Origin of the sequence: Sulfurimonas lithotrophica, from assembly GCF_009258225.1 — a bacterium.
Lineage (GTDB): Bacteria > Campylobacterota > Campylobacteria > Campylobacterales > Sulfurimonadaceae > Sulfurimonas > Sulfurimonas lithotrophica.
On record NZ_CP043617.1, the window covers coordinates 1147241 to 2069986 of the forward strand.

Below are 922746 nucleotides of genomic sequence, written 5' to 3' on the forward strand. Positions count from 1 at the left end.
GTTTGCAATAAACGATACGATTTTAAATGAAGATGTACTTAAAAATTATGAAAGCATAATGGAATATATAAGTTATATAAAAATTGATGTAGAGACCCCTTTAAGTAATATGTCTATAATAAAGGATTTTGATATAGAGACTATTGCAACAAAAGTTGAAAATAGTGAAAAAGAAACTATTGCAAAAAAAATGGATGTTGACTTTGTTCAAGGTTATTTTTTCGCAATGCCAAAAATAGAAAAACAAGAAAAGTTTGATTCGGAAGTGGAGAATATAATTCGCTTATGCAATAAAATTATGCAAGATTGCAGTATTGATGAGATAGTAGATGAATTTGAAAAAAGTCCTATAATCTCAATTCAGTTACTGAAATTTATAAATTCGGGTCTATTTCATTTTAGACAAAAATTATCATCTATTAAACAAGTCGTTACACTTGTAGGTAAAACAAAACTGACTCAATGGTTAATGCTTATGATATATTCAACACCAAGAGGTGAGGGTATAGTCAATACTTTACTCTTTGATAGGGTAAGAAGTAGAACATACCTTATGCAAGAGATAGCAAAATTGCTTGATAAGACAATGATATCCAGCTCATATTTTGTGGGTGTTATATCTTTAATGGATACTCTTCTTGGTATAAAAAAAAGAGTGCTTTTGCATGAATTGCATGTGGATAAAGAGATAAAAGATGCAATATTAAAAAAGGATGGTATTTTAGGTGAAATACTAAGTTTTGCTATAGCACTTGAAGAGTTTAATACCGAATTTATCGATAAGTTTATACAAAAGTATAATATCCCTCAAGATTCTTTTGAGTATCTTAGTTTAAATGCCTCAGGTGATTTAAGAGACATTTAAAAGTCTGATAAAGTTTTTATAACTATCAACTATTTGTTGATTTTTTGTGTTTTGTATGTAAAACTCTATGGCTTTTTTTCCTAGTCGTGGAATTTCATTTTTTACGGCCCAACTACTTACTGTACCTTCAGGGACTTCAAGTATGTTTGCCAAAGCTTTTTGTGTGATGCCTAGTTCTTTACATACCTCTTTTACAACATTGCTTTTTTTCTCAACAACTTTCGTTTTTGAGTATATAGCTCTGTTTTGAGCTATATAATTGCTAGTTTCGTCTGAATCTTCAGTTTCCTGTATTATAGTTGAGTTTTTTGATATCCAATCAGCTACATCGTATGAGTTAAGGACCCAATCTCTTGAATGTAATGAAACTACAACATCTTTTAAAAATTTTTCGGCATTTTCGCTTGCTATCTCTTTTGTGCTTATTTGGCGAAGTATTGCATATGAGAGTTGAAGAGAAGCGGAACCGTTTACACCCCAGTCAAATCCATTTTTTGATTTTGGGTATTCATCAAATCTGTTTGGTAACTCAAGTTCTCCGTAAGTAACATATCTATTTCCTAAAAGCGCTTTGTGCCCTTTAAATACATAATTGCTGTGTTTAATTGCCATGTTGTCCTCTTAAATTTTAAAAGTATAATGATTTTTATATTTGTTTATATGCTTATTTTTCATATACAACTTATATCGATAAAAAGCATATATGGATATACTTAGCAAAAATAATGCCAATAACCAAACTAACATAATATAATTCCTTGACTTTTACCATTTTATACAATATCGACATAAAAATTTATTCCATTAATTTCCAAATAAAAACTTAAAATTTCTGCTATCATTACAAAAAAATAAACGCCAAAAAGGGTTGAGTATGTCTTATACACAAAAACTTGAAGAACTTTTAATAAACGAGGTTATTCCTGATATAGATGATGCATTAGATGAGATTTTTGAACAAATAGCTGATGAAAAAAATGCAAATGATGAACAAAAAGAAGAGATTGAAGAATTACGCGAATTTAAATCAGACTTGAAAGATCTACTAGATGATATAGCAAGTGGTGAAATCGAAGATGATGAGTGTGAAGAGATTTATAATGACATAATAGATGCACAGCAAGGTGAAGAAGAGGAATAATTCCTCTTTTATATTTTAGATAATATAAACATCTCCATATCTCTAACTATCTCTTCGATAGTTCGCTCTCCGTCAATAACTTTTAATATGTTTTTATTTTCGTAAAATTTTTGTATAGCTTTTAGCGGACCTGTATATACTTTCATACGGTTATTAAAGACTTCATTATTGTCATCAGCTCCACGTGCACGTCCAAGGACTCTATTACGTGCTACAACTTCACTAACACTAACTTCAATAACGTTGCTAAGTTCAACGCCGTTTTCATTATTTAAGTAGGCATCCAGTGCTTGCATCTGCTCAACACTCCTTGGATAACCATCTATGATTACTACCTTGGTAGGGGCTTTTTTTATTGCACTGACTATAGTTTCTATGGCTATATCTATAGGTACGATTTCACCTTTAGATATAAAAGAGTCAATTAGTTTACCACGCTCACTACCGCTGGCAACTTCTGAACGAAACATATCTCCGGCAGAATAATGAGTAATAGACTCGTTCTCTTTAGCTATAAGTTCGGCATCGGTAGTTTTACCGCTACCTGGTGCTCCAATAATTAAAAAAAGTTTTTTCATTGATTACTGTTTTTTCTCACGCAAACGGATATGTAAATCCCTTAGTTGTGCGTTATCAACTTCACTTGGTGCCTGAGTAAGGATACAAGATGCTTTTTGAGTTTTAGGGAATGCTATAACATCACGGATGCTTGATTTTTTAGAAATTAGCATCATCATTCTGTCAAATCCCATAGCGAAACCACCATGCGGGGGTGCACCGAATTTAAGAGCATCTAGTAAGAAACCAAATTTTTCCTGAGCTTCTTCCTCTTCTATGCCTAGAAGTTTAAAAATCTCTTCTTGAACTTCTTCTTTGTGGATACGGATGGAACCACCGCCAAGCTCGGTACCGTTAAGTACAATATCATATGCAATAGATTCAATCTCTTCAACATCATCCTTGTCGGTATCAACAGGCTGTGTAAATGGGTGGTGTAATGCTTTTACACGTCCATCTTCAACTTCAAACATCGGAAAGTCTACTACCCATACAAATTCGTATTTATCTGAATCAACTAAGTTCATTTTTTCATGCTCGGCAATAAAGTTTCTAAAACGACCCATATAATCCCATACAAGTTTTTTCTCACCTGCACCGAAGAATACTACGTCGCCTACTTCTAATTCCGTTCTATCGATAATAGCTTGAATGTCATCATCAGAGAAGAATTTAATAAGTGGACCTTTTAGACCGTCTTCTTTCATTTGAAAGTATCCGAGACCGCTTGCTCCGAATTTTCTTACAAAGTCTTCAAAACTTTTCATCTCTCTTTTTGAAAAAACTAAGTCAGCTCCAGGAACTTTTAAAGCTTTGATACGGTTTTTGTGCGGTTGCGCTGCTATTTTAGAAAAGATTTCATTATCGCATCTCTCAAAAATATCAATAACATCTACCATTTTTAAGTCATATCTTAAATCAGGTTTGTCAGAACCGTACCATTCCATAGCGTCACGATATTTGATGCGGTTAAAAGGTGCTTTTACTTCTATATCACAAGCACTGAAGATACCTTCAAGTAAATCTTCGGCAACTTTAATAACATCCTCTTGATTACAGAAGCTCATTTCAACATCTATCTGAGTAAATTCAGGTTGGCGATCTGCACGTAAATCTTCATCACGGAAACATTTTGCGATTTGGAAATACCTATCAAATCCACCCACCATTAATAGTTGTTTGAAAAGTTGTGGAGACTGAGGAAGAGCATAAAATTCACCGCTGTGTACACGAGAAGGTACAAGATAATCTCTTGCGCCTTCTGGAGTCGATTTGGTTAAAATCGGAGTTTCAACTTCTAAAAACCCGTTTGCATCCAGTACGTTTCTAGCTGCAATTGCTGCTTTTGAGCGAAGACGAAATGCTTCATACATAGCTGGATCACGAAGTTCTAGGTATCTGTATTTTAACTTTACGTCTTCACTAACGTTTGGATCACCAAGCGTAAAAGGCATTGGTTTTGCTTTATTTTCTATTGTAAGTTCACTCACAACTATTTCAATAGCACCTGTTTTAAGTCTAGGATTAACCAAGCCTTCTCCACGATGACGAACTTTACCTCTAGCAACTAAAACAAACTCATCACGAACCTTATCCGCTGCTTCATGAGCTGTTTTGCTGTCCTCCGGGTCACAAGTAAGTTGAATAAGGCCTGTTTTGTCTCTTAAGTCAATAAAAATAATACCACCATGATCACGGTAGCTATTTGCCCAACCCGTTAGCGTAACTTCTTCGCCAACATTTGTTTCATTTAAATCTGTACAATAATGAGTTCTCATATAAATAGAGTCCTATAAAAAATTTTCGCGATTATATCTAAACTTGGCTTATCTTAGACTAAGATGTATTCAGCACTAAATATGTCAATTTGCAATATTTTTAATAAATTAAATATAAAAGTGTATAATTTGTAAAAATTAATTAAAAAAGAGCCGTTTTGAAGAGTATAAAATTTAATAAAGTCGGGATTGTTTTAAGACCAGGAAGTCCGGAATTAAAGACAAGTTTTGAAAAAATTAGAAATACACTTAATAAACATGATGTTGAAGTTGATTTAGAAAAAAACAGTGCAGAAATGATCTCTTTGGATGGAATTGAATTTGAAGAGTTATGCAAACAAAGTGATTTTTTAATAACTGTAGGCGGTGACGGTACTTTAATTTCAACTGCCAGAAAGTCTTTATCTTTTGAAATACCTATACTCGGTATTCATGCAGGAAGACTTGGATTTTTATCTGATGTAAACATAGAAGCTTTTGATGATTTTTTTTCACAGATGCTAAATGGAAAATATAGAATAGATGAAAGAGCGATTCTCGAAGCTATTTTAAACAAAGGACTAAAAGAAGAAAAAAGATATGCTTTTAACGATGTAGTATTAACACGATCATCCGTACCTCAAATGATACATATTGAAACACTTGTTGATTCTAGACCTTTTAATACATACTACGGTGACGGTGTTATTGTTTCAACTCCAACCGGTTCTACTGCTTATAACTTATCAGCGGGAGGGCCGGTTATGTTTCCTTTAACAAATGTATTTGCTTTAACACCTATTTGTCCGCATTCTTTAACCCAAAGACCTGTCGTATTACCGGGGAAATATCCAATAGAGATGAAAACATCAAGTGAGAGAGCATTGGTTATTTTTGACGGTCAAGATACAGTTGAGCTTGGTCTTGGTGAGAGCATAGATATAAAACTTGCTTCTAAGATGGTTAAATTGATTCACAAAGAAGACTTCAACTATTTTGAGATATTAAAAGAAAAATTAAGTTGGGGAGACTAGACTTTAACGATGATTGAGAGATTTTTTTTAAAAGATTATTTGAGTTTTAAAGAAGTTGAGTTAAATTTATCAAGTGGTTTAATAGTATTTACAGGTCCTAGCGGTAGCGGTAAATCTATACTTATTAATTCAATACTCTCTTCTCTTGGAAATTCAAACTGTGAAGCAAGCGTATGTGAATCTTCAACTTCCTGGGAGTTTGACGGAAATGAGTATGGGCTTGAGTGTGATGATATTAATGTTTTTAAACATATAAAAAAAGAAAAATCCAGATATTTTATAAATAATCAAAGCGTATCTAAAAAATCTATACAAAATATATCTGCAAAGCATTTAAGATATCTTAGTCTAAAAGATTATTCAGATTTTGAAAATGAAAATTTATTAAATATACTTGATGCTCGAATAGAAAAAAAATTAAAAAATATTTTTTTACTAAAAGATAAGTATAAAAAAACTTTTTTGAAACATAAAGAACTGTTTTTAGAACTAAAAAATATAGAAGATGAAGAAAAAAGGATAGTAGAACTAAAAGAGTTTGCCAAATTTGAAATAGAAAAGATTGAGAGCATAAATCCTAGCGAGAATGAAGATGTTGAGTTGCTTGAAATTAAAAAAGAACTATCTAAAAAAGAGAAAGTTTTAGAGTCCTTATCATATGCAAATGAAATTTTCAATAACGAACACAATGTTTTTAATGCACTGGATGCATTAGAGATAGATAGTGCTTTTTTTAGTGATGCCATGAATGAACTTAGAGCAACACTAGATGGAGCTGAAGAGAAGTTTTCGGCTCTTGAAGAAGTTGATGTAGAAGAGGTTTTAAACAGGCTAGAAGAGTTAAGTGAAATAAAAAGAAGATACGGAAGCATAAAGGAAGCCTTAGAATATAAAGAAAATAAAAAAATCGAACTTCAAAAGTATGAAAATATCGAAGTAACAAAAGACGAGCTTCAAAAAAAAGTAGAACAACTTAATATTCAAAGTGATGATTTAGCTGAAAAACTTACTAAATTAAGAACAGATGAGCTTTCTTTATTTGAAAAAGATTTAAACAGTTATCTAAATGAATTATATTTAGACAACTGTAATGTTTTTATAAAAAATATTGACAGAAATGAACTTGGAAAGGATGAGATAAGCATCTCTTTAAACGGTGCAGGATTAGATAAAATAAGTACAGGTGAATTTAACAGGTTAAGACTTGCTATACTTGCTTTAAAAACGGAAAATATGAATAAAAACGGTGGCGTTTTGATGCTAGACGAAATAGATGCAAACTTAAGTGGAGAGGAGTCTATGAGTGTTGCCAAAGTTCTTAAAAAACTGTCCAAATATTTTCAGGTATTTGTTATATCTCATCAGCCACAACTTACATCTATGGGAGATCAACACTTTTTAGTTCACAAAGAAAACGGTGAATCAAAGGTAACCCGACTTGATTTTGAAAATAGGATAGATGAAATAGCAAGAATAATTAGCGGGGATAAAATAAGTGATGAAGCTAAAAAATTTGCCAGAGAACTTTTAGAGGGTTAGATATGATAATTGATACACACATCCACTTGGATGATAAGAGATATGCAAATGATTTGGAAGATGTGATAAAAAGAGCAAAAGACGCAGGAGTTGATAGATTTATAATCCCAGGTGCCGATGCAGATACTTTAGAATATGCCATTGAGATATCTCAGAAATATGACGATGTTTATTTTGCTGTTGGAATTCACCCTTATGATTTAGATGGTTTTGATGAAAGCGTGTTTGATAAATATGTAAGACATGAAAAATGTGTAGCTATCGGGGAGTGCGGGCTTGATTATTATCGTTTAGAAGGTAGTAATGAAGAAAAAGAGCTAGAAAAATCTAAGCAAAAAGAGGTTTTTATAAAACAGATTAAGTTAGCGAAAAAATATAAAAAGCCTTTGATAATACATATTAGAGATGCTTCTGTCGATTCAAAACAGATATTATTAAATCAAAATGCAGGAGAAGTCGGTGGTGTACTGCACTGTTTTAATGCAGATGAACAACTTCTTAGTTTAAGTAAAGATGGTTTTTACTTTGGAATAGGCGGTGTTATAACATTTAAAAATGCTAAAAAACTTGTAAATGTGTTACCAAAAATACCACTCGATAAATTATTGATAGAAACGGACGGGCCATATCTTACTCCAAGTCCGCATAGAGGGGAAAGAAACGAGTCTTCATATACTAAATTTATAGTGCAAAAAATATCTGAAATTTTAGACATTGAAATCAACGAAGTAAAAAAAACAACAACACAAAATGCTTTAAAACTTTTTTTCAACTAACTTAGGGTAAAATGTAGCTTTTATTTTATATATAAAGTTAGCTAAATTGAAATATTTTTTATTACTCCTTATACCGTTTGCACTTTTTGGTAATCTAAATTATGCTTTTAATCATAATGAAGAGATTAAAATACTAGACTCGTTTGATATCGATGCTTCGTTTTTATTTGATAAAAAACTCAACGATATGAGAGTAAGAAATTCGCAAGTATATAGAAGTAAACACTTCTTTCATGCCATGGATCATGCGTATATTTATATACCTGCAGTTAAAAAAATACTCTCCCAATACAATATTCCACCTGAATTTTTATACTTAGCAATGGCTGAGTCAAATTTTTCCAACAGAGCATATTCGAGAAAAAGAGCAGCAGGCTTATGGCAATTTATGCCTTCAACCGGAAAAAGTTTCGGACTTAGAATAGATGAATATGTAGATGAAAGACGTGATCCTATTAAATCTACCAAGGCAGCGGCTAAATATCTATCATCACTTTATAAGCGCTTTGGTAAATGGTATTTAGCGGCAATAGCATATAACTGTGGAGGTGGTAGGTTAAGTAAAGCTATTAAAGAGGCAGGTAGTGATGATTTGTCTATTTTGCTAAATAAAAAGAAAAGATATCTTCCGCGTGAGAGTAGATTATATATTAGAAAAATTGTATCATTTGCATTGCTTGGTTATGATGATAAATTTTTACTAGAGAGTGAATATGCACATATTCTTAACCGTGCCAGTGCCTTTTCTATGTCTACGGTAAAACTTCCAAGTGGAGAATCCCTTAAGAGATTTGCGAAAACTATTGATTTACCTTTAAAAACTTTAAAAAAATTAAACAGACACTTAAAATATGATTTTGTTCCCCCTTATAAAAAAGATTATGAAGTGTATATACCATATGTTAAATTAAATGATTTTAAACAAAAATATCGAAGAGATTCTGTTAAAAATATATATAAAATTCATGTTGTGTCAAACGGAGACAATCTGTCATATATAGGAAAAAAATACGGTGTTCCTTATAAAGTTATTATGGATTTCAACAACTTAAAACATACTCGTTTGAAATTGAAACAAAAACTTATCGTGCCGATTGACGTAACTTCAAAAACCGTAAAAATAAATACAAAACATTACTACCTTGTAAAAAAAGGAGATACTTTAGAGTCTATATCAAAAGCTCATAAAGTAAGTATAAAAAATATAAGACAACAAAATAGACTAAGAGGCAGTTTGATAAGAGTAGGGGAGAGGCTAAAAATATATGAATAATTTTTTTTTCTTATTTTTGGTTCTAATATCGTTACTGTTCACTGCATGTAGTACCAGAGGTAAGGGAGTATATAGAACATATACTCAACCAAAATCTTATTCATATGATAAATCGGCGCATTCATCCCAAATGGATAAAAAAACTTATTCCCATCCTACTATGAAGCCATATATAATTCATGGAAAAAAATACTATCCGGATATAGTTGAAGTAGGCGATACATACAATGGCATTGCCAGTTGGTACGGTCCAGATTTCCACGGAAAGCTTACTTCCAACGGCGAAACTTATAATATGCACGACATGACTGCAGCGCATAAAACTTTTCCGATGAACACTATAGTTAAAGTCGTAAATGTTGAAAACGGATTGTCAACCGTTGTTAGAATAAATGACAGGGGTCCTTTTGTGGGAACTAGAATAATTGACCTCTCAAATGCCGCCGCACACAAAATTTCAATGGTTAATAAAGGTACGGCAAATGTAAAACTCGAAGTTTTAGGTTTTCAATCTAAAGGAAGTACAAAAATTGAACCTAAAGAGAAATTAAAAACGATTCCTCAGGATTCTCAAATAGCAGATTATGCTATTCAAATCGGTTCATTTTCAAGGTTTGAAGGAGCTTTGCAAACTCAGCAAAAATATAATGGACTAGATGGCTACGAGACTGTTATAAAAGATATAGATAACGGTGCTTCTAGAGCATTTAAAGTTTGGTTAAAAGGTTTTAGAAGCGAAAAAGAGGCTAGAGATTATAAAGCTTCATCAGAATTTCACAGTTCATTTATAGTAAGGGATAATTAATGGTTACAAAAGCAAGAAAAACAAAAGAAACAGATATTAGCGTATCGTTAAAATTATACGGTGAAGGTAAAAACAACATAGATACGGGTGTAGGGTTTTTAGATCATATGTTGGAGAGTTTTTCAAAGCATTCCTTAATTGACTTAGATATTAAATGTATAGGCGATACTCATATTGACGATCATCACAGTGTTGAAGATGTCGGAATAGTATTGGGTTCGCTTTTATCTGAAGTTTTATATCCGGCTAAAGGAATTGAGCGTTTTTCAAATTCTTGTATTGTTATGGATGAAGCTTGTGTTGAATGTGATATGGATTTAAGTAATAGACCGTTTTTGGTGTATGAATTGGATGTGTATGGTAAGGTTGGAAACTTTGATGCTGAACTTGTAGAAGAATTTTTTCGCGCTTTTATTCTTAACGCATCAATTAGTGCTCATATAGTTCAAAAACGTGGGAAAAATAAACATCATATTATAGAAGCGGCTTTTAAATCAGTAGCTGTTTCTATCCGTAGAGCAATAGCCAAAAATGATAGAATAGGTATACCTAGTACGAAAGATGTATTATGATAAAACTTATTGTTTTAGATGTTGACGGATGCTTAAGTGATGGAAAACTAACTTATACATCGGATGGTTTGGAGAGCAAAAGCTTTAATGTAAAGGACGGTCTTGGAATAAGTACATGGATTAAAATAGGAAACCATGCTGCAATAATAACAGGAAAAAATTCACCTATGGTTGAGAGACGCGCACGTGAGCTTGGGATTACACATTTTTATCAGGGTATTAAAGACAAAAACAGAGTTATAAAAGAACTTATAGCCGAACTAGGTTTAAAAAACTATGAAGTTGCGGCTATAGGTGATGATTTAAATGACTACAATATGCTTCGACATGTCGGAAGAAGTTTTACGCCAAATGACGGTATGGATGATATAAAAGAGATTGTAGATACTGTTTTGTGCCGCAAAGGCGGTGACGGTGCTGTTAGAGAGATGATTGATATAATTGTAAAAGACAATAACCAATATGAAGAATTTTTAGGAATTTGGCTGTGAATATAAATATCTTTTTATCCATAGTTATGGTTGGTTTATCTATGATATACTTTTTATTTAAACCGATGAATTTAAAACAAACTCAAGATAAAGAGATAGCGCAGTTTAGTTTAGAAAAATTTACTCTTAATGAACTTGATAAAAGTTCTATGGTTACAAAAATGAACGGTGACGAAGGTATAAGATATAATGACAGGTATGTTGTAAAAAATATAGACTATACTGATAATTCAAAAGAATTTTTATCAAACATGAAAGCCAAAAACGGTTTATATAAAGAGGATATCGTATATCTTAGCGGTGACGTTAACTTTAAAAGAGAAGACGGCGTTAGATTTTTCTCCCAAAAAGCGACATATAATAAAAGAATAGATGTAGCATCTAGCAATGTCAAATATGTAGCTTATTTAGGACAGAATTATGTAACCGGAGATAGTGTTACTCTTGATAATAAAAACAATAAAATTAAATCAAAAAATATATATGCAGTATATAATTTAGAAGAAAAGAAGAAAAAATGAAACTATTTTTAATACTATTAATAAGTATGTCAATTTATGCGAATGAATTAAAAATCAAAGCAAATTCATTTGAATCTGATCAAAAAAAAGGTATATCTATATTTAGCGGTGATGTTAATATAATTAGAGAAAATGATGAAATAAATGCCTCTAAAATTACGGTTTATACAAACACTAAAAATGAACCTACAAAGTATTTGGCCGAAGGAAACGTATCTTTTCATATAACAACCCAAGAAGGTGCACAATATAAAGGCCGTTCGCAAAAAGTTATTTATGTACCTTTAAGTAAAGAATACCTTTTTTATGAAAATGTACATATTAAGCAACTTGGTGAAAAAAATGAAATTATCGGTGATGAAGTTGTTGTAAAAACAGTTGAAGGTAAGGCAAAAGCGAAAAGTAACACTAAAAATCCCGTTATTATGATTTTTGATATTAAAGAAAACAATGAGAGTAAAAAATGATAGAAATTGTTGACTCAAAATTTATCATATCTGCTCCAAATATTAAAAGTGTTCCCGATTCTGAGATGCAAGATGAAATAGTGTTTATGGCACGCTCAAACGTAGGTAAAAGCTCACTTTTAAATGCCTTGACAAATCACAAAGGTTTGGCAAAAGTATCATCTTCACCGGGAAAAACAAGACTTATAAACTATTTTGATGTTACATTTATCGATAGAGATTTAAATGAAAAAAGAATCGCCAAATTTATCGACCTTCCGGGTTTTGGTTATGCAAAAGTATCAAAAAGTATCAAAAATGATTGGGAGAAGAACCTAACTGACTTTATATCTAAAAGAGCAAATATAAAGGTATTTATACATTTAATTGATTGCAGACATCCACATTTAGATATAGATAAATCAGTAAGTGAATTTTTATTGGAAAATTCAAATGAAAGTCAATATATTCTTCAGATTTTTACAAAAATAGATAAATTAAATCAGAAAGAACAAAACAAACTTAGAAATGAGTTTCCAAATGCACTTATGGTTTCAAGTGCTAAAAAACGAGGTATGCATAAAGTGAACAATCTTTTATTCAAGATACTTGGAGATAATTTAGATAATGATTGAGTATAAAAAAGCAAAGCTTAGCGACATTGTCTCTATGCAGAATCTGGTATCACCAGAAGTTGAATCTGGTATAATACTAGATAGAAGTGATGATGAGATAGCTACAAATATACGCTCATATACGCTAGCACTAGATGATGGTAAGCTTATAGGTTTTTGTGCCTTGCATGTACATGCACCATCACTTGCAGAGATAAGATCATTAATAATCAAAGAGGAGTATAGAGGTAAAGGTGTCGGAACAGGTTTAATAAATAAAGTTATAGATGAAGGAGTAGGGCTTGGTCTACAAAAGATTCTTAGCCTAACATATGAAAAAGAGTTTTTTGAAAAATTAGGTTTTGTTGAAATTCCTAAAGAGTCTATTCCTGAACATAAAATTTGGGCTGATTGTATTAAATGTAAACATTTTCCGGTATGCAACGAAGTATCTCTCATAAAAAATCTTTAGCACCTTTTATTTATGTCGTACTTTTTGTACTATATGAAGGTTTAAGCAGTATCTATCTTTTTTTGCCGCCTTTGCTAGGTGTTTTATTTTTCTTGTTTATACAAGCATTTCGGAAAGAAGATTTGTTGGCAATAATTCTTGTAGTTTTCTCAATTTTAGTTTTTGAAAGCGAAAAAGGTTATCTTCTTTTTACGACCGTAATCTATTTTGCCTTAACTTTAAAACTGATTTTGCCAAAAATTGAACAAAACTTTAACTGTAAAGTTTGTGTAAATATATCAATAGTATTACTTGCATATATAGGCTTTTATTTTTTTACCTCTGTTTTATCAAGTATTTTTTTATTGCCAATGCCTGCAATTAACTACTATGTAATTTATTATATAGTAATCGAGTTTTTAATAGTGAGTGCTTTATGAAAACTAAATTTATTCTTATTGTGTTTTCTTTAGTGTGGATAACACTCATAATCAGAGTATTTATACTGTCCGTTGAATCAAATTCTTATTATGAAAAGCTTTCGCACAGCAATACCATTAAAATGGAAAAAATATCACCGGTCAGAGGCGAAATCACAGATAATAAAAATAGACCGATAGCTATAAATAAACTTGGTTTTAAAATACAATTAAAACCGCATCTTACTTTGAAAAAAAATGAACAGATATTTAATAGTGAACTTGACAATTTATTGCATCTGTTACCTAATTTAAATAGAGATGAGATTATAAAAACATATAATAAGCAAGATTCTTATTATAATCATGATTTTATAGATATAGTGGACTTTATATCTTATAATGAGATAATGCCTGTATATACGAAGTTGAATTTGCGTGAGAATATAAAAATTGTTTCTGCTCCAAAAAGATACTACCCGTATGGGAATATTGCCGCCCATACAATCGGATATGTATCACGTGCTAACTCTAAAGATATAAAAGGCGATAACTTATTGAAATTGATAGGTTATGTTGGAAAAAGTGGAACAGAAAGGTATTACAATACATATTTACAAGGCGAAGCAGGAAATAAAACCGTAAAAGTAAATGCAAATAATCAGGTGATTAAGCAGATATCTTACGAAAAAGCTAAAGAAGACAGAAAACTTGTTTTAAATATTGATATAAAACTTCAAAAATATATATCATCATTGTTTGAAGATAAAGCAGGATCAGTTATTGTGATGGATATAGAGGGTAGAATATTAAGTGCCAGCAGTTTTCCCGAATATGATTTAAATACTTTTGTAAACGGGGTATCTCATGAAATGTGGAAAAAACTCTCGACAAGTTTAGATAAACCTTTTACAAATAAAATTACACATGGATTATATCCACCTGGTTCAACTATAAAAACAGGACTCGGTCTTGTATATATTACAAATGAAATAAGCCCTTACTGGACGGTTAATTGTACGGCAGAGATGCCTCTTGGAAAAAGGGTTTTTAGATGCTGGAAAAAAAGAGGACACAGGAAAACTGGTATAAAAAAAGCTATACGTGAGAGTTGTGACGATTATTTTTATAAAGGCAGTTTGTTAGTCGGTATAAAAAAAATGAGTGAAGGACTTAAGAGATATGGTTTGGGTAAAAAAACAGGAATTGATCTTCCAAATGAATTTATCGGTACAGTACCGTCACGTGAATGGAAAAAGAAAAAATTTAATAGAGCTTGGTATATCGGTGAAACCGTAAATACATCTATCGGGCAGGGTGATTTTTTGGTAACCCCGATACAAATGGCACAGTTTACCGCATTGATGGCTACTTCAAAGCTTCCGACACCGTTTATTGCAAAAAAAATAGGAGACACTGAGTTAGAGCCAACTATTCAAGATGTTTTAAGTGAAGATGAGCTTAAAAAGTTGCCTTTGATTCAAAAAGCAATGTATGAAGTATGTAACCATCCAAAAGGTACTGCTACAAAATATTTAAATTCTAAAATTAAAATTGCAGGTAAAACAGGTACGGCACAGGTTGTTGGTATTATGCAAGATATTGAAGATAGGGAATTAGAGCATGAGATGGAATATTATACTCGTTCTCATGCTTGGTTTACGACATACGGTCCATATAAAAATCCGCAGTACGTAGTACTTGCATTAGTTGAACACGGTGGACACGGTGGTACTGCTGCCGGTAAAATTGTATCTAATATATATGATAAACTTTTTGAAATGGGTTATATCAAGCAATAATATGCTTGTTGTATAACGGCATTTTCTAAAGAAACTTGTCGTTAAGCGACTGCGTTTTGAATAAATAGTGCAAGAATGGTTAAAAGAAATATACCGCCTGCTTTATTGTAAAGCTTATTGGCGATTATAAATAATAGCGTCAATGATGCACCTATCATAATTAACATATCAAACTGTGTAGCATTTAAATCAATACTTAAAGGTCTAACAAGAGATGCTGCACCCAAAACCATAGAAAAATTAGCTACGTTTGAACCGATAATATTTCCAATACTCATCTCCGCTGAGCCTTTTTTTAAAGCTACAAGAGACACAACAAGCTCAGGTAAACTTGTTCCAAGAGATATTAAAAATATACCTATTATCCATTCGCTGATTCCAAAATCTCTTGCAATGTTTGCACCACTGTCAACTACAAAATTAGCACCGCCGATCGTTAATGTAAATCCTATAAGTAAAAGAAAAATAGTCTTTGCCCAGTTAAATTTTTCTTTTAGAGTTTCATCTATTTCACTTTCCAAATCATCTTTTGAAGATGTAAATAAAAATATAAGATATGAGACCATTACCAATAAATATAATACCCCGTCAACTCTACTTATTTGTCCATCTTGAGACATTAAAAAGAAAATAACAACAGGAACTATTACCCATGCACTGTCTTTTGCAAACAGATCACGTTCAGTAGTCATTTTCTTAGCTAAGATAAATACAGCACCAAGGACAAGAGTAATGTTAAATATTACACTACCGACAACATTTGCAACAGCCATATCACTTTTATTTACACCAGCTGCCATCATAGATGCTGCCATTTCCGGTAAGCTTGTCCCAAATGCAACCAGCGTAGCACCGATAACAAAATGGGATATATTAAAATGAAGGGCTATTCTTTCAGATTCTTTAATAATAAAATCTGCACCGTATATTAATGCTGCCATAGCAACAATAAAAATTATAAAATCCAATTATTATCCTTGTGTTCTTATGATTAAGCTATTTGGTAAATTGAATTTTTCTATAATATTTTTCTCCTCAGCCCTCATCTCACCGTTATCAACCTCATGGTCAAATCCCAACAGATGCAATAAACCATGAATAAAAAGTAGCGCTAGCTCATCATCTTGAGTATGACCGAACTCTTCAGCTTTTTGTTTTACATGTGTCGCCGATATAACTATGCTACCAAGTGGTGCCATAGGCATATCCTCATATGGAAAACTTAAAACATCAGTCTCTTTGTCAATTCCGCGATGCTCTTTATTTATAATTTTTATATCTTCATCTGTTGTGATTATCAATTCAATGTGTTTGTCGGTTAGTGACGAGGCAATTTTATTTAAAAAATTTACATCGACACTCAAAGAGGTATTATTTTCTAATTCAATCATAGGTTGAATTATATCAAATACCGAAGAAAAATCCTATCCTAAAAGATTTACGTTGTTTCCAACTCCGGTTTTTTGAGCATTTATTTGTTGAGTTTGTTTAGATTGTTCTTCTAAACCTTCAAGAATTTTCAATACTTGTCTTTCTTGAACTTCTGTAGCTTTTTTCATCGGATCTTTACCATCTGTTTGTGCAGGTGCATTTGTTGAAGATGAAACTTCCATAATAAATCCTTTATATAGTCTATATTTTTAAATTATATAGGTAGTTTTATTTAAAGTAGATTAAAAATATATGTTAAAATTCTTTTATGAGAAATGTAAATAATAAAAAAGCAGTATGTGTAATGAGCGGAGGAATGGACTCTACTTTAAGTGCATACATGAAAAAAAATGACGGATATGAAATTATTGGTGTTCACTTTAATTATGACCAAAGGACACAAAAAAAAGAGTTGGAATGTTTTCATAAAATTTGTAAAGACTTAGATGTGTCTCAAAAATATGTATTAGACCTTGATTTTTTTAAACTACTTGGAGCTTCGGCACTTACAGATAAAAGTATAGAAGTTCCTACGAACGGCGTAGAAGAAGGTGTACCAGTAACATATGTGCCTTTTAGAAACGGAATCTTTTTAAGTATGGCTGCAGCAATTGCCGAAAAAGAGGGAGCATCCGCAATTAGCATAGGCGTTGTTGAAGAGGATAGCAGCGGTTATCCTGATTGCAGGTTTAATTATATAAAGAGTATGGAACAAAGCATTAACCTTGGAACAAAAGATGAGACAAATATATCTATAGATATGCCTTTGGTTAAATTAAAAAAATCGCAGATAGTTGAAGAAGCAATAAAATTAAATGTACCGCTTGAATTAACTTGGAGTTGTTATAAAAATGAAGAAAAAGCTTGCGGTGTTTGTGACAGTTGTAGGTTAAGATTAAACGGTTTTGAAATAGCAGGGGCAAGTGATCCGATACCTTACGAATAAAATCGATTATAACGGTTTGGAGGTTACGCATATTTGTAAACCAAAGTTAAAAAACAGCTATATTAGCGTCACTAAAGATGGTGTAACATTAAAAACACCGAAAGTATCTGACTATTACATAAATAACCTGCTAAAACAAAAACAAAAATGGATTGAAAAAAAATTATTTGAAATCCAAAGTAGAATCTACGTAGATAAAAATATTTTGGACGAGAAAAAAGCTAAAGAGTTTTTAGCATCCAGAGTAGAATACTTTTCAAAAAAGATGAATTTGAGTTTCTCGGAATTAAAATTTAGAAAAATGAAAAGAAGATGGGGGAGTTGTGATTCTAAAAAAAGAATCACTCTAAATACATATCTATACAATACAACTAAAGAACAGATAGATTATGTTGTTGTACATGAACTGGCACATTTGGTACATATGAACCACTCAAAAGAGTTCCATTTGCTTGTAAATGACTATATACCGTTTGCAAAGTCTATTCAAAAACAGTTTTATATACTTTAAACGCTATCTTTCATTTATAAAATATCCCAAACTGACGTCACTCCACTCTTTAGATAAGGCTAAATATTTTTGAACCTCTTTATAAACAAGTTCAAAGTCTTTATTTTTTGAGCTAAGCTCAGTTAAAACTTCATCTAGTGCTTTTTTTCCTGCTTCCATGACATCTTTTGGAAACCTTGATAAAGTCACATCCATTGACTTTAGCTTTTGAAGTGCTAAAATATTTTGTGCATGAAATTCATGTGTCATATTTGAATTTAATTCACTTGCAGCTACCTCTATAATAGCTTTATGCTCATCTGCAAGTTTTTCCCAGCTTTGTTTGTTAAAAGTCAGTTCCAAAATTGAGCCAGGTTCATGCCAGCCGGAATAGTAATATGGAGCTACTTTGTAAAAGCCCATTTTTATATCAAGTGCAGGTCCTACCCACTCTGTAGCATCTATAACCCCGCGTTCAAGTGAAGTATAAATCTCCCCTGCAGGAAGCAAAATAGGGTTAACACCCATATTAGCCAGTACCTCTCCACCAAGTCCCGGTATTCGCATTTTAAGACCGTTCATATCCTCTAGTGAGTTGATTGGTTTTCTAAACCATCCACCCATTTGAATATTTGTATTTCCACCCAAAAACGGATGCAGGTTATATTTAGCATATTGTTCACGCCAAAGCTCTAGTCCACCGCCGTAAAGCATCCATGAGTTGATCTCTTCAGCCGTAAAACCAAAAGGGATACCGCTATAAAGGGAAAAAGCAGAATTTTTACCTTTCCAATAATATGGTCCGGAATGAAAGGCGTCTATTTGACCGCTGGATGCTGCATCGAATACTGCAAGTGCGGGAACAAGTGTGTTTTTAGCATAAATTTTTATATCTAAACTGCCGCCACTTATTATTTTTACCCTAGATGCAAAGTTATCGACTCCTGTTCCCATTATAGGAAAATGTGCAGGCCAACTGGTTGCTAGTTTTATAGTTGTTTTTTTATTTCTGTTTATATTTATATGTTTATTTTGAATATCACTTTTTTTTGGATGTTTGGAGTAGTCAATAGCTTTTCTGTTGTTATCATTACAAGCTGTAAGCGCCAGTGCTGCCGCAGAGACACTTGTCGCAGTAAAAAAATCTCTTCTATTCATGACGTATTCTCCTAAAACTCTAAAGTCAATTGCCCGGTTTGTTTTTCTTCTTTTTTCTCAAGTATAGTTTTATCGACACCTGCGATAAAAGCAAAGTTAAACTTGTTCTCTTTTAGTATGTCCAAAATTTCACTTTTGTCTTTGTATATAAATGTATTTGCATTTGCTTTTAAGGACGTGTTTTGTGGAAGAATATATATGATGTTTGCCCATGTTGCATGGTTTTGAAGATAATTAATCTCTACTTCCATTAAGTTTATGTTTGATTCGAAAATAAGTACGTTATTGCTTGTTCCAAACTCTTTTATTTCAAAATTTTTATTTGTAAATACCGCCTCAAAATGCTCAATAGATGTAAGTTTTTTAAGCTTGTAGTTAATTTTTAAAGATTTAAAAATATTAAACAACTCTTCTAGATACGGAATAAAAAAAGGTGATATAAGTTGTCTCTCATAATATTTGTTTTCATATATAAAAGATGTTTCAAAAAGAGTTTTTTCTATTACTGTTATCTCTTGAGCTGATGTACTAGGTGCAGGTTTTTTATTTGCAAAAAGTTTTTGATCATTTAATGTTGGACTAAAAAGCAGGGTAGAGCGATTTTCTATATGCCAAAGTTTTTTAAAAAGTTCTTCAGTATTACCGTAAATTACTACGAAATGACTATCGGTAATACAGTTCATTGCCAATTTTAAAGCAATTTCATTACATTCATATGCAATAACTTCTTTCTCAATAAGTCTAAATCTTAAAAGTTTTTTGAGAGCTTCATCAATGTTAGCAGTTTGAATCCAAGCTATTTCGTTGTCAAGTATTTCGGTCGATGATTCGTAAAAAATTCCGTAAGCACCGTTTTTTATAGCTTCAGGAATATCTTCAGTGTTTTTGGCAATAAATAGATCACCGCGATTTACTTTATTTACATTAAAAATTATATTTTCAAAATTACTTACACACGGATCGCTTTGAAGATTTGCATGTGTAAGTGCTAATAGGTTTTCAAGCCTCATCCAATAGGAGTGCCCGCTTTTTTGGATTTTTCCGGACGGACTAAGCATAAACCGTCATCATCTTTTGCAGCAAGAAGCATGCCTTCTGAGAGCATACCCATAAGTTTCGCAGGTTTTAAATTTGCAACTACACAAACTTGTGTTCCGATTAAGTCCTCAACAGAATAGCTTTTTTTGATGCCCGCAATGATTTGTCTAGGTTTATCCTCGCCTAAATCCACCTGAAGTTTTAATAGTTTAGAACTTTTTGGTACAGCCTCACCCTCAACTACGGTTCCAACCTTTAGTGATGTTTCAAAAAACTGACCTATCTCTATCAAGTTGTCTTCTTCAACTTCTTGAGGTTCTTCATCATTTACAGGTTTGTTAGGCTCTTGTGCCGGTGCTTCAGCCATTAAGGGTTCCTCTATACGAGGAAATAGCGGGTCTATCTTTTCAATTAAGAATATATCTAATAGTTTTTTATCACAAACAAGTTTTTTGTAGCTTTCGTTATTGATTTCAAATTTTAGAGTAGCTGCAACTTTATCGGCAGTTTTAGGCATTATAGGTGAAAGCATAACAACGGCTTTTGCCAGAATATTTGCAACTAATGCAACCGTAGCTAAAGCTTCATCTTTTTTATCTTGCTTCATTTTTGCCCAAGGTTCATACTCTGTAATTGCAGAATTTCCTATAGCAAACAGTCTCCAAAGTTCTTCTAGGTATCTGTGAGTTTGTAGAGTTTCCATATAGTTATCTAGTGAGTCTAAAACCTCATTCATTTGATTTAATTCTTTAGAATGATACTTTTCAACATCAATACTGTCTATTTCAAAATCTGAATATTTTCCACTCATACCTATTATACGATTAAGTAGGTTTCCAAGATCGTTACTAAGCTCGGAATTCATTCTATCTATTAATGCACGTTGAGAAAAATCCCCATCTTGTCCAAAAGGAACTTCACGAAGCATAAAGTATCTTAGGTTCTCGTATCCGTAAGCATCTGCCACTTCTTTTGGTGCAACAACGTTACCTTTTGATTTACTCATTTTTTCACCATCACGTGTCCACCACCCGTGAGCACCTATGGTTTTTGGGAGAGGCAGATCCAGACTCATTAGAAATGCCGGCCAATAGATGGCATGAAATCTTAAAATGTCTTTACCTACAAATTGAGTAGTTGCAGGCCAAAAATTCATCAGTTTTTCATCTTGACCGTATCCTAAAGCAGTAATATAGTTTAAAAGTGCATCTAGCCATACATACATTACATGTTTATCATCATTGATAGATGCCGGCATATGTACACCCCAGCTAAATGATGTACGGGTAACGGATAGATCACGTAGTCCACCTTTTACAAAGTTAATCACTTCATTAGCACGAGATTTCGGCATAATAAATTCAGGGTTTTGTTCATAATGTTTTAGTAGTTTATCTTCATAGTTAGAGAGTTTAAAAAAATAACTTTCTTCTTTAACTACATTTGTGGTACGACCACAATCAGGACAGAACTCTCCATCTACCAGTTGTGTTTCAGGGAAAAAGGTCTCACAACTTACACAATAGTGACCTTCGTAAAAATCTTTATATATATCACCTTTTTCATACATCTTCTCAAATGCTTTTTGAACACCTATTTTGTGTTCTGCATCTGTTGTACGAATAAACTTATCATAAGAAATTTCAAACTCATCCCAAAGATTTTTAAAGGTAGCACTTATCTCATCTGCAAAAGCCTGTGTATCTTTGCCGTTCTTTTGAGCCGACTCTTCAATTTTTTGTCCATGCTCATCAGTACCTGTTAAGAAGTAAGTGTTTTCACCTTTTAATCTTTCATATCTAGCCATAGAATCGGCTATAAAAGTTGTATAAGCATGACCTATGTGTGCCTCACCGTTTACGTAATATATCGGGGTGGTTATATATTTACTCAATTTTTATCCTATTAAAATATTTTAATCTTGTTATTTTAGCTAAGAAATCTTAGATTCAATTATTAAATTTGACTTTTTTCCCATTAATGAGACAAGTTCTTCTTGCATCTCTTTAGGAAGTTTATCCTCACTTACAAGGTTTACAAGCATCTGAAGTCTTTTTTCTTCCATCTCTCTCTCAGCTATCTCTTTTTGTTGTTTTAGTTCTGCTTGATGAAGTTTAAGTTTTATATCTCTATTTTTTTTGTTATTTAGATAAAATATAATCATTAAAATAAAAAGCAAAATTCCTGCAATAACGGCTATATATATTAAAACTCTTGTATCTTCGGTTTTTGTTTTGGCATCAATTAATGCGATATCTTTTGAAGTAGAGGATTTTACTTTTTCTATTTCAATTTTATTTTGTGCTTCTACTTTAGCTATGTCGAGTTTATTTTGTGCTTGTATTTTTGATATTTGAACTTTTACGTCATCTTGTTGTTTTTGAATTTTATTTTTTATTTGTGAATTTTGTGCGGATGCATACTTTTTATCTAAAAGTTGTATCTTTTCATTATTTGAATCACTGCATCCGATAAGTAAAACTCCCATAAAACAAAATAAAAAAAATTTAAAACTCAAACCCACCGGTATCACCTTTTGACATGCTGTTGTAAACAGATTTTACATAATCTTCTCTAAGCTGACAACCTAGATATTGCTCGCATTTACTGCAAGAATCAAGGGTTTTGTTTTGCTGACACTCCTGAACTTTTTGTATCATACTTTCAAGATGTGCTTCAAACTTGTCTAGTTCATTTTGATTAGTTATTTGCATAAACTTCTTTTACTCTTTGAATTTCATATTTAGAACCAAAAAAACATGGTGAAGTATCATGCACATGGGCATGAGAAAGAGTCATCAAATCCTCTTTTCCGTTTATAGCCTCGCCACCTGCAAGTTTGTAAATAAATGCAAAAGGAAATACCTCGAAAAGTCTACGAAGTTTCCCTTCCGGTTTATCACTTGTAGCAGGATAGCTAAACAGACCGCCACCCTTTAAAAGTATTTGATGCAAATCAGGTACCATTCCGCCTGAATATCTAAGACGGTATCCTTCTTTAAAAAGTCCATCTACCATCTCTTTATGATAATCTGTCCAGTTCTGCTGAGTTCCGCCGGGAGCATTTAACTTACCTTTTTCACTTAGGCGAATCTCTTTAACAAACTCCCAGTTATCGCCTTGTAGCAAGTGAAGCTTTACTTTGTTGTGGGCAAATACCATCTCAACTCTTGGTCCATGAACTACATAGCATGAAGCTACCATGTTTTTAGAACCAAAATCACCCTCGTAGATGCCGTATATAGTTCCAACACTTAAGTTTACATCTATAAGAGAAGATCCATCCAAGGGGTCATATGCTATAAAATATTTTCCGTTTTTGTTTAATTGCATCGGATGTTCTTTTTCTTCACTGGCAATTGTATTTACGCTTAATACGTGAGATAATTCCTCTTCAATAATCATATCGCACTGAATATCTAATTGAAGTTGGGTTTCACCCGAACTATTTGCTTGATTTGAATAACCTATATCTTTTGTATCTATAGCATTTTTAATTCTGATAGCACTTCTTTGTATTGCCTCAAATATATCTGTCATTTTTTATACTTCCTTTGCATTTTTAAGTATCCAAGATATTGCATCTTCGGGATTGTTTAAATCCAAAACATCAACTCCTGAAGGTAGTTTGTATTTGCTTAAATCTATACTTTCATCGATTGCTAAAGCATCCATATACGGAAAATAGTCTTCATCTAAAGAGTTTCTAAAGATGCTTATTCTAGGCAGAGGTAAATTTTTTAAGCCCTCAACCAAAAGAATGTCAAATCTGTCAAAGAGTCTTATCATCTCGTCTAAATCTTTTTGTCTTTGAGAAAAATATGTCGTACGGGTAGGGGATGTGACTATAACTTCTGCGCCCGTATCGCTAAATTTGTAACTGTCTTTACCTTCGACATCAAACCTTGCTTTATCACCAGGATCGTGTTTGATTATTGCAACTTCTTTTTTATGCTCGTAAATAAGTTTTCTTGCAACATTTAATATAAGTGTAGTTTTACCACTGTTTGAGGGCCCTGTAAAGGCTACTGCTAATCTTTTGTTCAAAATGATTTCTTTATATAAAATTTTAAATGATTATACAAAAGAAAAGTTTAACAAGCTATAATTTCGGCATGAAAAGTGTATATATTTTATTATTTTTATTATTTTTAAACGGATGCTCTAGTAAAAATGCATTTGAAAATTTTGATATGGATAAGCATCAGCAATTGAGTGCACAAAGCTTTAAGAGAATCAAGCTCACAAAAAATGAATATGTTATAGGGACTTTTTCGTCAATCTATCTAAATGATATCTACCCTGATAGATATAATAACAATGAATATTTTTTCGTATATGTATTTTTAAAAGATTCTAACAAAGAGTATGAGATAAAATTAAACTCTACTGAGAGTTTAAAAATTAAAGAACTTCACTACGACAATAGATTTTCAAGACTGGTAAAAGATAAAAGCAAATGGAATAGGTATTATTTGATTTCATTTCAAAAAACCGGAGATTTATTAAATTTAGAACTATATGTAGATAAATCCAAATTAGCTTCAATAAAGTATCAAAAAAATACCGAATGAAGCTTTCTTGGATTTTAGTATAGTGAACGTAAAACAGAACTAAGTATTACTATAACAACTTGTAGAGCGATAATTATAATTAGCGGAGCCAAATCTAAACCTCCAAAGTCTGTTCTGATATACCTTCTCACAAGTCTATATGCAGGTTCTGTTATTCTATGTAAAAACTGAACTATCGGGTTATACGGATCAGGATTAACAAAACTAAGAAGTGCAGCAATTATAATTACCCATATGTAAATATTTATAACTCCAAGTAAGATACCGCCTAAACCTTGAATAATATCAATAATTAAACTCATTTAACAATTTCTCCTATATAGTTTTTTATATATTTATATACCTTGGCTATATCAGGAGTATTATTACTACCTGTTAGTATATAAATAAGGGGTTCGATAATATCTTTCTCTTTTGCACCAATCTCTTTGATTATATAATCTTTAAAGTCCTTATATTCATCAAAGTAAGGGGCATTTTTTATTACTTTTACTATAACTTCAAAGTTTTTTGGTATTTTTTTAGTAGAAAATATAGGCTCAATTTTAGCTTTTAGCTCTTTTGTCGTAGAAACATCATCTTCTAAATATATACGTGCAAGCTCACCTATCTCTGTATCTGCAAAGCCAACATAACGAGATAACTCTTTTGCATCCAAGTTTATTAAATATTTTTTATTTATATTTTTTAAAGTGTCAATATTAAAATGAGCAGGGGAGTTTGGTATGTTTTTTAAATCAAAAAATTTCACAGCTTCTTCTAGGCTAAAAATATCACTAGATGTCTTGTTTTCAATTGATATTAAATAATTTGAAATAGCTTCCGGTAAAAAACCTTGTTCTAGTAAGTATTTTACACTAAAATCTTCTTCATTGGAAATGCTAGGCAGATGCGCATACTCTATATCTTTTTCATAACCTAAGGATTTTCTTATATGCTCTTGTCTTGGCGTATTTTTTATATGTTTTTCATCGCGAATTATAATGCTTATGTCACTAATCATGTCATCTACGGCACATGCAAAACTATATGTTGAAGTTTTATCTTGATGCAATATCTCAAAACTATCTACTTCATCTGGGGTAAAAGATATATTGCCTTTAATTTTATCCTCGATTAAAATATCATTTGCAGGTCTTGTTATTCTTATTCTAAAAGGGTTTGTATTATCAATTACAAGTTCGTCCGGAAGATTTTTACATGCATCATCGTAACTATATTCTTTATTTGCATCTTTTGCTTCTTTATATTTTTTCTCAATCCATTCATCGGAGCAGAAGCAGGAAAATGCCTTTTTGTCATGCATAAGTTGAAGAGCCATAGCCGAATGAAATTTAAAGTTTTGACTTTGATATATGGTTTGTGAATATTTTATTCCAAATAAATCCAAAATATCAAGTATCTCTTGATCTTTTCCTTGTACATTTTTCTCTTTTTGGGTATCTTCGATGCGAACAATAAAGTCTTCTTTTTTTTGTTTTGAAACAATATAGTTGAGTAGGGCAACTCTCAGGTCGCCGATATGCATATCACCAGTTGGACTAGGTGCAAATCTTAACATTAAAATTCCTGTAAAATTATTTTTGAAATTTTATCAAGTTTTAGCTAATAAAGTTCTTTTATTTTATGATTTTTTTATAGTGAAAGTGGTGACCCCGAGGAGAATCGAACTCCTGTAACATGGATGAAAACCATGGATCCTAACCGCTAGACGACGGGGCCTTCCGTTGTTGAGCCGAAATTATATATATCTTTTACTTAAAAGAATATAAAATTTCGGAAAACAACTAGTTGTTTTCGTAGAAACCTCTAAGTGCTCTAATGATTACGGCATTTTTAGAGATGCTTTCTTCTTTAGCATTTTCATTAACCAAATCGTATAAATCTAGAGGTAGCGAAATAGAGAAAGTTTTTGTTTCAACTTTACGTTTTTTATTTATCATCGAAGTGATTCCGCTAAGTAATTCAATGATTTTTTTAGTGTCAATTGGTTTTTGAATAAAACTATTTACACCAACCTCAATAGACTCAGATATTTTTTCAATATCATTACTTGCAGAAATAACGATTATAATCTGGTTTGGATTAAGTGCACGAATTTTTCTTGCTAATTCAATACCATCCATTCCAGGCATAATAATATCGACAAAAACAATGTCAGGATTAGTTTTATTATAAGCCTCAAGAGCTTCTTCGCCGTTAAAACATGAAGTTACGTCAGAAAAAAAGTTTTTAAAAGTTGAACTTAAAAGTTCATTTGTAACTTTTTCATCTTCTACAACCATAGCCGTAAGTTTTTTTGTCTGCTGTGTTAGCTGAACTAAATCTATGTTTCCCATGATAAATCCTATTAAATAATATTTTATGTATTATACACAAAAAATATAAATAAACAAAAAACTATTATTAACAGAGTGCTATTTGTATTTCTTAAACTTTTCTAGCCATTCAATATCTGTCTCTTTTAAGCTTTCTTTTTCTTTTAAAAGAGTATCTATAATGCTTATAAGAGTTTTTTCATCCATAAATTCAAGTAAATCAGGATTAATCGATGTTGAATTTACTTCATCATAGCTATTTAGTAAATTTTGAATATCCAGTATTAGTTGCTCTTTTTTAGTCAAGACAATACTCCTTTGTTTAATATTGTACGTTTTTTAAAACCTGTATTTAGTCTTAGCTTCAAACCTATGTAATAACTTTTTGTTATTAGCTTTTTTAAAATATAAGCTATATATCCTTTGGTTTTTATAAAACCAAACAATTCACCGACTGCATAATTTCCTCCTAAAGCAACAAATAATCCATCAACTTTTGCATCAAAAGGTTTTGGTTTTTGATTTAAAATCATACCTGTTATAGAATCAGCTACATATTCTGCACTTTTTTCGGCAATTTGTGCAGTAGGGGGAAGTATGATATTGTTTTTATTTCTAATTTCACAACAATCACCTATCGTAAATATGTTCTCGGCAATACGCTGTGTAGAATCACATATGTATTGATTTAGTCTATTCTTTTGAAATTCTATATCGGAATCGATAGAGTTTGCCAATATCCCTCCTGTAAAAATCATAAAAGTGTATTTTAATTCTCTTTTGTCTTTAAAATATACGGTATCCGAATCAACACTTTCAATAAAAGCTTTTGTAAGTGTATTTACTCCTAGATTATCAAGACGTACTTGAGTATTTTGTATGATATATGGACTCATACCCGGCAATATCGTATCACTTGCATCTACCAAATATATCTGAATCTCTTTTGTAGCATCAGCTATACTTTTAGAATGTTTTTTAATAACATTACTCATTTCTGCTGCAATCTCAACACCGCTCAAACCGGCTCCACCTATTACAAGGTTGATCTTTTCATTGCTTGTAGAACCATTTACTAGCTTTTTATACAACAGTTCTTCAAAAGATGTCCGAAAACTATGACTTCTAAAGAGTTTTTTAACTCCAAAGCCATATGTATCCATACCTGATATAAAATCAAAAAAGTTTGTACGTGCACCTGTTGCTACTATAAGATAATCATAATCAAAAGTAGATGTTTTAGTTTGCACAGTTTGTTTAGACGAGTCAATAAATTCTACTTTTTCTTGAATAAACGTAATAGGGCGCTTAAATCCATGACACCAGTTTTTTAAATCAAGTGCAACATCATGTAGGTCAAATCTACCTGCAATATAACCGTAAGCTTCTGTTTGAAGATAATGATAAGAATTTTCATCAAACAGATAAAGTTCTATCTTTTTATTGTTAATTAAATGCTCAATTGCTCTTAAACCGCCGTAACCACCACCAATTACTATAACTTTTTTCATATATAAAAAACTCGCCAATTAAAATGTTTTGGAATTATAGTACATTTTGAAGATATATTAACATAAAGATTGTAATTGGTTAACATAATGTATATTCTATTGAAAATAGTTTTTTCACTTTAAGAGAGTTATATCTATTTATATTTTTAAATATTATATTAATATTATTTAGTATGTAGTCTAATATAGGTGTAATATAAGCCGAGTTTTGTTGTGGTAGCATTAATCTACTACACTTTTCACAAAGTGTCTCTAGCGAAACAAAAGCATTAGTGTAAAAACACCTTATAAGAGGCTAACCGTTTGTTTCTTGCTGCCGTGTTGGGTTTACAAGCTCTCTATGTTGCCATAAAGACCGGTGGTCTCTTACACCACCTTTTCACCATCACCGCTAAAAGCGGCTGTAATATTTCTGTTGCACTTTCCCTCGCCTTACGACGGTCATCCGTTAGATGAAACACTCTCTTATAGCAGCTCGGACTTTCCTATTGCCAAGAAGCAATTAACTACCTATTACACCTGCTGTAAGTTTACAAAGATTTTCCTTTTAATCCCCTTTTTTAAGTATGAACAATTGTTCATGTAACTTATATTCCAATGAGAACAGGTGTTCATTTTCAATAAGCTTATATTAACACTTGTTCATATATAATACTTTTACAAAGAACATATGTTCATGTGTTAAATCACTTATTTTAGGACTATAGAGATTATGAATACTAAAGAAAAAATATTAAAAAGTTCAACAAAACTCTTTTGTGAATATGGATATAAAGGTACAAGCGTGCGTAAAATTGCTGCCGATGTTGGAATAAAACAAAGTGCCTTATATAATCACTTTAAAAACAAAGAAGAAATATTTTTAGAGGTTTCAAAAAATATCTTTAGCTCGCCCTTTTCTTTAAAGGATGAAGAAATAAAAGAGAGCGCATTAAAAGGCAAAGCATTTCTAACAAAATATGCTATGCAGTATAAATTACTTACATTTGATAAAAACAACGAAAACATGTTTAGGTTGTTAATGATAGAGTTGTTTGCGAATAAAGAGCTTAGAGAGCAGTTTATGAGTGAGTTTAATGATAAAAACATTCAGGTTTTATCAGAGGGCTTTTTTATAATGATGCAAAATTCACTTGTTAAATCATCAGATCCTATGCTAATGGCATATGAGTTTTTATCTACCCTATTCTACATAAGACTTCAAGTTACCCTGCTTCGTTTTGACAACAAAAGTACGGATACGCTCTCAACTCAGTTTGAAAAACATGTGGATTTTTTTTGGGAAAGTATAAAAGCTAAATGATTATTTTTATGATATTAAACAATATTAACTTTATTGAATAAAAAAAGTAACCCTTATTATAGGGTTACTTATATAGTTAATTAAGCTTTTGCTTCATTTGCGTATTTTTCACCAAGTTCATAAGCTTTTTTATTTGCAGCATGAACTTTTTCAGGTACCTTTGAAAGCATTACCTCAATTAAGTGATCTTTTTCTATAGCACTCATAAAAGTATTTGCTATAGCTAGTGCAACAACAGATTGAGTAATTACGTTACCAACCTCTTCTTTTGCAATAGTAATAATTGGAATCTCATAAATATTCCAGTTTTTTCTATCCTCTTCAGTCGGAGTAACAAGGTTTGGATCAATTACGATTGTCCCTCCTTTAGATACACCGTTCTTAAATAGGTTATAACTAGTTTGTGCAACAGACAACATAAAATCTATCTCGCCGTCGTTTGCATATGGATAATAAATTTCTTCATCATCCAAAGTAATATCAACAACCGTCGGTCCACCACGAACTTGTGACGTATATGTAGCCGTTTTTAATCCATGACCGCCTGATTTAATTTTTGCAGCTGCAAAAATTTCACCTGCAAGAAGAACACCCTGTCCACCAACACCTGTAAATCTCATTAAAGTTCTAGCCATTGTGTTTCTCCTTATATTTTCTTAGCAAAATCATCTTGAGTGATTTTTGAACGTTTACCTTGGTGTACGTCTTTAATTTCTTGATACATCTCACAGTATTCGCGAGCTTCCATATCCTGTTTTAAAATACCTGTAGGAAGTAAGTTTAATCTTTCCTCTTCACTCATTGCATCGTATTTTTTCTTAGCAACAGTAATATTGTCAATCCATTCAAGATTTTCCATAGCAGATTGCATTTGATTTTTACGACCAAGATTAATGTGACAATTTGAAAGAACTTCTAAGAAAGAAAAACCTTTATGCTCTAAAGCTTTGATCATGATTTTCTCTAACTTTTTAGGATCTAACATTGACTCACGTCCTACAAAAGATGCACCAGCAGCTATAGCTAAGTTAGATGCATTAAAAGTTGGATCGATATTTCCGGCTTTTTGTGATACAGTCCACATACCCTGAGGTGTAGTAGGTGAAGTCTGAGAATTTGTTAAACCGTAGATAAAGTTATTAATAACAATTAAAGTCATATCTATATTTCTTCTGCAAGAGTGGATAGTATGGTTACCACCGATTGCAAGTGTATCACCGTCACCACCGACACAAACTACTAATTTATCAGGAAAAGCCAATTTAACACCTGTACCGTATGCAACAGTACGACCGTGTGTAGTATGAATAGTATTAAAGTCAACATAAGAAGAAAATCTTCCTGAACAACCAATACCGGAAACTACACATACGTCATCTTGGTTTACCCCCATTTTGTCAATTGCACGGATGAATGCTTTTAAAATAACACCATCACCACAACCCCAACACCATAGTGTCGGCATTTTTTCAAGTCTTAAATATTTATCGTAATTAAATGCCATCTTAGAATACCTCTTTTACTTTGTTTACAATTTCATATGGTGATATTGCTCTACCATTAACTTTATAAAGACCTTCAATGTCAAGTCTTTGAGAAACTCTTTCAACTTCTTCAGTGTATTGTCTAATATTAAGCTCAACACATAATACATTTTTAACTTTATCGGTAAAGTGTTTAATTCTATCTGCCGGTGAAGGCCATAATGTAATCGGTCTAAATAAACCAGCTTTAATTCCATCAGCTCTTAAGTGACGAATCGCCTCTTTAGCAGCTAGAGAAACTGAACCGTAAGCAACAATTAAAACATCATTTTCTTCTAAATCATCACACATAAATTCTTCGTTAAGTTCTAACTCATCAGTATGAGCCATAACTTTGTCTTCAAGTCTTTGAATAAGTTTTCTACAAGTTTCAATCTCTTCTGTAGGGAAACCTTTTGCATCATGATGAAGACCGGTAAAGTGGTATCTATAACCTTCAAACATTGGATTAAGAACCGCTGGCTCTGTTGGACCACATTCATACGGTCTATAATCTTCAGGAGCACCTTCGAATTTTTTACGAGGTACAATTCCAGCTTGTACTTCTTCTACAGTCGGTAGCATTGCCTTACCGTGCATATGTCCTAATGTTTCATCTGTTAAAACAATAACAGGTTGCATGAAACGATCAGCTAAGTTGAATGCACGAACAACTTCAGTATAACACTCAGCTAAGTTTCCGGCACATAAAGTGATTGAACGATAATCACCGTGAGACGGATTTCTTGCTTGTCTAACATCACCTTGAGATACACGAGTTGGAAGACCGGTTGATGGACCACCACGCATAACATTTACTAAAACTAAAGGAACTTCAGCCATTTGAGCTAAACCTAAATTTTCAGCTTTAAGCGATACACCTGGACCAGATGTTGCAGTCATAGTGCGAACACCGCCCATACCAGCACCGATAGCAGCACAAATACCTGCTATCTCATCTTCCATTTGAATTGCAGCCCCACCTTCTTTTGGTAAAAGGTCAGAAATTGTATGCATAATCTCACTTGATGGTGTAATTGGATAACCACCAAAAAATTTACAACCGGCATCAACTGCAGCTCTTGCAGATAGATCGTTACCGGTAGATATTACTTCTCTAGTTGCCATTATTTAACTCCTTGCTCAAGTGACATATAGTTGTTTGCAACAATCTTAGCTTGACGTTCTTTAGATTCGTCCGTAAGTTTCGCAAAACTGTATCCAGCTTCTTTATATTCCTTTTTATCTGCTACATATATAGCAAAATCAGGACATGAAATTTCACATTCCATACAGCCGATACAAGCTTCAGGGTGATCAACAGATATCATAGCACCAAGAGTCGATGATGATTCGTATTTCATTCCAAGTACACCTGATGGACATACAGACACACAAATATCACAAGCTTTACAATTATTTGTATTTACCCATACAGGCTGATTACCTGGGTTTTTAGTTTCAAAAGTTCCCATTTATTCTCCTATTTTTATATTTAAAACTCTACACCTAAAATAGATTGTAAAGCTTAAATTTATTATCCCTAAGAAGGATAACTTAGTTTTCTTAAATATCCTCTAAGCTGTGCTAATGACGCTTAATAATGTAACGTTTTGTTACATTATGAGGCTCGCACTGTTTCTTAAAGTTACTTATTTAAAACTTCTGATACAGCTTTTCCAATATCAGCAGGTGACACAACTACTTTGACACCGGCAGCTTCTAAAGCATCCATTTTCTCTTTTGCAGTGCCTGCACCACCTGATACGATAGCACCAGCGTGACCCATACGTTTACCTTTAGGTGCAGTTTGACCTGCAATAAATGCAACAACAGGTTTAGTTATTTGTTCTTTAATAAGCTTAGCTGCTTGAATTTCAAGGTCTCCACCAATCTCACCAATCATAACGATTGCTTCTGTTTCAGGATCTGCTTCAAACATCGGTAAAATTTGTTTATATGAAAGACCGATAATTGGATCTCCACCGATACCGACGGCTGTAGTAATTCCGTATCCTTCATTACATACTTGGTTAGCACCCTCGTATGTTAATGTACCGGATTTTGAAATAAGCCCAACATTACCTTTTTTGAAAATCATACCAGGCATAATTCCAATTTTACACTCTTCAGCAGTAATGATACCGGGACAGTTTGGACCAATAGTTTTCATATTGTGTTTAACCGCATAAGCTTTAGCCGCTTGCATATCGCGTACAGGTGCACCCTCTGTGATAATTACTGCAAGCTCAATTCCAGCTTCGGCTGCTTCCATAACTGCATCTGCAACAAAAACAGGTGGAACAAAAATCATAGAAACAGTAGCACCTGTAGCACTTACAGCTTCTTTTACCGTATTAAACACAGGTTTGCCTAAATGTTCTTGTCCGCCTTTGTTTGGTGTAACACCGCCAACGATGTTTGTACCGTATGCTATACATTGTTCAGCGTGGAAAGAACCCTCTTTCCCTGTAAAACCTTGAACAATTACTTTTGTATCTTTATTTACTAAAATGCTCATATTAAATTACTCTCCTTTTCTAAAGAAACTTCACTAAGCTTGTTTTGCTGCAGCTACTGCTTTTGCAGCACCGTCAGCTAAATCTGTTGCAGCTATAACATTTGATATATTTGCATTTTTTAGAATTTCTGCCGCTTCAGGTGCATTTGTACCATCTAAACGAACAACTACAGGAACATGTACATCAGTAAGTTTAGTAGCTTCTAATATACCGTTTGCAATACGATCACAACGAACGATTCCACCAAAAATATTTACGAAAATTGCTTTAACATTTGGATTTTTTAGAATTATCTCAAAACCTTTTGCAACTGTTTCAGCATTTGCACTACCACCAACATCTAGGAAGTTTGCAGGTGTACCACCCATATAGTTAATAGTATCCATAGTACCCATTGCAAGACCTGCACCGTTTACCATACAACCAATTTCACCATCAAGTGATACATAAGAAAGACCATATTGACTTGCCTCACGCTCATCAGCATCCTCCTCACTTAAATCTCTCATATCTTCAATATCTTGGTGACGACCTAATGCAGAATCATCAAATCCCATTTTTCCATCTAGTGCTAAGAATTCACCGGAACCAGTTTTGATTAATGGATTAATCTCAATCATCTCAGCATCGTTTTCCATATATACTTTATATAAAGCCTGAGCGAATTTAATAAATGCACCCTGCTCTTTTTTATCAGTAATACCTAACCCAAATACTAATTCACGACCGTGAAAACCTTGAAAACCAACAGCAGGATCAACTGCAACTTTAATGATTTTTTCAGGTGATTCTTCAGCAACTTTTTCAATCTCCATACCACCCTCAGTAGAAGCCATGATTACAGGCATCTCACGAGCGCGGTCAAGTACTACACCAAGATAAAGTTCATCTTTAATGTCAGCACCCTCTTCTATATATACCTTATGTACTTCTTTACCTTCAGGTCCTGTTTGGTGAGTAACAAGTTGCATACCTAGTATTTCACTAGCCAATTGTTTAACTTCATCTTTACTTTTTGCAAGTTTAACACCACCGCCTAAACCGCGACCACCAGCGTGAATTTGAGCTTTTACAACCCAAATGTTTCCACCAAGTTCTTCTGCGTTACGAGCAGCTTGTTCCGGTGTATTTGCAACAATACCGCGAGGTGTCGGCACACCATATTTAGCAAAAATTTGTTTTGCTTGATATTCATGTATATTCATTTATTCTCCTTATTTTAAAGTGGTTATTTACGCTTTAGGCGCAATCATATCTTCTGGTTTAACATACTCATCAAACTCTTCAGCAGTTAAAAGACCAAGCTCAATTGCCGTAGCTTTTAATGTAGAGTTGTTTTTATGTGCAGTTTTTGCAATTTTTGCCGCATTTTCATAACCGATATACGGGTTAAGTGCAGTAACTAACATTAATGAGTCATGTAAATAGTGGTCTATTTTTGCATCAACAGGCATAATACCAACAGCTGCATTGTCGTTAAAAGAAATAATAGAATCACTTAATAATCTTACAGATTGTAAAAAGTTATATGCAATAACAGGCTTAAATACATTTAACTCAAAGTTACCTTGACTAGCCGCAAAACCGATAGTCGCATCATTGCCCATAACTTGGCAAGCTACCATAGTTACTGCTTCAGACTGAGTAGGATTTACTTTACCAGGCATAATTGAAGAACCGGGCTCGTTTTCAGGAATTGTAATCTCACCTAAACCACATCTAGGCCCAGATGCCAACCATCTTACATCGTTAGCAATTTTCATCATATCCGCAGCAAGTGCTTTTAGGGCACCGTGAGCAAATGTAAGCGCATCATGAGAAGTCAGCGCATGAAATTTATTTGGAGCGGTTATAAAATCATGTCCAGTAAGTTCTGATAGTTTAGCCGCTACTCTCTCTCCAAGTTCAGGGTGAGCGTTAAGTCCGGTTCCAACCGCAGTACCGCCAAGAGCAAGTTCGCGAACTGCTTCTAATGAATCTTTTGCCATTTTTTCACATTTACTTAGCATCTCAACCCAACCACTAATCTCTTGACCTAGAGTTAAAGGAGTTGCATCTTGAAGGTGAGTACGTCCTATTTTTACAATAGAATCAAACGCTTCACTCTTAGCTTGCAGTGTTGCTTTTAACTTTGCAATCGCAGGTAACAAAGACTCTTCTACTGCAATAACAGATGCTACGTGCAATGCTGTAGGATATGTATCATTTGAAGATTGAGATTTATTTACATCATCATTTGGATGAACAAGCTTTTCAACTCTGAAATCTCCTCCAAGTATTTCCGTTGCACGGTTAGCTAATACTTCGTTGTTGTTCATATTTGATTGCGTACCTGAACCTGTTTGCCAAACAACTAAAGGATAGTTTCCATCCAGTTTACCTGCTAACATGTCATCGGCAGCTTGAGCAATAGCATCTGCTTTTTTAGCATCAAGTTTTCCAAGATCTTTATTTACAAGTGCAACCGCTTTTTTAAGATAAGAAAATGCTCTTGTAATTTCATAAGGCATTTTCTCTTCACCGATTTTAAAGTTTTGGATTGAACGTTGTGTCTGCGCAGCCCAATAAGCATCTACAGGTACTTGCATCTCACCCATAGTGTCTTTTTCAATACGTGTACTCAAATTATTCTCCTTCAAAAAATTTATTATTATTTAAAGAGTCAATTAGCTCCTGAACAGATGCGCAAGAATTTTTAAACATATCTTTTTCTTTTTCATCCAATGTAACTTCGATAATTTTCTCAGCCCCGTTAGCTCCAAGCATTACAGGTACACCTGAAACTACATCGTTATATCCGTATTCACCATCTAAATAAACGGCACAAGGGTGAATCTGTTTTGTATCTTTTAAAATTGCTTCAACCATAATTGCCGTAGATTTAGCAGGAGCATAATAAGCAGAACCTGTTTTTAAATAACCTACTATTTCTGCACCGCCGTGTCGAGTACGGTGAACAATTTCATTGATTTCATCATCGGTTAAAACATCTGACAAAGGTACACCGGCTACTGTAGAATAGCGAGGCAAAGGAACCATATCATCACCGTGTCCACCCATAACAGATGCACGTATTTGTCCGCCGCCGTAACCAAGCTTTTCTTGAATAAAGGCAGCCATACGAGAACTATCTAAAATTCCAGCCATACCGATAACACGGCTTCTATCAAATCCACTTTCCTTTAGAGCTACATAAGTCATAGCATCTAGCGGGTTAGAGACCATTATAATTATGGCATTCGGAGAATATTTTGCTATTCCTTGAATTACTTCTTTTGTGATTTTTGCATTTATCATCAGTAAGTCGTCACGACTCATACCAGGTAAACGTGGGCTACCGGCAGTAACTACTACCACATCACAATCAGTAAGTTGAGATATGTCTTCAGCAACCGTAACAACGGTATGACTTCTAACCGCTGCTGCAGCTTGAGACATATCAAGGGCTTTACCTTTAGCTACTTCGATTTTATTGTCACGTAAAATAATCTCATGACAAGTACCAAGCATAGCTAGAGAGTAAGCAACGGTAGCACCGACATTACCTGCACCGACAATACCTACTCTCTTCCCTCTTTCTTTATTCATACTTACTCCTTAAATTTTACTTCTATTATAAAACTATCAGTATAGTTTCATAAAAAAAGCAAAATGAGGGAAAATCCCTCATAATACTTACACTTATATAGCGTCTATTATAGCGTTAAGTGTTGCAGATGGACGCATTGCAGCTTCAGCTTTTGCATCATCAGGATGAAAATACCCTCCAACATCTTGGGCTTTACCCTCAACAGACATAAGTTCTGACATAATTTGCTCTTCTTTTTCCGTTAACTCTTTAGCAACTGAAGCAAATTTAGCAGCTAACTCAGTATTATCTGATTCAGCTAAAGCTTTTGCCCAGTATTGTGCTACATAAAAATGAGAAGCTTTATTATCAGGTTCACCACACTTTCTTGATGGAGCTTTATTATTATCCAAATAACCCTCATTTGCAGTATCTAAAGCAGCTGTAACTGCAGCTAGTTTATCAGAGTCATGTTTTTGAGCAATAAATCTTAAAGATTCAGCTAATGCTAAAAATTCACCAAGTGAATCCCAACGCAAGTGTCCTTCAGCTAAAAATTGATCAACATGTTTAGGAGCAGATCCACCCGCACCTGTTTCATATAAACCACCACCTGCAATTAATGGAACTATTGAAAGCATTTTAGCAGATGTACCAAGCTCTAAAATCGGATACATATCAGTTAAATGATCACGTAAAACGTTACCTGTTACAGCGATAGTATTTTCACCTCTACGGATACGCTCATTTGTAAAACGTGTAGCATCCGTAACATTCATAATTCTAATATCAAGTCCGGATGTGTCATGATCTTTTAAGTACATATTTACTTTTTTAATCATCTCAGCATCGTGAGCACGGTTTTCGTCTAACCAGAATACTGCAGGATAACCTTCAATACGAGTTCTCTCAACTGTTAAACGAACCCAGTCTTTGATAGGGATGTCTTTAGCACGGCTCATTCTCCAGATATCACCAGCCTCACAATCAAAACTCATAAGTTCAGTCCCGTCTTGGGCAGTTACAGTAACTTTACCGGCTTCTGCAAGTTCAAAAGTAGTTGGGTGAGAACCGTACTCTTCAGCTTTTTGAGCCATTAGACCTATATTTTGCATAGTACCCATTGTAGATACGTCGTATTGACCGTTTTTAACACAATCAGCTACCATCTCAGCATGAAACATTGCATAAGTAGAATCAGGTATAACAGCTACAGTTTCTAATGCTGCACCTGTTCTATCCCACTGCTTACCGCCTTCACGAACAACAACAGGCATAGATGCATCGATAATAATATCATTTGAAGCATTAAAGTTAGTAGTCCCTTTATCCGAATCAACCATAGCAATTTTAGGTGCATCTGCATCTACAACTGTTTGAAATGCCGATTTAATCTCAGCTTCTTTTGAATGACCTGCGATTTTTTTCTCTAAATCACTCATACCAAGATTTGGATTTACACCTAATTCTTTGAATGTATCGGCATATTTAGCAAATACGTCTTCAAAAAAGATTTCAAAACCGTGACCAAACATAATAGGGTCAGATATTTTCATCATAGTAGCTTTTAAGTGAAGTGACCAAATTAGACCTTCGGCTTTTGCTTCATCTATTGTTTTTCTATAAAATTCACGTAAAGCTTTAACAGACATAAAAGTACCGTCTAAAATCTCACCTTCAAGTGCATCGATAGATTTAAGCTCTTTGCCGTTTAAAGCAATAGTTACTTTTTGATTCTTATTCATAGTAACAGATTTTTCATTACCGTAAAAGTCACCGTTTCCACCCATATGAGCTACACGTGCTTTAGAGTTTTCAGAATAATCTTTAAGTCTATGAGGATTTTTTTGAGCAAAATTCTTAACAGCTTTAGCAGCACGACGATCAGAGTTACCTTCACGAAGAACAGGATTAACTGCAGAACCTAAACAAACACTATATTTAGCTTGAATTTCTTCTTCCTCGGCATTTGCCGGATTTTCAGGATAATTAGGAATATCATAACCCTGTCCTTGAAGTTCAGCTATACAATCTTTTAGTTGACCTACAGATGCTGAGATGTTTGGAAGCTTGATAATATTTCCATCTTCTTGAAGTACCACTTCACCTAATTTAGATAAATTGTCTTCAGCTAAACCCATAGCTGCAAGTACACGACCCGCTAGTGAGATATCACTTGTAACTACTTCAACGCCTGCTTCTTTTGTAAACGCATTTACGATAGGTAGTAACGAATAAGTTGCCAAAGCCGGAGCTTCATCAATCTTTGACCAAATTATTTTTGACATTTTCATTCCTTCGAATAGGGTAATTTAATTCCTAAAGTTTGTATAACTTACGGATATGTAACACAAATCATACTAAGTTTAATCTAATAATTATCATCAAAAATTGTAAAGATGGATTTATTTAAAAGATATGTTTCATTTGGTAGCACGTTTTATATTGCTTAAATGTGTAGAATAGTTACATGAGAAATCATGCTCACCGCTCTTTGATTTCATAAAATATAGATAATCTGTTTTTGCCGGAAATACTGCGGCCTTTATAGCTTCAAAACCTACATTACAGACTGGAATATCGGGTATGCCGTGGTTTTTATAGGTATTATACAAGCTGTTGTCTTCGCGAATTCGCTTAGGCGTAATTCTAATATGAGAATATTTTCCATAGTTTAAAGTACCATCCATTTGCAGTTTCATACCTTTTTTAATTCTATTATAAATCACTGATGCTACCAACGGCATCTCTTGATTATTTGCCGATTCTTTTTGAATCACTGAAGCAACTGCTACAAAATGAAACCATTTTTTTTCATTATAGGTACCGAAAAGCTTATAAGATAGTTTTTTCATTTGCTTTTTTGACTCGAAAAGAAGTAATTTTATAAGCATCTCTTCATTTATTCCGATAGGTATTTTATATGTATCTGGAACAAATGCACCCTCCTCTATCGGTGTGTATTTTTCATACACCTGTTGAAGCTTCCCTCTATTAAGTTTAAGGTTTGTCGAGAGTTGATTTAAAAATATATATGTTGTTTCCCCCGGTATCAATGTTACGCTAGTCAGTGCCGCTTTTGCTTTTGTTAGTCTATATAAAAAATCTGCTCTTGTTAAACTTTGCACTCCAATATCAATCCAGCCGCTTTGAGGCGAACCTATTACTCTTAGTAATAGAGAGTCAAGTTTAGATAAATCATAATTATTTCCCGACAAATGTGTTATAATCTTATTTATTGAACCATTTGGAATATAGATAATTTTTTTTGACTTGATTGGCTGATTTAGGTAATAAATGAAAGATAAACTTATAATTAATAGTATCTCAAAACTATATTTTAGTATTGTTAGCTTTTTTATATTCATTTTATTAACACTTTCTGCAACATATTTACTTTTAAGTTCCGGAGTTTATCTTAAAAATATTAATTTTAATTCTGTAAGCATAAACAAATTATACATAAAATGGAATGAAAAATTAAATATTCATATACAAGAAATAAATATTTCGGCTAATGATTCATCTTCAAAAACAGGTTTTTCAAAAACCGACCTTATTTCATATTTAAATAAAATTATTTTTTTGCCGGTGTTTACAGAATCTATCGTTGTTGAAGATATCAAATACAAAGATATCAAAGCTCATCTAAAATACACTGATGAAGACGGTGGCAATATAGAAATAAATTCAAAAAAACTAAATATTTCCACAAATATATATACGGGACAAAATTATATCAATGTGTCTATAGATAAATTTAAAAACTCCACAAAAGATATAAACTTAAGCGCTAATATAATACTAGATTCAAAAAGAAACAAACTTTTTCTTGATTCAAAAATAAACGTTGCAGATGATATATCCTTAAACTTTTTTGCAAGGTCTGATTCAAAAAGATTAGATTATGCTATAAAATCAAATAAAACAATTCCAAGCACAAGTTACTTAGTCTCAATACTAAATATTGATCCCAGAGTTGTATATTGGGTAGATACTGCAATAAAAATGGATGGATTAGACATCAAACAGGCTTTTGGTTTTATTGAATATGACAAAATGGATGAGGCACTTGAAAATTTTTATGCATACGGTACTGCTAATAATTTAGAATACACTTATGACCGGAAGCTTGACTCTATTAAAACAAAATATACGGAGCTGTTTTTTAAAGACGGCGTTCTTTTTATACTGCCCAATGAATCCAAAACTTATAATTTTAACTTGGATGCGAGCTGGCTTAGAATAGATTTTACAAAACCAAAAGAGATACTTACACTGCATCTGCTTTTTGACGGTATTGTAAACAAGGATTTAAAAAATCTTTTAGAACGCTACAAGATAAAACTACCTTTTATCCAAAATAGCGGTTATATGGATACAAATTTAATCCTAGAAATAAATTTGCAATCACTGGACGTAGATGCCAAAGGTGAGTTCTACACAGATAATGCAAATTTTAACTACCTAGGTCTTAATCTTGACCTAAAAGACACTCTTGTAAAACTTCATAATTTTGATGTAAGAATACCTAAAATGTCTGCAAAATATAAAGATATCGCAGATGCGGACGTAAACGCAGTTTTGGATTTAAAAAACTCTCTAGGCTTTATAGATTTTGATTTTAAAAAGATATTTTTCGGTGACGCATTAAAATTAAATACAAAAGAAAATCCACTAAACGTAAAATACCTTATATCTCCAAAACAAGATAAAATCGAATTAGATAGTTCAAAATGGCTTTTTAATAAACAAAATATGAATATTGAAGCCATTAGCATCCCTTTTGATTTGAAAAATCTAACAGCAGATATTCCAACATCCGAATTATCTATAAACGATATGCTGACTGCATATATTTCAGGCAAAGTAAATCTAAAAAAGCTTAAGTTTGATTTAGAGGCAGATTTAGTGAAATTCAAATACAAGAATATCAAATTAGCTCAAGCAGATGCACATCTAAAAGCTATTTATGAAAATAAAAAACTTACTCTTACATCCATAGAACCTATAAATTTAGACGCAAGCAAACAAGACGTTAAACTTGAAAAACTAAAAGTTATATATCACGATAATTTAGTAGATGCAAAAAGCTCAAATACAGAAATAAAAAATCTTTTAAACACAGGTTTTAATTTAAGATACTCTTTTAAAAACAAAAGTGGCTATTTAAATCTTAATAAATTAAATTTTAATAATGACGCTCTTGGTAAAATATTTAAAAAAAATAATAATGTTGAGTTTAAAATAAGATCTACAAATGAACAATTTGTAGTTAACTCAAAAGAATTAAAAGTATCTGCATTTATTACACCCCAGCAATGGGTACTGGCTTTTAACTCCTTAAATAAATTAATGCCTTATTCTCCTTTTTTACAAAAATACCAGATAGATAACGGAAATTTTTCTATCTACAAAAGGGAGAGTGAAGAAAATATTAAATTTTTAGCAAAAGTTGATTATAAACATACCCTATTGCATCTAGGCGGAAAAAATATTTCAAACTATACAATCAAAGGTGAAATAGATAACAGCAATAATACTTCCTATATGGAGATAAACGACAAAGTTAATGTTAACGTCGCAAACGACATTATCGCAATTAAAGGGAGCAATGTAGGAATCAACCTAAATAAAACAGTAGATTTAATAAATGAAATAAGCTCCACAAACCAAAAACCTTCAAAGTCTCATATATCATTATCTTTTGACAACTCTTATATATATTTGAGTGATCAAAGACGTGTTATAGCAGACAGCATGGAACTTCAATATTTAAATGAAATAGTTACTGCTCAAATAAAATATAAAGATGCAGAAGCAGGTTTTAAATATAAAAAAAGAAAATTCCATTTATACGGTTCCGGTTTTAACAGTTTATTTATGGAAAACCTTTTTGCACTCTCAAAATTTAAAGGCGGTTCACTAGATTTTTCAATAAAGGGAGATATAGACGAGTTTGGCGGGGTTATATACATCAAAGACACTACTATTAAAAAATTTAGACTTTTAAATAATATTCTTGCTTTTGTAAATACCGTACCGTCTTTGGTAACATTTTCTCTTCCCTCATATAACACAAGGGGTCTTCACACTAAATCAGCATATATGAAATTTTCATATAAAAACCATATTTATGATATTAGCGATATATATCTTGATTCTAAAGAACTAGATATATTGGGTCACGGAAAAACAAACATTAAAAACGATTCTATAGATATGGAACTGAATTTAAAAACCGATTTAGCTAGTGAAGCCTCGAAGATACCGCTTGTCGGATATATACTTTTTGATAAAGACAGCATATCGACTACTGTTAAATTAGACGGAAAATTAAGTGACCCAAATATTAAATCGATGCTGCCAAAAGAGATAATAGTAGCACCGATAAATATAATAAAAAGAACTCTTCTGTTACCTTTTAATATATTTAATTAAACTATTCGTTTCTAAGAACTGTTAATATATCTACTTCACTGGCTTTTTTCGCAGGATAAAATGAAGATGCTATAACAATAACAAAAGCTCCCGATATAATTAAAAGAAAATCTTTTAAACTTAGGTCAAGAGGTAAAGATGTCGTCGGATATACATCTTTAGGTAAAGAAACAATGTCAAATGTCGATAGAATCCACATACCGCTTAATCCAAGCACTACACCTGCAAAAATCCCACTTATACCGATAACGATACCTAGATATAAAAATATCTTTTTAATTTCTGTTTTTGTAGCACCTAAAGACATAAGTAACGCTATATCGCTTCTTCTATTCATAACAGTCATAAGCAGTGATGAAATAATGTTTATGGCCGCTATAAGTATAATCAACATTAAAACTATAAATAAAGATACTTTTTCAAGCTCTAGTGCCGCAAAAAAGTTAACATTATCTTCCCACCAGCCTTTTATGGAAACATTTGGCGGCAATACTTTTTGAATCTTTTGAATATCTGAATGTGGGTCTGATGAAAAAATATGTATCCCGTCATACTGATTTGAAGGTATTCTCAAAAGTTTTTGCAAAGACTCAATCGTAGTATAGCTATATGCTTTATCGTAAGCACTAAGTCCAGAATCAAAAACCCCTTTAACTTTAAAACGTTTTATTCTAGGCGTTACGGACAACCCACCCGGTTCAGCACTCGTAAATATATACATAAGTTTATCATCTAAAAAGATATCAAACTCATCTTTTAAACTTTTTCCCACAAGGACATCAAACTTTCCAAAATTTGTGTCTTCTATAGCTTTTGCCAATATTTTATTAACTTTGGCTTCATCATTAAAATTTACGCCAAAAATATATCCACCTTCCAGTTTCGCACCACTTCTGGTCATGACGGTTGACTGAACATAAGGACTAAACTCTAAGTTGGGAAACTTAGTTTCTAAATCTAAAAGAAGTTTTTCGTTTGTAGCGCCGTAAAATTTGGGTATAACAGTTAAAGGGTAGTTCATAACGGTAAGTTTTTTTCTAAACTCGTTATCAAAGCCGTTCATAAGCGACATGGCTATAATTAAAACCATTACACCCAAAGATATGCCTAAAAAAGCAAGCATAGCAGACAAAAAGATAAAAGGTTGATCCTTGTCAAACCTTAAAAATCTTTTTACCAAATATGGTATTAGTTTCTTTTTCAAGATTCGGATGCACCGTTTCCAGCAAATACTCCCTTCTTAGGTCCACTTTTCCCGCAGCATTGCTTATATTTTTTTCCGCTGCCGCATGGACACGGCTCGTTTCTTGCAGGTTTCTTTTTTGCAGAAGATTCTTCTTGAGTGCTTAATTGCATAGCTGCTTCATCTACTTTTCTTTGTAGTTCAAGCTGCTGGGCCATTCTTTTTGCTTCATCTTCGGCAGATTCCATTCTAAACTGAATAATCTGGAGAGTTTTAATAGTGTTAAACTTAATATCGTTGATAAGTTCACCAAAAAGGTTAAAGCTTTCTTTTTTGTATTCAACTAATGGGTCTTTTTGATTATATGCACGAAGTCTAATTCCTGTTTTCATGTTATCCATTGCATAAAGGTGCTCACGCCATGCAGAATCTAACTCTTTTAAGTATAACTCACGTGCGACTTCACTTTGAATATCACGTTCCAACACGGACATTTTTTCATCATATGATTTTTTTAGTTCGATATTTACTTTTTCAAAAAGATCTTCGTAGTCTAAATCACTAAGTATATTAGCTTCTATATCAAAGTTTATATCCTCTTTAATATGTTTAGTAAGCTTCTCAATATTAAAGTCTTCTTTTGCAGCACCTTCAAAAATATCTGAAATAAAAAGAATATTTTGGACATAATCAGCCCTTATTTCATTAACTTTTTCAAAAATATCAAATTCAGGGTTAAGAAGTTGGTTTCTAAATTTATAAACTATTTTTCTTTGTTCATTTGCAACATCATCATATTCAACAATTTGTTTACGACCTTCATAGTGCATATTTTCAACTTTTTTCTGAGCTTTTTCAACTGCACGAGTAACCATTTTAGACTCTATATATTCGCCGTCTTCAACACCTAGTCTTTCCATAATGGATTTAATCTTATCGCTTCCGAAAATACGAAGAAGATTATCTTCTAAAGATAGATAAAACTGTGTAGTACCCGCATCACCCTGACGACCAGAACGTCCACGAAGTTGATTGTCTATACGTCTATTTTCGTGTCTTTCCGTACCGATAATATATAGTCCGCCGAGAGCTTTTATTTCTTCACTCACTTTAATATCAACACCGCGACCCGCCATATTTGTAGCAATTGTTACGGCACCTTTGGCACCTGCTTTTTTGATTATCTCACCTTCTTGTTCATGGTTTTTAGCATTTAAAACCGTATGAGCTACTTTTTCTTTTTTTAGTATGCTATGCAAGACTTCAGATTTTTCGATAGATGCAGTACCGATCAACACCGGTTGACCGGTTTTTTGTAGCTCTTTTATTTTTTTAATAACAGATGCAAACTTCTCATTTTCAGTTTTATATATTAAATCATTTAAATCCTGACGAGATATAGGTATATTTGTAGGTATAGATACAACGTCAAGGTTATATATTTGAGAGAATTCCGTAGCTTCAGTTTCGGCGGTACCCGTCATTCCAGATAGCTTATTGTACATTCTAAAATAGTTTTGGAAAGTAATATCTGCCAGTGTTTGAGTTTCTTCTTTGATTTCAACACCCTCTTTAGCTTCTAATGCCTGATGCAAACCTTCGGAAAAACGACGACCTTCACTTAAACGACCGGTAAATTCATCTACAATAACAACTTCGCCGTCGTTTACAACATAATCGACATCTTTTTCAAATAAGTAGTTGGCTTTTAGTGCCTGATCTAGTGCATGAGGCAGTGAAGCGTTTTCCGCAGAGTATAGGTTTTCAACTTTAAATAACTCTTCTGCTTTTGTTATACCCTCTTCTGTTATAAGGATAACTTTGTCTTTTTCATCAACCGTAAAATGTTCATCTTTTATTAGTTTTAAGGCAATGCCGTTTGCGTCATGATAATCTTGCATGGTCTTATTAACAGGACCAGATATTATCAAAGGCGTCCTTGCTTCATCAATCAAAATAGAATCCACTTCATCGACTATAACAAAGTTATGTCCTCTTTTTTGAACCATTTGTTCTATTGAATAACTCATATTATCGCGTAAATAATCAAAACCAAACTCATTATTTGTACCGTATGTAATATCAGCGTCATATGCTTTACTTTTGATTTCAGGGTCATGCATATCTTCTAAAATAATACCGACGCTAAAACCTAAAAATTCATACAGTGCACCCATTTCTGTACCGTCACGTTTCGCCAAGTAGTCATTTACGGTAACTAAATGTACGCCTTTACCGGTCATAGCATTTAAAACAATGGCAAGTGTTGCGACAAGTGTCTTACCTTCACCGGTTTTCATCTCGGCAATTCTGCCTTCATGAAGAACCATACCGCCTATTAGTTGAACATCAAAATGACGCATACCAAGAGTTCTAATACTTGCCTCTCTTGTAATTGCAAATGAATCAACTAAAACATCATCTAAAGTTTTCTCATTGTTTTGTATGCTTTGCTTTAACTCGTTAAAACTATTTTTTAATTCATCATCACTTAATTCTTTATATTTACTCTCTAAAGAGTTTATAGCTTCTACTCTTTTTTTATATTTTTTTAATTCGCGATCATTAGAAGTTCCAAAAATCTTACCCATAAATGCTTGTAGCATCTCCAACCTTATGAAAAGCTACTATATAGTAAATTATATAGTGCTAAGAAATTGTAATAATTTTATCATAGTAAAAATAATAAAAGGCATAAATGGAACAATATCATAATATTAGAGTCATATTAATTAATATGTAAATGATTACTTGTGTATAATTTTTCTAAAAAAGAGTCTAAATGAAATTATTTTTAACTATATTGTTTATCGCAGTTCATACATATGCATCTTTATCTGAAATAAATACTTTTGAAGCCGATTTTACGCAAAGTATTACGGATGAAAAAAATAAAGTATTAAAATATAATGGACATATAACTGCTTCTAAGCCAAAAAGTGCAACTTGGCAATATCACTACCCTATAGAGAAAAAAATATATATAAATAATTTTGAAGCTACTATCGTTGAACCTGAAATAGAGCAAGTTATAATAAGAAGGATAGAGAGTGAGTTTGATTTTTTTCAATTAATCAAAAAAGCTAAAAAAATTAATGAAAACAGTTTTTTAACCGTTTATAATAACACCGAGTATATCATTAAAGTACAAAACAATTTAGTAGAGTCCATTTCTTTTTTAGATCAATTTGAAAATAAAGTTAAAATAGAATTTTCAAATCAGAAACAAAATCATAAGATAGATACAAGTGTCTTTACCCCTAAATATCCTATGGATTTTGATATTGTAAACGATTAAGATCTAACTTTAATTGCTATTGCGTCACGAAGGCTTTTATCTGTTACAAAAGTCCCAAATGGTACAAACGATGCTATAAATATTTTAATAGCCTCTTTTTTATCTATCTCTTTATCAACCAAGTTTTGCATCAAAAGCATTATCAAAGCTATAAATAAAACGCCATGAGCCATCCCGATAACTTTTACATAGGTAGGATCACCCCATACGTATTTTAAGGGCATCGCTATAAAAAGAAGAAGTAACCATGAAACACCTTCCGTTAGTGCCGTATATCTAAGTAAGTTTAGTTGATTCATAAATAACCTTTAAGAAAAATTTGTTAAATTTTAGCAAAATATGGATAATATTTTATTTTTATTATAAATTACTTTTATATTTTAATAAAAGAAAAATTTTATAGATACTTTTCTAACACATTGATTAATTTACTTTTATTCGCAGGTTTTGTTAAATACTCATCCATTCCGATTTCTAAAAATCTTTCTCTATCGCCTTTTAGTGCATTAGCAGTTAATGCAATAATAGGCGTATGCGGGAGATTTAGTTGTTTTTCAAGTTCTAAAATTTTTTTTGTAGCTTCCATTCCATTCATATTTGGCATATTCTCATCCATTAATATTGCATCGTATTTCGTTTTTCCACAATCACATATAATTTTAGGAAAACGCTCAATTGCTTCTAAACCGTTATTTGCAATATCGAAAGTTAAACCAATTTTTTTCAAAATAACTTTCATAAACATTTGATTTGCTTTGTTGTCCTCAACCAGCAAAATATGCCCACTCAATTTCTTATGTGTTTGTATTATACCTTCTTGAGTTTGTGATTCTATCTCTTTAACAGGTATCGTAAAATAAAATTCACTGCCTTTACCGAGTTCACTTTTTACTTTTAGTTCCCCGCCAAGAGCTTTTACAAGCCTAGAACTTATTGTTAAACCAAGTCCTGTTCCTCCATATTTTCTGGTAGTTGAGTTGTCTGCTTGTGTAAAAGGTTTGAAAATTGTTTTAATTTTCTTAGGATCAATACCTATTCCTTCATCCTTTATATTGACACTTAATTTTTCATCAATATATTTTACTTTAAAACTAACCGTTTTATTTTCATCGGTAAACTTAAGAGCATTAGATAAAAGATTTGTAATAACCTGCTTTATTCTTAAAGAATCACTATTTATATGCTTAGGCAGATTTTTATCAATATCAACTTTAAATATGAGATTTTTTTCTAATATTCTGGCTTTAAAGAGTTCAGATACAGATTCAAGTTCATCCAGAGGATTAAAAACTCTACTTTCAATATTAATTTGATTAGATTCTATTTTCGAAAAGTCTAAAATATCATTAATAATATCAAGTAAATTATAGCTTGAATTGCCAATTATATTCAAATACTTGAGTTTATCTTTATTTTCTTCATCCTCTTTCAAAAGGTCTATAAAACCCATTATCGCATTTAAAGGTGTTCTTATTTCATGACTCATGTTGGCTAAAAATTCAGACTTGGCGATATTTGCAGCTTGGGCTTTTTGCATAGCCCCTTTGTATTCATATGTTTTTTGCTCTATTATTTTTTGAGATACCTTTTCAGTTTCTTTTTCGTAGTATCTTAAGAGTAAAAATACGATTAATATAATTAACCCCGTCAAAACGAATGTTTTAAAAATATTTTTCCACTGTTCATTTACGATATCCGTAATATCATAAGCAATCAAAATAGTTCCAAAAGAGGTGTTGTTAAAACTTGTCATCTTAAAAGTGCTGTTAATTAAATATATTCTACCCTCTTTTTCTACCTGAGAGATTTCTTTGTTTAAATCTATACTATCAAAAAAGGGTTCAAAAAATTCATTGAAATTAGGTGCTAAAAATCCTTTTTTTATAGGAGTTTTATTTAAATATGTATTTTTAATAAAGTTTTTTAAAAAATCTTTATTCAACAAAGACGTAGCATGGGCACTAGATGCTATTTTGTTAATATACTCAATAAAAAAGTTACTTGATATACCCATATCTAAAACACCGTAATGTACACCTTCGTATATTATCGGTATTGTAATCCTGTAAGGTATACTCATTTTACCGGCCTCAAAACCAAATAAATTTTTTTTAAGTTCATTAGCTTTTTTTATAATAGGTCTAACAACAGACAAATCATCATTATTCATCTCCGGTCTATGGGCTCTCAATACGACTATAGAATTCGTATCTGTTATAAGCATTGTTTTAACGAATTTATTCTCTTTTTGGATTTTATCGAACATAGGTATAAAATATTTCTTCAATAAATCGATATTTTTATTTATAATACCCTCTTTTATTTCAGGTACACTCAACAAATTTTCTAATCTTTTTTCATATATATGTTCTATATCTTTAATCTTTTGTTTAAAAACTTTCCCTATAAGTTTTTGTTCATTTTTTATATTTTGTTCAAAATATCTTTGCATGACAAAATATTCAAAGTATATAAATAATGTAAGAATTACAATTATAGATACCAAGACACCGTATTTTAATATGTTATTCTTTTTTTGATTCAAATTTCTCACCTACAAATTTTCAAGTGACTCTCTAGCATTTCTGGCGTTATTTTACCAAGAAGCGGTTTGCAAATAAATAGTTCTTCATTATCCAAGAAAAATAATGCGGGATATTCTAAAGTATATAATAATTCTACCGGATAAGTTTTTTTCTGATCTTTTACTATTATTACGGAAATAAAATTATCATTTATTTCATCAATATATTCATTATTCATAAACACTTTTTCTATCATATCTCTATATTGTGAGATCTCTTTATCTAAAAGTAATGCTATAAGATACTTTTTTTCCTTTACGGCTTTATGATGTGCTTTATCGAAGTCATAATGCCATGAAATATAATTTGCTTCTAAAAAATTAATTAAAAAAATTAAAACCAATAAATACTTCATTATAATTCTTTTGTAACTTTCTCTAACTCAATCACAGGTGGATTTGTTAGCTGAGGATATGCATTTTTTACTATGTCCGTAACCCATTGAGGATATATTCTAAAGTTTAGCTTTACAACAACTTTGGATAGTTTAACATCTTTTAAATCAGATATATCAAAACTCTCTACCCTTCTCTCTCCGGATGGAATTCTAGTATCACTTATCATCTTTTCATATCTCCAAAAGAAAAGTCCAACAGGTTTTAAGTCTTTATCACCGAATACTTTCATAAAAACTTTTGCATCCGGACCAAGATTTCCATCTTCTTTTAATTTTCCGCTTCTAAAAACAATGTTTGAACCCTTATCATAAAGTGTTACTTCAAGCCACAGCTCTCTAAAATCTGATACTCCCGTCGGTAGATGATGACCAGCTCCTACGTTTTTAACGCCTACTAAAATTTTATTGTCTCTAATATCTACATCCAACTCCGCTGCAGTTTTCAAAAGTTGTATAGTTTGATCTTCATGTTCTTTACTTTTTAAACCTGACAAAAAGTGGTTTGAACCTGAAAAATAATGTACCTTAACATCCTTTTTGATAGCTCCGCCATCGGTAGATGTTCCTTTTAACGGAGTAAGCTTTCCGTCTTGAAGTTTCGTCATATGACAATCTATACACGTCTTATGTTTAGATTTGTCTTTTGGATTATTAAACGGAGATTTTTCCCACTCTTTAAATGTTGAGACCACGGCTCTTTTTGAATCAGGCAAGAACTCATCGTGACATGATGCACAATATGAACTATCTTTATAGATATCTTTCATATAACTGTCTTTATGTACTTTTGGATTGGAGTTTATAAATTTTTCACCCAGCCAAGCTTTTACACCATGAGTATTGTCTTCAAATACATACTTTTCTCTGCTCGTCAAATCAAGTGTATATGAACTGTTTCCTTTTGATTTAGCATCTATTATTCTATGGCAAGCTATACAGGATACACCCTCTTCAAGTCTTGAATTCCCGTGTACTTTTAATTCATCTATTAAGTCTTTCGACCCGCTCTCAAAAACAATAGCAGGCATATTGTTGCCGTCCATTGCATGTGCAGTCCTTGTTTTATCCGTGGTTACGGCACTTGGATTGTGACATCCCATACACCAAAGTCTAAATTCTTGTCCCATATCCTCAGCTGCTAAGTTCTCTAAAACCATATAATAAGGGTTTGTACCTGCCATATGTCTATGGTTTGAATCAGCCCACTGATTAAAAATATCCTCATGACATGATTTACATCTTGCAGAGTTTGTCCAATCTTGATTATGATATCTTTTGAAGCCCTCTTTTATCTGTATATTATGTAGTTTAATCTCTTCACTGTATGAAGGTGTTTGAATAAATACTAATATAAAAAGAGCAACTGCAACATTTGGAGCTTTCTCTTTTATATGCCAAAAAAGAGATGCCAAAAGTATAAAAGAACCATAAAGATGTATATTAAATGCAGCAATTCCTATTTCATCTCCGCCACGATTACCTACTAAAAACAAATATGTTCCGCTTATGATTATCAAAAACAAAATACTTCCAAGGAATACACCGCTTGTGCTGTTTACTTTTCTTATAACCATATACTTATATGTATGTTTGTTTACATATGGAATCAAAATTAAGACTGAAACAAAAATTGAACTTAAAATATGGATAGCCTGAATCATCCTAAAATATTCCCAAGAAATATCGAAATAGCTCATCTGAAATATGCCGCTTATAAACATTAAAAAGATGGATAGTTTCATATATAGTGTACTATTTTTCATTTTTATCTCCATCTACTATATCATACTCGACTATATTTCCTTCGAGAGATTTTAAAAATTCTACTATATCATCCGTCTGCTGCGATGTTAAGCTCATACCGAGTTGGTGTCTAGCCATAAGTATAACGGCATCGCGTATTTTCATAACTGAACCGTTATGGAAGTACGGAGAGGTTTTAGTTACATTTCTAAGCATCGGTACACGGAAGAGTCGCCTTCCGTCTTTACCCATAAACCCACCTTTGTTCTCAAAAGGGTATGTATGATACACACCGTTATTGAATCCAAAACTTCCTATCTCCCTACCCTCGTCTTTAAAAGAGTTTGTTACATCCATTATAGAGTTATAATCCCTTACAGGAAATTTTTGGATACTTTGCCCGCCGACGGTTATACCCGTATGACAGCCCTTACATCCGAAATCTATAAAATTCGATAAACCTCTTTTAGCTGATGCGCTCATAGCATCATTATCGCCTTCTAAAAACCTGTCATATGCGCTTCTAGTAGTTAATGTTCTTAAATAAGCCCCTAAAGCCTTTTGTACATATTCAAATTTTACTTCACCAAAACTATGTCTAAAAAGTTTATTATATTTATCACTCTCTTTTAGTCTTTGTTCAACTTCTTTCTCATCCATAGCCATTTTATACTTATCTTTTATAGAATTACCGCTTTGTTCCTCTACACTCTCAACACTTCCATCCCATGTAAGATATTTGGCGAGAGATGAGTTTAGTGTAGTTAAGGTGTTTAGATGTAAAGGATTTTCTCCTCCTTGATGACCAATAGCATTTTCCTGTCTATCGGTACCGCTTTGATCGCTTAAATGACATATAATACAATCTGATTTTTTATTTTTTTTAGCCGTTAAAAGGTCTGAATATACTGTTTTATTTTTGGAGTCTTTAGATATTAAATGGCAAGTTGAACAACTTATATCTTTATTCTTTGATAGTATAGTGTCAAAATACAACTCTTTCCCGAGTGTAATTTTGTTTTTTGTCAATCTATTTTCTTTAGTATCGGTTAGTTTTAGTAAGTCTTTATAATCTGAGGGGATGCTTGCCATATTTCTCGACAATGCTACTTTTCTTAATTCATCATCACTATATAACTGCTTTGGACTTCTAGACGTAAAATAGGATATTGTAAAAGAAGATGTGATTACAATAAAACTTATTAAAGCCAATATTCGTATACTCATACTTTACCCTTAAAAAATTATTAATTTTTAACAATAACTATATTATACAGAAGTTTTTTAAAATTTTTATTGATGTAGAATAAGATTTTACTATACAACAACGCAAAATTGCGTTGTTAGAATGGTTTTATTTAACCATTGCAGATAATTGTTCAGCAGATACCGTGTTAAAGTTTAAGTATTTATAAACCGTATCAGTCATCTCAGGAGTGATTTTTCCTGACACTATCTCTAAGTATTCTTCAGGAGTCGGTAGTTCACCTTTAAGTGCAACAACCGCAGCAAGTTCGGCAGAACCAAGATAAACCTGAGAATCTTTACCAAGACGGTTATCAAAGTTACGAGTTGAAGTTGAGAAAACATATGCACCTTGACCAACTTGCGCCTGATTACCCATACATAACGAACATCCAGGGATTTCAGTACGAGCACCTGCCATACCGAAGATTGAGTAGTAACCCTCTTCTGTAAGCTGTTTCTCATCCATTTTAGTCGGTGGACAAATCCATAGTTTGTTTTTAACAGGACCTTCACCTTTTAAAATCTCGCCTAATGCACGGAAAAGACCGATATTAGTCATACAAGAACCGACAAATACTTCATCGATTTTTGTTCTTAAACCGGCTTCGCGAACTTCAGTTAAAGTTTTAACATCATCCGGATCGTTTGGACAAGCTAAAATCGGCTCTTTGATTTGATCCATATCTATCTCAATTACAGCTGCGTATTCTGCATCAGAATCAGCTTCCATTAACTGACCGTTTGCTACCCAGTCTTTCATTTTATCACGTCTGCGAGCTAATGTAGCTGCATCTTCGTAACCTTGCTCGATTAACTCATCAATTAGTGCGATGTTTGAGTTTAAGTACTCTACAACAGGCTCACGATTTAGTTTAACCGTACAAGCTGCCGCACTTCTCTCAGCAGATGCATCTGAAAGCTCAAATGCTTGCTCACATTTTAAATCTTCTAAACCTTCAATCTCTAAAACACGACCTGCAAAAATATTTTTCTTACCGGCCTTTTCAACAGTTAATAAACCGTCTTTAATAGCTTGATGAGGGATTGCATTTACCATGTCACGTAAAGTGATACCAGGTTGCATAGTACCTTTAAATCTTACAAGAACAGACTCAGGCATTGTTAAAGGCATCATACCCGTAACACCTGCAAATGCTACAAGACCGCTTCCTGCTGGGAAAGATATTCCAATTGGGAAACGAGTATGGCTATCTCCACCTGTACCAACAGTATCCGGAAGACAAAGTCTGTTTAACCATGAGTGGATTACACCGTCACCTGGGCGAAGAATGAAACCTTTTCTGCTTGTCCAGAACTCAGGTAGTGTGTGCTGTAATTTAATGTCAGCAGGTTTTGGATATGCAGCAGTATGACAAAATGATTGCATAGTCATATCAGCACCAAAACTTAATGCTGCAAGCTCTTTAATCTCATCACGAGTCATTGGTCCCGTTGTATCTTGGCTTCCTACTGTAGTAGCGATTGGTTCACAGTAAACACCAGGTTTAACACCCTCTAGTCCACAAGCTTTACCAACCATTTTTTGTGCTAGTGTATAACCTTTACCATTATCTGCAGGCTGGGCAGGAGCCATAAATAAATCACTTGCATCCATACCTAAAGCTTCTCTAGCTTTAGCAGTAAGACCTTTACCGATAATAAGAGGGATACGACCACCTGCTCTCATCTCATCAGGAAGAGTATTTGGAGAGATTTCAAATGTAGAAACAACGTTACCGTCTTTCACAATCTTACCTGCATTTGGCTTAACTGTAATAACATCACCTGTTTCAAGTGCATCAACGCTAGCTTGAATAGGTAAACATCCTGAGTCTTCTGCTGTGTTAAAGAAGATAGGAGCGATAATTGAACCGATAACTACACCACCCGTTCTTTTGTTTGGAATACCTGGGATATCTCTACCCATATGCCATTGAACAGAGTTAATACCGGATTTACGGCTAGATCCAGTACCAACAACATCACCAACGTATGCTAAAGGGTAACCTTTTTCTTTTAAAGATGCCATAGTTTCCAATGGATTTTCCATACGTGAACCAAGCATAGAGTTAGCATGTAATGGGATGTCAGCACGAGTAAATGCCTCAGATGCAGGCGATAAATCATCTGTATTTGTTTCACCTGGAATTTTGTAAACAGTTACGGTAATCTCATCTTCAAGTGCAGGTTTGTTTGTAAACCATTCACCGTTAGCCCAAGACTCTACAACTTCTTTAGCTTTAGTATTTCCTTCATCCATTAGTGTTTTAACATCATTAAATGCATCATATACTAAAATAGTGTTTTTTAACTCTTCAGCAGCAGTCTCAGCTACTTCACCATCAATTTTAAGTGCTTCAACAAGTGGAGTTACATTGAATCCACCAAGCATTTTTCCTAAGATCTTACATGCTTTTACTGCATCAATAGCATCACAGCTTGCTTTACCTTGAACTACATCGTTTAAAAATGCAGCTTTTACATATGCAGCGTCGTCAACACCTGCAGGAATTTTATTTTCAAAAATATCCATTGCATAGTCTTGTTCAACAATCGGTGAAGCTTTTAATAATTCAACAAGCTCAGCTGTTTGCTCAGCCGTTAGTGCTAGAGGTGGTACGCCTAACTCAGCTCTTTCTTGTGTATGTGCTTTATAGTCATCTAAAAATGCCATAGTTAACCCTTAAGTTTAAATTTGAAAAATTATAACCTAATAAAAAGTCGCTTTTTAAATAGTGTTACGACAAGAAACATAAAATATTGATATTTTTACCAATTTGAGTAATTTTGTAACGTTAATTATTTGCTTTTAAACCTACGGAAGCTTTGACTTGTAATAATTGCGAATCAAACCACTTTGTTTTGTCTATATTTGGAAATACTTCTTGCATAATTTTAAGAGGCGTATCATCCCAAGAATTTGAATCTTGTGAAAAAGTCCAACCAAGTTCACTCATCACGTATGAAAATATTTGATTTATTATATTATAAGAAGATTCAATTGCCTCTTTATCATCGTTTTTCTCATGTTTTAGAATGTTTTTAACTAATTGTTTTCTTATATCCCTACTATATTGTTCTTTCAAAATTTCTATAATTTGTTTATTTTGCATCTAGTTCCCCAAATAAAGTATAAGTATGCAATTATACATATTAAATATAAAATGTTTCAACTTGACTTTAAGATTCTATCTTAGTATCATTGTTAATTATTATCTTTTTTAATACTAGATTGTTAGGTGGAAGATATGAAACGTTTACTATTTTTTTTACTTCTAATAACTTCTCAGTTGCTAAGTAGCAACACTACCGTTGTAAGTTCAAGCATACACGGTGCAATCGGACCTGCAAGCAGCAACTATATTAAAGAAGCAATGCTTTATGCAAAAAACCAAAATGCCAATATCATACTTATAGAGCTAGATACTCCCGGTGGTCTTTCAACATCTATGAGAGAAATTATACAAGAGATTTTAAATTCTGATATACCTGTTGTAACATTTGTATATCCAAAAGGTTCACGTGCAGCCAGTGCGGGAACTTATATACTTTATGCCTCACATATAGCTGCAATGTCTCCGGGAACAAATCTGGGTGCGGCAACCCCTGTAAATATGATGCCTTCTGCACAGCCAAAAGACTCAAACTCTAGTAAAACATCTACTTTAGAGAAAAAAGTTATTAACGATTCAATGGCATACATTAAAAGCTTAGCCGAACTTAATGATAGAAACATCTCTTGGGCTTTAGATGCGGTAAAAGAATCTAAAAGCCTGTCTGCCAAAGATGCCTTAAAGTATAGTGTTATAGATATAATTGCACAAGACACAAAAGACCTGTTAAAACAGCTGGATGGAAAAACAATCAAAGTGTCCGATACAAATATAACACTAGAAACTTCCAATGTTACTATATTAAATTACGAAGCTGATTTTAAAACCCGCCTTTTATCTATAATAACAAACCCGAATATGGCATATATATTTTTACTTATTGCAATATACGGCATATTTTTTGAACTAATGAATCCCGGCGCAATAGTTCCGGGTGTTTTAGGTGCAATATCCGGAGTGATTGCACTTTACTCACTTAATATACTCCCCTTTAACTATGCAGGCTTACTTTTAATCATACTCGGAATTAGTTTTATGATAGCGGAAGTTTTTATTGCAGGATTTGGAATACTAGGTATAGGCGGTGTTATATCTTTTGCTTTTGGTTCCGTACTGCTTTTTGACTCACAGACATTGGGGAATGACATTTCAATACCTTTAATAATAGCTTTTACACTTGTAAGTTTTGCATTTTTTATCTTAGTAATGAGGTTATTTATAAACTCTAGGTCTGCAAAAATTGTAAGCGGTGCCGAAGAGATGATAGGTTCTATTGCAGAGGTTAGCGAAGTAAACGAAAATAATTACCGTGTACACTGCCACGGTGAGGTTTGGAGCGCAACAAGTGATAGCAAGTTAGACATAGGTCAAAAAGTTGAAGTAACAAATCTTAGTGGACTTACACTGAAAGTTAAACCAACAAAGGAGTAGAAGATGTATTTTGATGTACCTGCAACAGGAATATATATAGTTGTATTTTTAATTATATTTTTATCAATGTCCATTCGTATATTACGCGAATATGAAAGAGGTGTCGTGTTTACGCTTGGGCGTTTTACCAGTATAAAAGGACCCGGGTTAATAATCTTAATCCCTTATATACAACAAATGGTTAGGGTAGATTTGCGTACAATTGTGTTAGATGTACCGACACAAGATGTGATTTCACATGATAATGTCTCTGTTCACGTCAATGCAGTAGTATATTTTCGTGTTATAGATGCGCAAAAAGCGATTATACAAGTAGAAGATTTTCACTCTGCCACAAGTCAGCTTGCTCAGACAACTTTGCGTTCGGTTTTAGGAGGACATGAGCTGGACGAGATGCTGGCTGAGCGTGAGAAACTAAATACGGATATTCAAGAGATTTTGGATAAACAAACGGATGCATGGGGAATTAAAATATCAAATGTTGAAATTAAGCATATTGATCTTGATGAGAGTATGATACGTGCTATTGCTAAACAAGCTGAAGCTGAGCGTCAACGTCGTGCTAAAGTTATAAACTCTAAAGGTGAGCTTGAAGCAAGCAAGAACTTGCTTGAAGCTTCTGAAATACTGTCTAAAAACGATTTAGGGATACAGCTTAGATATCTTCAAACTATGAGCGATATATCAAGTGATAAAACGAACACTATAGTTTTTCCTTTTCCAGCAGAGTTTAGCAAGTTTTTTAAAACATCTTAGAGGGTAAAGAGATGTCTCATAATGCTTGGCTAAGTAAAAAGACAAAAAACGGAAAAATATTATGTGAAGCGTGCTCTCAAGCCTGTATATTGGATGAGGAAGAGTATGGAATATGTGGTGTTAGACAAGTAAAAGATGGAGAATTAAAGCTTTTAGTGTATGGGCTGGCTGCAGCCGTAAACATTGATCCTGTTGAGAAAAAGCCTATGTTTCATTTTTTACCGAAGTCTAAAGCATTTTCAGTTGGTACTGTCGGATGCAACTTATCATGTCAATTTTGCCAAAACTACGAGATTTCTCAGTATCCAAAAGAACATGAACATAAAATTACAGGGCGCGAGTTTCCGCCTGATAGTATAGTAGAGTTGGCAATTGAAAATAACTGTGCATCTATCGCATATACATACAATGAACCTATAGTATTTTTTGAATACACGTTCGATACCGCAAAATTAGCCCACGAAAGAGGCTTAAAAAATATATATGTTACAAGTGGATATGAGACACATAAAGCTATAGATTTGCTTGAACCGTATTTGGATGGGATGAATATAGATATAAAATCTTTTTCAAATGAATTTTACAAAGATATATGTGGGGCAAAATTAAAACCCGTACTCGATACCGTTAAATACGCATACAATAAAGGGTTATGGATAGAAATCACAACTCTACTTATACAAGGACAAAATGATTCAGATGATGAAATACGTTCCATCGCTAAATTTTTAAAAGATATTGACGACTCCATACCGTGGCATCTATCTGCTTTTCATCCGACTTATAAGATGTTAGATATACCAAGGACTCCTGCTTCAACACTTCACAGGGCATATAAAATTGCCAAAGAGGAAGGTTTAAAACACGTATATGTAGGAAATATCGATGATAACGACTATGAGTCCACATATTGTCCGCAGTGTAAAAACAGGGTTATAGACAGAAGCGGTCATATAGGTTCACTCGTTACAAATAAACTTGATGAAAACGGTACCTGCCCGTACTGTAGATATAAACTTGAAGGTGTATGGAGCTAAAGCTTACGCTTATTTATCTCTTTTTTGATAAGCTCTTTTTGTTCACCGTGATAATTGTCTTTAAGCCATAAAAGATAAGAATCAGGTAAATCTGTTAACAACATACCCTTATATTGTCCAAAACCTATTCTCGGGTGTTCTTTGTATATATCTTTATTCTCTTCGCATCTACACGCAATCCCCAAATGTTCTAATAATGACACAAAACTATCGTATTCAAGTGTTTTTTGTATTTTAAAACTGTAAGTATTAAAGTCAAACATACCGTGTCTAAAAGCTACAAACTCCTGCAACTCTTTTATTTGCTCAACACTAAGCTCTTCAAGGTTTGGAATATCAACCTTATAGGAGTTTGCATATTTTGTAAAAATAAAATGAGCTTTAGGCATTAAAGAATTTCTCTCATACCTTTTGCGTTTGGAGCTGAGAGGATGCCCTCTCCTTCTAGTTGTTCTATAATCCTGGCAGAACGGTTATAACCAACCTGTAATTTTCTTTGCAGATATGATATAGATGTTTTTCTGTCATTTAACACAACTCTTTTTGCATCTTCAAACAACTCATCCAATTCTTCATAGCTATCATTACTTGAGCTAGATGATCCTTCCTCTTCCTCGATAAGGAAGCTTTTGTCATAGTTTGGCTCTTTTTGAGATTTAATAAATTCAACTATTTTCTCTATCTCTTCTTCAGTACTCCAAGGTGCATGCAGACGTACAAGTGCAGGTGCACCTGGAGGTGTAAAGAGCATATCGCCTTTACCTAGAAGTGATTCGGCTCCCATCTGATCTAAAATAATTTTAGAATCTACTTTTTGCCCTACTCTATATGATATACGTGAAGGAAGGTTAGCTTTAATAAGCCCTGTAACGACATCTACACTCGGTCTCTGGGTTGCAACAACAAGATGTATGCCGGATGCTCTTGCCATCTGTGCAAGCCTTGCAATAGAGTGTTCAACATCTTTTCCACTCGTCATCATTAAGTCGGCCAACTCATCAATAACTACAACTATATATGGAAATGGCTCATAGCCTCCCTTTTTAGCTTTTTCATTATAGTTCTCAATATTTTTAGTACGAGTGTCACTCATAAGCTCATAACGTCTCTCCATCTCATTTACCATATTATTAAGAGCTACAATGGCTTGTTTTGGCTTTGTTATAACAGGTGTAAGAAGATGAGGGATATCGTTATAAATAGAAAATTCAAGCATCTTAGGGTCAATCATAAGAAGTCTAAGCTGATCAGGCGAATTTTTATATAAAAGTGAGAGTATCATAGCATTTATACCGACACTTTTACCACTACCGGTAGTTCCGGCTATAAGCAAGTGTGGAAGCTTTTTTAAGTCAGTTACAAAAGGTTTTCCGACTATATCTTTCCCAAGGGCAATAGTTAAAGGTGATTTTGATTCTTTAAAAAGATTGTCATCTAAAAGTTCCCGTAGATAAATAGTCTCAACGGCTTCATTTGGAATCTCAATTCCGACTACATCTTTTCCCGGAATAGGAGCTTGAATACGGATCGTCTCAGCTGATAGTGCCATAGCCAAATCATCTTGAAGATTTAATATCTTACTTACCTTCACATTTGCAGCAGGCTTAAACTCAAACGTTGAAACGACAGGACCGGCATATGTACGAACAACATCACCCTCAATTTTAAAGTGAGCCAGTTTCTCTATCAAGTATTGTATTTTTTCATCCAGTTCACTTTCATCAATACTATGAGACTTTGCTTTTGGTTTTTGTAAAAAATCGATTTTCGGAAGTGTAAAATTCTTTGGTTTTTCAGTTTTTCCCTTCTCAATTGTTTCTAAAAGTTTTGTATTTTCTTCTAATTCATCTACTATTAAAGCGTTTTTCTGTTCTTTGATTTTTGAGGCAAGTTCAACAATATTATGTGGTTTTTCAAATTTTTCTTCGTTTTTTACAGTTGAATCTTCTTCGCTTATCTCTTTATTTTTTTTAACGATTTTAATTTTTGAAGAAGATTTTTCTTCGTTTCTAAAATAAGTCGGTGTTTCAATATCTAAAGCATCATCTTCTTCTTCGTTAATTTCTTCTTGAATGGTTTCATTGTTTTTTTCTTCTTCGTAACTATATATATTTTCTTGAAAATTATTTTCTTTATTTGATTTTATATACTCAAAAAAATGACTTATTATCTCATGTGTATTTTTATCAAAGATAATAAGTGTTGATACCAACGATATCACCAACCAAAAAATCCATAACCCAAATGAACCTATATAAGGACTTAAAAAATCTACAAAGTTACCTGCAAATACACCTCTAAAGTTATCTGTTATCAATAGTGCCTGAATAAGTAAAAACGAGAAAAATAATAAGAATGAAGATATAACTATCTCAAACTTTCTTAAATCAAGAGTTGTATCTTTGTAAAACTGATATAGTGGGATTAAAAAAATGAAAATATATGCATATGATATATAACCGAAATATTTATGATTTATTGAAGCAAAATAAGCTCCGTAACTACCTATTAGTGTAGCATCTGAAAAAATTGTAGCAAATCCTAGATAGATTAATATTCCAAAAACAAGTATAAAAATGGCTTCCTTCAAGACTAACGACCTTTAAATATATTAAATTATTAAAGGAAGTATAGCCAAAAATGTTCCAATTTTAGAGATAATTTACCAGATTTAACTTTGAGACTTTTCCTACTGTTGAGAGCATCGCTTCATAGTTTAGGGTTAACTGTGAAAGAGTAAGATGAGCTTCTGCCGCATCTGTATCTATAATACCCGAACGGAGAGTTATAGCACTTATTTCAAGCACGCTTGAACGATTTAAAGAACTGGTTAATGCATTTACTTGTGCACCAACTTTTGCATGTGAACGAAGAACATGGTCTTGCAAGTCGTCTATCATGGCAATAGCATCTTCAATACCCACACTACGCGTATGACCGCTAGATGCATCTGCATATACTTTGTGATCTTCAACTGCCGTTATCATTGTATCTATAACTTTAAAAAAGTCTGTTTTTGGGTCTCTTACCTCTATAGAATTGTTTGCATTAAAAGACATTACGGATGAATCAGCCGAGAAATCTCCACTGTTATTGTCAAACAGAGATATCTCCGTTAAAGTATCCGACACATTAAGTTGTTGGTATGTAATTTTTCCATCGTAACCTATATGTATATCGCTTACCAAATTAGCACTCTCTACAGCTGCATCGTAGTCGGTATCTACATTTGTGGTTGCAGGAAGCTGACCTGACGTAGCCATATTGATAACATCAAGTAGTTGTTGATATGTCATCTCATCTGCATCTACGGCTGCTCTAGGGTTACCCATATCAAATATTTCATAATTAGTTGCACCACCGTCTAGTGAAAAAGTGGAACCCGCAGAACTTAAATCTATTTGAACATCTATAGCTGCACCGGTAACATCTCTACCTACCATTCTTAATTGCGTACCGTCTAATGTACCTGCGGTTCCTTGAGATAAATCTGCAACTTCTGAGAGTTTTGTTGATTCAGTTGCAAATGCATTTCCATCACGTACTATTTGTGGGATTGAACCCTTTATAGTTGTAGAATCTTTTTCAAAATAAGTTCTATCATATAACAAAGAGTCATTATTTACTATAGTTGCTGATGCAGAAGTATAATCTGACTTTACAAACTCTTTGACAAATAATCCAGGAGGGGTAGCACCTATGACAAAATTATTAAAAAGATTTTCTCCACCGTCTAAGTTATCTATTCTACCGGCATTTGCCCCATAAACTGCATCGTTGATATCTGCAAAGTCAGGACCGGCTTCATCAAAGTCTGTAGCACCTACCATATGAAACTCTAATTTACTTGAACCCTTAACCTTATCTTCTATAACAAATTCACCGTTTAAGTTCATGGTAACATCAACCACTTTTAGTGCATTTGTATTTCCGTAAGCATTTCCAATCTGATCCATCAAGTCTTGAACCGTATCGGTATCAGACATTAAAATCTCTTGATTAAAGGCTGTACCGTCACTTTTTACACCACGGATATAAAAATGATGTTTTGGATTTGCATTTGCGGCATCTGTATCACCCATAAGCTGGCGAATAGTATTTTCCGGAGTTATATGGTCACCCTCTGTTTTTTCTGTAAGTCCTACGGGATAATCCTGAACTAAATTTTTATTAATAACATTGGTAGTAACTCTTCGTTTAACCAAATATTTTTCACCTAAAAAAAGCTCATCACCCGATATATTATATTGTTGTTTAGTTTTTGAACCGGTAAATGCGGACATAGCCTTATCATTACCCTTATAAGTACCGTCATCCGCAATCGGTCTAATATCTACTGCCGAACCGGAAAAAAGGTATTGACCGTTAATGGAGGTGTTTGCCAAGTTTTTAAAATGCTCTTCTACAACTCTTAGCTCATCCGCAATAGCATCTAAAGAACCGTCACTATGGATACCGTTAGCAGCATTAACCATAAGCACACGCATACGATCCATTGTTGTTGTAAACTCATTTAAAACTTCATCTGTTTGATTAGCCATTTTATAGCCGCTCTCGGTACTTTGCATAATCTGACCAAGACCTTCTATCTCATTATCGAGTCTCATTGTCTCGGTAAATGTTCTAATATCATCTTTTGCATATTGAATATTAAGCCCACTGGCTATTTGTTTATTTACATCAAAAAGCTTACTTTGAATACTAGAGTTGTTTTTTGCATACAAATTTTTATAGTACATACTTGATGAAATACGCATATCGCACCTCCAAACTGGTGTTATTATTACTTACATTTATTTAATAGTTTTAAGCAATTCTAGTTCCATATCGACCATTTTTGCGAAAAAGATTAATCTTTTTCACCTTCTTTAATCGTTTTGTAAAACCATCCTAAACCGATTAACATAGTTGTAGTACCTATCAGCAAATAAAAAGCCGACAACATTTTACTATGATCGTCAAGTGCAATTTTAAAAACAACCATTAAAGTTTCGATAGATAAAGCTATAATGATAGAGATAAGAAATTTACTTAAAACCTTATATTGCTTATCTTCAGAGTGATGAAACGACTGAAATAAAACCTCATGCTCAAATATTTGTTTTGACAAATCAAAAATTGCCAACCCTAAAGTTATAGCAATAATAGATTTAAAAATATCATGTAAAAAATCAACTTCCCCTTTATAAATCAATATAGAAGTAAAAATATATCCGCCGTAGCCTATTAAAATTATAGATACTAAAGCAAGCATCAGCGAACCAAAAAAGTAAATAAGTCTTTTAACTCTATCATGAATTTTATTGTATTTAATTAGCTTTAACTCTTCAAGAAGCGTTATTAGGTTTATATCAAAGACATAGTATATATCATCTAAAAAATGCACAACCGATATACTTGCATGACCTGTTTTATGATGTATATAGGGATTTGATATATAGATGTTGTTTTTATTTAAACCCAGTTTTATAAAGTAATGACTTTTATCGCTTCCAACTTGGCTATCATCCTGCTTTGCCATAGATAAAACAGGTGTAATTTGTTTAAAATCTTTATCTACTCCGTAGATTAATTGTATATATTTGCTTCTTTTGAATATAGAATCAGCATTTTCAATATAATCATCAGGAAAATTAGATATCAAACTATAAATGTAATTTTCAACAGTCATTTTATGTTGTTTGTATATTCTAATGACTTCTTTCATAGTAACCATCCTAATATATAAAATTTGACATCACATTTATCAATACTATCTAAGAATTATAAAACTCTACTTACTTTATATATATAATATTTTTTTATAAAATTATATATGATAATCAAAATTTAGATTTGATTTCACGCATCTTTAAGTATTTATAGATTATTATTTCATTTTTAAGCCAGCGTGGTGGAACGGTAGACACGACGGATTCAAAATCCGTTGCCTTCGGGTGTGGGGGTTCAAATCCCCCCGCTGGTACCACTTTAATTATTTTGAAGCAATAACAGTTGCAAACTTTCTAGCTATCGGAAATACTAACAAAACACTTGGAAATGCTATGGCATAAGCTACTATCCAAGCATGAAACCATATACTTATAAAATTATCAACAAAACCCAAATTTATTAAAGATATTGCCCCTGACATTATTAAACTCATAAAACCTGAGAGTAGAAGTGCCTGCACCTGATGAAGATATTTGGAAGAAATCATTTTAATCCTTATAAAATTATATATAACTATATCATTTGATAATTTTAGCTTAAAGACAACAATACACTAAACAATATTAAAATAAAAATGTTAGAATTCCAAAATGTTATTTAAATTATTTTTTATTTTTTTATTATCGCTTAATATATATGCACTTGAACATATAAAACAAACATACTATATAGACTCGCACAACATAAATTCTAGCCTTTTTTTTAAAGATAAAAAAAACATTTTACTCTATACAATCCCTCAACAAAACTATTCGTTAAAAATAAAAAAATCACAACTGCAAAAACTTTTAAAAGAAAACGGTTTTAAAGATTTTATAATTAATTCAAGATATGTGTATTTTGAAATAAATAGCCCTATAAACACATCAAAAATAGAATTGTTTTTAAAAAAACACTATAAACAAAAATATAAAACAATCAACATAAAACATATCACTGTAAAACCAAGATCTTATATGCAAGAGCTTCCTAAAAACTATGTCATCGATATAAGACGTCGTAATCACCTCTCAAAAGACGGTGTTATAAGCATCGAAGACAATTTTCATAAAAAATATTTTTTCAACTACCTTATAGATGCAGATATAGATGTAGTACAGGCAAAAAGTAAAATTAACAAAGATGAAGAACTATCGCAAAGAAACATAAAAATCAAAACTATAAAGTTAGAAAAGTTTCGTGCCCTTCCATTGCAATATATACCGACCTCTGAGTTTCAAGCAAAACATCATATCAAAGCATATAAAACTCTTACTTATAGAGACATAGAAAAACTATCTCTTGTAAAAAAAGGTCAAAGTGTAAGTGTTTGGCTTAATAACTCAGGCATCAGTATATCTTTTGTTGCTAAGGCATTACAAAGTGGTAAGTTAAATGATATAATTACCATCCAAAAAAGCAATGGAAAAAGATTAAAAGCAAAAATTGTTGCAAAACAAAAGGTAGAACTAAAATGAGCAAAAGAAAAATCGTAGTTGCAACAAGCGGAGCTAGTGGGGTAAACCTAGGGCTTAAAACACTTGAACTATTGCCTGATACTATCGAGAAACATTTTATTTTTACAAAAAACTCGCTTACCGTACAAGAAAAAGAACTCGGTGCCATACTCCATGACAACGAAGATATATCTGCATCTATAGCATCTGGTTCATTTGGTGTAGATGCTATGATAATTGCACCCTGCAGTATGAATACGCTGGCAAAAATAGCTTGCGGAATAAGTGACAACCTAGTTACAAGGTGTGCAAGTGTTATGATAAAAGAGCAAAAAAAACTTATTTTAGCTCCAAGAGAGATGCCTTTTTCCGCAATTGCATTAGAAAACATGCAAAAGTTGGCAACTTTGGGTGTAGTTATTGCACCGCCCGTTATAGCATATTATTCTGAGCAACAAACCTTAGACGAGATGGAAAATTTTATTATAGGCAAATGGTTTGATCTACTTGGAATAGAAAACAATTTATATAAAAGATGGCAAGAGGATTAATAAGATATGAATAAAAAGATAGCATTATATCCAGGGACATTTGATCCCATAACAAATGGACATTTTGATATTATCGAACGCGCACTCGGGTTATTTGATGAAGTGATAGTAGCTGTTGCGATATCAACGGATAAAAAACCAATGTTTACATTGGATGAACGTATAGAGATGACAAAAGAAGCTGTAAAGCACCTAAAAAATGTAAAAGTGGTTGGGTTTAACAACTTAACGGTAGAACTGGCAAAAGAGCTGGATGCAAATATACTTATTCGTGGACTTCGTGCAGTTAGTGACTTTGAATACGAACTTCAATTAGGCTACCTAAACAACTCTTTAGATGACAGTATTGAAACTGTTTATTTAATGCCAAAGCTAAAACATGCTTTTATTAGTTCATCTATAGTCAGGGGACTTTTATCATTCAACGGAAAAACTTCTCATCTATTGCCAAAAGAAGTTCAAAAAATCATAGGAAGTATGAATTCATGTACATTGCGATAGAAGGAATAGATACAGCCGGAAAAAGTACACAAATATCCGAACTTAAAAAAATATATCCGGATGCAGTAATTACAAAAGAGCCTGGGGCTACCGAAGTCGGTAAAGAGATAAGAAATATTGTTTTAAGTGCACGTGCAAAAAGTAAAAAAGCTGAATTTTTACTATTTTTAGCAGATCGTGCCGAACATATCAAAGAGGTAGTTAAGCCTAATTTAGAAAATATGATTATCTCAGATAGAAGTGCAATAAGCGGTGTAGCATATGCTTTGATTCAAGGTAAAATAGATGAAAAAGAGTTAGTAAGTCTAAACGATTTTGCAACCGATAAAATATACCCAAATAAAGTTTTTCTTCTAAAACTCACAAAGGAAGAACTTGAATTTAGACTCTCACAAAAAAAGCTAGACGGCATAGAACTCAGAGGTGTTGAGTATTTACTAAGTATTCAAGAGTCCATAATAACAGCTGCAAAACTATTAAATATAAAACTTATAGAGGTAGATGCTACAAAGAGTATTAAAGAGATTACAGACGAGATTATTGAGTCTATTTAGACACACTTAGTTTCGTAGCATCTTCTATATAATTATCTTTTAGATTTTCATAAAAAGAACGTTCACTTACCAAAGAAGATATAAGGTTTGCAAAAATCGCGGCAATTAAAAGAAAAAATATTGCACTATGACGATCCGTCATCTCAAATACAATAATAGCAGCAGTAAAAGGTGCCCTTGTAATTCCGGTTAAAAACGATGTCATTCCAACCAATATCAATAAGTTTGCATGCTCGCCTAAAATATGAAAATATTGGGCAACAAGTGCTCCAACGGCTGCACCCGAACTAAGTGAAGGAGCAAAAATACCACCTGCACCGCCGATACTAAATGTTGCCATTGTATTAAATATACGAACAAAAGGGATATACCAAGCTATAGTTTTATCTTCTTCATAAAGTAGTTTTTGCATCAGCTCCTTGCCTGAACCCATAACATCTTCACCAAATAAGTAGATGCTCAGTGCTACTGCTAGACCGCTTAGTAAAATTATTTGAATCATTTTAGTTTTACTTTTTACTTCTAATATAAAACTTAAAACTTTAAATATGATATCACCCATTTTACTTCCAAAATAACCTGACAACAAAGCTACCAATATAACAATATGAACAATATCCCAATTGTCCTGCAAAAGTTTTGGATATCCCAAATAAAGATAAGAACCTCCAAAACCCTGTGCAGTAAGACCAGCTACAATTACTGCCATAAACAGTGTTGTCTGATAATGTTTTACATGATACTTTGAAAGTTCTTCAATAGCAAAAATCAAACCTCCCAAAGGGGTGTTAAAAGCTGCTGCCAAACCTGATGCCGCACCTGCAATCAAAGTATTTCTTTTTGCGACTTGCGGCCACCATGAAGGCAAAAATTTATAAATCACTATAAAAACAGAACTTGCTATTTGGATAGTCGGACCTTCACGACCCAGTACGCCACCGCCCAATACTTTTACAAAACTGGACAAAAGCTTTACAATTATTATTTTTAAATTGACAAAATAATCTACCAAGTAATCTTTTTTAGTATCTGCGAGTTCTATTGATGCCATTACCTGTGGTATTCCGCTTCCTTTTGAAAACGGGGCAAAAGTAACTACCAACCACCAAGAGACTAAAAAACTAGCAGGAGTAACAATAAAAATACTTAAAGGATTTTGTCTAAACATCAAAACAGAGAGTTGCTCTAGGTATTTAAAAACTTCATAATATCCGTAGGCTATGGCTCCTGTTAAAAGTGAAGCAACCAAGAACGGAAAAAATAGATAAAACTGAACTTTTATTTTTGCATTTGCATCTACAGCGGTAAGATATATCTCTTTAAATTGTTGAGAAAAAAAATGAAAAAGAAAATGTTCCTTGATTTTTTGAACAATACTTACTTCATTATTTTTTCTCATTTTGTCGTCTTTAAGCTTTTTCTTTTATTGTAACAAAAAATAAAAGATTTTACTTACTTAAAGACATAAATTTAATAAAATACTTTAGATTGCAAGATATCACAAAATGGGTCATGTATATCATTGCAAACTTCTGTACCGATAAAAACATCATTATCGGTTTTATCATAAGTTTCAGACACAAAGTCCCAATTTATATAAGCCCAAAATTCTTCTAAGTATTTTGGACGTACATTTCTGTAGTCAATATAATATGCATGTTCCCAGACATCACAAACAAGCAAAGGCACAAGATTTGAGCTTAAAGGTGTATCTGCATTTTGAGTTTGTTTTAAAGAAAGCTTACCACCCGCCTCTCTTACAAGCCAAACCCAACCGGAACCAAATAGTGTTGTACCAGCTTTTATAAACTCTTCTTTTAATGATTCCAAAGAACCGAAATCATCCTCTATTTTTGCTAAAAGCTTTTCACTTGGTGTTTTACTTTCATTTGTAAGAGAGTTCCAATAAAAAGTGTGGTTAAAAACTTGTGCAGCATTGTTAAACACCGCTCCATCCGAATCACGGATTATCGAAGATAATGAAAGTTCATCATATTTAGTACCTTTAATAAGTTCATTTAACTTATTTACGTATGTAGCATGATGCTTGTAGTAATGGTACTGTATAGTCTCTTCTGAGATAAAAGGTTCTAATGCATTGTCGGCAAACGGTAATTTTGGTAATTCAATCATAATAAATCCTTTTTATTAAAAAATATCATTCTCCCAACAATTATAAAATTTTTTAATTAAGATATTTTTAATTTTTAGAATTACATTTATATAAGTAAAAAATGGTATCCTTTCATAATTATAAATATTTACATAATTTAGAACTGCTTTAAGGATAAACATGATTAAGTCACTAAGAGGGATGAACGATATTCTGAGTGAAGATTATGAAAGATATACTTACTTTATACAAACAGCAACTTTTATAGCACAAAACTACGGATTTCATTTTATAGAAACTCCTCTACTCGAAGAGACTGCACTATTTAAAAGAAGTGTCGGAGAGTCAAGCGATATTGTCGGTAAAGAGATGTATCAGTTTATAGACAAAGGTGAAAATGACGTATGTCTTCGCCCGGAAGGTACTGCGGGCGTAGTTCGTGCATTTATTCAAAAAAAGCTAGACCGTGCAGGTGGAACTCACCGCTTTTTTTATCACGGAGCTATGTTTAGGTATGAGCGTCCGCAAAAAGGTCGTTTAAGGCAGTTTCACCAATTTGGCGTTGAGAGTTTTGGTCAAGACAGCGTTTATGAAGATGCCAACATGATTATGATGGTTAGTGACATACTTAAAAAACTAGGCATCGGTTACAGACTTCAACTTAACTCTTTAGGGTGTAAAGAGTGTATGCCGACTTACCGTGATAAGCTTGTAAAATTTGTAAAAGAGTGCGAGGAGAGCATCTGCGAGGACTGTGTAAGACGTCTTGATACTAATCCTATACGCGTGCTTGATTGTAAAAACGATTCTTGTCAAGTACTTTACGAAGGTGCTCCAAAGCTTGTTTCTAACCTTTGCGAGTCTTGTGATGAAGATTTTACAAAACTCCAAGAGATTTTAGATGCAAACGATATAACTTATGAGATAGATACAAATCTTGTACGCGGACTTGACTACTATTCTAAAACCGCTTTCGAATTTGTAAGTGACGATATAGGTAGCCAGAGTGCTATAGCAGGCGGTGGAAGATATGACAGACTTGTAGAATTTTTAGACGGGAAAGCTACACCTGCCGTTGGTTTTGCTATGGGAATAGAGAGGCTTTTAGAACTTATAAAGCTGCCCGAAGCTAAACAAGAGGGATACTATATAGGGGCTATGGACGATGAAGGTATAGATTTGGTAATATCTTTAGCTCATAAAAAAAGAAAAACCGACAAAGTTAGTGTAGAATATAAAACTAAAAACTTTAAAAACCATATGAAAATGGCTGATAAAGTAAATGCAAAATATTTCTGCATTATCGGTTCAAATGAGATAGAAAATTCTACTATAACAATAAAAAATTTAGTAGATAAATCAGAAAAAACCATACATATAGAAGAGTTTTAATGGATAAATACGGTTTAGATATATTTTCTAATGATAATTTTATTATTATAGATGGGGAAGTTAAAATTAACTATAAATCAAAACCATCTATTTTAAATATTGTTCAAGAGATACGCTCACAAGAAATCAGAGGGCCAATGCTACTTAGATTTCCGCATCTAGTTAAAAAACAGATAAAGAGTCTTTATAGAAATTTTAACAATGCTATTGTTGAAAATAACTATAACGGTTCTTTTAACGCTGTTTTTCCATTAAAAGTAAATCAATTTCCACATGCATTAGATGCTATCACTTCCCAAGGAAAAGAATTTAATTACGGCTTAGAAGCAGGCAGTAAAGCAGAACTTATTTTAGCAATGGCAAAAATAAATAAAGGTGCAGCCATAACCGTAAACGGGTTTAAAGATAAGGAGATGGTTTCTTTAGGTTTTATTGCCGCTAGTTCACAACATAATATAACTTTGACCATAGAAGGATTAAATGAACTTGAAACCATTATAGAAGTAGCTAACGAAAGTAATCTTGTAGTTCCAAACATAGGTATTAGAATTCGCCTACATAGTGTTGGAAGCGGTTCATGGGCTAAAAGCGGCGGTATGGATGCTAAATTTGGTTTGACATCTACAGAAATTTTAGAAGCTATCACTCTACTTAGGGAAGCAAATATTCTAAACAAGCTAACAATGATTCATTTTCATATAGGTTCTCAAATGAGCGATATAGCCCCGTTAAAAAAGGCACTTCGTGAAGCTGGAAATATATATGCGGAACTAAAAAAAATGGGAGCCAAAAACCTTAAAAACATAAACATAGGTGGTGGTCTAGCCGTAGAGTATAATCAGCATGAACACTGTGCAAACTACAACTACTCCGTAAAAGAGTTTTCAAGTTCGGTAGTGTTTTTACTCGCAGAGATTATGGATGCAAAGATGGTTGAACATCCAAACATATATACCGAATCGGGCAGATATGCAGTAGCATCCCATGCGGTTCTAGTAGCACCTGTACTAGAGCTTTTTTCACAAGATTATCAAGAGAGACTTCTAAACCTAAAAGATATAAACCCGCCTCTCGTGGAAGAGCTTATAGAACTCAATCAACTCCTAAGTAAAAAAAATTCCATAGAATATCTTCATGATGCACTAGACCATCAAGAGTCTCTATTTACCCTTTTTGATTTAGGTTACATAGATCTACAAGACCGATCAAATGCAGAAATTCTTGTACATAATATTATTAAAAAAGCACTTTACATAGAGGGTTTTGAAGGTTCACGCGAACTTGAACTGCTACAGGCAAGACTTCAAGAAAGGTATTTAGTAAATCTGTCTATTTTTCAAAGTATGCCTGATTATTGGGGATTAGAACAAAATTTTCCGGTTATGCCGATACATATGTTAGATAAAAAGCCAATACGTGCAGCATCTCTTTGGGATATAACTTGCGACAGTGACGGAGAAATTGGATTCAATTCTGATAAACCGCTTTATCTGCACGATATAAATCTTGATGAAGAGGAATATTTTTTGGGTTTTTTTAATGTCGGTGCATATCAAGAAACTCTAGGAATGAATCATAATCTTTTTAGCAGACCTAATGAATGTACTATAAATATAGACGAAAAATCATATACTATAAGCAATGTCGTCGAATCGGATAACATCATAGAGGTTTTGGAAGATTTAGGTTACAAAGCAGATGAAATTTTAAATAAACTTGAATCTGATATATTTCAAAGTGATTTTATCACAAAACAAGAAAAAACTGATACACTAGCGGAATTAAAAATGTATTTAAGCCAAAACGGTTATTTAAGAACAACATATTAAGGTTATATTTTGGGTATATTTAGAAATATCAAAGAAGATTTTGCAAACGCTTACAAAAATGACCCTGCTTTAAACTCATGGATGGATTTTTTATTTAACTATCGTGGTATCTGGGCCGTAGTATGGCATAGAATTGCGCATTCCGTATATGAAGCAAACTTCAAAAGACTAGCAAGAATGATCGCTGGTTTTTCACAATGGATGACAAGCGTAGAAATACATCCTGCCGCAAAACTTGGAAGTCGTGTTTTTATAGATCACGGGATAGGAGTAGTTATAGGTGAAACAACAATTATTGAAGATGATGTATTAATATATCAAGGTGTAACACTCGGAGGAGTTTCACTTACACATGGGAAACGCCACCCTACTATACGAAAAGGTGCGGTAATAGGTGCAGGAGCTAAAGTTCTTGGAAATATCGAAATCGGAGCTTACGCAAAAATAGGTGCAAACTCTGTTGTAGTTAAACCCGTACCTGAATGCTCCACCGCTATCGGAATTCCTGCTCACGTAATTGAGAAAGGTCGCTGTAAAGATCCGTTTATGCATAATATGCTTCCGGATATAAATAAAGAGATGTTTGAATATTTACTTAAAAGAGTTGCAATTTTAGAGCATATTCTTCATGAGGACAACAAAGAACTTTTAGAACAAGACTTAGAATTAGAACATATCTACGAATCTTTTATAAAAGCTATGAAAAATTAATATTTAACACCACTTTTTTTTAGTATAATTCCAAATATATTTTGTAATAAAAGGGCTATTATGACTAATCGCATAAACTCACTATCTGAGTCTATTACTATTGCTATAACAACATTATCTCAAGAATTAAAAGCTGAAGGTAAAGATATACTTAGCTTCTCAGCCGGCGAACCTGACTTTGGTACACCTCAAGTTATTAAAGACGCAGCTATAAAAGCTATAAATGACGAGCACACGAAATATACTGCCGTTGACGGTGTCCCTGCACTAAAAAAAGCTATTGCCGGAAAACTAAAAAGAGATAACGGTTTGACCTATGAGCCTAACCAAATCATCACAAACAACGGTGCTAAGCATACATTGTTCAATCTATTCTCTGCAACTATCGAAAATGGTGCGGAAGTTATAATACCTGCTCCATACTGGGTTACATATCCTGAACTTGTTAAATATTGCGGCGGTAAAGTCGTAGAGATTCAAACAGATGATACAACAGGGTTTAAAATAACTCCCGAGCAGTTAAAAGCGGCAATAACACCTAAAACAAAAATGTTAATTTTAACTATACCTTCAAATCCAACCGGTGCCGTATATTCAAAAGACGAATTGACTGCTATCGCAAAAGTTTTAGAAGGAACCGACATCATGGTTGCAAGTGATGAAATGTATGAAAAACTGACATATGACGGTGAATTCGTATCATGTGCTTCTATAAGTGATGATATGTATAAACGTACAGTTACAATAAACGGTCTTTCAAAATCTGTTGCTATGACGGGATGGAGATTCGGTTACATGGCAGCTGCAGATACGGAACTTGTAAAAGCTACGAAAAAACTTCAATCACAAAGTACATCAAACATAAACTCTATTACTCAATACGCTGCAATAGCCGGGCTTGACGGTAGTGCAGATGCGGATATAGCTATGATGAAAAAAGCGTTTGTACAACGTAGAGACGAAGCTGTAAAGCTTATAAATGAAATAGAAGGTTTAAGTGTTTTAAAACCGGACGGTGCATTTTATCTTTTTGTAAATACTAAAGAGATAACACAAGACACACTTACATTTGCCAAAGAACTGCTTGATAAAAAACTTGTCGCCGTAGTTCCTGGTGAAGCCTTTGGAACTCCTGGTTATTTTAGGTTAAGTTTTGCAACAGACCTTGATACGATTCGTGAAGGTATCAAAAGAATAGAAGAATTTGTAAAAGAGAACTACTAGTTCTTTTTTACATAAAACAACTTTACTCCACAGGAGTTTAAATTGATTTACGAACTATCAAATCCACTTACAAATACACTTATCACTCATCTGAGAGATAAAAATACTCAAGCTCAACAATTCAGGCATACTATTGCTGAACTTACTAAACAACTCACATATGAAGCACTTAAAGATTTTCCGCTAATACAAAAAAATATAGCTACATGGCACGGCAATAAAAAATTTGAAACAATTAAAGAGGAAGATATAGTAGTAGTAACGGTTTTAAGAGCAGGTTTACCTATGCTCGATAGCGTAATGGAACTTCTACCTAACTGTGTCGCAGGTTTTTTAGCTATGAAAAGGGATGAAAATACACATAAAAGCGTGCTTTACTATGATAGATTACCAAAGTGTAAAAATAAAACGATTCTTTTGGTTGATCCTATGGTTGCGACAGGCGGTTCTATGTGTGATGCGATAGAACTCATCAAAAGTAAAGGTGTATCTAAAATTATTTCTCTAAATATTATCGGCTCACCCGAAGGATTAAAAAAGTTAAGTTCTAAACATCCGGATGTGGATATTTATATCGCTCAAATAGATGAAAAACTAGATATAAATAAGTATATTATCCCCGGTCTTGGAGACGCAGGGGATAGATCTTATAATACTCAGGATTAGACTACTTAACCAATCTAGCTAGCTTTCCTTGAATTTTTAACCATATTTTATGTTCCATAAAAGGAAAACCTGCATAAGTTTTTCCACTTGTTTTTATGGTTTTTGTAATACCTGTTCTTGCGGCAAAAGTATTAAACGGTGCTATCTCTAAATGTCCTGCCGTTCCGGCTTGAGCACCAAATACATTACTTTTTCCGATTTTTGTCGAACCTGCAAAACCACTCTGGGCAGCTGCTACGGAGTATTCACCAAATACACAATTATGTCCGATTTGTATCAAATTATCAATTCTGGCACCTGTTTTTACTATAGTTGAGCCGAAAACTGCTCTGTCAATTGTAGTATTTGAACCAATTTCAACATCATCGCCTATTACAACATTACCGTTATGATAAATTTTATTATGCTCGCCCATTTTATTTGAAGCAAAACCAAAACCGTCACTTCCGATTACCGTACCTGCATGAATAATACAATCGCTTCCGATTTCGCACTCTTTATATACGATTACATTTGGATAAAGTATAGTATTATCACCTATTTTGGAATTTGCTCCAACATATGCACCAGCCATAATTATGCAGTTTTTACCTACTGTAGCTCCATTTGCAATCTCTGCTTTAGCTGATACTTTACTACCCTCACCTATTTTTGCTTCTGGTAAATTGTCATCCTCTATAGGTGTAGAAAAGAATTTAGATAAAGTAGCCATATCCCAATATGGAGATTCAACGACTAAAGCTATAGATCCTTCAGGAACTGCATCTTTATTCGCTTCGTCTATTAGTATTGCACCTGCTTTGGACTTAGCTACATCTTTAAGATATTTAGGATTAGCAACAAAAGAAATTTCGCTAGCCGTAGCATCTGAGAGTGTATTCATAGCCGTAACTTCAAATCCGTCACTTTCTAACTCAATACCAATATTTGCTACTAATTCTTTTAGGGTCATACAAGCTACCTCTCTAGTGCAACAGCACCGCTTCTAACGATCTCTTTTGGGTTATATCTTTGGATAATCTTTAAAAAATTATCGACTCTTTTTGGCTCATCCGCAACCATAGCGATAATAATATTTTCACCAACGTTGACAATTTTTCCGTTATAAGCTTCACAAAGAGTATTTATATCCGTAATATTTTCGGCTACGGGGAACTTAACCATAGCCATCTCTTTCTCAACTAAATCAGCATGTTCATAAACTCTATATACAGGTATAAGTTTATGAAGTTGTTTAGTTATTTGTTCTATCACACGGACACTTCCGGATGTAACTATTGTAAGTCTTGAGTATTTACTCTCAGGAATCGGAGCTACAGTCAATGATGTTATATTGTACCCACGTGCAGAGAAAAGGTCTGTTATACGAGATAATACACTAGATTCATTTACAACGATTACCGATACTACTCTTCTTTCGCTATTTTCGTGTAACATTATTTATCTCCTTTCTTAGCTAACAACATCATGTTAAATAAACTTCCGCCCGCCGGAACCATAGGAAGAACATTTTCTAGTCTCTCAACAGTAACATCAATAAAAGTTACGACATCCTTTTTAATTGCATCTTTTAAAGCAGCATCAAACTCTTCTTTAGTAGATACTCTATACCCTGCCCCGCCAAATGCTTCTGCAAGTTTTACAAAGTCAGGTTGAACGCTTAAGTCTGTTTCAGAGTGACGTTTGTCATAGAAAAGTGTCTGCCACTGACGAACCATCCCTAAATAGTTGTTATTTAATATAATATTAATCACAGGTAGTTTTTTCTCAACTGCCGTCATCAATTCTTGAACATTCATCAAAATTGAGCCATCACCTGTAAAGTTAATACTTACTCTTTTAGGATCAGCTGCTTTAACACCCATAGCTGCGGGAAAACCAAAGCCCATTGTTCCAAGTCCGCCTGAACTTACAAACTGGCGAGCTCTGCTAAATGGATAGAACTGTGCAGTCCACATCTGATGCTGACCAACATCCGTTGAGATATTAGCTGTATCTCCAAGTATTTCGCCAACACGCTCTATTACCCATTGAGGTTTAATTCTATCACTGTCTTCATGATACATCAAAGGATGCAGTTCATCAAACTTAGCTATTGTTTCACGCCATTGAACATATTTTTTTGAATCAATCTTATCAACTTGCCCAAGCATATCTGTTACAACATTTTTAACATCCCCGACTATCGGGTAATCTGCATTTACCAGCTTAGAGATAGATGCAGGATCGATATCTACGTGTACTACACCTGCATTTTTAGCAAACTCACTAAGTTTACCTGTAACCCTGTCATCAAATCTCGCACCTAGTGCTATAACCAAATCAGTCTCACTCATAGCCATGTTTGATGCATATGAACCATGCATACCTAACATACCGACAAGAAGTTCATCATCGTGACTTAAAGTTCCACGAGCCATAAATGTCTCAACGGCAGGAATTCCTGTTTTGCTAACCAACTCTCTAACTTCATCAGATGCATTAGAATTTATAACACCACCGCCTAGATAAAAAAGCGGACGTTTTGCTTTACTCATAGCTTCAATAGCTTTTTTGATCTGACGTGGATTACCTTTTGTATGAGGTTTATATGTTTCTAAATCTAATTCAACAGTGTAATCAAACTCAGCAATCTCTGCAGTAACATCTTTTGGAATGTCAACATGAACAGGACCAGGACGACCAGATGCAGCTATATAAAACGCTTCTTTTAATATTCTCGGTAAATCTTCTGCCGTTGTAACCAGATAGTTGTGTTTTGTACATGAACGGCTAATTCCAACCGCGTCTATCTCTTGGAATGCGTCTGTACCGATTAAACTCATAGGAACCTGTCCAGAGATAACAACTAAAGGGATGGAGTCCATATATGCGTCTGCAAGACCCGTAACTGCATTTGTAAAACCCGGACCTGAGGTTATCATTGCAACACCAACTTTTCCGCTAGCTTTAGCATAACCCTCGGCAGCATGTACGGCAGCTTGTTCATGGCGAGTTAATATGTGATGGAACTTATCTTGTTTATAAATTTCATCATAGACATTCATGATAGCTCCACCAGGGTATCCAAACACAGTGTCAACACCCTCTTCAATTAAAGCTTCTATGACCATTTGAGCGCCATTTATTTGCATGAAAAGTCTCCTAATATAAAATTTTTTGGATTATACTTAAAAAGCTTTTTGATTTAGGTTAAATTCATAAATAATTTTAAAGTTTATATTATTCTAAGATATCTATGCTCTTTACAGATGGCTGCCAATTCTTTTTAGAACCTTTTTTCAAAGATTCTAAATCTAAACTAACATTTTCATATTTAGAATAAAACTGCTCAAAAGTTGAAATAATATAATCATCCAGACCAAAGTATAATATATAGCTTTTAAACGCTTTTTCTATAGTTTTTTTATCTTTTTTCTTTCTGATGCCGTTTTCAATTTGCGTTATATACGCCAAAGAATAAATACTCGCAATAGACATTTTTTTAGAAGGTATGTCTTTATATTTGTCTAAGACACCTTCAATTCCTATAATATCACCGTTTAAAGCATAAACTTTTGATAAATCTAAGTCATCGTTCCACAACTTATTATACTTTATGCCATCGGGAGTATTTGATAGAGTACTAGAGGTATCAATAAGTTTATATATATTTGCAAAATTTGATTTTTCTAAAGTTTTATAAAACTTATCTCTAAGTTCAATATCTTTAAGCATCATATTGACTTCGTCTTTAAAGTCTGGAAAGTCCACTAATATTTTCATCAATTTTATAGCCTTATGAATATCTCCCGATTGAATAAATTTATTGATTTTTATATACAAATTATCACCAAAAGAGATTACCGAAAAATACTCCGGAAATTCTTTTAAAAACGGGTTTACTTTTACAAGTTCAAAAACAATTTTAAAATCTTTTTTAATTATTGAGTTTTTAAATCTTGTATATATATCACTCTTAACCAACATATCCTGAATATGTTTTGTCTTTTCACTTACACCCCGATATGGCGATAATAACTCTTTTATTTTATCTTTTGAACCATGTTCTACAGACATTTCCTGAGCACGCGTGAAAAGTTTTCTCCATTTTTTTTCTATAGCCTTATATACTTCCGATTTTTTATATGCGGGATGTTTATTTACTAATGAATATGCTAAAGCAAGTTTTTCATTTTTTACCATAAGTAAAAATTTGTCAAATTCTTCATAGTCTTTAAAAAGTTTATTTATAAGAGTTTTTTTACTAGGTATATTTATAAAACTACCAAAAACTTCTAGGGATTCATCCTTTTTTGATTTTTGAAGCAATAAAGAAGCTTTTTCATAAACTCCCTCCCATATATCATCCATTGATTTATATATATCCGTATATTCCAGCAAAGGGTTGTTTTCTAGTAGAGAGTAAACCTTATCGTAACTCTTACTTTCTAAAAGTATTTGCATCTCCTTGATGCCTTTGTATATGTCAAAATACAATAATTCTCCGGATTCATTTGCTATAATCAATAGATCCTGTTCGCTATCATATTCGATAAACGTAATTCGTGAGCTTACTTTGATAAATTTTCTTGAAACTTGTTCAAATGTTTTTGTATCATAAACTATTACAAAACCAAGTGCGGTTGCTAAAAATAAAAATTTTTCGTTTGAAGAAACTTGAACAATCTCGTCATGTATGCCTGAAAGTCTTTTAAATACCTTTTGTTTACTCAAATCCCAAATAATTACAGATGAATTTTTATCTATACTGCAAAGCATGGAACTATCTAAAAATTCAACTTTCATAACAGGGGCATTATGACCTTTTAAGTTAGCCAAGGGAGTCATAGTAGCATAATTAAACACTTGAACCCTTTTGTCGTAACTAGCCGTAGCAACAAGATAAGAAGTTTTTGAAAACTGTATATCGTTTATAGTATCTGCATGTGAAGGTAATGTAAATAAAAGTCGTGAACTTTTAATATCACTTACAAATGTCCTGCCGTCTTCACCGCCTGAAAAAAAATAAGAAGCCTTTGGGTCAATTGCAACACAGGTAACTTCACCGTGATGCCTGTTAATTTTAATGATTACTTTTTTTGTTCTGGTATCATATAGTCTTGACTGTTTTGCATCTTCGCTTATAACAGCCATGTAAGCACCGTTATAACTATAATCTACAACCTGGTTTTTATACCATTGATGATTTATGTTTACTTTAAAACCGTTTAGAGTTTCTAAACTTTGTTGGTCTAAAAACCTTACGGAGGTCATTTTGTCAACAACAAGTACGGTAGAATTTACTTGTTTTGAATAAAAGATTATAGTTTGCGGGAATTTTTTGCTTTTAACTGCGCTCATATATTTTTGTTTTTTAAATATCCCTCTTTTTTTAACCTGTCTATTATCTCGACTTGATGTTCTTCGCCTTTTGTTTCCATATGCACGGTTACATTGGCATCTCCGTAATCCAAAGATATAGCTGTTCTGTCATAAGATATATGAACTATATTTGCACTTAACTCTTCTAAAATCTCAGTAAAACGCTTTAAAGAGCCCGGTTTATCAATAAGAGTAACCGTAATATTCATTTTTCTATGTGATTTTAACAAACCTTTTTCAATAATCACGTTTAAAAGCGTAACATCCATATTACCGCCGCTTAAAACTACAGCTACTTTTTTACCTTTTAAATGCTCAAGTTTACCATGAAGTACTGCTGCTACACCGACACTTCCTGCACCTTCAACAACAAGTTTTTGTTTCTCAAGCAAAAATAAAATAGCACTTGCTATCTCTTCATCATCTACACTTATAAATTCATCAACACACCCAAGCATATGGGAAAGTGTGATTTTTGAAGTATCACGAACAGCTATACCGTCTGCAATAGTTCTAACACTTAAACTATCTTGCGCTTTACCGCTGTGAAATGAATTTTTTAAAGCAGGTGCTCCACTAGCTCCTACAGCTATTATTTTTATATCTTGATTAATTTGTTTGACGGCAGATGCTATACCCGAAATCAGTCCACCGCCTCCGGCAGGTACTACAATAGCATCCAAATTATCACACTTTTCTAAAATATCGAGTGCTATAGTACCTTGTCCGGCAATAACTTTTTCATCTTCAAACGGGTGTATAAACGTAAGTGAATTTTTTGTTCCAAACTCTAAAGCATATCCATACGCCTCATCATAGTTTGAACCGTGTAAAATCACTTCTCCGCCAAGCTGTTTTACACCGTTAACTTTCGTAAGCGGTGTTGATTCAGGCATAACTATAACTGCACGAATCCCAAACTTAGATGCCGAGAGTGCAACACCTTGGGCATGGTTACCTGCACTTGCGGCTATAACACCGTTTGCCATTTTAGATTTATCCAGTGAAGCTATTTTATTGTACGCTCCACGAATTTTAAATGCACCTGTAATTTGTAAGTTTTCTTTTTTTAAATAAACCTCGATACCAGATACCTTACTCATCTGAGGTGCAAAAGCAAACGGCGTATCTAAGATTACGTCTTTTATCCTATCTCTTGCTTCATATATTTCTTTTAGTTCTAACAATTACTTACCTATCTATTTTCTAATTCTATTTTCGGACAATGATTTTGAACAACCTTCATACCGGCTTTTTCTGCTCTTGCGGCAGCTTCATTGTTAACAAGACCCAATTGTCCCCAAAAGACTTTAACATCACCGCGTTCTATACATACATCTACAACGGCATCAAAAACATTCGGTTTTCTAAATATATCAACCATATCAATCTCAAAAGGTATCTCTGCTAGTGAACGATACACTTTTTCGCCGAGAATAATATCCTCTTTTGGATAAACAGGTACTATCTTATAACCGTGTTCTTTTAAAAATTTAGCTACTTTATTGCTGGGTTTTGATTCGTCTGGGGATAAACCTAGTATTGCTATTGTCTTTACACTGTCTAAAATTTCTAAAATTTCTTCATTATTTGAATTTATAGTCGGAAATTCACATTCCATCACATACCTTTAAATATATTATTATTCGGATTATACCCAAATAATATTATCTATATCTGACAAACCATATTTCTTCCGCTTGCTTTTGCCTCATACAGTGCTTTATCGGCTTCATTTATAAGGCTTTCTAAAGTATCTCCGTATTTATACTCACTGACACCGAAGCTACACGTAAGACTTCCGACTGTGCCAAAATTTTCTTTTTCGATAATTTTTCTTAAAAATTCAACTTTCCTATATGCTTCGTTAATACCAAATTCAAATACCAATATAAACTCTTCTCCGCCCCACCTTGCAAAAAGGTCTTCACTTCTAATATGCTTTTCAATCAATCTAGCTAAATGTTTCAGTACATTGTCACCCACAAGATGACCATATGTGTCATTAACATCTTTAAAGTGGTCAATATCCAATACACACAAGCTTAGACCTTTATTGGTAAAGATTCTTTGTTTTATCTTTTCTTTCATCACTCTTACAAACATATTTCTATTATATATACTCGTCAAAGGATCGTGACTTGCCTCATATTCGTACTCGCGAGATTGTTCGGACATTGATGTTATATCGGTAAAAGAGAGTATAAATAAGCTATTTTCAAATTTAACAGCCTTAATTGCAAATATGTGATTATTATTTTCAATATCTTTTATCTTAACTATTACATCTTCATTTTTCAATCTTTCAATAACGTCGGATATCCATAGTTCTTCAGTATCTACCAAACCTAAGTGATAGTAACCGTTTTCTTCAATAAATGTTTTACATATACATCCATATTTTTCTTGAAACTCGGAAATCGATTTTACTTGAAAAAAATCCTCTATTGCACTATTGATTTTTATAGCTTTAACACCGTCTGTTAAAAGAACAAAATTATCTTGCAAGTTAATCAAACTTTGAATCTGCTCTTTTTCTATATGGATAAGTTTTTCACTCTTTTTCAATCTTAAATGAAAATCTATCCTTTTAAGTAGTTCAGTAACGTTAAACGGCTTATTCATATAATCGACACCACCTACCTCATAAGACATTTTAATTGTCTCGTCATCTTGCTTTGCCGTTAAAAATATTATAGGTATATCTTTTGTTTTTTTATTTTTTAATATTAACTTTGCCGTATCGAATCCGTTTAATTCAGGCATCATAACATCAAGCAAAATTAAATCAACTTCATTTGTCTGAAGTATATCAAGGGCTTCTTGTCCTGACATTGCCATTAAAAGATTATAATCTTCATCATTAGATTCAAAAATAGCTTCAAGTGTAAGTAAATTAGTTTTAACATCATCAACACAAAGTATTGTATTAGACACCGAGTCACCCTTTTATTGTATAAACATATTATTTATTTATAAATTATTCTTACATTAGTTTACTGAAATATTTGTAAAATATCAAAAAATTATACACTTTAATCTAAATTAATATGTTTTTTTTTAATATTAACGAATTAAATCAATGATTCTTGTCCTAATCTGTATAATGCAAAGTCATATTTTAAAGGATCTTTTGCGTCAAAAGAGCTCAATCTCTGTGTTAATTCTATCGCTGCTTGCAAATCATAGGTTTTTCTTTTTAACAGTCCCAGCTTTTTTCCTACATTAAACGTATGGGTATCCAAAGGTATTATTAAATCTTTTGCATCTATACCGTTCCATAGACCCATATCTATATTATCATTTCTAACCATCCATCTAAGGTACATCATCCAACGCTTTAATGCTCCGCTGCCTTTTGTTTTAGTGGTAACTTTTGAAATTAAAAAATTATAACCTTGACTCTCATACGGATATAACTCTTTAATTGTTAATATTAACTCGTTTATCCCGTCTATAACACTGTTGTTCTTTAAATATGCTTTTTTAAAAACATTCTCTAACGTATCTTTTTGATTTAAACGTTTTAGTGCGATAAACAAGGCTATAACATCTTGGGCTTTTTGAAACCTATAGTAATGATTTTTTAGAGACTCTTGTATATCATCTTCACCTTTATCAAGAAGTGAAAAATCAAGTGAGTTTAAAAACTTCACAATTTGTTTTACGTTTCCATATGCAAAGAGTGCACAAATAAGTGAGATTGTCGGATCTTTATATCTGTATGCTACAAAAATCGGATCGAGTTTATCTTCATTTACTTCACCGATTTGGTTTCGTTTTAAAACCTCTGCATCCAAGCGTTTTTTAATGGAGCTGATAGAGTTTTTTTCTTTCACTTGAACCTGCTATATTTAGTTGTTTTCTATATTTCGCAATTGTGCGTCTAACCATTTTGACTTTAAATTTTTCTTGAATCATCTCTAAAAGTTTCATATCACTCAGTGGTTTTGCATGGCTCTCTTCTTTTACAAGTCCTATCAAATAATCTTTAATTGCTGCATTTGAAACATCTTCGTCAATTGCCGTGGTAAAGAACTCTTTCATAGCCAGTATTCCCCTGTCACAAGCTATATATTTGTTTGCAATGGCACGGGATATCGTTGATGGATTATGACCAAACTCATCTGCTAAAGTTTTAAGTGTTAAGGGCATAATTTGACCACCCGTAAAGAATTCATACTGATACTCAACTATCATAAGTCCAACTTTATAAAGAGTAGCCTTACGCATATCAAGTGCATCTACAAGAGATTTTGCTTCTTTAATTTTTTGTGAGATAAAATCATGTTCTACCGCATACTCGGTATCTATACTTATAGTAGGATAATAAGCATCGTTTAGTTTTACTTCTATATTTTCATTTTCATCAAAATATATCATTAAATCAGGGACTACCTGCTGAGACTCTTCTTGATATTCTATAGAAGGTGGATTTTTAAACGTACCCAAAACCCGCATAACTTCGGTAAAGTTTTCTTCATCGGAATAACTGTAAATATTTTGCATATCTTTTATAACCGTGCAAGCTAAAGGATATGCTTCATCACTTATGTCTGATGAATCAAGCTGAAACATAAAACTCTCTGACAAATCGACTGCACCGATACCTACAGGCTCAACATGAGCAAATCTAAGACGGATTTTTTCAAACTCTTCAAGTGTTATACCCTCTTCTTGACAAAAAGCCTCACTCTCACCTTCATAATAACCGTTTTCATCTAAGTTAGCCACTACATATTCAGCTATAGCTTCTGAAATCGGTGTAGGGAAAAGCGGAGCACCGAGTTGTTCATCCAAAACATCGTGAAGTGATCGATTCTGAACCGTCAAAGCTTCTATTTGCTCGGTTCTAGAGTTACTTACCGCCCTGTTTATTATTTTTTTCGGGATTTTTTTCTCATACTCTTCTTCAAAACCGGATTTAACTTCAACCACTGGATTAGCCTCTATAAAAGGTTCCATAGCTTCACCCAAATCACTTAAACTAGAATGCAGTATCGGCAGCCAGTTTCTTAACGTATTGGATAACTTGTGTTTAGTTTCAACCGATTGGGTTTGTCTAAGAGTTGCCATATTCTAGAACTTATAATCCTCACCTAGATAATGTGTACGGACATCTGCATTTGCTCTGATTTGCTCAGTCGTACCGCTTGCTAAAAGATTCCCGGATTTAATTACATAAGCTCTGTCACATACATCAAGTGTTTCACGCACGTTATGGTCGGTTATAAGTACACCTATGTCATATGATACAAGCTGATGAATAACCTTTTGAATATCCATCACGGCTATCGGATCAACCCCTGCAAAAGGTTCATCCAAAAGCAAAAACTTCGGTTTGTTAACAAGTGCACGGGCTATCTCTACACGACGACGCTCCCCACCGCTTAAACTAATACCTTTTCTGTAACGGATAGGTTCTATATTAAACATATCAAGGAGTTCTAAGATTCTTTCTTCTCTTTTTTCTTTATCTTTTATAGTAACTTCTGCCGCTACCATCAGGTTGTCTTCAACACTCAAATCTTTAAATATTGAAGCTTCTTGAGGAAGATAGCCTATACCTTGCAAGGCTCTTTCGTGAAGGGGTTTTCCCGAGAGGTCTATATCATCAAAAAAGACCTTTCCGTCACTTGCTTCAACTAAACCGCATATCATATAAAAAGTAGTGGTTTTACCTGCACCGTTTGGACCTAAAAGCCCTACTACCTCGCCACTGTTTACTTCAAGGCTCATACCTTTTACTATCTCAAGGTCTTTTATTCTTTTTTTTAAATCAACTGCTTTTAACTTATGCATCTATTCATACTCTCTTAAAATATATTCTCTTTTATTTGCATCTATTTTTTTTATATCTATCTCCAATACCTTAAAACCTACATCCACTAAAATATCACGTAGTTTATCATCACCCCACTCCACAATATGCAAACCGTTTTTTTCCAACTCTTCAAGCATCCCCATAGATATAAAATGCTCAAGCCCTTTATTGTATATATCATAGTGATAAACTTTATCCGAATAACATTGTTGCAGGGAGAAGGTCGGTGACGTTACTTCATCATCTACACCAAGGGATGCAACAATATACTTTGTAAGAGTAGTCTTACCGGCTGCCAAATCTCCACGTAAAATAATAACACCGTTTTTAAAAGCATCTACAATTTCATCGCTAAATTTTTCAACTTCATCAAGAGTCAGGGTATATTTTTTCATAATTTATTTGATATCTCTATAATCTGCTTTAATTTTTCTTTTGCTTTTGAACATGCTATAGTCTCTTTTGCCATAGCTATACCGTCTTGAATATCACGGACTTTATCATCTACCATTAGTGCTGCAGCTGTATTTAAAAGTACGATATCTCTTTGTGCATCAGTAGCACAAGAATCAAAAATATTATATAAAATCTGTGCATTATGCTTTGCATCACCTCCTACTATTGCTTTTAGAGGTGCTTTTTTAAAACCGTATTCTTCAGGATCAATCTCAAACTCGCGTGTTTTACCGTCTTTAAGATAAGATGCATAAGTAACTCCGGATAAGCTTATCTCATCCATACCCTCTTCGGAACTCACGACTAGTGAACTTTTAGAACCGTTTATTTTAAGTGCTTCAGCCATTTTAGGGACAAACGATTTATCAAAAACACCTAAAAGCGATTTTTGGACATTTGCAGGATTTGTAAGGGGTCCTAAAATATTAAATATAGTCTTATCCGGAATAGTTTTTCTAACAGGGACAATAAACTTCATAGCAGGATGATGGTTTTGTGCAAACATAAAACAAAATCCGCTCTCTTCTAAAAGTTTTGCGGACTGGTTTGGAGTTATGTCAAGCCTTATTCCAAGTTTTTCAAGCATATCCGCACTACCGCTTTTTGACGTAATGGAGCGACTTCCGTGCTTAGCTACGTTACAACCCGCTGCAGCTGCTAATATTGACACGGTTGAAGATATATTAAAACTACCTATTTTATCTCCACCGGTTCCGACTATATCAATAGATTTTTCTCTTAATTCATTTGAAATCGGTAAAGGAAGTGCATATGTACGCATAACTTCTGCCGCAGCTGCAATAGCTTCAACGGGTGTATATTTATCTAGCTTCATACTTTGTAAAAAGTCACGCATCTGAGCATCACCCATTTCATGGTTAAAAAGTGACGTAAACTTCTCTTTTGCCTCTTCGTACTTCATTTATTGTTCCTTTATATATTCACCTTGAAGTGACTTTGGTGTTGATTTTGTAACAGGTATCTTTAATACTTTATATTTTTTAGATTCATTTAAATAGTTTATAGTTATCGTATCCCCTATTTCAACATTTTTACTTGGTTTTACAACTATGTCATTTATTAAAACTACTTTATTTGAAAGCATATCCTGTGCGACGGAGCGTCTTTTCGTAATATTTACGGAATTTAAAAACTTATCTATTCTCATCTATCAACTTTTTAAAATTTTTGTTTATTGTAGAATAAAAAAACTGAAAGGAATGTAAGAGTTGGAACAATAATTGCTAAAATTGGCGATTATGATGCAAAACCACTTTTGAAGCAATCTTTTTTCACCACTATACGTTTTTGCTTCTCTTTTCTTTTTGTATCTTTTTCGACAAATATTTTTTTACGGGTTTTTGGATCCAACTCCGTATAATACATAACGGCAGAATAGGTAGAAGGAGTAGGTGTAAAAACCTGAGCCTGTTCAGGATTCATTTTTAACTCTTCAGATGTAAAACGTTTGAGTTCATGCATATCTTTCTCTTCGCATCCCGGATGCGCTGCAATAAGATAGTAGGTAAGAAATTGATTTTTCCCCTCTTCTTTATTTAGCCTGTCATACATCTTCTTAAAGTCAACCAAAGTTTCCTTGCCCGGTTTTCCCATAAGCTCAAGTACATGTTGTTGTGTATGTTCGGGTGCTACTTTAAGCTGACCCGATATATGATGTTTTACCATCTCTTTAAGATAAGAATATCCATGTTTTTTATCTGCCGTTATCAAATCATATCTAACCCCTGATGCTATAAAAGCTTTTCTAACACCCTCTACTTCACGAACTTTTTTAAGCAGGTTTATGTTTCTGCCGTGATCCACGTGCATCACTTTACAAAGTCTCTCAGCATCTACACATCTCATATGATCACAGGTGCCTTTTTTCAGTTTTTTGTCACACTCATATCCGTACATATTTGCAGTAGGTCCGCCAACATCACTGATAATCCCTTTATAATCTTTATACTGATTAAAGCTTTTTGCCTCATCCAAAATATTTTCTTCCGAGCGTGTCCTAATAGTACGCCCCTGATGCACACCAATGGCGCAAAAGTTACACTCACCCCAGCATCCGTGATGCGTCATAATAGAGAATTTTATCGTCTCTAAACATTTTACTTTACCCTCTTTTGCATAGTATGGATGCAACTCTCTTGTAAAAGGCAGGTTTGAATTTGCATCCATCTCATCTTCATTCAAATAATCACACGGTGGATTTTGAATAAGGAAACGTGCATCTACAGGTTGACACAATCCGTTTGCCGTTATTGGATCGTTGTTATCGTAAAAATCATCAAACAAATCTATATACTTCTCTTTATCATCTAAACAATCTTGATGAGAAGGCAGTTGTATGTATTCGTATTTCGGCTCTTTTGATATATAACAAATTCCCCTGATATCTTTGTAATCTTGATTTTTCTCTATCGCACGTGTTAATTGTTCAATAGCAATCTCACCCATACCGTAAACCAAGATATCCGCTTTTGAATCAAAAAGAATAGGTTTTTTGAGTTTGTTCTGCCAATAATCATAATGACTTACCCGTCTAAGACTAGCCTCGATACCACCAAGTACCAATGGCACTGTATTTTTAAAATGTTGACGAATAAGATTACAGTAAACACTAAGTGCACGGTCAGGACGTTTATTGTTTTTTCCGCCGGGTGTATAATCATCAGAGTTTCTAAACTTCTTAGTAGCCGTATAGTTTGAAACCATAGAATCGACGCTTCCACCGCTTACACCCCAATACAGTCTTGGCTCACCCAATCTTTTTATATCTTTATCGCTTTTTATGTCAGGTTGACCTATCATCCCTACTCTGTAACCAAGGCGCTCCAGCATCCTGCCTACCATAGACACACCTATAAACGGCGAATCAATATAAGCATCTCCGCTTACAAGAATCACATCGCACTGATCCCACCCTAAAGCATCCATCTCTTCTCTGGTTGTAGGTAAAAAATCTTTTTGAGTAAATGTTCTAGTGTTTCTTTTTTCTTGTTTATTTTTATTTCTTCTACTCAAAATTAAACCTTTATATATGGTGGTAGTATTTTTATGTATAATGGTACTAAAAAATTTTAAAATAAGAGTTTAATATGCACTACCCATATGAAAATATTAAAGACTTTACTTTACGCTCATTTTTGCAACGTTCGGCATCCGTTTATCCGCAAAGACCTTTTGTATCTTATGTCGGAAATACGCCTATAACATATGATGAGTTCTACAAAAATGTACTTCATACCTCAAACCAACTTAAAGAACTCGGAATTAAAAAAGATGACAAAGTGCTACTGCTGAGTGAAAATATGCCAAACTGGAGCATTGCTTATTTTTCAATAGTATATATCGGTGCAGTTGTAGTTCCGGTCCTTCCAGACTTTCATCCTTCAGATGTTCATCATATAATCAGACATGCAGAGGTAAACGGAGTTTTTGTTTCGGAAAAACATCAACAAACTATAGAAGAGTTTGAACATAAGGAGATAGATTTTGTCATAAACTTAGAATCATTAAGTATTATTGATGAATTAAGTAATGAAAAATATATTCAAAAACATAAAAAATTAGCACAAAAAAATCCTGATAACTTCACAGATGAAAATATTTTTATTGATGATAACGACTTAGCGTGTATAATTTATACATCAGGAACGACAGGACACTCCAAAGGTGTGATGCTCACACATAAAAATCTTACGACAAATGCCATGAGTACACATTCAATAATAGATATAACTCCAAACGATATATTTTTATCTATATTACCCCTCTCACACGTCTTTGAAGGAACAGTCGGGATGCTTGTCCCAATGCTTCACGGTTCTAGTGTGCAGTATATTAAAAAAACACCGACACCGAGTGTACTTTTAAAGGCTTTTGAAGTTGCCAAACCAACATTTATTCTGAGCGTACCTTTGGTAATAGAAAAGATATATAAAAATAAAGTTCTATCTAAATTCAATTCCTCTTTGGTCACAAAAAATCTCTATAAAGTCCCTTATTTTAGAAAAAAATTAAACAAGATAGCTGCAAAAAAATTAGTTAAAACTTTTGGCGGAAGACTCCGTTTTTTTGCTATAGGCGGTGCAGGAGTTCCGGGATATGTTGAACAGTTTTTACATGAAGGCGATTTTCCTTATATAGTGGGTTATGGACTTACAGAAACATCACCTCTTCTTTGTGCTACACCAAGTACTATGAAAACAAAAATAAAATCAACCGGACCTTCAATGTACGGAGTTGAAATTGACATAAGAAACAAACATAACATTACTGGTGAAGGAGAAATTTTTGCACGAAGTCCCAGTGTTATGATCGGTTACTACAAAGATAAAGAAAAAACCAAAGAAGTTTTAGATGCCGACGGGTGGTTTCATACGGGAGATTTAGGTTATATAGATGATGAAGGATACCTTTTTATAAGCGGTAGAAGTAAAAATATGATTTTAGGACCAAGCGGTGAAAATATATATCCAGAACAAATAGAATCAATAATAAATGAGCATGAACTTGTACTTGACTCGCTTATGCTCGAGCAAAACGGAAAATTAATAGCTAAAATTCACCTCGATTATGAAAAAATAGATGAACTATATCACGGTGAAAGTAAAAGCAGTGATGAAGTATTGGAGAATATAAATATTCTCTTAGAAGAGATGCGTCAAGAAGTAAACTCTAAAGTATCTTCATTCTCCAGAATGGTTAAGTTTGAAGAACAGCGTGAACCTTTTATAAAAACTCCCACCAAAAAAATAAAAAGGTATCTTTATCAAAATTAAAAAATATCGTATAGTATTTTTGATATAATTATCACTCTTAAGGAGTTTTTTATGTCAGATAAAATAAAAAGTATTTTTATTTTCCTATTTTTTTTCGCTTTGATTGTCATACTTTCAATATACGGATTTATGACATCAGATTTTTCAAACCTAAGTAAAGTAGATAGTAGTTTAGATAGTAACCTAAAAGCTAAAATAGCCAAAAAACGTTACTACAGTACTGAAATTGTTATAAAAGACGACGGTGTAGTCGATTTGGGTGATTTTGAAATAAATATAGGAAACGGACATAAATTGATAACCAATATATCGGCAAAATATGAAAAACACGGCGGATGGGGTATGTCAAGCGGTGTTGATGATGAAATAAGTTCAAAAGGCACTTTGCTAAGACATGCCGCAATTGAAGCTATCATGAATAAGCATGAGGCGGATGTTAGAAGTTATAGAGTAAAATCTGCTATAATCGATAGCATGAATAGACATCTATCTTCAACTAGGGTTGAGGATATCTACTTTAACAAGTTGATAGTAGCTGAATAAAAAAGGAACTGCGATGCAAACTGATTTTGATATGTTTTACGAAACCAAAGTACCTGAAGATGAACTAATAGTATCCCGCACCGATTTTTCGGGCAAAATAACTTATGTAAATGAAACATTTGCCGAAATTTCAGGATATAAGCCGGAAGAACTTATTGGGAAACCACATAATGTAATAAGACATCCTGATATGCCAAAGTCCGTGTTTGACAATTTATGGGAGACTATAAAAAAAGGCGATGTTTGGCATGGCTATGTTAAAAATCGACGTAAAGACGGTGGTTATTATTGGGTGTATGCCAGAGTTTCTACTGTAAAAAAAGACGGTGTTCCAACAGAATATAAATCAGTTAGAGAACCTGTTTTAAAAGAAAAAGCCATTGAGATGCAAAATTTATACGATAAGCTTCGTGCAGAGGAAGAAGGAAAAACCAGAGTTGTTTTATATATTGACAACGACAAATTAGATACTGCAAAAAAACTAGAAGAATAATTTATTCCAACTCAAAAGAGTTGGAATAAAATTTTAAATTAAAATTGAGGCTGTAAGAAAGGGATTACCTGTTTTTTACGGCTCAGTACGCCATCCAACCAAACTTGATTATCTTCAAGTTTACAGTTAAACGCATTCTCAACTTTACTAACATCATCACTGATACAAAGAAGCTGAGAGCCCTCTTTCATAATATCCGTTAAAAGAACCAACATTGTATGAAGTCCTTCTTCCTCTTTCATTTTAGCCATATCTTCAAAAATCATATCTTTTTTATCATCAAACACACTTAAATCAACAACTTCAAGCTGGTTTACGCCAACTTTTACACCGTTCATTTCAAATGCTTTATAGTCTCTAGTATTTAAATCTCTGGCTGTTGCACCATCTACTGCAGATTTTACCAAGAACATCTCCATACCAAGTGCTTTATAATCTTCAACACCTGCAATTTTTGCCAACTCTTTAACGGCTTTTGTATCGACTTTTGTACATGTAGGAGATTTAAAGATAACCGTATCACTAAGTATTGCACACATCATCATACCTGCAATATTTTTTGGAATCTCAACATTAAAAGATTTATACATCTCATAAATCACGGTATTTGAACAACCTATCGGTCTAATCCAACACTCTAACGGAGTAGATGTAGTAATATCTCCTAATTTATGATGATCGACTATACCGAGTATTGTAGCTTCTTTAATATCTTCAGGTGCTTGACCGTAGTCGGAAAAATCTACTAAATATACAGACTCACCTGCATAAGATGTTTTTAACTCAGGCTCAACTCCATCAAATTTGTTTAGTATAAATTCTGTTTCGGCAGATATTTTTCCCTGACGCGTAGGGATACAATCTTCACCAAGCTGATTTTTTAAATATGAGAGAGAGATAGCACCTACAATTGAATCGCTATCGGGATTTGAATGACCAAAAATATATGTTGACATACTGTACCTTGATTTAATTTTTTTGAAATTATACTAGGATTTTCTAAATATGATATAATCTTCAAAAACTAAAACCAAGAACAACATGAAAAGATTTTTTTTATTAATAAATATTCTTATATACAATACAATTTTCGCTACAGAAGTCGTACACGATGAGCAATATTATAAATACAAAAAAAATGATGTTGAGATTATATTTACAAAAGATAATCTTGAGTTTGCAAAACAAACAAGTACAATAGAGCCTAAGCTTCACGAGTATTATCAAGATACCTACGGTTGGGTGCTTGATGAAACCTTATATATCGGTCTTTTATCACATAGAAATCAAATTCCAAACGGTTTTTCAACCCAATTGCCAAACAATAAACAGATGAACTATGTCGGAGGTGTCCAAAATATAGATTATTTTTGTTCTACATCTTGGTTAGATACTCTTTTATATCACGAGAGTGCACATAACTATCAGTTAAATGTAAAAGCAAACCCTCTTTCAAGATTTTTACACTCTATTTTTGGCAATGGATTTGTACTTTCACCTATGCCTTTTATTGTACCAAATCTTATGGAAAATTCTTTTATGCTTGAAGGTAATGCCGTTTTAAATGAATCATGGCATGGAAACGGAGGAAGACTCTATAGCGGAAGGTTCAAAGCACAAACTATTCTGCAGGCAAAAGCAGGAAATATAACTCCGCAAAACACTTACAATACTACTCTTAACTTTCCATACAGTGAGACCTATTATATAACAGGTGGATTTTATAATCTTTATATGGCTCAAAAATATGGTTTAGACAATATAAACAGATACTTTCATCAACACTCAAAACTATTTGTATGGCCACAGCTTACAAACCATAGCATGAAAGTAACGACAGGTGACTATTTTAAAGATTCGTTAGAGGATTTTGCATCTGAATATGCTTCAAAAAAACTAAATATAGCAAAAGGTAAAAAACTATTTAGTTCACAGTTTTATTACCAACTAAACAACGACAAAGATGAAATTTTTTTTATAATAAATAAAGATGGAGTAAGTAGCCCTGAACTTATAAGAGTAGATAAACAATCTTTAAAAGTATCAAAACAAAAAGATAGCTGGCTTAGTGGAAAAGTAATTAAAAAAGAAAATCAATATTACACCGTTGGAAGTAATTATACATCTGCTTTTAATATATATCAAGGGCTTTATGACTCTGATGCAGATATATTGGAGTCTTCAAAATCAAAAATCATACAAGGCTATCTAAGCGATAATACAGAAGTTTATTTTGATGTAAAAAGCTCATTTTCAGAAGCAAAACTATACATTGGAAATTCATTTTATGAAACAGTGAATTCATCTGTATTTATAGATGCTAACGACAACCTGTACTACTTTAAACAAAACGCAAAGACACGTACACTATATAAAAATAAAACTCCCATCTACTATTATAAAGGTTTTTATGGAATTGTAAGTGACGTGGATTCTAAAAACAATATATATTTTATAGCAAACTCAAAAAACGGTTCAACTTTATACAGATACTCAAATGCCAAAGTCAACCGTGTTCTTGAAGCAGATAATATTATTGAAGCCAAGCTTATTGGAGACGATAAAGTGTTTTTATCTGCTATTGGAAAAAGTGAATATTACTATCTAATAAATGAACTTACCGAAATAGAACAAACTCCATATGAAACCAAACTGTTTTTTGAAAACAAAGACTATTATGCAAAAACCAACTATAAAAATTTACCCAAAAATGAGCATATAAATTTAGATAAAAAATACAACTCATTCTTCGATATGCACTATAGCGGTACTAATCTCTTTATAGGTTCAAACGACAACGATTCTACTATTGGCAATATAAGCATCAATTTTGCAGATCCATTAGGACAAAATCAAAGCTCTTTTTTCCTAAATAAAGACAGTTCCGAAGTTTTAATATCCGGTTTATCGTATAGTTCAAAAGAGTATCTATTCAATTATTCCTTATCAGCTTATGGAGTTTTAGATGATGCCAATGAATTAAAAACAAGAGATTACGGTTTAATGGCAAATATAAAAATCCCGTTTATAAAATTTGCCCGTTACTATGGTGAACTTGGTTTAAATTATTTTCAAGATTATGATACTCTTGAGAGAGAGCCTTTGTCTATTTACTTAAATTTATCAAGATATGAACATTACGGTAAAAGCAGATATCTTAACTACTTAAACTCTTTAGAACTATATACAGTCAATGAAAGAAACGATAATATATATGGTGGCATATATAATTTTTCACACGATCTTCCATATGAGACATACATAAATCTCGGTGCAAAATACTCTAAAACAGATACAAAAATTACAAGTTTTAACGCTAACATAAACAAAAGAGGTGTAAAAGTCTCTGATGCTTCAAACTCAATTTACGATAATTCTCAAATACAAATACCAAATTTAATCGGTTCACTTTATATTCAGGAAGCCGGTTATGTTGAAGCCAAACTGTCATCGGTTATAAACTTCTCAAAATATTATTTTACATTCCCCCTATCAATCCAAAGAGAATCTATATATACAAAATACAGATATTACGAACTAAAAAGTTTTTCTCAAAATAGATACAAAATGAATGAAACTACTATAGGTATTAGCTTATCTTTAGTTGGATTAAACTCTTTTGCGTTTCCGCTAAATCTTGAATATATATATAATGATGGAAACAGCAGGCTAATTGAAGATTCTGGAGTATTTAGATTTATTTTGGAGGTAAATTTTTAATGTCAAAAATTTTACTTCTACTTTTTATTATTGTTAATACTTTTGCACAAGAGTACATTGCAAAAGAAGAAGAATCGTGGAATCTGCAACGTAGCAATTTTTATTTTGAAAACGATATGTATTTTAATACGGATTATGATTACACGGCAGGCGTACGTCTTTCATTTTTATACCATATACAAAACCCTAAAAAAAATATTTACGATATATCACTTTTAGATTTTGGAGGTTCTAGTACTTACAGAAGTTTTGCTTTAGTTCATCAAATGTACACGCCTAAAAATAAAAAACAAAAAACATTGATAGTAGATGACAGACCATATGCAGGATGGACATATTTTGAAGCTGGATTACATAAAAGTTCAAAAACGCATCTACGTTCTTTAAATCTTAAATTGGGCATAGTAGGACCAACCTCCGGAGCTGAACATTTTCAAAACTTTATACACGATACCATAGGTGCAGAACATGTATATGGTTGGGATAATCAACTGCATAATGAATTGGGAATAAATCTAAAATATACTCACAAATGGAGATTTTTATATCTAAAACAAAAACTATTGGAAACTTCTTTAGTACCATTTGGCGAAATTGAACTTGGAAATATAAGCATAAAAGCAACGGCAGGATTTTCAATGCGTATAGGATACAACATTCCGAAAGATTTTGGAGTATCTTCAATCGATATCGGTGGAGAGGACGGGATACCTTCTTTTGAAGAAAATATTTTATGCAACCAAAAAGATTGGAGTTTCAGTATTAATATAAGCGGAGCATCCTCTGCGGTATCCAAAGATATATTTTTAGACGGTAATACGGACGGAGACAGCCACTCCGTAAAAAAAGAGAATTTTATCGGCTATTACGGTGTGGGATTTTCAATAAGGTATAAAAAGTTTATATTTGATTTTATCCAAACATACAATACTAAAAAATTCAATACGGAAAACGGTGGACACGATACCGGAACCATAGTTTTCTCATGGTTGTACAACTAGAACTATTTTTTTAACAAAAACAATCCACCAAGAGCTATAACAGCCGCTGCAACATATTTAATCATAACACTATCCGTAGGTCTTCCGTTTATAGCATTTGACACAACCGATATAGCACCTTTTGATTCACTATATCCCGTATAAGCGATTCCAATAGCAATAACTATTAAAGCAAGAGCAAAAAACATTTTATTTTTTTTCATGTATTATTCCTAATCGATATTTATATAAATAAATTTTATCTAATTATTACTTTTTATGCAAAGACAACTCTTTTTTAATATATTTACCGGTGTAAGAGAGCGTTTTTTCATAATTTTCAGCTAACTCTTCTGGTGAACCCTCCGCAATTATAAGTCCCCCGCCACTACCGCCTTCAGGACCCATATCTATAATATAGTCGGCATTTTTAATCATGTCAAGATTATGTTCAATTATTAAAACAGAATTGCCAAGCTCAACAAAATGATGAAGTACTTTTGTTAGCCTGTCAACATCTGCAAAATGCAGTCCTGTTGTCGGCTCATCTAAAATATATAGTGTTTTACCGGTATCTTTACGACTTAACTCTTTACTTAATTTAATACGTTGAGCTTCACCACCTGAGAGTGTAACGGCATTTTGACCAAGGGTTATATATCCAAGTCCTACATCTACAAGGGTTTGCATCTTTTGATGAATCTTCGGTATAGCTTTAAAAAAATCATATGCCTCTTCTACACTCATATTTAAAACATCGCTAATAGTTTTACCTTTATATAAAACTTCCAATGTTTGTTGATTGTAACGTTTACCTTCACAAGCATCACACTTAACCATAATATCCGGTAAGAAGTGCATCTCTATCTTGTTTTCACCCTCGCCTTGACACTTTTCACATCTTCCGCCTTTAACGTTAAAGGAAAACCTTGAAGATGTATATCCACGTATTTGACTCTCTTTGGTGCTTGCGAACATATTTCTTATCTCATCCATCACACCTGTATATGTAGCTGGGTTACTTCTGGGTGTACGCCCTATCGGACTTTGATCCAAATATATAACCTTGTCAACATTTTCAAGCCCTTTTATTTCTACACCGGCTACTTTATTTACTTTTCTGGCATGGTTTAAAAGCTCACGAGCTGTTGGCAAAAGCGTTTGAAGCATAAGCGAACTTTTTCCGCTTCCGCTAACACCTGTGATACAAACAAAGTTGTTTAGCGGTATTTTCGCACTTAGATTATTAATATTATTTAGAGTTACATTTTTTATCTCTATCCACTTGTCTTGTTTTCGTCTATAAAAGTACTCTATTTTTTTACGACCAAATAGATAATCTGCAGTAGTAGTTTTTGCGTTTTTTAGTTTATCTAAAGTACCGCTAAAAACAACATTACCACCGAACTTACCTGCACCTTCACCTATATCTACTATAAAATCTGCATTCTCAATTGTTTCTTTATCATGCTCAACAACTATAACTGTATTTCCTTTTTCCTGAAGACTTCGAAGTGTACGTATAAGTTTTAAGGTGTCACGCTCATGTAAACCGATGCTCGGTTCATCTAGTACGTACATAACACCCGTAAGTCCTGAACCGATTTGAGATGCTATTCTGATTCTTTGTGCTTCACCACCGCTAATAGTTCTTGCATCACGCCCTAGCGTAATATAACCAAGACCTACATCATGCAAAAAGAAAAGTCTTTCGCGAATCTCATTTAAAATAGGGATTGATATCATTTCTTGCTGTTTATCAAAGTGATTAAAATGTTCTTTATTTTCAAACCATTCATATGTTTTACTTATCGGCATATCAAGTAGATTTGCTATACCCATGTCCCCTACTCTAACGGCTAAAGATTCTTGTTTTAGTCTATGTGAACCACATACATTACAAACCTTTTCACTCATATAATCAGCTAAATCTTTTTCATCTTTGAACATATCGTAAGCTATACGAATAATCCCCGGGAAAATTCTTTTTACGGTATGTTTTTTCCATAAAAATTCAACTTCGTCTATACTTCCGTGTAAAATAGCTTTTTGCTGATGAGTCGGTAATTCAGAATATGCAATTGTGATATCAATGTCATTTGCCTCACAAAAGCCTTTTAAAAATGTAAAATAATAACCCTTGTTAAATCCATATACAATTTTTATCGCACCCTTTTCAATACTTAAATCACTATCGATTATTTTATCATGGTCTAGCGCATAGCGAAGTCCTAAACCATCACATTCACTACATGCACCTTTTGGTGAGTTAAATGAAAAACTAAGAGGCTCTAGTGGATCAAAACTTATTTTACAGTCAAAACAGGCATTATGTTCAGAGTAATGGATATGATCGTTTTTTAAATCGAGCTCTTTAGCATTTAAAATCTCAACTTCAAGCTCGCCGTAACTTTGCTTAAGAGCTTTTTCAACAGCAGATGCTATACGTTCTTTATTTTCAGGTTTTACGACTACCCTATCTATAACAACTTTTATAGTATGTTTTTTAGTCTTACTTAATTCTATTTCTTCATCAAGTCTTACCATAACGCCGTCAATCTGAGCACGAACATATCCCTTGTGAACAAGAGATTCCAAAAGATCTGAATAGGAGCCTTTTTTTTCGCGAACAAGAGGGGCTAACAAAACAAGTTTTGCACCCTCTGGAAGTTTTGCAACTTCACCTATGATATCCGATGCACTCATCTGCGATATCTCTTTACCGCATTTATGACAGTGTTGCACGCCTACACGGGCAAATAAAAGTCTAAAATAATCATATATCTCTGTAATAGTTCCAACGGTTGAGCGCGGATTTTTTGAAGTTGTTTTTTGATCGATTGCGATTGCAGGCGTAAGTCCGTCTATCTTATCTACATCCGGTTTTCCGACACGGTCTAAGAATTGTCTGGCATAAGAAGATAAAGATTCCATATAACGTCTTTGACCTTCGGCATAAAGGGTATCAAATGCCAATGTTGACTTTCCGCTACCGCTAAGTCCGGTCATAACGATTAGTTCGTTTTTAGGAATTGTTAAATTTATATTTTTTAAATTATTTTCTTTAGCACCCGTTATTTTTATAACATCTTTTTTCATTTATCTCTCTCAAAAAAGTTTTTATCCAAATATTCTATATATGAGGTAAGATACTACACTCACATAAAATATTATTATAAGTTTTCTCTGTAAAGCATGCTTTACTTTTTGTTTTAAATATATCCCTATATATACGCCAAAAAGGGATGATATACCTACTATTAGCCCCGTATGCAAATCTATATGTCCACTCATATAGTGGGAGATAAAACCTGCAACCGAGGAAAAAATCACAAAAAACAGTCCTGCAGAAATAGCACGTTTTAAATCAACATGTAAAAATCCGACTAGAATCGGTACGATTAAAAGACTGCCTCCGACACCTATAGTCATACTTATAGACCCTACCGATAAACCTATAAAAAACAATAAAATTTTATTTAATTTTCTATGTTCTTTATGTTCTTCAACTTTAAAAAACAATCTTACAAGTGCAAATGTAGCAAAAAGAAGGAAAATAAGCTCTAAAGTCGTATCGCTAAAATAAGAAGCTAAACCTCCGCTAAGCATAGCACCTGCAAAACCACCTATAGCTATGTAAAGGACAATACTAAAATCTAATGAACCGTTTTTTTTATTTAAGTAACTTCCGTAGATTGAACTAAAAACCATCTGCACGACGGCTATACCTATGGCTACTTTAGTATTGTATCCAAGTGCTAAAAGAAGCGGTACCAAAATTGTTCCGCCTCCGATGCCGAAAAAACCGGAAAGCAGACCGACAACAATGCCAAGAAAAATCAACGCTAACATATGCTACCTAAACTTTTTTCGAATTATATCCTTTAAGCGCTTTAATATTTATTTGAGTCTTTTTCAAGTATAATATTTTCACTTACGAAGGATAAGAATGTTTAATACCATAATTGAAGCTGCAAAAAATTTTTGTGTACATCAAATTAGAGATGAATTTACTCTAAATGACACTTTAAATAAAGATAGAACACTTATTGCTTATATAGACTTAGATACACATTCTGGAAATAAATATAGAGTGTATATAAGTGCTGATAAATCGTTTATTCAAAAAGTTTCGTATATTTTTCTTGAAGAAGATGAAAGTGACGATGAAACTTTACAGGATATGCTTTTAGAAACGGCTAACTTAATTGTCGGAAGTGCCAAGGTCTTAGCAGAAGAGTCTAACAACTCATATTCTATATCTACTCCTTTTTTTGAAAAAGACGGTAGTTTTGATTATGAATATGATAACATAAAGACTATACAGGTACAAAACGATAAACTATCTATTGCTATAAAGGAACTTTGATTGAAAAAAGCTCACAACAACCGTCAACATTTTGGAACTCAGCCTCCTGAGTTTGATGAGTTTAAAGAATTATCATGGATGGATTATTCCGGTCTTTTAGATATGGAAGTAGAGTTTATATCAGATTTGGGCGAAACTAAGTTGAGCATTGCAGAAATTTTAGACTTAAGCAAAGGCTCCATTATTGATTTAGGGAAACCTGCCGGAGAATCAGTAGAAGCATACGTAAACGGACGTATATTGGGTAAAGGTGAAGTTATGGTATATGAAAAGAACCTTGCTATACGTATTAATGAAATTCTTGATTCAAGTGCAGTACTATACCATCTCTCAAAAGAACGCTTATGATAAAAATAATTTTACTTTTTCTTTTACCGCTTTCAATTTATGCTTCAAAAATACTAAGTTACAATGTCTATGATAGAACTGACAGAGTAGATATAATGATAACATTTGATGTACCTTACAACGGTACCATTAAAAAAAGCCGCACTACCTCTAAAATAATTATAAAACTCCAAGATGCTTCAATAGAATCTTCAAAGCTTAAACAAATATCATCTAAATATATCAAAACTCTTGCTATTACACCTTTAGAGGGTTATGTTCAACTTATTGCTTCCGTCTCTGAAAATATAACTTTAAAAGTATCAAAAACAGCAGATGCATATGGTTTAAGACTTAGATTTCAAAAAGCAGGCTTAGTCACTAAAACAAATACCTCTAATACGAAGTCTATAACAACGGACTCTAACTCAAACCTATCTTATTTACCGACAAAAAAAACCGATGATATGACACAAAGTTATTATATTGTAATTGCTATTTTAATAATCGGTATTATCATACTATTTTATATAAAGAAAAGAGTAACGCCTAAAAATAACAATACAAAACAACAAGATGCCAACAAAATCACGACAAATCCACTAAAGCATCAAGATCATGAAGTTAGTATAAGATTTCAAAAAAATATAGATGAAAAAAACAGCGTAGTTATGCTTGATTTTATAGATCAGAGCTATTTAGTTATGATGGGTTCAAACAATGTACTTTTAGATAGGTTTCAAGATGATAAACCTGCTTCCCAAGAGGAATTTAACATAATTTTGCAAGATCATCAGCAAATGTTGGAAAACTTTCTAAATAATCAAGATCTACAAAGTGAAACTAACGTTAAATCATACTCACAAAAAGCTTCAAGCATCTCTTACGATGTTTGAAAGTAACTTTTTTATAAATTTAACATTTATCTCATTTAATTCATACGAATTGTCCATCATTTTATTTATATGAAAAACTTCCGTTACGGTAATACCGTACGGGTCTTTTTTCTCTTTAACTTGTTTACCTTCGTCGTTAAATGAATAAAGGTATAATTTTTTACGTGTGAGTTGAATATAATATGTAAGCACTATTTCATCGGTATGTTTTTTCTCTAAAGCTACAACTACTCTTTGGTCCTCTTTATATTCGCCTTCAAGTTCTAGTATTTTTTTAGCTTCATCTATATTCATATATCCAATATATAACTTATTGTACAAATCATGATATCTTTGAATTTTAGGATTCATTAAAAAACCTAAATCCAAGACATGTTTTTTATGAGCACGTAACATTTTTGTAATCCAACTCATAGTATTATAGTATCTAAAAGGATGAAGTTTCAAAGTATGAGCTTCTATCATTTTTGAAGAATTTGATTTTAGTTTAGGAGTTAATTTTTTCTTATGCGGGTTTAGTATATATTCTAAAACTTTTGTAGATGAAAATTCATTTGTAAACCATACTTTACAATAAGACGGAAATTGTTTTGTTCCTGTAGCACCGTTGTTTAAGATAATAAGCGCTTTAATTTCATAATTTGGGAATATAATTTCTAAAAGAGCTTTTTTCTTTCTAAGTCTTTTTCTTAATTTTAAAACATTTTTAACAAGTGTCATCTCAACAAAATACAATTCATTGTCTTTTGTTATAAACATTGCATCAAATTCGCTTATTTCACGACTTTTAGTTCTGTAAACAATCTGCTGTTTTTCACTAATAGAAAGTGTATTTGGATTTGATTTTACTTTATTTTGGTGAAAACCTTTTAATACGAACTTTACAATATCATCGTTTTTTTCTGCATATTTTACAAGTTTCTCATAAAGAAAGTTTTCATAAACTTCTCCCTCAAAGGAACGGTATGAACTTAAATATTGAGCTTCTTCTTTATCTACGTTACTTTTAATTAAAGATAAAAGATGCTTTACATTGTATTCATAATGAAGTAAATTATCTGCTATATCACTATCGTTTAACTTTTTTATATCTTGAGAAATATTTAGCATTACGCCATTTCACCATTTTTAAAAAAGTCATCTATTATATCTCTATACTCTTTTATATCGTTAATTCTATTAACTTCATCTCTTAATGCAGAAGCACCTTTATAACCCTTTGAATAGGTATGTGTATGTTTTCTAAAAATTGCTACACCACGCTCCCCGTAAAACTCCACTATTTTATCGTAATGTTCAAGAACTATGTCATGCTTTAATTCTAAGCTAATATCACTGCTACCTGATTTTAACTGATGAAATATCCAAGGAGCACCAACAGCACCGCGACCTATCATAACACCGTCAGCTCCGGTATGTTCAAGCACCCATTTTGCTTTTTCAAATGAGTCTATATCACCATTTGCGATTACCGGAATAGATACGGCTTCTTTTATCTCTTTTATAGCATCATAATCAACGGGAGCTTTATATTTACCTGCTCGTGTACGACCATGAACCGCTATGAAATCAACACCCGTTTCTTCAATATTTTTTGCTATATTTACATGATTTTTTTCATTTACGCCTAATCTTATTTTTGCGGATGCCATTTGTTTATTTGATGTGTTTTTAATAGCATTAAGTATTGATTTAAGTCTAGGTAAATCATCTAAGAGTGCTGAGCCTGAACCGTGACCGAAAACTTTAGGAACGGGACAACCACAATTGAGATCTATTATATCTATTCCTTCTATATTATTAAGGATTTCAACGGCACGCCTGGCCATATCCGGATCGTTTGCGGAGATTTGTACCGAGTATGGATCTTCTAAAGGAGATTTTTCCAACATATGCAATGTTTTTTGAGAGCCGTGTGCAAGCGCATTAGAGCTTATCATCTCACTAACGGTAAGATCAGCTCCAAATTTTTTTACAACACTTCTAAAGGGCAAGTCGGTAAAACCAGCAAGTGGTGCTAGTATATATGCTGGTTTATTAAAAGTCATTTTTTAAACAAATAGCTCGATATTGTAATTTTTACCGCACTCTTTTAAATCAAGATATGATTTAAAATTCAAATATTCATTCTCTTGAGAAATATTTAATATTTCTTTAGCAAGGTCTATCATTTCTAAATCAAATAAGGTAAATAAATATGCATCCATCGCTTCTTCATTTTTTTCACTAAGCATCTCAAACAGTTTTATTCTCTGTTCAGGAATCATATGTAAAGACAGTGTTTTTGACATCTCAACATAATCATTAACATCTAATTCTAAACCGGACAATAACTTTATCAAAGATTCATTTGGAATTTCTAATGTATTTTTATCTGAATTAATTCTAGATAAAATAATAAACATAGCTTCTTTTGTCAGATATTCGCTATAACTTTCAATTGCATATAATGGTGCTTCTTTAACAAAATCAACATAAACTTTACGACAAAGTTCTTCATTATATTTTACTTTTGAATTTAAAATATCTTCAGCCGATAGCTTTGAATTTTTGTACATATTTGAATGATTTAATTTAACCAACTGATTATTCTCATCTAATGAGTATTTTTTTAAATCAACAACATTACCGTTTTTTAAATCTTCCATAATGGAAATTACTTTATTTAGCTTTTCATTTGGAGTATCAGGACTTAAAGAGCCGTCATTCATAAGCTTTGAACTATCTAACAATTGACCCAAGAGTTCATATCTATCTGTTTTATAGATATTGTGTCTATCTTCCTTACCTAAAAATGCGTCTATAATAGAGTCCACAAATTTTTCATAGTCTTTATCGTATTTTCTTCTATCTAATGTATTTAAAAATGAGTAAAAACTCATATGCAACATACTAGCTATATATAAAATAACAAGCGGTGCAACAACCAATATAGCAATTGACATAGACGGTAACTTTAACCCAAAAAACTCTATTATATAAGTTTCTTGAGTTATGAATGCATACACATACCAACCGACTAATATCATCAAAAACATTGATGCAATTGTATATCTTTTTAAGTACATTTTTTAGACCTTACTTTGATTTTTCTACTATCTCTCTACAATCAATGCAGTAAATAGCATGAGGTTTTACTTTTAGGCGTTGAAAACCGATAGGATCTTCACACATTTCGCAAATTCCATAAGTTTTGTCCGATATTTTACCTAAAGTTACGTTAATTTCTTGTAACTCTTTATTTTGTTGTGAGACAATGGCACTCTCAATCATAGAGTTATTACTATTTGAAGCATGATCACCTTCATCGTTTAACTCTTGTCCACTCAGTTGACTTAACTCATCGTTAACACCATTGATATTTTTTTCAATTTGTTCTCTACGACTCTCTAAAATCTCTTTAAAGTAGTTTAATTCGCTCTCTTGCAACTTTTTATCTCTCTTTCTATGTTAATAAAATCATTTATGGTAAGGATGATTACTTAAAATTGAAAAACCTCTATATATTTGTTCTAACAAAACAGTTTTTGCAATTTTATGACTCATAGTAATTTTTCCCAAACTTATAACTTTGTCTGCTTTGTTTAAAAAAGCATCTTCAAAACCATAAGCTCCACCAATGAAAAATTTAATCGTGATTTTACCATCTAAAAGCTTACTAAATTCATAAGAATCGATTATTTTTCCATCAGGATGTAACAAAATGTTGCAATTACCATTTAAATATGGCTTTAAAACCTTTGTATATGCCTTTTGTGAAGCTTCTGCAGATAGATTATGAGCTTTTGTTATATCTTTATTAAAAATTTCTTTATCTTCAATTTTTGCAAAACGACTTATCATTTTTGTTAAGTCTTTATACAAGGGATCATAGATTGATTTTTCTTTCTTTGCTATAGATATAATATCTATTTTCATCCGAGCAGTCCACTTCCTATAACTTTATAAGATATATTTTCAAATTTATCTTCAAGTTTAACACCGCCTATAACAGCTACGGGATGGATTGATTTTGAAGCTATATTTTCAATTTTATCGCCAAGTACCGCAGATATGTCTTTTTTTGTAGAAGTATCCCTATATGCACCTAGTCCAATATAGTTTAAATCTAAACCGTTTGCTTCTACAACTTCTTTTTCATTATGTGTAGATATACCTAAAAGTTTATCTTTTTTAATTACGCTTCTTAATATTTTTACTGCTTTTGCAGCATCCGGATCTATCTCTTTTAAATCTTCTTGACCAAGATGAACTCCGTCACAAAACTCTACTAATTCATATTTGTCATTAACGATTAAAAAGCCGTCATAAAGTTTTCTGATTTGAATAAGTTGCTGTTTAATAAATGCAATATCTGAGGTTTTATTTCTATACTGGATAACTTTTGCATCATTTGTAGATGCAATCTTTACAAACTCTTCTAGTGATATATTATATAAATCTAACAGTTCCTGATCACAGAGTGCATAAAGTTGCATAAGAAGCTTTATTTACTATAAAACATTGTAAGAAGATCACTCAAAGTTTTTTTGAGGTTATTTCTATTTACAACCATATCTATTGAGCCTTTCTCAAGTAAAAACTCAGCTCTTTGAAAACCTTCTGGAAGTTCTGAACCTATTGTTTGCTCAATTACGCGTTGACCCGCAAAACCGACAAGTGCACCCGGTTCCGCGATGATTATATCGCCAAGTGTTGCAAAAGAAGCAGATACACCGCCCATCGTAGGATCTGTTAAAACTGAAATATATGGAAGATTATGTTTAGCAAGTTTTGCTAAAGCAGCAGATGTCTTACTCATTTGAAGAAGTGAAAAAGTACTCTCTTGCATTCTCGCACCACCCGATGCACTTAAAATAATTACACCTTGCTTTTTCTCTATAGCACGATTTACCGCACGAACAATTTTTTCACCTTCAACCGAGCCTAAAGAACCACCCATGAATTTAAAGTCAAATATAACAACTTGTGCAGCTACACCGTTAAGAGTCATTTCACCGCTTACAACCGAAGAATATCTTCCCGTTTTTTCGTGTCCTTCTTCTATACGTTTAGTATAAGCTTTACTATCTGAAAACTTTAAAGGATCAATCGGTCTTAGATTTTCATCATACTCAACAAATGTACCCTCATCTGCTAATAGCTTAACACGCTCTTTAACACCTATACGAAGGTGAAATCCACATTTAGGACATACGTAATTTTGGTTTTCCACTTCTTTATAGTACATCAAAGAGTGACAAGATTTACATTTGACCCAGTGAGAAGCTGCTTCATTTTTTACAGGTTGTTTATCAGAGATTTTAGAAAAAATATTTAGTAGATTCACGAAAAGTCCTTAAAATTATCTATATATTATGAGTGCGATTATACCAAAATATAGTTTAAAGCAAACAGATTGTGATTTTTTTATCAAAGATAGCACTAGAGTGCTACCTTAATATCTATTTTAGAAGAGATTTAGTTATGCTTCTTGCAGCTTCACGACCATCAAACGCAGCCGTTACAACAAGATCGGCTCCACGATAACAATCTCCTCCGGCGTAGATGCCTGAAGTAGAAGTCTCATGTGTATCTTCATCAATTATAATCTCACCCCATTTATTGATTTCAATACCGTTTTCAGCTAAAAAAGAAGGTACTTCTGTATCAAAACCTAATGCCATAATGATAATATCTGCATTTACTCTGTGTTCACTTCCTTTTTGCTCCTCAACTTTTTGACGACCGGACTCGTCTTTTGCACCTAAACTCATTTTTACGGCTTCTACCGCTATAGCTTTTGAATCATCCAAAATTATCTCTTTTGGAGATGTTAAAAAGTTAAAATCAACACCCTCTTCCATAGCATTTTTATACTCTTTTTTACTTCCCGGCATATTTTTTTCATCACGACGGTATAAACATGTTACACTTTTTGCACCCTCACGCTTAGCAGTACGAAGACAATCCATAGCAGTATCACCACCACCTATAACCACAACATCCAAATCTTTAAAATCAAACTTTTTATCATAATCAAGTTTAAAATTTTTACGTTGTATTGCAGTCAGGTATTCCATTGCACTATATACATTTGAAGCATTCTCACCGTTAAGTGAAGCTTTTTTTGCTTTTGTGGCACCGATACCTATGAACATAGCATCATGACTGTTTGCAATATCTGCAAAATCTATATCACGACCTACTTCACAGTTTAAAACAAGCTCCATTCCGGCTTTTTTAAGGAATTCTATTCTTCTCTCAACTATTTTCTTATCAAGTTTAAAGTTAGGGATACCATAAGTTAAAAGTCCACCTGCACGATCACTTCTTTCATACATAGTTACAGCTATTCCTGAGCGAAGAAGATAAGTTGCAGCACTAAGCCCTGCGGGTCCACTTCCGATAATTGCTACTTTTTTATCCGTCGTAATTCCAGGAAAATCAGGTTCATATCCAGCTTTAAACCCAGCTTCTGTGATATGAGTTTCAACCGAACCGATTGTAATAGCACCGTGACCGTCGTTTAATGTACAGTCACCCTCGCAAAGTTTATCATGTGGACATACACGTCCCATAACTTCAGGAAAAGGTGAAGGTTCATTTGATAGTTTAAAAGCAAACTCCAAATCTTTTTCACTTACCGCCTTTAACCACTGTGGTATATAGTTGTGAAGAGGACATTTATTTAAACAAAACGGGTCCCCGCACTGAATACATCTGTCACTTTGACTTGCGGCATCACTTTTTTCAAAAACTTCATAAATTTCGCCGAAATCTTTAACACGTTCTACGACTAATCTTTTTTTTGGTTCTACTCTTTCTATATTTAAATATTCTCTCATGACTAGTCTCCTTTCTCTACATTTAACGGTAGTTTTGTTAGATTTTTAGGTTTAATCAACCAGAAATTTCTAACTTCTACTCTAAAGTTATCAAGTAATTCTTTAGCTTTTTTACTTCCTGTTTCTACTAAATAATCTTTTAACAGTTTTTTAAGATAATGTCTAGCTTCATCACCTTCATCAGTATCTATACGAACAGCTTCAACAAGTTCGTGGTTTACATTCTCTACAAAAGAGTGATCTTCATCATATACAAAAGATACACCGCCCGTCATACCCGCACCGAAGTTTATACCAGTGCGACCAAGGATAACTACTACACCGCCCGTCATATACTCACAAGCATTATCACCTGTACCTTCTACAACGGCTAATGCTCCTGAGTTACGAACAGCAAAACGTTCACCTACTGCACCTGAGATATAAAGTTTACCGCCTGTAGCACCGTAAAGACAAGTATTACCACCGGCTGAAAACTCTTCACCCTCATTTTTAGACCTGATTATAACTTTACCGCCGTGCATACCTTTACAAATATAATCATTTGCGACACCGTCTAAGTTTATAGATATACCGTTAATTAAAAATGCTCCAAGAGCTTGACCCGCAATACCGCTTAACTGGATATTAATCGTATCAGGTTTTAGACCTTCATCACCGTAATACTGTGCTATTTCACCACTGATACGAGCACCGAAACTTCTGTTTAAGTTAGTTATTTCTCTTTGAATTTTTATAGGATGTTCCGGATGCTGAATAGCAGTCATAGCCTCTTTTAGAACATCTACTTCAAATTTGTTATCGTCAAAAGGCGGATTGAATTTTTGTTGATGAGTATCTACACCCTCTTCTTTGTGTAGTACAGATGAGAAATCAAATTTCTGAGCAAATTCATCATCTTTAACCTTTAGTATATCACTACGTCCTATCATCTCTTGCATAGTTTTGAAACCAAGTTCAGCCATAATTGAGCGAACATCTTCAGCTAAAAATGTAAAGAAGTTAATAACTTGGTCAACATGACCTTTAAAAAATTCTTCACGAAGTTTTTCATTTTGAGTTGCGATACCTACAGAACATTTATTTACATGACAGATACGAAGCATTTTACAACCAACGATTGTAAGGACACCTGTACCGAATGCATAAGATTCAGCACCTAAAAGTGCAGCTTTAACTACATCTAAACCGGTTTTTAAACCACCGTCTGTTTGAACCTCTACAAGGCCTCTCAGGTTATTTGCCTTAAGTGCATTGTGAGCTTCACTAAGTCCAAGTTCCCAAGGATTACCTGCAAACTTAATAGATGTTAGAGGAGCAGCACCGGTACCGCCGTCACCTCCAGAGATAATAATTTTATCTGCATATGCTTTTGCAACACCTGCGGCTATCGTACCTACACCGATAGTTGAAACAAGTTTTACAGCTACACGAGCATTAGGGTTAACCTGTTTCATATCAAAAATAAGCTGAGCTAAATCCTCAATAGAATAAATATCATGATGCGGCGGAGGTGAAATAAGAGTAACACCCGGAACAGTATGGCGAAGTTTACCGATTAAGGCTGTTACTTTATGACCCGGAAGTTGTCCACCTTCACCCGGTTTTGCACCTTGAGCTACCTTAATTTGAATCTCTTCCGCACTTCTTAGATAAGCAGGAGTTACACCAAAACGTCCGGATGCAACTTGTTTGATTTTAGAGTTTCTATCAGTATCAAAACGCTCTACATCTTCACCACCCTCACCCGAGTTTGATTGACCGCCTATTCTATTCATAGCCATAGCTATAGTCTCATGAGCTTCAGGAGAGATTGAACCAAGACTCATTGCAGCAGATGCAAAGCGTTTAAATATCTCTTCTTTTGGTTCGACTTCATCTATTGAAATCGATTTTCTATCCGATTTTAAGTCAAAGAAGTCACGGATAAACTTTAACCCGCGTTTATTTACAAGAGATTTTAACTCTTCAAAATCTTCTGTTTTTCCACTTTTAACACATTTATGTATTGCCTGTATAACAAGAGGTCCAAAATCATGATGTTCCGAACCGTGATAAAATTTATAAAATCCACCTATATTTAAAGGGAATATTTTAGAAAATCCGTTTTCGTTAAATGCTTCTTTATGAAATTTTTGAATACGATTATCTATATCATCATAACCAAGTCCGCTTAATGCACAATTTGAAGCTTCAAAACAATCTTTTACTATCTCTTCATTTAAGCCCATAACATCAAATAAACCAGAGTTTCTATAAGAAGCAATTGTTGCAATACCCATTTTAGACATTATTTTCAATAATCCGCCGTTTAACGCAGTATGGACGGATTTTAATGCCTCATGACAGTCCATATCCATAACTTTAGACTCATCTAACTTTTGAATGACCGTTGCAAAAAGTAAGTTTGGATATACGGCAGATGCACCGTAACCAAGAAGAACTGCAGCCGAGTGAGAATCAACTACCTCGCCGGTTACAGCAATCATAGACACAAGATGTCTAACTCCCGCTTCTAGCAGTGCTATATTTAAACGTCCCACAACCATAGCCATAGGGATAATCGCTTTTTCTTCACAAAACTCGTAATCATCTAAAATAACAATTCTTACTCCGTCATTTTTTACGGAATCTATAACATCTTTAACTAAAGATTCTAAAGATTTTTTTAAGTCGCTCTTATATGCAGTTGAAAAAGTTTTATTATTATAAAAAGATTGATATCGAGGAGATTTTTTATCACCGAAAGATTTCAATACTTCAAGTTTTTCACTTGTAATAATCGGCGAAATTGCTTTTAGTCTATGTGCATGAGACGGAATTTCGTCTAATATATTGTGAACTTCACCAAAACCGGTATTTAAACTCATAACAACTTTTTCACGAATAGGATCTATAGGCGGATTTGTTACTTGTGCAAATTTTTGTTTAAAATAATCGGTAAAATTTCTTTGCTTATTGGAAAAAGCAGCCAAAGGCGTATCGTCACCCATTGAACCGACTGCTTCTTTAGCATCTTTCATCATAGGTTCGACTACTTGTTCAATAACTTCTTGGGTTATATTGAAATATCTTTGACGATTGATTATATCTTTACTTTCAAAATCACACTGAGTATTGTATTGTTCTTCTACGTGTTCTTGAAGATATATCATATGTTCGTTTAACCACTTCATATATGGGTTAGAAGATTTTAAATAATTGTTAATATCATCATTTTTTAAAATCTTTCCATATTTTAAATCAAGTCCAAGCATCTCTCCAGACTGTAAACGTCCACGCTCTTTAATATTTTCTTCATCAATATCTATTACACCGTACTCAGATGCTATCAATAAAGTATCATCTTTTGTAATTATATATTTTGAAGGACGAAGTCCGTTTCTATCAAGCGTACAGCCGATATAACGACCATCCGTTACAGAGAATGCCGCAGGTCCGTCCCAAGCTTCAAACACAGTTGAGTGATACTCATAAAATGCACGAAGTTCAGGATCCATATGTGGAGCATTTTGCCAAGCCGAAGGGATAACACCGCGAACAGCTTTAAAAAAATCCATACCGTTTACAAGTAAAAATTCTAAAAAGTTATCGGCTGAAGCGGAATCTGAAGATTTTGGTTGCAATATCGGTAAAATTCTTTTAATCTCTTCATCCGTGAAAACTTCACTTTTGATAGATTCTGATTTTATCTTTACATTTATACGATTCCCCTCTACCGAGTTAATCTCACCATTATGAGCTACTGCACGGAATGGTTGGGCAAGTCTCCACTCAGGAAGAGTATTTGTCGAGAATCTTTGGTGAAAAAGTGAAAAAGAGATTTTAAATGTTTCATCTTGAAGATCTTTATAAAACTCTTTTATATGAGTAGGCATTACAAGCCCTTTATACGAAAGAACTTTTGAGCTCATAGATGCAATATAAAAATCTCTATTATTTTCTAGTTTATGTTCTGTTTCTTTACGAGATAAATATAAAAGGGCATCAAATCTTTCAGTTGCCATAATTGAATTAGGAATTATAAATACTTGAACGATATTCGGTAATGATGCTAAAGCCTGTTCCCCTAAAGCTTTTGTATCAACCGGAACATTTCTGCGAAGAACTACCTTTAAATCATTGTTTGTACATACTTCTTCTAAAATATCCAGTTCTTTTACATTTTTTGAAAACACCGATGCAACGGCAAACTGTTTTGGAAGTTCAATGGACTCTTTCGCAGCTTCCTTTCTTAAAAATTCTTCCGGCATTGATAGTAAAAGTCCACTACCGTCCCCTGTTTTTCCATCAGCTGCAACTGCTCCACGGTGCATCATACGCTCTAGTGCGGTAACTGCGTCGTTTAAAACTTTTGTTGAAGGTTTATTTTTGATATTGGCTATAAGACCAAAACCACAGTTATCTTTAAACGATCTTAATAAATCATGATGTTCAATCATTTTTACTCCTAAATTTTTAAATTTACCACTAAATTTTCATAAATTTAATCTCTTTTTAAAGAAACTTAGTCTATTTAGAGACAAAGTGGTTTATTATATCGGGTAAAGCTTTAAAGAAGCATTATATTGATAAAATTTTTTAAATATAATTATAATTTGAGAATAAAAGAAGCAAAAAAATGCAAGGTTTTATAATAAATCTTAACAAAGTAAAAGATGAAGACTTAATTGTCACAATAATATCAAAAAACTCTTTAGATACCCTTTATAGATTTTACGGTGCTAGACACGGTGTAATAAATCTAGGTTTTAAAATAGACTATGAAAAAGAAGGATCGGCAAAATCATCTATTGAGAGATTAAAAGACGTTATTCATATCGGATATAAATGGATAAACAATCATGAAAAACTTCGTCTTTGGCAAAATTTTTTGAGGTTATTTTATAAGCATCTAAAAGATGCGCACGAAATTGACGATTTTTATTTTAATCTCCTAGAGGACGCATCTCAAAATTGGGATAAACAAAGTTCAAAAAGAGTAGCAGTAGAGTCTTATGTGAAGCTTCTTGAATATGAAGGACGTTTGCACACAGAGATGGAATGTTTTTTATGTCATAATAAAATTGAGGGTGATATATCACTCATTCGTGCTTATCTTCCGACTCACAAAGAGTGTACACATACTTTACAAATATCTCAGCATGGACTTAAAGAGTTATATGAACATAAATCTAGCCTATTTTTAAGCAATAAAGAAGTAGATAGGCTTTGGCATATCTTACTTGAGGGTTTATGACAATCTATCTCTATAATCTTCATATCCAAACTCTTTAACCAATTCTACAGTTCCATCAAGCTTTTTTAAAACTAAAGACGGGAGTTTAATTCCGTTGAATGTAGTATTTTTTACAAACGTATAATGGATTTGATCTTCAAAAACAACCTTATCCCCAACTTTTAGAGGTTCATCAAAAGAATAATCACCCATAATATCGCCGGCAAGACATGTATTTCCGCCAAAGCGGTAGGTATATTTTTTCTCTCCTGCTATTCCTGCACCACGAACCTCTGCACGATATGGCATCGCAAGAGTGTCGGGCATATGTGCTTCTGCAGAAGTGTCAAGTATAGCTACATCCATACCGTTGTTAAAAGTATCAAGTACCGTGCTGACAAGGTATCCTACTTCCCAGCCTACGGCTTCTCCCGGTTCAAGATACACTTCAACATCATATTTTTCTCTAAAAGTTTTTATTATTCGAATAAGTTTTTCTACATCATAACCTTTTTTAGTTATGTGATGCCCTCCTCCAAAATTTATATATTTTAAACCTTTGAAATATTTTGAGAAGTTCTTCTCAAATGCTTCCAATACCTCTTCAAGTGCATCTACGTCCTGTTCGCAAAGGGCATGAAAATTAAGTCCGTCTATATGTTCTAAAACATCCTCGTTAAAATTTTCAAGAGTAGTCCCTAAACGACTATAAAGTCCACATGGGTTATATATGTCTTTTGGAGAAGCTGATACTTCAGGATTTATTCTGATAGATAAACTGACGTTTTTATTTATATCTTTTACTAATCGGACATACTTAAAAAGCTGACTTGGAGAGTTAAAAACGATATGGTCGGATATCTTTGCAATCTCTTTTATATCATCTTCACTGTATGCAGGCGAGTATGTATGAACTTCAGCTTTTTCATTATACTTTTTAAACTCTTCATATGCAAGTTTGGCTTCATGCAAACCACTTGAAGTACAACCCTTTAGGTATTTTGATACCAATGGGAAGGTTGAGTGCATCGCAAAACCCTTAAGTGCTAAAATAATCTTAGCACCACTCTTTTGTTGGACATAATCAAGAAGCTTAAGATTTTTCTCTAAAAGCTTCTCTTCACATAAATAATACGGAGTTTTCATCTTTTTTTTAAATTTTCTATATACGCTTTTTTAATTCTAAGTGCTACACTTATAAAATAGTCTTTGTCAAAACCTTGATTATCGACAAGTCTTGCCGCTTTTAAAACCGATTCTTTTGTTAAAATTTCTCTAGGATTAATAGCAGTTTTTATTACTGCTAAAGTATCTGCATAACTTTGAACTTTATTTGTTGTATATTCTTGTTCATAATCAAGTGCTTTTAATATTTCTACATATAAAGGTTCCAAGTTCCAATGCTCAAACAACATACCAGATACAAAATATGAGGATGTACCAAAGATAGAATCCTCATATGAGAGGGGATCTTTTGCTTTTTGATATTGTATTTTAAAATCTTGTATATAATCACCTTTGATAATATCTTCTGCCATAACTAATTTTCCTGACTCCATTATAAGTGCCAATGGAGCTAAAAACTGAGCTTGGCGGGTGTCTATTTTAGAATACCACTGTGTTACTAGGGAACTTTGTAATTGACAGATATCATTAAATATAGTCGGGGAAACTCCGAACATATCGGTATTTGCTTTCATTCTCTCGTTTATTGCATAATGTATAACCAACCCGTACACCATATCTGTTCCAAAAAGAGTAACAGCTTGTGCTACGGATGCGATTTGTCTTGAAAAGCCGTATAAAGGAGAATTTATCATTTTTAAAATATTTGCGGTAAGTACTGCATCCGATTCTATCAATTTAACCAGTTTAGAAATATTTACTTCTGCTGCACCATGTTCGTACAGCTTTTGAATCATAGTTGCCGCATTTGAAAGAGGCGGTAATGATTCGATTGTATTTACTAAACTGTTATAATTCATCTTAAACCTCTAATTCTTTAATCTGCCAAGGAAGTCCCTGAGTATTTAACTCGTCCATAAATATATCAGGATCAAACTCTTCCATATTAAATACACCTTTGCCGCTCCATTTATTTTCAAGCATAAGTTTTGCTCCAATCATCGCAGGAACTCCCGTAGTGTATGAAACCGCTTGAGAATTTGTCTCTTCGTAACATTTTTCATGGTCACTCACTTGATAGATATATATTTTTTTTCTGACACCGTCTTTTAAACCTTCTGCGACTATACCTATATTTGTTTTACCTTTTGTACGAGGACCAAGAGTAGAAGGATCTGGTAAAAGTGTTTTTAAAAACTCTATCGGTACTATTTTTTGCCCTTGATGCTCAACCGGTTCGATGCCAAGCATCCCTACGTTTTGCAGACAATTCATATGTGTTAGATAACTTTGACCGAAGGTCATAAAAAATCTTATACGCTTTAAACCTTTAATATGCTTAACTAAAGATTCCATCTCCTCATGATACAATAGATATGAATCTTTTGGACCTACTTCAGGATAATCCCAAACTTGCATAATTTCCATCGGTTTCGTTTCTATCCACTCTCCGTTTTCCCAGTAACGACCATTCGCTGAAACTTCACGAAGATTTATCTCAGGGTTAAAATTAGTTGCAAAAGGATACCCGTGATCACCTGCATTACAGTCTAAAATATCTATATACTCTATCGTATCAAAATAATGCTTTTGGGCATATGCACAAAACACGTTTGTAACACCCGGGTCAAATCCACTTCCAAGCAGACCCATAATTCCCGCTTCTTTAAACTTTTCATCTCTAGCCCACTGAAGTTTGTATTCAAACTTAGCCTCATCCGGATGTTCATAATTTGCAGTATCAAGATACGGAGTTTTAGTGGCTATACAGGCATCCATTATGCTTAAGTCTTGATAAGGCAATGCCACATTTACAACTATGTCAGCTTTTGTTTTTTCTATCAAAGCTACAAGTTCATCTACATTATCTGCATCTACCGCTGCAGTAACAATATCTGCATCCGGCAATTCACTTTTTATTTCATCACATCTGGCTTTTGTTCTTGAAGCGAGTATGATTTGACCAAATACATCTGCATTTTGTACACATTTGTGTACAACAACACGACTGACGCCTCCGGCACCTATAATCAAAGTTTTGTTCATTAAATTATTCTCCACCTATCTTCATTTCATAGTTATATTTTACCACACTAAACATAATATTATCTATCTAATCTTTTTTATCTTTTAGCTTTTGAATAATCTTTTGCAACTCATCGGCTTTTATATTATTTAAAATAGGTTTTTCAAACTCAACACTTATAACTCTTCTTTTAAGCATAGAATCGTGTTGGTTATTTTTATTTTTTGCAAATAAAGAACCAAACATCCCGTCTATAAAATACGGAACGATTAAACAATCGTCTCCGCCGTCTAATTTTTCGTAACCACTTTTAAATTTTGAAAGATTATTATCTATTGAAATTTCTCCTTCCGGATACAAAGCTACTATTTCAGAGTTTTTTAATCTGTTGGATGCTTCAATCATTGAATCTTTAAACGATTTAGATGATATAGGTATCACATTGCCTTTTTTAAGTACCGGTGTTAGGATTTTATAATTATATATATCTTTGTCCATCATAAAATTTATGCGCTTTTTTATAGGCATCTGAAGTATCAACCAATCCAACCAACTCACATGATTTCCAAGAAGCAATACAGCTTGGTTTTTAGGTATATTTTCCAATCCTTTATATTCAACCTTATATCTTATGCAAAATAAAAAAGTAAAGATTGCCCAAACTGCCATATAAGAGTATCTTTTATATACCAAGTATATAAGATAAATTCCGACAAAACCCATAATATAAAATAAAACCTCTGAATCCATTCCAAAATATGCAAATATTGTCGTTATAGATAAGAACGTAAACATAAAGATGTTCTGTATAAAATTGTTCCCTGCAAGTATAGTACCCAGATGCACAGATGGAGCCAAGTACTGTATTTGCGCATTTAAAGGAACTATAATAAAAGCCGTAAAAACACCAAAGAGTAAAAACAAAAAGGCGTTTATAGCCATAGATGCGGTATATGGAACGATAAAAACAACTATAGTAATTCCAAAAGCACCCAAGACAATGTAACCGAGATTTATAAAATATTTTGAATATATCGAAACTACAACCGAACCCAAAACTATTCCAAAACCTGCCAGTGCCATAACACCTTGAACAACAAGTGCATTCGTAACACCAAGCTGACTTTTAGCATATTCACCGAAAATAGCAAGTATGACCTGTGATATAGACCATAAAATACTCAGTGCCAAAATAGCTTCAAAAATCTCAGGTTTTCTTTTAGTGATTTTTAGGTTTTTTAAAAGATAGTCCCCTTTAATATACTTTTTAAAATCAAATTTTTTATAACTTAGTTTTAACATTTTATTTGGTAATTTTGATGCTAAAAACCACTCTATAATTGAGCCAAAAACCAAAAACCATCCAAGCGGTGCAATCTCTTTTAAAATATCTTCGTTCGTATGAAAATTATCTGCTACCATTGACTCGAAAAATGCAGAATAAAAAATAATCCCGCCAAGTATAGCTACAATAGTTACAGCCTGAACTGCACCGTTACCTTGTGTTATAAACTTTTCACCGACTAGCTCTTTTATATATCCATATTTTGCAGGAGAATATATTGCACTTTGAAGTGCCAATAAAAAGGTCATCAAAAAAGCAAATAAAAACCAACCTTGATAATATGAAAATGTAATAAAAAGTGTAATCACAACCGCAAAAGCAGCCGAGTGTTTCATTATAGTATGTTTGGCAAATCTGTCTGCTAAAAAACCTGAAGGAGAGAATACCAAGATAAAAGGTAGCAAAATCATAGCATTTATAATCGCAGTTAAAATTATTTGCTCACTAGAATCATATACTTTAAAAATAGTGTTTTGTATGATTATTTTATGACCTAAGTCCGTAAAAGCATTTAAAAAAACAACGATAAGATAGTTTAACACACCTGTAAGTGCAAACATCTTATTCATCTACTATTCCTCCACTAAAGTAGTACTCCAAAGTTCATAATAGCCATGTTCTTTACTTGCAAGTTCATTTAGTTCTTGTATGTTCTCATAAAGTGTTTTATAAAGCAGGTTATGAGTTTTAACAACAGCTACACCGTATTCACACTCATCACTGCTTATCTCATCTTTAAATTCAAAACCGATAGTTTTGACGTTTTCTACAAACCTTTGCATCTGAGTTTGGGTGTCAAACATAACATAGTGCTCAACTTCACGTTCTTTTATTATATCGTCACCCTCTTCTTTTAGCATAGCTACAATCTTTTGAGATTCAATCATAAAAAACTCTAACTCACTCGGTTGTAAATTTCCTTGGTAAAATTCCCATTTAGTATCTTTTACAACACCGCTCTCAAATTTAAAAGAGTTTTGTTGAAGATAAGAGTGAATCTCGTTTTGTATATTTTTAGAATTAAGCGAATAAAAATATAATTCGCTCCAGCCGTCTATCAAACGCATCCCTACATATTTTACAAACGGTTTTTTCTCTACTATTTCAATAATTTCACTCTTTATTTCATCACTAATCTCACTACCTATAAAAAGTGAAAATAACCAAGGGTAAGTTTGTACGTCTTCATTAATATCAAGTTCGACTTCTATATTAAAGTCTTCGTCAATATTTATATATTTTTCTATCATCTATTTATTTTCTTTTACTTTTTTTTTAATTAGGGCTATTTTTTCAGCCTCTTTTAGAGTCGGTTCAAGATTTCTATGGTAAAAAGACCAGTCTTCGTCTTTTACTACATGACTTTCATAATTATAGTCTGCATACTGAAGCACATCTCCACTGCGAACTTTAATATCCTGAGAAGTACTTGAATAAAAATAAAACTCTGTCCAACCGTCAACGGCACGAGAACCTACATAACCTGTTCTGTCTTCATCTTCTAAAGAGATAATAAGAGAACCTTTTAAACGCAGAAAATCCATATAGTGCTCAGAATCAGAACTAGAGCTATCTATGTGTAAAAAAACACTTAAAAGCCAAGAGTTATTTAAATAGCGTTTTATATCACTCTCGACTTCTATTTTAACTTTTTTATCATCTTCTATCCGTTCATAAAAGCTCAGCATAAGCACCCCGTTTTTATATAGTTATTGTTTCACTAACCTCAAGACCAAAACCACCTAAACCTACTATGTCTGTTTTAGCTGCGGAACTTAACAGATTCATCTTTGAAACACCGAGACTTTTAAGTATCTGTGCTCCTGTTCCAATCTCTTTCATATGAGCATTATCTTGGTGATTTGTTTTGTTTATAAATACTAATACACCGCTATTTTGCTTTAGATATTCAATAGAATTAACTAGATTTTTATATTTTGATTGATTGAGCAGTAACTCAATATCCGGTATAACATTATGAACACGAACATTTGCTATTTCACCCGCTTTGTAAAAAACTACTGCAGTATGTTCTACTCCGTCATGGTCTTCAAATGTATGTCGGTTAACTTTTACGCCAAAAAACTCTATCTCTTGTACTTTTGTTTCTTTGACAAGTCTTTCGTTTGCCAAGCGGTACTCGACTATATCTGATATAAATACGGTTTTTAAACCATGTTTTTCTCCAAAAATATCAAGATCATCTCGTCTTGCCATAGTACCGTCTTCTTTGATAATCTCACAAATTACTCCCGCTTCTTGTAAACCTGCTAAACGACAAATATCTACACTTCCCTCCGTATGCCCGGTACGAACAAGTGTACCACCGTCTTTAGCTATAAGAGGGAAAATATGTCCGGGTTTTACTAACTCATCCGCATGAGAAATAGGATTTGCCAAAATCTTGATTGTATCGTCACGCTCAGCTGCAGATATACCTGTTGAAGCGGTTTTTGCATCTACTGAAACCGTAAAAGCAGTTTCATAAGATGAAGAATTAGAACTAACCATAGGGTTCAGCTCTAACCTATCTGCCGTAGTTTTGTTTAAAGCTACACAGATAAGACCTCTAGCTTCTTTAGCCATAAAATTAACGTGTTCAGGGGTAGAAAATGCGGCTGCATAAACTAAATCACCCTCGTTTTCCCTGTCTTCATCATCACACATGATGATCATTTTACCTTTTTTAATCTCTTCTATAGCTTCTAAAACTCTCTGGGTCGGTGTCATAAATATTCCTAATTAAATTTGATTTTATTATATAAGAAAGTAGATTAAAAAGAGTTCAAACTAGAAAATAGATTTTTTTTTAAATTTGTCAAAAATACCCTTGACATTGAAATACTTTTTGTCTATAATTTCGGCTCACAAACACACAGTGGGTGTGAACGCACCGCGGAATAGAGCAGTTCGGTAGCTCGTCGGGCTCATAACCCGAAGGTCACAGGTTCAAATCCTGTTTCCGCAACCAATTAATTATTAAAATAACATATCTTGGGGTATCGCCAAGCGGTAAGGCCTCGGTTTTTGGTACCGATATTCGGGGGTTCGAATCCCTCTACCCCATCCACACCCTTTAAAAACCCACAAAATAGGCACTTTCAAGCAATTGACTTAATAACTGTCAGTTGATTTTATAGGACTTTTACTGACAATTTGACTGACAATATCAGTAGAATTTTTATTCAGACTTTCCTGTTATAAGTTCTTTGTATTTTTCATTTTCAATATACTCTTTTGCTACATCATAATAGGTATTGATATAATTACGTAAGTAAGCTGTTTTTTCATGATATCCATCAACTTCATTAATAATTTCTTTATCGAAATAACCTTTTTTTTTCATATCATATACATAAAGCATATCAGATAGTTTTTTTTGTGGACTTTCACCTTTCATTACTGGCAAACAAGTTAAGTCATCGCCTTTTTCTAACTCCTTTCCAAGAAGCTCAAAAGGAGTTTTCGGATTTATGTGTTCTTTAACTTTTGTTATGTACTCTACTATTTCATCAAGAGGTAATGAAAAATTAATTGGAAGTATTGGTTGATTTTGGTCATTTACTTGTCTTTTAAAGTTTGGAATAATATTATTAATATCAATCTTATACTCATTATTCAGTACGAATATAGACTGGTATTTAATAAACTCTTTATATGTTATTTGTTCATATCTCATACCTATTCCATCTTCTGCATTCTCATCGTTTAAAACTCGCACACATTCTTCTTTATGTGAATTTGTTATTGTTTCGCCACCCATAGCTTTTTCTGCACACGGAAATTTTCTATGGTATCCTTCTGGGTAAATTAAATAATCATTGATTAATTCATCTTCAATCATTGTTTGTAAATCCATAAGAGTTGTACTTTCAAGTTCAGTACACATATCTATATAATCGTCTATAAATTTTTTATAATCTTCTTTTATTAACTTTTCATAATTAGCTTGTTTTTGTTCGTAAAGTTTTTCATATTTAGGGTATTCTTCATCAATTTCTTTCTCATCTTCATACCCATATGCAAAAGCAAACAGTTTTTTGGACATATGCATCTTAAAAAAATATTTATCATCCTTCAACATTGTTGATATTTTTTCATATCTAGATAATAATTTTTTTACTTTATTATTTCTAATAGCCATTTCATAAGCTATACAAGGTGTCAATTCATATTTTTCAAAACTATCAATTTCAGTGTATTTTTCATCACATCTTGATATAAACATTCCTTTAACTTTCGGTAATCGAAACCTTGTAGACCAAAAACTTCCAAACTCTATTTTATCATCATTCGAGAATGTTTCATACTGTTGTTTTAGTCTCTGAATTTTTACTCCAAAAACATACTTAAGTTCTTCAAGAAACTCTTCTGTAGAACATTCCTTAAAAAATCTTTTATAAAGAAATTTTTCTCTCTTATTTCCTACTGTTTTTGAAAATGCCATTTTGATTTCATTGAAAGTATATTGCTCTTTAACAGGAATATTTCTATTAAATATTTTGAGCATTTTATCTGTAGTAGTCTGTTCCTTCATGTTTTACTTTCTTTGTTAAATAAAATCAATTGCTAAAGACTCAAATTCTCTAATACTACAACCATACATTGTAAATATAAATGCCTCATATTCCGCACAAGTTTCTTTCTTTAAAATAACATCTTTAATCTCTTCAATCTTATCATCGACTTGCTTCATGGTAAGGCTTCCATGACTTCCTCTAAAAACTGATTCATACATCAAAATAAATAATACTCCATCTTGATATTCTTTGTTTAGAGCATTTAATATTAGTTCGATTTGTTCGTTGATTTGCTCTACTGAATCGCTAAAAATTTCTTTGTAATGATGTTGCTTTAATCCTCTGAAGTTTGCTTCATCATAGTTGCTAAGCTGTGATCGTACACAAAACTCTTGATATATAAGTGCTAGTATTGCAATTCTAGACCTAACTACCATCCCTTCATCATCAGTTCTATATATAGTTAGTCCTGCACTCTCAAGAGCACTCCACATCATTTTAGCCCATATCTTATCTTCACCATCTATCCAAAAGCTAAAATAGTGATCTACAATTATTCTTACTTCTTTCCAAGTTAATAATTTAGAATCCATTCATATACCTATTTTTGATTATACTTCTTAAAATTCTCAGCCTGTTCAAATATCTCTTTAAACACTTCATCTTTTGTAATTGGTGGATATCCATGTTTAGCAAGCAGCATGATCAGGTCGACTTTTAATTCAGCCTTGATATCGTCCCTTACATTCCAGTCAGTGTATTTGGTTTTATCATCCACAACTTGCTTGACTTCTTTCGCAAGAGCTATTAATTTATCTTCTGGATAATCAAAGTCATATTTATGAGCTATCTCTTTTAAAATATCGTAGAACGCTTTTTCTTCGAAGTTTATCCCCATATCTCCAAATGATTCTTTCTCTTTTTTCAGTTCATGATACAGATCAATAATCTCATCAGTGAAGTCCTCAATGACTCCACTGACAAGTACATCTTCTTCTTTTCTTTCATTGTATTTCTCTACGAGTGCTGTAAACTTTTTACTAAAGTCTATAGCTTTTACTTTATTTACCTTTTTAAAATCTTCAAGTGCTTTAGCTAATAGCTGTTGAAGCAGTTTTATCTTTGTATTTGGAAGTTTGATTTTATCTATCTTGTTGATGTAATCTTCATCAAAAATATCTATCTGTGCTTCATCTTCTGAACCTAGTTTAAAGATCTCTTCAACACCATCACTTTTAAGAGCTTCAGCTATCATCTGAGATACTTTAGCGTTCATCTGTGCAGTATCAGGTGCATCACCTTTTGTAAGCTTGATAACAATAGAACGAACAGCTAAGTAAAAGTGTATGTAGTCTTTCTCTTTTTGCGTAAACTCTTCACTTCCACAAGCGATATCATAAGCAGCTTTTAACCTCTTTACGAGGTACATAAATCTAGTTTCTAACTCTTTTGTTAGTTGTACATATTCACTAGCATTGTTTAAGCACTCTAACTGTTCTGTAGGGCTACCACTAAAATATGGAGAACTATCAAACCTATGAAACAGTTTTGCAAGTAAATCCAGCTGATCCCTTACAACCACTATTGAAGCATTGATATCTTCAAAGTTCTTGCTATCAATACTAGAGAACTGTTTAAGAGCTTTATTCATAGCTGTTTTTATACCTATATAATCAACTACAAGCCCTTTATTTTTTCCTGCAAACTTTCTATTTACCCTTGAAATAGTTTGGATAAGGTTATGCTCTTGTATAGGCTTATCGATGTAGATAGTATCTAAGAACGGTACATCAAATCCTGTAAGCCACATATCAACTACTATAGCTATTTTAAAGTTTGATTTTTCATTTTTAAACTGTGTATCAAGTGTTTTTCTATACTCTTTTGTTCCTAGCATATCCCACAACTCTTTTTCATCATCTTTATTTCGAGTCATAATCATCTTGAGCTTTTCAAGTGGAAGTATCTCTTTTTTCTCTTTATCACTTAGTTCCACACCATCATCACAAACTCTTTGTTCATTCCACTCTGGTCTTAGTGTCACAAGCTCTTTAAAGAGTGCATAGGCTATCGGTCTACTGCTTGAGACAAACATAGCTTTACCTTTAAGCGTAGCACCTTCTTCTACTCTTTTTTCATAGTGTTCTACAAAGTCTTTGGCTATAGCTTTTATTCTATCTGGATCACCAAGAATGGTACTCATATTTGAGATAGCTTTTTTACTATCTTCTATTTGGTATTCACTAGCTCCTGCTTCTGCACACTCATCGTAGTACTTTTCAATATCTTGAAGTTTTGAGTTATCGAGTAGAACCTTGGCAGCACGACCTTCATACACAACTCTAACTGTGATCTCATCCCTTACAGACTCAGTCATTGTATAGCTGTCTACCACACCACCAAATACATCAAGTGTAGCGTCTATAGGTGTACCTGTAAAACCTACATAAGTAGCATTTGGAAGTGAGTCATGCAGATACTTTGCAAAACCATAAGTCTTTTTAACTCCCTTGTCAGTCACTTTTACTTTTTGATCTAAGTTTATCTGACTTCTATGTGCTTCATCAGATATACAGATGATGTTTGTTCTCTCACTAAGTAGTTCTATATCTTCTGTAAACTTATGTATGGTCGTTAGAAACACCCCACCACTCTCACGACCTTTTAATCTTTGTCGTAAATCTTCACGACTCTCCACACTAACAATCCCATCATCCCCTACAAAACCTTTTGCATTACCAAATTGTCTACTTAGCTGATCATCCAAATCTGTTCTATCTGTGATGAGTATAATTGTAGGACTAGAGAAATGAACACTTTTCATAAGCAGTCTTGTAAGATAAAGCATAGTAAAACTTTTACCGCACCCTGTAGCACCAAAATATGTACCACCTTTACCATCGCCATGTGGTTTTTGGTGTTGTTTTATATTTTCATAGAGTTTTCTAGCTGCATAGTACTGAGGATAACGACAAACTATCTTTTCCTCTTTTTTAGACTTGTCAGGTATGTAGATAAAATTGTGGATGATGTCTATAAGTCTCTCTTTGTTAAACATCCCTTGGATCATAGAGTGCATTGATGCTATACCATCTACATCTTCTTCATTGCCAGTTATCTTTCTCCAAGAGTAAAAGAACTCATAAGGTGCAAAAAATGAACCTGCTTTATTGTTCACTCCATCACTTATGACACAAAACGCATTGTATTTGAAAAGCTCAGGAATATCTCTTCTGTACCTAGTTGTGAGCTGTACAAAAGCATCATGTATAGTAGCTTCTTCTCGTATGGCACTTTTAAACTCAAATACCACCAATGGCATACCGTTTATATACAATATGCCATCAGGTATTCTTTTTTCATAAGCAACTATCTCAAGCTGATTTACTATCTTAAAAGTGTTCTTGTCTATAGTTTCATAATCTATAAACTGAATATGAATATCTTTTTTACTTGCATCTTCACGTTTAAAGATAAAACCATCAGAAACTAGCTTCATAATCGATTTATTTGTATCGTATAAGTCACTTGAAGGATAAGACTCTAACTTACGGATGATTTGAGTTATTTCACTCTCAGTTATGTTATCAGATTTATACCTATCAGCAAGATACTTCTGTAAATCATCTTTTAAAAGAACTTCACCCTCATCTCTTTCAATCTCTTTACCATGCTGATAACTAATACCTTGCTCTTCAAGTAGTTCTATAAACGCCAGTTCTAGTTTTTCTTCTGTAAATTTACTCATGAACTATTTCCCAGTGACCAGATTTTAAACTCCCTACCCTTGTAAGTCTATGCTGCTCTTTTAGTTTTGCTATATCTCTTTTGATAGTTTTATCTGTCACATCCAGTAAACTAGCCAGTTCTGCTATGGTTATAGCTCTGTTTTCACTAATGATTTCAATAATTTTATCGAGTCTTTTTATTGGGACATTTTTAGGGACACTATTTGGGACATTTACATTTTTTATGTTTTGCATAGATTCGAGTATCATCTCAAGCATAAACTCTATAAACGGAGTGCTTTCACCTTGCTCTGTCGAATTTTCTATAGCTTTGTAGTACTCTTCTTGATGATCTCTTACTATACTCTCAGTCGGTAAAAGTGAAAAAAGAGGATTGTAACTGTTTAAGATAACGCTCTGCCAAAGTCTACCTATACGACCGTTACCATCTGAAAATGGATGAATAAACTCAAACTCATAATGGAATATACAAGATTTTAATAGCATATGCTCATCGCTGTTTTTAAGCCAAGTAAAAAGGTCTGTCATAAGGTCACTTACCATGCTAGGCTGTGGAGCTATGTGTTCACCAACCTGAACATTTACACTTCTAAAACTTCCAGCAGTTGTTAAGATCTCATCCATCAGTATTTTATGTGCGAGTAAAAGGTCATCTAGCTCATCGTAACGGTACGATTCTAACTTGTCATACGCTTTTATAGCCCCTTGTACTTCTGCAAGTTCTTTTACACTTCCTAAAACCTTTTTACCATCTATGATAGAAGTGATCTTCTCTTCTCCTAAAAAGTTACCCTCTATCTCTAAAGTACCAGCTAATGTTTTAATGCGGTTCTTTTTTCTTAGCATAGGATTTACTTTTGTAATGCTAGAGAACTGAAGTTTTGTGAGTTCTTCACTTATTTGCGTTGATAGTTTTAGTATTTTTGAGGTTATTTTGTATGGTGGGGTGTAGTTATTCATAAAAAAAATCCTCTCTCTGGTATATTTTTAAGAGGTGGAAAGGATTGTTTATAAACATGCAGCCCGAACTCACTGCATTAGAAGTACATACCTTTTGAATCAAAGTATTTACCATATCACTTGTGTGTGAAATTGTTTTGTTCGGAATGACGTGAAAAAACATTTTATCAAACATTAGCTGTAAACCTCCTGACTTTTTTTCAATTCAATTTCTTCTGCTAAATTAAAATCTTGCCATTTAACAAACCAATATTTTTGCTTTAATGAAAATACAACTATTTTATTTTGTGTAGCTGGATCAGTTACATCATTCAAAGATAGAAATCTATTTTTATCTTGAGTATCTACATAAGGGCAAGTCATCAAGTCCATTAAAAGTAACGTAAGCTCAGTGTTTTTTCTAAGATTATCTTTATTGTAAGATTTAAACTTATTTTCAATACACTCCAAAAGCTTTGTTTTGATGTTAGCATATCGACTGATATTTTTTATATAGTAAAGTAAACTCACTATTACGAAGTAATTTAACTCTATTCCGTCATCAAAAAAATAACTATCTAAAAAATTGCTCTCGAGCCTATAGTCTTTACCTATTTCGTTTAATATCAATAGCAGATATAATGTTTCATTTTGTGTATATTCTTTTAATTTATTTTTCTTCAGTATTTGAAAAGTCTCATCATACATTTTTTTATAAATCAATTCAATTTGATAATTTTTAAATATCCTATTGTGTGCCTTACTGTCTTTGATAAATTGTATTAGTTTACTAATTAGTGAAACTATTTTAATAGTTGATGTAACTCTAGGTGATACAGAATATATAAAAAATAAAAAGTTCAGTAACTGCATCGTATAAGCAACAAACATATCAGTATAAAGCAATTGATTTTCGGAGTTTTCAAGTTTGGAAATAATTTTTAAATATCTCTTTTCTATTGTTGCTATTGAATAGTTCAAAATATCTTTATATTCTATATTTGTCTCTTTAATAATCATTTTAAATTTTGTTATAACATCTTTAGAATTTAAAGAAACACTCCACTGCTTTTCATCTTCTGTTGCATTGTCTTTTATTACATAACTAAAATTTTCATTAATTAATTCAGTTATTTTTGTTTTTGCTATTGTCAAATCTGTAATAATAGGTTTAACAAATTCAATTGTTTTTGTATCGCTCACATATAAGTTATATTCTTTTAACTCATGTTTAAAAGTTTCAGTTACTATATTTTTAACTCGCTCATCATCATAAAATACGAAATAGTCATCGACATATCTAAAAATTTCATAGTGAGTTTTATGTAAACATGATTTTGTTTCTAGGTTGCTTTTTACCTTCTTATCAATACTTTGTAAAATTAGTTCAGCAAAAATACGAGAGATCTCAGCGCCAATCAAAATACCATTTGTCTCACCATAGTTCATATTTTGCATCAATTTATCAAACTTACCTGCGAATGTGGCATCTAATTTAGTATTTAAATTATCTTTTACTATTTCTTTGTTTAATAGTGCCCATGCGATAGTATGTGTATAAATACTGTCAAAGCATTTATTAATATCAAATTTATAAAGTTTGTCAAATTTCTTTTCACATCTTTGATATTCATAAGACTCAAAAAACCTATGGATATTACTGTACTTTTTATAGGTAAAAAAACTTTTTAAATGTTCTTCTTCATTATCATGAATCTCAATTTTATTATGAGCCAATTTGGTATTTTTTCGTTTTTTTAGATAGTTGTTCATATATCTATTTTTAGCTATTTTAAAAGGTCTTCTAATAGAAAATTCACTTTCATTTGAAAAATATTTTATACTTTCTTTATATGTACTATAGAAATTCACTATCATCAGTTGATTTAAAGGATGTATCAAAGATAAGTTTCTAAAATCATTTTTTTTATGTGCAATTTTAAAAGTAAATGGAATAGTTCTTTCATGATTTTCAAATGAAGCTTTATTGTTATCAACTTTGACGTTGAAAAGTAGTTCTAAAACTTCTTTTACATCTGTAACACTGTTATCAAATATAATTTCATTGTTTTTTATTTCTACTTTATTATTCACCAAAAATCTATAAAAATATCTATTAGAAAATATTGCTGGTGTTTCATAAGGCAATGTATCTGATAAAACAGCTCTTTCTTTTAGATAAGTAATTTTTTGTTTTTTTCTAAACTTTCTACTCATAAGTTCTTCCAAATACTCAATATTTCTTCTAACTCTTTTTTTGAAAACTTGTAGAAGTTTTTCTTTTGAAATCCATCAACAAAACTAAAAGTTTTTAGCTTGTTTTTTAGTTTTGTAGTACCATTCAGATTTAAACGGGAGTAAGGTTGTAAGTTTCTTTCAACTGCTACACATTTAAAATAATTATCAAGTCTCTTTAGTTTTGAATCCACACTTATTTGTTGATTTGAAAAATATGCACCTATCAAAATATCTTTTTTAACACCTAACAGCCGTGTATTACCAGTCAAATATTTTAATCTTTGAATTAATAATCTTCGAGCAGCTTTTTCGTTATATTTACTCGTTCTATTATAATCTTCAATTGAAATGTTCAACTTTTCTTTATATCTCTGCTCTTTATTACTACTTATATCTATTTTAAGTGGATTGGCGAAAGTAAAGTTATAACCTAAAAAATCAAAATTGAAATTGTTAGTTTGTGTAAAATCCATAGGTTTTGTTTTTGTAGTATTACGCCTTAAGCCATATTTTGTAATCTTTTCATCTATTAAATTTAAATAATCAATACTTTCATGCTTATTATTTGGTGTAAATACAATGATTATATCATCCACATATCTTGCATAATAAGTCACATTACTCAAGTCTCTTATATCATTATCAAAATCTCTCATATATAATTCAGCAAGATAAGCACTTATACCTATTCCTCGTGGTATTCCACTATTTTGACCTGTAATAATCTGATACTGTCTTAATATTTCATTGATGATTTTTTTTGACAATGGACTAAGTATATGATTTCTGGATATGACTTTTTTTAATTCATCATGAGGAATAGTTTCATAAAAACTTGCAATATCTGTTCGTATAATGTATTTTGGAAATCCGTTATCAAGCATATTTACAACTTGAGACACTATTTCATTCCTATCAGCTTGCTTTACTTTAAAGGAGTGCTGTATATTTTTTTGAATTTGCTTAAATAAAAAAAATGTTTCTACATTACTTCTATCGACAGTATAAGCTGTTTTTCCCTTGATAGTTTTAGTAAGCATTGAAATTGAATAGTTTTTTTTATCAATTTTTTCTTCTACTAATGACAAAATTATTTGTAAGTTATCAAACTTTCTCTTTTTTAATCTTTCTTTTCTATGGTTTGCTCTTTCTCTTTTTTCAACTGTAGAATAAAATCCATCTCTAAATTTTTTGTTAATTTTTTTTATTGAATTTCCATAATGTTTTAGAATATTAAATTCTGAAAATCTACCATCTAAATAGTCACCTTTTCGGTTTTCATCATAATAAATTTTTGTAAAATTTTCAACATTAAAAGATTGCTTCATTCTTATCCCTCAATTATTGCCATTTTGGAAAGTAAAACATCTTTTAATTCATGTAGTTTATGGTTTTCATTTTGTTTAATTAAAATATGCTCAAACAACTTTTCTGATTTCTCTCCAAATTTATAAATCGTTTTTGAATCTGGATATAAAACTGAAATTTGTTCAAAGTCACGAGTAACTAATGCGCCAAAAACTCCTCCATTAGCATGATTTTTTAATACATCCAATGTTCTTAGGGTGTGTTGATAAACAAAGAATTGATTTATATCTTTTCCAATAGCCGCATAACAACTTTGATTCATTGCCATATCTGTTGAAGCCATAGCTATTGCCCCCACAGTTCCTCTTGCTGTTATAAAAACTGTATTTATTGGATAAATTTTTGTACTACTATTGTCAAAACCAAGTTGCGTTATATTTTTTTCTGTGCTGATACTATAAATTGATTCAGAAACATCTTTTGGAGTGAAAAAAGGTATTTTACCGTCCCAATATTCAATAATTTCAGTACTAGGAGTTCCACCACCTTTTAAGTCAATCATATTTGTGTAAGGAACAGAACTCCATTCATTAGGTATTTCCATATCCAGTTCTTCTGAGTATTTCATCTTACCACCATTTGATTTATATGGCTTACGGTTTTCATTTGGAAATTCAAAATTCATAAACCACTCTTTATAGATACTTTGTGCTGTATCTTCTAGTTTTTGATTTAGTTGCTCATTTAGTTTGATTCTATCTGTGATAGTATGATATTCTTTAACTATCTCTATTTGTTTGTCTATAGATGGAACATTTATATCTATAGAGCAAAAGTCTTCCCATGATATACTTCCCCTAACATCAGCACCACTCATAAACCATAGATATCTGTCATTCTCACTTCTTGATAGCCACATCATTAAGTATTCGCTTAAAAGTTCATTTTCATCTTTTACTTCAAATACATAATACGCAGAAGATATAATAGCCTCATCATGTTCTTGCATTAAAGATATTGGGAGCCTCCCATCTCTTCCAACACTCATAAATTTGCATCCAAACTGACCTTTCTTAACTACTTTATACTTTGTTAAATCCGCTCCTATTATATTTGCGACAGATGGCATAAACTTCTTATCTAAATTTACACCAACTAGAAGATCTATTTTTCCATCAACATTTCTTACATTAACTTGTCGTATATAGTCACCTAACTTTTTATAGTTTGATCTCATAACCCAACTCTTTAAAAACTGTCAATAGTTCTTGTTTTGATTGTTCTTCTTGTTTTAAAAGCTCTGTAAATTCACTTTTTAGATTTGTCATCTTAGTATCAAAGTCTATGTTCTCATCTCTATTTACAAATTCTATATATTTACTTGGTACTAGAGAATAGTCTTTTTTCTCAACTTCTTCTTTTGAAGCACTGTAGCAGTATTCAGGTATGTCTTCATAAGCTTTTTTATCACTTTGCCATGTATGATAAGTAGACGATATTTTTTCTATAGTTGTTTGGTCAAATTGAATGTATTTTTTCTCAAATGGTATACCTTGCTGTCTCAAATCCATAAAGAGTATTTCATTCGTTCTGTCTCTGTGAATTTTATTTACACCGTTTTGTTCAAACTCTCTTAGTTTTTTATTGGCATTAAGTATCCAAATAGTTACACTTATTGTAGTCGTATAAAACATATTTTGAGGAAGTATTAAAATAGCCTCTACCAAATCATTTTCAATAAGCTTTTTTCGTATCTTATACTCTTCGCCACCACCGCTTAACGCACCATTAGCAAGGATAAACCCAGCTACACCATTAACAGAGAGTTTAGATACCATGTTAAGTATCCATCCGTAGTTAGCGTTTGATGTTGGAGGAACATCATATCCTGCCCATCTTGGATCATCTAACAGTTCATTTGCACCTCTCCAGTCTTTTTGGTTAAATGGAGGATTTGCCATGATAAAATCAGCTTTGAGATCTTTGTGTTGATCTTTTGCAAATGTATCAGCCGGTACATCTCCAAGGTTTGCAGATATTCCCCTGATAGCTAGGTTCATCTTTGCCAGTTTGTATGTAGTTGCCGTGTACTCTTGCCCGTAGATAGAGATATCTTTTTTGTTTCCTTTATGAGCTTCTATAAACTTCATAGACTGTACAAACATACCACCTGAACCACAAGCAGGATCATAGATCTTACCTTTGTATGGTTCTATCATATTTGCTATAAGATTTACTATAGATTTTGGAGTATAGAATTCCCCTTTACCTTTCCCCTCAGCTATGGCAAATTTACTCAAGAAGTATTCATATACACGACCGACTATATCGTGTCCTTTGTCTTCTATGGTGTTGATGTTATTGATAGTATCTATAAGAGATGAGAGCTTACTTGCATCAAGTCCAAGTCTTGAGAAGTAGTTATCTGGTAATGCACCTTTAAGGCTTGGGTTGTTCTTCTCGATTGTAGAGAGTGCAGTATCAATTTTTAGGGCTATGTCATCTTGTTTGGCATTTTGTTTTATGTAACTCCAACGTGATTCTTCAGGAAGATAGAACACATTCTCCATAGTGTAAAACTCCACCATATCTACAAATGCTTCTTGCCCTTGTTCTATTAGCTGCTGGCGTCTCTCCTCAAATGTATCACTTACAAACTTTAAAAAGATAAGTCCAAGTACAATGTGCTTGTATTCACTTGATTCAACTGTACCTCTAAGTTTATTTGCACTATCCCATAGTGTCTCTTCCATAGATTTTTGTTTTTTTGCTGCTTTTGCTTTTGCCATTAATTATTGTGACCTTTTATTTAACATAATTTATTAAAAAATAATTTTTTGTTTATTATAGCTTTTAAATCTATATATTAAATAAAATATAAGGCTTTCATATAGTTTTAGATACTTAAAACCTTTTGGGTCTGTAGCATAGCAATGAAGTCATCGTTATTCTTGGCTTTTAAATCTATATCCATAAAATCTGCCATTTGATAAACAGATGTATTAACATCTAAATTGTTTTCGATTTTATGTTTCATATCTTCAGCAATTTTTGTAAATTGAAGTTTTTGTTTTGCAAGTATTTCAAGAGATTCTGTTTGAAAGATATCAGTATTTTTTTTGATGTTTTCTATACGAAGTTGAAATATTTCTTTTACTCTAGCAAGTCTTTTTTCATCTTTTACAGAGAATAAGTCTATCTGGTCTAATAACCAAACAACAAGTGTTGTAGCAAGCCCTGAAACAATAATTGTAGCAACATCACCAATTATAGGTATCTTTTCTAATGCACTTTCTAAATTAAATATCAAAATAGGTACTACAGCAGAAGCAATTATTTTTGTAATAGCATCAGCTTTTTGTGCTGAACTCATTTCTTCTGATGGTTTTAGCATAATTTTAAATGCCTCTTTTATAGACATAAAACCTTGTGTAACAATTTCAATAAACTTTTTAAACATTCCTAAAAATGCTTTTAGTATATTTTCTAATAACATTGGTATAAAATTACCTATTACATCTTTTATAGCATCACCTAATGTATTTAGTGCATTTTCTTTTATAAATTTACCAGCTCGCTTTAGTCTTAGAATAAAAGCTTCTATCTTATCATTTGTATCAAAACCATATAAAACACCATTTAAAAACATGTCTTTTATCTCAAACCATATTGGTTTTAATATTAAAACTATTGCATCGCCGAAACCTTTTAAACCAACATTTTTTGCCATTAATTTTCTAGCTTCTTTATTTTGAGCTTCTGTAGCTTCTTTTTCAAGTTTTAAAGCTTTTTCTTTTTCAGTTTCGGTTAAAGCATCTGGATTTTTTTCAATAAATTCACTCCATGTCATATCACCTTTTGCTCTATTTAAAGATGAATTTATATAGGTTTCATTTTGTTCCAATCCTATAACTTGTTCTAGGTCATCCCTATAAAGGTAAGGGTTATTCTGATATTTTTTTCTTACACTATTAATTGGATTAACATGATCCATATCTGCTGATTGTATACCTTTTTGTTTTGCACCATTAGTTGTTAAATCAATATTCTCACCAGTTACATCATCAATTACAGTAGCAGTTTTTTTAGTCTTTATTTCGCCTTTTTTATTCTCATAAGTAATTGTTTCATTACGTTCAATACCTTTAGATTTTTCAGTTTCAGACCTTGATTTCGTGTCATAATGGTTATTTCTAGTATCTGTACCATAATGACTTTTTTCTGCTTGAGTTAAAAAAACATCTTCATCAACATCTTTATGTGTAAACTGTTCATAACTAAAGCTATTTACTTCGTTCACAAGTCTTGATGGAGTAACATTTGTTTTTCTAAATGATCCATTTAGTTTTGGATGTTTAATTAGTCCATCAGCTATACCCAAAAGCATAGGGTTTACAAGTTCAGTAACAATATTTTGTCCACTTTCAAACTCTTCATAAATTTTATCCATTATTTCCAAAGATGATTGTTGATCATGTAGTTCAATGTCAATGAGCTTTTTACTCATTTGAAGTGGAGATGTATTGTTTAACTCTTCCCTTAATTCTTCGAAAGATAGAGTTTTGCCAACCAGTTCCTTTGTTTGTTCATCTAGCTCATTTTTACTCATATTATTCCCTTATGCAGATAATAGTTCCAGTTTTTCCATTTTTGACTGAATATTATTTACAGCTTGAATGTCTTCAGTTTGAACTTCACCATTTTCTGTTAAATATCCCATTGTTGACATTTGTTTAAGAACTATTGAAAGATTAAACAGTGCTCTAAACTCATCTATATGTACTATAGGGATTAGTTTAAAATCTAACTTACCATTTTCAAGAGTTACTCCGTTTAAAACTTGTTTTTGTGTTTGCGAAGACACACCATATTCAAAGCGGTCAAGCAATTTAGAATAGTTCATAACTAATGTTTCAAAATACATAGCTACATTTTCAATAGATTCAAGAATAACTTTTATTTTGACAACTTGAGATTTCATTTTTTCAATCTCTTCGTCTATTCTCTGCTCTTCTTCTTGAACTTTGACAAGTGTCTGTTTAGCTTTTTTTCTTGTGAAAAATCCAAGAGTAAAAATTCCAAAAAATATCTCTGAAGCTTTTAGATTATTAAAATCAATCATATAGAGTTCTTCTTTGCTTCTAACACCTTCAAGTTTTTTTACTTCAGTAATCGAATCTTCAAAATACTCTAAAAAACTTTTACCTTCAATATTAATATTGTGAAGCTTATTACCTAAATCAGTAAAGCGTTTAAAATGTTTATCGTAAATATCTGTTTTATGGTAGTTAATAGTATTGATTCTTTCTTCAAGTTTTGAAGTTATATCTTGCATATTCCGTTCATACTCAAACTTGGCTTTATCGTATCTATCTGTAATCTCAGCGAGTAATTCTTCTGCTTCGTTAAAGGTTGTTCTACCTGTTATACCATTCCAAGCTTTAGATGTTTTTTCTTTAACATAATCAACTGCTTTACTGGCAACTTCAACTGTTTTTTTTGCAACTGATTTGACACCGTTCCATAGTTTTGCACCCAACCCCATATAATTCTCCTTGTATCATTTTTTACTTAGAAATCAGTTCATATCCCTCTTGAACTATATCATTCATTGCTTCCACCCATCTATGTATTCTTGCTACTTCATATTCTTTAATTCTGAACTCTTCTGCCAGCATATCCACAAATTGCCCTTCAGCTTCACAAACTTCTCCATCTGCTAAAAGTATTCCAAATAGTTCTATTAGAATTATTTTTTTAACTTTTTTTGTAGAACCTTTGAGTGCAACAATAATCTTGTTAATGTCATCTTGTCTATGTGCTGTGTATTCCACTAGTTGACATTCGTACTTATAGCTTGTAAGTATCGCTTCTTCAGATTCTTTATGTTCACCGTTTAATCCCATTGAGTATCTTGCCAGTTCTAAAAAGTCTTGCTGCTCTTGTTTGTTTAGTAAATCTAAATACATTAATATCCCTTATCTTAATATTTTGTTGTTATTTCATCGATAATATTGTTGTTATCATCGTATATATACTCAGTTTTGGAACTAATCTCACCAGCTTCGTCATATTGATATGAAAAAACTAAACTACCTGCTTTGTTAAAGTCTTCACCTTTGAGTAATGAACCATCTTTTGAGTAGTACATTTTGTGTTTTATACAGTTATCTGCAAAAGTTTCAGTAAAGTTCTTAATTCCACCTTCGTAATATATATTTGTAGTTTCATTTGTCTTTTTATCAACAAGTTTAAGTACTTTACATTCACCAACTTCTTGAATAAAATGATCGTCTTCATATATGCCGTTTTTATATTTTGCTAATTCTGTGTGGAAATTTATTATATTATCTAGCCTAATATGTTGTAAGGATTTTTGTGTTGCTACAAAACTGGAATCAATATTTGATTGTAAGTTTTCTACCTTTTTAGTCATTGATGTATTGTTTTCATCGAGTTCTTTAAACTGTGAAGACATAAATGTTTGAAGTTTATTCAATTCGTCTATAACTAGCTTATTTGAGTCATTTATTTTTTTGTAAGCTATTATTATAGTAAGTAAAATAGCTATAGATGACACTATAGTAATTACCATAAGGGGTGTTATCATTTTTTCTCCTTCTTTTATAAAACTAACTTTATCTACATATAATGTAAAATAACATTAAATTTGCATATGTGTTTTAATATAAACCTATTTGTAACTTTTCTTCTTCTTTAATCTAAGAAATATACTATTTATTACTTTATAAACTATCCATACAACGACTATCCAAAGTATCAAATTTATTAAAAAGATCATACTAGCCCTTTTATCTACTATAATACAGTGTATTATTTATGATTGAGAGAAAATTCTACACAAGATAGACTTACATTAAGATTATCTATCATAGTAGGTTGTAAACTCATGCAAAATATATCTCCTGAACAACTTTATCAAACTATAGGCAAAAATGTAGCCAAATACAGGAAAGAAAAAGGACTCTCTCAGCTTGATCTTTCCATGCAAATGGGCTACAAATCAGTTTCCGTAGTCTCTGGTGCAGAGATATGCTACAGTGGTAAACACTTTAATCTTGAGCAACTTCTAAAGATCTCTCAAATATTAAAAATCCAACTGTGCGATTTTTTTAAAGACGAGGATTTGTCTAGCTAGCTTTTTTGAGAAATTGTTTTCTTTATCTATACTTTGTGTATAACAAAACTCTATAAGCTCTACTGCAATAAGGTATATATTTTCAATCTCTTCTTGTTCATCTACAGATAAGGTTGCAAAATCAACAGTCTGAACATTTTCACAGCTGTTTATACGATCCTCAACCAATTCATTTAGCCTATCTACCCCTTTACTAAATACTTCAAGGTAGTTTTTTAAATCTTCTTGCGTATTTTCATCTAGCTCGTAAAACTCAGAATCATCTTTTACAAATCTTTGTTGTAGTTTATAAAACTGTTCCATGTCATAATCAGGTAGATTCTTTATAGTTGAAAAGACTTCAAGCAATATTGGCATACTTTCATTGTAAAACTTTTCTTTTGTTTTATGTATATTGTCAAGTGCATTTAACTCTTTACTTGTTTCCATAGAACTATCAGAACCTAATGAATCTACGATCTCTATAAGATAGTTGAAAAAATCATCGGTTTTTTCTGCGGCTGCATCTATACCATCTGTTATTTTAAAACCTATATCTTCCATCTCATAGTATTTATCATTTTTTTCTATATACTTTTTTAAACCATAGCCTGTAGCAGCAAGTGCTACTCCACCAAGTACCAATCTTAACATTGTAAACTCCTTTTCTAATCTGTTGTTAGTAAAACTTTTCCACTTGGAACAATTCTTTTTGCACCAAAGCCATTTTTATAACTGAAACTTCCAGAACCTTTTGCAATACCTAATTTGGTAGTGTTCTCTTTCCATGCCCCATCAAACTCCAAGTGTATAGTTTTACCTGCTGTGCTTCTTGCAAGACCTTCATCCTTACTAAGCCTTTGAGATAATTTAGCCGTAAATATGTAGCAGAGGTCTTCATTTTCATAAGGATCAGCTTTGCCAAACCAGTCTCCCTGTATAGTCTTACAACCATTTGATTTTAAGATAGATAAGTTCTTTAAAAACTTCTCTTTAGACTTAAAAAACAAGATTTCTCCATAAATCTGATAGTTTTTAGACATTTTTTCGATTAAAGGTGTAGGAGTTATACCCATCTCTTTGAGCATTTTTATATGTCCGATGTATGACATATTTTTGTAAGGTGAATATTCTTTAGTATCATTTATTCCCATATCTAACAGTTGTTCAACTATATTCGGATCCGTCAAACCAATAGTTGTCCATTTTCTTATATGTTCAGGTTTTTTAATTCCTATCTTGTTCCATTCTGAGATTTTTTTTGGATTTTTCAGTCCTGATGAAAGCCACATTTTTATATCTTTATACTCAGTTATACCCGCACTTCTCCATTGCTGAAATGAATATGAATCTTTTATACCTATATCAATCCATTTTTGAGCCTCCTGAGGCGTTTTTACTCCCATGTCCAACCAATTTTTCTTGATATTTTCAGGACTATCTATATTAATCCACCCTTGAACTTCACTAGGTGAACTAAGTCCTATCCTTTGCCATCTTTCCACATTATCAGAATATAATACCCCTATTTCTTTCCATTGTTTTATTTCATTTGGAGTTTTAACGTTTACATCCAGCCAATATTGTGCGTCTGATGGTTGTTCAATTCCGGCATTAATCCAAGCTTTTACGTCTTCAGCAGGTATATTTGCTTTTTTCCAGTCCTTAATATAATATGTATCTATCCCTAAAGCAAGCCATTTTTTGATTTCCTCTAAAGATGTAATATTTGCTTTAGCAAAATCAACAGAGTGTTCAGCTAGATCAACTCCTGCATCTTTATATCTTTGAACATCTTCAGGTGTTTTTGCACCTATATTAATCCACATATCGAGATAATTCTTTTCAGTATATCCACCTTTTAGCCAGAGTTCGGCTTCCTGAGGTGTTTGAACACCAAGTTTTTTCCATTTATCTATATTATATTTTTTAACTACACCTATTTTGTTCCATTCTGCCAGTTCTTCTTTTGAATATTCTTTAGCATACAGCTGATGATTTAAAATAAATACTAAAGATATCACGCTGATCAGTTTTTTGCTTCTCACTACAACTCCTTTTATGTTTATACAAAGAAGTATAGTGATTGGTTTGGTCAGGTTATGACCGCTTTAGATAAGTTTGTAGAATATCTTCTAATTTTTCTTGCAGGTATGTAGGAGAACTGATTTTAACGTGAGGCAAAGCATGTTTAACTATATTAAGTATCTCATTTTCATATGTTACTTTAGTCATAAGTGTAAGTTTTTCTTCACTTTGCTTTAGGATCGTCTGATTAGGCAGTATATCTCTGCGAAGATAGTACTCTATCAGAGGTTTGTCAATTTCAAGTATAACCTCTATTGTCTCTTCTGAAAACCAATTGGCTTCGTTTTTATCAATCTTTTCTAAAGTTTTTTTGTCCACTTTAAATGTTTTATCTAAAATACAAAGGTCTTGTACTTTTTGCAGTGTATACATCTTTATCTTAGCGTCTTCATCTCCAGCCAAATACCATATACCATTATTATTTATGAGCTTATACGGCTTTACGCTTCTTGGTTTTCCATTATATTTAAAAGTTAAAGTTTGATTGTGCAGTATGGCAACATTTAGTTTCTGAAACTCTTTTGTTCTGTCGTTTATTTTTTCAAAGCCAAAAGCATTGATTTGGTATGTATGGTTTATTTTCATATTTAAAAGGTCACTTATAAACTCATTGCTTAATGTAGGGTATAAAGATTTTATTCCGCTTATAGCAGCAAAATTCTTTAAATCATCGAAGCTTAGGTTTCCAAGAGCATATCCCTCTAGCATATAGCGACCATTCTCTTTTTTTATAGGTAAGAAGGACAGTCTTTCATTCATATCTCTTCTAATTGTTCTTGGGCTAATATTAAACTCTTCTGCAAGCTCATCATCGCTTGGTCTTTCTTGATTATGTAGTTTTCTAATAATAAGAGCTAATCTTGTTGCATATTTATCGTGGGAAACGGACATATCTCTCTCTAAATGTTAAATAAGTGGATAATTGTAACTAAAAAAAATTATATCTACTCAAATTTATTTAAATGGAAATTTTTTTAATCACATATTCTAAATAAGGAAAGTACACATGTACTTTTAATTTTCAGATCAAGGAGCAATAATGTTTGTAGACACTAGAAGATATAACTTCTTCAAATGGCCTCACAGTTTCATAGATTCTCTTTTTGATAGAGACAAGCAACATGTAGAAATGGATGATAATGATGAAAATATCATTTTTCTAAGTAAGACATAGGAACAAAAATGACTCCTATACAAGTACTTACAATAATTATAGCTGTGAGCGCAGCTTTAAAAGAGGTTTTGGATTCTGATGAATCTTAGTTTTAGTCATAAGACTTTCAATACACAATTTAAAATATATAAAGGAAAAACAATGTCAGTAAGACCACTAACAGACGAACAGTTAAAAGAACAAGCACCAGTACTCTTTACAGAGCAACCACACTTTGAGACTAGTGATAAATATCACTTCGTTTCTTCTATAGATGTTATCAACGAAATCAAGTCACACAACTGGCATCCTGTGTCAGTGCAACAATCATCTGTAAAAGATGAGGACAAGGACGGTTATCAACGTCACGTTGTACGTTTCCGCCATTTCGAAGACTTACTCAATCCAAAAGAGAATGCAGTAGAGTTATTATTGTTTAATAGCCACGATAGGAGTACGGCTTTTAGCATATCGGCAGGTATCTACCGCTTTGTATGCTCAAATGGCTTAGTTATAGCGGACAGTGTATTTGAATCTTATAAAATCAAGCACATTGGAGATAGAGCTAACGACATACACACGGCAATAGATAAGATCACTTCTTTTAAACCACAACTTGAATATAAGATCAACAAGTTTGAAGCTTTAAAGCTATCAACTGGTGAGAGAGAAGCATTTGCTAAATCTAGTATTGCTCTTAGGTTTCCAGAGCATTTAGAGGTTGATTATAAAGACTTACTAGTACCTCACAGAGATGAAGACAATAAAGATGATCTCTACACAACGCTTAATATAATTCAAGAGAACCTACTGTCTGGAAATGTATCGGGTGTTAACAAAGAAACAGGTCGGAGATTTACTTCTCGTGAGATCACCTCTATTGGCAAAGACAAAGAGATCAATCAAGGTCTATGGGATATCGCCGAGCGTATCAGTTCTATAAAAGAGCCAGAGATGGCATTAGCAGCTTAAAGGAGCAAAGATGAAAACAGTTGATTATCGCTTACAAAAAGAGATACAGAACATCAAACCTGATGCTCAACAAGAGTGGTTCAAAAACTACGTTAGAGAAGTTCTTGAATCTAACAAGCCTTACTATGCTAAGGCTGATTACCTTGGATTATCTATCCAAGAGATCCAAAACAAGATAGATTATCTTAGTGAAGACATTAAAGAGATGCAGACACTAAAGAAAAACCTTACTAATGCAAAAGCTATCGCACTTGAAGCTATAGCATCGGTACTTGAAGAGTATGGGATAGACCGTTTAGATGGAACTGCTATATCGTCTATTACTATCACACCTCAAAAAACCAAGATAAAAGAATCTCTATCTATTCTTGATCCAGATGCCCTGATCAAACTAGGTTACTTTAAAGCGGTTGTTGACGAGGATGCAGTTAAAGAAGCGATGAAAACACTAGAGTCCATGGACGAGATAGATAGACACACTCAAATAGAGGTAGAAAAGGTGTTAATTCCATCCAAAATCAAGATTAATTCTAAACGCAATCAGAAAAACCATCAAGCTAGTGAACTACTGAACTTAGTAGATTCACAAGAAGCTGCATAAGGAATAAACTATGTTTTCAGAAAACCAGATAAAAGCACTATCGTATAACCTAGATGATAGTCGTGTAAAGACTATAGACAAAGCAGGTATGAGCTTTAAGTACTTAGAGACTTATGATGTTATAAATGTAGCAAACAACATATTTAACTATATGTGGGATTACACTATAACAAGACTCGAAGAGGTAGCTCGTGAAGTTAATCAAAATAGCAATCACATCATTACATACAGTGCTATTGTAAAGGTTCGTATATACGACAATCAACGTAACTTTATAGAGCGTGAAGATACAGGTGTTGGGATAGGAACAGCAAAAACAATAGGAGATGCTGTTGATAATGCAAGTAAGTCCGCTGTTTCGGACAGCTTAAAACGTTGTTTAAGATCTATGGGGGCTCAATTTGGTAACGACTTATATTCTAAAACACCGTTTCATAAGCAATCTCAAAACTATCAACAACCTGCACAGATACAGCAACAGCCGTATCAACAGACTCATAGCCAACAGACTGTAAACAATGCACCGCAGGACTATTCATCACTCTACAATCTTGGATTATCAGTTGTTGAACAAGGTCAAAACCTCGTAATAATAGGCGATGATCAATACAACAAACGTGACTCTATTAAGTCTTTTGGGTTCAAATTTGACTCCAACTCTAAGACGTGGTGGAAGCCAATCCAACAGCAGGCGGCATAAGATGAGTAAGTTAATCCCATCTACACTGTTAAGCGATATACCTGATCTGTATGAAACTGAAGGTGTTTTAGACCCAATTCTAAGAGTTAAACTGTTTACACCTGATAGTAGCTGGACTTGGTATATTATAGAGCTGTCAAGGAGTGATTTAAACACATGCTATGGTTTTGTAGTAGGCTTGGAATCAGAACTTGGATATTTCAACCTCGAAGAAGTCGAATCACTACATGGATCTCTAGGGCTAAATGTAGAACGAGACTTGTCGTTCCAGTCTACAAGATTAAGTACGATAAAAAAAGAAACAGTATGATGGAACTTGATAATAATATTATCGATGATGGCTACTGTAGTGGTAATGCTCTGGATGATATAAAGTTTATGCTGTGAAGTAATAAAAAGTACCTAAGGCTACATTCAGTAGCTTTAGGTTGATTTGTTTTTTCCCATTTAAAGCTATAAACAGTTTAATTTGGACTATATATATGTTCTGTAAGACTCATTTCTAGTAATCTAACCACTTTACCACCACACTTCTCACACTTACCATTGAGAATCAAATCCCCACTCTCAAGAGTAGCAGTAAAATCAATGATTTTTACTGTAGCTTGGCAGTTTGAACAATATACATTTGATAAAATTTGAGATTTTAGATCATCTGGAATTTCATTGAACTTTTGCATAGCTTTTTTATCAAATTTAATCATCTATACTCTCTTAATATGTAATTTTATGCATCTCTATCAAACTGAGGTAGTCTCCACAATCAGCTTTTTTTAGTGCTTGAATATATTCATCTCTTTTAGGGTTTTCTTTAGCGAGTAGATCTTCTTGCCATTTTACAGGCATAGAACCGTTTTGTCTTAGGTAGATATTGGCTAACATTCTTGACCATCTGCCATTACCATTTTGAAATGGATGTATTTGCACTGCTTTATGATGTATCCGTGCTGCTGTTTCGTAAATATCAAATGTTTTATGTTTATCCCAAAATTCTATATCATCACTCAACTCTTTCATTGCCATTGGAACCTGATAAGCTTTAATACCTATAGAGAGTTCAATCTGTCTAAACTTTCCTGCCCACTCCCATACGTTGCCAAACATCTCTTCATGAAGTTGTAACAGCCACTCATAACTAAATGGTGCTATTTTTTTAGATGGTGAAGCTGAAAGATATTTAAGTGTTGCAATAGCAATATTTTTAGCTTCGTGTACATATATCTCTTTTAAGGTATAAACTTTATCACGAGGTAGCTTTAGTCCTGATATATCATCAAGAGGTGTGGCATCATCTATTGGCTTTGTAGAGTGAATCATCTATGCTACCCATAGAGTATCTTTATAGTTTCCACTTAAGAACTCTTTTTCATACGAAGTGATAATTGCATTTAAATTTTCATCTTCTAAACCCTGCATCTCTAAGGCTGATGTGCCCTGTACTATAGAAGCTAAATAAAGTGCTTTTTGATGTGCTCTTTGTCTCTTTAACTCTTTAATAGACATTTGTTCATTTCCTGCGAAATCTAACCCTAAAAAATTTGTTATATGCTCTATTGTACTTAACTTAACATCTTCATTTTTTAAAAGCCTATTAACAGTTCTCACACCAACACCACTTAGCTTTGCCAAATTTTCAACAGTGATACCGATTTGCTCTTTTCTAGCAATAATCTGTTCTATAAGTTCAATACGTTTCATAATATTTCCTTTATAGTATTATGCCATAAATGGCATTAATAATTATAAAATCAACTTCTAGGTCTACCAGACTTGCTTTTAATCTTTGGCATAGTACCTCTTACTACAGATCTGTTTTTTTTGTTTTTTGTTACTACCTCTATATGTTGTTCGTCTTTACACATATAGCCTATAGCAGAATCAAGGTTCTTGCGTTTTTCTTTATCTCTATGGTCTAACATCCCTATACCGTTTTTCTCACCATATTGTTTTTTTGCATTAAGATTGCAGTTATTAGAACTACCTTTGTTTTTTGTTATCTCTTTATTCCAGTATTCGCATATCTGGCTAGCTTTATGGATATCATTTAGAACTTTTTGCCCATCATAAAAGAACGCTGCATGAAAGTGCATACCTCTGTCTGTTGTATATTCTTTGGTACATATGTAACCAACTTGATCATTGAACACACTTGGTTTGCTCCTTCTGTTGTTCAGCATACGATTAAAATCACTGTTAGCATCCTCAAAAGATATATTTGCATTTCCATCTTCATCTTTTTTATAATATAGGTCCACTCTAACAACGTTTAACTTTGAGTGTTTCTCTTGTAATGCATCCACATATAATCTATTGCTATCTTCTCTATTCTTTACTACTTTACTATTTGTCATTTCACACCTCATATTTTTATTTCATATAAAAGGTATGTATACAAATATTTTTATTACTACTGCTAAGCTAAGAGTTGTTATATATGCTTTATCATGTGATAGATTCTATGCTTATAAGATAATAGCAATAATATCACTACTGTTAATATATATAATTAAATATAATACTTTAATCCTATATTTAATTTATAAGATAACTCGGTATACAAATATAAAAAGTATAGCTATTTAGGTTGTTTAAAATATTTGTTAATATACAGAGTTATAGATTTATAAAGTGGATCATCATGCTGGTATTTTATAATGTCTCAGACCCTAAAACAGGGTCTAAAACAGGGGCCGGCTATTTTTATTTGGTAAAAATGGAGTATCTGAGAACATAGGACGACTATTATTAACATCTACTTCATAATACAACTTATAATACTTGTCGCCATTACTCTTATATAAGTTGTGATCACCAAAAACGTCAGGAGCTATTTTTTCTACTTGCTTTATCAATGTTCTAGCAGACTCTATATACTTGTCTTGAGGATATAAAGCAGTATAAACTATAATTAGATATTTTTGATACACTCTCTCCTGAATAAGATGATTAATAAAGGTATTCAATAACCCAATATCAATATTTTTCAGACGTTGAAAATAAAACATATTTTTATTTAATATTGCATTTACAAAGTCTTTAAGGTTATTTTCTGTCCTATTAACCATAAGATATTTTTCTTGTGTTTCAAATGGCATATTTGCTTGATTTACATCAATATTATATAACTTTAAATACATGGCAAAATCTTCTATCTCATTCATCATTGCTTGTTCAAACTTATCAAAGCTTCCATGCCCGAAGAAGTCAGTTTCTTTTATATTTCCTCCCGTTGTAAAGACCGTAAACCTCCTATCACTTTCTTCAATGTTTATCGGATGATCTACATTTGAAAAAAGTATCGTTTGAGCATATATTTTTGTTGCATTATCCATATTGATATTTTTCTTCTCAGCTGTAACTTCATCATTAGTAATGATTGCTTTTAAAAGACTATTAAAACTTGTTTTTCCTATAGTTTTGTATGATATTTCATCAAAGTTTAAAAACAGAGTGTTTTCTATAAATGCACCAAGATAATTTGAACGTAAGCTATCTCCATTTATTTGCTTACAGTAAACCTTGCCAAAAAGTTCTTCAATAAGCTTGAAAAGAGTCCCTTTACCTGCTCCCTGATCTCCTTTAAATAAAATTGCGATTTGTGACTTTTTCAATGTTTGAAAAAATGCAGCAAGCCAATTAATGAATGCGAAACAGCGTTCAACATCATAATTGACAAGATGAGAGATAAGATAAAAAATATGTACCGGTACATTTTGCGGTTGCTTATTTAATTGCAATAATTTTGAAGGTTTAAACCTATTTTTATACCATAGCCCATTAACTTCAATAAATTCTTGATGTTGCTCAACATTAAAAACTTCTTCTTGTATCAATAGCAAGTCTTTGGTGCATATATTAACCTTATCACTATTTACACTTTTGTTAATACGATTTTCTTTTGAAAACTCTATATCCATATCTAAAAAGTTAGAAAGAACTATACCTGCCTGCTTTATGTTATATTCTTTATGCTCAGAATCAATTGAAAATCTAATACAGATATTTCCCTTACTATTAAGCCATACTGCACCACCTTTATCGTATACCTGGTTTAATATCTCCCTATCTTCATACTTTTTAAAATTATTTTCTTTATACGCATTGACCCCTTTATTCTTTACTGTTTCATAGTTATATCTATTTTTTACAAGATAAAAATTTAAAATTAAATTGTAACTTGCATATGTTGCCGGATGTATTGAACTATATCTATTTTGTTCATTCATAAATGTCACAAAATGATTCATGTACTCTGGTGTTATTTTATTTTCAATATCCAAATAAGCAAAAAAACCACTTAACCTATATTTATAGCCCATACTTTTGTAATTTAATTCAAAATTCCCTATATCTAGCTGATATTGACTTCCGTTTTGGCATATTTTATTTAAATACCCTTTATAATCTATAATTTCACTATCACTATGTGCATCATCTTTTATATTATTCATTTTATAGACTCCACTAAATGTATTGGAGCATAATTTTGTGTTAGTTTTAAAAACTCTTTACTAATAGGCTCAAATGGGTCTTGTATTTTTACTGTTTTAGTAAAATCTACAAATGCCTCATATTGTGCAGATCTAAAGTAATTGTTTATGTAGCATAATGCACCATAAGCTTTAATTCTAATCTCTTCAGCCCATAAATCTGCATCATACTCACCATAATAGTTTTCTTCTATTGTTACTGCACACAGTTCTAATTCTTCTGATGTTTTAGCTTTACGTATTGCTATCTTATATCCTATTCTCTCAAGTTTTTCATATAGGTTATATTCATTCTTTAAATCCATAATCAATTTTGCTAACTTGACTTCTCTAATTTCTGACACATATTCAAGAGCCTGTTGAGTCGTCTCTGTATTTTTAATTTTTTTTACAATTTTAAGCATTTTGTATCCTTTTTGACCACTAAATTTGAATGTGGTAATAATTTTTTTGATTAATTTAATAATCATGTGTGAAGTATAGATTTATTTTTTGCAAAAAACTTACAGTAAATAATATGACGTTATGAAACTTTTTTACAAAAAATCTCGACATTATTCTCTTCAACAAGAATTAGGAGAATTTTATGAATATAGAATCTAAATACCTTTCTACTTCAAAAATTTCTAGAATGGTTGACATAAATGAAAGGTGGCTTAGAGAACATCAGGGAACTATATTTAAAGAAGGTGTTCACTACTATTATCCAAATGGTTTTAAAAACTGTAGGTGGAATGTTTCTGCAATGATTGAGTGGATTGAAAATCCTAATGAAGAATCTAATATAGCTGATGAGATACTTAGTAATATATGTGTTATATAAAAAGAGTATAATATGAAACCTATAAAATCAACTGGCTCCCAAAAAGGGGCTAAAATGATTTCGTTCTTTAACAGAAATGGTAAACTTTATGTCCAATTTGATGTAAATGGCAAAAGATATCAACGCAGCACAAAACTTGAAGATACTCCAAAGAACAGAACATTAGTTCAAAAGGAAGTAGTTCCAAAGCTACAGTATAAAATTATCTCTGGCGAATTTGAAAAAAAGCAAAAACAAGCTTATCCTTTTTCAGAACTTGCGACTAAATATAAAATGTCTAAAGAAAAGTTAAAAACATATAGACATTTGAGGGGCATGGTAGACAATAAGTTATTACCAATATTTGGAAATAAAGATGTGAAAGAAATGAGTAGAGGTGAGATAAAAAAGTTTGCTGATACACTTCTTCTTGATCTGACGCCAAAACGTACAAGAATGATACTTAATGTTCTAAAAGCTATACTTGATATTGCCATTGAATATGAATATATTTCGGCAAACCCAGCTGATAATATCAAACTACCAAAACATAAACCACTCCAAATGAAGCCTTTTATGCCTGATGAAGTTCAAGCACTAATAAATGGTGCTGATGGATGGTTTAAAAATATGGTTGCATTTGCATTTTATACTGGGGTTAGACAAGGTGAAATGATTGCTTTGAACATTGGAGATATTGATTTTGAGACCATGACTATCAATATTGATAAAAGAATTGCTCACGGTGAAGTTGACACACCTAAGACAGAATCAAGTGTTAGAAAAATTCCTATATTTCAACCGCTTGTTCCTTTTTTGAAAAATCAACTTGATCTATGTAAGAAAGAGATGTGCTTTACACTATTTTTCAATCCATATACAAAAGATAGTTTTTACGACAGTAAAAAACTTTCTAAGTATTGGTATGAACTATTAGACAAATGTAAACTCGAACATAGAAGATTCTATAATACAAGACATAGTTTTGTAACAAACATGATTAGAAGTGGTCAAGTATCAATACTTGATGTTTCACAAATGGTTGGACATAAAACAATAGAGGAAACCATATCAACATATACAAAGTTCTTCCCAGAAGAACATCTGAAAGTGAATAGGAACTTAGATCCGTTTACTGACACTATAGCTGACACCAAGCTCAAAATGCGTTAACTAGGGAGTTAAAGTAGAGTCCCTCTACCCCATCCACCTTTTTTTAAATCAAGCAACTTTTTTGCTAAACATCCAAGTAGCAGCACCTAAAGATATAAATCCTAAAACAAGCATCGGAACTATAAGTTCAAGTGCTATATCAAACCCTATATCCTTTAGATACACCCCTTTTAGAAGAACCAAAAAGTATTTGAGTGAAACTATGTCCGTAAAGGGTACAAGCCACTCTGGCATATTTTCAACAGGTGTTGCAAAGCCCGACATCAGTATATACGGCACTAAAAGTACAAATGCACCGAGTATTCCCTGCTGTTGAGTCGATACTATGGAAGATATAAAAAGTCCAAGTCCTACGATAGAGAATAAAAATGAAACTATCCCTATTGCAAATATAAACAACGAGCCTACAAAAGGTACACCAAATAAAAATACACTGAGTGTAAAGATAATGCTTGCATCTACTATGCTTATCAAAAGCGGAGGTATCGTCTTTCCTATCATCAGTGCACTTGAAGAGAGTGGTGTTACCAGTATCTGCTCAAAAGTTCCAAGTTCCCTCTCCCTTGCAACAGAGAGTGCCGTAAGAAGCAGTGCTACTAACATAGATATAGTACCTATAAGGTTTGGAAGTATCCACCAAAAGTTATCAAGGTTTGGATTATATAAGTTTCTGTTTACTATGACATTTTGTTCTACTTTTATGTCGTTAAATGTTCTGTTAATAGCATTTTGCATATAGCTTTGTGTTATTTGTGCGGTGTTAGACTTTCTACCATCAGCTATGATTTGCAGAGTAGTTTTTCTCTTACTCTGAATATTTTTAGCAAATTCGTTTGGTATATACACCACAGCTATAACTTTTTGGGTATCTATGGCTTTTTGAATATCTTTTTGACTCTCTATCCTATATACGTTTGTAAAACTGTTGCTATATGAGAGTGAGCGTACCAACTCCCTGCTTTTTACACTGTTATCTCTATCTATGACACCGATGCTTATATTTTTCACTTCAAGTGTTACGGCAAAAGAAAATACAAAAAGCTGTAATATAGGCGGCACTATTATAATAACTCTGGATTTTTTATCGCTCCATATAGCTAGGAACTCTTTTTTCATAAGTGCTAGAAGCTGACTAAAAAAGACACTCATCAGTCAAGCCTTTTTCTGGTAACTTTAAGTATAACCGTGAAAAATACGGTTCCGACAATTATCATGGCGATAACGTTTGAGATTATAATCTCATATACGTTTCCTGTTAAGAACAGGGTTTGAAGAATCTCCACAAAGTATCTTGCAGGAAGTACATATGTTATAAGTTGTAGCCACTGCGGCATAGAGCTTATTTGAAATATAAAACCCGAGAGCAAAAATGCAGGTAAAAATCCTACTATAAGCGCAGCCTGTGCCGCTACAAATTGATTTTTAGCTATTGTAGATATTAAAAGTCCCAAACTAAGTGCAGGAAACAGATATATAGAAGATGTTATAAAGAGCAATATATATGAACCTCGAAACGGTATGTCAAACCAGCCTATCGCTATAACTACACAAAGAAGAGCAGACATAAGTCCCAGTATAAAATAAGGCATAATCTTTCCAAGCACTAGCTCCGTAATCGTAATAGGTGTGGACATTATAGCCTCCATAGTGTTTCTCTCCCACTCACGAGAAACTACTAGTGCCGTTAAAAGCGTACCAATCAAAGTCAGTATTATAGCAATAGACCCGGGTAGTAAAAAGTACTTACTAAGAAGAGGTGCATTAAACCAGTACCTAGTTTCCATGTCTATATTAACTGATTTGGAGTTTTTGTCTAATCCCTCTTGCATAAGCCAGTTCTGCCACAGTCCGTTTGTATATTTTTGAACATACCCCGCTATATTTGGCTCAGTTCCGTCTGCCAAAATCTGAATACTCGGTTGCCCTTTTGCTATATCTTTGGCAAAGGTTGCAGGTATAATGATTATTGCACGTATCTTTCCCTCTTGTATCTTTTTTTCAAAGTAGCGTCTGTCATTATTTACATCTACGTTAAAACTTTTAGAGTTGTAAAAAGAGTTTAATAATGAAGATGAGTATTTGGACTGTTTTTCTATAACTAAGCCGACAGGTATGTTTTTAGAGTCAAGACTTATCGCATAACCCATTAAAAACAGAAGTATCAAAGGCAGTACAACCGCTATAAGTATAGAGCTAGGATCACGTACTATTTGAAGTGTTTCTTTTATAAAAAGCGCATTGAATCTATTTAGCTTCATTTTCACTTCTTTTTATCAGCTCAATAAACGCTTCTTGCATCGTTGCATCATCTGATATTTTGTGTGTAAGATTATGAGGTGTATCTATTGCTATGGCATTTGCTTTATATATCAGGGCTATATTATCGCAATATTCGGCTTCTTCCATAAAGTGTGTAGTTACCATTACAGTTACACCCTTTTGCACCATCGTATATATGTGATTCCAAAACTCACGTCTGGTTAGCGGGTCAACCCCGCTTGTCGGCTCATCCAAGAACAATATACTAGGATTGTGCATAATCGCACAAGCTAATGACAAACGTTGTTTATAACCTAAAGGAAGCTCTTTAGAAGCCATACTTTTAAACCTCTCAAGTCCAAATATTTCAAGCATCCTATTAATAGTATTTTTTTTATCTTCACCTCTTAACTCATATACTCCTGCAAAAAATTTTAAATTTTCCAAAACAGATATATCCCCGTAAAGTGAAAACTTTTGGGACATATAGCCTATCTTTGCACGAGCTTCAAGCGATGATTTATCAAAACTATAGCCCAATATATTTGCTGTACCGCTTGTTGGTTTGATTAAACCGCAAAGCATTTTAAATATGGTGGATTTCCCTGCACCGTTTGGTCCAAGCAGACCAAATATCTCTCCTCTTTTTATAGAAAAACTGATATTTTCAGCTGCTTTAAAACTACCGAAGTGCTTACTTAGTTTATCTACCTCTATAACATACTCACTATCCATCTCTACAGGCTTTATAAACTCTTCTAAAGGTGAAACTCCATTAGAATCTACCCCTAGTATATTCATAAAACCGTCTTCAAATGTAGGTTCAACCATATCTATAGATGCATTCTTGGCATCTATCTTATCAAATGGAGGTATTTTTTTTGTCTCATCGGTAATAAGCTTAATATTCTCACCAAGTATTACTCCGTCTTTTATAAACGGATATGATAACGCCAAACGTAGAGTCTCTCTCTTATCTTTGATATCACCCTTTAACATATAGGTTTTTTCTCGCATAGTCTCTTTTAAAACTTCGGGAGCACCTTTAAATAGTATCTCACCTTCATTTAAAAGGATAACTTCATCGCAAAGCTCCGCTTCATCAAGATATGCAGTGCTCCAAACTACACTTACACCTTCGTTAGTCAGATTTTCAACCATAGACCAAAGCTCTTTTCTCGATATAGGATCAACCCCTACTCCCGGTTCATCCAAAAGCAAAAGCTTAGGTTTTTTAATGAGTGAGCAGGCAAGCCCGAGCTTTTGTTTCATACCGCCTGAGAGTTCAGATGCTAAAAAATCTTGAAAATTTTCTAAGTTAGTAAACTCTAAAAGTTCATTTACTCTACTTTTTATATTCTCTTTTGGAATCGATTGAAGGTTTGCATAAAGGTTCATATTTTCTTTAACACTCAAATCTTCATATAGTCCAAATTTTTGAGGCATATAACCGATCATCTCTTGTATGTTTTTCTTTGAAGTTTTTAAGTCAAACCCGAGTACGTTAATCTCATCCGCTTCAAAATCCAAAAGTCCTGTAAGAATTCTTATTAAAGTGGTTTTTCCTGCACCATCAGGTCCTATAAGACCTGTTATTTTATTTTCTTTTATTTTAAATGTCGCAGATTTTAATGCAGATTGATTTTTAAAAAATTTATTTAAATTTTTAACTTGAACTATGGACATCTTTATTTGTTAAAATCTATATTTGGAAATGTCACGGTAACCGGCATCCCCTGTTTTATAGCATCATCAAAACTATCCAATACTATTCTAAATCTATAAACAAGATCGGTTCTTAACTCTTCTGTTTGTACAGTTTTTGGTGTAAATTCTGCTATTGGGGATATAAAGCTCACTTTACCTTTATAAATTTGTCCGCCATCAGTGTAAACTTCGGCAATTTGTCCTACTTTTATATCTGTAAGATAACCTTCACTTACATAGCTTCTCACCCAGTATTCATTATCTTTTGCTATCTCTACTACATACTGGCTCGGGCTTACTATGGAGCCGACCTCATATACCCTTGTTATGATTGTGCCGTTTGTCGGTGAGATTAGTATTGTATCTTCTAGGTTTATTTTATGTAAATTTCTTTGTGCTTGTAGTGCTTCTAAGTTGGCTTTTGCACTTAAGATATCCTCTTTTTCATATCCGTTTTGAAGTTCTTCTAATGAACTCTTAGCAAATAAATATGCTGCTTTACTATTATCGTATGCTGCTTTGGCATTGTCGTACCTTTCTTCGCTTAAAGCCTTCTTTACGTATAGATTTTTAGTTCTTATAAACTCTTTTTTAAGTCTATCTCTCTCTACCTGACTTTGGAGCAGTTTTGCTTCGGCTTTTTTTATCTCTTCTTTTCTAAAACCTTTTTCAAGTTTTGCTATTTTCGCCTTTTGCATTGATATCTGAGCTTCTATTTGGTTTAGATGCTCTATATACGGGGCATCATCAAGCTTTGCGATAACTTGACCTTTTTTTACCTTTTCTCCCTCGTCAAAATCAATACTTGTTAGTTTTCCTGAAACTCTAAAGGCTAAAGACACGGTTCTTACATCAACGTTTCCGTAAAATTTTTGAGTTTTGTCATTTGAGTTAAAGCATCCGTTAAAAAAAAATATTGTCACAAGAAAAAGAAAAAGACCAAAAAATCTCATTTAACACCCTTTCATAATTACTAATAAACAAGTTTAACTATATAATACTTACATATAAATTTATTTGTTATAATTGCAAATACTACAAAAGGATTTTCATTTTGCCTGAAACAGATTTATTGACACTTACGATACGTACTGCGGTACTTTTGGGTGTGGCAGCACTCTTTTTATTTGTACTGACACGAAAGAAAGAAAAATAAAACGATACGGTTATTCTTTAACCATATCATCCAAGCAACTAAACAACTCTTTTGAAGCTTCTTCGGCTTCTTTAAACAGTTTTATAATCTCATTTGCATCGGACTCATTTGCTTGTTTTAAAATACTCATAACTTTTAACACACTGTCATGCACTTTTTTATGAGGTTTTTCAAGTTTAGAGTATGAAGGTGACATTGCAAACTCTTTTTTACCTTCATTTACATACCAGTTTCCAAATCTACACTCACTATGACTACCCAGCGAATCATCTGATTTTCCTTCAAATGCGGCTGAATAGGCTAAGTTTTTATAAATCATATGATCAAGTTTTGCCATATTTGAGAAAAGTTCATGACCTATTATCGAGTTGTCTTCTTTGATTTTTTCGGCATTTAACACCATATCGTTTAGAGTTACTTTAAAGTCATCAAGTTTAGCTTGAGATTCATGTGTATATCTGTCTATTTTCTCAGTATTTTCACTCATGGTTATAGAGTTTTGTTTTAAAATACTAATATTGGCTTCAACTTCACTCGTAGCTTTTTGAGTGCTCTCTGCAAGTTTTCTTACTTCATCTGCAACTACGGCAAATCCACGTCCGTGTTCACCTGCACGGGCTGCTTCTATCGCTGCATTTAAAGCAAGAAGGTTTGTTTGGTCTGAAATATCTTTTATTAGAGATATTACATTAAAAATCTCTTCTACGTTTGTATTTAAATGATCTGAGGATTCACGAGATTCATTGGTCATGTTGGTAATATTTGAGATAGTCTCAATTATTTCGTTTGTAGATTTTGTAACATTTTCAATAACTTTAGACGTAGATGCATTTAAGTTATTTACTTCGTTAATACTCTTAACATTGTTCTCCATAGTAGCTTTAAGGTTATTTGCATTATCTACCGAACCTTTTATCATACTATCTGATAGTGCTAAATTTAGGCGGTTTCTCTCTAAACTGTGCTCAACCTCTTTTTTAGCATCTTCTGCACTTTTTGCTTCATCTTCCGCACTTTTTGCAATAGACTCGACTTTATCTAAAAAGATATTAAAACTATTACTTGCATGACCTATTTCATCATTTGATTTTACAGGCAATCTTTTAGATAAATCAGCTTCCCCTTGAGACAACTCAGTCGCTATAGATTCAAATTCTCGTAAAGGAGAAGATACGCCTCTTTGAATAACAAGTACTAAAAACACTAAGATGAACACATCTACAGCCAACATAATATATACTTGTCTAAGTAAAGAGTCTTCACTTTTTGAGACAATATGTTCTACATCGGATATTTTTTTACCTATAAGTGCGAAACCCACTACTTTATTTGAAAAATCTTTTATCTCTTGGGATATTACAAAATATTCATCGCTTAATTGGTATTTTTTTGTATTTGAGATATCTATATTTTTTAAATCGTTAAAAAAATCTTTATTAACTACACTCTCTTTTATTGCTAAGGTATATTCACCTGTTTTTGGTGCATTTTTAAGTGCAGTTGCCGTAGATAAAAACTCGTTTTTCATAAGTATTGCCATCTCATAATCATAATTTTTTCTGGCAGCTTTTACAATAGAATTTAAACCTTGCATAAATTCAACCGAACCTAAATATTCCCCTTCGTTAATAACAGGAGACAATCCGCGTAAAACTAAACCTGCACGACCAAGTTCTATATCGACAATAGGTTTTTTTGTTTGTTTAACTTGGACTACGGTTTTTCTAAAACTACTTAAATCGTCACCAAACTTTTCAGGTTTCCAAGCCCGTAAAAAACTATGAACATTAGTATCGTGAATATGTATTTTTATATTTTTGTAGTTTGTAAATTCTTTAAATTCTCCGGAAATAGAGCTTATTCCATCTATTGCTATTTGTCTGTTATTTTCTTTTAAAGAACGAATAACATTGTAGTTTTTAGAGATATTTATTGCATTTGTCAATCCAATATTTCTTTTAGAATCCATATATTTTTGGTAAACCAGTTTTAACGATTTACTCTGATTGCTATATACATCTTCTTTCATCTCTTTTATGGAAAAAAAATAATTTCCTATTACAATTACAAACCCTATAATTATAGATAAGATAAGCGGAATATGTATTTTTTTACCGATAGACATATTTGAAAACATTAATAAATCCCCTTTAGCATTTTTATGACAAAATGTACTATAACCATTTTTAGCATAATTATTATTTAATTATAAATATTTATATATCAGTTCTTTAATTTTTTGGTATATTTTTTCAAAATCCGTCGAATATACCCTATTTTGACCTATTGAAGTGATAAAATTTGTATCTCTCTCCCACCTAGGAACCAGATGCATATGAATATGCTCTGCTATGCCTGCTCCACCTGCACGTCCTAAATTCATACCTATATTTACACCTTGTGCACCAAAGCCCTCTTTTAAAAGCTTTACACATTTTTGAGCCAAAGCACTCATATGAAGCCAACATTCACTGTCTAACTCTTCGAGTTTATCGGTATGAAAGTGTGGAATAATCATAAAATGTCCTGGAGTATAAGGATAACGATTCATAACTATAAAACAAAACTCATCTCTGTATAATACGTGCAATTTTTCATCATCTTGGGCATGTTTACTTATATGACAAAAGACGCAACCCTCTATTTTATCGTTTGTAATATACTCCTCACGCCAAGGTGCATATAAAATATTTTCCATCTAGCTTCTCCATTTTAAAACATTATAAAATTGTATTTTCTTGCCGTTTACGGCAAAGCTTTAGTGACCCAAGCAGTCTTAGAGTAGTTATAAAGAATTACTTCTTTATAACGTACAAATTAAATGAAAGCAAATACTAAATCCGGAAATATTATAACCAAACCTAACGCAAGAAGTTGTAAAAGTATAAACGGGATTATACCTTTGTATATCTGCATAGTTTTAATAGTATCGCCCGCTGCACCTTTTAAGAAAAAGAGTGAGAGTCCAAAAGGGGGAGTTAAAAACGATGTTTGAAGATTTAAAGCTATTAAAACTGCAAACCATATCGGATCTATTCCAAAAGCTTCCATTACAGGTACTAAAATAGGCACGATTATAAAAGATATTTCAATAAAATCTATAAAAAATCCAAGTATAAAGATACTAAACATTGCAATAGCTATAAAAGCCCATACATCTGCTATGTCTTGCGTAAAAAACTCTAAGACCATATCTGTCCCGCCAAGTTCGTTAAAGACAAGTGAAAAAGCCGTAGCACCGATTAATATCATAAATATCATACCGCTTAGTTTGACGGTTTCTAAAGATGCATACTTTAGCATCTCAAAATCAAGCGATTTGTTTAGTTTTGCAAGTAACACTGACCCCAATACTCCAAATGCTGCAGATTCGGTAGGAGATGCTATACCCACAAATATACTGCCTAAAACTGCAGCCATAAGCAACAATGGTGGGACTATAGAGAATATAATTTCTTTTAAACTTACATTTTGAACATTATTATAAGCCGGTGCAACTTCAGGTTTTAAATATGAATATATTAAAATATATAGTATATATAGACCGACTAAAACCAAACCCGGTAATATCGCACCCAGAAACAACTCACCTACACTCACGCTTATTACGTCACCTAATATAATCAAGATTATAGACGGAGGTATAATTAAACCAAGTGTGCCGGATGATGCAATGGTTCCTGATACAAGCGATTTATCATATCCCGCTTTTAACATTAGAGGAAGTGCAATCACACTCATCATAACGACACTCGCAGATGCTATACCCGTAGATGCCGCGAGCATAGCCCCGACAACAACCACACTTACAGCCAAACCGCCCCTTACATTTTTAAAAAGTGCACTCATTGATAGTAAAAGGTTTTCTGCCATTTTTGATTTTTCCAAAACTAGACCCATTGCTATGAAAAGAGGTACTGCCATTAGCGTAGTATTTGACATTATTCCAAAGATTCTAAAAGGTAAAATTGAGAACACGTCTAACCCGAGTTCTGGAGAAAATAAAGCAAAAATAATTGCTACCGTTCCAAAAACAAATGCTACGGGGATACCAAGCAGTAAAAAAAACAACACTGTCAAAAACATGACTAATGAAATCATTTTTTATTTTTCCAGTCGAGTTTTATATGTGAAAGTGTTTGAAGAATTAAAAATAAAAAAGATATAGGTAGTAAAGATTTTACTAAAAACCTATATTCTAAACCACCGGGATTTGATGACACTTCATTTTGTTCATATGATAAAAGTACAAAATCTATACTGATATAAATTATTAAAAGCGAAAAAGGCAAGATAAAAAAAATCGAAGAGATAATATTTATAATATTTTTTATCTTTTGTGAGTAAGAGGCATAAAAGACATCTACTCTAACATGGGAACTGTGTTTTAAAGTATAAGATATACCAAACAAGATTATAACATCAAAAAGATGCCACTCCAACTCCTGCAATGCTATAGAACCCGAGGAAAACATATAACGCACAGTTGCATCATAAACAACAAGTAAAACTAAAATAACTAATACCAAAGCCGTAAAATAACCTAAATATTTTGTTATTTTATCTATATAGTGCATCTAGTACCTATATAAAACTCGGAGCATCGTTTGCAAAAAGAATGATATCCCCACTTTTTGTTTGGGAAGCCAAAATATCTGTTAGTTTTGATTTATCGTGTAAAATCGTCTTTTGTTTAACATGAATATTTTTATCAAAAAGAGTAGCGTTTAACATCCCTGTTACTATTACTATGTCAAAAACTTCATTTATAGCATTACATAACTGTAAATTCAACTCTTCACTGCTCTCAATTAACCCAGGAGTTACTATAACTTTATTTCCCCCTTTATGAAGTGAACAAAGTCTTATAGATTCAAGCATCCCGTCTATATTTCCGTTATATCCGTCATCTAGTATTATTTTTCCGCCAGCTTCTATCATCTCCAATCTATGGCTGATTGGCTTAAGAGAACTTATAGCTTCTTTAATCTCTTTTTTATCCATACCGAATTCATCGGCTATTTTTATGGCAGCTTCTATATTTATAGTTTGAAACGCACCTAAAACATCAGTATGGTAATTTTCATCTTTATATTCAAAATCAGTACCTTCTAAAGTTGCAGATACATTTTTAATATCATTACCGAAAAACTCGACTTTATCGTGTGGCTCATTAGTTACGTTTTTATAGATAAATGCCTTTTTGAGTCTAGGAGATTGAATGATTTCTAGTTTAGTTCGTACTATATTTTCTAAAGTTTTAAAGTATTCTATATGGGCAAGTCCGATTTTTCCGACTACAATTATTTGAGGTTCTAAAAATGTAGTTATTTCATAAATATCACCCCTCTCTCTTGCACCTGCTTCACATATGTATATTTCTGTATCCATAGGCAAAGAGTTATTAATATCACCCATAATTCCGCTAAGAGTGTTTATGCTTCTTGGAGTTGAATAAACTTTATACTTTTTAGACAAAATTTGCGTCATAAAGTTTTTCATACTTGTTTTACCGTAACTGCCTGTAATAGCAATGATTTGTAATTTTTTTATAGAGTCCAGTTTTGCTTTGGCTTGTTTTTTATACTCTAAAAAGAGATATTTCTCAATTATATAACTTCCGATATATGCAATAGATATAGGTAGTAAAACTCCGTAAACCTCACAAGCTTCCCTAATGGTACAAATAATATTTTGAAATAGAGTTAAAAATATTAAAAGTATTAAAAAACGCTTTACCCGCCAAGTAAGAACTAACTTTTTATCTAACTTTTTATGCCATAAAAAAAGACTTGGAAGCACTGCAAAATAGAAAAATATTAAAAAGAACATCCCCGTAGTATAGTAAGCTATAAAAGGTATGATAAAATAAAAAATATGCCACTGAGGTTTGTGATGCTTTAATATCACACGTGATAATTTATAGTTATACCATTGTAAATTGGTTATTAAATACCAACCAAGGGCCGTTACCAAAAGGACGTTTGTTACAAACTTAGCTAATAATTCATACTCTTGCATCTACTTACTTTCCAGTGTACTTAAAAATGTTTGTTCTATTTTCTTTGATATGTCATCTGCATAATCCATAAAAAAATAATGTTCCCCTTCATAAAGCTCAAACTGTGAATCTTTTATAAGCTCATCTATTTTATGCCCTGACTTTGGAGGTGTTGCGGTGTCTTTATCTCCCCAACATATTAAAGCTTTTCCTCTAAAATTTTCAAATTCATACGAAAAATCTTCATTCACTACGTTTTTAAATGTTTCATACATAGGCTCATTTAACTCTTTGGCATCGTCTGCTACAAAATGTGAACGAAGTTTTGAGAGACCAAATATCTTCAGCATTTTAAAAGCAGCTATTTTTACCTTTACTTTTAAAGGTTTTGACCATACTATTCCTGCACTTGAGAGTAAAACTAAAACCGAAGGGGCAAGGACTGTAGCTACTTTTCCGCCAAATGAGTGACCAACTATGATATCCTTCCCTGCATTTAAATGAATCATCAACAACTCTACTATACGTGCATAATCTTTAGTTTCTAAAACTTGATTGCATGTACTGCCTCCAAATCCAGGTAAATCTATATATATATGGCGGAATGCATCCATATACTGTCCAAAAGATTTTTTCATTAGGGATTTATTGCTTCCCCAGCCATGCAATACAATCATATCTACTTTTGCCTCTGGATTTAAAATCTCATAGCTAACATCTATAGTATGCTGTTTATATTGAATTGACTTTATTGCCATTATTTCCCTTTTGCACTATTTATCGAGTGTATATAGTCATAATTTACTTTTGCTCTTTTTGAGTGTGGCAGAGAGTTTGAAAGTTTTTCTAAAGAGCCTTTAAAATCTTCAAAAAGATAGTTTGCCATACTTCCCGGTATTGGGTTTATCTCATTTAAAAGCACTTCATTGTTTACTACAAAAAAGTCGCATCTAATCAAAGCACCTTCAAACATATTTTTATATATTTTTGAAAAACTTTTTTTTAGCTTACTTTCGAGTTCATCCGATATATCGGCTTTTAAAACTTGGCTTGAGCGTGAAAAATCCATATATTTTTTTTCAAAATCTAAAAACTCGTTTTTTTGCGGCTCCTCAACTATGGAATAATGTATTTCCCCATTTGCCATAAACCCTGCGACATTATACTCTTTGACATTTTCTATAAACGGCTCAACTATAATGTTTTTATCAAATTCATATGCAGTATCTAGTGCGTAATCCAACTGAGATTCATCCTTAACTATACTTACGCCTATTGAACTTCCTAAGCGTGAAGGTTTAATTATTATAGGATAAGGTATAGATATGTCTTTTTGCTCGTCGGAACTCAACATCTCATATTTTACGCTTTTTATACCTCTTGCTTCGCAAAACCACTTTGTGTATCTTTTGTCATATGAAAAAACACTCGCATTTACGCGAGGACCTATATATTTTATTGAATAAAAATCAAGTAATGCGGCTATTGTTCCATCTTCACCGTCTGCACCGTGTATAAGGTTTAAAACTATAGAATTGTGTTCTTTGGAACTAAACATTTTCTTTTGAGAAAAACCGCCTTTTATCAAAGTAAGAACAGGCATTTTTTTGTGTTTTGCACTTGAGAAAGTTTTTGCTTTCATATCTTTTGCATCTATACTATAAAATGTATGGTCTTGATCGCAAAAAATAAAGTTTAAATCAAATCCGTTAAGCTTTTCTTTTAAAGTGATAGCAGATACTATACTTATTTCGTGCTCAAAACTCGCACCGCCGAATAAAATTGTTAATTTCAAATATTTTCCTTATTTTATAAAAGTATTTATATATATATCTTCGTTCCAACCTACTAATGCGGTATTATCATATTCTATTACAGGTCTTTTAAAAAGCATATTCTCTTTACATAGCCACTCTCTTTTTCCGTCGGCATCCAAATTTAATTCTTTTAACTTAAGATTTCTATATTTAGTACCCTTTGAATTAAACAGTTTTTCTATATCTATATGACTTAACCATTCATCCACTTTATCACATCCGACGGTAGTTTTTTTAAAATCAATAAATTCTACTTCTATATCGTTGTCTTTAAAAAAATTTCTTGCATTTCTAACGCTACCGCAAGTCGGTATGCCATATACTTTTATCATTTACACTCTCCAAAAAATATTAAAAAGCTTATTATATCATTTTTACATTAGGGCTAAATTGTTTGTAATAATTTTAGTGCTTCTTTTACAAGTGAAGCAGTATCATCACTCCTACATGAACTTAATGCTTTTGAAATTTTATCTTTTTTAAATCCAAGTGCTTCAAGTGCTTCTGTTGCTTGAGATATGGATGCACTTTGTGATGATTCTGATGAATTTTGTAACAACTCTTCATCAAAACCTGCTAATTCTACAAGTATTCTACCTGCACTTTTTGGTCCGATTCCAGGGACTTTTTTTACACCGTTTAAATCTTTATTGTTTATAACAGTAGCAAACTGAGAAGGTGTATATGTTGAACATATAGCCATTGCTACTTTTGGTCCTACACCGTTTATTTTTATAAGCCTCTCAAAAAGTTTTTTTTCACCCAGCTCGACAAAACCGTAAAGAAGTTGTGCATCTTCACGCACTATATGACTTGTAAAAAGTTTAATATTATCGTCTGAGAGTGCCGAAAAACTCTGTAGCGATATAAAAACTTCGTACACTACGCCCTCTACGTCTATATGAACGAAACTTGGTTCCTTATACTCTATTCTTCCTCTTAATCCTACTATCATATTCTACTTTTTATTTTAATTTACATCTCTTTAAATGCTTGAACCAAGTACTCACCGTCTTCATTTTCTACTAAACCGAAGATTTTTCCTTCTTCACCCTCTTTTGGTTCATATACAATTTCGACAGGCGGGTCAACTAATTTAAACACAAGTTTATTATACCCCGTCCATTTATCATGGTTAATTATTCTGGCATCCATTATATTGTCTTGAAAAGAAGCCGTTTTTGTTGTTAATAAATTTAATTTATCTTGTTTGGCTTGATGTTCTTCTTTGATATTTTTAAGATGGTTTTCAATCTTTAAAAACTGTTTGTATTTTTCAACAAATGATTCAGGCATTTTAATACCGTTTTTCTTATAATGGATTAAACGCTTTTTTAAATCGTTAAACGAGTTTTGATTTTTTTCTATTGTTTGAGAATATTTTTCAATCTCTTTATCTATGTCACGTAACTCTACTTCTAAAGTAGAGATCTCTTTTTCATTTTTTTCGTTGGCTTGTCTTTTATCTTTTTTTAACAACGTGTCTATTGTAAAAATATTCTCTTTACCTTGTAATCTTTGAATCTCAATCAACTTATGTGATGTTGCTTTTACATATGAACCACATATCTCTATATGCACCTCTTTTCCGCGTATATCGCCACCTACGGCTTGTGCCACGTCAATGATATCTCCATCTACTATTCCGTGTTCGAGTCTTGATATACGAATATTTTTCCCGTAAGCTTCACCCTTATGAATATTTATCTCTAAGTCATCCGCTCTTACTTTTGATGTTTTATGGGTCTGTCCGCCTATAGTAGCTTTTTTTGCAAAAACACTCGAATGTGGACCTATGTTACCTTCTATATCAATTTCGGTAACTTCAACCTCCATACCTGCACCTACGGCATCTTTGTCAAAATCAACCTCTTTAACACTCATATTTACTTCAGAATCTACCCCTGCTTGAATTGAACCCGTTGTTTTAAAGTTTATTGAATCTACGTCTAAATCGGTCTTAATAAAATACGTATTATCTTCAAAGCTGATATAACCGTTTTCTTTTGCTAAGTATTTAATATTGTCTTTTTCATCTTTTTTTATGATGCTATCATCTATATTAAACTCAGGTATATTTGTTTCTTGTGGCTCTTCTGCTGCTATAAATTGCCCCTTACAGTTTCTACCGTCCACACCTTTTTTTGGTTTTATGTATTCAATTAGGACTTCATCTTTAAAAACATTTTTAATATAGCCGCGTTTTTTATGGTCTATCTTATCATCTTCACTTACTTCTTTTTTCTCTTCGTAGTGCAATATAAGTTCGTCATCTATGGTAGGTACAGGTTCAATAGACTCTGCAACCAACATAGTACTGTTTTTTTCATATACTAAACTTTCTTGAACTTTTACCTTTGAGGAGAGTTTTGATATAGTTCCACGAAGCATCTCATCAAAAATATTTATTAAAATCCCGGCTCGAACCTTCTTATTATTTATAAATATAGTGAGTTCTTGCTCAAAATCCTTAAAGTATTCTAGTTTTGAACCTTCTTTGATACTTAAATAAACTTTACATTTACTTGGATTTGCCCCTATAGCTACATTAAAATTTTTAAACTTATCATCATCCGGATTTTTTGTAAATATCTCGACTTCGTAAACTTGTTTAATTTGAAAATTTTTATTCATAAGAGTGCTTGTGTCATCGAGTTCGTAAAGTTCATCGTTGGATATCTCTTCCCAATCACCCTCTTTTTTACCTTCATTCATTCTGGTAAAGGTTTGCATATCTAGTATATTAAAATCCAAACTATTTACATTAACACCGTTACTCTCAGCTAATGATACAAGTTCCTTAGCTACATTAGGTGTTTTAACTACTGTAGTTCGAATCTTTTTTGTTGTATTTTTTTCTTTGTCACTAGAACCAAAAAATGCCATATATCCATCCATCTTAAATTAAACACTATATTTTAATCATATCTTTGTTAAAATATCGTAAAAATAACTATTTATTTTAATTACAAGCATAAGAAGCAATAATAATACCAATGTTTAAAGCCATATTTACCAACAGTTTTGGGATTTTGTTTTCCAGAATCTTAGGATTTTTAAGAGATTTGTTAACTGCATCTGCACTTGGTGCAAATATCTATAGCGATATATTTTTTGTCGCATTTAAACTACCAAATCTATTTCGCCGTATCTTTGCAGAAGGTGCATTTACCCAAGTGTTTATCCCTGCTTTTGTACGCTCGCTACACAAAGGTGTTTTTTTAGTAAATATATTTTTAGTATTTATCTCAATTATTTTAATTTTAACACTTTTGGTAAACCTGTTTCCACATTTGGCTACAAAAGCTATAGCAGTTGGATTTGAAGCCAAAACTATTGAGATTGCATCACCATATGTTGCCATAAACTTTTGGTATCTGCCTCTTATATTTGCAGTTACTTTTTTAAGTACGATGCTTCAGTATAAACATCACTTTGCAACTACCGCTTTCTCTACGGCTTTACTAAATCTATCGCTTATCGGTGCTTTATATTTCTCACAAAACAAAACTAATGCCGAAATAGTGTACTATCTAAGTTACGGTGTAGTTATAGGTGGACTTTTACAACTTTTAGTGCATCTAGTAGTCATAAAAAAACTTGGGCTTTTTCCTTTGATAATAGGCGGTATAAAGTATCTAAAAGTAAAATCTAAAAAAATTACCCATGAGACTAAAAAATTCAAACGTCAGTTTTTTCCTGCTATGTGGGGTAATTCAACTGCTCAAATCTCAGCCTTTTTAGATACCTTTTTAGCCTCGTTTTTAGTAACGGGATCAATCTCTTACCTTTACTATGCCAACCGTATCTTTCAGCTTCCACTTGCTCTTTTTGCAATAGCAACATCAATTGCCCTATTCCCAAAAATTGCAAGATACCTGAAAAACGATGACGAAGATAAAGCCAGAGAGTATATGAAAAAAGCTTTTTGGTTTTTAGGAACTATACTTAGTTTAAGTACGATTGGCGGATTTATATTAACTCACGAGATTACATGGCTATTGTTTGAGCGTGGTGCATTTAGTGCTGATGATACTAAAAACACTACACTTGTACTGCAAATGTATATGATAGGTCTTTTGCCTTTTGGTCTTCAAAAACTGTTTTTATTATGGCTTTATTCAAAAGAATTACAAATGAAAGCGGCAAAAATCGCAACTATATCACTACTAACATACATAGTATTTGCTCTAAGTTTTATAAGTCCTTTTGGAGTTAGCGGATTAGCCCTTGCATCTACACTAAGCGGTTTTGCAAGTTTTTCTTTAACAATAAAAGCCTACGGAGTTAAAAACTTTTTTGATATACTTCGCTCAAAAAACACTATATACCTTATTGTAGGTATAATTATATTTACTATTTTACTTTTAATTTTCAAGGATTTTATCGGTGCATATATTTGATTCAGTACAAAAAACAAAACTAGAGTTTAAACCGCAAGTTGAAGGCAAAGTCAGCCTTTACGTATGTGGACCTACTGTTTATGATGATGCGCACCTTGGTCATGCAAAATCTGCTTTGGTTTTTGATTTGTTATCACGTGTATTAAGAGCTGAAGGCTATGAAGTTACATATGCCAGAAATATCACGGATATAGACGATAAAATAATTAAAAAAGCAATCGATGAAAAAAAAGATATAAAAGAGATAACAGACTTTTACACGGAAGCTTTTCATAAAGAGATGGCTGAAATCGGTGTAAAAAGACCTAACTTGGAGCCAAAGGCTACTGAGAGTTTAGAAGCTATGTACGAACTTATCCAAAAACTCATAGATAAAGGTCATGCCTACGCTACCGATGAGGGTGATGTTTACTTTAACACTTCAAGCGACAGTGAGTATCTTTCACTATCTAAAAGAGTTCAAGACGATGAAGACAGACAAGAGAGAGTTGAGAGTTCAAGTTTGAAAAAAAATCCAGCCGACTTTGCACTATGGAAGAGTGTTAAAGACGGTTCCGTTACATTTGAGAGCCCTTTTGGCAAAGGTCGTCCGGGATGGCATCTAGAATGTTCGGCTATGATAGAAAAACACCTTGCACAAAACGGTACAGATGCAGCGATAGATATTCACGGAGGCGGAGCAGATTTACTTTTTCCGCATCATGAAAACGAAGCGGCACAGACCAGATGTGCGACTAATCATAAACTCGCAAACTATTGGATGCATAACGGTTTTGTAAATATAGACGGTGAAAAGATGAGTAAATCTCTTGGAAATAGCTTTTTTCTCAAAGATGCACTAAAAGTATATGACGGAGAGGTTTTAAGGTTTTATCTTTTAAGTACACATTATAGAAGCAACTTTAACTTTAATACCCAAGATCTTGAATCTTCCAAAAAAAGGCTTGACAAAATATACAGACTGAAAAAACGTCTTTTTGGTTTAGTTTCTTCAGATATACAAACAGAGTTTCAAACAAAACTATTAGATGCATTAGGTGATGATTTAAATATTTCATCAGCACTCGCTTTGATAGATGAGATGATATCAGAAGCTAACGAAACACTAGATACTGCAGGCAAACATAAAAATCTAAAAAAAGAGACTATGGCAAATCTGGCTTTCATTGAAGAAGTCCTTGGTTTTGGCGTTAAAAACCCGTATGAGTATTTTCAGTTTGGTATAGATGCAGATACAAAAGAGAAGATAGATGCATTGATTGAAAAAAGAGACGAAGCAAAAAAAGCAAAAGACTTTGAAACTTCAGATAAATTAAGGGATGAAATCTTAACTTACGGAGTAAATATTATGGATACTCCAAACGGTACTTTTTGGGAAAAAATATAATATTTGATATAATACTAGTCAAATAATTTTAGGGATTAAAATGCTAAAAAAAGCAAAAACACTTGAAGATATATATAATTCTTTCCAAGGAAATAAACCTTTAAGTGAAGATGAACATGATTTTTTTATAAATATATATGACAAAAAACTTAAAAGATTTATTGGAAATATCAAAAGAAATGAAGTATATCAAAACATATTTTTCATTGCAGGACAAAGTGGTAATGGAAAAAGTAGCATATTAAATAACCTAAAACGTGAAAGTGATATTTTTGGTAGATATGATATAAGACATTTTGAGGCTAAACAATTCCGTAGCCATGACAACATAGATATAGTGGATATTCTTTTAATTATTGGCTTTGACTTACTTGACAATAGCAGATTAGACGGTGCAAAAACGAAAAAGTTGAAAGATGAGTTTGAAGAAAAGCTTACACAGTTACAACAAGTTAATGATAATGAACTACAACTTACCTCTACTGAAAGCAATAAAGAAAATGCTAAATTAGGAGCAGATACTAAAGTATCTACAGGTTTTAACTTCTTTAACTTTTTTACAGCAAAGCAAGACTTTACAGCTACTTATACAATTGACAGTGATATTAGAGAAGAAGCTAAAAAGATATATCAGTTTAAAACAAAAGATCTTTTAGATATTATAAATTCTCTTATCAAAACATACAAAAGATTATCTAACACTGATAAAGAGATACTTTTTATACTTGACGGTTTAGAAAAACTAAACAATAACGACAGTATAGATGATATTTTCACAAAAGATATATCGATACTTCAAAATATAGAGTGTTATAAAATAGTTACTATGCCAATATATTTAAAAAACAGAGTAGATTCAAGCATATCTCCTATTGATTTTACAATGGAGATAGATAAAAATACAAATAAAATAAAAAATATAAATATTTTAAAAGATGTAATAGATTCAAGGCTTGAGAATAAAGAGCTTATAACTCCCAAAGCAATAGAATTCATAATAGAAAAAAGCGGTGGAAATATAAGACAACTTTTAAACATTATATCTAAAGCTTCCACAGAAGCACTAGATATTTTAGAGAGTGAAATTATAGATATACCTGAAGTTGAGAGTGCATTAGAACAAATCGGTGGAAATTTATCAACTAGAGTTCAATTCAAATCTGAGTTTTTAGAAAAAGTAAAAGAAAACCATAAAATAGATGAAGAGGACAAAAGCTCTTTAGCAGAGTGTCTTAGAGATGGGCTTGTATATGCTTACTTTAACGGTCAAGCACATTATGGATTAAACCCTATAGTAAAAGATCTGTTATAAATTTATGGATGAGCTTTTAGCACAAGACAAACTACAACTAAAAAGAGTAGATTCAGCTATTAAAAGATTATCTGAATCAGGAATAATCTTAATAGGTGTAGACACACAAAAGCTCTCAGATAGTTTTCGTGAGTACTTATTATCTGAACATAACCTACTTCAAATTACACCTACTAATGAATTACTAAAAACAATAGCTTTTGATAAGAGCATAGATAAAACCAAAACATTACTTGTAAATATTTTCAATTATCAAGAACAAGAAGATATAGTAGAACATCTTCAATTTCAACGAGATTATATCTATGAAAATAATATTAAATTAGTTTTAATATTATCAAATGAAATGTTTAGCTTGCTTCAATCAAAAGGTGACCTGTTTTCCACTACAAAATATGCACATACATTTTTTGACCACTCAGTAGATAATAGTTTTGAAGAAAAAAATGATAAACTTAATAAAGCTATTAAAAACTATGAAAATTATTTAAAAGAAGAGATTAAATATAATAATGTTATCTTAGATTTATTGTTCAAAATTATAGATGAAGCCTATTCAATTAGTTATAACCAATTAGCTTTGGAGTTTTGTAACATTGCTTTGAAATATACACTTAATACTAATCAAAAGATTATACTATATTCTTATCTAGGCAATTTTTATAACAATATTTCAGAGTACTCCAAATCAATTAATTATTCAAATAAACTTTTAAAAATTTCAAAAAAATATAAACATAAAAAAGCTCAAGCTGTAGCATTAAATAATCTTGGTAATGCTTATGACAATTTATCAAAATATAATATTGCACTTGATTATCATAAAGATTCAGAAAAAATATGTAAGGAGATAGGAGACAAACATGGCGTGGCAACATCTCTTGGCAATATTGGAAGTATCTATGCTGAACTTTATGATTTTAATCAGGCTTTAAAATATCAAGTTGAATCCCTAAAAATTAAGGAAAAACTTGGTGATAAGCAAGGTATCGCAAACTCATTAGGTAATATTGGGAATATATACACAAATTCTGCTAATTATGAAAAAGCTCTAGAATATCTTAATAGTTCACTAAAAATACAAAAACAAATTGGTGATAAATTTGGTATTGCAATATCTTTAGGAAATATTGGAAGTGTGTACTTAGAATTATCTGATTTTGAAAAAGCTTTAACATACCAATATGATTCTTTAAAAATTAAAGAAGAAATTGGTGATAAACATGGCGTGGCAACATCTCTTGGCAATATTGGAAGTATATATCTAGAACTATCTGATTTTGAAAAAGCTTTAAAATATCAATATGATTCTTTAAAAATCAAAGAAGAAATTGGCGATAAAAGAGGTATTATAAGTTCGTTAAATAATATAGGAAGTATCTATATAAAACTATCTGACTTTAATAAAGCTAAACAATATTTAAATAATTCTCTAAACTTAAGTAAAGAAATAAAAAGTAAATCTAATATTGCAACTACATATAATCATTTTGGAAAGATTTCTTTAGAATTAGAAGACTATGATAAAGCTTTGAAATATCAAAATGATTCATTAAAAATTAAACGAGAGATAGATGATAAAGAAGGTATAGCTAACTCATTTGAAGGAATTGGACAAATATATTCAAAACAAGGAAGTTATACTAAATCTTTTGATTACTTTAATAAAGCTCTTAAAATATCTAAAAAAATAAAATCTATATCTTTAGAAGCAAATATATTAAAAGATATGGCTCATATATATATAAAACAAAATAAATATAAAGAAGCAAAACTACATCTAATACAAAGCAGAAATATATATGAAGCTATGAGTATGCAAAAAGAAGTTGAAGATATAAATAAAGAATTAAAGGAACTAAATATATGAAAAAAATAACATCACTTAGCCTTGCTTTTTCGTTTTTGATAATGAGCTATACCGGTGTTATACTATACATTGTACCTCAAGGAAAAATAGCTTACTGGTCTGACTGGCATCTGCTGGGACTTAGTAAAACTCAGTATGGCGACATACACTCCACATCTATGTTTACAATGCTGTTTTTTGCATTTTTACATATCTATTACAACTGGAAACCACTTATAAGCTACATAAAAGATAAAAGTAAAAATATATCGTTTACTAAAAAAGAGCTGTTGATAGCTTTTGGAATAAACATATTTTTTGTACTCGGTACGCTTTATATGTTTGAGCCGATAAAATCACTTATAGACTTTCAAAACGGCATAAAAGACTATTGGGCAAAAGAGTATGGTGAACCACCCTACGGTCATGCCGAAGAGAGCAGACTCAGTTTTATAGCCAAAAGACAAAATATAGATTTAGAACAAGCCAAAAAAAATTTAAGCTCAAAAGGTATCTCATTTCAGGAAGATGATACTCTATTAGACATTGCAAGAAGTAACTCTATAGCACCCAGCGAAGTTTACAAAATAATGCAACCAAAATCAAACAATATGCAAAAACCAGAAGGCATACCTACGAGTTTGGGAAGAAGGACACTCCAAGAACTACATGATATGGGAAAAATAGATTTAACAAATAGTATAAAAATTTTAAAATCCAGAAGTCTGGATGCAAATCCAAACGACAGAATAAAACAGATTGCAGATGAACTTGGACTCAGACCTATAGATGTATATCAATTAATTAAACTAAGGTAAGCAAAATGGGAAAGTTAATAGAATTTTTTATCCATAACAAAGCTCTTAACTATACCTTACTTATTTTTTTGGCTTATTTGGGTTTTAATGCTTATGTAAATATCCCTAAAGAGATGTTTCCAAATGTCGAACTTGAAAAAATAAGCGTACGCGGAGCATACAGCGGTTCAAGTGCCACCATTATAGATAAGATGGCAGTTCGTGACATTGAAGATGCACTAAGTAACATAAACGGAATAGATAAAGCAGAAACGACTATTATTCCCGGTTCGTTTATAATTATTTTGACACTAAACGAACATTCAAATAAAATAAATGTACTAAGTAAAGTAAAAGATTCTATTGTAGCTTCTAAACAGTATCTTCCTTCGGATATGTTGGAACCTACTGCAAAGCTATTAGATAAAAGTAAATCGCTTATAAAACTATCGGTCTCATCCTCTACCCTTTCTCGCGGTGATTTAACAAAAATATCACAGGATATTAGAAGTAAAATAGCAAGAATAAAACATATAAGCGACGTCTCAATAAGAGGAGATTCAAACGAAGAAGTCTCTATAAAAATCAACTCTAAAGCAGTATCTGCTTACGAATTAAAACCTCAAAGTGTCTTGGAAGCTATCTCAAATCTTTCTTACATTTTTCCAATAGGTGACATTGAACAAAAAGACAATTTTGTATTTATATCTACGGTAAACGGAAAAACTTCTACCAAAGAGTGGGAAAGCAGTATTTTAAATATCGAAGGACGCTATATTGAGCTAGGCGATATAGCAAAAGTACAAAGGCACTATCCACTTACAAATACAATCTCAACTTTTAACAATAAAGAAACTCTTACACTTGTTATATCAAAAGATGATACGGGTAACTCAATAGAGTTGTCAAAATATATTCAAAACTATGTTAAAAAAATATCCAAAAACTATCCGGGTACAGAGTTTAACTTTTATCAAGACAGCTCAAGACCGATAAAAGACCGTCTAAATACGGTTATATCAAACTTGATGTTTGGTCTTGTACTTGTTTTTTTATCTATATCTATACTTATAAATCTAAGACTTGCTTTTATTGTAGCTTTAGGTATTCCGTTTTCATTTATAATCGGCTTATTGTTTATATATTATATGGGTTATTCCATAAATATAGTCTCGCTTCTTGGTGCACTTATCGTTATAGGTATTGTAGTTGACGATGCCATAGTCGTAGGTGAAAATATACAACGTCATATTGATGAAGGTATGGATGCTAAAGAAGCGGCAATTACAGGGGTAAAAGAGATGATGTTGCCTGTTACTTTGGCGACGGTAACTACCGCAGCAGCTTTCTTACCTATATTTTTATTAACAGGTGAAATTGCTTTATTTTTAGTTTTAGTTCCAATTGTCGTAGTTATGATACTTTTTGGCTCACTTATAGAGAGCTTTTTCTTCTTGCCGCTTCATGCGGAAGAGATGCTTAAAAAAAGTAAATCTTTTATCAACTGGGAACCTCTGCAAGAATCTTATAACAGAGTGCTTTCTTTTCATATAAAATACAAAAAAACTTTTGTCGTACTGTTTTTAGTTTTAATACCTATTTTCACGGTTTTTACCGCCAAATCAATGAAGTTTCAATTTTTTCCAAATTTTGACGGAAACAACCTATATGTATCTGGAAAACTAAATATCAACACCTCACTGGAGGAAACTCTTAAAATAGTAAAAGAGATTGAGTATGAGCTGATGCAACACTCTGAAGAATTTTCACTTAAATCAACATCTGCAGTAAGTGGATATAGGCGAAGTCTAGCAGGCGAAACCGAACTTAACGACAACGTCTTTTTTATAACAATGGAGTTATACGACAGAGCCGATACAAACTTTATAAACAAGTATCTTAATCCTATTTTGAACTTTAGTATTTTCACAGAAGACGTGGGTTTTAACGACCCTGAAAAAATAAGGCTGAAACAGACTTTTGAACTCTCACCAAGAGCTAGAGAGATTATAGAGAAATACAGAGCAAAATATAATATGATTGAACTTGGCGTAATGGAAGACAAACCCGGACTTATTAGAAGCGATATCCAAATAAACCTCTCGGGAAGTAACGATGCACAGTTAGAGAGTTCGGTAAAAAAACTAAGCTTGGCTCTTTCAAAAATCGAAGGTGTTAAAAACTACAGCGATAATATCCGTTACGGAAAAATGGAGTACAAGATAAAAATCAATCCTTACGGTGAAAATCTTGGTCTTAGTGAGGCAGCTATTGCTAGAATATTAAGTGCGTATTTTTTAGAAAAAAAGCAAAGTACTACATTTAATAATGACGGTGTTATGGAGATAAAAACAGAAGATTTATACAAAGACGATTTAGATACTCTTTTAAACTTTGAGTTAACACTTGAGGATGGACGCTTTGTAAAACTGACAGATATAGCAGATATCGTTATGGTTAGAGACTATGAAAAAATCGATAAACTAAACGGAAATATAGTTAAAACACTCTATGCAAACGTAGATAAAAGAAAAATAACGCCTAATGAGATACTAAACCAAGTTGAGCCTATTTTGGAAGATATTTCAAAACAAGGTATTGACGTTAATCTTTTGGGTGAAAAAGAGAAAAATAAAAACCTGCAAGAGGATATGAAAAGAACCGTATTGGTTGCTATATTTTTAATCCTTATAACTTTGCTTCTTATTTTTTCAAAACTAAAATACGCACTAATGGTTATGAGTGTTATTCCACTCTCTATATTAGGAGCACTTTTAGGACATAAACTTATGGGGATGCCGCTAACCATGCCTTCTATCATTGGAATACTCGGTCTTGCGGGTGTAGTTGTAAACGACGGTATAATTATGCTTGATTTTCTACACGGTACGCATAACTCAGAATCATTTTTTAAACGTGCGAAACTTAGACTTCGCCCTATTCTTATTACATCCGTGACAACTTTTTTAGGTCTTTTTACCCTTATATTTTATGCAACGGGTCAAGCAGTTATTTTACAACCGATTGCTTTATCTATAGGTTTTGGTCTTTTATGGGGTACTTTTTTAAACCTTATATACCTTCCGACTCTTTATGCAGTTGTAAACGGTATAAAACCGGTAAAAATATAAGCGTAGGATATTTATGAATATAGACGAACTCAAAACCATACTTGAACAAAACACAAAAAATACGACTAACGAATTTAAAAGAGTTTTTCACGGACGAGGTGGGATTTATGATGAATGGAAGCATTTAACTATTGATTCGGTAGATGCTATTTTAAGTGTAGCACTCTATTTTGAAGAAGACAATGAAAAAGAACTGCTACAGATGCTAGAAGAGTTTACATATGCTTCAGGATATGAAGTTTTAGTAGTTCAAAGACGCTATATAAAAGGTCATCCTAGTGAGGTTTTAATCGGTGAACTTCCTGAATATGTATATGCCATAGAAAACGGTATGAAATTTAAACTAAACCTATTATCAAACCGTAACAGCGGTTACTTTCCCGATATGAAAAACGGTCGTGCTTTTGTAAGAGAAAACGCTAAAGACAAATCCGTACTAAATCTGTTTTCATATACCTGTGCATTTAGTATTGCCGCAAAAATGGGCGGTGCAAAGAGTGTAAGCAATATAGATATGAGTAAAGGTGCACTAAGTACAGGACGAGCTAATCATCACCTCAACGACATAGATACTAAAGGTGTGAGTTTTTTACCGTATAACATACTTAAATCGTTTTCACGTATAAAGAAAAAAGGTCCGTATGATTTAATAATAATTGATCCGCCTACTTTTCAAAAAGGGAGTTTTGAAGCTACAAAAGATTATAGAAAACTAATAACCAAACTTCCACAAATTACAAGTGAAGAGTGTACTTTGCTTGCTTGTTTAAACTCACCGGATTTGGACGAGAGTTTTATTAAAGATTTGATAAACGAGCTTGCACCAAGCTTTAAATTTTCACATAGACTAAAAAATGTGGAAGAGTTTAAAAGCTTAGATGAGAATAGAAGTTTAAAAAATCTGGTATTTATTAGAAAAGGTCCTTCTTTTTAGCAAAAATCAGCCAATAAACCCGATTTAATCTTTTCATATTTTTCTTTACCTCTTAGTTTTTTAACTATCTCCAAAGCAAAACATATAGCCGTTGCAGGTCCGCGAGAAGTCATAATATTTTTCTCTTGCACTACTTTTGCTTTATCACCTTGGTAACCGTCTAAATCTATTTTTTCTTCCACAGACGGATAACACGTAAAATTCGGTTTTAAAACTCCTGCTTTATTTAGTGCATACGGAGCTGCACATATAGCACCTATATTTTTACCGTTTGCATCCATCTGTTTTAAAATACTTTGAATATTTTCATCCTCTGCTAAAGCATATGTACCACCCCATCCGCCGGGTAACACAATCATATCCAAATCATCGACGGAAACATCATTTATCTCCATGTCACATTGAAGAGTTATGCCGTTTGCACCTGTAACGTTTTTATTTCCATCCAAAGAAGCTACAAATACATTAATTTCAGCACGTCTTAGAACATCTATAATACTAACAGCTTCAATCTCTTCAAAACCTTTTGCCAAGGGAACTAAAACATTTGTCATATCAAATCCTTCTATTTTTAATTACTACAATAATTATATTGTCATTATGTTGTCATCATGTCGCCATAAGTAATATAAATGAATCTAAATTGAGACTATCTTGTAACATCTCTGACTTAGTATAGCACAACCAAACTTTAGGAGATACAATGAACAAATGGTTAAGTTTAATTGCATGTACAATATTAGTAGTTAGTATAACTGGATGCGACGGTGATGACGGTATATCCGGTGTAGCAGGTGTTGATGGAGAGGATGCCGGATTAAGTGTTAGCTTCAAATCTATTGCAACTCCATCTACAGATGAAGAGAAAAATGCTTTAAATGTATCTGATACAGTTACTGTAAACGGTCAAAATCAATCTATTAGTGCAACTAAGTTACTTAGCACGGGTGACAATGATAACGGAGAGATTTATGGACTCTCAAAAGATATGAACGATGCAGCACTTCAAATGGATGACGGTAATCCATATATATGTAACGGTACTTCAAATCCTAACGGTTCAGGTAGTGGACTTGATTTTGTATCCATCTTACAAAAAAATGATAAACTTTATATGGTAAGTCAATTTGAATGTCAAATAGGTTCTATGTATATTAATGAACTTACTCAAAATACAAATACGGGTGAACTTAGCGTCAAAGCAAATACTCTTAAATTTATTTCTCAAAAATCTGAGTTTGGAGGATATGTTCACTGTGCAGGTATGAAAACACCTTGGGAATCTCACTTGGGAAGTGAAGAGTATGAACCAAATGCAAGAGATTTAAATGTTACATCCGGAGAAATTGATCAATACTATGGGTTTATCGATAAATATTGGGGTGGAGATTTAACTAAAGCTAATCCTTATTACTATGGTTGGACACCTGAAGTAACAATAGATGCAAACGGAAATTCTGTATATACAAAACACTATTCTATGGGTCGTATGTCACACGAGTTAAGTTACGTTATGCCGGACAATAAAACTGTTTATATGAGCGATGATGGCGATAATGTAGGTTTATTTATGTATGTAGCAGATGAAGCGATGGATTTAAGTTCAGGTACTTTATATGCCGCAAAATGGCACCAAAAATCTTCACTTAACGGTGGTAGTGCATATATTTCATGGATAGAACTAGCCCATGCAACGGATGCAGAGATTAGAGCTTATTTAGATCCTGATGATGATGTTACGACAAATGACTCTCTTAATTTTACCGATATTTTTGATGTTGAAGAGCCTAATGCTTCAAATGAATGTCCAACAGTCGGTTTTTTACCTGCAAATACTTCTTTTGGTTTAGAGTGTTTAAGAGTTAAAGCAGGTATGGATAAAGCAGCGGCATATTTAGAAACTAGAAGATATGCGGGTATGATGGGTGCTACAACTGAGTTCAGAAAGGAAGAAGGTATCACTTTTGATGCGGCGAATAACAAACTTTATGTCGGTATGAGCCAAATTGCAAAAGGTATGGAGGACAACAAAAAATACGGCGTAGATAACGATTCTTATGATAAAGGTTCTAACAATGACATTAAACTTCCATTTAATGACTGTGGCGCAGTTTATGAACTAGAAGTTAATAACTCTTATCAGGCTATTAGTATGCAAGCTGTAATTACAGGTACTCCAATTGATGAAGATGCAAATGGAAATAAGTGTGACTTAAATGGAATTTCAAATCCTGACAATGTTACATTTTTACCTGACTCAAATATCTTAATGATAGGTGAAGATACAGGGAACCATGAAAACAATATAGTATGGGCTTATGATCTTAAGAAAAAAGAACTTCAAAGAGTTATAGCGACTCCACTTGGTGCTGAGACTACCTCTCCGTTTTGGTACAAAGATATTAATGGTTTTGGATATATGATGGTTGTAACTCAACATCCTGATACTACATCTGACGATGCCGGACAATCTAGTGCAAGTGTATTAGGACCAATAAAATTTTAATAACAAGATAAAGAGGATAACCCCTCTTTATCTACTTTAGGATATACAATGAGATATAATGTACTTTTTTCAATAATTTTTTTAATAGTTTTTTTTAATGGATGTCAAAATTCATCTGAAAGTTCAACACAAATAAACGAAGCTATTACAAAGATAGATTTTAAATCTACTACGCCTATAAACAATAAAGCTGCTTATGTTACGAGCCAATGTTATACAAAAACCGAAGATAACATTACGGACATAAAGCATAATCCATGTTTTAGCTGCCATATAAATTCTGAAGCTCCAAATTATATCGATGATGCAGACTTACAAACTGGTTTTGATTTTAGCGAATATACAAAAAGCAACCGTTTTATAAACCTTTTTAAAGACCGTACTACTTTAGTTAACAATATTAGTGATGCCGAGATTTTAGAGTATATTAAAAAAAATAACTATAAAGATTCAAATAATAATCTTTTACTAAAAAACAAACTATCTTCATTGCCTGAAGAGTGGGATGTAAACAGCAACGGTATATGGGACGGATATATGCCCGATTGTTATTTTAACTTTGACAATGAAGGCTTTGATAAAACTCCAAACGGTAAATATACTTTATGGCGTGCATTTGCATACTACCCTTTTTTAGGTACGTTTTGGCCAACAAACGGAAGTACGGACGATGTACTTATAAGATTAGATGCATTGTTTTCAAAAGACACAAATGGCACTTTCAATTTAGAGATATATAAATTAAACCTAGCTATAGTTGAGTCACTCATTAAGCAAAAAGATGTAAAGATAGATAGTGTTGATGAAAATAAATACGGTGTTGATTTAAACCAAAACAATACACTTGATATTGCAGATACCGTAAAGTTTAAATGGGATACACCGGACTATAATATTTCAACTCAAAAACTAAGCAACTTTTCTATGAGTTATGTTGGTCTTGCAAAAGAGAAACTTGAATCAAACGAATATCTTATAGCTCCGGGGTTATATCCGAAATTTACGGAATTTTTACACTCAGTAAGATACATAGACATTGATGAAAATGATACGATTAAAATAGCTTCAAGGATGAAAGAGCTGCGTTATGCAAAAAAAACAAACTGGAATACTTATTCTCAAATGCAAAACTATTCAATGACGGAGATAAAAGAAAAGGATGATTTTCCTGATAGATTAAGAACTATACTAGGTAACTCTGAAAAAGGACTTCAAACAGGTTTAGGATGGACTTATCAAGGTTTTATAGAAGATGCAAAAGGTCAGCTTAGACCTCAAAACTATGAAGAGACTCTGTATTGCATCGGATGTCATAGCGGAGTTGGGGCTATAACAGATTCTACTTTTGTATTTCAAAGAAAATTTGAATACGATACTTTTCAAAATGGATGGTATCACTGGGCACAAGATGCAAACGGTTTTAAAAACATACAAGAGCCTAAAACAAAAGACGATAGATACGAGTATTCTCTTTATTTAGAAGTAAATCATGCAGGTGATGAGTTTAGAGATAATGATGAAATTATCAAAAAGTTTTTTACTGCTGATGGAGAACTAAAAGAAAATGAAATTACAATTTTGCATAATGATATTTCGCATCTGATTATACCTTCTAAAAAAAGAGCACTTGATTTAAATAAAGCATATAAAGTTATAGTTGATGAACAAAGTTATATTTACGGCAGAGATGCACACGTTAAACCTGTTGAAAATGTACATAAAAATGTCATACCGTTTACATCTACGGGAAATCAGAAAGTAGTCTTTGAGTAATGTAAAATAATAATATTATCTTTATCTTTGTATAATTGCATAAATATAATTATACTGGATAAAGATGATACCTTATAACGCTATTAAACCTTACCTCTTCAAGTTTCAACCTGAGAATGCTCACCACATAGCTGAGTTTGTCCTAAGACTTCCAAATCTGTGTCAGCTTCCGTTTAACTTCTTTTTAGAATCTCACTTTATAAGTGATGATGTTTTAACTCAAGAGCTTTTTGGTAGAAAATTTTATAATCCTGTAGGTCTTGGTGCAGGATTTGATAAAAATGCGACTATGATTCGCGGTATGCAGATTTTAGGTTTTGGTTTTACGGAAATCGGTACAGTTACTCCGCTTCCGCAACCCGGAAATCCAAAACCGAGAATGTGGCGTCATCCGGAACAAGAATCTATTCAAAATGCTATGGGATTTAACAATGAGGGGCTTTTAAAGGTTCAAAAAAGACTAAAACAACTCTACCCTTTTAGCACACCCATAGGGGTAAATATCGGGAAAAACAAAGTTACACCCGAAAATGAAGCTATAAACGACTATACAAAACTTATTCAAACTCTTCATGAATTAGGCGATTATCTTGTTATCAACATATCCTCGCCAAATACTCCAGGACTACGTGATTTGCAAAACGAAGAATTTATAGCTAAACTTTTTGAAGAAGCGAAAAAAATCACAGACAAACCTATACTTTTAAAAATAGCACCTGATATGAGTGTTGAAGATGCTGTATCACTTACTAAAATGGCAGTTGAAAAAGGAGCTGACGGAATCATAGCTACAAATACTACTATTGATTATTCACTAGTGCCAAATCCTGCCGATAAAGGCGGATTAAGCGGTGCCGTACTAAAAGAAAAAAGTTTTGAGATATTTGAAGCTATAGCAAAAGAGCTTTACGGTAAAACAACTCTAATCTCAGTCGGAGGAATAGATTCTGCCAAAGAAGCATACAGACGCATACGTGCAGGTGCTAGCCTTGTTCAAATCCTTAGCGGGCTTATATTTCACGGTCCTGATATGATTATGAATATCAACAAAGAACTCATAGAGTTAATCAAAGCAGATGGTTTCTCAAACATAACTGAAGCCATAGGTGCGGATAGAAAATAATGAAACTACTAATAACGCTTATTTTTACAATCATCTTGCTAAATGCAGAATCTACATATATAAAACTTGGCGCTAAAAAACAAACAAACGGAACAAATATGGCAAAAAAAAGAACACTACACGAAACACCATCACACCTACCTGATTATGAGAGTATGACATTGGAAAACGGCTTAGAAATAGTTGTAATCCCACTAGAAAACAACTCAAACGTAATTAGTACGGACATTTTTTATAAAGTCGGCAGCAGAAATGAAGTTATGGGCAAAACGGGAATCGCACATATGCTTGAACATATGAACTTTAAATCAACAAAGAACTTGGATGCAGGAGAGTTTGACAAAGAGGTAAAAAGCATAGGCGGTGTAAACAATGCATCTACGAGTTTTGACTATACTCATTACTACATAAAATCAAGCTCGGACAACCTTAAAAAATCAATAGATTTATATGCTGAGCTTATGCAAAATCTAAATCTAAAAGATGAAGAGTTTCAACCTGAACGTGATGTTGTAGCAGAAGAGCGTCGCTGGCGTACCGAAAATAATCCTCTAGGATATCTTTATTTTGCAATGTTTAACAATGCATATGTGTATCATCCATACCATTGGACACCTATCGGATTTATGAACGATATCCAAACTTGGACTATTGATGATATCAAAAACTTTCATCAGACATACTATCAACCAAACAATGCTATTTTAATGGTTACGGGTGACATAGATGCAGACAAGGTTTTTAAAGCTGCACAAGAAGCATTTGGAGATATAAAAAACCATACAACAGTACCTGAAGTAAAAGCGGTCGAGCCTGAACAAGACGGGGCTAAACGTATAATGGTTAAAAAAGAGAGTGAAGTTGAGATGGTAGCCATCACTTTTCACGTGCCTGACTTTAAACACAAAGATCAGCCTACACTAAGCACAATTAGCGAGATTTTATACTCCGGAAAAAGTTCACGCCTTTACAAAGAACTGGTTGAGAAAAAACGTATGGTAAATCAGGTTTACGCATACAATATGGAAAATATAGATCCGGGTCTGTTTATATTTTTAGCTTCATGTAACCCAGGTGTAAAAGCTGAGGATGCAGAAGCTGAACTTATAAAGCAGATAGAGCTTATGAAAACTACCGAAGTAACTGCTGCCGAGCTTGAAAAAGTAAAGATAAATACAAAAGCAGACTTCATATACTCACTAGAATCATCTACAAGTGTAGCTAACCTTTACGGTGGCTATCTCGTTCGCGGAGATTTAAGTCCACTCTTAACTTATGAGGATGATATTAAAAGTATCACTCCAAAACAAGTTAAAGAAGTAGCAAACAAGTATTTTGATTTTGATAAATCAACAACTTTAATACTAAAAAAATAAAACTAAGGGAAAAAAATGGACGCTCAAAAGCAAGATGAAATAATGTCATACATTATGAACAAACTAGAAGAGGAAAAACTAGATATCGGTGAGGGAATCTCACTTTGGCATACGATGGGACTTTTTATATTTTCACAACTTGACCCTGAGAATAAAGACGTATCTAAAATCTATGCAAATATTAGAAACTATTTGGATGAGATGGAAAACCTAAAAGGTACAAATAAATAAGAAAACTAGGAGATTATCCTAGTTTAGAAATAATAGCAGCTTCAACATCGCTGATATCGGCTGTACCATCTACAGTAATATAAGTTATAGCAGAGTTTTTAGCAGCTTGGTCTTTATAGTAACCGATAAGCGGTTGCGTTAACTCATGATAAACTTTTAGTCTGTCTAATACTACTTCCTCTTTATCATCATCACGTTGAACTAAATCTTCACCTGTTTCATCATCTTTACCTTCAACTTTTGGCGGATTGTAAACGATATGGTAAGTTCTACCTGATGCTAAGTGTGCACGGCGACCGCTCATACGCTTAACTATCTCACTATCCGGAACATCTATCTCTATAACCGCATCTATTTGGATGCCTGCATCTGTCACGGCATCTGCTTGAGCTAATGTACGTGGAAAACCATCTAAAAGATAACCGTTTTTACAATCATCTTCCGCTATTCTATCTTTTACAAGACCGATGATAATCTCATCAGTTACTAGCTGACCTGCATCCATAGCAGCTTTTGCAAGTTTTCCCATTTCAGTACCGGCTTTAATAGCAGCTCTTAACATATCGCCCGTAGAGATTTGAGGGATGTTATATTTTTTCGTTAGAAATTGCGCCTGAGTACCTTTTCCGGCACCTGGAGCTCCAAGTAAGATAATTCTCATTTTTTGTCCTAAATATTTTGATAGTGGAATTATAATACATAGAGGCTAAAATATAGATAATTTGCTATAATAATATAAATAAACTTTTCAAAAGGAATATTGCCATGTGGATATTAAACTAACGGTACTTAAGGAAATTTTTTAACTTCAATCCTTGAGACCTCTTCTAACCGATTCAAGGATACACATATGCAATCTTTACAACTAAACAACATATATTTTAAATACCCTACTTCGTCTGAGTATATATTCCAAGGTTTGAGTCTAGAACTATATCGAGGTTGGAATGCTCTTGTAGGTGCAAACGGTGCAGGGAAAACAACACTTTTAAAACTCATAACTAAAGAGCTTACCCCTGAGAGCGGAACTATAACGAACAATTTTGTAACCTCTTACGCCCAGCAGTCCACAGAAAACCTGCCTGAAAATGCAGAAGAGTTTTTTCACTCATATGAGAGCAATACTTTTAGACTAAAAGATATGTTAGACATTCAAGATGAGTGGTTATATAGGTGGGACTCTCTAAGCCATGGTGAGAGAAAACGAGTTCAAATAGCTGTAGCACTATTTTCTGAGCCAGATGTCTTAATAGTAGATGAACCTACAAACCATCTAGACATTCAGACAAAAGAGAAACTTTTTAAGGCACTGGAGTCTTATGATGGCATAGGCATCTTGGTAAGTCACGACAGAGAACTGCTGGACTTGTTATGTACTAAAACCTTTGTTCTAAAACATGGAAAACTAACAAAGATAAAGTCAAACTTCTCTACAGCCATAAAAGAGCTTGAATCTATAAAAAACTTTCAAAAAGAGCAAAAGACTAAGCACTCAAAAGAGCTTAAAAAGATAGACAAGCAGATTCAAAATGCAAAAGAAAGTGTCTCAAGATCAAAAAGCAGACTATCACTAAAGAACGTTGATAAAAAAGACAGTGATGCAAAAGCAAAAGTATATCTTGCAAAGATAACTTCTAAAAATAAGTACGAAGGTCAAGCGGTAAAAACTGCCATTTCAAAAAAAGAGTACCTTTTAAAAGATGAAATAAGCATAGAAAAAGAGTATGAAAAAGGGATATTTTTTGAAAATGAAATAGATAAAAGAGCCTTCCCTTTTGTTATAGAAAAAACTACCGAGACTATAAACGGTTTTACTTTTAATATACCAAGACTAGTAATAGAAAAAGGTGATAAGATTTGGATTCAAGGTGACAACGGTAGCGGTAAAACAACATTTATAGAGTATTTTCTATCAACACTAAAAGAGGATGACTACCTCTTCATCCCACAAGAGATAAGCGAAGATGAGTCAGAGAAGATTTTTAAAGAGATAAAAGAGCTAAGCTCTGAAAAACAAGGAGGGATCTTCACTACCATCACAAGGCTCTCATCTGACCCTAAAGCACTTCTACAAAGTAAAACTCCAAGTCCTGGAGAGATACGCAAACTTTTAATAGCAAAAGACTTAGAGAACAACCCTCCCCTGATAATACTAGACGAGCCTACAAACCACATGGATATAGACTCTATTATGAGCATTGAAAAGGCATTAGCAGAGTTTCAAGGGGCGGTTTTGTTTATAAGTCATGACTTGGCTTTTTGTAAAAACTTGGCTAATAAGACTTGGCGTGCTAAGAGAGATGAGAAAGATATTCTAATATCCTTAAGTTAAAAGTCCAAAGGGCTTATAACTTTAGACTTGTTCATCTCTGCAACCACATGGGTGTATATCATAGTAGTTTTTTCTTCATCATAAACTCCTAAAAATTAAATGACAAAATGTTCATATAACGGCAAAAATATTTTTAAACGTACATTGATATTTTAAAAATTTTAGTACTTTTTTAAGTATATTTCACAAAATATTGCATTTTGCAATAAAAATATAATTAAAATTAACATTTTTAGTGTTCGTTTATTTATCTAATATCAAGCTAATCTATATATAATGTTCGTTGAATAAATAGTTCATCCTCGCCGTTGGCGAGGATGAACGGTCAAGCCGAGCGAGTTCTTGTTATCCCTCCGCCTTACGGCTCCGATAACAAGTCGCTGGAGCGAACACTCTTCCCACTCTCTTATATCAGTACTGCATACTACGTATGCTATACTGCTACTCAGAGTGTCGCTCGGCTTGACCGTTAGACAGTAAATTACATAGGTAAAATAAAAGACTAGAATGGAAGATATGAACAAACTAAAAAATGAGCTCAATGAGATAATTCAAAAGAAATCAAATTTTTCAAAATTAACTTATGAAATAAATATAGCAGTCGAAAAACCAGCGAATGCAGATCAGTTTCCAAATCGAGATTTTAGTTTTAAAAAAATTGATATTGTATGCAAAGAAGCACAATTTGATTCTTTTACAAAATTCAATAATGAAATAAAAGAAGTTTGCAAAGACATAGAACAACTTAATAGCACACATTTTGTAAGCTTTAACTTTGAAAAATGCGATATAAAGTTTTGGAACGAAAACATCAATTTAGGTTCACATATAAATTTTATTGAGTGTGAGATAAATGTTAATGTTCAGGATGTAAATTTAGATGAAATTTATCTATTGTTTAGAAATTTTCATAATTGCAAATTTAAAAATTTAAGTTTGTTAAGTAATATTAAAACTGTACATATTGATTTACATCAATCTTCCATCGATTTAATGCAGTTGGTAAAAATAGAAATATTGGATAACGGAATTAATAAAATTGAAATTAAAAATTCTCACATCAAAAGAATAACGATTAAAGAGGCTATCTTTAAAAGAGATTTTACAATTTATGAAACTACAATCGATTCGATCAGAATCGAAAATGTAGATTTTGAATCTTTATCAGAGTTTAATGAGGTTACTTTTCAATCAGAATTTGATTTTAAAGAAATCACTTATAATGGTTTGACATTATTTGACAGATGTATCTTTAACGCAAAAGCAGAATTTGAATATATTATTTTTGAAAAGTTTACCTCATTTAGAGGTACAACATTTAATAAAGGATTGAATTTAGATTTTACAAGTGCTGAGAAAGAGATTAATTTCTTTGGTATAAAAGGACTTAAAAATAATGAATCTATAGAAAACACTTCTCAAGAAACATATCGTATTATCAAATATAACTTTGAAAAAATTGGTAATAAAATAGAAGCAAATAAATATCATGCTTTAGAATTAGACCAAAAAAGAAGAGAGTTAGAAAAAAACAAATGGAACAATAAAAAAGATTATTTAGTATTTAAACTTCATAGTTGGAGTTCTGAACATTCTACAAATTGGTCATTAGCTTTACTATGGATTTTTGCTGTTGGTTTTTTAACAGTTTTTTCCCTTCATCTAGGTATAGCAAAAGATTTGTTTTTTCATCCAAATCATTTTAAAATAGAATACATTGGCAAAATATTTAGTCAATTTTTTAAGTTTATATATATTGGGAATATGGATGATATTTTAAAAAATAATTCTTTCATATTTTTATTAAATAAAGTGCTTTTGGGGTATTTGTATTATCAATTTTTAATTTCAGTAAGAAAAGATACTAGAAAATGAGACATCACAACAAGTCTAACAAATCAGGGGAGCTAATAAATTACCCTGCGGGCAATTTATTAGCTCATTTCAAACGTTAGACTAATCCAACTTACCCCTAATCGTAGTAAAATCTAAAATATACCACTCTTGCATTCCACCTCTGTACCACATCAACTTTTCTTTTGGATAACCCATATTTAAAAGTTCCTCTATGGCTATGGAAGACTGTTTACACCAACTCCCGTTACAAAATATAACTGCAGTTTTTGCTTTTGAAAAGTCAAATTTTGCATCTTTTACATCACCTATTACCTTAATGTTAAAAGTTTTTAGAAGTTTATTAAAATCCTCTGGTAAGTCTTTGTCGTATTTTACTTCAGTGTATGGAATGTTTACAGCTGATGGTATCGTTGCATCCTCATACCACTCAACTTTTCTTGCATCTACTAGCACATACTTTTTAGGCTCATAACTAGCTTTTTCTAAAAATTCCAAAAGTTCAAGTTCTCCAATAGTTTTTATACCCTTTATCTCTAAAGGTTGGACACTACCAAGAGTTGTAACAAATGTTTTTTTACATCTTTTTGGAACATTTTTATTTGCATAATCCCCTCCAAAAACAGTATCTTGTACTATTTTAAGATTTAAACATTCTGGAGCTATCTCTCTTTTTATCTCTATATCTTTACTTTTACTATTGTAAGTATGTGTAACTTCCAAACCATCAAACTGCATATAACTAACATCTTGTGCAAAAATTGTATATGGGTAATATACAAGTACTCCAATTAAAAAAAGTAACTTATTCATAACAACCCCTTATGAAAAAATATTTATGATTTACATGAATCAATTTTAAATCTTTTTCTATAATAAGTTAATGAACTTTTTAAATTTATTTTTTAATTAAATATACTTTTATACAATCATGTTGTAAGCTCACATTTGCTAAAATGCCATTCTTATAAAAAGTATCATCTAAAAGGTTTAAAAATAATGAGCGAGCATAAAGATTTTTTACGTACCATAGTTGAAAAAGATTTAGATTCAGGCAAATATAAAAATATTATTACAAGATTTCCTCCTGAGCCAAACGGTTTCCCTCACATCGGGCATGCTAAATCTATCGCTATTAACTTCGGTATCGCACGTGACTACAACGGGCATTGTAACCTTAGAATGGATGACACAAACCCTACTACCGAAGATACAAAGTACGTAGAAGCTCTTAAAGATGCAGTACAGTGGCTAGGTTTTGAGTGGAAGGGAGATGTTCGTTACACGTCTGATTATTTTGACAAACTTTACGAGTGGGCACAAGAACTTGTAAAAATGGGCAAAGCTTATGTAGATTCTTTAGATGAAGAGACTATGCGCGAGTACCGCGGTACTATAACAGAGCCTGGTAAAAGAAGTAAATATGCTGAGAGAAGCGTAGAAGAAAACCTTGACCTTTTAGAGAGAATGAAAAACGGTGAGTTCAAAGACGGTGAGCACGTTCTTCGTGCAAAGATAGATATGTCTGCGCCAAACATGAAGATGCGAGATCCATTGATGTACCGCATCCGTCATGCTCATCACTACCGCGCAGGTGATAAGTGGGCGATCTATCCTATGTATGACTTTGGTCACTGTCTATCTGACTACATCGAGGGTGTAACTCACTCTATCTGTACGCTGGAGTTTGAAAACAATCGCGATATTTACGACTGGGTCATAAACACTCTAGGACTTGAACCTCCACGTCCGTACCAACATGAGTTTGCAAGACTTGGCATCAACTATACTGTTATGAGTAAAAGAAAGCTTTTAGAGTTAGTTAATGAAAAATATGTAAACGGTTGGGATGACCCTCGCCTTCCTACAATCGCAGGTTTAAGAAGACGCGGTTACACACCTGAGTCTATACTAAACTTTTGTGAGAGCATAGGTATAGCTAAAGCGAACTCCACGGTTGACGTTGCACAACTTGAATTTGCCATCAGAGATGACTTAAACACAAAAGTACCTCGTGTTATGTGTGTGTTAGAGCCTTTAAAAGTAACTATAGAGAATTATGAAGGCACTGAGGAGTTTGATGCTCCGTATTATCCTGAAGACATTCCAAAAGAAGGCACAAGAGCCGTACCGTTCTCAAAAGAGATATACATAGAGCGTGATGACTTTAGTGAAAATCCTCCAAAAGGGTATAACCGTCTTACACCAGACCAAGCTGTACGTCTTAGGTCAGCTTACATCATAACTTGTAAAGAGATTATAAAAGATGCAAACGGAGAGATTACTGAGATAATTGCAGAATATAATCCAGATTCAAAAAGCGGCAGCGACACTACTGGAATAAAAGTAAAAAGTGCTATCCAATGGGTAGATGCAGCATCTTCTAAAAAAATAGAAGTAAGGGTATATGACAGACTTTACTCTTGTGAAAATCCAGATGGATTAGAAGACCTAAACCCTGACTCATTAAAAGTTATAAGAGATGCTTTGATAGAACCTGCCGTTATAACAGACAAACCTGATGAGCGTTTCCAGTTTGAGAGACAGGGTTACTTTTACGCAGACCCGATTGACTATACAGATAAGAACCCTGTATTTAATAAAATAGTTGGTCTTAAAGATTCATGGGGTAAAAAAGACAAACCAAAAGAGACAAGAACTGAGCGTAAGCCGCAAGAGAAAAAAGTTCAGATCGACGGTGAAGTAGAACCAATGACTGAGTCTGAGCAAGCACTGTTTGAGAAGTACACTGGTAAATTTAAACTAAACTCTATGGTTGCGGATATTTTAGCTCGTGATGAAAAGCTGTCATCTTTTTACGCTGATGCATTAGCTGTTAACAACTCACCTGTATCTATAGCTAACCTTGTAGCAAATGAAGTTGCAAGAGAGCTAAAAGAAAAAGAGATAAGTGATTTAAAATTCAATGCATCTCAAATAGCTGAACTTGTAAAAATGGTAGATGATGAGACTATTTCAAGCAAAATAGCCAAAGAAGTTTTTGAAGAGATGAGTAAAAGCGGAGATAATCCTGCAAAAATAGTTGAGGATAAAGGACTTGTTCAAATAAGCGATCCTGCCGTTATCGAGCCGATTATCGATGATATAATAGCTAAAAACCAAGATAATGTAGAGAAATTTAAAGCAGGAAATACTAAACTGCTAGGCTTCTTTGTAGGTCAAACTCTTAAAGCTACTGGCGGTAAGGCAAATCCACAGGTTGTAAACCAACTTGTTGCACAGAAACTGAAATAATTTGGTAAAATTATAGAAAAATTTTGGAGTAGTTAAATGAAGTCGCCAAATGGTTTTGGAAAAAACTATTTTACCTTTGCATCCTTTTTAACTTTTAGTATTCAAACTGCTTTAGTAAACTCTAAACCTTGCCATTGTGACTGCTTTTTCAAACTTAAAACAAAAATAGCACTCCTTATAAATATATTTATCCCAAGATGCCCATACTATACAACCTACTTTGCATTTAGACGCACAGGCGTGCATCCACCGCTTTAATATCCTTACAAACAAAACAAATCATTACAAAACTTAAAAAAAATATATGCAAAAAGGATATTTAATGCAAAAAAATTACATACTAGGATTCCCACGTATAGGTGAACAAAGAGAATTAAAAGCAATATTGGAGAGCTTTTGGTCAGGCAAAACAAACTTTAAAGAGGTTAAAAAAATAGCAAGTGAATTAAAAAAACGTCACTGGTTATATCAAAAAGAGGCAGGTATTGATTATATAAGTTCAAACGACTTCAGTTTATACGACAATATGCTAGATACTGCCATTATGTTTGGAGCTATCCCAAAAAGATTTCAGCATCTAAACGGCGAACAGAGATACTTCGCTATGGCTAGAGGAGATAAAGACTCGGTAGCTATGGAGATGACAAAATGGTTTAACACAAACTACCACTACATAGTACCTGAGCTGAGCCTAGATGATGAATACAAACTTGATGCCACAAAAATCGTAGATGAGTACAATGAAGCAAAAGAGTTAGGTATAAAAACAAAGGTAAACATCATAGGTCCAATAACTTTCGTGGGTCTCTCAAAAAGAGTTGATTCTAAAGACACATTTGAGCTTTACCACAAGATACTGCCTCTTTATGAACAACTACTTAAAGAAATCTCCAATTTAGATGATGAGATTGTAGTTCAAATAGATGAGCCGTTTTTTGTAAAAGACAACGACACAAAAGTACTAAGCCTTATTAAACCGACATATGATCTTTTGGCAAATGTGTCCCAAAATATAAAGATAATCGTTAGTACATATTTTGAGCACTCAAATGAGGCTACTAATATACTCATAAACACTCCTATCTGGGCACTTGGACTAGACTTTATCCATGGAGACGGCAATTTAGATTCACTTGAAAAAATATCTAATAGTTCTAAAATATTAATAGCAGGTATAGTAGATGGAAGAAATATCTGGAAAAATAATATTGATAAAACTTTAGATTTATTAGAGCATATTGGAAGATATGTAGATAATGAGCAGATAATTATATCTTCATCATGTTCGCTTTTACATGTTCCGTTTAGCTTGAAGTATGAGCAAAATATGGATAGTGAACTAAAAAACTGGTTAAGTTATGCAGTTGAAAAACTTGATGAAATTTCACTTATATCAAAGCTGTTTTTTGAAGGAAAAGATGCATTAAGTGAAGAAGAAAAAAAACTATTAGAAAATAATACAGAGGCAAATAACTCACGTAAAAATTCAAAACTTGTACATGATAAAGAAGTAGCCCTAAGAGTAGAGAATCTTTCTAAACTTGAACGTGACGGAGCATATGAAGATAGAATAAAACTGCAAAAAGAACTTTTAGCTTATGATGACTTAACAACTACAACAATCGGTTCTTTTCCACAAACTCCACAAATTAGAGAGGCAAGACGCGACTTTAAAAAAGGCACTTTAACTAAAGAACTTTACGAGAAAAAGATGAAAGATTATATCGATGAATGTGTAAAAGTTCAAGAAGATTGCGGTATAGACGTACTTGTACACGGCGAGCCTGAGAGAAACGACATGGTCGAATACTTTGGTGAACAGCTAAAAGGTTATGGATTTAGCGAAAACGGTTGGGTACAAAGTTATGGAAGCAGATGTGTAAAACCACCCTTTATATATGGAGATATATCACGTCCGAAACCAATGACGGTAGAGTGGATAACATATGCACAAAGTAAAACGAACAAAATAATGAAAGGGATGTTAACAGGTCCCGTAACTATACTAAATTGGTCGTTTGTGCGTGACGACAAGACACGAGATGAAGTTTCAAAACAGATAGCACTTGCTATCAGCGATGAGATAGATGATTTGCAAAATGCAGGGATTAAGATTATCCAAGTTGATGAAGCTGCGTTTAAAGAGGGATATCCGCTTAGAAAAGAGAAAATAAAACTCTATGAAGATTGGGCAGTTAGAGATTTTAAAATATCCGTTAGCAGTGCAAAACAAGAGACACAAATACATACACATATGTGCTACAGTGAGTTTAACGACATAATAAAAACAATAGAAGCTATGGATGCAGATGTAATCTCTATAGAAACCGCAAGAAGCGGTAATGAGCTTCTAAAGATATTTAAAGAGGTCGGTTACAAACAAGAGGTAGGTCCGGGTGTATATGATATCCACTCGCCTAGAATACCAAGCGTGGAGGAGATAGTAAAACAAATAGAACTTCTTTTAGAGGTACTTCCTAAAGAGCAGTTATGGATAAACCCGGATTGTGGTCTAAAAACAAGAAAATACGAAGAGGTTATACCAAGTTTAAAAAATATGGTTGAAGCAGTAAAAATCATTAAAAGCAATCAGAAGCTTTAGTTTTTCCTTGCTTTAAATCTTTTTTGATATAATTGCCCTTAATTTAAATATATGAGATTAAGGGTATTTTATGGATATTGTAACCGGTTCAAGCACTGCACTGATAACTCCGTTTAGAAACGGCGAGTTAGACGAGCAGTCTTTTGCAAAACTAATACAAAGACAGATAGATAACGGCATAGATGCAGTTTGTCCAGTTGGAACTACTGGTGAGAGTGCTACACTAACTTCAGATGAAGACATCAGATGTATGGAGATAGCTGTAGAAGTTTGTAAAGGTACAAACACTAAAGTTCTTGCAGGTGCAGGAAGCAACTCGACAAATGAAGCTATCAACACTGCTAAACGCGCACTTGAATGTGGCGTAGATGCTATATTTTCCGTAAGTCCATATTACAACAAACCTTCTCAAGAGGGTCTATATCAACACTATAAAACTATTGCAGACTCAGTTCCTGAACTTCCGTTTATGCTTTACAACGTACCTGGTCGTACAGGAGTTGACATAACTGCCGATACGGTTGAGAGACTTTACAACGACTGTAAAAATATTTTTGGTATAAAAGAAGCTACTGGAAGTTTAGAGCGTACAGTTGAGCTGTTAAGCCGTATGCCAGAGTTAAAGGTATTCTCTGGTGACGATGCAATTGATTATCCTATTCTTGCAAACGGTGGAGCGGGAATCACTTCTGTTACATCAAACTTGATGCCGGACTTAAAAAGTGAACTTGTTAAACGTGCATTAGAGGGTGATTTTGCAGGTGCAAAAGAGATAAATGACAAACTATACCCACTTAACAAAATCATGTTTTGTGAATCAAACCCTATCCCTATTAAAGCGGCTATGTATATAGCAGGTTTGATTGAGACTTTAGAGTATAGACTTCCATTAACGCCTCCAAGTGCTGCTAATATGAAATCTATAGAAGAAGTTATGAAAAATTACGACATTAAAGGACTGTAAGTGAAAGATAAAGTATTATTTGTAAGTGGTGGAACTCGTGGAATCGGTAAAGCTATCGTTTATGCATTTGCCGAGCGTGGATGTAATGTAGCATTTACTTATGCATCCAGTGCAGATTCAGCAAACGAGATTATCGCAGATGTTGAAGCAAAGTACGGGGTAAAAGCACGTGCATATAAACTAGACATTTTAGAGCCAAATACATACAAAGACGTATATAAAGAGTTCGATGAGGACTTTGATAGACTAGACTTCTTTATATCTAACGCTATTATCTCAGGTCGCGCGGTTGTAGGTGGTTTTGCTCCGTTTATGAGACTAAAACCAAAAGGTCTTGGAAATATCTGGACTGCGACTGTTGAAGCTTTCGTAGTTGGTGCTCAGGAAGCGGCACGTAGAATGGAAAAAACTGGAGGCGGAAGCATCATCTCTATGAGTTCAACCGGTAACTTGGTATATACTCCAAACTACGCTGGTCACGGTACTAACAAAGCGGCAGTTGAGACAATGGTAAAATACGCAGCGGCTGAGCTTGGCGATATGAACATCCGTGTAAATGCGGTAAGCGGTGGTCCAATCGATACGGATGCACTTAAAGCATTCCCTAACTATGAGGAAGTAAAAGCTGAAGTTGTTAATCGTTCACCGCTTAACCGTATGGGTGAAGCTGAAGATTTAACAGGAGCTTGTTTATTCTTATGCCAAAACGATGCTTCTTGGCTAACCGGTCAGACTATCGTTGTTGACGGCGGGACTTCTTTTCAATAAGAAGTCTGTCACCCTACTCTTTATCTAACTTATTATGTGCTTTTTCGGCAGCTATATTTGCTCTGTCATAATATGGCTCAACAGGTTGCTTTTTAGAAGAACATCCCACAAAAGTTAAACTAAGTAAAAACACTGAAATAAGACTCAAAAATATTTTTTTCATATTTTCTCCTTTTATATATTTTACATAATATGAACTTAATATTATAAGTCATTGTAAATAATTCGATATAATCGCATTTATATATTAATAAATATAGGATTTTTATGAGTGTTTTATTAGAATTTAGTATGTTCCCTACTTCAGATGATTGTCGTGACGGTTCATCCGTATCAAAACAAGTCAGTAAAATTATAGATGCTATCGATAAAAGCGGCATAAGTTATCAACTTACACCGATGGGTACCGTTATTGAAACAGAAACTATGCGTGAGGCTTTAGATATTATAGAACTTGCATATGAGCAGCTTGATTGCGATAGAATATATTCAGCTTTAAAATTTGATATAAGAAAAAACTCTAAAAACAGACTCAAAAGTAAAATAAAATCTGTTGAAAAAACACTTAAAAGAGAAATAAATACATAAAAGGGATTTTATATGACAAACAATTTGTTTGAAAAACTAGAAGATATAATATATAAAAGTGATTTAAAGCTTTTTAAATCAAAGGGTATTTTTGTTTAACTTACCAAATTTACTAGCTTTTGGCAGAATCCTTTTAGCACCGCTTCTTTTTTGGGTTATTTTAAATCCTGAAGCTTTTACGAGCAATAACTTTCATATAACATGGAACTACTACTTTGCGGCACTTATTTTTGTACTTGCATCCGTTACCGATTTTTTTGACGGTTATATCGCTAGGGAATGGGATCAGATGACACTTCTTGGCGGAATAATCGACCCTCTTGCGGATAAGATGCTAACACTTGCAGGTTTTTTAGGTCTTATGATGGTTGGAGAGGCTTCGGCATGGGCTATTTATATCATAATTGTTCGTGAGCTTTTTATTACGGGTGTCCGAACTGTTGCCGTTAGTGAAGGGCTTGACGTAAAAGCCAGTTTTGCCGGAAAAGTAAAAACCGTTGCTCAGATGTTTGCAATAGGCTTCTTGATAATGCACTGGGAAGGCGGAGCCGAGCTTTTATGGTTTGCAACATTTTTAACTGTTTACTCGGGACTGGAATATCTGTACGGCTTTAGAAAAGCACTTTTAAAAGATGAATTGGAGCAGTTTTAATGAGTTGGTTAGTTTCACTTCTTGTACTCTCGGCACTTATATTTTTTCATGAGCTTGGACACTACTTTGCTGCAAGACTTATGGGTGTATATGTAGAGGTTTTTAGTATAGGTTTTGGTAAAAAAGTGCTGAGTTTTAAAAAATGGGGAACTGAGTGGGCTATCGCTACCATACCTTTAGGCGGGTATGTAAAAATGAAAGGTCAAGACGACGCAGATCCCACTAAAAAAAGTTTTGATGAAGACAGTTACAACTCAAAAACACCGCTTCAAAGAATGTTCATACTTTTTGCAGGTCCTCTTGCCAACTTTATTCTGGCATATTTTCTTTACTTTTTCATAGCACTCGGCGGTCCTCAAATCTTATCTCCTGTTATCGGTACAGTGGTTGAAAATTCACCTGCTTTTACTGCAGGACTTAAAACAAACGATGTTGTTAAAGAGATAAACGGTGTTGAAATAAATACGTGGAAAGAGATGGCTAAAATCATTGAAAATTCTGAGGGTTCATTAAGTCTTAAAATTGAACGCGACGGATTTTTAGAGTTTAAAACTTTAACACCTAAAATAACCGAAACCGAAAATATGTTCAAAGAAAAGGTTCAAAAAAAGATGATAGGTATAGGGAGTGCGGGAGTATCGCATAAACTTGAACTATCTTTGAATGAGACCTTGTCTTATGCAACTGAGCAGACTGTATTTGCATCTACTATGATATTCACGGGACTTCAAAAGCTTATAACGGGAGATGTACCTGCAAAAGAACTTGGAGGGGTTATAAGCATCGTTAAACTTACCTCAGATGCTACCGATGCGGGATGGATGAGTGTGCTGTTTTTTGCGGCACTTATCTCTGTGAACTTGGGTGTTTTAAATCTGCTTCCTATCCCTGCACTTGACGGCGGACATATAATGTTTAACTTTTATGAGATGATAACTAAACACACGCCGAGTGAAGCTGTACTTGTTAAACTTACTATTGCAGGATGGGTTGTGCTGTTTGGGCTTATGGGACTTGGACTATTTAACGATATTAATAGGTTGATGGGCTAAAAAGGAGAAATAGGTGAACGAAGTTGAATATAAAATATATATAGATGATGTAATCAGACGTGTTGAGAGTGCAAGAATCAAAGTAAATGCTCATCATATAGTTAAAATAGTAGCTATCAGTAAATACTCGGATGTACAAGAGATAAAAAATCTTTATAACATCGGACAGCGTGCTTTTGGAGAAAATAAAGTTCAAGATTTAAAAGCAAAGTCAAATGAACTAGAAGATTTACCATTGGAATGGCATTTTGTAGGTAATCTTCAAAAAAATAAAATAAATAATCTTCTAGATTTAAAACCATCTCTGTTTCATGGACTTGATTCGCTTGATATTGCACAAGAAATTCAAAAAAAATGTGAAGCAAAAAATACAACTCTAAATGCCTTATTACAGATAAACTCTGCAAAAGAGGAATCTAAACACGGTGTAATGCCCGAAGATGCTTTAGAAGTATATGAGCAGATTCAAAAAAAGTGTCCAAATATAAAGCTAAAAGGCGTGATGAGCATCGGAGCTCACAGCGATGATAAAGCTTTAGTTCGTAAAAGTTTTGAGACTACACACGAAATCTATAAAAAATGTAAAGATGCTACAATCTGTTCTATGGGAATGAGCGGGGATTTTGAGCTGGCTATAGAGTGCGGATCGAATATGGTTAGACTAGGAAGTATAATGTTCAACAAATAATTTCACATAAGTGAAATTATTAAGAATAGGTCTTACCAACCTCTAATAGTTCTGTGACAAGCAATACAGTTACTTGTAACTTGACCATAATATTTTGTCGATTCAGTATAATCTTGAGCTTTTACGGCTTTTTTAAATTTTTCTAAGTTTTCTGCTAAATTTTCATTGATATTTTTAGTCACCTGAACTTTGTTATTGTTTTCAATAAATGTCGTAACATCAACCTTACTAAAGATTGCATTAGCATTTTCTAAAACTTTTATTCCGTTTTCAACATCCATTCTATTTGAATATGCAAATCCATGTTGTATCTGAGCCATCCCTTGAGTCATTAAACTCATAGTTGCTTTAATAGTTTTTTCATCTGCACTTGCAAATGTCACAATAGAACTTACAGCTAATGTTAAAAGTACTTTTTTCATATATATACTCCATTTATAAGATAATTTGATTTGACAATTTGTCATACCTTGTCATTATCTTACAGCTTTATTTATTAAATATAAATAAATATTATTTAAGATTTCTACTTTTAGGTTTATATCTAACTGAGTTACTAAGTGGATTTTTTATGAGTTCTTGTTGATATTTTATCATTTCAAAAAAAGGATTTAAAAAATTATCTAAATATTTATTATCAATTTTTTCAACTCCCCATCCGTTTAAGAGCTCTATGACATGGTGTGTTGATTCTATAGTGGAGAGATAATTTGATTCAGGTTGGACCTTAATCTGATACTGCGATGTTTTGTTTGTAGTAAAACTAAGATGCCCTAAATCTTTTAAGTTCTTGCTTTTCTCAAATATTTGTTTGGCACAACTCCATGTCGCGTCTATAATAAATATAGCCATATCTTTTTTAGATTCAACTAAAGGGTTATTTACACTTATGTCTATAGCATCTACACTCGGATAGAGTATAAAACTTTCATATTTGTTTATAATCTCGTTTATGCGTTTATGTTTATTAAAATCTATACCTATAAACAACTCCGAGTTTTGAAGCGTCAAATGAGTAAAGAAACCTGTGTTGTTTTTTACTTTTTTAAACTCTTTTGGATGCATTAGTATTACAAATTTCGTATTTGTATCAAATGCTTGTATATATCCGCACATACATGAACTTTTTGGTCTGTAGCACTTGTAACATTTTTCTCTATCACCGTATATGGTCATATATAAATCAACTTTTATTTTGAATATTTTGCAAAATTATATTTAAAAAAGCCATATCTAGAGATTAATTGGTTAAAATTTCAAATGGAACAATTTTACGATATTATTAAACAGCTTATCCGCATACCGAGTGTTGTCGGAGCTGAGCATCCTTTCTTTTTGTTTATCAAACGCGAACTTGAAGAGATAGGGGTTAGTGTTGAATATTACGACGGTGTTTTGGTAGCAAAAGGTGATAAACCGGGGAGCGGTTATCTCTCTTCACACGTAGATAGACACGGTCTTATCTGTACAGGTCATAATGAATTTCAATATGCTGCATATATAGCCAAAAACAGGGCTGACCTTACAGGTACATCAAATTCTGAACAGATACTGCACAACTTTACGATGCGATTTGTAGATGAGAAAGTTCAAGCGTATGAGCCTTGGTCTGGAACATATCTTGGAATGGGAATTATAAAAGAAGCTTTTTTATGTACCAGACGCAACAATATTATCTTTAAAGTAGATGGTTTTGAGTATCTTTTTCCCGGTACGCCGATAGCATTTATGGATAAACTTGTTTTTCAAGACGATCTCATATCTGCACAGCTTGATAATGTAATATCGGTAGCAATAATCATATATATGTACCATAAAGGTTATAAAGGTACGGCTTTTTTTACGGCTTCTGAAGAGGCGGGAAAGAGCTGGAGGTTTTTATTGGAGTATTTTAGACGATTTGCTATATCCACAAACGAACTTCTTGTTTTGGATACAAGTCCATATTCTTCTTTGGAGGATATACAAAATCTTGACGTTATTTTAAGACATAGGGATCAAAATGCAGCTTTTAAATCACCGCTTAAAAATACTATCAAAAAAATAGCGATTGACAACAATATAAAGTATCATTTTAAAGATGCATATCTAAAAAATATTATGAAACAAACGGGAATAAAAGGCTCACTCGGAACTACGGAACTCGGTCGTATAATTCAAGCGACAAAAGGCGAGATTCAAGGAACTACACTTCAAATCCCGACTATAGGTTACCATACGGTTAATGAAACCTGCTATACAAAATCGGTTGAGAGTATGATAACCATTTTAAGCAAGTTGTATTTAGAAGATGCCAAATAAAAATATACGATATGATGTTATTGTTATAGGAGCCGGAGCTGCAGGAATGATTGCGGCAATAACGGCTGCAAAAGACGGCAAAAAAGTACTTTTACTTGAAAAACTACCGCAAATCGGAGCAAAACTAAAAGCTACGGGCGGTGGTAGATGCAACCTTGGAAATACCCTATCCCAAGATGAATTTATGTCAAAATTCGGCAGAGACGGACGTTTTATGCAAGATGCATTAAAAGCATTTTCCAAAGATGATATGCAAGATTTTTTTCGCTCAATAGGCGTTGAAACTCATTCACCTGACGGATTTAGGATTTTTCCGACTTCACACTCATCATCGACTATATTAGATGCCCTGCAAAAAACCATGGATGATCTAAACATAGAGGTTTTAACATCTCAAAGAGTTGAAGAGATACTGGGACACAACGCTGAAATAATCGGGATAAAAACATCTGCATCTACATACAAAAGTAAAAATATCATTTTAGCTACGGGCGGACTTGGTTATCCTATGCTTGGGGCTGAGGGTGATGGTTTTGAATTAACAAAGCCGTTTGGACATTCTACTACAAAGCTTTATCCCGCAATGATGCCGCTGTTTACAAAAGAGACTTGGGTAGAGAACTGCCGTGCAGATACCATAGCCAAAACAACTATGAAAGTAGATATGAAAAAGCATAAAAAACTTGTCGCTTACGGAGATTTGATTTTTACAAAAAAAGGCATACGAGGTCCTGTGGTTTTAGACTTTGCTAGGGAAATAACACCCCTTATAGAAAAATACGGTGAAGTCCCTACTCTAGTGAACCTAACAAAAGGCAAAAATGAAGATGAACTCTTAAAAGAACTTAAAGAAAAACAGAACATAAATACCGATGCTTCTATATTTGAACTTGTTAAAAGCATATTGCCCGAAGCCCTTTCAAAAGAGCTACTAAAACTCTGTGAGATAGATGCAGATAAAAAACTAAAAGATATAGATGGAGTTAAAAAAGAGAAACTTCTAAAAACTCTGGCTTGGACACCGCTTACTATAAACGCACATGATGGTTTTAAAATGGCTATGATAACAAGAGGCGGAATCAAACTCAATGAGATAAATCCAAAAACCATGCAAAGTAAGCTGATAAAAGGGCTTTATTTTTGCGGTGAGGTTATGAATATAGACGGACCTTGTGGAGGTTATAATCTTCAATGGAGTTTTTCAAGCGGATACTTAGCGGGAAAACTCCTAAGCTAAGCATATATTATTTTATCTTTTCCTGTAGATTTAGCCTCGTATAAAGCAGAATCTACTTTTGATATAAACGCATCTATAGATTCGTTATTTTTAAGTTTTCCTATACCGAAACTTGCTGTTACGCTTTTGTTTAGTAGTTTATTTAAAACAGTATCTTCTTTAATTTTAAAACGTATTTTTTCGGCAATATGTTGTGCTTCATCTTCTGATGAATTAATCAATAATATGGAAAACTCTTCCCCTCCCCATCTTGCTACAAAATCACTTTTGCGAAGTGATTCTTTTAAAATTTCAGCAAATCTAATAAGAACTTTATCACCCGTCAAATGACCAAAAGAATCATTAACTTGTTTAAAATTATCTATATCTAAAATAACAAGCGTCAATGATTCGATATTACCTCTGTAAAAGTTTTCAAACATCGCTTCTATATCATCATTAAACTTTCTTCTGTTGTCAAGTCCGGTCAAGGCATCTTCATGGGCTATTTTTTCGAGTCTATTTTGATATATATTTATAAAATGGATAATTATAAGTATAGTTAAAAGTGTTACAACTATAGATATCAGTAGATTTAGATAAAACATCTCGTTTAAATCATTCATATACTCTTGTTTATTGACTTCAACAAACAGGTATAGATGCAACTCTTTTATATATTTTGTCTGCAATAGGTAGTTATTGTCTTTATATGTATATTCGTATTTATTTTGCTTATTTTCTTTTATACTGCTTTGTAGTTTATTAAGTTCTTCTATAGAGGATATATTTCCGCGTTTGTCAAACTCTTTGGTGTGTAATATTATTTCACCCTCTTTATTAACAAAATATACGTCATATTTATATCTTTTTTTAAACGATTCCAGCATTGATTCTATGTTTACAAGTTTTATACCGACACCGGTAACGGCTAAAAGTTTTTCTTTATAATCTTTTACTTTGTAGTTTATAAACATAATAAGTGAGTCGCTAAAATTTTTATTTACATCTAAATTTACTTCATACAGATTTTTTGAATTTATAAATTTAAAGTACCAATCATCAGCTACATTTTTTTCGTTTATAGTATCAATCAAACCTTTTGAATGGTAATAGTTTTTTGTTTTATCAGAAACCAAAAAAGATGTAAATGCACCGTATTTTGCCTGAATCTCTTTTAAATACTTTTGCACGGAACTTATATCTTTCTCCCCGTCTATCAGCCAGTCTCTTAAAAAAGTATCGTTAGCCATGAGCGAAGATACTATTAAAGGTTTAATCATACGATGTTGAACTTCGGTGTATATATTATCAACTGATAAGGGTAACGATATATTTTTTAACTGAGCCTGAGTACTGTCTATATCTTTTTTATAGTTGATTATTGAGCCAATAATAGATACACCCAATAAAAGAGCAGCTATCATCGTAATAATTTTTAATTTTAAATCCATTAAATCCCTTTTTAGTAAAAGTATCTTATAGATGCAAATCCGTATGCACCTGTTTTTTTTACTTCTTGAATCTCTTTTTGAGTTGTTATTCCTCCCAGTGCAAAGACATTTATATCTACACTCTCGACTACATTTTTTAAATCTTTCACACCTTTTGGTTCACCCTTGTTAGGTGTGCTAAAAATCGGACTGTATGTACTAGCATCTGCACCAAGTTCTTGAGCTTTTTTAACCTCATCCAAGGTATGAGTGCTTATTATAACTTCTAAGTTTTTTGACTTTGCATATTTAATTTTATCAAACTGTTCAGATGTCAGATGCACACCTGTCGCTTCAAGCTCATACGCCAAATCTACATCTTGATGTATAAAAGATTTCACATCCATAAACTGACGGCAAACCTCAACAAAATGATGAGCCTGAGTTTCATAGTGTGGATTGTGTTTATCTCTGTACAATACGTGAGTCGGCAGATACTTTTGTATTTGTTCATGCAAAATAGAGCGAAAAACTGCTGGAGTGTCAGTATAAAACTCTCGTGAAGTTATCATGTAAGAGTGCATTACTTTAACTCGCCCCAGTTACTTCCTATATTTACACTTACTTTTAATGGAACGTTTAACTCCATTATCTCTTCCATTATCTCTTTAAACCTGTTTGCTATCTCCTGCGCATGATACTCATCTACTTCAAATATCAATTCATCATGAATTTGAAGCAACATTTTAGCTTCTATATTGCCTTTTTCAATGATATTATGTATTTTATTCATTGAGAGTTTAATCAAATCACTCGCACTCCCTTGAAAAAGCGTGTTTACGCTCTCACGCTCATATGCAGCTTTAAACATAGGTTTTGCATTTTCAAAGTCAAAGTAACGTCTGCGACCAAGAAGCGTCTCAACATATCCGCGCTCTTTTGCACTATCCACGATTGATCGAAAATAACTCTTAACAGATGGAAAACTCTCAAAATATTTATCTATAATCTCTTTTGCTTCTTTTGTAGAAATATCTAACGTTTGAGAGAGTTTTTTCTGTCCCATACCATATAAAAGTCCAAAGTTTACGGTTTTGGCAATAGCCCTTTTTGAGTCGGCTTCATCTTCACCGAAAAGTGCCACGGCTGTTTGGCGGTGGATATCTTTATCGTTTCTAAATGCATCGAGTAAGATTGCATCTTGAGAATAATGTGCAAGAAGTCTAAGTTCTATCTGCGAGTAATCAATTCCTATAAGTTTTTTACCCTCTGAAGCTATGAATGCTTTTCTTACTTCAGCTCCGAGTTTGGTTCTCGTAGGTATATTTTGAAGATTCGGATTTTTTGAGCTTAATCTTCCGGTAGCAGTACCTGTTTGAACAAAAGATGTATGAATTCTGGAATCTTTATTTTCTTTACTTAGTTTTAAAAGAGGCTCTATATAAGTTGAAAATAGCTTATATACTTCACGATATTCCAAAAGCAATGGTATGATAGAGTGTGAATCTATAAGCGAGCTTAAAACCTGCTCGTTTGTTGAGTATCCCGTTTTTGTTTTTTTGCCAACAGGAAGCCCAAGGTGTTCAAATAAAACAACTCCCAGTTGCTGTGTTGAATTTATATTAAATTCGCTTCCTGCCAATTTATGAATTTTAGTAGTTAAATCATATAGAGTTGATTTGACTTTATGTAAAAATATATCTAAAAACTCAGAATCTACTTTTATACCCTCACTCTCCATTTTCATAAGTGTTTTGATAAAAGGAAACTCTATATTTTGCGCCTCATTTATCAGATGCTCGGCATTTTGAAATTTTAACTTTTCTAAAAACAGATTATAAAGTTTAAGCGTGATTAATGCATCTTCTGCTGCATATTCACAAGCAAGCCCTAACTCTACATTTGCAAAAGTCTCACCTTTTTTTACAGTATCTTTAAAAGAAACCATCTCATGTTTTAATAATGCAGACGAGAGTTTATCTAAAGCTAAAGCAGATTCGGGGTTTATTAACCAAGCTAAAATCATACTGTCATATATTTTTGCACCGTTTATATCTAAATCTTTTCCAATGAGTCTTGTAACAAAGTGCAGATCAAACTTTATATTGTGCCCGACTACCCTGCTTTTAAAGATTTTTCTTATTGCATCTTTAGCCGCATCTATATCTATCTGCTCGCCTACGCCAAGATAATAATGTGCAAAAGGTACATAATAAGCCTCGTTTTCATTTACGGCAAAAGAAAATCCGACCAACTTGTCTTTATCATAGTCAAGCCCTGTCGTTTCCGTATCAAAAGCTACAATGGTATTCTCATCAAAAGTATCAAGTATTTTATTTAGCTCATTTGTATCTGTAATAAGAGTAGTTTTAAATTCTAACTTATTATTATGAGTTTCGCTCTTATTGTTTGCTTTTTGTACAGCACTGTTATGTTGTTCTTCTGAAATTTGATTTTTTGCTTTTAAAACTCTGAGTATCGCATTTTGTTCATACTTTATAAGTTCATCGTATATATTTAAAAACGGATTCTCAATATCCATTTTATACTCTTCAAAATCAAAGTCCAATTCATCTAAAACATCATCTCTTAGAGTTACAAGTTCTTTTGACATATACGCATTGTCACGTGATTCTATAAGCTTCTTTTGGTTTGCACCTTTAATAGTAGCCAAGTTCTCATATATACTATCGAGGCTTCCATACTCTTTTAAAAGTTTCTCGGCTCCGACTTTACCGATTCCTTTTACCCCCGGTACGTTATCCGCACTATCTCCAAGTATCGATTGATAGTCTATAAACTGTTTTGGAGTAACACCGTATTTTTCAAAACAGCTATCTTCATCCATAACTTTTTTCTTTATAGCATCTACAACCACTACTTTACCGTCATCTATAAGTTGATAAAGGTCTTTATCGTGTGATACTACACGTACGTTATAACCTTTTTCTTTTGCATGTTTAACTACAGATGCAATCATATCATCCGCTTCAAACCCACTCATTCCAAGAGTTTTATAACCCATTTTGTCTATCCACTCTATTGCAACGGGCAGTTGCATAGACAACTCTTCAGGCGGTGCTTGACGGTTTGCTTTATAGTTTGGGTCTATCTCGTTTCTAAATGTATCGCCTTTAGAATCAACCGCAAAAACAATATAGTCGCTGTCATGGTCTTTTTGCAAATTAGATATAAAGTTTGTAAAACCCGTTAAAAGTCCGGTAGGAAAACCTTCTTTATTTGAGAGGTGTTGAGGAAGTGCGTAAAATGCACGAAAGAAAAATCCGAATGTATCTATAATCGTTACTGTTTTTGCCATCTACATAAGTTCCGATACTAAATCAATTGCCTGTTTAACTTCAGAAATATCAAAACCGCTATTTTCTGCTTTTTTAAGACCAAAATTTATAGCTTGTTCCGATAATGGTTTATTTATAGGGATAATGGTTTTAATAATATTTAAAATATTTGCAGATTCTTTTAGATCATCCGGAGCCGATGAAGGATTGTCGGCATACTTAATAATGTTTATAACTTCCTCGTCAAAATTCCAATGCTCAAATACCAAGGCGGTAACCTCTGCACTTGTCATACTTACGTACGATTTTTCAAGTTGTGCAAGATTATTTGAGCCTTCTACTTCGGACTTAAAGCTAATCGTCTCATCATTTTGAATAATCTCACTCGCAATTATAATTTTTCCAGTTTCTTGTAAAAATACGGGCAAAAATAATTTTTGTGCCTTTGAGCGGTCTATTTTAGAATACCAAGCCGATAAAAAAGCAGCCTGCAGGGATGATATTTCTGCAAACTTATCACTACTTATCCCATATGGTTCCAAATCAACGTTTAAAAGTTTTCTAACAGAGTTACCGATTGCTATGGAGCGTGTCATGCTCATTCCAAAAAGACTTACTGCCTGAGATGCATTTGTTATATCTTTTGAAAACCCATAGAGTGGCGATGAAGCAGCTTTTAATAGATTTGCAACAATCATAGGGTCACCCTCAATAGCCTTAGCCATATCTGCTACGGATGAATTTTCATCCTTATATACCCTATTAATCTCAACTATGGTTTTTGAGAGCGGGGGAAGTGATTTTATACTATCAATTATTGAATCTCTCATCTTAAATCTCCTTAATGACAATCTCTTAAAGTTTTTTGTGGATTTGTTATATAATCATATCCGTTATAAATAGTAAATACTCCATAAAACAATACGGCTATAGATGCTAAAGAAACTAGCATATTTCTAAAGTTCGTAGCTAAATTTAAACTGCTTAGAGTCCCAAGTCCAAACATAGCAGGAATTGTACTTAAACCAAACACGGCCATAACCAAAGCTCCGTATAAAGGGTCTGCCGTACTAGCTGCAGTTATGGCAAAGAAATATACAAAACCACATGGAAGAAGTCCGTTTAACATACCAAGCAGATAAAAGCTCATATTTGATTTTGAATTCATAATCTTAGTAAAACTATTCTTATAAAACTTTGTATCGCTAAATGATTTACCGCCGATGCTAAGAGATTTCATTTTTCCCATTAGTGAAAGACCTGCTACTATCATTGCAACACCCGCTATAATCAAAAGCACTCCGTTGGCAGTATTTGAAAAAACCACTACACCGCCTAAGTATCCAAAAACAGCACCTAATATACTATATGTGGATACACGCCCGAGTGAATATAAAAGATGCGCTATACTTTTTGACACTTTTGTAGATGCAGGGTCTATCTTTATATTTGAATATGCCATAACAATACCGCCGCACATTCCGATGCAGTGACCGAAGGAGCCTAAAAAAGCTATGGAGATTATTGTTAGTAAATTCACACTCTCCATTTTAGTCTTTTCCTTCTAGTTTTTTTCTTATTACAGGATTGTTCATAGTCTCACCGCGAAGCATCTTAAGCTGCATCTCATCAAAATCAATAAAGCCGTCTTTTTTAAATTCATATGCACCAAAACCGTAACCCATAGGAGTTTTATCGTCACGAGAAAAGTAAGCGACTCTGCCGTTTATATATTTTTTCGTATCTAAACTTTTAACCCATATTCTAGCATCTTTGGCAAAAGGTTTGTCTTTTAGCCATTTCGCCATTCCGCCGTGATCGTGAAAAAAGTAGGTATTTCCTTTTGGGGATACTACTTGTGAAACAAAGTTTAAATCATCTATAATCATTCCACAGTCACTGTCTTGGTAGTGTCCTTTTTTTATTTTTAAAGGAAGCTGTTTTGTATTTCCCTCTTTTACGACTACCATCTGATCTGATTTACCTAATGCCAAAAAAACACCTATTATTATAATTATTATGATAAATACTACTAAAATATTTTTCATCTTCTTTTTTTACCCTTACCCAAATCGTCACAAATCAAAAATTCAGCCAAATCATCTTTAAAATCATCATCTAAAGTATTCCAAATATCAATCTTTTTGGCATACCTTTTTAAATCTTCTTTTTTACTCTTTTTTATATCTCGAATTAAATAGTGATAGCGTACCATATTTTTTGTATACTCGCTAATAAAAAACCAATTTTTTATTATTTGATAAGATGTTTCTTCGTGGTCCGTAAAACTATATTCGTTAAATTTCAAGTCTTCTTCATCTTTAACAAATGCCGTAAAAGGTTTTCCGATATCATGCAAAACTGCAGCTGCTATAAACTTGTAATGACCTCTTTTTAGAACATAATAAAGCACACGCATCGTATGGATAAACACACCGTGCTGATGCCACTTGTTTTGAGTAAAAAATAATGATTTTAAAAACGGAACTGAAAAGAAAGAGTTGTATCTGTTATTCATAGTGGAAGTTTACATTAGTTCTACTATTATTAAGCTTATTGAATAAAGCTATTTTTAATACTTAGTTTTTGAAAAAGGATGGCAAACATCTATAGTTTCACTTAGATGCTGTTTTTGTACATGGGTGTAGATTTGTGTCGTTGTTAAAGAGGCATGACCTAGGAGTTCTTGGACTACTCTTAAATCTGCACCGCCCGTTATAAGAGATGTAGCATATGAATGACGAAGAACGTGCGGTGATACGTTTAGATATTTTTGAGTGATTTTAAAAGCAGAAATTCTGCTTAGTTTATCACCCTTATAGTTACACCATAAATAATCCTTCTCATATGGCATCTCGTTTAAATACTTATTTAATGCATCAAGAGCTACTTTTGCTATTGGGACTAAACGTTCCTTATCACCTTTTGCATGACGAACAAGTAACCACTCTCCATCAATGTCCTCTTTTTTTACAGATAAACACTCACTAATCCTAACTCCTGATGCATACAAAAAATATAATAGTGCTGCATCTCTAAGCCCTATCCATGTAGATGTGTCACATAGTTTTATTCCAGCCATTAACTGCTCATACGTTAAAAACTTCGGTAAAAGTTTAGGAATTTTTGCAGATTTCAGTTTTGTTTTTTCAAGAGAAAATTTATTGCTGTAGCAAAAGTCAAAGAATGCATTTACGGAGGAGAGTTTACGGTTAAGTGTTCTTTTATTTGTATATTTTGAGAGTAAATCCAGAAGTTTATTTGAGTCTATATTAATTAAAGGGGCTTCTATTTCAGCCTCTATGGATGATAAATCACCCATATAAGCTGAAATAGATTTTTTATTAAGTGCTCTTGTTACACTTATATATTCTAAAAAGGCTTCTAACTCTTTACTTAACTGAGATGTATTCATCTGCTATATAAAAGCTGTCTCCGTTTACATGGATATAGCCTTCCTCAACATCAACCTCATAAACATCATATGTCAACAAATCTTTTGAGAGTTCAATCAAATAACCCTCTTTTTCAAGTGCATAAATTTTATCTTCTTTTGCAATTAAACCTAAAAAGTGTGCAAAAGGAAACTTAACTTTTGAAATTACGTCAAGATTGGAGTTTAAAGATATAATCTCACCTTGTTTTGTTGTTATATATATTTTATTTTTATCGGTTATTACGTCTCTAATTTCGTATTTTACTCTTACCTCTTTTTGAGAAAACGAAAGTATTTTTGTACCGGTAACTGCTATAAGTTTATCATCAATCACATTGAAATAGATTATATTGTTAAAGTGCTCTTCACTCGATACAATAATGCTTCTGAGCTTTTTCTTTTGCGTAAGACTAACAATAACAACTTTTCCGTCAAGCGTTAAAAATAAAACCAAGTCATTCATAAAATAAGGTTTTACAACTTTTGAGTTTATAATTATAGGTGCATTGCCCTGCTCTTTAAGAAGAAGTTTTTTAGTAGATATAGAATAAATCGCCATCTCGTTATCCGCAAACAAAACAGCCAAGATATCATTTTTTACACTTGCCGTAGCTATAGACTTTTCAAGATTAAAACTTTCAGTCATATTTGCATCCGCAATATATTGTAAGCTTAAGTTTCCATCTAGAGATGCACTTATAATCCAACCGTCACTTTTTGAGATAAAATACTTATCTTCATCTATCTTGATATTGCTTATTTTAGAATCTATAAACACTCTTCTATCTTCTAAAAGTGCTCCATCCATATTTGTTTCAATAATATCTTGTTCGATTGAACCGTAGTTTTGCCAGTCCTCTTTAACTTGCTTTGGTTCATAAACCTCTTTTGTGCTACATCCGCTAAAAATCAATGTTATTAAAGCTATAAAAACAAAAAATATTTTACGCAATTGTTATTTTACCCCGTAGTGAAGTAATGCAGAAACTACTTTATTTAAACTTGAGTTTTGTGAAACTTTTTTTAATTCTTGATGTGCTTTTTCTATATCTTTTTTATTTAAAAGCAATATAGCGTTTTGCACAAGTGCCAAATCTTTATAGATGACATTTTGTTTCATAGAGTATGATGACAATGCAGCTGTATCGGCACTGCTTGAAGCTAACTCGTAAGTCGCCAAATCTGAGATTAAGGTTGTTTTTGATGAGCTTAATTTTTTAAGTGCCTGTGTATCTTTGTTGACCAAAGCTTGAGAATAACTCCATACGTCATAAAGCTCAGGACTTAAAGATTTTAACATCGTTTTTGAATTTGCATCGTTTGGATTTTCAACTAAAGCACTTAAAACTTCATTCGCTTCTTCTACGGTAGCAGATTTGTTTGCATCATATACAATATTTGCCCCGACTGCTATTATTATAAAAGCCACGCCGCCAATCATCAAGTTTTTATACTTTTTAACAAACTTTTCAGTTATTACTGCTTTTTCAAAAAACTTCTCTTCAGAATTCAATTCCTCTTTAACCATATTTATATTTTCTTTTAAACTCAAAAAAAATCCTTGTTATTTATAAATAGTGTGTAATACTACCCTATAATTTGTTAAATATTTATCAAATAAATAACTTTTTTTGGTTACAATAATACAAATTTACATAAATAGGACATTATATGGTAGTAGATGATACTCTTTTAAAAAAGCTTGAAAAACTATCTTATCTAAAGATAGATGAGAGTAAAAGAGATGAAATAAAAGAACAATTATCGGAAATTGTATCTTTTGTAGATAACTTAAGCGAGTTAGATACGGACGGTGTCGATGATAAATTTGCAATGGATGACAGAGCAACTTTTACCAGAGAAGACAAACCTTCATGTGATACTCATATAAATGACGATATATTAAAAAATGCACCTCAAAGTTCAGACCACTTTTTCGTGGTTCCAAAAATCATAGAATAAAATAACTATCCAAGGATAAATATGTCTGAAGAACAAGCACAACCGGAAACTAAAACTATTGATGTCAGAAAACTATTAAAAAGTACGCTTGCACTAGGTTCATCCGACTTACACCTTGTTGTAGGAAGTGAACCTCAAATACGTATAGATAAAGAGTTGAAACCTCTAAAATTGCCTAAGCTTACATCTAAAGAGCTTGACAATATGGCAAACTCTCTTATTAAAGAAAAGCAGAAAAAAGAGTTTGAAGAAAATAACGAACTCGATTTTTCGTTTGAGATAGAAAATGTAGGACGTTTCCGTGCAAACTATTACAAAACTATAGGCGGAACAGCTTGTGCCTTTCGTATGATTCCTATCGAAATACCTACTCTTGACGACTTTGATTCACCACCCGTATTTAAAGAATTGGTAAAAAGAGAAAAAGGTCTCATCTTGGTTACCGGTCCTACTGGAAGCGGTAAATCAACTACATTGGCTTCAATGTTAAATGAGATTAATATGACTGAACGTAAGCATATTATAACCGTCGAGGATCCGGTTGAGTTTGTTCACAAAAACAATAAGTCTCTTTTTTCCCAACGTGATGTCGGCAGTAGTACAAAATCTTTTGCCGCAGCTTTAAAATATGCACTTAGACAAGACCCGGATATTATCCTAATCGGTGAGATGCGTGATGCCGAAACAATCGGTGCTGCACTTACCGCAGCCGAAACAGGTCACTTGGTATTTGGTACGCTTCATACAAACTCTGCTGCGGGTACCGTTAACCGTATTATAGATGTATTTGATTCTGAACAACAAAGTCAAATACGTGCTCAACTTGCTTCATCCCTAGTAGCTGTAATTTCCCAGTCTTTAATACCTAGAGTCGGAGGAGGTAAAGTTGCGACACAGGAGATAATGATTACAAATCCTGCAATTTCAAACTTAATTCGTGAAGATAAAGTTCACCAACTTTATTCACAGATGCAACTAAACCAAGCAGAAACATCTATGAAAACCCAGACCCAAGAGATAATGGAGCTTCTACACAAGAAAATTATAACAAAAGAGAATGCTATCAAAAACTCTAACAGACCGGAAGAACTGTTAAAAATAATAGACAATCTGTAAATCTTCTTTAATGTTTTGGGATTTTTCCTAAAACTAAATTAACGATTAATCTCCATTTGATGTTTTTTTATGTTTTTTGATATTTTAGTTGTTAACTTTATTTAACACTTTTGTAACACTTTAAAAATATACTTACATAAATATTTTAAAGTTTAGGAAAGTATATGAAAAAGATAACTGCTATATCTGTTGTATGTGCTATCGCCATAAGTACATACGCATCAGACTTAGGAACGATAAAAGTAGAGTCGTCAACTATTGATGATAAATTTGAAACAAAAAAAAGTGAAATCTCAAGTACTACAACCGTTAGCGGTGAGAAAGTTGACAAATCACATATTTCAAATATTCAACAAATTCTTCAATCAATTCCCGGTATTACAACCGAATCATCGACGGGTGACAGTTTAAAAATACACTTAAGAGGTGTAGAAAATCAAATGTATATGGGTGAAAAACCGGGTGTTGCAGTTGTAATCGACGGTGTACCTGTGTTTGAGAGAACCGGTAAAGTAAATATAGACCTTGATAATATTGAGAGTATAAAAGTTATAAAGGGTGGTGCTTCATATCTTTTTGGTGATGATGCATTATCGGGTGCTGTTATTATTACAACTAAAAGAGGGGCAAAATACAACCATAACTACGGTGCAGTTGAAGTGGGAAGCTACGGTTATAAAAAAGCAGTTGCCAGAACCGGATATGCAAACGATGATTTAAGCTTTCACGTTCAAGCAAGCCAAAGATCGTCTGATGGTTATCATGAAGATTCAGATTATGAGACAAGTTATCTAAACGGTAAACTTCAGTATTATATTGATGATTCTTCAGATATTAATGTAGGACTTGAATACTCAAAAAGAGAAAAAGACTCTCACGGTACTGTCGGAGGAGAGACACAAGCTAAAATCAACCCTGAGTCTATTTACACGGGTGACCAAGATAGCCGTGACTATACAAGAAAATACGATGTTGAACTAATGAAAGCCTTTTTAACGTATTCAAAAGACTTTGATTATGGAGCAAACCTTTTAGTAAATACTTACATTTATACCGACACTACTGAGTTTATGTCTTCTCCTCAGACTAAAGATTCCAGCGGTAATAACGATGCTACTCTTACAGATGATAATTATGTATATGATAATCACTACGAGCAAGTTCAAAAAGGTGTAAAAAGTGAGTATAGAGATTCGTTTAAAAACTCTGCAGCACTTCTAGGAGTTGATTTACGTGCGAATGAATACGAAAATAAAACCACATACAGAGCGGCACAAGCTTTAGTAATTTATGGCGGACCAATGGCAGGTGTATATCCTGATTATTATCAGCCGGGTGATTTTAAAAGTAATGATAAAACAGATGAAAACGTATATGCATTATACGGTGAATATAAATATGCATTTACGGATTCTATCAGTGCTACAACGAACTTAAGATACGACAAAATTAAACTTGACTATACTGATTCTGCTGCAAACAGCTTAAAAAAAGACTTTTCAGTTTATTCTTATAGAATTGGAATGAATTATCAAATGAGTCAAAATTCTACACTGTTTTTAAACTATTCAACAGGCTTTCGTGCACCTACTATCAGCCAGCTTTTTGCAGGTGACGTAAGTACGTGGGGCTCGACACAAAATAATCCAAACTTAGACCCTGAAGAATCTTTTAACTATGAGATAGGTGTTAGAGCACTCATGAATAATATAAAATACGAAGCTTCCGTATTTCAAATAGACAGAAAAGATTTTATTATGAAAACATCCGGAAACTATGGCGATACGGATACAAACGATATGTGGGATAATGTCGGTGGAGCTAGACATAGAGGATTTGAATTATCTGCTGTTGGTAATATAATAGATTCGCTATCGTTTAATATGGCATATACATACTTAAGAGCTAAGTACACAAACTATAGAAATTTCGGTATTACAATGGGTTCAGATGTTTATTTTCCTGTTTTTACACCTGCTCCTGTAATGACATACGATGCTACAGGAAATACAATCCCAAGAACTTCAAAACATAATGTTAACCTTATTATGAACTATCAAGTTTTAAAAGATCTTACTTTAATGGCTGAAGTAAATGCAAAAAGCAAATATTATGCGGACGATCTAAACAAAATAGAAATAGCAGGTCACGGCATACTTAATTTAATGGCTACATATAATAAAAAACTCGGCATGTTTGATACAAGCTTCTTTGTTAGAGCTGACAACGTATTTGATAAACAATATTATACTTCGGCAAGATCTAGTTCTGATAGAAACGAAGACGGTGTATTTAATGCTGAAGATTTATCAATTACGGTTAATCCGGGAAGAGTCTTAACGGCAGGGCTTGCTGCTAAGTTTTAATTAGAGAGTTATTGAGATGGATATTGAACTTTTAAAAAATCTTGTCGATTACGGTGTAATTGGGCTTTTAGGTCTTATGAGTTTTATTGCTTTATGGTTTTGGGTTGAAAGAGTTTTATTTTATAAAACTTTGGATATCTCAAAATACAATACAAAAGAAGCTTTAGAGATTGATGTTACAAACAATATTAACATCATCTCCACCTTTGGTTCAAATGCACCGTATATAGGTTTACTTGGAACAGTGTTTGGAATTATCATTACATTTTATGTAATGGGACAAAGCGGTGATTTGGATGCAAAGATGATTATGACTTCATTGGCACTTGCACTAAAAGCTACTGCTATGGGCTTACTAGTGGCAATTCCATCTATAATTTTTTATAACCATCTTAGCAGAAGAATAGAAGTAATACTTGCAAAATGGGATATCTATCAAAAGGAAAAACTTGCAAACTAAAAAGTTTGACTCTATAAACGTCGTACCTTTTATAGACATTATGTTGGTTCTTCTGGTAATCGTTTTGACGACTGCATCATTTGTGGCAAAAGGAATTATCCCCGTCGATTTGCCTGATTCTAAAAGTGCCGCTAAACAAGAAGATATAAAAAATCTTACTATTACTATCAAAAAAAACGGAGAGATTTTATTTGATAAAGAGAAGGTGTTAAAAAAAGATATTGAGAGTAAACTCTCTTCTTATAAAACAAAAACACCTATCCATATCAACTGTGATAAAGATGCGAAGTTTGATTTGTTTGTTGATTTATTGGATATTTTAAAATTAAAAAATTTTAAAAACCTTGGAATTATTACGCAAAAAGATAAGTAAACGAATGGAATATGCAACATTTTTTTCAATTTTCATAATTGGTCTCTCTTATGGGGCTACCGCATGTATGTTTTCCTGTATGCCTTTTTTAAGTCCGTTATTGGTAAAAAATTCAGGAAATTCCAAAGAAGCATTAAGTGTGATACTGCCTTTTAGTGCAGGAAGAATAGTCTCTTATACTTTTATAGCAATTATTGCATATTTAAGCTCGGCTTGGGTAAAACAGATGTTAAACAACAATACGCTATTTAGCTTTATTTTAGGAATAAGTACTATCGGTATGGGTTTATACTTACTATATAAAAGCTATAAGCCTTCATTCTCCTGCGGACATACTACATCAATAATAAAACAACCAAAACTAAATAAATTCGGTTTTTTTACTATCGGTGCAACGATGTCGATCAATCCGTGTGCACCTATAATGGCTCTTTTAGCCGTAGCTGCAAACAGCACTAATATATATAACACTATCGGTTTGGGAATTTTTTTCGGACTCGGGGCGGTTATATTTTCAATTTTATTTTACGGGTTTATAGTTTCTAAACTTATCAATGGTTTATTACAACAATTTAGTTCATATAAACTCATAGTGGAAAGAACGGCGGCACTTTTACTTATTGTAGTAGGTGTGCTTGTTCTAAACGGTATTTTAATACTTTAACAAAGGTAAAAAATGGTAAATTTTATAAAACGCGACAAAGACGATATTTATGCAAAGCCTATATTAGGCTTTTTTTTTAAAAATCAAAAATTTTTACTAACACTTAAATTAGTTGTCTTATTTATATTTTTATATGCAATATACTACGGATTTGCATATACGGGCAAAGATAATAATTTTACATATGCAGTATTTTGGGGAATATTTTGGTCTTTATTTATGGTCATAACCCTTCCGACTTTGGGTCGTATATTTTGCGGTATTTGTCCACACGGTTTTATGGGAAAATATATCACTAAATTCGGTTTAAAAAAGACGATGCCAAAGTGGATGCAAAACCGCTATATAGGAATACTACTGCTTGTTATAGGATGGTGGGGCATCTACTATATGTTTCCAAACCTTTACAGAACACCGCTAGGAACAGCTACTCTTTTTACGGTTATGACTTTAATATCTTTTGTAGTATATTTTTTATATAAAGATATGAGCTATTGTAAATACATTTGTCCAATTGGAACCTTGACACGTGCATATTCCAAACTCTCCTTTACATGGCTTGGCACATACAAAAGTGCCTGCACGGATTGTAAAACTTTTGAATGTGCTACGGCTTGTCCGTACAACTTAAAACCTTTTACATTTGATAACAGAAATTCTATGACGGATTGTACCTTGTGTATGGATTGTTCAGCTGCTTGTGAGGCTATAAGCTTTAAAACTAAGAAACCATCTTTTTCACTCTTTTCTAAATTTCAAACTCTAAAAGCTGAAGTATGGGCATTTATTTTAATTTTGGCATCTATTCCAATTACAATGTCGTTTCATCACGGAATCGGAAGAAGTAATGCCGCTAACGATATGATTTGGTCAAAAACAGCCGAGTTTTTAAAAAATTATATAAGTTTTGGTTCTGTAGATGCGGTAGGTCTGTTTGCCTTTCTTTATGCTCTTGTTTTTACGATAATAGCTGCACTAATCGGTATGTTTATAGCTTCTAAAATTTTACAAAAAGATTTTAAAAAAATATTTTACGATCTTGGATATTCATATGCACCTTTATTTATTTTAGGCTCAATCGCACACTCTTTAGAGACTTTTTTTATGCGTGGTTATGAACGTATAGTCGAGGGCTTTGCACAGGCTTTTGGTTTTAACGTAGATGTAGCATCTCTTGCGAATAGAGGTGATAGTTGGTTACATATGTTTGGTATTTTAAAATGGGTAGCTATAGCATGGGCACTTATAATACTTTACAAAAGAATGAAACTATTGGATGCAAATAAAACACGCAAGATTTTAGCCTATCCTTTTGCCGCATCTTTGATTATATTTTTTCTTAGCGTTAACCTATACAGAGGATATATTATAGACACATACGGTAGAGCTTCAGGCGGTCATGGCGGTCATTCAAATCATGGCGGAGCAATGTTTCAGAGTGTATCTAAAGATAAAGCTATTATTTTACAATCAGGTAATGATAAACACTTATGTAGCAACTGTTCTATGAATCTAGCAAAATTTTACAAGACAAACCATGCTGCACATTTAAAAGATAAAACAAAACAGTACTGTTCTATACACTGTTTGAGTGAAGCTAAATATATCAAAAAAATGCCGCTTGAAAATTTAAAGGTAGTCAATGTTTCAAGCCTTAAATTCATAGATGCTACAAAAGCGTTTTATGTAGTCGGCAGTAAGAAAAAAGCAACTATGAGTGAAGTAAGCAAGTATGCATTTGCTTTAAAAGCAGATGCTATGAACTTTGTCAAAAGATATAAAGGGAGAGTTGTAAATTTCGAAGAAGCCCAAAAAATTGCTATGAGAGACTTTGATTCACCGGCAAAAGATATGGCTAAACAACCTTCATTTTCCAGTGTAGTATATTTTAGCGACAAAAATCCGATTCCTAAAAAAGCAAAAGGCTCCCACGGCGGACACTCTCACGGTGGATGGGGCAAAGTTCCAAGTAAAAAGGTATGGCCTTTATTTGAAGACGAATCAAACAAGCTGAACTGTTTTGATGACATTAAAGCTGAGTTATACCTTCTAGATGCAAACCTTAGTACGTCAAAATTAAAACAATCAAGAGACAGAGGATGTAAAAGCGTAAGTTTTCAGATGCCTGAAAACGGATACTACAATCTATTTTACGTGGATAGAAATATTGATAATAAAACTCTATATATTACAACAAGCAAATATGAATATATGAGATTTAACCACAGTAACGATGCAGTATATGATAATGAAAAAATGGCAGCCCATAGCATAAAAGAAGTACCTTTTGATATTTTAAGATTAAGAGAAGAAGGTGAGACATTTTATCATCGCCTCTATTCTGGCGAAAAAATAAGATTTAAAGTATTACTTGACTCAAAAGAGATTAAAGGGGCAAATATAACTTTATCTACAAAAACAGGCTGGTCAAAAACTATAAAAACAGACGAAAACGGAGTTGCAGTTTTTACACTGATTCAAGATTATTTTCCTGATTGGAATAAATTTGACAGAAGACATCAAAACAAGTTTTTAATAACTGCAACATATACAAAAGATGCCAAAGGTGAATACGAATATGAAGATTACGAAAATATAAAATATACATCTACATATTCAAGTATTTATTATCCCGGTGACAGTTCATATAAGTCCTATGCTTACGGTTTATTAGCGGCAATATTTACTATGATTTTAAGCGGATTTATTATTTACATCTATAGAAAAAGAAGAGAACAACCCTTTAAAGAGGTAAAATTTAATGAAAAAAATTAGAGACTTCATAAACAAAGCAGACATAAAAAAGTTTCGTTTTTGGTTACAACTATTTTTCTTTGTCATCTTTATATACGGCGGATACTTTGCTATTAATTTAGGAAATTCAATACCGGTATTTTCATGCGGTTACGATAGAGAAGTCGGTGGAATGTGTTATTTTCTACCGCTTCAACACCAATTGGCGAGACCTCTGGATGTACTCTTTAGCGTTGCCAGCATCTCGGTTCTTATTGGGTTTATAACATTTTTACTATGGTTTATCGTATTTAACAAAGCTTGGTGTGGATATGCCTGTCCGCTTGGTACTATGCAAGACTGGCTGACAGGACTTAGAAAAAAACTCGGCATCAGATACAGCACATATACACAGCCTCAATTTGATAAGTTAAAAAAGATAAAGTATATTATGCTTGCCATCGTTATTTTATCTCCTATCGCAGTTGGAATGGGTCTTCTTGGGGGTGAATGGAGGACGGCATTTTGTAGCATCTGTCCGGGAAGAATGATAACACCTTTATTTGTAGGAGATACATCTCAATGGGCACTTGATTTTTCTACTAAAAGTGCGATGATTTTAACTTCCTTGGGTCTAATTTTTACAGGTTTATTCGTAGTCGGTTCATTTATCAAAAAACGCTTTTTTTGTTTCTTTTGCCCGATGAGTGCAATGCATTATATTTTTAGCGATGCAGCACTTTTAAAACTAAAAAAAGACGGTGATAAATGTACAAAATGCGGTGATTGCTACAATGTTTGCGATATGCAGATAAAAGATATTGCAGATGATGTTAAAAGCACAAATATTTTAAGAGATGACTGCATTATGTGCTTAAAATGCGTAGCAGCTTGCCCTGAAGACGATGCTTTGCATGTGGATCTTGTAAATTATCCTATTTTTAAATCAACAAAAGGCGGGTTTGTTAAAAGAATGGAAATACAAGAGCTGGAGAAAAAAAATGACTAAAAGAGCCGGACACAAAATAGAGACTCCTAAAGAGAAACAAAATCGTCATAAAGCGATGGAAGCCATAACGGTACTTGAAAAGATAAAACATGAGTTTAAAAAGCCTCCAGAAGCAATGGAATATTTTTATGATTTGTATGAGAGTGTACATTGCAAACACGAACCTTTACATAAAGATAAAGTAAAAGTCGGAACTATGTGCATCCAAGTACCATCCGAAATAGTTTATGCACTGGATGCAGTACCTATTAGGATGTGTAACGGTTTTTATACAGACGATGAGATAGGAAGCGACTTATTACCTTCAAAATCATGTCCACTCGTAAAAGCTACCGTAGGACTTTTTGCATCCGATAATTTTTCCGATAAACCGGATGTTGTAGTATCTCCTACTACCTGTGACCAAAAAGCAAAATCGGGCGCTATTATAGAAGATATGGGCTATAGCATCTTCGATATGGAATTTCCAAGAACAAAAGAGAGTGAAGAAAGCCGTGAATACTGGAGACGCAGTGTAAGAAAATTTACAAAAGAGTTATCAAATGATTTGGGAAAAAAGATTACTAAAAAAGCTTTAAGAGAATCTATCAAAAAGGTAGGTTTGGCACAGCATCTGTACCATAAACTAAATATCTTACGAAAAAATGAAAATTCTCCAATTTTGGGGCTTGATATGTTTTTAGTTACAAATGCTTTTTTCTTTGACAAAATAGACAACTGGATTAATGCGGTGGATACACTGGTAAAAGAGTGTGAACAAAGGGTTAAGGATGAGTTTAACGCCGCACATAAAAGAAGTCCGAGAATCGTATATACGGGTTCACCTCCGATATTTCCAAATCTAAAAATTCCTTTAATTATAGAACAATCAGATGCAATAATAGTTGCAGATGAGACTTGCTCGTCCAACAGAATGTTTAACGACATGGTAAGTGTAGATGAGTGGTTTGTAAACGATATGATAGACGGTGTCGCAGATAGATATTTAAAAGGTTGCACCTGCCCTATCTTTACAAAAAATGATGACAGAAAAAGAAGAATACTGGACTTGGTAAAAGAATATAACGCCGACGGTGTAGTGTATCAGGCATTTGCAGGTTGTCAAGTTTACGAGATGGAACAAAGATCGGTTTTAGAGGCTATGGAAAAAGAAGGGATACCGATAATTTATCTTGAAAGTGACTATTCTCCAAGTCATCTTGGACAATTAACAACAAGGATAGAAGCTTTTATAGAGTCTCTTAAAAATAGAAGAAGGAAAAAGTAATGCAGTATTTTGCAGGAATAGATATAGGCTCGACAGCCATAAAAATCGCACTCGTAGATGAAAATAAAAATCTTGTAGCACATAAAATAAGTGCAAGCGGAAGTATGTTTTATAAATATGCAAAACAAAGTTTAAGTGAACTTTTACGTGAATATAATATTGATGAAAGTGATTTAGTATATACGGTTGCTACGGGCTATGGCAGGAAACTTTTTAAAGAAGCAGATGAAAACATAAGTGAAATTACGGCAAATGCACTTGGAGCGAGGGCTGCTGCAAAAGATAAATGTGAGATAAAGACCATTATTAATATAGGCGGGCAAGATTCTAAAGCGATTTCACTCGATAGCGAGGGAAATGTGGTAAATTTTGCTATGAATGACAGATGTGCGGCAGGAACAGGGAAATTTTTAGACGTAGTAGCGATGAACTTAGAGCTTGAAGTCGATGAATTAGGAGAATACCATTTTAAATCAAAGGGAACTCCTTTAGCTATTAACAGTACCTGTGCCGTATTTGCAGAATCCGAAATAATAGGTCTTCTTGGAAACGATAATTCCGTCGAAGACATAGTTGCCGGGGTACATTACTCTATAGCAAAAAGAATTATCAAACTTGTAAAGAGAGTCGGTATAAAAGAAAATATCTATTTTGACGGTGGACCTGCTCTTAATGAAGGTTTGGTTAATGCGATTGAAAATGAGCTCGGAAAAGAGATATTTATACCTGAATTTCCACAAATAACTACTTCGTACGGAGCGGCTATTTTAGCACACGAATCTTATGAATATGAAAATAAAGCGAGATAATTAATGTTTAACAAGGTGCTTAAATTTTTTATTGAAAACTATAAAATAAATTATACGTTATTTTTTCTAATTTTTGCACTTGGAATATATGCATACAACCATATACCAAAAGAGATATCCCCTACGATTGAACCAAATTCTGTATCTATAAGAGGCTCTTACAACGGGGCTTCGGTTGATACTCTTAATACAATGGCCGTTCAAGAGATAGAAGATGAAGTAAAAAATATAATCGGTGTGGATAATATAACATCCGTTATTTCTCCGGGTAGATTTACCGTAATACTTGAACTGCAAAAAGGTGTAAACAAAACAAACTTTGTAAGAGACGTTGAAGATGCGCTGGCACTTATAAGACAAAATTTACCAAGTGATATGGATGATCCGGTAATTAGAGGAGTACCACATTCAAGAAGCATCATGCATGTATCTATGTTATCTTCCGAAGTACCAAGAAGTGAGCTAAAAAAGTTATCCAAAAAATTTAAAAGCAGACTTCTTTCCATAAAAGATGTATCTGATGTCACTATATTCGGAGACTCCGATCTTTTTTATGAAGTATTGATAGATGAAAAAAAAGTAAATGCTTATAATCTGTCTTTAGACGATACCGTAAGAATATTTTCTGAAATCTCCTATATATTTCCTTTGGGAATGATAGACAATGCCAAAGAACAATACTATATATCTTTACAAAACGATAAAAAAATTTCCGAACAGTTTGAAAATACGATTATTAATATTAACGACCAACAGATTGCCATAAAAGATATTGCAAAAGTAAAAAAACGTTATGAAGATTCATCAACTCTTGCGAGCATGAACGGAAGCAATTCTATAACACTTGCAGTATCTCAAAATCCAAAAGGCGATGCTATTTTAATAGCAAAAAAAATTAAAAAACTTATCTCTGATATGAGTATTAAAGGTGTTGAATTTAATATAAGAATGGATAAATCCACAGTTATAAAAGACAGACTTAACATTGTAATATCAAATATCTTATTTGGCATTATTTTAATAACACTTTTAACGGCTATACTGATAAATATACGCATAGCTTTTATAATAGCGTTAGGAATACCTACTTCATTTGTAATAGGTGCTATATATTTTTACTTTACGGGACATAGCATCAATGTAAACTCACTTATAGGTGTACTAATTGCTATAGGTATCATAGTTGACGATGCTATAGTGGTAAGTGAAAATATACAACAATATATTGAAAAAGGCCATTCTGCAAAAGAAGCTGCATATTTAGGTACAAAAGAGGTGGCAAAACCGGTAACCATAGCATCTTTGACTACCCTATTTTCATTTATTCCCTTACTGATGCTAAGTGGAAAACTCGGCGAGATAATACAGCTTATCCCTATTGCATTTTCCGCTTTGGTAATTGCTTCGCTGATAGAATCATTTATATTTTTACCTATTCATGCCACGCATACTCTCTCTGTAAATTCAAAAACACTCTCATGGGAGAAGGTAAATCTACTATATGCTAAAGCCTTAAAACAAATCGTAAAATATCAAAAAAGTTTTTTACTTATTTTTTTGATAATAGTACCCGCATTAATTTTTTACGGTATAAAAAGTTCAAAGTTTCAAATGTTCAAACCTTTTGATACTACGTCTATAAATATTACATTTAAAGCAAATCCTACAACTACACTTGAAGAATCTTTAAAGATTGTACAAACTTTAGAGAAAAACATTTTAGAAAATAAAGATAGATTTTTTGTAAAACACGTCAGTTCTACGGCAGGTTATAGAAGAAGTGCTACAGGCTCAGCTGAGATGTATCCATATGTCGGATATATATCTATAGAACTTCAAAAAATGAAGCCTATGAACTTTGTCGATAAATTTATAACACCATATCTAAGTTTTTATTATGATCCAAAAGGGAGAATTAGAGACAAATCTTCACAAGATATTTCTCAAGATTTAAGAACTTGGCTAAAAGAGCAAGGCTATAAAAAAAGATTTAAACTTAGTAACCTGATGGTAGTTGAGAATAAAATGGGAAATACTAAAGCCGACATTAGAATAGGTATTGTAAGCGATGACTATAAAAAGGCACTAAAAGCAATCAATGATATTGAAGAAGCTTTTTCAAAGATAAAGGGTATTAAATATTACGGAGATAATGTAAAACTCGGCATCGATGAAGTTAAGCTAAAAGTAAATAGTTACGGTGAAGCTCTCGGTGTTACGGAAAAATATGTAGGAAACTATATATCTCAACTATATTTATCAAAAAAAATCGGAACAATCTATGACAATAATGAACTAGTAGATGTAAAAATAAAATCCGTCAACTTTAGTAATGATTTGGAGAGTTTTAAATCTTTGCAAATCCCTTTAAAAAATAAAACATATGTCAGATTAAAAGATATATGTGAATTTAAAAAAGTACAATCATTAGAAAAACTTGTAAAAGATGACGGAAAAATAAATTTTTATGTTTTTGCAAACGTAGATCCGTCTGTTATAACTCCCGGTGAAGTAGTTGATGAAATAATTCCAATAACAAACAGACTAGAAAAAGAAGGACTTAAAATAAAGTTTAAAGGTGAAAAGGAACAAACAAAAACATTGCAAACCGAAATGGTACTGGCATCTGTTCTAGCTATTATTTTGATATTTATCTCAATACTTTATCTATTTAATTCTCTTAGGGAGACACTAATTGTTATGTCTGTTATACCATTTTCTTTGCTTGGTGTATTTATAGGTCATTATCTTATGGGGCTTAATATATCACTGCCATCTTTGATAGGTGCACTGGGACTTGCAGGAGTTATTGTAAATGATGGAATTATAATGATGGCAACACTCAATAAAGCAACAGATAAAAACAATATATATACACTTGCTGCAAGAAGATTCAGACCAATCATTCTTACCTCAGTTACGACTATAATAGGTTTATCTTCATTGATATTTTTTGCAACTGCAGAGGCTGTATCTTTTCAACCACTTGCAGTTACTTTAGGTTTTGGTTTACTATGGGGTACTATTTTAAACCTGTTTTACCTGCCTACAATGTATAATTTTTTAAAGAGTTTCAGCCATGAATAGATACTTTTCATCTTTTGTAATCAGTCTTTTTGTTTATGTTAGTTTATTTGCCGGTGCAGTAGTTTTTTTTAACAAAAACGATACTTTTTCCGATAAAGAGATAAAAAAACCTAATGTTGTCACTGTATGCATGGTAGCCCCTCAACCAAAGCTTATAAAAGAGCCTATTAAAAAGAAGATAGTAAAAAAGAAAAAAGTTGTAAAAAAGAAAAAACCTATCAAGAAAAAAATAATAAAAAAAGAGTTACCTAAACCTTCACAATCTTTGAAAAAAGAAGAAATTATTAAAGAAAAAATCGTCAAAGAAGAAGTTGTAAAAGAACAGGTAGCTATGGAACAACCCGAAATAAAAAAAACTCAACAAGTAGTTGCAAAAGAAAAACCATATATAAATCCGGATGAAATAAAAGCGAAACAAAATCTATTTTTTACAGAACTTAGAAATAAAATCAATAAAAACAAATCATATCCAAGACGTGCAAGAAGAAGAGGGATAGAGGGTAATGTAGAAGTTAAATTTTTTCTACAAAGTGATGGAAGTGTAAAAAGTATCGAGTTTGTATCAGGTAAAAATATCTTTAAAAAATCAGTAATAGAAGCTATAGAAAACAGCTTTCCGGTTGAAGTAGATAAAACACTATTTAGCTTTCCAAAAGAGTTTAAAATATCTATAGAATATATATTAAGTTGATTTGTCTTTTCGAAACCTTATCATCTTAAACCTTTCGCCTAAGAAGTTGGGCATTATAAGCATTTTTGCTTTTTCCAACTCTTGTTTATAGATTTTTTCATCTACATTTTCTTTTAACATTTCAAGTAAATCAAGTATTCCCATATCGACAAGTGCTACCATCTGCGCTTTGAATTCTATAAACTTTATACCTGCTTCCTCATATGCATCTTTGACATGCTCAAAAGTTACATCATAAGTTATATCTGTAGTACCAAAAAGCTCAGCTCTGTTTATTTGCTTACCGTTTTCATCCTCTTTTTGAAAAAAAGGTATAACATCATGTTTTTTATATACACGAAGTGAAAAGTCCGGACGTGCCTGCATCTCGCCATAATCAAAGCTCATAAACTCAAACTTATCACAAGTTGCTTGCATCTCTTTTGCAAACTCTTCATAACCTAGAGCTATTTCACCGCGGTCTTTATGATATTTTTTAGCTTTGTTATCTACCCATTTGTTATCTACATCAAACTCTACATTATGATTATCTTCAACTCTGGCAGTTTTACCTTTATAGTAAAGTTCACAAGGAAACGCATCAAATATCTCATTTGCTATAAAAAAAGCATTTTCACACTTTAACTCACTTAAGGATTTGTAATGTGTTAGATGCACGGCATCTGAAAAGCTTTCTTGGAAGTAGTTGCGTTGAAATTCCTGTAATTTATCAAAACGCTCTATTATTACGAACTTTAGACTCTTTAAAAGTTCAGGACGAAGTGTATATATAAACTGTACTACATCCGCTAAAAAATAACCGTGATGTGCACCAATCTCACATATTACTGCATCTTTATTCAAAAATCCTTCATCTATTAAAGAGATAATATGTTTTGCTATGCTACCTCCGAAAAAACGACTTGTACTTACAGCAGTGTAAAAATCTCCCTCTTTCCCTATTTGTTTATAAGATGCATAGTAGCCATTTTTACCATATAACCATTCGGTCATATATTCACTAAATTTTTTATCCATTTTAATCTTTTTTATACATCTCGTATAGAGTCAATAATTCTAACTGTTTGTCTATCTCATATATCTTAAAATCTATACCTGCTATCTCATAAGAATTTCTTAGTAAATCTACATCATATTCTGTTTTATAACCCGCAGCAAACAATTCTTTAGTTTCATCAAGAAGCTTTTCGTATATATCTTTGTTTTCTATACTTAGTTGTTTTTTCTTCTCTAAGTTATCTATATTTTGCATAACTTGGTCATATATAGCACTAAGTTCACGTTTTTTATCTTCTATGACAACTTTAGATTTTAAATACTCTATGCGTGATGAAGATATATCGTCAAAAGTATTTATATCAAGTGGAATACTAGCCGTAACACCGTAATTGTATGACGTATTTTCAGCTTTATCGAAACTACCCAGTATTTTTGTTTCCGCCTGCCATGTATATCCGGCATTAAAACTTATTTTAGGAAGATATTTTGCAGTTGTTACGTCTTTGAAATAGTTATTTTTTTCTATCTCGCTTTCATTCATCTTTAAAACTATATTATTAGATAAAAAGTTTTTTTTATCCAACAAATCAAGTCTAGGTATGGCAGCTTGTTTGTAATCCATATCGCTTAAGGCTTCAAACTTTGAGATTAAACGCTCTTTATTTGTTTCTATATCATATAAAGCTTGAATAACCAGGTTTCTATCGATTATTGCATTATCTAAAAAGCTGGAATCTAGTTGACCGTTTAAGTATTGTTCTTTTTTTTGTTCGAGTGCAATTTCTGCATTTTTTATTTGAAGGTTTTGACGCTCAATTTTTAAATCTATCTGCTTTATCTGCATAAGTATAGATATAGTATCTTTTACAAGTTTGCGTTTTGTAACATCAACGGATAAGTCGGCATATTTTCCACTGGCTTCTGCATACTTGATGCCGTAGTAGATTCCACCGCTTTGAAAAACAGTCTGACTCCATGAAATTGATGCACTCTCTTGATCCCATTCACTCTCTTTAGCTGCCGTAGTACCTATAGCTTCTGAATCCTGTTTGTTTTTTGAGAAAGTGTAACTCAATGAAAAAGGAGAGATCCAAGAGTCACGAAGTTTTGAACTCTCGGCTTCATTTTTTTCATAAGTATAGTCAAATTGTTTTTGCTTAGAGTCACTTATATATCCCTCTAACGACTCACTAGAGTTTTCATCTGCATAAGATATACTAGATAGAGCTAAGAGCGTTATCCAAAGATTTAAAACCTTCATCAATTTCCTCTTTTGTAATTGTAAGCGGAGGTAAAAATCTTAAAGTATTTCTACCCGCTCTTAGGACCATAACTCCATTTTCTCTTGCGGAGTTTATAATAGCCGCTAAAGTATCTGCATCTTTTACTCGTAATCCGCACATCATCCCTATGCCTACCTTTTGGGTAAATAGGTTTGTATATTTTTTATATATTTTCTCAACGGCTTTATTAAAAAGCAATGTATTAATCTCTAAATCACCGCTTTTTTTATAATCGTTTAAAATATCAATAACCGTACAAGCAGCACTAGAACTTAAATAGTTACCGCCAAATGTAGAACCGTGATCGCCTGCACCCATAACACCTTTTAGGTTTGTCATAACTACACCTATAGGTACACCGCCTCCAAGACCTTTTGCTAAAGTTATAATATCAGGCTCAATTTCATAAAGATTTGAAGCTAAAAACTCTCCCGTTCTGTAAATACCTGTTTGTACTTCATCAACTATCAAAAGTACACCTTTTTCTTTAAGCATCTTTGCCAGTGCTTTGACTTCATCTTTATCTTGAGGCTGAACACCGCCCTCGCCTTGAACAAGTTCTATCATTACCGCACAAGTATGATCATCTATCAAACTCTCTACATGATTCATATCATCGGCATATACAAAACCATCGGGAAAAGGTCCAAAATAGTTATGCATTGCTTCTTGTCCTGTAGCTTTTACGGTAGTTATCGTTCTTCCGTGAAATGATTGTTTAAGCGTTATAACTTTATATCTTTTTATCTTACCGTCACGTTCACCCCATTTTCGTGCTATTTTTAAAGCACCTTCATTTGCCTCAGCTCCACTGTTACCAAAGAAACACTGCATATCATATCCGCTCGTCTCAACAATTTTTTGTGCAGCTTTTGCTTGAGGTGCGATATTATATAAGTTTGATATATGCGTAATATTTGATATCTGCTCTGTTATTGCGGTATTTAAAAGCTCATTTGCGTGACCGACACTGCATACACCTATACCCGATGTGAAATCTATATATTTTTTCCCGTTTACATCTTTAAGTGTTGCATTTTTACCGCTTACAAACTCGACATCTGCACGTGCATACGTCGGAAGTACATATTTTTTATCTAAATCTTGCGTATTCATTATTAGCCTAATATTATTTTTTAAATTAGATTATATCTAAAATAATCAAATAGATTTTACAACAACCATCTCCTCTTGAAAGATAGCGTTTTTACCTTCATAACTGTGCAAAGAGCTTGTAAGATTATTTACACCTTTAGTACCGCTGTATATAAGGACACAATCATTTCGCAAGTCATTATTTATTTTTACTTTTAACTTAACATTGCCTACCGAGGACTCTATTTCTACCAAGTCGCCTTCTGCAAAACCAAGTGAACTATTTAAATAAACATTTTCTTCCCTGTTAAATTGTGAATTTAAACTTTTAGGACTTTTTGAAGTGATTAAAAACAGTTTCTCCTCTTTATAGTCGTGAACTTCAAATTCATCTAAAAAAACAAATTCATTATCATCTGTATCAAAACCTTCTTTGTACGGGATGTCTTCCCTGTTTTCAACATAAAAAGCACCGTCTATATTTTGAACGGAAAAATTTTTAAAATGTTTTATATAATCATCTTCACTTTTAATCTCAATTCCAAATTCTTTACATAAAAATTTGCTCAAATCGTATTCGCTTATACCTATGTCCGTATCTTTTTGCTTATGCATACTTATCATTGCATTATGTGAATATGATGTACGAATATCGTTTTTATATAAAAAACTTTTTGCCGGTATAACTAAAGAAGCCGCTTCACTTGTTTCATTTTCATATAAACCAAAATAGACGACGTTTTCAACCTTTGAAATATCAGATACAACTCTTGAAGAATTTGGCATTTGAGAGAGTGGATTTGCACCTTGGATAAAAACTGTTTTAAAGTCGGAAAATTTAGTATCTACTTTTGATACTCTTTTTGCTTTTGTATTAAAAGGTGACTCTATAGCTTCTTTTGAGTTACCCAGATATGCTACTCCACTCCCCTCTTTGCCAAAAAGACCTAAATTAGTTGCAAAGGCATCTATTGCACGTATAACTTCAGAACCGTTTCTGTATTTTTGAACTCCAATCCCACAAACTATAGCTACTTTTTTACCTTTAACCATGGCGAGTATATCGCCTATATCACCAAGAGTTACACCTATTTTATCAAGTACTGCTTTAATACGTATATTTTGAGTAAGCTCATAAAAGTCTTCCGCTTCACTTGCATACTCTTCTAAAAACTGCTCGTCACAACCGTGTTCAATATGTAAAAAACGACTAAGCAACATTGCCAGTTCTAAATCACCGCGCGGTTGAATTTGTATATATAAATCCGATATCTTTGCAGCCTTTGTTTTTACAGGGTCTATAACGACTATCTGCTTGTCTTTTAAAAGCGGTAAAAGATGTGATGAAGTAGTATGCGGGTTTCTACCCCATAAAATTACAACTTCTGATTTTGCTATTTGTGAAAGCGGCATATTTTTATTTGAACCGCGACCTTCAATTATTCCTGCTTCACCTGCACCGTCACATAAACTGCCTTCTGTAAGTGTAGCACCGTAAGATGCAAAGAAATGGTCAGTCACTCCTTGCATTAGAGCAAAATTACCGGACCCTCTATAATGTAAAATTTCATTTTTTTCACCCAATTCAATAAGCTCTTTTAATTTTAAAAGAGCTTCATCCATACTAATTTCAACACCTTTATATCTTGGGCTTTGTATCTGCTGGTTTTTTTCGTAATGGTTAAGATGCGGACATAAAAATCCTCTTGTATGCCCTGATTTTTTAGCTTTAATTTTATGATCTTCATATATTATTTCACAAGCATCATAACAATCAAGAGGACAAGCTGTATTATTCATCTTTTAGCTCAACCTTAACAAGGTTTGAGAAAACTTTTGGAGATTTTATAATAATTTGAGCCATATATTTAGATATGTTTTTTGAGTCGGCTATATTTACAACTCTACTGATTTTATACTTTGTTTTTTCTCCATCAAGATAGATAGTTTTTTTGCTTGCATCGTCTAAGTCGTCTCTGTTTAAATATATAGTTAATTTTGCTTTTGATATATCGGCTACTTTTGCCAAAGGAGTTGAAAGATTTACGACTTGTCCCGGTTTAACATTTAGTTCATAAAGTATAAAACCTTCGGCTTTTAAATTTTTATCATTTATACTTCGATTTAAAACTGCATATCTTAGCTTTAAATCCGTAATCTGAACTTTTAAATTCTGAATCTCTTTTTTTGTACTTAACAACTGGTTTTCACTACTGATTAAGTCATAATATTCCCTGTCTTTTTCAATTTGGGACTTTATTTTAAGTTTTTCTACTCTATCGTAGTTTTTTCTTTTTCTAACGAGTGAACTATCAAGGTTTTTTACTATTTCCTCGTTAGTCTCAACCGTATTTCTTAAATACTCAAGTTTGTCTTTTATATAATTTAATTCTTTTGTATCTAATTCCGAATCAATTTCTATATATGCTTCGTCTAAGAGCAATGTACCTAAATTTTTTTCATCGGCACTAATAACTAAACCTGATACGTTTGAGCTTATCTCTCTAATCTCTATAGGTTCTACTTTTGCATAATATTCACTAGCGAAAATTATTGAAAAACTAAAAAATAAAATAGCTATTAATTTCATTTATAACCCTGTCTAATTCAAATTTTAAAGCTATTTTACCATTTCATTATTAATATAATTTCATATTCATCTTTATTTCATTTATTTTTCGCTATGATTTAACAATAAATAGATAAAGGGAATTCGTATGTCTATACTAGAAAATGTAGATGCTGCAACAAATCTCGCAAAGAACAATGAACTTCAACTATTAGTTTTTAGAATAAGTGAAAGTCAAGAGTCTGCTTTTTATGCAATTAATGTTTTTAAGACAAGGGAAGTAGTTGAGGCAAAAAACCATTTTTTGACTCAAATACCTTCATCACATCCTCTTCTTGAAGGTACGATTACCTTACGCGGATTACAGATACCTATATTAAATCTTCCTGCTTGGCTGGATGTAAACCTTTCTAAAGAATCTGTACAAAAATCTAATATACTTATTTGTGATTTTAACGGTGTAATTATAGGTCTTAGAATTATGTCTGCATACAGAGTAGTTAAGAAAAACTGGAATGAGATGCATGCCCCAGACAGTTACCGCCAAGAAGGCGGTGTCGTAATGAATCATACACGTCTTGAAGACGGCTCACTTTGTTTAATTTTAGATTATGAAAAACTTTTATCGGACGTAATACCTCAAGCTATGGTTGATGTATTTGAATCACCTGGCAATCTTAAAGATTTAGATATCCCTGCCAAATTAAAAGCAGGTACCGTTTTAATAGCAGAAGACTCTAAAACGGCTCAGAGACACCTTATTCAAATATTTAAAAACTCAAATATAGATATGAAACTCTTTGAAAACGGAAAACTTTTAATAGATTACATTAAAAAAATGTCTGATCCTTCTCTGATACCGGCAATAATTACCGATATTGAGATGCCGGAGATGAGTGGATTTACCGTTATTCAAGAGTTGCATAAAAATCCTCTGACAAAAAATATCCCTATAATCGTAAACTCATCCATGACTGGTGATAATAATAAAAGAGAAGCTGAGTCATTAGGTGCTAACGGATTTATAGATAAGACTAAAAGTCATAATATTATCCCGTTAATTGTGGATGTTATGAATAGAGTAAAAAAATAAAACTCTCTTATGTAATGCATTTTTGCATTGCATTCTTTCAAAAAATATTCCATACGTTTAAGGTATTTGAGGCGCTTAATGAGGAAAGATACTAAAAGTATCTGACGAGTGTAGCAACGCTAAAGATGCGTTGCTATTTAAATTTTATAATATTTAAAATACTATTGGAATAGAGAGATTAATACACCCGCCGCAACGGCTGAACCGATAACACCTGCAACATTTGGACCCATTGCATGCATTAAAAGCATATTTTGTCTATCATACTCCATACCGACTTTATTTGAAACACGAGCAGCCATAGGTACTGCCGATACACCTGCCGAACCAATTAAAGGATTGATTTTTTCACCAGGGAAAAGGTTCATAATTTTAGCCATAATTACACCTGCCGCAGTACCTACCGAAAAGGCAATAATACCTAGTCCGAGAATAGCTAAAGTTTCAGCTACTAAGAACTGATCGGATGCTAGTTTTGAACCAACTGCTAAACCTAAGAAAATAGTAACAATATTTATAAGCTCATTTTGCATAGTATTGCTTAATCTATCAACGACTCCTGATTCTTTTAAAAAGTTTCCAAACATAAATGCACCGATAAGTGGTGTAGCATCCGGTAATACTAAGATAGCAAGAACTAAAACCATAATAGGAAAAACAAGTTTCTCTAAACGGGATACGTGACGACGAGTAGTCATTTTTATTTTACGCTCGTCATCGTTTGTTAAAGCTTTCATAATTGGAGGTTGAATAATAGGTACCATAGCCATGTAACTATAAGATGCAACAGCAATAGCTCCTAATAATTCAGGTGCAAGAGCTGAAGCGATAAATATAGATGTAGGACCGTCTGCTCCACCGATAATTGAAATTGCGGATGCTTGACGCAGGGTAAAATCAAATATAGTAGTATATTGCGAAAGTGCAACCGCACCGACAAGTGTTCCAAATATACCAAACTGTGCCGCAGCACCTAAAAGAGCGGTTTTAGGATTGGAAAGAAGAGGACCAAAGTCTGTCATTGCTCCAACACCCATAAAAATTAAAATCGGAAATAACTGGTTAGAAAGACCCATTTCATAAATAATTCCCAAGAAGCCTTCAGGTCCTGCAATTCCGGCTACAGGAATATTAGCTAAAAGACCTCCAAAGCCTATAGGTAATAATAAAAGTGGCTCAAATCCCTTTGCAATAGCAAGATAAAAAAGACCAAATGTAACCAGAATCATTATAATACGACCCCAAGATTTATGAAAATCACTCATCTTTTCACCGTGTGAATTTAATTCATTCGGATTAGGATTTACCATGGCATTGATACCTGTTGAATTTAAGAAACCATTTATCATTTGAGTAAACGGTTTCGCTTCATAAGGTTTTAACTCTTTTGTTTGTTCAGGTGCCGGATGAGCAGCTGCAAATGCACTAGTAAGACCTAGAAGCATAAACAAAGCAAGAATTTTTACTAAAAATTTTTTCATAAAGACTATCCTATTACAGCTACGACTTGACCTTCAACTACTTTATCATTTGTAGCAACATTGATTGATTTGATTACACCACCGCGAGTAGCTACTATATCAATTTCCATTTTCATAGATTCCAAAATCATAATAACATCTCCTTCATTAACACTTTGACCAGGATTCATTATAATTTTCCAAACATTACCCGGTACTAATGCTTTAATATCATCACCGGCACCGCCTGCTGCAGGAGCAGGAGCTGAAGTAGAAGCACTTTCTCCGTTTACGGCAGTTACTTGAATATCTGCATCACCCTCTGCTACTTGAACACTAAACTTTTGACCATCTACTACTACAGTATAATTTCCACTCATCTCTTTACTTCCTTCTTTACAATCTTCTTTCATTTGAGAAATTTTTCTAACATTTAATTCGCTTTCACCTTTTAAGAATGCGATACCTTTATCTTGACATGCCGCTGCTATAAAAATATTTTCTTCTGTAATTTCAATATTTTCTTCTTTTAGTTTGTTAATCCAAGTCTCTAAAGATTTAGATTCATCAGCATTTGCCAAATCAAGTGCTTTTTCTTTAGTAGGTTCTAAATTTAACTTTTCAGAAGCAATCTTTACAACTTCAGGATCCGGTTCAACCGGAGTCTTACCAAAGTATCCCAGCACCATTTTTCCGTAACCTGGAGCAATAGCTTTCCATGGACCTTGCATAACATTATTAAGAGCCTGTTGGAAGTAAAACTGTGAAACAGGAGTTACAGAAGTACCGTAACCACCTTTTTCAACAACCTCAGTCATAGCAGCAATAACTTCCGGAAATTTATCTAAAATATCGTTATCGCGCATCATTTGAGTATTTGCAGTTAATGCACCGCCCGGCATTGGAGAAAACGGTATAACAGGTGAAACCATTGTAGCCTCAGGCGGCATAAAATAGTCACTCAAACATGATTGTAATTCTTTTTCATAAGTTAAGATTTTTTCAATCTCTAATCCACCTAAATCAAAGTCCATACCTTTAGTAGCATGAAGCATTGTTAAAATATCAGGTTGGCTAGTTCCGCCACTTACAGGTGCAGCTGCCATATCTATACCGTCAACTCCAGCCTCAAGCGCTGCCATATAAGCAGAAACAGATACACCTGCTGTCTCATGTGTATGAAGACGTAGATGCGTATCTTCAGGAACTAAACTGCGAGCCATCTTGATAGTTTCAAAAACTTTCTGAGGAGATGACGTACCTGAAGCATCTTTAAAACAGATGCTGTCATATGGAATACCGCTGTCTAAAATCTCACGAAGAGTTTTTTCGTAAAAAGCAACATCATGTGCACCGTGGCATCCAGGAGGAAGGTCCATCATTGTTACAACAACTTCGTGTTTAAGTCCGTGATGAGATATTCTCTCACCCGAATATTTTAAATTTTCTACGTCGTTTAATGCGTCAAAATTACGAATAGTAGTAGTACCGTGTTTTTTGAATAGTTTTGCATGTAAATCAATTAATTCTTTACTTCCCGTATCTAACATTACAGTGTTAACACCACGAGCCAATGTTTGAAGGTTTGCATCCGGTCCTACTATTTTACGGAATTTATCCATCATCTCAAATGCATCTTCTTTTAAATAAAAGTATAAAGACTGAAATCTAGCCCCTCCACCAAATTCAAAGTGGTTTATACCTGCTGTTTTCGCAGCTTCAACAGCCGGAAAAAAGTCATCCATAAGTACACGACCACCATATACAGACTGAAAACCATCTCTAAAGGTTGTATCCATTACATCTATAAATTTTTTAGCCATTTTTATCCTTAACCTTCTCTATGATGTTTTATAGCAGCCGATATTGCCGCAATCACTTTTTTATTATCGTTATTATTTGCATTACCGTTTGATGATGCATTACTAGCCTGTGGCTCTGGGAAAAATTTATGAATCAGCGTTGACATAACGTTCATAAGAACGATTAACACCATTAGGAATATGAACACCGTTCCCATTCCAAGACCCAAAAATTTAAAACCCTCAATTACGAGGTTAGTTTCCATAAATCTACCTTTATTTCATAATTTGGGTGCATTATAATACAAAGATGTTTAAATTTACTTTTGGCATCTTTTTAATTTAAAAAATCATACTTTTTTGTTACTTTTTACACTTACATAAATTCTATAATAAAATAAAAAGATTGTTTTGGATAGAATTATTTTTTATAATTATTTATGGAGTATTTTTACATATGATTGCAGGAATGTATGAACAAGAATTTATAGCATACCTAATTTTTGGATTGACACTTAACTTTTTATTTTCTATATTGTTTGGAGTGTATTTAACAAAAAACATAGGTATCGAAGACATGATAAAACTTAAAGGCGATAAAGAACAATCGTTGCTGGTAAGTATAAGTCTTTTTATCCCTTTTGCCAAGATGCTAATTACATTATACAGAGTCGGCATACTTCAAATATATTTTTTAAACAGAGGTTATTCTCACAAAGAGTTTTGGATATATATGACACATAAAAGAGATTAATTAGTTTTTATTTAATTCTGATATACATTTATCACTTATATTGTTTTTAAACAAACCTATTTTATTCTCTTTGGCATAGATTTGTGCCTGTATCAGAGAATATTCAAACTCTTCACTTTTTGCAAGCGGATTTTTAAGTGCTAATCCGTTTTTAACCAAAAGCTCGGACATTGTCATTTTTCCTTTTGCATAAAGAATACATTTTTCTTCTTTAAATTCTATATGATACAGCTGTCTGTTTTTTAGCAAATTTTGTGTAAAATATTTACTCATGGGATTTTGAAAATAAAACTCTTGAATATTTTTTTTACATTCTGAATTAAACTCCGCCCTATTATATAATTCATCCACCGTTATAACACCGTATGGTCTGCATATAAATTCATATAATCCTATGCTGAATTTTTGAAATTCATTTGTACTTACAGACCTTAGTGTGGCGAGTGTAGGCTCTTTTGCAAAGGATAAAGAAACAAAAAGACTTAAAAATGCGATATGCAACAATATTTTACTCATATAACATACTAACATGATATAATAAATTTATGAAAGATTTTAAGTTAAAAATGATTCTTAGTATTTTGTCAGGGATTATTTTTTCATTTGTATTTATAATTTTAGCCCTCTCTTTACCGGTAAGAGAAAAAACAGTTACTAAAAAACCAAATGAAAATTTATTGGAGAAAATTTCAGGTTCTATTAGAAAATAATTGAAAATTAGAGCGAGTCTTTTACTTTTTTTAACTTTAAAACATCATATGCATAACTAGGATTCAGTTTAAAGGCACACGCCATCAAAGCTTCTATACATCTTTTTAAATGTTCTAAATCATCATGTTTATTCATCAAATCCGTTAATAAAACCTGAGCATCTTCTATTCTCAAATTTCTAGCTACACCCAAGTTTTTATGTGCAAGGTTTTTAAGTTCTAATTTTTTCAACTCTTTTTCTGAACCTATAGTTTTTGAAATATTTTCTAAACTATCATGAAACATATTATATGTCTTAAAAATTTGTGAAATATAGTCTTCAATAAGCTGAATAATTAGTTTTTTATCCAAGCCTAATTCGTTAGCAGGTATTGAATAATCATAAATGTAAGGAATCCTAAAGGAAGTTTCTTTATCTCTGAATACATTATCGCATACGGATTTTGCAAGTTCTAATATTGATGCAATATTATCTTCTTTTGAAATAGTGTCATCAATTTCTACTTTATTTAACATAAACTTCCCAGATTTTATTTAATTAAGATTATAGTCAAATTTAACTGAGAATTCAATCATTTTGTAGAATTGATTCACATAAATCAATATATGAGTGCTACAAAAACACACATATATTGTTAATTTCTATATAGCTTTTGTGATAATCCTATTTAAACGTGATATAAAATCTGCGGTATCATCAAGTTCTTGTCCGTCAAACAGTTTAGCTTGATCCAGTAAGACATGTGCAGCATCGTTAACTAAGTTTACATCAGAAGAATCTTTTAGTTTTTCAAGCAACTCATGTTTAGGATTTATTTGTAAAATCGGTTTTGGAGCAGGATGGTCACCACCGTCTTGACCCATCTGTTTCATCATCTGTGCCATCATATATGCGGGGTCTTCTTTATCCTCTTTTAACTTAACAGGTGAATCTACCAAATCCGTTGTAGTCTCAACATCTTTAACACTCTCACCTAAAGCTTCTTTAAACTGCCCTACTAAACCTTCATAAGTTTTAGCAGTCTCTTCTTGGGCTTTTGTCTCTTGTTCATCTAACTCAAATTTTGCATCTGAAATATGAACCAGTTTATACTCTTTATATTCAGTTACCATCGGGAAAATAATTCCGTCAACCTCTTCATTTAAAATTAATACATCGATACCTTTAGCTTTAAAACGCTCCAAAGACGGAGATGCTTTTAACATCTCAACAGAAGTTTTACCCGTAATGTAATATATCTCTTTTTTTTCTTCATCTACATTTTTGACAAAATCTTCTATCATCACTTTTTCAGAAGAATTTAGAGTGTTAAACTGTAAAAGCTCTAAAATCTTTTCACGGTTTGCAAAGTCGTTGTAAAGACCTTCTTTAAGAACATTTCCAAATTCCCCGTAGAATTTATCATAATTTTCTTTATCTTTTTTGCTCATTTTAGCAAGTTCAGATAAAACTTTTTTAACAGATGCATTTTTAATTTTAGCCATTACTGCATTTGATTGTAAAATTTCACGAGATACGTTTAAAGGTAAATCTTTTGAATCAATTACACCGCGTAAGAAACGTAAGTATGTAGGCATTAACTCTTTTTCATCATCCGTAATAAATACACGATTGATATATAGTTTAATTCCTGTTTGATAATCAACTCTGTATAAATCCATCGGAGCTTTACTAGGGATATAAAAAAGAGTTGTATATTCTATTGCACCTTCTGCTTTATTGTGCATCCAAGTAAGAGGTTCTTCGCTTGAATGTGCAAACGAGCTGTAAAAATCCTTGTATTCTTCATCTTTGATATCTTTTTTCGCAATAGTCCAAAGAGCGTTTGCTTTGTTTATCTGTTTGTTTTCAATCTCGGTTTTACTAGGCTCTGTCTCTTTTCCTTCATCATCAGTTACTGCAGGGATATACTTTTCTTTATCCATAAAAATAGGGAAAGGTATGTGGTTAGAATACTTTTTAATAATGCTCTCTACTCTATACTCTTCTAAAAATTCACTTTCATCATCTTTTAAGTGCATAACGATAGTAGTACCGTGTCCGTCCTGAGTTGCATTTTCTATCTCAAACTCACCAGCACCGGTACTTGTCCAGATGTAAGCCTGATCTTCTCCTGCTTTTTTTGTAGTTACTTCTACTTTATCAGCTACCATAAAACATGCATAAAAACCAACACCGAATTGACCGATAAGTTGAGAGTCTTTTTTCTGATCACCCGTCATATTTTCTAAGAATGCTTTAGTACCGCTCTTTGCGATAGTACCGAGGTTATTCATCAGATCCTCTTCATTCATACCGATACCGCTATCTTTGATTGTAAGAGTTTTTGCTTCTTTATTTGCTACTATATCTATACGAGGTGAGAAAGTCACATCTTTGTACTTTTCATCTGTTAAAACAAGCATATTTAACTTATCTAACGCATCCGATGCATTTGACACTAACTCACGAATAAAAATTTCTTTGTTTGAGTAAAGTGAATGTGTCATTAAGTGTAATATTTGATCTGCTTCTGTTTGAAACTGATGTTTTGCCATTTTATATCCTTTTTATAGTGTAAATCTATATTTTATAATTGAAATATTAGCAAAAAAAAGTTAATAATTGCAAATTAAATCAAGTTTATTTAGTCTATATGACTAAAGTTAATTTAGCTTATTTTGCTTTATCTTAATATTATAATTTAAGCACTATAAAAAAATATTCTTACTATAATACTTTTTTCAAAGGATATATATGCCGATAGATCTTTCTGAATCACTTGTAATAGGGATTTCTGCCACAGCTTTATTTGATTTATCAGAATCTGATAAAATTTTTCAAAGCAAAATTATAAATGATCCCGATACTGCAATAGAAGAGTACAGAAACTATATGCTTAAAAATGAAAACGAACCCCTTGAAGACGGAACAGGCATGCCTCTTGTCAAAGCACTTTTAAATCTAAACAAACACAAAAAAGACGGTGATGCTCCAATAGTTGAAGTGGTCGTAATGTCAAGAAACAGCCCTGAAACAGGTGTACGTGTTTTAAACGAGATACGCAGACGAAATTTAAATATTTCACGTTCGGCATTTACCGCGGGTGAATCAAACGTAGATTATTTAGAAGCTTTTTATGTCGATTTGTTTTTAACTACGAGCGAAGAAGATGCACAAAAAGTAATAGACAGTAATGTTTGTGCGGCAGCTATCGTAAAAGCACCGCCTAAATCAAATAAGCATCTAAAAGAAGACCAAGTTCGTTTTGCATTTGATGCAGATGCAGTTATATTTAATGAAGATAGTGAAATAGTTAACCAGACAAAAGGTTTACCCTCCTTTCATGAAAATGAAGATAAAAATCAAGATGAACCTTTAGCTCAAGGTCCACATGCCAATCTTCTAAAAAAACTATCTAAAATCCAAGAAAGACTACCCGGACGTATAGAATACTCACCTATAAAACTGGCAATTATGACGGCACGAAACTCACCTGCGGAGATGCGGGTTATAAAAACATTAAGAAGCTGGAACGTATATGTAGATGAAGCATTTTTTTTAGGTGGGTTAGAAAAAAGCAGGTTTTTAAAAGCTTACAAACCGCATATATTTTTTGACGACCAAGATTCCCATTTAGACCCTGCTTCAGGTGATGTACCATCCGCAAAAGTACTCTATCCGACTATATCTCCTCTTAAGAAGATAATTGAGAGTAAAAAGAGTAGCAAATGACAAACGATATAATAGATATGATTGAACAAACACCAAAATTACACTCTTTTAAGTGCAAAGCTGTCTCTTATATAATATGGGTATTTTTAAAGTTCACTACTTATATTGCAACACTCGTTGTATGGTATATATATGATTATTTTATAGCTTTTTTCACATTTATTTTATCTTTTATAGTTGTAGGAATTATACGCTCAAAAATGAGAAACAGTGCAATTCCTCTAAAACAACAGGAGTATCAATATAACGATAAAGGCATAGCTGACTGGTTCAGTGCAAGAGAGATATGTGTAGGTTATGACAATTAAAACTATTATTTTTACGGCTCTATTGTCTTATAATCTTTTTGCATGTGCGACATGTGCATTAATGGTACCTACGGCAGAGGTTAAACTGCAACTCGATATTAAAGATAAAAGTGTTAAAAACATCCATTTTGTATGGGAATTTTCGGATATTTATATAGATGAGATTAGAGCCCAATACGATAAAAACAAGAACTCAAAATTAGACAAAGAAGAGTTAGACATCATTTTAGATATAAAAAACAACTATCTGCAAAATAAAAATATGTTAAGCAAAATAAAATTAATAGATTCAAATGAAAATTCCAAAACACTTTCCCCTGTTTATGAAAATTTTAGCCTGCATATAAAAAACAATCAGCTAATATATACTTTCGATGGCAAGGTAGATGCGTCCCTACAAGAAAAGTCTAGATTATCTTTTGTTTTTGAAGATGATGAAGCTTTTTTTAGTTTTGTCGTTACAGATATAAATACAACTTCTAAAGAGCCGTTTTATGAGGCTAATCCATATCTATTTACCGCAAACATCCTCTTCTCCTATAGCGGTTTTAACGATAAAAAAATCCAAGTTCAGAAAAAAAACAAAACAGTAGATGCAAGTTCAGATATAAATAAAACGCTTGTAAAAGAGAAACTTTCACAGGAAAATATACTGAAAAAGAGTATAGAAAAAATAAAATCTCTTTTTGAATCTATAAAAGACGAATCAAATCCATTGACATATATCTCTCTTCTTCTATTTGCATATATATACGGGGTTGTACACGCCCTTGGACCTGGACACGGAAAAACATTGGTAGCTAGCTACTTTTTAACAAATGACAAATCATATCTAAAAGCTCTTTTTATATCGTTGGCAATCGGTGTAGTCCATACTTTTTCGGCATTTTTTCTGACACTAGCTATATACTTCTTTATTGATGCATTGTTTGCACAGTTTATAGATAATGCCGTTTTTTATACTACCAAGATATCCGCACTTATTATTATTTTTATAGCGGTATATCTGCTTTTGAAAAAACACAAGCTATATAAAGAGTTGGCAAAACCGAAATTTACTTTCTCAACTGCTCCACATCCTCAAACTTGCGGATGCGGTTCATGCAAGGTTGATAAAGACTCGACGGATGCAGCACTTATAATCTCTGCCGGCATCATACCCTGCCCAGGAACTATAACTATTTTTATATTTTCTCTATCGCTTGGACTATACTATGCCGGCTTTTTATCCGCACTCGTTATGAGTCTTGGTATGAGTACTATTATATTTTTATCTGCAGTTTTGAGTGTATATATGCGTAAAAAAACAGATACGAATCTAAAAGTTAAAAAGTTTTTGGAATATGGAAGTTTATCTATTATACTTATTCTTGGGCTGATTTTGCTTATTGGATAATTTTTTACCAAAAAACTAAAAATACAACACAAATTTTCTCAAAATAAGAGTATAATTTCTAACTCATATGAGTGGTTTTTTCGGCTGTGTTTGATATCTTCTATCAAACAACATTTTTCTAATATATAGATTTATTTTTTATTGAGGACACAATGAACATTTCAGATATGGTATTTGACATGGAACTTGCCGGCGTTGATGCTGAACATATTGCAGGCATCGTTGAACTTTGCAAAAACAAAGGTTTTAGTAGTGAGATGGTTGATGAAGAGTTAATAAAACTTGGTTATCCAAAAATTTTCACTATAGAATATGATGATTATGATGAGTATAATAGTTTTGACGATGAAGACTATTATTCAATGGAAAAATTTTCACATAAACGTCAATTGAGAGATTAAGAAGATTATGATGACAAACAGAGAAATCGTATCGGCTTATTATCAAATGTGGAATGAAAAAGATTTTGATAAAGCGGATAAACTTTGCGATGAAGATATTCGTTTTCGAGGTTCACTCGATATTACGGCAAACGGAATTGAAGGTTTTAAAGAGTATGCTCAAATGCTAACAAAAGCATTTCCAAATCTTTATCATGCCATAGAAATATCTGTTTTTGAAAACGATATGGCAGCGATATACGTTACATACTCAGGTACGCACGAGGGTAAAATATTCGATTATGAACCAACAGGAAGAAGGATATCATACTCCGGTGCTTCATTTATACATATAAAAAACGAAAAGATTTACAGTATAAATATATTGGGTGACTTAAATTCGCTACATAAACAACTCAGTTCCTAAGATATTTTAATTTAAATATCTTTAGACTCCTTTTACCACAACTAGGGTATCATTTCATACTTTAAGATACTCTAGGAAATTCAAAAACTCATGGCTTTAATAGACCTATTAAATATATCAAAACATTACGAAGCACAAAAAATTTTAACAGAGATAAATTTTCATATAGATGAGGGTGAACGTATCGTTGTCATAGGTAAAAACGGCAGCGGTAAATCTACACTTATGAAAATTGTAAACGGCACGCTTGAGCAAGATGACGGTGAGCGTATAATTCGTCAGGGCTTAGAAGTTAAAATGCTAGATCAGCGTCCAGTATTTGAGCCTGAGCATAATGTAAGAGATGCTGTTGAAGCAGGACTAAAAGAGATAAACAAAGCCAAAAAAAGATATGATGAACTCTCACACCTTATAGCTGAAGATTTTGAAAATAAAAAACTTATAGATGAGCATGAGAAACTATCAAAATATATAGAGCATCACTCTGCTTGGAATTTGGATGATAAAATTGAACGCATCATCCAACATTTTGATTTAAAGCGATATGAGAATAAAAATATAAACCTCTTAAGCGGTGGGGAACAACGCCGTGTAGCCTTAGCTTCACTACTACTTCAAAAGCCCGACATATTACTACTTGATGAACCTACAAACCACCTTGACGTATATATGGTTGAGTTTTTAGAACAGCTTCTTTTAAAGGAGCGTTTTACTCTTGTGTTTATCTCTCACGATAGATATTTTATAGATAAAGTCGCAACAAAGACTATAGAAGTTGAAGATGAAAAACTAAGACAATATTCCGGCGGTTATTCAGACTACCTTACACAAAAAGAGGAATATTTACGTACACTGCAAAAGCAACATGAAAATATGCTTGGTCTTTTAAAAAGAGAAAATGAATGGTATTCCCGCGGAGTACGTGCAAGACTTAAAAGAAACGAAGGTCGAAAAGAACGTTTGATGGAGCTCCGCGAAGCTGCAAAAACAAATCCTGCTCAAATCCGTAAGATGAGCTTGGAACTTCAACGCGAAGCTAAACACTTCAACCGTGACAAAAGCGTAAATAAACAAAAGATGCTTTTTGAAGTTGAAGATTTGGGTTTAACTCTGGGTGATAAGGAACTTTTACACGATTTTAATACACGCATACTCCAAAAAGACGTAATAGCCATAGTAGGACCAAACGGAAGCGGAAAATCTACACTTCTTAAAGCCCTTCTTGGACGTATAAAACCAACACACGGTACTATAAAACAGGGTGAATTTAAAATAGGTTATTTTGACCAGCACCGTGAGATGCTAGATGATGATAAAAACCTTATAGAGACTTTTTGCCCTTTTGGCGGAGACAGGGTTGAAGTTCGCGGAAAAAATATGCATGTTTACGGATACCTTAAAAACTTTCTTTTTCCACGTGAATATCTGGATAAAAAGATAGGCGTACTCAGCGGAGGAGAAAAAAACCGTATAGCACTTGCCCTACTCTTTACCAAAAATGTAGATATTTTAATTCTTGATGAACCTACAAACGACTTAGACATTCCAACTATCAATATACTTGAAGAACAGCTTGTCAATTTCTCCGGTGCAGTCATAATAGTTAGTCACGATAGATATTTTGTAGATAAAATTGCAAAAAAATTATTTATATTTAAAAAAGATAAGACCATTGAGGAATCTTACCAAAACTATTCTGAGTATCTTGAAATCGAGAGTGAGTTAAAACAGCTAGACGAAATGGAAAGAGAGGCAGAATCTACATCTAAAAAAGTGGAAATAAAAGAGCAAAAAAGTAAACCTCTAAGACTGACATATAAAGAAAAAATAGCTTTGGAAAAACTACCTGCAGAAATAGAGGAACTCGAAGCTAAAATAGATGAAAAAAATAACTGTATAGCTAATCCTGATTGTTACCAAGAGATTGGGCTTACAAAACTAGCATCTGAGCTTGAGGAGTTAGAAACTACTTATGAGCAAAAAGTTGAAGAGCTACTTACCATAGAGGAAAAAATTGAAGAGATAGAGAATCAAAGTTAATATTTATAAAGCTTATTATACTTTATAACTTTAATTAGTTCTTCACTGTATTTGGAACGCTTTTCTGAATACATATCAAGCTTTTTAACAAGTTTAAACGGGTCATCGGTTTTCATCTTCAATTCACGAAACTCCGCATATGCATAGCCGGTTGCTAAAACAAAGTAATAATCTCTTATAGAGTCGGTTAGACTAGGATATTTTTTTACATATACAGTCTTATCTACTCGTTTTACGCTTGCAGGAATTCTTGGTTCATTTTTGTTATATGACCAAATACCAAAAAGATTATTTGCAACTTTTGTAAAACGTGAAGTTGCCCATCCACTCTCCATAGCAGCTTGAGCTATAGCTATACTTTTTGGATGCGGTTTAACTCTTTTTAGTAAATCTTTATAGTTTTTTGCTTTATATTTTTTCATATACTTAAGGACAACAGAACTGTTTGTATTGTTATTATCTATATTTTTTTTGAGAGTTTTGTATCTGTAGTCTAGTTCTGCGTACACTTTATTTACGGCAGGGACTACCAATTTATAAAAGCTTTGTTTTTTTACTTTTGTTTCATTTGAAAAAGCTAAGACCGGGAAAACCAACCCCAAACACAGGATTAGTTTTAAAACCTGTGTTTGCAAGCTTATTTTCTAACTTCTTTTAAAGTGTCGGCAATTAAAAATGCCAGTTCTAAAGATTGGTCTGCATTTAAACGCGGGTCACAATGTGTGTGATAACGAGAACTCAAATCCTCTTCTCTTACTACAAACGAACCGCCTATACACTCGGTTACATTCTTACCTGTCATCTCCAGATGCACACCACCGCCGTACGTACCTTCTGATTTATGAACTTGGAAGAACTGTTTCATCTCTTTTAAAACTGCATCTACGGGACGAGTTTTATAATTGTTAGATGATTTTATAGTATTACCGTGCATCGGATCACACGACCAAAGTACATTTAATCCTTCACGCTCAACCGCACGAATCAGTTTAGGCATACCCTCACCTACTTTATCTGCACCCATACGAACTATCACATTTAATCTTCCAGCTTCATTTTTAGGATTTAATACATTAGCTAGCTTGATTAAGTCTTCAGGATCCATAGAAGGTCCCGCTTTTATCCCTATAGGATTATTAATACCCTTCATATATTCAACGTGAGCACCGTCAAGCTGACGAGTTCTATCCCCAATCCAAACCATATGTGCGGCAGTATTGTACCATTCACCGCTAAGTGAATCTTTTCTCGTAAATGCTTCTTCATACGGAAGCAAAAGAGCTTCATGCGATGTGTAAAAATCTGTTTCACGCAAATTTCTATAAGTTTTTGACGTAATTCCGCATGCCTGCATGAATTTTAAAGAAGTTTCAATCTCTTCTGCCAGCTTTTCATAGTGTTCCGCTGCTTCACTTTTATGCGCAAAATCAAGGTTCCACTGGTGAACTTTATGTAAATCCGCCATACCGCCCGTAGCAAAAGCACGAAGTAGGTTTTGTGTAGCTGATGCTTGGTTATAAGCTTTTATCATACGTTCAGGATCCGGTACGCGAGCCTCTTTTGAGAACTCAACACCGTTTATAATATCTCCACGGTATGAATCAAGTGTAACACCGTCTATCGTTTCAGTATCGGATGAGCGAGGTTTTGCAAACTGTCCTCCCAAACGACCGACTTTTACAACAGGGACACCACCTGCATATGTCATAACAACAGCCATTTGCATCAGTACTTTGAAAGTATCGCGAATATTATTGGCATGAAACTCGCTAAAACTCTCAGCACAGTCACCGCCTTGAAGTAAAAATGCTTCTCCGCGAACAACATCTGCCAATTGTTCTTTTAATCTTTTTGCTTCCCCTGCAAATACAAGTGGTGGGTAAGTTTTTAACTCTGCTAGAACTCTGTTTAAATGTTCTTTATCTTGATATGTCGGTTGTTGTAAAATCGGTTTACTTCTCCAGCTTTCCGGTGTCCAAATACCCATAATTTATACCTTAATTTATAATTTTCGTAATTTTATCCAAAAATACCTAAGTTATACTTTATATCGTGTCTTAAATCCTTTAGTATCCATAAAGCTTAAAAGTGTATAATGTCGGAAAATAAAATTTATGAATAAAGAAATTTCACAATGGCAATAAATGAATTAAAACCTCTCCTAGATGAATTGTGTTTAAATATAACGGATTTTCTTAACGAAAACACAGAAATAACCAAAGAACATTTATCCGAGTACTTAAAAAATTCTGCTAAATTAATATCTGATATTTCCGATAACGATTTAACTTCTTATAACACCCAAAAAAACTTACTTGCCGATAACTATAAAAACATTGCAAAAGAGTGTCTTACTTCTTATGAAAAAACCAGTTCTAAAATCTCTAAACTTTCCGAGAAACATAAAGAAGCCATAGCTGCATGTGAAATAGAACCTATTAATTTGCCTAAATTAACTTCGAAATTTAACGAAATTCAAAATCATATGGTTGATGAAGTAGCAAGAGCAAATTTTATAATCTCTGAACTCTCTACGCAAATTAAAGATTTAGAAGAAAAATCAAATCTTGACCCGCTTACAAAAATATACAACAGGGGTGCACTAAATAAATACTTGGCTGATATGTGTGAAAATGCAACCGATAAATACGAAACACATCTTTTGGTAATAGATATAGATGATTTTAAGCAGATAAATGATGAATTCGGGCATATAGCAGGCGATAAAATTCTTATTTATATATCAAAAATATTAAAAAGAACTCTAAGAGACGGAGATAAAGTTTTTAGATTCGGAGGCGAAGAATTTATAGTTATTCTAAACAGGATAAAAGACGGTGAATGTATAACAATCGCAAAAAGACTTTTAAGACTCGTAAGTGAGAATAAACTGATTTATAAAGGTAACAATATAGGTGTTACAATAAGTATAGGCGCTACAAAGCTCAAAGTAGGCGATACTCCGGAATCATTTATTACAAGAGCGGACAAAGCTTTATACAGATCAAAGCATTCAGGCAAAAATAAAATATCTACGGAGCCTATATAAAATATGGAAGTGAACTATTTTGATATTATTGCGAGTGCGATAATTCTACTTTTGGGATTAAAAGGAATTTTAAACGGTTTTTTTAAAGAAGTTTTCGGTTTACTGGGTATCATCGGAGGTATATTTATAGCTTCCAGATTCGGTCCTGAAGTAGGAGAATATTTAAATAATCTTATTTTTAATTTTGACAACAAAGGTGCTATAGGCTTTACCGGTTTTTTAGTTACCTTGGGTATCTTTTGGTTACTGATGATAAGTACAGGTTTAGCGTTTAAAAAATTAAGCAAGATAAGTGGACTTGGTGTATATGATAGAATTTTAGGCTTTACGTTCGGTGCAAGTAAGTTCTTTCTTATTGCTGCCGTAATTGCACATGCCGTTTATAACGTAAACTCGTTAAGACCTACCATTGATTCCGCAATGCAAAATTCATTTTTATTTCCTATACTTACCAAAACCGGTTCGGTTATAATGAAAATTGATCCGGTATCCGTTAGCGACGATATAAATAAGACTATCGATAATGCGACAAAAACAATTGAAAAACAAACTCAGACTATAATCGATGAGAAAGCAAAAGAGATCGCTAAAGATGTAGATAATCAAATCAAAGAGCAATTTGAAACAAATCAAAAGGAGATATTTAATGAGTGATATTTCAACGAATTTTTCAGAACGTACAGTTGAGTATAATAAACTTTTAGAAGACTTTAAAAAACTTCTTAAAAAAAACAATCTAAAATTTACTATCCAAAGAGAAGTGATATTGGAATCTTTATACAATTCCAATGAGCATCTGACTCCTGAATCTTTGCATCAGGTACTGCAAAAAAAGTATTCTGAACTAAATATAGGGATAGCTACGGTTTATAGAACACTCTCCTTACTTGAAGATTCTAAAATGGTTACGTCTTTATCTTTTGGAGCACAAGGTAAAAAATATGAACTCGGGGCTAAAAACCATCATGACCATCTTATATGTACAAGATGTTCAAAGATAACAGAGTTTGTTGATGAACAGATAGAAGCCAGACAACATAAAATTGCTGATGAATTAGGTTTCAAGATGCAAGACCATTCCATGCAGATATACGGTATATGTAAAGAATGCCAAGAAAAAGAAAATAAATAAACAAATTAAGGAAGAAATATTGGCTTTTGAAAATAAATTTATACAACAAAGAATCCAAAAAGCACAAACACTAAAAGAATCTGGATACAATCCATATTCAAATGATTCAAAAAGAAATACGACTATAGCAAAATATTTAAACGTAAATGCAGATATTGAACATAAAGAAGATAAACGTGATGAAAATCGTCACTACACTGTAAGTGGACGCATAAAACTTCAACGTATTATGGGTAAGGCAAGTTTTATAAAAATCGAAGATGAGAGCGGGATGCTTCAAGTATATGTAGCACGCGACAATTTACCTGAAGGCTTTTATAACGATATATTCAAGAAAAATATTGAAGTAGGTGATATTGTAGAAGTAGAAGGTTATCCCTTTGTAACCGGTAAAGGTGAACTCTCCCTTCATGCAAACGATCTTAAACTTTTAACAAAAGCTATAGCACCGTTACCTGAAAAGTTTCACGGTGTAACTGATAAAGAGATTAGGTATAGAAAAAGATATTTAGACCTTATCATGAATGCCGAAGTTAGAAAAACCTTCCAAATTCGTTCACGTGTAATTTCCCTGACTCGTCACTTTTTTGAAGACAAAGGTTTCTTGGAAGTTGAGACTCCTATGATGCATCCGATTGCCGGTGGAGCAAATGCAAAACCTTTTGTTACGCATCACAATGCACTAGGTATCGACAGATATTTAAGAATAGCACCGGAGTTGTATTTAAAACGTCTTATAGTCGGTGGTTTTGAAGCTGTATTTGAGATTAACCGCAACTTTAGAAATGAAGGTATGGATGCTACCCACAATCCTGAGTTTACATCTATAGAATTTTACTGGGCATATAAAACATACAGAGATTTAATCACTATTACAAAAGAGTATTTTGAGTATCTTTTTGAACACTTAGACCTTCCAAAACGTCTTCCTTACGGGGATATGGAAGTAGATTTTGATAAATTTACAGAGATTCCTTTAATTCAGTCGCTTACGGATATAGGTGGTGTTCCATCTGATGTAGTTAACGATAAAGAAAAGATACTAGATTATTTAAGAAGTAAAAATCTTGAAGCAGATGCGAATATGACACTTGGTTACCTGCAGGGTGAACTGTTTGATGAATTTGTTGAAGAAAAACTAATCAACCCTACTTTTATAACTGAATATCCTGTTGACTTATCTCCACTAGCAAGAAGAAACGATGAAAATCCTGATATTACAGAGAGATTTGAACTGTTTATTGCAGGTCGAGAAATTGCAAATGCATTTAGCGAGCTTAACGATCCTGTTGACCAATATGAGCGTTTTGTTGCACAAGGTGCGGCAAAAGAAGGCGGTGACGACGAAGCTCATGAAATGGATATGGATTTTGTAGATGCACTTAGTTACGGTATGGCTCCAACAGCAGGTCAAGGTATAGGTATAGACAGACTCGTTATGCTGCTTTCAAATGAACACAGCATCCGAGATGTACTTCTTTTCCCTGCTATGAAACCACTCAGTGAAAGCACTTCAATAGAAGAAACTGAAGAAGATTAATCTTCTTCATCTATCTATTCAGTCGTTTATAATTATTTTTTTTGTAAAATCGCCCTATTTAAACCTACAAGGAATTTTGTAACATGAGTTTTTTACAAGAATTTGATAAAGAGATTTTCGATTTATGCGAAAAAGAGTTGGAAAGACAAACCGATCATTTAGAGATGATTGCATCTGAGAACTTTACGCTTCCTGCAGTTATGGAAGCTATGGGTTCTGTTTTTACAAATAAATATGCCGAGGGTTATCCTGCTAAACGTTACTACGGCGGTTGTGAATATGCCGACAGCGTTGAACAATTGGCAATTGACCGTGCATGTGAACTTTTTGGATGTAAATATGCAAATGTCCAACCTCACTCAGGTTCTCAAGCTAACGCTGCCGTTTATGCGGGTCTTTTAAAAGCAGGTGATAAGCTTTTAGGTATGGATTTAAGTCACGGCGGTCACTTAACTCATGGTTCAAAACCAAGTTTTTCCGGTCAAAACTATTCAAGTTTTACTTATGGTGTTGAGCTTGACGGTCGTATGAACTATGATAAAATCATGGAAATAGCAAAAGCCGTTAAACCAAAAATTATAGTTTGTGGTGCTTCCGCATATGCTCGTGAAATAGACTTTAAAAAATTCCGTGAGATAGCTGACGAAGTAGGAGCTATAATGTTTGCGGATATAGCTCACGTTGCTGGTTTAGTTGCTGCCGGCGAACACCCTAGTCCATTCCCTCATGCACACGTAGTAACTACTACTACGCATAAAACTCTTGCAGGACCACGCGGTGGTATGATTATGACAAACGATGAAGAGATTGCTAAAAAAATGAACTCTGCAATCTTCCCTGCTCTACAAGGTGGACCTTTAGTGCATGTAATTGCTGCAAAAGCAGTTGGATTTAAACATAACCTAAGCCCTGCTTGGAAAGAGTATGCTAAACAAGTTAAAGCTAATGCAAAAGTTTTAGCCGAAGTACTTATAAAACGCGGTTATGATGTAGTAAGCGACGGTACTGATAATCACTTAGTATTAGTTTCTTTTGTTGGTCGTGAAATATCAGGTAAAGATGCAGATGCAGCACTTGGCAATGCAGGTATTACCGTAAATAAAAACACTGTTCCCGGTGAGACAAGAAGCCCGTTTGTAACTTCAGGTATCAGAGTAGGTTCTCCTGCACTTACAAGTCGTGGTATGAAAGAGAAAGAGTTTGAGATTATTGCGAACAAAATAGCAGATGTTTTAGATGATATAAATAACACAGAATTACAGGCAAAAGTAAAAGAAGAGTTAAAAGAGTTAGCTCAAAACTTTGTTATTTACAACCAATCAACTTACTAATAAAAATAAAAAAAGGGATATTTAAATGACTGCTATGGATATGAAACTTATTAAAATGATTACCAGCCACTATTGGCAAAAAAGTGATTCGGTAGTTGATAAGATTTCTTTTAAAGGACGTACTTTTTACAATAAATTTAAAAAAGTAAACGCTCCTTTAAACTCGCAAGTCATAAATAAACACCTTAAAGGCGAAATTACCGTCGCGCATTCTTTAGTAAACGCCCGCGGAAAAGTTGAAAATATAGTTATAGACTATAACGGTAGAGATCCTGAAAGGTTTTATCACAAGGCACAACTTTTGCTACGGGAAGAGGGATATATAAACTTTACGGCATACAAGACGAAAACAGAGGGTCATCTTCACGTATATATACATAAAGGTCATACCACTTTACAAGAGGCTATACAACTTGGTAAAATGATTAGTATGAAACTAGCTGCAAAACAACCAAAGCAGTGGCGTATGTTTCCAAATAACGATATGCCTAACGAGTATAACATACTTACGCTACCTTATGAGGTATATGCTAAAGAACGCGGTGCTTCTTGGTCGAAGCATATGTAAAATAAAAATAGGAGTTTAAAATGGAAGAGAAAAACGAGTTAAACGATATTATATTAAACAAAGGTAATAGTTCTAGTTCAAACAAAAAAGTAGTGCTGGCTGTTGCTACTTTAGGAGTAGTGCTAATAATAGTTGTTATGCTTATGAATACCCTTAACTCAACAGATGGCGAAAACTTGCCAAAACCTGTTCCTCTTCCGACTCCGCAAAGTGTAGCTGAAAAATCAGTAGTAGAAGAGACACCTAAAGAAGAAGCTCTTTTTGAAGAAGTTGAAGTTGTTCAAGAAAAAGCAATTGAAGAGAATAACCTTGATCAAATCGCACAAAAACTAAAACAAGAAAGTATGGCGGAATCTACCAAGGAGATTAAAAAAACGCAAAGTAAATCTGAAAATTCAGAAGCTTCAAAAAAACCTGTAACACAGCAAAAACAGCAATTTACTAAAACAACACAGACAAAATCTTCAGGTGAACAGTATTTTGTTCAAGTTGGTTCTTTTTCAAAGTATAAACCAAACAAAAAGTTTTTAGATTCAATTACAAGTAAAGGTTATACGTACCAATTCCATAAAGTAGGCAAACTAAACAAAGTATTAGTAGGTCCTTTCGCAAATGAAAGAGAAGCAAGAACTGCACTTAGAACTATTAGAAGCAATATTGAAGCCGGAGCTTTTTTAACAAAAAAATAGACTAATATGATATATTCAAAAAAATTTATACAAGATATGCTTGCACCGATTGCGGTGTATGAAAAAATTAAAGCACTATATCCACATGAAATAACTTGTCTCTTAGAGAGTGCAGGTCAAAGTGAAGGCAACTATAGCTTTATAGCTATTGGGGCTCGCGAAAGACTGCAATATATAGATGATAAAACAGTATATACGGATGCAGAAGGGGAAAAACATACAAAAGAAGAAAATCCTTTTGATTTTTTAAAAAACTACTATAAAAATATAGATAGCGATGAATATAAGAAAGCAACTTCTGAGTTAAAAATTGGTTATGTTGATGGTTTTTTAGGTTACATAGGTTACGATATGGTAAAAGTGTTCGAGCCAAAACTACACTCTAGTATGGATAACTTAAAAGATGAGCTAAATACACCAGATTTAGACTTAATCTTACCAAAACTGGTCATTGTATATTCACACAAGAACCATGAGATAACTTTAGTATCTACCTTAGAAAAATATTCTAAACAGTTTCAAAACATAGAAAATGAACTAAAATCACCATCTGAATATATAGAGATGGTTAAAAATATAGGTAATGACGAAGGAAGCTTTGCACACTCAAAAGAGAAATTTTTCAAAATGATTGATGACTCCAAAGAGATGATAAAAAGCGGAGATGTTTTTCAGATACTTATGACAAATCGATTTACAAGAAATATAAAAGTAGATCCGTTTAGTTTTTACCGAATTTTAAGAACTAAAAACCCATCTCCTTATATGTTTTTAATGGAATACGAAGATTTTAGTATAGTAGGAAGTTCACCAGAAGTTATGGTTAGACTAAATGAAGGCGAACTTTTACTTCGTCCTATTGCAGGTACTAGAAAACGCGGAGCTACTAAACAAAGAGACCGTGAACTAGAAGAAGAACTTTTAGCCGATCCAAAAGAATTAGCCGAGCATCTGATGCTTATAGACTTAGGCAGAAACGATGTAAGCCGTGTTGCAAAGACGGGTACCGTAAAAGTAGAAGATATGATGCATATCGAGAGATTTAGCCATGTTATGCACATAGTATCTGATGTTGTTGCAGAGATAAGTGATGATAAAGATATGTTTGATTTGTTTATGGCAACTTTTACGGCAGGTACTATGACAGGTGCTCCAAAAATTCGTGCCATGGAATTAATAGCCGAATATGAAGGTATAAAACGCGGTTTTTACAGTGGAAGTATAGGTTACTTTGGTTTTGATGGAAATATGGATACCGCCATAACAATTAGAACGGCAATGGTTAAAGAAGACAAAGTTATTCTTCAAGCCGGAGCAGGAGTTGTAGCAGATAGTCAAAATGAACTTGAATATCTTGAAGTAACAAATAAACTCGGAGCATTAGTTCATTCACTCAAGGATTTAGACTAGTGTCTAAACTATTTGCCATTTTCGGCGATCCTGTTTCACATTCGCGTTCCCCTCTTATGCATAATAGTGTATTTAAAAACCTTAATTATCCTGCTTGTTATACTCGTGTGCATCTAAAAGACGGCTCAAAACTTCGTGAAACTTTTTTTAATCTAAAACTTAGCGGTGCAAATATAACAGTACCGCATAAAGAAGCAGCATATAACGCTTGTGATGAAATAAGAGGCTTCGCAAAAACTGTAGGTGTTGTAAATACCATTATAAATGAAAACGGTAGGCTTATAGGTTATAACACTGATGCCGATGGTTTTATATATGCTATAAGTGAATTTAGGGATATAAAAAGTATTTTAGTTATAGGCGCAGGCGGTACGGCTAAAGCACTTACTTCAAGATTTAAACAAGAGAACATATATGTAAGTGTCTTAAATAGAAGTGAATCCAGACTAAAAGAGTTTAAAACTGTAGTAGATGCTACATATATATGGGATACTTTCAAAGTACAAAAGTATGATTTAGTCGTAAATACTACAAGTGCCGGTTTAAGTGACGATAATTATCCATGTCCAAAAGATATACTTGAAAATATACTAGATAATACTTCTTATGTAGCTGATGCAATATACGGAAAACTAACACCCTTTTTACAACTTGCGGCTGATAAAAACATTACATATAAAGACGGTTCGGATATGTTACTTGGTCAAGGTGTTTTAGCTAACGAGTTGTTTGTGGATGGTGAGTTGAAAAAAGATGATATTCGTAAATATATGAAAAAAAGCTTCGAGCTTTAAAAGTTTTGTAAACTAATCAATTTTTTTAGGTTTACAAAGCATAGCTTTTTTACTCGCTACCATTTTACACTTTTTACATTTGTACTTAGGGTTTTTATCAAACTTCATTACAATTCTTCTGTCTTCTTTGCTAAGTTTACAAAGTGTTTTCATAATTATTTCTTTAACTGAGCATTTAATATTTTTTGCTTTTTTTTACTTATCATTATTTACTCTTTTTAGTGTTTTATAAAACGAAAGTATTCCGATAAACTATAAATTATATCACATTCTTTTGTCTCAGCACTTGTTACAAAAGCTATATTTTTCATAAAAGACTCTTAAAAAATAAATGACAAAATGATTAAATAACGGCAATTATATTTTAAATGTACATCGGTATTTTAAATATTTTGTACGCTTTTTGTCAAAACATGCCATTTCACACTAAAAGTATAATTTAAACTAACATTTTTAGTGTTCATTTATTTATCTAATTTCAAGCTAATCTATATATAATGTTCGTTGAATAAATAGTTCATCCTCGCCGATGGCGAGGATGAACGGTCAAGCCGAGCGAGTTCTTGTTACCCTCCGCCTTACGGCTCCGATAACAAGTCGCTGGAGCGAATACTCTTCTCACTCTACCGTATCAGCTCCGCATACTACGTATGCTTTACTGCTACTCACGAGTGTCGCTCGGCTTGACCGTTAGGCACAAAAGGAGAAGAGATGTTAAAAAAAACAATTGCACTAGCGATGCTATTCATTGGTGTGTTTGCTTATGCACAATCAATGTATGTAATTTCTGATGACTTAAATGTCAGATTGTTACCATCAAAATATGGGAAAAAAACAAGTGTTTTACTAAAAGGTCAAAGGGTTGATGTATATGAAACAAAAAATGGCTGGGCAAGGGTTACAGAATATTATGATGGGTATTCCGAAGAAGTAAATGGAAGAGTTGCAAGATGGGTTTATGCTAAATATCTTTCAAATACCAAACCAAAGAAAAAAATAATCAAATCCAATTCTCCTGTTGCTAAAGCATTAGAGGCTTCTGATGATTATGAAAAATATCATGAAAGCTTTATATCCGCATCAGAACAACTAATTAAAAATGGTACGTGTACAATCAAAAATTTTAATGAACAAGGCGGTTGGGCACGTTCCACAACAAGAGGTAAGGGAGTTTATTTTACCTACTGTGGTGGAATGAGATTGAGTAACAAAGTCTATATCAATGTAGTTACTGGAAAAATTTCTAGGTAGAGCAACATAAAGTCACATCGCACAAATGAGCCTAACAAATCAGAGGAGCCAATAAATTACTCTGCAGGCAATTCATTGGCTCATTTTAAACGTTATCACTAGAAAAGTATTCAAATATCAAAAGTTAAAATTCCTAAAAACTCTAAAGTTTTTTGGAACTAATAACTTAGTCGTTAACACGCTCTAATAAACTGCTAGCTAACTCCATATATACATTTTTTTTCATATGTTCAACTTCTGCAGAATTTTCTAAAACATAAGTTCTTATCATGTTGTCTATATTTTCTATACCGTTACTCTCGGCTAATATAGCTTCCATTACGGCTATTTTTTCAACTATATTGTCAAACTCATCTTCAGCTAAATCTTTACTTACTTGGTTGTGAAAATCCCAGTATTTTGACTTTGGCGTACCGCCAAAAATATTATCTTCATCTTCTAATAGTGCTTCAAATTTTGCCATTATATATTCCTTAGTTTTTTAATTAGAGAATTTTATCTTCTCTTACTTGTTTTAAACTTTAACTCTTGTCTCTAGTGCTCTTGTTAAAGACAATATGTCTATATTTTCCAAACTAACGCCTGTGGGTACACCCTGAGCTATTTTAGAGAAGTTAATATTATACTTTTGTAGCTTATCTTCTATATACAAAATAACTGCATCGTTAGAAATAGACGGAGTGATCGCAAATACAATCTCTTTTACACCGTTTTTTACAATTTTTTCCAGATGCTCAATACTTAGATTTTCTAATGAATCAAGCACAAAGTATTTTCCATCAAAAAGTCCGTTTTCTTCAAGAAGCAAGATATCCTTTGCACTCTCAACTATACAAAGCAGTGATTCATCCCTACTCTCATCACAACATATAAAACAAAGTTCGTCTTCACTCATACCGCCGCAATTGTTACACTTTCTCAATGATCCAAGTGCATCTTCTATTGCATGAGATATTTGAATACCCGTATATGAATCGTTCATAACCATATAGTATGCAAGTCTTGTAGCAGATTTTTTACCGATAGTAGGTAGTGCTTCAAGAGCTTCTACTAAACGGTTAAACTTTTCTAAAGAGCCTATCACATATCACCTTTTGGTAAAAATATCCAAAGCTTTAACGGGGCTTTTAATCTTCCTGCTACACTTCTTGCATCATCTCCAAAACCAAGGAACATATCTGCACGTATCTCACCTTTTATCGCCCCACCCGTGTCTTGAGCCTGAACAATATGAGAAAACTTTGTAGCATTTTGTTCTGCAGAACAATAAAGCATACTACCTAAGGGTATATATCTTTTATCTACGGCTATTGAGCGTCTAGGTGTCAATTCAAGTCCAAGTGAACCTGTTGCAGGCTGTTCTTTTTGTTTAAAAAACACAAGAGAATCATTATAATTTAAAACTTCCTCTACTCTATCCGGATTTTCTCTAAACCATTTACGAATAGATTGAAGTGAGATATTTTCTAAAGGTATTTCACCTTTGTCAACTAAATATTTACCTATAGATTTATATTTATGTCCGTTTTGATTGTCATACCCTATAAAGATTGTTTCATTGTTATCTAAAAGTACACGACCGGAACCTTGAACTTCTAAAAAGAAGAGATCTATTTTATTATCCACATAACAAATCACATCTGCTTCTATAACATCCTTAGAACTCTCTTTACGTGTATAATAAGGCACTATTTTGTTATCTTGCAGACGACCTCTAAGTCTATAATGTTTCAAATCAGGATAAATAGAGCTAAGATCCACCGTAATTAAATCTTTTGGAGTTTCATATACAGGATAAATATATTGGTCATGTTTTGTGAGCGATCCTCTTAAGTAAGGCTCATAATATCCTGTTAGCAATCCTTCTTCTTCTCCCTCTTGAGTGTGTATCTCAAAAGGTAAAAAATTAGATATAAAAAACTCTCTTGCATCCTCAACATTCTCGGCTTTACTACACAAGTCTTTATAGATTTTTTTTGTTCTACCGCTCTTACAGCTATCTTTAAAACCTCTCAAAGCTAGATCATAATCTTCATCTTCCCAGTCTGGCAGATTCTCAAATTCCGTGCAAACAAGATTTGTTTTTGGTAGAGACTGAATCTTTACATACTCTTTTGTACTACAACCTATAAATATTAATAATATTACTAAAAAATTAACTATATACTTCATAATTGCGATTATACAAAGATTAAATTAAAATGGGTATAATTGCGAAAAATTTAAATAGGATATGATGTATTTATGGAAGAAATGAGTTATTATGAAATACTTGAAATAAGCACAACTGCAGATAAAAGTACGATTAAAAAAGCATACAGAAAACTAGCAAAAGAATATCATCCCGACAAAAATCCGGGTGATAAGGAAGCTGAACATAAATTCAAACTTTGTAATGAAGCTTACCAATGTTTAAGTGATGACAAACAAAGAAGTATCTATGACCGTTACGGTAAAGAAGGTTTGCAGGGTATGGGCGGTGGTCGCTCATCCGGCATGGGTGGTTTTGATGATCTTGGTTCAATCTTTGAAGAGATGTTTAACGGTTTTGGAGGGAGAAGTTCACGCAGACGCCAAAACCCTGCCGATATGGATAAATATCAACTCGATATGAACATAAATATGTCTCTATCTTTTCATGAAGCCGTTTTTGGATGTGAAAAAGAGGTTACGTTTAACTATAAAGATGCCTGTAAACCTTGTAAAGGAACAGGAGCAAAAGACGCTAAACTATCTACTTGTAAACAGTGTGGAGGTCAAGGTCAAGTTCATATGCAACAAGGCTTTATGACATTTTCTCAAACTTGTCCTGCTTGTAACGGTAGCGGAAGTGCACCAAGTGAGCCGTGTCCAAGTTGTAAAGGAAGCGGGTATGAAGAAAAAAGAGGTAGTGTTACACTAAAAGTTCCAAAAGGTATAGACGACGGTAACCGTTTAAGAGTTTCAGGTAAAGGTAACATAGGTAAACGTGGAAACCGCGGTGATTTATATGTTACATTCGAGGTTAAACCTGATAAACACTTTGTAAGAGACGGAAATAATATATACATAGAGATTCCCGTATTTTTTACTCAGGCAATTACTGGTGAAACTATTACGATTCCATCACTTACGGGTGAGCTAGAGCTCAAACTTGAAACCGGAACAAGAGATAAACAACAGTTTACTTTCCGTGGTGAAGGTATTGAAGACGTGCACGGTCATGGGAAAGGTCACTTGATTGCACAAATCAATATTACATATCCAAAAAGTTTAGATTCCAAACAAAAAGAGCTTATTGCAGAACTTCAAGAATCTTTTGGAATAGAATCAAAACCACATGAAAGTGTGCTTGATTCTGCAATAGATAAAATGAAGAGTTGGTTTAAGTAAAGAAATAAAAGGATTAAACATGAATAGAAAACATATAAAAGATACTTTATCAAGCTTAGCACTATCCATGTTTAGAAAAGATTTCTTTGGAATATACCATGGCTCATTATCTGCCAAAGTCGAATCAAACCGTTTTATTATAAATACAAAAGAGGCTGTTTTTGATGCTATAGATGATTCTTCTTTAATAGAGCTTTATTTTAAAAGAGACTATCGATGGAACCAAGCGAGTATAGACTCGACTATTCATCACAGCATCTACTCTCAAATATCGGATGCAAAATTCATATCTTTTTCAATGCCGCCTTTTACGACTGCGTATTCATTAGAACACAACGTTATAACGCCTAAAGATTATTTCGGACATAGAGATATTGGCTCTATAGAGATTGTTAAACCGGGTAACTTTGATGACTGGTATGATCGTGCGCAAAGTACCATTACACACTACTTTCAAAAAAATAAAACTAATATTATGGTTGTTAGCGGTTACGGTGTTTATTCTTATAATAGAGATATTCACGAAATGGCTAAAAAATTAGCTATATTGGAAAAAAGCTGCAGACTTTTAATGTTAGATGAGGCAAGTAAAGATTACCGTTTTGATTAGGCTGGTTATATATTTTATTATTATCTCACTTTTGATAATAACACCGTTCAAACTACCTCAAAAAACAAATATAGAAAAAACAAAATTAACTAGCAATTCCGTAAAAATAACTTTAGTAAACCAAGCAAAGCCAAAGCCAAAACCAAAATCGAAGCCCAAGCCTAGACCAAAACCTAAAAAAAAGCCTAAGATTAAGCCTAAAATAAAACCAAAACCACAACCAAAGCCTATTCCTAAACCTACTTTAGAACCTAAACCCGAACCTATAAAAAAGATAGAACCCAAACCCGTAAAAGAAGTATTTGAAAAAGAAGAACTTCTACCTCAAATTGAAGAAGAGATTACCGCACCTTTAGTAGATAACACGCCGGAGATTAAACAGACATATTATACTTATATTCGTTCGGTTATCGAACAAAACAAAATATACCCTAGAAAAGCAAGACGTTTTAAGCATCAAGATGATGTTAAAATAAGCTTTTTAGTAAACTTTGACGGCAGTGCAGATGCACTTGAAATAATACAACCATCAAGATACAATACGCTTAATAAAGCCGTAGAAACAATGTTTAATAATTTAACTTTTGAACCACCGCCAAAAGAATTGGAATCTCCGATAAAAATAATTATTACAATTAATTTTAAATTAAAATAGGAAAAACAGATGAGTATACTAGAAATTTGGACTGAACACGATTGGGTTGTAAAAACCCTAATTATAGCTTTTTCCATAGTCATTTTAATGTCTCTTGAAAAAGTTTATCACTATATTTTATACTATAAACACAATAAACAATTAGATGAACTGACAAGTTTAAATGAGCTCGAAAATCTTGATGATGGTATGGTAAAAAAAACACTGCAGGACATTAAAGACTATCCACATGATTCAAGCTCATTTTTAAACTCTTACATAGGCGTTAAACTTGATTTATATGAACAATATATGATGAAATATGTATCTATAATAGGCGTTATAGCGGTTCTTAGTCCTATGCTTGGATTAATCGGTACATTTATAGGTGTATGGCATGTTTTTGAAGGCGTAGCGGATATCAGTCTAAGTGATCCTTCTATAATCGCAGGTGGTATTAAAGAGGTTATCGTCGATACTATGTCGGGACTTATCGTTGCCGTTGGTTCTATGATTTTATACAAAACATTTGAGTATATCAGTATGAAAAATGTTTCAAAATTTGAAGAGAAACTTTATAAGTTAGTTAAAGATGCGTAGAAACTCAAAAAGACCATCGGTAAATCTTGATATAGCACCCGTTAATCTTATAGATTTACTCCTTATTTTACTGATTTTTTTTATAACTACTACGACATTTTTACAGTTAAAGATGATTGATTTAAATATACCCGTATCTAGTTCTAAAAAAGTAGTTTACAAAAAAAATATAACTCATATTGTAAATATTACAAAAGATTGTAAATATTTTATAGATAAAAAAGCTGTACAAAAAGAGGAATTGGCAAAAGAATTAAACTCTATTTATAAATCAAATAAAAATTCTATTTTTCAAGTTGGGGCGGATAAAGAATCACCACATAGATGCTTTGTAGATATCTTAGATATTTTTTCTACTGAGGGGATAGGAAATATTTCTGTCTTAACTAAAAATAAAGAATAAGTCGTGTCTTTATACGACAGACTTATTCTCTAAAGTTTTACCGTAAATTATTTATGGCTTCTAATGTTGTATCCATCATCTTGTCAATCTCTTCATAAGAGATGATATACGGCGGCATAAAATATACAACGTGACCCAGTGGACGGATTAAAACACCGCGTTCTAAACAATACTGATGCACCTTTAGTCCTATTCTCTGTTCAGATGAATAACCTTTAAGTTCAACTACGCTGACCATTCCCGTTTGTCTGATTTCCAAAACGTTTTCAAGCTTTTCAAACTCTTTTAACTTCTCTAACATATACGCAGATTTTTTCTCATTCTCTTTTATAACATTTTCATTCTCAAAAATATCAAGTGTAGCATTTGCAGCAGCACAAGCTAGTGCATTTCCCGTATATGAATGCGAATGCAAAAAAGCTTTATACTCTAAATAATCACAATAAAATTTTGCATAAACATCATTTGAAGTAAGTACAACCGATAGAGGTAAATAACCGCCCGTTATACCTTTTGAGAGCACTAAAAAATCAGGTGTTATATCTGCGTATTCACATGCAAAAAGTTTACCAGTTCTTCCAAAACCCACCATCACTTCATCGGCTATTAGATGCACATCGTATCTGTTACATATGTCACGCACAAGTTCTAAAAAATGTGGATGATACATATGCATATACCCTGCCCCTTGAATAAGAGGTTCAAGGATTATTGCACTTATCTCGTTTGATTTTTCTCTACATAAATTTTCAAACTCTTTTGCGGCAACCTTGGCTGCATCTATACTCATATCTTTTGGTGTAGGTGTTTGCATACTTTTTATAAGCAAAGGCTCGTATGTATCTTTGTAAAGTTCTACATCACCTACACTTAAAGCACCTATAGTCTCACCGTGGTAAGAATTTGTAAGAGATACGAATATAGGCTTATTTTTGCCGTCATTTTTATGTGCATGAAAACTCATCTTAAGTGCTACTTCAACGGCAGACGAGCCATTATCTGCATAAAAACATTTATCTAAACCATTAGGTGTTATTTTTACCAAGCGTTCAGAAAGTTTTATGATAGGTTCATGTGTAAAACCGGCTATTATAACGTGTTCTAAGGTATCTAATTGCTCTTTTATTTTTTGATTTATATAATCGTTTGAGTGTCCAAAAATATTAACCCACCAAGAACTGATGCCGTCAATAAACTTATTGCCTTCAAAATCTTCAAGCCATACGCCTTTACCGCTTTTTACAGGAGTAAGGGGCAAACTTTCATAATCTTTCATCTGAGAACACGGATGCCACAAGACATCCAAGTCTCTATTTTTTAGTTCTTCATTTTTCATCGGGCAATTATAACAACTACTCTTTAAATATAAATTTATTAAAGCTAAATATTATATCTATGAATATTTTTTAAAATCGCAGTATTCTTGTGTATGTGGGATACTTACACATTTAAGCAGTCCGTAAAGTTCAAAATCTCTACCGCTTAAATCGCAAAGTTCATTTCCTTTTTCTCCTAAAAAAATAAACTTCTCGTATTTATGATCACTTTTTTTTACGTAATTTGAAAAAACAACATAAACTGCATCTTTTAAAACTGGATATTCAAGACATACTTTTTTAAATTTATCGCAATTTTTATCCACACACATTATCTCTAATATTTCTGATTGTATAGTGTTTAACAATACTTCCGGTAGTTCCGGAAGTTCAATATCTAAATGGGCATACTTTTCAATACGATTCATAACATATCCTTACAGTATAGCTATTGAAAAACATTATACTAATTCATGTTATATCCCACTTAAAAAAATAATATATAATATTCATTTAAAGTAAAAAAACTACACTTTATGAAGCTTAAAGCCTAATTTACATAAAATACACAAAAATTATATACAAGGTTTATACATAGATGATTACGTGGATGCAAAGACATAAAAAATACCTTATTATTACTATTTGGATATCAACAATAGCTTTTGTTGGTGCAGGATTTGTAGGTTGGGGACAGTATTCTTACGGCGATAAAGCAGGAGCCGTAGCGAAAGTCGGGGAAATTGAAGTAAGTATGGGTGATTTACAAAAAGCTTATTCAAGACTATATAACCAGTATAACAAAATGTTCCAAGGAAACTTTGATGAAGAAAAAGCAAAAAGTTTTGGTCTTCAAAAACAAGCACTTCAACAGTTAATCGACCAGTCATTAATTTTAAATTTAGCATCTGATTATGATCTTAGCGTTAATGATGAAGAGTTACTAGATGAAATTAAGTCTCAAGAATTTTTCTTTAAAGACGGAGTGTTTTCAAAAGAGGTTTATAAAACCATGCTATCAAGAAATAATCTTACTATGAAAGATTATGAAAAAGATGTAAAAAAACAGCTATTAATCCAAAAAGTTTTAATTCTACTTCCTGTTAAAACTAATGAAAATGAAAATAAAATTCTCTCTACTATACTTAGCATCGCAGATAAAATAGACTATAAAGTTTTAAGTGATGAACAAATCAGTATAGATACTTCCGATAAAATGTTAAAACCTTACTGGGAAGGTATGAAACAAAACTTTATGAATGAAGTAAGCTATGATATAAACTATATAAAGCACGATGCAAATACAAGCAAAAAAGACGCTTTAAGAACATATATTGACTTTAAAAAATCAAAATTATCAACTGAAGTAAAAACTACTAAAACTACTATTAGTAAAACAACTAATCCTTTTGATGCCGATACTTTAGAAAAAATATCTAATTTAACACTTGCAGCACCTTTCATGAAACCTGTTGAAATAGACGGAATTTTTTATACGGTTGAACTTGTAAAAGTAAACCAAGCTACTCCAAAATCTTACGAAGATGCTAAAGAAGAAGTAAAGTCTCTTTACGTTCAAGAACAAAAAAGAATGAAACTTCAAGAATTGGCAAACAACTCTTATGCTACATTTAAAGGTACTACTACAAAATTTGTAACGCAAGCAGATGCCTTAGAATTAACAAAACTACACCCTGATGAAGCAAAAGATTTTCTTTCTAAACTTTTTACTAAACAAGAAAAAAGAGGATTTGTCGATATAGGTAATGGAAAGATTGTTCTTTATAACATTTTGGAACAAAAGATGCTTAATAAATCTCAACAAAGCGATACACTTGCAAAGTTGAAAAGTTCGATGTTTAGCGAAGGTTTAATTAACAATTTACAAAGCAAGTATAAAACAGAAATTTTTATAGAAGGACTGTAGTTTGGCAAGAACCGTACTAGCCATAGATATTGGGTCTACAAAAATATGTGCAATTATTGCAAGAATAGACGATGACAACTCTTGTGCAGCTATCGGTGCAGGAATTACCAAGGCACAAGGTCTTAAACGTGGAACAATAACCAACATCGAACTAGCCTCAAAGTCTATAAAACAAGCCGTTGACGATGCAAAACGCGTAGCTGCAACCGATGTTAAAAGTGCAATAGTATCTATTTCAGGTTCTTATACAAAAAGTCTTAACTCTTCAGGTATCGTAAATATCCAAAATAAAGAGATAAGCTTTAACGAAATTGAGCGTGTTATGCAGACATCATTGTATAATGCCAACATACCAAACGAGTATGAAGTACTTCATGCACTGCCTTATAACTTTAAAGTAGATGACCAAGATTATATAGAAGACCCACTGGGAATGAATGCAGCTCGCTTAGAGGTTGAAACTCATATCATCACTACACAAAAAGCAAATCTTAACAATCTTAAAAAAGCAGTTAGCGGTGCGGGAATAGAAGTTGAAAATATAATTCTTAGCGGATATGCATCTTCGATATCGACAATTAACGATGATGAAAAAGAGCTTGGTGTAGCTGTAATTGATATAGGCGGTAATACTTCAAACATAACTATACATTCAGGTAGTTCTATAAGACATAACGAATTTTTAGGCGTAGGAAGCAACCATGTAACAAATGACTTATCTATGGCACTTCATACTCCTCTTAGCGTAGCTGAGAGTGTAAAGATTGATTACGGTTCACTCCTAACTCCTAGTAACGACTTAATAGAATTACCGATGATTGGTGATGAAAAAACGACTCATGAAGTATCTCTTGAAGTTGTACATAACGTAATTTACGCTAGAGTTGAAGAGACACTTATGATTTTGGCTCAGTTTATTGAAAACAGCGGCTTAAAAGATCAGCTTGGTGCCGGTATAGTTCTAACGGGAGGGCTTTCAAAAATGGAAGGCATCCGTGAACTTGCCGTAGCTACATTTGACAGTGGTCCGGTAAGACTGGCTCGCCCAAAAGAGATGGAAGGTCTATTTGACGATATAAGAGGACCGGAATTTGCTAGTGCTGTAGGATTGGTAATGTATGCTGCAAAGAACTATACACCTTATGAAATAGATGTAAATAAGCATGTAAGACATTCAAACGAAACACCTCTTGAGAGTGTGAGTGTGAATTTCAAAGAAAATTCTGAAATACCTGTAGCCCCAATAGCGGAGGAAGACGTAAAAGAAACGCTAGTTTCTCTTCCTGATAAGAAAGAGAAAAAAAGTGATGAAGCTTCATCATTTAATAAATTTTGGAACTGGGCTACCCAGTTATTTTAAAGGAGAGTAAGTATGAGTGATGCATTTGTAGTTGAAGAAGTTCAAGGATTAAACGGTGCAAGAATCATAGCTGTCGGTGTCGGCGGCGGCGGCGGAAATATGATTGGGCATATGTTAAACGAAGGAATTACAGGCATTGAAATGATTAGTGTAAATACTGATGCCCAAGTTCTACAAAACAGCCAGTCAACAAAGATTCAAATCGGTGCTAAACTTACTAAAGGTCTAGGGGCTGGAATGAAACCCGAGATAGGTAAAGAGAGTGCACTAGAGAGTTATGATGAGATTCGTGCAGCTCTTGATGGAGCCGACATAGTATTTATCTCTGCAGGTCTTGGCGGTGGAACAGGTACCGGTGCAGCGCCTGTTGTGGCACAGATTGCTAAAGATGTAGGTGCACTTACAATCAGTGTAGTTACAAAACCTTTTATGTTTGAGGGTAAAAAAAGACAAAAACTTGCTGAAAGCGGTCTTGAAGAATTAAAGCGTGAAAGTGACTCTATAGTTGTAATTCCAAACGATAAACTTTTATCTATCATAGATAGAAAACTGGGACTTAAAGACAGTTTTAAAATTGTTGACAGTGTACTTGCTCAAGCTGTAAGCGGAACAAGCGGTGTTATTTTATCTAGCGGGTCTAATGATATCAACCTTGACTTTGCCGACTTAAAAACCGTAATGAACCATAAAGGTATGGCTCTTATGGGTGTAGGTGAACATGAAGGTGACAATGCGGCATATGAAGCTATAAAATCGGCTATTGAATCTCCGCTGCTTGATAATATGAGCATCAACGGTGCTATGGGTGTTCTTGTTCACTTCTCTATGCATCCTGATTTTCCGACTATGGAAATTTACTCTGCTATGGAAGTTGTAAATGAGTCTGCACACGAAGATGCCGACATCATCTTCGGTACATCTACAGATGAGTCTCTTAATGAAAACTATGTAAAAATCACTATAGTAGCTACAGGATTTGAGCAAAAAGAGGAAAAACTTACTAACAATGAAGACTTTGTAAGTGAGACTCCTGCTCCTATAGCTAAATCACGCCCGCGTTTAGTTGTCGGCGGTGATATGGATGAGAGCCACTTAGATGTGCCTTCATATATGAGAAGACAGCAAGATTAGCCTTGCCCTTCTCTCCAACGAAGGGAACAATTTTCTTTGGAAAAATGTTCACCGTAGTTGAAAGAGAGAGATGGGTACTTCAAAAATAAAGTCAATAATACTTCCAGAGGAAGTCTATCCAAGCTTCCTCTCTCCCCTTACAAAAACACACCATTTTTCAAATAGTAAACTACAACATATCCACTTACCAAAAGTACAAACAACAAGTTTGATATAAATGAAAGTTTAAAAAATTTATCTTTAAAAAGAACTATAAGACCGTTAAATGTACCTATAAATAAAAGTGCATAAATTAGATAACCGACATAGTAATAATCACTCTGCAAATAACAAAACGGGCAGTGATGGCTAGGGAGTTCATATATATAAGTCCCAAAGAACATAATCATGGAGATTATCGAAACTATAATAAAGATTAAGTTTGAGATTGCATAAACATACTTAGATTTAAATACATATGCAAAAGTTATTAAAGCAAAATTGGCATAAAATACACTTACTAAAATATTATTATCGATTGAGAATAAACTAGATACTATAGAGTCCGATGTAGATGAGTAAAGTGTCCCACAACACGATACCAGCTTATCTATCTCAAAATTGTAAAATGTATAAAATTCTATTAGTATCTCAGATAAAAACAAAGCAAACAACACTATAAAAAGTGCAAATTTCATCTTAATATACGGTTGCTTTTCATTTTTTACATCTTCCGTGTTTAAAACAAGCCAGAAAGCAAAAAGATATATATTTAACACTTTAAGGGTAATAAGCATCGTTCCATAATCAGTTGCGTCCAGCACTCCTGCTCCACACATAGCACCGCTTAATACGTTTGAGAGTTTATCGAGTGTAAATATAAAAAATAAAAAAAGAGGAACTTTAACTATAAATATATATTTAATTATAGTAGTCGCAAGATAGCTTTGACGCTCTAGCGAATACTGTAATGGATCGGATGAGTTCTTATCGTATTTTAGGTATATTTTTACACTAAGATACAATGCAATCAAACCAAATACAAAAAATAAAAAATCCAGTATATATATGGTTAATATCTCAGGTGAGAGTATCATACAATAGACCCGTTTTTCATCTCAATATATTTATCTACAATATCCAAATCAAAAAACAAAGGATCGTGTGTAGCTATTATGATTGTCTTATTTTTTTCTTTTAAATCTTTTATGATATTTATAAAATTAAGTGAGAGTTTTTCATCCAGATTTGCCGTAGGCTCATCCGCTATTATAATTTTAGGAGAGTTTATATAAGCTCTCGCGATTGCCACGCGTTGTTGTTCACCTCCTGAGAGGTTTTTAACGGTCGTGTGTTTATAATGTTTTATATCAAACATCTCCAGGGCTGCATCTACCTTGTTCTCAACTAAATCCGAGTTCATGTTTTTAGGAATCAAAGGTAAGATTACATTTTGTTCAACCGATATATCTTCAACTAGATTATACTTTTGAAAAACTATACCGATGTTGTTTAGTCTATACTCAGATGCAAACCTGTCCGTGAGTTTTGATATCTGTTTATTATCTACTATAACTTCACCGCTAGTAGGCTTGGATATAGCCGATACAAGTGAGAGTATGCTACTTTTACCGCTACCGCTTGCACCTTTTAGTACAACCAAACTACCCTCTTTTATATCTATATTTATATCTTTTAAAGCAGTTACTACATTGTTTTTTCCAAGTTTATAGCTTTTGTTAATATTTTTAAACTCTATCATCTCATCACCTCGTCTGCATCCATAGTAGCTACACGCCAAGACGGTATTATGATAGATGCTATGTATATAGGTACACTTAGGAAAAATACTAGCACCATTGTCTGTATATCGAAAACAAAAGGCAATTCAAATGCCACCTTTAACTCGCTGTAACCGCTAAATATGTCTCTTAAAAGAGGAGCTCCCAGTCCGTAAACAAAACCAAGTGCTAAAAATATTCCCAAAAGATAAGCAAATATTGAGATAAGTGCACCCTCGTAAAACTTCTCTTTAAGGACATCATCCAAGCTCCATCCTATTGCTTTAAGAACGCCTATCTCTTTTCTCTCGCTTGAACTGAGTCCGCTTGATTTATCAAACACTATTATAAAAAAAGTAAAAAGACTTACGATAAAAAGAGCTAAAAATACTCCGCTTTTATAATCAAAAATGTTTTGATACGATACTTTTAAGTCATTTTTTGTAATAACTCTGGTATCGGGATATAAAAGTTTTATCTTAGCAGCTACGGTAACTACTTCATCAGGATTTGCAACTTTCACCACTATATCCGTTGCATATTCATCGCTCATACCGTAGATGCTACGCATATTTTCTTTTGAGAGCACTATTACGTCATTTGATTCCAAGTTAGTATCTGATTTAAATGTACCGCCAATGTCTATCTTTTTTAGTGAACCATCAGGAAGTATAAAATTAAAATACTCTTTAAAGTAGTTTTTACTCATTATCTCTTTAACACCCTGTCCTACATATGCATTAGATTCATCGAAATTTTTTGTAGCATCTACCAGATTTTGAAGTGAATTTTTATACTGCTTCTCAAACTGCTCGATTCCCACAAGGGTAAAGTTAACACCTGCATTTACAAAGTAGTAATACCCCCATACCCTTGCCGTTACATCGTTTACACCGGTTATTGAGAGTATTTCATCAACTCTGCTTACTTCAATATCATAGTGTTTTCCAGATATAAGTTTTTGAACCGTAATCTCAGGAAGTGATTCAACACTGTATTGGAGTTCATTTTTTATGGATGATGTTATGAAAAACATACTCGATAAAATAAAAATCAAAAAAGTAAGTATCGTAGTTATAAAAATATTTTTATATTTTTGACGTAATAAGGAGTTTATTGAATACTCAAGGAGATAAAGGTTTATATATCTATTCATTTAATATTTCCGTTTTTTGCGTTCATTATGATAAAGCTAGACGGAAAGTACTCACGTAAAATACCGTCATCTTTGTATATTTCAAATGTTGAAGAAAGACTTCTATGTCTGATAAACGTAGCTTCTGTGGATATTGCCAAATCCGGTAGGCCCAATAGAGAAACAAACTCTTTTTTAGCTTCTATTTGAGATTTTGAGACAGCCTTAGTTTTATCTAAATAAAGATACTCAACTACTAAAGCCATAATCAAAAATACAAACGTATATATACTTAATTTTGCTTTTTTATTTAACAAAAATTACCCTTTAAAATAAGGGGTTTATTTTATCAAACTAGTATTAAATGTTTGTTAAATATATTTATCTTGTACGCATAAGCATTAAGCGTCTTATAAACAAAAGAAGAAGACCCACTGCAAGTATTTTAAAATCTATCTCACTTGCCATGTGAACAGACAAGAAAGTATCACTTTGCGTAGCTTCACGACCCAAACTCTGCATACTCAAAATTTTAGGAGCATAAACTGCCGAAAACATTAAAGCGCTAAATGAAACAAGCGTAGCACCTACAAATACATAAGTATCTCTCTGCCCTATTTTGTACATATACAACTCATAAGCAAGTACATAAAAAGATACAAAATAAAGCCAGTAAGAAAAACGATGAAAAATTTCAGCCATCATAATTCCTGCATTGTGCTTATCTACAAAAACTTCCATTCCCAAAGAAGAGTTATGAAATACTACGGGGGCGACTAAAGTTCCAAGAACTAAAACGCCACCTAAAGTAGCCGATAAAACTAACAAATAACTAAAATCCAAATAAATATTTCTTCTCATATCATACCTATAGTATAAGCGTAAAACCTCTATCGAACTCTGAATAATCTTTGTAAAAAGTTAAGGTTTTAAACTCTTTTTCTTTTAAATAATATGAAATTCTATCCTTTTGGTCATAACCCATCTCACAAGAAAAAAACTTAATATCTCTTCTTAAGACTTCATCAAGTAACTCTTTTATGATTTCATCCCCCACTTTTCCTCCATACAAGGCATTTTGAGGCTCATAATCAAGATTAGATTCGAGTTTTATACCATCTTCTATATATGGAGGATTTGATACTAAATAATCTATTTTTTCCTTTACAGGCTCTAACAACGAACCCTCTCTTAGCTCTATTCTATCTTCAAGTCCAAATTTTTCTATATTTTTTTTGGCAATTTTAAGTGCATCTGGAGATATATCTACTGCTATGAATTTTGCATTTTTGTAATGAAGTGCAAGCATAATAGAGATAATACCACTTCCGACTCCAACTTCTGCAAACTGTATATCTGCATCTCTATTTGGAAAATGTTTAAGTATATCATCTATCAGAAGTTCCGTTTCCGGTCTTGGTATTAACGCACCCTCAGCTATATAAAACTCTTCTGAATAAAAACTGACCTTATTTGTAATATATTCAAAAGGTTCATTTTTACTTCTGCGTTGAACCATTTCAAAAAGTTTATCCGTATTTTCAACTGTAGTATTTTGATTTGTCAGAAGCCATAATTCATCTACAGCTAAATGATGCATTAAAAAAAGTTGAGCTTCACGGGAAGCTCTTGGTATATGTGGGTCTAGCTTACGAGTTATCTCACTCAAAAGCTCTTTTACTGTACTCAATTTATTTTACTATCTCTGTTCCCACACCCGCAGATGTAAAAAGCTCTAGTAGCATAGAATGTTCTAATCTTCCATCAATTATGTGTGCTTTTGCTACACCGCCGTCAATAGCTTCCAAACAAGCATCTACTTTTGGAACCATACCGCCGTGAATGGTCCCGTCTTTTTTAAGTGCTATAACTTCATCTTCCGTAAGTGAGCTTAAAAGTTCTTTGTCTTTGTTTAACACGCCCGGAGTATCCGTTAAAAAGATTATTTTATTTGCACCTATTGCTTTTGCAACTTGAGATGCTGCCAGGTCTGCATTTATATTATATCCCGGATGTCCAAGTTCCGATCCCGCTGCAATAGGAGCTATAACAGGTATAAACTTATCATCAATCAGTTTATGAACAACAGAAGCTTTTACTTCTGTTATATTTCCGGTAAGTCCCCACTTTTCAAAGTCTTTAGGCTCACCTGAAATAAAATGTGCATCTTTACCGCTTACACCGATAGCTTTAGCTCCGTGAGAATTTAAAAGTGAGACTATCTCTTTATTTATCTCACCGCTTAAGATCATCTCTGCTATCCTCATAACCTCTTTAGTCGTTACACGTTGCCCCTCAATAAAAGTTGTATCTATATTGAGAGCATCCAGCATATCGGTTATCTTTTTGCCGCCGCCGTGAATGATAACAGGCTTAATCCCAACAAGATACATAAGCAAGATATCTTCAGCAAACTTTTCTTTTAACTGTGGAGACGTTTGAGCACTTCCTCCATATTTTATTACAACTATTTCTTTGTTAAACTCTTTTATAAACGGCAGGGCATCAAGCAGCGTTTTTACTGTTTCAATCTTTTTTTGCACGATAATCCTCTATATATTTAAATACTTTTTCATCTACTTCCATCTCTAAATCCAATAAAGAAAGAGGCAGATTAAATTGTTCTAGTTTTACATAATCTTTGTACGTTACCAAAGCACTATCACTTTTATCTCTTTTTAATATATCTTCAATTTCATTTTTAGTAAAATTATAATGGTCTGCAAAATAATTCTTGCTAACCACATCCGGAAGATATTTATCTAAACGGCTTGGACGCGCTATGGCTGTTATAAGCGACATTTTATCACATCTATCTTTAAGAGCTGTTTTTCTCTTAAAATCAAATTCTTCCCTTAGTAAAACAACCTCTTTTGATTTCCATAATCTCTCACGATACGGTCCTGATGGAAGACAATAGTTGTTTATAAAATTTGATTCTATAAGGATATCTAGCTTTTTTATATCGTGTTTTGAATATGCATCATCTAAAAATACAATCTCTGCACCCATATCTTTAGCTTTGTCTATAGCTTCTTTTCTGTCTTCACTTACTATGACTATTGCATTTGGCAGTTTATTGGCATATATCATAGCTTCATCACCGCTTACACTTACATCTTCAAGTATTTTTTTCCCATCACTAACTACATGAAGTCCTAACGATTCTCTCCCAAATCCTCTAAGTATAACTGCAACATTTTCATATCTGGATGCAAGTGCGGTTACAAGGGGTGTTTTTCCGCTACCTCCCACATTTAAGTTGCCTACACTTATTATATCTACATCAAAATCATGCGGTTTTTGAAGTTTGAAATTTAACCACATAAAAAAGCAGTATAACCAACTAAGAGGCAATAAAAAAAATGACACTATTTTTTGAAAAAAATTTGGATTGTAAAAGTATCTCTCAACCCAAAATATAAAACTATTATTCATGCCAAAATTATAGCTAAATAGATGCTTAAATTATTAATAATCTAACTCATATACCTCTTTTTCTTTTATGTCGCGAAACTGCACTATTTTTTTACCTTTATGGTCCATACTAAACACTTCGGCATCTTCGAGTTTTTTAAAAGGTATCAACTCGTCTCCCATCGGTCCATATACGTCACTGCCGATAACATAGTAAGCTTCTTTTGCATCTATAGCTTTTTGAGAGTAGTAATCCGTCACAAGGATTTTTGAAATACTTTCTTTTGTGGATGTTTTGTAATCTCCCCATTTCATAGGGTCAAAATAAAACTTCATCATATCTTTTACACCGTCAAACGAGTAGTGATGCTCATGTCTGTCGTGTTTATAAAATATTTGGGCTGCCCACTTTGGATATTTATATGTAAACATACCGCAAACCGGACATTTTTCACCGTCTTTTAGTTCAATCTTTCCTGCTATAGAATCTAAGTCTCCAAACTTTTTTACATCCCAAAGATATAATGATAAAGAGTGAAGATATTTTTCTTTTATCGGTTTACAAAGTTTTTTATTTTTTATATCTGCTTTTAATTCGTTAATCTCTAAATAATTACTTAAATCTATATCTTTTTTACATTTAGCTTCATAAATCTTTTTACCCATCGGGTATATCTTTTTTTCTTTTGTTTTCTTTTGTTTTAATAAATCTTTTTTAAGTGTCTCTTGAGTATTTTTTAATGCCGTATTAAGATCAACAATCTCACCTGAATATTTTTTTTGAAAGTTTTGGGCATCTGCTTTTGAAGCAAAAGCGAACTTTGAAATACTACTCATAGTCCCTTTAATATTTGAGTCTATTACATAAAAAGCTTTTTTGGCATCTATTAGTTTTTGAGTATGGGCATCTACAACTTTAATATAGTTTTTATCTATCCCATACTCTTGCATATCAACTGCCAAACAGTGCATAGAACAATATTGTCTATGCGTACCGTTATTGAGTTTTGAGGCGTGTGAAGTTTTGTAATACATCTTAATGTTCATACCGCATATAGGACACCAATGTTTTTGTTCGCCCTTTTGAGTTAAAACGGGTTTTACACTGGCTTGTTTAGAAAAACTTTGTGCACCAAATAGTAACTGTGAAAATATTAAGATTGATATTAACGTAAACTTCATATAAATTTATCTTCTCCCTAAGTAAAGACCTACGGCTTGAAGCTTTTTACCTTTCATTTCACCGCAAATATTGCTCGATTTTACAAATGCTTTGGCTTCAGCTACCGATGCAAATTTTTTATCTGTTTTTTTACACATTTTATTGTACATCATTTCACCTTTTTTTGCCATTTCAGCCTGCTTTTTACCTATCATTTTCATCTCTTTGTCAAGTGCCTTTGAAGCAACTGCATATGTTGCATCGAAGTTCATAAGCTCTCCGCCGTTTTCTTTAGCAAAAGCTTTTGCATCTTGATTATTTAAAAAAGCATACTTACTCTTCATAGTCATAGTACCTTTTTTAGAACTTCCGACTACATAAGTAGCTTTTGTAGCATCTATAAACTTTAAGCTCTTAGTATCTACGACTTTAATATCTTTTGCATCAAAACCGTTTTTGATTTTATCTTCTGCTAAACAGTGAAGTGAACAATACTGTTTAGTATGTCCATCATGTGTTGCAGCATGATTTGTTTTATAAAACATCGGAAGGGTCATACCACAGATTGAACAATACATTTTAGCTTTGCCATCTTGTAAAATAGTAGCCTTTTTCATCGGCACACTTTGAAACATTTCCATCTGTTTCTTACCCTTGTCCATATTGCTTGCATAAATCATTGAACTAAGTACAAGAAGTACGCTAATCACTCTTTTCATATTATCTCCTTAACTTATAATATAGATAATTTTACAAAATATTTGTTAAGATAGTGTTAAATTGTAGGAAAAGATTACACCCTTGTGGATGCAACCTCTTTTATAGTTTCAATTACAAATTTAACTTCCTCATCACTCATCGATGCGTAGATAGGAAGGGAAAGTACCTGTTGGTAAGAGCGAAGTGCTACAGGAAAGGCATTTACTTTTAAAGCATATTTAGACTTATAGTACGATATTAAATGTAGAGGTATAAAGTGTAGTCCGGTATGCACACCTTTGTCTTTTAACTCTCTGGCGAACGAGTCGCGATTTTTATCGACTTTAACTATATAAAGAGAATAAGGAGTCTCAACATTGTCTAAATCAGGAATCGTTATATGCTCAACCCCGGCAAGTTCTTTAGAATACATTGCAGCTATATCTTTTTGTCTCTCAATGACAGAATCTTGTTTTTTAATCATAGCACGAATATAAGCTGCATCTAACTGACTCATAGAATAATCATTTCCTATATCCACGACATCATAGATATATTCCAGTGCATCTTCTTCATCACTCTTAACGATAGCATGATTGTTTAAAAGTCTCGCACGCTTTAATATATCATCGTCATTTGTTACAAGCATTCCACCGTTACAAATATTTTCTCTCAAATGTGAAGAGAAATTAAAACAGGTTATGTCAGCTCCGGTTGAACCGATTTTATCACCGTTATAAGTAGCACCTAGTGCATCACAAGCATCTTCTACAATCTTAACATTGTAAAGTTTACCCATATTATAAAGTCTTTCTAAATCAACCGTAATTCCTGCGATATGGGTAACTATAACCGCTTTTAGTTTTTTAGAAGTATTGTCTTGAAGGTACTCTTCTAATTTATTTAAGTTGATGTTATAGTAATCTTCTTCAATATCTATAAATACGGGTTCGGCATCAAAATGACGTACGACCTCAGGTACATTTGGATGTGAGTTTACGGAACACACAACCTTATCACCACGTTTTAAATCAAGTGCCAGCATCGCAAGGTGCAAAGCAGAAGTGCCGTGCGAAGTTGCTACGCTGTGGGTAGCACCTATGTATGAACAAAACTCATCTTCAAGTTCTTCACGCTGACATAAATCATCACCGTCAAGTGCATCGCTTACGTTTGAGTGTTCCTCTACACCGTTTTCATATTTACTAAACAATACTTCCATATTTTTTCCTTTTAAAGTGTGATATCCCTAGGATAATTAAAGTCGTGGTTGATTGTACGAGAGGTAAGTTTTGCGATAACCGGCATTTTTCTTTTAAAATGGTTTTTAAAAATTCTACCGATAATCATCTCTAACATCTGTGCATCCACACCTTGATTTATAATCTCTTCTTTACTTAGTCTATCTTCAACATATAACTTCATAGCATGATCAAGACTGGCATATGAATACCCTAAATCTTCCTCATCGTTTTGCCCGTCCCATAAATCGGCTGAGGGCGGTTTTTTAATTATAGATTTACTTACACCTAGATACTCGGCAAGTTCATATACTTCACTTTTATATAAATCACCTATCGGATTGATGGCAGATGCCAAGTCACCGTAAAGCGTTCCATAACCAAGCATAAGCTCACTTTTGTTACTCGTACCCAAAACAAGTGCCGAGTTTTTAGCAGACATATCAAACAGAGTTACCATTCTAAGTCTTGCAGATAAATTTCCACGACGAAGATTATCCATATCCGGATTTAAATCTTCATACGGCTTTAACATTGCGTCTATTGATACCTCTATAGCATTTATGCCAAAGTCCCTACATAATTCGTCTGCATCATCCAACGAACTTTGAGACGAATAATGTGATGGCATCTTTACACATAAAAGGTTATCTTTAAAAACTTTCTGAGCAAGAACGGCAACAACGGCAGAATCTATGCCGCCGCTTAAACCGACTACTACATTTTTCAGACCTGTTTTTTTTACTTCATTTTCTAAAAAACATTCTAAATATTCTGTAATTTGACTATACTTACTCAACTCTAACCTTTAATTTTCTTTAACGGTGTAGATTATATCTAATTTTTGTTACTAAGCAATATATAATCTTTTAACAAACATTTTTAATATCTAATATTTTCAATTTGCTACACAAAAAGTATTTATATAAAATTTTTAAATTTAAATTCTAACTTATAATTATATTAATTTAAAATTATAAATAATATAACTAAAGGATAATTTTTATCCTTTAGACTATAATTCTACAACTTTTATAAAAAGGATATGAAATGGCTTGTGACACAGGCACAAAACCTATAGAAGAGATTGAAACAGCGGTTTCTGAAAAAGAACAAACTAATAATATAGAAAATAAAAAGGAAAATAAGATGGCTTCATCATTAGTATTAAGAAAATCACCGGAATTTAAAATGGATGCGTATAATGCACAAACAGGACACTATGAAACTGTAAGTAGTGAAGATTACACAGGAAAATGGTCGGTTGTATGTTTTTACCCTGCAGACTTTACATTTGTATGTCCTACTGAAATAGCTGCAATGAATGCAAAATATGACGAGTTTAAAGAGATGGGAGTGGAGATTTTAGCAGTCTCTACAGATACAAAATTCTCACATAAAAGATTTGTTGAAACAGAACCTTTATTAAAGGGATTAAAACTTACAATAGGTGCTGACCCTACAGGTACCGTAAGCCGTGCATTTGGTGTAATGATTGAAGAAGAAGGTGTTGCACTTAGAGGTAGATTCCTAATCAATCCTGAAGGTACGGTAGTAGCTCAGGAAGTTCAAGCACCCTCAGTAGGTAGAAACGTACACGAGTTCTTAAGACAGGTAAAAGCTTGGCAACATGCTGAAAAAACCGGTGAGGTATGTCCTGCAGGTTGGACACCGGGCGGTAAAACACTTCCTGTAAATACTGACGTAGAACAAATGACCGGACGTGTAGGTGACTATATAACCGTTGAAGAGATCATGTCATAATTATAAAAGGGCTTAGGCTCTTTTATAAGTTAACATACGTTTTTATGGGCAATATCTTTTAGTTCTCTACAAGAAAAACCCGCTTCTAACCTTGCATCTTTATTTATATCTCTAGCTCTGTCAAATCCCTGAGGATAATACTTATCTATGATTTGAAAATATATATCTTTATCTTTTTTCTCTTTTTGACAAGCGTATTCAAACCATTTATCACCTTTTTTTACATGAGAAACTTCCTCTTCTAAAATAACATTTAAAGAACTGACAAGCTCGTTTAATATCTCATCTTTTTGAAGCCTATCAAGTTTTTTTAGGATCAATGGTGTAGCATCCAAACCGTTTGCCTCAAGATACCTCGGAACAACCGCCATACGTTCCAATAAGTTCTGTGTTTTTTGAGATGCTTCAAATAATGAGTTATGCACCTCTATATCACCGTAATTTGCGCCTATCTTATGCAAAAGTTTTTCCAACATCTTAAAATGTCTTATCTCATCCTCTGCAACTTCAAGCCAGTCATCATAATACTCTTTTGGAAGATCTTGAAACCTATACGCGGCATCGAGTGCCAAATCTATAGCACTGTACTCTATATGTGCTATCGCGTGTAAAAGATTAACCTGCCCCTCTTTAGTTGTTAAATTACTCCTTTTTGGAACAACTTGCGGAGGGACAATTTTACATACAGATGCATAAGATGGTTCTTCAAAAAATTTTGGCTTAAAATATTTTTCTAATATACACTCGTTATTTTGATATTTAGCATAAAAACTGTAAAATCTCACAAATTTATCATGTGGATTTTGCGTTTTAATTATTTCTTCTAATTCATTATAAAAATTCATATTGAAAGTATAAAGGTATTTTATGAATATAAAAAGTAAAGCTATGGGAATGTACCAAACTAACTGCTATATAGTCAGTATTGAGGGTAAAGATTTTATTATAGACCCGGGTGTAGATGCAACACAGTGGGTAATGGAAAATGTGACAAATCCGGTAGCTATTTTAAACACACATGGACATTTTGATCATGTTTGGAGTAATGCAGAGTTACAAAAAAAACTAAATATTCCGCTTTATACTCCAAAAGATGATATTCCGATGCTAAGCTCAAACGATTGGGTACCTGATTTACCGCCTTCTAAGCCTGACTTTGAAGTTGACGGGGATGCCGAGCTGTTTTTTGATGATGTTAAAGTTAAATTTCGCCACTTTCCCGGTCACTGTCCGGGGTGTTCTACCATAGAGATAGGTGATGCTATGTTTAGCGGTGATTTTATATTTGAACGTTCAATCGGAAGATGCGATTTTCCATATTCATCAGTTGAAGATATGAAAGACTCTCTAAAAAGATTTAAAGAGTTGGATTACGACAAAAAGGTATATCCTGGACATGGCTCATCTACTACTATAAAAGCCGAACAAAAACATATAGACTACTGGATACAAAGTTTATAAGGAGTGATAGATGCAAGATAACTTTAAACATAAAGCAAAAGAGTGGGATTCTAAAAGTATCCGTGTACAAAATGCACTCACAATTGCAAAAGCAATAAAAGACAGAGTAAAACTTACACCAGATATGCATCTAATGGATTTTGGCGTCGGTACGGGACTTTTAGGTTTTGAAGTTTTAAAAGATGTTAAAAGTATGGTAGGCATAGATACTTCAAAAGGTATGCTTGAAAAACTAGAGGAAAAAAATTCTGATGATCTAAAGATAAAGCCTATTTGTCAAGATATAATCCAAAACCCTTTAGAAGATAAATTTGACGGGATTATCAGTTCTATGACACTTCATCATGTAAAAGATTTGAATAAATTTTTTACTACCGTTAAAAATAACCTGAATGAAAACGGTTTTATAGCTATAGCCGACTTAGAAAGTGAAGACGGTACTTTTCATTCTGACAATACAGGTGTATATCACTTTGGATTTGATAAAGATGAGTTATGTAATATAGTAAAGAGTTGTGGTTTTAAAGATACTTTTTTTCAAAATATAAGCACAATTCAAAAACCCCATAGAGACTTCGGTATATTTTTACTCGTTGCCAGAGTATAAACTCCTAGTTGCTAGGAGTTTTTTGTTCTTCTTCTAAAAGTTTTAACTTTAAAACATGACGTTCAGTTACAACTGTTTTAAAAACACCTTCAAAAACTTTTATATCTAGCACAAAAGCTTCTACGTTTACATTTCTTTTTCTACCCTCTTTATGTCTAACGGTTGCTTTAATACTAACTTTATCGCCAAGCTTTACGGGTGATAAAAATTGACAATCACTTGCAACAAGGACAACATTACGCTCATTGACCGCAGCCATGGCGGCATAATCCGCAGCTGAAAATATGAAACCGCCGTGAACCAGCCCCATATCGTCGGCTAACATCTCTTTAATAGTTTCTAATTCAACTTCGACATAACCGTTTTCCATCTTTTGAATTTTTCCGCTAAAATCGCCATGAATTCTTTGGTGTGTTTTAAGAATTACTTCCTCTTCTTTTATAAGATACTCTTCTAATTCAGTATCTGCCCCTTTTAGGCTAACATCTTCCTCTTGTACTTCTTCTGCCATTACTTCGTCCTTAATTTTATGTTATAAAATGAAGGAAACCCTCCATTTATAATGACGGTATCAGAAGTAATTCTGATACCTACGTTAACACTATGTTTAACTCAGCGTTAAGCTCATCACGCTAGCGTGATTTAGTAAGCCTAACATATACCCGTTGTGGTGCGGGATACCCTTCAACCGTTTTCGTCTCATCTTCAGGATCTAAAAAATCCTCCAAAGACTGCCCCTCTATCCACTCGGTTTTTCTTTGTTCCTCTGCATCTGTACGTGATGTCTCCAACACTTCAAAAGACTCAAATCCTGCACGCAGACACCAATGTTTAAGTGCTTTTATCGTCGGTACAAAATATATATTTGGTATCTTAGAGTATGAGTCTTTTGGACACAGTGCATACTCTTCGTCACCGTCTATATAAAAAGTATCAAGAATAACTTCACCCTCCTTATCCAGCGAGCGAAAAAGCTGTTTTAGCATTGCTACGGGATCACTTCTATGATATAAAACACCCAAACAAAATATAGTATCAAACTTCTCTTCGTAAAACTCGGCATGTTCAACTCCGAGCATCTCATAAACTATATCACTCTTTACAAAATGATTTATAAAGTCAAACTGTGTCCTATACAAAGGAGAAGGGTCAAACCCTACAAGTAATGAGGGTTTATCTTCCAACATACGAAACATATAATAACCGTTGTTACAACCTATATCGGCAACTCTTCTATCTTTTAAATTAAAATGCTTACGTAAAAGGTTATATTTTATATTACTGCGCCATTCAGTATCTATATATGTTCCAAAAAGTTCAAAAGGACCTTTTCTCCACGGCATCATAAGTTTTGCGACATCCTTTATATCGCCTTTGTAATCCCCTTTTATCTTTATAACATCCCCAAGTTCTATATCATAAGAGGTATTTTTTAAATTATTAAGTGCATCTCTAAGTGGTTTTATATTTTTCCAAGTAAGCCATTTTTCTCTATCTTCTCGTATTTTCTCTAAATCCATAATATTCTTTGTAGGTTATTTTTATTATAATTATATCTAAAATTTAATATGTAAAATTTTCTCGCCGTTTGGCGTAGCTTTAGTGAAGGAGAAATATAAATGAGACTAGAGAAAAAAGCGACGGTGGTATCCACATCCGTTGCAGGGTTATTAGTCATAATGAAAATGACTGTCGGAATTTTAAGCGGTTCAATCGCAGTTTTAGCTTCGGCAATAGATAGTTTTTTAGACCTTATAGTTTCATTATTTAATTTTTTCGCATTAAACACTGCTGAAGCTGCACCCAATGAAGATTTTAATTTTGGAAAAGGCAAAATGGAGCCGCTTGCGGCTGTAATAGAGGGTACGGTTATCTCATTATCTGCTTTATTTATTTTATACGAAGCTCTTCAAAAAATTATAAATCCACAAGAGATGCTTTATATGAGCGAATCAATTGTAGTTATGTTTATATCCATCATAATTACGCTTTTGCTTGTTATGTTTTTAAACTATGTTGCAAATAAAACTAATAATCTTGTAATTAAAGCTGATGCCCTTCATTATAAAACAGATATATTTTCAAACGCGGCCGTACTGGTTGCAATCGGTCTTGTAGCTTTAACAGACGAGCAGATTATAGATGCCGTTATCGGTTTAGGAATAGCAATCTATATGATATATTCCGCTATACCTATTATAAAAGAAGGTCTTTTGATGCTTTTAGATGCAGCACTTCCCGAAGAAGATGTGGAAAAAATTCAAGCTGCAATCACCAAACACAATGCAGTTACGGATTATCACTTTTTAACAACTAGAGAATCGGGTTCTCATATCTTCATATCTGTTCATGCCGTCTTTAACGTAACTATTTCACTTTATGATGCCCATCTCGTAGCAGATAAAATTGAGAATGAATGGAGAAATTTATTTCCCGATAAAAAGGTCCACGCTTTAGTTCACATGGACCCGTATGACGATTCTGAAATTAACAAAGAAGAAGGTAAATATTAAAATTATTTAGCATAAACTATAGCCCTGCTTTCACGGATTACGTTTACTTTTATCTCACCCGGATACTGAACTTTTTGTTCTATCTCTTCGGCTATCTCTTTGGCCATAAGTATTGATTCATCATCATTTATAAGAGTTGCATTTACTATAACCCTAACTTCACGACCTGCATTGATAGCATAAGCCTGTCTAACTCCGGTATGAGTAGATGCTATCTCTTCTATCTCAGTTACACGCTTTAGAAAGCTCTCTAAAACTTCACGACGAGCTCCCGGACGAGCGGCTGAGAGTGCATCGGCTGCACACACACAGGCACATTCGATTGTTTCCATCTCTTCATGTCCATGATGGGCATAAATGGCATTTATAACAATATCGTCTTCATCGTAACGTTTACAAATCTCAGCACCCAAATCTACATGATTACCATCAACATCATGTGTCATTGATTTACCGATATCATGTAAAAGTCCTGCACGTTTTGCCAAACGTATATTTCCACCCATTTCTGCTGCCATAATACCTGCTAAATGAGCTACTTCCAAAGTATGAGCAAGTGCATTTTGTCCATAAGAAGCACGATATCTCAGCTTACCTATTAACTTCATAAGTTCGGGATGCATAACTCCGATATCCATATCGGCTACCAACTCTTCACCTTCGTTTAAAATAGCCTCTTCAAACTCATCGCTAACTTTTTCAAAAATCTCCTCTATACGAGCAGGTTGGATACGACCGTCCTCTATTAAAAGTTCAATAGTTTTTGTTGCTATTGCACGTCTGTAAAGGTTAAAACTGCTTACCTGTATAGCATTTGGAGTATCGTCAATTATGATATCCACACCAAGCAATGTTTCTAAAGACTTGATATTGCGACCCTCTTTACCTATGATTCGACCTTTAAGTTCGTCATTGTCAAGATGCACGATATTTGTTAGTCTTTCATTGGCAAACTCTCCTGCAAAGCGACTTGTAGCCTGAGCTAAAATATAGTTTGCTTTTTTCTTGGCATCTTTTTTAGCTTCATTTTCATATTTTCTTACAATATGTGCAATCTTGCTACGTGAACGGTCTTCTACTTTTTTAAGCAGAATATCCCTTGCCTCGTCTTGTGTCATACCGGCACTGTGTTCTATCGCATGCAGTGCTTTTTGTATATTGTCTTCATATTTTTTCTTTAGTGAATCAAGAGATTTTTCATTTCTTTGTAAATCAATTTTTCTTTGCTTTAATACAGAAGATTCGTCTTGGAGTCTTCTTTGTTCATCTTTTTTGTATCTTTTAAAGTCTTGTTCTTTTTGTACAACTGCATCTTCTCTTTGTTGCAAATCAGCTCTGGCTCTATCTTTTGCGCTCTCAAACTGTTTTTTAGCTTCTAGTTCAATCTCTTTAGATTTAAGATGACTTTTTTCTAAAAGGTTTTGCGCTTCATTTTCAATAACATGAGCTTTTGCTTTTGCCTGTTGAACATAAACTTCAAAATTAGCACTATTAATTTTTTTTGAGATAAAAAATCCGATAACTCCACTAATGGTAGCCGTAGCACCACCTAGTAGCATCTCATTTAACATTATTTATCCTATTTCTTGATAAGCCTTGCATCCGTACTTAGTAGCATATCACCCGTAACATCGTAATGGTCACATATATATTCTTTTGTAAAACAAATTTTAGCTTGTGTAAAAATCGTATATGGTCTTTTTTTTAATTTGGAAAAGAAACGATCATACATCCCTCTGCCGAAACCTATTCTTTGCAAATTACCATCAACTCCGACTACGGGCACGATGGCTATATCAATATTATTTATTTTTTTAAAACTGTTTCCCGCTTCATAAATACCAAATTTCTTTTTCTGTAGCGGTAACCTAAATGGTACTATCTTAAAACTTTCATTTTCCATAAAAGGGATAAAAAGATTGTTTTTTTTCCTAAGGTACAAAATAGTTTTTCTTATATCTGCCTCAATTGGAAGCGGATAATATATAAGTATATTTTTTTTATTTAAACCTTTTAACTCTTTCATTAAAAGATTATTTATTATATTTTTATTGTAAATAGAGCTATTTTTAGGAATCTTTTTCATCTTTTTTAGACATATTTGTCTAAAACTGTTTTTTGTAAGAGTCATATTTAATCTTTGTGGCTATAATTTCTTCCAATTTTACTTAAAAAAGGCAGCATTTATGCTTAATAAATCACTAGTTTATATCACCCTAATATTATCTTTAACATTTTTTACAGCTTGTAGTTCCGATAATGAAGCTAATGATATGTTGGCTTCAAACGAATTTGTTTTAACGACTACCGATGCCAAACAGATTGTTGTAAAAAAGAATGATAAAGACGGTTTTAGCATTGATGGACAAAACGGAAAAGTTATAGTATTTGATATATTTGCAACATGGTGTCCGCCATGTCAAGCTTCAGCTTCACATCTTACATCTTTACAAGAAAAATACAAAGACAAAATACTTGTAATAGGCTCAACCGTAGAACGCCCAGAATTTACTAAAGAGGGTAATATCGTTAACGATAAACTTGAAGAGTTTAGATTAAAACATAACGCTAAATATACTATAGTTAATTCTGACCAAAATCTAAGACTTAACAATGCAATTACTTCAAGTTTAAAAATGGGAGAACGTTACCCTATTCCTACCGTTGTTTTGTATAAAGACGGAAAGTATATAAACCACTATGTCGGAAGCATACAAGAAGAGTTTATTGAGAGTGATATAAAAAGGGCTTTGGAAATATAGATGCTAGGATTTATAAAAAAATCCCTTAGCAAAACAGCTGAGGCTATAAAGACCGTAGCTCCAAAGAAAAAAATATCTTTTTCTAAAGAAGAAATAGAAGATATTTTACTTGAAGCCGATGTCGAATATGAGTTAATAGAACTTATACTTGACCAAACCTATCAAGAAAAAATTACCCGTGATATTTTACGTTCAAAACTTTTAGCTACACTTGCATATACTACATACAAAGAGCCTGAGTACAAAGCACCTTTTGTAGAGCTTATAGTCGGTGTAAACGGAGCAGGTAAGACTACTACTATTTCTAAACTGGCATATCGTTATAAAGATGAAGGTAAAAAAGTTATGCTCGGTGCAGGAGATACTTTCCGAGCAGCGGCAATAGAGCAACTTACTCAATGGGCTAATAAGCTTGACATTCCTATAGTCGCTTCAAAACAAGGACATGATTCATCTGCCGTTGCATATGACACTATCGATTCTGCAAAAGCTAAAGAATATGACAATGTTATCATAGATACCGCAGGTCGTCTTCACACCCAGACAAATTTGGCAAATGAACTTAAAAAAATAAATCGCATCTGTGACAAAGCCCATAGCGGAGCTCCACATAGAACGGTGCTTATAATAGACGGTACACAAGGTAACTCTGCAATAGCACAGGCAAAAGCATTTAACGAGATGATTGGAGTTGATGGCATCATAATCACTAAACTAGACGGTACTGCAAAAGGCGGTTCGGTATTTTCTATAGCTTATGCCTTAGAGCTTCCTATCCTTTATGTAGGAACAGGAGAACAGCCTGAAAACTTAACACCTTTTGATAAGTACGAATTTGTTGATGGCTTATTAGATGCAATATTTCAAGAAGAAGACTAACTTTTTCTTGTAACTTTATATACAAAACTAAAAAGTTCCGCTACGACTTTATATAAAGCTTCCGGAACCTCTTTATCAAGTTCTACTTTAGACAACAACTCTATTAAATCTTCATCTTTTTTAATCGGCAGGTTATGTAACTCTGCTACTTTTATAATATTATCGGCTACCTTGCCCTCGCCTTTTGCTATAACCCTAGGTGCATTTTCTTTTGCTTTGTCATATCTGAGTGCCGCAGCTTTTTGTTTCATGCTTTTACCTCAAATCCCGTAGCCAGATTATCACTGAATTCATTATATGCACTTGTAGCATTTGTATCTTTTGGCTCAAATATTCTTATCTCCCGAGGTGTTACGTTTGCATCTATAATAGCACTTCTGAGTTCAGGCAAATTTTCTTTTACTATAGCTTGAAACTCTTTACTTGTAGTATATACGTGAAGATTAAGTTGGTTTTTTTCATACAAAGTGAGTTTAAACTTCAACTCTCCGTAATCTTTTAGTTTTAAATCTATATCACAATAAAATCTGTCATCATCGCTTTTTTTCATCTCTATCTTACCCTCTTGCATAGCATCCCATGAAAAAGGCAAATAAAGCGAAGATGCATTTGATAGATGCGATACAAGCTGAAAATTATCTATTTGCAGAGCTAATTTGTCTATATGTTTTAAAAGTTCTGTTTTATTTGGATGATTTGATTTTGATATATCCTCATTAGCCTGCAATAAAACAGATTTTAAATCGTTTGAAAGTAACTCTTTTACATTTTGCTGAGGATTTAACTTTGCAGGAGTCGATAATTGTTCTAACTTATCTATAATATTTAATGTAGCTTTTGAAAAAATCGGGTCGTTTTTTAATAGTACTTCTTTTAGGTTTTGGGTTAGACTTTTTATATCTTTTGGTAAATCTTTAGCTATAAAATCATCTAAAATCATTTTTGGATTTGAAGTGTTTTGTTCTATCGATTTTAAAGTTGAAAATATTTTTTGAAGTGCATCAAAGACACCCTTTGCATCCGTATCTATACTCTTTGAAGTTATAGAAAAAAGCTGTTGCAGATTGTCTTTAATCCGCGTATATTTAAAATCTTGTGCATTTAAAAGTTTAGGCGAGCTTAGATGCTCCAAGCTTTTAACAATATTTTCAACTAACGGTTTTTGCAAAGGGTCGGCAAACTTTTGGGCTGATTTTAATTCACTTAAAATATTTTTTACTTTGCTTGCGACTACTTCCAATTCCTTAGCCGATATAAGCATTTTGTGTTGTGCTATATTTTTATCATTTGTTTGTGCGGGCAACTCTTTTGACATATGTCTATTTAGAAGTTCTTTTATATCGTTTAAAACAGTTTTACTTGATGAGTACTCACTCTTTTTAAGTACATTTTCCAAAGAGTTTAAAAGTGATTTTAATTCAACTTGAGGTGATTTTAAATCTTTTATACGTGATTCTAAAAATACTCCCGAATTTTCAAACTTTTGTTTTATGGGAGTATCTTTTAGGTCTTTTATATCTACTAAAAATTCTTTTAACACTTTCTCGACAGGTAATGGATTTTTATCTGATTTAATGGTATTTAACAAATCTTTTATAGTTGTAGATACATCACCCAAATTTTTAAGGGTGGGATTATTTTTTACAAGGTTAAGCAATGCCTTATCGGATGAGTTATCAATAGAACTTTGTTTTAAAATAGAATCCATTACCGATTTTAAATCTTTGCCTTTAGAAATTGATTTCAGCTCATCAAGTGTAGCACCTTTTAGAACTTCTTTTAAGGCTTTATTGGTATTTGGCAGGATTAAATCAAGTTTTTTTGAGCTCACTATATTTATCATCTAAAGATTATACCAAAATAAAAGGTACTTAATTTGCTAGGTATATCTACAAGATGTAAAATATTATTTACATGGATGTATGCAAAAGGAAAGTGTTATGAAAATAGAAGACTTTTGTATATCGATGCAATCAGAGCATTCTAAGTCAAAAAAAGTCTCACATATTTTTGAGCAGGAACTGATATCTTTAGAAGCAAATAAAGATGTTCAAAGCAGTGATTCTTCAAAAGAAATTGACGTAACTGGTAATGAGTTGGCATTTGCACAAAGACTGGAGTATATGCTTGTTCAGGAGTTTATATATTCACTTCAAAATATAAACATCAGATCAAACAATCAAAACAACTTTAGATTTAGATCTCTTGATAATATGAATATTGAGCCAAGAAAACTAAGTGCCAGAGAAGTGACTTTATCTGAAGAGATAGTTTGCCATGAAAAACTAGATGTGTCAATGCAAGGTTGCATACAAACAGCAACTCAAAAGATTAAACTAGATATTGATGTATCTTTTTCATCAACTTATGTCGAGAGAAACCAACTTACAAAAAGTATGTTTTATGACCCGTTAGTTTTAAACTTTGACGGGGAATTGCCAAGTTTAGACTCTCAAAAGTTCTCTTTTGATATTGATTGTGACGGGGAGAGTGACCAAATATCTGTACTCTCTGAGGGTTGTGGTTTTTTAGCACTTGATAAAAATAATAACAATAGCATTGATGACGGAACCGAGCTTTTCGGTACACAAAACGGAAACGGCTTTTACGATTTAGCACGTTATGATGATGACAATAACGGTTGGATTGATGAAAACGATTCAATTTTAGATTCACTTCGCATCTGGAGAAAAACAGATACAGAAGATGAACTAATCGGTCTTGGTGAAATTGGTATAGGGGCTATATATCTTGGATATAACGAAGAGAGTTTTGATCTTAAAACTTCAAATAACGAAATATTGGGTCGCATTAAATCAAACGGTTTGTTTTTAAATGAAAACGGAAGTAGCGGGATTGTTAGTCAAATAGACTTTGCAAAAAAAGATTCTAAACTGAGTGAACTTATCCAGTCAGCTTAAAATCATAATGAGTCTCAATAATGAGACTCATTAAAAAAGTTATTTCTTTCTAGCTATTAAAAGTGTAGATATATCCATTGAAAAGCTTTTATTATAAAGCATCTCAAAACCTGCATCTTCGAGTTCTTTCATCATATTTGCTACGGTTGAGAAATCTTCTATAGAGTTAGGAAGATACTCATATGCTTCAAGATTTTTAGATATAAAACCACCAACTTTCGGAAGTATTTTATTCATATAAAAATCTCTAATTCTACCAAGTAGCGACGGATTTTCATTTTTCATAAATTCCAATATAACTACAAGACCGTCTTTTTTAAGTACACGATTAAACTCCTTAAGAGCTTCTTCTCTCTCAACAACATTTCTGATACCGTAAGTTATACTCAAAATATCTGCAGATTCATCCTCTAAAGGAATCTCTGTAGCTTTAGCAATATGATAATTAAACTTAGGATATTTCTCACGTGCTACACCAACCATGCCTTTTGAAGGATCAACCCCTATTATTTCTCCTACAGCAATACCGCTAACTTCAGCACGACTACGCCAGAACTCCATCATATCACCTGTTCCGCATGCTACATCGATTATCTTGTCAAGTGTGTCGTCACCTTTGAATTCATATGCTAAATCACATGCTTTTCTTCTCCAGCTTTTATCAACACCCATACTCATAACACGGTTTGCAGTATCATATGTAGGAGCTATATCATCAAACATAGAAACTATCTTTTGCTGTTTTTCCATACGCTAACTTTCCTCTCTATTTCAGCCTTATCTATTCTTATTTCTGGCTATAATTTATCCTAAATTATGCTCATCAATAAGCTGTCGGCTACTTAACCACATAATTATATCTTTGTCATCTTGGAGTATATTTAAAATTTCAAATTCTTCTATATTTGTATTAAATACTTTACTTCCGCCTACTTTTGGAGCTATATAACAAAGGTATCTATCTACAATATCACGTGTAGCTTCAAACATATTAGCTCCACCTTCAATCATAATATTTTTATATTTTTGTATAATATCTAAATTATCCGATATTATAACTTTCCTGCCCTCTACTTTAAAAAGCGGTATAGTTTTATCAAACTCACTTTTACGTGAATATATAAGTATATCCGGTGCTTTTCCATCTACTAATCTTGCATCCAAAGTCGGTCTGTCTATTCTTACACTCTCACCGCCGATTACAAGTAAGTCGCACTTATCTCTCATATCATGCACATTTTTACGCGATTCTTTTGAAGTAATTATACCGCCGTCGTAAGTACCGTTTAATCTTTGAGCCCATTTAAAAAATACAAATTTATCTTTAGACCATCTCTCAAAAGGATACAAAAGTTCCTTACACTTAGCTTCTAAAACACCGTTTTGTATTTCAATATCTGCATCCAATAGTTTTTTGTTCCCACAGGCTGCTTCAGGATTTGTATCTAAAGCACCTACATATACTTTTTTTATACTAAGCAAACTTAACAAATCTGCACATGATGGTGTTTTGCCGATATGTGAACATGGTTCAAGCGTAGTATATACACTACAGTTTTTAAAAATACCATTATGATTTTGTATTAAATATTTGTGTATATCAGCTGAGTTTGTAAGTTTTAGTATAAATTCATCGTTCGTAAGTTTAAAATATGCGGATTTTAAAGCCTCAACTTCGGCATGCGGAAGTCCGGCTTTTTTATGAGCTTCAACACTTAATATTGCTCCACTCTCAGAAACTACACAGCATCCGACTGCCGGATTTGGATATGTAAGCCCTTGATATTTCCATGCTTCTTTTAAGGCGAGGTTCATAAAAAATTCAGAGTTTGCTACCATTCAAAGTATGTCTTACCTTTGGATATCTCACCAAAATCTACAACTTCTTCTTTGCCGTCTGCTAAAACAGTAACTTTAGAGTCTTCAACTTTTAAAAGTTTGCCTTTTAACTTATCACGCGAAGCAAAACCTAACTGTACGTTTTCACCTATTGAGAGTTCATAATGGTGTAGGTTCTTTAGTTTTCTTTCGATTCCAGGACTTGACACTTCAAGTCTGTAATCTCCTGAAACAGGTGGTGTAACATCTAAAAGAGGAGAGATTAAACGACTAAGTTCAGCACAACTGTCTAAACTTACAGGTTTTCTTTTTCCGTCTTCTATTTCGTTTGAGACTACAGAAATTCTATATATTGTCTCATCAAATTCACTTACGGTTGATATATCATAAAGTTCCAAATCAAGAGACTTTACAAATGATTTTATATCGCTCTCAAGACTCATCTTTATTTTCCTTAGATATTTTTTTAAACAGCTCATCAATAGTTTGAGCTTTTTTTAGATGCTCGTCAAATTCAAATTTTAACTTAGGTGAGCGAAACCAACCTTGGTCTTTCATACAGTAATCTTCTATAATAGGTCTAGCTTTTTTAAGCTGTTTTAACAGTATAGATTTTTCTTCTTCTGAAAAATAGCTAGGGTCTATATAAACCTTTGCATCGTCACGCCCTTTGGAACATCTAACCTCTATAACATCAAGTTCATGGAGTCTGTTGTCGTTTAACTGACTAAGAGCTTCTGGAATAAGCTCTTGTAAAATAGAGTCAGTTCTTTTTAGTTTTATTTGTGCGTCAGTCACTTAATAATCTTTATAGTTCAACTTTTTGTTCAACTTTTTTAAATGTTTCGATTACATCGCCTACTTGTACATCATCGTAACCTTTGATGCCAACACCACATTCGTAACCGTTTCCAACTTCTTCAACATCATCTTTGAAACGTTTAAGTGAAGTAAGTTCACCCTCAAATATAACAACACCCTCACGAATAACACGCACAAGTCCACCACGGATAAGTTTACCATCAACTACAGTACAACCTGCAATCATACCCTTAGGAGTTTTGAAAGTATCTTTAACATCAGCCTGACCGGTATTCTCTTCAGTAAATTTAAGATCCATCATACCTGTTAGCATATTAGTTACATCATCTAGCAACTGATAGATTACAGAGTAATTTCTAATCTCGATTCCACGTTGTTTTGCTAAAGCTTTTACAGAACCTGTCGGGCGGATATTAAACCCTAGGAGTACACAGTTATCACTTGCACTAGCAAGCTCAACGTCATTCTCTGTAATTCCACCTACACCCGTAGAGATAACTTCAACTTTTACCTCTTCGTTTCTTAAATCTGTAAGTGAAGATTTAAGAGCTTCAAGTGAACCGTGAACATCTGCTTTAAGTACGACTTTAAGCGTTTTAAGCCTACCTTCCGCAATCATAGCCGTCATGTCTTCTAACGTTGACTTAGTAGATTTACTTAACTCTTTATGTCTATCATACTCGTAACGTTTGTGAGCATATTCTTTTGCCTCTTTATCACTGCTAACTGCCATTAAAACTTCACCTGAAGGAGGAACAGTGTCAAGTCCGGCTACCTGAGCCGTGTGTGATGGACCTATAGATTTTATCTGTTTGCCGTTCTCATCTATAAGAGCTTTAACACGTCCGTATGAGCTACCACAAACGATGTTGTCACCAACTTTTAAAGTACCGTTTTGAACGATTACCGTAGCAACAGGTCCACGACCTTTTTCAAGTGATGCCTCAACAACTGCAGATTTTGCTGGTACTTTAGGATTTGCTTTAAGATCAAGTACCTCTGCCGTAATTAATATATTTTCCAGTAAGTCATCAAGTCCCATTCCTGTTTTTGCAGATAACGGAATAAACTCAACATCTCCACCCCAGTCAACCGAAGTCATACCGTGTTCAGCCATCTGACCTTTTACTAAATCGGGATTAGCAGTCTCTTTATCCATTTTGTTAAGTGCTACGATAACAGGTGCTCCTGAATCTTTAGCAATTTTGATAACCTCTTCTGTTTGAGGTTTTACACCATCATCTGCAGCAACAACTATAATAATAATATCCGTAACATCCGTACCGCGTTGACGCATAGCACCAAATGCCGCGTGACCCGGAGTATCTATAAACGTGATTGGCTCACCGTGTTGTTCTACGGTATAAGCACCGATATGTTGTGTAATACCACCCGCTTCACCTTCAGTTACTTTAGCACTTCTAATAGCATCTAAAAGTGATGTCTTACCATGATCTACGTGACCCATTATCGTAATAACAGGCGGACGTTTAACTGCATTTGGATCTTCTTCAACATCGTGTGCCAAATCTTCTTCGTAATTGAATTCGTCTTTTGGATCGATTATAGTTACTTCAACACCGAACTCATCAGATAATACTTCAATTTCATCACTTCCCAAGAAATCGTTTTTTGTCATCATCATACCAAGGTCAAACAATACTTTGATAACATCTGACATTGGACGTTTTAATTTCTCGGCAAATTCATATACACGTATATCTTCGGGAATCTCAACATGAGTTACAACCTCTTCAACTTGTTTTTCTTTTGTATATTTTTTACGTTTGTCACGAGATACTTTTCTTCCGCGACCTGCATTTTTACCTTTGTTGGAATTTCTACCTATCGGCTTTGGTTGCTTTGGTTTTCTTGGTTGTTCCGGCTCAAGAGGTGCACGCTCTGTTGCATTTAAATCAAGTAGTGTTACTTGATCATCCATATCCATAGATACTTCAGCCATTGAACCACCGAATATATCTATTTTTGTACCTGTATCTTTTTTTGATACCGGTGTTTCTTTTTTAGTTTTTTTCTTAGATGCCAGTTCTTCTAAAACTTCTGCACTCATTTTTCCGTATGAAGATACTTTTGGTTGTTTTTGAGGAACATCAAAGTCATCGTTTGAACTGCTTGTAGAAGCTACAGTTTTTTTCTTTTTAACAATTTTAAGACCGCCGATTTTTTTCTTTGGAACTTGCACAGTTTTAATTTTAGGTTCATCTTGATTTGATGATTCCTCTTTTTTTGAAGTTTTTGTTTCTTTAACTTCCGTATCTTTTTTTACTTCTTTTTCACTTTTAGTTTTTTCTTCTTTAGTGTTTTGTTCTTTTTTTGGTTCGTCTTTAGACTTCTCTTGTACCTTTGTTTCTTTTTTAGCTTCTTCTTTTGTTTCTTCTATCTCTTGTATTTTTTCTTCGGCTTTTTTAGCCTTAGCAGGTTTTTTTGCATCTTTTTTTGGTTCAGGAGTATCACCGTTCATTATATAATTCATGATTTTTTCAGCATCTTCCATACTAACTGTACTTTGAGCTGATTTTACAACAAGACCCATCTCGGTAGCTTTATTTATAACATCTTTTGAAGCTATACCCATCTCTGTCGCAACTTCGTGTACTCTAACTTTATCTATCATCAGTGATGATCTCCTTTAGTTTATTCATTAATTTTTCTTTATCGCCACTTTTGCATTGACGCATTAGCGAACGCAACAACTTTTTTTCATCTTTTAAACAGTCATTGCACAAATAAAACGTTCTACCAGAGCCATTAAAAATCTCTATATTTCCATCTATACATCTTAGTCTGAGCATATTTTGTTGGAAGTCCCTCTCCCTACAAGATATACACATTCTGCTTGCTTGGTAAAAATTTTTCGCCATTATATCTAAATCTTACTTTTTTTAATAGCTTATCGCTCTATAATTAGACCATTATTATCAAAATCTAGTGTTTTGACGCTAAATTCAGGAAATTTCTGCTTTAATTTATTAGAAATCATAGCTGCATCTTCATCATATACCATATTAAAAAACGTAGATCCGCTTCCGCTTAAGGTACTCATAAGAGCTCCACTCTCATATGCAACTTTCTGAACTGCAAAAAGTTCAGGTAGCATCTTCATTCTGGCTTTTTGATGAAATCTGTCATGAGATGCAAGACGAAGCATCTCCCAGTCTTCATTAAAAAACGAAGCAACACTTAGTGCCGTATGAGACAAGTTATAAACAGCATTGTCCTTTGAGTATGATTTTGGCAAAACCGTACGTGAACGTGAAGTGTTCATCTGTTTATTTGGAATAATCACTACGGCTTTTATATAATCGGGAAGATGTTTTTTTTGAGAGAAAACTTTATTTTTCTCTACCGTAGCGGCATTAAACCCACCCATAACCGCAGGCGTGATGTTATCCGGATGATTCTCATACACAAGTGCATGGTTTAAGATGCGTCTTTTACTTACTCTGATGCCTGCCGCTTCATGTGCAGATGCTACAGCGGAAACTATAACCGCAGATGAACTTCCAAGACCCCTTGACATAGGTATTTGATTGTAAAATGTAAATTTAAAATTTTGTTTTTTCTTTGTTAGACGAGTGTAATGCTCGTTAAATATACCGATAAAAAGGTTGTTTCCTTTTAGCCTTGGGTTATTTTCACCCTCGCCTTTTATAGATACGCTAAAAAATTTCGACGGATGAAATTCAACTTTATTTCTTAAATCGACTGCTAGTCCCAGTGAGTCAAAACCCGGTCCTAGATTTGCACTTGTAGCCGGTACGCTAATTTCCAATTTGTTTCCTAACCAACTGCTCCTATTGCATATAAGGGCGTTGTGTTTTCATCGAACTCATCATACTCAAGCACATCTTTTAGCTCAAATTTGCTCACGGGTGCTTTTTCTAGCTTATGAGTTTCTATTTTAGTAGAGATTTTAACAAAAAATAGCTTTCCTATCGCTTTTATAGGTTGATTTTTATTAAAATAAAACGCATCTGTTGCAAAAAGTGGGATATTTTTTAAAATCGAGAGTGATTTTAAAAATATATAGGTAATTTTAATAGCCATAAAGCTTCCCGGACCTTTGGCATAAAACAGTTTTTTTACATCATATTTTTTTAAAATATCTTCAAAAATTTTTGGTAAAACCTCTGATGATTTCTCGCCCGTCGATATAGTCTCTATAAGTTTTTTATCCTCATAAATCCCGATTAAAATCGGAGATGAGAGAGTCACACAAACTACATCTACACTTTTAAGCATATGCTTTTTCTAACTCTTTTGTTTTCTCGCCCACAAGCTCTATAACTTCGTAGTTCTCTTCAGACTTTAATAGTTCAACCGTTAGTTTATGGTTTAAGTCATGGCTTCCTGCCATAGCTTCATAATTGCCTATGAAGTTCATCCCAATAAGGCTCATATCACCTATAGCATCTAGTATTTTATGTCTTACAAACTCATCTGAATATCTTAAACCCTCAGGGTTTAAAACTTTTTTATCATCAAGAACTACTGCATTTTCAAGCGAGCCGCCTAGTGCTAAACCTTTTGAGCGGAGATATTGAACCTCTTGAACAAAACCGAAAGTTCTAGCACGTGAAATCTCATCTTTATAGGCCTGTTTCGTAAACTTTAAAGAATAATCTTGTTGTTTTATTATCGGATGCGGGAACTTGATGGTAAAGTCATAGTTCAAATCAGGTGAGGGAGAAAGTTTGACATACTTTTCACCCTCTTGAACGACTACTTCTTTTTTAATACGCATTACCTTTTTAGGCTCGCTTAATTCGTGTCTTCCAGCTTCATCCAAAAGCATACAAAAACTTGCACTGCTTCCATCCATTACAGGTACTTCATCTGCATCCACTATAACTTTTAAATTATCTATTCCGTAAGCATATACGGCAGATAATAGATGCTCAATCGTAGAGATAACATTACCGTCTTTTCCTATAACCGTCGCCATTTTTGTATCGACGACATTTTCTGGAGTAAGCGGTATAGCTACATCCACATCATTTCGGTAAAAAACGATACCGCTGTTAGCTTCAAGAGGTTCAAGTTTTAACTTAACAGGTGAGCCTTTATGAAGTCCTATACCGACTAGTTCAACACTTTTTTTTATTGTGCTTTGATACATTATTTATCTCCTTTTACAAAGAAGTGAATTCTTTGCAAAATTCCTATCACTAAAGCTACGCCTATAGGCGAGAAATTTTTCATATTATAACCTTACTTTCCATCAATAATATTTTTAGCATTGTTTATAACATCCGTAATATTTAGTTTTATCCAAGCAGTATCCATCCACTCTGCAGGACGAACTTCTATACCTTGAACAAGTACTCCAAAATGCAAGTGGTCACCCATAGCATAACCACTTTTACCGGTTCTGGATATAGAATCATCGGAATTTACAAAATCTCCACTATTTACATTCACGCTTGAACAGTGACCATATAAAGTATATAAACCTAAACCGTGGTGTATTATAGGCATATTACCATATAATCCGTTAAAATCAGAATATACTACGTCTCCGCTATTTTGCGGTTTAATCTCTGCCATTGCATTTGAAGCAAGGTCTAATCCTAAATGGTAAGATTCACTAATGTAATTTCCATTATAAAGATACTTTCTATGATCTCCGAATGTTGCTACGACTTGTGCATTTTTAAGCGGGTACATTTTTTTAATATTAAACTGTGTGATTTTTTCTTTTGAAACTTTTGAAGTTATATTATGAATCAGTTCTTCATTTTTGGCACGTATATCTTCATTTATAACTTTAAATTGTTCAAGTGGATTGTCTATTCCCTGAGTTTCTAAAAACTCATCTGCAAGTTCAGCAATTTTTCCATGCAAAAATTTATCGCTTATTCTTATTCGCGATATTCTATAGTTTTTATTTTTTAGATAAAGTGGTATATAACTCTTAGCACTGTTTCCTGCATAATCTTTTGCAACTATAGTAGCTTTAAAATTTGATTTTGTTACGGGCCATGCCAATAAAGAAATGTAGTATCCCTCTTTATAAAAAGGTTGTGCTATAAATTTTTTATCAAAACTGGTTTGAATGTACATATCTTTTAAGTTTTCATCTTCTGCTTTAAAGATAACGATAGCCGAACCACCTTTTGTTATTTTATAAGAGTGTGCGACAGTAACAACAGAAGGTCTTTTTTTATCTATTTTTAAATCAAATTCTTTAACAATCGTATTTCCGTTTAAAAAATTCCATTTACTGCTATCACTGGCTTCAATAATTAGAGTAACGCTTTTATCTTTCATAGCATATGCACTACGAGGAGGTTCGACTTTTATATCTATTTTACTTTGAAGTGAAAGAGGTTGTTCTGAATAAAGAATTTTTTTTGAAGAAGAAGTTTTTAAAACAACTTTATATGATTTTATACCGCTCGAATCCTCAATATTTAACTCCAGCGGTTTTTTTAAATTCCAATATCCGTTTGTATTTAGAGTAATATTTGGCATATCTCTCTCAAACATTTTTGAGTTATACAGATATACACCTCCACCTATAATCAATGCAAATAAAATAAGTACGCCTATAGATGAACCGTTGTTATTTCTTCTTCTCAAATTTATTCTCCTTCTCTTATTATCTCTTTATTTTCGTACTTTACTATGACTGTTTTAACACTTGGTAAAGATAGAGCATCTTTTAGTATAAATTTTGCATCTTTTATAGATGCTCCGCTACTCTTTAAGTCTTCATCATCTAAATTAAACAAAGCTGTTTTTGCTTCATCTATCAGTAGCATTTTACTAAATAATGTAGCTTTTAACCTCAAAGCCGCCAAAGAGATGTGGTTTAGTATGTTTTCATTACAGCTATCAACTTCTGCTCCTGCTTCAAGAAACTTTTTTGCATTCTCAAATACGCCTGCATCCACGTCTTTTAAAAAGCCTTGTGTTTTGGAAATAAGTGCTGCGTACAAAGATGTAGCCGTTTTAGAGTTTAACTTAATGTTATTTTTGTTAAAAAAGACAAATATATCTTCACATTTTTTGACTTTTATTTCTAAGTCTGCCGAAGAGGGATAAGAGTTTTTTAACTTATCCATCCACGGTAAAAAATATAAATTTTTTCCAAAATCAACATGAGTAGAGTATAAAGATACTTTTTTATGAAGCGTTAAAATGAATGAGTACAATGCATTTGCCGATGCGACTTGACTATCGGTCGCATCGCTTGGCAAAGTTATGACAATATGCTTGGCACCATTAATATCATCTATATTTAACAAAAAAACTCTTCTCTAATATTTTTGCAATTATACTAGTTTTTCTTTTTATTCGCCTTATATACATATGCTAATACTTCGGCTACAGCTGCAAAAAGTGCTTCAGGTATCGGTTTGTCAACTTCTACTTCTTTGTAAAGTGCACGTGCTAGAGGTGGGTCTTGCATAACATGTACACCAGCTTCACGTGCTATTTTTTTAATCTGAAGTGCTACATTGTCTTTACCTTTGGCAACGACTATAGGGGCATGGCTTCTTTGTTCATCATATTTTAGGGCTACTGCAAAGTGTGTAGGATTTGTTACGACTACATCTGCATTTGGCACTTCCGCCATCATCCTTTTTCTGCTTGCCTGCATCTGGATTTGACGAATTTTAGATTTAACTAAAGGATCCCCTTCCATATTTTTCATCTCATCTTTTACTTCTTGTTTACTCATCTTTAAGCCGTCAAAGTATTGTTTTCTCACTATTATTATGTCTATTACGGCAAAAACGAATATTATCAAAAGCATAACAAGAGCTATGATTAAGGCTTTGTCTTTTAACCAGTCTATCTGGTCTCCAAGGCCAAAGAGTGCTACTGTGGGCAACTCTTTTATAAAAAACAGGAAAAAGATAAAACCAACGCCTAAAGTGGTAAAAGACTTAAAGGTTACCTTGATGCCCTCTATAAGTTTTTTCATAGAAAAAAGGTTTTTTGTACCCTTTATAGGGTCTATTTTTTTTATGTCAGGTACGATTGCTTTTGTGGTAAACAAAAACCCAAACTGTGCAAGTGCAGCTATAATACCTGCGATGGCAACGGCAATAGCCAAGGGCATAATTATGATTAAAAATTCTCTAATGGTTACTACGGCTATATCTACCATGATTCTTGAATCCAGAGGTGTTCCCTGCATAGAAAAATAGTACTGAAAAAGTTTAATAATATGACTTCCCATAAAAGGAAAGAGTAATAAAAAAGCGAGAATTGCTACAAAAAGAGTACCGACACCCGAGGCATCTTGGCTTTTAGGGACATTTCCCTCTTTTCTGGCGTCTTCAATTTTCTTGGAGGTGGGTTCTTCTGTTTTCTCAGCATCATCAGCCATATAAACGCCATCCTCTCAATTTTTCTGAAATTGTAGCATATTCTTGACAATCGTATCTTTGTTTATTAGAATAGTAGAAGTATAAGGATTTATTATGAAAAATGTTTTAGTTAAAGATAGAGCCAAAGGAGCACTTGTCGGTGCATTTATAGGGGATGCGCTTGGTCTTGGTCCTCACTGGTACTACGACTTACAAGAACAGTATAAAGACTACGGGGAGTGGATAGACGATTACACCACTCCAAAAGAGGGACGTTACCACGCAGGACTAAAAGCGGGTGATAATTCACAGGCAGGGTTTATACTTGAACTTCTTACAAAATCTCTCATTGAAAACGGGGGTTATAATAATGATGATTTTACCAACAAACTAGATGAAGATCTATTTACTAAAATAGACGGCACTCCAAACTCGGGTCCGGGAGGATATACCTCGCAATCCATCAGAGAGTCTTACAAACAAAGAGTAAAAGGAAAACACTCTTGGGATGAGATAGGCACCTTAGCCGATACGACAGAGGCTATTGAGAGGGTTTTGGCTATTGCCATATACTATGCAAAATACCCAAAAGAGATGGCAAGATACGTTTGGCAAAATACTAATGTCACACAGGTAGATGCAACTGTTGCATCCATCACCGTTGCTTTTTCTGCTGTTCTTTCTCAGCTTATCATGGGTGAGGCTTTTGACTCTAAGCTATCAGCTAAACTCATGGATATGGTAAAAGAGAAAAAACTACCTTTTCATGCAGTTACATCAGATAACTTCAATCCTCCAAAAGTCGGTGTAAAAGAACCAAGTAGAGAAGGTGTTTTCTCTTCACCCGATGCACTGCTGACTCCGATGTTCATCACCCAAGCAGTGGAAGATGAAAGCATAAAAATAGAACCTGCATGGAAAGCATCACTGGTGTACGGGATGCCTTGTGCAATCTACCACATAGTCCCGTCAGTTTACTTTTTAACGGCTAGCTATAAAGACGACTTTGAAAGTGCCGTGTTACACGCACTAAACGGTGGCGGACAAAATATGGCAAGAGCTATGCTAACTGGAGCTTTAGTCGGTGCACAAGTTGGAATCCAAGGTATCCCGCAAAGGTTTATAGACGGGCTTACTCGTAAAGATGAGATTTTAGAGTTAGCAGAGAAGTTGACTATACATCTTTAAAACGGAGATTCAAACTCATGGGTGTATTTTTTGTAATTTTAGGATAAACTATGTCATAATAACACAATTAAGGAGGTTTCAATGGATAACTCTTTTTCAACAAATCATATTAAGTGTATAAAAGCTGTAAATGATGTTTTAAATAACACAAGTGATTTTAAAAATGCTATGCAGGATATTGTAGAAATTTTATTTGCAATATATGAATGTGATAGGGCTTATTTATTTTACCCTTGTGCTCCGGATGCTTTACAATGGAGAGCGATTGAATGTACTGCAGACGAGTGGTTTAGTGCAAATGATGTCGGTCAAGATCTTATGATGGATGAATCTGTAGCATCTGTTTGTAAAACATTGCATGAGAAAAAAGATGTAGTAACATTTGGAGCTAAAGGGGACGTTCCAATTCCTGAAATGCTTATGGAAACTTTTAAAATAAACGCTCAGATTTCTATGCCTATCTATTCTCCAAAGGGAGATGTCCTAGCTCTTGGTTTGCATCAGTGCTCATATGAACGGGTTTGGAGTGATGAAGATAAAAAGCTTTTTAAAGAGATAGGCTTACTTATTACAAAATATATCTCAGAATCATATGATAATTTTAAACATTACTACGACCAAGTGGGTGTTTCTTGACAGATTGAAATATTTTCAATTTACTACTAAAAGTGGAGATTCAACTGCAGGGGTGTGGTTTCGTAGTTTCTGCTGCTAACTGCTCCTCCTCCTACTCCCATAGATGCGCCTATGCTAACACTCTTTGACTTCTCTGTATCTTTAGTAATATCAAAACTTATGGAATGGTTCATTAAACTTCTTCAAGCACCTTATATATGGAATAATATAAAGGAGTGTTAATAAAAAGAAAATAACCATTAAAATTAAAATCAATGATGTATCAAAATAATCTTTAGCAAACCGTAACAAAAACATTATTATTAAAAATATAAATCCAAAAAATGCTTTCTTTTTTTCTTTTTCACATTTCATTATTTCTTCTCTTCTTTCTTGCTATCTTTTTTTTCAAGGTAGTTAACTGTTTCTTTTAAAATAGTTCCAGCAACTTCACCTTTCCATCCTGGTGGTTTTATAGTATCTACAATACTATCTCTTACCACACTTTCAGTTGATTTTTTATCTAATACTAGTAATGCACCATCAGTAAAAACTCCTACCGTTCCAAAAAAAGCTGCTCCAAATTCGTTTCCAACTACTGCATTACCTACAGCTAATGGATAAGAAGCCTTATTAACATTTTCTACACCAGTAACTACACCATCTTTTATATCTTGTGCCATTTTATCTTTTTCTTGTTGTGTCATTGGTGTACCACTTGAAGCAAGTTCTGCTGCCACTTCTGGAGGCACAGCAACATAACCACCCATAGATGTTTTATCTTTTGTAATTGTTAAACTTACTCCAAATTCATTTGCTTCTCTTTGTGCTTGTTGGGCTTCTTGATATGTTAAATTATCCCCCTCCTGCTTATCAACATTTTTAAATTCTTGGTTGTTTTGTTGTAGTTGTAGGTATGCTTCTAGTGACTTTGATTGTGTGTGGTTGTTTGTATCTGCCATACTTGTAGAGTGAGTATAATCTAGTGCCGCACCTGTATAAAAGCTTAGGTCTGAACCAAAATTATTTGCGTAAGTGTTTTGGTCTGCATCTCCTGCTTTGAATGTACCTTCTTGTTTATCCATCGCGTGGGTTATTTCATGTCCTGTTGTTGCTACTAGGTCATTTGTAGAGTTATTATTTTTATCGTTTATGTAGTTGGTATTTGTACCTTCGTTATAGTGACCTTTTACTGACTCACCATCTCTTCCCGCTTCATCTGTAGAGACTACTTTAGTTTCGTTTGGTGTATAACCTAACTCTTTCATTACTGTAACTGCTACTGCATTTAGCATCTCTTGTTTTTCTGATTCATCTAGGTTAGGGTCTGCTAGTTTATCTGCCAATTCTTTGTTTGTTGCCAATTGTTCTATTGCATCTACATCTATTTGTAATTTACACATCATTCAATTCTTCAGGATACTTTTTAAAGTACTCTTCCATCTCTATTGTTTTAACATTACATGTTGGACACATACCGTCTTTTAGCTCTGAATAGTTATAACTTTTTTTACACTTTGGGCATTTGGAATATTCAATCAAAGTTTCATTATTAACAGAAATCTTTTCATTTCTATTAATAGTTTTATATACAACTAAGAAACCTAAAAGTGCAAAAACTGATGTAACTAAATACTTAAAAACTCCCAATTCTATTTCATAATACCCATCTGGGGAAAACCTACCACTTATATAAACATCATAAGCTGAATATAGCAAATATAACCCAAAAAATAATCCTAAAACTTTTTTCATGCTTTACTCTGCTACCTTTGTCACAATTTTTTTTGTTATATATCCTGCTGTATGCGAATTAATATATGGGTACTTAACATCTGGTTTTGGATATTGAGCATTGAATCCATTTAAAAAATCAACAGTATTTTGACTTGCATTTTCATGTATATTATTTTTTAAATAATTATCCACCTTTATCCCAGTATTTAATATTACATCATCTACTTTTTTAGCACCTTGATTTGCTATTGTTGCTACACCTTTCACAGTTGTAGTTCCAACTTTAGTTGCTGGAACTAAACCTAAAGATTGGTCTTGTAATCCCATAGAGTTGTCAAGATCATAATCTGGATTATTTGCTTGTTTTTGTGTGGCTGTAAACATATCTTGTGTATGCATATTACCTTCATCATATACATCAAAAATTTGTTTTCCATTTGAAGTATTTCTTAATAAAGCTATATCTTCATTTATTTCTTCTAGTGTTTCATTAGTAGCAGATATAAAACCTTTTTCTTGTTGTTCTTTTGTAATAGGAGCATTATCTTTTCTACTATCTGAATCTACTGCGTACATTGCTCTATCGTAAAGTTTATTATATGCTTCATCTTCACTTATACCTTTTTGTTTTGCATAGTCTTTTGAGACTGTTTGTATGTGTTTTATCTCATCTTTTGCAAGCTGTTTATACTCAACCCCACCATTCTGTATAATAAGATTATTGACAGTTGTTGTTCCTGATTTTACATAATCATTACTTGAAGTTGTATAAGTTGTACTGTTAAGTGCATTATCTGTTGCTTGGTTTAGTCTGTTGGTTAGTGAATTTCCTAGTGCATCATTCATAGCTTCTTTTGTGTCATAACTGTCTTTAAATATAAAAAATTATAAATTACACCCCTGTAAATGAATCTTATCTCAGAATCATATAATGATTTTAAATACTATTACGACCAAGTGGGTGTTTCTTGACAAATTAAAATATTTTCAATTTACTATTAAAAGTGAAGATTCAACCTCAGGGGAAGGGATAATTAAAGGGTAAAAAGGTTTAGTCCTCTTCATCTTTAATTTCTTTTCCTAAAATAACTTTGTTAGTAGTCATATCCTTCACCCAGAAAGAAATACTTGAACTATTAGCTACATAATCTAGAAAATACTCATGTCCCTTTTCATAATGTGCAGTACCTAAAGTAAAGTCAGTTTTTTTATATCTAAGTCTAAAGTTATGTGGACCTTCTTTAATTTTTACAGAGTCATCACCGTTTCCAAACATTAGTCTTGCAGCACTAACTATTCTTTTACCATCTACAGACCATATACCAACTCCATTTGCAAGTTTTAAATAAGCCAATTCACTTTCAGGTATCTTATCAACATAAGTTGGTTTATATCTAGCCTTAGGTTCTCCTAATACTTTTGAACTACATCCAGACAATAATAATGTTATAGCAATAACAATTACAGCAGTTAATTTTTTCATAAACAATCCTTAGTTTTTTTTGTTACATGGTATTATATATACCAAATATTATTTCTACATTAAAAACAACATAAATTCATTGTTTTATTTTTAAAAGTCAAATAGTATATATAATTATTGATATTTACTTTTATATAACAATATTAATTCTCTTTATAAATAGACATAGAAGGGAAAGCAAATTCTAAGTTATTTTTTTCAAAGATTTCCATTATTTTGTGCATAACGTCTTCTTTGACTTCAAGCCATTCAGCCCAGTTAACGGTTTTTGAGAAACAATATACAAGTATGTTTATACTAGAAGCACCAAACTCATCCAGGTAAACTAAAAGTGTCTGTTTGATACCGTGTGCATCTTCATACGATATCATCTTTGCTTCTTTTTTTGTACTTCTGTTTATTTCGGTGTTTTGCGAAGCTATTTGCGGATGATTTATTAGCATCTCCCTTATATCTTCGATAGCGTTTTTAATATCTTCTCTTTTTGAATCATACTTAACACCAAGACTCATTTTGATGCGACGACCAAGTTCGCGTCTGTTCCAGTTTTTGATATCTGCATTTGCAAGGTTTGCATTTGGAACGGATATAAGTGCATTATCAAACGTACGGATTATGGTTACTCTCAGACCTATCTCAACAACCGTACCTTCAACTCCATCAGCCACTATCCAATCACCTTGTCTGAATGTATCGCTTAAAAGGATTGAGAGTGTTCCAAAAAAGTTAGCAAGAGAATCTTTAGCAGCCAGAGCTACGGCAAAACCACCGATACCAAGACCAGATAGTACGGCTGTTAAGTTTACGCCTGCCGAGTGAAGTATTACAAGTAAACCAGTTATTAAAATAACGAAGTTAACTATTTTCATACCTACGTTTATAACCGATGCTTTTATTTTTGATTTTGAGCTGTCTATAGTATTTATTTTTATAGCTGCTATCTTATTTACTACTTTATAAACTGCAAGTGTCAGCATTATGATATAAATTATATTAAAAAACATACTGACAAACTCTATGGATTTAAAACCATTATAGATATATATAATAATTTCAAGATTTACAAATATCAGTAAATATTCAAACACACTCTTTAGAGATAATAATATTTCATGTGACTTTTTTTTAGTGTAGTTAAGCTTTACAAATATTTTCTCTACAAAAGAATAAAAATATTTTCTAAGTATAAATAAAAATAGAGATATAAAAAGTATAAGAATTATTTTTACTACACTCAGACCAAAACTATTTAGAACAACATTTATATCTTGAATAAGTTGATAATCATTTATTCCCCTTATTTTTGAGAGTAACTCACTAAAAAAAGGATTCACGTCTATATACCTTCAGCTATCATAGCATCTGCTACTCTTTTAAAACCTGCTATATTTGCACCATCTACGTAATTTCCATCAACTCCGTAATCCTGAGCCGTTAAAACTACGCGTTTTGCGATCTGCTGCATAGTGGTTTTAAGTCTCTCATCAACTTTTTCAAAACTCCATTTACCCATAGCCGCATTTTGCGCCATCTCAAATTCACTAACGGCAACACCGCCTGCATTTGCAGCTTTTGCAGGAGCGAAACATATTTTATGAGATAAAAAGTCGTTTATCGCTTTTGGAGTCGATGGCATATTTGCACCCTCTGCCACAACTTCAACACCGTTTGCTATAAGGTTTTGTGCATCCATACCTGTCAGTTCATTTTGAGTAGCACACGGAAATGCAGCATAACATGGTATATCCCATACTGCATGAGCTTCCTCGGGGTAATCTTCTTTAGGTATATACTTTGCATCCGGATGAGTATCTACATAATCTTCCAAAGATACGCGTCTAACAAATTTCATCTCTTTTAAAAGTTCTAAATCAACCCCTTTTGGATCATGAATAGTACCTCTGGAATCTGAACACGAAACAGGTATAGCACCTAAGTGGTAAAGCTTTTCTATAGCATGAAGTGCTACGTTTCCGCTACCGCTTACCGTACATATTTTTCCTGCAAGTGGTTCTTTTTCTTCAAGTTCCAACATAGTTTGAGTAAAATATATAAGCCCGTATCCTGTAGCTTCAGGACGCATTAAAGAACCGCCAAACATAAAAGGTTTACCGGTTAGGATTCCATCATATGAAGATGTGATTTTTTTATACTCTCCAAAAAGATAACCTATCTCGCGTGCACCTACGCCGATATCTCCCGCAGGTACGTCTATACGAGCACCTATATACTTATGAAGTTCGGTCATAAATGCAGAACAGAACTTCATAACTTCAAAGTCGCTTTTCCCTTTAGGATCAAAATCGCTTCCCCCTTTACCGCCACCTATTGGAAGCCCTGTTAAAGAGTTTTTAAATATCTGCTCAAACGCCAAAAACTTCAAAACACCCTCGTTCACGGTAGGATGAAAACGAAGTCCGCCTTTGTACGGTCCTAAAGCGTTGTTAAACTGAACACGGTAACCAGTATTTACTTGGATATTTTGATTGTCGTCCATCCAAACAACTTTAAACTTTATGACTCTATCGGGTACTACCAAACGCTCGATTATAGAGTTTTGCCTATACCTTTCATCTGATTCCAACAAAGGTGCTATTGAGTAAATAACCTCTTCCATAGCTTGATAAAAAACTTTATTCTCATTACAGTCCGCACTCTCAAATCTTTTTATTAACTCTTCACCGCTCATTAATTTTTACCCTTTATCTATATATATTTATTTAATTTTTAACTGCCGTTTTTAACATCATACGTCTTAAGTATGCTATTTTACTTTGCAACGGTAAATTTTTAGGGCATACGTCTTCACATCCTAAAAGCGTCATACAACCAAAAACACCGTCTTCATTTCCAATCAACTCGTAATAGTCCTCGTCACTTCTTTTATCTCTTGGATCTAAATGGTAACGTGCTATTTTATTAAGTCCTACTGCCCCTTTAAAAAATGGTCGCATCTGTATTGTACCACAACCTGCCACACAACAGCCACATTCTACACATCTATCCAACTCATAAATCTCATCTGCTAATTCAGGTTCCATCTTTTCTTCTAGTTTATCTACATTTAGTTCATTTTCTTTATCGTGTATCCAAGTCTCTAATTTTTCATTTAATCCACGCATCCACTTACCCGTAAATACGGACAGATCACCTATAAGCTCAAAAAGCGGAAGCGGTGCTAATGTTATGTGCTCATCTAGCTTTGAAGTGAGTGTACGGCACGCTAAAGTAGGACGACCGTTTACAAGCATCGAACAACTTCCGCAAATACCTGCACGACATACAAAGTCATACTTTAGAGAGTTATCGTGATGTTCACGTATATCGTTTAAAACGACAAAAAGTGTCATTCCATCGGCTTCTTCAACTTCAAAACGCTCCATTTTTGGAAAGTCTTCCGGATCATGCGGATCAAATCTAAGTATGTCTATTTTTAAAATTCTCGGTTTTTCTTCGCTACTCATTTTCCAACCTTTCGTTTAATCTCTCATTTCTGCCTTGATACTTTTTCGGAAGCTTATCTTTAAAGGGCATCAGGACTTCTTGAATCTCAAACCTGTTCTTGCCTTCGGCTTCCATTTTAGCCCTTATGGAATCAACTCTCTCTTGAGCATCTTTGGTTAACTCGTTATGTATAGTCATATCCTTACCGTATCCTCTAAATCCTGGAGGCATCTCCATCTCTGATATATCTATATCCTCATATGTCACTGTCGGTAGTGTTTGTTCAGGATCCGGCCATGAAGTGATAGTACGTTTTAGCCATTTTTCATCGTTTCTCTCAGGAAAGTCTTCACGCGAATGTGCCCCTCGGCTCTCCTCTCTCAAATACGCTCCCATAGCAACCGTAAGTGCTACCCTAATCATCTTTTGTGTACGATATGCATTTACCAAGGCAGGATTTGCAGCACGGCTTTTTGAGCGGAAAACATCTATATTTTTACTTCTGATTAAAAGCTCTTCAAGTTCATCTACAGCTTCTTTTAAATCCTTGCCGTTTCTAAAGATGCCCACTTTCTCCATCATGATTTTCTCCATACGGCGACGGAGTACATATGCATCTTCCCCGCCGTGATTGGATAAAAGTTTGTCCAATTTGTCTTGTTCTTGTTTTAAAAATTCTGAAACTTTTTTCGTATGGATTGTAATATCGCTATCAGGCGTATCTAAAAAGTCCGATATATATTCGGCTACGAGCATTCCGGATACTACAGTCTCACTTACCGAATTCCCGCCTAAGCGATTAAAACCGTGCATATCCCAACAAGCTGCTTCACCGCAAGAGTATAGACCTTTTAGTGTTTGAGATTCACCGGTATATTTTGTACGAATACCACCCATAGAGTAGTGCTGTGTCGGGCGAACCGGAATCCACTCTTCTGCGGGATCTATCCCCAAAAAGTTCTCACATATCTCTTTAACTTCACGAAGATTTTTCTCAATATGCTCACGTCCTAAAATGGTTATATCAAGCCATAAATGATCTCCGTAACGGCTTTTTACACCTTTACCTTTTCTCATATGCTCGGTCATACGACGACTTACGACATCACGGCTTGCCAGCTCTTTTTTATCAGGCTCATAATCAGGCATAAATCTATAACCGTCTTTATCTAAAAGAAGTCCGCCGTCACCACGACAACCCTCAGTTGTCAAGATTCCAACAGGTACTATGGCTGTGGGGTGAAACTGTATAGCTTCCATATTTCCCAAAGTTGCCACCCCACTCTCTAAAGCCAGTGCTTGACCCGTACCCTGACAGATAATCGCATTTGTAGAGACTTCATAGATGCGTCCGTATCCACCAGTTGCAACGGTAGTAGCTTTAGATACATAAGCAACAAGTTCACCGCTCATAAGGTTTCTTGCAACTGCACCGTAGCATCTGCCGTTCTCATGAATAAGCGCCATAGCTTCAAGGCGTTCGTGAATCTCTACTTTATCTTCATGTGCCTTATTATCCATGGCATAAAGCATCGAGTGACCTGTACCGTCTGACGTGTAGCAGGTACGCCATTTTTTTGTCCCGCCAAAGTCACGTGCAGTTATAAGTCCATGTGCTTCGTCTTTTTCCGTAATAGTCACTTTTTGTGCATTTATGATTGATTGTCTGTCACCTCTTTTTACCCTAGTCCAAGGCACACCCCAGTGAGCAAGTTCACGGATAGCTTTTGGAGCACAATGTGTAAACATACGTGCAACTACTTGATCGGCTCCCCAGTCACTCCCCTTTATGGTATCTTCAAAGTGCACGTCTTCATTATCGCCCTCACCCATCTTTGAGTTTGCTAAAGATGCCTGCATACCGCCTTGTGCAGCTGCAGAGTGTGAACGTTTAGGCGGAACGAGTGATAAAACAACGGCATCGTGTCCACGCTCTTTTACACCTGTAGCGACTCTAAGACCTGCTAAACCACCACCGATTATTAAAACATCCGTATAAATTACTTTCATTAGTGGTTCTCCATTTTTATTGTCTTGCTTTTATACTTAACACCGTCGCTAAAATCATGTTCAAGTCCGATGCTTATATATTTTGCCAAAGAAGCCATACCAAGTAAAATATAAACAACTATAAAAATTCTCATTAAAACCTTATACCTTGCACGTGAAACTTTTGTGTTTTTGCCTTCCATAAAGCCCCATTTTAAAGCAAGTCTGTAAAGACCTATAAAAGCATGGGTTATAACTGAAAATAAAAGCAGTATATATAAAGGAGCAAGCATCTCATGTACTACACGGTGTGAAGATGCATACGGACCTATATCTGATGGTTCACTCATCATCATATATAGATGCACACTTCCTATAAAAAACATTATAAAACCTGTTGAGAGTTGGATAAGCCATAAAGATGTGTCTTCATGCTTCATACCAAGTGCATGTTTTTTCATAGTCTTATGTTGACGGTAGTTATCAGGAAATTTTCTAAGAGCAATTGCAGCATGAACAATAAATATAACAAATATCGCTCCGGCTAAGAAAGATACTATTCCGGGATATGTCTCTCCAAAAAAGTAATAACCCTCAAACATAATGGTTACTTTATACATCATCTCTTTACTTATAAGGATAGATGCTTCAAACAGTATATGCCCCATTATAAATATTGCAAGTATTAAACCTGTTATACTTTGAGTAAAATCAAGTCTGGCGGGTGTCTTATCTAGCTTCTCTTGCTTCATAAAAAAACCTCCGGTAAGATATTTTGTAATTCTACAATAATAATCTTAGAAAAAAAACAAAATTAAATCTTTTTAAACTTTAAGCCCTCTATAACAAAAGATATACCACAATATGCTAAGATACATTCAAAAAGGTTATTTAATACAAATGCAAAGCAATCTTGTTTTATCTTCTTTAATGGTAGCTGTCTTGGTAATTTTACTTCCACTTTTGTTTCATCTTACCAAATACTTGGGGACTCATAGTGACAATAAACGTAAAAACGAGCCTTTTGAAGGTGGAATAAGAGCTACCCATAAAGATGCAAATGATAGATTTAACGTAAAATTCTTTTTAGTAGGAATTATCTTTTTAATATTTGATGTTGAAGTATTGTTTATGTTTCCATGGGCATTAAACCTAAGAGAGCTTGGAATGTTTGGAGTTATAGAGATGTTTGTCTTTATAGGTCTGCTAATAGGCGGGCTCGTGTATGTTTATAAATCTAAGGTGCTCAAATGGATTTAAGTAATACTCATCTACTCGATGATGCAATAGTTACTACAAAGATAGATGCTGTAGTTAACTGGGGACGTGAAGCTTCTTTATGGCCTTTTGTGTTTGGAACTGCCTGTTGTGCCATAGAGTTTATGGCAACGGCTGCAAGCCGTTACGATATAAGCCGTTTTGGGGCTGAAGTTCTGCGTTTTTCTCCACGTCATGCTGACCTGCTTGTGGTAGCGGGTACGGTTAGCCATAAACAAGCACCCATACTAAAACAAATATATGATCAGATGCCCGAACCAAAATGGGTAGTAGCCATGGGTGCTTGTGCATCTACGGGCGGATTTTACGACAACTACACCACCCTTCAAGGTATAGATGAGATAGTACCTGTGGATGTATATATAGCAGGCTGCCCTCCACGTCCCGAAGCTCTTATAGATGCAGTACTTGACATACAAAGAAAACTAAAACGTGAAGAGAGTTTTAGTGTAAAACATACTGATTACAAAGGTAAACTAGATGACGTTTGAGATAGTAGAAGCAGATAATCTATACAATACTATCTTAGATGCCAGAGATAACAAGGGTTTTACTCTTTTACTAGACATTACTGCAGTTGATAATCTCACAAGAAAATCAAAAGCACCCACAAGATTTGAGCTGATATATATACTAAGACACTCTGAGTTTAAAGACGTTAAATATTTTAAAGTTTATGTAAAAGATGAAACAATCGGTGTTAAAAGTATAAGTGATTTATTTAAGTCGGCTTCATGGGCTGAGCGTGAAGTGTATGACCAATACGGCATAAACTTCTCTACTCATCCACTACTAAAACGTATTCTAAACCATGAAGAGTTTGTAGGGCATCCGCTAAGAAAAGATTACGACATAAGAGATGCCCACTACTGCACAAAAGCACAAGACTTGATGGACGAGTTAAAACCCGTACTGGATGCAAAAAACCTTGATATGGATGAGGATGATTTGATGGTGGTAAATATCGGACCATCACACCCTGCAACTCACGGGACTATAAGAAGTTTGGCGGCACTTGACGGAGAGAAAATAGTAGCAGGTGTAAGTGAGATAGGATATTTGCACCGCGGTTTTGAGAAAAGTTGCGAGAACCATACATATAACCAAATCATCCCTTACACGGACAGACTAAACTACTGTTCAGCCCTTATGAACAACATAGCTTTTTCAAAAACGGTCGAGGATATGTTAGGCGTAACTCTGCCTGAGCGTGGAGTATTTATACGTGTAATACTCTCAGAACTCTCACGTGCAATAGATCATCTTGTATGTTTGGCAGCGGGTCTTTTAGATATGGGCGGACAAACTAACTACTGGTACTTTTTTAATCCTCGTAACGATGCATATGACTTTTTATCCAAGCTGACAGGTGCGAGACTTACCAACTCCTTTATGCGCATCGGCGGTATGACACATGATTTGTATGATGGCTGGCAGGATGATCTCGAAGATGTACTTAAAAAGATTGACTACGGCATAAGCGAGTCAAGAAAGATGATAGAGCATAACCGCATCTTTAACGACAGACTGCAAGATATCTCACCCGTAAGTGCACAAGATGCAATAAGCTACGGATGGAGCGGACCAAATTTACGAGCTAGCGGAGTAGCTTATGATCTGCGTTTTGCAAAACCTTATGATTTTTACGACAGTTTTGATTTTGATATGGTAGTGGGAAGTGTCGGAGACACATATGATAGGATGATGGTGCGTATAGAGGAGATAAACCAGTCTATGCGCATAATCCGCCAAGCCGTTAAAGAGCTTCCTGAGGGTGATATATGTGTAAACGACAGAAGTATAATTCTTCCGCCAAAGAGTTGTGTATATGGCTCGATTGAGGGGATGATGAATCAGTTTATGCTCACAATTGAGGGTGTAAAAGTGCCTGCGGGTGAGTATTATGGAGCTTATGAAGCTGCAAACGGCGAACTTGGTTTTTATGTAGTGAGTGATGGCAGCGGAACGCCCTATAAAGTAAAAGTAAGACCGCCTAGCTTTTATCATATGGCATCATACCCTGAGATTATCCAAGATTATCAGGTTGCAGATGCCATACTCACACTTGGTAGTTTAAATATTATAGCGGGAGAAATGGATAGATGAGTTTTACCTTTAGCGATGAAAATTTAAAACAAATAGAAGAATTAAAAAAACGCTATCCTTCTGTCGAAGCACTTAATCTTCCCCTGCTTTGGATGGCACAATATCAAGATGGGTTTATATCACTAGATGCTATAGATGAAATATCAAAAATAACTACGATTCCACCTATGGAAGTTTACAGGGTTGCAACATTTTATACAATGTTTAAACTTGAAAAACCAAAGAAACTTTTAGTATCTGTTTGTAAAACCTTATCTTGCAAACTTTGTGGAAGTGATGAGATTTTAGAGCATCTAAAAACCAAAGATGTAGAGATAGAACACGTAGAGTGTCTTGGTTCTTGCGGTACATCTCCAGTGATGCAAATAGAAGATATATACTACGAAGAACTGACACCGACAAAAGTCGATGAGATTTTAAAGGAGTTATCATGAGAGATGCAAGACTTGTTTCTAAGCGTTTTGATATAAAAGACTCTTTTAAAATAGAGGTTGCAAAAGCAAACGGCATCTATACAGATGCACTAAAACGTGCTTATAAGTTAGAGCCTTTGGAGATAATAGATATTATAAAACAAAGCGGACTCAGAGGAAAAGGCGGAGGCGGTGCACCTGCGGGTGACAAATGGCTTTTGATGCCACAAGATAGCGACAAGCCTAGCTTTTTAGCTATTAATTGTGATGAGAGTGAACCCGGAACTTTTAAAGACAGACAAATAATCTCAAAAGACCCGCATCTGTTGATAGAGGGCATCTTAATAACCTGTAGAGCCATAAAAGCAAAACATGCCTACATCTATATTCGCGGAGAGTACAAGCAGTTTCAAGATATACTCCAAGCTGCTATTGATGAAGCATATGAAGACGGACTTTTAAAAGAGTGTGACATTACTATCCACAGGGGTGCTGGTGCATATATATGCGGTGAAAAGTCTGCACTTTTGGAATCTATGGAAGGTAAACGAGGACATCCTAGACTAAAACCAAAGCAAAAAGAGTGTGAGTGGTATTTTGGCAACCCTACCCTTGTAAACAATGTAGAAACCATTGCATCCGTGCCGTATATAATAGAACACGGTGCAGAAGCATATCGCAAATTTGGAACCCAAAAGTCTCCGGGTACTATGCTTTTTGCAATGAGCGGTCATGTAAAAAACCGCGGAGTGTATGAGGCTGAGTTTGGAATCTCTATGTGGGATTATATACAACATTTCGGCGGCGGTATAAAAAATGACAAAAAACTAAAAGCGGTAATTCCAGGAGGTGCATCAACCGATGTATTAACCGCGGGTGAGGTTTTAAATGCAAAACTTGATTATGAATCGATGCGTGAGATGGGAAGTTCATTAGGTACGGGCGGAATGATTGTTATGGATGAAGATACAAATATGGTTGAAGCCCTTAAAAATCTTTTGGAGTTTTACCATGAAGAATCTTGCGGACAATGCACACCTTGTCGTGAAGGTACGGGCTGGAGTGAAAAGCTCGTAGCAAAAATATTAGATGGAAAGGCAAATAGCGAAGATATCGATAAGCTTCTTGAGATTTCAGATACGATGAACGGCAAGACCATATGTGTATTTGCTCCTGCTGTAAGTTGTGTGATAAATTCATTTATAAAAAAGTTTCGAAATGAGTTTGAAGCTTATAACAATAATTCAACCGAGGATATAAAATGAGCCAAGTAAAAATCACGGTTGATAATAAAACATATGAAGTACAAGAAGGCTCGCTTCTTATAGATTTGCTTATAAAAGAGGAGATAAAAGTCCCCTATTTTTGTTACCATGAATCACTTGGGGCTGATGGGAACTGTCGTATGTGTATGGTTGAGATAGAGGGGCAAAAAAGACCTCAAATTGCCTGCGATACACCTGTAAAAGATGGAATGGTAGTTCACTCTCAGGGTGAAAAACTGCCGATTCAAAAGATTCGTAAAGATATACTAGAGCTTGAACTTATAAACCACCCTGTTGACTGCCCTGTTTGTGATCAGGCGGGTGAGTGTTCTTTACAAGAGTTTTATATGGACTATGGACTTCACGAATCACATATGCACGGACTTGAAAAGGTACTTTTACGCAAACATATTGATTTAGGTTCAAACGTAATGCTTGATCAAGAGCGTTGTGTACTTTGTGCAAGATGTACCCGTTTTACCGCTCAAGTTACACACACCCACGAACTCGGTATCGTTGGACGCGGAGACCAAGCTCATATAACAACAATGCCTGGACGAAAACTGGATAATCCATATGCCATGAATGTAGTTGATTTGTGTCCAGTCGGAGCACTTACAAATAAAGACTTTAGATTTAAACAGCGTGTTTGGTTTTTACAGTCAAGCGAGTCTGTTTGTACCAATTGTGCCAAAAACTGCAGCATCTACCTAGACCATAACAAACTAAAATATGAAGATGAGCAGATATACCGTTTTCGACCTAGAAGAAATGAAGAGGTAAACGGCTTTTTTATGTGTGATGAGGGTAGATTATCATACAAAGATCTGCTTCAAAACAGAGAAAAATTTTCAGCTTACAAAGATGAAAAAGAGATTATAAACGATGCACTAAAAAATGCTGAAAATATAGCGATTTTAGTTGGGGCTTCGCTTTTTAACGAAGAGATAGAACTTATTCAAGAATTTGCTCAAAGAGTTGATGCAAATCTTTACTCTCCGCAGGATATCTACATAAATGAAGATTTTGAAGATGATATGCTTCGCTCAAAATACAAGACGGCAAATATAAAAACTATACAAAACCTAAATATAAAAGATGAGATGCCAAAAGATGTTGACTTACTTATAAACTTTAACCACCCATCTGTTATAGATGCAGATGCAAAAAAAATTATAAGTTTTCAAACCCATACAAATGAGCTTGATGCATTACTGACTATCCCGATAGCTTTATATGTTGAAAACAGCGGAAGTTTTACAAATATAGACGGTGTAACACAATATATAGCAAAAGCCCTCTCTCCGAATAATCCTGCCCCTACACTAAAAGAGTGGTTTAGGAGCTTAGAGTTATGAGTATGGCATCTATAATTGTAGCTATTATAGCTTTTGTTCTCGGTGCGCTTTTGGCACTTTTAACCATCCCTGTTTTAGTTTGGTTAGAACGAAGGACTGCAGGTCTTGTGCAAGATAGACTCGGACCAAACCGCACAAATATATTTGGTTTTCGTTTAGGCGGTGTAATTCAGAGTTTTGCGGATGTTGTAAAACTGCTGATTAAAGAGGAGTATTATCCAAGTCATATAAAGATGGGAAAATGGCTTTTTATGTTAGCACCTATCATAACTTTCAGTGCTGCACTACTCGCTTTTATGGTTATACCTTTTGCTGACACCCTTGTTATAGACGGTGAGGCTTTAAGGATGCAGCCGATTCCGGTTGAGTTTGGGGTATTTTGGTATTTGGCTATCGGTGCAGTTGGGGTTATAGGTGTAATATTTGGCGGCTGGCTATCACACAATAAGTATTCACTCTTAGGAGCTATGCGTGCTGCATCTATGGTAGTAAGTTATGAGCTTCCGCTTGGACTTGCGATAATCTCTTTTATAATCACTTATAACAGTGTTGATTTTAATGCTATGGTCGAGTTTCAAAGCGATACTTTTTTTATCTTTTTACCTGCATGGGGGATTTTGATTCAGCCTTTGGCATCTGTCATACTTATAGTAGCCCTTTTTGCAGAGACCAACCGTAACCCTTTTACTGTAGCTGAGGGTGAGAGTGAGATAGTAGCAGGATTTATGACCGAATATTCGGCTATGAAATTTGCAATGTATTTTATGGGTGAGTATGTAGCTATGAACACGGCAAGTGCCGTAATTATAACTATGGTGTTCGGCGGTTACCAACTTCCATATGTATCAACACAGATGCTGCTTGAAAATTTTAACTATTTTGCATATACACTTATGATAGTTGTACCTGTTTTTGTTTGGTGGATGATAAGGTTTATGAGAAGAAACAACCGTGTAAGACCAAGTGTAAGTACCGATAGCGGAAGAGCTTACGAAACTAAAGTTATAAGTATATTTTTAGTAGCAATGGCTGTTATAGTAGATGTTATACTGCTTTATTTGGCACTTTCTCCAAATGCTTTAGCTACACAGATAGCAGTTACCCTGCTTCAAATTATGGTATTTGTAATTAAGCTTATGGCATTTAATATGTTTTTTATCCTTATCCGTTGGACACTTCCTAGATTTAGATACGATCAGGTTCAAACACTCGGATGGTATTATCTTTTACCGCTTTCACTGTTTAACCTTTTTATCACGGCTATAGTAGTTGTAGGAGTTAACTCATGAGTAAAAATATTATAACTACTCCAAGATACGGCAAGAGCTTTAAAGACAAACTATATCTTCCTGCGATTTATGAAGGATGTAAAGTTACCTTTAAACACTTCTTTACAAACTTAAATGATTCAAATGCAGTTGATACTTTGGAATACCCAGAGGAACAGCCTCGCGATATAACAGAGCGATACCGAGGCTTACATCGCCTGACCCATCGTTCAGACGACACCATAGCATGTGTAGCTTGTTTTATGTGTGCTACGGCTTGTCCGGCTGATTGTATATTTATAGAAGCTACAGAGCGTGAGGACGGTAAGGATGAAAAGATGCCTAAAAAGTTTTCAATAGATACATTAGAGTGCATCTTCTGTGGTTATTGTGTCGAGGCCTGTCCTTGCGATGCTATACGTATGGATACGGGAATCTTTTCTTTAACAGGTGTAAAAAGAGAAGATTTTGTACTGGATAAAGAGCGACTTTTGAGTCACAAAGGTGCATTTGGAGAGGAGAAGAGTTGTGCTAGAAATTAGTTTATTTTCAATTCTAAGCCTTTTTATGTTGGGCGGTTCTATTGCCATTATTACAAATAAACAAAGTGTATTTAGCATTTTTGGATTTTTGATAGTTATGATTGGTTTTGGAGGAATGTTTGCACTACTTGACAATAGATTTTTGGCACTGGCACAAATCATGGTCTCTGTAGGTGCGGTTGTCGTTTTAAGTATGTTAAGTGTTTTAACAATTAATGCAAAAAACAAAAACCTTCCAAACGAGCCCGATAAATACAAGTGGATAACTCTAAGTTCGATTATAGTTTTGCCCTTTACATACTTAATATACAAAACACTATCAAGCATAGCAAAAGATTTTACGCAGAACTCTTTTAACTCAAAAGATATAGGACAAGAGCTTTTTAACTCATGGGTACTTCCTTTTGAAGTTGTATCTATACTGCTTTTAACCGCAATGATAGGTGCTATAGTGATTGCAAAAAAGGAGAACTCATGAATCCCAATATGTTTTTCCTTTTAGCATCCGTGCTGTTTTCTATTGGTCTGGTGGGTATTGTAAGCAGAAGAAATCTTTTTGTAGTATATCTCTCAATTGAGCTGATGCTAAGCTCCATTAATCTTATACTCGCTACACTCTCAAAACTCTCGAACGACCCAAGCGGGAGTGTTATGGCACTTATTATGATAGCTGTTATTGCAGCTGAAGCTGCTCTGTTTTTAGCTATCATAATCCACCTCAACAGACTAAGACGCTCGGTTGACAGCGATGACTTTAAAGATCTCGCTCAAAGAGGAGTTAAATAATGCTAAGTTTTATTGTTATTATTCCTTTTTTATCGGCATTTATTTTAGCTTTAATATATCTATCTAAGCCTTCAAAACAAAGAGAGATGCTGTATAGTTTTATCGGTGTGGGTTCAATCTTTGTTGTAAGTGTGCTTTCATTGCTAAGTTTATATCGGGTAATCTCTAGCGGTGAGAGTATAAATACCACGCTGTTTAACTGGATAAGTATAGATGGGTTTATCATCCCTTTAGCTTTTAGCGCAGATGCACTATCTGCGATTATGATTGGTTTTATAAGTTCTATAGGACTTTTAATCCATATATATGCAAGCGGATATATGCGTGGCGATGCAGGCTTTGGAAAGTTCTTTGCATACTTTAACCTTTTTATGGGAAGTATGCTTTTACTTGTACTTGCAAACACTCCTATAATCATGTTTATAGGTTGGGAGTTAGTCGGGCTTAGTTCATATCTGCTTATTGGATACTACCACACAGATGGTGCAAATATAAAAGCTGCAAACAAAGCTTTTATACTAAACCGTGTAGGTGATTTTGGCTTTATTATGGGTATCCTTTTACTGTTTTTAGCAGCTGGAACAAACGGGTTTACATTTTTAGATATAAAATCTAATATTTCAATGGTAGATTATAATTTACTGGCAATTATCGGTGTCTTGTTATTTGTCGGGGCTATGGGTAAATCTGCACAGATTCCTCTATATGTCTGGCTACCGGATGCTATGGCAGGCCCTACTCCCGTTTCAGCTTTAATACATGCCGCTACAATGGTAACTGCGGGTGTATATATGGTGGCAAGGTTTAGTTTTATATATGAGCTTATCCCTAATATCGGTGAGTTTATAGCATCTATCGGAGTGGTTTCAGCACTTTTTGCAGCTATCATAGCTTCATATCAAAGCGATATAAAAAAGATACTTGCTTACTCGACTATGAGTCAGCTTGGGTATATGTTTATAGCAGTAGGGCTTGGGTTTTACGATGAAGGTATTTTTCACGTATTTACACACGCATTTTTTAAAGCTCTTTTGTTTATGGGTGCAGGAGCTGTTATAATTGCTATGCATCATGAACAAAATATCTTTAAAATGGGCGGACTGAAAAAGGATTTAAAACTTGTATATATTACTATGTTTATAGCGACTTTAGCTATAAGCGGTATTCCGCCTTTTGCAGGTTTTTTCTCTAAAGATGCGATATTAGTCTCGGCTTTCGCATCAGGATATACGGGCATCTGGATTTTGGCATCTTTGACTGCCGCGTTAACGTCGTACTATATGTTCAGGCTTTTATTTGTCGTGTTTCATTCAAAAGAAAATACCACTACTTTAAAACCTCTAAGTTCTTCAATGACTATACCTTTAGTTATTTTAGCACTTGGAGCTACATTTGCGGGCTTTATACAAAACAGCTTCTCCGAGTTTTTAAATATTACAAATATCACTACAGACTTGGAACACTCTCATGAGATAATGTTGGAACTTTTAAATGTCGTACTAGCCATTGTTGGTATGGCCGCAGCTTACAAACTCTACGCTCTAGATGCAAAAGAGACTAAAGCAAACACTATGCTTAAAAAGTTAGTTATAAACAAGTTTTACATAGATGAAATTTATGAATTTTTTATTTTAAAATCTATACTAAAACTAAGCAAAATCAGCACAAACATACTAGAGCCAAAGGGATTTGACGGTTTTATCAGATTAAACGTATGGCTTTACCGATCAAGCGGATTTATATTTTCTAAACTACAAAACGGATTGGTCAGATACTATGCCCTTTATATGCTTCTGGGTATATCTGCGATTTGTCTATATCTTATTATAAAGCTGGGGGTGTAATATGGAAAATATACTTACATATATAATTTTTACACCTGTAATTGCAGCTATAATTCTCGGTGCTATCAGAGCCGATATCAGAAGTCTAAAAATCGGAGCTATACTCTCATCCGTAATCGTGTTTTTTTTAACACTATATCTATCTATTAATTTTAATCCAAATGAGATGATGCAATTTAGCAGGACACTACCTTGGATCAGTTCAGCAGGTTTTTCATACCATGTAGGTTTAGATGCACTGAGTTTTGTACTTCTTTCAATAGTAACACTTCTGATGCCGCCTTTGTATATATACATGCACACAGAATCAAGAAAAGGTTACTGGTACAACATGATGCTACTCCAAACAGGTGTCAGCGGTGCTATTTTATCACTCGATCTGATTTTGTTTTATCTATTTTGGGAGACCATGCTTTTACCAATATTTATTATGATTGGAAAGTACGGAAACAGTATGCATCAGTATAATGCAATGAAAATACTGCTTATGACGATTTTAGGCTCGATGAGTATGCTTTTTTCCATTCTTTATCTAGGTCATATATATTTTGAAACTTTCGGTGTTTGGAGTTTTAACCTAAACGACTTATCTGAACTTTCTCTAAGTGTCACTACTACCTCTTGGCTGGCTGCGGGTTTTTTACTCGCTTTTGCTATAAAAATACCACTGCTTGGCTTTCATACCTGGATGGCTCCTGCATATGCATCAAGCCCTACGCCTGCCGTTATAATACTATCAGCCATTATGGCAAAACTTGGAGCTTACGGTATTTGGCGTTTTGGCTATTCGCTTTTTGAAGAGGTACTTATATATTACAAACCTTATATAATCTTCATTGCAATTATCGGTATGATATATTATGCTATAAAGGCAGTCACCGAAGACAATCTAAGAAGAATGTTTGCATATGCATCTGGGAGTCACTTATCACTTATAGCACTTGGGGTAATACTCTCAAACTCTTATGCATGGAGCGGTAGTTTATATTTTATTGCTACACACGCACTTGCATCTGCAGGTATATTTTTAATGATTGGACTTACTTACAAAAGGTTTAAAACCATAAACATCTCAGACCTTGGAGGTATAGCCCAGAGACTTCCAAGATTTACCTTTTTCTTTGCATTTTTTGCCCTTAGCATTGCGGGACTTCCGGGTACGGGCGGATTTGTAGCGGAACTGCTTATAATACTCGGGGCATTTAAACATCATTTCACAATAGGCATCTTAAGTGCAACAAGTGTACTGCTTGCAATGCTTTATATCTTTTGGATGCTACAACGCACACTCTTTGGCAGTGTAAATATTTATATAAAAGATACGGCTGCAGATGATTTAAACTCTAAAGAGTTGTTGATGCTGACTCCGCTTGTAATAATGTTACTGCTAACGGGTATAGCACCTTCACTTTTTACGCCGTATATCGAGCCGTATATTTTACAATCTTTAGACGGTATAACTCCACTACTAACGGGGATAAAATAATGAGAGATTTACTTTACGCATCACCTATGGCAGTAATGATTATAGGGGCATTTGTACTTATGATTATAAGTAGGGATAATCTATCATTAAACAGATACAACATAATAAGTGTAGCCTTTTTATCTCTATCGCTAATTTTACAGATTTATACTTTTGATAAAGGAAATTCTACATATCTGTTTGAGTCTGCCTTTGGAAAGACTTTTATTATAGATAAGTTTGCAAAACTTTTTGATTTGATGTTTACTATAGGTTCTATTTTAACCCTTTTAATAAATACAGATTACTTTAAAAGACAAAACTACTTTAACGGAGAATATTTTGCAATAATCCTCTTTAGCGTATTTGGAATGATGATGCTCTCTCACTCAAATGAACTTGTAAGCTCTTTTATAGCTTTAGAGATTGCTACACTTAGCATCTATACACTTGTTGGATATCATAAATTTAAAAAAGCATCTTCTGAAGCTATGATGAAGTATATTATACTAGGCTCACTTGCAGGTGCACTCTTTATGTTGGGTGTAGCTCTGATATACGGGGCTGTAGGTTCAACTTTGTTTAGCGATATAACTATCTATATTAAAAACACAAATATTGATGAGATGAACTTGCTTCTAGTCGGTGCTACACTTATGATGATAACTATAATGTTTAAAATAGGTGCTGTACCTTTTAACTCATGGGTTATAGATGTTTATCAAGGTGCACCCTCGCCTATTACGATGTTTATGGCATCTACGTTTAAGATTTCCGTTTTTGCTTTGGCATTAAGACTCTACTTGGTAAGCTTTTCACCAATCAACGAATTTTGGATAGAGATACTTCAAGCAGTAACTATAGCTACACTTATAGGCGGTTCACTCCTTGCCATAAGCCAACAACGCATTAAAAGGATGCTCGCAGCTTCATCCATAGTACATACGGGATATATGCTTATAGCCCTCTCATCCATAGGTCTAGGTGCCCAGATGGCGGCATCATCTTTAATGTTTTATCTGATAGCTTATTTCATCAGTTCGGTGGGTGCATTTGGTATTATCAGTTTTTTATCCTCTCAGGAGCAATTTGATTTGACATACAATGATTTTAAAGGTTTTGCAGAAAGACGTCCTTATATGGCTCTTTTAATGAGTATATTTATGCTCTCGCTTGCAGGATTTCCTTCAACCATAGGATTTTTAGGCAAGTTTAACATTTTTACAAGTTCTATAGAATCAGGACAGATTTTCATAACCGCACTTGGTATAACTACGGCTTTTATCTCGGTATATTATTATTTTAAACTAATTGCCGTAATGTATTTTTACTCAACCGATCCAAGACAAAATAAACTCCCTATAGATGTAAGTACCGTTTTGATTTTTCTAATGGCAGGTTTTGTAATCTGGGGTGGCATCGGTACTAATCTTATATTAAATATTCCCGGAGCCGATAGTTTTATAAACATAGCTCAAGATGCAATTAGCTCATTAAAGAATAAGTAAGAGAGTATAAATAGTTTCATAACTAATGAAAATAGAAAGTATGAGATATGAGGCAAAAATCCAAAGGAGCTACTGGTAGCTTCAAGGGTTTTTAACGAAATAGATTATATATTATATTTTCACCCTAAGGGCAACATTTAAAATATTCATTTTCTTCGTTGAACTTCACTTAACGATACTAGTATCGCAAAGCAAAGTTCGCCTTAAATCTAAACTTTTTAAATGTTGTTAGATATGAAGTTATTTATGCTCTCTTACTTAAGTAACAAATGTGAGAAATTTATCACATTTGTTACATTATTTGCCTTGAAAATATAAGTATATATGATATACTCGTATAACAACTTTGCTTCAGGATAAAAAAATGGGAAAAAATATGAGTATAAAATCTAAGATGAATTACTTTATCATCTCCATAACAGCGGCAATCTTATTATCTACCGCTTTTGTTTTTTGGTCGATGAGTTTGATAAATTCACAATACACATACCTACATAAAAACGCAATGCTAGGTGCACTAAATACTCTGAGCATAGAAAAAAATCTAAACTATATAAGTAGGACTTCAAGAGACATCCTTTTAGGCGGGGACTATGAGAAAGATATTGAAAAACTTACAAAAACGGTTGCATCTATAGAAAACAGTTTTAACGAACTTGAAAATATAATGAAAAACGATACCTCATTAACCATGATACAAGAAGCAAAGAACTCGACAATGTTGTTTTTAAACCAATCTATGAAAATGATGAAGTCATTAAATCAAGATGATATTAAAAACAATAAAGATATGCTTTACCACAAATACAAAACAGAGCTTACACCATATGCAAATAAATCAAGAACTTCATTTAAAAAACTTGTAAAATACAAGCAAGAAGAGTTGGCAAAACATTCAAACAACTTAGCAAAAGAGTTAAGTTGGTTTAAATTCTCAACACTGATTTTCGGCTTAATTTTTGCGGTTATAATATTATTTACGGCAACCGTAATAAGAAACTATGTCGTTAAAGGTATTGAAAATTTTTCACAACTAATCTCGCGCGCTGCGGATGGAAATATATCTTTTAAAATCAACAACGTAAATAAAGATGACAAAACAGAGCTTGGTCGTATGGGATATGCACTTAAAACTCTAATGGAGCAAATATCTACAACTATACATGAGATAAACGACTCTATAGTAAAAGCTTCAAAAGGAGATTTTTCAACTAAAATATCTTCAAACGGTTTACGCGGAGAGTTCATACATGCCATAGATAACGTATCTAAAAGTATAGACTTTATGCAAAACCAACACAACAAAAGCAGACGTGACGAGTTCAACTCTAAACTTAGTCAAAGTTCAACTCAAGTTTCGGAATCTCTAACCGTTATCCAAAAAGATTTAGCAACAAATATTGATGATTTAAAAACCGTTACGGTGGCTACTAAATCAGCTTCAAAACTTGCCGATGATTCAAGAACAAACATTGAAGTGATTGTTGAAGAACTTAATACATTAAATGAGCAGGTAAGTACAAACAACCACTCTATTTCCGAACTTGCTACTCAAACTCAAAATATTACCTCTGTTATAGAGCTTATTACCGATATTGCAGACCAGACGAACCTGCTTGCATTAAATGCAGCTATAGAGGCTGCCCGTGCAGGTGAGCACGGACGCGGCTTTGCCGTAGTTGCAGATGAAGTAAGAAAACTGGCTGAACGTACACATAAAGCTACGGGTGAGATATCTATAAGTATAAAATCACTTCAACAAGGTATGAGTGAGATTCAAGTAAGTTCAGAATCTATGCGTGATACCGTTGAGGGTTCAACTCAAAAAATAGGTGAATTTGAAAATACCCTTGTAGAACTTAGTGAAAACTCTTCTACAATAGTTGATAATTCTTACCAGATGGAAAACTCAATTTTCGTGGTACTTGCTAAGATTGAACATATTTTATATAAATACCGTGCATACAGCTCAATTATGAACTTAAAACAAGTCCTTCCATCTTCTAGTACAGATGAATGTGAACTCGGTAAATGGTATAACAATGAAGGTAAAAGAAGATTTGAAAAAACATCTTCATACCCGAAAATGTCTTCTCCACACGCTACCGTTCACAAAAATGCAAACAATAATCTTAAGTTTATTGATGATAATGCAAATGAAACTACACTTAAAAATGCAGATGAGATTATTTCTAATTTTGAGAGTATGGAAATTGCAAGTGAGGAACTGTTTAAACTTCTAGATCAGATACTAATAGAAGCAAAGGGTAACTAAGAGACTATTCCCAGTCACTAAACTTACTCTTTTGATGTTTGTCTTTTTTATAACGTCTAGCATTTTTGCTTTTGTCAAGAAGATTGGAGCTGTGTAAAATTTCATCTTTTATATTTTCTATATCTTCTTCACTCTCTTTATAAGTTATCATTTTTTTAACCAGTTTTTGTAAGTCCTGAAGCTCACCCTTGTAGATATCTACTTCTTCTACTCTGTTTAAGAGTTTTAAGGCGTTATCTATCTTTTTTATATAACTTTCTTTACTTAAATTAGGGGTATTTGAAAAATAAGAAACGATACTTTTATGAAATCTCTCAAGTGCTCTTATATATCTTAATCTATTAGCATTTTCTATTGCTTTTTTTGAAGCCATTTATTATTTTATTCCTTAAAAATATTCTGATACAATTATACAAAAAAAATAAGGAAAACGATTTTGAAAAAGATTATAACTCTTTTATTTGTACTAAGCATATCTATTTTTGCAGAACTAAAAAATGAATATCCTACACAAAAACTTATAGATTCCAAAATCCCGATAATAGATATAAGGACACCACCTGAGTGGGTTGAAACAGGGCTAGTTAAAGGTGCTATACCTATTATGTTTTTTGATGAAAGAGCAAGATATGATATACCTAAATTTTTAAATACTCTAAATAAAAAGATAGATACGACAAAACCTTTTGCTTTGATTTGCAGAACCGGAAGCAGAACAAAAATATTATCAGAGTTTTTATCGTCTGAACTAAACTATAAGGTAATAAACCTGCTTGGCGGTATGGTATATATTAAGGCTAAAGGTTTACCTATAGAGGCATATAAAAAATGACATTTTTAAAATTTTCTTTTCATCTACTCGTAAGGATAGCACTGGTTTTTAGTGCTATAGGTCTTAGCGTATTTTTGTTATGGGGATTTTTATACGTACTGTTTTATAAAGTCTTAGGATTAGAGTAAAGACTTTATAACATTACTTACACCCTGATGCAAATTATAGTTTGCTATAGGAAAATCAAGATTTTCGTTTTCAAGGTTTACATTATATCTATGTAAATATTCTGCCAAAATATTTAAATCAACACCCTCTACTTTGAAAAAAAGTGATTTTAAACTTACAAAATCACTCCATGATAAAAACAGTTCGGGAGTAAGTTCATCAACATCTTTACCCTCAGGCGTAAAAAGTCTGTCCTCATCACGAAGAACTACGAGTACACTTAAAACCGCTCTTGAAAACGGAACGACTTTATCAACCCAAAACGGAGACTCATTTCTTGTTTTTAGTTCTGCATCTATAGCGTTTAATATCTCATCCATAGATGCAGACTTAAATAGTTCATAGCTTGTCTGTTTCATTTGTATATCTTCCTTTTGCGTATGGTATCTTTTTTTGTATAATTCTGCTTTTAAATTAGGAGATATTTTTGAAAAGTTTTATAACAAATTTTATAGCAGCCTTATTCGTAGCCATATCTTTACTTATAGATGCAGATATAGCAAAGTATTTTTTATATGCAGGTCTTTTTGCTCTCTCGGGTGCTCTTACAAATCAGCTGGCTATACATATGCTTTTTGAAAAAGTGCCTATGCTTTACGGTTCAGGTGTAATACCAAACAGATTTGAATCTTTTAAAGCATCTATAAAAACACTTATGATGAATCAATTTTTTACAAAAGAACAACTACAAAACTTCTTTGCAAAAGAGGAAAAAAAGATTGACTTAACTCCGATAATAGAAAAAACAGACTTTTCTCCTGCATACGATGCCCTTACGAAAACGGTTATGGAATCATCATTTGGCGGTATGCTCGGTATGTTCGGAGGTGAAAAAGCACTCGAAGGATTAAAAGAACCCTTTACCGAGAAATTAAAAAGTGCAGTGCTTAAAATAACTTCATCCGAGAGTTTCGATAAGACTTTGCAAGAGCATCTAAAAGACTCATCGTTAAGTGATGATCTAATTACTTCTGTAGAGGGAATTATAGATGAGAGATTAAATGAGCTGACACCGCAGATTGTAAAAGAGATTGTACAAGACTTAATCAAAAAACATCTTGACTGGCTTGTAGTATGGGGTGGTGTTTTTGGTGGAGTGATTGGATTAGCGAGTTCTCTGATTTTGTAAAAAACATTTGCACAGGTCAAGATTTTTGTTATTTTTTTTAGATACACTTTGGTTATGAATGAAAATTTTAAAGTAAAAGTGTACTAAAATGACAGAAGAAAAATTTATACATGATTCACAAACTGTTCTTAAATTTATTCAATGTTATTGTGATAATGAACATTTTAAGACTGAGAAAAATACTAGTTTCATAAGACTTAATTACAAGTCACGCGACCTTAAAGAGGAAATACATTACGAGTTATGTCCAAAATGTGAAGAGACGTTAAAATACTCGTACCTTAAACTTCAAGAGTGCCCGCACGATGAAAAACCAAGCTGTAGAAAGTGCCCTCAACCTTGTTATGATAAACCACAATGGAAACTGTTGGCAAAAATCATGAGATACAGCGGAATGAGATTTGGAGTTTTAAGAATAAGAAAATTTTTCAGTGGATTTAAAAAAAGCGCCTAATTATATAACTTCTATAATTACATCTGCTATTTGCAATGTGTCGCCACTCTCTATTTTGGCTCTTTTTCTTGTTTCAACCTCACCGTTTCTTATAACATTCCCTTCGGATATAATCAATTTTGCCTGCCCACCGCTGTCAACCAAATCTAAAATTTTTATCAATTTATAAAGTTCTATATACTCTTCTTTTAATTCATAAGTAATCATAAATAAATTCCTAAATTATTAATTTTGAAATAATAGCAAAAATATTAAAAATATTCTTAAAGTTACATTTAAAATACTCAGATGTATAATATTTATTATGCAAATATCTCAAGGTACGTTCGATTATTCGACATATGATTATTACCAAAATCAAAAAGAGCAAAATACAGAAGATAAATCTAGTGATTCAAAAAAAGCTCAAAATGAAAACGAATTAAGTGCCGATGAGAAACAAGTTGTTTACGAACTTCAAGCAAGAGATACAGAAGTAAGAGCTCACGAAGCGGCACATCAGGCTGCAGGCGGTGGTATGACAGGCGGAGCAAGCTATTCATATCAACGTGGACCCGATGGAAAAATGTATGCCATAGGCGGAGAAGTATCTATTTCAATGCCAGGTGGTTCAACACCACAAGAAGTTATAGCAAATGCCCAACAAGTTATAGCCGCAGCACTTGCACCTGCAAACCCAAGTGCACAAGATATGTCTGTGGCATCCGGAGCAAGGGCTATGATGGTTGAAGCCCAACAGGAAAAAGCAAAAGAAACTTACGAAGAACAAACTCAGACAAATGAAGATAAAGAGGAAAAAGATTCTTCTATAAAGTTAGATATTTCTGCTTAAACACTCTCATCTATTATCGAAAAACCTAAATCTGTCATAGCTTTATCAACCATTTCCGTAGCAGCTTTCATAGTTTTTTGAGAAATTTCAGGTAACTCACCGCCCCACATTTGCTCAGCTTGTTTAAAACCTTCAAGCATACCCTCACGTCCTGCACGTAAAAGTTTTTCATCTCCGTTAGCACCGTTAATAACAAAGTTTGCTATACGTTCAGATGTCTGTTTAATCCCAAAAAAACCGTCTTCACTTACAAGTTCGGCTGCCTCATCCTGAGATAGTTCGGCTATTGGTTTTCCACTATAGCCTATCTCACTCAAAAAGTTTTGAAACTCTTCATAATCTGATAAAAAATCGTCTTTTGTTTGAAAAATAACGACTTGTATATTTGTAGAGTTAAAAGTAAAAGCATTAGAATTTTGAACAATCTGTTCTTTTATCTCTTTGACCTCATCTTTTGTAAGTTTTTGTGTATAAAGCGGTTTTATTGGATTTGATTTTTTAGTATTTGCTAACGAGTTAGCATTTAAATTAGATGAAATATTCATTACTCAATCCTCCTTGATGTGTAGAAACTCCTCTACTTTAAATACAATATCGTCATTTTTCACAAATTTATATAAAATTTTTAATTTAATTGTTAAATTTCTTAAAAGTTTAGCTATACTTTCCTACAAGATGATAGATAGAAATAGAGTTAGTCTATTTTTTAGATTGATTCGTATTTTTATTTAAGGGTAATTAATGGCAGAGCTATTAGATGGAACGGTAAAGTGGTTCAATGATGAAAAAGGTTATGGTTTTATAGAACAAAAAGACGGTGGAAAAGATGTATTTGTACATTTTCGTCAAGTAAATAACCCAAACGGTGGACGTGTTACACTAAAAGACGGTCAAGCCGTGACTTTTGAACTAGGCGAAGGACAAAAAGGTCCTCAAGCTGAAAACGTAACAGCAGTATAACTTCATTAATACCTTGTATCTTTTTGCATACAAGGTATTAAACCTCAATTTCAACTTCAATTTTTTTCTTTATTAAAATATTTTAAAATATCAATTAAATCTTCTTTGATGAACTTAATGAATTAAGTTCATAAAATTGAATTAAGTTCATTTTTATATTTAAAGTATTACAATTTCATATAATTAATAGGAGAATTTATGTCTCAAATGAATGATAAAATAAAAAATATGAAACGTAAAATGATTTTAGACGAAGCACTTATTATGTTTGAGGAGTGTGGATATGAAGAGCTAAAGATTTCAGATTTAGCAAAAAAAATCGGTATTAGCGTAGGTACGATTTACTCATATTTTAAGTCAAAAGAAGAGCTTTACAGTGCATGTGTATTATCTGAAATGGAAAAAGCATATGAAGCTCATAAAATACTTTTTGCACAGGATATTTCAAATGAAGATAAGATAAAAAGTGCTATTAAAATCAAGCTTGATATTATATCCAGAAAAAGAACTTCATTAACAAGCGGCATATTAAACAACCCTTTCTTTTTTGAGTCTCATCAAATTTTGCATAAAGATATGCTTTATAAAATATATGAATTTTATATTAAGCCTATAGATGAGCTTAAAAAGATTGATATAGACTCTTATCAACTTGTATATATCTTAAATTCTCTTAGCAATGCTTATTTAATTAGATGGGCGGAAGATGATTTAGAATCACTTGAAGGTAAAGATGAGGAAGTTTTTTGTGCATTTATGAGCATACTAAAGGGGTGCAAGTGATTAAATTACTATTTTTATTAATATTTAGCACTCAAATCTTTGCATCAAGCCTGCTTGAGTTGATAGAACAAGCTCAAAAAAACGACCTTGTAGAAGTTTATAAATATAAATTAGACTCGACAGGCAAAGCTTACGAAGCTACAAAATCTTCTTATCTTCCAAGAGTTGACATCGGTGCAATCGAACAGTTTACATCACCTGCAGACTCATTGGGTGCGGGGCAGATATACAGTGCATATGCCGAAGTCACTGCCGTTTTAATAGATGGTTTTAAACGTGAAAATCTTTTAGAGGAAAAAGAAAAGTTAAATATAGCAAGCAAACATGATTTACAACAGATAAAAAAAGATATCTCTTTAGAAGTAGCATCAATATATTTTAATATGCAGATTATCAAAGCTGACATAACTTCACTAAAACACTCAAAAATACAACTCCAAGAACAGCTGCATCAACAACAAAGATTTTTTAAAGCGAAACTGACAACCGAAGATAATGTAGCAAGAATTGAAGCAGCCATAGCAAATACCGACTATCAGATTGAGCTTAAAAAATATGCATATGACGAGTATGCATCCAAACTTCATACTCTAACAAATACAGAAATTAGAGAACTAAAACAACAAAACATTATAGAGCCAAAAGATGTTGAAGCAAAAGAGTTAGACTCCATAAAATCGATGCAGGCACAAGTGGAATCTATAGGCTATAAAGCTGAGCAACTTGAGAGTACAAACTACCCTACTTTGATTTTAAGTGATAAATATTCTTATTACAAATACGGAGATGACGGACTCAAAAAACTTGGAATTCCAAATGTTGAAAGGATTGAATCTCAAAATGTAGTTACATTAAATCTTTCAATGCGACTTTTTGACTTCGGTACTGCCTCAAAACAAAAAGAGCTTGTATTATCTGAGCAAAATGCACTTTTTTCTGAACTTATCTATAAGAAAAAAGAAGTAAAAGAAAACATAAAGTTAGCACTTCGTGCAATAGAGAAAGCAAAAAAGCTTCTCTATGCATCCGAGTTGTCACAAGATGCTTCAAACAGGACTTATAAGATTGTACATAAGAAGTATAAAGCCCGTGTAGTTGACTATGTAAACTACCTAGATGCACTAAGCAACAAGATAGAAGCTGAGGCTCAATACAACCGTGCACTCGGTGCACTGCAAATTTCATATGCAAAGTATTACTACAATGCAGGATTTGATATTAAGGATTATATAAAATGATAAAAATACTAATAACGACATTGATTTTAACTTCGTCTATATTTGCGGAGGATATCTATGCTACTTTTAATGTCCAAGCTGATAAAGAATCTAAACTCACATTATCATCAAGCGGTATAGTAAAAAAGATACTGGTGGATGTAGGTGATTATGTAAAAAAAGACCAACTTCTTTTAGAGTTGGATAATGAGGATTTAAAAACATCTATATTGCTTGAGAAGAAAAAAATAGAACTGGCAACACTAAACTTGAAGTACGCAAAAAAAGCATATGAGAGATTTGAGCAGATAAAAGATGTTATAGATGAAGAACAATTTGATAACTATATTTCAAAATATGAACGTTCACAAATAGAATTGGCCGAAGCTAAAGCTAATCTGGCATACAAAACAGCAATACTTGAAAAAACATATTTAAGAGCTCCATATGACGGTGTTATCAGCTCAAAAGAGATAGAACTCGGTGCAGGTGTAAGTTCGGCTAAAATGGAGACATTGTTTACACTTATCACTCCAAAAAAACAACTTCTAAAAATATCGGTTGATGAAAAATATCTCAATAAAATTAAAATCGGTCAGACCTTTAAATACACTTTAGATAACTCAGATGCTAAAAAAGAGGCAAAGATATCAAAAATATATCCATCTATAAATCCGCAAAAACGCTCAATTACTTTAGAAGCTACAGCGAGTGATTTAAAAGTCGGTATGTTTGGTCACGGTTATTTAAAGGTTGATTAATGTATAAGTTTGCAATTGAGCGTCCAATAACAACACTGATGCTTTTTCTCTCTTTAATCTTTTTTGGTTTTATGAGTTTTAGTAAGATGAATACGGTGCTGTTTCCAAAAGTTGATTTTCCAATCATTACGGTACAAACAAACTACTATGGAGCAGATCCTGCCACTATAGAGTCTAAAGTAACAGAAAAAATAGAAGAGGCAGTTTCATCTATTTCGGGGCTTGATAAGATGAGTTCCGTAAGTAGTGAAGATGTATCCGTAGTTACTTTGATTTTTGATATTGAAGTTGATATTACAGAAGCTGCAAATGATGTAAGGGATAAAATATCGGCTCTTAGCTTGGATTCTGCCATAGAAAAACCGATAGTGAGCAAACTTGATATCGGTGCAGCACCTGTTCTTTCGCTTTTTATTGCATCTTCTAGTGTTAAGCCAAGTCAACTTATGATAGATGTAGATGAAAAAATAAAGCCGATGATAGAGCGTTTAAAAGGTGTCGGTAATATAAAAACCATAGGTTATCAAGATAGAGAGATTCGCATCTATCCGGACCCTTTTGCACTAAGAAAGTATGGCATCACTACACTTGATTTGGAAAAACTTATCCAAGCTTCAAACGTAAAGATAAGCGGCGGAAAACTTGTAGCTGAAAAAGAGCAGACTATAGTAAACATACGTGCAAATGCCATGAGTATAGAATCTTTAGAAAACTTTGAAATTCTTCAAGGTGTTAAACTAAAAGATATTGCAAAAATAAAAGACGGAATCGAAGATGCAAAAAGCATATCTACACTAAACGGTGAAAGAGGTGTTATTTTACAAATCCAAAAACTCTCAGATGCAAATACCCTAAACGTTATTAACAGAATCAAAGGTGTAATTCCGGATATTGAGAAAAGAATAGGCAGTGATTATAAACTGCAATATTTTAACGATACATCGAACTTTATAAACAGTTCACTTGAACATGTTTTATTTGACCTTATATACGGCGGTATATTGGCTATTATAATCGTGTTTTTCTTTTTAAGAAACTTTACGGCTACTTTAGTATCTGCCGTGGCAATACCGACTTCAATCATAGGTACTTTTTTTCTTATGGATCTGTTTGGATACGACTTAAACAAGGTAAGTATGCTCGGTCTGACACTTGCTATCGGTATATTTATAGATGATGCGATAGTTGTAATTGAAAATATTTATAAAAAGATGGAAAAAGGATTAAATAAAGTAGAGGCTTCAATTGAAGGCACACGTGAGATTGCTTTTTCAATCCTTGCAATCTCTGCTATGCTTTTATCCGTTTTTATCCCCGTAAGTATGATGAGCTCCATTGTAGGGCAGTTTTTCAACGCCTTTGCATTTACCGTAGCTATCGGTATTTTTATATCTTACTTTGTTGCCGTAATGCTTATACCGACTCTTAGTGCAAGGGTTTTAAAAAAAGGTGAATCAAAATTTTATCATATGACCGAGCCTATTTTCGTAGCTATAGACAAGAGTTATGTAAAGATTGTAGGACTTACTATCAAGTATGCAAAAACTACTATTTTACTCGCTTTTTTAACTCTTATAGGAAGTTTTTCTATGGTTGGAATGATAGGTATGGACTTTGTTCCAAAAGAAGACAAAAGTGAAATAGAAGTAACGCTTAAAGCTCCTATAGGCGTGAGTTTGGAAGAGATGGGTCGTCGTAGTGAAGCTATCGCACAAAAGATAAAAGAAAACCCCTATGTAGAATATACGGCATTAACCGTAGCATATAACAACACTCAAGATGCACATAAAGCACAAATATATGTAAAGCTTATGGATGTATCAAAAAGAACAACTACTCAAGAACAAATTATTCAAACACTAAGGGAATCACTAAAAGACTTTAAAGGTTTTGAGAGAATTGCAGTTGCAGATATACCTAACATCAAAGGTGCAGGAGCAAATGCACCTTTTGTTATGGTCTTACAAGGGAGTGATTTAGACGAACTTCAAGTAGTTGCTAAAAAGATTCAAGAGAGAATGGGTAAAAATAAAGGTATAGTTGAAATAGCAGACAACTATGAGACCGGAAAACCTGAACTCTCTGTTGAGATAAAGCGTGAAGATGCTGCGAACTTAGGTGTTTCGGTTCAAGAGATAAGTTCAATAATATCTACTATACTATCAAGTGAACGTGCAGTAAGCCAGTTTGAAGAAAACGGAAAACAGTATGACATCACTATGCGTTTTTCGGATGAGTATAGAAAAAGTGTTGAAGATTTAAAACGTCTTGAAGTAAAAACCGCAAACGGTGACTTTGTAGCACTTGAAGGTTTGGTAAACTTTGAAAACTCAACAGGACCTGCTTCAATCAACCACTACAACAGACAACGCCAAATAAGCATCGAGGCAAACCTTGCAGGCGTACCGCTTGGAGAAGCAGTATCAACTGCACTAAAAGGGATAGAAAAAGATTTAGGCGATAATATAAAATACAGCTTTTTGGGTATGGCTGAAGAGATGGGAAAAATGGGAAAAGACTTTAGTTTGGCTTTTGGTCTTGCCTTTTTGATGATGTTTATAATACTAGCTGCACTTTATGAATCGTTACTTCAACCTTTAATCATCATGGTGGCTCTTCCATTATCTTTTATAGGGGTGCTTTTAGCTCTTATATTGGCAGGTAAAAACTTTAACCTTTTTACAATGATGGGGATTATACTACTTATGGGTATGGTCGGTAAAAATGCCGTACTTTTAGTTGACTTTGCAAACCAGCAACTTAAAAAGGGACTAAGCGTAACGGAAGCTCTTGTTTTAGCAGGTGAGAAAAGACTTCGCCCTATTTTGATGACGACGTTTGCAATGGTTTTTGCGATGCTTCCGCTTGTGTTTATGAAAGGTGCAGGATACGAGTCCAACTCTCCAATGGCGACGGCAGTAGTAGGCGGACTTATATCGTCTATGCTTTTAACACTTCTCATAGTCCCTGCTATATACAAGTTTTTAAGTCCACTTGATATCTGGATGCGAAAGTTTTATGACTTGAACTTTATGAAAGAGAGTCCTTAAAAGTTTTGAGAAACTTTATTTTGGACTTTTGGAGTACAATAATTTTTGTTCCAAATATAAGAGGTTTAGAAATTTAACATTTGAGTTGAGAAATATTTGAGCCGCATGGTCAAATATTTCTCTCCAATGTTTTGTTATGTATCTTCAGTCGCTTCAGTTTTTTTCTTTTTAAAATCAGGCAAATATTCTAGTAAAGATGTTTTAACTTTATATTCGTAGTCTTCGCCTATTTCATTTTTTAAATGGCTTTTCAGCAAATCCATTTTAAGTTTTGTTCTCAAGTCAAATTTGTCTTTTTCATCAAGCTCTAATCCAATAATTGATTTTTCAGCAACATCTTTAGCAATAATTCCAATTTTTGTAAATATTCTTTTTTGCTTATGTATATGAATGATATTTTTAATAAATATTTTTGAAATTTCATAAGAAACAAATAGAATGGATAAGACTATAATTACGAATGGAACTCTACTCCAGAATACTGATGATATTTCAATATTTTCTTTCGTCTCAAATACAGTTGTCAAATCAGAAGCACCAAAAAATACAATTAAAGATACTAAAGCAATTGTAACCCAAGGTATTATTGATAGTTTTGTATATAACAAAATGTCTTTATTCCCTTGCTCAATATATTCTTTCATCTCTGTTGCAAATATATTTGTATCTTCTGTTAATTTTTTCAATTCATCATTTTGATTGGATATTTTTAAATTTAGTTGATTTGATGTTTCATTTAGCTGTTGGATATTATTTTCGAGATTTGTATTTTCTGTAGTTAACGATTCTTTTTTAACTGTAAGTTGATTTGTATCATTTTCTAAGGAAGTTTTAGAATCTGTTAAAGTAGATATTTCATCTTCTAATGTACTTATGTCATTGTTTAATGAATCTATAGTCTCTTTTTTAGTATTAATAAGTTCATTTTTTTCAATTAACTTGTCTTCTAGCTCTCTATTTTTATTTTCTATATCATCTGACAAAGTTTGTAAAGATAATTTAGAATTTTCTAGTTCTTTTACTTTATCTTTAATTGATTCTAAGTCGTTAAGCTTAAATCCAACTATCTCAATATGAGTAAGTTTTATTTTATTTATTAGTCTTTTTGGTGCTTTGATTTTAAATTCATTGAGTACTTTTTTAGGTAACCAAACTTTATGCTCTTTATTTGTAAAGGTTATTGTAGAACTATTGTTTTTATAATCTATAGCTACAATTTCTAAATCTTTTAAATTTACATCATCTTCTGTTTTAAAAATAACTTTTTGGATATATATTGGTTCTGTAAACTTAAAACTATAATATTTATTTTTTAATTGATATGAAAAATCTTCAATATCTTTAATTAAATTCATAATTTGCCCAGATTGGTTTTCAATGACTTCAATATCTAATACATAAGGGTTTATTTCATCATAATTTTCAATATCTTGTTTTATTTCATTTAGTTTATCTTCTAGCATATTTAAATATTCCTTTTTTATTTTATACATAACTATTTATTCAAACACATTATATACAGAATAACCTAAAAAAACAAAAATAACTTACACATAAATGTTTGTTAAGTTCAAGAAAGCGTACTAATTGTTAGTATACTTCATCATGAGAACCTATCTCCACTGGAATGATTTCTTTTTTTGTGAAGATTAGTTCAAGTGTTATTCTATAACTGATATTAATTGAAACAGAATGAAGATCTGAAAGTTTTCCGGACAGCTTGTGCAATCTCAAAGAAGGATGATGAGGATTTACCTCTAAAAGTTTAATAGTTTTCTCATACTGAGAAAGCACCTCTGGATGTTTCTTTATAAACTTTCGTAAACGTTTTTCATATTGCTCTGTAAAGATTAGCTTATAGGTCATTATGAAGTGCCTTGATATGCTCATCAGCAGTCATAGTTTTTGCTTTTCCTTCTTCAATCTCTTTACGTGTCTCAATCAGTGCGGCTTCAAGTTCACACTCTCTAAGATAGTTATAATGTTCAAGATCCATCACAACATATTTAGATTTACCACGTACACTTATAATTGCTTCATTATCTAACTTTAGCGCTTCATCTAGTATTGTCACACCACGAGTTTTAAGATCATTTGCCATAATAGTCATAATACAATCCTTTTAATAATACTTTTGATAGTATTATAACACATACTATTAAATAATCTGTCTAGCTATCTCCAACTCCTCATCGGTATCTATTACAAACATATTTTTTATATCCATATTTTTCATAATTCTATCTCTTATGTAAGAAGAATGTTCCCCTATTCCACCCGTAAAAACCACTGCATCTAGTCTATCCATAAGTGACATATATGCACCTATGTATTTTCTAACTCTTCTTACCATCATATCTAACGCCAGTTTTGACTTTTCATCGTCTGATGCGATGATGCTTCTTACATCACTTTTTCCGCAAATACCTTTTAGACCTGATTTTTTATTTAGTATAGTGTCCATCTCACCGACGTCATATCCAAGCGTCCTTTGCAAGTAAAGAACAATAGCAGGATCAATATCTCCGCTTCGTGTACCCATTATCAAACCTTCCAAAGGTGTAAAACCCATCGAGGTATCTATACTTTTTCCATTCTCGATTGCACAGATGCTCTCACCGTTACCGAGATGCATAGAGATTATATTTAACTCACTTAGCGGTTTATTTAATCTTTTAGCTGTCTCTTTAGCTATGTAAAAATGGCTAGTTCCGTGAAAACCGTAACGCCTGATTCCATACTTTTCATACATCTCATAAGGGAGTGCATATAAAAAAGCCTCTTTAGCCATTGTAGAGTGAAATGCCGTATCAAAAACGGCATATTGTTTTAACTCTGGTGCTATCTTTTTTACAGATATAATACCTTGAAGATTTGCGGGATTATGCAGAGGTGCTAAAAGGCTTAAACTGTCTATATCTTTTATAACTTCATTTGTAACCAATGTAGCTTTTTTAAACTTCTCTCCACCGTGAACAACCCTGTGTCCAACAGCATCCAAATCATGAAAATTTATACCCATGCTGTCGAGTTGTTTAATAACCTCATCCAGTGCATCTGAATGGCTAGTAATCTCTTCAAGATTTAGTTTAAATATAACACTCTCGTCTTTCATATCAAAGAGTTTGAACTTAAGTGAGGAACTTCCAGAGTTAATTACGGCTAGTTTCATCTTTTTGTCCTGCCTGGATTGCCGTAATTGCAACCGTGTTTACTATATCTTCTACAAGACAACCTCGACTTAAGTCGTTTATTGGTTTATTTAAACCCTGTAGTATCGGTCCGATTGCTACTGCATCTGAGGAGCGTTGAACTGCTTTGTATGTGTTGTTTCCGGTATTTAAATCAGGAAAAATAAGTACATTTGCTTCTCCTGCTACCTTTGAGTTTGGCAGTTTTTTAGCTGCAACGTCTTTGTTTATTGCGGCATCGTACTGTATAGGGCCTTCAAACTCATAATCACTGCACATCTCTTTTACAAGTTTTGTAGCCTCTTTTACTTTATCTACATCTGCACCGCTTCCGCTATCACCTGTTGAGTATGAAAGAAGAGCTACTTTAGGCTCTACTCCAAAGGCATGAGCAGTTTTTGCGGACGAGAGTGCGATTTCGGCTAACTCTTTTGCATCAGGGTCTTGATTTACCGCACAATCTCCATACACTAAGACTTTGGTCTTAAGACACATAAAAAATACTGATGAGACCAAAGATACATCAGATGTAGTTTTAATAATCTGCAAAGCTGGACGAATAGTATCTCCCGTAGAATGTGATGCTCCGCTAACCATACCGTCGGCATATCCCAGATGCACCATCATAGTCGCAAAGTAGTTTACGTGAGCCATTGCATCTGCTGCACCTTCACGAAGAAGACCTTTATCTTTTCTCATCTCGTAAAAGCTATCTATAAATTTATCCATAAGTTCTGATTTATCTGGATCTATAATGGTAGATTTATCTAAATTCAGACCTAACTTTCCGTATCTGTCTTTTATTTCTTCTTCATTTCCAAGTAGTATAATATTTGCAACATCACGCTTTAAAATAATGTCCGCAGCACGTAAGATTCTATCATCATTGGATTCAGGGAGTACTATTGTTTTTTTATTGTTTGAAGCTATGTTAAAGAGTTTGTACTCAAACATCATAGGTGTCATTACATCATTTTGAGCACTTTGAATTCTTTTCTCAATCTTTTGAATATCAACATTGTTGTTAAACATCCCGAGTGCCAAGGCTATCTTTCGTTTAGAGTTTACTCTTAGTCTTGCATTTAGTTTTGAGATATTATTTGCCGTAGTATATGTATCTGTAGTGACCGAAAGAAGAGGTATGTTGATATCATCAAGCCCATCTATAAGTTTTTTTATATTCGGATGCATATCAAGTTCAAAAGGAAATATGATTCCGGCTATATTTGGATAGTTTTTAGAATAAACAGCACCTAAGATGCCAAGTATTATCTCACTTCTATCGGCAGGGACTATAATTAACTCGCCTTCTTCTATACGACCCAAAAAATTATCCAAAGAGAGTGCTACTACCTTTGGTGCTTTTATAGCCCTTGAATAATCAAGTTCATCCATCATTATAACTTCGGCATCCAAACCGTCTATAACGTCGGCTATACTAAGGTATGTCAACTCTTCAACTTCAGGCAAAAGATAAATATCATCTATGTTTTTTGTTTTTTCACTTAGATTATCTAACTGCTTTTCATCGAGTCTATTTACAAAAGTGGCAAAATGTGTACAACCTGCTTGTTTTAAGTTTTCATTTTCAATCAAAATATATTCATATATATCATGTACGCTTTTATCTTTTGCACTAAGTATATTTAACACGGGTGAGCCAAAATTTTGTGCTATAAGTATGTTGATATCAAAGTTTATCGTACTTGTCAAAAATGAGTGTCGAATCCCTTCGCATAGAACAAAATCATAATCTTTTTCTAGTTTTTTAAACTTTTTTATAAGCAAATTTATAAGTTCATTTGTTTTATTTTGAGATATCATCTGCTCAACAAACTCTATATCGTATCCGTAACATTCACTATAATCTATATCCAGCGAATATCGCTCCTTTATAAAACTAATATCACCGTCTTTTAGATTATCTTTAAATATAATCGGTCTAAAAAAGGCTACTTTTGGTATGTTTCTTTTAAGTATTTCCATCATACCCATTGTTATAAATAGCGTGCCGGCATTTTTTTCTTGTGAAGATATATATAATGATTTTGTTTTCATATATGAATTATAACATTAAGATATGACTTTTATATGCTAAAATATCAGCCTAAGGATTTATATGAATAGCAAAAGCAGTATTTCCAAAAAAGAGTTGTCTCTTTTAAAACAGTATCAAAATATGGTTGACGAAACCAATGTCGTATCAAAAACAGATACACGCGGAATCATTACATATGTAAACGATAAATTCGTGAATGTTTCAGGATATAGCCGCGAAGAGCTTATCGGTAAACCTCACAGCATAGTACGTGATCCGGATATGTCTTCAACAGTTTTTAACAATATGTGGAGAACAATAAGTTCCAAAAAAGTTTGGCACGGAATCATAACCAACTTAAATAAAAATGGTACAAAATTTACTTTTAAAGCTTCCGTATTCCCTATCTTTAATGAATCAAATGAAATAATAGAATATATATCAATTCGCCATGACCTTACCGAACTTATGAGTCTTTACCATAAAATTGATGAGATTAACAGCTATAAAACACAACAGGAACTACTTGCAAAAAGTAAATTAGAAGCGGGTATTGTAAATGATTTGGATAAAGATGAATACAATGTACTGCATCTGGCTTCAGATATACTTAGCGGGGATTTTTATTCTATATACAAAATGGACAACGGTTCGACATTTGTTTATCTTGTTGATGGTCAAGGTCACGGTATATCCCCCGCTCTGACCGTTTTTGCCATATCTTCGATGCTAAATCAGTTTATATATAAGATGTCGTCTATGGATGAACTTATAAGTCGCTTATACCCAAGTGCAAAAGACTTTTTGGCAGAAGATGAACAACTTTCATATATTATGTTAATGATTAGCCCCGATAAAAAAACCATAACCTATTCAGCAGGCGGAATGTATCCGTTTTTGATTAAGACACCAAAAGAAATTATAAAAATAAAGTCTAACAATACTCCGTTTATGAATTTTTCAGATGTCCCAAATTGTGACTCTATAGAAGTAAAAAGCTGGGAAAACATTGTCTTATACAGTGACGGTATAGTAGAACATCAAAATGAAGAACTAAAAGATTGTTCTCCGGAAAATATGATAAGCAATACATTAAACATTCAAGAGTCTTTAGACAAAGCTTCTGCGTATAACTTTGATGATGATGTAACTGTCATAAATATAAATAATCTAAAGAAAAATTAATAATTTACAATTTTTATAATATTTTCAAATTTCGCTTAAGATTATTATAGTAACATAATATAATTTTTTAAAATATTAAGGTTTTATAGACATTGAAAAGAAATACGACTTTTACAAAAATAACAGCTAAAATAATATTTGTAACACTCTTTATCACTCTAATACTATCTTATTCATATGCTGAATACATGAAAAGAGAAGCTATATCCGAAATAGCTCACTTAGATGCAAAAAAAACAAGCGGTCTTGTTTTTGAAACTTTATATACAGCGATGCAAAAAGGATGGACCAGAGACGATATAAACGAAATCATCACAAGACTTAACGGTGTTGATAAAAGCATGAAAATAAATGTCTATAGAAGTTCCCTTGTTTCTGAACTTTATGGAGAGATTGAAAAAGACAAATATACAAGGGAAAACCTACCTGAAGTAAAAAAGGCAATCTTAGGTGCAGAAACATTAAACATATACGACAATTCAAGTATTAACTATTTTTATCCCGTTAAAGCTAAAAACGACTGTTTGAGATGCCATACAAACGTTAAAGTAAATGATACTCTTGGAGTAATCAATATATCTTACCCGATTAGAGAGTTAAAAATTTCTCTAAGCTTTATTATTAACTTTTTTATTGTTTTCATCACTGTTTTTTCACTTATAATATTTTTGGCAATCTTTTTAAACCTTGACAAATATATTATTCAACCTATAAAAGATTTCTCAAATGTTATAAAAGAGATTACAAACTCACAAGATATGAAACAGCGAATAGAGGTAAATGACAAAATTGAAGAGATGGATTCTATTAAGGGTGTATTTAACTCGATGCTTGATTCAATTGAGCATCAGTTTTATAACGATTCTCTTACAAACCTTAAAAACAGACGAAGTCTTATAGAAGAACTTGAACGTAAAAACAATTTAGCATTAATGATTATAAATATAGATTCCTTTCAAGAAATAAACGATCTCTACGGTGATGAAGCAGGTGACGAATTACTAATAGAGTTTTCAAAATATTTACAACAAATCACACCGAATAAAGATTATATATATAGGCTTCATGCTGATGAATTTGCTTATCTGTGTGCAGCAGACGTAGATATAAAAGAGTTTATAAACTATGCAGCATTAATTAGTGAAAGAATTACTAAAAAAAGTTTTACCATAAGTTCAAAGAGTGAAGTGAACCTAAGTGTTACCATAGGTTTATCCTACGGTACAGACTTACTTTTAGCAAATGCAGATACCGCACTAATGGTTGCTAAAAAAACAAGAAAGAACTATCTTGTATATGATGATTCTATGGCTATGTCTAAAGAGTACGAGAAAAACTTTTTATGGAACAAACACCTAAAACAGGCTATAGAAGAAGACCGAATCATACCTGTATTTCAACCTATAGTTGATTGTAAAACTAAGGAAATCATAAAGTATGAATCACTGATGAGAATCAAAAACGAAGACGGAACTCTTATAGCACCTATACATTTTTTAGAACTGGCAAAGAAAAACAAGATGTATCCCAAACTTACAAAGATAATGATAAATAAAACATTTGAAGCATTTAAAGAAACGGATAAACAAGTCTCCATCAATATATCTGTTGAAGATATACTAAATGAAGATATATATGAATATATAATGGATAAACTCGGCAAGTGTAAAATTAACAGCAATATAGTATTTGAAATTATAGAGTCAGAAGGTATTGAAAACTTTGATGAAGTGTTTAAGTTCATCAACGATATAAAAAGCTTTAATGCAAAAGTATCTATAGACGACTTTGGAACAGGGTATTCAAACTTTGAGTATCTTATGAAACTTCAAGTTGATTATATAAAAATAGACGGTTCTATGATTAAAAATATAGATGTAGATAAAAACTCTATGATGATTACGCAAACTATAGTTGAATTTGCCAAAAAAATGGGGATACAAACAATTGCCGAATTTGTATATTCTAAAGAAGTATATGAAAAAACTTTAGAACTCGGTGTCGATTATGCACAAGGATACTACTTTGGAGAGCCAAAAGAGAGTATAGAATAGTCTGGTTTATACCTCTTTTATAAACATATAACTTTTTTTCTCAAATCCCATTTTTTCATAAAATCTATGTGCATCTACCCTTTGCAAACCTGAAGATAAAACAATATTTTCACACATAGCGACTTTGGCATAATTTACTAAATAATCAATCATTGCATCTCCGTATCCGCGAGAACGAAACGAATCATATGTAACTAAATCATCCACAAAAAGATGACGTTTATGATAAAGGTTTGTTTGTATAAATACACCCGCATAGGTTACAAGTTCAATTCCTTCGAAAACTCCAATCATCTTGTAATCTTTATGACGCATCTCATATACTAAATCTTCAAACTCTTCATATTCAAGACCAATTCTAAGTTGAGACAAAACCTCATACGCTTCAGGCAGTTCTTTTAAATCTAATTCTCTTATTTGCATAAGCGTATTTTACACTATTTTTCACCCTAATAAAACAAAAACTTTTGTTATAATTGTAACAATATAAAATATAGGTAGTCTAATGTCAACAACTAAAAACTATGAAGTGATAATTGTCGGAGCGGGAATAACAGGAACTGCCCTAGCCTACACACTTGCTAGATATACAGATATAAAGTCGATAGCTATAATCGAGAAATACGAAGATGTCTCAACTCTCAACTCAAACGGAACTAGTAATTCACAAACTATTCATGCTGGAGATATAGAGACGAACTATACACTTGAAAAGGCTTCTATTACAAAGCGTACATCCAAAATGATAGAGAGATACTGTTTAAATAACCAACTCCAAAACGAAGTGATATTTTCACATCAAAAAATGGCACTCGGTGTAGGTGAAAAAGAGGTGGAATTTTTGCTTCATAGATTTGAAGAGTTTAATAAACTTTTTCCTTATCTGGAAGTTTGGGATAAAGAAAAACTAAAAGAACTTGAACCTCGTGTAGTTTACGATGAAAACGGTAATGAAAGAGCTGAACATATAGTAGGAGTCGGGACACAAGGTCAGTGGACTACAGTTGATTTTAAAAAACTCTCTGTTGATTTTATAGAGCGTGCTAAAAAAGAGGAAGGTGTAACGGTTGATTTGTTCTTAAATACGGAAGTTAAGGATATTGAGCGTTCATCTAAACGCGGATATGTTGTAAAAACACCAAACGGAAACTTTTATGCGGACTTTGTGGCTACGGATGCGGGTGCTCATTCACTGTTTTTAGCACATCGTATGGGCTTTGGTCACAACCTCGGCTGTTTACCAGTTGCAGGTAGCTTTTATATGACACAAAAGAAACTTCTAAACGGTAAAGTCTATATGATTCAAAACCCAAAACTGCCATTTGCAGCACTTCACGGCGACCCTGATATCTTAGCTGATGGAAATACACGTTTTGGTCCTACGGCACTTGTTCTTCCAAAGTTGGAGCGTTACAAGCCTGGTACATATATGGACTTTTGGAAAACTCTAAGATTTGATATGAATATAGTCAAAGCTCTTTGGAAACTTCTAAAAGAGAGTGATATACGCAATTATCTTTTTACAAACTTTTTATACGAAGTACCTATACTGAACAAATATCTGTTTTTACGAGCTGCAAGAAAAGTAGTACCCGGACTGAAAATGGATGAATTTGAATATGCAGACGGCTTTGGCGGTGTACGTCCACAGGTATTAAACAAAGATGAGCAAAAACTAATGCTCGGTGAAGCTTCTATCTATACGGGAGAGGGTCTGATATTTAACATGACGCCATCGCCGGGTGCTACATCATGTCTTGGAAATGCAGAAAGAGATGCAAAATACATCGCAACATATCTTGGTAAGAGCTTTGATGAAGAACACTTTAACGACGAACTTACAGAGGGTGAATACTGTGTACTTCCTGAGCCTTTACGTGCACAAACTGCTGTTGTGAACTTAATACGTGCAGAGATTGAACGTACGCATGAAAAATATAAAAAAGCCGTATATCAAGGTCATCCGGATGAAGAATTTTGGGATAAACCACACTCAAAATTAAAGTAACCAAGGTTTAAACAACTCTTAGGTATAATTCGCGAAATATAACAAGAAATTTATACCTTAAGAGAGAGATGCATGGTAACAGTTCAAAACTTAACAAAACGCTTTGGAAACAGGGTTTTGTTTCAAGAAATCAACCTTAAATTAGACCGTCATAAACGTTACGGTCTTATCGGTGCCAACGGTGCCGGAAAAACTACATTTTTAAAAATCCTATCCGGTCAAGATGAAGAGTTTGAAGGCGAGGTAATCATACCAAAAGCCAACAAAGTCGGAGTTCTTGGTCAAAATCAATTTGCATTTGAAGACTACACTATTATGGATGCCGTACTTTTCGGTAACAAAAGACTCTACGATGCAGTTAAAGAAAAAGAAGACCTATACACTAACGGTAACTTTGAAGACGATGCCGTAAACAACCGTCTGGCTGAGCTTGAAGTTATCTGTGTTGAAGAAGATCCTACTTACGAATATGAAGTAAATATAGGTAAAATCTTAGAAAACGTCGGTATCCCCGTAGAAGATCACTACAACCTTATGAGTTCACTCGACTCTGCTGATAAATTTAAAGTTTTACTTGCTCAGGTACTTTTTCCAAAACCTGATGTATTATTTTTAGATGAGCCTACAAATAACCTTGACATTCAAACAATAAGCTGGCTTGAAGATGAACTGCAACGCCATGAAGGAACTATGGTAGTTATCTCTCACGATAGACACTTCCTAAACTCAGTTGTTACTCATATCTTAGATGTTGATTATCAAAAAATCCGTGAATTCACAGGTAACTATGATGACTGGTATATCGCTGCAAACGTTATCGCAAAACAACAAGAGCTTGACAATGCGAAAAAACAAAAAGAGAAAGAACAACTTGAAGCCTTTGTTAGAAGATTCAGCGCTAATGCATCTAAAGCAAAACAAGCTACGTCACGTCAAAAACAACTTGATAAACTTGTTATTGACGATATCAAACCATCATCTCGCCGTGACCCGTCAATAGTTTTCAAAGCTCAGCGTGTAATGGGTGATGAAGCTTTAGAGATTCACAATATATCGCATTCATATGGTGACGAGCAAGTTCTTAACGACATCACTTTAAAATTTGAACCTGATGAAAAGGTTGCACTTATCGGTGGAAACGGTGTCGGTAAAACAACTTTACTTAAAATCATAATGGAAGAGATGAAACCAAGTAGCGGTGAAGTTAAATGGGGTGCTACAATCGAGCCTTCATACTTCCCGCAAGATACGGCCGACATAATAGAAGGCGACGGTACGCTTTACGACTGGTTACGTGCGTTCGATCCTAAGCGTGACATAGCTGAGATAAGAAACTGTCTTGGTCGTATGCTTTTTAACGGTGAACAGCAAGAAAAATCTGTTGTATCTATCTCAGGTGGAGAAAAACACCGTATGATGCTAAGTAAGATGATGCTAGAAGGCGGAAACTTCTTAGTACTGGATGAACCGTCAAACCACCTTGACCTTGAGGCTATCGTTGCACTTGGTGAAGCTCTGCATGAGTTTAAAGGTAATGTAATCTGTGTATCTCATGACCGTGAGTTACTGGATGCTTATGCTACACGTATCTTAGAGATACAAGAAGACGGTACTATCATAGACTTTAAAGGTACATATGAAGAGTTTGCCGAAGCTAAGGCTGATGGTAAACTGTAAGTTTTACCATCTCTTCCATCGAAATGATAGGCTCACTATCAGTGAGTCTTTTTTCTGCCATAACCTACTCCTGATATATTTAACATTTTGCTAAACTATTAAGATTTTTGCTTGAAATCTTTACAAATTGATAAGATATTACGGATATACCTTAATAGTTACACATAAAAACGATACAAAAATCTTTCAATAATATTAAAAAAACATTGCAATTTATCATACTTTTATATAACTTTGCCTTAGCATGTTATTTAACACAACTTAATAGTATTACACTTAAAACGATAATATATTAAGTGATTTTATAGCTTACTTATATATAATGTACTTCTAATAAATAGTTATGTGACGAAAGAATAAAAGCAAAAATAAAGGTTATAGTATGATTAAAGAAGAATATATAGAAAAACTGCAAGGGTTTATTTTTAATATACCTGCAACATTGAGAGAAACATTAATATGGTTTATTTCCTCATATTTAATTTCTATTATAAATATAGCAATAATATGGGGGATGAGAAAAAATTTTGGATTAGACTTAAATATTATTAACATTATCCTTGTAACAAATGCAGGTTTTTTAACATCAGTTTTTTTATTGTTATATTTATCAGAAAAAAAACGTAAAACAATATTTACGTTAGCAGTTATAATTTATGTAATAACTATTACCTTGTTTTCAATATCAATTGTGCAAATTGAAAGCAAAACCAATATTTTTGCTTATGATGTATATGAAATAAGTGCCATGATTTTATTTGGATGTTCAATTTTATTAGGGTTAATAAGTAAATATGATGAAGTAGAAGCAATAAGTAAACTTAGAGCAAATAAAGCAAAAACAATTAAATCAACAACTATTGGCGGAACGGAGATTAAACTATGAGTACAATTACATTAAAAGTTTTAAAAATCAAACAACCAATCGGAGAGCTTTATATTACAAAAATAAATCCTAAAGATTTATTATCAATGTCTGTGGTAGATAGAAGACGAATTGAAGAAGATGATGAAATATTAGGTATACAAAGAGAGCTAAAAAAAGATAAAGTACAACAAATAAAAAGCTATTTATCTTCAATAGATGCTACTTTCCCTAATTCTATTATTGTCAATACATCTTCAAATTACGTTATGCAAAAAACAAACAAGGAGCTTGAGTTAGATATTAATGATAGTAGTTTTACTATAATCGATGGACAACATAGGTTAGAAGGTTTTAGGGATAATACTGTTTCAAACTTTGAATTAATTGTAACAATATTTATTGACTTAGATATTGATCAACAAGCAAATATATTTTCTACAATTAATTCCGAACAAACAAAGGTTGATCCATCATTAAACTTAAATTTAGAATTAAATAGCAATGTATATACACCTAAAAAAATGATGATTGAAATTGCTCAGTCTTTTAATTATGATGACTCTTCACCTTGGTATAAAGGTATTAAAATATTAACCTCTAAAACAAAAGGTATTATTTCATTATCTGCTTTTGTCAAACCTTTATTGGAACTAACATACCCAGAAAAAGACTACTATAAAATTAGAAATGAATTAATGAAACTAGAAAATATATTTCCTATATTTAGTAATTTTCAATATAACGCGGAACGGTATCTATTTTGGGAATTTTATAAAAAGAAAGATTTCAACTCTATTTATAAAATACTATATAACTATTTTAATGCTTTAAAAGTTTTATTGAATCAGGATTGGTTAAATGAAAATTCTTTACTTAATAAAACAACTGGTTACAATGCAATGATTAAATTGTTTAAAGAAGTTGCCGTCGATGGTCTTATAAAAGGCGATTTGTCATATGAGTTCTTTTTTAATGAACTTGAACCAATTAAAGAATTAGATGGTTCTATTAATAAAGATAACTATGGAACATCAGGCTTTGAAGCTTCAAAGAATTTATATAACGATATGATGAAATTGGTGTCTAAAAAACACACATAACAAAACCTTGCACCGAACAGATAATCTGTCGGTGAAGTCAAACGTTAGCATATAAAATAAAAGGTCAACAATCGAAACATTTCAAGCATCAGTTCAATACAATGATTTAAAAGGTAGTGTGGCAGCAGATAATACAGATATGGTGGATGCAACATCATGGCTTAAAAATAATAAATATATTATGAAGTTTTATTTGGAAATTAATTGATGGTACATAACAAATCAGGGGAGCTAATAACATAAGGAATAAAATGGACTTTATAACCATTATCACTATTTTAACATTAATCATTATGGGACTATTTCATTTTTACTGGGCTTTTGGAGGTAAAGTTGGTTTAGACAAGGCACTGCCAAGCCAAGACGGAAAACTATTACTAAAACCTAGCAAAAGCTTAACATTTTTAGTTGGAGTTATTTTGATATTTTTTTCACACATAGCATATGGATTGCAGTTTTATGATTTTACTATTAAAACTAATGTAAACTTTTATTTTTACGGTGGATTGTTTTTATCTGCTATTTTTACATTAAGAGCTATAGGTGAATTTAATGTTGTTGGATTTTTCAAAAAAATCAAAAATACTGAATTTGCAAAATATGATACAAAATATTTCTCACCATTGTGTTTAGTTTTAGGCATTGTATTCGCAATATTAGTATATAAATGAACTCAAGTATAAAACAGGATAACTTATGAACAAAAAAGGAACTCTTACTTTTTTCTGCGGAAAAATGGGAGCCGGAAAATCTACTAATTCAAAGATTTTATCAATAGAAAAAAACGCAGTGCTTTTATCCGAAGATGATTGGCTCTCAGCTCACTATCCAAACCAGATTAACTCTTTTGATGATTATATAAAGTTCTCTACCCTTATAAAACCTTTTATAAAATCTCATGTGCAACAGATTATAAATACCGGCACTAATGTTGTTATGGATTTCCCAGCAAATACTTTAAAACAAAGAGATTGGTTCAAGCAATTATGCACTGAAATTTCATGCGAACATGAGCTTATCTATCTTGATGTAAGCAATGAGAAGTGTTTGTCTCAAATAGCAAAACGCAGAACCGAGCAACCAGATCGTGCACAGTTTGACAATGAAGATGTATTTAACCATGTTACTAAATTTTTTGAGCCGCCATCTGCGAATGAAGATCTTAATATCATACATAAGTGAAATAATGAATATAGATATAGTACAAGCAACAAATTCGAAATATCAGGCGGAAGAAAACTCAAAACCGATGTTTAATAAGGAATAAATTGAACTTAAAATGGATAGATAATATTGATAGTGTTGATTGGAATGAGTTGTCACACTTGTACAAAATAGCACCCCTTGGAGATAAAAAACCAAATGATTTAAAAATGGCATTTTCAAACAGTATGTATAAACACTTTGTATATAAAGACAATCAGCTTATCGGTGTCGGTAGAGCTTTGGCTGACGGAATTGATTGTTCATATATTTGCGATGTAGCTATACATCCTGATTTTCAAGGTAAAGGCATCGGTAAAGATATAGTTAACAAACTCACAGAACAATCAAAACATCACAATAAAATCATTTTATTTGCAAGTCCGGGCAAAGAAGAGTTTTACTCAAAACTCGGATACTATAAAATGAATACGGCGATGGCTATATTTAAAAACCATGAGAGATGTGTAAAAATAGGTTTAATAGGTTAAATAATGAGACTATGGTCAATAGATTTATCATACTTGGATTCAAAAGGTTTAGTGGCACTTTGGAGAGAAGGACTGCTTGCTCAAAATGTACTGCTTGGCAAAACAAAAGGATATAAAAATCATCCTCAGCTATTGCGTTTTAAAAATACGGACAATCCTAAATTAGCTATTTCCGCTTATCTTCACTTTGTAGTTGATGAAGCAGATAAAAGAGGATATAGTTTTAAAAGAGATAAAATTATACATAATAAAAAATGTAACAACATAGAAGTTACAAGCGGTCAAATAAAATATGAATTTAATCATCTGCTAAAAAAGTTAAAAGTTCGAGATCCAAAAAGATACGAAGAAATAAGTTCAATAAATGAAATCAAATTACACCCTCTTTTTGTTAAAATAGATGGCGATATAGAAGAATGGGAAATAATTTAGTTTAGCTATAATTTCAAAAAAGACTAAAATATAAAGAATAAATAATGGCAAAATACAAAAACTATATAGGTTTAGGCATAGCGGGCAACTTCGCCTTGCATCTAGACCAAGCGGGCGAAGCTGAGGATTTTAAAGATGTTATCACAGAAGATGAAGCAGCACCCAAAGGGATGTTTCCTTTTTATCTACCAAAACCCGTAGCTGCCGCAAAAGATATATTAAATACTTATCCGCTGGATGCAGACTACATAAAACTGCCTGATGAAGATGTAAACGTTCAAGCCGAACCAGAGGTCGGACTTGTTTGTGAGTTGGAATATACGGGTGAGAAACTTGTAGCTATAAAACCGACTCATTTTGGGGCATATAACGACTGTTCTATCCGTGTAAAAGGTGCTTCAAAAATCAGCGATAAAAAGAACTGGGGAGAATCTTCCAAAGGTTTATCTAACACTCTTTTTGAAATAGATTCATTTTCAAAGGGCGGAATAATGGATAAGTTTTCAATAGCTTCATTTTTACGTCGAGGAAATGAAGTTCATGCATATGGAGAAGATGTTGAGCTTAACGGTTACAGCTACTTTTACACAAAACTAACAGACTGGATGGTAAACCAAATAAGTACGCAAGAGGATTTTGGACCTTTAGAGGACTTAATCTCTTACATATCAGAGTGTGAACAACCATCTAAAGCCATAATATCCATAGGTGCTACACGTTACACTAAGTATGGAGAGACTACATTTTTAAAACCGCAAGATGAAGTAATCATAGTTGTATATGACAATACTAAACACTCTGCTAGTGAAATCTCAAAAAGAGTTATAGATTCTGTATATACGGATGATACTATGAGTGTTTTAAAACAAAAAGTTCTTTAGTCATGTCACGCGGTAAAAAACTAGACCTGTTTATAGGTGCAGATATAGACGATGGCTGGGCGGAAGTACAAACTCCAAGAAAATCTAAAATAGCATCCGATATACTAGAACCGGAGAAACATCAACTGTTTTTCTCAAAAGAGAAACGCCGAGGAAAAGTCGTAACTCTTGTGGGAGAGTTTTTTCTAAGAAAAGAAGATGCCACAACTACTCTTAAAACTCTAAAAAAGAAACTTGGGTGCGGTGGTAGTTTTAAAGAAAGTTTTATGGAATTTCAAGGCGATATAAAAGATAAAATCAGACCTCTTTTAGTCGATGCAGGTTTTAAATTTAAGCCTAAACACTAAAAACTTTTTTTGCATCTGCATAGCCCAGCTCAAACAACTCATCAAAATTTTTTAATGAAAAGATGGAGTATTTTAATATTTCATCATTTGAAATATAGTAATCATACTCATCTCTTTGACTATCAGCTGTTATAAACATCCTGATAGCTATAACTTTTTTCAAATAACTCATAAGCCTAGGTCTGCTTGCTTTTTTGACGATTGGGTTTAGATTTACACCGACAAGAGGATAATCGTATTTCTTAAGAGGCTTATAAGGCATATGGTTAAAAAAACCGCCATCAACCAGAACCTTACCTTCATGTTCAACAGGTTTAAACATAGGTACTAAAGCACTAGATGCTGTACACAGTGTTCTGATATCTCCACGGTTAAAATAAATCTCATCTCCGTTTTGCAAATCCATAGCCGTTATATATACGGGTATATCCAACTCTTCAAATCTACTTTTTTTTATAAGTGCATCTATACACGGAATATTTACATTAACATTAAATAAAGACTCCCTAAACCAAGCAAAAGAGAACATTTTCTTTAAACCTTTTGATTTAAATATCTCTAACTGTTCTTTTGGAGATACCCCGGATGCATAAGAAGCTGCAATTATAGAACCAATTGAAGTGCCGCAGATTGCCTTAACTTTTATATTTTGCTCATCCAGATATTGAAGCACCCCTAAGTGATATGCACCCCTTGCACCGCCACCTGATAGTGCCAATACTATTTCTTTTGTATCTCCAACCAATTTATAACCTCAAAACTTCCATCAAAATTCTCAACAATGCAACTACAAGATTCAACCCAGTCACCGCAGTTTAAATACTCTATACCGTTAATCTGTTTTGCCTCAGCCTTATGAATATGTCCGCATATAACGCCATTATATCCTTTTTTTTCCGCATGGGTCGTAAGCACACCTTCAAAGTCTGTTATAAATGATACTGAACTTTTTATATTGTCTTTTACATATTTTGAGAGTGACCAGTACTTTTTAACTCTCATAAGTTTTCGTATCTTTTGCAGATAGTGGTTTATAAAAAGAATAAAGTCATACCCCACGTCTCCAAGTATTGCAAGCCATTTTTTTGTCATAGTGATACTGTCAAAAAAATCGCCGTGAGTTACAAGATACTTTTTACCTTCGGAAGACACATACTCACACTCATTTTTTATATATAGATTATCTCCCATTATAAGCGGAGTAAACGGACGTAAAAATTCATCATGATTGCCGGTAATCAAATAAACATTTGTACCTTTTCTAGCTTTTCTTAGTACCTTTTGAATTACATCGGAGTGAGATTGAGCCCATTTAAACTTTCTTTTTATCGCCCAACCGTCAATAATGTCTCCGACCAAATAAAGGTTATCCGATTCCGTATCTTTTAAGAAGTCTAAAAAATGTTCTGCTTGGGAAAAACGCGTGCCGAGATGGATATCTGATACAAAGATTGATTTATATTTCATGGCGCTATATTATAATCGCTAAATTACGAACTTGTAACTAAACGGTTACGGTTGTATTACCAAACTTAGTTATAATTTTTAAAAATATCACAGGAAGATTTATGAACTTTATTAAAAAAATATTTTATCCAATCGGAGCGACACTAAAGTATATACAAGAGCATTTTAAAGCGATGCTTTTCGTACTTTTACTTTTTTTGATTTTTGCACCTACAGAAGAGGCAAATTTAAATCCCGTAAATTTACAAGAGATTAAATTGGTCGGTCCTATATTTGACGCAACCGATGTAGTTCAAAAAATAGATAAAGCAAGAGAAAACCCAAATATTAGAGGTGTACTGCTAGACGTAAACTCACCGGGCGGTGCTGTAGCCCCATCTGTTGAGATAGCTTATGCTATTAAAAGACTAAAAGAAGTCAAACCTGTAATCGTATATGCAAGCGGAACACTTGCGAGCGGTAGTTACTATGCTTCTATATGGGCAAGTGAGATTATGGTAAATCCCGGAAGTATGGTCGGTAGCATCGGTGTTGTGATGCAAGGAGCAGATGTAAGTGAACTTATGAGTAAAATAGGCATCAAAAGCCAAAGTGTCCAAGCGGGTAAATACAAAAAAGTAGGCACTGGTGATCGTGCATGGACTAAATATGAGGTTGATGAACTCAACAAAGTTATCTACGGTACTTATGATATGTTTACAAAAGACGTAGCAGATGCGAGAGGACTAAAGTTTAAAAACAGAGACGAGTTTGCAAATGCGCATATATTTACGGCTAGTCAAGCTAAAGATGTCGGATTAATAGACTCACTCGGTGTCAAATACGATGCAAAAAAGAAAGTTCAAGCTCTAAGCGGTGTAGCATTTCCGGAGTGGAGTAAAGAGGATAAGTTTGATAAGTTGATGAAAAAACTTGCTGCAGAAGCTTCTGCATCTATCCATATGTATTTTCCGGAGCTAACTCTTAGATAAAGAGTTAGCCTATATTTTCTTTTTTTAACACGTTTGCATAAATCACTACCTTATCATCCATCAACTCAAAATCATCATCTATTTTCAATTCACTTATATCTATAACTTTTTTATTGCGTGAGAGTTGGGCAAAACCGCGTTTTGTTTTATACTTGGGATTATTTGATTCTAAATTTTTCAAAACGCTAGTAAGTTCATTTTGTTTATTACTTATTTTAAAAGAGATTTGTTGATAAAAACTCTCTTTTAAAGACTTTATCTCCTGAATTTTTTGAGTAAGCTTGTTTTCTATTGAGTTTTGCTTATAAAGCTGTTTTAAATGGCTTAGTTCTTGATTTTTTTTATCTATTTTTTGCTCTATTATCTGTGTAAACTGATTTGATATACTATCAAGATACTGATAAAGTTCCTTCTCATCGGGTAATATCATTTGCATCGCCGCACTCGGAGTAGGTGCACGCAAATCTGCTACAAAATCACTTATAACGGTATCTATCTCATGCCCGACGGCACTGACGACAGGCACAACAGATGCAAAGATAGCATCTGCAACGATCTCCTCGTTAAATGCCCACAAATCCTCCATACTTCCGCCACCGCGACCCACTACCAATATATCATAGTTTTTTACAGATGCTACATCTATGGCTGATGCTATTGAACTTGCTGCACTCTCACCTTGAACAAGTACGTCATATATATCAATCTCTATATCTCTGTACCTGTGATTTGCAACTCTTAGCATATCTTGTAGTGCCGCTCCTGTTGCAGAAGTAATAAGTGCTATACGTCTTGGAAATTTTGGAAGTTGTTTTTTAGTTTCAGGATTAAAATAGCCTTTGTCTTGGAGTTTTTGCTTTAGTTGCTCATACGCCAAAGCTAAAGCACCCTGCCCTGCAGGTTCAATATTAAAACAGTTTATCTGGTAACTTCCGCGAGGTGTATATACACTTACTGCACCCTCAAGTATAACTTTCATCCCCTCTTGGAGTTGAAATTTCAGCCTGGATGCATTACCTCTGAACATAACTGCAGATATAGCAGATGAAGAGTCTTTTAGAGTAAAGTATATATGCCCCGAGTTATGAAAAGTTATACGTGAGAGTTCACCCTCAACGAGTACTCTCGTAAAACTCGTTTCAAGCAGGGTTTTTATCTGTTCATTCAGTGCCGATACACTCAGAGTATTCATACATCTCTCCAAAAATATTTATGTGATTATAGCATCTAAGTATAATAATATTGCAAAATGTCATATTTTTAAAAATAAATGATTTTGCATAGTATAATTTCTCAAATATTTACTTGTTAGGGCAAAATAATTATGGCTAAGAAAAAAGTACTTTTTGAGTGTCAACACTGCGGAATGACCACTCCAAAATGGATGGGAAAGTGTACAAACTGCGGCGCATGGGATTCATTGGTAGAGTTAAATGAACACCAGCAAGAGGTTATAAAACAAACAAAATCTACATCAAGCAAAAGTGCTAAAGCCGTATCAATAAATAAAATAAAAGAGGAAGAAATATACAGATTTTCTTCAAACGATGCAGAACTAGATACAGTTCTTGGGGGTGGTATAGTACCAGGTTCACTTACACTTATCGGCGGAAGTCCGGGTGTCGGGAAGTCAACTTTGCTTTTAAAAGTAGGCGGACTTATTTCATCAAGCGGAAAAGATGTACTTTACGTAAGTGGAGAGGAATCGAGCAGCCAGATAAAACTACGTGCAAACAGACTCGGGGCAAATCATGACAATCTTTACTTACTTAGTGAGATAAGACTTGAACAGGTTTTAGTAGAGTTGGAGCATCATAATTATGAGTTTTTGATTATAGACTCTATCCAAACTCTCTACTCAGAAGCTATTACTTCAGCTCCTGGTTCAGTTACACAAGTTAGACAGATTACTTTTGAGTTAATGCGTATAGCAAAAGAGAAAGACTTAGCAATATTTATAATCGGACACATTACAAAAGAAGGCTCTATCGCAGGACCAAGAGTGTTAGAGCATATGGTAGATACGGTACTTTATTTTGAGGGTGATTCCTCACAAGAACTTAGAATTTTAAGAGGATTTAAAAATCGTTTCGGACCTACAAGTGAGATAGGCGTATTTGAGATGCGTAACGATGGTTTGGTCTCAGCGACAGATATAGCATCAAGGTTTTTTAACCGTAATTCAAATCAGGCAGGTTCGGCTTTAACCGTAGTTATGGAAGGAAGCAGACCTATTATACTTGAAGTTCAAGCACTTGTTAGTGAATCTCATACGCCAAATTCTAAACGTCAAGCTACAGGCTTTGATAATAACCGTTTAAATATGCTTTTGGCACTTTTAGAGAGAAAACTCGAAATCCCGCTATCCGGATATGATGTTTACATAAATATAACAGGTGGTATAAAAATTAATGAAACCTCTGCGGATTTAGCAATTTTAGCGGCAATCATATCAAGTTTTAGAGACCGTGCGATATCAAAAGAGACGATCTTTTTAGGCGAAGTTTCACTTGTCGGTGATGTACGCGAAGTGTTTGGCTTGGATGCAAGACTTAAAGAAGCTCAAATGCAAAATATAAACAAAGTTCTTTTATCTAAAAAACCTTTAGAGAAAACAAATATGAAAACATTTATAGTCGATGAAGTAACAAAACTTTTAGAATGGTACTGATTTAACATATTTTTTACCAATTAAAAGCTATAATCAAAGAAAATTTCATAAGGGTTTTTAATGATAGATGCCGAATTTAGAAGCGAAGAAAGATTTTCAAGACTTACTCTTGCATATACGGATGCTGAAGAAAAAGAGAAAGTAAACAAGTGTGTTGACAAAATTATAGCGACATATAAAATGAAACCTGAGATGCATACTACTGCTACATCAAGCGGAAAAGAAGTACTTGTAATAGAATATCATGATGATTTAGACCGTACTTCAGGTGCTATTTTTGAAAAAATAATGAAAGAATTAGATATAAAAAACTGTGATTAATTTACAAGAGTATGCCCAAGGCAATAAACTTTTTAGATCTTATTTCAAAAAAAACAAAGAGGCTCTGCTTGACCTTGTAAAAAGCGGCCAGTCTCCTAAAGCACTTTTTATAGGCTGTTCCGATTCAAGGGTTATTCCCGATTTAATGGTTCAAAGTGAACCGGGTGATTTGTTTGTTATTAGAAATGTCGGTAACTTCGTACCACCTTATAAACCTGATGAAGATTTTCATGCTACAGCTTCTGGAATAGAGTACGCAGTCAGCGTATTAAAGGTTGAGGAGATTATCATATGCGGACATACTCACTGTGGTGCATGTGCATCTTTATACCAAGAGATAGAAGACCCGTCATTGGTTCATACTAAAAAGTGGCTGGAACTTGGGCAAAGTGCAAAAACATCCGCGATTTTAAGCTTAGGTTCCGATGCAAATAAAGAAGAATTACTAAGGCTTACCGAAAAATTGTCGATTATAAAACAAATAGAAAATATTCTTACATATCCAAATGTCAAAAAAGGTTTTGAAGACGGTAATCTTTCTATACATGGTTGGTATTATGATATAGAAACAGGCAATATCGACTACTATAATGCCGAAACATATGAGTTTTTGCCTTTAAGAAGTTTGATAGAACGCGATATTTAAGATATACTAAAAAAATAAAAATTTAATAAGGGTATAGTAATGGCTGAAGAAGAAAATAAAGAAGCACAAGAAGAACAAGGCGAAAAAAAATCTAGTAATATGTTGATGATAATCATCATTGCGGTTTTGGTCCTTATTATTGTTGTCGGTGCTGTTTTAGCTATAGTTTTAATGAATGGCGATGAAGAAGGGGTTAGTCAAAGTTCACCTTCTACACAGCAAAGAATTATGCCAAAAAGAACAACTTCGACCGCTTTAGAGGATTCAAGAAGACTTAGTGAAATCGGAATACTGTATCCACTTGACACTTTTACCGTAAACTTAAAAAGTGACTCTGGTAGAAGATACCTAAAAGCTACTCTTAGTTTAGAACTTAGCGGGGAAGAATTAAGCTTGGAACTAGATGCAAAAGCACCTGTTATCAGAGACAGAGTTATAAGAATACTAACATCTAAAACATTAGAAGAGATATCTTCTAAAAAAGGTAAACAAAAAGTATCTGATCAAATCATGGATACTTTAAACTCTATCATTACCGACGGTAGCATCCAAGGTATCTATTTTACTGAATTCGTTATTCAGTAAGCTAATTTTTCTCACTATCAGTTGATTTGTAAAACTCTTTAACTTTTAGTGAGAGCTCTCTTACTCTTTTAGTAACTAAATCATTCACGTTACTAGCTTTAACCCCTGTTAAAATTTCAATTCCTTCATCTATAGATTCAACTGCATAGATAGCAAACTTTTTAGCTTTTACGGCTTTTAATACGTCATTTTTTAGCATAAGGTTTTTAACGTTTCTTTTTGGGATTATAACTGCGTATGACAACCTTGGATTATTTCTCATACATATATCGAAAAACCCTTCTATCTTTTCGTTTACTCCGCCTATAGGCTGGATTTCTCCAAATTGGTTTACAGAACCAGTGACTGCAATGTTTTGTTTTATTGAAAGTCCTGAGAGTGATGAGAGTATTGCATATAACTCGGTTGAAGATGCACTGTCACCGTCAATCATTCCATATGATTGCTCAAAAACCAAAGAGGCATTAAGACTTAGAGGTATATCTTTTGCATACTTGTAGCCTAAATATGAAGACAAAATCATAACACCTTTGGAATGAATAGGACCTCCTAAATCAACCTTGCGTTCAATATCTATTATCTCACCCTTACCTATTCGTGTCGTAGCTGTTATACGTGAGGGCGTTCCAAAATTGTGTCCGCCTATAGAGATATAACTTAAAGCATTTATCTGTCCGACCTTATCTCCGCTTAGGTCTATCATAAGAGTACCGTCATCAATCAAATCGTAAAGTTTTGTTTGTATTCTGTTTTTTCTGTTATTTTGAGCTTTTAGTGCTTTTTCAATATCTTTTTTTTCTATTGCCTCATGGGATAGTTCTCTTGAATAATAATCAGCCTCTTTTAATATATCCGACAATGTACGAAGATGAGTCGATAGCTTTAAAGAGTTTGAGATATTTCTAGAACTTTGTTCAATTACCATTGAAACAGCTTCTGGAGTCAGAGGCAGAAGATTATCCTGTTTAGATATTGTACCTATCATTCTAGCATAGAGTTTAATATTTTTTTCATCCCTTGGCATCTCATCTTCAAAATCTGCACTTACTTTAAAAAGTTCTTTAAAATCCGGATCATATTGATATAGTAGATAATAAAGCATCCTCTCACCAATCAGTACGACTTTTACATCTAAAGGTATAGGTTCTGGTTCAAGAGACGTCGTCGAGATAAAAGAATACTGTTGAGCTAAAGACTCTATTCTAATCTCTTTTGAGCGAAGTACCCTTTTTAACTCTTCATATGCAAAAGGCTGTGTTAAAAGCTTTCTTGCATCTAGTATAAGATAACCGCCGTTTGCCTTATGAAGAGCACCGGGTTTTATCATACTAAAGTTCGTAACTAAAGTCCCCACTTGCGATACGTGTTCGATTTTTCCCACTAAATTTTGTTGGGTCGGGTTATCTTCATATATAACAGGTGCATTTTTATTATCTTCATGTGAGATAAAAAGGTTTACTTCATATTTTTCAAAAGACGGGGTATAAAAGTCTTTCATAAACGGAGGTAAACTCATATTTTCGGGTTTTGCCAAAAAATCCTGTATATTATTTATAATATCATTTTGAAGTTCGCTTAGATAATCTACTATTTTTTCATTCTCTTCATATTTATGTTTAACTTCGTCTATTAAAGACCCGACTGCTTGTTGTGTGACTTTTTTATCATGAGATTTAAGTTCTTTTTGCAGTGATTTATTTAACTGACTTACTTCTCTTAGTTTCTCTTTTACGATTGCTTCAAACTCGTTCATCCTTTTTTGAATCTCTTTTTTCTTCTTTGCATCTATAGAATTAAACTCTTCGGGAGATAATACTTTACCTCCAACTATAGGTACAAAAGTTACACGACTTGCATTTGAAGCATTCATGGAGACTTCATACTCTTTTGCCTTGTTTTGCAGGTACATAAATATATCTGATTGCATATTTACATACTTTTTATTTATGGCTTCAATTTCGTTTCTGTATTCGTTAGAGTCAAATGTCGAAGGTAAGATTGTTTTGATTAAACCTATCAACTCATCAATATCATTTTTAAATTCTTGGGCTTTTCCTGCTTTTAGTTTAATAATTATCGGCTTTTGGTAGTTTTTAAAATTATTTACATAACACCAGTCACTTATATTATTTTCTTTTTTGGATTTTTTTTCTAAGAAATTTATAACTGCTGAGTGTTTTCCACTACCGGATGCACCCATTACAAAGATATTGTAGCCTTCTTGCTGTATGTGTGTACCAAACTTTACGGCTTCTATTGCATTCTTTTGACCAATGGGTTGCTTTAAAAGTTTTAAATCATTTGTAGTTTCAAAGTCAAATATTGAAATATCACATTCGTTGTAAAGTTGTTTAACATCGAGAGAGTTAATCATATGCGTCCCTTTTAGTTATAGTACGTTAGTGTAGATTATACAGATAATTTTCAAGATTTCACTTAAATAAAAAAAATAGTTATGTCGCTATAATATCAATAATATTTGAAATAGGTTTACAAATGATAGGTATAGACTTAATCAAGACATCCAGAATGAAGCGTCTAATGGAGCGTTTTGAAGATAAAGCACTTCAAAAATTTTTAAATGAAGATGAAATACTACTTGTTAAAAACTATAAAACTGCAGCCGGTTTTTGGGCTGTTAAAGAAGCTGTATCAAAAGCTTTGGGAACCGGAATAGGAAGTGAGTGTGCATTTAGCGATATTATAATTTCTAAAACATCTAAGGGCTCACCTGAGATAAAATTATCCGAAAAAATTATTGAGAATTTTAATATAAAAGATAGTAGTGTATCAATTACACATGATGGGGAGTATGCTATAGCCGTAGCAGCTATAGAGACTAAGTCTTAATCAGCCTCCGCCGACAAAGTCTAAAAGCTCTAACTTATCACCGTCATTTGGTTTAAACTCAGACCATTTGTCTTGTTTGACAATCTCCATATTAACAGCAGCAGCCATAACTTTACCGTCTAAATCTAACTCTTTTAGTATCTCTTGAAGTGTCTTAGAGCTTTCAAAGTCCCTAGTTTCACCGTTAATTATTAGTTTCATAGTTTTTCTTTTTCTAATTTTTACGAATTTTATCCAAAGATTATTAAAAAAGATTTACTTTTTTAATCCTCTTTTTTTATATCAGGAAAGTTATCTACCATCTCATCATAAGATTTATTCGTTTTTAAAGCGTGCACAACTTCTTTTATAGGTGCTGAATATATCTCTTCTAAATCAAACTCATTTTCTTCAAGCTCAAAAGCAAGCTTTTCTACAGGTGGCATAAACTGTGCATCTACACCATCTTTATTGCCTCTTGCATCTATTCTATACCAACCATACTCTTTTAAATATATAGCATTGAGTCCATGAAGACAATACACATCCTCTTGATATTCACTGCATGAGAGTCTCTGGTAACAAAAACCTGCGGGGATATTGTTTGCACGTAAAAGTGCAGCAAGCAGAATACTTTTAGAGTAACACCAACCTGTTGAATGTTTTAGAACTTCACTAGCTTTTAGTGTAGTAATATCATCTTTATGATCACCGCTATGATTAATATTGTCTCTAACATACATAAAGCAGTGTCTGGCTATATCTTCATCACTCTTAGCACCGCGAGAAAGTGACTCTGCAAGTGCTTTAACTGCAGGGGATGAAAAATCAATAAGCGAATCTTCTTGAAGGAATATGTTAAGGTCTTGTGTTGTATCCATTAATACTCCTTTATAAATAAATATTTAGAAGTATATCTAAACTATTTGTTTGTTAAATCTTCTAAAAGCTTAGTTTGTTTTTTTGCTTCATCTAGTCTTTTACGGTTAATTACAAATGCATCTAAAGCCAAAATCATAAAAAGTGAAAAAAATATAAAACATACAGAGAAAAAAACAGAGGTAAAAAAGCCCATAAACAAAAAGGACTTAAAAGTTATAAGAGCGCCAAAAAGGACAACAGCCCATGACGCTCCAAGCAAAAAACTCACAATTCTATGAAAGGTAGCTTCTTGCATAATTATGTGGGAGTATTAGTGGTCTTCCATTACTACTGCACCGGTTAGGTACACGTAAGTCAACATCATAAAAATGAAAGCTTGTAAGAAAGCCATGAAAGTTAATAACGCAAACGGAATCATCGGTAGTATCCAAGGAGCAAGCATTAAGATTACCATCAAGAACATATCGTCACCTTTTACGTTTCCGAATAAACGGAAAGATAAAGAAACTAATCTTGAGAAGTGAGATACGATTTCAATCGGGAACATTAACCAGTATAACCACCAAACCGGACCTAAAAAGTGCTTGAAATATTTGATAACACCGTTACGACGGATACCTTCAAAATTGTAGTAAACAAATACAGCTAAAGCCAACGTAAATGCAAACTCTAAAAATGCAGTCGGTGCTTCAAAACCCGGAACAACACCGATTAAGTTGGCAATACCTACAAATAAACCGATAGTAGCTACAAGAGGAAGATAACGACGAGCTTCATCTTTACCCATAGTATCAGTTCCCATTTTAAGAACACCGGAAATATATGCTTCCATAACGTTTTGAGTCCCTGTCGGAACTAGTTTTAAATTGCTCATAGCCATTTTTGCTAAGATTATAGCAATACCTGCCGCTAGTAGCATATGCGTTGTATATATAAACTCTTTAGAGTGTGATACAAGCCCGAAAAAAGTAAACAATTCACCCATTAATATAAACTCCCAGTTTAAAAATTACCGCAATTATAATCAACCTTGCATTAAATTATTATTAGATGGGGTCTTTTATTTTATAAAGCACGGCATAAAGTAACGGTATATAAACTAAATTTAGCAACGTAGCCCAAGCAATACCATAACCTAAAGATACTGCCATAGGTTGAAGTATCATAGCTTGACCCGAAGCAAAAAATATCAGTGTCGAGAGTCCAAGCACGGTTGTAATAGATGTTAATAAAATAGGACGCAAGCGAGTAAGAGCTCTTTTCATCAACTCTTCTGTATTTTTTGCATCTTTAATAAAACTAACCATTATGAGACCGTCATTTACAACAACTCCCGCAAGTCCGACTATACCTACAAGTCCCGGCATAGTAAGATTTAAGCCCATAATTAGATGACCCAAAAATACTCCAAATAATACAAGAGGAATCGTACTAATAACTATCAACGATTTTTTGATAGAATCAAATAACCATACAAGAGTTATAAAGATTAAAAAGATAGCTATCACGGCAGCTTGCGTCATCTCTCTCATATTTTTGGCATTTTCTTTTTCTTCACCTTTAATATCTATTTTAAAACCGTCACTTTCGAGCTTTTTAAATGCCCCTTGAAGCCTTGCTATGACCTCGGATGAAGTTATAATTTTTTTATCTATAGATGCAAACACACTTCTTATACGTACACCGTCTTCTTTTTTAAGATCGACAAAACCTTGCTGATAAACATAATCACAAACATCTTTTAGTGCTACAAACTGATTTGTATTTGGAACTTGTAACTCTACCGTATCTATGGATGAAATAAGTTCATTCATCTTACTTTCTATCTTCATACGGATTAATCCCGAATCGTTAAAGAGTTTTCCGTACTCACCTTTTAGATAATATGAACGCAGTTCTGAAGATACCAACTGTTCATTAAAACCTAACTCTTGTCCATATTCGTTAACACGGAGTTTTAGTTCCATCTCACCTATATTTGCATCGTTTGCTATATTGGATATACCTTTTATTTTTTTAAGTTCCCCTTCTAAATAACTTATAGCACTCATAATATCATGATTTGTTTTTGAGCTTAAACTTACTTCAAAATCATTTGCTACAACACCTGCCCCAGGTACTTTTACAACCAACTCTTCAAACAATAGTTTATCACCAACTTTTTTCTTTTTAAGAGGTTCAACAACTTTTTTCAAATCTTCTGCTATATCTACTGCATACTTTTTTCTTATCAAAACATCAGGGTCATACTCAACTGATAAATACGGACTTATATACGTATCAAAAACATTTTCAGGCGCTTTTTCATGTAAATCTATAAAAATATGAAACATATTTTCGCCGGTTATAGCTCTGTTTTGTGCATCCATCTTAAAACCTATAACACCCGTTACAGAAGACATATCGTCTTTTGACATATTAGCAAGTATTTTTTTCTCTATTTCACTTACTATTTTTTCAGTATCTTCTAAATCATTGTTTACGTTTACCTTACCATAGACATATATCTGCGTGTTATCAAAATCAGGAAACATTTGAAATTTTGAATTTTTTATAAGAACAACCGTTAAAAGCAAAATGCTTGAAACAATTACAATCAAAGAGATAATCTTTCTTTTAAATACAAAATGAAGTGTATTGTTATGCCATAAATAAAGCTTATCCCATAATGCTTTTGTGTAATCACGTGATTTTTTTACACGTAAAAAGTCATGTGCATGAAGCGGTAAAAAATAAAATGCTTCAAGTAAAGACGATAACAAAAGTACGGTAATCATTATAGGGATTATTTTTATAAACATCCCCATCTCACCGCTTAAAAGAAGCATAGGTAAAAATGCAAAAACAGTTGTCAGTGTAGCTGCTAAAACCGCCGGAAACATCTCACTCGCACCTCTTATTACCGCTTCACGCCTATCAAGACCTTCTTCAAGGTATCTGTAGATATTTTCTGCAACAACTATAGCCTCATCCACAAGCATACCGAGTGCTATTAATGCACCAAGAAGTGAGAGCATATTTATAGAATCACCAAGTAATTCAGTAGCTATTAGACCTATCATAAAACTAACGGGAATACCTATGGCAACAACAAGGGCAATCCCGCGTTCTACAAATATAAGCATCGCAGTAAATACAAGCATCAAACCAAAGGCAATGTTTGAGAAAACTACGTTTAGACGATTTTTAATCCATGTAGAGGTATCTGTGTAGATATCATAAGATATACCTGCGTTTTCTTTCTCACTTGTTTTTAAAATTTCGCGTATTTGTTTTACAAGTTCTATAGCATTACCGCTCTCACTTTTTGTTACATTTATAGATACGTTTCTTACACCGTTATAGTGGGAGAGTTCACTCTCATCACTTAGCTCAAAACTAACATCCGCAATATCACCGATTTTTACTTTAACACCACCGACTCCGATTATCGTATCTTCTATTTCTTCTTTAGTTTTTTCGCCGTTGTAAGTAGATATGTAAAGATGTGAGCCTTTTTCATTAATGGTACCTATAGGAAAAATAGAACTGATATTTTTTATAGCAGACACTACTAATGCAGGTTGAAGATCATTTGCAATAATTTTTTTATTGTTTAATCTTACTACCACTTCTTCATCTGCATCACCGCGAATAGTAATGTCGCTTAAATCTTTTAAAGAACTCAACTTGCCTTTTAAGTCATCAGCCCTTGCTAAAAGTTCCTTTTTATCCACATCTCCTGAGAGTGCTATTAAAACAAGGGGAAAACTATGCACCAATATTTTAGCAACAGGTTCAGACATATCGGAGGGCAAATCTTTTCTAACTGCACTTACAATATCTTTTACGTCATTTAAAACTAAAATATTATCTGAGTTTGGTTTTATATCTACACTTATAGAAAACGAACCGTTTTTTATAGTAGTCTCAACAGTTTCAAGTTCATCTACATTTTGCAAATCGTCTTCTATGGTTTTTACAACCATTTTATCAAGTACGTCCGCACTTGTACCGACATAACCGCCCGTTATGACTATTTTATCCATATTCATAGGCGGGAATATCTCTTTTGGTATATTTAGATACGAAAAAATCGAAAGTATTAAAATAAAAGATAAAAATATATGATTTAATCTCGGTTTGTCAATAGCAAATTCTATAAAACTTCTTATCATTATCTAAACCTTTAAAAAATCGTATCTATTACTTGGTTTTTATACTTTATCTCTTCAACGGAAGCACCTATCACTTTATTTTCCTCTTTTAGGGTGTCATATTCTGCTTTTAGCTTTGATATCTCTCTGCTTTTAAAGTATATTTGTTGGGTTATATATATTTTTGGAAATAAAATTATCAAGGTAAAAACAAGTATGATTATCGTATAAAAAAGATAACTCACATCTAGTTTTTTTAAAGGTGCAAGTACTTTACCTACTTCATCTAAGAGTAAATCTTTTGAACTCATTTTATATCCATTTGAAAAACCCTAAGTTTAGCACTACGGCTTCTAGGGTTTTGTTTTAGTTCGTCTTCTGCGGCAGTTATAGGTTTTTTAGTCAAAATTTTACCTAGTGCATGGTTATTCCCACAGGTGCACCTCATAGCTTGTGGGTCACAGATGCAAGACTTTGCCCAAGTTGCAAAAGTTTGTTTAACTATTCTATCTTCTAGTGAATGAAACGATATTATTGCTATTTTTGCATTTGGAAGCCTTGCTTCTTTTATAGTGTCTAATAAAGCTTTTAACTCCCCGAGTTCATCATTAACTTCTATACGTATAGCCTGCATCAAAAGTGTAGCAGGATGTATTTTTTTTCCGCGAGGCATAAAAGGCTTTACACATTCACTAAGCTCTTTTGCAGAGTTAAACGGTCTATTTTTTACAATAACATCTGCTATTTTTTTATAGTTTCTAAGTTCTCCGTATTCACGCAGTATATTTTCAAGCTCAAATTTTGAATAGTTGTTGACAACTTCACCGGCACTTAGCGGTGCATCTTTATCCATACGCATATCAAGGTTGTCGCTCTCGTATGAAAAACCTCTCTCTTTTTGGTCAAGCTGAAGTGAACTTACTCCGATATCCGCCAATACCAATTTTATATTTTCAATATCGTACTCTTTTACAATATCTTTTATAATATTTGAAAAACGACCTTTTTTAATATCAACCCTGTCTTTAAAAGGTTCTAATCTATTTGTAGAGAATTCAATCGCGGTAGCATCTTGGTCTATTCCGATCAGTCTTACGTTTGGATTATCTTCAAGCATCATAGACGAGTGTCCGCCGTAACCCATTGTACAATCCACAATTATACCTTTACCTATATTTTTTGCTACATCTAATACTTCTCTATATAAAACTGGAATATGCGGAATTTCTGACACTACTGAATACTCTTTATTTTTTGATGATTATACTAAAGATTATTTAACACATCTTAATAAATCATTTTTTGAAATTAAGTCTAATTAATTTAACATATTGTATTATACAAAAAACAAAGGACACTTTATGAAATATATCTTATTAATCTCAATTCTTTTAACAACTTTTCTTTCTGCGAAAAATCAAATAGTGATAGGTACTTTTTCAAAAAAACAAAGTGCGTACAATATAAAAAATGAGCTTAACGAGACAATAAATAAAGATTTGGATTTTAAAACTTTTTTAGAAGAGAATAATATTAAAAGTGTAGTTAAAAAAGACGGAAAATATTTTATTGTAACTTTAGAACCCTTTACAGATAAAAAGATACAGACGTCTGCTTTAAATACGATAAAACAAACAAAGTTTGAAGATGCATATATATTAAAAATTTCACCTGAAGTAGAAGCTATAACAGTTGAGCCCAAAAAAGTTAAACAACAAGATATTGTCAAAAAAGATCAAAGCGTTATTGTAGAAGAAGTAACACCTGCTCTCATAAAAGCTTTGGATGTTGAAAAAAAGTCTCTGACACAAAAAGAAAATAAAAAAGTAGAAGTAGAAGAAAAACAGCAAAAGAAGCTTTACAAACCTGTATCACAGCCGCAAGTTGCTCAAGAAAACTTTGTTCAGACCTATTTAATTGAAATAATCGCTTTTATTGCTATATTAATATTACTTGTTATTTATATATTTATAATTAGAAATAGACATAAAAAAGAATTTATAGATAAAGAATTATATAAAGAATTTCAGGAACAAGAAACTCTTGAAGATATTGTTATAGAAGATGATTTTGATGACTTAAAAGAGGAACAAAATATTATTCAAGAGGAACCTGTTTATGAACTACCTGAAGACTCTCAAATCATGGAAGAAGTTCCTCAACTGCGCTATCCTACTTCATCCGTAAAAAAACAGGAAGTTCCTAAACACAATAAAATCTCTAAAGAATCTTTTAAAGAGTTTGAAGGCATCAGAATTATCATAGCAGAAGATAATTTAATTAATCAAAAAGTCGTAAAAGGTCTTTTAGCTGAATCAGGCATAGAGTTAAAAGTTGTAGATGACGGTCAAGAAGTTATAAACCATTTAGAAGAAGATGATGCATACAGCATTATTTTAATGGATGTACATATGCCTAATATGGATGGATTTGAAGCAACAAAAATAATACGCTCCAATCCTAAATATTCACATATTACAGTTATAGCTCTAAGTGGTGATATAGCGGCTGACGACATTGCAAAAATGCGTGAAGTCGGGATGCAAGAAAACCTTGAAAAGCCGTTAAAAATGGATTCTTTATACGATATTTTATATGCATATTCCCATAAAAATGAAAAACAAGCTCAAACCAAGCTGTCAAAAAAAGAGCTGGATGCTGAAACGGGTCTTGAAGTTTGCGGAGGAGATGAGAGTTTTTACAAAGAGATATTAAATGACTTTTTGAAAAATTATGAAAACTCTACACAAAAGATTCAAGAGTCTTTGAACAATAAAGATTTAGAGTCCGTGCATAGACTGTTAATTGATGTTTCAGGAGTTATTGCTAATATAGGGGCTAAAAATACTCAAGAACTTTTAAAAGAATTAATGCAGTCCCTGCAAAATCCTGAAGATGAACAATATCAAAAAATATTTGAAGAGTATTCAAAACATTTTGAGGTGTTACAACAAGAAATAAGAGATTATATCTCTTAGCCTCTTGTCTGACCGCTTCCGTATATTTTGAATTTATAGGTAGTTAATCCTTCAATTCCCATAGGTCCACGGGCATGAAGTTTGTTTGTAGATATTCCAACCTCTGCACCAAAACCAAAAGCACCGCCGTCGGTAAATCTTGTTGAAGCATTTACATAAAGTGCCGCTGCATCTATAGAGTTTAAAAACAACTCAGCCGATGTAATGTTTTCAGTTATAATAGCTTCTGAGTGTCCAGATGTAAAACGCACAATATGTTCTATCGCACCTTCTACCCCGTCAACTACTTTTATATTTAAAATATTAGCCAAGTATTCGGTATCAAAATCCTCTTCCGTTGCATTTTCAACATCGATGATAGCCTGAGTTTCTACACAACCTTTTAACTCTGTATGGTATTCATCAAATGCACTTTTTATTTTAGGAAGGGCATCTTTTGCTATAGCACTGTCAACAAGCAAAGTCTCCATAGCATTACATACACCCGGTCTTTGACACTTGGCATTTATAGCTATAGCTATTGCATTATCAAGTTTTGCATCTCTATCTATATATGTATGGCACTGTCCCTTATCGTGTTTAACTACACTTACCGTAGCGTTTGCACTTACATGTTTAATAAGACCTTCCCCACCGCGAGGAATGATTAAATCAACATATTTATCCATCTTTATAAGTTTATCAACACCCTCACGAGATGCATCCGGAATTAAAGATATCATCTCTTTTGGTAAATTATTTCTCTCTAAAACAGCTTGGAGAACATCTGCAATAGCTTTGTTAGAGTTTTGAGCCTCTTTACCGCCTTTTAATATACATACGTTTGAACTCTTAAAACATAGAGCTGCGGTATCACTTGTAACGTTTGGTCGAGACTCATAGATAATACCTATTACTCCGATAGGTATAGATACTTTTTGCATATTTAATCCATCTTCTGTCACCCAACCGTCAAGTATGCGTCCTACCGGGTCTTTAAGTGCGGCTATCTCTTCTACTGCTACAGCCATCCCTTCAATACGTGCTTCATCCAAAAGAAGTCTATCCATTAAAGCAGATGATAAGTTATTTTTCTCTCCATCAGCCATATCAAGTGCATTTGCTTCAATTAGATTCATGGTATTGCTTCTAAGAGCATCTGCCATCTCTTTTAGGATTCTATTTTTATCACTGCCGCTTAGTGCATTTAAAACTCTGCTTGAACTTTTTGCTTTTGCTAGAAACTTTTCCATCTTTTTACTCCTCTTCTTTTTTCTTGGGTGCAAACAAAGTACCCAATGTGTGTTTTTTCTCCAATAAAAACGACTCTGCCGCGCTTAGATTAAATCCGTTTGTCAAAAGCATCTTTTTACCGCGTTTCATTAAGAAATCCGCCGCTTTTAGTTTTGTGACAATTCCACCTGTCGCAAAAGGATTATTTGGCGTAGCTTTATCTTCTAAAGCACCTTCAGGCAATTCTGTAAGAACTTTATAAAGCTTTGCATCTTTATGTTCTGAAGGGTTTTTATCGTAATATCCGTCAATATCGCTAAGTACGATTAAAAAGTCTGCATCTACTGCATGAGCAACATTTGCAGATAGTTGGTCATTATCTCCAAAAAGCTGCTCGGGAGTTGAACTGATATCGTTTTCATTTACAATCGGCAATATTCTATTTTCAAGATGAGTATTTATGATCTCTTGAAAAATCTTTGTTCTTTTTCTTGAGTCAAAATCATCTTCGGTTAAAAGTATTTGTGCAGTATCTATGGCAAAGATATCAAACTTTTTTTTGTAACTTGACATAAGTATCGGCTGACCTGCCGCTGCTATTGCTTTTTTACTTATTTGTTTTGATTTGTCAATTCTTAATGCCGAATATCCGGCTGCAACCGCTCCCGATGATACAAGAATTACTTCATATTTTTTTCTAAGCTTTGCTATTAGATTTACAAGATTGAGCATTCTCTCTTTAGCTATCTCGTTATCCTGAGTTAAAACAGCACTTCCGACTTTGATTACTATTCTTTTCATTAAAAATGTTCCTAAATTAGGTTATACTTTTATGAATAAAAGCTAAGCTGATTGTATCTTTATCTTAGTTAAACTTCATTGAAGCAAAGGATTTTTATGAATAAACTTGTAACATTTATCGGTAACGGAAATATGGCTCTTAGTATTGCCAAAGGTTTAAAAAACAACTATGATATAGAAGTAGTAGGAAGAAATATAGAAAAACTAAATAAATTTGAAGAAGAATTAGGTGTAAAAGTACAAAAACATCTTATGGATAATTTTGATATCTCAAATAAAACAATTATATTTTGTGTAAAACCTGCAAATGTAGAATGTGTATCTGAAAGATTAGAAGGAAAAGCAAGAGTCGTTTTTTCGGTACTTGCCGGAACTACGATTAAAAAACTACGTGATAATCTAAATCCCGAGGGTGTAGTAAGATGTATGCCAAACCTAGCCGCGTCCGTAGGTGAATCTATGACTACACTTACAGGTGATGAGGAATATAAAAAAGAAGCCCAAGAACTATTAGGTGCAATCGGTCCTACGAGATGGTTAGCAAGTGAAAAAGAACTTGATATTGCAACAGCTCTTGCAGGAAGCGGTCCCGCATACTTAGCACTTATAGCCGAAGCTTTGGCAGACGGTGCGGTAAAACAAGGACTAAAACGTGACGATGCTATGGCGATTATGCGTGGACTATTCGGTGGTTTTGGTAAACTTATTCAAGAGATACACCCTGCACTTTTAAAAGACGGTGTCATGAGTCCCGGCGGTACTACGGCAGCAGGTTACGGTGCATTAGAAGACGGAAATGTTAGAAGTGCATGTATAGATGCTATAAATAAAGCTTACAAAAAAGCAGTAGAGTTATCATAATATACAAACATTCTTTAAAAAATATAGACAGCGGCATATTATTTATGCTGCTAAGTGCATTAATATCTGCACTTAACGGAGCTATAACAAAAATTCTTTCAGACGATTTAAGTGCATTAGAAATCGTTTTTTTTAGAAATATGATAGGTATAGTACTTATTCTTTGGGCTCTTCGTATAAAACCTCACAAACTCGTCGGCGGAAAAATACATATGTTGTTTTTACGCGGTTTTTTAGGTTTTGTAGCTATGATACTCTTTTTTTATACTATTACTACTATTCCTCTCGGGGAGGCTATCACACTAAACAAAACATCACCTTTATTCGTATCTATTTTAGCTTATTACTTTTTACACGAGCATCTATCAAAACGTTCAATTTTAGCACTTTTAATAGGTTTTTTAGGGATTGTTTTTATTACTAAACCTTTTGGCATGAGTATATCATATGAGCATTTTTTAGGAATACTCGGCGGATTCTTTGCAGCCACTGCATACGCAACCATTAAAAAAATAAAAGATTTGTATGATTCAAGGGTTATAGTACTCTCTTTTGTCGTTATCGGCAGTGTGTTTCCCGCTGTTTTATTTAGTATATCTCCATATATAGATGCACCTGCTTCTTTAGAGTTTTTGTTTCCTGAGTTTATTCTCCCTAAAAGTTTAAATATATGGTTGCTTATTGGATTTATGGCTTTTATATCTACATTGTCTCAGTGGCTGCTAACAAAAGCTTATTCAGCATCAAAAGCAAGTATTATCGGTGTCATAAGTTATACAAACATCCCTTTTGCAATTGGTTTTGGATATATGTTAGGCGATACTTTTCCCGATATTTTGACATTTTGCGGTATTGCTTTAATTATACTTGGAGGGGTGTTAGTCTCAAAAACCAAATAATTTTAAACTATTAAAAAAATTTATACTGTTTTTAATAGTTAATGTTATACAATCACTTAAAACAGATTTAAAGGGGAGTATTATGAATTTTAAACTACCTGAATTATCACTTTCAAAAATAAGTTTTCTAAATATACTTATAACAGCTCTGACTTTTAGTATAGTTATAGGCTTTTTTTCCATAAAAAATACTGACAAATACTATGAATATAAAGTTAAACAACAAGAAAAACATTATATTGAAAAAAATAAAAAACTTGTCAAGGATGAAGTTCTAAGAGTCGTAAACAGAATAAACAATTTAAAGAAAATACTTTTAGAAAATCAGAAAACATCTAATAAAAAACTACAAAAAGATATCCAACAAATTATTTTTAGCGAGTTGGAAAAAGACCGTTTTGGAGATGGAGATTATGGATATTTTTGGATTCACGATTTAAATCATATTATGTTGCTACATCCAAATAAGGAACTTATCGGACGCAATATGAAAAACTTCATAACGCATGACAATCAATACCTTTTTCAAAATATTGAAAAATTGGTAAAAGAAAAAGGTCATGGTTATATTAGTTATATTTGGAACAGACCTGAAGATATAAATATAGATGACGAAAAAACATCTTATGTCCATCTAATAAAAGATTGGAACATGATTATAGGTTCAGGTTTTTATTTAACAGAACTAAGAGAGATGCTTAAAGATGAAAAAGAACTAATCAAAAGCTCATTGTATGAAAATTTAAAAGAAAACCTTATTTTGATTGGCATATTAATAATCTTAAGTATTTTATCTGCTTTATTTGTATCAAAAAAAATCTCTAAAATAGAGGCGTCGCGTAAAGAACAAATGAATATGTTAAAGCAGTATAAATTGATTCTTGATAAAAGTGCCGTTGTATCTAAAACTGATACAGACGGTTTTATTACATATGTAAACAGTAGCTTTTCTAAAATCAGCGGATATTCAAAAGATGAAATTATCGGTAAAAAACATAATATTATTCGACATCCCGAATCACCTAAAAGTCAATTTAGATCTCTTTGGAAAAGAATTAAACGTGGGAAAGTTTGGAAAGGTTTAATTAAAAATAAAAATAAAAACGGCAACAGTTATTTTAACAATACAACCATCTTACCTATTAAAAATGCCGATGGGGATATTATAGAGTATATATCGGCGGCTACAGACGTAAGTGAACTGATTGAAAACAGAACAAAACTAAAAAGTGTTTTTAGTACAGATTCACTTACGGGTCTTGGCAATAGAGTTAGTTTGATTAAACTAATCTCTAAAAATAAAAAAGGTGTACTATGTCTTATAAATATAGACAGGTTTAAAGAGATAAATGACACCCAAGGGCACGATACCGGCGATAATATAATCAAAGAACTGGGAGACAGAATATTTAACTTTTTAAATGATGACGTATATACTATATTTAGAGTTCAAGCTGATGTCTTTGCCGTTTATACAAGCAAAGAAAATGAACAAGAGATGCTAAATGATATAACTGACTTTATCAATATAGTCGGTATAAAGCCATATCATGTAAATAATATAAATATAATACTGACATACACCTGTGGAATAGCAAGCGGAAGTGAAAATATTTTTACTTATGCAGATATTGCACTCAGTGAAGCCAAGCAGAAAAAAACAAGGGTTAAAACATATGATGCTTCAATGAATAATATAGAAAAATACAAACAAAATATATTATGGGTTGAAAAACTTTACAAAGCACTCTCAGATGACAATATAAGACCTTTTTTCCAACCTATTTACAACTACCGTACTAAAAAGGTTGAAAAATACGAATCTCTAATGAGACTTATAGAAGATGATGAAGTAGTTTTCCCAGGAGCATATTTAGACGTAGCAAAAAAAACAAAACTTTATCCCGAACTCACATATAAAATCGTAGAAAAATCAATAGATAAGTTTTCTCATTGTGAAGCTGAATTTTCTATAAACTTGAGTATTGAAGATCTTATGAACGAGGAGTTAATGAACTTTATATTTGATTATGCTATTAAACATAACGTGTTAAATCGTTTAGTTTTAGAAATAGTAGAATCTGAAGAGATTGAAGACAGTGATTTTATTGCCAAAACTATAAGAAAATTTAAGAAGCAAGGCGCAAAAGTAGCAATAGACGACTTTGGAAGCGGATACTCAAACTATGATTACCTAATCTCTCTTCAAGCTGATTATATAAAAATTGACGGATCTATTATTAAACATATTTTAGAGGATGAGAGAACGGCAGAAGTTGTGAAATCTATAGTTAATTTTGCTCAAAAATCAAATATGAAAACTATAGCTGAATTTGTAAGTTCAAAAGAGATAAATGATAAAGTAGAATCTTTAGGAGTAGATTATGCTCAGGGTTTCTACTACGGTAAAGCAGAACCTGAACTTTTAAGCGATTGATTAAGTTATAGAAAGTTTAATATACTTTTTTCTATATCTGTTTTTTCTATAACTGTTTTTTGAGTTACCTCTTTTGTAAATAAGTCTTTTATCATCTGTGGAATTTCAACTTTTGCTTCTCTTGATATTGAAGACAGTGCATCCAAATCACGAGTATCTATTTCTCCTGTAAGAGCATTGGCAATTACGGGTGAAAATTTAGTCCACTCAGCAGTTGAATATACTATAGACTTGATTTTAGGGTCACACACTGTCTCATATGCTTTAAGACACGTAGCAGTATGCGGATCCATCAAATATCCTTCATCAAATACAGACTTGATGTAGTGTTTGCCTTCTTCATCATCACAGAAATCCGCTATAAAAATCTCTTGAAGTTTTTCCAACTCGTCTTTTGTAAGTTCATACTTAGAGTTATTGTCCAAATCACTCATCAACTCTTTAGTCCTATCTGCACCGTAAAGGCTAAATAAAACTCTCTCGACATTTGATGATTTTAAAATATCCATAGCAGGAGAAGTTGTTAGTATAAGTTCATCATCTTTAATATCATAAACACCTGTTTTGATAAAACGGGTAAGTATGTTGTTTTTATTTGAAGATACTACCAATTTTTCTACAGGAAGCCCCATCTCTTTTGCATAAAAAGCACCTAAAATATTTCCAAAGTTTCCACTTGGCACATTTATATAGATTTTTTCGCCCATCTCTATAGCATTATGACGAACAAGTTCCAAATAAGAGTGTATATGGTAAATTATTTGAAAGATTATACGTCCGAAGTTTACCGAATTTGCAGCTGATAGAGAGATATTTTTCTCTTTTAGAGTATCATTAAAACTCTTAGATGCCAAAAGAGATTTTAATGCAGCCTGAGCATCGTCGAAGTTTCCGTTTATACCTATGACTTTCAAGTTCTTTGCATCTTCTGTAACCATCTGAAGACGTTGTACGTCACTTGTACCGTTTGCCGGATATATACATACCATCTGTATATTTTTTTGATTTTTAAAAGTCTCCAATGCTGCAGGACCCGTATCTCCGCTTGTAGCGGCAAGTATTAAATAGTTTTCATTCTTTTTTTGAGCAACAGAGGATAATATTCTTCCAAAAGGTTGAAGAGCCATATCTTTAAAAGCACGCGTAGGACCATGGTAAAGTTCACTTACATAAAGATTGTCTTTTACTTTTACTACAGGTACTGGATTATTTTTATTATCAAAATTATCGTATAAATCCAATGCTTCTAAAATAACATTTGCATCTATATCTATTTCAAATTTTTTTAATAAATCAAATGCTAAATCTTTATATGATGAACCTAAGTGTTTATTTAAAAATTCTAAACCTAAATTAGGTAAATTTTCAGGTACGTAAAGCCCGCCGTAAGATGCGATAGGGCTAAGAATAGCTTCTGAAAAAGTAACCGTACTTGGGTAAGCCGGATCAATTCCGCGTGTCTGAATAAAGTTCATTTATTACTCTCAATAATTTTTTTGAAAGTATACCAAAAGAATATTAAGCTTAGTTTCCAAGCTCCTATTTTGAGTCGTCATATTTTAAAAACATTATAAAAATTGATACAAGTAAAATTGTAGCTACTATCTCATATCCTATAGCCCATACGATAAAAAAAGCTGTCATATTTAGTTTTATAAAACTATCAAAATCAGCCTGTGCTACCGCAAAAAATAAAAATATAGCACCTGTTATATAAGGTATTGTGAGAATATAAATAAATAAGAATATACCTTCATATCCTTCCGGTGCCCATACCATTTCATTTATTTCTATCTCTTTAGAGGCAAAAGACTTTTTTTTCCTGCGTTTACGTTTCGCGGCATCTTCTCTTTTAAGCTGGTTATAATACATCTGATTATTTCTGCTGTTATTTAAATCTCTTTGATAATCCACAAAAACCACCCCTTTTGATGTTTGTAATAATTATATCATAAAGAAATTTTATGTTCTATTCGAAAAGTCTTATAGGATTTATGTGGTATGATTTTTGAGTAACTTCAAATATCAATTCATCATTTACACGTCCTATTGTATATCCTTTTTTAATCTTTTTTCCTTTTTTAATATTTGGAGATATTTGTGATAAATTGGCATATATAGTATGTAGTCCGTTTTTATGCTCAACAATAACTATATTGTCAAGAACTGCCGTTTTATCGGCATATATAACTTTCCCGTTAAATACTGTTTTTACTTTGGTATTTTTACTTTTTGGCATCATTGAGATTGATTCGTTAAAGATTTTAATACCGTAAATAGGATCCGTATATGTTCCGTATTTTTTTGTAATCGTATATGGATATATAGGAGTTATAGTTTTAGGTCCCGTGTATTTTATAGTTTTAACTTTTTGATAGGAACTACCCGGCTTTTTAACTTTTGGTAGATCTTTTTGATCTTTTTTCGCGGCAAAAGCCCTACGTCTTCGCTCATCTTCTTTTGCTTTTTTTATGGCATCTAACTTAACGATTTTTAGTTCTGAGAGTGTTTGCTTAAGCGTATCTTGCTTTTTTAACAATGATTTTAATTCTTTTTTATACTCTTTTTCGGATCTTTGCAACGCTATTAAAGATTTTTTATTTTTTGTTTGGGCTTGTAATAGTTGTTTTTGTTTTTTATCGATTTTACCTATTTCATTTTCTAATCTATCTACATGTTCTTTTTTTGCAGCTATAATTTTTGAGTTTTCATAAAATTGTTCATTAAGTTCTTTTGCTTTGGCTTTTGTTTTTTTAAGCATAGATTTTAGAACTTCTATCTCTATAAGTGCATTTTCTCCACTAGCTTCGTTTTCTTCCAATATTACACTTAAAGAGACACTTTTAGCTATTGTAAATACAAGTTCATGTTCTATTTCCGTTTGTGATTTTTGAAGAAATTTTTGTTCTTTTTTTAGTTTTAAAAGCTCAATTGTATCGTTTTGATAACTTTGTTCTTTTAAACTTAATTCCTCTTTTAATTTTTTCAAATATTTCTGTTGGTTATATATCTCTCTTTCTTGTCTTAATATTTTTTTTGCATTATTAGCCATTTTTCTATTAATAGAGCTATATGTTTTTGAAAAGTTTTTTATTTTTTTAGATGTTTTGTCTATTTTTGCATCTATATTATCTTTTGCATTTAAAGATAAAAAAACTAAAAGTAAAACAAATATTGTTTTAATCATACTTCTTCTTTATGACCTAAAACAATCATAGTGGCTAACAACACGGATAATGCCAATGATACACCCAGCAGTAAAAGAAAATCGTTTACTCTGTCGAATATCACTATATTTATATTTATATTTTGAAACTGTTCTAAAACAAATTTATTTGTAGAGAGATATAAAAAGAGTAAAAATATTAATATACTCGATATTATTGCATCTACTATTGAAAGTCTGAAAAGCACGGCTGAACGAAGCCATGTCGGTGCTCCGAACAAGCCCATTATATTCATTCTCTCAGAATGCTTAAACTGCCATATTCTAAGCTCTTTCACTATCAACAACATAGTAACTATGGATACGACTACGGCAAATACCGATATAACGCCTTTAAAAAGAACAAGCAGTTTATAGGTAATATCATGGTTATTTGAAAAATCTTCTATTTTAGTTATAGATTCGTTTAAAAAAAGATTTTTTCTGAGAGTTTTAATCTCTTTTGGACTAGGAAATTTAGTCAAGTATAATTTATAAAATTTAGGGAGTGTTAATCTTAAAAGGTCTATATTTTTTTCGCTCATCCCTGTATTTAAACGTTTTATTACACTGTCTGGAGATAACTCTTTGGCTTTTTTTATCAAGCCGTCTATTGATAAAAACTCACTTTGTGATATATGTTTTTCGCTCACGACTACAACAGAGTAATTTTTTGCCAAGTTTTCTTTATATGCATCTATGGAGCGTTCAACTATTATAAACACTTGAATTGAAAATAAGATACTCATTAGTGCAACAATAAGTGATAGATGATTTTTAACTGATTTCAATAATCTCTCCATATTCTATATGATAGTGTTTATAGTCAACGTTTAAAGTTGAAGGTATATGGTGGGTAACGACAACTACAGTAGTTTTAAGTTGAGTATTTGCACCCTCTAAAAGATTCCAAATAAGTTGAGATGAATATTCGTCAAGGTTACCTGTTGGCTCATCGGCAAGTATCAGTATCGGGTTATGGGACAAAGCTCTTGCCATCGCTACACGCTGTTGCTCACCCCCGCTTAGTTCAAGCGGGTACTTTCCCGCCTGATGCTTTAGACGCACATGTTTTAAAAGCGATTCCGTTTGATTTAAAGTCACCTCTTTTTCATAACCGTTTATCAGTAGAGGCATGGTGATATTTTTCTCTATAGTCCACTCTTTTACAAGTTTATAATCTTGAAAAACTATCCCAAGATGACGTCTTAAAAAATTGAGTTTACTTTTAGAGACAGTGCTTAATTCAACTCCGCCTACGATTAAAGAACCGTGTTTTGGTTTTATCGCACCGTACAGAGATTTTAGAAGCGTTGATTTACCGCTACCGCTGGCACCTGTTACAAAAACAAAACTTCCAGACTCAATGCTAAAGTTTGCTTGTTTAATAATTGTCTGACTTGAATCATAACTTAGTGAAACATCTTTAGCAAGAATCACTTTATCCATTTAAAACCTCGTTTAAAATTTTATGCGCTCTTATATTACTTCTTGACTTCAAAGGCATCGATGGATAATAGTTTATCTCATTAGCACTTATAAGAATATATAAATGCTCCGGTCTATCATAACTCCCCATAGATACCCTTAACATAATTCCTTTTTCCAATATGTAAGTTCTTTCAAAATGTATAAAACCGCCCTCAAATCTTTTTGTAACTCCACCTAAGTCTAATAACTTTTTATTATTTGCATTATTATACTCGCTAAACTTAAAATCACCATCTATACAAAACTGTTCGGATTCTAAATCGTTGAGCATTGTTACGTCATAGATGTTTTTCTCCATCCTTTTCCATCTGTCTTCATACTTGGAACTTACTTCAATATCGGAGTTTTTTCTTATATTTAATTCTATTTTAGGAAAATTTATAAAAGTCTCGTAAGAGTATGCATAATAGTTTTCACTGTCTGTTCGAAGCTCTAATGTACCGCCGACTTTTAATACACGTCTAGCTTCTTCTATAAAAGAGGTAGATATTACGCGTCTATGAGGTTTTTTATCCCAAGGAACAGGGAAATGTACAAATATCTGCCCTACTCTATTTGAAGGAATCAGTTCCATAAACAGCCTTGCATCATAGTCTAATACAAGCAAATTGTCTAATTCTTGAATATTAATCTGCTTCAATACCTGCTCAATTGAAGGACGGTGTATCTCGATACCGATATATAAAGTATTCGGATTGTTTTTAGCTTGATGCAGTAGATGCCTTCCCGAACCAAATCCAACCTCTATGGCTACATTTTTTGCATCAGGAAATTTATCTGCAAAATACTCTATTTTTTTTAAAGCAGTAATTTTTTCCAAGTGTATATTTTTAGCACTTGTATGTACATTTGAACTAATTACTTTCAAGTTTGCTTCTTTGGCATATGTAAGCAGTGCATTATGTACTTTTTGAGTGGATGCAGGGCGTGTTAATTTATCAGTTTTTAAAAGTGTTTTATTTTCATCGTCTTTTAAAAGTAAAAAGAAATCCTCATCTTCAACGGTAGTTGAGATAAGCATTTCATCATCGTGTTTTGTATTTTGCGCAAAAAAATTAAAAGAAACACCGTTTTTTTCATACGGCAGTTCCAATTTATTAAATTTTTCTATGTGTAGGTGTGGCATATATTTTTTTCTTCTTTATTTTATATCTTTAGTCTCTATTATCACTTCTATACTCGGTTCTGATTCTATTGAGTTTTTATCTACTGAAATAACTTGATAATAATAAGTTGTTTTAGGACTTATGTCTAAATCTTGAAATGTATTGTTATTTATATCTTTAAACTCATCTACAACTTTATCGAAAAGTCCTTTTTTATAAGTTTTTCTGACCGTATAACTTACTGCTCTTGGGTCATTCTTTTTCCATTTAAGAATAACTTTGTTATTTATCAAGCTTGCATCTACAACCGCAGGAGGAAGCGGTTTTGAAAGGCTTACACCTTGAACGGAATGTCTGTCATGAATAGATTCTAACCCATCTTTGTCCACTGCACCGACTCTGTAAAAATATTTTGCACCGTCTTTTTCAATAACATCTTCAAAACGATTATTTACCAATTTGGCTATTAACTCGTACCCACCGTCTATTTCACTTGATCTATAAAGATTATAATGTGAAAAATCTTCTTGATTTGATTTATTCCATGATATTATTATTTTTTTCGCCAAATTATTGCTGGCTTTTATATTTGTAATCTCCAGAGGTAAATCTTTTGTTATAGACTTTACAATTTCACTGGCTTTAGACGTAATTCCGTTATAGGTAAGTGCGCGAACATTATACTGGTATGTATAACTGTCTTTTAAATCTAAATCTATATATTCTGCACTTAAACGACCATCTACTCTAGCTACAGTTTCCCATTTTGTCTCATCGAGTGTTTTTCTTTGAATTTCATATGCACGAACAAGTTTGTTTGTATGGGGACGCCATATTATTTTTGCACTTCTTGGCATATTGTTAGCGGCATATATCCATGTAACAGATTCTAAAACAGGTTTTGTTGCAGCTTGATAAACTTCACTTCTCTCACCTTGAGCCTTATCACTGTACGTTACAAAGTAATAGTTGTATCTTTTAGAAGGTTTTACGTTTGTATCAAGAAAGTGAGTTGAAAATCTGTTGTTAATGGTTTCATAATAAGAATCTTGTTGAGAAAGGTTTTCATCTAAAGACTCTCTAAAAATATATATGCCTTTAACTCTTTTATCGTTTATTCTCTTCCATTCAAGTGCTATAGATTTCATACTAGATTTGGTAGCTGTTTTTGTTAATACTACTTTTGGCAAAGATGAATCTATTACCGCTTCTTCTTTTGGTTTAGGTTTAACCGTACAACCGCTAAGGATTAGGATTGTTAAAACTGTCAATAATGAACTGAGGTTTAATAACTTCATTTATTTGCTCCGTATCAAATTTTTTATCTATAAATTTTTTCATTTTTTGCTCAATCGGAGCTACAAATGAAACCATCTTATTTGTTTTTGGATGTATAAAATGTAACTCGTATGCATGGAGCAAAATTCGTTCCGATTTATCATCTTTTTTTGTCGTACCATACAAGTGATCACCAACTATATGACGGCTCTTTGTCTCAAGATGCACACGTATCTGATGAGTCCTGCCCGTAAAGAGTTTGCAGGCTATAAGCTGATATTTTTCATCATCACTGAGCATTAGTTGTTTAAATGCTGTTTTAGCATCTTTACCGCCTGCTTCACAAGCCATTTTTAAACGGTTGTTAGAACTTCTTTTTATTGGGGCTTCTATAAACGTTATATCATCTTTTAAAGGCGGTTCTATTACAGCAAGATAGAAACGACCCATACTTTTATCTTGAAGTTGTTCGCTTAAAGCTTGATGGGCTTCATTGTTTTTTGCAACAACCATTACACCGCTTGTTCCTTTATCCAAACGATGCACTATCCCATGACGCTCTTCACCGCTTATAGTAGAGAGTCTGATGCCTTTATGTTTAAGCCAATCAACAAGTGTAGCTTCTTTAACACTTGGTGCGGGATGCACCGTTAAACCGCTGGGCTTGTTTATAACCAATAGCTCATTATCTTCATATAAGACCTCTACACTAAAGTCTATCTCTAACGGTTTTTCCTCTTTTAGTTCCGGAAATTCAATTCTTATAATCTGATTTTCTTTGAGTTTTATACCTGCTCTGGATACTGCTTTATTATTAACATATACACACTCTTTTTTAATTAGTTGTGCAACTTGTGAACGACTTTGTGCTAGTTTTTCAGCCAAAAAAACATCTAAACGTTCAGAATCGTTACAAATATAACTTTGCGTGTTATCCATCAATATACCTTTTTATTCGCCTTTTGTGTTACAATTCTATATAAAAATATGGAGTAGTGTAGTTTGTGGAGAATTGATAAGCATATTTTAGCACAATTTGATTTCATTTCTATTATTCTTATCATACCATTGGTTCTAACTTCTAACTGGTTGATAAATGAAGCCGTCCCTGCACTTGCCCAAAAACAGATTGCATACGTCGGTGTAGCTGCAATTGTTTTTATTATTGTTTTTCTTTTGCCTATTAGAAGAATGAGTTGGCTTATTCCCCTGATTTATTGGATTAATATCTTATTGTTGCTTGCTGTAGAGTTTTTTGGAACAACTAGGGGAATGGGTGCTCAAAGATGGCTTGAACTCCCTTTTATAAATGCTACTATCCAACCATCAGAGTTTGTAAAACCCGCCCTAATTCTTATGCTTGCATATCTAATCAATAAAACACCGCCCCCACGTGATGGCTATCAAATAAAAGAGTTTCTTATATTAAGTGCTTATATCTTACTTCCATTTATCTTGATTGTAAAAGAGCCTGATTTAGGTACGGCACTGGTACTTCTTATTATCGGCTACGGTACTTTGTTTTTTATTGGGGTGAACTGGAAAATATGGGCGGTTATTGTCTCTGGGATATTATTGCTTTCACCCTTAGTATATAAATTCGGTCTGCATGATTATCAAAAGACACGTATAAAAGATTTCATCAGTGAAAAACCTTCCTACCACGTCCAACAATCCATAATAGCAATCGGTTCAGGCGGATTAAGCGGAAAAAGCAAAGAGGAAGCTACCCAAACTCAAATGAAGTTTTTGCCCATAGCTACAAGTGATTTTATATTTGCTTTTTTAGTTGAACGTACCGGATTTTTGGGAGCACTTGGTATTATACTTGTTTATGTGCTACTTATATTGCATCTGCTTAGTCTTAGTATATTTAATTCAGATTATTATATAAAAGTGGTAACCATAGCCATATCGTTTATGATATTTGTATATATGGGTGTAAATATATCCATGACTATAGGATATGCCCCTGTTGTCGGAGTTCCATTACCTATGTTTAGTTATGGGGGGAGTAGCTTTTTAAACTTTTTGATTCTTTTTGCGATTATGCAAAATCTGATTACTTTTCAATATAAAGATATGTACGATGCTAGAGGGACTAAAAGCTTTTTATAAAAAATAGTTTTGATTTTTTAAAATGTAGTTTGTAGGATTTTTATAGATGGTGGGCACTACTGGACTCGAACCAGTGACATCTACCTTGTAAGGGTAGCGCTCTACCAACTGAGCTAAGCGCCCATCTAATTTTTGTAAACACCGTAATGGCGACCCCTAAAGGATTTGAACCTCTGTTACTACCATGAAGTGATAGTGTCCTTGGCCACTAGACGAAAGGGTCACTTTTTTTAGCAAACAAAAGGTTTGTCAAATATGGCGCGGTGGACGAGACTCGAACTCGCGACCCCCTGCGTGACAGGCAGGTATTCTAACCAACTGAACTACCACCGCTTTTACTATTTGTTTTTAAAAATGGTGGGCACTACTGGACTCGAACCAGTGACATCTACCTTGTAAGGGTAGCGCTCTACCAACTGAGCTAAGCGCCCTAAAATAATTCTTTTTGTTTTTTTCTTCGTTGGAACTTTTCGTTCAATCGTCACATAGAATTACTATGTTCCTCTTTCACTCAAAAACCCGCCTCAAACAAAACAAAAATAAAAAATTTTAAAATCTACTGTTTTTGTGTTAGACAAGAAAAAGTTTTCGTAGCATACTTAAAGTATGTGAGAAAATCTTTGACGCAGTATAACGCAAAAAATGGCGCGGTGGACGAGACTCGAACTCGCGACCCCCTGCGTGACAGGCAGGTATTCTAACCAACTGAACTACCACCGCTAATTTATAAAATGGTGTCCTGTTCAGGATTCGAACCTGAGGCCACATCATTAAAAGTGACGTGCTCTACCAACTGAGCTAACAAGACGTTTATATCCTCTATCTGTTTAGAGGTCGAAATTATAGACAAATCATTTTTTATTGTCAAGAGTTTTTTTGCTAAATTTCAAAAAATATATCTTTATCACTCAGAAGCAATAACTTAACTGCATACAGTACACTTTGATTTTGTACATAGTTTCTATCACCGCTTAGTTGTAAGTGCATCTCTAATGATGCTTTATTGTTTTTTATACCTATAAAAACCGTACCTACAGGCTTCTCTACAGTTCCGCCAGTATCACCTGCTATTCCGCTTATTGAGAGTGCGTAGTCTGCTTCACTTACATTTATAGCACCCTCAGCCATCTCTTTTACCACAGGGGCACTAACAGCCCCGTACTCTTCTAATGTACTCTCTTCCACTGCAAGCCAATTTGCTTTTATCTCATTTGAGTATGTAACTAATGCACCATCAAGTATATTTGAAGCGCCGTTTTTTGAGGTAAAATAATAAGACAACAAACCACCTGTACAACTCTCTGCAAAAGTTATTTTTTTATTATAATGTGTAAGTTTTTGGATTATATATGTAGCCATATCTTCTGTTTGGATTATTTTTGAAGGCAAAAGCTGTTTTGCAGATTTTATAAACTTTGATATCTCACCGTATTTTTTACTTGTAATATTTACCTGTATCCATCCCTCGACCAAAGTAAAGATATCTAAACGCAGATCATAAGTTTGAGCCATAGGATTTAAAATAGCCCGTAAACTCTCTTCATCCTCTTCAAAGATATTCAATACCTCTTTTGAATTATCTGACTCCAACAACAGTTTAGGAAATTTTTGCATCTCATCGACATGAATAACGTTTATTGTACTTTGTTTATACTCTAAAAGGTAACTTCCTTTTTCATATACGTAAGATTCCGATGGTATCAACATTGTGTCTTTTAGAACTTGATTATCTTCGGTTATTGTACATATTACTTTACCGATAGTTGAAAAATTTTGTTTTGAAGTAACTATTATAAGTTTTAAATCTGTGTTTAACAAAGCATCCAGATGTAAAAAAAGCGTATTGTCGCTCTCTTTAAAAAAAGTTATATTATCTATAAAATCAAAACTCTTTGATATGCTTCTTTGAACATACTCTTTTAAAGAATTGTTATAAATAAATTTATTTCCGACAAATATGAGATGTAATTTCATAGTTTTCAAACTCCACAATTAACAACATTTGGGAGTATTATAACACTTTAAAGAGCTTTTTAATCAAGAAAAAGATATAATCGCAAAATTTTAATATATAAAACTCTTAATTTTTGAGGCAGAAATGGACTACAAAGAAACACTACTATTACCAACGACTAGCTTTGCTATGCGTGGAAACTTGATTGAAAACGAACCAAAGCGTTATGCTTCTTGGGATGATAAAAAAGTTTACGAAAAAATGAAAGCAAAACGTAAAGATGCGGACAGCTTTACATTTCATGACGGACCTCCGTATGCAAACGGTCATACACATATCGGTCATGCACTAAACAAAACTCTAAAAGATATCATTGTCAAATATAACTATTTTAACGGTAAAAGTGTTCGTTTTACTCCGGGTTGGGATTGTCACGGTTTACCGATAGAACAGCAAGTTGAGAAAAAACTTGGCGGTAAAGCTAAAAAAGAACAACTGGAAGTTTCAAAAGTTCGTGAACTTTGTCGCGAACACGCAGCAAAATTTGTAGATATTCAAAAAGATGAGTTTAAAAAACTGGGGATTATTGCCGACTGGGAAAACCCATATGTAACAATGGACTATAAGTTCGAAGCAAACATCTACCGTACACTTTGTAACGTAGCTAAAAAAGGTCTTTTAGTTGAGCGTAGCAAACCTGTATATTGGTCATGGGCTGAGCGTACAGCTTTAGCTGAAGCAGAAGTTGAATATGAAGACAAAGAGTCACACTCTATCTATGTAGCATTTGAGTTAAGTGATGAAGCCAAAGCTAAAGCAGGTCTAGTTGGTAAAGCCGCACTTGTTATATGGACTACGACTCCTTGGACACTTCCTGCAAATACCGGTATATCTTTACACCCTGAAGAAAAATACGTTTTAACTACTGATGGTTATATCGTAGCACAGGCACTTTACGAGTCACTATTAGAGTTAGGCGTAGTTAAAGGTGAGATAGCTCAGGAAGTGGAACAATCAGCACTTGAGAACCAAGTAGCTACAAATCCGTTAAACGGACGTACATCTAAAGTTGTTTTAGGCGATCATGTAATGATGGACAGCGGTACGGGTGGTGTTCACACTGCACCTGGTCACGGTGAGGATGATTACCGTGTCGGTCTTAAGTATGATTTAGAAGTTGTAATGCCAGTTGATGAGACCGGATGCTATGATGAAACTATAGTTCGTGATGGACTTTTACCAAACCCTGAAGAGTTTGTGGGTAAACTGATTTTCAAATGTAACGATAGAATTTTAGAACTTTTAGGTGATGCACTTTTATATGACTCTAAATTTACTCACTCGTATCCACACTGTTGGAGAAGTCATACTCCATTGATTTTCCGTGCTACTAAGCAGTGGTTTATCTCGGTTGACGGCAAACCTGAAGGACAAGACAAAACTCTTCGCGATATAGCTTTAAGTGAAGTTGAAAAAACGTCATTTTTCCCTGAAACCGGAAGAAACAGACTTAACTCTATGGTTGAGAACAGACCTGATTGGTGTATATCTCGTCAGCGTGATTGGGGTGTGCCAATAGCATTCTTTAGAGTAAAAGCTACAGGCGAAGTTATTTTAGATGAGAAAGTTCTAAACTTTACGGCTATGGTATTTGAGATGCACGGAAGTGATGCATGGTACTCAATGCCGACTGAACAATTACTATATCCCGGAAGCGGTTACAGTGCTGATGAAGTTGAAAAAGTAAGCGATATTTTAGACGTATGGTTTGATTCTGGTTCAACTTGGTACTCTGTAATCAAGTCTCGCAACTACGATGCAGGTAAGTTTCAAGCAGACCTTTATGTAGAAGGAAGTGACCAACACCGCGGTTGGTTCCAGTCTTCTATGTTCTTAAGTGCTGCGATAGAGCATGTAGCACCGTACAAAGCTGTTGTAACTCACGGTTTCACTGTTGATGAAAAAGGTGAAAAGATGAGTAAATCTAAAGGTAATGTTATAGCACCTGAAAAAGTGTTAAAACAATACGGAAGTGAGATTTTACGTCTATGGGTAGCATCTAGTGACTACCAAGGGGATTTAAAAATCTCAGATGGCATCTTAAAACAGACTGCCGAGAGTTACCGTAAACTAAGAAATACTTTTAGATTTTTACTTGCAAATATCAACGACCTTGAAACGCTTACACCTGTAGAAGATATGGGTGAGCTTGATAAGTGGATACTAAGCGTTGCCGGTAATGTGTTTGAGAGTGTACATACTTCGTTTAGCAAATACAACTATGTAAACGGTATGAATACACTTAACAACTTCATCGCAAACGAGTTAAGCGGTATCTACATGGATATCACTAAAGACAGACTTTACTGTGACGGTGAAAATGATACTCACAGACGTGCATCTCAAAGTGCTATGGCTATGATAGTTAAACAGCTTCTTACTCTAATGGCTCCTATCATTACTTACACTTGTGATGAGATAGTTGAGAATGCTCCTGCTATCATTAAAGGTGATGCTGAGGATATCTTTGACTTTATTTATGAGCCGATGGTAAAAGTTGAAAGCAGTTTTGATGGCGAGTATATGAAAAAAGCTCGTTTTGGTTTTGGTTCTGCGATAGATGCACTTAAAAAAGACAAAACTATAAAATCTGCTTTAGAGCTTGTAATATACACTAACTCGGATAAAGTTTTAGCACTTGAGAGTGTTGAAGCTGAAGACTGGTTCGTGGTTTCAGGCGTAAGTAATGAAAAAGGTCAGACTGAACTTGAAAGCTTTAAAGTTGATGATGATGAGTTTATCATCTACAAAGCTGAAGCTCACAAATGTCCACGTTGTTGGAAATTTAACTCTGAAGCTGAAGACGCAACGTGTGCTAGATGTAGCGAGGTTTTAGCCTAATGCCTGATTTCACACAGCCTGTAGAGATGAGTTTTGTATTTATCTCTATCGGTGCTATCTTAGCTGTAACGGCTGTCGGTATCGTACTTGTAAAACTTGGAAAAAAGTCTAGAAATCCTTAGGCTTTTTCTTTCTCCATTACACCTTCTATTTTCTAATAAATAATTTAAAATAATTTTTTCTGTTTTCTTCTATTTAGCTATTTTCAAGTTAATCTATATATAATGTTCGTTGAATAAATAGTTCATATAAGGAGTATCTAAATGGGATGGAAAGGTACAGTTCGCACATTAGGTGCAATGCATCGAGCAAGTGTGCGAGAAGCAGAACGACGAGAAAGAGAAATTCAAAAACGCAATAAAGAACTTCAAAAACTTGAAGCGTTGGAGCAAGCAGCCTATGAGGTTGAAGAGTACGAGAATTATATTGAAACAATTTTGTCAGTTCATAAAAAACATACCGATTTAATCGATTGGAATGCTATTGCACAATCGACTAAACCATCTCAGCCTACTCAAAAATATCAAAATGAAGAACAATTTAAAGTAGGTTTTTTTAGCAAGTTGCTGGGGAAAGAAGAACAACAACGAGAACAAGCAAAACTAAAAGATGAACAAATATATCAAAAAGAAATGGATGGGTGGAAAGAAAAATGTTCAGAATGGGAGTATGAACACCATCTTGCAAACAAACTTTTATCTGGAGACTTGGAAGTTAAATTAGAAATCATAAAAGAACTAAATCCTTTTAGTGATATTCAAGAACTTGGAAGTTCATTAAAATTTGAAATCAGCGAAAGTCATATTCTGGAAGCTACATTAAACTTACATGGGCAAGATGTAATTCCAATGGAAAAAAAAGCATTACTCCAAAGTGGAAAGCTATCAGTTAAAAAAATGCCAAAAGGTGAATTTTATGAAATGTATCAAGATTATGTTTGCAGTTGTATGTTAAGAGTCGGAAACGAACTATTAGCAATTTTACCTGATGAACTTGTTTTAGTTCATGCTATCGATAATATGCTTAATTCAAAAACGGGTCATATGGAAGAACAATGTATCCTATCTATCGCAGTATCAAGACAAACTATTGAGTCCCTGAATATGGATTTGATTGATCCATCAGATTCATTTGAAAACTTTGTATACAACATGAAATTCAAAAAGACAAAAGGGTTTGAGGTTGTAGAACCACTATTGGCTTCGAGCTTCAATAACTGAGATGCCAACAAATCAGTGGAGCCAATAAATTACCCTACGGGCAATTTATCGGCTCATTTTAAACGTTATAAGTCAAAGGAAATAAAATGATATTAGAAGTAGCGATTTTAGATGTAAAGGTTGGTCAGGAAAATGATTTTGAAATTGCATTTGAAAAAGCACAGTCCATTATTTCAAAAATTAAAGGTTATGTGTCACATCAATTGCAAAAGTGTATCGAAACACCAAATAGATATATTTTACTTGTAAACTGGGAGTTGTTGGAAGATCATACGGAAGGTTTTAGAGGTTCAGAAGAATATCAAGAGTGGAAGACATTACTTCACCATTTTTATAATCCTTTTCCTACAGTAGAACATTTTAAGCCAGTAACTTATAACAAAATCCTGAAATAAAAAGGAGCTAATAAATGAAACAAATTAAAAAATTATCAGAAGATATAAATTACACTGCAATAAATTTAGGTAATTTAGATAAGTTAATGGAATATTCTTTAATTCATCCTGTTAACAAACAAGAGATTGAAGGAAAAGTTTTTTTAAAAGAAGCCACAAAAGCAACAGGTTCGGAAATTTCATTTAATTCACTTCCTCCTAAAACAGAACAGCCATATTTCCATATTCATTATAAAAATGAAGAGACATATATTATTTTAAAAGGATATGGTTTTTTTCAAGTTGATGGCAAATATTTTAATATTGAAGAAGGTAGTGTTATAAGAGTTGCACCAAATGGAGTGAGAGGAATAAGAAATGATTCTGAAGAGACAATGGTATATATTGTGATTCAATCTAAAGAAAATTCACTTGAAGAATATACTACAAATGACGGTGAAAGAGTTCCTTTTGAACCAAAATGGAAAAAATAAAATAGCAATTTTGGAGTAGTTTTTACTTTTTTAATTTTCTATAATTCTCCTACAAAGTTTTTAATTAAGAGGCAGTATGAAAAAGACAACAAAAGATGATTATCTTCAAAGTATATACAAAGTCATTTTTTATATTGAACAAAATTACAGTGAAGATTTAACTCTTGAGGAATTATCAAAAGTTGCAGGTTTTTCAAAATACCATTTTCATAGAATTTTCAAATCAATCGTAGGTGAGAATTTGAGTGAGTATATCAGAAGAGTAAGGCTATCAAGCACAACTTTGAAGTTTAAGACAAATCTAAATATTACGCAAATCGCACAAATAAGCGGATATGAAACAAATGCCTCTTTTTCAAAAGCTTTTAAAAATCATTTTGGGATAACTCCAAAAGAGTTTTCAAAAAATGCAAAAAAGAGAAAAGGAGATAAGATGTTAAAACCTAAAATTCTAAATATAGACCCTATAGACGTACTTTATGCAAGAAAAACAGGAGACTATAGAACTTCTGCAGATGAAGCATGGAATGTAATAGTTGATTTTGCATATGCAAACGATTTATCAGGAAAAGTTAAATTCAGATACGGCATCGCTCATGATAATCCTGCTATCGTTGAAAGCGATAAAATCAGATATGACGCATGTTTAGAGATAAACGACAAGTCCATAAAACCAAACGGAAAAATACAAGCAAAACAACTAAGCGGTGGCAAATATGCCGTATTTATGCATAATGGTTCATATGAACAACTAGATAAAACATATAAGAATATAGGAGATTGGATAGTAGATAGCGGTGTGGAACTAAGAGATGAACCACAATTTCAAAAGTATCTTGACCTTGACCCCAGAGAAGTTGAAGTTCAAGATTTACAAACAGAGATTTATGTACCGATAAAATGATATGATATTATATTCAATCAAACAGAGGAAAAATGAATTTAAAAATCATATCTTTTAGAATTATTGCTATTTTAGTATTTTTTCAAACATACACTTTTGGGTGGGAAGAAAAACCTGAAATAGCAAAGTTATTTAATGACGCACAAATAAATGGCACTTTTGTACTCTACGACGTAAGTAATAATAAATTTATCGGATATAATGAAAGCAGAGCCAAAACAAGATATATCCCTGCATCTACATTTAAAATTGCAAATTCACTCATAGGGCTAGCAGAAGGTACTGTAAAAAATGTAGATGAAATTCTTCCATATAAAGGAGAAACTAAACCTTTCATTGCCGCTTGGGGACATGACATGGGATTAAGGGAAGCCATTAAATTATCCAATGTACCTATTTATCAGGAACTAGCTAGACGTATCGGCTTAAAAGATATGCGATTGTGGCTCAAAAAGCTAGATTACGGCAATCAAGAGGTCGGAAATGTAGTCGATAGGTTTTGGCTTGATGGACCTTTAAAAATTACGGCATTGGAACAAAGCAAGTTTCTTGCAAAACTTACACAAAACACGCTACCTCTATCAAAACAAATTCAAAAAAGTGTAAAAGAAATCGTTTTAATCGAAAAAAGAAAAAATTTAGAACTATATGGAAAAACAGGTTGGCAAAATGCACCTGATAAAGGCGTAGGTTGGTGGGTAGGATGGATAAAAAAAGATGGACATACCTACACTTTTGCCTTAAATATCGATATTAACAAACCTTTGGATGCAAACAAACGAGTTATGCTTGGAAAAGCAAGTTTAAAATTATTGGGATTATTGTAAATTAGAAAATTTAAATTTTGAAGATATCGATGCTTTAATATAAGCTATTGAAATTTCATCTATAAAAAGATAGACTTATAGTAAACTATTTTAAAGGATACAAGATGTCTAAAACTATTGATTTAAAAGGAACAAACAGAGGTGTAATCTCTGTAACGAAAATCGAAGAACCTTACGGTCCGGGAAGCAATACGGTAGCTAGTATAGGTGTTTCTTTATCGGGTAAAGCAAATGAGCCTGAATGGAAAGTACATATCCCTTTAGAAAATTTAGACGATGTAATAAAGGCACTTCAAGAAATAAAATAAATATATTAGAGTAGCCAATGAAAAGCAGCGATGAATATAAAAAACTTGAAACAGCTATAAAAGAAAAGCTTTTTGAGCAGGATTTAGCTGTTGAGAATGTAACAAAAACACTTTTACAAAGTGATATTTTAAAAGCAAAAAGTAACGTTCGTGCCGTTTTTACATTTATAGGTGCTGCAAACACAGGTAAACACTACTTGTGTGAGCTACTTCAAAGACATAACGATACACTTGATAATATAAAAACTTTTTATATGGAAAGTTACGGCGGTTTTGGTAGTTCATCCGAAAATATAAGCAGCGATAATTTTGAAAAAGAGATTTTAGAGTTTGTAAATACACATCCAAAATCTATACTGGTTTTTGAAGATTTGGAAAAAGCAGACTTGCAAATCCAGCTAATACTCTATACGCTATTTAGCGACTATGAAAAAAATGAAGTAAATTTTTCAAACGTTATAGTGGTATTTACAACTACTATCCTTTCATCTTTGATAAAAAGAAAAGATATACAAAAACTTTTAAAAAGCAATCCTCTCCAAGCACACACTTTTTTAGTAGAAAAACTTACTACCGAACAAGTCGTAATAGGAGACGGTGTAGAGATGGCGTTTGATAAAAAACTACTCTCTTTGTTAAATGAACACACTATTATCACTTTTAATCAACTCAGTTTAAACGCACTTATAAAAATTGCCGCAAGGGCTTTACACGAGATGACACAAGACTTTATAAAGACAAGTAAAATATCTATCTGTTATGATGATTATGATTCGTTTGTATCACTCTTAACACTCTCTCTTACACCATATCTAAATGCCAGGCACATAAAGCAAAAGATACCAAAACTAATGTTTAACAGCATCTACGATGCCCTAAAACTAAAAGACGATACTTCCCAAATAAACTACAAAGTATCTAAAGAAGCAAAACTATTTTTACAAAAAATCTTGGAAAATAAAGAACTTTTTGTAAGAAATACTACACAAAAACATAAAATAGTAGATTTGACATGGAAAATAGACGTTTTGGATTCTGAACTAACTTGTTGTATAGAAGATGCAACCTATATACAAAACACGATAGAGCTTAAGTCTCATGAAGATTTTCATATCTCAGATATCTCCTTTAAAGATATTGCAGGACACAAAAAAGTAAAAGATGAACTAAGCGAAATAGTAAAACTTTTTAAAGACCCGCAGAAACTAGAACATTTCGGGCTAAATATTCCCAAAGGGATGTTTCTTTACGGACCCATAGGTATGGGTAAAAAACTTCTCTCCCGTGCTTTTGCACATGAGGCAAATATGCCCTATATTACTATTAGCGGATCAAACCTTTTTGATACAAACAAGATTAAAGAGGTCTATGCAAAAGCATATAAGCAAGCCCCAGCCGTTATAATATTTGAAGATATAGATATACAAGGTATTGTCGGTGGTATGCTCTCATCTATGAACATTGAACCTATTATAGAGGAGCTTGACAAACTAAACCAGAGTTTTGAGTCACCCATCTTTACTATTCTTACTCTAAGTACAAATGACTTGCCGAGTGATCTGTTGCAAGCAAATAGAATAGACATACATATAGAAGTTCCAAAACTAGACATGGATGCAAGACGCTTTTTTATAGAAGAAATTTTGAAAAAACCGCATAACAAAAATATAGATGTTGAAAAAGTCGTGCGTTATATCTCAGGTATGGGCGGCGATGAACTCAAACGAATAGGTCAAGAAGCCTCTTTATATGCTGCTCGTAAAGGTTTAAAGGAGTTAAGCGAGGACATTTTGCTTGAGCAAATAAACATTATAAAATACGGCACAAAACTAGAGAACAAACAGATACGCGACATAGAAAAATCGATGGCAAAAACTGCTTACCATGAAGCGGGTCATGCAGTTTTATCTTATGTACTTTTACCGAGTATCAAGATTGAACAAGTAACGGTAGCTCCAAGAAGCGAGAGTCTTGGTTTTGTTTCATATCATAATGAAGAGTATATAGATGCTACTTCCAAAGAGGAACTTTTTAACGATGTATGCGTGTTACTTGCAGGAAGAGTTGCAAAGATGCAAAAGTTCGGTGAGGACGGTATGGAGACAGGTGCTATGAGTGACCTTGAAGCTGCGACAATGCAGATATATGCCGCCATTGCAATTTTTGGTATGGATGAGGAACTTGGATATATAAATATAAGCGGCTTGGATATGGGTACAGGTAAAATGCTTTTTGAAGACAAAATAGAACAAAGAATCTTATCCTGGTTGGACAAAGCACAAAAGCATACCCAAAATGAAGTAAAGCGACTATGGAGCGCTATAGATGCAGTTGCACAGGAACTTATAAAAAAAGAGGTTATAGACGGAGAAGAATTAAAAAGGATAATAGATAATGCATAACCCTGAACTGATAATTATACTTCTAAATATCTCAATATTATCGTTCTCATACTTTTGGTTTTTTCCGCGTATAGCCGGAGCAAATGCCATAGAGTTGGCAAAATACGATTTTATCTCTTTTGTAGTAGCCCTTAGCATATCCGCTTTTTTATTTTACGGCTCATACATAGAGTTTGATGCCTTGTTTTTTACGCTTGATTGGTTTTGGTTTAGCGTACTTAGTTTTTTTACGTTTGAAATTCCATTTGCACTTTGGTATTTTAATAAACACGATGTTTGGGATTCTTTGAACTAAAAAATACAAATCTATAATTAAAGGATATCTTATGAAATATATATGTTTTTTTGAAGATCTTTCAATAAATGATATTCCAAAAGTAGGCGGTAAAAATGCATCTCTAGGTGAGATGTATAACCAACTCTCAAAAGATGAAATTAACATCCCAAACGGTTTTGCAACAACAAGTGATGCCTACTGGTTGCTTTTGCAACAAGATAATCTAAAAAAGAAAATACACGACACGCTAAAAGATCTGGATGCTACAAATACTTCAGAGCTGCAAAAAAAAGCAAAAAAAGTAAGAGAACTTATACTAAACACACAACTGCCAAAAGAGTTGCAAAACGAGATTTCAGATGCATATAAAAAACTCTCAAAAGAATATGACTCGAATTCAATTGACGTAGCCGTTCGCTCATCAGGAACTGCTGAAGACTTACCCGATGCTTCTTTTGCAGGACAGCAGGAGACTTTTTTAAACATAAACAGCCCTGCTAAACTTCTTGAATCTGTGCATCTATGCTTTGCATCCCTGTTTAACGATCGCGCAATTAGCTACAGAGATTCCCGCGGATATGATCATTTTAAAGTAGCACTCTCCGTAGGTGTGCAAAAAATGGTCAGAAGTGATTCATCATCAAGCGGAGTTATGTTTTCCATTGATACGCAAAGCGGTTCTAAAGATTTAGTCCTTATAAATTCCATATGGGGACTTGGTGAAAACATAGTTAGCGGACGTGTAAATGCGGATGAGTTTTTAGTATATAAACCTACTCTAAAAAAAGGTATAAACACTATTTTAAAACGCTCACTAGGTAGTAAAAAAGAAAAGCTTATTTACACGGATGATGGAAAAAACACTCTAAATATCCCGACAAGCCAAGATGAGCAAAACAGCTTTTCCATAAATGATGAAGATCTGATATCTTTGGCAAAACAAGCACTTATCATAGAAAACCATTACAAAAAACCTATGGATATAGAATGGGCTAAAGATGCAAATGATTTAAAACTTTATATAGTTCAGGCTAGACCCGAGACCGTTCAAAGTAAAAAGCAAAAAGATTCAAACTTTAAAAAGTATGAACTAAAAAGTAAAGATGCCAAAGTACTGACAAAAGGGATAGCGGCAGGTGAGCGTATAGGAAGCGGGAGAGTTCATATAATAAATGATATATCCGAGTTTTCAGAGTTTCAAGCAGGCGAAGTCTTAGTTGCATCTACTACAAATCCCGACTGGGAACCGTTAATGAAAAAAGCTTCGGCAGTCGTGACGGACAAAGGAAGTCGTACTTGCCATGCAGCTATAGTTGCACGTGAGATTGGGGTAAGTGCCGTTGTCGGATGCACCGATGCTACAGATGTTTTAAAGAACAATCAAGAAGTTACGGTTAGTTGTGCAGATGGTGAAGATGGGTTAATATATGAAGGGATTTTGGACTACTCGGTAAAAGATATAAACCTAGATGAGTTAAAGACAACAAAAACAAAGCTTTATATGAATGTAGCAGACCCATCTCAAGCTTTTAAACTCTCACAAATTCCAAATGACGGAGTGGGACTTGCCAGAATGGAATTTATAATGAACAACTCCATCAACACGCATCCGATGGCTTTGGTTGATATGTATAAAGGTAAAAAAGTAAAAGACGAGGATTCAATCCGACTTTTTATGACTCCATATACGGATGCAAAGGAGTTCTTTATAAAAAAACTCTCTGAAGGCATAGGGATGATAGCTGCCGCTTTTTACCCTAAGAGCGTTATCGTCAGAACAAGTGATTTTAAAAGTAACGAGTATAAAAATATGCCCGGCGGATTTGAGTATGAAGCATATGAGGAAAACCCGATGATAGGTTTCCGCGGAGCAAGCAGATACTATGATGAGAGTTATAAAGAAGCCTTTGAGTGGGAGTGTCAAGCACTAAAATATGTACGTGATGATATGGGGCTTGTAAACGTAAAAATAATGCTTCCATTTGTAAGAACAGTGCAAGAGGGCAAAAACGTCATTAAAATTATGAATGAACAAGGTCTGATGCAAGGTAAAAACTCACTTGAAATATATGCTATGTGTGAGATTCCCGCAAACGTGATTCTTGCAGAACAGTTTTTAGAAGTGTTTGATGGTTTTTCCATAGGTTCAAACGACTTAACCCAACTCACTTTGGGAGTAGATAGGGACAGTGCAAAAATAGCCCATATTTTTGATGAGAGAAACGATGCCATAAAAGAGATGCTAAAAATGGTTATAAAAGTTTGCAAGGACAAAAACAAATATATAGGCATCTGCGGTCAAGCTCCTTCTGATTATCCTGAAATAACCAGATTTTTAGTTGAGAATAAAATAGACTCTATTTCACTTAATCCGGACTCACTTTATGAGATGAATAAGGTTGTAAGTGAGTTTGAAGTGATATAATGTTTTATATAAAATATTTTTTAGGGGAAAAATATGCAAGAAAAGGATCTTATATACAACTTTGTCTATGATTTGGGGAATCCTGTTCTTTTAGTAGAAGATAAAGAGGAGTCTTACGATATAAGCTTTGCAAATGAGAAAATGAAAGAGCTTTTAAAAAATACTGATTCTGAAGATTTAGTATTAACAAACGAGCTTATCCACTTACTAAACTCTTATAAAGAAAAAGCACATCCACACGGTTTGTCCACGCAAAATATAGAAATTTTTCAAAAATTTTATAATATAAATTATCTTCAAAATGCAAATAGTATTCTTATGAGTTTTATAGAGACCGATGTAGAATCTCTTTTTGAAACTCTAAGTTTTCATGAAATGGGCATATCCAGCTGTGCAATAATAGTTGTTTTAAGCGATCAGGGAAAAGTTATAGATACAAACGAACATTTTTTAAAAATGGTCGGAATGACTAAAGAAGAAGTTCATAACATAGACTTTTTTGAAAACTTTATACCTGCGGAAATAGAGACTTTGAACAAATACTTATCGGAATTGCTTTCAAGCGATTCTAAAAATCAGCAGTTTGTAACTTCATTAAAAGATGTTGAGGATAATATTTACAAAATCAAATGGCAAGTCTCAAAAATTAAAAAACTAAATCAAAATTTTTTAGTGGCAATAGGAAGTGATATAAGCCAATTGTTTCAACAAAACAATAAGCAGATAACAAAAGAGGTAAAAAGTTTAAAAGTCGGTTTTGATTACTTCCCTTTTGCCGTTGCATATATGAATGCAAAAGGTATTTTTACTACAATGAATAAAAACTTCCTTAAGATGTTTCATATTAAAAATGAAACGACTAAGATTATGTTTGACCAAATTCCGTTTTTTAAAAAACATATAGGTTTTAGTAAGATTAAAGAGTATATACCATCACAAAAAGAATTAACTTACAATATAGAACACGGTATAAACGGTAAGAATGTTATCTTAAAAGTTTACATCAGGATGTTAAAAGGCAAAAAAGAATCTTCTGCACTTTATATAATTATTGTTCAAAAAATACTATAAAAGAAAATCTATTTTAAGTATTTTTTGCGTAATATTTTTTCAAACTCCATAACTGCGATTAAAGCAAGTGCAATTACTAAAAGTATTAGCCAAATCTCTGCATCTATAGGTTTAATATCTAAAATATTTTGCATAAAAGGTGTGTACATAGAGATTAGATGCAGACCCTGTGCAACGATAACCGACATCCATAAAAACTTATTTTTCCTATGATTAATCTTAAATATTGAGTGTTTTTCGGTTCTTGAATTAAATACGTGCACATTCTCAAACAATACCATTAAAAACAAAGTTATATTTCTTGCCATATCTTCCGTATAACCATAACTCAAAAGAGTATAAAACACTGCAAATGCAGATATACCCATATATAATCCACCGACTACGACCCTGCTTATCATTACAGCGTTAAATATAGGTTCTTTTGGATCTCTTGCTTTTCGTTCTAATACACCCGGTTCTGCTCTTTCAAACCCAAGTGCTACATCTTGGATTCCGTTTGTAACTAAGTTTAACCACAATAGCTGCACAGGTAAAAGCGGTATAGGTGTAAAAAACAGCATAGAAAGCATTATAAGCACTATCTCTGCAAATCCGGTTGATATTAAAAGGTGTATAACTTTACGTATGTTGTCATATGCTACACGTCCCTCTTCTATACCGTTTACTATGGAGCTGAATGCATCGTCTGTCAGTATCATATCGCTAGATTCCCTAGCTACGTCGGTTCCGCTTTTACCCATAGATATACCGATATTTGCAGATTTTAAAGCAGGGGCATCGTTTACACCGTCACCCGTTACCGCTACAAAATGTCCTAAAGCTTGAAACTTTTCTACTATAAGCTGTTTTTGCTGTGGCGATACACGGGCAAAAACTCTTTTATTAGCTATCTCTTCTTTATCCGCACCCCTTTCTTGCCAATGGCTTACCGACAAACCATCCATAACCTCATCTTTACTAATGACGATACCCAAACCTTTTGAGATATAAAAGGCCGTATTTGGATGATCTCCCGTAACCATAACAACCTCTATACCTGCAGTATTTGCTTTTGAGACTGCTTCTTTTACACCTTCTCTAAGCGGATCCATAATAGCTGCAAATCCAAGATAGTTATAACCATCCTTTGCAATACCCTCTTTTTCATTTGTCTTATATGCAAAAGCTATTTCTAAAACCCTCCAGTGCCCAAGTATCGACTTGATTTAAAAGTGTCTCAAAACTATCTTTATCAAGCTGACATTTTTGTAAGATTAGTTTTCGGGTGAGCCTTTTATAAAGTCCACTTTTTTAGAGTCTATCTCATAAGATATTGCCGAGTATCCGTTTTGCGGTTCATATGCTATAGATGCAAGTGGATTAAGACTATTTTTTAACTTAAATAGGTCAGCATCTATATCAAGTGCATATTTAGCCAAGGCTACATCAACCTGATCGCCTATAAAATAAAAATCATTTTCATCTTTGTTAAACACTGCTTCATTACACAAAACTGCACCAAGAAGTATGTTCTTATCTATGTTTTCTTTCGCACTGTAGATTTTATCAGGTGTAATAAAGTGTTCGACACTCAGTTTGTTTTGTGTCATAGTTCCTGTTTTATCACTTGCTATAAGTGTACAAGAACCAAGCCCCTCAATAGCCGAGAGTTTTCTAACAATTACATTTCTTTTACTCATAGCTGCACTCGCAACACTAAGTGCTACGGTTATGGCTACAGGTAACCCTTCAGGGATAGTGGATACTGCCATTGCAACGGTAAAGAAAAATATATCTTTTAAAGGCGATTGTTGATAAACACCGACTGCTATAATCAAAAGGACAAACATAGCTATTATCTTGGCAATATTAAAAGAGAACTTTTCCATTCTCATGACCAAAGGGGCTTTTGATACTTTTGATTTTGATAGAAGAAGTGCTATCTTACCTATTTCACTTTGGTACGATACGGCAGTTACAACTCCGATTCCCCTTCCCTTTGTAACCATTGAACCTGCATAAAGCATATTTTTTCTGTCACCTATTGGCTCATCTATATCTTCAGATATATATTTGGAGTCTTTATATACATCTATAGATTCACCCGTTAAAAGAGACTCGTTTACTTCAAGTTCATTTGTCTCTATCAGTCTAACATCGGCAGGTACTTTTATACCAGATTCGAAAAAAATGATATCGCCGACGGTAATCTCTTCATTAAGAAGTTGAATTTTTTTATTGTCTCTTAAAGCAGTTACGTATGTTTTTAAAACTTTTTTTAATGCATCCGCTCTTAAATTTGCATTATATTCTTGATATGTACCTATAAAAGCGTTTATGAATAATACTGCCAAAATAAAGCCTGCATCTCCAAACTCTTTTATGATAAAAGAGATGATTGCCGCAAAAAGAAGTACATATATTATGGGGCTTTTAAACTGTTCTAAAAAAATACCAAAAAGACTACTCTTCTTTCCTTCTGGTATGGAGTTTTCTCCATAATGTATAATTCTCTCTTTTGCTTCTTTTGAACTTAGTCCTTCTTTTGTACATTCAAGACTCAATAAAGTATCTTCAACACTTTTAGTATAAAACATTTTACACCTCGTTAGGAGATTTTATCATATACAAGACAATAAAACAGCTTAAAGAAAATATGTACATATTTGGCTATAATACAAAAAATAATTTTAAAAATGTTAGGAAAATTTGTGATTACTCTAAAAGAAGCTCTAAAATTAAATAAAGAAGAATTAGTAAAATTTAAAGACGATTTAAAAGCAAAAATAGAAGCAAATCCAGAATTAAATGCGTATATCAGTGTTGATAACGTAGGTGACGGCGTGCCTGTTGCCATAAAAGACAACATTCAAGTTAAAAACTGGTCTGTAACTTCCGGTTCAAACATTCTTCAAGGATACATCGCACCTTATAACGCTACAGTAATAGAGAAGATGCTAAAAGCCGGACTTAGCCCGTTTGGTCGCACAAACATGGATGAGTTTGCTATGGGTTCAACTACCGAATCAAGTTTCTACGGAAAAACACAAAATCCTCATAATCCAGAATATGTTCCGGGAGGAAGTAGCGGTGGAAGTGCAGCTGCGGTAGCTGCAGGTTTAGCCGTAGCAGCACTTGGAAGCGACACCGGTGGTTCTATCCGCCAACCTGCTTCATTTTGTGGAATCGTAGGAATGAAACCTACATACGGACGTGTTAGCCGTTACGGTTTAGGTGCATATGCGTCTAGCCTTGACCAAATCGGTCCGATGACACAAAACGTAGAAGATGCGGCTATACTTTATGACATAATCAGCGGACATGACGTAAAAGACTCAACTTCAGCACCAAAAGATGATAAAGTCTCAGACAAACTAGATGCAGATAGAAAACTAAGAATCGCAGTACTTCCTAAGCATGTTGAAAATGCAAGTACCGATGTTAAAAATGCATATGAGAAAGCTATAGCTTCACTTGAAAATGCAGGTCATGAGATAGTAAACTATGAGCTTATGGATGCCAAGTTTGACATCTCTGCTTACTATATCACTGCAACTGCAGAAGCTGCAACCAACTTAGCACGTTATGACGGAATCCGTTACGGTAACCGTGTAGAGGGTAAGAACCTAGAAGAGACTTTTGTAAATACAAGAAGCCAAGGTTTCGGTGATGAAGTTAAACGCCGTATCATGCTTGGAAACTTTGTTTTAAGTAGCGGTTACTATGAAGCATATTATGTAAAAGCTCAAAAAACAAGACATATGATTAAAGAGCAATATGAAAATATCTTTAAAGACGTTGATTTGATTTTATCGCCTATTGCACCTGGGATTGCACCAAAGTTCGGCGAGTTATCAAATCCTATGGATATGTATCTAAGCGATTTATACTCAATCAGCGTAAACCTTGCAGGTCTTCCTGCTCTTTCACTTCCGATCAGCAAAAGCGACAACGGTATGCCTGTTGGACTACAACTAATTGCTAATGCTTATGAAGAACAAACTCTTTTTGACGGTGCACTTAGTTTAGAGAGAGAAGTAAACTTCTCTAAGTAGTCTTAATTACTTTTTTGGCACTTAACAAAAATACAATGCCCAGTGACACTATAAAAGCAGTCACATATAAAGAGGCATTGTAGTTTCCATATCTCTCAAACAAAGCTACACTGTATAAAGGCGCACCAACCTGTCCCACACCGTAAGCCGCAGTCATAGCACCCATAAAAATTACCGGATTCGCACCTGCTAGTTTTCCGCCGTAATGCATAAAAAGAGCGACATGGGCTATAAACGTACTTCCGTACAATGCACCGCTTAATAGGTTTAAGTATATATTATTCGTAAACGTCGGTATAAGTATCCCTATAATTTGAAGCACAAATGTAATTATGATAATATCTACACTTCCATATTTATGCGCCATTCTCATCCAAAATATAGCTGATGGAATTCCTGCAACACCTACTATAAGCCAACCAAGACTTCCTGAGCCTTCAAGTCCTTCGAGTGAGTTTATAATATCAGGGAAAAAAGTAGCCTGAACAACAAACCCCACACCTGCTGTAAAATAAGCAAGGATAAGAAGTATCACATAAGGAGTGAACATAGATTTGGACACCTTGTGTTTAGGCGCTTCTTTTTTTAACTCTTTATCAAACGATAGTATATATATAACATAAAAAGAGATTACAAACGCAAGTATTGTAAGTACCATCCATGCATCGCTCCAAGTCGAGCTTTTAAGAACATACTGACTTGTCAGTTCAGTAACGGTTATGGCTACACCTATCCCCGTAAAGTGCATCCCCATAGCTTTTGTTTTGTCTTCATAGTTTATCTTTAACATTACTATCGCACCGCCGACTATCAAAACCATGGCCGAGCCAAAACCTGCAATTACACGCGATACAAACCAAAGAGTCTCGTTTGTAGTAGTTGCAAGTACAAGTGTGGTAAGTATGCTAAGTATCATCCCTATTCTAAAAAATCTCACTTTTACATTTATGTCTTTCATAAATATACTAAACACTGCACCGCTAAGGTATCCTGCATAATTAAAAGATGCGAACAGTCCTGCATTTGTGACACTTAAAAAATCTTCCAACATTGCAGGAAGTAATGTAGTAAAAGCAAATCTTGCTACGCCCACTCCTACTACTATACTTAATATGCCTGCAAGCAGAATATTAAAGTTTTTATTTCTATCAAACAAATTTATCAATTTATTTCCTATTTAATATTTGTATATGCTTTGTTTAGAAGCTCAATAAATTTTATTTTTTCATCCTCTGTAAAGCTCTCTGATAATTTTTCATTTTGAATTTGTGATAAAGGGGCTATCTTCTCCACCAACTGTTTAGAACTTTGTGTGGCAAAAAGTTTTACCGAACGTCTGTCATTATCGTCACTATCTCTTAAAAGATATCCTTTTTCGACAAGTTTATCAATCATTCTTGTTAAATTACCCTGATCTTTAAAAGTTGAGTCTGAGAGTTCTTTTTGGGCTATACCGTCTTTTTCAACTACCCTATATAGTATAATCCACTGTTCAGGAGATACACCGTAGCGTTTTATCTGTTTATTAAAGCTGTTCTTACTTGTTATTGCCAACCTGTTAATCAAATAGCCAAAAGATTCATCCATGTCAAACTTCATAACACTGCCTTTTAAAAAATTAACGGCATTATACTTGTTAAAACAACTATTGTCAACACAACTACTTAGCTTTTATCTTTTAGAACTTTTTAACAACAAAACGGGTATAATTACATTTACATAAACATCAGCAAAAAAGGATTCCCACATGAATATTCGCAAAAAAGCATTAACATTTGAAGACGTACTTTTAGTTCCTAAGTATTCAGAGGTTTTACCAAAAGAGGTAAATCTTGAAACAAAACTTACTAAAAATATAACTCTAAAAATTCCAATGGTATCTGCCGCTATGGATACTGTTACGGAATACCGTGCCGCTATTGCTATGGCAAGACTTGGCGGAATCGGGATTATCCATAAAAATATGGATATCGAATCTCAATGTAAACAAGTTAAAAAAGTTAAAAAATCTGAGAGTGGAATCATTATAGACCCTATTTATGTAAATCCTGATGCTACACTTGCCGATGCAGATGCATTAATGGCTGAATATAAAATCTCAGGAGTACCTGTTGTTGACGGTCACAACAAACTTCTTGGAATCCTTACAAACCGTGATATGAGATTTGAGAAAGATATGCGTAAAATGGTATCGGAAGTTATGACACCTATGCCTCTTGTTACTGCTAATTCAGGCATAAGTTTAGATGATGCAGCTGATGTAATGCACCAACACAAAATCGAAAAACTACCTATTATAGACGAAAGCGGTTTTTTAAAAGGTCTTATTACTATCAAAGATATTAAAAAACGTATAGCATATCCAAATTCTAACAAAGATGATTTTGGTCGTCTAGTCGTAGGTGCGGCTATAGGTGTCGGTCAAATGGATAGAGCAAAAGCACTTGTAGATGCGGGTGTAGATGTTTTAGTTTTAGATTCGGCTCACGGGCACTCTAAAGGTATTATTGATACTGTACAACAAATCAAAAAAGAGTTAGCTGTTGATATCATTGCAGGTAATGTTGCTACAGGTGAAGCTGTTGAAGCTTTAGCAAAAGCGGGAGCAGATGCTGTTAAAGTTGGAATTGGACCTGGTTCAATCTGTACTACACGTATCGTGGCAGGTGTCGGTGTTCCACAAATCTCTGCAATCGATGAGTGTGCACAGGCAGGTAGAAAAGCGGGTGTGCCTATTATTGCTGATGGTGGTATCAAATACTCAGGTGATTTAGCAAAAGCATTAGCAGTCGGTGCTAGCTGTATTATGGCGGGAAGTTTATTAGCAGGGACTGAAGAATCTCCGGGAGAGACTATTCAATATCAAGGACGTCAATACAAATCATATCGTGGTATGGGAAGTATCGGAGCTATGCAAAAAGGTTCTAACGATAGATACTTCCAAGAAGGTACAGCTGCTGATAAACTTGTTCCTGAGGGAATTGAGGGTCGTGTACCATTTAGAGGAAGCATTGCGGGAATAGTTCATCAAATGATGGGAGGGCTGCGTGCATCTATGGGTTACTGTGGAAGTAAAGATATAGAGACTTTTTGGGATAAAGCCGAATTTGTTGAGATTACGAGTGCAGGTCTTAAAGAGAGCCACGTTCACGATGTTCAAATAACGGCTGAAGCACCGAATTATCATGTTTAGAAAATGTCTGAAGTAAAGTATGCCGGATTTTGGATACGATTTTTAGCATCCTTTCTTGACACCCTGTTTTTAGCTATTCCCGTTGCTGTTATAATCTACTTTTTAAGCGGCGGTGAATGGTTTGATTTTGCACAATATCAGCTTAATATGCAGGCAGCAATGGCAGGAAATGCACACTATGCACTTACAAATCAACCTCAAATGTCTATGAAATGGGAACTGCTTTTTGAATTTTCTATACTTATCGTATCTATAATTTTTTGGCGAAGATGGCGTGGTGCGACTCCGGGTAAAAAATATCTTAAAATTAAAATAGTAGATGCAAATACTTTAGAAGATATAAATAATAAACAAGCTATTACGCGTTCACTTGGCTATATAATCTCTACTTTAGCACTTCTTATCGGATTTTTGATGGTTGGATTTAGAAAAGATAAACGTGCACTACACGACCTACTCTCAGGAACGATAGTCATCTACGAATAAACTACTTAAACTAACTACTATTTATATAGTTTATAGATGCTAAATTAGATTTAATTTTGTTATAATATAAAAAATTAAATGGAAACAATCATGAAAATCATATTAATTGTATCTTTCTTACTTTACTCATTAGTGTACTCTAATGAAAATTACCCATCTATTTACGCTCAACTTGGAACGCCAATTTATAAATCAAGCAAAGATATTTCTAAACTACGTGATATTGATGTATTAAGATATGAAGTAATAAACTATTTAGAGAATAAAAAACAAACACTAGACCTAGGAATAAAAGCTGATAAATCAACCAATAAAAACTTCAAAAAAGACTATTTAAAACAATTAAGAAAATTAGAAAAACAACATAATAAGATTATCGCATATACAAGAAAGAGACTATTGGATGCGGTAGAAAAAAAAGATACAAATATTTTTAATAAAATCACAAATATAGATTTACCTCAACTTTATAAAAGTAAAGATTTTAATGATAAGGTATTAAATTATTATAAGCAAAATAATAAACAAAATAATAAATTTTTAAACAAACAAATTAAAGAATTAGCATACACTCAAAGTAATAATAAAAGCACTATAGAAATACCAAAAAACATTAAAAATTTAAAAGATAAAAATCTATTTAACAAAATAAGTATTTTATTGAATTCTTATTATGGAGAAGTTGGTGCTTTTAACAATATAACAGACCTTTCCAATGAGCTTTACAGAAGAGATCCAGATAGTAAGTATTCTCTTGTTATTAAAGCAAGGATAGAACTTCATATGGGTTATATAAGAGGAGATAACTATTCTAAAGAGCATATTAAAAAAGCAAGATCTTTAGTTTTAGAAGCGATAAAAAAAGACCCAAACTTTTTTGATGCTCAAAACTTTTTGGCTACAACATACATAGTTGAACATACTTCTCAAGGCCTTCAAAAAGCAAAAAATATTGCTGAAAAATCTAAAAACATGTCTTCTAGTCCCTTTAGAAAAGAATTTCTTAATGCTAAAATTGCAAAAGAAGAAAAAAACTATAAAAGAGCAGCAGATATTGCTAAAAATATTTTAAAAAATACTGATGAAATATGGGTTAAGACTGCTTGTTACAGTCATTTGACTACATATTATAGAAGTATAAAAGAATACAAAAAAGTTCATGAACTATATCAAGAAGATATTAAATTAAATCCTGATTCACCTTGGGCATTAGTTAATTATGCTAGCTTTTTAAATCGTATAAAAGACTATAAACAAGCTATTATATATGCTAATAGATCATTACAGCTAAGAGACTTTGGTATGGCTCATTACCACTTAGCAAAAGGCTATTACGGTATTGCCTCAAAACTACTATATGATGAAAAAAAATATAATGATTCCATAGAATATTTCACAAAATCAATTCAGCACAATCCAACACATGAGAATTCATACTATGGTTTTGCACATGCACATTATCAAGTAGGTTATAAAACTAAAAATATACCTTATTTAAAAAAGGCTAAAATAGCTTATGAGCAAACACTTCAAATAGATCCTAAACATAAACAAGCGAATAAAGAACTAAAGCGTTTAAATAAATTGCTAAACTATTTAGGCATTTAATTAAGCATATTGTGATAAAATTATCAAATTAATTTTTATTATACTTAAGGGATAATTTTATGGAACTACAAACTTCAGCACTTCATGCAGGTTATGAGAAAGATACTCAGGGGACTATGGCAGTTCCTATCTACCAAACAACTGCATATGAATTTCGTGATGTAGAACACGCAGCAAACCTTTTTGCACTAAAAGAGTTAGGCAATATCTACACACGTCTAAACAATCCTACAACCGATGTGTTTGAGAAACGTTTTGCAGCACTAGAGGGTGGAGAAGCTGCACTTGCTACATCAAGCGGTATGAGTGCTATATTTTTTGCTATTGCAAATGCTGCTGAAGCGGGTGACAATATAGTTTGTGCAAAACAACTTTACGGCGGAAGTTTAACTCAAACTGCTCATACACTGAAGCGTTTCGGTATAGAAGCTAGATTTTTTGACGTACATAATCCTGCTGCCATAGAAGAGCTTGTAGATGACAAAACTAAAGTTATCTTTTTTGAGTCTTTAACAAACCCAAGTATAGATGTAGCAGATATAGATGCGATTGTAGCAATAGCGGATAAATACAACATATTAACTGTAGTTGATAATACTGTTGCGACTCCTGTACTTTGTCGTCCACTAGAACGCGGTGCTGATATAACTGTTCACAGTGCTTCTAAATACACAACCGGTCAAGGACTTGCGATCGGCGGAATACTTGTTGAGAGAAAAGGTCTTATAGATAAACTAAAAGGAAATGCACGTTATGCACACTTTAACGAACCGGATGCATCGTACCACGGTTTAGTTTATACAGATGTACCCTTACCGCCTTTTACACTTCGTGCACGTTTAAGCCTGCTTCGTGATTTAGGAGCTGTAAGCTCACCGTTTAACTCATGGCTGTTTATCCAAGGTATGGAGCATCTTAGTCTGCGTATGCGTGAACACTCTAAAAATGCACTTGAATTAGCTACATTCTTAGAGTCACATCCTAAGGTTAAAAAAGTGAACTACCCAGGACTTAAAAGTAACTCTAACTATGAAATGGCACAAAAGTACTTTGAAAACGGCTTATGTTCAGGTCTGCTTAGTTTTGAAGTTGAAGATATGGCTGCGGCTGAAAAAATAGTAAATGCAACCGAGCTTTACTCACTTGTTGTAAATATAGGTGATAGCAAATCAATCATCACTCACCCTGCTTCTACGACTCACCAACAGTTATCTGCCGAAGAGTTGGATGCTTGTGGTGTTCCTGCAGGACTTATCCGTATTTCATGCGGGCTTGAGAGCTCAAAAGATTTGATAGCCGATATGAAACAAGCTTTAGAAGCCTGATATATATTAATATTAAGCCATTTTTGCTAGAATAATAAAAATTATTTTTAAGAAGCATAAAACTTGAGTTTAAATCTACAAACACATACAGAACATTTTACTAATCCACTCTACCTTGAGAGTGGACGTATATTAGAACCTTACGATATAACTTATGAGACATACGGTGAGTTAAACGAGGACAAAAGTAATGTTGTTGTAGTTTGTCATGCACTCACGGGAAGCCACCATGCGGCGGGTACTTATGAAGATGAGAGAAAAGCAGGTTGGTGGGACGGACTCATAGGCAGCGGCAAAGCTGTAGATACCGATAAATACTTTGTAATATGTACTAATGTAATAGGCTCATGTTTTGGCTCAACCGGACCGATGAGTCCAAAACATCCGCATCATGAACCGTATCGTTATAAATTTCCGGTAGTTACTATAAAAGATATGGTAAAAGCTCAACGCATCCTTTTTGACAGGCTTGATATCCACAGAGTTGAAGCGATTATAGGTGGAAGTATGGGCGGTATGCAAGCCCTTCAGTTTGCTATACACTACCCTAACTTTGCAAAAAAGATAATCGCTTTGGCTACAACTTATGCTACACAGCCATGGGCTATTGCATTTAATAAAGTTGCATCTGAGTCTATACTTAAAGACCCTGAATTCAAACAAGGTTATTATGACCCGGAAGTTATAAAAGAGAATGGTCTAAGCGGTATGGCGGTTGGTCGCATGGCAGGACACATAAGCTTTTTATCACATGAATCAATGGATGAAAAGTTTGGTCGTGAGTATAAAAGAACCGATGGTTTATATGAGCTTTTTGGTAAATTTCAAGTTGAATCATATTTAGAGTACAACGGTTATAACTTTACAAAATGGTTTGACCCATTGGCTTATCTTTATATTACAAAAGCCATAAATATTTACGACCTCTCACGTGGATTTGATTCTTTAGCAGAAGCGCTTCAGAAAATAACCGCAAAACTGCATCTAATAAGCTTTAGCAACGATATGTTATTTAAAAGCGATGAGATGAAACATATAGATGATGTTTTAAACGAAAACGCTCAGACAAATCACAAATATATCGATATACAAAGTGATTACGGGCACGATGCATTTTTAGTAGAGTTGGAAAAATTTGATTTTTATATAAAAGAGGCATTAGATGAGTAAAGAAAATACAAACTTCGAGACAAAACTTGAAAATGCAAAAAAGACATTAGAGACTCTGATGAATCCCGAAATCACTTTGCAAGACAGCGTAAAAGCATATGAAAAAGGTATCAAAGAACTTCAAGAGGCTCAAAAAATACTAGAAGATGCACAGATAAAAATTACAGAGATTAAGAACTCATAATGAGAGCAGCCGTACTGCAACTAAGTTCCCAAGGGATGAGTAGTACAAAACTCTATAACTACATACGCATCGCCAACAAAAAAGGAGTAAAGCTACTCCTTTTGGGTGAATATATTCTCAACCCTTTTTTTAAAGAGTTAGAGTCAATGAGCCTGAGCATGATAAAAGAACAGGCAGATTTTCAAATAAAGATGCTTAAAGAGTTATCAAATACATACCATATAACTATAGTAGCACCGATGGTTATTGTTAAAAAAGATAAAATTTATAAATATGTCGTAAAATTTGCACCGAGTTCTACATCATACTATCAACAACAACTTCTTATAAACTATCCGCATTGGAATGAAAAAAAATATTTCTCAAATGAGCAAGAAGAGTTAAAAACTCCCCTGATTTTCAAAATAGAGGGTTTTAAGTTTGCAATTATGAACGGTTATGAGATACATTTTGATGAGATGTTTGAAAAATTAAAAGATAAAAATATAGACTGTCTTTTACTCCCCGGTGTATCAACTTTTGATTCATACGAGAGATGGAAAGCACTTATACTCTCACGTGCTTTTACGCATAACATATATATTTTAAGAGCCAATCGTATAGGCGACTACGACGATAAAGATTTTTTATGGAATTTTTACGGGGACTCACTGCTAGCTTCTCCAAACGGCGAACTACTTGAGCATCTAGGGAACAAAGAAGAGTTGATGATAGTCCAAATGAATCATTTAGAAGTTGTAAAATCCAGAAGAGTGTGGGCTTTTAGAGAAAATTTGTCAAAAATCTAGCAACTTTTATAATATTAAAAAAAATTATGATATAATCACTTTTTTATCACAAAATAAGCTACTACGAGGGTTTAATATGATGCAATATTTTCATCGCCAAGTTCAACTTTGGGGAGAAGAAACACAAATAAAACTTCAAAATAAAAAAATTGCCATAATAGGTTCGGGCGGCTTAGGTAGTTCTTTAGCTTATGCTTTAGGTGCTAGCGGAATCGGTGAGATTCATATGATAGATTTTGATGAAGTAAGCCTACATAATGTCCACCGTCAAATTGCTTTTAAAGTTGAAGATGAAGGTAAAAATAAAGCTGAGATAAACGCTAAAATCATAGAAGATAGATGTCCGTATGTAAAAGCATATTCCCATAACTGCGACTTTAATACATGGGCGGCTAAAAATATTGAGATTGACCTTATTATCGATGCTACGGACAACTTACCTACAAGAGGCGATATAAATACATATGCAAAAAAGAAAAATCTTCCTTGGGTATATGGAAGCGTTGAAGCTTTTCACGGACAAGTTTGTTTTATACAAAACGCATCTTTTAGCGATGCATTTAAAATAATAAATAAAACACCTGCAGGTATTGCCGCTCCTATAGTTATGCATATAGCTAGTTTACAAGCAAATTTGGCACTTAGATATTTAGCGGGACTAAGTGTAAAAAAAGATATGCTATATTACCTGTTTTTTAATGACGAAGGGGAGTTAATAACTCAAAAATTCGGCTTACCTGTGACTTAGCATTAACATAACTTTGTTTTTATCAAATTCTAAATTAAAAACCGATTTTAGAAGTATATAAAAAAACCATAAAAATAGGAGTGGAAATATAACCGTAGTGACCACAAATATTGTTATCAGTTTTATTACTTTTTTTGAAAAAATTTCCATTTTCTGTTCAAACTCTTCCCAATAAGATTTCAAATCTCTTTTTTCTTTTTGAATCTCCTCCAAATCACTTTTATATTCACTTATAAAAATAGTTGAACTTTTATAGTTTTGAGAATAGATATTGTTATAAAAAGCTTCATTCGTATATATAAATATAACTGCTCCAAAACGTAAAACTAGAAGCAATACGACTATTTTTAACAATAATAAAAATGCAGTTGAATTATGAAGTTTTTTTACCCACATGACTATTAAAGTAGCTACTACCGCAACTAAAAGAGTAACTTTTATAAAGAGTGTTTTAGCCATTATCAACAAAAGATGCTGAATACCTATAGATACAGAAGATGCAAGCATAATCCATGAAAAACGCTCTACCAAATCATTTAGTGGGTCGAGTATCTCACCCAGACCTACGGTAGCTCCTACAAAAAAGCTGACGTTTATCTCCGAACTTTGAATTACGGATATTACTGCATTGAGTCCTTTTGCTAAAGCAAACGAGTACACGGCTCGATCAAAACTTTGGTAGTAAAGTTCCAATGCATTTTTATCAATATCAAATGCAAGTGACAATAATGCAAGTAAAACAAGTACGACACTCAAGAAAATTTTCATTAACCTCACCCTTAGTAATTTTGGATATAATTGCATTAATTTACTAAAAGCAAAAAATATGAACTTTGAACCATACCCATTTGAAAAACTAAATAACTTACTACAAAACATTATACCAAATAAAAATTATGAGCCTAGTGTTTTAACTATAGGTGAACCTCAATTTGAAACACCTAAATTTATTCAAGACTCTTTATCAAAAAACTCTTCTTTATTAAAAAAATATCCTAAAACAAGCGGTGAAACCGTTTTAAGAGATGCACAGAGAACTTTTTTTAAAACTAGGTTCGGAGTGGAGTTAAACGATAAGCAGATTATTCCTACTTTTGGAACTCGTGAAGTATTATTTAATTTTCCGCAGTTTTTACTTTTTGATAAAAAAGAGCCTACGATGGCTTTTACGAACCCTTTTTATCAGATTTATGAAGGTGCTGCTATTGCATCTCGTGCAAATGTAATTCATATAAATCTAAATGAATCAAATAACTTTAAAGCCCAAATAGATGAGGATATGCTTGCAAAATGTGATTTGGTAATTTTAAACTTTCCGAATAATCCTACAAGTTCCGTTTTAACTTTGGATGAACTTTCGCAATGGGTAAAGATGGCACTAAAATATGACTTCGTACTTTTAAATGACGAGTGTTATAGCGAAATATATACAGGTGAAAAAACACCTTCTTTACTTGAAGCAGCTATCAATGCAGGAAATACAACTTTTAAAAATACTCTAGTTATTAATTCTATCTCAAAACGCTCATCTGCTCCGGGGCTTAGAAGCGGTTTTATCGCGGGTGATGCAAAAATTTTAGAAGAGTATATGAATTATCGTACATATATAGGTTGTGCATCCCCTCTTCCGCTTCAAAGTGCAGCTGCAGAGGCATGGATGGATGAAGAACATGTAGCAACTTCAAGAGAGATATACAAAAACAACTTCAAACTTGCACATGAGATATTGGGTATAGAGATTCCAAAAGCTACATTTTATATTTGGCTCAAAGTTGGCGATGCTATAGAGTTTACGACAAAACTCTATAAGGAGTATAATGTTAAAGTACTGCCGGGTGAATATCTAGCACGTGAAAATTCAAAAGGTGAAAATCCGGGCATTGGTTATGTCCGTATAGCATTAGTTGAAAATGAAGATAAAACAAAAGATGCATTAAATAGAATTAAGGAATGTTTAAATGGATAGTGAAGCAGAAAAGTTAAAAGAAAAAATTTTAGAAGCTCAAAAAGAAGCTGATATTGCAGCCCTTTATGTTCTTGAACAAGATGCAAATGAATTTTTTGATGAAAATACACTGCACGGATACTACCAAAATATTTTAGATCTTGCTTTAGAGAGATTAACAGATACTCTTGAAGCTCACGTAAGAATGGATATGCAAGAGGTTCAAGATTTTGCAACCGTTCGTGCACTTTATGAATATGCAATAGAACATTACAGTTCAGGTTCAAGTGAAGATGCAGCCGCACTATTTGAAGTACTTTCAGGACTGACAAACGATTCTAAATTTTCAGATGCTCTTAAAATACATTGGCAAGCTGCAAAAGAAGGGATTTCACTTAATGATTTCATAGCTTTGATAGCTGATGTAAATGCCACGGGAGATGCCGGAACTTTTTACATAAGTGCATTTACAAAAGAGGCACAAAAGTTGCTAAATAACTCCAAAACAACAGAGGACAACGGATGAAAATACACTTTATCGGAATAGGCGGTATTGGAATTTCCGGGCTTGCGCAATATATGCGTTTCAAAGGACATGAAGTAAGCGGTTCAGATATTAGTGATACAAAGATAACTAAAAAACTACGTTCACTTGGAATTGATGTAACGGTTCCACATTCTAAAGATGCCATAAAAGACCAAGATTTGGTTATCCACTCTGCAATAATTCGCCCCGATAATCCTGAAATACTAGCTGCTAAAGAAAAAGGCATCGAAGTATTAGCCCGCCGTGAAGCTCTAAAACAAATTTTATCTGATAAAAAAGTTTACTCCGTTGCAGGTGCACACGGTAAAAGTACGACTACAGCTATTTTAACCTCAATTATGTGCGGTTCGGCAATCATAGGAGCTGAAGCAAAATCATTCGGTTCTAACGTTCGTTACAACAAAGACAGCGATGTGATGCTGTTTGAAGCCGATGAAAGTGACGGAAGTTTTTTAAATTCAAATCCTCACTGTGCCATAGTAATAAATGCAGAACCTGAACATATGGAGTATTACGACTACAACTATGACAGGTTTTACGATTCATACAAAACATTTATAAAATCAGCACCTTGCCGTGTTTTAAATGCAGAAGACCCTTTTCTTTCTTCACTAACTCAGGAGATAGATGCAGCTTGGTTGTATCCGAGCAAAGATATAACAAATATCGAATATATATTAAAAGATGATGAACCACACACACGTTTCACTTTAAAATCCCTTGGCTCTTTTGAAGTATGGGGCTTTGGTAAACACATAGCCTTAGATGCATCTCTTGCAATATTAGCTGCACATGAATCTATGGATATAGAAGAGATAAGAGAAAATCTTTTAAGATTTAAAGGTATCAAAAAACGTTTTGACATTGTAGGAAGTGAATTAAACAGCGTAATTATAGACGACTACGGGCATCATCCAACAGAGATAAAAGCTACTTTTAACTCCGTAAAAGAGTATGCAGAACTTAAAGGTTTTGACAAAATAACAGCTATTTGGCAACCGCATAAATACTCACGCACTATAGATAATCTTGAAGAGTTTACTAAGTGTTTCGAAGGTGCGGATGAGCTTATCATTTTACCTGTATGGTCAGCAGGCGAAGCTACCCGCGATATAGACTTTGCAAAAGAATTTTCAAAATACAACCTGACAATGGCGGACAATATCAAACGTGCAAATAATAATATTACGGTTATAAAAGACAAAGCAGATTTAAAAACTATCGATACCGGACTTATAATCGGTTTTGGTGCAGGTGATATAACATACCAGATTAGAGGCAGCATTTAATATCTAACTAAAGGGTTAGCTATGAAAAATAAAAAAATCGTTATATTCTCAGGTGCGGGTATAAGTGCCGAGAGTGGAATAAAAACATTCAGAGATGCAGACGGTCTTTGGGAAAACCACAAAATAGAAGATATTTGTAACCAATACACTTGGGAAAAAAACTACGAGCAGGTGCACAAGTTTTATAACCAAAGACGTACGCAGTTAAGCATGGTCGAGCCAAATCTGGCACACGAAATAGTAGCCGAAATAAAAAATAAATATAAAGACGATTGTATAGTTGTTACGCAAAATGTAGATGATATGTTTGAACGTGCCGGATGCAAAAATGTTATCCATGTACACGGTGAACTTACCAAAATGGAGTGTATGGCTTGCGGTGAAGTTTACGATATAGGATATAAAGAGTTTTATATGGATGATAAGTGTCCTAAATGTGAAAACACCCATATTAAGCCGTATATAGTATTTTTTGGAGGTCAGGCTCCTAAGTACATGGATATGTATAATGCATTTGAATATCTTCAAAATGAAGACTCCATAGCGGTAGTTATAGGTACGCTTGGAAACGTTATACAGATAAATGCAAATTTGGAACTTATGGATTGTAAAAAAATACTTAACAACTTAGAAGAATCACCCTATATAGACGATACTCAGTTTGATAAAGTTTATTATGAAAATGCGACATCGGCAATACAAAAAATACAAACCGATATAGAAGAGTTTTGGAACAAGGGATAATATGCAAGTAATTTTAGTTTTTTTAGCAGCTACACTGGGGCTGACATACGGTTATAATACCGACGGTCTTCAGTTTAGCTCAAAAATATGTTTATTTGCCGGTATAACCATGATTATGCCTACGCTTTTTAATTTTAAAATAAAAGATATTTTCTTGGTTTTAGAACATAAAAAAATGATTTTAAAAGGTTTGCTTATAAACTTTTTTGCACTGCCTTTATTGGCATTGGCTATAGGTTTAGCAACAAAAAACTTCGGTATAGCTGCGGGTGTGTTTTTACTCTCGGTTTTAAGCGGCGGCGGAATGGTAATGCACTGGATTAAAAAAACCGGTGGAGATACCTCAATCGGTTTTATTTTACTTTTTATAAATATAGTTTTTATATCTTTATCTCTATTGATGCTTCATCTTTTTGGAGTATATACAGAAGAGTATTTTAAAGTCTATTATTCAGATGAAATAACACTAAGCAGTTTTGCCCGCGGTGTTATAATCCTTTTAATCGTTGTCCCTTTTATAGCAAGCAGGATACTTTTATGGTTTGCAAAACCGGTAGTTGAGCTGATAAACAAATACCGCCCTATTATAAGTAATATAAGTATATTTTTAATCATTACATATCTGTTTGCACTACAAAATTCGCAACTTTTATTTGAAGTTTACGAGTTTGAACCTGAACTTGTATATATATCGTTTTTAGCAGTTTTGGCTTTTTATATAGGAAACTTTGTCATTGCAAAATTTAGTTTTGACAATACTCAAGCTCATGAAAATTCTGCATTTTGGTTTACCATAACACGCTACATCACATTAGCACTTATAATATCGACTTTTTCAATTTCTTCGTTTGGTGCTACAATGCTTATTCCTATTATGATGGCATATATCATTCAGATACCTTTTGCGATATATTATTCAAAAAAAGTAAAATAGTTTTTTTGATATAATTATAAAAATATAGAGATAGGATTTTTTTTGGCATATATATTAGGATTAATAGTAGTTGGACTTTTCTTTTTAAGTCTGCATTACTTTACCGAACTTAACCATAAACAAAAAGTTTTAACCAGTAGTATTGTACTTGCAATAATATTAGGTGCAATAGCATTTAACACATATTCGGATGCACAAAGAGATAATATGATGGCTGTCGTAACAAAGTTTAATCAAGGTAAAACTATAAACTGTAACGGAATAGACGTAAACTCATCTTTATATGATTTAAGCACAGGTACATTTACATTTATCGGCAGAGAAAACACTCCTAACTATGGACAAATGATTAGTGCTTCTTCATGCAAATAATCTCACAACTAGACCTAAGTGAGCATATAGCTTGGTTTAAAAGCTTTTTCTCACGCAACTCCGAACTTTATATCGAAGGAGACCAAGAGCTCCATTACCGTTATATAAAAGCACTTGACAAGTTAGAATTTAATGCGCCTCCAAAGGTAGCGGATTTTTCAACTATTAAACAGCATCTAAAAAAACACGGTGTACTAAACTTTGAACAGATTTTTGAGATTGTAAAGGTAGTAAGGTATTTCCGTTATTTTAAAAATCGTGAACTAGAAGGAATAATCGGCGAATGGATGCAGATGTTTGATTTTCCACAGAGTTTTTTAGATATAGAGAAGTATTTTACAAGTGAAGGAAAGTTTGAAGAAAACCTTGATTCGGAACTTTTTGGACTCTCACAAAGAATAAAAGAGCAAAAAAACAATATATCGGTATCTCTAAAAAGATTAATCTCATCAGCTAAAATTACACCTTATCTTTTAGATACACAACTGCACTTTGTGAATAATGAAGACTGTCTGCTTGTTCGCGGAGGGTTTAACCATGTTCTAAAAGGAGCCGTAGTCGGTAGAAGTAGCAGCGGCGGATTTTACGTATCGCCTGATAGCATCTTAAAAGCAAAAGAACAAATTCGCTATATCAACCAAGAACGTGAAGCTATATTCTACAAATACTCCCAAGAGTTCTCCACAGTTTTAAAAGAGTTACAGCCATTTATAAACTTTATAGATAAAGAGTTCTCAAAGTTTGACAACTACCAGGCAAGAGTTCTGTTTGCAAAGAGTCAAAACCTTCAAATAGTAAAGTCAAACAAAGACTCAAAAATAGTTTTAAAAGATTTTATACACCCTGCCCTACATAATGCCAAACCGGTAAATGTAGATTTTTCCAAAAACGTTCTTATGATAACGGGTGTAAATGCCGGCGGTAAAACTATGCTTTTAAAGTCTCTGTTATCAGCCGCATTTATGGCAAAGTATATGATACCTATGAAGCTAAACGAACATAAAAGCTCAATTGGAAATTTTAAAAAGATTTTATCTATTATAGACGATCCTCAAAATGTTAAAAACGACATATCTACCTTTGCAGGGCGTATGCAGGAGTTTTCACAAATATTTACTCAAAGAGATGCACTCGTAGGTGTGGATGAGATAGAACTCGGAACCGACTCTGACGAAGCTGCAGCACTTTTTAAAGTGATTTTGGACGAGCTTATAAAAAAGAACCAAAAAATAATAGTAACTACTCACCACAAACGTCTTGCCGCACTTATGGCAGATCGTGATGATGTTGAACTTATGGCTGCGATTTACGATGAAGATGCACGCAAACCGACCTATGAATTTATGCACGGCATCATAGGTAAGAGTTACGCATTTGAGACTGCAAGCCGTTACGGAATAGCACCGCACATAGTTAAAGAAGCTAAAAGCGTATATGGTGATAATAGCGAAAAACTAAATCTTCTTATAGAACGTGGAAGTCAGCTTGAGCGTGAGTTAAAACAAAAACATCTCAAAGTTGATGAGAAACTTGAATCGTTAAATAAAAAAGAATTAGAATTAAAAGCTTTAAAAGAGGATATGTTAAAAGAGTTTGATGAGCAAAAATCCGCACTTAAACGTAGTTATGAAACAGCCATAAACGAAGCGAAATCCGCAGCTCGTGCAGGTGATACAAAAGCAATCCACCGTGCAATGAACAAGGCAAATAAAAATCTACCTCGCGATAAAAAAGAGGAGATACAAAGAGATGTTGTGTTTAATGTTGGAGACCAAGTCAAATACCACTCTCAAAGCGGTACTATTAAAGCCCTAAAAGGCAACAAAGAAGCTATAGTCGAAGTAAACGGAATGACGGTAAGAGTTAAGACAAAACATCTTAAACCTACTAAAATAATCAAACCAAAACCTCAAACAAACGTTAAAGTACAAGTTGAGAAAAAAGCGGGATTAAAATGTGATTTACACGGAATGCGTGCAGATGAGGCCTGTGAAACACTTGATAAGTTTTTATCCGATGCTCTTCTTAACGGTTGGGATGAAGTCATAGTTTACCACGGTATAGGTACGGGAAAACTCTCATATGCCGTTAAAAACTTTCTAAAAGCACATCCAAGAGTTAAAAGCTTTACCGATGCACCTCCTCATTTAGGCGGTTTTGGTGCGAAGATAATATCTTTATGAAAAAAGTAGCAATAATCGGAGCAGGCGCAAGCGGATTGATATGTGCAATAGAGTGTGCAAGAAACTCTTGCAATGTTGACTTGTATGAACAAAACCAAAAAGTAGGTAAAAAGATATTAGTATCTGGAAACGGTAGATGCAATATAACAAATACCGATTTTTCAAAAGATGATTATTTCTCACAAAACAGCTCTTTTGTAGCAGATGCACTAAATGAATTTAACTATCAAAAATTTGAGAAATTTTGTGCATCTATAGGGCTTATTTTAGATGCTAAGGATGATGGAAAAGTTTATCCTTTATCGAACGAAGCAAAATCAGTCGTAGCTATATTTAAAGAGAGTGCTTTAAATATGGGGGTAAATATCATAACTGATACTAAGATATCTGATATAAAAAGCATAACCGAGAGTTACGATGCAGTAGTAGTAGCTACCGGAAGTGAAGCGGCATCGCATCTTGGAGGATGTTCAGACGGACTAGAGTTTGCAAAAGTATATGGACATAGCATAATCCCTACATATCCCTCACTCGTTCAGCTTGAACTATCAAACTCTCCGCATAATAAAATGAGCGGTGCAAAGGTTGAGGGCGAAGTAACTTTGATGATTAATAATCAAAAAAGCTCATCTGCATCCGGAGATATTTTATTTACGGCTTACGGTGTTTCCGGTTTTGCCATACTCGATATCTCGCGTGAAGCTAGTGAAGCTATACTTAACTACTCTGCAGTGGATATTATCTTAAATCTTTTGCCAAAATATTCACAGCAAAAACTCTCAAACCACTTAAATAACCTTAGTAAATCAATCCCTCAAAGTTCGGTTTTAAACGCTATTCATGCACTGCTTCCTGTAAAAATAGCAAAAACAATCCTTGATGTTTTAAACATAGATGCACAAACAAAACTTCAAAATTTAAATATGAAAGACTATAAACGTATAGCCAATCAATGTTTAAACTGGAAGTTTGAAGTTGCATCTACACATGGTTTTCGTCATGCAGAAGTTGCAGGCGGTGGAGTAAATACGGATGAGATAAACCCAAAAACAATGGAGTCAAAAAAACAAAAGAATCTTTACTTTAGCGGTGAAGTCTTAGATGTTGTAGGACGACGCGGCGGATTTAACTTTGCTTGGGGCTGGGCAAGCGGATACGCGGCTGCAAAAGATATAACTAAATAATCATGTCTTTATATTTTTTAGACGCAGGGCGTTTACTATAACCGAAACCGAGCTAAAGCTCATAGCAGTCGCCGCAATAACGGGTGAGAGCAAGATTCCAAAAAACGGATATAAGACTCCAGCCGCGATAGGAACTCCCGCACTGTTATACACAAAAGCAAAAAACAAATTTTGTCGTATATTTTTCATAGTAGCACGACTGAGCTTTAATACTTTCACAATTCCAAGCAAATCACCTTTTACAAGCGTTATTCCGGCACTCTCAATAGCTACGTCTGTACCTGTTCCCATTGCTATACCTACATCTGCCTGTGCAAGAGATGGTGCATCGTTTATCCCATCACCTGCCATAGCTACGACATCACCGCTCTTTTGCAGTTTTGTTATTACCTCTGCTTTGGCATCAGGCATAACATCCGCATATACCTCATCTATGCCTAGTTTGTCTGCAACTGCATTTGCCGTAGTTTCGTTATCTCCGCTTAACATTACTACTTTTATACCGTTTGTTTTTAAATCTTTTAGTGCTTGTTTTGTTGTCTCTTTTATCGGATCTTCCAAGCCCATGATTCCGCTTAGCTTGGAATCTATAGCAATATAGACAACACCGCCGCCTCTTTTGCGTACCTCGTCTGCTTTTTCAATTACACTCACAGTCGAGATGCCAAGACTTTGTAAAAAATTCTCACTTCCTATTGAGATTTTTTTAGCTTCTATCTCACCTACGATGCCCTCCCCTGTAACTGCTCTAAAGTTTTTTACATCTAACATATTTAAGTCTTGTTCTTTTGCATAACTTACAACTGCTTCAGACAAAGGGTGCTCACTTGAGAGTTCTAAACTCGCAGCATATTTTAAAACCTCTGTTTTATCAAAGCCCTCTTCTGTAAAAAAACTCGTTACTCTTGGTCTTCCTTCTGTTAATGTCCCTGTCTTATCTACTACAAGTACATTTACCTTCTCCATTATCTCTATATTTTTTGCATCTTTTATTAAGATTCCTGAGAGTGCAGCTCTTCCCGTAGCTACCATGATTGAGATAGGTGTAGCCAAACCAAGGGCACACGGACACGCAATTATAAGAACTGCAACGGCAGAGACTATGGCATATGCCAAACGCGGCTGGGGACCAAAAATATACCACACTATAAAAGACAACACTGCCGATATAACAACAGCAGGCACAAAATAAGATGATACTTTATCTGCCAAGTTTTGTATAGGTGCACGGGAGAGTTGTGCTTGAGATACCATATGAACAATCTGGGCAAGCATAGTATCACTTCCTATTTTCTCTGCTCTCATTTTAAGTGTTCCGTTTTTATTTATCGTTGCACCGATTAATGTGTCACCTTTTAATTTTGGGATTACTATAGGTTCTCCAGTAATCATAGACTCATCAACATTACTTTCTCCATCACTAACAACTCCATCGACTGGAATTTTCTCACCAGGTTTGATGCTTAATATATCGCCCACTTTAATATGTTTTATATCGACTTCCTCTTCAACTCCGTCTTTAACCCTATGGGCTTTTTTAGGAGCAAGATTTAACAAAATTTTTATAGCCGTATTTGTTTTACTTCTTGCTCTTAGTTCAAGAACTTGTCCCAAAAGCACCAAGGTGGTTATAACGGCAGCTGCTTCAAAATAGACATGGACGTATCCATCTTCGCTCTGCATAAGAGGAGGAAAAAATTCTGGAAAAAACAGTGCGACTAAACTGTAGATATAAGCTGATCCAACCCCGATAGCTATAAGGGTAAACATATTTAAATTCCACGTTTTTACAGACTCGTAGCCACGTACAAAAAAAGGCCATCCTCCCCATAATACAACGGGACTTGAAAATAAAAACAAAAACCACTGAATCTGTAGTGTGGATAAACCGCTAGGTATATATTCAGGTGTTAAGTCGTTTAACATAGCTACTATAAAAACGGGAAAAGAAAAAAATAAACTTATCCAAAACCGTCTGCTCATATAGTCCAGTTCATAGTTTTTCTCAACTACTTCTTCTGTCTTTGATATCATAAACTCCAATGCCATTCCGCATTTTGGACAGCTGCCGGGTTTGTTTTGAATCACTTCCGGATGCATCGGACAGGTATAAGAACTTTCAGTATTCATAAAAATTCCTTATATTTGCTTATGCAGATTATATAACAACTTTGTGTAGTAAACGTGTTCTTTTTTAAAACTTTTCTTGACATTATTACTAATTAGTAATATACTTTTTTTGAGGGGAGGAGTAGAATTATGAAGGTATATTTAGGAAAAAGTTACGGTTTGATTGCCGATAAATCTATGGCAACATGGATACAGCTTTTAAAAACTTTTAAAAAGATAAGGGCTAAAGAAGCTGTATATATTAAATCATTTGATTTAACCATGAATCAATTTGAAGTTTTAGAGGTGCTTTATCACAGAGGTGATTTAAGTATCGGTGAGATAACTAAACTTACTCTTGGTACACCGGGCAATATAACCGTGGTTATAAAAAATTTAATAAAAAACGGTTATATAAATTCTATTCCCAACCCAAAGGACAAAAGATTTTTTATAATATCTATTACCCAAAAAGGTATAGATGTTATGGACAGGTTGTTTCCGAGTCATGCAAAAAACTTTGAGAACTATTTTGAAGTTTTAAATGATGAGGAGACAGAAACTTTATTCAAATTATTAAGAAAATTACATAAATCTCAGTAATTTTTTTAACAAATAACTAATTAATCTTCTAAAGGATAAAAAATGAGTTTATTAAAATTAGGGATAATTTCTATTTTACTTACAAGCGGCTTGTTTGCAGGGACTTATAATGTTGATATTCATCACTCGAGTGTTGGATTTAAAGTTAAACATATGATGATATCAAACGTAAAAGGCAAGTTTGATAAATTTAACGGAAGTTTTGTTTTCGATGAGAAAACTAAAACCTTAAAATCACTTCAAGGCGAAGTAGAAGCTGCATCCATTAATACAGAAAATCTCAAAAGAGACGATCATTTACGTTCGGATGATTTTTTAGATGTTAAAAAGTATCCAAAGCTTACTCTAAAACTTACAGAAATTAAAGACGATGAAGCAAGTGGAGAATTAACTATTCACGGTATTACAAAAACTGTAAAGTTTGACCTTGAAACAAACGATGTAATTAAAGATCCTTGGGGTAATACAAGAACAGGGCTAACTTTAGAAGCAAAAATTGTTAGACAAGATTTTGGTTTGAAATGGAACAAACTCTTAGAAACCGGCGGTCTTGTAGTAGGAGATGATGTTAAAATCTCGATTGAATTAGAAGGTATTCTTTCTAAATAAATTAAATAGAGTAATGTGTTTTTTTAACTTCATTACTCTTTATCTTCTTTTCCTTTATGACAAATATACAATTAATTTTTTTTAGATAAACTATACTAAATAAAAAGTCACTTGCATAAAGGAATATTTATGTCCACTCCGCTTATAATACTCATAGTTGTTATTCTAGTTCTTGTTTTAATGTATAACTCGCTTGTAAACAAAAAAAATCAAGTAGAAAATATATTTGCTTCAGTCGATATCCAACTTAAAAAGCGTTACGATTTAATTCCAAACTTAGTAGCCTCCGTTAGTAAATATATGGAACATGAAAAGTCCCTTTTAGAGGAAGTTACAAAACTTCGTGCAGATGCAAACAAAGCAAATATTTCTGATGAGAAAAAGATAGAACTAGATGCAAAAATAAGTTCAGCTCTTGGTTCTTTAATGATAGCGGTTGAGAATTATCCGGATTTAAAAGCAAACGAAAACGTAATGCATCTGCAACGCACGCTTAATGAAGTAGAGGAGCAGATATCTGCATCCAGACGTGCATATAACCAAGCCGTAACCGACTACAACAACGCCATAGAGATGATACCTACAAACTTTATGGCAAGTGCAATGAACTACAAAAGAAAACAGGTCTTTGAAATAGTTGAGGCTGAACGTAAAAACGTGGATGTCAAAAAACTTTTTAACAGCTAATATTCAGGTATGAAATCAAAAAGCTTTTTAACCGATTTTTACTACAAGTCTTTATATCCTATCTTAGAGGATTTAGAAAAAGACAGAAAACAACTAAGATACAGAATAATCGTAATAGGCATTATATATACGCTTATTTTTGCTTTAATTCTAATCCCTTTATACAGCTCGATACAAGATGAAGACGTACTGATATTTGGAGCATTCGGATATATTGCACTCGGAGGTATTATCTATAAATTTTTGATAAAAGATTATACAAGCGAGTTTAAAGAAAAAATAATTTCACCACTTATAGATGCACTTGATGAAAATCTGAGTTATCATAAAGACTTGCATATATCAGAACATCTTTTTAGCCGCTCAAAATTATTTTCAAATCCCGACAGACACAGCGGCAATGACTTGGTAAAGGGCGAAATAAAAAACACCAAAATCAGGTTTTCAGACTTTCATGCCGAAAAAAGACATAGAAATTCAAAAGGAAGAGACAGTTGGAGTACGATTTTTAAAGGACTTTTCGTAGTTGCGGAATTTAACAAAAACTTTATAGGTCAAACCGTAGTCCTTCCCGACACCGCACAAAACACATTTGGAGATTTGATAGGTCACTGGCTGCAATCTAAAAATATCGGCAGAGATGAACTTGTTAAAATGGATGATACGGAGTTTGAAAAAAAATTTGTGGTGTATTCGGACGATCAGATAGAAGCAAGGTATATACTCTCACACTCTATTATGAAAAAACTGAGTACATTTGAGAAAAAATTCGGGCATCCACTCTATATTTCTTTTGTCAGAAACCATATACATCTGGCGATTTACTACGATAAAGATATGTTTGAGCCCTCAATATTCCGCTCTCTTTTTGAGTATAAAACAGCCATGGAGTATGTAGATACACTGCATCTGGTGACCGGTATAATAGAAGAATTAAAACTAAACCAACGAATATGGAGCAAAAGTGAATGAACAAAACCTGATTATTAAAAGTGTAAAAGATTTTTTAACGCCTAAGATGCTAAAGTATTCACTTCTGCCGATAATAGTTACCATTGTTTTAATGTATATCTTATTCTTTGTTTTGGCAGGTTTGGGTGCGGAGAGTATGAGTCAGATGCATATAGAAGCTCAGCAGACCACTATGCAAAACGGCATCGAGCATACAGATAATTTTGAAGCATATCTTGAAGGTACTGCAATTATGCAGTTTTTTATGAGTTATGCGGCAACTGCGTGGATAGCGACATTTCTCATCTATGCAATAGGCGGATTTTTAACACTGTATGCATCTATATTTATAGCCATAATAGTTATCGGTTTTTTAACGCCGTATGTATTAAAAGAACTTCAAACAAGACACTACCAAGATGTAGAGATGATAGGCTATTCAAATATTGCAACCGCCCTACTTTCTACTCTTAAGTGGGCTGGAGTTATGCTTTTGCTTTTTATACTGCTTATTCCGTTTTATTTTATACCCGTTATAAACTTGATAGCTTTTAATCTTCCGCTTTATTACTTTTTTCACAAGATGTTAAACTATGACATAAGCACAAGCATAAATACAAAAAAAGAAGCCTTGGAGATAGCCTTTAAAAATAAGAATCTGCTTCGCATAAAAACTCTTCTACTATACCTTTTAAGCTTGATACCCTTTGTAATATTTTTCACAACCGTATTTTTTGTAATATACTTAGGTCATACTTACTTTTTAAAAACCAGAGAACTAAGGGGTACAGATGCGTTACCTGATTCTAATTAGTTTGTTTATCAGCTCTATTTTTGCAAACGAAGCAGATGAGATAATAAAAAAACTAGACAATAACTTCCGTGGAGAGAGCATCTATATGCAAATCTCTATGAATATAAAATCTCTAAGACATGAACGCACTATAAAGATGCAAACTTGGGCAAAAGGCAAAGACAAAAGTTTCGTAAAAATCATATATCCTCCGCGTGATAAAGGGATTACCTTTTTAAGTTTGGATAATGAGATGTGGAACTATATCCCTAAAATCGAGCGTACTATAAAAATTCCTCCAAGCATGATGCTACAAAACTGGATGGGAAGCGATATAAGTAACGATGATATGGTAAAACAAAGTTCCATTATAGACGACTATAATGCAAAAATCATAAAAAAACAAGGCGATATAGTTACAATAGAACTAAAAGCAAAAGAAAACGCACCTGTTGTATGGGGTAAGATAATCTCTAAAGTAGATACAAGATACTACGTAAGCACAGAAGATACTTTTTATGATGAGTACGGTGAAAAAATCAGGGTTTTTTCTTATGAGGATGTGAAACAGTACGGAAAATATTATCTGCCTACTATATGGAAGATAAAACCCGTTAATAAAAAAGACAATCTTACGACGATGATAATTGAAGAGGTAAAATATGATAGTAAAATCTCAGATATGTATTTTAGAAAAAGTGCTCTAAAACGCTTTAGCAGATAAGGTTTTTTATGTTTTTTTTAGCTGTAAAAAATATACTTTTTTATAAAGGTCGCTCGATTACCACTTTTATACTTACATATTTTTCAGCTACGCTTTTTATAGTATATGTGGCATTTATGGACGGCTCACATATCTCGATGCTACATAACTCACTTAAAGTATATACGGGCTCAATCCAAATCTATCAAAAAGATTACCGTGACGAGGGCGGATATGATTATTTAATATACGATAATAAAAAGATATTTGACATACTTGACAAAATAGATGATATAAAACACTATAGTTCAAGAATAGAGACCTTTGGGATAGCATCCAGCAAAAACGATTCATCTGCCATGATGTTAACGGGGGTTGATTTTAAAAAAGAGAGTGTTATAAGCGAGCTTAAAAATGCACTTAAAAGCGGTGTTTATGATTCAAAAGTAAACTGTCTTTATATGGGTAGCGATTTGGCTAAACGCTTAGAGGTAAATGTAGGTGATGATGTAAGCTTTGTAGGAAGTGCAATAGACTACTCATTTGCGGCAGATATTTTTAGAGTATGCGGTACTTTTAAAACCGGTATGTATGAGTTTGACAGTTCATCAGCCTTTTTAAACAGGGAGTATTTTGACTCTGTATTTTTTTCTGAAAATACCTCATCATATATAGTTATGAATGTAAAAAACTTACAAAATAACGATGAGATAGCACAAAAGATAAGACCACATTTAGATGCAAATTACAAAGTATATACTTGGCAGGAACTAATGAAGGCTATGGTTGAAGCGATGAAGGTTGATAGCATCTTCGGTTATATATCGATGGGGCTTTTCTTTTTGGTCATATTTTTCGTGATTTTGATATACGGATTTATAAATGCAAGTTCACGCATCAAAGAGTTCGGCGTATTAAAAAGTATAGGTTTAAAAAACTCGGACATTGACAAGCTTTTACTCTATGAGATGCTTATTCTTAGCATCTCTGCTTTAGTAGTTGCCACGTTAAGCGGCGGATATTTGGCTTATTATTTTGAGATAAATCCGATAATAATAGAAGGAATGAGTGAATTATATAAAGATTACGGGATAATCTCTGATGAAATTCCTACAAATTTTAGTATATTTACAATTACATGGAATGTTTTGCTTATACTTTTTTTGAATATACTAAGCGTGATATACCCGATATATTATATAAGGGGTTTTAACCCTATAGAGGCTATGCGTCATGTATAAAATTGTATTTTTATTGGCACTGAAAAATGCTTTTTTAAGAAAAATACGTGCAACTCTTTTAATAATAATGATAGCTTTTAGCATGAGTGTGATGCTTAGCATCGAAGGCTTGTATGACGGAATGACTTCGAGTATGATAGACAAGTCTCTAAGAAGCGACAGCGGTGAGGTCACAATATTTGCCAAAAATTACAGACTCAAACAAGATATAAAATACTCAATCAAAAATGCGACAAGTATAAAACAAGATATAGAAAAGATTCAAGGTGTAAAAAATGTAGCCATAAGACTAAAGGTAAGCGGTCTTGCAGGCAGTGCAAAAGCTTCGTATCCGTCTGATTTGATAGCTGTAGATTTTGATGAAGAAGAGAGGTTTGGCGAGTTTGGCAAGTTTATTAAAGAGGGAGACTTAAAGCTTGGCAAAAACGGTTGTGTTATAGGAAAAGAGCTGGCAAAGAACCTAAAACTACGTCTAAATTCAAAAGTTGTTTTTACCTCCAGAGATTCAAAAAACAACATAGTCTCAAAACTCTTTCGCATAAAAGCGATAATTCAAACTACAAATATAAATATAGACAACAAAGCTATTTTAGCACCATTTTCTTCTGTATATAATCATATAGGCGTAGATAAATCTAGTGCTACGCAGATTGCAATCAGAAGCGATAATACCGAGCTTGTAAATATATTAAACAAAAGGTATCCGGATTTGGACGTGCTTAGTTTTTGGCAGTACAATCCGCTTTTAAAACAGATGCAAGATAGTATGTTAATATTTAACTCTATCACTTTCGGGATTGTAATGGGTGTTGTTTTTATAGGTATTTTGGGAGTTATGTATGTATCTATATTGGACAGAATCAGAGAGTTTGGGATAATGCTCGCCGTTGGATACGGTTACAAATATATAAGAAACCAAGTTATCCTTGAAGCATTGGTGCTTGGACTAATCGGCTTTATATTCGGAACTATCTTAAGCATTGTTTTTCTATCCTATTTAGGTACATATGGGCTTGATATGAGTGAGTTCTCAGACGGTTTTGCATCGTTTGGAATGAGCAGTATATTGTATGCAGAGATAAAATTTTCCTACTTTAGTTCAACATTTATTGCAATCGTAGTAGCCTCTGTTTTAAGTGTATTTTTACCGCTGAGAAAAATAAAAAATCTAACTCCTACGGATGTTATAAGGAATAGTCTATGATAAAATTAAAAAATGTAGAAAAATACTTTTACAAGGGTGAAGAACGCGAGGTTCATGCCCTGAAAAATATAAACTTAGAGATTCAAAAAGGAGAATTTTCGGTTCTTACCGGTTCAAGCGGATGTGGCAAGACCACCCTTTTAAATGCCATAGGACTGCTTGATAATATAAGCGAAGGGGAGATTTATCTAAATGATAAAGAGATAGCCCACCTCTCAGATGCACAAAAAACACAGATACGTCTAAACGAGATGGGATTTGTATTTCAGGCATACAACCTTATTCCCGTACTCAGCGTAAAAGAAAACATAGCTTTTATAATGCGCCTTCAAGGTTTTTCTAATTTAGATATCGATAACAGAGTTAATGAATTAGCAGAGATGCTAGAGATAAAAAACAAACTAGACACCCTTCCCTCTCTTCTTAGCGGTGGTCAGCAACAACGTGTAGCGGTAGCACGTGCAGTAGCTACAAAACCTAAAATTATCTTGGCAGATGAGCCCACGGCAAACCTTGATCATAAAAACTCAGAATCACTTATGAATATGATGCGTCAGTTAAACGAAAAAGAGGGAGTGACGATTTTATTTGCATCACATGATGATTATGTAGTAGAATTAGCAAAAAGAGTTATCCATTTAAAAGACGGGAAGATATTATAAACTATGCTCAAACTCACACCTCTTAAAACAAACGAAAAAGTCCAAAGGGAGCAAGTAAGACTTCTTTATTCCCAAGGTTATATTATTCAGATTTTAGGGCTTATATCTTCATTAGTAGTTTTGTTTATCTACTGGGATGTAGTTGAACATACTAAGCTAATAGCATGGTTTATTACTATTGTAATAGTTTATATAATAAGGCTTCGGGATGTAAAAAAATTTCGTAAGCTTTCAGTAAACGAGTTTGATATAAAAAAATGGAAGAACACTTATATTATCTCAACATTTATATCCGGAGTTATTTGGAGTCTGCTTGCTTTATTTTTTGAGAGTTCCTGGCAGGCTACCCACCAAGTTGCTTTATTTATTATATACGTCGGTATCATTGCCGGAGCTTTTAATTCCAATGCAACCGTATTTGTATCATACCTTGCTTTTTACATTCCCCTTACTGCGATGCTTATGTATATGATACTAAATCAAGAAAACGAACTCTCATATCAACTGGCTTTTTTAATAAGCTTATACGCCATACTGATGTATGTAACTGCTATAAAGTACCATAATTTTTTAGTAAATTCGCTTGAACTTCGATTTACGAATGAAAATCTGGTGAAAGATTTAAAATCTGCAAATACAAAACTTACATATTTAGCCGATACGGATGAACTCTCACAAATAGACAACAGACGTTCTATGAACAAGTACCTCTTAAAAGAATGGCAATGGCATTTTGAAAATAAAAAACCGATATCATTGCTGGTTATAGATATAGACTTCTTTAAACTATACAACGATACCTACGGACACAGTATGGGCGATAAGTGTATTTTAGAAGTTGCAAACATTCTTCAAAAGAATATCCGCTCAGATATAGATATGGCTTCAAGGTACGGTGGAGAAGAGTTTGTAGTCATACTACACAATACAGATGAGTTAAAAGCCTTAAATATAGCACAAAGGATACTCCTAGACGTACTCTCAAAACAGATACCGCATTCAAGTTCTGGGATATCTGAGTATCTAACGGTAAGTATAGGTTTAGGAAGCATGATTCCAAGTATGCCTAACAGCCAAATAAAACTTTTTGATTTAGCCGATACAAGACTCTACAAAGCTAAGCAAAACGGACGAAACCAAATAATGTATAACTGATATGAAACTTTTATTTACAATATTTTTTTTAATAAACTCTATCTTATATGCAGAGATAAACTACAAAGTTGAAAACTCAAATATTCAAATAGATGATAAGTATAGCTACAACTACAATCGTCTAAGACTAAATTTTGATTATATTCAAGACAGATATTTTGCAAAAGTTATAGCTGATGGGGTAAACTACTATTCGGATAGTTATACAAACTCTTATGAATTCTACCTTTTATCAAATCAAAAAGCAGACACCCCTCTTTCTGTACAAACAAGTTACAAAGATTACGCTCAAGGAGAGATGTATGCAAAACTATACAGAGCTTATGCGGGATATGAAGACAATAAAAATCTGCTAAGCATCGGTTTGCAAAATATCACTATGGGAGTCGGAAGATTTTGGACGCCCACGAACCTTTTTAATCCTAAAAATATATATGCCATAGAGGTGGATGAGACTTTTGGCGTTATGGCTCTCTCTTATGTGCGACATATTGATGACACGTCCGATATTAACGTTGTAGCATCTATAAAAGAAGACGAAACTTTAAAATATGCCGCAAGATATAAGAGTTTTTTAGATTACGGTGACGCGGCTTTGAGTTTTATATATAGTGACAAAACCAAAATGTTAGGTTATGAACTTGAAGGTAATCTTGGAGATACAGGTGTGGAAATCAGAAGTGAAGGTGCATATATAGAATCAAAACTCTTAGATAAAAAAGTACAGTTCTCTCAAGCTATACTAGGGGCTGATTACGGTTTTGTAAATGGAATAAACATTACCTTTGAGACACTTTATAGCTCTAAAGAGTTTAACAATTTAGAGATGCTTTCAAACCTAAACTCCGAAATACTTCCAAATATGACACTTTCTAAATTTTATGCAGGTGGCAGTATTTCATACACGTTTAACATATTTTTAGACGGCTCGCTAATGTATATAGATAGTTTTGAGGGTGATGAAGAGGCATTTAGCTCGGCTATTTTTAACTATACTTTAAATGATTATAATCTTTTTACCTTTGGATTTATGCACCAAGAGGATAAAACTTTTTATCTAAAATATCAGTTCTCTTTTTAGTAAGGAAAATATTGTGACGCCATCTATCAAACTACTTAAAAAAACTAAAACAAACTACAAAATTCATCAATTTGAACATGATAGTTCATATAATTCATACGGAGTTGAAGCATCCCAAAAACTAGGTGTTGATGAGCAAAGAGTATTTAAAACACTTGTTGTTCAAAGTGATAAAGGGGAATTTATAGTCGGCATCATTCCCGTGTCTTCAAAACTCAGTATGAAATCCCTTGCTAAAGCCGCAGGTATGAAAAAAGTTGCCATGGCTGATACTAAGGACGTAGAAAAAATAACAGGCTATATCATAGGAGGGGTAAGCCCTCTTGGGCAAAAGAAAAGGTTAAAGACTTTTATAGATAAAAGTGCTCAAATATTTGAGACAATCTTTGTAAGTGCAGGAAAAAGAGGTCTTGAAGTTGAACTGGATGCGAAAGATTTACAAGCTCTGTTAAATGCTAAGTTTGAAAATATTATATCATAAGTTACTTCTTGACAAAAACGTACGTAATATAGTACAATATATAAAATTAACCTAAAGGGATTGTGTATGACTAGAGTTATGTCGGTAAGCCAAGTAAGATCAGACATATATAATGTTATGGATGAAACAGCACAAACACATGAGCCTGTACTTATAACAGGAAAAAGAAATAATGTCGTAATGATATCCCAAGAGGACTGGAATGCTATAGAGGAAACATTACACTTAAGTTCAATTCCTAACTTTGTATCTTCTGTTCAAGAATCTATGCAAGAAGATGATAGTGAATTTAGTGAAAGCATTGAATGGTAGAGTATAAAATACTTTACAGTAAATATGTTCAAAAAGATGCAAAAAAGCTCTCCGCTGCCAAGCTAGATAAAAAAGCTAAAGAGTTAATAGAAATCTTAGAAAAAGACCCTCTTCAAAACCCTCCACCATATGAAAAACTGGTAGGTAATTTAAATGGAACATACTCAAGAAGGATAAATATACAACATAGACTTGTTTATGAGATAAAAGAAGATGCCAAGATTGTTAGAATATTAAGAATGTGGTCACACTATGGGGAATAACTAAAATGAAAAGTACTATATAAATGGCAACTTTCTTTTTAAATAGATTTAAGTTATGCTTAGATAGTATTCTATTTATTAAATATTATAATATTGATTATAACTAAAGGTAAAGTAATGGATTATGATTTTAGAGGTCTTTTTCAAGAAGATGAAACCCTATTTGACCAGTTTATTGAAAAATATACATCATATATATTGTCAAATATTACTGAAGAAAAAGAACCTATGCAAATGGATTGCTATAAACAGATCATAAATATTATCCAAAAAGATTTTAATCAAAAAGATATGATTGAACTTTTTGAAAAACTTACAAGGTATCAAATTCATCAAGAAGTACCGTACATTATCATTATTAATGAAATTAATTCTTTACAGTCTTTACTTATTAAACATATTAATGAATCAGTTCTAAGTAGTAAAATTATTGATTTTTTTAACCTTTTTAACACTATAGATGATAAAGTAGCAACAATATATTTGAATGAATATGTTCATAAATTAAAATCTGTTAACAATATACGTATTGCTTCTTTGTCTGACCTGATGGATAGAAACATGCTTAACCACTATGAATCCCACTTATTGTGGTTGTCATCATTAGCAGATTCTATTTACAAAGAAGATGAAGATAACTTTCCTGAAGTAGATCCCAAAAAGTGCGATTTTGGAAAATGGCTTCAAAATGATGCAAAAGCTATAATTCAAAACAATTCTAAACAAACTGTAATTCATAATTTACATGATAATTTACATCTCTTTGCAAAAAAAATTAAAAATAATATTCCCTTGAATGAGCACCATAGTATTATTACCTATCTTGAAAAGTGTGAAATGCTTTCTCTTAGTATTGGGACTGAACTTGCACTTATAGATAACATATTAATGAACCATAAAGTTTTGAAAGACCACCTAACAGGTGCACTTAACCGTCAAAGTCTTAAAAATATTTTTAAAAACCAATATGAACTTGCAGTTGCTACAAGTAATCCTTTTGTTATAGCTATGTGTGATTTAGACCACTTCAAAAAACTTAACGATAATCATGGACATTTATGTGGAGACAAAATTCTTACACACTTTGTAAATGTAGTAAATAAAAAGACTCGTAATTCAGATATTATTATACGATTTGGAGGAGAAGAATTTGTAATGATTCTTCCTGCAGTAGATAAAAATATAGCCAACAAAGTATTTAAAGATATTTGCGAAGAGTATTACAAAACTCCTTTTGAGTATGAGGGTAAAAAAGTACAAAATAGTGTAAGTATAGGGTTTGTGGAAATAACTCCTCGAATACACTATAAACCAAGCTTTTTAGACGACTATCTGGCTATGGCAGATCAACAACTATACAGAGCCAAAGACAACGGAAGAAATAGAGTTTGTTATCTTGAATAATAAATGATATAGTAAATTCTATTCATTTACTACTAAGCACCATCTTCATCCAGCTTATCAAGCTCCTTTTGTACCAAGGCTCTATAGTTCTCATCTTTAGCTACTAAACCTGCTTCATATAAGAACTGACTCGCTACAAAGTTAGTCTTTTTTATTTTGTCATACTTTGCATATGAGAGATAAAGTATGTCTTTTGCACGTGTGACCGCTACGTAAAAAAGTCTGCGTTCTTCATCCAGACTTCCGCCACGTTGCATAAGTTTACGATTTGGAAAACGTCCGTCCATCAAATCAATCACATAAACTTCTTTATATTCCAGCCCTTTAGATGCATGCACACTTAAAAGGTTTACACCTTCGCCTTGAGTTAAGTCCGATGAGCCTAAAATCATAGCATTTAAAAATCTTTCATGATTATCATATGGGTGAGATAACTCTTCTAGTAAAAGCATCTTACGTTTTATTTTTGTAAGTGATTCACTCTTTTGTTTTTCATCTACGGTTGAGTCTTTTAAAGTAGCTCTTTTTGTACTTAATACATCGGATATATACCTAAAAAGTTCACTCTCATATATTTTTTTTACAATCGTTTTAGGTTGTTTGATTCCTTTAAGAGCACGAAACAAAACATAAAAGTTATGTAAAAAAGTAGCGGAATCCTTTGTAAGTTTTGGATGCTTAAGCACTGGATTTTTCATAAATTTTGCTTCAAATCCAAGCTTTGCAAATTTCCCTACCGCACCAAGTTCCAAAAAGTCATCAAAAAGTCCCAGTTGATGGTTAAGTTTTCTTTTCTCAAACGGATTGCTCATAGATTCATCAGGTGCATAAAGACCGTGAAAAATACTCCCTGCCCCGACATTTTTTAAAGCTAGATACATCTCTTTTGCCATAGCGCTTCCGATGCCCCGAGCAAATTCAAAAACATGGATAAATGCCATCATATCCGACTCGTTTATCAAAAGAGTATATAAATCGAGTACGGCTTTAACTTCTCGTGCATCAAAAAAGCTTGTACCGCCTTTTCTTTTACACGCTATTCCAAGTTCACGAAGCCCTACTTCTATACCGTCTGCCGTTGAATTATTTCTAAATATTACCGCTATATCTTCATGGGGAGTCATACTATCACGTATCTTTGTAGCTATTGCATGGTACTGGTCAAAAAGTTCATCATATGCCAAAAGTTTTGGATTTTCAAACTCTCCCTTACGAGTAACTTCAAGCTGTTTTGGATAGATGCGTTCATTATGCTCAATTACCTTGGATGCAAGGGATAAAATAAGCGGAGAAGAACGATAGTTTTTAGTAAGTGTATGCACCTTTGCATCTGGAAACTTTTTATTAAACGAGCCGATTATCGTAATGTCCGCACCGTTAAAAGCGTAGATACTCTGGTCATAATCACCGACACAAAAAAGTGAAGGCGGATTCATAGCATCGATAATAGTACCTTGAAGTGCATTAGTATCCTGATACTCATCTACAAGCACCTCTTTATATCCCAGTTCTTTAGTTTTACACATATCTCTAAAATTTAAAAGTAAGTCATTAAAGTTTACAAAACCGTACTCCTGCTTTAGTTTTTCAAACTCATCGACCACGTCTGCATAAATCAAAGCAAAAAGTTCATGTTCTGGATAATTATCGATTATCCAATTCTCAAAATCCTGAGTCAGTTCCGTATTTTGGTAAAAAGAGTAAAGATCATACAAGTAGTTTCCGCCATATGGCTGAACCTCTGCATCTATATTCATAAATGTACGTTTTTCAAAAACACTCCTAAATAGGGTTTTTAATTCACGTTGCTGTTTTAGAACTACTTTTTTATCAAACTTTTTAAGCCATCTGTAGCTAACTGCATGGAATGTTCCCGCATCAATTTTGCCTGCGACATCTTTACCAAAATATTCGGCTACACGTGAGACCATTTCTGCAGCAGCTTTGTTTGTAAACGTCAAAAGCAATATCTCGTTTGGTTTTACACCCGAGTTTAAAAGGTGTGCGATTCTTCCGACAATAGTAGATGTTTTTCCTGTCCCTGCAGATGCTATGATTAAGTTTTGATGATCTTCAGAGCTTGCTGCATTATATTGTTCTTTATTTAGACGTGATAACGGCAAACAATTCCTTTGTTTATTTTTAAGAACGTGATTATACTAGAATAAGCTTCACATCATTTTATTTTTTAATTTACTCAACTAAACTATAACAAAAACTAATACTATATTTATATTTAAGTTTAATCTTTTCAGACTATAATGATAACAGTTTATATATTTGTATTTAAATTCATACTGTATATAGGAGTTTAAAGTGGATAAGCCCAGTAACCCAAATCGGAGGACTTTTTTACAAAATATTCTTCAAGGTATAGGTTATAGTGCATTTGGCGTTATAGCATGGAGTGCTTATCTCTCACAATCACAAGCAAACAATCTTATTTTAAGACCTCCCGGTGCAATTAACGAAAAAGATTTTGTACTTAAATGTATAAGATGCGGTATGTGTGTAGCATCTTGCCCTTTTGATGTACTAAAACTCTCTACTATTTCAGATGAAATATCGATAGGTACTCCTTATTTTGAACCAAGAAAAGAAGCCTGCTATCTTTGTCCGGATGCACCTTGTACGTCAACCTGTCCTACAGATGCACTCGATTTAAATCTTTTAACAAAAGATAATAAGTTAGACATTAACAGTGCGAGAATGGGACTCGCAACTATCAACACAAAGACTTGTCTGGCATATTTGGGATTACAATGCACTATGTGCATCCGTGCCTGTCCACTTGCCGATACGGCAATAGTTTTAAAAAATGAACGCAACCCAAGAACCGATATGCATGCTTTTTTAAAGCCTGTCGTTGAACCCGACCATTGTACCGGATGCGGAATGTGTGAACGTGCATGTCCTACAGAAGTTGCTTCTATAAAGGTGCTTCCTCTTGCTATATCACAAAGTGAGAGAGGCTCGTATTATGTTGTCGGCTGGGAAAAAAAAGATGAACGAAGATTAGAACACGCCCCTTCGGAACTTAAAGTAAAGAGAACAAAAAGAAATGAAAAAAGTGCACTAGATAATGTAAATGACGTAGAAGGGATACTCAAAGGAATTTATGATGAATAATTTTCTATACAGAAATAGATTTCTTATATCAAGAAGATTTACACAAATACTTGTGATGGTTTTATACTTTGGTGCAAATGCATATGGGTGGAGTATAGTAAAGGGTGATTTGAGCTCATCCGTAATATTTGGATTTATTCCTTTGTCCGACCCGTATGTAGTCTTACAGATGTTTTTTGGAGGCGCACTTATATCGGCTGATATACTTCTTGGTGTACTTGTTATTTTATTTGCATACGGAGTTATCGGCGGACGCTTTTTTTGCTCCTGGGTATGCCCTGTAAATATAATAACGGAAACTGCAACATATTTTAGAAAGAAATTTGGACTGCAAGAAAAAGAAAAGGCACTTACATTTAGCCGAAATATTAGATACTGGGTTATCGGGATATCACTTATTTTATCTTTTATTTTTTCAATAGCTGCATTTGATATGATAAGCCCCATAGGGATTGCACACAGAGGAATTATATACGGTTTTGGATTTGGCTGGACTTTTCTTATTGCAATCTTTTTATTTGACCTTTTGTCGCAAAAATACGGCTGGTGCGGACACATCTGCCCACTTGGAGGCTTTAACTCCATAATAGGAAAATATTCTCTTGTAAAAGTTATACATGATAGCGACAAATGTTTTTACTCTATGGCGTGTTTTGATGCTTGCCCCGAAGTTGAAATACTTGATATGGTAGGAATGCGCTCAACTGCAATAACGGGTGCTACTTGTATTAAATGCGGTCAATGTATAGAGTCATGTGTAAATGATGCATTCCATGTCTCCGTGGTCTCTTTGGCAAAACAACTTAAAGGATAGATTATGAAAGTATTATTATTTATAGTTTTATTATTTACTCTAAATATTTTGGCAAAAAATATCACTCCCTACAAGTATGTTAAAGCAAGCGAAGCGGTATCTAACTTTGTAAAAGTCGGCGATATCTTGGTTATAGGTACAGAAGAAGGTATAGTTGACATTTATGATTTGAAAAAGGATAAGCTGATTGATCAGATTATGCTAAGCAAACATAAAAATATACTCGGTGATAATATCCGTTCTCTTGTTGTAAGCGTGGATTATTTAAACGGAAAAATAATATTTGTTATACGTCTGCTCAGTACTTGGCGTGAATTTTACGTATATGAAAATAAAAAACTAACAAGACTAATAGACGAGTCCCAACATATAGCTTTGCAAAAAGTAAAATTTATAGATGAAAACACTGTTTTAATCTCTACAATGGACAATGCTTTTATGCTGTATGATTTAAAAACTAAAAAGTTTTTATATAAAAAACAACTAAATCTTGCCAGTTTTTCCGACTATGCTCTAAGCGAGGATAAAAAGTATTTTTTTACAGCCGATGAAACACCGCAAATAAGCAAAATAGAAGTTAAAACGGGAAAAACTTTAGCTGTGTACAACGAAGCAAATAAAAGAGATATCTTCTCGGTTGATTATAAAAACAAAACACTTATAAGCGGTGGAAAAGATAAGCGTGTTATATTATACAAGTCTCCTTCATCACATAAAATGACAAAAGGAAAATTTTTTGTATATGCGGTTGCTTTAAGTCCGGATGCTTCCAAAGCTGCTTTTGTTAAAAATGAAAATAGTGAAATTTCAGTAATTGACACTACTACACTTCAAGAACTATATCTGTTAAAAGGGCATAAACAAACCATTATAGACATTAACTTTTATAAAAACGATGAACTGATTAGTTCAGATGAAGATAACAGATTGTTTTTTTGGAAATTAGAGTAGATAGTTTTATTAATTTACTTTTATCAGATAGAATTAATAAAAATGATATCAATAGAAAGTGTTACTACAAAATGGATAAAAAAAGCAAACTTTTAAAAATCATTTCGAATGAAACCATAAAAGCTGCACACTCTATGTCCGTAATAACTCCATCGATATATGCTACCCTTTTTGAAGAAAATGCAAAATCACATAACTTCAACTTAGATGACGAAATACAATTATCTCAAGAGCTTATAAGCAATGAATGTAAAAATCTAATCAAAATTAGAGAACAAAACAGTAAAAATGCTATACAACTCAGCAGTTCTACATCCAAGGCTATAGATGCAATAAAACAAAAAGATGAAAATACTCTAAGTGAAGTTTTAAAAGAAACGGAAAAACTTCGCCGTGAGGTGGAACTTTTAAAAGAGAGTATGTATAAAGATGAACTAACCAATGTTTATAATCGCAAATGGATAAACGACAACTTTTTAGAAGATGGTTACAGACTTGCTTCAAAGGGTGTTTTGGCAATAATAGATTTAAACTTTTTTAAAGAGATTAATGATACTTACGGTCATCCAGTGGGTGACAAGGTACTTATATTTATTGCCAATAATCTTAAAAAAACAAAAGGTCATATCGTAAGGTACGGCGGAGATGAGTTTTTAATACTCTTTGATGACAACAGAGGTATAAAAGAAATTTCCGATACAATACATTCTATACATAACTCTATAACTTCCAAAAAGCTAAAAGCCAAAAACGGTGAGTTTAGAATAAGTTTTTCGATAGGTCTCTCCATATTTAAAAAAGGTGATAACCTATCAAATATTATAGAGATTGCCGATAAAGATATGTATGAAAATAAAAAAGATACAAAAAAGAAAATAACAGGCATTCAATAAGCCCATCTAAGCTAATCCTCACATACTTTTAGATATAATCGCGAAATTTTAATACAACAATATTAAGGCTCAAATAATATGTCAAACGGCTACAATCCACAAGAGATAGAAAACAAATACTACCAAATCTGGGAAGACAGAAAATACTTCGAAATTGATGGAAATAAAGATATCCAAAAAGAGGATAAAAATTTTGCAATCATGATGCCCCCGCCTAATGTAACAGGACGTCTGCACATAGGTCATGCACTAACTTTTACTCTTCAAGATATCATTACACGTTACAAACGTATGGATGGATACAAAACTCTATGGCAACCCGGAACTGACCACGCAGGTATTGCTACTCAAAATGTTGTTGAGAAACAACTTTTAGCAGAAGGCACTACAAAAGAAGAGATAGGTCGTGAGGCATTTTTAGAGCGTGCATGGGCGTGGAAAGAAGAATCTGCGGGAATTATGACGGATCAGCTTCGTAAAATGGGTGTATCTCCTGCTTGGGAGCGTGAGCGTTTTACAATGGATACTGGCTTACAAAAATCAGTTAAAGAAGCTTTTGTTCATCTATATAACCAAGGTCTGATTGTTCGCGGAAACTACATGGTTAACTGGTGTACACATGATGGTGCATTGTCTGATATCGAAGTTGAGCACGAAGATACTGACGGAAAATTTTACCACGTAATTTACCCTTTTGCCGATGGAAGCGGACATGTAGAGGTAGCTACAACAAGACCTGAGACATACTTTGGCGATACTGCGGTAATGGTGCATCCGGAAGATGAGCGTTATAAAAATTTAATAGGTAAAAAAATAAAACTGCCACTATTAGAGCGTGAAGTAAGCATAATCGCTGATGAGCATGTAGATATGGAATTTGGAACTGGTGTGGTTAAAGTTACACCTGCACATGACCAAAACGATTACGAAGTTGGAAAACGTCACGACTTAGAATTCATCACTGTATTTGATGAAAAGGGTATTTTAAACGACTATGCAGGTGAGTTTAAAGGTCTGGAGCGTTTAGAGGCTCGTGAGCTAATTGTAAAACGTCTTGAAGAAGAAGGTTTTATGGTTAAGATAGAAGAGCATAAACATCAGGTTGGTCACTGTTACAGATGTAAAAACGTAGTTGAACCGTATATATCTAAACAATGGTTTGTTAGAAACGAAGTAGCTAAGAGTTCTATTGAGAAAACAAACAACGGAGAAGCTAAATTTTTCCCACCGCATTGGATTAACTCTTATAACTCTTGGATGGGAGATTTAAGAGATTGGTGTATATCTCGCCAACTTTGGTGGGGGCATCAGATTCCTGTATTTTATTGTGATGATTGTGACCATGAATGGGCAAGCTTAGAAGATTCAGAAGATACATGTCCAAAATGTGCATCTAAAAAAGTAAGCCAAGACCCTGATGTTTTAGATACTTGGTTTAGTTCTGCTTTATGGCCTTTCTCAACTCTTGGTTGGGGCAATGGCGATACAGAGATGGACAAGCTTTTCAAATCGGATGACTTAAAAGAATTTTATCCAAACGCTCTTTTAATCACAGGATTTGATATTCTTTTCTTCTGGGTAGCTAGAATGATGATGATGGGTGAGTCTTTTATGTGTGAACTTCCGTTTAACCACATCTATCTTCATGCACTTGTTCGTGATGAGAACGGTCAGAAAATGTCCAAATCTAAGGGTAACGTAATCGACCCACTTGATATGGTTAACGAATACTCTGCAGATATTTTACGTTTTACTCTTGCCATAAGTGCCGCTCAAGGGCGTGATATTCGTATGAGTACAAAGAAGCTTGAGCTCAACAAAAACTTTACGAATAAACTTTACAATGCTAGCAAATACTTACAGATGAATGTAGATACTTTCCCTGATTTAGCAGGTTTTTGTTTAAAAACAGACCTTGGTAAATATATGGCATCTCGATTGAACCAAGCTACAAAAGAGGTTCGCGAAGCATTGGAAGAGTACAAGTTCAACGATGCGGCTACTGTTATCTACAGATTTATCTGGAACGAATTTTGTGATTGGGGAATCGAGCTTTCTAAAGCCGACAAAGGTGCAATTACCGAGCTTGGTGCTATCTTTAAAGAGTCCATGAAACTTTTACACCCTTTTATGCCGTTTGTTACAGAGTATCTATACCATGAACTAAGCGGGACAAGTTTAGATGAGGGCGAATCTATTATGATCAAAACGTATCCTCATAAAACTAAAAGACGTAAAGAGGAAGATAAGTTCAACATCATCATGGATGCTATCGTATCGATCCGCCGTGCTAAAGTTTTAGTAGATATGGCTAACCAAAAAATAGATAAAGCTTATGTAAAAGTTGACGGCATCAGTGAAGATGATAAAGAGATGATGAAACCATTTATTATGAAACTTGCAAAAGTTGAGAAAGAGTTAATCTTTACAGATACAAAGATAGAAGATGCAGTAAGTGATATTGCAGATAAATGTGAGACTTTTATTCCAACAGACAGCATCGACCTGACTCCAATCATAAACAAACTTACTAAACAAAATGAAAAGTTAGAAAAAGAGATAGGAAAATTAAACGGAATGCTAAGCAATGAAAAATTTGTTGCAAATGCACCTGAAGACGTTTTAGCTAAAAACCGTGAACTTTTGGCAGATGCAGAATCTAAAAAAGAAAAAGTACAAGAACAACTTAACTCGCTAAAGGCTTAATTTTTGTTTGATATAAAAAAATATGACACGTCAAATGTAAAAAATGACATCCTATCAGGTCTTGTGGTTGCAGTCGCTCTTGTACCTGAAGCAATTGCATTTAGTTTTATAGCAGAAGTAAGCCCGATAGTCGGATTATATACCGCTTTTATATTAGGTCTTATTACAGCACTAATCGGCGGAAAACCGGGAATGATTAGCGGGGCTACAGGAGCTGTAGCTGTTGTACTTGTCGGTCTTAGCCTTGAAGCAAATACAATGTTAAAAGCCTCAGGATTAGTCGGTGAAGAATTAGCTATGGGAGTCCTGCATTACATACTTCTAGCTACTATATTAGCAGGTATTATCCAAATATCAATAGGTCTATTGAAACTAGGTAAATTTATACGTTTAGTTCCTCAACCTGCTATGTATGGATTTGTTAACGGTTTAGCAATTGTTATAGCATCTGCACAGTTTAAGTTTTTTGAAGGTCAGGGGTATAGTATGTATATATTGGTACTTATTACTATGATGATTATGTACTTTATACCTAAGTTTACAAAAGCCGTCCCTTCAGGTTTGGTAGCTATAGTAGCCATAACGATTACTGTTTACTACACTGGAATAAACACTCTTTTAGTAGGTGAACTTACCGATTTGACAAAGTTTGCAGGTCAACTTCCTTCTTTTATAGCTCCTATACATATATTTAACTTTGAAGCAATTTTGATGGTATTGCCATATGCCGTGATTGTAGCACTTGTCGGTTTAATAGAATCTCTGCTAACCTTATCTGTTTTAGATGAGATGAGTGATACGAGAGGAAGTGCAAATAAAGAGTGTATAGCTCAAGGAAGCGGAAACGTAACTTGTGGTCTATTTGGTGGTATGGCAGGTTGTGCCATGATCGGTCAAAGTATTATCAATTATACATCAGGCGGTTTGGGGCGTTTATCATCTTTTACGGCTGCTGTAGGATTACTTATACTTGTCGTATCTTTAACCGATATTTTAAATATTATTCCGGTGGCCGTTTTGGTTGGTATTATGTTTATGGTTAGTATCGGTACATTTGAGTGGTCAAGTTTCTCGCATCTTAAACATATGCCAAGAAGTGATGCATTTGTAATGCTGGTCGTAACTATAATCACGGTTGTAGAAGACTTAGCAGTAGCGGTTATCGCAGGTGTAATAATATCTGCTCTTGTATTTGCCTGGAAACATGCCCGAATATATGCTACTACAAATGTTGAAGCAGACGGAACAAAAGTTTATAAACTCGAAGGTCCTCTATTTTTTGGAAGTGCAACGACATTTGCAGATAACTTTGATATTCCCAATGATCCTCCAAAAGTCGTAATAGATTTTAAAAATACAAGGGTTATGGACAGTTCAGGTGTAGAGGCAATAGATGCTATAACAAAAAAATATGAAGATACGGGTAGAAACCTGCTTTTACGTCACCTTAGTAAAGATTGTAAAGCTATTTTAAAACAAGCAGGTCCTCACTGCTCTTATGAAGAAGACGATCCTACGTATAAAGTAGCTTATAATTATTAAACTCTCTATTTTGTTAGAGAGTTTAATATACCGATAATTTCATCCATTTTATCATTTATATTGTTTATCTCCTCAGAGACATCATTTATTTCTTCAGCATTGCTGACTAATGCAGTTGAACTATCAGATATAGACTGAATAAGTACATTTGTCGTAGCAGAAGTTTCTGATAAACTTTTTTGTGTACGTTCGGCAAGTTTTCTTACTTCATCTGCAACGACTGCAAAACCACGACCGTGCTCACCTGCACGAGCTGCTTCTATAGCAGCATTTAAAGCTAGTAGATTTGTCTGATCTGCAATATCGCCTATAGTAGCTAGTATCTCTTTTGTTTCATTTGCATTTCCAACCAATGTTTCAAGATTCCCGACCATTTCATTTTCATTATCAGATACACTATGTACTCTATTTACAGTTTCTCCAATCATATTTTTCAACTCTATAATGGTTGTATTTGTAATATTATCTATAGTAGTATTTAACTTATTTGACGTCTCTAAAATATGGTTTTTACTCTCTTCATTTTCCCTCTCCATATTTTGAAGCGCTTCACCTAGTAAGTTTATGTTATTTAATAAATCAGCCATTTTTGCTTCAACGTGAATTTCACTTCTAGCCGTGAAATCACCTTCTGCAAACTTTTTCAATGTAGCTATAGCAATATCTATATTTTCTTCAGATGAATTTATAAGGTTATTCATAGAATTTCTTAACACATGCACATAAGGTGTTTTTGAATCTGCATCAACTCTGCAAGAGTAATGACCTTTTGCTACTTTATCGGCAAGTAATACCATCTCCCCTGCAACTCTTGTATCTTCTAAAACAGAGTTTTGGTAACTTGTTACGATTGTGTTGAAATTTCTTTCTGCTTGATTAGTTGTATTTTCATTTAACTCAATTTTATTTCTTTTAAACTCCATCATATCTATAAGTTCTAATCTTTTTTGGTTTAAGATTTCCGCAGATTTTGTATTTGTTTGTCCAAAAACCGCTATGACAGTACCGAAAGTTATTAAAATTAAAACGGCTTGAATTATGTTTGAATCAATTATAAAAAGAGAGATTACGGATATAGCATATAAAACTGCTATTATTATTTTTTTTTGCATATCATTCATTTTTATTTTCCCTATTTTATCTTAATGTTTTATATAGTTTTTCGGCATCTTCAATCTCTTCTCTTGAAGGCTTTCTTCTGCATGACATATATCTTATCTCATTGGTATGAGGATCTTTCATCGGATAAACGGTAGCATATACCCAGTAAAAACCGCCGTCTTTTGTTTTGTTTTTAACATAACCCGTCCAAACTTCCCCTCTTTTTGCAGAATCCCATAAAGCTTTAAAAGCAGCCTTTGGCATATCAGGGTGTCTAACTATGCTGTGCGGTTTTCCTACCAACTCATCAATAGTATATCCGGCTACTTTACAAAAATCATCATTTGCAAATAATATTTTACCTTTCTCATCGGTTTGAGAAACTAAAAAATCATCATTTTTAAGTACATACTCTTGCATATATTCCCTTCTTATATTTAATATAATAGTTATCTTATCTTTATAAAACTTACAAAGTACTTTTTTTTAATTTTTATTAACCATAATAAAGCTCTGAGGTTTTATAGGTCTGTATTTAGGCATACTTTGCCCTATATTTGAATTTATATAAGTAGGATCGGCTATTACAAATCTTTTTGAACCTGCCTTTACACTATCACCGCTCATAGGTATATAAAGTGCCGTAGCCATATGATCTTTATACTTTACTCCAAGGACGCCGATTTTAAATAATTTTTTTACAAGATACGAAAAGAGTACAGCCCTGTCTTCACAATCCGATTTATCATAATATAGTGCTTCTTGCGCAAACATAACCTTTTCACGTCCAAATTGCTCTTCATCTCTCTGGTACTCAAAAGATTTTTGTACAAAGTGCAGTACAAAATTAAGTGCTTCGCTTGTTTTTTTACCGTCAACATATTTTTTAATAGCTACCGCAAGCTGTTCGTAGGTATCTTTTTGCATCGGTGCATTAAAAAACGTATCATAGTCTGCTTGCGGATAAGTCCCCATAAAATCAATAATATTTTGATTATATTTGATTGAGACTTTAAAGTCTTTAAAGCCTAGTTCTTTATCTTGCGTATTTTGAGTAAATTTTGGTAAGGTATTTAAAGATAAATCAAGCGGCTTATCACTTCCGGGATAATTTTGTTCATATGAATAGAGTCTTCCCAAGTGTCCTTTTGCATATTTTGATATTGCGTAAAACTTCTTATTTGCAAAACTATAACTTGGTGTTGAGTATATTATTTTCTCAGAATAATGGAGTAATACGACATGTTTATCTACCAAACCGATTTTTACGGCATATCCCAATTTATTAAATATAAACCATGATAAGAGCTTGGAATTATCTTCAATATTATAAACCCTTTTAGATAATTCATGTACTAAAAGATATAAGCCCCAGTCATTAAGATTTAAATCTTTTTTTACATTTTTAATATCCTCTAAAAGTTGAACATATTCACTTGCGGCAAGTGAATCGAAAAAATTGATTATACCTTCTTGGTCTCTTGGATAAAAGCTTGCACTTTTAATATCTTGCGATATATTAAATCCGAGCCGTGTACCAAAAAAATCAAATTCGATATCGCTAGGCTTAATTTTTTTAACTATTATTATTTGTTTAGCTTGAGGTTTTTTAGCATCTTTTGGCTTAGGAACTTTTATATTTACTTTTGGACCGACTTTTTCAATCTCGTGAGGTTTTGCTTTTGGAATCTTAGTAGGTTTAGGTTGCTCATATAAATCAAAACTTTTTTGTTTACTATATGATTTCCACTCTGCTTTTAAATATTTGTTAAACGCCGTATCACGCTCATCTTTGTAATTTTTAAAACTCTTGGCTTGAGAGCGTTTAAAATTTTCAAATGATCCGGAGGCATTAAGCAGTGTTGAACTTAGTATTAAAACTATACTAAAAAGGCCAAATCGCTTGTATAGCTTTTGAACCCCAGCCTTGTTCTGTTGCACGGTCTATATCTCCCTGTGTTTTATATAAAATCTTGGCATCGCTTATATGGGTTGAGCTTATTTTATTATACTGATCAATATCATATGGACGGATAACACCGCTAATTTGAATAATCTGCTTTTGATCATCAACCAATATCTCTCTTTTTCCGGAGATAAAATAGTTTCCGTTTTTCATAACTTTAACTATTCTTGCAGATATTGTCGTAGAAAAAGATGCATCTTTTGAAGCACTGCCCGAAGCCGAAAAAGCGTTCGCAGACGTTGACGTAAAGCCGACATTGGTAAGACCGTTGAGTTTACCTACATATTTATCTACATGTGAACTTCCACCGTTTGAAGCAAAAACGCCGCCACCCAAATCAGTACTGTCATCCTTGCTTAAATCTTTTGAACCGCTGCTCGAAGCCGCAGCACTTTCAGATATTTCTACCGTTACTATATCATTGACATGCATAGCTTTATGGTCTGAGAACAAAGGATTATCACCCTGACCGAATATACTACCCGTAGATGCAAAATCTTGTTCATCTTCTTTAGGTGGCATCTGTTCTACATACTTTGGTGGTTTAAAATTTATCTCAGGTTTAGTAAGTTCTGCAGTACAGCCACTTGAGAGTAGTAAAATATATATTAGTATTAAGAATGTCAAATATTGTCTAAGCATCACTTCTCTTTAATCAAATCTCTTATTTAGATATAATTCTAGCAATTTTAGTTCCAAAGGATTTTTATGAGTTTAAGAGAAAAAATTAACCAAGATTTAAAAGAAGCGATGAAAGCAAAAGATGTAAAAAAAAGAGATGCATTACGTCTTTTAACTTCGGCATTTAAACAAGTAGAGGTCGATGAGAGAAAAGAATTAAGTGACGATGATGTTATTAAAATTATTCAAAAACAAGTAAAAAGCAGAAATGATTCTATAGAACAGTATAAAAAAGCACAGCGCGACGATTTGGTTGCCAAAGAACAAGAAGAGATAAACGTATATGAAATCTATCTTCCAAAACAGTTAAGCGATGATGAACTGGAAAATTCATTAAAAGATATTATTGCAAAAGTCGGAGCTGAGACTATGAAAGATATGGGTAAAGTTATGGGAATGGCTTCTAAAGAGTTAGCAGGTAAGGCTGATGGTAAACGTATAAATGAATGCGTTAAAGAGTTGCTAGCTTAAGGCTAGCCAAACTTTAACTTTTTAAGTGCTTCTTCTTCGTTGTCTTGACGCATCAAGGACTCACCGACCAAGAACGCATCTACACCCGCTTTAGACAAGTCTTCAAGCTGACCGTGTTCATATATACCACTCTCGGCTACAATAATTTTACCGTTTGGAATAAGCGGAATAAGCTCATAACATAAGTTCATATCCATCTCAAATGTTTGAAGATTTCTATGGTTTATTCCTATAATATCGCTTCCCGCATATATAGCTTTTATCAAATCAGATTTGTCATGTACCTCAACCAAAGCTTCCATTCCCAAGTGTCTTGCATATCCCAAAAGTTCTTTTAGTTCACTTTTTGATAAAGCCGCGGCAATTAGTAAAATAAAATCAGCTCCGTGTACAAGTGCTTCAAGAATCTGATATTTTGAAACTATAAAATCTTTTCTTAAAAGAGGGATACCCACATATCTTCTTATTCCCGCAAGGTATTCCAAATTACCCTGAAAGAAGTGTGGTTCTGTAAGTACGGATATTGCACTAGCCCCTCCTCTCTCATACGCTTGAGCGATAGCTAAGGGATCAAAATCTTCTCGTATAACACCTTTTGACGGCGAAGCTTTTTTAACTTCTGAAATTATTCTATAAGGGTCTTCTTCCGTTGCTTTTAAATAAGGAATCACATCTCTTGGCTGTCTTGCATTAAATGCCAGTGAGCGTCCCAACCAATCAAGTGAAAACTCTTTTTCTCTTTTAACCAAATCTTCTTTTGTTTTTTTTATAATATCATCTAGTATCAATTTTTACCTTTCTTTGTACATTTTTTTATAATTTTATAATGGTCTTGAACCTCTTTTTCATCTCCACCATCCATCTTTATAACTTTTTTTATAAGCTTATAAGCCTTTTTACATTGTCCAAGTTTATAATAACCCCAAGCTTTAGAGTCTAAATAATATGCCGAATTTGGTTGTTCTTTTAATGCCATATCTATATAACCCATACCTGCTTTTATATCAATTGAATGGTCTATCAACAAATATCCGAGATAATTAAGATAGAGGGCTTTTGGATCAATTAAAATTACGTTTTTTAATTTATCTATAACACTCTTATGCATCTTGGCATCACTTTTATCCTCTGCCGCTTCATACTCAAATATTGCACTCTGCCCCAAGTAGGATATCTCTGCCGTTTCATCATAGAGCTTTTTAGCAAGAGGTGCGGCTTTTTTATAATTTTTTACCTGCAAATACATCTGCAGTAAAAGCTGATCGTCGGTTCCGTTCTTTTCTAAGAAAGATATTAGTTTCAAATAGTCTTTTGTATAACCGTATATCTGTACTATTTTTTTTGCAATCTGTTGTGTTTTATCTATCTCATAAAGTTTAAGGTAAACTCTCAAAAGTGCTTCTATATTATTTTCATTACTATAGATGCTAAGCAGTCTGTTACAAATAATTTTTGAGCAGCCGTGTACCTTAGCATGTGTTTCAAGATGTGCAATTGCATCTTTTTTTCTATCTAAATTCACATAAAGTATAACGGAAATTTTATCTAAAATTTTCTCGTTATAATCTTTGGTATAAGCACTTTCCAAATATTTTAATGCAGTATCATACTTTGATAATTTTACGTATATATTACTTACAAGTATATAATCGTCGGCTTCTTGAGACCTCTCTACCAACATGATAGCTATACTTTTTGCTTCTTCAAGCCTATTTGCGTTAATTAAAGCTAAAATTTTAATACGTACCAGATGCATATCATCAAACGAGCCATCTGTCTCATCATCTATTTTTTCGATTACGTTATCATAATTTTTTGCTAATAAAGCATTTTGCAAAGAACGATATAAGTACTCTTTTTTTGAAGACTTTTCATAAAGTGTTTGAAACATACTAGAAGATGCATTATATTCTTTTACCTGTTCTGCCCTAAGAGCAATCATGATTATTGCATCTTCTTCTTCAAATGCTTTTTGACTAGGTTTTATATCGGTATCTGGTGTTAAACCCATACATCCGCTTAACAATATGGAAAAAACAAAAGCTGTTAAAATATTATACATTAGATTATACCCGGACATTCATCTTTTAATTCATCTATTCTTGTTTTAAAATAATCCCAAAACGGAAAAGTCCTACATTGCGTAGGTCTTGCTTCGTAAATACCACATCCGTTTATTTTTTCATCATAAAAAACACACTCGTAATTTTCGCCGATTTTTCTCTCTTTTATAGAGTATTTATAACTTTTTTTATATAAATACTTATCTATAAGTTCTTTCATATCTATATCTAAAAAATCACATATCGCTGTCGCTTCGGTTTTATTTACATATATATAACCGCTCTCACCTCTACAACATCTGGCTTCGCACTCGTTGCAAGCTTCCGGGTTAAAAGTAAAATCAAATCCATCTTGTTTTATAACTGACATTTTATACTTTGTGTACCCGCTTTTTCATATATTTTTTTAGCTTTTTGTGAAAATTCATCCCCTTCAAAGCTAATTAAAGGCTCATGAACCTTCATAAGAGCGTTTGAACCGTTTCTGGCATGAACCAACACGATAGATGCCACCCTGTCGATTTTTGGATGAACAAACTGAACATCTACCACTCTCATCTTAACTTTTGCAAGTTCTGCACATATCTCACCAAAGTGCAGTGCATCATAACAAAATATAAAATGTGATTTCGGTTTTAAGACCTGAGATACCTTTTTAAAGAACTTATCTAAAGGTAAGTTGATATTATAGCGTGCATTAAACAACATCTCGTTATCACTTTTAGTACTTTTGTGATGATAAAAAGGCGGATTAGAGACTATATAGTCGTATTTTTTATCAAATTTGAACTCTATAAAGTCACCGTGATAGAGTTTATACTCAATTTTATTCTCTTTTGCATTCTTATCTGCATACTTTAAAAACTCTTCTTGTTTTTCTATAGCTTCTAATTTAATTTTATCGTTGTCTTTTGCACACAACAAACCTACTATACCGCTACCTGCACCAACATCGAGCATATCGTCCTTTGGATTAAATGAGTCTATAAAGTCATATAAAAACACGGAATCGCTGTTAAAACAGTAACCTGATTCAGGTTGATATAGAACCATTTAATCTCCTCTTTGATATAATGCCGCAATTATACCAAAAGGACATTTATATATGATAATTATTCCTGCACGTCTTGCATCTACTAGATTTCCACAAAAAGTTTTAGCAGATATAGGAGGACTTCCTATGGTAATTCGCACAGCTAAAAGAGTTGAACATTTAGACCGCGTAGTGGTTGCGGCAGATGATGAAAAGATAATCTCTGTTTGTAAAGAATACGGCATCGAAGCAAAATTAACATCTACTACGCATAAAAGCGGAACGGACCGAATAAACGAATGTGCAAATATTGCAGGTGTCGGGGATAATGAACTTATTATAAATGTTCAAGCGGATGAGCCTTTTATAGAACCGGAAGTAGTAGAGTTGTTGTTAAAAAGATTAAAATCCCTTCAAGAACAAAAACAAGATTTTATAATGGGCAGTTGTTACAATGCTATCAACGCAGAAGCGGCAAAAGACCCGAACCTTGTAAAAGTCGTACTAGATGCAAATGATAACGCTATCTACTTTTCCCGTGCTCAAATTCCTTATAACCGCGGAGGAGAAGCTACATATTTTGGTCATATAGGTATATACGGATTTAGCAAAAAAAGCTTACATGATTTTTGTAACCTAAGCGATGCACCGATAGAAGATATAGAAAAACTGGAACAACTGCGTGCAATTTACCACGGTAAAAAAATAAGTATGGTTAAAGTAGCTTCAACCGGTTTTGGAATAGATACTAAAGAAGATTTACAAAGAGCTATAGAGATATTTTTATAAAATTATCTCTATTTAGTATATACAAGTGTGTGGTTAATTTTTTTTGAATTAAACACAGAAACTATCCTGTTCATATTTTCTGCGTGTCCTAAAAATATGCAACCGTTCTCGTTTAACATATTGTAAAAAGTCATAACTACCTCTTTTCTGGAAGCATCGTCAAAGTATATAAGCATATTCCGTGAAAAAATGATGTCAAATTTTCCCAGTTCCAGCATCTGGTTTTTATCAAACACGTTTACAACTTTAAATTGAACCTTATTACTTAGCCGATCACTTATTTTATAACCAATATCTATTTTTTCAAACCAGGCATTTAAAACTTCTTTTGGTATAGATTGAACAGATCTTTCTGAAAAAAAACCTTTTTTGGCTTTATCTATTATCATTGAATCTATATCTATTCCCACTATCTCTATATCTCTTGTATAGTGCAATGGATATTTTTGAATAATATGAAGCAGTATAGAGTACGGTTCTTCACCGCTCGAACACGGAGAAGACAATATTCTTATAGGCTTAGATTTATCCAACTTATTCTCAAATTCGGGTAAAACATGGTTAACAAGTGTTTCAAACTGATTATTTTCTCTGTAAAAATATGTTTCGTTAACAGTTATATAATTTATAAGAGACTGAAACTCTTGGGTATTAAAATCATCAAAACGAAGTTTATAAAAATACTTTTTAAAACTATCTATATCTAATAACAAAGCTCTTTTTTCAATATATTTTGCCAACTTTTCATAATGTTTATCTTTATCAAGATATATACCGCTTTTACGATATATAAACTCTTGCAGGTTTTCAAAATTATCTTTTGATAAAATGTAAGACATGCCTAATTCCCTTTTTTACTTTAGCTCTAAAATCTTCTTTATTATATCTTCAAAATTTAGCTGTTCACTAACACCGTCTTTTTCAAATGCAGCTTTTGGCATCCCGTAAACAATAGCACTGTTTTGACTCTCTCCTATAGTATATCCGCCGTTTTTTTTAATTTCAACCATGCCCTTAGCACCATCATCACCGATTCCACTCAGCAATATAGCTATTATACTCTTTGGATCAAATATATTTAATGCACTTAACATCATCTCATCTATACTTGGTTGAAATTGACTTAAACCCATGTTTTTCTCTTCACTGACAACTATATTTCCATCTGAATCTTTTGAAAAGTGCATATGGACGCCGCCTCTTACCAAATAGATACTTGAAGATAAAATTTTCATATTATGTTTAGTCTCATAAACATTCAACGAACTCATTCTATCAAGTCTTTGTGCAAATGTAGTTAAAAACGATTCTGACATATGTTGCACTATGCACAGGGTGTGTTTGTAGTCTGAAGGAAGCGATGAACAAATTTTTTCAATTAATCTAGGACCGCCTGTAGAAGCACCGATTAAAATGATTTTTTTATCTAAGTTTTTCATTTATCATAAGGATACAGCTAGATAACTAAAAGTTTATTAAATTGTAATATTTTTCTTAGATTATTTTAGAAGAGTTAGAAGCCTTTGAAAAAGGCTTCCGAAAGATTGATTATATATTATCTCTAATATTTAAGCTCTCTATTAGGTTAAGATAAGCTTCTTTGTTTGTTTTTTTGAAATATTTCATCAAACGACGACGCTGACCGACTAATTTTAGCAGACCTAGTCTTGATGAGTGATCTTTTTTGAATGTTTTTAAGTGCTCAGTTAACTCAGAAATTCTTTGTGTTAAAAGTGCAATTTGTACTTCACTTGAACCTGTGTCGCCTTCTTTGCGACCATATTTCGCGATAATCTCTTGTTTTTTCGCCGAATCTAAAGCCATAATAGCCTCCTGAATGGTAATATAAATTTCAACATTTTGCATATACACAAAAAGTCGGAACGAAATTATATCTAAATATTTATTATTATTGATAATAAATTCAATTTCTTTGGATATAATTTACAAAAAATATAATAAAAGATTTGAAATGTTAATTACAAAAGCAAGTGAATATGCAATTTTATCGCTTATCGTACTCTCAAACAAACAAGAACCTCAAGACAGCGAAACCCTGTCTCGTGAACTAACGATTCCAAAAAGCTTTTTGGCAAAAATACTTCAATCTTTGGCTAAAGAGGGAATTCTTGTTTCTTTTCGCGGTGCCAACGGCGGATTTGCACTAGCTAAAAAAACGGATGAAATAGATATGCTAAGCGTTATGAGTGCAGTAGAAGGAAAAACCCCTGCCGTATTTGATTGTGCAACCTCTATAGCTGATTGTCCTTCAAACATGGCGACCGTTTGTTCAATTTGGCCTTTTTTGAACAAACTTCAAGGTAAAATCGATAGATTCTTATCAGAATTGACTTTAGCAGACATTTTAGAGTAAAGATTTGGCAAAAAAACTAACTACAAGACAGCAAGTTGGAACTACATTAAACTTTTTACTCGGTCAAAAAGATTTAAGTGTCGTAGTTTTTGTTATAGCTATCATGGCTATAATAATTGTACCGCTGCCATCAGGTGCACTAGACTTCTTTTTAACCGTTTCGATGTCTATAGCAGTATTGATTATACTAATCTCACTGTATGTTCCAAAACCTACCGACTTAACAACTTTCCCTACTTTGATTCTTATCGTAACTCTATTTAGGCTTGCTTTAAATATTGCTACAACAAGAATGATACTTAGTCATGGGCATGAAGGTCCTGAAGCCGTAAGTAGTATTATTTCGAGCTTTGGTGATTTTGTCGTAGGCGGAAACTTTGTTATCGGTATTATAGTTTTTTCAATTCTTGTACTGATTAACTTTATGGTTATTACTAAGGGTTCTACAAGGGTTGCAGAAGTCGGTGCAAGATTTGTGCTTGATTCTATGCCCGGTAAACAGATGGCAGTAGATGCAGACTTAAATGCAGGTCTTATAGATGATGCCGAAGCAAAAAGACGTCGTGCAGAGATACTTCAAGATGCAAACTTTTACGGTGCTATGGACGGGTCTAGTAAATTCGTAAAAGGTGATGCGGTTGCGGGTATTATCATTACGCTTATCAATATTATAGGCGGATTTTTAATAGGTGTATTTCAACATAATATGAGTGTAAGCGACTCTGCGGCGACTTTTACTCTTTTAACAATCGGTGACGGACTTGTAGGTCAAATTCCGGCACTTATAGTTTCAACTGCAACAGGTATTATGATTACCAGAAGTTCAAGTGACGGCGATAACTTTGCAGAAGGTACTATTAACCAAATGATAGGTAATGCAAAAATTCTTATCATAGTCGGTTTGATTATGATTTTATTTGCCTTAGTACCTGGACTTCCAACTGCATCTATGGGACTTGTCGGAATACTTTTTTCACTTTTAGGCTGGGCTATCTATAAGTATGAAAGAGGTGAACTTAGCATACTTGATGTTGAAAATGCACTTAAAACAGGTTCTAAAGAGATGCAGGAAAAAGAACAAGAAGCTCTTAAACCGAAAAAAACTCAAGAAGAGATAGCAAAAGAGGAAGAGAGTGCATTAGAAGATATCTTAAAAGTCGAGATGCTAGAACTTACACTTGGTTACCAACTTATCAGTCTTGCCGATTCTAATCAAGGCGGAGACTTGCTAGAGCGTATCCGTTCCATGAGAAGAAAAATAGCATCTGACTTTGGCTTTTTAATGCCTCAGGTTCGTATACGCGACAACTTGCATCTGGAGCCTCAACAGTATCAAATCCTTCTAAAAGGTGTATCAATCGGCGACGGTGTAATTAAACCGGACAAATTTTTAGCAATGGACAGCGGTATGGCTACGGGTGAGATTCAAGGTGAAGCGACAAAAGAGCCTGCCTTTGGACTCGATGCTTTATGGATAGAGCCAGCCGATAAAGAAGATGCTATCATTAACGGTTACACGGTAGTCGATCCATCAACCGTAATCTCAACTCACATGAGTGAGCTTGTTAAGAAAAATGCAGAAGACTTGCTTACCCGTCAAGAAGTTCAGGCACTTATCGACAAGATTAAAAACGACTTCCCTGTTATTGTGGATGATGTACTAAAAGTTGCTCCTATCGGATTGATTCAACGCATCTTAAAATCACTTCTGCATGAAAAAATACCGCTTAAAGATATGCTTGGGATATTAGAAACCATAGCGGATGTTTCAGAATATACTAAAAACGTAGAGTTTATTACCGAGCAGGTTCGTGCAAGACTATCCCGTACGATTACACAGATGTACTCAAGCGATGACGGTGTTATAAGACTCTTAACATTCGATACTTCAAGTGAGCAGATGATGCTTGAAAAATCTCAAGAACAAGACGGGGTTAGAAACCTTATGCTAAACGTAGGCGAGATAAATGCACTTATACAAGCAACAAGTGCAAAAGCGACCGAACTTTTACAAAACGGAATATCACCTGTAATCGTAATAGTCGATCCTGCCCTTAGAAAAGGTATATCCGAGATATTTGAGAGATTTTCTTTAGACGTGATTACACTATCGCACGCTGAAATAGACTCAAATGCAACCTTTGAAGTCCTTGGATCGATCTCTATCACAAATACACCGCAAGAATAAGGAAACAATTTGACAAATAAAACTTTTTACCATCTCTCACATATAGATTTAGACGGATACTCTGCACAGCTTGTTATGAAATATACGCCATATACTATTAAAAACTACAATGCCAACTACGGTGCAGAAGTTAAACAAAAACTTGAACAGATTTTAGAAGCCATAAAACAAGACAACCAAAGTTCTTATATACTGATAACGGATTTAAATCTTACTACAGATGAATCAAAATGGCTTGATAACGAAGTAGAAAAACTAAATGAAAAAAAAGTAGATGTAAAACTTCAACTTTTAGACCATCACGGTACGGGTGAAGCAAGTTCAAAAAAATACGATTGGTATTATTTGGACACTTCAAGATGTGCTACAAAAATAACTTATGATTTTGTAAAAGAGAACTTTGATTTTGATGAGCCAAAATGGATGCAAAAATATGTAGATGTAGTTAATGCGGTTGACTTATGGATAATGGATGAAGAAGAAAACTTTGAGATGGGTAAAGTATGTATGCGTCTTGTAACTGAAACAAGAGAGTTAAACCGTGTAATGTTTGCAGATAACGATAACAACTACAAAATTTCCTTGCTACATGAAGCGGCAAAATTTATAGACCGTGAAAATGCCCCGATAGTTTTAGATGAAGAGATTCATAAACTCAAAAAGAACTTCTTTAAAGACAAAGATGACGGTACACTTGATAACTTAGCTACAAAATATATAGTGAAACTACTTGGTACATTGATGCCGACTCATACAATATACTATAAAGGCTACAAAGGCTTTTTAAGTTACGGTCTTGGCAATACCTCTATAATCGGTAACGGTTTTTTAACCCGGTATCCTGAGTATGATTTTATAGTAGATGTAAGTTACCGCGGGACTATGAGTCTTCGTGCAAATAACAAAGTAGATGTATCTCAAATAGCTAAAGAATGGGCTGAGGGTGGTGGACACCCTAATGCATCTGGTGGAAGAATAATAGGTTTTAAAGAACAATACCGCTACGATAAAGTAAAACCTCAAATTCAAAAAATAATAGACGAGAAAGAAGCGGTTGCGGGAAAACTGGAGTATAAGAAAGAGGATTAAATATAAAATATTCTCTTTTTCCTTGCTACAAAACTCCTATGGCTTTGTGAGAATTTCAGCTTTAATATTCTTGAATACTTTGTGGAACACGAAAAGTTTATATCTGCTATTTTTGTTACAAAAATAAGAGAAAATACATTTTTTAAAAGTTTTAAAGATACTTCTTTAAAAAATTAATTTTATTTAAGTTTATATTAGTTATACGATTTTATAAATATTTAAAAATCAGTATACTATAATTTCAGTATACGGAGTGTAAATACTACTATATGTTTATATCATAAAGTTCATTGGATGGAGTGAATTTTGTGACGGAAACGTCTTAAGGAGTTGTGGAGTGGGGTAACGACCTGTACTTACATTAGTAAGCTGACCCTAGATGGTCTTTAGCAGCTAGCGTCTCACTCCCATATCTAACCTTTTTTATAAGCAGTTACTACAAAAAAATTCTTTCTTACCTCATTTAAAACTAGTCTGTGTTCTTTTTGATTTTTAAGACTCATATATACTGTTAGATCCTGATTACTTACACCAACTTCATTTAGTTTCATGCCTCTTTTGCATATATCCATCATATTAAGAATATCCATAGCTTCTAAATCATTTGGATAAAAATGTTTTTCAAGTATATGCCTGAATCCTTTTTTATCATCACCAGCCATGAGAACTACAGTCTTATCAGCACAATTAAAAGTTGCACGATCTGTTTTACCCTGAATGAATAAATAAATACTTTTTTGAGATGAACTAAGTTTTTTTGTTTTTTTACTCATAATAACTGCAAGTTCTTTCTTTAGTTTAGCAAGTTGTTCAGAATACAAACTCATTCTTTATAGTCTCCAGATTTTATATTGAAGATTGATTCAAGGTTGTATATTTTATTTCCATATAGCTCATCTTCAAGATACGATTATTAAAAAAATTATTAATATTATACAAAAAAAATTTTAGTACTAATTTTAATACAGTGAAAGTACCTTATAGACTAGAATGTTACTAAAACTGTTCTTTTTGAAGCACAAAGTTTTATGATATACCGAGTATAAGTTGCACCATCTGCTCAATCTCATATAACTCATTTTTATTTACTACAGCAAGTTTATCTTGTATAACTCTTTTTGTGTCAATAGCTCTAACCTGGTCACATAACACATCAGAATCCTGTTTCAGCAAGTCACGTTTTAAAATTCTCATACGTAATGGGAAAGCATCATCAATGAGATTTGTAGTCAATGGTAAAATTATAACTGTTTCATGACCCACTTCATTTAATGCATCATCTTGCAGAACTAAAACCGGTCTGGTTTTACCTGGTTCTGCTCCTTTTGAGTGGTATAATTTTGCTAAATATATGCCTCCTCTTTCAAGCATTATTTAGCCCATCTTCAACAGTCTCGTCAAAATCTTTAGTAATCTCTCTATTAGCTTCTCTCACTTTTAAAGATGCACTCATCATTTTTTCTTTAAGTTTATTTTTTCTTATGTTAGCTTCAAATTCGGCAATAGATTGTCTGATAAGCTCACTCTTAGTTAAATGTAACTCTTTAGCTAAAGAAGTTACTTTTTCAAAAAAAGAATCTTCCGTTTTTAGTGTTATTGTTTTCATAGACACAACCTTACTTATTTTGGTAATACCATTTTAAGTAATTAATTGTTAAATGTCAATAATTAGAGCTAGTTATTAGCGAAATATCTCTCTATTCCGTCGGCTAAACCCTCTGCCATCTTTTTTCTATAGTTATCATCTACTAAACGTCTTGCTTCTGTCGGATGGCTAATAAAGCCTACTTCTACAAGTACTGCAGGCATCTGAGCACCTACTAAAACCCAAAAAGGTCCTTCACGTACTCCGCCGTCTTTAACACCTTTATAATGTTTGTTTAGTGAGCCTAGCATCCCACGTTGTAAATCTATAGCCAACTTATGACTGGCAATTGTTTTAGCATGGTTTAAAAATTTTAGAAAACTTTGTTTTGCATACTTATTCATATCCGACATATCTGCACTGTTTTCTTTTGCTGCAACACTTTCAGCTCTTTTTGAACGCGAAGGTGAGAGAAAATAACACTCTACGCCTTTTGCGTATCTAGCACTTTTTTTATCTACCGCATTTGCATGGATACTTATGAATATGTCGGCTTTCTTCTTATTTGCATATTCTGTACGTTTACTTAGCTTTATAAAAGTGTCTTTGTTTCTGGTCATATACACTTTATAACCTCGTTTTTTCAAAATATTTTTAAGATGTCTCGATATTTTATACACTACAATTTTTTCTCTATATCTTCTGTATCCTACGGCTCCGGGGTCTTTTCCACCGTGACCCGGGTCTATCACTATAACTTTTTCCCTGTCTGTTCTTTTTGGAGTGTATGGTTTGCTTGAGATGCTTGGAATATATTTTTTTGCATTTTTTGATGTAGATGATAGTCTTATAATTAACTGTTTTGCTTTTCTTAAAAAATTTACTTTGACTTTTTCATCATTTTCAATAACCAAACGCAAAGTGCTAGGATTGTATTGTGCTATTTTTATTCTGTTTATACCGTCTTTTCTAAGTGTCTGACTTTTTGTAAGCATAGATGCATGAACATCAAATACATAACGATATCTACGTTGTTTTGAATCATATAGAGTAAAATAATTAACTTGATTACTACGTAGTCTTTTATCAAAACTAAGTACAAGCTGATCTGCACTTTTCCATGATATGTTTTTAAGTTTATGGGATGATTTTATTTTTATTTCTTTATTTGTTTTATGTGAAGTTGTCGTTTTTTTCGCCTCAACTCTTTGAGAGTTCATAGAATCAAGTTCATCTTCATAGTTTTGTATATCTATATGAAGCTTAGTACCGCTATTTACTATACCTTCTAGTGCACTTTTTCTCAACTTATCGTTAGAGTTCATTAAAGAACGAAGGTAAAGATTTTTATAATCGTTATATGCACGGAACTGATCACTCTTAGAACCGGTTTTCATAAAAGCATCAGCTCTTTTTAAAACTTCATAATCACTTTTGGCATATAATGAGAGTGTAAAAAAAACTATAAGTACTAAATAGCGAAACATTTTTTATTTATTCGCCTTTAGTCAACTTATCCATCAACTCTTTTACAGAAATAATCTCGTTTAGTTTATATCCGTTTGCACCCGAGAAAAACAATCCTGTCTCGGTATTACCCAAAAATGCATCACTAAGTCTGTCTGCTATACAAAAACCGACTTCTTTTGCTTCTTCACCGCGGTTACAAGGAGCTACACAGTTAGATATACATTTAATAGCAGGACCTTCCCTTTTCTCAATCAACTCCGTTAAGTTCGTTCTAATACCCTGAGCAGGATAACCTACGGGTGATTTCATAAGTTCTATATCACTCTCTTTGGCATTTAAAAGTACTTGTTTTAAATTATCGTGTGCATCACACTCATGTGTACCTATAAAACGCGTACCCATTTGTACAGCCTTTGCACCGAGTGATAGCATCAAGTCGATATCGTTTTTATCCCAAACACCACCTGCTGCAATTACAGGAATATCTCCCCACGTTGCCGCTTCTTCAACAACCGGTCCAACTATGTTTTCTAGCTGGTTTTCAGGCAGTTTACACTGCTCATACGTAAAACCTTGATGGCCACCGCTTTTTGGTCCTTCTACTATCACGGCATCAGGAAGACGGTTATATCTTTTTTCCCATCTTCTGCATATGATTTTTAAAGCTTTTGGAGATGACACGATAGGTACTAATGCCACATCTGGAAAACCTTCCGTGAATTCGGGCATATTTGTAGGAAGGCCTGCACCTGTAATTATAATATCTGCACCTGCTTCACAAGCATCTTTTACAACACGCCCGTAATCATTCATTGCATATAATATATTACAAGCAAGCGGTTTATCCCCGCAAATTTTTCTTGCATTTTTAAATATCTTGTGTAAAGCTTCAGGTGAATAAAAATTCGCTTCGCTTAAAGGTCTGTCCGAGACCAATTTTTTTGAAAACTCTTTATTTTGATAATACCCTGTACCTACGGCAGATATTACACCAAGTCCTCCCTCTTTTGATACGTTTCCTGCTAACTGATCCCAGCTTATACCTACACCCATTCCACCTTGAACTATAGGCTTTTGTATCTCATATTTTCCAATTTTCAGTGATTTAAAACTCATTAATTTACCCTTAGTTTAGCGAATTTTCTTTTTCCGACTTGGAGGATATATTCCCCTGCATCTAATTGTAGCTGCATATCTTGAACTTTTTCTTGATTTATTTTAACAGCACCTTGCTTAATATCTCTTCTAGCTTGAGAAGTTGATGGTTCAATGTTACAATCTACCAATGCTTTTGCGACCCAAACCTCGCCTTCACACGAGAATTCGGGAATATCTGTTGGAATTTGACTCTGTGCGTGAACTTTTTCAAACTCCGCTTTTGCATTTTGTGCATCTTGTTCTGAATGGTATCTGGCAGTTATCTCTAACGCTAAATCCTCTTTAACTTTTTTTGGATGCAGTGAACCGTCTTCTACACCTTTTTTAAGTGCCTCTATCTCATCTATAGTTTTTGTACTTAAAAGTTCAAAATATCTCCACATCAACTCATCGGATATACTTAAAACTTTACCGAACATATCGTTAGCTTCGTCCGTAACACCGATATAGTTGTTTAGAGATTTACTCATTTTTTGAACACCGTCTAAACCTTCAAGGATTGGCATCATAAGTACGGCTTGTTGTTTTTTCACATCATAAACTTTTTGTAACTGACGTCCCATTAAAAGGTTGAACTTCTGATCAGTCCCGCCAATCTCTACGTCACTCTTTAGATGAACTGAATCATAACCTTGAAGAAGCGGATATAAAAATTCACTAACGGCAATAGGAGTATTTGCAGAATATCTTTTTGAGAAATCATCACGCTCCAACATTCTAGCTACCGTTAAAGTTGAAGAAAGTTCTATTAAGCCAACCGTTCCCAGTGAATCAAGCCAATCTTTGTTATATACTATATCGGTTTTTTCTTCATCCAAGATTTTAAATGCCTGTGTAGTATAACTTTTAATATTAGATTTAATTTCATCTTTGCTTAAAATTTTTCTTGTAACACTTTTTCCTGTCGGATCACCGATTGCTGCAGTAAAATTACCTATTAAAAACTGTACCCTAGCACCGTATTTTTGAAAAGTCGCAAGTTTTTGAAGTAAAACCGTATGACCTAGATGCAAATCCGGTGCAGTCGGGTCAAAACCGGCTTTTACGGTATAAGTCTTCCCTTCTTCAAAATATGCTTTTAATAGTTTTTCAATTCTTTCATTATCTATTATCTCGGCAGAGCCTCTGTTTATCTCTTTTAACGCTTCTTCTAACATTTTTATCCTATATTAAATTTATTTCTAATTTTTATCTGTATGCATCATCGGTTCTTACTAAATGTACAACTTTAACTTTTTGCTCAATTTTAGCACGAAGTTTGTTAATATCGCCCTCTTTTGATTCAAAACCGATCTCACAATAACGGGTCGATTCGCTATTATTTTTACCTAACTCGATTGAGTTTATATCTATACTAAGTTTTGCAAGATAATTTAAAAATTCGGCTAATGTACCTTTACCGCTGTGAAGAGATATAATCATATTATAATTAAATACATTCTCTTTTTCCCACTTAACAAAAAGCATCTTCTCACCGTTTAGCAACCTTGCATTTGCACTCTCACACATTTTATGATGCACGTGAGCCTTACCTTTTTCCAAGAAACCCATAATCTCATCACCCGTTTTTGGATGACAACAATAATCAAATACGACATCGCTAATACTGTAGTTTGAATATACACTTACTCCACGGTATGAGTAATTTTTTAGCTTAAATCTATGTCTTGATAAAAATCTTTTAAAACGGTTATTTGAACTTATATGGACTATATATTTTTGGATAACCTCTTTTAAACTGTCTAAATCGAGTGCAATTGAGTGTTTTTTCTCACACTTCATAGTATCAAACCACTCCTCTACACGCGAGTGGTTTAAGTTCATAATAGTAGTTATTATATTTACCGAAGATTTTGCATCTATATCTTTAAGCCTTGCATTACAGTTATGCTTTATGTTTGTTCTTGCTTTAGATGTTTTTACCGCATCATGCCAAGAACATCTGGTAATAAGTTCATCCGCTACTTCAATTTTTACTATATCACCGTTTTTCAGTTCGGTTAAAAGTGAAGTTTTTTCTTTATTTACGAGTGCACTATCGGCTTTATTTCCGACTTCTGAGTGCACGGCATATGCATAGTCAAGCACTACCGCACCGCGAGGAAGCGTAAAAGCCTGACCCGTAGGCGAAAAAACGGATATATCCTCTGAATAGAGGTCATTTTTTATAAGTTCGTAAAAATCTTCTACAGATTCGTTTTGATAACCCAAGTTGTTTAGCCAATCAAGTTTTATACTATCGGCTCCGCTTTTATATTTCCAGTGCGCTGCAACTCCAAGTTCTGCAGTTTGATGCATCTCGTATGTACGAATCTGAATTTCAAAAATTGCTGTTTTATAAAAAACAGAAGTATGAATAGTCTGATATCCATTGTCTTTTGGAACTGCTATATAATCTTTAAACCTTGAAGACAAGGGCTGAAAATGCAAATGGATAAGACCTAAGATAGTGTAACACTTTACCTTATCTTTTGTAAGGATTCTAAGTGCTAACAAATCTAGCACCTCATCAATACCTATACCTTTTCTTTGCATCTTCAGATAGATAGAATAACGGTGTTTTACACGTGATAAAATTTCAAAATCTTCTTCACAAAAGCCGTTTTTTATTAAAAGTTTCGATACGCTTTTTTTAAACTCGTCAAGCTTCATCTCTATCTCGTGATAGTTTGTATCAAGATAGTTGTCTATATGATGTTTTGCATCTTTAAAAATGTAAGAAAAACTTGTATCTTCAAGTATGTTCTTTAAAAAACTGATTCCCAAACGATGTGCTATCGGTGAGTACACGACAAGCGTCTCTTCAGCAATACGATGCTGTTTATGCGGTGGCAATGCATCAAGTGTCAGTATATTATGTAATCTGTCGCAAAGTTTAACGACCAATACCCTTACATCCGTAATAGATGCAAGCAACATTTTTCTAAAAGACAAAGCAGATACTATAAGTTTTTCATCCGAATAAGAAGGGATAAGTTCATCATCGCGAATAGCATCTATTTTTGTCAGACCACCCACAAGATGAGCCACATCATCACCAAAGTTTTCAGCTATATCTTCTACATTTATATCGGTATCTTCTACAACATCGTGTAAAAGCCCTGCAATTGCCATGGAGACATCATTTGTTATAGATGCGACAATTGCAGCTACTAAAATGGGATGTATGATATATGGCTCGCCACTTTTTCTAAACTGACCCTCGTGCGCCCTGATTGCAAAACGGAGTGCAACTTCTAGTTTAGATGTTTCGTCAAAATGGGAGTATAAGTATTGTGCTGCTGAATCAATAGTATGAAGATGCTTAACCTTCTCTATATCTACTTGATTCAATGCCAAGTTTTATGCCTCTTTGTTAGTAAAGCCTTTTACACTTACAAGGCCTTCGGCAATTTCCATAAGTGCCAAGTCTGCAGCTTTTACACTTTTTGGATTAATATTTAGTTTACTTGTAGCTCCGTTTAAAAGCTCATCACTTCTTTTTGAAACAGCTAAAGCTAGCTGGTAACGATCCATACTTGGGTTGTTTTCTAACACTTTTGCAGTTAATTCTTCTATTTTCATCTATTTAATCCTTCTTAGTTTATTTCACTACTGAGCAGTTTTTACCGCCGTTACTTAAAATCTCTAAAAGATTTCCTTTTTTAAACATATCGCACACAATAATAGGAAGTTTATTGTCTTTTGCAAGTGCGATAGACGTGTCATCCATAACTTTTATATGATCACTCAAAGCTTGATCGTAAGTAAGCTCCTCTAGTTTTTGAGCATCGCTAAATTTTTCAGGGTCTTTATCATATACACCGTCAACTTTTGTAGCTTTTACTATAACTTCCGCACCAATCTCAACAGCACGAAGAGTTGCCGCAGTATCTGTCGTAAAGAAAGGATTACCCGTACCGGCTGCAAAAATAACAACACGGCCTTTTTCTAAATGACGCGTAGCTTTACGGTTAATATACGGTTCAGCAATCTGCTCCATTTTTATAGCTGTTTGCATCCTAACTTCTAAACCTGCATGCTCACAAGCTTCCTGCATAGCTACACCGTTGATAACCGTAGCAAGCATACCCATGTAATCACCGCTTGTCCTTTTGATGATTCCGTCTTGTGCAGCGGTAACACCACGAATAATGTTTCCACCGCCAATTACGATACCGACTTCTATACCTGCATCTACAAGAGATTTGATCTCACCCGATATATAGTTTAATATCTGTGTATCTATACCATGACCTGCCTCACCGGCAAGAGCTTCACCCGAAAACTTAACTAAAACACGTTTATGAGCCATGAAAAACCTTTATTAATTTCGCGAATTATATATAAAAATGACTTTAATATTGCTTTGGCTGTTTTTAAGTTCAAAAAATATAGAATATATAACGGCTTATATAAATACCATTGTGGGATTAGTGTTTTGAAACAAAAAGTTATTAGACAATCAAATATTAACCATATTATCGATGAAACTCAAAAAAAAGAAGAAGAAAAACAACAAGCATATATATTGGTAGATAAAGATATGCTAAATCTCATTCCCGTTGATAAGAGGATTCTAAACCTCGCTACAAAGGTTGACTTTAAAGTTTTTGCAGAAGATGAAAAAACACATATGTCACTCTTTTTACAAGCTGATTCGGTAATAGATAAAGAAAAAAAATCAAAATTGAAATATGCCGAAAAAATATATGCATTAGAATCTGAAAAAGATAAATATGATAACTTTTTGGAAAATCATCTACAAAGTATCTTAAGGGATAATTCTTTATCTTTAGATGAAAAAACAGATATTATATATGCAGCGAGTTCCGATTTGACACACAAGTTATATGCAAATCCCGATGCATTGGAAAATGCCACACTATCTGAAAACATTGTAAAACCAATGCTCGATACGATTATACACAACGAGAATACTATCTCATCATACTTAAAAATTATTGAGTATGATTACTATACGCATACCCATTCGCTAAATGTAAGTGTATATGCTCTGTGTTTGGGAAATGAACTTAACTTGGATGAAGAAAAATTAACCTCTTTAGGGCGCGCTGCTCTTTTACACGACATAGGTAAAAGTAAAATTGACCCAAAAATCGTAAACAAACAAGGAAAGTTAACCCAAGAAGAGTTTGAAATGATGAAAAATCATCCTACTTACGGCTATGAAATAGCTAATAGCTACAAAATAGAAGATAAAAATATTTTAGAAGGAATATATCAACACCATGAAAAATTAGACGGAAACGGGTATCCAAATAAACTCTCGGACAAAGAGATAGGACTTTTTCCAAAAATCATATCTGTTTGTGATATATTTGATGCCCTTACGACAAGACGTTCGTACAAATCTGCAATGAAATCTTTTGAAGCACTGACACTTATGAAAACAACGATGAACTCTCACTTAGATGCCTCGATTTTAAATACGTTTATAAAGATGCTACACAAATAGCACCTTATATTTACAGCTCTATAAAACTGCTTAGTTCAGAAAAAACAACAGCTCTTTTTTTCTCATTTTCATCTAAAATAGCCTCTAATAATAAAGCTATATTCTCATCTATCTTTGGTACGAGTTTTCTAATATCTTGAAGTTTTTCACTTTTTAGTGTGTTTGTAAACTTATCGTATGCCGTATAAGGTTCGACTTTAGATAAGGCATAATAAAGTCTGCGACCAAGTTCAAACACTTCAAACTCTTCGTTTTTACCAGTTTTTGCACTATGGATAAACTCAAAATCAGTATCAATTTTTTTCTCTCTTAAATAAGCGTTCAGTTTCATAGCAAAACCTATATTTGATAAAGTAAATTTTGACAGTAGTCTATCGTTGAACTGCTCAAAGTTTTCATTTTCAAGTCTGTGCTTTTTATACTCTAGCATCAATGATTCTACATAGTATTTTGCATACATCAAAGGAGCTGATTTTATAACGGTTCTTCCCTCAACTCCTTCGCTTACAAGTTTTCCGCCTAGATATATATGTACACCGTCCACTGCTTCACCCTCAACTTTTGCTTTACAACCTTCAAACCCTATATCAGCCAAGGCATGATTGCCACAACCCTTTACACAAGCAGACCAGTACATTCTAACTCTTCCACTATCAATATGTACTTTTTCATCCAAGTATTTTGCCATCTCAATAGCATCGTTTTTATTCTCAATTACCCCAAAAGGACAATGTGCCGTTCCCGCACAAGCGATTAAATGATTCATGTACGGTGAATCTACACTTTTATACTTTTTAAACAACTCTTCTTTTAGAAGTGCTTCTACATCTCTTACACCTAATATATAAAGCGATTGTTCCATATCAAGACGAATCTGTTCATTTCCGTATTTAGTTGCAAGCTCTGCTACCTCCATCATTGCTGAACCGCTAAATACTCCAGAAGGTACGACCATATGCACGCCGAAACTTCCATCACGAAGCTGAACGCGCCCTTGGTCTGGGTCGTTAAAATCAATCTGTGTCATCGTAGTACCCGCACTTAGAAAATCAACTCCCGCATTCTCTCTGATAGCACTTGCTATCTCTTCGATGCCTACCGCTTCTATGAGGTGGTGAAGTCTGTTTTTATTGCGGTTATCACGAAAACCGAAACGTTTAAATATATCTATAATAGAGCCAAAAGCAAGGATTACGTCAGATTCGTTGCGTAAAAATATATTTGCATTTTTGCCTACTACGCCTACTTTTCCACCAAGGTACATATTGTATCCGTACATTCCGTCTTTTTGAGCTAACACAAAAGAAGCATCGTGACAAAATATATTACATCTGTTTGAGAGTGAACCCGTAATTGCAGTGTTAAACTTTCTAGGAAGTGCAGATATCCAATCACTTGAATACAAAAACATCTCTTGAAGTTTTAGAAGAGTCTTGTGAGATGGAAGCACATTGTCAAAACCCATATCGTCCAAAGGATCACACATAATACTTCTGATGTTATCAACTCCCGTTTGGTATGCATCTATACCCACAAGTTCTAGTTTTTTTAAAATAGTAGGCAGGTCTTCTATACGAAGGTATCTAAGCTCACACTGCTGTCTTGTAGTTAAATCAATATAGTCTTGACCGTATTCTTTTGCACACTCCCCTATTACCTTAGCCTGAGTAGCATTCATAAATCCACCGGGAATACGAAGCTTTAGCATAAATCTCTCTGGAGTTGCAGGTCTGTCATAGATGCCAAAACATTTTAAAAAGTATTTTTTATCTTCATCTGGAATAGATGCATAACCGTCCCTTGCATAATCTTGAAGTTTATTATATGCTTCTTTTGGGTCTTTGAGGTTTTTCATCACCTCAACTTTATTTAACTTTTTACTTCTTGCTTCATATGCTTCTTGTAACTTTTTCATTTTAGCTCTCCTGCTTTTTCTTTAAGTGCTATACCCTCATAGCTGGTTTTTATATGCTCTATGTTTCCGCTTATCTGTGTCTCTTGAAACTCTAATCCTTCAGGCACTTCATCGGAGTGAAGCTGGATTGCGGTTTGTTTAAAATTCGGCTCACCCGACTTTGGACAAAAGCTCTCGTTTGTAAGTGTGTTTACGAGCTGAGTATTAAAATGAAACGGGACAAATATAGACCCGCTTGCTACACTTTGCGTAACTCTGACTATCACATCTTCTACTTTACCTCTGGCACTTGAAATAGTTATACGCTCACCGCTTTTAACTTTTAACACCTTGGCATCGGATGGATTTATATCTACCCATCCCTCAGGTGCAAGATTATTTAAAATATCGATTGAGCGGGTTTTTGTACGTGTGTGCCACTGCTCGACCGTACGTCCCGTATTTAAAATTGCAGGGAACTCGGAACTCACCGGTTCAGCCATAGGGAACCAATCTACACATAAAAGATTTGCTTTTTTATCTTTTGTTCTAAATGCTATATCAGATGAGTAAAGTCTTTTAGTTCCAAGCGGACGCTCTTTGTTACATGGCCACTGGATTCCACCGTGTTCTTCTAAAAGCTCATATGTAATACCTGAGTAGTCACAAAGCTGACCTTCACTCAGCTTTTTAAACTCATTGAATGCGTCTATAGGTTTTTCCCATTTTGGAAATAAAAGTTCATTAACGCCTTCAAAATATTTTGAAAATTCGACAATGATGTCAAAATCGCTTTTTGTCTCCCCTATCGGCTCAACCGCTTTATTTGCACGGTTGCATCTACGCTCTGAGTTCGTATAAGTTCCTTCTTTTTCACCCCAAGTCGCGGCTGAGAAGACAACATCCGCTATCTCTGCCGTGTCCGACATAAATGCATCTTGAACGACAAGCAAGTCCAGCTTTTCCAAAGTCTTACGAAGTTTGTTTTGATTTACGAAACTTACAAGAGGATTCGTAGCTACTATCCAAAGAGCTTTAATCTCGCCTCTATCTATTGCATCTATTATCTCTGCATATTTGTATCCTCGCTCACGAGGTACTATCTCATCAGGTACATTAACAATTTTTGCATACTCTTTTATCGCCTCTTCATCTCCAAAGTTGCGATATGCAGGAAGAGAAGATGTAAATCCGCTCTCACGAGTACCCATAGCATTACATTGACCGGTAATTGAAAAAGGTCCTGCACCCTCACGACCTATTTGACCAGTTAGTAGATGCAGATTTATAATCGCACTTACAGTATCAGTCCCCATAAATGATTGGTTTACACCCATAGTCCAAGCAGTTAAAACAGAGTCTTGTGCCCCAAACTGACGTGCCAACTCATAAAGAGTTTTAACATCAATCCCAGTAATGTTTGAAACCTCTTGAGGCGGATAATTCTGAAGATGTTTTTTCAGCTCTTTATAGCCGTTTGTATTTGCTTTTACATAGCCTTCATCTTCCCAGCCCTGCTCCATAATGATGTAAGACAGACCGTTATAAAGTGCCAAATCGGTTCTTGGCTTTATAGGTACGTATGTCGTAGCCATCTGTGAAGTTTTAGATGCTCTTGGGTCTATTACTATTATATTTGGCTTCTTTTTATTTTTTGCGATATGCAGTTTTAAGATAGGATGGTTATCCGCTATATTTGCACCGACTAAAAATATAGTGTCTGCTAGTTCAAAGTCCTCATATGAGCCGACAGGACCGTCACTCCCTAAAGACTGTTTATATCCCGTTACCGCAGATGCCATACATAAAGTTGTATTTCCGTCATAGTTGTTAGTCCCAAGTCCAAGCTGAACAAACTTTCCAAGTGTATAGAACTCCTCTGTTAAAAGCTGTCCCGTAGATATAACACCTACGGCTTTTTCTCCACTCTCTTTGGCGATGCGTTTAAACTCATTTGATACTTTTTTAAAAACCTCATCCCAGCTTGCATCTACTAAGTTGCCGTCTTTTTTAATAAGCGGAGTCGTAACTCTCTCTTTAGAGTTTATTAACTGATGTTCACTAAGACCTTTTGGACAAAGCGTACCTTTGTTTACGAAGTGTTTTGGATTTCCTTTTGTATATACGGCTCTGCCGTCTTTTACACCGATGTAAAGTCCGCATCCTACTCCACAATATCCGCAAGTAGAGAACACCCATTTATCAGGCTTTTTCTCATCACTTATTTTTCCAAATACCGGATCGTCTGAGAGTTTATACTTTTGCTCTTTTATGTCTAAACCTAAAAAATCTTTTATTTTATTTATCATCTTATTAACCTCTTTGTTTTGCCGTGAAAAAATTGCCTGCCATACCTAGCGGCACTACAGTTGAATAAAATAAAAATCTGTCGCTTAACTCACTTGCTATTATCAATAAAAGTGAAAGTATCATTGCAATAGATGCAATACCAAAAGAAGACGAGCTTAAAAATACTATTGCGAGTAGTGGAAGCAATACTCCCCCTAAAACTATAGATACAAAACGAAACACTTTTATGTTATTAAAGTTCTCATCATAAAGCCTTGCACTTCTTGATAACTGATAAGTGTTTTCAGTGCTGCTTTTTAGAGTACGCATATCTTCATATGTAAAAAACACCTGAGCCAGTGCACCTAGCATTGCCAGTGAAATTAAAGGGAGTGTAATCTCTAGTATTCCAAAAACCAAGGCTATAAAACCAAGCAAACTTACACCGATATACGCAACTCCGAAAAACTTCATATTTGTAGTTATTCTATCCCATGAAGGACGAGCTTTGATGCGATAAATCATACTTTGAGCGTAGATTCCGTACACTCCAACTACAAAAGTCAGTAACTCTATAATAAGCCTTGTACCTTGCGATACCTCTAAAAAATATAAGGCCGTAACTACACTCATCAATGCCGTAAAAATACCTAGAGCCAAAGCCTCACGTGATAACCATGAGGTTTTTATGTTTTTCATTGCAGTCAGTGCCAAAATAGGACGTCCAAGGTGTAAAGCTGAGAGTGGAAGCCCTACTGCAGCAGGTAACAATACTAATAAAGCCATAATCCAATTTGGCGATTCAAAACCGAATATACTCATAACATCACCCAAAAACAGTGCTAAAAAACCACCTAGTGATATTTGCGTTAAAACCGTCATAAATACAAGAGGCAGTTCCGAATGAGCAGGTTTTAGTATATGCTCATCCATCTCTTTTATATCTTGTGGTAGCTTATCAGGCAGTGTATATCTTGTAGTAGAGTTTGTTATAGATGCATCTGGTAAAAACGGCATATCTGCTTGTTTTTTCATATCTTCATCTAACCACTTCTTTACATTTACTACTTCTATCTCTATTGCACCCGATGGACAAGCCTGCACACAAGCAGGAGTCTGACCAACATCTAACCTTTCATGGCACATGTGACACTTGGTTACTATATTTCTCTCTTCATGAAAAGTAGGAACACCGTATGGACAGTTCCAAGTACAATACTGACACCCTATACAAGTCTCATCTTCATGAACTACTATTCCCGTTTTGTCTATCTTTATATATGAGTTTGTAGGACAGCCTTTTAAACACTCGGGATCGATGCAGTGGTTACAACTCATAGAGTTAAATATTTGGGTAAATACAGGGAATTCTCCGCCTTCCATCTCACCTACTCTTCTCCATTTTATATCTGAGGGATTATTGTTTTGTTCATTACAAGCCACCTCACAACAACGACAACCGACACATGCAGTTGCATCAAAGTGAAAACGGTATTGCTCACCATCTTGAAGTTTTGGAATATCAATAGAGTAGTTACCGCACTGCATGCCAGTACCTGCCTTGTACTCTATAAAACTCTCTAATGGTGTTTGATTATTCTCTTTCATAAATATTCCGTTTTATTAATGTATGGAAAAATCTTAGCACTAAATTAATGTAGAATTAATATTTTATTGTATAAATTTTATACAATATTATGTTTAATTAGTACTTATATGGTTGTATAATTTTCCAATCTAAACATACTTAATGTAAAGTTAAGTTAAAAGGAAAATTATGGCAGGATTAAAAGACTTAAAAGGACAAGGACATGCACCGACACTGTTCATGGCCTTTTTATATTTTGATATGAGTTTTATGGTTTGGACGATGCTTGGTCCATTAAGTACGGAGATAGCTGAAGCCCTTGCACTTAGCGGACATATAATGAGTGCAGGTGAAAAAGCGACACTTCTTTCGCTTCCTATTCTTTCAGGTGCACTCTTACGTATATTATTGGGATTTGGTGTAGATAAGCTTGGAGCAAAACTTACGGCTATGATGGCTCAATCTGTTGTAATCGCAGCACTGCTTACTGCATATTTACAAGGTAACACTATTACATATAATACGCTTTTACTTGTAGCGCTCGGTTTAGGTTTTGCGGGAGCTTCATTCGCGGTAGCACTTCCACAAGCAGGTCAATGGTATCCGCCTAAACTTCAAGGCGTTGTTTTAGGAATTGCAGGTGCGGGAAATATAGGTGTTGTAATTGACTTTTTATTTGCGCCAAAAATTGCTGAGCTTTGGGGATGGGAATCTGTATTTGGCGTAGGTGCCGCTATGTCAATCGCTGTATTTATAGCTTATGGATTTTTAGCTAAAAACGCTCCTGAATCAGTGTATAAAGCTAATCCTAAAAAAGTCAAAGACTATATAAAACTTTTAAAAGATAAAGACACATGGTGGTTTAATCTTTTTTATGCAGTTAGTTTTGGTGGATTTGTAGGTTTTGCAGGATATATGAAAGTGTATCTTATGAATACATATCAAGCAGATATGAGTGCATTTGGTTTAGATGTTTTAAATGAAAGCAATGTAAAAGTAATAGCTGGTTATTTTGGAGCACTGTGTATATTTGCAGGTGCGGTTCTTCGTCCGGTTGGTGGAGCTGTTGCAGATAAACTAGGCGGAGTAAAATCTTTATATATGTTCTTTGGAACGGTAACACTTTTAGCTATCTTAAATGCTACTATGACTCTTCCTTTTGGTGTTGCTATATTTGTACTGTTTTTAATTATGGCAAATTTAGGTATGGCAAACGGTGCAGTTTTTCAACTTGTACCTCAAAGATTCGGTAAAGACATAGGGATAATGACAGGTATTATTGGTGCAGCAGGCGGTCTTGGCGGTACAGCCCTTATTAAAACTTTAGGCTGGAGTAAGGGTGCGTTTGACGGTTACTCTGCAGGATTTATGATATTTGCTACGGTTGTTTTAATCGCACTTATGGGAATCTCATTAGTTAAAACTAGATGGCGTACTACTTGGGGTGTAGCAGCAGGAGGTAGAATATAACTAAACAAATTCCTTTGTATTTAAGATTAGTAATATATAATTCAAACATTTAAAAATACGGAGTGTTAATGAATCCAAAAATTATTTTATATTTACTAATTTTATTTATAACATCATCAATATATGCACAAAGTGCAGTTGTATTGATGTATCATCGTTTTGGGGAAGATAGATACCCCTCTACAAATATAGGTATGGAACAATTTAAGTTTCAACTAGACTATCTTGAAAAAAACTCTTACAATGTTTGGCATCTCTCAAAAATAGTAAGATATATACAAGACAAAAAGACACTTCCCCCAAAGACTGTGGCTCTTACTATAGATGATGCCTATCTTAGTGTTTTTACAAAAGCATATCCACTTTTAAAATCAAAGAACTTTCCATTTACGGTTATGGTAAACACGGACCAAGTAGATAAAAATTTCAGTAGCTATATGTCATGGAATCAACTACGTAAACTTAAGCAAAACGGTGTAGAATTTGCAAACCATTCGTGTAGTCATGATTCTTTTATACCTATAAAAAATGAAACAAAAAAAGATTGGAAAAAAAGAATAACAAACGAGATACAAAAAGCTCAGAGAAGAATAAATAAAGAATTAGGATATGATGTAAATACAAACCCAAAACTACTATCCTATCCGTATGGTGAGTATAATTTAGAAACTGCAAAGCTCGCCAAAAAACTCGGTTACGTTAGTATCACACAAACATCAGGTCCAATAAGTATAGATTCTGATTTAAATCTTATAAACAGATTTCCAATGTCGGAACAACTTCCAAATAACGACAGCTTTATCGTAAAACTAAACTCTCTAGCATTACCTATTGAATCTGCTACTCCGCAGGAGCCCATTTTACAAGAAAAAAATCCACCTATACTTCGTATAAAACTAAAACAGCCACTAAAAAATATAGCTTGTTATCTATCTAACGGAGATAAAATAGACTTTAAATATATATCTGAAACAGAACTTGAAGTACAATCAAACAATCCTATAAAATCACCTAGGGGAAAATACACTTGTACTGCACCTGCAAAAGACGGCAGATGGTATTGGTATAGTCATTTATGGATTGTAAATGACTAAACTATTTTAGAGATTTTTACAGCTGAATGATTATAATCCGGCTGTAAAGATTCTCTATCTAATATATCGTTAGTAAGATAGTTTATTTCACGATTACTTATCGGTATAAAGATAGTTTTTTCTCTTATAGCGTCTGTTACGTAAGCTTTTGTTAAAATCTCACCTCTGCTGGATGCAACTTTTATTTTCTCACCATGTTTGATTTGTAATTCATCGGCATCTTTTGTGTTTATTTCACAAAAGTTCAACTCTTTATATTGAAGCAGTGTCCTTGGCAAGTTTGTTTTTGTTCCACTGTGCCACTGATCTCTCGTGCGTCCTGTTATTAGGGTAAACGGATATTTTATAGAAGTTTTTTCACTTAAAAGTTTATTCTCTACAAAAAACAGATTACCTTTTTTATCTTCAGTTAGAAACTCTTTTATATTTTCACCCCAAATAAAAGGCTTGTGTGAGAGTTCATCATATGAAGCTTCACTTATATCCATATAATCATTTAATTTCGTCATCTCTTGATACTCTTCAAATATCTCTTTAGTATTTTTAAAATTAAACTCTTCCTTATATCCAAGCTTTTGTGCAAGCAGTTGAAATATCTCCCAATCCGGCTTACACTCGATTGACGTACGTGTAAGCTTTTCCTGCTTTGTAATTGTTCTGTCAAGATTCGTCTGAGTACCCTCTTTTTCTCCCCAAGGAGCAGCAGGAAGCCTAATGTGTGCGAACTTAGCCGTTTCAGAGTTATCATACGCATTTATCTCAACTACCATTGGTATTTTTTTTATAAGCTCTTCAACCCTGTTTCTGTTTGGAAGATGATATACGGGATCCGTATGGCAAATTATTAAAACATCCAGTTTTGCATCTAGCATCTGAGTAGCTGTAAGCCCCGGTTTATTATCTATATTATCCGTATTCCAAAACTTCGATACTTTTTCTATGCTCTCTTTATCAAAGCCAAGATGCACGGCAAGAGAAGTTGAGAGACCTCCTACTTCCCTGCCACCCATGGCATTTGGCTGACCAGTTAAACTCAAAGGACCGTTACCGGCTTTAAATATCTTTCCTGTTAACAGATGCGTATTTATAAGTGCCGTGTTCTTATCCACACCCTGAGAAGACTGGTTTAAACCCATTGTCCATGCGGAGATTATATTTTCACTATTTATATAAAGTTCAAAAAACTCGTCAAACTCCTCTTTTGTAAGACCTGTTCTTTTTAGCATCTTTGTAACAGGGGCTCTTTTAAACTTATTTTTAAGAAGTTCAAAATTATTTACATGTTTATCTACAAACTCTTTATTATATAGATCTTCATCGATTAATCTTTTAGATATCAAGTTAAAGAAATCAATATCACTTCCAACTTTAATAGAGAGATGTATATCTGCTATTTTTGCAGTATCCGTCTCTCTAGGATCAATTACAACTACTTTAAGTCCGTATTTTTTGGCTTTTTTTATTTGGTTGTGAAATACTACATGTGCCTCAGCGGTATTTGCGCCTGCTAAGATTAAAAGATTTGATTTAAATATATCATCCATTCTTAGAGGAACGAAATCGGCACCCAAGGATTTTTTATACCCGACAATTGCACTCGACATACATGTACGTGAATTTGTATCTACGTTGTTTGTACCTATGAAACCTTTTCCAAGTTTATTTGCTACGTAATAATCTTCTGTTAAAAGCTGTCCTGAGAGATAAAAACCTATTTTATCTTTTTTAGTATTTTTTATCTTGTTAGCTATTAATGATATAGATTCTTCCCAAGTGGAAACTTTATACTCTTCATCTATACTATCTCTAATGTGCGGTCTTAATAATCTTGTCGAGGTATCTATACTTATAAGTTCAGATATACCTTTTGAACAAAGCCTTCCTTCGTTAATAGGATAAGCAACATCGCCGATAAGATTATCTTTATCAAATTCTAAACCGCATCCAACACCGCAGTATCCGCAAACTGATCTAATCATTAATTTAACTCCTAACTAATATAAGCAGTATAATACAATATTTTTTAATGTAAAGTTAAGTTTATATTGTATAAATATTATACAATCTTTAGTATATTTTAGTATCATCATTCTGTTATACTTCTCTACATAAAACATACTCATGTAAATTTAAGGAGAGAATATGTTAAAGAAAATAGTTGGAATAGGTTTAGGTTTATCGTTAGTTGCCACTTCTTTGTTGGCCGAAGTAGAAAAGAAAAAACTCACTATCGGTTTTATCGCACTGACAGATTGTGCACCGATTGTTATTGCCGAGGAAAAAGGTTTCTTTGACAAATACGGTTTAGATGTACATGTTGTAAAAGAAGGTGGCGGATGGCCCGGTATTCAGCAAAAAGTAATAAGTGGGGAATATGATTTTTCACACGCACTTGCCGGTATGCCGATAGCTGCTACTTTGGGAATTAACGGTGATGCAAACCTTCAAGCTGTATTATCACTTGATTTTAACGGTAACGGTATCACTTTTGGAAACAAAATCATCAAGCAGATGGAAAAATACGGAATGGACAAAAAAGCTCGTCCACTAAATTCAGATGCACTAAAAAAATATATAGATGCAAAACATAAAAAAGAAGGCTCAAAGTACCAACCGCTTTCATTCGGTATGGTTCACCCTGTTTCAACTCACAACTACGAGTTAAGATATTGGATGGCATCTTCTGGAATCGTTCCGGATCGTGATACTACGATTAAACCTTTCCCGCCACCGACAATGCCTTCAAACCTGATAGCTGGTAATATCGAAGGATACTGTGTCGGTGAGCCTTGGAATGAGAGAATAGTTTTAAAGAAAAAAGGTTCAACTCTTGTAACAAACTATGATATTTGGAACAACAACCCTGAAAAAGTACTTCAGACTCGTGCTGATTTTATCAAAAAGTACCCTGAAACTACAAAAGCGGTAATGAAAGCGATTTTAGAAGCTCAAATGTGGCTGGATGCATCATGGGAAAACCGTAAAGAAGCTGCAAAAATTTTAAGTAAACCAAACTATGTAAAAGCTCCCGTAAAAGTGTTGGAAAAATCTATGACGGGTACTTTTCAATACTTAAAAGGTCAAAACTCGGAAGCTAATCCTATGTTTAACGTATTTGCTAACTACTATGCTGCATATCCATTCTACTCTCACGGTATGTGGTTTATAACTCAGATGTACAGATGGGGTCAGTTAGATAAAGCTGTAGATATGAAAAAAGTAATCGAGTCTGTTTACAGACCTGACTTGTTTGCCGAAGTAGCTAAAGAGATAGGTTATTCACTTCCTCCAAGTCCATGGAAAAAAGACGGTGTAGATAAATACAATATGTTTATGGATGGAAAAGTTTGGGATCCTAACAAAGCGGTTGATTATATCTTTTCAACTGGTATTGATGAATCAAAAGTATCTAAAGAAGAACTTTTAAAAGTAAACAAATGGAGTGTTAAGACTGAACAGCCGGACTATGTATGTCCATACGGTCCTGCCGGATGTGCAGATCCGAAATACGTTACGAAATAAACTTTAAACTGATAGGCATCTATTCAAACTAGATGCCTAATGAGTTTAAACATTAAGGAATAAAAATGAAAAATGAATTAATTAAAAAGATACTATTACCACTGTTGGTCTTTGTATTGATAATCCAAGTCTGGTCGGGGATATCAACAATAGTAGATGATTTTCCGACACCAAGTGATACTTATGTAGCGGCATTTGGAGGTGTTACAAGTGATGGTGATGAGTTCGTCGGTGTTTTAAGCGACCCGTTTTATGTTGAAAATCAAGATGTTAAAGGTATCTTTTGGCAAATACTAGAGTCTTTAAAAAGAGTATTTTCAGGTTTTATTTTAGCAATACTTGTAGGTGTACCACTTGGTTTACTTATAGGTATGAGTAAAAATGCACAGTATGCTTTTGATCCCTTTATTCAAATATTTAAACCGGTATCACCGCTTGCTTGGTTGCCACTGCTGCTATTTATATTTCAAGATATAAATATGACGGCAATATCGACTATTTTTATAACATCTATCTGGCCAATCATTATAAATACGGCTTTAGGTGTTAAGAGTGTAAGTGAGGACTATATGAACGTAGCTAAGGTACTTAGGTTTTCTCCGCTGGAAAAGATAATACAGATTATTTTACCTGTATCGGTTCCGTATATTTTTACAGGGATGAGATTATCTCTTGGGATTGCATGGTTAGTAATCGTAGCAGCTGAGATGTTAACAGGTGGTATCGGTATAGGTTTTTGGATTTGGGATGAATACAACAACCTCAACTACCACAACATTATCATAGGTATCATCGTTGTAGGTCTGATTGGTTACTTACTAGACCTTATGATGGGGAAAATTGCAAATTATTTTGATTATACAAAGAAAGGTAGAGCGTAATGAATGATAAATTTTTAAGTCTGCAAAATATTGAAAAAAAATTCCCTATACCGGGGAAAGAGGATTATGTCGCGGTAACAGACGTTAATTTGGAGATTAAAAAAGATGAGATTATCTCTATTATCGGTCACAGTGGATGCGGGAAAAGTACACTTTTAAATATGATTTCAGGACTGGATGCACAAACAGACGGGACTATACTTCTTGAGAATAAACATGTCTCAGGTCCGGGACCCGAGCGTGCAGTAGTATTTCAAAATCATTCTCTTTTACCATGGTTAACGGTATATCAAAATATTGAAATGGCTGTAAAAAAGGTAATGCCTGAACTTAGTTCAGCAGAGCTTAGAGAGAGGGTTGAGAAGTTTGTATCTATGGTAAATCTAGACCATGCGAAAGATAAACTTCCTGATGAGATAAGTGGCGGTATGAAACAACGTGTAGGTATTGCAAGGGCTTTGTCTATTAAACCTAAAGTACTTTTAATGGATGAACCATTTGGTGCGCTTGACTCTTTAACACGTGCAAATTTACAAGAGCATCTGATGAGGATACAACAAAATGTTAAAAATACGGTTATAATTATTACACACGATATTGATGAAGCCGTACTTCTTAGTGACAGAGTTATTATGATGACAAACGGACCTGAAGCTACCATAGGTGAGATACTGGAAGTAAACTTAGAGCGTCCAAGAGACAGAGTATCACTTCAAAGTGATCCTGAATACATTAGATGCCGAGAAGCAATTTTAAGCTTCCTATACGAAAAGTTTGCTAAAGATGATGAATAGATAAAAGGAAATACTGTGCAAGAATTTATGAGCACATACAAAGAAAACGTAAAAGATATTGAAAACTTTCTAATCGAGACTGTTTTTAATCTTGGAAATTTAGAAGAGAGGGAGAGTGAAGACTTTAAAAAAGTCTTTAAAGTCTTTCCATCATTAGAGCTTATATATGCCTGTGATGAAAGTACAATGCTTCAGACTTCTGAAAATATATACAGAAATAAAAAAAGTAAATCACCAATTGGAAGAAACAGAGATTACCTTCTTAGCAAAGCAGAATTTAACGATAGCAACCTTGCTATAACAAAACCTTACATCAGCAGTGCTACAGGTGATACTTGTATAACCGTAGCAAAAAAAGAAAACGATAAAATCTATTTTCTTGATTTTAATATCTCTATCTTACTTCAAAGACTTGGACTTATAGAGATACACAGCGGTTTTAACTTTGTAAGTAAAAGTTTTTACTTCCTTACGGCAAATATTATGATGATACTGGCACTTTTTACTATAGGTTATTCTGTATATGAATTTGGTCATTCTTTATTATTTAAAGGTGAGTTATCAATAGAAGCTATATTCAAGCCTGTTATTGCACTGACACTCGGACTAGCTATATTTGACCTTGCAAAAACAGTATTTGCACAAGAAGTTGTGTTTAAAAGTTATTCAAAAAATTCAACAGAAGAGTATAAAGTATTAACAAAATTCTCCATTACAATTATTATCGCTTTACTAATTGAGTCACTTATGGTCGTATTTAAAATCGCTATAGATGACTACTCACATATGATACATGCTTTTTATCTTATTGGCGGAGTTTCTGTTTTAATCTTAACACTTGGAATGTTCATATATTTTACAAAGAAGAAAGGCTAATATGCAAAATAGCCACATAAAAACATCAGGGTTTTCACTTGCAAAAGGCAAGGAATTAACCGGAGATGACTTTTATGATGTAAAAACTATAGGCAACCTCACTATAGGTATAGTGTGTGACGGTGTGGGAAGTGCCGAAGAAGGTGCTCATGCCGCACAAAGAGTTACTACATACTTAATGAACAACTTTAAAATTCGTCCAAAAAGCTGGAGTATTGAAAAATCTATAAAAAATTTTATAAAGTCAATAAACTCTATTCTTTATGAAGAATCAATCATAAACTATGAAAGAGCTGAACTTGTTACTACTTTAACAATAGTAGTCATTGAAGGTAATAAACTATACGGCGCCAATGTCGGAGATTCAAGGGTATATCTACTAAGAGATAAAAAACTAAACAAACTCTCGTTTGATCATTCCATGAATGAAGTTGGGTATGAAAATGTCTTGACACAAGCTATAGGAATAGAAAAAGAAGTTGAACCGTATTATTTTGAAAATATAGTTCAAAAAGATGATGAAATTTTACTTTGCAGTGACGGTCTCTATACAATAATGAGTGAAAACCGTCTTGAAAAAGGGATCTCTTTAGGGGCTTCTACACTAGTTAAAAAAGCTTCCAAACTTACAGAAGACAATCTTCCCGATGATACTACCGCTGTCGTATTACAGATAAAAGAAACCAACCAAATAGAGAAGCTAAAACAGCAAAAACTTGGTATTCCAGAGTCATTAAAAGTCGGTGAACTTATCGATGGATATAAACTGAAAAAACCTCTTATTCAAAACGAGCGGACATGGCTGTGTACTAAAAAAAACAAACAGTATGTAGTTAAGTTTGCACCTACTGAGGCAATAGATGATGAAACAATCTTAGACCTGTTCGTAAAAGAGGCTTGGAATGCAAAAAGGTTAAAAACAGACTTTTTTCCAAAAGCCGTTATCCCAAAAAACAGGACTTCAAGATATTATGTCATGCAACTATTTGATGGTGAGGATCTAGATTCATATCTATCAAATAAACAACTAACCATAGATGACGGCGTAGAACTGGCATCTACACTTCTAAAGATGTCACATTATTTACTAAAGAATGATTTAGTTCATGGAGATATAAAACCTCAAAACGTGATGATATCAAAAGATGAGAATGAAAATTTAGAGTTTAAAATCATAGATTTTGGAAGCATAACGGAGATTTTTTCTAAAAATACGCGTGCGGGAACTCCAAGCTTTTTATCTCCTGAGAGATTTAGGGATGAATCTATTAGTGAGACAAGCGAGATATTTGCAATTGGTGTTACATTATATCTATCACTTACAGGTAAATATCCTTACGGAGAAATTGAGCCCTTTCAAAACCCGAACTTTAAAGATGCAAAAAAACCAAGCATTTACAATAAAAATATACCACACTGGTTAGACAGCGTAATACTACGCTCAATCGCAATAGATAAAGAGATAAGGTATGAGCACTATTCAGAGATGATATATGAGCTCTCAAATCCTCAAAAAGTTAAACCCTATTTTTCAAAGAATACTCCACTGATTGAGCGTGAACCTGTTTTATTTTACAGAGTCGGATTTACTATAATGACAATCATCAACTTTATACTTATTGTTTTATTAGTTAAATAATTTTTATATAATGTCCTTTTAATTTAAAGGATATTATACTCATGTCAAAATTCGTAAAATTTCAATGCAACTTAGATACTTTCATAGATGATTTAAACAATATATTAGATGCAAATAACAAACAGATTGATGCGCTTTTAAAACAAAACGACAAAACATACGCTTCATTTGTAAAACCGATTCAGATAATGGATGAAAAACTTGAACTGTTTTTTACACCATTATCACACCTGAATTCTGTAAACAACTCTGATGATACACAAAAAACTTACAGTGATGCCCTGCCTATTATTACTGAGTATTCAACAAATATATCTCAAAACATAGATATATACAATGCGTATAAAGAGATTTTTGAAAATGAAAAAGAGACTTTAAACCATGAACAAAACAGAGTACTTGAACTTAACATTCAAGGCTTTGAACTTAGCGGTGCACATCTGGATGCTGAGACAAAAAAAAGATTAGCAGAGATAAATATCAAAAAAAGCGAACTGCAAAATAATTTCTCCCAAAATCTGCTTAACGCAACTAATGCCTATGAGAAAATAATTACGAATGAAAAAGATGTAGAAGGCATTCCTGCAAGTGATTTAGAAGGAGCAAAGTTTGAAGAAGACGGAGTTACCAAATACCGTTTTACACTTCAGATGCCTTCATATATCGCATATATGACATACGGACCAAACCGAGATATAAGAGAGGAGATATATAAAGCTTATGTATCACGTGCACCCCAAAATGCACAAATAATAGATGAGCTATTAGCACTTCGCCATGAAATGAGTAATCTGCTGGGATTTAAAAACTATTCAGAGTATTCTCTTGCATCTAAGATGGCAGATTCAACAGATAGTGTATTAAGCTTTTTGGATAAACTTCTTAAAAATTCAAAAGCCCAGGCCAAAGAGGAGTTAAAAGAGCTTCAAAATATGAGTGAGACAAAACTGGAGAGTTTTGACAGTGCATTTTACAGCGAGATACTTAAGAAGAAAAAATACTCTATCGACGAAGAGGAATTTCGTCCCTATTTTGAGCAAAAAAGCGTTGTGAATGGTATGTTTGAGTTTTTAAATAAACTATTTTCAATTGAATTCAAAAAAGTAGATGAAGAGTTATGGGACGAAAAAGCCACTTCATATGATCTGTATGTAGATAATAAACTTCGCTCACGCCTTTATTTTGATTTAGAGGCTAGAAAGTCTAAACGCGGCGGTGCTTGGATGCACAACTTCCAAACTCACTCTACAGATGAAAGTGGTGATATAAAACTTGCATCTGCATTTTTAGTTTGTAACTTCCCTTCTTCTACAAAAGACTCTCCATCACTTTTAAGACACGATGACGTAGTGACTTTATTTCATGAGATGGGTCATGCAATACACCATGTATTATCAAATGTAAAAGAGAGTGAAGTCAGTGGAGTTAACGGTGTTGAGTGGGATGCGGTCGAGTTCCCGTCTCAATTTTTGGAAAATTTTGCTTATGAGCCAAAAGTATTAAAGATGTTTGCAAAACATCATAAAACAGGAGAGGTAATACCTGATGAAATGATACAAAAGCTTGTAGATTCCAAAAACTTTATGTCGGCTTCAGGGATGCTAAGACAATTAGAATTTTCTATATTTGATTTTAAACTTCATACAAAAGCTTATAAAGGTAACGAGGTTCAAAATCTACTAAATGAGATTAGAGAAGAAACTGCCCTTATCCAAACTCCATCATATAATAAGTTCCAAAACGGTTTTGCGCATATCTTTGCAGGCGGTTATGCTGCTGGTTATTACTCTTATAAATGGGCTGAAGTTCTTAGTGCCGATGCATTTTTTAGAGTTGTTGACGAAGGGATTTTTGATTCAAGTACTGCTAAAAACTATTTAGATATCGTACTAGATGGCGGAGGAGCTAAAAGTATGGGCGAATATTTTAATCTTCTTATGGGTAGGGACGCGGATACAGATAGTCTTTTAAGACTAAACGGAATTAAATAGTGAAGATATTATCTTTATTATTTTTTCTCATTAGCATATTATATGGAGGGACCCAATTGAAAATAGCTACTTATAATGTTGAAGCTTTATTTGATTTGGAAAAAAAAGGTTATAAATACAAAGAGTACAAACCAAATTCTAAATCACTATGGAATAAAAAAAACTATAATATAAAGCTAAATAATATAAGTAAAGTTATAAAAGATATAGATGCGGATATTATAGCCCTGCAAGAGGTACACTCACTTCAGGCACTAAAAGACTTAAGATTAAAACTAAAACAAAATGGCTTATATTATAAGTATTTTACAATAGCGGATAAAAAAGATTCTGCTATAAAAGTTGCACTGCTAAGTAAAATTCCATTTGTTTATGCAAAAGAAATAAATGTAACATCAACATATAAATACAGAAATATTTTGGAAGTAAAATTTAAAGTGGAAAATCAAGAGTTTTACCTGTTTAATAATCACTGGAAATCTAAAAGCGGACCTGAAAGTATGCGAATGGTATCTGCTAAAGCATTGAGAGATAGAATTGAGAAGATAGGATATGATAAAAATATAATTTTGTTAGGTGATTTTAATTCACACTATGAAGAAAATAAACTATTTATAAAAAATAGAAAACATAATGATACAAACGGCAAGACAGGCATAAACGACATACTAAGAACAAAATATCAAATAAAAAATGCTAAAAATACAAAATATAAAAAAAATAGTTTTTACAACCTTTGGTATGACACAAATTTAGAAGAAAGATATAGTTATATATTTAAAGGTGAAAAAGAGGCTTTGGACAATATATTGGTATCTCAGTCACTTCTAAATAATAAAGGGATGAGCTACAAAGACAACTCTATAAAAAACTTCTCAAAAGATTATTTGATGTATAAAGGAAAATATCCTTACAGATGGCAGGTATCAAAAGCCAGAGTACCTAAACATAAGGGCAAAGGTTATTCTGACCATTTAGCTGTAATAGCTACATTCATATTTAATTAAGACACCATTCAATCGGTGATTTATTATGCGCTAATAAATAATTATTAGACTGAGAAAATGGCTTTGAACCAAAAAATCCCCTATACGATGAGAGAGGAGATGGATGTGGAGCTTTAAGTATTAAGTGCTTTGAGTTGTCTATCATTTTCTCTTTCATCTGTGCAGGTCTTCCCCATAATATAAACACTACATTTTCTAATTTATCACTAATAGCCTTTATCGTAGCATCTGTAAAAAATTCCCAACCTTTTCCTTGATGTGAATTAGCTTGACTGGCACGAACCGATAATACCGCATTTAGTAAAACTACACCTTGATTTGCCCATGATTGAAGATTTCCGCTTGTAGGATAAGAACAGCCCATATCATCAACTAATTCCGTAAATATATTTTTTAATGATGGTGGATATGCAATTCCGTCTTGAACAGAAAAAGATAAACCATGAGCCTGATTTGGACCATGATACGGATCTTGACCCAAAATAACAACTTTAACATCTGAAAACTCCGTAGAGTTATAAGCATTAAAAATATTAGAGTTTTTTGGGTAAATTGTATATTTTGATTGTTCGTCTTTTAAAAAAAGTTTTAAATTATAAAAATAGTCTTTATTAAATTCATTCTGTAAAACATTGATCCAGCTCTGAGGTATTTTAGGGTTGACTTTTGACATAGATTTCCTTATTTAAAAAGGATATTTTATCTAATTTTTTTAGTTTAGTAAGTGATTGTTGAAAATAATATAAAAAAAAGTAAGAAATTGATCAACTAGGCGGCGACCTACATTTCCAATCCTGAAAGGACAAGTATTATCAGCGATGAGAGGCTTAGCTTCTGGGTTCGGAATGGGGCCAGGCGTTTCCCTCTCTCTATTGCCACCTAGACAATCAAGTGTAAATACATTGTATTAATGTACTTACACTTGACTGTGTTAGTTTTGTTGAGGGTTATATAATTGTTAAAGTCAACTTCTAAATAATCACAAAGACTATTTGTTTAGTTATACACTAAACAAGGTAGTGAAGCTTAAAAAAAAGACGATCGTACTATTAGTACTGGTCAGCTAAACACGTTACCGTGCGTACACACCCAGCCTATCAAGCTTGTAGTCTTCAAGCGTACTTCAGGGAACGTTCATCTTGGAGTTGGCTTCCCGCTTAGATGCTTTCAGCGGTTATCACATCCGTACGTAGCTACCCAGCTATGCCCTTGGCAGGACAACTGGTGCACCAGTGGTACGTTCAACCCGGTCCTCTCGTACTAGGGTCAAATCTCCTCAACGTTCCTACGCCCACGGAAGATAGGGACCGAACTGTCTCACGACGTTCTGAACCCAGCTCGCGTACCGCTTTAAATGGCGAACAGCCATACCCTTGGGACCTGCTCCAGCCCCAGGATGCGATGAGCCGACATCGAGGTGCCAAACCTCCCCGTCGATGTGAGCTCTTGGGGGAGATCAGCCTGTTATCCCCGGCGTACCTTTTATCCTTTGAGCGATGGCCCTTCCACACAGAACCACCGGATCACTATGACCGACTTTCGTCTCTGCTCGAGTTGTCTCTCTCACAGTCAGGCTAGTTTATGCCATTATACTCTACGAAGGATTTCCAACCCTTCTGAACTAACCTTTGTAAGCCTCCGTTACTTTTTAGGAGGCGACCGCCCCAGTCAAACTACCCACCAGACATTGTCCTCCTGCAGGATAGACTGCAGCGAGTTAGCTATCAGAATATTCAGGGGTGGTATCTCAAGGATGCCTCATATACAACTGGCGTCATATAATCAAAGGCTCCCACCTATCCTGCACATGAATATCCCAATAGCAGTGTCAAGCTATAGTAAAGGTGCACGGGGTCTTTCCGTCTTTCCGCGGGTAGGAGGAATTTTCACCTCCACTACAATTTCACTGGATTTATTGTTGAGACAGCTCCCATCTCGTTACGCCATTCATGCAGGTCGGTATTTAACCGACAAGGAATTTCGCTACCTTAGGACCGTTATAGTTACGGCCGCCGTTTACTTGTGCTTCAATTCATGCCTTCGCAAAGCTAAGCAATCCTTTTAACATTCAAGCACCGGGCAGGCGTCACACCCTATACATCCTCTTACGAGTTAGCAGAGTGCTGTGTTTTTGGTAAACAGTCGGGAGGGACTCTTTGCTGCCACCCGTAGTTGCTTTGAAGAGCAAGTCTTCTAACAATTAGGGTACACCTTATACCGAAGATACGGTGCTATTTTGCAGAGTTCCTTAACAATAATTCATCCACGCGCCTTAGAATACTCATCTCACCCACCTGTGTCGGTTTACGGTACGGGCAACATTACATCTCGTTTAGAGGCTTTTCTCGGCACGACAGTATCAACGATTCAAAACGCTCTCCGAAGAGATTGTTCTGCCTGTCAGGTCTCGGATACACGTTAAGCGGATTTGCCTACTTAACATCCTACACCCTTCGAGCCACATTTCCATCAGTGACCTCGTTTAACTCTATGCGTCCCCCCATCACTCAAATGATGTAATGTCGGTATCGGAATATTAACCGATTTGCCATCGTCTACCCCTTTCGGACTCGACTTAGGTCCCGACTAACCCTACGATGACGAGCATCGCGTAGGAAACCTTGGGTTTTCGGCGAAGAAGATTCTCACTTCTTTTCTCGCTACTCATGCCTGCATGCTCACTTCCATCCGCTCCAGTACTCCTTACCGGTATACCTTCGATGCTGAATGGAACGCTCTCCTACCACTTACACTAATGTGTAAATCTAAAGCTTCGGTGTTTATCTTAGCCCCGTTATATTTTCGGCGCAGAATCGCTAGACCAGTGAGCTGTTACGCTTTCTTTAAAGGATGGCTGCTTCTAAGCCAACCTCCTGGTTGTCACAGCAACTCCACATCCTTTTCCACTTAGATAAAACTTTGGGACCTTAGCTGTTAGTCTGGGTTGTTCCCCTCTCGACATAGGATTTTATCACCCTACGCCTGACTGCCATGGATTCCCCTGTAGTATTCGGAGTTTGATAAGGTTTGGTACCGCGGTAAGCAGCCCTAGCCTGTTCAGTGCTCTACCCCTACAGGGTTCTAACATGACGCTATACCTAAATATATTTCGGAGAGAACCAGCTATCACTGAGTTTGATTGGCCTTTCACCCCCATCCACAAGTCATCCCAAGACTTTTCAACGCCTACGGGTTCGGTCCTCCACTGGCTCTTACACCAGCTTCAACCTGCTCATGGATAGATCACTCAGTTTCGGGTCTGCAGCATCTGACTAATTCGCCCTATTAAGACTCGCTTTCGCTACGGCTTCGCGTTCGCTTAACCTTGCCAGATACCACAACTCGCAGGCTCATTATGCAAAAGGCAGTCTGTCACACTTATATATAATAGTGCTCCAAATGATTGTAAGCCATAGGTTTCAGGTTCTATTTCACTCTGCTCACCGCAGTCCTTTTCACCTTTCCCTCACGGTACTTGTTCGCTATCGGTCTAGTAGTAGTATTTAGGGTTGGAGGGTGGTCCCCCCATATTCAGACAAAATATCACGTGTTCCGTCCTACTCATTCCATACCTTAGTTCCACACAAAAGTTTTCGCTTACGGGAATATCACCCTCTATGTTCACACTTTCCAGAGTGTTCAGCTAACTAATGTGCTAAATGTATGCGCCCTACTCCAGTTTCGCTCGCCGCTACTCCCAGAATCTCAATTGATTTCTCTTCCTTCAGGTACTGAGATGTTTCACTTCCCTGAGTTCGCCCCCCGAAGGGTGACACGATTCACACCGTGCCGGGTTGTCCCATTCAGAAATCCCCGGATCAAAGCTTCTTGGCAGCTCCCCGAGGCTTTTCGCAGCCTAGTACGTCTTTCATCGCCTCTACTAGCCAAGGCATCCACCTATGGCCCTTAATATCTTTATTCTAATTCGCTTCACTACCTTGTTTAATGTACTTTAATACCTCAAACAAGTCAGTAATCTTATTATTGTAGTTATTTAGTTGTTATAATTAAATTGACCTATTGTTATATCTAATAAATTATCTATAACTAGTTTCTTTAACTATAGTTGTTGACTTTAACAATTGTATTTTAAATGAACATAAAAAGTTAATTTTAATGGTGGAGAATAGCGGGATCGAACCGCTGACCTCCTGCGTGCAAGGCAGGCGCTCTCCCAGCTGAGCTAATTCCCCATAACTGATTAAACTTTTTTTGTGATTGTATCTTCAATGATCACAGATCACTGAAAACTAAGTAAGCAACATTCTAACAACTAATTAGTTCGTGAGAACTTTTCTGAGCCAACTAAACGAATAGTTGCTCTTACTCTAGAAAGGAGGTGATCCAACCGCAGGTTCTCCTACGGTTACCTTGTTACGACTTCACCCCAGTCGCTAATTCCACCGTAAGCGGTAGCCAGTTTGGCATTCCGATTTCGGGTGAAATCAACTCCCATGGTGTGACGGGCGGTGAGTACAAGACCCGGGAACGTATTCACCGTAGCATTGCTGATCTACGATTACTAGTGATTCCAGCTTCATGCTCTCGAGTTGCAGAGAACAATCCGAACTGAGAGACGCTTTAAGAGATTAGCTCCACCTCGCGGTATCGCAACTCTCTGTACGCCCCATTGTAGCACGTGTGTAGCCCTGGCCGTAAGGGCCATGATGACTTGACGTCGTCCTCACCTTCCTCCTCCTTACGAAGGCAGTCTCCTTAGAGTGCCCAGCCGAACTGCTGGCAACTAAGGACGAGGGTTGCGCTCGTTGCGGGACTTAACCCAACATCTCACGACACGAGCTGACGACAGCCGTGCAGCACCTGTTTTCTAGTTCCCCGAAGGGCACTACCGTATCTCTACAGTATTCTATCAATGTCAAGGCCAGGTAAGGTTCTTCGCGTATCGTCGAATTAAACCACATGCTCCACCACTTGTGCGGGTCCCCGTCTATTCCTTTGAGTTTTAATCTTGCGACCGTACTCCCCAGGCGGAACACTTAATCTGTTAAGTGCATCACCGAGATGACAAGCATCCCGACGACTAGTGTTCATCGTTTAGGGCGTGGACTACCGGGGTATCTAATCCCGTTTGCTCCCCACGCTTTCACGCCTTAGCGTCAGTTATGTTCCAGCAGATCGCCTTCGCTTTAGGTATTCCTAGTGATATCTACGGATTTTACCCCTACACCACTAATTCCATCTGCCCCTCCCATACTCTAGGTTGCCAGTTTCCAATGCAGTTCTATGGTTAAGCCATAGGATTTCACATCAGACTTGACAACCCGCCTACGCGTCCTTTACGCCCAGTGATTCCGAGTAACGCTTGCACCCTCCGTATTACCGCGGCTGCTGGCACGGAGTTAGCCGGTGCTTATTCATATGCTACCGTCATTTTCTTGACATATAAAAGGAGTTTACACACCGAAATGCGTCATCCTCCACGCGGCGTTGCTGCATCAGAGTTTCCTCCATTGTGCAATATTCCTCACTGCTGCCTCCCGTAGGAGTCTGGTCCGTGTCTCAGTACCAGTGTGGCGGATCATCCTCTCAAACCCGCTACCCGTCATTGCCTTGGTGAGCTCTTACCTCACCAACTAGCTGATAGGATATAGTCTGATCCCAAAGCGAAAAAACATTTTCCTCGCAATCTTTTGATTTAGAGGCTTATCCAGTATTAATCACCGTTTCCAGTGGCTATCCTAGTCTTTGGGGCACATTAACTATATATTACTCACCCGTGCGCCACTCGTCAGCAAGGAGCAAGCTCCTCCTGTTACCGTTCGACTTGCATGTGTTAAGCACGCCGCCAGCGTTCACTCTGAGCCAGGATCAAACTCTCCATAATTGAATGCTTGATTCCATAGCCCAAGATCAAAATCTTTGGCTTTGTTTTATGTATATACTATATATAATATATACACGTAAAGTATCTATTGCTATAAATACCAAGTATTTATAGAATAGACGGTTGTTGTTATTGTGTTTTATAAAGTAAACTTTTTAAAACCGTTAACTAATTTCTTTATTAGTTGTTAGTTAGTTCACTTACTTAGTTTTCAATGATCTCAAACGTCTTCAGCTTTTACCTAAACTCTAGGTTGCTTCCGTTTGTGGATGGGAATTATAGGAGGAATTTACTTAAAGACCGCTTAGAATTTTAACAAATGCAAAAAGATTTTTTTATTGATGTTAAATATAATATTATTAGCAGTTATTAAAATAGAACTTAAACTATTATTTTCTAGTTTTTGATATCCAGCCACCGCCTATCAACTTATTGCCATCATAAAATACTGCGGCTTGTCCTGTCGCAACACCAAATACATCTTCTTTAAGTACTACTTTTGCCTTGTTATCTTCTATGATGACATGACATGGAACGGCTTTGGTTCTATATCTAAGTTTAACAAAGGTATCAAACTCTTTCTCATCATTATACATATTAAGGTTTGCTAATTCTACATATTTACAGGAAAGTTCTTCTCTTTTACCGACAATAATTTGATTATTTTTTGCATCTATACTTAGTACATAATGTGGTTCATGTGCGCCCCGCACGGTAAAACCTTTTCTTTTTCCTATTGTATAATGCATATAACCTTTATGTTCTCCGATAACTTTTCCGTTTGTATCTAAGACATCACCTTTTTTATCTACTTCTACATAATCTTTTAACAAATCAGTATATGTAGTATCTACAAAACATATTTCAGATGATTCTCCTTGAGAAGCAAATGATTCTAATCCTTTAATAGATGCAGCGAACTTTTTTATATCTGATTTTTTTCTCTCACCGAGTGGAAAAATCAATCTAGGCAAAATATCTTTATTGACATAGAATAGAAAGTAACTTTGGTCTTTTGTATCATCTTCTGCTTCATAAAAGTACTTTCCGTCAGTTTTAATATAGTGTCCTGTCGCTAAATAGTCAGCACCTATTTTATCTGCGAATTTAATCATTTCACCAAATTTTAAACTTCTATTACATAAGGCACACGGATTAGGGGTCTTTCCATCTTCGTAAGTATCTATAAAGGGTTGAAATACCTTTTCATTAAATATATCTTGTAAATCTAATACATGAAGTTTTATCCCGACAAAATCAGCAGCTTTTTGTGCACGCGCCAAGTGTATTTCATGATAACCCGGCTTAGAGTGAAGTTTCATATACAATCCTTCAACTTCATAACCATCTTCTTTTAACAATAATGCACTTACCGTAGAGTCTATGCCTCCACTCATTCCAACTAAAACTTTTTTCATAACATTACTCAAAAAACTTCTTTAATGATTTAAAATAAGTTGTATCTTCAAGACCTTCATCTTCTAAAATATCTATTTGTCTGTTTAAAGATTTTTCTATCTCATTCGCTACATATTCTAAACTATCTGTTAAACATATTAAATCAAGGTCTTCCTTATCTATCATACCTGATTTCAGAAGTTTTGACTCTATAAAATCAATTAGGGGTTTAAAAAATTCTTCACCGACTACAAATACTTTAACACCTGTAATTTTTCTAGTTTGAATTAAAGTAAGAGCTTCAAACAATTCATCTAATGTTCCATAGCCGCCGGGAAAAATAACGTATGCCATGGAATATTTTACTAACATTACCTTTCTTGAAAAAAAATAGTCAAAATTTAAATCTTTTGTCGTATATGGGTTTGGGGTTTGTTCAAACGGTAAATCTATATTAAGTCCTATAGATTCAACTCCACCTTCTTCATGTGCACCACGGTTTGCTGCTTCCATAATTCCCGGTCCGCCACCGCTCATTATATTAAAACCTCTCTGTGCCAACATTTTTGTCAACTCTTTAGCCTGATGATAAAAAAAATCATTTTCAGAAGTCTTTGAACTTCCAAAAACCGTTACCGTAGGTCCAATTTCACCTAAATCATCAAAACCTTTTACAAAATCTGCAATTATTTTAAATACACTCCAAGTATCGGCAGATTTTATATCCCTTACATACTTTTTACTAATATTTCCATTTTTTTTCATTTTTTATGCTTTATGACTTTAACTGTGCTAATCTTTCTTTTTTAGTTCCTATCGTAGTTATTTGAATTCCAAAATTTCCATCAACTATTACAACTTCACCCTGAGCTATTATATGATTATCTACTAAAATATCCAATGGATCATTTGCTAGTTGATTGAGTTCAACTACCGAACCTATATCCATATTTAGAACATCTTTTAATAGCATCTTTTTCTTACCTATTCTTACACGAACAGGTAATTTAACATCCATAATGAGAGAGATATTATTGATTTCACTAGGACTTAAATTAGCTTCATTAATACCTACATCCTGTAATGAAGTATTAGATGTGCTTGTATCCAAAGTCGATTCAGGTGAACCAAAAAGTGCTTTTTCCAATTCTTCATCAATAATAAACATCAATAATGCACTTATAGATTCTATTTCAAAATCGTATTTATGCATATTTGCGTATTCTTCAAGACTTACTTCATTATCATCATTTATATATTCAATATCTTCTACTTTAAAATTTAAAACAGGTATATCGCTTTGTGAAGACAATACTGTATTTATAGTTCCAAATATTGTACTAAATGTTTCTTTCGCACCGTCTAAATCATCTTCATTTATATTATCACGATTAGCTAACTCTTCCCCCATCATCAAATCAGATAAGGCAGCGGCCATATTCGGTGTGACGGCAACCATGGCTTTGGCATTGTTAACTGCACCGCTTACACTTAGCTTAATAAGAACAATCGGTGGTATGATGTTAGCCATCATATTTAACTCTTGTTTCTCTTTTAAAGTTAATGTCGGAAGAACTCCCACCATTGTCTCAACATTTTTAACAACTTCATCTTCTAGTAACTTAATAAATTCACTCATTTTATTCACCCACTTCTTCTTCGTCATTAATTATCTCAGAAACACCGGATATCTTATCATGACGTTTTTTCTCAAAATTTTCTAATGCACGTTTAACTGCATCTTTTTCCGTATCTATTACCTCTGTTATCTGTATAGATTTTCTAAACCTTCTAAGTCCTATCTCCCCACGGAATCTGTCTTTACCGTCTATACAAACCGTTACTATATCATTGGCTGCTTCTGATAGTCTAATAACGTCTCCCGTCTGCAATTCCAAAATATCTCGTAAAGTAAGCTCTGCATTACCAAGATTTGCTTCTACGGTTACTTTTGCACCACCAAGTAATACTTGAAGCTCAGTATTTCTACTTTTTTTCGAACTTGTCTCGTTTAACATCAAGTCACGCGAAGCTAACCTTGGAAGAACAGGTTCTAGGGAGATAACCGGATAACATATATTCATCATACCGGAACTATGCCCGATAATAATCTCCATTACTACCATGACTACGATTTCATTTTGAGCAACGATTTGGACAACGTTAGGACTGGATTCTTTTGATTCTATATTTGGATAAATTTCCATTACAGGACCCCAAGCTTCTTTGAGAGTCCCCATCATTACACGCAAAATTGATTCAAAAAGTGAAAGTTCTATATCAGAAAACTCGCGAGATGCGTCAAAAGGTTCACCTTTTCCACCAAGAAGACGATCTAGCATAGGAAAGGCGATAGTCGGATTTATCTCGATAACTCCGCTTCCTTCTAACGGTTTTACGGAAAAAACATTAAAGCTGGTCGGATTTGGTAAAGACATTAAAAATTCACCGTATGTCATCTGATCAACAGAATGAAGTTGAATCTCAACGATTGAACGCATAATAGATGAAATCTGACTTGCCAGTGAACGTGCCATCTTATCATGAATACCGCGAAATGCACGAAGCTGTTCTTTTGATACCCTGTTAGGTCTTTTAAAATCATAAAGAGTAGCTTGTTTTTGTGGATGAGATATATCCTCAGAGGTATCTGGTAAATCCCCGCCTTCATCTTCTAAAACGTCTAAAAGTGAATCAATTTCATCTTGACTTAATATATCAGCCATTATTCATTTCCTACGCTTTGTTTAATTTTTTGTAGTACGGACTTGTGAATTTGTGAAATTCTTGATTCGGTTATATCCAGTATTTCACTTATTTCTTTTAATGTCAACTCTTCAAAGTAGTATAACTGAATAATCATTTGCTCACGCTCACTATATGTCATAAGTACACTTTTGATAACTCCCACAAGTTCATCTCTCTCAACTTTTGCAAGGGCTGCACCTTCATCACCAACTTGAAGTTGGTCATGTAAAGGCATAACCGTATATATACTAGATGCAATACGTGCTTCATGAATTTTTTCGATACTTTCATCTAGCATCTCCGAAAGCTGTTCATCTGAAGGTTCTTCATCATGTTCAACTCTATACTCTTCAATAGCATAATCAATCTGTTTAATAAGTTTTCTGCTGGCACGGCTTAATATATCAAGGCTTCTTAGATAATCAAGCATAGCTCCATACACACGTTTTTTTGCATAACCCCAAAAAGAATCGTTTAAGCTCTCATCATATCTGCGTGCCAGTTTTATTAATTCTTCTGTTCCGATAGCGGATAAATCCATATAATCCACAGAACTTGGAAGTCTCTCTTTTAGCCTAAATGACATAGCTTTAACTGCAGGAAGATATTGTATAGCTAACTCATCCTCTTTATGTTTTATGTCACTATGGTATCCGTTATGCATTATGATGACCTGACTCTTTGTTAACTTTAATAGCTTCATCGGTTATTTTCATGGCGGAGTCGATAAGCTTTTCACGTCTGTCAATCTCTTCTACAAAAATATCCAGATGTTTTTCATGTATATCTTTTGGAAACATATATGTTTTTAGTGCTATGGTTTTAAAGTAAAATGCAACTATAACATGGGAAAATAGGTAAAAAAAAGCAGTTATAAAAAATGTGTAAAGTAGTAGTCCTTCGGCATCAAAAGATTTTAAAACACCAAAAATTATACCTACAAAAAAACCTTGAACTGTAAAAAAATACACAAAATTTTCACCTAACATAAGCACCCCAAAATTTACTTCTAAAAATGTTGCATCAAGCGTTTAAACAGTCCGCTTAAACCACTATCATCAGCAGAAACTAGCACGTTTCGTTCCAATCTTGTAATAATTTTATTTGCTATTTGCTCCAAATCTTTATATACGGAAGAGTTTGCAGAACTTACACAAAACAACTCTCTTTTTTTAATAGAAGAAGATACTTTTACATCTTCATTCAGTTTTCCGTAAAATTCTAAATTTAATTCCGGCGTAATATTTGAATGAGCTACTTGTTTAATTTTTTGAAAAATTGCAAGTGCTTCTTTTTCATTTTTTACCTGATTTAATATCATACCGATATCGTTTCTCAAGTTTGATATCGTCTTAACTGTAGCATATGCATCCGTAATTGCGGCAGGATCTGGTACTGTTACTACTATCACATCATCCGAAGCATTTAAAAACATCTGTATATGTTCACCGATCCCTGCTCCCGTGTCTATTATCATTACATCAAGTTTGTCTAATATTTCCGCTTCTTGCATAAACTTTTCAAAAAGTGCTTTATCGGCATATTTTAAAATTTCGTCTCCACTCTCTCCCGGAATAAGAATCAAATTTCTAGTTACCGGAATAAGTATATCTTGAACCGATGCTTCACCTTTTAAAACATGTAAAATATTTTTTTTAATCTTTACGTTAAACATAACATCAAGGTTTGCTAAACCGATATCTGCATCAAATATTCCAACATTTAATCCGCTTTTTGAGAGCATATAAGCCAAATTTGAACTAATCGTGCTTTTACCTACTCCGCCTTTGCCGCTTGTTATAGCAATGAAGCGAGTATTGCGAGAACGTTTTTTAGACGATGATGCTACAAGTTTTTCAAGTTTTTCTGCCTGATGCCCCATCATGCCTTACTCCTGTTAAAACCATTAAGCATACACTCAACCAAAAATTCACTTGTAGCACATACTAAATCCTCAGGGACTTCTTGACCAACCGAAAAATAACTAATAGGCTTTTTGGTCTCATAAGTAAGAGAGAAAATATTTCCGTATCCTTTTGTCTCGTCAAGTTTTGTAAACATCAAAGTATCAATACCTAAAGATGAAAAGTTTTCATACGTTAAAAGCATATCTTCATACTTTATCGAACTTGGCATAGTTAATACTACATCTACACTATACTCTGTATCATTAGCTGCCAAACACTCATAAATTTTCTCTATTTTATTTTTATCGTACGGACTTGAGCCCATAGTATCTATTAAAATGTAATCACAATATTTTAAAGATTCAAGCGCAGCTGAAAACTCAGGAGGATCTACGACAGTCTCAATCCCCAGTTTCATCATCCTTGCATACTGCATCAACTGCTCAACCGCACCGATACGGTATGTATCTAAAACAACTAACCCTACTTTATATTTTTTCTGCATTAAAAAAGAATATCTGGCTGCAAGCTTTGCTATAGACGTCGTTTTTCCCACACCTGTAGGTCCTACGAGCATTATTACTTTTTTATTTCCTATACTTGGTGTACTCTCTAATCTAATAGGTATAACTTTTCTAAGCAGAGTTTGAAAATAACGCTTTACGGTTGTAGAATTTTCCCGCATCTTTAAAGGCATATGTTCTAGTGTCATTCTCATAATAACATCTAGATGTTCTCTGCTCATACCGCTTTGAGCCGACAGTCTATATATTTCAGCAAATTCCGGCGGTATTTGACTCTGTAATTCAGGTGATTTCTCATCCCAAAACATATCTTGAATTAATTTTACTTTATCACCTAGTTTATTAATCTGAGCCTTAATCTCTTTTAGCTCTTTAGGTTCTGCATAAGTTAAATTTTGCATTGTTTTGTTCTTATGCTCCCCATAATCAAACTGAGGTCTTGTAACATCGGAAATCTGTGAAATCTGTTCGGCAGATTTTGAGATATTAAAAAGTACGTCTTCACTCTCTTTTTTTAAAGGTGTTTGGTTTTGAAGCGGCTTCTTTGGTTTTTGATAACCGGACGATATATCACTTTCTTCAATTCCGATTACTATTTCATATAAAGGTTCTTTACCTAATGCTTTTTTTTGAATTTCGCGAGTTTCAATAAGCATCCCTTCATCACCAACCTCCATTTTAGCTTTTTTTAGTGCTTCTGAAGGGGTTTTGCCGCTAAAAGTTAAAATCTTCATCTATATAAATCCATTAAAGGTATCAATACGCTTTCTCTCTCTCTCCAATGTGGATGCGGAACTTTTAATCTTTTATTATTGATATTTGCATTATCAAAGAATATTATATCCAAATCCAAACTCCTAGGTGCATTTGCAAAACTTCTTTTTCTTCCAAATTTTTTTTCAACCATTTGAAGATATTTTAGCATCTGCATAGGAGTCATACCTGTTTTTAAAACAACTAAAGCATTAAAAAAATCATCTTGTTCCCTAAACCCAAACGGTGGATTTTTTAAAATAGATGACGTTTGTAAAACTTCAACTTTTTTACTTTTTTTTAAAAAATAAAAAAGATGTTCAAATCTTCGTTTAACATCTCCGATATTTCCACCTATTCCAACAGTAACTTTATGAGTAAATTTTGTTTTTTGAGTGGTTTTATATCCAAAACGTAAACCTTTATACAAAACAAGTTTATCGTTTAGTTTACGCTGTAGATACATATATTATTTAGATTGAGCCTGTTGTTGTGCTGCTTGCGCAGCTGCAATCTCTTGCATAATTTGCGTCATACCGACCATAGCTAAGTGGTAACCAAAAGGACCAAAACCTACGATAGAAGATGCACATACAGGTGCAACCATATTTTCTTTTCTAAACTCTTCACGACGATGAATATTTGAGATATGAACTTCAATTGTCGGAATACCGACTGCACTAATCGCATCACGAATAGCGATTGACGTGTGCGTATATGCTGCAGGGTTAATAATAATTCCATGAGCTTCACCGTAACATTCTTGAATTTTATCTACGATTTCACCCTCTAAATTTGACTGAAAAAATTCAATCTCGATTTTATTTTGTTCAGCAAACTCTTTCATTTGAGCATGTATTTGTTCTAATTTCATCGGTCCGTAAATTTGTTGTTCTCTGACACCTAACATATTTAGGTTTGGACCTTGGATAACTACTACTTTCATTTTTTACCTTGTGTTTTAACTTTAAAGGGATATTTTATCTTATAGAATATTAAAGTTGATTGATTTTTAACAAATGATGTATAATTCCACATATAAACTACATTAAAGAAATAATATGCAAATAATTACGCCACACTATATATTTTTAGATGACAGAATATCTACAAATTTATCTGTCGCTTATGATAATACAATTAAAAAAATAGCACCCTATGAACAACTTTTAGAAGAGTTTCCCGATGCTAAGGTTACTTCGCTTAGGGAAAATTCTCTGCTGATGCCAGGACTTATAAACTCGCATGTACATATAGAATTCAGTGCAAATAAAACAAAACTCTCATATGGTGATTTTATCTCTTGGCTCTATAGCGTAATCGAAAACCGTGAAGACTTAATTAACGATTGTTCATATGAGTGTATGCAAAAAGCAACAGATGAGATGCTAAAATCGGGAATAACGACTTTTGGTGCAATATCTTCTCATGCAATGGATTTGGAAGTTTGTGCAAACGCAAAACAAAATGTTGTGTTCTTTAATGAGCTCATTGGAAGCCAAGCTGCAGCTGCCGATGCATTGTATGGTGACTTCTTATCACGTTTAGATGCCTCAAAAGCAATAGAACGTGAAGGTTTTTACCCTGCAATTGCTATACATTCGCCTTATTCGGTGCATCCTATACTTGTAAAAAAAGCGATAGAACTTGTTAAAAATGAAAACTTAAAACTAACGGCACATTTTATGGAATCTCAGGCTGAACGTGACTGGCTTGATAAAAGTGACGGTGATTTTAAAGAGTTTTTTCAAACACTTTTGAAACAAAACTCTGCCGTATGCGACAGTGAAGAATTTCTAAGTTATTTTGAGGGTGTCAATGTACTTTTTACACATGCTACTACAACTAATAAAAAAGAGTTAGACAGCATCTCTAAAAATAAGCAGACTATCATACACTGCCCTATTTCAAATCGACTCTTAGGTAATAAAACATTAAATATCAAAGAGTTAAACGATAAAAATATTCGTTGGGTAGTAGCTACCGACGGACTTAGTTCAAACTACAAATTAGACTTGTTTGAAGAGATGAAAATATCTCTTTTTATGCATCCCTCAGAACCGCTGCTAGACTTTGCAAAACAACTTTTAAAAAGTGTTACAAAAGATGCCGCAGATGCACTTGGATTAAACACAGGTGAGATTAAAGAGGGGAAAAATGCAGATATGATTGTGCTTGATCTAGATGCAGAACCTAATGAAGAACTTCCGATTCATATTATTTTACACAGATACAATGTATCTAAAGTTATTATTAACGGTAAAGATGCTCTTTAGGAACATTCTTTATCATAGATAACAAATCTGTTACGTCCATCTTTTTTAGCTTTATAAAGCATTTCATCTGCTATGGATATTAACTGTTCTTCTTTAAATGTCTGGGTAACTTTGCAAGATATTACGCCAACCGACATTGTCAAATAATCGTTAATTTGACTACCTTTATGTTCTATTTTTAAGTTTATTATATTATCACAGATTTTTTGTGCCATTTCAGAACTGTTTTGAGTATCTGTATCACTCATTAAAACCCCAAACTCTTCGCCTCCTAGTCTAAAAACATAATCACTTGGTCTTTGAAAAATGCTATCTAATTTTTGAGCAACTTTTTTCAAAGCGTTATCACCTTCAATATGACCGTATGTATCGTTATACTGTTTAAAATAATCGATATCAAGCATCATAAACGTCAAATATTTTTTAGAGCGTTTGGCTCTTAAAACTTCTTTTTCAAAAATAAGATTAAAATAGCGTCTGTTATGCAGATTTGTTAACGAATCCGTATATGAAGCATCTTCGAGTTTTTTATTTGCGCGTTTTAATTTTTTGTGTGCTATTTCAAGTTCTGTTTGATCACCCTGGATGCTCTTAAATACATAGTATGATATTATAAGTATTCCAAAAATTACAATCAGTAAGACTAAACCTACCTCTCTAATGATTGAATCATATGTATTTAAAAAATTCTTTCTTTCATATTGTGCTATTTCTATTTCATAATTAATTAATTTTTTTATTGTTTGATGTATATGCCGAATCTTTTTTTCTAAAAGCGTAATTGATATTTTTTTAAATTTTTTTTCATCTTTTGCATATTTTAGAAGTTTTTGAAAATATAAATTTGTATTATTTATTTCTAAAGATACATATTCTACATATTGCAGTTCTTCATCTCTTTTAAAATGACTCTCGTAACTCTTCCAAATATTTTCAATCTTAGATATAGAATTTTTTATTTTAGAGTATGCTTCATCTGAATTTATTTCGGATGATTTTGCCTTAAATACGACTGCAGGCAGCTCTCCGTCATATATTTGTATAATTTCGTTTAATTCCGTAACAGGTACTAATGAACCAAAATACAATGAATCGATATTTTTTTTCATCTCATTTATATTTATAGTACCTATAATAGCTATAACAATAAGACCAAGTGTTACCAATATGAACAAAAACAGTAACTTGCTTCTTAGTTTTAATGCTTCAATAAACTTCATAATTTGACTTTAAGCAACTGCTATACCATAAAGTGATAAAATATCGCCATGTTACAAACGGAAATTGAAAAGAAACTTCAGTATATTAAAAATTTATCGTTTTTCAAAACTCTGGATGATGGACAGATAGGAAATATTTTAGAGATATCTATTATAAAAGAATACCCGAAGAATTCTATTCTATATTATGAAAATGATACTAAGAATAAAGTTTATTTTTTACTTAGCGGGCTTTTAAAAGTTTATAAAATAGATAAATACGAAAATGAAATTTTTCTTTATCATATATATGAAAACCATATGATATCTGAACTTACAACTATTGAAAATGATACCATATACTGCTTTTCAAATGCAGAGTTTGTAGAAGACAGCGTAATTCTAGAGATAGATTACGACAAGTTTAGAAATGATTTTTTATCTAAAGGGCTGTTAAATCATGAGTTTATAAAAGAGATTCTTCAAAAAAATTCTCAACTGCACTGTATAGTAAATAGAGAATTAGTATTTGATGCAACGGCAAAAGTTGCTTTTATGTTACATGATGATTTAAAAATTTTTAATTCAAAAAAGCGCCATGAAGTTTCTTTTATGCTTCATATTCAACCTGAAACACTTTCGCGTGTATTGAAAAAACTTTCAAGAAATTCTATTATTGAGATAGAAAATTCAAAAGTTATTATAAAAGATGAAAAAGCCCTAAAGAGAATATATATGGGGGATATAATAGATGGCTAAAAAGACAAAAATCAGTACCAAAATAAAAGTTCTCGGTGCATTACTGATGTTTCTGGTCGCGGCTATTGTTTCTACTACTATTTTTTTGAACAATCAAACATCCAAAGATGCATTAGTAGTAAACATCGTCGGTAAACAAAGAATGCTAACTCAAAAAATGGCAAAAAATATTTTTTATATACACTATACGGGAAGTAAAGATTTTTACGAACTTAATTCGGCCGTAGATGAGTTTATAGAAGGCTTAAGTACTTTGCAACACGGTGACAAGTCACGTGGAATTTCAGGAGTACCTACGCTAAAAATATCAAATCAACTTTTTGAAGTTAAAAAACTGTGGGAAAAATATTATGAAGATATTCAAAACTTCAAGATATTAAGCACAAATCCAAAAAGTGCAGTTTCAGATACCGAATTAAATGCCATTGTCTTACATATATATAAAACAAATCCTATTTTACTTGAAAATGTTGATAAACTTGTTACTTTTTATACCAATAACTCCGAAGATAAAATTAATAATATAAAGATAACCCAATACGTATTTTTATTTATTTTTGTATTGATTTTAATATATTCACTACTACAACTTCGCCTAATAGAATCTCACGTTGACAGCTTTATGAATTATTATAAAAAACTAATCAGCGGTGGGGATATTTCAAATCTCGAACCTATGCATTTTGAAGATGAAAATGAAGAGGAAATTGTAGAAGTTAGTCAAACTATAAACTGTTTCATAGAGAAAATAAACTCCGCTATGGCGTATTCTGACGAGGCTAGTAAAAAGCTGGAAAACTTAACCGAAGAATTTGATTCTATTATAGATGCTATGGGTGAATCATCTCTTAATTCAAATGAATTTTATGATTCTGAAGATATGATGATCGAATCATCCGAAGAGCTTATAAACGCTACAAGGAAACTTCAGAAATTAAAAAGTGAGCTAGAAAAACTCACTTTGGCTTGCAGACCAAATATTAATTAAATATTAAATTTTAAATATAGTTTCTTGACGCAGGTCATAGAATTATTTTTTTCGCACAGATAACATATGATTTGTTAAAGGACACATTAACAAAAAATTATCTTATAGGAGAAAATATGTCACTATCAAGAAGAGAGTTTCTTAAAAGTTCAGCAGCAGCATCTGCAGCGGCAGCAGTTGGTATGAGTGTACCGGCAGAGCTAGAAGCAGCAGCAAATAATGCTCAGAGCGATTGGAGATGGGACAAAGCAGCTTGTCGTTTCTGTGGTACAGGTTGTGGTATCATGATGGCTACAAAAAACGGTAAAATAGTTGCCGTTAAGGGAGATCCTGCAGCTCCGGTAAATCGTGGTCTTAACTGTATTAAAGGTTATTTTAATGCTAAGATTATGTATGGTGCGGACAGACTTACTAAACCTTTATTAAGAGTTGACGCAAACGGAAACTTTGATAAAAAAGGTAACTTTGCACCTGTTAGCTGGGAAAGAGCTTTTGATGAAATGGAGAAAAACATCAAAAAAGCACTTAAAGCAAGTGGACCGGAAGGTGTTGGTATTTTTGCATCTGGGCAATATACGATTATGGAAGGTTATGCAGCTCAAAAAGTTATGAAGGCCGGTCTTCGTTCAAACGCAATCGATCCAAATGCTCGTCACTGTATGGCATCTGCGGTTGTTGGTTTTTATCAAACATTTGGTGTTGATGAGCCTTCTGGTTGTTATGATGATATCGAGCTTACAGATACTGTTGTAGCATGGGGTTCAAATATGGCAGAAATGCACCCTATTTTATGGTCTCGTGTTACTGATAGAAAACTATCAGATCCTGAGCGCGTAAAAGTTGTATCTATCCAAACTTATACTCACCGTACATCAGATTTAGCTGATATCGAAATTATATTTTCACCAAATACAGACTTAGCTCTTTGGAACTATATCGCTCGTGAAATCGTTATGAGAGATGAAGCTGAAGGTATTATCGACTGGGATTTTGTTAAAAGACACATGATTTTCGCAGCTGGTCCTGTAAACATCGGTTACGGTATGAGAAGAGCGGGTGAAAAATCACTTAAAGAAGGTAAATACGATGCTAAAGAGATGGAAATCATCAATAAAGAGATGACTACTATCGTTTCTGAAAAAGAAGGACCTGCATTAGAGCCGTTTGGTTATAAAGCCGGTGATACTATGAAGCATACTGCAGGTACACTTGGTCACTGGGAAATCTCATTCCAAGAGTATAAAAAATCACTAGAACCTTATACACTAGACTATACAGCTAGAGTTGCTAAAGGTGACCCTGATGAGTCATTAGAAAGTTTTAAAGCTAAACTTCAAGCATTAGCTGACTTATATATTGAAAAAAATCGTAAAGTTGTATCTTTCTGGACTATGGGTATGAACCAACATACACGTGGTACTTGGGTAAATACATTATCTTATAATGTTCACTTTATGTTAAATAAACAAGCTAAACCGGGTTCTGGAGCATTTTCTTTAACTGGTCAACCTTCAGCTTGTGGTACTGCTCGTGAAGTTGGTACGTTTACACACCGTCTTCCAGCTGATATGATGGTAGCAAACCCTAAACACCGTGCAATTGCAGAGAAAAAATGGATGATTCCAGAAGGTACTCTAAACGGTGTAGGTAAACAACATATTATGGCTATCCACCGTGGTATTGAAGATGGTTTAATTAAATTTGCATGGGTTAACGTTTGTAATCCATACCAAGATTCTGCATCTGCTAAACACTGGATTAAAGCTGCACGTGAGATGGATAACTTTATCGTAACTTCCGATGGATACCCGGGTATCTCTGCGAAAGTATCTGATTTAATCCTTCCAACAGCTATGATTTATGAAAAATGGGGTGCTTACGGAAATGCCGAGCGTCGTACTCAACATTGGAGACAACAAGTACTACCTGTAGGTGACTCAATGAGTGATACTTGGCAATGGGTTGAGTTATCAAAACGTTTCAAAATTTCTGAAGTTTGGGGTGAATACGCACCAAGCGGTCCTCGTAAAAAAGCTCTTCCAAGCGTACTTGAAAAAGCTTATGCAATGGGTTATAACAAAGATACTACTTTATATGAAGTATTATTTGAAAACAAAGTTTCTAAAACTTATAAACTTGACCAAAACGATCCTATTCAGGCTGGTTATGACAATACAGAAGGTTATGGTGATAGCCGTGGTGTTATCGGTTCAGACGGTAAAGAATTTAAAGGTTACGGATTCTTCATCCAAAAATATCTTTGGGAAGAATATGCTGCGTTTACTCGTGGACACGGTCACGACCTTGCACCGTTTGATGTTTACCATAAAGTTCGTGGTCTTAAATGGCCGGTTGTTGACGGTAAAGAAACTCAGTGGAGATTTAATGCTAAATACGATCCTTATGCAGCAAAAGCTACTAGAGAAACAGGTAACTCACATGCATTCTACGGTACGTTAGCTAAAGCACTTCAATCTGGTACGCTTACAGGTAAAGATAAAGACTCTAAAAAAGTTAGCTTGAAAAACAAAGCCAAAATATTTGCACGTCCTTATATGGATCCACCGGAAATGCCGGATGCAGAATATCCAACTTGGTTATGTACAGGTCGTGTGCTAGAACACTGGCACTCAGGAACTATGACTATGCGTGTACCTGAACTGTATCGTGCGGTTCCAGAAGCACTTTGTTATATGCACCCTGAAGATGCTAAAAAATATAATGTTAAACAAGGTGGACTATGTTGGGTTGAATCTCGTCGCGGTAAAGTTAAAGCTCGTGTTGAAACTCGTGGTAGAAATAGACCTGCTCGTGGACTTGTTTTTGTTCCATGGTTTGATGAGAAAGTATTTATAAATAAAGTATGTTTAGATGCGACATGTCCAATGTCAAAACAAACAGACTTTAAAAAATGTGCGGTAAAAATTTACAAAGCATAATAGGGGGTGAACTGTATTGAGCAGTTTTAATCCTCAAAATGAGAAAAGAAAAATGAAAAACGAAGAATTTAGTGATAGAAGAAAATTTATTCTTAATATGGCAAGAGGTGTAGGTATTGCTTCTCTTGGCGGTTTTATATGGAGTGCATATGTTGATGAAGTTACGGCTTCTGAACTAACGCTTCGCCCGCCGGGTGCTTTAAAAGAAGAAGATTTTCTTAAAACCTGTATTAAATGCGGTTTATGTGTAGAGGCTTGTCCTTACGACACACTATTACTATCTAAACCGGGTGACAATAAACCTCTAGGGACACCGTATTTTATTCCTAGAGATATACCTTGTTACATGTGTCCAGATATCCCTTGTGTTCCGGTATGTCCTACCGGAGCATTAGATGAGCAAAGCGTAACGACTGATGGAAAGTTAGATATAAACGTAGCAGATATGGGTGTTGCAGTTGTAGATGATGAAAGTTGTATCGCGTTCTGGGGTATTCAATGTGATGCTTGTTATAGAGCATGCCCACTACTAGGTGAGGCAATTACAATTGAGTATGTAAGAAATGAACGTACGGGGAAACATAGTTTTATGCGTCCGGTAGTTCAAAATGATGTCTGTACAGGATGTGGTCTTTGTGAAAAAGCTTGTGTAACTGAAAAAGCTGCGATATATGTTCTTCCTCGTGAAGTTGCATTGGGTAAAGCCGGTGATTATTACATAAAAGGTTGGGATAAAAATGATGAAAAGCGTTTAGAAAATGCTTCTGAAATTAAAACAACAACCGAACTAAGTAAAAAATCAGCAGTAGATTCTTTAAATAGCGGTCTGGAGGATTTATACTAATGAGTACTCTTTGGAATAATTACAGATACCTATTTTTAAGAAGGTTTACACAAATTGGATTGATGTTACTATATTTTGGTGCCAATGCTTGGGGATGGACTATACTGCAAGGTAATTTAAGTTCATCATTAGTATTTGGAATTGTTCCGCTTAGCGATCCTTATGCTATGCTACAAATGTTAGCAGCAGGTGCTGTTCTTGCAACAGATTTACTAATAGGTGTTGCGATTATAACTGTAGTGTATATGTTAATCGGCGGACGTGCTTTTTGTTCTTGGGTATGCCCTATAAATATGATTACGGATGCAGCTGCCTATATAAGGGAAAAAGCAGGATTTAACAAAATCCAAAAAAGACAACCATCATCTAGAAATATGAGATACTGGACTTTTGGTATGGGTATTTTGATATCTGCACTAATGGGTATAACAGCCTTTGAGTTTATATCACCGATTTCTATGGTTCACAGAGGTATTGTTTTTGGTTTAGGCTTTGGTTGGGCAGCGATGCTTATAATTTTTCTTTTTGATTTATTTGTGTTAAAGAATGGTTGGTGTGGACATATTTGTCCTTTAGGTGGATTTTATTCACTTATAGGGAGATTTAGTCTCATTAGAGTACACCATAATGTAGATAATTGTACTGCATGTATGAAATGTAAAACTGTTTGCCCTGAAAAACAGGTCTTGCATATGATAGATAAAGAAAGCCTACCCGTAACTATGGGTGAATGTACAAACTGTGCTAGATGTATCGAAGTATGTGATGACGATGCTTTAGGTTTTTCAATTAGAGGTATGGCCTCAAAAAATTTAGAAAAAAATAATAAAACGGGAGAATAAAATGAAAATAATGAGTAAAATAACGATTGGTTTATTCACTGCAACACTTTTATTTGTTGGTTGTAACGACAGTGCAACTCCGGCAAGTGGAAATAAAGTTGCACCTACGGTGACTGAAAAGTCATTAGGTTTAAGAAAGACTGATTTATATTCGGAAAAAGCTGAAACGCAAGGTGATAAAACAAACTATAGCGAAGCTGCTTGTGGTAGCGGTTATAAAATCAACAGAGCATTCCAAGATGCTCCACCTATGATTCCACACGGTACAGAAGGTATGTTGCCGATTAAAATCGGAAACAATCAATGTACTGGATGTCATGAACCTGCAGTTGCAGTTTCAATGGGTGCTACACCTATTCCTAGATCACATTATACTAACTTTAGACCGACACACCATATTAGTGCTGACGGTGAAGACTTTAGTAAAAGTGTTGACAATATGAAAAACGAGGTATCTATCAAAACAGAAGATAGACTTCAAGGTGCTAGATTTAATTGTTCACAATGTCATGCTCCTCAGTCACAAGGTAAATTAGCTGTTGCAAATAATTTTGAACCTGATTACACTCAAAATGACGGTGCAAACAAATCTTCTTGGAATTCACAAGCAGATTTCATGTACGGTATCGACACTATTAAAGGTGACGGCGGTAAAGTAACTGCAGATGATATTGCAAATAAAGATTCTGCCGCAGGTAGCTTAGATAGTCACTAAGGAAAATTTTGGAAAGAAGAGAACTATTTTCCTCTATTGGAGCTTCACTAAAAGGTGAAGCCCCAGAGAAAAAAACTTCATTTTTAAGACCACCATACTTTAAAGATGAAGCTCTCTTTCGCAATGAGTGTCATAAGTGTACATCTAAATGCGACACTGTTTGTGAAGAAGAGATTATAAAAATATCAGAAGACGGAAGTCCATATATAGTATTTAACCAAAACGGTTGTACTTTTTGTGATGAATGTGTTAAAGCTTGTGAATTTGGTGTTTTAAATATTGAAGACAAGCAAAATATAAATGCTATAATAACAATAAACCAAGACAAATGTTTAAGTTGGAACCATACTATGTGTTTTTCGTGTAAAGATCCTTGTTTGGATAGGGCAATAGACTTTAAAGCTATGTTTATGGCTGAAATAAACGACAGATGCACATCTTGCGGTTTTTGTATAAACAGATGTCCCGTAGATGCAATAGAAGTAAAGGTTAAAAATGCGTAAAGTAATTTTATTTTTTCTAATACTAAGCAGTGTATATTCTGCACAAATAAAACCATCGGCCAAATTTGTGTCAAGCGGCGGAGTTGTTGATTTAATAACCAATAAAGACAAAATTTATAGTGCTACTTCTGCCGGAATTGTAGATATATTTGATATAAACACACAAAAAAAAGTAAAGAGTATAACGCTTCCTAAAATAAAAGATTTTATGGGTGATATGGTAGATGCAAAAATATACTCCGTAGATAAGATAGATGATAAGTTACTTATATTGTCACAAGGTTCAGGCGGTTACAGCAGAGCTTTTATATATGAAAATGAAAAACTGACTTCTATAATAGATGAGTCAAGTTATATGGCGATAATAAAAGCTAAATTTATAAATAAAAACACTATAGTATTTGGGCTTTTAAGCAATGAGATTATCTCTTTTGATATAAAAACAAAAAAGAGAAACTGGACAAATCAAGCAAGCGGCGCTAAATTTTCAAACCTAGTTATAAATGAAGATAAAAGTGAAATTGTTATCGCCGATGAGAGCGGTATTTTAAAAATCATGTCTGCTAAAGACGGAAAAATATTAAAAAAATTAAAAGGACAAAATTTAGATAATGTTTTTCAAGTAGATTATAAAAACGGAATTATTGCAACAGCCGGGCAAGATAGACGTGTAGTTATATATGCTACTAAATTTGATTCTGCATATTACAAAGAAGCAAACTTTTTAATATACAGTGTCGGTTTGTCTCCAAGCGGAAAACTTGCAGGATATTCAAGTGATGAAAATAATAACATTTCAGTCTTTAACACGATTACCAAAAGAAAAATCGGTACATATACAGACAACAAAATGACACTTACCAATATAGTATTTATAGATGAAAATCGTATGCTTGGAGCAAGTGACGATAAAACTATTAATCTTTATAAGATAAAATAAAACTAATTAAAGGATATAAAATGAATATTTCAAGTATAGTAGTTCAAACACTACCTAAATATTTAGACGAAGTTGTAGAGACTTTAAAAAACACTCCGGAGTGTGATTACCATCTGCATGATGAAAAAGGTCGTGTTATTGTTACAATAGAAGGAGAAGGCGTTGAGCAAGAGCTTAAAAAACTTCGTGTAATAGAAGCTATACCTCATGTTATTTCGGCAGATATGCAAATGGCTTATTCTGAAGATGAACTAGATGCACATATGCAGCAAATCGAAAACGGCGATGCCGTTCCTAAGATGTTAAACGATCATGACTTAAAACCTGAAGATATTATATACAACGGTGATTTAAAGAAAAAAGACCTAGAAGGTTTTGCAAGACAATTTGATAAAACAAAAAGATAATAAAGGAAATTTTTAGTGGCTGTAATTTTTGAAAGTAAAGTAATTCTAAATAAAGCAAGAGACGGTTGGGCAATAGAGCTTAAGGACACTGTTGACGAGAGAGTGGTTATTTGTAACGATATGAAAGAATATCAAGAACAGATAAAAGAACTCGGAGATGATTATGGTGGTAATATAGACAAAGTAAACTGGTCAAAAGATGATGACGTCCCACCTCACTTCATGGATGAAATACGTCAGGAAATGGCAAATATTCAAGCTGAAATAGAAGAGCAAATGGGTGAAAAACTTATCAAAGACGAGGATAAGAAATAATGCCCGTAGCTCACGCTATAAATACAGACACTTACCTAGACCCTATAGAGATAGAGGCACATTTAAAAAATGTAGAGTATGCAATACTTGCTACCCCCGCACCTAGTCACTTTAAAGATACACCTATTCAATTCACTATATTTTTAAATACTCAAGATAAATTTACGCAAGACATAAAAGATGCAATTTTAGATAAGTTTTGTGATGAGAATAATATTACCAATCCATCTGAAGTTATGAGTCAACTTATGCCTGTAGGTTTTGGAAAAAGTGAAGCTCAGGACACTCCGATGCCACTTCTTCTGATTAAGCCTGAGGATCAAATGTCAATACCCCATACAGTTATGCACGTAATAGATTTTTTAGGTGATTCCGATAATTTTTATGAGGCCAAAATAGAAGGTCTTACCGGCTGGTCTTACTCGTATGATGAGTAGTAAATAAAAGGAAAACTCCTTTTATTTGATACTTGTAACTTTATCAATATTGTTAAATATTGCTTCTACTCTTCCCTGCCATAATTTTTTAAACTCTTTTGCTTCTTCTTCACTTGCAAAATTCATAAGTAACTTTTGCATAAGCTCGCCTTGTTCGGGTTTAGGAGGCACAACACCTGGGTTATAAACAACCTCAACACTCTGCATTGTATCGTTTCTTATAAACTTAACGCTTGAATCTATCTCTGCATTAAAACTAACTAGTGAATGTCTTACATACTCGCCTGCTATACCTTTAAATCCAAGAGTTTTTGTAGCACCCGTAATTTGGCTCATTACATTTGCTATTACTCCGGCAACTCCTTCATTTTCATCTTCGGCAAACTCTATTAAAATCTCACCGCGAACAGGAAGTTCATCTTTATACAACTCTTTAAGTCCTACTAAACACATGATATATGCACCGGCTACCGTTGGACAAGAGTGACCTGCACTTTTTACAACATCTAAATAACTAAACTCGACTATACCGTCTTCAACACTTCCCAAAAAGTCTGCCAAATCATCTCTAAGCGTTATTGTTTGAACTTTATCAAAAAACTCAGGGTATTTCATATTATTTTCCTTTTAAACTTTCTATATCTTCAATAGTTTTTGCTATACCAAATGATAAGTTCTCATATCCGTTTTCAGTGATTAATATATCGTCTTCTATACGAATACCTATTCCACGATATTTTTTTGGTACATTTTTATCATCTGCATCTAGGTATATTCCCGGTTCTATTGTCAAAACCATACCTTTTGCCAAAACTATCTCTTTACCTTTTTCATCTTTGTACGGACAGCTGTCATGAACGTCTAATCCCATCCAATGTCCTATACCGTGTGGATAATAAGGTTTATATTTTTCATTTTTTATAAGCTTTTTAACATCACCTTTTAACACACCGAGTTCTATTAGTGCTTTTGTTATAGACTTAACCGCAACTTCTTGCAATTTTGTTCTTGTAACCCCGGGTGATATAGCTTCAAAAACTTCTTTTTGAGCTTTTAAAACTAAGTTATAAACCTTTTTTTGCTCATCCGTATATTTTCCGTTAACCGGTATAGTTCTTGTGATATCACTTGCGTAATATTCATATTCACAACCTGCGTCTAATAATATCAAATCACCGTCTTTTAAATATTGATTATTATCAATATAATGCAAAGTATTTGCATTATTTCCACCTGCTACTATAGATGTATATGCATCACTGTATGCACCGCGACTTTTAAATATATACTCTATATCAGCTTGCAGATGATACTCTTTTTTTTCACTTTTATTAAGTTTCATTACCTTTGTATGGGCTTCTTTTGTAATTTCAATAGCTTTTTTTATAAGTTTTATTTCTGCATCCGATTTAATCAGGCGCATCTTCTCAATTACTTTTGCTATATTTTTATGAACAGATAAACTTTTGGCATATCTTTTTAAAATTTTTACTTTTGAATAGTCAAGTTTAAAATCAAAATATAAACTGTTTTTACCTTCTAAAAAAATTTTGAACTTCTTTTCAAACTCATCTTTTGTATATACCTCATCAACTAAAAATTTTTTTTTAGCTTCCTCTTTACCCAGACGTTTACCGTTCCAAAGTTCTTGTGTTTTATCTTTTTTATTTACAAATAAAACTGATTTGTATTTTTTATTTTTTTTTATAAGAACTAAAATAGAGTTATCTTCTTTAAATCCACTCATATAATAAAAATTACTATCTTGTCTAAATGGATACTCCGTATCGTTTGAACGAGTTTTATAACTTGAACTAAATAATACCCCGACACTGTTTTTAGACATCTTAGATGCTAAATAATCTCTTCTTCTTTTGTATTCTTCTTCTTTTATCACTTACATCCCTCTATTAACCAAGCCGAGCTATCTTCAAGTACCTTTTTAAGCGCTAAATTCAATGCTTTTACTCCACCTTTTGCATCTAAACTTTTTGTTTTTATTTTTGATTTAAATGTTTTTGACAAAAGAACTTCATTTGTTTTAGAGTCTATTACTGTTAAGTTTATTTGAACTACTGCAAATGAGCTTTTTAAATCATTTGAATAATACTGCATAAAATCTTCTAAAGTACTCTCTATAATCAAATCACTTTTACTTCTAGATTTTACCTCTTGAACACTTTTATAAATATCTATATCCCTTAACATCTTTACAAGCTCTCTTGAAACTGAAAGGTTTGGATTATTTAACCAAGCAGATTCTGAGTATTCAAAAACTTTAGAATCTCCTTGCACGTAACTCATATCTTTTGACATCAAACTTGAACTTGTTAAAACAGAAGATACTTTTACACTTTTTGACTTACATTTTGTAGCTTCAAACTTATTTATATCTACGTTTGAAGCTACTTTATACTTTACGATTGTAGGTACGGAAGTGGAACAACTACTAAAAACAAGCACTAAAGTTAATAATATATATATCTTACTCATCTATTTTTCTCCCGGTCCTTTATTTATCTCTTGTGTCTTAAAAAGTATATCTCCCGGACTTTTTTCATACTGCTCCATAAGAGAGTCTAAGCTTATAATCAATTCTTGTAGCTCTAAAAGCGTAGAATTTAAACTTGGAATTACATCACTTGTTATCTCTTTTATATTAAAGTCACCGTTTGCAACGGATGCTTTAAATACATCCATGGACTCTCTTATCCCCATATAACTTTGCATGATAACTTTAAAGTTATTTGCTAGTTTATTTTCCCATGCGACACTATTATCTATAAAGTTTTCGATTTTTGGCATCATTGTGTTTATTTTTTGACTTGCATCGTCTATATTTTTCATACTGCTTTGAAAATGTTCAAGAGTTTTATCGTTTAACATCTTCTCTAACTTATCCATAAATTTTGCGGAACGGTTAAGTATAATCCCTATCTGTTTTTGATTTTCATCATTTAAAAGTTCCTGCGTACCGCTTAGTGTTTTTGAAAGATTTGTAGAGACACTGCCAAATGACTGCTCTATAGTTTCAAAAAAACTAGGGGTAGTTTTGATAACAGGATATTTTTCTTCACCGTTATTTTTTAATAATTCAGTACCGTTTTTACCCATTAACAAGTTAATATAACTAAGACCCGTAATACCTTGCGAAGTGAGTTTTGCTCTTGTAGTAGTTTTTATAGGTGTAGATTTTATTATAGTTACTACAACTTGAACTTGTTCGGAATTTTTGGGATTTATTTCTATACTTGTTACTTTACCAACATTGATGCCACGATATTTTACAGGAGCTTCCAAATTTAGTCCAAGTACAGATTCGTTAAAATATATATAATATTTTTTAATAGATTTTTCTTCCGAGGGTTGAAGCAACCAGTAAGAAAATATAACAATAAGTGCAAATCCGATTATTACCAATATACCGATAAGCGTATAATTAACTTTATTATTCACAGATTTGCCTTAAAAAATGTACGTATAAATTCACTTTTTTGATTTTTAATATTATCAAGTGAACCCTCATAAATAATTTTTTTATTATCTATTACGGCTATTTTATCTAATGTATCGTAAATAGACTTTAAATCATGAGATACCATCACTATAGTCAAACCCAAAAGTTCATGGAGTTTCAAAATAAGCGAATCAAAATCTCTGGCAGATATAGGATCTAATCCACTTGTCGGCTCATCTAAAAACAAAAGTTTAGGATCAAGTGCCAAGGCACGTGCAAGTGCAGCTTTTTTTTTCATTCCTCCTGATATTTGGGAAGGGAAAAGTTCACCGTCGGATTGTTTTAGTCCCACAAGGTTAATCTTAAATGCAACGATTTCATCTATCATTTTTTTATCTAAATCGGTATATTCTTCTAAACCAAGAGCTATATTTTCAGCAACACTCAAAGATGAAAAAAGTGCCCCTGCTTGAAATAAAACGCCCCATTGCCGTCTAAGAGATTGAGCCTGATCGTGAGTTATATTATTTAAATCATATCCAAGGACATTTATTGAACCGCGCGAGTATTTTTGAAGCATTACCATTTCACGTAAAAGTGTTGTTTTTCCGCATCCGCTTGGACCTAAAAGACCATATATATCACCTTTTTTTATATCTAGATTTAAATCTTCATGTATTAATCTCTCTCCAAATTTTGTCTCAACATTTTTTACACTGATAATACTCATTTTATATACCTAGATTTGTAAAAATTATGGAAAATACCGCATCACACATAATAACTGCAAATATTGATTCAACTACACTTTTTGTAGTATTGAACCCGATGCTTTGAGTATCGTCTTTTACAGCCATCCCTCTGTAAATCCCTATAGTTGCTATTAAAAATGCAAAAAACGGACCTTTAAAAATCCCTACGTAAAAATGTTTTATATCAATTGCTATCAAAAATCTATCTAAAAACATATTTACGGTAATATCCAAATCAACATTTGCTACAATCATTCCACCAACCATAGCCATAATATCCGAGAAAAATATTAGTATAGGCATCATAATCATAAGTGCAATAATTCTAGGCAATACCAAAAAAAGATATGGATCAAAACCCATTGTACGCATTGCATCTAATTCTTCAGTGATTTTCATAGCACCGATTTGAGCGGTATATGCACTACCGCTTCGTCCGGCTATTACTATTGCCGTAATAATCGGAGATAGTTCACGCAAAATCGATATTCCGAGCATATCTACTATAAATATACTAGCTCCGTAGGTTTTTAACTGGTATGCCCCTTGATAAGCTACTACAAGCCCTATTAAAAAACTTGTTAATGCTATAATACCAAAAGCTTTAATTGCACTTTCATTTATTTCAAAAGCAATCTCTTTATATCTTATCGATTTAAAATTATGTATTAAATTAAGTTTTGTAGAGAAGAGTTTTCCTAAAAAAGCAAAAAAATCTAATAAACCCATAAAATTTTCAAAAGACTCTTTACCTATATTTTCCAAAAAGTTTTTTTTTCTTTGTTTAACGGGTGTAGTTTTATCAGCATACTTATTCGCCAAATTAAGTGTATCTAAGAATTCTGATGAACTACAAATAAGATTATAAGAGATGTTATTTTTATTTAATTTTTGCATAAATATATTTAAAAATATAGATGCCGACGTATCTAAATAAGTAAGTGTATTTATATCTATATTTATATGTGTATATGAAGAAAGGTCGAGTGTATTAATCTTTTTTTCATAACCCGATATATTATACAAACTAAACTCACCTCTAAAAATAAAGGTGAGCTCATTACCGCTATGTGTTATATCTAGTTTTGCATCCATTATGCTAAAGAGTTAAAAATCTCTTTGTAAAAGTTTATCGGGTTTTAATATAGTTATGATTCTGTCTTTCTCTTTACCAACACCGTCTATTAAAGAATCTTCTGCATTAATAGTATCTGGTGCAGGTCCTATATTATCCTTTTTGATACGAAGTGCCATAGTCAGTCTATCTATAACAAATCCTGCCACTTCATCACCGTGTTTCATAACGATAAAGCGTGTCTCATCATTATGTTTTTGTTCACTCAAACCAAATTTTAAGCGCAAATCTATCAGTGGAATAACAGCTCCACGCATATTAAAAACACCTTTTACGTAAGGTGGAACTTGCGGTACACGTGTCCATGAAAAAGGTTTAATAATCTCTTGAATAGATAAAATAGGCACTGCGTATTCTTCATCACCTATAATAAATCCGACAAGTTGAACTATATCATCCAGTTGAGTTAAACTATCGTCCTGATTTTGCTGCGCATTTTGCTTGTTTATTACATCTTTTAATTTGTCACTCATGATAGGAACTCCGATTTAAAGTTTACGTTTCTTTGAACTACGCTTGATAAATAATCTGATGAATACGGTTTAGTAATATACTCAACCATTCCACTCTCTACACCACGCATACGGTCAGATTTACCAGTACGTGAAGTTACCGCAATAAGTGGTAGATTTTTATATCTGTTATATTTTTTAATCTCCGTAGCTAAAGTATATCCATCCATTCTCGGCATCTCGATATCAATTAGCATAGCATCAAAATTATGATCACCCTGCTTTAAGATATTTAACGCTTCTTGACCGTCACCCGCTTCTACGAGTGTTATTCCTAACGGTTCTATCGCTTTTCTCATAATTGTTCTATCTGTTTTTGAATCATCTACAATCATAACAGCATAGTCGCTTGCTTGTGTTTTTTCCTTAGAAGCCGCAGCTTCATTTTGAAGTGAAGCTTGGTTTACACTTGATTTTACATTTTTTGCCATCTCCATAAGTGCTACGACATCAACAATAAGCGTAACACCACCGTCACCACGAATGGTCGCACCCGCAATTCCGTCAATTCCTTTTAAGTATTCACCAAGAGATTTAATAACTATCTCTTCTTGACCGACAAGGGTATCAACAATTAGTCCGAGTTTTTGAGCACCAAGACCAAGGACCACTACGTATGCGTGTTCTCCACCGTCTATAATACGCTCAACTTCAAAAATATCTCCTATATGAACAAGCGATAAAACTTCATCACGAAGTCTCATAACACTTCTACCTTCAACCGTATATATCTCATCCGTTGAAATTCTAACAGTCTCCATAACCGAAGCAAGCGGAATTGCATAAGCTTCTTCTTGAACACCGACTAAAAGAGCTTGAATAATTGCAAGAGTTAGAGGTATTTTTAATTTTATAGATGTACCTGAACCTAGTTCAGAGTCTATATCTATTATACCGTTTAACTTTTCGATATTTGTTTTAACAACATCCATACCAACACCGCGACCACTTACGTTAGTCACTTGTGCAGCGGTTGAGAAACCTGGTTTAAAGATGAGAGCAAATGCTTCTTTATCAGACATCATGTCTGCTTCTTTTTCGGTAATAATCCCTTTTTCTATAGATTTGTCTTTTAACATATCTGCATCAAGACCTTTTCCGTCGTCATCTATCTGGATAACAATCTGATTACCTTCATTATAAGCTTTTAGCTTGATTGTACCCTGTTCATCTTTACCGGCAGCCAAACGAACATCAGGGTTTTCTATACCGTGGTCACATGAATTGCGAATAATATGTACTAACGGATCACCTATCTCCTCAACAATAGATTTATCAAGTTCAGTATCCTCACCTGATATTTCAAGTTCTATTTTTTTGTTTAATTCACGAGTTAAATCACGAATCATTCTTGGGAACTTATTAAATACTTTACCCACAGGTAGCATTCTTGTTTTCATAACCGCTATCTGCAAGTCAGTCGTAACAAGAGAAACTATAGATACTACCTGATTAAGTTCTTCTAAAAATTCTTCACCCTCATAACGTTCTTCGACATCATCATTAATTTTGATTAATCTATTTTTAGCAAGTACAAGTTCACCAATAAGATTCATTAAGTGGTCAAGTCTTTTAACATCCACACGGATAGTCTGTTCAACAGTTTGGGTTTTTTTAGCAGGAGCAGCTTTTGAAGAATCCTCTTTAAAATCTTCTTTTTTGGCAGAAGTATTTTTAGCTGCTACAGGTGCTGCAACCGGTTCAGGTATATCATTTTCCTCTTCAACTTCTTCAGGTGAAGGAGGAGCTTCAGGGACACTCTCACCTGAAGCGATTTTAGCCTCTCTTTTTGCTTTGTCTTCAGCTTGACGCTCGGCTAAAAGTCTTTCTATCTCAGCTTCAACATCCTCATCGCTCATATTTTCATAATCAGGTTCATCATCATTAGAAGACGAAGTTTCTTCAACAACTTCTTCTTGTTCTATCGGAGCGGCAGATGATTCAGGAGTTTCAACATTACCGTCCCCTCCGTCTATCTTATCTAATCTTGCCACACATTCGCTAACATCTACACCGGCATCGGTACTAGTATCGCGAATAGTTTCTAACAACTGTTTCATCAAATCAACTGATTCTAAAATAACGTCCATAACATCAGGCGTAATTACAAGTTCACCGTGTCTAGCTTTATTTAAGATATTTTCCATATGGTGTGTTAAATGGGTTAAAACATCCATATTTAAAAATGAAGAAGCACCCTTAACGGTATGTGCTACACGAAATATTCCGTTTAACAGTTCTAAATCTTCCGGATTTGACTCCAGTTCTACAAGGTCTTCATCCAGTTTTTCAACCAATTCAAAAGACTCAACTAAAAAGTCCTGCAGTATCTCTTGAAATTCATCCATATTTACACTCCTATTTCATATGTGCACGAACTATACGTGACACTTCATCATAAAATGCTCCGCCTTGGAACTTAACCAAATAAGCCTCACCACCGGCTTCTAAACCTCTGCCTTCACTAAAATGATCACTGATAGACGAGTTAAATACTATCGGTATATTTTTAAATCTTCCGTCTGATTTTGTATTTGCAGCAAAGTGAAAACCGTCCATACGAGGCATCTCAACATCGGAAATGATAATTTTTAGATTTCTATCTAAATTTTCTCCGTATGTATTATAAAGTTCGTCTAGTTTTCCAAGACCGTCCTCTCCGTCTATGGCTTCAATAACACTAAAGCCCATTTTTTCTAAGGCATCTTTAACTATTTTTCTAGCCGTAGCACTATCATCCAAAATAAGGGCTATACCGCTAAATTTTTCTTCATCGTCTGTTCTGTGCATAATATCATCAACATCAGGTTCATACAGACCAAGTTCTTGAACTACGCTTTCCAAGTCAAGTATAAGAAGTACACTGTCGTCTTCTATTTTAGTAACACCCGTAATCTTACTACCGTCAAGCTCACCGCTACCGCTTGCAAATGAAGCAGGCTCGATATCATTCCAATTTATACGTCTAATACGCTTTGCATCATGGACTATGAATCCAATAAGCACATTATTAAACTCCGTAATAATAACGCGGGCATTCTTTTCAGCCTCTTCAGGTTCGCTAACTCCCATCCACTTAGCTAAATTTACTACAGGTATTACTACATCGCGCAGATCAAATATACCTTCTATAAATTCAGGAGTACCGGGTAATTCCGTTAATTTCGGCATTTTGATAATTTCACGGACTTTTGAAACGTTTATTCCATATATCCCTTCATATATATCATCATCCTGCTGTTTGAATATACGAAAATCAACGAGCTCCATCTCATTTGAGCCAACTTTTAGTGAATCATCATTCATCATATTTTTTAGTCCCCCAAGTATTTATTGCTATGCAATAACTCTTTGTTAGCAAATCTTACAATAAAATATCTTTGATTGCAAGCAAAAGCTGCTAAGTTTATATAGTGAAATTTTTCAAACTCTATCTTCTTATTTTGATGGAAATGTCCTTCAATAAAATACTCACATTCAAACTTTTCATCGAGTCTGTTTTTAATTATCTTTTCAAAATTTTCTATTGTATTACAATCATCTTTTTTATCTAAATAAAAATCCAATTTTTTTAATATGATGTTATTAAAAATTATATTTATAATATTTAAAACAAAAAGTACAAATCTGTTTCTAATAACAGCCGTATATACTTTATATCCCGTATTTGACGCAAAATCTCCGTGTGCCAAATATGTTTTTTTCCCATTTGTTACACATTCAACAGGCTGCTGGGATATTTTAAATACTTTTGCATTTTTAAATACTTTTTTTAGGTTAAAATCATGATTTCCTTCTAAATAAATAAGTTCTATATCTTTGGAAATCTCATTTAAAATATCTACCAATTCCTGATTTCTTTTTACAGTCCTGTTAATACCGCCAAATAATAAATCAAACATATCACCCATCAAAATAAGTTGAGTAGGTTTTAATTTTTTATTTTGAATATCTTTGAAAAAATTTAGAAGCTCAAGGCGTTTGCGTGAGTAATGTGCATCCGAGACTATAAATGCACCCTCTTTTATCTCAATCACTTATTAACCTTTAAGGTACATAAGCGATGATAGGTAATGCTAAATCCTCATCCAATCCGCACATAAGATTTGCATTTGCAACTGCTTGAGATGATGAGCCGCGAAGGATATTATCTACGGCACTGTTTACATAAAGCTTATTACCTTTTTTTTGTGCATATATATCGCAAAAATTTGTCCCACTACATGATTTTATATCTACGGGTTTATCAAATATTCTTACAAAAGGTTCATCTTTATAAAACTCTTTTAGCACGGCTATCGGATCTATATCTTCATTTAAAAGCATATATGCATCTATAAGCTCACCACGGGTTGCAGGGATTAAGTGCGGTACAAAATTGATATCAAAGTCTTTAGAACTTTGTTGAAAAAGCTTCTCTTTTATCTCCGGTTCATGTCTGTGGTTTAATACCTTATATGCAAATATATTTTCGTTGATGCTTATATAGTGTGTTGATTCATTACATTTTTTACCAGCACCGCTAACACCGCTTTTTGCATCTATGAAAATTGGAAAGTTTTCATCTATATATTTGGTAAAAGGAATCAATCCAAGAATAGATGCAGTAGGATAACAACCGGGATTTGCTACAAGTGAGCTTTTTTTAATATCTTCACGGTAAAGTTCAGGCAAACCGTAAACTGCCTGACTTAGATGCTCTTTATCTTCATGTGGACAATAGTGTTTCTCGTAAGTTTCCAGTTCAAGTCTATAATCGGCTGATAAATCAACGATTTTCACACCGTTATTTATCAAATCTTTTGCAAAACCCATAGATGCCTGATGCGGAAGTGCTAAAAAAACAAGTTCACATCTTTTTTCAATCTCTTTCGTATCAGCTTTTTCAACACTGCAGGAAAACACGTCTTTCAAAGACGGATGCAATATATCCAGCTCAGTATCGCCCGTACTTGTTGCAACATAGTTTATATTAAAAATAGGATGGTTTATAAGTATTTTTATTAATTCTATACCTGTATAACCACTGGCTCCAACCACTCCGACATTAATGTGTTTCAAAAACTATCTCCTGATATCTAACCTCTAATATCTCCAACTCTTTTTCACCGCCTGGAAGACGAACTTTAAAGTCATCTCCTTCTTCTTTTCCCAAAAGTTGTTTAGCTAGAGGCGATGAAAATGAAATAAGCCCCATCTCCGGATTAGATTCACTACCGCCGACGATAGTGTAAGTCATCTCTTCTCCACTGTCTAAATCCTCTAAAACTACTGTTGAACCAAAAGATACACGAGAATGTTCCAGCTCACTCGGATCTACTATCTGTGCATTACCGATTATTTCAGCTAGTTCAGCTAAACGGTTGTCTATATTTTTTTGGTCCTCTTTTGCGGCATGATATTCGGCATTTTCTTTTAAATCCCCTTGTTCCACCGCTTCTTCAATAGCCTTAACAACTGCAGGGCGTTTAACTTCTTTTAATTCTTTTACTTCTGCTTGTAGTTTGTTATATCCAAACAGTGTCATAGGTTCAACTTTTTGCATCTTAATACTTTCTCAATTATTTTTTTAGTTTATGATTATATCAAATTTTATGAAGAAGAGATAAATCAAATCTTATAGTTTCATCTTTACACTCTATGGTAATAATACAGGCTTTTTTTGAGATACTTTTTGCATCTATAACTTTGTCTAAAAGTTTTGTACTTTCTTTTGTTATAGGATCATATGCATAAAGTGTTTGTGCATCTATATAAAATACACGTCCGCCGCCGCATCCGTCACCGACTATACCCTCACATGCAAGTTTATCCTCAAAACCAGCTATCATCTAAACAATCTTCTTTCGCTTCTTTTGTAAATTCTTTATATTCTGTTGAATTTTTATCTAAAAGTTTATACTCATCGTATGTATATTCTTTAAATATAGCCTCATCGACGCACTTACATGTTTTTGTATCATTTGCATCTACGCAGGTAGAGATAAGCTCTGATTTTTGAGACTCCTCCCAGCCAAAGTAGCTTTTATAGTACGGATACAGTACCCAGATGGCAAAACCTATAGTTAGTACAATATTTGTAATATACTCTTTTTTCTTAGTCTCTTTGTATTTTTTTATATCGTAAGAGATTAAAAGTAAAAAAACTATCTCCAAACCTATATTAAACCAGTCGCTATCTAAAAAATCAAACAATCGTTTCCTTTATAATTTATCTATTTTATTAATCTTTTTAGAGCTTCACTGCACATAAAAAGTCCAAAAGTAGCGGTAACTCCCATAAAAGACCCCTTTTCTTTAACACGTGCCTCTTCTGAAGAAAATATAACTTTATACTTTTTCTTAAAACCGCGTTTTTTAAGCTCATATCTTATCTTTGAGCCAAACTTATCTCCATATGTTTTCCAAATATCATCTACTTTTACAGCTGATGCATCTATACGTTTTGCACTTCCAAAACTTGATATTAGTTTTTTGTAACACTTTTGTGCAAGTGCGATTTTTGCCTTAGTATCGTCTATTGCATCCAGTACCAAATCATAAGAATCAAAGTCAAAGTTCCATACCCAATCTTCATCTATTTTTTGATTTATAATCTTTAAATTTGGATAATGCTCTTTTAGGGCTTCAACTTTTATCTCGCCTTCATGCAACTCAGACCACATTTGACGATTTTGATTAGACTCGTCATACATATCAAAATCAACTATGGTTATATCTTTGACTCCGCTTCTTATCAAACAATCAAGACAAAAACTTCCGACTCCGCCGACACCGAGTAAAATAATTTTTGCATCTTCGAGCTTTACAAAATCTTCTTTGAGCAGGGTTTTTATTCGTGCGTATTTAGCCAATACTCCAAACCTTTCATACTCTTATATGCACTCAAATCCAGCATAATAGGGCTTATCGAAATATATCCGGCTTTTATCGCTTCATAATCGCTCATTCTGGTTTGCCCTTCTCGCGGTGAAAAATCAAGCGGATGCAAACCTAACCAGTAAAACTCTTCTCCACGCGGATTTCTATGTGCATGTGCATCGTTTGCATAGTGTCTGTAACCTGCATACGTTACTTTAACATCAGCCTCTTTTTTATCAAAAGGTATATTTATATTTAAAAATTCACGTTTTGGCAAAGGAAACGTACCGTTTTTAATCTTAGTTACTAAATCTTGTATAAAATTACTTGCCAACTCAAAATCACCGCTTGGGTCTGTAAAATCCATAACCTGACTTATGGCAATAGAAGGAATATCGTGCAGTACACCTTCCATAGCACCTGCTGCAGTTCCGCTGTAAGTAATATCTTCACCCATATTTGAGCCGCGGTTTATTCCGCTTATTAGTAAATCTGGTTTTTTATCTGCAAATATAGATGCTAAAGACAGATATACACAGTCACTCGGAGTACCGTCATCTAGTTTAAAAAAATCATCGTCTATACCTATAAAACGCAATGGTCTTACAAGTGTGATTGAGTGTCCGCAAGCCGATTTTTCATTAGCCGGAGCGACAACCGTTACACGCACGCCTTCTATCTCTCTCAAAGTTTTTACAAGTTCCAATAAACCCTTTGCTTCATAGCCGTCATCGTTTGTTACCAATATATTATAAACATCCATAGACATATTTTACTTCTTTGTTTACTTTTTTCGCCGATATTATATCTAATAAAATTAAGGCAAAAATTATGACTTCATATGCACTTGACTCTTACAGAGCACACGATTTAAATATAGCTATGCGTACAAGCAGTGGTGATGAGATAAATATGGATTTTTCAAATCAAAGTTCAGCATCTATCAGATACCAAAAAGATGGAGGAAACTCATCTTCTTATATGGAATTTTCTTCGATGCAGTCTTTTAGTTTTTCCATAAAAAGCAACGGTATTGATGAACAAGACCAAAAAGAGATAGACGAGTTTATGAAAATAGCACAACCTTTTATAGACGACTTTTTAAAAGAATTAAGCCAAGATGCACCTAAAACTCCTGTTACCGAGCTTGCTCATAAAGTTGCAGGTATTTTTAACCCTAACAAAGAAAGGGATGAAAACAATACTAACAACGTTAAAAACAACATAGTTAAAATGTTTGACAACTCTATAAATCAGCTAGAGATCCCACAAAAAGAATCTCGCGAGAGTATGATTGAAAAAATATTTGAAGATGCAAAAAAACTATTAGAAAAAACACTTAAAGAGTTTGATGAATTTAACAAATCTATTTACGCATAAGTGGTATATTTTTTGCTTTAACAAAGCATGAAAACACTACTTATATTACTTATTTTAAGCATATCTATATATGCAGATACTGCACATGAAATTGAAAATAGTTACGCACAGCTTAATTCAAAAATTGACAAAATTTCAAATAAACTTACAACTGAAGAGAAAGTTCAACTATATTATCTAATAATATCTACACACGAAAAAATAGCAACTTCTCTCTCACTCGATAAATCTCAAACTAAATCTCTGCAAAAACTTGAGAAAAAAACTTTAAACATCTTAGATGAACTAAATAAAAAAACAAATTCTAAAGAGCTTAAAGCAATCAAACAACTTTATAAAAAAATGAACGAAGACGGAAGAAAACTAATAGAGCAAACAGAAGCTAAAAAATTTGAAATAAAAGATAAAGATAATGTTATCTATAAAGATAAAATCATATACAAAGACAAGATAATCTATGAGGATAAAATACTCTATAAAGACAAAGTTATAAAAGAATCATCGCTTTTATCTATAGTTTTATCATCTGTAATATCTTTTATTGTCACTGTATTGATTATGTACTTTATTTTTGCTTCTAAAGTATCCCGTATTGAGAATGAAAAGATTAAAAACGATAAAACTATATATTTAATCAAACAAGAAAATAAAGATTTTGAAGTTAAATTAAATGAAAAAAATATAGAACAAAATAAAATAGTTAATGAAAATAAACAATTAAGCGATAAATTAAAAAAAGAAAACAGCTTACTTATAGACAAAAACAATGAACTCTCTGAAGAATTAAACGAACATAAACAGACCCATAAATCACAAAAATCAAAATTAGAAGATGCGAGTAAAAAAATAATCACTTTAGAAGAAAATATAATAACTCTTCAAAACGAATTAGAAGAAGTTTTAAATAAAACCACTTTAAATACTCCGTCAGTAGCGGAAGAAACTGAAATAGACAATGAACTTGAAACTCAACGTCAAGAGCTTATGGCTATGCTCGATACTATTTCACAAATAGCAAATCAGACAAATTTGCTGGCATTAAATGCTGCAATCGAAGCTGCTCGAGCAGGTGAGCACGGTCGTGGATTTGCAGTTGTAGCAGACGAGGTTAGAAAACTTGCCGAAAAAACACAAGAAACATTAAACAACGGAAAATTAAAACTCTCTAATTAGTACTTAAAACATCTTTAGGTAGAATTGCAAAAAATAATTCTAAAAAGATATTTAATGACGGCTTTTCAATCTCTTGTAAATATTATTAACGATAATCATGATTTAATAGACTTTGAATACAAAGATATTAAAGATTTAACCGTTATTAATGGAAAATTATTTTCAGACATCATCAAACAAGTAAAACTATTACAAGACAGAAGTATAAATAAAAAAGAGTTTATAAAGAAGGCCGTTCGCACTGCATTTGAACTCGAAGATCAAGACTTGGTTCTTATAAAAAAAGAACAAATAGTTATTAAAATAATTCAAAATATAAAAAGAGATACGACTGAGAGAAGATTTAACGGTTACTCTGAAGATGAACTCTTAAAACTATACAATGAGTACTTTGATAAAACAACATTGGAAACTTTTATAAAAAATATATCTTACGAAGTTTTTAAATATCTTTTTATAAGAAAACAAGTGACAAACGATTTTTATGAAAAAAACATATACTCAATAGTCCAAAACTATATTGCAAAAGCACTTATAGATTTTGAAGATAAAAATGCAGAATTTAGAAAAGGTTTTGCAGGTTATATATTTCGCATAAATTTTGTAGAAGTATTTTCACATATAAGCGATCAAATTCTAGAATCGATATCTTATAGGGATGAATACTTAATGAACTGGATTAAATACTATAACGGTCAGGTAATTATTAAACATAATAAACGTTACGAAGCACCATCCATAGTTAATGAATCAGGACAAAAATATAATCCATCCGCACTCTTTGGAACAATAGCCATGTGGTTTAAAACAAGAGACAAGATAATCTTACTAAAGAAAAGATTTAAAGAGGTAAATAAAAATTTAGAAAAATTAAAAATAGACAACCTCTCTCCAATAGAGTATAAAGATGAACTCATTCAAGAAAGACAAGAGATAGAAAAGTACATATATGAAACCAATGAAAAAATAAAAGATTTGTTGGAAAAAAGAAGAATAAATAAAGACGAAGAAACTTTATACGATATAAATGATGAGATTCAAGAGCTTCGTTTAGACATAAAAGAGGATAAAAGAGAGATAGACGATCTTAATGCACATATAGCTAATATTGATACAATCAGTACAAAAAGACTTGAAGAAGATAAGGCAAGAATAAAAAAAGATATAGCCAGAGAAGAGAAGGCACTAAAACAAAATAAAAAAGTTTACCAATCTATACAATCTGCCTTAGTTAAGGCACTTACATCAAAAAGAAAACCCATATAACTTGACTTTAGCAATCTATTTATAGTAAAATTTCAGCACATATAGAGATTTAATCTCTAAAAACCAGTATTACCCCTACAAAAAAAATCCAAGAAAAAAAATTAAGGTAGATATTTTATTATGAGTGAAAACACTTCACAACAACCCCGTAAAAACACTAACAATCGCAGCAATAGCCGTAAAAACAACAATTCGACCCGTTCTCATAAACCTGCAAACGGAGCAAGTGTTGATGAATTGCGTACTAAAAGTTTAGACGAGCTGATTGCACTGGCGGAAGAGCTAAACGTAGAGCATCCACAAGAGCTAAAAAGGCAGGATTTAATCTTTGAGATATTAAAGGCTCAAACTGCTCAAGGCGGTTATATCCTTTTTAGCGGTATCTTAGAAATTATGCCGGACGGTTACGGTTTTATACGTTCAATCGACAAGAGTTTCAACGACTCAGAAAACGATTCATACGTTTCAAATACCCAAATAAAGCGTTTTGCACTTAGAAACGGTGACGTTGTAACAGGTCAGGTCAGACCTCCAAAAGATCAGGAACGCTACAATGCTTTAATCAAAATAGAAGCAGTCAATAATCTACCTCCGGAAGAGAGCAAAAAACGCCCACTCTTTGACAACTTAACTCCACTATATGCACTTGATCAAATTAAACTAGAATATAAAGAAAAAGGTTTGACCGGTCGTATGATGGATTTGTTTGCCCCTATCGGTAAAGGTCAGCGTGGACTTATCGTTGCACCTCCAAGAAGCGGTAAAACAGAGCTTTTAAAAGAGATAGCACATGGGATTAGTGCTAATCATGCCGAGATTGATTTAATGGTATTACTTGTAGATGAACGTCCAGAAGAGGTTACGGATATGGAGCGTTCCGTAAAAGGTGAAGTTTACAGTTCAACTTTTGATATGCCTGCCAAAAACCATATTAAAGTTGCAGAGATGGTAATTGAGCGTGCAAAACGTAGGGTTGAGCAAGGTCGTGACGTAGTTATTTTACTTGATTCTATTACTCGTTTAGCTCGTGCATATAATACTGCTACACCATCAAGCGGTAAAGTACTCTCAGGTGGTGTAGATGCAAATGCACTACACAAGCCAAAACGCTTCTTCGGTGCTGCACGTAACATTGAAAACGGCGGAAGTCTGACTATCATCGCTACTGCTCTTGTAGATACGGGAAGTAGAATGGATGAAGTTATTTTTGAAGAGTTTAAAGGTACCGGAAATAGCGAAGTTGTTCTTGATAGAAAAATTGCAGATAGACGTATATATCCTGCGATTGATGTTCTTAAATCCGGTACTCGTAAAGATGAACTCCTAATCGGACCTGATAAACTACAAAAAGTATTTATACTTCGTTCTATGATGCAAAAACAAGACAACGAGATTGAAGCACTTAAATTCATCTATACAACTATGGGTAAAAAGACTACCAACGACGAATTCTTAGAGAGTATGAATACTCAGTAAATTTCTCGCCTTTAGGCGTAGCTTTAGTGAATAGGAATTTGGCAAAAGATTTACTCTTTTGCTAAAGGAGGAAATAGTGAAAATTGGAGTATTTGATTCTGGTATTGGTGGATTAACTGTTGTAAAATCCATGCTTGAGCATAAACTCTTCGAAGAGATTATATACTACGGAGATACTGCCCGCGTACCTTACGGTACAAAAGATAAGAACACCATAATCCGTTACGGAATAGAGGCTATAGAATTTTTTAAAAACTTTGAATTAGACCTTATTATAGTAGCTTGTAATACGGTAAGTGCCTATGCACTCGAAGAGATGCGTGAATCTGCCCAATGTCCCGTTATCGGTGTAGTTGAAGCCGGTATTTTGGCTTGTAAAAACTCACTTGAAGATAAAGACTCAAATATATTAATCTTAGGTACAAAAGCTACTATAAAATCAAAAGCATACGAGATTGGTCTTTGTGATCTTGGTTATACCAATCTGGATGCAAAAGCGACCGGGCTTTTTGTACCGCTTGTTGAAGAAGATATTTTCTCAGGGGAGCTTATAGATGCCTCGTTTAGGCACTACTTCTCAGATATAAAAAATTCTCCAAATGCACTTATACTTGGATGCACTCATTTTCCGCTTATTGAAGATGAACTTCAAAAGTACTTTGGTCAAGATACAAAACTTATTCACTCCGGTGAAGCTATAGTAGAACATCTACAAAAGCAATTTAATTTTACAAAAAAACATCCAAAAACTATACTAAAATTCTTTGCATCTGAAAACCCTGAAGCTTTAAAATCAGTTGCACATAACTGGCTAAATCTTAAGTAACCATTTCGAAATTTTTTATAATTAAAATTCTGCACTTATAAAAGGATGCAGAATGAGAAAAAAACGAAATATTATAAATCTTTATAAAGATAAAAATATTAATAGCGTCAAATATGTTATTTCGATAGAGAACGAAGAAGATTTAGACCAGTTCTGGGATTTTTTAAATTCAAATATTGATTCTAACCGCTATATACACATATTTATTGAACTTCTTTATAACTTTACGCATACATATATACTTAAAGACGAAGCAAAATTTTTTGAAATTATCATTGAGGAAAATGATTCAAATATCTACTTTACCATATGGAATAAGAAAGTGATAAAATCACTTGATTCTTATTTTTCCAAATCATCTCTAAAGTACAAATATGATAATAAAAAATTGACAATAAAACTAAAAAAAGAAGTCTCTAAAAAACTTATACAAAAGATTGAACAAGATCATATAGAGATAGAGAAAAAACTAAATTCACCTACATTCAAACCATCAAAACCTAATACAAATTCAAACTTTATTAAACCCTACAACTTTATAGATGATGAAGATTTAAATGACATTATAAGGATAAACGATGACTTGCATGACATACTCTACAGAGGTAAAAAACTAGGTATAACCGAAGATATACTGATAGAGCTTCGCTCATCTTTGTCAATGTTTTTATTAAATATAAAGTACTATAAACAGGTATCGGAGTTTAGTAAAACTATTGATTCGTTTTTAGTTTTACTAATACAAAATACGGACAAATTTTTAACAAACAATAAAAAGAAAATAACCTTAATAGAAAAGCTTATAAATAATATAGACACTTGGATAAACAGACTCTTTGTAAACGGCGGTAAAGAGTTATATTTTTTAGATAAAGTTATGCATGAAGATTATTTGATGCTACAAGAGATGGTATATTCCAAAAAGAAATCTTAATATCTCTTATAAGAATTTAACACTATAAATGATAAAATCAATCTTATTAAAAAGATGGAGTCATGTGTGGGAAATTCTGAAGTTCTAGCTAGAAAATACAGACCAAAAAATTTTGATGAACTTATAGGTCAAGAGAGTATTGCCCAGACCCTATCTCTTGCACTTGATTCAAACAGGTTAAGCCATGCTTACCTTTTTTCGGGTCTTCGCGGTAGTGGAAAAACTTCAACTGCACGTATTTTTGCCAAAGCCCTTATTTGCCAAAACGGTGTAACCCATCAACCCTGCGGCATATGTTCAAACTGTGTAAACGCGTTAGAGAATCGTCATGTAGATATAGTAGAGATGGATGCGGCAAGCTCAAGAAAAATTGACGATATACGCGATTTAATCGAACAAACAAAATATAAACCCTCAGTTGCAAGATTTAAAATTTTTATTATAGATGAAGTCCACATGCTTACAAAAGAAGCATTTAATGCCCTTTTAAAAACGCTAGAAGAACCGCCTGAATATGTTAAGTTCATACTGGCTACGACAGATCCCTTAAAACTGCCGGCTACGATTTTAAGTAGGACTCAACACTTTAGATTTAAAAGTATCGCTCAAAGCAAAGTCATTGATCATCTTATACACATATTGAATCTGGAAAATATATCTTACGAAACGGATGCATTAGAGATTTTGGCAAGAAGCGGTAGTGGAAGTTTACGTGATACTTTAACGCTGCTTGATCAGGCTATTATATACTCAAAAGGTCATGTCGATGTAAATACGGTTACCGATATGTTAGGACTTGTTGATCCAAAATTCATAGCTGAAATTTTTAATGCTATTTTTTCAAAAGATTATGCAAAAATAGTTGAACTAACTAAAATACTCGAAGATTATGAAAGCGAGATGGTTGTCGATGAACTTATTGCATATGTAAAAGAACGTATGTATGACAACGATGCACTTTTTTCAACCTTGGTTATAGACAGGTTCTTTAGAATCCTTAGTGATTCAAAATCTCTTTTTGCAATAAATGCCGACGGTTCTTTTGTTCTAAGTCTAATATTTTTTAAAATGGTTGAAGCTCTTCGTGTGAAAGAGATAGATCAGATGATAGAGTCTCTTCAATCTCAAACACCACGTGCGGATATAGAGCCTATTAGTATGGATAAATCTCAAAAAGAAAATACCCAACAGGAACAAACTAATGATATACAACCTCAAGAACAGATTGTAGAACCTATAATAAAAAAAACAGATCCAAATACCGAACTTTTTAATAAACTTGTAGAAAATGTAAGAGACAGAAATGCCCAGCTTGGCGAATGTTTTGAAAAAAGCGTAGAATTTAAATCGTTTGAAAACGGTGTTTTAACATGGGAGAGTTGTGCAAATGAGGAGTGTAAAAAAACACTTCGACATGGTTTTCCTGCCATAAAACAAGAGGTAAGAGAACTATTTGGATTTGAAACACAGATAAAACATACGCTTTGTTCTAAAACTCCCGAGGATTTAGAGGAAAAACAAGAAGTCAAAGAAGTTGTTGAGCAACAAGAACCTGTGTTACAAGAACCTGTGACACCGCAACCAATTCCGCAAAACAACATTAACGGACCACAAAGTACTTCTATGGTTGAAGATGCAGAGATGGGCGGAAGTGCATCTTGTGTAACAGATTGTCAAAGTAGTGACGATACCAAAGAGTTAAATCCGCCTGATATTAAAGACGACCCTATGGTTGCTAAAGCTATAGAGCTTTTTGAAGCAAATAAAATAACTATACAATCAAAGATTTAACACTAAAACTAAATACAGAACCCTTACCCGGTTCTGATTTTACGTTTAAAGCCGTATCGTGTAATTTAAGTACATAAGAAACCATTGCTAAACCTATACCCATAGAGTTATCCCAAGTATTTTTATCTACCCTGTAAAATTTTCCAGTAATTTTATCTATATGTTCACTGTGAATACCTATACCGCTATCCTCAACATATACGACGCCGTTTTCTACCTTCAACTCTACTTGTGCTTCCGAATATTTTAAAGCATTATCTACCAAATTGGTAAGTACTAACTCCATCATAGTTTTGTCTGCTTTTATTTTAATATCTTCGGCTGAAAAGCTTATCTCTCTATCTCTGTATTTTAATGAGATGTTTGTAACCACTTCTTCACAAAGTTCTTTTAGATTAAAGCTTGTTAGTTTCGTCGGTATATCACCGTTTTCAAGTTTAACCGAAAGCGCAAGACGATCTAGCATCTTAGATATTTTCTCTCCGTTGGAGTTAATCTTAGATAAAAACTTTTGACGCACTTTTAGAGGGATATCCGGATCGTCTTGAAGTGTTTGTGCATAACCGACAATAGATGCTACAGGATTTTTAAACTCATGGGATATAGATGACAAGATATCGTTTCTTTGTTTATTCATGAGTCTAAGTTTAGCCATGTGCTTACGTTTTTGACGATCCCGTTTATCAAGCTTTTTAACAAGATTTTTAAGTAGTAACGATATCTCTAAAAACTCATGAAAATATTTTACTTTTAAGTTAGCTTTATAGTTTTTATTTGATATTTCATCAAGATAAACTTTTATTCTTCCAATATCTTCTATAATTTTTTGACTCATTCTATTTGAGGTATAAAAAGATATGACTAAAATAAAAATATATATTAAACCTATTTTTATACTCAACTCGTAAAAATGACTTAAAACTTTAGCAAGTCCCATAGATAGACGTAATGTGTATGATTTATCTTTATAAATAATCTTTTTTGCAACATATAAAAAATCTACGCCTATAGTTTTTGAGTAACGAACAGACTCGCCAAACTCTAATTTATTTGCCATCATCACTTCGTAACGGTGTGAATGATTATCCATAGTTGTTTTATCTTCATTTGTTTCTACTATAACTTTACCGTCTGCATCTATTATAGTTACACGGTATTTTGTTTTATCATGTATTTTTTGAGAAAACTTTTCTAAAGATTCTACTTTTGTCAAAAAGTCTGCAGATATTTTTATAACGTTTTTTAAGTTTTCCGTATTGTAAGAAACGATAATAGACTTTAAACCTACATATGATACTATTGACGTAAGTAACATTATGCCCACAAAAAGAGCAACAAATTTAATGTTAAAAAGTTGATAAATTTTTAACAAAGTTTGTACCCTACACCGCGAACCGTTTGAATATACTCTTTTGTTTTATCCGGGTCTATCTTTTCTTTTAATCTGTTAATTGCCACGTTTACCGTGCGGTATTGATAATCTCCACCGTCACTCCATACATTTTCTAAAAGGTAGTCTCTGTCTAGTACCGAATTTTTATTTTTAATAAACTCGCTAAGCAAATCAAATTCTAGTTTTGTTATTTCAATATTTTTACCATCTACTTTTAAAGTTCTTGATGATGAATCTAAAAATAGGTCTCTATATGAAAGATTACCACCGTCATTTAACTTCTTACCTGTTCTTTTTAACATTGCTTTTACTCTAAGAATAAGCTCTTTCATGTTAAAAGGCTTTGTTAAATAATCATCGCCGCCTCTCTCAAAACCCTCTTCAATATCTTTATCGGTATTTTTTGCACTTAAATAAATTACAGGTATTTGGATTCCGTCTTCACGCAAAAGAGTTACAAACTCACTACCTTCTATCCCCGGGAGGTTTCTATCCATTATAAGTAAGTCTATATCTTCTTCATCAATAATTTGAGATACTGTTTTTGTATTTAAAAAACCAATTGTCTCAAACCCTTCTTTTTCAAGATTGTATTCTATAAGTTCAAGTAAATCTTCTTCATCTTCAACTATTACAATTGTTGCACTCATTATTCCCTCGATATAAATATGGTAAATATTGTATCAAAATATGATTACAAAAAGGTTTCAAAGGAAAGAATAAGTTAAGAAGTTTGCTTAGGACTTTATTACATTTATTATATGTTTCCCCATCGGGTTTATTTAACCCGTACAAAAATGTAATCCAAAGTCCTAATGCCATATAGTTTAAGAGTTTTTTTCTTACCTTACTCAAGTTCTTAAAAATGTTTATATTATACGAACTAAGGCAATTTCTAAAACCACAATACTATTTTAGTAAAAATATTTTTTGAAATATAGTAGCAAAATGATTACAATTTAATATATTAGATTAAGTACAAATTAAATGATAAAAAAATATAATGGTTAACAAAAGTGTAAATAAGGTGTTGATTTGTTTATTTCGTCGTATAATACTTACTTAAGTACAAATACAAATAACAAAACTCTAAAAAATGAGAGGGATTTTTCCGATTCCAAATTATTTGAAAAGACTCTTGCAAAGAGCACCGATGCAAACACTTCAAAACTTACGCAGACAAATAATGTAAATTATATTTTAAAAAACAAAATACTTAGTACAAAAGAGAGAATAAACTCTCAACTTAAACAAGAATCTTCTTTATCAAATATGAGTAAATTCTCTACCGTAAACTCTCAGATAAAAGCACCGATAGCTTATGCTGCAAACTCTAGTATGTTTTCTTTGATGATAAAGTATCCTAAAACCGCTAAACAGATAGAAGACAACTCTGCAAAAGTTCTTAAAGAACCAATGCTTAGAGCTAAGATGATAAATACTTATACCGATAACGACAAATACTATCGCTTAACTGCCTAATCCTCTAACCAAGCATCTGTTTTTATAATCTTACCGTTATCAAATACTTTTAGTTTATATGCGCTTGAGCATTTTCCATCTTCCATATCCATAACGGCCATTTGAAGAATCTTTTTACATTTTTTAGGGATATCGAAGTGACCTTTCATACCTGTTAGAAACTGCTTTAGAGGTGTCTTTGCATCCATACCTATTACATTATCCCTGCATCCGGTAAGACCGATATCACTCAAATACGCTGTCCCATTAGCTATTTGGAAATCATCACTGCTTACATGTGTATGTGTACCTATAATTCCAGACACTTTTCCTTGTAGTAGCATCATCATAGCACGTTTTTCACTGCTAGCTTCGGCATGAAAATCTACAAATATATTTTTTACACCCTCTTCGTGCAAAGATGCAACCGTACTTTGTGCCACACGAAAACCATTCTCACACATCGGCATAGCGTAGTGCCCCATTAAGTTTAAAACTGCCAGTTTTTCACTCCCGATATCGTAAACCTTACATCCGGTTCCTTCTACCTCATCGGGGTAGTTGTGTGGACGAAGAATCTCATGTGTGTCAAAAAGAGCTACTACCTCTTTTTTATCCCAAGAGTGGTTACCGCCGGTCATAACATCTATTCCGTAAGCAAAAAGTTCATTTGCATTTTTGCTCGTTAAACCAAAACCGTGAGATGCATTTTCATAATTTGCTATAACAAAATCTATAGAATGCTCCTTTTTGAGTATAAAAAGGTAGTCTCTTAACATCTCACGTCCGGGTTTTCCTACTATATCGCCTATAAATGCTATTCTCATCTATTATCTTTTCATTTTATTTATGCGAATTCTACCATAATTTACAAAGTCGCTTAATCCACACTATATTTTATAAAAAGTAATAGTTATATTTATATACTAATATTTTTTTTCTGTTGAGACAATTGAAATGCTTTAGCATTATCAACTTGTTTATTTTGAAGATTTTCGATTCGTTTTTCTAACTCTGCTTTCTTTTTAACAATTTTTACTCTTTTTTTACCTGGGTTAGTTTCTTTTATTTTTTTTTCAAGGCTTGTTATTTCAGTCTTAGTCGAAGAGATCTCTTTTTCTAAACTTGTATTTCTTTTAATAACTTCTTTTGCAGAGATATCTGAGTCTTTTTTCTTAATAACTTCTTGTGCTTTTTTATCCGTAGATTTTGTATCCTTTATACTACAACCTGTATTTAATAATGTCCCTACAACTAATGTCGTTGTTATTAACTTGTATCTAGTTTTCATATTATTCCTATATTTTAAAGTATTGGTTAAAAAAAACCATGTAGCACTTAAAAGTACTGACCGTAAAAATATATGGAAAAAAAATGTAATAAAAATGTAATAGAATATTATTTAATAAATTTAATTATAGAAGTGCTAAATCAACTTTTTGATATAAAAATGTAATCATATTTATTTATAATCCCCGCATGAAAATAAAACTCATACTAGAATTTAGTGCAATATTTATATTGCTTCCTTTGCTTTTTTTATTGCATCTACTTCCAAAGTATATGATAATTCCATCTTTGTGGCTAGTATCTCTCTATGCCTATATTATACTAAGGGTAAAGGGACAAGTTATATTTGCTAACAGCTTTGAACTGGAAGATATTAACTATATACTAAAAAGATTTATCGTTATAAGTTCTATAATCTTTATCTTTACTTTTTTTCTATATCCCAATAAGCTTTTTGGATTAATAGTTACTCAGCCCTATATTTACTTAGCTGTCATTATATTTTATCCTCTATTTTCGGTTATCCCGCAGGAGCTGCTTTTTAGGCAGTTTTTCTTTTACAGATACTCTTTAAACTTCTCTAAATTTACTATCATATGGGCAAATGCACTTGCTTTTGGTTTTGTACATGTAGCATTTGGAAATATTTTAGCCGTGATTTTTACAATTCTCGGCGGTTTACTCTTTGCAAGTACCTACAAAAAAACAGAGTGTTTGATACTTGTAATAATCGAGCACTCACTTTATGGGGTGCTAATATTTACTGTAGGTTTAGGGGAATTTTTTTATCATAATAATGGGTATTAAGTGTGCCAAAGACTAAATAGTCTTCGGCTTTGCATTTCTTAGATAATAAAGCACAGCTTTTATAATATCGTCATCATCTTTAGAGTTTGATTTGATACTCTCTTTGCTATCATTTTTATATACAAGAGTAATATTTTGTCCATAGTTAGAGATATTTTTTATCTTTTTATCAAGTGCAAGAAGTTTTATCTCCATAAGCTCAAAGAACTGACGAGTCGGTGCATCAAGCTCACCAAAGCGGTCTATCACTTCCTCTTGTATCTCATAAACTTCAACACTCTCTTCACAGGCGGATAAACGTCTGTATATATCAAGTCTTAATCTGTCTTCGCTGATTATATCATCACTCAAGTACGCTGAGATTGTAAGTTTTATATCTACTTTATCACGAGAAGATTCTTGGGTATTGCTAAGTTCACGAATGGCATCTTCAAGCATCTTTAGATACAGTGAATAACCTATGTTTTTAATGTGCCCGCTTTGTGCATCTCCAACCAAGTTTCCACCCCCACGAATCTCCAAGTCGTGATGCGCAAGTACTGAACCAGATCCTAAGAATGAGTTTGATTCAAGTGCAAGAAGACGTTTTTTAGCTTCATCTGTAAGATTTTCTTTATTATCGACTATAAAGTATGCAAAGCCCTCATAAGACCCACGACCAACACGACCGCGAAGCTGATGCAGGTCTGCGATACCGAATCTGTCAGCACCGTCAACTATGATGGTATTTACCCTAGGCATATGGATTCCACTCTCTATGATGCTTGTCGCTATCATCATGTCATACTCGCCAGCTTCAAATTTTAGAAGCTCTTTTTCAGTCTCTACGGCTGAGATTTTAGAGTGAAGCATCACTACGCGAAGCTCGGGAAGAATTGCTTTAATTTCACCTAGTTTAATAGGCATATGCTCAATCGAGTTATGCACGTAAAAAACCTGTCCGCCACGTCGAAGCTCACGAAGTATAACCTCTTTTATAAGTTTCTCACTATACTCTTTAACGAAAGTCCTGACACCCAGTCTTGCACTTGGAGGTGTTAGAAGCTGGCTCATTGTTTTTATGGAACTAAGTGCCTGATTTAGTGAACGTGGAATCGGAGTAGCAGACATACTAAGCATATGCACATTATGGTAAAGCTCTTTTATCTTCTCTTTTTGCTTAACTCCAAATTTATGTTCCTCATCTACTATTACAACGCCTAGTTTTTTAAATCCAAGTCCAAAAAGTGCATGAGTTCCAACCACACAATCAAGCTCACCGGATGCAAGTGCGGCAGTTATATTTTTTTTATCTTTTGCAGATACAAAACGGTCTAGTTTTGCATACCTGATGCCAAGCTCATTAAAGCGCTCATCCAGACTTCTGAAATGTTGAGCTGAGAGAAGTGTCGTCGGAACTATTAAAGCCGACTGATAACCCGATTTATACGCGGCATATATAGTGTTCATGGCAACTTCAGTTTTACCAAAACCCACATCACCGCTAAGCAGTCTGTCCATAATATGACCGCTTCTCATCTGATTGATTATTTCATTTATCGACTGAGTCTGGTCATCGGTATAATCAAATCCGGCTTTTTTCTGAAATTCTTCTAACTCTTTTTTATTTATATCAATTTTTGGAGCTTTTATAAGTGCACGTGCAGCTGCGGTATTTACTATAACCCCTGCAATCTCTAAAAGACGTTTTTTAACCTTATCTTTTAGTTTTCCAAAGCTTCCTTTTCCAAGACGGTCAAGTACCGGAACCGAACCGCCTGAAGCTATGTAGCGGTCTATATAGTCTAAGTTCTCAACTGGAAGTAAAACTTTGTCATCGCCGATATACTTGATAACTATAAAGTCTTTAACCCCTCCAAGAATCTCAGTTTGCTCGATAGATTCAAATATACCTACGCCGTAGTCCTCATGTACTACGTAATCACCTTTTTTCAAATCATCCAGTAAAATCGAGCTTTTTCTACGACGACGTTTTTTATCAGGTTTATTCAGGGAGATAACCATCTCATCAGGCGTTAAAATGTTTAAAATGTACGGAGCATAAACTTCTGTTACGTTTTTAAGCTCAAACAATCCGACCTGTTTCATTACGGCTTCATTTGCCGCTATTATGGTTATTTTTTTATCTTTATGAACCTTTAGCAGTGAATGAACATCCGCTACTACCAACTCTTTGTAATCATCAGAGTCTTTTAATATTTCTAAATTAAACTCATCACGATAGAGTTGAGGATTATTAAGTGCATATGCATCTATAAGTACATCATCTAAGTTACGAACTAACTTTACTTTTTTACCTTCTAAAAAATTATAAGATTTATCATCTAGATGCCAAAGACCTAGAGATGCTATATCTTTTACAAGTGCTTCGTATTCACTAGATTCTGCTTTTTGGGAGAGTTCATCATATGAGCTTTCATCTAAAGAGAAAAACGCACTTGTAACCTCAAACTTGTCAAGTTCCTCTTTTTGCGTACGTTGGGATTCAAGTTCAAAATATTTAATCTGCTCTATTTCATCATCAAAAAGAGATATACGAATAGGCAGCTCAGATGCAGGTACATAGATATCTATAATATCTCCGCGAAATGATATTTCACCCTCGACCTGAACCATATCTACAAAGTTATAACCCCAATGAAGCATTTTTGATTTAAAAGCTTTTAAATCAATATTTCCGCCAAATTCCAAGACTAAAGAATCCAGTAATTCAGGTTTTGGCATATAAAACAGTAGTGTTTTTAAGGGAGAAATAATTATCGGTTTTTTATCAGTATTGTTATAGCGTCTTAAACATGAAAAAAGTGTATGAAGTTCTTCTTTATATACACGTAAGTCATCGCCGAAAGCCGGACGAAAATCCGGAAAAAGTAAAACATCTTGCTTGAAAAATTTGGCGACGCTCTCTAAAGAGCGTGCCTCCTCAGAATCTTCACAAATTAATATATCTAAATCTGTTTTTTTATTTTGACTTAGATACTCAAAAAAAATACTCTGAGACATCTACGCCTTTTTTATTTCTTTGTCGATATCTTCTTTTGAAAGGTTGTTACTCGGTAAATTTGCAGCTGCAGGTGTTTCTTTTACACCTTTAACGATTGAGTTACCTTCAAAAATACCTTTTGCTTCTATAACTAACTCGGAAGCTTCAACAGTACCTCTAACATGACCGTTTGCTTTAATTTCCACACGATCGGCATGAAGCGTACCTTCAACAAAACCTTGAACTACTAGTCTTTTTGTAGTAACATCACCGTTTATGTGACCGTGTTTGCCGATATTTACCTCTTTTGTAGAGTTTATTTTACCTTCAAGTTCACCATCTACGTACAGGTTACATTTTAGATTCATTTCGCCTTTGATCGAAGTGCCAGCCGTGATAATGGTTGTGTTTGTGTCGGTTGTGGTACTTTGATGTGTGCTGTCGCCGTTATTAAAGATTGCCATGGTATATTTTTCTCCTGTTCAAATATAGCTTTATAGTTTTGTACATTCCATTTTACAAAGTAAAACGGGTTAACCGTGCGGTGTAAAAATCTTAGCTCGTAATGTAAATGAGGTCCACTACTCATTCCTGAATTTCCGGAATATGCTATCAGGGTACCTTTTTTTACAAATGTTCCGTATTTTACTACTACTTTGTTTAAATGTCCGTAATACGACTTAAATCCGTAGTTATGTTCGAGTATTACTAACTTTCCAAACCCGCTTTTTTTATGATATCCTGCATATTCCACTACACCGTCTGCCGTCGCATATACAGGTGTTTTCATCTTTGCACGCATATCTAAACCACGATGAAACTCTTTTCTGTTTAGTGTTGGATGTATCCTGTAGCCATACTTACTTGTAATACCTTCATATGTTACCGGTGAACCGTTTGGTATAAACTGTAGTAATGAAGCCATATGTTCTGAATTTAGTTTTGTTTTAGTAACTCTTTCTTGAAGAGAACTATCTTCTACAGGAGACATTCCTATAAGTGTTTCAATCTCCGATAATGAATCAGAAACTTCGTTTAGCTCTTTTTTCTTTAGAAAAAGTGCAACCTGAGTTTCTTTCATACTTTCATCTAAGTCTTTATTTTTGGCTTTTAGTTCAGCATATGCATTTTCCATATTTTGACGTTTTACTTCAATTTGTTCTACGGAATAATTTAAATATAGTATGGTACTAACGGCAAACATTCCTATAAATGCAAGAAAACCTAAAATATACCAAATAACTTTTTTTACTATTTGATGCAGGTTAAACTGCTTAACACCGTTATCATCGTTAATAGTAATCGTAAAGTGATTATTCATCTAATTAATATACTCTTTTAAAAATCTTTCAACTACACTAAATGAGCCAAATACCAAATATTTGTTGTTCGGCTCGGTTTTATAGTAGTGTGAGTATTCTATCTTTAAATGTTTTAAAATATTATGAAGCGATACTTTATTTTCTATACGCTCCCCTTCAATATCTATTATTTGAACCTCTTTAATTATCGGTTTTAGTATTTTTAAAATCATTTCATAGTCTTTATCTTTATAAGAATTATATATTAAAATATACTTCTGCGGTGCAAGTTCTTTAACTACTGAAGACGCTGCCAATGGATTATGCCCCACATCTACAATAATATTTTCATCTATTTTACTCAACCTTCCAAACAATTTGGCATCTTTAAAATCTGACTTTTTATAATCAATACCAAGAAACTTTAAAGCTCCAATTGCTAAAGATAAATTTTCTTTTAAATATGAAGCTAAAGATAAAAAATCGGCTATTTTGTCAATCTTTTTATAATCTTGTTTATTTAACAGTTCTTCTATTTTTATTATATTTTTATTCATTTGCGAAGCTATATCATAAACTTTAGAATATTTTTGCTTTGATATTATTGCATTGTTTTGAATAGAATTAAGTTTAGTTTTTGAAATTGCTTCTATAGTAGAACCTAAAAAAGCCTGATGGTCTAAGTCAATCGGCGTAACTAAACTAAGTTCTTTTTCAAATACCGCAGTAGCATCGAATTCACCACCGAGTCCTGCTTCAAGCACGACAAAATCACAACCCTCAAAAACAAGCATCGCAAGTAAAGTAGTATATTCAAAATAACTAAGTGCATCCGAGTCCTCTTTATCTAAGAGTGTGTAGAGTTTTTTATGTGCATCTTCTAAAACCTCATCACTTACGTCACTGCCGTTAATCCAAATACGCTCATTAAACTTTAAAATATGAGGTGATGTATAGTGTCCTACACTATAATTATTGTTAAATAAAGCAGTTGCTAAAAACCTGCCCGTTGTACCTTTTCCGTTTGTACCTATTAGATGCACAATCTTTGGAATATTGATGTATTTTTTTATTTTTTTGTATGTTTTTGGAAATCGATTATAATCTATCTCATCGTAAAACAGAGGTTTTGAGTCTAAAAATTTAGTTAAAGTATGCATCTTTTATTTTATTGGCCGTTTCTTCAAATATCCCTTTGCTCAAACCCATTCTTGCAACTTTTTTTGAAGCTTTTAATATTGAGTCTTCACTCAAAACCTCTTTAACATTTATAGCCGTTCTGATTATATCTATTAGATTTCTGTATTTTTTTAAATCAAAGTTTATCTCTTTTAGTTTCTCTTCATCATAATCCAAAGCAAGCAAAGTATTTACATAGTGCTCTTCTAAATTCCAGTGTTTAAAAAGTTCTGCGGAGATTCTGTATGTACTAATTCCCAAAAGTTCTTTTTCAAACTTATCAATATCTTCACATTCGTTAAAAGCTTTTCTAAATTCACCTATATAGTCGCTTTTTTTTACTTCATTTGCCAATAATAACTTACCGGATTCCATTATTAAAGCAAGTTGCGATAAAAGTTTTACTTCCGAATCGTTAACACGTGAATACCATTGAAACATTAAAGCACTTTGTAGATGACATAGTTCGTTAAACTGTTTTGTATCAAAACCATATACACTGGTATCTGCTTTTAAAGTCTCATCGATTGAGTACTTAACTACAAACATATATATCCTGTGTGTTCCGAGTAAAGTAACGGCTTGTCTTGCACTTAAAACTTTTTGTCTTAGTCCGTAAAATGGAGCATTTATTACTTTTAGTAAATTAGCCATTAACATTGCATCGGATTCTAAAACCCTAACTAAGCTAGGCACGCTCATTATCTCAAGTCCACTTGCATACATACTTCTAACGGCATTTGCCGCATTTGAAAGTGGAGGAAGAGTATCTATATTTTCAATTATTTTTTCAAAAGTCATCTTATTTATATATTACTTGATTTCGTCCGTTCTTTTTTGCTTTATATAAGTTCTCATCGGCACATTTAATAGTGCTTTCTAAAGATGGATGCTGTTTTCTTTCACCTATACCTGCACTTACGGTTACCTCTATACGATTTCCTCTATACATAAATTTTGCTTTTTGAACGTGTTTTCTAACTTTCTCGGCAAATATAAGTGCACCTTTTGCATCCGTCTCACTAAGTAATGCCATAAACTCTTCACCGCCGAAACGTCCTATAATATCGACAGTTCTTGCTTCTTGTTTTGCTATCTTCGCAAAAGCATAAAGCACTGCATCTCCTGCATCGTGTCCATAATTATCGTTTACCGACTTAAAGTGGTCAATATCTAGCATTACAATTGAATAATTACGGTTATATCTCTCATACTCTGCTTCTTTTACGGCTATAAATTCATCTAAAGCCCTTTTATTATATAGCTTGGTTAAAAAATCTTCTTTTGATTCGGCTCTGGCTTCATTAAGTTGATTTTCTAATTTTTCTATTTTTTTTGAAAGTCTTTTTACCTCATTGTTATGAGAATTTAAATCAGTACTTAAATTTTTCGTACTCTCTTCAAGAGCTAAAGCTAAAGTGTAAAGTTTTTTATGTGCTAATTTAAAATTAACTTTTGAGTTTTCACTTTCTTCATTATATTTTTCTAACTCTTTTTTTATACCTTCAATCTCTGTTGTAGATTTATCGCTTCTCTCTATCATCTCGATAAGTCTTATAGAGAGTTTATCAAGTACACCGTCAAGAGACTCGACCATCTCTTTTACACTCTCTTTATCAAGTGCAATTCTGAGTTTTATCGCTTCTTTTATCTCATTTTCAACAGCTGCCGAAGACAATAACTCCGGTTTTCTTCTTATTTTATGAGATAAGTTTGCTATTTTTTCATTTACGCTGGATGCAATTGATGGAACTAAGGATGAGACCAACAAAGAAGCTACATTATGCATCGATTCAGATTCTATTAAATTTGGATCTGACTCTAAACATGTCATCTCAATTGATTCTATAGATTTTTTCAAATCTTTTTTATCTTTAATCCCTATTTTTTGCAAAAAAGAGTTATCGTACGAAGTTATAAAATTTGTCCATAATTGTCTAAATTGCTCAATTTGTGCAATATTCGGATTTGAATCAAGCAAAACTAAACTTTTGGCAGCCAAATCACTGGCTTCTTTATTATGTAATTCGCTTACAACCTGAAGAACTCTTTTTGTAAACAACATTTGAGCTTCTAAAGTTTCTGAACAAACAGACTGGTTTGTTCTGTTTAACCTAGCTACTAAAAAACGAGTTAATTCGCTCATAGTTTTGATTCTGTATTGTTGTAGCTCTTTTTGAAACTCTTTGTTTAGAGTGGAGGTATATTTTTCTAAATGTGAACAGTCTTCGACGTTCATATTAGCAATCGTGGCTTCTTTGCAAAATGCTTCTGCATAAAAATCAGGCGTTAGTAATTTCCCCTCAACTTCCAACCTTTTAATAGCTTTACTTATTATATTTTGAATTGTCATTGCTATTCCTTTTTATTTCTTGCACCCTCTGCCGATATCTTAGCAATAAATGAACCAATAGCCTTAGAAGCACTAAACTCAATTGCATCAAAACGTTCTTGATCGGTTATTACAGCATTTGGCGTTACACTAAAGTCATATGAGCCTTTTGAACTATAAGATTTCGATTTTCCGTCTTGAAATTTTATAATCTTTAAAGTTACCGTCATTCTGTAAGCTATAACATACCCGTTTGCATCATACTGTATCGGTGAATAACTAGGGTTGCTTATAGAGATCTGTAAATGTGCATCCGACTTGTCTTTAGTCGTTAGAGATGATTGAAGTGTTTCTACTATGGCAGAATCTACAGCATCTTTGATTAAAACCGTATTTTGAGGGTCTTGTAGAGATATACTGACTTCCGTACTTATCTTTTGACCAAGTAGTTCACGTGAGAACTTAGCACTAGGTCTGTATCCACAAGCTGTTATAAGAGATATAGTAACAAGCGTTAAAACTATTTTTACAACAGCTGAGTTCATACTTAACCTTTTACAACCAAATTAACAAGCTTTTTAGGCACTACTATCTCTTTAATAATCTCTTTGCCGTCAAGCCATTTAGCACCTGCTTCTTTTGCAGCAGCTACAATGCTCTCTTTATCCGCATCTACTGCCACTTCAATCTCTGTTCTTGCTTTACCGTTGATTGAGACTGCCATAGTTACAGAGTCTTCTACAAAAACTTCATCTAAAATATTTTGAGGTGCAAAGTTATTTAGATTAAAATATTTCTCACTTATCTCAGATGCAACGTGAGGGATAACAGGTTCCATTATTGAGCTTAATATCCAATACCCCTCTGTCCAAACATCTGCATTACTTTGTACATTTAAAGCATTCATAGCTTCCATTACACCAGCTATCATCGTATTAAAAGTATAACGCTCGTTAAATACGTCATTGGCTCTTTGAAGTGCTTCATACACTTTTTTACGGGCAAATTTTTCTTCTTTGCTTAGTGTAGAGTGTTCTATATCAGGGAGTGTATCTGTCGCAACAATATTAGAAGCTCTGTCGTAAAAACGTTTTATGAATTTGTAAGCGCCCTCAACTGCAGAGTCGTTCCACTCCAACTCTTGCGTCGGCGGAGCTGCAAAAAGGATAAAAAGTCTTGCCGTATCTGCACCGTATTTTTCTATAATTGCATCAGGATCAACCGTATTTCCCTTCGACTTTGACATTTTAGCACCGTCTTTAAGTACCATTCCTTGAGTAAGTAGTCTGTCAAAAGGCTCATCAAAGTCTAAATATCCTAAATCACGGAAAACTTTTGTAAAAAAGCGTGCATAAAGCAGGTGCAGAACCGCATGTTCAATTCCACCTACATAGTGGTCAACTCCCATCCAGTATTTTAACTGTTCTTGGCTAAATGCCTCAGTTTCCCAGTTTTTAGCATCTGCACAAAAACGTAAAAAGTACCAGCTAGATTCTACAAAGGTATCCATAGTATCAGTCTCACGTACAGCTTCACCGCCACACTCAGGACACGAACAATGTTTCCAAGTCGGATGTTTCTCTAAGGGATTTCCCTCACCCGTTATCTCTATATCTTCAGGAAGTGCAATCGGCAGATTTTCTTTTTTCTCCATAACAAGACCACATTTGTCACAGTGAACAAAAGGGATAGGAGCACCCCAATAACGCTGACGTGAAACACCCCAGTCTTTAAGTTTGTAGTTTGTAGTTTTTTTGCCTATTTTATTATCTTCAAAATATTTGATGATGTTGTACTGGCTCTTTTTAGAATCCATTCCATCAAACTCTCCAGAGTTAAATAAAATTCCGCGTTCAGTATATGCACTTGATGCAAAATCATGATTACCCTCTTTAGGATTTATAACCGCATTTATCTCTAAATCATATTTTTTTGCAAAATCAAAATCACGCTCATCATGTGCAGGAACCGCCATAACGGCACCGCTACCGTAATCCATAAGTACGAAGTTCGCTATCCATACAGGCACAGATTTATCTAAAAGCGGATGCTTCACACGGATACCTAAATCGATTCCGGCTTTTTCTTTTTGTCTATCTATATTTGAAGCATTTTTCATAGCTTCGATTTCAGATATAACTTTATCACTTAAAAGCTTGTTCTCAATCATATAAGTTACTATTTTATGTTCAGGTGCAAGTGCAGTATAAGACACTCCATAGATAGTATCGGGACGAGTAGTAAATACATCAAAAGACTCGAAAGTATTATTTAGTTTTGCCTTAGAATCGTCATCAAAATAAAGATCAAACTCTAAACCGTTTGATTTTCCTATCCAGTTCTCCTGCATCGTAAGAACTTGTTTCGGCCAACCCTCTTCAAGTTTTTTTAAATCATCTAATAATTCATCTGCATACTGAGTTATTTTAAAGTAATACTGGTTCATATCCTTTTTAACGATAGGAGTATCACATCTCCAACAACAGCCATCAACAACCTGCTCATTTGCAAGAACTGTCTGATCATGAGGACACCAATTTAAAAGACCTTTTTCTCTATAAAGAAGACCTTTATTAAACATATCGATGATAAAACCTTGCTCAAACTTCGTATATAACTCATCAGAAGTTGCAAGTTCACGCTCACGTGAGAATGAAAATCCGAGTGAATAAAACTCATTTTTCATATAGTCTATATTGTCGTAAGTCCAGCCCTTTGGATGTGAACCGTTTTTGATAGCTGCATTTTCAGCCGGCATACCGAAACTGTCAAAGCCAATCGGGTGTAGTACGTTAAAGTTTTGTTGACGGTAATAACGTGCAAATGCATCTGAGATTGAGTAGTTTCTAACATGACCCATATGTAAACGCCCGCTTGGAAACGGGAACATACTTAATATATATTTTTTTTCTTTACTAAAATCATTGTCCGGCTCGAAACTTCTATTTTCCTTCCAAAAATTTTGCCACTTTTTTTCTATCTGTTGTGAATTGTATTCCAAATTTATTCTTTCCTAATATTCGTCATTTATTTTTGAACTCTCAATATATACAAGACCTACCGAGAACATATTTGCTATTAAAGCACCGATTGTCAATGCGATTGCCCATTCTAAGTTACCGATAACTTGAAGGTATATAAAAGCCGGAATGAGGTGTAAATCAGCTACAAGAGAAGATGCTAAAAGTTCTGCTGAGAGTAAATTTCTAACACCGATTTTCAAAAATGTTGATACAAGGTTTAAACTTGCCGCTACAAAAAGTGCTACTGCACTGTGTTCATATAAAAAACCCGCGATTGATGTCAAACTCATCAGTGAGAAAAACACATATATTACTTTACCCCAATCCATCTCTTAATTCCTTAATTTTATAGTATAAAATGAAGGAAACCCTTCATCTAAATTTTACGATAATAGAAGTAATTCCATTATCTTCGCTAACGCTTAGTTTCCCTCAGCGGGAAGCTCAAGACACTAGTGTCTTTTACAATCTGTTTAAGTGAGTGATTATACTAAAAATTTGTTAAGGTGTGACTGAAAAATTAAAAGGGGATAAAGAGTGGTGTAGATTTTTCTACATCACTCCGGATTCATATTGAGCACGCATACGCTCTTTTTCTGCTTCTCTTTGAGCTTTTTTAGCTAACTTTTCATGGTAGTTCTTAACTGAAAAACCAAACCACATAAGTATAGGAGATGCAACAAAGATGGAGGAATAAGTACCCACGACTATACCTACAAGTAAAGTAAACGCGAAAGAGTGAATAATCTCGCCTCCAAACATAAACAGCGTAAATACAACAAAAAATGTAGTCAAAGATGTAAGTGTAGTACGGGCTAAAGTACGTGTAACCGATTCATTGATACTATCTGCCAAATCTGAATTTCTATTTTCTGAAACACCTTCACGAATACGGTCAAAAACGATAATGGTATCGTTTAGAGAATAACCTAAAATCGTAAGCAGTGCTGCCAATACATCCAAGTTTACATCAAGTCCCACTAGCGTTATAGCTCCAAGAGCAATCGAGACGTCATGTACAAGAGCAAATATAGATGCAACGGCAAAACGCCATTCAAATCTAAATGCTACATAGATTAAAATCCCGATAGTAGCTAAAATTAAAGACATAATACCTTTTTCTCTTAACTCGTTTCCAACTTTTGGACCCACTATATCTACACGGCGAATCTCATATTTACCCGTACCGCTTAATGCTTCGCGTGTAACATCACCGATATCAACGGTTACGCTAGCCGTTGTACTTTTCATACGGATAACTACCTCATCAGGTGAGCCGAATTCTGTTATAGATGCACCATCGAAAAGTTTATTAGACTTTAGCTTCTCTCTCATATCGTCAATAGGTGCATTCTTGTCATACTTTACCTGTATGACAGTACCGCCTGCAAAATCGACACCGTAATTCAAACCTTTTGTAGCCAATAAAACATAAGAGCCTAAAACTAAAACAATAGATAAAACCATTGCAAGTTTTGACTTGCCCATGAAATTAAAGGTTTTCGTATATTTAAAAAATTCCATTATTAACCCTTAATCCCAAACCAAAAATTATTATTTTTACTTTTTTGAATTTTCTTTTCTAACATTTCATAAATTCCGTGCGTACCGAGAATTGCAGTTAGCATCGATGCTAAAATACCGATACTGATAGTGATAGCAAAACCTTTAATAGCACCCGTCCCGTAAGCATATAATACGACTGCTGCTATTAGAGTTGTAATATTTGCATCCAAGATAGCACGCATAGCATTGCTATAACCTTCTTCTATCGCTTTATGTATAGACTTGCCTTGGTATATAAGTTCACGAATACGCTCTGAAATAATAACATTTGCATCGACTGCCATACCAACCGTTAAAACTATACCAGCCATACCGGGAAGGGTAAGCGTTGCTCCAAAAAGGCTCATAACTGCGAGTATTATAAACAAGTTTGCAATAAGTGCTACATTCGCGATCAAACCTGCAGCTTTATAATAAACAACCATAAATATAATTACAAGTACAAAACCACCGATAAGTGCTATCATAGAAGCTTCAATAGAGTCAGCACCCAAACTTGGTCCGACCGAGCGTTTTTCCATCATATAAACAGGGGCTAAAAGTGCACCCGAGCGAAGTGCAATAGCTAAATCTTTAGCTTGCATAACAGTATAGTCACCGGAAATTTGACCGCTTCCTCCACCGATACGTTCATTGATATTCGGAGCAGAATATACTTTACCGTCAAGCACGATTGCCAAACGCTTGCCTACATTTTTACCCGTAAAATCTCCAAATATAGCAGCACCTTCGGCATTTAACGTAAAGTTAATTACTGGACGGTTGTTCTGGTCAAACCCTACATGAGCATCCGTTAACATTCCACCGTCTAAAATCGGAATCTCTTTTACTAAATATTTATGTGCTTCGTTTTTTGCATCGGGCAAAATAACGTCATTATATTTTGCAGCTTCTGCCGCATCCATAACGGATACTCTTGCAGCCCTGTCTTCATCAACTGCCATAAGTTCCAACTTCGCGGCACGGCTGATTAACTCACGAGCACGTTGTTCTTCAGCCGCCGTTTTAATACCCGCTAATTGAACAAGGATTTTTTCTTCACCTTGTTTTGCGACTACAGGTTCGGTCAAACCAAACTGGTCAAGTCTGTTTCTTATAGTCTCTATAGCTTGAGATATCGCTTCTTCTTTAGTTTTTTGTATCTCTTCAGGCGTAAAAGTCATAGAGATATTTTCAGCATTATAAACTACGTTTAAACCATCTATTACCCCTAGATGCTCTTTTATGAGTTTAGTATCATCCGTATCTAAAAGTAAAAAAGAGACTGCCGTATCGTTAAATTTTAGTTCATCTATTAAAATATCATTTTTATCCGCAAAAAATTTAATACTGGCTGCAATGGATTTTAAACGTGAGGTAGTAGCTTCTTCGGTTTTTACACCAAGCAACATATGAAGACCGCCTTGAAGGTCAAGTCCGAGATTTACTTTTTTTCCGCCCTCTGTCTGAAGTAAGCTAGGCATGGAAAAAACCACACCGAAAACTATAGCAAGAGCAAAAATTACTATACGAAAATTAAGCTTCATCCTCATACTTTCTTGCAATTGCATCTTTAGCTATTTTAACAATAGTATCATCATTCATTTTAACACTTAAGAATTTTTCTTCAACTTTATGAATTACAACAATAAAACCGCCATTTGTTACAACTTTGTCACCTTTAGCAAGTGCTTCGATCATAGCTTGTTTCTCTTTAGCTTCTTTTTGTTGTGGGCGTATAATTACAAAATACATAATTGCAATTAAAAATAAAAATGGCAATAATTGGCTTAATGCTTCCATTCTAGTTAATCCTTAAATAAATTTTTCAAGGATTATACAAAAAGAATATTAATACGAGTGTAAAATCGTGTATAATTCTTCCCATGCAACAATTTTTATACGATGATAAACTTTTTTTTCACATTATCAGAGGTTTTATAAGTGCTATATTTTTTAGTGCATTTATTTACTTGGAACATTACGGTTATACATTTAAATTTTTAAACACTTTTCTTGGACTTTTAGCTATAGCGTCTATGCTTTATCTACCTAAAAAATCTATTCTCTCAGCCGGTTTTTTTATAGGTATTTTTTGGTTTTACTGGATAGGTTACAGTTTTGAGTACAACGAAGTGGGATATTTGACACCTTTTATAACTTTTAGTTTTGGCGTAATATACTTCCTGTTTTTCGGAACTTTAGCACTTTCAAACAAGCCTTATATACGAGCAATTATACTTTTTGGACTTAGTTTTTTTGAACCGTTTGATTGGAACTGGATGCAAATAGAACTGCTTTTTGTAAACAGTTATCTCGGGATATATAAATACCAGCTAATCTTAATCTTGACATCTTTGACTGTTCCTTTTTACATAAAAAACAAATTTAAATACTCTCCACTTTTACTTCTGATACTTGCAAACCCAAATATGAGCATATATTCAAAGCCTCAAATAACAAGTGATTTAAAAATAAAACTTGTAGCTACGGATATAAAACAGGAAAAGAAATGGTTAAGAGAGAGTTTAAACCCGACAATAGAGCTTAGTTATATAGAGATACGAAAAGCAATAAATGAAGACTATGACGTTATCGTATTTCCAGAGTCTTTTTTTCCGATATACATGAACAAAAATCCGGAACTTATAGATGAGTTAAAAAAAATCTCCCATGATATAACGATAGTTACGGGTTCATTATATTATGAAGAGGATAAAAACTATAATGTGACTTATCTTTTTCAAGAAGGCAATGTAAGTTTTGCCAAAAAACTCGTACTCGTACCTTTTGGAGAGTACGTACCTCTTCCAAAATTTGCAAGAGACTTTATAAACGATACTTTTTTCGCCGGTCAAGCTGATTTTGAAACAGCCGATACTCCAAGCGATTTTAATATAAAAGGTCAAAAATTTAGAAATGCCATCTGTTATGAAGCTACATGTTCGGAAATATATGAAGGCGATGTAAATTTTGTAATAGCTACAAGCAATAACGCATGGTTTGCACCATCAATCGAGCCAACTTTGCAGAAACTGTTGATGCAGTATTATGCCCGAAAAAACGGTGTTACTATTTATCACTCAGCAAACTACAAAGGTAGCGGTGTTATCAAGTAATTAGCAATCTTTAGATATAATTCGCGATAATAAAACATATGGATAAATATAAATGTTAAACTTGAAAAACCCTCAACTATATAACAACCGTGAACTATCTTGGTTACAGTTTAACACTAGAGTGTTAAAACAAGCACAGGATGAATCACTGCCTTTACTAGAAAGATTAAAGTTCTTAGCTATATACGGAACAAATCTTGATGAATTTTATATGATCCGTGTAGCAGGTCTTAAAAAACTGTTCCAAGCAGGCATAATAGTATCCGGTGCAGACAGATTGACACCCCTAGAACAACTGCGTGAAATTAGAAAGTACCTACATCAAGAACAACAAGTAATTGAGCACTGCCTAAATAATATATTGAAAGATTTGGAAGCTGAGGGTGTATTTGTAAAAAGTTATTCAGATATGAATAATACACAAAAAAATAAGCTTGATAAGTTTTTCTATGAAGAGATATACCCTGTAATAATCCCTATTGCCGTTGATTCTACACACCCTTTTCCACACTTAAACAATCTAAGTTTTGGAATTATCGTTAAGCTTAACGACAAAGAAGATGAGAGTATTGAACGTTACGGAATCGTAAGGGTTCCTCGTGTTCTGGATAGGTTCATTGAGCTTGATAGTGGTTTGTTCATCCCTATCGAGAGTGTTGTTGCACAACATATTGAAGATTTATTCCCTGGATATACTTTAGATAAATATGCTGCATTTAGAGTTACAAGAAATGCAGATATCGAGATAGAAGAGGAAGAAGCAGATGACTTTATGGAGATTCTTGAAGAGGGATTAAAACTTCGTCGTAAAGGTGCAATGGTAAGACTTGAAGTCGGTGCTAGAGCAGATAAAGAGATTATAGATTTTTTTAACCGTCATACAAATGTTTATAAAGACGATATTTACAGATTTCACACTTTCTTAAATCTTTCGTCTTTATGGCAGATTGTAGAAAGCAAAGATTTTGCACATCTTTTAGCACCGTCGTTTAAACCGAAGATGCTTCCGCCTTTTCAAAACGGGGAAAATATTTTCTCTGTTTTAGAAAAACAAGATGTACTTATGTACCATCCATATGCAAGCTTTGAGCCTGTCATAAAACTTATCCAAGATGCTTCAAAGGACAAAGACGTAGTATCTATAAAGATGACACTTTATCGCTCAGGTCAAAACTCACCTATCGTAAAAGCTTTAATGGAAGCTAGTGAAAGCGGAAAACAAGTTACCGTTATGGTTGAGTTAAAAGCTAGATTTGATGAGGAAAACAACCTTATTTGGGCAAGAGCTTTAGAGACTGCAGGTGCACATGTTATCTACGGTATAAAAGGTTTTAAAGTTCATGCAAAAGCAGCACTTGTTACACGCAGAAAAGACGGAAAACTAAAACAATATGCCCACGTAGGCACAGGTAACTACAATCCTTCAACTGCAAAAATATATACAGATATGAGTTATATGACAAGTAATGTTGACGTTACAAACGACTTGACAAAGTTTTTTCACTTCCTAACAGGGTTTAGCAAAAAAGGTAAGTTAGATGAACTTTATATGTCTCCGGCTCAAATCAAACCGAAAATATTATCGCTTATCCAAAATGAGGCCAGAAAAGGAAAAGATGGTCAGATTATTGCAAAAGTCAATTCTTTGGTTGATGATGACGTTATCCGTGCTTTATACAAAGCCAGCCAAGCAGGTGTGAAGATAGATCTTATCGTACGTGGAATATGTTGTTTAAAACCCGGAATCGAAGGGGTAAGTGAAAACATTAGGGTTATCTCAATACTTGGTAAATACCTTGAACACCCTCGTGTTTTTTACTTTAAAAACGACCAAACGAAAATCTATATCTCATCAGCTGACTGGATGCCAAGAAACTTGATGAGAAGAATAGAACTATTAACGGCTATAAAAGATGAAGATTCTAAAACAAAAATTCTTCAAATTTTAAAATTGCAAATTGCAGACAATACTTTAGCACATGAGCTTCAAAGTGATGGTTCATACAAAAAAGTAAAATGTGCCGAAGGTGACAAGATTATCAATAACCATAAGATGCTAGAAGAACACGTAAGCAAAGTTATGAAAGCACTTCAAAAAGAGTCCGTAAGTAGTGCAGAACAACTTGCAAACAGATTATTTTTAGAGAGTTAATATGATACATAAATTCAAAAACTACACACCAAAACTTGGAAAAAACACATGGGTAGCACCTTCGGCTGACGTTATAGGCGATGTTGAGTGTGGAGAGGATTGCTCTATATGGTTTGGGACTGTCGTTCGCGGTGATGTTCACTACATAAAAATAGGTGACCGTGTAAGCGTTCAAGATTTGAGCATGATTCACGTTACGCATCATAAAGGAGAGGAACGTTCAAACAACGGTGACGGAAACCCTACTATAATAGGTAATGACGTTACCATAGGGCATCGCGTTATGCTTCACGGATGCACCATAGAAAATGCCTGTCTAATAGGTATGAGTGCTACTATACTTGACGGTGCAGTTATAGGTAAAGAGAGCATCGTAGGTGCAAATTCACTTGTAACTAAAAACAAAAAGTTTCCAGCGCGTTCACTTATAATGGGAGCTCCCGCAAAATTTGTCAGAGAGTTAACAGATGAGGAAGTAAAAGAACTATACGCATCTGCTAACAGGTATGTAGAGTTTAAGAATGAATATCAATAAACAATTTCAAAATATTCTTTTTACAAATATTATTACTTAAATCTTAATCATTTATCTTTTGTCCCCAAGTAATTTTACCTCCGTAAAAACCAAGCACTACAACTGCAGGTACTGTTATAAAAATACTGAAGTGGTAAAAGATTGTCAAGGCTTCAGTTTTGTAAGCTATCTGAGGGTCAGATACGTGTAGTGATACTGCGATGAGACCTATAACCGTTGTAAAGATGGCGGTGTATAGTTTGATTACAAGTGGTTTTAACTTAGCAAAAGAGTAGTTTATCCACCAACTGTAAACTCCTGCAACAATTGCTACTAGTCCAAAGAGTGTCGCAGATAAAAAAGCATAGTACGTACCCTGTTCAAACTTTTCTACAGGCTCATAAAAAAAAGCGATGTCCATCCCCGCTGCAAAAAAATGAAGTGCTATAGGAAAGTGTGCGCTAACGGCATGTGGATGATACAGCTGGTACCATTTACGCAACTTGTTTTTCGTATCTATATTATCTTTTGACTTCGTTTTTTGTGCAATCGGAGGTTTTGCTTCATCTTTTGTAGAAAGTTTTGCCACTACTTTAAAACCATCAAAAACATCATCACTATGCGGGGCAAAACTCATGGCTTCTGTCAAGTCTTCCCCTGCGACGTGTTCATCTTGATGCTCACCGTTTTGCCACATATCACTCTCAGTAACATCATATACGATATTTTTGTATGCAACATAAGCAGGTCTTCCATCTTTACCGTCGTAACGGCTTAACTCTTCTAGTGTCATACAATATCCCTTATTTTATTAAATACAGCGTAAAGATATCTATTTTTTTCTAGGGTCAATATAGAATGCTTCACAATAGCCTTCCGGAGAAATATAACCTTTAACCATTCTACATTCATTTTTTTTAGGAATAAAATGCATACACATAGAACACTTTTTACCGTCTTTTGGTGTTTCTATATATCTATACTGCTCCTTTGTTCCTTTTGCTTCCAAATTAGTTGCACTAAATGTAGTAATACCCAATAAAGACATATACTGAAAAAAACTTCTACGTGTCATAACAGCTCCTTTATAAGTTTTTTATTAGCTTCTTACCTCATCCATTTGTTCTAACTGATCTACATAATCACAATATGGAGTGTTATCCTTACAAAAATTTGAAAAATAATCACCCCTATGTTTTTCATGGTTTGAATAATTATAGGATATAAAATTCCAGTTTAAAAGCTTCCAATAACCTTCCAGATAATCTGCACGAACATTTCTATAATCAATGTAATATGCATGTTCCCAAACATCACAAACCATTAATGGGACTAAGCCCGAACGTATTGGATTGTCCGCATTTGATGTAGCTACAATATGAAGATTATCATGCTCATCAATACATAACCATACCCAACCTGAACCAAATAGAGTAAGCCCTTTTTCAATAAAAGCTTTTTTAAACTCATCCATAGAACCAAATTGTGAAGTTATAATTGAGTCGAGTGCTACCGAGGGAGTTGTTGCTTTGGGAGACAACACTGTCCAAAAGAAGTCGTGATTATATACTTGTGCTGCATTGTTAAAGATAGCACCATCGGCATGTTTGATTATTTCAACCAAACTCTTTGATTCAAACTCCGTACCGACGATTAAATCATTTAGTTTATTAACGTAAGTAGCATGATGTTTACCGTGATGGTATCTTAATGTTTCTGCAGACATTAAAGGTTCTAATGCGTCATCTGCATAAGGCAGTTTTATTAATTTGTGTACCATAATTTTCTCCTTCATGTAATTTGAATACATTTAAAAAAACTTAAAAACACATTTTTATGGTAACATCTTTATCTATAATGAAAATTAATAAAATAACTTAGTTTATATTTATAGAATTAGTTCTTAGAAATGACAACTAATGTCATTTCTAAGAATAAATGTTACTGGAAAATTAGATATTATTTACTTGCTTCATTGTTTGCTTTATTCTCTAGATTTTTCAAAGCATTTGGGATTAGAGTTTCACTAAAACCTGCTAGAAAACCAAATGTCAATAATCCATAAAGTGGATTATCTAAAGAATTAATAAACCCAAATAATAAATTTGCCTTAATAAGTAAAAATATAAAAACTCCACCTAAAATAGAAAATACGTTTCTTTCTATCCCATAGACAAAATATGGCCATTTTCCTAGTCCTTTATCTACATTTATCTTCGTTATGCTTCTTGAAACTGAGATTAAGCCACCTAAAGTAGCCATAGAGCATACTAAAAATAAATTATAAAAATTTGGTCTTTCCTGTATAATAAATTCTGGCTGGCAAACATATAAGAATATACTTACACTACTAAAAAATACTGCAATTAAAAATGCACCAAAAATATAAATTAGTTTTCCAATTACAAGCTCTTTATATACATCTTCAATATTTGCATGTATATCTTCTAGTATTTTTTTTGCCTTATCAGGCTCTCCAAAAATAGCTACAGATAAAGCATGTGCCACTCTTGCTGAATAAGATTTATTTGTAGCTTTAAATGATACAGCTTTAAGTTTATCAAACTCACCCTTTACAGATTGAAAATTATTTGTAGGTACCAAATCACCTTCTTTTTTTTCTTCAATAATTACTGCTATGCCTTCAATCATTCCACTGTCTTGCACTGAATATATTACAAACTCTTCTGATCTTGCATATACATCATATACAATACGTCCAGAAGCATCTTTATTTCCAATTAATATATTGTTAAGTTTTTCTAACCTAAGTTCTTCTCTATTCATAATTCATAAAACCTTTTTTTAATTAATATGCTAAAACTTCATAATCATAGTATGTATATTTTTCATCAAATAAAACATAGTTATCCCCATCACACAAACTACTATCAAAAATAAAACCATCATATCCTAATGACCAAATATATTCAGATACTATTTGAGTAGGTATATAATCTAAGTGCTTATCACTATCTTTAATTGGCTTACTGATATTAAATACAAAACCTTGTATATAGTTATAACTGCAAATCAATTCTGGTGTATGTTTTTCTGAGAATGGATTTTGTCGTATTTGTTCTAAATTTTCATTCCTCAAGTCAACTAAATTCAAAGTACTTGTTTGAAATTCTCCTATTGCACATTCTTCACCCTCTTGCAGTCTTATTTCTAGCATAGCAGTTTCTTTTTCCTCTGATAAATAGACATAAGGAATTCCATTTGGACTAAACCTATTTAATCCAGCAAGATGAAAAGGTGCTTTTCCAAGTTCTTTAGCTGCATTTTTTTCTATTAATTGCAAAACTATCTCAGAAGTTATTTTTCTAGCTCTATATAATGTTTTGTTTGTTTCAATAGACAAAGTTTCAAATGTCTTATTGAGCTTAGAAAGTTCTGATATTCTACTATACCCTGAATGGTCAAAAAATCTGGCTTTATGCTTTACATTTTCACAAAATTTTTCCCATTCAAGACCTATATTGTCACTACCTTCCCATTTACAACCCATATCAAGCCAACTTTCTTCATCCGGTGACTGATCAAATTCAGATTCTCCATCTGTATCATAATCTTTTAATAATTCATAAAACCTCTCATCGCAGTCTATTTCAAATAACATATAACAAATATCTTTTAAGGTCATTAAACCTGGTAAATATAATCCAATATCATCACCTTCTTCTTTAGCAATCATGCCAGCACTTCCAACTAAACCATGTTCCCATTCATGTTCATAAAAGCTTCTTATTATCTTTTGAACATCATTTTTTAATTTGATATCATTTAATCTATATAATGTATAATTGCCACATTCACTACACTTCACAGGTGTTTTGAGTTTTTTACCTGTACTTATAATATGATTTGAAACACTATTACTTTCAAAACATTGTTCACAAATATCCATTATTTGCCTTAAAATTATCTTTTTATAATCAACACTATAATATAGTTTTCATGAAATTTAGTTAAGAGATATATATGATTAAAGATTTTAAATTTATTATTTCAATTATGGATGGTTTTGTTAAGCAAACTTCAATACAAAACAAATTAAACGTAATTGACGAATGTTACATAACAGGCTGGGAAATTTGGTTTCAAATAGAATTGGCATCTTATTTAGACAATCACTACAATGTATCTGAATGGTATAGAGAAGAACAATATTACATGGATAAACGTAAAAGCAAATATAAATCAAAAATGGCTGTTGATTTCTTAGTTCGCCAAAAAAACACTAAAAAAGACTCTTATATTGCAGTGGAATTAAAACAACACTCCAGTACAGAAACGTGCATTGCAAAAATGATAGATGATATTATAAAAGTAGATAGTGCAAAGCAGTCTTGTACTCAGTTCAGAAGTTTTTGGAATATTGGTATACATAAGAGAGAAAATAGCAAACAAGTTGTTAAAGAAAAAATACAAAAAAAAGTAAAACAAAAAAATATATTGATGCATGAATATATTGAAGTTAGATGGATTCCAAACACAAATTTTGCGTATACAATTTTCTAAAAATAAATGTGTCTATATATATTTTAAAACATTAATATCTTTATTTTTATACTAATTAATGTTATTTAATTTACATTTAAAATAATTTTCATTTATGGTATAATTTTTATTATGCCAGTCAGAAAACTAAAGAAAAGTTATATCTCATGTGTCGGTTATTTTAAAAGCTATAAAAACGATAGACAACAGGCTTTTGATTCTATTCTTGAGAGAGAATGGTTCCTGTATTTTGAATTTGATAAGAATGTTGCTTCTTATGCAGAACAACCATATCATATGTACTATCAACTAAATGGTGTAAAAACTAGATACACCCCTGATATATTGGTAACTTATAGAGACGGCTCTCAAAAATTATTCGAAGTCAAATATCAAGATGAAATAGATTCTGATGAAGACCTACAACATAAACTATTTATTCTAAAAAATGAAGTACCTAAACAAAAGCACCACCCTTTTGATGTTTTGACAGATGTAATATTAGATACCATCTATATGAAAAACTGCGCATTTTTATATAAATATGCTTTTTTACAAGAAAATCAAGAGCTATCAGATAAAGTTGAAACAGCTATAAATAACTATGACACTTCAATCTCAGTTAATTCCCTGCTAGAAGATATAACAACAAATCAACAAGAGCAACTGATGATAATGCCATATGTTTGGAAGAAAGTATTTGACAATCCAACTCTCATAGATATGAATGAAAAAATAACTAAGCTATCTAAAATAAACTTAGGAGCTATAAATGAGTAAACTAAGTCTATCTATTGGCTCAAAAGTTTTCTACCAAAACAAAGAGTATGAAATAGTTAAAGCTATTGATTTTAAAACACTCTCCATACGTCCCCTCGATAACAAGTTTGAAATTATAGATGTAGCAATAAAAGACTTGTCTTCTAAGCCTGTAGAAGATAAGGTTCAACTAGACACTTTTACAGATGAAGAATGGAATGAGGCTAAAGAAAAGTATGAAGCTATTAAAGAGCTTGTGTTTAGAAAAAAAACTAGAAGTGAAGTTGAAAAAGTAGCTGAGCAACAAAAAGTTACGGCAAAGACAATATACTTGTGGATCAAGGACTATGAAACATCTGAAAAGGTAAGCTCTCTGATCTCAAATAAACACAAACGTGGTAAAAAAGGTAATCGTTTAGATCCACTTGTAAATAAGATCATTGAAGATGTAATTGAAGAGCTATATCTAACTAAACAAAGGATAGGCTTTTCAAAGATATATGACACGATTAAATCAGAGTGTAAAAAGTCCAATCTTACTCCACCAAACCATCAAACTGTTAGAAACAGAATAAAAGCAATTGATCCGAAGTTTGCTCTGAAAAAAAGGTTTAGTTCTAAAAAAGCAAATGAGGAGTATGGAAACTTTGAGGGTGAATACCCAGAGGGTGACTTTCCACTAGAGGTTTATCAGGTAGATCATACACCACTTGATATTATAGTTGTTGACCCTATCTTTAGAAAACCTATAGGCAGACCTTACTTAACACTTGCTATAGATATATATTCAAGGATGGTTGCCGGCTTTTATATCTCACTTCAAGCACCAGGGTACTTTAGTGTAAGTCAGTGTTTATACAATGCCTTTTTACCTAAAGATGACTTTCTAAAAAAGCAAGGCATAAAAGGTGAATGGGAGATTTATGGAATTCCTTCAAAATATGCAGTGGACAATGGTAAGGACCTGATTGGGCTTGACATGCAGCGAGTTTGTGATGAACTTGGAATGTCAATGACAAGACGTCCAGTTGGACGCCCTCAATACGGTGCACATGTCGAGCGTGTATTAGGAACTATCAATAAAAAGATACATGACTTGCCAGGTTCTACTAAATCTAATATTGTCGATAAAGGTGAGTATGACTCTGTAAAAAATGCAACTTTTACCTTGGATGAAATAACTAAGTGGGTTACAGAATTCATTGTAAATGTATATCACAATAGAATTCATCATGGCATTGGTATGACACCAAAGCAAAAATATAAAATAGGTATATTTGGAGATGATGAAAACCCAGGAACGGGAATACCACCTATCATTGAAAATCCTGAATCTATAAGAATTGCCTTGCTGCCAACTTATTATAGAACTACTCAAAAGAACGGTATTACTTTAGATGGGATTACTTACTATTCAGATGTATTAAGAACCTGGATTAATAAGACTGATGAGAAAGGTAATAAACTAAAGTTTAAAGTTAAAAGAGACCCACTTAACATACAAAAGTTATATTTCTTTGATCCTGAAATAAAAGAGTATTTTGAGCTCAACTACAGAAAACTACATGCACCTAAAATGACACTCTGGGATATGCTTGTAGCTAAAAGATACCTCAAAGAAAAAAATATCAAAGATTATAATGAAGATGATATCTTTGATGCATATGACAGGCTTACAGAGATTGAAAAAGAAGCTAAAGAGAAAACTAAAAAACATAAGCTTAGAAAAAGTAAGTCTCATAAAATGGTAGACATTGAAATGAAAAAAGAAGCTGCCAAAGAAAATGAACCTACAGAAACTATAAAAGAGACAGTAGTGAAAAAGGAAGATAATAAATCTAGCGACCTATTTGCTAACATTAAACTCTTTAATGTGAAAGAAAAATAATGAGCATCGAACTATCTGCAAAGACTCAAAAAGTGCTTACAAAATCTGATGAAGAGCGTATAGAGTATATAGAACAAGAGTACTGGATAGATTATCCTATAGCCGAACGTATACTTGAAAAGTTAGAAAAGCTATATAAATATGGGCCTGGTAAAACAAGAACAATAAGTATGTTGCTAGTTGGTGGTTCAAACAATGGTAAGACTACTCTTCTTCAAGAGTTTATAGACAAGCACCCTCCTTATGACTACAACCTAGAAGGTGAAAAACCAAACTGGGTAACTGATGAATATTTTGAGAGGTATACAGGTATAGGCATACCAGTATTGTCAATAATAGCACCTAGAAGTCCAAGTGAAACTAGACTTTACAGCATAATATTACAAAAACTAAATGTTCCTTTTAAATCAAAAGACACAGTTGACATAAAAGGCGGTTTGGTAAATTACTATCTAAAAGCTTTAAATGTACAAGTATTGGTGATAGATGAGATACATAATATTTTAAAAGGTCCTACAGTTAAACAACTGCAAATTATGAGCACTATTAGAGATTTAAGCACTGAGCTAAAAATACCTATAGTGTTAGCAGGCGTAAAGGATGCCTTACGTGCAGTAGGTACAGAAGAGCAAATAAGTAGTCGCTATAGACCTGAGTATTTAACTAAATGGAAAATGAATGAAGACTATATCAATTTATTGGCTACCATAGTAAGCAGATTACCTTTAAAAAAAGAGTCTACAATTTTAAACGAAGATGATGCAAAAAAAATTTTAGAAATGAGTAAGGGATATATAGGTGAAATTGTCAACATTGTAAAGTCTGCAGCTATATATGCTATAGAAACTGGAAGTGAAAGAGTCACTATAAAGGAGATAAAAGAGTGTGACTTTAATACACTAGAAAATGTTGATAAATCAACAGAGCTAAAAGACGTATGATAAAGAAACTGAACAACCCGGTTTTAAAACAAAAAAACTTTTTAATTATTCCTATACCATTTGAAGATGAGACATTAACTTCTTGGTTAGTACGTACTGCATATGCACATAAAACACACCCTCATACCTTTGTAAATCAGTATTTAGACTTTAGACACTATTCATTTTTTACTACAGAACCTGATATCACTCTAGATGAACATATGATCAAAACTATAGAACAAAAGACAAATAATAAAATTGATATAAAGAAGCTGATGTTGAAAACATACTCTGGATATCTACAAGAAAACATATTTGACAATCCTAATATGTTCCTATCTAAAATGAAATTTTGTCCTGTATGTTTGAGAGAAAATAAAGTCCCTTACTTTAGAAAGACTTGGCGTATAGCTTTTTATAACATCTGCCATAAGCATAAATGTCATATGTATGAAGAATGCCTTGAATGTAAATCTAAACTAGACATATCTAGTATGTATACAAATAAACTTACTTATGAGTTTTGTCATAAATGTGGTTTTGATCTTAAAAAAGCTAGAAGACTACCTTTACATCGAAAATATAAATCAACCATAGTTTATCAAAACAAGATACTTAATGTAGTCAAAAATGGGTATATACAACTTGATGATAAACCTATCTATTCGTTTTTATTTTTCAAAGTCTTTGCTAAGCTTTCAAAACTTATACTATTAGATTCAAAACATAAGTTCATAGATAAACATCCACTATACAAAATAGTAAAACACTCCACACAAAGCAATACAAACCATCCTATTAACAAAAGAGTAAACTCTAGAGGACAATCAGCTCTATATGGGCTTATAATGTATATATTTGACAACTATCCTTGTAACCTAAAAGAATATATCATCGAAAACAAGCTGACCCATTACGATATGACTGATGAAATGAAGTATGTTCCATTTTGGTACGACAACATTGTAAATAAAATAACACCTAGATATATTCCACATAGTATGACAGTAACAAAAGAAGAAGTTAAAGCTGCAAAAAAACATTTAAAATCAATAGGGAAAGAGATTAACAAAGCAAACTTAACAAAACTACTAGGATGTAATTTTTATAGTATTTATAATGGATTAAAAAGCTATTAACATATACCTAATTGTTATTATGTTTTCTTTTTATTAGAGGACTGCTTTGACTTTACAGAAGCTGATTCTGAATTTAGATACAATTTAATAGCCTCTTTGTCTAAACTTACATTTAAATCATCTATTTCTGTGAAATCACAATATACTTTTTCATCTGTTTTACTTCCATCATATACCACTAGTACACCTTTTTTAGACTCAGTATTATTATTTAAATATATATTTAATTGCTTGAAAGCATTGCAAAGAGTATCCAGTTTGTAAGTTGTATTATTTCCTTTGTTATTTATAGATTCACCAGTCCATTTAACTTCAAATAAATACAGTTCATTACTATCATAATCAACAGCACATATATCTAAACTATCATTAGTTCTGTTATTTGATACTTCACTAAATACTTTTGCATCTATTACATTTAACATTAAATAAGAAACTAAACTCTTATGGAAAAACTTTTCTGGTTTATTTAAAAGAATTCTATCATTTTTATTATGCCAATAATTGACTTTTTTTTCATCTAATACTTCAGAGGAAAAATGGTTATTAATTAAACGCTTATAATCTTTTATATTCAAAGCATATTTATCTTTTTTTCTACCCAATTTAAATATATCATTAATATTATTAAAGATTGTCATCCTTTTCGAATTATGAAATATTTCAATTTGATAATTATCAATAATAATAAATAATTTATTAGAAAATTCTTCTTTTTCAGACACCTCATATATTAAATCATCATCCAATATATTTTCTACTTTTTCTTTATCACTTAAAGTTATATTTCCATGAAAATCAATAATAAATTTATTGTGCATTTTTTTAATGTATAAATCAAAAAAATCATCAAATATATTATACGTAAAATTTTTTACTTCTGACTCATTAACTAAAATTAGAATAGCTCTCTTTTTTTCAATATCTTTATAACTTTCACTAGTAAAAAGTTCTTTAAGGTTAACTAGAAATTCTATTATTTGTACAGGTGAATAAGTTGTATTAAAATTTTTTGATATTTTATTTGAAGGACTTTCCAATATCTTTTTTAACCTATGACTATCAAGCATATTTATCGTCCTTTGTCTCTAAATACTTTGAATAATAAAACTCAAACATAGTCAATACAATCATTTCAAATAAGTACTCTTGTGTGAAATCTTTATCGGCATACTCTCTAATACATATATCTATAAGCTCTTTTGTTTGAGGAAATTTTTCAATATCAATTAATTCAATCTTATTTTCAGTATTTCTAGCAGACAAAAAAGTTGGGTCTTGATAAACTAGTTTTACAATACCATCTAGATTATCGAAATACTTTAGTTTAACTGTATACAATATTGAAACCTTACATATTATATTGAACCAGGTATATTTTTCTTTCTGATATTTATATTGAACTAAATCACTTACTAATTTTTTGCCTAAATCTGTTATTTTATAATTTATATAACTAATATTGTCTTTTATTTCATGTTTTTCAAAATCTATAATATCTATTAATCCAAACATACTTAATTGATCTAATATATTCTGAAGTTCACTTGAAAAAGGTCCTCTATGATATGTTATAAATTCACATATTGCTAAACTTATTTTTTTTATTGGTAATAATATATTTGCCAAATAAACTATTTTTTGAATACTTATCTTCGAAGCTTTAAAATCTTTTTCTTGTTCATCTAAAGCATATAGTACAAATAATACTTCATTAGCTTTTTCATAGTTAATCATTATTTGACTTTATTATGGAGTTAATTTTATTTTCTAACTCTATTTTCATAGGTTCTGTATTATCCATTAATTTTATAAAACTATATGTATTTTCTTCCGTAGCATATTTTTTTAAGAAATAAGGGTCATGTAAATTTGTTACAACTGTCAATGAAGATTGTATTTTGTTTGATAATTCATATATTGTTTTAGCTAAAGAGTCTATATTTAAATAGTCAAATGAACCTTCACTAGTCTCTAAAATAAAAAAAGATTCTATGTTATACTTTTTTTCTAAATATTCTAGAAGTGATAATCTAAAAATATATTCAGTAATCAATCTTTCAGATGTACTTAGTGACTTTGCATCATTCTTTACAATTTTTTCAAGTACTGGTAATATTTTTGATAGTTCTACGAATTTATTATGTGCTAGTGATTGCCCAAGTACATCTGTTTTAGTAATACCGTCAATAACAAATACAACATCTTTATTTTCAAAATAAACTTTTGTGTTATTATTTAATATTTCCAAGAACTCATCTAGTTCACTTTTATAATTGTCACCAATATCTTTATAATACTGTTCCAAATTTTTCTCTAATATTTTTAATTCTTTATCTAGTTTTTTTATATTTGATTCTCTTTCATTAATTTCATTTTTTAGAGTTTTCATTCTAGAAACTTCAGTCATATATTCTAGATTATTATATATATCGCTATTATTTTGCTCATATTCAAGTTTTATAAGTTTTTCACTTATTAATTCCTCTTTTATATTTTCTATAGTTTCAGAAGCACTATTAATACTTTCTTTTAAAACTTCTAGTTCTCTTTTAATTTTATCTTTAATATTTTTTTGATTAATTAAATTATCATAACTATAATCTACTTTGCTTTTTAAACTATTTAACTCATCCAATTTATCTTTAGAAAACTCTTTTCCATTTTTTAAAAGTTCTATTTCTTTGTCACACATTGGACAATGTGATGCTTTCTTAATACCATTCAATCTAATTACAGTAGATGTCCCAATACGATTTGTACAAAAAGAACATATTTTATAGTTATCTAGCTTATGATAAAAATGTAAATATTTGTTATATGTACCTTTATAGAATTTTGATTCTAATTTAAGTATTTCAGATTGTAAATTTTCATATTCTTCTTGAATTGAAAAAAATGTTTTTTGTTCTCTATTATGTTTTGAAGAAACTTTCTCATATCCCTCTTTTAGTGTCTTAATATTATCCTCTTCTTTTTTCAACTTGATTTCTAAAAATTTAAGTTTTTTTGGATCATATATATTTACGTTTTCTTTATTTGCTATCTTACTTATATTGTCATTAATTTTATCAAGTGTCTTTTTAATACTAGCATTGTGATGCTGTTCTTGCCTTTTTTCTGAATCTTTCTTTTTTATATCTAGTGTAATATTATTAAATTTTTGTTCATCACAATCGAAAAACATTAAAAACAACTTATTTTGTATGCTTTCATTCCATAATAAAAAATCATCTTGTTCTTCTAGTACTAAAAACTCTTTCATTAAAAATACAAAGTTATCAAAGGATATACAAGATAGTTTTTCAACTTCATTTTTATAAAAACTATTTAAATCATTTTCTTCTACATTATCATTATTTAATTTTAAATTAATAATTTTATTAGTTCTTATTTCTCTCTTAATTTCGATTAATGAGTTAAAAAGTTTAAAATGAATCTCAACAGTGTTATTTTCTTCTTTTTTCATTCTAGATAAGAATTTTTTATTACTAATAGAAATTTCTTTATTATTCTTATTATTAGCAAATTCAAATTTATTATTATATTCACCTACTATAGCATATAACAGTAATTCTATAGTAGTAGTCTTTCCTATACTATTTTTACCTATTAATATATTTAAAGAATTTTCTAAAGATAAATCCAACTCTGTATTTGATGCAAACAAAGAATAAAAGTATCTAGACACCTTAAAAGATATTATTTTTGGAAGATTTATTGAACTCAATTAAATTTAACCTTTTTTATTATTTAGAATTAACTTTACAAAAATAAGGCTTAATTATTTTTTAATTACTATTACACTTTCTCGAAGTTTGCCAACTTCTTTTTGTTGTGCACTTGGAGATATTTCTCTTGCAATTCTTATTTCTTCAATTTTAAATCCATGCAGTTTTGCAATCTCAGCTATTATTTTATCAACTTCTATTAAAACACCATAATAAGAAGAATTTGCAACATTAAAATATATTTTTCCATAATTAGTTAACTTCTTGCTAAGGTTATAAAATAAAATATTCATATCTTCAAAATATCCTATAATCATATTCAATAAATTTCTATTCCAAAACTTATTTTTATGTTTATTTATTTCATCAACAACATTTGTCAAAATATCAATTTTTAAAGGTGTTAAATCATCATATGCAACTTGAACATGAGATCTCAAAGTACTTTTTCTTAATTTTTTTAACGAATCATAATCCTTAATTAAATCAAGCATCCATAGTTCTATCATATATATATCTGTATAATCTCTTGTATTTAGATATGGTGGAGATGTTATAACTAAATCAACACTATTATCTTTAAGAGTAGCTATAGACTTTCGTATATCACCATAATAACAATTTTGTTTATTACTTACCAACTCATTTTTAGTTAACTCATTTAACTTTTTTATATCATTTAAAATTGTTATATTTAACTTTTCATAAAATTCAAATAATAAGTCTTCTTTTTTTAAATCTAAATCTTTCCAATCTCTTTTATAACTTAAACATTTTCCATTTCTATATACATTACTATATTTTAGTAATAGTGAAGCACATGCGATTTCAAAAATATTTTTATATTTAGAATCTTTTACAAATGAAATAGCATATTTTATTTTCATAAATGTATCAAAAATATCTTTATTAAACATCCATTTTTTTAATTGATCACCTTCTACTATAGTTTTATATTTTGGTATACTCAATTTTTCATAAACTAATGTCATTGATATAGCTGAGTCTTCAATAATATCTTTAACTAACTTACTACTTCTAATAAATGCCTTAGTTGTGTATCTTGTCTCCATTTTAGTTGTAGCAAGCTTATGCATAAATGGATTAACTTCAAAAGAAGTACAAGCTATCTTTTTTTTCTGTAACTCTAATGGTGTTGTACCACTTCCAGCAAAAGGTTCTAAACAATGTAGTGGAGTATAATTCAACTCATTTAAAATACTTTCTATAAATTCTTTTGAATAACCTTCTACAAATGAATACCACTGATGTATATATTCACTTTTATTTTTGTTAAACTGCATCAAGCCTTTATATTCACTCGAATAATCAACTATATTATAATCCATTAATTTACCTTTCAAACATAAGCATTATAAATATCATAAACTAAAATAATCCTGAAGATGCATTTATATTCTTAAATTAAGTATGTAGTAGATTACTATATTAATTTTTTCAAAACACTCTCACACCATCTTTCAATACTATCATCATCTAAATCACCATTTTTATGGTCTTTTCTTTCAAAAGACAACTTATAATTATCGGAAACATATTTAGTAAGTTCTTTATAATTAAAATCTTTTTCAATATAATGTTCAATTATGCTTTTCATATTATGAGCAGTATACGGCTCTATACTCTCATCTGTGTAAAAAATCCAAGTAGATGGACCCCAACTATCATCTTGTTCTATTTCGACTATATACACTGCTTTCTGGTCATATGAAAGTTCACCAAATAGGAACCTTCTGTTTTTACTATCATCTCCGTCTTTTTTTGACTTCGACTTATTGCCTTTTTTCTTATTGTTTTTTATCAAACTAATATCATTTGGTCCTACCAATTCTGAACCTTCAACATATGCAAATGTTAGTAAAGCTTCATAAAATTGATAAAAATTTTCCAGGTTAAATATATTTTTCTCTTTATTAGCTTCTTTATCATCATTTGTTTGTTCTGTTTCACCAAGCTTTTTATCACCATCAGCAGCTGGTTTTTCAAAACTGTTACCTATTTTTCCAGGTATATGTTTATTCAATGGTTCAGCTTCACCTTCTTTATATAATGTTTCGCCAAATACTGCTACTTTATTGTTATAATATTCCTCTGTATGTGTATAAAGTTTATGCTTAGCATAGTCACTTGATGGTGTACCAGTATATACTTTATTGTCTCTTTTTGGTTTTTTTCTTTTGAATCTTTTTTTAGATTTTTTAGGTGGTATATACTCTTCTGGATCTAAATCTTGCGGATCTACATTTTCACTATATTGTTTATAGTAAACTTTATCAAATCCAAAAGGCGCATTGTCAGAATGTATATTTAAAACAAGATACTTTGGTTTACCTCTTCTGTCATTGCCTATGTATATATATGAAGCATATATGTTAAATGCATTTCTACTTGGAAATTGAGCTTTTATTGGTTGATATTCATCATTTGACAAAGACTTCTGATTTCCAACATACTCCAGTCTGTTTCTTGCAAATGAACTACCGATAAACCTGCATAAAAATGGTAAATCTTTTTTCCCAGCTTTTCTTTTTATATGAAGTTTAACTACTGTCTGGTCATCTTCTGTTTTATTTCTAAAGCTCCCCTCATAATAAAGTTCTCCCAAAGTTGAACTCATAATTGCATGCTTCATAGATGATGAAATAAAATAAAATCTGTTCGCTATTGTATAGCACGGTATAACTAACGTACAATCATCTTGTTCCTCTACATGGGCATACTGTCTCATAAAAGACTCTTTTAAATCATTATCACTTAAAAAGTTTGATTCATTATATATAATATCTGAAAGTTCCATTAGCTGTATACTTGTATTTATATTTACAAAAAACTCACCTTTTAATAGTGTTTTATTTTGTCCAACGTGTTTACCATTAGTATATACATGCCCAACTTTATATTTATAACGCATCATTTCTGGTGTCATAGGTGTAGAGTGAAATAAATTAGTTTCTATGTTTCTAAAAATAGCTTTGTAGTAGTTTGGATGTTCTTGAATATTTATGTCTGTAACTATGACAAATTCAAAAGGTTGGTTTTTATATTTAGAAAAAAAGTCGAGGATTTTTGAATCGTTTTTTGACAATTTTCAAATCCTCCAGTAACATTTGTTTATGTACGAGTAACATTAGTTCTTAGAAATGACAACTAAGTTCTATAATCTGCATTTATCTTAACGTACTCATATCCAAGGTCGCAGCCGTATGCTTTAAAGCTCCCCTTAGCTATTCCGAGATCACAATTTATTGTAAACTTTTTATGCGTCATAACTATGGCAGCTTTTTTCTCCATCTCTGCATCAAAGTAAACTTCACCTTTGTCATACACACATACATTATCAAAAGAGATTTTCAAGCTCATCTCGTCAGATGCAACTCCGCTAGCTCCTATGGTAGATGCTATACGACCCCAGTTTGGATCTTCCCCGTAAAGTGCAGTTTTTACAAGTAGTGAGTCTGAGAGTGCTTTTGCAGCTATTTCAGCCTCTTTATCATCTTTTGCACCCGTTACGTTATAAGTTACGAGTTTTGTAGCACCCTCTCCGTCACGCACCATTTCACGAGCTAAAAAAAGCATGATTTTATAAAGAGCATCTGCAAAAGCTTCTTTATCATATGCACCGCTTTTTTTATTTGCAAGAACCATTACCGTGTCGTTTGTAGATGTATCTCCATCAACGCTTGCAGCATTAAAAGTGGTCTTTGTAGCTTCATCTAAGATTTTTTGCATCTCGTGTGCCGGTACATCTGCATCTGTAGTTATAAAACAAAGCATAGTAGCCATTGCAGGATTAATCATACCCGCACCTTTAGCCATAGCACCAATGCTAAAACTGCTTCCATCGTCAAGTTCGACTTTGTATGCACACTCTTTTGAAAAACTGTCAGTTGTCATTATAGCACGTGCCGCATTTGAAGGATTTTTTTGAGTTATATCAAAAAGTTTAGTTCCCGCTATTATTTTTTCTTTTGGAAGTCTTACCCCTATTACACCGGTTGAACTCATAACAGGGTTTAGTTTATCAGAAAAATTTTGCATAATCTCATCTATATCTTTAACACCTGCAACACCTGTCATAGCGTTTGCATTTTTAGAGTTTATAAGTACGAAATTAGTTTGAAAGTCACCCTTTGCTTTAAAATGTTTTATAGGTGCTGCCGCCATCTTATTTGTCGTAAATACAGATGCAACATCACAAGGTGCATCCGAGTATATAAACGCCATATCCAGTGCAGAGTTTGCTTTTAATCCTGCACTAACACCGTCTGCAAAAAAACCTTCACTACTACATACACCGCTGTCTAAATAAGTTAATTTATACAATTCTAAGCTCCTTAGGCTTATTTTTTCTTCTTAATAAACTTTTTGTCGTTGCAATATCTGATTGTGTTCCGATTACAAGTAGTTTACACTCACTTGTAATAAGTACGTCACCCTTTGGTACGGATATAAATTTACCGTCTTTTTTCGTAATTCCAACAACGGAAGTATTTGTTATCTGTCTTAAGTGTGTCTCTTTTAATTTTTTTAGAACTGCCCACGAGTATTTTGGCACTTCAATCTCTTGCATATCTATAGGGTTATCACTCTTATACAGGTACTCTTCTAACAAGTTCTCCATATCAGGTCTTGCTGCCATAGCACTAACCCTTTGAGCAGTAAGCCTAGTTGGAGACACAACCGTATCGGCTCCAAGTTTTTTAAGTTTTTCCACATCACTAATAAGTTCAGCCGATGAGATAATATAATACGGGCGAGGCAAATGATGTTCTTTTTCAAATAACCTCACGGATGCGATAAGAGCAATATTATCAGCCATTGAATCCGAAAGAGTTATCAAACCTTTTGCGGATGCAAGATGTGCTTTTAACATAGTCATCTCCGCATGAGGTTCTGCCTTTAAGTATGTAGGATAATTATGTTCTATTGCCCATTGATGTATCTCTTCCCTTGGGTCAACAACTACAAAAGGGATATGGTTTTTACGAAGTTCTTTTGTAACTTCCAAAGTATAATCATTATGATAACATACAACAAAATGTTTTTTAAGTCTTGCAATCTTATATAACATTCTACGCTCCTTTAATATGGCAACTATATTTCCTCTGTTTAATTCCGCTACTAAAATACCTATCGCACTTGAAAATACCGCAAAACCAGCAATAATAAGCGTAATCGTAAATATACGACCTGCATTGGAAACAGGAGCTATTTCGCCAAAACCTACGGTTGTAAAAGTGATACCCGTTTGATAGATAGCATCCATAAGTTTAAAGTCATCAATTACGACATAACCCATAGTACCGATCATCATGGTCATTACGGTAAAAATCAGCGGTAAACGAAACGCTTTTAAGTGAGGATAAACTTCCGGTAGAAGTTTTACGTGTGGTTTGGGAGTAGCCTCCCAATGTAGAAATTTACGAATCCTTTGTAAAAGATTCATATTTTTTTCCTTTGTACCTTAAGAGTTTTTCTTAAGTGTACGTAATTCTCTAGCAGAGATTTTTACTTTTTTAGTTGTTCCATCTTCCTGTGTAATTCTTACTGTTCTTAAGTTTAGTAAGAAACGACGCTTTGTTCTGTTTTTAGCGTGAGAAACATTGTTTCCACTCATTGGGCCTTTGCCACTGATAGCGCATCTTCTAGCCATCTGAAATCCTTATTTGAATTTTAAAGTTGCGAATTATATCAAATTGAAGCAAAACTTCAACTTAAAGAAAATTACACATATAATAAAATATTAATTAATCATCATTTTATCTAAATATAGTTAAAATTTACCAATTTTACAAAAAGCGTATATATGGTAACTAAAAAAGACATTGATTTATTTATAGAAAAAATCCCACCGACACCTAAAATACTACAAGCTACTATGATGTTGGTAAATAACGGGGAACTCTCTAAAGCCGCAAAAATTGCAGAACAAGATTTAGCGTTAAAATCTTATTTAAGCGATTTAGTAAATAAGCCTCTATACGGTTTTAGAAATAAAGTCAGTGATATCGGGCAGATATTTGGAATACTCGGTTTGCCAGCTTCGCAACAAACACTTTATAACTATATGTTAACATTGCTATCTCCAAAAAAATGGGAACTATTTAAACTTAATGAAAAATCATTTTCAGAATTACAGGTAAATCTATCTATAAAATGGAAAAAAATATTAGAACATTTAAATATAGTCGATAAAGATATTGAGAGTGCCATAACTCTTTTACCTGCCAGTATCATAGTTTCGGAAGCTCTTTTTGCAGGTGTTAAAAAAGATGTCGAACTCTTAAGAAGCGTCCATAATCTTGACTATAACACTATACTGCAAAGACTTTGCGGTACTTCACTTTTTGATATATGTGTTCAAATTGCCGATAAATGGGATATGCCTGAAAATATTTCAGAAATCGTATTAAGTTCATCAGGTTTGCATCCATCAAACAACCATGAGATAGATATGCTCGCAAAATGGATGCATCTACTGCTTTTTTATGAGCTATCTCAGCCTATGTTTGTAGAAGCTACTTTAAATGATTTTATAGACTTTCAAATTGATTATGTCTCAGATATATATGAAGAGTTTGCGCAAGTTATGGAGATAGAATGAGAGCATTAGTTAAAAACGGAATCGGTCTTTTTTCTCCTCAAGGTTTTTTGGACGGAGACAACACTTCAACATTTCTTAGCCTTGAAGATATAGAAGCTACGGTTGAGTTAAATGTTGACATGGTATTGGTATCTTTAAAAAAAGTTATCTTTTTTAATAAAAACGGCTTGGATGTATTTGTAAAACTTTTTTCAAAAGTAAAACAATCAAAAAGCATAACGGTAGGTTTTTGTGACTTAGACCATAAAAAATATGTAGCTATAACCAAGTTTTATGCAGAAAATACAAATTTTTCTATTTTTAACACTTTTGCGACCGCTTCGCTTTTTTCATCAAGTTTTAAAAACCAAAATAAAAATGTACTGCTTTTTAGTGAAGACAAATCCCAAAGAACTGCTATGGCAATAGAACTTCACGATGCAGGACACAATCCCGTAGTCTGTCAAACTATGGAAGAATTTCAAGAAAAAAGTTCTAACAAAAGTGCTTATGATAATATAATCAAAGACACTTATCTTGGACAAATGGGACAAAAAGTAGCTACCCGAGTAACGGGAAATGCAATAATCTATACAATTTCCGCTTTTTTAGATACGGAGATTGGAAATACGTTTAATATCGCATATCATAAAAACTCACTAAATGTAGGATTTAGACTTTTTATTTTCGATGCATATAAAGTCGTAAGTATGAATATTCATGCTTTAAACTTCTTTACAAGACTCGCAACAAGTGCAGCCGAATACAACGCTACTATATGTTTTGTGGGATTAGATTCTACAAAAGTTCAGGATTCTTTTCAGGAGAACATGGAAGATGCGGGCATTATATTTTATGCTCAAATGGAAGATATACTAGGAAATAAAAAACTTTTAGAAGAATTAGGCGCAAGCAGTGCCGCTAATATTCAAAATAAAAGAACTTTAAATAAAGCTATAGTTACCAAACTGCCTGATTTTATAGATGCAACCGTAGCAACGATTGAAATGATGACAAACTCCGAAGCTGCAAAAGAAGCCGTTGAAGTAAATAAGATTGATATTAAAGAAACAGAAGGAAAAATTGCTTCTTCTATAGGTTTTTACGGAGATATCGACGGTATGGTCGTGCTTGTTTTTCCCAAAGAGATAGCTAAAAAAGCATGTGAACTTTTAATAGGTGAAAACACCGATGATATTGAGATGATTTTAGATACCTTGGCAGAACTTGTAAATATCGTAGGCGGAAAAGTGAAATCTTTACTTGGAGATCATGGTGTAAGTGTAAATATAACACTTCCAAGAACTTATCACTCTATCGATGGACTTTTAGAAGTAGCTCAAGATAAAAAAGGTGTACAGGTAGATCTCATCTTTGATAACGAGAAATTTTTATTTTTCTTAACTAGATAAAAAGACTACTTCGATATAATTCCAAAATAATTCTTAAAAGGTTTATTATGATAAAGGTAGCTCCAAGTATTTTATCTGCAGATTTTGGGAATCTTCAACATGATGTTGAAGAGATATGTAATGCAGGTTGCGATTTTGTTCATGTAGATGTTATGGATGGGCATTTTGTACCGAACTTGACAATCGGTCCCGTTGTAGTTTCAAGCGTTGCAAAATGTGCTACAAAACCGCTCGATATTCATCTAATGGTTGAGAACAATACTTTTTTTGTAGATCTTTTTGCACCTTTAAAACCTGAATATATCTCTTTTCACGTAGAAGAGGAAAAGCATCCTCATCGTTTAATACAAAAAATACGTTCATACGGCATCAAGCCTGCTATTGTACTAAATCCTCATACACCGCCTGAATCAATAGAATACCTTATTGGGGATTTAGACATGATTTTACTTATGAGTGTAAATCCCGGCTTTGGAGGGCAAAGCTTCATAGAAAGTGTACTGGCAAAAGCAAAAAAATTAAATGAAATGAGAAATAAATTAAATCCAAATTGTTTAATAGAAGTGGACGGAGGAGTTAGCGATAAAAACATACGTTCTTTAAAAGCTGTAGGTGTAGATGTCGTTGTCGCAGGAAGTTATGTCTTTAAACACGATTCAAAAGAAGAAGCTATAAAGAGTCTGCAGATATAATGAAATGTAAAATTTGTGGAATAACATCATATGAAGATGCCATGATGGCAATAAAAGCAGGTGCAGATGCACTGGGATTTGTATTTTACGAAAAATCTCCACGCTATATATCTCCCTCGGATGCAAAAAAAATAATCTCAAAACTTCCGCCGTTTGTTGAAAAAGTAGGCTTGTTTGTGAATGTAGATGCACAGGTTATAAACTCGTATATTCAAGAATCCGGTTGCACTCTAGCCCAACTTCATTTTGAAGCGACAGACTCAGTTTATGAGCAACTTTTTGTACCGTATATAAAAGTAATACGTGCAAAAAACAAAGAGGACATTTTAAAACACTCAGACGAGTATAGACTTGTAGATGCGTATTGTGAAGCATACGGCGGTGCAGGAAAAAGAATAAATACAGAATGGTTTGAGGGAATTGATTGTTCTAAAATAATTTTAGCAGGCGGACTTAGTCCTAATAATGTATCATCTGTGAAAAAATACGGTTTTTACGGTGTAGATGTTAGTAGCGGAGTTGAGATAAGTCACGGTAAAAAAGACCCTAAAAAAGTAAAAGACTTTATCGACAATGCGAAATAAAAATTTTATTTTAGACGATAAAAGTATTCATAAACTAGCTAATAAAGGTTTAGCGAGAGAACATCTAAAAGATCAACTTGGAGATGATTTAGACTTTTTTTTAGAATTATGGAAGTCACAAGGTTTAAGTGTTGAAAAGTATAGAGGTTATTACTATTTTTCTACAAAGCTTTTAAAAATTGAAGATGCTGAGTTTTGTATAGTTGATATTGAGACAAACGGTTCAAAAATAGAAAAACATCAAATTATTGAAATAGCAGCTCTGAAAATCAAAAATAATAAAATTATAGATAGATATGAATCTTTAGTTTATACAAAAGAGATAAATATACATATTACCGAAATAACAGGAATAAAAGCTGATGATACTACAGATGCACCTGATTTGAAAAAAGTTTTATATGACTTTAAAGAGTTTTTGGGAGATGCAATATTTGTAGCACATGATGTAAAGTTTGACTATAACTTTATATCCTCTAGTATGCAAAAAATCGGTTTACCTCCCCTTCTTAACCGCTCACTTTGTTCACTTGATTTGGCACAAAGAAGTATAGTCTCATACAGATACTCCCTCTCTTATCTGAACGAGTATTTTAACCTTTACCCTGATGCAACGCATCATAGAGCTATGAGCGATGTTTTAACTACGTATGAGCTATTTAAACTTTGTTTGAAAAATATAGATTCGGAAATAAAAACAGTAGAGGATTTAATAAAGTTCTCAAAACACGCAAAAATGCTGAAAAAACCGAAACTTGATCCGCTTTATAAAGAGGAAAAGAAATAAAATGTTCCATAGGTTCAAGCTAAGGGCAAAAGAAAAATATCTAAAATAAAAGTAGTGATGTAATTGCAAGGCGCTTGCGAGGAAGTATACTAATAGTACATGACGAGCGAAGCAACGCAGCAAGTGCATTGCTAATTTTATTTTTTATTCGCTAAAAGCGCCCATACCTGTCAGACGAGCGTAGCGTGCGCTCATACGCTCTTCTTCTGTCATAGAACGAAGTTTCGCAAGCTCATCTAAAAAGTAATCACCTATAGCTTTTGCGGCGCCGTCACGATCACGATGTGCTCCGATTAAAGGCTCATTTATTACATCATCAATTAAATCTAACTTTTTTAAATCTGCAGATGTAATTTTCATAGCTTTAGTTGCATCTTCAACCTTAGCCGGGTCGTTCCATAAAATTGCGGAACATCCTTCAGGCGATATAACACTAAATACAGAATAACGCATCATAGCAAACTTATCTGCAACACCGATTGCCAGTGCTCCACCTGAACCACCTTCACCTATAACGATAGAAATAGTTTCAGTTTTTAGTTCTGACAACTCTAGTAAATTTCTGGCAATAGCCTCAGATTGGTTACGCTCTTCCGCACCGATTCCAGGGTATGCACCAGGTGTGTCCACAAGGAAAAGAACAGGAATATTAAACTTTTCGGCTAATTTTGCAGCACGCAGGGCTTTTCTGTATCCTTCCGGATGCGGCATACCAAAGTTTCTTCTGATTTTATTTTTAGTACCGCGACCTTTTTGCTCACCGATAACCATAACTTTTTCATCGCCTATATATCCAAGATAACATAAAATAGCAGGATCGTCACGAAAGTGACGGTCACCATGAATCTCATAATTGTCACGCATAAGCAAATTAATATAATCTAAGGCATACGGTCTGTCTAAGTGACGAGCCAGTTGAAGTTTTTGAAAGTCTGATAAATTAGTGTAAATTTTCTCAACTGATTTATCAAGATTAGCTTCAAGTTCAACAACTTTATTATCATCATGGCGAACACGTGCAGATATAATCTCTTCTTGAATAGATTTTATCTTTTGTTCAAAGTCTAAATAAGTAGCCAAATTAAATCCTTAAATTAGATTTTTTGAAAAATCAATACGCCGTTAGTTCCACCAAAACCAAAAGAGTTACTCATAACCGTTTTAAGTTCAGCCTTTCTAGCTTTATTTGGAACATAATCTAAATCACAGTTTTCATCAGGTGTCTCATAGTTAATAGTCGGAGGGATAATTCCATCGCGCATAGCCATTAAACACGTAACAGCTTCGATACCCCCTGCTGCACCTAAACAGTGACCAATTTGACCTTTAATAGAACTCATTGGCGGAGTAGCATCACCTAAAAGCTCTTTAACTGCTGCCGTTTCATTTTTGTCGTTAATAGGCGTTGATGTACCGTGAGCATTTACATAATCAATTTTCGGTTCACCTGCCATTTTATATGCAGCTTTCATAGCACGAGCCGGACCGTCTAGTGACGGAGTAGTGATATGATTTGCATCTCCGCTCTCACCAAAACCGATAATCTCTCCGTAAATATTTGCACCGCGCGCGACAGCACTTTCATACTCTTCGAGTACTAATGAAGCTGCACCCTCACCCATTACAAATCCATCACGATTTGCATCAAACGGACGAGAAGCCCCTTTTGGGTTATCGTTGTTAGTTGAAAGTGCTTTCATAGCGGCAAATCCACCGACACCTACACCTGTTACGGCACACTCAGCCGAAACAACAAGCATTTTATCTGCACCGTTACACATAATAGTTTTAGCAGCCTCACTTACAGCATGAGTACCTGCAGCACATGCAGTTACAGATGAAAGGTTAGGACCTTGTGTCCCATGTTCGATTGAAACAAACCCACCAAGCATATTTACAAGTGCACCTGGGATAAAGAAAGGAGAAATTCTTCTTGGACCGCGAGTTTCTAAAATAACAGAATTTTTTTCGATTGACGGAAGTCCACCGATACCACTTCCTGCACTTATACCAAAACGAGTCATATCCGTATCTTCAGGTAGATTTGCATCTTCCATTGCTTCTTTTGCAGCTTTTAGTCCTAAATGGATAAATCTGTCGGCTTTTTTAACCTCTTTTGGAGGCATAACCTCTGAAGCGTCAAAGTTTTTAACTTCACCGGCAATTTTTACACTGTAATTTTCAGGATCAAATAAAGTTATCGTATCAATTCCACATACACCGTCACAAATAGCTTTAAATGCACTCTCTTTATCATTTCCTACAGCGTTAATCATTCCAATACCGGTTACTACAACTCTTCTCATTAAGAACTCCCAAAAAATATAAAATACTTTATAAAACCAAGCTCTAAGCTTGGCTTTAAAAATACTTAAAATATGTTAGATTATTTGCTTTCGATATAATCTACTACATCTTTAACAGTTTGAATCTTTTCAGCTTCATCATCTGGAATTTCGATATCAAATTTCTCTTCAAGAGCCATTACTAGTTCAACAACATCAAGGCTATCAGCACCTAAATCTTCAACGAACTTTGCGTCCTCTTTTACTTCATCAGCGCTAACGCTTAACTGCTCAACTACTACTTCTTTAATATCATCTAAAAGTGCCATTATGACTCCTGTATTTTATTTTATATCGCAATTATAACAAACTTTCCTTAAATGAAAAGTTACGCCATATTCATTCCACCGTTAACTTTTAAAGTTTCGCCAGTGATGTAACTAGAATGATCACTTAATAAAAATGCCGTAGCTTCAGCCACCTCTCTAGCCTCTCCCATGCGGTTCATTGGAATTTTAGTATTAATACTCTCTTTTACGTCATCACTTAAAACTTCCGTCATCTCTGTAGCTATAAAACCGGGTGTTACGGTATTAAAACGGATACCGCTTGTAGCAGATTCTAATGCAAATGATTTACTCATAGCAATTACTCCGCCTTTAGATGCAGCGTAGTTAGTTTGTCCTGCATTACCGGTTTCACCGATAACAGAAGCAATATTCACAACTGAACCGAACTTTTGTTTACGCATAATCTTCATAGCTTCACGACAACCTATAAAACAAGATGTTAGGTTTGCATTTATAACACCCATAAAATCTTCAGTTTTCATACGAAGTGCTAGTTTATCATTTGTAATACCTGCATTATTTACAAGGTATGAAAGTTCACCGTCACTGTCTTTAATAGTTTTAAATGCATCTATAAAGGCAGCTTCATCACTCACGTCAAATCCTATAACCGCAGCTTTTCCGCCGGCAGCTTCTATCTCGTCTTTAACGGTATCTGCAGCCTCTGCACCGCTTCTATAGTTAATCCAAACTTTTAAACCAAAACCTGCTAAAGTCTTTGCAATCTCTGCACCAATACCACGGCTTGAACCTGTAACTAAAACATTTTTTCCTGTAAACTTCATACTTTGATTATCTCCATTTATATTAATTTTATTGTTATACTAGACTATGATCCATCTCTGAGGGAATCTCTATATCCATAAGGTTTAAAACAGTAGGTGCAATATTATTCAATCCGCCTGATTCAACTTTACTTACACCCTCTGCCTCAACAAAACACCATACTTTTCCGACTGTGTGGTTTGTTAAAACATTTCCCTTATCATCTTTCATCTCTTCACAGTTTCCATGATCGCTTGTCAAGATAAAGGCATAAGCTTTTTCTTTTGCTTTCTCGTAAATCTTACCAAGTTGTGCATCTACAGTCTCAACCGCAATTTTTGCCGCTTCAAAATCTCCAGTATGCCCGACCATATCACCGTTTGCAAAGTTTACTACTACAAAATCATACTCATCGTCCATAGCTTTTAGAACTACTTCCCCAACCTCATTTGCACTCATATCAGGTTTCATATCGTATGTTTTTACATCAGGGCTAGGTATTAAAACTCTGGTTTCATTCTCATACGGCTCATCAATTCCACCGTTTAAGAAAAAAGTTACATGGGCATACTTTTCAGTTTCAGCCGTATGAAGTTGTCTTAAACCTTTTTGCGATATAACTTCAGCCAAAGTATTTTTCGGCGCTTCTTTTTTAAATAAAACGGGATAAGAAAAACTTTTATCATATTCTGTAATGGTAGTTAGATTTACATCTAAACGTTTTGTCTCAAAACCGCTAAAAGCACTATCGCCTATAGCAGAAACTATCTCACGCATCCTATCACTTCTAAAGTTTATCGTCAAAACACTGTCACCATCTTGCATACCCTCATAACCTTCAAATGCAGTAGGCATTACAAATTCATCCGTATCTCCTAATGCATACGAGTTTCCGATATATCCCTCGGGAGTATATTGTGTTTTAGGATTGGCATTTACTATAGCATCGTAACCAAGCTGTACTCTCTCCCATCTGTTATCTCTGTCCATAGTATAAAATCTACCGCTGATAGACGCAATTTTAACATTTGTATTTGTATGTTTTTCAACAATTTCAAGATATTTTTGGGCTGAAGTCGGGCTTACGTCTCTTCCGTCCGTAATAAGATGCAAAAACACCTCTTTATTTTGAGCAGCTGCCAAATCTGCTATACCCATAAAGTGTTCTATGTGAGAGTGTACCCCGCCGTCACTCATAAGTCCTATCAGATGCAACCTGTTTGAACTACTTAGCAAAGTTTGAAAAACATCATTATCTTTTAGAGTATTTTCCTGAAGTGAGAGTGAAATCTTTACTAAATCTTGATACAAAATCCTACCGCTTCCGATGGTCATATGTCCGACCTCAGAATTACCCATTTGACCTTCGGGCAATCCTACACTAAGTCCAAAAGTATCTATCAAGGAATGCGGTGTATTTGCAAAAAGTTTGTCATAAGTCGGTTTATTTGCATTATAAAAAGCATTGTGCTCAGTTTTGGGACTGTAGCCAATGCCGTCTGTAATAACCAATACTGCTTTTTTTGACAAATTTCATCCTTTAACAAAAATTTTTGTGAGATTATACTATAATCATGCTTTTAATTTAACTAATGGATAATTAAATTGCTATATTGGCTATACGAAACCTTTAATATCAACCTACTTGGATACATAACTATACGTGCCGGTGTATCTTTTTTTCTTGCTCTGTTTTTTGTCCTTTATTTTATGCCAAAATTCATCCGCTGGGCTCAAAAAACATCAAGTACCCAACCGATTAACGGCTGGGCACCTGAGCGTCATCAAGCTAAAGCATCTACCCCTACTATGGGTGGTATAGTTTTTATATCTGCTACCGTATTGGCATCTGTATTAACTATCGATTTTGCAAACCTCTACACTATCGGGGCATTGCTGACACTTATACTTTTTTCGCTTATAGGTTTTCAAGACGACTATGCAAAAATAAAAAAGAATGAAAACTTAGCAGGACTAAAAGCCAGAACAAAACTTCTTTTACAAATAATATCTGCTCTTGTTATCGCTTGTTTCTTATGTCTTTTCGTCAACTTTAACACGGAGTTGTATATTCCCTTTATAAAAACACCAGTAATGGATATGGGTAGTTATTCCATAGTCTTATGGATTATAGTAATCATAGCCGCTTCAAATGCGGTAAACCTTACCGATGGACTTGACGGACTTGCAACCGTACCTTCAATAACCGCTCTTTCAAGTTTTAGCATCATCATCTATATAACCGGACATGCCAAAATAAGCGAATATCTTTTACTGCCAAACTTTCAAGTTGGAGAAGTCACTATAATCTCAACTGCACTTATGGGTGCGTTGACAGGTTTTTTATGGCATAACTGCCATCCTGCGGAAGTCTTTATGGGTGATAGCGGTTCACTCACAATCGGAGCATTTTTAGGTTACTTGGCAATTATTTCTAAGAGTGAAATCTTACTACTTCTGATAGGCTCTATTTTTGTTATAGAGACTCTTTCCGTAATCCTTCAAGTGGGAAGTTATAAACTGCGTAAAAAAAGAGTCTTTTTAATGGCACCTATTCATCATCACTTTGAGATGAAAAACTGGGCTGAAAATAAGATTATCGTTAGGTTTTGGATAATATCGGTTTTATCCAATTTGATTGCACTGATTACATTAAAGATTCGTTGATGCAACAAAAAAGAGTCTCACTTTTTGGATACGGCGGTACTACCCGCTCTTTAACAAAGCTTTTTCCATCTGCCGTTTTTTATGATGACAAATGTAATAAACCATTTAAAGATGAAGATGGATTTCAAATCCGTCCTGCTTTGGAGTTTGATGAAAACTACTCGGACTTAGAGATACCAAGTCCGGGGATTCCGCCTTTTAACCAACTTATAAAAAAAGCTAAAAATATTCAAAGCGAGTATGATATTTTTTCAGATACAAAAGCTTTAAAAATCTGGATAAGCGGTACAAACGGCAAAACAACGACTACACAGATGATGCAGCATCTACTAGAGTCCAAAAATAGCGTAGCAGGCGGAAATATAGGCACACCTTTGGCAGACTTAGATACAGATGCAAAGATATGGATTTTAGAGACCAGCTCTTTTACAATGCACTATACAAATAAAGCTACTCCAAATATATACGTACTTCTGCCTATAAAACCAGACCATTTAAGCTGGCACGGCAGTCTTGAAGAATATGAAAAGTCCAAGCTAAAACCTATAAAAGAGATGAAAGAAGGCGAAGTCGCAATCATCCCTAAAAAGTATAAAGATGTAAAAACAGCTGCTCATATAATCAGCTACGAAAACGGTAATGATTTAGCAAAATATTTTGATATAGATGCAAAAAAGGTAAAATTTGAAGGTGCTTTTTTAGTAGATGCTTTGCTTGCTATGGCAGTTGATAAGATACTTTTTGACAGAGTTGATTATGAGAAGATAAACAGTTTTGAACTTGACCCTCACAGACAAGAAGAACTTAGAGATTCAAAAAACAGACTTTGGGTAAACGATACAAAAGCTACAAATATAGATGCTACAGTAGCTGCTTTAGATAGATATAAAGACTCTTTTGTGCATCTGATACTCGGCGGTGACGATAAAGGTGTTGAGTTAAATGAACTTTTTGTGGCTTTAAAAAACTACAATGTAAAAATTTACAATATCGGTTCAAACAAAGACAAACTCTCAAAACTGGCAGAAGAATACGGCATAGACTTTGTTAAATGTAAAAACTTGCTAGATGCAGTAGATAAAATAAACGCGGATTTAACACAAACCCAAATTGCCCTGCTATCACCTGCTGCCGCTTCACTTGATGAGTACAACTCATATGCCCATAGGGGAAATGAGTTTAAAGAAGCCGTCGGTAAATTATAAAATGACAAAAATCGCCATACTTGCTTCACATAACGGAAGCGGATTTGATACACTTTATAAAAATGCAAAAGAGTTAAATATATCTATAGAGTTGCTAATATCCAACAATTCAGACTCAAATGCGATTCAAAAAGCAAAAAACAGAGACATTGAGAACTATGTTGTAAATTCTAAAACCGACGATAATCCCGATGCAAAGATTTACGAGCTTATTAAAAATAAAGACTGCACGTTCGTATATCTCTCAGGTTATATGAAAAAAATATCTGAGGAGATTACAAACAGTTTTAAAGTTATAAATTCACATCCTGCCCTGCTTCCAAAATACGGAGGGAAAGGGATGTATGGACACTATGTACATGAAGCCGTTATAAAAAACAACGAAAAGGTAAGCGGATGCACACTCCACTTCGTAAACGAAGTATATGACGACGGTGAGATAATACTGCAAAAACAGATACCTGTAGATGCAGATGATACGGCAATTTCTCTTGAATCAAAAATAAAAGAGTTAGAGTCTCAAACTATCGTAGAGGGTTTTAAAAGATGTTTGAAGTAGCCGAGTATATAGGGATAGTTGCATTTGCAATGAGTGGTTTTTTTGTAGCAACTCGTGCTAAACTTGATCTGCTTGGCATTTTAATATCTACATTTTTAACGGCTCTGGGCGGTGGAATAATCCGTGATATCTCCGTAGATACTACACCTTTTACATTTTCACATAACTATCCCGGGATTATGGTTTTAAGCGTAATGATTTTAATGATTTTATTTAAATTTCACAAACGTAACTCTTTTGAGAATAAATCATACTTTATCTTAAGTGATTCTATCGGACTAATTTCTTTTAGCATCAGCGGTGCAATCATCGCTATAGAACATAACCTGAATTTTACCGGTGTTCTTGCAATCTCTTTTATAACCGCAGTTGGCGGAGGGATTGTCAGAGATGTGATTTTAAACGAAGTACCTTTTGTATTTAAAACGGGGTTTTACGGTACTGTCGCATTGCTGATGGCTATATGTGTGTATGTTTTAAATATCTTTGATTTTATAAACATTGTGACTCTGTCTTTATTGTTTATACTAGGGGTTGTTTTAAGACTTATAGCTTTTTATAAAAAATGGTCGATTCCATTAAAATAAAACTCTATAAGCTAATATTCAGCCCTTAGAGTATATAATTTCGACCTTTAAAAGATGGCCTGTTAGCTCAGTCGGTAGAGCAAATGACTGAAAATCATTGTGTCCTTGGTTCGATTCCGAGACAGGCCACCACTTTTAAACTTCTTCTTACAATGGCCTGTTAGCTCAGTCGGTAGAGCAAATGACTGAAAATCATTGTGTCCTTGGTTCGATTCCGAGACAGGCCACCACTTAAAAACTAATCAAAAATTTCAACTATATCATCCAAACTTTGTCTGCTCTTAACATTTTGTTCGTTTTTTCTATATCCAAAAGCAACCATCACGGATACTCCAAATTCATTTGTATCTAAGCCTAGCTCTTTTGTCAAAAACTCTTCAGCTTTTTGTGCTTTAAAACCTTCAATAGGACATGAATCTATACCCATATATGCCGCACCGCTCATCATATTTGCCATAGCTATATACGTCTGCTTGGATGCCCAGTCAAATATAGCCCTGTCATTCTCTAGTAAATTAAAATCTTCTTTTTGAAACTTTTCATAAAACTGTCCTCTCATTTGTACTGCATCTGCAGGTAGTTTATGTATATCTTTCATCATATGTTGAATATAGTCGCTATTATAAATCATCCCTCTTTTCTTTCTTGCTAAAATGATTACAAAATGACTGGCAGTAGGTAGAGTGCCTTGAGCACCCCAAGTAAACTCTTTTATTTTCTCACGTAATGCTTTGTTTTGTATAACCAAAAACTTCCACGGCTCAAACCCAAATGAGCTTGGACTAAGTCGCCCTATCTCTAAGATATCGTTAAAATCTTTTTCACTTATTTTTTTAGTGTAATCAAACTCTTTGCAAGCATGTCTTAACATCATCGCATCTAAAAACTTATTTTCCATAATAAACTCCATATAATAAAATTTAATTTTATCACTATTTTTCAAATAAGTTCATTTAGGTACTTTTTTTGCTAGTTTTTTATATATTACATTTATTGGAGAGATTTATGGAGTATCAAAAAGTAGATATCAATAATCCTGATGCACTGATTATTGAGGAGCTTGAAAAAGAATTTAACTTTGAACAATATGACTTGGATGAAAAAGACATACTAAGAACAATCAAAATAAACCGCCTTTTAAAAAGATACAAAGACGTGTTTGAGAGAGAATTTGCTTTAGAGACTTTTTATGTCATAGCCAGAGCTACACCGATTAATCTAACTTCGGTTTTTCAAATCATAAACCTTGATAAGAAGAACTTTCTTGATCTTATAAAAGAGTTGAGATACTTTGAACTAATAGACATAGATGCAGACAATGTAATAGAACTTACAAAAAAAGGGAAACAATACGCACAAGAATTAGGCGTAGATATCTTTTTATAATAATTTTTAAACACATATATCCACTACAATAAATTATGCACAATGTAAAATATCTGCAAATTACATATTTATGACAATATCTAAAATTTATTTTAGTATAAATACGTAAAATACGAAAAAATTTTACAAAAAGCAGAAAAAAAGTGGAACAAAACAAAATCGGCTCTAAACAAAAGATTATAATCTCCCTTATTTTAATCTTTTCATTCTTTTTTATAGCTATGATAATCAGTACGACCGTCAATTTTAGAGACTATGGTTTAAAACATGCTGAAGAAAAAGCAGAACTTACGGCAGAAGTTTTAAAGACGGGTCTTACATCTCATATGGTTAACGGTATGATGGATCACAGAGAGTTCTTTTTAAACGAGATAGGAAACCTGCATAATATAAGCGAACTTTGGGTAGCTCGCTCACCTACGGTTATTAAACAATACGGTGAAGGTTTTAACAACGAAACCCCAAGGGACAATATTGATAAAAGGGTACTTCTAAGCGGAGAAAAAAAGTCAATAACTACGGAAACTCCAAGCAAAAGTTTTTTACGCGTAACTATACCTTTTGTTGCATCCGAGTATGGAAACCCAAACTGTATGCAGTGCCATAACGCTAAAGAGGGGGAAGTCCTAGGTGTTGTAAGTATGATTATGGATACTACGGATATTCGCAGCAGCAGTTTCAAAACCATACTTTACAATGTTGCAATAACCTTTTTGGTAATTATCCTTGTTTTTATCGTAATCAACAGATTTATAAAACCGTATGTCAGTATTTTTTACTCCATTAAAAATGTTATGCATGAGACATATAGAGGAAATTACGGAGCCAGAGTTAAAGTATATGCCAATCAAGAAAGCAGTTCGGTTGCAAGACTGTTAAACGAGATGCTTCAAAAACTTCAAACTACATTTGAAGAGTTGGACAAAAAAGTATATATATTCATAAAAAACAAAAACTATGTAAAAGACAGCGACCCGCTTAAAAATATTAACGATACTATAGATAGATTATCGGATATTTACAAGTTCAAACAGACTATAGAAAACGATAAAGAGTTAAACGATATATATAGCAGAATTGCATTTATACTAAAAGAGAAATTTAAACTCGATGATTTTACTATGACCGAACTAGATGTTGTAAACAAAACAAAAAAAATTGTATATACCGAGAAAAAATACAGTTGTGATATATTAAACGGAGAGTGCCGTGCAGACAGGATACATGCCAGTGTGGATTCGAGCATATTTCCTGCATCTTGTGAGAGATATTACGGCGAAGACGGAAGCGAACATATATGTACACCGTACAGCATCTCAAATGATTTAACCTTAATCTTGACTATTGTAACGACAAACAAAAACGATACGGATAGGGTAAGAGCTATTATGAGTGATATAGAAGACTATATCACTACGGCAAGACCTGCTATAGTAAGCAAGAAACTGATGCAGATTTTAAACACTATGGCAAGAGTTGACCAACTAACGGGAATGTATAACCGTAAGTTTTTAGATGAGTTTGTAGATGTTTCTATCCCTCAGGCTCTGCGTGCAAAAACAAGCTATGCCGTTTTAATGATAGATATAGATTATTTCAAAATGATTAACGATACATACGGTCACGATATCGGGGATGAGGCTATAAGGGTAGTATCTAAAGTTATAAAAGACCAGATAAGAAAATCGGACATAGCTATCAGATACGGCGGGGAAGAGTTTTTGGCACTTTTATACAACTGCGACAAAGAGAATATTTTAAAAATTGCAGAAGCAATTAGAATAGAGTTCTCAAAACAAAAAATCCAAGCCAACGGCGAGACGTTTTCTAAAACCCTAAGTATCGGTTGTTCCCAGTTTCCGCAAGACAGTGAGAGTATTTGGAAGTGTATAAAATTTGCAGATATCTCTTTATATAAAGCAAAACGAGACGGAAGAAATCAAGTTATAATGTTTGATAAAGAGATGCTAAATGAATCGGATTTAGGTGATAGTTTTTAAACTATCGCCTTAGTTAATAAAAGCAAGTACCTCTTCTACACTTAAAACTTTTCCCGTACTTACCACTTTGCCGTCTATTACAAGTCCCGGTGTACTTACAACCTGATACTCCATGATTTTCATCATATCATCCACTTTTTCTATTTGAACAAACTTTCCGCTTTTTGCTACAGCCTCTTTTACAACAGCTTCAAGTTGATTACACTTTGCGCATCCGGTTCCTAAAATCTCTATTTTCATTTTTTCTCCTTATAAAATTATGTTAAATATATAACCTATTGCTATTATCCCAAAGCCGACTATCCCAAAAAATACAGCTATTAGTTTTAGAGAGATTATCTTTTTTAGTATCAAGGCTTCAGGAAGACTAAGTGCGGTAACCGCCATCATAAAACTTAGTGCAGTTCCAAGAAGCATCCCTTTGCTTGTCAAAACCTCAACAAGTGGCATAACACCTGCCGCATTTGAGTACATAGGTATCCCCATAAGTACGGCTATTATAACTGCAAAAGGGTTACCCTCCCCTGTATATGACGCTATAAAATCAGTAGGTATATAGCCGTGTATCCAAGCACCCACGCCAACACCGAGCATCACATAGATATATATCTTTTTAAAAATATCTAAAGTATAACTCCATGCCTCTTTGCATCTGTCTTTAAATGTAAGTTTTACCAAATCCGCTTCAAGTTCTGCATCTATAGGTTTTACATCGAGTAATATCTCTTTTTGCATACCCAACTTCTCTATAAGCATACCGCCAAAAATAGCTACACTTAAACCAAAAACTATATATATCAAAGTTATTTTAAAACCAAAAATTCCAAAAAGCATAGCTATCGCTATCTCATTATTCATTGGTGCAGATATAAGATAACTAAATGTTACTCCGATTGGTATGCGGGCTTGGATAAAACCTAAAAACAAAGGGATAGCAGAACATGAACAAAATGGTGTCACTATCCCAAACAATGAAGCTGCAACATGACCGTAAAAAGCAGATTTGCCTTGCAGATGCGCACGTACGTACTCGGTATTTACCCATGTGCGTAAAAACGATACTGCAAAGATTATGGTTATAAGTAAAAACCATATTTTTATAGTGTCGTATATAAAAAAGTGCAGTGCATCTGCCAGTTTGCCTTGAAGGTTTAAAGTGTTAAAAACAAAACTATATGAAAATTCATGCCACACTTAGCAAAGTTCCTCTTTTATAACAGGTAGCAGTTCTTGTTCAATAAGATAAAGAGTTTTTACATACTCCTCTTCTGCCTTTCCGCTTGGGTCTTCGAAACCTACGTGTATAGTTTTGACCGCTTTTGGAAACATAGGGCAAGTCTCTTTTGCATGGTCACACACAGTTACTACTAAATCAAAAGCAGTGTCTAAAACCGTCTCTATAACTTTTGAGTGGTAATCCTCTCTCCACAAACCTCTGTGTTTAAGCAGTGCTTTGGCTGTTGAATTTACACTCCCGCTTGCTTTTACACCTGAACTTTGTGCATCTACACATTCCCCTAGTTTAGCGTTTATCAAAGCTTCTGCCATAATTGAGCGACAACTGTTTCCTGTACATAAAACCAATACATTTTTTTTCATACTTTACAATCTCCGTTTTGGGATATTTTATTTAACTTCGGTAGTTCTATATCAAGGCATCTTATTTCATTAATTGCCTCTGTTCTAAACTTGTCAAGCGGACTTCTTATGGAGTAGTAAGCCCATGTTCCTTTTCTATCTACCCTAATAAAACCTGCATCTTTTAAAATTTTTAGATGCCTAGAGAGGCGTGATTGAATCATATTTAGAGAGCTTTGCAAATCACAAACGCAGCACTCGCCGTACTCATCCAAAAAACGTAAAATCAAAACTCTTGTCTCATCATTTAAAGCAGAAGCACTTTTTAAAAAAACATCCAAACCAAACTCCTTTTGATTTCAAAAGTGTAACATATTAAAATTAATATATCAATATATCTTGATTTAGTGATTTAATTCTGCTATAGTTCCTTAAAATATTTAGCAGGAGTTTATTATGCTACTGGCCACACTTGTATTTCTTATAACTTTAATCTTTGTAATCTGGCAACCAAAAGGGCTTCAAATAGGTACTACGGCAATAGTTGGAGCTGTTGTGGCTTTAATAGTCGGAGTCGTAGATGCAAACGATGTATTTAGCGTTATAGATATAGTATGGGATGCAACTTTAGCTTTTATAGGGATAATAATTATTTCTATGATATTGGACGAGATAGGCTTTTTTGAGTACGCTGCTATAAAGATGGCAAAATTCAGTCGCGGAAACGGGCATCTGATGTTTGTATATATACTACTGCTTGGAGCGCTTGTAGCTGCGTTTTTTGCAAATGACGGTGCAGCTTTAATACTTACACCGATACTACTTGCTAAAATGAAATACCTAAAGATGAAACCTTTGGCAATTTTCGCTTTTTTAATGGCGGGCGGTTTTATAGGTGACAGCGCATCTAACCCGCTTGTAATATCAAACCTGACAAATATAGTAACCGTCGGGTATTTTGATATAGGTTTTGTAGAGTATGCAAAAAATATGTTCCTGCCAAATCTACTTAGTATCTTTGCATCTATAACTATACTTTGGATTTACTTTAGAAAAGACATACCACTTAGTGTGGACGTATCGACTCTGCCTGAAGCATCCAGTGTTATTAAAAACCAAACTATGTTTATGTTCTCATGGTTTTTTCTTGCTCTTTTAATGGTAGGATACTTTATAGGCGATATGTATAATCTTCCGGTATCTGTATTTGCTCTTGGAGGTGCACTTGTATTTTTATATATAGCAAACAGATATAAAGCCGTAAAACCTATTATGACCATAAAAGCCGCGCCTTGGCAGGTTGTATGGTTTAGCATCGGTCTTTATGTAGTAGTGTACGGGCTTAAAAATGCAGGATTTACCGATGTCATAGCATCTTGGATAGTAGGCTTAAAAACTTATGGGGATAGCATAGCCGTTATAGGGACTGGATTTTTATCTGCCATAATTAGTTCTGTTATGAACAATATGCCGACAATCATGGTTATGGATATAGCTATAGATAAAGTCGGATATGTAGGAAATGAAGCACTTGTATATGCAAATATACTGGGATCAAACCTTGGTCCTAAGATGACGCCTATCGGCTCTTTAGCTACCCTTTTATGGCTACACGTACTTGAGAAAAAGGGTGTAAAGATTACGTGGGCTGAGTATATGAAAGTTGGACTTGTTATAACACCTCCCGTACTTCTTGTTGCACTTATAGGTTTGATATAAATGTTAAATATGTATTGTCTATATTTTGGTATAATATCACTCTAAATTATGGGGCTGACTTGGTTTCGACGGGACTTAGTAGCACATGATAGCATGTCGGGCTGAGCATCCCGTTACACGGCTCAACATTGTTAAACGCAAACAATACAAATTATCGCCCAGCTTTAGCAGTAGCTTAAGTTCATAACCCCTCATACGAGGAGGGCTGCTTCACTTGTGGATTCTAAATAAGCAAGGCTCGAAGTATAACCATTCATTTAGATATATTTTAGGTGTGTCTCCACTTAAGACGAACTGCCCAGAGACTCGCTTGGTGTAGTTTTGCAAGTTGTATGAAACCACAGTTAAACTAAACAACTTTTCTAAACATGTAGAAGTTATGTGTAGCTATTTTTCGGACTGCGGTTCGATTCCGCACAGCTCCACCAATCAAACAACTAAACCCTAAACGTCTTCCTCTGTTTTAACGCAATTTTTTCCACTATTTTTTGCTAGATACAGTGCTTTATCGGCTCTATGTATAACATCACTCATCTCTTCACCTTCTTTTACGACTGCAACACCTAAACTCACGCTTATATGACCGACTATATCGATTTCTGAGAGTTCTATTTCTTTTCTTAAGTTTTCAGCTATAGTTATTGCTTTATCCAAGTCAGCTGTCGGTAACAACACAATAAACTCTTCTCCACCCCATCTTGCTACTATATCTATATTTCTAAGTGCTTCTAAAAGTATGCGGGCAACTTCTACGAGAACTTTATCGCCTATATTATGTCCGTGTGTATCGTTTATTTTTTTAAAATTATCTATATCTATCAATACAAGCGACATACTGTTATGTCTTTGTATCATCGATGCATATGAAGATGTATAAAGTTCTGAGAACTTATACCTGTTATATAATCCGGTTAAATTATCAGTAGATGCTATAGTTTCATACTCGATTGTTTTACTTGTAAGCATAGAGTTGATTTCACGAAGTTCTTCTTGGTATTCTTTTACGAGAGTAGCCCATTTTGAGTAAGTTAAAGATATTAAATCTTTTTGTGAAATTACACTTATAATCTTTCCCTCCTCATCAACTACGACGACTCTTTTATAATGCTTTTTATTTATAAACTCTAAAGCCTCTTTAATAGATGCATTTCTATCTATAGACTCAACGGGAGAAGACATAAATTTTGATACTTTTACATTTAGTCTCTCTTTTTGTTTTATAAGCAGCATCAAATCTTTTGTAGTTAAAATTCCTACAGGTTTCATATCATTAACGACTAATACATGATCAAAAGAACCGTCGATTATCTCGGGCAATATACTTGATATCAAGGCATCCTTGGATACGATTTTCATTTTTCTTCCGATTTTTAAAAAATCAATTAATCTGTAGTTATCCATAAGAGTGTGCGGGTCGATATGACTTGTAATATCGGTATGGGTTATTAAACCGTACGGAGTATTATCACTATTTATGGCACATATGTATTCCATAGGATTATTTAAGTACTCCATAGTCTCTAAAACATTAGCATCTGCTCTTATGGTCGGAATCTTTTCTAATAATAAATTTTTAAGTGGGAGATTTAAATCAAAATCATCATTTTGAATCTTTAATACATCCGTAACAGTTAAGATTTTATATACATCATCATCCTTAACTATAACATTTCGATGGTTATGTTTTATCATAACATCCATAGCTTTAGAAATAGAATCCTCAATATCTACATGTATAATATCTGTACTGGCTACTTCTCTTATTAGTGGGAATTTCATATATATACCTGAGTTTAAATAATTTTACATATGTTCATTATAAACAAAGATGACAAAAAATCTGTTTAAGCTTTATAATTATTGAGATAAAAAGTCTTTTAAGGAGTCAATATGAGACTGATCATGCGTATTTGATATATCTAGCAACTTGTTTTTTGCAGTGACATGACACTCCCTACAATCCTCAAAAACTTTGTGCTCAGGTATATTTTCTGGGTCTAAATCTTGTTCTTTATGACATGAAAAACATTTGTCTCCACACTCTAAAACAGATTTTTTACTTGGAGAATGACACTTGATGCAACTAAGCATAGCATTATGCCTAGTATCTGCATCTATCCCTTTTATAAGTTTTGGATGACACGTAAAGCAGTCACCCATACTTGCATATATAGAAGTTAATAATGTAAAAATTATAAGTAAGCTTTTCATGGCAGAATTATAACCTATTATTATTTACGAAATACTAACTTTTATCTCGTTATTTTCTATATCAAATGCTACTTTTGAGCCTTCTACTACCTTGCCTTCAAGGATTAAATCAGCTAACCTGTCTTCAACTATCTCATAAAGTGCGCGTTTAAGCGGGCGAGCACCATATACAGGATCAAATCCTGCTTCGGCTATATAAGCTTTTGCACTCTCGCTAAGACTTAACTCTATATCACGTTCTGCTACTTTTTGAGCAATTTCACGGAAGAAGATATCTACTATTCCTTTAATCTGTTCGCTTCCAAGTTCGTTAAATTTCACAATATCATCTAAACGGTTTATAAACTCCGGTTTAAATGTTGTTTTTACATTCTCTTCCGCAACATTTGACGTTAAGATTATTATAGTATTTGTAAAATCAACCGTTACACCTTTGTTATCAGTCAAACGTCCGTCGTCTAAAACTTGAAGAAGCATATTAAATACATCGGGATGCGCTTTTTCAACCTCATCAAACAATACGACTGAGTATGGTTTACGACGAACCGCTTCTGTAAGCTGACCACCCTCTTCGTAACCTACATATCCGGGTGCTGCACCCACCAAGCGTGATACTGCGTGTTTTTCCATATACTCACTCATATCTATACGTATCATCGCATCTTCGCTGTCAAACAAAAACTTAGCCAAAGTCTTAGCCGTTTGAGTTTTACCTACACCCGTAGGACCTAAAAATAAGAAACTACCGATTGGACGGCTACTCTCACTAAGTCCCGCTTTGTTACGCTTAATGGCACGACTTACTGCAAATGTAGCTTGTTCTTGCCCTACTACGTCTTTGTCTAACTCCTCTTTTACGTGAAGAACTTTTTGTTTTTCACTCTCAAGCATCTTATTAACAGGGATATTTGTCCAACGAGATATGATAGATGCTATAGATTCTTCATCGACATTGTTTTTAAGCAGTGTACCTGATTTTTGAAGCTGTGCCCACTGCTCATTTATTTTTTTCTCTTCTTCAAGAAGTGACGGAATTTCACCGTACTCTATCTCGGCTGCACGATTAAACTCAGATGCCGCCTTAGCACGCGTTGCTTCACCTCTTTTAGATTCTATCTCACTTTTTATGCTTGATATTCTTCCAAAAACCTCTTTTTCAGTTCCAAACTGAGATTCTAGTTTTCTTACCTCTTCTTCAACGTCTGCAAGTTCTTTTGTTATCTCCGTTAAGCGTTTTGCATTTGATGGAGTATCTTCCATTTTCAATGCCTCTTGTTCAACATGAAGCTCGCTACTTTTACGCTTAGCATTACTTAGTGCGTGCGGTTCACTCTCTATCTGCATCTTAAGCTCGGCTGCAGCCTCGTCAATCAAGTCAATCGCTTTATCAGGTAAGAATCTGTCTGCAATATATCTATCACTTAGTTTTGCAGCTGCAACAAGTGCAGAATCGGTGATGCTTACATTGTGGTGAGTCTCTAAACGTTCTTTTATACCGCGTAAAATCTGTAAAGACTGGTTTACAGTCGGCTCATCCAAGTTAATCGGCAAGAAACGTCTTTGAAGAGCAGCATCTTTTTCAAAATACTTTCTATACTCTTTTAGAGTCGTTGCACCGATAGTATGAAGTTCACCGCGGGCAAGTGCAGGCTTTAATATATTTGCCGCATCCATAGAACCCTCGCTAGCTCCTGCACCTACAATAGTATGAATCTCATCGATAAATAAAATAATATTTCCGCTTTGTTTTACCTCATCTATTACCGCTTTTAACCTATCCTCAAACTCACCGCGGTATTTTGCACCGGCAATAAGTGAACTCATATCCAAAGCTATAACTTTTTTATTTTGAAGTGAAGTCGGAACTTCATTATTTGCAATGCGTTGTGCCAAACCTTCTACAAGAGCCGTCTTACCGACACCCGGTTCACCTAGTAGCATCGGGTTGTTTTTAGTTTTACGAATAAGAATCTGCATCATACGTGTTATCTCTTCATCACGTCCTATTACGGGTGAGAGTTTTCCATCATGTGCTTCTTTTGTTAAATCGATTCCGTATTTATCTAAGCTGTCAAAAGTCTCATCAGCACTCTGGCTGTCCACTTTTGAACCGCCGCGTGAAGCTTCTATATTTTTTGCCAAAGCAGAAATATCTATATATTTTTTTAAAATCCCGTTAAACGGTTCTGTTTGTAAGTTGGCTAAGATATAAGTATCTACGGCTAAAAAGCTGTCTCCATTTTTAGTCATAAGACCTGCACCCGCTTCAAGTGTAGCAACAAATGCACGAGATAGTTTTATATTTTCTTTTGATACCGAAGATGATTTAGGCAGTTTTTCAGAAACACTTCTTACATCCAACTCTATAGCCGTTTTATCTATATTCATTTTATTAAACATCTGGTTAAGCACAGAATCGGAGTTTGTTAAAAGTGCCCATAAGAAGTGTATTGGTTCTACTTCGTTATTTTTATTATGCAAAGCTAAAGAGAGAGCTGACTCTATAGCTTGAGTCATATTATGTGTTAGTTTTTCAAAAATATTATTCATTTATAATTCCTTATAGTTTAGTATGTATTATTATATCAAGTTGAGTGACTTGATGTCAAGTATGCTAAGTATAATTATTTAGAAAGAAATTAAAAATATATTTTTTCCCTCACTGTATTTGTATTCAAAGTTAAAATTATGTGCGTCTAAAATATGTTTGACTATATATAATCCAAGACCGAAACTTTGGTTTGACTTTACGTCATCCCCTTTAAAAAACGGCTCATAATAACGTTTGATTTCATAACTAAGCTTATCCCCAAAGTTTTCAAATATTATATTTTTGTTTTGTACTTTAATAAGTATTTTTTTATCCGTCGAGTATTTGATACCGTTATCAAGTAAGTTTTTTATGGCTATTGAAAAAAGTTTAAAATCTACGTTTATTTTTATATTTTCAAAATCTTTTACGACATTTTGTTCATCACACATTAAAATATCGACTGCATTATCTATAATATCATCTAAAAAATACTCTTTTTTTTCTAATGTTTTTTTTGCAGATATCAACTCCTCTATAGATGCAAACTCGTTAATCAACGACTCAAGTCTGTAAAAAACTTTTTGCATCTTTTTATTGTTTTGTTCATTTTGTTCAAGTTCTAGTAAAAACTTTCCTTTTGTTATCGGTGTTTTTAACTCATGCATTATATTTCTTATAAAAACATTTCTGGATTCTTTTAGTTTTTTGAGTTTTTTTGCACTCCTGTCAAATTCATTTGCCAAAAGTGAGATTTCATCTTTTTTATCACTTGCACAAGAGATATCAAACTCTTCATCGCCGAAATTTTGAACTTTGTCCTTTAATGTTTTTAGAGGTTTAAGTTTTTTTAGTGTAGTTATATACAAAGTCGTCATCATTATGAACATGGCAAAAAATACAAGTATGATTATATTTTGATGAATATTTCTTTCATAATGATTTTTAAGTATGTACTCACCTTTTGGTGTTTTTATATATACATAGTAGCTATTGTCAAGTTCCATATTTTTTACTAAAACTCTCGACCTTACTCTTTTTGGACTCTTAAAATATTTTGTTTTTTTATTCTCAAGTATATTTTTTTGTCGTGTTGCATCCGTAATGACTGAAAAGTTCATAAGCTCTAAATTATCAGCTAATTCTTGTGAGAAACCTCTATGTTTGTGAGCTCTTAAAAAAACTCTTGTAGCTTCAAAATTATTTTTTTGTATAAAATACTGTTCTCTTTTTTCACTTGCAAAATATAAGATAAAAAAACTTACCAAAATTAGGATTAGGGCTATTATAAAGGTTATGCTGATTGAAAATATGATTGAATTTTTATTCATTCTACTAATTTATACCCCATCCCTCTTATTGTTAGAAAATGGCGTGGATTTTTAGGATTGTTTTCTATTTTATGTCTTATTCTGTTTATTATAACCGCGATGCTTCCGCTGTCTTCATCACTGTTAAACAAATCACAACTATCCAAAATATCGTATCTTGAAACCACAAAACCTTTTCGTTTACACATTAAAGACATTATTTGAAATTCTGCTGCGGTAAACTTTATAAATTTTCCTGCTTTTGTAATCTCTTGTTTTTCTTCATCTAAAACAAATAACTCTTTTTGTTCTTCTGCATCTTTTGATATATTTTTATTAAAACGTCTTAAAATTGTTTTTATCCTAACCTCAAGCTCCCTTGGGTCATAAGGTTTTGGAAGGTAGTCATCGGCTCCTAACTCAAGTGCAATCACTTTATCGGTTATATCGCTTCTGGCACTAGATATAATTATGGGGATATCATACTTTGTAACCAGCTCTTTACATACTTCCAAACCATCCATACCCGGAAGAGTCAAATCTAATATGATTAAATCAAAATCTTCTAAAGCTATGGCACTTAAAGCTAAGTACGGGTCTTCAAAATTTCTAACAGATATATTGAATTTTGAGAGATACTGAATCAGCACATCTGCTAATTCGGTATCATCCTCCAGCATTGCTATTTTTATCAACTGTTTTCCTTAAAAATATCAACCTGTATTATACTACTTGTTTTGACAATTTTTAAAGTTACAATTACCGCCTTTATTTTTTTTCATAATATCTTTCATATCAAGCATCGTTTTTAAATCTTTCTTTTGCGAAGCATCTAATAGTGCATATACTTTTTCTATCATATCTGCTTTACGCTCAATTTTAGAGTCTCTTCTCTCTTTTGCCAACTTAATAAATTTATCTTTATTAAAAGAAGTATCGCTAAAAGCATTATGAGGATTTGGAGCTTCAAGCATACTTTTTTTAACAATATCTCTAATCTTAGTTCTTTGTTCAGTACTTAAATCAAGTTTCATTACGGTTGATATGAACATATGCCCGCCTCTGCCTTTTTTATGTTTCATCATCTTAGACTTCATACACGTCTGTTGATTTTTTTGCTGCATCCCTCCTTGAGGATATGCTAATAGTGATGAAGCAAGTAGTGTTGATACAGTTAAACCTAATATTATTTTTTTGTTCATTTTGAACTCCTTGTTAATTGATTTAAAAAGTATAGAATATACTCATTAATACTTTTTAAACTATAGTTTAATGAAATATTAACAGGTATATTTTGCTATAATATCACAATAAAAATTTAGGATTTTTAATGTCAAATGTTTACGAAGTTATAAATTCAAGATCTTCAAAAAGGTCTTATCTTCCAAAACCGGTTCCAAAAGATATTCAAGAAAAAATTTTAAAAGCAGCAGCTCAAACACCAAGCGGTGCTAATATGCAGCCATGGGTTACTTACGCTATCAGTGATGAAGCTGTATTGAAAAAAATTGGAGATGCCGTAATAAAAGCTATGGATGATGGTGTTGAGAATGACCAGTTTATACAATATTATCCGATTAATTGGAAAAACCCTTACAAAAAAAGACGTATAGTTACGGGTGCGGGTCTATACCAACTTATGGGAGTAGATAGAAAAGACAACGAGACTCGTATAGAGATGTGGAAAGACAACTTTAGATGGTTTGGGGCAAAAACGGTATTTTTCGTATTTACCGATAAAGCAAATATTGATGATTCCCAAGGCGTACTTATAGATTGTGGTGCGTATATGCAGTCTATTATGCTTTTAGCCAAAGAGGAAGGGTTAGACACTTGTCCACAAGGCTCTACAACGGAGTTTGGACGTATAATCGCTCGCGAGTTAGATGTGCCTGAGAACTTGGCACTTCTTTACAGTGTAGTTATAGGATATGAGGATAAAGAAGCTAAGATAAATACTTATCAGCCTGAGAGAGTTGAGCTTTCAGAAAACGTGGTTTTTATTTAAAGTATCTCGCCAACATACTTTTATTTCCCGTTACTCCACCGCTGTGAATATACAAAACCTCTTCTTTTGTATGTTCTAGCAGTGCCTCCCACATTCCCGGTGCATACAACAAATCAAACTCAATTTTAGCATCCAACACCTTATTATATATATCTAAAAAATTAGGATAGAGTTTTGCAAAATGATACTTCTTTTTTGGTTTTAAAATAACTAAATTTTTCGGCAATTCATCTACTAAAGAGAGCATCTGTGCTTTCAAATACTCTACATCTCCGACACAAGGTGTTGTATAAATTCTATATTCAGGAAGACTCTTTGCCAAAAATAAAGCAGTCGTACCTGTTCCGCTTGGAGTTGCCAAAGATTTAACCCCTATATTTTGTTCTCTTATCTCATTTGCCAAGACTTCAAGACCCTCCTCTGCTTCTTTAACTGCTCCCCCTTGATCGACTATATATGTTTTTGCATCAAGGTTAAATCTAATATTGGCTATTTCGTCTTTATATAGTTCATTATCTATTTCAATATGTTTCATACCCAGTTTTATAGCTTCAAAATAGTTTCCGACTTGTTGTTGTCTTTGAGAAGTAGAGAGAGGTTTTGTGTAGTATATAAACTCCCATTTTTTCAAATAACACATCTTGGCAATAGCCAACATCGCATTTGATTGAGTTCCACCGTAAGAGATGATTTTATTTAGATTTTCTTTTGGGGTTTGTAGGAGTTTATGAAGTTTACGAAATTTATTACCGCTTAGATGCGGATCTACTAAGTCGTCACGTTTTACATAAAAAGTACGCCCATCGATAATTATTTTATCAATAGGCGTAGGCTTCATAGGGATTATTATTTTATCGTAGCTTTATTTTTTAGTGCCATCATTTTAGTCTGCATTACTGATTTGAATTTTTCCATTTTCAGGCGTTGTTCAATAAAAGGTTTTACTTCAGTAAATGCACGAGTTTTAGAAGCTTTTTTATCTTGAAGGTAGATTACGTGGTGTCCAAACTGAGTTTTTACGGGATTAGAAATCGTTCCTACTTTCATAGAAAATACTTCTTTGTTAAATTCAGGAACCATTTGACCTTGTGCAAAATAACCTAAATCTCCACCTTTAGGTCCGCTAGGTCCAGTTGATTTTGATTTAGCTAAATCAATAAATTTATTTTCTAAATTTTTACCGCTAAGACCTTTAAGTTGTTTTACTATATCTTTAGCTTCATTTTCTGTTTTTACTAGAATATGGCGAGCATGAACAGACTCTTTTTCGTCAAACTCTTCTTTATTGTCGTCATAATATTTTTTAACTTCTTTATTTGAAACGTTAACTTTATCAAGCTCTCTTTTTTGCCAAACTTGAATAGCAAGTTCTTTTTTAACTCTCTCAATCACTTTGGCATATTCATCTTTAAAATCCTGCGACTCCATTACACCGGTTTTTTTAGCATCTTCAAAAATCAACTCTTTAGCTACTAACTGTTCAAGTACTTGTGAACGAAGTTGTTGTTGCTTATCAGCCGGAACTTGATTAAATCTACCCTGAGTAGCCTGCATTAATTCAGAATCTACCTCTTGTTGAGTGATAGCTTTACCATTTACTGTTACCAATGTATTTGCTGCAGCAAGTGTCGATAAAATTGCCATTGAGAATGCAACTTTTTTCAAAGAGAACGGGGTTACTAATTTCATATAAATTCCTATTTTTTAAGTCTAAAAATTTTAGTAGTAATTAGATAACAATAAATAAACAAGCTATAATTCCACCATGAAAAAAGTAAAAAAAGCGACAAAAAAAGAGATTAGTGAAATTCACAAACGATTTGTTGATAGATACAGTGATGCAGTAACGGAACTTGATTATAAAAATGCATATGAACTGGTTATTGCCGTAGCACTATCGGCTCAATGTACGGATAAACGTGTAAATGTAATTACGCCTGCTTTATTTGAAAAATACCCTGATGCAAAAACACTTGCTGATGCAGATATAGAAGATATAAAAGAACTTATAAAATCATGTTCTTTTTTTAACAATAAAGCCAAAAATTTACTTGCTATGGCAAAAACCGTTGTTGAAGAGTTTGAGGGCGAAATTCCAATGAATGAAAAAGACTTGCAGCGTCTTGCAGGTGTTGGACAAAAAACTGCAAATGTCGTAATGATAGAATACACAGGGGCAAACTTGATGGCAGTCGATACACATGTATTTCGCGTATCGCATCGTTTGGGTCTGAGTGATGACAAAACGGCACTTGCTACTGAAGCTACACTTGTAAAAAAGTTTAAAAACGACTTGCATGCACTGCATCAGGGTATGGTTTTATTTGGTCGGTACATATGCAAAGCTAAAAATCCAAAGTGTGCTGAGTGCTTTTTAACCGATATGTGTAAAACGACTGAGAGCTTTAAGGTATGATTTTTGCTTACAAAAGTTTTATGAGAACAATTTTATTATTTTTATCTTTTTTTATCATAGCTACTATGTTTAGCGGATGTTTTAACAGACATGGAATTACCGCTAAATACTATTATGATTGTGAAGAATATTATGATATGCAAGGTTACTACCATAAAGATTGCCCTAAAGAAGGGATATTAACTTATGAAGAGATAGGGAATGCCTTTAAAGAAAAAAAGAAAAAATCTAAAAATCGAAATGTTTGGTAGCACCGCCATGTAAACTGATGGAACATTCTTTTTGAATGTTCACGGAAGTTTACGACAATATGGTGGTGTTTAAAAATAATAAACGAGAAGGTGTTCAGCACAGCGCTTACAGAAAACTAACGACTAAATATGAAGTAAAAAACTATTTTATAGCTATAAAAGTTGCAAAATTTGCCCAGCGAAACACTACCTCACAGTGTGAAAAGCCCGCATTTTTTGCCATCTTTATATTTTCTTCTTCAGAGTACGGTACAAGTACGTTCTCTAACGCTTCACGTTTTTGGGCTATCTCAAATTCGCTATAACCTTGTTTCTTTTTAAAATCATAATAATGTTCTATAAGATCTTTATTAAGTTTTGCATGATGTGAAATCACTTTTTCGCTAAATATAAATACACCCTCTTTTTTAAGTGCATCAGCTATCTTTTTTACAAGTTCTTCACGTACCAAAGGTCTTATAAATTGCAGAGTATAGTTACTGACAAAAACATTTGCCTTTTCATAATCGTATTCTAAAATATCCGCATTTAAAAGATTAATATCTACATTAAATGCATGTGCTTTTTTACCGGCTTGTTCCAGCATCGCTTCTGAGTTGTCAAGTCCTATAAGTGTAACATCTGGGTTTTGTTTGGCAATAGATATAAGCAAAGATGCAGTCGAGCAACCAAGGTCGTACATTATTCCGCCGTTTTGTAGTGCTTTTAGTACAAAAAATCTCGTCATCTCTTGAGACTCTTCGTAAAACGGTACACTACGGCTTAACATATCGTCAAATACGGCTGCTACTTCTTCATCAAATTCAAACTGTTTTTTTATCGGTTTTGCAAATACTTTATCATTCATAATGAAATTTTAGCAAAGTTTGCCTATAATCACTACAATATTTAACCGGAGAGCTATATGGAATTTGATATATCCACTTTAATGATGATATTTTTTATTATATTTATGATAATCAGTATGTGGAAAATCTACGCTTTTTTACCAAATAAACAACTTGAAGACGACGATACGACTCCAGAAGCTACAAAAGATTTGATGCACCTGATGCTAAGAGTTATAAAAGAGAACAATGGTGAGCTTACGAATGCCGAGTTGTTTGAGAAGATGCAGGAAAATGAAGAGTTTGACTCTCAAAAATTTTGGAGGTTTAATCTAAACAGACTAAATCAATTACTTCAAAAATATTATTTGGAGAATCCAGATGCTAAAAGCATCATGGATATATATGAAGGTATAAAAGATTAATTTCTACCTATTGCATTTAAGTCTTTAAATGCCTCTTCTACACGCTTTACTAGTGTTTCTTGTCCGGCTCTTAACCATTTTCTAGGGTCATAGTATTTTTTATTTGGTTTATCCTCACCCTCCGGATTACCGATTTGACCTTGAAGATAGTCGTTATACTTTTCAGCGTATGCTTTTACGCCTTCCCAAGTAGCCCATTGTGTATCTGTGTCTATGTTCATTTTGATAACACCGTAAGATATAGCTTCTTCTATTTCAGATTTTTCACTACCGCTTCCGCCGTGAAATACGAAAAATACAGGTTTAGCATCTGCGGTGTTGTATTTTTCAGCTATGTATTTTTGAGAGTTATCTAAGATTTTAGGTGTAAGAGTTACATTTCCCGGTTTATAAACACCGTGAACATTACCAAATGAAGCTGCTATGGTAAAGTTAGGTGATACTTTACTTAACTCTTCATAAGCATACGCTACCTCTTCGGGTTGAGTATATAAAAGAGCATTATCTATATTTGTATTATCGACTCCGTCTTCTTCCCCGCCTGTTACACCTAGTTCTATCTCTATGTGCATACCTATTTTAGACATTCTCGCTAAGTATTCTTTTGAGATAGCAATGTTTTCTTCTAAAGACTCTTCTGATAGATCTAACATATGAGATGAGAAAAGCGGTTTAGCATTAGCCGCAAAATACTGTTCACCTGCTTGTAAAAGAGCATCTATCCAAGGCAATAGTTTTTTAGCAGCATGGTCTGTGTGTAAAATTACAGGCACACCGTAAGCTTCAGCCATCATATGCGTATGTATAGCTCCACTTACGGCTCCGTTGATTGCAGCTAATTCATTCTCGTTACTTAGACCTTTTCCAGCATAATATGAAGCTCCACCGTTACTAAACTGAATAATAACAGGAGAGTTTACTTTTGCAGCAGCCTCAAGCACACCGTTTATAGAATCAGTTGAAACAACATTTACAGCCGGAATAGCAAAGCCGTTATCTTTAGCATGTTGATACACTTTAAGTACATCTTCACCAAAAAGTACACCCGGTTTTACTATATCTAAAATTCCTTTACTCATAAAAACACCTTAAAAAAATAATTATGCAATTATAATACAGACTTCTTTTAAAACAACTTTCTTAAAATAATATTTTTTATGTTAGAATACAAAAAAATATATATTAAAGTAAAACAATGGATATAACTATAGAAGAATATGCTAAACGTTTTAAAATGTCTAAAGAGATGGTTGCTTCAAAAATACGTCAAAAAAAACTTAACTATACTTCACAAGACGGAATACTTTTAATAAACGTACCGGATGAAATACCGAATGAATCAATAATACAAGAGCCTAAAGAAATTAAACAAAATGTTCAAAAAAACATTATGCAAAAAGCAACAGTTGCTACCGTACTTGGTTTATATAAAAGGGAAAACCTATACCTAAAACAAAAAATAGAACAACTTGAAAGTAAAATAGATAAGCTTATAAACGATAAAGAACAGATGCTAAGAGACGAAAGAGATAGAATCGAAAGCATCTATACAAATAAAGACGAACAATTAAAAAATATCTTAGAACTTATGAATGAAAAAATACTTCATGAAAAAGAGCAAAAGCAAACTATTTATGAGATAGAACATTCTTTAAACAGCAGTGCAAAGATTGTTGAGCTAAAAAGCTATTTAAAAACTCTTGATTTAGAATCTTTTCAAAGAAAAAAAATTAAAAAAAGATTTGAAGAAGTATTAAACGAGGATATAAGAGTAATTGAACAAAACGGAAAAATCTACTTAGATTTTTCAAAATATGATTATAGTGATCTTTTGGCATTATAGTATATAAGAAATAAAAAGGGATATTAAGCTGTGAAAGAGCTAACAGTCAAAACAAAAAACATTTCCCTCTCTTTAAAAAAGTATGCTCAAAGCAATGATGCAAGTACGGATATAATAGACTTTAGCATATTAAAAACCAAGACACTTATAAGGACAACTAAAGAGAGAGATTTTGTAGAGTTTAACGAGTCTATTAAAGAGAGGTATAACTCTGAGAAGAAAATGATTGATTATCATGTCGAATTTAAACAGGTTTATACAATTAAACTTTTTGAAAAAGCCCAAGAACAATACAGCTTAAAATATGAGATAGAGTTTGACGAATTTATTGTTAATCCCAAAATTATTATTAAAACCGACTCTAATATCCCTTATAAAAGAAAAACACCAAAGGATACTTACCTTTGGCTTCTAAAAGAGATTAATAAAATAAAAGCCAAAAACAATATTTTGATTCATATTTTTGATGAGAGTTATCTGGCTAAACTAAAACTTTTTACAAAACATCTTCATGCCGGAAAGTTTAAGAAATCAATTAAATTACCTTTGATTGAAACTATCTCGCCTGATATTACACGAAAAGGTCAACTACTCCTTCACTACGAAAATAAAAAAAATCATCATCAGATTACAGAAGTAAATGCCGGTGACTTATTGATAGAATTTGCAAAACCAAAATTTGGAAAAAACGGACTGGATGCATTTGGAAACGTAATCACGAGTGAAACTCAAAAAAACTCTAAAGATTTTACTTATGATATAGATGATGAGACAATAGAAGTCAAAGAAGACAAAGATAAAAAGCAATATATAGCTAAAGTTAAAGGTTTTGTAAATTTTTCAAAAAACCTTATGTTTATAGACCATATTATTAAAAAGAGAAAATTAAAAAGAGTAGAAGATACTCTTTCCGAGCATGAAGATAACGACATAAAGGTAATAGTTTCCGAAAAGGATTCTACACAGGACAGTATAGGAGAAGGTGTAACATTAAGCAGTGAAACTATACACGTGGAAGGCTTTGTAGGTTCAAACTCCGTTTTAAATGCTACAAACCTAATAATAGACGGTGCTACGCATCAGAGTTCACGTCAAAGTGCAAAATTTGCAAAAATAAACAGGCATAAAGGGACTATTAGAGCACATCAAGCGGATATCAAACTTCTTGAAGGGGGTACTGTATATGCGACAACCGTAAATATAGATTCTTGTTTAAACGGAACTATCTACGCAAAAGATGTAAATATAACGAATGTAAAAAGCAATCTAAAAGTATATGCTTCACATTCAATCAACATCACTTTAGTTAGCGGAGAAAATAATCTATTTAATATAGATTATAAAAAAATACCTATTCTTTCAAAAAAAATAGAGTTTATAGACCATGATATAGAAGATCTAAAGTATCACCTAGAAGAAGCAAAAAGACATGATAAATCAAAAGTTGAAGGTATAAAGTTAAAACTCAAAGAACTGCAGGAAATAAAAAATGATATACTCAACTCTGTCAAAGATGCACACGTAAAAATCGAAAGACCTCTTCGCGGCTTAAATACAATAATATTCTCAACTGGCGAAAACAAGGAACTCATATATAAAACAAGTTCTAAAAAGTATGGAGAATTTCATCTTGAAATTAGCGAAGAAAAGATAACCCTCAAACCTGTAAATATCTCAATAAATCTATAATTTTTTTTACATCTAACTTATATCTTATATTTTTTTAAAATTTATATACGGTTTTCCGTGTATTATACATAATATATATATCTTTATATCTATTTAATACTATATAATAAACAGTTTATATAATTTTATACACTAATAAATGTTTATTTAAGTATATATTCCGTATAATCTTCCCTATGCAAATTAATGATCTGTTTAATATTCTTCATAATTCAATCGAATCCCAAAACAAAGGGAGAAAAATATCTTTAAAAGATATGGCTAAATCTCTTGGGATATCTATGCGTACATATCAAGACTGGAAACTAGGGCGTGCCAAACCTCAAGCTGCATCGGTCGTTATAAAAATGCTTGGAGAATTAGAAGATGATGAAATCATTAGAGCTGTTAGAAAGATAAATAAACTTTAGGATTAATATATGGGTATGCTAACGTCAAATGAAAGAGATGCTTTAGAAGATGTTTTTATGTCAATTCACTCTAAAAAAAGTGTATTTAACATTTTTAAACACTATAATGATTTATTGCAAAAATCTATAAAGCGTGCTAAATTAGGTACTAAAATAGATAAATTTTATAAATTTTTACATATTTTTATGAAAAAGAAGAAAAATTTAAGCAAATAAATAATAAAGTGTCTTCAGCTGAATTGCTTATCTAAAAGTTGGTTTTAATCAATGAGGTAAGTGATTTCGGAAAAATTTTATTAATCCAAGGGTAATTCATGAATAAAGCTGAGTTTGTAGAACTAGTTCAAGCAAGTGGTGAGTATAAAACTAAAGTAGAAGCTGAAGCAGCAATTAAAGCATTTACTGAAGCAGTTACAACTGCATTAGTAAAAAAAGAAGACGTTTCTTTAGTTGGTTTTGGTAGCTTTTCTGCAGCATTACAAAAAGGTAAAAGCGGTAAAGTTCCAGGTACTAATAAAACTTACACAACTCAAGATAAAATGGTTCCAAAATTTAAAGCTGGTAAAGGTCTTAAAGACCGCGTTGCAGCTGGTAAATAATATTTAAGTTGTCGCATTAGCGACAACTTATACTTTTTCTCTCCCGACTTAAATGAAAATCAACTTCTTTTCATTACTCTTTAAAAAAAAAGATAAAAAAAACAATCTACACATACCCGATACCATATTAATAAAAAAGTTAAAATCGGTTTGTGAAAAAAATAATTGTAAGATTTTAGAGAATACTACGCTGTTTCATCACTCTAGTCAAATAGATATTCCTTTGATGGCTATAGATCCAAAACGCGGGATATATATATTTGAATATAAAGATTGGACGTATAGCGATTTAGCAAATTACGAAATTAAAAAATCACACAATAACAAGCAATCTAAAAACACTTTAGCTTTTGAAAAAACAAATAATTTTATAAACACTAAATTTAATGAAATATTACATAACGATTTTGTTGATATATTTAACTATTTATTAGCCGAAAATTTAACTTTTGAAGATTATGAACATCTTGATGAAGAGAAAAAAAGTCTTCTGCCGTACGATAAAGTTATTTTTTGCGACAACGATGAAGATAATATACGAAAAAAACTTGAAAATTCAAGAGATATAAATAATAATCTTCCGGACATAGATTTTATTATGGCAAATCTTTTGACCCAATATTTAATTTTAGACAAAAAAGATATCCATTTTGCCACTGACGAACAAAGAGCTTTTATAGATGACCTATCCAATAATAATCATATTATTGCTTTAAACGGTTTAGCGTCTTCGGGAAAAACTACGACACTTATATTAAAAGCAATATATTTGCAACTGCTTTCATCACAGAATAGTGTTTGTATCATCGAGCCTACTAAACTTAGTTGCGATATTGTGAAACAATCGATAATTGAGCTAATAGAATACTCGATTATAAACGTAGATGCTACATCTATAAATGTTTTAACACCGGAAGAATTTTTAAATGCTAAAACAACAACATATGTATTTTGCGACGATGCTTCATTGATAGATGAGAGTTTAGTTGAACAAATAATCTCAAAGTGTTCAAAAGCAAAATTAAGTTTGGTAAATCCTGCAGATACTTATGAACACTTTTATAAACTAACAAAAAGCTTTCACAATAAGATAGATATAGAATTTATACAAAAACATCCGTATGCAGCCGCTATGCAGTATATAAACTATTATTCAAACGAAAACTCTAAAACTATTCTTTGTGTTGCAAGTATAGAAACCGGTAAAAAACTAAGTGAAGATTTATCTTCATATATCAAAGAAGAAGCTGTCTTATTGGATAGTTCCAAAAAACTAATAGATCAAAAGAAAAGTTTTCTAACTCTAAGCGACTATAAAAATGTAAGTGCACAAAGGAGCGAAATAGTTATATTGCTTGATGTTTGTGATGTATCTCAAAGTGAGCTTTCTTATGCCATAAATCTGGCAAACGAGAAAGTATTTTTAATATATGAGGATGAATGTCCAAGTATAACAACTCTTAAAAAAATATTTAATAAGGAATAAAATGAAAAAAATTACATTAATGGTATTGATATTACTATCAATAAATTTATATGCAAAAAATCCAATCGCAGTACTTGAAACAACGCAAGGCAAGATAGAACTTGAACTATACCCAAATATTGCACCCTTGGCAGTTGAGAACTTTATGACACATATAAAAAACGGTTACTATAACGGTATCGCTTTTCATAGGATTATACAAAATTTTATGATTCAAGGCGGTGATCCTACAGAAACAGGTCGCGGCGGTAAAAGCATCTGGGGAAAAAGTTTTAAGGATGAATTTAAAGATAAAACTTTTAATAAAATAGGCGTGCTTGCTATGGCAAATGCAGGTCCACACACAAACGGAAGTCAATTTTTTATTACAACGGCATTAACACCTTGGTTAAACGGCAGACATACCATATTCGGTCAGGCACTACCAAGTTCTATGGATGCACTTAGAAAATTAAATAACATAGCGACATCGGGCGGTCGTGGCGGAGATAGACCACTTGAGAGACAAGAGATTATAAAAGCTTATATAAAAAAATAACCTTTAAGTTAGCTTTGTAACCATTTTGTAATCTTTATAAAGATATAATCACAAAATTTTTTTAGGGGTAGCAATCATGGAAATGCAAACTATGGATAAACTTGAGAGAAAAGCTCTCAAAAAAAGCGGAACAGATTTATCAAGATTAGGTTTTGCTCTATTTTTTATGATTGCGGTCCTTACATTCAGCTTCTTAAACAGTGGCGGAGTGTCTAACAATCTATTTTTAGCTGTAGCTGCATTGATTGGCGCATATATGGCAATGAATATAGGCGCAAACGATGTAGCAAATAACGTCGGTCCTGCAGTCGGTTCCAAAGCTATGACTTTAACGATGGCTATCATAATAGCTGCTGTTTTTGAAGCAGCCGGTGCAATTATCGCCGGTGGAGAAGTTGTAAAAACAATCAAAAAAGGAATTATCGACATATCTGCTTTTGGCGGTAATACCGATCCTTTTATCTGGGCTATGATGGCTGCACTTTTAGCTGCTGCCTTATGGCTTAACTTTGCAACTGCTATGCGTGCACCTGTTTCAACTACACACTCCATAGTCGGCGGTGTAATGGGTGCAGGTATTGCAGCGGCTGGATTTAGCATCGTATCATGGGGCACTATGGGTAAAATTGCGGCTTCATGGGTAATTTCACCTGTTTTAGGCGGTATAATTGCTGCGGCATTTCTTTTTGCTATTAAAAAGACTATCGTATTTAAAGAAGACAAAGTAAGTGCCGCCAAGAAAAACGTACCTATTTTTGTTGCACTTATGGCGTGGGCTTTTGTAACATATCTAACTCTAAAAGGTCTTAAAAAAATATGGCCTAGTATAGTTGAAGTTTTAAATATGCTTCCTTTAGTATCTATTGAAATGTCAAAAAAACCTTCATTTTTAACAGCTTTAATTTTGGGTGCTATTGTTGCAGTATTTGTTTTTATATTAGTAAAGAAAAAGCTTTCAAAAAATACTTCGGTTTTAGAAAACAATAAAGCAAGCGTTAACACTCTTTTTACTATCCCTCTTGTATTTGCAGCAGCACTTCTAAGTTTTGCACACGGTGCAAATGATGTCGCTAATGCTATTGGTCCTTTGGCAGCTATAAATGATGCCGTCGTAAACGGTGGAATATCTTCTAAGGCATCTATACCGTTTTGGGTAATGGCTGTAGGTGCTATAGGTATTGCCATTGGACTAGCACTTTATGGACCTAAACTTATTAAAACCGTAGGAACTGAAATAACAGAACTTGACCAAATCAGAGCTTTTTCTATTGCTATGGCTGCAGCTATTACAGTTATCATAGCTTCTCAACTTGGACTTCCCGTTAGTTCGACTCACATTGCTATAGGTGGTGTATTTGGTGTTGGATTTTTAAGAGAATGGTTAGATTTAAATAAAGATGAAAAACATATCTTAGAAGAAGAACTTGAAACTTTAGAAGACGAAACACAAACACTTAAAGCATATAAATCTGAACTAAAATCTTTAGATGCAAAAACTGATAAATCACCTGAGGATTTTGAAAGAATAACAATTCTTTATAAAATGATAAGCGATGAAAAAGCACTTATTAAATCAACCAAAAAAATAATCAAAAAAACCGAAAAAATTCAATATGTAAAAAGAGATGCAGTTAAAAAAATAATCGCTGCTTGGCTTATTACAGTTCCTGCCGCGGCAGTATTATCTGCGATGTTATTTTTTACCATAAAAGGTATTATGATATAAGTATGCTTATATGAAAAATAAAATTATAAAATACATCAAAGAATTTTTACTTTTTATAGTTGTAATGATAATATTTGCAAATATCATAAGTTTTTACAAGGCAAGCGACTTAAATAAACTAGCTTTAGACATAAACTATCCATACGATAAAAACAAGCCCATCCTTGTACATATTTGGGCTTCGTGGTGTCCTACATGTAAAATGGAAGCTTCAAATATACAATCTATCTCACGAGATTATCAGGTTTTAACCTTTATTGTAAAATCGGGCTCCGATGCAGATATAAAAAAGTATATGATAGAAAATGATTTTGATTTTAATACCATAAACGATGAGGACGGTTTTTTTGCAGAGAAGTTTAATGTAAGTGCATACCCGACTACTCTTATATACAATAAAAACCAAGAACTAGTTTTTAGTGAAGTCGGATATACAAGTACTTTAGGCTTAAGACTAAGAATGTGGTATGCTAGCCTTTAGATTTCAATAATTCTTTTAACTCTCTAATTTCTGTTCTAAGTGCAAATATTTGTTCATTTGTACTTATCTCACTAACATGAACTTCATCTATAATATGTGAGTTTTCATCCTTATTTATCTCAGCCATTGCATCTACGACTATAGCTACTATTAAGTTAATCATTACAAATGTCACTATAAATATAAACGGAACAAAAAACACCCATGCAAGAGGATAAACTTCCATAACGGGACGCACTATTCCCATAGACCAAGATTCTAGTGTCATAATTTGAAACAGAGTATAAAACGAAGCGCCAAGTGTTCCAAACCATTCAGGAAACTTCTCACCGTAAAGCTGTGTAGCCATAATCGCAAATATATAAAAGAACAGACTCATAAGTGCTGCTATCGATATCATACCGGGAATCACACTTATAAGTGCAGAAACAATTTTACGCATCTGAGGTACTACGGTTATAAGTCTAAAAAGCCTTAGAACCCTTAGTATTCTAAATATCTCAAAACCGGCATTTGCAGGTACTAGAGAGATTACGACTACTGAAAAATCAAATATACTCCAAGGATCTTTGAAAAAAGAAAGTCTGTAAACATAGATACGGAGTAATATCTCTATTGTAAATATAGATATTACCAATATATCAAATATTCCTATATAAACGCCAAAATCTGCAGTAAAACTTTTTGAAGTTTCCAGCCCCATTGTTATACCGTTAAGTATTATTAAACCAATTATAAAGTTTTGAAACTTTGAACTATCAACAAAAGTTTTAATACTTGTGTACATATTTGCATCCTAAAATTTTTTGGAATATTAGCAAAAAAAATAAAATGAAAGATATATAAATATATTTTAGTTGAAATTAAAAGGAAGGGTTAAAAATCAAAGGACTAGCCTTTGATTTTTACTTTGTAAGCTTTGTCAGATAAAGGTACCCACGGACGTTTAATATGTTGTGGACGACGTAGTGTATCTTTTTCATTTAAAGGACGAGTTAAATCATCTCTCCATCCTTGGTAAATTTTGAAGTTATTTTCATAGTTTACATGAATATCACCTATTTTATCTCCAGGCTGAGACGGTTCAAGGATAACTTTTTGGTGCCAACAATGCATACCTGAAATTGGATCAGGGTGAGCAGCCGCAACTGCATTTTGCCATGAACCACTTAAACCATCCCACCAGATATTTCCGCTGTCACGGTTGTAATCTGCAAATCTCTCAGAATGAAAAGGTGTAATACCCTTAGTATATTTAAGTTTACCCTCTTTACCATCCATAGATAACTCGGCAGTAGGTACACCAAAGCTGTTAAGACCGCTTGTACCGTCATAATCTTCGATTTTAATTTGTCCGGCTGCACTACCTGCATTTTTAGGTGAGTGAGCCATAAATTTAGGATCGGTCATATCACGTTTAATAGGCTGAGAATCAACTTTACCGTCAGTTACACCGTTTGGAATAGTTACAGAATTAACTAGCTTCCATCTACCACCGTGGTGTGAACAAGCTAGAGTACCAGGAAGTACACCCTCTGTTGGAACTGCCATAGCTACAAAGTAACCGGATTCTAATCCTGTAACAGAATCCACGATTCTTACACGGATAGCATCACCGCGCTTAAATCCTTGACGTTTTGCATCAGGAGTTGATATCCAAATCGGATCATGGTTTTGTGAAATCTCCATTAAGTGTTTAGAGTTAGCAGAACGTGTATGGATGTTATACGGTAATCTAAATACAGTATTTAACGCATACGAGTTCTTTTCAGTCATATAAGAGTGATCTACATGAGAAACGATATGTTTCATCTCTTTTTTCTCTTTTGGAGTTCTTGGGTAGAACGGAATTGCATATTCAGGCCATTTCCAATCATCAGCTAACCACTCACAGAAGAAGTCAAGTTTTTTATCTAATGTTGCAAAACCTTCCATTTTCTTACCGTCTATCTCAATACCGATAGATTTTTTCTTACCATGAGATTCAGCTGTCATTACACCTGTGCGTTTGTCTGTATGTACATGTTTTTTCTCATATTTATGACCGTGAGAGATATAGTGTGTACTAGTTTCTTTAATCTCTTTTTCTTGTGCAGAATAGATTTTGTTTTCTTCCATCCAAGCACCGTGATCACGCATATACTCATATACAGGATATTCAGAATTTTTATAACGCTCATCCGATGTAGCAGTAGCTTTAAGATTTGGTAAGTTGTCACCAAATGCCGCATCGTACCATTCAGCGATTGTAACAGGTTTACCAGGGTTCTTTTTAGACTCCCACATTTTTTTGATACCGAGTTTTCCGGTTGGATCAATATAGTTAACACACATATCAAACCAGAACTCGTTCTCTTCCCAAACTTCACCAAGACCGGCTTTGATATGAGCTTCAAGAGTTGCACGAGCAGGGTTATTTGGCTTCCATCCAGCTTTCTCTAACGCTACACGCATTACAGGCTGACGGAAACTAGTCCAACGAGCAGGCATAGTAGCCTCAGAGTGTTGATCATGTCTCTCACCGGCTAAACCAACAGGTAATACATAATCAACATACCAGTTAGTCTCAGACCATACAGGTGAAAGGTTGAAGGTAAGCTCCATTTTATTTTCATCTTTAATAGTATCAATCCATCTGAAACCATCCGGATTAATCCATACAGGATTATACATACGAGGAATCCAAACTGAGAGCTTTTCAGGAACATTAAGACCCTTATCTTGCCACTTTTTCTGCCACTCTGTATCTGCTAAAAGATGCGGTAAGAGAAATGACAACTCATAAGTTGACAGTGGCCATTCAGGCGGCCAAGTAAGTTCGTTATATACATCTACTTTAGGAATATTTGAACCACGTTTACCTTGTCCAACTGTTGCAGAACCACCTTTACCGGCTACAGATATAACATGGAAGTGGTGGAAGAATGTACCACCCTCAGGTCCTATAGCTCCACGAAGTGCCAATGGTAAGAAACCTGTACGACCACTCATCCAACCACCACGGTTACCCGCAGCTGTTGCACGCCAGAAGTATGTTGATACTGATGTACCAGCCCAGATGAACATATCGTATAACTGTTCTAATTTATATGCAGGAACATGAGTCTCTTTAGATACATGCTCTAGTGTATATGGTTGATACATCTCAGTAATAGTATCTAGGAATGCATCAAAAGTATTTTTCTTAGGAGCCTCTTTTATATAACCTTTCTCTACCATGAATTTTAGGTAGTCTTTATTGTCCATCATAACTTCCCAGTTTAGCCACTTTTTAACAAATGCTTTATCAACTTTACCCTCATTTAAAATTCTTTGAGCAAGATATAAATAAATTAAAGGTTCAGTTCCTGGCCATGCAGCAATCCACATATCAGCCATACCGGCAGAGTTAGACATACGTGGATCCATAACTACAAGTTTTGCACCCTTAGCTCTTGCATCTGCAATAAATGAAGCAGATTGTTGGAAATAGTGACCTGCATCTGCTGCGTGAGAAGAGTTTAGGAATATAAGCTTGGCATTAGCCCAATCCGGTGAACTTCTATCATCGTTAGCCCATTGGATAGTCGGTGTACGACCACCTGATGAACAGATATTCGTATGTGAGTTAAATGCATCACAACCTAGTGTATGCCATACTTTACCGGTAAAACCATTCTCGTTTGGACGACCAACATGAAACATTACAGTTTTTTTAGATAACTCGTCACCTTTAGCTAAAGTATCTCCCATCTTTTTACCGATAGTAGTCATAGCCTCATCCCAAGTAGTACGTACCCATTTACCCTCACCACGAGCAGAACCAGGCGCACGTTTAAGTGGGAATGCTATACGATCGGGATCATACATTTGGCTTTGTGTAGCATAACCTTTTGCACAGTTACGTCCACGAGAAGCAGGATGTAGAGGATTACCCATATACTTTTTAACGGTAAAAGTCTTTTTATCAATCCAAGCGGTTAAACCACAAGATGCCTCGCAGTTTGAACATGCAGTCGGTATAATTGCATAATCATAAGCCTCAATACCATTAGGATTTGAATCACTTTTCACACCGTGACGGTCAATTCCTCCGCGTTTCCAATCTTCACCGCTCAACTCTGAAAAACTACCCCATTCTTCCATAGGCGGATAAAAAGATAATGAATCCGGAGTGTTTGTAAACTTTGAGTCATTTACAGACTCGGCAATTGCATCTGTCGTAAATACACCTTTTGCAATCGCAGCACCTGCAACAGAAAATGCAGCGCCTTTTAAAAATGTTCTTCTACTTTGTAAATACATTTATATTTTCTCCTTAACTCATCGGTAATAATTGTGGAATCATTAACCAAACATGTTTAACTACCCACAGACCTGCTATTGCTAAAATTGCAGCAAGTTTTAAAATACTAGCACTATTGTTAGTTCTAGCTAATAGAATAAGACCCATCGGGATTAGATAAGCTATCCATTGACCCAACCAGAACATAACCGTATATGGACCGTCACCTTTGATGTACTCAAGTACTGCAGCAACTTCTTCGGCTTTCATTGGACCAAAGATATATTCAGCCATATACATAACAAATGACATAAATGCACTTAATCCAAGAACTACGCCTAATGTCCTTTGAGCTTTTTCATCTAATTTGTTACCGCCAAGTAAAATCATAGCTGCAGAACCGGATAATAAAGCTGCTAAAATCATCTGAGCAGTTTCAGTCGGCATCTGCCATAATTCACGCGCAGTACATTGACTCATTAGAGCTGCCGTATACATAGTTACCGGGATAGCTAAAATAACTACAGGAATTAATAACTTATCATATTTTGCATCATCTTTTTTGAAAGCAAAAAATGCAAGCAAAAATAATAAACCGACAAAAATAGTAGCCATCCATGCACCGATAGTAATAGCCGATGTTACATGTGGATAGAAAAAGATATGCCACATTCTAAAAGGCTGATGTAAATCTGCCAATGTAAACAATAAAAAGATATGAATAAATATAATCGATACTACAGTAGTAGAAAATCTTAAATTTTTAGCCGATTCCGGATGTTTTCTAAGTAATAAGAAAAGCATAAAAATAACACCCGTACCTATAGATTTTGCCCACATATTAACCGTAACCAGCCATGGCCATACAGTACCGGGAATTGCTACATCTAAAGTAACCACAGCATTTGTAGCTGCTAAAATTTCATGTGCTGCCATTAGTGGTGCCCTCCTACCGGTAATGTTGTTATTTTATTAAATAAAGAATGACCTTCAACTCTATGAGATGCTAAAGGATTTAAGTTAACATTTCCTCCACTTGTATAATAGTGATGAGGGTTAGTTCCTTTTTCAGGTTTTCTAACTTGTACATTACTTTGGTTTTTACCGATGTATTGAGAGATATTTGATGTCGGATCATCTAAGTCACCGAAAATATTAGCTTGAACAGGACACGCTACAACACATGCAGGCATCATAGATGAAGCTACACGGTGAGCACAATATGTACATTTATCGGCAGTTTGTGTTTGAGGGTCTATATAGATAGCACCGTAAGGACAAGCCATAACACAACCGGCACAACCGATACAGCGTTCCTTATCAATGTTTACAATACCGTTTTCAAGATAATGAAGTGCAGATACCGGACAGATCCTCTCACAAGGAGCATTTTCACAGTGGTTACATCTAAGAGGCGTAAAAGTTCTCTTTGTCTCAGGGAAAGTTCCCACATCTACATATTTAACACGAAGTCTCCATGTACTAAGCGGAACTTCATTTTCCACTTTACATGCGATTTCACAGCCCTTACATCCCATACAAAGATGTAAGTCAACCAGGAAGCCTAATTGCATATATACTCCTTTAACCTTATGTAATTTTAATATTTATAACTACTAATAATCTGTTTGAAAAGCCCCACTTATAATGCTTTAAAGGTCTTTCAACTATCGAAAATACTACCCTAGTGAAACTTAAATAAGATATAAATACGTGATATTTTTTTGATAAAATCCATATTGTGTAGTTTTGAAAATATAAGATAAATATATATATTGGTAATATTTGTGACAAGAATAACTATTATAAGGAGTATATAATTTAGTTAAAATTTGGGAAATTTAATATGGAAGAGTATAAAAATACTCTTCTTAGTAATCTATCTTTAGACTAATCGTCTTGAACTATAAACTCTTCAGGATCATCTAAACAATCCATACCATCCGAATGTTTTTCAACATGAGCTCCGTAAGTATATGTAAGTTCGCCACCCATTTTACCTTGGTAAAGAACACCGCCTGCCACTATTGCAACAAGTATAATTGAAAATATCTCTATCTTGAAGTTTTTCTTTTTACAGCCGTAAAACTTAACTAATGCAGCTATACCCATAGTTATAGCTAAAAATATTCCTAAGTTTTTATGCTGAACTAAAAGTTTTTGACCTTCACCTGAGATAAACATATAGACTTCACCGCCGTCATGTTTTCCGCTAAAAAAGGCAGCTACTAAAAAAATAGCTGCAAAAACAAAAAATCTTGTTGATATCTTAGACATAAGTTCAGTAGGTTTATATAGGTATGCAGCACCTAATATAAGTGAAATTATAGGTAGTGAAACTGCAAAATGTGCCATAGCCGGATGTAACATATTTGTATCCTTTAAAATAAAGTATATTTGTATTTTACATTTTAATTTATAGTCTTTTCTTATAAAAAATAACTAAATTATTTTTCAAGCCTCACTCTGACAGATTGTTCATGTGCCGTTAAGCCTTCAGTATTTGCTATGAGTGCACACTCCTCTCCAATCTCGTTGATAGCTTTTTTACTAAATGAGATTATCGAAGTTTTTTTCATAAAGTTCTCAACTCCAAGAGGTGAATAAAACTTAGCCGTACCGCCTGTCGGTAAAGTATGGTTTGGTCCAGCCATATAATCACCTATGGCTTCCGGAGTATAGTGACCTAAAAATATAGCACCAGCATGTTTAATAGATGCAAGTAATTCGAACGCATTATTTGTAGCTATTTCCAAGTGCTCAGGTGCTATTTGGTTCATTAAATCAATTGCTTCATCCATATCACGAGTAACTATAATAGCACCGCGCATCTCTATAGACTTTCTAGCTATCTCTTGACGAGGTAGTTTTTTTAACCAGTCTTCTATTTTTATTTTTACGGTATTTGCCAAGTTTTGAGACGGTGTTATCAAAATTGAACTAGCCATCTCATCATGTTCTGCCTGAGAGAGTAAATCAACCGCCAAATGGTTAGGGTTTGCACTCTCATCGGCTAATATTCCTATCTCACTCGGTCCTGCTATCATATCTATATTTACATCACCAAAAACCATTTTTTTTGCAGTTGCAACAAAAATATTTCCCGGACCCGTAATTACATCAACTTTAGGAATGTTTTCAGTCCCATAAGCCATAGCTGCAATTGCAGAAGCTCCACCGACTTTATAAACTTCACTAACGCCACAAAGATGACATGCCGCCAAAAGAAGTTCATTTGGTTCATTATCAGGTGTAGGCGTACAAACAACTATATTTTCAACTCCTGCAACTTGTGCAGGAATAACGTTCATCAAGAGTGAAGACGGATATGCAGCTTTTCCACCGGGGATATAAAGCCCTGCACTATCAACTGGCGTTACTCTTTGACCTAATATAGTCCCGTTTGGTTCATCGTCAAACCATGATTTTGGCTTTTGTTTCTCGTGATATGTTTTAATTCTATCATATGACAAATGAAGGGCATCTCTTAACTCGCCATCTATATTATTATAGGCATGTAGCATAGATTCCGCCGATATTTTTAAGTCTTCATCTTCTTTAGGTTCCCATTTATCGAATTTTGCAATATGTTCAAATAAAGCTTTATTTTTATCTTTTTTAATCTCTTTAATAATATTACCGACAATCCCACTTACATTGGCAATATCCATTTTACCGCGACTTAGAAGTTCTTCAAACTCTAATTCAAAACTATTACTTGTTGAGTTTGTAAAAATCATTATTGTCCTTTTTCTGTCTTGTTTTAAATTCTTTTTTTACGATATCTAATGCTTTTAAAAAGTTGTTTGCATCTATAGCACCCATCACAGGTTCAAACATAGGCTCACCAGATGGTAGCAAAAACCAAATAGCCGGAGTACCGGGTCTCCAAAGTTCACGCGGCATATAGTCTCTCTCGTCTGAATAAGATACAACGGAGATAAAATCTTTATTTAGTTCTTCAACTACTCTGGCATCCCTTAATGTTGTTTCATCTAGTACTACACAATATTTACATGTATGACGCGAACTTATAAATAAAACGGGCTTATTTTGTTTTTTTGCTTTTTCTAAAGCACTGTGATAATCATTCTCCCATTTAACACCTGTTGCAAATAGTGTAACTACACTAAATAACAAGATTACTAAAATATTACGCATGTTTTTTTACCTTTCTAAGAAGTTCTTTTGCACAATCATAAGCACTTTTATTCGTTACATCGATAACAATATCAGCCATTTCCAAATACTCAGGACGACGTTCGTCATATAATTCTTCAGCCAATTTCATATCATTTAAAAGCGGTCTTTTCTTTATTTTTTTTACGGCATTTGGATGCTCTTTAATCCTTTTGATAATATTTTCAAAAGGACTGTCAAGAAGAACTATCAACCCGATATCTTTAATATTTTTTTGCTTATAGAAACCGCCACCTGTCGATATCAATGTATTTTTTACACTTGTTTGCAACCAATGTGCTACTTTTTTTTCTAAAGCTCTAAAGTGTTTCTCTCCGTCTTCTTGAAAAATTTTTTTTATTTTTTTATTTTCCATAGATTCTATCATATCGTCGGTATCTATAGCTATATATTCTGAGTGTTTAATTACTTCACGAGCTACACTGCCTTTTCCGACACCCATAAAACCTATAAGTATAATGTTCTTCACAACTACTGTTCCTCATGCATCATTCCAAAAGCAGACATATCAAAATCAGGTTTTGTTTTCATAATTTTTGAATATATCAACACTGGATTAATGACATTATACTCTAAAAGTATCATACTCAAAATAAAACTCAAAGAAGATAACTCTAAAAACCGGGGATAAAAGTATGAAAACACAAAACCTATAAGTGCTAAAATATATAATACAAACTGTATGTTAGCTACTCTTTTGTCTATCATCTCATTCATTGTGGGTATATTCATATAACCTCTTGCATTTAGATGGAACCATACTAAAAAAGGGATTATTTTGTAAAGCATCCCTATCATTATAGAGATAACAAAACCGCCACCGATTAGTACGGATACGATAACAATCATTTTATCATCTAAAAATGAATTAAACACCCATGCAAAAATTCCGAGCGTTAAAAAAATACTTGAACTTCTCCAATATAAAACAGTCACATCTCTAACGGGGCGACGGCGTTTGTTTAACTTAATCCATACAGTTGTTACAAATGCCCAAAAAAAAAGCCCTATCCATATTTTTGCAATAAAATCATACTGCGTAAAAAAAATATTTGTAAATGCCCAAAGTATAAGTCCTATAGAAATTAGCAAAACTACACGTCTTTTACAAAATTGTTTAAATCTCGGTGCTACGTAAAACATTGGAAGTACCTGAAAAGCTACTCCTATTATTAATACACCGGCAAAACCGAATATTGTCCAAACGCTATGAATATTGGCAAAAATATAGTGGCTGGATGCTATATTTCCACTGGCATGAGATGCCAAAAGATGTGCCCCTAAAAGAACTGATACAAATGCAAAAAACAAACTTACGCCCATTGCCTTAACCGTAGGTGTAAAGTTAACGACTTTTTTAATTGCAAAAAGCATAGGGACTATTAAAAGTAAAAAACCTAAAGTAAGTGTACCAGAAGCTACAAAATTTAATATATGTTTTTGAAAGTATAATCCAAAAACCATTGATAACAAACCGATAACTAGAAGTATATATGAAATTATAGTTAGTGATTCAACTTTATATATTTTTACACCGGCTAAAACAGGTAGCATCTGAGTAAGGGCTCCAAGCATCACAAAACCTAAAAAACCGACAGTTAAAGCATGTGCTATAGCTATAGTTTCATATGAAAATCTGCTTATTAATGCATCCGTCTCAGTTCCAAATATCAAAAGTCCGGCTAAGATAGCAAATAACGGTGCCGTTAAAAAGAATCTTAGCGGAGCCGAAATCGGTGGTGCTTGATCTGTAGATAAACCTGTTAATTCCATATCTTACTCTGGTACTATTGAATCCATCATATCAACTATTCTATCGGCATCTGCACTTAAATGCTGTTGCGCCATAGTATATAACATTTGTTCCTCTTTCATATTATGTTGTTGCAGAAGTATCATCAGCGTTTCAGTCAAACCGAAAAACTTATCCTTATCATCCGCTTCTATGGCATCTATCATTTGTTGCATTAGTGAGCGCATCTGAGTATGTTCTTGTCTCATCATCGCAGTAGGACCTTGAGTCATACCTGTCTTTTGCTCAAACTCTGCAAACATAACACGTTCTTCCATTTGGAAATGTCTCTCTGTTGCATCTATAAATTCTTGTGTAATATCTTTAGCAGCAGATAAGGATTCGTTTGCTTTTTCTTCCATAGAAGCAAATATATCATCGCATCTACGGTGATCGTTTGTTAAATATTCTTTTATTGAAGCCATTTTAAACCTTATGTTCTTTATATTTTTGCAATTATATACAAATAAAAACAAATATATAACTGACCTATATCAATAAAGATTGTTGGAAATAAAAATTTTGTGATTAAAAAGTGTGGTATAACAAAGGAATAAATCCTTTGTTATTTTAGTAGTACAAAAAAGATACCTATTAGAATAGGTTAGCGTTTTCGTCAACCCATTTTAAGTATTCTATAATATCTTGAGTCTCTTTTTTACTCATATGCTGATTAGGCATTTTTAAGTTAAAGTAATCAATCATAGATTTAACATATGGATCATCGTACATTTTTTCTGGATCAAGGATAAAGTCGCTTACCCATTTCTCAGCATTCTTACCGTGACGCTCAAGAACACCAGTTAAATCCGGACCAGAACTAACTTTACCGATAACGTGACATCCACCACATCCACCTTCACCAAATGCTCTTTCACCTGCAGCTGCAGAAGCAGATTGTTTAGTAGCTACTTTTCTTACAAGTAAGTCTTTTGCTCTAATACCAACATCGGCAGTTTTAACCATTAGCTGCCAAATCATGTTTTCAAATAAAACAGCTTTTTCGTAGTCGCCTTTTTTAGCAGCTTCGTCAGCTTTTTTCTTTTGAGCAGGAATTTGTCCATATTGGTCAAAAGCATCAGTTACAAGATCAGCTACAACTTTATGTTTATCGTAACCGTTTTCTTTTAAGAATTTTACAACACTTTGAATAACTGCATCTGTAGCATCATTAACTGCAATTGTTTTGTCATACTCAGCTTTTAGCTCAGCTTTAGACATTGTTTTCATTTTAAGTTTTTGAGCCGACACATATTTTTTGTTAGGGTCTTTAACCATTAAATAACCCATCATCTCTAAGTGAAGTGCAGAACAAAACTCTGTACAATAATAAGGGAATACACCTTCAATATCAGCGATAAATCTCATTTCAGTAGTTTCACCCGGTTCTAATGAAGCATGTGCATCAAAATAATCAACCGTAAAACCGTGAGTCTCATCTTGTGCTCTCTCAAGGTTAGTCATATACCAGATAACTTCATCACCTTTATTTACAGTAACTCTCTCAGGGTTAATGTGAGAACGAACCAATGTAGCATAAATTTCTACTTTGTTAGTACCGTCAGCTTTTTTAGTTCTAACAATTTTTTCTTGACCTGCTAAAGTTTTACCTTTATGCATTTTACCTGTTTTAGCATTTGTACCCATTTTATATCTTACGTGTGGGTGCAGTTTCTCAGCTCTAATCGCAACAGCTTGGTGAGGCTCACCTAAAGGTAAAGGCATATCAACTAATAAGTCCATAGTTTTACCGCTTACATCGATTAACTGGTGATTTTGAGGGTGAAGCGGACCAACATTGTCAAATCTATCAATAGCTAACTTATTAAGTGCAATAATATATTTACCTTGAGGATCTGCTGATTTACCTTCCATACCACATAAGTGACCGATGTTATAGTGAACATTCTCTTTATCAAGTACTTTAAGTGTTTTATAGTTCCATTTTACAACTTGTGAATCAACATAAAGTGAAGTATAAATTTCTCCATCTATATTTGAATACTGGTTATGCAATGGCCCAAGACCTAGTTCAACTTGACCGTGTAATGATTTTTTCATATCTAAAATAGGAATACCGTAAGGATCTTTTCCTGCGTATTCTTTATTTTTGATAAGTTTTTTAATCTTACTCCATTTATAAACAGATGCGTGAGTATCTAGTTTACCACAAACAGTAATATACTCTCCGCTTGGAGATACGTCAACACCGTGAGGTGATTTTGGTTCCGGAATTAAGAAAAGTGCGTCATGTTTTACAGCTACATCCATAGGGATAACTCTATGTCCGTTTACAACTTTTACATTTTTCTTATCTTTAGCAACTTCTGCTAATTTTTTCCAGTTATATACGTGTAAAAAGTCAGTATCGTTTCTTGACATACCAGCTTCATTTGGCGGCATACCAACTTCTATACCACCTGTATACATTTCAGAGTTAAACGAGTTTGTAAAACCCCATCCGTCACTAACGCCTTTACCTGAATCAGATAAATCTTGCATATATGGAGGCATCTCTATAGTAAAAGACTTATCTTCTTTTATGCGTCCTTCTTTATGGTTGAATTTCCACATAGTCACACCACCACGGTATGTTTCTTTGTACTCTTCAATCGGGTGGTAGTTATTATCAAACGGAGCTGCATATTGTGCCGCTTCAATAATATAATCTGAATCTTGAGTGAAGAATGCTCCACCGTGTGCAGATTTAAAAACAGGATTTACAACAATTTGTTTTGTTTCAAAGTCATGTAAATCAATGATTGCGATACGTGGATTAGCTTTATCATTAATAGCTAACCATTTACCGTCATACTTACCGTCTTTTTCAGAAATAGCCGGGTGGTGAGTATCACCCCAGTTAATTTCTCTACCTCTGATGTTACCTTGTCTTAAAATTTTAAGAGAGTCAACATCGTAACCGTATCCTTGCCAAGGCTCCGGTGTAAATACCGCTATATATTTTAATATACGCATAGTCGGAACACCGTAAACAATCACCTGACCTGATTGTCCACCGGAACTAAATACAATAAACTCATTTCTTCCACCAGTAGGTGTATAAGTTTTTGCAGCACGTATAACATCATTTTCAGTTAAACCACGCGCTTTCATCACTTTTTGTAGTTCACCACCTGCAGCAGACGCAACTGTCGCAGCTAAAGTAGTCCCTAAAATAAGCGAAGAAAGCTTACCAAAATGCTTAGTCATCTTATTCTCCTTATTTCACACAAAGTTTAAAGTACTCTGAATGATATGAAATAGTATTACAAATTAAACTCTCATAGTTTGACTAAGGTCAAATTAGATTATATTTTTTTCACGTGACAGATGCGTGACATTTTTTGTTATGGATTTCTTATTGCATTAGTTATAAACTTTTGAAAAATATTTAGGAAATGCTATGGTTGAAGTTATACTGAAAAGGGACGGGTCCAAAGAAGAGTTTGCAGCTTATAAAATAGAAGATGCAATTAAAAAAGCATTTAAAAGTGAACATGTTACATATGATAGTGTAGTTTTCTTTAATGTATTAGATATTTTAAAAGCAAAAAGAAGTGTTGCCGTTGAAGATGTACAAGATTTAATTGAAAAAGAACTATACAAAGCAAGATATTTTGATGTTATGCGTTCTTTTATGATCTATCGTCATACACATAAGATGCAGCGTGACTCTTTACTAGATGAAGATACTACATATATAAGTTCAACTCAAACTATAGAAGAATACATTAACGGTAGTGACTGGAGAATAAAAGCAAATTCCAATACAGGCTATTCAAATGCAGGACTTATAAACAATACGGCAGGAAAAGTCATAGCAAACTACTGGCTTGACAAAATCTACTCAAAAGAGGAAGGTTATGCTCATAGAAACGGGGATTATCATATCCATGACTTAGATTGTTTGACTGGGTATTGTGCAGGTTGGAGTTTAAGAGTTCTTTTGGATGAAGGTTTTAACGGTGTACGCGGTCGTGTTGAGAGTGATGCTCCAAGACACTTTCGTGAAGCTCTTGGACAGATGGCGAACTTCCTTGGAATTTTACAAAGTGAATGGGCGGGGGCTCAGGCATTTTCGTCTTTTGATACATATTTAGCTCCTTATGTTTTTAAAGACAAGTTAGAGTATAAAGATGTTAAAAAAGCTATCAGAAGTTTTATTTACAACCTAAACGTACCGGCGCGCTGGGGGCAGAGTCCATTTACAAACGTAACTATAGACTGGACTGTACCTGAAGATTTAAAAACTCAGATACCTACATCTAAACAAAACCACCTTTTTAAAGGTTTACTCGATTCTGAACTTGAAGAAAAAGCAAAAGAACGTGGATGCGATAGTTTACAGTCTATGACTTATAAAAATTTTCAAAATGAGATGAACCTTATAAATAAAGCCTACTATGAAGTGATGACTGAAGGTGATAAAACGGGTCAACCATTTACTTTCCCTATTCCAACCGTAAATATCACGGAAGATTTTGACTGGTATGGAGAAAATACGGATATCCTTTTTGAAAATACTGCAAAAATTGGTTCTTCATATTTTCAAAACTTTATAGGAAGTCAATACAAAAGAGATGCTGATGGTAATCTGGTTGAAAATGAAGAAGCATATAAACCGGGACATGTAAGAAGTATGTGTTGTAGATTACAGCTTGATCTTAGAGAGTTACTAAAACGCGGAGGCGGTCTTTTTGGAAGTGCAGAAATGACCGGTAGTATCGGTGTTGTAACTATAAATATGGCAAGACTAGGTTTCTTGTACAAACATGATGAAGAATCACTAATAAAAAGATTAGATGAGTTAATGGTTTTTGCAAAATCTACTTTAGAGAAAAAAAGAGTATTTATCCAAGATATGTATGATAGAGGGCTTTTCCCTTATACGGCAAGATACTTACACAATTTTAACAATCACTTCTCAACAATCGGAGTAAACGGTATCAATGAGATGATCCGTAACTTCACAGACGATGCATTTGATATCAGTGAAGATAGAGGGATAGAGTTTGCGACTAAAATCTTAAACCATATGAGAGATAAAATGGTAGAGTTTCAAGAAGAAACAGGAAATCTTTATAATCTTGAAGCTACACCTGCCGAGGGTACTACATATAGATTTGCCAAAGAGGATAAGAAAAGATACCACGATAATATTATACAGGCAGGTATGGATTCAAATATATACTATACAAATTCATCTCAAATCCCGGTTACTCTTACCGATGATCCGTATGAGGCACTTGATTTGCAAGATGAACTACAAAATAAATACACAGGAGGTACAGTACTGCATCTATACATGCAAGAGAGAATCAGTTCAGCAGAAGCTTGTAGAAAATTAGTAAAAAATGTAATCTCAAATTACACTCTACCGTACATAACAGTTACACCGCTATTTAGCGTATGTCCAAAACACGGCTATATAGCAGGTGAACATGAGTTCTGTCCGAAGTGTGATGAGGAGATTGTACTAGAATATGAAAACAAAGAAGTTTCATAAAGCAACTAGTTGCGTGGGCACTCTGCCGAAGAGAACCATGTGTTAACATAGATGGCAGAATTACTTCTGACATCGTTATATAAAGGAGATATCATGAGTAAAAATGAAGTTTTAAAATTAATGGATGAAAAAAGACAAAAGTGTATAGTATATACAAGAGTTATGGGTTATCATAGACCTGTTGAGAGTTTTAATGTTGGGAAAACCGGAGAGCACAGGGAGCGTAAACAGTTCAAAGAGTGCTAAATGATATACGATATCACAAAATTCACACATCTTGATTATCCTGACCATCTAGCTTGTATAATATGGTTTAGCGGTTGTAATATGAGATGTGATTATTGTTACAATAGTGATATCGTATTTTCTAACAAAGGACAGTACAACACAAACGATGTCATTGAGTTTTTAAAAACAAGGGTAAATAAACTTGACGGTGTTGTGCTTAGTGGAGGGGAAGCAACAGGGCATCATTTATATCAATTTTGCAAAGATATAAAAGAGTTAGGATTTAACATAAAATTAGACACCAACGGTACAAATCCTCGTATCGTTAAAGAGTTGCTACAATTTAACTTAGTTGATTATGTAGCACTTGATTACAAAGCACCGAAAAATAAATTTACAAATATTACAAAATCATCAAAATTTAGTGAATTTGAAAAAACATTGGAACATCTTATTTATTCAAATATAAAGTTTGAAGTTAGAACAACACTACACGCTGACTTATTGAATGAAGATGATATAAATGAAATAATAAAAGATTTAGATGATAGAGGATATAAAAACAACTACTATATACAAGAGTTTATAGAGACACAAAAAAATATCGGTAATATAAAAGCACCGATATATAAGTTTGATAAAACTAAACTTTTAGAAAATATAAACGTTATTTTTAGATAACTTTATAAATTTGTGTCATAATATTAAAAACTTAAAACAATCATTCTAATACTATGGAGGATTTCCATGGCAAAAGTCACATCATACGGAGCAACAGAAGAGGTAACAGGGTCATGCCACATACTTGAAGTTGAGGGCATAAATATAATGATTGATTGCGGTATGTTCCAAGGAGAAGAGGAAGAACTAAATCAAGGTCCTTTTTCTTTTGACGCATCTGAGATAGATTATCTCTTACTTACTCATGCTCATCTTGACCATGTAGGCAGAGTCCCTAAACTAATTAAAGAGGGATTTGAAGGTAAAATTTTCTCAACTGTTGCAACAAAAGAGTTGGCAAGCATCATTCTTACCGACAGTGCAAAAATTATGAATGAAGATTTTGCTACAAAGTACAAAAAAGCCGCACGTAAAGCGATAGAAAAAAAAGTATTGCCACCCTTATATGGCGCAGAGGATGTTCAAGCTACTTTTAATATGCAATGGATAAATCCCGAATATGAAGAATATTTTGAGATATGTGAGGGTGTAAGTGCTGTTTTTAGGAATGCAGGTCATATACTAGGTGCTGCTTTTATTGAAATATCATATATGGATGAAAATGATTCTAGAACAGTTGTTTTTTCAGGCGATATTGGCAACAACAACGGACTTGTTCTTCAAAATCTGCAAAAATGTAAAAGAGCAGATACTTTATTTGTTGAAACAACTTACGGTGATAGAAATCATAAACCACTGGATGAAACTATAGCGGAATTCAAAGAGGTAGTCGTGAACACTTTAAATGCTAAGGGAAATGTCTTGATACCTTCCTTTGCAGTTGAGAGAACACAAGAACTTTTATATGTTTTACGTGAAATGTATGAAAATAATGAACTTCCAAAATGTACAATTTTTCTTGATAGTCCAATGGCGACTAAGACAACTAAACTATATTCTAAATACTTTGAACAACTAAGTGAAGGTTGTCAAGAAAACCTAAGAGAAAACGGTGATATATTTGACTTTGAACCCCTAGTTTATACAGAGACACCTGAGGATTCAAAAACTATTAACGAAATATACGGCGGAACAATTATCATAGCAGGAAGCGGTATGTGTAACGGTGGAAGAATCGCACGTCATTTTAAACATAGAATTTGGGATCCAAAAAATTCAGTAGTTTTTGTAGGTTTCCAAGCTGCCGGAACACTAGGTAGAGAGATAGTCGATGGAGCGGAGTGGATCAAGATTTATAATGAAGACATTATCGTAAAAGCTTCAATACATACAATAAACGGTTTTTCTGCACATGCAGATCAAAAAAGTATTTTAAAATGGATCTCAAAAATAAAAAATCTACAAAAAGTTTTTTTAATACACGGAGAAAAAGAGAGTCAGATAAATTTTAAAAGTGCTCTTAAAGAACAGCTGGATATAGATGCGGATATAGTTCAGTTTAAAAAAAGTGTCGAATTTTAAATATGTAAAAGATGGTGCGATCGGAGGGATTTGAAGACATTATTTATACTTTCATAACCTTTCCAAAAGCTAATACATATGTCAATTAGGTACTTCTTGCAAATAAATAACTTACATACTAATAAAAAAATGACATATATAAGTGCACAAAATCTGTACATTACTTTAAGTTTAGAAAAAGGGATATAAAGATGAGTTATTATAATTGTATATGTAAAAAACAGTTGAGTTGGTCGGAAGTAAATTTTTGTAGAAGACACAAAAGTTGGTTTAATGGTAATTTGTATTGTTTTAAATGTCAAAGCAAGTATAAAAAATAATCTTTAATACTTGAATTTCTTTATTACAGATAATTATTAAAGTAATCTTTTAATTATTTATATTTACAATTTTCTAGTATTATATTTAAAATTATTAAATTTTTAGATTTTACAATAAGATAGGAAGTTCAGCAAAATGGATAAAATTAATATTAAATATGCAATCAGTATTTTTATAGATACAGTAACATTGTCTCCAGCTCAAAAAATTATTTCTGATTTATTTAATATATTAGGAGATGGTTATTTGCCTAGCACTATTCAGGAAATGACTCATTCTGGTATTCAGAAAAGAACTATTATGGAGAACCAAGACTTAGGAATTAAAGTCCTAATTTTAACAAATAGATTAATAATAGAACAGTACCCAAGTAATGCGAAAAGTCTTAGTTCTATTGATGATTTTTTAAATATTTCTATACCTATTGCTGAATCAATTTTAAAAACTTTTAATAAAGAATCTAATCGTATTTCTATAATCTCAAAAATATTAATTGAAAATATTCCTAGTTTAAATGATATATCACCTAAAGTTTTCAAATTCCCAGAAGGATATAATAAAGAGAATACCTTTGAATGGACTTGTAGACTAGCTAAAAATGAAATAAAGACATTATCATCTAATGAAGAAAATATTAATTTTGTATCTGCAATAAACAGAGTAAAAGGAAAAATCATTAATAATGGTATAGAAGAAGATTTTGATGGCATTGATATTGATATTGACATTAATACAATTGCTGAAAATATTCACTATAGATTTAATCATGAGTCTTTAGAAGCTTTATATAAAGATATGCTTGAACTATATAAAGAACATGAAAATAGTATTTATAACTATGTTCTTAATTAGGAAATGTCATGTTTAAGTTTGTAAATACTTATGATGATAATATAAAAAATATCGATTATAAAGAAATTAGCCTTTTTAGTGAAGATACATTCAATGAAAATAATTTTTTTAATAACAGTGAAATAAATGATTTATATGATCATACTTTTAAGAGCACTTTTGAAACTAATAATACAAACAATATTATTTCAAATTTCAAAAACTATTATGAGTATTTTTTAAGTGATATTGAATATGATAAAAAATCTTTTAGTAATATAAATAAAAACTATATTATTAAGTTTAATTCATCTTCTGTTACAAATACTAATGATGAATTAATCAAAAAAAAAGTTGTACAAGAATTTAAAGATGAGTTTACATTCTTAATAAAAAATGATGATATTGAGATTGGAAGCTACACATCAGCTGATAAATTATTGGAAGAATATTTAAATAAATATAACTATCTTACTCAAACTGTATTAAATGAAATTTTTAATAGCCATTACAATAATATAGATTTTATTTGTAAGTTCTTATTAGTACTATCTAGAATTAAGCCTGAAAAAATAAGTTCTACTGGGTGTACTATGTCTATGGCTGCATTAAATCATAAAAGTGATGAAGTAAAAGAGTATGCATTGAGAGTTTTTGAAACATTTGCAAATGAAGATGCACTACTTTATCTTCAAAATTCAAAAGACGATGTTTTTTGGATACAAGACTTTAAAGAAGAAATCATTAAAGATATTCAAAAAAAAATATCAAGTTAGCTAATGTACTATATTAGAAAATACACACAAAGTTATTGGCTCAGGAATCAAGATTATTTATCAACTAATGAAATATCAGCTGAAGCTGTTACAAGAGACTTAGAAGCACGTAAAAATACTCTTTCTTTTTGGAGGGTAAACAACATAGATGATATATATGCAGGTAAAGATTTAGGTTTTTTAGCTTTTATTGGTTCTTTAAAAAGTATTGATACTACTCAAGTTATTATATTTAATGAAGATGAATTAAATAATTTCCCTTTAGAAAATAATGATGGAGATACTTCATTACAGATATCACAAGATTTTCATACTGATATTATTGATTTAAAGTTATCTTCGTTAAATATATTTGCTAAAATGTTTGCAGACAAACTTTATAATAGTAATGCAGATAAAGAGAGTTTAACAACTAAAATAAAAGCAGGTGGAAAAAAACATATTATAGATAAACTTCAAAATGATATTGATTCTCTTCCAATAAAAACATATACAAAAACAACAATATCTGAAATTATAAATAATGCACTTCATGAAAATACATTAACAGAGGAGCAATTACCTAAACATATGAAAGATATTTTATAAAAATATCAACTATCTTTTTTTATTTCATCCCAATAATTTACACCCTTAAATGACTTCTCATAAAATGCTTTTACATTTTGAACTAGTGGTAATATCCCAATATTGTGTAACATGTTTAGGTCATCAATATCTCCAAGAGCTAAGTTTCTAATCAAACGAGCTTTAGACATTTTTGTTTTATTAGCTAACTTTTCTAACTTTTCATTTTCTTCTTCTGTTAATCTAATTTTAACTTCAATATTTCTTTTTGGTGTCTCTTTTTTCATTATAGTACCTTTTTCTTCCAAAATAGTACCCTTTTTTCTTGACAATGTAAACCTATTTCGGTAAGATTTTGACAGTTGGGTACTAAATATATAAAATAATACCCAATTTTATGACATTTTCAAAGGAGAAAAAATGCAAGTAGGAATAGAGAGTACTTTATTATCTATACACAAAGATACAGATTTTAAAGACAAAGAAACAGGTGAAGTTATTACAGAAGGTAAATATAAACTAAATCTTTTAGTAGAAACAGAGTTAAATAATGGTGAAAAAAAGTCTGACATTATTCATGTAAGTATTCCAAACGATAAACGTGCTGAATATGAAACAAAAATTGGTAAAAAGATACAAGTCAAGTGTAATTATGTATCAAAATCTCCAGTTAGTTTCTACGTAAGCTAAGAGCCACTTCGCGAAAGTTTGAACAAAGTGAAAAACGTGAAAGTGGGAAATGGAACTTGAAATTGAACATTATATATTTACATTAGTATTGTTGCTCATACAGCTAATTGATTGCAGAAGCACATAGAGAGCCATCCGCCAAGATAAAACTCCCTATGGCGTTTCTAACGTACAAGGAAAGAAACAATGAATGATACACAAAAAGATATTAAAAAAACTGAAATAAATCGTGAGGATTTAGAAAAAAAGCTAGAAGAACTCAATCGAATATTATTAGGTCTAAATGCTTTTGGTAGTTTAGAGTTGACAGATTTACATCTAATTTCTAACTATATTAGAGGTGCATTTAATTACAAGTTTTTAGATGATTACTTATTAGATGATAAAGAGTAATAGCCATGAAAACATCAACAATGATATATCCTGCAACTACGTATGCAGGATATGAGGAGCAAAATAAGGAGCGTCTACGACGAGCGCATCAGCGAGGAGTTAACGCGACGAATGAAGCTCCCTTGACTAATTATAAAAAAGATGTGGACATTTTTAAAAAGTATGGAGTTTCTAAGAGTGACTTAGTGTCTGTAAAGCTCAAGATTAGAAAGCAAGAGAACTTTTTAAAATATAGCTACGTGAAAAACAACTCAACAGGTCAAGCAATACCTTTGCAAGACTGCATTATCTCATCAAATCACAATACATCAAGATATTACGCTGAGATTCAAAACCGCATAGATACTCTACAACGTGAAGCTGAACAAGGAAACTTAACACCAGTCTTTTTAACTATCACACTACCAAGTGAGTTTCATAAGATGAAGCAAGATAAAAAAACTAAACAGCTCATTAAAAATCCCAAGTATAACAACATAGAGCCAAAAGAAGCCGTCAAAGTAATAACTAAGATGTGGGCTAAACTAAGACACGATAGATCACTGAAAGAGCTATCTAAAAATGAGCGTATGTATTATCGTGTAAATGAGCCACACAAAGATGGTACACCACACGCACACTTTTTACTTTTCATCCCTAAAGATAAGATAGAGAGAGTAGAAAAATCTTTTAATCGCCTATACAATCCTAAAACAAATAAGTTTGTAAAAGACATTGAAAATGCTAAAAGCTATATAATGAAGTATATAAATAAGACACTTCCAAAAGCTAAAGATGAACTCACACAAGATGATGAATATCTAAATGCTTGGTATATCAAAAATCGCATAAATAGATTTTGTTCTAGCCGTTCAACTGCTCCAATGTATCTTTATAGATTACTACACCATAGATACTCTCTATATGCTCTAACACAAGTTAGAAAAGGAAACAGCCTACAAGTATTAGCAAGACTTGAAGATGACAAGATAATGGAAATATGGGATGATGGAGAGCTACTATTTATGCGAAGTGAAGATATTGAGATACATACCATAAAAGGATTAGCAGCATGACTGATAGAGAATTATTAATCGACATTAAAAACGAACTAGTGTATATCAAGGACGCATTTTTACAACTACCAGAGTGGTTTCCATTAAGTGAAATTGCAAGAGATAAAGGCATAAGTCGTCAATCGTTAAGAACTAAGTTACTAAGTGGCGAATTTGAGCCAGAAGTAGATTTTAAGTATCAAGGCAATAAGATAATGATTGCGAGAAGTGCCGTTCCAAGAATCAGGAGAAAACGGCAATGAGTTACAACAAATCTGGTGTATATGTTAGAAACAATATTATCTATGTACAAGGCAATATAGATGGTATATTCTATCGAAAAAGCACAAAGAAAAAAGATACAAAAGCTAATCTACTTTGGGCAAAGAAAAATGCTCAAAGCGTTCTTTTACAACTAATTGGTAAAAAAGACACTACAAAGACTTATTTACTTAAAGATTTTGGTTATAAATCTTTAGAGATTAATTCATCAAATCGAAAAGAGAATACTAATAAAGACTATTTGAAAACTTTTGAACTTCATATTGAGCCAAAATTTGGAAAGTGGGATTTAAGACAAATTAGACCTACTGACATAAAATCGTGGCAAAATGACTTAGGAAAAAAGTTATCAGGCAAAAGGATTATGAATATTCGTACTATCTTTAGAGGTATCCTGCAGGACGCTTTTATAGATGAACTAATCCCTATAAATCCATTTGATAGAGTAAAACCTCCAAAGGTTGAAAAATCAAAAATCAATCCTTGTAGTTTAGAAGAAGTAAAAACCATTACTTCAAATGCTAATGGATGGTTTAAAAACTATTTATTAATAGCTTTCTTTACAGGGTTAAGAGTTGGAGAAATGATAGCTCTCAAATGGGAAGATATAGATTTTTCAAATGATGAAATAGATATAAAACGCTCTACTTCAAAAAGAATTATAAGCACTCCAAAAACTGCAAAGAGTATTAGAACTATTGATATGCTCCCCGTAGTAAAAAGTGCTCTTTTAGAACAGTCGTTTATCTCTAAATCTAAAAGTGAATTTGTCTTTATAAACCAATACGGTAAAAACTTTATGGACCCGACAAACTTAACTAAGCGACATTGGAAACCGCTCTTAGAGAAGTTAAAAATAGAATATAGAGTTTTATATCAAACAAGACATACTTTTGCTTCACTTATGCTACAACAAAGAGAAGAAATAGGATGGGTATCTGAAATGATGGGACATACTGACATTCATACTACACTTACAAAGTATGCTAGGTTTATTCCTAGACAAAATAAAAAACGTGCTAAATTCCTAAATAATATTGATTTTGGAAGTTCAAAAAGTGCACAAAAACTGCACAAAGAAAAAAAGAAAATTTCAAAATAAAGTGTTTTAGAGGTTTAGAAATGGTGCGATCGGAGGGATTTGAACCCTCACACCGCTAGGGCACTACCCCCTCAAGATAGCGTGTCTACCGTTCCACCACGATCGCAAAAAAAGAAGAAAAAAAAAGCCCGACTCCGAAGAGTCGGGCTTTTGAGGTGCATTTAGTTAAATCTTAAAGATTAACCTAAATACGGGTTAGCGTAAAGTGCGATTAACGCAATTACTAGTGCATAGATAACTTGTGCTTCGATCATTGCAAGAGCGATGAACATTGTAGTCATAAGTTTAGCACCTAGACCCGGATTACGAGCAGTACCAGCGATAGTAGCAGCAGCAGTATGACCCATACCGATAGCTCCACCTAATGCAGCTAGACCAAGACCAAGACCAGCAGCGATCATTGAATAAGCTTTAAGAGTTTGGTTTGCAACTTCACCGTCAGATGCAAGTGCAGCAGTAGCTAAAGCTACCATTAATACAAGAATTTTTTTCATAAAATTTCTCCGTTAAATTTTTTACAAATACGTTCGGATAGCGTAACCTCATCGTTAAATGAAGCAACCTAAACATAAATGCCTAGATTTCCCTACTAAATATTCGATTCGCGATTATATATAAAATATAATAAAGAACAGTTTAAAATACTCTGCCTAAAGAGATTTTATTTCCTTTGAATTCTAAAATCTCTACAGTTACCTCATCACCCTCTTTTAAAACGTCTGAAACTTTTTCAACTCTATCTTTAGATATTTTAGAGATGTGTAAAAGACCGTCAGTGCCGTCAGGTAGCTCTACAAATGCACCGAAATCAACTATTTTTTTAACGACTCCCGGATACTTATCGCCGACTTCATATTTAATTTTCTGTACTTTTGGCTTTGATGTAATACCTTCAATATGCTCTCTCGCCGCTTTTACACCGGATTTATTTTTCCCTGTGACTTTAACTTTTCCTTCTTTTTTATCGATATCGATAGCTACTTCAAACTTCTCAATTATTTCACGGATATTTTTACCTGCCTGACCTATGATGTCACCTATAAAACTTGGGTCAATATGGAAAAAGTCAGTAGATGGTAATACACCGTCGTTAAATTCTATCTTACTCTCAGCTTCAAGCATAATATCTATTATATGACTTCTCCCCTCTTTTGCTTGATAAAGTGCTTCTTTTAGAACATCTAAACTTATTCCTCCGAGTTTTATATCCATCTGCATAGCAGTGATTCCCTCTTTTGAACCCGTCACTTTAAAATCCATATCTCCATCATGATCTTCAAGACCCATAATGTCTGAAAGAATAGCATACTTATCACCTTCACTTACCATACCCATAGCTATACCTGCTACTGTATCACTAACATCAATGTCAGCAGCTTTTAGTGCCATATAACCGCCACATACCGTAGCCATAGATGATGAGCCGTTTGATTCTAAAATTTCAGATACCAAACGTATGGTCTGCCCGTCAATATTTACAATCGGCTCTAGTGCTCTTTTAGCTAAGTTTCCGTGACCAAGTTCTCTACGTTTAACACCCATGACAGGGGATGCTTCACCTACGGAAAAGCCGGGAAAGTTGTAATGAACCATAAAGTTTTCATCTTGCGTACCTTCCTCTGTAAGTGTTTCAAACATCTGAGCATCTTTAACACCGCCCAATGTTAAAACAACTAAAGCTTGTGTTTGACCACGAGTAAACAAACAAGATGAATGAGCCGAAGGAAGTACGTTTGTATCTATAGTGATTGGTCTTACTTCATTTAAAGTTCTTCCGTCTGCACGAACTTTTTCGTTAAGTATTTGACCCCTAACTTGTTCTCTTTTTACTCTCTCTATTGCATCTTTTAACTCAAGTTCCAGCTCAACATCAGCCCACTCTGTTTTTGCTGATATTATATTTTTTCTTAATTCTCTTAAGGCTGTTGAGCGTTCAGATTTTGCCATCTGATTCATAGCAGTTGTTATATCTGCAAAATGGTTATTTCTAACATATTCAAGCATCTCTTCATTTATATTATGAGCTTTACACTCTAAAGGTTTTGTTTCTTTTTTATGGGAATTAAAACTTTGTTCATACTTTTTATTTGATTCAAATAGTACCGATTGAGTTTTTTCAAATACCTCTATAAGTTCATCTTCATTCATTGCATTAGAAGTGTGTTTAGATAACATCACCGCACCCATTGCAGGATCAAGCATAGGATCAACTATAACATCACCCATCTCGACATCTTCACTTCCCAGTGTACGCATCTCAATCATCAGCAAGTCGTCTTTTGTTCCTGAGAGATATAAATCCAGTGTTGACTCTTTTAACTGTGAAAGTGTCGGATTTAATACTAATTTACCGTCGATTTTAGCTGCACGTATAGCACTGACTGATGTATTTATATCTATATCACTCACATATAAAGCTGCAGATGCGGCATTCAATGCCAGTACCTGCAAATCACTCTCTTTATCAACCGAAAACACCATTATAGTTATCTGTGTCGGATGCCCAAAACCTTTAGGAAAAAGCGGACGCAAACTTCTATCTACGATGCGTGAAGTTAATGTTTCAAAGTCACCGGGTTTTGTTTCACGTTTAAAAAATCCACCCGGTAATTTACCCGCTGCGTATGTTTTTTCAATGTACTGCACGGTTAATGGCAAAAAGTCATCTTTAACAACTTCAGTTTCATCTATAACTACAGTAGCTAATATCACGGTATCACCGCTTTTTAACCATGCACTACCGTTTGCTTGACGGGCAACGTCACTGAAACTATACTCTTCTATTTTATTTTCTAATTCTATTTTACTGTCATACTTCACGCTATTCTCCTAATATTTCTTCTATTTTATCTTCACTGATATACTCTATACTTTCATAATAAATCGATGTTTCAACATAATCATCTATATCATAAAGAAAAAAGATATCATCACAAAACGGTTCTAAAGATTCCAATACATCACTTGGAATTACCGGTACCGCTATATAAACGGCTTTTGGTTTTTGAGACAATACTGCTTTTAAAGCAGTCATGAATTTTAAACCGCTTTCACTACCGTTATCTACAAGTAGAACTACCTCATCTTTAACTGATTCAAACGGTTTTCCTTTCCTATACTGATATATATAACTCAGTATTTTTTCTTCATGTTTTCTATGTGCTTCACCGTATATATAATCATACTTAATCCCAAACGAATCAACTAAGTTCTCATTTATAACTATCTCTTCGCCCTCACTGACACGGGCAATTTCACATTCTTCATTATTGGGTGCATATATAGATTCTGAGAATAGAAAATTTATTTTATTATCTAACTTACCTCTTAGCTTATTTGCTATATCCAAACCGTCTCTTGAAACTGCTACTAATCTCCATTTTTGTGATTTAAATTTTGCTAAAGGAATAACATCTCTTAGCTGATTGGCAGCATCTTGATAATCTTTAAGTAAGTTTATTCTTTCTCTCATGCTATTTTCCTTTATATGTATCAGGCAATTTATATGAAAAGTTATCTGTATTTCTTGATTTCATAAACGGTTTAAATAAAATTGTAAAATATACATATCTGTCATATATTGAAGAGACATCATTATTTGTAAGAATAGGTCTATTATTTTCAAGATACTTCAGACCAAAGTCCCAACATCGCTTTTGATACAAAAAACCAATCTCTAATTTTTTTTTCAAATTTGTATTTATATCATAATTATATCCAATATTATAGGAATAATGTTCATCATATTTATAAGAGAGAGTTGAAGTTAAATATCTGGTATATGCAGGGTTGCTAGGAGTATCTTCCTCACCTTCTTTGTGAAAATGATCTTTAAAAAGATGTGATAAAGATATATTAAAACTATTATTTTTATATATAATCTTATTGTATATTTTTGAAAATCCGTGTTCATCATGATTATATAAAGTATTATTATAAAAGTTAAAACTTTCCGTTATTTGATAATTTAACTCGTTTTCTAGTTCACCGTATTCCTTATCGCTTTCACTATTATCATCATTGTAAACAATATTTTGTGCTAGTTTATGATATAACTTTTCATTTCCGGAAGTATCATACAGATATTGTGAAAATTCAAAATTCAAAGCTTTAGTGGAATCATTTACATTATAAAACTCACATAAGCCAGTATTATTTTCCAAGCAAGAGTTTTTATAATCTTCATAATATCCTTTTTTACTTTTTGCACCTGAAAAAGTGTACTTTGTTTCAAAATCAATTACGTGGGTATATTCACTAAATGCTTTGGTTAAACTACTGCCAATTTGCACAACATTATAATTTTTTGCATAATGTCCATCTCTATAATCATCGGGATTATCGATTTCATCTAAACCTGTAAAATTTGAAAATTGAGCATAAATATAAGTTTTATAAGCTATATTTACATATTCGTCAAAAATCGAAGTTTGAAGCGTTATAGGTATATTTACATCGGTTTGAACTACACCTACCCCGTCTCTTCGGTATATATTTGTACTTTGCATATCTAAGTTATATAATAGATGATTGTCAAAAAAAGTTTGTAAATAATGATGATAATGCAGAGTAGGCAATTGTTGCAAAGTCTTACCGTTATCTTCCAAAGTTAAATCTTGATAATATTTTAAATAAGAACCGTAATAATCATCTTCATTATTATAGAACATATTTACTCTTGAGAGAACTTGTTGGGCCGTTGCATTAGTTGTGGAGTCACTAGAAGAAAGGTTTATATAGTCAACATCATTCATATAGTGTATATCTGCATATATTGATGACTGTCCCTTAAAATCTAGACCAAACCACTCATTTAAGAAACTTAGATTATAATATTTTAAATCAGCCCCGTTATGTTCCTTATTTGCTAAGTTTTCCTCTTCATAATAGCTTTCTTTTTCTCTAAAATGACCAAAAGTCAATGAACCTTCCGATACTTTAGAATCTACAAATCTAAATTCAGAATATATACCCCTACCCCTTTTTGTTCTAATTTGAGGTTTTAATTCTAAATCCCACCAGTTTTGTTCAGCGATAAATATAGGTTGTTCATAATAAAAACCTTCATCATTTGAGATTCCAAGTATGGGATATAAAAGTCCGCTACGTCTTGTTTTGTCAAGTGAAACACCAAAATAAGGTGTATAAAAAACGGGAATATCATATATATACAATCTATTATTATAAGTATTTAACCATTTTGTTTGTTCATTATAATCAGATGAGCTAAATTCTATTTTCCACAAAGGATTGATTGGATTACAACCACTAAGGACTCCTGATTTTACTATTATATCCTCTTCTTTTTCACTACCGTTTTTTGCACTCATCCATACTTTTGTAAATTCATCAAGCAAATAAAACGGTTTAAATTCTTTTTGTTTATTTTTTATATCTATTCTTATATATTCGCCTAAAATTTTGTAATTATTATTTTGAGTAACTTTAACATTCTCAAAAAGTTCTAAATTACCGTTTAACTTATGGTACTTTGCTCTTTTAGCACTTAAATAGTAATCTTTATAAACAACGTTAACTTCACCGTCTGCATAAAGTATTTCATCTTCTGTGTAAATATCGTTTGCAAATATCTCTACTTTCTCATTTGAGAACAATAGAGTTGTAAACACTAAAAGAAATAAAAAAAATTTAAACATTTACAACCAAAGTTTTTGCGGTTTTATCATGCCAAGCTTGACGAGCCGGATCAAAAATTGCCCATAAATATCCAAGATAAAACAAGAGTTCGCTTACTACTCTAAAAATAGCACGGTTTAGTGCACTTAATACATTTGGATTTTGTAATGTTTTTATTTCTATTACTCTTATTTTCATAACAAGTTTACCTATAGATGCACCGTATTGCATAACAAAAAATGCTTGATAAATAATTTTAATAGCCAAAAATTCCATAAGAAAAGTATTTGTTAACTCTATCATCTCCTGCGTGTCTTTAGCTGCAGCAAAAGAATCCCATAGTGCTAATACAAGAACAAAAGAGAGTAATAGTTCATCTATAAGAAAAGCTGTAGCTCTTTTTGAGGTAGATGCTAAGCTCATCTCTTCACGGTAAAGTATGTCTTCAATCTCTTCGTTCAATTGGTATCCTTTGTAGCCAAATTAAGATAATGCTTGATAAGCTATATCTGTTCTAAGTTTTTTACCTGCAAAATGTACCTGACCGCATCTTAAATACGCACGATCTCTTGCTTGTTTGATTGTATCACCCAAGCCGACACATACTAAAACTCTTCCTCCGTCTGCATAAAGCTTATTATCATCCATACTAACGCCTGCATAAGATATATGAGTATTTTTTTCTATCTCCTCATGGTGAGTATCGTCTAAAATAATTTCAGCAGGAGTCGAACTAGAATATGGATAATTCTCACTAGCCATAACTACACCGACTGCATATTGTTTTGAGAATTCAACTTTTATTTCAGATAAACGGTTTGTTGCAGCTTTTAAAAACATATCAGATACACTTGAAGTCATAAGCGGCATAAGTATCTCACACTCAGGATCCCCAAAACGGACATTAAATTCTAAAGTTATCGGTTCACCGTTTACAACCATTATTCCTATAAATAAAACACCTTCAAAAGGTGCACCCTCTTTTTGCATACCATCTAAGGTAGGACGGATGATTCTATCTTTAACCTTTTGATATAACTCTTCATCTACAAGAGGAGTTGGAGCATATGCACCCATACCACCCGTATTTGGTCCTTCATCGTTATCCATTAGACGTTTATGGTCCTGTGCAGCCGGAAGAAGGATATAATCTTTACCGTCACATACGGCAAACATTGAAAGTTCATAACCGTCTAAAAACTCTTCTACGATTACTTTAAGCCCTGCATCTCCAAAACTTTTTCCACTTAGCATCTCAGATATTGCCACTTTGGCTTCATCATGACTTTGTGCTATTATTACCCCTTTACCACCACAAAGCCCATCCGCTTTTACAACAATAGGAGTACTAAGAGTATCTGTAAATTTGAATGCATCTTCAATTGATGAAGTTTCAATATAGCGAGCTGTAGGAATATTATATTTTGCCAAAAAGTTTTTCATATATACTTTTGAGCCTTCAAGCTGCGCAGCTTCTTTACTCGGTCCGAAAATAGTAAGTCCGTGAGATTTGAAAATATCTACCACACCATCCACTAACGGAGCTTCCGGTCCGACTATTGTTAATTCTATTTCATTTTCTTTTGCATATACAGCTAAATCGTTATAATCTTTAATATTTAAATTTGTACCTAAATTATTTGTAGCACCGTTACCTGGCTGAAAAAAAAGTTCATGTTGTTCGTCTTCGTTTGAAATTGCTCTTGCAATAGAGTATTCTCGTCCACCTGCACCAAGTATTAAAATTTTCATAAATTTTCCTGTGAGTTTTTAATTGAAATGAAAATAGCCCGAAAGACCGACTTGCATTAGCTTCGGTTCTCAAGGCCGAATTTGGGCGAAGAGAGAACTTTATAAAGGCGGCAAAATCTCAGCAGAGTTAACTTGCCTCAAACGATAATACCGACACACAAAAGTTCTAGTAATTCGCTAAGTGAATATGTAGAACCCTCATTTGTGCAAATATCGAGTCATTCAGACTATTAATATAATTATACACCAAAAAATCAAAATTGAAAATTAACTAGCGGCAATAATTATCTCAAAAACAGCACCGTTATTTTCATTATAAGCTCTTATTGTTGCATTTTGTTCATCCAAAATTCTTTTTGCTATACTCAGACCCAAACCAACACCGCTTTCTGGTTTACCTGAGATAAATGGCTCAAATATATCATCCATTATATCTTCTGGAATTCCGCCCCCGTTATCTCGAAATTCAACCTTTATTTTCGAGTTTTGCCGTGCAATATTTATATTTAACTTTCTCTCATCGAAGTTTGGCTTTTTTTTCAATTCGTCAAGTGCGTTATTTATAATAATAATCCATGTTTGTTCAACTCTTTGGTCTTGAATATCTGCAAAAAACTCATATCTATCTTTTGAAATATCTAATGTAAATTCCTCATCGTTAATATATATTTTACATATTTGTTTTGAACGGTTATATGTCATTGTTAAAGATGTAATCAAAGTAGCGTATAAGTTACTACGACTCAAACCGACTTGCTTTTGTTTAGACATCTCTCTCATAGAACTCACTATTGTAGCTATTCTATCAATTCCTATCTGCATATCATCAATATTTTCCAATATTTGCTTTTTTTGCGAGACATCCTTAACCAAATCGAAAAAGTCCATTTTTAAAAGTTCCAAATTACCTTTTATGTATGTCAGAGGGGTGTTTATTTCATGTGTGATGCCGGCTGCAAATTGTCCTATTGCGGTAAATTTTGCATTTGCCAACTTTTCGTCTTCATGTTTTTTTAAAATAATTTTATTTTTTTCAATCTCTTGGTGGGCTTCCCATTGAAGTAGATTTTCTTGTCTTTCATGCTCTGTAGCATCTATCATAATACAAACATAACCTCTATAATTGCCCTTAGAATCTCTGATAGAATTTTTAAAAAATTCATACATATGAGGTTTATGTGATTTTAACAAAAAAATTTCTTTGTAACGGATGGATTCTTGTTTTAACAATTGTTTATCCATCTCTTCATGTAAAGAGGAGAGTATATCTTCATCTATATTTTTTGTATTTAAAATGTCCTTTTTGCTTTTTTCAATCAATTTTAAAAAAGCATTATTACATTCTATATAACTACCGTCTGAATCTTTTACAAAAATAGGCACGGAAGAGGTATTTAAAAATAGTTCCAAGTCCTCCAACTTGCTTTGAATATCTTTTATTTTTTTACTTTGTTGTTTTGTTTTATACAAAGCATATATAGCTACAACAGCTAAAAATGCAAGTTCCATAATTCACTTACTTGGTCATAGCTTCTATTTTATCTGTAATTACGGACATTGAACTAAATGGTTTCATTATATAGTTTTCTGCTCCAAACCTGTGAGCATCTAACACTTTATCCAAGGTTGAGTATGCCGTCATCATTATAATCTTTATATTTGGGTACTTCTCCATCAGTTTTTCCAATAATTCAAGCCCGTTCATCTGCGGCATCATAATATCAAGCAGAACAACATCGGTATCGTTTGGTATGCCCGATAAGGCACTTATTGGATTGTTATATGTAATAACAGAGTATTTTGAGTCTCTTTTTAAATATTTTTCAATCATTGTTGTAACTTGAACTTCATCATCAACAATAGCTACCTTTTTCATTTCGATCCCTTAAATAGTTCTTTAATAGCACCTTTCATAACTATTTCAGCTTTTTCTTCGACCATACCGTCCAAGTATTCAAATACTTTAAGACTTGATGCTTCTATCTCGTTAACCATTTTTTCTATCTCTTCTTTTGAACATATAGCCTTATCACCTGCACACTCTTCAACAATTTTATTTGCATTTTCATGTACGGAAGCATGGTATGAATCCAGTTTAGGGTAAGAAGCCGTTTCACTAAATTCTTCTTTACCGATACCTTCATTATACCACTTACCTAATCTACACGATTTATGATCTGATTTTTGGAAATCATTTTCTTCCCCGAAAAGAAGTGCATATACATTATTTTTATATATTACGTGGTCTATTTTAGCCAGAGATGCAAAAATTTTGTCACTTATGTATTCAACCTCATAAACACTTCTCGAAGATTTTTTCTCAAAAGAAATTATCTTCTCTTCTAAATCTTCTATTTTTACTTTTGTATCTTCTAAGATAGTGCTTGTAGTCTCTATGTTTTCTTGAACAGATGAGCTTTCTTGTTGCATAGATTTTACTACTATACTAATCTCACCCGTAGCTTTTTGTGTTTTTTCCGCCAGTTTTCTAACTTCGTCTGCGACTACGGCAAATCCGCGTCCGTGTTCACCCGCACGTGCAGCTTCAATAGCCGCATTTAATGCGAGAAGGTTTGTCTGGTCTGCTATATCCTCAATTAAAGTTACGACATTTGAAATTTCACCTGAACGAATTCCCAAAGAGTTTGCACCTTCAAGCGTATCTTGCATCTTATGTGAAAGGTCACTCATATTTTCCATAGAAACCGTAATAAGTTCCAAACCGTCTTTAGATTCATTGGCGATAGTAGAAGATTCCGTTCTCATAACTCTAAGTTCTTTTAACATATCTTCATAAGTTTTTTGTGAATCTTTTAAAGAATACCTGATAGCATTTTGATGTTTTGACATAATATCGCTATCTTTATCGGTTTTTATGTCCGTTTTAATAATACTGTATAAAATATCACCGTTAGATAGACGTTTTGATTTTACTTTTCCGCTACAACCATCCACATTTATTTTTGAACTATTTACATCAAGTGCGCCGGATAATTTACCATCATCTTTGACCATAGCTTCTGCAACAGAATTTTTTAAATCAATTGTTCCGTTTTTTGAAACCTTAACAATTATCTCTTCTTGGGAAAAACCGGATATCTCTTTATATAATTTTAATTCACTTTTTAAAAGTTCTATCTCTTTTTCTAATTCCAGAACTTTATCCGTATCATTATTTGACGAAGAAAAAAACACCTAACACCCCTCTCTTACATAATTCTTGTATCAGCCTAAATATAACTAAATTAATATTAATTAAATATAAATCACTAATTAATTTTATTTATATTTCATATATTTTTTGACAATTCAATACAGGAGTCTATAGTTCTATCTTCGGAAATATAATATTGGGTATTTTTAGGTAATGCTTTTACGGTTGTTTTACCGATAACAATAACTTTATTTTTATGACTTATTTCATTATTTTTTAAAAAACATTCTACACTTGATGGTGATGTAAAAATCAAAATAGACTCATCTTCCACCTTTGTTTTTAATATCTCTTTTGAGCATCCGCTTTCATATACAATTACTTCATCTATATTGTAGCTATCTTCTTTTGCTTCTTTTACAAATTCATTTGCTATGACTTTTGCACGCAAATAAAGCCATTTTGTAGATTTTGGATATTTTTTTATTATAGAGCTTAACTCATCACCGTATCCATCACCGACATTTAGTACTTTTCCGCCAAGTTCTTCAAAAGCTTCAGCCGATTTTACGGATACACACAATGCTTTTTTATCTATATAATCATTCTTGTTATATTGTTCAAGTGCAAGACTGGTTTGCTTTGATGTTATAATTAAATAGTCATATAAAGAGAAGTCTATATCAGGTTTTAAAAGCTTTACATCAAGAGAGTTGATGCTTATTGCATCCGGATGCGAAGATATAGAAAATAAATAAATATTTTTTTTCATGAGAGAAGCTTGTGCGCTTACTCCCACTCGATTGTTGCAGGTGGCTTACTAGATATATCGTAAACAACTCTGTTAATTCCATCAACCTCATTTATAATACGACGAGAAATTCTTTCTAAAAGGTCATGCGGTAAATGAGCAAATGTAGCCGTCATACCGTCAACTGCCTCAACTACACGTACACATACAGTGTTGTCGTATGTACGGTTATCTCCCATTACACCTACTGATTTTACGTTTAATAAAACTGCAAATGCCTGCCAAGTTTTAGTATAGTATCCGCTTGCTTTTAATTCATCTAATAAGATAACGTCAGCTTCACGTAAAAGGTCAAGGTCAGGCTTGTTAACATCACCCATAATACGGATTGCAAGACCTGGTCCAGGGAACGGATGACGGTTTATCATAGATTCTGGAAGTCCTAATTCAAGACCGATTTTACGTACTTCATCTTTAAAAAGTTCACGTAAAGGTTCAATCAGTTCAAAATCCATCCAATCAGGTAATCCTCCTACATTGTGATGAGACTTAATTACTTCACTCGGACCATTTACAGAGATAGATTCAATAACATCTGGATAAAGTGTACCTTGAGCTAAAAACTTAATACCGTCGTGTTTTTTAGCTTCTTTTTCAAACTCTTCTATAAAAGTGTGCCCAATAATTTGACGTTTTTTCTCAGGATCGCTGATTCCGGCTAATTTACCTAAAAAGTTTTCAGCTGCATCTACAGTTACAAGCGGTGCTTTTAGGTTTAGTTTGAACACTTGTTCAACTTGTTCACGCTCACCTTTGCGTAAAAGTCCGTTATCAACAAATACAGGAATAAGCTGATCACCTATTGCTTCGTAAAGCATTGCAGCAACAACTGAAGAATCAACCCCACCGCTTAATCCACAAAGCACTTTTCCATCACCTACTTTTTCACGGATAATTTTAATCTGCTCTTTTAAAAAGTGCTCCATTTTCCATTTCTCAGTTACTCCACAAATATTCTTTGCAAAATTTCTGAGCATTAAGTAACCTTCTTCCGAGTGTTGAACTTCCGGGTGATACTGCATAGCATACACGTTTTTTTCCTCATTTGCTATAGCTGCATATGGAGAGTTATCTGAAACTGCAATAGGTTTAAAACCCTCAGGTAGTTCATCAACACGATCGGAATGACTCATCCACACAATTCTGCCGTTTTCACAATCTTTAAGTAGAGGTGAACAATGTTCAGGTTCAACTATATTTAATTCAGCTTTACCGTACTCATGATGATCGCTTCTTATAACACTACCGCCAAAATCAACTGCTATTCTTTGCATACCGTAACAGATACCAAGAACTGGAATACCCATTTTGTAAACTTCTTGGTCAACTTCATATGCATTTTCACTATATACCGAAGAGGGACCACCGCTAAGAATGATACCTTTAGGATTTTTTGCTTTTATATCTTTTGCAGATGTATGATAAGGAAGGATTTCACAATATATTTTATCTTCACGTAATCTTCTAGCGATAAGTTGAGTATATTGAGAACCGAAATCTAAAACGATGATGCTAACATTTGTCATTTAAATGCCTTTGAAAAAATAAATAATTTTGAAAGGATACAATAAGTTAGATTAATGTTTTATATGAAGAAGTTTTTTGCTCTCAATTTGAGAGCAATTAGATGCTAGGCACCAAAGCCTAACATCTCAAACTGTACATACCATACGGCAATAGATACTATATAACCTATTAAAATAGTCCATGAGTATTTCATATGTGCACCAAACGTATATACGCCCGGCAATTTACCCATAACACCTACACCCGCAGCTGAACCAAATGAGATTAAAGATCCGCCCACACCGGCAGTAAGTGTAACTAGCATCCATTGAGAGTGTGCCATTTCAGGTGATGCTTTAAGTACCGCAGACATAACAGGTACGTTATCAACAATAGCTGATAGGAAACCGACACCGACATTTGACCAAGTAGGGCCTAAAACTGACGGTTCATATACTACAGAGGCTAAAGCTAACCAACCTATAAAATAGAGTGCACCGACAGCTGCTAAAATACCAAAGAAGAACATAAGAGTGTTGTTCTCAATTTTACTCATAGAAGAGAATACATCAAAATGACCTAAACCATGTATTCTTTTAAGTTTATAAGCATATAGTTTAAGTAAAGACAAACCAAACATCATACCCCACATTGCAGGTAAGTGTAATACTTGATGAGACATCACGGCTGAAAATATTGTAAATACTCCAAGTCCCATAACAACTTTTGCACCAGCCATCATCTCAGGTTTTTTCTCTTTTGTTATATCAAACTCAGGGACTGTATCCGGAACAACTTTAGATAGTAAAAATGCAGTTATTACATAACCGATTATAGATGCAGGAAATAAAAATAAAAAGTCAACAAATGTACCTTTTCCTGCAGTCCAAGCCATAAGTGTCGTAATATCTCCAAAAGGAGACCATGCACCGCCGGCATTTGCTGCTACAACTATATTTATAGCACCTGGTACAAGGAACTCTTTTTTCTCACGCTCAATAGTAATTAGCACAGTTGAAAGGATAAGAGCAGTTGTTAAGTTGTCTGCTATAGGAGAGATAAAAAATGCTAAAATACCGGTTACCCAAAATAGTTTTCTATATGTATAACCTTTTGAAACAAGATTGTATTTTAGTCTATCAAACACACCCATATGAATCATAGATTCAATATATGTCATTGCTACGAATAAAAAGAAAAATATCTCTGCTATCTCTAAAATAAGGTGCTGTGCTTGAGTATGTACCAAGTTCATATCCAAACCGTTAATAGAATAATAAAGTGCTATTAACATAAACATAAAAGTACCTATTAATAATGCAGGTTTTGCTTTATCTATATGATAATGCTCCTCCATAGCAACAAAATAATAACCTATTATAAAAATTGCCAAAGCGGCAATACCGACCCACGTAAATGTAAGATCAGGTATAGCACCACCTGCATCTCCCCCACTAGCCATAGCTAACGCACTTGTTAAACTAAGCATACTCAAAATCCTTAACATTAATTCTCCTCTTTTTGAATCGTATGGACGCCAATTGATTCTTCCCTTGCTAAAGCTGAATTTACAATCTCTCTAGCCGTTAGTAATCTAAACTTTAGAAGTTTACCAATTTTTTCATTTAAAAGCACATTAATTTGCTCTTTTGCTTCCAATAAGCCTTTTTTTGTTCTAACTATAGAAACATATTTCCACATTATCTCTCTAAGTTTATTTTTTTTCTCTTTGTCTTCTTTTAAACTCATAATATCATTTTGTACTTCAAACTCAAAGAACTCATCGTCTTTAAAACTTCTGAAATTCAATAATATATTTTCAACTGCTTTTTTTGCAAAAACCAAACCTTCCAAAAGAGAGTTTGAAGCCAACCTATTTGCACCGTGTACTTTAACAGAAGCGACTTCACCTATTGCATACAGATTTTCGATACTCGGAACAGCCCCGTTTAAATCAGTTTTAATTCCACCTATAGAGTAGTGAAAAGCCGGTGATATAGGTACTTTTTGTAAAGGAACATTAAAGCCTAAATCTTGTAGATTTTTATATATATTGGGAAATCTGTTTATAAAATATTTAAAATCGAAATTTTTCATACTTAAATAGACTTTATAACCTGTCTTTTGAGTATAATCATAGATACTTTTACTTACGATATCACGAGATGCAAGTTCACCTCTTTCATCATACTCAAATAAAAATCTTCTTCCGTATTCATCCTCAATTGTAGCACCTTCGCCTCTTAGAGCCTCAGTTAAGAGAACCTTTTGGGCAAAACTATTTTTTACAAATACGGTCGGATGGAACTGTGTCATCTCCATATGTTCAAGTTCTATCCCTTTCATAACACATAGACCTTGAATATCTGCACTTATTGTCGGTGCATTCGTATGATATTCAAATAAAGAACCTATACCGCCGCTTGCTATAATTACGTTTTTTGCATATATATTTCTTAACTCTCTGTGTTCAAGTACGGTTACACCATGACATTTTCCGTCTTTTATGAGCAAATCTACAACCCTGGTATCGCCAAGCATAGGATGCGGATTAAGTTGAAGAAGAAAATGATGCATATACCTACCCGTAGCATCACCTCCTGCATGTAAAATTCTAGATGTAGAATGGGCAGCCTCTTTTGTGTAGGCGAGTTCTCCGTTTTCATTTTTATCAAACTCAAAACCTCGACTTATAATATCGTCAATTACCGCTTTTGAGTTTTTGGACAAAACTTCTACCGCTTCCACATCACAAAGACCATCACCTGCATCCAAAGTATCTTTTATATGCAAAGGTATATCTGCTTCATCTTTAGCTAAGGCTATTCCGCCCTGAGCATAAAAACTATTGCACTTAAAAGTCTCTCGTTTATTTATTATAAGTACTTTTTTGTTTTTCGGAAGATTTACAGCAGCATAAAGTCCTGCTACTCCGGCTCCTATGATAATCACATCATATCTCATCAGTTTTTCTCTTCTTCTTGAGATTCATCAACAGAAATAACTGCACTGTCTTGATAATATGGTGGTTTTTTTACACCGCATCCACTAAAACTTAACAAAAATACAGCTATAATTACTTTATGAAAAATGCTTCTCAGATTATAGATATTATTCAAAATAAACCTCAATTTTCTAAACTATCCAAGGTGAACTGCATAAAAAAAATACAGTCACTATTTACACAACCGGTTCAAAAGATGATAAACTTTGCATACTTTAAGCAAAATACTCTTTTTTTTGTGTTTAACCACCCTGCCGGTAAACAAGAATTTGATAATAGTATACAAAATATTAAAAGCGCTTTAAAGTTCCATATGCCTGATGAATGTAGCGATACAACTGTTTCCGATATCAAAGCTTTTGTAACTCATACGCCTAAAAAAGAACAAATAAGTACTAAAGTAATTAAACAAACATATAAAGAGAGAGCAAAAGGTGATTTTGAAGTAAATATAAAAGATGAAAAACTAAATTCTTTAGTAAAAAGTATAAGGGACATTATAAAACATAATGACATTAACTGAAACCATTCAGCAACTGCCTGCTTCTGCCGGTATATATCAATATTTTGACAAAGACGGGCATCTGCTATATGTCGGAAAAGCAAAAAACTTAAAAAACCGTGTAAAGAGTTACTTTAGTTTTACCCCTACATTAAGACCTAGTCCAAACCTTTCGTACAGAATAAAAAGTATGATTGAACAAACGATAACTTTAAACTATATAGTAGTAAATACCGAACACGATGCTTTGATTTTAGAAAATTCTCTAATCAAACAACTCAATCCAAAATATAATATATTACTTCGAGATGATAAAACATACCCATATATCTACATTGACTACGCACAAGAGTATCCGAGATTCGATATAACCAGAAAAATCATAGATGCAAAAGATATAACATACTTTGGACCTTATTCTATAGGTGCTAGAGATATCTTAAACTCAATATATGAACTTTGTAAACTTGTTCAAAAAAAAGGTTGTTTAAAATCAAAAAAACTCTGCTTGTACTATCAAATAGACAAGTGCCTTGGTCCGTGTGAAAAAGAGATACCAAACGAGTTGTATCAAAAAGAGATAGACAAAGCTATAAAACTTATAAAAAGCAAATCTAAACTAACTCGTGAACTTATGAAAAAAATGGAGTTTTACGCGGAGGAATTAAGGTTTGAAGAAGCAGCAGAGCTTAGGGACAGGTGTGAAAGAATTTCAAGAAGTGAAATAAAAAGCGATATTGATTTTGCATCAAGTGAGAACTTCGACATTTTTGCGGTTGAACATAATGAAAAAAGACTCGTCATACTTAAAATTTTTATGAGAAACGGGAAGATAATCTCATCTTCGCACAGCATAACTACTCTAAATAACGGTTTTGACAAAGAGGAAATTTTTCACAGACTTTTAATAGAGTTTTATCAACAAAAGCCACCTATCATTGCTCCTATTTTATTACAAGAAAGTTTTGATGAGATTGACAGTGTTGAAGAGTATCTAAGCGATATATTTGATAAAAAAGCTCAAATAATAATCCCTCAAAGAGGTAAGAAAAAACAACTCATAGATTTAGCATTGATAAATGCCAAAGAACTACTGAAAAATGACAAAAAAACTATAGATTTTAAAGTAGAAAACCAACTGCTTGAACTTCTTAAACTAGAAAAATTTCCGCAAAGAGTGGAATGTTTTGACAACTCCCATATGGCAGGTATGGCAACTGTAGGTGCTATGATAGTCTATGACAATGCCAAGTTTGATAAAAAATCTTACAGGACCTATCATCTGGATGCAAAAGACGAATATTCCCAAATGAGAGAGACTTTAACACGTCGTATAAATAGTTTTGAAAAAAACTCGCCTCCTGATTTATGGGTATTAGACGGTGGAGCTACTTTGCTAAAACTGGCTTTGGATATACTTGAATCATCAGGTGTAAATATCGACGTAATAGCTATTTCTAAAGAAAAAGTCGATGAAAAAGCACACCGTGCAAAAGGCTCGGCAAAAGATATAATCTATACAAAAGATGAAGTTTTTAGACTCAAAACAAGTGATAAAAGACTACAATGGGTACAAAACTTGAGAGATGAAGCACACAGATGTGCTATAGGTTTTCATAAGAAAACAAAATTAAAGCTTGATCAAGAGAGTAAACTTTTAAATTTAAACGGAATTTCTCATGCAAAAGTTAAAAAACTATTGAATCACTTTGGTACTTTTGAACATATTAAAACATTATCCATTGAAGAGATAAGCACTGTTTTAAATAAAAAAGATGCAAATATAATCAAAAATCTCTATAAATAAGTTTTGTTTTTTAACTTTTATGATAATATTAAGAAAATTTAATTTTGTGAAAATTTATATAAGGTTTTAAGGATGAATCAAGTAACACCTATAGACGAAGAGTTTATTCACAATGGTAAGGCAATTATCTCTCAAACTGACTTGTCTGGGAAAATAATTTATGCAAATACTGCTTTTTATGAAGCTTCAGGTTATACGAGTGAACAAGTTATAGGTTCGACATATGAAATAATTCGACATCCAGATATGCCGAAAATAATTTTTGAAAAGTTATGGAACTCCATTAATGACGGTCAATCTTGGACAGGACTTATAAAAAACTTACGAAGCGACGGCAAATATTATTGGGATGATTTAAGTGTACTTCCAATAAAAGACAATAACGGAGAAATCATTAGTTATATATCCGTAGCACGTCAGGCTTCCAAAAAAAATATTCAAGAAAATGAAGCTCTTTACGCAAAAATGTTAACTTCTAAAAATTAAAGATCAAGGTAAAAAAATATGCTTATATACGATAATAAAAAACAGTTTATTGGAATAGATGAAGATAATTTAAAATCCTTAGGCTATTCAAACCTTGCATCGATGCAAGCCGAAGCTGCCGACTTTGCAGATTTATTTGTAAAAATTCCGGGACATATCCATAACTTTAAACACGTTCATTGGATAGATTTTATGCTATGTTCTACGGACAAAAGTTCATCAAAAGTTATTATTCATGCAAACGGAAAAAACTTTTCTTCGGTATTAGATATTAAGACCATCTATCTTACTTCTAATCCTACAAAACCGGCTTATAATATTAGTCTAAACAACCTTCGCTTTTTATCTGCAGGAGAGACTCAAGAGATATCCGGTGAATTACAAACAAGAGTAGCACCTGTTTCAACACCTTACGTAGCTGAAATTGAAAAAGAAGAAGATGAAGAAGTACAAACTCAAGAAATTTCAGAATCAGTTGAAGTTTTGGATGCAACTCCTAGTGTAGTAGAAAACGATATAATGGATATAGATATCGATGAGGACATAATACCTCAAAGTAAAGTTGAAGAAGACCCTTATGAACTTGAAGATGAATTTAATCTAGATGTTTTTGAACCAAGTTCTGAAGAATTGGAAAAAATCGGAGATGCAGAGCCTGAAGACAGACAAATTACCAGAGAAGATTTAGCCGAAAACCTTCATGAGCATATAATCTTAGATGATGACACGGAAGATATTAATATTGAAAGTGAAGAAGTTATCTCTTCAGCTCCGGCAGAGGTACAAAGTGATACTGAAGAAGAAGCAGAGAGTGACTATATTTTTGATATTCAGGAAACGGCAGATGCTTTAGAGATGGATATTGCAACAATTCAAGATTTTATTAATGACTTTATTATGCAAGCAAAAGAGTTTAAACCTAAACTATATGAAGCTGTAGATAATGACGATATGATTGAGTTAAAATCGTTATCTCACCAGTTAAAGGGTGTAGCGGCAAATTTAAGAATTCATGATGCACAAGAAATTTTAATACAAATAAATAAGGCTTCAGACTTTACTACCTCTATTGCAGATTTAAATAAGTTTTATAAAATTATTGCAAAATTAGCAGGTGAAGATATTGAGGATAAAAAACCTGAAACTAAACCTATAATAGAAAATAATATTGAAGACGAACCTCTTGAAATCGCCGATGTTGAAGACGAACCTCTTGAAATTGCCGATATTGAAGACGAACCTCTTGAAATCGCCGATGTTGAAGACGAACCTCTTGAAATTGCTGATATTGAAGACGAGCCTCTTGAAATCGCTGATGTTGAAGACGAGCCTCTTGAAATCGCCGATATTGACAACTTTGATATATTGGATGAAGAACAAGACGAGCTCATAGATACAAAAGAAAAAGAAAATATTTTAAATGAAATTGAAGATATAAAACCTACTCAACTATACGATAAAATGGTCGTAGCAAACGAAATTGGCTTAGATGAAGAGAGTTTTAACGAACTTTTTGACGATTATGCGAAAGCTAGTAAAGAATTAATTTCAGAGATTAAAGAAGCTATCGAATCAAACAAATCTCAAATATGGCAACATGCTGCCGTGAAGTTAAAAGGTATGTGTGACAATATGAGAGTAGATGCTTTTAAAACAGATATTGAAGCTCTAATAACAACTCAAAACAGTGATGATGCCAATAATATTGTTAATAATATCGAAGAAACTCTGTTTCAGATTTTAGAGTTAAAGGACTAATATGCAGTTTGGATTAAAAAATAGACTTAGACTAATATCTCTTTTTCCAATTTTAATTGTTTTTTCTTTTACGAGTTACTATGTTTATGATTCATACAAAGATTTAAATGCAGCAACTACACTAACAAACAAACTTTCTCAAAATAAACTTTTAAATAATCTTATCGGTAACATCTCCCGTGAACGCGGTATGACCGTAATGTACTTAGGTAGCTTTTCGCCTAATACTTTAAAATCGTTAAAAAAGCAAAGATTACTTGTTGATAGGGATTACAATACTTTTGTTTCTCAGGTAGCTAACGACAGCAGTTTACATGAACATAAAGACGGTTCTCCAAAAGGATGTGCTACTTGTACAGATATTAGTTACATTAAAGATGCATATAAATTAATCCGAAAAACAAGAGAGGAAGTTGATTCAAATAATGCAGATTTTAACTATGTTTATAAAAATATATACGGAACTGTTTTAAAAAACAGTATCCAAAAACTTGCAACAATCACAGCAAATCAAAACGATCAAACAATTAATGAATTATCAGGCGTTTATTTAGAAATCGTACATGCTAAAGAATACACGGCATCGGAAAGAGATCTTTTATCTCATGCGATTGCTCGTTCAACTGCGTTTGAAGAGGAAGAGTTTAACTACTGGTTATCGCTTATATCTAAAGCCGATTCATTTAAATACTATACCCTTCGCGATAATACGCTTATAGCAAGATTAGATACAATATTTAAAAACGAAGATACAAAAGAGTTATTTGAAGATATAAATATAGAAAGAACAGCAATTATTTCTACAGCCGGCAGCGGGCAATATGATATATCTTCCGGTATTTGGTTTACAATGCTATCGGAAAAAACAAATATTTTATCTAAAGCAGAAGAAACTATTTTAGAAGCTATGGATGACAGGGCACAAGAGATTAAAGATAGTGCTTTAGAGTTTTTAACTGCTACTATAACGACTTGGATAGTATCACTCTTATTGGCTATACTTGGTTTTATTCTATCAAATGAAATTTCTAGAAACATTAAAAACCTTGAACACGTACTTCAAAATGCAATTGATGAAGATGATGATACCGAAGCCTCTGAAATAGATCTTCAAACATCACAAGGTACTGAAAAAGCTTATAACCTGTTAGAGAAAATTATCGAAAGAACCAAACAAGATAAAATATTGGCACAAGAGGCAAGTGAAGCTAAATCTATGTTCTTAGCGAATATGTCTCATGAAATCCGTACACCGCTCAACGGTATCGTCGGTTTTACAGAACTCTTAAAAGATTCAGGGTTAAGTGATGAACAATCTGAATTTGTTGAGATTATTGAAAAGTCTTCTGAGAATTTACTTGAAATTATAAATAATATTCTAGACTTATCTAAAATCGAATCAAATAAAGTTGAGATTGAGGATATTGCATTTAACCCTATAGAAGAGTTTGAAAGTGCCGTCGAAGTTTACTCCGTTCGTGCCGCAGAAAAACAGATAGATCTTGCTTGTTATATTGATCCGGCACTAGAACAACCGGTTAAAGGTGATCCGACAAAAATTAAAGAAGTTATTATCAACCTTCTCTCAAATGCCGTTAAGTTTACGTCAAATTCCGGTGCTATTAATATTTTCATAACTAAAGAAGAATCTAAATATGAAGGTAAAACCAGAATTAGATTTGAAGTTAAAGACAGCGGTATAGGTGTTACAAGTGAGCAAAAAGCCAAAATTTTCGAAGCATTTTCTCAAGCAGATACTTCTATTACCAGAAAATACGGTGGTACAGGTCTTGGTTTAACTATTTCATTTAGATTTATTGAATTAATGGGTGGTCAACTAGATCTACATTCAGAACCTGGAGAAGGTACTACATTCTTCTTTACTATTGAACTTGAAGAGATAGAGACACTAAACGATTCATCTGAAGGCGGTTTTTCAAATCTTAAAGCATTAGTCCTTAAAAATGACCATAAATCAAAACAACAAGATGAAAATTTAATTAAATATCTTGACTATTTTGGAGTAGCACATAACGTTTTTTATAATATTGACGAGGTTAAAAATAAACAAGACTATGACTTTTTATTTGTAGATTATACATATACCTCAGATGATGAACTAATCCGTTTTGGCGAACTAAATCCATCGCTTATTTTAATGACGAAATCATCATTTATGAAAAAAGTAGAATCAATCGGTGCAAATATATCTAAAACTTTATACGAACCGCTTAACGTATCTAAAGTAAAACTAGCTTTAGAGAGTTATGATGCGAGTATAATAGAAAAGAAAAAAACTAAAAAAGCAAATCGCAAAAAATTTGCAGAAGGAAGCAATAGATTTAATGCAAATGTTTTAATTGCAGAAGATAATATCATTAACCAAAAACTTATCAAAAAGACATTAGAAGATTTAGGTCTAAATGTTACCATTGCAAATAACGGTTTAGAGGCATTTGCTAAACGTAAAGACGGTAAATTTGATTTGATTTTTATGGATATTCAAATGCCTTTCTTAGACGGTACAGAAGCTACTGCCGAGATTTTAGAATATGAAAAAACTGCAGGTGAGAAACATATTCCTATCGTAGCACTTACGGCTAATGCACTAAAAGGTGACCGTGAACGTTTCCTGGCAGCAGGATTGGATGAATATACCACAAAACCTCTTGTACGTTCGGAAATAATCAATATTTTAAATCACTTTTTAGCTGACTTTATCGTAGAGGTTAAGGAGCAAGAAGTTAAAGCAACACAGAAAAGTGTTCCAAAAGAAAAGGAAATTTTAGAAGAAAAAGAAGTTATTGCAGAAGATAAAGAAACTCAAAAAACAAATGATTCCTCTGCGTATAAAGCAGATATATTATTGGCTAAAAAGAGTGAGTTTGAAACTAAACTTTACACAAAAATATTTTACTCTTTAGGCTATAGTTACAGTTACGTAAATTCAATGGAAGATTTAAAAGATGCTATTAGAAAAGATAGCTATAAACTTATAATGTACGATAAAGAACTAAAAGACGTAGCCCCTAAAGTAATTCAAGATGAAATTAAAGTCTCAAATAACAAAACCGGCTTAAACACTAAAGTAGTTCTTATAAACGACCCCTCAATTTTGGAAAATGATTCCGATAGAGAATATGTAGATGATGTTATCAAAAATGTAATAAATAAAGATCTACTAAGATTAATTTTTGAAAAATTTATTAAATAAAGGAAAAAATAGATGTCAAAACAAATAAATGTATTAGCAGTTGACGATGATATGATCAATCTTAAGCTTTTAAAATCTATGCTTATGAAAACCGGAGATGTTGCGGAGGTTATTGAAGCCGGAAACGGTTCAGATGCAATAGGTATTTTAAAATCCCGTAATGATATAGATTTAATACTTTTAGATATTATCATGCCTGTAATGAACGGTATAGAGATGCTAAAAGTCGTACGTGCAGATGAAAACCTAAAACAGCTTCCTATTATTGTTTTAACTACAGATGAGACAAAAAAAGGTGAAGCTTTGGAGTATGGAGCAAACGGCTTTTTAATGAAGCCAATCCGTGCGGATCAGCTTAAAACAAAAATTGAGACTGTAATCGTCTAATGACGGTTATAGTGTTCAAAATCTTCTTTTGCCTTTGCTAGAGCAGAGTTAAAATCCATAATTTCACCGCCGTTTTGTACTTTAAACTCTTCTGCATCTTGCTTTTTTGAAAAGGCATATTTACTTACACGAGTCATAGTACCGCGTACTTTGCTACCTACTACATAAACAGCATCAGCTACAGAAATTAATTTTAAAGATTTAACATCTACGACTTTAGGATTTTTAAGATTGATACCGTCACCTAAATGATCTTCTAAACAATGAATTGAGCAGTATTGGTAATGTGTATTACCGTCTTCACTCTCTGCAGCATGACTTGTTTTGTAAAACTTAACCAAATCCATACCGCATCTAAGACAATATTGTTTATCTTTACCTTGTTGAACGAGAGTAGCTTCTTCTTTAGAAACACTCTGAAACATCTTATGCATATTTTTCGTGTGTGCAGGTTTTGTATCACTACATCCGCTTAGTAAAACTATGGATGCTATTATAGGATATATTATTTTATTCATATTTTTCCTTTTTTGACAGTTTTGTGACAATAATATAGTGAATAATATCAACACTTTGTTAAAAAAGTATTAATTTTATTCTAAACCAACACTTCTTCTAAAACTTCTTCTATACGACTTACAGAAATAATATCTAAAGAATCTCTAACCTCTTTTGGAATATCTTCTAAATCTCTCTCATAATTTTTTGCGGGAATCAATACTTTACTCATATTTGCTTTATGCGCAGCTATCAGTTTTTCTTTTAAGCCTCCGATTGGCAGTACATCACCTGTTAAAGAAACCTCACCTGTCATAGCAATCTCCGAACGGATTTTTTTAGAACTTAGTATAGAAGCAATGACACTACACATAGCTATACCTGCACTCGGACCGTCCTTTGGAGTAGCACCGTCAGGCACATGGACATGAAGATCATAACGTTTATAAACCTCGCTTGCAGGTACTTTAACTTTATCTTCTTGTTCTTTAAAAGTTTTAGGTACGTTACTAGATTCTATTTTTAATTTATTAGTATCAATCAAGGTTTTTACAACGCTAAAAGCTATACGTGCAGATTCTTTCATAACATCGCCTAAGCTTCCCGTAAGCGTCAATCCTCCTTTACCTTTTATACGAATAGATTCTATTTTTAATACATCTCCGCCCACGGCCGTCCAAGCTAAACCGTTTACAACACCTACTACCGGTTTTTTAGTTGTTTTTTCTATCTCAAAAACCGTTTTTTCAAAATAATCTTTTAAATTTTTAACACTTAGAGATACTTTTTTTAACTCCGGCTTTTCTAAAATTTCGCGAGCGACTTTTCTTGACATCTCAGCCAAACGACGACGCAGGTTTCTAACACCTGCTTCACGAGTATAAGAGTGTATCAACTCTTTTAGTGCAGGTTTTGAGATGCTGAGTTCGCTTTTTTTAAGACCGTGTTTTTTTAACTCTTGGGGTATTAAATATCTGCTTGCAATCTCAAACTTTTCTTGAGGCGTATATGAACTTATGGTAATAAATTCCATTCTATCTCTTAAAGGTGCGGGAATACTACCTACATCATTAGCCGTAGCTATGAAAATAACTTTACGCAAATCTATATTAAAGTTTAGATAATAATCACGAAACTCTTTATTTTGCTCAGGGTCAAGTATCTCTAAAAGTGCTGCCGTAGGATCTCCTCTTAGTGAACGAGACACCTTGTCTATCTCATCAAGTACTATTACAGGGTTCATTTTTTTAGCATCTATTAAACCTTGTGTTATGCGTCCGGGCATTGCTCCGACATACGTACGTCTGTGCCCGCGAAGCTCATTTACGTCTTCCAAACCGCCAAGAGCTATACGAACAAGTGGTCTCTTTAATGCTTCTGCAATTGAATTTGCAAGTGAAGTTTTACCTACACCCGGAGGTCCGCTAAAACATAAAATAGCCCCTGCATCAGAATCGTTTTTAATACCGCGAAGCTCCATTAATTCTTTAACTGCAAAGTATTCAACTATACGCTCTTTTGGTTTTTTAAGGGAAAAGTGGTCTTTATTTAGCTGTTCACTTACATCATGAACTTTTAAGGCTTTTTTAGCCTCTTCGCCAAACGGTATTTCCAACACCCACTCTAAATATGTTTGGGTCATAGAAGCATCTGAAGAGTCAGGATGCATACGAGAAAATCTATCTATTTGTTTTTTAATCTCTTTGTATGCATCTTGATCCATTTTTGATTTTTTGGCTTCAAGTTTATTTCTATACTCTTCTATTTCCTCTTCTCTTTGAGTATCAGTACCCAACTCTTTTTGAATCTGCTTTAACTGCTCTTTTAAGAAATACTCTTTATTTACTTTTTCTATCTTCGTATGAACTTTGCTTTTTATCTCTTTTTGAAGTTTGTTGGCTTCTATCTCTTCTATAAGGTAGTCCACAAGATGCATATATCTTTTTTCGGTATCTACCTCAACGAAAATTTTATATGCTTGTTCTTTTTTTAGTTTAACGCTTGAGCAAATTAAATCAATAATTCTGTTATGGTCGTGATTTTCTTCAATAGTTCTAAGTAAATCAGGCGGAAAATAGTTACTTACACCCGATAATATTCTTACTTTTTCACGGACAATTTCCAAAAAAGCATCAAGTTTAGGAGAGTCGTTATTTATAGGTTCTAACACATTTACATGTGCGATATGTGGTTTACTAGATACCTCATAGATAGTTTTAGCACGAGCCAAACCTTGAAACAATACTTTAACACGTCCATCAGGTAAAGAGACTTTACGCATGATTGAGCCTATAACACCTGCTTCATAAAGTGAATCATGCTTTCTCTCCCCATCATGCCCGGGTTTGGTTGAGCATACTATTACAAGCGAACTCTCTTCAATAGCTTTTGTTGCAGCTTCTATATTATTTTCATCACTCAAAAAAAGCGGAGATATCATAAACGGATATAAAAAAAGTTCATCTTCTGCTATTACCGGTATATCTGCTGGGAATTCTCCATAGTTACTTAAATTCATATTTAAATCCTTATTTTTCTTCACTATCTTCAACATTTGAATTACGAGATACTACACTCTTGGTATCGGGAATTAAAAATCCGTACCAACTCTCACCGCCGTCACCTTCAAACCATGATCTGTACCAAGGAGTGCGGGCACGTTCGATTTCATCCCAATTTATCCATGGCTGAGGCTTTAACTCTCTGTAAAATTTTGCACTTTCGTATTTATCTACTCTGTCGTATAAACCTGCTATAGACTCATTTAAAGATGCTTCACCCATATAAAGTCTTGTAAGCATAGTATCCACTACATGATAATACATTGAGTTTGGATAGTTTTGTTTAAACTTCTTACCTTCAATAATAGCATCTTTTATAAGCGCCTGATCACGTCTTGGATGCGGCAATGCCATATATTTAGCTTTTATTTTCATAAACTGTGCCGTTTCTTTTTCATTTGCGTTGGCATAACGTTTTGTGTATTCATTTAAAAAATGCTCACTTAAAAGATACTCTTCATTTTCCATATGCACGATTGCTAAAATCATCGTTGCTTCTACCAAAAGCGGAGAACCGATGTGCTCCCCTTGAAGCGATGCATAGTAATCATCAGCTCTTTCATAGTTTGAACTTGCGATTGACTCAATTATCTTTGAGTACCAATAGATTGCAGGCTTGTTGTATTCTTCTATCTCTTTTGAGCATCCACCGAGTAAAAATATCGATATCAAAAGAGTAGATAAGATTTTTAATTTATAATTCATTATTTTTTTATATTCCTATATTTAAATAGTTTTGTATTTTATCCAAAAGATATATAACATAAATTAAACTAGGTACAATTTATGCTTTTAGTGCTACAATAATAAAATTAATCGTAAAAAATATGAGGTTTAATATATGAAATTTGAAATAGCTGTACCACTTTTAGGGTTTGAGGGTGTAAAAGAGGTTACTTTAGAAAAAATTGACGATATATTCATGAAGATGCAAGCTGTAGATGACAAGTACTTGTCTTTTACACTAATAGATCCTTTTGTGCTTCGTGAATATGATTTTGAAGTACCTACAAATATTCAAAAAATACTAGAAGTTGATGAAAGTTCTAATATTTTAACGCTAAATATTGTTCTAATTCAAAACCCTATAGAAGACTCAGTCATTAACTTTATAGGTCCGATAGTATTTAACACCGACAATAAAAAAGCTGCTCAAATAATTCTCTCAGATGACTCAAAATACGGCATCGCAGAAAAGATATCTAATTATTTAAAATAATAGATATCTTTTATACTAACTTTAACGAACAAGTTTCAACTCAAATAATTAAGCAAAAGCTAAGTAGATTTAACTGATAATATAAGGTTATTTTGGTATAACTACGACATCCTAGGAGTCTAATAATGAATACTTTTAACATAAAGTTGTTTCTTTTTTCAATCATTTTCTTTTTTTCTTTTGTCAATCTTAATGCTGCACCAACATATGATTGTACATCACCAGAACTTGTTGCAAATATAGACGCTACTACAATGGATGCTAATGCATCCTATAGTGAGAATTCTACTGCTTCAGAAGGCTACACCAGATATTTTAAATTTAATACAGATGTTAATGGAGTTTTATCGTTTAATATAGAAAAAAATTCTCTAAAACAGATTATTAATATTGGTACAAGCTGTGGAGGTAATGAAATATACGGAGGTGATAGCAATGATCTAGATTATACTGGTTCAATGGCAGTAACATCAGGTACAGATTATTATATTATGGTCGAAGAACAAAATCCGGGACAAACCCTTGACTTTATACTAAATCTTGAATTTATAACTCCTGCCACAATAGGTTTTGAAAATGCCTTATATGAAATACTTGAAGAAGTTAACTCACCTGATGGTTCTAGTAAATTATTACCAATAAAAATAATCCTTTCAAAACCTATATTTCAAGATGTTAGTATAAACTACACTACTAGAGACGGTAGTGCAATCGGTAATATTGACTATATTCCATATACAAATCAAACTGTTACAATTACAGCTGGAACAACTGAAGCTACTTTTACTATTCCAATTATACATGACGTACCTATTGAATTTGACGAAAACTTCTACATAGATTTAAGTTCAATATCTGTTACAGACGGTTCAGTAGAGATGGGAACAAATAGTTCAACAGAAGTAATAATTCTTGAACAAGTCAATATACCTACATGTTATGAAGATGATTTTGAAACAGAACTAGATGAATATTGGCGTACATTATACAGTAGTGGCGGTTTTACACCACAAATCGTTGATGGAAGACTAAGACTGACAAGCGGTGAAAAAAATCTTGCAACTGCAGTTACAAAAGACTATGAGTTTAAATCTAGCGAAAACATGATTATAGTTGAATTTGAACAATATGCTTATGGCGGTTGTGGGAGTAGTCATGATGGTCTTGGGACATATGGTGCAGACGGTATAGTTGCCGTTCTTTATGATTCGGCAGTAGGAGCTTCTCCTCAACCTGGGGCCTTCGGTGGTTCTATGGGGTATGCTCAAAATGATTCAAACGATGGTTTTGAAGGTGGATGGTTGGGTCTTGGTATAGATGAGTACGGTAACTTTGGAAACTGTAACGAGAGTAGAGAAGGTGGACTAGTAGGTACTTCATGTGATTCCAATACTCCATTTAATGCACAAAGCTATACTAACTATGTGACTATACGCGGTGATGGAAGCGGTAGAGATGGTTATGAGTATTTAGCTTCTTCAGCTCAACTTAATCCGAGGGTTGCCGTTAAAAATACTAACACAGCAGAACCGAAACACAAATACAGGTTTACTGCAGATGCAAGAGATCCTGTTCATCTTTATATAACTCTAGAAAGAGATATAAACGATGGAAACGGATATCAAGTAATTATAAATAAGTTTGATGCAAAAGCTGGTGCAAACGGACAAAGTACAACCCCTGAATATGTTCGTTTTGCATTTACATCAGGAACAGGTGGAGGATGTAATAACCATGAGATAGATGAACTTAAAGTTCAAGGTATCTGTCGTGCATATGACCCAAATCCACCTGAAGTGAGTGCGACCAATGCAGATATAGTAAATGATTTTACAACTATTTCTGATTATAATGCCGGGACAAAGTTTATAACTACAAAAGTTTCAAATAAAACAGAAACTATCACCGGCGTATATTTAGATACTTCCGGTGATGCTTCTGCTTACTCTTCAATTGATAGCAATTTAAAATTCAGGATAATTCCTTATATTTCTGATTCAACTTGTTCAACTAAAAATGTATTGTATGACACAGACGGTAACCCTACCGTTATTAGTATAAATAACGGTCAAGTTACTTCAGATATAGATGTAGTTATGCCATCATATGCAAATAAAGATACTAGATTTTATATAACATCGCTCGATTTTAGTAAAATGTATATAAGTGCAAGTGCTGAAGCAAATGCAACAATTGCAACATGTATGCTTAATTCTTCTACAACCGGTAACTTACAAGGACTAGGTCAATGTGTAAATGATTCTAACCAATATAGACTTTCTTTTGGTCAAGAAGCATATGACAGATGTTTTGCCAGTAACGGTTCTCCCTGTGATTCAAATAATGGGGGAAGAAGTTGTGGACAAGAACAAGGCACAGGTCAAGTTTTAACCCAAGAAGAGATAGAAGCCTGTGGATATAACCCTTTATATGGTAGCGACTACGGATGTCTAATGTGTACACTTGACTCCGGAGATGCTGATTGTTCAAGTGACAATTTTGCCATTAGACCTGACAGATTTGATATTACAATCAGTGATCCAAATACACCGGCTCATGTACCTGACTTAATGCGTTCAGGTTCAACATACAACACAACTGTAAAAGCTTATGATTATGATTCATCAGGACATACAGATATTCAAACATCAAACTATAACCAAACTAAATCTAATCTAACACTTGGAGATTCTGTAGTAAATTCAGCCGATGGTACAGCTACAACACTTAGCGGTTCTGCAAGTATCTCCAGTGAATCTGTTTTTAATATATTAAACGGTATCTCTACTGACGGTACAGACAATAATGTTGTTGGAATGGAATTTGACGATGTCGGAAAAGTAACGCTTATTCTTAAGGATAAAAACTGGGCAAAAGTTGACTTAGAAGACAATCGCTCTGTTAATGATCCATCTGCATCTTTATATAACAACTGTAACGAAGACGGTTCTTATATTTGTGGAGATTTAAATGTAACTTTTATTCCACACCATTTTAAAATACAAGATTTGAATGTGTCAAATAATAATGGATTAACAAGTACTTTTACATACTTATCAAATATAGATGATACAAACATTTCAACTTTTGATATGGGTGCTAGAGTGCAAGTACTTGTAGTTGCACAAAACGAAAACAACGGTACTACTCTTAACTTTACAACTGGTGCACCATACTATGAAAATCCTGTTGGACTAAATATTTCTATAGCTGACCTATTACATAATGATGCGAATACAACCAGCATTCCAAATGCTAAACTTGGATTTATTGCAGGTAAATATACTGTTGCTTGGAATGAAAACAACACATCTAAAATGCTTAGATTTAATTTCCCTAGAGAGGTAAATAATGCTATAAATCCTTTTAGAGTTTTGGCAGCTGACTTAAACATTAGTGCTGATTCATATTACACCCAAATTTCACCATCATCTGATGCAAATATTACAGGAGAAGACATAGGTACAGGTAATGGTAATGCTACATTTATATATGGAAGAACTAATACTCCAAGAAGAATAATTACAGGTGATATTGGAAATACATTTATATACTTTGAATCTTATTGTAACGGCGTTGACAGTTTTGGTGTTAACTGTAACAAAAGTTTATTACCTAACGGTGTTGATTCAAATTCAACAAATGATCCTAGATGGTATGTAAACGCTTTACACACACCAAGTGACGGGATTGTCGGTACTGTCTCACAAAAAAATACAAATAAAGTCGATATTACAGGTATTATTGCAGGAACACCGACACAAGTTGGCTTAGATTATGATGAAAGTAGTGGATACAGTTATAAAGCTACTATGGAAAATAATGCATCCCGTTGGTTAATATATAACAAATTCGATGCAAATGATGATAAAAATGAATTTGAAGTTGAGTTTGTTAAAAGTAGTCAAGACTGGGGTGGTGTTGACGATGCAAACTCAACATCGCAAACAAGCGGTGCAAGCAAAACAAATAGGAGAATTATGTGGTAGTACCTTACACAAAACGTTTTGCTTTTTCTATGATTGAACTTATATTTGCAATCGTCATCATAGGTATAACAGTAGCATCAGTCCCTATAATGACAAATGCTGTAGGAGAAGGGGTAAAAAACAATCTTGTTCAAGAAGCGATTTTTGCTGCATCGGCTGAGATAAACCAAGTGTTGTCTTACAGATGGGATGAAAATTCTATAAATGAAGCTGTGGATGTAAATGCTACAGGTTTAGCAAAAGTTATCAACATTGCTGTAGATTGTAATGCTTCAACTAAATTAAGACCGGGTCATATAAACCAAGCTCTTCACAGAAGATGCTTGGATGACACTACAACCGGTATATCTGCTTTTGGTTCAGATGCGGGAGATTTAGACGACATTGATGATAATATAGTCACAAATGAAGATTTATTTATTAATGATACATCATCAGATGCGTATAAAAATGAATATAAATACGATGTTAACGTAACTGCTTCAAATATAAACGGCCTATACGCAAAAAGAGTAACCGTAACTATATATAATACTTCTGGAGATACAATTACTAGTTTAAATTCTTATACTTTTAATATAGGAGAAGTAGATTACTATAAGAGGCTACATCAATGACTAAAAAATCAGCTTTTTCAATGTTAGAACTCATCTTTGTTATTGTTATCATTGGAATACTCGGCAAGTTTGGTGTTGAATTGTTAGCACAATCTTATCAAAATTTTTTACATACAAAAATAAACAACAAACTCCAAGACCAGAGTTCAATAGCGGTAGAGTTCATTGCAAAACGTTTATCTTACCGTATACCTGATTCTGTAATAGCTAAAGAAGATGATAATACTACTTTTGTAGGTATACAAAGTATTGACCCAAATAGAAACTACCGTACTTTAGAGTGGGTCCAAAGAGATATAGATGGATGGCGTGGGAACACGAGACCTTTTTGGAGCGGTATAGCTGATTTAAACAATTCTGTAGCTGCAGGTGCTGCAATTGATACACCTGAAACTAATACTACGGAAATTAATAACTTAATACAAATCCTATCTGATACTAATAGCACGATAAACGATGCAGCCATATACTTTATAGGTTCTAATAATGATGTAAATAGTAGTTACGGTTGGCAAGGTGCAGCCGTAGCCGGTGTAGGTGCAGCTATGCATCGTATTACTGCTTTTGCACAAAATAGTCTTAATAGTAACTTTGCCGGTGTAGATATTTATGAATACTATCAGCTTTCTTGGACTGCTAATGCCGTAGCTATTGAGGATGACGGTAAAGGAAATGGTACTTATAACTTAGTTTTTTACTATGATTACCAACCTTGGAATGGCGAAAGATATACAGACAATGTCGCTAAAAAAAGTACTATTATGGAAAATGTAGCAACTTTTCAGTTTCGAGCAGTTGGTTCTATGATAAAGATTCAGGTATGTGTTAAAAGCGACTTAATAAATAATGCTGAAGGATATGCACTATGCAAAGAAAAAACCGTGTTTTAGTGCCCCTAAAATCTTCTATAAGGAACATTTTTAAAAGAAAAATGTTTACTGAAAGAAGAAATAATTTTAGGGGTACCAATAATATTGGCAATCGTTCGGCCTTTGCTATGATAATGGCGGTAGGAGTTATTATAGTCGTAGCTACGATTATGCTTTTATCACTAAATACAACTGCTATTACTTCAAAAAGAACAATTGACCAATATTTTTATGAACAAGTAGAACTTCATACAAAAAGTGCTATCGAGTATGCATTATATGAAATAGCTAGAGACGGTTGTGAAGATAATTTATCTATAAATAATTTAGACGGTCTTTATGATATTAATATTAGCATGCGATATATAGGTACATCACCCTCAGGTTGTACGGACTATATAGACAATCTATCCACGGAGGAACAAAACGGTTCAGTACTTATGGATGTGACGGTTACTGTACCTACAGGTGTCACGGGAGCAGAACCTATAAGATTTTTCAGAAGAACCATACAAAAACTATGATATAATTCGCGACTTAAAAACTTTAAAAGGATATATTTATGAATATCTCCCTAACAGGTAGACATTTAGAATTAACTGATGCTATAAAAACCCATATGACCTCTTCAATAGAGACTTTAAATAAGTACAATATGGGTATTACAAGTGTAAATGTTATTGCATCTGCACAAACAAAAAAGGGTAAAGAACACTCAATGGTTGAGTTTGTTATCACGATGGCTGGTAAAAACTCCGTAATTATTAAACAAAACGATGATGACTTATATGCTGCGATAGATATTGCAATTGAGCGTGCTCAAAAAGCACTTCGTCGTATGCATGATAAAGAAGTTGATCATCAAAAAGTAGGTTTAAATACAATCAAATCTGAAGATGTAGATGTAAAAGAAACAGCAGAAGCTATGGAAGATGAGATTGTTCCTGTTGAGCTTGATTTATATAAACCTCGTGAAGTTGAGGATGTATTAAACGACTTAAAAGAGAGCAATAAGATGTTTGAAATCTTTTTAGACAATGAAGATAAAACTCGCGTTCTTTACAAAAGAAACGACGGTAAATTTGGACTATATTAATTAGTCCCGTAAATGGAAATAATTCCATTTACTCCGCTAGCCGCTGAGGCACTAAAGCTTTGAAACAAAGTTTCAAGATTTTAAATCTTTTTTTACAACTGAAACTATGCTTTCATCCTCAGCCAAATCAATCCATTTAAACTGAGAACCGCTTTGATTTACACCTTTTAACAAATCTCCGCTTTTTCTATATTTTAAATCCATATTAGCTATATCAAAACCGCTTACAGTATGACAAAACTCATTTAATCTCTCAGAAGCAGATGCATTGGTATAAAGATAACAATACCCTTTAAGCCCAGTTCTGCTTACACGTCCACGAAGTTGATGTAAGGTTGAAAGGCCCAATCTCTCAGCCCCTACTATAACAACAGTAGAGAGTTTTGGCAAAGATATACCAACTTCTACCACCGTTGTAGCTATTAAGATATTTCCATCTTTGGCAAAATCTAAAAGTACCTGTTCTTTTTCCTTATCTTTCCCGTGAGTTACATATACGCCATCAAAATTTTTCTCCCAATATCCCCTAGCTTCATCTATACTTTGGTACTCTAAAACTTCACTTTGCTCAACCAATGGATAAACCAAAAGAACCTGATTACCTTTACTTATTTCACTTTTTATATGTCCAAGTAAATCTTTAAAATCTTGTTTGTGGATAACTTTGCTAGTAATATCTTTTTTAAAGGGTGTAGATGTAATCAGACTTACATCTATATGTGCAGTTTCTATCATAGCCTGTGTACGAGGAATCGGTGTAGCGGAAAACTGCAAGTAGTGAGGCTTTTTATCTCCACTGCTTACCAGTTTTTCCAGCATATTTCTCTGCTGAGTCCCAAAACGGTGTTGTTCATCTACCATCACTAAAGAGGCTTTTGGTAATTCCCTATATAAAAGAGCATGTGTACCTATTATCAAATCATATTCGCTTAAATCAAGTTTTTTGCTTTTATTTGTGACTAGTGTTATTTTTGCATAGGGGAGGTACTTTTTAGCCTCTTCGTATAGCTGATTTGCAAGAATTGTAGTTGGTGACATAAGTATAGATTTATTTGGCATATTCATATATGCAGCTGCAAGTATTACCATTGTTTTTCCGCTTCCTACATCTCCGACTATCATCCTTTTTGCAGCTACATCTTTTGAGATATCTTTTTTTATATCCTCTATAGCCTCTATCTGTTTTTGCGTTAATTCAAATGGAAGAGTCCCAGCCCACTTTTTATAATCTCTTGCACTTGATGAGAGTGCGCTAAAATATCTTCTTTTAACGCTAAGTTGCTTCATATATGAAAAAAGTTCGGTATATTTTAATGCATCTATAGTTGGAGTTTCTAACTCTTTTGAGGGTATGGATGCAGGAAAGTGAAGTTTTAGTATCTCTGTGGCAATATATTCTTTTAAACCCTCACTTGCTAGCTTTTCTAAAGTAAGATTTTTTTGTATAAACCTTTGCAAAACGTCACTTCGTAGTGTAGATTTATATTTAGGGGTTATTTCTCCTACTTGCGATATTTTTTTAGGCATAGTCATAGTGCACTTACCCATTTTACAATCACATAAACCGTAAAAATAATCCCTCTCACCCACTTTAAATTGATGCATCATATATGGACGCGGACGAAAAAGAACACCTTGAATGCTATGTCCGAGATTGTGAGCGTAGAAAGTAATTTGTATGGAATTTGGAGCACGATACACAGATTCTACTGTTGCATCTATGACTTGAGACTTATGTTCTACTAAGAAATTATTTATACGATAATCTTCATATGAATTAGGGATAATTAATGACAGTTCTATAAACGAAGATATTCCAAGTTTTTTAAACTTCTCATCCTGTTCTTTAGTCAACTTCAAAACCTGCCCTTTAATAGATTATGAAAAATTATAAGCTATTAATAATATCTTTGTTTAAAATATGTCATTTTGCAATAATTATCTGGTAACTATCGCAAAACTTAGATTTAATATCTCGCGATGAGCTTTAATATACTCATTTAATTCATCCAAGGTAATGTTTTTAATTTTTTGTAGTTCAACTTCTGAATTGTTTAAAGGCAGACCTCTATAGTAGTTTTGAAAAGTACGACTTAACCTTTGACTCATAGTCTCTACTCTAAGCGGCTCGCTTCCAAGTAAAAACTTTTTAGTCTGTTCCAACTCATCTTGTGTTACACCGTTTTTTACAAACTCGTTTATAACCTCTTTAACGGTAGTTTTTGCTTCTTCCATAGATTCTATCTTTGTTTGAAGATATCCGCTCATATATGAGCCTGATTTGTTTATATTGACTCTGACATAAGCTGAATAAGCCAGACCTCTTTTTACTCTTATCTCTTCCATCATACGACTTCCAAAACCACCTGTTCCGAGTATAAAAGTAGCTACGCGTGCTTTATAATAATCTTCATCGCTTACATCCATATCATAAGGTGAACCAAAATACACATAAGCCTGTTCAGTTTCTTTTTTAAGTACTTTTTCACTTACCTCTTTTGTAACTTCATAAGTTTTTAGTTTTTGCATCTTACCTTTTGGCATTTTAGAAATTATATTTTTTAATTTCTTTTTTGTATCGTCCAAAGATATATCACCGCCGACTACAACTATAAGTCTGTTACTTACCAAGTGCTGTGTTAAAAAGTTTTTAACATCTTTTAGTTCAATGGACTCTACACTCTCAAGTGTTCCAGATGCAGGATTTGCCAAAGGTGTATTTTCAAACATAATAGATTTTAGCTCGTTAGCAGCTACATAATCAAAATCATTTTGTTTTCTCGCAAGTGAACCGAGTTTTACACTTTTTACTTTTTTAAGAGCATCCATGCTTAGGTTGGGATCGCTCAAAAGCATATCAAAATACTTTAAAGTCTCATCAAACTCCTCTTTTATAGAGCTAGCTTCAATAACAAAAGTTTCACGACCGGTAGATGATGAAATATGAATAGCTTTTGCTTCTAAAGCTTCTGCAAATGCCGATGAACCGAGAGTCTTAGTACCCTCACCCATCATAGCTGCACTAAACTTTGCAAGTCCCGGTTTTTCACCATCGGCTATATTTCCGGCATTTTGAAAAACAAACTGCATATTAACAAGCGGTAATCTGTTGTCTTCTTCAAAGATAACAGGAACTTTTAAATCATTTACTTCTATATACTCTATTTTTGCTGCCATTAAAACTTGTCCTATCAATAAAAATATTATTAAAAATTTTTGCATCTTAAAATCTCTCTAAAATCTCATATGCCGTATTTCTAATTGCCGGCGATTCTCCGATATCACGTATAAGATGCACCATCTCGTCTTTTGCCATTCTAAAACTAGCACCCGCACTGCTTACTACATTTTCTTCCATCATAGTTGAACCTAAATCATTCGCACCGAATTTAAGTGCCATTTGACCTATGTACGGACCTTGTGTAACCCATGAACTTTGTATATTAGGGACATTATCAAGATAAAGTCTTGCAACGGCTAAAAGTCTTAAGTATCGGTTTGAAGATGGTTTTTCCATATCGGGAATTTGACGAAGTAGTTCCGTATTGTCAGATTGGAAACTCCACATAATAAATGCACGAAAACCACCTGTTTCATCTTGGAGATTTCTTACCATTTCCAGATGGTCTATTATATCTTCGTCTGTCTCAACTGTTCCGTACATCATAGTAGCCGTTGACATAATGCCAAGTTTGTGAGCTTGACGATGTATATCAATCCACACATCAGAATCAATTTTCTTAGGTGCTATAATATCACGAACCTTGTCTGAGAGTATTTCAGCTCCAGCACCCGGAATAGATGCAAGACCTTTAGCTTTTAAACGAGCCAGTACCTCTTGTACGCTGATGCGTGATACACGTGCTATAAAATCTATCTCTATAGATGAAAAACCGTGTATAGTTATAGTCGGATATTTTGTATGGATATGCTCGACCAAATCCTCGTACCACTCAATTTTTAGCTTTGGATGCACCCCGCCCTGAAACAAAATCTGAGTACCGCCGATTTCTAAAAGCTCATCTATCTTTGCATCTATCTCATCAAAGCTAAGTACGTATGCATCTTCATCTTTTTCATGTCTGTAAAATGCACAAAATTTACAATCGACCCAGCAAATGTTTGTATAGTTTATATTTCTATCTACAACAAAAGTTGTAACACCTTTTGGATGCAACTCTTTTTTACGAGCCGTTGCCATCTTCCCCAACTCTTTTAAGTCGGCATTTTTTATTAAATCTAATGCTTCTTCTTTTGTTAATCTACTCATTTTATCGCTTTATTTGTAATATTATTTAGTGCATTGCTAACTTTATTTATTAGTTTATTTGAACTTAAACCATGTTCTTTTTTAAGCCAAGTTCCATCTCTATATGCTAATTTCACTTTAGAGTCTTTATCTTTATATATTATTATTTTCAAAGGTAAGTCAAGTCCACTTGCCATATTTTCATTCATAAACTTTGTACCTACTTTTGGATTACCGAATATTATAACTTTGGATTCATTCATATTCATATCTATATTTTTTGCATTTTTTTGATGATCGATAACGGCAAAAATATTTAATCCTTTGGCATTTAGTATATCTTTTATGTTTTGCATCGTTTTATCTACACTATAACTACTCTGTTTTATAATGATGTCATTTGCAAACATAGACGATACAAAAAGAGTTATTAAAACTATTTTTTTCATTATTTCCACCCTTCATTTCTAGGATTTACAGGTTTCTTTTTTATAAAGTTAGCATAAATTAAATAAGCAATTATTAACAACACTAATACTGCCCCTAAAACCTGAGTCCAAGCACCTATATGTAAAATCTGATATAAGATATTTTTATGCATTTTTGTATCTATATTTAATTCTGCCATCTCAGCTGCATGTGTCATAACAGATACTGCCAAGTTTCCTTTTGGGATGCTTTCATGGCAAGACAAACACATCCCTCTACGGTCTAATTTATTTAGTTGTTCTTTACTTAGTGTAGATGCTAAAGTAAAGTTGCTGTCTATCTCTTTTACTTTTGTAAAACTACTTTTAACTCCATCTATCCCAAATCCCATCGCTTTATTTGAACTGTGACAACTCTCACAAGTTCTAGTTTTTTTACTTATATTATGAGGTTGGGCGGTTAAACTTTTATGATTTTTTTGAATTACGGGACTGATTCTGCCTTCACCGTTTTGGGCAAGAGCAGGATCTTCCCATCTTAAGAGTTTGTTTTGTTTACTTTTATAATATTGTGGTGTCCATGTTACATGACAGGTATAACACTCTAACTTATTTGTATGTGCATCTATAGCATCCATTGCAACAAGTGCATCTTTGGATAACTCTTTTTTTATTTTTAAAAGTTTTAGAGGTTTTAATTCTATATTTTTACCGTTTGCCAGATGCACTATTACACTGTTTTCTTTTCTTACTACATTTGGCAGAGGATTGGCACGTGCACTAAGCAGATAACCATCTTTTGCATCGGCTACAAAACCTTGTTTTAAGTATTTTGCAACATCTTTTACAACACCTCTGCCCTTGTCATTACTCAAAGTTGTATTATACTCGTCTGAATATCCAAGCGGCAATTCCCAAGGGTACTTTTTTGTAGTACCGTGACAGTCTTGGCACTCGATCTCTACAGCAGCCAAATTCTCATTTGAAACAAGCCCGCTACCGTGCATATCATTTGAAGTGTGGCAATCTTGACATAACATACCGCGTTTAAAGTGAATGTCTTCTTGCATATGTAGATGATGTTTATCGCCTGTATCCAATAAACCTTGATATGAAAGAGCCGTAAATTTTTTATCGCTATGACATCTGGCACAAGTTTGGACAGATACACCCGAATAGTTGTTATCATCTACATTCACTATAACGTTTGAAGAACTTTGAATCTGATGAACTAAAAGATGATTTGATCTTTTTTTATTGATTCTTACATCTGAACCTTTGTATAATCCATCTTTTGCATAAGGTATATGACAAACGGCACAACCTTTATTGTGAGAAAATTTAGAATGTGGAATTTTACTTTTTTTTGAAAATGCTTCAGACTCTTGTTTAGAGAGCTTATCCATATAAGCTAAAAATTGTTCAGAACCAATTTTTTTATGTAAGTACTCAGAAGTGTTTGTCTCATTAACATCGACTTTAATATCCATCATCATAGAACTATATTGTGCATCTACTTGGGATTCATGACACATTCCGCAAGTATTTTTATTTACAAGCGGATCTGTTGGCGATGGATAAAAATCTTTTGGACCCTCATTGTCTTTAAAATATTTTATAGTCCCTTTATGTCCGTACTCTTTACTTTTATTGTACGGATTACCGCCATGACAAACGATGCAGTCATTACCTTTATGACCTGCTTTATCTGCAATTTTTAAAATCTCGCTCATCATAGATGAGTTTCTGTCTCGAATATCTTCTATCCCTTTATGACACACTACACATTCATTTGCAGAGAATGCTAGTGTGCTAAAAAAAATAAATAAAAAAACTATTTTTTTCATTAGATATTACTTATCTTTACTAATTGCGTCTAGAACACCGTTAATAAATTTTGGAGATTGTTCTGTTCCAAAAGCTTTTGTGATTTCAACTGCTTCGTTAATAACTACCGCAGAATCCAAATCACCAAACAAAATCTCATAACCCGCTAAACGAAGAGTTGCACGCTCAATTGAGCCTAAACGTTCAAAATCCCAATCTTTTAGATGTTTGATAATGGCCTCATCAATCTTTGCCAAGTTTTCCATAACACCATCGTAAAGACCTAGTGCAAAGTCTTTTTGTTTATTGCGAATCTTTTTCTCTTCTAAAATCTCCGCCGTATGTTCGGCTATATTTCCGTTACCCAAATCATAGGCATATAATAGGCTCACAACAGCCATACGAGCATGATGACGAGTCGCCATTACATATTCTCGTATAAGTCAAGTAATTCTATAACCGTAGTCATAGCTTCAAAACCTTTGTTACCTGCTTTTGTACCTGCACGCTCGATTGCCTGCTCGATAGTATCAGTAGTTAAAAGTCCAAAAGATACAGGTTTTTGGTATTTTAAACTAACACTAGCGATACCTTTTGTAGCCTCAGCTGATACATAATCAAAGTGCGGAGTAGCACCGCGAATAACTGCACCTAAAGCACATACAGCGTCATACTTTCCAGATGCTAAAAGTTTCTCGACTACCATTGGTAATTCAAATGCACCAGGTGCTAAAACGTGAGTTAAATCTGCAGCTTCACCACCGTGGCGAGCAAATGCATCAGCAGCACCCTCAACTAATCTGTCAACTATGAAATGATTCCATCTCGTACTAACTATAGCAACTTTTTTACCACCGTTAACTCTTAACTTTCCCTCAATTAAATTCATTTTATATCTCCTGTATTTTTTTAATTTTTTCTACTAAGTTTTCTAACTCATCAAGCTTTATCATATTTGGTCCATCACTTAGTGCAATGCTTGGGTCAAAGTGTGTCTCAAAGAAGAAACCATCAACTCCTACCGCAGCAGCACCCTTAGCAAGATATGGAACCATTGAGCTATCTCCACCAGTTTTACCATCTTGTGCAGTTGGCATCTGAACAGAGTGAGTTGCGTCAAATATAACCGGTGCATATTCTCTCATCATAACAAGGTTACGCATATCTACAACCATGTTACCGTATCCAAAAGAGTTTCCACGCTCACACAGATAGAGTCCATGTTTTTTAGAGTTCTCATATGTTGCTTCATTACATCCACGTGTTTGCAAGATTTTTAAAGCAGGATATTTCATAGCATCTGCACTTAAAAACTGCCCTTTTTTGATGTTTATCTTTTTATCTGTTTGTGCACATGCAACAAGAAGGTCTGTCTGACGACATAAAAATGCAGGAATTTGGAGCATATCTACAACCTCTGCAACCTGAGCAACCTGAGTTGATTCGTGTACGTCTGTTACAACTTTATATCCGAAGTCATCTTTTACTTTTTGTAAAATTCTTAAACCTTCATCTATCCCTAGTCCACGAAATGACTCTAAAGATGTACGGTTTGCTTTATCAAAACTTGCTTTAAAGTAAAAATCTATTGCATCGTCATTATGATACTTCTCTAACTCTTTTGCAATTTTAAAAATATTTTCTTCACTTTCTATAACACAAGGTCCACTAAGTAATATCATTTTTTACCTTTAATTTTTAGAAATATGATTATACCTTATTTTTCTTACTTTGCCCTTGCGACCAAGATACCTGCGAGTACTACAAGAACTATACCCGTACTTACGGATAAACTAGGCAGGGCATCTCCGAGCATAACCCCTACAATGATAGAAAACAAAATATTTGTATATGATACGGCTCCGACAATTCCTGCTTTTGTCTCAGAATAAGCCTTTGTCATAAGAAGTTGAGAAATAGTCGCAAGTACACCCATTGCAATCACATAAAACCAAACTATCCCGCTTGGCATCACAAACTCTCCAAGCATAAAATCAAGGCTTGGCATATAAAAAAATTCAGATGCAAAAAATAAAATTATCGGTCCGGCGGTTCCCACACCCATAAACGATAACACTATAGCTCGCGTATCATAATGTTTTTTAAGCTCTCTAATCGAGGTGTAAGCCAGGGCTGCCCCTATCCCGCTAAAAAGACCTAGCGCATCATACTTTGTAAAACCTATATTTGTAGGCTCTGTAATAAATACAATACCGATAAATCCTATAAAAATAGCAAACCATGCTTTTTTGCTTAAGTGTTCAGATAAAAAAGCCCAAGCAAATATAGCTGTAAAGATTGGTGAGGTTTTAGACCAGGTCATTGCATCTCCGAGTGGGATATGTGCAATATTATAAAAAAAAGCTAGAAGTGCAACAAAACCCATAGTCCCGCGAAATAAAAGTAAAAAAGGCTTACCGCCCTTACTTTGGAGTGGTTTTTTGTATATAGCATATGCGATAATTGCTACACCAAAAACATTTCTGAAAAAAACAACTTCAAGTGATGACATATGTGCAGAAGCAAGTTTTGCAAATGCTCCCATAATGGCAAAAGTAAAAGAGGCTACAAGCATATACTTGACGCCTTTATTCATATTCTTAAGTCTGTTCATAAGTGGAATTATATCCACTCATGTTTATATAAATATTACTTAAAATTTAGCGTTTGGTATAGGATGGTTCTCAACTACGAAATCTATATCTTTATCACCGCGTCCACTTAAGTTTACAAGTATGGTTTTATCCGGACCAATCTCACGAGCCAGCTTCATAGCATATGCTACGGCGTGGGCAGATTCAAGTGCAGGTATGATACCTTCAAGTTGAGAGAGTTTATAAAATGCATCTACGGCTTCTTCATCTGTACACAGCCCGACTTTACTACGCCCTATCTCATTTAAGTACGCATGTTCAGGCCCAACTGAAGGATAATCAATCCCACTTCCAATAGAATATACAGGTGCAGGCTCACCATCGGCATCTTTTAGCATTTTAGAGTTAAATCCATGCATAACACCCTCTTCTCCATATGTAAGTGAAGCTGCATGTTCACCTAAGTTTACTCCGCGACCCATAGGCTCAACCCCAATTAATGCTACATCTTCATCATCAATAAAACCAGAGAATATACCCATAGCGTTACTACCGCCTCCTACACAGGCAATAACAGCATCGGGCAGTTTATCTTCCATCTCTAAAAACTGTTCTTTTGATTCAAAACCTACAACAGACTGAAAATCCCTTACCATCATAGGAAACGGATGCGGACCAACTACACTTCCTATACAAAAGAGTGCAGTATCTGCTTGTGGTACATAAGATTCAAATGCAGAGTCAACTGCTTCTTTTAACGTTTTTAATCCGTGAGTTGCAGGGATAACGTTTGCACCTAAAATCTTCATACGTACAACATTTGGATGCTCTTTTTTAATATCGACCTCACCCATATGTATCTCACACTCTAGCCCAAAGTACGCTGCAGCTGTTGCAAGGGCTACACCATGTTGTCCTGCACCGGTCTCAGCTATAACTTTTGTTTTGCCAAGTTTTTTGGCTAGTATTACCTCAGCCATACAATGGTTAAGTTTATGTGCACCCGAGTGGTTTAAGTCTTCACGTTTTAAAAATATTTTTGCTCCCCCGCAGTGATTGGTAAGGTTTTTAGCGTAAGATATAGGCGTTGGACGACCTTGATAATGTTTACGTACATATTTTAGTTCGGCAATAAATTCAGGGTCATTTTTTAATTTTTGATATTCTTTTGTAATCTCCGCAAACGGTTCTACTAAAGGAGGTGGAATAAAAGCTCCTCCATATTTTCCAAAATAACCGTTTTCATCCGGATGTGATTCTAAATAAGATTTTGACATTGAATATTCCTTTTTATTTTTACGTGAAAATTATAGTTAATTTACATTAAACTTTTTCTTATATACTTCTATGATTTTCTACATTACAAAGGACTTTTATGGGTAACATTATCGTACTGGCTATTTTAGGAGCCGTTTTTTATTATATATTTAAATCGTATGCGAGATATACGGCTTACTCCCAAGAAGCATTTAAAAATTTTTCCGTCTCATACGAGTCTATAAAACAAAGTGATTTAGGACTTTTTGTAGCACTTGTCGCAAAAGTTGCAAAGGCTGATGGCAAAGTCGATTCACTCGAAGCTGAACTTGTAGGAATTATGTTTGATGATATCTCATCGGTATTTCCTGAACCTGAGAAAACAAAAGATATATTAAAGCGTATCTTCTCAGAAGAAAAAAACAGACTGGATGACTTAGAAGAGATAGCTCACAGACTTGGTTCTGCGATAAAAAGAGATCGAGCAAAACAACAGCAATTTATGGGATTTTTAATTCAGCTTGCATTTGTAGATGGTGAAGTAAGTGAAAATGAAGATAGAGTTTTACAAACTATAGCCGAAGCTTTTGAGTTTGATCCAAATGCATACCATGCTATATTTGATCAGTTTGAGCAAATGATTAAAAATGTCCATCCTAAAGAAAACATTGAAGATGCTTATAAACTTTTAGGCGTAGATGCAAACGATGATATGGCTACAATCAAAAAAGCATATAGAAAACTAGTACGTCAGTATCATCCGGATATTATAAAAGCACAAGGCAAAGATGATGCTTATATGCAAGAAGCTACTGCTAAAACACAAGAGATAAATCAAGCATATGAACTTATAAAAGAAAAAAGAAAATAAAAAACTAAAAATATAATAAAAGTTTATATTAAACGATTTTTCGTTAACCTGCACTTATCGTTATTAACAAAGGTAGATTAATGAAATATTTTTTAATATTATTAGCGTTAAGCCTTTCACTTTTTGCTGATTCTATAGAGTGGAATAAGGACTACAAAACAGCCGTTGAAAAAGCTAAAAAAACGGATAAACTTGTTTTTGTATTTATAACCTCCAAAGATTGTAAATTCTGTAAAAAACTCAAAGAAACCACTCTTGAAGACAAAAACATAGTCCAAAAAATAAACAAAGCATACAGCTCGGTTATAGTTATGAAAGATAAAGATTTTTTTCCTTCAAAACTTAATGCAAAAGCCACTCCGATGCTTTACTTTTTAGATAAGAATGAAAATATAATTGACTACTCTTTAGGTTATTGGGATGTTGCTGATTTTAATTTTATACTTAAAGACGTTCAAAAAAGATATTTAAAAGGAATGAAAAAATGAAAAATATATTATTAGCATTAGCAATATTATTAGCATCACAAAATCTTTACGCCTACAATTCAAAAGGGATGAAAGTCTATAAAAAACTGTGTGTATCCTGTCACGGAAGCCCATTTAGAGGTGCAAAGATGCACACGGTACTTGAATGGGAAATGATTTATGATGAATCAGATACGGCAATCAAAGATTTGCATAAATCGGACAAAGAGGCTATGGAAATTTTAAATGACAGTTATTTTACAAAAAAGAAACAATCATATCTTAAAAAGTTTTTAATCGGAAGTGCAAAAGATGCCGGTTCGGTTCCGGGATGTGACGGAAACTACTGCGGTTACTAACAAAAAATATTAGAGTTTTTAGAGAAGTCTTACTTTAAAAAATCCTTCTCCCAAAAAAACTCTATCCACTCGGTAGCCTCATTTATCCAAAAATCAGGTTTGTATATAGATGTTTTTTTATAAAAAAGTGTAGCTGATTTAAACTCAATTTCTAAATTTTTCGCCTTTAAATCTTTCATAACTGCATCTAGCGTGTCTCCACTGTCGGCTATATCATCAACTACCAATATTCTTTTTATGTCTTTTTCAAAATCACACATATTAAATACGCTGATACATTCTCTTTTTTTCGTATCGTCGTAAAGTTCGGTTCTTAATGTTTGAACCTCTCTTAAGCCAATTCCTTCGGCTATACAATGGGCTAAGGTCAAACCGCCTCTTGCTATACCTACAACAGCTTGTGGATTAAACTCGTCTATCTGTTTAATTAAAGCTTTTGTATCATCTCTAAAATTTTCATAAGCATAATATTTCATAGTTAAAATTATACACATCAAGTATTATTTAAAACTTTTAAGATAAAATTTTATATCAACGAAAATGAGGGAAAAATGTATAAATATATTATAACGGCGATAATAATAGCTATATTTGCAGGATGTTCGGCACCTAAACCAAAACATGCACCGAGTTGGTACACCTCACCTCCAAAAGATTTTAAATTTATTTACTCAGTTGCATCCGGCGAGAGTTTGACACACGCAAAAAACAAAGCTATCATAAACTTAAGAGAACAAATACAAAAAGACTTGGATTCGGTTTTTACAAATAAAACTACAAAACTGAAGTTAGATGATAGTTTTGATTTAACGCCTATTTTAAAAGAGAATGAACGCCTTGTAAATACGATGTCTCTAATAGAGCTTAAAATAGAAAAGACACAAAAGTTTAACGATCAAGAGCTTATACTTTTAAAAACTCCTCGAAAGGCAATTTTTGATAGATTTGATATCATCGCCACTAAAAGACTAAAAAACTCAAAAGAAAACTATGATTCTATTCAAGAAAACGATTCATGGTTAAAAAAATATAGTATCTTGCATAATGAGATGAAAAACTTTGCTAAATTAGCTTCAATAATAGAAGCTAGAAAATTATTGATTAACTCTTATAACAATATAAGTGAAATAAACTATCTGAACAATCTATATTCTGATTATATTGAGCTAAAAAATCAGATTAGCATATACGTACTCTCGGACGTTAATTCTATGGGCTTTGTTAAAGGTGTAAAAACTGCTTTAAGCTCAAACGGACTTGAACTAAGTTCAAAACCAAAAAGCGACAAATCCTTAAAAATTTTTATAACATCTACTACGCAAAATGTTCAAGACTACGGTTTTAACAAGTCTAAATCTTTAGTCAAATACACTACATATGATTTAAACAAAAACAAAGTTGCATTTAAGCAGCACACTTTTTCTGCTAAATCGAGAAAAAGCTATTCAGATGCAAAAGCACAGTCTTTGATACACCAAAATAGTAAAATCAAAAAGCTTGGTATATTTGATTTTTTAGGTGTTAAGTAACTTAATTAATAATTTTTATTTAAGACTCCTGAGAGTATAATCAACTAAATTTAAAGTGAGGAATTTATTATGATAAAGACTGTATATACAATTGCCTTAGCAAGTTTAATCGCTATGTCAATCACAGGATGTAGTGAAAAAGAATCAAAGCCCGCTGAAAAACCACAAGTTAGTTTTGAATGTAAACAAGATGGAGCTTTAGCTCCTAAATGGACTTGTGTACCTATAGTAGAAGGTGCTTATGCAGGTGTCGGTATAGCTAAAAAATCTGCTGCGGGAATGGGACATATGAAAAGAGTAGCACTGGCAAACGGTAGAAGCAATCTTGCTCAACAGATTAATTCTCAAGTCAAAGACAAAGTAGAAACATTTACCCGTACTACAGGTAACGGTAATGACGAGACGGTAGATCAGGTTACTACTGCCGTTTCAAAACAGATTGCAAAAGTGGACTTACAGGGTTCTAAAGCTATAGATGCATGGACATCTCCTGCAGGAAATCTTTATCTTTTAGTAACCGTACCCGAATCAAATGTAAATACAAAAGTAAAAGATGCGGTTAAAACAAGTTTTAAAAACGATAATGCACTATGGCAACAGTTTCAATCTAAAAATGCCTTAGAAGAATTAGACAAAGAATTTCCTTCAGACTAATATTTTTTTTAATTAGGTTGTAAGTTTTTACAACCTAAGCGATACTCTCTTTATGATATAATTCCACAAATATTACAAATTAACTACTTTCTACTCGTTAAAATAAGGTTTATCATGAAAAAAATTGCAATTATAGGTCGTCCCAATGTCGGAAAAAGCTCACTTTTTAACCGTTTGGTAAAAAAAAGAGACGCTATAACATCAGATATGGCAGGGACTACTCGTGACGTAAAAAGACGTGAAGTAGTGATAAACAATAAACGTGCTTTGTTACTTGATACCGGTGGATTAGACAAGGGTTGTGAGCTATATGACAAAATAAAAGATATGTCGCTAAAAGCTGCCCATAAAGCAGACATAATTCTTTATATGGTGGACGGAAAAGGCTTACCTGAAGATGAAGATAAAAAACTTTTTTATGAACTTCAAACTATGGGTAAAGATATAGCCTTGGTTGTAAACAAAATTGATAACGACAAAATGAAAGACAAACTTTGGGATTTTTACGAGTTTGGATGCGATGCTATTTTTGGAATATCTGTCTCACATAACCGCGGTACTGTTAATCTTTTAGAATGGATATATAACCACATTCCGGACTCGGATATTATAGACGAAGAAGCCGAAGAAATAATAAGCGAACCTGAAATTCCAGAATATGAAAACGAACTTAACGATGAAGAGTTTTTTGCTCAGTTTGAAGATGAAGAGGACGGTTACTTTTACACGGATGAAGAAGAAGTAGAAGATGACTCCATTTTTGCTCAAAACGATAAAATAAAAGAGTTTGACGAAAATGATATAAACCATATAAAAATAGCAATAATCGGTCGTACCAATGTTGGTAAAAGTTCACTCTTAAATGCACTTTTAGGTGAAGAACGCTCTGTTGTAAGTGATGTTAGCGGTACTACAATCGATCCTATTGATGAGAGTATTGATTACAAGGGTAAACAACTTACATTTGTAGATACAGCAGGTCTTAGACGTCGCGGAAAGATTGACGGTATTGAGAGATATGCCCTGATGCGTACCAAAGAGATGCTTGAGAATGCAAATATGGCTTTGGTTGTATTAGATGCAAGTGAGCCGTTTTTAGACTTAGATGAAAAGATAGCAGGCTTGGTCGATCAAAACAGACTTGCTTGTATCATCGTTTTAAACAAATGGGATATAGCCGATAAAAATGAGTTTGAAAGAATTAAAAACGAAGTAAGAGACAGATTTAAATTTTTAGCCTATGCACCTATAATCACGTTATCTGCAAATACGCATCAGCGTGTAGATAAACTTCATGATATGATCTTAAAAATCAATGAAAACTATTCACAAAGAATTACTACTTCACAACTAAATGCAGTTATAGATAAAGCACAGCAACGCCATCAGTTACCGACTATGCACGGTCAGGTAATACGCATCTACTATACTACGCAGTATGAAACACGCCCACCGAAGATTGCCATAGTTATGAACAAACCAAAGGGGCTTCACTTCACATATAGAAGATATCTGACAAATAAGTTAAGAGAAGCTTTTGATTTTACGGGAACACCGTTATTGTTTAAGGCTAAGAAGCGTGGTGAACGCTAGAATGGCTTGAACACCACTAACCAAACAACTATAAGAAGTATTAGAGTCGGCACTTCGTTATAAGCACGGAAAAATTTTCCGCTTTTATCACACTTATCTTCCAAAAATTGTTTTCTGTAATAACCCAATGAAAAGAAATAAGCCATAAGCAAAACAACAAGCGTTATTTTTACGTGTAGCCAGGCATTACCCTTAAATCCGATTTCAAATGCCAAATAAAAACCACTTAAAATCGTCCCCCACATAGCAGGGACTCCGATATATTTATATATCTTCATCTCCATAACTTTTACAACTTCGCAGAAACCTTTGTTTTCAATATTTTCCGCGTGGTAAACAAAAAGTCTCGGCATGTAAAATAAAACTGCAAACCAAGAAATCAACGATAATAAGTGGAACCACAATACCCAACTGTACACTACACTCTCTCCTATCTAAACTACTATGAGTCTAATGTTTCTAAATCTTTGATAGAACCTTTTGAAGGAGCTACTATTTTATCATGTAAGCGACGAAGTGCTTTAGTTGTACGCTCAATTCCTAAGTCGATTGCAGTATCTAAGTTTTCGTCACTTTGAGAGATTACTACAGGTTCTGCATGAGCTATATGTATATCAAATTCTATTGAAACACCTTTTTTTTCTGCTTTAACACGAACATTAACACTTGTTATATCTAACGAATATTTTGTAAAACTATCTATTGCATTTTGTATATGAGCTTTTGTATTAGCATGAAGTGTAACATCTTTTGATTGAACTTGAACATTCATAATATATCCTTTGTTTAGAAGTACTCTAAGCACTTCCTTATTATGTTTATATAGTAACACTTTTAACATTTACTTTTGCTAAAATATGCCCTATGATATAATTGCAAAAAAATTTTAGGAAAATTATATGAGAGTATTAACCGGCATCCAGCCATCAGGTGATTTACACATCGGTAACTATTTCGGATCGATAAAACAAATGGTAGATGCACAAGCAGAAAATGAAACTTTTGCGTTTATAGCAAACTATCATGCACAAACAAGTGGCGGTAAAGATTTAAGCCGTTTTACAATGCAGGCAGCTACGGATTTTTTAGCACTTGGAATAGACCCTGAGAAATCTACGTTTTGGGTTCAATCTGATGTTAAAGAGGTACTTGAATTATACTGGATACTTTCATCTTTTACACCTATGGGTTTACTCGAACGTGCACATAGCTACAAAGATAAAACAGCTAAAGGTATAGCCGCAAACCACTCATTATTTTCTTATCCTGTTTTAATGGCTGCAGATATTTTACTATTTGGTTCTGAAGTTGTTCCTGTCGGAAAAGATCAGATTCAACATATAGAAATCGCACGCGATATTGCTACTAAATTTAATAATGAATATGGCGATATTTTAGTTTTACCTGAGTTTCGTGTTCAAGAAGAAGTCCAAACGGTTCCGGGAATTGACGGACAAAAAATGTCTAAAAGTTACGGCAATGTTGTAAATATTTTCGGTGAAGAGAAAAAACAACTTAAAACTATTAAAAAAATCGTAACTGAACAAGTAGCACTAGAAGAGCCTAAAGAGTATGAGACTTGTAATGTTTACAATATGGCTAAACTGTTTTTAGAAGGTGACAACCTTATAGCCCTGCAAGAGAGATATAAAAAAGGCGGCGAAGGTCACGGGCACTTTAAAATATATCTAGCCGAAGTTATGTGGGAATACTTTAGAGAGTTTAGAGAAAAACGCGAATACTACGAAAACAATCAAAATGAAGTAAGAGAAATCTTAAAAGCCGGAGCAGATAAAGCAAGAGCAGTCGCTACTCCTATGATTGAAAAAATCAGAGAAGTTACGGGAATAAAATATTAAAAGCTAAAATTTTCACTTTAGCTTTAATGTTTTTGCAGTAATTAACATCTTTTTAGACCATTGTTTCTCTTTGAGTTTTAAGAGTTTATGAACTTCATCATTTACAAGTTTATAATAAACCGATATTCTGACACTTGTAGCACCGCCTGCTTTTTTAACTTTTATAACTTTTTTACCGCGTGCAGGGATACTCATGTCTTTTGACATTGTTTTTGCAAGGTGTGCTATAGTAGCTTTTCCTCTTCTATCTTTATAGTAGGTAGTTAAGGATATCGCTTCATTTTTAATCGTTTCAGTACCATTTGTATAATCTAATTCAATAAGAATTTCACGAGAACCGTATCCACTCGGTATATTATGGGGTTGCGGGTTTTTGAGCATAATGACAACATCTTTACCTTTTTGCCATGCACTTAGTTTTAGTGAATTTTTTATCATCTCTTCGTCATGAGCACCTTTAAAGCCGTGCTTACGAATCATACGTTTTTTTGCTTTACCATCATCAATTTTTAATGTGGATGCAACTCCGAGTCTTTTTGGTCCCATATGGCAATCTACACATTGTTTGCCATCGGATTTAAACTCTTCTTCCATATTTGTAAACATTACTCCTTGTACACTGCTCATATTTGCATGGCAAACAAAACAAAGCTGGTTTGAATTTTTACCCATAAAATCACGATACTCTACACTATGGTAAGGAGATTTGGCATCATCATACGGTCCGCTCATTAAGCCTGATTTAGTCCATGTTACCCTATTTATACCTCGATATGTTTCATCTCTGTCTGAATGGATTTTTTCTATATTATGACATACTACACAGTTGATTCCTTCATGTAACGCATCATCTTTTAAAGCTTTATTTACTTTAGAGCCTTTATCCAGTCCTAATACGGCTTCTATCTCGTAGTTTATATCGGTAGAAGTAACAGATATTCTAGGGTTATGACAAGTTGCACATTCTACTTTAACACCGTTTAAACTTTTTCTGGTTTTTCTACTATAATATTTGATACTTTTTCTAAAATACTCATCTTTGTCAAAATGAGAATTTGAATGCCATGATTCTTCCCAATCTTTTACTAATTGCATATGGCAAGCTTTACAGTTTTTTGATTCGGCAAACCTCTCATCCAGTTTAACAACCTTGGCTGCATCTGCACCGTAAAGGATATTACTTACAAAAAAGACTATTAAAAAAAACTTCATATATACTTACCCTTATAATAAAATATTTTTATGTGTTAAGGATTATATCAAAGCAATTCTTAATATTGTCAAAAGTATGATAATTCGTTTTTTAGAACCATCCTTGAGAATCTGATTCAATAACTTTATTATTTACATCATAAATTTTTACTATAGATGTAATTATTTGAGTTCCCGAATCAAAATAATTATCCGGATCTACTTCTTGTTTAGATTCAATAAAATTTGTTTTACTATACGACATATACTCTTTTATCAAAGTCATTGTTTTTGCAACATCTGATTCTATAGACTCATTGCCAAATTCTTTATTGTACTTTGAAACTACGTGTGACATCTGAGATTCAAATTTTTCGGATAAGGGTTTCATTTGAAGCAATATTGCGACAAGTTTATCTTTTTCACCTTTTGAAATACTTCCTTTAGCGGCAATACCTGAACCAAGTCCTCTTAATTGACCTACATATTCCGTCAAAGGGAGCATAGTTTCCATCATTATAGAGGTTAGTTCCCTTCCGATTGGATTTAGTTTATCTACACCCCTTTTAGCAACAGATTGAGCCAACATCATTGTTTGGGCAATGAGTTCCGTATATTCATCAAAAACTTTTGAACTGTTTTTTTTAAAAGCCTTTGAATTTAAGCTTATAAGTTCTTGTGAAATAAAAGTAGCTCTTTTATTAATCACGGGGTCTGCAGAAAACTGCAGAGTTTCCATATCTCCGATAGCAGCTTTCATATCTTGCCTGTTTGAATAAACAAGAAGTTGTGCAACCGTATTTCCGTTTAAAAAACTATTTGTAAGACCTCTGGTTTTTTGAGTAGCAATTACTAGATTTTTTAATGCTCCGATATATTTGCTTCTGTCTTTTTGTTCATTGTTTGTAAATAGTGATTTTGCTTCAAGTGAGTATAGCAACGATATTAAAATTAAAAAAAACTTCATCTTTTTCTCCCTGCCGGTGCTTTATTCTATGCACAGCTGCTCGATTATATTACAAATCTAAAGTTTTCTTTATTGACCTACATCAAATCACTAATTTTTATATAAGAAAGTTCATAAAAAGAGGGTTTTATAACATATTTGTGACATTATTTGTTAAAAATTGATAAACAAGATAAAGCTATCTTTGTTTATCTAACCAGACCATAAGACCCTTTTGAGCATGAAGTCTGTTCTCAGCTTCATTAAAAACTATATCTGCATATTTTTCAAAAACATCTTCACTGACTTCAAGACCTCTGTAAGCAGGTAAACAATGTAAAAATTGTGCGTCTTTATGAGCTAAATTCATCATCGCTTCATCTACCATAAAGCCTTTAAAAATTTTAACACGCTCTTCTTTTTCATCCTCTTGCCCCATAGATGTCCAAGTGTCCGTTGTCACAACCGTTGCACCTTCGACTGCAACTTTTGGATCGTTAGTAGTTATTATTTTTGCTCCGCTTGTCTTTGCTATTTCCTGTGTCTCAGCCAAGATATCTGCATCTACTTCATAACCTTTTGGAGTAGCGATTCTAAGTTCAAACCCAAGTTTAGCTGCAAGCATCATCCAAGAGTGTGTCATATTGTTTCCGTCACCTACATATGCCGCTACTATATTTTCGTGTGCATTATACTCAACCAAAGTCATATAATCAGCAAGTAACTGAACAGGATGAAACGAGTCGGTCAATCCGTTTATTACCGGTACTTTAGAATAAGATGCAAACTCCTCTATCATAGAATGCTCGAATGTACGTATCATAACCATATCACACATACCTGAAATTACGCGTGCGGTGTCTTTTACGGGTTCTCCGCGACCTAAATGTATATCACGGTTTGATAAAAAAAGTGCATGACCGCCAAGTTGAAACATACCTGTCTCAAAACTTACCCTTGTACGTGTTGAACTTTTTTCAAATATCATACCGAGAGTTTTCATATTTAACTCTTTATTGTACACACCTTTTTTGAGATTATTTTTAATCTTTAGTCCGATATCTATAATCTCTAAGATTTCCTCTTTTGTAAAATCTCTAAGTGTTAAAAAATGTCTCACTGTTTTTCCTTCTAAGCTTACTCAAACTTATTTTTTTAATAATTCTGCAACTTCTTTTGCATGGTAAGTAATTATGATATCTGCACCTGCACGTTTAAAACTAAGCATAGTCTCCATCAGAACTCTATCATAGTCGATTAGTCCTTGAGAACCTGCCATTTTAAGCATAGCATATTCACCGCTTACATTATACACACACAACGGTTTTGAAGTATTGTCTTTTATCTCGCGAACTACGTCAAGATAAGCTAAAACAGGTTTAACCATTAAAATATCAGCTCCTTGCATCTCATCGCTCACGCTCTCTGCAACTGCTTCACGTCTATTTGCCGGATCCATCTGATAAGATGCACGATCACCGAAACTAGGAGTAGATTCCGCAACATCACGAAACGGTCCGTAATACCCAGAAGCAAATTTTGTAGAGTAACTCATAATCGGAAGATTTTCATATCCTGCCTCGTCCAATGCATCTCTTAGCGTTTGTATAATTCCGTCCATCATTCCCGAAGGTGCTATCATATCCGCACCGGCTTTTGCATGGATTATCGCTTGTTGAGCCGAAATTTCCAAAGTAGCGTCATTATTTACCGTTTGGTTTTCTTCATCGATTATTCCGCAATGACCGTGGTCGGTGTACTCGCAAAAACATAAATCTGTTACGACAAACATATCCGGATAAGCTTTTTTAACTTCTCTTACCGCACTTGCAATAATACCGTGCTCACATAAGCTATCACTTCCGATAGAGTCTTTTACATCAGGTATTCCAAAAAGTATAATAGAGTTTAGCCCTAGTTTTTGTATATGGGCACACTCTTTTAGCACCTCATCAATACTCATCTGATACACACCCGGCATAGATGCTACCTCTGTTTTTATCCCCTCTCCGCTTCTAACAAAAAGCGGATAAATCAAATCGTCCGTAGTTACGTTTGTTTCGCGTACAAGTTTTCTCAAAGTAGTATTTATTCTTGTTCTTCTAAATCTATCAAACATAAAATTTCCCTGTAATTAAATATTTTTTGCTATAATCGTCTTCAAAATTCTACCTTATTTAACTTGGATAACTATTAATAATGAACATAAATATATCAAACGAAGCCAACCTGCCATCAAGGTTTGGGAAGTTTAAGATAAAAGCTTTTAAAGAAGCCGACAAAGAACACTTAGCAATATATACCCAAAATTTAACCGATATCCCAGTTGTTAGAATACACTCAGAATGTTTAACCGGAGATGCAATAGGCTCACTAAAATGCGACTGTCGCGACCAACTGGAATATGCACTGGATTATATAAATAAAAACGGCGGCATGGTAATATACCTTCGCCAAGAGGGTCGAAATATCGGTCTTTTAAATAAAATAAACGCCTATGCACTACAAGATGAAGGTTTTAATACCATAGAAGCAAACCATCAACTCGGCTTCAGTGCGGATGAGCGTACATATGAAGTTGTTACACAGATACTTCATCATTTTAACATTCATAAAATAAAACTACTTACAAACAATCCGGATAAAATAAAATCAATTAGCGATGTAGAAGTAGTTGAACGTGTACCTATTATTATGGAAGCAAATACTCATAATAAAAACTATTTAGATACTAAAAAAGATGAGATGGGGCACTTACTCTAACTAAGTTTTTTTAGATCTAAAAAAACCGTTTTGCTTATTATCAAAATTATTATCCAAGCTAACAGCATCGTAACTATATTATGACTCAAAAAATGATCCCCTATTGACATTTTATAAATTCCCATACTCCATCCGAGAACAATGCCTAAAAGTAAGGCATACACCTTATTTTTATGTGTTTTAAATAAAAAGAACAATGACAATAAAGCAAAACCTCCACTTGCATGTCCTGCTGGCCAGCACCGTATTTTACACTCTTGTTTAAACGTCTCTGGATAACTCTCAAATACTTTAACATTTGGATATTTTCCATTAAAATATTCAATATTTTTTGGACAAGGGGTATTACTTATATTTTTTAATCCACCTATAACAGCAGGAATAAAAATACCTGATAATAAAACAATCAAAAGACCTTTTTTATATTCTTTTACAAACAATGTTTGACGAAAAAATATTAATAAAATCAAAATACTTATTGCAAAAAGAATCAATATTTTTTTAACTCCACTGTAAAAAATCAATTCTAAAACATAATCATTTCTATCCACAATCCATTGTTTCGTATCAAAATTGTAAAATTGATTTTGCACTAAAAAATCTAAATTTGTTACTTCAAATACTACCAATGTAATAAGCAAACATACAGTAGTTATTAATAAGTGTTTATTCAGGGATTTTAACATTATATAAGATATCTTTCTCAGGTACATATAAAGCAGTATCTACTTCAAAAAGACCTAAAAGTGAATGAAAAATATTATCATGCGTAAAATATTTATTTGTATATCCTTTTAATTTTGTCATATTTATATCTTCTTTCATACCCTCCCCAAACCATATGGCAGATGCTACATGAGTTTGAAAGTCAGGCGCCATAAAATAAGGCAATCCATGTAAATACAAGCCGCTTTCACCAAGGCTCTCGCCATGATCGCTTATGTAAAACATTGCAGCTTCATGTGTTTTATCATATGATTTCAAAAGCTTTATAACTTTAGATAAAAAATAATCCGTATATAATATTGCATTATCATAGGCATTACCGATAGTTTCCGCAGAACACTCTTCAAGCTGGTTCGTATTGCAAACAGGTTTAAATTTTTCAAACTCTTTCGTATATCTTTTATAATATGCAGGACCGTGATTTCCCATCATATGCAGTACTATTAAAATATCTCTACTCTTGTGAGAATCTATGTATTTATCAAGACCTACAAGCATACCTTCATCTCTGCACTCGGTATCGCATATTGTATTTTTATCAGGAGTTTTATAATCTTCATACGGAACCCGCAAAGCAACGCCTTTTGAGTCAGAGTTGTTGTCTCTCCAAAGTATATCTACTGAACCTGTATTTACTAAAACATCCAAAACATTTTGTGTAGATATACCCTTATCGTAGTCATAGTCCTCTTTTCCGAAAATAGAGAACATACATGGCACAGATACGGCGGTCGAAGTACCGCATGAATGCATATTTTGTAAACTGACTAAATCATTTTCTTTTGATAAAAGAGGATTAGTTTCTCTAGCATAACCATTTAGAGAAAATCTGTCTGCCCTTGCCGCTTCCCCTACTACAAGAATCACTAATTCTTTAGGTTCAATTTCTTCATTCTCTACAATTTTTGCATTTTCACCGATAGTTTTAACTACCACAGGTCCATTTTTAGACGTTTTATAAATATAATTTCCAATACTGTAAATCCAATATGTAGGATTTGTATAGTAACGGAGTGGTTTATGTTCACGAAAAAAAGAGGTGTAAAACTTACTGAAAGAAAGCAGTAAAACTATTATAACGGCTAAAGAGACCGCTATCACTTTCAGTCTTATAAAAAACTCTTTGCGAAAGGTGTAAAATTCTATCTGCTGTTTATATATATAAATAGACGGAATAACACCAAGAAAAATCACATATAAAACTAATTTAATGCTAAATAGGTCTAAAGATTCATTTAGATTTGTTTGTAAAGAATTTCTAATCATACCATCATCAATAACGACATTATACGTCTGCATAAAATAACTGGTAAAAGACGAGATAAGCAAAACAATAATAAACATTGGTTTTATCGTGTATTTAAAACTGAACAGTGAAAAAATTATTACTATAAAACTTACTAAAATAAAAAAAAGAGAGATTACAAAAAATATATTATGAATTGTAAGAGGGTAAACTTTTACAACATTCAAAAAAAACGACTGATTGCTAAATAGTCCAAAAAATATAGCCATTATAACAATCAGACGAAACTGAGGAATTGGTTTAAAGCTTATTTTCATTCAAAATATCCTTTAGAATTTATCTAGAGGAATATTAAGATGCACACATGAAACTAATATGAATATCAAATTAATTTTTATTCATATATATATACTATTTTTGTATTTTAATTATCACCTTCGTACCTTCATTAAGTACACTCTCGACAGCTATATCATAATTATGAAGATCCAAAATCATTTTCACTATAGCAAGTCCTAACCCTGTACCACCCTTTTGGCGTGAACGTGCTTTATCCGCTCTATAAAAACGATCAAATATGAATGGGAGATCTTTTTGTGCAATTCCGCTTCCGTTATCTTTTATTTCAAGTAAATATTGAATAGAGTTTTCATTTACAGAGACATATACTTCACCCGCTTCTTTACTATAGCTTATGGCATTTCTAAGAAGATTATCTATACATATTTTAAGAAGTGTTTCATTTGCAAAAATAGTTATTGGGATAATCTTTGTGATTTTTACACTGACGGATTTTTTCATCGCAAATTTCTCTATTAGGGAAACACTATCTGTTAGAATTTCATCCAAATATACTTCTTTGTAGTTTGCTTTCAACTCTTCTGTATCTTTTTTCGTTAACAAGAACAACTGTTCTATTATCTCTTGAACACGTACGGTCTCAGACAGTACATCTTCTAAAATATCTTTATATTCTTCAGATGTCCTTTCTTGCCTTAAGGCAACTTCAATTTCACCACGCATCACGGTTAGAGGAGTTTTTAGCTCATGCGAGGCATCACTACTGAATGAAGATATCCTATGAAAAGATTCTTCAAGGTTTTCTAAAAGCTGATTAAATGTTTTAACAAGTTCTTCTATCTCTGTTGGTATCTTTTGCGTATTTATTCTGTTTGCTAAATTATTGCTTGATATTGAGTGTACATCCTGAACAACTTTTTTTACAGGTTGAAGTGTGGTATTTATCAATATATTTACGATAAATAACAATAAAATTAAAATAATCGGATTTGCTATTAATAAACTCGTTAATATCTTGTCTAAATATGGAGAATCTATAATCTTAGTAGTAGATAACTGAAAAAAAATCTTCATTTTTTCAGTTTCAGACAATACTATCGAACTTACACGATAAAGACCTTTATCAAAATAGTTGATATTGTACAACTTATCATTTGGATTTAATGATATGTCAAATATCTCTACTTTATCCTCAGATGAAAGCGTTTCACGAATAATACCGTTGGTTGATTTATCATAATAAATAATTTTGACATATAAAGGCATTATTCCAAATTCTTCAATCAACTCTGACGATATATCTTTTGCATCAACAAAAACTTTATCTTTTAAGTCTGGTACTGCATCTATAGATATAATTTTTAGCATAGTATCTAAAGTATCCATTACACCTTTTTGAGCCGTATTATATATAAATATACTAAAACCTGAAAGTATTATTATATTAGAAACAAAAAAATAAAATAAAATCTTTAACTTTAAACTCTTAAACATCTTCATCACTCAACATATAACCTGTTCCTCTTACCGTATGAAGCAGTTTCGCTTCAAATCCCTTATCTATTTTATTTCTCAAACGATATATATATACGTTTATAATATTACTCATAGTTTCTTGAGCCATATCGCTTAAATTGTCTTTTATTATAGTTTCTGAGAGTAGTTTTTTAGCATTTCGAGCTAGTAGCTCAAGAAGTGCATATTCTTTAACCGTCAAAACTATCTTATTTTCTGCTCTTCTAACTTCCCTTTTATTTGTATCTATTGTCAAGTCTCCGACTTTTATAATTGCGGAACTTTGAGACTTGTTTCTTAGTTGTGCACGTATACGAGCTAAAAGTTCTTCAAAAGCAAAAGGCTTGGTTAAATAATCGTCTGCACCGCTATCGAGACCGTCAATCTTATCTTCAAGTTTACTTCTTGCCGTTAACATTATTATCGGCGTACTCACATCTTTAGTTCTTAAACTTTTGCAAACATCCATACCATCGGATCCCGGAAGCATTAAATCAAGTAAAATAATATCGTATGGATTGACCTGTGCAAGATATATAGCTTCATCACCGTGATGAGTGACATCAACGCTGTAAGATTCTTCTTGTAATCCTTTTTTAATAAAATTAGCAATTTTAATATCATCTTCAACTACTAATATACGCATATTTTCTCTTTATATTTTCATTATTAAAATCATGATCCATGTAACTACAAAAACCATTATACTTAAAAACACTACACTGCTTCCAACATCTTTTGCACGTTTTGCCATAATATGATGTTCCAAAGTCACCAAATCGACTACTCTTTCAATTGCACTATTTATAGCTTCTGCTATAAGCATTCCCATTAAAGAGATAAACATCAAAATCTTTTGGGTTGAAGGTACATCGACATAGAAAATCACAGGTATTAAAACGATGACTATAAGAAGTTCAATTTTAAATGACGTTTCCGTTTTTATCAAGTCCATTAAACCGCTAATGGCATAACCTGTATTTTTAAAAAAGCTATATTTTGGCTGGTTTCTCAATATTTTCTCTTTTGTTATTATATAATTTTTTATCATAAAGATAATCTAGTGTCAAAACAAATGCCAAAGCATCTTTTTCCAATTCCGTATCATGTTCAATCTGAGTTAGATGACTACTCTTATCTAAATATGAACTAGGCTCTTTGTATAAAAAAGTAACTGCTTCTTTATTTGGTCTGATAACTGCGACTTTATCACCTACTCTAAGTGCATATATCGAATGAAACTGCATAAGTGAAATATTATTTTTTTCTTCACTGAAAATAGATTTACCCATAATAGGATAAGTTAAATCAAGTCCAATAAGGTCTAATGCAGTTGCCAATATATCGGGCTGTGTTGAAATTTTATCATAAACTATAGGTTTCATATCTGCACCAAGTATTAAAGCAGGTATATGAAACATATCTACAGGAACCATATCCTCCCCATATACCCTGACATTATGATCTGCCACAATCACTATCACGGTATCTTTATAATACTTCTCTTTTTTTGCAAGTTCAATAAACTTTCCAATCGCGTAATCAGCATATTTTACTGCATTTTTTACACTTTTAATATTGTTCTTATCTACCAAATCTATTTTTTCATAAGGACAATCAAAAGGTGAATGATTTGACGTAGAAAACATAACTGTAGCAAATTTTTTATTTTGTGCATACATCTTTTTAAACTCTTTATTTGCTTTTGTAACCAAATCTTCATCACATACACCCCAAGGTGATGTAAATGTTGGGTGTTCAAACATTGGCTGATCTACTATTTCATCAAATCCGTTTCCTATATACCAGCTACGCATATTATCAAACCTGCTCTCTCCGCCATATATAAAAGATGTGTAATAACCAAACGGTTTTAGTGCAGATGCTAAAGTGAAAAAATTACTTTGTGATTTATTTCTTTTTAACACGCCTTTTCCAGGGACAGAAAAATTACCTGCAGTTAATCCTGCTAAACCTCTGATGCTGCGAGTACCGTTGGAGTATAAATTTTTAAATAATATCCCCTCTTTACTTAATTTGTTCAAGTTAGGTGTAATCCCCTCCTCCCCGCCTACAGCATTTACAAACTGATAACCCATACTCTCCTGAACAAAAATAACCAGATTTTTAGATTTTAAAGATTTAAAATGGCTTTTTTCTTCTCTTAAAATAGAAATATTATCATCATTTTTGATATTCAATCTTTTTTTAACTCGTGAAAACGCTTCACTAATATACATATCCCCATATAGTTTTTTAACTTGTTTACTACCGTGTGTATTACTAACATAAATCGCATAGACTATGTTGTATATGGAATTTTTTGTTATCTCGTTCACCATCCTGTTTGACGTGTACATAGCATCTGATGTGTTTGCCGGTCTATGTCCAAACGATGAACGTGCACCGATAAAAAGTACTAAAAACAAGATAAAAAAGACAACAATTCTTTTTGTATAACTTTTTTCATATATACCCTCTGAATCGTTTTTGTCGTATTTAAAAAACAGATATGCAAATATAGCTATCATGACTAATGCTATAAAAAGCTCAATCTTGTAATCTGCAAATATCATTGCAAATACTTCTTTAGGGTAAATAAGATACTCCACGAATAAATAATTCGGTCTTACATCATACTGAGCTACAAACGGGAATGTGGCATTTTCTATATATATTAAAATTGATATTACTATTAAAAAATAATACTTTAAAAACTTATCTGCAAAAGACTTTATTTTTTTAGGTGTAAAAGACAAAACTATTAAGGGGATAAGAAGCAATACCGAAGCACTCATAGTATCCATTCTCAAACCGTAGATAAAAGTCATCCAATAATCAACACCGCTGTTTTTAAAATTATCAAAATATTCTATAAACAACAGCAGTCTGCCTATAAAAAATATAAAAATCATATAGAAATAATATTTCATCAATATTTTAAATGTATTCATTAAGTTCCTAATTCATAAATAATTTTTATAAAACAATAATAAATAGAGATGAAAATAGTATGAATATAAAATGAAAATTTATTCATATTTAAATTCCTTTGTTGACAATTAATGTATAATTGCGTTTATTAAAAGGTTAAATTTGAATTTAAAAGAACGTTTAGAAGCAGAAAAGGTAAAAGTTGATGATAATTTTTACGACTTAGTACAAAAATACAAATCTCATCTGTTAAAATGGAACAAAACCCACAATCTTACGGGTGCAAAAGATGAACAAACTTTAGATGACTTTATCTTCGATGCCGTGTATCCCGTTAAATTTTTACCAAAGTGCGACGCACTTTTAGATATAGGCACGGGTGCGGGTTTTCCGGGAATGATTTTGGCAATGGCACTCAAAGACACAAAAGTGACTTTGGCAGAACCTTTGACAAAACGTGCGAGCTTTTTACAGTTTATAAAAGCAGATCTTGGACTTGAAAACGTAAAAGTTGTAAAAAAAAGAGTTGAAGATATGGATGCTCAAATCTTTGATGTAGTTACTTCACGTGCGGTAACCGATACCCAGATGCTTCTAAAACTAAGTGAAAATTTTAGGGACGAACACAGCGTAATACTTTTTTACAAAGGTGAGAACGTATATAATGAGATTCCAAAAAATATGAAACACGAAGTTATTCAAACAGACAATAGACATTATTTGTTACTTAAGGCGTAAAATATGATTATGAAACTACTACTTGTAATTGGTGTAATTGCAGCAGTATATTTCTTTTTTATAAAGAAAAAACCATCTGAGGTTAAAGACAAAAACAACACTAAAAAAGACAATACTCCTTCAAATGAGATGGTAGAATGTGCAAGTTGTGGTATTTACTGTGATATAAATGATACAATTCTTAGCAACAACAAATATTACTGCTCAAAAGAGTGTGTAAACAAAGGATAGTTTATGATTATCATAGGGCATAGGTTTATACCTAGTTTTTTACAAGAACACGGTAGTTTTTACCATATTCCGAATATAGAAGCTATTAAAAACACCCCGCCTAATTCTTATATCTTTTTAGAATACAGCGAAGAGAACTTAGATATTATAGAACATATGCGAAACAATTCAATCTCTTTTTGCCTAAAAGTAGAAGATATAACACAAATTATATATGCAACTAACCTTGGAGCTTCGTTTATATTGGTAGATAGAGATTTGGCAAAAACGGCTCAAGACTTAGCTAATAACTATCTTTTTGACGCAAAAATACTTGTAAATATAGACAAAGACGAAGATATAGAAGAGTTTGCACTTTTGGGAATCGACGGAATACTATACACAGATGCCATTATAAAAATAAACTCTTAATCATATTAAAAATACTAATAAATTAAATTTGATTTTAGTTACATTTAGTTAGTATAGTATATAAGTTTGGAGGAAAAAATGGGGAGAATGTTTAATAACCAAGTTCTTAAAGCAATCCCTATTATTTTCCTTATTGTTATGCTATTTAGAATAGGCTTTGCTTATCATGACGCAAAAAAACGTCAATATGAATTTGCACAAAAAGAAGCAGAAGTTTTAAACTCGTATGCAATGACGCACAGAACTTACTATCAAAAATTATTTGTAAATAAAACCCTAACGCTAAGTGACAAAACATTAAGAGCCTTGCCTGCTTTTTCTTCATCACCTATTTCTAAAGAATTTTCTAAAAACAACTCATTAAACATAAAAATCAAAACCGTTTCAGACAGAGCAAGAAATAAATTTAATCAAGCAGATGCAGATGAACTGCAAGCTATAGATTATTTTAAAAGAAACAAAGAAAAAGACAACTTTTTCAGTGATAAAAATAAAGATTTTTATCTATTTGCTTACGCATTAAGGATTGAGCCCGTATGTTTAAAATGCCACGGGTCAAAAGAAGATGCTCCAAAATTTATTCAAGAAAAATATAATAATGCCTATGATTATAAACTTGGTGAAGTTCGAGGTATTCAAAGTATAAAAATTCCGACAAAGAATTTAGAAAAATATTTTTTATCTCATTTTTTTCAATATGTTTTACACGATTTTATATTACTTATAGCCTTATATCTTGGTATTCGTTATCTTCTTAAAAAATCTAAAAATATAAATATTTACCTTGAGGACGAAGTAAATAAAAAAACTTTAGAGCTAAAAAATATGCTAACGATAGATAGGTTAACCAAACTACCAAACAGACTTAAACTTATGGAAGATATAGACAAGTTTCGAACCAAGCAAAACAACCATCTGGCTTTAATAAATATAGACAGTTTTAAAGAAATAAATGATTTTTACGGTCATAACACAGGGGATAAACTACTTGTAGAAATAGCTAAAAAAATCAAAAATCTTTGTAATAATAAAAACAGTCATGTTTATAAGCTTCCAAGTGACGAATATGCGTTATTTACGACAAAAAATATTAGCACGGAAGAGTTTTACAGTATTATAAAAAACATAGTTTATTATTTACAAGAGACTAAACTCAATATTGATGAAAACCATATACTCATAACATTGAGTTGCGGTATCGCATCTAATGAAGAAGAATTACTAAACAAAGCAGATATTGCATTGCAAAGTTCCAAAAAAGACAAAGTCAATATAATCGTATATAACAATAAATTTGACACAAAATCAAAAATTATCAAAAATATCCAATCAATGTCTATTTTAAAAGAAGCTATCAAAAAACAAAGAATAATCCCTTATTTTCAACCTATATACAACATACATAACGATAAAATTGAAAAATATGAATGTTTGGCAAGAATAGAATTAGAAAATAAAGAAGTGCTTCCCCCTTTTGAATTTATAGACATAGCTATAAAGTCAAAACTCTATCCTGAAATAACAAAAGCAATCATATTGAAATCATTTGAATTTTTTGAAGATAAAGAGTTTGAATTTTCCATAAACTTATCTATACACGATATTCAAAACGATAAAACCGTATCTTTTATTAAAAAACAACTCAGTGAATATAAATATGCAAACAGGGTTGTATTTGAAATTTTAGAAAGTGATAAGATAGGCAATTATGAGCAGCTAAAAGAGTTTATTACAAGTATGAAAAAATTCGGGTGTAAATTTGCTATAGATGATTTTGGAAGCGGTTATTCCAATTTTGCCAATATTTTAGAATTAAAAGTAGATTACCTGAAAATTGACGGTTCTCTTATAAAATATATCACTACGGACAACAACTCAAGGGTTATTACAAAAACTATTATCAACTTTGCTTCAAGTCTTGGTTTACAAACTATAGCAGAGTTTGTTGAGGACAAAGATTCACTTGAACTACTTAAAAAAATGGGCATTGATTTTATACAGGGTTATTATGTAGGAAAACCATCAAGTGAATTGAATACGGATTATGATTAAATTATCTCTTTTTTAATATAAGATTTCAAAGAGGTTAAAACTTCGTACGATATCGTTTTAGCAGACTTTGCTATGATAGCTGCATCGTCAAATACTAACAGTTTTTCTTTATCCGATAAAAAACTTGAGTTATCCATAGAGATTCGACCGACTAACCTTTCACCCTCCGGCGTTGTATAATTGTTTGAACAAATCCTGTGAAATCCGTCTGCATAACCAAAATCATAATTTGATACGATTACATCTTCTTTAGATTCAAATATCCCGCCGTAACCTACTCTTTGTTCTTGTTTTAATTCTCTTTTTGAGTTTCTCTCAGCCCATAAACTAAGAACAGGTTTTAAACCCAGACCGGATAATATGTCGCTATCTGCACAACCGTATATAGCGACCCCAACCCTAACCATATCTTCATCTATCTTAGAGTGTCTCAGTGTAGATGCCGAGTTTGCAGAGTGAAAACGTATATTTTCATATCCAAGATTTTTTACTATATCTTTTGCTTTTTGAAAATTTTCGTTTTGCCAAAACCATTCACTTGTAAGTTCATCTGCACTTCTGTGGTGAGTAAATAGTGCTTCTAAAATCAGTTCATTCTTTTTTATAGACTCTAAAGCTTGGGGCAGTTGTTCTATAGATACACCGTTTCTATGCATCCCAGAATCGACTTTTAATTCTACTTTTGTATTTTTTGGAAACTTTTTTATATCGTTTATATCATTGATTGTGTATCTAACTTTTTGGCTTGCTTCTTGCGGAATGTCTGCCAGTACCAATATATATTCAAAATATTCTTCTATCATTTTTGCTTCGGGTATGCATCTGACCACGGCTTTTGTTATACCGTACTCTTTTGCCATAGATGCAATCTCTAAAATTCCGTGTCCGTAAGCATTATCTTTTAAAACTACCGCTATTTTATCTTTTGTTTTAGTTTTGTTTGCGATAATGTCAAGATTATTAAAAAAATGATTTTTATTTAAAGTTATGTAAGCCATAAAGGAATTATACATATGAAAAGGTTAATAGCCGAGTTTGAAGAGCAATCTTTTACTCAAATAATTTTTCCACACGAAAATACCGACTGGGATTGTTGTTTAGAAGAAGCCAGAGATAATTTTGTAAATATAATTAATACGATTATAAAGTACCAAAAATGCCTTGTAGTTTGTAAAAATATAGATGAGGCAAAGAAATATTTTGAGTCAAATAAAAATTTGTATTTTGTAGAATATGAGACAAATGATTGTTGGGCTAGAGACACATCAGTACTTTGCGTTGAAACAGATGCTGATATAGAACTTCTTGATTTTACTTTTACCGGATGGGGCGGTAAGTTTGAAGCGGACAAAGACAATCAAATGAGTAAAAACATCTCTCAATACTATTCTAAAGATATGAAGACAATAGACTTTATACTTGAAGGCGGAGGGGTTGAGAGTAACGGTGTAGATACCATACTTACTACAAGTGAGTGTATGCTAAATAAAAATAGAAACTCATCTTTATATGCTATCGAGACAACACAAAAATTAAACACCGAGTTTGGCGCTACAAAGATTCACTATCTAAATCACGGTTATCTGGCGGGTGACGATACGGACTCGCATATAGACACTTTGGCTAGATTTGTAGATGAAAAAACTATTATGTACGTCCAACCGCCAAAAGATGAAAAAGATGAGCATTTTGAAGAGTTAAGCAAGATGCAAGATGAGTTAAAAATAATTGCATCTGAGAATGACTACTCTCTTATAACTCTTCCCTTTTGTGATGCCGTATATTTTGAAGATGAGAGGCTACCTGCTACGTATGCAAACTTTTTGTTTGTCAACGGTGCTGTTTTAGTTCCTACTTACGGTGTAAAACAAGACTCGGATGCACTTAAAATATTTGAAGATTTTTTCATAGACAGGGATGTTATAGGGGTTGAGTGTTCAACTCTTATAAAACAACACGGTTCACTCCACTGCGTGACTATGAACTTTGCAAAAGGTGTGGATATTATTTTGTAATATTTTGCTCCACTTTTGCATCTTCGGCATCTAAAATTGCCATACCGCTCATTATAAGGTATGTTGCCAAACCAAAACCTATAGCTATAAGTGTAATTCTTTTTATTTTTTCAATTTTACTCATGGCAAAATTCTACCAAAATATTTTTAAAATCTTGACTTAAATTAACACTTTTTTAACATTTTTTTTATAAACTGAGCTCATAATAATTTTAAGGAAAATTTATGAAAAAAATCATCCCTTTATCACTAATAGCTCTTAGTTTACTAGGTGCTGAGGAGACAGAATTACAAAGTATCAATGTTGAATCGACATATATTACCGAAGTTGCAAAAAAAGCTCAAACTTCAGCAGATTTGGCAGATGCTTTAAGTTCAAAAGTACCTTCAGTTGATATGAGTCGTCGTTCGGGTATTGCAAACGATATTTTAATTCGCGGACAAAAAAGAGACAATATTTCTATTGAAGTTGACGGAACAAAAGTATGTGGAGCTTGTCCAAATAGAATGGATCCGCCTGTATCACATATTTTAGCTTCTCAAATAGAAGATATAGAGGTTATTGAAGGTCCATATGATGTTGAAACATTTGGAACTATGAGCGGTGGACTAAAAATCAAAACAAAAAAACCAGTTGCCAAAACAAAAGCTGAACTAAATTTTGGTTTTGGTGCATGGGGTTATAATAAAATCGGTGCGACCGTAAGTGGCGGAAACGACAAAGTTCGTGTACTTGTAAGTGGTTCACATGAGAATTCAGAACAATATAAAGACGGTAACGGTAACACTTTAGCCGAGCAAGTAAAAAATTATGCAACAATAAACCCTACACTGGCAGGAAGCAAATATCAAACAGTATATGAAAATATGGATGCATATACTAAAAAAAGTTTAATGACGAAAATATTTATCAATCCATTACAAAATCATGAAATAAGACTTGGATATACGGCGAACAGAAGTGATAATGTTTTATATCCTAATTCTAAAATGGATGCTATTTTTGATGACTCGGATATTTATAATGTTGAATATGAGATAAACAATATCTCCGATTTATATAAAGATGTAAGACTACAATATTACTCTTCAAAAGTAACTCACCCAATGTCTACAGAGTATAGAGTATCTGGAGCAAGTGCAGAAATGGTTAGTAGTCTTGTTTCAAAGATGGAAGGTTTGAAACTTATAAATACTTTTGATTTAGATAAAACAAATATAGATATAGGTTTGGACGGTAGCAAAAGAACTTGGGACGGACAATATTACAAAAATGACGTTATGATAGTCGATAGTGCTACAAAATCTAGTACAAGTATTGATAACGCTGTTACGGAAAATATGGCTATATTTACAAAAGTTGAAAAAAAACTAGGAGATTTTGATCTTAAATTAGGAGCTAGATACGATTCAACTGATATAGAAAACGATGACCTAACTCAAAGAGCAAATGATTATACCGGTTTTAATGCACATATATTTGCAACATATAATATTAATCCTGAAAATAAGGTATTTTTAGGTATCGGTCAAGCTAAACGTGTACCAGATGCAAGAGAGCTATATTTTAAACAGAATGCACCTTTACCTGCACCTGCGGGAAGAATTAAAGTTACCGGTACAGATACTTTAGAACAAACAACAAACAAACAAATTGACTTAGGTTATCAAATCCAATCTGAAAATTTTGAATTTAAACTCAAAGCTTTCTACTCGATGCTTAATGATTATATTTACTATAATAAAGACTTAGCTAATAATAACTTCGTAAATATTGATGCTACTATATACGGTATGGAAGTAACTTCTACTTATTACGCTTCAGATGCATTAAGCGTTGATGCTAGTCTTGCTTACAAAGTGGGAGAAAAAGATAAAGCGCTTATTGGACAGACAGATACAGATTTAGCCGATATCGCTCCGCTTCGCGGAACTTTAGCGCTTAACTATGAGTATGCAGCAGATAGTGTAGTAAAACTTGAAGTGCAAGCTAGCGATAGATGGGATAATTATGATTCCGACAACGGTGAACAAGAATTAGCAGGTTGGGCTACTGCAAATTTCAAAATAAAACATGCAGTTAATAAGAAATTTGATTTTTCATTTGGTGTAAATAATATTACAGATGCTACGTATGCAGCAAGTAATACTTATGTGGACTTAATTTTATTAACAAGCGGTTCAACGAACGTTATGCTTCTTAATGAACCGGGTCGTTATGTTTATACAAATATGGACTTTAAATTCTAAAATTTTTTCATAAAACTTTCTTCCTGTGCCAACCTTTACGGTTGGCTTCTTTAACAAAATATTCACAATACAAAAGCCTCTTATTATCTAAAAAAAGATAAAATCTTTTTATGATAAACAGAGTACCAACTAAAAAAATATATGTCGGAGATGTAGCCGTAGGCGGAGATGCACCTATAAGCGTACAGTCTATGACATATTCACGTACACGCGATGTCAAACATACGGTTGAGCAGATAAACCGCTTGCATTTTGCAGGTTGTGACATAGTCCGTTGTGCAGTCCCCGACATGGAAGATGCACTGGCACTTAAAGAGATAAAAGAACAAATATCTCTTCCTCTTGTTGCAGATATACACTTTAACCACAAACTAGCTCTTGTAGCTGCCGAGGTTGTTGACTGCATCCGTATAAATCCGGGAAATATCGGAAGCAAAGAAAAAGTTGCAGAAGTCGTAAAAGCCTGTAAAGAACGTAATCTTCCTATTCGCATCGGAGTAAATTCGGGAAGTCTGGAGAAACAGTTCGATGCTAAGTACGGTCAAACCGCCGAGGGTATGGTCGCATCTGCCGAATACAATATCAAATACCTTGAAGACTTGGGATTTGAAGATATAAAGGTCTCTTTAAAAGCGAGTGATGTTGAACGTACGGTAGCTGCATACAGAATGTTACGTCCAAAAAACAACTACCCTTTTCATTTGGGTGTTACAGAAGCCGGAACTCTGTTTCATGCTACGGTTAAAAGCTCCATCGGTCTTGGTACACTTTTACTTGATGGCATCGGCGATACTATGCGTGTAAGTATTACGGGTGAACTCGAAGAAGAGATAAACGTAGCACGTGCGATTTTAAAAGACAGCGGTGCCGCAAAAGACGGACTAAATATCATCTCTTGTCCTACTTGCGGTCGTATCGAAGCAGACCTTGTATCTGCGGTAAGTGAGATTGAAAAACGTACCAAACATATAACAGCACCTTTAAATGTATCGGTAATGGGATGTGTTGTAAATGCCATAGGCGAAGCTGCTCATGCGGATGTCGCCATAGCATACGGAAAAGGTAAAGGTCTGGTTATGGTTAAAGGTGAAGTTGTTGCAAACTTGGATGAAAAAGACTTGGTAGATAAATTTGTACATGAAGTTGAAGAGATGGCAAAAAAGGAAAAAGATAACTAATGCAAGAAAACCTATATAACCTAGCATTTGAGAGAAGTATTTTAAGTTCTATAGTATTTGAACCTGCTCAGTTTGACGAGTTAAGTACGGCTTTAAACGTAGATGACTTTTATCTTCCTGCTCATCAAGATATATTTAACGCTATGATGAAGCTTTTGCAAAAAGACCAACCTATAGATGAAGAGTTTATAAAAAAAGAGCTCGTGAGCATAAAAAAATTTGATGAACAAGTTATGCTTGAAATTCTTTCAGCCAATCCTATATCAAATACAAAAGCTTATGTTGAGGAGATAAAAGACAAATCTTTAAAACGTCATCTTTTAACCCTGACAACCGAAATTAAACGCGTAACCGTCGAAGAAGAACTTCCAAGTGCAGAAGTTATAGATATAGTCGAGAAAAAACTCTACGACATAACCCAAGACAATCAAACATCAGACTTTAAAGACTCTCCACAGATGACCTTTGATACTATGGAGTATATCAAAGAGATGAAAGCACGTGGAAATTCTGTGCTGGTTGGCGTAGATACGGGCTTTAATGAACTTAACAAGATGACTACCGGTTTTGGTAAAGGGGATCTTGTTATTATCGCAGCACGTCCTGCGATGGGAAAAACATCTTTTGTTTTAAATACTGTTAACTCTATAATCTCTCAAGGAAAAGGTGTGGCTTTTTTCTCGCTTGAAATGCCTGCTGAACAGTTGATGCTAAGACTTCTTTCTATTCAAACCTCTATACCTCTTCAAAAACTTCGTGTCGGAGATATGAGTGACGATCAGTGGACGAGTCTGGGCGGAGCGATAGATAAGATGAACTCTGCCAAGCTTTTTGTTGATGACCAAGGTAGTATAAACATTAATCAGCTTCGCTCAAAACTGCGTAAACTAAAAAATCAACATCCGGAGATTGAGATAGCTGTAATTGACTACTTACAGATTATGCAGGGTATCGGAAATCAGGATAGACACCTTCAGGTATCTGAAATATCCCGTGGACTTAAAATGCTTGCACGTGAGTTAAATATACCTATAGTTGCGCTATCACAGCTTAACCGTGGACTTGAAGCCCGTAACGATAAACGTCCGATGCTAAGCGATATTCGTGAGTCCGGTTCTATAGAGCAGGATGCAGATATTATCCTTTTTGTTTACCGTGATGACGTTTATCTTTACAAAGAGGAAAAAGAGCGTGAAAAAGCTGCTAAAGCAGAAGGTAAAGAGTTTATACCTACCTATATTGAAAAAGAGGAAGAAGACGCAGAAATCATCATAGGTAAACAGCGTAACGGTCCAACGGGTCACGTTAAACTCGTGTTTCAGAAAAAACTTACCCGCTTTGTCGAACCTCATCCAAGAGTTATCGAGACATCGTATGAGAGTATTGATACAAAATCAGCCAATATGGAAGTTGGAAATACGCCTGAACCTTCATCTAACGATACGGTATCGATGCCGACACTTTAGATGCAACTTCAAAGGCTGGAACTCTTTAGCACAAAAAAAGAGTTTCTAAGCTTTTTGGGCATCTGTTTATTTATACTTTTTTATGCACTACTTATAGAATATAACAACTACAAAAACCTCACCCGTTTTAACACTGCACTTGTAGATGCCGTAGTTTCAAAACAATATACAAAAACAAAACTTACAAAGAACGGGAAGAGAAAAACATATCAAGTTTTAAAACTAAAAGCAGATAAAGGCTTTTCTTTTTACACCTCTGCAAAAAAAGATTTTCAAAATGTAAAAGATAAAAAGTTAAACCTTGAGATATACACATCAAAAATAAGTTTTTATGAGTATTTAACATCATTTTATGCCTACAGCAGAATTAAAAATGTAGATGAAAAAATCTCTATAAAAGAAAGACTAAACGACTTTATATCCAAAGAACATACAGATTCAAATATAGCATCTATCTATAAAGCTTTATATACTGCTACACCTTTAAACTCAGACTTACAAACAAGTTTTTCAAACCTTGGAATATCCCATCTTTTGGCTATATCAGGTTTTCACCTTGGAGTGTTGGCTAGTGTTTTATTTTTTATGTTTAAGTTGCCATATAAATTTTTGCAACAAAGATATTTTCCATACAGAAGCTATAAAGTAGATTCATTTATTTTTATATCTATAACTCTTTTAGCGTATCTATTGTTTTTAGACTCTCCGCCTTCACTTTTACGGGCATTCACTATGCTTATTTTAGGCTTTGTTTTATATGACAGGGGATACAAAATAATATCTATGCAGACACTGCTTTTAACAGTGATGATACTATTATCATTCTCTCCGAGATTATTTTTTAGTATCGGATTTTGGCTTAGTGTATCGGGAGTGTTTTATATATTTTTATTTTTGATTCATTTCAAGCATCTAAGCAAGTTTTGGCAGTTTGTTTTAGTACCTTTTTGGGTTTACTTTATGATGATTCCATTTTCCGTAGTTATATTTGGCAACTTTAGCATCTACCATCCACTCTCAATACTATGGACGACTTTATTTACACTTTTTTATCCTCTTAGCATCTTAGGGCATCTGATAGGACAAGGGGATATATTTGACTCAATTCTCAGTAGTTTTTTAAGTCTATCTAGTGCAGGTTACATCGTAAATATCGGTCTTATCTACTTAGTTTTGCATATATTTCTATCGATTGTTGGCACTGTTAAAAAACCGATACTTATATTTTTACTCATAGAATCTTTGCTTATTTTTTTGTACTCTCTTTTAAAGTAGCGTTATATAACCGCGGGAGAGTTTTATGTTGCCTGATTTTTCAAGCTTTTTTAGGTTTCTGCTGATTGCTTCTCTTGAAACACCCAAAATATTCGCTATTTTTTCGTGCGTGATTTTTATTGTATTTTTTCCTTGGACATAAAGCCAGTTTAACAACCTTTGATCTAACTGGTCAAACTTTATAGATTTTATTAAATCCATAACTATTCCAAGTCTCTCTCCACATAATTCTATTTTAAAATCTCTGTAATTTTGGGAGTTATTTATTAACCATAAAATATTATCTTTTGGAATCAACCAACCCTCGATGGACTCATCTACAACAGCTGATGCTAAAGTCGGAGTTTGGGTAACCGTACTAAAAGTATTAACCAGACATTGTTCCCCTGCAGATATATAATAAAGCGTGATTTCACCTTTACCTATATTTTCCGGAGTAATATATACTTTTACTTTGCCATGTTTTAAAAACAATATGTCTTGGTTAACATCCCCTTCATAGTAAAGCTGAGAACCTATCGGAAGAGAGATATACTTAGAACTTTGCTCGATTCTTTCTCTATCTTCTGCTTTGATATCATTAAAAAATTCATACTCAAATAAATCCATCTTGTTTTACTCCTACATAGGTTAAACCAAAATCGGTTTAACCTTATTTTACTAAAAAGACAATGTTTGTGTATTTGGTGCAAACAGAGCACCGTATGCTTGTTCACCGCCTATTATTTTAACACCTTTTACGACATCTTTAGCTTTTACCTCTTGAAATTTTGCATTCATACCGCATACTACAACTGCTCCGCCTTTTTTTACTAAAGAGCTCAACATATCTTTTATAGAAGTATTAGTCGGTCCGAATTTTTCTTGGTTACCGTTTTTAAGAGCATACTTAACACTGTTTGAGTTAATAAACACTACCGTTTTCACACCTGCATCTTGCATAGCGTTTGCAATAGCCACACCGCTACCGCTTGCTTTAAAATTACCCGATGAGAGTGAGATTAAAAGACGTTTAGATTCGTCCGCCTGTAAGTTAAAAGCTAAAAGCATTGTTATAAACATTGCACCTATAAGTTTACTTATATTATTCATTTTTTCTCCTTTATATGAATGTAAGAAGAAGTTTAGAACAATGAAAAATATTCTTCTGTGACGCCAATCACAATAATGGATGTTATAACTTATAAATCAACGTTTATAGTAAGCCATAACAGAGCTTTTAGCAATAGTATGCATATTTATCATATATCCGACTAAGGCCGGATTCGCATTTTCGTCTAAATTAAGTTTTTCGGTATCAAGTGCATATACGGTTGTAATATAAGCATGTGGAGCATCACCTTGTGGCGGACAAGCACCTCCAAAACTGTTAGTACCAAAATCAGTTTTACTTTGGATGCTACCCTTTGGAAGTGAATTTAAAGAACTGGCATTTGTGGAGATTTTTTTAGTATCTTTTGGTATGTTAAAAACAACCCAGTGCCACCACCCACTGCCTGTTGGTGCATCTGGATCATATACGGTTACTGCAAAGCTTTTCGTACCCTTGGGCGGATTTTTCCAGCTAAGTTCAGGGGAGATATTTTCTCCCGTGCATCCAAAGCCGTTAAAAACTTGACTTGATGATATCTGACCTATCATAGAATCACTCTTTAGAGTAAAACCATCGGCAGATAAAGTTTGAGAAAACAACACAGAACTAATCAAAAATACTATTTTAGAAAACCTGGATTTCATATTTTTTCCTTTAAATCACTGTTTTAAATAGATTATACTATGATTTAATTAAAAGATTAAGTGACTAAAGTTACATCTTCCACACAACAGTTTTGCTAAAAAACAAATAATCTGCTAAAATTTTAAAATCAAAATTAAAGGAGAGACTATGAAAAGTCGTAATATACATATTTCAAAAACCATGTCAGGCATCCGTTCTGCAAAAGTTTCTCTCCTCTTATTACACTTACTCTAATTTTTCACAAATTTTTTTAATTCATATTTAGTTTTGCCGTTTTGCGGTGTATCACACACCTATAGGCATTTTATTTTTTTACATTGTTAAGGACAAATTATGTGTACACATATAAAGTACAAGCCGTATCCAACGGTAAAATTGGAAAATAGAGAGTGGCCAAATAATACTGCCACAGTTGCCCCAAGGTGGGTAAGTACGGATTTGAGAGACGGCAATCAAGCGTTGGCAAATCCTATGGGGATAGAACAAAAGATTTCTTATTTTAAAATATTAGTTGAGTTTGGATTTAAAGAGATCGAGATCGCATATCCGAGTGCATCACAAACGGAGTTTGATTTTTGTCGCAGGTTGATAGATGAGGATTTAATTCCGGATGATGTAACGGTAGGGATTTTAACGCCTTCAATCGAGCGCCATATTAAAAGAAGTTTTGAAGCATTACAAGGTGCAAAACATATAAACATGCATCTATACAACCCTACAGCTTCAAATCAAAGAGAGGTAGTTTTTAATCGCAGTAAAAAAGAGATAATAGACTTGGCTCTTGAAGGTGTAGTCATAATCAAAAAAGAGGCAGAGAAGTTTAAAGGTGATGTAGTTTTTGAATATTCTCCCGAGAGTTTTTCACAAACGGAATTGGAGTTTGCATTAGAAGTTTCAAACGAAGTTATAAAAGCATATGCTCCAACATATAAAAAACCTATGATTTTGAACTTGCCAAATACACTAGAAGCCAGCTCACCAAATATCTATGCAGATAGAATAGAATGGATGAGAAAAAACATTAACAACATAGAAAATGTAACTATCAGCGTGCATCCACACAACGACAGAGGATGTGCGGTAGCCAGTGCGGAACTTGCTGTTTTGGCAGGTGCACAGAGGGTTGAGGGTACTATCCTTGGAAACGGTGAGCGTGCAGGAAATGTTGATTTGATAACTTTGGCATTTAATTATTATTCGCAAGGGATAGACCCAAGATTGGATATCAAAAAAGTAGATGATATATTAAACAGGGTTACTGCCATCAGCGGTTTAAGTGTGCAAGAGAGGCATCCGTATGTAGGTTCTATGATATATACCGCTTTTTCAGGCACACACCAAGATGCCATAAAAAAAGGTATGCATCATTATAAACAAGGAGACAAAAAAACTTGGAATGTTCCGTATTTGCCAATAGACCCGCAGGATATAGGCAGAGACTATAAGAATTCCATACGTATAAACTCACAGTCTGGAAAAGGCGGTGTCACATATATATTAAAAGAGGTTTTTGGTATAGATGTTCCAAATGAGATGCAGGCGAAGTTAACCCAAGAGGTAAAAACAATTTCGCAAGAAAGAGGAAAAGAGATAAGTAATGAAGAGTTATTTGATATTTATAAAAACATCAGTTAAAAAGATTGTTCTCTAACTCAAGCAGTTTTTTCTTTAAGTCTAAACCACCTGCATAACCTGTAAGGCTACCATCGCTTCCTATGACTCTGTGACATGGGACTATGATAGCTATACAGTTTGCACCGTTTGCATTTGCCACCGCTCTAACTGCTTTTTCGTTACCAATGTTGTTTGAGAGTTCCAAATAAGAACTTGTTTTACCGTAAGGTATTTTAAGTAAAGCGTCCCAGACGCTTTTTTGAAAATCTGAACCTACTAAAAGAAGAGGGATATCAAACTCTTTTCTATTCATACTAAAATATTCGTCAAGCTGTTTTTTACACTCTTTTATTACGGCACTTGTTTGTTCTACATAGATTGCTTTTAGGGTTGATTTAAGTCGCTTATCTATCGTTTCTCTCTTTTTTCTGTACCTGAAATCCAACAAACAAAGTTTATTCTCAAACGAACCTATAATAAACTCGCCAAATGGTGTTTTATGATACTCTATACTTATCTGTTTCATTTTCAATCCTTTGTATTTAGTATATAGTATCAAAAATTGATTACTCATAGAAAAAAAATTTCAATTTGTCATATTTATAAAAGCTTATTTTTGGATGCTCCTAATATAAGTCGCCAATGCTTTTATCTGCATCTCTGAAAGTTTTTCCCAGAAGAAATCAGGCATTGTACCGATAACACCTTTTTTACCGTTTTTTAGTACTGTTGCTACAAGCTCGTCACTGTATTCTTTAATATTTGGAGCTACATATGAAATTCCCTCCCCACTCTCATCATGACAAGTTGCACAAACCATCCATGATTTTGGTTTTTTCCCTTTGAGAGAGTTTGCAACGTATTTTGCAAGTTCTTTTGCATCTGTATCATTCACAAGTCCTGCGGGCATTCCCGATGGGTAGATGCTTTTAAAATTGTTTGAACCGTTTTGTATAATATCAAGTACCGTTTTTTCCGCTATTCTTTTTGTATGATTATGGGCTTTGCCGTTGTTCCCTTCCCCGTTCATACCGTGACATGATGAGCAAAAAACTTCATATGTTTGTTTGCCTATAATTTTGAGTTTTTTTTCATTCGTTGCATTTACGGCACTTAGTTTTAACTCTGCATTTGTAGAAAACGTATCTAAATTAACCAACTCCAAAGCTACAATAACCTTTGAAAACAGTATAATTACCAACAGTCCAAAACCGCCTACAAAAAAATACTTCATAATTTTTCTCCTATATTTAATGATAAAAATATAACTGCATCTATTATTTTTATATGTGACGCCCATCACATAAATAAAACCGGATATCCAATATGATTTGTAAATTAGAATAAGGAGGATTCCATGAAATACATTTTATTTATATTATTGGTTATTAATCTCTTTTCAAACGATGATTTAAAGCTTGTGGAGCTAGCTTATGATAGCGGTTTAAAACCTGTTCCGCAGAACTTTGAATCTTTGTTAAAAGATTTGGATACAGATGCAGATAGTCTCTCAAAAGATAAAATAAAGCTTGGTAAAAAACTCTTCTTTGAAAAAGATCTTTCATTAGCAAAAGATATCAGCTGTGCATCATGTCATAACTTTAACTTAGGCGGTGCAGATGCAAAACCTACTGCAATAGGGCATAAAAACCAAGAGAATCCATTTCATCTAAATACGCCTACCGTTTTAAATACGGCTTTTTCAAAAAAGTTTTTTTGGAATGGAAGAAGCCAAACACTAAAAAACCAAGCAAAAGGACCACTACAAGCAGCTTTTGAGATGTCTATAACTCCAGCTTTAGCTGAGAAAAGAATCTCTCAAAATAAAGCCTATAAACAGATGTTTATAGATGCATTTGGAAATGATGAAGTTACATTTGAGAAGATTGCAGATGCAATATCTACATATGAAAAGATTCTAGTTACGCGGGGAAGATATGATGATTATTTACTTGGTTACTTTGATAAACTAACACAAAATGAAAAAGACGGACTTAAAATTTTCATAACAAAAGGATGTGTAGGTTGTCATAACGGTATTGGTCTTGGAGGTCAAGCTCTAAGGAAGTTTCCCTTATCTTACCACACCGTTTGGAGTATGAAAAAACCAAAAGAGATAAAAGAACTTCTGGATAAATATAATAAGTACCTAAGTGGTTTAAGTAGTTTTAAATCATTAAACAAAAGTGATGTTAAAGCTTTAAAAGACGGCTTTTTTACACAAATAGAAGAAAAAAAAGTTTTAAAAGTTATGAGATCATCTGCTTGTGATGAGTGTCATGAAAAAAGCACAAATGATATATTTCCTTTTGGGAACAGGGGTGGGTTTACAGGTTCACAAAAACCTAAAGGATACTTTAGAGTACCGCTACTTAGAAATGTTGTAGATACAAAGCCTTATTTTCATAACGGTGAAGTAAAAGAGCTAAAAGATGCAATCAAGATTATGGGGAAACATCAAGTAAGAATAGATTTAAGTGATGATGAAATTGAAAATATAATAGCTTTTTTAAAATCAGTTAACGGTAAGATTTTAGATTTTACAAATTAAACTATATTGTTTTAAACGTAACTCATTTTTGTTTGGGGTTTTTCTAATCTCTTCACGCAAACCTCTTGCCCATGATGGTGATGGCGAGTAAAGTATGGTAAGTTCAAGTGTTTTGTTATCTAAGTCAATACTCTGCATCTCACGTGAACGCAAATCAAACTTTGTTTTTGTAGCTTTTTGAAAAAGCTCGGCTACAAACCTGCCTGAGAAAAAGATACGAAGTTTTTTGTGTTTGTTTTTCTCTAGCAAACTTAAAACATCTACTAAGACAATATTATACAAATCTCCATCGCTTGCCCCGCAACCTTCAGCCCTACTACACTGCTCAATAGTATCAAAAATTCCGATACTGTTTTCTTTAAAAAAGTTTTGTCGCTTCTCTTTTGTGCTTAAAGACTTTTTACTTTTACAACTCTGCTCTAAAAGGCTCCAAAAAGCATTATAACGACTGCCGTAGTACCAATCAACATCACCCTCTTTTAGCTTTTTAAAAGCAAAACGTGCAGGTGGGGTATTGCCTATTATCAGTGTTTTTGCATCTACAACATTAAAAGGTTCATACGGATGCTTATAATGACAAAATGTATGAATATCGCTTTTTCTATAAACTTTTTGCATCTAAATTCAATTTTTACAATCAATGTCGACTACAGTTATCTTCTCTTCCTTATCATAAAGTTTAGATAATTTAGCAATTTGGCTTTCAAATACTTTTTTGGACTTTTTAATATTAAAGATTATAAATATTCCATAATCAGAATTAGTAGCTCCTATATAAGTATTTAATTTCGTTTTATACTCTTTAGCTTTTTTCCCTCCTCCAGCTTCTTGATTACTAGACAATTTTAACTCTAACAAGATTTGACCTACAAATCCATAACTAATTGTAAAATCAGCTCTTTTATCATCCATTGTTTGCTCTTCTCTTTTTATTCTTATATCTGTATCTCTTAATCCTTTTTTCAATAATGCTAATTCAATTTGAGGTTTTAATGTTTTTTGTATAAAATCTTCTGCATTTTGATTTTGATCTTTTTTAGATAGTTCCTCTATATATTTATATGCTCCCTCAACTTCTATCCAATATCTAATCTCTTTAGCTATCGCTTCTTTCACTGTTTCAAGTAAATGTAAAGCAGAATTAACAACTAAATACTCATTCTCTTTAGATTTTTTATAAGATTTAATAGCCTCCATTATATGTTTTGGTTTGGCAAGTTCTTTTAAATAAACATCTTTTAATTCTTTAAATTTATACTCAAACCAATTTAAACTTGTTTTTGATTTATTTTCTTGTAAAAATTTTTCTATTTCAATTAATGGCTTAAATGATTCTTTATGGTTTAAGTGCTTTAAGTGTCTAAAAACAATCTCTTCAAAAAAAGAAGCATTTAAATCTTTACTTTGACTTCTTAAACCTATCGCTATATCTAATAGTTTTTTATCTTCTTCTATATCATAGTCAATATTTATAAGAGTATGCACTATTTTATTTTCCACTCTATCTAATTCTAATGGCGTACTCCATAAACTAGATGCACTTTCAGAAATTTCTGTTTCTACTCCTTTTTTTATGACTATCTCAAATATTTTTTTAATAGCTTCTTTATCATCAAAATTTTTAACTAGAGCTATTAACATATCCTCATATAATTCATCTTCTTTACCATTATCTTCTAAATATTTTTGAATAATCTCTTGTGTCAAAACTTTTTTTGGTAAAATGTTAATTATCTGTTCATGGATATATTCTTCTATTTGTGAGTTGTTTAACATCTTAAGAAGTAGTGGTTCGGCTTCTTTTATTTTTGAAGTTTTATAAAATTTTATAAAGTTCTGCGGATGATAGATATCTAAATCATCATCTCTTTTTTCTCCTGAATATACATCTATTATATCTTGGATTGCTTTTGGAGACGGATTTGAAGCAAGTTTTAGTGTAGCTTTATATTCAGAGTTTATATCAAACGGTAAATGTCTAAATATATTATCAATCAAGTCTTGGTCTGTTAATTCTTCATTTTCTTTATGTAAAAGTTTTATTGCTTTTTTGTAAAAATGGATACCTTTAATAGATGCAGTACTTCCATTAACTGTAACTTTTCCATCAAGTGGGTTATTAAATTTTATAATATCTTTTGCAATATCTATTGTTCTATTTTTATTAATTTCAAAATTTTCACATTTTTCAAGTCTTTCTTTATTATTAATATAAAAAGCAAATAAATCTGTTTGAAATATTTTAGGTTCTGGTTCTATTTTATGTTCCCAAACTTTACAGAGTTCTATCTGTCTATTTCTTTCTTCTTCAATAGCCTCATCTTCATATTTTTTAGAATTTTCTTTTGCTTCTTTTATCTCTTTTTTATAAAGTTTCTCTATTTTATTTTTTACATTTTTATCAATCTCATCACTAAAATAAAATCTATAACCCATAAAATTACTTAAATTACTTTTCTCATTTTCATCATCTATCTTTTTTAATTTTTTATAAATTTCATCAAAATTTTTATTATTGAAATACTTTGATAAATCAAAATGAATAATATTTTCAATTTTAAAATAATATAGTTTTCCATCTAAGTAAGCTTGATAAACTTCATCAATAAGTTCAAAAATAAAACTCTCATCTTTCTCAAGTATTGCTTTTAATAACTCTTTAAACAAGTGCTTACGATTATTCCCATAATGAGTTTCTGTTTTAATTAATAAGTTCACTATCAGCTTTTTTGATAATGTTAAAACTTCATCATTAAGATTATTTTGAATATTTGATATAAATTGTTTTATATCATCTTGAAATCTATCTTTATAACTCTCATGTAAAATATAGTTTAAATCTTTTTCTCCATCTTTTGAAGTTATTTTTTCTAAAATATACTGTATCCCCTCTTGAGTATTCACTTTGGATATATAACGTACATTATCATCTAATCTAGTAGCTCTGTCAATTTTATTGTTCTTAAATTGTTGATCACATTGAAAATATATATCAATACTAAACTTATCATTTGGAGATATCTTATTACAGGCTCTTGAATATTCATGCTGAACTTCTATACCATTTTTAAAAATATAATATATACCTTTCATCCATTCGAAGTCATTTTTCATAAGTATAGAACAACTAGATATTATGGTACGATGGAAGTATTTATAATCTTTTACATCAAGTTTTAGCCATTCTAAAAATTTACTTTTCCAGAACACTAATTGACTTTCTAAAAGCCAACCATACTTTGACAACTCTTCGATTATTTCTATACAATTACTAACTTTAATTCTATTGGTATATATTGATATATCACATTCTATAGAATCTACTATTTTTTGATAATGCTCATCCTCAATATAAAAATGTATTAGTTTATTTGGAGTTAACCACTGATTATGTTCATAATAGTAATCAAATACAACGTTAAATATTCTTGATTTAATTTTTTTATCTATTAATCTTGGGTCTATACTTGTAATTACACTAAAGTATCCATCACGCAAAACTTTATTAGAGTTTTTTTCCAAGAAATCTAGAATAATATTTATCATAGAAGGATGTTGTTCTAATACAAATGGCATCACATAAAACCAATTTGCATAAACTTCTTGGAAATGTGGTTCAACTGCCATATCAAAAAACACTTGTTCTATTTTTTCAAACCTTCCTAACTCTTTAGCAGCTAAAAAGTCTAAAAACTGTTGATTTTCAAACTCTAAAAAGTCAATATTGTCCTTTAAAAGACTTTTATCACTCAACTTTTCTATTAATCCTTTACCAGTAAAAATATTTCCTAAATTTAACTCTTTAAATACTGTAAAAAAGTCATCTTTACTAATCTGCGAAATTTGAAAGATTTTCATGATTAAAGCAAGTTCTTCTAAAACTCTTTTTATTGTATGATTCTCAGATTCTGGGTATTTTTTATCTCTTTCTTTATCTATTTTTCTATATATAAATTCTTCAAATATTTCACTTCTTGATAAATCAACTATCTCATCAATATTTTTATTTTTAATAATCTCACTAAAATAATATAAATATCTAGGTATGGTTAAATAATCGTATAAATTCCCTAATTTAGATTTATATTCAATCTCTTCTATCTGTACTTTGTTAAGACCACTATCTTTTAAATAATCAAAAACCTGCTTTTCATAAAAGCTATCAAGATTTATATACTCAAAAGCTATCTTTGATAAATCATATTCGACTTTTTTCAGATGATGTGTTCTACAAGAAACAAAAAGTTTTATATCTGGATTATTTGAAATAAACTCTTCTACTTGTTCAAGAAAATCATAAAGTTTTGAAAAAGGTAATTCATCTAAAGCATCTAAACAAACTATAGAATTTTTATCAAGAGTAAAATCATCTGTATTTGAGAGATAAACTGTCTTCTGTAGTTTTTCTTCTGAAATATTCTTTTCGACTACTTTACATTTTTGTATACTCTCTTGTATCGAATTTTTGATTTGTTTTGAATCTATAAAAAAGACTTTTGCATTATTATCACTTCCTCTTAAGACAAGTTCCTTTAAAAGTCTTGTTTTACCGAAACCAGGTTCTGCAACAACCATTACGTATTTTAAAGAGTATAATTCAATAAAGTTTGGATTTGATTTTTTATCATCAAAATAAGACATTGTAGGATTATTATAGTTTTTAAGATAATGATTGTAATCTAAAAACTTTGTCATATTTTGAATAATGTATTTATTTCTCATTTTAAACTCTTTTTATTATTTAAATAGTTACACAACCTAAGCCCATGCAAAAAGATAAACCAAGATACATATATCCATAAAAATAAAAAGATTACGATTGAAAAAGAGCCGTACAAAGTAGTATATGATTTATTTATAAAGATGTAATATATAAACATATTTTTTATAATTGTAAAAGCGACAGAAACTACAAAAGAGCTTATAAAAGCAGCACCAAACTTTATCTTTACATTTGCCGATAATTTAAAGAGTATAAAAAACAAAACCCAAATGATTATATTTGGAATAATAGGCAAAATATCTATACTTGATGTATAGGTATTCATAGCCATAGCAGATGCTATATATACAGATATCGAAAAAGCAACGGCTAAAGATAAAGGGGTTATTATTATCATCAAAATGTAGATGCTAACACTGTGAATAAAATCTCTTTGGGGTGCTTTAAAAATATTATTTACGATATATTCGTAGGTTTGAAAAAACAAAAGTGAAGATACAAAAAGCATACTAAAACTAAAAACACCCATCTCCACCGAATTTTGTAAAAAATCATTTATATAGCCCATGATTATCTCATGGTTTACAGGTAGAAAATTAGCAAGTATTATATTTTGAATCTCTTTATACACATCCAAGAAAAAGTCCATAGACGTCAAAAAGGTCATTAAAATTAAAAGCAAGGGGATAAGTGCAAAGATAGAGTAAAAGCTAAGTGAAGCTGCATCTAGGGTTAGTTCCCTATCTAGTGCAACTCCATAAACTTTTTTTAGTTTTTTAAAAAGTTCTAAAAGATTAGTTTTTCGTATATCCATAATATGGATTATACACTAATTAAGTCCCATTTTCGCAGGATTTAAAATGTTGTTTGGATCAAATGCCGCCTTTATAGATTTGAAAAGATTCATCTCTTCATCTGTAAATGCCATACCCATATACGGAGCTTTTGCAAGCCCGATGCCGTGTTCACCTGAGAGTGTACCGCCTAAATCAACTGTAGCTTGAAAAACCTCTTCTATAGCTTGATAAGCTATTTTTACCTGTTCAGGGTCACTTCCGTCAACCATTACATTTGTATGTACGTTTCCATCACCCGTATGTCCAAAACAAGGGATATTTATTTTATATTTATCGGCTATTGCATAAAACTTCTCTAAAAGCTCAGGCAGTACTGCACGAGGTACTGTTACGTCTTCGTTTAGTTTTTTACTTCCATAAACACTAAGGGCTGGAGATGCATTACGTCTTGCAAACCAGATATCCGCAGCTTCCTTTTCATCTTTTGCTATTTTAAACTCGGTACATCCGTTTTCAAAGAAAACTTTCTCGATTTGAGCAAGTTGAAAGTTTAAATCATCTTCTAGGTTTCCATCTACATCCGTTACTAACAGTGCTCCTGCATCTACAGGAAGACCTTTGTTAAAAGTCTGCTCAACCGCACGAATAGTCAGGTTGTCTAAAAACTCCATCGCAACAGGCGTAACACCGCTTGCCATTGTTTTATAAACCGCATTCATAGCACTCTCAACACTCTCAAAAATACCCATAGCCGTTTTAGTCATCTTTGGTTTTGGAATAAGACGAAGAGTTATTTCACTAAGTACCGCCAAAGTTCCCTCAGATGCAACTAAAATACCGCTTATGTTATATCCTGCTACGTCTTTTATGGTACGTTTTCCCGCTTTAATTACATCACCGTTTGGAAGGACTGCACGCGTAGCCATTACATAGTCTTTTGTAATTCCATATTTTGCGGCACGCATACCGCCCGCATTTTCACTCACGTTCCCACCGATTGTCGAGTAGTCTTGAGATGCAGGATCAGGCGGATAAAAAAGACCTACCTCTTCTACCGCTTTTTGCAAGTCCATATTTATAACACCCGGTTGAACAACTGCTACCATATTTTTAAGATCTATCTCTAAAATCTTATTCATATGTTTCTCCATAGCAAGAACAATCCCTCCGTTACTTGGAAGTGCACCACCCGTAAAACCGCTTCCAGCTCCGCGAGGTACTATGACTATTTTATGCTCGTTACAGTATTTTAATATCTTTGAAATATCTTCTTCATTTCTTGGAAAAACTACCGCATCAGGCTCAAACCTCTCACGTGTAGCATCATAAGAGTATGCGATTAAGTGGGCTTTATCGCTGTAAATATTTTCACTTCCAACAATATTTTCAAAATGTTTTATATGTTTATTTTCCATTATTTAATCCTCTATCTCAAATTCGTTCAATAAATCATGAAGCTTTTTATCGGAATTTTTTATTATCTCAAAAAGTGTTTTATTTTTTGGATTATGTTTTACCATTAAAGAGAAATAATAAGGCTCATAATCTTCCAACTCATCACTTCCCTTGCCGAACCATGCTTCATTAATCTTATCTATACGGCTATAAAAAGGTAGCTTAATACTCTTTTGTTCTAATGAAATTTCTGAAATATTTAATATTTTAAAGCTTCTTGCATCTAAGGTATAAAGTTTTTTTTCTAGGTAAAAAAAGAAAAGTCCGACATTTGCTGATATACTCATCTTTTTAAAGTCTTCTTCAACAGGTGTCGGATGCCCGCTAATAGATAATATTGTCGCAAAAATATCTGGATGTATCCACTGAACCGTATTGGCATTTTTTGTTATTTTATTATAAATATCTTCGTTTGGAGCTACTAAAAGTGCACGGGAATATCCAAAAGCCAAAATAGCTTTATCGCCTGCTTTAACACTCCACTTACCGTGTGGAAGAGCAGAATGCTTTAAGTCATCATAGTCACTAAGTTTTAAAACGGCAATTTTAGTATTTTCATCATAACTATTAACTATAGCATTTCTTAAAATACTTGTATGCTCATCCGTAAACTCGTGAACGATAAAACCGCTCATCCCTATTTCTATTTTATCTACTTTTATTGTAGCTGTTGTTTGCTCCTCATCTACACTTAAAATCGTTGATTTTAAAACAGAACCGTACATGGACGTTAATAAAAAAACTAATACAAATATATACTTCATCTAACTTCTTTTTATAATTTTAATGCGATTATATCGCAACTAAGCTAATTTTTGATAAGGTTACAAAAATAATTTTTATAGGTTTAGTATTTGTTTCGTGTTTTTATACTTTTTTTATTATTTATAACTTCTCTTTTTGGTTCACGCGTAGATTCTTTTAGATGGCCTGACGGCATATCTTATCTTATGTTTCTTGAACAACATAAACTTCCGGTTGAAGAGCTTTATTACGAGCTTGATAAGGACGATCAAAAACTTTTAGAAGAGGTACGTGCCGGTACAAACTGTCAAAACCTAGTATCACAAGAGGGTGAGGTGCTTCAAACTCTTATACCTATGAATGACGAACTTCAGATACATCTTTATAAACACAAAGGCAAGTATCATTTTGAAATAATACCGATTATTAGTGAGACAAGACGTGAAGCATTTGTTTTAAAAATAACACACTCGCCATACCTCGATATCATTAGAGAAACAGGTAGTAAAAAACTCGCACAAATTTTTGTAGCAAACTACAGATACTCGCTTAATTTTAAACGCGACCTTCGCAAAGGCGATACTCTAATCATGATGTATGACCAAAAATATCGTCTTGGAAACCCTTTTTCCATGCCTATTTTAAAAGCTGCCATGATAGAGATGCGTGGTAAAAAACATTATATTTATCATAATTCTAAAGATGACAGATACTACAATAAAGAGGGTCACGAAGTTGAAGGATTTTTACTTGCACGCCCCGTAAAACACGCTAGAATCTCTTCATACTTTACAAAAAGACGTTTCCACCCTATCTTAAAAAAATATCGTGCACACCTTGGTGTAGATTATGCGGCACGTCGCGGTACTCCTATTGTTGCAGCAGGTAGCGGCAGAGTAATTTTTAAAGGTCGTACACGCGGTTACGGAAACTTGATTAAAATAAGGCACTCCGATGGATACGTAACGCTTTATGCACATTTAAAATCTTTTAGACGCGGTATCAAAAAAGGGAAATACGTAAAAAAAGGACATACCATAGGTTATGTGGGCAGTACAGGTCTATCAACCGGTCCGCATCTGCACTTTGGTCTTTATAAACACGGTCGTGCCATAAACCCTCTGCGTGTCGTTCAGGTAACTACAAAAAAACTAAAAGGTAAGGCAAAAAAAGAATTTGTAGAACTTAAAAATAACTACAACAAAAGTATAGATATACATTTAGAAAACTTTACAAACTATATCAAAGAGCCAAAACCCGATAGTGTTTGTTACTTCTACGGGGAGAAAACAGTTTGTGAATAAATTTACAACTATAGATAAAATCAGCCCTCTTGAAGATCCAAGTTATATTAAACCTATGAAAATAGACTATACGTATAAGGGTAAAAAAAAGATTTGGGAAGCAGTCTTAAGCCATGACAGTGTATCTATAATACTATATAATAAAGATAGGGATGCCTTTATTATTGTAAAACAGATGCGTATCCCTGTATTAAATTCAAACAAAACAAACGGTGAGATGTATGAGCTTTGTGCGGGACTTGTTGATAAAGACAAACCAAAAGTGCAAATTGCGAAAGAGGAAGTTTTTGAAGAATGCGGTTACGATATAGACGTAAACTCAATCAAAAAAGTAACCTCTTTTTATACAAGCGTAGGTATAAGCGGAGCGAAACAAACACTTTACTATGCCGAGTGTGACGATAGTATGATAGTCAATGACGGCGGAGGTTTAATAGAAGAGGACATTGAAGTACTTTATATACCTCTAAAAGATGCAAAAGATTTTATGTTTGATAAAAATTACCAAAAAACTCCCGGGTTAATGATGGGCTTTTACTGGTTTTTTGATAATATTAAATAGACTCTTTATATTTATTTCTAATATCTATAAATTTTTCTTTGTTTTCTAAAAATAATTTTACTAATACTGGATCAAAATGTTTACCGCTTTGTTCTTTAAAAAGATTAAATATTTTTTCATCATCCCATGCTTTTTTATATACTCTGTCGCTTCCTAATGCGTCAAATACGTCAGCTATAGCTGTAATACGACCGAATATATGTATATCTTCGCCTTTTAAACCTCTTGGATAACCGCCTCCATCCCATTTTTCATGATGTTCATGTGCAACAACTGCCGCAGCATTTAATAGTTTCCTCTCAGACACTTTTAAGACGCTATACCCTATTTCAGAATGTGACTTCATAATATCAAATTCTTCTTCGGTTAACTTTCCGGGTTTTTTTAAAATTGCATCCGATATGGCTACCTTCCCTATATCATGCATAGGACTAACTATAAAAATAGTTTCAGCTTCTTCATCACTTAAACCATATAAACTAGCTAAAAGTTTTGAATACTCTGCCACTCTTTTAACATGATAACCTGTTTCTTGACTTCTACTCTCACCTATTTCACCCATCTTATATACAATCTCTTTTTGTGTATCTTCTATCTCTTTATGCATATTTGTCAGTTCGGTTATATCATGCATCAAATGTAAATGCTCTTTAATAATACCTTCTGCATTCTTTATGGGGTAAACTATGGTATCAAGGTAATAAGCTGAGCCGTCTTTAGCTATATTTGTAAACAAAATAGCTTTATGTTTTCCTTTTGCCAATATTTCTTGAAGTTTTTTGCAATCACCTTCTTTTATATGTTTTTCATCTCTTAATGATTGACAGTTTATACCTATTAGCTCATTTAGGGAATATCCGCTGAGTTTACAAAAATTATCATTCGCATAAGTTATAATATTGTCTGTATCCGTTTTTAGAATCGCAGTAAATTTATCTGTAGCATTTTCGTATTCTTGAGACAACTTTATAGAATGTGCCAAATCTAACTGAGAACCTTTTAGTTTGTCTTTAAAATATTTTTTTACTTCTTCTTCTTCCGTAATATCATGTCTTAGTGCAATATATTCTTCTATTTCACCGTCTGCATTTATTATAGGTTTTATTAGAGCATCTACCCAGTAAAAACCTCCGTCTTTTTTTCTATTTTTAACTTTTCCTCGCCACGATTTTTTTAACTTTTTGATAGTATGCCACATATCTTTAAAAGTTTCTTTTGGCATCTCAGGATGTCTTAGAATATTGTGATTTTTTCCTATAAGTTCATCTTCTGAATATCCTGAAATTTCACAAAATGACTTATTTACATACGTGATAATACCAAAACGGTCTGTTTTTGAAACGATTGAACTTTCATCTACAGTATCTTTGTACTCTTGTAAAAGTCTAACCGAACATAACAACTCATCATTTTTTCTTTTATAATCTATCCACAAATCAACTTTTAATACTAACTCTTCTGCGACTATAGGTTGAGTTATAAACTCTACTATTCCGCTTTTCATTCCGTCTCTAATCGTTGAAGCTTCAAAACTGTCGGAAAGTAAAATAACGGATATTTTATTTTTAGTAGATATATAACTGTGGTTTTGCATAAACTCTATAGCATCTATACTTTCTGTTGTTTGGTCAAATATTATTAAATCTACTAAATGCTTTTGAACTAATTCAACAACGTTTTCTTCATTTTCGGTAGTAATAATATTGTAAAATCGATTTTTTAACAATTTGCCAAGATAAGTCTTTACATCTTTAGACTCAGAAACAATCAATACGGTACTTTGCTTATTTTTTTCAAGTTGTTCGATATTCATTATAACCTGAGGAATTTTATGTGCAAAATTAAGATCTTTTACAATAAAGTCAATTACACCTTTTTGATAAGTTTGTTCCCTAAATTTAGGATCTTCCTCCCCCGTTAAAACAAATATTCTTTCATCAGAGTTTTTAAGCTCGTTTATTAACTCATAACCGTTACCGTCAGGCAAATTAATATCAAGCAATATATAATGGATTTTTTCTTTTTTTAAAATTTCTCTAGCTTCATTTAAACTATATGCATTAAAACAATTAAATCCTCTTAATGACATCTCCATAGTTATCATTGTATTGGTTACTTTAGAGTCTTCTATTATTAAAACATTATAATTGGAAGGTTGAAAGTTTATATTTACAAAAGTATTACAAACATTTAATGACAAAACATACCTTTTTTATTTTCTTATCTATGGATAAAACTTTAGTAATATATTGTAATTTAATTTAACTTTGGTTTAATTTCGACTTTTGATATATACATATTAAACATGAATTTAATAAGAATTAATTAATTATTTTAAAAAACAGCAGACTAAATGCCATCACTCCCATACCCAATACAATTCCAATAATTGTAGTATGGGAATTTCCATATATACGGGCGGCAGGGAGAAGCTCATCAAAACTAATATATATCATTATGCCTGCTACCAATCCAAAAGTAAGTCCAAGTGTAAGGTCTCCCATTAGCGGCAGCAAAATAAAAAAACCTATCAATGCACCTATAGGTTCGGCTATTCCGCTTCCAAAAGCATAGTAAAAAGCTTTCTTTTTATCTCCCGTCGCATGGTAAATAGGCAACGATACAGCCATCCCTTCGGGAATATTATGAATAGCTATAGCGATAGCTATGGGAATACCGAGTGCCAATCCGTCAAGTGCGGAGACAAAAGTAGCAAAACCTTCGGGAAAATTGTGTATACCTATAGCTATAGCGGTAAATACTCCTGTTCTTTTTAGAGTTTGCTTATTGATGGTGCTATCATCGTTTTCTTTTAATTCACCGAGTTCTTTATTCGATTTTAGTTCATGTGGATTTACATCATCGGGAATCATCCAGTCAATAAAAGCGGCTATTCCTATACCGACAAAAAAAGTTATAAGGGCAAATACTTCCCCCGTAAGTTCACCGTATATTTTTGCAAAACCGCTTTGTGATTTGATCAGTATTTCCGCAAAAGAGATATAAATCATAACTCCTGCAGAAAAACCCATCCCTACAGATAATATTTTATAGTTATTATCTTTTGAGAAAAATGCTATAACAGCCCCTATACCTGTGGACAAACCTGCCAGTACGGTTAAGAGCAATGCTGAAAAAAACACTTCAGGCGTTATAGCTTGCATCATAAGCCTTTTATAAAGTTAGTGTATATTTTTCTTTATCTCGTCTATAAATTCATGAATATCATCATAAAGAGCCTGCAAATCTTCTTCATGTTCTACTTCATCGGCCAAAATTTCCGAGACAATATCATAAGTTACTATATCTTTATCACGTGTGATGTCTGCAATTTCAGAATACACACTAATAGCACACTGTTCACCCTTAATAGCTTGTTCAAGGACAGAAAGTACATCGGGATTCTCAGGTGCTTCATAAGCACAGTTTGAATTTTTAGTCCAATCATTCGGATGCAAGATAGGAGTACCCCCAAGTTGCAATATACGGTCAGCTACCATATTGGCATGACGCAGTTCATCTGCAGCATGTTGGTCAAGTTCTGCAACGGCAGCATCTTTCATAAGTCCTTTAACTACTTTTGATTCGATAAAATACTGATAATATGCAAGCCACTCGTCACAGTAAGCTTTATTTAACAATTCAGCAACTTTTTGTGCCTCTATACCTTTTAATATTGACATACCACGTTTAGCCATAATATACTCCTTATATATTTGATTGCAATTTATGCAATCTGTATTATTATAACATTAATTATAAATATAGTAATGAAAAGTTAAATCGAAGTTGCGAATGGAAAGTTGTTTTGAAAAGTTTTACTTTTCCCCTTCTTCTTTTGTGCCTTGTTCGGCAACCAGACATTTATCATATGTTTCATCACATTTGCTAAAACAAGCTTCTGATGGATTTTCGGCATTATCGCATTTTTCTGTACAAATATCGTAAGCTGCATCACAAGATAGTTTTTCACCTTCATTTGAACTAAGAGGTGAAACCAATAACATTACAGCTAATAAAAATATTTTTAGTAGTTTTGAGTTTTTCATATTAACAATCCTTAATATTTAAATAAGATTGTTTTGTTAGGATAGCGTTATGGTTTAAACAAACCCTACTTTAACCCTATACAAAACGACAATTCACATTCGTTACACATGGGAGTACATCGATACAAACCGCCAAGCTGTATCGATGTACAAAGTTAAAACTTTCCAATTCGCACAGAAATTATACTCCTAAAATTACTATTTGTAGCTAAAACTTTTCTTAATTGTATTTCACTTATTTTATAAAGTTTTGTAATCCGTATAACCCTTTTCATCTTGTGTATAAAATGTACTTTGTTCAGGAGTATTTAGAGATGCATCCAACTCAAATCTTTTTGGTAAATCGGGATTTGCCAAGAATAAAGAAGCGTAAGCTACGGCATCTGCAGACTTATTTTGAATAACTTCATTTCCTCTTTTTTTATCATACTCACCGTTTACAATAAAAACCCCATCATATGCATCCCGTAGAGTTTTTAACTCGACAACCTTTGCTCCGTGTCTGACATCGCCTTCTAATGCATCTATGACATGTAAATATGCTAAATTATACTTTGATAACTTAGAACATATATATGTAAAATCCTCTGTAGGGTTTGCATCGCTCATAGAGTTAAATGTACCGCTTGGTGAGAGTCTAAGAGCTGTTTTTTCACTTCCTATAGCATCTGTCACTGCTTCTACAACTTCAAATAAAAATCTGGCTCTGTTTTCAATCGCCCCGCCATACTCATCATTACGCTTGTTTGAGCCGTCTTTGATAAACTGGTCTATCAAATAACCGTTTGCACCATGAATTTCTACTCCGTCAAAACCTGCTTCAATTGCATTTTTTGCGGCATTTGCATAATCTGACACTATTTCGTTTATCTCTGACGTACTCAACTCTTTTGGCGTCTCAAAGGGCTGCATCCCCTCAGGTGTAAAATGTTCACCTTCTACTTTTATAGCAGACGGTGCTACGGGAAGATTACCGTTTAAAAAAGACGAATGAGATACTCTTCCGACATGCCACAGTTGTAAAAAGATAAAACTACCTTTTGCGTGAACTGCCTTAGTTACTTTTTTCCAAGCTTCAACCTGCTTATTGGTATATATACCCGGTGTACAAAGATAACCGATACCCATTTTAGAGATTTGAGTAGCTTCAGTGATTATAAGCCCAGCTGATGCTCTTTGGGAGTAATATTCTGCCATTAAATCATTTGCACAATTATCTTCAACTGCTCTACATCGAGTCATAGGTGCCATTATAATTCTATTTTTTAGGGTTAGTTTTCCGAGTTCTAACTTTGAAAATAAATTCATAATAATCTCCTTTGTTGATATTTAACAAATTTTAGCAATTATAAGAATAAAAAGAAAGTATATTATTAAACTGGATATAAAGTTTTAGAAAAAGTTTAGTTTTTTGGAAAGTTTAAAGTCGAATGGTACGCCCAGAGAGATTCGAACTCCCGACCGCTGGTACCGCAAACCAGTGCTCTATCCAGCTGAGCTATGGACGCATTCATTATTTGTAGGGCGAAATTATATCATTTTTACCTTATATCAATATAAATTATCGCACTCCTGAATCATTTCTTTCATTTTATTATCTTGAATATACAAATCGTAATTTTTTCTAATATATGCTTGAAGTAGAACTTTTATGTCATTATTTCCGTCTGCGTTAAAGTCTTTGGCTATTTGTTTTGTTAAAAAATCTGCAAAATCATCATCAACATCCACATCAAATCTACGCCCGCCGATATGTAAAGCTATTTTTTGACTCATTATCCTAAAATGCTTTCTATCTTATTTGCTATTTCATCTATTTCCATATCTTTTTCCACATTTTGCTGAACCAGTTTTTCAATCTCTTGATCTTTTAATTCTTGCTCTGCTTTGAGAGATACCAATTCACTTCTTAACATCTCATTTTCAGATTTTAAAGAATGATATTGTTGTAGAATCTCAGAAACTCTAACATTTAGTTTTTCAAGATTGGTTTGACTTTCCATAAATATCCATCCACACGTTTAATACTGCAATTTTAACACATTTTATTTTTTTAACAAAGTTATAAGTAGATAAAAAATTAAATATCTAATTAATGTATTATTTGATATTATATTAATTATAAGTTTTTTAAAAAGGATATATTATGAAAAAATTTTTAATTTTTACTATTTTATTCAATACCGTGTTATTTTCTTCTTCAAATACCAATAAACAGGAAAAAAGAACTGATAAGCATATCCAAAAGGCTATAGAAAAAGAAAAAAAATATGCAAAAGAGCAAACTTTCTATATGCAAAAAGATTATGATTTAAAATCTGCGGAGATTAATCCTGATTCATTATCTTCAATACCGAATATAGAACCGGATAATGATTTCGATATGGATGATGTATATTAATAAATTTTTATAAATACCAAGCTTTATATAGCTTTTTCTCTTTCTCTATTAATACTTGAGATAAAAAAGAAAAAGCTTCTCTCCAAGCATCTATTACTTCATTTGTAGCCACATCTCCTAAGACATCTTTGATTGCTTTTAGTATAGATTTTTCAATCAAAGGATAATGTTCCGGTTTTATATTTTTCTTTACGTGTTCTACGGCTATTTTTTCAAGTGTATTTTCCAATACGTCTAAGTCATCGATATAATCAACAAAAGCTATAACTGCAAGTGCTAACTTTTTATGATGGTTAGCTCCTGCTTCATCAAACAACTTTTCCATTTCCGGATGTTTTTCAAAAAGAATTTCATACATTCTTTTTGCTATGGATTCAGCATTAACACTTACGGGATTGGCTATTCTTTTTACTGTATCTATTGTTTTTTGAGATAGTTTCATAATAACCTCCTTGATATAAAATCCTAAGTTATTATGCTTATATTATATCCGAGATATATTACATATATATAAATCACTAAATATAATAAATTTCATTAATCGATACCAAAGTATGCAAAAGTAAAATTATTAAAATAAAATAGTAATATACATGGATAAACAGATGCCGATATTTCATCAACAAACAAAACATTCTTACATGAGTGTAAGAAAAAATTCACACTTTTTAGATTGGCTCTCACAACCGAAAAACCATAAAATATACCCACATTTTAATCAGCGTTTTAAAATAGAGAATTATGATGAGTTAAAGAACTTAAACCTTATCGGCGGTATAACATTTGAGAAAAAGTATCCAAACGGAGTTTATCATCTAAGAAGTGTACCTAGTGCAGGAGGTTTATATCCGTGTGAAGTTTATATACAGATAAGGGGTATAAAAGGTTTACTTGATGGCATCTACCACTATGAGCCATACAGTGAAAGCTTAACACTTTTACAAGAGATAGACGAGGATGGTGTAGAATATTACTTTAAAAATAAAAAACAGGAAAAAGGTTTAGTCTTTTTAATATCAAGCGTATATTTTAGAAGTTCGTGGAAGTACAGAGATAGAAGCATACGTTACATACTCTTAGATTCAGGGCATCAATTAGGCTCAATTTATGCAGCATTATCGGTTATGCAAAGAGATAATGAAGTAATCTTTGATTTTGACAAATTATCTTTGAACTCGGTATTTGGATTTAGAAATGATGAGATGTTTACCTGTGCTATAAAAAGCTCATTTGCACAAGATAAAGATGTATCAAAACTAAGACAATCTCTACCATTTGTAAGCGGATGCGACTATCTTGAAACAAATAGTTTTATTGAAGATGCATATAAACAAACGGCAAATTATGAAGATGTAACAGCTAATATGCCTGATTTTTTTGAAAACATACCAAAAGAACAACTAAAAATGGCTATTTTAAACAGGCGTTCTATACGAGCATTTAGACAGTATAGTATGAAAAGAGATGAGTTTGAATTTATCATGAAATATATTTGCTCTTTTGCAAATAAAAACAATATAGATATATTTTATACTTTGCATCTGGTAGAAAACATGGAGTGCGGTTTATATAAAAACGATGAACTAATCAAAAAGGGTGACTTTAGAAGTAAGTCAAGATATTTGGCTTTGGAGCAAAACTTAGGCGGACAAAGCGGAGTGACTTTTTTCTTTACATCAAATGAGGTAAAAAAATATCACAAAGTTAATATACTGAGCGGTTTTTTAGCTCAGATAATTTACATAAAATCTGATTTGCAAGGTATTGGATGCAGTGGTATCGGTGCATACTATGATGATGAGACAAAAGAGTTTTTAGAAACTAAAAACAATATCTTGTATATGTTGGCTATCGGAAGATAGAAAATACCAATTTAGCTATAATTTCACCAATGAAAAAAGAAGCATTATTTAAAGTAGAATCACCTTATCAACCAGCAGGCGACCAACCACAAGCCATAGAGAAACTTAGTAAATCTATACTCGATGGAAACAGATACCAGACACTTGAGGGTGTAACCGGAAGCGGAAAAACACATACTATGGCTCGTGTTATAGAAAAGGTACAACGCCCTACTATCATAATGACTCACAACAAGACTCTGGCAGCTCAGCTTTACTCGGAGTTTCGTCAGTTTTTTCCACATAATCATGTTGAATATTTTGTCTCATATTATGATTATTATCAGCCCGAAGCTTACATACCTAGACAAGACCTGTTCATTGAAAAAGACTCTGCTATAAACGATGAGTTAGAGCGTATGAGGCTATCTTCTACTGCTAACCTTTTATCTTATGATGACGTTATCGTTGTTGCATCAGTATCTGCAAATTACGGTTTAGGTGACCCCGAAGAGTATGAAAACATGGTTCAGGCTTTAGAAGTAGGAGATGAGATAGAACAAAAAAAACTTCTGCTTCGTTTAGTCGAAATGGGTTACACTAGAAACGACTCTTATTTTGACAGCGGACATATCCGCGTAAACGGTGAGAGTTTAGACGTATATCCACCATACTTTGAACAAGAAGCAATCCGCATAGAGTTTTTTGGTGACGAGATAGAGGCTATTTATACCTTTGACATTATTGATAATAAAAAACTCGAAGAACATAAAAGCTTTACTATCTATGCAACCAGCCAATTTAGCGTAAGGGCTGAAAAGATGGCTATTGCGATAAAGCGTATAGAGGAAGAGTTAGACGAAAGATTGGATTATTTTCAAAAAGAAAATAAACTAGTTGAATATCAACGTCTTAAACAACGCGTAGAGTTTGACTTGGAGATGCTAGAGACTACGGGAAGCTGTAAAGGGGTTGAAAACTACTCACGTCTTCTAACAAACAAAAAGCCGGGAGAGGCTCCATATACTTTGCTTGACTACTTTGAACTGCATCATAAAGACTATTTGGTTATCGTTGATGAATCTCACGTTTCACTTCCTCAGTATCGCGGTATGTATGCAGGTGACAGGGCTAGAAAAGAGGTACTTGTAGAGTATGGATTTCGTCTGCCCTCAGCACTTGACAACCGTCCTTTAAAAATAGACGAGTACATAAACAAAGCCCCACATTATCTTTTTGTCTCTGCTACACCTGCAGAACAAGAGTTAGAACTCTCCGCTGTTAAAGCTGAACAAATAATACGCCCTACAGGTTTGCTTGACCCTGTCATAGAAGTTAAGAGTTCGGACAACCAAGTAGAAGATATTCACGATGAGATAAAAAAAGTAACTGCTAAAAATGAGCGTGTACTCATTACCGTTTTAACAAAAAAAATGGCAGAAGCTCTTACAAAATACCTTGCAGATTTGGGCATCAAAGTACAATATATGCACTCTGATATTGATACTATTGAGCGTAATCAAATCATTCGCTCGCTTCGCCTTGGCGAATTTGATGTATTGATAGGGATTAACCTGCTTCGTGAAGGGCTTGATTTACCTGAAGTTAGTTTAGTAGGTATCCTAGATGCAGATAAAGAAGGTTTTTTGAGAAGTGAGACTGCACTTATACAAACTATCGGTCGTGGTGCAAGAAATGCAAACGGTCGTGTAATTTTATATGCAAATAAAATAACAGGTTCTATGCAGAGAGCTATGGGTACGACTAAACACAGACGTGAGATTCAAGATGCTTTTAACAAAGAGCACGGTATAACTCCAAAAACTACTATTCGTGCTTTGGATGAGAGCTTAAAACTTGAAGATCACGGCGGCATTTACCAAAAGAATAAAAAACTGGATAAAATGCCGGCATCAGAGAGAAAAGCAATAATCAAAGAGCTTTCACTTAAAATGAAAGATGCGGCTAAAAATCTTGAGTTTGAAGAAGCCGCACGTTTAAGAGATGAAATAGCAAAAATTAAAAAACTATAGGAAATTTTTTTGGAAGATACATTTAGTAATTTAGCAACATACGGATATATAGGGCTTTTTTTATACTCCCTTGGTGGTGGTTTTGTAGCACTACTTGGCGCAGGAGTACTCTCTTATATGGGAAAAATGGATTTAACAACCTCGCTGTTTATAGCATTTATAGCAAATGCTCTTGGAGATGTTATGCTTTTTTATATGGCAAGATACCAAAAATCTATGATGATGGATGGACTTCGCAAACACAGACGTAAATTAGCACTCTCACATGCATTGATGAAAAAATACGGTTCTTGGATTATTTTATTTCAAAAATTTGTATATGGTATAAAGACACTTATCCCTATTGCTATAGGACTTACGAAATACGATTTTAAAAAGTTTGCAATACTTAACTTTTTCTCTGCAGGAGTTTGGGCTTTAGTAGTTGGACTAGGTGCTTACTATTCAGGTGCACCTCTTATAAAACTAGCTGAACTCATAGGTGAAAAACCTTGGATAGCACCACTTCTTCTTGTAACGTTTGGCGGACTTTTATGGCTGTATATGGAAAAAGCTACTAAGAAAAAAGTAAAAAAATAGAGTAGTTGTGAAGATAAAGCAACGCAGAAAATGCGCTGCTGTTTAAAAATTTAAGAACCTATTATTGGTCCATATGGGGAATAATCTTCATTCCCATCTTTGTAACGTTTATAGTTTTCAACAAACATCTCAGCTAATTCGTCACGAGTTCTGTCAAACTCATCTTTATCAGCCCATGCATTACGTGGATTTAGAATATCAGGATTAATATCTCCTAAAGTTTTTGGAACTTGTAGGCGGAAAGTTTTAGTAGTATCAAATTCACTTTCATTGATACTTCCGTCTAATATAGCATTAATACAAGCACGAGTATCTTTGATGCTCATTCTATGTCCAACACCGTATTTACCACCGGTCCAACCAGTGTTTACAAGATATACGTTTACATTATGTTTATCGATTTTTTCACCAAGAAGTTTTGCGTAAACAGTTGGATGAAGAGGTAAAAAAGCCTCCCCGAAACAAGCGGAGAAAGTTGCAACAGGCTCAGTAATACCACGCTCCGTTCCTGCAACTTTAGCGGTATATCCGCTTAAGAAGTAGTACATTGCCTGATCACGAGTTAGTTTTGATACCGGAGGCAATACACCAAACGCATCCGCAGTTAAAAATATAATGTTTTGAGGATGCCCCGCCATTAAATCAGGTTTATGATTTACAATATGTTCTATCGGGTAAGATACACGTGTATTTTCAGTTTTAGTTGAGTCTTCATAATCCACTTCACCTTCACCGTACATTACAACGTTTTCTAATAATGCGTTAGTTTTAATAGCTCCATAGATTTCAGGCTCACTTTTCTCATCAAGGTTAATAACTTTAGCATAGCATCCGCCTTCAAAGTTAAATACACCGTGATTATCCCAACCATGCTCATCATCACCGATTAGAGCACGTTTTGGGTCAGTACTAAGAGTAGTTTTTCCTGTACCGCTCAAACCAAAGAAAAGTGCTGTATCTCCCTCAGCTCCAACATTTGCAGAACAGTGCATCGGTAGTTTTCCTTCTAATGGCAACCAGTAGTTCATCATAGAAAAAATTCCTTTTTTCATCTCACCACCGTACCAAGTACCGCCGATAATTGCCATATTTCTCTCAACATCAAAAAGAACAAAAACTTCAGAATTCATTCCGTGTTCTTCCCACTTCTCATTTACCGCTTTACATGCATTTAAAACAACAAAATCTTCTTTAAATACTTCAAGTTCTGCAGAACTTGGACGAATAAACATATTTTTTACAAAGTGAGATTGCCAAGCGATTTCAGATATAAAACGAACTGAGCGTTTAGATGCAGCAGATGAACCGCAAAATACATCAGTAACATATAAATTTTTTCCGGATAATTGTTTCTGCGCTACTTCTAATAATTCATCAAATATTCAGCAGAAACTTTTTGGTTTACATCACCCCAAGCTATGTATTTATTAGACGGGTCACGTTCTACAAAATATTTATCTTTTGGGCTACGTCCTGTAAAGATTCCCGTATCAACAGCAGTCGCACCTTTTTTAGTGACTGCACACTCTTTATTGTTTACTTCATGTTCGATAAGTTCATCATAACTTAGGTTATGAAAGACTTCACCGACATTTTTTAAACCAATATTTTCTAATTCTGCAACATTCATAATTTACCTTTTGGTATTTTAGATTTGAAATTATCACTAATTTTACCTAAATTAAAAGTAAAGAAAATCAAATATTTGCAGAAGTAAATTTTAAGGGATTTTTGTGTATTATTTCTAACTTTTTTGCTCGGTTAACTCAGTGGTAGAGTGCCACCTTGACATGGTGGTGGTCACTGGTTCAAATCCAGTATCGAGCACCACTCATAAAAAATTAATCCATCTGATATTTAAATATTATACTCATATAACCCATAGTAATATCATCAAATGTATACTTAACACCACTTAATGTATGTTCTGAATCTAATAAGTTAATAAACCTTGCGCCAAGTTCAAAATCAAAATTTTCATTCATATGTATATTAAAGCCTAAATCTCCACCTGTATAATTAGTTGCATAATCACGTTGATTTAAGGTAGCATCATCAAATCTTAAGCTTATACGTCCTGCACTTGCACCTATAAAAAAGTTTGCAGATGTTGAAAAATTAAATAAATATTGAAGTTCAGCTCCATACATATAAAAATAATCATAATTGTAATTATCATCATCTATAAATCCATTTCTAAAAGATACAAACATTCTTACATTACGAGTTTGTGCACCTATCTTTAATCCAACAGTTCCAAAATCATCTTTTGTAACAAGATTACTAGGATTTTTTACTTCCATAGAAGTAAATCCGCCTTCAATAGCAACTAAAGAGCTTGAATCATATGTATAATCATTTGAACCTGCATAAGATGCACTGGCTGCAAATAAAACTGCAACTAATAATTTTTTTAATCTATCTGTCATAAAACCTTCCTATATTCTAAATTTTAAATTTACTTAATGTACTACCTAATTATAATTAATATTCTTAGCACAAATCATACCACTGCCAAAAGCCCATTGAAAATTATATCCGCCAAGCTCGCCTGTAACATCGACCACTTCACCGATAAAATAAAGTTTTTTAACTTTTTTTGACTCAAAAGTAACAAAATTTAATTCATTACTAATTATACCACCTTTGGAAACCTCTGCTTTAGAAAAACCAAAATTTCCTGCAGGTGCGAAAGAGTAGTTATGCAATCTTAATAGTTTTTCTTTAGTTTTGGCATCTACTTTTTTACACTCTGTATCTTTTACATATATTGCTTCTAAAAGGGCTTTAGATAGTCTTTTAGGCAATGGTATAACGGAAGATATAAGTTTTTTGCTGCCCTTAATCAAATCCGGTATATTTTCATTTGGTAAAAAGTCTATAGAGATATCTCCTTTTCTCCAGTATAAAGATGCAGACAAGACAGCAGGTCCACTTATTCCCTTATGGGCAAAAAGCATCTCTTCTTTTATAACTCTGTCATTTACCTTTATATTTACGTAGCATGAAAGCCCGCTAAGCTCTTTCATCCAAAACTGCTCTTTTTGCACTGTAAGTCCTGCAAGAGCGGGAGTGAAATTTTTTACTTCTATATCAAAACTTTTAGCTATTTGAAGTCCGATATCGCTTGCACCTATATTTTTAAAACTCTCACCACCAGTTGCTACAACAAGAGAATTGGTTTTAAAAACACCCTTGTCTGTATTTATTTCAAATATTTCATCACTCTTTTTTACATCTAAAACTTTAGTGTTTAGATGCACCTTTGCAAAAGATGATTTTTTCTTTAGAACATTTATAATATCGTCTGAAGACTTTTTACAAAAATAATATCTGTTTTTTCTGAGTTCAAGCTCTATTTTATTATTACTCAAGAACTGCAACATATCATCCCTGTCAAACCTCTCAAGTACACTTTTAACCAAATCTGCATCGCCGTCAAAATTTCGTACATCCACATACTTGTTGGTTATATTGCACTTTCCACCGCCGGATATTTTCAATTTTTTGGCTAATTTATCATTTGCATCTATTATTGCAACATTTAATGATTTGTTTAAATGTGCCGCACACATAAGGGAACTTGCACCGCCGCCTAAAATAACTATGTCATATATTTTCATATTGCAATTATAGTATAATGTCAAAAAAATTATAAGTAGTGATAATGGGCAATAAACTCCACGTAGTCTCTTTAGGCTGTAATAAAAATCTTGTTGACACGGAAGTTATGATGGGAAGATTAAAAAACTTTTCTTTAACTGATGACAATGCAGATGCAGATGTAATAATAGTAAATACTTGTGGCTTTATAGATGCAGCAAAAGAGGAGTCCGTAAATACAATTTTAAACCTTCACGATGCAAGAAAAGAAGACAGCATTTTGGTTGTTGCAGGATGTTTAAGTGAACGTTACCGTGAAGAACTGGCAGAAGAGATGCCAGAAGTCGATATATTTACGGGAGTTGGAGATTATGAGAGGATTGATGAGCTTTTAGCTGCAAAAGAGAGCAGATTCAGCGATGAAGTTTATCTGATTGACGGAGCTGAACGTGTAGTAACCGGTTCAACTTACCATGCATATATAAAGCTATCCGAAGGGTGTAATCAGGCTTGTAGTTTTTGTGCCATACCTTCATTTAAAGGTAAACTAAACTCTCGTTCACTTGATTCTATTGCCAAAGAAGTCGAGTCTCTTGTCAAACAGGGATACTATGATTTTTCTTTTATCTCTCAAGACTCTTCATCTTACCTGCGTGATCAGAATATTCAAGACGGGCTTTCACTGTTAATTCAAAGAATAGAGCTGATAGAGGGCGTAAAAAGTGCAAGAATTTTATACCTATATCCATCGACTACAACTATAAAACTACTTCAAAATATTGGTAGGTCAAAAATTTTCCATAACTATTTTGACATGCCGATACAGCATATAAATGATGATATGCTTCGCATCATGAAACGTGGTTTTGGAAAAGATAAGACCATTGAACTGCTTGATTATATGAAATCACTTCCAAACTCGTTTATCCGCACAAGTTTTATAGTAGGGCATCCCGGTGAAACAAGTGAGATGTTTGAAGAGATGAAAGAGTTTGCAGAAAACTTCGGTTTTGATAGAATAAATATATTTGAATACTCTGATGAAGAAACGACTTTCGCATACGATATGAAAGATAAAAAAATAGATAAAGAGATTATCCATGATAGAGCAGAGATCTTAGCCGAAGTAAAAGCAGAAGTTTTACAAAAATCTCTTATGGCAGAAATCGGCAAGGAAGTAGAGTTAGTGATTGACGGAGAGAGTGATGAACATGAGTTTTTACTCTCTGCAAAAGAGCTTATCTGGGCACCTGATATTGACGGTGAGATATATGTAAACGATAGAACCGACGATGAAGCTGAGCTTGAATTTGGAAAAGTTTATAAAGCCAAAATCACTTCTGTTGTAGGAGATATCCTCACTGCTACGGTTGATAATTCAAAATAGGTTCATTAATGCTAAAAAGTGACGTTTTAGAACATCTAAAATCCTCTAAAAACCTTTTAGCATTTTCCGCAGGAGTTGACTCAAGCGCACTTCTTTGTTTACTTTTAGATGCAAATATAAAGTTTGATATAGCTATCGTAGATTACGGCTTAAGAGTACAAAGTAAAGATGAAGTAGCTTATGCTAAAGAGCTTGCAGATAAATATAATATTAAATGTTTTATTCACAAAGCTGAAAAAATAGATACGAACTTTGAAGCATCTGCAAGGAAGATTCGTTACGATTTTTTTGAGAGTCTGATACAAGATAATGGCTATGACAATCTTCTTACGGCTCATCATTTAGGCGATAGATTTGAGTGGATGCTTATGCAGTTTTGCAAGGGTGCAGGCTGTGCAGAACTAAGTGGCATGAAGAGTGTTCAAAATAAGAAAAACTATAAGCTTATCCGTCCACTTTTGCATTTAGACAAAAGTGAGCTTTTAGAGTATCTAAAAAATAATAAGATTAAATATTTTGAGGACAAAAGTAACTTCGATGAGAGTTATACAAGAAACAGTTTCAGACATGGATATACAAATCCTTTAATTTCAGAGCATCTAGATGGAATCAAAAAAAGTTTTGAATATATAGATGCCGATATAGATGCACTTATTATAGAAACCGATTTAAATGTAAAAAATGATTTTGCCTATTTTATATCTACAAAAAACAAGCGCTCAGATATATATGCAATTGATAAGTATTTAAAATCACAAAACTATATGTTAAGTGCGAATGAGAGAGAGCTTTTAAAGACAAATAATACTTTAGTAGTCGGAAGAAAATTTGTAGTTAATTTTCACAAAGAGTATATATTTATAGCACCATATATAGATAAAGATACAAAAATGTCAAAAGAGTTTAAAGAAAGAATGAGAAAACTTAAAATAGAGCCAAAACTAAGAGCTTATTTCTATAATCACTTAGAAGTATTTGAATCTTTAGAGTTAGAATAAACTTTCATCTGAAAAGATGAGTTTATAACCTCCCCTTCACGCTTAAAGTCTATTGGAAAATTAACCGCTACAATCCAATCACTTTTATTTACCTCATCCAAAAACTTATAAAATGTTGCAGGCGAGCTTATTTTTGAACTTGTTTTAACGTTATATACGCTGAAACCGTCTTCTTTTTCTAAATTTTGAGCTTTTGTTAATTCAAGCGTGTTAAATAATGCTTTATATTTCTTTATAAACCTGTCTTGATCAAAGACTGTATCAAATGCCGTTATTATATGTCTGTTATCAGCCTGCAGTATTTTTAGTTCTTCAAAAGTTTGTGCTTCAAAATCTTGATATCTTTTTAAATCTCTGTACTCTTTACCAAGCTGAACCCGTTGTATTCTATACTTTTTCCCCTCAGGTATCAAAGCTAAAAAAGAAAATAATAAAACAAATACTAAAAGTATTATCGATAATATTAAAATATATATACTCTGTCTCGAGATATTATTCATCTTTTTTCTCCGAATCCGATTCTACACTAGATTCACTTAACTCATCTTCATTCATATAGTTTGTTGAAACAAATCTAAGCCAACCGCCTTCAGTCGGATAAAAACTACTATATGTTTCATGAAATATTGAACGCAAAGGTGCATGAAGCATAAAGTTATATACATCCTTATTTGGTGTAATACCGTAAAGAACTAAACCGTTTTTTAAAAGCTTAGCTTGTGAAAGCGTTATTCTTTGCGGTACTAGATCAAACAGGTTTTTAATAGAGTCTTTTAAAACAGAATTTTGTGTAAATATTTTTGCGGATGTTATATTTTGCTGTTCGATATAAGCTATTTTTGATTCCATATCTTTGATGTTTTTTTGCAGATTTGTTTTTTCCATAGCAATATTTTGCTTATCTTCTAAAAATTTCATATCTTTATATAGAAGAAAAATATATGTACCTAAAAGCATAAAAAGACTAATGGAAAAAAATGCAAACAAAAGTTTCATCTCAGCCGTCAGCAAAGATTTTTTACGAGGTTTTATATAAGAATATCTCATTTCTTCTCCGCCTTGGCAAGTTCACTTAATTCCTGTGCTATATCCATTTTTCTGATAAATACACTTAAAAACATCTCTTCTTCCAAAAACTTTTTAAATTCATTACTGAGACCGATTCCATCGGCTACATAAACACTTTGTATAAACTTACTCTCAAACTTTGAATCTTTATAAAAAGTATTAACGGCACTTTGGATAAGTGAAAACCTATGATAATCTTCGCCAAAACTATTTTGCTCTACAGAGTCTTCCATTTGCTTATCACTCATTGACAGATGTTCCTCATGTTCATCCGAAGCATCAAAGTCATCCATATCGTCAAATGTTTCTAAATCATCCAATTCATCTATTTCATCCAAACCTTCTATATCGTCAACATCTATATCTTCTAAATCGACACTATTATTTTTTATATCATCTAGTATCAGTTCTTCATCATCATCAACATCCATTATAAGTTCATCATTGGAATCATCATCTTTTTGCATATCCAACAAAGATGCAAATAAAAGTTTTGAACTCTCAAACACACTTAATGCCATATAGTCTTCATTTACCAAAATAAAGAGTGATATTTCACCTTTTGTTTTATCGGCAAAAAATTTATGAAGCATATGAAACGGCGAAAAAATAAAATCTAAGCCTGTTTTTTTATATCTTCCCTGAATATCCAATAAATCTAATTTCGATGTATAATAAGACCATTTATCATCTACACATATTTGTTCAAATTCTTCTAAAGTACAATACTTTTTTATTTCATGATGCGAACAGGTAGGAGCTGCACCTTGGGTGAGTGATGGGTCTAAAATAGATACATAATTTATGGGAGAACGACTTATGAAAGTTTTTATATATTCATATATTTCACTTTTATTTGAAGTATTAAATATCTCTTCATAATTATTGCTTAGACCTTTATAATCTATCTCCTCTACGTAAATACAAGTATCTTTGGAGCTTTGCACTATATTTATATATATATTATTATAAAGATAAGTTTTGAATTTACTCAGCACTATTTACTCCGCAAAGAGGATGTGAATTATTATAGTTTTGTTTTTTAAGAGCCGAACCTAATTTTGTATAAATCTGAGTAGTTGCCATAGATGAATGACCTAGAAGTTCACTTACATCAGCTATAGGAGCATTGGCATTTAATAATTCCGTAGCATAAGAATGGCGCAACTGATGCGGGCTTACCTTCAAATTTATCCTTTTAAAAACTTTAGCAATAATATATCTTAGTGAGTTTTGGCTTAAAGCTTCATCATTTTTCTCAAAAAGAAACACTTTAGGATTATTATTTTGTATATAAGAATCAATATCGTCTTTTATATTTTTCAAAATAGGTATATCCCTTTGCTTAGAACCTTTACCCAACACTCTTACCCAACCCTCGCTTATATCTTCTAGTTTTAATTTTTCTAGCTCAGATATACGAAGACCTAAGGTGTAAAGAAGACTTACTACCAAACTCTCTTGTTCATCAGCAAAAGAAAGTGCCTCAACTATGTGTTTGTGAGAGATAGGCTTTGGTAAAGTTTTTGCAACTTTAACACTACTGTCTGATTTTAAAACAATTTTCATTCCTTTTTCATTTAGATACTCGCTAAATGAACGTATAGCCGATAATTTTTTTGATATTGTTTTTGAATTTAATTCTGATATTTTTAATCTGAAGGGCATCAAGTCAAAGATAATTTCACCGTTTTCTTCTAAAATTTCTATATACGACAATGCTTCTCTTATTGCATCATTATAAGTTTTAATACTAAGATCGGAATAACCGCGAATATTTTCCAAATATTCACAGAAATCTTTGCGTTTTTTATCTATTAACTTTTTCAAGTAACTGCTCAAATCCGGCATGATAATATGCTGCGTTTTCTACTAGTTCTTTATCTGTGATGACACTTGGGGCAAGCTTAACATATGCACTGTTCATAATCTCACATATTAGTCTGATTTTAGCTTTATCGGCTTCTTTGATATCATCTTTACTAACAATCTCATCAATCTGCTTCATATACTCTTTTGCGTCTTTGATATAATTTACATACTTTAATGATGTTTTAGACTGTGCCATAATAGTAGCTGCCATACGATTGTACAAATCTAATTCAAAAGCTTCTTTAGCATCTGCATAAGCTTCGTCATAATCACCCATTTCATAGTAATACTTAGCTTGTAGTGATTTTTGATATGAAGGATTAAAATAAAAATATAAAGCCATAAACAACACTGTAAACAATGAAAATAAAATTATTACAAGCTTAGTGTTCATGACTTAGTAATCCTTCTTTTATAAGTTTTCTTGCCTCTTCAAATTCTAACTCGCTTACATCTATCGGCTCAGATATAAAATAGTTTAACTCTCCAAAAGGTTTTGGAACTATAAACTTATCCCAAGATTTTAATTGCCAATACTTACTCGGTTTAATTTCAACAAGTACTATTTTTTTCTTGGTTTTTTGTGCTATTGCTATTATACCATCATGTACTTGATGTCTAGGACCTTTTGGACCATCTGGTGTAATTCCTATGTCGGAACCGCTCTTTATCTCTTTTATAGCTTGGATTAAAGCTTTTGCACCACCGCGTGTTGTAGAACCTCGAATCGTCCCAAAACCAAAAAAACCGAGTGTCTTTGCTATTAGTTCACCGTCAAAATGTTCAGATATAAAAAGTTTGACACTCGGTATTTCTTTATAACGCAGATAAGCATACGGAATCATCAACAACTCCCCGTGCCAACATGCCATAATAAAACTCTCATCCGTAAGAGTATCAGGTGCATGAAACTTTTTTTTATTGGTAAAATATAAAAACCTTATTATTAAAGATCCGATAAACGGTATAATTAAAAGGGCAAGTGACCTTTTTTGTTGCTTAGTTAACAATTTCACCGCTTAAAATACTCCTACCTATTGAAGTAACTTTAACCTTTCTAAATTTACCTAAAAGTTCTTCACTTCCTTTAGCTTTTATTACCAGATTATTATCACTTCTACCGCTTACATAACCATCGGCATTTAAATCTTCAAAATATACTTCATAAATATTTCCAAGCTTAGAAGCCATCTTTTCATCCAGATGCTTGGTATATAAGTCTTGTAAAAATGTAAGCCTCTGTGAAGCGATCTCAGGATTAACTACATTTGTAAAATGCTCAGCTTCCGTTTCCGGACGGGCTGAATATTTAAAAGAAAATATCTGATCAAACTTTACTTTATCCATAACATCTATAGTATCGTTAAAATCTTCATCGCTCTCACCCGGAAATGCCACGATTATATCGGTGGAGATGCTGACATCAGGTACCATTGAACGAAGTTTTTCTACACGGTTTAGAAACCACTCTTTAGAGTAACCGCGTTTCATATCTTTTAGTACTTTTGTACTTCCGCTTTGAAGCGGCATATGCATAGATTTACATATTTTTGGATTTTTTGCAAACTCTTCAATAAACTCATCATCCATATGAAACGGATGCGGAGATGTAAAACGGATACGTTTTAATCCTTCTATTTTTGAGAGTTCCTGTAAAAGATTAGTAAAGTTGACTTTGTCATGTTTACCGCTAAAACGGCGACCGTAGTTATTTACATTTTGACCAAGTAAAAATATCTCTTTTGCTCCACTGTTAACTGCACGGTTTGCCTCATCAACAATCAGGTTTAAAGGGATACTAATCTCTTCACCGCGTGTTTTAGGAACGATACAGTATGTACACTGTTTATCACAACCAATAGAGATATTTATATAGGCTTTATAAAGGGATGTTCTAAAATCTTTAAAAGCAAATTCGCTCTCATCATAATTTATATCGACTTCTACTGCTTTTGGCTTATGTAAAACTTCTGTTATCTTACTTACATTTCTAGCCCCTAGGACAAAATCTACATAAGGTGCACGTTTAATAATATCTTTTCCCAAGTGAGATGCCGTACAACCGCATACACCTATCTTAGCATTTTCTTTTTTCTTTTTGTTAAAAATGCCGAGTTCCGAAAAAAGCTTTGAGACCGGTTTTTCTCTAACCGAACAGGTATTAATAAGAATTAAATCTGCTTCTTTAAAGTCACCTGTTTGTGAAAAATTTTCTTTTTCATTTAACTCTGCCAACATATGTTCGGTATCACGCTCATTCATAGCGCAACCTAAAGTCTCAATAAATACCTTTTTACTCAATTAATACTCTCTTAGTCTATAATATGAACTTGGTACATATATTCGTTATCTGATAAACCGAATTTAACTTCATTCATATAAAAACCTTTACCTTTTTCTTCAAAATAATCTTGAAGTTCAAGCAAATCTTTATGAGAATTTTCTCTGTCAAAATAAAAAATTACACTACCGTTTTTTTCTACACTCTCTTCTATTTTTTTTATATCTGCTTTTTTAGGTTTTGCATCTAACTCTGTTCTTGCAAATTTTAAATCCATATCTATATCCTTATGATTCTTTATATTGCTTGCATTATAGTAAAAAAGTGTTAAAAAACCTATTAAAGATGATTTTTAACACTTTTTTGATATAATTGCGAACTTCATAAGAAATCCCAAAATTTTTATCATTGTTTTTTATGAACGACCTAAATTAAGGACTATACTGTGGAAAAAATATTAGATATTGTAGATGCTATTGCACATGAAAAAGGTTTAACTCCCCAAAAAGTAAAAGAAGCATTAAAAACTGCATTTATTCAAACTGCAAAACGTGTTATAGATAAAAATTTTGCATATGAAGCGACCATAAACGAAGATACAAAAACTATAGATTTGGTTCAAATAATCACGGTTGTTGCAGATGATGACGAAAGATTAAATGATGAAGAGATAGCACCTACACTGATGGCAATTTCTGAAGCTAGAGATTATGACGATCAAGTAGAACTCGATGATCAGCTTCAAGTTCCGCATGACTTAGAAGAGTATGGCCGTACAGGTGCTTCACAACTTCACCGTGAAATAGAGTATCATGTTCAGCGTGCAGTAGAAGACGACGTATATAACAAATATAAATCTAAAGTAGGTACACTTGTAAGCGGTCGTGTAACAAGTGTAGATTCTCAAAATTCTACATTTATAGAAGTTGATGAAATTCGTGCCGTGCTTCCGATGAAGAGTCGTATAAAAGGTGAAAGCTTTGAAGTTGGGGATCACTTAAAAGCGGTTGTTCGACGTGTAAATATGGATAAATACGATGGAATAAGTATTGAACTCTCACGTACAAGCCCTAAATTTTTAGAAGAACTTTTAACGTTAGAGGTGCCTGAGATAAAAGACGGTGCGGTTATAATTGAAAAATCTGCTCGTATTCCGGGACAACGTGCAAAAGTAGCACTTATTTCAACTCACCCGCAAGTAGATGCCGTAGGTTCTACGGTTGGGGTAAAAGGTGTTCGTATAAATGCCGTTAGTGCCGAACTTCAAGGCGAGAATATCGACTGTATAGAATATACGTCTATACCTGAGTTATTTTTAAGCCGTGTTATGAGCCCTGCTATTATATCTAGCGTGGAAATAGTTAAAGATGAAGATGGAAAAGCCGAAAAAGCTATCGTATCTCTTCCAGCTGATCAAAAATCAAAAGCAATCGGTAAAAGCGGTATAAATATTCGTCTTGCTTCGATGCTAACAGGGATGGATATCGAACTTAACGAAATTGATGGAGCTACAACTGATGAATCTGCCGAAGCAATAGAAGCAGAAGAAAAGAAAGATGGTGTAGATGCACTAGAGGCACTGTTCTCATAATATTAATGAAAGAGAAACTAAATTCCTTTTAGAGGTCTGTTAAGACCCCTAAAACAGGTTATAACCTTATTTTGTATGAATATCGTTATTTGGATAGTTAGGTTTAGAAATACTTGAAGTCTTTGCTTCTTTGGTATCGTAGTGTACGATATTATCTGCTTGAAGGCTACCTAATAATAAAGCTGTCGCTAAAACAATTTTTTTCATTTTTTATCCTTTGGTAAGAGCACATTATGCTCTAATTTTTAATTCGGAGTAATTTTATCCGAATTAAAATATAATATCTATTTTTATTTTTAACTAATATAATTTAAAAGTTTTCTTTAAGCTAAAATCGTGTTTAGTTTCTACTAATATATGGATTTAATTTTAATAGAATTAAATCTGCAACCATGTTCCCAAGCAAAGTCAAAAAAGCTGTTATAATCAGTATCCCCATAATAATAGGGTAATCACGACTTAATGCCGACATAAAAAACAGTTGTCCCATTCCTTCGATTCCAAAGATTGATTCTAAGATTACACTACCGCCTATAAGTCCAGGAAGAGAAAGACCAAGTAGTGTAATAATCGGCGGTAATAAATTTGGAAAAATGTAATAACGAAGGAGATGATTCTTGTTTAGTCCCCTAGAGAGTGCAAAATAATAATAATCACTCTTTAATATCTCCAAAGTTAATGAGCGTATGTATATTATCATACTGCCAAGACCGACAAATATCATTACACTTACCGGTAATACCAGATGCCATGCCATATCGGTATAATAAGAAACTCCGCTTTTAGCTTCAATAGAATGAAGTCCTGCTATCGGAAACCAATCCAGTTGTAGAGAAAAAAATATTATAAATAAGAGTGCCAAGTAAAAACTAGGCATTGAAAAAGAGACTAATGAGATTTGGCGAATAATATAATCACTCCTTTTTTCATAATTCAAAGCCGATTTTATTCCAAGATATAGTGAGATGATAAAAACGGCAATTAAAGCCGTTATGTTCATTATTAAAGTGATAGGTAAACGTTTTAGTATCTCTATGCTTACCTCTTGTCCGCTTACAAAACTGATACCGAAGTTTAAAGAAAATATATTTATAACCCAGTCTTTATATTGTTCAATCAAAGGCTTATCAAGACCATATATAGCTTTTAAAGCTGCAATTGCCTCTTTTGTCATATTGGGATTTAATTCACCTGCACTTAAAAAAGAGTTTGGTGCTGCATGAATTGCCAAAAAAGATATTATAGAGATAAGTATCAACATAATAAAAATATAGAAGATTTTAGTTAGTATATTTGACATGAGAGAATTATAGCAAATTTGAAGATATTTAACCCATCCACGGAAAAGATTACTCTTTAAAACAGGATGCGGATGGGATAAATCGAATGAAAAAAACTTTGCGCCCCATGCTGGCATGAGGCGGCATAATATCTAAGACGAGTTAGAAGTTATATGTCAAATAAACTTGAGCTGTACCGTAGTCTTTACCTTTACCTGTAATAGCATCAACATTATCGGAATCTGAATCAGTATAGATGTAATATACACCGGCATCTAAATCACCAAATGATTTTGCAACTTCTAAAGTAACTTCTAAAAAGTCATCATCCTTACCTACAGCTATACCGTTTTTAGCTGTTGCACTAGTAGCATATACACCTAAGTCAAAACCGCCAACAGGAGCAGTTACGGTTAAATTATAAGCCGTTGTGTCGTTCTGAGTGATTTTACCATAGTACCACCAAGCTTCTGTATATAATTTAGACTGAGCACCAGTAGCAAGGTTTGCACCTGCACCTGCTCCGTTTTTACTATCTTTACCCGTTTGTGAGTATGCCACAGACACTGCAAAAGTATCTTTCATCTCATAAGCTACTTTAACAGCAAATGCATCGTTTGAACTGTCTTGTGCTGAGCCTAATAATACTTTATCATAATCAGTTTCAGTGAATTGTAAACCATAGCTTATACCTTCTACAAGTTGACATTCTAAATCAGCTTGTAACCAATAAGCGGTAACTGCATCGTGAGCACTGTAATACCATGCTTGAGCCGTTAAAGGCTTCCATGAATTATTTACTACACCAAATGCATACGCACCGTTATAAAAACTTTCAAAAATATTACTTCTTGCATCATCACCTACAGTGTCACCGTCAACATCTATATCCATAGTCTTGTTACCGACACCTGCAACCGTAGCTGCCGAGTTATGCTGACCAACATATGCACCAACTAACGTTGTATCCGGTAAGTCTTGATTCATTACAACCGCTGCTTCAAAACTATTTGGAACTACAGACCAAGTTTCACTAAATACAAGTGGAGTATCTAATAACATACGACCTGCTTTAAATGTAGTTTTTCCTTCAGTAGCAGCTAACCAAGCTTCGCTGAAGAAGTAGTTATCTTGAATCCCACCTGTCCATGTAGCAGCTACTAGGTTATTGTAAAGACCTAAAGTACTAATAGCATTAAAAGTAGCACTTGCTTTTATTTTATCAGTTAAATCCGTACTTAGAGTTAGATTTAAAGAAGCTTCACCCATAGACGTATCTTGGTCAAACATTGAATCTTTAATACCGCTAGCCGTAACATGCTGAGCATCATCGGTAGAGTAAAATAATTTTGCATCTCCGCTTACTTTTGTATTTTCAATAGCAAACGCACTTGAACCAGCTAATAGTGCTGCCGCTAAACTCATCTTAATTAATTTCATTTTCTTCCTTTGTTTGTGATTAGAAAATTATAATACGAAAATAGATTATTTTAATCATATAGTTGATTAAAAATTAATCAACTATATGATTCATAAAGAAGTTAAAAGAAGTTTAATTATTTTTCATCCCAACAAAGGACAGTTTTTCCTGATTCAGTTTTTTCTACCGCAGCCATACCCATAATATTATAACCGCTATCAACATAATGAACTTCACCCGTGACACCTGAAGCTAAATCACTTAGAAGATACATTGCCGAATTTCCAACTTCTTCAATAGTTACATTTTTCTTAAGCGGTGCATTAATTTCATTCCAGTTAAGTATTTGTTTAAAATCACCTATTCCTGCAGCTGCCAATGTTTTAATAGGACCTGCACTTATAGCATTTACCCTTTGACCTTTACGTCCAAGTTCAACCGCCATATATCTAACCGTAGATTCAAGTGCAGCTTTTGCTACACCCATTACATTATAGTTAGCAATATATTGAGGTCCGCCAAGATATGAAAGAGTTAATATAGAAGCATTTTTACTTAAAACGCTTTCTAAACGATTAGTTAAATCTATTAGAGAATATACAGATATCTCCATAGCTATATTAAAAGCAGATTTAGTAGTTTTCATAAAATCTTCGCTCAAAGCTTCTTTTGGAGCAAATGCTACAGAATGCACAACAAAGTCTATTTCACCCATATCGGCTTTAATTTTATCCGCAATACTCAACATATGCTCTTCGTTTGACACGTCTAGTTCATATACATTTGAGCTTCCAAATTCTTCTGCTATAGGTTCAACTCTTTTTTTAAGAGCATCATTTAAAAAAGTAAATGCCATTTCAGCACCTTGAGCTGCACAAGCTTGTGCTATTCCGTAAGCTATTGACTTATTATTTGCTAGACCTACGATTAAACCTTTCTTACCCTTCATTATCATCTATGAATCCTTATTTAGTTATTTTTTAGTTCATCTGCGAACTGTATCATTTTACAAAAGTTTTCAACTTTCAAAGCACCGCTACCCACTAAAACACCGTCCACACCGTCACATTTTAAAATATCCAAAGCAGTATCAACTTTTACACTGCCACCGTATAAAAGCGGAGCAGATGATTTTTCTTTTAATTTTAAATGAATTTTAGAAATATCTTCTAAAGTCGGTGTTTTTCCTGTACCTATTGCCCATACCGGTTCATACGCTATGATTAAATTTTCATAATCAAGATCTATCCCTTCATATTGAAGTTCAAGATATTTCATCATAACATCTTCACCCTCTTCTCTAACTTCTAGTGGTTCACCCACACAATAAACTATTTTAAAACCTTGTGTCTTATAAAAGTTAAACTTTTGTGCTATTGCTTCTTGGGTTTCTCCTAATATATGGCGTCTCTCCGAATGACCTATTAAAATAGTTTTAACATCAAACTCTTCAAGTTGTTCAAGCCCAATTTCTCCGGTAAATGCACCGTTTTTAGTCGCATATGCATTCTGAGCACCTTGCGTTACTTTACCGTGATGCGGATTTAAAGAGCTTTGCGCAGGAAATACGTAAACATCTTGATTCGACTTAATCTCATCTAAAAAATTTTCTACATCCATCAGGTAAGATATAGTCTTTTCACGAGTAAGATTTGTTTTTAAGTTAGATGCAATAACCATACTACTCCTTTATAAGCGGTGCTACACCAGGAAGTGTTTTTCCTTCAAGCAACTCTAAAGAAGCTCCGCCGCCTGTTGAGATAAAAGTCATCTCTTCATCAAGACCGACTCTTTGAACTAAATCTGCAGTATCTCCTCCGCCTACAACGGTAGTCGCGTAAGAATCTGCAACAAAATGAGCTATCTTGTTTGAACCGCGTGCATATTTTTCCATCTCATACACACCCATTGGTCCATTCCACAGTACGGTTTGAACATCATTTAATGCTTCACGGTAAAGTCTAACCGTAGCAGGACCAATATCGAGTCCCATCCACTCACTAGGAATCTCTTGTGATGTAACGATTTTACTTACTGCATCTTCAGAAAATTTTTCAGCCGCAATTACGTCAATTGGGAGATAAAACTTAACACCAAGCTTTTTAGCTTCATCCATGATATGTTGTGCATCTTCTAGTAAATTGTCTTCTACAAGAGATGAACCGATATCGTAACCCATTTGTTTTAAAAATGTAAATGCCATACCGCCGCCGATAAATATTTTATCCACTTTTGGTAGAAGGTTTATAAGTGCTTCTAGTTTTCCCGAAACTTTACTTCCACCAACAATAGCAGCAAAAGGGCGAACAGGCTGATTTATAAGTTTTCCAAAAAACTTAATCTCTTTTGATAATAAAAAGCCTGATGCTTTATGCTTGTTATCGTAAAGCTTGGTAATCCCCTCAACCGAAGAGTGGGCACGATGTGATACGCCGAACGCATCATTTATGTAATATTCTGCCATAGATGCCAGTTTTTTTGACAATTCCTCATCGTTATTTGTCTCGCCCGGTTCAAAACGAAGATTTTCCAAAAGTAAAACTTCTCCGTTTTTCAACTCATTTGCTTTTGAGATAGCATCATCGCCTACGACGTCTTTAGCCATAATTACATTTCTTTTTAAAAGCTGTCCCAATCTGCGTGCAACAGGTGCTAAAGAATATTTTTCATTCACTTCGCCTTTTGGACGACCCAGATGCGAAGCTAAAATAACGGCACAATCTTGATCTAAACAGTAGTTAACCGTAGCTAAAGCAGAACGGATACGTCTATCGTCGGAGATATTTGAGTACTCATCCATAGGCACGTTAAAATCACATCTAATAAATACTTTTTTACTTGCTAAATCTAACTCTTTAATACTTAGTAGTTCCAATTCTCACCCTTACTTAGAAATATGGATAGCCATGTCTATTAAACGCATTGAATAACCCCACTCGTTATCGTACCAAGCCATAACTTTTACCATATCACCGTCTATGACCTGAGTTAAGTCCTCTGCAACGATTGAACTGTACTCACAACCTACAAAGTCTTGAGATACACGCATCTCTTTATCCATAAACAATAGACCTTTTAAGTTAGTTTCAGCCGCTTTGTTAAATGCTGCCGTTACTTCCTCTTTTGTAGTTTTTTTACTAACTATGACGTTTAAGTCAACCATTGAAACATCAGGAGTAGGTACACGAACACTTTGACCGTGTAATTTACCTTGAAGTTGCGGAAGAACTAAACCGATAGCTTTAGCAGCACCTGTTGTAGTCGGAATCATATTTATTGCACCGGCACGTGCACGACGTTTGTCTTTTGAGTGTTTCACATCAAGGATATTTTGATCATTCGTATATGAGTGAATAGTAGTCATAAGACCTTTTTCAATTCCGAATGCATCGTCAAGTACTTTTGCAACGGGACCAAGACAGTTTGTAGTACAAGAAGCATTTGATACGATTTTTTGTCCATCGTATAAATCTTCATTTACACCCATAACAAAAGTAGCTGTTTCTTTGTCTTTTGCAGGAGCCGAGAAAAGAACTTTTTCAACACCGTTATCAATGTGTACTTGAGCACTCTCTTGAGTCAAAAACACACCCGTACACTCTAGTACCATATCGGCACCGCAAGATGCAAAGTCTAGGTTTTTAGGATCGCGGTCGCTAAATATACGAATATCTTGTCCGTCAATAGATATTGTATTTTCGTTAACTTGTTCAATTTCACTAGTAGCACTGCCGTGAACAGAATCGTTTTTTAGCAAATACAACATCATATCCATACTAGCCATATCGTTGATAGCCACTATTTCAACATCGTCTCTTTTTGCCGCAATTCTTGCAACACAACGACCAATTCTTCCAAAACCATTAATTGCTATTTTTAATGCCATTATATTTTCCTGATTAAAATAAATTCGCCAATTTTATCAAAACTTAGCTATAATTGCGTTTAAACATGGAATCGATTGCACTTTTTGGCGGATCATTTGACCCTCCGCATACCGGACACAAGGCTATTGTTGAAGCAGCACAAAATTTAAAAGAAATTGATAAAGTGGTAATTATGCCGACCTATCTAAACCCTTTTAAATCAAAATCTCATTCAACTCCCAAACAAAGACTTAAGATGGTAAAAGAGATGTTTGATAGTTACGATAAAGTTGAAATATCGGACTTTGAAGTTTTACAAAAACAAAAAGTCCCTTCAATTATAACCGTAAAGCATCTGCTTAAAATGTACGATAAAATATATCTTATAATCGGTGCCGATAATCTTGAATCACTTCATAAATGGCAAGACTACGACGAACTTAAAAAACTTGTTACGTTTATAGTAGCAAAAAGAGATAATATAGAGATTCCAAAAAAATATATAACTTTAGATGTAAATGAAAACATTTCATCTACTGAAATTAGAAAAAAAGAAAAGTAAGAGAGCATACATTGAAAGACAGAATAAAAAAAATAACAGAAATTTTAGATAAAAATAAAGCTGAAGCTATTGAAGTTTTTGACTTAAGCGATAAAGAGTATATTGTAGATACTGCGATCATAGCTTCATCACTAGGAAGTCGCCATACATTGGCATTACTGGATCATCTAAAAAAAGATTTAAAACCGGACGAGCATATAAATAACGTAGATGAAAGCGGAGACTGGGTTGTTATAGATTTAGGTGATATACTTATACATATTATGACACCTGAATATCGTGTAAAATACGATATGGAAACTTTTTTAAGTGAAATCGGTGAAACAAAAGAAACTCTTTAAAAAGAGTTCTTTTAGTTATTAAAAGAAGTAGTTTAATTCAAAACGATATTCATTATACGATACGTCTGTTTTATATGTCAAATCAGATTTTAATATCTTATCGTCCGCTCTTACTAAACCAACTCTAACTTTAGCCTGAAGATTTTTCCCTATATTTTGCATAGCATCTATATGTAGTATATCGCTGTCAGCCTGCACGGCATCTTTTTTATCGTCAAAGTCTTGAACTGCATAACGAGCAAATATATTAAATCCTTCCAATATACCTGCTTTATCAAAATTGTATCCAACTCTAGCCATATATGTCTTGGTATTTGCATACCAGTTATACTGTGCCATAGCACGGGTAAATCCACCTGTTGGAAAGCCACGCCATGGGGCTATGATATCTGCTTTATCTGATATTTCCGAGTAACCCAGTCTAAACAAAAAGGCATTATCTTTAACATCTACACGTGCCGCTACTAAACTTGAGTCCAAATCGTTTATATCTTTATATCCGCTTGTATCACCCTTTAAACTTGCAACCGCTACATTTGCATCTAAACCGTCTATCTGCATCATATATCTTATACCCGGTACTACTTTCCAGTTACCACCGACAGGAATCGTGTAATGGGCTTCCAAAGTTATGTTATGCAACACGTCAGGGACACTCGCCATACTAACATTTGCTTTTAAGTTTTTGATAGATTTATTTGTAAAACTAGCTATAAGCAGTTCATTATCGTTTCCGATTAAAGCTGTCGTTAAACTTTTGTTTATGGCGGAATCATCATTTTCAATCCAACCGTTTACGGCTATAACATCATGAGAAGTTGTATGGTCACGAAGTTTTTGAGCGGTAAAATACCCTAATTGTATAGTTGTTTGAGGAAGTTCCTTGATCGTAGCACTTACACCGTCAAACGTATTAGGTATCATCTTGGTATCGTTTGATTTTGTAAAAACCGATTCAAAAAGTTGACGTCCTACCTTTAGAGATATCTTTGATATATCATATTGCAAATAGGCTTGTCCAAGCACACTCATACCAAAATTTCCCGTAGCTTGCGTATCGGCACGGCTGAAAGTATCTTTACCTGCTTTAACACTATCTATTTTATCTAAATCCATTCTATAAAATGAAGGATTTTGTGACGTATATAAACCAACTGTAGTACTTAAACCATTTAATTTTGCAGATCTATATACAATACTACCGCCGACGCCTAAAGCTTTATTGTCTCTTCCTGCAACACTTTTAGACCAATCCCACTTAAAAGTATTTACCCTGAATCTTCCAAAAAATTCACCTTCGCTAAACATATCACTAAGAGAATCAACACTCTTTTGCTTAGTATTGTATTGTAAAGTCATATTAGGTTTTAATGTTATCTTGTCGTTTTTTAAATCAGCATAAGCCGTACTACTCAAAACCAGCATCCCCACGGCCAGTAAGTTAAATTTATTTACTTTCATCCCATATCCTTATTTTTTATCTTTTTGAATTATACACTTATACGCTTTTTAGCAACTGAATATAAATTTTATTTATTCTACTTTCTCTTTTACTTTAGAATTATTTAACTCATCGGTTTTTGTAACTACACCAACTTTATCGATTTCTACTTCTTTTTCATTAGTTGAATTTTCCAAAATATCTCTGTAATCATAAATTGATTCTACATATCTTACAGGCTCGCTTCCTCTGGCATATCCATATTTTAAAGACCTGTAATAGCGTTTTTGAGATAAAAGAGGCAATACGGTTTTTAAATCACTCCATACATTTTTATCTAAACCGAATTTTGTAGCTAAAACCTGTGCATCTTTTACATGACCCATCCCTATATTATAAGCGGCTAATGCATATTTTAAACGGTTTTCACCTTCAACACCTGAAGGGACACTTTCAATCATCTTTTTTAAATGTTTAGTACCGCCTAATATACTTTGTTTTGGATCTAGTCTGTTTCTTACGCCTACGTGTTTTGCAGTTGAGCGTGTGAGCATCATAAGTCCTCGCACACCTGTAAAACTCTTGGCTTTTGGATTCCAATGAGATTCTTGATATGATTGTGCCGCTATTAAACTCCATGGTATATCATATTTATCGGAAGCTATTTTAAAATACTTTTCATATTTTGGAAGTCTGGATTTTATCCTTTTATAAAACATTTTGGTGTCATAATAATCAAAATATAAAATATGGGAGTAATAATGGTCTTTTAACTCTGCCATCTTTCCGCTTTGATTATACGAATTTAACCATGAATACATATCTGATTCTAAATCTTTAGAATCAGGCGTTAAAACCCATGCCAGCTGTTCACGTCCACTGATTGTAAATGCCATCGCTATTTCTGTAAAGTATCTTTGGTTTAATGAATATATATTTGAATCTGCAAGTGTACAATCTATAGTATTGTTAGCGACCTGTTCAAGTAACTCTTCGGTTGAATATTCTGAAGTAAAACTGGCATTTATATCAAACCCGTCTTCTTGAAGGTCCCTTATGGTTTCACTATAGCTTGTGTCTTCACCCACACTTACATGCAAACCTTCCAAGTCCTCTACGGCACGCGGGAACTTACCGGCTCTTAACATATTTCTGTTACAAATTACCTGTTCTTGAACCTCAAAATAAGAGGGTCCAAAATTAAATTTTTTTACCCTTTTTGGTGTTTTTGCCAAAGCGGCAGATATTATATGATAGTTATTATCTTTGCTTAACTCTATAGCTTCTTTCGTAGTATTTGCAGGAGTAATTTTGAGCTTAACTCCCAAATGCTTTGCATAATCTTTTAAAAGGTCATATTCAAAACCTTGTGGACCGTTTGCACCTATATAGTAAGTACTCGGGGCATTAAGCAAAACAACTTTTAAAATTTTATTTCTTTTTATTTCATCAAGTACGGATGAACCGTTAAACATCGGATAATATACCGAATGACTAAACCATCCAAAAGCAAAAAAGGAAAGTGGGAAAACGACAAATACTATAAATTTGACACGCTTTCTTAAATTTGCTAAATTTCTCATTGCATTAGTTTACACATTTACTCTTATGCAAATATAAATCTATTCATACCGTTTTCATATTCATGAGCTAAAACCCTATTATGCGCTTTTAGAATAGAATCTACAAGATATAAACCAAGTCCAAAACTATTTTTAGAAGGGTTCTCTTTTGTAAAGGGTTCAATATAATATTTTAAAGGATGTTTTAAACATTCCCCCTTGCTCTCAAAAGAGAGTTCATTCCCTATCATTCTGATTTTTACTTTTGCATCCGGAGAGTATTTTATACCGTTATCTATCATATTTTTTATTGCCGTAGTATATAGTCTGTAGTTTACCTCTATTTTTACACTGGAGTCTATATCTACATCTACACTGTCTCTTTCTGCCATAGCCATGTCAATAGCACCGTCTATTATATCTATAATTCTGTATTCTTTAAACTCTGTTTTATCACCGAGACTTGTTACTTCTTCAATCAGTGCAAACTCATTTACCAAAGATTCCAAACGACCGAATATTGAACTAAATCTATCTTTTTGCTTATCTGTATCAAGCATCTGTGTAGCAATTGTCCCTTTTGCTATAGGCGTTTTAAGTTCATGCATTATGTTTCTTAAGAAGAGTGTACGAGAATCCATAATATTATTGATTTTATCTTTTGTAGCTTCAAGTTCGTTTGCTATAGATGCTATTTCATCACTTCCTCGCATCTTAAAGCTTATATTCATATCCCCATCACCGTAAACTGCTATTTTGCGACGCAATCTAATAAGTGGGCGAAGCTTTTGTAAAATCAGAAAAAACGATATAAAAATAATTAGCAAAACAGTAGTATAGGTATATAAAAGATTAAAATACTTGTACGGTTTTAACTCTTCGTCTTCAATAAGAATTGAACCGTTTGGAGTTTGGACAAAAAAGTAAATTTTATTTTTGTATGAGAACATTGATGTACGGATATCGCTGATTATTTTTTGCGTATAAAAACCTCTTGAATTCATCATTAACTGATTATCCACGCTTTTTGAGCTTTCCTGCTTTAAAAACTTTCCTTTATTAGCTATTGTATTTATATTATCAGTATCTACGATATTAAGTTTATACACGGCAAGATTAGCTTCTAACATTACGCTGGATGTCTTTTTTTGTTGATGCTGGGTGTATATTTGAGTGATTATTGCGTGCTTTGTAAATATATGGTCTATATATTGACTTTTATTTAACTTATAAAATTCCCAAAAAACCGCACTTACACTTATTGAAGATACTATTAGTGCAAATAGTACGGTTATTAAGACTCCGTGACGGTTAATCATCTACTTTAAAAGTTTGTATCCGACACCACGAACAGATTCAATCAGAGTTTTATCGCCTAGTTTATTTCTAATACGACCTACCATTACGTCGATGCTTTTGTTTGACGAGTCTTCATTTATGGCATTTACGTTATGGATTAAATCTTCACGAGATACAACCAGACCTTGTTTGCTTATCATGTATGATAGTATTCCAAATTCCGCATTTGTAAGCTCTATATTTCTGTTTTTATATGTAATAGTCATTGACGATTTGTCACATTTAAAATCAGATTTTGATTCCTCTTTTGCCTCAACTTTTGCAGCATATCTACGCAGAACCGACTGGATGCGTGCTTCTAGTTCACGAGGATCATATGGTTTTGGCATATAATCGTCAGCTCCGAGTTCAAGTGCTTTTACTTTATCTGTAACATCGCTTCTTGCACTTGAGATTATTATAGGGATATCTTGACGCTCACGTATAGACTCACATACTTCAAGACCGTCCATACCCGGTAAAGTCAAGTCTAATATAACTAAATCAAAAGGCTCTAACTTTAGTATGCTTACAGCCTTAAAAGGATCATCTTCGGTTACTACTTCAAACTCAAACTGCTCAAGATATTCTGTTAAAATCTCGGCTAATTCTAAATCATCTTCTATCATTAATATTTTTTTCATGAGAAAATTTTATCCTTTTGTTTTTAACATGAAGTTAACACAATATTATATCTATAAAAAATCTACTTTAAAGTAAAAGAGTTATATTGTATGTAATAAATCCAAGCAAATAGGCTACAATTGACGTAAAGCCTAAAAGGTAAAAGAAATATTTAATATGTCCTGCTTCACGAGTAAAAACAATCGAAGCTGCCAAACAAGGCAGATAAACCATAACAACGACTATAAATGCCATGGCTGATGCAAAACTCATCTCATTTTTTATAATATTTTTCAAAGATGCATTTTCCTCATCAACCTCATTACCCAGCGAGTACAAAACACCAAGCGTAGATACGACTACCTCTTTTGCGGCAAGTCCCGTTTGAAGTGCTACGTTCATCTTCCAGTCAAATCCAAGAGGAGCAAATATAGGTTCTGTAAACTTTCCGATTTGCCCTAAATAACTTTTTTCCAAAAGCTCTTCAGCCAGAGTATTTTCAAAAGCGATTTTTTGCTCATCCGTTTTTGCTAACTCTATTTTAGCTTCATAGCTCTCTTGTACTTCTAAATTTTTCGGATAATTACTCAAAAACCATATCAGCATAGATGCAGCCGCAATAAAAGTACCCGCTTTTTTAAGATACATCCATGTTTTAGTAACAACCGTATGCCATACAAGTTTTAGCGATGGCAGACGATATTTTGGCATCTCCATAACAAAAGGTTCATCCACACCTTTAAATGCTGTAAGTTTTAATATTTTTGCAGCTATTAAACCAATCATCGCACCGCCTACATATATAGCAAAGAGTACATTTCCAGCCATCTCTTCAGAGAAAAAAGCACCTGCAAAAAGTACATATACGGGAAGCCTTGCACCGCATGACATAAATCCTATAACAAAAAGAGTAAGAAGTCTGTCACGGTCGTTTTTAAGTATTCTTGCACTCATATATGCAGGTATAGAACATCCAAAACCTGTTACAAGAGGGATAAAACTCTGCCCATGCATACCAAATTTGTGAAAAAATCCATCTAGCAAAAATGCAACTCTTGACATATAGCCCGTTGATTCTAAAAGTGCGATTCCGATAAACAAAATAACAATATTGGGAACAAAAAGAACAACCGCTCCTACACCTGCGATAATACCATCTACTATTAGTGAGCGAACATCATCGTTTGAAATAGTAGCACCTATCGTATCTCCTGCCCAGCCAAAAAATGCATCTATCCAATCCATCGGGATTGAGCCTATCTCAAAAGTAAGCTGAAAAAGCGACCACATTAGAAATAAAAATATAGGGATACCTGCAAGCGGATGAATTAAAACATCATCTATTTTCTCTGTTAAAGTACGTTCTTGCAGTTTTGTTTTTTCTTTTAAAACTTCGGCAACCACACCTTTGTTAAATGCTGCATACTCCTCTGCGAAAACCTCTTTTATATCATCGTTTAGGTGATGTAACTCTACGTGTTTTGAAGCTTCTACCAAAACGGGTTGAAGTTCAGTCCATAATGGTTCGTCATGTAGTTTTGCATATGTCAATTTATCATTTTTTAAAAGGTTAATCGCTATGTTTCTATATGTATTTTCAGCTTCATATTTGTGTTTTTGTAAATATGAGGATATATTTGATATCTCTTCTTCAACCGCTTCTGAGAAAATAAGTTTAGAGTTTGAATACTCTTTTTCATAGTTTTGTATTAACGATTCTAAAAGCTCTTTTATTCCGAGTTTTGTTTGAGCCGATGTTTTTATACACTCCACACCTAGGAGTTCGCTCATATAAGAAGCATCTATCTCTATACCTTCTTTTTCGGCTTCATCACTCATATTAAGCGCTATTACGACTTTTTTACCCAGAGTTAAAAGCTCACTCGTAAGTTGCAGGTTTTTAGCCAAATTTGTCGAATCTACTACGTTTATAATCAAATCATAATCATTTGAAGTCAAATAACCGTGAGTAACCCTCTCTTCAATCGTATAATCGTTTAGTGCATATGTCCCCGGTAAATCAACAATAGTAAAATGGTAATCTTTGTAATCAAAAAGAACTTCTGTTTTCTCAACCGTTACACCCGTAAAGTTCCCTACGTGAAGGTGGGCATTTGATACTGAGTTGATAAGCATACTCTTACCGACGTTTGGTTGTCCTACAAGTGCTACTTTTATGTGTTTAGCCGTAACGGGACAAACTTTAGCCTGCTCTATCATATTTTTTCCACCTCTATAAGCTTTGCTTCATTTGAACGCAAAGCTATTTGCATCGAACCGACTTTTATCTCAACGGTACTTTTTCTGGCAGTATGTTGAAGAACTTCCAACTCTGCATCTTTCATTATTCCAAAAGAGATAAATCTTTGTTTTAAATCAGGTTGTGCATTTAGTTTTTTAACTTTTACTTTGCACGCTTTTTTACAATCAAATAGTGTTTTCATCTAATTTCTTTAAATAGTTTGCATAATGATAATGAATATCATATTAAAGCAAGCTAAAAAATGATAATTGTTTTTAATAACTAACCTTTTATTCCATCGGCACGAGGTGCTAATAAAAATTTAAAAAACTCTTTTATATAGATAGCAAAAGGAATACTCCATATAATACTTGAATACAAATACAACTCGCTTGCATACTCTTCGTAAAAAGGTACAAGCCCTCTCATAAAGGTAGCGATTATTATTAATGCTACCATTAGATGCGTATAGATATTTGACGTTAAATGACGACCCGTATGTATCCAAGTGATAATCAACATAATTACAACATAAGAAAGACCTATTCCACCTGCAGTTATAAAGTGCCTAAAATGGTTTAGTGCATCAATATTCGGATTTAAAATATCCCAACCCATTAAAAAATATCCCAGTGCCAACAAAATATAAATAAATCCTAAGTAAATCACATAAGGCTGATTTAGTATAAATTTTTCCTCCAGCTTATACTCGCTCGTAATACCAAGTATTGCTGCACCGCTTGCCAAACCTATCCAGCCAAGAGCAGAGTTGTTTGGATATAAAAATTCAACTATTGTAAAAACTATAACGCTAAATATCGCTAAATTGGTCTTAGGCGGACGGGATAAAAATACATCATCAATCCCCTTATCTTCCATCAACTCATTTATCGCTTCCATATTTACACGACGAAGTGCCAGTAAAATGAGAACTACTATTGCACCCGTAGCTATTTTTAAAATAGCAAATGAGTCAGTATTTACAAAGCCTAGTTTTGAAGCAAAAAACCAAACTTCTATAAAAAACAAAGCCAAAGATGCATAACCTATAGATGCATGACGTTGAAGTCTGTCTAAAACTGCATGACGTGCAAACCAAATAATCCATCCAAGCATTCCTAAGTTTAAAACAGCGGTTAAATAGATTCCCGTGATATCTATAAACCAAAAACTAATCCGTCCCAAAACCCATAAAATAACGATATATTTTAGTTTTTTTCCTATTAAAGGGATTAAACCAGGAAACAACTCTGGCAGACCCGTTGCCAAAAAAGCAAGCGTACCCGCAGTAATAAGACCAAAAAGCATCTCATATATATGCCAAGTAAGGGTATCGTTCATAAAAGGTATGTTTATAGCACCGCTCCAAACAAGACCCCACAAAACCATACTTATAAGTACATACGGTGCAAAAACTAAAAATATCGGACGAAATCCGTATGCCAAATATGGAGGTACGTTCTTTTCATCAGGGTAATATAAATAATGGTTAGTAGCATGTAGTTTTTCTTGTTCCATTACTGTCTCCTTTTCATGGAGCAAAGCCCCATAAAAATTCCTCTCACTAAAGCTACGCCAAAGGCGAGAAAATTTATTGATTTCATTTTAATTCCAATTCAAAAGTATTTACAATAACTTCATCCTGAAGTATCTTTGCGGTTTCGTTATACACAAATTCATCATCTCTTTTATCTTGTTTTATTATATAGTCAAACTCTTTTACGATATGTCCCGGATCTGCTTTTAAAAGAAGTATCCTATCGCTTAGGCGAATAGCCTCCATAATATCATGGGTAATAAACAATATACTTAAGTTATTTTCATTTACCTCTTCTATCAGATGCGTTTGCAACTCTTGTTTTAAACCGATGTCCAAAGCTGAAAAAGGCTCATCCAAAAACAAAAGTGAAGGTTTTGTAACCAACGCCCGTGCAAAACTAACACGCTGTTTCATACCGCCGCTTAAATCTTTTGGAAACTTTTCAAAATCATCCTCTTCAAGACCAAACTTCAAAGCTATCTCTTTTGATTTAAGTATTGCTTCTTTTTTTGACTCGCCTTTTGCTAAAAGACCGAGTGCTATATTGTCTATTACGTTTTTCCAAGGAAGAAGCCTTGCTTCTTGAAAAGCAAAAGATGAGCTTACAAAAGTGTTCTCTACACTGCCCTCTTCTACATCAAGCAAGTCTGCACACAGATGCATAAGTGTTGTTTTACCGCCGCCGCTTGGTCCTACAATAGATAAAACTTGACCCTTATCCAAAGTAAAATTTATATTTTGAAGGATTTCCGTAAAACCAAAATGATGATTTAGGTTTTTAACTTCTAGTTTCTCCATGCTTCAACCTCACGTTTAATCGGTTCTAATATCACATACTCTATAAACATTAACGAGCCTATCATTATTACAACAAGTGCCAACGCACTAGGCGTATCAAGCTGACTTCTAGCAACGGCGAGTGACGCACCAATTCCGTTACTTGTCGCAAGAAGTTCTGCCATAACGACTATCTTCCAAGCCATACCAAGTCCGCTTACCCATGCCGGAAATACATATGAGAATATATGGGGAAAATATATATCCAAAAACTTCATATGCCAAGGCAGATTAAAACTATCCGCCATCTCTTTTAAATCTCCATCAAGTGTACGTGTACCTTGTAGGGCTCCTACAAATATGATAGGAAAAGAAGCAACCAAAACGGTAAAAATAACCGTCTCATCACCCATACCAAACCATATCATCGCTAATACTATCCACGCAATCGGTGGCATACCGACCAAAAACGTAACTATAGGGCGACTCATCATAGATGCAGTTACAAAAAAACCTGCAAGCAAACCAAGAGTCGAACCAAATAACAAAGAAAGCCCAAAACCTATGGATGCACGATAAAGCGTAGTATTTATCTCAACTATAACTTTTGGATCTTGAAGCATTAAAAATAATGTTTTAAATGTCTCTAAAGGGCTAGGCAGTACCAAATCTCCATATAATTGGTTTCCCGCATCCCATAAAGCCAAAAACAATAATAAACTTGCAATAGATCCCCATCCGCTCCAAAGATAAGCGGGAAAATCTTTTATAATTTTAAGTGTAAATTTCACTTTTAGAGTCCATAATAGTAGTTATCTGAAGGAAGTTTGTTCCCTATTGCTTTTGGGTCTCCATCCTTTAAAATATTAAAGAAAAATTCTAATTTTTCTTTTGCCTTGGCAGCCTTTACGGATTTTAGATTTACGTGTGGAATCGAGTCCGCAAGACCCTCTTCACTTAACATATCCAAAGTTTTTACCACAAGTATTCCAGCTTCTTTTGGATGGGTTTTATACCACTCTAAAGATTTGTCGTATTCTTCCATAAAACGATTTATTATATGTTCATCCTTCATACGACCCATTACTGCCATACCTGCTTGAGGTATATCACTGTTTGTATTAAAAACCTCAGCCCACTCTTTTTGCAAATCGACACTTCTGTATAAATCGGGTGCTATTACGCTCACAGGGAAAGATTTTGTTTTTCTAAGAGCTATCGAGATGGCAGGCTCAGCTAAAAGTGCATGATCTACTCTACGCAGTATAAGCATCTGCATTGCATCTATCGGACTTGAAACATACTGAAGTTTAAAATCTTTTTGCGGATCAAGTCCCTGTCTTTTCATAAGTTCGGTCATTACGATATCGGGCATATCTGCACGAAAAGGTACAGCTATGGTTTTACCCTTGTAATCTTTAAGGCTTTTTAGAGAGTTATCACGGCTTATCATGCCAAGAATCCCCCATACCGATACGTTTAAAAGTTTAATATCGATACCTTTGTTGTTCAAAATAGCACCCGTATTTGTCGGAACCGCTAAAAAGTCCACATCCCCTTTAATTGCCAAAGCTCTTAATTCATCAGGGTTTTTCCATAAACGAAATTCAACTTCTTTTGCCACGTCTTTTAGTGCATCTCTCTCAATCATATGTAAAACCGGATGTGAAACCGATGCAAAAGGTCCTGCTATTACTATTTTGTCTTTTTTTTCATTTGCATGTATCAGTATAGATGCAAACAAAAATAGAAGTGTTAAAAATTTCATAAAAAAATTCCTTTTTAAAAATATTATCTAATTATAGCGATAATGATATTAATTATCATTGATATGTGTCAAAAATTTATATTCTTAAATTTATATTGATAATGATTATTACTTTAAGTATTAAAACTAAACTTTTTTATTACAATTTCGAAAATGCAAATATTTCAAAGGAAAATAAAATGAAAAAAATACTCTTAAGCACTTCGTTGATAACACTGTTATACTCCAATGCTTTTAGTGCAGACAACTTGGATGTAGTTGAAGTAAGCGTTGCAACCAAAACCAAACAAAATATAGACGGTGTTGCGGCTACGGTAAATGTTATAACCCAAAAAGATATAGAAAAAATGGGTGCCGAAAATTTAAAAGACATTATAGAAAAAACACCTGGTTTATCGGTTCAATACGGAACTTTCCCTAGTGCATCTTCAAAAAGTAAATCATCTATCTCTATTCGCGGTATGGGTGCCAACGGAACTTTGTTTTTACTAGATGGCAGACGTTTGGCAGGTGAGGTAAAAAATCCTTATGATTTAGACCGGATACCTGCTTCTATAATTGAACGTATAGAGATTGTAAAAGGTCCTATGAGTTCTTTATACGGTGCAGATGCAGTTGGCGGGGTTATTAATATTATCACAAAAAGACCTACCGATGAAGTAAAAATCGAAGCAGGTGTCAGATACGGTCAAAACCAAGACAGTGATGCACAAAATCTAAATATGAATCTATCCTTGCAAAATAAAGTAGATAAATTTGCATATAGTGTTTATGCGGGATATACTACGACTGAACCATACACCCAAAAAGAAAGAGCCGATGTCTGGGTTCCTAGCACGACCGGTAAAGACAAACCCTCAGATACGGCAGGAAACACTTTTCCACCTACCCCTATTCCTGATATGAGTGCTATTTCGGATTATTATAACCAAGACGTTACATATAGGGAGGATAGTTCCATTTATACTTTAGGGACTAGACTATCGTATGATTTTAGCAGGGATTTACAACTCGGTATTGATATAAACTACTTTAACGAAGAGAGAGACGGTCAGTATATAGGTTATTTTCATCCTTCGGCATACACGATGGCAGGCGGTCCAAATGCAGGAAATCCCGTTCCTGTTTATAATGTTCCGGTTGATTCGCACGATGAAAACGAACGTTTGGATACAAGTATAGATTTGAGTTATACAATAAATGAAGATATACAGGTTAAGGCTAGGTTATACAGAAGTTATTATGAAAAAAGAAATACCACATCAGCCGTATATTGGCAAGATTTAAATTATGCAAGTAAAGAAGCATCTGAACAAAACGGGATGGATGCAGACGTAGATTTAAAAGTAGCCGAACTTAGTGCTACCTACTTGGCAATTGAAGATCATCTTATAAGTGCCGGTGCAGAATATAGGGATGAGAAAAGAAATGCTACGGTATTTAACCAAAGTCCTCAAATGAGCGAGAAAAAAGTTGATTACCAATCTTTATATCTTCAAGACGAGTGGGATATTAGCGAAAAACTAAATATGATCATAGGTGCAAGGTACGATGCAATTAGCAATGCCGATAATAAACCTACTTTTCGTTTAGGCGGTTTATATGAGTTTGACAAAATAGCCAAACTTAGACTAAACGTAGCTCAAGGTTACAGAACTCCAGATATCAGAGAACTGTACATACATAAACAAACGCCAAACGGTCTTCAAATCGGTGCAAACGTGATGGGTTACGACTTAAAACCTGAATCTACAAATGCTCTTGAGATGGGTCTTGGCGGTAAAAGCAACTCGTTTAGTTACGATTTAGTACTTTACTATAACCAGATAAAAGATATGATAGCTCAGGTTATGGGTACATATAACTCCACTGCAGCTTATACTTTTGTAAATATTGCAGATGCGAACACTATGGGTATGGAGCTTTCACTTGCATATAGATTTACAAACAAAGTTTATACAAATTTTTTCTGGAATGAGTTAAAAACGGAAAACGAAAGAACAAATAGAGATTTAGAATTTCATCCAGATCGTACGCTGATGCTTAGTTTTAACTGGCCTTGTATGTTTAGCGACAACCTAAACTACGGACTAACGGCTAAATATGTTGGCAAACAACACTATACCGATGTTATAAATCGCGGTGCACCTACGCAAACTACAAACGCAAATGCAAAAACAAACGATTTTACTTTAGTTGATTTTACACTTGATTATAAACTAAATAAGATGCTTGATATTTACGGCGGTGTAAACAATTTAGGCAATGAAGGCGTAGATGACGTTTTAGGTTCAAACGTAGGCAGATACTACTTTGCTGGAGTCAGAGGACACTTTTAAAAAAGTTAAACAAAAGGATATAAAATGAAAAAAGCACTACTTACATTAGTAGCACTAGCTTTACTTAGTGTCTCTGCATATGCAGAAGGAGGTAAACATAAAGCAGGAACTGTGGCTCTGCCACACCTTATGAAAATACTTTTATCAAATTCCGAGGAATTAAAAATCACCCCCGAGCAACAAAAAAAGTTTGATAAAATGGTTTCCACAGTCCCTTCTAAACTTCATCCAATGATGGATGAAGCAGCTACTTTAGAGAAAAAAATAAAAAAAGCCGTTATGAAGGATAAACAATCTCTTAAAGATGTATCTGACGATATAAACAAGTTGGAAAAACTTAAAAGAGAAATAGCTCAAACTCAAATCAATGCTATCAATAAAATTCAAAACATACTAACTGATTCTCAATATAAGAGTCTTTTAGTAAAGATGAAGAAAAATAAAGCTTGCTAGAAATACTAGCAGGCAAAAAAATTTCAAATGATTATAAAATGGATAATAAGTTTTTTTATTAAGTATAAATCTTTTAACCATTTATTATTTATATTTTTAATTATTTTGGCAGGTTTTTCATATAAAGATTTGCCAAAAGAGATGTTTCCTCCTTCATCACCGGATAAAGTAGTAGTATCGGGTGCATATTATTCTTCAAGTTCTCAGATGTTGGATATGATGATTGTAAGAGATTGTGAAGATATTCTAAAAAATAATCCCAACATTGAAAATATTAGTACCGTAATTACTAAGGGTTCTTACCATATCACTGCCGATATACTAAACAATCATAAAAACTTTATAGTTAACGAGTTACAAAACGAAATTTTAAAACTAGATGAAAACTATCCTACGGACATGAAACTGCCGACCATAAAAACCGTATCCCAAGTTTTTCCTTTAATCTCGGTATCCCTATATAAAAAAAATGATTCTCCAGTAAATATCGTTGAAATTGCAAAAGATCTAAGAGATGAAATATCTTCGGTAAAAAATATATATGAAGCAGCCTTGGTAGGTCAATATGACAAAACTTTAAGGTTAGTAATTAACAATAATAAAATTGAAGCTTACAATCTATCGATGCAAAAAATAATTAATAAGCTTGACTTTTTATATATTATCTATCCTGCCGGTGTAATTCAAACAAGTAAAAATCAATATTTTATAAATCCAAAATCATTAAACGTGTCTATAGATGAGATATTAAACACGAAAATAAAAGTAGATGACAAAGTTATATATGTCAAAGATGTAGCAGACGTGGAAAATATATATGAAAAAGATTCTTTAGAAACAAGGACAGATGCAAAAAATTCTATTATTATCGATACTAAAAAGGCAAAAAAAGGAGATAGCATCAAACTATCTCAAAAAATCAATAAAATATTAAAGAGATATAAAAAACAATATCCAAACATTGAAATCAAAGTATTAAACGACAGTTCTTTTTGGATCAAAACAAGACTTAACGTCGTATCCTCAAATATAATTATAGGTCTTATTTTACTGTTTTTTACAATTTGGCTGTTTATCTCCCTAAAAATTGCTTTGGTCGTTATTATAGGTATTCCTGTTAGTTTTGCTTTTGGGCTTATAGGTTTAGAGTATTTTGAACACAGCTTAAATACACTCTCGATGATTGGTGTATTACTTAGTTTAGGCTTGTTAGTTGATGAAGCTATCGTAGTTAGCGAAAATATACATAGGCATCAGATGCTGGGAAAATCTTTATATAGAGCCTGTATAGAAGGTACTTATGAAGTGATGCCGACCTTATTTGTAGCGGTTATGACTACAATTGTAGCTTTTTTACCGCTTGTAACTCTAAGCGGAGGGCTTGGGATATTTATTAAAATTATTCCTATGATGGTTATAATACTTATAGTTAGCTCATTTTTAGAGAGTTTTGTTTTTTTGCCTGCCCACTATATGCTAATAAACAAATTAGCATTAAAATCTAACGATTCTATTAGAGAAAAATTTTGGCAAATTATATTGAAAAAATATACGAACTTACTATACAAACTTATAAGTCATAAGTATTTGGTTATATTAGTTTTAATCTTGGGCATTGTAGGAAGTACTGCTTTTATGCTTAAAAATTCAAAGTTTATACTATTTCCCGAATTTGATGCCATGAGTATAAATATAACCGGAAAAAGCGATTACAATTCACTACAATATACCTCACGGCAAATAAAAATACTTGAACAAATACTCTTAAAAACACTAAATAAACAAAATTATTCTTCCATACATACGACTATAGGTATGAAAACCGACGGAAGAAGTTTGCATGAAAAAGCAAATAATTTTTTTACAATAACTGTTAATCTAAAGCCAAGAGTAGCCCAAGACTTTTTTAATGCAAATATAAACCCTTATTTTCAAATTTTCGGTTCAAACCAAAATCAAAGCAGGACAAGAGTTCTAGATGCAAGGGATATCCAAAAAAAAATAAACCATGCACTTAAGGATTATAAAAAATCATTAAATATAATTACAGATATCCCTCAAACGGGCGTAGTTAACAATGATATAGAGATATCTATATCCCATAAAAACAATGAAACTATTACCAAAGCGATTAAGATAATACAAGAGAAGATGCAAAATATAAGCGGAGTCGGCAATATAAAAAACGATATGAATTTTGATGATATTGTCATAGAGTTGAATCTCAATAATTACGCTAAATCTTTAGGTTTTACGCAAAAGGAATTTATAAATACTATACGAAAATATTTAATTATTCAAGACGTAACAAAAATTACAAACGCTTCAAGTGAACTTATAAAACTTCAACTTACTTCAAAACACAAAGATGATTATGCTTTATTTAAAAATATCGAAGTAGATATACCACAAAGTAATCTTAAAGTAAATATATTAGATATTGTAAATATAAAACATAGTAAAAATATATCAACAATAAAAAAAGAAGATTTAAAAAAAATTTTTACCATTACGGCATCTCTTGACAAAAAACAAACAAGTTCAAGAGAGTTTTATAAACAGTTACGGAGTTCTATAGATAGATTGAAATCTCAGGGAATAAAAGTTTTCATAAAAGGCGAACAAGGTAAAAACCAACAAGTCAAAGAAGAGATAAGCAAAAGTATAATTTTTGCCTTTTTAGGAATACTGCTTATATTAACATGGTTTTTTAACTCTTTTAGATTATCCATATTTTCATTATCTGTCATTCCTCTTTCTTTATTGGGAATATTAATCGGTCACAAAATAGTAGGTTTACCTTTAACTTTCTCCTCTATGCTCGGATTTGTCGGCTTAATAGGGATTATTATGAATGATACTCTATTACTGCTAAAGTTTATTCATAAATCAAAAAATATAGAAATATTAATCAAAAATTCAAGTTTAAGATTACGTCCTATTTTACTAACATCTATAACCACGATTGTCGGTTTAAGTACCTTGATATTTTTTGCTTCAGGAGAAAGTCTTCTGATGCAACCCTTAGCCGTAAGTATCGGTTTTGGACTTCTTTGGGCTACAATTATTAACCTTATTTACCTACCTGTAGCATATTCTATAAAATTAAATTAATATAAAAATAATAATGATAATTGTTTTAATTATCTATTTATAAGTTTTTGAATAGTATTTCGATAATGATTCTCATTACAAAGGAAAAATATGATTGATTCTATAATGTACACCTTATCGCAGTTATTTTTAACCCCTACACTATTACTGATACTTCTTATGTTTGTATATTCATTTATAGCATTTGGCGGTTTTATCTATGAAGCTATTTCAAGAAAAAGAAACCATATGCATTTATATACAAAAGGTTTTTATCCTGTTATTAATTATTTTAAAACAAATAACAATACCTCTATTGATGATTTAGAGTTATTTGCTTACAAAAGATTAGAGAATACTAGAAATGTCTCAAGGATAGCACCTATGATGGGTTTAATAGCTACCCTTATCCCTTTAGGACCTGCATTAAAAGCATTAACCGACGGAAATATACAAGGGATGAGTGAAGGGCTTATAATAGCCTTTTCAGGAGTTACCCTTGGTCTTATAGCAGCCTCTATGGCATTTTGGATAGGTAATGTCAGAAAAAGATGGTATGCGGATGAAATCTTGTATATAGACTCTCAGAAGGCTACATAATGGCACTAAAACTACTACATGAAGACGATGATTCAAACCCAATGAATTCAGTTATTAATCTTATAGATGTTTTTTTGGTTCTTATTGCGGCACTTTTAATAATCATATCTCAAAATCCTCTTAATCCTTTTTCGAGCGATGACGTTACGGTTATAAAAAATGCAGGAAAAAAAGATATGCAAATAATGGTCAAAAAAGGCAAAGAGATAAAAGAATATAAATCAACCGGCAATATAGGCGAAGGAAACGGTGTTAAAGCCGGAGTGTCTTATAAAATGGAAGACGGTTCTTTTGTTTACGTACCCAATGAAAAAGGAAAAAAATAGTGAAAAATTTTATATTTATATTTATACTTTTAAGCAGCTTTTTAAATGCTGATAAAAATTTACCCGCAAAACAAAGAGCAGAAGTTTTAATTATATCCACCACAATGGGTAAAAATCGTCAAGAAAGAAAAGCCAAACTTTTAAGCGAACAGTTAAAGCCGTATAACATAAGCTCGGAAATTATTTTTGATATAAAAAAAGAAAATGCTAAAGATATTTTATCCAAAAGAAGACTTATTATAGTAGATGCTCTTGATGGAAAAGGCGGAGTAGCAAGACTTTTAAGACAATACGAAGACATTATTGAAGATTTAAAAATTCCGTATATAGCGTTAAAATTAAATTATGAAAAATACGGAAATATGGAAGATAATTTTGCTAAAAAATTATTAGCATATTTTGGCGAAGCAGGAAAATACAACTATGCCCAAGGTGCAGCGTTGTTAGCTAAGAAGTATTTTGGATTTAACACAAACCCTCAGCCAGTACACAAACTCGGCAAAACAGGTATTTATCATCCGACAAAGGGTAAGGGTACGTTTAAAAACTTGGATGAGTATTTAAAAACACTTAGTGAAAAAGAGAGATCTCAACCAAAAATCGCAATAGCACTGCATCAGCAAAATATTGCATCCGATGATACGGCTATAGTCGATTATGCAATCGATAAATTAAACAAAGCCGGCATAACCCCTATAGCTTTTTACACTGAAGTCGGCGAAGATGATTTTGCGGGAAAACGCTTTTTTATAAAAGACGGGAAAGTGCTTGTTGACTTAGTACTCTCTTTTCAAGTTATGATAATGGATCAAGAGAAGCTAAAAAAAGACTATACGGACATTGGACTAAAAGTTATGCACGGTATGGTTTACCGTCAAGGTGAAAAAACCGAGTGGGAAAAAGACAAGCAGGGAATCTCAATGAATTGGATACCGATGAGTTACGTAATTCCTGAACACATAGGTTATACGGACCAGATGATAATAGCTGCACTTGATAAGGAGAGTAAAAAAACGACACCGATAGAGTATCAGTTAGATATGTTTATGAAAATAGCTATAAACAACTCAAAGCTAAAACAAAAACACAACAAAGATAAAAATATAGCTATTTTTTACTATAACTATCCTCCGGGTGTAAACAATTTCGGTGCCTCATATATGAAATATCCCGAATCTATTGAAAATATTTTAGATAATATGCAAAAAGCCGGTTATAAAACACAAAGTAAAAAAGCAGATTTTTTTATAAAAGAACTTCCTAAATCTATGGCTTATTATTACCAAAATACTTTATATGATGAAAAATATGCAGATTTATTACCATACAGTGAATATATGAAATGGTTTTATAAACTGCCCTTAGAGATTCAAAAACAGATAAATAAAGCTTGGGGTAAACCTCAAAACAACCAGTTTGTTATCCATAAAAACTCTAAAAAATATTTCATAATACCTAGATATAAACTAGGAAACGTAACTTTGCTCCCTCAACCGAGTCGTTCAAATTATAATGATAAAAATAACGAAGCCGCTTTGTATCACGATACTTCAAAACCTGTCCCGCATCACTATCTAGCCGTATATCTGTACGTAAAAAAACAAAACGATGCAGTAGTACATTTAGGAACTCACGGGACATATGAATGGACATATGGAAAAGAAAGAGGTCTTAGTATATATGATTCTCCCCTTTTAAGCGTAGGGGAAATTCCAAATATATACCCGTATATTACAAATAATCTTGCTGAGGGAATTCAGGCAAAAAGACGTGGACGTGCTACTTTAATCTCTCATCAGACTCCGCCTTTTGGAGCAAGCGGGACATACAAAGAGTTAAGCGATATTATGGATTTGATAAACCAGTATCAACAAAGCACAGATGCAGTAAAAGAAAAAACAAAAACAAAACTAATAGATTTGGTTATAAAAATGAATCTTCATAAAGATATGAAATATACAAAAGAGAAGATGCAAACTCAAACAGAAGTTTTTGTGGCTGATTTGTATGACTATTTAAACGGTTTAAGCACTACCTTAACACCACTGGGGATGCATAAGTACGGTTCGTATCCAAACGATGACCATATGGTTCAAACTCTTATGTCTATGCTTGGAGATGCTTATATAAAAGCAACACAAGGCGAGAAAGGATTAAGCGGAATCAACTACAAAGATTTAAATAAGACAAATGCATATCAAACAATACAAAAGTTTGTAATTGAGAAAGAATCCAAAGAAAATTTAGATTCATCTTTATTACCTTTTATAGAAACGGCAAAAGTATATAGAGATAATTTTATAAATAATCAAGAGATAAAATCTTTGTTAAAAGGTTTAAACGCACAGTATATCCCGACAAGTGTTGGCGGTGATCCAGTGAGGAGTCCGGAGTCTGTTCCTACGGGTAAAAATATGTACGGATTTGATCCAGACCGTATTCCGACCGAAGCTGCATACGATACCGGAAAAAAAATCATGAAAGAGTATATACAAAATTATTATGCAACTCACGGGAAATATCCGGACAAAATCAGTTTTAACCTTTGGTCACTAGAAACTATGCGTCACTTTGGGGTACTTGAATCTCAAATACTATATGCTATGGGAATCAAGCCTATTTGGAGTAAAGGAGGAATAAGCGATGAAATGGTTCAAAGCATGGCAAAAGGAATTCTTGCAGGATTTTTAAGTGAAGATTTTGCAACATGGCTTAGTAAATTTGTAACGGTTGAAAGAATTAAAACATTTGATTTTTTAATGCCTGAATCTATGAAAAAGAAATTTTATATGGCTTTAAAAATGGGTCGCGGAAAGATAAGCGGTGTTGAAATTATTCCATATGGAGATTTAAAACGCCCACGTGTTGACGTAGTTGTCCAAGCTACAGGTCTTTACAGAGATACATTTCCAAATGTTATGAAACTTATTCAAGATGGAGTTGAAAAGATATCTACACTCAAAGAGGAACATAACTATGTTAGAGAACATACCTTAAGTCTGGAGAAAATGCTTTTAGAAAAAGGTTACAGCGATAAAGATGCAAAATATCTATCAACAGCAAGAATGTTCTCGGCAAAAAGCGGTGAATACGGAAACGGTGTATCAGATACCGCTATGGCAACCGAAACTTGGGAAGAAGAGAATAAAATAGCCACAAACTATCTAAGAAAATCCGGTTATATATATGGTTCTGACACGTCGCGTTGGGGTGAGAAGCTTGAAGATACAGATCTTTTTGCACAAAACCTAAAGGGAAGTGATGCAGTTATGTTCTCTCGAACGTCAAACTTATACGGCATGATGACCTCGGATGACCCTTATGGATATTTTGGTTCAATGGCACTTGCTATTAGAAGCATAGACGGAAACTCCCCACAGATGTTAATCTCAAATCTACGTGATCCAAACAATGCAAAGATGCAAAACGTAAGCGAGTTTATTTCAAACGAACTTCGTACCAGATACTACAATCCAAAATGGATTGAAGAGATGCAAAAAAGCGGTTACAGCGGAGCAAACCAAGTTTTAGACGTCGTAAATAATTTTTGGGGTTGGCAAGTGGTATATCCTGATGGTGTACGTTCGGACCAATGGCAGGAATTTGTTGATATCTATTATGACGATAAATACGACATGAAAATGGATGAATGGTTTGAAAAAACAAATCCTACGGTACGCGCGCAAATGGCAGAAGTAATGCTTGAAGCTATAAGAAAAGGATATTTTCAAACAGATGCAAAGACTATAAAAAAGCTTGTAGAAACACTTGAAGATATCTCAAAAAGATTTAATCACAAAAGCGAAAATAAAAAACTTAACGAATTTATAAAAGCACAAAAATCAGTAGGTTACGGTCTAAGCATACCGGTTGCAAAACCTGTAGCAAAGGCTAAAGCAAATGCGAATAAACCGGTAGTTAAAGCAAAACCGAAAATTAAAGGTCAAAAACTAGAAGAGGTTAAAAAAGAACAAAAAGAAAAAACTGACTATTCGGAAATTTTACTTTACTCTTTTTTAGCATTTTTAATTTTAATCGGAATTTTTTACGAAATGAGAAACAACTTTAAAACAAGGCATTTAAAATGATTAAATTTCCGTTATCGATAGCTTTATTATCATCTCTGCTTTTAAGTGATGTTTTAGAAACAATAGAAGTAACTACCGGAACAAGGACTGCAAAAATATTAAGCGAAGCTCCTATAAAAACCGAAGTAGTAAGCCAAGAAGATATTGAAAAAACACACGCTAGAGATATAAGCGATGCTATAAAAAATATCCCTGGTTTAATTATAAAAGAAACTCACGGAAAACAGGGACAAAGTGTTTGGATGCAAGGTTTTGATTCAGATAGAATATTAGTTTTAATAGATGGCGAGCCTATGACAAGCTCACTTGGGAGTACCGTTGATTTAAGCCAATTAAGCACGAGTGATATTGCATCTATTGAGATAATAAAGGGTGCGGCATCAGCACTTTACGGTTCTCAAGCTATGGGCGGAGTAATAAATATCAAAACCAAAAAACCTAAAGAAGGCTTGACAAATAAAATAAAAATAGAAGCTGGTACATACGCTGACAAATCTCCAAATGACAGACCCGTTGGATTAATTGGGGCATCTACTAGCTACAAAACAAAAGAGTATTTAGCCAGTGCATATGTAGATTATTTACATGAGAGCGGTGTAGTTTTAAATGATGCCTCCACTTATGACTTACCAAAAAGAAACAGAATAAATTTCAATAGCGAATATCGCACGCTAGGCAAACATCAATTTTATATTAAACCTAGATATTATTATGAAGATACGTATAAACCTTTTACTAGTTTTGCGCCGGGAATCGGTGATGTAAACGAACTAAGAGAAGAAGACGTAAATAAATTTCGACTTAGTATGGGAAGCGAAAGTGAACTACAAAACTTAGATAAACTCAAAACATCTATTTTTGCCGAAAGGTATGAATCAAATTCATACCAAGATAAAATTCTAACGTCTTATGTCGAATCTTCTAGATATGCAACGATTGACTTGGTTCAGGCAGAAACTCAATACGATACGATTTTAAACGATACGCATATACTTACAATGGGGATGCAAGCAAGATATAATGCTTTGGAGCAGACCACGACAAAAGGGCAAGCCGGCGGTTCTGTTTCATCTGACGAAATGAACGGGGATGCATCTGCATATGCTGTTGAGGGTTATATTCAAGACGATTGGTTCATATATGATAACCTAGAATTTTTACCCGGTCTTAGATACCAATATGACAGTGATTTTGGTTCATACCTCTCTCCGAAACTATCTTTATTTTATACTCCGTATAATAATGAAGAAAATAGATTAAACATAAGAATATCTTACGGAAACGGATATCGCGTACCGACCATAAAAGAGCGTTATTATATTTTTGACCAATCACAAGCAGGAGTGATGCTTGTGGGGAATCCCGAGTTGGAACCTGAAACTTCTACTTCATATCAAATATCTACGGAATGGATAGAAAAAAATCTCTATTCCTTAGCCATAAACTTATATTACAACGATATCAAAGACTTAATAGATTTAAAAAAAAATATATCCAGAAGCCAACTTGAAGGTTTAGATATTTACGAATATACAAATGTTAACAAAGCTTACACGAGCGGTTTTGAACTAGAATTTGGATTTAAGTTTTTAAATGATTTTAGTTTAAACGGCGGATATACTTACCTTTACTCAAAAGATAAAAACACAAAAAAACATCTTACTTCTAGACCTGAAAATCAATTAAAAGCAACTTTGGCTTACGATACGGCTAAGTTAAATATACAAGCTTCTTTGACTTATGAAGGAAAACACTATGTCGATAGCCAAAACAACAGAGTATCGCCCAAACAAACCTTGGCAGATATCAGATTTACGTACAGTTTAAACACAAGATTGAAAATATACGGCGGAATAAATAACTTTTTAGATGAACACGAAGACTCTAAAAATGTCGATGATGAAGGCTCAACCAAACCGAGATATTTTTTTATAGGCAGTTCTTATGAGTTTTAAAATATTTTTACTTTTAGCTTTATCGATAATTTTAAATGCACAAGTAATCGATAAAATCGAAGTAACTACGGGAACCAGAACAAATAAAGTTTTAAGTGAAGCTCCAATTAGAACAGAAGTCGTTACAAAAAAAGACATAGCAAACTTACATGCAAAAAATGTTAGTGAGGCTATTAAAAATATTCCCGGTTTATTAATTAAAGAGACTCACGGAAAACAAGGTCAAAGTGTTTCTATACAAGGTTATGATTCTGATAGAGTACTCATTTTAATCGACGGTGAACCCATGACCAACCCAAGTGGACAGACGGTAGATTTAACTCAACTAAACGTAAATGACGTAGAGTCTATAGAGATAATCAAAGGTGCTGCATCTGCGCTTTACGGTTCTCAAGCTATGGGTGGTGTTATAAATATAATCACTTCAAAACCAAAAAACGGTAATCATAATTCAGCCTCTCTTGAACTTGGTTCATACCTTTCAAAATCACCTGATGATATGCCTGTAGCACAGGCAAAACTATCTTCAACCTACAAAGACGACAATATAGCGGCTTCAATATATGCAGATTATAAACATGACAGCGGCGTAAAATTAAAAGATGAATTTACATATGCATTACCTGAAGCAGACAGACTTAATTTAAATGCAGAGTTACGTTTTTTAGCTCAAAACGAATTTTACGTCAAGCCCAGAATATATCTAGAAAGAACTCTTAAACCTTTTAGTTCATTTGTCCCGGGAACAGGAGAAGTAAAAAAAGAAAAAGATGAAGTTGCACAAAAATACAGACTTGGGCTAGGCGGCAGCGGTAAATTAAAAAATTCCGATAGTTGGAAAATCATGGCATTTGGAGAAAGATACTATGATACTACCGAGACAAATACACTCTCAACATCATACATAGAGAATATACGTGAAGCCGTAATAGACTTGGCTCATCTAGATTCTCAATACGATACTACGTTTTTAGATTCGCATCTGATTACTATGGGTATTACTTTAAAATATCAAGCACTTGAACAAGAAGAAATCAAAAATTCCCAAACAAATAGCATAAAAATAAATGAACTAACGGGTAACGCTTCATCTCATACTTATGAAGTTTATATACAAGATGATTGGTTTATAACAAATAATTTTGAAGTTTTACCGGGCTTTAGATACCAAAACGACAGTGATTTCGGTTCTTATTTATCTCCTAAAATCTCTTTTTTATATTCTTTTATTGATAATGATTACAATAATCTCAATATTAGGGCATCTTACGGTAACGGTTATAGAGCACCTAGTATAAAAGAGCGTTACTTTAATTTTGACCATTCACAGTATGGATATATGGTTATCGGAAATCCTAATTTAGAGCCTGAGAGTTCACACTCTTACCAGTTATCGTTTGAGTGGATTAGAAAAAAAAATTTTAACGCAAATATTAACTTTTACTATAACGATATTAAGGATTTAATAGATACTAAAAAAAATATTCAAAAAAGCATCCTTAACGGTTTGGAGATACATGAATATATAAATATAGACTCAGCATTAACATCCGGAGTAGAGATAAGCGGTGCTTTTTATTTTATGAATCATTATTCTATAAACGGTGGATATACATATCTTTACAGTGAGGATAAAAATACAAAAAAACATCTTACATCCAGACCGGAACATCAAGTAAAAACAATACTTTCTTATAACAAAAGCACTACAAATATACTACTTAGTTTTATCTATGAAAGTGATGAGTTCGTTGACAGTGAAAATAAAATAAAATCGCCGTCTTCCACTCAAATAGATATTAAAATGACCACGTACGTCACTAAACTGCTAAGCATCTACGGAGGTATTAATAATCTTTTAGATAATCATCAAAATGTTGATGACGAGCATGATTTGCGTACAAAAAGACCTAGATATATCTACGCAGGTGTTACATACAATTTCTAAGGAGAAAAAATGAAATTAAACAAAATGTATATATTAAGCACTCTTGTATCTTCAATGCTAATACTTAGTGGTTGCGGCGGCGATAGTGGTAGCTCTGCTGTAGTTATTCCAAATCAATCTACGGCAGAGACAACTTCTATGGATGCCAGTAGCGGTGCAGAAACAAAATTTAATCTATCGAGCGGTTTAGTCGATTCAACGACTTGGCACTTTGCTTACCAAAAATACTTAGGCTTTAAAACAAATGGCGGCAGCAGCGGCAATGGCAGTATTACAGCTTGTGTAGCCAAAACTTACGCTGATCTTTACGATACTAATAACAACTCGGTTCAAAGTGAGTTTGAAGCACTTAATGCAACAAATACTTTAAGTGATTTTGAGGCTGTAAGTATGGATGATTGTAATTCTAGTGCATATATCGAAGACTCTATAGATACTCAAATAGAGACAAGTACATGGCTAGATGCAAGCTACGGTCCCGGAGGTCCTGTTTTTTCTGCCAAAACAGATAGCAACAACAGTTATATAATAAGGTCTGCCGATGGAAATTCTTATGCTCGTGTAAAAGTGAAAAGCGTTGACGTAAATTTAAGTGCGGGTAGCAGAAAGCTTGTTTTATCATCTGAATTATGGAACGGTACTGCATGGACAGCTGCTCAAGATTCACCGGAACTTGATTTTTCAAGTTCAAAAGCTTATTGGGATCTTGAAACAAACGGTCTAAGCGATGCTGCAAATGAGTGGGAGTTGGCAGTAAGCGTTGCAGGGCAAGATTATCCTCTGCAAGTTAACGGCGGTGCAAGCGGAGACGGAAACGGAGGAGTCGGACTTGTTATTAACGAAGATGCAACAACCGTTACAGACCCTACAAACACTTCTGAAGTTTACACGTATTTTGCAGACAGTGCAACAGGTGCTCTATCTAGTCCAGGAAGTTATGGTCCTTTAGAGTACGGTGTAGCAGGCGGACACTTAATGTGGCCGACATTTGCCGTATATATAATTGACGACGGAGTTGATAAATATAAATTTCAAATTATCTCAAACAATGGCCAAAGCGGTGCACTTTCAAGCGGAAACTTAGTTATTAGGTATCAAAAATTAGACTAAGAAATGGGCAACGCCCATTTCTTAAAAAAGATACCCTACCATAAATATATATCTTTGTTTTTCCAAAGGTTGATAAACCGATGCATTATAATGTGTCAAAAGAGATACGCCAAAATCTACATGAATTTTTGGTTTATCAAAAGGCAACCATTGAATTTGAGGTGTTATATATCCGATTGTACCGCTAAAAGATTTAAAAGGGAAAGGATTGACAGGTTCGGGATCAGTCCCGGAATCAGTATCTGTATTGTATTTTCCGTTATACTCAATACCCAAGTTTAAACTTTTTAAAACTGCATAATTTATACCCAAGTCATAGCTAAGTTCATCCCCGAAATCATAATCATGTTTTGCATCCGGTCTATATGTGTACATAGTGTGTGCATCTATACGCATATTTGGCATAAGCATTTTTGAGAATCCAAGTTCTAGCTTATACTCGGCACTTCCCGTACCTAACTGAGTCGGCATCGGTGTTGTCATATTTGGATTACTCGGAGGACCTTTTTCAAACTTTTCATCACTTGAACCGGTAGGCAGTTTTACACCCGCACCGATTGAAATGGCATAACCCTTGTCTTTCATGCTCACTAGTTTGTATCTTCCCATTACAATAATATCGCCAAGACCTTTATTGTCGATTTTTACCGGGAATTTCATAGCTGCGTAAGTATTAGGCAGAGTCGCATCCGCACTTAATCGCTTATATGGAACTATCACTTTTAGATCCATATTCTTACTAACTCCGTAAACTAAACCAAATAAAGTAATATTCGCAGATGCATCCAAGCCCTGTTGATTATATACTTCATTTGTGCCTTTATACATAGTATCCTTATCAAAACTTATATTTTTGATAAGCATCTTAAACTTACCCTCAGGCAATACCATAGCACCGCCTTTAGAATTAACCGTAGGGATAACCTGTGCATTAATAGTTACAGATAAAACTATAAATGCATACAATAGACTTTTTTTCATTTTTTCTCCTATCATTATAATGATATTTATTATCAATAATGGGAGAATTATATGCAAGCTTTTATTAAAATAAAATTAATTATGATAATTCTTATCAGTTTAATCTAATTAGTCATAATATTTCCGACTTCGCGGTCAATCATAAACAGTCCTCGTCCGTCAAGTCCTATAATATCTATTTTGTCCAATATAGATTTAAACAGTTTTTCCTCTTCATGCTGTTCTGCTACATACCACTGTAAAAAGTTAAATGTGGAAAAATCTTTTTCGCTTAATGTCACGTCCACCAAATCATTTATCTGCTTTGTAATAAATTTTTCATGTGTATAAGTTTGTTCAAAAACATCTCTAATATTTTCTAAGTTGATTTCTGGTTTATCTATAGTTCCAAGCTCAGCCATAGCTCCCGTATCTTGAATATAGTCAAATATTTTTTGCATATGTTGCATCTCTTCTGCTGCATGGTCTTTTAAAAATTTTGCAGTACCGCTAAGACCTTTGTTGTCTGCCCATGCACTCATTTGCAAATATAAATTTGAAGAGTAAAACTCCAAGTTTATCTGTGTATTTAATTTTTTAAGTAAGTTATCACTTAACATATCCTGTCCTTTAAGTTGTGTTTTTACAACTATATATCTATATTACAAAATTCATTATTAGGTAAATAATCATTCTTAAAATATTTATAATATTAAAAACATACATACTTATGATAATGATTATCAATATAATATTAATTTAAGCTATTTTAGTTTACAATTTTGATATCAATTATCAAGAAGGAGTTAAAATGTCTGTTTTACTAATAGGCGGTGACAAGATAAACAAAATAACCCAACTGTTAAAATCTTTGGGCGTAGATAATACTATTCATTGGGATTCAAGAAGAAACTCGACGTCTCATAAAAAAATTCCCAAAGATACTGATTTGGTAATTATGCTTACCGATTTTCTAAAGCATAACTCAATGAGTTATTTTAAAAAGTATGCAAAAAAGAATGACATTCCTTATATCTGTACTCGTAGAGGAACAGCGAGTATTGAAAGTGAATTTACAAAATTCCTAAACGCTAAATCTTAACAGGAGGAAAAAATGTTTGAATACGAGAATAAACAAAGTATTAAAGAACTCAGCGGAAGACCATGCTAAGTTATATACTAATAGTTAAAAGGAGGTGTTTGAAGTTTTACAAAAAATTACCTTAAAATAATTTCATGCCATATATGAAGCAACTGATGGCAACATAGATATTTTTCATGAAGCCGGTTTTAAACCGGAGAATATCTTTTAATTAGCTACTCTCCTAAACTTAGCTAAAGATTTCATACTACTAATTTAGAAAATCACACACTATAACTCAGAAATAGTGTGTGATTAAACACAAAAAGGATTTTCAATGAGAAAGATTGGTTTTACAAAATTTAAAAACACTACAAAAGAGGTACTTCCAAAGACGTACCAAATCAACGATATAGAGCATCAAAGAAAAATGTTTTGTACAATGATAAATCAATATTTATCGCAAGAATCTAAACTAAATCTTAAAAATAAACATATTTATAAATATGATTTACTTAATATTTTTGAAGATAAAATCTTGTCTTTTTTTCAGTTTTATAAACTTAGACCTGAAAAAACTCAAAAAATACAAAAGATATACACCTATGATTCATTGGTATTTAACCAATACTTTAAACAAAGTAAAAACAAAAAAATGCGTTACTTGTCTTCTAAAGTCTGTTTTATGCAAAACTTCAAACTAAGCCCACAATACGAGCATCCGGCAATGGATATAGTCGAACTCATATTTAACGGGAAAGAAGTTGAAATGATGTTAGACTTAAATGAGATTTTTACAAGAACCGTATATAACAGAATCAAAAAAGAAAAAGACAAAAAAGTAAGTTTGGATATTCCGTATATCCATATAGATCAACACGGAATAAGAACAAGACTTCATCCTAAATGGAAAAATGTCAACGCTAAAGATATTAAACAAAGAGATGCAGATATAAAAGCTGCTTTTGACGAGTTAAAAACTCAAAACATAGACCAGTATTACTTGGTATATCCTAAAAAAGACAGCTTTAAACAGCACATAATAGTTGAAGATAAATCATCTAATGAACTCATTAAGATGATTCCGTATTCATTTACATTTTGTAATAAAAAGGAGAAAAAAAGATGCAAAAAATAGGTTTATTTTACGCCAGTTCAACAGGAAACACCGAAGATGCGGCAAAAGAAATTAAAGATAAGTTTCAAGGTGTTGAAATATCTTTACATAATATAGCCGATACGACGGACAACGAGATGCAAAACTATACACACTTAATCCTTGGCGTATCAACTTGGGGAGAAGGTGATTTGCAAGATGACTGGGAAGAATATATAGACAACTTAAACAGCGAAAATCTAAATAATAAAACAGTAGCCTTATTTGGTCTTGGTGATCAAGAGGAGTATTGTGACAACTACTTGGATGCTATGGGGACTATATACGACAAAGTGGTAGATTCTGGTGCTACGGTAGTCGGTTCATGGCCTAGTGACGAGTATGAGCACGATGATTCAAAAGCAATTAGAGACGGAGAATTTGTCGGTTTAGCATTAGATGCGGACAATCAAGACGACATGACGACAGAGCGTATAGAGGCTTGGATTGAGCTAATAAAACCTTATTTTATAAAATAAGGTTTTCTCCGCAATACAATGCGACTAAGTTGCATTTAGATAAGTTTATTTAAAGAAAAAAGTTTGTATCATTCGCATTCATAGCTACAAGGAAACAAAGTGAAAACGAGTGAACCAACAGGAAAGATAGAAAAATCCAACGAAGCAAAACTTCCTACAAAATATGGAAATTTCACCATTAAAATTTATAAACAAGCCAATCAAGAACATATGGTTTTTATGAGTGAAAATTTTCATAAACTAAAAACGCCTAACGTCAGAATTCACTCAGAGTGTTTAACGGGGGATACTTTTGGAAGTTTAAAATGTGATTGTCAAAATCAGCTTAGCCTAGCAATAAAATATATAGCAAAAGAAGGCGGCATGATTATTTACCACAGACAAGAAGGCAGAAATATAGGACTTTTAAACAAAGTAAACGCATATGCATTACAAGATTTGGGACGTGATACTATAGAAGCAAATTTGGAACTAGGCTTTGAAGAAGATGAAAGAGACTATAGTATAGTAAAAGAAATTTTTAACGACCTTAAGCTAAAAGATATACAACTTATAACAAACAACCCCGATAAAATAGCTTATGTTGAGAGTCTAGGTGTGAACATAATATCAAGAATACCTTCAATAGCACCCGTAAATTCTTACAATAACGAATACATAAATGTTAAAAAAGAACATATGGGGCATCTGCTATAAAAATAATAGGCTAAAAAAGATATACTTTACGGTATGAAAATACTAGATATAAATAAATATGCTCCATCGGCAAACCTCAAAGATTATATTGATGCTTATTGGAGTATAAAAAATATTTCTAACGATGATGTTAATATACCTGTAGTGCCGGATGGTTGCATGGATATTATATATCAAGACAATCAACTTTTTTTTATAGGTGCTATGAGCGAAGCGATAATCGTCAGTGCCAAACCCTCAGAATATACATTCGGCATACGGTTTAAACCTTCAATATTGGCACAGTTTTTAGATATAAATGTAAGTAATCTGACAGACAAGAAATTACTCTTAAAAGATATATCAACAGAGCTTTTTAAACTGCTAAGTTTTCAAGAAAAAGATGAAAACAAAAAAGTAAAACGTCTTAATATTATTTTTGAAAATATATTTAAAAATATAAATTTTAACTCAACCGTTGTTAAGGCTGTTAAATATGTAAATTTAAATAAAGGCAATATTCAAATAAAAGATTTAGAAAAAGAGTTAAAACTAAGTAGCCGACAAATTGAACGACTTTTTCAAAACTATATAGGATACTCTCCAAAAAAATTTTGTAATATTATAAGGTTTTTCAGCCTATTTAAGGAGCTTATAAAAAGCTATAAAAATAATTTGTCCCACAAAGCTTATGATTATGGTTATTGCGATCAAGCACATCTAAACAAAGAGTTTAAAAAGTTTTCAAATTTCACGCCTACAGATGAGATAATGTCGGTTTTTTACAATACATAAATTCAGATTTTTTATAAAATTTTCCAAATATACAAGGAGAAAAAATGAAATCATTAGTACCCAATCTTGCAGTTAAAAATATTAAAGATACAGTATCTTATTATGAAAAAAATTTCAACTTTAAACTTCAGATGGCAGTCGATATTTCAAAAGATGGTTTTGATAATGAAATAAAAGACTCAAAAGAGTATATATGGGCTATGGTAACTAACGGCGGTGTATCATTAATGTTCCAAAGCGAAGATAGTATTAAAGATGATATAGGTTCTTTTTATCCGAACATCGGAGCATCTTTGAGTTTATATATCGATGTTGAAAATTTAGAAGAGTTATATAGTAAATTAAAAGATGAAGTTGAAATATATAAATCTATAAATACAACCTGGTATGGGCAAAAAGAGTTTTACGTCAAAGATATAAACGGGTATATATTAGCTTTTTCTTCAAAGTCTTAATATAAAACACACCTATATCAAAGACATTTTTATACACTGTAAATGTTTATTGCTTTTTGCACACAACTTTGCAATGTAGTATTGTTTGAGACTATAGGTATAATATTTTGCGGAAAAGATTTTTTTGTGGTATTTCCTATACTGATAGCTTTGAACGTATCTTTCCATTGAACATTTTTAAAAAAACATTTTACCGTCGATGGAGACGAAAATATAATAATAGAATCATCCGGAAGGTCTATTTTTTTCTTATATTCCACACATTTTGTCTCATACACCGGTAAATGATCGCAATTAATATTATATTTTTTTAAAATTTCTTTTATATTTGAAACAATATCTTTAGCACCTATATAAGCTATCTTTTTTTTACCGGAGAGCTGTTCAACCAATTCCAATGCAAATTCGTCTCCATGTTTTTCTTTACCTACAAATGTCAACTTACCGCCTAATTTTTTAACCTCTTTTGCAGTTTGTGTAGATATTGCATAGGTTGAAATATTTTTCCATTTATTTGTCATGGAATTTAGATGTTTCACACCGTTTTTTGAAGTAAAGATAATTGCATCGTATATATCCAAGGATAGTTTACTTTTAAGAGTAGTAGTTTTTATAAGAGGGATATTTTTAGCATATTTAACAGACTGGTCATTTAAAATAAAAATATTTTTATCGGAGTTTCTTACTCTATATTTTAAATTTTCTACTTGTTGACCTATACGCCTCAATATACCGGTTTTTTTTGAAATAACTACATCTGAATTTTCATCTATAAAAAACTCTATACCGTTTTTAGAGAGTTCATGTGTTAGCTTTATAAAGTCATTATAAACCGTATCTTTATCATATTGGGTATCTTTAATAAACTTATTTTGATATATGTCGTATTCATAATAAAGCAACTTTAAATCGTCAAAAAGGTTAGTCAAGTCTTTCATGTTTACTCTCCGATGCATTATATTGCTTTCATATTATATGTAATTTTAAGTAAATTAAAAAATTTCACTAAATATCTTCCTAAGATACTATCTTTTTACACTGATAACTTCAACATCATCACAATCTATATCTTTTTTTAGTAAGTAACCTTTTGGAATTTTATTTACTATTATCAACATATCGAGTTCTTGAAAAAATTTAATATGCCTCGATACGGTTGCATAACCTATATTAGATGAATTTTCATTCAGTTTATTGACCAAATACTCTATACTGACAGGATAGGACTGTTCATGTAAAATCTTTAAAACTTTCTCCCTCTGGTCGGAATATCTAAGTTTATTTTGTTTGAGATGATTATATATAACATTTCTAAAGACAGATAATTTTTCTCTATTTTTAGTATTTATATATAGCATCTTAGTCTCCTACTTCTAAGTTTTCATTTGGCAGATTCGTTAATCAAAGCAAGATTATTCAAGTCATACTTTTTCAACAAATCAAATAACTTTATAATACGCTCATAACGAACTTCCTTGTCTATACGTACGTTTATAGGACTTTTTTTATTTTTAACCCGAGAGAGAGACGTATCTAGTTGCTCAAATGTAATCTCTTTACCTTTTAGGGCTATTTTTTCACTTGAGAGTTCGATATTTACTTCCTCTTTTTTTACCATCTCTACAGGTGCTTCACTAGATGGAAGATTTAAAAGCAGTGCCAATTGATCTTTTTTAAATGCAGTACTTACCAAAAAGAAAATCAAAAGTAAAAAAACAACATCTACAAGTGGTGTCATATCCGGAGATAATGGTTCACGACGACGCATAATTTACTTCTTATATACAGCAGGGAGAATTTCGCTGGTAACTGTTGCTTCTAAACCATCAAGCATCCCGATTAAATAGTTATATCCTATGTAGTGAGGAATAGCTACGATTAAACCTGCTACAGTCGTAATAAGTGCCATAGAGATACCTCCCGCAAAAACAGATGGATCACCCATACCGCTTTTTGAAATCGCTTCAAATGCCAAAAGAACACCCGTTACCGTTCCAAGAAGCCCTAGTAAAGGGGATATGGAAGCTATAATTTTAACTGTTCCAAGTCCACTCTCTACCGTATAAAGTTTTTTAGACATCTCATCTTTAATGAGTTCGACTATGATGTGTTCATCTTTTAAAGGTACTTCCTTTTCCTTAATATCCGCAATTACCTCTTCAAGGAGTACTGCCTTATAACGTTTAGTCATTATTATTTGAATAAACTTTACCAGCATAGTAGTAAAACCTATAATATTCAGTGCTATCAAAATATAAACTATAACTCCGCCTTGTTGTATGTAATCCATTAGATTCATTTTTTCTCCTTTATTTATCTCAGCCTGTATTCTATAGGCACTACTATTTCCCAACTGTTTTTTTCCAGCTCATCGGGAATAGGATTAAATTTTTCAATACTATTTAGCGTTTTTAAAGCTCCCTTATTTAGTCTTTTATATCTAGACGCTTCTTGCAGGGTTATATCTTTTATTGAACCGTCTTTTAAAATAGTAAATTTTATTTTTACAGTACCCTCACGCTTTAATCTTTTTGCTTTTTTGGGATAATATTTCTTTTTTTCTATCGCCATTTTTACTTCCGTAATATACTGCGACTCGATTATCTCAATTTCTGTCGCCGATAATTTCGGTTCTTCTTTAACCGGTTCGGGTTCCGGAATTATTTCAAGTTCAGGTTCTTGAACTATCTCGGGTTCGGGAATTACTTCAGGTTTTACAACAGGTTTTGGTTCCGGTTTGGGCTTAGGCTTCGGTTTTGGTTTTGGCTTCGGCTTGATTTTTGGTTTTGGTTTTGGCTTCGGTGCTACAGTAACATTACGCAAATCAAGTTTTTGTACTGTTTCTTTTTTTGTTGCTATTTTTTGATTCTGTGTAGCAAAATTTACTACTAAAAGTATATGAACAATAGAAACAACTACAAAAACAACTATAAAAACAACTTTTATGTTTATCAATTACCAATCCAAATATTTTGAGATAGATTAAAATATAAAATTAAAACGGTATAACCAGTGCACCGTGTGCAAGTGTTACTGCTACAAAGATTGATATAGTTAAAAAAATATTGTTTTTCATGTTTTTTCCTTTTTAAACTCAGATATAAATGATATTTATTATCAAACTCAAAACTATCGAAAGTATAAGAAAAAATCTATTAAAAGACACTTAATATTGACAATCGTTATCAATATATTTATATGATAGTGCTAATTACTTCAACATAATCGCAATCTATATCTTTTTTTAACAAATACCCTTTTGGAATTTTATTTACTATTATCAGCATATCAAGTTCATCAAAAAACTTAATATGTCTAGATACCGTTGCATAACCTACATTGGAAGAGTTTTCATTTAGTTTGTTAACCAAATACTCTACACTTACGGGGTAAGATTGTTCATGTAAAATCTTTAAAACCCTCTCCCTTTGGTCGGAATACCTAAGTTTGTTTTGTTTTAAATGGTTGTATATAACATTGCGAAATACAGATAATTTTTCTCTATTTTTAGCATTTATGTATAGCATCTTAGTTTCCTAACTCTCCAACAGGAGCAAGTTCAGGCAGTAGATGTTCATATCTTTCATCCGTAAGTGTGCGTAAAAATGCTTCTAGGTTTCTTATTTTTGTATCACTCAAAGATTGTCCATTGTCCAATAAGTCATGGTTTATAGTTGCATTATTATCATTAGAACCCCAAATTTGGTTTGTTTCAGGGTTAATTGCATGATCACCCTTACCCATCATATGATCGTAAAATTCTAAAACCGTTCGAAGTTTTGCAAATACGCCGTTATTCATATATGGTCCTGTTACTGCTACATTTCTAAGTGTAGGCACTTTTGTTTTACCCAAGTGTGCCGTGTAGTTTGCATCTGTAGCTTCTACCGTACCGCCGAGTCCTCTAAATGTTGCATTTGCATCTTGAAGATTAAGTGCAGCTCTTGCATCCATAGCATCAACATTTCTTGGTGTACCGATATTTTCATATTCAAAGTTTGTAAAAAGCTCTTTTGTCCTCTCTGTTGCCGAAGTTGTTGAAGCATTTTCCGCATGACATGAAAAACAGTTTGCATTTGTCGAGAAAAACAAGGCACGACCTGCCAATTCCGCATTGCTCCATCCACCCTCTTCTTCACAAACACTATCACTCTCTCCGCTGTCCAAACACTCTCTAAGCTTATCATATTTAGAATCAAACGGTGCGAATTCCTCTGTTTTTTCAAACTTTGCAATAGCCTCAGCCATAGCCTCGTAACTTGCATCTATATCATCGAAAATATCTGAACCGTAAAGGTTTTCAAATGCTTTTACATACTCAGTATTCTCTTTTAATCTATCTACTACTGCATTTTTATCTGCCATCTGCATCTCAGCCCCGTCAAGCGGAGGTCCCATAGCTTGTATTTTTAGTGTAGCTGCACGACCGTCATGAAACTGCCCGCCTTTATACGAGCCGTCTTCTTGTTTATGAAACTCAGGAGAGAACTGTGCATATGCAGCAGTAGGGGCATTTCTACCACCTAAACTTACACCGTCATCACCGACTGAAAAAGCACCGTGGACAAATATGTTTTGATCGGCTCCATCTTCACTAAACCTTGCATCTGCAAATCCGTGTTCAGGGTCATGACAAGTTGCACAAGAGGTATTTCTTGTTAGAGAAATGTTTTTATCGTTAAAGAGCTGCTTACCCAATTCCTCTTTTGTAAGTTGCGTTTGTATGAATCCAGAAGAACCTCCATCACTCCCGCATCCGCTGAATAAAAATAAACCTGCTGTTGCCAAACTCAATAAAACTTTCATCATTTTTCCTTTTAAAAGATAAACCCGGCACTTAACGTAAATGAGTTCTCATCTGAAAACTTTGCATTTGAGCCGTAGTCTCTAAGTTTATAGTCTGCTTTTAGTGCAATTTTAGAATCTGGAAAGTAAGCAAAACCAACCGTATATTCAAAAAATCTATTGTTATCAACATAAGTTGTTTGAGAATTTGCATCCATATCAAGTCTTTCTATCTCTGCTACCAAGTAACCTTTATGACTCATCTCTAACATTGATAAAATATCATAACCTACGGTTAAATACTGACCGTTTACGCTGTCTGCTATATTTACATCCGTAGCAGTCGGCAAATTAGACACGTCACCTCCGAGTTTCCCAAATGTAGCAAGTGCTTGAATATCAAATCCATGATTTTTATACGTAGCATGAACCTCAGCCATAGTCATAGTTACATCTACTTTTGAGTCACTTCCCTCACTCTGACCGTACATAAAAGAAGCACCCATATTTAAGCCATCTCCAAAATTATAAGTTCCGCGTGCTACGAATGAGTAGCTGTCCGTATATTGTTTCGCACCCAAACGACCTTGTTGGATAAATCTTCCCTCGGCATCTCCAAAAGCATCCGAGTCCGGAGACGTTATAAAACCTGCATAATATTCAAATTCATCTATCTTACCGTGAGATAAAATTCCGTTTGTATGCCAAGTTGAAGGAATAATGTAAGTCTCAACAGCAGGTCTGTCACTTGTCAGGTATGAAGTCGGTTCATGATTAAGATTCACTAGTCCAAACGGAGTAAGTATATGCCCTACACGAATGGCAAAACTCTCACTTATTAAAAAATCAAGATACGAGAACTCGACTATTGCATACTTGTAATTTTTTGTGCCGTCACTTCTTGCCCCTCCGTCTTCAAACTCAATCTCAGTATTCATAACAATCCAGTCGTTAAACTTAAAACCTATATATGGTACAAATCTGACTATATTGAACTCACCTTTATTTTTATTATCGTTATATGTAGATGATGTTGAGTTTTTATAATCATCATATTTTTTAAATTTATATTCACCGTAACCGCCTATAGATACGCTGTTATTTGTATGGTAAACTTTAGAAGCACCCTCACCTAAAGAGCTAAAACTTTCATACTTTGAAGCGGAACTTCCACTCATGTTTACTACCTCTTCCAAGATTGAATCGTTTGTTTGAGACTGTTCTTGTTTCATCTGCTTCATCTCTTGTTTTAAAAGCTCTATCTCATATGAAAGTTCTTCATTTGAAGCACCAAGTACCAAACTGCTACACGCTACTACACTTACAATAATCTTTTTCATTTTATCTCCTATAAAACGGCTCTAATATCATCTCTAATATGCCGTTGTGAATTTTTTTATTTTTTAAACCAAACTCAAGTACATCATCTTTTTCAGAAGTAGCAAATGAGTTAAACATATAATCCCAGATTGAAAGGATCCCTCCGAAATTTTTATCCGTATATTTTGTGCTGTGATGCATCTGATGCATATGTGGGGACACAAGTAGCTTTTCAAACACTCCAAACTTTAGAGGTAGATGCGAATGTCTGAGATTTGCTCCGATAAGCCCAGATATAAATACGAATATATTTGCACCTGCTATCTCTACGATACCTATAGATGCACCAAAAAAGTATATAAACACTCCACTCACAAGCCCTGCACTTAGCGCGTACCTAAGCCCAAACAGAAGATTCTCCAGTGGATGGACCCTGTAAAATGTCAAAGGGTTTAATACCTCGGCACTATGATGCACCTGATGCAGTCTCCATAAATACGGCACAGTATGTAAAAACCTATGTAGCCAGTACCTTGTAAAATCTCCCACTATAAAAAGAGTAAATGTATAAAAAACTACTATCAACTCTTTTGAATAAGATGTTTTTTCAAAGTATCCAAAACTCTCTTCTAAAAGCAGAGTTACACTAAGACTTACATCTTTGGAACTTACGATATACGAGAGTATCGGGAGCAATAAAACGATCTTTAAAAACGATATGACGACAAAATATTTATAATCATTTTTTGCACTCTTATGCCACCAAATGTTTTTACTGAAAACATAAGAGTATTTTGGGTTAAGAAACACAAATAAAACAGATATAAGCAAAGCACTCAAAAGATAAAACCAATATACCCGGCTGCTACTTGTCAAAAAATACTCAATACCAAAATATTCCATCTCTAATCTCCATCAGCCTCTAAAATATCTTGCTCAAAATTAAGTCCCGTGATTAAAGCCGTGTAATTATTTTGTATCGTTCTGACTGATTCAAAAAGATTTGTCGTTTTTTGACTTGTAAGCTCGTTCTCTAATGTGGAGCTGTAAGAATCACAAATAGACAAAGCTTCATTTATAGCATCGGACACTGCTTTAAGCTCACTACTAGAACTGCCAAGCTCTGCAATACTCTCCAAACCGTTTTGTATAACTTTTTTATAGGTATTTAAAATCTCTTTTATCGCTTCAAGCGAATAAGAACTGTAGTAATACTCAAGCCTATCTGCAGAAGGGTCATCTGCATACTTAACTACAAGTCCGGCGGCTTCACCTATTCTGATCTCTCTTAGATTAAGAGCTTGCTGAACAAGTACGTTTAGAAGTGCACTTACCGAATCTTCAGAGCTTGTTGTAAACTCGCTTGTAGATTCATAATACTCTTTTATCTCAAGCAGATGGGATGAGATTTTGTTTATCATAAGCAGGGCTGCATCTAGTCTATTTTGATTCATTTTAGCTATTAGAGTAGAACTGTCTTCTTTATCTCCAAAGAGCGTATATTCAAGTGCCGTTATACCTTTTAGGGAGTTTGATACAAGAGTTTTAGTTCCTGAAAAAACCTCTTCTAAATCACCTGCGGTGTCTTGAGACTTTGAACCTTTTATATAATGCTCAATATAAAAATCTGCAATATCACGCATATTGTCATCATTGTATCCGGCTACATATACGGCTTCAACTCTTTTATAAAAAAGTACAAGTTGTTTAAACCCATTTTGAGCTTCTATCAAATCAGCCTCACTCTTTGTCGAGTTTAAATCCTCTATAGATGCAAGCAGGTTTAATGACTGCTCATATGTTGCATTTGCATCTTTGTATATAACCTCATCATATATACTTCCTATGGCTGCATCTATACTCTGCGCAGATGCATTTGCACTTAGTAAACCGTTTTGCCCATCGTAGTTATTTTCGTCACCGCAAGCTATAAACATGAGTGAAATAACCAGAATTAAAAATATTTTTAAATTGTTAAATAGCATTTAAAAACTCCACTAAATATTCTCTGTCTTTATGAGACAATTCTTTAAAAGCATCTGAGTGCTTTTTAGCTTCACCGCCGTGCCAAAGAATCGCTTCTTCAACACTTCTGGCTCTTCCGTCATGCAAAAGTGCTACTTCACCGCTTACCTTTTTATAAAGTCCAAGACCCCATAGAGGCGGTGTTCTAAACTCATTCGCTTTTGCTTTAAATATTGTATGCCCGTCACTCAGCGCATCTCCCATATCATGAAGTAAAAAGTCGCTATATGGTTTTATTTTTACACCCTCGGCTGTTTCAAAGCTCTCTACGTGACACTTAACGCATCCAAGTGAATTAAAGATTTTTTCACCTTTTTTAAAGTTTTTACTTTTTCTCTGAGACGGGATTTTCAAGGTTTTTAAATAATACGCAATAGCATCCAACCTCTCTTTTGGCAAATCAAAATCGTGACGACCCTCAAGAGCTTTTTGACAATCTATTTGAGCATCACTGCAGTTGTGTTTTGGATAAAGAGGATTACTGAGTCCCATATCGTTATGTGCGGCATTAGCACTTTGATGCACAACACTTGCCGCTGCGGCCTTCCATGTGAAACGACCAAGCTCAGTAATGTTTGTCTCAGGATTATAAACCCAGTTTGCCTTACCGCTGATGCCGTCTTTGTCTTTATCATTTATATCTTCGTTTGCCAAGATATCGTTTGCATCTATAGATTCAATAGCACCAAGACCAATTAAAGCCAAAGCTATATGTCCTGCTATATTTGCATCTTTATGAAGCGGACCGTACTGCAATTTTGAGAGTGTATATGTCGGAGTTTGAAGTGAATACTTTTCACCGTCGGCATACTTTGCATCTGTAGTCTTGTATGAGACATTGATATTTCCTTCAAATTTTACGTCACTCGTACCGTTTAAACTGAGCTGTCCGCCGTATGTAGGCTCAGGGATGAAACCTTTTGTCGCTATTAAGTTATTATTAATATTTTTTGTATTAGAAATTGAAAGACGCATAACCAAAGAGCGTGTAATATCTCCGCTTTTATCGATGGCTAGTCCTGCTCCGTTATTTGGATGACAATGTATGCAGGTATTTGCGGAAAAAAGTGGTCCAAGTCCATCACGAGCCGTTGTAGCGGATGGAGCTTCCACCCAAGGAATTCTAAAAAAACTTTTTCCGAGTATATGCATATCAATCTCTTCGTTAGTTTTAAAATCAAAGGATTGACTAAAAGCTTTGTTTGTAGTATTTTTTGTAAATTGAGCTACGGAAGATTTATTTTCTTTTTGTATCTCTTTGGGTTTATCTGAGCTACAACCGGCAATCAAAAAGATTGCCAATGTTGCGGATAGTGTATGTTTAATATCCATCATTACGACTTTTACTAAATATCCGTCTCGTCCGGATCTGTTACATCACTTGAAGTCAATGATATTCCAAACTCACGAGCTACGTCAACCATAGTGTCCCCAAGGTTTCTTAACTTATTTTTAGCATTTGTCAAATTTGCTTTATTTGAACTTCCGTCTTTGATTTGATAATCAAAATGCTCACTCGATACTGCTAAGTTCATAGCTGTAACTCTTGAATCTATATCTGTTAGCAATGTATCTATAGCTTCTTTTGTATCGTCGCTTAAAAGAGAATAAAATCCGGTACCTTTAGATGCACCTTTATATTCGCCTTTTAAAACATTTACAAAACCTTGATAATTTTTATCCACGTCAACATGAGTATTATCAGAAAAACAAGAGTGCTCATCTTCTTCGCTAGGTGTAAGTATCGCTACAGCCATACGCTCGTTTGCAAGTTCACTTTTTATAAAAGTACCCATACCTGCAAAAACCTGTTTTAATGCTGCATCAGTCTCTATAGCATTAGTACCCCCGCCTAAAAATGCTTCGCGATAAGACCCGCTGCCTGCCGTCCATGCATCTACCATATCTGTTAAATCATCTACAATCAACTCCGATGCAGCTACTAAATAATCTGCTCTTCGGCTAGCTTCAGGCGAACCGTCAGTATAGTCCGTAAGTGGTCTTTGACCTGCCGTTGTAGCACCGTTTGTTACTGTATCTGCTATAAAGTCATTATAATCCTGATCTTGTCCCCAAAGTAAAAATTCTATTGCGTGATAACCCGTAGCTACGTTCGCATCTCCGCCGTTTTCATTTAAAGCTGCGAGAACACTTTTTGTAATAGTAGTTGCATCTACGGTTGTAGCCTCACTGCCGCTAGGTGTAAAGTTTCCTGCCGTATCTATAATGTTTCCGCTAGTAGTATTACCGTCTGCATCTGTTGTATAATCAATCATGTTTTCATCTAACGGCCATGCGTTTAACTGCCCCTCGGGTGCACCCCAACTTGCCGCAAAACCTTCTTCTGCATCTATAGGACCGTTTGATAGTCTAAATATCTCCGTAGTTCCGTAAGATATACGAGCCGTTTTCCAAGCTTCTTTAACTGCTGTAAGATTAGCAGTATTCGGTGTAGCTACAAATGTATCTATTGCAACATTTAAAGCCTGTGCATCTGTTAATGCATCCGTATAGTTAGCTAAAGCTATATCAGCATATGTTGTTAAAGCAGCCGTTTTATTGGTTGCTGATACACTTGAAGTATCCTGCACGACTACTGTTGAACCATCACTTCCTCCACATCCCGCTGTAGAAAATGTTAAAACCGTTGCCAAAACAATCGAGCCTAATATCTCTTTTTTTAATTTCATTATTTATCCCTTCATATTGATAATTATTATCGGTATCATATCAAAGAAGCACTTATGACATTTTTATGACAATGTTCATTATTAAGATTTTAATAATGAATATCATTACTGTTGACAAAGGAAAAATATTGATATAGAATTTCAATATAAAAATATTAAAAAGATATATATAATGAAAATAATCCTACTTATAACTATATTAAGTATATTTATAGATGCAAAGGTACTTACAAGCATAGATGAGGCGATGAATGCTACATTCGGAGAAGATTGTAAGATCTCAAAAAAGACAATTCTTCTTAAAAACAATGAATTTAAAAAAGTTCAAAAAATAGCAAAGACAAAAATAAAATCTAAAATTTTTCAAGTATATTTTGCTAAAAAAGATTCTAAAACAATTGGTTACGGTGTACTAATCAGCAAAAAAATACGCTCAAAAAACGGAGTCGTTTTATATATGATTGATGTAAACGGCACGCTAAAAGAGATAGAGATAATAGCTTTTAACGAACCACTAGATTACCTACCGTCTAAAAAATGGAAAAATGAGTTTATAAATACTCCAAATTCCAAACTTTTAGAAGTCGGGAAAAATATACCTACCATAACGGGAGCTACTTTAAGTGCAAAAAGTATCACAAACTCGGCAAGAGTCGCTTTAGCTCTTTATGATATTAAACTAAAAGAGTTCTAATGAAATTTTTAGTAGTTAAAGAACTTAACGAAGATGAAAACTTTAAGCCTCTACTGAGTGCTTTATTATCCTTTACGCTAATTTATCTATTTGTTGATATATTTGTGAAAAACCATTCTATAGGTTTTTTTCCAAAAGATATATTAAATAGTTTTTTAGGTAATGAAGACGAATATATAGATCCGATGCAGACGAGTGTTTTTTTAGAGTATTGGCATATGGAAATATTTTTTATTATGATGATTTTGCTAATACTTAGTGCTATTTATATTCGCATACATAAAAATACAAAACTCACTTTAGTGATTTCAAATGCAAATCTTATCTGTGCACTTATATCTTTAATAAGCATAGCTATCACGTACTTTTACATACCCTCTTTTGTATATATATATTTTACAACATTTGTTATATGGCATCTACTGTCTCTTTATATATCTTTTAGCTCAATATACAAGCTTTATTTTGCATAATTCATACAAAATCTTCATCTTATATTTTTTAGCATTTAATACTTTGCTTTTATTTAGTGCGATGGTTATTTTCAGTACAAAAATAGGTTTTTCTCCAAGTAATATATATGAGTACTACGTAGATAAAACAATCATTGGAATTTTAAAAGTAAATCTTCCCCATATATTTGTATTTGCCTTATTTAGCATGGTTCTTTTACATTTTTTAATCTTTACAAAGTATAAAAATCAAACTAAACATCTTACTGTTGTACTTTTTATAAGTGCAGTGTTTGAACTTACTTCTTCACTATTTATAGTAAAGGGATTTTTTATTTTTTCTTATTTAAAGCTTATTAGTTTTGTAAGCTTTTACTCACTCATAATATATATATCTGTTCTGATTATATTTGACATTCTCAGATATAGATAAGTCAAAATATTGCATATAGTTTTTACTAATTAATATCTCTTTTGTAGCTGTAACTATTATATATGCCAACGGAAGTGAGTCTAAAAACTTTATGCTTTTTGAAAACGGCATAACTGAAGCTGCCGTAGCATAAGCATCTATATCTGCATTTGGCAAAGAAGATACAAGTGTGATAGAACTAAACGATACCTGAGGTTTTTTGGAGTATGGGTCTATTAAATGAGTGTTTTTTTGATTTTTTACATATCTGTTATATGTCCCGCTTGTACTAATAGAACTAATATTTTGCTTTGTATTGATTTTAAAAATACTAGAGTTTTCTTTAAAAGGGTTCTGCACTCCGACTTTGCATCTACCTATACACGCAATATCCCCACTAAGAGATATTTGTGCTTTTTTTATATTATTTTTCAAATAATATTCCTTTACCTTATCAACTGCATATCCTTTACCCATACCGCCAAAATCTAGTTTTATTTTGGCTTCTAAGCTTGCTTCATAACTATTAAATTTAATATCTCTAAAACTTGTAAGTGTAGATTTTAGAACTTTAGGATGCGGAATATAAGTTCTATTTTCTCCAAATCTGTAGAGTTGTTTACTTATATTTCCTATTGCTACATTAAAGTATCCATCTGTTTTTTCATAATATTTTTGACAAAGCTTTAAAACTTCATATGTGTATAGATCAAGTTTTACGTATCTGTCTTTATTTAATGTTTGTACTGTACTTTTAGGTTTATATGTAGAGAGAGAATTTTCTACATCTTTAATTATTTCAAACCCCTCTTCTATAAGCTGGGGGTTTTTCTCCAAACTTATAGATGCAAAAGTTCCCATAAGAACTTTTGTTCTGGTTGAAGAGAGAAGAAGTGTAGTAAATAAAAATAGCAGTATTAAATATTTCATATAATCTTTTTAGAACTGATATGTAAACATCATCTGGAATCTATCCCAATCATATGATGTTTTGACCTTATTTTCCAAGTCTCTGGATATTACGTATAAGCCCGTAAGTGCAAAATCTTCGTCGTAGCTATATTCAAAACCCATATCTTGTTCTTGTATTCTTTCTTTTACCCCTAGCGAGTTTTTCTCACCCGTAAAAATTCCTATAGAATACAGCATTTTTAATTTACTTAAAGTATAAGTAGTACCCATCACAACAGCCTCGGCATCTCTGTCTATTGCTATTTCATCTATTATCATGGTGTCCATACTTGTATATAATGAACCGCCGCCTAAGCCTGAAAAGCTCTCTTTATCTTTATGTTCATGTGCTTTATTATAGCCCAAGTTAATACCGAACTTATCTATAAATGCACCTATATAAGCACCGTAAACAGTCGCTTCTATACCGCTGTTATCTATCTCTTTTTCTCTAAGGTACTGAGCATCCACATGGATATAAAGCTCTTTTGATATGTCAAAATCAAATCCGCCGTCGATATATACTGCATTGGTTAAACCTGTCATATTGTAATACCAAGTATTAAAATATTTTTCAGAGTTAGTATAAGATATCCCGCCGATATTTATACCGTGCGTACCTAGTTTTTGCCAACCATCATCCAAACCTGCATCTACACCTTGCCATTTTCCGTATTTTGCTGCATAAAACGTAAAGTCTGATTTTTTATAAGTTAAAGTATAACCTTCAAAAGTATTTGAAATCATTCTAATATCGTCACTGTCGGCCAACGGCGTATCTATAAGTTGACGACCTGCACGAAAATTAAAACCTTCATTTTTATAGTTTATATACGCTTCACTGGCAACTACATAATTACCGGTTGAAGACGATAACTCCGTATTATGTTTTTGCATTTCTCCTGTAGCCCAATCTACATCATTTGATATCAAAACACCAAAAGCCGCGTTAAAGCCGTTTAAAGAAGCGAGTTCATACTTTAGTGCTCCACCTATCGCCGTAGCATAAGTATCACTTACACCCTTTTCCTTATTGCTATACCAAGCCGAAACTGTTCTAATTTGACCGATAACCTTTGCATCGCTAAATATACTTTTAAAAGCTTCAACAGCCGAAACTTCTTTTTGTTCTACCTTACTACCTTCATCTATAGTCTGTCTAACAGAGTGTATTTTTTCGACACTTTTTTTTTCATCGTTATCGGCTCCGTTTAAAAGCGTAAAAAAGGTTACTTGTGTTAAAAGTAATATTTTATAAAAATTTTTCAATTTATTCCCCAAAAACATTTTGATATGAAAATGATAATGATTTTCATCTTATAAATAACTTAATAATGATAATTTTTATCAAGAAAAAATATATTAATAATTTAAACATCTTTTGTTATAATTTTAAAAAATATTTCCACCACAACAGAGGCTAGTTAATGAAATTTCTTTTTACGTCTTCATCTCAGTTTAATCTTGCAAATATGTTTACGTTCGTAAATATAACTGCTGGATTATTAGCTGTATATTGCATATCCCAACACAACTTTTTCGTAGCTATAATATTTGCTTGGATAGGTGGAGCATTTGATATATTTGACGGAAAGATAGCTAGAAAATACGGCCTCTCAAATGAGTTTGGAATCCAACTCGACAGTTTTGCGGACTTTTTAAGTTTTGTACTAGTTCCGGTATTTTTAATATTTGAAGCCGTATATTCCCCTGCTGATATGGGTTATTTACTTTTACTTGCAGGTATTGTTAGCATCTACTATGTCATATCGGGATTAAGAAGACTTATATACTTTAATATAAATGCAGATGCAGGTGAAGTAGAAAACTATTTTACGGGTGTACCGACCCCTTTAGGGGCTATACTTTTATGGTTGGCATATGTAGGATATATATATTCTATACTGCCCGCTACTGCAGTTATTGTTATTATGATTTTAATCGGTTGGAGCCTAAACTCAAAGATAAAAGTTAAACACCTCTAAGTTTACTTGGAATTAACTGCGTATTTTCCGCTTCCAAGTAAAAATATAACTATAGACATAAGCAGATATAAAAGCGGTAATTCAATTACTGGTGCTCCGTGTTTTCCGAGCTCAAATAAAGATGAACCGTGAGCTAAAAATATAGCCATCAACATTGTAAAGGCAAGTCCTAAAGAAGCTACTCTTGCATATAAACCCAAAATAATTAAAACAGGAAATACAAGCTCACCGACAAATACGCCATAAGCAAAAAATTCAGGCAAACCCGCATTTGTAGTTAGATATCTGACTCCGCTGATACCGTTTATAATTTTTTCAAAACCGTGAAAAAGCATTAAAACACCTACACTTATTCTTAAAATCAGTTTGGCAATATCCGGTGAATGAAACATATTTACAAGCTCCTTTTATAATTGTGTACTTTGTTTTTTCGATTCTTGTATAATACCCTAATGGGAGTTAACTAATGATAGATATTCTTAAAAATTTTACTATTTTGTATGTTGAAGACGATGAAGTAGTTCGTAAAAGTGCTCTTGAGTATTTAAGCAGAATTTCAAAAAAAGTACTAGAGGCAAAAGACGGTAAAGAGGCTATAAAAATATATAAACAAGAAAAACCCGACATAATCATTACCGATATATCTATGCCCAAATTAAACGGTCTTGATATGGCAAGTTATATCCGTACACACGATAGAAATGTACAAATCATAGTAGCTACGGCTCACTCTGATGTAGAGTATTTGATGCAGGCAGTCGAATTACAACTTGTTAAATATATAATTAAACCTATAACAAAAGAAAAACTCTTAGATGCACTGGAGAAATCTATGGTGCTTATCAAAGATAAAAGTAAGTTCAATCTGCCCCTTAGCGAGAGTTGTTATTATAATGCGTATGAAAAAATAATCATCGAAGATGAAAAACAGATAAAACTAACAAAAAACGAGACACTGTTTTTAGACCTTTTAGCCCATCATCATAGTCGAGTAGTAACTTATGAAGAAATAGAGAATGCAATCTGGCCATATGAAGGGATGAGTCAAGATGCTATTCGCTCCCTTGTTAGAGGGATTAGGAAAAAAGTCCCAAAAGGAGCGATAGACAATATCAGCGGAAGCGGATATAAACTTAATATTTATAAATTTTAAGTTTATATTATTTCAACATTGAACCTAACATCCATAACTCTTTTTCAAGAGCTGCAATATTGTCATCTGCAAATGTAGCAGTTGTTTTATCAGCCGCTTTATCAGCTTCGTCACTAATTTTTGAAAAAAGTTTTAAAAGATACTCGTAATCTGTAATAATACTTTTCACAACTTCTTTTGATCTAAAAGTATCTTTCTTTTCCTCTTTTATTTTGGTAGCTTTTGCAAGGTCACTCATAGTAAGGTATGGTTTACCTCCAAGTTGGATAACACGCTCGGCAGCATCATCGTAAAGTGTGGACATATTAGTATATATCTCTTCGGTTTTTAAATGTACCGGAACAAAATCCATTCCTTTAACATTCCAATGATAGTTATGTATTTTTATATATAATGCATTAGCATCTGCCTGTAATTGTTTTAATTGATTTATAACTTTTGCCATTTTTTTCTCCTTATTTTTATGGTAAGGATATTGTAACATATAATTCTAAAGGATAATAATTTTCCTTTAGAATTAATTTTTTAAATTAAGAATCATTTATGGTCTGATTTTAAAATAAATTTATGATACAAAATAGGCAGAAGTATCAGAGTTAAAAACGTAGATGAAACTAAACCGTTTATTATCACTATAGCAAGAGGTTTTTGTATCTCCGAACCCGGACCCGTTGCAAAAAGCATAGGTATAAGTCCAAGTGCTGCTATGGATGCAGTCATTAGTACGGGACGCAATCTTCTAATAGAACCTAAGGTTACCACCTCTAACGAATCTTTTACACTCTCTTTTAAATAGTTAAAATAGTTTAGCATCACAACCCCGTTTAATACGGCTATACCCATTAGGGCAATAAATCCCACAGATGCAGGTACACTCAGATATTCCCCCGTCAGGTAAAGTCCAAACACACCGCCTATTAAAGCAAAAGGTATATTTAGTAAAACCAAAAATGCCTGAAGACTTGATTTAAAAGTCAAAAGGAGCAGTATAAAAACTAAGCCGATACTGATAGGAACAATTATAGACAATCTTTTTGAAGCACGCTGTTGGTTTTGATACTCACCTGCATACTCTATAAAATACCCCTGAGGCAATTTGATGGAAGATTCTATTTTATTTCTTAGTTCATCCACAAAACCTACTAAGTCACGCCCGATAACATTTGTCTGAACTAAACTTTTTCTCATACCGTCCTCATGGTCGATTTGAACCGGTCCACCGGTCATTTTAAAATTTACTAGTTCATTTACTTCGACACTGTTTCCGTTATCCAGTACATATTGCAAGTCGATATTTCCGTGCATGCTGGTTTGAAGTTTTTTAGAACCCTTAATCATAAGGGGTATCCTTCTAAGATCTTCTTGTATTATTCCAACCTCAACACCGTCCACGCTGGCTTTAAGGTACGATGAGAGTTCATCACGACTTACCCCGTATCTTGCCATAGCTTCATCTTTAAACTCTACTTCCCAGTATGTTACACCCTCGTTAGCTTTTTTATAAACATCACTGCTTCCTCTTATAGACTCTGTTATTCTAGCTACATCTTTTGCTATGCTCTCTAACTTTACTGTATCTCCACCGTATATATTCACGACTATATCTCCGCGTGAACCGCTTAACATCTCAGATACGCGCATAGCTATGGGTTGAGTAAATCCGTATTCGATTCCTACAAATTCATCAAGTACCCTTCTAAACTCGTCTAAAAGCCACTCATTTGAAGGTACACGCCACTCATCTTTTGGCTTTAATACCAAAAAGGTATCCGTATCGTTAAGCCCCATCGGGTCAAGTCCTATCTCGTCACTTCCCCCACGTGCAACAATAGAGATAACTTCGGGTACTTCTTTTAAAAGACTTTGTTGTATTTTTAAATCTATATCCCTGCTGGCTTCCAATGAAATCGACGGATTTTTCTCTATACCGATAATGACGTTTCCTTCATCAAGTTCAGGCATAAAAGTCTTACCGACCTGCATATAAGCAAGAACTGCTGCAATCCATAAAACACCGACTATTGCAAAAACAATTTTTTGATGCGAGAGTGCATATTTTAAAGATTTTTCATAAATATTTTCCAAAAAGACCATAAGTGCAACTTTTGGATGGGATGTTTGTTTTAAAATGTAAAAACTCACGACAGGTATAAAAGTAAGCGCTAAAATAAGAGATGACGTAAGTGCAAACACTATACTTAATGCAACGGGTACAAAAAGTTTACCCTCTAAACCTTCAAGTGTCAATAAGGGTAAGAAAACTATGATGATTATTAAAATACCCGTAAAAACAGGAGTGGCAACTTCTTTTGCAGAGTCCATAACCAATTGTAATTTAGACTTGTCTTTATTTGCCTCATCATACAGATGCTCGCTGATGTTTTCGACCATAACAACACCTGCATCTACAAGCATACCTATTGCTATTGCCAAACCGCCCAAACTCATAAGATTAGCCGTTATTCCAAAATAACTCATAGCAATAAAGGTCATCATAGCAGCAAAAGGTAGAATTATTGCAACGCTAAAAGCAGATGCAAAATTTCCTAAAAATAAAAACAGGACTATTACTATTAAAATCAAAGCTTCTATAAGTGCAGTCGAGACGGTGTGTATAGCTTTTGAGACTAAGTCTGAGCGATCATAAAATATATTTAGGCTTGTACCTTTTGGCAAATCTTTTTCTATTTTTTCAAGTTCACTTTTTACCCTTACTAAAACTTTTGAAGTATCTTCCCCTTTTCTTGATAAAATCAAACCTTCAACAGCCTCTTCTTTACCGTCTTTTGTAACAAAACCTCCACGGGTTAAAGAGCCTATTTGAACACTTGCTATATCGGATACTCTAATATTTCTGCCGTTATCGTATTTAACGATTAAGTTTGATATATCGTTTATATTTTTGAGTCTGCCCTCAGAACGTACAAAAAGACTTTGTTCACCTATGGACAACCTTCCGACTCCGTCATTTTTATTATTTTTCTCTAAAACCTCTTTTAAACGTTCCATAGTTACTTTGTATAACTTCATTTTAGAAAAATCAGGGACTACTTCATATGTTTTTACATATCCTCCGAGTGCATTTGCCTCAGCTACCCCGTCAATTGAGCGGATTCTTTTGTTTATAACCCAGTCAAGCAAAGTTCTTTTTTGCATCAAATCAAGCGTATCGGATTCTATGGTAAACATTAAAACTTCTCCGAGCGGCGTAGTAATAGGGGCTAATCCACCCGATACATTGGCAGGTAAGAGATCTTTAACTTCACTAAGTCTTTGAGCTACCTGTTGTCTTGCCCAATATATATCTACACCGTCTTCAAAATCTATAGTAATATCGCAAAGACCGTATTTTGAAAGCGAGCGAACAATTTTTTGGTTTGGAATACTTTGCATATTTTGCTCAACGGGAATCATTACGCGAGCTTCCATTTCTGAAGGCGTCATACCTGAAGATTTTAAAATAATTTTTACCTGTGTAGGTGCTACGTCGGGGTATGCATCTACAGGAAGTTTTAACATTGAGTTTGTTCCAAAAATTAAAACTATCAGTGCTATTAAAAGTATAAGTACTTTTCTTGAGAGTGCAAAATCAATAATCTTCTCACTCATCTTTATCCTCCATAGCATTTAAGAGTGCAGATGTTGAACTGACTGCCAGCACATCACCTGCTTTTAAACCGGAATTTACTACATAACAAACAGGTCCCTCTTTAATTATCTCTACTCCAACAACCTCAAAACCGTTTTTTACTTTTTTAAAAACATATGATTTATTATCTACAAATACCAAGGCGGTTTTTTTAATTTTTAAAGTATTACTCACTTTTTTTTCAATATTTGCTGAGTAAACTCTATTTATCATTATATTTTTACTGTTTTGTATTTTTGCTCTAACATTAACTGATTGGGATTCATCATTTACTATATTCCCTATTGCAGTTACTTTTGCAATATATGAATCAAAAACACACTTATCTCCAAGAGATATACTTTCTATGACTTTAACGGGAATACTTAATTCTATATATCTGTCTCCATCGGCAAAAATTCTTAACATAGAACGATTTGATTCTACTTTTTCACCAATGTTTACATCTATTTTATCGATAAGAGCGTCTTTTGGAGCAAGTATGTTTATTTTCATAATCGGTTGGTGATTTTTCTGAATTCTATTTAGCATATCAACACTAAATCCGCTTGATAAAAGTTCATTGGCACTCAGCTTTACTATCAAATCACTGCTTTGTTTTTTTTCAAGAGATTCCAAAAACTTTTTATCGGAAATGATTCCCTGTTTTTGAAGTTTTTCATCTCTTTGATAATTTGTTTGTATATTTTCACTCTCTATTAGTGCTTTAATATATTTTTCTTGCAGATTTAAAAGCTCGTTACTCTCAAGAGACAAGAGTTTTTGACCTTTTTTAACATGCTCTAGTTTCGCAACATATATATCTTTTACAACTGCATCTACATTAGAACCTATAGATATAATATCTTTTTTATCAAGAGTTACTTTAGCATTGTAAGGTCCAAGAGTTATAGAATCTACCGTAATCGTTTTTTGAACTTTTATCCCTAAATCATCTTGTTGTTTTTGTGAAATCTCTATAATTTTAAATCCAAAAAGAGAGATACTCATACCCAATAATATAAATATTTTTTTCATAAATTTTCTCCTAAATCTATATCTGCTTTTTTATATAACTCAAAAAGCTCATAGTAGTAATTTTTTTTGCTTTGAAGCATCTGCAACATATTTTCCGTATAAGAACGGGTAGAATCAAGATACTCCATAATACTGCCCTCACCCTCATAAAGTGCGGTTTTTGAAAGATTTTTTAACTCCAAACTCATTGGAAGTATTTCTTTATTTAACAAAATATACTCATCGTAAAGTGTTTGTACTTTTGTTTTAAGGGAGTTTGAGGTTTTTTCAAGTATTGAACTTAACGATTCTTTTTGAGCAGATAAAGCCGAGTTTTTATGTAAGAATTCAGCTTTTTGTTTTTGGTTTTGAGAACTTAAAAAAGATAGTGGAAAACTGATTCCAAACGAGTAACGAGTCGCTTCGAGTTCTTTTTCGTATGAGAGTTCGTAAGTAAGTGCTTTTAGAGATGAATTATATACATCATAAAATGATTTAGCAGAATTTTGCTTGTAAGTTATACTTTTTATCTGTGCATGTTCATCTATATTTTTAAGTTTGATATCTCTGCTTATCTGAACCAAATCATTACAGGAAAGTTCGCCTACATCTAAATTATCTATTAATTCATTTATTTCAGAGAGTTCCGATAAATACATACGCTTATAGTATATAAGTGTTTGTTGCAGTTTTGCCAAATCTAACTTATTAAAAAGAAGATCTTTTTTAGATATTTCGCCTAAATTATATGCTGATTCAAGCTGATTAAATCTTCCGTTTTGTTCTTTTAATAGAAGTTCGGCCCCTTGTGTAATCTCTTTTGATATACAAGCCAAATGATACTTTGAGGCTATATCTAATCTTAATATATGAAGCTTATGTTTTGATTCTTGATTTAATGCTTTTGTGTAAGAATCTACAGCTTTTTCTTTGTTTAAAGATGAAAATGGGTGAGAAAGGTTTTGGGATATTCCAAGTGAATACTCCATACCGCTGTCCGTACTTTCATCCGCCTGAGTTAAATTAACGCCAAGTTCAGGTGCATCTTGAGTTATAAACTGCTCACTTTGAGCTATATTCGAATATGTCTGTTGCTTAATTGAGAGTGTTTTTTTAGAGTTTTGCAGTGCATCTAAAATTTGAGATAAATTTTGTGCATACAAACCAATACTAAAGAAAAACACTAAAAAAAGTTTTGATTTCATAGTTTAACCTTTTAAAATAGTGTATATAAATTAAAAAAAATTATTAAACTGAGGGTGGTCTTTGCGGTACCAAGCTAATATTTGAGGTTATGCTAAAAAATAAGTTTGAAGGTTTTAAATCTAAAAGTTTTTCTTGAATTACGATATTGTCTTCACAGTTTGTTGACCAAATACTATGAATTGCTTCATGCATATGGGATTGTGCATCTCCATCGGAGATATCATGCTCAGCGTGTATTATGCCGTGTTTTGCAATCTGATGCTCTTGTATAAAATAATCATGAACTACAAAAAAAGCAAATATTAACAATAAAACCGTAAGAATTTTATTTTTTAAGATTTTCATACTATGTATTTTACAAAAAATAAAACAATAAATAATCAAAAAAATAATTTATTAAAATATTTAAAGAACTATTTTAAAACTAGCACCCCCATCTATATTCTGTACGATAATTTTACCGCCTAGATGTTCCTCTACAATCATTTTAGACATATATAATCCAAGACCCGTACCTTGTTTGGCATCTTTGGTTGTAAAATAAGGCTCAAAAATTTGATCCATTATTTTTGCATCTATGCCGCCGCCGTTATCCCTTACTTCTACAAAAGTTCCCCTTTGGCTACACTTTGTTATTATCTTGATTTTAGGCTCTGTTATATTGTTTTGAAATAGTGCATCTTTTGCATTTTTTACAAGGTTTAAAACAACTTGAACGAATTCGTTCACATATATCTCTATATCTTTTTCGCATTTATTGATATGTACTATCTCAATATGAGCATTTTCTAGGGGTTTTTTCATTAACTCTAGTCCACGTTTTACTACATCGCCTATATTGGTTAGTTCTTTTTTTTGATCGGGTTTAAAATAATCTCTAAAATCATCAATAGTTTCACTCATAAACTCTAAAAGATGATTCCCTTCTTTAATCTTTTCATCCAAGTATTTTTTGTTTAACTCTTTATATTCATAAGCCGAATCTATATTCATAAATATATAACTAAGCTGATTTAAAGGCTGTCTCCACTGATGTGCTATCATACTTAACATATCACCCATATCCGCCATTTTTGACTGTTGAATCAGCATCTTGTCTTTTTGTCTTAGATTATGAAGTTCTCTTGCTACTTTTTGCTCCAGCGATGCATTTAAAAGTTCAAGCTGTCTTTGTCTTAATTTTACCTCATCTTGATACGATAAAAAGATTTTATTAATCGTACGGGAAAAGATTATGGATAAAAATACGACCAGTACAACTATTATAGCTGTGATTTTTGTTATAAAATCGACCTCTTTATTTAAAAGAATTTGTATCTTTTCTTGTTTTTCAAGTTCACTTTTACTCATCTTCGATATATTAAACCCATATATAATATGCCAGTCAAACGACTCTATATATGTCGAGTAATATATATGTCCGTTTATATTTTGTTCATACCACTGTGGTTTTTTACTCAAACTATCTTCTACTTTTTGAAGAGGTTCGTTTCCTAATAACTCCCTCATTTTATGTGATAAATATATCGGTTTTTTATTTTCATAAATAGCTAAAAAATTGTTTTGTTGGATAGGAGTCGAACGTATGATATCAAGTGAATTTTGTTTTGCAAGTTCGAGTTGTTGCATATCAAATATACTCGAACCTATATACCAATCGTAAAAACCCAAATCTTTAACATATATGGTTTTTACGCCTCCGCCTTTATAATAGTTTGTCTTAATAAAACCTTCTTTATTCTTTTTTACTTTTGTAATCTCTTCAAGAACAATAGCTCTTCCGTCTGAGTCGCTGTAGTTCATTATATTTTTATTTTCAAATTCTCGTGAACCACTCAATACGCTTTTACCGTTAAAAGACGTAATAAAAATATAATTTTTTTTCTCATTAAAGTACATCTTTGATAGTGCATCTTTAATACGGTTTTTTATATCTTTCTCAGAGTTTGTTTTTCTATATTTTTCATATATGTGTTTTGCACTCTCGTATGCTAAATCTACTCTGGTTTTTAGCTCTTTTTTTATTGAAGAATCTATAGTATCGCTTTTATATTTAAACAAAGAATCTAGCTGGCTTACCCATACTTCACTCTCATTCTTTTTATTTGTAATATATTCACTTATGGAGTTTTTTCTGGCTTGTTCAAAATACTCTTCGACTTTATCTATATAAAATGTCCCTATAAAAAAACTAACTACCAATACCAAAGACATTGGGATGACTATTATAAGATTCGGGATTAGTTTAGTCTTGTCGAAAAAATTATACTTTTTACTCATCTTCTTCACTTTTTACATTTAATGCTTTTTTTGGTTTTAAGCCAAGTTCTACTACGTTTTTAGCACGTCTAATAACATTTCCGCGTCCACTTTTTAGTCTTTTCATAGCAGTATCGTAACTCTCTTTTGTTTTATCTATCTGTAAACCGATTTTTTGCATCTCCTCTACAAAACCTACAAGTTTATCATACATTGCTTCAGCTTCTAATGCTATTTTTTTAGCATTGTCTTCTTGTCTTTGTGTACGCCAAATATGCTCAATCGTGCGAAGCGTAACCATAAGAGTTGAGGGTGAAACAACAAGTATATTGCTCTCATATGCACGCTTAAAAAACTCTCCGTCTTGTTCAAGTGCCAGTAAAAAAGCTCCCTCTATAGGCATAAATAAAAGTACATAATCAAGTGTATTTATACCTTCTAGTTTATCATATTGTTTTGAACTGAGCTCTTTGATATGCTTAGAGATTGATGTTATGTGCTCTTTTAAAGCAATATTTTTCATCTCTTGATTTTCTTCACTTACAAAACGCTCATATGCATTTAATGAAACTTTTGAATCAACTACAATATCACGCTCACCGGGCATATGTATAACTACATCGGGCAAATATCTATCTCCCGCGTCACTTTTAAGATGCATCTGAAGTTCATACTCGCTACCCTCTCTAAGTCCGGATTCTTCAAGTATTCTCTCAAGAACTATTTCACCCCAATTACCCTGAGTTTTATTTTTACCTTTAAGTGCATTTGTAAGATTTAGTGCATCTTGACTTAATTGTTCGTTCATAAGTTTTAAGCGTCTGAGTTCATCTTTTAAAAGATGCCTGTCTTTTATCTCTTCATTAAACTGTTCTTGACTTAACTTCGAGAAGTTGCTTATCTGTTCACGAAAAGGTTTTAACATCATCTCAAATTGTTTTTGATGAGCCGTGTCAAAACTTTTTGTTTTATCTTCAAATATCTTATTTGCCAGAAGTTTAAACTCGTTGGAGAGTTCATCTTTCGCAGATTGAAGCACATCCAATTTCTCTTGTGAAGTTTTTATTTCCTGTTCATACTTAGTTTTTAAAACAGCATAATTCAGCTCAATATTTTTAAGTGAAGTATTTTGTTTTAAAAACAAATATATAAGAACGACAATAACTGCTATGGAGATTAAAAAAAGTATAAAATATATTTCCAAAAAACTTCCTGTTTGTTTTGTATCAATATTATACAATCTAATATTTAATTTTGTATATTATGCTAAAATATCATCCATGATAGAATGGAACGAAGGTCTTAACTTAGGGATTAAAACACTCGATAACGACCATAAACAACTTTTACACATTGTCTCAAAATTATCAAAAGCTATAGATGCCAACGAAACAATCGATGTCATTGAAAATATCTTCAACGAACTTGAGGATTGTACAGACAAACATTTTAAAAAAGAAGAAGATTATTTAAAAGATTGCAATTGTAGAGATTTAGACAAACATATACTTCATCATAGAGATTTTTCTCAAAGACTCTCACAACTAAAAATGCAAACTTTATCTTTACCTGCGGAATCCATATCTCACGATATAACGATTTATCTTACGGAATGGATTTTAAATCATGTGATTGAAGAAGATATTCCTTCTATTACGTTTTTTAAACAATGCGGTTTGACACTTGAAGCAGAAAAGTCGAGCAAAACTCTTCTTCAAAGGTTGATTAAAGCCACTACCGACAGATTTAGTTTTACAAAACGAATCTTCTTATCGGCAATAATTCCTCTCTCAGGGATGCTCCTTTTTGGAACTATTATTATATTTGTAAATTTTAACGAGTTTTTAAACATGAAAAATACATCTAAGGTTACACATATAACTTCAGATGTAAGTGAATTGGTTCACAACCTTCAAATCGAGAGAGGTTTAAACAGCGGATACCTCACATCGACAGATAATAAATTTAAAGATAGACTAACCAATCAAAGAAAATTAGTTGACAATGCCGTTCTAAAAATAACAAAAAAAATAAAAAATATCCATATAAATAATCTCAAAACTATTAAACCGCATATAGATACTCTAAAGAAAGATATCTTATCACTTAAAGAGATTCGTCAAAAAATAAATAATAAAACGATATCTCAAATCGATGGAATAAATATATATTCTCAAATAATAAAAAATATTTTAAATATAACCCCAAAAATAGCAACCCTAAACCTAAACAATAATTTATCTTCTTCTATTAAAACCCTTGCCTCTATTCAACAATTTAAAGAAGCGTTGGGACAAGAAAGAGCATATGGTACGACCATAATAGAAAAAAAAGATTTAACTATGAAAGAATATACCTCTTTTGCTAAACTTTTGGGTGTACAAAAAGCTTCTTTAATTACTTTTGGTTACACGGCTTCTAGTGAACAAAAAAACATCCTTGACTCTCTGATAAACTCAAATTCGGCAAAAAGAGTCGAGTTTTATGAGCAAAAAATAAAAGAACAAAGTTTTGATACAATCGATTCGGAAAATTGGTTTAAAGCAATTACAAAGTATATAAATGAGATAAAAGTTTTTGAAGATACGCTTTTAACAGAAGTAAAAACATTAATATCCGATAACATAGATTCAACCATAAGAAACTTTCTTTTATGGTTGGTGTTTAACACAAGTATATTGGCAATAAATCTTTTTATACTTTATACATTTAAAAAGAGTACGGTAGTTCAGATAGATGAACTAACAAATGCAATGAAAGATTTAGCAACCGGAGGAAGGGCTTTTATACTTTCTCCTATAAACATGAACAGAGACGAAATAGCTTATATGTACGATGCATATGAAACAACAAGACAAAAACTCTTAAAAGGCGATATGTACACACAGTTATATGAGAGTAAAAATGAGATTGAATTAAAAAAGAGAGAAAAAGAAAATAAAAAACTTGAAAAAATAGCATTTACCGATTCTTTAACGGGGACTCTAAACCGTCGTAAATTTGAAAAAGTAGCTCGACAAGAAATAGAGCGTTCAAACAGGTATAACTCCAAACTTAGTTTTTTAATGATAGATATTGACCATTTTAAACGTGTAAATGATACCTACGGGCACGCCGTGGGTGATGAAGTGATAAAACATTTTGCTTCTGCTTGTATGAAAATGCTTAGAAATATAGATGTCGTAGCGAGAATAGGAGGTGAAGAATTTGTTGTAATGCTTCCTGAAACTACAGTTGAAGGTGCATATAAATTTGCGGAGAGATTTCGCAAACAAATATATGCATCTGAGTTAAATATAAATGAAAAAAGTATAAGATTCAGTATAAGTATAGGTGTATCAACTTTAAATAAAAATGAAGATTTAAAAACTGTTTTACAAAAAGCAGACAAAGCTCTATATAGAGCAAAAGAATCGGGAAGAAACCGTAGTGTTATAAATAAATAGAATTTTTTACACAATATATACTTAAAATATTTGCAAGCTAGCAGCACTTCAACTTAAACTTGGTTTAATTTAGATACAATTCCAAACAAATTTTTTCTAGGGGGACGGTGTTAGTCCATAGATTAAGAAGCTTATATTTATTAAGCTCACTTGCGTCATCCCCTTAATACAAAGGTAAATGATGCAAGATAATGCACAAAACGAAACAATTGAACAAGAAGTTCAACCAACATTAACTTTCCAAGACTTAGGTCTTAAAAAACAGATTTTAAACTCTGTAAAAAAAGCGGGCTTCACTGTTCCAAGCCCAATTCAAGCTCAGGCAATTCCTGTTGTACTGAGTGGACGCGACATGGTCGGTCAAGCACATACAGGTACTGGAAAAACTGCAGCTTTTGGACTTCCTGCTCTTAACAATATGAAAAGAGATAACGGCGTAGAAGTTCTAGTTATCACACCTACACGTGAACTTGCAACTCAGGTAAGTGACGAGTTATTTAAATACGGTAAGGATTTAGGCGTTAGAACTACTACTATATACGGTGGAAGCTCGTACAAACGTCAACTTGACCTTATCAAACGCGGTGCAGGAATCGTTGTTGCGACACCGGGACGTTTATTAGATATTTTAAAACGTGATATGCTAGAAGATTTTGCACCAAGCATGGTAATTTTAGATGAAGCTGATGAGATGCTTGACATGGGATTTTTAGATGATATTAACGAAATTTTTTCTTATCTTCCGACAAATCGTCAAACTCTACTTTTCTCGGCTACTATGCCTAAGCCTATTAAACTTTTAGCCGAGCGTATTTTAGAAAATCCGGAATTTATCTCTATAACAAAAGGCGAAACTACTAATGCCGATATCTCCCAAGAGTATTACGTAATAGACGAGAGTGAACGTGACGATGCAATCATACGTCTAATGGATGCCGAAAATACAGGAAAAAGCGTAGTATTTTGCCGTACGAAAAGTGAAGTTGACAGACTTAGTAATGTTCTAAGCAATGCAGGATATTTAGCAAACGGTCTTCACGGAGATATGGAACAGCGTCAACGCGAAACGGTAATAAGCGGTTTTAAAAAGAACTCTGTAAAGGTTTTAGTAGCAACAGACGTAGCAGCTCGCGGAATACATGTAAATAACATTACCCATGTTTTTAACTATCATATCCCTTTTGATCCTGAATCTTACGTACACAGAATCGGTCGTACAGGTCGTGCAGGTACAAAAGGTAAAGCTATCACACTTTTAACTCCTCATGAGTTTAAAGAACTTCAAAAAATTAAAAAGAAAGTCGGAACTACCATGGAACATGCTTATGTTCCAAGTAAAAATGATTTAAAAGAAAACTCATTAAAAACTATGGTCAAAACAATAGAAGAACATAAAATTTATGATGAAGCCCATAAAGTGTTAGATATGTTAAAACAAGATATTGATGAAGAAACTATTATGTACAAACTAGTATCTATGCTTTTAGATAAACAAAGCGTAAAAGGTCCTGCAGATATTGGTATTCCTGCTGAGAAACTGACTAAAATACTAGAGAGACTTGAAAAACAAGGCGATAGAAACGGTTCTACCCGTGGACGTTCTCGTGGGCATGGAAATTACCGAGGGCGTAGTTCAAACAGAAACTCAAGTCGTACACGCCGTGGAAATAATAACGGCGGACGTAATAAATACAAAGACTACAATAAAAAATAGTATGTGTACCTTTTGCCATACGCTCTGCAAATGGCAAATATGCTATAATTTTTTTAAATAGCTATAAACAAAAGGCAATGAAATGCATACTATAATTTATGAAGATAAAGATTTATACGTACAAAAAGAAGAGAGTGAAATTCCTTGGCTTAAAATTTTCACAAAAGAACCGTATAAAGAACTTGGCGACGTACCTCCAAAACTTAGAAAACATCTTTGGGATGTGTACGATATAATAGAGTTTCATATGAAGTTTTATTATAAACCCGAAAAAATCAATATGGCTTCTTTTGCAAACAAGTTACCTCAAGTGCATATCCATGTAATGGCTAGATTTAAAGAGGATAGTTGGTTTCCAAATAATGTCTGGGAAGAAAAACTAAGAGAGTCAAATCTAAACCTTCCTAATGAAGAAAAGTTTTTTAAAGAACTTCATATAGCCCTAACCGATCAGCAAAAAAATCTTATTACCCAAGATAGACGCGATCCCAATAGGGAAAGAAGACGTAATATTAAAGATAGAAGAAAATCTTAATTATTTTAACGGTGAAAAAGGTACAAGGGCAGAACCCCAAGTAAGCCCGCCACCAAATGCATCTAAAAGCATTAATTCACCTTTTTGCAATCTTTTACTTTCATAAATATCATTAATAGCCATAGGGATAGATGCACCTGAAGTATTTCCGTATTTTGCAACGGTTAATACTACTTGTTCATCTTTTAGCTTTAGTGCATCTCCAACAGCTTTTATAATTCTGTAATTTGCTTGATGCGGTACAAAGTGTTTTATCTCATCACTATGGATATCATTCTCTTTTAGTATATCTATAACATCTTTTGTAAGTGTACGAACGGCAATTTTATATGTTTCATTACCTTTCATCTGCATATAGCAGCCTGCAACTTCCTGCTCTAAAGAATCATGAGCTGAACCGCTTCCTCCGTTTGGAGTCATAAGTAAATCTGCGTAACTACCGTCTGAACCCGTATGTATATCTATAATAGCTTCTTCTTTGTTATCAGTTGCAGATATTACCGCAGCACCCGCACCGTCACCAAAAAGTATACATGTACCGCGATCCGTAAAATCGGTAATTGCAGATAATTTTTCCGCACCTATTATTAGTACGTTTTTTTTCATACCCGATTCGATAAAAGCTTTTGCTATTGATAAAACATAAACAAAACCCGTACACGCAGCTGAAATATCAAATGCTTGAACATTAGGAAGACCCAGTTTTTGAGAAATAATAGTTGCAGTTGAAGGCATACAAAAATAATCAGGTGAGATTGTAGCACATACAATCATATCTATATCTTCTTTTGCTATACCGCTTCGCTCAATAGCTTGTTCTGCGGCTTTAACACCCATATCCGAAGTAAACTCATTATCATCGGCAATATGACGCTCTTTTATACCTGTACGTTTGGTAATCCACTCATCAGAAGTATCTACCATTTTTGATAAATCTTCATTTGTAAGAATTTTTTTCGGTACGTAAGCTCCTATAGAGCGAAAAGCAGCATAAGCCATGTCTTAACCTTTAGTAGATTGTTTTTCATTTAGATCGGCTATACGCTTTATGATATGTTCGTTTACACCTGTTTCTGTATAGTCGATAGCCTGAAAGATAGCATTTTTGATAGCTTTTGGTCCGCTTTTTCCATGACTAACAATTGCACAACCTTTTATTCCGATAAGCGGTGCTCCACCTACCTCTTCATAGTCCATCTGCTTCTTTAAAAGTTTAAAAACTTTTCTCATTAACAATGCACCGGTAATAGATACAGGTGATTTTCTGATATACTCTTTAATTAATCCGCTTACGGTTGAAGCCACGCCTTCACTTGATTTTAAAACAAGATTTCCTACAAAGCCGTCACAAACGATTACATCCGTACTTCCGTTAAAGATATCTCCACCTTCAACATTTCCGGCAAAACCTTTGTATCCTTCAAGAATCTTATAAGTAGCTTTTGTTACTTCATTTCCTTTGGATTTTTCTTCACCGTTTGCAAGCAAGCCAATTGAAGGCTTATCTATATCAAACATATCTTCGGCATAACATCCGCCCATTATTGCAAATTGAGCTAGATGTTCAGGTTTGGAATCAACATTAGCACCAACATCCAATAAAATAGAACGTCTATGATTTTTAGTCGGCATCAACGCCGCAAGTGCAGGACGGGAGACACCTTCTAAGCGACCTAGTCTTAAAGTAGCAAGCGTCATTGTAGCACCGCTGTGTCCAGCTGATACTACACCGTCTGCTTCACCGTCTCGTACTAAATCCATAGCTTTATAGATAGTGCTATCTTTGCGTTTTACAGCATCGGTGGCAGCATCACTCATTGAGATAACATCATCTGTATCTACTATAGAAATTTTACCTCTATAACGTCTTGGTAACAGAGGTAAAATTTCATCTTTTTTACCTACAAGAATTGGTATAAACTTTTTTTTCTTTAAAGCTTGAATACAGCCTGTAACAATCGGTTCAGGACCGAAGTCCCCACCCATTGCATCAATAGCAATTTTTACCATTGATTACTTATACTCACCGGTAGTAGGGTTGATGTGGTGTGGTAACTTGTATGTTCCATCTTTATCTTTTACCGGACGAGCCAATTTAATTTTATAGTGAGTTCTTCTTTTCGCTGAACGTGAATGAGAAACTCTTCTCTTAGGTACTGCCATCTTTTTTTCCTTTAATTTTATTTACATTTTGGGCAAGTGTTGTAATCACTTTTGATAAGTTCAAGCTCAGAAGCTAAAATCTCATCTAAATCTGCTTCACTCTCCATTGCTTCCACAACATCGATTAAGCTTTCATTTGTAGCTTCATATAAGCCGTCTGAAATGAAAAAATCTAATTTTTCATCTATCTGTTTCTCATATTCTTCTGCACAAATGTCACAAATAACGGGTAAAACACCCTTTATTTTAGCATTTAAGCGAAATAATTTGTCGCTATCATACTGTAAAAAACCTTTAAAAGTTATTTTATCAGACATTATTTCAAAATCTGATGGAGTTTTTGAAACTTTTATTAGTTTAATTTTCATAAATTATATTATGAAATTTCTCTCTCTGAGAAGAAAAATGCAATCTCTATTGCAGCATTTTCAACAGAATCGCTTCCATGAACTGCATTTGCATCTATATTTTCTGCAAAGTCTGCACGTATAGTTCCTGCTTCTGCTTCTTTAGGATTTGTAGCTCCCATTAATTCACGGTTTTTAGCCATTGCTTTTTCACCTTCAAGAACTGAAACTACAACAGGTCCCGAAATCATAAAATCGACTAAATCATTAAAGAAAGGTCTCTCTGCGTGAATCGCATAAAAAGCTTCTGCATCTGAACGAGTTAATTGAATTTTTTTAGTTGCTGCAATTTTAAGCCCATTACTCTCAAAACGGTCTAATATTTTACCAATAACACCCTTAGCTACGGCGTCTGGCTTAATAATTGATAGTGTACGTTCCATCAAAACTCCTAATTAATTTTAAAAATAGGATGGAATTATACCGAAAATTTTATGTTTTTTTGATTAAATTTGGAAATTCTTCCAAGCAGGTCGCTTGGAAGTTAAAGATATTTTGTAATAAATTTAATACTTATTCTACTACAGGTTCATGATTAGAACGTTGTTCATCAGTTACATCATCACGGTGTGACGGTGAATCACCTATAGCATCCCAAGTAATACAGCCCTCTGTAGGACACGCAGTAGCACATGCAGGCTCATCGTGGTGATCTACACATTCTACACATTTATCACCATATACGTAATAAATTTCTTCACCTGTCGGATTATCATCCTCATCAACGATTGCTTCTACCGGACACTCGTCAATACAAGCACCACAGTTAATACATGTATCATTAATTAATACTGCCATATTCTTCTCCATTAAATAATTTCAAAAGCAAGTTTATCACAGTAATTTTAAAGATAGCTAAAATATTTATTTTTCTTTGAAGAAATCCCCCTGAGTGGGGGAGTTGATAATGATTATTATTAAATTTTCAAGTAGTTTCTAATATCTTCTACTTTATTTGTTTGTTCCCAAGGAAACTCTTCGCGACCAAAATGCCCGTAAGCAGCAGTTTGCTTGTAGATTGGACGTAGTAAATCCAGTGATTCTATAATACCTTTAGGCGAAAGATCAAAAAGCTCTTTTACACACTCTTCAATCTTAGCTTCATCTATTTTTCCAGTCCCGTGAGTATCAACCATAATTGAAACTGGCTGAACTACACCGATAGCGTAAGCAACTTGTAGTGTAGCTTTATCACAAGCTCCGGATGCTACAAGATTTTTAGCAACCCATCTTGCTGCATAAGCTGCACTTCTGTCAACCTTAGTAGGATCTTTTCCACTAAATGCTCCACCACCGTGAGGACAGCTTCCACCATAAGTATCAACAATAATTTTACGACCTGTAAGACCCGCATCGCCTTGCGGTCCACCGATTACGAACTTACCTGTAGGATTGATATGATAGATTGTATTTTCACTTATCATATCTGCAGGAATAACTTTTTTAATAACCTCTTCGATCATATCTTTATGAATCTGCTCTTGACTAGTTTCCGGAGAGTGTTGAGTAGAAATAACAACAGTCTCTACAGAAACCGGATTTCCATCAATATACTTCACAGAAATTTGAGCTTTACCGTCAGGGCGTAGATAAGGAACAATCCCCTCTTTTCTAACTTCTGCCAGTCTTTGCGTTAAGCGGTGTGCTAGGTGAATTGGCAACGGCATAAGCACATCCGTTTCACGACATGCATAACCAAACATCAAACCTTGGTCACCGGCACCAATCTCACCGCTGGCTTGATCGACACCTTGATTAATATCAGGTGACTGCTCACCGATACCGTTTAATACAGCGGCAGATCTATGGTCAAAGCCATAGGTAGCATCTGTATAGCCTATTTCCTGAATAACTTCTCTTGCAATCTCTTGCATCGGCGCATACGCCGTTGTCTTCAGTTCGCCTGCTATTACACAAAAACCATTAGATACTAAAGTCTCACACGCTACTCTAGCATTTTTATCATTTTCAATAATATAATCCAAAATTGCATCACTGATTTGATCAGCCATCTTATCAGGATGCCCTTCTGTTACAGACTCTGAAGTAAATATGTACTCTTTTTGTGACATTTTATCTCCCGTCATCGATTTTTATTGAAATATGGGCTAACCCATAAATCGGAGGAAGTATATCACACTATTATTAAGATTGTCTTTTTATAAATCAATAAAATATGATTTTATTATTTAGTATATTTTAAAAGATAAAAATTATCCTTAAGTATATTTTTTAACTTTAAAATCTTTTGGAAAAATTAATTTAATTGCGATAAACTTACACCATAACAAAAATAAAACAGTGTGAAATATCTTAAATATTTCCGCTAAAAATAAAGGAAATTATATGTTAGTAACAAACCCAGCTCCGGATTTTACGGCAACTACAGTATTAGCAGACGGTTCAATCGTTGAAGATTTTAAACTAAGTGAAAACTTTGGTGAAAAAGGTACGGTTTTATTCTTCTATCCGTTAGACTTTACTTTCGTATGTCCGTCTGAGATTATTGCATTCTCTCACAGAATTGAAGATTTTAAATCTCGCGGTGTTAATGTTATAGGTGTATCTGTTGATTCTCAATTTTCACACTTTGCATGGAGAGAAACTCCTGTTGATAAAGGTGGAATCGGGCGTATCAAATATCCACTGGTTGCAGATTTAAGTAAACAAATTTCAAGAGACTATGATGTACTTTTCGGTGAGTCTGTTGCTCTTCGCGGTTCATTCTTAATAGATGGAAAAGGTATTGTTCGTCACGCTGTTATAAACGACTTACCACTTGGTCGTAACATAGATGAGATGATTCGTATGGTAGATGCTATGCAATTTACTGACGAGCACGGTGAAGTATGTGCTGCGGGTTGGAACAAAGGTGATGAAGGTATGAAACCTACAACTGAAGGTGTTGCTGAGTACCTTGGTAAACACGAAAATAATTTATAATAATTTTTTAAACAGATTCCAACTTTTATGTTGGAATCAAGCTCTCTTAATATACAATTTTCCTAAAAATAAAATAGGGATATTTTTGTATAAGTTTTTTCTCCTCTTTTTTTTACCGACGTCAATACTTTTTGCCAAAGATATATATCCAACTAAAGAGTACAAGTCTTTTGGATTTGTGAACGACTTTGTTGTAGATGGTGGTAAACTTTATGCCGCAAATGATGAAGGCAGTGTTGATATATTTGATACAAAAACACAAAAACTTATTGAGCAGATTGTACTACCACCCGTAAATACCGCTATGGGGAAACTAATAGCTGCAAATATACTAAGCGTAGATAGAATAAACAACAAAACTTTACTTGTCAGTATGGGGCGTAATGGATTTAGAAATGTCTGGATATATGAGAACAATAAACTAAAGCAAATTGTGGATGAGTCTAAAAAGCTAACTATAAAAGAAGCCCGTTTTGTAAATAATGAGCAGATTATTTTTGGAACTTTCGGCTCGGAAATAATTTTACACGATACGTCCGAGCAGTATAATCTTTACAAAGCCCATGTATCTTACTCCACACTTGGAGATATAACTCTAAATACAGACAAAACAAAAATGATTTTATCTGATGAGAGCGGAGAGATAAAACTTATAGATATAAAAACTTCAAACATAGAAAAAACCTACAACTCTCAAAACGTGGATAATGTTTACCGTGTGGCATATGCAAACGGTGTTATTATCACAGCAGGACAAGACAGACGTGTAGCCGTATATCAAAACGACAAAGAAGACTACCATATAAAAAGCAACTTTTTAGTTTACTGTGTAGGTCTTAGTCCAAGCGGCAAAACAGGTATCTACTCAGCAGATGCGCAAAACAATCTTCAAGTATTTAACACCCAGACAAAAAAGATGGGTGATAGACTTGTTGGTCACAACAGCCTAATAAATCAAATCAAATTTATAAGCGAAAATGAACTATACAGTGTAGGAAGTCGTAATAAGATTTTTTATTGGAGACTTGACTGAGTTGCAAAATCCAAAGCTTTTTTATTTGCATATATAAGCTCGTACCATTGTCTGTTTGGGGCAATTAGGTTTAGTCTTTTTGGATTTGAACAACGCGATAGTGCTACATAAAACTGACTCGGTGCAAATATCTCATGCGTAGCTATTATCAAATCCTCTATACTCATCCCTTGAGATTTATGGATAGTTATTGCGTAAGCGAGTTTTATAGGGTATTGGTAGATGCTAAAAACGTCCTCTTCTTGAAGCTGTTTTTTACCCTCTTTTACTTTTTCAACCCATTTTGATTTACTCATTCTAACAGGTTCAAGCTTTACTATTTTTCCATCGGCTTTTTGAACATATATATACTGGGCATCCATATTTACAACCCTGCCCTTTTGACCGTTAAAATAATTCCAAGCATTTCTTGTAAATAAAACAGGTACGCCTATTTTTAACTCCAAACTCTTCTCAATCCTTGCATCGCGTATAAAGTTTTCAATCTCGGAATCTTTTACCGAGTTATTATGTTTTATGATTTGGGCATCTTTGGTGAGCAAGTCTCCATCTACAAATTCAAGTTGAGCTTTATTATGTGCAGATGCAGATATATTTTTTCCAAAAAGGTAAGTAAACTGACTATAGTCTTCAGGCAGAGGTTTTATGTATTCGTTTAGATGGTTATGTACATCTTCATCCACATATCCACGCCTTACATCTCCTAAAAGCTCGATGAATTTTTTATCGTCGGTTCTGTATATATGAGTAAGTTCAACTATCTCAAAAGCAAAATTACTCCAAGCTTGTGATTCAAAAGCAAAGTTCACTTCACTGCTTCCGCGAACTACGGGAGGGAGTTGTAAAAAATCACCCACGACTAAAACAGAGCCTTTAAACTCAGCTTGTTTTAGACGAAGTTCAATCATCTCAAAAAGAGTATCACTAACCATTGAGATTTCATCTATAACTATCAAATCCATAGAAAATATAAGCTTTTTTATTTTCTTTTTTATCTCAAACTTACCGCTGTTTTGCAGCTCCTCTAGGTTATTTGAGATGCCAAGATCCAAAAAACTGTGAAGAGTCTGCCCATCTATCAAAGTAGCTGCCATACCCGTAGATGCAAGACGTGCTATTTTTTTTGCATCTTGGGTATATGAATCTATGATTTGTCTAGTCATTGTCGTTTTGCCGACACCTGCACCACCGGTTAAAAAGATGTTTTGTTTATTTTTTAGTTTTTCTAAGATTGTCTCTAAAATTTTCATTGTCTAATTATACAAATTATTTATCTATTAAAATAACATCTCCAAAAGGTATTTCAACATCATTTTTACTAACCCACTTTACTTCGTAGTTTGGCTTATCTTTTGGAAAAACACCGTCTAAATCGGAAAAGTAAAGCAATAACTTTGTATCTTCCAAACTCTCTTCTATATATGAAAAAACAGGACGAAAATCTGTACCGCCGCCGCCTTTTACATCAACTTCGAGTGTATCTCCCGTGTAAAAAGTGTTATGCGAGTGTATCTTGTCATCACATATCAAAACATCTATCTTATACTTTGGCACACTTAGCATCAGGTAATTTAACTCGCTTAAAAACTCACTTAATAGTTCATCATCAATCGAGCCTGATGAATCAATGGCTACGACAAGATTAAAAGTCTCACTTATTGCAGAAGGCAGATAAAAACCCATATATAGATACTTTTTATTTGGAGGCATCATAGTAAAGTCATCCCTTGCATACCTGTCTATTGCATCTCTTAGCTCATCACGCCAATTAATTTTACCCTTAGCATCTAAAGAAAAAAATCTTTTTACTGCCTCGGGAAAACGTGCATCATCTTTTTCTTTTTGTATTTCTGAGAGAACAAACTCTTCAAAAAGCTGGTCATTTAAAATCTGTTCAGTTGAACTCTCTTTTTTAGTTTCGTTATTTTGTTTAGAATCATCTTTTTCTATATCGTCTGCATTATCGGCTTCATATTCTAAATTTTCATCATCGCGTAAAATGTCATCTTTTAACAAGGCATATATCTCTTCGGCATACAAACCTTCAAAACGCTTGGAGTAATGAGCCTGATAAGGTCTCTCTAATCCGCTCTCTACAAGCATATCGTTTATAGCATAGTCTGTTGCCATCTGCCATAACCACCCTGAACGATTGTTCTTTCTATTTTCATGCGATAAAGAGGCATGCATAGCGGAATTTGCCAAGGCAAACTCTATCTCATCTATACTTGCTTCATTTATAAACAATGTACTGTACTCAAGCTTTGACTCATTTGCCCTAAAAGCTTCGATATCGTCGTTTTGAACTATATCTACCCTAGATGCAAGTGAGCCGAAAAAGGGATAATCTACTAAAAGTTTAGCTTTTGCTTTTGAGATTTTATCTGCAGAGGACATATCTATGCCAATAAATAAGCAAATTTCTCAACCCACTCTTTAAATACTGCAGAGTGTTCCATACTTACAGAGTTTCTTTGCAGGTCTTGAACAACCTTTACACTAAACTCGCCTTTTAAATTTAGGGAGTATTTTAAAACATTATCAAGTGCATCGACATCTCTCAGTACGGCAGATACAAGTCCTACACTTAAAGCATGAAGTACATCCGCTTCTTGTGGATATTCTGCTTCACCGCTGTTTAATATATCTTCAATATTCGGCAGTTTGTTTTGCACCTTTTTAAAACTAAGATATCCTACTGCTACCTCTTTAGATATAGCACCTGATATGGTCTCCAACAAAACACTTGCATCTATCTCACTCTTTAAAACTTTATCTACATACTCCCAACTTCTTGGAGTTGCAAAAGATTTTTCCAAATTTTTTGCATCAAAGGTAAACAGATGCTCGTTTTTGTATGAGATATACCCTATTATAGACTCGTCTATATTGTTTTGATATGCCCAGTCACACCAATCTTCTACGCTTATATCCATCTCAAAGTGAACAAACCTGTTTGCAAGTGGTGCACCCATCTTATAAGTAACACCTTTATCACCCTCTCGGTTTCCCGCCGCGACGATAGCCCAGCCGTCTGGTAGTTCATACTCACCTACACGTCTGTCAAGTATAAGCTGATAAGCAGATGCCTGTACACTAGGCGGTGCGGAGTTTAGCTCATCTAAAAAGAGTATGCCCTCTCCGTCTTTAGGTAAAAAAGCAGGTGGCGCCCAAAGTGCCTGATGTGCATCTCTATCATAAAAAGGGATGCCTTTTAAATCTGTAGGATCCATCAAAGCAAGACGTAAATCAATAAAACCAATATCTTTTTTTTGTGCAATCTGCTTAACAATAGAACTCTTACCAATCCCGGGAGCTCCCCATAAAAACACGGGTACTTTTTTATCCGTCAACTTACTTAAAGTTACACTTAAATCGTGTGCTTTCATATCTGCCATCCTATATTTTCTTGCTGAATATGCCTACCAAAACTCGGGTTTTCTTTAACATAGCGCTCAAATCTGGAATCAAGTTGAAGTTGGTAAAGGATATCTACGGGTGTTGATATATTTTTACTTAATGCCATTTTAATTCCTTCGACATCTGATTCATATAATTTATATAAGATATCTTGCGGCGTATTTTTGTTTAACGCTAAAGCCAAATAGTTTTTTTCGTCTTTAAAGCCAAGTTCAAGGATGCTTTTTGGCGTTGAAGGATTAGAATACAATGCAAAATCAACCTTATCTTTTTTATGTTTTAGCATCTCAGGAATCAACTCTTTATATAAACTTTTATTGTGAGCCAAGTTTTCTTCTACTTCATCTAAATGGAAATACAATAAGTCCCCTTGCATAAACGGATTTATATTTTCGTTTTGAGCAAGTTCACAAGAAAAACTATCTTTAAAAAAATCATATTTTTTTACATCCAGTTTTATATATTTTGCCATATTTTTAGAATATGCTTCATCTTCTAAAAATTTGTTAAAAATTTCATCGGATAAATTTTCACAACACGACAATGCTTCGAGAACTTTTTTCTCCCCTGTTTCATACAAAAGATTTTGTACCTCTTCATCTATATCTTTTCTCATAGCTATAAGTGTTTTAACATAAGTATTTGCTTCTTTTATAAAAAGTTTTAAAACTTGTTTTGAAGTAGAGTTGTGTGTAGCTATTGATGTAACTATTCTATACCCGTGGTCTTTATCATTTGTTTTAAAACTTTTTCTGAGCGGCTTTAAATTAGCTATTGTTTCTATTATATTTTTATCGTTACACTGCAATACGAGATGCATAAGTCCCAGTTTTGAAAACTCGACATTATGGTTTCTTTCTATGTTTTTATAAAATCTCCTAATTAAAGATGCACTTACGTCCCTGTTATCATCACTCTCGTAAAAGTCATCTTCCCCCCAATTATACATCTTTAACAATCTAAAATAAAACTCATCACTTATCTGCGGATTCGTCAAAAAGTTTTTTAGTCTTTGCGTATCGGATGAGAGTTTTAAACTCATCATCAAAACATCTTCGTCAATAGATTCCGTAAGCATCTTCTCAAACACTTCAATATTTAAAAACTCTGCTACTTTTTTATTGTATAGATTCTCACTCTCAGTAGTTTGCAAAGGTGTCATCATAGCCCCCTCAACTATGTAATCTACACCTTCGTCATACTCTTTTACAAGTTCTATATTATGAACTTTTAACTGTGTTAAAAGTTCATTTTGAGAAAAAGACCTGCTTTTTCCAAACAATAATATTTTTTTGTTTTTTAAACTTTTTATATTCATATACTAATTATACAAATATTTTTTTATTTTTATATTTATTCGTTATAATAAAAAAATCTTAAATTGATTATCTTATTTTTTAAAAAGGGAGTTTCATTTGAAAATATACTCACCGTGGGAAGAAGCTTTTGATAGAATATATTCGCCTTTTGAACACTTTTTACATTCACAAACAACTTCCGGTTTAGTATTAATAGCCGCAACTTTATTTGCACTAATACTCGCAAATTCCCCTTTAGCAGAGGTTTACAACCATGCAATTCATACCAAAATAGATTTCAGCGTAGGTTCATGGCATCTCTCACACTCTTTGCATCACTGGATAAATGACGGTTTAATGGCAATATTTTTCTTTATGGTAGGCTTAGAGATAAAACGTGAAATATTAGTAGGTGAACTGTCTATTTTTAAAAATGCCCTTCTTCCGATTATAGCCGCAATAGGGGGGATGATTTTTCCTGCTTTAATATATACTTTTTTTAATCACGACGGAGCTAGTGCAAACGGATGGGGTATCCCGATGGCTACGGATATAGCCTTTGCAATTAGTGCACTTGTACTTTTAGGCAATCGTGTATCACCGGCACTTATTACTTTTTTGGTAGCCTTAGCAATTGTAGATGATTTGGGTGCGGTTTTGGTTATTGCTATATTTTATACCAAACAAATCATATTTTTACCGCTTCTACTGGCTTTTATTTCGTTTATATTGTTGCTTATTATAAACCGTTTGGGCGTGCATATGATTTTACCGTATTTTATAATCGGTATGTTTATGTGGTTTTTTATGCTCGAATCAGGTGTGCACGCTACTATAGCCGGTGTACTTGCAGCTCTTACTATACCTTCCAGACCAAAATTTGAGCCCCTTAAATTTACAAGAAAAATCAGAGATTTACTTGATGAATACGATAGTTATCCGGTAGCTACGGATTATACTACCCACGATAAGCAAAAAGCGATATTAAACACGATAAAAAGACGCATACACGAAGTGGGTTCACCTGCACAAAGACTTGAACAAGCCCTGCATCTACCGGTAGGTCTTGTCGTAATTCCTGTTTTTGCACTGGCAAATGCAGGAATTGGTATAGATTTTTCTTCTATCTCTTCGGCAATATTCTCTGACGTTTCTTTAGGTATTATTTCAGGTCTTGTTTTAGGAAAAGTTATTGGGATTTTCGGTATATCGTTTTTAGCGATAAAAATGGGTATCACCAAACTTCCCGAAAACACCACGATGTATCAAATATTCGGCGTCTCTTTTTTAGGCGGTATAGGTTTTACAATGAGTATATTTGTGGCAGATTTGGCATTTATAGATAGTAATACACTTATTTTTGAAGCTAAAGTCGGCGTACTGTTTGCATCTATTTTATCAGGTACCATAGGTTACTTATTACTAAGAAATACTAGCCCGGTAAAATAATTTAACATTGTTTTTAAAGAATTACTGATAAAATCTGACAATTTTTGACAAAATTGAGGATTAATGAATATTATTGCAAGAGAGAATGAGGTTGGTTTTAATGACGACACTTTACTCGTCACAAAAACCGATCTTAAAGGAAAAATAACTTACGCCAACCGTGCTTTTATCGATATAGTTAAAATGGATGAATCCGAATTAATCGGAAAAGCTCATAATATAATCCGCCATCCTGATATGCCAAAAGCAATTTTTAAACTTCTATGGGATTATCTAAAAGATTCTAAAGAGATAAATGCCTATGTTAAAAATATATGTAAAGACGGCTCATATTACTGGGTATTTGCAAACGTTACACCTTCTTATTTTGAAGATAAAATCGTAGGTTACCACTCTGCAAGAAGAAAACCCAAACAAGAAGCTCTTGATATTATCAAACCTTTGTATAAAACCCTTCTTGATTTAGAAAAACAAAAAGGAATCGAAGCAAGTCTTAATAAAATTCAAGAGATTTTGGATGAAAAAGGAATGGAATATGATGAATTTATCATCTCTCTCTAAAATACATTATGCAAATTATGCACACTTAGCGGTAGTTTCCTTAGGGCTTTTAATATCTGTAACATTTTTTGAGTTTAATACCACTACGTTTGTATTTAATCTTTTAAATATTGCCATAGCTATATATGCATACAAACAAATAGAGATTACCAGACACACTATTGCAGAGTCTTTGAGAGTAGTCGAGGGTAGCAAAATAGGTAATTTTGAATTAAGAGAATTATATATAGAAGCCGGAGGTGAACTTGCAGATTTGAGCTACGGTATTAATGATTTATTTGATCAACTTGAAAGTTTTACTCGCGAAATCAATACTTCTATTCAATATGCATCCGAAAACAAATACTTTCGCCGTGTTTGTCATACGGGACTAAATCCGGCTTTTAAAAGAACAGCCGAACTTATTAACAAAAGTATTGATGCAATGGAGCAAGAATATCTAACACAAAGAAAGAAAAACTTTCTTATCGAACTAGATAAAACGGGTGAAGGTTTAGTTTCTAATTTTGCAAGCATACAGACTCAAATCTCTCAAACAAATGAAACCCTTAGCAATCTGGCAAACGAAGCACAGGAGAGTGCATCTCTTTCTAGAGAAAATAACCAAGTCGTTGAAAATATGAATCAAAATTTTGAAAAATTGTCGGAAATAATTGCTCAAAATGATGAGATAGTAGAATCTTTGGGTACAAAAACCCAAGAGATAAACCTTGTAATAGATCTTATTAAAGATATAGCCGATCAAACAAACCTACTTGCATTAAATGCAGCTATTGAAGCTGCACGTGCAGGTGAACACGGTCGCGGTTTTGCCGTAGTAGCCGATGAAGTACGCAAACTGGCAGAACGTACTCAAAAAGCTACAAGCGAGATATCTATATCTATATCGACTCTTCAACAAGAAGCAAGCGGAATGCACGACAGTTCACTAGAGTTAAACAAAATATCCGAAATATCAAAAGAGAGCGTTGAGACACTTTATAACTCACTGCAAAAATTTAATGTAACGAGTGAATCCGTTTTAAATTCAAGCACATACATGAAAAACAAAAACTTCATAGTTTTAGCAAAAATAGACCATATTTTATTTAAAGCCGAAGCACTTGACCATATCTCTAAAGAGGAACATAAAGAGTTTAACGACCATACTACCTGTAGATTCGGTAAATGGTATGATAATGAAGGAAAAGGGCAATTTAGTCATTCTAAATCATATTCTGCAATACTAAATCCACACAAAAATGTTCATGATAAAGTTATAGATTCTTTAAAATTATTAAAACAAAATAATATTTTAGAAGTCTCAAACGATATAAAAGAAAATTTTATAGAGATAGAAAAAAATACCTTTGAATTATTTACTTTAATGGATAAAATGTTGGAAGAGGAACAAAGTTATACTAATTCATTAAAATAATATAATGCTAAGTTATTTTAATTATAATTTTAAAAAATATAGGAGATAATCAAATGTTAAAATTTATATTTCTAAGTTTACTAAGTATAACTTCACTCCTTGCATCTAAAAACTTTGCACCTAGTGAAGATTGTAAATCCTGTCATCCACTTATATATAAAGAATTTTCAGAATCCATGCATGCAAATTCTACACCGCAAAAAGACCCAATACACGGTTCTGTTTGGGCAAAGCATCCGCAAAATCTGGAATTTAAAAAATACGGTTGCGGAAAATGTCACACTCCTACTGCAGAAAAAGATTCAATGCCAAAAGCGGATTCTCCTAAGCATCAAGAAGGAATATCTTGTGCATATTGCCATCGTATAAAAAGCATTGAACTGCATGCAAAATCAAATACAAACATTACTACTTCAACCGAAAAAAATTATTTTGGAACCTTAGAAGATCATATAACTTCTCCTTATCACGGTATTGTAAGTGAAGGTAATGAGCATTTTAAAAACGGTAATGTTTGTATAGGTTGTCACTCACATAAGATGAATAAACATAAACTAAACGTATGTTCGACAAATATAGATAACGAGATGGACGGAGCAAACTGTGTAAGTTGTCATATGCCAAAAGTAAAAGGAAGTGTATCAAACTTCAAAGATCGTAAAGAACATAGTTTTCACGGGTTTGCAGGAAGTCATTCAAATCAAGATATGCTTACAAAATATGTAGATATATCCCTTCTTCGCCAAATTAACGATTTTATAGTAAACATCGACAATCGTACAAGTCATGCACTTTTACTGCATCCTCTTAGAACTGCCGTTTTAAAAGTAAGCGTTACAAGAGCAGGTAAGACGACAAAACTAAAAGATGAAATATTTGTAAGAGTAATAGGTCACAACGGCAAACCTGCCATGCCTTGGACTGCAAGTACGACTTTAAAAAACACTATGATTCAGGCAAATGAAAAAAGAAGCATAAAATACGACTATAAACTCCAAAGCGGTGATAAAGTAGATATCGTTTTAGGATGGTTTTTAGTAAATCCAAAAGCTTTAAAAACACTCAACTTAGAAGATAACGAAGTAGCAACAAAGTTTATAGAGTTTAAAAAAGAGAGTTTTACTTTTTAAAATTCTCTTTATAAAGCAGTGGACTATCCAAATCCACATATTTTACGACATCTTTATATGCATCTACTAGACTGGATGCATATGCTATAGATGTAGGACCCTCAAGCATACTTCCCATCATAACGGGTACTTTTTTAGCTCTGCAATACTCCAAAATCTCCATAGCTTTTGTTATGCCTCCGCATTTCATAAGTTTTATATTTATAATATCCGCAATTTTATTTTCCACTACAACTTTTACATCTTCAAATGTAAAACAACTCTCATCGGCAACTATAGGAATGTCTGAATACTCAGTTATTTTTTTTAATGATTCTAGTTCATCTTTTTTTACAGGTTGTTCGATAAGCTCTATTCCCACGTCTTTTATGGCATCTATATAGGTTATGCTGTCTTTATAACTCCAAGCCTGATTTGCATCTATAAGCAGGCTTGCATCAGGATTTTGCTCTTTTATCTTTTTTGTTACCTCTATAGCATGGTTTATATTATCGTTAAACTTTAGCTTTAGTATATCGTTTTGACTTGTGTATGCTATATTTGCATCTGCGAGCATTTTAGAGACATCTCCTAAAGATATTGTTATTGCCGTTTTTTTATCTGTTTTGTTATTTAAAGGATTCAGTATATTAAAAAGTGCCATATCCAAAGCTGCCCTTGCACTCGAACCTATTTTAAAAGAATCAAGTTTAGCTATTGCCTCTTGAGGACTTAATCCTATTAGCCTTGCTTTATAACTATCTATACTGTTTAAAATCAAATCTAAATCTTCACCCGTGATAGCTTTAGTTGCGGGTGCTTCGCCAAAAGATAAATTACCGCTTTGCAGTTCAATCCTTACCCTTACGAACTCTACATTATCAACTCTTCTTAAAGCTGTTATAAAAGGGGTTTTTAGAGGAATTGTTTCTATTGTAGTTGTTATTTTTTTTATCTTCATTTTGCAAAGCCCTCTAATATGTTACCGACAAAAAGTCCGCCGAAAGTACCTATTATATATCCCATTATAGCCATCAACACGCCAACTCCTACCAGACTTTTATTATAAGCTGCCGCTAAAATAGGTGCAGATGCTACGCCGCCTATATTACTAAGAGATGCTACGCAGATGCTAAATAGATCTAGTTTAAATATCTTTGCACCCGCTACCATGATTAGTGCATGAATAACGAGGATTAAAAAACCTCCAAGTACATAAAAACCGATACCCTCAAAACTCTCAAATACTGCACGTGAACCGATAAGCGCTATTAGCATATATAGCATCGACGTAGCTATGTCACTTGAACCGTTTATCTCACGCACTCTTGTAAAAGAAGCTAAAACTCCGCTAAATGTAGCTGTTACAACCATAGTAGTAGTTGAGTTTATTATGGATATATTCTGAGCTATAACTTGAGAGAAAAAAGATACTGCTAAAGATAAAATAATCAAAGACCAATATCTCTTTGCACCGATATTGCAAGCACATCCGATGCTATTTATAGCATCATCACTCGACTTTGCATCCGTAAACTTGTTAAACAGGTTTGCAAATCCTACTATAAAAAGTAAAAATGCCACCCAAAACGTATAGTTAAAACTATCTACTATCAGTGCATAACCAAAAGCTTCATCACTTACACCAAGAGCCGAACCGACTGCTACCATATTTGCAGTACCGCCCATCCAGCTTCCCGCAAGTGCTCCAAATGCTCCTAACATATCCTTATCAAAACCAAGTATTAAAGAGATGAGTATAAAACCTAAAGCTATAGATGCAACTGCCAAGATATATGCAATAATTAACTTTTTACCAAGTTTTAAAAACTGCCTGATATCGACTTGCAACAACATCAAAAATATCATAGCAGGAAGAAGGTTTGTTTTTGTCAATTTATATATATCGTTTATCTCTTTGTTTAACTCCCATAATCCAAAAGAAGCGAGCAACATTGTACTGGCATATATAAGGACTACTGCGGGAATATATTTAAAAAAATTCCACTTTGTTTTTTGTTCCAGTCCGCTTAAAAAAGTTGCTATTATAGCTAGAACAAAAAGATAGCTAAATGGATTAGTTATCACAAGGTGCACGCTTTAAAGATTTAAAATGTTTAACAAGTTTGTTCATAAAGTTTGGATGCGGGTCATTCTTTTTCGTCCTGTATCCGGCGTCTCTCTCAAGCCAAAGTTCATGATTTTCAAAACATCTGTATTCATAGTGTCCGACCAAATACTCTATAGAATCAAACTTTCTTTTAAGATACTTAACTAAAAATATATTTGATTTCAGTTGTGCATCCGTTAAGTTGTTTTCACCATCTGCACCACCTACATTTTCAATACCTATGGAGTTATAGTTAAGTCCTATTACATGTCGTGCCATGAAATTTAGCGGCATCAACTGATGTATAGTTCCGTTTCGTTCAACCATAAAATGGGTGCTAACATTAACAGCTCCAGCAGAACTTATGTCTGCACGTAGTGATGGAAGTTTCTCTTCCATAAAACGACTTAGCGATTCTTCAAAAGAGTTTATTGCCGTATGATGAATAAGAATTATCTTTGGTGTAATTTTTATATCTTTGGCATCTATACCATAGTGTGCTTTTATATAAGACTTTGTAAGTTCAACCCTGTTATCCGAGAACTTTATAGGTGTTTGAATAATTTCTTGTGCATCTAAAAAAGATACAATAACCAGTATTAAATATATATATTTCATAAGCTATATTTTACTCTGTTAATATTTATACAACTTTAATTACAAAAGTGGTAATATCTCTCTCATGGGTATACACAAAGTTCAAAAACAAAAATTATTAAATGAACCATTAAGCGATGAAGCATTAAAGCTTGGACGTGCAATTTATAACACTTACTTGGAAAATGAAGAGTTAGAGATGCAAATCAATATCTCTAAATTATTTAAACTATTTAAATTAAATGCTACAAACGATTCATTGGCATATATTAAAAGCATTTTTATGGAACTTACAGAACCCATTATTGTAAAAAACTTTAAATTTTGGAACAACATATATCCGATGCGAATAGTAACTTTTTGCATATATAGATTTCATGATGACTATGTTGATATCGAACTAAGCGAAGAATTTTTAGAGGTTGAAAAAACCTATATGATTGACAATTTTTTAACGAACTAAACGATAACTAAAGGACTAATTTGGCAAAACATTACGTAATACTCGATACCGAAACAACGGGAACAAATGAAGAAGACAGAGTTATACAACTGGGGTACATGGTTCTTGGTGCAAAACAACCCGAAGTACATAACGAATTTTTTTCTTGTGAAGTTCCTATAAAATTTGGAGCTATGGAGGTTCACGGCATTACTCAAGAGATGATTGATGGCAAGCCTTCAATCAAAGAGAGTATAGCATACAAAAGACTTCAAGAGCTAAATACAAACGAAAACTATATGATAATCCATAATGCACCCTTTGATTTGGATATGTTAGCCAAGGAAGGCTTTAATACTAAAATGAAAGTTATAGATACACTGCGTGTAGCTAAACACATATACAAAGATGAAGAGGCTCACCGTCTGCAATACTTTCGTTATAAAATGGGTTTGTATAAAGATGAACAAAAAGAAGCAAATGAACTAGGCATAGAAGTAAAAGCACACGATGCCATAGGTGATGTACTTATTCTTAAGCTGTTTTTATCAAAACTTCGTCAATCCGTTCAAAAAATATTTCCAAACGACAACCCCGTCGATAAAATGGTTGACTTAACAAATACACCTATTTTGATAGACAAATTTAGATTTGGAAAATACAAAGGAAAAACTTTACGCGAAGTAGCACACGAAGATGCCGGTTATTTACGTTGGATGCTAAGTTCTATGGAGAATTTAGATGCAGATATGCGCTATTCACTACAAAGTGTGTTAGAGAATTAATACCTTATCTCAAATCCGTTTTTAAATACTTCATCGCACTTTTGTGTATGAAGTTCATTTACTACGCTATTTGGAGAACCTTTTTTAAGAATCTCTTTAAACTCTTCTAATCGTAATTCATCACAAGTTACACAAACTTCAACATTTCCATCGGAAAGGTTTTTTACATAACCGCTAAACCCTGTAGCAGCTGCATTTTTTTGAATATTTGCACGATAATATACGCCTTGAACACGACCGATAACTATAAATTTATATGATTGCATAAAACAATTGTACAGTAAATATTGGAAAAAATAAAATTGAAGGATTGTTATGGATAAGGAAATTTTTCCTTATCCGTAATATAAAAGTAGTTACTACTATTCGTCTTCGCTAGAAAGTAGAATTTCTTGGTCTTTGTAGATACCGGTACCAACAGGAATCGTACGACCTATAATAACATTCTCTTTAAGATCATTTAGATCATCTATCTTAGCTGAAACCGCAGCCTCAGTAAGAACTTTAGTAGTATCTTGGAACGAAGCCGCAGAGATAATAGAATCAGCCGCAACTGCCGCACGTGTTATACCGACTAAGAACGGCTCGGCAATCGCAGGACGACCGCCAAGACGAGTGATTTTTTCATTCTCGGCTTTAAATTTACTTTTAGATACTAAATCACCTTCAATAAACTTAGTATCACCCGATTTGATAATCTTAATCTGACGTAACATCTGAGTAAAGATAACTTCAATATGCTTATCGGCAATGTTAACCCCTTGAGAACGGTAAACTTGCTGAACTTCAGACACAAGGTAGTTATAAAGTGCTTTAACACCGCTAATACGTAAAATCTCATGAGAAGATATTATACCCGTAGTCAGACGCTCACCTGCGTGAACAAAGTCACCTGCATTTACAACAGGTGAGTGTGATTTATCTACAAAGTATTCTTTTACGATACCAGCATCACTGTTGATAACAATACGTACCTTACCGCGTAACATCTTACCAAAACTAACTACACCGTCAATCTCGGAAATAAGTGCAGTAGCTTTTGGACGACGACCTTCAAATAGCTCAGATACACGTGGAAGACCCCCTGTAATATCCGAAGATTTTTGAAGTGCTTTTGGCGTTTTAGCAATTATATCCGCAACTTTAACAGTAGCACCGTCTTCAACATAAATAGATGATTTAGACTCAATCGCATAACGTAAAAGTTCACCGTCTTGTGTAGCTAAAACAACAGTCGGTTTAAATTCACTTGAGATGTGATCGTTAATCATTAAACGAGTTTTACCAGTTAATTCATCTAACTGCTCGCTTGCCGTAGTACCGACTATAATATCTTCAAATTTAACTACACCGTTAGACTCAGAGATAATCGGATTAGAGTACGGATCCCACTCAGCTATTACAACCGACTCGTCACTTGCAGGTTTTGCAAGCAATGTAGTAGCTTCTACACTCGCATCATCATTTGCAACTATTACGGAACCACGTGCAATATAGTGACGAACCGCTTCACGGTTATTGTTATCGATTACAGCAGCAAAAAGACCTTTTTCTTTAACTTCATAACCCTCTTTAAGTCCTTCAAATCTCTCTAAATAGTCACCTTTAAGTAGGAAGTATTTAACATTACCTTCCTCTTTGGCATATATTTTTTGAGTTACAGGTGCACCGTTATCAACCAACAACTCAGATGCATAAGGGATACGGCTTGGAACGTTCCAACCGTCTTTAATAGTCTCAACGATAGATTCATCTTCAGATACACTTGAACCTGATTCATACGGGAAGTAGTATTTACCCTCAATCTGACCAGATACACCAGCAAGCTCATTTGGTTTAGCTATCTCGTTTTTACGTAGTGAATAACGTTGAGTATCTTTATCTCCCTTTATAGAAACTAAAACTTCATCATGAATAGTTTCAATTTTTACCTTACCTGCAAACGGAGCTTTTATTTTCGGCTCAACAAGTAATACAGCCGCATTACGTCTGTTTGCAACAATATTTTTACCGTCTTTTGACTCGTAAGTATTTAAGTTATAGTAACGGATAAAACCTTCTTTCTCAGCTACAACTTGACGCTCCTGAGCCGTACTAGATGCAGTACCCCCAACGTGGAAAGTACGTAGTGTAAGCTGAGTACCAGGCTCACCGATTGACTGAGCTGCCGTAATACCTACAGCCTCACCGGTACGAACAATGTGACCGGTTGCAAGGTTAACACCATAACAAAGTGCACAAATACCGTCTTCACTTTTACAAGTAGTCGGAGTTCTAATGTGTGCGGTTTTGATTCCTGCTTCTGAGATGATTTTTGCAGAAACTTCATCGATTAAAGTACCCTCTGCATAAAGAATCTCATTTGAGATCGGATCGATTATATCATCAGCTAAAACACGTCCGTTTAATCTGTCTTCTAAAGATTCGATTAGTGTGTTTTGATCAGAAATATCTGAAATCTCAATACCTTCGTGAGTATGACAATCATGCTCAACTATCTTAACATTTTGTGCAACGTCAACAAGTTTACGAGTTAAGTAACCCGCATTTGCCGTTTTAAGTGCAGTATCGGCAAGACCTTTACGAGCACCGTGAGTAGAAATAAAGTACTCAACAACGTTTAGACCCTCTTTAAAGTTTGAGATAATCGGAGTCTCAATAATATCACCGCTTGGTTTAGCCATAAGACCACGCATACCTGCAAGCTGACGAATCTGTGCAGCAGAACCACGCGCACCGGAATCAGCCATCATGTGGATAGAGTTAAAACCTTCTTTATCACCTTCAACAAGTTCCATCATTTGAGCCGCAACAGTATTGTTTGTATCAGTCCAAACGTCGATGATTTTATTATAACGTTCTTGCTCAGTTAATAAACCGGCTTCAAATTGTTTTTGAATCTCGATAACTTTGTTTTTAGACTCTTCAATTTTAGCATATTTAGCATCTGGAATCTTAACATCATCAATAGATATAGATACACCGGCTTTTGTAGCTTGTTTGAAACCTAAGTCTTTAAGTCTGTCTAGGAAACCTGCTGTTACACCTATACCACCGTGTTTTTGAACATAATCAACAAGCTCACCGATAGCACGTTTTTTCATAACTTTATTCCAAAGTTCTGCTGGAACAAAGTCAGGTAAAATATCTTTAAGAAGTAAACGTCCTGCAGTCGTATAAATGATACGACCATCAACACGTGTACGGATTTTTGCATGTAAATCAAGTGCATCGTGCTCAAACGCAATTTTTACTTCATCTACGTTTGCAAAAAGTTTATTACTTCCTTTAACACCGTTTTTATCTAAAGTAATATAATAGATACCAAGTACCATATCTTGTGACGGAGTCGCAATAGCTTTACCACTTGCAGGGTGAAGGATGTTCATAGATGCCATCATAAGTACTTTTGCTTCAGCAATTGCAGCTGAGCTTAAAGGTACGTGAACCGCCATCTGGTCACCATCGAAGTCGGCATTAAATGCAGAACAAACTAATGGGTGAAGCTGAATAGCTTTACCATCAATCAGTTTTGGATGGAATGCTTGGATTGATAGTTTGTGAAGTGTAGGTGCACGGTTAAGCATTACAGGATAACCATCAACAATCTCCGCTAAACATTCCCAAACTTCATTTGTTTGGTCTTCAATCATTTTCTTAGCAGCTTTAACAGTAGTCGCATGACCTTTGTCTTCTAGTTTTGCAATTAAGTGTGGCTTGAACAGTTCAAGTGCCATTTTTTTAGGTAATCCACACTCGTGCATCTGAAGGCTTGGTCCAACAACGATTACAGAACGTCCAGAGAAGTCAACACGCTTACCAAGTAAGTTTTGTCTAAAACGTCCTTGCTTACCTTTGATAATTTCACTTAATGATTTAAGTGGACGCTTGTTAGCACCTTTAACCGCATTTGCACGACGACCGTTGTCAAAAAGTGCATCTACAGATTCTTGAAGCATACGCTTCTCGTTTCTAACAATAATCTCAGGAGCTTCTAGTTCAACTAGACGCTTAAGACGCTGATTTCTGTTGATAACACGACGATATAAATCATTAACATCAGACACTGCAAACTTACCACCGTCAAGTGATACAAGTGGACGTAAATCAGGTGGAAGAACCGGTAATACAGTTAACATCATCCACGCAGGATTATTTCCGGAGTTTAAGAAAGACTCGATTACTTTTAAACGTTTAGCAATTGTTTTTTTCTTAGCTTCACTCTTAGTCTCTTCAATATCTTCTTTTAATTGTGTAAATGCATCAACTAAGTCTATCTCTTCTAGTAAATCACGAACTACTTCACCACCCATACGAGCTTTAAAGCCTAATTCACCGAATCTTTGAACTAATGTACGGTACTGCTCTTCGTTTAATACATCGTATTTAAGTACAGGTGTTTTACCGTCGGCATCATAATATGCCTCTCCACCTTGCTCAACGATATATGCTTCATAATAAAGTACACGCTCTAAATCTTTCATTTTGATACCAAGTAGAGTACCGATACGTGAAGGTAATGAAGACACATACCAGATATGTGCTACAGGAGTAACAAGTTCGATGTGACCCATACGAGTACGACGAACTTTAGTGCTTGTTACTTCAACACCACACTTCTCACATACAACACCTTTGTAACGCATCTTTTTATATTTTCCACAAAGACACTCATAGTCACGTACAGGACCGAAGATTTTTGCACAAAACAGACCGTCACGCTCAGGTTTTAATGTACGATAGTTAATAGTTTCAGGCTTTTTAACCTCACCGTTTGACCATGATAATACCTTTTCAGGTGCAGCTAAACGAAATTGTAGCTGTTTTATATCTTTTGGTCTGTCATTTTCAGTTACTTCAATAGGTACTAATTTACTCATCGTCTTCAACCTCGTCAAAAATTTCTACATCTAGTGCAAGTGATTGCAACTCTTTAGTAAGTACAAACAGAGTTTCAGGGATACCTGAAGCCGGTACTAATTCACCTTTTGTAATTGCTTTATAAGCACGAACACGACCATCAACATCATCCGATTTGATAGTTAACATCTCTTTAAGAACTGCAGATGCACCATAAGCCTCTAATGCCCATACCTCCATCTCACCGAATCTCTGACCACCAAATAGTGCTTTACCACCAACAGGTTGTTGAGTAACTAAAGAGTATGGTCCGGTTGAACGAGCATGGATTTTCTCATCAACCAAGTGGTGTAGTTTAAGGATATACATATATCCTACATTTACACGCTCTTTAATCTTCTCACCGGTTTTTCCATCGTAAAGTACAGTTTTGCCGTCAGTATCCATTTTTGCAAGTTCAAATATTTTTTCAAACTCTGCAGCATTTACACCTTCAAAAATAGGAGTTGCAAAACGAACACCTTTTGCCCAGTCACGTGCATAATGTAAAAACTCGTCATCACTCATTTTAGAGATAACGTTTTTTGCATCCATCATACCTGCAACGTCTGCAATAGATATCATTTTAGCACGTAAATTATCTATAAAGTCAGCCTGTTTAGCATCAAATTCAGCTTGAATCTGATTACCAAGCTCACGTCCCGCCATACCAAGGTGCATCTCTAGGATTTGTCCTATATTCATACGTGAAGGTACACCCAGTGGATTTAGACATACGTCAACTGAACGTCCGTCTTCCATGTACGGCATATCTACTTCAGGTACGATTGTAGATACGATACCTTTATTACCGTGACGACCTGCCATTTTATCACCGACTTTTAGTTTACGCTTAGTTGCGATATAAACTTTTACATACTTAACAACACCGTTTGGAAGGATGTCGTCTTTTTCTAAAATAGTCAGTTTCTCTTCATGCTCATCACGGAAGATACGCTTTTGCTTTTGGAAATAGTTTTTAGTTTTGTTGTATTCATTTTGAATATCTTCACTAAAACTTTTAACGATTGCATTCATAGCAAAACGATTTACGTTTTCTAAATCTTTTGCATCTATTGTATCACCCGCTTTATAATCAGTCTCACCGATTGTAATATCCGCAGTTAAAGATTCACGAGTTAGAAGTTTAGCTACGCGAAGCATCTCCTCTTTATCTATCATAAGAAGTCTGTCATAGTGCTCACGCTCTAAAAAGTCACGTTCTTCTTTTTCTAAAGAAAGTGTACGCTCATCTTTGTCATAACCTTTTTTAGTAAAGATTTTAACATCAACTACTACACCTTCCATTGACGGTGGACAGTAAAGTGATTTATTTACAACGTGACCTGCTTTTTCACCGAAGATTGCACGTAGTAAACGCTCTTCAGGAGTCGGTTTAACTTCACCTTTTGGAGATACTTTACCAACTAGTATCATACCGCCGCTAACGTTAGTACCGATTTTAATAATACCTGATTCATCTAAGTGAGTTAATTCATCGTCACGAACATTAGGAATGTCACGAGTAATCTCTTCAACACCGTGTTTAAGTTCACGTGCTTCTACTTCTTTTTCATAAATGTGTACAGACGTGAATGCATCTTTACGAATCATACGTTCAGATATTACAATCGCATCCTCGTAGTTGTAACCGTTCCAAGGCATAAATGCAACCATTGCATTAACACCAAGTGCCAATTCACCTTGATCCATGTTCGGACCGTCTGCGATAACTTGACCTTTAGTAACTTTTTGACCAACTTTTACGATTGGTTTTTGAGCAAAAGAAGTGTTGTTATTTGTACGTAGATTTTTTTGTAACGGATAGTAATCTATATATATCTCACCATCTTCATCACCCATTACGTAGATGTGTTTACCGTCAACTTTCTCAACAGTACCGGCGCGGTTAGCTTTTACACATTCCCAAGAATCACGAGCAACAAGTTTCTCAACACCGGTACCTACCATCGGAGCGTCAGGCTTGATTAAAGGCACAGCTTGACGTTGCATATTTGAACCCATAAGTGCACGGTTGGCATCATCGTGTTCCAAAAACGGAATAAGTGAAGCAGCTACACCTACAACCATAGATGAACTTAAATCTGCATACTCACATTCGCTTTTTGGACGAAGCAGGTACTCACCGTCATGTCTTACGGTAATAAGTTCAGTTTTAAACTGTCCATTCTCATCTAACGGATTAGATGCAGCAGCAATCTTAACACCCTCTTCTTGAGTAGCTGTTAGATATACAACTTCATTAGTGATTTGACCCTCTTTCATAACTTTATAAGGAGCTTCGATAAAACCATGGTCATTTACTTTAGAATAAGTTGCCAAAGTATTGATAAGACCGATGTTTTGACCCTCAGGAGTCTCAATCGGACATATACGTCCATAATGAGTAGGGTGAACGTCACGCACTTCAAAACCTGCACGCTCTTTTACAAGACCACCCTCACCAAGTGCCGATAAACGACGCTTGTGAGTAACTTCTGATAATGGATTTGTTTGGTCCATAAATTGAGATAACTGCCCGCCTGAGAAAAATTCCATAACAGTTGACGTAATCATTTTTGAGTTGATTAAATCGTGTGGCATCAACTCTTCCATTGCACCGCTCATAGTAGAGAGTTTGTCACGGATAGCTTTTTGCATCTTCACTAAACCGTTGTGTAACTCATTTACTAAAAGCTCACCGATTGAACGGATACGTCTGTTACCTAAGTGATCTCTATCATCGATGTGACCTTGACCGTTTTTAACTTTAATAACGTATTTTACTGATTTGATAATATCTTCATGAGTTAAAACAGTCATATATGAAGGGATATCCATATCAAGTTTATGGTTCATTTTCATACGACCAACTTCAGTTAAGTCATATCTCTCAGGATCAAAGAATAACTGGTTAACAAATGCATGTGCAGCTTCTTTTGTTACAGGCTCACCTGGACGCATAACTTTATAAATACGAATAGCCGCTAAATCGTTCTCATCTTCAATATCTTCAGTTTGTTTAAGAAGTTTTAGTGAATCTGCATCTGCGTTAAATGCATTTATGATTGAACTGTCAACACCGTCCGCTAAGTCATTTGCAATTTTAAATTCAGTTACACCGATTTCTGCAAGCTTTTTAAGTTTAGTCTCATCAATGTGAGTCATAGTATCAAAAAGAATCTCACCAGTTTCAGGGTCAATAATAGCTTCAGCTAAATAACGGTCTAGTAAAACCTCTAAAGGATACTGAACATCCGTTAATCCGTCTTCAATAAATTTTTGAGCTTTTTTAGCTGATAGTCTTTTACCGGTAGCAACTAAAACTTTATCGTTAGTATCAACTAAGTCATAATCAAGACGACCTGAATAATCAGATGAATTAAACTCTACATAAAACTTGTTGTCTTGCATTTTTATAGTTTGGATTGGATAAAACAGTTTTAAAATATCTTGTTTAGAATATCCAAGTGCACGGAACATAATAGTTACGGGAACTTTACGACGTTTATTTATTCTCATATAAAGAATATCTTTTGGATCATATTCAAAATATAACCATGAACCGCGATCTGGAATGATTTGACCGGTATAGATAAGTTTGTTTCCAACCGTTGTAGCTTCTTCTTCTTTGAAGATAACACCCGGTGAACGGTGAAGTTGGTTAACAACAACTCTCTCAACACCGTTGATAATAAAAGAAGTTCTATCAGTCATAAGCGGGATGTCGCGAACAAAAATTGACTGCTCTTTAATATCTTTAACACCAAGTTTCTCTTTAGTGTTTTCATCTCTATCCCATAAGACAAGACGAGTTTTCATTCTTAATGATACCGAATAAGTAAGTCCACGCTCCATACACTCGCGAACAGTATATTTCGGTTTAGCTACTTCAGAACCGATATACTCAATAGTTAATCTATTTTGAGCATCGTGGATAGGGAATACCGATTGAAAAACTTTCTCAATACCAGATGCAGTTCTGTCTTTTGCATCTATCATTAAAAAGTTATCATAAGAACTTTGTTGAAGTTGAAGTAAGTTTGGAACTTCGATCTGTTGAGGAGTTTTGGCAAAGTCTACACGAAGACGATTTCCAGAATATAAAGTGTTTAACATAGGCTACCTCTGTAAGTTGTAATTGGAACTTGAGTTCACGACTCAAGATAAATTTATCTAAGCGTCCTTAGATAAAAACAGTTTTATAAAGTATGGATATACTTCATAAATATAATAGTGCTTATAAACGACATAAGGGCACTTTAGCTAAGAGACTTAAATCTCTAAGCTAAAGCGCCCGAAAATTGAGGGCAAAAGCCCTCCAAATAAAAAAAGTAAAATTCTTACTTAAGTTCTACTGATGCACCAGCTTCTTCAAGCTCAGCTTTAGCAGCTTCAGCAGTTTCTTTATCTACACCTTCTTTGATTACCGATGGAGTAGCTTCACATGCCTCTTTAGCTTCTTTTAGTCCTAAACCAGTAAGACCACGAACTACTTTAATAACACCGATTTTCTTAGCACCGGCATCAGTTAATACAACATCAAACTCAGTTTTTTCTTCAGCAGCTTCACCACCGGCTACAGCTCCACCAGCTACAGCAACAGGTTGTGCAGATACACCAAATTTTTCTTCAAACTCTTTTACAAGCTCAGAAAGTTCTAATACAGAAAGTCCTGAGATAAACTCTAATACGTCTTCTTTAGTTACAGCCATTTTAGGCTCCTTTTTCTTTTAATATTTTTTATATAGAGAATAAATATCTCTATTATAACAAAAGCGTGGCTATGCAACGCGTGAGCTCTCCGCTGAGGAGAACCAAGTGTTAACGTAGCTAAATGGGCTTTTGCTCATTTGGCGTAATAAATTATGCCGCCTCTTGTTCTTTTTTCTCTTTAAGAGCGTTAAGACCAAATCCAATACATGTAAGTGGAGCCATCCAAGTAGCGGCAAGCATACCAAGAAGTTCTTCACGTCCAGGAAGTTTAGCAAATGCTTCAACTTTAGCAGCATCAGCGGCTTCACGGTCAATGTAAGCAGACTTAATTACAAATTTTTCATTATTTTTAGCAAAATTAGAAACAACTTTTGAAGTTGCAACAGAATCATCACCCCAAACAAGAATGTTTGTGTCTTGTAACTCAATACCTTCTAACTCAGCGTTTTTAAGAGCGATTGTAGCAAGAGTATTTTTAACAACTTGAACTTTTGCTTCTTTTTCGCGAGCGATTTTTCTTAAACCTTCAAGTTCAGAAACGCTTAATCCTTTGTAATCACAAAAGATTACAGACTGAGCATCTTTAAACTCATTTGAAAGTACTTCAATAATTTCAGCTTTTTGTGTTTTTGTCATAGAATATTCTCCTTTCCAGACATCTAAGTGAATAATTCACTTCACTTCAATAGGATATTAAGCTAAGCACCTATATCTTTAGTCCATAAAATGCAGTTACCAAAGCAGTAACTTTATAATACCCCACATTATTGTGGGATACTAAAAATTACTATTTAATGTCTAGTAGTTCGGCAGTATCTAGTTTTATAGCAGGCGACATAGTTAAACTAATAGCACCGCTTTTTATATATTTACCTTTTGCAGAAGCCGGTTTTTGCTTGTTAATAGCTTTTAAGAAAGTGTTAAAGTTTTCTTCAATTTGTTTAGCATCAAAACTAACTTTACCGATACCTGCGTGGATATTACCTTTTTTATCAACTCTAAAGTTTACTTGACCGCCTTTTAAGTTGTTAACTGCAGTAGCTACATCTGGAGTAACAGTTCCTGTTTTAGGGTTAGGCATAAGACCTTTTGGTCCAAGGATACGACCAATTTGTCCAACAAGACCCATACAATCAGGTGCTGCAACAACAACGTCAAAGTTAAACACACCCTCTTTTACTTGTGCAACTAAATCATCAGTACCGACAATATCAGCACCTGCAGCTTTAGCTTCATCCGCTTTTGCACCTTTAGCAAATACGGCTACACGTACAGTTTTACCCGTACCGTGTGGTAAAACGATAGCACCGCGAACCATTTGGTCAGCGTGACGAGGATCTACGTTTAGATTAAGTGCAACTTCGACAGTTTCATCAAATTTTGCACTTTTTAATTCTTTTACAGTACTTGTAGCTTCAGCAACGCTGTAAGCTTTCGTATTATCAATTTTTTCTTGTAATTGTTTATATCTTTTACTCATTTTCAAATCTCCGATTAAATTCTTCCACAATTATTTAAATCGCTGTGGTTAACGATAAAGTCTTAAAGACTAATCTACGATATCAACACCCATTGAGCGAGCAGTACCAGCTAAAGTATTAGCTGCCATCTCTACATCGTCAGTATTTAAGTCAACAATTTTTTGGTTTACGATTTCCATTAATTGAGCCTTAGTTAATTTACCAACTTTGTTTTTAAGTGGATTATCTGTACCTTTTTTAAGACCAGCTGCTTTCATGATTAATGCAGATGCAGGTGGCTGCTTAGTGATAAAAGTAAAGCTTCTATCAGTATAAACAGTAATAACAGTCGGAACTTTGAATCCCATCATGTCTTTTGTTTTTTCATTAAAAGCTTTAGTAAATTCCATAATGTTAACACCACGTTGACCTAAAGCAGGACCTACCGGTGGAGCAGGATTTGCTTTACCAGCATCAATTTGAAGTTTGATGTAACCATCTATTTTCTTTGCCATAGTTTTTCCTTGTTTTTTTTATTTTTGACGTAATCCGAATAAATTCGGTCACTTTTAGACTGTGCTAAAGTTAAACCTCTTAGAAGTCTAACTTTAGCACAGTATATAAATTATATGACTTTCTCTACCTGAGTATAAGAGATATCTACAGGTGTAGCTCTTCCGAAGATTGAAACATTTAGTTTTAAAGTTCCATGCTCTAAATCATATTCATCAACCGTTGCCGTAAAGTTAGCAAACGGACCTTCATTGATACGAACCATTTCACCAGGTTCAAAAAATACTTTTGGTTTTGGTGCAGCACGATTGTTAACTCTGTCTAAAATAGTATTAATATCGTGTTCGCTTAACGGTGTAGGCTTACTACCTTCTCCAATAAATCCTGAAACTTTCGGTATGCGTTGAATCATATGCTGAATTTCAGTATTTAAATCAATTCTTGCAAATACATAACCAGAATAAAGGGAACGTTCACTTACTCTTTTTTTACCGTCTTTTACATCTATTACATCTTCCGTAGGAACTATAACATCAGTAATAGCATCTTGAAGTCCCATCTCTTCAATCATAATAAAGATAGCATCACGTACTGCTCTCTCGCTTCCATATGTCTGAATAGAATACCATTGATGTGCCATGAGACTCTCCTTATCCTAATATAGTTGACATAACTGAAGACATCAGTAAATCAACTAAAGCTAAAAATGCAGAAATAACTGCAACAACAATTACAACTGAAATATAAGCCTGTTTAACCTGACCTTTAGTAGGAAAGATTACCTTAGCTAATTCTAATTTTGCGTTTTTGAAGTGTGTACTTAAATTCATAAATAACTTTCCTATATAATACGTATTTATTATAAATAAAACTGATCAGTTTTACTAATAATAAATCTGTGGCAGGCGCAGAGGGACTCGAACCCCCAACACCCGGATTTGGAATCCGGTGCTCTACCATTGGAGCTATGCACCTATAAATAAAGAGGTAAAACTTATTACAGTTTCATCTCTTTGTGATTTGTATGCTCTTTACACCATTTACAGTATTTCTTTACAGAAAACTTTTCAGTGTGAGTTTTTTTATTTTTTGTTGTGTGATAGTTACGACGAGTACATTTCTCACAACCTAAATGGATATTTTCTCTCATTTTGTTACCTTATATAAAGGATTTTGGTAATTCAGGAAAACCTGAATTACGCAATAATCTCTGCAACAACACCAGCACCAACAGTTCTACCACCCTCACGGATAGCGAAGTTTGTACCTTTTTCCATTGCAATTGGGTGAATTAACTCAGCAGTTATACTTACGTTATCACCTGGCATAACCATTTCAGTACCTTCTGGTAAAGTGATAGCACCAGTTACGTCTGTTGTACGAACGTAGAACTGAGGACGGTAACCGTTGAAGAATGGAGTATGACGACCACCCTCATCTTTACTTAGTACATAGATCTCAGCAGTAAATTTAGTGTGAGGAGTAATTGTACCCGGCTTACAAAGTACTTGACCACGCTCAACTTCATCTTTACCGATACCACGGATAAGAATACCACAATTGTCTCCGGCTTCACCTTGTTCCATCTCTTTACGGAACATCTCAACACCAGTTACAGTAGTTTTTTGTGTATCACGGATACCAACGATTTCTACTTCTTCACCAACTTTGATTACACCACGCTCAATACGACCAGTAACAACTGTACCACGTCCAGAGATTGAGAATACGTCTTCAACTGGCATTAAGAAGTCTTTATCAGTTTCACGAGCTGGCTCAGGGATATATGCATCTACTTCAGCCATAAGTTTAAGAATTTTATCTGACCACTCACCTAATGTACCGCTTTTTGCTTCTTCAAGAGCTTGAAGTGCAGAACCAGCTACGATTGGAGTATCGTCACCTGGGAAGTCATATTGATCAAGAAGTTCACGAATTTCCATCTCAACTAATTCCATTAACTCTTCATCATCAACCATATCTTCTTTGTTCATGAAAACAACGATGTAAGGTACACCAACTTGCTTAGAAAGAAGAATGTGCTCACGTGTTTGTGGCATTGGACCATCAGCTGCTGATACAACTAAGATAGCACCGTCCATTTGAGCAGCACCAGTAATCATGTTTTTAACATAATCCGCGTGACCCGGGCAGTCAACGTGTGCATAGTGACGAGAATCCGTCTCATACTCAACGTGTGAAGTAGCGATAGTAATACCACGCTCTCTTTCTTCAGGTGCGTTATCAATTGCATCATAATCCATAAGTTTTGCACCATTAGTTACTGCAAGTACTGCAGTAATAGCTGCTGTTAATGTTGTTTTACCGTGGTCAACGTGACCAATAGTACCAATGTTTACGTGCGGTTTCGTACGTTCAAACTTTTCTTTTGCCATAGTGTCCTCCGACTTAATTTGTGAATAGAAATGGAATTATACCCAAAAATTATTCAATTATTGCTTAAATTTAACTTTTATGGTGCTCACGATGGGAATTGAACCCATGGCCTCTTCCTTACCAAGGAAGTGCTCTACCCCTGAGCCACGAGAGCATTAAGCAAAAACTGCATAATTTTATAAATAAAAAACCTAAAATATTAAATTGAATTAGATAGTAAGCTATATAGAAATCTATATAATATAGTATATAAATTTTTACACTAGAAGTTAATTAATGAAAATTGTACTTCAGCTTCCAGAGTTTCTATAACAGTATGGAGCGGGTGAAGGGATTCGAACCCTCGACAGCCTGCTTGGAAGGCAGGAACTCTAGCCACTGAGTTACACCCGCATTAGTTATAGAAAAGTGGTGGTGAGAAGAGGAGTCGAACCTCTGAACCCATAGGGAGCAGATTTACAGTCTGCCGTCGTTGGCCACTTGACTATCTCACCATCAAAAAATCTGGTCTAACACTGTTTCTAATATTTCTATTTCAATGGTGCTGCCACGAGGATTTGAACCCCGGGCCTGCTGATTACAAATCAGCTGCTCTAGCCAACTGAGCTATGGCAGCAACGAAATTGAGCCAGAATTATAGTCGAAAATATTTTCAATGTCAAGAGTTTTTTTATAAAATTTTGTAAAAATTTACTCTTTAGGTAATTTAGTCCTAAAAGTATTAATTAAATCAGCTTTTTTTCTTTAAACTAAGTACTATATTAGTAAGATTTTAAAAAGCAAAAAAGGCATAAATATATGTTAAAAATTTTATTTTCTCCCTCTGAAGGTAAAAATAACGGCGGCGATAAAGAAAAAAGTAAACTTTTAGGTGCAACCGATGCAAGAGATGAAATATTAAAGACCTATAACAATATAGTAAACTCTAAAAAAGAAGATGATATAAAGAAGTTATTTGGCTTTAAAAAATTTTCCGATTGTAAACCATACATAGTAGATATATTTAATTCACCCTTTATGGATGCCATTGAGCGTTACCAAGGTGTAGCCTATGATTATTTAGAGTATCAAAACCTAAATGAAGATGCAAAAAACTATATTAAGCAAAACACTATTATATTTTCAAATCTTTACGGTCCTATCTATGCAGGCGATAAAATTCCAAACTATAAAGTAAAACAAGGTAATAATATTGGAGATATAGTACCAGATAAATTTTATAAAGACAGGTTTTCGTACCAGCTTGATCTTCTTCTTGCAAACGACGACATACTGGATCTGCGTGCAGGTTATTACGATAAATTTTATAAACCTAACAAATCATATACGACTCTGAAGTTTTTAAAAGGCGGTAAAGTTGTAAGCCATTGGGCAAAAGCCTATAGAGGATTAGTATTAAAAGCTATAGCAAATGCAAATACACAAAATATAGAAGATTTTAAAAAACTGGAGATTGAGGGTTTAAGCATCCATGAGATTAAGACTATTAAAAACAAAACTGAGATAGTGTACAATATCACAGACTAAAATATAAAGGTTTTATATATGAGTATTGTTAAAGTATTTTTAGCGGTTTTGGCAAGCCTTTTAATAAGCGGTTGTGCTCAAAAAGTTCAGATTAGAGCTTTAGCTCCTGCACAAGTCGGAGAGATGGCAAACAACAAAACGATAGCTGTTAGTAAATTTAGAACAGATAAAGTAGGACTCTCTGGAAAAATAGAGTCTAAAATAGCAGCTCATAAATTAGACGGAAAAAAATACTTTGAATTAGTAAGCAGAAGAGATATGGATAAGGTTTTAAAAGAACAAAAACTCCAATCATCTGAGCTTATGGATGAAAAAACAACTACAAGAGTCGGGAAAATAGTAGGCGCACAAGCAATAATAAACGGTGAAGTTACAACGGCTTCCGGAAAAAGCGGCTCATACAAAGAGAGAAGAAAACGTTGTATAAAATACTCTAAAGAAAAAAAACAATGTGCAAGGTATGAATATTATATAGTAAGATGTAATACCACTGAAGCTACGGTTGCTGCAAATATAAATATTGTAGGGATTGAAAGTAGTTCTGTAATATACGGAGACTCGTTTAGAAAAAGTTATCAGGCAGATTCATGTAGGACTTTTAGGCGAGTATTAAGTTCAAATGAAGCAATAGAGATATTAGCTTCTGATATAGCTAGCGAGTTTGTATATAAACTCACCCCTAAATACATATACTTTAAAGTTGAGCTTTTAGACGATATCGACTTGGATGCAACGTCAAAACAGGAAGATAAATTAGAAAATGCTCTAAAATATATAGAAGCCAACAGAATGGATAAGGCTGAACAGATACTGAGTTCGCTTCTTGACGAGTTTGACGGCAGAAGTTACGTAATAGCATATGACCTTGGTGTAGTTAAAGAAGCAATGGGTAAATTTGATGAAGCAAAGACCATGTACTATCTTGCAGATGAGATAGTAACCAAACCTATTGAAGAATTAAATGCGGCTCTTATAAGAATTGATGATTTAATCTCTAAAAGAGATGAAGCTACAAGGCAGATAGATGCAAAATAGAACAAGTCTTTTTTTATCTATACTATTAGGTTTTAATTTATTTTTTAGCGGTTGCGGTTCTTCAAAACCACAAGTGCCAAAAAAAGTTGATACTCCAAAATGGGTAAAGATTCAGCCAAACGATACTTCTGCTTTTACCTATGGAATCGGAATCGATAAAACAAGAGAAGACGCGCTAAAGAGTGCTTTGAATGATGTGATTTCAAAACTGGGAATAAAAGTAGAATCAAGTTTTACAAATAAACAGATAGTTGACGGTTATTATTCAAAAAGTATAAGTACAAGCGACATAAAAACAGATGTGGCAAAAATAAGAATTACAAACTACAAAATAGAGAAATCACATAGAATTTCATATAGGGAATATGCTGTTTTGGTAAAAGTAGATAATAAAAAATTTTTCAACACTCTAAAACAAGATATAGACCAAATAAAAAAAGATATAGAAACAAAGCTGGAAGAATCGGCAGACTCGGATGCTATCACTAGATACAATATAAAGAAAAAGATGAGTAAAGAGTGTGAAAGGTTGTTATCAAATTCCCTTGTAGCTTATGAGCTAAATAAAAGTTTCAACAAAAACAAATACTTTAATTTTGTATCTGACGTTAAGGAGAGTTATTACTCAGAAGCCAACTCTTTAAGGTTCTTTATAAGTGCTGACAAAAATTCAAAAGATTTTGCCCAAGTCATTAAAAGACAACTTATAGATAACGGCTTTAGTGTTACAAACAATAAAAATCTAAAAGCCGTGATAATTAAACTTAACACAACCGACAATATAGCATCTGCACAAAAAATCGTAACTATAAAACTAAATATTAAAGTAACCGATGAACAAAAAAATGTAGGCAGTAATACTCTTGTTTTAAAAGAAAGACTAAAAAAATCAAAATCAAGTATATATAACACCGCAGCTATCCACTTTAATCAAGATGTTGCACAAGAAGGGATAGAAAATATTTTGGGTATAGGTATAAATAAGTGAAAGATTCACAAGAATATAAAAATAAAAAAAAGTTTTTCGATAGTGTTATAACACTTTATGGAAGAAACGTAGTAGTAGAAGTTTTAGAAGATATGAATGTTGAGATTCATAGACTTCATATGTCTGAATCAAATCAAATTGACGGGGCGATTAAAAAGATAAATGCACTAGCAAAAACAAGAGGCATAGAGATACTTATACATGATAAAAAATCACTCTCACGCATCTCTAAAAACTCAAAACAAGATCAGGGTGTCGCAATAGATATCGTTACAAAGACATATAAAAGTGCCGACGATATCAAAGATATGAAAAACTATAAACTTATAGCACTTGACGGTATCCAAAACCCGCAAAATCTTGGGATGATTATACGCTCATGTGCAGCTGGTTTCATAGACGGGATAATACTTCCTAAAAAATCTAGTGCAAAGATATCACCGCTTGTTATGAAAGCTAGTGCAGGTACACTTTTTAAACTGCCTATATACTACTGTAACTCTTTAGAAGATGTATTTGATGGACTTGATGCAGATATATATACACTAAGCTCACATGCACAAAACAGCATCTATGATATAAAGCTTAGTAAAAAAAGTATATTTGTTTTAGGAAACGAGAGCGAGGGTGTAAGCAAGAAAGTAAACGAACTTTGTACGAAAAGCATCTCGATACCTATGCAAAGAGGTGTAGAGTCACTAAACGTAGCAGTTACTGCTTCACTTATAGCTTTTATAAAATTTTAGTGTAGATTTACTCTACACTAAAATTTTGTGATTTTAATATTTTAAACTCTGAAATTTCTTTATCACCTTCAAGATTTAGCTTTTTAAGTGCTTTTGGATTAACGACATAAAAACCTAAAATAACCTCTATTTTATCTCCGCTTTTTAAATTTTCTTCAAAATCAATTACACGTTTTTCTTTTGCTTTAATCATAGTGTCTTTTACAACCTCGGTAGCCAACCAAGGCATAGTAGGTTTAGAATCGGTTCCTATAATTTTTACGAAAGTATGTGTTTTAAGTTCAATCTTTTTAGAGTCTCTAAAAATATTTGTTTTTAATTTCACGACACGTAATGGATGGGTAAGCAAATTGTGAGGAGCTTTGTTTTCTACGGTAATTTTAAACCCTTTAGAATTTTTAACAAAGTCTATATCTACATATTTTGCCAACATTTTAGAATTTTTTCTAGCTCCTGAGAAACCGTGAAAACTATGTTTTTGGCTAATTCTAACCGTTGTAGCACTACCTTCGATTTTAGGCATATGACAAGTTATACAGTTTTCCTTTTCATTCTTTGCGCCGTCTTCTTCAATTCTACATACGTCAAACTGGTTTGAGTTTTGTTTGTGCGAATGACAACCCATACAAACGTTTCCTGTATAAAAATCTTTATTTGTATAGTCTATATCGTGATAAGCCGAACCGACGGTTGTTTTATTTCCCCACCATGATGTAGTAGTTTTATATACCACTTTTTCTTTTTCACGACCCGCTTCAGCCGAATAAAAAGATTTTTTCTCACCGTTGTAATTATTTATATTGCTTTTTGAATCTTTTGTAATACTTTTGATAGTATGACAGGTTAAACAAGTGATGCCCTGTGTTTGTTCCTCTTTTGTTTTAGCATTTGGAGTATGACATTTTGAACACTTATAGTCACCTTTTGCTTTAGCAGGATGTAAATCCCAAACAGCCTTATGTATTTTGTCATTATATATAGACGAGTGTTTATGCATCGACTCCTCAAACTCTTTGGTAATTGTCGGATGACACTTTTTACATGAAGCCGTATCGGCATCTTTGTGAACATTGGCAAGCATTAAACTCATGATCGCCATCAAATATAAAAGTATTTTCATTCTTATAAGCCTTTCTTTTATTAATTATAAAACAGGATTATAGCAAATATCTCTATCTCTTATTTGATTTATATCAATCTTATTTAATTTTCTATATTTTTACTAAAATTTTATCAAGGATTGAAGTCGTAAGCATTCTTTTAAAGCTACCCAAAAGATGTGTAGCCAAAGTATTGTAGTATCTAGGGTTCGGTTTTTTAGCTTCAAGAACGTGGAGTATATTTTTTATAACTACGTCGCTTTGTTTCGTAAACATATCATCGTCTTTACTCTCTTTTCTCTGTAGAAGTTCTGCTTCGTATTCATCACTCCAAAGACTCTTTTGCATATCTACATTTTTTTTAAACATCTTGGTAGCATTTTTTCTAAAATCGCTTTTTATGGGACCCGTATTTATAGTGCTGACATATATATCCGTATCTGCAAGTTCCAGCCTTAGAGTATCGCAAAGCCCTTCTATGGCATACTTGGATGCATTGTAAGCTCCGCGAAAACGAAGCGAGATGATGCCAAGTACGGAAGAGTGTTGCATTATTCGTCCATAACCCTGTTTACGCATGATTTTTAAAGTTTGATATGTCAACTCGTGCAGCCCAAAAATATTTGTCTCAAACTGCTCTTTTAAAACAGAAGTTGTAATATCTTCCAAAGCTCCCGGTTGACCGTATCCTGCATTGTTAAACAGTGCATAAAGTGAGCCGTCTTTTTTTAAAATATCTTCTAAAACATTTTGTATCTGCAAAGCATCTCTTACATCTAAAAGATATGTTTCAAGCCCTTCTTTTCTTAACCTCTCTACATCTTCTTGTTCTCTTGCACTTGCATAAACTTTGTATCCGTTATTGTGTAGATAGTGAGCGGTATCATAACCGATGCCCGAAGAACAACCTGTGATTAGAATATTTTTCATTTAAGAGGTCATTATCTCGTATGGGCGTTTTATCTCACGAATAACCTCATCGACACTCATATGACGGCTTTTTCTCAAAAACTCTTTTCCGTCTAAAAATATAAGTACGGTCGGGATGCTGTAAACACCAAAATGCGGAGCTATATCTTCTTCAACACTTATATCTACACTCTCTACTTTAAAATCGCTAAAATTTGCATCTAAAGCTTCTAATAATTTTGGTTTTAGTGCATGGCACACATTACACGTAGGAGCTGAAAAGTACACCATTACTGCCAAGTTTTCTTGTATTGTTTTTTGAATATTCTCTATTGTTTGCATATGAAATTATACTATTTTTCTCCAAAAGCTTAAATATAAAGTATTTTTGTTACTATATCGAAAAACAAGTGATTAAAGATATAAAATGTTAGAGAACGTAAAAATGCCAGAAGGGATAAACAAAGATGTTATGGAGCATCTGATGTATCCTAAAAATTATGGAAAATTGGAAAACCCTACCTGCGTAGGCGTAGCTATGGATGAAAAAACCGGAGAGTATGTGATTTTTTACACACTGCTTGAAGGGGATGTTATAAAAGACGTAAAGTTTGCGACAAACGGATGTCAGGATACCGTAGTAGTAGGTTCAATGTATACTGATATGATAAAAGGCGAAACTACGGAGTATGCAAACAAAGCTTTGGGGCTTATAGCTAAAAAGCTGGGTTCTGACATGACAAGACAGCAGGAGATTTGTGCCGAGATGGTACTAAACGGTTTTGTCGCATCTATGATGAATCTTGAAAATATTCAAAATGGGAAAGATGAAGAGATGCATGTACTTAAGATGAAAGAATCATGCGAAGTGGAGGAAGAAAAACAATGAATAAAACATATCAGAAAAAACACGAGTTATGGCTACATATACTGTTTGCATCTTTTGCAATTAACGATGAAACAATAAAATCAAGACTATATGATTTTTCACAAATAGCATTTCGTCATATGAAATGGTTAGGCTCAGATTTACTTAATGACGGTGAAAATTATAACTACGATCGCAATATACTTCTAATGAAACAAGAAAGTGTTTTTGATGTTATAAATGCTTTAAAGTCTGAAGTTGAAACTATGCAAGACATATATCCTAACACGCCATTTGGTGAACGTGCAAAAACAGACGATGCCTACCTTTTAGAGTATCTTCTCCAAGTTTTAGAAAATGAACAAAACAACCAAGAAATTACCGCTTTTAATATGCAAAGAAAATGGCCCGAAGCAGAACTGGATGCAGCACAAACAGATGCGCTGACTCTATTTTTATTTGAAGAATCATACAAAGAGTATGAGCTTATTTTAGTATATGCGTATATGCAGGCCCGTACAGATAACACACTGCATTTTGACGTATTTCAAGATTTGATTGACGAATCACACTTTCATCTGAAATCTTTTGGAAACATGATGGCAAAACTCGGAATCCTGGCACTTCCTCGTGAACTTCACGAGATGACATATGTCGTAAAAGACTTGGAAAAATTCGTAAATGACGGTATAGCCGAAGAGGAAGCCGCAAAAGAGATGTGTAAAGAGTTAAGCGAGGCTATAAACGAGCCTAAACTTTCACGCTTTTTTGATTTTATAAACTATCAGGAATCTTACCACATAGAGTTGATGAAAAAACTACTCTAATCTTTTCTCGGCAAATTTTACTACATCTTGGTTTGTAAAAATTTGCCTAACTTTTTATCTGTTTTATCTATATGGTTTAGAAGCCAGTTAAGTAAAAAACTTATAAGTTCATCTTTACCTATCAAGTTTCCTGCTTTTAACGAGTCCCTGATCTCTACTACTTTGGTTGAAAAGTATCTATGTTGTTTCATATGCTCTTGATAATCTTCAGCAAATTCTTCCCTGTAGTGGTACTCATGCATCAACTCCTCTTCCTCTTCAAAATGGTAAAGAGCATAACTGAGCAAATCTTTGGTTATAGTTTGCAGATTTGTCAAAGAGTAATCGTTACTCAGTATATGATTCGCTTCGTTAAGGGTATTTACAAGAATATGATGTTGCTCATCTATCTCTTCTACTCCCGTTTCATATTCCTTACTCCACTTAATATTTTGAATTTCACTTGACATTTGTTAACCTCGTTTTTGACTATATTCTTGTTTTAATTTTTCAATTACCGTTATAAGGTCATTTTTTAAATTGGTAATTTTTCCAATGTACTCTTCTTGATTATCGTATCCGTTTTTTTCCAATAGATCTATTATAAGGTTCACCTCTTTGTGTATTTTTTTATGAATAGTTTTCAACTCGTTAAAACTTTCAAATTTTGAAAAATATTTTTTCCCGTTATTTTTAAGCCACTTTCCAAGTCTGCACGATTCGTGTGAAAGATGAGGGGCATCTTCGAGACTTTGTCTATTTATACTGTCTATTACCAACTGTATCCAGTACTTGTGATTACTCTGAGCAAGAAGCAGTTCAAAGTCACCTCTTCTTGGAAGGTTTTTTGATACTATTTTTAATCTTGGGTCTGGAATATAATTCTCAAGATATACAACCAAGTTATCAAAACTCATAGGTTTTGCTATGGTATACCCCTGAACACTGTCACAACCAAAGTCAAGCAGCATCAGTAACTGCTCAATACTCTCAGCTCCTTCTGCGACAACCTCTATCTGAAAAACTTTTGCGAGTGAAATAATAGCATTTACAATAGCCATATCTTCAGAGTTATGAAGCATATCAAATATGAAACTTTTATCTATCTTTATGCTGTTTATATTTAACTCTTTAAGGTGCGTCAGTGACGAATATCCCGTACCGAAATCATCCAGTGAAAAACTAATCCCCATTTTATTTAGTTCATATATTATGTCGTTTGTATGGTTTATACTCTCAAGTGCACTGTTTTCGGTAATCTCAAACTCTATATCGTTAAAGTAAGAGTGATCTATATTTACTTCAGATGCTATCTGCTTTATTTTCTCTACGAAGGTAGTTTGTTGGAACTTTTTGGGAGAGATATTTACAGAAAGAGACACGTCAAGATTTTTCTTTTTGAGTTTTTTAATAGCTAAAAAAGATTCGCGTATCACCCACTCATCAAACTTATAAATAAGTTCATCATTTTCTATCAAAGGTAAAAACTCATTCGGGCTAAGTATTCCAAGTATAGGGTGGTTCCATCTTGACAACACTTCCATACTGTTTATTTGTAGATTATGCGCACTCAATTTAGGTTGAAAATATAGTTCAAACTCTCCGTTGTCTATCGCTTTTTCTATTTTTCTTAAAGCTCTAAAGTTTGCCCTTACCTTCACATGTTCTTTTATATCAAAAAAATAAAATTGATTTTTACCGTTCTCTTTAGCTTTATACATGGCTTGGTCGGCATGCCTTATCAAAGTATCGTCATCCACATGATCTTCAGGATAGATTGACACACCTATACTTGCGGAAATTGTGTTTATGATTTTTTCCCGAAAGTTATATGGGGCTGAAACGACATGGAGCACTCTTAGTAGAACTTTTGCGGCATCTTCGGGAGTTGAAATGTCACCAAGTACTATTACGAATTCATCACCGCCTAATCTTGCAATAGTATCTTCTGGTCTGATTATGTTCTCTATTCTTCTTGACACCTCTATCAGGACATAATCACCAGCATCGTGACCTAAAGAATCGTTAACATCTTTAAATCCATCAAGATCCATCAAACAAATCGCAACTATATTTTTTTCTCTTTTTTGATTTGCTATCGCACGTCTTATCCTGTCCGTAATAAGAAGTCTGTTTGGAAGTTTTGTTAAAGGGTCATAATAAGCTATGTTTTTCAAATCATTAGTATTTTGTTCAACAGTATATCTTTGCATCTCTGAACTTATAAAACCAGAATATAATTTAATTATACTCTCTGCGAGATTTTTATCTTTTATAGGTTTTGTATCTATAACTACAAAGATGCCTATTGGTTCTTGGTCTTTATTCGTAATAACTATACCTGCGTAAGATTCTATATGCATAGTTTGTACAAGTCTGTCATCGGGAAAGTTTTTAGATACTTCATTAGGATATACTACATAGTCATAAATAATTACGTTATCGCAAGGAGTATTTTTAAGATTGTAATGAAAAGTTGTTATCGGTTTATCTTTTGCCCAACCCGAAACTACATTCATTCCAGTCGAAGATTCATCAAGTTTACCTACAAAGGAGTATTCAAAACCAAAGTTTTCAACTATATACCTACATATAGATTCATAATATTCTTCCCCTTTAAGCGGTGCAAAGGTCGTAGTTAATTTTGAAAGAGCTTTTAATAAAACTTTATCATTACAATCTTTACTCAAAGAATTTCCCTATTAATTTTGTTTTCCTCTACGTGCATTGTATCTTATAAAACTTTAGAGTAAATTTTTGAACCTACTATATTCTAAAATAACTTAGTTATAATTTCAAAATGAGTACAATCATCTATTCTATCCTTGGCATCTATATATTTATCATAATGGGTTATCTATCAAAGATGAGCTTTAAAGAAAAAATAGATGACAAAACCATTACAATATTAAACGTATATTTTTTACAGGTATTTTTAACTTTTTGGGGCTTGTTAGTCCGTCCCGTTGATATTACACTTTTGTATGCACCCTCTATTTATTTTGGAATTGTCATCGTAGTTATAACAATCTCCGCAATTCTTGCAAAGTTTTTGTTTGAAAATAAAAAAGAATACTCTATAGCCACAGTGGCTGCTATAATAGGAAATACGGGAAACCTAGGGATTCCGCTAAATATTGCAATTTTCGGTGAGGAGTCAATTCCTTATACGACTGTAGTAAACTTGGTAAATGTTTTTGTTGTTTACACTATGGGGGTTTATTATTATTCGCGAGGAAGTTATGATGTTAAGACATCTCTTTTAAACATAGTAAAACTTCCTATTTTATGGGCGGCAATCTTAGCTATAGTTTTAAGCGTAAATAACTATAAACCAAGTGAAGTGGTTATGAATACTCTTATGATGGGTGCTTATGCATCTATGACAATGCAACTGTTTTTATTCGGTATATATCTATACGGTACAAAAATAAAAGAGATAAGTAAAAAACTTGTTGTCTGGGTGCTTTCTTTTAAGTTTATAATCTTGCCTATCGTTACCTTTATAGTGCTTAGTTTTATAGAACTGGATGCCATGATAAAAGGGATAATCTTTATAGAACTTCTGATGCCTTTAGCTGTTGCAAATGTAAATTTGGCTTCTTTGTATGAGTGTAAACCGCGAGTAGTTACTGCACTTGTGTTTATATCTTCAATTGCATTTTTGGGAATTATCTTTATCGGAGTGGAGGCATTAAAATGGTTATAAAAAATATTGTTTTATTTTTTTCTCTGCTTTTATTTCTCGGATGCAGTGACAACTCTATATCAAGCGTTCATAACAAAAAGATTTTAGAAAAAGACATAGAATGTATGAGACTTTTGGTTTTTCCTCCGAATGAAAAAATAGAATCTACCTTAAAGTCATTATATGATTTTAAAAATGATTGTGATTTAGACTTTATAGTTTCATATAAAAACTCCATAACTTGTAACTCTAACCAAAACGTAGATAAAAAAGCTTACGGGATGCCAAGCGGATATTTAAGATATGAGATAAAATCGGGAAGAAAACTTTTTTACAGCTACTACATAGATTTAGACGAGGACATAACAAAACAGGATGTAGAGTCAGGTTTTGAGAGAGTAAAAAAAGCTTTACCTTTTAAATAATACTCTCTAGTTTATTTACACCGTCTTTAATAACTTCTACACTCTCGTGTGTATTTACAGAGAGCTTATCTACTTCCGATACTTTAGAGATTATATCTTTGGTTTTAGATGCATTTGTCGTATAACCCTGAACCGTTTCTTCTGCTACGTGAACTGCCTGCATTATAACTTCGCTTATTTCATCCACACTTGAAGATGCTTCTTTTGAGACCATAGACAAAGACTCTATATTGCTTGAACTTTTATTCATCTGATCACTGGTATCGCTTATAGATTGGCTAACTACATTTATGGTCGCATTTATCTCCGTAAGTGACTTTTGCGTACGTTCAGCCAGCTTTCTAACCTCATCTGCAACAACCGCAAATCCTCGACCGTGTTCACCCGCACGTGCAGCTTCAATAGCTGCATTTAAAGCAAGCAGGTTTGTCTGCTCGGCGATATCTTCTATAACGTTTATAACTTCTTTTACCTCTTTGGTATCTGATGAGACTCTGTTTAAATCATCTGCCAAAATATTTTGCGACATAGATGCCTCATGCAACTCTTTTACTATCTCCGATATCTCATCTCTAATTTTTATAAGTTCATTACTGACTTCTTGTATATTCTCTTTTGATTTACTAGCTTCACTTAAGCCTTCTGAGAGCAAAGATTCGAGTTCATTGCCTATTCCGACGATATGTCCAATCATATCTCTTTCGTTTCGTATATTTTGAGTTACGTGTTGATAATCCGAGTCTATTTGATGAATCACTTTTTCTATCTCTGCGGCATTCTCATCGTTTCTCTGTGCTTTTAAAAATATCTCTTGAAACCTGTTTACGTGTTTTGCAGCTTCACTGAGTTCTGAATTAAAATCGTTTTTTAAAACAACTTCATTTCCGTGTTCTAATCTGTCTAGTTGTTCTATGAGTGATTTTGTCATATCAACGCCGTTTGATTTTTCATCCAAATCGTGTATCAATATAACTACGGCAATTACATACTGAATAACTTGACCTATGATATTATCGGTAAAAAAAGTACCGTTGATTATGAGCAACACAATACCGACATAATGAACTAACCGCATACGAAAAAACAGAGATTTTATCATGAGGAATCCTTTTGACATAATATTAACTTATAAAATATAAATACTTTATTAACTTAATATTGAGTTATTTTTTGAGAAAAGATATAATTTCGCAATGAATAAAGACTTTAAACAACTCGCAATCATCGGTCCTACCGCATCTGGAAAAAGTGATTTAGCTATAAAAATTGCTAGCAAAATAGATGCATATATATTATCCATAGATTCACTAAGCATCTACAAAGAGATAGATATTGTCTCGGCAAAACCATCTAAAAAAGAATTGGAACAAGTAAAACATTTCGGTATAGATGAGATTTACCCAAACGAGTACTTTTCTGTCGATATATTTATAAACTTATATAAAAAAGTTCTAAAGAGATGCAAAAAAGATAATAAAAACCTAGTTATTGTAGGCGGTACGTCTTTTTATCTAAAGTCTTTACTGCAAGGTTTATCCCCTATTCCTGAACTTAGTCCGGATGCAAAGCTAAATATTGACAAAGCAATGCAAGACTTAGAAGGTGCCTACAGCTTTTTAAAGCTCAAAGATGAAGAGTATATGCAAAATATCTCTGCAAATGACAGATACAGAATAGAAAAAGCTCTTATCGTTTACGAGGGCTCAAAAATGAAACCTAGCGAGTGGTTTAAACAAAACCCGCCTAAGCCCGTAATAAAAAACTTAAGCATATTTAACATAGACGTATCCCGAGATGTACTTCGCAAAAGAATCCAAAAACGCACAAATAAAATGTTAGAGTCGGGTTTAATAGATGAAGTATGTTATTTGGAGCAAAAATATACACGTTCACCAAACTCTATGGGTGCTATAGGTATAGTTGAAGTCTTAGACTACCTCGATGGGAAAACAAGTAAAGAGGAGATGCTTGAGTTAATATCTACCCATACAGCACAACTTGCAAAACGCCAGCAGACATTTAACAAAAACCAGTTTGAGAACATAGTATCTGCTCCGCTTGAAGAGCTAGAAGAGATTATTTTAAAAGGTTTTAAATAATATGGCTATATTTGCTTTACAATCCCCTGCAGGCGGTTTTTTAGATGAGGATATGCAACATTTTAACAAAAAATTTGATGATTGGTGTGTACAGTTTGACAACCTTGAAGATGCAAATCTTATAGCTTCAACTCTGCAAAAGAGAGAAAGTGTAGAGATAGTCGAGATAACACCGCTTTCTTATCCGCAATACTTTTTCCCCACCCTTCAAGGTGATATTCATGCAACCAGACAAATAGATGATAAAATAATCTGTATCCTAGAACCCCATATGAGTTCCGGTTACAGACTTGCCGTGTGTGACCTTAAAACCAAAAAAGTCAGAATAACGCCTACAAGATACAAAAGTGTTTTAAGCGTTGAGGGTGCTTTTGCAAACTTTGAAGAAAGATCAAATATATAAACCGACTATAGATTATGAAACGTAGTTACCTGCCGTTTACATAGAACAACTAAAATTTTCATACATAGTTCAATTGAGAAGGAATGTAATGAAAAGAATTTTTTTCTTAAAGACTAGTACAGTCTTTGTTATATTGTTGGCTACAAATGTTGTTGAACCGCTTCTTGCAGTTGAAAATATACCTGAGATTACTCAGAACAAAGTAAAAAAATCATCGGTCATATATGCTGTTTCACAAAAGCTTGAAAACAAAGGACTTAATCCTGACGTAGCGCTAGAGAGAGCTTCAGCTATATTTGCTGAAAATATTGATACCACAATAATAAAACTACACCATCTACAAACACATCCTAAACTAGCTTTAAATACCGATGAAATGATTGAAGCACTTGCTAAACGTGCACTTTTTGAAAAGCCTGTAAACCTGGAGAGTTATGATTCTGTAACAGGATTTGTTCAAGATATTAAAGGGCATAACCTTACATCTAAAGAGCGTGATGCTATAAAAGAGATTGTCAAGCTAAATAGCAGTTTTGCTTAACTCTTCGTTTTTACAACTGTTATGCGAATCTTGTAATACTTCAAAAGGTAGTAAGCATACAAAAATTTCAAATGATTATGAAAGATGGTACTGATAAATGTACAATAAATCAGTCGAATTCAATCAAAAACCCACGGGTGGTTTTTTGATTAAAGAAGAAAACTGAAAGCCAAATGTGTAATTATAAGTTTGAAAATGAAGTTAGTAAAACAATTGTCTATCAATTTTATGATATAATACATCTATACATCACTACGTAAAGGAATATTTATGCATAGATTAAATTTAACAATAGATGAAGCACTATATGAGCAAGCTAGAGCAGTAAGTTTTATTGAAAAAAAATCAATTTCACAAATGATTAGAGAAAGTCTTAGTGAATACATTGCAAAAAATACAAAGACAAAACAACAAGCTGATTTAATCCTTGAGGCTGAAGATGAAAAAGAAATTTTATCAATATTAGCAAATGAAGATTTTACTTCAAATGAAGATTTTAAAAATAAATTTAACTTATGAAAATATCATATTCTAAAACATTTGAAAAGAAGTTTTCCAAATATGATAGAAAACTTCAAGAGAAAATATTTAATGCTATTCAAAATTTACCAGATGGAGATGTTAAAAGGTTAACAGGTAACGATATACCTCCAATTTATAGAATTAGAATCTCAAAATATAGAATACTTTTTCATATGAATGAAGAAGAGATAAAAATACTAAAAGTTGATAGTAGAGGTGATATTTACAAGTAGTGCATAAGGCTATTCAACAAGTTAAAATGACAGCTTTTAGCACTAAAATTACAATCTATTTTTTCTGTTTCTTTCTAAAGAGATGATACTGCTCATTTTCACAAATCTCTTCTATGTAGGACTCTGGACATTTTTTTACATTTGACCAGATGCCAGAAGGCAGTCTAACCTCCAAAGTGCCTTTTTCTCTAAACTTTATGATTTTTTTATGACTCAGTATTTTTTCAGAGGGAGAAAAATCCGCCTTAGATAAATCAACATCTTTTCTGTAGTAACAGGTTTGTTTTTTAAAATTTCCCCAGTTTGGGATTCCATCTTCGGTATATGCTACTTCATGTCCGTTTGAAAATCTAACCATTATGACATAGTGGGAGTCTTCATAACACTCAACTATCTTACCCTTACCGAAAATTAGTCCGTAAACTTTGTCGCCGACCTTTGCATCATCAAAATAAGCCATTTTTAATATCCATTATTTTTTTAGGATATTAACTCACAAAGGTTATGGAAAGGTTACAAAAACTATATTGTTAAATCTTTATAACAATCAGGTCTTCTGTCTCTTAAAAGTCCCCAGTATATACGCTGTTTTCTATTTTCTTCAAAATCATATTCAGCGTATATTATCTCCTCTTTATCACGGCTGGCTTGTGCTACTAAAGCACCAGTATAGTCAGTCATAAAAGATGAACCGTAAAATGTAAGTGCACAACTCTCACCTTCTTCAACCCCGATGCGGTTTGCCGCTACGACGGGAACGGTATTAGATGCGGCGTGTCCCATCTGCACACGTTGCCAATGATCTTTTGAATCTACATGAATCTCAGGCTCACTTCCGATAGCCGTTGGGTAAAAGATGATATCAGCACCCTTTAGTGCTAAAGCTCTTGCACTCTCACAGAACCACTGATCCCAGCAGATTCCTGCACCGATGCGACCGTACTTGGTCTGCCAAACTTTAAAGCCCGTATTACCAGGAGTAAAGTAAAACTTCTCTTCATATCCCGGACCGTCCGGTATGTGGGTTTTACGATAGTTATCGCCTATAGTTCCGTCTGCATCTATAACTACAAGGGAGTTATAGTACTGCACACCTAAATCTTTAAGTTCTTCTTTTTCAAAATAAGAAACCAATATCACAACATCAAGTTCATCAGCCAAGAGTGCAAAACGCTCTATTAGTTTATTATTTTGAAGTGGAGTCGCCCACTCAAAATATTTTTTATCTTTATCTTTGCAAAAGTATAAACCTTCAAACAGCTCAGGCAGTAAGATAATTTTAGCTCCATTATAAGCAGCTTGTCTTGTAAAAAACTCAGCTTTATCTACATTTTTATCTTTATTTTTACTCATTGCCATCTGAATAGCTGCTACTTTTACCATTACTTAACCTCTTGCAGTTACTTCTAGTAAATGAAAACCAAATTGTGTCTGTATAGGACCTTGAAGTTCACCTACATCACCGCCGCGAAATACTGCTTCATCAAATTCAGGAACCATTTGCCCCGGAGTAAATCTACCTAAATCTCCACCGTTTGCACCAGATGGGCATTGTGAATTTTTAGCAGCTACATCTGCAAAATCAGCTCCGTTTTGTATCTCTGTTTTTAGAGCATTACACTCATCTTCACTCGCTACTAGTATATGTCTTGCTTCTGCGTAAGCCATGTTTTTATCCCTTAATTTTATTTCATTATAAACTATTTTATGAAATCTAATTCTACAAAAAATTAATTAAAATTAAGTATAATAGCACCAAAGAAAGGCGATAATGAGTATATTTAAAGCACAGGTTTACGAGATTAAAAACGTAGATGCACTTCACATTGTAAAGTTTTCCTATGCAGACACTACTCTTTCTATGATGAGTTTAGAACTTGACTCAAACATAAAAGTAGGTACAAACGTACATCTTTACGCAAAAACAAACAATATAGCTTTAGCAAAAAATCTTACAGGGGATTTAAGTTACTCCAACCAAATCAAAGCGAAAATAAACTCGATTCAAAACGGCGAACTTCTAAGTAAAGTAATACTTCAAGGCGACATAGGAACTTTTGAATCGGTAATAACAAAAGACTCTGCATCCAGAATGGCTTTAGAAGCAGGCGATGAAATCGTAGCACTTATAAAAGCAAGCGAATTAAGTATCAGCGAGGTTTTAGATGACTGAGTTGGAATTTGGACCATTTTTACTATCGTTTAAGTTAGCAGCCATAACTACCGTACTGCTTTTTATTTTAAGCATCCCCCTTGCATGGTGGCTCTCACAAAGTAAAAGCAAAACAAAGCCGTTTTTTGAAGCCGTCACGGCATTGCCTATAGTACTGCCACCCTCAGTCCTTGGGTTTTACGTACTCATAGTACTCTCTCACAACTCTCCAATCGGAGCATTTTTTGAGGATGTATTTGGGATAAAACTCGTTTTTACGTTTAGCGGTTTGGTAGTGGCTTCTTGTTTTTACTCTCTGCCTTTTATGGTACAACCCCTTCAAAGCGGGTTTGAGTCTTTAAATAAAAATATGCTTGAAGCATCTTACATAAGTGGAAAAAGCAGATTTCAAACACTTTTATTTGTAGCACTGCCAAACATAAAACCTGCAATCCTTACGGCTATTATAGTTACATTTGCACATACCGTAGGAGAGTTTGGAGTTGTACTGATGGTGGGTGGAAGCATACCAAACGAAACAAAAGTTGCAGCAGTTGCTATTTACGAGATGGTTGAGATTATGGATTACGGCTCAGCTCATATATACAGTGCCATTATGCTTGTGCTAAGTTTTATAGTCTTACTTGGCGTATATATATTTAACCAAAAATACAAAACCAGGTTTAGCAAAATATGATTAGCTTAGATATCCGCAAAAAACTTCTAGGGATAAACTTAGATGTAGATTTAGAGATAAACAGCGGTGACTTCATAGCTCTAAGCGGAAAAAGCGGCAGCGGAAAAACTACGCTTTTGAGAATCTTGGCAGGTCTGGAAGATGCACGGGGCGAGATAAAAATAGAAGATGAAATCTGGCTAGATGCAAAAGTTAAAAAAGCTATTCAAGAGCGTGAAATAGGTTTTGTATTTCAAGACTATGCCCTGTTTGAAAATATGAGCGTAGAGAAAAACCTTTTGTTTGTCTCAAACGATAAAGAGTTGTGTGAGCATCTGCTAAAAATAACCCATATGAATGAGTATAAAAACCATCTTCCAAGCCAACTCAGCGGAGGGCAAAAACAGCGTGTAGCTATATGCCGCGCACTTATGCGAAAACCAAAACTTCTGCTTTTAGACGAGCCTTTATCTGCACTTGACCCGCAAACCCGTTCATCCCTGCAAAGTGAGCTTTTAACTCTGCATAACGAATTTAAAACTACAACTATTTTAATAAGCCACGATCCCAGCGAGATATATAAACTAGCTTCCAGAGTTATAGTCCTAGATGCAGGAAAAGTTATAAATGACGGTAGTCCAAAAGATATACTTTTAAAAACAAAAGGGAGCCAGAAGTTATCGTTTTCTGGTGAGCTTTTAGATATAAAAAAAATAGACGTAATCTATGTTGCAATAGTAGCTATAGGTCAACAGATAGTCGAAGTTGTAATAAACGAAGACGAAGTTCAAAATTTAAAAATCGGAGATTTAGTCAGCCTTTCTACTAAAGCGTTCTCTCCACAGATTAGGAAAACATGAAAATTTTTAAAACAGCCATAATATTATCTATACTGCTTTTACTGGTATTTGTAGGTTTACAGTACTCTTGGTTAAACTACACCTCAACAATCTCTAAAGATTTATTCACTAAAGCATCAACTAAAGAAAAACTTGTAGATTTTAAAGAGTTAGAACAACTTCCAAAACCTGTTCAAAACTACTTTAGCTTAGTTTTAAAAGACAAGTTACCCATCATCAACAAAGGCTATATCTCGCAAGAGGGATCTTTTAGAATGGATGAGGAATCTAATAAATACTCAAAAACCGAAGCAAGACAATTTTTTTCAACTACTCCAAAAGCTTTTACATGGCATGCAAAAATAAACATAGATGCCAGTGTATATGTAAATGTATTTGACTCTTACACAGATACAAAAGGTGCTCTTAAAGCTAAATTTTTATCCCTTTATACGATTGTAGATGAGCATGATAAAAAAGAGTTAAGCGAAGGTGCATTACAAAGATACTTAGCTGAAGCCATCTGGTATCCGACTGCCCTGCTTCCAAATCAGGGAGTTATATGGAGTGAAGTAGATGCCAACAAAGCCAAAGCTACGCTCAAAGACGGTGAAAACACTGTTTCTTTAGAGTTTATGTTTAACAATAAAGGTGAAATCACTTCTATCTACTCACCAAAGAGGTATAGAGAAGTCGATGGAAAATATATAGCTACGCCTTGGCTATGTGAAGTCTCAAACTATACAGATAAAAACGGCTATCTAATACCACAAGATGCAGAAGTTTCTTGGATATTAGATAGTAAAAAATTTACATATTATAAACTAAATGTAAAAGATGTGAAATATAATTAAGTGTTAGTTGCGTTTATAGCTAAATATAAACGCAAATATAGTAAGGATTATATATAACCCACCTATATAGTAAACTTGTTCTACTTTTGTAATCGCTTCAAAATAAAGTATAGCTACTGTACCGGACATTAGTCCTATTGCCGATAAAAGAGTTACTATGAGTGACGAATGTGTATGTTTTCGTATTTTAAAATTTGTATATGCCATAAGAAGTGATACAAGCAAAAACGTTACACTTCCAAACTCAAGTATAACTACTAAATTACCGCTGAGTATCAAACAAAATGTAAGTATCGCCATGGTTATTATGGAATACACGGGTATATTATTTTTTCTTTTTGTTAAAAACTTTGGGAAGTATCCATCATTTGCTATAACCGATATAAGCCTTGATGAACCAAAAAGAGTGCCGCTTATTGCAGAACTTGTTGCCAACAGTGCACCGATAATGACTAGTTCTGCACCTATATTTCCAAGAACCTCGCCTGCTCCTGATGCCAAGGCATATTCTTGATTTTGTATAATGTTCTCAAACGGAATAGCCAATATTGCCCCAATAGAGATGATTGCATAAACCAGTGTGGTAATAAATATTGAGCTGTAAATTGCCCTTGGTATATTTTTTCTTGGATTTTCCATCTCCTTTACGGCATTTATAACAAGTTGAAAGCCCTCATATGCTACGAATGTAAGAGATGCAACAATGACAATAGATAATATATTTATATCTTCATGATTATGTAAGATTTTTGGAATAGTAGTATTTGAATTATTTATAAGTACGAATGAGATTATAACCAAAATAATCAGCTTGGTATATACCATTAAATCTTCTATCTTACCCATACCTTTTACACTCCAGACATTTATAAGCGTAAATATAAAAATGATTAAACCCGCTACCGCTTTTCTTGCTATTTCACTGTTTGCAAATTCAAACCCGCTAATTGCATAAGATGCAAAAGTATATGCATAAAGTGCAAGTGTACTTATATATCCAAATGTTACCCACCAACCGACTATGGATGCGACTAATCTTGATTTTGGAAAAGTTTTTTTGTAAAAAGAATATGTAGCACCTTCATCTCTGTAATAAAGTGCAAGTTTTACGTATGAATATGCGGCTAAAAGGGCAAGTAAACCACCAAGTACAAAAGCTATGGGTGTAAAAACACCGACCATTGATACGGATATACCCAAAACGGAAAATATACCACCTCCTATCATTCCGCCTAGTGCAATAGCAATAAGCTCAAGCAGACCCAAAGACTTGTTACGTTTTCTATGCATACTCGGCATCTGTATCTCCATTATAATTCAAGCAAAACCGTATCCCGCCTTGTTTGTTCAAACTTCCTGCATCCGCTCTCAAATGCACCGCTCTCGCCAACTATGATGCATCTGTGCTTGGCACGGGTAATAGCCGTATAAATAAGCTTTGTATTGTGCATGATAAAGTGTGAAAAACTCATAGGCATCACAACTATATCGTACTCCATACCTTGAACTTTATGTATAGTCAGTGCATATGATAACATAAGATAGTTTTTCAATTCATCATAATCATAAACTACGACTACATCCTCATTTGGATAAAAAACAAACACCTGTTCTTCATCCTCATCTATTTTAAAAAGTAGTCCGCTCATTCCGTTAAATATACGTCTTTGAGCCGAATCTTCGTTTTCTTTAAAAGCAGCACCGCTCCACGACGTCATATTTTCATTTTTGGTGTGTACCACCTTATCCATCAAACGAAACTCTAACTCACCGCGTTTTACACATTTTTTTGGGTTTGGATTAAAATACTCCTGCAAAACTTTGTTTAAGTTAGATGTTCCAAGTGTACCGCCCTTCATAGGAGTGATAACTTGAAAATAGTTCAGATACTCTTTTATCTCTTTGTTTTTAAGTCTATACCTTGCTTTCTCTAGTGATTCAACAACCAGATGCAAGATATGGTTTATGATATTTTGGGAGTTTTGTTCACGTATATCGGAAAGTTCACTCTGAGATAGCTGATTTTTTAACGCATAGTAGTTTTGGATGCTTATATCTACAAATTCAAAATCATCGTATTTTTCTCTGTAATGTGGAACTATACCTTGTCTAATATCATTTGCTATTAGCGTTATAGCTTGGTTTTCACTCTGTCTGTATATCTTTGTAAGTTTTACAATAGGTGCTATTTGAAGGCTTAAAACATCACTTAAAACATTTCCGGCACCGATTGGGGGAAGTTGTGCATCATCACCTACGACTATAAGTATTGCATCTCGATGCACCTTTGCAAGAAGTCTTGCAAAAAGAGATGAGTTTATCATAGATGCTTCATCTATTAACATCACTGAAAATGGAAAGTCGTCTCTATCTTCATATTTGACTAAAAGCGACTGAATAGTGGCAGATTCGTATCCTGTAGTATCTGCAATTCTCTGAGATGCTATACCGCTCAAAGCACAGGTCATAATGTTCTTTTCATTATATTTTGTATTTAAAAGTTTGAGAATTGTTTTAGAAGTGGTCGATTTACCCGTACCGGCATATCCTACCAAAAAAAGTATATTGGCACCGTCATTTAGAGTTTTTACGGCTTGTAGTTGTTGTTCACCGAGTTTTAACTCGCTATTTTCTAAAAAAGCATCTAGGTTTTTAACTAAAACATCATTTTGTTTTTTAGCCCGTCTGACAAACTCATCATACAGGTATTTTTCTGCATCGTAGAGTCTTGCAGGTGAAACCCTGCCGTTTTTCATAAGGACTATACTTTGTTCACCCACACGCTCAACAAGTATTGCCTCATATAGATTTATGTCAGAAAAACCAAGCAGCTCATTCAAACCATTAAAAAGTATCTCTTTGGATATACATGAATTTCCCTGAGATTCACAATAATCCAAAAGGACATAATCCATTGCCGAACTTAGACGATTTTCATCATCTTCTTTTACGCCCATCTTAAGTGCCAACTCATCCGCACGTTTAAATCCTATGCCATCAATAGAAGTTAAAATATAAGGATTATTTTTTATCTTTGTGCATGGTTCTTCTACATCTTTTAGTGCAGATGCTATAGTTGTAAGCAATGCGGGAGAGACGTCGTATGGGCTTAAAAATTCTCCAAGTTCTCGCATTGAACGAAACTTTTTCCAAGAGCCCTGAATCTTTTTAAGACGTTTTTCTTTTATCCCTTTAAACTCCAAAAGTCTATTTATATCATTGTCTAAAATATCTACTAACTCATCTGCACCAAAATGTTCAATAAGCTCAGCCGAGAGTTTTTTCGTAAAACCTTTTACTATTTTATTTAAAAAGAAAAAAAGTTGATTTTGGTTCACTTTGATAGAATCGAACTTAAAAGTTTTTCCGTACTTTTTATGCTCCTCCCAATGACCCGTAAGTGTCACGGCAGACTTTTTTATATGACTTACATCACTTTCAAAATAAGTACCTGAGACCTTTTCGCCGCTTTTTAATACTGCTATAAAGAATCCGTCGCCGCTTTCAAAAAGGATGCGGTCAATCTGACCTATAAGGGTTTGAGACAAGTTACCTGCTTTCTTTGGATTTTTGAGTTTAAAACTTATCATAATATTACTTAAAATAGTGATACAATTAAAGACTGAATTATAAACTTTAATACAAACGGGGACAAATAATGGAAACCTTAAAAGACAGTGCACATCTTGATCTTGAAGAGTTAGCCCAAAGAAGAGCTGAAGTATATCTTAGTGAACAGTTTAAAAAACTTATATCGGATGCGGAAAAAAACGTACAACAGATTGAACCAAAAGATCTTGACTTAAACGACTTGGATATTTTGCTTTTGGATGTAAGAGAGCCTGAAGAGTTTGCAAGCGGATACCTCAGAAAAGAGAAACATCTTACCATACCTCGCGGAAAACTTGAATTTGTAGCTATTAAAAAAATATTTGAACAATACGGGCACGACGTGCCGATAGTCACTTACTGTTTCAAAGGTCCACGTGGACTTTTAGCGGCAGAACAACTTAAAAAAATGGGTTTTACAAATGTAAAAAATATAAAAGACGGTCTGATTAATTGGCTTGAAAGCGGAAGAACTCTAAAGAGTTATTTTGGAGAAATAACTTTAGTAGCAAAAAAGAGTTGAGTTTTAACCCTTAACTCTTTTTAACCTATCTTCCTCTTGTGCTTTATAAAGTTCTGCACAACCGCGTGATAGTTCACGTATTTTTAAAATATAGTTTTGACGCTCGGTTTGAGAGATTGCTTTTCTAGCATCTAAAACGTTAAAAGTGTTAGATGCCATCATACACAAGTCGTATGCAGGTAGAGGAAGTCCTGCTTTTAAAGTCTTTAAACACTCTTCGCTTTTAGCATTAAACTCTGCAAAAAGCATATCTGTATCAGCCACTTCAAAGTTGTACTTTGAAAACTCTATCTCACTCTCTTTATGCACGTCTTTATAAAGAGTCTTACCGTGTTCGTTCTCATTCCAAACGATATCAAACACATTGTCAACACCTTGAAGATACATAGCCAAACGCTCAGTTCCGTATGTTATCTCAACCGCAACGGGATTACACTCAACACCGCCGACTTGTTGAAAGTAAGTAAACTGAGTAACTTCCATACCGTTTAACCATACTTCCCATCCAAGTCCCCATGCACCGAGTGTCGGAGACTCCCAATTATCTTCGACAAAACGGATATCGTGTTTAGCTACGTCAAGACCAAGATACTCCAGTGATTTTAAGTAAAGCTCTTGAATATTATCAGGCGATGGTTTTATAAGTGTTTGAAATTGATAATAAGACCCTAATCTGTTTGGATTTTCTCCGTAACGTCCGTCTGTAGGACGACGAGACGGTGCTACATATGCAGTAGCCCAAGGCGTTGAATCGAGTGAGCGTAAAAAAGTAGCAGGATGAAACGTCCCCGCACCTGCAGGGATATCGTAGGGTTGAACAATATTACAACCCTCCTTCATCCAAAATTCTTGAAGTTTTAGTAGCATCTCGCTAAATGTTATCATTTTTATTCCTAAACAACTTAATTATTTATATTTTTGCAATTATATCAAAACTTACTTTATTGAAGTTATTCCCACTTAAAACGCTGTGTTTCTAAACCAAGACCTGCATATTCTTTAAATGAATTATAATAAAGCTTAGCTCCCGTATAACCCATTTTTTTATAAATTATATACCATTCTATTGCAGCATCTAGCTCATTTTCTCCATAAACGATTATATCATCTAGTTTACCGAGCTCTAATCCATATACATATATTTTTTCCAACTCTTCTTGTGTTCGGATTCTTTTATCTCTTAAAAATTTATAAAAACAGTATGAATTTTTTGCACCCGGAATATGTCCTGCATATATATCGTTTTCATTATTTGATATTCCGTAATATTTTTCTGGATATCTTGCATCTATAAGTTTGGATTTTTTATTGCTTTGAATATACTTTATATCTACAGATATATTTGTACTTGTTAAAACCAAATTACCCTCTTGTATATCTCTCTCTTCACGACTGGTAAGCATATCATGCTCAAATACCCAAGCCATGTACCCACCGTCCAATATACTCACGTTTTCAAAGCCGTGGGATATTAATACAAATGCCAAAAAAGCAGATTTTTTTATATCGTTGTTTGAATTACGTCCGTATATAACAACATTTGAGTCATTGTTTATACCGATATCCCTAAATATTTCCTGTAATTCTTCCATACTTGCTAAAGAAGAGTTTGTATCTGATTTTCTAAGCAGATTTGTATCAAAAGAAATCGCACCTATTATATGACTTTTCTTATAACTATCACTGACATCTATAATTACCAAGTTTTGCTCATTTAAAGCATCTTTTAGTGAATCGGTTGTTATAAAGGCATCATAAGCGTATATATTTATAATCGTTAAAAGTGTAAAAAGTATTTTTTTCATATCTGTCTTTAAAAGTTTGTAGTATCGCGGAACTGTGCTATTTCAGATTCAACCATCTCGTCTATCATCTTTGTAAAAAGCTCACTAATCATATTTGGAGATACGTCAAGTTCAATCGCTTTTGCACGTACACGTTGTTTTACGGCATCTATCCTATCTTCGTCTTTTACTTCTTCTATAGAGTTTTTAAAAGATGCCGCTTGATGAATATAACGATTCCTCTTTGCTATAAGTTCTACTAATTCATCATCAATCTTGTCAATCTCTTCTCTAACCTCTTGTAATGTCTTACACTCTTTCATAGTCATCCTTTTAGTTTAAAGTAATATTAACTAAAAATAGATAAAAATTTGTTAACATTTCTGTAACAATCTTTATATATAATTTTTATATCGATTCTCCATGTATAGTCTTTGACCTGACTCACGCAAAAGACTATACTTTAACAAAAAATTAAATCCCAAATATACGTTTATATGCATCTTCATAAGAAGTTTGTGTATCTTTATACCCTATTAAATCTCCAAATTCAACCTCTATAACCCTGTGTACACTGGAATCTTTTATAGCATCAGACAAAATCTTGTCTGCACGATTTTTGATAAAAACAGGGAGCATATCTATTTTATTCATTTTGGCAATCTTTTCTGCCCCGCCTTTAAACTCACCAAGTGGCTCGTCACTTTGGTTTCTTGTACCTTCGGGAAATATATATACGCTATCCCCGGACTTTACCACTTTTCTGATATCTTTAAAAAAACCGCTCATTTGCGAAGACTCGCGATCAAGTAAAATTGTCCCTGCATTTTTAACAAAAAGACCGAAAAAGAAAGAATCATACAGCTCTTTTTTAGATATCCAATGACCAAAAATCTCTCTGTTTTGCGTAGCTACCTCAATAATAGTCGGGTCAATTATAGTACGATGATTAGAGATTAAAAGATATTGTCCCTCTTTTGGAATTTTTTCTTCGTTGATAACTTTTATCTCAATATTTAGTTTTTTAAGTAGTCTTTTTGAGTACTCGGTTCTAATCTTTTTCTTCTCTTTTGAACTTGAAGCCTGTTTTAGCTTATATCCATAAATATTTGTTAAATATGTAGCATATAGCGCAATTTTTAGTTGATTAAACGTCACAAACTAACCTTTTATATATATACCTGTGTCTTTAACATCTATTAAATTGTCTTCTTGTAATTTAGTCAAAGTTCTTTTGTAAGCTTTTTTACTCATAGAAAAAACATCTACAATCAAATCGGCATCACTTTTATAGTTATAAGGCATCATCCCCTTATTTTGTTTTAGAAGTTCTAAAACTTTATCTGCATCAGAACTTTTCTTTTTTGAGCCTGTTGCTTGTAGCGAGATATCAAGATTTCCGTCTTTTCTTATAGTTTTTATATAAGCTTGTTTCTCTTGCCCTATCTCTATTTTTTCAAATACTTCATTTTTATAAATTAAACCTTCGTATTTATCTTCAACTATACATTTAAATCCAAGCGGTGTTTTTGAGATTATTACTATTTTTACCTCTTGATGCGCTTTTAAACCCTTTGGTTTTTGAGTAAAGAAGTCTTGAGTTTTTTCACTCCCCACAAGTCTATGTGTACGCTCATCATATACAACTTTTAAAAAACGTTTTTCACCTATTTTAAAAGGATTTTTTTGAAGTTTATTCGGCACAAGTAAATCTTTTGGCAATCCCCAATCGACAAATGCTCCAAACTTTGCTACATCTACAACTTCAAAAAAACCGAATTCATCTAACTTTGCCTTTGGTTGTAATGTAGTCGCTATCAATCTGTCTTCAGAATCCGTGTATAAAAACACGTCTATAAGTGAGCCGATTTGCATCTCTTTTGTCACATATGCCTGTGGCAATAACACGTCTTTTTCATCTTCTGATACTAAAAAAAGTCCGTGGGGTGTTTCTCTATCGACTAAAAGTGTATTTATCACTCCTAGTTCTAGGTGTTTGTTTTGTTCTTGCATTTGGTATTTCCGTCTATTTCTTTATGACATTATACCTAGTTTATATATAAAATAATGGGAAAGAGACATTTAAGCGACAAAATAATATTAAAATTGTAGAATAAAAAAAGGCGGAAATATGAAGTTAAAACTTTATCTTTTTATCATATTTGTTATATTTAATATACTTGTACTTTCATTAACCGAGATAAATAAAGATGAAAGAATCGACATAGCGTTAAAAACACATCTTAATACCCTAGATAAAAATTTCAAAAGTATCCAATATCAAGAAAAAATTTTAGTACAAAATACTTTAGAGTTTATTCAAAAAAACCTCATAGATCTTTTAGAAAAACTTCCCGACTCAAGTGAAGAAGAAAAAAATAGTTTAAGAAAAAAAATATATGAAAAGTTACTGCTTAAATATACTCAGCTCAAAAAAAACGGTGTATATCAGTTTCAATTTACTTTAGAAGACAATAGAACTTTTTTACGTATGCATAAACCTGATAAGTACGGCGATGACCTTAGCCAAATCAGATATAGTTTAAGACATGTAAATAAAACCAAACAACCCGTAGTAGGATTTGAAGGCGGTAAAACAACCAATGCTCTGCGATATGTTGAACCTTTATTTGACAAAAAAGGCAACTATATATGTGCAGTTGAGATCTCTTTTTCAACTGCATATATACAAAACTATCTAACAAATATCAGCAATCTACATTCACACTTTTTGGTACATAAAGATACTTTTTCAAAAAAGGTATGGGATAAAAACAAATTTAAATCAAAATATATAGAAGCTGCAGAAGATGATGAATATATGATGACCTTAACACAACAGCACACACAAAAAACTTGTATATCAGACAATAAAAATAAACTAAAAAACTACACAGATATAATACATACCAAGATGCATAAAGAAAAACCGTTTGCCATATATGTAGAACACGATACAAAAGAACATTATAATTCTGGACGTGAAGATGAACATATAGACGTTGTTTCCTTTTATCCTATTTATAATACTCAAGGAAACACATCAGCATGGGTAGTTTCATATGCTATAGATGATTTTATTAAAGCTACGTTATATGGAGCTAGACTTACGCAAACAAGTTCATTTATTATTATGTTGGTTCTTTTTTACTTTATTTATAGAGTTTTTAATCAAAAAAAAGAACTAGAGTTAAAAGTTGCAGATAGAACAAAAGAACTTCAACTAAAAACTCAAGAGTTAAAAACATATTTTGACTCTATGCCCGATGGATTGGCTGTTATAAATCTAAATACGCAACTAATTACTAATGTAAACAAATCATTTGAAAAATTGACCGGATATACAAAAGATAAACTTATAAACTATACCAAAGACATAATAATTCCAGAGAAAGACATCGATTATGTAAACAAACACTTTAAACAACATATAAAGGGAAAAGACCATATTGCAAAAGAGATTCCTATATTAAATAAAGATGGACATATAACTTACTGTGACGTGGCAGCAAAGAGATATGACATAGAAGAAACACCGTTTATTATAGGTGTATTTAGAGATGCATCTCAAAGATTAAAACTCGAACAAGAACTAATCGAAGCAAAAGAAAAAGCAGAAGAATCTGCAAAAACAAAAAGTTACTTTTTGGCAAATATGTCACATGAGATAAGGACACCTATGAACGGTATTATAGGTATGGCTCATTTAGCTTTAAATACAGACTTAAACAAACAGCAAAAACACTACATAAACAGAATCGACACTTCTGCAAAATCACTTCTTGGTATTATAAACGATATATTGGATATAAGTAAGATTGAAGCGGGAAAACTCGAAATAGAAAAAACAAGCTTTAATCTTTTTGATATGATAGAACATGTAATAAATATGATTGAAGTCAAAGCATATAACCAAGGTCTGGACCTTATTGTAAACTATGACTTAAATTTAGGTAAAATATATTACGGGGATAGTTCTAGAATAAGTCAAATACTCATAAACCTTTTGTCTAATGCAGTTAAGTTCACTCAAAAGGGAGAGATAATACTTGAGGTAAAAGAAGACGGCAAAAATCGTGTAAGGTTTGAAGTAAGAGATACCGGTATAGGTCTTACTAAAGAACAAAAAGACAAATTATTTCATTCTTTTACTCAGGCAGACAGCAGTACAAGTAAAAAATACGGCGGAACCGGCCTTGGTTTAGCTATATCTAAAGAGTTGGTTGAAATGATGAACGGTAATATATGGGTTGAGAGTAAAGTCGATGTTGGAAGTAGTTTCATATTTGACATCGAACTAAGCAAAGATCGCTTAGCAAAACCTTTTTCAACATTTAACGGTAAAAAAGTTCTTTTGATAGACGATAGTGAAAGTTGGTTGGACATATTAACATATCAATTAAACTCGTTTGGTCTGGATGTAGAATCTGCACTAAGTGCCAAAGAGGGTATAGAACTTATAAAAAATAAAAAAGATGACTACGACTTAATCTTAATAGATTGGGATATGCCTGATTTTAACGGTATAGATGCATTTAAAATAATACATGAAAAATTTGGTGTAGAAGCTAGAAAAAATATCCTTATAAGTGCACACCATAGAGATATTTTAAGCGATGATATGGAGAGTGCGAATATAGAAAACTTTTTACATAAACCTATAAACCCTTCATATTTAAATGATATGTTATCGGAAATATTTTTAGGTGAAGATAGTATAAAAAAATATGACACAAATTCTGATAAAGAGTTAGAAAACCAAATCAAAACGTTAAAAGGAAGCAAAGTATTACTGGTAGAAGACAATGAAGTAAATCAAGAACTTACATTAGAATTATTAAACGATAGCGGTATAAAGATAGATATAGCATCCAATGGGCTTGAAGCAATTAAAAAATTTGAACAAAACTCTTATGAACTTATATTGATGGATATTCAGATGCCTTTGCTTGACGGTTATGAAGCTACTAAAAAAATAAGAAAAACAGATAAAAATATCCCGATAATAGCCTTAACCGCAAATGCTATGACCGAAGATATAGAAAAAGCTCAAGAAGCAGGGATGAATAAGCATCTAAGCAAACCTATCGAAGTCGATAAACTTTTTAAGACCTTACTAAAATACATAAGTAAAAAAACAGATATAACAGAAGAAAAAAGTAATGACTCATATACTATGGATATTCCTAAGTTCAATACTTTAGATAAAGAGTACGGTTTAAATCTTGTTTCGGGTAAAAACAGTGCATATATTCAGGTACTAAAAGGCTTGATTAAGTATAAAGAAATAGACTTTGATATTATGGAAGATGAAGATCTTAAAAGAGCTATGCATACTCTAAAAGGCATTAGTGCGAGTGCGGGAGCTTTATACCTTAGAGATTCGGCAGAGGAGATAGAAAAAAATCTAAACAGGACACTTTTACCTCAACTTGTTATAAATCTAAATGAAATAATTAGGGAAATAGAAGAAAAAATCAATTTAAACAGTATCGAAAAAATAGAGATTAGCAAAGAAAAAAAAGATGAACTTTTTACTAAATTAAAAGAGGCTCTCTCCACAAAAAGGGCAAAAAATATTAAGCCTATAATAGAAGAGTTGGATAAATATATACTGGATGAAGATGAGAATAAAATTTTTAAAGAACTAAAACATCTGTGTTCAAAGTTTAAGTTCAAACAAGCACTAGGACTTTTAGATGGATAATTTAAAAACAATATTAATTATAGACGATGCAGAAATAAACATCAATGTCTTAATGGAACTACTTGACGATAAATATGACATTTTAGCTTCTTTGGATGCCAAAGACGGACTCGAAATACTTAAAGAAGAAAAAGTAGATTTAATATTATTAGACATCATTATGCCAGAAATTGACGGTTTTGAAGTTTGTAAAAGATTAAAAAGCGATCCTGATACTAAAGATATTCCCGTAATATTTATCACGGCAAGTACGGATGAGGATTCAATAGAGAGAGCTTATGACGTAGGAGCTGTCGATTATATAACAAAACCTTTTAAAGCTAAAGAGGTATTATCCAGAATTAATACGCATCTAGCTTTATCCGAGCAAAAAATAATTTTGGAAAAGGACCTTGAAGAAAATAAAATTCTTCTAAATCAATATAAAGAAGTTGTTGATATTAGTGCTATAGTCTCAAAAACAGACCTTAAAGGTAGGATAACCTATGTAAATAAAGCATTTACCGAAATATCGGGCTACTCAAAAGAGGAACTTATTGGCAAAAACCATAATATCATAAGGCACCCGGATGTTTCAAAAAATATATTTAAAGATATGTGGAAAACTATTCAAAGTAAACATGTATGGCAAGGAGAAGTAAAAAATCTCAAAAAAGACGGTGGATACTATGTTGTCCAAAGTGTTGTCATGCCGATACTTGATACTAAAGGGGATATTGAAGAATACATCAGTGTCAGATATGATATTACAGATACATATGATTTACAAAAAGAGATTGAACATACCCAAAAAGAAGTTGTATTTACCATGGGTGCTATAGGTGAAACAAGAAGTAAAGAAACCGGAAACCATGTAAAAAGAGTTGCCGAATACTCTAGAGCTTTAGCTAAACACTTAGGCTTAAGTAAAGAGATAGTTGACTTGATAGCAGATGCATCCCCTATGCATGATATAGGAAAAGTAGCAATTCACGATAATATTTTACATAAACCCTCAAAACTTACCGATGATGAATTTGCAATAATGAGAACCCACGCCGAGCTTGGGCATAAAATGCTTGCCCATTCTGACAGACCTCTTTTAAGAGTAGCTGCAAGAATAGCACTTGAACATCACGAAAGATGGGACGGGAATGGTTATCCTAGGCATTTAAAAGGAGAAGACATCTCTTTGGAGGGCAGAATAACCGCTATAGCAGATGTATTTGATGCACTAGGATCAGACAGGGTTTACAAACAAGCTTGGGACGATAAAAAAATCTTTGAATACTTTAAAAAACAAAGATCAAAACAGTTTGATCCAAAGCTTGTCGATATATTTTTTGACAACTTAAACGAGTTCTTAGAGATACGCGAAACATTTAAAGATGTCTAAAAATTTAAAACCTAATATTTAAACCCGCATAAACTCTTGAGGTTTCAATACCGTCATACTTAAGAGTTCTATATTTTTCATAATAATGTTTCAGCTCATCAAAAATCTGTTGAGATGAAGCATATTTGAAAAAGTAACTAAAAGAGTTACTAATATCTCCTGAAACTCCGATACCTACACCTAAATCCGAAAAATTTAAATCTTTGAAATCGATTTTCAGATCTCGAAGTTTATTGTTTAGATAAACAAACGGTTCAAAGTGTTCACTAACCTTGATAGAATATCCGAATCCACTTTTAACTTTAAGAATCCCTGTTTCACCGGCTACGTCTATGGTATCGGCTTTAAGAGATATAAGAGCAAAGAGTAGAATAAACAAAATACTTTTCATAACAAATCCTTTAAAGTAAAGTATATTGTTTGCATACTACTAAAAGCTAGGGGGAAAATATAACAATGTGAAAACATTATTAGCAACCTGGCGATCTCAACAATGCTTGAGACCCATGGCTTTCCGTCCTTACTTCACAGTAAGTTTGGCAATCAACAGTTTCCATTGTAACATAATTTTTTATAAATATCAAACTTTTATATTTGTTTTAATAATGATAAAAAATTAAAACTAAACAACTTTACAAATAATATCACCAATCTCTTTGTTAAGTGAAGATGCAACAACAGAGCATTTTACTTTGAGTAAAAAACATATATCGCCTCTGTGTGAAGGACTCATACATTCATAATTTCCCATCCCTTTTGAGATGATCAAGTCTGCATTGTCAAACAACTCTTTTGCCTCTTTTGTTGCTCTGTTATATGTAAATCCCGGTGTATTTACACCCGAATCAACAAGCTTGCATATATTATCAAAGCCCGCTTCTTTTGCTTCTTTTATAGTTACATCATTTATAATAGGGTTTCCACGTACCATATATGTAATCTCTACATTTGGATAAAGTTCATTCAAAGTCTCTATAAACATATAATCAAATATATGCTCACCTACGTTATCTCCGATAATAACTATATTTTGTGCTTTTTTTAAGTTCTCTTTTAAAAGTTCAAAGTCATTGTGGGCAAACTGGGTATGAAATATTTTTTCAAGTTCATCTTCTAGGTCAAACTCAACTTCGGCAGCCAAGTCTATAACATTTCCCGCTACTGCTATTTTTGTAGCGGTTAATAGTTTATCTTTTGAGTTTGTTAATTTTTCTTGTAAAAGAGGTACAAAACTGAGTGCTTTTTGAGTAGAATGTTCTTTTACCTCATCATAGAGGTCTTTCTTTTTAGCAATACGTGCCATCTCCTCATATACATATGAAGCAATTTCAGGCGGAGTATCATCAAATGAGAACTCTTTGCTCAGATTCTTAACGGTTGAAGTTAGTTTATTTGATAGTATATCATCCGCTTCAATAGCGTTGGCTACTTTAGCACTTTGATTTATGATACATTCAACACATTCGGGAGATATTGTCATTAAAACAGATATGTCCTAGTTTGTATGTTCATCAATAGCTTTGTTCCACATTAGTTTATATTTACGACGCATAAATTCAACTTCTTGTTGTGAAAGTTTTAGTTGTTCTTGGAGGGTATGGATAGTTTTTCTATCCTCATCATAAAGCTCCTGCAAAGATGCAAGTGCCTCTCTTAAAAACTCATTTTCCGTTTTTACGGCTTGTAGTGTTTCATCTTTTGAATCGAGAACTTTTTCATGAAGGTTGATAATAGTGCCTATTGTTTTTTCAACAAATTCAGGTTGCACTATCATCTCATGAGTGTTGTGCTTAGAGAGTTCCTGCAATTTTGCAGGGACTACTACTTCTTGAGCACCTTTGGATGGATCTATATATCTAACACCGTCTTCAACTTTCACACTTAGTTTTCCGCGATCACATAAATCGTCTATCGCATCCATCTCTAAGCCCGTTAGTTCCATATACTCCGTATCACTCATCCACTTCATAAATATTCCCTTTTGTTTATGCTTCTATGATTGTTTCAATCTCCATAGAGTCTGTTTCAACTTTTTTAGCTTTTGCTATTCTATCTTCTTTTAACTTTACTGCTAATTCTTCATTATCAAGTGCTAACATCTGCATTGCTAAAAAAGCCGAATTGATAGCACCTGCTTTTCCTATAGCTACTGTAGCAACTGGCATTCCAGCCGGCATCTGAACAGTTGAGAGTAGTGCATCTATACCGCTTAGTGCGGATGCACTCATAGGTACACCGATAATAGGTTTAACCGTTTTAGAAGACAAAACACCTGCCAAATGTGCAGCCATACCCGCTGCTGCAATAAATACTTGTGCACCTTTTTCTTCTGCTTTTTTAATATACTCTGCAGTTCTCTCAGGTGAACGGTGTGCAGATGATATAACCATTTCATAGTTAACACCAAATGCTTCTAGTGTATCCGAACAAGACTTCATAACTTCATAATCACTTTTTGAACCCATTACTATTGAGACAAATTTCATTAATTTTTTCCTTTTAGAGTTTTTATTTTTGGAATTATATCAAATTTTATTGTTTAGGATAAGTTCCCATATCCGGATGAGACGGAACTCTCAAAAATGTATATTGAGGCATTTTCACTGGAAGTTCTATAGGGTTCACGTTTCCACTGTGTACAGACTCCCAAATCTTTCCGTTTTGGGCTTTTAATTGCTTAAATTTCAAATAAACTCTACCATCACGCTCATATGTAGTTCCAATCTCGTTATCAACCATCTCTATCTTGCTTCCAAGAGGCATATGCACTTCAAGCTCATCTCCAGGCAGGGTCTTATATTTACATAAAAAATGTGTCCCGTTTTCATCTACCTGACCACTCACCTGATGCGTACCAAGCTGCATAGTAAAATCCAAGCTTTGGGTATCGTGTTTCTCAAACGGACGAGATATTAGATACGCATCGGTATATCCGCGATTTTGAAGAGATTCAAGTTCATATTGATATTTATCGGTATCAAGCTTATCTTCATAATAATCGTCAATTGCCATACGATAAGCTTTTGCAGTTGTAGCCGCATAATAAGCTGTTTTTGTGCGCCCCTCGATTTTTAACGAATCAACAACACCGCTATCTAAAATCTCTTTTATGTGTGATGCTAGATTTAAATCTTTTGAGTTCATTATGTATGTACCGACACCCTCATCCTCTTCAAGTTTAAAAAGAGTACCTGTCTCGGGATTTGCAGCATACATCTCATAAGGGAAACGACAATCATTTGCACAACTTCCGCGATTTGGAACACGCCCACTCTGAAGTGTAGATATAAGACAGCGACCACTGTATGCAAAACACATAGAACCGTGAACAAATACTTCTAGTTCAAGTTCAGGTAACTCTTTTTTTATCTCTTTTAAATCTTTAAGGCTTATCTCACGAGCTGTAATGATACGGGTAGCACCCATAGCTGCATATACTTGTGCATCTAGGACATTCATTACGTTTGCCTGAGTCGATAAATGTAGAGGTATATCAGGGACTAAATCATGGCACAGTTTTAAAACACCCGGAGTTGCTACGATAAATGCATCAGGCTTCAGTTCAGCCATTGCAAGTATATGTTTTTTTAAAAGTTTTAATTGGGAGTTAAAAGGGAAACCGTTTATTGTTGCATAAACTTTTTTACCTCTCTCATGGGCATATTTGATACCTTCGGCAAAATCTTCCATGGTAAACTCTTTTCCACTTCTAATACGTAGAGAAAAATGGCTTACTCCGCCATACACGGCATCTGCACCGTAATCAAGTGCAATTTTTAATTTTTCTAATGTCCCTGCCGGGGAAAGTAACTCAACTTTATTCATATATTGTTATTTTCCAAACTGTTCAAGTAGTGCTTCAATATCATCGGTAGATGCCAATTCATTATGCGTATCTCCGACAATATGCTGAGCCGAAGATACACGTTTCTCATCATCAACCTTACTCTCAAAAAGTGTGTTCATATATTTTGAGAGTGCGCGCATTACGTTAATAACACGCTCAATCTTTTGACGGTGAATATCTTGATACTGCATAATGTCCATAACGTTCATAATATCATCACCGCTCATCTGAAGCATCTCTAATGCTATATTCGCATCTTCAAGGGCAGATTCGTTTTTTGAAAGTTGAGTTTTAAAAGCTTCAACTTCCGGAAATTTTGTACTTAATGTAGTAAATAACTCAACATTTGAATTGATTACTTCAACAACATTATTAACATTTTCCTCTTTTTCCATCAGCTCATTTGATATATTTTCTATAATATCAAAAATTTCACTCGCTTTTTCTTCACTCTCTTTAGTTACGTCATCTAACTGATGTACCATTTTATTTTCATCAGTTGCAGGCAGAGGCCAATGATGTGCAGTTCTTTCACTGTATCCGGCAGGAATATCTTCCCCTTCTTTTGCTGCCTCAACTTCTTCTATTATCTCTTCGGCTAAATCTTCGCTTGATTCCTCTTTTACACTCTCATCTAAAGAGTCAAGATCGACATCACCATTCATCAGTGCATCTAATTCTTCCTGAGTCATAAAGTTTTCCCTAAATTAATTTAATTAACACTATAATAGCATAAAATATATTAAATAAAGAGAATGCTGATGATAGTAGATTTACATAACCATACTACTCTGTGCAACCACGCTGAAGGCAGTATTGAGGAGTATATTGAACAAGCGATAACCAATAAAACCAAGTACTATGGTTTTTCAGATCATGCACCTATGAAATTTGATCCAAAATACAGAATGGATTTCTCCGACATGGAAAAGTATGAACATAATGTTCTTAATGCAAAAGAGAAATATAAAGACAAGATAGAGATTCTTTTGGGATATGAAGTCGATTATTTAGACGGTTATATGGATGAGAGAGTATTAAATAGTGATGTAGATTATCTTATTGGTTCTGTTCACTTTATTGACAAGTGGGGTTTTGATAATCCCGAATTTATCGGCAAATACGAAGAAAAAGACATAGATGAGATTTGGCAAAAATATTTCGATTCGATTGAAGATATGGCTAAATCAAAGCTTTTTGATATAGTCGGACATTTAGATTTAATAAAAGTTTTCAAATTTTTACCAAATAAACCAATTTTAGAGATAGCTAAAAAAGCCCTTTTAGCTATAAAAGAAGCAGATATGGTTATTGAACTAAATGCTTCTGGATTTAGAAAACCGATAGCCGAAGCTTATCCGTCACTTGAATTACTTAAATATGCTTATGAGCTGAATATACCGATAACTTTTGCATCAGATGCTCACTCACCGGAGCAAGTCGGATTTAGTTCTCAAAAACTTGTTGAAATGGCAAAAAGTGTCGGATATAAAGAATGTGCCGTCTTTAAAAATAGAAAAAGACAGCTTATTGAGTTTTGATAATTACGATTTAGTATTTACCAACCACATTGAGAATATATCTAAATAATCCCAAAAGGACTGGATATATTCTTCACTAATTCCCTCATCAACCAAAGATTCTAAAAGTCCTGCATATAGTGTCAGCCAAACTTTTCTACCCTGCTCGTCTATACGAAACGGTGCGTGGCGTCCTACCATCCTCGGCTCGCCTCTAGTCTGTTCAAAGTATCTAGGACCACCGGAAATTTGAATTAAAAAATCAAAAGCATGTTTTTTTGCTTCTGCAAAATCTTCCTCGTCGTGTACGGGAAATAAAAAAGAAATATCACTTTTTTCTATTAAATCGTAATGATCATATACCAATTTTTTAAATCTTTCTTCTCCGACTTCGTGTAAAAATCCTGGATGAGGCTTTGTCACCGGCGGTCTTACACCAAATTCACCGTCTGTAACCGTTAATTTCATTTTAAACCTTGTCATAAATTTGGTAAAATTATACAAATTATTACTTAAGAGAAGATATGAACGTTAATCCTGATTTTTCACCGTCTATAAAACTTATGAAACCTTACTTTCTACTCAGTTCTTTTTTTTATTTTATAAGTTTTATAGTACTTTTTTTTATTCCCTTTGATGCAGACTTAGATGATTTTAAACTTATAGGTTGGGTTCATATCTATATGCTGGGATTTATCATGCTATCAATCTTCTCTGCAATGTCCCAACTTGCTCCTGTCGTAGTTGAGACAAAACATTACAATGTTAATATTTTTAAATACCTGTATAAATTTTTACTCTCAGGCTTAATTCTTTTGATTTTTGGTTTTTTTTATAATGCAACATTTTTAATATACGGCGGTTTTTTGGTTTTGGTTGCTATGAGCATCTATGCGGTAGAGTTATTGCTGACATTAAAAAACACAAGAAGAAAAACCAGCATTACAAAAGCTATGTGGATGAGTAATATATTTTTGCTTATAGGGATAATTAGTGGAATCATTATGTCATGCGGTTTTTCCGGATGCCTTGATATAAACCCTCACTCTGTACTAAAAGCACATACTTTCGGCTTGTTAGTAGGTTTTATACTACTTTTGATAATGGGTATATCGATAATACTAATACCTATGTTTGGTTCATCAAAACGTATAAGCGACAACGAATTTACAAAGAGTTTTTATACTTTGGCTTTTGCCGTTGTACTTATGCTTCTCTCAAGTGTTTTTTCATCTGTTAGCTTGGAATACTTATCTTACTTTTTAACTATTGTTTCTATTCTTCTATATTTTTATCAACTATTTTCTATGGTTAAAAGCAGAAAAATTATTGAGCATGATATATGGGCTAAGTATATGTATGTCGGATTTGTTTCTTTTTTTGTTTCCTTTTTGTTACTTTTCTCATACATTTTTAATAATAATGAAGATATTTTAAAACTTGGTATGTGGATATTGATAGTTGGTTTTTTTAGCTTTTTAATCATAGGAAACCTTTACAAGATAATCCCTTTTTTAGTTTGGTTTCATATATATTCACCTCTAGTAGAAACTCAAAGTGTCCCTATGCTACAAGACTTAACACCCAAGAGACTGGCAAATTTACAATGGTTTTTAAATACGACGGCTTTGATATTATCTTCTATATCTTTAACTCTAAATAATCAACAGCTTTTTTTCGGTTCACTGCTTATATTTAGCATCTCCGCTTTTATTTGGTTACTAATAATTAACAAATTTCTAAAGTAAAAATACAAAAGTCTCATTTAAAGTTGTGATTGTATAATACTCTCATAATAATTAAAAAAAATACAAGGAAATTGTAATGGGAAAATATTTAGAATTAACAGGTGCAGATTTTGAAGCAACATTGAGTGAAGGTGTATCTTTAGTAGATTTTTGGGCTCCTTGGTGTGGTCCATGTCGTATGATTGCTCCGGTTATTGAAGAGTTAGCCGAAGAGTATGAAGGTAAAGCTAAAATCTGTAAAGTAAATACAGACGAAGAACAAGATATAGCTGTAAAATTCGGTATCCGTTCTATCCCTACTATCATGTTCTTTAAAGACGGTGAAATGGTAGATCAAGTTGTAGGGGCACAATCTAAACAAGCTCTAGCAGAAAAAATCGACGCTCATTTAGCGTAAGTTTTCAAGGGTAGTCGTGGCAAAAAGTAAAGGAGGTAAAAGCCTCTTTTCTCTTTCCACACTTCTTGCTTCTTTTTTTGGCTCGGCACTTATAGCCACAGCCTTTGCATACTTCAACTACAAATTTTCAGAATATAAATTTATAGATTTTAAAGAATGGGTTTTTTACGAAAAAAGTAATATTTTTACACCCAAAGAAGAAAAATATGTCGTCGTGTTTTACTCATCTAGGGATGCAGATACTCAAAACAAACTTGCAAATACCAATTTGAATATACCTATAATTGCTATTGATTATTACAACACGGTTAGAGAAAATTCTGATTCGACAACTTTTTTACGCTCTGGCACAAAGAACTCACTAAACTTTATTCAGAGATTTAATATATATGAATCCCCATCTATTTTTTTTATAAAAAAAACAAAAGATACTCTTTATAAACAAGATAGTATGATACGAAAATTAGATAATTTGGATGCTTTATCAAAAGAAGTAGATAAACTATAAAATAGAATTAAGGAATATAAAAATGGCTATTTTGGATTGTGCAATTATCGGCGGTGGACCTGCCGGACTTACAGCAGGATTATATACGACTCGCGGTGGATTAGAAAACGTAGTTATGTATGAAAAAGGGATGCCCGGAGGTCAGATTACAAACTCTTCAGAAATTGAAAATTATCCCGGTGTTACAGGTGAAATTACGGGTATGGATCTGATGCAGCCTTGGCCTGAACAATGTCAAAGATTTGGACTTAAACATGAAATGGTTGAAGTAACACGTGTTAGTAAAGAGGGAGATATATTTAAAATATATCGTGGTGACGGAAAAGTTGATGAAGCACATTCTGTTATCATAGGAACCGGTAGCCGCCCACGCCGTGCAGGATTTAAGGGTGAAAATGATTTTTTTGGAAAAGGTGTGAGTACTTGTGCTACGTGTGACGGTTTTTTCTATAAAGGTAAAGACGTTGTAGTTATAGGCGGCGGTGATACTGCTTTGGAAGAGGCACTTTATTTAGCGAAAATATGTAATAAAGTTTACCTTGTGCACAGACGCGATACTTTCCGTTCAGCTCCAAATACGGTTGAACGCGTAAAAAATACGGACAATATCGAACTTGTTCTAAACTCGTCTCCTGAAGAAGTATATGGTGATGCTATGGGTGTAACGGGACTAAAAGTAAAAAATAAAGACGGCGAGATTCGAGATATCGAAGTTCCCGGTATATTTACTTTTGTCGGCAATGATGTAAACAACCAAACTCTTATGCAACAAGACGGCTCTTACCTTTGTGACATGAACGAGCAAGGTCAAGTTATAGTTGACATAAGTATGAAAACTTCATGTGAAGGTTTATGGGCTGCAGGAGATATGCGTATAGCAGCTCCAAAGCAGGTTGTATCTGCCGCAGGTGACGGTGCAGTTGCAGCTCTTCAAGCTATATCTTACGTAGATGAGAAGTTAAGCTAAACTATCTCGTCCAAGATATCATCGTATTCTATTCTTGAAACCGAGTTTTTCTTGGTTTCTTTGATTATTAGAAGAAGTTTATTTATCATCATATTTGTAGAATCATTTTTACAAGCGGAATCTATAGCTATACATGAAGTTGTATTTTGAAAATGACTATCTAGTTTAGAAAGTAGATTTTTTGCAGCTTCGTACGCTTCTGATTCGGATGTATAGCAAAACATTATAAAATGATGATGATTATCGAGCTTTATTATTTTGTCATTTTTTCTTAAAAAGCTTCCAAACAAAACTAAATCTATATCTTTTTCATGATATACTATGGCACTTGAAGTATTTGATTCATACCTTTTACATGCATCATGTACTCTGTTTACTTCTGACTCTAATCTTATTTTTGTTTGTTCATCTAAATTCATTTTATGCCTTTAAAAAAATTATACCACCTTTTTTTAACAAAAATAAAATAAAGATTTGATATCATTTTAAAAACAATAAACAAGGTAAATTATTATGACAAGAGTTGGTGTATTTGGTGCAAATGGTCGCGTTGGTAAACTAATACTAGAAGATTTAAAAACAACTGACGATATCTCTTTAAGCAGTGTCTTTGTTAGAAATAATCTTGATTTTAATGTTGATCCTTCAGTTTTAGTATCATCGGATATAGATGCTTTTTTAAATGCTTGTGATATAGTTATAGACTTTTCTCTCCCTGATGCATGTGAAGTTCTTTTAGAAGGTGCGCTTAAACACCCTAAACCACTTGTAATAGGAACAACAGGTTTAAGCACTCATCAGGCAAATCTTTTAAAACAGGCAAGTGAAAAAATGCCCGTACTATATGCAACAAATATGTCACTGGGTGTAGCCTTACTGAATAAACTTGTTTATCAAGCATCAGCGGCACTTGAAGATTTTGATATTGAGATAGTAGAGATGCATCATAAACATAAAAAAGACAGCCCAAGCGGAACTGCACTTACACTGAGTGAATCGGCAGCACGCGGACGCGGACTTGATTTAAACAAAGTTAGAGTAAGTGGGCGTGACGGAGATATAGGTGAAAGAACTAAGGACGAAATCGGTGTTATGGCTCTTCGCGGTGGAGATATCGTCGGTCGTCATACCGTAGGTTTTTATAATGATGGCGAGTTCATAGAACTCAACCACACGGCAACTTCAAGAAATACATTCAGCAAAGGTGCTATTCGTGCAGCTTCTTGGCTTGTAGATAAAGAAGAGGGTCTTTATACTATAAGTGACTGTTTAGAACTATAAATCTATTTAGATATATCTTTTGCACTTTTTGCAAGCTCTGCCCATGCAGAGTTTGGATCAAGCTTTATAACCTCATCATAAGCTTTATTAGCTTCTTCATCACGCCACAGTTTTGTATATACGCTTCCAAGCAAATACTTTTGTCTAACTCTGTCTTTTGGTTTTAATTCTATATTTTCCAAAGATTTTATAACCTCTAGTGCTTTATTGTATTCTTCAATATCTATATATGCTTCATAGATGCTAAACTCAACGTATGGTGACTGAGAGTATGACTTTGAACTGTTTTGCAAATTCATAATATCTTTTGCATATTTTATAACGATAGTGTTATCTTTTTTATCTACACCTATTCCCATAACAGCTATATATCTTTCGATATCCTTATAGTTAAGCCCATACAGCTTTTCTAAATCTGCTATAGCCTTTAACATATTATCATTCTGTTCAAGCCTTTGGTATGTATCAAAAATTATTCTATATATATCTAAATACTCAGATTCTTTATTAAAATTAACCAAAGATATCAACTCTTTTGATGCCTGAAGTACATCACTATAATTCCCTGTGGCAAAATCAAGTTTTATATGTCTGTATAACCATTTTTTTCTATGGTTTATATTTTTTGAATTTAGATTTTTAGTAGATGTTTTTCTGGCTAAGGTATAATCTGAACCTTGCATAGCACACTCATATATACCGTCATCCCATTCATCAGATAAGACAATTTTGTATTTATTTGACGTAACCAAGACTTCGTTACATTCTCTTTTTTCTAAAGATTGTTTCATAAAACCAACAGCTGCATCCTGAAGTATTTGATTTATATCTGTATATATAGTATTATCGAGTTTTAAAAGCTTATCCTCCATATCCAGGGCATCTTTATAGAGTTGATTTTTATTTAACTCTTTTGCTTTTTCGTATATAGCCCTGTCTCCAATGCTATCACCCTTGTAAAGTTCCATTAGTTCATCATATCTAGCAAGTTTTTTACTTATATTATCATCATTGATACTCTCATCAAAAAACAAACCGTCTTTTGCAACTTGCACTTCATCAAGATATAAACCGTACTCATACAGCTTCAAATATTTTTTAAGAGGTTCTAATGCTTCAATTTTATTTTCACTTTTACTCAGCCAAACACCTTGACTTCTTAGTAGCCATTCGGCATCATCATCATCTTTACCTTGCCCGTTTAACAATGCTCCTGCAATATCAGCCGCGCTTTTATATTCTTTCTCTTCTAAAAACTGCTCCATTAAATCTCTGGATGCATTATAATGTTCTTTGAAAAAAGACGGTTTTGCCTTTAAAATTTTAGATATATACTCATTGGCTTTTTCTTTTTTAAATAGATTTAAGTTATATTTTGCCAAATTAAAAGCAGCATTAACTGCTACATCTATATCATTTGTTTCATTTAGTGCTCTTTCGTAGTAAACTACTGCTTTAGAAACTGCACCTTCATCTTCAAGCATATCTCCTTTATACAACAAACCCCATTTTGAATATACACTGTTAGGATGCTCATCAAATAACCTGTCAAAAAAATAATCGGCATTTGTCCCCTGCCCTAGGTTTGCATATGCTTTTGCAGTTAAAGATAAAACCTCGGCTATATTGTCATTTGATGAATATTCTCTTAAAAATACTTTTGATAACTTTAATATACCCTCATTTCTATCCATTTTGTCAAAAACTTTTATTTTATAAAATAATATTTCGGGTTTAAAAAGTGTATTTGGATATTCTATTAAGATATCTTCTATTTTATCGAGTGCTCTCTCATAATCTTTTTTTGCATATAGATTTTTTATTTTTATAAACTCTTTTATATCTTCTACCTGCTTTACTTTAACAGGCTTACCTTCCACATCAAGACCACCTACATAAGGCAGTGTATCTGTATCCATTATAAAAGGAAAGTTTATTGCTTTTTCATTGTACTTTTCATCTTTTATAAAAGGGATTTGTTCATCATACCCTATTAGCATCCAATGTTTTGAGAGCTTTATTTCAGATGAATATACACTCTTATCCTTGGTTAAATCAAAAACTACAGGTACTAATTTCATTTTTTTAAACGGTTTTATTATAAGAAAAAATGTTTTATTTTTTATTTTGGTATCTACAATAAAAAAATCGTTTTGAATTTTTTTTATATCTTGGCTTGGTTCTTTTGAAAATGCACAGATAACTTTACTGGTAGCTTCAAAATCGTCTAATTCTTTTTGACAAAGAAACTTATCCGTATCTCTAATATGTAAAGTTGAATATTTTTGATGGTTTTCCTTAGCACCGTTTATAGAAATTTCCAGTGCCAAGGAGTTAGAAAATAGAGTCAAAAGGAGTAAAAGAAATACTTTTAACAACTATACTCCTTTTATATAATATTAATACCCGCTATTATATACAAAAGATGTAACGAATTCTAATATTGGGTTTATTGCGATAAAAGCAAATATAGTTCCTACAGCGGCAAAACCGATTATTGTTTTAAGCGATGTAGATGCATTTGCTACATAAATTTTACCGCTACTGCTTATACTTTGAGCTGAAGGCTCTTTCATAAACATATATACTATCAGTTTCAAGTAGTAATAACCCGCAATAGCAGAGTTAAGCGCCATTACTAAAGCTAAAACTTTATAGTCGGCATTTACGGCAGAACTTATCATATACATTTTACCCCAAAACAGTGCAAAAGGAGGCAGACCTGCTAAACTTAACATAAACAGTGCCATAATCGAAGCTGCCACCGGTGAAGTTTTTATCATTCCCGAAAACTTTTCAAACGTATGGTCTGAACTTTGGTATGAAGGTAGATTTTTCTGGCGCGAAATCCAAAGCATTGAGAATGAACCAAGGTTTGTAAAACTAAATAAAATCCAGTAAAGAAATAGTGCCGAATTTGCCTGCGTCGTTCCAATTAAGATAGCAGCCATTACAAAACCTGCATGTGATATCGATGAATATGCAAGCATACGTTTAACATCGTCTTGAACAAGAGCCCAGATATTTGCAGCCGTCATAGTTACTACAACAACGATATAAAGAACAACTTCCAACCAAACTATTCCACTGTGAATTAAAAATTCAAATATACGCATAGCTACAACGAATCCAGCTATTTTTGGAACTATTGACATATAACCCGCTAATGCCGCAGAACTTCCTTCATATACGTCAGGTGTCCAAGTATGAAAAGGAACCATTGAAAGTTTAAATCCAAACGATGCAAGGATAAATGCTACACCTACAAGCACATAACCTATATCGGCATAATTATTTGCATTTAATACAGCAGCAATTTGATTTATTTCTACACTTCCCGTAAGTGCATAAAATACCATAGCACCAAAAGAGAAGAAACCTGCCGCTAATGCACCCATAGTAAAGTACTTAACCGCAGCTTCAAAGCTTTTATCACGGTTATGCATAGCTATCATAGTATATAATGCGAGTGAAGCTGTTTCAAGTCCAACAAAAACTAAGATTAAGTTATCTGTTGCAACCATGAACTGGAATCCGCCAATCATAAATAAAAACAGTGCAAAAAATTCAGGGTATGAAAATTCATGGAAACGTTTTGGCGTTAACGCTAGAGCAATAAACAGAAGTGATGCTCCAACGATTATAAACTGAGAAATAATCGCTAAACCGTCTATCAACATAACGTCAAACACACCCATCATAGTTCCCGCTTCTGAGAACACCGATGCACTATCGAGCAATAGTCCAAAGTCAATTATTAAAAATAAGAAACTAAGCATTACATATAAACTCTTATCAAGTCCGCCTTTAAAAAGATCTACTATTAAAATTAAAAGAGCACCAACAATTGGAGTTAGCATAGGTGCTAGTGTAACTAGATTCAATGATTCCATTGATACGTTTACCGGTGACATTAGTGTACCTCCTTAGCTGTAGTTTCTGTAATCTCAACACCTTTAACCAAATTAGGTATACGAGATTTTGCTTCCTCTGAAATAGCTTTATCGTGCATTAACTGAACAACAGACTCAACAGAGTTATTGATAGGTTCTAAAACAGGTTTAGGATATACACCTAACCAAACAGTTAGGATAGTTAATGGAATAAGAGCTACCAATTCTCTTTTGTTTACATCAGGAAGATTTTTATTTTCTTCTTTAGTAACTTCTCCAAAGAACATCTTCTTATAAGCTGCCAACATATAGATAGCACCAACGATAATTGCAGTACCTGCTAGTAAAGTTAAAATATGAGATTGTTTATAAAACCCTAATAAACTTAAGAATTCACCTACGAAGTTGATAGTTAAAGGTAAACCGACTGAAGCCATTAACATGATTCCAAAAATTGTAGCGTATCTTGGCATAACAGATGCAAGTCCACCAAACTCACTCATTAGTTTTGTATGACGTCTGTCATAGATAACACCTACAAGTAAGAACAATGCACCAGATACGACACCGTGAGCAATCATTAAAAAGATTGAGCCCGAAATACCCTCTACATTTAACGCAAATGTACCAAGTATAATAACACCCATGTGCGAAATAGATGAGTATGCAACAACTTGTTTAACATCTTTTTGTGCATAAGCAACCATAGCAGTGTATATAATCATAATTATAGATATAACTGCTATCGGGAACATAAATGCTACAGAAGCATCCGGAAACAGTGGAAGTGAAAAACGGATAAACGCATATGTACCCATTTTAAGTAAAATCGCCGCCAGTATTACCGAACCGATAGTCGGTGCTTGACCGTGAGCGTACGGTAACCAAGTATGGAACGGAAACATTGGAACCTTGATAGCAAACCCAAGAAAAAATGCCACAAATAACCACATTTGGAATGACTCAGGTAAAATAAGTCTATACCATTCTAAGATTGCAAAACTCCATGCACCGGTAGCCTGGTAGTAAAAATATGCCATGAAAAGAATACCGACTAGCATTACAAGTGAACCTGCAAACGTATATAAAAAGAACTTAACAGATGCATATATACGAAGAGGACCACCCCATGCACCGATTATATATAGCATCGGTACAAGTGAAAGTTCCCAGAAAATGTAAAACACTATAGCATCTAAAGCAGCAAAAACACCAACCATAGTCATTTGTAAAAATAGTAATGTAATTATTAGGTTTTTCTCATCTTTAGTGTCACTAAGAGAAGCTATACCTATCATAGTAAAAAATGAAGCCAAAATGATAATGAAAAGTGAAATACCGTCAATACCTAATATATAGTTAATTCCAAATGCAGGCACTAATGCAACTTGTTCCATAAACTGCATACCGGATACACTTGAATCAAATGAATACCATAATAATAATGAGAGTGCAAATTCTATAGCTGCAACCGCCGTACCGTATGCACGTACACTATCTTTTTGTATTGCAAAACCAAAGATAGCAGCTACTGCCGGAAAGAAAATTAAAATCGATAAGATATGATCTAACATCTATTAAACTCCTAAACCTGATAAGATATTGTTTATCTCACCAGAATATCTTGCTGCTAGTCCAAAAACAACAGCTAATGACAGTAAACCTATAAGACCGGCTACCATCCATTTAAGCATAGTAGATAAGTTTCCACTTTGCATCCCTCTTGTATTCTCCCCTGTTGAGTAAAGTATTTTAGCAACACCGTCAACTGTAGCATCTACAACTTTCATATCAATTTTTTCCCAGAAAAGAGTTGATAATTCTCTATATGGTTTTACAAAATATTCTTGATAAAAATATGGAATATAGTATTGGTTTTTTAATAATTTATAGCAAAATCTATTTTCCATTTTACTTGTACCGTCGGGTACTTTGATATCTTTTGACATATATTTTTTATATGCAAATGCGATTGAGAGGATTACAAACAGTTGAGTACCTATAGTCATAATCCAATAAGTTGTAGCCGAGTGAACATGATACTCGGTATCCGGTAATATAGCCGTTACCATATCAAAATACGTACCTTTAAATAAGAAACCTGCAATAATTGCTAAGATTAAAAGCGGGCTCATAGCAACTAACATAAACTTATAAGCTTCATGAGGATGGATACCAAACTCTAAGTGACGCTCTTCACCGTGGAAGATAAGTGCAATAATTCTAAATGAATAAAATGCAGTTAAACCCGCAGTGATTAGTAGTACACTATAGATGATAAAGTGATGATCGACAAATGCAACCTCTAAGATTAAATCTTTTGAGAAGAAACCAGCTAACGGGAAGATACCTGCTAGTGCAACTGAAGCTAATGTCATCATAATCATAGTAGCTTTCATAGTCTTGCCAAGTCCACCCATTTTAAACGGATCTAACTCATCATGCATTGCGTGCATAACGTTACCTGCACCTAAGAATAATAAAGCTTTAAAAAATGCGTGAGCCATTAAGTGGAAAAGTGCAACCCAGTAAGCACCAAGACCTGCTGCTGCAAACATATAACCTAGTTGTGAAAGAGTTGAGTATGCGATAACACGCTTGATATCACGATTAACAAGTGCCATTGTAGCTGCAAAGATAGCAACAAAAGCACCAAGACTTGCGATAAATAGACCAACGTTAGGGATAAGTGCATATAACTCGTTTGAGCGAACTACTAAGTAAACACCTGCCGTTACCATTGTCGCAGCGTGGATAAGAGCCGATACAGGGGTAGGACCTTCCATCGCATCTGCAAGCCAAGTATGTAGTGGAAACTGCGCAGATTTACCCATAGCACCTACAAATAAGAAAATACCAATCCAAGTAAGTGTCATAGTGTCAAGTCCAGGCATCGCAGCAAAAGCTTCTGCATACTGAAGAGTTCCCGTATTCCAATATACTAAGAAGATACCTATAAGCATACCAAGGTCAGCGATACGGTTCATAATAAACGCTTCGTTTGCCGCCCAAGTTGCACTCTCTTTTTTATACCAAAAACCTATAAGACCCCATGAACAAAGACCAACACCTTCCCAACCGATGAAAAGACCTGCGAAGTTATCACTCATAACAAGTACCATCATAGAAAAAACGAATGCCGATAACCATGCAAAGAAACGGTTAAAACCTTTATCGTGATCCATATATCCGATAGCATATACGTGAACTACAGTTGAAACAACAGTTACAACCATCATCATAGTAACAGATACTTGGTCAACTACAAATCCAAAAGGGATATATAAGTCACCCGTAGCCATCCACGTCATCATCTCTACATGAAGTGTATGCCCTGTTGTTAAAACCAATACTAAAAGTATAGTTGAACTAAGAAGTGATACACCAAGCAATA

The 922746-nt window shown here is 33.4% G+C and carries 898 protein-coding genes, 21 tRNA genes, 3 rRNA genes, 2 other RNA genes, 2 pseudogenes and 1 riboswitch (2 of these 927 only partly in view); of the genes and pseudogenes, 404 read left to right on the top strand and 522 right to left on the bottom strand.

Annotated features, from left to right (window positions below; translation table 11 throughout):
- Positions 1 to 865, top strand: the 3' portion of a protein-coding gene (locus tag FJR48_RS05780; protein ID WP_152307207.1) for an EAL and HDOD domain-containing protein. Its footprint begins 338 nt before the window's first position; 865 of the gene's 1203 nt are visible here — the last part of the coding sequence; its start codon lies off the left edge, out of view; it ends in the stop codon at positions 863 to 865.
- On the opposite strand, the gene FJR48_RS05785 is transcribed toward FJR48_RS05780, so the two are convergent.
- Complete coding sequence (locus tag FJR48_RS05785) at positions 851 to 1477, bottom strand: DUF6166 domain-containing protein (protein WP_152307208.1); 627 nt, start codon at positions 1475 to 1477, stop codon at positions 851 to 853. The genes FJR48_RS05780 and FJR48_RS05785 overlap by 15 nt on opposite strands.
- 262 nt (positions 1478 to 1739) lie before the next feature.
- Here FJR48_RS05785 and FJR48_RS05790 point away from each other — a divergent pair, with 262 nt between their 5' ends.
- A complete protein-coding gene (locus FJR48_RS05790; RefSeq protein ID WP_152307209.1) occupies positions 1740 to 2006 on the top strand; it encodes a hypothetical protein in 267 nt (88 codons plus the stop codon).
- A gap of 8 nt (positions 2007 to 2014) precedes the next feature.
- On the opposite strand, the gene FJR48_RS05795 is transcribed toward FJR48_RS05790, so the two are convergent.
- Together FJR48_RS05795 and aspS are read right to left on the bottom strand one after the other, a co-directional pair.
- Positions 2015 to 2584 carry an adenylate kinase gene (locus FJR48_RS05795; RefSeq protein ID WP_152307210.1) on the bottom strand — a complete coding sequence of 190 codons (570 nt, stop codon included), beginning with the start codon at positions 2582 to 2584 and terminating at the stop codon, positions 2015 to 2017.
- Positions 2585 to 2587: 3 nt separating this feature from the next.
- A complete protein-coding gene (aspS, locus tag FJR48_RS05800; RefSeq protein WP_152307211.1) occupies positions 2588 to 4342 on the bottom strand; it encodes an aspartate--tRNA ligase in 1755 nt (584 codons plus the stop codon).
- A 158-nt stretch (positions 4343 to 4500) separates the two neighbouring features.
- Here aspS and FJR48_RS05805 point away from each other — a divergent pair, with 158 nt between their 5' ends.
- Genes FJR48_RS05805 through mrdA form a run of 13 tightly spaced genes read left to right on the top strand, consistent with a single transcriptional unit; the run spans position 4501 to position 15064 of the window.
- Positions 4501 to 5355 carry an NAD(+)/NADH kinase gene (locus FJR48_RS05805; protein WP_152307212.1) on the top strand — a complete coding sequence of 285 codons (855 nt, stop codon included), beginning with the start codon at positions 4501 to 4503 and terminating at the stop codon, positions 5353 to 5355.
- 9 nt (positions 5356 to 5364) lie between these two features.
- A complete protein-coding gene (locus FJR48_RS05810) occupies positions 5365 to 6894 on the top strand; it encodes an AAA family ATPase (RefSeq protein ID WP_152307213.1) in 1530 nt (509 codons plus the stop codon).
- A 2-nt stretch (positions 6895 to 6896) separates the two neighbouring features.
- Complete coding sequence (locus FJR48_RS05815; protein ID WP_152307214.1) at positions 6897 to 7670, top strand: TatD family hydrolase; 774 nt, start codon at positions 6897 to 6899, stop codon at positions 7668 to 7670.
- A gap of 46 nt (positions 7671 to 7716) precedes the next feature.
- Positions 7717 to 8943, top strand: coding sequence for a lytic transglycosylase domain-containing protein (locus FJR48_RS05820; RefSeq protein ID WP_241856150.1), 1227 nt, complete (start codon positions 7717 to 7719; stop codon positions 8941 to 8943).
- Positions 8936 to 9748: a septal ring lytic transglycosylase RlpA family protein gene (locus tag FJR48_RS05825; protein ID WP_241856152.1), complete on the top strand. Its 813-nt coding sequence runs from the start codon at positions 8936 to 8938 to the stop codon at positions 9746 to 9748. Before FJR48_RS05820 ends, FJR48_RS05825 begins: the two co-directional genes overlap by 8 nt.
- A complete protein-coding gene (gene hisB, locus FJR48_RS05830) occupies positions 9748 to 10320 on the top strand; it encodes an imidazoleglycerol-phosphate dehydratase HisB (RefSeq protein ID WP_152307215.1) in 573 nt (190 codons plus the stop codon). The genes FJR48_RS05825 and hisB overlap by 1 nt, the downstream gene beginning before the upstream one ends.
- Entirely contained in the window at positions 10317 to 10811 is a 495-nt protein-coding gene (locus FJR48_RS05835) for a KdsC family phosphatase (RefSeq protein WP_152307216.1), read from the top strand. Before hisB ends, FJR48_RS05835 begins: the two co-directional genes overlap by 4 nt.
- Positions 10808 to 11332: an LptA/OstA family protein gene (locus tag FJR48_RS05840; protein ID WP_241856154.1), complete on the top strand. Its 525-nt coding sequence runs from the start codon at positions 10808 to 10810 to the stop codon at positions 11330 to 11332. Before FJR48_RS05835 ends, FJR48_RS05840 begins: the two co-directional genes overlap by 4 nt.
- Entirely contained in the window at positions 11329 to 11799 is a 471-nt protein-coding gene (gene lptA, locus FJR48_RS05845; protein WP_152307217.1) for a lipopolysaccharide transport periplasmic protein LptA, read from the top strand. Before FJR48_RS05840 ends, lptA begins: the two co-directional genes overlap by 4 nt.
- The gene (gene yihA, locus FJR48_RS05850) at positions 11796 to 12413 is read left to right on the top strand and encodes a ribosome biogenesis GTP-binding protein YihA/YsxC (RefSeq protein ID WP_152307218.1); all 618 of its coding nucleotides are present in this window, start codon (positions 11796 to 11798) and stop codon (positions 12411 to 12413) included. Before lptA ends, yihA begins: the two co-directional genes overlap by 4 nt.
- Positions 12406 to 12864, top strand: coding sequence for an N-acetyltransferase (locus FJR48_RS05855; protein WP_152307219.1), 459 nt, complete (start codon positions 12406 to 12408; stop codon positions 12862 to 12864). Before yihA ends, FJR48_RS05855 begins: the two co-directional genes overlap by 8 nt.
- On the top strand, positions 12831 to 13283 hold the full coding sequence (locus tag FJR48_RS05860; RefSeq protein ID WP_152307220.1) for a hypothetical protein: 453 nt from the start codon (positions 12831 to 12833) through the stop codon (positions 13281 to 13283). The genes FJR48_RS05855 and FJR48_RS05860 overlap by 34 nt, the downstream gene beginning before the upstream one ends.
- Positions 13280 to 15064, top strand: coding sequence for a penicillin-binding protein 2 (gene mrdA / locus FJR48_RS05865; protein WP_152307221.1), 1785 nt, complete (start codon positions 13280 to 13282; stop codon positions 15062 to 15064). The genes FJR48_RS05860 and mrdA overlap by 4 nt, the downstream gene beginning before the upstream one ends.
- 41 nt (positions 15065 to 15105) lie before the next feature.
- Here the strand turns inward: mrdA and FJR48_RS05870 are convergent, their stop codons facing one another.
- The 3 genes from FJR48_RS05870 to FJR48_RS05880 are packed head-to-tail and all read right to left on the bottom strand — an operon-like array spanning position 15106 to position 16677.
- Positions 15106 to 16032, bottom strand: a complete 927-nt coding sequence (locus FJR48_RS05870; RefSeq protein WP_152307222.1) for a calcium/sodium antiporter — start codon at positions 16030 to 16032, stop codon at positions 15106 to 15108.
- A 3-nt stretch (positions 16033 to 16035) separates the two neighbouring features.
- Positions 16036 to 16455 (bottom strand): rRNA maturation RNase YbeY, encoded by a 420-nt coding sequence (gene ybeY / locus FJR48_RS05875; protein ID WP_152307223.1) that lies wholly within the window; start codon positions 16453 to 16455, stop codon positions 16036 to 16038.
- Between the two features lie 33 nt (positions 16456 to 16488).
- Complete coding sequence (locus FJR48_RS05880) at positions 16489 to 16677, bottom strand: hypothetical protein (protein ID WP_152307224.1); 189 nt, start codon at positions 16675 to 16677, stop codon at positions 16489 to 16491.
- A gap of 86 nt (positions 16678 to 16763) precedes the next feature.
- Here FJR48_RS05880 and queC point away from each other — a divergent pair, with 86 nt between their 5' ends.
- Positions 16764 to 17441: a 7-cyano-7-deazaguanine synthase QueC gene (gene queC, locus FJR48_RS05885; RefSeq protein ID WP_152307225.1), complete on the top strand. Its 678-nt coding sequence runs from the start codon at positions 16764 to 16766 to the stop codon at positions 17439 to 17441.
- Positions 17419 to 17952, top strand: coding sequence for a M48 family metallopeptidase (locus FJR48_RS05890; protein WP_241856156.1), 534 nt, complete (start codon positions 17419 to 17421; stop codon positions 17950 to 17952). Before queC ends, FJR48_RS05890 begins: the two co-directional genes overlap by 23 nt.
- A gap of 3 nt (positions 17953 to 17955) precedes the next feature.
- Here the strand turns inward: FJR48_RS05890 and FJR48_RS05895 are convergent, their stop codons facing one another.
- From FJR48_RS05895 to mobB, 7 genes are read right to left on the bottom strand one after another with little or no spacing between them, the layout of a single operon-like run.
- A complete protein-coding gene (locus FJR48_RS05895) occupies positions 17956 to 19089 on the bottom strand; it encodes a TRAP transporter substrate-binding protein (RefSeq protein WP_152307226.1) in 1134 nt (377 codons plus the stop codon).
- A gap of 11 nt (positions 19090 to 19100) precedes the next feature.
- Entirely contained in the window at positions 19101 to 20147 is a 1047-nt protein-coding gene (locus FJR48_RS05900; RefSeq protein ID WP_241856158.1) for a hypothetical protein, read from the bottom strand.
- Positions 20096 to 22021, bottom strand: a complete 1926-nt coding sequence (gene metG, locus FJR48_RS05905; RefSeq protein WP_152307227.1) for a methionine--tRNA ligase — start codon at positions 22019 to 22021, stop codon at positions 20096 to 20098. Before metG ends, FJR48_RS05900 begins: the two co-directional genes overlap by 52 nt.
- 39 nt (positions 22022 to 22060) lie before the next feature.
- The gene (locus tag FJR48_RS05910; protein ID WP_152307228.1) at positions 22061 to 22645 is read right to left on the bottom strand and encodes a hypothetical protein; all 585 of its coding nucleotides are present in this window, start codon (positions 22643 to 22645) and stop codon (positions 22061 to 22063) included.
- On the bottom strand, positions 22635 to 22841 hold the full coding sequence (locus tag FJR48_RS05915) for a hypothetical protein (protein ID WP_152307229.1): 207 nt from the start codon (positions 22839 to 22841) through the stop codon (positions 22635 to 22637). Before FJR48_RS05915 ends, FJR48_RS05910 begins: the two co-directional genes overlap by 11 nt.
- Positions 22828 to 23667, bottom strand: a complete 840-nt coding sequence (locus FJR48_RS05920; protein ID WP_152307230.1) for a class 1 fructose-bisphosphatase — start codon at positions 23665 to 23667, stop codon at positions 22828 to 22830. Before FJR48_RS05920 ends, FJR48_RS05915 begins: the two co-directional genes overlap by 14 nt.
- Positions 23668 to 23670: 3 nt before the next feature.
- Complete coding sequence (gene mobB, locus FJR48_RS05925) at positions 23671 to 24174, bottom strand: molybdopterin-guanine dinucleotide biosynthesis protein B (RefSeq protein ID WP_152307231.1); 504 nt, start codon at positions 24172 to 24174, stop codon at positions 23671 to 23673.
- A gap of 68 nt (positions 24175 to 24242) precedes the next feature.
- Between mobB and FJR48_RS05930 the strand changes: the two genes are divergently transcribed.
- Entirely contained in the window at positions 24243 to 24701 is a 459-nt protein-coding gene (locus tag FJR48_RS05930) for a hypothetical protein (RefSeq protein ID WP_152307232.1), read from the top strand.
- 14 nt (positions 24702 to 24715) lie between these two features.
- Here FJR48_RS05930 and FJR48_RS05935 read toward each other — a convergent pair whose 3' ends face one another.
- From FJR48_RS05935 to rnpB, 7 genes are all read right to left on the bottom strand, one after another.
- Positions 24716 to 25003, bottom strand: a complete 288-nt coding sequence (locus FJR48_RS05935) for a YggT family protein (RefSeq protein ID WP_152307233.1) — start codon at positions 25001 to 25003, stop codon at positions 24716 to 24718.
- On the bottom strand, positions 25000 to 26262 hold the full coding sequence (gene gltX, locus FJR48_RS05940; protein ID WP_152307234.1) for a glutamate--tRNA ligase: 1263 nt from the start codon (positions 26260 to 26262) through the stop codon (positions 25000 to 25002). The genes FJR48_RS05935 and gltX overlap by 4 nt, the downstream gene beginning before the upstream one ends.
- Before the next feature lie 86 nt (positions 26263 to 26348).
- Positions 26349 to 26423, bottom strand: a tRNA-Glu gene (locus FJR48_RS05945).
- 65 nt (positions 26424 to 26488) lie between these two features.
- The gene (locus FJR48_RS05950; protein ID WP_152307235.1) at positions 26489 to 27040 is read right to left on the bottom strand and encodes a response regulator; all 552 of its coding nucleotides are present in this window, start codon (positions 27038 to 27040) and stop codon (positions 26489 to 26491) included.
- Between the two features lie 78 nt (positions 27041 to 27118).
- Positions 27119 to 27325: a hypothetical protein gene (locus FJR48_RS05955; RefSeq protein WP_241856160.1), complete on the bottom strand. Its 207-nt coding sequence runs from the start codon at positions 27323 to 27325 to the stop codon at positions 27119 to 27121.
- A complete protein-coding gene (locus FJR48_RS05960; RefSeq protein ID WP_152307237.1) occupies positions 27322 to 28530 on the bottom strand; it encodes an NAD(P)/FAD-dependent oxidoreductase in 1209 nt (402 codons plus the stop codon). The genes FJR48_RS05955 and FJR48_RS05960 overlap by 4 nt, the downstream gene beginning before the upstream one ends.
- 182 nt (positions 28531 to 28712) lie before the next feature.
- Positions 28713 to 29052, bottom strand: an RNA gene (rnpB, locus tag FJR48_RS05965) — RNase P RNA component class A.
- A gap of 190 nt (positions 29053 to 29242) precedes the next feature.
- Here rnpB and FJR48_RS05970 point away from each other — a divergent pair.
- A complete protein-coding gene (locus tag FJR48_RS05970) occupies positions 29243 to 29833 on the top strand; it encodes a TetR/AcrR family transcriptional regulator (RefSeq protein WP_152307238.1) in 591 nt (196 codons plus the stop codon).
- A gap of 80 nt (positions 29834 to 29913) precedes the next feature.
- On the opposite strand, the gene FJR48_RS05975 is transcribed toward FJR48_RS05970, so the two are convergent.
- The 10 genes from FJR48_RS05975 to mltG form a co-directional block, all read right to left on the bottom strand.
- Positions 29914 to 30468 carry a 2-oxoglutarate:acceptor oxidoreductase subunit OorC gene (locus tag FJR48_RS05975; protein ID WP_152307239.1) on the bottom strand — a complete coding sequence of 185 codons (555 nt, stop codon included), beginning with the start codon at positions 30466 to 30468 and terminating at the stop codon, positions 29914 to 29916.
- 11 nt (positions 30469 to 30479) lie between these two features.
- Positions 30480 to 31337: a 2-oxoglutarate ferredoxin oxidoreductase subunit beta gene (locus FJR48_RS05980; protein ID WP_152307240.1), complete on the bottom strand. Its 858-nt coding sequence runs from the start codon at positions 31335 to 31337 to the stop codon at positions 30480 to 30482.
- A gap of 1 nt (position 31338) precedes the next feature.
- Entirely contained in the window at positions 31339 to 32484 is a 1146-nt protein-coding gene (locus tag FJR48_RS05985; RefSeq protein ID WP_152307241.1) for a 2-oxoglutarate synthase subunit alpha, read from the bottom strand.
- Positions 32484 to 32831 (bottom strand): 4Fe-4S dicluster domain-containing protein, encoded by a 348-nt coding sequence (locus FJR48_RS05990; RefSeq protein WP_152307242.1) that lies wholly within the window; start codon positions 32829 to 32831, stop codon positions 32484 to 32486. The genes FJR48_RS05985 and FJR48_RS05990 overlap by 1 nt, the downstream gene beginning before the upstream one ends.
- A 173-nt stretch (positions 32832 to 33004) precedes the next feature.
- Positions 33005 to 33877: a succinate--CoA ligase subunit alpha gene (sucD, locus tag FJR48_RS05995; RefSeq protein ID WP_152307243.1), complete on the bottom strand. Its 873-nt coding sequence runs from the start codon at positions 33875 to 33877 to the stop codon at positions 33005 to 33007.
- 33 nt (positions 33878 to 33910) lie between these two features.
- Entirely contained in the window at positions 33911 to 35083 is a 1173-nt protein-coding gene (sucC, locus tag FJR48_RS06000) for an ADP-forming succinate--CoA ligase subunit beta (protein WP_152307244.1), read from the bottom strand.
- 27 nt (positions 35084 to 35110) lie between these two features.
- Positions 35111 to 36502, bottom strand: coding sequence for a class II fumarate hydratase (gene fumC / locus FJR48_RS06005; RefSeq protein ID WP_152307245.1), 1392 nt, complete (start codon positions 36500 to 36502; stop codon positions 35111 to 35113).
- 1 nt (position 36503) lies between these two features.
- Complete coding sequence (mdh, locus tag FJR48_RS06010) at positions 36504 to 37466, bottom strand: malate dehydrogenase (protein WP_152307246.1); 963 nt, start codon at positions 37464 to 37466, stop codon at positions 36504 to 36506.
- Between the two features lie 93 nt (positions 37467 to 37559).
- Positions 37560 to 39734, bottom strand: a complete 2175-nt coding sequence (locus FJR48_RS06015; RefSeq protein WP_152307247.1) for an NADP-dependent isocitrate dehydrogenase — start codon at positions 39732 to 39734, stop codon at positions 37560 to 37562.
- Positions 39735 to 39869: 135 nt separating this feature from the next.
- The gene (gene mltG / locus FJR48_RS06020; protein WP_152307248.1) at positions 39870 to 40814 is read right to left on the bottom strand and encodes an endolytic transglycosylase MltG; all 945 of its coding nucleotides are present in this window, start codon (positions 40812 to 40814) and stop codon (positions 39870 to 39872) included.
- Here mltG and FJR48_RS06025 point away from each other — a divergent pair.
- The gene (locus FJR48_RS06025; RefSeq protein ID WP_152307249.1) at positions 40744 to 43887 is read left to right on the top strand and encodes a YhdP family protein; all 3144 of its coding nucleotides are present in this window, start codon (positions 40744 to 40746) and stop codon (positions 43885 to 43887) included. The genes mltG and FJR48_RS06025 overlap by 71 nt on opposite strands.
- Before the next feature lies 1 nt (position 43888).
- Here FJR48_RS06025 and FJR48_RS06030 read toward each other — a convergent pair whose 3' ends face one another.
- Both FJR48_RS06030 and secA read right to left on the bottom strand, forming a co-directional pair.
- Positions 43889 to 45091 (bottom strand): ABC transporter permease, encoded by a 1203-nt coding sequence (locus FJR48_RS06030; protein WP_152307250.1) that lies wholly within the window; start codon positions 45089 to 45091, stop codon positions 43889 to 43891.
- A complete protein-coding gene (secA, locus tag FJR48_RS06035; protein WP_152307251.1) occupies positions 45088 to 47676 on the bottom strand; it encodes a preprotein translocase subunit SecA in 2589 nt (862 codons plus the stop codon). Before secA ends, FJR48_RS06030 begins: the two co-directional genes overlap by 4 nt.
- Before the next feature lie 176 nt (positions 47677 to 47852).
- On the opposite strand from secA, the gene lolA reads away from it, so the two are divergent.
- Positions 47853 to 48368, top strand: coding sequence for a LolA-like outer membrane lipoprotein chaperone (lolA, locus tag FJR48_RS06040; RefSeq protein WP_152307252.1), 516 nt, complete (start codon positions 47853 to 47855; stop codon positions 48366 to 48368).
- On the opposite strand, the gene FJR48_RS06045 is transcribed toward lolA, so the two are convergent.
- The 7 genes from FJR48_RS06045 to FJR48_RS06075 all read right to left on the bottom strand — a co-directional run bounded on the left by FJR48_RS06045 (position 48365) and on the right by FJR48_RS06075 (position 57454).
- A complete protein-coding gene (locus FJR48_RS06045) occupies positions 48365 to 48667 on the bottom strand; it encodes a DUF3817 domain-containing protein (protein ID WP_152307253.1) in 303 nt (100 codons plus the stop codon). The two genes, lolA and FJR48_RS06045, sit on opposite strands and share 4 nt — an antisense overlap.
- Positions 48668 to 48765: 98 nt before the next feature.
- Positions 48766 to 50913: an ATP-binding protein gene (locus FJR48_RS06050; protein WP_152307254.1), complete on the bottom strand. Its 2148-nt coding sequence runs from the start codon at positions 50911 to 50913 to the stop codon at positions 48766 to 48768.
- A gap of 5 nt (positions 50914 to 50918) precedes the next feature.
- On the bottom strand, positions 50919 to 51308 hold the full coding sequence (locus FJR48_RS06055) for a thioredoxin family protein (RefSeq protein ID WP_152307255.1): 390 nt from the start codon (positions 51306 to 51308) through the stop codon (positions 50919 to 50921).
- Entirely contained in the window at positions 51308 to 53113 is a 1806-nt protein-coding gene (locus FJR48_RS06060) for a multiheme c-type cytochrome (RefSeq protein ID WP_152307256.1), read from the bottom strand. Before FJR48_RS06060 ends, FJR48_RS06055 begins: the two co-directional genes overlap by 1 nt.
- Positions 53103 to 54320: a cytochrome-c peroxidase gene (locus tag FJR48_RS06065; RefSeq protein WP_152307257.1), complete on the bottom strand. Its 1218-nt coding sequence runs from the start codon at positions 54318 to 54320 to the stop codon at positions 53103 to 53105. Before FJR48_RS06065 ends, FJR48_RS06060 begins: the two co-directional genes overlap by 11 nt.
- A gap of 127 nt (positions 54321 to 54447) precedes the next feature.
- On the bottom strand, positions 54448 to 57015 hold the full coding sequence (locus FJR48_RS06070) for a bifunctional aconitate hydratase 2/2-methylisocitrate dehydratase (protein ID WP_152307258.1): 2568 nt from the start codon (positions 57013 to 57015) through the stop codon (positions 54448 to 54450).
- A gap of 121 nt (positions 57016 to 57136) precedes the next feature.
- A complete protein-coding gene (locus FJR48_RS06075; protein ID WP_152307259.1) occupies positions 57137 to 57454 on the bottom strand; it encodes a hypothetical protein in 318 nt (105 codons plus the stop codon).
- A 135-nt stretch (positions 57455 to 57589) separates the two neighbouring features.
- On the opposite strand from FJR48_RS06075, the gene FJR48_RS06080 reads away from it, so the two are divergent.
- From FJR48_RS06080 to amrS, 3 genes are read left to right on the top strand one after another with little or no spacing between them, the layout of a single operon-like run.
- Positions 57590 to 58885 carry an NfeD family protein gene (locus FJR48_RS06080; protein WP_152307260.1) on the top strand — a complete coding sequence of 432 codons (1296 nt, stop codon included), beginning with the start codon at positions 57590 to 57592 and terminating at the stop codon, positions 58883 to 58885.
- A gap of 3 nt (positions 58886 to 58888) precedes the next feature.
- Positions 58889 to 59641: a slipin family protein gene (locus tag FJR48_RS06085; protein WP_152307261.1), complete on the top strand. Its 753-nt coding sequence runs from the start codon at positions 58889 to 58891 to the stop codon at positions 59639 to 59641.
- Between the two features lie 11 nt (positions 59642 to 59652).
- Positions 59653 to 60678, top strand: a complete 1026-nt coding sequence (gene amrS, locus FJR48_RS06090; protein WP_152307262.1) for an AmmeMemoRadiSam system radical SAM enzyme — start codon at positions 59653 to 59655, stop codon at positions 60676 to 60678.
- On the opposite strand, the gene FJR48_RS06095 is transcribed toward amrS, so the two are convergent.
- The 4 genes from FJR48_RS06095 to FJR48_RS06110 all read right to left on the bottom strand — a co-directional run bounded on the left by FJR48_RS06095 (position 60675) and on the right by FJR48_RS06110 (position 66385).
- On the bottom strand, positions 60675 to 61067 hold the full coding sequence (locus tag FJR48_RS06095; protein WP_152307263.1) for a putative quorum-sensing-regulated virulence factor: 393 nt from the start codon (positions 61065 to 61067) through the stop codon (positions 60675 to 60677). The two genes, amrS and FJR48_RS06095, sit on opposite strands and share 4 nt — an antisense overlap.
- Positions 61067 to 63268 (bottom strand): DNA translocase FtsK, encoded by a 2202-nt coding sequence (locus tag FJR48_RS06100; RefSeq protein ID WP_152307264.1) that lies wholly within the window; start codon positions 63266 to 63268, stop codon positions 61067 to 61069. The genes FJR48_RS06095 and FJR48_RS06100 overlap by 1 nt, the downstream gene beginning before the upstream one ends.
- Before the next feature lie 61 nt (positions 63269 to 63329).
- Positions 63330 to 65435, bottom strand: coding sequence for a flagellin N-terminal helical domain-containing protein (locus tag FJR48_RS06105; RefSeq protein WP_152307265.1), 2106 nt, complete (start codon positions 65433 to 65435; stop codon positions 63330 to 63332).
- 92 nt (positions 65436 to 65527) lie between these two features.
- Positions 65528 to 66385 (bottom strand): hypothetical protein, encoded by an 858-nt coding sequence (locus FJR48_RS06110; protein ID WP_152307266.1) that lies wholly within the window; start codon positions 66383 to 66385, stop codon positions 65528 to 65530.
- 177 nt (positions 66386 to 66562) lie between these two features.
- Between FJR48_RS06110 and FJR48_RS06115 the strand changes: the two genes are divergently transcribed.
- Positions 66563 to 66646 (top strand) — tRNA-Leu (locus FJR48_RS06115).
- A gap of 6 nt (positions 66647 to 66652) precedes the next feature.
- Here the strand turns inward: FJR48_RS06115 and FJR48_RS06120 are convergent.
- On the bottom strand, positions 66653 to 66877 hold the full coding sequence (locus tag FJR48_RS06120) for a DUF2798 domain-containing protein (protein WP_152307267.1): 225 nt from the start codon (positions 66875 to 66877) through the stop codon (positions 66653 to 66655).
- Positions 66878 to 66980: 103 nt separating this feature from the next.
- On the opposite strand from FJR48_RS06120, the gene flgA reads away from it, so the two are divergent.
- From flgA to tmk, 4 genes are read left to right on the top strand one after another with little or no spacing between them, the layout of a single operon-like run.
- Positions 66981 to 67847, top strand: coding sequence for a flagellar basal body P-ring formation chaperone FlgA (flgA, locus tag FJR48_RS06125; RefSeq protein ID WP_152307268.1), 867 nt, complete (start codon positions 66981 to 66983; stop codon positions 67845 to 67847).
- A complete protein-coding gene (locus tag FJR48_RS06130) occupies positions 67844 to 68377 on the top strand; it encodes a UbiX family flavin prenyltransferase (protein WP_152307269.1) in 534 nt (177 codons plus the stop codon). The genes flgA and FJR48_RS06130 overlap by 4 nt, the downstream gene beginning before the upstream one ends.
- 6 nt (positions 68378 to 68383) lie before the next feature.
- A complete protein-coding gene (coaD, locus tag FJR48_RS06135) occupies positions 68384 to 68878 on the top strand; it encodes a pantetheine-phosphate adenylyltransferase (protein WP_152307270.1) in 495 nt (164 codons plus the stop codon).
- Positions 68863 to 69432 carry a dTMP kinase gene (tmk, locus tag FJR48_RS06140; protein ID WP_152307271.1) on the top strand — a complete coding sequence of 190 codons (570 nt, stop codon included), beginning with the start codon at positions 68863 to 68865 and terminating at the stop codon, positions 69430 to 69432. Before coaD ends, tmk begins: the two co-directional genes overlap by 16 nt.
- Here tmk and FJR48_RS06145 read toward each other — a convergent pair.
- Together FJR48_RS06145 and FJR48_RS06150 are read right to left on the bottom strand one after the other, a co-directional pair.
- On the bottom strand, positions 69425 to 70831 hold the full coding sequence (locus FJR48_RS06145) for a chloride channel protein (protein WP_152307272.1): 1407 nt from the start codon (positions 70829 to 70831) through the stop codon (positions 69425 to 69427). The two genes, tmk and FJR48_RS06145, sit on opposite strands and share 8 nt — an antisense overlap.
- 71 nt (positions 70832 to 70902) lie before the next feature.
- Positions 70903 to 71565: a superoxide dismutase gene (locus tag FJR48_RS06150; RefSeq protein ID WP_152307273.1), complete on the bottom strand. Its 663-nt coding sequence runs from the start codon at positions 71563 to 71565 to the stop codon at positions 70903 to 70905.
- A gap of 160 nt (positions 71566 to 71725) precedes the next feature.
- On the opposite strand from FJR48_RS06150, the gene hisS reads away from it, so the two are divergent.
- Genes hisS through upp form a run of 5 tightly spaced genes read left to right on the top strand, consistent with a single transcriptional unit; the run spans position 71726 to position 77367 of the window.
- Entirely contained in the window at positions 71726 to 72937 is a 1212-nt protein-coding gene (gene hisS, locus FJR48_RS06155) for a histidine--tRNA ligase (protein ID WP_152307274.1), read from the top strand.
- On the top strand, positions 72937 to 74766 hold the full coding sequence (gene speA / locus FJR48_RS06160) for a biosynthetic arginine decarboxylase (protein WP_152307275.1): 1830 nt from the start codon (positions 72937 to 72939) through the stop codon (positions 74764 to 74766). Before hisS ends, speA begins: the two co-directional genes overlap by 1 nt.
- A gap of 9 nt (positions 74767 to 74775) precedes the next feature.
- A complete protein-coding gene (cysE, locus tag FJR48_RS06165; RefSeq protein WP_152307276.1) occupies positions 74776 to 75477 on the top strand; it encodes a serine O-acetyltransferase in 702 nt (233 codons plus the stop codon).
- Positions 75478 to 75537: 60 nt separating this feature from the next.
- Entirely contained in the window at positions 75538 to 76701 is a 1164-nt protein-coding gene (locus tag FJR48_RS06170; RefSeq protein WP_188108554.1) for a pyridoxal phosphate-dependent aminotransferase, read from the top strand.
- A gap of 42 nt (positions 76702 to 76743) precedes the next feature.
- Positions 76744 to 77367 carry a uracil phosphoribosyltransferase gene (gene upp, locus FJR48_RS06175; RefSeq protein WP_152307278.1) on the top strand — a complete coding sequence of 208 codons (624 nt, stop codon included), beginning with the start codon at positions 76744 to 76746 and terminating at the stop codon, positions 77365 to 77367.
- A 1-nt stretch (position 77368) separates the two neighbouring features.
- Here upp and lpxD read toward each other — a convergent pair whose 3' ends face one another.
- The 14 genes from lpxD to FJR48_RS06245 all read right to left on the bottom strand — a co-directional run bounded on the left by lpxD (position 77369) and on the right by FJR48_RS06245 (position 91957).
- Positions 77369 to 78319, bottom strand: a complete 951-nt coding sequence (gene lpxD / locus FJR48_RS06180) for a UDP-3-O-(3-hydroxymyristoyl)glucosamine N-acyltransferase (protein WP_152307279.1) — start codon at positions 78317 to 78319, stop codon at positions 77369 to 77371.
- Positions 78320 to 78324: 5 nt separating this feature from the next.
- Positions 78325 to 78804, bottom strand: a complete 480-nt coding sequence (gene ilvN / locus FJR48_RS06185) for an acetolactate synthase small subunit (RefSeq protein WP_152307280.1) — start codon at positions 78802 to 78804, stop codon at positions 78325 to 78327.
- Positions 78804 to 80501, bottom strand: a complete 1698-nt coding sequence (locus FJR48_RS06190) for an acetolactate synthase large subunit (protein WP_152307281.1) — start codon at positions 80499 to 80501, stop codon at positions 78804 to 78806. The genes ilvN and FJR48_RS06190 overlap by 1 nt, the downstream gene beginning before the upstream one ends.
- Before the next feature lie 88 nt (positions 80502 to 80589).
- Complete coding sequence (locus FJR48_RS06195) at positions 80590 to 82710, bottom strand: WD40 repeat domain-containing protein (RefSeq protein ID WP_152307282.1); 2121 nt, start codon at positions 82708 to 82710, stop codon at positions 80590 to 80592.
- On the bottom strand, positions 82707 to 83918 hold the full coding sequence (gene ilvA, locus FJR48_RS06200) for a threonine ammonia-lyase (RefSeq protein WP_152307283.1): 1212 nt from the start codon (positions 83916 to 83918) through the stop codon (positions 82707 to 82709). The genes FJR48_RS06195 and ilvA overlap by 4 nt, the downstream gene beginning before the upstream one ends.
- A gap of 8 nt (positions 83919 to 83926) precedes the next feature.
- Complete coding sequence (locus FJR48_RS06205; protein WP_152307284.1) at positions 83927 to 84352, bottom strand: CoA-binding protein; 426 nt, start codon at positions 84350 to 84352, stop codon at positions 83927 to 83929.
- Positions 84353 to 84402: 50 nt separating this feature from the next.
- Positions 84403 to 85668: a diguanylate cyclase gene (locus tag FJR48_RS06210; RefSeq protein ID WP_241856023.1), complete on the bottom strand. Its 1266-nt coding sequence runs from the start codon at positions 85666 to 85668 to the stop codon at positions 84403 to 84405.
- Between the two features lie 137 nt (positions 85669 to 85805).
- A complete protein-coding gene (locus FJR48_RS06215) occupies positions 85806 to 86570 on the bottom strand; it encodes a TIGR02757 family protein (RefSeq protein ID WP_152307285.1) in 765 nt (254 codons plus the stop codon).
- Positions 86539 to 87807 (bottom strand): RNA polymerase factor sigma-54, encoded by a 1269-nt coding sequence (locus FJR48_RS06220; RefSeq protein WP_152307286.1) that lies wholly within the window; start codon positions 87805 to 87807, stop codon positions 86539 to 86541. The genes FJR48_RS06215 and FJR48_RS06220 overlap by 32 nt, the downstream gene beginning before the upstream one ends.
- Positions 87808 to 87810: 3 nt before the next feature.
- On the bottom strand, positions 87811 to 88533 hold the full coding sequence (lptB, locus tag FJR48_RS06225) for an LPS export ABC transporter ATP-binding protein (RefSeq protein ID WP_152307287.1): 723 nt from the start codon (positions 88531 to 88533) through the stop codon (positions 87811 to 87813).
- Positions 88534 to 88950: a tRNA (adenosine(37)-N6)-threonylcarbamoyltransferase complex ATPase subunit type 1 TsaE gene (gene tsaE / locus FJR48_RS06230; RefSeq protein WP_152307288.1), complete on the bottom strand. Its 417-nt coding sequence runs from the start codon at positions 88948 to 88950 to the stop codon at positions 88534 to 88536. It abuts the gene before it with no gap.
- Complete coding sequence (gene trpD, locus FJR48_RS06235; RefSeq protein WP_152307289.1) at positions 88947 to 89933, bottom strand: anthranilate phosphoribosyltransferase; 987 nt, start codon at positions 89931 to 89933, stop codon at positions 88947 to 88949. Before trpD ends, tsaE begins: the two co-directional genes overlap by 4 nt.
- Positions 89934 to 90179, bottom strand: a complete 246-nt coding sequence (locus FJR48_RS06240) for an RNA-binding S4 domain-containing protein (protein WP_152307290.1) — start codon at positions 90177 to 90179, stop codon at positions 89934 to 89936.
- 89 nt (positions 90180 to 90268) lie between these two features.
- On the bottom strand, positions 90269 to 91957 hold the full coding sequence (locus FJR48_RS06245) for a YgiQ family radical SAM protein (RefSeq protein ID WP_152308399.1): 1689 nt from the start codon (positions 91955 to 91957) through the stop codon (positions 90269 to 90271).
- A 161-nt stretch (positions 91958 to 92118) separates the two neighbouring features.
- Here FJR48_RS06245 and FJR48_RS06250 point away from each other — a divergent pair, with 161 nt between their 5' ends.
- The 3 genes from FJR48_RS06250 to FJR48_RS06260 are packed head-to-tail and all read left to right on the top strand — an operon-like array spanning position 92119 to position 94840.
- Positions 92119 to 93804, top strand: a complete 1686-nt coding sequence (locus FJR48_RS06250; protein WP_152307291.1) for an AMP-binding protein — start codon at positions 92119 to 92121, stop codon at positions 93802 to 93804.
- A 51-nt stretch (positions 93805 to 93855) separates the two neighbouring features.
- Entirely contained in the window at positions 93856 to 94347 is a 492-nt protein-coding gene (locus FJR48_RS06255; protein WP_152307292.1) for a hypothetical protein, read from the top strand.
- Between the two features lie 13 nt (positions 94348 to 94360).
- The gene (locus FJR48_RS06260) at positions 94361 to 94840 is read left to right on the top strand and encodes a PAS domain-containing protein (RefSeq protein ID WP_152307293.1); all 480 of its coding nucleotides are present in this window, start codon (positions 94361 to 94363) and stop codon (positions 94838 to 94840) included.
- A 38-nt stretch (positions 94841 to 94878) separates the two neighbouring features.
- Here FJR48_RS06260 and FJR48_RS06265 read toward each other — a convergent pair whose 3' ends face one another.
- Positions 94879 to 95796: a manganese-dependent inorganic pyrophosphatase gene (locus tag FJR48_RS06265; RefSeq protein WP_152307294.1), complete on the bottom strand. Its 918-nt coding sequence runs from the start codon at positions 95794 to 95796 to the stop codon at positions 94879 to 94881.
- Between the two features lie 85 nt (positions 95797 to 95881).
- Here FJR48_RS06265 and FJR48_RS06270 point away from each other — a divergent pair, with 85 nt between their 5' ends.
- Together FJR48_RS06270 and FJR48_RS06275 are read left to right on the top strand one after the other, a co-directional pair.
- The gene (locus FJR48_RS06270; RefSeq protein ID WP_152307295.1) at positions 95882 to 98560 is read left to right on the top strand and encodes a hypothetical protein; all 2679 of its coding nucleotides are present in this window, start codon (positions 95882 to 95884) and stop codon (positions 98558 to 98560) included.
- Positions 98560 to 99561 (top strand): lipid A deacylase LpxR family protein, encoded by a 1002-nt coding sequence (locus tag FJR48_RS06275; RefSeq protein WP_152307296.1) that lies wholly within the window; start codon positions 98560 to 98562, stop codon positions 99559 to 99561. The genes FJR48_RS06270 and FJR48_RS06275 overlap by 1 nt, the downstream gene beginning before the upstream one ends.
- Before the next feature lie 2 nt (positions 99562 to 99563).
- Here FJR48_RS06275 and FJR48_RS06280 read toward each other — a convergent pair whose 3' ends face one another.
- Genes FJR48_RS06280 through FJR48_RS06290 form a run of 3 tightly spaced genes read right to left on the bottom strand, consistent with a single transcriptional unit; the run spans position 99564 to position 103392 of the window.
- A complete protein-coding gene (locus tag FJR48_RS06280; protein ID WP_152307297.1) occupies positions 99564 to 99764 on the bottom strand; it encodes a DUF3185 family protein in 201 nt (66 codons plus the stop codon).
- Positions 99765 to 99810: 46 nt separating this feature from the next.
- A complete protein-coding gene (gene uvrA / locus FJR48_RS06285; protein ID WP_152307298.1) occupies positions 99811 to 102639 on the bottom strand; it encodes an excinuclease ABC subunit UvrA in 2829 nt (942 codons plus the stop codon).
- Positions 102640 to 102660: 21 nt separating this feature from the next.
- Positions 102661 to 103392, bottom strand: a complete 732-nt coding sequence (locus FJR48_RS06290) for a sulfite exporter TauE/SafE family protein (RefSeq protein ID WP_152307299.1) — start codon at positions 103390 to 103392, stop codon at positions 102661 to 102663.
- Positions 103393 to 103489: 97 nt separating this feature from the next.
- On the opposite strand from FJR48_RS06290, the gene FJR48_RS06295 reads away from it, so the two are divergent.
- The 3 genes from FJR48_RS06295 to FJR48_RS06305 are packed head-to-tail and all read left to right on the top strand — an operon-like array spanning position 103490 to position 105132.
- Positions 103490 to 103909 carry a chemotaxis protein CheX gene (locus FJR48_RS06295; RefSeq protein WP_152307300.1) on the top strand — a complete coding sequence of 140 codons (420 nt, stop codon included), beginning with the start codon at positions 103490 to 103492 and terminating at the stop codon, positions 103907 to 103909.
- Entirely contained in the window at positions 103910 to 104257 is a 348-nt protein-coding gene (gene fliN, locus FJR48_RS06300) for a flagellar motor switch protein FliN (RefSeq protein WP_277872371.1), read from the top strand. It abuts the gene before it with no gap.
- A complete protein-coding gene (locus FJR48_RS06305) occupies positions 104254 to 105132 on the top strand; it encodes a hypothetical protein (RefSeq protein WP_152307301.1) in 879 nt (292 codons plus the stop codon). The genes fliN and FJR48_RS06305 overlap by 4 nt, the downstream gene beginning before the upstream one ends.
- Here the strand turns inward: FJR48_RS06305 and FJR48_RS06310 are convergent.
- The 9 genes from FJR48_RS06310 to gltB all read right to left on the bottom strand — a co-directional run bounded on the left by FJR48_RS06310 (position 105109) and on the right by gltB (position 116401).
- Complete coding sequence (locus FJR48_RS06310) at positions 105109 to 106242, bottom strand: hypothetical protein (RefSeq protein ID WP_152307302.1); 1134 nt, start codon at positions 106240 to 106242, stop codon at positions 105109 to 105111. The genes FJR48_RS06305 and FJR48_RS06310 overlap by 24 nt on opposite strands.
- The gene (gene dusB / locus FJR48_RS06315; RefSeq protein WP_152307303.1) at positions 106242 to 107180 is read right to left on the bottom strand and encodes a tRNA dihydrouridine synthase DusB; all 939 of its coding nucleotides are present in this window, start codon (positions 107178 to 107180) and stop codon (positions 106242 to 106244) included. Before dusB ends, FJR48_RS06310 begins: the two co-directional genes overlap by 1 nt.
- 3 nt (positions 107181 to 107183) lie before the next feature.
- Positions 107184 to 108200, bottom strand: a complete 1017-nt coding sequence (locus tag FJR48_RS06320) for a hypothetical protein (protein ID WP_152307304.1) — start codon at positions 108198 to 108200, stop codon at positions 107184 to 107186.
- A gap of 10 nt (positions 108201 to 108210) precedes the next feature.
- Complete coding sequence (gene dksA / locus FJR48_RS06325; RefSeq protein ID WP_152307305.1) at positions 108211 to 108561, bottom strand: RNA polymerase-binding protein DksA; 351 nt, start codon at positions 108559 to 108561, stop codon at positions 108211 to 108213.
- 30 nt (positions 108562 to 108591) lie between these two features.
- The gene (locus FJR48_RS06330; RefSeq protein ID WP_152307306.1) at positions 108592 to 109050 is read right to left on the bottom strand and encodes a 23S rRNA (pseudouridine(1915)-N(3))-methyltransferase RlmH; all 459 of its coding nucleotides are present in this window, start codon (positions 109048 to 109050) and stop codon (positions 108592 to 108594) included.
- Positions 109047 to 109610, bottom strand: coding sequence for a thiamine phosphate synthase (locus FJR48_RS06335; protein ID WP_152307307.1), 564 nt, complete (start codon positions 109608 to 109610; stop codon positions 109047 to 109049). Before FJR48_RS06335 ends, FJR48_RS06330 begins: the two co-directional genes overlap by 4 nt.
- An 8-nt stretch (positions 109611 to 109618) precedes the next feature.
- A complete protein-coding gene (gene accD / locus FJR48_RS06340) occupies positions 109619 to 110461 on the bottom strand; it encodes an acetyl-CoA carboxylase, carboxyltransferase subunit beta (protein WP_152307308.1) in 843 nt (280 codons plus the stop codon).
- Between the two features lie 115 nt (positions 110462 to 110576).
- Positions 110577 to 111959 (bottom strand): glutamate synthase subunit beta, encoded by a 1383-nt coding sequence (locus FJR48_RS06345; protein WP_152307309.1) that lies wholly within the window; start codon positions 111957 to 111959, stop codon positions 110577 to 110579.
- A 2-nt stretch (positions 111960 to 111961) separates the two neighbouring features.
- Entirely contained in the window at positions 111962 to 116401 is a 4440-nt protein-coding gene (gltB, locus tag FJR48_RS06350; RefSeq protein ID WP_152307310.1) for a glutamate synthase large subunit, read from the bottom strand.
- 179 nt (positions 116402 to 116580) lie between these two features.
- On the opposite strand from gltB, the gene recO reads away from it, so the two are divergent.
- Positions 116581 to 117198, top strand: a complete 618-nt coding sequence (gene recO, locus FJR48_RS06355) for a recombination protein RecO (RefSeq protein ID WP_152307311.1) — start codon at positions 116581 to 116583, stop codon at positions 117196 to 117198.
- Here the strand turns inward: recO and nspC are convergent.
- From nspC to FJR48_RS06390, 7 genes are all read right to left on the bottom strand, one after another.
- Positions 117193 to 118323 carry a carboxynorspermidine decarboxylase gene (nspC, locus tag FJR48_RS06360; RefSeq protein ID WP_152307312.1) on the bottom strand — a complete coding sequence of 377 codons (1131 nt, stop codon included), beginning with the start codon at positions 118321 to 118323 and terminating at the stop codon, positions 117193 to 117195. The two genes, recO and nspC, sit on opposite strands and share 6 nt — an antisense overlap.
- Positions 118320 to 119162, bottom strand: a complete 843-nt coding sequence (locus FJR48_RS06365; protein WP_152307313.1) for an HDOD domain-containing protein — start codon at positions 119160 to 119162, stop codon at positions 118320 to 118322. The genes nspC and FJR48_RS06365 overlap by 4 nt, the downstream gene beginning before the upstream one ends.
- A gap of 1 nt (position 119163) precedes the next feature.
- Positions 119164 to 120348 (bottom strand): saccharopine dehydrogenase family protein, encoded by a 1185-nt coding sequence (locus FJR48_RS06370; protein WP_152307314.1) that lies wholly within the window; start codon positions 120346 to 120348, stop codon positions 119164 to 119166.
- A gap of 67 nt (positions 120349 to 120415) precedes the next feature.
- A complete protein-coding gene (locus tag FJR48_RS06375; protein WP_241856024.1) occupies positions 120416 to 122242 on the bottom strand; it encodes an MFS transporter in 1827 nt (608 codons plus the stop codon).
- A gap of 3 nt (positions 122243 to 122245) precedes the next feature.
- Positions 122246 to 122923: a DUF695 domain-containing protein gene (locus tag FJR48_RS06380; RefSeq protein WP_152307315.1), complete on the bottom strand. Its 678-nt coding sequence runs from the start codon at positions 122921 to 122923 to the stop codon at positions 122246 to 122248.
- Positions 122924 to 123361 carry a DUF695 domain-containing protein gene (locus FJR48_RS06385; RefSeq protein WP_152307316.1) on the bottom strand — a complete coding sequence of 146 codons (438 nt, stop codon included), beginning with the start codon at positions 123359 to 123361 and terminating at the stop codon, positions 122924 to 122926.
- Positions 123362 to 123374: 13 nt separating this feature from the next.
- The gene (locus FJR48_RS06390; RefSeq protein WP_152307317.1) at positions 123375 to 124403 is read right to left on the bottom strand and encodes a bifunctional 3,4-dihydroxy-2-butanone 4-phosphate synthase/GTP cyclohydrolase II; all 1029 of its coding nucleotides are present in this window, start codon (positions 124401 to 124403) and stop codon (positions 123375 to 123377) included.
- A 164-nt stretch (positions 124404 to 124567) separates the two neighbouring features.
- Here FJR48_RS06390 and FJR48_RS06395 point away from each other — a divergent pair.
- Together FJR48_RS06395 and FJR48_RS06400 are read left to right on the top strand one after the other, a co-directional pair.
- Positions 124568 to 124644: transfer RNA gene (locus tag FJR48_RS06395), tRNA-Met, on the top strand.
- 24 nt (positions 124645 to 124668) lie between these two features.
- Positions 124669 to 124743: transfer RNA gene (locus tag FJR48_RS06400), tRNA-Gln, on the top strand.
- A gap of 111 nt (positions 124744 to 124854) precedes the next feature.
- Here the strand turns inward: FJR48_RS06400 and FJR48_RS06405 are convergent.
- From FJR48_RS06405 to FJR48_RS06480, 15 genes are all read right to left on the bottom strand, one after another.
- Positions 124855 to 126210: a hypothetical protein gene (locus FJR48_RS06405; RefSeq protein WP_152307318.1), complete on the bottom strand. Its 1356-nt coding sequence runs from the start codon at positions 126208 to 126210 to the stop codon at positions 124855 to 124857.
- Between the two features lie 15 nt (positions 126211 to 126225).
- Positions 126226 to 126786, bottom strand: coding sequence for a hypothetical protein (locus tag FJR48_RS06410; RefSeq protein WP_152307319.1), 561 nt, complete (start codon positions 126784 to 126786; stop codon positions 126226 to 126228).
- Positions 126787 to 126794: 8 nt separating this feature from the next.
- Complete coding sequence (locus tag FJR48_RS06415) at positions 126795 to 129941, bottom strand: type I restriction endonuclease subunit R (protein WP_152307320.1); 3147 nt, start codon at positions 129939 to 129941, stop codon at positions 126795 to 126797.
- Positions 129934 to 130902, bottom strand: a complete 969-nt coding sequence (locus tag FJR48_RS06420) for a Fic family protein (protein WP_152307321.1) — start codon at positions 130900 to 130902, stop codon at positions 129934 to 129936. Before FJR48_RS06420 ends, FJR48_RS06415 begins: the two co-directional genes overlap by 8 nt.
- 174 nt (positions 130903 to 131076) lie before the next feature.
- The gene (gene drt3b / locus FJR48_RS06425; RefSeq protein ID WP_152307322.1) at positions 131077 to 133098 is read right to left on the bottom strand and encodes an antiviral reverse transcriptase Drt3b; all 2022 of its coding nucleotides are present in this window, start codon (positions 133096 to 133098) and stop codon (positions 131077 to 131079) included.
- The gene (gene drt3a, locus FJR48_RS06430) at positions 133095 to 134447 is read right to left on the bottom strand and encodes an antiviral reverse transcriptase Drt3a (protein WP_152307323.1); all 1353 of its coding nucleotides are present in this window, start codon (positions 134445 to 134447) and stop codon (positions 133095 to 133097) included. The genes drt3b and drt3a overlap by 4 nt, the downstream gene beginning before the upstream one ends.
- Positions 134448 to 134449: 2 nt before the next feature.
- Positions 134450 to 135664 carry a restriction endonuclease subunit S gene (locus FJR48_RS06435; protein WP_152307324.1) on the bottom strand — a complete coding sequence of 405 codons (1215 nt, stop codon included), beginning with the start codon at positions 135662 to 135664 and terminating at the stop codon, positions 134450 to 134452.
- A complete protein-coding gene (locus FJR48_RS06440; RefSeq protein WP_152307325.1) occupies positions 135648 to 137216 on the bottom strand; it encodes a type I restriction-modification system subunit M in 1569 nt (522 codons plus the stop codon). Before FJR48_RS06440 ends, FJR48_RS06435 begins: the two co-directional genes overlap by 17 nt.
- A 107-nt stretch (positions 137217 to 137323) precedes the next feature.
- A complete protein-coding gene (locus FJR48_RS06445; protein WP_152307326.1) occupies positions 137324 to 139036 on the bottom strand; it encodes a hypothetical protein in 1713 nt (570 codons plus the stop codon).
- 9 nt (positions 139037 to 139045) lie between these two features.
- A complete protein-coding gene (locus FJR48_RS06450; RefSeq protein WP_152307327.1) occupies positions 139046 to 139972 on the bottom strand; it encodes a DNA repair protein in 927 nt (308 codons plus the stop codon).
- A gap of 22 nt (positions 139973 to 139994) precedes the next feature.
- Positions 139995 to 140396: a TerB family tellurite resistance protein gene (locus FJR48_RS06455; protein ID WP_152307328.1), complete on the bottom strand. Its 402-nt coding sequence runs from the start codon at positions 140394 to 140396 to the stop codon at positions 139995 to 139997.
- A gap of 14 nt (positions 140397 to 140410) precedes the next feature.
- Positions 140411 to 141037 carry a hypothetical protein gene (locus FJR48_RS06460; protein ID WP_152307329.1) on the bottom strand — a complete coding sequence of 209 codons (627 nt, stop codon included), beginning with the start codon at positions 141035 to 141037 and terminating at the stop codon, positions 140411 to 140413.
- A gap of 498 nt (positions 141038 to 141535) precedes the next feature.
- Positions 141536 to 142219: a hypothetical protein gene (locus FJR48_RS06470; RefSeq protein WP_152307330.1), complete on the bottom strand. Its 684-nt coding sequence runs from the start codon at positions 142217 to 142219 to the stop codon at positions 141536 to 141538.
- A gap of 14 nt (positions 142220 to 142233) precedes the next feature.
- Complete coding sequence (locus FJR48_RS06475; protein WP_152307331.1) at positions 142234 to 143613, bottom strand: hypothetical protein; 1380 nt, start codon at positions 143611 to 143613, stop codon at positions 142234 to 142236.
- 52 nt (positions 143614 to 143665) lie between these two features.
- The gene (locus FJR48_RS06480; protein WP_152307332.1) at positions 143666 to 144544 is read right to left on the bottom strand and encodes a helix-turn-helix transcriptional regulator; all 879 of its coding nucleotides are present in this window, start codon (positions 144542 to 144544) and stop codon (positions 143666 to 143668) included.
- A 148-nt stretch (positions 144545 to 144692) separates the two neighbouring features.
- Between FJR48_RS06480 and FJR48_RS12465 the strand changes: the two genes are divergently transcribed.
- The 5 genes from FJR48_RS12465 (at position 144693) to FJR48_RS06500 (ending at position 147389) form a co-directional block, all read left to right on the top strand.
- Positions 144693 to 144827 (top strand): hypothetical protein, encoded by a 135-nt coding sequence (locus tag FJR48_RS12465; protein WP_277872372.1) that lies wholly within the window; start codon positions 144693 to 144695, stop codon positions 144825 to 144827.
- Between the two features lie 141 nt (positions 144828 to 144968).
- Positions 144969 to 145778 carry a DUF932 domain-containing protein gene (locus FJR48_RS06485; RefSeq protein WP_188108555.1) on the top strand — a complete coding sequence of 270 codons (810 nt, stop codon included), beginning with the start codon at positions 144969 to 144971 and terminating at the stop codon, positions 145776 to 145778.
- 10 nt (positions 145779 to 145788) lie between these two features.
- A complete protein-coding gene (locus FJR48_RS06490; RefSeq protein WP_152307334.1) occupies positions 145789 to 146379 on the top strand; it encodes a siphovirus Gp157 family protein in 591 nt (196 codons plus the stop codon).
- Positions 146380 to 146389: 10 nt separating this feature from the next.
- The gene (locus tag FJR48_RS06495; RefSeq protein ID WP_152307335.1) at positions 146390 to 147079 is read left to right on the top strand and encodes a Rad52/Rad22 family DNA repair protein; all 690 of its coding nucleotides are present in this window, start codon (positions 146390 to 146392) and stop codon (positions 147077 to 147079) included.
- Between the two features lies 1 nt (position 147080).
- Positions 147081 to 147389 carry a DUF2958 domain-containing protein gene (locus FJR48_RS06500; RefSeq protein WP_152307336.1) on the top strand — a complete coding sequence of 103 codons (309 nt, stop codon included), beginning with the start codon at positions 147081 to 147083 and terminating at the stop codon, positions 147387 to 147389.
- Between the two features lie 154 nt (positions 147390 to 147543).
- Here the strand turns inward: FJR48_RS06500 and FJR48_RS06505 are convergent, their stop codons facing one another.
- From FJR48_RS06505 to FJR48_RS06530, 6 genes are all read right to left on the bottom strand, one after another.
- A complete protein-coding gene (locus FJR48_RS06505) occupies positions 147544 to 147783 on the bottom strand; it encodes a hypothetical protein (RefSeq protein ID WP_152307337.1) in 240 nt (79 codons plus the stop codon).
- Between the two features lie 10 nt (positions 147784 to 147793).
- Positions 147794 to 148396, bottom strand: coding sequence for a mobile mystery protein B (locus FJR48_RS06510; protein WP_152307338.1), 603 nt, complete (start codon positions 148394 to 148396; stop codon positions 147794 to 147796).
- Positions 148397 to 148777, bottom strand: coding sequence for a helix-turn-helix domain-containing protein (locus tag FJR48_RS06515; protein ID WP_152307339.1), 381 nt, complete (start codon positions 148775 to 148777; stop codon positions 148397 to 148399).
- A gap of 50 nt (positions 148778 to 148827) precedes the next feature.
- Positions 148828 to 149430 carry a YagK/YfjJ domain-containing protein gene (locus tag FJR48_RS06520; RefSeq protein ID WP_152307340.1) on the bottom strand — a complete coding sequence of 201 codons (603 nt, stop codon included), beginning with the start codon at positions 149428 to 149430 and terminating at the stop codon, positions 148828 to 148830.
- Positions 149431 to 149757: 327 nt separating this feature from the next.
- A complete protein-coding gene (locus FJR48_RS06525; RefSeq protein WP_152307341.1) occupies positions 149758 to 151530 on the bottom strand; it encodes a primase-helicase family protein in 1773 nt (590 codons plus the stop codon).
- Positions 151527 to 151973: a hypothetical protein gene (locus FJR48_RS06530; RefSeq protein WP_152307342.1), complete on the bottom strand. Its 447-nt coding sequence runs from the start codon at positions 151971 to 151973 to the stop codon at positions 151527 to 151529. The genes FJR48_RS06525 and FJR48_RS06530 overlap by 4 nt, the downstream gene beginning before the upstream one ends.
- Before the next feature lie 182 nt (positions 151974 to 152155).
- Between FJR48_RS06530 and FJR48_RS06535 the strand changes: the two genes are divergently transcribed.
- Both FJR48_RS06535 and FJR48_RS06540 read left to right on the top strand, forming a co-directional pair.
- Positions 152156 to 152392 carry a hypothetical protein gene (locus FJR48_RS06535; RefSeq protein WP_152307343.1) on the top strand — a complete coding sequence of 79 codons (237 nt, stop codon included), beginning with the start codon at positions 152156 to 152158 and terminating at the stop codon, positions 152390 to 152392.
- A 12-nt stretch (positions 152393 to 152404) separates the two neighbouring features.
- The gene (locus FJR48_RS06540) at positions 152405 to 153544 is read left to right on the top strand and encodes a site-specific integrase (protein WP_152307344.1); all 1140 of its coding nucleotides are present in this window, start codon (positions 152405 to 152407) and stop codon (positions 153542 to 153544) included.
- A gap of 48 nt (positions 153545 to 153592) precedes the next feature.
- Here FJR48_RS06540 and FJR48_RS06545 read toward each other — a convergent pair whose 3' ends face one another.
- The 14 genes from FJR48_RS06545 to FJR48_RS06610 all read right to left on the bottom strand — a co-directional run bounded on the left by FJR48_RS06545 (position 153593) and on the right by FJR48_RS06610 (position 169370).
- On the bottom strand, positions 153593 to 154693 hold the full coding sequence (locus tag FJR48_RS06545) for an ABC transporter permease (protein WP_152307345.1): 1101 nt from the start codon (positions 154691 to 154693) through the stop codon (positions 153593 to 153595).
- Complete coding sequence (locus FJR48_RS06550) at positions 154693 to 155802, bottom strand: ABC transporter permease (protein ID WP_152307346.1); 1110 nt, start codon at positions 155800 to 155802, stop codon at positions 154693 to 154695. Before FJR48_RS06550 ends, FJR48_RS06545 begins: the two co-directional genes overlap by 1 nt.
- Positions 155789 to 157489, bottom strand: coding sequence for an ATP-binding cassette domain-containing protein (locus tag FJR48_RS06555; RefSeq protein WP_152307347.1), 1701 nt, complete (start codon positions 157487 to 157489; stop codon positions 155789 to 155791). The genes FJR48_RS06550 and FJR48_RS06555 overlap by 14 nt, the downstream gene beginning before the upstream one ends.
- 2 nt (positions 157490 to 157491) lie before the next feature.
- Positions 157492 to 158463, bottom strand: coding sequence for an HlyD family secretion protein (locus FJR48_RS06560; RefSeq protein WP_152307348.1), 972 nt, complete (start codon positions 158461 to 158463; stop codon positions 157492 to 157494).
- A 213-nt stretch (positions 158464 to 158676) separates the two neighbouring features.
- Entirely contained in the window at positions 158677 to 160803 is a 2127-nt protein-coding gene (locus FJR48_RS06565; RefSeq protein WP_152307349.1) for a methyl-accepting chemotaxis protein, read from the bottom strand.
- 69 nt (positions 160804 to 160872) lie between these two features.
- Complete coding sequence (locus FJR48_RS06570; protein WP_152307350.1) at positions 160873 to 161364, bottom strand: HIT family protein; 492 nt, start codon at positions 161362 to 161364, stop codon at positions 160873 to 160875.
- Positions 161365 to 161483: 119 nt separating this feature from the next.
- On the bottom strand, positions 161484 to 162767 hold the full coding sequence (locus FJR48_RS06575; protein WP_152307351.1) for a TRAP transporter large permease: 1284 nt from the start codon (positions 162765 to 162767) through the stop codon (positions 161484 to 161486).
- Positions 162764 to 163243, bottom strand: coding sequence for a TRAP transporter small permease subunit (locus FJR48_RS06580; RefSeq protein WP_152307352.1), 480 nt, complete (start codon positions 163241 to 163243; stop codon positions 162764 to 162766). Before FJR48_RS06580 ends, FJR48_RS06575 begins: the two co-directional genes overlap by 4 nt.
- A gap of 7 nt (positions 163244 to 163250) precedes the next feature.
- The gene (locus FJR48_RS06585) at positions 163251 to 164687 is read right to left on the bottom strand and encodes a Mur ligase family protein (protein WP_152307353.1); all 1437 of its coding nucleotides are present in this window, start codon (positions 164685 to 164687) and stop codon (positions 163251 to 163253) included.
- Positions 164688 to 165425, bottom strand: coding sequence for an EstV family lipase (locus FJR48_RS06590; RefSeq protein WP_152307354.1), 738 nt, complete (start codon positions 165423 to 165425; stop codon positions 164688 to 164690).
- Entirely contained in the window at positions 165425 to 166462 is a 1038-nt protein-coding gene (locus tag FJR48_RS06595) for a D-alanine--D-alanine ligase (RefSeq protein ID WP_152307355.1), read from the bottom strand. Before FJR48_RS06595 ends, FJR48_RS06590 begins: the two co-directional genes overlap by 1 nt.
- Before the next feature lie 9 nt (positions 166463 to 166471).
- Positions 166472 to 166816, bottom strand: coding sequence for an arsenate reductase family protein (locus FJR48_RS06600; RefSeq protein WP_152307356.1), 345 nt, complete (start codon positions 166814 to 166816; stop codon positions 166472 to 166474).
- A 53-nt stretch (positions 166817 to 166869) separates the two neighbouring features.
- On the bottom strand, positions 166870 to 167439 hold the full coding sequence (gene ruvA / locus FJR48_RS06605) for a Holliday junction branch migration protein RuvA (protein WP_152307357.1): 570 nt from the start codon (positions 167437 to 167439) through the stop codon (positions 166870 to 166872).
- A 20-nt stretch (positions 167440 to 167459) separates the two neighbouring features.
- Positions 167460 to 169370: a flagellar assembly protein A gene (locus tag FJR48_RS06610; RefSeq protein WP_152307358.1), complete on the bottom strand. Its 1911-nt coding sequence runs from the start codon at positions 169368 to 169370 to the stop codon at positions 167460 to 167462.
- 110 nt (positions 169371 to 169480) lie between these two features.
- Between FJR48_RS06610 and murJ the strand changes: the two genes are divergently transcribed.
- From murJ to FJR48_RS06645, 7 genes are read left to right on the top strand one after another with little or no spacing between them, the layout of a single operon-like run.
- Positions 169481 to 170887 (top strand): murein biosynthesis integral membrane protein MurJ, encoded by a 1407-nt coding sequence (gene murJ / locus FJR48_RS06615; RefSeq protein ID WP_152307359.1) that lies wholly within the window; start codon positions 169481 to 169483, stop codon positions 170885 to 170887.
- Positions 170874 to 172274 (top strand): cysteine--tRNA ligase, encoded by a 1401-nt coding sequence (cysS, locus tag FJR48_RS06620; protein ID WP_152307360.1) that lies wholly within the window; start codon positions 170874 to 170876, stop codon positions 172272 to 172274. The genes murJ and cysS overlap by 14 nt, the downstream gene beginning before the upstream one ends.
- Before the next feature lie 40 nt (positions 172275 to 172314).
- Positions 172315 to 173586, top strand: coding sequence for a hypothetical protein (locus tag FJR48_RS06625; protein WP_152307361.1), 1272 nt, complete (start codon positions 172315 to 172317; stop codon positions 173584 to 173586).
- Positions 173587 to 173590: 4 nt separating this feature from the next.
- The gene (locus FJR48_RS06630; RefSeq protein ID WP_152307362.1) at positions 173591 to 175456 is read left to right on the top strand and encodes a tetratricopeptide repeat protein; all 1866 of its coding nucleotides are present in this window, start codon (positions 173591 to 173593) and stop codon (positions 175454 to 175456) included.
- Positions 175453 to 176253 carry a DUF4405 domain-containing protein gene (locus FJR48_RS06635; RefSeq protein ID WP_152307363.1) on the top strand — a complete coding sequence of 267 codons (801 nt, stop codon included), beginning with the start codon at positions 175453 to 175455 and terminating at the stop codon, positions 176251 to 176253. The genes FJR48_RS06630 and FJR48_RS06635 overlap by 4 nt, the downstream gene beginning before the upstream one ends.
- A 5-nt stretch (positions 176254 to 176258) precedes the next feature.
- A complete protein-coding gene (locus FJR48_RS06640) occupies positions 176259 to 179363 on the top strand; it encodes an efflux RND transporter permease subunit (protein WP_152307364.1) in 3105 nt (1034 codons plus the stop codon).
- A gap of 13 nt (positions 179364 to 179376) precedes the next feature.
- On the top strand, positions 179377 to 180297 hold the full coding sequence (locus FJR48_RS06645) for a class I SAM-dependent methyltransferase (RefSeq protein ID WP_152307365.1): 921 nt from the start codon (positions 179377 to 179379) through the stop codon (positions 180295 to 180297).
- Here FJR48_RS06645 and FJR48_RS06650 read toward each other — a convergent pair.
- Positions 180294 to 180851 (bottom strand): DJ-1 family glyoxalase III, encoded by a 558-nt coding sequence (locus FJR48_RS06650; protein WP_152307366.1) that lies wholly within the window; start codon positions 180849 to 180851, stop codon positions 180294 to 180296. The genes FJR48_RS06645 and FJR48_RS06650 overlap by 4 nt on opposite strands.
- A 149-nt stretch (positions 180852 to 181000) precedes the next feature.
- Here FJR48_RS06650 and FJR48_RS06655 point away from each other — a divergent pair, with 149 nt between their 5' ends.
- The 5 genes from FJR48_RS06655 (at position 181001) to FJR48_RS06675 (ending at position 187306) form a co-directional block, all read left to right on the top strand.
- On the top strand, positions 181001 to 182803 hold the full coding sequence (locus tag FJR48_RS06655; RefSeq protein ID WP_152307367.1) for a PhoX family protein: 1803 nt from the start codon (positions 181001 to 181003) through the stop codon (positions 182801 to 182803).
- A 48-nt stretch (positions 182804 to 182851) separates the two neighbouring features.
- Positions 182852 to 184576: a hypothetical protein gene (locus FJR48_RS06660; RefSeq protein ID WP_241856025.1), complete on the top strand. Its 1725-nt coding sequence runs from the start codon at positions 182852 to 182854 to the stop codon at positions 184574 to 184576.
- A gap of 64 nt (positions 184577 to 184640) precedes the next feature.
- A complete protein-coding gene (locus FJR48_RS06665; RefSeq protein WP_152307368.1) occupies positions 184641 to 185699 on the top strand; it encodes a quinone-dependent dihydroorotate dehydrogenase in 1059 nt (352 codons plus the stop codon).
- A 98-nt stretch (positions 185700 to 185797) separates the two neighbouring features.
- Positions 185798 to 187075 (top strand): M16 family metallopeptidase, encoded by a 1278-nt coding sequence (locus FJR48_RS06670; protein WP_152308404.1) that lies wholly within the window; start codon positions 185798 to 185800, stop codon positions 187073 to 187075.
- 15 nt (positions 187076 to 187090) lie between these two features.
- Positions 187091 to 187306 carry a hypothetical protein gene (locus FJR48_RS06675; RefSeq protein WP_152307369.1) on the top strand — a complete coding sequence of 72 codons (216 nt, stop codon included), beginning with the start codon at positions 187091 to 187093 and terminating at the stop codon, positions 187304 to 187306.
- 13 nt (positions 187307 to 187319) lie between these two features.
- Here FJR48_RS06675 and adk read toward each other — a convergent pair whose 3' ends face one another.
- The gene (adk, locus tag FJR48_RS06680; RefSeq protein WP_152307370.1) at positions 187320 to 187967 is read right to left on the bottom strand and encodes an adenylate kinase; all 648 of its coding nucleotides are present in this window, start codon (positions 187965 to 187967) and stop codon (positions 187320 to 187322) included.
- A 189-nt stretch (positions 187968 to 188156) separates the two neighbouring features.
- Here adk and FJR48_RS06685 point away from each other — a divergent pair, with 189 nt between their 5' ends.
- Entirely contained in the window at positions 188157 to 189638 is a 1482-nt protein-coding gene (locus FJR48_RS06685; RefSeq protein ID WP_152307371.1) for an ATP-binding cassette domain-containing protein, read from the top strand.
- Positions 189639 to 190145: 507 nt separating this feature from the next.
- Positions 190146 to 191513 (top strand): hypothetical protein, encoded by a 1368-nt coding sequence (locus tag FJR48_RS06690; RefSeq protein WP_152307372.1) that lies wholly within the window; start codon positions 190146 to 190148, stop codon positions 191511 to 191513.
- Between the two features lie 81 nt (positions 191514 to 191594).
- On the opposite strand, the gene FJR48_RS06695 is transcribed toward FJR48_RS06690, so the two are convergent.
- Positions 191595 to 192305 (bottom strand): rhodanese-like domain-containing protein, encoded by a 711-nt coding sequence (locus FJR48_RS06695; RefSeq protein WP_152307373.1) that lies wholly within the window; start codon positions 192303 to 192305, stop codon positions 191595 to 191597.
- A 186-nt stretch (positions 192306 to 192491) separates the two neighbouring features.
- Here FJR48_RS06695 and FJR48_RS06700 point away from each other — a divergent pair, with 186 nt between their 5' ends.
- The 5 genes from FJR48_RS06700 to FJR48_RS06720 all read left to right on the top strand — a co-directional run bounded on the left by FJR48_RS06700 (position 192492) and on the right by FJR48_RS06720 (position 199081).
- Positions 192492 to 194747 (top strand): glutamine--tRNA ligase/YqeY domain fusion protein, encoded by a 2256-nt coding sequence (locus tag FJR48_RS06700; RefSeq protein ID WP_152307374.1) that lies wholly within the window; start codon positions 192492 to 192494, stop codon positions 194745 to 194747.
- Between the two features lie 36 nt (positions 194748 to 194783).
- Complete coding sequence (locus tag FJR48_RS06705; RefSeq protein ID WP_152307375.1) at positions 194784 to 195005, top strand: hypothetical protein; 222 nt, start codon at positions 194784 to 194786, stop codon at positions 195003 to 195005.
- Between the two features lie 64 nt (positions 195006 to 195069).
- Complete coding sequence (gene metE, locus FJR48_RS06710) at positions 195070 to 197349, top strand: 5-methyltetrahydropteroyltriglutamate--homocysteine S-methyltransferase (protein ID WP_152307376.1); 2280 nt, start codon at positions 195070 to 195072, stop codon at positions 197347 to 197349.
- 70 nt (positions 197350 to 197419) lie between these two features.
- Positions 197420 to 198313 (top strand): 4-hydroxy-tetrahydrodipicolinate synthase, encoded by an 894-nt coding sequence (gene dapA / locus FJR48_RS06715; protein ID WP_152307377.1) that lies wholly within the window; start codon positions 197420 to 197422, stop codon positions 198311 to 198313.
- Positions 198314 to 199081 (top strand): enoyl-ACP reductase, encoded by a 768-nt coding sequence (locus tag FJR48_RS06720; RefSeq protein WP_152307378.1) that lies wholly within the window; start codon positions 198314 to 198316, stop codon positions 199079 to 199081.
- A gap of 13 nt (positions 199082 to 199094) precedes the next feature.
- Here FJR48_RS06720 and FJR48_RS12175 read toward each other — a convergent pair whose 3' ends face one another.
- The gene (locus tag FJR48_RS12175; RefSeq protein ID WP_188108556.1) at positions 199095 to 199244 is read right to left on the bottom strand and encodes a putative periplasmic lipoprotein; all 150 of its coding nucleotides are present in this window, start codon (positions 199242 to 199244) and stop codon (positions 199095 to 199097) included.
- 104 nt (positions 199245 to 199348) lie between these two features.
- Between FJR48_RS12175 and FJR48_RS06725 the strand changes: the two genes are divergently transcribed.
- The 4 genes from FJR48_RS06725 to FJR48_RS06740 all read left to right on the top strand — a co-directional run bounded on the left by FJR48_RS06725 (position 199349) and on the right by FJR48_RS06740 (position 202061).
- Positions 199349 to 199669: an MTH1187 family thiamine-binding protein gene (locus tag FJR48_RS06725; RefSeq protein WP_152307379.1), complete on the top strand. Its 321-nt coding sequence runs from the start codon at positions 199349 to 199351 to the stop codon at positions 199667 to 199669.
- 91 nt (positions 199670 to 199760) lie between these two features.
- Positions 199761 to 200321, top strand: a complete 561-nt coding sequence (gene pgsA, locus FJR48_RS06730) for a CDP-diacylglycerol--glycerol-3-phosphate 3-phosphatidyltransferase (RefSeq protein WP_152307380.1) — start codon at positions 199761 to 199763, stop codon at positions 200319 to 200321.
- Complete coding sequence (gene rseP / locus FJR48_RS06735; RefSeq protein ID WP_152307381.1) at positions 200321 to 201373, top strand: RIP metalloprotease RseP; 1053 nt, start codon at positions 200321 to 200323, stop codon at positions 201371 to 201373. The genes pgsA and rseP overlap by 1 nt, the downstream gene beginning before the upstream one ends.
- A 13-nt stretch (positions 201374 to 201386) precedes the next feature.
- Positions 201387 to 202061 (top strand): YggS family pyridoxal phosphate-dependent enzyme, encoded by a 675-nt coding sequence (locus tag FJR48_RS06740; protein WP_152307382.1) that lies wholly within the window; start codon positions 201387 to 201389, stop codon positions 202059 to 202061.
- A gap of 32 nt (positions 202062 to 202093) precedes the next feature.
- Here the strand turns inward: FJR48_RS06740 and FJR48_RS06745 are convergent, their stop codons facing one another.
- Positions 202094 to 202483 (bottom strand): cytochrome C, encoded by a 390-nt coding sequence (locus FJR48_RS06745; protein WP_152307383.1) that lies wholly within the window; start codon positions 202481 to 202483, stop codon positions 202094 to 202096.
- Positions 202484 to 202574: 91 nt separating this feature from the next.
- Entirely contained in the window at positions 202575 to 203237 is a 663-nt protein-coding gene (locus tag FJR48_RS06750; protein WP_152307384.1) for a tRNA-uridine aminocarboxypropyltransferase, read from the bottom strand.
- A gap of 84 nt (positions 203238 to 203321) precedes the next feature.
- Here FJR48_RS06750 and FJR48_RS06755 point away from each other — a divergent pair, with 84 nt between their 5' ends.
- Both FJR48_RS06755 and FJR48_RS06760 read left to right on the top strand, forming a co-directional pair.
- Entirely contained in the window at positions 203322 to 204362 is a 1041-nt protein-coding gene (locus FJR48_RS06755) for a peptidase M42 (protein WP_152307385.1), read from the top strand.
- The gene (locus tag FJR48_RS06760) at positions 204352 to 205599 is read left to right on the top strand and encodes a BaiN/RdsA family NAD(P)/FAD-dependent oxidoreductase (protein ID WP_152307386.1); all 1248 of its coding nucleotides are present in this window, start codon (positions 204352 to 204354) and stop codon (positions 205597 to 205599) included. Before FJR48_RS06755 ends, FJR48_RS06760 begins: the two co-directional genes overlap by 11 nt.
- Here the strand turns inward: FJR48_RS06760 and FJR48_RS06765 are convergent.
- The 10 genes from FJR48_RS06765 to FJR48_RS06810 are packed head-to-tail and all read right to left on the bottom strand — an operon-like array spanning position 205596 to position 215298.
- A complete protein-coding gene (locus FJR48_RS06765; RefSeq protein WP_152307387.1) occupies positions 205596 to 207032 on the bottom strand; it encodes a sensor domain-containing diguanylate cyclase in 1437 nt (478 codons plus the stop codon). The two genes, FJR48_RS06760 and FJR48_RS06765, sit on opposite strands and share 4 nt — an antisense overlap.
- An 11-nt stretch (positions 207033 to 207043) precedes the next feature.
- The gene (locus FJR48_RS06770; protein ID WP_241856026.1) at positions 207044 to 207583 is read right to left on the bottom strand and encodes a thiamine phosphate synthase; all 540 of its coding nucleotides are present in this window, start codon (positions 207581 to 207583) and stop codon (positions 207044 to 207046) included.
- 11 nt (positions 207584 to 207594) lie between these two features.
- Entirely contained in the window at positions 207595 to 210330 is a 2736-nt protein-coding gene (polA, locus tag FJR48_RS06775; protein WP_152307389.1) for a DNA polymerase I, read from the bottom strand.
- Positions 210331 to 211140, bottom strand: coding sequence for an HDOD domain-containing protein (locus FJR48_RS06780; RefSeq protein ID WP_152307390.1), 810 nt, complete (start codon positions 211138 to 211140; stop codon positions 210331 to 210333).
- Positions 211141 to 211151: 11 nt separating this feature from the next.
- On the bottom strand, positions 211152 to 211859 hold the full coding sequence (locus tag FJR48_RS06785) for a sulfite exporter TauE/SafE family protein (RefSeq protein ID WP_152307391.1): 708 nt from the start codon (positions 211857 to 211859) through the stop codon (positions 211152 to 211154).
- Between the two features lies 1 nt (position 211860).
- Positions 211861 to 212358 (bottom strand): hypothetical protein, encoded by a 498-nt coding sequence (locus FJR48_RS06790; protein ID WP_152307392.1) that lies wholly within the window; start codon positions 212356 to 212358, stop codon positions 211861 to 211863.
- Complete coding sequence (locus tag FJR48_RS06795) at positions 212355 to 212828, bottom strand: HD domain-containing protein (protein ID WP_152307393.1); 474 nt, start codon at positions 212826 to 212828, stop codon at positions 212355 to 212357. The genes FJR48_RS06790 and FJR48_RS06795 overlap by 4 nt, the downstream gene beginning before the upstream one ends.
- 54 nt (positions 212829 to 212882) lie before the next feature.
- Positions 212883 to 213725, bottom strand: a complete 843-nt coding sequence (locus FJR48_RS06800; RefSeq protein WP_152307394.1) for a tyrosine-type recombinase/integrase — start codon at positions 213723 to 213725, stop codon at positions 212883 to 212885.
- Positions 213703 to 214698 carry a hypothetical protein gene (locus FJR48_RS06805; RefSeq protein WP_152307395.1) on the bottom strand — a complete coding sequence of 332 codons (996 nt, stop codon included), beginning with the start codon at positions 214696 to 214698 and terminating at the stop codon, positions 213703 to 213705. Before FJR48_RS06805 ends, FJR48_RS06800 begins: the two co-directional genes overlap by 23 nt.
- 3 nt (positions 214699 to 214701) lie before the next feature.
- Positions 214702 to 215298 (bottom strand): hypothetical protein, encoded by a 597-nt coding sequence (locus FJR48_RS06810; protein ID WP_152307396.1) that lies wholly within the window; start codon positions 215296 to 215298, stop codon positions 214702 to 214704.
- 119 nt (positions 215299 to 215417) lie between these two features.
- Here FJR48_RS06810 and gatC point away from each other — a divergent pair, with 119 nt between their 5' ends.
- The 12 genes from gatC (at position 215418) to FJR48_RS06870 (ending at position 230283) form a co-directional block, all read left to right on the top strand.
- On the top strand, positions 215418 to 215708 hold the full coding sequence (gene gatC, locus FJR48_RS06815; protein ID WP_152307397.1) for an Asp-tRNA(Asn)/Glu-tRNA(Gln) amidotransferase subunit GatC: 291 nt from the start codon (positions 215418 to 215420) through the stop codon (positions 215706 to 215708).
- 21 nt (positions 215709 to 215729) lie between these two features.
- A complete protein-coding gene (locus tag FJR48_RS06820) occupies positions 215730 to 216824 on the top strand; it encodes a type IV pilus twitching motility protein PilT (protein WP_152307398.1) in 1095 nt (364 codons plus the stop codon).
- 164 nt (positions 216825 to 216988) lie between these two features.
- Positions 216989 to 219190: a TonB-dependent receptor gene (locus FJR48_RS06825; RefSeq protein WP_152307400.1), complete on the top strand. Its 2202-nt coding sequence runs from the start codon at positions 216989 to 216991 to the stop codon at positions 219188 to 219190.
- 16 nt (positions 219191 to 219206) lie between these two features.
- A complete protein-coding gene (exbB, locus tag FJR48_RS06830; RefSeq protein WP_152307401.1) occupies positions 219207 to 219650 on the top strand; it encodes a TonB-system energizer ExbB in 444 nt (147 codons plus the stop codon).
- On the top strand, positions 219640 to 220023 hold the full coding sequence (locus FJR48_RS06835) for an ExbD/TolR family protein (protein WP_152307402.1): 384 nt from the start codon (positions 219640 to 219642) through the stop codon (positions 220021 to 220023). Before exbB ends, FJR48_RS06835 begins: the two co-directional genes overlap by 11 nt.
- Before the next feature lie 4 nt (positions 220024 to 220027).
- Positions 220028 to 220687 (top strand): sulfite exporter TauE/SafE family protein, encoded by a 660-nt coding sequence (locus tag FJR48_RS06840; protein ID WP_152307403.1) that lies wholly within the window; start codon positions 220028 to 220030, stop codon positions 220685 to 220687.
- 12 nt (positions 220688 to 220699) lie between these two features.
- Entirely contained in the window at positions 220700 to 223462 is a 2763-nt protein-coding gene (locus FJR48_RS06845; RefSeq protein WP_152307404.1) for a nitrous oxide reductase accessory protein NosL, read from the top strand.
- Complete coding sequence (locus FJR48_RS06850) at positions 223449 to 224429, top strand: 4Fe-4S binding protein (protein WP_152307405.1); 981 nt, start codon at positions 223449 to 223451, stop codon at positions 224427 to 224429. Before FJR48_RS06845 ends, FJR48_RS06850 begins: the two co-directional genes overlap by 14 nt.
- Positions 224422 to 225696, top strand: coding sequence for a 2-hydroxyacyl-CoA dehydratase family protein (locus tag FJR48_RS06855; protein WP_152307406.1), 1275 nt, complete (start codon positions 224422 to 224424; stop codon positions 225694 to 225696). The genes FJR48_RS06850 and FJR48_RS06855 overlap by 8 nt, the downstream gene beginning before the upstream one ends.
- Positions 225696 to 226505, top strand: coding sequence for an acyl-CoA dehydratase activase (locus tag FJR48_RS06860; RefSeq protein WP_152307407.1), 810 nt, complete (start codon positions 225696 to 225698; stop codon positions 226503 to 226505). The genes FJR48_RS06855 and FJR48_RS06860 overlap by 1 nt, the downstream gene beginning before the upstream one ends.
- A 15-nt stretch (positions 226506 to 226520) precedes the next feature.
- On the top strand, positions 226521 to 229592 hold the full coding sequence (locus FJR48_RS06865; RefSeq protein ID WP_241856027.1) for an efflux RND transporter permease subunit: 3072 nt from the start codon (positions 226521 to 226523) through the stop codon (positions 229590 to 229592).
- A complete protein-coding gene (locus FJR48_RS06870) occupies positions 229585 to 230283 on the top strand; it encodes an energy transducer TonB (protein ID WP_152307409.1) in 699 nt (232 codons plus the stop codon). Before FJR48_RS06865 ends, FJR48_RS06870 begins: the two co-directional genes overlap by 8 nt.
- On the opposite strand, the gene FJR48_RS06875 is transcribed toward FJR48_RS06870, so the two are convergent.
- From FJR48_RS06875 to FJR48_RS06895, 5 genes are read right to left on the bottom strand one after another with little or no spacing between them, the layout of a single operon-like run.
- Entirely contained in the window at positions 230275 to 231300 is a 1026-nt protein-coding gene (locus tag FJR48_RS06875) for an SAM-dependent methyltransferase (RefSeq protein WP_152307410.1), read from the bottom strand. The genes FJR48_RS06870 and FJR48_RS06875 overlap by 9 nt on opposite strands.
- 1 nt (position 231301) lies before the next feature.
- On the bottom strand, positions 231302 to 232543 hold the full coding sequence (locus FJR48_RS06880; RefSeq protein ID WP_152307411.1) for a TolC family protein: 1242 nt from the start codon (positions 232541 to 232543) through the stop codon (positions 231302 to 231304).
- Complete coding sequence (locus FJR48_RS06885) at positions 232500 to 233681, bottom strand: aspartate aminotransferase family protein (protein WP_188108557.1); 1182 nt, start codon at positions 233679 to 233681, stop codon at positions 232500 to 232502. Before FJR48_RS06885 ends, FJR48_RS06880 begins: the two co-directional genes overlap by 44 nt.
- Positions 233682 to 233726: 45 nt before the next feature.
- Positions 233727 to 235460 carry a molybdopterin-dependent oxidoreductase gene (locus FJR48_RS06890; protein WP_152307413.1) on the bottom strand — a complete coding sequence of 578 codons (1734 nt, stop codon included), beginning with the start codon at positions 235458 to 235460 and terminating at the stop codon, positions 233727 to 233729.
- Entirely contained in the window at positions 235453 to 236250 is a 798-nt protein-coding gene (locus FJR48_RS06895) for an efflux RND transporter periplasmic adaptor subunit (RefSeq protein ID WP_152307414.1), read from the bottom strand. The genes FJR48_RS06890 and FJR48_RS06895 overlap by 8 nt, the downstream gene beginning before the upstream one ends.
- 127 nt (positions 236251 to 236377) lie before the next feature.
- On the opposite strand from FJR48_RS06895, the gene FJR48_RS06900 reads away from it, so the two are divergent.
- A complete protein-coding gene (locus FJR48_RS06900; protein WP_152307415.1) occupies positions 236378 to 237322 on the top strand; it encodes a chemotaxis protein in 945 nt (314 codons plus the stop codon).
- 161 nt (positions 237323 to 237483) lie between these two features.
- On the opposite strand, the gene FJR48_RS06905 is transcribed toward FJR48_RS06900, so the two are convergent.
- Genes FJR48_RS06905 through FJR48_RS06915 form a run of 3 tightly spaced genes read right to left on the bottom strand, consistent with a single transcriptional unit; the run spans position 237484 to position 240850 of the window.
- Positions 237484 to 238803, bottom strand: coding sequence for a sodium ion-translocating decarboxylase subunit beta (locus FJR48_RS06905; RefSeq protein ID WP_152307416.1), 1320 nt, complete (start codon positions 238801 to 238803; stop codon positions 237484 to 237486).
- Positions 238804 to 238808: 5 nt separating this feature from the next.
- Positions 238809 to 240605, bottom strand: coding sequence for a biotin/lipoyl-containing protein (locus tag FJR48_RS06910; RefSeq protein ID WP_152307417.1), 1797 nt, complete (start codon positions 240603 to 240605; stop codon positions 238809 to 238811).
- Positions 240606 to 240613: 8 nt separating this feature from the next.
- A complete protein-coding gene (locus FJR48_RS06915; protein ID WP_152307418.1) occupies positions 240614 to 240850 on the bottom strand; it encodes an OadG family protein in 237 nt (78 codons plus the stop codon).
- Positions 240851 to 241041: 191 nt separating this feature from the next.
- Between FJR48_RS06915 and FJR48_RS06920 the strand changes: the two genes are divergently transcribed.
- Entirely contained in the window at positions 241042 to 241338 is a 297-nt protein-coding gene (locus tag FJR48_RS06920) for a hypothetical protein (RefSeq protein WP_152307419.1), read from the top strand.
- Here FJR48_RS06920 and FJR48_RS06925 read toward each other — a convergent pair whose 3' ends face one another.
- From FJR48_RS06925 to htpG, 3 genes are all read right to left on the bottom strand, one after another.
- Positions 241339 to 241854, bottom strand: a complete 516-nt coding sequence (locus FJR48_RS06925; RefSeq protein WP_152307420.1) for a hypothetical protein — start codon at positions 241852 to 241854, stop codon at positions 241339 to 241341.
- 201 nt (positions 241855 to 242055) lie between these two features.
- Complete coding sequence (locus FJR48_RS06930) at positions 242056 to 242565, bottom strand: hypothetical protein (protein ID WP_152307421.1); 510 nt, start codon at positions 242563 to 242565, stop codon at positions 242056 to 242058.
- Between the two features lie 126 nt (positions 242566 to 242691).
- Positions 242692 to 244587, bottom strand: a complete 1896-nt coding sequence (gene htpG, locus FJR48_RS06935; RefSeq protein WP_152307422.1) for a molecular chaperone HtpG — start codon at positions 244585 to 244587, stop codon at positions 242692 to 242694.
- A gap of 199 nt (positions 244588 to 244786) precedes the next feature.
- Between htpG and FJR48_RS06940 the strand changes: the two genes are divergently transcribed.
- The 6 genes from FJR48_RS06940 to abc-f all read left to right on the top strand — a co-directional run bounded on the left by FJR48_RS06940 (position 244787) and on the right by abc-f (position 250315).
- Positions 244787 to 245764 (top strand): 5'-nucleotidase, encoded by a 978-nt coding sequence (locus tag FJR48_RS06940; RefSeq protein WP_152307423.1) that lies wholly within the window; start codon positions 244787 to 244789, stop codon positions 245762 to 245764.
- Positions 245761 to 246072, top strand: a complete 312-nt coding sequence (locus FJR48_RS06945) for a hypothetical protein (RefSeq protein ID WP_152307424.1) — start codon at positions 245761 to 245763, stop codon at positions 246070 to 246072. The genes FJR48_RS06940 and FJR48_RS06945 overlap by 4 nt, the downstream gene beginning before the upstream one ends.
- Positions 246062 to 247468, top strand: a complete 1407-nt coding sequence (locus FJR48_RS06950; RefSeq protein ID WP_152307425.1) for a nickel/cobalt transporter — start codon at positions 246062 to 246064, stop codon at positions 247466 to 247468. Before FJR48_RS06945 ends, FJR48_RS06950 begins: the two co-directional genes overlap by 11 nt.
- A gap of 152 nt (positions 247469 to 247620) precedes the next feature.
- Positions 247621 to 247869 carry a hypothetical protein gene (locus FJR48_RS06955; protein ID WP_152307426.1) on the top strand — a complete coding sequence of 83 codons (249 nt, stop codon included), beginning with the start codon at positions 247621 to 247623 and terminating at the stop codon, positions 247867 to 247869.
- Positions 247870 to 247879: 10 nt separating this feature from the next.
- Positions 247880 to 248275 carry an ester cyclase gene (locus tag FJR48_RS06960; protein ID WP_241856028.1) on the top strand — a complete coding sequence of 132 codons (396 nt, stop codon included), beginning with the start codon at positions 247880 to 247882 and terminating at the stop codon, positions 248273 to 248275.
- A gap of 90 nt (positions 248276 to 248365) precedes the next feature.
- Entirely contained in the window at positions 248366 to 250315 is a 1950-nt protein-coding gene (gene abc-f, locus FJR48_RS06965; protein WP_152307428.1) for a ribosomal protection-like ABC-F family protein, read from the top strand.
- On the opposite strand, the gene FJR48_RS06970 is transcribed toward abc-f, so the two are convergent.
- The gene (locus tag FJR48_RS06970; RefSeq protein ID WP_152307429.1) at positions 250312 to 250917 is read right to left on the bottom strand and encodes a glucosaminidase domain-containing protein; all 606 of its coding nucleotides are present in this window, start codon (positions 250915 to 250917) and stop codon (positions 250312 to 250314) included. The genes abc-f and FJR48_RS06970 overlap by 4 nt on opposite strands.
- Positions 250918 to 250952: 35 nt before the next feature.
- On the bottom strand, positions 250953 to 252302 hold the full coding sequence (locus tag FJR48_RS06975; RefSeq protein WP_152307430.1) for a class II 3-deoxy-7-phosphoheptulonate synthase: 1350 nt from the start codon (positions 252300 to 252302) through the stop codon (positions 250953 to 250955).
- A gap of 147 nt (positions 252303 to 252449) precedes the next feature.
- Here FJR48_RS06975 and FJR48_RS06980 point away from each other — a divergent pair, with 147 nt between their 5' ends.
- From FJR48_RS06980 to FJR48_RS07020, 9 genes are all read left to right on the top strand, one after another.
- Positions 252450 to 253364 carry a GGDEF domain-containing protein gene (locus FJR48_RS06980; RefSeq protein ID WP_152307431.1) on the top strand — a complete coding sequence of 305 codons (915 nt, stop codon included), beginning with the start codon at positions 252450 to 252452 and terminating at the stop codon, positions 253362 to 253364.
- 3 nt (positions 253365 to 253367) lie between these two features.
- On the top strand, positions 253368 to 254018 hold the full coding sequence (locus FJR48_RS06985; RefSeq protein ID WP_152307432.1) for a CvpA family protein: 651 nt from the start codon (positions 253368 to 253370) through the stop codon (positions 254016 to 254018).
- Positions 254011 to 254496, top strand: coding sequence for a Fur family transcriptional regulator (locus tag FJR48_RS06990; protein ID WP_152307433.1), 486 nt, complete (start codon positions 254011 to 254013; stop codon positions 254494 to 254496). Before FJR48_RS06985 ends, FJR48_RS06990 begins: the two co-directional genes overlap by 8 nt.
- 19 nt (positions 254497 to 254515) lie before the next feature.
- The gene (gene lysS, locus FJR48_RS06995; protein WP_152307434.1) at positions 254516 to 256036 is read left to right on the top strand and encodes a lysine--tRNA ligase; all 1521 of its coding nucleotides are present in this window, start codon (positions 254516 to 254518) and stop codon (positions 256034 to 256036) included.
- 83 nt (positions 256037 to 256119) lie between these two features.
- Entirely contained in the window at positions 256120 to 257367 is a 1248-nt protein-coding gene (locus FJR48_RS07000; protein WP_152307435.1) for a serine hydroxymethyltransferase, read from the top strand.
- 25 nt (positions 257368 to 257392) lie between these two features.
- Positions 257393 to 257935, top strand: a complete 543-nt coding sequence (locus FJR48_RS07005; RefSeq protein WP_152307436.1) for a DUF1882 domain-containing protein — start codon at positions 257393 to 257395, stop codon at positions 257933 to 257935.
- 20 nt (positions 257936 to 257955) lie between these two features.
- A complete protein-coding gene (locus FJR48_RS07010; RefSeq protein ID WP_152307437.1) occupies positions 257956 to 258624 on the top strand; it encodes an SPOR domain-containing protein in 669 nt (222 codons plus the stop codon).
- 6 nt (positions 258625 to 258630) lie between these two features.
- On the top strand, positions 258631 to 260034 hold the full coding sequence (locus FJR48_RS07015; protein WP_152307438.1) for an anthranilate synthase component I family protein: 1404 nt from the start codon (positions 258631 to 258633) through the stop codon (positions 260032 to 260034).
- Positions 260034 to 260828 carry a shikimate dehydrogenase gene (locus tag FJR48_RS07020; protein WP_152307439.1) on the top strand — a complete coding sequence of 265 codons (795 nt, stop codon included), beginning with the start codon at positions 260034 to 260036 and terminating at the stop codon, positions 260826 to 260828. Before FJR48_RS07015 ends, FJR48_RS07020 begins: the two co-directional genes overlap by 1 nt.
- A gap of 12 nt (positions 260829 to 260840) precedes the next feature.
- Here FJR48_RS07020 and FJR48_RS12180 read toward each other — a convergent pair whose 3' ends face one another.
- Complete coding sequence (locus FJR48_RS12180) at positions 260841 to 260981, bottom strand: hypothetical protein (RefSeq protein ID WP_188108558.1); 141 nt, start codon at positions 260979 to 260981, stop codon at positions 260841 to 260843.
- A gap of 558 nt (positions 260982 to 261539) precedes the next feature.
- On the opposite strand from FJR48_RS12180, the gene FJR48_RS07025 reads away from it, so the two are divergent.
- Positions 261540 to 262079, top strand: coding sequence for an SH3 domain-containing protein (locus FJR48_RS07025; RefSeq protein WP_152307440.1), 540 nt, complete (start codon positions 261540 to 261542; stop codon positions 262077 to 262079).
- A gap of 166 nt (positions 262080 to 262245) precedes the next feature.
- On the opposite strand, the gene FJR48_RS07030 is transcribed toward FJR48_RS07025, so the two are convergent.
- From FJR48_RS07030 to mltA, 3 genes are read right to left on the bottom strand one after another with little or no spacing between them, the layout of a single operon-like run.
- Positions 262246 to 262542, bottom strand: a complete 297-nt coding sequence (locus FJR48_RS07030; protein ID WP_152307441.1) for a DUF2018 family protein — start codon at positions 262540 to 262542, stop codon at positions 262246 to 262248.
- A gap of 51 nt (positions 262543 to 262593) precedes the next feature.
- Positions 262594 to 263163, bottom strand: a complete 570-nt coding sequence (recR, locus tag FJR48_RS07035) for a recombination mediator RecR (RefSeq protein WP_152307442.1) — start codon at positions 263161 to 263163, stop codon at positions 262594 to 262596.
- Complete coding sequence (gene mltA, locus FJR48_RS07040; protein WP_152307443.1) at positions 263160 to 264251, bottom strand: murein transglycosylase A; 1092 nt, start codon at positions 264249 to 264251, stop codon at positions 263160 to 263162. The genes recR and mltA overlap by 4 nt, the downstream gene beginning before the upstream one ends.
- 72 nt (positions 264252 to 264323) lie before the next feature.
- Between mltA and dnaJ the strand changes: the two genes are divergently transcribed.
- From dnaJ to FJR48_RS07065, 5 genes are read left to right on the top strand one after another with little or no spacing between them, the layout of a single operon-like run.
- Positions 264324 to 265451, top strand: a complete 1128-nt coding sequence (gene dnaJ, locus FJR48_RS07045) for a molecular chaperone DnaJ (protein WP_152307444.1) — start codon at positions 264324 to 264326, stop codon at positions 265449 to 265451.
- Positions 265452 to 265470: 19 nt separating this feature from the next.
- Positions 265471 to 266061 (top strand): class II aldolase and adducin N-terminal domain-containing protein, encoded by a 591-nt coding sequence (locus FJR48_RS07050; RefSeq protein WP_152307445.1) that lies wholly within the window; start codon positions 265471 to 265473, stop codon positions 266059 to 266061.
- Positions 266054 to 266716, top strand: a complete 663-nt coding sequence (locus tag FJR48_RS12185) for an energy transducer TonB (protein WP_188108559.1) — start codon at positions 266054 to 266056, stop codon at positions 266714 to 266716. Before FJR48_RS07050 ends, FJR48_RS12185 begins: the two co-directional genes overlap by 8 nt.
- Positions 266717 to 266725: 9 nt before the next feature.
- Positions 266726 to 267295: a MotA/TolQ/ExbB proton channel family protein gene (locus FJR48_RS07060; RefSeq protein WP_152307446.1), complete on the top strand. Its 570-nt coding sequence runs from the start codon at positions 266726 to 266728 to the stop codon at positions 267293 to 267295.
- Entirely contained in the window at positions 267288 to 267698 is a 411-nt protein-coding gene (locus FJR48_RS07065; RefSeq protein ID WP_152307447.1) for an ExbD/TolR family protein, read from the top strand. The genes FJR48_RS07060 and FJR48_RS07065 overlap by 8 nt, the downstream gene beginning before the upstream one ends.
- Positions 267699 to 267735: 37 nt before the next feature.
- Here FJR48_RS07065 and FJR48_RS07070 read toward each other — a convergent pair whose 3' ends face one another.
- A complete protein-coding gene (locus tag FJR48_RS07070) occupies positions 267736 to 269034 on the bottom strand; it encodes an adenosylmethionine--8-amino-7-oxononanoate transaminase (RefSeq protein ID WP_152307448.1) in 1299 nt (432 codons plus the stop codon).
- Positions 269035 to 269091: 57 nt separating this feature from the next.
- Complete coding sequence (locus tag FJR48_RS07075) at positions 269092 to 269442, bottom strand: hypothetical protein (protein WP_152307449.1); 351 nt, start codon at positions 269440 to 269442, stop codon at positions 269092 to 269094.
- Between the two features lie 170 nt (positions 269443 to 269612).
- On the opposite strand from FJR48_RS07075, the gene FJR48_RS07080 reads away from it, so the two are divergent.
- The 3 genes from FJR48_RS07080 to ftsZ are packed head-to-tail and all read left to right on the top strand — an operon-like array spanning position 269613 to position 273432.
- Complete coding sequence (locus FJR48_RS07080; protein WP_152307450.1) at positions 269613 to 270941, top strand: SurA N-terminal domain-containing protein; 1329 nt, start codon at positions 269613 to 269615, stop codon at positions 270939 to 270941.
- A 1-nt stretch (position 270942) separates the two neighbouring features.
- A complete protein-coding gene (ftsA, locus tag FJR48_RS07085) occupies positions 270943 to 272301 on the top strand; it encodes a cell division protein FtsA (RefSeq protein WP_152307451.1) in 1359 nt (452 codons plus the stop codon).
- Positions 272302 to 272313: 12 nt separating this feature from the next.
- A complete protein-coding gene (gene ftsZ, locus FJR48_RS07090; protein WP_152307452.1) occupies positions 272314 to 273432 on the top strand; it encodes a cell division protein FtsZ in 1119 nt (372 codons plus the stop codon).
- 137 nt (positions 273433 to 273569) lie between these two features.
- Here the strand turns inward: ftsZ and FJR48_RS07095 are convergent, their stop codons facing one another.
- The 12 genes from FJR48_RS07095 to FJR48_RS07150 form a co-directional block, all read right to left on the bottom strand.
- Entirely contained in the window at positions 273570 to 274508 is a 939-nt protein-coding gene (locus FJR48_RS07095) for a hypothetical protein (protein ID WP_152307453.1), read from the bottom strand.
- Complete coding sequence (locus tag FJR48_RS07100; protein ID WP_152307454.1) at positions 274505 to 275173, bottom strand: ABC transporter ATP-binding protein; 669 nt, start codon at positions 275171 to 275173, stop codon at positions 274505 to 274507. The genes FJR48_RS07095 and FJR48_RS07100 overlap by 4 nt, the downstream gene beginning before the upstream one ends.
- Positions 275170 to 276348: an ABC transporter permease gene (locus FJR48_RS07105; RefSeq protein WP_152307455.1), complete on the bottom strand. Its 1179-nt coding sequence runs from the start codon at positions 276346 to 276348 to the stop codon at positions 275170 to 275172. The genes FJR48_RS07100 and FJR48_RS07105 overlap by 4 nt, the downstream gene beginning before the upstream one ends.
- On the bottom strand, positions 276345 to 276644 hold the full coding sequence (locus tag FJR48_RS07110) for a hypothetical protein (RefSeq protein WP_152307456.1): 300 nt from the start codon (positions 276642 to 276644) through the stop codon (positions 276345 to 276347). Before FJR48_RS07110 ends, FJR48_RS07105 begins: the two co-directional genes overlap by 4 nt.
- 64 nt (positions 276645 to 276708) lie before the next feature.
- Positions 276709 to 277188, bottom strand: coding sequence for a DUF4149 domain-containing protein (locus FJR48_RS07115; protein WP_152307457.1), 480 nt, complete (start codon positions 277186 to 277188; stop codon positions 276709 to 276711).
- 7 nt (positions 277189 to 277195) lie between these two features.
- On the bottom strand, positions 277196 to 278017 hold the full coding sequence (prmC, locus tag FJR48_RS07120; protein ID WP_152307458.1) for a peptide chain release factor N(5)-glutamine methyltransferase: 822 nt from the start codon (positions 278015 to 278017) through the stop codon (positions 277196 to 277198).
- 1 nt (position 278018) lies between these two features.
- Positions 278019 to 278870 (bottom strand): acetylglutamate kinase, encoded by an 852-nt coding sequence (argB, locus tag FJR48_RS07125; protein ID WP_152307459.1) that lies wholly within the window; start codon positions 278868 to 278870, stop codon positions 278019 to 278021.
- Complete coding sequence (locus FJR48_RS07130) at positions 278854 to 279765, bottom strand: tetraacyldisaccharide 4'-kinase (RefSeq protein ID WP_152307460.1); 912 nt, start codon at positions 279763 to 279765, stop codon at positions 278854 to 278856. The genes argB and FJR48_RS07130 overlap by 17 nt, the downstream gene beginning before the upstream one ends.
- Positions 279766 to 279798: 33 nt before the next feature.
- Positions 279799 to 280926, bottom strand: coding sequence for a nitrous oxide reductase accessory protein NosL (locus tag FJR48_RS07135; RefSeq protein ID WP_152307461.1), 1128 nt, complete (start codon positions 280924 to 280926; stop codon positions 279799 to 279801).
- Positions 280927 to 280932: 6 nt separating this feature from the next.
- Positions 280933 to 281625 (bottom strand): nitrous oxide reductase accessory protein NosL, encoded by a 693-nt coding sequence (locus FJR48_RS07140; RefSeq protein ID WP_152307462.1) that lies wholly within the window; start codon positions 281623 to 281625, stop codon positions 280933 to 280935.
- Between the two features lie 74 nt (positions 281626 to 281699).
- Positions 281700 to 282827 (bottom strand): DegT/DnrJ/EryC1/StrS family aminotransferase, encoded by a 1128-nt coding sequence (locus tag FJR48_RS07145; protein ID WP_152307463.1) that lies wholly within the window; start codon positions 282825 to 282827, stop codon positions 281700 to 281702.
- 11 nt (positions 282828 to 282838) lie between these two features.
- A complete protein-coding gene (locus FJR48_RS07150; RefSeq protein WP_152307464.1) occupies positions 282839 to 283645 on the bottom strand; it encodes an NAD+ synthase in 807 nt (268 codons plus the stop codon).
- A gap of 251 nt (positions 283646 to 283896) precedes the next feature.
- Between FJR48_RS07150 and FJR48_RS07155 the strand changes: the two genes are divergently transcribed.
- Positions 283897 to 284610 carry a peroxiredoxin gene (locus FJR48_RS07155; RefSeq protein ID WP_152307465.1) on the top strand — a complete coding sequence of 238 codons (714 nt, stop codon included), beginning with the start codon at positions 283897 to 283899 and terminating at the stop codon, positions 284608 to 284610.
- A gap of 29 nt (positions 284611 to 284639) precedes the next feature.
- On the opposite strand, the gene FJR48_RS07160 is transcribed toward FJR48_RS07155, so the two are convergent.
- Positions 284640 to 285455, bottom strand: coding sequence for a ferritin-like domain-containing protein (locus tag FJR48_RS07160; RefSeq protein ID WP_152307466.1), 816 nt, complete (start codon positions 285453 to 285455; stop codon positions 284640 to 284642).
- 22 nt (positions 285456 to 285477) lie between these two features.
- Here FJR48_RS07160 and FJR48_RS07165 point away from each other — a divergent pair, with 22 nt between their 5' ends.
- Together FJR48_RS07165 and FJR48_RS07170 are read left to right on the top strand one after the other, a co-directional pair.
- Entirely contained in the window at positions 285478 to 286071 is a 594-nt protein-coding gene (locus tag FJR48_RS07165; protein WP_152307467.1) for an MBL fold metallo-hydrolase, read from the top strand.
- Positions 286072 to 286081: 10 nt separating this feature from the next.
- Positions 286082 to 286678: a class I SAM-dependent DNA methyltransferase gene (locus tag FJR48_RS07170; protein ID WP_152307468.1), complete on the top strand. Its 597-nt coding sequence runs from the start codon at positions 286082 to 286084 to the stop codon at positions 286676 to 286678.
- Between the two features lie 4 nt (positions 286679 to 286682).
- Here the strand turns inward: FJR48_RS07170 and FJR48_RS07175 are convergent, their stop codons facing one another.
- Both FJR48_RS07175 and cmoB read right to left on the bottom strand, forming a co-directional pair.
- Positions 286683 to 287189: a PaaI family thioesterase gene (locus FJR48_RS07175; RefSeq protein ID WP_152307469.1), complete on the bottom strand. Its 507-nt coding sequence runs from the start codon at positions 287187 to 287189 to the stop codon at positions 286683 to 286685.
- Between the two features lie 121 nt (positions 287190 to 287310).
- A complete protein-coding gene (gene cmoB, locus FJR48_RS07180) occupies positions 287311 to 288198 on the bottom strand; it encodes a tRNA 5-methoxyuridine(34)/uridine 5-oxyacetic acid(34) synthase CmoB (protein ID WP_152307470.1) in 888 nt (295 codons plus the stop codon).
- 99 nt (positions 288199 to 288297) lie between these two features.
- Here cmoB and FJR48_RS07185 point away from each other — a divergent pair, with 99 nt between their 5' ends.
- Complete coding sequence (locus tag FJR48_RS07185; protein ID WP_152307471.1) at positions 288298 to 289191, top strand: cation diffusion facilitator family transporter; 894 nt, start codon at positions 288298 to 288300, stop codon at positions 289189 to 289191.
- A 2-nt stretch (positions 289192 to 289193) separates the two neighbouring features.
- On the opposite strand, the gene rny is transcribed toward FJR48_RS07185, so the two are convergent.
- Entirely contained in the window at positions 289194 to 290762 is a 1569-nt protein-coding gene (rny, locus tag FJR48_RS07190; protein ID WP_152307472.1) for a ribonuclease Y, read from the bottom strand.
- 8 nt (positions 290763 to 290770) lie between these two features.
- Positions 290771 to 291322 (bottom strand): 5-formyltetrahydrofolate cyclo-ligase, encoded by a 552-nt coding sequence (locus FJR48_RS07195; RefSeq protein ID WP_152307473.1) that lies wholly within the window; start codon positions 291320 to 291322, stop codon positions 290771 to 290773.
- A gap of 55 nt (positions 291323 to 291377) precedes the next feature.
- Between FJR48_RS07195 and FJR48_RS07200 the strand changes: the two genes are divergently transcribed.
- Positions 291378 to 291953, top strand: a complete 576-nt coding sequence (locus tag FJR48_RS07200; RefSeq protein ID WP_152307474.1) for a TlpA family protein disulfide reductase — start codon at positions 291378 to 291380, stop codon at positions 291951 to 291953.
- Complete coding sequence (gene ftsY, locus FJR48_RS07205) at positions 291954 to 292832, top strand: signal recognition particle-docking protein FtsY (protein WP_152307475.1); 879 nt, start codon at positions 291954 to 291956, stop codon at positions 292830 to 292832.
- Here the strand turns inward: ftsY and FJR48_RS07210 are convergent.
- Together FJR48_RS07210 and fliK are read right to left on the bottom strand one after the other, a co-directional pair.
- Entirely contained in the window at positions 292829 to 293083 is a 255-nt protein-coding gene (locus tag FJR48_RS07210) for an EscU/YscU/HrcU family type III secretion system export apparatus switch protein (protein ID WP_152307476.1), read from the bottom strand. The two genes, ftsY and FJR48_RS07210, sit on opposite strands and share 4 nt — an antisense overlap.
- Positions 293080 to 294675, bottom strand: a complete 1596-nt coding sequence (fliK, locus tag FJR48_RS07215; protein ID WP_152307477.1) for a flagellar hook-length control protein FliK — start codon at positions 294673 to 294675, stop codon at positions 293080 to 293082. The genes FJR48_RS07210 and fliK overlap by 4 nt, the downstream gene beginning before the upstream one ends.
- Positions 294676 to 294772: 97 nt before the next feature.
- Between fliK and FJR48_RS07220 the strand changes: the two genes are divergently transcribed.
- Positions 294773 to 295753, top strand: coding sequence for a hypothetical protein (locus tag FJR48_RS07220; RefSeq protein ID WP_152307478.1), 981 nt, complete (start codon positions 294773 to 294775; stop codon positions 295751 to 295753).
- Between the two features lie 39 nt (positions 295754 to 295792).
- Here the strand turns inward: FJR48_RS07220 and ubiE are convergent, their stop codons facing one another.
- The 11 genes from ubiE to flhB form a co-directional block, all read right to left on the bottom strand.
- The gene (ubiE, locus tag FJR48_RS07225; RefSeq protein WP_152307479.1) at positions 295793 to 296503 is read right to left on the bottom strand and encodes a bifunctional demethylmenaquinone methyltransferase/2-methoxy-6-polyprenyl-1,4-benzoquinol methylase UbiE; all 711 of its coding nucleotides are present in this window, start codon (positions 296501 to 296503) and stop codon (positions 295793 to 295795) included.
- A gap of 54 nt (positions 296504 to 296557) precedes the next feature.
- Positions 296558 to 297592: a bifunctional diaminohydroxyphosphoribosylaminopyrimidine deaminase/5-amino-6-(5-phosphoribosylamino)uracil reductase RibD gene (gene ribD, locus FJR48_RS07230; RefSeq protein ID WP_152307480.1), complete on the bottom strand. Its 1035-nt coding sequence runs from the start codon at positions 297590 to 297592 to the stop codon at positions 296558 to 296560.
- The gene (locus tag FJR48_RS07235; protein ID WP_152307481.1) at positions 297586 to 298035 is read right to left on the bottom strand and encodes an LSm family protein; all 450 of its coding nucleotides are present in this window, start codon (positions 298033 to 298035) and stop codon (positions 297586 to 297588) included. Before FJR48_RS07235 ends, ribD begins: the two co-directional genes overlap by 7 nt.
- Complete coding sequence (gene rbfA / locus FJR48_RS07240) at positions 298025 to 298390, bottom strand: 30S ribosome-binding factor RbfA (protein WP_152307482.1); 366 nt, start codon at positions 298388 to 298390, stop codon at positions 298025 to 298027. Before rbfA ends, FJR48_RS07235 begins: the two co-directional genes overlap by 11 nt.
- Before the next feature lie 10 nt (positions 298391 to 298400).
- On the bottom strand, positions 298401 to 301049 hold the full coding sequence (gene infB / locus FJR48_RS07245; RefSeq protein ID WP_152307483.1) for a translation initiation factor IF-2: 2649 nt from the start codon (positions 301047 to 301049) through the stop codon (positions 298401 to 298403).
- Between the two features lie 276 nt (positions 301050 to 301325).
- The gene (gene thrB, locus FJR48_RS07255) at positions 301326 to 302207 is read right to left on the bottom strand and encodes a homoserine kinase (RefSeq protein WP_152307484.1); all 882 of its coding nucleotides are present in this window, start codon (positions 302205 to 302207) and stop codon (positions 301326 to 301328) included.
- A gap of 8 nt (positions 302208 to 302215) precedes the next feature.
- Positions 302216 to 302677 (bottom strand): hypothetical protein, encoded by a 462-nt coding sequence (locus FJR48_RS07260; protein ID WP_152307485.1) that lies wholly within the window; start codon positions 302675 to 302677, stop codon positions 302216 to 302218.
- Positions 302670 to 303554 (bottom strand): UDP-3-O-acyl-N-acetylglucosamine deacetylase, encoded by an 885-nt coding sequence (gene lpxC, locus FJR48_RS07265; protein WP_152307486.1) that lies wholly within the window; start codon positions 303552 to 303554, stop codon positions 302670 to 302672. Before lpxC ends, FJR48_RS07260 begins: the two co-directional genes overlap by 8 nt.
- A gap of 92 nt (positions 303555 to 303646) precedes the next feature.
- The gene (gene pgp6 / locus FJR48_RS07270; protein WP_241856029.1) at positions 303647 to 305017 is read right to left on the bottom strand and encodes a peptidoglycan metallopeptidase Pgp6; all 1371 of its coding nucleotides are present in this window, start codon (positions 305015 to 305017) and stop codon (positions 303647 to 303649) included.
- A 2-nt stretch (positions 305018 to 305019) separates the two neighbouring features.
- Entirely contained in the window at positions 305020 to 305685 is a 666-nt protein-coding gene (locus FJR48_RS07275; RefSeq protein ID WP_152307487.1) for a hypothetical protein, read from the bottom strand.
- A 32-nt stretch (positions 305686 to 305717) separates the two neighbouring features.
- Positions 305718 to 306776, bottom strand: coding sequence for a flagellar biosynthesis protein FlhB (gene flhB / locus FJR48_RS07280; RefSeq protein WP_152307488.1), 1059 nt, complete (start codon positions 306774 to 306776; stop codon positions 305718 to 305720).
- Positions 306777 to 306870: 94 nt separating this feature from the next.
- On the opposite strand from flhB, the gene FJR48_RS07285 reads away from it, so the two are divergent.
- Positions 306871 to 307944, top strand: coding sequence for an ADP-ribosylglycohydrolase family protein (locus FJR48_RS07285; protein ID WP_152307489.1), 1074 nt, complete (start codon positions 306871 to 306873; stop codon positions 307942 to 307944).
- An 81-nt stretch (positions 307945 to 308025) separates the two neighbouring features.
- Complete coding sequence (locus FJR48_RS07290; RefSeq protein ID WP_152307490.1) at positions 308026 to 308580, top strand: GAF domain-containing protein; 555 nt, start codon at positions 308026 to 308028, stop codon at positions 308578 to 308580.
- Between the two features lie 353 nt (positions 308581 to 308933).
- On the opposite strand, the gene FJR48_RS07295 is transcribed toward FJR48_RS07290, so the two are convergent.
- From FJR48_RS07295 to FJR48_RS07335, 9 genes are all read right to left on the bottom strand, one after another.
- Positions 308934 to 309965: a hypothetical protein gene (locus FJR48_RS07295; RefSeq protein ID WP_188108560.1), complete on the bottom strand. Its 1032-nt coding sequence runs from the start codon at positions 309963 to 309965 to the stop codon at positions 308934 to 308936.
- On the bottom strand, positions 309955 to 310314 hold the full coding sequence (locus FJR48_RS07300; protein WP_152307492.1) for a hypothetical protein: 360 nt from the start codon (positions 310312 to 310314) through the stop codon (positions 309955 to 309957). Before FJR48_RS07300 ends, FJR48_RS07295 begins: the two co-directional genes overlap by 11 nt.
- Before the next feature lie 3 nt (positions 310315 to 310317).
- On the bottom strand, positions 310318 to 311142 hold the full coding sequence (locus FJR48_RS07305) for a hypothetical protein (protein ID WP_152307493.1): 825 nt from the start codon (positions 311140 to 311142) through the stop codon (positions 310318 to 310320).
- Positions 311143 to 311347: 205 nt separating this feature from the next.
- Positions 311348 to 311779 carry a hypothetical protein gene (locus tag FJR48_RS07310; RefSeq protein WP_152307494.1) on the bottom strand — a complete coding sequence of 144 codons (432 nt, stop codon included), beginning with the start codon at positions 311777 to 311779 and terminating at the stop codon, positions 311348 to 311350.
- Positions 311780 to 311922: 143 nt separating this feature from the next.
- Positions 311923 to 313113 carry a mechanosensitive ion channel family protein gene (locus tag FJR48_RS07315; protein ID WP_241856030.1) on the bottom strand — a complete coding sequence of 397 codons (1191 nt, stop codon included), beginning with the start codon at positions 313111 to 313113 and terminating at the stop codon, positions 311923 to 311925.
- 2 nt (positions 313114 to 313115) lie between these two features.
- Positions 313116 to 314468 (bottom strand): NADP-specific glutamate dehydrogenase, encoded by a 1353-nt coding sequence (gdhA, locus tag FJR48_RS07320; protein ID WP_152307496.1) that lies wholly within the window; start codon positions 314466 to 314468, stop codon positions 313116 to 313118.
- Between the two features lie 31 nt (positions 314469 to 314499).
- Positions 314500 to 315243, bottom strand: coding sequence for a fumarate reductase iron-sulfur subunit (locus FJR48_RS07325; protein WP_152307497.1), 744 nt, complete (start codon positions 315241 to 315243; stop codon positions 314500 to 314502).
- Positions 315236 to 317233 carry a fumarate reductase flavoprotein subunit gene (locus FJR48_RS07330; protein ID WP_152307498.1) on the bottom strand — a complete coding sequence of 666 codons (1998 nt, stop codon included), beginning with the start codon at positions 317231 to 317233 and terminating at the stop codon, positions 315236 to 315238. The genes FJR48_RS07325 and FJR48_RS07330 overlap by 8 nt, the downstream gene beginning before the upstream one ends.
- Complete coding sequence (locus tag FJR48_RS07335; RefSeq protein ID WP_152307499.1) at positions 317233 to 317964, bottom strand: fumarate reductase cytochrome b subunit; 732 nt, start codon at positions 317962 to 317964, stop codon at positions 317233 to 317235. The genes FJR48_RS07330 and FJR48_RS07335 overlap by 1 nt, the downstream gene beginning before the upstream one ends.
- Positions 317965 to 318112: 148 nt before the next feature.
- Here FJR48_RS07335 and FJR48_RS07340 point away from each other — a divergent pair, with 148 nt between their 5' ends.
- The 14 genes from FJR48_RS07340 to FJR48_RS07405 all read left to right on the top strand — a co-directional run bounded on the left by FJR48_RS07340 (position 318113) and on the right by FJR48_RS07405 (position 333320).
- Positions 318113 to 318472, top strand: a complete 360-nt coding sequence (locus FJR48_RS07340; RefSeq protein ID WP_152307500.1) for an NADH-quinone oxidoreductase subunit A — start codon at positions 318113 to 318115, stop codon at positions 318470 to 318472.
- Positions 318463 to 318981 carry an NADH-quinone oxidoreductase subunit B gene (locus FJR48_RS07345; RefSeq protein WP_152307501.1) on the top strand — a complete coding sequence of 173 codons (519 nt, stop codon included), beginning with the start codon at positions 318463 to 318465 and terminating at the stop codon, positions 318979 to 318981. The genes FJR48_RS07340 and FJR48_RS07345 overlap by 10 nt, the downstream gene beginning before the upstream one ends.
- Positions 318971 to 320596, top strand: coding sequence for an NADH-quinone oxidoreductase subunit D (locus FJR48_RS07350; protein WP_152307502.1), 1626 nt, complete (start codon positions 318971 to 318973; stop codon positions 320594 to 320596). The genes FJR48_RS07345 and FJR48_RS07350 overlap by 11 nt, the downstream gene beginning before the upstream one ends.
- A complete protein-coding gene (locus FJR48_RS07355; RefSeq protein WP_152307503.1) occupies positions 320593 to 321030 on the top strand; it encodes an NADH-quinone oxidoreductase subunit NuoE family protein in 438 nt (145 codons plus the stop codon). The genes FJR48_RS07350 and FJR48_RS07355 overlap by 4 nt, the downstream gene beginning before the upstream one ends.
- On the top strand, positions 321027 to 322274 hold the full coding sequence (gene nuoF, locus FJR48_RS07360; protein WP_152307504.1) for an NADH-quinone oxidoreductase subunit NuoF: 1248 nt from the start codon (positions 321027 to 321029) through the stop codon (positions 322272 to 322274). The genes FJR48_RS07355 and nuoF overlap by 4 nt, the downstream gene beginning before the upstream one ends.
- Positions 322271 to 323632: an NADH-quinone oxidoreductase subunit G gene (locus FJR48_RS07365; RefSeq protein ID WP_152307505.1), complete on the top strand. Its 1362-nt coding sequence runs from the start codon at positions 322271 to 322273 to the stop codon at positions 323630 to 323632. The genes nuoF and FJR48_RS07365 overlap by 4 nt, the downstream gene beginning before the upstream one ends.
- Positions 323629 to 324921, top strand: coding sequence for a complex I subunit 1/NuoH family protein (locus tag FJR48_RS07370; protein ID WP_152307506.1), 1293 nt, complete (start codon positions 323629 to 323631; stop codon positions 324919 to 324921). The genes FJR48_RS07365 and FJR48_RS07370 overlap by 4 nt, the downstream gene beginning before the upstream one ends.
- Entirely contained in the window at positions 324918 to 325442 is a 525-nt protein-coding gene (locus FJR48_RS07375) for a NuoI/complex I 23 kDa subunit family protein (protein ID WP_152307507.1), read from the top strand. Before FJR48_RS07370 ends, FJR48_RS07375 begins: the two co-directional genes overlap by 4 nt.
- The gene (locus FJR48_RS07380) at positions 325429 to 325920 is read left to right on the top strand and encodes an NADH-quinone oxidoreductase subunit J family protein (protein ID WP_152307508.1); all 492 of its coding nucleotides are present in this window, start codon (positions 325429 to 325431) and stop codon (positions 325918 to 325920) included. Before FJR48_RS07375 ends, FJR48_RS07380 begins: the two co-directional genes overlap by 14 nt.
- Entirely contained in the window at positions 325917 to 326228 is a 312-nt protein-coding gene (gene nuoK / locus FJR48_RS07385; protein WP_152307509.1) for an NADH-quinone oxidoreductase subunit NuoK, read from the top strand. Before FJR48_RS07380 ends, nuoK begins: the two co-directional genes overlap by 4 nt.
- The gene (nuoL, locus tag FJR48_RS07390) at positions 326228 to 328072 is read left to right on the top strand and encodes an NADH-quinone oxidoreductase subunit L (protein ID WP_152307510.1); all 1845 of its coding nucleotides are present in this window, start codon (positions 326228 to 326230) and stop codon (positions 328070 to 328072) included. The genes nuoK and nuoL (FJR48_RS07390) overlap by 1 nt, the downstream gene beginning before the upstream one ends.
- Position 328073: 1 nt before the next feature.
- Positions 328074 to 329558, top strand: coding sequence for a complex I subunit 4 family protein (locus FJR48_RS07395; protein WP_152307511.1), 1485 nt, complete (start codon positions 328074 to 328076; stop codon positions 329556 to 329558).
- On the top strand, positions 329558 to 331045 hold the full coding sequence (locus FJR48_RS07400) for an NADH-quinone oxidoreductase subunit N (RefSeq protein WP_152307513.1): 1488 nt from the start codon (positions 329558 to 329560) through the stop codon (positions 331043 to 331045). Before FJR48_RS07395 ends, FJR48_RS07400 begins: the two co-directional genes overlap by 1 nt.
- 376 nt (positions 331046 to 331421) lie before the next feature.
- Positions 331422 to 333320: a methyl-accepting chemotaxis protein gene (locus FJR48_RS07405; RefSeq protein ID WP_241856031.1), complete on the top strand. Its 1899-nt coding sequence runs from the start codon at positions 331422 to 331424 to the stop codon at positions 333318 to 333320.
- 4 nt (positions 333321 to 333324) lie between these two features.
- Here the strand turns inward: FJR48_RS07405 and FJR48_RS07410 are convergent, their stop codons facing one another.
- Complete coding sequence (locus tag FJR48_RS07410; protein ID WP_152307516.1) at positions 333325 to 333693, bottom strand: hypothetical protein; 369 nt, start codon at positions 333691 to 333693, stop codon at positions 333325 to 333327.
- Between the two features lie 63 nt (positions 333694 to 333756).
- Here FJR48_RS07410 and FJR48_RS07415 point away from each other — a divergent pair, with 63 nt between their 5' ends.
- Complete coding sequence (locus tag FJR48_RS07415; protein WP_152307517.1) at positions 333757 to 334152, top strand: rhodanese-like domain-containing protein; 396 nt, start codon at positions 333757 to 333759, stop codon at positions 334150 to 334152.
- 119 nt (positions 334153 to 334271) lie between these two features.
- On the opposite strand, the gene FJR48_RS07420 is transcribed toward FJR48_RS07415, so the two are convergent.
- Positions 334272 to 334679, bottom strand: a complete 408-nt coding sequence (locus tag FJR48_RS07420) for a hypothetical protein (RefSeq protein ID WP_152307519.1) — start codon at positions 334677 to 334679, stop codon at positions 334272 to 334274.
- Positions 334680 to 334747: 68 nt separating this feature from the next.
- On the opposite strand from FJR48_RS07420, the gene FJR48_RS07425 reads away from it, so the two are divergent.
- Both FJR48_RS07425 and FJR48_RS07430 read left to right on the top strand, forming a co-directional pair.
- On the top strand, positions 334748 to 335449 hold the full coding sequence (locus FJR48_RS07425; protein WP_241856032.1) for a DUF445 domain-containing protein: 702 nt from the start codon (positions 334748 to 334750) through the stop codon (positions 335447 to 335449).
- A gap of 88 nt (positions 335450 to 335537) precedes the next feature.
- Positions 335538 to 335903, top strand: a complete 366-nt coding sequence (locus FJR48_RS07430; protein WP_152307521.1) for a nitrous oxide-stimulated promoter family protein — start codon at positions 335538 to 335540, stop codon at positions 335901 to 335903.
- On the opposite strand, the gene FJR48_RS07435 is transcribed toward FJR48_RS07430, so the two are convergent.
- Positions 335904 to 336110, bottom strand: a complete 207-nt coding sequence (locus FJR48_RS07435) for an RNA-binding S4 domain-containing protein (protein ID WP_241856033.1) — start codon at positions 336108 to 336110, stop codon at positions 335904 to 335906. It abuts the gene before it with no gap.
- Positions 336111 to 336207: 97 nt separating this feature from the next.
- Between FJR48_RS07435 and FJR48_RS07440 the strand changes: the two genes are divergently transcribed.
- Entirely contained in the window at positions 336208 to 336735 is a 528-nt protein-coding gene (locus FJR48_RS07440; protein WP_152307522.1) for a putative metalloprotease CJM1_0395 family protein, read from the top strand.
- Here FJR48_RS07440 and FJR48_RS07445 read toward each other — a convergent pair.
- Positions 336732 to 337280, bottom strand: coding sequence for a hypothetical protein (locus tag FJR48_RS07445; RefSeq protein ID WP_152307523.1), 549 nt, complete (start codon positions 337278 to 337280; stop codon positions 336732 to 336734). The genes FJR48_RS07440 and FJR48_RS07445 overlap by 4 nt on opposite strands.
- A gap of 196 nt (positions 337281 to 337476) precedes the next feature.
- Here FJR48_RS07445 and FJR48_RS07450 point away from each other — a divergent pair, with 196 nt between their 5' ends.
- From FJR48_RS07450 to FJR48_RS07470, 5 genes are all read left to right on the top strand, one after another.
- A complete protein-coding gene (locus FJR48_RS07450) occupies positions 337477 to 337695 on the top strand; it encodes a cold-shock protein (protein ID WP_152307524.1) in 219 nt (72 codons plus the stop codon).
- Positions 337696 to 337893: 198 nt separating this feature from the next.
- Positions 337894 to 338478 (top strand): TetR/AcrR family transcriptional regulator, encoded by a 585-nt coding sequence (locus FJR48_RS07455; protein WP_152307525.1) that lies wholly within the window; start codon positions 337894 to 337896, stop codon positions 338476 to 338478.
- On the top strand, positions 338475 to 339716 hold the full coding sequence (locus FJR48_RS07460) for a TolC family protein (RefSeq protein ID WP_188108561.1): 1242 nt from the start codon (positions 338475 to 338477) through the stop codon (positions 339714 to 339716). Before FJR48_RS07455 ends, FJR48_RS07460 begins: the two co-directional genes overlap by 4 nt.
- Positions 339713 to 340456 (top strand): efflux RND transporter periplasmic adaptor subunit, encoded by a 744-nt coding sequence (locus FJR48_RS07465; protein ID WP_152307527.1) that lies wholly within the window; start codon positions 339713 to 339715, stop codon positions 340454 to 340456. Before FJR48_RS07460 ends, FJR48_RS07465 begins: the two co-directional genes overlap by 4 nt.
- Positions 340456 to 343506 (top strand): efflux RND transporter permease subunit, encoded by a 3051-nt coding sequence (locus FJR48_RS07470; protein ID WP_152307528.1) that lies wholly within the window; start codon positions 340456 to 340458, stop codon positions 343504 to 343506. Before FJR48_RS07465 ends, FJR48_RS07470 begins: the two co-directional genes overlap by 1 nt.
- A gap of 134 nt (positions 343507 to 343640) precedes the next feature.
- On the opposite strand, the gene FJR48_RS07475 is transcribed toward FJR48_RS07470, so the two are convergent.
- The 5 genes from FJR48_RS07475 to pta all read right to left on the bottom strand — a co-directional run bounded on the left by FJR48_RS07475 (position 343641) and on the right by pta (position 348755).
- Positions 343641 to 344969 (bottom strand): coiled-coil domain-containing protein, encoded by a 1329-nt coding sequence (locus tag FJR48_RS07475; protein ID WP_152307529.1) that lies wholly within the window; start codon positions 344967 to 344969, stop codon positions 343641 to 343643.
- Positions 344970 to 345096: 127 nt separating this feature from the next.
- On the bottom strand, positions 345097 to 345396 hold the full coding sequence (locus tag FJR48_RS07480; protein ID WP_347402051.1) for a type II toxin-antitoxin system RelE/ParE family toxin: 300 nt from the start codon (positions 345394 to 345396) through the stop codon (positions 345097 to 345099).
- Positions 345362 to 345616, bottom strand: coding sequence for a prevent-host-death protein (locus FJR48_RS07485; protein ID WP_223176119.1), 255 nt, complete (start codon positions 345614 to 345616; stop codon positions 345362 to 345364). Before FJR48_RS07485 ends, FJR48_RS07480 begins: the two co-directional genes overlap by 35 nt.
- Positions 345617 to 345664: 48 nt before the next feature.
- Positions 345665 to 346678 carry an acetate/propionate family kinase gene (locus FJR48_RS07490; RefSeq protein ID WP_152307532.1) on the bottom strand — a complete coding sequence of 338 codons (1014 nt, stop codon included), beginning with the start codon at positions 346676 to 346678 and terminating at the stop codon, positions 345665 to 345667.
- Entirely contained in the window at positions 346659 to 348755 is a 2097-nt protein-coding gene (gene pta / locus FJR48_RS07495; RefSeq protein WP_152307533.1) for a phosphate acetyltransferase, read from the bottom strand. Before pta ends, FJR48_RS07490 begins: the two co-directional genes overlap by 20 nt.
- A gap of 61 nt (positions 348756 to 348816) precedes the next feature.
- On the opposite strand from pta, the gene FJR48_RS07500 reads away from it, so the two are divergent.
- Positions 348817 to 349920, top strand: coding sequence for a SpoIIE family protein phosphatase (locus FJR48_RS07500; protein WP_152307534.1), 1104 nt, complete (start codon positions 348817 to 348819; stop codon positions 349918 to 349920).
- A 92-nt stretch (positions 349921 to 350012) separates the two neighbouring features.
- The gene (locus tag FJR48_RS07505; protein ID WP_241856034.1) at positions 350013 to 351974 is read left to right on the top strand and encodes a bifunctional diguanylate cyclase/phosphodiesterase; all 1962 of its coding nucleotides are present in this window, start codon (positions 350013 to 350015) and stop codon (positions 351972 to 351974) included.
- Between the two features lie 6 nt (positions 351975 to 351980).
- Here the strand turns inward: FJR48_RS07505 and FJR48_RS07510 are convergent, their stop codons facing one another.
- Entirely contained in the window at positions 351981 to 352397 is a 417-nt protein-coding gene (locus FJR48_RS07510) for a GNAT family N-acetyltransferase (RefSeq protein ID WP_152307535.1), read from the bottom strand.
- A gap of 82 nt (positions 352398 to 352479) precedes the next feature.
- Between FJR48_RS07510 and FJR48_RS07515 the strand changes: the two genes are divergently transcribed.
- The 10 genes from FJR48_RS07515 (at position 352480) to FJR48_RS07560 (ending at position 360981) form a co-directional block, all read left to right on the top strand.
- Complete coding sequence (locus tag FJR48_RS07515) at positions 352480 to 353982, top strand: FAD-dependent oxidoreductase (protein ID WP_152307536.1); 1503 nt, start codon at positions 352480 to 352482, stop codon at positions 353980 to 353982.
- Between the two features lie 72 nt (positions 353983 to 354054).
- Positions 354055 to 355659, top strand: a complete 1605-nt coding sequence (locus FJR48_RS07520) for an ABC-F family ATP-binding cassette domain-containing protein (RefSeq protein ID WP_152307537.1) — start codon at positions 354055 to 354057, stop codon at positions 355657 to 355659.
- A 382-nt stretch (positions 355660 to 356041) separates the two neighbouring features.
- Positions 356042 to 356545: a hypothetical protein gene (locus tag FJR48_RS07525; RefSeq protein WP_152307538.1), complete on the top strand. Its 504-nt coding sequence runs from the start codon at positions 356042 to 356044 to the stop codon at positions 356543 to 356545.
- Positions 356542 to 357627: a DGQHR domain-containing protein gene (locus FJR48_RS07530; RefSeq protein ID WP_152307539.1), complete on the top strand. Its 1086-nt coding sequence runs from the start codon at positions 356542 to 356544 to the stop codon at positions 357625 to 357627. The genes FJR48_RS07525 and FJR48_RS07530 overlap by 4 nt, the downstream gene beginning before the upstream one ends.
- Before the next feature lie 251 nt (positions 357628 to 357878).
- Positions 357879 to 358298, top strand: coding sequence for a DUF3995 domain-containing protein (locus tag FJR48_RS07535; RefSeq protein WP_152307540.1), 420 nt, complete (start codon positions 357879 to 357881; stop codon positions 358296 to 358298).
- A 25-nt stretch (positions 358299 to 358323) separates the two neighbouring features.
- Positions 358324 to 358809: a P-loop nucleotide/nucleoside kinase family protein gene (locus FJR48_RS07540; protein WP_152307541.1), complete on the top strand. Its 486-nt coding sequence runs from the start codon at positions 358324 to 358326 to the stop codon at positions 358807 to 358809.
- An 86-nt stretch (positions 358810 to 358895) separates the two neighbouring features.
- Complete coding sequence (locus FJR48_RS07545) at positions 358896 to 359321, top strand: GNAT family N-acetyltransferase (RefSeq protein WP_152307542.1); 426 nt, start codon at positions 358896 to 358898, stop codon at positions 359319 to 359321.
- A gap of 3 nt (positions 359322 to 359324) precedes the next feature.
- A complete protein-coding gene (locus FJR48_RS07550; RefSeq protein ID WP_152307543.1) occupies positions 359325 to 359753 on the top strand; it encodes a pyrimidine dimer DNA glycosylase/endonuclease V in 429 nt (142 codons plus the stop codon).
- A 44-nt stretch (positions 359754 to 359797) separates the two neighbouring features.
- Positions 359798 to 360634 carry a DUF5718 family protein gene (locus tag FJR48_RS07555; protein WP_152307544.1) on the top strand — a complete coding sequence of 279 codons (837 nt, stop codon included), beginning with the start codon at positions 359798 to 359800 and terminating at the stop codon, positions 360632 to 360634.
- Positions 360635 to 360636: 2 nt separating this feature from the next.
- Positions 360637 to 360981, top strand: coding sequence for a translation initiation factor (locus FJR48_RS07560; protein ID WP_152307545.1), 345 nt, complete (start codon positions 360637 to 360639; stop codon positions 360979 to 360981).
- Here FJR48_RS07560 and FJR48_RS07565 read toward each other — a convergent pair.
- Complete coding sequence (locus FJR48_RS07565; protein ID WP_152307546.1) at positions 360971 to 361726, bottom strand: patatin-like phospholipase family protein; 756 nt, start codon at positions 361724 to 361726, stop codon at positions 360971 to 360973. The two genes, FJR48_RS07560 and FJR48_RS07565, sit on opposite strands and share 11 nt — an antisense overlap.
- Positions 361702 to 362448, bottom strand: coding sequence for a UDP-2,3-diacylglucosamine diphosphatase (locus FJR48_RS07570; RefSeq protein WP_152307547.1), 747 nt, complete (start codon positions 362446 to 362448; stop codon positions 361702 to 361704). Before FJR48_RS07570 ends, FJR48_RS07565 begins: the two co-directional genes overlap by 25 nt.
- A gap of 101 nt (positions 362449 to 362549) precedes the next feature.
- Between FJR48_RS07570 and sppA the strand changes: the two genes are divergently transcribed.
- Positions 362550 to 363419 carry a signal peptide peptidase SppA gene (gene sppA / locus FJR48_RS07575; protein ID WP_152307548.1) on the top strand — a complete coding sequence of 290 codons (870 nt, stop codon included), beginning with the start codon at positions 362550 to 362552 and terminating at the stop codon, positions 363417 to 363419.
- Positions 363420 to 363423: 4 nt separating this feature from the next.
- Here the strand turns inward: sppA and xseA are convergent, their stop codons facing one another.
- Positions 363424 to 364611 (bottom strand): exodeoxyribonuclease VII large subunit, encoded by a 1188-nt coding sequence (gene xseA / locus FJR48_RS07580; protein WP_152307549.1) that lies wholly within the window; start codon positions 364609 to 364611, stop codon positions 363424 to 363426.
- Between the two features lie 132 nt (positions 364612 to 364743).
- Here xseA and radA point away from each other — a divergent pair, with 132 nt between their 5' ends.
- From radA to fliL, 4 genes are read left to right on the top strand one after another with little or no spacing between them, the layout of a single operon-like run.
- Entirely contained in the window at positions 364744 to 366090 is a 1347-nt protein-coding gene (radA, locus tag FJR48_RS07585) for a DNA repair protein RadA (RefSeq protein WP_152307550.1), read from the top strand.
- A 60-nt stretch (positions 366091 to 366150) separates the two neighbouring features.
- Positions 366151 to 366411: a hypothetical protein gene (locus tag FJR48_RS07590; protein WP_152307551.1), complete on the top strand. Its 261-nt coding sequence runs from the start codon at positions 366151 to 366153 to the stop codon at positions 366409 to 366411.
- Positions 366407 to 367057, top strand: coding sequence for a carbonic anhydrase (locus FJR48_RS07595; RefSeq protein ID WP_152308409.1), 651 nt, complete (start codon positions 366407 to 366409; stop codon positions 367055 to 367057). Before FJR48_RS07590 ends, FJR48_RS07595 begins: the two co-directional genes overlap by 5 nt.
- Before the next feature lie 39 nt (positions 367058 to 367096).
- Positions 367097 to 367642: a flagellar basal body-associated protein FliL gene (gene fliL, locus FJR48_RS07600; protein ID WP_152307552.1), complete on the top strand. Its 546-nt coding sequence runs from the start codon at positions 367097 to 367099 to the stop codon at positions 367640 to 367642.
- A gap of 1 nt (position 367643) precedes the next feature.
- Here the strand turns inward: fliL and FJR48_RS07605 are convergent, their stop codons facing one another.
- Positions 367644 to 370016, bottom strand: coding sequence for a Lon protease family protein (locus FJR48_RS07605; protein ID WP_152307553.1), 2373 nt, complete (start codon positions 370014 to 370016; stop codon positions 367644 to 367646).
- A 122-nt stretch (positions 370017 to 370138) separates the two neighbouring features.
- Here FJR48_RS07605 and acpS point away from each other — a divergent pair, with 122 nt between their 5' ends.
- Positions 370139 to 370492 carry a holo-ACP synthase gene (acpS, locus tag FJR48_RS07610; RefSeq protein WP_152307554.1) on the top strand — a complete coding sequence of 118 codons (354 nt, stop codon included), beginning with the start codon at positions 370139 to 370141 and terminating at the stop codon, positions 370490 to 370492.
- Here the strand turns inward: acpS and thiS are convergent, their stop codons facing one another.
- The 7 genes from thiS to rsmH form a co-directional block, all read right to left on the bottom strand.
- Positions 370493 to 370693, bottom strand: a complete 201-nt coding sequence (gene thiS / locus FJR48_RS07615) for a sulfur carrier protein ThiS (protein ID WP_152307555.1) — start codon at positions 370691 to 370693, stop codon at positions 370493 to 370495.
- 62 nt (positions 370694 to 370755) lie between these two features.
- Entirely contained in the window at positions 370756 to 371352 is a 597-nt protein-coding gene (locus tag FJR48_RS07620) for a transglutaminase-like domain-containing protein (protein WP_152307556.1), read from the bottom strand.
- Between the two features lie 41 nt (positions 371353 to 371393).
- Positions 371394 to 371546, bottom strand: coding sequence for a hypothetical protein (locus tag FJR48_RS12325; RefSeq protein ID WP_241856035.1), 153 nt, complete (start codon positions 371544 to 371546; stop codon positions 371394 to 371396).
- Between the two features lie 117 nt (positions 371547 to 371663).
- Positions 371664 to 372338, bottom strand: coding sequence for a F0F1 ATP synthase subunit A (locus tag FJR48_RS07630; protein WP_152307558.1), 675 nt, complete (start codon positions 372336 to 372338; stop codon positions 371664 to 371666).
- A 61-nt stretch (positions 372339 to 372399) separates the two neighbouring features.
- A complete protein-coding gene (locus FJR48_RS07635) occupies positions 372400 to 375510 on the bottom strand; it encodes an efflux RND transporter permease subunit (protein ID WP_152307559.1) in 3111 nt (1036 codons plus the stop codon).
- An 11-nt stretch (positions 375511 to 375521) separates the two neighbouring features.
- Positions 375522 to 375800: a hypothetical protein gene (locus FJR48_RS07640; protein WP_152307560.1), complete on the bottom strand. Its 279-nt coding sequence runs from the start codon at positions 375798 to 375800 to the stop codon at positions 375522 to 375524.
- Positions 375797 to 376723: a 16S rRNA (cytosine(1402)-N(4))-methyltransferase RsmH gene (gene rsmH, locus FJR48_RS07645; RefSeq protein WP_152307561.1), complete on the bottom strand. Its 927-nt coding sequence runs from the start codon at positions 376721 to 376723 to the stop codon at positions 375797 to 375799. The genes FJR48_RS07640 and rsmH overlap by 4 nt, the downstream gene beginning before the upstream one ends.
- Before the next feature lie 127 nt (positions 376724 to 376850).
- Between rsmH and FJR48_RS07650 the strand changes: the two genes are divergently transcribed.
- Positions 376851 to 378467: a response regulator gene (locus tag FJR48_RS07650; protein WP_152307562.1), complete on the top strand. Its 1617-nt coding sequence runs from the start codon at positions 376851 to 376853 to the stop codon at positions 378465 to 378467.
- Here the strand turns inward: FJR48_RS07650 and FJR48_RS07655 are convergent.
- Together FJR48_RS07655 and proB are read right to left on the bottom strand one after the other, a co-directional pair.
- Entirely contained in the window at positions 378464 to 379699 is a 1236-nt protein-coding gene (locus tag FJR48_RS07655; RefSeq protein WP_152307563.1) for a glutamate-5-semialdehyde dehydrogenase, read from the bottom strand. The genes FJR48_RS07650 and FJR48_RS07655 overlap by 4 nt on opposite strands.
- Positions 379700 to 379703: 4 nt before the next feature.
- Complete coding sequence (gene proB, locus FJR48_RS07660; protein ID WP_152307564.1) at positions 379704 to 380480, bottom strand: glutamate 5-kinase; 777 nt, start codon at positions 380478 to 380480, stop codon at positions 379704 to 379706.
- A gap of 96 nt (positions 380481 to 380576) precedes the next feature.
- Between proB and FJR48_RS07665 the strand changes: the two genes are divergently transcribed.
- From FJR48_RS07665 to FJR48_RS07675, 3 genes are all read left to right on the top strand, one after another.
- Positions 380577 to 381341 (top strand): pyrroline-5-carboxylate reductase, encoded by a 765-nt coding sequence (locus FJR48_RS07665; protein WP_152307565.1) that lies wholly within the window; start codon positions 380577 to 380579, stop codon positions 381339 to 381341.
- Positions 381342 to 381364: 23 nt separating this feature from the next.
- Positions 381365 to 382240, top strand: a complete 876-nt coding sequence (locus FJR48_RS07670) for a DMT family transporter (protein WP_277872386.1) — start codon at positions 381365 to 381367, stop codon at positions 382238 to 382240.
- Positions 382241 to 382322: 82 nt separating this feature from the next.
- On the top strand, positions 382323 to 384677 hold the full coding sequence (locus tag FJR48_RS07675) for an EAL domain-containing protein (RefSeq protein WP_152307567.1): 2355 nt from the start codon (positions 382323 to 382325) through the stop codon (positions 384675 to 384677).
- A 5-nt stretch (positions 384678 to 384682) separates the two neighbouring features.
- On the opposite strand, the gene thrC is transcribed toward FJR48_RS07675, so the two are convergent.
- The 8 genes from thrC to FJR48_RS07715 form a co-directional block, all read right to left on the bottom strand.
- Positions 384683 to 386152, bottom strand: a complete 1470-nt coding sequence (gene thrC, locus FJR48_RS07680; RefSeq protein ID WP_152307568.1) for a threonine synthase — start codon at positions 386150 to 386152, stop codon at positions 384683 to 384685.
- Between the two features lie 64 nt (positions 386153 to 386216).
- Positions 386217 to 386591, bottom strand: a complete 375-nt coding sequence (locus FJR48_RS07685) for a hypothetical protein (protein WP_241856036.1) — start codon at positions 386589 to 386591, stop codon at positions 386217 to 386219.
- Positions 386592 to 386646: 55 nt separating this feature from the next.
- Complete coding sequence (locus FJR48_RS07690; protein ID WP_152307569.1) at positions 386647 to 387864, bottom strand: murein hydrolase activator EnvC family protein; 1218 nt, start codon at positions 387862 to 387864, stop codon at positions 386647 to 386649.
- Positions 387861 to 388673: a cell division protein FtsX gene (locus tag FJR48_RS07695; RefSeq protein WP_152307570.1), complete on the bottom strand. Its 813-nt coding sequence runs from the start codon at positions 388671 to 388673 to the stop codon at positions 387861 to 387863. The genes FJR48_RS07690 and FJR48_RS07695 overlap by 4 nt, the downstream gene beginning before the upstream one ends.
- Positions 388660 to 389331 carry a cell division ATP-binding protein FtsE gene (locus FJR48_RS07700; RefSeq protein WP_152307571.1) on the bottom strand — a complete coding sequence of 224 codons (672 nt, stop codon included), beginning with the start codon at positions 389329 to 389331 and terminating at the stop codon, positions 388660 to 388662. Before FJR48_RS07700 ends, FJR48_RS07695 begins: the two co-directional genes overlap by 14 nt.
- On the bottom strand, positions 389324 to 390499 hold the full coding sequence (gene trmB, locus FJR48_RS07705) for a tRNA (guanosine(46)-N7)-methyltransferase TrmB (RefSeq protein ID WP_152307572.1): 1176 nt from the start codon (positions 390497 to 390499) through the stop codon (positions 389324 to 389326). The genes FJR48_RS07700 and trmB overlap by 8 nt, the downstream gene beginning before the upstream one ends.
- Before the next feature lie 15 nt (positions 390500 to 390514).
- Positions 390515 to 391777 (bottom strand): fibronectin type III domain-containing protein, encoded by a 1263-nt coding sequence (locus tag FJR48_RS07710; RefSeq protein ID WP_152307573.1) that lies wholly within the window; start codon positions 391775 to 391777, stop codon positions 390515 to 390517.
- On the bottom strand, positions 391722 to 392696 hold the full coding sequence (locus FJR48_RS07715) for an RluA family pseudouridine synthase (protein ID WP_152307574.1): 975 nt from the start codon (positions 392694 to 392696) through the stop codon (positions 391722 to 391724). The genes FJR48_RS07710 and FJR48_RS07715 overlap by 56 nt, the downstream gene beginning before the upstream one ends.
- Before the next feature lie 63 nt (positions 392697 to 392759).
- Between FJR48_RS07715 and FJR48_RS07720 the strand changes: the two genes are divergently transcribed.
- Positions 392760 to 393875: an FtsW/RodA/SpoVE family cell cycle protein gene (locus FJR48_RS07720; protein WP_152307575.1), complete on the top strand. Its 1116-nt coding sequence runs from the start codon at positions 392760 to 392762 to the stop codon at positions 393873 to 393875.
- A gap of 47 nt (positions 393876 to 393922) precedes the next feature.
- On the opposite strand, the gene FJR48_RS07725 is transcribed toward FJR48_RS07720, so the two are convergent.
- The 7 genes from FJR48_RS07725 to FJR48_RS07755 form a co-directional block, all read right to left on the bottom strand.
- Positions 393923 to 393998 (bottom strand) — tRNA-Val (locus tag FJR48_RS07725).
- Between the two features lie 24 nt (positions 393999 to 394022).
- Positions 394023 to 394098: transfer RNA gene (locus tag FJR48_RS07730), tRNA-Glu, on the bottom strand.
- A gap of 33 nt (positions 394099 to 394131) precedes the next feature.
- Positions 394132 to 394208, bottom strand: a tRNA-Asp gene (locus FJR48_RS07735).
- 22 nt (positions 394209 to 394230) lie between these two features.
- Positions 394231 to 394306 (bottom strand) — tRNA-Val (locus tag FJR48_RS07740).
- 212 nt (positions 394307 to 394518) lie between these two features.
- Positions 394519 to 394595: transfer RNA gene (locus FJR48_RS07745), tRNA-Asp, on the bottom strand.
- 12 nt (positions 394596 to 394607) lie between these two features.
- Positions 394608 to 394683 (bottom strand) — tRNA-Lys (locus FJR48_RS07750).
- 71 nt (positions 394684 to 394754) lie between these two features.
- A complete protein-coding gene (locus tag FJR48_RS07755) occupies positions 394755 to 395849 on the bottom strand; it encodes a CinA family protein (RefSeq protein ID WP_152307576.1) in 1095 nt (364 codons plus the stop codon).
- A 124-nt stretch (positions 395850 to 395973) separates the two neighbouring features.
- On the opposite strand from FJR48_RS07755, the gene ileS reads away from it, so the two are divergent.
- The 12 genes from ileS (at position 395974) to FJR48_RS07810 (ending at position 409032) form a co-directional block, all read left to right on the top strand.
- Complete coding sequence (ileS, locus tag FJR48_RS07760) at positions 395974 to 398730, top strand: isoleucine--tRNA ligase (protein ID WP_152307577.1); 2757 nt, start codon at positions 395974 to 395976, stop codon at positions 398728 to 398730.
- Positions 398730 to 398852, top strand: a complete 123-nt coding sequence (locus FJR48_RS12470; RefSeq protein ID WP_277872373.1) for a hypothetical protein — start codon at positions 398730 to 398732, stop codon at positions 398850 to 398852. Before ileS ends, FJR48_RS12470 begins: the two co-directional genes overlap by 1 nt.
- Positions 398853 to 398993: 141 nt before the next feature.
- Positions 398994 to 399950, top strand: coding sequence for a hypothetical protein (locus FJR48_RS07765; protein ID WP_152307578.1), 957 nt, complete (start codon positions 398994 to 398996; stop codon positions 399948 to 399950).
- Between the two features lie 86 nt (positions 399951 to 400036).
- On the top strand, positions 400037 to 400345 hold the full coding sequence (locus FJR48_RS07770) for an antibiotic biosynthesis monooxygenase family protein (protein WP_152307579.1): 309 nt from the start codon (positions 400037 to 400039) through the stop codon (positions 400343 to 400345).
- A gap of 14 nt (positions 400346 to 400359) precedes the next feature.
- Complete coding sequence (locus FJR48_RS07775; RefSeq protein ID WP_152307580.1) at positions 400360 to 400818, top strand: cupin domain-containing protein; 459 nt, start codon at positions 400360 to 400362, stop codon at positions 400816 to 400818.
- Positions 400819 to 400894: 76 nt separating this feature from the next.
- Entirely contained in the window at positions 400895 to 401722 is an 828-nt protein-coding gene (locus tag FJR48_RS07780; RefSeq protein ID WP_152307581.1) for an AraC family transcriptional regulator, read from the top strand.
- A gap of 32 nt (positions 401723 to 401754) precedes the next feature.
- Positions 401755 to 402549 (top strand): class D beta-lactamase, encoded by a 795-nt coding sequence (gene blaOXA / locus FJR48_RS07785; protein ID WP_152307582.1) that lies wholly within the window; start codon positions 401755 to 401757, stop codon positions 402547 to 402549.
- Between the two features lie 104 nt (positions 402550 to 402653).
- A complete protein-coding gene (locus tag FJR48_RS07790) occupies positions 402654 to 402857 on the top strand; it encodes a hypothetical protein (protein WP_152307583.1) in 204 nt (67 codons plus the stop codon).
- A 17-nt stretch (positions 402858 to 402874) separates the two neighbouring features.
- Positions 402875 to 405259, top strand: a complete 2385-nt coding sequence (locus FJR48_RS07795; protein ID WP_152307584.1) for an AAA family ATPase — start codon at positions 402875 to 402877, stop codon at positions 405257 to 405259.
- The gene (locus FJR48_RS07800) at positions 405252 to 405554 is read left to right on the top strand and encodes a hypothetical protein (RefSeq protein WP_152307585.1); all 303 of its coding nucleotides are present in this window, start codon (positions 405252 to 405254) and stop codon (positions 405552 to 405554) included. Before FJR48_RS07795 ends, FJR48_RS07800 begins: the two co-directional genes overlap by 8 nt.
- Positions 405555 to 405585: 31 nt before the next feature.
- Entirely contained in the window at positions 405586 to 407961 is a 2376-nt protein-coding gene (gene ppsA / locus FJR48_RS07805) for a phosphoenolpyruvate synthase (protein ID WP_152307586.1), read from the top strand.
- 33 nt (positions 407962 to 407994) lie between these two features.
- Positions 407995 to 409032 carry a PAS domain-containing protein gene (locus FJR48_RS07810; RefSeq protein ID WP_152307587.1) on the top strand — a complete coding sequence of 346 codons (1038 nt, stop codon included), beginning with the start codon at positions 407995 to 407997 and terminating at the stop codon, positions 409030 to 409032.
- Positions 409033 to 409040: 8 nt separating this feature from the next.
- Here the strand turns inward: FJR48_RS07810 and FJR48_RS07815 are convergent, their stop codons facing one another.
- Complete coding sequence (locus FJR48_RS07815) at positions 409041 to 410240, bottom strand: HAD-IC family P-type ATPase (RefSeq protein ID WP_347402096.1); 1200 nt, start codon at positions 410238 to 410240, stop codon at positions 409041 to 409043.
- 48 nt (positions 410241 to 410288) lie between these two features.
- Entirely contained in the window at positions 410289 to 411611 is a 1323-nt protein-coding gene (locus FJR48_RS07820; protein WP_152307589.1) for a cation-translocating P-type ATPase, read from the bottom strand.
- Positions 411612 to 411725: 114 nt separating this feature from the next.
- On the opposite strand from FJR48_RS07820, the gene gatA reads away from it, so the two are divergent.
- Positions 411726 to 413069, top strand: a complete 1344-nt coding sequence (gene gatA / locus FJR48_RS07825) for an Asp-tRNA(Asn)/Glu-tRNA(Gln) amidotransferase subunit GatA (protein WP_152307590.1) — start codon at positions 411726 to 411728, stop codon at positions 413067 to 413069.
- Here the strand turns inward: gatA and FJR48_RS07830 are convergent.
- Positions 413062 to 414234 carry a YbfB/YjiJ family MFS transporter gene (locus FJR48_RS07830; protein WP_152307591.1) on the bottom strand — a complete coding sequence of 391 codons (1173 nt, stop codon included), beginning with the start codon at positions 414232 to 414234 and terminating at the stop codon, positions 413062 to 413064. The genes gatA and FJR48_RS07830 overlap by 8 nt on opposite strands.
- A gap of 8 nt (positions 414235 to 414242) precedes the next feature.
- A complete protein-coding gene (locus FJR48_RS07835; protein ID WP_152307592.1) occupies positions 414243 to 414668 on the bottom strand; it encodes a MarR family winged helix-turn-helix transcriptional regulator in 426 nt (141 codons plus the stop codon).
- Positions 414669 to 414816: 148 nt separating this feature from the next.
- Here FJR48_RS07835 and guaB point away from each other — a divergent pair, with 148 nt between their 5' ends.
- The 8 genes from guaB (at position 414817) to FJR48_RS07875 (ending at position 422571) form a co-directional block, all read left to right on the top strand.
- Positions 414817 to 416262, top strand: coding sequence for an IMP dehydrogenase (gene guaB / locus FJR48_RS07840; RefSeq protein WP_152307593.1), 1446 nt, complete (start codon positions 414817 to 414819; stop codon positions 416260 to 416262).
- Between the two features lie 3 nt (positions 416263 to 416265).
- On the top strand, positions 416266 to 416748 hold the full coding sequence (locus FJR48_RS07845) for an RDD family protein (RefSeq protein ID WP_152307594.1): 483 nt from the start codon (positions 416266 to 416268) through the stop codon (positions 416746 to 416748).
- Between the two features lie 90 nt (positions 416749 to 416838).
- On the top strand, positions 416839 to 418356 hold the full coding sequence (locus tag FJR48_RS07850) for a tetratricopeptide repeat protein (protein WP_152307595.1): 1518 nt from the start codon (positions 416839 to 416841) through the stop codon (positions 418354 to 418356).
- 59 nt (positions 418357 to 418415) lie between these two features.
- Complete coding sequence (locus FJR48_RS07855) at positions 418416 to 419681, top strand: O-acetylhomoserine aminocarboxypropyltransferase/cysteine synthase family protein (RefSeq protein WP_152307596.1); 1266 nt, start codon at positions 418416 to 418418, stop codon at positions 419679 to 419681.
- A gap of 63 nt (positions 419682 to 419744) precedes the next feature.
- Positions 419745 to 420851: a homoserine O-acetyltransferase MetX gene (gene metX / locus FJR48_RS07860; RefSeq protein ID WP_152307597.1), complete on the top strand. Its 1107-nt coding sequence runs from the start codon at positions 419745 to 419747 to the stop codon at positions 420849 to 420851.
- The gene (xseB, locus tag FJR48_RS07865; protein WP_152307598.1) at positions 420844 to 421035 is read left to right on the top strand and encodes an exodeoxyribonuclease VII small subunit; all 192 of its coding nucleotides are present in this window, start codon (positions 420844 to 420846) and stop codon (positions 421033 to 421035) included. The genes metX and xseB overlap by 8 nt, the downstream gene beginning before the upstream one ends.
- On the top strand, positions 421035 to 421823 hold the full coding sequence (locus FJR48_RS07870) for a carbon-nitrogen hydrolase family protein (protein ID WP_152307599.1): 789 nt from the start codon (positions 421035 to 421037) through the stop codon (positions 421821 to 421823). Before xseB ends, FJR48_RS07870 begins: the two co-directional genes overlap by 1 nt.
- 76 nt (positions 421824 to 421899) lie before the next feature.
- Positions 421900 to 422571, top strand: coding sequence for a HesA/MoeB/ThiF family protein (locus FJR48_RS07875; RefSeq protein WP_152307600.1), 672 nt, complete (start codon positions 421900 to 421902; stop codon positions 422569 to 422571).
- Here the strand turns inward: FJR48_RS07875 and FJR48_RS07880 are convergent.
- Positions 422557 to 423339: a hypothetical protein gene (locus tag FJR48_RS07880; protein WP_152307601.1), complete on the bottom strand. Its 783-nt coding sequence runs from the start codon at positions 423337 to 423339 to the stop codon at positions 422557 to 422559. The genes FJR48_RS07875 and FJR48_RS07880 overlap by 15 nt on opposite strands.
- Before the next feature lie 58 nt (positions 423340 to 423397).
- Here FJR48_RS07880 and FJR48_RS07885 point away from each other — a divergent pair, with 58 nt between their 5' ends.
- Genes FJR48_RS07885 through FJR48_RS07920 form a run of 8 tightly spaced genes read left to right on the top strand, consistent with a single transcriptional unit; the run spans position 423398 to position 431769 of the window.
- The gene (locus FJR48_RS07885) at positions 423398 to 424537 is read left to right on the top strand and encodes a succinyldiaminopimelate transaminase (protein WP_152307602.1); all 1140 of its coding nucleotides are present in this window, start codon (positions 423398 to 423400) and stop codon (positions 424535 to 424537) included.
- Complete coding sequence (locus FJR48_RS07890) at positions 424530 to 425042, top strand: hypothetical protein (RefSeq protein WP_152307603.1); 513 nt, start codon at positions 424530 to 424532, stop codon at positions 425040 to 425042. Before FJR48_RS07885 ends, FJR48_RS07890 begins: the two co-directional genes overlap by 8 nt.
- Positions 425039 to 426352: a UDP-N-acetylmuramate--L-alanine ligase gene (murC, locus tag FJR48_RS07895; protein ID WP_152307604.1), complete on the top strand. Its 1314-nt coding sequence runs from the start codon at positions 425039 to 425041 to the stop codon at positions 426350 to 426352. Before FJR48_RS07890 ends, murC begins: the two co-directional genes overlap by 4 nt.
- 21 nt (positions 426353 to 426373) lie before the next feature.
- Positions 426374 to 427096: an SIR2 family NAD-dependent protein deacylase gene (locus tag FJR48_RS07900; protein ID WP_152307605.1), complete on the top strand. Its 723-nt coding sequence runs from the start codon at positions 426374 to 426376 to the stop codon at positions 427094 to 427096.
- A gap of 1 nt (position 427097) precedes the next feature.
- Entirely contained in the window at positions 427098 to 428030 is a 933-nt protein-coding gene (locus tag FJR48_RS07905) for a bile acid:sodium symporter family protein (protein ID WP_152307606.1), read from the top strand.
- 42 nt (positions 428031 to 428072) lie between these two features.
- Positions 428073 to 428402, top strand: coding sequence for a hypothetical protein (locus FJR48_RS07910; protein ID WP_152307607.1), 330 nt, complete (start codon positions 428073 to 428075; stop codon positions 428400 to 428402).
- Positions 428393 to 430585, top strand: a complete 2193-nt coding sequence (locus tag FJR48_RS07915; protein WP_152307608.1) for an endonuclease MutS2 — start codon at positions 428393 to 428395, stop codon at positions 430583 to 430585. Before FJR48_RS07910 ends, FJR48_RS07915 begins: the two co-directional genes overlap by 10 nt.
- The gene (locus FJR48_RS07920; protein WP_188108562.1) at positions 430582 to 431769 is read left to right on the top strand and encodes a BaiN/RdsA family NAD(P)/FAD-dependent oxidoreductase; all 1188 of its coding nucleotides are present in this window, start codon (positions 430582 to 430584) and stop codon (positions 431767 to 431769) included. Before FJR48_RS07915 ends, FJR48_RS07920 begins: the two co-directional genes overlap by 4 nt.
- Here the strand turns inward: FJR48_RS07920 and FJR48_RS07925 are convergent, their stop codons facing one another.
- Complete coding sequence (locus FJR48_RS07925) at positions 431770 to 433899, bottom strand: copper-transporting P-type ATPase (RefSeq protein WP_152307610.1); 2130 nt, start codon at positions 433897 to 433899, stop codon at positions 431770 to 431772. It lies immediately after the preceding gene.
- Positions 433900 to 434028: 129 nt separating this feature from the next.
- Between FJR48_RS07925 and FJR48_RS07930 the strand changes: the two genes are divergently transcribed.
- The 15 genes from FJR48_RS07930 to FJR48_RS08000 all read left to right on the top strand — a co-directional run bounded on the left by FJR48_RS07930 (position 434029) and on the right by FJR48_RS08000 (position 446027).
- Positions 434029 to 434481, top strand: a complete 453-nt coding sequence (locus tag FJR48_RS07930; RefSeq protein ID WP_152307611.1) for a MarR family winged helix-turn-helix transcriptional regulator — start codon at positions 434029 to 434031, stop codon at positions 434479 to 434481.
- A gap of 42 nt (positions 434482 to 434523) precedes the next feature.
- Complete coding sequence (locus FJR48_RS07935; RefSeq protein ID WP_152307612.1) at positions 434524 to 435090, top strand: YceI family protein; 567 nt, start codon at positions 434524 to 434526, stop codon at positions 435088 to 435090.
- A gap of 129 nt (positions 435091 to 435219) precedes the next feature.
- Positions 435220 to 435777, top strand: coding sequence for a LemA family protein (locus FJR48_RS07940; protein ID WP_152307613.1), 558 nt, complete (start codon positions 435220 to 435222; stop codon positions 435775 to 435777).
- A gap of 9 nt (positions 435778 to 435786) precedes the next feature.
- A complete protein-coding gene (locus tag FJR48_RS07945; protein ID WP_152307614.1) occupies positions 435787 to 436749 on the top strand; it encodes a DUF3137 domain-containing protein in 963 nt (320 codons plus the stop codon).
- Positions 436742 to 437542 carry an EI24 domain-containing protein gene (locus FJR48_RS07950; protein ID WP_152307615.1) on the top strand — a complete coding sequence of 267 codons (801 nt, stop codon included), beginning with the start codon at positions 436742 to 436744 and terminating at the stop codon, positions 437540 to 437542. Before FJR48_RS07945 ends, FJR48_RS07950 begins: the two co-directional genes overlap by 8 nt.
- A complete protein-coding gene (locus FJR48_RS07955; RefSeq protein WP_152307616.1) occupies positions 437520 to 438245 on the top strand; it encodes an outer membrane lipoprotein-sorting protein in 726 nt (241 codons plus the stop codon). The genes FJR48_RS07950 and FJR48_RS07955 overlap by 23 nt, the downstream gene beginning before the upstream one ends.
- Positions 438246 to 438253: 8 nt before the next feature.
- A complete protein-coding gene (locus tag FJR48_RS07960; protein WP_152307617.1) occupies positions 438254 to 439465 on the top strand; it encodes an ABC transporter permease in 1212 nt (403 codons plus the stop codon).
- Positions 439458 to 440669: an ABC transporter permease gene (locus FJR48_RS07965; protein WP_241856037.1), complete on the top strand. Its 1212-nt coding sequence runs from the start codon at positions 439458 to 439460 to the stop codon at positions 440667 to 440669. The genes FJR48_RS07960 and FJR48_RS07965 overlap by 8 nt, the downstream gene beginning before the upstream one ends.
- Positions 440666 to 441331, top strand: a complete 666-nt coding sequence (locus FJR48_RS07970) for an ABC transporter ATP-binding protein (RefSeq protein WP_152307618.1) — start codon at positions 440666 to 440668, stop codon at positions 441329 to 441331. The genes FJR48_RS07965 and FJR48_RS07970 overlap by 4 nt, the downstream gene beginning before the upstream one ends.
- Positions 441332 to 441334: 3 nt before the next feature.
- The gene (locus tag FJR48_RS07975) at positions 441335 to 442486 is read left to right on the top strand and encodes a GGDEF domain-containing protein (protein WP_152307619.1); all 1152 of its coding nucleotides are present in this window, start codon (positions 441335 to 441337) and stop codon (positions 442484 to 442486) included.
- Position 442487: 1 nt separating this feature from the next.
- On the top strand, positions 442488 to 443567 hold the full coding sequence (locus FJR48_RS07980) for a hypothetical protein (protein ID WP_152307620.1): 1080 nt from the start codon (positions 442488 to 442490) through the stop codon (positions 443565 to 443567).
- A 13-nt stretch (positions 443568 to 443580) separates the two neighbouring features.
- On the top strand, positions 443581 to 444048 hold the full coding sequence (gene ybaK / locus FJR48_RS07985; RefSeq protein ID WP_152307621.1) for a Cys-tRNA(Pro) deacylase: 468 nt from the start codon (positions 443581 to 443583) through the stop codon (positions 444046 to 444048).
- Between the two features lie 66 nt (positions 444049 to 444114).
- Entirely contained in the window at positions 444115 to 444360 is a 246-nt protein-coding gene (locus FJR48_RS07990; RefSeq protein ID WP_152307622.1) for a type II toxin-antitoxin system Phd/YefM family antitoxin, read from the top strand.
- On the top strand, positions 444354 to 444623 hold the full coding sequence (locus FJR48_RS07995; RefSeq protein WP_152307623.1) for a Txe/YoeB family addiction module toxin: 270 nt from the start codon (positions 444354 to 444356) through the stop codon (positions 444621 to 444623). The genes FJR48_RS07990 and FJR48_RS07995 overlap by 7 nt, the downstream gene beginning before the upstream one ends.
- A 117-nt stretch (positions 444624 to 444740) precedes the next feature.
- Complete coding sequence (locus FJR48_RS08000) at positions 444741 to 446027, top strand: sensor domain-containing diguanylate cyclase (protein WP_152307624.1); 1287 nt, start codon at positions 444741 to 444743, stop codon at positions 446025 to 446027.
- A 32-nt stretch (positions 446028 to 446059) separates the two neighbouring features.
- On the opposite strand, the gene FJR48_RS08005 is transcribed toward FJR48_RS08000, so the two are convergent.
- Positions 446060 to 448150: an ATP-dependent helicase gene (locus FJR48_RS08005; RefSeq protein WP_152307625.1), complete on the bottom strand. Its 2091-nt coding sequence runs from the start codon at positions 448148 to 448150 to the stop codon at positions 446060 to 446062.
- A gap of 193 nt (positions 448151 to 448343) precedes the next feature.
- Between FJR48_RS08005 and napG (FJR48_RS08010) the strand changes: the two genes are divergently transcribed.
- The 6 genes from napG (FJR48_RS08010) to FJR48_RS08035 all read left to right on the top strand — a co-directional run bounded on the left by napG (FJR48_RS08010) (position 448344) and on the right by FJR48_RS08035 (position 456062).
- Positions 448344 to 449156 carry a ferredoxin-type protein NapG gene (gene napG, locus FJR48_RS08010; protein WP_152307626.1) on the top strand — a complete coding sequence of 271 codons (813 nt, stop codon included), beginning with the start codon at positions 448344 to 448346 and terminating at the stop codon, positions 449154 to 449156.
- A complete protein-coding gene (gene napH, locus FJR48_RS08015; protein WP_152307627.1) occupies positions 449149 to 449970 on the top strand; it encodes a quinol dehydrogenase ferredoxin subunit NapH in 822 nt (273 codons plus the stop codon). Before napG (FJR48_RS08010) ends, napH (FJR48_RS08015) begins: the two co-directional genes overlap by 8 nt.
- 3 nt (positions 449971 to 449973) lie before the next feature.
- Positions 449974 to 450921: a WD40 repeat domain-containing protein gene (locus tag FJR48_RS08020; protein WP_152307628.1), complete on the top strand. Its 948-nt coding sequence runs from the start codon at positions 449974 to 449976 to the stop codon at positions 450919 to 450921.
- Between the two features lie 71 nt (positions 450922 to 450992).
- Positions 450993 to 451814 (top strand): GGDEF domain-containing protein, encoded by an 822-nt coding sequence (locus FJR48_RS08025; protein WP_152307629.1) that lies wholly within the window; start codon positions 450993 to 450995, stop codon positions 451812 to 451814.
- A gap of 78 nt (positions 451815 to 451892) precedes the next feature.
- Positions 451893 to 454520 carry a valine--tRNA ligase gene (locus FJR48_RS08030; RefSeq protein ID WP_152307630.1) on the top strand — a complete coding sequence of 876 codons (2628 nt, stop codon included), beginning with the start codon at positions 451893 to 451895 and terminating at the stop codon, positions 454518 to 454520.
- 3 nt (positions 454521 to 454523) lie between these two features.
- On the top strand, positions 454524 to 456062 hold the full coding sequence (locus FJR48_RS08035) for a SulP family inorganic anion transporter (protein ID WP_152307631.1): 1539 nt from the start codon (positions 454524 to 454526) through the stop codon (positions 456060 to 456062).
- 5 nt (positions 456063 to 456067) lie between these two features.
- On the opposite strand, the gene FJR48_RS08040 is transcribed toward FJR48_RS08035, so the two are convergent.
- From FJR48_RS08040 to flgH, 4 genes are all read right to left on the bottom strand, one after another.
- On the bottom strand, positions 456068 to 457183 hold the full coding sequence (locus FJR48_RS08040; RefSeq protein WP_152307632.1) for a methyl-accepting chemotaxis protein: 1116 nt from the start codon (positions 457181 to 457183) through the stop codon (positions 456068 to 456070).
- A 16-nt stretch (positions 457184 to 457199) separates the two neighbouring features.
- On the bottom strand, positions 457200 to 457583 hold the full coding sequence (locus FJR48_RS08045; protein WP_152307633.1) for a PAS domain-containing protein: 384 nt from the start codon (positions 457581 to 457583) through the stop codon (positions 457200 to 457202).
- 66 nt (positions 457584 to 457649) lie between these two features.
- The gene (locus FJR48_RS08050) at positions 457650 to 459104 is read right to left on the bottom strand and encodes a hypothetical protein (protein WP_241856038.1); all 1455 of its coding nucleotides are present in this window, start codon (positions 459102 to 459104) and stop codon (positions 457650 to 457652) included.
- Positions 459049 to 459771, bottom strand: a complete 723-nt coding sequence (gene flgH / locus FJR48_RS08055) for a flagellar basal body L-ring protein FlgH (protein WP_152307634.1) — start codon at positions 459769 to 459771, stop codon at positions 459049 to 459051. Before flgH ends, FJR48_RS08050 begins: the two co-directional genes overlap by 56 nt.
- Positions 459772 to 459837: 66 nt before the next feature.
- Here flgH and FJR48_RS08060 point away from each other — a divergent pair, with 66 nt between their 5' ends.
- Positions 459838 to 460281: a GatB/YqeY domain-containing protein gene (locus FJR48_RS08060; RefSeq protein ID WP_152307635.1), complete on the top strand. Its 444-nt coding sequence runs from the start codon at positions 459838 to 459840 to the stop codon at positions 460279 to 460281.
- A 2-nt stretch (positions 460282 to 460283) separates the two neighbouring features.
- Here the strand turns inward: FJR48_RS08060 and trpC are convergent, their stop codons facing one another.
- From trpC to FJR48_RS08080, 4 genes are read right to left on the bottom strand one after another with little or no spacing between them, the layout of a single operon-like run.
- Entirely contained in the window at positions 460284 to 461069 is a 786-nt protein-coding gene (trpC, locus tag FJR48_RS08065) for an indole-3-glycerol phosphate synthase TrpC (protein ID WP_152307636.1), read from the bottom strand.
- Positions 461066 to 462343 (bottom strand): tetratricopeptide repeat protein, encoded by a 1278-nt coding sequence (locus FJR48_RS08070; RefSeq protein ID WP_152307637.1) that lies wholly within the window; start codon positions 462341 to 462343, stop codon positions 461066 to 461068. Before FJR48_RS08070 ends, trpC begins: the two co-directional genes overlap by 4 nt.
- Positions 462343 to 462714 carry a YkgJ family cysteine cluster protein gene (locus tag FJR48_RS08075; protein WP_152307638.1) on the bottom strand — a complete coding sequence of 124 codons (372 nt, stop codon included), beginning with the start codon at positions 462712 to 462714 and terminating at the stop codon, positions 462343 to 462345. Before FJR48_RS08075 ends, FJR48_RS08070 begins: the two co-directional genes overlap by 1 nt.
- The gene (locus FJR48_RS08080) at positions 462702 to 463397 is read right to left on the bottom strand and encodes a tRNA1(Val) (adenine(37)-N6)-methyltransferase (RefSeq protein WP_152307639.1); all 696 of its coding nucleotides are present in this window, start codon (positions 463395 to 463397) and stop codon (positions 462702 to 462704) included. Before FJR48_RS08080 ends, FJR48_RS08075 begins: the two co-directional genes overlap by 13 nt.
- 52 nt (positions 463398 to 463449) lie before the next feature.
- On the opposite strand from FJR48_RS08080, the gene kdsB reads away from it, so the two are divergent.
- Complete coding sequence (kdsB, locus tag FJR48_RS08085; RefSeq protein ID WP_152307640.1) at positions 463450 to 464166, top strand: 3-deoxy-manno-octulosonate cytidylyltransferase; 717 nt, start codon at positions 463450 to 463452, stop codon at positions 464164 to 464166.
- 8 nt (positions 464167 to 464174) lie between these two features.
- On the opposite strand, the gene FJR48_RS08090 is transcribed toward kdsB, so the two are convergent.
- From FJR48_RS08090 to rpsO, 3 genes are all read right to left on the bottom strand, one after another.
- A complete protein-coding gene (locus FJR48_RS08090; protein WP_152307641.1) occupies positions 464175 to 465005 on the bottom strand; it encodes a CheR family methyltransferase in 831 nt (276 codons plus the stop codon).
- Positions 465006 to 465020: 15 nt separating this feature from the next.
- Positions 465021 to 465605 (bottom strand): CheB methylesterase domain-containing protein, encoded by a 585-nt coding sequence (locus FJR48_RS08095; RefSeq protein ID WP_152307642.1) that lies wholly within the window; start codon positions 465603 to 465605, stop codon positions 465021 to 465023.
- A gap of 109 nt (positions 465606 to 465714) precedes the next feature.
- Positions 465715 to 465990, bottom strand: coding sequence for a 30S ribosomal protein S15 (gene rpsO, locus FJR48_RS08100; protein ID WP_152307643.1), 276 nt, complete (start codon positions 465988 to 465990; stop codon positions 465715 to 465717).
- Between the two features lie 148 nt (positions 465991 to 466138).
- On the opposite strand from rpsO, the gene FJR48_RS08105 reads away from it, so the two are divergent.
- From FJR48_RS08105 to FJR48_RS08115, 3 genes are read left to right on the top strand one after another with little or no spacing between them, the layout of a single operon-like run.
- The gene (locus FJR48_RS08105) at positions 466139 to 466540 is read left to right on the top strand and encodes an RrF2 family transcriptional regulator (protein ID WP_152307644.1); all 402 of its coding nucleotides are present in this window, start codon (positions 466139 to 466141) and stop codon (positions 466538 to 466540) included.
- Between the two features lie 4 nt (positions 466541 to 466544).
- A complete protein-coding gene (gene flhA, locus FJR48_RS08110) occupies positions 466545 to 468728 on the top strand; it encodes a flagellar biosynthesis protein FlhA (RefSeq protein ID WP_152307645.1) in 2184 nt (727 codons plus the stop codon).
- A gap of 9 nt (positions 468729 to 468737) precedes the next feature.
- Positions 468738 to 469817, top strand: a complete 1080-nt coding sequence (locus FJR48_RS08115; RefSeq protein ID WP_152307646.1) for a DHH family phosphoesterase — start codon at positions 468738 to 468740, stop codon at positions 469815 to 469817.
- A gap of 413 nt (positions 469818 to 470230) precedes the next feature.
- On the opposite strand, the gene FJR48_RS08120 is transcribed toward FJR48_RS08115, so the two are convergent.
- The 9 genes from FJR48_RS08120 to pyrH all read right to left on the bottom strand — a co-directional run bounded on the left by FJR48_RS08120 (position 470231) and on the right by pyrH (position 478324).
- Positions 470231 to 470644, bottom strand: a complete 414-nt coding sequence (locus FJR48_RS08120) for a hypothetical protein (protein WP_152307647.1) — start codon at positions 470642 to 470644, stop codon at positions 470231 to 470233.
- A gap of 199 nt (positions 470645 to 470843) precedes the next feature.
- Positions 470844 to 471188: a type II toxin-antitoxin system PemK/MazF family toxin gene (locus FJR48_RS08125; RefSeq protein WP_152307648.1), complete on the bottom strand. Its 345-nt coding sequence runs from the start codon at positions 471186 to 471188 to the stop codon at positions 470844 to 470846.
- Positions 471181 to 471423 (bottom strand): DNA-binding protein, encoded by a 243-nt coding sequence (locus FJR48_RS08130; RefSeq protein ID WP_152307649.1) that lies wholly within the window; start codon positions 471421 to 471423, stop codon positions 471181 to 471183. The genes FJR48_RS08125 and FJR48_RS08130 overlap by 8 nt, the downstream gene beginning before the upstream one ends.
- 68 nt (positions 471424 to 471491) lie before the next feature.
- Positions 471492 to 472889: an N-acetylmuramoyl-L-alanine amidase gene (locus FJR48_RS08135; protein WP_152307650.1), complete on the bottom strand. Its 1398-nt coding sequence runs from the start codon at positions 472887 to 472889 to the stop codon at positions 471492 to 471494.
- Between the two features lie 7 nt (positions 472890 to 472896).
- The gene (locus FJR48_RS08140; protein WP_152307651.1) at positions 472897 to 473988 is read right to left on the bottom strand and encodes a nitronate monooxygenase; all 1092 of its coding nucleotides are present in this window, start codon (positions 473986 to 473988) and stop codon (positions 472897 to 472899) included.
- The gene (tyrS, locus tag FJR48_RS08145; RefSeq protein ID WP_152307652.1) at positions 473988 to 475187 is read right to left on the bottom strand and encodes a tyrosine--tRNA ligase; all 1200 of its coding nucleotides are present in this window, start codon (positions 475185 to 475187) and stop codon (positions 473988 to 473990) included. Before tyrS ends, FJR48_RS08140 begins: the two co-directional genes overlap by 1 nt.
- A gap of 31 nt (positions 475188 to 475218) precedes the next feature.
- On the bottom strand, positions 475219 to 477369 hold the full coding sequence (locus tag FJR48_RS08150; RefSeq protein WP_152307653.1) for a RelA/SpoT family protein: 2151 nt from the start codon (positions 477367 to 477369) through the stop codon (positions 475219 to 475221).
- Positions 477370 to 477372: 3 nt separating this feature from the next.
- Complete coding sequence (locus FJR48_RS08155) at positions 477373 to 477594, bottom strand: DNA-directed RNA polymerase subunit omega (protein ID WP_152307654.1); 222 nt, start codon at positions 477592 to 477594, stop codon at positions 477373 to 477375.
- A 19-nt stretch (positions 477595 to 477613) separates the two neighbouring features.
- Positions 477614 to 478324, bottom strand: a complete 711-nt coding sequence (gene pyrH, locus FJR48_RS08160) for a UMP kinase (RefSeq protein WP_152307655.1) — start codon at positions 478322 to 478324, stop codon at positions 477614 to 477616.
- Positions 478325 to 478450: 126 nt separating this feature from the next.
- Here pyrH and FJR48_RS08165 point away from each other — a divergent pair, with 126 nt between their 5' ends.
- On the top strand, positions 478451 to 479488 hold the full coding sequence (locus FJR48_RS08165) for an HD-GYP domain-containing protein (RefSeq protein ID WP_188108563.1): 1038 nt from the start codon (positions 478451 to 478453) through the stop codon (positions 479486 to 479488).
- 10 nt (positions 479489 to 479498) lie between these two features.
- Here the strand turns inward: FJR48_RS08165 and FJR48_RS08170 are convergent, their stop codons facing one another.
- From FJR48_RS08170 to FJR48_RS08180, 3 genes are read right to left on the bottom strand one after another with little or no spacing between them, the layout of a single operon-like run.
- Positions 479499 to 481403, bottom strand: coding sequence for a ferredoxin--nitrite reductase (locus FJR48_RS08170; RefSeq protein ID WP_152307657.1), 1905 nt, complete (start codon positions 481401 to 481403; stop codon positions 479499 to 479501).
- Positions 481400 to 483691, bottom strand: a complete 2292-nt coding sequence (locus tag FJR48_RS08175; RefSeq protein ID WP_152307658.1) for a molybdopterin oxidoreductase family protein — start codon at positions 483689 to 483691, stop codon at positions 481400 to 481402. Before FJR48_RS08175 ends, FJR48_RS08170 begins: the two co-directional genes overlap by 4 nt.
- Before the next feature lie 4 nt (positions 483692 to 483695).
- Positions 483696 to 485279 (bottom strand): DmsC/YnfH family molybdoenzyme membrane anchor subunit, encoded by a 1584-nt coding sequence (locus FJR48_RS08180; protein WP_152307659.1) that lies wholly within the window; start codon positions 485277 to 485279, stop codon positions 483696 to 483698.
- A gap of 169 nt (positions 485280 to 485448) precedes the next feature.
- On the opposite strand from FJR48_RS08180, the gene FJR48_RS08185 reads away from it, so the two are divergent.
- On the top strand, positions 485449 to 486729 hold the full coding sequence (locus FJR48_RS08185) for an MFS transporter (protein ID WP_152307660.1): 1281 nt from the start codon (positions 485449 to 485451) through the stop codon (positions 486727 to 486729).
- A gap of 68 nt (positions 486730 to 486797) precedes the next feature.
- Complete coding sequence (locus FJR48_RS08190; protein ID WP_152307661.1) at positions 486798 to 487823, top strand: polysaccharide deacetylase family protein; 1026 nt, start codon at positions 486798 to 486800, stop codon at positions 487821 to 487823.
- Here the strand turns inward: FJR48_RS08190 and FJR48_RS08195 are convergent.
- Positions 487820 to 489802 (bottom strand): molybdopterin oxidoreductase family protein, encoded by a 1983-nt coding sequence (locus FJR48_RS08195; RefSeq protein ID WP_152307662.1) that lies wholly within the window; start codon positions 489800 to 489802, stop codon positions 487820 to 487822. The genes FJR48_RS08190 and FJR48_RS08195 overlap by 4 nt on opposite strands.
- A gap of 163 nt (positions 489803 to 489965) precedes the next feature.
- On the opposite strand from FJR48_RS08195, the gene FJR48_RS08200 reads away from it, so the two are divergent.
- From FJR48_RS08200 to FJR48_RS08230, 7 genes are all read left to right on the top strand, one after another.
- On the top strand, positions 489966 to 491345 hold the full coding sequence (locus FJR48_RS08200) for a CmpA/NrtA family ABC transporter substrate-binding protein (RefSeq protein WP_152307663.1): 1380 nt from the start codon (positions 489966 to 489968) through the stop codon (positions 491343 to 491345).
- 65 nt (positions 491346 to 491410) lie between these two features.
- Positions 491411 to 492226 carry a nitrate ABC transporter permease gene (ntrB, locus tag FJR48_RS08205; RefSeq protein WP_152307664.1) on the top strand — a complete coding sequence of 272 codons (816 nt, stop codon included), beginning with the start codon at positions 491411 to 491413 and terminating at the stop codon, positions 492224 to 492226.
- Positions 492226 to 493020, top strand: coding sequence for an ABC transporter ATP-binding protein (locus FJR48_RS08210; protein ID WP_152307665.1), 795 nt, complete (start codon positions 492226 to 492228; stop codon positions 493018 to 493020). Before ntrB ends, FJR48_RS08210 begins: the two co-directional genes overlap by 1 nt.
- Positions 493021 to 493035: 15 nt before the next feature.
- On the top strand, positions 493036 to 493896 hold the full coding sequence (locus tag FJR48_RS08215) for a hypothetical protein (RefSeq protein WP_152307666.1): 861 nt from the start codon (positions 493036 to 493038) through the stop codon (positions 493894 to 493896).
- A 1-nt stretch (position 493897) separates the two neighbouring features.
- Complete coding sequence (locus FJR48_RS08220; protein WP_152307667.1) at positions 493898 to 495535, top strand: bifunctional protein-serine/threonine kinase/phosphatase; 1638 nt, start codon at positions 493898 to 493900, stop codon at positions 495533 to 495535.
- A 41-nt stretch (positions 495536 to 495576) separates the two neighbouring features.
- On the top strand, positions 495577 to 497526 hold the full coding sequence (locus FJR48_RS08225) for a M3 family metallopeptidase (protein WP_152307668.1): 1950 nt from the start codon (positions 495577 to 495579) through the stop codon (positions 497524 to 497526).
- Positions 497527 to 497582: 56 nt separating this feature from the next.
- The gene (locus FJR48_RS08230) at positions 497583 to 498533 is read left to right on the top strand and encodes an endonuclease/exonuclease/phosphatase family protein (RefSeq protein WP_241856039.1); all 951 of its coding nucleotides are present in this window, start codon (positions 497583 to 497585) and stop codon (positions 498531 to 498533) included.
- Here the strand turns inward: FJR48_RS08230 and FJR48_RS08235 are convergent.
- The 15 genes from FJR48_RS08235 to aroQ form a co-directional block, all read right to left on the bottom strand.
- Complete coding sequence (locus FJR48_RS08235; RefSeq protein WP_152307670.1) at positions 498526 to 499206, bottom strand: uracil-DNA glycosylase; 681 nt, start codon at positions 499204 to 499206, stop codon at positions 498526 to 498528. The two genes, FJR48_RS08230 and FJR48_RS08235, sit on opposite strands and share 8 nt — an antisense overlap.
- A 94-nt stretch (positions 499207 to 499300) precedes the next feature.
- Positions 499301 to 499416: ribosomal RNA gene (rrf, locus tag FJR48_RS08240) — 5S ribosomal RNA — on the bottom strand.
- Between the two features lie 145 nt (positions 499417 to 499561).
- Positions 499562 to 502453 (bottom strand): 23S ribosomal RNA (locus tag FJR48_RS08245).
- 197 nt (positions 502454 to 502650) lie between these two features.
- Positions 502651 to 502726, bottom strand: a tRNA-Ala gene (locus FJR48_RS08250).
- A gap of 139 nt (positions 502727 to 502865) precedes the next feature.
- Positions 502866 to 504378: ribosomal RNA gene (locus tag FJR48_RS08255) — 16S ribosomal RNA — on the bottom strand.
- The 16S, 23S and 5S rRNA genes sit together here with 1 tRNA gene alongside, the layout of an rRNA operon.
- Positions 504379 to 504767: 389 nt before the next feature.
- Entirely contained in the window at positions 504768 to 505796 is a 1029-nt protein-coding gene (gene mnmA / locus FJR48_RS08260; protein WP_152307671.1) for a tRNA 2-thiouridine(34) synthase MnmA, read from the bottom strand.
- A 4-nt stretch (positions 505797 to 505800) separates the two neighbouring features.
- Complete coding sequence (locus FJR48_RS08265; RefSeq protein WP_152307672.1) at positions 505801 to 506541, bottom strand: LOG family protein; 741 nt, start codon at positions 506539 to 506541, stop codon at positions 505801 to 505803.
- A 10-nt stretch (positions 506542 to 506551) separates the two neighbouring features.
- Entirely contained in the window at positions 506552 to 507415 is an 864-nt protein-coding gene (gene fliY / locus FJR48_RS08270; protein WP_152307673.1) for a flagellar motor switch protein FliY, read from the bottom strand.
- Between the two features lies 1 nt (position 507416).
- Positions 507417 to 508502: a flagellar motor switch protein FliM gene (fliM, locus tag FJR48_RS08275; protein ID WP_152307674.1), complete on the bottom strand. Its 1086-nt coding sequence runs from the start codon at positions 508500 to 508502 to the stop codon at positions 507417 to 507419.
- Positions 508502 to 509188: an RNA polymerase sigma factor FliA gene (locus tag FJR48_RS08280; protein ID WP_152307675.1), complete on the bottom strand. Its 687-nt coding sequence runs from the start codon at positions 509186 to 509188 to the stop codon at positions 508502 to 508504. The genes fliM and FJR48_RS08280 overlap by 1 nt, the downstream gene beginning before the upstream one ends.
- Complete coding sequence (locus tag FJR48_RS08285) at positions 509181 to 509513, bottom strand: hypothetical protein (protein WP_152307676.1); 333 nt, start codon at positions 509511 to 509513, stop codon at positions 509181 to 509183. Before FJR48_RS08285 ends, FJR48_RS08280 begins: the two co-directional genes overlap by 8 nt.
- Positions 509514 to 509533: 20 nt before the next feature.
- The gene (locus FJR48_RS08290) at positions 509534 to 510409 is read right to left on the bottom strand and encodes a P-loop NTPase (RefSeq protein WP_152307677.1); all 876 of its coding nucleotides are present in this window, start codon (positions 510407 to 510409) and stop codon (positions 509534 to 509536) included.
- Positions 510406 to 511689 carry a flagellar biosynthesis GTPase FlhF gene (flhF, locus tag FJR48_RS08295; protein ID WP_152307678.1) on the bottom strand — a complete coding sequence of 428 codons (1284 nt, stop codon included), beginning with the start codon at positions 511687 to 511689 and terminating at the stop codon, positions 510406 to 510408. Before flhF ends, FJR48_RS08290 begins: the two co-directional genes overlap by 4 nt.
- A complete protein-coding gene (gene folK / locus FJR48_RS08300; protein WP_152307679.1) occupies positions 511686 to 512174 on the bottom strand; it encodes a 2-amino-4-hydroxy-6-hydroxymethyldihydropteridine diphosphokinase in 489 nt (162 codons plus the stop codon). The genes flhF and folK overlap by 4 nt, the downstream gene beginning before the upstream one ends.
- Before the next feature lie 3 nt (positions 512175 to 512177).
- A complete protein-coding gene (gene aroQ, locus FJR48_RS08305; protein ID WP_152307680.1) occupies positions 512178 to 512654 on the bottom strand; it encodes a type II 3-dehydroquinate dehydratase in 477 nt (158 codons plus the stop codon).
- Positions 512655 to 512769: 115 nt separating this feature from the next.
- Between aroQ and mqnF the strand changes: the two genes are divergently transcribed.
- Positions 512770 to 513984 carry an aminofutalosine deaminase family hydrolase gene (gene mqnF / locus FJR48_RS08310; RefSeq protein WP_152307681.1) on the top strand — a complete coding sequence of 405 codons (1215 nt, stop codon included), beginning with the start codon at positions 512770 to 512772 and terminating at the stop codon, positions 513982 to 513984.
- Here mqnF and FJR48_RS08315 read toward each other — a convergent pair.
- Positions 513981 to 515204: a diguanylate cyclase domain-containing protein gene (locus FJR48_RS08315; protein ID WP_152307682.1), complete on the bottom strand. Its 1224-nt coding sequence runs from the start codon at positions 515202 to 515204 to the stop codon at positions 513981 to 513983. The two genes, mqnF and FJR48_RS08315, sit on opposite strands and share 4 nt — an antisense overlap.
- 48 nt (positions 515205 to 515252) lie before the next feature.
- Between FJR48_RS08315 and FJR48_RS08320 the strand changes: the two genes are divergently transcribed.
- From FJR48_RS08320 to FJR48_RS08370, 11 genes are all read left to right on the top strand, one after another.
- Positions 515253 to 515942 carry a Crp/Fnr family transcriptional regulator gene (locus tag FJR48_RS08320; RefSeq protein WP_152307683.1) on the top strand — a complete coding sequence of 230 codons (690 nt, stop codon included), beginning with the start codon at positions 515253 to 515255 and terminating at the stop codon, positions 515940 to 515942.
- Complete coding sequence (locus FJR48_RS08325; protein WP_152307684.1) at positions 515935 to 516930, top strand: type IV pili methyl-accepting chemotaxis transducer N-terminal domain-containing protein; 996 nt, start codon at positions 515935 to 515937, stop codon at positions 516928 to 516930. The genes FJR48_RS08320 and FJR48_RS08325 overlap by 8 nt, the downstream gene beginning before the upstream one ends.
- Positions 516931 to 517046: 116 nt before the next feature.
- The gene (napA, locus tag FJR48_RS08330) at positions 517047 to 519869 is read left to right on the top strand and encodes a nitrate reductase catalytic subunit NapA (RefSeq protein WP_152307685.1); all 2823 of its coding nucleotides are present in this window, start codon (positions 517047 to 517049) and stop codon (positions 519867 to 519869) included.
- A 52-nt stretch (positions 519870 to 519921) separates the two neighbouring features.
- Positions 519922 to 520713: a ferredoxin-type protein NapG gene (gene napG, locus FJR48_RS08335; protein WP_152308413.1), complete on the top strand. Its 792-nt coding sequence runs from the start codon at positions 519922 to 519924 to the stop codon at positions 520711 to 520713.
- The gene (gene napH / locus FJR48_RS08340) at positions 520713 to 521555 is read left to right on the top strand and encodes a quinol dehydrogenase ferredoxin subunit NapH (protein WP_152307686.1); all 843 of its coding nucleotides are present in this window, start codon (positions 520713 to 520715) and stop codon (positions 521553 to 521555) included. Before napG (FJR48_RS08335) ends, napH (FJR48_RS08340) begins: the two co-directional genes overlap by 1 nt.
- A 1-nt stretch (position 521556) precedes the next feature.
- Positions 521557 to 522270 carry a nitrate reductase cytochrome c-type subunit gene (locus FJR48_RS08345; protein WP_152307687.1) on the top strand — a complete coding sequence of 238 codons (714 nt, stop codon included), beginning with the start codon at positions 521557 to 521559 and terminating at the stop codon, positions 522268 to 522270.
- 8 nt (positions 522271 to 522278) lie between these two features.
- Complete coding sequence (locus tag FJR48_RS08350; protein WP_152307688.1) at positions 522279 to 522773, top strand: ferredoxin-type protein NapF; 495 nt, start codon at positions 522279 to 522281, stop codon at positions 522771 to 522773.
- Positions 522766 to 523713, top strand: a complete 948-nt coding sequence (locus tag FJR48_RS08355; protein WP_152307689.1) for a WD40 repeat domain-containing protein — start codon at positions 522766 to 522768, stop codon at positions 523711 to 523713. The genes FJR48_RS08350 and FJR48_RS08355 overlap by 8 nt, the downstream gene beginning before the upstream one ends.
- 20 nt (positions 523714 to 523733) lie before the next feature.
- Positions 523734 to 524120: a chaperone NapD gene (locus tag FJR48_RS08360; RefSeq protein WP_152307690.1), complete on the top strand. Its 387-nt coding sequence runs from the start codon at positions 523734 to 523736 to the stop codon at positions 524118 to 524120.
- A gap of 15 nt (positions 524121 to 524135) precedes the next feature.
- A complete protein-coding gene (locus FJR48_RS08365) occupies positions 524136 to 524435 on the top strand; it encodes a hypothetical protein (protein WP_152307691.1) in 300 nt (99 codons plus the stop codon).
- Entirely contained in the window at positions 524435 to 524872 is a 438-nt protein-coding gene (locus tag FJR48_RS08370; RefSeq protein ID WP_152307692.1) for a hypothetical protein, read from the top strand. The genes FJR48_RS08365 and FJR48_RS08370 overlap by 1 nt, the downstream gene beginning before the upstream one ends.
- A gap of 21 nt (positions 524873 to 524893) precedes the next feature.
- Here FJR48_RS08370 and FJR48_RS08375 read toward each other — a convergent pair whose 3' ends face one another.
- The 16 genes from FJR48_RS08375 to surE are packed head-to-tail and all read right to left on the bottom strand — an operon-like array spanning position 524894 to position 538358.
- Complete coding sequence (locus tag FJR48_RS08375) at positions 524894 to 525487, bottom strand: FmdE family protein (RefSeq protein WP_152307693.1); 594 nt, start codon at positions 525485 to 525487, stop codon at positions 524894 to 524896.
- Between the two features lies 1 nt (position 525488).
- Positions 525489 to 526769, bottom strand: coding sequence for an aminopeptidase P N-terminal domain-containing protein (locus FJR48_RS08380; protein WP_152307694.1), 1281 nt, complete (start codon positions 526767 to 526769; stop codon positions 525489 to 525491).
- Entirely contained in the window at positions 526766 to 527365 is a 600-nt protein-coding gene (locus FJR48_RS08385) for an ABC-type transport auxiliary lipoprotein family protein (RefSeq protein WP_152307695.1), read from the bottom strand. Before FJR48_RS08385 ends, FJR48_RS08380 begins: the two co-directional genes overlap by 4 nt.
- Positions 527366 to 528328: an MlaD family protein gene (locus FJR48_RS08390; RefSeq protein WP_241856040.1), complete on the bottom strand. Its 963-nt coding sequence runs from the start codon at positions 528326 to 528328 to the stop codon at positions 527366 to 527368.
- The gene (locus FJR48_RS08395; protein WP_152307696.1) at positions 528325 to 529059 is read right to left on the bottom strand and encodes an ABC transporter ATP-binding protein; all 735 of its coding nucleotides are present in this window, start codon (positions 529057 to 529059) and stop codon (positions 528325 to 528327) included. The genes FJR48_RS08390 and FJR48_RS08395 overlap by 4 nt, the downstream gene beginning before the upstream one ends.
- A 1-nt stretch (position 529060) precedes the next feature.
- Complete coding sequence (locus FJR48_RS08400) at positions 529061 to 530176, bottom strand: MlaE family ABC transporter permease (protein WP_152307697.1); 1116 nt, start codon at positions 530174 to 530176, stop codon at positions 529061 to 529063.
- A 12-nt stretch (positions 530177 to 530188) separates the two neighbouring features.
- Positions 530189 to 530689: a chemotaxis protein CheW gene (locus tag FJR48_RS08405; RefSeq protein WP_152307698.1), complete on the bottom strand. Its 501-nt coding sequence runs from the start codon at positions 530687 to 530689 to the stop codon at positions 530189 to 530191.
- Entirely contained in the window at positions 530686 to 533076 is a 2391-nt protein-coding gene (locus tag FJR48_RS08410; protein WP_152307699.1) for a hybrid sensor histidine kinase/response regulator, read from the bottom strand. The genes FJR48_RS08405 and FJR48_RS08410 overlap by 4 nt, the downstream gene beginning before the upstream one ends.
- Before the next feature lie 10 nt (positions 533077 to 533086).
- Positions 533087 to 534037: a chemotaxis protein gene (locus FJR48_RS08415; protein ID WP_152307700.1), complete on the bottom strand. Its 951-nt coding sequence runs from the start codon at positions 534035 to 534037 to the stop codon at positions 533087 to 533089.
- A 5-nt stretch (positions 534038 to 534042) separates the two neighbouring features.
- Positions 534043 to 534765, bottom strand: a complete 723-nt coding sequence (locus FJR48_RS08420) for a UDP-2,3-diacylglucosamine diphosphatase (RefSeq protein WP_152307701.1) — start codon at positions 534763 to 534765, stop codon at positions 534043 to 534045.
- Between the two features lie 10 nt (positions 534766 to 534775).
- Entirely contained in the window at positions 534776 to 535789 is a 1014-nt protein-coding gene (argC, locus tag FJR48_RS08425) for an N-acetyl-gamma-glutamyl-phosphate reductase (RefSeq protein ID WP_188108564.1), read from the bottom strand.
- The gene (gene greA / locus FJR48_RS08430) at positions 535776 to 536273 is read right to left on the bottom strand and encodes a transcription elongation factor GreA (RefSeq protein WP_152307702.1); all 498 of its coding nucleotides are present in this window, start codon (positions 536271 to 536273) and stop codon (positions 535776 to 535778) included. The genes argC and greA overlap by 14 nt, the downstream gene beginning before the upstream one ends.
- A gap of 40 nt (positions 536274 to 536313) precedes the next feature.
- Positions 536314 to 536559 (bottom strand): thiamine biosynthesis protein ThiF, encoded by a 246-nt coding sequence (locus tag FJR48_RS08435; protein ID WP_152307703.1) that lies wholly within the window; start codon positions 536557 to 536559, stop codon positions 536314 to 536316.
- Entirely contained in the window at positions 536543 to 536923 is a 381-nt protein-coding gene (locus tag FJR48_RS08440) for a hypothetical protein (RefSeq protein WP_152307704.1), read from the bottom strand. The genes FJR48_RS08435 and FJR48_RS08440 overlap by 17 nt, the downstream gene beginning before the upstream one ends.
- Positions 536924 to 536943: 20 nt before the next feature.
- Positions 536944 to 537582 carry a ThiF family adenylyltransferase gene (locus FJR48_RS08445; protein WP_152307705.1) on the bottom strand — a complete coding sequence of 213 codons (639 nt, stop codon included), beginning with the start codon at positions 537580 to 537582 and terminating at the stop codon, positions 536944 to 536946.
- Positions 537561 to 538358, bottom strand: coding sequence for a 5'/3'-nucleotidase SurE (surE, locus tag FJR48_RS08450; RefSeq protein WP_241856042.1), 798 nt, complete (start codon positions 538356 to 538358; stop codon positions 537561 to 537563). The genes FJR48_RS08445 and surE overlap by 22 nt, the downstream gene beginning before the upstream one ends.
- Before the next feature lie 62 nt (positions 538359 to 538420).
- Between surE and FJR48_RS12210 the strand changes: the two genes are divergently transcribed.
- The 7 genes and pseudogenes from FJR48_RS12210 (at position 538421) to FJR48_RS08485 (ending at position 546435) form a co-directional block, all read left to right on the top strand.
- Positions 538421 to 538969, top strand: coding sequence for a hypothetical protein (locus FJR48_RS12210; protein ID WP_241856043.1), 549 nt, complete (start codon positions 538421 to 538423; stop codon positions 538967 to 538969).
- Between the two features lie 558 nt (positions 538970 to 539527).
- A pseudogene (locus FJR48_RS12555) lies at positions 539528 to 540115 on the top strand (methyl-accepting chemotaxis protein); the annotation flags it as partial.
- Between the two features lie 81 nt (positions 540116 to 540196).
- The gene (locus FJR48_RS08465; protein ID WP_152307706.1) at positions 540197 to 541408 is read left to right on the top strand and encodes a hypothetical protein; all 1212 of its coding nucleotides are present in this window, start codon (positions 540197 to 540199) and stop codon (positions 541406 to 541408) included.
- 120 nt (positions 541409 to 541528) lie between these two features.
- The gene (rho, locus tag FJR48_RS08470) at positions 541529 to 542884 is read left to right on the top strand and encodes a transcription termination factor Rho (protein ID WP_152307707.1); all 1356 of its coding nucleotides are present in this window, start codon (positions 541529 to 541531) and stop codon (positions 542882 to 542884) included.
- Positions 542885 to 542960: 76 nt separating this feature from the next.
- A complete protein-coding gene (gene murI / locus FJR48_RS08475) occupies positions 542961 to 543710 on the top strand; it encodes a glutamate racemase (protein ID WP_152307708.1) in 750 nt (249 codons plus the stop codon).
- A 52-nt stretch (positions 543711 to 543762) separates the two neighbouring features.
- Entirely contained in the window at positions 543763 to 544644 is an 882-nt protein-coding gene (locus FJR48_RS08480; RefSeq protein WP_152307709.1) for a hypothetical protein, read from the top strand.
- Between the two features lie 54 nt (positions 544645 to 544698).
- The gene (locus FJR48_RS08485) at positions 544699 to 546435 is read left to right on the top strand and encodes a DNA polymerase III subunit gamma/tau (protein ID WP_152307710.1); all 1737 of its coding nucleotides are present in this window, start codon (positions 544699 to 544701) and stop codon (positions 546433 to 546435) included.
- Here FJR48_RS08485 and FJR48_RS08490 read toward each other — a convergent pair.
- Positions 546416 to 547807, bottom strand: a complete 1392-nt coding sequence (locus FJR48_RS08490; protein WP_152307711.1) for a HAMP domain-containing sensor histidine kinase — start codon at positions 547805 to 547807, stop codon at positions 546416 to 546418. The genes FJR48_RS08485 and FJR48_RS08490 overlap by 20 nt on opposite strands.
- The gene (locus tag FJR48_RS08495; RefSeq protein WP_152307712.1) at positions 547801 to 548478 is read right to left on the bottom strand and encodes a response regulator transcription factor; all 678 of its coding nucleotides are present in this window, start codon (positions 548476 to 548478) and stop codon (positions 547801 to 547803) included. The genes FJR48_RS08490 and FJR48_RS08495 overlap by 7 nt, the downstream gene beginning before the upstream one ends.
- Positions 548479 to 548863: 385 nt before the next feature.
- Between FJR48_RS08495 and FJR48_RS08500 the strand changes: the two genes are divergently transcribed.
- Positions 548864 to 549310 carry a hypothetical protein gene (locus FJR48_RS08500; protein WP_152307713.1) on the top strand — a complete coding sequence of 149 codons (447 nt, stop codon included), beginning with the start codon at positions 548864 to 548866 and terminating at the stop codon, positions 549308 to 549310.
- On the opposite strand, the gene FJR48_RS08505 is transcribed toward FJR48_RS08500, so the two are convergent.
- Both FJR48_RS08505 and FJR48_RS08510 read right to left on the bottom strand, forming a co-directional pair.
- On the bottom strand, positions 549307 to 550116 hold the full coding sequence (locus FJR48_RS08505) for a TIGR00282 family metallophosphoesterase (RefSeq protein ID WP_152307714.1): 810 nt from the start codon (positions 550114 to 550116) through the stop codon (positions 549307 to 549309). The two genes, FJR48_RS08500 and FJR48_RS08505, sit on opposite strands and share 4 nt — an antisense overlap.
- A 92-nt stretch (positions 550117 to 550208) precedes the next feature.
- Positions 550209 to 550580: a hypothetical protein gene (locus tag FJR48_RS08510; RefSeq protein WP_152307715.1), complete on the bottom strand. Its 372-nt coding sequence runs from the start codon at positions 550578 to 550580 to the stop codon at positions 550209 to 550211.
- Between the two features lie 188 nt (positions 550581 to 550768).
- Here FJR48_RS08510 and FJR48_RS08515 point away from each other — a divergent pair, with 188 nt between their 5' ends.
- A complete protein-coding gene (locus FJR48_RS08515) occupies positions 550769 to 551386 on the top strand; it encodes a CPBP family intramembrane glutamic endopeptidase (RefSeq protein ID WP_152307716.1) in 618 nt (205 codons plus the stop codon).
- A gap of 12 nt (positions 551387 to 551398) precedes the next feature.
- Here the strand turns inward: FJR48_RS08515 and mfd are convergent, their stop codons facing one another.
- From mfd to yajC, 12 genes are all read right to left on the bottom strand, one after another.
- Positions 551399 to 554389, bottom strand: a complete 2991-nt coding sequence (mfd, locus tag FJR48_RS08520) for a transcription-repair coupling factor (RefSeq protein ID WP_152307717.1) — start codon at positions 554387 to 554389, stop codon at positions 551399 to 551401.
- Positions 554390 to 554737, bottom strand: a complete 348-nt coding sequence (locus FJR48_RS08525; RefSeq protein WP_241856044.1) for a bactofilin family protein — start codon at positions 554735 to 554737, stop codon at positions 554390 to 554392. It lies immediately after the preceding gene.
- The gene (locus FJR48_RS08530) at positions 554734 to 555690 is read right to left on the bottom strand and encodes a M23 family metallopeptidase (RefSeq protein ID WP_152307719.1); all 957 of its coding nucleotides are present in this window, start codon (positions 555688 to 555690) and stop codon (positions 554734 to 554736) included. The genes FJR48_RS08525 and FJR48_RS08530 overlap by 4 nt, the downstream gene beginning before the upstream one ends.
- Positions 555691 to 556830 carry a folylpolyglutamate synthase/dihydrofolate synthase family protein gene (locus tag FJR48_RS08535; protein ID WP_152307720.1) on the bottom strand — a complete coding sequence of 380 codons (1140 nt, stop codon included), beginning with the start codon at positions 556828 to 556830 and terminating at the stop codon, positions 555691 to 555693. It abuts the gene before it with no gap.
- The gene (locus FJR48_RS08540; RefSeq protein WP_152307721.1) at positions 556814 to 557650 is read right to left on the bottom strand and encodes an HDOD domain-containing protein; all 837 of its coding nucleotides are present in this window, start codon (positions 557648 to 557650) and stop codon (positions 556814 to 556816) included. The genes FJR48_RS08535 and FJR48_RS08540 overlap by 17 nt, the downstream gene beginning before the upstream one ends.
- Before the next feature lies 1 nt (position 557651).
- The gene (locus tag FJR48_RS08545) at positions 557652 to 559202 is read right to left on the bottom strand and encodes a GGDEF domain-containing protein (protein WP_152307722.1); all 1551 of its coding nucleotides are present in this window, start codon (positions 559200 to 559202) and stop codon (positions 557652 to 557654) included.
- Positions 559203 to 559204: 2 nt separating this feature from the next.
- Positions 559205 to 559726 carry an LPS assembly lipoprotein LptE gene (lptE, locus tag FJR48_RS08550; protein ID WP_152307723.1) on the bottom strand — a complete coding sequence of 174 codons (522 nt, stop codon included), beginning with the start codon at positions 559724 to 559726 and terminating at the stop codon, positions 559205 to 559207.
- A 2-nt stretch (positions 559727 to 559728) separates the two neighbouring features.
- Positions 559729 to 562182 carry a leucine--tRNA ligase gene (leuS, locus tag FJR48_RS08555; RefSeq protein ID WP_152307724.1) on the bottom strand — a complete coding sequence of 818 codons (2454 nt, stop codon included), beginning with the start codon at positions 562180 to 562182 and terminating at the stop codon, positions 559729 to 559731.
- Positions 562183 to 562194: 12 nt separating this feature from the next.
- Positions 562195 to 562533: a DUF6394 family protein gene (locus FJR48_RS08560; protein ID WP_152307725.1), complete on the bottom strand. Its 339-nt coding sequence runs from the start codon at positions 562531 to 562533 to the stop codon at positions 562195 to 562197.
- A gap of 223 nt (positions 562534 to 562756) precedes the next feature.
- A complete protein-coding gene (gene secF, locus FJR48_RS08565) occupies positions 562757 to 563728 on the bottom strand; it encodes a protein translocase subunit SecF (protein WP_152307726.1) in 972 nt (323 codons plus the stop codon).
- Between the two features lie 2 nt (positions 563729 to 563730).
- Positions 563731 to 565296: a protein translocase subunit SecD gene (gene secD, locus FJR48_RS08570; protein ID WP_152307727.1), complete on the bottom strand. Its 1566-nt coding sequence runs from the start codon at positions 565294 to 565296 to the stop codon at positions 563731 to 563733.
- Complete coding sequence (gene yajC, locus FJR48_RS08575) at positions 565286 to 565552, bottom strand: preprotein translocase subunit YajC (RefSeq protein ID WP_152307728.1); 267 nt, start codon at positions 565550 to 565552, stop codon at positions 565286 to 565288. Before yajC ends, secD begins: the two co-directional genes overlap by 11 nt.
- Before the next feature lie 83 nt (positions 565553 to 565635).
- Between yajC and FJR48_RS08580 the strand changes: the two genes are divergently transcribed.
- The 3 genes from FJR48_RS08580 to FJR48_RS08590 are packed head-to-tail and all read left to right on the top strand — an operon-like array spanning position 565636 to position 569555.
- Positions 565636 to 566868, top strand: a complete 1233-nt coding sequence (locus tag FJR48_RS08580; protein ID WP_152307729.1) for an apolipoprotein N-acyltransferase — start codon at positions 565636 to 565638, stop codon at positions 566866 to 566868.
- 52 nt (positions 566869 to 566920) lie between these two features.
- Positions 566921 to 569020 carry an RNA degradosome polyphosphate kinase gene (locus tag FJR48_RS08585; protein WP_152307730.1) on the top strand — a complete coding sequence of 700 codons (2100 nt, stop codon included), beginning with the start codon at positions 566921 to 566923 and terminating at the stop codon, positions 569018 to 569020.
- A gap of 1 nt (position 569021) precedes the next feature.
- The gene (locus FJR48_RS08590) at positions 569022 to 569555 is read left to right on the top strand and encodes a gamma carbonic anhydrase family protein (RefSeq protein WP_152307731.1); all 534 of its coding nucleotides are present in this window, start codon (positions 569022 to 569024) and stop codon (positions 569553 to 569555) included.
- 43 nt (positions 569556 to 569598) lie between these two features.
- Here the strand turns inward: FJR48_RS08590 and FJR48_RS08595 are convergent, their stop codons facing one another.
- From FJR48_RS08595 to FJR48_RS08615, 5 genes are all read right to left on the bottom strand, one after another.
- Complete coding sequence (locus FJR48_RS08595; protein ID WP_152307732.1) at positions 569599 to 570327, bottom strand: DUF2231 domain-containing protein; 729 nt, start codon at positions 570325 to 570327, stop codon at positions 569599 to 569601.
- Between the two features lie 39 nt (positions 570328 to 570366).
- Positions 570367 to 570609 (bottom strand): iron oxidase oxidoreductase, encoded by a 243-nt coding sequence (locus FJR48_RS08600; protein ID WP_152307733.1) that lies wholly within the window; start codon positions 570607 to 570609, stop codon positions 570367 to 570369.
- 24 nt (positions 570610 to 570633) lie between these two features.
- Entirely contained in the window at positions 570634 to 571314 is a 681-nt protein-coding gene (locus FJR48_RS08605) for a superoxide dismutase (RefSeq protein WP_152307734.1), read from the bottom strand.
- Between the two features lie 179 nt (positions 571315 to 571493).
- Positions 571494 to 572321, bottom strand: a complete 828-nt coding sequence (locus FJR48_RS08610; RefSeq protein WP_152307735.1) for a hypothetical protein — start codon at positions 572319 to 572321, stop codon at positions 571494 to 571496.
- Between the two features lie 22 nt (positions 572322 to 572343).
- Positions 572344 to 573444: an RES family NAD+ phosphorylase gene (locus tag FJR48_RS08615; RefSeq protein ID WP_152307736.1), complete on the bottom strand. Its 1101-nt coding sequence runs from the start codon at positions 573442 to 573444 to the stop codon at positions 572344 to 572346.
- Between the two features lie 74 nt (positions 573445 to 573518).
- Here FJR48_RS08615 and FJR48_RS08620 point away from each other — a divergent pair, with 74 nt between their 5' ends.
- The 5 genes from FJR48_RS08620 (at position 573519) to FJR48_RS08640 (ending at position 578746) form a co-directional block, all read left to right on the top strand.
- Positions 573519 to 574058, top strand: coding sequence for a hypothetical protein (locus FJR48_RS08620; RefSeq protein WP_152307737.1), 540 nt, complete (start codon positions 573519 to 573521; stop codon positions 574056 to 574058).
- Positions 574059 to 574169: 111 nt separating this feature from the next.
- The gene (locus FJR48_RS08625) at positions 574170 to 574817 is read left to right on the top strand and encodes a TnsA endonuclease N-terminal domain-containing protein (protein ID WP_152307738.1); all 648 of its coding nucleotides are present in this window, start codon (positions 574170 to 574172) and stop codon (positions 574815 to 574817) included.
- Positions 574810 to 576684: a Mu transposase C-terminal domain-containing protein gene (locus FJR48_RS08630; RefSeq protein WP_152307739.1), complete on the top strand. Its 1875-nt coding sequence runs from the start codon at positions 574810 to 574812 to the stop codon at positions 576682 to 576684. Before FJR48_RS08625 ends, FJR48_RS08630 begins: the two co-directional genes overlap by 8 nt.
- Positions 576684 to 577625, top strand: a complete 942-nt coding sequence (locus FJR48_RS08635) for a TniB family NTP-binding protein (RefSeq protein ID WP_152307740.1) — start codon at positions 576684 to 576686, stop codon at positions 577623 to 577625. Before FJR48_RS08630 ends, FJR48_RS08635 begins: the two co-directional genes overlap by 1 nt.
- Entirely contained in the window at positions 577622 to 578746 is a 1125-nt protein-coding gene (locus FJR48_RS08640) for a TniQ family protein (protein ID WP_152307741.1), read from the top strand. The genes FJR48_RS08635 and FJR48_RS08640 overlap by 4 nt, the downstream gene beginning before the upstream one ends.
- Before the next feature lie 17 nt (positions 578747 to 578763).
- Here the strand turns inward: FJR48_RS08640 and FJR48_RS08645 are convergent, their stop codons facing one another.
- The 8 genes from FJR48_RS08645 to rpmB form a co-directional block, all read right to left on the bottom strand.
- A complete protein-coding gene (locus FJR48_RS08645; protein ID WP_152307742.1) occupies positions 578764 to 579816 on the bottom strand; it encodes a hypothetical protein in 1053 nt (350 codons plus the stop codon).
- A complete protein-coding gene (locus FJR48_RS08650) occupies positions 579809 to 580483 on the bottom strand; it encodes a hypothetical protein (protein ID WP_152307743.1) in 675 nt (224 codons plus the stop codon). Before FJR48_RS08650 ends, FJR48_RS08645 begins: the two co-directional genes overlap by 8 nt.
- Positions 580476 to 582476 (bottom strand): hypothetical protein, encoded by a 2001-nt coding sequence (locus FJR48_RS08655; protein WP_152307744.1) that lies wholly within the window; start codon positions 582474 to 582476, stop codon positions 580476 to 580478. Before FJR48_RS08655 ends, FJR48_RS08650 begins: the two co-directional genes overlap by 8 nt.
- Positions 582477 to 582530: 54 nt before the next feature.
- Positions 582531 to 583826 carry a hypothetical protein gene (locus FJR48_RS08660; RefSeq protein WP_152307745.1) on the bottom strand — a complete coding sequence of 432 codons (1296 nt, stop codon included), beginning with the start codon at positions 583824 to 583826 and terminating at the stop codon, positions 582531 to 582533.
- Positions 583827 to 583921: 95 nt separating this feature from the next.
- Positions 583922 to 585583, bottom strand: coding sequence for a hypothetical protein (locus tag FJR48_RS08665; protein ID WP_152307746.1), 1662 nt, complete (start codon positions 585581 to 585583; stop codon positions 583922 to 583924).
- 62 nt (positions 585584 to 585645) lie between these two features.
- Complete coding sequence (argJ, locus tag FJR48_RS08670) at positions 585646 to 586821, bottom strand: bifunctional glutamate N-acetyltransferase/amino-acid acetyltransferase ArgJ (protein WP_152307747.1); 1176 nt, start codon at positions 586819 to 586821, stop codon at positions 585646 to 585648.
- Entirely contained in the window at positions 586814 to 587944 is a 1131-nt protein-coding gene (locus FJR48_RS08675; RefSeq protein WP_188108565.1) for a potassium channel family protein, read from the bottom strand. Before FJR48_RS08675 ends, argJ begins: the two co-directional genes overlap by 8 nt.
- 18 nt (positions 587945 to 587962) lie before the next feature.
- A complete protein-coding gene (gene rpmB, locus FJR48_RS08680) occupies positions 587963 to 588151 on the bottom strand; it encodes a 50S ribosomal protein L28 (protein ID WP_152307748.1) in 189 nt (62 codons plus the stop codon).
- Between the two features lie 153 nt (positions 588152 to 588304).
- Here rpmB and FJR48_RS08685 point away from each other — a divergent pair, with 153 nt between their 5' ends.
- The 5 genes from FJR48_RS08685 to FJR48_RS08705 are packed head-to-tail and all read left to right on the top strand — an operon-like array spanning position 588305 to position 592556.
- The gene (locus FJR48_RS08685) at positions 588305 to 589102 is read left to right on the top strand and encodes an HDOD domain-containing protein (RefSeq protein WP_152307749.1); all 798 of its coding nucleotides are present in this window, start codon (positions 588305 to 588307) and stop codon (positions 589100 to 589102) included.
- Positions 589099 to 590493 carry a chemotaxis protein CheX gene (locus FJR48_RS08690; RefSeq protein ID WP_152307750.1) on the top strand — a complete coding sequence of 465 codons (1395 nt, stop codon included), beginning with the start codon at positions 589099 to 589101 and terminating at the stop codon, positions 590491 to 590493. The genes FJR48_RS08685 and FJR48_RS08690 overlap by 4 nt, the downstream gene beginning before the upstream one ends.
- 50 nt (positions 590494 to 590543) lie before the next feature.
- A complete protein-coding gene (gene rpe / locus FJR48_RS08695) occupies positions 590544 to 591185 on the top strand; it encodes a ribulose-phosphate 3-epimerase (protein WP_152308419.1) in 642 nt (213 codons plus the stop codon).
- A complete protein-coding gene (locus FJR48_RS08700; RefSeq protein ID WP_152307751.1) occupies positions 591185 to 591769 on the top strand; it encodes a phosphoribosylanthranilate isomerase in 585 nt (194 codons plus the stop codon). Before rpe ends, FJR48_RS08700 begins: the two co-directional genes overlap by 1 nt.
- Entirely contained in the window at positions 591759 to 592556 is a 798-nt protein-coding gene (locus FJR48_RS08705) for a 3'-5' exonuclease (RefSeq protein ID WP_152307752.1), read from the top strand. The genes FJR48_RS08700 and FJR48_RS08705 overlap by 11 nt, the downstream gene beginning before the upstream one ends.
- A 144-nt stretch (positions 592557 to 592700) precedes the next feature.
- Here FJR48_RS08705 and FJR48_RS08710 read toward each other — a convergent pair whose 3' ends face one another.
- The 5 genes from FJR48_RS08710 to gpmI all read right to left on the bottom strand — a co-directional run bounded on the left by FJR48_RS08710 (position 592701) and on the right by gpmI (position 597486).
- Positions 592701 to 593636 carry an acetyl-CoA carboxylase carboxyltransferase subunit alpha gene (locus tag FJR48_RS08710; protein WP_152307753.1) on the bottom strand — a complete coding sequence of 312 codons (936 nt, stop codon included), beginning with the start codon at positions 593634 to 593636 and terminating at the stop codon, positions 592701 to 592703.
- A 14-nt stretch (positions 593637 to 593650) separates the two neighbouring features.
- Positions 593651 to 594862: a beta-ketoacyl-ACP synthase II gene (locus tag FJR48_RS08715; protein WP_152307754.1), complete on the bottom strand. Its 1212-nt coding sequence runs from the start codon at positions 594860 to 594862 to the stop codon at positions 593651 to 593653.
- 80 nt (positions 594863 to 594942) lie between these two features.
- Complete coding sequence (gene acpP, locus FJR48_RS08720) at positions 594943 to 595170, bottom strand: acyl carrier protein (protein ID WP_152307755.1); 228 nt, start codon at positions 595168 to 595170, stop codon at positions 594943 to 594945.
- A 59-nt stretch (positions 595171 to 595229) separates the two neighbouring features.
- Positions 595230 to 595976 carry a 3-oxoacyl-ACP reductase FabG gene (gene fabG / locus FJR48_RS08725; protein WP_152307756.1) on the bottom strand — a complete coding sequence of 249 codons (747 nt, stop codon included), beginning with the start codon at positions 595974 to 595976 and terminating at the stop codon, positions 595230 to 595232.
- A gap of 34 nt (positions 595977 to 596010) precedes the next feature.
- Positions 596011 to 597486: a 2,3-bisphosphoglycerate-independent phosphoglycerate mutase gene (gpmI, locus tag FJR48_RS08730; RefSeq protein WP_152307757.1), complete on the bottom strand. Its 1476-nt coding sequence runs from the start codon at positions 597484 to 597486 to the stop codon at positions 596011 to 596013.
- A gap of 75 nt (positions 597487 to 597561) precedes the next feature.
- On the opposite strand from gpmI, the gene mraY reads away from it, so the two are divergent.
- The 6 genes from mraY to FJR48_RS08760 all read left to right on the top strand — a co-directional run bounded on the left by mraY (position 597562) and on the right by FJR48_RS08760 (position 601204).
- Positions 597562 to 598623: a phospho-N-acetylmuramoyl-pentapeptide-transferase gene (gene mraY / locus FJR48_RS08735; protein ID WP_152307758.1), complete on the top strand. Its 1062-nt coding sequence runs from the start codon at positions 597562 to 597564 to the stop codon at positions 598621 to 598623.
- Complete coding sequence (murD, locus tag FJR48_RS08740) at positions 598623 to 599828, top strand: UDP-N-acetylmuramoyl-L-alanine--D-glutamate ligase (protein ID WP_152307759.1); 1206 nt, start codon at positions 598623 to 598625, stop codon at positions 599826 to 599828. The genes mraY and murD overlap by 1 nt, the downstream gene beginning before the upstream one ends.
- Entirely contained in the window at positions 599797 to 600387 is a 591-nt protein-coding gene (purN, locus tag FJR48_RS08745; protein WP_241856045.1) for a phosphoribosylglycinamide formyltransferase, read from the top strand. The genes murD and purN overlap by 32 nt, the downstream gene beginning before the upstream one ends.
- Positions 600375 to 600974 carry a trimeric intracellular cation channel family protein gene (locus tag FJR48_RS08750; RefSeq protein WP_152307760.1) on the top strand — a complete coding sequence of 200 codons (600 nt, stop codon included), beginning with the start codon at positions 600375 to 600377 and terminating at the stop codon, positions 600972 to 600974. The genes purN and FJR48_RS08750 overlap by 13 nt, the downstream gene beginning before the upstream one ends.
- Before the next feature lie 56 nt (positions 600975 to 601030).
- Positions 601031 to 601106: transfer RNA gene (locus FJR48_RS08755), tRNA-Phe, on the top strand.
- 22 nt (positions 601107 to 601128) lie between these two features.
- Positions 601129 to 601204, top strand: a tRNA-Phe gene (locus tag FJR48_RS08760).
- Positions 601205 to 601212: 8 nt separating this feature from the next.
- Here the strand turns inward: FJR48_RS08760 and FJR48_RS08765 are convergent.
- Positions 601213 to 601872: an NAD(P)H-dependent oxidoreductase gene (locus FJR48_RS08765; RefSeq protein WP_223176121.1), complete on the bottom strand. Its 660-nt coding sequence runs from the start codon at positions 601870 to 601872 to the stop codon at positions 601213 to 601215.
- A 107-nt stretch (positions 601873 to 601979) separates the two neighbouring features.
- On the opposite strand from FJR48_RS08765, the gene FJR48_RS08770 reads away from it, so the two are divergent.
- The gene (locus tag FJR48_RS08770) at positions 601980 to 602360 is read left to right on the top strand and encodes a hypothetical protein (protein WP_152307761.1); all 381 of its coding nucleotides are present in this window, start codon (positions 601980 to 601982) and stop codon (positions 602358 to 602360) included.
- Positions 602361 to 602503: 143 nt separating this feature from the next.
- A complete protein-coding gene (locus tag FJR48_RS08775; RefSeq protein ID WP_241856046.1) occupies positions 602504 to 604360 on the top strand; it encodes a sensor domain-containing diguanylate cyclase in 1857 nt (618 codons plus the stop codon).
- A 9-nt stretch (positions 604361 to 604369) separates the two neighbouring features.
- Here the strand turns inward: FJR48_RS08775 and FJR48_RS08780 are convergent, their stop codons facing one another.
- From FJR48_RS08780 to FJR48_RS08795, 4 genes are read right to left on the bottom strand one after another with little or no spacing between them, the layout of a single operon-like run.
- A complete protein-coding gene (locus FJR48_RS08780) occupies positions 604370 to 604600 on the bottom strand; it encodes a thioredoxin family protein (RefSeq protein WP_152307762.1) in 231 nt (76 codons plus the stop codon).
- Positions 604601 to 604609: 9 nt separating this feature from the next.
- Positions 604610 to 605554, bottom strand: coding sequence for a permease (locus FJR48_RS08785; RefSeq protein WP_152307763.1), 945 nt, complete (start codon positions 605552 to 605554; stop codon positions 604610 to 604612).
- Complete coding sequence (locus tag FJR48_RS08790; RefSeq protein ID WP_152307764.1) at positions 605555 to 605959, bottom strand: arsenate reductase ArsC; 405 nt, start codon at positions 605957 to 605959, stop codon at positions 605555 to 605557.
- Positions 605956 to 606279 carry an ArsR/SmtB family transcription factor gene (locus FJR48_RS08795; RefSeq protein WP_152307765.1) on the bottom strand — a complete coding sequence of 108 codons (324 nt, stop codon included), beginning with the start codon at positions 606277 to 606279 and terminating at the stop codon, positions 605956 to 605958. Before FJR48_RS08795 ends, FJR48_RS08790 begins: the two co-directional genes overlap by 4 nt.
- Before the next feature lie 115 nt (positions 606280 to 606394).
- Between FJR48_RS08795 and FJR48_RS08800 the strand changes: the two genes are divergently transcribed.
- Positions 606395 to 607657 (top strand): arsenic transporter, encoded by a 1263-nt coding sequence (locus FJR48_RS08800; RefSeq protein WP_152307766.1) that lies wholly within the window; start codon positions 606395 to 606397, stop codon positions 607655 to 607657.
- Positions 607658 to 607707: 50 nt separating this feature from the next.
- Positions 607708 to 608085: a transfer-messenger RNA gene (gene ssrA / locus FJR48_RS08805) on the top strand.
- Between the two features lie 16 nt (positions 608086 to 608101).
- On the opposite strand, the gene FJR48_RS08810 is transcribed toward ssrA, so the two are convergent.
- The 6 genes from FJR48_RS08810 to FJR48_RS08835 form a co-directional block, all read right to left on the bottom strand.
- A complete protein-coding gene (locus FJR48_RS08810) occupies positions 608102 to 609436 on the bottom strand; it encodes a diguanylate cyclase (protein WP_152307767.1) in 1335 nt (444 codons plus the stop codon).
- A gap of 78 nt (positions 609437 to 609514) precedes the next feature.
- Positions 609515 to 609868 carry a hypothetical protein gene (locus FJR48_RS08815; protein WP_152307768.1) on the bottom strand — a complete coding sequence of 118 codons (354 nt, stop codon included), beginning with the start codon at positions 609866 to 609868 and terminating at the stop codon, positions 609515 to 609517.
- A gap of 24 nt (positions 609869 to 609892) precedes the next feature.
- Positions 609893 to 612418, bottom strand: coding sequence for an ATP-dependent Clp protease ATP-binding subunit (locus tag FJR48_RS08820; RefSeq protein ID WP_152307769.1), 2526 nt, complete (start codon positions 612416 to 612418; stop codon positions 609893 to 609895).
- Positions 612419 to 612496: 78 nt separating this feature from the next.
- On the bottom strand, positions 612497 to 613729 hold the full coding sequence (locus FJR48_RS08825; protein ID WP_152307770.1) for an ArsS family sensor histidine kinase: 1233 nt from the start codon (positions 613727 to 613729) through the stop codon (positions 612497 to 612499).
- Positions 613726 to 614403 (bottom strand): response regulator transcription factor, encoded by a 678-nt coding sequence (locus FJR48_RS08830; RefSeq protein ID WP_188108566.1) that lies wholly within the window; start codon positions 614401 to 614403, stop codon positions 613726 to 613728. The genes FJR48_RS08825 and FJR48_RS08830 overlap by 4 nt, the downstream gene beginning before the upstream one ends.
- 33 nt (positions 614404 to 614436) lie before the next feature.
- Positions 614437 to 614910: a Spy/CpxP family protein refolding chaperone gene (locus FJR48_RS08835; protein ID WP_152307771.1), complete on the bottom strand. Its 474-nt coding sequence runs from the start codon at positions 614908 to 614910 to the stop codon at positions 614437 to 614439.
- Between the two features lie 128 nt (positions 614911 to 615038).
- Here FJR48_RS08835 and FJR48_RS08840 point away from each other — a divergent pair, with 128 nt between their 5' ends.
- Positions 615039 to 615716, top strand: a complete 678-nt coding sequence (locus tag FJR48_RS08840; protein WP_152307772.1) for a nitroreductase — start codon at positions 615039 to 615041, stop codon at positions 615714 to 615716.
- On the opposite strand, the gene FJR48_RS08845 is transcribed toward FJR48_RS08840, so the two are convergent.
- The gene (locus FJR48_RS08845) at positions 615709 to 616554 is read right to left on the bottom strand and encodes a 1-aminocyclopropane-1-carboxylate deaminase (RefSeq protein ID WP_152307773.1); all 846 of its coding nucleotides are present in this window, start codon (positions 616552 to 616554) and stop codon (positions 615709 to 615711) included. The two genes, FJR48_RS08840 and FJR48_RS08845, sit on opposite strands and share 8 nt — an antisense overlap.
- 8 nt (positions 616555 to 616562) lie before the next feature.
- A complete protein-coding gene (locus FJR48_RS08850; protein ID WP_152307774.1) occupies positions 616563 to 617405 on the bottom strand; it encodes a peptidylprolyl isomerase in 843 nt (280 codons plus the stop codon).
- A gap of 76 nt (positions 617406 to 617481) precedes the next feature.
- Here FJR48_RS08850 and nth point away from each other — a divergent pair, with 76 nt between their 5' ends.
- Positions 617482 to 618132 (top strand): endonuclease III, encoded by a 651-nt coding sequence (gene nth, locus FJR48_RS08855; RefSeq protein WP_152307775.1) that lies wholly within the window; start codon positions 617482 to 617484, stop codon positions 618130 to 618132.
- Between the two features lie 20 nt (positions 618133 to 618152).
- Positions 618153 to 618383, top strand: coding sequence for a hypothetical protein (locus tag FJR48_RS08860; protein WP_152307776.1), 231 nt, complete (start codon positions 618153 to 618155; stop codon positions 618381 to 618383).
- 142 nt (positions 618384 to 618525) lie between these two features.
- Here the strand turns inward: FJR48_RS08860 and cmoA are convergent, their stop codons facing one another.
- On the bottom strand, positions 618526 to 619230 hold the full coding sequence (gene cmoA / locus FJR48_RS08865) for a carboxy-S-adenosyl-L-methionine synthase CmoA (protein WP_152307777.1): 705 nt from the start codon (positions 619228 to 619230) through the stop codon (positions 618526 to 618528).
- Between the two features lie 57 nt (positions 619231 to 619287).
- Between cmoA and FJR48_RS08870 the strand changes: the two genes are divergently transcribed.
- Positions 619288 to 619635: a hypothetical protein gene (locus FJR48_RS08870; RefSeq protein ID WP_152307778.1), complete on the top strand. Its 348-nt coding sequence runs from the start codon at positions 619288 to 619290 to the stop codon at positions 619633 to 619635.
- On the opposite strand, the gene fbaA is transcribed toward FJR48_RS08870, so the two are convergent.
- The gene (gene fbaA / locus FJR48_RS08875; protein WP_152307779.1) at positions 619632 to 620714 is read right to left on the bottom strand and encodes a class II fructose-bisphosphate aldolase; all 1083 of its coding nucleotides are present in this window, start codon (positions 620712 to 620714) and stop codon (positions 619632 to 619634) included. The genes FJR48_RS08870 and fbaA overlap by 4 nt on opposite strands.
- Before the next feature lie 116 nt (positions 620715 to 620830).
- Between fbaA and FJR48_RS08880 the strand changes: the two genes are divergently transcribed.
- From FJR48_RS08880 to FJR48_RS08920, 9 genes are all read left to right on the top strand, one after another.
- Positions 620831 to 621478, top strand: coding sequence for a hypothetical protein (locus FJR48_RS08880; protein ID WP_152307780.1), 648 nt, complete (start codon positions 620831 to 620833; stop codon positions 621476 to 621478).
- Between the two features lie 30 nt (positions 621479 to 621508).
- Complete coding sequence (locus FJR48_RS08885) at positions 621509 to 623167, top strand: flagellar assembly protein A (protein ID WP_152307781.1); 1659 nt, start codon at positions 621509 to 621511, stop codon at positions 623165 to 623167.
- Between the two features lie 176 nt (positions 623168 to 623343).
- Positions 623344 to 623577 carry a helix-turn-helix domain-containing protein gene (locus tag FJR48_RS08890; RefSeq protein WP_152307782.1) on the top strand — a complete coding sequence of 78 codons (234 nt, stop codon included), beginning with the start codon at positions 623344 to 623346 and terminating at the stop codon, positions 623575 to 623577.
- Positions 623578 to 623586: 9 nt separating this feature from the next.
- Entirely contained in the window at positions 623587 to 623793 is a 207-nt protein-coding gene (locus FJR48_RS08895) for a hypothetical protein (RefSeq protein ID WP_152307783.1), read from the top strand.
- A gap of 98 nt (positions 623794 to 623891) precedes the next feature.
- Positions 623892 to 624176, top strand: coding sequence for an HU family DNA-binding protein (locus FJR48_RS08900; RefSeq protein WP_152307784.1), 285 nt, complete (start codon positions 623892 to 623894; stop codon positions 624174 to 624176).
- Positions 624177 to 624228: 52 nt separating this feature from the next.
- The gene (locus FJR48_RS08905) at positions 624229 to 625662 is read left to right on the top strand and encodes a hypothetical protein (RefSeq protein WP_152307785.1); all 1434 of its coding nucleotides are present in this window, start codon (positions 624229 to 624231) and stop codon (positions 625660 to 625662) included.
- Between the two features lies 1 nt (position 625663).
- Positions 625664 to 626200, top strand: coding sequence for a peptidylprolyl isomerase (locus FJR48_RS08910; protein ID WP_152307786.1), 537 nt, complete (start codon positions 625664 to 625666; stop codon positions 626198 to 626200).
- Between the two features lie 76 nt (positions 626201 to 626276).
- Complete coding sequence (locus FJR48_RS08915; RefSeq protein WP_152307787.1) at positions 626277 to 627926, top strand: inorganic phosphate transporter; 1650 nt, start codon at positions 626277 to 626279, stop codon at positions 627924 to 627926.
- 10 nt (positions 627927 to 627936) lie between these two features.
- A complete protein-coding gene (locus tag FJR48_RS08920; protein ID WP_152307788.1) occupies positions 627937 to 628407 on the top strand; it encodes a thioredoxin domain-containing protein in 471 nt (156 codons plus the stop codon).
- Here the strand turns inward: FJR48_RS08920 and FJR48_RS08925 are convergent.
- From FJR48_RS08925 to nosZ, 11 genes are all read right to left on the bottom strand, one after another.
- Positions 628397 to 629194: an ion transporter gene (locus FJR48_RS08925; RefSeq protein WP_152307789.1), complete on the bottom strand. Its 798-nt coding sequence runs from the start codon at positions 629192 to 629194 to the stop codon at positions 628397 to 628399. The two genes, FJR48_RS08920 and FJR48_RS08925, sit on opposite strands and share 11 nt — an antisense overlap.
- A 104-nt stretch (positions 629195 to 629298) precedes the next feature.
- A complete protein-coding gene (locus tag FJR48_RS08930) occupies positions 629299 to 632691 on the bottom strand; it encodes a molybdopterin-dependent oxidoreductase (protein ID WP_152307790.1) in 3393 nt (1130 codons plus the stop codon).
- Between the two features lie 13 nt (positions 632692 to 632704).
- Entirely contained in the window at positions 632705 to 633607 is a 903-nt protein-coding gene (gene nrfD / locus FJR48_RS08935) for an NrfD/PsrC family molybdoenzyme membrane anchor subunit (RefSeq protein WP_152307791.1), read from the bottom strand.
- Positions 633607 to 634245, bottom strand: a complete 639-nt coding sequence (locus tag FJR48_RS08940) for a 4Fe-4S dicluster domain-containing protein (protein WP_152307792.1) — start codon at positions 634243 to 634245, stop codon at positions 633607 to 633609. The genes nrfD and FJR48_RS08940 overlap by 1 nt, the downstream gene beginning before the upstream one ends.
- Positions 634246 to 634561: 316 nt before the next feature.
- A complete protein-coding gene (locus FJR48_RS08945) occupies positions 634562 to 635041 on the bottom strand; it encodes a DUF2231 domain-containing protein (protein ID WP_152307793.1) in 480 nt (159 codons plus the stop codon).
- Positions 635042 to 635118: 77 nt separating this feature from the next.
- The gene (gene hisD / locus FJR48_RS08950) at positions 635119 to 636411 is read right to left on the bottom strand and encodes a histidinol dehydrogenase (RefSeq protein WP_152307794.1); all 1293 of its coding nucleotides are present in this window, start codon (positions 636409 to 636411) and stop codon (positions 635119 to 635121) included.
- The gene (locus tag FJR48_RS08955) at positions 636386 to 636832 is read right to left on the bottom strand and encodes a thioredoxin family protein (RefSeq protein WP_152307795.1); all 447 of its coding nucleotides are present in this window, start codon (positions 636830 to 636832) and stop codon (positions 636386 to 636388) included. Before FJR48_RS08955 ends, hisD begins: the two co-directional genes overlap by 26 nt.
- On the bottom strand, positions 636825 to 637340 hold the full coding sequence (locus tag FJR48_RS08960; RefSeq protein WP_152307796.1) for a shikimate kinase: 516 nt from the start codon (positions 637338 to 637340) through the stop codon (positions 636825 to 636827). The genes FJR48_RS08955 and FJR48_RS08960 overlap by 8 nt, the downstream gene beginning before the upstream one ends.
- Before the next feature lie 2 nt (positions 637341 to 637342).
- The gene (locus FJR48_RS08965; protein ID WP_152307797.1) at positions 637343 to 638644 is read right to left on the bottom strand and encodes a hypothetical protein; all 1302 of its coding nucleotides are present in this window, start codon (positions 638642 to 638644) and stop codon (positions 637343 to 637345) included.
- A 3-nt stretch (positions 638645 to 638647) separates the two neighbouring features.
- Entirely contained in the window at positions 638648 to 639088 is a 441-nt protein-coding gene (locus tag FJR48_RS08970; protein WP_152307798.1) for a hemerythrin domain-containing protein, read from the bottom strand.
- Positions 639089 to 639257: 169 nt separating this feature from the next.
- Positions 639258 to 641873: a Sec-dependent nitrous-oxide reductase gene (gene nosZ / locus FJR48_RS08975; RefSeq protein ID WP_152307799.1), complete on the bottom strand. Its 2616-nt coding sequence runs from the start codon at positions 641871 to 641873 to the stop codon at positions 639258 to 639260.
- A 193-nt stretch (positions 641874 to 642066) separates the two neighbouring features.
- Between nosZ and FJR48_RS08980 the strand changes: the two genes are divergently transcribed.
- From FJR48_RS08980 to FJR48_RS09010, 7 genes are all read left to right on the top strand, one after another.
- Complete coding sequence (locus tag FJR48_RS08980) at positions 642067 to 644169, top strand: ribonucleoside triphosphate reductase (RefSeq protein WP_152307800.1); 2103 nt, start codon at positions 642067 to 642069, stop codon at positions 644167 to 644169.
- A gap of 93 nt (positions 644170 to 644262) precedes the next feature.
- Positions 644263 to 644415 carry an anaerobic ribonucleoside-triphosphate reductase gene (gene nrdD / locus FJR48_RS08985; RefSeq protein WP_152307801.1) on the top strand — a complete coding sequence of 51 codons (153 nt, stop codon included), beginning with the start codon at positions 644263 to 644265 and terminating at the stop codon, positions 644413 to 644415.
- A complete protein-coding gene (locus tag FJR48_RS08990) occupies positions 644416 to 645078 on the top strand; it encodes an anaerobic ribonucleoside-triphosphate reductase activating protein (RefSeq protein ID WP_152307802.1) in 663 nt (220 codons plus the stop codon). It abuts the gene before it with no gap.
- A 66-nt stretch (positions 645079 to 645144) separates the two neighbouring features.
- Positions 645145 to 646539: an MBL fold metallo-hydrolase RNA specificity domain-containing protein gene (locus FJR48_RS08995; protein ID WP_152307803.1), complete on the top strand. Its 1395-nt coding sequence runs from the start codon at positions 645145 to 645147 to the stop codon at positions 646537 to 646539.
- 456 nt (positions 646540 to 646995) lie between these two features.
- A complete protein-coding gene (locus FJR48_RS09000; RefSeq protein ID WP_152307804.1) occupies positions 646996 to 647712 on the top strand; it encodes a hypothetical protein in 717 nt (238 codons plus the stop codon).
- A gap of 8 nt (positions 647713 to 647720) precedes the next feature.
- Positions 647721 to 648467 (top strand): hypothetical protein, encoded by a 747-nt coding sequence (locus FJR48_RS09005; protein WP_152307805.1) that lies wholly within the window; start codon positions 647721 to 647723, stop codon positions 648465 to 648467.
- 3 nt (positions 648468 to 648470) lie between these two features.
- A complete protein-coding gene (locus tag FJR48_RS09010) occupies positions 648471 to 649055 on the top strand; it encodes a hypothetical protein (protein WP_152307806.1) in 585 nt (194 codons plus the stop codon).
- 5 nt (positions 649056 to 649060) lie between these two features.
- Here FJR48_RS09010 and FJR48_RS09015 read toward each other — a convergent pair whose 3' ends face one another.
- Positions 649061 to 649366 carry a plasmid mobilization protein gene (locus FJR48_RS09015; RefSeq protein WP_152307807.1) on the bottom strand — a complete coding sequence of 102 codons (306 nt, stop codon included), beginning with the start codon at positions 649364 to 649366 and terminating at the stop codon, positions 649061 to 649063.
- 88 nt (positions 649367 to 649454) lie between these two features.
- Here FJR48_RS09015 and FJR48_RS09020 point away from each other — a divergent pair, with 88 nt between their 5' ends.
- The 5 genes from FJR48_RS09020 (at position 649455) to FJR48_RS09040 (ending at position 652535) form a co-directional block, all read left to right on the top strand.
- On the top strand, positions 649455 to 649724 hold the full coding sequence (locus FJR48_RS09020; RefSeq protein WP_152307808.1) for a hypothetical protein: 270 nt from the start codon (positions 649455 to 649457) through the stop codon (positions 649722 to 649724).
- Positions 649725 to 649910: 186 nt separating this feature from the next.
- Positions 649911 to 650117 (top strand): hypothetical protein, encoded by a 207-nt coding sequence (locus FJR48_RS09025; protein WP_152307809.1) that lies wholly within the window; start codon positions 649911 to 649913, stop codon positions 650115 to 650117.
- 5 nt (positions 650118 to 650122) lie between these two features.
- Positions 650123 to 651172, top strand: a complete 1050-nt coding sequence (locus FJR48_RS09030; RefSeq protein WP_152307810.1) for a replication endonuclease — start codon at positions 650123 to 650125, stop codon at positions 651170 to 651172.
- Complete coding sequence (locus FJR48_RS09035) at positions 651169 to 651414, top strand: hypothetical protein (RefSeq protein ID WP_152307811.1); 246 nt, start codon at positions 651169 to 651171, stop codon at positions 651412 to 651414. The genes FJR48_RS09030 and FJR48_RS09035 overlap by 4 nt, the downstream gene beginning before the upstream one ends.
- Entirely contained in the window at positions 651411 to 652535 is a 1125-nt protein-coding gene (locus FJR48_RS09040; protein WP_152307812.1) for a tyrosine-type recombinase/integrase, read from the top strand. The genes FJR48_RS09035 and FJR48_RS09040 overlap by 4 nt, the downstream gene beginning before the upstream one ends.
- A gap of 21 nt (positions 652536 to 652556) precedes the next feature.
- Here the strand turns inward: FJR48_RS09040 and FJR48_RS09045 are convergent.
- The 14 genes from FJR48_RS09045 to nadB form a co-directional block, all read right to left on the bottom strand.
- A tRNA-Leu gene (locus FJR48_RS09045) sits at positions 652557 to 652641 on the bottom strand.
- Positions 652642 to 652714: 73 nt separating this feature from the next.
- Positions 652715 to 653029: a F0F1 ATP synthase subunit C gene (locus tag FJR48_RS09050; RefSeq protein WP_152307813.1), complete on the bottom strand. Its 315-nt coding sequence runs from the start codon at positions 653027 to 653029 to the stop codon at positions 652715 to 652717.
- Positions 653030 to 653171: 142 nt separating this feature from the next.
- Positions 653172 to 655355 (bottom strand): polyribonucleotide nucleotidyltransferase, encoded by a 2184-nt coding sequence (locus tag FJR48_RS09055; protein WP_152307814.1) that lies wholly within the window; start codon positions 655353 to 655355, stop codon positions 653172 to 653174.
- A gap of 1 nt (position 655356) precedes the next feature.
- Complete coding sequence (locus FJR48_RS09060) at positions 655357 to 656007, bottom strand: phosphoribosyltransferase (RefSeq protein ID WP_152307815.1); 651 nt, start codon at positions 656005 to 656007, stop codon at positions 655357 to 655359.
- 1 nt (position 656008) lies between these two features.
- Positions 656009 to 658192, bottom strand: coding sequence for an LPS-assembly protein LptD (locus FJR48_RS09065; RefSeq protein WP_152307816.1), 2184 nt, complete (start codon positions 658190 to 658192; stop codon positions 656009 to 656011).
- Complete coding sequence (locus FJR48_RS09070) at positions 658185 to 658634, bottom strand: RDD family protein (RefSeq protein ID WP_152307817.1); 450 nt, start codon at positions 658632 to 658634, stop codon at positions 658185 to 658187. Before FJR48_RS09070 ends, FJR48_RS09065 begins: the two co-directional genes overlap by 8 nt.
- A gap of 21 nt (positions 658635 to 658655) precedes the next feature.
- Positions 658656 to 659924 (bottom strand): phosphoribosylamine--glycine ligase, encoded by a 1269-nt coding sequence (gene purD / locus FJR48_RS09075; RefSeq protein WP_152307818.1) that lies wholly within the window; start codon positions 659922 to 659924, stop codon positions 658656 to 658658.
- 267 nt (positions 659925 to 660191) lie between these two features.
- Positions 660192 to 661433, bottom strand: coding sequence for a two-component system sensor histidine kinase NtrB (locus tag FJR48_RS09080; protein ID WP_152307819.1), 1242 nt, complete (start codon positions 661431 to 661433; stop codon positions 660192 to 660194).
- A gap of 7 nt (positions 661434 to 661440) precedes the next feature.
- On the bottom strand, positions 661441 to 661800 hold the full coding sequence (locus FJR48_RS09085) for a response regulator (protein WP_188108567.1): 360 nt from the start codon (positions 661798 to 661800) through the stop codon (positions 661441 to 661443).
- Positions 661797 to 663119, bottom strand: coding sequence for a methyl-accepting chemotaxis protein (locus FJR48_RS12560; protein WP_152307821.1), 1323 nt, complete (start codon positions 663117 to 663119; stop codon positions 661797 to 661799). The genes FJR48_RS09085 and FJR48_RS12560 overlap by 4 nt, the downstream gene beginning before the upstream one ends.
- Before the next feature lie 95 nt (positions 663120 to 663214).
- Positions 663215 to 663850, bottom strand: a complete 636-nt coding sequence (locus FJR48_RS09095; protein WP_152307822.1) for a uroporphyrinogen-III synthase — start codon at positions 663848 to 663850, stop codon at positions 663215 to 663217.
- Positions 663851 to 663867: 17 nt separating this feature from the next.
- A complete protein-coding gene (gene guaA / locus FJR48_RS09100; protein WP_152307823.1) occupies positions 663868 to 665415 on the bottom strand; it encodes a glutamine-hydrolyzing GMP synthase in 1548 nt (515 codons plus the stop codon).
- Positions 665416 to 665519: 104 nt separating this feature from the next.
- Positions 665520 to 666884, bottom strand: a complete 1365-nt coding sequence (gene nhaD, locus FJR48_RS09105; protein ID WP_430739317.1) for a sodium:proton antiporter NhaD — start codon at positions 666882 to 666884, stop codon at positions 665520 to 665522.
- 17 nt (positions 666885 to 666901) lie between these two features.
- A complete protein-coding gene (nadB, locus tag FJR48_RS09110) occupies positions 666902 to 668359 on the bottom strand; it encodes an L-aspartate oxidase (RefSeq protein WP_152307825.1) in 1458 nt (485 codons plus the stop codon).
- Positions 668360 to 668478: 119 nt separating this feature from the next.
- Between nadB and FJR48_RS09115 the strand changes: the two genes are divergently transcribed.
- From FJR48_RS09115 to FJR48_RS09140, 6 genes are all read left to right on the top strand, one after another.
- Entirely contained in the window at positions 668479 to 668922 is a 444-nt protein-coding gene (locus tag FJR48_RS09115; RefSeq protein ID WP_152307826.1) for a hypothetical protein, read from the top strand.
- Positions 668909 to 670708: an excinuclease ABC subunit UvrC gene (gene uvrC, locus FJR48_RS09120; RefSeq protein WP_152307827.1), complete on the top strand. Its 1800-nt coding sequence runs from the start codon at positions 668909 to 668911 to the stop codon at positions 670706 to 670708. The genes FJR48_RS09115 and uvrC overlap by 14 nt, the downstream gene beginning before the upstream one ends.
- 72 nt (positions 670709 to 670780) lie before the next feature.
- Positions 670781 to 671194 (top strand): PAS domain-containing protein, encoded by a 414-nt coding sequence (locus FJR48_RS09125; protein ID WP_152307828.1) that lies wholly within the window; start codon positions 670781 to 670783, stop codon positions 671192 to 671194.
- 18 nt (positions 671195 to 671212) lie between these two features.
- Complete coding sequence (locus FJR48_RS12345) at positions 671213 to 672952, top strand: hypothetical protein (RefSeq protein ID WP_241856047.1); 1740 nt, start codon at positions 671213 to 671215, stop codon at positions 672950 to 672952.
- A gap of 1 nt (position 672953) precedes the next feature.
- Positions 672954 to 676166 (top strand): ATP-binding protein, encoded by a 3213-nt coding sequence (locus FJR48_RS09135; protein WP_152307829.1) that lies wholly within the window; start codon positions 672954 to 672956, stop codon positions 676164 to 676166.
- Positions 676167 to 676178: 12 nt separating this feature from the next.
- A complete protein-coding gene (locus FJR48_RS09140; RefSeq protein ID WP_152307830.1) occupies positions 676179 to 676553 on the top strand; it encodes a response regulator in 375 nt (124 codons plus the stop codon).
- Here the strand turns inward: FJR48_RS09140 and FJR48_RS09145 are convergent.
- The 3 genes from FJR48_RS09145 to FJR48_RS09155 all read right to left on the bottom strand — a co-directional run bounded on the left by FJR48_RS09145 (position 676550) and on the right by FJR48_RS09155 (position 680317).
- Complete coding sequence (locus FJR48_RS09145) at positions 676550 to 677071, bottom strand: nitrous oxide reductase accessory protein NosL (protein ID WP_152307831.1); 522 nt, start codon at positions 677069 to 677071, stop codon at positions 676550 to 676552. The genes FJR48_RS09140 and FJR48_RS09145 overlap by 4 nt on opposite strands.
- A gap of 80 nt (positions 677072 to 677151) precedes the next feature.
- A complete protein-coding gene (lon, locus tag FJR48_RS09150) occupies positions 677152 to 679569 on the bottom strand; it encodes an endopeptidase La (protein WP_152307832.1) in 2418 nt (805 codons plus the stop codon).
- 10 nt (positions 679570 to 679579) lie between these two features.
- On the bottom strand, positions 679580 to 680317 hold the full coding sequence (locus FJR48_RS09155) for an outer membrane protein assembly factor BamD (RefSeq protein WP_152307833.1): 738 nt from the start codon (positions 680315 to 680317) through the stop codon (positions 679580 to 679582).
- 136 nt (positions 680318 to 680453) lie between these two features.
- Between FJR48_RS09155 and fliW the strand changes: the two genes are divergently transcribed.
- The 6 genes from fliW (at position 680454) to hpf (FJR48_RS09185) (ending at position 687402) form a co-directional block, all read left to right on the top strand.
- Positions 680454 to 680831: a flagellar assembly protein FliW gene (gene fliW, locus FJR48_RS09160; protein ID WP_152307834.1), complete on the top strand. Its 378-nt coding sequence runs from the start codon at positions 680454 to 680456 to the stop codon at positions 680829 to 680831.
- Positions 680832 to 680956: 125 nt separating this feature from the next.
- Entirely contained in the window at positions 680957 to 684820 is a 3864-nt protein-coding gene (locus tag FJR48_RS09165; RefSeq protein WP_152307835.1) for a Calx-beta domain-containing protein, read from the top strand.
- The gene (locus tag FJR48_RS09170) at positions 684814 to 685437 is read left to right on the top strand and encodes a type II secretion system protein (protein WP_152307836.1); all 624 of its coding nucleotides are present in this window, start codon (positions 684814 to 684816) and stop codon (positions 685435 to 685437) included. Before FJR48_RS09165 ends, FJR48_RS09170 begins: the two co-directional genes overlap by 7 nt.
- On the top strand, positions 685434 to 686327 hold the full coding sequence (locus FJR48_RS09175) for a type II secretion system protein (RefSeq protein ID WP_152307837.1): 894 nt from the start codon (positions 685434 to 685436) through the stop codon (positions 686325 to 686327). Before FJR48_RS09170 ends, FJR48_RS09175 begins: the two co-directional genes overlap by 4 nt.
- A gap of 107 nt (positions 686328 to 686434) precedes the next feature.
- On the top strand, positions 686435 to 686830 hold the full coding sequence (locus FJR48_RS09180; RefSeq protein ID WP_241856048.1) for a hypothetical protein: 396 nt from the start codon (positions 686435 to 686437) through the stop codon (positions 686828 to 686830).
- 38 nt (positions 686831 to 686868) lie between these two features.
- Entirely contained in the window at positions 686869 to 687402 is a 534-nt protein-coding gene (gene hpf, locus FJR48_RS09185; RefSeq protein WP_152307838.1) for a ribosome hibernation-promoting factor, HPF/YfiA family, read from the top strand.
- Positions 687403 to 687474: 72 nt separating this feature from the next.
- Here hpf (FJR48_RS09185) and recG read toward each other — a convergent pair whose 3' ends face one another.
- From recG to trpB, 10 genes are all read right to left on the bottom strand, one after another.
- Entirely contained in the window at positions 687475 to 689262 is a 1788-nt protein-coding gene (gene recG, locus FJR48_RS09190) for an ATP-dependent DNA helicase RecG (protein WP_152307839.1), read from the bottom strand.
- A gap of 78 nt (positions 689263 to 689340) precedes the next feature.
- Positions 689341 to 690624, bottom strand: a complete 1284-nt coding sequence (locus tag FJR48_RS09195) for a M16 family metallopeptidase (protein WP_241856049.1) — start codon at positions 690622 to 690624, stop codon at positions 689341 to 689343.
- A gap of 1 nt (position 690625) precedes the next feature.
- Positions 690626 to 691672, bottom strand: a complete 1047-nt coding sequence (locus FJR48_RS09200; RefSeq protein WP_152307840.1) for a dehypoxanthine futalosine cyclase — start codon at positions 691670 to 691672, stop codon at positions 690626 to 690628.
- Positions 691669 to 692100 carry a DUF302 domain-containing protein gene (locus FJR48_RS09205; protein ID WP_152307841.1) on the bottom strand — a complete coding sequence of 144 codons (432 nt, stop codon included), beginning with the start codon at positions 692098 to 692100 and terminating at the stop codon, positions 691669 to 691671. Before FJR48_RS09205 ends, FJR48_RS09200 begins: the two co-directional genes overlap by 4 nt.
- The gene (locus tag FJR48_RS09210; RefSeq protein WP_152307842.1) at positions 692100 to 693926 is read right to left on the bottom strand and encodes a cytochrome C; all 1827 of its coding nucleotides are present in this window, start codon (positions 693924 to 693926) and stop codon (positions 692100 to 692102) included. The genes FJR48_RS09205 and FJR48_RS09210 overlap by 1 nt, the downstream gene beginning before the upstream one ends.
- A 6-nt stretch (positions 693927 to 693932) precedes the next feature.
- Positions 693933 to 694331: a transcription antitermination factor NusB gene (gene nusB, locus FJR48_RS09215; protein ID WP_152307843.1), complete on the bottom strand. Its 399-nt coding sequence runs from the start codon at positions 694329 to 694331 to the stop codon at positions 693933 to 693935.
- A complete protein-coding gene (ribH, locus tag FJR48_RS09220) occupies positions 694331 to 694795 on the bottom strand; it encodes a 6,7-dimethyl-8-ribityllumazine synthase (protein WP_152307844.1) in 465 nt (154 codons plus the stop codon). Before ribH ends, nusB begins: the two co-directional genes overlap by 1 nt.
- 1 nt (position 694796) lies before the next feature.
- Complete coding sequence (kdsA, locus tag FJR48_RS09225; RefSeq protein WP_152307845.1) at positions 694797 to 695588, bottom strand: 3-deoxy-8-phosphooctulonate synthase; 792 nt, start codon at positions 695586 to 695588, stop codon at positions 694797 to 694799.
- 44 nt (positions 695589 to 695632) lie between these two features.
- A complete protein-coding gene (locus FJR48_RS09230) occupies positions 695633 to 696520 on the bottom strand; it encodes a DMT family transporter (protein WP_188108568.1) in 888 nt (295 codons plus the stop codon).
- A gap of 39 nt (positions 696521 to 696559) precedes the next feature.
- Positions 696560 to 697777: a tryptophan synthase subunit beta gene (trpB, locus tag FJR48_RS09235; RefSeq protein ID WP_152307847.1), complete on the bottom strand. Its 1218-nt coding sequence runs from the start codon at positions 697775 to 697777 to the stop codon at positions 696560 to 696562.
- A 98-nt stretch (positions 697778 to 697875) separates the two neighbouring features.
- Between trpB and FJR48_RS09240 the strand changes: the two genes are divergently transcribed.
- The 3 genes from FJR48_RS09240 (at position 697876) to FJR48_RS09250 (ending at position 699454) form a co-directional block, all read left to right on the top strand.
- Positions 697876 to 698628 (top strand): TerB family tellurite resistance protein, encoded by a 753-nt coding sequence (locus FJR48_RS09240; protein ID WP_152307848.1) that lies wholly within the window; start codon positions 697876 to 697878, stop codon positions 698626 to 698628.
- Between the two features lie 80 nt (positions 698629 to 698708).
- On the top strand, positions 698709 to 699116 hold the full coding sequence (locus FJR48_RS09245; RefSeq protein WP_152307849.1) for a thioredoxin family protein: 408 nt from the start codon (positions 698709 to 698711) through the stop codon (positions 699114 to 699116).
- Positions 699113 to 699454 carry a cytochrome c gene (locus FJR48_RS09250; RefSeq protein WP_152307850.1) on the top strand — a complete coding sequence of 114 codons (342 nt, stop codon included), beginning with the start codon at positions 699113 to 699115 and terminating at the stop codon, positions 699452 to 699454. Before FJR48_RS09245 ends, FJR48_RS09250 begins: the two co-directional genes overlap by 4 nt.
- A gap of 29 nt (positions 699455 to 699483) precedes the next feature.
- Here the strand turns inward: FJR48_RS09250 and FJR48_RS09255 are convergent, their stop codons facing one another.
- Positions 699484 to 699948 carry a phosphoribosyltransferase gene (locus FJR48_RS09255; protein WP_241856050.1) on the bottom strand — a complete coding sequence of 155 codons (465 nt, stop codon included), beginning with the start codon at positions 699946 to 699948 and terminating at the stop codon, positions 699484 to 699486.
- A 57-nt stretch (positions 699949 to 700005) separates the two neighbouring features.
- On the opposite strand from FJR48_RS09255, the gene FJR48_RS09260 reads away from it, so the two are divergent.
- The 3 genes from FJR48_RS09260 (at position 700006) to der (ending at position 703230) form a co-directional block, all read left to right on the top strand.
- The gene (locus FJR48_RS09260; protein ID WP_152307851.1) at positions 700006 to 700983 is read left to right on the top strand and encodes an LPP20 family lipoprotein; all 978 of its coding nucleotides are present in this window, start codon (positions 700006 to 700008) and stop codon (positions 700981 to 700983) included.
- 69 nt (positions 700984 to 701052) lie between these two features.
- Positions 701053 to 701637: an LPP20 family lipoprotein gene (locus tag FJR48_RS09265; protein ID WP_152307852.1), complete on the top strand. Its 585-nt coding sequence runs from the start codon at positions 701053 to 701055 to the stop codon at positions 701635 to 701637.
- 114 nt (positions 701638 to 701751) lie between these two features.
- The gene (gene der / locus FJR48_RS09270; RefSeq protein WP_152307853.1) at positions 701752 to 703230 is read left to right on the top strand and encodes a ribosome biogenesis GTPase Der; all 1479 of its coding nucleotides are present in this window, start codon (positions 701752 to 701754) and stop codon (positions 703228 to 703230) included.
- On the opposite strand, the gene hemJ is transcribed toward der, so the two are convergent.
- Entirely contained in the window at positions 703227 to 703649 is a 423-nt protein-coding gene (hemJ, locus tag FJR48_RS09275) for a protoporphyrinogen oxidase HemJ (RefSeq protein WP_152307854.1), read from the bottom strand. The two genes, der and hemJ, sit on opposite strands and share 4 nt — an antisense overlap.
- 23 nt (positions 703650 to 703672) lie before the next feature.
- The gene (gene hpf, locus FJR48_RS09280; protein ID WP_152307855.1) at positions 703673 to 704002 is read right to left on the bottom strand and encodes a ribosome hibernation-promoting factor, HPF/YfiA family; all 330 of its coding nucleotides are present in this window, start codon (positions 704000 to 704002) and stop codon (positions 703673 to 703675) included.
- 127 nt (positions 704003 to 704129) lie between these two features.
- Here hpf (FJR48_RS09280) and trpS point away from each other — a divergent pair, with 127 nt between their 5' ends.
- The gene (gene trpS / locus FJR48_RS09285) at positions 704130 to 705089 is read left to right on the top strand and encodes a tryptophan--tRNA ligase (protein ID WP_152307856.1); all 960 of its coding nucleotides are present in this window, start codon (positions 704130 to 704132) and stop codon (positions 705087 to 705089) included.
- Between the two features lie 12 nt (positions 705090 to 705101).
- On the opposite strand, the gene FJR48_RS09290 is transcribed toward trpS, so the two are convergent.
- From FJR48_RS09290 to hemB, 4 genes are all read right to left on the bottom strand, one after another.
- Positions 705102 to 706301 carry a multiheme c-type cytochrome gene (locus tag FJR48_RS09290; protein ID WP_152307857.1) on the bottom strand — a complete coding sequence of 400 codons (1200 nt, stop codon included), beginning with the start codon at positions 706299 to 706301 and terminating at the stop codon, positions 705102 to 705104.
- A gap of 91 nt (positions 706302 to 706392) precedes the next feature.
- Positions 706393 to 707247 (bottom strand): nitrate- and nitrite sensing domain-containing protein, encoded by an 855-nt coding sequence (locus tag FJR48_RS09295; RefSeq protein WP_152307858.1) that lies wholly within the window; start codon positions 707245 to 707247, stop codon positions 706393 to 706395.
- A gap of 178 nt (positions 707248 to 707425) precedes the next feature.
- A complete protein-coding gene (argF, locus tag FJR48_RS09300) occupies positions 707426 to 708346 on the bottom strand; it encodes an ornithine carbamoyltransferase (RefSeq protein WP_152307859.1) in 921 nt (306 codons plus the stop codon).
- Between the two features lie 27 nt (positions 708347 to 708373).
- Positions 708374 to 709345 carry a porphobilinogen synthase gene (hemB, locus tag FJR48_RS09305; RefSeq protein WP_152307860.1) on the bottom strand — a complete coding sequence of 324 codons (972 nt, stop codon included), beginning with the start codon at positions 709343 to 709345 and terminating at the stop codon, positions 708374 to 708376.
- Between the two features lie 80 nt (positions 709346 to 709425).
- Here hemB and ribA (FJR48_RS09310) point away from each other — a divergent pair, with 80 nt between their 5' ends.
- On the top strand, positions 709426 to 709989 hold the full coding sequence (gene ribA, locus FJR48_RS09310; RefSeq protein WP_152307861.1) for a GTP cyclohydrolase II: 564 nt from the start codon (positions 709426 to 709428) through the stop codon (positions 709987 to 709989).
- On the opposite strand, the gene FJR48_RS09315 is transcribed toward ribA (FJR48_RS09310), so the two are convergent.
- The 6 genes from FJR48_RS09315 to FJR48_RS09340 all read right to left on the bottom strand — a co-directional run bounded on the left by FJR48_RS09315 (position 709986) and on the right by FJR48_RS09340 (position 716730).
- A complete protein-coding gene (locus FJR48_RS09315) occupies positions 709986 to 710618 on the bottom strand; it encodes a phosphatase PAP2 family protein (RefSeq protein WP_241856051.1) in 633 nt (210 codons plus the stop codon). The genes ribA (FJR48_RS09310) and FJR48_RS09315 overlap by 4 nt on opposite strands.
- 37 nt (positions 710619 to 710655) lie before the next feature.
- Positions 710656 to 712278, bottom strand: a complete 1623-nt coding sequence (locus FJR48_RS09320; protein ID WP_152307863.1) for a phosphoethanolamine transferase — start codon at positions 712276 to 712278, stop codon at positions 710656 to 710658.
- A gap of 94 nt (positions 712279 to 712372) precedes the next feature.
- Positions 712373 to 713647, bottom strand: coding sequence for a sensor histidine kinase (locus FJR48_RS09325; RefSeq protein WP_188108569.1), 1275 nt, complete (start codon positions 713645 to 713647; stop codon positions 712373 to 712375).
- 100 nt (positions 713648 to 713747) lie between these two features.
- The gene (locus FJR48_RS09330; RefSeq protein ID WP_152307865.1) at positions 713748 to 714422 is read right to left on the bottom strand and encodes a response regulator transcription factor; all 675 of its coding nucleotides are present in this window, start codon (positions 714420 to 714422) and stop codon (positions 713748 to 713750) included.
- A gap of 9 nt (positions 714423 to 714431) precedes the next feature.
- The gene (locus FJR48_RS09335) at positions 714432 to 714791 is read right to left on the bottom strand and encodes a diacylglycerol kinase (protein ID WP_152307866.1); all 360 of its coding nucleotides are present in this window, start codon (positions 714789 to 714791) and stop codon (positions 714432 to 714434) included.
- Positions 714769 to 716730: an LTA synthase family protein gene (locus FJR48_RS09340; protein ID WP_152307867.1), complete on the bottom strand. Its 1962-nt coding sequence runs from the start codon at positions 716728 to 716730 to the stop codon at positions 714769 to 714771. Before FJR48_RS09340 ends, FJR48_RS09335 begins: the two co-directional genes overlap by 23 nt.
- A 142-nt stretch (positions 716731 to 716872) precedes the next feature.
- Between FJR48_RS09340 and rsmG the strand changes: the two genes are divergently transcribed.
- The 4 genes from rsmG to FJR48_RS09360 all read left to right on the top strand — a co-directional run bounded on the left by rsmG (position 716873) and on the right by FJR48_RS09360 (position 720142).
- Positions 716873 to 717448: a 16S rRNA (guanine(527)-N(7))-methyltransferase RsmG gene (gene rsmG / locus FJR48_RS09345; RefSeq protein ID WP_152307868.1), complete on the top strand. Its 576-nt coding sequence runs from the start codon at positions 716873 to 716875 to the stop codon at positions 717446 to 717448.
- A 9-nt stretch (positions 717449 to 717457) separates the two neighbouring features.
- Complete coding sequence (locus tag FJR48_RS09350; RefSeq protein ID WP_241856052.1) at positions 717458 to 717679, top strand: PP0621 family protein; 222 nt, start codon at positions 717458 to 717460, stop codon at positions 717677 to 717679.
- Between the two features lie 3 nt (positions 717680 to 717682).
- Positions 717683 to 718090, top strand: a complete 408-nt coding sequence (locus FJR48_RS09355) for a hypothetical protein (RefSeq protein ID WP_152307870.1) — start codon at positions 717683 to 717685, stop codon at positions 718088 to 718090.
- A gap of 87 nt (positions 718091 to 718177) precedes the next feature.
- Positions 718178 to 720142: an EAL domain-containing protein gene (locus FJR48_RS09360; protein ID WP_241856053.1), complete on the top strand. Its 1965-nt coding sequence runs from the start codon at positions 718178 to 718180 to the stop codon at positions 720140 to 720142.
- Here the strand turns inward: FJR48_RS09360 and FJR48_RS09365 are convergent.
- Positions 720139 to 721140, bottom strand: a complete 1002-nt coding sequence (locus tag FJR48_RS09365; RefSeq protein ID WP_152307872.1) for an alanine racemase — start codon at positions 721138 to 721140, stop codon at positions 720139 to 720141. The genes FJR48_RS09360 and FJR48_RS09365 overlap by 4 nt on opposite strands.
- 15 nt (positions 721141 to 721155) lie before the next feature.
- On the opposite strand from FJR48_RS09365, the gene FJR48_RS09370 reads away from it, so the two are divergent.
- Positions 721156 to 722157, top strand: coding sequence for an agmatine deiminase family protein (locus tag FJR48_RS09370; protein ID WP_152307873.1), 1002 nt, complete (start codon positions 721156 to 721158; stop codon positions 722155 to 722157).
- Here the strand turns inward: FJR48_RS09370 and FJR48_RS12480 are convergent.
- Complete coding sequence (locus FJR48_RS12480; RefSeq protein ID WP_277872374.1) at positions 722147 to 722281, bottom strand: hypothetical protein; 135 nt, start codon at positions 722279 to 722281, stop codon at positions 722147 to 722149. The genes FJR48_RS09370 and FJR48_RS12480 overlap by 11 nt on opposite strands.
- Before the next feature lie 101 nt (positions 722282 to 722382).
- Between FJR48_RS12480 and FJR48_RS09375 the strand changes: the two genes are divergently transcribed.
- The 4 genes from FJR48_RS09375 (at position 722383) to FJR48_RS09390 (ending at position 728326) form a co-directional block, all read left to right on the top strand.
- Positions 722383 to 724407 (top strand): TonB-dependent receptor, encoded by a 2025-nt coding sequence (locus FJR48_RS09375; protein WP_152307874.1) that lies wholly within the window; start codon positions 722383 to 722385, stop codon positions 724405 to 724407.
- 110 nt (positions 724408 to 724517) lie between these two features.
- Entirely contained in the window at positions 724518 to 725585 is a 1068-nt protein-coding gene (ispG, locus tag FJR48_RS09380) for a flavodoxin-dependent (E)-4-hydroxy-3-methylbut-2-enyl-diphosphate synthase (RefSeq protein WP_152307875.1), read from the top strand.
- Positions 725585 to 727051 carry a replicative DNA helicase gene (locus tag FJR48_RS09385; protein WP_152307876.1) on the top strand — a complete coding sequence of 489 codons (1467 nt, stop codon included), beginning with the start codon at positions 725585 to 725587 and terminating at the stop codon, positions 727049 to 727051. The genes ispG and FJR48_RS09385 overlap by 1 nt, the downstream gene beginning before the upstream one ends.
- Positions 727052 to 728326 (top strand): ComEC/Rec2 family competence protein, encoded by a 1275-nt coding sequence (locus tag FJR48_RS09390; RefSeq protein ID WP_152307877.1) that lies wholly within the window; start codon positions 727052 to 727054, stop codon positions 728324 to 728326. It begins immediately after the preceding gene.
- Here FJR48_RS09390 and FJR48_RS09395 read toward each other — a convergent pair.
- From FJR48_RS09395 to FJR48_RS09405, 3 genes are all read right to left on the bottom strand, one after another.
- The gene (locus FJR48_RS09395) at positions 728318 to 728935 is read right to left on the bottom strand and encodes a Crp/Fnr family transcriptional regulator (protein WP_152307878.1); all 618 of its coding nucleotides are present in this window, start codon (positions 728933 to 728935) and stop codon (positions 728318 to 728320) included. The genes FJR48_RS09390 and FJR48_RS09395 overlap by 9 nt on opposite strands.
- 51 nt (positions 728936 to 728986) lie before the next feature.
- The gene (locus tag FJR48_RS09400; RefSeq protein WP_152307879.1) at positions 728987 to 729418 is read right to left on the bottom strand and encodes a DsrE family protein; all 432 of its coding nucleotides are present in this window, start codon (positions 729416 to 729418) and stop codon (positions 728987 to 728989) included.
- Positions 729419 to 729514: 96 nt separating this feature from the next.
- Positions 729515 to 730063: a YbhB/YbcL family Raf kinase inhibitor-like protein gene (locus tag FJR48_RS09405; RefSeq protein ID WP_152307880.1), complete on the bottom strand. Its 549-nt coding sequence runs from the start codon at positions 730061 to 730063 to the stop codon at positions 729515 to 729517.
- A 334-nt stretch (positions 730064 to 730397) separates the two neighbouring features.
- Here FJR48_RS09405 and FJR48_RS09410 point away from each other — a divergent pair, with 334 nt between their 5' ends.
- Positions 730398 to 731699, top strand: coding sequence for a 2-isopropylmalate synthase (locus FJR48_RS09410; RefSeq protein ID WP_152307881.1), 1302 nt, complete (start codon positions 730398 to 730400; stop codon positions 731697 to 731699).
- Here the strand turns inward: FJR48_RS09410 and FJR48_RS09415 are convergent.
- Together FJR48_RS09415 and FJR48_RS09420 are read right to left on the bottom strand one after the other, a co-directional pair.
- Positions 731692 to 732204 (bottom strand): methylated-DNA--[protein]-cysteine S-methyltransferase, encoded by a 513-nt coding sequence (locus tag FJR48_RS09415; protein WP_152307882.1) that lies wholly within the window; start codon positions 732202 to 732204, stop codon positions 731692 to 731694. The genes FJR48_RS09410 and FJR48_RS09415 overlap by 8 nt on opposite strands.
- Before the next feature lie 84 nt (positions 732205 to 732288).
- Positions 732289 to 732912 carry a c-type cytochrome gene (locus tag FJR48_RS09420; RefSeq protein ID WP_188108570.1) on the bottom strand — a complete coding sequence of 208 codons (624 nt, stop codon included), beginning with the start codon at positions 732910 to 732912 and terminating at the stop codon, positions 732289 to 732291.
- A gap of 123 nt (positions 732913 to 733035) precedes the next feature.
- Here FJR48_RS09420 and FJR48_RS09425 point away from each other — a divergent pair, with 123 nt between their 5' ends.
- Positions 733036 to 734229, top strand: a complete 1194-nt coding sequence (locus tag FJR48_RS09425) for a cytochrome-c peroxidase (RefSeq protein WP_152307884.1) — start codon at positions 733036 to 733038, stop codon at positions 734227 to 734229.
- Here the strand turns inward: FJR48_RS09425 and FJR48_RS09430 are convergent.
- The 5 genes from FJR48_RS09430 to FJR48_RS09450 are packed head-to-tail and all read right to left on the bottom strand — an operon-like array spanning position 734212 to position 741968.
- Complete coding sequence (locus FJR48_RS09430; RefSeq protein ID WP_152307885.1) at positions 734212 to 734847, bottom strand: uracil-DNA glycosylase family protein; 636 nt, start codon at positions 734845 to 734847, stop codon at positions 734212 to 734214. The two genes, FJR48_RS09425 and FJR48_RS09430, sit on opposite strands and share 18 nt — an antisense overlap.
- A gap of 6 nt (positions 734848 to 734853) precedes the next feature.
- Positions 734854 to 738951, bottom strand: coding sequence for an NACHT domain-containing protein (locus FJR48_RS12190; RefSeq protein ID WP_188108571.1), 4098 nt, complete (start codon positions 738949 to 738951; stop codon positions 734854 to 734856).
- Positions 738948 to 739766, bottom strand: a complete 819-nt coding sequence (locus FJR48_RS09440) for a YihY/virulence factor BrkB family protein (RefSeq protein WP_152307886.1) — start codon at positions 739764 to 739766, stop codon at positions 738948 to 738950. Before FJR48_RS09440 ends, FJR48_RS12190 begins: the two co-directional genes overlap by 4 nt.
- Positions 739767 to 739781: 15 nt before the next feature.
- A complete protein-coding gene (locus FJR48_RS09445) occupies positions 739782 to 741164 on the bottom strand; it encodes an FAD-linked oxidase C-terminal domain-containing protein (protein WP_152307887.1) in 1383 nt (460 codons plus the stop codon).
- Between the two features lie 3 nt (positions 741165 to 741167).
- The gene (locus FJR48_RS09450; RefSeq protein WP_152307888.1) at positions 741168 to 741968 is read right to left on the bottom strand and encodes a plasminogen-binding N-terminal domain-containing protein; all 801 of its coding nucleotides are present in this window, start codon (positions 741966 to 741968) and stop codon (positions 741168 to 741170) included.
- Positions 741969 to 742058: 90 nt separating this feature from the next.
- Here FJR48_RS09450 and FJR48_RS09455 point away from each other — a divergent pair, with 90 nt between their 5' ends.
- Positions 742059 to 743252, top strand: coding sequence for a peptidoglycan DD-metalloendopeptidase family protein (locus FJR48_RS09455; RefSeq protein ID WP_152307889.1), 1194 nt, complete (start codon positions 742059 to 742061; stop codon positions 743250 to 743252).
- Positions 743245 to 743814, top strand: a complete 570-nt coding sequence (locus FJR48_RS09460; RefSeq protein WP_347402062.1) for an NUDIX domain-containing protein — start codon at positions 743245 to 743247, stop codon at positions 743812 to 743814. Before FJR48_RS09455 ends, FJR48_RS09460 begins: the two co-directional genes overlap by 8 nt.
- Here the strand turns inward: FJR48_RS09460 and FJR48_RS09465 are convergent.
- The 8 genes from FJR48_RS09465 to FJR48_RS09500 form a co-directional block, all read right to left on the bottom strand.
- Entirely contained in the window at positions 743807 to 746014 is a 2208-nt protein-coding gene (locus FJR48_RS09465) for a PAS domain S-box protein (RefSeq protein WP_241856054.1), read from the bottom strand. The genes FJR48_RS09460 and FJR48_RS09465 overlap by 8 nt on opposite strands.
- 121 nt (positions 746015 to 746135) lie before the next feature.
- Complete coding sequence (gene zupT, locus FJR48_RS09470) at positions 746136 to 746978, bottom strand: zinc transporter ZupT (RefSeq protein ID WP_152307890.1); 843 nt, start codon at positions 746976 to 746978, stop codon at positions 746136 to 746138.
- 18 nt (positions 746979 to 746996) lie between these two features.
- Positions 746997 to 747512, bottom strand: a complete 516-nt coding sequence (locus FJR48_RS09475; RefSeq protein WP_152307891.1) for a ferritin-like domain-containing protein — start codon at positions 747510 to 747512, stop codon at positions 746997 to 746999.
- 120 nt (positions 747513 to 747632) lie between these two features.
- Complete coding sequence (locus FJR48_RS09480; protein WP_152307892.1) at positions 747633 to 747863, bottom strand: hypothetical protein; 231 nt, start codon at positions 747861 to 747863, stop codon at positions 747633 to 747635.
- Between the two features lie 240 nt (positions 747864 to 748103).
- Complete coding sequence (locus FJR48_RS09485) at positions 748104 to 749171, bottom strand: alkene reductase (protein ID WP_152307893.1); 1068 nt, start codon at positions 749169 to 749171, stop codon at positions 748104 to 748106.
- A gap of 123 nt (positions 749172 to 749294) precedes the next feature.
- Positions 749295 to 749371, bottom strand: a tRNA-Arg gene (locus FJR48_RS09490).
- Positions 749372 to 749414: 43 nt separating this feature from the next.
- Positions 749415 to 749639, bottom strand: a complete 225-nt coding sequence (locus tag FJR48_RS09495; protein WP_152307894.1) for a hypothetical protein — start codon at positions 749637 to 749639, stop codon at positions 749415 to 749417.
- Positions 749639 to 749866 (bottom strand): hypothetical protein, encoded by a 228-nt coding sequence (locus tag FJR48_RS09500; RefSeq protein ID WP_152307895.1) that lies wholly within the window; start codon positions 749864 to 749866, stop codon positions 749639 to 749641. The genes FJR48_RS09495 and FJR48_RS09500 overlap by 1 nt, the downstream gene beginning before the upstream one ends.
- A gap of 143 nt (positions 749867 to 750009) precedes the next feature.
- On the opposite strand from FJR48_RS09500, the gene FJR48_RS09505 reads away from it, so the two are divergent.
- Complete coding sequence (locus FJR48_RS09505; protein WP_241856055.1) at positions 750010 to 750264, top strand: hypothetical protein; 255 nt, start codon at positions 750010 to 750012, stop codon at positions 750262 to 750264.
- Between the two features lie 7 nt (positions 750265 to 750271).
- Here the strand turns inward: FJR48_RS09505 and FJR48_RS09510 are convergent, their stop codons facing one another.
- Positions 750272 to 750706: a globin domain-containing protein gene (locus FJR48_RS09510; protein ID WP_152307897.1), complete on the bottom strand. Its 435-nt coding sequence runs from the start codon at positions 750704 to 750706 to the stop codon at positions 750272 to 750274.
- A 163-nt stretch (positions 750707 to 750869) separates the two neighbouring features.
- Between FJR48_RS09510 and FJR48_RS09515 the strand changes: the two genes are divergently transcribed.
- The 3 genes from FJR48_RS09515 to FJR48_RS09525 are packed head-to-tail and all read left to right on the top strand — an operon-like array spanning position 750870 to position 754717.
- A complete protein-coding gene (locus FJR48_RS09515) occupies positions 750870 to 752126 on the top strand; it encodes a SagB family peptide dehydrogenase (protein ID WP_188108572.1) in 1257 nt (418 codons plus the stop codon).
- 29 nt (positions 752127 to 752155) lie between these two features.
- The gene (gene uvrB, locus FJR48_RS09520; RefSeq protein ID WP_152307899.1) at positions 752156 to 754138 is read left to right on the top strand and encodes an excinuclease ABC subunit UvrB; all 1983 of its coding nucleotides are present in this window, start codon (positions 752156 to 752158) and stop codon (positions 754136 to 754138) included.
- A 9-nt stretch (positions 754139 to 754147) separates the two neighbouring features.
- The gene (locus FJR48_RS09525; RefSeq protein ID WP_152307900.1) at positions 754148 to 754717 is read left to right on the top strand and encodes a DedA family protein; all 570 of its coding nucleotides are present in this window, start codon (positions 754148 to 754150) and stop codon (positions 754715 to 754717) included.
- A 50-nt stretch (positions 754718 to 754767) separates the two neighbouring features.
- Here FJR48_RS09525 and pckA read toward each other — a convergent pair.
- A pseudogene (gene pckA / locus FJR48_RS09530) lies at positions 754768 to 756347 on the bottom strand (phosphoenolpyruvate carboxykinase (ATP)).
- A gap of 125 nt (positions 756348 to 756472) precedes the next feature.
- Here pckA and FJR48_RS09535 point away from each other — a divergent pair.
- Positions 756473 to 756547 (top strand) — tRNA-Val (locus tag FJR48_RS09535).
- An 11-nt stretch (positions 756548 to 756558) separates the two neighbouring features.
- Here the strand turns inward: FJR48_RS09535 and FJR48_RS09540 are convergent.
- Both FJR48_RS09540 and FJR48_RS09545 read right to left on the bottom strand, forming a co-directional pair.
- Positions 756559 to 757146 carry an outer membrane beta-barrel protein gene (locus FJR48_RS09540; RefSeq protein ID WP_152307901.1) on the bottom strand — a complete coding sequence of 196 codons (588 nt, stop codon included), beginning with the start codon at positions 757144 to 757146 and terminating at the stop codon, positions 756559 to 756561.
- 45 nt (positions 757147 to 757191) lie between these two features.
- Entirely contained in the window at positions 757192 to 758340 is a 1149-nt protein-coding gene (locus tag FJR48_RS09545) for a BaiN/RdsA family NAD(P)/FAD-dependent oxidoreductase (protein ID WP_152307902.1), read from the bottom strand.
- A gap of 44 nt (positions 758341 to 758384) precedes the next feature.
- Between FJR48_RS09545 and rimO the strand changes: the two genes are divergently transcribed.
- Positions 758385 to 759707 (top strand): 30S ribosomal protein S12 methylthiotransferase RimO, encoded by a 1323-nt coding sequence (gene rimO, locus FJR48_RS09550; RefSeq protein ID WP_152307903.1) that lies wholly within the window; start codon positions 758385 to 758387, stop codon positions 759705 to 759707.
- 8 nt (positions 759708 to 759715) lie between these two features.
- A complete protein-coding gene (gene tilS / locus FJR48_RS09555) occupies positions 759716 to 760705 on the top strand; it encodes a tRNA lysidine(34) synthetase TilS (RefSeq protein ID WP_152307904.1) in 990 nt (329 codons plus the stop codon).
- Here the strand turns inward: tilS and FJR48_RS09560 are convergent.
- From FJR48_RS09560 to FJR48_RS09595, 8 genes are read right to left on the bottom strand one after another with little or no spacing between them, the layout of a single operon-like run.
- Positions 760669 to 761205 carry a hypothetical protein gene (locus FJR48_RS09560; RefSeq protein WP_152307905.1) on the bottom strand — a complete coding sequence of 179 codons (537 nt, stop codon included), beginning with the start codon at positions 761203 to 761205 and terminating at the stop codon, positions 760669 to 760671. The two genes, tilS and FJR48_RS09560, sit on opposite strands and share 37 nt — an antisense overlap.
- On the bottom strand, positions 761198 to 761752 hold the full coding sequence (locus FJR48_RS09565; RefSeq protein WP_152307906.1) for a hypothetical protein: 555 nt from the start codon (positions 761750 to 761752) through the stop codon (positions 761198 to 761200). Before FJR48_RS09565 ends, FJR48_RS09560 begins: the two co-directional genes overlap by 8 nt.
- Complete coding sequence (locus tag FJR48_RS09570; protein WP_152307907.1) at positions 761749 to 762771, bottom strand: hypothetical protein; 1023 nt, start codon at positions 762769 to 762771, stop codon at positions 761749 to 761751. Before FJR48_RS09570 ends, FJR48_RS09565 begins: the two co-directional genes overlap by 4 nt.
- A complete protein-coding gene (locus FJR48_RS09575; protein ID WP_152307908.1) occupies positions 762761 to 763603 on the bottom strand; it encodes a tyrosine-type recombinase/integrase in 843 nt (280 codons plus the stop codon). The genes FJR48_RS09570 and FJR48_RS09575 overlap by 11 nt, the downstream gene beginning before the upstream one ends.
- Positions 763584 to 764039, bottom strand: coding sequence for a hypothetical protein (locus FJR48_RS09580; RefSeq protein ID WP_241856056.1), 456 nt, complete (start codon positions 764037 to 764039; stop codon positions 763584 to 763586). The genes FJR48_RS09575 and FJR48_RS09580 overlap by 20 nt, the downstream gene beginning before the upstream one ends.
- On the bottom strand, positions 764029 to 764661 hold the full coding sequence (locus FJR48_RS09585; RefSeq protein WP_241856057.1) for a lysophospholipid acyltransferase family protein: 633 nt from the start codon (positions 764659 to 764661) through the stop codon (positions 764029 to 764031). The genes FJR48_RS09580 and FJR48_RS09585 overlap by 11 nt, the downstream gene beginning before the upstream one ends.
- Positions 764645 to 765946 carry a tRNA (N6-isopentenyl adenosine(37)-C2)-methylthiotransferase MiaB gene (miaB, locus tag FJR48_RS09590; protein ID WP_152307909.1) on the bottom strand — a complete coding sequence of 434 codons (1302 nt, stop codon included), beginning with the start codon at positions 765944 to 765946 and terminating at the stop codon, positions 764645 to 764647. The genes FJR48_RS09585 and miaB overlap by 17 nt, the downstream gene beginning before the upstream one ends.
- A gap of 11 nt (positions 765947 to 765957) precedes the next feature.
- Positions 765958 to 766203 carry an HP0268 family nuclease gene (locus FJR48_RS09595; RefSeq protein WP_152307910.1) on the bottom strand — a complete coding sequence of 82 codons (246 nt, stop codon included), beginning with the start codon at positions 766201 to 766203 and terminating at the stop codon, positions 765958 to 765960.
- Between the two features lie 168 nt (positions 766204 to 766371).
- On the opposite strand from FJR48_RS09595, the gene nusA reads away from it, so the two are divergent.
- Complete coding sequence (gene nusA / locus FJR48_RS09600) at positions 766372 to 767517, top strand: transcription termination factor NusA (protein ID WP_152307911.1); 1146 nt, start codon at positions 766372 to 766374, stop codon at positions 767515 to 767517.
- Positions 767518 to 767583: 66 nt separating this feature from the next.
- Here nusA and FJR48_RS12195 read toward each other — a convergent pair whose 3' ends face one another.
- From FJR48_RS12195 to gap, 7 genes are all read right to left on the bottom strand, one after another.
- A complete protein-coding gene (locus FJR48_RS12195; RefSeq protein ID WP_188108573.1) occupies positions 767584 to 767724 on the bottom strand; it encodes a hypothetical protein in 141 nt (46 codons plus the stop codon).
- 133 nt (positions 767725 to 767857) lie between these two features.
- Positions 767858 to 768817 (bottom strand): ABC transporter permease, encoded by a 960-nt coding sequence (locus FJR48_RS09605; RefSeq protein WP_152307912.1) that lies wholly within the window; start codon positions 768815 to 768817, stop codon positions 767858 to 767860.
- 142 nt (positions 768818 to 768959) lie between these two features.
- Positions 768960 to 770237: an OprD family outer membrane porin gene (locus FJR48_RS09610; RefSeq protein ID WP_152307913.1), complete on the bottom strand. Its 1278-nt coding sequence runs from the start codon at positions 770235 to 770237 to the stop codon at positions 768960 to 768962.
- 116 nt (positions 770238 to 770353) lie between these two features.
- On the bottom strand, positions 770354 to 771172 hold the full coding sequence (gene fabI / locus FJR48_RS09615; RefSeq protein ID WP_152307914.1) for an enoyl-ACP reductase FabI: 819 nt from the start codon (positions 771170 to 771172) through the stop codon (positions 770354 to 770356).
- Between the two features lie 14 nt (positions 771173 to 771186).
- Positions 771187 to 771897 carry a triose-phosphate isomerase gene (locus tag FJR48_RS09620; protein WP_152307915.1) on the bottom strand — a complete coding sequence of 237 codons (711 nt, stop codon included), beginning with the start codon at positions 771895 to 771897 and terminating at the stop codon, positions 771187 to 771189.
- A 1-nt stretch (position 771898) separates the two neighbouring features.
- Positions 771899 to 773092 carry a phosphoglycerate kinase gene (locus FJR48_RS09625; RefSeq protein WP_152307916.1) on the bottom strand — a complete coding sequence of 398 codons (1194 nt, stop codon included), beginning with the start codon at positions 773090 to 773092 and terminating at the stop codon, positions 771899 to 771901.
- A gap of 9 nt (positions 773093 to 773101) precedes the next feature.
- On the bottom strand, positions 773102 to 774103 hold the full coding sequence (gene gap / locus FJR48_RS09630; protein ID WP_152307917.1) for a type I glyceraldehyde-3-phosphate dehydrogenase: 1002 nt from the start codon (positions 774101 to 774103) through the stop codon (positions 773102 to 773104).
- Positions 774104 to 774168: 65 nt separating this feature from the next.
- Between gap and nadD the strand changes: the two genes are divergently transcribed.
- Positions 774169 to 774645: a nicotinate (nicotinamide) nucleotide adenylyltransferase gene (gene nadD / locus FJR48_RS12350; RefSeq protein WP_152307918.1), complete on the top strand. Its 477-nt coding sequence runs from the start codon at positions 774169 to 774171 to the stop codon at positions 774643 to 774645.
- 11 nt (positions 774646 to 774656) lie between these two features.
- Positions 774657 to 774986 (top strand): ribosome silencing factor, encoded by a 330-nt coding sequence (gene rsfS / locus FJR48_RS12355; protein WP_152307919.1) that lies wholly within the window; start codon positions 774657 to 774659, stop codon positions 774984 to 774986.
- An 18-nt stretch (positions 774987 to 775004) separates the two neighbouring features.
- On the opposite strand, the gene FJR48_RS09645 is transcribed toward rsfS, so the two are convergent.
- The 10 genes from FJR48_RS09645 to FJR48_RS09690 form a co-directional block, all read right to left on the bottom strand.
- The gene (locus FJR48_RS09645) at positions 775005 to 776447 is read right to left on the bottom strand and encodes an OprD family outer membrane porin (RefSeq protein ID WP_152307920.1); all 1443 of its coding nucleotides are present in this window, start codon (positions 776445 to 776447) and stop codon (positions 775005 to 775007) included.
- A 72-nt stretch (positions 776448 to 776519) separates the two neighbouring features.
- Complete coding sequence (gene mltF, locus FJR48_RS09650; RefSeq protein WP_152307921.1) at positions 776520 to 778010, bottom strand: membrane-bound lytic murein transglycosylase MltF; 1491 nt, start codon at positions 778008 to 778010, stop codon at positions 776520 to 776522.
- Positions 778011 to 778033: 23 nt separating this feature from the next.
- The gene (locus FJR48_RS09655; RefSeq protein WP_241856059.1) at positions 778034 to 779308 is read right to left on the bottom strand and encodes an ArsS family sensor histidine kinase; all 1275 of its coding nucleotides are present in this window, start codon (positions 779306 to 779308) and stop codon (positions 778034 to 778036) included.
- Positions 779309 to 779971: a response regulator transcription factor gene (locus FJR48_RS09660; protein ID WP_152307922.1), complete on the bottom strand. Its 663-nt coding sequence runs from the start codon at positions 779969 to 779971 to the stop codon at positions 779309 to 779311.
- 67 nt (positions 779972 to 780038) lie between these two features.
- Entirely contained in the window at positions 780039 to 782171 is a 2133-nt protein-coding gene (feoB, locus tag FJR48_RS09665) for a ferrous iron transport protein B (RefSeq protein ID WP_152307923.1), read from the bottom strand.
- Positions 782168 to 782395 carry a FeoA family protein gene (locus tag FJR48_RS09670; RefSeq protein ID WP_152307924.1) on the bottom strand — a complete coding sequence of 76 codons (228 nt, stop codon included), beginning with the start codon at positions 782393 to 782395 and terminating at the stop codon, positions 782168 to 782170. Before FJR48_RS09670 ends, feoB begins: the two co-directional genes overlap by 4 nt.
- A gap of 80 nt (positions 782396 to 782475) precedes the next feature.
- Positions 782476 to 783711, bottom strand: a complete 1236-nt coding sequence (locus FJR48_RS09675) for an NnrS family protein (RefSeq protein ID WP_152307925.1) — start codon at positions 783709 to 783711, stop codon at positions 782476 to 782478.
- An 82-nt stretch (positions 783712 to 783793) separates the two neighbouring features.
- Positions 783794 to 784531, bottom strand: coding sequence for an ABC transporter ATP-binding protein (locus FJR48_RS09680; protein ID WP_152307926.1), 738 nt, complete (start codon positions 784529 to 784531; stop codon positions 783794 to 783796).
- Entirely contained in the window at positions 784519 to 785301 is a 783-nt protein-coding gene (locus tag FJR48_RS09685) for an ABC transporter permease (protein ID WP_152307927.1), read from the bottom strand. Before FJR48_RS09685 ends, FJR48_RS09680 begins: the two co-directional genes overlap by 13 nt.
- A gap of 2 nt (positions 785302 to 785303) precedes the next feature.
- Positions 785304 to 786278 (bottom strand): ABC transporter substrate-binding protein, encoded by a 975-nt coding sequence (locus FJR48_RS09690; protein ID WP_152307928.1) that lies wholly within the window; start codon positions 786276 to 786278, stop codon positions 785304 to 785306.
- Between the two features lie 179 nt (positions 786279 to 786457).
- Here FJR48_RS09690 and FJR48_RS09695 point away from each other — a divergent pair, with 179 nt between their 5' ends.
- From FJR48_RS09695 to FJR48_RS09735, 9 genes are all read left to right on the top strand, one after another.
- Positions 786458 to 788617 carry a TonB-dependent receptor plug domain-containing protein gene (locus tag FJR48_RS09695; RefSeq protein WP_152307929.1) on the top strand — a complete coding sequence of 720 codons (2160 nt, stop codon included), beginning with the start codon at positions 786458 to 786460 and terminating at the stop codon, positions 788615 to 788617.
- Between the two features lie 24 nt (positions 788618 to 788641).
- Positions 788642 to 789070 carry a Spy/CpxP family protein refolding chaperone gene (locus FJR48_RS09700; protein WP_152307930.1) on the top strand — a complete coding sequence of 143 codons (429 nt, stop codon included), beginning with the start codon at positions 788642 to 788644 and terminating at the stop codon, positions 789068 to 789070.
- Positions 789071 to 789097: 27 nt separating this feature from the next.
- On the top strand, positions 789098 to 792184 hold the full coding sequence (locus tag FJR48_RS09705) for an efflux RND transporter permease subunit (RefSeq protein WP_152307931.1): 3087 nt from the start codon (positions 789098 to 789100) through the stop codon (positions 792182 to 792184).
- 90 nt (positions 792185 to 792274) lie between these two features.
- Positions 792275 to 792763, top strand: coding sequence for a MotA/TolQ/ExbB proton channel family protein (locus FJR48_RS09710; RefSeq protein ID WP_152307932.1), 489 nt, complete (start codon positions 792275 to 792277; stop codon positions 792761 to 792763).
- A complete protein-coding gene (locus tag FJR48_RS09715) occupies positions 792763 to 793089 on the top strand; it encodes a DUF2149 domain-containing protein (protein WP_152307933.1) in 327 nt (108 codons plus the stop codon). Before FJR48_RS09710 ends, FJR48_RS09715 begins: the two co-directional genes overlap by 1 nt.
- Positions 793089 to 797177 carry a cobaltochelatase subunit CobN gene (locus tag FJR48_RS09720; RefSeq protein ID WP_152307934.1) on the top strand — a complete coding sequence of 1363 codons (4089 nt, stop codon included), beginning with the start codon at positions 793089 to 793091 and terminating at the stop codon, positions 797175 to 797177. The genes FJR48_RS09715 and FJR48_RS09720 overlap by 1 nt, the downstream gene beginning before the upstream one ends.
- On the top strand, positions 797174 to 799132 hold the full coding sequence (locus FJR48_RS09725) for a TonB-dependent receptor plug domain-containing protein (protein ID WP_152307935.1): 1959 nt from the start codon (positions 797174 to 797176) through the stop codon (positions 799130 to 799132). The genes FJR48_RS09720 and FJR48_RS09725 overlap by 4 nt, the downstream gene beginning before the upstream one ends.
- A complete protein-coding gene (locus tag FJR48_RS09730; protein WP_152307936.1) occupies positions 799122 to 801080 on the top strand; it encodes a TonB-dependent receptor plug domain-containing protein in 1959 nt (652 codons plus the stop codon). The genes FJR48_RS09725 and FJR48_RS09730 overlap by 11 nt, the downstream gene beginning before the upstream one ends.
- A 9-nt stretch (positions 801081 to 801089) precedes the next feature.
- On the top strand, positions 801090 to 802190 hold the full coding sequence (locus FJR48_RS09735) for an HmuY family protein (RefSeq protein WP_152307937.1): 1101 nt from the start codon (positions 801090 to 801092) through the stop codon (positions 802188 to 802190).
- Between the two features lie 21 nt (positions 802191 to 802211).
- On the opposite strand, the gene FJR48_RS09740 is transcribed toward FJR48_RS09735, so the two are convergent.
- Together FJR48_RS09740 and ftnA are read right to left on the bottom strand one after the other, a co-directional pair.
- Positions 802212 to 803171: a transporter gene (locus FJR48_RS09740; protein ID WP_188108574.1), complete on the bottom strand. Its 960-nt coding sequence runs from the start codon at positions 803169 to 803171 to the stop codon at positions 802212 to 802214.
- A 104-nt stretch (positions 803172 to 803275) separates the two neighbouring features.
- Positions 803276 to 803770: a non-heme ferritin gene (ftnA, locus tag FJR48_RS09745; RefSeq protein WP_152307939.1), complete on the bottom strand. Its 495-nt coding sequence runs from the start codon at positions 803768 to 803770 to the stop codon at positions 803276 to 803278.
- 191 nt (positions 803771 to 803961) lie between these two features.
- On the opposite strand from ftnA, the gene FJR48_RS09750 reads away from it, so the two are divergent.
- From FJR48_RS09750 to FJR48_RS09775, 6 genes are all read left to right on the top strand, one after another.
- Entirely contained in the window at positions 803962 to 804252 is a 291-nt protein-coding gene (locus tag FJR48_RS09750) for a DUF2325 domain-containing protein (RefSeq protein WP_152307940.1), read from the top strand.
- A 316-nt stretch (positions 804253 to 804568) separates the two neighbouring features.
- A complete protein-coding gene (locus tag FJR48_RS09755) occupies positions 804569 to 805369 on the top strand; it encodes a hypothetical protein (protein WP_152307941.1) in 801 nt (266 codons plus the stop codon).
- Positions 805357 to 805866, top strand: coding sequence for a flavodoxin (locus FJR48_RS09760; protein WP_152307942.1), 510 nt, complete (start codon positions 805357 to 805359; stop codon positions 805864 to 805866). Before FJR48_RS09755 ends, FJR48_RS09760 begins: the two co-directional genes overlap by 13 nt.
- A 99-nt stretch (positions 805867 to 805965) precedes the next feature.
- Positions 805966 to 806562, top strand: a complete 597-nt coding sequence (gene ribA, locus FJR48_RS09765; protein WP_188108575.1) for a GTP cyclohydrolase II — start codon at positions 805966 to 805968, stop codon at positions 806560 to 806562.
- Between the two features lie 33 nt (positions 806563 to 806595).
- Entirely contained in the window at positions 806596 to 807336 is a 741-nt protein-coding gene (locus FJR48_RS09770) for a helix-turn-helix domain-containing protein (RefSeq protein ID WP_152307943.1), read from the top strand.
- Between the two features lie 44 nt (positions 807337 to 807380).
- Positions 807381 to 807791: a VOC family protein gene (locus FJR48_RS09775; protein WP_152307944.1), complete on the top strand. Its 411-nt coding sequence runs from the start codon at positions 807381 to 807383 to the stop codon at positions 807789 to 807791.
- A gap of 29 nt (positions 807792 to 807820) precedes the next feature.
- Here the strand turns inward: FJR48_RS09775 and FJR48_RS09780 are convergent, their stop codons facing one another.
- From FJR48_RS09780 to FJR48_RS09835, 12 genes are all read right to left on the bottom strand, one after another.
- The gene (locus tag FJR48_RS09780; RefSeq protein WP_188108576.1) at positions 807821 to 808729 is read right to left on the bottom strand and encodes a uroporphyrinogen-III synthase; all 909 of its coding nucleotides are present in this window, start codon (positions 808727 to 808729) and stop codon (positions 807821 to 807823) included.
- Positions 808730 to 808816: 87 nt separating this feature from the next.
- Complete coding sequence (locus FJR48_RS09785; RefSeq protein WP_152307946.1) at positions 808817 to 809149, bottom strand: transcriptional repressor; 333 nt, start codon at positions 809147 to 809149, stop codon at positions 808817 to 808819.
- Between the two features lie 23 nt (positions 809150 to 809172).
- A complete protein-coding gene (locus tag FJR48_RS09790; protein WP_152307947.1) occupies positions 809173 to 809559 on the bottom strand; it encodes an ExbD/TolR family protein in 387 nt (128 codons plus the stop codon).
- Positions 809560 to 809562: 3 nt separating this feature from the next.
- A complete protein-coding gene (locus tag FJR48_RS09795) occupies positions 809563 to 810090 on the bottom strand; it encodes a MotA/TolQ/ExbB proton channel family protein (protein ID WP_152307948.1) in 528 nt (175 codons plus the stop codon).
- 14 nt (positions 810091 to 810104) lie between these two features.
- Positions 810105 to 810746 (bottom strand): energy transducer TonB, encoded by a 642-nt coding sequence (locus FJR48_RS09800; RefSeq protein ID WP_152307949.1) that lies wholly within the window; start codon positions 810744 to 810746, stop codon positions 810105 to 810107.
- 239 nt (positions 810747 to 810985) lie between these two features.
- Positions 810986 to 811318: a transcriptional repressor gene (locus FJR48_RS09805; RefSeq protein ID WP_152307950.1), complete on the bottom strand. Its 333-nt coding sequence runs from the start codon at positions 811316 to 811318 to the stop codon at positions 810986 to 810988.
- 1 nt (position 811319) lies between these two features.
- On the bottom strand, positions 811320 to 812597 hold the full coding sequence (locus FJR48_RS09810; RefSeq protein ID WP_223176122.1) for a cytochrome-c peroxidase: 1278 nt from the start codon (positions 812595 to 812597) through the stop codon (positions 811320 to 811322).
- Between the two features lie 11 nt (positions 812598 to 812608).
- Positions 812609 to 813916, bottom strand: a complete 1308-nt coding sequence (locus tag FJR48_RS09815; RefSeq protein WP_152307951.1) for a hypothetical protein — start codon at positions 813914 to 813916, stop codon at positions 812609 to 812611.
- A gap of 1 nt (position 813917) precedes the next feature.
- Positions 813918 to 814799 (bottom strand): sterol desaturase family protein, encoded by an 882-nt coding sequence (locus tag FJR48_RS09820; RefSeq protein ID WP_152307952.1) that lies wholly within the window; start codon positions 814797 to 814799, stop codon positions 813918 to 813920.
- A 2-nt stretch (positions 814800 to 814801) separates the two neighbouring features.
- Positions 814802 to 815881, bottom strand: a complete 1080-nt coding sequence (locus FJR48_RS09825) for an imelysin family protein (RefSeq protein WP_152307953.1) — start codon at positions 815879 to 815881, stop codon at positions 814802 to 814804.
- Positions 815871 to 817253, bottom strand: coding sequence for a di-heme oxidoreductase family protein (locus FJR48_RS09830; RefSeq protein WP_188108577.1), 1383 nt, complete (start codon positions 817251 to 817253; stop codon positions 815871 to 815873). Before FJR48_RS09830 ends, FJR48_RS09825 begins: the two co-directional genes overlap by 11 nt.
- Positions 817254 to 817267: 14 nt before the next feature.
- On the bottom strand, positions 817268 to 818611 hold the full coding sequence (locus FJR48_RS09835) for an imelysin family protein (protein ID WP_241856060.1): 1344 nt from the start codon (positions 818609 to 818611) through the stop codon (positions 817268 to 817270).
- 172 nt (positions 818612 to 818783) lie between these two features.
- Here FJR48_RS09835 and FJR48_RS09840 point away from each other — a divergent pair, with 172 nt between their 5' ends.
- The 3 genes from FJR48_RS09840 to FJR48_RS12575 all read left to right on the top strand — a co-directional run bounded on the left by FJR48_RS09840 (position 818784) and on the right by FJR48_RS12575 (position 820190).
- Positions 818784 to 819305, top strand: a complete 522-nt coding sequence (locus tag FJR48_RS09840; protein WP_152307956.1) for an FMN-binding protein — start codon at positions 818784 to 818786, stop codon at positions 819303 to 819305.
- Complete coding sequence (locus tag FJR48_RS09845; RefSeq protein WP_152307957.1) at positions 819305 to 819778, top strand: hypothetical protein; 474 nt, start codon at positions 819305 to 819307, stop codon at positions 819776 to 819778. The genes FJR48_RS09840 and FJR48_RS09845 overlap by 1 nt, the downstream gene beginning before the upstream one ends.
- Before the next feature lie 61 nt (positions 819779 to 819839).
- The gene (locus FJR48_RS12575) at positions 819840 to 820190 is read left to right on the top strand and encodes a hypothetical protein (RefSeq protein WP_488356407.1); all 351 of its coding nucleotides are present in this window, start codon (positions 819840 to 819842) and stop codon (positions 820188 to 820190) included.
- Here the strand turns inward: FJR48_RS12575 and FJR48_RS09850 are convergent.
- Together FJR48_RS09850 and FJR48_RS09855 are read right to left on the bottom strand one after the other, a co-directional pair.
- The gene (locus FJR48_RS09850) at positions 820134 to 821099 is read right to left on the bottom strand and encodes an FAD:protein FMN transferase (RefSeq protein ID WP_152307958.1); all 966 of its coding nucleotides are present in this window, start codon (positions 821097 to 821099) and stop codon (positions 820134 to 820136) included. The two genes, FJR48_RS12575 and FJR48_RS09850, sit on opposite strands and share 57 nt — an antisense overlap.
- Positions 821100 to 821108: 9 nt before the next feature.
- The gene (locus tag FJR48_RS09855; RefSeq protein WP_152307959.1) at positions 821109 to 822389 is read right to left on the bottom strand and encodes a hypothetical protein; all 1281 of its coding nucleotides are present in this window, start codon (positions 822387 to 822389) and stop codon (positions 821109 to 821111) included.
- Between the two features lie 158 nt (positions 822390 to 822547).
- On the opposite strand from FJR48_RS09855, the gene FJR48_RS09860 reads away from it, so the two are divergent.
- Complete coding sequence (locus FJR48_RS09860; protein WP_152307960.1) at positions 822548 to 823105, top strand: CDP-alcohol phosphatidyltransferase family protein; 558 nt, start codon at positions 822548 to 822550, stop codon at positions 823103 to 823105.
- 2 nt (positions 823106 to 823107) lie between these two features.
- On the opposite strand, the gene FJR48_RS09865 is transcribed toward FJR48_RS09860, so the two are convergent.
- A complete protein-coding gene (locus tag FJR48_RS09865) occupies positions 823108 to 823497 on the bottom strand; it encodes a DoxX family protein (RefSeq protein ID WP_152307961.1) in 390 nt (129 codons plus the stop codon).
- A gap of 74 nt (positions 823498 to 823571) precedes the next feature.
- Here FJR48_RS09865 and FJR48_RS09870 point away from each other — a divergent pair, with 74 nt between their 5' ends.
- Positions 823572 to 824258, top strand: a complete 687-nt coding sequence (locus FJR48_RS09870) for a response regulator transcription factor (protein ID WP_152307962.1) — start codon at positions 823572 to 823574, stop codon at positions 824256 to 824258.
- A gap of 7 nt (positions 824259 to 824265) precedes the next feature.
- Here the strand turns inward: FJR48_RS09870 and FJR48_RS09875 are convergent, their stop codons facing one another.
- The 7 genes from FJR48_RS09875 to FJR48_RS09905 form a co-directional block, all read right to left on the bottom strand.
- Complete coding sequence (locus FJR48_RS09875) at positions 824266 to 824703, bottom strand: Dps family protein (protein ID WP_152307963.1); 438 nt, start codon at positions 824701 to 824703, stop codon at positions 824266 to 824268.
- A gap of 92 nt (positions 824704 to 824795) precedes the next feature.
- Entirely contained in the window at positions 824796 to 827867 is a 3072-nt protein-coding gene (locus FJR48_RS09880) for an efflux RND transporter permease subunit (protein ID WP_152307964.1), read from the bottom strand.
- Positions 827860 to 828924: an efflux RND transporter periplasmic adaptor subunit gene (locus FJR48_RS09885; RefSeq protein WP_152307965.1), complete on the bottom strand. Its 1065-nt coding sequence runs from the start codon at positions 828922 to 828924 to the stop codon at positions 827860 to 827862. Before FJR48_RS09885 ends, FJR48_RS09880 begins: the two co-directional genes overlap by 8 nt.
- A complete protein-coding gene (locus FJR48_RS09890) occupies positions 828921 to 830108 on the bottom strand; it encodes a TolC family protein (protein ID WP_152307966.1) in 1188 nt (395 codons plus the stop codon). Before FJR48_RS09890 ends, FJR48_RS09885 begins: the two co-directional genes overlap by 4 nt.
- Before the next feature lie 43 nt (positions 830109 to 830151).
- Positions 830152 to 830454: a hypothetical protein gene (locus tag FJR48_RS09895; protein ID WP_152307967.1), complete on the bottom strand. Its 303-nt coding sequence runs from the start codon at positions 830452 to 830454 to the stop codon at positions 830152 to 830154.
- 60 nt (positions 830455 to 830514) lie between these two features.
- Positions 830515 to 832389, bottom strand: coding sequence for a sensor histidine kinase (locus tag FJR48_RS09900; RefSeq protein WP_152307968.1), 1875 nt, complete (start codon positions 832387 to 832389; stop codon positions 830515 to 830517).
- Positions 832382 to 833572: a DNA recombination protein RmuC gene (locus FJR48_RS09905; protein WP_152307969.1), complete on the bottom strand. Its 1191-nt coding sequence runs from the start codon at positions 833570 to 833572 to the stop codon at positions 832382 to 832384. Before FJR48_RS09905 ends, FJR48_RS09900 begins: the two co-directional genes overlap by 8 nt.
- A gap of 76 nt (positions 833573 to 833648) precedes the next feature.
- On the opposite strand from FJR48_RS09905, the gene FJR48_RS09910 reads away from it, so the two are divergent.
- From FJR48_RS09910 to FJR48_RS09920, 3 genes are all read left to right on the top strand, one after another.
- Entirely contained in the window at positions 833649 to 835814 is a 2166-nt protein-coding gene (locus FJR48_RS09910; protein WP_152307970.1) for a diguanylate cyclase, read from the top strand.
- Between the two features lie 181 nt (positions 835815 to 835995).
- Positions 835996 to 837528, top strand: coding sequence for a DEAD/DEAH box helicase (locus FJR48_RS09915; RefSeq protein ID WP_152307971.1), 1533 nt, complete (start codon positions 835996 to 835998; stop codon positions 837526 to 837528).
- 82 nt (positions 837529 to 837610) lie between these two features.
- Positions 837611 to 838063, top strand: a complete 453-nt coding sequence (locus tag FJR48_RS09920; protein WP_152307972.1) for an HIT family protein — start codon at positions 837611 to 837613, stop codon at positions 838061 to 838063.
- Here FJR48_RS09920 and FJR48_RS09925 read toward each other — a convergent pair whose 3' ends face one another.
- The 7 genes from FJR48_RS09925 to metK all read right to left on the bottom strand — a co-directional run bounded on the left by FJR48_RS09925 (position 838064) and on the right by metK (position 842705).
- The gene (locus FJR48_RS09925) at positions 838064 to 839062 is read right to left on the bottom strand and encodes a beta-ketoacyl-ACP synthase III (RefSeq protein ID WP_152307973.1); all 999 of its coding nucleotides are present in this window, start codon (positions 839060 to 839062) and stop codon (positions 838064 to 838066) included. It abuts the gene before it with no gap.
- A gap of 3 nt (positions 839063 to 839065) precedes the next feature.
- Positions 839066 to 840073, bottom strand: coding sequence for a phosphate acyltransferase PlsX (gene plsX / locus FJR48_RS09930; protein ID WP_152307974.1), 1008 nt, complete (start codon positions 840071 to 840073; stop codon positions 839066 to 839068).
- A gap of 3 nt (positions 840074 to 840076) precedes the next feature.
- Positions 840077 to 840226: a 50S ribosomal protein L32 gene (gene rpmF / locus FJR48_RS09935; RefSeq protein WP_152307975.1), complete on the bottom strand. Its 150-nt coding sequence runs from the start codon at positions 840224 to 840226 to the stop codon at positions 840077 to 840079.
- Between the two features lie 17 nt (positions 840227 to 840243).
- Positions 840244 to 840594 (bottom strand): DUF177 domain-containing protein, encoded by a 351-nt coding sequence (locus FJR48_RS09940; protein WP_152307976.1) that lies wholly within the window; start codon positions 840592 to 840594, stop codon positions 840244 to 840246.
- A gap of 8 nt (positions 840595 to 840602) precedes the next feature.
- Positions 840603 to 841016 (bottom strand): nucleoside-diphosphate kinase, encoded by a 414-nt coding sequence (gene ndk, locus FJR48_RS09945; RefSeq protein ID WP_152307977.1) that lies wholly within the window; start codon positions 841014 to 841016, stop codon positions 840603 to 840605.
- Positions 841017 to 841146: 130 nt separating this feature from the next.
- Positions 841147 to 841431: a 4Fe-4S dicluster domain-containing protein gene (locus FJR48_RS09950; RefSeq protein WP_152307978.1), complete on the bottom strand. Its 285-nt coding sequence runs from the start codon at positions 841429 to 841431 to the stop codon at positions 841147 to 841149.
- A 119-nt stretch (positions 841432 to 841550) separates the two neighbouring features.
- On the bottom strand, positions 841551 to 842705 hold the full coding sequence (gene metK, locus FJR48_RS09955; protein WP_152307979.1) for a methionine adenosyltransferase: 1155 nt from the start codon (positions 842703 to 842705) through the stop codon (positions 841551 to 841553).
- Positions 842706 to 842979: 274 nt separating this feature from the next.
- Here metK and FJR48_RS09960 point away from each other — a divergent pair, with 274 nt between their 5' ends.
- Together FJR48_RS09960 and FJR48_RS09965 are read left to right on the top strand one after the other, a co-directional pair.
- Entirely contained in the window at positions 842980 to 843576 is a 597-nt protein-coding gene (locus tag FJR48_RS09960) for a peroxiredoxin (RefSeq protein WP_152307980.1), read from the top strand.
- A gap of 85 nt (positions 843577 to 843661) precedes the next feature.
- Entirely contained in the window at positions 843662 to 844609 is a 948-nt protein-coding gene (locus FJR48_RS09965; protein ID WP_152307981.1) for a WD40 repeat domain-containing protein, read from the top strand.
- Here FJR48_RS09965 and FJR48_RS09970 read toward each other — a convergent pair.
- From FJR48_RS09970 to FJR48_RS09985, 4 genes are read right to left on the bottom strand one after another with little or no spacing between them, the layout of a single operon-like run.
- Positions 844591 to 845859, bottom strand: coding sequence for an ATP-dependent DNA helicase (locus FJR48_RS09970; RefSeq protein WP_152307982.1), 1269 nt, complete (start codon positions 845857 to 845859; stop codon positions 844591 to 844593). The two genes, FJR48_RS09965 and FJR48_RS09970, sit on opposite strands and share 19 nt — an antisense overlap.
- A 16-nt stretch (positions 845860 to 845875) precedes the next feature.
- On the bottom strand, positions 845876 to 847006 hold the full coding sequence (locus FJR48_RS09975; protein ID WP_152307983.1) for a vWA domain-containing protein: 1131 nt from the start codon (positions 847004 to 847006) through the stop codon (positions 845876 to 845878).
- 2 nt (positions 847007 to 847008) lie between these two features.
- Positions 847009 to 847998: an AAA family ATPase gene (locus tag FJR48_RS09980; RefSeq protein WP_152307984.1), complete on the bottom strand. Its 990-nt coding sequence runs from the start codon at positions 847996 to 847998 to the stop codon at positions 847009 to 847011.
- A complete protein-coding gene (locus FJR48_RS09985) occupies positions 847995 to 849347 on the bottom strand; it encodes a hypothetical protein (RefSeq protein WP_152307985.1) in 1353 nt (450 codons plus the stop codon). Before FJR48_RS09985 ends, FJR48_RS09980 begins: the two co-directional genes overlap by 4 nt.
- A gap of 97 nt (positions 849348 to 849444) precedes the next feature.
- Here FJR48_RS09985 and nhaA point away from each other — a divergent pair, with 97 nt between their 5' ends.
- The 4 genes from nhaA (at position 849445) to FJR48_RS10005 (ending at position 853884) form a co-directional block, all read left to right on the top strand.
- Entirely contained in the window at positions 849445 to 850776 is a 1332-nt protein-coding gene (nhaA, locus tag FJR48_RS09990; RefSeq protein ID WP_152307986.1) for a Na+/H+ antiporter NhaA, read from the top strand.
- Between the two features lie 63 nt (positions 850777 to 850839).
- The gene (locus FJR48_RS09995; RefSeq protein ID WP_152307987.1) at positions 850840 to 851337 is read left to right on the top strand and encodes a PAS domain-containing protein; all 498 of its coding nucleotides are present in this window, start codon (positions 850840 to 850842) and stop codon (positions 851335 to 851337) included.
- Positions 851312 to 852754 (top strand): methyl-accepting chemotaxis protein, encoded by a 1443-nt coding sequence (locus FJR48_RS10000; protein ID WP_188108578.1) that lies wholly within the window; start codon positions 851312 to 851314, stop codon positions 852752 to 852754. The genes FJR48_RS09995 and FJR48_RS10000 overlap by 26 nt, the downstream gene beginning before the upstream one ends.
- Positions 852755 to 852807: 53 nt before the next feature.
- Positions 852808 to 853884, top strand: coding sequence for a multiheme c-type cytochrome (locus FJR48_RS10005; RefSeq protein ID WP_152307989.1), 1077 nt, complete (start codon positions 852808 to 852810; stop codon positions 853882 to 853884).
- On the opposite strand, the gene FJR48_RS10010 is transcribed toward FJR48_RS10005, so the two are convergent.
- The 3 genes from FJR48_RS10010 to FJR48_RS10020 are packed head-to-tail and all read right to left on the bottom strand — an operon-like array spanning position 853874 to position 856591.
- Positions 853874 to 854824 carry a dipeptide epimerase gene (locus FJR48_RS10010; protein WP_152307990.1) on the bottom strand — a complete coding sequence of 317 codons (951 nt, stop codon included), beginning with the start codon at positions 854822 to 854824 and terminating at the stop codon, positions 853874 to 853876. The genes FJR48_RS10005 and FJR48_RS10010 overlap by 11 nt on opposite strands.
- On the bottom strand, positions 854821 to 855951 hold the full coding sequence (locus FJR48_RS10015) for a DUF819 family protein (RefSeq protein ID WP_152307991.1): 1131 nt from the start codon (positions 855949 to 855951) through the stop codon (positions 854821 to 854823). The genes FJR48_RS10010 and FJR48_RS10015 overlap by 4 nt, the downstream gene beginning before the upstream one ends.
- The gene (locus tag FJR48_RS10020) at positions 855941 to 856591 is read right to left on the bottom strand and encodes an N-acetylmuramoyl-L-alanine amidase (protein WP_152307992.1); all 651 of its coding nucleotides are present in this window, start codon (positions 856589 to 856591) and stop codon (positions 855941 to 855943) included. Before FJR48_RS10020 ends, FJR48_RS10015 begins: the two co-directional genes overlap by 11 nt.
- 64 nt (positions 856592 to 856655) lie before the next feature.
- Here FJR48_RS10020 and FJR48_RS10025 point away from each other — a divergent pair, with 64 nt between their 5' ends.
- Complete coding sequence (locus tag FJR48_RS10025) at positions 856656 to 857033, top strand: hypothetical protein (protein ID WP_152307993.1); 378 nt, start codon at positions 856656 to 856658, stop codon at positions 857031 to 857033.
- A 20-nt stretch (positions 857034 to 857053) separates the two neighbouring features.
- Entirely contained in the window at positions 857054 to 857797 is a 744-nt protein-coding gene (locus FJR48_RS10030; protein ID WP_152307994.1) for an exonuclease domain-containing protein, read from the top strand.
- Here FJR48_RS10030 and FJR48_RS10035 read toward each other — a convergent pair.
- From FJR48_RS10035 to FJR48_RS10110, 16 genes are all read right to left on the bottom strand, one after another.
- The gene (locus FJR48_RS10035; protein WP_152307995.1) at positions 857794 to 858063 is read right to left on the bottom strand and encodes an acylphosphatase; all 270 of its coding nucleotides are present in this window, start codon (positions 858061 to 858063) and stop codon (positions 857794 to 857796) included. The genes FJR48_RS10030 and FJR48_RS10035 overlap by 4 nt on opposite strands.
- A gap of 96 nt (positions 858064 to 858159) precedes the next feature.
- Positions 858160 to 862677 (bottom strand): DNA-directed RNA polymerase subunit beta', encoded by a 4518-nt coding sequence (gene rpoC, locus FJR48_RS10040; RefSeq protein ID WP_152307996.1) that lies wholly within the window; start codon positions 862675 to 862677, stop codon positions 858160 to 858162.
- Positions 862670 to 866815, bottom strand: coding sequence for a DNA-directed RNA polymerase subunit beta (rpoB, locus tag FJR48_RS10045; protein ID WP_152307997.1), 4146 nt, complete (start codon positions 866813 to 866815; stop codon positions 862670 to 862672). Before rpoB ends, rpoC begins: the two co-directional genes overlap by 8 nt.
- A 224-nt stretch (positions 866816 to 867039) precedes the next feature.
- Positions 867040 to 867411, bottom strand: coding sequence for a 50S ribosomal protein L7/L12 (gene rplL / locus FJR48_RS10050; RefSeq protein WP_152307998.1), 372 nt, complete (start codon positions 867409 to 867411; stop codon positions 867040 to 867042).
- Positions 867412 to 867562: 151 nt separating this feature from the next.
- On the bottom strand, positions 867563 to 868048 hold the full coding sequence (gene rplJ, locus FJR48_RS10055; RefSeq protein WP_152307999.1) for a 50S ribosomal protein L10: 486 nt from the start codon (positions 868046 to 868048) through the stop codon (positions 867563 to 867565).
- Positions 868049 to 868199: 151 nt separating this feature from the next.
- Entirely contained in the window at positions 868200 to 868892 is a 693-nt protein-coding gene (gene rplA / locus FJR48_RS10060) for a 50S ribosomal protein L1 (RefSeq protein ID WP_152308000.1), read from the bottom strand.
- Positions 868893 to 868961: 69 nt separating this feature from the next.
- The gene (rplK, locus tag FJR48_RS10065; RefSeq protein WP_152308001.1) at positions 868962 to 869387 is read right to left on the bottom strand and encodes a 50S ribosomal protein L11; all 426 of its coding nucleotides are present in this window, start codon (positions 869385 to 869387) and stop codon (positions 868962 to 868964) included.
- Positions 869388 to 869497: 110 nt separating this feature from the next.
- On the bottom strand, positions 869498 to 870025 hold the full coding sequence (gene nusG, locus FJR48_RS10070) for a transcription termination/antitermination protein NusG (protein WP_152308002.1): 528 nt from the start codon (positions 870023 to 870025) through the stop codon (positions 869498 to 869500).
- Between the two features lie 10 nt (positions 870026 to 870035).
- On the bottom strand, positions 870036 to 870215 hold the full coding sequence (gene secE / locus FJR48_RS10075; RefSeq protein WP_152308003.1) for a preprotein translocase subunit SecE: 180 nt from the start codon (positions 870213 to 870215) through the stop codon (positions 870036 to 870038).
- 69 nt (positions 870216 to 870284) lie between these two features.
- Positions 870285 to 870360 (bottom strand) — tRNA-Trp (locus tag FJR48_RS10080).
- Between the two features lie 22 nt (positions 870361 to 870382).
- Complete coding sequence (gene rpmG / locus FJR48_RS10085; RefSeq protein WP_152308004.1) at positions 870383 to 870535, bottom strand: 50S ribosomal protein L33; 153 nt, start codon at positions 870533 to 870535, stop codon at positions 870383 to 870385.
- A 46-nt stretch (positions 870536 to 870581) separates the two neighbouring features.
- A complete protein-coding gene (gene tuf, locus FJR48_RS10090) occupies positions 870582 to 871781 on the bottom strand; it encodes an elongation factor Tu (RefSeq protein ID WP_152308005.1) in 1200 nt (399 codons plus the stop codon).
- Positions 871782 to 871861: 80 nt separating this feature from the next.
- Positions 871862 to 871936, bottom strand: a tRNA-Thr gene (locus tag FJR48_RS10095).
- Between the two features lie 163 nt (positions 871937 to 872099).
- Positions 872100 to 872175, bottom strand: a tRNA-Gly gene (locus FJR48_RS10100).
- Between the two features lie 16 nt (positions 872176 to 872191).
- Positions 872192 to 872276: transfer RNA gene (locus tag FJR48_RS10105), tRNA-Tyr, on the bottom strand.
- A 45-nt stretch (positions 872277 to 872321) separates the two neighbouring features.
- Positions 872322 to 872398: transfer RNA gene (locus tag FJR48_RS10110), tRNA-Thr, on the bottom strand.
- A 182-nt stretch (positions 872399 to 872580) separates the two neighbouring features.
- Between FJR48_RS10110 and FJR48_RS10115 the strand changes: the two genes are divergently transcribed.
- From FJR48_RS10115 to FJR48_RS10130, 4 genes are read left to right on the top strand one after another with little or no spacing between them, the layout of a single operon-like run.
- Positions 872581 to 873309 (top strand): YaaA family protein, encoded by a 729-nt coding sequence (locus tag FJR48_RS10115; protein ID WP_152308006.1) that lies wholly within the window; start codon positions 872581 to 872583, stop codon positions 873307 to 873309.
- A gap of 18 nt (positions 873310 to 873327) precedes the next feature.
- Positions 873328 to 874344 carry a CsgG/HfaB family protein gene (locus FJR48_RS10120; RefSeq protein WP_152308007.1) on the top strand — a complete coding sequence of 339 codons (1017 nt, stop codon included), beginning with the start codon at positions 873328 to 873330 and terminating at the stop codon, positions 874342 to 874344.
- On the top strand, positions 874334 to 875332 hold the full coding sequence (locus FJR48_RS10125; protein ID WP_152308008.1) for an LPP20 family lipoprotein: 999 nt from the start codon (positions 874334 to 874336) through the stop codon (positions 875330 to 875332). The genes FJR48_RS10120 and FJR48_RS10125 overlap by 11 nt, the downstream gene beginning before the upstream one ends.
- Positions 875329 to 876078: a TrmH family RNA methyltransferase gene (locus tag FJR48_RS10130; RefSeq protein ID WP_152308009.1), complete on the top strand. Its 750-nt coding sequence runs from the start codon at positions 875329 to 875331 to the stop codon at positions 876076 to 876078. Before FJR48_RS10125 ends, FJR48_RS10130 begins: the two co-directional genes overlap by 4 nt.
- A 7-nt stretch (positions 876079 to 876085) precedes the next feature.
- Here FJR48_RS10130 and FJR48_RS10135 read toward each other — a convergent pair whose 3' ends face one another.
- The 3 genes from FJR48_RS10135 to FJR48_RS10145 form a co-directional block, all read right to left on the bottom strand.
- A complete protein-coding gene (locus FJR48_RS10135; RefSeq protein WP_152308010.1) occupies positions 876086 to 877198 on the bottom strand; it encodes a multiheme c-type cytochrome in 1113 nt (370 codons plus the stop codon).
- Positions 877199 to 877289: 91 nt separating this feature from the next.
- Complete coding sequence (locus FJR48_RS10140; RefSeq protein ID WP_152308011.1) at positions 877290 to 878108, bottom strand: SDR family NAD(P)-dependent oxidoreductase; 819 nt, start codon at positions 878106 to 878108, stop codon at positions 877290 to 877292.
- Entirely contained in the window at positions 878109 to 878429 is a 321-nt protein-coding gene (locus tag FJR48_RS10145) for a thioredoxin family protein (protein WP_152308012.1), read from the bottom strand. It lies immediately after the preceding gene.
- Positions 878430 to 878514: 85 nt separating this feature from the next.
- Between FJR48_RS10145 and FJR48_RS10150 the strand changes: the two genes are divergently transcribed.
- Positions 878515 to 878976 carry an iron-sulfur cluster assembly scaffold protein gene (locus FJR48_RS10150; RefSeq protein WP_152308013.1) on the top strand — a complete coding sequence of 154 codons (462 nt, stop codon included), beginning with the start codon at positions 878515 to 878517 and terminating at the stop codon, positions 878974 to 878976.
- A complete protein-coding gene (locus tag FJR48_RS10155) occupies positions 878973 to 879782 on the top strand; it encodes an iron-binding protein (protein WP_152308014.1) in 810 nt (269 codons plus the stop codon). Before FJR48_RS10150 ends, FJR48_RS10155 begins: the two co-directional genes overlap by 4 nt.
- Positions 879783 to 879802: 20 nt before the next feature.
- Here the strand turns inward: FJR48_RS10155 and FJR48_RS10160 are convergent, their stop codons facing one another.
- Together FJR48_RS10160 and FJR48_RS10165 are read right to left on the bottom strand one after the other, a co-directional pair.
- Positions 879803 to 880231 carry a bacteriohemerythrin gene (locus FJR48_RS10160; RefSeq protein ID WP_152308015.1) on the bottom strand — a complete coding sequence of 143 codons (429 nt, stop codon included), beginning with the start codon at positions 880229 to 880231 and terminating at the stop codon, positions 879803 to 879805.
- A 3-nt stretch (positions 880232 to 880234) separates the two neighbouring features.
- On the bottom strand, positions 880235 to 882451 hold the full coding sequence (locus tag FJR48_RS10165; protein WP_152308016.1) for an EAL domain-containing protein: 2217 nt from the start codon (positions 882449 to 882451) through the stop codon (positions 880235 to 880237).
- A 110-nt stretch (positions 882452 to 882561) separates the two neighbouring features.
- Between FJR48_RS10165 and FJR48_RS10170 the strand changes: the two genes are divergently transcribed.
- Both FJR48_RS10170 and FJR48_RS10175 read left to right on the top strand, forming a co-directional pair.
- Complete coding sequence (locus FJR48_RS10170; RefSeq protein ID WP_152308017.1) at positions 882562 to 883470, top strand: AEC family transporter; 909 nt, start codon at positions 882562 to 882564, stop codon at positions 883468 to 883470.
- On the top strand, positions 883461 to 883874 hold the full coding sequence (locus FJR48_RS10175) for a hypothetical protein (RefSeq protein WP_152308018.1): 414 nt from the start codon (positions 883461 to 883463) through the stop codon (positions 883872 to 883874). Before FJR48_RS10170 ends, FJR48_RS10175 begins: the two co-directional genes overlap by 10 nt.
- On the opposite strand, the gene FJR48_RS12485 is transcribed toward FJR48_RS10175, so the two are convergent.
- The gene (locus FJR48_RS12485; protein ID WP_223176124.1) at positions 883867 to 884973 is read right to left on the bottom strand and encodes a methyl-accepting chemotaxis protein; all 1107 of its coding nucleotides are present in this window, start codon (positions 884971 to 884973) and stop codon (positions 883867 to 883869) included. The two genes, FJR48_RS10175 and FJR48_RS12485, sit on opposite strands and share 8 nt — an antisense overlap.
- A 94-nt stretch (positions 884974 to 885067) precedes the next feature.
- Here FJR48_RS12485 and miaA point away from each other — a divergent pair, with 94 nt between their 5' ends.
- The 5 genes from miaA (at position 885068) to FJR48_RS10205 (ending at position 887672) form a co-directional block, all read left to right on the top strand.
- A complete protein-coding gene (miaA, locus tag FJR48_RS10185; RefSeq protein ID WP_152308020.1) occupies positions 885068 to 885973 on the top strand; it encodes a tRNA (adenosine(37)-N6)-dimethylallyltransferase MiaA in 906 nt (301 codons plus the stop codon).
- Between the two features lies 1 nt (position 885974).
- On the top strand, positions 885975 to 886376 hold the full coding sequence (locus FJR48_RS10190; RefSeq protein WP_152308021.1) for a hypothetical protein: 402 nt from the start codon (positions 885975 to 885977) through the stop codon (positions 886374 to 886376).
- An 88-nt stretch (positions 886377 to 886464) separates the two neighbouring features.
- Positions 886465 to 886917 carry a hypothetical protein gene (locus FJR48_RS10195; protein WP_152308022.1) on the top strand — a complete coding sequence of 151 codons (453 nt, stop codon included), beginning with the start codon at positions 886465 to 886467 and terminating at the stop codon, positions 886915 to 886917.
- A gap of 270 nt (positions 886918 to 887187) precedes the next feature.
- Positions 887188 to 887436, top strand: a complete 249-nt coding sequence (locus FJR48_RS10200; RefSeq protein WP_152308023.1) for a type II toxin-antitoxin system CcdA family antitoxin — start codon at positions 887188 to 887190, stop codon at positions 887434 to 887436.
- A complete protein-coding gene (locus tag FJR48_RS10205) occupies positions 887433 to 887672 on the top strand; it encodes a type II toxin-antitoxin system RelE family toxin (protein WP_152308024.1) in 240 nt (79 codons plus the stop codon). The genes FJR48_RS10200 and FJR48_RS10205 overlap by 4 nt, the downstream gene beginning before the upstream one ends.
- Before the next feature lie 55 nt (positions 887673 to 887727).
- Here FJR48_RS10205 and FJR48_RS10210 read toward each other — a convergent pair whose 3' ends face one another.
- The 3 genes from FJR48_RS10210 to FJR48_RS10220 form a co-directional block, all read right to left on the bottom strand.
- Positions 887728 to 888132 (bottom strand): hypothetical protein, encoded by a 405-nt coding sequence (locus FJR48_RS10210; RefSeq protein ID WP_152308025.1) that lies wholly within the window; start codon positions 888130 to 888132, stop codon positions 887728 to 887730.
- Between the two features lie 62 nt (positions 888133 to 888194).
- On the bottom strand, positions 888195 to 889055 hold the full coding sequence (gene aguB / locus FJR48_RS10215; protein WP_152308026.1) for an N-carbamoylputrescine amidase: 861 nt from the start codon (positions 889053 to 889055) through the stop codon (positions 888195 to 888197).
- Positions 889056 to 889058: 3 nt separating this feature from the next.
- Positions 889059 to 889340 (bottom strand): peptidylprolyl isomerase, encoded by a 282-nt coding sequence (locus FJR48_RS10220; protein WP_152308027.1) that lies wholly within the window; start codon positions 889338 to 889340, stop codon positions 889059 to 889061.
- A 103-nt stretch (positions 889341 to 889443) separates the two neighbouring features.
- Here FJR48_RS10220 and FJR48_RS10225 point away from each other — a divergent pair, with 103 nt between their 5' ends.
- Genes FJR48_RS10225 through FJR48_RS10240 form a run of 4 tightly spaced genes read left to right on the top strand, consistent with a single transcriptional unit; the run spans position 889444 to position 892193 of the window.
- Complete coding sequence (locus FJR48_RS10225) at positions 889444 to 889845, top strand: TOBE domain-containing protein (RefSeq protein ID WP_152308028.1); 402 nt, start codon at positions 889444 to 889446, stop codon at positions 889843 to 889845.
- Positions 889838 to 890521 (top strand): molybdate ABC transporter permease subunit, encoded by a 684-nt coding sequence (gene modB, locus FJR48_RS10230; RefSeq protein WP_152308029.1) that lies wholly within the window; start codon positions 889838 to 889840, stop codon positions 890519 to 890521. The genes FJR48_RS10225 and modB overlap by 8 nt, the downstream gene beginning before the upstream one ends.
- Positions 890518 to 891360, top strand: coding sequence for a sulfate/molybdate ABC transporter ATP-binding protein (locus FJR48_RS10235; RefSeq protein ID WP_152308030.1), 843 nt, complete (start codon positions 890518 to 890520; stop codon positions 891358 to 891360). The genes modB and FJR48_RS10235 overlap by 4 nt, the downstream gene beginning before the upstream one ends.
- Positions 891357 to 892193 carry a DUF6920 family protein gene (locus tag FJR48_RS10240; RefSeq protein WP_152308031.1) on the top strand — a complete coding sequence of 279 codons (837 nt, stop codon included), beginning with the start codon at positions 891357 to 891359 and terminating at the stop codon, positions 892191 to 892193. Before FJR48_RS10235 ends, FJR48_RS10240 begins: the two co-directional genes overlap by 4 nt.
- Before the next feature lie 3 nt (positions 892194 to 892196).
- On the opposite strand, the gene FJR48_RS10245 is transcribed toward FJR48_RS10240, so the two are convergent.
- Together FJR48_RS10245 and FJR48_RS10250 are read right to left on the bottom strand one after the other, a co-directional pair.
- Positions 892197 to 893492: an APC family permease gene (locus FJR48_RS10245; RefSeq protein WP_152308032.1), complete on the bottom strand. Its 1296-nt coding sequence runs from the start codon at positions 893490 to 893492 to the stop codon at positions 892197 to 892199.
- Between the two features lie 11 nt (positions 893493 to 893503).
- Positions 893504 to 895783, bottom strand: a complete 2280-nt coding sequence (locus tag FJR48_RS10250) for an AAA family ATPase (RefSeq protein ID WP_241856061.1) — start codon at positions 895781 to 895783, stop codon at positions 893504 to 893506.
- 68 nt (positions 895784 to 895851) lie between these two features.
- Here FJR48_RS10250 and FJR48_RS10255 point away from each other — a divergent pair, with 68 nt between their 5' ends.
- On the top strand, positions 895852 to 896325 hold the full coding sequence (locus tag FJR48_RS10255) for a rhodanese-like domain-containing protein (protein WP_152308033.1): 474 nt from the start codon (positions 895852 to 895854) through the stop codon (positions 896323 to 896325).
- A gap of 3 nt (positions 896326 to 896328) precedes the next feature.
- On the opposite strand, the gene glyQ is transcribed toward FJR48_RS10255, so the two are convergent.
- The 5 genes from glyQ to FJR48_RS10280 form a co-directional block, all read right to left on the bottom strand.
- Entirely contained in the window at positions 896329 to 897210 is an 882-nt protein-coding gene (gene glyQ / locus FJR48_RS10260; protein WP_152308034.1) for a glycine--tRNA ligase subunit alpha, read from the bottom strand.
- A gap of 65 nt (positions 897211 to 897275) precedes the next feature.
- A complete protein-coding gene (locus tag FJR48_RS10265; RefSeq protein ID WP_152308035.1) occupies positions 897276 to 898130 on the bottom strand; it encodes a sulfurtransferase in 855 nt (284 codons plus the stop codon).
- 8 nt (positions 898131 to 898138) lie between these two features.
- Positions 898139 to 898432 (bottom strand): chorismate mutase, encoded by a 294-nt coding sequence (locus FJR48_RS10270; RefSeq protein WP_152308036.1) that lies wholly within the window; start codon positions 898430 to 898432, stop codon positions 898139 to 898141.
- A 151-nt stretch (positions 898433 to 898583) separates the two neighbouring features.
- On the bottom strand, positions 898584 to 899267 hold the full coding sequence (locus FJR48_RS10275; protein ID WP_152308037.1) for a lysophospholipid acyltransferase family protein: 684 nt from the start codon (positions 899265 to 899267) through the stop codon (positions 898584 to 898586).
- A gap of 3 nt (positions 899268 to 899270) precedes the next feature.
- Entirely contained in the window at positions 899271 to 900122 is an 852-nt protein-coding gene (locus tag FJR48_RS10280) for a CvfB family protein (protein WP_152308038.1), read from the bottom strand.
- Between the two features lie 118 nt (positions 900123 to 900240).
- Between FJR48_RS10280 and FJR48_RS10285 the strand changes: the two genes are divergently transcribed.
- Together FJR48_RS10285 and FJR48_RS10290 are read left to right on the top strand one after the other, a co-directional pair.
- Positions 900241 to 903816 (top strand): response regulator, encoded by a 3576-nt coding sequence (locus FJR48_RS10285; protein ID WP_152308039.1) that lies wholly within the window; start codon positions 900241 to 900243, stop codon positions 903814 to 903816.
- Entirely contained in the window at positions 903809 to 905191 is a 1383-nt protein-coding gene (locus FJR48_RS10290) for an HD domain-containing phosphohydrolase (RefSeq protein ID WP_152308040.1), read from the top strand. Before FJR48_RS10285 ends, FJR48_RS10290 begins: the two co-directional genes overlap by 8 nt.
- 4 nt (positions 905192 to 905195) lie before the next feature.
- On the opposite strand, the gene FJR48_RS10295 is transcribed toward FJR48_RS10290, so the two are convergent.
- From FJR48_RS10295 to FJR48_RS10320, 6 genes are all read right to left on the bottom strand, one after another.
- Entirely contained in the window at positions 905196 to 905582 is a 387-nt protein-coding gene (locus FJR48_RS10295; protein WP_152308041.1) for a hypothetical protein, read from the bottom strand.
- A 78-nt stretch (positions 905583 to 905660) separates the two neighbouring features.
- Positions 905661 to 905742, bottom strand: a riboswitch (cyclic di-GMP riboswitch).
- A 71-nt stretch (positions 905743 to 905813) separates the two neighbouring features.
- Complete coding sequence (locus tag FJR48_RS10300; RefSeq protein ID WP_152308042.1) at positions 905814 to 906671, bottom strand: damage-control phosphatase ARMT1 family protein; 858 nt, start codon at positions 906669 to 906671, stop codon at positions 905814 to 905816.
- A 15-nt stretch (positions 906672 to 906686) separates the two neighbouring features.
- A complete protein-coding gene (locus tag FJR48_RS10305; RefSeq protein WP_152308043.1) occupies positions 906687 to 907160 on the bottom strand; it encodes a DUF3972 domain-containing protein in 474 nt (157 codons plus the stop codon).
- Positions 907161 to 907176: 16 nt separating this feature from the next.
- A complete protein-coding gene (gene purE, locus FJR48_RS10310; RefSeq protein WP_152308044.1) occupies positions 907177 to 907677 on the bottom strand; it encodes a 5-(carboxyamino)imidazole ribonucleotide mutase in 501 nt (166 codons plus the stop codon).
- A gap of 46 nt (positions 907678 to 907723) precedes the next feature.
- Positions 907724 to 909016 carry a peptidase U32 family protein gene (locus FJR48_RS10315; protein WP_152308045.1) on the bottom strand — a complete coding sequence of 431 codons (1293 nt, stop codon included), beginning with the start codon at positions 909014 to 909016 and terminating at the stop codon, positions 907724 to 907726.
- Positions 909017 to 909022: 6 nt separating this feature from the next.
- Positions 909023 to 909730 (bottom strand): chemotaxis protein, encoded by a 708-nt coding sequence (locus FJR48_RS10320; protein WP_152308046.1) that lies wholly within the window; start codon positions 909728 to 909730, stop codon positions 909023 to 909025.
- Between the two features lie 69 nt (positions 909731 to 909799).
- Between FJR48_RS10320 and FJR48_RS10325 the strand changes: the two genes are divergently transcribed.
- Positions 909800 to 910579, top strand: coding sequence for a histidinol-phosphatase (locus tag FJR48_RS10325; protein ID WP_152308047.1), 780 nt, complete (start codon positions 909800 to 909802; stop codon positions 910577 to 910579).
- A gap of 3 nt (positions 910580 to 910582) precedes the next feature.
- Here FJR48_RS10325 and FJR48_RS10330 read toward each other — a convergent pair whose 3' ends face one another.
- Positions 910583 to 911026, bottom strand: coding sequence for a globin domain-containing protein (locus FJR48_RS10330; protein WP_152308048.1), 444 nt, complete (start codon positions 911024 to 911026; stop codon positions 910583 to 910585).
- A 56-nt stretch (positions 911027 to 911082) separates the two neighbouring features.
- Between FJR48_RS10330 and FJR48_RS10335 the strand changes: the two genes are divergently transcribed.
- The 4 genes from FJR48_RS10335 (at position 911083) to trxB (ending at position 914178) form a co-directional block, all read left to right on the top strand.
- Positions 911083 to 912306 carry a hypothetical protein gene (locus FJR48_RS10335; protein ID WP_152308049.1) on the top strand — a complete coding sequence of 408 codons (1224 nt, stop codon included), beginning with the start codon at positions 911083 to 911085 and terminating at the stop codon, positions 912304 to 912306.
- Positions 912307 to 912382: 76 nt separating this feature from the next.
- The gene (gene trxA, locus FJR48_RS10340; RefSeq protein WP_152308050.1) at positions 912383 to 912703 is read left to right on the top strand and encodes a thioredoxin; all 321 of its coding nucleotides are present in this window, start codon (positions 912383 to 912385) and stop codon (positions 912701 to 912703) included.
- A gap of 16 nt (positions 912704 to 912719) precedes the next feature.
- Positions 912720 to 913211, top strand: a complete 492-nt coding sequence (locus FJR48_RS10345) for a hypothetical protein (RefSeq protein ID WP_152308051.1) — start codon at positions 912720 to 912722, stop codon at positions 913209 to 913211.
- Between the two features lie 28 nt (positions 913212 to 913239).
- The gene (gene trxB / locus FJR48_RS10350; protein ID WP_188108648.1) at positions 913240 to 914178 is read left to right on the top strand and encodes a thioredoxin-disulfide reductase; all 939 of its coding nucleotides are present in this window, start codon (positions 913240 to 913242) and stop codon (positions 914176 to 914178) included.
- On the opposite strand, the gene FJR48_RS10355 is transcribed toward trxB, so the two are convergent.
- Positions 914175 to 914597 carry a hypothetical protein gene (locus FJR48_RS10355; RefSeq protein ID WP_152308053.1) on the bottom strand — a complete coding sequence of 141 codons (423 nt, stop codon included), beginning with the start codon at positions 914595 to 914597 and terminating at the stop codon, positions 914175 to 914177. The two genes, trxB and FJR48_RS10355, sit on opposite strands and share 4 nt — an antisense overlap.
- Positions 914598 to 914691: 94 nt before the next feature.
- Here FJR48_RS10355 and dapB point away from each other — a divergent pair, with 94 nt between their 5' ends.
- The gene (dapB, locus tag FJR48_RS10360) at positions 914692 to 915459 is read left to right on the top strand and encodes a 4-hydroxy-tetrahydrodipicolinate reductase (RefSeq protein WP_152308054.1); all 768 of its coding nucleotides are present in this window, start codon (positions 914692 to 914694) and stop codon (positions 915457 to 915459) included.
- Between the two features lie 2 nt (positions 915460 to 915461).
- On the opposite strand, the gene FJR48_RS10365 is transcribed toward dapB, so the two are convergent.
- The 4 genes in view from FJR48_RS10365 to nuoL (FJR48_RS10380) are tightly spaced (at most 21 nt apart) and all read right to left on the bottom strand, a layout consistent with a single transcriptional unit that may run on beyond the window.
- Positions 915462 to 917837 (bottom strand): tetratricopeptide repeat protein, encoded by a 2376-nt coding sequence (locus FJR48_RS10365; RefSeq protein WP_152308055.1) that lies wholly within the window; start codon positions 917835 to 917837, stop codon positions 915462 to 915464.
- A gap of 21 nt (positions 917838 to 917858) precedes the next feature.
- A complete protein-coding gene (gene nuoN / locus FJR48_RS10370; RefSeq protein WP_152308056.1) occupies positions 917859 to 919373 on the bottom strand; it encodes an NADH-quinone oxidoreductase subunit NuoN in 1515 nt (504 codons plus the stop codon).
- Positions 919373 to 920926: an NADH-quinone oxidoreductase subunit M gene (locus FJR48_RS10375; protein WP_152308057.1), complete on the bottom strand. Its 1554-nt coding sequence runs from the start codon at positions 920924 to 920926 to the stop codon at positions 919373 to 919375. The genes nuoN and FJR48_RS10375 overlap by 1 nt, the downstream gene beginning before the upstream one ends.
- Positions 920927 to 920929: 3 nt before the next feature.
- Positions 920930 to 922746, bottom strand: partial view of an NADH-quinone oxidoreductase subunit L gene (nuoL, locus tag FJR48_RS10380; RefSeq protein ID WP_152308058.1) — the 3' portion only. The gene runs 109 nt beyond the window's last position; the window shows 1817 of its 1926 coding nt (coding positions 110–1926); its start codon lies off the right edge, out of view; it ends in the stop codon at positions 920930 to 920932.

Coding starts and splice junctions, on each gene's coding strand:
- FJR48_RS05785 (WP_152307208.1), bottom strand. CDS start 1,477: ATGGCAATTAAACACAGCAATTATGTATTTAAAGGGCACAAAGCGCTT.
- FJR48_RS05790 (WP_152307209.1), top strand. CDS start 1,740: ATGTCTTATACACAAAAACTTGAAGAACTTTTAATAAACGAGGTTATT.
- FJR48_RS05795 (WP_152307210.1), bottom strand. CDS start 2,584: ATGAAAAAACTTTTTTTAATTATTGGAGCACCAGGTAGCGGTAAAACT.
- aspS (WP_152307211.1), bottom strand. CDS start 4,342: ATGAGAACTCATTATTGTACAGATTTAAATGAAACAAATGTTGGCGAA.
- FJR48_RS05810 (WP_152307213.1), top strand. CDS start 5,365: ATGATTGAGAGATTTTTTTTAAAAGATTATTTGAGTTTTAAAGAAGTT.
- FJR48_RS05815 (WP_152307214.1), top strand. CDS start 6,897: ATGATAATTGATACACACATCCACTTGGATGATAAGAGATATGCAAAT.
- FJR48_RS05825 (WP_241856152.1), top strand. CDS start 8,936: ATGAATAATTTTTTTTTCTTATTTTTGGTTCTAATATCGTTACTGTTC.
- hisB (WP_152307215.1), top strand. CDS start 9,748: ATGGTTACAAAAGCAAGAAAAACAAAAGAAACAGATATTAGCGTATCG.
- FJR48_RS05835 (WP_152307216.1), top strand. CDS start 10,317: ATGATAAAACTTATTGTTTTAGATGTTGACGGATGCTTAAGTGATGGA.
- lptA (WP_152307217.1), top strand. CDS start 11,329: ATGAAACTATTTTTAATACTATTAATAAGTATGTCAATTTATGCGAAT.
- yihA (WP_152307218.1), top strand. CDS start 11,796: ATGATAGAAATTGTTGACTCAAAATTTATCATATCTGCTCCAAATATT.
- FJR48_RS05855 (WP_152307219.1), top strand. CDS start 12,406: ATGATTGAGTATAAAAAAGCAAAGCTTAGCGACATTGTCTCTATGCAG.
- FJR48_RS05860 (WP_152307220.1), top strand. CDS start 12,831: ATGCAACGAAGTATCTCTCATAAAAAATCTTTAGCACCTTTTATTTAT.
- mrdA (WP_152307221.1), top strand. CDS start 13,280: ATGAAAACTAAATTTATTCTTATTGTGTTTTCTTTAGTGTGGATAACA.
- ybeY (WP_152307223.1), bottom strand. CDS start 16,455: ATGATTGAATTAGAAAATAATACCTCTTTGAGTGTCGATGTAAATTTT.
- FJR48_RS05880 (WP_152307224.1), bottom strand. CDS start 16,677: ATGGAAGTTTCATCTTCAACAAATGCACCTGCACAAACAGATGGTAAA.
- queC (WP_152307225.1), top strand. CDS start 16,764: ATGAGAAATGTAAATAATAAAAAAGCAGTATGTGTAATGAGCGGAGGA.
- FJR48_RS05895 (WP_152307226.1), bottom strand. CDS start 19,089: ATGAATAGAAGAGATTTTTTTACTGCGACAAGTGTCTCTGCGGCAGCA.
- FJR48_RS05900 (WP_241856158.1), bottom strand. CDS start 20,147: ATGCTTAGTCCGTCCGGAAAAATCCAAAAAAGCGGGCACTCCTATTGG.
- FJR48_RS05915 (WP_152307229.1), bottom strand. CDS start 22,841: ATGCAAATAACTAATCAAAATGAACTAGACAAGTTTGAAGCACATCTT.
- FJR48_RS05920 (WP_152307230.1), bottom strand. CDS start 23,667: ATGACAGATATATTTGAGGCAATACAAAGAAGTGCTATCAGAATTAAA.
- FJR48_RS05930 (WP_152307232.1), top strand. CDS start 24,243: ATGAAAAGTGTATATATTTTATTATTTTTATTATTTTTAAACGGATGC.
- FJR48_RS05935 (WP_152307233.1), bottom strand. CDS start 25,003: ATGAGTTTAATTATTGATATTATTCAAGGTTTAGGCGGTATCTTACTT.
- gltX (WP_152307234.1), bottom strand. CDS start 26,262: ATGTTAAGATTTGCACCTAGTCCAACTGGTGATATGCATATCGGCGAC.
- FJR48_RS05950 (WP_152307235.1), bottom strand. CDS start 27,040: ATGGGAAACATAGATTTAGTTCAGCTAACACAGCAGACAAAAAAACTT.
- FJR48_RS05960 (WP_152307237.1), bottom strand. CDS start 28,530: ATGAAAAAAGTTATAGTAATTGGTGGTGGTTACGGCGGTTTAAGAGCA.
- FJR48_RS05970 (WP_152307238.1), top strand. CDS start 29,243: ATGAATACTAAAGAAAAAATATTAAAAAGTTCAACAAAACTCTTTTGT.
- FJR48_RS05975 (WP_152307239.1), bottom strand. CDS start 30,468: ATGGCTAGAACTTTAATGAGATTTACAGGTGTTGGTGGACAGGGTGTT.
- FJR48_RS05980 (WP_152307240.1), bottom strand. CDS start 31,337: ATGGCATTTAATTACGATAAATATTTAAGACTTGAAAAAATGCCGACA.
- FJR48_RS05985 (WP_152307241.1), bottom strand. CDS start 32,484: ATGGCAACTAGAGAAGTAATATCTACCGGTAACGATCTATCTGCAAGA.
- FJR48_RS05990 (WP_152307242.1), bottom strand. CDS start 32,831: ATGGGAACTTTTGAAACTAAAAACCCAGGTAATCAGCCTGTATGGGTA.
- sucD (WP_152307243.1), bottom strand. CDS start 33,877: ATGAGCATTTTAGTAAATAAAGATACAAAAGTAATTGTTCAAGGTTTT.
- sucC (WP_152307244.1), bottom strand. CDS start 35,083: ATGAATATACATGAATATCAAGCAAAACAAATTTTTGCTAAATATGGT.
- mdh (WP_152307246.1), bottom strand. CDS start 37,466: ATGAATAAAGAAAGAGGGAAGAGAGTAGGTATTGTCGGTGCAGGTAAT.
- FJR48_RS06015 (WP_152307247.1), bottom strand. CDS start 39,734: ATGTCAAAAATAATTTGGTCAAAGATTGATGAAGCTCCGGCTTTGGCA.
- FJR48_RS06025 (WP_152307249.1), top strand. CDS start 40,744: ATGAAAGATAAACTTATAATTAATAGTATCTCAAAACTATATTTTAGT.
- mltG (WP_152307248.1), bottom strand. CDS start 40,814: ATGAATATAAAAAAGCTAACAATACTAAAATATAGTTTTGAGATACTA.
- secA (WP_152307251.1), bottom strand. CDS start 47,676: ATGCTACAAGCATTTATGGGTAAGATTTTTGGAACTTCTAATGATCGC.
- lolA (WP_152307252.1), top strand. CDS start 47,853: ATGAAATTATTTTTAACTATATTGTTTATCGCAGTTCATACATATGCA.
- FJR48_RS06045 (WP_152307253.1), bottom strand. CDS start 48,667: ATGAATCAACTAAACTTACTTAGATATACGGCACTAACGGAAGGTGTT.
- FJR48_RS06055 (WP_152307255.1), bottom strand. CDS start 51,308: ATGAAGTATTTATTGGTTTTAATTTTTTTAATTAATTTTTTAGAAGCA.
- FJR48_RS06060 (WP_152307256.1), bottom strand. CDS start 53,113: ATGAAAAATAGTACACTATATATGAAACTATCCATCTTTTTAATGTTT.
- FJR48_RS06065 (WP_152307257.1), bottom strand. CDS start 54,320: ATGAGTATACGAATATTGGCTTTAATAAGTTTTATTGTAATCACATCT.
- FJR48_RS06070 (WP_152307258.1), bottom strand. CDS start 57,015: ATGGCATTTTTAGATGACTATAAAGCACATACACAAGAAAGAGCTGAG.
- FJR48_RS06075 (WP_152307259.1), bottom strand. CDS start 57,454: ATGCAAAATAAACAAATTATAGAAATTTTGAAAGAACAATATAGTAGG.
- FJR48_RS06080 (WP_152307260.1), top strand. CDS start 57,590: ATGAAACGTTTACTATTTTTTTTACTTCTAATAACTTCTCAGTTGCTA.
- FJR48_RS06085 (WP_152307261.1), top strand. CDS start 58,889: ATGTATTTTGATGTACCTGCAACAGGAATATATATAGTTGTATTTTTA.
- amrS (WP_152307262.1), top strand. CDS start 59,653: ATGTCTCATAATGCTTGGCTAAGTAAAAAGACAAAAAACGGAAAAATA.
- FJR48_RS06095 (WP_152307263.1), bottom strand. CDS start 61,067: ATGCCTAAAGCTCATTTTATTTTTACAAAATATGCAAACTCCTATAAG.
- FJR48_RS06105 (WP_152307265.1), bottom strand. CDS start 65,435: ATGCGTATTTCATCAAGTATGTACTATAAAAATTTGTATGCAAAAAAC.
- FJR48_RS06110 (WP_152307266.1), bottom strand. CDS start 66,385: ATGAAAGAAGTCATTAGAATATACAAACAACATAAAATGACTGTTGAA.
- FJR48_RS06120 (WP_152307267.1), bottom strand. CDS start 66,877: ATGATTTCTTCCAAATATCTTCATCAGGTGCAGGCACTTCTACTCTCA.
- flgA (WP_152307268.1), top strand. CDS start 66,981: ATGTTATTTAAATTATTTTTTATTTTTTTATTATCGCTTAATATATAT.
- FJR48_RS06130 (WP_152307269.1), top strand. CDS start 67,844: ATGAGCAAAAGAAAAATCGTAGTTGCAACAAGCGGAGCTAGTGGGGTA.
- coaD (WP_152307270.1), top strand. CDS start 68,384: ATGAATAAAAAGATAGCATTATATCCAGGGACATTTGATCCCATAACA.
- tmk (WP_152307271.1), top strand. CDS start 68,863: ATGTACATTGCGATAGAAGGAATAGATACAGCCGGAAAAAGTACACAA.
- FJR48_RS06145 (WP_152307272.1), bottom strand. CDS start 70,831: ATGAGAAAAAATAATGAAGTAAGTATTGTTCAAAAAATCAAGGAACAT.
- FJR48_RS06150 (WP_152307273.1), bottom strand. CDS start 71,565: ATGATTGAATTACCAAAATTACCGTTTGCCGACAATGCATTAGAACCT.
- hisS (WP_152307274.1), top strand. CDS start 71,726: ATGATTAAGTCACTAAGAGGGATGAACGATATTCTGAGTGAAGATTAT.
- speA (WP_152307275.1), top strand. CDS start 72,937: ATGGATAAATACGGTTTAGATATATTTTCTAATGATAATTTTATTATT.
- FJR48_RS06170 (WP_188108554.1), top strand. CDS start 75,538: ATGACTAATCGCATAAACTCACTATCTGAGTCTATTACTATTGCTATA.
- lpxD (WP_152307279.1), bottom strand. CDS start 78,319: ATGACCCTAAAAGAATTAGTAGCAAATATTGGTATTGAGTTAGAAAGT.
- ilvN (WP_152307280.1), bottom strand. CDS start 78,804: ATGTTACACGAAAATAGCGAAAGAAGAGTAGTATCGGTAATCGTTGTA.
- FJR48_RS06190 (WP_152307281.1), bottom strand. CDS start 80,501: ATGCAAATAAATGGCGCTCAAATGGTCATAGAAGCTTTAATTGAAGAG.
- FJR48_RS06195 (WP_152307282.1), bottom strand. CDS start 82,710: ATGAGCGCAGTTAAAAGCAAAAAATTCCCGCAAACTATAATCTTTTAT.
- FJR48_RS06205 (WP_152307284.1), bottom strand. CDS start 84,352: ATGGAATGTGAATTTCCGACTATAAATTCAAATAATGAAGAAATTTTA.
- FJR48_RS06220 (WP_152307286.1), bottom strand. CDS start 87,807: ATGGCAACTCTTAGACAAACCCAATCGGTTGAAACTAAACACAAGTTA.
- lptB (WP_152307287.1), bottom strand. CDS start 88,533: ATGCATAAGTTAAAAGCAGTTGATTTAAAAAAAAGAATAAAAGACCTT.
- tsaE (WP_152307288.1), bottom strand. CDS start 88,950: ATGAAAAAATATACCCTGACTCTTGATGAAGTTGAAAAATTTAGCGAT.
- trpD (WP_152307289.1), bottom strand. CDS start 89,933: ATGAAGTACGAAGAGGCAAAAGAGAAGTTTACGTCACTTTTTAACCAT.
- FJR48_RS06240 (WP_152307290.1), bottom strand. CDS start 90,179: ATGAGAATAGATAAGTTTTTAAATTCCGTAAATATTACGAAAAGACGC.
- FJR48_RS06245 (WP_152308399.1), bottom strand. CDS start 91,957: ATGGATGCTTTAGGGTGGGATCAGTGCGATGTGATTCTTGTAAGCGGA.
- FJR48_RS06250 (WP_152307291.1), top strand. CDS start 92,119: ATGCACTACCCATATGAAAATATTAAAGACTTTACTTTACGCTCATTT.
- FJR48_RS06255 (WP_152307292.1), top strand. CDS start 93,856: ATGTCAGATAAAATAAAAAGTATTTTTATTTTCCTATTTTTTTTCGCT.
- FJR48_RS06260 (WP_152307293.1), top strand. CDS start 94,361: ATGCAAACTGATTTTGATATGTTTTACGAAACCAAAGTACCTGAAGAT.
- FJR48_RS06265 (WP_152307294.1), bottom strand. CDS start 95,796: ATGTCAACATATATTTTTGGTCATTCAAATCCCGATAGCGATTCAATT.
- FJR48_RS06270 (WP_152307295.1), top strand. CDS start 95,882: ATGAAAAGATTTTTTTTATTAATAAATATTCTTATATACAATACAATT.
- FJR48_RS06275 (WP_152307296.1), top strand. CDS start 98,560: ATGTCAAAAATTTTACTTCTACTTTTTATTATTGTTAATACTTTTGCA.
- FJR48_RS06280 (WP_152307297.1), bottom strand. CDS start 99,764: ATGAAAAAAAATAAAATGTTTTTTGCTCTTGCTTTAATAGTTATTGCT.
- uvrA (WP_152307298.1), bottom strand. CDS start 102,639: ATGAAAAAAGATGTTATAAAAATAACGGGTGCTAAAGAAAATAATTTA.
- FJR48_RS06290 (WP_152307299.1), bottom strand. CDS start 103,392: ATGTTAGCGTTGATTTTTCTTGGCATTGTTGTCGGTCTGCTTTCCGGT.
- FJR48_RS06295 (WP_152307300.1), top strand. CDS start 103,490: ATGTTTAATACCATAATTGAAGCTGCAAAAAATTTTTGTGTACATCAA.
- FJR48_RS06305 (WP_152307301.1), top strand. CDS start 104,254: ATGATAAAAATAATTTTACTTTTTCTTTTACCGCTTTCAATTTATGCT.
- FJR48_RS06310 (WP_152307302.1), bottom strand. CDS start 106,242: ATGCTAAATATTTCTCAAGATATAAAAAAGTTAAACGATAGTGATATA.
- dusB (WP_152307303.1), bottom strand. CDS start 107,180: ATGACTTTTAATAAACCAGCATATATACTAGCACCACTTGCTGGTTTT.
- FJR48_RS06320 (WP_152307304.1), bottom strand. CDS start 108,200: ATGTACTTAAAAAGATATACAATTGCATCAATGTTTTTGATGATATTA.
- FJR48_RS06330 (WP_152307306.1), bottom strand. CDS start 109,050: ATGAAAATAGATATTATATCTATAGCAAAGAAAGAAAAATCAATCTAT.
- FJR48_RS06335 (WP_152307307.1), bottom strand. CDS start 109,610: ATGCAACTTTATGCACTCTGTGATCAGGAACTGTTAGATTTATATAAT.
- FJR48_RS06345 (WP_152307309.1), bottom strand. CDS start 111,959: ATGAGAGAATATTTAAATATAGAAAGAGTAGAACCAAAAAAAAGATTA.
- gltB (WP_152307310.1), bottom strand. CDS start 116,401: ATGATTGAACATCATGATTTATTAAGATCGTTTAAAGATAACTGTGGT.
- recO (WP_152307311.1), top strand. CDS start 116,581: ATGCAAGGTTTTATAATAAATCTTAACAAAGTAAAAGATGAAGACTTA.
- nspC (WP_152307312.1), bottom strand. CDS start 118,323: ATGAAAACTCCGTATTATTTATGTGAAGAGAAGCTTTTAGAGAAAAAT.
- FJR48_RS06365 (WP_152307313.1), bottom strand. CDS start 119,162: ATGAATTATAACAGTTTAGTAAATACAATCGAATCATTACCGCCTCTT.
- FJR48_RS06370 (WP_152307314.1), bottom strand. CDS start 120,348: ATGAACAAAACTTTGATTATAGGTGCCGGAGGCGTCAGTCGTGTTGTT.
- FJR48_RS06375 (WP_241856024.1), bottom strand. CDS start 122,242: ATGAATAAGATGTTTGCACTTACAGGTGTGTTAAACTATCTTATCGTT.
- FJR48_RS06380 (WP_152307315.1), bottom strand. CDS start 122,923: ATGATAGAAAAATATATAAATATTGACGAAGACTTTAATATAGAAGTC.
- FJR48_RS06385 (WP_152307316.1), bottom strand. CDS start 123,361: ATGCTGAGCTTTTATGAACGGATAGAAGATGATAAAAAAGTTAAAATA.
- FJR48_RS06390 (WP_152307317.1), bottom strand. CDS start 124,403: ATGACACCGACCCAGAGAGTTTTAGAAGCTATAGAAGAGATTAAAAAA.
- FJR48_RS06405 (WP_152307318.1), bottom strand. CDS start 126,210: ATGAAGGAACAGACTACTACAGATAAAATGCTCAAAATATTTAATAGA.
- FJR48_RS06410 (WP_152307319.1), bottom strand. CDS start 126,786: ATGGATTCTAAATTATTAACTTGGAAAGAAGTAAGAATAATTGTAGAT.
- FJR48_RS06415 (WP_152307320.1), bottom strand. CDS start 129,941: ATGAGTAAATTTACAGAAGAAAAACTAGAACTGGCGTTTATAGAACTA.
- FJR48_RS06420 (WP_152307321.1), bottom strand. CDS start 130,902: ATGAATAACTACACCCCACCATACAAAATAACCTCAAAAATACTAAAA.
- drt3b (WP_152307322.1), bottom strand. CDS start 133,098: ATGAGTAGAAAGTTTAGAAAAAAACAAAAAATTACTTATCTAAAAGAA.
- drt3a (WP_152307323.1), bottom strand. CDS start 134,447: ATGAAGCAATCTTTTAATGTTGAAAATTTTACAAAAATTTATTATGAT.
- FJR48_RS06435 (WP_152307324.1), bottom strand. CDS start 135,664: ATGAGATCAAACTATAAAAAGTTAGGTGACTATATACGACAAGTTAAT.
- FJR48_RS06440 (WP_152307325.1), bottom strand. CDS start 137,216: ATGGCAAAAGCAAAAGCAGCAAAAAAACAAAAATCTATGGAAGAGACA.
- FJR48_RS06445 (WP_152307326.1), bottom strand. CDS start 139,036: ATGAGTAAAAATGAGCTAGATGAACAAACAAAGGAACTGGTTGGCAAA.
- FJR48_RS06450 (WP_152307327.1), bottom strand. CDS start 139,972: ATGGGGTTGGGTGCAAAACTATGGAACGGTGTCAAATCAGTTGCAAAA.
- FJR48_RS06455 (WP_152307328.1), bottom strand. CDS start 140,396: ATGTATTTAGATTTACTAAACAAACAAGAGCAGCAAGACTTTTTAGAA.
- FJR48_RS06460 (WP_152307329.1), bottom strand. CDS start 141,037: ATGATAACACCCCTTATGGTAATTACTATAGTGTCATCTATAGCTATT.
- FJR48_RS06470 (WP_152307330.1), bottom strand. CDS start 142,219: ATGTTAAGATTGGTACTTGGTGGAGTAGCACTTGCTGCTACAGGCTAT.
- FJR48_RS06480 (WP_152307332.1), bottom strand. CDS start 144,544: ATGTCCGTTTCCCACGATAAATATGCAACAAGATTAGCTCTTATTATT.
- FJR48_RS12465 (WP_277872372.1), top strand. CDS start 144,693: ATGTTTGTAGACACTAGAAGATATAACTTCTTCAAATGGCCTCACAGT.
- FJR48_RS06485 (WP_188108555.1), top strand. CDS start 144,969: ATGTCAGTAAGACCACTAACAGACGAACAGTTAAAAGAACAAGCACCA.
- FJR48_RS06490 (WP_152307334.1), top strand. CDS start 145,789: ATGAAAACAGTTGATTATCGCTTACAAAAAGAGATACAGAACATCAAA.
- FJR48_RS06495 (WP_152307335.1), top strand. CDS start 146,390: ATGTTTTCAGAAAACCAGATAAAAGCACTATCGTATAACCTAGATGAT.
- FJR48_RS06500 (WP_152307336.1), top strand. CDS start 147,081: ATGAGTAAGTTAATCCCATCTACACTGTTAAGCGATATACCTGATCTG.
- FJR48_RS06505 (WP_152307337.1), bottom strand. CDS start 147,783: ATGATTAAATTTGATAAAAAAGCTATGCAAAAGTTCAATGAAATTCCA.
- FJR48_RS06510 (WP_152307338.1), bottom strand. CDS start 148,396: ATGATTCACTCTACAAAGCCAATAGATGATGCCACACCTCTTGATGAT.
- FJR48_RS06515 (WP_152307339.1), bottom strand. CDS start 148,777: ATGAAACGTATTGAACTTATAGAACAGATTATTGCTAGAAAAGAGCAA.
- FJR48_RS06520 (WP_152307340.1), bottom strand. CDS start 149,430: ATGACAAATAGTAAAGTAGTAAAGAATAGAGAAGATAGCAATAGATTA.
- FJR48_RS06525 (WP_152307341.1), bottom strand. CDS start 151,530: ATGAATAATATAAAAGATGATGCACATAGTGATAGTGAAATTATAGAT.
- FJR48_RS06530 (WP_152307342.1), bottom strand. CDS start 151,973: ATGCTTAAAATTGTAAAAAAAATTAAAAATACAGAGACGACTCAACAG.
- FJR48_RS06535 (WP_152307343.1), top strand. CDS start 152,156: ATGAATATAGAATCTAAATACCTTTCTACTTCAAAAATTTCTAGAATG.
- FJR48_RS06540 (WP_152307344.1), top strand. CDS start 152,405: ATGAAACCTATAAAATCAACTGGCTCCCAAAAAGGGGCTAAAATGATT.
- FJR48_RS06545 (WP_152307345.1), bottom strand. CDS start 154,693: ATGAGTGTCTTTTTTAGTCAGCTTCTAGCACTTATGAAAAAAGAGTTC.
- FJR48_RS06550 (WP_152307346.1), bottom strand. CDS start 155,802: ATGAAGCTAAATAGATTCAATGCGCTTTTTATAAAAGAAACACTTCAA.
- FJR48_RS06555 (WP_152307347.1), bottom strand. CDS start 157,489: ATGTCCATAGTTCAAGTTAAAAATTTAAATAAATTTTTTAAAAATCAA.
- FJR48_RS06560 (WP_152307348.1), bottom strand. CDS start 158,463: ATGAGATTTTTTGGTCTTTTTCTTTTTCTTGTGACAATATTTTTTTTT.
- FJR48_RS06565 (WP_152307349.1), bottom strand. CDS start 160,803: ATGTTTTCAAATATGTCTATCGGTAAAAAAATACATATTCCGCTTATC.
- FJR48_RS06570 (WP_152307350.1), bottom strand. CDS start 161,364: ATGGAAAATATTTTATATGCACCTTGGCGTGAGGAGTATATTACAAAC.
- FJR48_RS06575 (WP_152307351.1), bottom strand. CDS start 162,767: ATGATTTCATTAGTCATGTTTTTGACAGTGTTGTTTTTTTTACTGCTT.
- FJR48_RS06580 (WP_152307352.1), bottom strand. CDS start 163,243: ATGCACTATATAGATAAAATAACAAAATATTTAGGTTATTTTACGGCT.
- FJR48_RS06585 (WP_152307353.1), bottom strand. CDS start 164,687: ATGCAAGAGTATGAATTATTAGCTAAGTTTGTAACAAACGTCCTTTTG.
- FJR48_RS06590 (WP_152307354.1), bottom strand. CDS start 165,425: ATGGCAATAAAGTCAATTCAATATAAACAGCATACTATAGATGTTAGC.
- FJR48_RS06600 (WP_152307356.1), bottom strand. CDS start 166,816: ATGATAAAAGTATATGGCATACCGACTTGCGGTAGCGTTAGAAATGCA.
- ruvA (WP_152307357.1), bottom strand. CDS start 167,439: ATGATAGTAGGATTAAGAGGAAGAATAGAGTATAAGGAACCAAGTTTC.
- FJR48_RS06610 (WP_152307358.1), bottom strand. CDS start 169,370: ATGGCATTTTTTGGTTCTAGTGACAAAGAAAAAAATACAACAAAAAAG.
- murJ (WP_152307359.1), top strand. CDS start 169,481: ATGTTTAAAGCCATATTTACCAACAGTTTTGGGATTTTGTTTTCCAGA.
- FJR48_RS06625 (WP_152307361.1), top strand. CDS start 172,315: ATGCTAAAAAAAGCAAAAACACTTGAAGATATATATAATTCTTTCCAA.
- FJR48_RS06630 (WP_152307362.1), top strand. CDS start 173,591: ATGGATGAGCTTTTAGCACAAGACAAACTACAACTAAAAAGAGTAGAT.
- FJR48_RS06635 (WP_152307363.1), top strand. CDS start 175,453: ATGAAAAAAATAACATCACTTAGCCTTGCTTTTTCGTTTTTGATAATG.
- FJR48_RS06640 (WP_152307364.1), top strand. CDS start 176,259: ATGGGAAAGTTAATAGAATTTTTTATCCATAACAAAGCTCTTAACTAT.
- FJR48_RS06645 (WP_152307365.1), top strand. CDS start 179,377: ATGAATATAGACGAACTCAAAACCATACTTGAACAAAACACAAAAAAT.
- FJR48_RS06650 (WP_152307366.1), bottom strand. CDS start 180,851: ATGACAAATGTTTTAGTTCCCTTGGCAAAAGGTTTTGAAGAGATTGAA.
- FJR48_RS06655 (WP_152307367.1), top strand. CDS start 181,001: ATGAACAAATGGTTAAGTTTAATTGCATGTACAATATTAGTAGTTAGT.
- FJR48_RS06660 (WP_241856025.1), top strand. CDS start 182,852: ATGAGATATAATGTACTTTTTTCAATAATTTTTTTAATAGTTTTTTTT.
- FJR48_RS06665 (WP_152307368.1), top strand. CDS start 184,641: ATGATACCTTATAACGCTATTAAACCTTACCTCTTCAAGTTTCAACCT.
- FJR48_RS06670 (WP_152308404.1), top strand. CDS start 185,798: ATGGCAAAAAAAAGAACACTACACGAAACACCATCACACCTACCTGAT.
- FJR48_RS06675 (WP_152307369.1), top strand. CDS start 187,091: ATGGACGCTCAAAAGCAAGATGAAATAATGTCATACATTATGAACAAA.
- adk (WP_152307370.1), bottom strand. CDS start 187,967: ATGAGAATTATCTTACTTGGAGCTCCAGGTGCCGGAAAAGGTACTCAG.
- FJR48_RS06685 (WP_152307371.1), top strand. CDS start 188,157: ATGCAATCTTTACAACTAAACAACATATATTTTAAATACCCTACTTCG.
- FJR48_RS06690 (WP_152307372.1), top strand. CDS start 190,146: ATGGAAGATATGAACAAACTAAAAAATGAGCTCAATGAGATAATTCAA.
- FJR48_RS06695 (WP_152307373.1), bottom strand. CDS start 192,305: ATGAATAAGTTACTTTTTTTAATTGGAGTACTTGTATATTACCCATAT.
- FJR48_RS06700 (WP_152307374.1), top strand. CDS start 192,492: ATGAGCGAGCATAAAGATTTTTTACGTACCATAGTTGAAAAAGATTTA.
- FJR48_RS06705 (WP_152307375.1), top strand. CDS start 194,784: ATGAAGTCGCCAAATGGTTTTGGAAAAAACTATTTTACCTTTGCATCC.
- metE (WP_152307376.1), top strand. CDS start 195,070: ATGCAAAAAAATTACATACTAGGATTCCCACGTATAGGTGAACAAAGA.
- dapA (WP_152307377.1), top strand. CDS start 197,420: ATGGATATTGTAACCGGTTCAAGCACTGCACTGATAACTCCGTTTAGA.
- FJR48_RS12175 (WP_188108556.1), bottom strand. CDS start 199,244: ATGAAAAAAATATTTTTGAGTCTTATTTCAGTGTTTTTACTTAGTTTA.
- FJR48_RS06725 (WP_152307379.1), top strand. CDS start 199,349: ATGAGTGTTTTATTAGAATTTAGTATGTTCCCTACTTCAGATGATTGT.
- rseP (WP_152307381.1), top strand. CDS start 200,321: ATGAGTTGGTTAGTTTCACTTCTTGTACTCTCGGCACTTATATTTTTT.
- FJR48_RS06745 (WP_152307383.1), bottom strand. CDS start 202,483: ATGAAAAAAGTACTTTTAACATTAGCTGTAAGTTCTATTGTGACATTT.
- FJR48_RS06750 (WP_152307384.1), bottom strand. CDS start 203,237: ATGACCATATACGGTGATAGAGAAAAATGTTACAAGTGCTACAGACCA.
- FJR48_RS06755 (WP_152307385.1), top strand. CDS start 203,322: ATGGAACAATTTTACGATATTATTAAACAGCTTATCCGCATACCGAGT.
- FJR48_RS06760 (WP_152307386.1), top strand. CDS start 204,352: ATGCCAAATAAAAATATACGATATGATGTTATTGTTATAGGAGCCGGA.
- FJR48_RS06765 (WP_152307387.1), bottom strand. CDS start 207,032: ATGGATTTAAAATTAAAAATTATTACGATGATAGCTGCTCTTTTATTG.
- FJR48_RS06770 (WP_241856026.1), bottom strand. CDS start 207,583: ATGATAACTTCACGAGAGTTTTATACTGACACTCCAGCAGTTTTTCGC.
- polA (WP_152307389.1), bottom strand. CDS start 210,330: ATGGCAAAAACAGTAACGATTATAGATACATTCGGATTTTTCTTTCGT.
- FJR48_RS06780 (WP_152307390.1), bottom strand. CDS start 211,140: ATGAGAGATTCAATAATTGATAGTATAAAATCACTTCCCCCGCTCTCA.
- FJR48_RS06785 (WP_152307391.1), bottom strand. CDS start 211,859: ATGGAGAGTGTGAATTTACTAACAATAATCTCCATAGCTTTTTTAGGC.
- FJR48_RS06790 (WP_152307392.1), bottom strand. CDS start 212,358: ATGAAAAATATTTTAGTAGTATTTATCATAATAATTATAATAATAGGT.
- FJR48_RS06795 (WP_152307393.1), bottom strand. CDS start 212,828: ATGAATAACAGATACAACTCTTTCTTTTCAGTTCCGTTTTTAAAATCA.
- FJR48_RS06800 (WP_152307394.1), bottom strand. CDS start 213,725: ATGAATACATCTCAGTTAAGTAAAGAGTTAGAAGCCTTTTTAGAATAT.
- gatC (WP_152307397.1), top strand. CDS start 215,418: ATGGTAGTAGATGATACTCTTTTAAAAAAGCTTGAAAAACTATCTTAT.
- FJR48_RS06820 (WP_152307398.1), top strand. CDS start 215,730: ATGTCTGAAGAACAAGCACAACCGGAAACTAAAACTATTGATGTCAGA.
- FJR48_RS06825 (WP_152307400.1), top strand. CDS start 216,989: ATGAAAAAGATAACTGCTATATCTGTTGTATGTGCTATCGCCATAAGT.
- exbB (WP_152307401.1), top strand. CDS start 219,207: ATGGATATTGAACTTTTAAAAAATCTTGTCGATTACGGTGTAATTGGG.
- FJR48_RS06840 (WP_152307403.1), top strand. CDS start 220,028: ATGGAATATGCAACATTTTTTTCAATTTTCATAATTGGTCTCTCTTAT.
- FJR48_RS06845 (WP_152307404.1), top strand. CDS start 220,700: ATGGTAAATTTTATAAAACGCGACAAAGACGATATTTATGCAAAGCCT.
- FJR48_RS06850 (WP_152307405.1), top strand. CDS start 223,449: ATGAAAAAAATTAGAGACTTCATAAACAAAGCAGACATAAAAAAGTTT.
- FJR48_RS06855 (WP_152307406.1), top strand. CDS start 224,422: ATGACTAAAAGAGCCGGACACAAAATAGAGACTCCTAAAGAGAAACAA.
- FJR48_RS06860 (WP_152307407.1), top strand. CDS start 225,696: ATGCAGTATTTTGCAGGAATAGATATAGGCTCGACAGCCATAAAAATC.
- FJR48_RS06870 (WP_152307409.1), top strand. CDS start 229,585: ATGAATAGATACTTTTCATCTTTTGTAATCAGTCTTTTTGTTTATGTT.
- FJR48_RS06875 (WP_152307410.1), bottom strand. CDS start 231,300: ATGGATAAAAAATTTAGTGAATATATGACCGAATGGTTATATGGTAAA.
- FJR48_RS06880 (WP_152307411.1), bottom strand. CDS start 232,543: ATGAAGGTTTTAAATCTTTGGATAACGCTCTTAGCTCTATCTAGTATA.
- FJR48_RS06885 (WP_188108557.1), bottom strand. CDS start 233,681: ATGAATACGCAAGATTTAGATAAAAAATATGTACTTCCGACGTATGCA.
- FJR48_RS06890 (WP_152307413.1), bottom strand. CDS start 235,460: ATGAATAATACAGCTTGTCCTCTTGATTGTTATGATGCTTGTGAAATA.
- FJR48_RS06895 (WP_152307414.1), bottom strand. CDS start 236,250: ATGAAATTAATAGCTATTTTATTTTTTAGTTTTTCAATAATTTTCGCT.
- FJR48_RS06900 (WP_152307415.1), top strand. CDS start 236,378: ATGTCTATACTAGAAAATGTAGATGCTGCAACAAATCTCGCAAAGAAC.
- FJR48_RS06905 (WP_152307416.1), bottom strand. CDS start 238,803: ATGAAAAAATTTTTAGTAAAAATTCTTGCTTTGTTTATGCTTCTAGGT.
- FJR48_RS06910 (WP_152307417.1), bottom strand. CDS start 240,605: ATGGCTAAAAAATTTATAGATGTAATGGATACAACCTTTAGAGATGGT.
- FJR48_RS06915 (WP_152307418.1), bottom strand. CDS start 240,850: ATGGAAACTAACCTCGTAATTGAGGGTTTTAAATTTTTGGGTCTTGGA.
- FJR48_RS06920 (WP_152307419.1), top strand. CDS start 241,042: ATGATTGCAGGAATGTATGAACAAGAATTTATAGCATACCTAATTTTT.
- FJR48_RS06925 (WP_152307420.1), bottom strand. CDS start 241,854: ATGAGTAAAATATTGTTGCATATCGCATTTTTAAGTCTTTTTGTTTCT.
- FJR48_RS06930 (WP_152307421.1), bottom strand. CDS start 242,565: ATGTTAAATAAAGTAGAAATTGATGACACTATTTCAAAAGAAGATAAT.
- htpG (WP_152307422.1), bottom strand. CDS start 244,587: ATGGCAAAACATCAGTTTCAAACAGAAGCAGATCAAATATTACACTTA.
- FJR48_RS06940 (WP_152307423.1), top strand. CDS start 244,787: ATGCCGATAGATCTTTCTGAATCACTTGTAATAGGGATTTCTGCCACA.
- FJR48_RS06945 (WP_152307424.1), top strand. CDS start 245,761: ATGACAAACGATATAATAGATATGATTGAACAAACACCAAAATTACAC.
- FJR48_RS06950 (WP_152307425.1), top strand. CDS start 246,062: ATGACAATTAAAACTATTATTTTTACGGCTCTATTGTCTTATAATCTT.
- FJR48_RS06955 (WP_152307426.1), top strand. CDS start 247,621: ATGAACATTTCAGATATGGTATTTGACATGGAACTTGCCGGCGTTGAT.
- FJR48_RS06960 (WP_241856028.1), top strand. CDS start 247,880: ATGACAAACAGAGAAATCGTATCGGCTTATTATCAAATGTGGAATGAA.
- abc-f (WP_152307428.1), top strand. CDS start 248,366: ATGGCTTTAATAGACCTATTAAATATATCAAAACATTACGAAGCACAA.
- FJR48_RS06975 (WP_152307430.1), bottom strand. CDS start 252,302: ATGGGTATTTGGACACCGGAAAGCTGGAGAAGTAAACCGATTTTACAA.
- FJR48_RS06980 (WP_152307431.1), top strand. CDS start 252,450: ATGGCAATAAATGAATTAAAACCTCTCCTAGATGAATTGTGTTTAAAT.
- FJR48_RS06985 (WP_152307432.1), top strand. CDS start 253,368: ATGGAAGTGAACTATTTTGATATTATTGCGAGTGCGATAATTCTACTT.
- FJR48_RS06990 (WP_152307433.1), top strand. CDS start 254,011: ATGAGTGATATTTCAACGAATTTTTCAGAACGTACAGTTGAGTATAAT.
- FJR48_RS07000 (WP_152307435.1), top strand. CDS start 256,120: ATGAGTTTTTTACAAGAATTTGATAAAGAGATTTTCGATTTATGCGAA.
- FJR48_RS07005 (WP_152307436.1), top strand. CDS start 257,393: ATGACTGCTATGGATATGAAACTTATTAAAATGATTACCAGCCACTAT.
- FJR48_RS07010 (WP_152307437.1), top strand. CDS start 257,956: ATGGAAGAGAAAAACGAGTTAAACGATATTATATTAAACAAAGGTAAT.
- FJR48_RS07015 (WP_152307438.1), top strand. CDS start 258,631: ATGATATATTCAAAAAAATTTATACAAGATATGCTTGCACCGATTGCG.
- FJR48_RS12180 (WP_188108558.1), bottom strand. CDS start 260,981: ATGAAAACACTTTGTAAACTTAGCAAAGAAGACAGAAGAATTGTAATG.
- FJR48_RS07025 (WP_152307440.1), top strand. CDS start 261,540: ATGTTAAAAAAAACAATTGCACTAGCGATGCTATTCATTGGTGTGTTT.
- FJR48_RS07030 (WP_152307441.1), bottom strand. CDS start 262,542: ATGGCAAAATTTGAAGCACTATTAGAAGATGAAGATAATATTTTTGGC.
- mltA (WP_152307443.1), bottom strand. CDS start 264,251: ATGAAGTATATAGTTAATTTTTTAGTAATATTATTAATATTTATAGGT.
- dnaJ (WP_152307444.1), top strand. CDS start 264,324: ATGGAAGAAATGAGTTATTATGAAATACTTGAAATAAGCACAACTGCA.
- FJR48_RS07050 (WP_152307445.1), top strand. CDS start 265,471: ATGAATAGAAAACATATAAAAGATACTTTATCAAGCTTAGCACTATCC.
- FJR48_RS07060 (WP_152307446.1), top strand. CDS start 266,726: ATGAGTATACTAGAAATTTGGACTGAACACGATTGGGTTGTAAAAACC.
- FJR48_RS07065 (WP_152307447.1), top strand. CDS start 267,288: ATGCGTAGAAACTCAAAAAGACCATCGGTAAATCTTGATATAGCACCC.
- FJR48_RS07070 (WP_152307448.1), bottom strand. CDS start 269,034: ATGAAAAATGAAGAACTAAAAAATAGAGACTTGGATGTCTTGTGGCAT.
- FJR48_RS07075 (WP_152307449.1), bottom strand. CDS start 269,442: ATGAATCGTATTGAAAAGTATGCCCATTTAGATATTGAACTTCCGGAA.
- FJR48_RS07080 (WP_152307450.1), top strand. CDS start 269,613: ATGATTACGTGGATGCAAAGACATAAAAAATACCTTATTATTACTATT.
- ftsZ (WP_152307452.1), top strand. CDS start 272,314: ATGAGTGATGCATTTGTAGTTGAAGAAGTTCAAGGATTAAACGGTGCA.
- FJR48_RS07095 (WP_152307453.1), bottom strand. CDS start 274,508: ATGATACTCTCACCTGAGATATTAACCATATATATACTGGATTTTTTA.
- FJR48_RS07100 (WP_152307454.1), bottom strand. CDS start 275,173: ATGATAGAGTTTAAAAATATTAACAAAAGCTATAAACTTGGAAAAAAC.
- FJR48_RS07105 (WP_152307455.1), bottom strand. CDS start 276,348: ATGAATAGATATATAAACCTTTATCTCCTTGAGTATTCAATAAACTCC.
- FJR48_RS07115 (WP_152307457.1), bottom strand. CDS start 277,188: ATGAGAAGAAATATTTATTTGGATTTTAGTTATTTGTTAGTTTTATCG.
- FJR48_RS07130 (WP_152307460.1), bottom strand. CDS start 279,765: ATGAATAATAGTTTTATATTTTGGGTTGAGAGATACTTTTACAATCCA.
- FJR48_RS07135 (WP_152307461.1), bottom strand. CDS start 280,926: ATGAAGTTTACGTTAATATCAATCTTAATATTTTCACAGTTACTATTT.
- FJR48_RS07140 (WP_152307462.1), bottom strand. CDS start 281,625: ATGAAAAGAGTGATTAGCGTACTTCTTGTACTTAGTTCAATGATTTAT.
- FJR48_RS07145 (WP_152307463.1), bottom strand. CDS start 282,827: ATGGAAGTATTGTTTAGTAAATATGAAAACGGTGTAGAGGAACACTCA.
- FJR48_RS07155 (WP_152307465.1), top strand. CDS start 283,897: ATGGCTTGTGACACAGGCACAAAACCTATAGAAGAGATTGAAACAGCG.
- FJR48_RS07160 (WP_152307466.1), bottom strand. CDS start 285,455: ATGAATTTTTATAATGAATTAGAAGAAATAATTAAAACGCAAAATCCA.
- FJR48_RS07165 (WP_152307467.1), top strand. CDS start 285,478: ATGAATATAAAAAGTAAAGCTATGGGAATGTACCAAACTAACTGCTAT.
- FJR48_RS07170 (WP_152307468.1), top strand. CDS start 286,082: ATGCAAGATAACTTTAAACATAAAGCAAAAGAGTGGGATTCTAAAAGT.
- FJR48_RS07175 (WP_152307469.1), bottom strand. CDS start 287,189: ATGGCAGAAGAAGTACAAGAGGAAGATGTTAGCCTAAAAGGGGCAGAT.
- cmoB (WP_152307470.1), bottom strand. CDS start 288,198: ATGGATTTAGAGAAAATACGAGAAGATAGAGAAAAATGGCTTACTTGG.
- FJR48_RS07185 (WP_152307471.1), top strand. CDS start 288,298: ATGAGACTAGAGAAAAAAGCGACGGTGGTATCCACATCCGTTGCAGGG.
- rny (WP_152307472.1), bottom strand. CDS start 290,762: ATGTTAAATGAGATGCTACTAGGTGGTGCTACGGCTACCATTAGTGGA.
- FJR48_RS07195 (WP_152307473.1), bottom strand. CDS start 291,322: ATGACTCTTACAAAAAACAGTTTTAGACAAATATGTCTAAAAAAGATG.
- FJR48_RS07200 (WP_152307474.1), top strand. CDS start 291,378: ATGCTTAATAAATCACTAGTTTATATCACCCTAATATTATCTTTAACA.
- ftsY (WP_152307475.1), top strand. CDS start 291,954: ATGCTAGGATTTATAAAAAAATCCCTTAGCAAAACAGCTGAGGCTATA.
- FJR48_RS07210 (WP_152307476.1), bottom strand. CDS start 293,083: ATGAAACAAAAAGCTGCGGCACTCAGATATGACAAAGCAAAAGAAAAT.
- fliK (WP_152307477.1), bottom strand. CDS start 294,675: ATGATAAATATAGTGAGCTCAAAAAAACTTGATTTAATCCTGCCAAAT.
- FJR48_RS07220 (WP_152307478.1), top strand. CDS start 294,773: ATGAAAATAGAAGACTTTTGTATATCGATGCAATCAGAGCATTCTAAG.
- ubiE (WP_152307479.1), bottom strand. CDS start 296,503: ATGGAAAAACAGCAAAAGATAGTTTCTATGTTTGATGATATAGCTCCT.
- ribD (WP_152307480.1), bottom strand. CDS start 297,592: ATGGTAGCAAACTCTGAATTTTTTATGAACCTCGCCTTAAAAGAAGCA.
- FJR48_RS07235 (WP_152307481.1), bottom strand. CDS start 298,035: ATGAGTCTTGAGAGCGATATAAAATCATTTGTAAAGTCTCTTGATTTG.
- infB (WP_152307483.1), bottom strand. CDS start 301,049: ATGATAGATAAAGTTAGAGTACACGAAGTTGCGACAGAGATGGGTATA.
- FJR48_RS07260 (WP_152307485.1), bottom strand. CDS start 302,677: ATGCTTAAAAGTGTAGATGTAGTTTGTGTGACTCTCTCATCTCCGATT.
- lpxC (WP_152307486.1), bottom strand. CDS start 303,554: ATGTATCAAAGCACAATAAAAAAAAGTGTTGAACTAGTCGGTATAGGA.
- flhB (WP_152307488.1), bottom strand. CDS start 306,776: ATGGCTGATGATGCTGAGAAAACAGAAGAACCCACCTCCAAGAAAATT.
- FJR48_RS07285 (WP_152307489.1), top strand. CDS start 306,871: ATGAAAAATGTTTTAGTTAAAGATAGAGCCAAAGGAGCACTTGTCGGT.
- FJR48_RS07290 (WP_152307490.1), top strand. CDS start 308,026: ATGGATAACTCTTTTTCAACAAATCATATTAAGTGTATAAAAGCTGTA.
- FJR48_RS07295 (WP_188108560.1), bottom strand. CDS start 309,965: ATGATGTGTAAATTACAAATAGATGTAGATGCAATAGAACAATTGGCA.
- FJR48_RS07300 (WP_152307492.1), bottom strand. CDS start 310,314: ATGAAAAAAGTTTTAGGATTATTTTTTGGGTTATATTTGCTATATTCA.
- FJR48_RS07305 (WP_152307493.1), bottom strand. CDS start 311,142: ATGAATGATGCACTAGGAAATTCACTAACCAACAGACTAAACCAAGCA.
- FJR48_RS07310 (WP_152307494.1), bottom strand. CDS start 311,779: ATGAAAAAATTAACTGCTGTAATTGTTATTGCTATAACATTATTATTG.
- gdhA (WP_152307496.1), bottom strand. CDS start 314,468: ATGAGCGGTGAAGAGTTAATAAAAAGATTTGAGAGTGCGGACTGTAAT.
- FJR48_RS07325 (WP_152307497.1), bottom strand. CDS start 315,243: ATGAGTAGCGAAGAAAAACCGAGAATTTTAAAAATAGACATACTTAGA.
- FJR48_RS07330 (WP_152307498.1), bottom strand. CDS start 317,233: ATGAAAGTAATTTATACGGATGTTTTAATAATCGGTGGTGGTTTAGCA.
- FJR48_RS07335 (WP_152307499.1), bottom strand. CDS start 317,964: ATGAAGCAAGAGAAGCTAGATAAGACACCCGCCAGACTTGATTTTACT.
- FJR48_RS07340 (WP_152307500.1), top strand. CDS start 318,113: ATGCAAAGCAATCTTGTTTTATCTTCTTTAATGGTAGCTGTCTTGGTA.
- FJR48_RS07345 (WP_152307501.1), top strand. CDS start 318,463: ATGGATTTAAGTAATACTCATCTACTCGATGATGCAATAGTTACTACA.
- FJR48_RS07350 (WP_152307502.1), top strand. CDS start 318,971: ATGACGTTTGAGATAGTAGAAGCAGATAATCTATACAATACTATCTTA.
- FJR48_RS07355 (WP_152307503.1), top strand. CDS start 320,593: ATGAGTTTTACCTTTAGCGATGAAAATTTAAAACAAATAGAAGAATTA.
- nuoF (WP_152307504.1), top strand. CDS start 321,027: ATGAGAGATGCAAGACTTGTTTCTAAGCGTTTTGATATAAAAGACTCT.
- FJR48_RS07365 (WP_152307505.1), top strand. CDS start 322,271: ATGAGCCAAGTAAAAATCACGGTTGATAATAAAACATATGAAGTACAA.
- FJR48_RS07370 (WP_152307506.1), top strand. CDS start 323,629: ATGAGTATGGCATCTATAATTGTAGCTATTATAGCTTTTGTTCTCGGT.
- FJR48_RS07375 (WP_152307507.1), top strand. CDS start 324,918: ATGAGTAAAAATATTATAACTACTCCAAGATACGGCAAGAGCTTTAAA.
- nuoK (WP_152307509.1), top strand. CDS start 325,917: ATGAATCCCAATATGTTTTTCCTTTTAGCATCCGTGCTGTTTTCTATT.
- nuoL (WP_152307510.1), top strand. CDS start 326,228: ATGCTAAGTTTTATTGTTATTATTCCTTTTTTATCGGCATTTATTTTA.
- FJR48_RS07395 (WP_152307511.1), top strand. CDS start 328,074: ATGGAAAATATACTTACATATATAATTTTTACACCTGTAATTGCAGCT.
- FJR48_RS07400 (WP_152307513.1), top strand. CDS start 329,558: ATGAGAGATTTACTTTACGCATCACCTATGGCAGTAATGATTATAGGG.
- FJR48_RS07405 (WP_241856031.1), top strand. CDS start 331,422: ATGAGTATAAAATCTAAGATGAATTACTTTATCATCTCCATAACAGCG.
- FJR48_RS07410 (WP_152307516.1), bottom strand. CDS start 333,693: ATGGCTTCAAAAAAAGCAATAGAAAATGCTAATAGATTAAGATATATA.
- FJR48_RS07420 (WP_152307519.1), bottom strand. CDS start 334,679: ATGAAACAGACAAGCTATGAACTATTTAAGTCTGCATCTATGGATGAG.
- FJR48_RS07430 (WP_152307521.1), top strand. CDS start 335,538: ATGACAGAAGAAAAATTTATACATGATTCACAAACTGTTCTTAAATTT.
- FJR48_RS07435 (WP_241856033.1), bottom strand. CDS start 336,110: ATGATTACTTATGAATTAAAAGAAGAGTATATAGAACTTTATAAATTG.
- FJR48_RS07440 (WP_152307522.1), top strand. CDS start 336,208: ATGCAAATATCTCAAGGTACGTTCGATTATTCGACATATGATTATTAC.
- FJR48_RS07445 (WP_152307523.1), bottom strand. CDS start 337,280: ATGAATATTTCATCTAATTTAAATGCTAACTCGTTAGCAAATACTAAA.
- FJR48_RS07450 (WP_152307524.1), top strand. CDS start 337,477: ATGGCAGAGCTATTAGATGGAACGGTAAAGTGGTTCAATGATGAAAAA.
- FJR48_RS07455 (WP_152307525.1), top strand. CDS start 337,894: ATGTCTCAAATGAATGATAAAATAAAAAATATGAAACGTAAAATGATT.
- FJR48_RS07465 (WP_152307527.1), top strand. CDS start 339,713: ATGATAAAAATACTAATAACGACATTGATTTTAACTTCGTCTATATTT.
- FJR48_RS07470 (WP_152307528.1), top strand. CDS start 340,456: ATGTATAAGTTTGCAATTGAGCGTCCAATAACAACACTGATGCTTTTT.
- FJR48_RS07475 (WP_152307529.1), bottom strand. CDS start 344,969: ATGCTAGAAGATAAACTAAATGAAATAAAACAAGATATTGAAAATTAT.
- FJR48_RS07480 (WP_347402051.1), bottom strand. CDS start 345,396: ATGAGCATATCAAGGCACTTCATAATGACCTATAAGCTAATCTTTACA.
- FJR48_RS07485 (WP_223176119.1), bottom strand. CDS start 345,616: ATGACTATTATGGCAAATGATCTTAAAACTCGTGGTGTGACAATACTA.
- FJR48_RS07490 (WP_152307532.1), bottom strand. CDS start 346,678: ATGAAACTAGCCGTAATTAACTCTGGAAGTTCCTCACTTAAGTTCAAA.
- pta (WP_152307533.1), bottom strand. CDS start 348,755: ATGAAAACAAAATCATTATATATATCTTCACAAGAAAAAAATGCCGGC.
- FJR48_RS07500 (WP_152307534.1), top strand. CDS start 348,817: ATGAATAGCAAAAGCAGTATTTCCAAAAAAGAGTTGTCTCTTTTAAAA.
- FJR48_RS07510 (WP_152307535.1), bottom strand. CDS start 352,397: ATGCAAATAAGAGAATTAGATTTAAAAGAACTGCCTGAAGCGTATGAG.
- FJR48_RS07515 (WP_152307536.1), top strand. CDS start 352,480: ATGTCAACAACTAAAAACTATGAAGTGATAATTGTCGGAGCGGGAATA.
- FJR48_RS07520 (WP_152307537.1), top strand. CDS start 354,055: ATGGTAACAGTTCAAAACTTAACAAAACGCTTTGGAAACAGGGTTTTG.
- FJR48_RS07525 (WP_152307538.1), top strand. CDS start 356,042: ATGATTAAAGAAGAATATATAGAAAAACTGCAAGGGTTTATTTTTAAT.
- FJR48_RS07530 (WP_152307539.1), top strand. CDS start 356,542: ATGAGTACAATTACATTAAAAGTTTTAAAAATCAAACAACCAATCGGA.
- FJR48_RS07535 (WP_152307540.1), top strand. CDS start 357,879: ATGGACTTTATAACCATTATCACTATTTTAACATTAATCATTATGGGA.
- FJR48_RS07540 (WP_152307541.1), top strand. CDS start 358,324: ATGAACAAAAAAGGAACTCTTACTTTTTTCTGCGGAAAAATGGGAGCC.
- FJR48_RS07550 (WP_152307543.1), top strand. CDS start 359,325: ATGAGACTATGGTCAATAGATTTATCATACTTGGATTCAAAAGGTTTA.
- FJR48_RS07555 (WP_152307544.1), top strand. CDS start 359,798: ATGGCAAAATACAAAAACTATATAGGTTTAGGCATAGCGGGCAACTTC.
- FJR48_RS07560 (WP_152307545.1), top strand. CDS start 360,637: ATGTCACGCGGTAAAAAACTAGACCTGTTTATAGGTGCAGATATAGAC.
- FJR48_RS07570 (WP_152307547.1), bottom strand. CDS start 362,448: ATGAAATATAAATCAATCTTTGTATCAGATATCCATCTCGGCACGCGT.
- sppA (WP_152307548.1), top strand. CDS start 362,550: ATGAACTTTATTAAAAAAATATTTTATCCAATCGGAGCGACACTAAAG.
- xseA (WP_152307549.1), bottom strand. CDS start 364,611: ATGAATACTCTGAGTGTATCGGCACTGAATGAACAGATAAAAACCCTG.
- radA (WP_152307550.1), top strand. CDS start 364,744: ATGGCTAAGAAAAAAGTACTTTTTGAGTGTCAACACTGCGGAATGACC.
- FJR48_RS07590 (WP_152307551.1), top strand. CDS start 366,151: ATGATAGATGCCGAATTTAGAAGCGAAGAAAGATTTTCAAGACTTACT.
- fliL (WP_152307552.1), top strand. CDS start 367,097: ATGGCTGAAGAAGAAAATAAAGAAGCACAAGAAGAACAAGGCGAAAAA.
- FJR48_RS07605 (WP_152307553.1), bottom strand. CDS start 370,016: ATGATTAACTCTCTCGATGTTAAACAACTTTACAACGAATGTGATATT.
- acpS (WP_152307554.1), top strand. CDS start 370,139: ATGATAGGTATAGACTTAATCAAGACATCCAGAATGAAGCGTCTAATG.
- thiS (WP_152307555.1), bottom strand. CDS start 370,693: ATGAAACTAATAATTAACGGTGAAACTAGGGACTTTGAAAGCTCTAAG.
- FJR48_RS07620 (WP_152307556.1), bottom strand. CDS start 371,352: ATGGATACAACACAAGACCTTAACATATTCCTTCAAGAAGATTCGCTT.
- FJR48_RS12325 (WP_241856035.1), bottom strand. CDS start 371,546: ATGGGCTTTTTTACCTCTGTTTTTTTCTCTGTATGTTTTATATTTTTT.
- FJR48_RS07630 (WP_152307558.1), bottom strand. CDS start 372,338: ATGGGTGAATTGTTTACTTTTTTCGGGCTTGTATCACACTCTAAAGAG.
- FJR48_RS07635 (WP_152307559.1), bottom strand. CDS start 375,510: ATGATAAGAAGTTTTATAGAATTTGCTATTGACAAACCGAGATTAAAT.
- FJR48_RS07640 (WP_152307560.1), bottom strand. CDS start 375,800: ATGAGTTCAAAAGATTTACTCTTAGATGAAGTAGGTAAAGTACTTGCA.
- FJR48_RS07650 (WP_152307562.1), top strand. CDS start 376,851: ATGAAATATATCTTATTAATCTCAATTCTTTTAACAACTTTTCTTTCT.
- FJR48_RS07655 (WP_152307563.1), bottom strand. CDS start 379,699: ATGGAAAAGTTTCTAGCAAAAGCAAAAAGTTCAAGCAGAGTTTTAAAT.
- proB (WP_152307564.1), bottom strand. CDS start 380,480: ATGAAAAGAATAGTAATCAAAGTCGGAAGTGCTGTTTTAACTCAGGAT.
- FJR48_RS07665 (WP_152307565.1), top strand. CDS start 380,577: ATGAATAAACTTGTAACATTTATCGGTAACGGAAATATGGCTCTTAGT.
- FJR48_RS07675 (WP_152307567.1), top strand. CDS start 382,323: ATGAATTTTAAACTACCTGAATTATCACTTTCAAAAATAAGTTTTCTA.
- thrC (WP_152307568.1), bottom strand. CDS start 386,152: ATGAACTTTATTCAGACACGCGGAATTGATCCGGCTTACCCAAGTACG.
- FJR48_RS07690 (WP_152307569.1), bottom strand. CDS start 387,864: ATGATTAAAACAATATTTGTTTTACTTTTAGTTTTTTTATCTTTAAAT.
- FJR48_RS07700 (WP_152307571.1), bottom strand. CDS start 389,331: ATGGATAAAGTGATTCTTGCTAAAGATGTTTCACTAAGTTATGATTCA.
- trmB (WP_152307572.1), bottom strand. CDS start 390,499: ATGCCACACCTACACATAGAAAAATTTAATAAATTGGAACTGCCGTAT.
- FJR48_RS07710 (WP_152307573.1), bottom strand. CDS start 391,777: ATGAAGTTATTAAACCTCAGTTCATTATTGACAGTTTTAACAATCCTA.
- FJR48_RS07715 (WP_152307574.1), bottom strand. CDS start 392,696: ATGGATAACACGCAAAGTTATATTTGTAACGATTCTGAACGTTTAGAT.
- FJR48_RS07755 (WP_152307576.1), bottom strand. CDS start 395,849: ATGAAATTACATCTCATATTTGTCGGAAATAAATTTATTTATAACAAT.
- ileS (WP_152307577.1), top strand. CDS start 395,974: ATGGACTACAAAGAAACACTACTATTACCAACGACTAGCTTTGCTATG.
- FJR48_RS12470 (WP_277872373.1), top strand. CDS start 398,730: ATGCCTGATTTCACACAGCCTGTAGAGATGAGTTTTGTATTTATCTCT.
- FJR48_RS07765 (WP_152307578.1), top strand. CDS start 398,994: ATGGGATGGAAAGGTACAGTTCGCACATTAGGTGCAATGCATCGAGCA.
- FJR48_RS07770 (WP_152307579.1), top strand. CDS start 400,037: ATGATATTAGAAGTAGCGATTTTAGATGTAAAGGTTGGTCAGGAAAAT.
- FJR48_RS07775 (WP_152307580.1), top strand. CDS start 400,360: ATGAAACAAATTAAAAAATTATCAGAAGATATAAATTACACTGCAATA.
- FJR48_RS07780 (WP_152307581.1), top strand. CDS start 400,895: ATGAAAAAGACAACAAAAGATGATTATCTTCAAAGTATATACAAAGTC.
- blaOXA (WP_152307582.1), top strand. CDS start 401,755: ATGAATTTAAAAATCATATCTTTTAGAATTATTGCTATTTTAGTATTT.
- FJR48_RS07790 (WP_152307583.1), top strand. CDS start 402,654: ATGTCTAAAACTATTGATTTAAAAGGAACAAACAGAGGTGTAATCTCT.
- FJR48_RS07795 (WP_152307584.1), top strand. CDS start 402,875: ATGAAAAGCAGCGATGAATATAAAAAACTTGAAACAGCTATAAAAGAA.
- FJR48_RS07800 (WP_152307585.1), top strand. CDS start 405,252: ATGCATAACCCTGAACTGATAATTATACTTCTAAATATCTCAATATTA.
- ppsA (WP_152307586.1), top strand. CDS start 405,586: ATGAAATATATATGTTTTTTTGAAGATCTTTCAATAAATGATATTCCA.
- FJR48_RS07810 (WP_152307587.1), top strand. CDS start 407,995: ATGCAAGAAAAGGATCTTATATACAACTTTGTCTATGATTTGGGGAAT.
- FJR48_RS07820 (WP_152307589.1), bottom strand. CDS start 411,611: ATGTTTTATACTAAAAGTGTTGAAGATACTTTATTGAGTCTTGAATGT.
- FJR48_RS07835 (WP_152307592.1), bottom strand. CDS start 414,668: ATGAAGTTTGACATGGATGAATCTTTTGGCTATTTGATTAACAGGTTG.
- guaB (WP_152307593.1), top strand. CDS start 414,817: ATGAATATTCGCAAAAAAGCATTAACATTTGAAGACGTACTTTTAGTT.
- FJR48_RS07845 (WP_152307594.1), top strand. CDS start 416,266: ATGTCTGAAGTAAAGTATGCCGGATTTTGGATACGATTTTTAGCATCC.
- FJR48_RS07850 (WP_152307595.1), top strand. CDS start 416,839: ATGAAAATCATATTAATTGTATCTTTCTTACTTTACTCATTAGTGTAC.
- FJR48_RS07855 (WP_152307596.1), top strand. CDS start 418,416: ATGGAACTACAAACTTCAGCACTTCATGCAGGTTATGAGAAAGATACT.
- xseB (WP_152307598.1), top strand. CDS start 420,844: ATGAGTAAAGAAAATACAAACTTCGAGACAAAACTTGAAAATGCAAAA.
- FJR48_RS07870 (WP_152307599.1), top strand. CDS start 421,035: ATGAGAGCAGCCGTACTGCAACTAAGTTCCCAAGGGATGAGTAGTACA.
- FJR48_RS07875 (WP_152307600.1), top strand. CDS start 421,900: ATGATGCAATATTTTCATCGCCAAGTTCAACTTTGGGGAGAAGAAACA.
- FJR48_RS07880 (WP_152307601.1), bottom strand. CDS start 423,339: ATGAAAATTTTCTTGAGTGTCGTACTTGTTTTACTTGCATTATTGTCA.
- FJR48_RS07885 (WP_152307602.1), top strand. CDS start 423,398: ATGAACTTTGAACCATACCCATTTGAAAAACTAAATAACTTACTACAA.
- FJR48_RS07890 (WP_152307603.1), top strand. CDS start 424,530: ATGGATAGTGAAGCAGAAAAGTTAAAAGAAAAAATTTTAGAAGCTCAA.
- murC (WP_152307604.1), top strand. CDS start 425,039: ATGAAAATACACTTTATCGGAATAGGCGGTATTGGAATTTCCGGGCTT.
- FJR48_RS07900 (WP_152307605.1), top strand. CDS start 426,374: ATGAAAAATAAAAAAATCGTTATATTCTCAGGTGCGGGTATAAGTGCC.
- FJR48_RS07905 (WP_152307606.1), top strand. CDS start 427,098: ATGCAAGTAATTTTAGTTTTTTTAGCAGCTACACTGGGGCTGACATAC.
- FJR48_RS07915 (WP_152307608.1), top strand. CDS start 428,393: ATGCAAATAATCTCACAACTAGACCTAAGTGAGCATATAGCTTGGTTT.
- FJR48_RS07920 (WP_188108562.1), top strand. CDS start 430,582: ATGAAAAAAGTAGCAATAATCGGAGCAGGCGCAAGCGGATTGATATGT.
- FJR48_RS07925 (WP_152307610.1), bottom strand. CDS start 433,899: ATGAATACTGAAAGTTCTTATACCTGTCCGATGCATCCGGAAGTGATT.
- FJR48_RS07930 (WP_152307611.1), top strand. CDS start 434,029: ATGAAGGTATATTTAGGAAAAAGTTACGGTTTGATTGCCGATAAATCT.
- FJR48_RS07935 (WP_152307612.1), top strand. CDS start 434,524: ATGAGTTTATTAAAATTAGGGATAATTTCTATTTTACTTACAAGCGGC.
- FJR48_RS07940 (WP_152307613.1), top strand. CDS start 435,220: ATGTCCACTCCGCTTATAATACTCATAGTTGTTATTCTAGTTCTTGTT.
- FJR48_RS07945 (WP_152307614.1), top strand. CDS start 435,787: ATGAAATCAAAAAGCTTTTTAACCGATTTTTACTACAAGTCTTTATAT.
- FJR48_RS07955 (WP_152307616.1), top strand. CDS start 437,520: ATGCGTTACCTGATTCTAATTAGTTTGTTTATCAGCTCTATTTTTGCA.
- FJR48_RS07960 (WP_152307617.1), top strand. CDS start 438,254: ATGTTTTTTTTAGCTGTAAAAAATATACTTTTTTATAAAGGTCGCTCG.
- FJR48_RS07965 (WP_241856037.1), top strand. CDS start 439,458: ATGTATAAAATTGTATTTTTATTGGCACTGAAAAATGCTTTTTTAAGA.
- FJR48_RS07970 (WP_152307618.1), top strand. CDS start 440,666: ATGATAAAATTAAAAAATGTAGAAAAATACTTTTACAAGGGTGAAGAA.
- FJR48_RS07975 (WP_152307619.1), top strand. CDS start 441,335: ATGCTCAAACTCACACCTCTTAAAACAAACGAAAAAGTCCAAAGGGAG.
- FJR48_RS07980 (WP_152307620.1), top strand. CDS start 442,488: ATGAAACTTTTATTTACAATATTTTTTTTAATAAACTCTATCTTATAT.
- FJR48_RS07990 (WP_152307622.1), top strand. CDS start 444,115: ATGACTAGAGTTATGTCGGTAAGCCAAGTAAGATCAGACATATATAAT.
- FJR48_RS07995 (WP_152307623.1), top strand. CDS start 444,354: ATGGTAGAGTATAAAATACTTTACAGTAAATATGTTCAAAAAGATGCA.
- FJR48_RS08000 (WP_152307624.1), top strand. CDS start 444,741: ATGGATTATGATTTTAGAGGTCTTTTTCAAGAAGATGAAACCCTATTT.
- napH (WP_152307627.1), top strand. CDS start 449,149: ATGAATAATTTTCTATACAGAAATAGATTTCTTATATCAAGAAGATTT.
- FJR48_RS08020 (WP_152307628.1), top strand. CDS start 449,974: ATGAAAGTATTATTATTTATAGTTTTATTATTTACTCTAAATATTTTG.
- FJR48_RS08025 (WP_152307629.1), top strand. CDS start 450,993: ATGGATAAAAAAAGCAAACTTTTAAAAATCATTTCGAATGAAACCATA.
- FJR48_RS08030 (WP_152307630.1), top strand. CDS start 451,893: ATGTCAAACGGCTACAATCCACAAGAGATAGAAAACAAATACTACCAA.
- FJR48_RS08040 (WP_152307632.1), bottom strand. CDS start 457,183: ATGAATGATATGCAAAAAAAAATAATAATAGCAGTTTTATATGCTATA.
- FJR48_RS08045 (WP_152307633.1), bottom strand. CDS start 457,583: ATGCAAGAGTATGTACTTAAAAATGATGATTTTTTAGTTTCTCAAACC.
- flgH (WP_152307634.1), bottom strand. CDS start 459,771: ATGCTTAGACAATATTTGACATTCTTAATACTAATATATATTTTACTA.
- FJR48_RS08060 (WP_152307635.1), top strand. CDS start 459,838: ATGAGTTTAAGAGAAAAAATTAACCAAGATTTAAAAGAAGCGATGAAA.
- FJR48_RS08070 (WP_152307637.1), bottom strand. CDS start 462,343: ATGTATAATATTTTAACAGCTTTTGTTTTTTCCATATTGTTAAGCGGA.
- FJR48_RS08075 (WP_152307638.1), bottom strand. CDS start 462,714: ATGTCAGTTATAAAACAAGATGGATTTGATTTTACTTTTAACCCGGAA.
- FJR48_RS08080 (WP_152307639.1), bottom strand. CDS start 463,397: ATGGTTCTATATCAACCTGAATCAGGTTACTGTTTTAACAGCGATTCC.
- kdsB (WP_152307640.1), top strand. CDS start 463,450: ATGATAATTATTCCTGCACGTCTTGCATCTACTAGATTTCCACAAAAA.
- FJR48_RS08090 (WP_152307641.1), bottom strand. CDS start 465,005: ATGTCTTACATTTTATCAAAAGATAATTTTGAAAACCTGCAAGAGTTT.
- FJR48_RS08095 (WP_152307642.1), bottom strand. CDS start 465,605: ATGAAAAACTTAGATAAAAAAATCATTTTAATCGGTGCTTCTACAGGC.
- rpsO (WP_152307643.1), bottom strand. CDS start 465,990: ATGGCTTTAGATTCGGCGAAAAAACAAGAGATTATCGCGAAATATGGT.
- FJR48_RS08105 (WP_152307644.1), top strand. CDS start 466,139: ATGTTAATTACAAAAGCAAGTGAATATGCAATTTTATCGCTTATCGTA.
- FJR48_RS08120 (WP_152307647.1), bottom strand. CDS start 470,644: ATGAGTTTGTATTCTGAACAACTTGCTAAACTAAAGAAAGAACTTGCA.
- FJR48_RS08125 (WP_152307648.1), bottom strand. CDS start 471,188: ATGCTTGAAAGAGGAGGCATATATTTAGCAAAATTATACCACTCAAAA.
- FJR48_RS08130 (WP_152307649.1), bottom strand. CDS start 471,423: ATGAAAACAATAACACTAAAAACGGAAGATTCTTTTTTTGAAAAAGTA.
- FJR48_RS08135 (WP_152307650.1), bottom strand. CDS start 472,889: ATGTTTCGCTATTTAGTACTTATAGTTTTTTTTACACTCTCATTATAT.
- FJR48_RS08140 (WP_152307651.1), bottom strand. CDS start 473,988: ATGAGTTTTAAATCACTGAAAATTGGAAAATATGAGATACAAAAGCCT.
- tyrS (WP_152307652.1), bottom strand. CDS start 475,187: ATGTTAGAAGAAGCGTTAAAAGAGATAAACAGAGGCTCTGCCGAGATA.
- FJR48_RS08155 (WP_152307654.1), bottom strand. CDS start 477,594: ATGAAAATAGAAGAATTAACTGCAAAAGTGTTAGAAAACAACCCAAGT.
- pyrH (WP_152307655.1), bottom strand. CDS start 478,324: ATGGCTCATAAACGTGTTTTAGTTAAGTTTTCGGGTGAAGCTCTTGCC.
- FJR48_RS08170 (WP_152307657.1), bottom strand. CDS start 481,403: ATGAAAAAGTTACAAGAAGCATATGAAGCAAGAAGTAAAAAGTTAAAT.
- FJR48_RS08175 (WP_152307658.1), bottom strand. CDS start 483,691: ATGATAAATAAAATAAAAGATTTTTTAGGTTTAGACATAAAAGAGCAA.
- FJR48_RS08180 (WP_152307659.1), bottom strand. CDS start 485,279: ATGAAAGAGAATAATCAAACACCATTAGAGAGTTTTATAGAGTACAAG.
- FJR48_RS08185 (WP_152307660.1), top strand. CDS start 485,449: ATGGCAGGATTAAAAGACTTAAAAGGACAAGGACATGCACCGACACTG.
- FJR48_RS08190 (WP_152307661.1), top strand. CDS start 486,798: ATGAATCCAAAAATTATTTTATATTTACTAATTTTATTTATAACATCA.
- FJR48_RS08195 (WP_152307662.1), bottom strand. CDS start 489,802: ATGATTAGATCAGTTTGCGGATACTGCGGTGTTGGATGCGGTTTAGAA.
- FJR48_RS08200 (WP_152307663.1), top strand. CDS start 489,966: ATGTTAAAGAAAATAGTTGGAATAGGTTTAGGTTTATCGTTAGTTGCC.
- ntrB (WP_152307664.1), top strand. CDS start 491,411: ATGAAAAATGAATTAATTAAAAAGATACTATTACCACTGTTGGTCTTT.
- FJR48_RS08210 (WP_152307665.1), top strand. CDS start 492,226: ATGAATGATAAATTTTTAAGTCTGCAAAATATTGAAAAAAAATTCCCT.
- FJR48_RS08220 (WP_152307667.1), top strand. CDS start 493,898: ATGCAAAATAGCCACATAAAAACATCAGGGTTTTCACTTGCAAAAGGC.
- FJR48_RS08225 (WP_152307668.1), top strand. CDS start 495,577: ATGTCAAAATTCGTAAAATTTCAATGCAACTTAGATACTTTCATAGAT.
- FJR48_RS08235 (WP_152307670.1), bottom strand. CDS start 499,206: ATGTCAAAAGTCAACCCTAAAATACCTCAGAGCTGGATCAATGTTTTA.
- mnmA (WP_152307671.1), bottom strand. CDS start 505,796: ATGAAAAAAGTTTTAGTTGGAATGAGTGGAGGCATAGACTCTACGGTA.
- FJR48_RS08265 (WP_152307672.1), bottom strand. CDS start 506,541: ATGAAAAAAAATGGAAATATTAGTAAAAAGTATGTAAGGGATATAAAA.
- fliY (WP_152307673.1), bottom strand. CDS start 507,415: ATGAGTGAATTTATTAAGTTACTAGAAGATGAAGTTGTTAAAAATGTT.
- fliM (WP_152307674.1), bottom strand. CDS start 508,502: ATGGCTGATATATTAAGTCAAGATGAAATTGATTCACTTTTAGACGTT.
- FJR48_RS08280 (WP_152307675.1), bottom strand. CDS start 509,188: ATGCATAACGGATACCATAGTGACATAAAACATAAAGAGGATGAGTTA.
- FJR48_RS08285 (WP_152307676.1), bottom strand. CDS start 509,513: ATGTTAGGTGAAAATTTTGTGTATTTTTTTACAGTTCAAGGTTTTTTT.
- FJR48_RS08290 (WP_152307677.1), bottom strand. CDS start 510,409: ATGATGGGGCATCAGGCAGAAAAACTTGAAAAACTTGTAGCATCATCG.
- flhF (WP_152307678.1), bottom strand. CDS start 511,689: ATGAAGATTTTAACTTTTAGCGGCAAAACCCCTTCAGAAGCACTAAAA.
- folK (WP_152307679.1), bottom strand. CDS start 512,174: ATGTATCTACAGCGTAAACTAAACGATAAACTTGTTTTGTATAAAGGT.
- aroQ (WP_152307680.1), bottom strand. CDS start 512,654: ATGAAAGTAGTAGTTATCCAAGGTCCAAACCTAAATATGTTAGGTGTC.
- mqnF (WP_152307681.1), top strand. CDS start 512,770: ATGCAAATAATTACGCCACACTATATATTTTTAGATGACAGAATATCT.
- FJR48_RS08315 (WP_152307682.1), bottom strand. CDS start 515,204: ATGAAGTTTATTGAAGCATTAAAACTAAGAAGCAAGTTACTGTTTTTG.
- FJR48_RS08320 (WP_152307683.1), top strand. CDS start 515,253: ATGTTACAAACGGAAATTGAAAAGAAACTTCAGTATATTAAAAATTTA.
- FJR48_RS08325 (WP_152307684.1), top strand. CDS start 515,935: ATGGCTAAAAAGACAAAAATCAGTACCAAAATAAAAGTTCTCGGTGCA.
- napA (WP_152307685.1), top strand. CDS start 517,047: ATGTCACTATCAAGAAGAGAGTTTCTTAAAAGTTCAGCAGCAGCATCT.
- napG (WP_152308413.1), top strand. CDS start 519,922: ATGAAAAACGAAGAATTTAGTGATAGAAGAAAATTTATTCTTAATATG.
- napH (WP_152307686.1), top strand. CDS start 520,713: ATGAGTACTCTTTGGAATAATTACAGATACCTATTTTTAAGAAGGTTT.
- FJR48_RS08345 (WP_152307687.1), top strand. CDS start 521,557: ATGAAAATAATGAGTAAAATAACGATTGGTTTATTCACTGCAACACTT.
- FJR48_RS08355 (WP_152307689.1), top strand. CDS start 522,766: ATGCGTAAAGTAATTTTATTTTTTCTAATACTAAGCAGTGTATATTCT.
- FJR48_RS08360 (WP_152307690.1), top strand. CDS start 523,734: ATGAATATTTCAAGTATAGTAGTTCAAACACTACCTAAATATTTAGAC.
- FJR48_RS08370 (WP_152307692.1), top strand. CDS start 524,435: ATGCCCGTAGCTCACGCTATAAATACAGACACTTACCTAGACCCTATA.
- FJR48_RS08375 (WP_152307693.1), bottom strand. CDS start 525,487: ATGAAATACCCTGAGTTTTTTGATAAAGTTCAAACAATAACGCTTAGA.
- FJR48_RS08385 (WP_152307695.1), bottom strand. CDS start 527,365: ATGAGTAAGATATATATATTATTAACTTTAGTGCTTGTTTTTAGTAGT.
- FJR48_RS08395 (WP_152307696.1), bottom strand. CDS start 529,059: ATGAGTATTATCAGTGTAAAAAATGTTGAGACAAAATTTGGAGAGAGA.
- FJR48_RS08400 (WP_152307697.1), bottom strand. CDS start 530,176: ATGGATGCAAAACTAGATATAACACATAGCGGTAATGAGCTCACCTTT.
- FJR48_RS08405 (WP_152307698.1), bottom strand. CDS start 530,689: ATGAGTGACAAATTAAAAGATGTAATAAACAAGCAAAATGCGCAGCAA.
- FJR48_RS08410 (WP_152307699.1), bottom strand. CDS start 533,076: ATGGATGAATTTCAAGAGATACTGCAGGACTTTTTAGTTGAGTCTTTT.
- FJR48_RS08415 (WP_152307700.1), bottom strand. CDS start 534,037: ATGATGAATGATGATTCACTAAAAGTTGGCTCAAATGAGATGGAGCTC.
- greA (WP_152307702.1), bottom strand. CDS start 536,273: ATGCAAAAAGTTGAACCTATGACACTGTTTGGATATAACAAACTACAA.
- FJR48_RS08435 (WP_152307703.1), bottom strand. CDS start 536,559: ATGATAGCTGGTTTTGAGGATAAACTTGCATGTGAGGGTATAGTCGGT.
- surE (WP_241856042.1), bottom strand. CDS start 538,358: ATGTCTATGGATGTTTATAATATATTGGTAACAAACGATGACGGCTAT.
- FJR48_RS12210 (WP_241856043.1), top strand. CDS start 538,421: ATGACTTCATATGCACTTGACTCTTACAGAGCACACGATTTAAATATA.
- FJR48_RS08465 (WP_152307706.1), top strand. CDS start 540,197: ATGACGGCTTTTCAATCTCTTGTAAATATTATTAACGATAATCATGAT.
- rho (WP_152307707.1), top strand. CDS start 541,529: ATGAGTGAAAACACTTCACAACAACCCCGTAAAAACACTAACAATCGC.
- FJR48_RS08480 (WP_152307709.1), top strand. CDS start 543,763: ATGAGAAAAAAACGAAATATTATAAATCTTTATAAAGATAAAAATATT.
- FJR48_RS08485 (WP_152307710.1), top strand. CDS start 544,699: ATGGAGTCATGTGTGGGAAATTCTGAAGTTCTAGCTAGAAAATACAGA.
- FJR48_RS08495 (WP_152307712.1), bottom strand. CDS start 548,478: ATGAGTGCAACAATTGTAATAGTTGAAGATGAAGAAGATTTACTTGAA.
- FJR48_RS08505 (WP_152307714.1), bottom strand. CDS start 550,116: ATGAGAATAGCATTTATAGGCGATATAGTAGGAAAACCCGGACGTGAG.
- FJR48_RS08510 (WP_152307715.1), bottom strand. CDS start 550,580: ATGAAAACTAGATACAAGTTAATAACAACGACATTAGTTGTAGGGACA.
- FJR48_RS08515 (WP_152307716.1), top strand. CDS start 550,769: ATGAAAATAAAACTCATACTAGAATTTAGTGCAATATTTATATTGCTT.
- mfd (WP_152307717.1), bottom strand. CDS start 554,389: ATGTCTCAGAGTATTTTTTTTGAGTATCTAAGTCAAAATAAAAAAACA.
- FJR48_RS08525 (WP_241856044.1), bottom strand. CDS start 554,737: ATGAATCTAAAATGTAACCTGTACGTAGATGGTGAACTTGAAGGTAAA.
- FJR48_RS08530 (WP_152307719.1), bottom strand. CDS start 555,690: ATGAATAATCACTTTACGATTACTATTAACGATGATAACGGTGTTAAG.
- FJR48_RS08535 (WP_152307720.1), bottom strand. CDS start 556,830: ATGCATACTTTAACTAAATTTTTAGACTCAAAACCTCTGTTTTACGAT.
- FJR48_RS08540 (WP_152307721.1), bottom strand. CDS start 557,650: ATGACTTTTGAAAAAATAATTGAAAATATAGATACTCTTCCTCCACTT.
- FJR48_RS08545 (WP_152307722.1), bottom strand. CDS start 559,202: ATGACAATTCAAAATATAATAAGTAAAGCTATTAAAAGGTTGGAAGTT.
- lptE (WP_152307723.1), bottom strand. CDS start 559,726: ATGAACTCAGCTGTTGTAAAAATAGTTTTAACGCTTGTTACTATATCT.
- FJR48_RS08560 (WP_152307725.1), bottom strand. CDS start 562,533: ATGGATTGGGGTAAAGTAATATATGTGTTTTTCTCACTGATGAGTTTG.
- secF (WP_152307726.1), bottom strand. CDS start 563,728: ATGGAATTTTTTAAATATACGAAAACCTTTAATTTCATGGGCAAGTCA.
- secD (WP_152307727.1), bottom strand. CDS start 565,296: ATGAAGCTTAATTTTCGTATAGTAATTTTTGCTCTTGCTATAGTTTTC.
- yajC (WP_152307728.1), bottom strand. CDS start 565,552: ATGGAAGCATTAAGCCAATTATTGCCATTTTTATTTTTAATTGCAATT.
- FJR48_RS08580 (WP_152307729.1), top strand. CDS start 565,636: ATGCAACAATTTTTATACGATGATAAACTTTTTTTTCACATTATCAGA.
- FJR48_RS08585 (WP_152307730.1), top strand. CDS start 566,921: ATGTTAAACTTGAAAAACCCTCAACTATATAACAACCGTGAACTATCT.
- FJR48_RS08590 (WP_152307731.1), top strand. CDS start 569,022: ATGATACATAAATTCAAAAACTACACACCAAAACTTGGAAAAAACACA.
- FJR48_RS08595 (WP_152307732.1), bottom strand. CDS start 570,327: ATGACACTAGAAGAGTTAAGCCGTTACGACGGTAAAGATGGAAGACCT.
- FJR48_RS08600 (WP_152307733.1), bottom strand. CDS start 570,609: ATGACACGTAGAAGTTTTTTTCAGTATATGTCTTTATTGGGTATTACT.
- FJR48_RS08605 (WP_152307734.1), bottom strand. CDS start 571,314: ATGGTACACAAATTAATAAAACTGCCTTATGCAGATGACGCATTAGAA.
- FJR48_RS08610 (WP_152307735.1), bottom strand. CDS start 572,321: ATGAATAGAGAAGAACTTAGGTTAGAAAAACTTAACAATATATTAATT.
- FJR48_RS08615 (WP_152307736.1), bottom strand. CDS start 573,444: ATGGATATTTGTGAACAATGTTTTGAAAGTAATAGTGTTTCAAATCAT.
- FJR48_RS08620 (WP_152307737.1), top strand. CDS start 573,519: ATGATTAAAGATTTTAAATTTATTATTTCAATTATGGATGGTTTTGTT.
- FJR48_RS08625 (WP_152307738.1), top strand. CDS start 574,170: ATGCCAGTCAGAAAACTAAAGAAAAGTTATATCTCATGTGTCGGTTAT.
- FJR48_RS08630 (WP_152307739.1), top strand. CDS start 574,810: ATGAGTAAACTAAGTCTATCTATTGGCTCAAAAGTTTTCTACCAAAAC.
- FJR48_RS08635 (WP_152307740.1), top strand. CDS start 576,684: ATGAGCATCGAACTATCTGCAAAGACTCAAAAAGTGCTTACAAAATCT.
- FJR48_RS08640 (WP_152307741.1), top strand. CDS start 577,622: ATGATAAAGAAACTGAACAACCCGGTTTTAAAACAAAAAAACTTTTTA.
- FJR48_RS08645 (WP_152307742.1), bottom strand. CDS start 579,816: ATGCTTGATAGTCATAGGTTAAAAAAGATATTGGAAAGTCCTTCAAAT.
- FJR48_RS08650 (WP_152307743.1), bottom strand. CDS start 580,483: ATGATTAACTATGAAAAAGCTAATGAAGTATTATTTGTACTATATGCT.
- FJR48_RS08660 (WP_152307745.1), bottom strand. CDS start 583,826: ATGGATTATAATATAGTTGATTATTCGAGTGAATATAAAGGCTTGATG.
- FJR48_RS08675 (WP_188108565.1), bottom strand. CDS start 587,944: ATGAATCTTTTACAAAGGATTCGTAAATTTCTACATTGGGAGGCTACT.
- rpmB (WP_152307748.1), bottom strand. CDS start 588,151: ATGGCTAGAAGATGCGCTATCAGTGGCAAAGGCCCAATGAGTGGAAAC.
- FJR48_RS08685 (WP_152307749.1), top strand. CDS start 588,305: ATGGTAACTAAAAAAGACATTGATTTATTTATAGAAAAAATCCCACCG.
- FJR48_RS08690 (WP_152307750.1), top strand. CDS start 589,099: ATGAGAGCATTAGTTAAAAACGGAATCGGTCTTTTTTCTCCTCAAGGT.
- FJR48_RS08700 (WP_152307751.1), top strand. CDS start 591,185: ATGAAATGTAAAATTTGTGGAATAACATCATATGAAGATGCCATGATG.
- FJR48_RS08705 (WP_152307752.1), top strand. CDS start 591,759: ATGCGAAATAAAAATTTTATTTTAGACGATAAAAGTATTCATAAACTA.
- FJR48_RS08715 (WP_152307754.1), bottom strand. CDS start 594,862: ATGAGAAGAGTTGTAGTAACCGGTATTGGAATGATTAACGCTGTAGGA.
- acpP (WP_152307755.1), bottom strand. CDS start 595,170: ATGGCACTTTTAGATGATATTAAAGAAGTAGTAGTTGAGCAGTTAAGC.
- fabG (WP_152307756.1), bottom strand. CDS start 595,976: ATGAAGTTTACAGGAAAAAATGTTTTAGTTACAGGTTCAAGCCGTGGT.
- murD (WP_152307759.1), top strand. CDS start 598,623: ATGCAACAAAAAAGAGTCTCACTTTTTGGATACGGCGGTACTACCCGC.
- purN (WP_241856045.1), top strand. CDS start 599,797: ATGAGTTTAAAGAAGCCGTCGGTAAATTATAAAATGACAAAAATCGCC.
- FJR48_RS08750 (WP_152307760.1), top strand. CDS start 600,375: ATGTTTGAAGTAGCCGAGTATATAGGGATAGTTGCATTTGCAATGAGT.
- FJR48_RS08765 (WP_223176121.1), bottom strand. CDS start 601,872: ATGGAAAATAAGTTTTTAGATGCGATGATGTTAAGACATGCTTGCAAA.
- FJR48_RS08770 (WP_152307761.1), top strand. CDS start 601,980: ATGGAGTATCAAAAAGTAGATATCAATAATCCTGATGCACTGATTATT.
- FJR48_RS08780 (WP_152307762.1), bottom strand. CDS start 604,600: ATGAAAATAGAGATTTTAGGAACCGGATGCGCAAAGTGTAATCAACTT.
- FJR48_RS08790 (WP_152307764.1), bottom strand. CDS start 605,959: ATGAAAAAAAATGTATTGGTTTTATGTACAGGAAACAGTTGTCGCTCA.
- FJR48_RS08800 (WP_152307766.1), top strand. CDS start 606,395: ATGCTACTGGCCACACTTGTATTTCTTATAACTTTAATCTTTGTAATC.
- FJR48_RS08810 (WP_152307767.1), bottom strand. CDS start 609,436: ATGAAATTCCCACTAATAAGAGAAGTAGCCAGTACAGATATTATACAT.
- FJR48_RS08815 (WP_152307768.1), bottom strand. CDS start 609,868: ATGAAAAGCTTACTTATAATTTTTACATTATTAACTTCTATATATGCA.
- FJR48_RS08820 (WP_152307769.1), bottom strand. CDS start 612,418: ATGAATAATATTTTTGAAAAACTAACACATAATATGACTCAAGCTATA.
- FJR48_RS08825 (WP_152307770.1), bottom strand. CDS start 613,729: ATGAATAAAAATTCAATCATATTTTCAATCAGCATAACCTTTATAATA.
- FJR48_RS08835 (WP_152307771.1), bottom strand. CDS start 614,910: ATGAACAAAAAAATAATATTAGGTTTAACTGTATCAACACTACTTGCT.
- FJR48_RS08840 (WP_152307772.1), top strand. CDS start 615,039: ATGTCAAATGTTTACGAAGTTATAAATTCAAGATCTTCAAAAAGGTCT.
- FJR48_RS08845 (WP_152307773.1), bottom strand. CDS start 616,554: ATGAAGCCTACGCCTATTGATAAAATAATTATCGATGGGCGTACTTTT.
- FJR48_RS08850 (WP_152307774.1), bottom strand. CDS start 617,405: ATGAAATTAGTAACCCCGTTCTCTTTGAAAAAAGTTGCATTCTCAATG.
- nth (WP_152307775.1), top strand. CDS start 617,482: ATGAAAAAAGTAAAAAAAGCGACAAAAAAAGAGATTAGTGAAATTCAC.
- FJR48_RS08860 (WP_152307776.1), top strand. CDS start 618,153: ATGAGAACAATTTTATTATTTTTATCTTTTTTTATCATAGCTACTATG.
- cmoA (WP_152307777.1), bottom strand. CDS start 619,230: ATGAATGATAAAGTATTTGCAAAACCGATAAAAAAACAGTTTGAATTT.
- FJR48_RS08870 (WP_152307778.1), top strand. CDS start 619,288: ATGGAATTTGATATATCCACTTTAATGATGATATTTTTTATTATATTT.
- fbaA (WP_152307779.1), bottom strand. CDS start 620,714: ATGAGTAAAGGAATTTTAGATATAGTAAAACCGGGTGTACTTTTTGGT.
- FJR48_RS08880 (WP_152307780.1), top strand. CDS start 620,831: ATGGATATAACTATAGAAGAATATGCTAAACGTTTTAAAATGTCTAAA.
- FJR48_RS08890 (WP_152307782.1), top strand. CDS start 623,344: ATGCAAATTAATGATCTGTTTAATATTCTTCATAATTCAATCGAATCC.
- FJR48_RS08895 (WP_152307783.1), top strand. CDS start 623,587: ATGGGTATGCTAACGTCAAATGAAAGAGATGCTTTAGAAGATGTTTTT.
- FJR48_RS08900 (WP_152307784.1), top strand. CDS start 623,892: ATGAATAAAGCTGAGTTTGTAGAACTAGTTCAAGCAAGTGGTGAGTAT.
- FJR48_RS08905 (WP_152307785.1), top strand. CDS start 624,229: ATGAAAATCAACTTCTTTTCATTACTCTTTAAAAAAAAAGATAAAAAA.
- FJR48_RS08910 (WP_152307786.1), top strand. CDS start 625,664: ATGAAAAAAATTACATTAATGGTATTGATATTACTATCAATAAATTTA.
- FJR48_RS08915 (WP_152307787.1), top strand. CDS start 626,277: ATGGAAATGCAAACTATGGATAAACTTGAGAGAAAAGCTCTCAAAAAA.
- FJR48_RS08920 (WP_152307788.1), top strand. CDS start 627,937: ATGAAAAATAAAATTATAAAATACATCAAAGAATTTTTACTTTTTATA.
- FJR48_RS08925 (WP_152307789.1), bottom strand. CDS start 629,194: ATGTACACAAGTATTAAAACTTTTGTTGATAGTTCAAAGTTTCAAAAC.
- FJR48_RS08930 (WP_152307790.1), bottom strand. CDS start 632,691: ATGTATTTACAAAGTAGAAGAACATTTTTAAAAGGCGCTGCATTTTCT.
- nrfD (WP_152307791.1), bottom strand. CDS start 633,607: ATGGCAGCACATGAAATTTTAGCAGCTACAAATGCTGTGGTTACTTTA.
- FJR48_RS08940 (WP_152307792.1), bottom strand. CDS start 634,245: ATGCAATTAGGCTTCCTGGTTGACTTACATCTTTGTATGGGATGTAAG.
- FJR48_RS08945 (WP_152307793.1), bottom strand. CDS start 635,041: ATGTTACATCCGGCTATGGCACATTTTGCAGTTTCACTACCTATAATT.
- hisD (WP_152307794.1), bottom strand. CDS start 636,411: ATGATTTTTACAAACTCAACAAGTAATAGTTTTGAATTAGAGTTTGAA.
- FJR48_RS08955 (WP_152307795.1), bottom strand. CDS start 636,832: ATGCGTAATATTTTAGTAATCTTGTTATTTAGTGTAGTTACACTATTT.
- FJR48_RS08965 (WP_152307797.1), bottom strand. CDS start 638,644: ATGGAATTAACAGGTTTATCTACAGATCAAGCACCACCGATTTCGGCT.
- FJR48_RS08970 (WP_152307798.1), bottom strand. CDS start 639,088: ATGGCTTCAATAAAAGAATATTTAACAAACGATCACCGTAGATGCGAT.
- nosZ (WP_152307799.1), bottom strand. CDS start 641,873: ATGACTAAGCATTTTGGTAAGCTTTCTTCGCTTATTTTAGGGACTACT.
- FJR48_RS08980 (WP_152307800.1), top strand. CDS start 642,067: ATGGTTGAAGTTATACTGAAAAGGGACGGGTCCAAAGAAGAGTTTGCA.
- nrdD (WP_152307801.1), top strand. CDS start 644,263: ATGAGTAAAAATGAAGTTTTAAAATTAATGGATGAAAAAAGACAAAAG.
- FJR48_RS08990 (WP_152307802.1), top strand. CDS start 644,416: ATGATATACGATATCACAAAATTCACACATCTTGATTATCCTGACCAT.
- FJR48_RS08995 (WP_152307803.1), top strand. CDS start 645,145: ATGGCAAAAGTCACATCATACGGAGCAACAGAAGAGGTAACAGGGTCA.
- FJR48_RS09000 (WP_152307804.1), top strand. CDS start 646,996: ATGGATAAAATTAATATTAAATATGCAATCAGTATTTTTATAGATACA.
- FJR48_RS09005 (WP_152307805.1), top strand. CDS start 647,721: ATGTTTAAGTTTGTAAATACTTATGATGATAATATAAAAAATATCGAT.
- FJR48_RS09010 (WP_152307806.1), top strand. CDS start 648,471: ATGTACTATATTAGAAAATACACACAAAGTTATTGGCTCAGGAATCAA.
- FJR48_RS09020 (WP_152307808.1), top strand. CDS start 649,455: ATGCAAGTAGGAATAGAGAGTACTTTATTATCTATACACAAAGATACA.
- FJR48_RS09025 (WP_152307809.1), top strand. CDS start 649,911: ATGAATGATACACAAAAAGATATTAAAAAAACTGAAATAAATCGTGAG.
- FJR48_RS09030 (WP_152307810.1), top strand. CDS start 650,123: ATGAAAACATCAACAATGATATATCCTGCAACTACGTATGCAGGATAT.
- FJR48_RS09035 (WP_152307811.1), top strand. CDS start 651,169: ATGACTGATAGAGAATTATTAATCGACATTAAAAACGAACTAGTGTAT.
- FJR48_RS09040 (WP_152307812.1), top strand. CDS start 651,411: ATGAGTTACAACAAATCTGGTGTATATGTTAGAAACAATATTATCTAT.
- FJR48_RS09050 (WP_152307813.1), bottom strand. CDS start 653,029: ATGAAAAAAATTCTTGTATTAATGGTAGCTTTAGCTACTGCTGCACTT.
- FJR48_RS09060 (WP_152307815.1), bottom strand. CDS start 656,007: ATGAGAGAAAGAATAAACTTACTTAAAGATTATCAAGATGCTGCCAAT.
- FJR48_RS09065 (WP_152307816.1), bottom strand. CDS start 658,192: ATGTTTAAATTTTTTTTATTTCTTTTAGTGTTTACAACTCTATTGTTC.
- purD (WP_152307818.1), bottom strand. CDS start 659,924: ATGAAAATTTTAATACTTGGTGCAGGTGGACGAGAATACTCTATTGCA.
- FJR48_RS09080 (WP_152307819.1), bottom strand. CDS start 661,433: ATGGAACTTGCATTTTTAGCTGTTGTAGCTATATATGCTTTGTATAAA.
- FJR48_RS09085 (WP_188108567.1), bottom strand. CDS start 661,800: ATGAAAAAGGTAGCTATTGTTGATGATGAAGTTCAAGTTACAACAATG.
- FJR48_RS09095 (WP_152307822.1), bottom strand. CDS start 663,850: ATGAAAAAAAATATTTATTTATTTTCTATATCTTCGCATCCGGATGCA.
- guaA (WP_152307823.1), bottom strand. CDS start 665,415: ATGACAAATGTTAGCATCATCGTTTTAGATTTCGGTTCTCAATATACT.
- nhaD (WP_430739317.1), bottom strand. CDS start 666,884: ATGCTTAGTTTAACAAGTGCGTTAGCTATGGCTAGTGGGGGAGATGCA.
- nadB (WP_152307825.1), bottom strand. CDS start 668,359: ATGAGATATGATGTGATTATCATAGGAGCCGGAGTAGCAGGACTTTAT.
- FJR48_RS09115 (WP_152307826.1), top strand. CDS start 668,479: ATGAAAAATGCTTCTCAGATTATAGATATTATTCAAAATAAACCTCAA.
- uvrC (WP_152307827.1), top strand. CDS start 668,909: ATGACATTAACTGAAACCATTCAGCAACTGCCTGCTTCTGCCGGTATA.
- FJR48_RS09125 (WP_152307828.1), top strand. CDS start 670,781: ATGAATCAAGTAACACCTATAGACGAAGAGTTTATTCACAATGGTAAG.
- FJR48_RS12345 (WP_241856047.1), top strand. CDS start 671,213: ATGCTTATATACGATAATAAAAAACAGTTTATTGGAATAGATGAAGAT.
- FJR48_RS09135 (WP_152307829.1), top strand. CDS start 672,954: ATGCAGTTTGGATTAAAAAATAGACTTAGACTAATATCTCTTTTTCCA.
- FJR48_RS09140 (WP_152307830.1), top strand. CDS start 676,179: ATGTCAAAACAAATAAATGTATTAGCAGTTGACGATGATATGATCAAT.
- FJR48_RS09145 (WP_152307831.1), bottom strand. CDS start 677,071: ATGAATAAAATAATATATCCTATAATAGCATCCATAGTTTTACTAAGC.
- lon (WP_152307832.1), bottom strand. CDS start 679,569: ATGAATTTAAGTAACTATGGAGAATTCCCAGCAGATATACCGGTAATA.
- FJR48_RS09155 (WP_152307833.1), bottom strand. CDS start 680,317: ATGAATTATAAATTAAAAATCTTATCTACTCTTTTGATATCGATATTT.
- fliW (WP_152307834.1), top strand. CDS start 680,454: ATGAAATTTGAAATAGCTGTACCACTTTTAGGGTTTGAGGGTGTAAAA.
- FJR48_RS09165 (WP_152307835.1), top strand. CDS start 680,957: ATGAATACTTTTAACATAAAGTTGTTTCTTTTTTCAATCATTTTCTTT.
- FJR48_RS09175 (WP_152307837.1), top strand. CDS start 685,434: ATGACTAAAAAATCAGCTTTTTCAATGTTAGAACTCATCTTTGTTATT.
- FJR48_RS09180 (WP_241856048.1), top strand. CDS start 686,435: ATGATAATGGCGGTAGGAGTTATTATAGTCGTAGCTACGATTATGCTT.
- hpf (WP_152307838.1), top strand. CDS start 686,869: ATGAATATCTCCCTAACAGGTAGACATTTAGAATTAACTGATGCTATA.
- FJR48_RS09195 (WP_241856049.1), bottom strand. CDS start 690,624: ATGCAAAAATTTTTAATAATATTTTTATTGATAGGACAAGTTTTAATG.
- FJR48_RS09200 (WP_152307840.1), bottom strand. CDS start 691,672: ATGAGTAGATTAACAAAAGAAGAAGCATTAGATTTAATAAAAAATGCC.
- FJR48_RS09205 (WP_152307841.1), bottom strand. CDS start 692,100: ATGAAAAAAATAGTTTTAATAACTCTTTTTGTATCGTCTATGTTTGCA.
- FJR48_RS09210 (WP_152307842.1), bottom strand. CDS start 693,926: ATGAAAAAAATAGTTTTTTTATTTATTTTTTTTAGCACACTAGCATTC.
- nusB (WP_152307843.1), bottom strand. CDS start 694,331: ATGGCGACTCGTCATCATGCTCGTATGGCTGTTGTGAGCCTATTATAT.
- ribH (WP_152307844.1), bottom strand. CDS start 694,795: ATGAATTTAATTGAGGGAAAGTTAAGAGTTAACGGTGGTAAAAAAGTT.
- kdsA (WP_152307845.1), bottom strand. CDS start 695,588: ATGATATTACTTAGTGGACCTTGTGTTATAGAAAGTGAAGAAAATATT.
- FJR48_RS09230 (WP_188108568.1), bottom strand. CDS start 696,520: ATGAACAGACTTAAGAATATGAATAAAGGCGTCAAGTATATGCTTGTA.
- trpB (WP_152307847.1), bottom strand. CDS start 697,777: ATGTCAAAATCTTATTTAGAATCACATCCGGATGAAAACGGTTATTTT.
- FJR48_RS09240 (WP_152307848.1), top strand. CDS start 697,876: ATGGGTAACATTATCGTACTGGCTATTTTAGGAGCCGTTTTTTATTAT.
- FJR48_RS09245 (WP_152307849.1), top strand. CDS start 698,709: ATGAAATATTTTTTAATATTATTAGCGTTAAGCCTTTCACTTTTTGCT.
- FJR48_RS09250 (WP_152307850.1), top strand. CDS start 699,113: ATGAAAAATATATTATTAGCATTAGCAATATTATTAGCATCACAAAAT.
- FJR48_RS09255 (WP_241856050.1), bottom strand. CDS start 699,948: ATGTGTATAATTTTAACTATGAAATATTATGCTTATGAAAATTTTAGA.
- FJR48_RS09260 (WP_152307851.1), top strand. CDS start 700,006: ATGTATAAATATATTATAACGGCGATAATAATAGCTATATTTGCAGGA.
- FJR48_RS09265 (WP_152307852.1), top strand. CDS start 701,053: ATGATAAAGACTGTATATACAATTGCCTTAGCAAGTTTAATCGCTATG.
- der (WP_152307853.1), top strand. CDS start 701,752: ATGAAAAAAATTGCAATTATAGGTCGTCCCAATGTCGGAAAAAGCTCA.
- hpf (WP_152307855.1), bottom strand. CDS start 704,002: ATGAATGTTCAAGTTCAATCAAAAGATGTTACACTTCATGCTAATACA.
- trpS (WP_152307856.1), top strand. CDS start 704,130: ATGAGAGTATTAACCGGCATCCAGCCATCAGGTGATTTACACATCGGT.
- FJR48_RS09290 (WP_152307857.1), bottom strand. CDS start 706,301: ATGAAGTTTTTTTTAATAGTCTTTTTTGTAAGTAATATCCTTTACGGT.
- FJR48_RS09295 (WP_152307858.1), bottom strand. CDS start 707,247: ATGAAGTTTTTTTTAATTTTAATATCGTTGCTATACTCACTTGAAGCA.
- hemB (WP_152307860.1), bottom strand. CDS start 709,345: ATGTTTGATAGATTTAGAAGAACAAGAATAAATACTACTTTGAGAAAA.
- ribA (WP_152307861.1), top strand. CDS start 709,426: ATGAACATAAATATATCAAACGAAGCCAACCTGCCATCAAGGTTTGGG.
- FJR48_RS09320 (WP_152307863.1), bottom strand. CDS start 712,278: ATGAAAATAAGCTTTAAACCAATTCCTCAGTTTCGTCTGATTGTTATA.
- FJR48_RS09325 (WP_188108569.1), bottom strand. CDS start 713,647: ATGGATACTTTAGATACTATGCTAAAAATTATATCTATAGATGCAGTA.
- FJR48_RS09330 (WP_152307865.1), bottom strand. CDS start 714,422: ATGCGTATATTAGTAGTTGAAGATGATATTAAAATTGCTAATTTTATT.
- FJR48_RS09340 (WP_152307867.1), bottom strand. CDS start 716,730: ATGAATACATTTAAAATATTGATGAAATATTATTTCTATATGATTTTT.
- FJR48_RS09350 (WP_241856052.1), top strand. CDS start 717,458: ATGAAACTACTACTTGTAATTGGTGTAATTGCAGCAGTATATTTCTTT.
- FJR48_RS09355 (WP_152307870.1), top strand. CDS start 717,683: ATGATTATCATAGGGCATAGGTTTATACCTAGTTTTTTACAAGAACAC.
- FJR48_RS09360 (WP_241856053.1), top strand. CDS start 718,178: ATGTTTAATAACCAAGTTCTTAAAGCAATCCCTATTATTTTCCTTATT.
- FJR48_RS09365 (WP_152307872.1), bottom strand. CDS start 721,140: ATGGCTTACATAACTTTAAATAAAAATCATTTTTTTAATAATCTTGAC.
- FJR48_RS09370 (WP_152307873.1), top strand. CDS start 721,156: ATGAAAAGGTTAATAGCCGAGTTTGAAGAGCAATCTTTTACTCAAATA.
- FJR48_RS12480 (WP_277872374.1), bottom strand. CDS start 722,281: ATGAGTAAAATTGAAAAAATAAAAAGAATTACACTTATAGCTATAGGT.
- FJR48_RS09375 (WP_152307874.1), top strand. CDS start 722,383: ATGAAAAAAATCATCCCTTTATCACTAATAGCTCTTAGTTTACTAGGT.
- ispG (WP_152307875.1), top strand. CDS start 724,518: ATGATAAACAGAGTACCAACTAAAAAAATATATGTCGGAGATGTAGCC.
- FJR48_RS09385 (WP_152307876.1), top strand. CDS start 725,585: ATGCAAGAAAACCTATATAACCTAGCATTTGAGAGAAGTATTTTAAGT.
- FJR48_RS09390 (WP_152307877.1), top strand. CDS start 727,052: ATGCAACTTCAAAGGCTGGAACTCTTTAGCACAAAAAAAGAGTTTCTA.
- FJR48_RS09395 (WP_152307878.1), bottom strand. CDS start 728,935: ATGGATTTATTTGAGTATGAATTTTTTAATGATATCAAAGCAGAAGAT.
- FJR48_RS09400 (WP_152307879.1), bottom strand. CDS start 729,418: ATGAATAATATAAGTAAACTTATAGGTGCAATGTTTATAACAATGCTT.
- FJR48_RS09405 (WP_152307880.1), bottom strand. CDS start 730,063: ATGAAATCCAGGTTTTCTAAAATAGTATTTTTGATTAGTTCTGTGTTG.
- FJR48_RS09410 (WP_152307881.1), top strand. CDS start 730,398: ATGTGTACACATATAAAGTACAAGCCGTATCCAACGGTAAAATTGGAA.
- FJR48_RS09415 (WP_152307882.1), bottom strand. CDS start 732,204: ATGAAACAGATAAGTATAGAGTATCATAAAACACCATTTGGCGAGTTT.
- FJR48_RS09420 (WP_188108570.1), bottom strand. CDS start 732,912: ATGAAGTATTTTTTTGTAGGCGGTTTTGGACTGTTGGTAATTATACTG.
- FJR48_RS09425 (WP_152307884.1), top strand. CDS start 733,036: ATGAAATACATTTTATTTATATTATTGGTTATTAATCTCTTTTCAAAC.
- FJR48_RS09430 (WP_152307885.1), bottom strand. CDS start 734,847: ATGCAAAAAGTTTATAGAAAAAGCGATATTCATACATTTTGTCATTAT.
- FJR48_RS12190 (WP_188108571.1), bottom strand. CDS start 738,951: ATGAGAAATAAATACATTATTCAAAATATGACAAAGTTTTTAGATTAC.
- FJR48_RS09440 (WP_152307886.1), bottom strand. CDS start 739,766: ATGGATATACGAAAAACTAATCTTTTAGAACTTTTTAAAAAACTAAAA.
- FJR48_RS09445 (WP_152307887.1), bottom strand. CDS start 741,164: ATGGAAAATAAACATATAAAACATTTTGAAAATATTGTTGGAAGTGAA.
- FJR48_RS09450 (WP_152307888.1), bottom strand. CDS start 741,968: ATGAAGTATATATTTGTATTAGTTTTTTTATTAACGTCCATGTACGGT.
- zupT (WP_152307890.1), bottom strand. CDS start 746,978: ATGCAAGCTATAACGCCTGAAGTGTTTTTTTCAGCATTGCTCTTAACC.
- FJR48_RS09475 (WP_152307891.1), bottom strand. CDS start 747,512: ATGGCTAAACGTGGTATGTCAATATTAAAAGGTATAGAGGCACAAAAA.
- FJR48_RS09480 (WP_152307892.1), bottom strand. CDS start 747,863: ATGAAAAACTCAAAACTACTAAAAATATTTTTATTAGCTGTAATGTTA.
- FJR48_RS09485 (WP_152307893.1), bottom strand. CDS start 749,171: ATGAATTTATTTTCAAAGTTAGAACTCGGAAAACTAACCCTAAAAAAT.
- FJR48_RS09495 (WP_152307894.1), bottom strand. CDS start 749,639: ATGAGTCAAAAAATAGCTTTACATATCGGCGGGCGTAGATTTGATGTG.
- FJR48_RS09500 (WP_152307895.1), bottom strand. CDS start 749,866: ATGGAAAGTCAAACCAATCTTGAAAAACTAAATGTTAGAGTTTCTGAG.
- FJR48_RS09505 (WP_241856055.1), top strand. CDS start 750,010: ATGAAAAAATTTTTAATTTTTACTATTTTATTCAATACCGTGTTATTT.
- FJR48_RS09510 (WP_152307897.1), bottom strand. CDS start 750,706: ATGAAACTATCTCAAAAAACAATAGATACAGTAAAAAGAATAGCCAAT.
- FJR48_RS09515 (WP_188108572.1), top strand. CDS start 750,870: ATGCCGATATTTCATCAACAAACAAAACATTCTTACATGAGTGTAAGA.
- uvrB (WP_152307899.1), top strand. CDS start 752,156: ATGAAAAAAGAAGCATTATTTAAAGTAGAATCACCTTATCAACCAGCA.
- FJR48_RS09540 (WP_152307901.1), bottom strand. CDS start 757,146: ATGACAGATAGATTAAAAAAATTATTAGTTGCAGTTTTATTTGCAGCC.
- FJR48_RS09545 (WP_152307902.1), bottom strand. CDS start 758,340: ATGAAAATATATGACATAGTTATTTTAGGCGGCGGTGCAAGTTCCCTT.
- rimO (WP_152307903.1), top strand. CDS start 758,385: ATGGGCAATAAACTCCACGTAGTCTCTTTAGGCTGTAATAAAAATCTT.
- tilS (WP_152307904.1), top strand. CDS start 759,716: ATGCTAAAAAGTGACGTTTTAGAACATCTAAAATCCTCTAAAAACCTT.
- FJR48_RS09560 (WP_152307905.1), bottom strand. CDS start 761,205: ATGAATAATATCTCGAGACAGAGTATATATATTTTAATATTATCGATA.
- FJR48_RS09565 (WP_152307906.1), bottom strand. CDS start 761,752: ATGAGATATTCTTATATAAAACCTCGTAAAAAATCTTTGCTGACGGCT.
- FJR48_RS09580 (WP_241856056.1), bottom strand. CDS start 764,039: ATGAACACTAAGCTTGTAATAATTTTATTTTCATTGTTTACAGTGTTG.
- FJR48_RS09595 (WP_152307910.1), bottom strand. CDS start 766,203: ATGGATTTAAAATTTGCAAGAACAGAGTTAGATGCAAAACCTAAAAAA.
- FJR48_RS12195 (WP_188108573.1), bottom strand. CDS start 767,724: ATGAAAAAAATTGTTTTAGCGACAGCTTTATTATTAGGTAGCCTTCAA.
- FJR48_RS09605 (WP_152307912.1), bottom strand. CDS start 768,817: ATGTCAAATATACTAACTAAAATCTTCTATATTTTTATTATGTTGATA.
- FJR48_RS09610 (WP_152307913.1), bottom strand. CDS start 770,237: ATGAAATTAATTAAGATGAGTTTAGCGGCAGCACTATTAGCTGGTTCA.
- fabI (WP_152307914.1), bottom strand. CDS start 771,172: ATGATAATGAAGGGTAAGAAAGGTTTAATCGTAGGTCTAGCAAATAAT.
- FJR48_RS09620 (WP_152307915.1), bottom strand. CDS start 771,897: ATGGTTATTGCATCTAACTTAAAAACAAATCTTACTCGTGAAAAGACT.
- gap (WP_152307917.1), bottom strand. CDS start 774,103: ATGGCATTAAAAATAGCAATTAATGGTTTTGGAAGAATTGGTCGTTGT.
- nadD (WP_152307918.1), top strand. CDS start 774,169: ATGGAATCGATTGCACTTTTTGGCGGATCATTTGACCCTCCGCATACC.
- FJR48_RS09645 (WP_152307920.1), bottom strand. CDS start 776,447: ATGAAAGTAAATAAATTTAACTTACTGGCCGTGGGGATGCTGGTTTTG.
- mltF (WP_152307921.1), bottom strand. CDS start 778,010: ATGAGAAATTTAGCAAATTTAAGAAAGCGTGTCAAATTTATAGTATTT.
- FJR48_RS09655 (WP_241856059.1), bottom strand. CDS start 779,308: ATGATTAACCGTCACGGAGTCTTAATAACCGTACTATTTGCACTAATA.
- FJR48_RS09660 (WP_152307922.1), bottom strand. CDS start 779,971: ATGAAAAAAATATTAATGATAGAAGATGATTTAGAATTAGCCGAGATT.
- feoB (WP_152307923.1), bottom strand. CDS start 782,171: ATGATAGAGCAGGCTAAAGTTTGTCCCGTTACGGCTAAACACATAAAA.
- FJR48_RS09670 (WP_152307924.1), bottom strand. CDS start 782,395: ATGAAAACACTATTTGATTGTAAAAAAGCGTGCAAAGTAAAAGTTAAA.
- FJR48_RS09675 (WP_152307925.1), bottom strand. CDS start 783,711: ATGGAACAAGAAAAACTACATGCTACTAACCATTATTTATATTACCCT.
- FJR48_RS09680 (WP_152307926.1), bottom strand. CDS start 784,531: ATGGAGAAACTAGAAGTTAAAAACCTAAATCATCATTTTGGTTTTACG.
- FJR48_RS09690 (WP_152307928.1), bottom strand. CDS start 786,278: ATGAAATTTTTAACACTTCTATTTTTGTTTGCATCTATACTGATACAT.
- FJR48_RS09695 (WP_152307929.1), top strand. CDS start 786,458: ATGAAAAAAATACTCTTAAGCACTTCGTTGATAACACTGTTATACTCC.
- FJR48_RS09700 (WP_152307930.1), top strand. CDS start 788,642: ATGAAAAAAGCACTACTTACATTAGTAGCACTAGCTTTACTTAGTGTC.
- FJR48_RS09705 (WP_152307931.1), top strand. CDS start 789,098: ATGATTATAAAATGGATAATAAGTTTTTTTATTAAGTATAAATCTTTT.
- FJR48_RS09710 (WP_152307932.1), top strand. CDS start 792,275: ATGATTGATTCTATAATGTACACCTTATCGCAGTTATTTTTAACCCCT.
- FJR48_RS09715 (WP_152307933.1), top strand. CDS start 792,763: ATGGCACTAAAACTACTACATGAAGACGATGATTCAAACCCAATGAAT.
- FJR48_RS09725 (WP_152307935.1), top strand. CDS start 797,174: ATGATTAAATTTCCGTTATCGATAGCTTTATTATCATCTCTGCTTTTA.
- FJR48_RS09730 (WP_152307936.1), top strand. CDS start 799,122: ATGAGTTTTAAAATATTTTTACTTTTAGCTTTATCGATAATTTTAAAT.
- FJR48_RS09735 (WP_152307937.1), top strand. CDS start 801,090: ATGAAATTAAACAAAATGTATATATTAAGCACTCTTGTATCTTCAATG.
- FJR48_RS09740 (WP_188108574.1), bottom strand. CDS start 803,171: ATGAAAAAAAGTCTATTGTATGCATTTATAGTTTTATCTGTAACTATT.
- ftnA (WP_152307939.1), bottom strand. CDS start 803,770: ATGTTAAGTGATAACTTACTTAAAAAATTAAATACACAGATAAACTTG.
- FJR48_RS09750 (WP_152307940.1), top strand. CDS start 803,962: ATGTCTGTTTTACTAATAGGCGGTGACAAGATAAACAAAATAACCCAA.
- FJR48_RS09755 (WP_152307941.1), top strand. CDS start 804,569: ATGAGAAAGATTGGTTTTACAAAATTTAAAAACACTACAAAAGAGGTA.
- FJR48_RS09760 (WP_152307942.1), top strand. CDS start 805,357: ATGCAAAAAATAGGTTTATTTTACGCCAGTTCAACAGGAAACACCGAA.
- FJR48_RS09770 (WP_152307943.1), top strand. CDS start 806,596: ATGAAAATACTAGATATAAATAAATATGCTCCATCGGCAAACCTCAAA.
- FJR48_RS09775 (WP_152307944.1), top strand. CDS start 807,381: ATGAAATCATTAGTACCCAATCTTGCAGTTAAAAATATTAAAGATACA.
- FJR48_RS09780 (WP_188108576.1), bottom strand. CDS start 808,729: ATGAAAGACTTGACTAACCTTTTTGACGATTTAAAGTTGCTTTATTAT.
- FJR48_RS09785 (WP_152307946.1), bottom strand. CDS start 809,149: ATGCTATATATAAATACTAAAAATAGAGAAAAATTATCTGTCTTTAGA.
- FJR48_RS09790 (WP_152307947.1), bottom strand. CDS start 809,559: ATGCGTCGTCGTGAACCATTATCTCCGGATATGACACCACTTGTAGAT.
- FJR48_RS09795 (WP_152307948.1), bottom strand. CDS start 810,090: ATGAATCTAATGGATTACATACAACAAGGCGGAGTTATAGTTTATATT.
- FJR48_RS09805 (WP_152307950.1), bottom strand. CDS start 811,318: ATGCTATACATAAATGCTAAAAATAGAGAAAAATTATCTGTATTTCGC.
- FJR48_RS09810 (WP_223176122.1), bottom strand. CDS start 812,597: ATGAAAGTTTTATTGAGTTTGGCAACAGCAGGTTTATTTTTATTCAGC.
- FJR48_RS09815 (WP_152307951.1), bottom strand. CDS start 813,916: ATGAAAAAGATTATTGTAAGTGTAGTAGCGTGTAGCAGTTTGGTACTT.
- FJR48_RS09820 (WP_152307952.1), bottom strand. CDS start 814,799: ATGGAATATTTTGGTATTGAGTATTTTTTGACAAGTAGCAGCCGGGTA.
- FJR48_RS09825 (WP_152307953.1), bottom strand. CDS start 815,881: ATGCTATTTAACAATTTAAAAATATTTTTAATTCTGGTTATTTCACTC.
- FJR48_RS09830 (WP_188108577.1), bottom strand. CDS start 817,253: ATGGATATTAAACATACACTATCCGCAACATTGGCAATCTTTTTGATT.
- FJR48_RS09835 (WP_241856060.1), bottom strand. CDS start 818,611: ATGAAATTAAAAAAAGAGATATTAGGCTCGATTGTTTTGGCAACGGTT.
- FJR48_RS09840 (WP_152307956.1), top strand. CDS start 818,784: ATGAAAATAATCCTACTTATAACTATATTAAGTATATTTATAGATGCA.
- FJR48_RS09845 (WP_152307957.1), top strand. CDS start 819,305: ATGAAATTTTTAGTAGTTAAAGAACTTAACGAAGATGAAAACTTTAAG.
- FJR48_RS12575 (WP_488356407.1), top strand. CDS start 819,840: ATGGTTATTTTCAGTACAAAAATAGGTTTTTCTCCAAGTAATATATAT.
- FJR48_RS09850 (WP_152307958.1), bottom strand. CDS start 821,099: ATGAAATATTTAATACTGCTATTTTTATTTACTACACTTCTTCTCTCT.
- FJR48_RS09860 (WP_152307960.1), top strand. CDS start 822,548: ATGAAATTTCTTTTTACGTCTTCATCTCAGTTTAATCTTGCAAATATG.
- FJR48_RS09865 (WP_152307961.1), bottom strand. CDS start 823,497: ATGTTTCATTCACCGGATATTGCCAAACTGATTTTAAGAATAAGTGTA.
- FJR48_RS09870 (WP_152307962.1), top strand. CDS start 823,572: ATGATAGATATTCTTAAAAATTTTACTATTTTGTATGTTGAAGACGAT.
- FJR48_RS09875 (WP_152307963.1), bottom strand. CDS start 824,703: ATGGCAAAAGTTATAAATCAATTAAAACAATTACAGGCAGATGCTAAT.
- FJR48_RS09880 (WP_152307964.1), bottom strand. CDS start 827,867: ATGAGTGAGAAGATTATTGATTTTGCACTCTCAAGAAAAGTACTTATA.
- FJR48_RS09885 (WP_152307965.1), bottom strand. CDS start 828,924: ATGAAAAAAATATTTATATTATTGGGTATGAGTATCTCTCTTTTTGGA.
- FJR48_RS09890 (WP_152307966.1), bottom strand. CDS start 830,108: ATGAAATCAAAACTTTTTTTAGTGTTTTTCTTTAGTATTGGTTTGTAT.
- FJR48_RS09895 (WP_152307967.1), bottom strand. CDS start 830,454: ATGAAAATCTTAAAAAATAAAATTCTTACGGTTTTATTGTTAATATTT.
- FJR48_RS09900 (WP_152307968.1), bottom strand. CDS start 832,389: ATGAGTAAAAAGTATAATTTTTTCGACAAGACTAAACTAATCCCGAAT.
- FJR48_RS09910 (WP_152307970.1), top strand. CDS start 833,649: ATGATAGAATGGAACGAAGGTCTTAACTTAGGGATTAAAACACTCGAT.
- FJR48_RS09915 (WP_152307971.1), top strand. CDS start 835,996: ATGCAAGATAATGCACAAAACGAAACAATTGAACAAGAAGTTCAACCA.
- FJR48_RS09920 (WP_152307972.1), top strand. CDS start 837,611: ATGCATACTATAATTTATGAAGATAAAGATTTATACGTACAAAAAGAA.
- FJR48_RS09925 (WP_152307973.1), bottom strand. CDS start 839,062: ATGGCTTATGCTGCTTTTCGCTCTATAGGAGCTTACGTACCGAAAAAA.
- plsX (WP_152307974.1), bottom strand. CDS start 840,073: ATGGTAAAAATTGCTATTGATGCAATGGGTGGGGACTTCGGTCCTGAA.
- rpmF (WP_152307975.1), bottom strand. CDS start 840,226: ATGGCAGTACCTAAGAGAAGAGTTTCTCATTCACGTTCAGCGAAAAGA.
- FJR48_RS09940 (WP_152307976.1), bottom strand. CDS start 840,594: ATGAAAATTAAACTAATAAAAGTTTCAAAAACTCCATCAGATTTTGAA.
- ndk (WP_152307977.1), bottom strand. CDS start 841,016: ATGGAACGTACACTATCAATTATTAAGCCAGACGCCGTAGCTAAGGGT.
- FJR48_RS09950 (WP_152307978.1), bottom strand. CDS start 841,431: ATGGCAGTATTAATTAATGATACATGTATTAACTGTGGTGCTTGTATT.
- metK (WP_152307979.1), bottom strand. CDS start 842,705: ATGTCACAAAAAGAGTACATATTTACTTCAGAGTCTGTAACAGAAGGG.
- FJR48_RS09960 (WP_152307980.1), top strand. CDS start 842,980: ATGTTAGTAACAAACCCAGCTCCGGATTTTACGGCAACTACAGTATTA.
- FJR48_RS09970 (WP_152307982.1), bottom strand. CDS start 845,859: ATGAAAATTTTAGAGACAATCTTAGAAAAACTAAAAAATAAACAAAAC.
- FJR48_RS09975 (WP_152307983.1), bottom strand. CDS start 847,006: ATGTCCTCTGCAGATAAAATCTCAAAAGCAAAAGCTAAACTTTTAGTA.
- FJR48_RS09980 (WP_152307984.1), bottom strand. CDS start 847,998: ATGAAAGCACACGATTTAAGTGTAACTTTAAGTAAGTTGACGGATAAA.
- FJR48_RS09985 (WP_152307985.1), bottom strand. CDS start 849,347: ATGAATATAAAAAGTTTAAAAAACAAAAAAATATTATTGTTTGGAAAA.
- FJR48_RS09995 (WP_152307987.1), top strand. CDS start 850,840: ATGAATATTATTGCAAGAGAGAATGAGGTTGGTTTTAATGACGACACT.
- FJR48_RS10000 (WP_188108578.1), top strand. CDS start 851,312: ATGATGAATTTATCATCTCTCTCTAAAATACATTATGCAAATTATGCA.
- FJR48_RS10005 (WP_152307989.1), top strand. CDS start 852,808: ATGTTAAAATTTATATTTCTAAGTTTACTAAGTATAACTTCACTCCTT.
- FJR48_RS10010 (WP_152307990.1), bottom strand. CDS start 854,824: ATGAAGATAAAAAAAATAACAACTACAATAGAAACAATTCCTCTAAAA.
- FJR48_RS10020 (WP_152307992.1), bottom strand. CDS start 856,591: ATGAAATATATATATTTAATACTGGTTATTGTATCTTTTTTAGATGCA.
- FJR48_RS10025 (WP_152307993.1), top strand. CDS start 856,656: ATGGGTATACACAAAGTTCAAAAACAAAAATTATTAAATGAACCATTA.
- FJR48_RS10035 (WP_152307995.1), bottom strand. CDS start 858,063: ATGCAATCATATAAATTTATAGTTATCGGTCGTGTTCAAGGCGTATAT.
- rpoC (WP_152307996.1), bottom strand. CDS start 862,677: ATGAGTAAATTAGTACCTATTGAAGTAACTGAAAATGACAGACCAAAA.
- rpoB (WP_152307997.1), bottom strand. CDS start 866,815: ATGTTAAACACTTTATATTCTGGAAATCGTCTTCGTGTAGACTTTGCC.
- rplL (WP_152307998.1), bottom strand. CDS start 867,411: ATGGCTGTAACTAAAGAAGACGTATTAGAGTTTATCTCAGGACTTTCT.
- rplJ (WP_152307999.1), bottom strand. CDS start 868,048: ATGACAAAAACACAAAAAGCTGAAATTATTGAAGTACTTTCAAATGAG.
- rplA (WP_152308000.1), bottom strand. CDS start 868,892: ATGAGTAAAAGATATAAACAATTACAAGAAAAAATTGATAATACGAAA.
- rplK (WP_152308001.1), bottom strand. CDS start 869,387: ATGGCAAAGAAAATAGATGGTTACATCAAACTTCAAATTGATGCTGGT.
- nusG (WP_152308002.1), bottom strand. CDS start 870,025: ATGGCACATCAATGGTATTCTATTCAGACATATGGAAGCGAGAGAGCA.
- secE (WP_152308003.1), bottom strand. CDS start 870,215: ATGAATTTAAGTACACACTTCAAAAACGCAAAATTAGAATTAGCTAAG.
- rpmG (WP_152308004.1), bottom strand. CDS start 870,535: ATGAGAGAAAATATCCATTTAGGTTGTGAGAAATGTACTCGTCGTAAC.
- tuf (WP_152308005.1), bottom strand. CDS start 871,781: ATGGCAAAAGAAAAGTTTGAACGTACGAAACCGCACGTAAACATTGGT.
- FJR48_RS10115 (WP_152308006.1), top strand. CDS start 872,581: ATGTTAAAAATTTTATTTTCTCCCTCTGAAGGTAAAAATAACGGCGGC.
- FJR48_RS10120 (WP_152308007.1), top strand. CDS start 873,328: ATGAGTATTGTTAAAGTATTTTTAGCGGTTTTGGCAAGCCTTTTAATA.
- FJR48_RS10125 (WP_152308008.1), top strand. CDS start 874,334: ATGCAAAATAGAACAAGTCTTTTTTTATCTATACTATTAGGTTTTAAT.
- FJR48_RS10135 (WP_152308010.1), bottom strand. CDS start 877,198: ATGAAAATACTTTTATATTTGATGGCGATCATGAGTTTAATGCTTGCC.
- FJR48_RS10140 (WP_152308011.1), bottom strand. CDS start 878,108: ATGAAAAATATTCTAATCACAGGTTGTTCTTCGGGCATCGGTTATGAT.
- FJR48_RS10145 (WP_152308012.1), bottom strand. CDS start 878,429: ATGCAAACAATAGAGAATATTCAAAAAACAATACAAGAAAACTTGGCA.
- FJR48_RS10150 (WP_152308013.1), top strand. CDS start 878,515: ATGTTAGAGAACGTAAAAATGCCAGAAGGGATAAACAAAGATGTTATG.
- FJR48_RS10155 (WP_152308014.1), top strand. CDS start 878,973: ATGAATAAAACATATCAGAAAAAACACGAGTTATGGCTACATATACTG.
- FJR48_RS10160 (WP_152308015.1), bottom strand. CDS start 880,231: ATGTCAAGTGAAATTCAAAATATTAAGTGGAGTAAGGAATATGAAACG.
- FJR48_RS10170 (WP_152308017.1), top strand. CDS start 882,562: ATGAGTACAATCATCTATTCTATCCTTGGCATCTATATATTTATCATA.
- FJR48_RS10175 (WP_152308018.1), top strand. CDS start 883,461: ATGGTTATAAAAAATATTGTTTTATTTTTTTCTCTGCTTTTATTTCTC.
- FJR48_RS12485 (WP_223176124.1), bottom strand. CDS start 884,973: ATGATAAAATCTCTGTTTTTTCGTATGCGGTTAGTTCATTATGTCGGT.
- miaA (WP_152308020.1), top strand. CDS start 885,068: ATGAATAAAGACTTTAAACAACTCGCAATCATCGGTCCTACCGCATCT.
- FJR48_RS10190 (WP_152308021.1), top strand. CDS start 885,975: ATGGCTATATTTGCTTTACAATCCCCTGCAGGCGGTTTTTTAGATGAG.
- FJR48_RS10195 (WP_152308022.1), top strand. CDS start 886,465: ATGAAAAGAATTTTTTTCTTAAAGACTAGTACAGTCTTTGTTATATTG.
- FJR48_RS10200 (WP_152308023.1), top strand. CDS start 887,188: ATGCATAGATTAAATTTAACAATAGATGAAGCACTATATGAGCAAGCT.
- FJR48_RS10205 (WP_152308024.1), top strand. CDS start 887,433: ATGAAAATATCATATTCTAAAACATTTGAAAAGAAGTTTTCCAAATAT.
- FJR48_RS10210 (WP_152308025.1), bottom strand. CDS start 888,132: ATGGCTTATTTTGATGATGCAAAGGTCGGCGACAAAGTTTACGGACTA.
- aguB (WP_152308026.1), bottom strand. CDS start 889,055: ATGGTAAAAGTAGCAGCTATTCAGATGGCAATGAGTAAAAATAAAGAT.
- FJR48_RS10220 (WP_152308027.1), bottom strand. CDS start 889,340: ATGGCTTACGCAGAAGCAAGACATATACTAGTAGCGAGTGAAGATGAG.
- FJR48_RS10225 (WP_152308028.1), top strand. CDS start 889,444: ATGAGTATATTTAAAGCACAGGTTTACGAGATTAAAAACGTAGATGCA.
- modB (WP_152308029.1), top strand. CDS start 889,838: ATGACTGAGTTGGAATTTGGACCATTTTTACTATCGTTTAAGTTAGCA.
- FJR48_RS10235 (WP_152308030.1), top strand. CDS start 890,518: ATGATTAGCTTAGATATCCGCAAAAAACTTCTAGGGATAAACTTAGAT.
- FJR48_RS10240 (WP_152308031.1), top strand. CDS start 891,357: ATGAAAATTTTTAAAACAGCCATAATATTATCTATACTGCTTTTACTG.
- FJR48_RS10245 (WP_152308032.1), bottom strand. CDS start 893,492: ATGCCGAGTATGCATAGAAAACGTAACAAGTCTTTGGGTCTGCTTGAG.
- FJR48_RS10250 (WP_241856061.1), bottom strand. CDS start 895,783: ATGATAAGTTTTAAACTCAAAAATCCAAAGAAAGCAGGTAACTTGTCT.
- FJR48_RS10255 (WP_152308033.1), top strand. CDS start 895,852: ATGGAAACCTTAAAAGACAGTGCACATCTTGATCTTGAAGAGTTAGCC.
- glyQ (WP_152308034.1), bottom strand. CDS start 897,210: ATGATAACATTTAGCGAGATGCTACTAAAACTTCAAGAATTTTGGATG.
- FJR48_RS10265 (WP_152308035.1), bottom strand. CDS start 898,130: ATGAAAAAAATACTTTTTACACTTTTAACGATTATAAATATATACGCT.
- FJR48_RS10270 (WP_152308036.1), bottom strand. CDS start 898,432: ATGAAAGAGTGTAAGACATTACAAGAGGTTAGAGAAGAGATTGACAAG.
- FJR48_RS10280 (WP_152308038.1), bottom strand. CDS start 900,122: ATGCAAGAACAAAACAAACACCTAGAACTAGGAGTGATAAATACACTT.
- FJR48_RS10285 (WP_152308039.1), top strand. CDS start 900,241: ATGAAGTTAAAACTTTATCTTTTTATCATATTTGTTATATTTAATATA.
- FJR48_RS10290 (WP_152308040.1), top strand. CDS start 903,809: ATGGATAATTTAAAAACAATATTAATTATAGACGATGCAGAAATAAAC.
- FJR48_RS10295 (WP_152308041.1), bottom strand. CDS start 905,582: ATGAAAAGTATTTTGTTTATTCTACTCTTTGCTCTTATATCTCTTAAA.
- FJR48_RS10300 (WP_152308042.1), bottom strand. CDS start 906,671: ATGACAATATCTCCCGAATGTGTTGAATGTATCATAAATCAAAGTGCT.
- FJR48_RS10305 (WP_152308043.1), bottom strand. CDS start 907,160: ATGAAGTGGATGAGTGATACGGAGTATATGGAACTAACGGGCTTAGAG.
- purE (WP_152308044.1), bottom strand. CDS start 907,677: ATGAAATTTGTCTCAATAGTAATGGGTTCAAAAAGTGATTATGAAGTT.
- FJR48_RS10315 (WP_152308045.1), bottom strand. CDS start 909,016: ATGAATAAAGTTGAGTTACTTTCCCCGGCAGGGACATTAGAAAAATTA.
- FJR48_RS10320 (WP_152308046.1), bottom strand. CDS start 909,730: ATGACTCAGGAAGAATTAGATGCACTGATGAATGGTGATGTCGATCTT.
- FJR48_RS10325 (WP_152308047.1), top strand. CDS start 909,800: ATGATAGTAGATTTACATAACCATACTACTCTGTGCAACCACGCTGAA.
- FJR48_RS10330 (WP_152308048.1), bottom strand. CDS start 911,026: ATGAAATTAACGGTTACAGACGGTGAATTTGGTGTAAGACCGCCGGTG.
- FJR48_RS10335 (WP_152308049.1), top strand. CDS start 911,083: ATGAACGTTAATCCTGATTTTTCACCGTCTATAAAACTTATGAAACCT.
- trxA (WP_152308050.1), top strand. CDS start 912,383: ATGGGAAAATATTTAGAATTAACAGGTGCAGATTTTGAAGCAACATTG.
- FJR48_RS10355 (WP_152308053.1), bottom strand. CDS start 914,597: ATGAATTTAGATGAACAAACAAAAATAAGATTAGAGTCAGAAGTAAAC.
- dapB (WP_152308054.1), top strand. CDS start 914,692: ATGACAAGAGTTGGTGTATTTGGTGCAAATGGTCGCGTTGGTAAACTA.
- nuoN (WP_152308056.1), bottom strand. CDS start 919,373: ATGTCACCGGTAAACGTATCAATGGAATCATTGAATCTAGTTACACTA.
- FJR48_RS10375 (WP_152308057.1), bottom strand. CDS start 920,926: ATGTTAGATCATATCTTATCGATTTTAATTTTCTTTCCGGCAGTAGCT.